The organism is Bacillus sp. URHA0034, from assembly GCF_056280405.1.
Genome location: NZ_JBWCDK010000002.1, coordinates 4,492,591 through 5,415,336 on the forward strand (window position 1 = coordinate 4,492,591; position 922,746 = coordinate 5,415,336).

Sequence of the window (922,746 nt, forward strand, 5' to 3'; positions counted from 1 at the left end):
TATTTATCGGCCATTGTGGCTGTGCTTATCTTGATCGGTGGGGTCTATTTTTGGCAGATTAATTCCGTCAAAAGTGATGTGGCTTCAGTAGATCAGCGTATTGCCGCGACAAATAAAATTACGGAAACCACTGAAAAAAATGCCACCCACAATGAAACAACCAACTCGGCAAGCTTATTAAAGGCAGCGGTTGAATGGGCAGATGATTACCCGATTCAAACGGTCCCAGTGATGAGACATCTAACTGCACTTTTACCAGAACGCGGATTTATTCAATCCTTTGCGTATACCGAGGCAGGCATTGTAACAATTAGTGTTCAATTCGATAGTTCTCGTGAAGCGGCATATTTTTTAGAAAGTTTAAAAGACTCTGACTGGATTGAAGATGTGAGTCTTACTTCCTTAACGGCAAATGAAACAGAGGAAGCTGCTAATACTGCCACGCAGTCAACCGGACAAACTCACGGCAGCAGCAACTACGGGAACGGCCGCTGGTACAACAACAAACACAGCAGCTTCTGCCCAAGCCGCTACAAATGGCCAAAGTGCTGCTACTGCAGGGCAAACGGGTCAAACAAGTACAACAACAACTAATTCAAACACGACAAATACAGGCGTTGTATCCAATGGAACTACAACAACTAAGCCTGCTAATAATAATATTGTGCCAAGATATGTTGGACAATTTGAAATTAAGTTTAATAAAGACGTGATCAAAAACAAGAGTAAGACAGGGGAAGGAGTGACGGCATCATGAAGCTCCGCCTTTTGAAAATAGATAAAATCATCATGGGTGCTGGTGTCCTATTAATCATGATCGTCATTGTTTATTCTCAGTTCTTCTCGCTAAGCCCATTAAAGTCAGATTTATCTATAAAAGAACAATCCCTAGAGACAGAGCAAAAGCTTTTAGACACCATTACACAGAAAAATACAGAAACGGCTAATACGGAATCGGAAGATACTTCCGAGCTTCAGAAGAAGGTACCTGTTGAGCCTCTTCAAGAACAATTTATTCTTGATTTAGAAAAGGCAGAAAATGTCTCGAATAGTGAAATAAAATCGATGAGTTTCTCTAAAGACGCGGATGTTACGGTTGCCACCGATCAAACAAACGCGCAAACTGGAGCAACAGGTCAAACCACTGCACAAACGACAACAACCAATCAATCTGACACTGCGGCTACTCAGAGTACAACCAGTACAACAACAACGGATCAATCAGGAACCCAGCAACAAGCTGCTACTCCTTACAGCGGGTTAAAAAAATTAACGGTTCAGCTGTCAGTAGAGTCAGCAACCTATCAGAATTTGGAGAAATTCATTCAAACAATTGAATCTCTTCCAAGGATTGTCTCAGTTGAAGCGATCAATTATACAGGTGATAAAGAGGTTACTAGTCTTCAAACAGAGACTCAGCCGTTAACCTATTCGCTCACAGTTTCGACTTTTTATATGCCTAGTTTGACCGATTTACAAGCAGATCTTCCAAAAATGGATACACCTGCACCAGCAGGTAAAGAGAACCCCTTAAGCCAATTTCCGGCTGCCGCGACAACTCAACCATAGTATGTACGATGGCGAACTACCAAACAATTTGACGAAAGACTACCATAACAAGACGACAAAAGTCTTGTTATTTTTTTTTACCCTTATGTTAGGATGAAACCAATGACCCTTCGGAAGAGAGAGGAGTACAAGCAGTGGACAAGCCTAACAAAGGCAATACAATCAAGATAAAATTAAATGGCGAGACCAAAAATTTTGAGGAAGAACCAAAGCAAATCGACCTCGAACGAAACATCGAACCTATTCCAAGAGTGATAGAAATAGATTCGAATAAACTAGAAAATGATGTATTCTTAGAAACAGCCGCAGCCCAGGAATCGGTCGATGAAAGCTTTGACTGGATCATTCCGGAAACCTCCGATCAAGATATAGAGGAACTTTCGATTGCAGGCAATAAAAAAACAAAAAAGCCCAGCCTCCCCAAAATAGCATCCTTTTCAACCAATTCAATCAAGAAGAAAAAGGATCGTAACATTGTCACTATTATCACCTCAGCTGCTTTTGCCATCCTAATAGGTACAACAATTGGTTTTGTTATGTTGAAATTAGTGATCACAGGACCAACGGAAAAGGCGGGAACTGCAACGGTCCCAACAGTTGCTAAAGAAACTGGAAATACGACAGTCAACCAAACTGTAGAAAAAGCCTCAAGCGCTATTACTATGGATAAATTGACAACCTATGTGATCCAAGGGGGGGTATTCTCCTCGAAGGACGGTGCAAAGGAAACATCTACCGAGGTTACTTCCAAAGGTGTTCCAGCAAAGTTGGTTGAAATAAGTGGGAAGCAATATCTATTCCTTGGGGTAGCCGATTCCATTGAAACTGCTAAGTCACTTGGCAATCAATATAAAACAGATGGCGTCGGAGATGTCTTTGCCAAGCCGCTGTTACTAGATGAAAAACAAGTATCGGGTCTAAATGATAAAGAGAAAAGCTTCCTAAAGAATGTACCTTCTATCTATGAAACGTTATCCCTAGCAACCTCGACGGCTTTACTAAACGATGAGCTGTCCTCAGAATCGACTAAGGCGATTACAGGACTCGAGGCACAATTAAAGACGAGCGGCCTAAAGAATGAAAAGGTGAAGACGATAAAAACAGAATTAACTACCACGGCTGATAAGCTAAATACCTATCAAAAGTCCAACAGTAAAAAGAGCCTCAGTCAAGCTCAGCAGCATCTTTTAAACTTTTTAAGTGCCTATTATTCCTTGTAATTGACAATAGTTGATATTTTCCGGGAAATAAGTCGTACCAGCTGGTAGGGCTTTTTTCTTGATGTTAACTAAAAAAATGCATAATTTGACAATATTCTTCAAAATTTAATCATATTAAAATTGTTTGCTTCTAAAATTTCTGATAGGATTATCATGTATCTCCCTATAATATATGCCAAAAGGTCAGGTGATTAAATGCAAAACCTCATTTTAGCCTCTTCTTCTCCACGGCGGAAAGAACTTCTAGAAAATCTCCACTTATCATTTGCGGTCTCTAGCAGTGAAGTTGATGAAAGCTTTGATCCTGCACTCTCCCCAGACGAAGTAGTCATGGAGTTAGCCGAGCGTAAAGCACAAGTCGTTTTTCAAAAAAATCAAGACTCCTTTGTGATCGGCTCGGACACAGTTGTGGTTGCGGATAATCAAATCATAGGAAAGCCAGCTGACGAAGCAGAAGCGATTAGCACGTTAAAAAGGTTATCAGGACGGCAGCACGAGGTTTTTACGGGTGTTGCTATCGTGTCCCCAACAGGTACCAGCAAATTTTATGAAAGAACAGAAGTATGGTTTTGGGAGTTAACAGACGAAGACATTAACGCCTATGTGCAAAGCGGTGAACCGTTTGATAAAGCAGGGGCTTATGGAATACAGCAATTAGGCAGCATGCTTGTCAAAAAAATAAATGGAGACTATTTTGCGGTTGTCGGTCTGCCAGTCGCAAGGACTATAAGGGAATTGAAAAAGGCCGGCTACTCTTTGCCATAATAGAAAAAAGACTCCCACTAAAAAGGGAGGAAACTAAGTGTCAACAAATACCATGATGATTCGTGATTTTCCGCAGGATGAACGGCCAAGAGAGCGGTTTATTAACCATGGACCGCAAAGCTTATCGAACCATGAACTGGTAGCGATCCTGCTTCGAACCGGAACAAAAGATGAATCAGTCTTGCAGTTATCCAATCGCCTGTTAACGCATTTTGAAGGTTTGCGCATGTTAAAGGGTGCAACTTTAGAGGAAATGACGGAAATCAAAGGGATTGGTTCCGCTAAGGCGATTCAAATTCTCGCTGCGGTGGAAATTGGCAGACGGATTGCCAATCTTAATTACACGGATCGGTATGTGATCCGCTCACCGGAAGACGGAGCGAAGTATGTCATGAACGATATGCGCTTTTTAACCCAGGAACATTTCGTCTGCTTATTTTTAAATACGAAGAATCAAGTCATTCATAAACAGACTGTCTTTATCGGGAGCTTAAATGCCTCGATCGTGCACCCTAGGGAAGTTTTCCGCGAAGCCTTAAAGCGTTCCGCAGCATCCATTATTGCGCTGCATAACCATCCCAGCGGCGACCCTACTCCAAGCAAAGAAGACATTGATGTCACGAAGCGGCTGGTCGAGTGTGGAAAGATCATTGGCATCGATTTGCTGGATCATCTAATTATCGGTGAAAACAAGTTTGTGAGTTTAAAGGAAAAAGGATATTTATAACACTAGGATATTATTTGACGTTAGGATATAATATTGGGTATGATTTTTTAGGACTGTTTTTTTAAGTAATCATTTAAATAGTACGAAAAAAGACATGATAATTAAGGTGATTACCTGCCTATAGAATTTGTGCATTTCGTATCAGAAAGGGAGATACAACATTATGTTTGGAATTAGACCTAGAGATCTTGGAATTGACTTGGGAACGGCCAACACCCTCGTCTATGTAAAAGGAAAAGGCATTGTATTAAGAGAGCCTTCCGTTGTGGCCATGCAGACCGATACAAAAAGTATTGTCGCTGTAGGAAACGACGCGAAAAATATGATTGGACGGACCCCGGGGAACGTAGTGGCCATGCGGCCGATGAAGGATGGCGTCATTGCTGATTTCGAAACGACCGCTACCATGATGAAATACCATATTCGTCAAGCACAGAAAAGTAATAATCTTTTTTCCGGCAAGCCATATGTGATGGTTTGCGTACCATCAGGTATCACTGCGGTCGAAGAAAGAGCTGTTATTGATGCGACAAGACAAGCAGGGGCAAAGGATGCCTATACGATTGAAGAGCCATTTGCTGCAGCCATTGGCGCGAACCTGCCTGTTTGGGAGCCAACCGGCAGCATGGTTGTTGATATTGGTGGAGGTACGACGGAAGTAGCGATTATCTCCTTAGGAGGAATCGTAACGAGCCAATCTATTCGTGTGGCTGGTGATGAAATGGACGATTCCGTTATTTCTTATATTCGTAAAAACTATAATTTGATGATCGGGGAACGGACCGCTGAACAAATCAAAATGGAGATTGGGTCTGCTGGTATACCTGAAGGCGTCGATAATATGGAGATTCGCGGCCGTGATTTATTAACGGGTCTGCCAAAAACCATCGAAATTACCGCAAAAGAAATTGCGACCGCCTTAAATGATACCGTCTATGCGATCGTTGAAGCAGTTAAAAATACATTAGAAAAAACACCGCCTGAGCTTGCTGCTGATATTATGGACCGCGGCATTGTCTTAACTGGCGGAGGCGCGCTTCTTCGTAATTTGGACAGAGTAATTAGTGAAGAAACGAAAATGCCTGTCTTAATTGCTGAAAATCCGCTTGATTGCGTTGCGATTGGCACTGGAAAAGCGCTCGATCATATCCATCTGTTTAAAAACAAAGCAAGGGATTCACGTTAAGCAGAAACTTTTTAAGACTACTACTTTCTTATCTATATAGAAAAAAAGAGGTGTATAATCATGCCACAGTTCTTTATGAATAAACGACTGATTCTATTGCTTGTCAGCATTATTGTTCTCGTGGCATTGATTGGGTTTTCTTTAAGGGAGAGAAGCAAACTATCCTGGCCGGAGCAATTTATAAAAGATACAACCGGCTGGGTTCAATCCTTGGTTTCAAAGCCTACCAACTATGTTGCAGGCTTTTTTGAAAATCTCCAGGATCTTACCAATACATACGAAGAGAATAAAGAATTAAAATCACGGGTTGAAAATGTTGCCAGCCTTGAAGCACAGGTTCAAGAGCTGAAGAACGACAATAAAGAACTCCGTGATGTTCTCGGTGAAAAGAAGACCCTGAGAGATTATGAACCACTTCCAGCTACTGTGATTGGAAGAAATCCTGATCGTTGGCATGAAATGATTATAATCGACAAAGGTAAATTAAACGGTGTGAAGAAAAACATGGCAGTTGTCACAGCCAACGGCTTAATTGGAAAAGTAAAGAGTGTAACTCAATTTAGCTCAACCGTTCAGCTGTTGAGTTCGATGGATCCGAAGAATCGGATTTCGGCAATTGTGCAAGGAAAAACGAATGTATATGGATTGGTAGAAGGCTATGACAGTGAGAAAAAATTACTTCAGGTTAAAGCCATCCCTTCTGGTGCGAAAATTGAAAAAGGACAGACCGTCATCACCTCCGGGTTAGGAGATGTTTTTCCGAAAGGCTTAATGATCGGAAAAGTGGTTGAAATAAAACAAGATCAATATGGATTAAACCAAACGGCTTTGGTAAAACCAGGGGCTGATTTTTATGATATTAAAACAGTCATCGTCACGAAAAGAGTAATGGCTCAGTCGGTTACTACAGATTCAACATCAGGGAAGGAGACGGGATCGTGAAAAAATTCCTTCTTCCCCTTTTCTTTCTGTGTTTATTTATTTTAGAAAGCTTGTTTGTCCAATACGTTCCAACCAATCTTTTTGGTCAAAATAAAATCATTGCTCCTCACTTCCTTTTTGCTGCTTTGTTATTTCTGACTATCTTTGTAAGCAGAAAACAAGGAATTATTTATGCAGCGATCTTTGGGCTTTTGTTTGATATTGTTTATATTGAAATTATTGGAATTTATCTTTTCCTTTTTCCGTTTATTGCCTATCTGGCTTCTAAAATCCTGAATATCCTGCAAAATAATTTTTTTGTCGCCATCCTGATCACAATTGTAGGGATTGCGTTATTAGAAGTGGGCGTTTATGAATTGGACCATTTGATCCATGTGACCGACATGGATTTTATGAGCTATCTTCAGTTGCGGTTTTACCCAACACTTATCTTAAATGCGCTATTTGTGATCCTTGCGGGATATCCTATAAAAAGATTGTTCGAAAAACATATGGATGCAATAAGGGCTGAATAGTCAAATACTTTGTTTTCTTTTAAAAAAGGAGAATGGAGCCTTCGTGTCGAATTTGTATTAAATGTCTGTATTTTTTGATTTGGAATAGGTCTTAAGTGTGGCTATTCCTAAATTGTTTTCTTATTATGAGGTGAAAAATTCTCCATGAAAAAGCGGCAAAATGTTACAATAAAAGGTACGAAGGAAGGTCTTGTCCTTCATCTTGACGATACATGTTCCTATCAGGACCTAAAAAAGGAACTGGATGAAAAACTTTCGGCAAACTCGCGGATGCAGGATGAGCGCAATTTAATTTCGGTAAAAGTTAATGTCGGTAACCGCTATATTACCTTAGAGCAGCATGAAGAGTTAAAACAGCTCATTCTTCAAAAGAAGAACTTGGATGTCGATGATATCGTTTCGAATGTCATTACGCTGGAAGAAGCAAAACAGCTAAAGACTGAAAATGAGGTAAAGACTGTTTCGAAAATTATTCGTTCAGGGCAAGTTCTGGAAGCCCCTGGTGATTTATTATTAATTGGCGATGTTAACCCTGGTGGTACCGTTATCGCCGGTGGAAATATTTTTATAATGGGATCATTAAAAGGTGTTGCACATGCCGGCTGCTATGGCAACGATGAGGCTGTCATTGCAGCGTCTAGTATGAAACCATCGCAGCTGCGGATTAGTGATCAAATTAATCGCGCACCGGATCATGCAGAAAACAATGAACCGCGAGAAATGGAATGTGCTTACATAAATGAGGACCGGAAGATCATTGTTGATAGATTACAAGTTTTAGTTCATGTAAGGCCTAATTTAAACAGATTCGAAGGGGGACTTTAAGGTGGGAGAGGCAATCGTAATTACATCCGGTAAGGGCGGAGTGGGTAAAACCACTACTTCTGCTAATATCGGGACTTCTTTAGCCCTTCAAGGCAAAAAGGTATGCTTAGTTGATACAGACATCGGTCTTCGAAATTTGGATGTAGTCATGGGATTAGAAAACAGGATTATTTATGACCTGGTCGATGTGGTAGAAAAAAGATGTAAAATCCATCAAGCGTTGGTCAAAGATAAACGTTTTGACGGTTTATTATATTTACTTCCGGCGGCACAAACGGTGGATAAATCAGCCGTAAAACCGGAACAAATGAAAGAATTGATTCTCGAATTAAAGCAAGACTATGATTATATTATTATTGATTGCCCTGCCGGGATTGAACAGGGCTTTCAAAATGCGATTGCTGGTGCTGATAAAGCGATTGTCGTCACAACCCCTGAGGTATCGGCTGTTCGTGATGCCGACCGGATTATCGGTCTTTTAGAAAAACAAAAGAATATGGAAGCGCCGAAATTAGTTGTCAACCGGATCCGTAATCATATGATGAAGACAGGCGATATGCTCGATATTGATGAAATTACCCAGCATTTATCGATTGGATTAATTGGGATTGTCGCTGACGATGAAGAGGTCATCAAAGCCTCCAATCACGGTGAGCCGATTGCACTTAATCCAAATAGCAAGGCCTCCATTGCTTACCGGAATATCGCAAGAAGGATTCTTGGTGAATCGATTCCGCTTCAGCCGCTTGAGGAAGCTAATAAAAATGTCTTTACGAAAATTAAAAAGTTTTTTGGTGTCAGATAAATCGTTTAAATCCGCCTGTCCGCATAAATGTGGACAGGCTTTTGTCATACTCGTCCATCCTCGTACATAAACTTGTACAAAAAGCAGGAAAAGGGTTGATGGGTATGGCGCGGTCTACACCGGAAGAAATACGGCGGCGAATCGCCAAGAGAAAAAAAGAACAAGGTAGCAATGCAAATTCAACAAGTCCAGAACGCCAAATTGCTTGGCCGGGGGATGATGAACATTATGATTTTAAGTATACGAGTCCAAGTCCTTCCGACACCGGTGGCGGTGATGCCGGGCATCCTCTCTTTAAAAAAGAAGTCTTCTTTTTCAAAATCTTAGCTTCAGCACTTCTCTTCTTAGTGGTCGCAATTCTATTTCGTAATCATACAGCAAAACTCGAGCCGGCTCGGGATTTTGTCACAAGTCAAATGGACAAGGACTTTAAGTTTGCCGTCGTATCCAATTGGTACGAGGAAAAGTTTGGGAAACCATTAGCCCTCCTGCCTTTTACTGACGATAAAACGTCAGATAAAAAAAACGTGGCAGATAATCAAAATCTTTCTGTGCCGGCAATGGGGAAGATTCTTGAAAACTTCGAAAAAAATGGCCAGGGAATCATGATTGAAACAAGCAAGGGTGCTCCGGTTCAAGCAATTAATGATGGTCTAGTTACGTTTGCGGGTGTAAAAGAAGGGATTGGTAAAACCGTCATTATCCAGCACTCTGACAAATCAGAGACATGGTACGGTAATTTGGATGAAGTTAAAGTGAAGTTGTATGAGTATGTCGGCAAGAGAGATGTAGTTGGAACCGTATCTGCCTCTACAGGTGAGGATAAGACAAAAGGTAAATATTATTTTGCAATTAAAAAAGACGATAATTTTATCGATCCGATCCAGGTGATCCGATTTGAATAGGATGATTACTCTTCTAAGACTTGTTTCAATCCATCCGTTATTGTGGATTGTGATTGCCCTGTCGATTGCTACCGCACATTTTCTTGAAGTCGCGATGCTGCTTGGAATAATTTTTATACATGAGATGGGGCATGCTGCTGCGGCTTCTTTTTTTTCCTGGCGGATCAAAAAAATCTCCTTGCTTCCATTTGGCGGGGTAGCGGAAATGGATGAACATGGTAATCGTCCTTTAAAGGAAGAGACGATTGTTGTGCTTGCCGGGCCCCTGCAGCATGTCTGGATGGTTGGACTCGCGTATCTCTTGTTTTCACTCCAGCTGCTTCCGGAGGATTTATTTCATCTCTTTCTCAATTATAATGTGATGATTTTTGTTTTTAATCTATTCCCAGTTTGGCCGCTTGATGGGGGCAAGCTGGTATTTTTACTGCTCTCATTAAAAGATTCATTTCCACGAGCCCATCAGTTGACATTAATGGTTTCTCTCGTTTGTTTAAGCTTGTTTTCGGTGATGATTTTATTAACAGCGCCATTGCATTTGAATGTTTGGGTAGTAATCTTTTTCCTTTTTTTCTCGCTTTACCATGAATGGAAGCAGCGGCGCTATATCTTTATGAGATTTTTACTTGAGCGCTATTACGGGAAAAAGGCGACCCCAGACATCCTCAAGCCCATTCAGGCAAATGAAGAGGACTTGGTCATACATGTTCTCGAAAAATTTCAGCGCGGCTGCAAGCATCCCATTATCGTCGAGGCAGATGGACGGGAAACCGGAAAATTGGATGAGAACGAGCTCCTCCATGCCTATTTTTCCGAAAAACGGTTGACCGATAAAATCAGTGACCTTCTTTTTTCCTACTATTAGGGTATAATAATAAAAATGAGAGAAGCGCTTCGGATCACGAGCGCTTCTTCAGCGATTAAAGAAAGCTTGTAAAGTGAGGACGCTTCAATTGGAAAGATTAGTTGTGAACTATCAATCACGGGAAAAGCGATTTGCTTATCTGCGAGATAACCGTGTTGAAAATATTGTCATTGACCGACCGGAACATCGTTCGCTGGTCGGTAATATTTATTTAGGGACGGTTACAAAGGTGCTGCCAGGTATGAACGCTGCCTTCATAGATATCGGTGAGGAGAAAAATGCCTATTTGCACCGCAATGTTCTCCCGTCGTACGTTCAATCCAAGGATCAACAAAAGAACGTTACCTCCTTTGTTCATCAAGGCGAAAAAATGCTTGTACAGGTTGAGAAAGACGCGACAGGCACCAAAGGCCCAAAAGTCAAAGGAATCATCGAGATAGAGGGAAATCATCTAGTATATATGCCACAAGGACGGTATGTAGCGGTATCTAAAAAAATTGCCCATGAATCTAAGAAAATGACCTTGCGCAAAATCGGAACAAAGTTGAAAACGGAAGAAGAAGGGATGATCTTTCGGACATCAGGGATCTATAGTTCAGAAGAGGAAATCGCCGCTGAACTTCAAACTCTTAGAGAGAAGTATCAACAACTGTTACAAAAAGCGTCAGCCCAAAAAAAGCCTGGGATCATTTTTCAAAAGGACAGTTTTATTGAAATGATCATCACCCAAGCGGGCCGAATGAAGTCAGGTGAAATCATCGTTGACGATCTTTCTCTAAAAAATATTCTCGAATCGGTCAACGATCAGACTAAGCTTACCTATTACAACGGCAAAGAGAATATTTTTTCAAGCAGCAAAGTGGAGCATGAAATTGACCGAGCGTTAAAGCGGGTCGTTTGGCTTGATCATGGGGCTTACCTGATCTTTGATGAGACCGAAGCGCTCACGATTATCGATGTCAACACAGGGAAATTTTCCGGTAACATCGATTATGAGGAAACGGTCCTTAAAACCAATCAGCTTGCAGCAAAAGAAATCGTCAGACAGCTTCGTCTCCGTGATATTGGCGGAATTGTTTTGATTGATTTTATTGATATGCCCCGCGAACAGGACAAGCAAACCATTTTTAATACTGTGGAATCAGAATTAAATAAAGATGAAAGAAGAACAAAAATCATCGGGTTTACAGAACTTGGCATTCTTCAACTGACAAGGAAAAAGACGAAGGTTTCCTTATCAGAAGCGCTAAAGGTGAAATGTCCGGTCTGCGAGGGCACAGGCCGTATTCTTAGTCCGGAAACGGTTGCGTTCCGGCTTGAGCGCGAGCTGTTAGAGCACCGCAACTCCGATTTTGAGGCCATTCTGATTGAGACAACACCAGAGGTGAAGGAAGCGCTCCTCGGAACACATGAGGCCCACAAAGAGGTGTTAGAGGAACTTCTTCATCTGAAACTTTATTTTACGCTTCAGCCTGCTTTACCGCATTTTTATCAGTTAAAGCAGTTTGGTAATGCAGTTGAACTTTCGCAAAAGGAACGACTCTAACTTTTTGAAGTGCCCAAATGGCTATTGACACATTCAATTAATCTATGTTAGTATCTTAATGTTATGTTTGTAGCACCCGTGCTACAACCGCACAGTGCAGGTAGTAAGACTTTTGCATTTGCATAAGCGCCTGTATTTGGCGAGTCTGAGTTTATAAGGAGGTGCAGTTCATGTACGCAATTATCGAAACTGGCGGTAAGCAATTAAAAGTTGAAGAAGGCCAAGCTATCTACATTGAAAAATTAGATGTTGAAGCTGGTGAAACAGTTACTTTTGACAAGGTTCTTTTCGTTGGCGGTGAAACTGTAAAAGTTGGAAGTCCTGTTGTTGCAGGCGCTACTGTTACAGCTAAAGTTGAAAAACAAGGCCGTGCGAAGAAAATCATTGTTTTCAAGTACAAAGCGAAGAAAAACAACCGTAAGAAGCAAGGTCATCGTCAACCTTACACTAAAGTTGTCATCGAAAAAATCAACGCATAAGGTGTTGGAAAATAGATGATTAACATTACGATTTATCGTACTGAGTCCGGAACGATTCAATCATTCGAAATGAGCGGTCATGCTTTGTTCGCAGATCGCGGCAAGGACATTGTTTGTGCAGGCGCGTCAGCCGTATCTGTTGGTGCGATTAATGCGGTTCACGAACTAACCGGTGTCACGCCCGATCTTGAACATCGAGCAGATGGCTTTCTCCGCTGCGTTATACCGGCAGATCTTCCGGAGGACGTTTATGAGAAAGTACAACTCCTTCTCGAGGGGATGGCTGTTTCATTACGATCGATTGAAGAAACGTACGGAGAGCACATTAAAATAACCTTCAAAAAGCAGGAGGTGGAATGAAATGTTATTAAAATTAGATCTTCAATTGTTTGCATCTAAAAAGGGAGTAGGTTCTACAAAGAACGGACGTGACTCTATCGCGAAGCGCCTTGGTGCGAAGCGTGCAGACGGTCAATTTGTAACTGGTGGTTCTATCCTTTACCGTCAACGCGGTACAAAGATTTACCCAGGTGAAAACGTTGGCCGCGGTGGTGATGACACTCTTTTTGCAAAAATCGACGGCGTTGTAAAATTCGAACGTTTAGGTCGTGACCGTAAACAAGTAAGTGTTTATCCAGCAGCTGCTCAAGAAGCGTAAGCTATTCATCAGAAACTCTAACCTGATTGGTTAGAGTTTTCTTTTTGTAATAAAGACCCCACTCATAAAATCTTCTTAGAATGCTCTTTTTGCCTCTAAAAAACTTTTCTTATACAAAAAAGTCTACTCAAGTATGTTTTTTTGATATACTAACAGCAAACAGTGTCAACACTTAAATGTGGGAGTGTACATATGGGGAAAGAATGGGATATCGTGGAAGTGCTGCGGCATTCACGACATGATTGGCTAAATAAGCTGCAGCTAATTAAAGGAAACCTGGACTTAAATCGGATTGACCGGGCAAAACAAGTGATTGATGAAATCGTAATTGAGACCCAGCATGAGACCAAACTATCAAATTTACATATGCCTTTATTTGCAGCGCTGCTTTTAAAATCGAACTGGGAAAATCCTTTTTTTAAGCTCGAATATGAGGTAATGTTTGATCCGGATGCCTCAAAAATTAATGATTTGGCTGTGACGAAGTGGACATATACTTTTTTTGGTAATTTGAATCAAGCCATTGAGCCATTTCAAGAAAATAATCTATCGATTACCATAGAACCGCAATCAGACGGTGTTCGTTTCTTTTTTGATTTTAGCGGGATAATAACTAACAGAGAACTGATTGAGAGCTTCTTATCTGATAAAACCGTTGATTTGTCGATCAAGGAATTTACAGAAACTGAACTCTCGCTCGAGTTATTTATGCCTATGCTGAAAAATAACTCGGTTTAATTTCAATTTATTTAATGTGCAAGACTGGAGGAATTAGATGTTTGTCGATCAAGTCAAGATATATGTAAAAGGCGGAGACGGCGGAAATGGGATGGTTGCCTTTCGCCGTGAAAAATATGTACCAAATGGCGGTCCTGCCGGCGGAGATGGCGGAAAAGGAGCCAATGTGGTTTTTGAGGTTAATGAAGGCTTACGTACCCTAATGGATTTCCGTTATAAGCGTCATTTTAAAGCGGAACGCGGAGAACACGGCATGTCGAAGGGGATGCATGGCAGAGGCGCTCAAGATATGATTGTCAAGGTTCCACCGGGAACGGTAGTCCTCGATGCCGAAACAAACGAGGTTATCGCGGATTTAGTCGAGCATGGCCAACGGGCGGTTATTGCCAAGGGCGGCCGCGGCGGACGAGGAAATACCCGTTTTGCTACTCCGCAAAATCCTGCTCCGGAGATTGCCGAGAATGGTGAACCAGGACAAGAGCGAGATGTTGTGTTGGAATTGAAGCTCCTTGCTGATGCCGGTCTTGTAGGTTTCCCAAGTGTAGGGAAATCGACATTATTATCAGTCGTGTCTTCGGCAAAACCAAAAATTGCTGAATATCACTTCACGACGATCGTTCCTAATCTTGGTATGGTCGAAACAGAAGATGGCCGAAGCTTTGTTATGGCCGACCTGCCGGGGTTGATTGAAGGTGCAAGTGAAGGTGTTGGCCTCGGTCATCAATTTTTGCGGCATATTGAGCGGACAAGGGTGATTGTCCACGTGATTGATATGGCAGCAACAGAAGGCAGAGATCCATTTGAGGATTATTTGACGATTAACAAAGAATTACAAGAATATAACCTTAGATTAACTGAGCGTCCGCAAATCATTGTGGCGAATAAAATGGATATGCCGGATGCCGAGGAAAACTTAAAAATGTTTAAAGAGCAGTTAGAAGAGGATTATCCGATTTTTCCTATTTCAGCCTTAACTCGAAAAGGTCTTAGAGATCTATTATTTGCGATTACCGATAAAATTGAGCAGACACCGGAATTCCCGCTTGAGCATGAAGAAGAGGTAACGGGCGTACATCGTGTATTATATAAACATGAGGCAGATCCGGAAGCCTTTACGATTACAAGAGATCCGGACGGCTCATTTGTTCTCTCGGGTGAGAAGCTCGAACGTTTATTTAAGATGACGGACTTTTCAAGAGAAGAATCGGTCCGCCGTTTTGCCCGCCAGCTGCGCGGTTTTGGGGTCGATGATGCCTTAAGACAAAGAGGGGCAAAAGATGGGGATATTGTCAAGTTGTTAGAGTTCGAATTTGAGTTTATTGAGTAGTTTCTGTACAAGAACGAGGTAGGGTTAAATGGATAATTTTGATAAAAAGTATTACCTGGTCCGTGAGGATGTTTTGCCTGAAGCGATGAAGAAAACGATTGAAGTAAAAGAAATGCTTGATAGGGGCAAAGCAGAATCGATTGCAGATGCTGTTCTTAAAGTGGACCTAAGCAGGAGTGCCTTTTATAAATACAGGGATACGGTTTTTCCTTTTTCGACGATTCAGAAGGAGAAGATCATTTCCCTCTTCTTTCATTTAGAAGACCGCTCAGGCACATTGTCTAACTTGTTAAGTGTTGTTGCTGGATCAGGCTGTAATGTCTTGACCATCCACCAAACGATACCGCTTCAAGGCAGAGCGAATGTAACATTGTCATTAAATACTTCGAACATTATAACAAAGCTAGACGATTTATTAACGGAACTAAGAAAACTTGAATTTGTTGAAAAAGTGGAAGTGCTGGGAACAGGCGCGTAGTGGACAATGTCCGCTATGGCCTGGTCTTTAGCCTTCCTTTTTAAAAATATAGAGGAGTGGGGAAAGTCATGAAGGTTGGTTATTTGGGGCCAAAGGCAACATTTACAGAATTAGCCGTGAGTAAAATTTTTCAAGGATTCGAGTTGGAACCTTATAATACGATTCCAGAAAGTATCGATGCAATCGTGGATCAGAAAGTGGATTTAGCAGTTGTTCCAGTTGAAAACGCTCTTGAAGGTTCAGTCAACATTACACTGGATTATTTAACACATGTAGTCGATATTCCGATTGTCGGAGAAATCACACTGCCGATTAAACAGCATTTAATGGTTCATCCTGATAATAAGGACCATTGGAAGGAAGTTTCCAAAGTATTTAGCCATTCACATGCGATTGCCCAGTGCCATAAGTTTTTACATACCCATTTTAAAGGTGTACCAATTGAGAGTATCTCGTCAACCGCTGCAGCCGCGAAGATGGTCATGGAGCAGCCCGATTTGAATGCGGCCGCGATTGCAAATGAACTCGCTGCAAAAGAATATGGTCTTACCATCGTCCAAAAAGACATTCATGATTTTCATTTTAACCATACGAGCTTTTTTGTTTTATCAGAGCAGGACTTGGATTTTGCCGAAATCAGCGGGTCATCGCATTATAAAACCACCCTTATGGTGACACTGCCTTCTGATCAAGCCGGGGCCCTCCATCAGGTGTTATCAGCGTTTGCCTGGAGAAAATTGAATCTTTCCAAAATTGAATCAAGACCGATGAAAACAGGAATTGGCAATTATTTCTTTATAATTGATCTTGAAATGAAACTTGACGATGTGTTAATTCCTGGAGCGATTGCTGAGCTTGAAGCACTTGGCTGTGGGGTTAAGGTGTTAGGAAGCTATCCATCCGTAATGGTCAATTTAGATTAAAAGAAGAGACCCCTGCTAATTGCAGCGGGTCTCTTATGCTAAGAAATGAATATTGACTTCAAGAATTGTCTAGCTCCAGCTCCCAGCGACTAGTATACTTCGCCCGTCTCCCTGCGATAAGTCAACATCGAATCGCTTCCGCTCTTCGTGTTTCCTTTATCTCAGTCGAAGTGCTCCAGTCTATACGTCGCTAAACGGTCACTTTCGCTTTTCTTATTCTATTATGAATCCTTCTTTTTTCAGGGCTTGTTCTGCTTGATCTAAGACCTGCGGGCTTGAAGCTGAAATCGTATGCAGGTGGAAGCCGCCGGTTAACTCAGATAATAATGATGCCTTCGTGCTTGTAATGTTTTCCATAAATTGCTTAACCTCTTGTCGGTTTGCTACCATTACCGATGCAGTTAGATCACCGTAAACCGAATGTTCGACCTTCACATCTTTAACAAGTACACCATGGTCAACAAGTAAATTTAGTTCTTTCTCTGTGTCTGCCGGCGAATGTTTGCATGCTATCGTTCTTTCAAATGTAGGAGTAGCCAAGCTTGTCGTTAAATAGATATAGCCTTGGCTTGTGGCAATAATAGGTTCATTCTTAGCTTTAAGAAGGGTAATATCCCCAACAATTACTTGTCTGCTTACATTTGTTCTAGCCGCAAGTTCACTGCCTGTGAGCGGTTCAGAGCTGTCTTTAAGCTGCTGGAGAATGAACGACCTTCTTTCCTCTCCCAAAATCTTCTTTTGATCAGCCATAAAGGACCTCCTAATTGTTTTTTCTATCTTTCTATTCTAGCACAGATCGTTTCTTTCTATCACGTGCAGCCATTTTGAATGATTCAACAATCCTGACCACTGTTTCCCCGAGTTTTATGACTTGTTCCTTTGTAGAGGAATGACCAAGCGAGATGCGGATAAATTCTTTTGCTTTGTTACTATCCACCCCTAGTGCCTCTGTAACCTTTGCCGGGGCTTGCATTCCGATTTGGCATGCGCTTCCAGTTGAGATGGCAAATCCTAGCCGATTGCATTCAAGCATCATCCATTGCCCCTCAATACCGAAAATTCGCATCCCAATTATATTGGCTAGCTGCCTATCATCCGCAGCTTGATAAACTTCGACCCATTCTTTTATCGGCTCGAGCGTTTCCATAAACGTATCACGCAACAATTGAAATTTAGTACAGTCCTCCTCAAGTCGTCCAATAATTTTCTCGGCAGCAACAGTCAGCGCGGCGATCGCAGGGAGATTGACTGTCCCGGGCCGAAGCCCACTTTCATGTGAACCTCCCGGGAAAAAGGGATTCCAAGCGATGCTAGGGTTAATATACACCCCGCCGATCCCTTTGGGTCCATAAATTTTGTGTCCGGAAAAAGAAAAACTGCTGACTAAGGGCGTAAGGGTCATTAAATTTATTTTTCCGAAAGACTGAACAAAGTCGCTGTGAAAATGAATTCTGTTTTCTTTGGCTACTTTTGCAATTTCCTCAACTGGCTGGATCGTTCCAATTTCAGAGTTAACATGTTGCACCGTAATTAAAATAGTGTCTGGTCTGATTGAACTCAGGAGAAGATCCATGTCAAGTAATCCATTTGAAGTAAACGGAATGAGTGTCACCTCATATCCATCCTTTATGAGCCGCTTTAAAACACCATGGATTGAGGAATGCTCTGCCATACCGGCAATAATATGGTTGCCGCTTTTTAGCGGAGCTGACAAAAGGGCCTCGATCGCTAAAAAGTTGCCTTCCGACCCACCGCTTGTAAAATATAAGCCTTTTTTATTAATACCAAAAGCATTTGCCAGTTGTTCCCGGCAATTTTCCAGTAATTGTTGAGCTTGACCGCCGATATCATGCAGGCTCTGGGTATTTCCAAAATATTCAGTTGCTACCTTTACATAAGCCTCTGCAGCATCCGCATCTAAAGGAGTTGTCGCAGCAAAATCAAAATATATCATCCTATTTCTCCAATAATCTATTTTTTTTAGTACTTGTTTTTAGTTTAATTCTGTGTAAATATATATGTCAAGACACCTGTTAACGTCAGGAGGGCCATCCATGACAAATAATGATGTAGTAATAATTGGTAGTGGAATAGCAGCCTTACAGCTAGCTGTTCAATTAAGCAATGAATTAAATGTGAGGATAATCACAAAAGGGAAATTAAGAACGGCTAACTCTTATCTTGCCCAAGGAGGAATTGCTGCTGCGATTGGCGAAAATGACCACCCAGCTAAACATATTATTGATACGCTTGAAGCGGGTAGATTTCATAATAACCAAGATTCTGTTCGGGAAATAATTACCGCGGCACCAACCTTGATTCGAAACATGGCCCAGCAGGGAGATGTATTCGATAAGAAGCAAAATGGAGAATTATTTTTAGGGATGGAAGGCGCCCACAGCGAAAAGCGAATTGTCCATGGCGGCGGTGATGCGACCGGGAAAAATGTAATGGAGCATTTAATCAGCAGACTCCCCAAGAATGTCATCGTTGAAGAGGGAGTCTTTGCTTATGAATTATTATTAAACCCGGAAAAAACTCGCTGTATTGGTGTTAAAGCAAAAACATCTGAAGGAACGATACAGCATTTTCTTGGGTCCCATATCATCATAGCTTCCGGAGGCTGCGGGCAATTATTCACTTACACATCAAACGCTGTAACCGTAGGAGGTGACGGCATTGCCATGGCTTATTTAGCAGGGGCAGAAATCGTCGATATGGAATTTATCCAATTTCATCCAACCCTTTTGTATGTCAACGGTGAGACGAAAGGCTTAATTTCTGAAGCTGTTAGAGGCGATGGGGCGATCCTTGTGACCAAAGCTGGAACCCCTATTATGGAAGGGATTCATCCCATGAAGGATCTCGCTCCAAGGCATGTGGTTTCACAAAGAATCTACGAATATCTAAAAAAAGGGGAACAAGTATTTTTAGATATTAGCAGCATTAAAGAATTTAGCAAAAGATTTCCTACAATTACGGCTATTTGCGAAGAAAATGGAATTTGCTTGGCAGAAGGGAAAATCCCTGTTGCTCCAGGCAGCCACTTTTTAATGGGCGGGATTAAAACAGATTTAATCGGACGTTCTTCTATTAAGGGGTTATATGCAATCGGCGAAGCGGCATGTACAGGACTGCATGGTGCTAACCGCTTAGCGAGCAATTCTTTATTAGAGGGGCTTTATCAAGGTGAGCAATTATCTAAGTGGATTAATGGTACCAAAACAAATTCGCAAAGGTTTGATTCTCATGATTTCTTCCCATCGGCCATCACTAATAAGGTGAAATTACCGGATGTTCAGCTGATAAAAGATTCGATGATGGAGCGGGTAGGGATTGTCAGAAATGAAGCAGACTTGAAAAAGCAGCAAGCCTGGCTGGCTCAATTCAACGCCGATAAAATCCAGTTAGATACCTGTTCCGAAGCGGATCTGTCAAAAATCTTTATGGTAATTACAGCGAGCTTGATTACGGAATCGGCCTTACAAAGGACAGAAAGCCGCGGGGGTCACTATCGGAGTGATTATCCGTTAGAAGATGACCAAAAATGGCTGCGAAAAACCATTATTCATAAATACAATCAGGGATTGGAGAAAAACAATGAATTCACTAAAACTGCGCTCGCAACTTGAGAAATTTTTTATTGAAGATATTGGCGAACAGGATTTAACAACCGATCTAATTTTTTCAGATGATACAACAGGGAAAATTGTTTTTCTTTCAAAAGATGAGGGCGTCTTTTGTGGAGAGGAAATTATCAAGACTGGTTTTCATCTGTTAAATCAAGACATTAGCGTCGAGCTGTTTGTGAAGGATGGCCAAACCATCGAGAAGGGACAGGAGCTTGCCCGTGTCTCTGGAAAAATCTCTGATTTATTAAAAGGAGAACGAGTGGTTCTTAATCTGATTCAACGGATGAGTGGAATCGCCACCTTGACACAAAATGCCGTATCCACGCTTGACAGTGGTCATACCAGGGTTTGTGATACACGAAAAACGACTCCAGGCCTAAGAATGCTTGAAAAATATGCGGTTCGCTGCGGAGGCGGCTTTAATCATCGTTTTGGATTATACGATGCGGTTATGATTAAGGACAACCATATTTCTTTTGCTGGCTCGATTTCAAAGGCAGTAGAGGCTGTCCGGGAAAAAGCAGGCCATATGGTAAAAGTTGAGGTTGAGGTAGAAACGGAAGAACAAGTACTGGAAGCAGTCCATGCTGGTGCGGATGTGATCATGTTTGATAACCGAACACCTGATGAAATTAAGGAATTTATCAAACTGGTCCCGGCTGGTATTATTACCGAGGCGTCTGGCGGCATCCAATTATCAAACATCGCTGACTATCGTGATACAGGGGTCGATTATATTTCTCTAGGACTTCTGACCCATTCGTATAAAGCTCTCGATATAAGTGTAAAAGTGTTATGGAATAAAGGAGATGAGTAGAATGAGCTTCTTGGAAACTTTACAAAAGAATGTCATGATCCCTGAAAAATACAAGCAAATGACACGAGAAGAACTTGAAAATCGTGTAATTGAGGTAAAAAAACAGCTTGGCTCACGCCTATTTATTCCAGGCCATCATTATCAAAAAGACGAGGTCATACAGTTTGCCGATGCAACCGGTGATTCTTTAAAATTAGCGCAGTTATCAGCTGATAACAAGGAGGCCGAGTATATCGTTTTTTGTGGTGTACATTTTATGGCCGAGACCGCCGATATTTTAACCAGTGACAATCAAAAGGTATTTCTGCCTGATATGCGTGCCGGCTGTTCAATGGCTGACATGGCCGATATCGTGCAAACCGAACGTGCTTGGGAAGAACTTCAGGGACTGTTTGGTGATACCATTCTTCCGTTAACGTATATCAATTCAACCGCAGCGATTAAGGCATTCGTGGGTGAAAATGGCGGCGCCACTGTTACCTCCTCTAATGCCGAAACCATGGTTAAAATGGGCCCTGGGAATTAAAGAGCGGATTTTATTTTTGCCTGATCAGCACCTAGGACGGAATACGGCAGCAGATTTAGGGATTGGCTTAGATGAGATGGCAATTTGGAATCCAATCACTAATTCGCTTGAATATGAGGGCGATGTTTCAAAAATAAGAGTGATTTTATGGAAAGGGCATTGCTCTGTCCATGAAAACTTTACTGTTCAAAACGTGGCCGATACACGTATTCAATATCCTGATATGAAAATTATTGTTCATCCGGAATGCCGCAGGGAAGTCGTCGAATTAGCGGATATGGCCGGCTCGACAAGTTATATTATCAATGCAATAGAAAAGGCAGAGTCTGGTTCTGCTTGGGCAATTGGAACGGAGATGAATTTAGTAAACCGCATTATCAACGATCATCCGGATAAACAGATTATCTCATTAAATCCGCATATGTGTCCTTGCTTGACCATGAACAGAATTGACTTGCCGCATCTAGTTTGGAGCCTTGATACACTCGATGATACAAACAATATCATAAAAGTTGGTCCGGAAACTGCCGAAAAAGCAAAACTAGCGCTAGAACGGATGTTGAAAAATTCATAAGACGCGAAAAAGGATGCAATTTACCTGATTGCATCTTTTTTTTCATATATATGAAAGGCTTTTTTTACCATTAGTTGATTTGTCAGCGATTTTTTCTACTATATCACCGGAAATAAGCAACATATCGGCGAAAAATAGCAGATATCAGCGGAAATTTCATTTTATCAGCGCAACGAATCTCTCCCTAATCTTTAGAGACTTATTCATAAAATGGGAAAAGGAAGCATAGATTTTTTTGAAGAATGTTAGCACTTTGCCCATCTTCACATAGACTATATGGACTTATGCCATAGGAGGGAAATCAGAGTGAAGATCCATATCGTACAGAAAGGGGATACTCTTTGGAAGATCGCCAAGAAGTACGGCGTGAATTTTGAAGAGCTGAAAAAGATGAATTCACAGCTCAGCAACCCTGATATGATTATGCCCGGTATGAAAATAAAAGTTCCAACAACAGGTGGATCCATAAAAAAAGAAGCGCCGATGGGAACGAAACCGGATACGTCAATCAACTTAGGAGTTAAAAAGGAAGTGCCGATTGCTGAGCATCCGTTTGCCAAAGAGAAACCCGTTCCACTGCCAATCAAAGAAGCACCAATTGTAAAAGAAAAACCAATTGTGAAGGAACAGCCAATCGTAAAGGAAAAACCGATTGTAAAGGAACAGCCGATTGTAAAAGAAAAACCGATTGTGAAAGAACAACCAATTATAAAAGAACAGCCAATTATTAAAGAAGCACCGAAAGCACCTTATACTCCAAAAATGCCTCTGCAAATCATCCCAGAAATTGATATAAACAATTATTATACGACCAACATGACTAACATGACCGTTCAACCACAGCTTCCTCCTAAACCTGCCAATATACTTCCTGAGGTCAAAGAAGAACCTAAAAAAGAAATTCCAATTCCTCCTCCGGCACCTGTTCAAGAGATGCCGGTTGAAATACCGCCGCCGCAAGACTATTGTGTGCCAATTACACCTGTAATGCCAGGACCAGGTTTTTGCCCTCCATTTGGAGGGATGCCGATGATGCCGCCTGTTATGCCTTATCCGGCGGTCCAAGGAGCAGAGTATGTGCCGCACCCTGGAATGGTTCATGGGATCCCTGGAGTTAATCCAGCTATGGCCGGTACGTCCGTAATGCCGGGGCAATTTTTCCATGATGAGTCATCATCGTTCATGCCGCAAATGCCTGGTGTAAATCCGGCCTATCATCCTGGTGCCGGAATGGGAACCCAAATGCCAATGATGGACCCTGCAGCATTTGGTCAATCACCAATGGGCTATGGAGGGGCACCTGCCGGTCCAACCCAAATGCCAATGGGCTATGGAGGAGCACCTGCGGGACCAACTCAAATGCCAGCTGAATACGGAGGAATGCCTGCAGGAGCAGCTCAAATGCCGACAGGTTACGGAGAGGTCCCAGGCGGATACGGACAAAACCCAATGGGTTACGGAGAGGTCCCAGGCGGATACGGACAAAACCCAATGGGTTACGGAGAGGCCCCAGGCGGATACGGACAAAATCCAATGGGTTACGGAGAGGTCCCAGGCGGATACGGACAAAATCCAATGGGTTACGGAGAGGCCCCAGGCGGTTACGGACAAAATCCAATGGGTTCCGGTGGAATGCCAGCTGGATATGGTCAAACCCCAATGGGCTACGGCGGAATGCCAGCCGGGTATGGTCAGATGCCAATGGGCTATGAGGGAATGCCTGGAGGAACAGCCGGCCCAATGACAGGGGCACAAGGTTTTACAGCTCCATATCAAGGAGGGATGCCGCAATCCTCTCCAGGAGTGCCTGGCACCATGTATGGGAACCCTGGAATGGTTAATCCTTACGGAACGGGAACAGCACCGTATGGGTATCCCCAAATGGGCGGACCTGGGCCTCAGGTAATGGGAATGGGAATGCATGACTTTGAATCTTCCGATCTTCATCCACCTGGAGGAGTAGGGCAAATGCCTTATCTGCCGACAGCTCCCGCACAAGGGCCGCCGGTAGGAGCCGGAGGTGACTGTGGCTGTGGTGGAGGAATGCAGCCTGCTGGAATGGTCCCACAAAGCCCACCAGCCAGCTTTGTACCGCCAACACCGCCAATCTACAGTGCACCATATACAGGACCAATGAATGTTGCCCACCCGCCTTATATGAACCCATACGGTGTGGGTCCAGCTGGAACAAATCCTTACGGTATGCCAGGTTACCGTGATGAGAGCAATTAATAAACCCGGTAAACAAAAGGGAGACGATGATTACTTGAATCGTCTCCTCTCTTATTTTCAATCACAGTTTTATGAAAAAATTATTCAGCTGGTGATGGTCCGAAAGTCTGTTTTCTTATTAAGAACTAAAAATAATACCTATATTTTAAAGGGATATCATTCCAATAACAAACTTAAACTTCAAGAAGCCTTTACCGCCACGCTAAGAACAGAAGGATTTTTGAAAACATACCAATACCTATCCGATCCGTTCAAAGGACAGCTCTTTTTTGAGGGAACCTATTACGGCTGCATCGAATACATTCCTCCACATAAAACGGCCTTTTCTTATTCTAACCAGCGAAACCGCCAAGAAGGTCTTGATCTGCTGAAACAATTTCACCAAACGACCGCTTCCGTTGAAAGTCGATACCGGACGTTGCTTTCTAGGAGTGATTTAATTGCCAAATGGACAGAAAGGCTCCGAGTTTTTTCAGGCAATCTTTCTTTTATAAAATACTTTTTAGATGATTACATGATTTCTGAACTGATAATATGGGCCAATTGGTCACTGGCGGGGATGATAAAACACCGCCGCTTTTTTCAAAAAGAACCGGTTGTCATTCTCCATGGTGATGTGGCCCATCACAATTTCCTGCGTCACCAGAACGGACAGTTAAATCTAATTGACTTTGACTTAATTAGTATCGGCCCGCCCTCGTTTGATTATTTACAGTATGCCAATCGAATTCTTCCCAATCTAGATTGGTCATTGGGAAAACTGGGAAGTTTAAAGCCAATAGGAAAATATTTAGATGAAGAAGCGTTTTTGTATGCCCTGGCCTTTCCAGCGGATATTTTTCGAGAATGGAATCGGCTGATTCGGGAAAAAGCCTATACCGACCAAGAAAGAATAAGGATGGTCATGGACTTAACTGTCGATCAATTTCATCTAAGGAAAAAGTTTTTTAGGCAATTACAGGAAAAAGTGAAATGATTTTATCAGAATGAATTACAACAGAAGATAACACCCTATAAATGAGCAGAATTCTATGCTCAGAATGTAATTTAGGGGGTTTATCGCTTGAACAAAAGACAGTGGATGATTCCTCTTTCCTTCTCTTTATTAGTAGGTGTAACAGGGTGTGCAAATGATAATAATCGTACGGGGAATGGTAATAACTTAGCTCGGCCGATTGGTTATTATTCGAATGAAAATCACGCCAATAATGATTATGGAATACTGCGGGATAATGATGGTGCTGTGACAGAAATTATGGACCATAATCTTGGCGTGGAAGATCAAGCCATCAATGAAAAAAACAGCAGGCAGATGCAAACTAGAGACGAAAACGGGAATCCCCCAAATCCAACAGTCCCTAGAGCCAAAACAGACCGGAACTTCTTACAGCGGGATAACCGTTTTAGCACGAGTGATTTGAACTATCACGGTCACTTGAGTGCTAAAAACGGTAACAACGGAGTGGTCACGAATCCGGAGTTCCAAGATCGTTTTACAGCGAAAATAAGAAACAAAGTGGAAAATATCGATAATGTTAGAAATGTAAGGTCTGTTGCTTATGGCAATACTGTCATTGTTTCCGTTTCATTACATGACAATGATCGGGCAGCAGAAACCAAGCGAGCCATTCAGAAAGCGGTTCAGCCTTACGCAAAAGGAAGAACCGTCCAGGTTATTACGGACGAGGGCACAATGGGCCGCGACCGTAATATTCATAACGACTCCCAGCGGAATAAGGGTGGCCGCTAATCCATTCAAACAAGAGGCAAAGCTTTCGGGCTTGCCTCTTTATTTATGTCGGATAAAAAGGGAAATAAAGGCTAAACTAGTACTGTAAACTATGCACAATTATTAAGATTAAGAGGTGAGTGACATGAGGGTCATTTGGATAGCAATGTACCGGTACACATTAGCCGTATTTGCTGTTATTCTCTTCATGTTTATCGGTAACGTTCCTGGGCTAATCCCAACAAGCTCGGCTGCCCCACAAGATAACCAAATCCCGAAGACAGAGCCGCAAAACTTGACGGTTATCTTAGAACGAGTCTATCTTGACGGGGAAGTGAGTCAGGAATTAATTCACGAGGCATGTTGGAAGATGGAGAATTTTTGGGCTAAATATGACCAATGGCAGCTTACCGACATCAACGAGTCAACATATGTATTCCGGAAACAAGTTGACGATATCTCGCCATTATTAAAAGCAAATGGCTTTTTCGGTGTGACAGATGATGGTGTTTTGACCATTTTTAATGGCCGGCCGGGACAATCACACATTATCCAATCATTCTTTCAAATAGATATCAAGAAACTTGAAAGCAAGAAACAAGAGGAATTAATTCAAGGCATCCCCATTAAATCGAAGGACCATTATGTGGAGGTCCTGGAGACATTCGAACCGTATTCCGTGAAAAAACAGTAGCCCTTATTATAAATTCAGACTGATTGAATCAAATCAGCCTGTTTTTTTATGTTAATCGATGCTCTGGTTAGTATTCATTTTTAGGAGATGGGTTGACAAACTGAATTATTAGACTTTTTAACAAGATACGAATTTCTTCAATATCCGTTTGGACTTATGTTAAAATGAAAGACAGCTAATTTTTCAAGAGAAAAACCATTAAGGTTTAATTGGGGAGAGAATACGTTTGTATGAATTTATTAAAGGGATGGTAGAATTTGTCGGCCCGGAATACATTGTCATCGAAAATAATGGGATTGGCTACCAAATCTCCACCCCTAATCCGTTTATTTTCGCTGCTAAAATGGAAACAATGGTAACCATTTATACCTATCATTATGTCCGCGAAGATGTCATCGCCTTATACGGATTTGAAACAAGAGAGGAAAAAAGACTTTTTACCAAACTATTAAATGTTTCGGGGATTGGCCCTAAGGGCGCGCTGGCCATTTTGGCTTCAGGCGAAGTCCAGCAGGTGGTAAATGCAATTGAAAATGAAGATGAAAGCTTTCTTGTTAAATTCCCTGGAGTTGGTAAAAAAACAGCCCGTCAAATGATTCTTGATTTAAAAGGGAAATTACAAGATATTGTACCAGATTACTTTCCTAACCTATTCAATGCTGATCAATTCCCGCTTCCACAGCAAGCAGCCAATTCGGCTTTTGAAGAAGCTGTCCTTGCCTTAAAAGCCCTTGGCTATTCCGATAAAGAAATTAAAAAAATCTCCTCTGAATTACAAAAAGAGCAGCTTTCAACCGATCAATATATTAAAAAAGCCCTCCAGCGGCTTTTAAAATAGGTGATAATTCATGGAAGAGCGGATCATATCAAGTGAAGTGAATGAAAGCGAGATTAGTCTTGAACAAAGCCTGCGGCCGCAAACTCTACAGCAATACATCGGGCAAACGCAGGTAAAAGAAAATCTTGAGATATTTATAAAAGCGGCAAAGCTGCGGAAGGAGACGCTTGATCATGTTCTCCTTTATGGCCCTCCAGGATTAGGCAAGACCACACTTGCGGTCATTATTGCCAATGAAATGGGGGTAAATATCCGGACAACCTCAGGGCCTGCTATTGAACGTCCCGGTGATCTAGCGGCAATTCTAACCTCTCTTGAGCCCGGAGACGTGTTATTTATCGATGAAATTCACCGATTGCCACGGACGATTGAAGAAGTACTTTATCCTGCAATGGAGGATTTTTGTCTGGATATTGTCATTGGAAAAGGGCCAAGTGCAAGGTCGGTCCGGCTTGACCTGCCGCCGTTCACGCTAGTCGGTGCGACTACCCGGGCTGGTTCCTTATCGGCTCCCCTACGCGATCGATTTGGAGTTTTGTGCAGGCTCGAGTATTATAAGGAAGATCAGTTAAAAAATATTGTTGTCAGAACCGCGGATTTATTTGAAACGGAAATTGATGGCCCATCTGCAGTAGAAATTGCCAGGAGGGCGAGGGGAACCCCAAGAATTGCCAATCGACTCCTCCGCCGGGTAAGGGATTTTGCACAAGTAAAGGGGAATGGTACAATTGACCTAACCCTTGCAAGAGACGCTTTGGAGTTACTACAGGTTGACCGGCTAGGGCTTGACCATATTGATCACAAGCTCTTAAAAGGAATTATTGAAAAATTCCGTGGTGGTCCGGTCGGTCTTGATACCATTGCAGCCTCGATTGGGGAAGAGGCTGAAACAATTGAAGATGTTTACGAGCCGTATTTGTTACAAATTGGCTTCCTGCAGCGTACTCCTCGCGGCAGGGTCGTAACAGGAGCGGTTTATCACCATTTTGGCATGGAAGTGCCAATGGATTAAACTTATTTATAATAAACAGTAAGGTGTGTTAGTGATGAAAGTAGATATATTTGATTTTCATTTACCTGAGGAACTAATTGCTCAGGTCCCATTAAAAACTAGGACAGACAGCCGATTAATGGTTTTAAATAAGCATACAGGTGAAATTAAGCATGAAGTGTTTAAGAATATAACGGAATATTTGCGTGAAGGGGACTGCCTTGTTTTAAATGATACCAAGGTATTGCCTGCACGTCTTTTTGGTGTAAAAGATGATACCGGGGCAAAAATTGAAGTCCTGCTTTTAAAACAACTCGAGGGTGACCAGTGGGAAACACTTGTGAAACCGGCAAAACGAGTAAAGATAGGAACAGAAATTGTCTTTGGCGATGGAAAGCTGACAGCTGTTTGCACCGGCGAGTCCGACCATGGCGGAAGAGTATTAGAGTTTAAATACACGGGAATATTCTACGAGGTACTTGATCAATTAGGGGAAATGCCGCTGCCACCCTATATAAAAGAACAGCTTGATGACCGTGATCGATATCAGACGGTATATGCCCGCGAACCGGGATCAGCAGCTGCTCCAACCGCAGGTCTTCACTTTACTGAGTCCCTTTTGGAGGAAATTAAAGCAAAAGGAGTACATATAGCATTTATTACGCTTCATGTAGGTCTTGGTACATTCCGTCCAGTGAGTGTCGACGATGTATTAGAACACGATATGCACGCTGAATTTTATATGGTGACAGAAGGTACTGCCCAATTGCTGAATGAAGTAAGAAAGAGCGGAGGCAGAATCATAACGGTTGGAACAACCTCAACAAGGACATTAGAAACGATTGCATCTGCAAACAATGGACAATTTACCGCCGGAAGCGGCTGGACAAGTATATTTATCTATCCTGGTTATGAATTTAAGGCGATTGATGGCATGATTACGAATTTCCACTTACCTAAGTCAACGCTGATTATGCTTGTCAGTGCCTTAGCCGTCAGAGAAAATATTTTGCATGCCTACAACACAGCCGTTGCTGAGCGGTATCGTTTTTTCAGCTTTGGTGATGCAATGTTCATCATCTAAGTTAAGCAGTAGGAAGGAGATAGCAATTTGACTGCGATTCGCTATGAGTTAATTAAAACATGTAAACAAACGGGGGCCAGACTAGGCAGAGTCCATACACCGCACGGTTCGTTTGACACGCCTGCTTTTATGCCTGTTGGAACACTGGCAACCGTAAAAACAATGTCACCTGAAGAGTTAAAAGAAATGGGTGCAGGGATCATCTTAAGCAATACTTATCACTTATGGCTCAGACCGGGGCATGAAATTATTAAAGAGGCTGGCGGTCTTCATAAATTTATGAATTGGGACCGGGCCATTTTAACAGACTCAGGTGGTTTTCAAGTATTTAGTCTAAGTGAATTCCGTAAAATCGAAGAAGAAGGAGTTCATTTCCGCAATCACATGAGCGGTGAGAAACTATTTTTATCTCCGGAAAAAGCAATGGAAATTCAAAATGCTCTTGGCTCGGATATTATGATGGCCTTTGATGAATGCCCGCCGTTTCCGGCCACTTTTGAGTATATGAAAAAATCCGTTGAGAGGACTTCGAGATGGGCTGAGCGCTGTTTAAATGCTCATCAGCGTCCAGAGGACCAAGGATTATTTGGAATCGTCCAAGGCGGCGAATATGAAGAACTCCGCCGACAAAGTGCAAACGACCTTGTCTCGCTAGACTTCCCTGGTTATGCAGTAGGCGGGTTATCGGTGGGAGAGCCGAAGGATGTCATGAACCGCGTCCTTGAGTTTACAACCCCAATGTTACCGTCCAATAAACCACGTTATCTAATGGGAGTTGGCTCACCCGATTCGTTGATTGACGGAGCGATTCGCGGAATTGATATGTTTGATTGCGTATTGCCAACCCGAATTGCCCGAAATGGGACATTAATGACAAGCACGGGACGCCTTGTCGTGAAAAATGCGCAATATGCACGTGACTTTGGGCCGCTTGATCCAGATTGTGATTGCTATACATGCCGTAACTATAGCCGGGCATATATCCGTCACTTAATTAAATGTGATGAAACTTTTGGAATTCGTTTAACGTCTTACCATAATCTCTATTTTCTGTTAAGATTAATGGAGAAGGTCAGACAAGCCATTATGGAAGACAGGCTTGGAGATTTCCGCGAAGATTTTTTTGAACGTTATGGTTTTAATAAACCAAACGCGAAAAATTTCTAATACAATTTTTTGAAAGGAGGGAAACAAGATGCAAGGTATCGGTACAATCATTCCATTAATATTAATGTTTGTGTTATTTTATTTCCTATTAATTCGTCCACAGCAAAAGCGCCAAAAAAAGGTTGCGAACATGCAAAACGAATTGAAGAAAGGTGATAAAATCGTCACAATTGGTGGTCTGCACGGCTTTATTGATTCGATTGATGATAATAAAGTGGTCATTAAATGTGGTGACGGCAGCCGTCTTACATATGATCGCAATGCCATCCGTGAAGTAACAGAATCTGCAGCGGGTGCAAGTGAAGGAAGCGTAAACCTTACTAAATAATTAATAACAAAAAGGAAGCCACATGGATATATGGCTTCTTTTTCTATTAGATGAGTAAGAATTAAACCCACTTTGAAAATGATCCAGCGGAAGCCCCTGTTCAAGGCGCTTCCGCTTTATTTATGCCGATCTTCGTGAATTGTTGGATGCAATATTGACTCCCAAGATTCCACCCATCATCGCAATCAATGTATAGCAGGTGTGATAAATGACTTGCTCCGCATTAAACAAGCGGTCAAAGCCAAGGTATTGAAACAAAAAGACAACAAATGAATACATGAGCCCGGTGAATCCTCCAATTAGCCAGCCTTTTTCTTTTCGCTTTCCGCCTGAAAGAAAACCGCCGCCAAATAGTCCGATGAAAGACAAGGCTGTAATTACGTATTGAAGTGATCCTTCTTGAGCGGATGTAAATCGAAGGATAAAGGCGAAAATAAGACTGCAAATTAAAGCAAAGGCAAAAATAAAAATTAATCCATACAAAATGGATACTCCAAAGCTTTTCGATTCGATTTTAACTCTCCCCCTTCGTTCCAAGACTAAACCTTCCTGTTTTTTTAGCCGGCAAGTCCTAGACAGTTATTCTTCCTAGTACAAGCGTATTCAGGCTAAGGGTAAAGTAGAATAGATATTTCCGCTTGCTTATTTAATTTTTTGGAACTAACTTCCTTTCATAAATGCTTACCAAAAGACCGATACTATTCTTTGATTTAAAAAAAGGGGCGACCGATAGTGGAATATGTATCGATTATGTTTCGAACCATATTGTTTTATGTCCTCATCCTGTTAATTTTTCGGATGATGGGTAAACGCGAAATTGGTGAATTAAGCATTCTGGATCTTGTCGTATTTATTATGATAGGTGAAATGGCGGTCGTTTCCATCGAGAATCATCATTCTCCGTTACTTCACACAATGGTTCCGATGATAGTTTTAATGGCTATTCAAATTATCATGGCGATTTTATCCTTAAAGAGTAAAAGGTTTCGTGATCTGATTGACGGGAAACCGATTATTATTATCAACCGAGGAAAAATTGACGAAAAAGCCATGCGGAAGCAACGTTATAATTTTGATGATTTAATGGTGCAATTAAGAGAAAAAGACATCCGCAGTATTGCTGACGTAGAATTTGCCATATTAGAGCCGTCCGGAAGTTTATCCGTGATTGAAAAATTAAAAAATCCTGAGGAACCGACTAAGCAAGGCGATATTACTATCCCTTTAATAATGGATGGACAAATCGATGAAGAAAACCTAAAGCGGATCAATAAGACTAACCTCTGGCTGCGCCAGGAATTAAAGAAGAAGGGATATCGCGGAATTAAGGATATTTCTTTTTGCAGTTTTGAAAATGGAAATTTCTATATTGATTTAAAGGACAGTGATTAATAAAGACACGCCATAAGGCATGTCTTCTTTTGTTTTATTAAGCTGCTTAGCTGGGAATTAAATTCCCAAACCAAGGAATCCGCTTTAGTTCCTCTTTTTTAATGAGACGGAATAAAACGAGCATCACTATATAAGAAACCACCATAACGACTGCAGAAGAGATGACACGGATGATTAAATGCTCTTGTAAAAGGTAATGTTCAAACAGATAATAGCCAAGCCAGCCTGAAAGCCCCATCACGAGGAACCCCTTTAAATAATCCTTAGCATAGAAGGAAAAGGAAACCTTCTTTAAGACGGTTGCAAAATGTAATCCGGTTACAAGAACAAACCCTACGACAATCCCTAAGGCTGCCCCAGTGATACCAAATGAAGCTTGTGAAGCAAGTAAGAAAATGACAGTGGTTTTCACAACTGAACCAATTAGACTATTAATCATTGCAGCTCGGGCAAGATTTAAAGCCTGTAATACTGCCTGCAGCGGACCTTGATAGTAATAAACCAACATAAATGGAGACATCAAGCGGATAAAATAGGCTCCTTTTGTTGAGCCGTACATTAGCTGCATGAGCGGGTCCGCTAATACATAGAGAATAATCACGGCAAGACCGCCTGTTAAAAAAACAAACCGCAAGGCTTGCTGGAGCCGATATTCAATTAATTTATGGTTATTTTTCGAATTGGCTTCGCTGATGGCAGGAACAAGGGAGGTTGCCAGCGAAAAGGTAACAAACGAAGGCAGCATTAACAGCGGCATGGCATAGCCGGTTAAGGCGCCATATTGTTTGGTCGCATTGACTGCCAGGACACCTGCCAGGGCGAGACTGTGGGCCACGACAATCGGTTCAAAAAACCAGGAGATCGAGCCAATCATTCTGCTGCCCATCGTTGGCAGAGCAATTTCCATTAATTCTTTAAAAGTACTTTTCCCTTTATGGACAAATTGAAAAAAGTTTTTCCTCAACTTAAATCGTTTTTTTAATTTAAAAGTTGTCAGTAAGTAGATGAGCGAAAGCAGTTCACCTAAAACGGAAGCCCCCATGGCTGCAGCAGCCGCATATTCCACTCCGTAAGGGAGGAATGTTTTAGTAGCTGTTGCAATTAACGTAATTCGCACAAATTGTTCGAGTATTTGCGAAATAGCTGATGGACGCATATTTTGCCGGCCTTGAAAGTAACCTCGCAAAACTGATGCCACAGCGATAATAGGCATGGCTGGGGCAATCGCAATCAGCGGATAGTAGGTTCTTTGGTCGGTAAAGAGTGTGGTAGATAAAGTGGGTGCCAATAAAATCAATGCTGGTGTGAGGACTATGGATAAACCCACCGTTATCGCCAGGGATACGACGAGAATTTTTTTGATTTCGGCATAATTACCTTTGGCCTCTGCCTCTGCGATGTTTTTCGAGATCGCTACTGGAAGGCCTAATTGAATGATCGTTACCACAAGAATGAACGTAGGATAGGCCATCATATATAAACCGACGCCTTCTTCACCAATACTTCTTGCCAGAACAATTCGATAAATAAAGCCAAGGACTCTTGTGATAAAGCCTGCAACTAAAAGGATAAAAGTCCCTTTTAAAAACTTCGACATTTAGGTTCCCACCTTCTCAAATAAGAAGAATTCATATACAATTAACTATATGCCTTAAGGTGGACAAAGCATGACAAGTTGTAAAAGCTTTTTAAATGGTTTCATCAAAGTGAATGCGCAAACAAGATTTCTGGGAGGCAGAGAGGATGGAGAATATCCACGTAAACGAAGACTTTCGTATCCAAGTACAGCCCGCATTAAAAAGCAAATTGGAGGAGTTTCGCCTGCTGGGCGTTGATTCTGTATCAGAACAAGGTCTTTGGGAATTCTTAGTAAAGAAAAAGTGGAAAAAGGTAAAACATGAGATGAAGCTTTATGAAATGATCCAGGATATTCTCTCTGTAAGGGTAAGTGACTATCTAAACTATGTAACAATTGAATCCTATAAAACTTCCGAATTCTCATTTGATAACGAAGCAGAACTTAGAGAGCTTTTAAAATAAGAAAATGTTTTCATATATGTAAATTGACAGTACTTATAAGTTATTTCATAATGAAAGCAGTGACTTTTTCATTATTTTTGTATAGGGATAGACGTACAGTGCTACCTGCACAAGCACTAAGGAGGAACAATGCATAATGGTAAAGCGTAGTAGAATTATTGCTTTCTTTCTTGTGATCCTAATAATTGGAGGCACAATAGGAGCAACAACAAAGAACATCTTAAATAATATGAAGCTTGGACTAGACCTTCAAGGCGGATTCGAGGTTTTGTACGAGGTTAAGCCTGCGAAAAAAGGTCAAAAAATTGACAAAAGTGTCTTGGCAAGCACCGCTGAAGCACTTGATAAGCGGATTAACGTTCTAGGGGTAAGTGAACCTAGTATTCAAATTGAAGGTACAAACCGAATCCGCGTTCAGCTTGCCGGTGTTAAAGATCAAAATAGAGCAAGGGAAATTTTGTCCACTCAGGCAAATTTAACTTTCCGGGATGCCAATGACAAACTAATGATGGATGGTTCCGATTTAAAGCAAGGCGGAGCTAAGCAAACCTTTGATCAAAATGGTGCACCAAGTGTATCATTAACATTAAAAAGTGCAGACAAATTCCGCAAAGTTTCCCAAGAAATTCTCAATATGGCGCCAAACAATTACCTTGTAATTTGGCTTGATTTCGAAGAAGGAAAAGACTCCTTCAAAACGGAAGTAACCAAAGCGAAGCCTAAGTTTTTATCGGCTCCTACTGTAAAAGAAGTCTTTAATCAGGATACCGTTTCCATTGTCGGCAGTTTTAAAACGAAAGAAGCGCAAACCTTGGCTTCCCTATTAAATGCAGGTTCCTTGCCGGTTAAACTGAAAGAAGTGTACTCTACTTCGGTTGGGGCTAAGTTTGGGGCACAAGCTCTTAATGAAACTATTTTTGCTGGAATCCTCGGTGTGGCAATCATTTACTTATTCATGATTTTCTATTATCGTTTTCCAGGGTTTATTGCTACGATTACATTAACGATTTTTACTTATCTGGTGCTATTAATTTTCGATTGGATGAATGGGGTCCTGACCCTGCCGGGAATTGCTGCCATTATCCTCGGGATAGGTATGGCCGTGGATGCTAACATCATCACCTATGAGCGGATTCGCGAGGAATTGAAGGTAGGAAGAAGCCTTAAATCAGCGTTTGAAGCTGGTGAGAAACATGCCTTTACAGCCATTTTTGATGCCAACTTAACAACCATTCTTACAGCATGTGTATTATTTTTCTATGGGACAAGTTCTGTTAAAGGATTTGCGACCATGTTAATAGTGAGTGTTCTAATGAGCTTTTTGACCAATGTTTACGGTTCAAGACTCCTGTTAGGACTATGGGTGAAGAGCGGTATCTTTAATAAAAAACCGGGCTGGTTTGCCGTACATCCTTCACAAATTAAAAATATCACAGATAACGTTGATACTGTCGACCTGCCAACTAGATTTGATAAAATTGATTTTGTTGGATTAAGAAAGAAAGTATTTATTTTATCAGGTACTCTTATTGTTGCAGGCATTATCTGTCTTGCGATATTCCGCTTGAACTTAGGAATTGATTTTTCAAGTGGTACTCGGATAGAAGTACAATCGAACACACCATTAACCGCAGAACAAGTGAAAAGTGCTTTTACTGAACGCGGTTTAAAACCTGATGATGTCGTCATCTCAGGAAACAACAATCAAATTGGTGCTGTTCGAATGATTGGTGTTTTGACAAAAGATGAGATTGCCTCTTTAAAAGCAGATTTTAAAAAGGAATACGGCTTTGAGCCGAATGTCAGCACCGTTTCTCCGACTATAGGAAAAGAATTGGCGAAAAATGCCTTTATTTCCGTGTTGCTGGCATCAATCATTATCATTCTCTATGTTTCTTTGCGATTTGAAGCCTATATGGCAATCTCAGCTATTGCAGCCATCCTTCATGATGCATTTTTCATGATTGCGATTTTCAGTATCACAAGACTTGAAGTGGATTTAAACTACATCGCGGCCATTTTGACCATTGTCGGTTATTCAAACCACGATACCATTGTCACGTTTGACCGGGTTCGTGAAAATATGCAGAAGAAAAAGCGTCTTAAAACCGTACAAGATATTGCTGATGTGGTAAATGTAAGTATTCGACAAACATTAACTCGATCCATTAACACAGTCCTTACGGTACTCATAACAACAGCATGCTTAATGATTTTTGGAAGTCCGTCGATTCGTAACTTCTCGATTGCATTATTTATAGGGCTAATCGTTGGTGTATATTCATCTGTCTTTATCGCAGGTTCTTTATGGTATGTAATGAAGTGTAAGGAACTGAAAAAGAAGGGTGTAATTAGAACTGTGAAAGAAAAGAGAAAATATTCGGATCAACCACAAGTCTAGAAAAGCGAAGTCCACTGGCTGCTCGGCGCCGAAACTGGACTAGTCTGATATGTCATGAAAAAACTGCAAACCATTTGCAGTTTTTTCTTTTGATTGAAAGGTTTGACAGGCTCCTGTATAATTAGAAAGTCTGAGGGGTGAACGTACAATTGTTAAAATCAAAGACAAACTGGATTGTTCGCAAAACTGATCACACACTTGCCCAAATGCTAGTAAATGAATTGAAAATAACACCTCTGGTTGCATCCCTGCTTGTAAACCGTGGACTGGATACCGTAGATTCTGCTCGGTATTTTTTATTTGGAAAAGATGGGTTTCACGACCCATATTTACTTATAGGTATGGAAACAGCGGTTAATCGAATTCAAGAGGCGATAGAAAAGCAAGAACCTATTCTCATTTTTGGGGATTACGATGCCGATGGAGTAAGCAGCACCTCGGTGTTAATGATTACACTTCGCGATTTAGGGGCAAACGTCCAATTTTATATCCCTAATCGTTTTACAGAAGGATATGGACCAAATGAAGCGGCATTCCGTCAAGCAGCGGAAAATGGTATAAAATTGATTATCACCGTAGATACAGGAATTGCTGCTGTTCACGAGGCTGCTGTTGCGAAGGAACTTAGCTTGGACCTGATTATTACCGATCACCATGAACCTGGCCCGGTTTTACCAGAGGCACTCGCCATCATTCATCCCAAGCTGCCCGATAGCACCTATCCATTTCGCGAACTAGCTGGAGTCGGTGTAGCGTTTAAACTGGCCCATGCACTATACGGAGAAGTTCCCGAGCATTTATTTGAAATCGCCGTAATCGGGACAATTGCTGACTTAGTATCGTTGAAAGGCGAAAACCGCTTGATCGCAAAGAAAGGTCTTGAAAAACTTAGAGTAACTCAAAATATTGGCTTAAGAGCTATTTTAAAAGTTGCCGGGGTGGACCTTAAGTCGATCAATGAAGAAACGATTGGGTTTACACTTGCACCAAGAATTAATGCGGTCGGCAGGCTGGAAGATGCAGATCTAGCCGTTCAATTATTATTAACAGAAGACCCGGAGGAAGCTCAAAGTTTAGCTGAAGAAATGGATGCCTTAAACAAGACAAGGCAGGAAATCGTCAACACAATTACTGCCGAAGCTATCGCTGAGGTTGAAAAAAACTTCCCAATTGAGACCAATAAAGTATTGGTGATTGGTAAAGAAGGCTGGAATGCCGGTGTTATTGGAATTGTCGCTTCAAGACTTGTCGAAAGGTTCTATCGGCCAACCATCGTACTAAATTTTGATTCGGACAAAGGTGTCGCCAAAGGCTCGGCAAGAAGTATTATCGGGTATGATTTATTTAAAAATTTATCGACATGCAGAGAACTTCTGCCGCATTTTGGCGGTCACCCGATGGCAGCTGGGATGACGTTGAAACTTGAAGACGTTGCTGAACTTCGTGAGCGTCTTAATCGTCTCGCCGACGAGCAGCTGACAACCGAGCATTTAATCCCAATAACGCAGCTTGATGAGAAAATTCGTCTTCAAGATATTAGTTTAACATCCTTAGATCAACTAAGCTTGCTTGCCCCTTTTGGGATGGATAACCCCAAGCCAAAAGTGTTAATAGATGATGTTTCGATTACGAGTATGAGAAAGATTGGCAGTGGACAAAATCATTTAAAGGTATTAGTAAATGAAGAAGGCTCCACTCTTGATGGCGTAGGGTTTGGTTTAGGTACTCTCGCTGATCAAATTTCTCCTGTCTCAAAAATTTCATTCATTGGAGAATTATCTATTAATGAATGGAATAATATACGTAAACCACAAATCTTTATTCACGATATGGCTGTTCATTCGTGGCAATTATTTGATTTGCGCGGACAAAAGCGAGCTAATAACATCCAAACTATTGTACCTGCTGAAAACAGGAAAATTATTATTTTTAATAAAGAGCACCTTGAAAAAATAAACCCAGAGCTGCGGTCAGAGACGATCCTTATCCAAGATATCGAAGAAGCCAAAGCGTTTAATGGATTCAGAGCCAATATCGCGATAGTCGATTTCCCGCCGACCAAAGATCATTTAAGAGCATTAGTAGCTGGAAAAGAGCCTGCCAGGATTTATACTTATTTTTATAAAGAAGCAAGCGATTATTTTTCCACCCTGCCAACCCGTGATCATTTTAAATGGTTCTACGCTTTTCTGTTTAAAAAAGGCCCGATCGACTTAAAATTTCATGGTGAAACGATAGCGAAACACCGAGGCTGGTCGCAGGAAACGATTAAATTTATGTCACAGGTGTTTTCTGAACTAGATTTTGTTACAATAAACAATGGATTTATCACTTTAAAAACGGGAGCGCAAAAGCGTGACCTGACTGATTCCCAAACTTATCAAACAAAACAGGCCCAGTATGCTCTTGAAAGAGAATTATTGTTTTCCTCCTTTCAAGAATTAAAAGGCTGGTTCGATCAAGTCATTCAAGGATCGGTTGAATCTGAGGAGGCAATTAAATAATGGATTTAAGAGAATTTATTACAATCGTACCCGATTGGCCAAAACCGGGGATTAAATTTAAAGACATCACCCCGTTAATGAATAATGGTGAAGCTTATAAATACGCAACAGACCAAATCGTTGCTTATGCAAAAGAAAAGCAAATCGACATTATTGTTGGACCGGAAGCACGCGGCTTTATTATTGGCTGCCCGGTTGCTTATTCGTTAGGAGTTGGGTTTGCACCAGTCCGCAAAGAAGGAAAGCTGCCACGAGAAACGATTAAGGTAGGCTACGGATTAGAGTATGGTAAGGATGTTCTTACAATCCACAAAGATGCTATTCAACCAGGTCAGCGCGTGCTAATTACGGATGACTTGTTAGCAACAGGCGGTACGATCGAAGCGACGATTCAATTGGTAGAACAGCTTGGCGGTGTGGTAGCCGGAATCGCTTTTCTAGTGGAATTAAGCTATTTAGAAGGCCGCAATAAATTAGACGGCTACGATGTTCTTACATTGATGCACTATTAATGAATGACGAGGGCACTCAGGATACGAGTGCTCTCTTTATATAATGTAAAGGTGAGTTGTTTATCCTTTTACCCGGTATGTAACACCGTAAAAACAGTAAAAAGCGACAAAAATTTCGTATTTTAGTAAAAAAACAGCACAATCCCTTTACAATTTTGCAATTTTTTTCGATAATAGTAACAATCATTCTAATTTAGTAACAATTTTTTTTAAAAAAACATTCATATATATAGATATTTTGATCTGACTATAAGGTAGACTTACAAAATACGTTGATATAAAAAATGAGATGAAAATAAAGGTGATTTCATGGCGAACGATCAAGTGTTAACGGCCGACCAAGTCATCGACAAGACTAGAAAATATTTAAATGATGAGCATGTTGCATTAGTCAAAAAGGCTTATGAGTACGCGAAACATGCCCATCGTGAACAATATAGAAAATCGGGAGAGCCATATATTATTCATCCAATTCAGGTTGCCGGTATCTTAGCCGACCTTGAAATGGATCCGGCAACGGTGGCAGCTGGTTTTCTCCATGACGTTGTAGAAGACACCAATGTAACCTTACGGGATATTGAAGAGGTTTTTAACGGCGAAGTGGCAATGCTTGTTGATGGGGTTACAAAGTTAGGGAAAATTAAATACAAGTCTCATGAGGAGCAGCAGGCGGAGAACCATCGAAAGATGTTTGTTGCAATGGCACAGGACATCCGCGTGATTCTTATTAAGCTTGCTGACCGCCTGCATAATATGAGGACACTTAAGCATCTTCCTGTGGAGAAGCAGCGTCGGATTTCAAATGAGACACTTGAAATTTTTGCACCTTTAGCTCATCGTCTTGGTATTTCTAAGATTAAATGGGAGTTAGAAGATACCGCATTAAGATACTTAAATCCACAGCAGTATTACCGGATAGTGAACTTAATGAAAAAGAAACGGGCCGAACGCGAGCAATATTTGGATGATGTCGTGGATGAAGTGAAGAGCCGCTTAAGTGAAGTATCGATTAAAGCGGAGCTTTCAGGACGCCCAAAGCATATCTATAGCATTTATCGAAAAATGGCTCTGCAAAATAAACAATTCAGTGAAATTTATGATTTGCTGGCTGTACGGATAGTGGTCAATAGTATTAAGGATTGCTATGCCGTTCTTGGCATTATACACACTTGCTGGAAGCCAATGCCAGGGCGTTTCAAAGACTATATCGCTATGCCAAAGCCGAATATGTATCAGTCTTTGCATACAACGGTTATTGGTCCAAAGGGAGATCCGCTTGAAGTGCAAATTCGTACGTACGAGATGCACCAAATTGCGGAATTCGGGGTCGCTGCCCACTGGGCCTATAAAGAAGGTAAAACGATTAGTGACAGCTCTACGTTTGAACAAAAGCTCACTTGGTTTAGGGAAATTCTTGAGTTTCAGAATGATACGGCCAATGCCGAAGAGTTTATGGAGTCTTTAAAAATTGATCTGTTTTCCGATATGGTATTTATTTTCACACCAAAAGGCGATGTAATCGAATTGCCATCTGGTTCTGTTCCGATCGATTTTGCCTATCGGATTCACTCTGAAATCGGCAATAAGACGATAGGGGCAAAAGTGAACGGAAAAATGGTCACACTGGACTATAAATTGAAGACTGGCGATATTATTGAGATTCTCACTTCAAAACATTCGTATGGACCTAGCCAGGATTGGTTAAAGCTTGCTCAAACATCTCAAGCTAAGAACAAGATTCGTGCGTTCTTTAAGAAGCAGCGCCGTGATGAGAATGTCATTAAAGGCAAAGAACTGGTTGAAAAAGAAATCCGTATAATGGAATTCGATATAAAAGAAATATTAACACCTGACAATCTAAAAAAGGTTGCAGAAAAGTTTAATTTTTCTAATGAAGAGGATATGTATGCGGCTGTCGGCTATAATGGCGTTACAGCCTTACAGGTAGCCAACCGTTTAACTGAGAAGTGGCGGAAAAAACGGGATAAAGAACAATCGACAACGATTGCGAATGCGATTACCGATTTAAAATCCTTCCCGTCGACGAAAAAGCGGGAATCAGGTGTACGCGTGCAAGGGATTGATAACCTGTTAATCCGGTTATCCAAATGCTGTAGTCCGGTTCCAGGCGATGAGATTGTTGGTTTTATTACGAAAGGACGCGGTGTCTCTGTACATCGTTCTGATTGCCCAAATATTGATTCGAACGATGCTCAATCTAGATTAATTCCGGTTGAGTGGGAATCTTCCTTAAACGATCGCAAAGAGTATAACGTTGATATCGAAATCAGCGGTTATGACCGTCAGGGGCTGCTTAACGAGGTTCTCCAAGCGGTTAGTGAGACGAAGACCAATATTTCGGCTGTTACCGGAAAATCGGATCGTAATAAAATGGCGACGATTATTATGTCGATTGCCATCCATAATGTCAGCCACCTCCAAAAGGTTGTAGAACGCATTAAGCAAATCCCGGACGTTTATTCGGTTCGCCGAATTATGAATTAAGGAGTTTCTATCATGAGAATCGTAGTGCAGCGCAGCAAGGAAGCTAAGGTAACGGTCAATGGTGAAATTACCGGAAAAATTACCAAAGGCTTTGTCCTGCTAGTTGGGGTGACACATGAGGATAAGGAAGAAGATGCCGTCTATTTAGCGGATAAAATTGCGAACCTTCGAATCTTTGATGATCGTGAGGGGAAAATGAATCTTTCGTTATTGGATGTTGGCGGTGAAATTCTCTCTGTCTCCCAGTTCACCCTTTATGGTGACTGCCGGAAAGGGCGCAGGCCAAACTTCATGGAGGCGGCAAGGCCCGAACAGGCAGTTGTCTTATATGAAGCCTTTAATCAGATGCTTCGTGACAAAGGAATTACCGTTGAAACTGGTGTGTTTGGCGCCATGATGGATGTAGAATTAATCAATGATGGTCCTGTTACGTTAATTGTAGAAAGTAAGTAGGAAGCCTTGGCATTCATGCCAGGCTTTTTTTGTTGGATTAGAGATGTTGTTTTTGGTTTATTAACAAAATATTGGCCGATATTAACAAAAATCGGAGCGATATTAACAAAAATTAGATTATATTAACAAATTTAGAGCAGATATCACCAAAATTTGGATTATATTAACAAATTGGCCAACCGCCAACAAAAAGACCCTGGAAGCATTAACTACCAGAGCCTTTGGTCTAGTTATTTTTAAAATACCGCGCCAAGCCATCATATAGTCCTGAAGCTGCATTTTCTTGAAACACACTTGAGTTAAGAGTAATTTCTTCTTGCGGGTTACTTAAATAGCCCAGCTCAATGAGAGCAGCTGTTTGACTATTTTCCCGGATGACATGGAAATCACCAAATCTTACTCCACGCCCATCCAATTTTGTTTGAGCAACGGTTGAGGTATAAAGCGAATCTGCCAATCCTTTTTGATCGTCATAGTAATAATAGCCTGTCATTCCCCGTGAACTTCGGTCGTCCAGGCTGCTGTCGTAATGCAGACTGATGAAGGCATCAGCACTAGTTGTTATGGCCGCATACACCCGAGATGGCAGGGAAATAAATGTATCGGTACTTCTAGTAAGGTAGACATTGGCTCCAGCCGCACTTAATTTATCGTATAGTAGTCGTGCGGTTCGAAGTGTCAGCTCTTTTTCTAGTGTACCATTCGTGCCTATTGTTCCAGTATCCTCACCGCCATGTCCGGGATCGAGGACAATTGTTTTATTTTTAAGGTAGCTTTCGGCTCCGCCTTTATGAATTTGCGGACTGGACCCATTGTTTGAAACAATCCAGCCAGCGACGTAGCCTGTTTTTCCATTCCTTAATTGTACCTCGTACCAGTCATTTACAATCCTTTTTACCGTAAACCGATCTCCCTCGTCAGCCAGGGCAGCTACATCGGATTGGACATCTGCTTCTTCTCTGATATTTGTGCCGTTATGTAAAATTGTAACAGTAGTTACCTTTAATGGTTGTTTTTCTTTAGCGGAAGCACTCGTTTTCTCAAGAAACAAGCCTGATACCCAGCCAAAACTACCGGACTGAAACTCTATTTTCACCCAATTAAACTTTTCATCTAAAATAGTAAACTGTTGTCCCGCTGAAACAGTACCAATGATATCGGCGTTTAACGATGCCTCTGAACGGACACTGAGACTTTCCGCAGTTACGGTTGCTGTTACCCCTGTTACACTTTCTTTTTGGGTATCATTTGAAATCTCTGATTGAGTGTCAATAAACTCCGCCTTAACCCAGCCTTCTATACTTGAATAACTAATTTTCAGCCATTGATTTTGTTGGGAGATAATCGTGACATCTGTTCCGTTTGTCAGTTTTCCAACCGTTGAACTTGAGACGTCAGGCTCTTCTCTTATGTTGATCGTATCGGCATTCACTGTCCCCATTTCAGGATGTTTAGATGATTTTGGGGAAGTAGTATTATCACTGGTTTGAATGTCTAAGAATTCCCGTATGACCCATCCTTCTCCAAAATAACTGCTGATTTTATACCAGTTTTCATTTTGATCAAGGATTGTTACTTCTTGACCTTGATTTAACGAGGCGATCATCGGGAAGCTTGTCCCAGGACCGGAACGGATCCTTAATTGATCAGTATTAACCTTTGCGATTTTGCTTCCAGTACTTGTTGCTTCGGGGCCTGAACTAGCTTCATCGTCCTTCGTGACGAGCCAATTGACTATCCAGCCAGTTTGGCCAAACGATAATTTAATCTCAATCCAATCATCTTTTTCTTTTACAATTTGATACTGTTCGCCGCGTTTTACTGTCATGATATTGGGATAGCTTAATCCTGGGCCGCTGCGGACATTTACAGTATCCGTGGATATCGTTACCGAACCACTTGAGGCGTTGCCTATTTCTTGCGGCAGGAAGGTACCGAAAGCGAGAATAATAGTGAATAAGAGCAGTGTATACTTTTTTGTCATCGTAACCTCCTTTATCTGTTTATTTTATCGTAAAGTAGCCAGAAATTCATTCCTTAATTGGTTAATTGCGCCAATATTACTAGAAGTAAACCATAAAAATCACATAAACATGCAAATTTTTTGCCAGAGTGGAAATACTAGTAAAAAAGACTGAGGTGATTGATTATGAGATCAAGTGAAAAGGGAATGAACATACAGTCAATGGATGGCCGTCTTTTTGGGGTGGATTTTCATGACTTTATTCAAAAAGAGGGTCATACGAACTCCATCGAGCTCGCTTCGGAATTTGGGATCACAATGGGCGATGTCAGAAAGTTAAAAAAACATTTAGGGAGGTCTTAAATGTTTCTTGACATTACCACGGTTGCTCCGTATTATTAAATAAATATAAGTCATATTAGGAATAACCAATGATGGAGCATAGTAATTAAGATCATCCATGGAAAGAGAGGAAGTGCCTTAGGCTGAGAGCATTTCTACATGTACCTTAGTGAAAGAACACTCCGTAGGCTTCTTTCTGAAAAAGCACTGCTTTAGTAGGAGATGAACGTAGCAGGCGTTAACTGTTTAAGAGGAAGAGCATGTTTGATGCTCTTCAACTAGGGTGGCACCGCGGGAACCAAACTCTCGTCCCTTGTATGATTACAAGGGATGGGAGTTTTTTTGTATTTCCAGAAAAAGCAAGCACCTGTTATTGTGTCCATTTTACTATATATACATAAGCTTTATGTTTATAAAGGAGGTATACCATCATGTCTATTAGCATCCCGAGAGGTACGCAAGACATTCTGCCTGGTGAAGTAGAAAAGTGGCAGTTAATTGAAGCAAAAGCAAGAGAACTATGTGAAAAATATCAATACCAAGAGATTCGTACGCCAATCTTTGAACATACAGACCTCTTTTCAAGAGGTGTCGGGGACAGCACGGATATTGTCCAAAAGGAAATGTACACTTTTGAGGACAGAGGCAAACGCAGCATTACCCTTAGACCGGAAGGAACAGCGGCAGTTGTCCGCTCCTTTGTGGAGAAGAAAATGTTTGGCCTTCCTAACCAGCCGGTAAAGCTCTATTATATGGGACCAATGTTCCGTTATGAGCGACCGCAGGCAGGCCGCTTCCGCCAATTCGTCCAATTTGGGGTGGAGGCATTAGGCAGTAATGACCCAGCGATTGATGCAGAGGTGATCTCGCTAGCGATGAATCTCTATAAAGAAATGGGTCTGCGAAAGTTAAAGCTTATTGTAAACAGTCTTGGAGATAAAGAGAGCCGAACTGCGCACCGTGAGGCGCTTGTGAATCATTTCAAACCGCGGATTGGGGAGTTTTGTCATGACTGTCAAAATCGTCTTGAAAAAAATCCGCTTCGAATCCTTGATTGCAAACAGGACCGTGACCATGAATTAATGAAAACCGCACCTTCCATCCTGGATTATTTAAATGATTTTTCAAAAGCCTATTTTGAGAAACTACAGCAATATTTAACGCTGCTTGATATTCCGTTTGAAGTCGATCCAAATTTGGTACGCGGCTTAGATTATTATAATCACACGGCATTTGAGATTATGAGTAATGCTGAGGGCTTTGGAGCCATTACGACCCTATGTGGGGGCGGCCGTTATAATGGGCTGGCCGAAGAAATTGGCGGTCCGGAAACGCCTGGTATCGGCTTTGCCTTAAGTATTGAGCGGTTTATTGCTGCCCTTGGCGCAGAAGGTATTGACCTTGAAATTAACCAGGGAATCGATGTGTTTCTAGCATCACTTGGCGAAGAAGCAAAAGATTATACCGTTGGACTTTTGCAGCAGCTGCGCATGGCTGGCTTTTCAGCGGAAAGAGATTACCTTGATCGAAAAATCAAGGCCCAGTTTAAAGCAGCTGACCGCTTAAAAGCTAAATATGTAGCGGTACTCGGAGAAGATGAGCTTAAAAATAACAAAATTAATGTTAAAAATATGGCTACAGGTGAACAAGTAGAGTTAGACCTAAACACATTTATTAAACAATTTCAGGAATTGCAAGCTTAAAAGGGGGATAATCATGTTTGGCAGATCGTATTTTTGTGGGGAAGTTCCAGAGTCAGCAGTAGGGGAGAAGATAACATTAAAAGGCTGGGTTCAAAAGCGGCGTGACTTAGGCGGGTTAATCTTTATTGATTTGCGGGACCGGTCGGGAATTGTTCAGGTCGTGTTTAATCCAGATTTATCAAAAGAAGCACTGCAAACAGCAGAAAAAATCCGTACCGAATATGTTCTGAATGTGGTCGGAACCGTTGTCCGACGTGAAGAAGGAACGATCAATCAAAATATAACAACCGGAACGATTGAGGTACAGGCTGAAGAAGTGACGATTATCAATGAAGCGAAAACTCCGCCGTTTCAGATTTCTGACCGGACAGATGCTTCAGAGGATGTCCGCTTAAAGTATCGCTATTTAGATTTCCGCCGTCCGGTTATGTTTGAAACACTGAAGATGCGTCATCAGGTAACAAAACATATTCGAAACTACCTTGACAGTGAAGGTTTCTTAGATATTGAAACACCAATTTTAACAAAAAGTACTCCAGAGGGAGCACGTGACTATTTAGTTCCTAGCCGTGTCCATCCCGGTGAGTTCTATGCATTGCCACAATCGCCGCAATTGTTTAAGCAATTATTGATGGTAGGCGGAGTTGAGCGTTATTATCAAATTGCCCGTTGTTTCCGTGATGAGGACTTGCGTGCTGACCGTCAGCCAGAATTTACTCAAGTCGATATTGAAACCAGCTTTTGGAGCCAAGAAGACATCATGGGCATGATGGAGAACATGTTATCTGGATTAATGAGAGAGGTCAAAGGGGTAGAAGTCCCTGCAAGCTTTCCGCGGATGACCTATGCAGAAGCGATGAGCCGCTTTGGATCTGATAAACCAGATACACGGTTTGGTTTGGAGCTTGTGGATCTTTCTGAGATCGTGAAGGATTCTGGCTTTAAAGTCTTTGCAGCAGCTGTTGCCAATGGCGGCCAGGTAAAAGCAATTAATGTTAAGGGTGCAGCAGAAAAATATTCTCGTAAAGATATTGATGCGTTAACTGAATTCGTTGCTGTTTATGGTGCAAAAGGGCTTGCTTGGTTAAAGGTTGAGGCTGAAGGCTTAAAAGGCCCAATTTCAAAATTCTTCACTGAGGAGGATGCGCAGGCAATTAAGGCAACGCTTGAAGCAGCAGATGGAGATTTACTTCTTTTTGTGGCTGATAAGAAAAATGTTGTCGCCGACGCACTTGGCGCCTTAAGACTTAAGCTTGGTAAAGAATTAGGCTTAATTGACCCAAGTCAGTTTAACTTCCTATGGGTTACGGACTGGCCGCTATTAGAGTATGCCGAGGAGGAAGGCCGTTATTACGCTGCCCACCATCCATTTACAATGCCATTTAGAGAAGACCTTGAACTGTTAGATACAGATCCGTCTAAAGTTCGTGCCCAAGCATATGACATTGTCTTAAATGGATATGAACTTGGCGGCGGCTCACTAAGGATATTCGAACGTGAGGTTCAAGAAAAAATGTTTAGCGTTCTAGGCTTTACTCCGGAAGAAGCAAAGGAACAGTTCGGATTCCTCTTAAATGCATTTGAATTTGGAACACCACCGCATGGTGGAATCGCCATTGGTCTTGACCGTTTGGTTATGCTGCTTGCTGGCAGTTCCAACCTCCGGGATACGATTGCCTTTCCTAAAACAGCAAGTGCTAGCTGCTTGCTGACGGATGCACCTGGTGAAGTTTCCGATGCACAATTGAAGGAATTAAATTTGTCATTAAATGTTAATAAATAACAGGAATTCGCTTTCATGATCCTTGATGACCGCTTCAAATTATGGTATGATAAAGGTAATTTAAGAAGAGTCCTGAAATGTACGTTGTGTTACCTGAAGTTTTGACCGAACATTATTGATTCGGGAGTCTAGCGTTTTCTGCCATGCGTAAATGCCCCACCTATACGGTATAGGGACTTACAATCGCGGAAACAGGACACCCACCTGCTAGTAGCGGGATCAAAACGAAGGATCAAAAGCAACGGCACCATTGGGACTCTTTCCTATTTTCTAAACTATCACCTTCTGCAGATGCAGAAGGTTTTTCTTTTTGAATAATTCCTACTTGATTACTTGTTTTTATTAGTAAGTATGATATATTCTTATGGTGAAAAAATATATAAAAGTGATTATAAATTTGGAGTGAATCTAATGCTGCATCAATTTTCTCGAAACGAGCTTGCTATTGGTAAAGAAGGATTAACAATTATGAAAAACAGCACGGTTGCTGTTTTAGGAATCGGCGGAGTAGGTTCGTTTGCGGCTGAAGCGCTAGCCCGATCCGGCGTGGGTAAATTAATTTTGATTGATAAAGATGATGTTGACATTACCAATATCAACCGTCAGCTGATTGCCCTTCTGTCGACGGTCGGCAGACCTAAGGTAGAAATCATGACAGAGCGGATTAAGGATATTAACCCTGATTGTGAAGTGATTCCGTTAAAAATATTTTATACAGAAGAAACGTATGAAGATATTTTTAGTCATAAATTAGATTTTGTTGTCGACGCTTCTGATACCATTGTTTATAAAATACACCTCATGAAAGAATGCCTAAAACGAAATATCCCGATTATTTCCAGCATGGGTGCAGCTAACAAAATGGATCCAACACGGTTTCAGATTGCCGATATTTCGAAAACGCATACCGACCCGATTGCCAAGGTCATTCGTACAAGACTTCGTAAAGAGCGGATACATAAAGGCATTCCAGTTGTCTTTTCTGATGAAAGTCCAATTGTGATTCGAGAGGATATCAAAAAAGAAGTGGGAAATGAAAATGCGCCAATCCGTAAAGCGCAAATGCCTCCAGCATCCAATGCCTTTGTACCATCAGCAGCCGGCTTGATTATGGCCAGCTATGTGGTACGACAATTGTTAAAAGACATTAAAATTCAGCGTGTTGCGGATGAGAAATAAGCCGTTAGCCCTAAACTGATGAAGTTTAGGGTTTTTATTTTTCGATCAGACTTGATTCCAAGTGCATGATTCTACCGCAGTTTACCAGCTATACTTTTAGGAAGGAAGTTTTTGCTAGATTCAGGTACACTTGAAAAGGATCGTTTGTTTTGAGAGGAGATGAGAATTTGGAGACGATTGTAGAACTAAAAGATGTTACTAAGGTCATTAAAGGGCGAACCATAATAGACCAGATTAGCTTCCAAGTAAATAAAGGGGAAGTGTTTGGATTTTTAGGTCCAAATGGAGCAGGGAAAACTACAACAATTCGGATGATTGTGGGTTTAATGGGGATTACCTCCGGAGACATCCTTATTGGCGGGGCTAGTATTAAAACACAGTTTGAACAAGCTGTCGGTCACATCGGAGCGATCGTTGAAAATCCTGAAATGTATAAATTTTTGACCGGTTATGAGAACCTAGTCCATTATGCCCGAATGTCAAAAGGAATCTCTAAGGGAAAAATAGCCGAAACAGTGGAATTGGTGGGTCTATCCGGACGAATTCATGATAAGGTTAAAACTTATTCGCTTGGAATGAGGCAGCGGTTAGGCCTGGCTCAATGCCTTTTGCATGACCCGAATGTCTTAATCCTTGATGAGCCTACTAACGGGTTAGATCCGGCAGGGATAAGAGAGATTCGTGACTATGTCCGCCTGCTCGCCCGAGAAAAAAATATGGCAGTCATCGTTTCGAGTCACCTATTATCTGAAATGGAAATGATGTGTGATAGAATCGGGATCATCCAAGATGGCAGGCTGGTCGATGTACAGCTTGTCCAAGAATTTGTTCATGGTACTGAGGTCGCATATGAATTAGAAGTAATACCCAGTGAAAAGGCGTTGGATCTTTTAACGGCCATTTATCCACATATTAAAGCCAAACGTTCTAGAAACGGATTAACCGTTGAAATGGGAAAAGAGGAAATCCCTCATTTGGTAAAATTGTTGGTGGCAGAAGAGATTTCGATATTTGGGATAAAAGAAGTAGCGAAAACATTAGAAGATCGCTTCCTTGAAGTGACGTCTGACAAGGAGGCGGCTGCTCGTGGTTAATTTAATTAAAAACGAATCGATGAAAATTTTTAGACGGCCAGGAACCATTGTTATGATTGTGATTTTGGTTCTATCTCTAGCCCTGGTAGGCATTGTGATTAAGTCCCAACAAAATAGTATGGACATTCAGCAAGATAAAAATTGGCAGCAGATCTTAAAAGAGGAAAATGATGCGTTAAAGCAGCAGATGTTAAAAAGCCGGACTGACTCTGAGAAGCAGTATTTCAAGAAAGAAATTGCGATAAATGATTATCGAATTAAACATAATATGCCGCCAAAAGAGAAATATACGGTTTGGTCGTTTGTGAAAGATTCATCACAGCTGATTGTCCTGGCAGGCGTTTTTATTATTATTATATCTGCAGGTATTGTGGCCAGTGAGTTTAATTGGGGAACAATTAAACTGCTATTAATCCGGCCTATCAATCGGTCTAAAATCTTATTAGCAAAATATGTGACAGTTCTATTATTTGCTATTCTAATGTTGGCAATAATGTTTATTTTCTCTAGCATATTGGGTGCAATTTTGTTTGGGATGCCTGATAAAGCAATCCCTTATTTAAATTATTATAATGGCCATGTGACCGAACAAAATATCGTGGTCCATTTACTCATCTATTATGGGTTGAGTTCCATTGATACGATCATGTTAGTCACAATGGCGTTCATGATGTCTGCTGTGTTTCGAAATAGTTCCCTAGCAATCGGACTTTCCTTATTTTTACTTTTTACCGGTGGTCAATTTACAGCTTTGTTAGCGATGAAATTTGACTGGGCTAAATATGTTTTATTTGCCAACACAGATTTAATGCAATATTTTGAAGGAACACCACTAGTCGAAGGCATGACAATCCCTTTCTCCATAATGATGTTAGTCATTTACTTCGCCCTATTCCAATTTCTCGCATTCTACGTCTTCCAAAAACGAGACATAGCAGCATAAACACAAACGGTGACAGGCACCATGTGAATTCTTCACATGGTGCCTGTCACCGTTTCTACTCTTTCTACTTTTTCTACTTTTTCGATCTTGTTAATTTTTCATATACAGTAGCAAGAGCCTGTTCGAATTTTCCGGTTTTCTTAGGCTGATAGTATTTTTTGTTTTTTAGTTTGTTCGGTAAGTATTGCTGCGGCACCCAGCCGTTTTCAAAGTCGTGCGGATATAGGTAGTCTATACCTCTGCCAAGCTCTTTTGCGCCTTTGTAATGGGCATCCTTTAGATGATCTGGCACTTCGCCGACTATTCCTTTTTGGATGTCATCTAGTGCTGCTTGAATCGCCAGAACGGCCGAGTTTGATTTAGGGGATAAGCAAAGTTCAATCACAGCGTTTGCGAGTGGAATTCTTGCCTCGGGAAATCCAATTCTTTCAGCTGTTTCAATCGCAGCTAACGTCCGTGCACCTGCTTGGGGATTGGCTAGTCCTACATCTTCATAAGCAATCACAATCAATCTCCGGCTGATACTAGGCAGGTCACCTGCTTCAATTAAACGGCCAAGATAGTGGAGTGCGGCATCCACATCGCTCCCGCGAATGGATTTCTGAAAGGCAGAGAGGACATCATAATGACCGTCTCCATCTTTATCGGCAACCAAACTTTTCTTTTGCAAACACTCCTCCGCCGTTTCCACATCGATAAAGATTACACCATCCTCATTTTTATCTGTTGATAGAATGGCTAGCTCTAATGCGTTTAAGGAGCTGCGAACATCGCCGTTAGAACCTTGGGCAAAATGGAGCAATGCCTCCTCAGAGATCTCCACTTTTTCTTTTCCATAACCGCGATCATCGTCTTTAAGTGCCCTCAATAAGGCTTGCTTCACTTCATCAGGCGCTAATGGCTTTAGCTCAAATATTTGACAGCGGCTTCTAATCGCTGGGTTAATTGCATGATAGGGATTGCTGGTTGTGGCTCCTATTAAGACAATCATTCCGTTTTCCAAATAGGGAAGCAGAAAATCCTGTTTGGCTTTATCCAAACGGTGGACCTCATCTAAAAGCAGAATAACTTTCCCCGACATCTTTGCCTCTGCCGCCACAATCTCCATATCTTTCTTATTATTCGTTACGGCATTTAAGGTTCGGAAGGCATATTTTGTACTTCCCGCAATAGCGCTCGCAATTGAGGTTTTGCCAATTCCAGGCGGTCCATATAAAATCATGGATGTCAGCTGTTTTGCTTTCACCATTCTCGCGATAATTTTTCCATCCCCAACAAGATGCCCCTGGCCGACGATTTCTTCAATCGTTCGTGGACGCATACGAAATGCTAATGGTTTTTGCTGCATAATCATCTCTCCAAAATTGAACTTACTGTCTAGCTCAAAATTTTCGTTTTATCGTAAATAGATTTCTTATTCCATAAGTCATAAAATAGATTCTTCCAATCTAACTTTACCATTTTCCCTTGAAAAAGCATATTAAACAAGAATATGATATAATTTTGAATGCCTATCAATTTACTGAGATTTTTTATTTAATAGATCAATTAACGAATAGGGGTGCAATAGATGAAAATATCGACTAAAGGCCGTTATGGTTTGACGATTATGATTGAACTAGCTAAAAAACATGGTGAAGGTCCTACCTCGTTAAAGACCATTGCTCAAGCAAATGAACTATCCGAGCATTACTTAGAACAATTAATTGCTCCATTACGAAATGCTGGATTAGTTAAAAGTATCAGAGGGGCTTATGGCGGCTATGAATTAACAAGTACGCCTTCAAAAATTACCGCAGGCGATGTGATCCGCGTGTTAGAAGGGCCGATTACCCCTGTCGAAGGAATCGAGGATGAAGAACCCGCTAAGCGTGAGCTTTGGATTCGAATTCGCGATGCCATTAAAGATGTTTTGGACAATACGACATTAGAGGATTTGGCCAGCCACAGTGAGGACCAGGAGCCAGACGGTTATATGTTTTATATTTAAGGTTAAAAATAGAAGCAAGTTTGTAATAGTGCGCTGACAACTAATTGGACGATAACTTTTACTTTTTAACTGAATGAGAAATGAGAATTATTTGATTGAAGGTGTAATAATGGAACGAATCTATCTCGACCATGCCGCAACGAGTCCGATGCACCCTAAGGTGATCGACAAAATGATAATGATTATGAATGCTACATTTGGGAACCCCTCGAGCATTCATTCTTACGGTAGAGAGGCACGTCATTATATTGATTTAGCGCGGGCTGCACTTGCCCGAAGTATCGGAGCCCAGGAAAACGAGATTATTTTTACAGGCAGCGGAACAGAAGCGGATAATATGGCGTTATTTGGTGTGGCTGAAAGCTATCAAAACAAGGGTAAGCATGTGATTACAACCCAGGTTGAACATCATGCCGTTCTCCATGCCTGCAAAAGGTTAGAAAAAATGGGCTTTGAAGTGACCTATCTGCCAGTAGATGAAACAGGTAGAATTTCAATGACTGACCTGCAAGCGGCTTTAAGGGAAGATACGATTCTAGTATCAGTAATGTACGGCAATAACGAAGTAGGAACGATACAGCCAATTAGGGAAATTGGTGAACTTCTGGAAGGACATCAAGCCCTATTTCATACAGATGCAGTCCAAGCTTACGGAATAGAAGACATAGATGTTAACGAGAGCAAAATTGATTTATTATCTGTTTCAGCTCATAAAATTAATGGTCCAAAAGGGGTTGGCTTTCTTTATGCAAGGTCAACGGTTAAATTAGCGCCTCGTCTTTTTGGCGGTGACCAAGAAAGAAAACGCCGGGCCGGGACGGAAAATGTGGCTTCGATTGTCGGCTTTCATGAAGCGGTTTTAATTGCGAGTGAAGAGCGTTCAGCCAAACGTGAAACGTTTGCTGAACTGAAAGAGACGTTACTTGAAAAGCTGCATGATGGACAGGTTGAATTTAACATAAACGGATCGCTTGAATATTCTCTGCCACATGTATTAAACTTAAGCTTTCCGGGAACCAGTGTGGAGGCAATGTTAGTCAACCTTGATTTAGCAGGTGTGGCTGTATCAAGCGGCTCAGCGTGTACGGCTGGATCGATTGAGCCTTCCCATGTTCTTGTTGCCATGTTTGGTAAACAATCAGAGCGGCTGACCAATTCCATCCGCTTCAGCTTTGGCTTTACTACGACGAAGGAAGCTGTTAGTAAAGCAGCTGAAGAAATAGCGAAAATTGTGAAGCGCCTGAAAAAATAAATGTAAATGTAGTTGATAGAAGAGAGAGGTGAAAACATGGAAAGAAAGGCTCCGAAGGATACACGCGTAGTAGTAGGAATGTCAGGTGGAGTGGATTCGTCTGTTGCAGCGCTTTTATTAAAGCAACAGGGCTATGATGTCATCGGTATCTTTATGAAAAACTGGGATGACACCGATGAAAATGGCGTATGTACGGCCACAGAAGATTACGAGGATGTTATTCGTGTCTGCAACCAAATTGGCATACCCTATTACGCAGTTAACTTTGAAAAACAATATTGGGATAAGGTATTTACCTATTTCCTTGATGAATATAAGGCAGGCAGGACGCCAAATCCTGACGTTATGTGTAACAAAGAAATCAAATTTAAAGCCTTCCTAGAACATGCTATGAACCTGGGTGCCGATTATCTTGCAACAGGACACTATGCCCGGGTTGAGTACCGTGATGGCGAATATAAAATGCTGCGTGGTCTTGATGAAAATAAGGACCAAACGTATTTCCTAAATCAATTATCGCAGGAGCAGTTAAGTAAAGTTATGTTCCCGATTGGTAATCTAGAAAAGTCTCGGGTACGGGAAATTGCCAAAGAGGCAGAGCTTGCTACTGCTACGAAAAAAGACAGTACGGGGATTTGTTTTATTGGCGAACGGAATTTTAAAGAGTTCCTAGGTCAATACCTGCCTGCACAGCCTGGAAACATGGAGACGTTTGAGGGTGAGGTCAAAGGCAGACATGAGGGGCTGATGTATCATACGATCGGTCAGCGTCATGGTCTTGGGATTGGCGGATCTGGCGAGCCGTGGTTTGCGATTGGCAAGGATTTAAAAAGAAACATCCTTTATGTTGGACAAGGCTTCCATCATGAAAAACTTTACTCTGATCGCATTACCGCTGTTAATGTCAGCTGGGTTTCAGATCGTGAGAAGCTGGCGGAATTTGAATGTACAGCCAAATTCCGTTACCGTCAGGAAGACCACAAAGTAACCGTGCGCTTGTTAGATGATGATCAAGTACAGGTTCTCTTCCATGAACCAATCCGGGCGATTACGCCTGGACAGGCTGCTGTTTTTTATAATGGTGATGAATGCCTGGGCGGAGGTACGATTGATGAAGTTTATAAAAATGGTGAACGGTTAACATATGTTGGTTAAAAAGACCCTGATTCCTTCGATGGAGTCGGGGCCTTTTTGCTGTTTGCGGAAAAAAACAGAATTCGTACGGAAATAATGGAAAGGTTCGCGGAAATCATCCGAAAACTAGCAGGAAAAATGGGAGTTTTCACAGAAAAAACCTGAAAGTACACGGAAAAAACATGAGAGTATACGGAAAAAACATGAGAGTATACGGAAAAAACATGAGAGTACACGGAAAAAACATGAGAGTATACGGAAAAAACATGAAAGTACACGGAAAAACATGAAAGTTCGCGGAATTAACCAGAAACCGCCGAAAAAACGAAAAAGTCGACAGAAATATTCTACCAACCCATTCCACTTCCATTTCAGCAAAACTTCCATAGTAAAACGGCAAACCCCTTATGATACAAAAAGTAATTTCTAACTAAAATATGATATACTTTCTTTTAGGATTGGAGTTGAAAAAATGGATAAAAACCAATTAGGTGTACAATACATGCAAGAAGGTAACTGGGAAGAGGCAGCAAAAGCGTTTAACGACGCGATTGAACAAAATCCAACAGACCCAGTTGCCTACATTAATTTTGGCAACGTTCTTTCAGCAGTAGGCGACGACGAAAAAGCAATCAAATTCTACCAAAAAGCCATCGAAATCGATGAAAATGCCGCGGCTGCTTACTATAGTATCGGAAACATCTTCTTTAGCCATGACCGCTTCGAGGAAGCAAAACTTAGTTTCGAGCAAGCCATGAAAAAAGGACTCGACTCAAGCGATACCTACTTTATGTTAGGTCTTACCCACCTGCAGTTAGACCAGGGCAGACTTGCTCTTCCGTACCTGCAGCGAAGTGTCGAATTAAACGAAGAAGACGAAGAAGCCCGTTTCCAATATGGACTATGCCTAGCTCAGAATGAACTCATAGATGAGGCCATCATCCAGCTTGAAAAATGCATCGAACTAGACCCCGACCATTCAGATGCTTATTATAACTTGGGCGTTTCTTATGCCTTTAAAGAAGATCAGACTCAGGCACTAGCGATGTTTAACAAAGCATTAGAAATTCAGCCGGCCCACCTGCTCGCAGGTCACGGTAAAAAATTAATTGAACAAAACCTCTAATAAATAATTTGCACTGAAAGGAGGGAGCGGGATGGAAAAACAAGACACCCTTGATTTATTCGCTGAGCAAGGAAAATTCGTAAAGGGAAGACCAATCGTTACTATTTTTCATAATGAACAAAACCTCTATACTGTCCTTAGAATCCGTGTCGATGAAACCAATGATCAATATGATGACAAAGAGGCAGTAGTAACCGGTTATTTTCCAAAAATTCATGAACAAGAAACCTATGTATTTTTTGGAGAGTTTAAAGAACATCCAAAGTTTGGGGTTCAGTTTCATACTCAACACTTTCGTAAGGATATGCCGCAGACGAAACAAGGGGTAATTGCCTACTTATCAGGTGAAATGTTTAAAGGCATCGGGAAAAAAACAGCGGAGAACATCGTTGAAACACTAGGAGAGAATGCCATCTCCAAGATTCTCAATCAGCCATCCTTACTTGATTCCATTCCAAAGCTTCCTCCTGAAAAAGCCAAAATGCTTTATGATACCTTGATGGAGCATCAGGGGCTTGAACAGGTAATGGTAGCCCTGAACCAATATGGATTTGGACCGCAAATTTCGATGCGCATCTATCAAGCCTATAAAGATGAAACACTCTCGATTATTCAAAAAAACCCTTATCAGCTGGTTGAGGATATCGAGGGGATTGGGTTTGGCCGGGCAGACGAACTAGGTTACCAACTGGGAATCTCCGGTAATCATCCTGACCGGATTAAAGCAGCCTGCCTGTATACCCTCGAAAATGAAAGCATGCAGACAGGTCATGTCTATTTACATGCAGAGGCTTTACTCGAGCAGGTAAAGTCACTTTTAGATGAAAATAAACGCGATCAAATTGACTTCACTGATATCTCAAACGAGCTGATTAAGCTTGAAGAAGAAGGGAAAATTATCGGTGAGGAAAAACGAATTTATTTGCCGTCCTTATTTTTTGCAGAAAAGGGGCTAGTTACAAGTATTAACCGAATTTTAAAGCAAACTGAATATCGTGAGCAATTTCCTGAGTCTGAATTCCTGTTAGCCTTAGGCGGCTTAGAGGAGCGTCTGGGTGTTCAGTATGCCCCGTCGCAAAAAGAAGCTATTCAAACGGCGCTGATGTCGCCCATGCTCATTTTAACGGGTGGACCTGGTACCGGAAAAACAACGGTGATTAAAGGGATTGTCGAGCTATACGGAGAACTTCACGGCTGTTCCCTTGAACCAAAGGATTATTTTAAAAAAGATGAGCCATTTCCGATTTTATTAGCAGCCCCGACCGGACGAGCCGCGAAACGAATGACCGAATCCACTGGTCTGCCAGCAGTAACGATTCACCGCTTACTTGGCTTTAATGGGACAGAAGGATTTGACCGTGATGAAGCCAGTCCGCTCGAAGGCAAAATATTAATTGTCGATGAGACGTCGATGCTCGACATTTGGTTAGCAAATCAATTGTTTAAGGCCCTGCCGGAACATATTCAAGTCATCATGGTAGGCGACGAGGATCAGCTTCCATCGGTCGGACCTGGACAAGTGTTAAAAGACTTGCTCCAATCACAAACAATTCCAACCGTCCGGCTTACCGATATTTACCGGCAGGCCGAGGGTTCTTCTATTATTGAACTAGCCCATGATATAAAAAAAGGCTATCTGCCGGCAAATGTGACAGCAAAGCAGGCAGACCGTTCATTTATTCGGTGTTCAACGGCACAGGTTGCACAAGTTGTTGAAAAAGTGGCCCAAAATGCCAAAAATAAAGGCTATACCGCAAAGGATATTCAAGTGCTGGCACCGATGTACCGGGGCCCTGCCGGTATTGACCGGTTAAATGTTTTATTGCAGGAAATATTTAATCCTAATCCGGATGGTAACCGTAAAGAAATTGCGTTTGGCGACGTCAAATACCGAATTGGAGATAAGGTGCTTCAACTTGTCAACCAACCTGAAAGCAATGTTTTTAACGGCGATATCGGAGAAATTATCTCCATTATCTATGCCAAAGAAAATACCGAAAAACAAGATATGATTTATATTTCTTTTGAAGGAAATGAAGTTGAGTATACAAGACAGGACTTAAATCAAATTACACATGCCTACTGTTGCTCGGTCCATAAGTCACAGGGCAGTGAGTTTCCAATTGTTATTATGCCAATCACGAGAAGTTATTACCGAATGCTGCAAAGGAATCTAATCTATACGGCGATAACTAGGAGTAAACAATCGCTGATTATATGCGGGGAGGAAGATGCCTTAAGGCTGGGTGTCGAACGGGCAGATGAGCTTCAAAGACATACGACACTTTGCCAAAAGCTGCAGGAATCGATCACAATTGTCACTCTGCCAGATGAAGACCCTTCTAGTGAATTATCCTATGAGGAGAAGATAATGCAAGTCCATCCTATGGTTGGAATGGAAAACGTTTCACCTTATGATTTTTTAACAAATGACGGAAACTAAGAAATGTTCGGGGGTGGAAACTCTTTGCGGACATTTTCTTTATTAAAAGGGCAGCCTGTTTTTGAAACGAAAAGTGGAACAAAAATAGGCGAAATTACGGATCTTTGTATATCCAGCACCGGTAAAGTGAATGGTCTCTTGGTCAAAAAAGGGATATTCTTCAAGCAACTCTATTTGCTCGAGATTGAAAAAGTGGCTTCCTTTGGCTGGGATGGGGTAATGGTACAGGATAGCAGTTGCTTAGAGAAACTAAAAGTGAGTCCTGAATATACCTTAAACCATCAACATTCTTTAGATGGGATGATGATGCTCTCTAAGAGCGGTGAGTCACTTGGATTGTTAACGGATGTATATTTTCAGGAAGAATTGGGCACAATCGTAGGGTATGAAATTACGGATGGCTTCTTTTCGGAGATTACGGAAGGTAAACAAGTCATTCAATCCGGGAAGCCCGTTGCGATCGGAAAGGATGCCATTATCGTAGATGTAAAAAATACGTGAGGTGTCTTTTCATGTTCAAGTGTCCCAATTGTCAAAGCAAAGATATCGGCAAAATAGGTATTAACCAATATTATTGCTGGAATTGTTTTATCGAACTCTCCGTTAACAAAGGAATTATCAATACCCATCAGGTTGAAGAAGACGGGTCACTAAGTTCCCTGGATGATTTGTTTGAAGAAGAAGAACGTCGTTACACGATTTAACCGAGGTGTCCTCGGATGCTAAGTCTGGCCAATCTGTCGAAGAGGTGAGACGATGAATAAAATGATGACGACAATGCTTGTTTTTGGTGCAGGGATGGCAGCTTATAATATTGCCCAAAGAAATAATATGATGTCAGCCCGCAATATGAAAAGGATTCAAAAAAAGGTAAAGCGCGCGATATTCTAGGTGTTAATCCCCCTCGAAGGACCTTGAGGGGGATTTTTAGCATAAAAGCTGTATATTTCCAACGTCAGTCTCTAAAACTAATGGCAGGAGGGCCTTGACGTGGATATTCGTGTGAAATGGTATTATCGAATTGGGTTTTTGCTCCTTTTATTAATTGCAATCTTCGTTTTTCTTAAGATTAGTTCATTATGGATGCCGATTATTAAAATAATTGGAACGATTATTTTTCCTTTTATTATTTCAGCGTTTATTACCTATTTACTGCACCCAATTGTGGAGAAATTGCATGAAAAAGGACTGCACCGTGGTCTTGCGATTATCCTCATTTATTTTATCTTTTTTGGCGGAATTGGCTTTTCTTTATATAAGGGGATACCGGTCGTTATTGATCAAATCAAAGATTTATCGGAAAGTGCTCCCGCTTTTGCTGAGCAGTATCGGGGATGGATTACACTCCTGCAGAAACATACAAGGGAATGGCCTGATGGTCTTCAGGCGCGGGTTGATGAGGGAATTGATGCGTTTGAAAATAAACTTGATTCGTTATTAACGATTATCGTTAATATGCTTGTCAATTTGTTAAATTCCGCTTTACTTATGATGATCATTCCGTTTATTACTTTTTATATGCTAAAAGATTATCCATTATTAAAAAGGGCAGTATGGTATCTGACACCGAAGAAATGGCGGAAGAAAGGAACGTTATTTCTCAAGGATGCCGATGAGTCCCTCGGCGGTTATATTCGAGGCCAGCTGCTGGTATGTATTATTATCGGCAGTATCTCTTCCCTGCTATTTTGGATTTTTCATCTGAATTATCCGCTCCTTTTAGGGGTAATTGTAGGGGCAACAAATGTCATTCCTTATTTTGGTCCCCTCATTGGGGCTATACCTGCCGTGTTCGTTGCGGCTACGGTTTCAATGAAATTAGTCATTATTACAATCGTGATCGTCTTCGGCTTGCAGTTTATCGAAGGTAACATTTTATCTCCCTATATTGTCGGAAAGAGTCTCCATATGCATCCGTTATTGATTATGGCTGCTTTAACAACTGGTGGTGAAATTGGCGGAGTTTTAGGATTAATCCTTGCTGTGCCGATTCTGGCTGTCCTAAAAGTGGGCATAGTCCATGCAAAAAACCATCTTATGAACGAATCAAATTGACAAACGTTTTGATGGTGGCTATAATTCGTCATATAGAATATTTGTTTAAAAATGTAGAAGGATTGAGTATGTTGTAGTCCATCTGTAACGCTTTTTTGCGTAGAAGAGAGGAGCTTCCCAGGCTGAAAGAAGCTCTAGATGAAGGATAACAGAAAGCTAATCTGGAGTGCAGCTAATCACTGCCGTGCTTGCCGCGTTAAGGCGAATTTTGAGAGATGGATACATATTTTTGTATTCGTAATCAGGGTGGTACCGCGAGCAAGCTCTCGTCCCTGTTTTGGGATGAGGGCTTTTTTGTATGCTTTTTTTAAAGTATTGTCTAGCTCCAGCGCCCAGCGACTAGTGTACTTCGCCCATTTCCCTACGATAAGTCAATGGGCTCCAGTCCTGCCGTGCGCTAAACGGGCGCTTGCGCTTTTCTATTAAAAGGAGGTCTATAAGCATGAAAAAATTAACAGGAGCACAAATTCGTTCCATGTTTCTACAGTTTTTTAATGAGGAAAAAGGGCACAACATTGAACCAAGTGCCTCACTTGTCCCGCACGATGACCCATCATTATTGTGGATCAACAGTGGAGTGGCAACATTAAAGAAATACTTTGATGGTCGCGTGGTTCCGGAGAATCCAAGGATTACAAATGCACAGAAATCTATTCGTACCAACGATATTGAGAATGTCGGAAAAACAGCCCGCCACCATACCTTTTTTGAAATGCTGGGGAACTTCTCAATCGGCGAATACTTCAAGGATGAAGCAATTGTTTGGGCATGGGAGTTTTTAACCTCTGAGAAATGGATGGGGTTCGATCCTGAATTGCTAAGTGTTACAGTTCATCCTGAAGATCATGAAGCCTATGAAATTTGGAATAAAACGATTGGCATACCAGAGGAGCGGATTATCCGCTTGGAAGGGAACTTCTGGGACATCGGTGAAGGACCAAGTGGACCTAACACAGAAATCTTCTATGACCGCGGCTCTGAATATGGAGACGACCCTAGTGACCCTGAATTATATCCTGGCGGTGAAAATGATCGCTACCTTGAGGTATGGAATCTGGTATTTTCTCAATTTAACCATAACCCTGATGGAACCTATACACCGCTTCCAAAGAAAAATATTGATACCGGGATGGGACTGGAGCGAATGGCTTCCGTTGTTCAAAATGTGGCAACCAACTTTGATACTGATTTATTTATCCCAATTATCCGCGCAACCGAAGAAATTTCTGGTTTAAGTTATGGTGTAGACAAAGAACAAGACGTTGCTTTCAAAGTAATTGCTGACCATATTCGGACCGTTGCCTTTGCTGTTGGTGATGGAGCCCTTCCTTCAAACGAAGGCCGCGGTTATGTGCTCCGTCGTTTACTTCGCCGTGCAGTACGCTATGCAAAGCAAATCAATATTAACCGTCCGTTTATGTTTGAACTTGTTCCGGTTGTTGGTGAAATTATGCAGGACTACTATCCGGAAGTAAAGGATAAAACAGAGTTTATTCAAAAAGTAATTAAAAACGAGGAAGAGCGTTTCCACGAAACCCTTCATGAAGGCTTGAGCATTCTAGCCAGTGTCATTAGCAAGGAAAAAGAAAAAGGCAGTGATACAATCTCTGGTGCAGATATTTTCCGTTTATATGACACTTACGGTTTCCCTGTTGAATTGACGGAAGAATATGCAGAAGAAGAAGGCATGAAGGTTGACCATGAAGGTTTCGAGACAGAAATGGAGCAGCAGCGTGAGCGTGCCCGTGCCGCCCGTCAAGATGTTGATTCCATGCAGGTTCAAGGCGGTGTCCTTCGCGATGTTACGATTGAAAGTAAATTTGTTGGTTATGATCAATTAAAAACTGATTCGACCGTGACCGCCATTATCAAGGACGGTAATCTTGTCGATCAGGCTGGAACTGGTGAAGAAGTACAGGTGATCCTCGATATCACACCTTTTTATGCCGAAAGTGGAGGTCAAATCGCAGACCGCGGTTTACTCAAGGGTGATCGTGTGACAGTTGCCGTAAAGGATGTCCAAAAAGCACCAAATGGTCAAAACCTTCACAAGGTGATTGTAGAAAACGGACAATTAAAAACCAATCAACAGGTGACCGCTGCGGTTGATGCTGAAAATCGAGTTAAAATTATTAAAAACCATACAGCCACACATCTGCTCCATCGTGCCCTAAAAGATGTGCTTGGAGAGCATGTTAACCAAGCCGGGTCTCTTGTTGAACCTGATCGTCTCCGGTTTGACTTTTCTCACTTTGGTCAAATTACAGCGGAAGAATTGGAACAAGTTGAACGAATTGTTAATGAAAAGATTTGGCGCAATATTGAAGTAAATATTAGCTTAAAGCCAATTGCTGAGGCAAAGGAAATGGGAGCAATGGCCCTGTTTGGTGAGAAATATGGCGACATTGTCCGTGTGGTTAGAGTCGGAGATTACAGCTTAGAGCTTTGCGGTGGATGCCATGTGCCGAATACATCTGTCATTGGTCTGTTTAAAATTGTTTCAGAGGGCGGAATTGGTGCAGGAACTAGAAGGATTGAGGCGGTAACAGGTGAATCAGCTTATAAATCATTAAATGATCAAGTTGGTTTATTAAAGGATGCAGCTGAAAAGTTAAAAACCAATCCTAAAGATATGGGCAGCCGAATTGAAGGATTACTGGCTGAAATCAAGCAGCTTCAGCGGGAGAATGAATCACTTGCTGCAAAGCTTGGAAATATTGAAGCTGGCAGCCTGGTTTCAAATGCGAAGCAAATTGAGGGTGTAACGGTTTTATCGGCAAAAGTTCAAGCTGCCGAAATGAATAACCTGCGAAATATGGCCGATGACTTGAAACAAAAGCTAGGATCTGCGGTTATTATTCTTGGCAGTGTCCATGATGGCAAAGTGAATTTAATTGCGGCAGTGACAAAGGACCTGATCGAAAAAGGTTTCCATGCTGGTAAATTGATCAAAGAGGTTGCTACACGCTGCGGCGGCGGCGGCGGCGGACGTCCGGATATGGCGCAAGCTGGCGGTAAGGATCCAGAAAAATTGGATGCAGCACTCCAATTCGTTGATGAATGGGTGAAATCCATTTGATAATGGGACAAAGTAGTGTAAAATGTAGGTAACTAACACTAGAGAAGCTGCAGGTAAACAATACAATTCTCGTCAAATTATAAGCGAGGTGCATGAAATGAGCTCATTTGATAAAACGATGCGGTTTAATTTTCCGGAAGAACCGTTTGAACATGATGTGAACGATGTTCTTTTTCAAGTCTATGAAGCCCTGCAGGAAAAAGGATATAATCCAATCAACCAAATAGTTGGATATTTACTATCCGGAGACCCAGCCTATATTCCACGTCATCGTGATGCACGTAACATAATCCGTAAGCTGGAACGGGATGAAATTATTGAGGAATTGGTAAAATCCTATCTAAAACAACAACGAGAGGGTTAATGAATGCGTGTATTGGGATTAGATGTAGGCTCTAAGACCGTCGGAATTGCTGTGAGTGATGAATTAGGCTGGACGGCTCAGGGCTTAAAGACTCTTAAAATAAACGAAGAAAAACAAGAGTTTGGTTTCGAGGAAATTGGGCAATTAATAAAGGAGTATCAAGTCGATACGGTCGTCATCGGTTTACCAAAAAATATGAATGGGACGATTGGACCACGCGGAGAGGCTAGCCAGCAATATGCTGCTGAAATAGAAAGCCGATTTGCTGTTCCTACCGTTTTGTGGGACGAGCGGTTAACGACAATGGCTGCTGAACGAGTCTTGCTTGAGGCTGATGTCAGCCGTAAAAAGAGAAAAAAGGTCATTGATAAAATGGCAGCTGTAATGATTCTGCAAGGTTTTCTTGACAGTAAAAATTAATGAGGTGGAAAAATGGCACAAGAACATAATCATGAAGAAGATCGCTATATCACACTTGTCGATGAAAATGGCGATGAACAATTATTTGAAATACTTTTCACATTCGATTCAGATGAGTTTGAAAAGTCCTATGTATTCTTTTACCCAGTAGGAGCAAATGAGGATGAGGAAGATGAAATTGATATCCTCACGTATGCCTATATTCCTACAGAAGACGGCGGTTTTGGTGAGTTAATGGAAATCGAAACGGACGAAGAGTGGGATATGGTAGAAGAAGTATTTAATACCTTTAACGAGGAACAAGAAGAATAGGTTTAATGACCGGCTACTGAATATAGCCGGTTTTTTTATTTATTTTTGAGCAGTCTTATACTTCGAGAATTGTCCAGCTCCAGCGCCCTAGCGGCTAGTGTCCTTCGAACTCCGCCCTACGATAAGTCAACATCGAATCACTGCCGCTCTTCGTGTTGTCCAGCTTCAGCGCCTAGGGGCTCGGGGTCATAAGCGAATCCGTCAATAAGGCTAAAGAGCAGCCTTCTCGCCGGCTCGTCTTATGCCTGTCGCCCCTGATCAAGGCGCCTCCACTTTTCCACATTCCTTTATCTCAGTTGGAGTTCTCCAGGCCATACACCGCTGACCAGGGCGCTTACGCTTTATTGTTAAATTGACATTTTTCTTACTATATGCTCAAATTATTATGGATATCTATTTTAAAATAATTTAGATAGATAGGAATCATGTCACATTGGCCATGGGAAGGGGGAACAGGATGACTACAAACGAAAAAGGCAATAAAAAGAATGTCATTCAACAAAAAATACTGGAGCAACACCATGAAGCAAAAATTGTCCGCAAGATTGTTTTAATTATCTCTATATGCCTGCTATTATTTATCATTTTAATTGGCGGTGGGGGTTACCTCTACATACAGTCTGCCCTAAAACCTGTTGATGCAAAAAGTAAGACGCATAAAACAGTGGATATTCCAATCGGATCTTCTGTAACGGGAATTGGTGAAAGATTAGAGAATAATGGAATTATTAAAAATGCGAAGGTTTTTAAATACTATGTAAAGCTTAAGAACGAAGGCGGCTTTATGGCGGGCAAATACCAACTAAGTCCTTCAATGGATGTACCTGAAATTGTCAGCCGCTTGAAAACAGGTAAGGTCCTAGCTGAAGCTACATTTAAGATTACCATTCCGGAAGGTAAGCAGCTGAAGGAAATTGCCGCGATTATGGCAAAAGCCACTCACCAAAATGAAGCTGATGTGTTTAATAAACTAAATGATAAACAATTTATCAAATCGCTTATGATTAAATATCCCGATATCTTAACAGATGAAATCTTGCATTCTACCGTAAAGTATCCGCTTGAGGGGTATTTATACCCGGCAACCTATCCATTCTATAAGCCAAACCCAACCATTGATGAAATGGTCACGGCAATGCTTGATAAATCAAGAACCGTGTTATCTGATTACATGGCAGAAAGTAAAGAAAAAAAGCTATCCATCCATCAGTTATTAACAATGGCCTCTCTGGTTGAGGAAGAAGCAACCGGTAAGGCGGACCGGAAAACGATTGCTAGTGTTTTTTACAATCGTCTGAAACAAGGAATGCCGCTGCAAACTGATCCGACAGTCTTATATGCACAAGGAAAACACAAAGAAAAAGTTTTTTATAAGGATTTAGAAGTCAATTCTCCCTATAACACTTATAAAAATACCGGTCTGCCACCGGGTCCGATTGCCAATTCCGGCAGGGATTCAATTGAAGCAGCACTCGAGCCGAATCAAACCGATTATTATTATTTCCTAGCAACAGCTAATGGTGATGTGATTTTTACGAAAACATTAGCGGAGCATAATCAAAAAAAGGCTGAGTATATTTCTAATAAAAAATAATCAAACCTGGGGGAAAGATTAGCATTCCCCCTTTTTTTATGGTAGAATAATTCAGGTGTTTTAGATAGGTATTCTATAGCGTAACCCACAGTAAAAGGAAATGGCGGTATTTTCGACCCCAAAAGCACTCAAGCTTTTCGAGCTTGTATGGATCCGAAACTGTGAACGCTATTTTTTCATGTCTAAAGAGTTCTTTTTTAGCGAATAATAAAAGCATTTGAATTTATGAACGGTCCGGATTTTTGCGTGTCTGCGCTGCCGGCTTTCTTATGAGGATAGGGGTGACGGCAGCTTGTTAAATAATGAGAAGCTGCATGCTTATATAGACGGTTTATTAACAGGCAGGAATGCCTTGTTAAGTGAAATGGAAAATTATGCAAGTGAACACCATGTACCAATTATGGAACTGGCCGGAATTGAAACGATGTTGCAATTGTTGAGAATCCACCGGTCAAAGCGAATCCTAGAAGTAGGAACGGCGATTGGCTATTCAGCACTAAGGATGGCAACAGCCCTTCCTGAAGCTGCAATCGTTACGATTGAACGGGATATCGAGAGAATTCAAATAGCAAAAGAATTTATCGAACGGTCCGGAAAGACGGAACAAATTATCTTAATTGAGGGAGATGCCCTTGAGGTAGAAGACGTTGTTCGTAGTCATGGCCCGTTCGATGCGATCTTTATTGATGCTGCAAAAGGCCAATATAAAAAGTTCTTTGAGCTCTATGCAAAGTATCTGACGGCTGAAGGGATGGTTGTTACAGATAATGTCTTATTTAAAGGACTTGTTGCAGAAGCGGAGATTGAATCAAAAAGAATACGAAATCTTGTAAAAAAAATAGATGAATTTAATCAGTGGTTAATGAACCACTCTGAATATGATTCTGTTATTTTACCAGTTGGTGACGGTATAGCCATAAGTAAAAAGAAGAGGTGAGTGTTATGAAAAAACCGGAATTACTTGTCACACCATTAACCGTGGATGATATTTTGCCATTAGCCGAAGCGGGTGCTGATGCATTTGTAGTGGGTGAACAGCGCTATGGTCTTCGGCTTGCCGGTGAGTTCGACCGGGAAAATGTCCGCAAAGCCATTGAAATAGCGCATAGTAAGGGCAAAAAGGTCTATGTGGCTATGAATGCTATTTTTCATAATGAAAAAATTGCTGAGCTTGGCGGCTATATTCAATTTGCTAAGGAAGCCAATGCCGATGCGATTATTTTCGGTGATCCAGCCGTTTTAATGACGGCAAAAGAAGTTGCTCCTGAGATGAAACTTCATTGGAATACAGAAACAACTGGGACGAATTGGTTTACTTGTAATTATTGGGGTTCAAAAGGGGCACAACGATCTGTTCTGGCTCGTGAAATTAACATGGATGCCATTGTTGAAATAAAAGAAAAGGCAGAAGTGGAAATCGAAGTGCAAGTTCACGGCATGAGCTGCATGTTCCAATCCAAACGTTCCTTGCTTGGAAACTACTATGAATATCAGGGCAAAGTAATGGAAGTTGAGAATCGTAAAATGGAAGAAAATATGTTCTTACATGATAAAGAGCGCGGTAATAAATACCCCATCTTTGAAGATGAAAATGGAACACATATTATGAGCCCAAATGATATTTGTATCATTGATGAACTTCAAGAAATGATTGAGGCTGGTGTCGATTCCTTTAAAATTGATGGGATCTTAAAAAGCCAAGAATATATTCTCGCTGTTACAAAAGCCTACCGTGAGGCAATCGATTTATGCGTTGACGACCCGGATGCTTATGATGACAGAAAGGACGACCTGTTAGAGGCGATTGAAGAAATTCAGCCGGCAAACCGTTCCTTAGATACGGGCTTCTATTTCAAAGAAACAGTGTACTAATAGATAAGCGGATGCGACTGAACATCGCTGACGCAAGCATAGAAAAATTTTAGGGAGGGGTTCAATCGTGAATACCGTTACAGACAAAATTTCTGAAATCATTGATGGAAAACGTGTCATTGTAAAGAAGCCGGAACTCCTTGCTCCAGCAGGCAATCTTGAAAAATTAAAAATTGCCGTTCATTATGGTGCCGACGCTGTCTTTATTGGCGGCCAGGAATATGGACTTCGTTCGAATGCTGATAACTTTACCTTCGAAGAAATGAAAGAAGGGGTGGAGTTTGCCAAGAAATACGGTGCGAAAATTTATGTGACAACCAACATATTTGCTCACAATGAAAATATAGAAGGCTTAGAAGAATACATTCTTGGCTTAAAGGAAACTGGAATTGCCGGAATTATCGTTGCCGACCCGCTGATCATTGAAACATGCCGCCGGCTCGCTCCTGAAGTTGAGATTCATATTAGTACCCAGCAATCACTCTCTAACTGGAAGGCAGCTCAGTTTTGGAAAGAAGCTGGAGCAGAGCGAGTCGTGTTAGCTCGTGAGGTTGGAGCAGAGGAAATTAGAGAGATGAAGGAAAAGGTTGATGTTGAAATTGAGACCTTTATCCATGGGGCAATGTGTATTGCTTATTCCGGCCGTTGTACATTAAGTAATCACATGACAGCAAGGGACTCTAACCGAGGAGGCTGCTGTCAATCATGCCGCTGGGATTATGATTTGTATAAGCTCGAGGGCGGAGATCAGGAGACTGCCTTGTTTGGCGAAGCGGACGCAGCTTTTGCGATGAGTCCAAAAGACCTTAACCTAATTAAGGCTATCCCGAATATGATTGAGCTTGGAATCGATAGCTTAAAAATTGAGGGTCGCATGAAATCGATTCATTATATTGCGACGGTTGTCAGTGTTTATCGTAAAGTCATTGATGCCTATTGTGCCGACCCTGAGGGTTTTGTGATTAAAAAAGAATGGCTAGCGGAGCTTGACAAATGTGCAAACCGCGAAACCGCTCCAGCCTTTTTTGAAGGAATACCTGGGTATAAAGAGCAAATGTTTGGTAATCATAGCAAGAAGACAAAGTTTGAATTTGTTGGACTTGTGTTGGACTATAACGAGGAAACACAAATTGTAACCCTTCAGCAGCGGAATCATTTTAAACCAGGGGACGAAGTGGAATTCTTTGGACCTGAAATTGAAAACTTTACCCATGTAGTTGATAAAATTTGGGATGAAAAAGGGAATGAATTGGACGCAGCTAGACATCCACTTCAGATTGTACAATTTAAATTGGACAAACCGGTATACCCTAACAACATGATGCGAAAGGAGAACGCATAATGCGCAAACCGGTTGTTATTGGTGTAACGGGCGGTTCCGGCTCCGGAAAAACCAGTGTAACAAATGCGATCTATGAAAGTTTGAAAGATCTCTCTATCTTAGTCCTTGAACAGGATTATTATTATAAGGATCAGCAAAATGTTCCATTTGAGGAACGATTAAAAACAAATTATGATCATCCGCTTGCCTTTGATAATGACCTGCTGATCAAACATATTGAAAAGCTTTTACGTTATGAAGCAATAGATAAACCTGTTTACGATTATTCCATTCATACACGTTCGGATAAGGTCATACCTGTTGAGCCGAAAGAGGTTATAATCTTAGAAGGGATTTTAGTCCTTGAAGATGAGCGTCTTCGCAATTTAATGGATATAAAATTGTACGTTGATACAGATGCCGATTTAAGGATTATCCGTCGGCTAGAGCGGGATATTCGAGAACGCGGACGGACGTTTGATTCTGTCATTGACCAATATTTAAACGTTGTCCGGCCAATGCATAACCAATTTATTGAACCAACTAAACGCTATGCAGATATCATTATCCCTGAGGGCGGACAAAATCATGTGGCAATTGATTTAATGGTCACTAAAATTCAAACAATTCTTGAACAAAAGTCATTTTTATGACACAATAGCAACAGAATAGACGAAAATAAATAGTATAGTGCGCGCCCTTTTTTGAAAGGACGCGCTACTATGTATTTACCGTATGGTACAATACCTACATAAAATTACATACACAATTCTAATGGGGGATTGTGAAGACTAGAAGGAGTGAGGGTTTTGGCTACAGAAAAAGTATTTCCAATGACACAAGCAGGTAAAGAAAAACTAGTACAAGAGCTTGAATACTTAAAATCAGTTAAGCGTAAAGAAGTGGTGGAGAGAATTAAAATTGCCAGAAGTTTTGGTGATTTATCTGAAAACTCCGAGTATGATTCTGCAAAAGAAGAGCAAGCCTTTGTAGAGGGCCGGATTACCACGTTAGAAAATATGATTCGTAATGCCAAGATTATTGCTGAGAGTGAAATGGCAGGAGATTCAGTTTCTCTAGGCAGTTCTGTTACCTTTATTGAACTTCCAAATGGCGAAGAAGAAACTTATTCCATTGTGGGTAGTGCAGAGGCCGATCCGTTTGAAGGAAAAATCTCAAACGATTCACCTATTGCCAAGAGCCTTTTAGGTAAAAAAGTTGGCGATCAAGTTACCGTTCAAACTCCAGGTGGAGAAATGAGCGTTCGTATTGTTTCGATTAAATAAGTAAATCATTGTTTGAAAAGCCCTAACCTCGTCAAAACTTTTGACGAGGTGTTTTTTATGTGGAAAAGACGGGCACTTGGATGGCTTTTTATCTGTATCACAGGACTGGCACTGCTGTTAGTCCGGCTCATGGAAATACAATTAGTTGAAACAGAGACATTTTCTAAGCATAACGTCAATTTACTTGAGGAAAGTGTCAAGCAAAGAACACAAGAGTTAGTGATTGATAATGGCAGAGGCAATTTTCTTGACCGGAATGGAGAAATGCTTACCCATAAAAAGGTTTCCGTCCTCGTTCTGTTTCCTTTTTTAAAAAAAATCGACTGGGATGCAAAAAAGGTTTCTGAAATTACCGGGATCTCTGAAAGTGTCCTTAAAATGGCAGTTAAAGGAGCGAAAAAGCCTTTTGCCTATGGAGACCCACAGCCCTTAGAGTTAACCACATCACAAATGGAGCGAGTGAATCAATTAAATATTCCTGGTGTTTTTGCAATTGAAAAGAAGTTTGAACGTTCTCAAGTACCTGCAGAACAATTAATTGGTTTGACAGGTGAAAACCCAAAAGAGGTGAAAAATCGTTATCCCAATAAAGAATTATCTGAGAAAACCTTATTGGGTGTGTCTGGGCTAGAAGAGAGCTTTGATGAATTTTTGCTGCCGGAAGGAAAATCTAAGCTTGTATACCATGTGGATGGCTCCGGCGGCCCTTTATTTGGCATCAATGTTAAGTATGTAGATCCAGCCAACCCATTTTATCCTGTTAATGTACGCACCACTATTGATAAGAATATCCAGCAGAAGGCTGAGGATTTAGTAGACAAGTACCAAATAAAAAAGGGCGGTCTTGTCCTTCTGAATATTGAAGACAATAGCGTACTAGCCATGGTTTCTCGTCCTGCTATTAATAAAAAGGATCCATATAGCGGTGCCGGAATCACCAATAAGATGTTGAAGCAGCAGATTATGGGTTCTGTGTTCAAAACGGTAGTTGCAGCAGCAGCAATTGACCATAACCTTGATAACCCCACACGTCAATTTGATTGCAGTAAAAAGATTAATGGAAAACCGGAAATAAAATATAATTATGGAATGCTGGATTTTACTAATAGCTTTGCAAGAAGCTGTAACCGAACCTTTGGAGAATTGGCGAAGGAATTACAAAAAAAGGACCCCCATCTATTAGAGGATTATGCTGATAAATTATCATTAACGAACACAGTTGGCTGGCAGGGCGATGTCTATCATACCAGTAATTTTAAGCAACTTCCTGACGAAGAAAATGGCAGGGTATTTGTATCCGATGAGGCAAGAAAGGATGCTAATATGGCAGCCATGTCCGGGATCGGACAAAATGAAGTCCGTGCTACCCCTTTAGCGGTTGCTAACATGATGGCAACCATTGCTAGAGGAGGAAAAAAAGAGATGGTCAGGGCAGTATCAAAAATTGAGTATAGGAACGGGACAACGATGGTCGATTTTCCCGTTCAAAGCCTTCAGGGAGATAGCATTTCTCCTTACACTACTATGCGGCTCCAAAAGCTGCTTCGCGAAGTCGTACTCAATCCTAATGGCACAGGTAGAAGGTTAAAGGATTTACCCTATGAAATTGCTGGAAAGTCAGGTACAGCTGAAACAGGAAAATATATAAACGGTAAGCAGCTTCATAATAAATGGTTTGCGGGGTACTTTCCTTATAAAAATCCAAAATATGCCCTTGTGGCGGTAAATTTAGATGTGTTGGACACAGAGGGCGGGGTGAACTTGCTATTTGCCGACATGGTTAAGATGCTCTATGAAAATGATCATGACTAAAGAAGTAAGTAGGTTTTCCCTTCAAGTTCTCTTTAAATCATGTTAGAATATGAAGAGCCTTATTTTTAGGAGGGAAAAATCTTGAGCAATAATTCCAATTCACGTTCGGGTTATCGAGCGAAACGAAAAAAAACAAATGTGGTATTGAATACTTTGATTGTGGTTGTCCTACTATTAATTATTTTTGTTGCTTATAATATATTTTCATCAGGAAATGATAATGCTTCGTCGTCAAAGAAGGAAAGTACAAAAACGGAACAAACATCAACTGCAGATAAAGAAAAAACAACTGATAAAGAAAAAGCAACCGATGAGAAGACAACGGATGACACTGTATCAAGTGATGACAGTGCTTCTTCAGAGGATCAAACAGCAGACGAACAAGATAGTCAAGAAACAACCACACCTGAACAGCCGGCTGATACACAGGCCGTTGTTACTGATGATGGCAGTTCTTCTACGACACAACATAAAATGACATTTGAGGGTGAAGATTGGCAGGCGATGTTAAATGCCATTTCCAAAGCAACCGGTCTTGACCAAAGCAATATGACAGTCTATTGGCTTGGCAGTGATAAGTCTACTAGCAATGCAGCCGTTGGGACCGTTGCTTCAAAAGATAAGTCACAGAAATATAAGGTCTATATTAAATGGGTGGATGGCCAAGGCTATGTCCCTACAAAGGTTGAACCACAATAATCATAATAGGATGGTGCATCTACTAGCACCATCCTATTTCTTTTTAAAATGCACAACGGCTGTAAAATAAGTCTGACCATTTTCATTGACATGCATTTGATGGGATACGGAATGGACTGATAACATGATAGCACGGTTCTCATCAATCTGTGACTCAATCTTTTTTTGCAATGTCTTTAAATTATTTGCTTCGAAAAATTCTACCTTATCCTCAATAAAGTCGAGTTGAAAATTCATCAAGTTGATCCCCCTTTCTATATGTTCATTTTAGTTATTTTTTTGCTTGTATACAATTGCTTTATCATTAATCTAGCAGCTTGTTTTTAAATGGTGATAGAATAGGGTTTGCGGATACAATGTACAAATCCGAGGAAGATTATTATCGTACATTCGTATTTGAAAAAACTAATTGCTTTCACTAACCCGGCAATACATAACTGAATACAATAATGCAACCCCATTTTTGATGGAGTGATATATTTATTTGTCCGGGTTAAGGCAGGCTGGAAAGAAGAAAGAGGTAAACGTATGAAGATCGCAATAATTGGAGCAATGGAAGAAGAAGTAACCTTACTACGGGAAAATATTAAGGATCAAACACAAGAAACAATTGCCGGCTGCGAATTTACATTTGGTAACATGCATGATTCAGAGGTAATATTACTGCGTTCAGGTATTGGGAAGGTAAATGCGGCGATGTCGACAACCATCCTGCTTGAAAAATATAAGCCTGATTGCATCATCAATACCGGTTCAGCTGGAGGCTTTAATCCTGCCTTAAACGTTGGCGATGCTGTTATATCGACTGAAGTCCGTCATCATGATGTTGACGTAACTGCCTTTGGATATGAGTATGGCCAGGTACCTCAGCTTCCTGCGGCTTTTTTGGCAGATGACAAATTAATTTCTGTGGCTGAATCGGCGGCAAATAAAATTGATAATTTTCAAATTGGTAAGGGTCTTATCGTAACAGGTGACTCATTTATGGAAGACCCGGCCCGAGTTGAGTTCGTCAGGTCGAAATTTAAGGATCTTCAGGCGGTAGAAATGGAGGCTGCAGCGATTGCGCAAGTGGCCCACCGCTTTGGCGTTCCGTTTGTGATTATTCGTTCGCTTTCCGACATTGCCGGAAAAGAGTCAGAGATCTCATTTGATCAGTTTATCGACAAAGCAGCCACTAATTCTGCTACTTTGGTTATGGAAATGGTCGCTGCGTTAAAATAGTACGTAGGGGTGGGGCAATGCAGTTTTACAAAAACGTCCATGAATTAATTGGGCATACACCTATGGTTGAAATTACACAATTTTCTTTGCCTGAAGGCGTTCGTATTTTTGCAAAGCTGGAATTCATGAACCCGGGAGGAAGCGTCAAGGACCGCCTTGGGATCGAGCTTTTACAAGAGGCATTTTCGAGTGGAAAGCTAAAAAGGGGCGGTACTGTCATTGAACCCACTGCTGGAAATACCGGAATTGGTTTGGCTTTAGCCGCGATTAATAAAGGAGTACAGGTCATTCTGTGTGTACCCGAGAAATTTAGTATTGAAAAACAGGAATTAATGAAAGCTCTCGGAGCTAAGGTCGTTCATACCCCAACAGAACAAGGGATGAAGGGTGCGATCGCTAAAGCTGAGCAGCTTTTAAAAGAAATTCCGGGCTCCTATTGCCCGCAGCAATTTGGGAATCCGGCTAACCCTGAAACTTATTATAAAACACTTGGACCTGAAATTTGGGAGCAACTGGATGGGCATGTTAATGTTTTTGTGGCTGGTGCAGGTACGGGTGGAACCTTTATGGGGACTGCCCGGTATTTAAAAGATCAGAACCAAGCCGTTAAGACTGTTATCGTGGAACCAGAAGGATCCATATTGAACGGCGGTGAATCGGGACCGCACAAGACAGAGGGGATTGGGATGGAGTTTTTACCAGGCTATATGGATCCCGACTATTTTAATGCAATTTATACCGTTTCGGATGATGATTCCTTTCGTCTGGTGAAGGAATTGGCTATGAAGGAGGGACTGCTTTGTGGAAGTTCTTCAGGTGCTGCCTTTTATGCTGCTTTAGAGGAGGCGAGGGCAGCAAAGGCAGGGACCAATATTGTGGTTATTTTTCCTGACGGCAGTGAACGATATTTAAGTAAGAAGATTTTTGAGGGAGGAATATAGCTTGAAACCGAAAACAAGATTAATTCATGGCGGAATCAGTGAAGACCCTGCTACTGGCGCTGTCTCTTTCCCTATCTACCAAGTAAGTACGTATAAACAAGAAGGGGTTGGAGGTCATAAGGGTTTTGAATATTCCCGGACAGGTAATCCAACCAGACACGCATTAGAAGAGCTGATAAAGGAAATTGAAGGCGGTACAGCAGGTTTTGCTTTTGGCTCCGGTATGGCGGCGATTACAGCTGTCTTCATGCTGTTTAATAGTGGAGATCATGTTGTCATCACAGACGATGTCTATGGTGGGACGTTCCGTGTGCTGACAAAGGTGTTAAAACGGGTTGGAATTGATTCAACCTTTGTTGATACAAGTAATTTAGACAATATTCAGCGTGAAATCCGGCCAAATACAAAAGCGATATATATTGAAACACCGACGAATCCGCTATTAAAGATTACCGATATCCAGGCAGCGTCAAAGCTTGCAAAAGAGAATGGTTTGCTCACCATCGTAGATAATACGTTCTCAACTCCGTATTGGCAAAATCCGCTTGAGCTTGGGGCAGATATCGTCCTTCATAGTGCGACAAAGTATATTGGCGGTCACAGTGATGTGGTAGCTGGCTTAGCGGTAGTAAACAGCGAAAAGCTTGCAGAAGACCTCCATTTCGTTCAGAACTCTACTGGCGGGGTGTTAGGACCGCAGGATTCATGGTTATTGATTCGGGGAATTAAAACATTAGGAATTCGCATGGAGGAAACGGAGGACAATACAAGGGCGATTGTCGAGTTTTTACAAAACGATCCGAAGGTCAACAAAGTCTTCTACCCTGGCCTTGAAACACATCCCAATCATGAGATTGCCAAAAGACAGGCAAGAGGATTTGGCGGCATGGTTTCCTTTGATGTGGGCAGCGGAGAAAAGGCAGACCAAATCCTAAGCAGGATCAAGTACTTTACACTGGCAGAAAGCCTAGGAGCAGTCGAGAGCCTCATTTCCGTCCCAGCACGTATGACTCATGCCTCAATCCCTGCTGAACGAAGAGCCGAACTTGGCATCACCGAAGGCCTAGTACGAATCTCCGTTGGCATCGAAGACGTCGAAGACCTAATCGAAGACCTATCTCAAGCATTAAAATAGTCTAAACACAACAAAAGGTGACAGGCACCATGTGAAATTTTCACATGGTGCCTGTCACCTTTTCTAATATTTACATACTGTTTAGCTAGAATTTCTGTGGTAAAGTAGGTTAGTAGATTTTAAGAAAGACAGGTGATAGGTAGTGAAGCAGCAAACAAAGGTGTTGCATGAGAAAATGGTCGATTTTAAACGTTTCGGAACTGTCTTATTGGCTGTTGGAATCTTTTTTTATTTAGGAGTTATCATTCCCGTTGTTACGAAAACCGAATTTACGTTAAATTTGATGGTCCTTTCTTCTACATCATTTATAGCAATATCCATTTTGTTTTTTATCCAGTCGAAGCAATGTCAACTAAAGCTGTTAGAAATAGATGAGAACGAAGATTTATATAATTAAACTGCAGGCGCTTCCGATTTTTATCGGGGCGCCTGTTTGCGTTTCAAAAAAGGGCATTTTACTTATTTATAAAAAAGTTTGCTAAAAAGGTTTACAAAGTTAGTTAGCGTGGATATAATTACCATAGAAAGTTAAAATATTCCAAAGGAGGTCGAAGAACATGATGTTATATACTACTGCAAATACACCCGCGTCAACTGGCGTTGAAGTTAAAACAGCATATTTAAATATCACTCATTCGACCAGATTGGAATGGATTGCTTAGCGCATTATTTGCGTAATCTGACAATACATATCCATGCCGCATGGAGAATGACGCCTTGCGGTATTTTTGTGCCTAAATTTCACTTGGCCGCAGGGGGATATCTTCCTGCGGCCTTTTTGCGCCCTTTTTACGAGCTTTATGGATATGTTTTGCATAAGGTAAGATTGTGGCCTTAGAGCCATCGAATCTTTAGGTTTGGCTGTTATTAGAAAACTAATGAAAGGAGGTGTTGTACATGACCCTGAATATTCTATTTTTCTCGATTACGATCAAAAAAAGAAATTATAGTCTGGAAGAGGCAGCTGAGCAGGAAATGATTGAAAAACTGTATGAAAAAAACAAAGATCGGCAAATTTCTATGTATCGGTTTATGTAAATTTGCTTGAAAAAGGATGTGAAAAAAATGACACTAAACATCTTATTTTTAACGATTACCATCCATAAACGAAAAATCAGCACACAAGAAGCTGCCCATCAAGAAATGGTTGAAAAGCTTTATGAGCAGAATAAAGACCGACAAATTTCTATGTATCGATGATGCAGTTGAAAGCTAAAAAATAACGCGAAGAAAGGTGGTTTTATATATGAAGTTTTTACTAATGCAAGGTCGGAGAGCTAGCTTATGGGGTATGAAAGATACCACCTAGTCAAAGGGAAAATAGGAGGTAGAACAGGATGCCGCTCCACACTTTATTTTTATCTTTACTTTTTAAACTGTTGAAAACAACCAAAAACACGAATCAGTAACGAGATAATTAGCTGCCATTCAAAAACAGCGCTATCAGTGTTAACAAAATGTTCAATATTCCTTTAGATTGGGACTGTGAAACTATGATAAATTCAAATTAGAATCTAACAGATCTCTAAGGGGTGGAGAAGATGTTTATGGTTGTTATGGCTCTCGTTATTACCGGGGCGATTGGATGCGTAATTTCAGCAGAGATTAGTATAGAATAAAAAAGAAAAAAAGAGCATTGGCAACTTGAACTATAAGCCAATGCTCTTTTTTTGATTAATTAGACACGTCCAGCTCCAGCGCCAAGCGGCTAGTGCCCTTCGCCCTTTCTCTACGATAAGTCAACATCGAATCTCTATCGCTCTTCGTGTTTCCTTTATCTCAGTCAAAGTGCTCCAGGTCATACGCCGCAAAACGTGCGTTTACGCCTTTGTTAGTTCCAAAAACTCATCGATATCTGCCAGACATGTGCCTACTGCTTTTCCCCAAAAATCCTTTTGGGTTAAATCCACTTGTAAATGTTTTCGTGCTAAATCTTCTACCTTCATGGAGGCAGTGTCTTTTAACAAAGCAATGTATTTGTCTTCATATCCTTTCCCTTCCTCAAGTGCCTGAGCGTAAATACCCAATGAGAAAAGGTAGCCAAATGTATAAGGAAAGTTATAAAACGGTACATCCGTAATAAAAAAGTGAAGCTTCGAAGCCCAAAATAATGGATGATATTCTTCTAATGAATCGCCAAAAGCTTCCTTTTGTGCGGCCAGCATCAACTCACTGATTCTATCTGCAGCCACGATTCCAAGCTTTCTCTCTTTATAAAAATTAACCTCAAACAAGAAGCGTGCATGTATATTCATAAGCAGGGCAACAGTCCGCTGGATTTTATCATCTAATAGGACAAGCTTCTCTTCTTCATCCTTGGCGTTTTTTACAGCTGCATCCGCAACAATCATTTCGGCAAAGGTTGAGGCGGTTTCTGCCACATTCATGGCATAGTTGCAATTAAGAAAGGGAACATCCCTCATCGCAAAGGAATGGAACGCATGTCCGAGTTCATGTGCTAGTGTAGAAACATTTGATGGCGTACCGGAATAGGTCATAAAAATCCGTGATTGTTCTTTCACAGGAAAATCAGTACAAAAACCTCCAGGTGCTTTCCCTGGACGATCTTCCGCTTCAATCCAGCGTTCGAGAAAAGCATTTTTTGTAAAAGCTGCAAGCTTTTCTCCAAACAGGGCAAAGTTCTCTTCAATGAATTTCGCACCTTCTTGATAAGGCACCTTCGTTTCTGTTTTTCCATATGGAGCATCTAAATCAAACCAGGATAACTTCTTAAGTCCTAATAATTTAGCCTTTCGCTCTAAATAATCAACGAGCTTTTGTTTATGTTCCGAAATCACTGCCCACATGGTTTCCAATGTGACTTTTTCCATCCGGTTAATGCTGAGCGGCTCTTTTAAAACATCTTCCCAGCCTCGCTTTTCATAAACACTTAACCGAAATCCGGCAAGATGATTAAGCGTTTTGGCAAGAATGTCGGCTTGATTTCCCCAGGCTTGCTCCCAATTCTTAAAAACCGCAGCCCGAACTTCGCGGTCGGGGTTTGAGAATTTATTAAAGGCTTGGCCAACAGAAAGTTGTTGTTCCACACCGTTTTCACTAAATGGGACTTTAATTTTACTAACAATTAAATCGTATAGTTGGCCCCAGCTATGGTAGCCGTCCACCGCTAGCGTACTGATTATTGCTTCCTCTTCTTTTGAAAGCTTCTCTTTAGCCTTTTCTCGGCTCTCAGTTAATACGAAGCTAAATTCTTTTAACGGCTCCTTGGCAACCAGCTGCGCCCAGACGGAATCATCAATCGTCGTTAAGTGATGGTCGAGCGAACCTAATGCTGTTTGAAATACAGCCCCCAAACTCGTTATTTTAGCATCAAGAGAATACGCCTTTTTATCTTTGGTGTTTTGTGCTAATAAGCAGCCAATAAACGCTCCTGCTTGAGTTAACTTCTTTGCAGCCTCTTCTAAATTACTTAAGAGCTCCTGCAGGTATTCGGTATCCTCCACTGAATTAACAGGAATCCAATTATTTACCTTTTCTTGCAACCCTTTAATACTTTCCTCTGTTTGATCTAAGAACCTTTCTAATTCTTCGGAATCACTTCCTCCGGGGAAAAAAACATCAAGATTCCATACTTCTGAATATGTATTGACTGTCATGGTTGTACCTCCTCAAATATGTACTTCTACATTATAATCTATTTATCAAAAAATTCTCTTACTTTGCACTTATATAAAAATAGCTGATTCAAGGTATGAGGCCTGCTATTACCGGTATGGCCAACAAGTATGTCCTAATAAATACAAACAAAATTAGAAATTCACTTTCATTTTTATAGTATAATTTTATCAACATTTACAAGGTTGGAGTGAAGCCAAGTGACCAAGATATTGCTCGTCGATGATGAATCTAGAATGCTAGACTTACTATCCCTCTATTTAACACCAAAGGGATATCAATGTATAAAAAGAACCTCGGCAGCCGAGGCCATTCAGTACTTGCTCGAAGATAAAGCAGATCTCCTTTTATTAGATGTCATGATGCCAGAAATGAACGGATGGGAAGCCTGTGCAGCAATTAGAAAAGAATCGGATATCCCTATTATCATGTTAACAGCTCGCAGCGAGAAATTAGATATTATTAAAGGGTTAAACATGGGGGCAGATGATTATATTTCTAAGCCATTTGATGAAGATGAATTGATTGCTCGAATTGAAGCGGTTTTAAGAAGGAAACAGGGGCCTGGTGGTTTGGTTTTTTTCAATGAACTAAGCTTAAACGAGGATTCCTTCCAAGTATCCTATAAACAGCATCCTATTTCTGTCACGCCAAAGGAATTTTCCTTGCTGGCTCTTTTATTAAAAAACAAAAATAAAGTATTTACGCGTGTGCATCTCTTAACGACGATTTGGGGTTATGCTGCTCTAACTGAGGATAGGACGGTCGATTCCCATGTTCGTAATTTGCGTGATAAATTAAGGAAAGCGGGTTTTCCTGTGGACGATTATTTGACAACCGTATGGGGAGTGGGGTATAAGTGGATGGATAAGGGGAATTAGCGGTTCCTAACCAAATAAATATCTAATAGTTTAATATGCATTCTTAGTAGGAGGATTAAATGAAGCTTAATATTAAAACTTTTCTTGCTGTTCTTATAGGAGTTCTGCTGGTTACATCAGGCTGCTCAAATCAGAGTCAGGAGAAAAAAGAAACGAGTTCGAAAAGTAAAGTGCCTTTTCACATTGTGGATGCAGGGGCCATAAAGCTAAAAAATATCCGGGGGATTGGCTATCCTGGAAACGACAATGCCTTGTATATTGCCGGAAATGATGGTTTAAAACTTTATAAAGATAAAAAGTGGTACAAAACAACAGCAAATCAACATGACTACATTGGGTTTCAGGCAGTCGAAACCGGATTTATCGCCAGCGGGCATCCGCAAAAAGGTTCGGGCTTGAAGGATCCGCTTGGTCTAATAAAAAGCGTAAATAAGGGAAAAACCATTCAGAAGCTGGCTTTTTATGACAAAGCCAACTTTCATTTTACCGCGGCCAGTTACGCAGGAAATGGTCTGTATGTAATTGGTGAAGAGCAAAATGGTCCTATTAATCTGGGTGTAAACTATTCAACCGATAACGGGAAAACATGGAAGAAAAGTGCTTTTAAAAATTTTTCTGCCGATTCTATGGGCATGATGGCGGTTCATCCGACTAATGGAACTACGATGGCAATGTCAACAAGATCTGGGATCTTTTTTTCAACCGATAACGGGAACACCATGAAACCAATCACAGGGCAGGTCATGGTAACAGCATTAACCTTCAGTGGGGATTCAATTCTTTTTTCCAGTGTGGAAGATGAGAAAATTTTATTAAAAACGATTTCCCCAGCAACTGGTGTACAGTCTAATCTGACCATTCCGTTTCTTGATTATGATAATCCGATTACTTATTTGGCAGTCAATCCGAAAAATACTAATCAGATCGCTTTTACAACCTACAAAAATGATTTATATGAATCAACTGATGGCGGTAAAATGTGGAACAATTTGTTGAAGGACGGTAAAAATAGATAGATCCAAATCAAAAGGGCAGGAGGAGAAATCCTGCTCTTTTGGTATGATCTTATTTTATTGTCGCTCTCAAAATTGGGTTATCTCTTCTTCCGTTCTTTCTCCGCACGGTAAAATTCATGGAACATTTTCATTAGCGCACGTTTTTCAATTCTCGATACATAGCTCCTTGATATTCCTAATTCTTTAGCAATCTCACGCTGCGTTTTTTCTTTTTGTAAATCCAGGCCGAAGCGGCCGATAATTACTTCCTTTTCCCTGTCATCCAGTACTTCGATATACTTTTTGATTTTTTCTAACTCCATGTTAAGTTGAATGGTATCCACAACATCTTCAGATTCGGATTTCAGCACGTCAATTAATGATATTTCATTGCCTTCTTTATCCTGACCAATCGGGTCATGCAGAGAAACATCCTTTTTTGTTTTTTTGAGCGCTCTTAGATGCATTAAAATCTCATTTTCGATACATCTTGCGGCATAAGTTGCAAGTTTTGTTCCTTTCCCTTCTGAATAGCTCTCGATTGCCTTTATTAAACCTATCGTTCCAATGGAAATCAAATCTTCTGAATCCTCGCCGGTATTTTCGAATTTTTTCACAATATGGGCGACAAGGCGTAAATTGTGTTCAATTAACATATTACGTGCGTGCGCATCCCCTTCTGCCATTAATCGTAAGTACTTTCTTTCTTCCGCCGCAGAGAGGGGCTGGGGAAAGGCATTATTTTTCACATAAGATACAAGAAATAAAAATTCCTTCATTAAATATCCGAGAGCTGTTAAGATTCCAGTCATCTACATCCACCCCCGTGCTTTTTTGGACTTTAGCCCGTTTATTAATTCCTATGAAAAAAACAAAAAATTGTGTCTGTCCTCATAATTTTATTTACAATAAATAAAAAATGACCCCTCTAGCATACGGCTAAAAAGGTCATATTTGTTTGATGTTAATAAGGCGATTATACTTTTTTTAGTTTAAAGGAACTTACCATTAGAAATGATAAAATAATCATAATAAACAAGAATGTTTGTGAAGGGAGGTAGGGGATTGCCAGAAAACTTAAGGTGGCCAGGCAACCTGCTGCTGTAATTGGTAATCCAGTAAAATAACCGTTACTTTCTGTAATATTAAAGCGTGCTAATCGAAAGGCACCACACGCGATGTAAAATACGGTGAAAAATGAACCAGGTCCGCCAAATTCAGATAAAATACCTTGATATAGTAATAGTGCGGGTGCGACTCCAAATGATATAATATCACTCATGGAATCCAATTGTTTGCCTAACTCTGATTCGATATTAAACTTTCTGGCGATCATGCCGTCAAACCGATCAGCTAGGGCGGCAATAAAAATGAGCAATAAGCTTAAACGCAAATTTCCATGTAAACCAAGCACGATCGCAAATCCGCCGAGTGAAAGGTTTGTTATGGTAATAACATTTGCTGTTTGGGATTTTAATTTTTTTATCGTGAGATCCAATACATCCAATAAAAACATTCTCCACACCACTCCTTTTTTAAAAAAACAGAAGGGAATATATTTTTAATCTAGATTATTCTATAATATATAATTCTACGGCTTTTATGTCATTCCGTAAAGAGTATTTTTACACTATTTGGGGGTATTATCATGCTGCAAGGTTTGTATCGGTTATTAATAGAATTGACCAATGGAAGGTGGTCATCAGGGATTTTAAAAAGGTTTGCCCGTTCGCCGGTTAGTCGTTTTGTTGTCCCATCTTTCGCAAGGATTTATCAATTAAATCTAGAGGAAATGGAAAAAGGACTATCTGATTATCCAACTTTGCATGATTTATTTGTAAGAACGTTAAAAAAAGAGGCCAGGGCAATTGACCAGGAGGCTAATTCAGTCGTCAGCCCGGTCGATGCCGTTTTGGAAGATGTAGGGGACATAAAAGCAACAAGTGACATCGTTGTCAAAGGGAAAACCTATTCCATTGCTGAGATGCTTAATGCTCCTGATACCTTAGCCAAGTATCTGAATGGTACATATATGATTTTATATTTGAGTCCAAGCCATTACCATCGGATCCATAGTCCTGTCAATGGGACTGTCACCAAACAATGGCAACTGGGCTCGAAATCATACCCAGTTAATAAATGGGGATTAAAATACGGGCGCCAAGCCTTATCTAAGAACTATCGAGTGATAACCGAAGTGAAAACAAGCAGTGGTCATGTAGCCATCGTGAAGGTCGGAGCAATGTTTGTAAATTCAATTGAAACCACTCATAAGGGCAGTGAGCTGGAAAAAGGCGGGGAAATGGCATACTTTAGTTTTGGTTCGACAGTTGTCCTCTTATTTGAAAAAGGCATTTTTCAAATGGACGAAACCCTTCATACCCCACAAGAGTTAAAGGTTGGGGAAAGACTCGGAATGCTAAAAAGGTAATCAATCAAAACGGCGCTTTATTAGCGCCGTTGTTATTTACTCTTTAAAAAAAGAAAAGCCCACAAAGGGGCAGGTTTCAATTTAAGAAGACTTTTTAATTTTATTGTATAAAGAACGTCGGTGAATCTCAGACTCAATGAGACCGATAAATTCCGGGCTTAAGTTTAATTCTCTAGCTTTAAAATATGATTCGATTAATAATTCATCTGACAGTTTCCGCATATCAGAATCACCTCCGATTAAAAATAAATGGTTCTATTTTATAAGAGCAAAACATAAATTGGTAAGTTCAAATGGTGTAACCTAAATCTACCAAATTAATTCCTTAAGAACAATCGTTCTCTTTATCCACAGATTCAGTGGATAACTTGTGATTAATTTGTTTATAAAGTAATAAAATGTAAATTATTCAATGGGTATACTGTTAATAAGGTTATCCACAGAAGACGGAAATGTGGGATTTTGTCGAAAAATATTTATTTTTAAAAGCGTGCAATTAGTAAATCTTTAAAATTAATCAAAAAGTAATTGTATTTGAATCTCATGTATTGTCGATATATGAAGGATAATAAGATATATAGTAGTTTTGCTGATTAAATTTGAGCCGTTTCACTTTTTCTTTTGAAACAAGGGGGGAAATTGGTTATGATGATACAAGAAAAGAAAATGGTGGTTCTACAACCAGCATTTTATTTAGAGCTAATGAGGTGTACGCTTAGTGTTAAAACAATTTTTACCGAATGAACATGTGAAAAGCATTCTCGATATTTCACCTGTTGAGTTAAAAGCAAGAGGGATTAAAGGAATTATTACGGATTTAGATAATACCTTAGTGGAATGGGACCGTCCAAGTGCCACCCCTCAATTAATTCAATGGTTCGATGAAATAAAAAAACATAATATCCTGGTAACCATTGTTTCCAATAACAATGAAGAAAGGGTCAAGTTTTTTTCAGACCCGCTAAAAATACCGTTTATTTATAGAGCACGGAAACCTATGGGGCCTGCGTTTCACCGGGCTATTCAACTAATGGGAATTAAAAAGGAAGAGGCAGTTGTCATTGGAGACCAATTATTAACTGATGTACTGGGTGGAAACCGCAGCGGTTTTCATACGATCTTGGTTGTTCCTGTCGCCTCATCTGATGGTTTTTGGACAAAATTCAATCGATTTGCGGAACGAAGGATTTTAAATTGGTTCCGTAAAAAAGGGATGCTTCAATGGGAGGATTAATCAGTGAGTGAACAACAATATATCTGTATGGGCTGTGGAATAACAGTCCAAACTGAAGACCCAAACGAAATGGGTTATGCCCCTTCATCTGCTTTAGAGAAGGAAACGATTATATGTCAAAGATGTTTTCGGTTAAAACACTATAACGAGGTCCAGGATGTTAATTTAACCGATAATGACTTTTTAAAGATATTAAATGAGATTGGCAAGTCTGATGCCCTGATTGTGATGATTGTAGATATCTTTGATTTTAATGGAAGCTGGCTTCCAGGCTTACACAGGTTTGTTGGTAACAATAAGGTAATACTTGTTGGAAATAAAGTCGATTTATTACCAAAGTCTGTCAAGCATGCCAAGTTAGTTCAGTGGATGAAGCATGAATCAAAAGAATTAGGGCTTAGACCGGAAGAAGTATATTTAGTTAGTGCCGCAAAAGGATTAAATATTAGGGATACGGCTGCAGCCATTGATGAATTACGAAATGGAAAAGATGTTTATGTGGTCGGATGTACCAATGTTGGGAAATCAACTTTTATCAATCGGATTATTAAAGAAGTAACTGGCGAAGAAGACGTCATTACAACCTCTCATTTTCCGGGAACAACATTAGATATTATTAAAATCCCACTAGATGATGAAAAATCGTTGATTGATTCGCCGGGCATTATCAATCACCATCAAATGGCCCATTTTATTAATAAAAAAGATTTAAAAATTATCACGCCTAAGAAAGAAATAAAGCCAAAGGTATTTCAATTAAATGAAGGACAAACATTGTTTTTCGGCGGCCTGGCTCGTTTTGACTATATCTCGGGCGGCAGAAGATCGTTTGTTTGTTACGTTTCAAATGAAATAAATATTCACCGGACAAAAATTGAAAATGCGGATAGTCTCTACGAAAAACATGCAGGGGAATTGCTGACACCACCAGGACCTGATGAATTAGAATCATTTCCAGAGCTGGTTAAACAGGAATTTACCGTCAAAGAGGCAAAAACAGATATTGTTTTTTCAGGACTCGGATGGATTACAATTAATGAACCGGGGGCAAAAGTGGCTGCCTATGTGCCAAAAGGTGTTCAAACTTTAATGCGAAGGTCATTAATCTAAAAAGATTATCTGAACAGGGTGGGGAAACAGGTGAAAAAGCTATTTGGAGTGTTGGGGAATCCAATTGGGCATACGATGTCGCCAGCAATGCACAATGATTTATTTTCGCTTTATAACATAGATGCCATCTATCTTCCTTTTCAAGTAAAGGATGAAGACTTGCGGGATGCAGTTAACGGATTAAGAGCAATAGGGGCAGTTGGCTTTAATGTCACTATTCCCCACAAGAGTAAAGTCATCCCTTTCTTGGATGAAGTGGATGAATTAGCGGCTAGCATCGGGGCTGTAAATACCGTAGTTAATAAAGATGGAAGATTAATCGGCTACAATACCGATGGGCTCGGTTTTTTGAAAGGGTTAAAGGCTATTGTTCCTGAGATCAAAGGAAAAAGAATATTACTGATTGGAGCAGGTGGAGCAGCAAGAGCTATTTACTTTACCTTAGCAAAAGAAAACCCTATGCAAATTGACATAGCTAATCGCACGGTTGAAAATGCCGCTGGTCTCATTGCTGAATGTCCGTACACTATTTCCTCAAGGGCATTTACTATTGAAGAAGCAGCCAAACTTGTTGGTGAGTACGATATGTTTATTCAAACAACGATGATCGGAATGTCTCCAAAATTAACGGAACAGCCCTTAAGTCTGCAAAATTTAAGTGAGCAGACAGTTGTTTGTGACATCATCTATAACCCGCTTGAAACAAGTTTTTTACATGAAGCGAGTGAAAGAGGGGCAACAGTACAAAACGGTATTGATATGTTTGTCTATCAGGGCGCACTGGCTTTTGAAAAATGGACAGGGATATTTCCAGATATACAACGAATGAAAGAAAATGTTTTGGAACAACTAGGAGGATAATAATGTTAACAGGTAAACAAAAAAGATTTTTACGGTCAAAGGCACATCATTTAGATCCGATCTTTCAAGTAGGTAAAGGTGGAGTAAATGAGAATATGATTAAGCAAATAGCGGATGCACTGGAAGCAAGAGAACTATTTAAAATAAGTATTTTGCAGAATTGTGAGGAAGATAAAACGGAAGTAGCCGAGCAACTGGCGACTGGCACTGGCGCAGAGATCGTTCAAATTATCGGAAACACAATTGTCTTGTATAAAGAGTCGACAGAAAAGAAAACAATCACTCTTCCATAATAAATGGACCCTTAAACAAGGAAAAGGATGGCGAATGCATGAAGAAAGTTGGAATATTGGGCGGTACGTTTGATCCGCCCCATTATGGACATCTTTTGATTGCCAATGAAGTTCTTTCAGAACTTAAGCTTGATAAAATTTGGTTTATGCCAAACCATGAACCGCCGCACAAGAAAAAACCGGAGTCGGTTAAGGATGAGGACCGCCTCAGGATGCTTGAGCTTGCTATTGCAGGAAATTCGGCATTCAGGGTTCAACCAATCGAACTGGATCGTAACGGGCCATCTTATACAGTTGATACCATGAAATTACTTAACGCTGAGTATTCTGATCATCAATTTTTCTTTATAATTGGTGCCGATATGATTGAATATTTGCCGAAATGGCATGATATTGATATACTTATTAACCTTGTCCAATTTGTTGGGGTTGAGAGACCTTCATACAGTCACCAAACGGACTACCCTGTTCTATATGTGGATGTACCAGCCATTGATGTGTCCTCTAGTATGATAAGGGATAGAGTGAAAAAAGGTAAAACGGTTCGTTATTTGTTGCCCGATCCGGTTATTGATTATATTGAGGAGAAACATTTATATGGAACGTGAAAAAGCATTAGCCTTAGTTAAAATCCAATTAACGGAACATCGTTATCAGCACACATTAGGGGTAATGGAAACTTCTATTGGCTTGGCAGAGAAATATGGGGCGGATGTGAAGAAGGCAGAAATAGCCGCTATATTTCATGATTATGCTAAGTTTCGCTCAAAGGATGAAATGAAAGAAATCATCATGTCTCAAGGACTTCCCCAGGACTTGCTTTTATTTAATTCTGAATTGTGGCATGCGCCAGTTGGTGCCTACCTGGTAGAAAAAGAAGCAGGGGTCTGCGATCCAGAAGTATTGGATGCAATCCGCTTTCATACTTCTGGAAGACCAAATATGACATTGCTGGAAAAAGTGATTTATTTAGCGGATTATATAGAGCCGGGCAGACATTTCCCAGGTGTAGAGGAAGTCAGAGAAATAGCGAACGATAATTTAGACAAGGCACTCGTAAAAGCAATTCAAAATACCATTCTCTTTTTAATGAAAAAGAACCAAACGATTTATCCGGAAACATTTTATACCTATAACGATTTAATTCAAAAACTGGAGGACTGATGAATGGATAATCAAGAACTTCTCAAGATTGCGGTAAAAGCAGCTGACGATAAACGAGCTGAAGATATATTAGCTTTAAATATGAAAGGAATCTCGTTAATTGCTGATTATTTTATTATTTGTCACGGTAATTCTGACAAGCAAGTACAGGCGATTGCGCGAGAAATGAAGGAGAAGGCTCAAGAGAACGGTTATGATGTAAAAAGAATCGAGGGTTTTGATGAAGCAACATGGGTGCTAATTGACTTAGGTGATGTTGTAGCCCATGTGTTCCACCGTGATGAACGGAGTTACTACAATTTAGAACGTCTGTGGGGCGATGCACCACATGTTGATATCCTCAGTGAGTTAAATTCATGAGTTATGAGCAATTTGCTTACTTGTACGATGAGCTTATGAAGGATGCCCCATATGATCAGTGGGTATCGTTTGTTAAAAACATGCTTGCCAAATATGATATTGAAGCAGCCCGTCTGTTGGATCTAGCCTGTGGGACAGGAGAACTCTCGGTCCGGTTTGCTAAACAAAACCTTGATGTTACAGGAATTGACTTATCAGCAGATATGCTATCAGTTGCCCAAGCAAAAGCGGAGGCAGCGGGCGTTAAGATCCCTTTTTTTCAACAGAACATGGCAAATTTAGAAGGACAAGGGCAATTTGATGTCATAGGTATCTTTTGTGATTCACTAAATTATTTACAAACAGAAGAAGAGGTAATAGCGACTTTTTCAAATGTACATCAACATTTACAGGATCATGGGATTTTTATTTTTGATGTCCATTCTATCTATAAAATGACTGAAGTGTTCGTTAACCAAACTTTCGCCTTGAATGAGGATGATATTTCTTATATTTGGAATAGTTTCCCAGGGGATGACCCCTATAGCGTTGAACATGAACTAAGTTTTTTTGTTTTAGACGGGCGGACAGGAAAATATGATCGAATCGATGAACTTCATTATCAGCGTACTTATTCTATCGAGCAATATGCTGGCTGGTTAGATATTGCCGGCTTCCAATTACTTGAGATTAATGCCGATTTTGAACAGCTAGAACCAACGGAAGATTCTGAACGAATCTTCTTTGTTGCTAAGAAAAAATAAAAAAAGCCATCTTTTTACAAAAAAAGATGGCTTTTTTTATGAATTATTAGAGGAATTTGTAATTGTTTAGCGAAATTATTGTCTAGAGAATTGAATTTCTACCTGTTCTAAGTCCTCTTTAAACTTCGCATGGGTTGCTTGGAATAAGTGTTCAAATACCGGACCGAGCTCACTATCTAAAACCTTAATCCCTTCACCTGTTATCCCGCCCTTTACACAAACCTTTTCTTGCAATGACGGCAGGGTATAATGCCCTTGTTTAATTAATTCTCCAAGTCCTACAATCATCTCACTTGCAAAAACAGTCGCTGTTTCTGTATCGATTTCGGTCTCTTTAACAGCTGCTTGGATGAAATTTTGAAGCAAATAGCTAAAGAACGCAGGTCCGCAGCTAACAATATCAGAAGCTACCCTCGTTATTCGTTCTTCAATACAAACCGGAACAGAAATCTTCGAAATGAGTTTTTCTAGTTTCGTTTTCCAATGGTCGCTGCAATTTTCCCCATACGTAACAAGTGAAACTCCCGCTAATGCTCGATTTGTAATACTAGGAATTACTCGGACAGTTGAACAGGATACCCTTTTTTCTATTTGTCTTGTACTAACAGGACTAGTTATCGAAACAAGACACTTATCAGGTGTTAAGTGTGGACTGATTTGATCAAGCATATTCTGTATGTCTAATGGCTTTACACAAATAAAGATTAAATCAGATTGTGCAGCAACTTCTTCCGGATTTGCCCCAATCAAAATGTCCTTATATTTATCTTTAAGCAGCATGGCTTTTGATTTTGTTCGATTCGTTATCATCAAGGAAGAAGGGAAAGCGGCCTTTCCGTCAATCAAAGCCTCCACTAAGATTCTCCCCATATTACCGGTACCGATAATACCTATATTCATAATCGACCCTCCTTCGAATCCCGTATTCTTTTATAACATTATGAAAATGAAATGTGAAATATACCTTTAGAAAGGATGGATATGCATGAAAGATTGGTTAATGGAACACAAGATTCATCTTACTATTGTACTATTGCTTGTTGGAGGAGGATTTTATTATTTTTATTTTCAGGGCCCTGAGGAGACTGCCCCATTGACTACCCTCAGTCAGGAGGATCAGGCCATGACTAAAGATGTGGAGACAGTAACCGAAAAGAAAGACACACCAGCTGCTAACCAGCCTGAAAATATCATGGTGGATGTAAAGGGACAAGTGACTCATCCAGGGGTTTATCAAGCTAACACTGGGGAGAGGGTCATTGACGTAATAGGGCGAGCAGGTGGATTAACGAAGCTGGCTGACCAAACACAAGTTAACTTTGCTGCGCATGTTGAGGATGAAATGGTCATTTACATACCAGGCAAGGGAGAAGAGGGAAGTACTTTACCACCATCAACCGTAACTGGCGGATCTGTTTCGAGTGATACGGGGCAAAAACAGGGGAAAATTAATATTAATAAAGCGGATGAACAAGAGCTCCAGAATCTCCCGGGGATTGGTCCTGCAAAGGCAGCAGCCATAATCGAATTCCGAAACACAAGCGGCCCATTTAAAACGATTGACGACTTAAAAAAAATAACTGGAATTGGGGATAAGACGTTTGAAAAGCTAAAGGATTTGATTGTAGTATAAAGAAACTTCCATTGACCTGAATAGACTTGTACCAGTAAACTTAAAAGAAAAGTATTGCAGGGAGTGGGGAAAGATGGAACGAATTTCTTGGGACCAATATTTTATGGCACAAAGCCATTTGCTCGCATTAAGAAGTACCTGTACAAGATTGACTGTTGGTGCAACTATTGTCAGAGATAAACGAATAATTGCCGGCGGCTATAATGGTTCTATTGCCGGCGGAGATCATTGTATTGACAAAGGGTGTTATGTGATCGACCATCATTGTATAAGGACGGTCCATGCTGAAATGAACGCATTATTGCAGTGTGCAAAGTTCGGTGTACCGACAGCTAATGCTGAAATTTACGTAACCCATTTTCCTTGTCTTCAATGCTGTAAGGCGATTATTCAGGCAGGGATTAAAACTGTCTATTATGCGGAGGATTATAAAAATCATCCCTATGCGATTGAACTGTTTGAACAGGCGCATGTAAAAATTGAAAAGGTTGAATTGAAAGAATCCATCATTCAACTAGGTAAATAATCTCCTCTAAAAGACGCCGGAAAATGACCGGCGTCTATCCTTAAATCGATAACTATTCCCCAGTATCTTTATCTACAAAATACAAAATCGGAGAAAAATAATGAGCGGAAAATATATTTTTATTGCTCTAGGTGCCTTCTTAGGTGTTTTATGTTCACTTGTTTCATTTTTTCCATTTTTTATAGTAACGTTTTTATTTCTTCTAACGTTAGCTAAATTTAAAAAGTTCAAACAAACCCAAATTGTCCTGATCATCCTGATAGGTTTTATTTTTTATCTTAAAGGAGAGTGGGCTAATGTCTATAATCACACGAAGCTTCCGTCAGCGAAAACGGATTTTTACGTAGAATATATCAAAGACCCAATTATTGATGGCGATCTATTAAAAGTACAAGCAAAGGAACGCCTCTATAATGAAAAAGTCCTGCTTCGTTATCAGATTAACTCAGAGGAAGAAAAACAGCTTCTGGAAAGTCAAAGCCCTTACGGCTGCCTTTGCCAGATCACAGGCACATTAAAGAAACCTGCAGCGGCTAAAAATCCGAATGGATTTAACTATCAGAGGTATTTGGCCACGAAAGGAATTTTTTGGATCATAGATCTTCAACAAAGCCCTCTTCATCATTGCAAACCGATTAAATCCTCTCCGTCCTCTTTCGTAAAACAGCTTCGTTTTACGGGAATTAACTACCTAGAAAAGAACTTCCCCGTGGAAATTGCGGGGTTGTCAGCAGCCTTAATATTTGGTGATACAAATATCCTTGACCCTGAATTGTTAAGTGACTACCAACGGACGGGCATCGTCCACTTATTGGCCATTTCCGGTCTTCATGTTTCTTTGTTCATTGGGACAATTTTTTATATCGGACTTAGATGTGGACTGACCAGACAGTTTATGACAAATTTTCTTTTAAGCCTCTTACCTGTTTACGTCCTATTAACAGGCAGTTCCCCCTCTGTTATCCGTTCTGCTCTAATGATTGCCCTGATTTTAATCGCTGAAAAATGGAAGCACCATCTAAGGCTTTTAACCATCGATTCCCTAAGTCTGGCCTTTCTCCTCTTTATCTTTGGATCACCTATGGTCATATTCGATATTGGCTTCCAGCTTTCCTTTTTAGTTAGTTTTGCGATCATTCTTGGTTCCCCCGGTATTCTTAAACAGTATCAAGGGAATGGAGCAAAGATGGCTGCCACCTCTGTCACAGCACAGCTGTCCGCGATGCCGCTTTTGCTTTACCACTATTTTGGACTTTCCTTTATAGGGATAGCGGCAAACCTTTTTTATATACCTCTATTTTCATTCGTTTATCTTCCAGCTGTATATGTCCTATTTATTATCCAACTACTGACTGGAACAACCCCAGGCATTCTAATCTTCCTCGTACAAAAGACGATTGAGTTATCCAATAAGCTGATTCAGGCTTTGGAAAATGTGCCCTTCACCAATTTTTACCCCGGAAGACCTCCCAACTTGATCACCATTCTTTATATTATCATAATCGCTTCAACCTTTTACTTATGGGAAAGGGGGGCTTATCCTAAAAAGAGGGTCCATATATTCGTTCTTGTTGCCATGCTTCTTTCCATTCAGCCTTGCTGGAATTGGTTGAATCCATATGGAGAGGTGACAATGATTGATGTAGGCCAGGGTGATAGTATTCTCATTCATTTTCCACATGGACGGGGCGACTATCTGATTGATACAGGCGGTTCAATGAATTTTGTAGAGGAAAGGTGGAAACAGCAGACCAGACCCTTTGAAGTTGGCCGGGATGTTGTTGTGCCTTTTTTAAAAGCGAAAGGTATTACAAAGATTGATAAATTAATTCTGACTCATGGAGACATGGATCATATTGGCGGTGCTAATTCCATACTTTCGGAGCTAAAGGTCAAGCAGATTTTAATGCCATCTGTTACTGAGCCTTCTGAAACAGAACAGCTGATAACAAAAGAAGCTGCGAGCAAAGGGATACCTGTTGTAAGAGTATCATCCGGAGATAATTGGCATCAAAATGAAAATAATTTTTATATTCTGTCACCTAAAAAAAACTTCACGGGTGAGCGAAATAGAGGTTCGATCGCCATCGTTGCAGGGATAGGTGGTCTTAGCTGGTTTTTCGGCGGGGATCTTGACCAAGAGGGGGAAGAGGCAATCATAAGACAGTATCCACATTTACGCATTGATGTGTTAAAAGCTGGCCACCATGGCAGTAAAACGTCTAGTGCTGAGGTGTTTATCAATCAAATTAAGCCAAAAGCGGCTCTCATTTCCGCGGGTGAACATAACCGTTTTGGACATCCGCATCAGGAAGTACTTCGTCGTTTGGCAGCCGTAAATGCAAAAATATACCGTACCGACCAGCAAGGGGCCATTACCTATCTTTTTTATCGTGGAAACGGAACCTTTTCAACCTATTTGCCATAAGGTATAGTAATTCAAGAAGAAAGCGAAAGCGCCCTGTTCGGCAGCTATAACCTATACTTGACTATTCTCATAAAAAAAAGACTGCAGCGTTGCAGCCTCTTTACTAAATTATGTAGCATTCATCAGGAACCAATTAGCTTAATGACTGTTGCAATAATAAAGATTATAGCAAAAAAGCCGAAAGAAACTCCAAAACCTACCCCAGAATCAATCGCATCATTACGTTTATTTTGCACGTCTTTTTCAAAATGATTCACGCTCTACCCCTCCTATTTTCAAGTATAGTATAAGCTATTCGTCTGAAAAAATCCAGCCTGCTATTTGCTTCTTCCTGTAATGACAAGAGTTGTCAAAATAGTTCGACTCGGGAAGGGCTACACTATAAGTAGAGGAACCCCGCCAGGCAATATAGATCCTAGGGCAAATATTGCTGGCGTTCAAATAGATTCGGGAATTGGCATTTGTTGGATAAACTGTGCTAATTCCCTTTAAGTACTTGTCAAAAGGTCCAAGCTTCTTTACGATAAGATATGAGTGAAAATTTAGGGGAGCGCTGGATAAAATGGTACTAGAGATATGGAGAAAAATTAAAAAAAAGGAAATAGCTCCTATTTATTTATTATATGGAACAGAAGCATTTTTAATCAATGAAACAAAACAATTACTTCTGGACCATATTCTAGACGAAGAAGAAAAGGACTTTAACTTTTCAGCTTATGACTTAGAAGAGACCCCAGTGGATTTCGCATTAGAGGACGCTGAGACCTTTCCTTTTTTGGGGGAGAAAAAGGTTGTTTTTTTACATAATCCCGTTTTCTTAACAGCAGAAAAAACGAAGGCAAAGGTAGAACACAACCTGGCAAAATTGGAAGCATACCTAAAAGAGCCTGCTCCATATACGGTGATGGTCATTTCGGCTCCATATGAAAAATTGGACGAAAGAAAAAAAATAACCAAAGAGATTAAACGCAGTGCTGAGTTAGTTGAGGCTAAAAAGTTATCTGAACATGAGTTAAAAAAATGGGTAAAAGATCGAGCAATAAGTAATAGGATCGAATTTGAGGAAAACGCGATTGACCAATTGCTTACCTTAGCAGGTACTAATATGTTTATGCTTGCCAGCGAGGTGGACAAATTGTCCTTATTCGCAGCTGAACAAAAGCGTATAGATAGCGGATTAGTAGAAAAATTGGTTGCTAGGACGCTGGAGCAAAATATTTTTACTCTTATTGAGAGAGTGGTCCAAAGAAGATTAGATGAAGCGTTACGGATTTATTATGACTTGTTAAAACAAAATGAAGAGCCGATTAAAATATTAGCGCTATTGTCTGGTCAATTTCGTCTAATCTATCAAGTTAAGGAGCTTTCAAGAAGGGGGTACGGGCAACAGCAAATTGCCGCCTATTTAAAAATTCATCCGTTTCGGGTAAAGCTTGCCCTTGGTCAGGCAGGAAGTTTTAGGGATGAAGAATTAGCTAACCTAATGGAGATGCTGGCAGAGGCTGATTACCAGATGAAAACCGGCGGAATGAATAAATCATTACTGATCGAAATGCTTTTATTCAGATTAAATAGGTAATAAGAAAAGCGAAAGCGCCTTGGTCAGGGCTAGGCGCTTTCGCTGGACAATAAAAAAAACGATTCCGAAGCGGAATCGTTTTTTTATACGCTTTTAATTAAAGAGCGTTAGACTTTTTCATTAGACGTGATTTTTTACGAGCAGCAGCGTTTTTGTGGATAAGACCTTTAGCAGCAGCTTTGTCTAATTTGCTAGCAGCAGCAACTAATGCTTCTTTAGCAGCAGCAGCATCGTTAACAGTAACAGCAGCTTCTACTTTTTTAACAGCCGTACGCATTGCAGATTTAGCAGTTGTATTTTGAGCATTACGAGCTTCAGTTGTTTTAACACGCTTAATTGCAGATTTAATGTTAGGCATTACATTCACCTCCTACAAAGAATCGAGACTTATATGAACTCGACTTTACATTCATCCATAATAATTCAGAACAAGAAGTATTTTATCAAACAGAAGGCTAGATTGCAATACACAATTCAAAGGTAAGAGAATTTAAAATGCATGTTTTACGGGCTTGAGGGCAAAAATAGGAAATAGTTTCTATTTAGGATTCTCTATTAGGGGTGGATTTCATGAATGAGTCTATTGATTTAAGCAAGTATTCGATACGAACGGATTTAGCAATTGAAGCCAGAGAAATGGTGCTTGCGGGAAGATCTGTCGGAGAAGAAGAGAACCTTTCGAAAATCGAAGGGGTCATTATTAAAGAAAAAGATGTGGAAGATATAAAAGTTTCTCTTGTCGAGGTAACAAGGCAGGGGGAAGAACAGCTGGGTAAAAAAGCAGGCAGATATTTGACGCTGGAGGTACAGGGGATTAGGCAGCAGAATTCCGAGGTTCAACAGAAGGTACAAGAAATTTTTGCTCGTGAGTTTGCCCACTTCCTAGCAGGATCTGGAATAAAAAAAACGGATTCGTGTCTAGTGGTAGGTTTGGGGAATTGGAATGTAACACCAGATGCGCTCGGTCCAATGGTGTGTGAAAATCTCTTGGTAACACGTCATCTATTCCAGCTCCAGCCAGAGAATGTTGAAGATGGGTATCGCTCAGTCAGTGCGTTATCACCAGGTGTGATGGGGCTGACTGGTATTGAAACAAGTGACATCATTTTCGGAGTGGTTGAAAAAACGAAGCCGGATTTCGTGATTGCCATTGATGCATTAGCATCACGATCGATTGAGAGAGTTAATTCAACGATCCAAATCTCTGATACCGGTATCCATCCTGGTTCAGGGGTCGGAAACAAAAGAAAGGAATTAAGTAAAGAGACCCTGGGAATTCCGGTTATCGCCATTGGGGTTCCAACTGTAGTAGACGCTGTTTCCATCACTAGTGATACGATTGATTTCATTCTAAAACATTTTGGAAAAGAGTTAAGGGAAGGAAATCGCCCTTCGAGAGCTCTTGCACCAGCAGGTATGACCTTTGGTGAAAAAAGAAAATTAACGGATGAGGATTTGCCAGAGGAAAAACATCGTAAGACCTTTTTAGGTATGATCGGCACACTTCCGGATGAGGAAAAAAGAAAACTAATCTACGAAGTCTTGTCGCCAATTGGTCATAATTTAATGGTCACGCCAAAAGAAGTGGATGTATTCATCGAGGATATGGCGAATCTTATTGCCAATGGATTAAATGCCTCGTTACATTCAGCGATTGATCAAGAAAATGCCGGATTTAATACAAGATAAGACAAACTAAAGGGGGGGCTGTTCTAGCAATAGCCCCTTTTTGTTCAACTATTAAAGTAATTATAGTTCTACCATTTCTAGTAAGGTCATAGTATTTACTAGAATCGTTTAAGCGAGGTGGAACTATGAAAAACACAAAAACATCAGGTACATTTTTAATTGTCCAAGGGACAAGCGTCCTGAAAATAGCAGCCGGACTCTCCCTATTTATTATATTGATTTTCTCTATCAGCGGGCTCTTAACGTCTTTAAAACCGCAATATAGACTAATGTCAACTTCCGTTAATCAAGCTGCTACAAATGTAAATGGTGAATTACTATACCAATTTATGGGCTGGGAAAATCATCATTTTTTAAAGGTAGGGAATCGCTGGGTGACGACACCAAAGCTGACCAATTTGATTTTTACTCTATCAAGCAATATCAATCTAAATGACCCGCGCAGCCTTCTTGGCAGGGAACTTCCGGGTTTTTACCAATTTGACGGAAAAATCCTTGTGGCTGGGGAGGGGACAAACTATACAAATATGCCAGTTGAGTCAGCGCCGCCAATTGAAACAATGAAAGATGAACGAGAAGCAGCCTTACAAAATCTAGAAGGATTGGACAAGCCAACGGATGAAAATTCCTCACCAGCACCAGGTCAAACAACCGGAGGGAGGAAGGTTGTCTATGTTTACTTCTCTCATAATCGCGAATCCTATCTTCCATACCTTAAAGGAGTATCTAACCCTGATTTAGCGTATCACTCGCAAATAAATGTGACGAAGATTGGCGACCAATTAAAAATCAGCTTGGCTGACAGAGGAATTGGCAGTTATATAGATAAGACAGACATTCAAGCGGAATTAAATAAAAAAGGCTGGAAATTCTGGAAGTCCTATGATGAATCGCGTACCGTTGTTCAAACGGCGATGGCCGGTAATCATGATTTGCATTATTTTATTGATATTCATCGCGATTCACAACGAAAGGACAAAACAACGGTTACGATTAATGGAAAGTCCTATGCGAAGGTTGCATTTATTATCGGTGGGAAAAATCCAAACTACGAAAAAAATGCAAAATTGGCAAAAGAACTTCATGACCGGCTTCAGAAAAAATATAAAGGTTTAAGCAGGGGAGTCATTATCAAAAATGCTGCCGGATCCAATAGTATATATAATCAGAACCTATCGGAAAATGCGATCCTGATGGAATTTGGCGGGGTAGATAACACATTTGAAGAATTAAACCGCTCAGCTGATGCACTCGCCGATGTGTTTAGTGATTTCTATTGGCAGGCCGAAAAAGTAAATCAGGATACACAGCAGCCGACCAATAAACAATAGTAGTTAGGAGCATTTTTATGAAGATGTTTATGTTTAAAAGCTTCTGTCTAGCTGCTCTACTGTTAATTGCTGTTCTATCAGGTATGCAATTGGCAAATAATGGGATTCAAAAAATGAAAGGCTATGACGATCCTAACCTAGAAACAGCTGTCAGCATTCATGAAAAGGGTCATAATGTCAGGGCCTCGTTCCTTGGAAAAGAGATTTCCAGCCACGATATTGAAGCAAAGAAGAAAAAGTTAGAGGAAATAAGCGCCTTTAATTTCTTTTCTTCAATGGGTAGAAAAATGTCGGATGGGATCTCGGGGGCTTCGGAAAAATTAATTGACCTCATTGCGGATTAGGGTAAGGCGGCAGAAATTTGTGCCGTCTTTCATTTTGTTATCTGAGGAAAATTATTATGTCATGAGCTGCTTGCAAACGTATCATTTATCGTAGCTCTCCAATCAGAGCAAAAATGGGGGAGCATCATTCTGTATTGAATCTTGTTAGCCCTACTGATATAATCAAAAATAGTGTACATGTGCGAGTATAGTAGGAGTGGAAGACCATGAACAGAGAAGAAAGACTTAAACGACAATCAAAAATTAGAAATTTTTCTATTATTGCCCATATTGACCATGGGAAATCAACTTTAGCTGACCGAATTCTCGAAAAAACCAATGCATTATCCTCTCGAGAAATGAAAGAGCAGCTGTTGGACTCAATGGATTTAGAAAGAGAACGTGGAATTACGATCAAGTTAAATGCCGTACAACTAAAATACAGAGCAAAAGATGGGGAAGATTATACTTTCCATTTAATAGATACTCCGGGACATGTCGACTTTACGTATGAAGTTTCAAGAAGTCTAGCAGCCTGCGAAGGGGCTATTTTAGTGGTAGACGCTGCACAGGGAATTGAAGCACAAACACTAGCAAACGTGTACCTAGCCCTGGATAATGATCTTGAAATTTTACCTGTTATTAATAAAATTGACCTGCCAAGTGCCGAACCGGAAAGGGTCCGCGGCGAAATCGAGGAAGTCATCGGCCTGGATGCCTCAGAAGCAGTTCTTGCATCTGCGAAGGCAGGCATTGGGATTGAAGAGATACTCGAACAGGTTGTGGAAAAGGTTCCTGCTCCAACTGGTGATCCCGAAGCGCCATTAAAAGCCTTAATTTTTGACTCTCTATATGATGCCTACCGCGGTGTTGTTGCTTATATCCGTGTCGTTGAAGGCAGGGTCAAAGTTGGTGATAAAATTAAGATGATGGCTACTGGGGCAGAATTTGAGGTAAACGAAGTAGGTGTGTTCACACCTAAAGCGGTGATGCGTGATGAGTTGTCTGTTGGGGATGTTGGTTTCCTGACAGCTTCTATTAAAAATGTGGGGGATACACGTGTTGGTGATACTATTACCAACGCAAAAAATGGTGCAACTGAACCTCTCCCAGGATATCGTAAATTAAATCCAATGGTATACTGCGGGCTTTACCCAATTGATACAGCCAGATTTAATGATCTCCGTGAAGCTTTAGAAAAACTCCAATTGAATGATTCTGCACTTCAATTTGAGCCGGAAACATCTCAAGCACTCGGTTTTGGTTTCCGTTGTGGCTTCCTTGGCCTTCTTCATATGGAAATTATCCAAGAACGGATTGAGCGTGAATTTAAAATTGATTTAATTACAACGGCACCAAGTGTTATCTACCATGTCCATTTAACGGATGGATCTCAACTAAATGTCGACAATCCATCTGATATGCCAGACCCGCAAAAAATCGATCGCGTCGAAGAGCCATATGTGAAGGCAACGATGATGGCTCCAAATGACTATGTGGGTGCTATTATGGAGCTTTGCCAATTAAAGCGCGGAATCTTTATTGATATGCAATACCAAGGTGAAAATCGGGTCAGCATTGTTTATCAAATTCCACTAGCTGAAATTGTCTATGATTTCTTTGATCAATTGAAATCGAGTACGAGAGGCTATGCTTCATTTGATTACGAGTTAATTGGTTATCAACCATCAAGTCTGGTTAAAATGGATATATTACTGAATGCCGAAAAAGTAGATGCATTGAGTTTTATTGTTCATAAGGACTTTGCCTATGACCGAGGCAAGATTATTGTTGAGAAACTGAAGGAACTAATTCCAAGACAACAGTTCGAGGTGCCGATTCAAGCGGCAATCGGGCAAAAAATAGTAGCGCGTTCCACAATTAAAGCAATGCGTAAAAACGTATTAGCTAAATGTTATGGCGGGGATATCTCCCGTAAACGTAAATTGTTAGAGAAGCAAAAAGAAGGTAAAAAACGGATGAAACAAGTAGGTTCTGTTGAAGTACCACAAGAAGCGTTTATGGCCGTATTGAAAATGGACGATAACAATACGAAAAAATAAAAACTTAAGGGGTTAGGGATTGCCTAAGGCAGGTTCTCCTAGCCTCTTTTTATTACAGAATAGAGGAAGAAACATGATTAAAGCAGCATACCTCCATATCCCTTTTTGTGAGCATATTTGCCACTATTGTGATTTTAACAAAGTCTTTTTAAAGGGCCAGCCTGTTGATGATTATATAAAAGCACTTGACCAGGAAATGAAACTCACGCTTAGTGAATTTCCAACCGATTCACTAGACACCATTTTTGTTGGGGGCGGGACACCTACTTCATTAAATGAACAACAGCTCTACACTTTTTGTGAAAGTATTCATACAAACCTGCCGAAAAGTGAAAAGCTAGAGTTTACGTTTGAAGCCAATCCTGGTGATTTAACAAAAGAGAAATTACAAATATTAAGAGATGCTGGGGTTAACCGAATAAGTCTTGGGGTACAAACCTTCAATGACGAGCTCTTGAAAAAGATCGGCCGTGTCCACCAAGCAAAGGATGTTTACCAAACAGTTGATCAGGCCAAAAAGGTTGGTTTTGAAAATATCAGTATTGATTTGATTTTTAGCTTACCGACTCAAACTGTTCAGGATTTTAAAGATTCCTTAACGGAGGCTTTTTCACTTGATATCCCTCACTACTCTGCTTACTCGCTAATTATCGAGCCTAAAACTATTTTTTATAATTTATTAAAAAAGGGTAAGCTGCCGACACCCGGAGAAGATGTCGAAGCGAGCATGTATGAACTGTTGATGGAAGAAATGGAAAAACACGGTTTTAATCAATACGAAATCAGTAATTTTTCAAAACCAGGATATGAAAGCCAGCATAATTTAACCTATTGGAATAATGAGTATTACTATGGGTTTGGTGCAGGGGCTCACAGTTATGTCAACGGACGGAGACGATCCAATTCAGGCCCATTACGAAAGTATATCGATCAACTCAATAATCATTTGCTGCCGATTTTTGAAGACCATCAGGTTACAAAAGCAGAGCAGATGGAGGAAGAAATGTTTCTAGGGCTCAGAAAATCAGAAGGTGTCTCCATTTCTAATTTTTATGAAAAGTTTGCCAGAGATCCTTTAAAATTATTTGCAAATGAACTTACGGATTTAAGGGCTAAACAATGGATAGAAGTGCAGAACGATAATATATATTTAACTAAACAGGGGCGCTTGTTGGGCAACGAAGTATTTCAAGCCTTTTTGGGAGTGATTTAAAGTAAAGCTTTATTCGGATGTGTCATTTTTCGTTCTTTTTAATTGACACCATCCCACCTTTTTTGATAATTTATTAATATAATTAGCACTCGTTAACAAAGAGTGCTAACAGAGGTGATGAAAGTTGCTAACAGATCGTCAGTTGTTGATTCTTCAGGTAATTGTTGATGACTTTATTCGATCTGCCCAACCAGTCGGCTCAAGAAGTTTGTCGAAAAAAGAGGAAATTTCCTTTAGTTCCGCTACCATTCGAAATGAAATGGCCGACCTTGAAGAGTTGGGGTATATCGAAAAGACACATACCTCGTCAGGACGTGTGCCTTCTGAAAAGGGATACCGGTATTATGTGGATCATTTAATCTCGCCTCAAGCATTAAATAAGCAAGATATCTCGATCATTCAATCGATTTTTGCTGAAAGGATCTTTGAGTTTGAAGCAATCATTCAAAAATCTGCTAAGATCCTATCAGAGCTAACTAATTATACATCCATCGTTCTAGGACCAGCTGTTAGTATAAATAAGTTAAAGAAAATACAAATTATTCCTTTAAATAGGGAGTCAGCAGTCGCTATTTTTGTAACGGATACAGGTCATGTGGAAAACAGGACTTTTTCGTTACCGGATATGGTGGATGCGAGTGATATCGAAAAAACGGTGAATATCCTTAATGACCGTTTATCAGGCGTACCGCTAGAAGATTTAAATGATAAGATTTATAAGGAAGTTGCGATGCTATTACGGCAGCATATCCATAATTACGATTTAATGCTTCATATGATTGCTGAATCATTTAAAATGCCGGTATCGGAGAAGCTTTTCTTTGGTGGGAAAACCAATATGTTAAGCCAGCCGGAATTTCACGATATCACCAAAATCCGCAGTTTATTGACCATGATTGATCAAGAGGAATGGATTTATAATTTAATCCGAAACGAGTCTGCTGGTATCCATGTTAAAATTGGCCGGGAAAATAATATTAGTGCGATGGATAATTGCAGTTTAATCACTGCTTCTTATTCTGTGGGTGTTGAAAAACTAGGTACCATTGCAATATTAGGACCTACAAGAATGGAATATTCGCGTGTAATCAGCTTGCTTCAATTTTTAAGCAGGGATTTAACAGCCGTTTTAACTAAATTGTATCAAAGTAACTAGTGCTGGTAATATTGAGTAAGGGTGAAATGCCTTTTCGAGGCACCCCCTTTTCCTTGTAATATATCAGTTACGATAAATTGTTATGAATCCTTTAAGGGAGGTGAGTAAGTTGACGAAAGAACAAAATAATACCATCAATGAAGAAGTTGAAATTGAGAATAATGAACAAGTTGAACTTACTGAAGGAAATACAGGTGAACCTATTGTTGGTGAAAGTGAACCAACAAATGTGACTGAGTCTAATCCACTCGATGAATACCTGCAAGAAATCGAGCAGCTTAGAGCTAAGTTAGAGGAAGCTGACAATCGAATCTTAAGACTTCAGGCAGACTTTGATAATTTCCGCCGCCGTACTAGAATAGACCAAGAGGCGAGCGAAAAATATAGAGCTCAAAAATTAATCACCGATCTACTGCCGGCATTAGATAACTTTGAAAGAGCCATGAAAGTAGAAGCCGATAATGAACAGACTCGGGTCTTACTACAAGGAATGGATATGGTTTACCGCAGTATGGTTGATGCACTGAAAAAAGAGGGTGTTGAACCTATTGAGGCTGTCGGCAAAGAGTTTGATCCGCACCTTCATCAAGCAGTTATGCAGGGAGAAGATGAGAATTATGGAGCAAACGTTGTTACTGATGAGTTTCAAAAAGGTTATTTATTAAAGGATCGAGTTATTCGCCCTTCAATGGTTAAAGTAAATCAATAATCTACATATTTATTAGGAGGAAAAGGCAATGAGTAAAATAATTGGTATTGACCTTGGAACAACAAACTCTTGTGTATCTGTTCTAGAAGGTGGAGAACCAAAAGTAATTCCAAATCCCGAAGGAAACCGTACAACTCCTTCTGTTATTGCGTTTAAGAACGGTGAACGCCAAGTAGGGGAAGTGGCAAAACGTCAAGCGATCACAAACCCAAATACGATTATCTCTATTAAGCGCCACATGGGTACAAATTATAAAGTGAATATTGAAGGAAAGGACTACACTCCACAAGAGCTATCGGCTATTATTCTTCAATATTTAAAATCATATGCTGAAGATTATTTAGGTGAGCCAGTAACAAAAGCAGTTATTACTGTACCAGCTTACTTTAACGATGCAGAGCGGCAAGCAACAAAGGATGCCGGCAGAATTGCGGGTCTAGAAGTAGAACGTATTATTAATGAACCAACAGCAGCTGCGCTTGCTTATGGTTTAGATAAAACGGACCAGGACCAAACTATTCTTGTTTATGACCTTGGCGGTGGTACGTTTGACGTTTCCATCCTCGAATTAGGTGATGGTGTATTCGAAGTTAAAGCAACTGCAGGGGATAACCGTCTTGGCGGCGACGACTTTGACCAAGTTATTATTGATTATTTGGTAGAACAATTTAAAAAGGAAAATGGCATTGACCTTTCTCAAGATAAGATGGCACTTCAACGTTTGAAAGATGCAGCTGAAAAAGCGAAAAAAGATTTATCAGGTGTCACTACCACTCAAATTTCTTTACCATTTATCACTGCTGGTGCGGCTGGTCCGCTTCACCTTGAAGTATCATTGACAAGAGCAAAATTTGATGAAATTTCTGCTAACCTTGTTGAACGTACAATGGGACCAGTTCGTCAAGCATTAAGTGATGCAGGTTTAACAGCATCACAAATTGATAAAGTAATCCTTGTTGGTGGTTCTACTAGAATCCCTGCTGTTCAAGAAGCAATTAAGAAAGCAACTGGCCAAGAGCCTCACCGTGGTGTAAACCCTGATGAAGTGGTTGCAATGGGAGCTGCTATTCAAGGTGGAGTTATTACAGGAGACGTTAAGGATGTTGTATTACTAGATGTAACTCCATTATCACTTGGAATTGAAACAATGGGCGGTGTATTTACGAAACTTATCGATCGTAATACAACCATTCCAACATCAAAATCACAAGTATTCTCAACTGCTGCAGATAATCAAACTGCTGTTGATATTCATGTATTACAAGGTGAACGTCCGATGGCAGCAAATAACAAAACTCTTGGTCGTTTCCAATTATCTGATATTCCGCCAGCACCTCGTGGAATTCCACAAATCGAGGTTACGTTCGATATCGATAAAAACGGTATTGTGAATGTACGTGCGAAAGATCTTGGCACAAATAAAGAACAGCAAATTACCATTAAGTCTTCAACAGGTCTTTCTGATGAAGAAATTCAAAAAATGGTTAGAGAAGCTGAAGAAAATGCAGAAGCAGATAAACAACGCAAGGAAGAAGTTGAACTTCGCAACGAGGCTGACCAGCTAGTGTTTACAACAGAAAAAACATTAAAAGACCTAGAAGGTAAAGTGGATGCTTCAGAAGTTGCAAATGCAAACGAAGCAAAAGATGCCTTAAAGCAAGCCATTGAGAAAAACGACTTAAATGAAATCCGTGCGAAAAAAGATGCCCTGCAGGAAATTGTTCAAGCATTAACCGTTAAGCTTTATGAACAAGCAGCTCAAGCACAACAAGGTGCCCAAGATGCCGGTGCTGCTGGTCCAAAAGATGACAATGTTGTCGATGCAGAATTTGAGGAAGTAAAAGAAGATAAATAAGTAATTAAAATCTAAAGTAATTTTTATTCTTGCAAAAAAGTCAAAGTCAAAGTATTCGGCTTTGGCTTTTTTATTGCAATACCCATCTAATGGGTGTTAGAATAATCTTTATGTGACAGATTCGGGAGTGGTAATCATGAGTAAACGGGATTACTATGAAGTACTAGGTGTTAGTAAAAGTGCTTCTAAGGATGAAATAAAAAAGGCCTATCGAAAGTTATCTAAACAATATCATCCAGATATTAATAAAGAGCCTGATGCAGCTGAAAAATTTAAAGAAATTGCCGAAGCATATGAAGTGCTAAGCGATGACCAAAAAAAGGCCCACTATGACCAGTTCGGCCATACAGATCCAAACCAAGGCTTCGGAGGCTTTGGTGGCGGTGGTGACTTTGGCGGCGGTTTTGGAGGGTTTGAAGATATCTTTAATACCTTCTTCGGCGGTGGCGGCGGAGGTTCAAGAAGACGTGACCCGAATGCCCCTAGACAAGGTGCTGATTTGCAATATACGATGACGGTATCATTTGAAGAAGCGGCGTTTGGTAAAGAAACAGATATAGAAATTCCTAGAGAAGAAACATGCGAAACTTGTCATGGCTCCGGTGCTAAACCTGGCACTCAACCAGAGACTTGCCAGCATTGTCATGGTACAGGACAGTTAAATGTGGAACAGAACACTCCATTTGGCAGAATTGTTAACCGTCGGACATGTCATCATTGTAATGGTACAGGTAAAGAGATTAAACATAAATGTTCAACATGCGGCGGAAGAGGAAAAGTTCAAAAGCGCAAAAAAATTCATGTTAAGATTCCTGCAGGTATTGATGATGGACAACAACTGCGCATGTCTGGTCAGGGTGAAGCTGGAGCAAACGGCGGTCCGTCCGGCGATCTTTACGTGGTATTCCAAGTTCGTCCGCATGAGTTTTTTGAACGCGACGGCGATGATATTTATTGTGAGATGCCAATTACATTTGTTCAAGCTTCCTTGGGTGATGAAATTGAAGTTCCAGCCTTAAAAGGCAAAGTGAAGCTTAAAATTCCTGCTGGTACACAAACAGGTAAAAAATTCCGCCTGAAAGGGAAAGGGATACCAAACGTTCGTGGATATGGTGTAGGAGATCAGTATATAATAGTCCGTATTATTACTCCAACGAAGCTGTCGGATAAACAAAAACAGCTTCTTAAAGAATTCGCGGATATTAGTGGTTCCTCACCAATCGGTGAACACGAAGAAAGTTTTTTCTCAAAAGTAAAAAGAGCTTTTAAAAGCGAGTAAGGATGGAGTTGGTAGAGATGAAGTGGTCAGAAATTAGTATCCACACAACAAACGAGGCGATCGAACCTATCTCAAATATTTTACATGAAGCCGGGGCGAGCGGTGTAGTTATAGAGGATCCCTTTGAATTGACGAAAGAAAGGGAAGATCAATTCGGAGAAATCTACCAACTTAATCCAGATGATTATCCCGAAGAGGGCGTTATCGTAAAAGCCTATTTACCTGTAAACAGTTTCCTGGGAGAAACGGTAGATGCGATCAAAGAATCCATTAACGATCTGATCCTCCATGATATTGATTTAGGATTAAATAAGGTAACCATAAGTGAAGTAAATGAAGAAGAATGGGCCACAGCGTGGAAAAAGTATTATAATCCAGTAAAAATATCAGAAAAATTCACGATTGTGCCAACATGGGAGATTTACGAACCTGTCAGCAGTGATGAGTTAATTATCGAATTGGACCCTGGTATGGCCTTTGGGACAGGAACGCATCCAACAACGGTTATGTGTATCCAAGCATTAGAAAAGACCGTGCTGCCTGGTGATCGGGTAATTGATGTTGGGACTGGTTCAGGAGTACTTAGTATCGCAGCTGCTATGCTGGGGGCGGAAGACGTAAGGGCTTATGATCTTGATGAAGTGGCAGTTTCATCCGCGAAGCTTAATATTAAGTTGAATAAGGTCAATCAAAGCGTTGTGGTTGCACAAAACAATCTTTTAGATGGTGTAGAAGAAAATTCCGCTGATGTTATTGTTGCAAACATATTAGCAGAAGTTATTCTACGATTCACGGATGATGTTGCTCGAGTCGTCAAACCGGGAGGCTCGTTTATAGCATCTGGAATTATCCAGCCTAAAAAAGATTTAGTAAAAGATGCACTAATTGATTCGGGTTTTGAAATCGTTGAAACGATTCTCATGGAAGATTGGGTTGCAATTATTGCAAAAAGGAAATAATGGCTGAAAAGGGGTGGAAAAACCCCTTTTTATTTTCCTTACTTCTTCAAAGTAGTAGAATAAGGAGTAAAATGTTAAGAGAGGTGCAATGTATGCAACGCTACTTTGTTCAACATCAAGCAAGTGATAATCGATTTTTTATCGATGAAGAGGACCGACACCACATTGTAAAGGTCATGAGGATGCAAATCGGTGATCAAATTATTTGCGTTGATCCAATGGGTAAACAGGCTGTTTGTAAGCTTTCAGAAATTACCAATTCAAGTGTCGTTGCAGACGTTGTACAATGGATAGATGACAGTCCCGAGCTTCCCATTTCGATCACAATAGCAAGCGGGTTACCCAAAGGGGACAAGCTAGAGTGGATTATTCAAAAAGGGACGGAATTAGGTGCCCGGCAGTTCCTTCCCTTTTCTGCTGCCCGCTCGGTTGTAAAATGGGATGAAAAAAAGGCGGCTAAAAAAATAGATAGATGGCAAAAAATTGCTAAGGAAGCGGCGGAACAATCCCACCGGACTATATTACCAACAATTATTAATCCGATGTCCTTTAAAGAGCTGCTTAAAATGAGCGGTGACTTTGATTATAAATTAGCAGCATATGAGGAAGAAAGCAGACAAGGAGAAACCTCGGTGCTTTCGTCTACATTAAAAAAGATAAAAAGTGGCGAAACCCTCCTGTTGGTTTTTGGACCAGAAGGCGGCCTAGCTGAGGAAGAAATTCAGCTATTAAAGGAATATGGGTTTGGGCTTTGCGGTTTAGGACCGCGGATTTTAAGAACGGAAACGGCCCCATTATATTCACTTGCGGCTATTTCCTATCATTTTGAACTATTGAGGTGAGATTAAATGGCAACAGTTGCGTTTCATACACTAGGATGTAAGGTGAATCATTATGAAACAGAAGCCATTTGGCAGTTGTTTAAACAAGAAGGTTATGAGCGGGTTGATTTTGAATCAATTTCCGATGTCTATATTATTAATACTTGTACCGTTACAAATACAGGCGATAAAAAAAGCCGTCAAGTTATCCGGCGTGCTGTCCGAAAAAACCCAGATGCAGTTATCTGTGTAACTGGATGCTATGCTCAAACTTCTCCAGCAGAAATTATGGCGATTCCTGGAGTTGATATTGTAGTTGGTACCCAGGACCGTGTAAAAATGCTGGATTATATTGAACAATTTAAAACAGAACGTCAGCCAATTAATGGCGTAGGGAATATCATGAAAAATCGAGTGTATGAAGAGCTTGATGTTCCAGCATTTACGGACAGAACGCGTGCATCCTTGAAAATTCAAGAAGGCTGCAATAATTTTTGTACGTTTTGTATCATACCTTGGGCACGAGGGCTGATGAGATCCCGTGACCCTAAGGAAGTCATTCATCAGGCCCAGCAGCTTGTGGATGCCGGTTATAAGGAAATTGTCTTAACTGGTATTCATACTGGCGGTTATGGTGAAGACATGAAAGATTATAATCTTGCTGCATTGCTTCGTGATTTAGAAGCAAGTGTAAAAGGCCTAGAAAGATTGCGGATTTCATCGATTGAAGCTAGTCAAATTACGGATGAAGTGATTGAAGTAATTGAACATTCCAATCTCATTGTTCGTCATCTGCATATTCCAATTCAATCCGGTTCTAATACTGTTTTAAAACGTATGCGTCGTAAATATACAATGGAATTTTTTGCGGAACGGTTAGAGCGTCTTAAGGAAGTACTCCCAGGACTAGCTGTCACATCGGATGTCATTGTTGGTTTCCCTGGAGAAACAGAAGAAGAATTTATGGAAACCTACAACTTTATTAAAGACCATAAATTTTCAGAACTCCATGTATTCCCATATTCTAAACGAACTGGTACTCCTGCTGCGAGAATGGAGGATCAAGTAGATGAGGAAGTCAAAAATGAGCGTGTTCACCGCTTAATTTCTCTTTCGGATCAACTTGCCAAGGAATATGCGTCCCTTTTTGAAGGTGATGTATTGGAGGTAATTCCTGAAGAGGAATACAAAGAAGAAGCGAATACCGGACTGTATGTGGGGTACTCTGATAACTATTTAAAAGTGGTCTTCCCTGCAACGGAAGCTATGGTTGGTAAGATCGTTAAAGTCAAAATTACTAAAGCCGGTTACCCTTATAATAAAGGGCAATTTGTCAAAGTGGTAGAAGATTCGGTAATAGTGAGAGAAGATGTTTTTAATAAGGAAGAAGCAGCCATTTAAGAAAAAAGAGGCTGATCCAAAAGGTGACTGATGAATAACTTTTGCACACTCTGTTGATTGGAGCGGAAGGCGGCGAAGACTCCTGCGGGAGTACGGGACAGGGGAGACCCCGCAGGCGCTTTCAGCGCCGAGGAGGCTCCCCGGCACGCCCGCGGAAAGCGAAGCCGCCTGGAGCGGAAATCAACAGACTTAAAAAAGAAGGTGACCCTAAAAGTTTTACTTTTGGGACACCTTCTTTTTTTGTGTTAAATGGTTTTTTTAGGTGCTCTATCGTGTAAAAAGAGAATCATTTCAACCAAATTTAGTGGCGAATGGTAAGACGATTACAGAGGTTGCAACATTAAAAATAACACTAATATGTGCAAGCTGAATATCTGTTTGACTTGCAAGAAGTTCTGCATTCCTTGTTAAAAAAGGAATCAGTGGAATAAATAATAATACACCAAATACATTGAGCCAAACATGGGCAAATGCCGCCAGTCTTGATTCTCTGCCGCCTCCTATCGATGCAATTACAGCTGTAATACAGGTCCCGATGTTTGCCCCGAGAACTATCGCAATTCCGGCATCAAGCTGGAGCAGTCCGGCTGTTAAAAATCCCATGGCAATTCCAGTCATTGCAGTACTAGATTGGATAATTGAGGTGATAACTGTTCCTGTAAGCAGGCTTAAGGCAATATTATCATTCATAGACAAGATAAATTTGCTGATAAACGGCATGCCTGTAAGAGGCTGGGCAAGTAATTCAAAACCTTTCATTGCCGTGAACACGGAGGCGATTCCAAAAAGCAGCATCCCGATGCTTCTTGCCTTTTTATTCTTCAATAAAATAAGCAATGCGCCACTGACAGCTAAGGGTACAAGAATTTTATCTATGTCAAACGTAATTAATTCTGTTTTAAAGGTCGTTCCAATATTTGTTCCGAGAATGATGCCAATCGATTGAGGAAATGTCATGATCCTCGCAGAAATTAATCCGATTGTAATAACCATAACGGCCGTGCTGCTTTGTAATAAGGCAGTAATAAACGTACCTGTTAACATTCCTTTTAAAGGTGTACTGGTTAATTTAATTAACCATGTTTTTAATTTATTGGCTGACAAATTAAACAGACCAAATCTTATAATTGTCATTCCAAAGATAAATAATAAAATACAAAGTATAAATAATAGGATGTATAGCATATGCTTGGCCCCCTCCCTTCATTGTATGACAGCGGCTGGAGGGACATGCCAATTAATTAGACAAGCATTTTGATCATGTTTTACGTTTATTGTGTGAATTTAAGTTGACTCTTGTATCAAGGTTATATTATAATTGCAAGGTACATGGATTGAATGTAAGTGTGTTGTGTTTCGGAGGGAGGGAAAGAGAATGTCTAAAACCGTCGTTCGTAAAAACGAATCGCTTGAAGATGCTCTTCGTCGCTTCAAACGTACAGTATCAAAAACTGGTACTTTGCAAGAGGCAAGAAAGCGCGAATTTTATGAAAAACCAAGTGTAAAACGTAAGAAAAAGTCTGAAGCTGCAAGAAAACGTAAGTTTTAAGAGAGGGTGTATTATATGAGTCTTCTCGAGCGTTTGAACAATGATATGAAACAAGCGATGAAAAACAAGGAAAAAGACAAACTCTCAGTTATTCGGATGGTGAAAGCTTCACTTCAAAATGAAGCGATCAAGCTCGGTACAAAAGAGCTTTCCGAAGATGCAGAGTTAACAGTCCTTTCTCGCGAAGTAAAACAACGCAAAGACTCCCTCCATGAATTTGATAAGGCTGGTCGTCAAGACCTAGTTGATAAATTGCGTACAGAACTTGAGAATATTGAGCTGTATTTACCGAAACAGTTATCTGAAGAGGAGCTGTCAGTGATTGTCAAAGAAACAATCGCAGAAGTCGGCGCAACATCAAAAGCAGAAATGGGAAAAGTGATGGCTGCTATTATGCCTAAAGTTAAAGGTAAAGCAGATGGTTCGCTCGTTAATAAATTTGTACAACAACACCTTTCATAAGTATTCTGACATAAAGACTGCAGGTTAATACCGGCAGTCTTTTTACATATTTGGATTGATTTGAAACTTTTTATTTCCTGAAACGTAAAACAAATAGTCAGAAAGAACTGTATCGAAAGGGGGAGGCTTGAATGATTGAATTTCTAACAAACCCGATTGTTGTTACCATCCTTTTAACCATTGCTGGAGTAGGAATCGTTTTGGAACTTTTTACAGCCAAATTTGGTATTGCAGGTTTAATAGGGATAGTTGCTCTAATCTTATTCTTTTATGGTCACTTTCAAGCAGGTTTAGCTGGATTTGGTACATTAATTTTATTTGTTGCCGGAATCCTGCTTATTTTTTTGGAGTTTTTTTTACCAGGGGCTATAGCAGGTACACTCGGATTCACAGCCTTACTATTGAGTCTGTTTTTAGCAGGCCAAGATGCCTTGCAAATGGGTGTTTCCATCTTAATAGCCATTGCTGTCTCTATTTTTATATTCTTTTTGATGATTAAGACTTTTGGAAAGAAACTTGTTTTATTTAATAAGATGGTACTATCAGATTCTGCTAGAAAAGAGGATGGTTATGTTTCAAATATTAACCGTACTGATCTCTTAGGAATGGAAGGCCGTGCTCTCACGATCCTGCGGCCGGCAGGTACCATTGTTATTAACAATGAACGAGTGGATGCTGTCACTGAAGGAGGTTTTATCGAGAAAAACGCTAGAGTGAAAGTCGTTAAGGTTGAAGGAGTACGAATTGTTGTGAGAGAAGTACAATAAATGTAAGGGGGCGTTTGTAAATGGATATTTTATCAGGCGGAACTATTTTTATTATCGTAGTTGTTATCATAGCCCTAATCCTTTTAGGAATTTTATTATCGTTTGTACCAGTTATGCTGTGGATCTCCGCACTAGCTGCAGGAGTCCGGATTAGTATTTTTACATTAGTTGGTATGAGGCTTAGACGTGTAACCCCAAGCAGGGTGGTAAATCCCCTAATAAAAGCCCATAAAGCCGGTTTGAATGTCACAACTAATCAGCTTGAAAGTCATTATCTTGCAGGTGGAAATGTCGATCGAGTGGTCAATGCGTTAATCGCGGCACACCGTGCCAATATTGAATTATCCTTCGAACGATGCGCTGCTATTGATCTGGCAGGACGTGATGTACTAGAGGCTGTGCAAATGAGTGTAAATCCTAAGGTCATTGAAACGCCATTCATTGCTGGTGTTGCGATGAATGGGATAGAAGTAAAAGCAAAAGCAAGAATTACCGTCCGCGCCAATATAGAGCGGCTTGTCGGCGGTGCTGGTGAAGAAACCGTTGTAGCCCGAGTCGGAGAAGGAGTGGTATCTACCATTGGTTCGTCTGATAGTCACAGCAAAGTTCTTGAAAATCCAGATTTAATTTCACAAACCGTTTTGTCTAAGGGTCTTGATGCCGGTACGGCCTTTGAAATCCTCTCGATTGATATTGCTGATGTTGACATCGGTAAAAATATCGGGGCGGAATTGCAAACCGAACAAGCGGAAGCAGATAAGAAAATTGCCCAGGCAAAAGCAGAAGAACGCCGGGCAATGGCTGTTGCTCTAGAGCAGGAAATGAAAGCAAAAGTACAAGAAATGAGAGCCAAAGTGGTGGAAGCGGAAGCGGAAGTACCGCTTGCAATGGCCGAGGCGCTTAAATCAGGGAATATTGGTGTAATGGACTATATGAATTTTAAAAATATTTCAGCTGATACTGATATGAGGGGATCAATTGGAAAAATGACAGGTGATAAGAAGAATGATCAATAGACCCGCTGTGCCAAGTAAGGAAGGTGATAAGTTTGGAAACCCTTATTATCATGATTGTTGTCGGTGTTTTCTCATTGATATTACGTAAAGCTAAACCGAATCAAGCATACACCGGTAGAAAGCCCTTAAGCAGCCGGGCGGGGAATATACAAAATTTCATGAAAGAGATTACTAATAACCCTTCAAATGTCACAAAGCAGGAACCGCTGCAAAGTCACAAAAATAAATTTGAAAAAGAATACCAGCAAGTAAGACAAGAGTCTGAAGCTGGCAGAATAGGGATGGCAGCGGTACGGAACCAAGCCGTAAATAAGGAGACATTAAAGAACCAAGAGGGAATCGAACCTCTTATAACAGATAGTCCGGATTCCCGGACAATCATTAATGGATTAATTTGGTCAGAAATACTTGGTGAACCACGTTCAAAGAAGCCCTATATGGTGAAAAATCGCTAATTGAACCAGGGACCTGGTAAGACTTTTTTCTATATTAATAATGTTGAGAGCATGAAACCTTTGGGTTCGTGCTCTTTTTTTTATTTTTAAAATTCGTAATACCCCTGTAAAAATGCAGTTTCATGTACTGCTCTTATCGCCTTTATAATATTACAAACTTGAGAAGAAGGCTGAATAATGGAAAAAAACGGATGTCTAGGTTCAATTAACCAGTTTTGGTACCGCATATGAAGGTTACTACCATAGTAAACCTTGTCCCAGTGACCTCGCCACGTGATTACATGAGAGGAGACGATGACATGAGTGTTCAGAAAAGTACAGATAGTTCGAGTCTGGCGGAAGTAGTTGACCGAATTCTGGATAAGGGAATTGTAATTGATGCGTTTGTAAGAGCCTCGCTAGTTGGTATCGAAATCCTAACGGTTGAGGCTCGGGTCGTTATTGCCAGCGTTGATACATGGCTGCGATATGCAGATGCAGTTGGACTGTTGAGCAGTGAAGCCCAGAACGACGGAGTCACCAATGAAAATCATACACCTAACCCTCGATTTAGCTTTTAAAAAATGGCTCTGTTAAACAATAGTGTTATTTTTTATATTCTGTTGATTGGAGCGGAAGGCGCTCGACTCCTGCGGGCGCCTGGAGTGGAAATCAACAGCCAAATTTAACAGAGCCAAAAAAATAAAGGAAAGAGGTAATTTGAATGACAACCGATGAAACCACTGAAAACACGAATGTAAAAGATTCGCAGGTAAGTCAGAGTAATGAAGAAAACAGACACAATGAATACAATCAGCAAACAACGCAAAATCAGCAATCTCAGCAATCTCAGCAAGACCAACGTTCTGAAGGAGATCAACAGTCAAAGGGCAGCCGGCAATCAGAACAGAAGAGCGACAGCACCAATTATTCAATAAATATGGCATTAGTGGGCGGGGTACTGGGCGCCGGGATTGGTCTCTTTATGAACCCTAAAGCCAGCAAGAAGGTGTTTAAAAACTTAGGAGAATCTGAGTTTGTCAAAGTGGCAGGTGAAGAATTTAAAAAGACCGCACAGGAACTCCTCGCTGGTGAGGCGCAAAACAGTATCCGATCCTTAGCCGAGGGAGCAATCAGCAAGCTGGATTCTGGTCTGTTCACAACCAAAAAGCTGAACAGCCAGAACGATAGTTCAAGTGGAACAGACCAAGCCCAACAGCACCAATCGGAAGAATACGAAAAGATCAAGGAAGACAACAAAAATGTGAATGAGCGTCTTGACCGTATTGAAAAAATGCTTAACGACCTGGTTAGTACGAAGTAGGAAAGGAGGGGCGGCCCAACCTAATGAACAAACCAATAAAAAAGGCTGTTGGTGAAATTGCCAAGATGGCGATTGAACACTCGCCAGAGCCTATAAAGGAAAAGGCAAAGGATTGGGTTTTCGACAAAGCCAAAGAAAAACTAGCGGAGCATATTCATGATAAAGCAGATGAGTTTACCGATAAGCTCCATAATGGCCAGGAAGAGTTTACTGACAAATTTCAAGATAAAGCTACCGGGGCAAAGGAAAAGACACAGAAGGTATTGTTGACAGCCAGAAATAAGCTTAGCGAAGTAGTGGAAGCCGGTCGGGAACTTCAAGAGAAGGTTTCGTCATCACATAAACATGATAATAAACAAAAAATAAAAGGCGCCAATGATATTAAGCGTGTTAGCAATATCAGAACCTCCAAGGACATTAAAGGTGCGACTAAAATCAAAAGCTATGAAAAAATCAAATCCTCAAATGACATGAAGAAGATAAGTTCTTAAATGGCATGATGAAAGGAGAATGTAACATGGCAGTTCAAAAAACAACAGATAGTTCCAGCCTGGCGGAGGTTATTGACCGCATTTTGGACAAAGGGATTGTGATCGATGCCTTCGTTCGAGTCTCAGTTGTTGGGATTGAAATTTTAACAGTCGAAGCAAGGGTCGTTATCGCCAGTGTGGATACCTGGCTGCGTTATGCAGAAGCGGTCGGATTGCTTACAGATGCGGTGGAAGAAAATGGACTTCCATCCCAATCTAATGAAAGAAACAGCGCACGCTTTAGTATCTAGATGAACGAAGGTACAGGGCCGGGGTTTCACATCCCTGGCCTGCAGCCTTAAAAGCGGGAGGCCAGCATGGAAATTAAAACAATTATTGCCAATGTGACCGATTTCTTCAATGAATTCGTTGCTCCAGTACATAAAATTACCTCTGTAGAAGAAGGTGAAAACAAGGGCTGGAAGCTTATCATCGAAGTAATTGAGGAAAAGGAATATATGAAAAAGTATGCCAAAGACGAAATGATTGGTGTGTATGAAGTATTTTTAAACGAAGAAAAAGAAGTCACCTCCTATAAACGAATGGATATCCGTTATAGGAGTTCGATTGGATAAGAAGTGACGTGGGAGCAGGAGGAAACCAGTGTGACGGTCTTAAAGAGTAAGATCAACAGGAAGTCTAAAACAATGGTTGAGGATGAGAAAACAGAAGACTTACTTTCCCGATCATTACAATACCTAAAAGCCGGCTATCCTATTCATTTCACAGGCCCTTCAGGCGCAGGGAAAACCTCACTGGCCTTGGAGCTTGCAAAAAGAAGAAAGAAACCGGCCATGCTCATCCACGGTAATCACGAGTTAAATAATAAAGATTTAATTGGTGATTTTACCGGATACACGAGTAAAAAAGTGGTCGATAATTATGTCCGTTCTGTTTATAAACGGGACGAAAGTGTCACGGAGACCTGGAGGGACGGTCGGCTGCTAGAAGCAGTCAAAAATGGCTACACGCTCGTTTATGATGAATTCACCCGCTCTAAACCCACCACCAACAATATCTTTTTATCAATATTGGAAGAAGGAATTCTTCCTTTATACGGGACAAAAATGACAGAACCATTTGTCCGGGTTCATCCTGAATTTGCTGTGATTTTCACCAGCAACCCTGAGGAATATGCCGGTGTTTATCAAACCCAGGATGCCTTACTAGATCGGTTGATCACCATCTTTGTTGACCATAAAGACAGTGACCGAGAGGCGGCGATTGTCTTGGACAAGGCCGAAATTGATAAGCGCCAAGCTGCAGCGATTACCTCCCTCGTAGCCGAACTGCGCAAGGTATGTAAAGGTGACAGCGGACCGAGTCTCCGGGCATCGTTAATGATCGCCCAATTGGCTGTCCAGCAGCAAATTCCAATCGAGGGGTCAGACCCTGCTTTTCAGCGTCTCTGCCTCGATATATTGGGGCATCAGATCAGCCGCTGTACTGAAGGGGAAGATCCTATTAAAGAAGCTGAACAATTGATTATTAAAGCTTGCCAGAACATGGAGTAAAGGAGAGTTTTACCATGAGCCAAGAAGAACAAATGGGAATTTATATCTTTTGCGGAATACAAACAGAGTCGGATGAGAACCTCGGAAAAATTGAAATCGAAGGTGAAACAAGAGAACTTTTCACGATTCGCTATAAAGACTCCGCAATGGTCGCAGCCGAGGTGCCGATGAAAATCTATCACCCTAACAAAGAGAATTTATTGATGCACCAAAATGCGGTTTCACAAGTAATGAAACGGAATGACACGGTCATCCCGGTCAGCTTCGGAAATGTATTTCATTCGCAAGAAGATGTAGGTGTGCTGCTCGAAAACCTGTATCCACAATTTGAAACACTATTCCCTGAAATCAAAGGGAAGGTAGAACTTGGATTGAAAGTAATTGGAAAAAAAGAATGGCTCGAATCAGAAGTGAACGGAAATGCACAGATTGAAAAATTGGCAAAAGCGGTCCAGGGCAAATCAGAATCTGCGAGCTACTATGAACGTGTTCAATTAGGTGGGGCTGCCCAGAAAATTGTCACCTCGCTAAGGAAGGATGCAGCACAGAAAGTGTTCGAGCCTTTAAAGGAACTGGCGGTTGCAGCCAAAACCAATGACCCGACCAGTGAAAAAATGCTGTTAAATGCCTCCTTCCTGGTAGATCGGGATAAAGAAGCCTTGTTTGATGAAAAAGTAAATGAAGTACATGACAAATGGGATGATAAAGTTGAATTCAGCTATAGCGGTCCGTGGCCCGCATATAACTTCGTGAATATCAGATTAACAGTCGATGCCTGATGCTTCACAAGTTAGTTTCTGCACCGATTAACCTCGTGATCAAAATCGCGGAAAAGGTGAAAGAAGAGGCTGATAAAGAATTGTACCACCTTCCCACCATTCAACAAAAGCTAATTCAACTTCAAATGATGTTTGAGCTTGGTGATATTCCTGAACATGCCTATAAAGCAAAGGAAGAAGAGTTGTTAATAAGATATGAAGTGGCTAAACGAATGGAAATGGAACAATGGGAACAGATGACAAAGAAGAAGTGAGGAAAAGCAGATGGACGGTCTAATTTATTTATATGGATTAATTCCAAGCGCCGAAGCAGATAAGAAGTCGTTACCATCTTTAAAAGGCTTTGATGGAACCAGTAATTTATACAGGATTCAGATAGAAGAAATTACCGCAATTGTTTGTAACCTGAATCCCGGACAATACTCGGAAGAAAATATTCAAGACCTGATCAACAGTGATATGGAATGGCTGCAGGAAAAGGCCTTTCATCATCATGAAACAGTAATGCATCTATCAACGATGTTCACTTTGGTCCCATTGAAGTTTTGTACTGTTTATAAAAATAAAGCCAGTTTGGAGACGACAGTTAAGGCGAATGAGCCCAAAATGTTGGAGACGTTTGACATGATTTCTGGAAATGAAGAATGGAATTTGAAGATTTACTGTGATGATGAACCCCTAAAAAAACAAGTAAGTGAAAGTAACCCGGTCATAAAAGCCAAACGGGCAGAAATCAGCCAGCTGCCAAAAGGACGGCAATTTTTCGAAAAGAAAAAGCTTGATAAATTGGTCGATTCGCAGCTTGAGGAAGAGAAAAACAAGGTAAGTGAGCAAATCCACTCGGATTTAGCTAAGTTGGCGCTAAAAGCGAATGTGAAAAGAACTTGGAGCAGCCAAGTGACAGGCAGGCAGGAGCAGATGGCATGGAACGGTGTCTATCTTGTTACTAAATCGCAAGTGGAGCCATTTAGGGAAAAAATTCGACAATATCAAAATCTTATGCAGGAAGAAGGATGGCTGTTTGTGGCAACGGGGCCATGGCCGGCTTACCATTTTTCCAGCGTTTCATAAGTGAGGACAAGCATATGTCAGTAACGGAATCGATTGAAAATAAGGATATCGCGTTAATTGATATTTTGGATGTCATTCTTGATAAAGGTGTAGCGATAAAAGCAGATTTAGTGATTTCCATTGCCGGGGTTGATCTCGTTTATCTGGATTTGCGGCTCCTGATTGCTTCGGTTGAATCCTTGGTTCAGACTCAAAATCGGAAAACTGTATCGTCAGAAGAATTTGATACACAGAGGGAGGCATTGATTGATGCAACCGGCCAGCCAAACACCAAATGGAAAGATTAATCTGGATCATGATAATGCAGAACATGGATTGGCACAGTTAGTGTTAACTGTCATTGAGCTGCTGCGGCAAATCGTCGAACGTCATGCCATTAGAAGAGTTGAAGGCGGGACGCTGACAGATGAGCAGGTTGAAAACCTGGGTGTCGCTTTAATGAAGCTTGAAGAAAAAATGGAAGAATTGAAAGAAATTTTTGGCCTTGATGATAAAGATTTGAACATCGATTTGGGTCCTTTAGGAAGCTTACTGTAAACCAGGAAAGGAGGAATTTTAAATGGAACATTCCATGCAATCAAGTACTATTGTAGATGTACTTGAAAAAATCCTGGACAAAGGTGTTGTCATTGCTGGTGATATTACAGTAGGGATTGCCGATATCGAACTGCTCACTATTAAAATTCGCCTTATTGTAGCTTCTGTTGATAAGGCAAAGGAAATTGGCATGGACTGGTGGGAAACCGACCCATATTTAACCTCTAAAGCCTCTGAACACACAAACAAAGTGCTTGAGGAAGAGAATAAGAGGCTTCTGGAACGGCTTGAATCTCTTGAAAAAAGCATTTCCAAGAACCGCTTAAATTCACCAGATTTCAATTATTAATAAGGAGGATTTTATTATGGAACAAACCAAAAACCCCGAAAACCAAATCGAGGAAACCAATAACCAACAAAACCAAACAGATGAAAACAAAAACGAGATAGGAACAAACGGCAGTCCGATTAAACGTTCATTAACAGGCGGCTTGATTGGAGCAACAGTCGGATATTTGGCGACTCCTGAGAATGGAAAAAAACTGATGGAGATGATACCAACAGATAAATTAAAAAGCACTGGACCTGACATCGGACAGGCCGTAAAGGAAAAATCAAAGAAAGCAGTCGATTCCATCGGCAAGCTATTCCATAAAAAAGATGATGTTTCAATAGAAGGATACTCCCAGGAACAGGATGAAACGGCTGGAAATGAAACATGTATTGAGTCTGGTGTTAAGAAAGGTGTGAAACAATTAAAGAAATCGTCTCCAAAGCAAGGAAATGAAAAAGTCAATGAAAGGCTGGATCGCTTAGAAGAAATGCTTTCGAAACTGATTGAACAAAAAGAAGGCCAGAAATCAGCATAGGTAACGCTCAGGTTTGTAAGAGTTTTTTCTTTATATCTATCAAACTAAAATTGGAGGGTTTTTAAAATGGCAGAAACTAAAACAATGGAAAACCAAACAGAGGAAACAAATAACACGAAAAGTCAAGCAGAGGAAGCACAAAGCACAAACAGCTCAAACAGCGGCACTCTTAAACGTTCAATCGCTGGCGGTATGATTGGTGCGGCTGTTGGGTATTTGGCAACTCCTGAGAACGGCAAAAAAATTAGGGAAACGATTTCTGTGGATAAATTAAAAAGCTCCGGCTCCGGGATTGGACAGGCAGTGATGGAAAAATCAAAGAATGCCGTTGGCAACATTAAAAATTCAGCTTCAAAACTGTTTGGCAAACAAGATGGGGATTCAATCGAGGAAACCACCGGCAATGAAATGTCAGCGGGGGCTGAAAATAAGTCTTCGAATAATAGTGAACAGAAATCCAATCAAGAAAGCCGTAGTCTTGATGGCAGACTTGATAGATTAGAAGAAATGCTGATGAAACTAATGGATGGAAATGGCCAGAGCCAAAACCAAATGAAAGAGGAGAAAAACAGCGAATCTGGAAAAGGGTCTTCCTTATCACATGAAATGAGCACAAAGCAGGAAGGTACACAACAAGATCAGGTGGGCAGCAGCAAGGGCCAATCTGAAACAAAGGGCCAGAAGGATAGTGAGGAATCTGGACAATTAACGAGTAATCAAGGATCTCAAAATCAGTCAGATAGCCAGGAGAGCGGAAAGGAATCTGAATCTCATTTGCAGGGGCCTTTGAAAAGACAGGAGACGGGGGTTCAATCCGGTGGTCAGGATAGTGAAGGAACCCACTCTAAATCCGAGGGCAAAGGGGATGATGAAAATTCACAACCCAAGGGAGAAGAGGAACAACTTCAATCCGAAGGTCTAGTAAACAGTGAAGGTGATGGACAAACCAAAGTAAAAGGCCAAGGCGAGTCAAGTCAAGAAGAGGCACCAAAAAATAAAGATTATGAAGCTATAAAAAAAGAAAATCAACAATTACAGGGTCGCTTAGGCAAAATTGAAGAGTTGTTGGCTAAAATGCTTGAAGTAAAACAGGGTGACACCCAAAACCCTGATAAGAATAAAGGAAATTCGAAAGAAACAGAGGAAAACTCACAAGCACAAGGACACGGAAACCAAGATAAAGAAGGTAAAGGTAAAAACGAAGAGTCCTCAAATGAAGGAAATGAAGAAGAACTCAGAAGGGATTTACAACAAAAAGGTTCCAGTGGAGAAGACTCTCACGAACAAGATCATGAGGACAGCGAAGATCTTGATGCTGAAGACGACGATAGGTCTGATGACGAAGAAGTAAGCCAAGAACAAAGCGAATATGAAGATAAAAAAAAACTAAACGATAAAAAACAAGAAGAGAGTAAAACGGATAAAAACCAAAAAAATAGTAAGAAGAATAACCCTAAATCCAGCAAAAACAATAAAGGTAACTCTGGTAACAAAGAATCAAAATCCACTAAGGCAGCCGAAGTGGACAAGGATAGTTACACAGTTCTCAACGAGGATGAGGATACCTATCTTCTCCTAAATGGATTGAGAAAGGAGAGCTAATAATGAGTATTAGTTCTGGCACAACAAAAGACAACATTCTTGAGTTTTTTGTACAAGCAGCGAATAAACATGATTTTTCTTTAGATATTACCTTAAATGTAAATGGGTCAGTTATTACCGGAACTATCATATCAGCGCAGGAATATTTTGATACACTGAGTGAAATATTCAAAGATGGTGATGATATCGCGAAAATGTTAAGCGAACAGCTTAGCAAAGCCGGAAAATCAACCCAATCTGACGTCGACTCTGAAGCGAACTTCATCCATATGAAAGAAACCAAGGTATACTGTGGAGACAGCAAGCCGACACCTTCAAAGGGTGACATACTCTGGAGAGGTAAACTCACTGAAGTAAATGGATTCTTTCTAGGGAAGATATATGAAAATAGTGATAAATAGTGATAAATAGTGTGGATTACAAATATGCAACAATCAATTACCAGGTGTAAACAAAATTGTACTTTCAACACCTTAGGAGTTGTTCTGACATAGCCGTTGCGGGGAAATCCCGCGGTCTGTTTTATGTAGCCTATAAATGCCGGCTGGGTTGGCATGGTTTTATTATAAAAAAGGTGCTAGAACCCCCTTTCGTTTCATAAATATGAGATGAAAGGGGGTTCTTTTTTATGGCAAAAAAATGGGGCCAGCTTGTTCGAAATTGGATGGCTAATAAAATGGATCTTCCTCAAGATGTCATGATGGATCTGCCTCGAATTACAATGATTGGACAAATCCATATATATGTGGAAAATCACCGCGGCCTGCTGTCTTTTACTGATAAAGAACTCCGTTTGTTGTTAAAACAGGGCCAATTGCTAATAAAGGGTAAAGGATTTGTCATAAAGACCATCCTGCCTGAAGAAATATTATTGCAAGGAAAGATAGATCAAGTCGTTTATATAAATGAAGATGCGGGAGGCAAAAAATGAAGAACCAGTGGATTGAATTTCTCTATGGCAGAGTTACCGTAAGAGTATCCGGCAAAGGGCTTGAACGTTTTTTAAATGTTTTAACAAGAAACGGTTTACATATTTGGCATGTCAAACGGCATGGCACCGAGACCATTACATTCAAGATGCGGGTTCAAGATGCGCTTAAGATTAGAAGGTATGCAAGAAAAAGTGAATGCAAAATAACCTTTTTACAGCGAAGCGGTGCACCATTTTTACTTAAAAGGTTATTGAAAAACAGCGGCTTTATGTTAGGAGCCGCCGCCTTTTTATTTATTATTTTGCTCCTATCTAATATGATTTGGGGAATTGAAATAAAGGGGGCAAAGCCAGCAACTGAGTATCAAATTCGTAAAGAATTGGACAAGATGGGTGTTAAAATTGGAAAAGTTCAATTTTCTGTTGCCAACGTTGAGGGGATTCAAAGACAATTAACCAATAATATTGGCGCCTTAACATGGGTTGGTGTGGAATTAAAGGGGACAACCTACCATCTGCAAGTAGTAGAGAAAAATGAACCAAAAAAACCTGAACAATCCTCACCACAAAATCTTATTGCAAAAAAGAAAGCCATCATTGTAAAAATGTTTGTGGAAAGCGGGCAAAAGGTTGTTGATATTCATGATCATGTTGAAAAAGGTCAGTTACTCGTTTCGGGTGCATATGGACAAGAAGATCAGCCCGAAATAACTGCCGCTAAAGGTGAAGTTTGGGGAGAAACCTGGTATAAAAGCCATGTCGAGCTTCCGCTCGTTACCAAATTTAACGTCTATAATGGGAAGGAAGAGCAAAAACATTCCCTATTATTAGGGAAATTAGAAGTACCCGTCTGGGGTTTTGGAAAACCTGAGTTTAAGCGGTATGTGACAGAAAAGAATGTCCATAAAATTCGTTTTTTAAATTGGGAATTGCCTATTTCTTATGTCAATAAGACGATCCGAGAGCGAGAAGTGTACGAACGAAGCTATTCCAAAAGCGAGGCCGAAAAAATGGCATTAGAACTTGCAAAAAAACAAATAAAAAGCAGTCTAGATGAGGATGCTATAATTAAAGATGAAAAAATTTTACACAAAGCAATGGAAAATGGTAAAGTTATACTAGATATCCATTTTAAGATAATTGAAAACATTGCAGTCGGACAACCGATTTCCAAGGAGACTCCTGATGACAGAGAAATTAACAACAATTAATGTACAGTTAGAAAATCCTGCAGAAGCTATTACGCTGCTAGGGAATTCTGATCAAAACCTAAAAACAATTGAAGAAGAACTAAATGTATCAATTATTACAAGAGGAGAATCTGTCAGTTTATCTGGTGATGAAGATAAGGTCATTTTGGCGGGCGAGATAATCGACAGATTAATTTTTGTAATCCGAAAAGGTATAAATATAGGTCAGCGAGATGTTCTTTACGCGATCCAAATGGCTCAGAAAGGTACTTTGGATTATTTTGTGAATTTATATGAAGAAGAAATCGGCAAAAATGTTAAAGGAAAAACGATTAGAATTAAGACACTAGGACAAAGACACTATGTGACAGCGATAAAGAAAAATGACCTGGTTTTTGGAATTGGGCCAGCCGGGACTGGAAAAACATATCTTGCAGTGGTCATGGCCGTGAATGCTCTTAAATCAGGTCAAGTAAATAGGATTATTTTAACAAGACCTGCAGTAGAAGCTGGTGAAAGCCTCGGTTTCCTGCCAGGTGATTTAAAAGAAAAGGTTGATCCCTATTTAAGACCTTTGTACGATGCGTTAAACGATGTTCTAGGGGCGGAACATACTCAAAGGCTTATTGAACGTGGTACAATCGAAATTGCTCCTCTTGCCTATATGCGGGGCCGTACATTAGATGATGCGTTCGTTATCTTAGATGAGGCACAAAATACGACCCATGCACAAATGAAAATGTTCTTGACTAGATTGGGTTTTGGATCAAAAATGGTGATTACCGGTGACCAAACACAAGTTGATTTACCTAAAGGTGCCAAATCCGGCTTAATTGTAGCAGAAGAGATTTTGCTAAATGTAAAAGGGATTTCGTTTATCTTTTTAGAACAAAGTGATGTTGTTCGGCATCCACTTGTCGGCAGGATCATTGAAGCATACGAAAAAAAGGGAAATCAGCACTAAAGTAAGCGGAAGGGATAAACCTTATTGGTTTATCCTTTTTCCATATTTAAACAAATTTTTCTTTTAAGGGTGAAACTTTCCTGAAAAACTGATATGATTTTACATAAAGCGCAATTTCTAGTAGTATTTTTGTTAGTCTTTTTAACTATTCCAATGATTGATTGGCCGTGGGTGGGGGGATTTAGTTGGATAAACTACAGCAGAACTTCATACGGATACGAAAATTACTTGATTTTACTATTTTTCGCATTTTATTTTTTATCGTACTTGGAATCGTTTTAGTCGGGGCGCTTTATAACCATGTGAAACCGGAAAAACTTGAGTTAAGCTTGTTCTCAGTTGCAGAAAATACAATTCGTTCTCCCGCAACAGTAGAAGATAAGGAAAGTACCGAAATCAAACGCAAAGAGGCTATTAATCAGGTACAGCCAGTATACGCTTTGAAAAATGAGTATACGCAAAACCGGGTGGATTTAATTTCTTCTATTTTTCAAGCAGCAAACGAGGTTAATAATGAAATTGAGGAAGCAACAAAAAAACAGGAGGAAGCAGGTTCTGATCAATCAACCACCAAAGAGGAACCCAGTGATTCTGAAAAAGAGTCACAACTAAAAGCAAAATTAACATCGAGTGTTTCGAAAGAGCTTTCTAATCAAGTTTTTGCAGCCTTAATTCATGCCAATAATGATGAACTAGCGATCGCAAAAGATTTAACGGTTACGGCAATCAATAATGTAATGACCAAAAGAATTTCTGCTGATGAGGTGGAAAATGCTAAGAAAAGGGTAGAAGAAGAATTAAAATACAGCACCTTAAATGATGAATTAAAATTAGCGGCTATTGAATTAGGGAGATATGCTGTTATCCAAAATGAGTTCTATGACTCAAACGCAACGGAGGAACTTAGACAACAGGCAGCCGAAAATGTGGAACCAGTAAAAATCCTTCAAGGACAAATCATTGCTGAAGAAGGAGAATTAATTAATCAGGATATCTATCGACGATTAAAATTGGTAGGTCTGATAAACAATGATCGTTCATATAAGCCATTTATTGGCTTGGTAGTGTTGATTTCGATTATCCTTTCAGCTATTTATTACTATTTTCATCAAATGAAATCGGTCCCTGAAAGGCGGCAAACCAACTTATTATTGTATGGGATTATTTTCATTCTCTCGATTTTTATTATGAAAATCATTAGTATGCTTCAGGTTTTTAGTTTCGAGGGGATCGGTTATATCTTTCCAGCTGCAATGAGCGGAATGTTGATTAAACTATTAATTGATGAAAAGCTGGCCATCTTTATGTCTATTCTTTTAGCTGTCTGCGGGAGTATCCTTTTTAATGAAGGAATTACCGGAACACTTAATTTTTCAGTAGGAATTTACTTCCTTTTTAGCAGTATTGCAGCTATTCTGTTTTTAAACAGCCATAATCGCCGTTCAAAAATATTCCAAGCAGGTATGTTCGCAACACTAATCAATATATTAACTATTGCTGCGTTAATGCTCCTCCCAAATGGACAGTATTCCGGGATTGAGTACGGCTATTATCTAATTACAGCACTAGTTTCCGGTGTCAGCTCCGCTGTGTTGACTGTTGGTTTATTACCTTTCTTTGAAGCAAGCTTTGGAATACTTTCAACAATCAGGCTAATTGAATTGTCTAACCCGAATCACCCACTCCTTAGAAAAATACTAATGGAGGCACCCGGAACCTATCATCATAGTGTGATGGTCGCCAATTTAGCAGAGTCAGCATGTGAAGCGATTGGAGCTAATGGGCTTTTGGCAAGGGTCGGGAGTTATTACCATGATATCGGGAAAACCAAAAGGCCTAACTTCTTTATCGAAAACCAAATAAATCATGAGAATCCCCATGATAGGCTGCCACCTGACAAAAGCGCAACTATTATTATTTCTCATGTTTTAGATGGAGCGGCAATATTAAGGAAATACCACATGCCAAAAGAAATTATCGATATTGCGGAGCAGCATCATGGAACCACATTGCTAAAATTCTTTTACCATAAAGCCCTTCAGGGGGAACCAGACATGAAAGAAGAGGAATTCCGTTATCCTGGCCCAAAAGCCCAAACGAAGGAATCTGCGATTGTTGGTATAGCTGACAGTCTAGAAGCAGCTGTGAGATCTTTATCACAGCCTACCCCGGAATTAATCGACTCGTTTGTAAAAAAAATAATAGCTGAACGGCTTGAAGATGGGCAGTTAAACGAATGTGATATTACGATGAAAGAAATTGAAACGGTCTCCCACACATTATGTGAGACATTAAAGGGAATCTTTCACTCAAGGATTGAGTATCCGGAATTAACCAATACAAAGCAGGTGAAACAAGCATGACATTACTTATTGACAGTGTTGACGAAACCAATGAATTGACAGAGCAGCAAATGCTTGATATAGAAAGATTAATTAAATTTGCAGCTTTAAAGCAGCAAATTGAAGAGCATAGTGAGGTATCTATAATCTATGTTTCGAATGAGCGGATTCATGAAATTAACCGTGAATACCGTGATAAAGATGCTCCGACAGATGTTATTTCCTTTGCGATGGAAGAGCTTGGCGAGGGTGAGATAGAATTATCTGGAATCGATATGCCGCGCATTTTAGGTGATATTATTATTTCGGTCCCAAGAACAAAAGAGCAAGCTGAAGAATATGGCCATTCTTTTGAGCGGGAGCTAGGATTTTTAGCTGTTCATGGTTTCCTCCACCTTTTAGGCTTCGACCACATGACAGAAGAAGATGAAAAAGAAATGTTTACATTGCAAAAGGAAATTTTGAACGATTATGGACTCACACGATAAAAGGAAACGTTTCATCTCATTGAGTTCCTTTTCCTTTGCGATTTCAGGAATTCTCACAGCCATTCAAAATGAAAGAAACATGCGGTTCCATTTGATAAGCTCGTTAATCGTTTTAGGGTTATCATTTTATTTTTCCATATCAAAAATAGAGTGGCTCCTCGTTCTCTTCACTATTGGAGGGATGTTTGCCCTGGAATTAATGAATACAGCAATTGAGCGGGTAGTAGACCTTGTGACGGCAGAATATCATCCGCTTGCAAAACAAGCGAAAGATATCGCTGCAGGAGCTGTGTTCGTTTATGCGGTATTGGCGGCGATTGTGGGTATCATGATCTATTTACCCTATGTATTAAAACAGTTCTAGAAAAAAATAAAAATAATCTTGATTTTAACCGATTTGAAAAGTAATGATCATTTCGGTAAAATAACTAAAATAATTTGTTTTAAAAGACAAGTTACGTTATGAGAAAATTCTAACTTTTGAAAATTTTTTATTACTTTTTCGCTACAAGTAATGATTTTCTCTAATATTTGAGGTAAAATAAAGAAACAGCAGATACCTGCTGGAAGGGAAGACGTTTTGGTGAATATTGAACAATTAATGGAAGAAGCAAAGAAGGCAAGAGATAAAGCCTATGTTCCATACTCCAAGTTTGGAGTGGGGGCAGCGCTGTTAACAACTGATGGAAAAGTATATCATGGCTGCAATATTGAAAATGCCGCTTATAGTATGTGTAATTGTGCAGAGCGCACAGCTCTTTTTAAGGCTTATTCAGAGGGTGATCGAGATTACCAAATGATGGCCGTTGTTGCTGATACTGATCGCCCTTGTTCCCCATGTGGTGCATGCAGGCAGGTAATATCTGAGCTATGTCCAAGTGACATGAAAGTAATTTTAACCAACCTTAAAGGTGATGTAAAAGAATTGACAGTAGCGGAGTTACTCCCTGGTGCCTTTTCTCCGGAGGATTTACATGCAAAATAAAGAGAATGAAAACGGATACAAATCAGGGTTTATTTCAATCATTGGACGACCAAATGTAGGGAAATCAACCTTTCTTAATCGGGTAATTGGCCAAAAAATCGCGATAATGAGTGATAAGCCGCAAACAACAAGAAACAAAATTCAAGGGGTGTTATCCCTTTCTGATGCCCAAATGATTTTTATAGATACACCAGGTATCCATAAACCAAAACACAAATTAGGCGACTTTATGATGAAGGTAGCACAAAATACGCTCAAAGAAGTTGATTTAATTCTATTTATGGTAAATGCCGAAGAAGGATTTGGACGCGGGGAAGAATTTATTTTAGAAAAGTTCCAAACCGTAAATACTCCTATCTTTCTCGTAATTAATAAAATTGACCAAATCCATCCTGACGAATTGCTGCTGATTATTGATTCCTATAAAGAAAAATATAATTTTAAAGAGGTTGTTCCAATCTCAGCTTTAGAAGGAAACAATGTTGAACGTTTATTGGAACAAATTAAAGGATATCTACCTGAAGGGCCGCAATATTATCCAGCTGACCAAGTTACCGATCATCCTGAAAGGTTCATTATTACCGAGTTAATCAGGGAAAAAGCGCTTCATTTAACGAGGGAGGAAATTCCCCACTCTTTAGCGGTTGTGCTGGATAAAATGGAACGGCAGCCAAATAAGGATATTATTCATGTCATGGCTACGGTTATTGTAGAAAGAGATTCACAAAAGGGTATTATTATTGGGAAACAAGGGAGCATGCTTAAAGAAATTGGTAAACGTGCCCGAGTTGATATTGAGAATCTCCTTGGCTCGAAAGTATTTTTGGAGCTTTGGGTTAAGGTACAAAAAGATTGGCGTAATAAAATGTCCCAACTCCGTGATTATGGCTTCAATGAAGATGAATATTAACTAAACCCTAATTAAAATATTAACTCTTAAACAAGATTATGCATGGACAACATTAACAATTATTTCGTCTTATATTTTGGCAAAGGCAGGCTATGATAATTATAAGGTTTGGGATTTAACATTAGGCTAGTCTAAATAATGAAAGGTGGGGTTTTCGATGATGGATTTTACGTGGAAAGTATTCCTCCAAACAGGTAATATTGACACATATCTTCTCTTCAAAGAACTTGAGAAGGAAAACCAAGAAATACCCGGAAATCAGAATGAAGATCTAGCACAAATTGATTTTCCCGTTTCATAAGTTTGTTTTCGCACGTAGGATAGAAGGTGACAAAAAATGCTTCAGAAATATGAGGGCATTGTCATTAGAACCACAGATTATGGTGAAACAAATAAAATAGTAACGCTATATACTAGGGAGGGTGGTAAGATTGGCGTAATGGCACGAGGAGCCAAAAAGCCAAATAGCCGCCTTTCCTCTATTTCCCAGCTTTTTACACATGGATATTTTCTCCTGCAAACTGGTTCGGGCTTAGGGAGCTTGCAGCAGGGAGAAATCATCACTTCCTTGCGCTCAATTGGAGAGGATATTTTTTTAACAGCCTATGCCAGTTACATTGTTGAATTAACAGATCGATGTACTGAAGATAAAAAACCAAACCCGTTTCATTTTGAATTGCTTTATCAGACACTTAATTATCTGAATGAAGGCTCTGATCCTGATATTCTTATGAATATTTACGAGATGAAGATGTTAAATGTAATGGGACTCTACCCGGTTTTAGATAAATGTTCTGTCTGTGGCAGTACAGATGGTCATTTTTCATTTTCTATTCGGGAAGGCGGTTTTATCTGTCATCGCTGTAAGGAAAAAGATCCTTACCATTTTCCATTATTACCAGCAACTGTTAAATTATTACGGCTATTTTATTATTTTGATCTTTCCCGCTTAGGAAATATATCAGTCAAAGATGAAACCAAGGCTGAATTGAAAAAAATTATTACAGCCTATTATGATGAATATTCAGGTCTCCACCTGAAATCTAAAAAGTTTCTTAATTCGATGGATCATTTTCGCAATCTGTTATAAATGCCTTGTTGACAATGTTAGAAGTTTTCGTTACTATTTCTTTAATAAAATAATTGCTTTGACGGAAAGTAGTAATTAGCCAACTCTATAAAAGCGAACCTAGGGCGGTGTGAGCTAGGGTATAGGGCACTAATGAAGGCGTTCCTGAGCAATCGTGTTGAGAAACACAATTTAAGGAGGCTGCATTTAAAGCAGCAAATAGGGTGGAACCGCGGGTAACTCTCGTCCCTATGCTTGTCAAAAGCATAGGGACGGGAGTTTTTTTATGTCTCCCACTCTCCATTTATAAAAAGGAGCGAAAAAACAATGAATGTAACAATGGAACAAATCGTTTCACATGCGAAGCACAGAGGGTTTATCTTTCCTGGCTCAGAGATTTATGGTGGTTTAGCTAACACTTGGGATTACGGTCCATTGGGTGTTGAATTTAAAAATAATATTAAACAAGCTTGGTGGAAAAAATTTGTTCAAGAGTCTCCCTATAATGTAGGCTTAGATGCAAGTATTTTAATGAACCCAAGAACTTGGGAAGCTTCAGGTCATATTGGTAATTTTAATGATCCTATGATTGACTGTAAAAACTGTAAGGCCCGTCATCGTGCTGATAAGTTAATTGAAAATGCTCTTGAGGAAAAAGGAATGGAAATGGTTGTAGACGGGCTTCCATTCGAAAAGATGGAAGAATTAATAAAAGAACATAACATTGCTTGTCCTGACTGTGGCAGCCATGATTTTACCGGTATTCGCCAGTTCAATTTAATGTTTAAAACGTTCCAGGGTGTAACGGAAACAAGTACAAATGAAATTTTTCTTCGTCCAGAAACAGCTCAAGGTATTTTTGTGAACTTTAAAAATGTCCAGCGGACAATGCGAAAGAAATTGCCGTTTGGTATTGCGCAAATCGGTAAAAGCTTCCGGAATGAAATTACCCCTGGTAACTTTACATTCCGTACAAGAGAATTTGAACAAATGGAGCTTGAATTTTTCTGCAAACCAGGTGAGGAGCTAAACTGGTTTAATTATTGGAAGCAATTTGCTGAAAGCTGGTTATTATCTCTAGGTCTTACAAAGGAAAATATCAGACTTCGTGATCATTCTGAAGATGAGCTTTCCCATTATAGTAATGCGACAACCGATTTTGAATTTAAGTTTCCGTTTGGCTGGGGCGAATTGTGGGGCGTGGCTTCCAGAACAGATTATGATTTAAAACAGCACATGGAATTTTCTGGCGAAGATTTTCACTATTTGGATCCGGAAACAAATGAAAAGTATGTACCCTATTGTATTGAACCATCACTTGGTGCTGACAGGGTTACCCTAGCTTTCTTAATTGATGCCTATGATGAAGAACAGCTTGAAGACGGCACTTCCAGAACGGTGATGCATTTCCACCCTGCATTAGCACCATATAAAGCTGCAGTACTGCCGTTATCGAAAAAACTGTCTGAAGAGGCAAGAGAGGTATTTGCTGATTTATCAAAACACTTTACAGTTGATTATGATGAAGCAGGATCGATCGGTAAACGTTATCGCCGCCATGACGAAATAGGAACACCATTCTGCATCACTTATGATTTTGACTCAAAAGAAGACAACATGGTTACAGTGCGCGACCGGGATACAATGGAACAAACCCGTCTCCCTATCTCGGAATTAGTAAGCTTTTTACAAGAAAAGATGGTATTTTAGGGGAAAAGGTGCGGACACATCCGCACCTTTTATCTATAACCATTATTATTTAAAATAGCGACTAAGTAGTATATAATATTTCTAAATCGTATCGAATAGGATTGTATTTTTTTAGGTGGTGAGGACAATCGAACTGACTAAGCGCCAGGAGCATATATTACAAATTGTAAAAGAAAATGGCCCAATCACAGGTGAACAAATTGCGGACCAATTGAGTTTAACTCGTGCTACCTTACGGCCAGACTTGGCAATCCTAACAATGGCAGGTTTTTTAGATGCAAGGCCGAGGGTTGGCTATTTTTATACAGGCAAGTCTGGAGCACAGCTCTTGACTGAAAACCTGCAGAAAATTTATGTCTCGGATTATCAATCTATCCCAGTGGTCGTAAGTGAAAGTGTTTCGGTTTATGATGCGATCTGTACAATGTTCCTTGAAGATGTGGGTACTTTATTTGTAGTCGATCAATTCTCGAATCTGGTCGGGGTATTATCAAGGAAGGACTTATTGAGGGCCAGTATTGGCAAACAAGAGCTTACAAGTATTCCTGTTAATATCATCATGACCAGAATGCCAAACATAACCACATGCGAGCGGGAAGATTTATTAATTGATGTGGCTAAGAAGTTAATTGAAAAACAAATCGATGCCTTACCTGTCGTTAAAAAATCTGATAAAGGCTATGAGGTTATTGGCAGAGTCACAAAAACAAACATTACGAAAGCCTTTTTAGCATTAGGTGATGAGGAAAGATAAAAAGGAAATGGAGCTGATGAGGGAGAATGAGTACGCCGATCATTTATGTGGTCTCTGATTCGGTTGGGGAGACAGCTGAATTAGTTACGAAAGCAGCAATTAGCCAGTTCAATGGGTCTGGTATGACATTAAAGAGATTTCCTTATGTGGAGGATAAAGAACATATCGAAGAAGTTTTATCGCTGGTTTCCCATGATAAGGGGATGATTGCTTATACCCTGGTTAAACCTGATATGCGTACATATTTGAAGGAGAGAGCCGATGAGGACGGTATCCAAGCAGTAGATTTAATTGGGCCTATCATTGATCAAATTCAAATTTTCAGCGGGAAAACGCCCCTTTGTGAGCCTGGCTTGGTAAGGAAACTGGATGAGGATTATTTTAAAAAGGTAGAAGCGATTGAATTTGCAGTAAAATATGATGATGGACGAGACCCAAGAGGGCTCTTAAAGGCGGATATCGTTTTAATAGGGGTATCTAGGACTTCCAAAACACCATTATCACAGTATTTGGCACATAAACGGTTAAAGGTGGCCAATGTGCCGCTGGTTCCGGAAGTAGATCCGCCAGTAGAACTATATAAGGTTCCGATTGAAAAATGCTTTGGCCTGAAAATCAGTCCGGAAAAGTTAAATAATATCAGAAGAGAACGGTTGCTTTCTTTAGGATTAAACGATCAAGCCAGCTATGCTAATATTGAACGAATTAAAGAGGAATTAACCTTCTTTGAGGAGATAGTCAAGAAAATTAAGTGCCCAGTGATCGATGTGACCAATAAAGCAGTTGAAGAAACAGCAAATGTTATCTTAAATTATATTCAAAAGGGAAGATTTTAACGCATAATCAATTGATTATGTGTTTTTTTAACAAAAAAAACGAAAAAAAGTTATGGTAAAATGATAACGAATATACTATAATAAAAAATTGTGATAAAAATATATCTTTTTAGGTTTAGAGTTGCATTGGAACGAATAAACTATTTATTGTTAGATGTCAAGGCAGCCCACCTAAAAAAATTCGACATAAATCCTTTTTATAAAAGTTATTTCTTTAAGAAGGAATATGCGGAGTGATGTAGAATTTATACTTATGGAAAAGGCAAATCGGCTATTTTGTCGATTCAGACTCTTGCCCGGTTAAAGAGGAAATTGTCGAAATCACAGCATATTTTCCGTTGACATTTGTTTTGTTGCTACCTGCGATCATCATGTGAAAGAAAAAACATTACATATGTGCAATCTGGAATTACATTGACTCAGGTATGGAAAAACAGACCGGTACCTAGTAAACAATCCGGGTAAGGGAGATATTGTTGTCACGGAGGAGAGCACAGAAAAGGACCAAGACCTTATTAATCTGAGGATCGAGCAAGATTTGTGATGGAATTAACAAAAAAAATGTCGAAATTTGCAGGAATTTAACTAATGCCTGCCGAATACCTGTAGTACAAATGGAGTTGTTTTCATGGCGGAACTTATTGCCGAAGAAAAGATTGACCAAATTCGTCAGGCTGTTGACATAGTCGAGGTAATCAGCGATTATGTTCAACTGAAAAAACAGGGGCGAAATTACTTCGGATTATGTCCATTCCATGGAGAGAGCACCCCATCATTTTCAGTATCACCTGACAAACAAATCTTTCATTGTTTTGGTTGTGGAGCGGGAGGAAATGTATTTTCTTTTTTAATGGAACTCGAAGGAATATCATTCCAAGAGGCGGCCATTAAACTAGCGGCGAAGGTTAATGTTGAAATAGGTATTAACTTGCCGCAAGCATTGGGTGGCAAAAAACTTTCTAAAGAGCTTCAAGCGATGATCGATGCTCATGAGCTGTTAAGGAAATTTTACCACCATCTCTTGGTAAATACAAAAGAGGGTCAACATGCCCTGGAGTATTTACTAAACAGAGGTTTTACCCAGGAATCGATTGATAAGTTTCAAATCGGGTATTCATTAAATTCATGGGACTTCGTATATAAATTCCTGACTAAAAGGGATTTTTCACCTGAATGGATGGAGAAAGCTGGTTTAATTATCAAACGAGAGCGGGATGGAACGTTCTTCGATCGTTTCAGGGACCGGATTATGTTTCCTATATTTGACCGTCATGGTAATACGATTGCTTTTTCTGGGAGATCACTTGGGGCTGATGAGCCTAAATATTTAAATAGTCCCGAAACAGCAATCTTTAATAAAAGTAAAATTTTATATAATTATCACTTGGCAAAACCAAGTATAAAAAAATCGCAATATGCTGTTTTATTTGAGGGATTTGCTGATGTCATTGCTGCAGACCGGGCTGGTGTGGAGAATGGGATTGCCACAATGGGAACAGCATTAACAGAAGAACATATCACTCTGTTAAGACAAAATGTTCAAACGATAACGATTTGCTATGATTCCGATAAAGCTGGTATCGAGGCTGCATATCGGGCAGGGAATCATCTTCAAGAAGCTGGCTTCCAATTAAAGGTCGCTATGATGGCAGATGGTCTGGATCCTGATGAATATATTCAAAAGAATGGTACCGATAAGTTCCGTAATGAAGTAATTGGCGCAAGTTTAACCTGGATGGCCTTTAAATTTCTTTACTTTCGCCGTGGAAAAAATCTTCAACATGAAGGAGATCAGCTCGCATACATCGAACAGATAATTAAAGAGATCAGTAAACTCGATAAGGCTGTTGAAAGGGATCATTACTTAAGACAGCTGGCAGCTGAATTTTCTCTCTCGTTAGAGGCATTAAAGCAGCAACAACAGCAAATTTATTTTGCTGAAAAGAGAAAATCAAATGGCTTGAAAGAACCAGCTCATAAGCCTTTGATCGTGATCAAACCTGCAGAAGAACTAAAACCAGCATATTTTACAGCCGAGAGGCGTTTAATTGCCCATATGCTAAAGGATAAAAATGTGGCATATAAAGTTCAGGAATTACTTGCAGGACAGACGTTTAATACGGATGAACATCAGGCAATAATAACCTATCTGTTAGGATTTTTTGAAGATCACACAGAACCTGACACCAGCTCATTTTTAACCTATATTCAAGATGACAAACTTAGAAGGATGGTTGCAGACATTGAAATGATGTCCATAAATGATGAGCTGACAAATCAAGAATTAACTGATTATATCAAACAGGTGTTGAATTATCAAAAATTGTTAAAGATAAAAGAAAAAGAAGTGGATTTAAAAGAAGCTGAACGAGAAAAGGACTTTATTAAGGCCGCAGCGATTGCCACTGAAATTAAGAACTTGCGTAAATTGTTATAAATTCTAATTTATTGTTTTGATTTTGGAAGGAGGGGGACATATGGCTGCTGAAAAATCAGCCCGTTCAAAAGAGGTTGAAAATGAATTAACCCTTGAACAAGTAAAAGACCAGTTAACTGAACTGGGTAAAAAAATCGGTGTCCTTGCCTATGATGATATTGCTGAGAAAATGGCGAACTTTGATGTAGATTCCGAACATATGGATGAATTTTACGAGTCCTTAACTGAGCAAGGAATTGAATTAGTAGGCGAAAGTGATGGAGAAGATCCAGACGTTAAAAAATTGGCAAAAGAAGATGATGAAGAATTCGATTTAAATGATCTAAGTGTACCTCCAGGAGTTAAGATTAATGACCCTGTCCGCATGTATTTGAAAGAGATTGGCCGTGTTGACTTACTTTCCGGGGAAGAAGAAATTAAGCTTGCTAACCGGATCGAAGAAGGGGACGAAGAGGCTAAGCGTCGTCTTGCCGAAGCCAATTTACGGCTTGTTGTAAGTATTGCAAAGCGTTATGTTGGCCGGGGCATGTTATTTCTTGACTTAATTCAGGAAGGGAATATGGGCCTCATTAAAGCTGTTGAAAAATTTGATTATCGAAAAGGCTTTAAATTTAGCACCTATGCTACCTGGTGGATTCGTCAAGCCATCACCCGTGCCATTGCTGACCAAGCAAGAACGATACGGATTCCCGTCCATATGGTTGAAACCATTAATAAGCTTATTCGCGTTCAACGTCAGCTCCTGCAGGATCTTGGTCGTGAACCGACACCGGAAGAAATCGGTGAAGATATGGATTTAACCCCTGATAAGGTTCGAGAAATCCTAAAAATTGCGCAAGAACCTGTTTCACTCGAAACTCCAATTGGTGAAGAGGATGATTCACACTTAGGTGATTTTATTGAAGACCAGGACGCAACGTCACCTTCAGAGCATGCTGCCTATGAATTATTAAAAGAGCAATTAGAAGATGTTCTTGATACGTTAACTGATCGAGAAGAGAATGTTCTCAGACTGCGTTTTGGATTGGACGATGGCCGGACCCGAACCCTTGAAGAAGTTGGTAAGGTATTCGGAGTCACTCGTGAACGTATTCGTCAAATTGAAGCAAAGGCACTGCGGAAGTTACGTCATCCAAGCCGCAGTAAACGATTAAAAGATTTCTTAGAATAACTCAATATTTGCTGATTATAGTTTACTTCTTAACAGAGGTAGACTATTTTTTTGTCCAAAATATAAAAGCGGTTAACTAATGTAAGCACTTTCTGTATTGTTATTTTACTGAATTGTCTCTCATTTTGCAAATAGGCTTTTCAAATTCTCCTGGACTTTATATGGTGTTTTACTTTTTTACAAAAGAAAAAATCTTTTTTTTAGCATTGTAAACAGCGGCTAAGCGGTAATCCTATTCATTCCATCCCCGGGTAGACAAAATCGCATTTGTATATTTCAATAATATAATATATTTTAAAATTTTAAAATGTTATGAATTAATTAGAATTCCTTATATAATAAGAAAGAAAGCGTATACAATGTTGTTTTAGGGGGTATGGAAATGAATTTTGACTTAACATCTGAACAACAAATGATTAAACATATGATTAAACAATTTGTAGATGAAGAAGTGGCACCAGGGGCTACTGAGCGTGATCGAACAAAGCAGTTCCCAGTAGAGATATTTAAAAAGCTGAGTAATCTCGGGATGATGGGGCTTCCTTTTCCAGAAAAATATGGTGGCGGTGGAGCAGATACCATCAGTTTTGCTTTGGTAGTCGAAGAGTTAAGCAGGGGATGCGGCTCGACTGGGATAACATACTCTGCACATATTTCTTTAGGCGGCGCACCAATCAATTTGTTTGGAACCGAGGAGCAAAAGCGTAAATATCTAACTCCGATTTGCAGAGGAGAATCATTGGGGGCATTTGGTCTAACGGAACCAAATGCCGGCTCTGATGCAGGAGGTACAAGAACTTCTGCCAAAGAGGAAAATGGTGAATTTATTATAAATGGAAATAAGTGTTTTATTACAAATGCAAGTTATGCACGTCATTTAGCTTTAACTGCAGTCACTGGCGGCAAGGATGGTCAAAAGGAGATTAGTGCCATCCTTGTCCCTACTGATGCAGCGGGTTTTACCATCATTGATAATTATGAAAAGATGGGCTTGAACGCCTCCAATACAACGGAGCTCGTATTAGATAATGTAAAGGTACCTGTTGATAATCTTCTGGGGAAGCGTGGAGAGGGCTTTAGACAGTTTTTAATCACATTGGATGGTGGACGTATCGGGATTGGAGCAATGGCTGTAGGGATTGCTCAAGGTGCTTATGAGAGGGCGCTGGCCTATGCGAAAGAAAGAAAACAATTTGGCAAGTCCATTTCTTCCTTTCAGGCTATCCAATTTAAGCTAGCCGACATGGCAATGAAAATTGAGTTAGCACGAAATATGGTCTATAAAGCTGCCTGGTTAAAGGACCAAGGGAGGCCATTTTCCAAGGAAGCAGCGATGTGTAAGTTATATGCATCCGAAATATGTATGGAAGTAACAGACCAGGCTGTTCAAATTCATGGTGGTTATGGTTATATGAAGGAGTATCAGGTAGAAAGAATGATGCGCGACGCAAAGCTCCTAGAGATTGGAGAGGGCACTTCGGAAGTACAAAGAATCGTCATATCCCGCCTCATCGGCTGCTAATAAATGAATGGTTAAGTGGGGAGACTGTAGAAATAATTAGTTAATTTCTTCAGTCTCTTTTTCTATATTATAAAGATTATAGTGATAAAATAAGTTTAGGGCTTTTCCTTCTGTTATTTTTCAAGTAAAATAGTAGTTGTTTGTAGACTATTTATTTTTAAGATGCGTTCGTACATAAGGGAGGTAAGATCATGAAACGGAATCCGGTTATTCCTTACATTCTTGTCATGGTTTTTGGGATCGTATTAGTGTTTATTCTTTCCTTCAAAGGCCTGGGAGACATGAAAGAAGTCGCCAAAGAGAATGGAAAAGGAAGCGGCAGCGAGACAACAGAGGTTGCAGCAACAAAGCCAGAAGATATTTATAAGCAAACCTGTATCGGCTGTCACGGGGATCAGTATCAAGGGGTAGTAGGGCCAACCTTAAAAGGTGTCGGCAGCAAGTATTCTAAAGCAGAGATTGTTCACATCATTACAAAAGGTAAAGGCAACATGCCATCTGGACTTGTTCCTCAAGAACAAGCTGAAGCAATGGCAGAATGGGTAAGTAAAATCAAATAATAAAAAAAGTCCTTTGCTTTAGTAAAGGACTTTTTTATATACTTAATGAAAAGCGGAAGCGTCTTGACTTGGGCGACAGGCATAAGACGAGCTGGCGAGAAGATTGTTTATTAACCTTCTTAACAGATTGGCTTAGACCTAAGAGCCCCTAGGCGCTGTAGCTGGACAACTCTCAAAGTTAAATGTTTATTCCTATAATATTGTAAAAGTGGTGGAATTTTGAATACAGATAAATTATCAATTCGATTAACGACAGTTGCGAAATATGTTCCAGAAGGTGCTCGAATGGCGGATATTGGCTCCGATCATGCGTATTTGCCATGTTACCTGGCGAAAAAATTAAAAATTGCGTATGCAATTGCAGGTGAAGTAGCCCAAGGGCCATTTCAATCCGCTGAGAAAAATGTATTAGCTGAAGGGCTTGCTGACAAAATTACTGTCCGAATGGGTGATGGACTAGAGGTTATTCAACCTGAAGAGGTAGATTGTATTACTATTGCCGGAATGGGAGGTGCTCTGATCTCAAGTATCTTGGAAAATGGAAAAGACAAGCTGGGGTCAGTTAATCGGCTTATATTACAACCAAATATTAGTGCGGTTTCGATTCGAACCTGGCTTTTGGAAAATAACTGGGAGTTAATTGCAGAAGAAATTCTTGAGGAAGATGGGAAGATTTACGAAATTTTAGTTGCTGAACAGGGCGACCCAGTTAAACCATATCATGAAAATAAAGAAAAGGGACTTTTGCTGGGGCCATTCCTTCAGCGAGAAAAGAACGAAATCTTTAAAAAGAAGTGGACAGCGGAAATGAAAAATTGGCAGCGGATTTTCGAAGCACTGGAAGGGGCTTCGGAAACGGCCGAAACGATTGAAAAAAGGAATGAGCTCATTGAAAAGATAAAACTTGTTGAGGAGGTCCTAAGTAATGAAGAATCCGAACGGTCATGAAATCATCCAGCTTTTTGAGCAATTTTCACCAAAAGGGTTGGCGATGGAGGGCGATAAAATAGGTTTACAAATTGGACGGTTAAATAAAAGAGTTGAAAGAGTAATGATTGCTCTTGATGTTCTCGAACATGTAATTGATGAGGCGATCGAAAAAGATGTTCAGCTTATTATTGCCCATCATCCGATCATCTATCGGCCGCTTAAAAACTTGTTAACAGATACCACTCAGGGGAAAATGGTTGAAAAGTTATTAAAACATGATATAGCTGTTTATGCAGCCCATACAAACTTGGATGTAGCCAAAGGCGGGGTAAATGATTTATTGGCAGAAGCTTTGGGGCTTGAGGAGACGGAGGTTCTGGTTCCAACCTATGATACGAAGCTTAAGAAAATAGTGGTCTTTGTCCCTGCTAGCCATGCAGAGGAAATTAGACAAGTATTAGGAAATTCAGGGGCTGGTTTTATTGGAAACTACAGTCATTGTACTTTTTCGGCAGACGGAACAGGGAGATTTTTACCCGGTGAGCATACAGATCCGTATGTGGGCAAGCAAGGGCAGTTAGAGGAAGTAGATGAAGTAAGAATAGAAACCATTGTGCCTGAGCCACTTTTAAAGAAAACGATCACCGCCATGATTAAAGCACATCCATATGAAGAGGTTGCCTATGATGTGTACCCGGTTGAGAATAAAGGGGAGACACTCGGTCTCGGCAGAATCGGAAAAGTGAAAGAAACGACATTAGCGGAATTTACTGAAAAGGTAAAGAAAGCATTAAGTGTCTCCACTGTCAGGGTTGTTGGTGATTTAACCTCTAAGGTTAAAAAGGTTGCTGTATTAGGCGGCGATGGTAATAAATATTTTATGAGTGCGAAATTTAAAGGCGCAGATGTATATGTTACGGGGGATATCTATTACCATACGGCCCATGATGCGATGATGCAGGGCTTAAATATGATTGACCCGGGACATAATGTCGAAAAAGTGATGAAAAAAGGGCTGACAAATGTACTCCAAAAGTTGTGCCAAGAGTCTGGCTACAATGTTGACATTTTCCCATCTGAAGAAAATACAGATCCCTTTCAGTTTGTATAAACTACATAGAAAAGAACCGGTCTAATAGGACACGGTTCTTTTTGTTAAAGCGGGGCAAGTCCCTAGAGTAGTTTCTTATGACTTGTCAGCACTTTTGACTTTAGGCAATATTTTATTTAATTGAACTTGTTTACGACGTTCCCAAGTGAATTCATTTGTTGGATCAAATTGCTCAATAAATGTGATTACTTCTTTTGTAATAGGGGTGGGTGTAGAAGCACCCGATGTTACGGCAACAGTCTTGGCATCTTTTAACCAATCAATTTCTAATTCAGTTATATCTGCAATGCGATATGCTCTTGTTCCAGCAATTTCCTCGGATACTTGTGCAAGACGATTAGAGTTATTACTCTTTGGGTCGCCAACAACAATGGTTACATCTGCTTTTGTCGCTTGTTCGGCAACGGCTTCCTGACGGATTTGTGTTGCATGGCATATTTCATTATAGACCTCTACATGCGGATATTTTTCCTTTACTTTTTTCATCGTATCCGCAACATCCCATTGACTCATTGTAGTTTGGTTCGTAACAATAAGCTTGTCACTTTGAACAGTTAATGCTTCAACGTCATTAGGCGTTTCCACTAAATGAACCATATCCGGTGCAACACCAACCGCTCCTTCAGGCTCTGGGTGCCCCTTCTTACCAATATATATAACTTGATATCCTTGTTTTGTTTTTTCTTCTATCAAATCATGTGTTCTAGTTACATCAGGACAGGTGGCATCAATCGCTACAAGGCCTTTCTTCTTCGCTAGCTCACGTACTTCCGGAGAAATGCCGTGGGCGGTGAAAATAACAGTCCCTGATTCAACTTTATTTAGAATATCGATACGATTGTCACCGTCAAGAGTGATAATGCCTTCTTCTGCAAAGGCATCTGTAACATGTTTGTTATGAACAATCATCCCTAGGATGTAGATTGGACGTGGCAATGATTTATCTAAAGCAGCATTTCTTGCAATAACCATGGCATCAACGACACCATAACAGTAACCGCGTGGTGATATTTTAATGATTTGCATATTATAAAGTCCTCCTAAATGAACTTTGCTTTACTTTTAGAACAGCGCTCGGTTAGATAAGCTTTTCTGTTAGTCTATTTATTTATTATATAAAACTAATAGATATAATACAAAGATACATTTTTCCTGAAGAAATTATTGGAAAAAATAAAAGAATGCTGGATTTCAGCATTCAGAAGTTTTAAATATACATTTTCGGGATTGAACTTCCCTTTTGGTGCTGATGAGAACGTGACTTTTGGCGTCCTTTTTGGGTGGCCGACTGGTTAGATTGTGCAGATTCCGAACTTTCGCTGCTAGAAGATTCTTCCCTGACCGATTCTGCTTTTGATTTCTTGCTGGATGATTCACTGTCCTTTGTAGCATTTTTAATGCCTCGATATAGCTTCCACATTGCAGGTATATTCTTTACCATTGGGCCATATTGTTGGATCATCGGTCCAATGGTTTGTGCTGTTTTTAGCACTTGCTGGGTATTATTTAAAATTCCTGTTAATCCCCCAGGATTGCTTAAGGATTGAAGTAAGCCGCCGCTGCCGCTGCTTCCTGCGGCCCTTCCCATTCCCATAAGTCCGCTTGGAGTACCTGCTTGTGTACCTCTTCCGAGAAGTTTCGAGAGCATACCGCCTCCGGCTCTGCCCATCTGACCGGATCCGGACCCCATTCTTGCTCCCATCATTGAGTTTCCTCCGCCAAAGGGTCCTGCTTGCGGCCTCATCATCGGACTTCTGCCGAATGAAGGCGTGCCTCCTGACCCCATCATCGGACCACCACCGCCGAACATTTGCTGCCCCATTCCGCCGTTAAAGGGCATTCTTGGTCTTGGCTGCATTCCAAAACCTCCTTTCTACCATGACTTCATACTCTAAAATATGCATAAATCCTAATTTGGTTTAGGTTTACACACAAGGAAATCACTAATTTCGTTTTAAAATTTGGCTTATTAGTAAAAGCTGTGAATAAAAAAATAAGTTAACTGGTTATTTAGGAGAAATTTTACTATAATAACATGATGGACATAGAGAAGGAAATTAAACTTGAGGAAATACTACTCCATAAGAAGAAAAAGAATAAGGAGCTATTTTATGAAAGCAAATCAATTTGAGCGTTTTAAGTTTCAGCCATTTATCATAGAAGCACTGAACCAATTTGGTTTTTTTGAGCCTACAGAAATTCAAGAACGGATGACTCCATTAGTGTTAAAAGGAGAAAGTGCGATTGGACAATCCCAAACTGGGACAGGTAAAACATTTGCTTATGTTTTGCCAATTCTCGAGGGAATAGATCCAAACCGCCAAGAAGTTCAAGCAGTCATTACCGCACCAACAAGAGAACTCGCGTCACAAATTTACCACCAGATTTTGAAGGTTACCGAACATTGCAGTCCTGATCACCAAATTATGACTAGATGTTATATCGGAGGAACCGATAAGCTGCGAACCATTGAAAAACTAAAGGTTCAGCCGCAAATCGTTGTTGGCACCCCTGGCAGAATTAAAGATCTCATGGTAGAACAAGCATTATTTATCCATACAGCTAAAATCCTTGTAGTTGACGAAGCTGACATGATGCTTGATATGGGATTCATTGAAGATGTCGATCAGGTTGCTGCCAAAATGCCTGATAAACTGCAAATGTTGGTTTTTTCAGCGACAATTCCGGAAAAATTAAAACCATTTTTAAAAAAATATATGGAAAATCCTAAAACCATTCAGATTGATTCAAAGAGAAAAGCAGCTGAGAATTTAGTGCATTATCTGTTACCATCAAGGCACCGCAATAAAAAGCAGCTTGTCCATGATGCACTGCTTGCCTACAATCCATATCTAGCAATAGTGTTCACCAATACGAAAAAGATGGCGGAAGAGGTTGCCTATTTCTTAAATGATAAAGGCTTAAAAGTCGGACGAGTCCATGGTGATTTAAACCCTCGTGAACGAAAAAAAATGATGAAACAAATACAGGACTTGGAGTATCAGTATATAGTTGCCACCGATCTTGCTTCAAGAGGGATTGATATTGAAGGGGTCAGCCATGTCATTAATTATGAACTTCCAACGGATTTGGATTTTTATATTCACCGGGTGGGAAGAACAGCACGGGCAGGTAATTCTGGAATTGCCCTCACGATTTATGAAAGCTCTGATGAGGACGCTTTGAACCGATTGGAAAAAATGGGCATCCAATTTAAACATGTTGATTTCAAAAATGAAGGAATTGAAGAGATTGACGAAAGAAATAAACGAAAAACCCGTGTGCGAAAAGAAGATGAGGCGGATCGAACCGCGAAATCAATTGTCAAAAAACCACAAAAGGTAAAACCAGGCTATAAAAAGAAAATGCAGTGGGAAATGGATAAAGTAAAAAAACGGCAGCGAAAGATAGAGAAGAGAAAGAAATAATCATCTAAAGGGAGAGAAATGGGATGTTGAAAATCGGTTCACATGTATCGATGAGTGGCAAAGATATGCTGCTTGCTGCCAGTGCGGAAGCAGTATCCTATGGTGCTAACACTTTTATGATTTATACGGGTGCACCGCAAAATACCCGAAGAAAGAAAATTGAAGATCTGAACATTGAAGCAGGAAGACGACATATGGAGATGAACGGGATCACAGAAATTATCGTGCATGCTCCCTATATCATAAACATTGGAAACACGACCAATCCCGATACGTTTGAATTAGGAGTAAGATTCCTCCGCAGTGAAATTGAAAGAACAGAGGCACTTGGAGCGAAACAAATTGTTCTTCATCCGGGTGCCCATGTCGGGGCGGGAACTGAGCTTGGTATTAAAAAAATCATTGAGGGCTTGAATGAAGTATTAACAGGTAAGGAACAGCTTCAAATTGCACTAGAAACAATGGCTGGAAAAGGTTCTGAATGCGGAAAATCCTTTGAGGAACTCGCAATGATTATGGACGGGGTCAATTTTAACGACAGACTGTCAGTTTGCTTTGATACTTGTCATACACATGATGCCGGCTATAATATTGTCGACGACTTTGATGGTGTTCTAAATGAATTTGATAAAATTATCGGCTTAGACAAACTAAAAGTCCTTCACATTAATGATAGTAAAAACACAGTTGGGATGAGAAAAGACCGCCATGAGAATATCGGATTTGGTCATATTGGATTTAAAGCCTTAAATTATGTCGTTCATCATCCTCAATTACAAGAAGTCCCTAAGATTTTAGAGACTCCTTTTGTTGGGGAAGATAAAAATAATAAAAAACCGCCTTATAAGTTTGAAATCAACATGTTCAGGGAGCAAGAGTTTAATGAAAACTTATTAGATGAAATCATGCAAGGATAAGGAAAAAGCTGTGCTTTGGCACAGCTTTTTTATTGTTTTGTGAATTGAATCAATAATTTATTAACTTCCCTTGCCGTTTCAGGGCCGGCTGATTTAGCGATTTGTTTTACCAATTGGGCACGCTGTGTAGTATCAAAAATATTAATATTTTTACCTCGTAAGTATTCAGCAATCTTTTTCGCTTGTTGTGGACTAACACTGATATTAAACTGATTTGCATACTTCATAAGCTCTTCTGGTGTGATTGTGTTAACTTTATGATTAATGATGCTTTCAAATATTTTCACCCTCATCACTCCTCCATGCTAATGTATGAAGAAGGGGATAGAGTGTGACAATGGATTATAGTGGGGATTGACCAGGATTCTCTGCCTTTACAATTGGGGAGTCCTATTGTATACTACTTGGAGTTAAATCGGAATCATTCTGATAATTAAAAGTGAGAGTGTGGACAATGAAAGCCATTATTGAAATCAAACATCTTTTCTACCGTTATGAAAAAGAAAGTGTTCTTGAAGATATTACTATTACTGTCCCAGTGGGATCCTTTTTGGCGATAGTCGGGCCAAATGGTTCAGGCAAATCTACCTTGTTAAAATTAATTTTAGGTTTATTAAAGTTGCAACGAGGGGACATTTTTTTATTTGGCCAGGAAATAAGTAAATTCAAAGACTGGCAAAAAATTGGATATGTATCGCAAAAGGCCAATTCCTTTAATACAGGATTTCCAGCTACTGTTTTTGAGGTGGTGTCAAGCGGGTTAACCAAAAAGTTAGGGCTGTTTACTTTTTTTAAAAAAGAGCATCGGCAGAAGGTAATGGATGCATTAGACGCTGTAGGGATGAAGGCCTTTAGTCATCGAAATATTGGAGAACTGTCCGGGGGTCAGCAGCAAAGGGTATTTATTGCCCGTGCACTGGTAAGTGAACCGAAGCTTTTGATTTTGGATGAGCCCACCGTTGGAGTGGATGCGGAAAATGTTCATTCATTCTACGAGATGCTTGGAGACTTAAATAAGAGCAGGGGGATTACTCTTTTATTGGTTACCCATGATATTGGCACCATTTCAGATAAGGTTACACATGTCGCTTGTTTAAATAAACATTTGCATTTTCATGGTGATACCGAGGAATTTGAACAAGTCAGCAGGAATGGGTTGTCTAAGGTTTATGGTCATGATGTACACGTGCTGGCCCATAACCATGAACATGGAGGCGTTAGAAATTGATTGAAGGTATTTTTCATTATGAGTTTTTACAAAACGCGTTTTTAACAGGAATTTTGATTGGAGTCCTAGCCCCTTTACTAGGAGTGTTTATCGTAGTCAGAAGGTTATCGTTAATAGCTGATGCATTAAGTCATGTTACCTTGGCAGGCATCGCCGCGAGCCTGCTTATCGAGAATAAATTTACGATGCTTGCGGGATTGAACCCGCTTTATATGGGAATGGTTTTTTCTGTAGGCGGCTCTTTGTTTATTGAAAAGTTAAGAGGAGTTTATAAGCAATACCAAGAGTTGGCTATTCCGATTATTATGTCAGGCGGAATTGGGCTTGGAGTCATTTTTATTTCGCTTGCCAATGGATTTAATACAGACTTGTATAGTTACTTATTTGGAAGTGTCTCAGCTGTCAGCCGAACAGATTTATGGGTTATATTGGTTATCAGTATACTTGTCATATTAGTGATTATTTTATTGTATAAAGAGCTATTTTTACTTTCTTTTGATGAGGAACATGCCAAAGCCTCAGGAATACCTGCGAAAAGCATTCATTTTATCTTTATTGTCATGGTAGCCCTTGTGATTGCTGCATCGATGAGAATTGTCGGAATCTTGTTGGTTTCCTCTTTAATGACACTGCCGGTTGCGGCTAGTATTCGAATCGCCAAGGGGTTCAAACAAACGATTTTTTTATCAGTTCTCTTCGGTGAAGTCTCCGTTTTAGGTGGACTTTTTACGGCCTATTACCTGGATCTAGCACCCGGGGGTACAATTGTTATGCTCGCGGTTCTTATCTTAATAATGTCGATCTTTTATAAAAAAATGACCAGTAGATTAGGAGGAGGAGTTAAGTGAATGTAAATGAAGCCATACAGCACCTGAAAGAAAACGGATTTAAACAAACAGGAAAAAGAGAAGATATGCTGCAATTATTTGCTGATAACGATAAATATTTAACTGCTAAAGAAGTACTTGATTTATTAAAAGATGATTATCCAGGCTTGAGCTTTGATACCATTTACCGTAACCTATCCCTATTTGTCGATATGGGGATCTTAGAAATGACGGAGTTATCCGGGGAAAAACACTTCCGGTTTACTTGTTCCAGAAACCACCATCATCATCATTTTATCTGTTTAGACTGTGGAAAAACCAAAGAGATCGATACCTGTCCGATGAATGGTTTAAGTGAAAATCTAAAGGGATATGATATTTCTGGTCATAAATTCGAAATATATGGACGTTGTCCGGATTGTTGTTGTTAAAAACAGCTTGTGGTTACACAAGCTGTTTTTTACGTACTGGTTCCTGATTCTTTAACCAGGTTTCTACCCAATGATAAGCCTCACGCCAATTCTTTACACGTATAACCCCTTCTGGAAGTGGATCCTGATTATAGGGAGTATCGAAGAGGATAACTGGGATCCGGCACTCTTCGTGGATCATTACCGCATTATCATGTTTATCCTCAAAAAAAATATCAATATTATGTTTCTTGGTGGTTTCCACTTTATCGTGTGAACCAATCAACTCAATATGATGAAACATGAGTCCATGCTTGAAAAACCATTCCTCCGTTACATTGAGTAAATGAGGTCCTCGTGCACTAATAAAAAATAATTCATGTTTATGTTTCCATTCCGTTAGTACATCAATGGAACCAGGTGCAGGCGGAGACCCCTCGTAAATAATCGGTTCATTCTCGGTAAACCATTTTGCAAATTCCTGTTCAGGAACGTTAACAAACGGGGTCAATTCATACTTATTTACATCCTCATATAAAATATTTAAGTTAAAGGCTTTATTTATAAAAGGAATCAGGGAAGTGGGGGAGGTTACCGTGCCATCTATATCGATACCAAATCTTTTCATTACATTTTTCACCCTCGTTAGTCTTATGTTCTCCTTTTATTTTACCAAAGACAGGCGAACAATAAAGGATTAATTTAAAAAGTTACATTTCCTCTATTTCAAATAAATCCCTATTTAAGACAAACATTGACATACTAAAAACCGTCAGGTAGTTCACACTAATAAATGCTCCTATAACTGAAAGAGAGGGATTAGGATGGCAGATGAACGAGACACGAAAGTGCAAGAAGCTCTTCGAGGACCAATAATTGGAGAAGATATTCCCAATTCTCCTTCTGCATACAGAGAAGAAACATCTTCAGAAGTAGCGGCACCGATTAAGACTTCTTATTCTTTGAAGAAGTCACAGAATACTCCTGAGATTGGTGCATCCGTTCCGATCAGATCTTCTCAATACCAAGAGGAATCGGCAGCTGAAATTGCTGCACCTGTTCCTGTTACACTGCGGAAAAATCAAAACAATACCCAACAGCAGCAGCAGAAAGCTGGAGCTGCCGCTGGAACAGGGATTGGTACCCTTGCCTTAGCGTTATCGATTTTATCACTGTTTGTAATGCCTATACTATTTGGTGCTGCAGGTATTGTGTTAGGTTTTGTAGCGAGGAGTAGAGGTGCCCAAGGTCTTGGGGCATGGGCAATTGGTATTGGAGCCATATCAATTGTTGTTGGTATCTTTATTCTTCCGTTCTTTTAACAGTACTGTTGCATAGGAGCTAAGAAAAGCGCAAGCGCCTTGTTCAGCCCCGACAAGCATAAGACAATCCGGCCGAAAGGTTGCTCCTTAACCTTTTGGTCGGATTGTCTGTAGACCATCGAGGGGCTAGGCGCTGAGCTAGACAAAAAGAAACCCGGTAATTATACCGGGTTTCTTCATGTTTTAGTTTGTCTTTACTATTTTATCTTCCTCTGCCTTTTTGCGGAAATACTCTTCAGCGACTTGATCAATTTCCTTTTTAAGTTCCTCGACCATTTGTGCCTCAGGAACCTTTCGGACAATTTCACCTTTTCTAAACAATAATCCTTCTCCACGGGCACCGGCAATGCCGATATCTGCTTCACGAGCTTCGCCCGGACCATTTACAGCACAACCTAATACTGATACCTTAATCGGAGCTTTTATTGTGGAAATATACTCTTCCACTTCATTTGCGATACTGATCAGGTCAATTTCAATTCTTCCGCAGGTTGGGCATGAAATTAATGTTGCTGCATTGGAAGAAAGTCCAAATACTTTTAAAAGCTCGCGTGCAACTTTTACTTCTTCCACTGGGTCGGCACTTAAGGAAATCCGCAATGTATTTCCAATCCCTTTACTGATTATAGCACCTAATCCAGCTGCACTTTTAACCGTACCGGAGAAAAGTGTCCCAGATTCAGTAATACCTAAGTGTAATGGATAATCAAAAGCTTGTGCGGCTTTTTCGTAAGCTTCGATAGCCAGGTTAACATCAGATGCCTTCATCGAGACAATAATATCATGGAAATCTAAATCCTCGAGAATTTTAATATGGTGAAGTGCACTCTCTACCATACCATCCGCTGTTGGATATCCATATTTTTCAAGAATTTTCTTTTCTAAGGACCCTGCATTTACTCCAATTCGAATCGGAATTCCACGTTCTTTAGCTGCTTTTACAACTGCTTCAACTTTTTCACGTTTACCGATATTTCCTGGATTAATTCGAATTTTATCAGCACCGCCCTCAATGGCCTTGAGTGCTAATTTATAATCAAAATGAATATCGACTACAAGAGGGATATTAATTCTTTTCTTAATTTCTGGAATAGCATTTGCGGCCCGTTCATCTGGGCATGCAACCCGGACTATTTGACAGCCTGCTTCTTCCAATCGTTTAATCTCTGCAACGGTTGCCTCAACATCGTGCGTTTTCGTTGTAGTCATACTTTGAATAATGATTTCATTGCTCCCGCCAATTGTTAAATTTCCTACTTTAATTGGCCGGGTTTTGGTGCGATGTATGATTTCACTCACGTGTAATTCGCTCTCCTTCAAATATGGATTCGAATCTAATAAATTCGATCTATTGCCGTTATAACGGTCAGTACACTCGAATATCCTCACAAACAGAAAGAATGAACAATCCCTGATTGGAGGTTCATCTTATTGTATCAGCCCTGTGCTATTTTTGACAAGATTTACGACATATCCTCTTTATTTTGAGTAATCAGGAAAATGATATGTAGAACCAATTTGAATTTTTTCTGCGGACTTACCCCCATTTAATGTTTGGAAGTCCTCGATTAAGTCAGGTATGGATACGGGAAGTGACTTATTGATTTTATGCTCTACAATGGATATCACAGTTTCGCCTGGTTTTACCTTTGCATCAAAAGAAGGTAAGTCCGTTTTGGATGCGGTGTTTTGCTCGACTTTTGCGTCTACAGGTTTTGGGGTGGAGGTTGGAAGAGTACCAACTGTTAGATCGTAATAAATGACGTATATTACTAAAATGGTAAGTAGAATGCCGAATAGCTTTTTCATGGGACAAGCCTCCAGAAAGAATGTTTGTACATTCCTATGCTTGTCCACATTAGATTAGACCAAAAAAAACGTCCGTTTATGGACGTTTAGTTGGCATTTTTAGGTTTAGGTACTTCCTTAATAGCAAGGTATAATACAATAATGACCACAAACCAATTAATTAAGAAACTGTTCGGAACTACAGTTTGAATAGCGGTCATTATGGTGAAAAATAAGGTTGGCAAAGTTTCGCTATAAGCCGCCATTCTCCATAATTGCCGATAATTAAGCTTTCGATTTCCTTTTAAAGCAAGACCTATGAGGGCTAGGACCGATATCTCAATAAAACTAGCTGCGCTTGAAAATATGTAAATAAACAATCCTACAACTGGAATAATAATGCCTTTCATTCCGCCAATTGTATCAACAAAATGGAGCAGGTCTTTGTTTGTAATATGAATACCTTCCATCATAGAATATGGATATGTCTCAACCCTGCCGGCTGAGACAAAAGCGAACTCATTCTTTAATAAAGCAAAAGCGTTTCCTTCATTCGCGGCGTCATCTTCCGATACAGCGCCTGTAGGATCAATAATAATCGTAAAATTGTCTTTATTTATAGTAACCGGCACATTAGTCTTTGCTGTTAGCTGTCCATTTTTAATGGAGAAAGCAGGAGCTTCATCTTTTATAAAAGACTTTGCTGCGTCAATCCCCTCTGTAAGTGCTGTACTGAAATAAATAATAGATGGCAGGATGGAGATAAAGGTTAGGAAAAATACATATAGAATCGTTTTCCCAATCCCCTGAAAACGAAATAGGGCAATGTCCCTTGGGGAATAAATACTTTTATAAAATTGTTTGAAGATATTCATAATAACCACCTTTAAAAGAAACATGATAAACCAGATTCACATTCTATTGTAGCCTGTGTCAATGATATATACAAGAATGTAGAGGTTAATGAACCCATTTTGAGGGTAAACCGTAAAAAAAGATAAAAAAGAAGGATGGGGATGGATGGAAGCTGTTTATTGGTGTATCATAAGTATTCTTTTTATTGTTGCATTTATTGGCCTGGTCTACCCGATTATTCCAAGTGTGTTATTTCTGCTGGCGGGTTTTATTCTGTACGGTGTGTTCTTTTCTTTTGGGGATTTGAATTGGTTATTTTGGCTTATTCAAGGTTTATTTGTCGTATTATTGTTTGTAGCTGATTATGTAGCCAACCTCATTGGAATCAAGAAGTATGGCGGCTCCAAGGCCGGGGTTTGGGGAAGTACGATTGGAATAATAGCCGGTCCGTTTGTTATTCCGATTTTCGGAATTTTGATTGGTCCGTTTATTGGGGCTATAGCAGCTGAGTTAATAATTAATAAAAGAAGTTTTTCTGAAAGTGTGAAGGTAGGATTCGGTTCGGTCATTGGGTTTATAAGCAGTGTAATCACAAAAACCATTATTCAGGTCATAATGGTTGGCTATTTTTTTATGCTTGTTCTATAAAAAGCCACTTGGGGACCAGGTGGCTTAGTGTTAAGCTGCAGCTCCATGATAGTCGCTGCAGCTGTTAATTAATCCCGCAAATTTCAAACGGACAGTTTTGGCAATCTACTTCTGTCTTCAAATAAGCTAGGTTCTTTATCGTGAATTTTTGATTTTCATATAGAATGATATCTTGTTCACGGAGCTCTTTTAGGGCACGTTGGATAACTTCTCTGGTACCATAGGTTAAGTTGGCAAGTTCCTGATGGGTTAAGGGCAAGTCGATTAATACACCATTGTCAATTTTTACTCCGTAAGAATTGCATAAACGGATAAGGATGGAATATAAACCACCTTTTTTGCCATTCATAATTAAATCCTGACATTTCATTTGGGCTTTTAGATATCCAGTGCTGAGCCATGCAACCAAAGCATTCATAGCTTCAGGGTCGGTTAAAATAAATTCTTCAAATTGTTCTTTCTTAATAAGAAGTAATTCGCAGTCAGTCATAGTCTTGGCAAAAAACTGATACTGCGGATTGGCTTTGAAAAGTTGATACTCCACAATTAGTTCTTTGTGATTTAAGACTTTTAAAATGAATTCTTTGCCTCGTAAATGAACCCTTCCTAATGCAATACTTCCTTTAAGAATTAAGTAAATATATTCTACTCGATCTTTCTCATGAAAAAGGACTGAACCAGCTTTAACCTTTTGAATTGGTTCATTTTTTTTGAAAAATTGTACCATTAAATGATAGATGGACATGCTTGTGATTTGCATATTTGGCCCTCCTTTTTACCTTTACAAGTTGATTAAAATCGTTTATAAACAACATGTCAATAAGGCATTAACAAGGGATGGGAGTACTTTTCCTTTGTTATGACAAAAATCGTTGACAGGATGCTAGTTTGATGGTTCATGACAATTTTTCGAAATATAGTTTGGAGATAGCATTTTATCCTTTTTTTTATTGAAGGTATAAAAATATGTTAAAAGGAAATTGTATTTATGTTGGGTATAAGCATTTTATTTGAAAGGAAAAACCAACTTTGGTATCTTTTAAGTAAAGCTTTAGAAATATTCTTATAAATCACAATGGTTGTAAGCTTACCTAAAGCCCCAAAAAAATAATATGTACATAGGAGGAATTAATGATGGCATTTGAATTACCTAAATTACCTTATGCAGAAGATGCACTAGAACCACACATTGACAAAGAAACAATGAATATTCACCACACTAGACACCACAACACATATGTGACAAATCTAAATAATGCCTTAGCAGGAAACGAAGAATTACTTTCTAAATCAGTTGAGGAAGTTATTTCTAATTTGGATGCGGTTCCAGAAGCTGCTCGTACAGCAGTACGTAATAATGGCGGCGGACACGCAAATCACTCTTTATTCTGGCAAATCCTTTCTCCAAATGGCGGCGGTGCCCCAGCAGGTGAATTGGCTGATGCGATCACTAGCAAATTTGGCAGCTTTGACAATTTTAAAGAAGAGTTTGCTAAAGCAGCAACTACTCGTTTCGGCTCTGGCTGGGCTTGGTTATCTGTAAATAATGGTGAACTAGAAGTTTCCAGCACTCCAAATCAAGACTCTCCATTAATGGAAGGAAAGACTCCAATTCTTGGCCTTGATGTTTGGGAGCATGCTTACTATTTAAAATATCAAAACAAACGTCCTGATTATATTTCATCCTTCTGGAATGTGGTAAACTGGGATGAAGTATCTAAGCGTTATAACTCAGCGAAGTAATTTTTTTGGGTAAAAGGCAGTTTTTTAGCTGCCTTTTTTCATTTGCTCAAAATTTGTATAAGAACCCCCTAGTTGATAAAGACTACCCTTATGATAAAGGGGAGTTTTTTTTATGGCAAAAAAATTTAAGCTTTTGGGTGACGTAGAATTAACCAAGGATTTATCACTTTTGCTGATCATTGGCGGTCTTTATTCATTGAGTGTAGCGTTATCAAACACGTTTGTGAATATTTATCTTTGGAAGCAAACAGGACAGTATTCCGATATTGCCCTATTTAACCTCTCAATAGTCGTTTTGCAGCCGTTAACGTTTATCTTGGCGGGGCGGTGGGCTAAAAAAATCGATCGAGTGATTGTACTGCGTATTGGTGTAATCTCGTTAGCTTTGTTTTATTTAGCTGTACTGATTACCGGCACAAACGCTTCCACTTATTTACTTTTATTAGGCGGCCTGCTTGGAATTGGTTATGGCTTTTATTGGTTAGCCTATAATGTGTTAACCTTTGAAATTACCGAACCAGAGACAAGGGATTTTTTTAATGGATTTTTAGGGATTTTATCTTCTGCTGGCGGCATGATTGGCCCGATTGCAGCCGGTATTATCATCACGAAATTTGAGGAATTTACCGGATATACGTTTGTTTTTGGTTTGTCACTAGCCTTATTCGGTCTAGCTGTGTTTATGAGCTTTTCATTAAAACGGAGACCTGCTTCTGGAAGGTACTGCTTTAAAAGGATTTTTGAGGAAAGAAAACAAAACGAAAATTGGCGTTACGTTACGAATGCTCATTTCGTTCAGGGGTTACGAGAGGGAACTTTTGCTTTTGTCATCTCCGTTTTTGTCTATATTTCGACCGGAAGCGAAATGTCTTTAGGCACGTTTGGTCTGATCAATTCCGGAATATCCTTTGTTGCATACTATTTTGCGTCACGATTAATTAAGAAAAAATATCGAAAAAAAGCCATCTTAATTGGTGGAATTATCCTCTATGCTGCGGTCCTGCTAATTATTTGGGATTTGAATTTTGTAAAATTATTATTATATGGCGGGATGATAGCAATAGCGTACCCATTGTTGTTAGTCCCATATAGTTCAACTACATATGATGTCATTGGGTCAGGATGGAAAGCTGCTGAAATGAGGATAGAGTATATTGTTGTCCGGGAAATATACCTTAATCTCGGCAGAATAATTTCTATTCTAGCTTTTCTTGCAGCAATTACCTGGTTTAATGAAGAAAAAAGTATTCCCATTCTGTTATTCATTTTGGGTGCTGGTCATTTATTAATTTATTTGTTCATGCGAAGAGTGCAGCTACCTGCAGCATAAAAACGATGAGTTTAATTACGAGGGCACTGGAAAAGTCCTTAAAATTAGGGCTTTAAACTTAGCTGTTGATTTCCGCTCCAGGCGGCTTCGCTTTCCGCGGGCGTGCCGGGGAGCCTCCTCGGCGCTTGAGCGCCTGCGGGGTCTCTCCTGCTCCGTACTCCCGCAGGAGTCTTCGCCGCCTTCCGCTCCAATCAACAGGTTCTTATATTAGGCTATATTTTAAAGAAGGTATAATTCCTATTTAATAAAGGGATTATACCTTTTTTGCTGAATAATATTTAGGTATCAAAATTCAAACAAATGCGGTGGGTATAATGATTCAAAATGAACAATCAATGACTTTCAGTTGATATATGGCTAATTACGATTAAGTTTTTCCAATGAAACAATTTGGTCCAGGATTTTTAACAAAATTGGTAAGGGTTATTCATAGAAAAATAGCACATTATCCTTTAAAATAAAGAAAGTTATGTAAGCTTTGGGTAAAGGAAGTGTATATAGATCTTGAATCTTAAAAAGAAGAGAAAAAAAACACATGTCCCGTTTCGTTTAAATATGGTGTTTTTTGTTGTATTTATCCTTTTCTCGGTTCTTATTCTTCGTCTTGGAGAACTGCAAATTGTCTTCGGTGATGATTTTAAACGTGAAATCCAACGAACCGAGGATATTACCGTGAATAACCCCGTACCTAGGGGGAAAATGTATGACCGTAATGGCAGCACAATCGTAGATAATAGTCCGCTAAATGCGATTACCTATACTAAAAGTCAGAATGTGACACAAAAGGAAATGCTGGATACTGCTGCAAAATTAGCAAAAATTATCTCGATGGATACTTCCAAAGTTCCTGTACGTGACAAAAAGGATTTTTGGATTATGAAACATCCAAAGGAAGCTAAGGCCAAAATTACGAAAAAAGAATGGGCCTTATATAATCAGAAAAAATTAGACGATAAGGAAATTTATCAATTACAGCTTGACCGGGTTACCGATCAGGAAATTAACAGCATTCAAGGTGAAAACCTTGAAACACTCGCTATCTATAGTAAATTCAATAGTGGTTATGCGTTAACCCCGCAAATTGTTAAAAATAAAGATGTAACTGCAGAAGAATTTGCCAGCGTCAGTGAAAATTTAGAAAATCTGCCTGGCGTCGATACAACCACTGATTGGAAACGCGAGTATGCATTTGGTGATACGTTGAGATCTATTTTAGGGGATGTTACTTCCTCTGAAGCTGGGATTCCGAAAGAGCAATTAGATAAGTATCTTGCTCACGGATACAGCCGAAATGATCGAGTAGGGAAAAGTTATCTAGAATTAAAATATGAAGATGTTCTCCATGGTCAAAAGGCAAAGGTGAAGACTGTCACTGACAAATCAGGGAAAGTCCTTTCGACTGACGTTGTTTCAGAGGGTCAGCGTGGAGACGATTTGGTCTTAACGATTGATATGCAGCTTCAGCAGCAGGTTGAAAAAATTATTGAAGAAGAAATGTGGTCTGCTAAAAGTAAACCTAATACTGGTGTTATGGATCGTGCCTTTGTTGTTGTTACGAATCCTAATACAGGTGAAATATTATCGATGGCGGGAAAACTCATTGGTAAGGATAGTAATGGAAAGACAGTCATGAAAGACTATGCTAGTGGTACTTTTACTAGCTCTTACAACGTAGGGTCAGCAGTCAAAGGGGCTACCGTGTTAACTGGCTATCAAACTGGTGCGATTAAACCGGGTTCATACCAACTAGATGAACCGTTAGTGATTAAAAATACGCCTATAAAGAAATCATGGAAAACCTTTGGTTCAATTAATGATCTAAGAGCCTTACAAGTTTCTTCCAACGTTTATATGTGGAAGACGGTTATTGCCATGGCCCATGGTAAATATGTTCCGAATGGTACGCTTAATATGGAAACAGCGAAGACCTTTAATACCATGCGGCAATCTTTTAGCCAATTTGGCTTGGGAACACGAACAGGAATTGACCTTCCAAATGAAATGAGCGGTTTCCAAGGAACAGAGAATATTCCGGGTAAACTTCTTGACTTTGCCATTGGCCAGTATGATACGTACACAACTATGCAATTAGCTCAATACGTTTCAACGATCGCTAATGGGGGTAATCGGGTCCAGCCTCATATCGTCAAAGAAATTCGCGAACCAGTAATGGATAGTAATGAGTTAGGACCAATTGTTGAAGAAATGGAACCTAAGGTTCTAAATCGTATTGATATGAAAGATGCTTGGATCAAGCGGGTTCAAGAAGGCTTCCGAATGGTTATGCAAGTCGGTGATGGGACAGCGACTAGTACCTTTAGGAGTGCACCCTACAACCCTGCAGGGAAAACTGGAACCGCGCAGGCGTTTTATGATGGTTCAGATAAAACCAAACGAGGTACAGAAGTCTGGAATTTAAGTCTTGTCAGTTATGCACCAGCGGATCATCCAGAAGTAGCTATTGCTGTACTTGTTCCTTGGGCATACCAAGGCAGCAGTGGTCCAAGTATAAATAACTTAATTGGCCGCCGAGTGATGGATGCCTATTTTGACCTGAAGAAAACACGCCAAATTACAGATAGTGTTTCGGGTACTGAACAGCAACCAAACCAAAATACAACAGAGTCCACTCAAAATACGCAACAAACGGGACAATAGATTAATATTCTTATAGCCACCTGTCATGGCTTAGACAGGTGGTTTTTTTATTATATTTTTAGAGCTTTACAATATCTATACATAGATTTACAAAACCTTTACATACGATTAAAACTCCGTTTACACTCAAGATTTATGCTTGTATATGTAAGAGAAAACAACAAACTCTTAGGAGGAAATGAAAAATGAAACGTTTAAAAAACTTAAGCATGCTCACATTACTGGCAGCCATAATGGTAGTTACAGCTGCTTGTGGAGGCGGAGCATCTTCAGATAAAACGCAAGGGACAAAGGATGGAGCAACGAAAGAACTATCCGGTTCATTAAGTATTTCTGGTTCATCAGCCATGCAGCCACTAGTAGCTGCAGCCGCTGAAGAGTTTATGGCGGTAAATCCAAAAGTTGATATACAAGTAAACGCTGGTGGTTCAGGTACAGGTCTATCGCAAGTTGCTGAGGGTTCTGTACAAATTGGTAACTCAGATGTATTTGCAGAAGAAAAAGAAGGCATCCCAGCCGATCAGCTTGTCGATCATAAAGTAGCGGTTGTAGGTATGACAGCTGCTATTAACCCTAAAGTTGGCATTAAGGATATTAAAAAAGAAGATTTAATCAAGGTTTTCACTGGCAAAATTACAAACTGGAAAGAACTTGGCGGCAAAGACCAAAAAATCGTTCTTGTAAACCGTCCTGACTCTTCAGGTACACGTGCGGTATTCAATAAGTTTGCTCTTGATGGTGCAACACCTGCTGAAGGTATTACGGAAGATTCTTCAAATACGGTTAAAAAAATTATTAACGAAACGGATGGCGCCATTGGATATCTTGCTTTCTCGTATTTCACTGACAATAAAGTAACACCTCTTTCCATTGATGGTGTAAAGCCAACGGCAGCCAATGTACAATCTGGTAAATTCCCGGTTTGGGCCTATCAACACTCATATACCAAAGGTGAGCCAGATGGATTGACTAAAGCGTTCCTTGACTATATGATGTCAAGCGAAATTCAAAACAACCTGCTTAAAGAGCAAGGATACCTTCCAGTAACAAAGATGAAGGTAGAACGTAATGCGGAAGGAACTCAAAAAGATTTATAAGGTTATAGTTTAATTGAATAACTGGGTAAGTGTGGATCTGCATTTACCCTCTTATGACGTATTTGGGGGTGTTGCTGCAATGGAAAAAATCGTACCTGCTAAGGAGAGATTGTTAAAGTCCGGAAAAAATCGGATGGATGGAGAAGTTCGCGGAAAGATTCTTGTGATTTTATGTGCGGTGATTATGATTTCTGCAACCATTTCGATTACCATCTTCCTTGGTACAAAAGGTTTACAATCATTTATTAAGAATAGTGTTAGTCTTATTGAGTTCTTAACTAGTATCCACTGGAATCCTACCGATAAAGCTAATCCAGAGTATGGGGTATTACCGTTTATCTTCGGATCCTTTGCTGTTACTTTTTTATCGGCAATTGTTGCGGCTCCATTAGGAATTGGCGGAGCAATATTCATGACAGAGATTGCACCATCGTGGGGACGAAAAATATTACAACCGATCATTGAGCTTTTAGTTGGAATTCCATCCGTTGTTTATGGATTCATCGGGCTTACAGTATTAGTTCCTTTTGTCAGAGCTCACATTGGCGGACTAGGATTTAGTTTGCTTTCAGGGACGATTGTGTTATCGATCATGATTTTACCAACTATTACTACCATTGCGACAGACGCAATGAGTTCATTGCCAAAAAGTTTACGTGAAGGATCCTATGCTCTTGGGGCAACACGTTGGCAAACAATCCGTAAGGTTCTTATTCCTGCTGCGCTGCCAACCTTACTGACTGCCGTTGTTTTAGGTATGGCAAGAGCATTTGGAGAAGCTTTGGCTGTCCAAATGGTGATCGGTAACGTTCGAGATATACCAACCAGCCTATTGGATGCTTCTGCAACCTTAACGACCATTATTACCTTGAATATGGGACATACAACGTATGGAAGTGTTGAAAATAATACGCTCTGGTCAATGGGCCTAATTTTATTAATAATGTCGTTTGCCTTTATTCTCCTGATCCGTTATCTGTCATCGAGGAGGAAGCTGTAATGAATAGTAAAACTGCTGACCGTTTAGCCACGGGAGTATTTATTGCGATTGCGATTATTATCATTTCTATTTTAGTTGGACTATTTTCGTTTATTTTAGTGAATGGACTTAAACATGTTTCTATTCATTTTTTAACCACGCCTTCGAGTAATGTACTAGCTGGTGGAGGGATTCGCGATCAATTATTTAATTCCTTCTACGTTTTGTTTATAACAATGTTAATTACCGTTCCACTTGGAATAGGTGGTGGTATATATATGGCGGAATATGCAAAGCCGGGGAAAGTCACCGATATGATTCGTTCTTGTATTGAAGTACTTGCTTCTCTGCCATCGATTGTTATTGGGATGTTTGGATTATTAATGTTTGTTAATTTAACCGGCTGGGGTTATACCATTCTAGGTGGAGCTTTGGCATTAACGGTATTTAATCTTCCTGTGCTTGTACGGGTGAGTGAGGATGCCATTCGTGCTGTGCCCCGCGATTTAAAAGAGGCAAGTCTTGCCTTAGGGATTACGCATTGGCATACAATAAAAACGGTTATATTACCAAGTGCATTTCCATCCATTTTAACTGGTGCCATTCTTGCAGCAGGAAGGGTATTTGGTGAAGCGGCCGCATTGTTATTTACTGCGGGTCTATCGACACCAAGGCTCGATTATGCCAACTGGAATCCATTTTCTGATCAATCGCCGCTTAATATTTTTCGTCCTGCCGAAACACTCGCAGTACACATTTGGTCAGTCAATACACAGGGGTTAATTCCCGACGTCGAAGAAGTTTCAAATGGTTCTGCCGCCGTGTTGGTTATTTCAGTCTTACTATTTAACCTTTTAGCTAGATGGATAGGAAGCATTATTCATAAAAAAATCACTGCAACAAAATAAAGGGCAGGTGAAAACGGATGGTTACGACTTTATTGGAAAAAGAAACGATAGAACAAACCTTTCAATCAACCGTCCCATTCCAAATGGAAAATATCTTAAAAGTAAATAATTTAGAAATATTTTATGGGGATAAACGCGCCGTAAATGGCATTTCAATGGATATAGAAAAAAATGCGGTAACTGCATTAATTGGACCATCAGGCTGTGGAAAGTCAACATTTTTGCGTAGTATCAATCGGATGAATGATTTAATTTCAGGAGCAAGAGCTGAAGGTGAAATCCTTTATGAAGACTTGAATATCTTATCCGAACAAATAAATGTGGTCGCATTAAGGAAAGAAATTGGTATGGTATTTCAAAAGCCAAACCCATTTCCAAAATCCATCTATGAAAATATTACCCATGCATTGAAGTTTAGTGGTATCAAAAAGAAAAGCAGGCTTGATGATATTGTACAGGAAAGTCTTGTAAAAGCAGCATTATGGGATGAAGTGAAAGATCGACTTCATAAATCTGCCCTATCACTTTCGGGGGGGCAGCAGCAGCGTTTATGCATTGCTAGAACAATTGCCATGAAGCCCGCAGTTATGCTCCTTGATGAGCCGTCATCCGCATTAGACCCTATTTCCAATGCAAAGGTAGAAGAGCTGATTGTTGACTTGAAAAAGGATTATTCGATTATTATTGTTACCCATAATATGCAGCAGGCATCCCGTATTTCCGATAAAACAGCGTTCTTTTTAAATGGAGACTTAATTGAATATGATTCAACTGAAAAAATCTTTACTAATCCTTCCGTTAAAAAGACCGAAGAATATATTTCTGGAAGATTCGGATAAGGAGGTATCGTGATGACAACTTCAACGTTAACAAGACAAATATTTGATATAAAAGATTTAAATTTATGGTACGGAGACCATCATGCCTTAAAAGATATAAACTTTTCCATTAATAAAAAAGAAGTTACTGCGATTATTGGACCATCTGGATGTGGTAAGTCCACCTTTATTAAAACACTTGACCTAATGATTAATATGATTCCCAATGTCAAAATGTCAGGTGAGATTAATTTAAATAATAAAAACATCCTCGATGAAAAAGTAGACCTTGTAGACCTTCGCAAACAGGTAGGGATGGTTTTCCAAAAGGGAAATCCCTTTCCGCAGTCTATTTACGATAATATTGCCTATGGGCCAAGAATCCATGGGATTAAAAGGAAGGTCCATCTTGATGAGATTGTCACCAAATCATTGATCGACGTAGCTCTATGGGATGAAGTGAAGGATCGATTACACGCACCAGCCTTAGGGCTATCTGGTGGACAACAGCAAAGATTATGTATCGCCAGGGCGTTAGCTACCAAACCAGAGGTCCTATTAATGGATGAACCAACGTCTGCGTTGGACCCAATCTCTACTTTGAAAATAGAGGAATTGATTTTGGAGCTAAAAGAAAAGTATACAATCGTGATTGTTACTCATAACATGCAGCAGGCTTCACGGGTGTCAGATAAAACAGCCTTCTTCTTAATGGGAGAACTTATTGAATTAGATGCTACTGCTGCTATATTTTCAAACCCTGCCGACTCACGTACGGAAGGGTATATTACCGGAAGATTCGGATGATGGGGTGGACAGGATGAGTACAAGATCAAATTTTGATCATAATTTAATTCAATTAAATGAAATATTATTATCCATGGCTAAAAAAGCGGAAATGGCGATTAAAGATGCTATGCTCTCTTTAGTCAATCAAGACCTTGATAAGGCAAAGGCTGTTCTTATGGGGGATAATGAGATTAATGAATTGGAACAAGAAATCAATGATAAAGCCTTATTATTAATTGCAAGAGAATCACCTGTAGCTACCAACCTTAGAAAAATAAGCGCTGCATTAAAGGTATCATCAGAAATTGAAAGATTAGCTGATATTGCCGTAAATATCGCTAAATCCACCATTCACATAGGTCATGAAAAGCATATTAAGAAGATCATTGATATACCAAATATGATGGGAATGGCTTTGGAGATGGTTTCTGAGTCGATTGAAGCTTTTACAACTGAGGATGTTTCTCTGGCAAAAGAATGTGCAAAAAAAGATGACCAGGTGGATGAAATGTTTGGCCGGTTAATCCAAGAATTAATGGGATATATTCCGCAAAATCTAAATTCAACCAATCAAATTATACAGTTAGCATTTGTTTGTAGAAATGTTGAAAGAATCGCTGACCATTCAACGAATATTGCTGAGAATGTTATTTATCTTGTTACGGGAAAACGACTAAACTTAAATGCTTAAAAAAGGGGGGCTGCCTGGTAATGTGCAGTCTCCTTTTTTTCTGAAATAAGATTATTCCATTTGCTATCGCCTTTCATTTACTATTGTGCTAAAGTATTATTGCGTTAAAATTCAGAATATTTTGTTGACAAAACATGGTTTACTCACATATGATAATTATCATAGTAATAGAATTTTATAAGATGGGATTGAAAACACATGAAGTGGCGTAAAAAAATAATTCAAAATTCAAAAATGGTAATAAAAGAGGCTGGACTCCAATTCTAATCAGAATCGGAATCCAGCCTCTTTCTTTATTATACTAAAGTGGTAGAGGAGAGATATCATGATTACTTTAACAGGCCAAAGTTTAACCCTAACTCAAATAAAGGAAGTTTTATTCGGTGGTCAGAAGGTAGCCGCTTGCGAAAAGAGTATTGAGGCTGCCGGAAAGAGCCGGAGAGCAGTTGAAAGGATCGTATCAGAATCAAGAGTAGTTTATGGAATTACAACAGGTTTTGGTAAATTCAGCGATGTTCTAATTGATAAGAATCATGTTCAAGATCTGCAGCTCAATTTAATTCGCTCACATTCTTGCGGAGTAGGTGAGCCGTTCCCAGAGGTTGTTGCAAAGGCAATGGTTCTTCTTCGCGCTAATGCACTTTTGAAGGGTTATTCAGGAATTAGACCGATTGTTATTGAAAGATTATTAGATTTAGTAAACAAGGATATAATCCCCGTGATTCCGCAGCAAGGTTCCCTTGGTGCAAGCGGTGATTTGGCACCGCTCTCACACTTGGCATTAGTGCTAATCGGGGAAGGAGAAGTATTTTATAAAGGAAATCGAATGGACTCACTTGAAGCGTTTCAGCTAGAAGGGATATTCCCAGTAACACTTCAAGCAAAAGAAGGCCTTGCTCTTATCAACGGAACGCAAGCAATGACAGCTATGGGCGTGGTTGGCTATCTCGAGGCAGAACAACTTGCATTCCAAAGTGAGTTAATTTCCGCCATGACGATTGAAGGATTAACTGGGATTATTGATGCCTTTGCTGAAGAGGTTCATCTTGCACGGGGTTATCAACAGCAAATCGATACCGCAGCACGAATCCGCGGTTACTTAAGCGATAGTTTATTGACGACGGTACAGGGAGAATTGAGAGTACAGGATGCTTATTCCCTTCGATGTATCCCGCAAGTTCATGGTGCCACGTGGCAAGCCCTGGATTATGTAAAGGAGAAATTGGAGATTGAGATGAATGCTGCAACGGATAATCCATTAATTTTTGATGATGGTGAAAAAGTAATTTCCGGTGGTAACTTCCATGGACAGCCAATCGCTTTTGCGATGGATTTTATGAAAATTGCTGTTGCAGAAATGGCGAATATCTCTGAAAGACGGATTGAACGATTAATCAATCCGCAATTGAATGATTTACCACCATTTTTAAGCCCGGAGCCAGGCTTACAATCTGGTGCTATGATCATGCAATATGTAGCTGCATCTCTTGTTTCCGAAAACAAAACTCTGGCACATCCAGCAAGTGTAGATTCCATCCCATCATCAGCGAACCAAGAGGACCATGTAAGCATGGGAACAATCGCTTCCAGGCACGCACATCAAATTATTCAGAATACAAGAAGAGTACTGGCAATAGAGCTGATTTGCGCGATGCAGGCGGTTGAATACCGGGGCATTGAGAAAATGGCAAACCAAACAAGGAGGCTTTATGATACCGGAAGAAAACTTGTTCCTTCTATTAAAAAGGACCGCATTTTTTCAAAAGATATTGAAAAAGCAGCTGAAGGACTCAAAACAATGGACCTGAAAAAATTACTCCAGCAATTAGACAACGTAAAATAAATCTTACGGAGCAAAACAAATAAATTAATATCTTAAGACGTTATTAATTAATAATCATTGTTCTCCTCATGTGGTTCCCTATTGGTAATTATATTAAATAAAAAAAGAGGTGTTTTATGCAAAATACGGCCCTACAAAAAGGAAATCAACCAACGAATCCAAGTGAACAATATGAACACTTAGAAAGAAAATTAAAAACAAGGCACCTATCAATGATTGCCATTGGAGGAACGATTGGTACTGGCCTCTTTTTAGCTAGCGGTACTACAATTCATGATGCCGGTCCAGGAGGGGCACTGGCTGCCTATCTTATTGCAGGAATCATGGTTTACTTCCTCATGACAAGCCTGGCGGAGATGGCTGTATTTATACCAATTTCGGGCTCTTTCAGTACGTATACTTCAAGATTCGTTGATCCTGCCTTAGGGTTTGCTGTCGGCTGGAATTATTGGTATAACAATGCTATTATTCTGGCTCTTGAATTATCGGCTTCTTCCTTGATTATGAAATATTGGTTTCCTAATATTCCGGGTATTGTCTGGAGTGCAACTTTTTTGGTCCTTATTTTTAGCCTGAATGTATTATCTGTAAAAGGTTATGGTGAATCAGAATTTTGGTTTTCCATTATCAAGGTTGTAACCATTTTGATTTTTATTGTTGTGGGATTACTGATGTTCTCTGGAATTATGAAAGGGCATACTGGTGGATTTGAAAATTTCACTAAAGGAGAAGCGCCATTCAAAGGAGGTCTTTTATCCATCTTTAGTGTCTTTATGGTAGTGGGGTTTGCCTTCCAAGGAACGGAAATGGTTGGGGTAGCTGCAGGTGAAAGTGAAAATCCTGAAAAAAATATCCCTAAAGCGATTAAACAAATCTTCTGGAGAATTCTTTTATTCTATATTTTAGCCATTTTCGTTATCGGATGCCTAATTACCTATAAAGATCCCAATTTATTAAGTTCGGATCTTGAAAACATTGCAGTTAGTCCATTTACGCTAGTTTTTAAACATGCTGGCCTGGCATTTGCCGCAGCAGCGATGAATGCTGTTATTCTTACAGCTGTTTTATCGGCAGGAAATTCATGTTTATACGTTGGTTCACGTGTTCTATGGGTATTAGCTGAAGAAGGAAAAGCACCGGCATTCCTGAAAAAAGTAAATAAAGGAGGTGTTCCTGTAAGCGCTCTATATTTGACCACGTTTGTAGGAATGCTTTGCTTCCTAACCTCTCTTTTTGGTGACGGAACAGTCTATTCCTGGTTATTAAATGCTGCTGGTTTAGCAGGTTATATCTCTTGGTTAAGTATTTCTGTTACACACTACAGATTCCGAAAAGCATTTATTACACAAGGGAGAGATTTTAAAGATCTTCCATATGTTGCGAAATGGTTCCCCTTAGGTCCGATTCTAGCGACAGTGTTATGCTTGGTGGCAATGCTTGGAAGTAATTACCAGGCATTTATCGGTGATAAAATAGACTGGTATGGGATTCTGGTTTCTTATATTGGCCTACCATTATTCTTATTTGGATATTTTAGCTATAAAGTGGTAAAGAAATCAAAAATGGTTCCTTTACAAGATGCTGATTTCAGCAGGGAATAAGTTAAAAAATAGATTGTAAAATTTTTATTAAATAATAATAAAAACAAGGATTCCACTATTAAACTAAAATTATCATAATTTGGAGGTAGAAAAAATGAAAACGAATACATCGAATAAGGTTATACGGTATAGAGGGACAGAATTGAAAACAAAAGGCTGGCAGCAAGAAGCCGTACTGCGAATGTTGATGAACAATTTAGACGAGGATGTAGCAGAGCATCCAGAAGAACTTGTCGTTTATGGAGGGATCGGAAAGGCGGCACGAAACTGGGAATGTTTTGATGCGATTGTTGAATCGTTGAAACATCTTGAGGAGGATGAAACGTTACTTGTCCAATCAGGAAAGCCAGTGGTGGTGTTTAAAACACATACCCAAGCACCACGTGTACTGATTGCAAATTCAAATATTGTCCCGGCATACGCCAACTGGGATACATTTCATGAACTCGACAAAAAGGGATTAATGATGTATGGACAAATGACCGCTGGAAGTTGGATTTATATCGGCTCCCAAGGGATTGTGCAGGGAACATACGAAACATTTGCGGAACTTGCTAAACAACATTTTAATGGTTCTTTGAAAGGCACTATAACAGTAACCGCCGGTCTTGGAGGTATGGGCGGAGCGCAGCCGCTTGCAGTTACTATGAACGGTGGGGTCTGTATCGGTATTGATGTAGATGAGACAAGGATTGACCGCCGGATTGAAACCCGCTATACCGATGTGAAAACGGATTCCTTGGATGAGGCTATTCGTTTGGCTCAGGAGGCAAAAAGAGAAGGAAGGGCATTATCAATTGGATTACTGGGTAATGCAGCTGAAGTTTTACCGGATATGATCGCACGAAACTTTATCCCTGATGTGCTGACAGATCAAACATCAGCGCACGACCCGTTGAACGGATATTCACCTGCAGGTTTGTCTTTTGAGGCTGCAACGGAACTGAGGAAATCAAACCCTGAAATGTATGTCAGGATGTCGAAGGCGTCTATGGCTGTGCATGTGAAAGCGATGCTTGAGATGATGGAAAAAGGCGCAGTGACATTTGACTATGGCAATAATATACGCCAGGTTGCCAAAGATGAAGGGGTAGAAAACGCATTTGACTTCCCTGGATTCGTTCCAGCTTATATCCGCCCGCAATTCTGCGAAGGGAAAGGGCCTTTCCGTTGGGTGGCGCTGTCAGGTGATCCTGAAGATATTTATAAAACAGACCAGGCAATTCTAAGGGAATTTGCCGATAATGAACATTTGTGCAACTGGATTCGGATGGCTCAGGAAAAAATTCAGTTCCAGGGGCTCCCTTCCCGTATTTGCTGGCTGGGCTACGGAGAACGCGCCCGTTTTGGCAAAATACTGAATGACATGGTGGCTAGAGGGGAACTAAAAGCACCAATTGTTATTGGACGTGATCATTTGGATTCGGGCTCTGTTGCTTCACCGAATCGTGAAACTGAAGCGATGAAAGATGGATCTGATGTTGTGGCTGACTGGCCAATATTAAATGCCATGGTTAACGCAGTGGGTGGTGCTACATGGGTTTCCGTACACCACGGCGGTGGAGTTGGGATGGGTTATTCCTTACATGCGGGAGTAGTTATTGTCGCAGATGGTACGAAAGAAGCAGAGGCACGAATTGAACGTGTATTGACAACAGATCCGGGTATGGGTGTCGTACGCCACGCCGATGCAGGATATGAACTTGCAAAGAAAACAGCACGGGAAAAAGGAATTAAAATTCCAATGCTTGACAAAGGAAATGATCAGTAATGGAAAAACCAATTTGGATTAAACATGCCGCCCAGCTTGCAACGCTTGCTTCCGAAATAAAAGGTCCCCGTTCAAAAGAAGCTATGTCACAGCTTGGTTTGATTGAAGACGGCAGCTTGTGGATTGAGGATGGACTTATCCAGGCGGTTGGAACGACGAAAGAAATTGAGGAATGCTATAAGGAAAAATTAAATACAGCAATGATTGTCGATGCCTCAAATCATTTGGTAACGCCTGGACTTGTAGATCCACATACACATGTTGTATACGGAGGAAGCAGAGAGCGTGAATTTGAAATGCGCCTTGAAGGTGCAACATATATGGATATTATGAATGCGGGTGGAGGAATCCATGCGACCACCCGCATGACTAGGGAAGCAACGGAAGAGGAATTAGTCATGCAAACTAAACGCCGGCTTGATTCGTTTCTTGTTCATGGAGTAACAACTGTAGAAGGCAAAAGTGGATATGGCATGAATCTCGAAACCGAACTTAAGCAGCTTCGCGTGATGAAGATCCTGCAGGAACAGCATGCGATTGACATTGTTCCTACCTTTATGGGGGCCCATGCCGTGCCCCCTGAGTTTAAGGGAAAAGAAGATCAATTTGTCGATTATTTAGTCGATGAAATGCTGCCGAAAGTCGCCCAGGAAAAATTAGCTGAGTTTAACGATGTGTTTTGTGAAAAAGGGGTTTTTACACCAGAACAATCTGAGCGCATTCTAGAAGCAGGTAAGCACTTTGGATTGATCCCGAAAATCCATGCTGATGAAATTGAGCCTTATGGCGGAGCGGAATTGGCGGCAAAGGTAGGGGCAATTTCAGCTGAGCATTTATTGAAAGCTTCCAATGAAGGAATCCAAGCCATGGCAGATGCGGGCACGATTGCCTGCCTGCTTCCGGCAACAGCGCTTTATCTACGTGAAGCAGCTGCAGCAGGAAGAAAAATGATTGATGCAGGTGTACCCGTAGCTATTTCTACTGACTGCAATCCTGGGTCTTCACCTACGACTTCAATGCCGCTCGTGATGAACCTGGCTTGTATTTCAATGAGACTAACCCCAGCAGAGGCCTTGACAGCAGCCACTTTTAATGCTGCATGCGCGATTAACCGCCAGGAAAAAGTAGGATCACTTGAAGAAGGGAAGCAGGCAGATATCGTGTTATGGAATGTAAAAAGCTACCAGGAACTTCAATATCTCTTCGGAGTGAATCACGTTAAGTCTGTGTGGAAAAAGGGTGTAAAGGTGGTGGATTCAGGTGGCAGAACATTGGCTTAAGGCACCCGAATGGTCCTGGAATAGATTGAAGGGCGATACTGGCTATGTACATCATTGGGTGCAGCCATTGGATGAAATGAAAGAAATACCCGATTTAATTGTTTACGGTGCACCTATTTCTCGTTCATCCATTAGTGTGTCTGGGGCTTCTTTGTATCCAGCAGAATTTCGGAGGATGTGGAAAGGCTTTGCCACCTATAACTTGGATGAAATGATTGATTTGACCTCATTCAAAGTTGCCGATGCGGGAGATGTGGCGGTGCATACGACGGATATTCCTTTATCACATCAGCGTATCCAACAGACAACGGCCTATCTTGCAGTAAACTATCCTCAAACTGTAACATGTATGATTGGCGGTGACCATTCTACAACGGCCTGTGCGGTGCGGGGAATAAAAGAAGTTTATAAAGAAGAAACGATTGGAATCTTACAGCTTGATACACATCTCGATGTGAGGGATCCGGCAGAATTAGGGCCTGCAAACGGAACACCGATTCGGCAGCTAATTGATGGTCATACTGTCAAAGGAGAGAATGTTATCAATATTGGTTTGCATGGCTACTTTAATGCGAAGCCGCTTATTGATTATGCGGAGAAAAACAATATTCAAATGGTGACGTTAAAGCAAGCACGCAGACAGGGTCTTATTAAAAGTGTTCAGGTTGCGCTTCAGCAGTTGACCGCAAAAGTTGACCGCGTTTATGTCACCGTCGATATGGATGTGCTTGATATTTCCGTTGCACCGGGTGTACCAGCGTCTACCCCCGGAGGTATGACAGCAGTAGAACTGTTTGATATATTACTAGAAATCGGCAAGGATTCGATTGTCCGGCATATTGATTTTGTTTGTCTGGACCCAAGCAAAGATTCGGTAGTTGCCCAAACTGTTAAGACCGGGGTATATGCGTGGCTGCAATTTATCACTGGCTGTGTCTTACAGACTAGATAACGAATGCTCAATTTAATAAAGGAAACTCTGAAAAAGCTAGGAAGCATAGGGATTATATCTCCATGCTTCTTTGTTTGCCTTTTTAGATAAAGTTGTCGAAAAGATGAGCATTACCCGGTAGGTAATTTGTTGATACATGTAAAAAACGGACGGGTAATTCGTAACAAAAAAAATTTATTGACTGTAAATAAAGCTTGTTGTATAGGCTAACCAAATTACGACAAAATGCGTTTATTGTATGCTTTCCAATCTGGTGATACCATTAAATTATAAATTTATTAAGAATGATTTTGCGATTATATACATATATTGATTGTTTACAGAATGGAGGAAAAAAATGATTGAGGAAATTATCAAACTTAGAGGAGATGGCTTATCATTTCGTAGAATTGCCTCTGAATTGAATACAACAGTAGGTAAAGTTCAATACCGTTGGAATAAATGGATTGAAGAAAATAACAATGAAATAGCTAACGAGCAATCGACGAAGAATCCGAATTCCTCAGATGACTCTATTTCACCAGAATTAATTCCGCAAAAGGGTGAGCTAAAGGCCAAGCTTGTAACGCCTCACAAAATAATTCTTTTCTGGGACATTTCCGAATTACCAAAAAAAATCATCGAACGATTTTTCAATCGAAAGTTTGAAGAACTTGTCACTGTAACTAGAGTTTATGATGTAACGAATATTTTGTTTAACGGTAAAAATGCCAGCCTTTTTAATGAAATAACCGTCGCTTACCAAAGCGGACACTGGTTTATTAAAGGATTGGCAGAAAATCGGAGCTATATTGCGGAATTAGGTGTACATCTCACTGACAATGAATTTTTTCCGCTTTATCGATCGAATGGTATTCAAACACCTTCATCTGAATTATCTAGCGGTAATTCAATTCAGCAGGAATTATTACAATTCCAACGATATGAAGAAGAATCCCCCAAATGGGTTGAGCAGGTGAGTACTTACAGTTATTATGTAAAATCAGACAACTTGGGGGAGAAAAATGAATAATCGACAGTCAGGATCTATTAACTCTGAAAGAGAACGCCAAGCTGCTTGGAAGTTAAAAGTATTAATTCTTTCGTGGGAATTTCCGCCTAATATTGTCGGCGGTTTATCGAGACATGTAGTAGGATTAGCCACCCATTTGTCAGAACAAGGACATGAAGTTCATGTTCTCACAGCTGGGAAACATAATCTTCCGTCATTTGAGGTAATGAATGGAATAATTGTCCACCGTGTAAGGCCAGTTAATGAATATGACGACCATTTTCTGTCTTGGATTGCCGGTCTTAATATGGCGATGGCATTTAAGGCAGATCAATTAGTAGAAGAGATAGACTTTGATCTCATTCACGCTCATGATTGGCTTGTCGGGGCAGCCGCGATATCCCTTAAGGAACTAGTAGAAATTCCTTTATTAACCACTATCCACGCCACAGAACATGGCAGAAATAATGGAATCTATACTGAAATGCAGCAGTTCATTCATGAAAAGGAACAGCAGTTAATCATCGAATCAGATCAAATTATTGTCTGCAGCGAATATATGAAGGATGAACTTAATCGGGTTTTTCTTTTACAGAATAAGAATATTACCGTTATTCCAAATGGAATTGAACCATTAACAGTTAAAAAGAAGATTGCAGAGGTAATTCCGGAGCTAGCAGATAAAAAGTATATTTTTTCAATTGGAAGAATTGTGGAAGAAAAAGGATTCGAAACGATAATTGAGGCAGCGGCGATCGCAAAGGAAAAGAAACAAAACTTTATTTTTGTAATTGCCGGAAAAGGACCAATGCTCACAGAGTATCAAAATCAGGTTATAGTGCGTGGTTTGGAGGGCTATGTTTCTTTTATTGGCTATGTTACTGATGAACAAAGAAATGCCCTTATTGAAGCTTGTGAGCTGGCTGTAATCCCAAGCCTTTACGAACCATTCGGAATTGTTGTATTAGAAGCAATGGCCCTCGGAAAACCAACTGTAGTATCCAACACTGGCGGCATGAAAGGCATAATAAAGCATCTACAAACGGGGATGCTGATGGTCCCAGGTAATCCTAAAAGTCTTTTGGAACAAATTGAATTTTTACTCAATCAACCAGAGAAAGCAAAAGAGATTGGCAGTAAGGGTAAGCAGATTGTTCAAAGTCTTTATGGCTGGAAACGAATTGCTGCTGAAACAAGCAGGATTATGAAGGATACTTTATTAAGAAAAAGAGTAAATGAGAAGGAGCAAAAGGCAGTGCCAAATAAATGAAAATAAGGTGTGCATGATAATGAAATTAATTACTGAACTACAAAATGACAAACCCGCTTCTAACCTGGAATTAGCGATGGAACCACTTCAATTTGTTCCTGGACTTTGGGTGAATGGGAAATATGTTTGGCTGCAAAACACATTGGAAAAAGTTATTTATGATGAAGCGTTAGTGGTTAAAGTAAAGCAGGAACAGATTCATTCTAAGATTTGTCTTTCAAGTGTTTATGTAAGCAATCACAGTCATAAAACGATACAGGTTCAAATTTTAGCGATGCATCATTTGGAAAATATTGGACAAGATAACTTGACATTCGTTTCACCAATCGAGAATCATATTATTCATCATGCGAAAACACATGTTTATCTTGTGAATGGACACTGTACTAATGCAAGTATAAACGAATATACGGCTGTGCCTTTGTGGAATGCCTATACTGACCAAATTTGGAACTCCATTCAAAAAGGGAAGTTAAAATATCAACCAATGGCAAAAGGTCCTGCAGCTAGTATCTTTACGATGAGTCTGTCAATTGAACCGCTTCAAACAAGAAAAATGGATACTTGGACGATTAGCGGCTCCAATAAAAACGAACTTATTTTATTAGAAAAAGCACTTCTTAAAAAACACACTAGCATTTCCTAATGAAAAATGATATTATAGAAAAGTCGTATGAACGAACTGCTTAATCGTTTGGAGGGAAATTGACATGCGTGTAAATATTACGTTAGCTTGCACTGAGTGTGGAGATCGTAACTATATTTCAACAAAAAATAAACGTAACAACCCAGATCGTCTTGAGCTTAAGAAATATTGCCCAAGAGAAAAGCGTACAACAGCACATCGCGAAACAAAATAAGCAGTAGGGCTTCCTGCTGCTTTTTTTGTTGCCATTAAATAAGTAAGGAGGATCTGTGATGAGTGGCAAGGAACAGTTACGGAAACAGGTTAAAGAAATTCTTTCGACGCTCCCAAGACCCGTTTATGAGGATTACTCCTATAAGATTGCCCGCACCTTATTTGCTGCTCCTGAATGGATGAATGCTAAGGTCATTGGGATTTATGTCTCAAGGCAGCCAGAAGTAGATACATACCAAATTATCAGAAAAGCCTGGGAACAAGACAAAATTGTAGTTGTACCAAAATGTAGTCCAACTGATAAGAGATTATCCTTTAGGAAACTTACGGAGTTTTCCCAGCTTGAATCAGTCTATTTTGGGCTGTTAGAACCAATTGAAGCATTGACGGACGAAATGACTGAAGAAATGATTGATTTATTAATCGTACCGGGACTTGCCTATACTAGGCAAGGCTACAGGCTAGGATTTGGCGGTGGATACTATGATCGTTTCTTATCCCACTATTCAGGCCAAACGCTTTCGTTAGCCTTTGATCAGCAAATTCTGCCGCAATTTCCAATTGAAGACTATGATATCCCTGTTTCAAAAATTATTACCAATCTTGAGGTTATCATCACAAAATGATCGAAGTGATTTCGGCTTATATTCTGATAATTGTTGTGGCGATGGCAGGATACCTACTAAATTCATTGACCCTAACGGGTGCCATTTCAGCGATCTTGGTAGGGGCGGCTGTTTATACTGGTTTTGGACTCAATGGACTTGCCCTCCTCGGTGCTTTTTTTGCCTCTTCCAGTCTTTGGTCAAAATATAAAAGTACTGCTAAAAAATCAATGGAAGAAAAGCTGGAAAAAGGAGGAAGGCGTGATTGGCTGCAAGTGCTTGCTAACGGGGGAGCGGCCTCACTTTTTAGTCTCCTTTATTCCTTTCAGCCTGAGCCAGTTTGGCTCTTGGGATTTATCGTAAGTTTAGCGAGTGCCAATTCTGATACATGGGCATCGGAAATTGGCAGTTTAAGTAAGAAAAAACCTATTTACATACGAACATATAAACGAGTAGAAAGAGGAACTTCAGGTGCAATTAGTGGTTTAGGCAGTGCTGCTGCGATTGCGGGCTCGTTTTTTATCTCGGTACTTAGTTATTGGCTTTTCCAATTAGATGTTTTTTTAGTAATAGTTGTTTTTCTATTTGGCTATATCGGGAATGTCATTGATACGTTATTTGGTGCTTTCTATCAACAGGTTTATGTATGCGGAAATTGTGGGATTACAACGGAGAAAAAGAGTCATTGTCGAATTCCGACAACTAGAATAAAAGGATTCACCTTAGTGGATAATGATATGGTAAATTTCCTTTCGGGTTTTATAGCAGCAGTGTTATCTATCGTAATTTTAAGATTTTTTTGGTAAAATTGTAAATTGTACTCATATTAAAGTTAACACTGTATCAATCTGCTAAATATAAATTGGAGGAATGAGGATGTTAAGACGTGTTAACCGAGTTGTTCTTATCGGCACCGGTTTTGTTGGATCAAGTTACGCGTTTGCCCTTTTAAATCAAGGAATTACGGAAGAATTGGTTTTAATTGATTTAAATAAGGAGAAAGCAGAAGGGGATGCCATGGACTTGAATCATGGAATGCCTTTTGCACCATCTAGGACGAAGATTTGGTATGGAGATTACAAGGATTGCGGTGTGGCGGATCTTGTGGTTATTACTGCAGGGGCAAATCAAAAGCCTGGCGAGACTAGACTTGATCTTGTCGAGAAAAACACAAAAATTTTTAAAGGGATCGTCGATGAAATTATGGACAGCGGCTTTAATGGTATATTTCTAGTTGCTACTAATCCTGTCGATATCCTAACATATGCCGTCTGGAAATTCTCTGGTCTCCCAAGAGGGCGGGTTATTGGTTCAGGTACCATTTTAGATACGGCCCGTTTCCGTTTTTTACTGGGTGAATATTTTGACGTAGATACAAGGAATGTTCATGCATATATCATTGGAGAGCATGGTGATACGGAGCTTCCTGTTTGGAGCCATGCCGATATCGCTGGGACAACTATTTCTGAATGGACAAAAAATAAGTCCGCTATTAATCGGGATGACTTAAATCAAATCTTCTTAAATGTACGTGATGCCGCTTACCATATCATTGAGCGTAAAGGTGCTACATATTACGGAATTGCCATGGGATTAGTCCGGCTGACTAAAGCCATTTTACGAAATGAAAACTCCGTTCTTACTGTTTCCACATACTTGGACGGGGAATATGGTCATAATGATATCTATATCGGTGTTCCTGCTGTTGTAAATCGTAATGGAGTTAGGGAAATAGTTGAACTGGATTTGAATGAAGAAGAGAAGGCGCAATTTTCAAACTCTGTTCAGGTATTAAAAAAGACAATGGAACCTGTGTTTAAGAATTTCTAAATGGAAATAAAGAGACGGAGATTTACTTCCGTCTCTTTTTTGATAATTAAATGGATAAATCTTTTGTTCCTTTCACAGACTAGTAAGTAGGAGGGATGAAGATGTCTCGTCTTTTAACATCGATTTTTATGATTGGTTCAATTGGCTATGTTATGTTCCGGTACAGGTATAGAATCATCAATGCTTTAATCGGGACAGGCTGGATGCGGAGACTTGCGGTAGGCTCGATTATGAGCTTCCCTGGGGTAAGGCAAAAATTAATGTCAACTGTTTTTGGAGGACCATCTGCTAGGTGAAAACCACAGATGGTTTTTTATTGTCTAAATTGTTAAATATCTATTCTTTGGTCGTTTAAGCAATGGTTGTAGGAATATTTCGTTTATAATAAAAGAAACGGGGTAAAAATGAATACAGTTTATTACTTCGATCAGTTTAGCTTAAGCTGTATTGGAAATGACCTTAACACGACCGATTCACTTGTAGCTTAAATAGAAAGTAGGGGAGAAATGAATAATACAGAAGGTTATATCTTTTGGAGGCTAGCCTATTCTTTCATCTCCGATCATGGCTATCGGGTTATTCAATTATTTGAAAATCAGAAAGAATTGTGGCTTGAAAAATTAGAAAATAAAAAAGCTCCAATTATAAGAATGCTGCTCCATGATTTAGATTGGAGTAATGCCATGCAGAGAGATATTGAATTTACCGCAGTTAACGGGGAAAGAGTCCGTAAACAAATAGGTAAGAACGAACTCAATGTATTGAATATATATGTTAGTAAGTTTCCACCGGTTGATGAGTATAAATACCGTCTTGAAAAACCATTTGTCTTTCCACAAGGAAATAAAACGATTGTAACGTCCATTCTTTTGGCAAACGATGAAATGGAATCAGGTTTTAGGAGCTTGTCTGAAAGGCTTGGCAGAGATATTAATTTTGAGTTTCATAATGAATATTCTGAACAAGAGGTGGAGGAATTAAAGAAATCGGCCTTAAATCTTGCCATTAATAAAGTAAAAGCGGAACAAGAAATCCTACTTAATGGAAAGCCTTTGTTTACCTATATCTTTATCGTTATTCAGCTCGCGGTTTTCCTCTGGTTAGAGATCAATGGGGGAAGCACGAATACATCAACACTAATAAAATATGGTGCCAAAGTAAATGCCTTGATTGATCAAGGTGAATGGTGGAGATTAATCACCCCCATTTTTCTACATATCGGTTTCCTGCATCTGCTCACGAATACCCTTGCATTATACTTTCTAGGAACGACAGTTGAACGGATCTTTGGTAAATCTCGTTTTTTCATTATCTATTTATTTGCCGGGTTTACGGGTTTTATTGCAAGTTTTATCTTTAGCTCCAACTTATCTGCAGGTGCAAGCGGGGCGATTTTTGGATGCTTTGGAGCTCTGTTGTATTTTGGTGTCATATATCCCAAATTATTCTTTAGAACAATGGGAATGAACATCATTGTTGTCCTTGGAATAAATCTTGTGTTTGGTTTTTCGGCCACAGGGATTGATAATGCAGGGCATCTTGGCGGGTTAGCTGGAGGATTTCTAGCAGCCGGTGTTACTCATTTTCCTAAAAAGAAAAAACTTTTATGGCAAATCGCATTTCTTATTGCGTCGATTGCTATAGTTTGGTCTTCTTTATCATATGGATTTAGCTCTTCTGCGCAAGCAAAGAATGAGAACTCTAACTTAATCATGGCAGAGGAATATGTTAAGCAAGGTAAATATGATCAAGCTTACCAACTATTAAAGGATACAGAAAAAAATGCAGCTAACCTTTCAGAAAGGACTTATTTTCTGTTATCTTTTGTAGAAATAAAAAAGAATATGCTGCCTGAAGCTAAAACCCATTTAGAAAAAGCAATTCGATTAGACCCAAAATTGGATGAGGCTTATTTTAACCTTGCACTGATTAACCTAGAACAAAATGATCTTATCCAGGCGAAATTAAATGCCGAAAAGGCGGAAAATCTTGAACCAAAAAATCAACAATATAGGGATTTAGTAAGTGAAATTAATCAGCAACTTCAATCTTTACAAAAAGGAACCTAGGATTTAAGCTATATAGAATAAGCAGAAAAGATTACCTCGTAAGGGTGTATATACTTTTCTTATGTAAAATAAATACTCTCCATTGCAAACAAAGGAGTGAGGGGTCTCTAGATGAAGACAATCTATGATGTTCAGCAATTTTTAAAACAATTTGGGACCGTTATTTATGTAGGTGATCGAATTGGTGACCTTGAGCTAATGGAAGCTGAGTTAAAGGATATATATCAGGCACAATTAATTGAACCAAGAGAATATCAGTCTGCACTATTATTATTAAGACACGAAATCCAAATTCAAAAAGAAAAAAGTAACCAAAGCTAGGGCATAGAAGTGACAAATAAATGGATTGCAAGGGGTGAACGGTAAGCTTACCGTTAAGGACGTTTTAGATGCTCTTGGTTAGTAATAAAAAAATGAAATCAATAACATGGATAAACCCGTAGAAATACGGGTTTTCATCATTTTTTTATTAATATCTTCATATCTTTTTATGATGGGAGGAGAGTATATGGAGATTAGTGTAAGACCTGGTGATACTCTATCATCTTTAAGCCAGTTATTTAAAATCCCACTCCGATTATTAGTGGACTCTAATTTACATGTAAATCCAATGGAAATGAAAACAAAAGAGAAAATTAAGATACCTGGACATGTTTTAAATCCTTATACGATTAAAGAGGGAGATACTTTTGCCAAGATAGCTGACCAAAGAAATATCGAGGTTGATTCCCTTTTCCTGCTTAACCAAAATAAAGTTGCAAATCAGTTGGGTATTGGCGATCAAATTTTTATTCCCGAATTGGTAAGGCTTCCGTTTGTCACAGAGAAAACTCCATTAGATTCTAAACGATTGCTGAAATTACAAAAAAACCTTAAACGAATTTACCCTTTTATTGAAATTTCAAAGATTGGAACGAGTGTTTTAGGAAATCCGATTCATGAACTTAGAGTTGGAAAAGGGGATAAGAAGATCCATATGAATGCTTCCTTCCATGCTAATGAATGGATTACCACCTTGGTTCTAATGAGGTTACTGAATCAGTATTTACTATCAATCACGAATGATCAACCTGTTAAAGGGAAGAAGGCAATAGTTCTGTATGAGAATGTACAGCTATCCCTCGTTCCAATGGTAAATCCTGACGGAGTAGATTTGGTATTAAACGGGGCGCCTTCTCATCTGCGACAAGAGGTTATTGAAATCAATGAAGGCTGTGATGACTTTATTCATTGGAAAGCAAATATAAGAGGCATCGATTTAAATAACCAATTTCCGGCTAACTGGGACGTTTGCAGGAAAAATAAGAAGCCAAAGACACCAGCCTCCCGAGACTTTCCAGGAGATGAACCATTAACCGAGCCAGAAGCCATTGCCATGGCAGAATTAGCTAAAAAAAATCAGTTTGATTTAATTCTGGCCTTTCATACCCAAGGAGAGGAATTTTATTGGGGGTATGAAGGACTCGAACCCCCTGAGTCAGAATTAATAGCAAAAGAGTTTGAAAAAGTCAGTGGATACCGAGCGATTCGCTATGTAAACAGTCATGCAGGCTATAAGGATTGGTTTATTCAAGAATTTCATAAGCCTGGCTTTACACTGGAGCTGGGAAAAGGAATTAATCCGTTACCTCTTTCACAATTTCCTAGAATACTTAAGCAGGCAGAAGAAATCTTTTTTGCAGCATTAGCTTATTAAAATTTTCCTGTCTCCTTACTTGTAATATCTTTCTACTGTTATTAAAATAGAGTGAAACTAGCATGAGAAAATTCAGAATTGATGGGGTCTCTCGGACCATCCATTAACAAACAATTGATTAAAAAAAGCCGGGTATCTACGGCTTTTTTCCTATTTAGTAAAAAGGTCATAATTGTTGAAACATTTTTGTGGAAAAAACGTCGTAACCAATAATGGGATAGGAGGAGACGACTTGATTAATAGGAACAAATGTAAACAAGCGAATAGTACTTTTATTTTGCTGCTCTTTATTTTGTCGTCTCTCTTCTTAGGTGCATGTGCTGCAAAGGAACAGCCTAAACAAAAAAATCCTATTAAAACTGAAAGAACTAAAGTAGCGGCAGCATCCCTTAGTGCCGAATGGAAATTGCCCATATCAATTCCCGCCGGTCAGGGTGAGTTTTATAAGGTTGCTGGCTGGTATAACGACCAACAAATTTTCTATGTAACAAACTTGGACCAAACTTCAAATCTGTTTCTATATAATTTATTAACTGGAAAAAGTAAGTTGATCTATAAAACGGAGAATCCGATTGTTAATGTACAAATAAGCCCATCCAAGAAATATCTTTTAATTCATTCGTCACCGTCCTCTTATCAGGGACTGGTAACCATCATTGATAGTAAAGGGACTGAACGATTAAAAAAGACTTTTCCATCGTACGATTTAGGTTTTGAGTGGAATCCATATAATGAGACACAGGTTATCGTCACAAAATTCGCAGAAGACTGGAGCTTTCAATTATATTTACTAGACTTTAATAGTGCTAGTACAACTGAACTAAAGCTCCCGCAGCCATTTATAAAATGGATAAAGAAGGATGAAGTGGCATACCTAAATTGGGACCTGAATAGTCCATCGTTAGTTGCGCCGTTAATAGTGAAAAAATTAGGAAGTGAAGTGGACAAGACTGTCTTTTCGAAGATTATTCAATTTGATGCTTATCAAGATCTGCTCATGACGGTAGCTGTAAAAGAAGGGGAACCGTCAATGGCGGATTATTCATTCTTTGACAAAGAGCAAAAAAAACTATTTAGCTTTTCCGTACCTCAGTTATCAAAGTTTTCAGATTGGCTCGTCCCTTTTTATGATTATAGCGAACGAAAAAAGCAATTTATCACCCTTAGACCGCTCACGAGTGGGGAGGCAGATACATATACAGAGGGGTTCCAACTTATTCGTTATGATCTAAAGAAGGGCAGCGGTGAATTGATTCTGAGTGGCTTGGAAAATGTTCCTATTTCCGTTTCACCATCTGGGGATACAGCGCTATTAGGGAATAGTTATGAAAAATTAATTGATTTAAACAAAAAGAAAAGCTTCGACTTAATAAAGGAATGACAAACAAAGGGTCATTCTTTTTTCCTTTGTTAACAGTTATGGTAAAATCACAAAGGGATATAAAAATGCTAAAGTGATGGTGATAATCTAATGGCAATTGTAGATGTAACAGTAATTCCTATTGGCACTGAAACGCCAAGTGTAAGCAAGTACGTAGCCAGCATTCAAAAGATTTTAAGGAACTATGAAGCAGAAGAGAAAATTAAGTTCCAATTAACACCGATGAATACGATTATTGAAGGAGAGCTGCCGATTCTTTTTGAAGTCATTCAGGCAATGCATGAGGTTCCCTTCTCTGAGGGGATTAAACGGGTGGCGACATCCATTCGAATTGACGACCGTAGAGATGTGAAACGAACCATGGAATATAAGGTTGAACGGGTTAACAGCCTTGTGAATGAGAACGAGAATGGATAAGAAATGAAAAAAGACTGTCAGAGGACAGTCTTTTGTTTGTTCATATTAGTGAGATCCAGTTGGAAACCCGGATTCAATGATCGTCATGACCGTAAACCAGCCGAAAACTAGAAATGAAGCTACACCCCAAAAAGCAGCCAAGAAGTTTTTATTTTTCAGTGAGCTATAACCGCCGAAGGCTGCAAGGATTGTTACAAGAGCAAAAATAATAACTAAACCCATTTTTTATTCCCCCTTTTTCGTAAAAGCGATTTCCAAAAATTATGTAACTTTATTATATACATTCGTTTCCTATTTTATATTTTTTTCTTGAATTTGTCGAGCGCAAAAATACAGCACGGATAATTGAGCGGCTTTCTCTCCTATGTTCTATAGTGTAAAATAAACCTGATATATTTATGTATGGGAGGAACAATTTTATGAAATGGCAGCAAATCCCGTTAGGACCCCTGCAAACGAATTGCTATATTGTTGAAAATCCTGATAAAACTTGCTTAATCATTGACCCAGGTGAAGAAGGGAAAAAATTGATTAACTTGTTGAATCAAAGAAAACTAAAGCCAATTGCAATCCTTTTAACTCATGCTCATTTTGATCATATTGGTGCTGTAGATGTCATTAGGGACACCTATATAGTTCCCGTTTACGTCCACAAACAGGAAGAAAAATGGCTTGAAGACCCTAGGTTAAATGGCTCGCAATTATTTATGGAAATTGAACCAATCATAGCTAAACCAGCAGATCATATTATACATAATGAGGGGAACATGAAAATAGGTGAATTTACTTTTCAGGTTTTCCATACGCCAGGACATTCACCTGGCAGTGTTTCTTATTATTTCAAGGAAAATGATGTGGTTATCTCTGGTGATGCTTTATTCCAGGGGGGAATCGGCCGTACTGATTTACCTGGGGGGAATTCAGGACAGCTTTTGAAAAGTATCCATGACAAGCTGCTAAGTTTGCCGGAGGAAACGTACGTCCTGTCAGGCCATGGTCCGGTCACAACCGTTGGGGAGGAAATGGACAGCAACCCATTTTTAAATGGTTTTTAGAATAATAAAAAGGACCCTGACTCAAAAGGTGGTTGATGCATATTTTTGCACACTTTACTGATTGGAGCGGAAGGCGCCAAGACTCCTGCGGGAGTACGGGGCAGGGGAGACCCCGCAGGAGCGAAGCGATGAGGAGGCTCCCCGTACCGCCCGCGAACCGCTCGCGCCTGGAGCGGAAATCAACAGACTAGTTTAATGTATAAAAAGAAGGTGCTCCAAAAGTTATACTTTTGGGACACCTTCTTTTCTAGGGATGTTCTTTTTCATCTAATAAAGGGGATAGGGACTCTCTTATATTAAAAATATAATAATGTTTATACTATCTCAGAGATGCTAACTTAAAGGGAGTTATTATGATTACCTATTTAAAAGACATAATTGCAAATTCACCTAAAAGGCTGATCACTTATGCTGACTATATTTCAGCCGTCCTTTATCATCCGGAATTTGGCTATTATATGAAAGATAAACCTAAAATCGGAAAACAAGGGGATTTTATTACTACGAGTAATATTTCGGATGTGTACGGCAGACTGATGGCAAAATGGTTTTCTTATATTTGTGAAAAAACTGAATTACCTCCAGTGTTTTGTGAAGTTGGAGCGGGAACAGGCCGTTTTGCCAATGCCTTTTTACAAGAGTGGCATAAATCCATTGGAACATCCCTTACCTATATAATAGTGGAGAGTAGTCCTTACCATCGCAAGGAGCAGCGTGAATTACTTCAACCCTACTCTACCCTTGTTCAAGTGGAGAGCCTCGAGATGATTGACCCCTTTTCAGGCATGGTTTTTTCCAATGAACTTTTTGATGCTCTTCCGGTTCACGTTATTGAAAAAATAAACGGTGAATTTGTGGAAGTGATGGTGGGGATGTCCGATGATGGACAGCTGTTTGAACAAAGAGAGGCCTTAACCAATCAAGCTATCCTTTCATTTCTTGCCGACAGTCATCTGATAATAAAAGAAAAACAACGGATTGAGATTCCCTTAGCAATGGAGACAATGCTTGAGGATATTTCAAAGGTTTTAAGAGAAGGTTTTGTTGTCACTGCGGATTACGGCTATTCCAATGAGGAGTGGGCCAATCCCCACCGTAAACAGGGGAGTTTAAGAGGATACCACCAACATATGATGATAGACAATGTCTTGAAGCATCCAGGGGAAATGGACATAACCACCCACATCCATTTTGATCATCTTGTTCAAAAAGGGATGAAGCAACAGCTGGAGTTGCTAACCAAACTAAGGCAGGATGAATTTCTGTTAAAGGCCGGTATTTTGAAGGAGTTAGAAGAGCATTATGATCCAAATCCCTTTTCAGAGGTGAGCAGAAGAAATCGTGCGATTCGCAGTTTAATTTTACCTTCAGGGATGAGCACTTACTTTCATATCATAATCCAACAAAAAGGTCTTCATTTAAGGGAAGAGGATCTTTTTATGAAATAAAAAAACACCGGAGCTCCGGTGTTTTTTTTTGCGGCGTAAGAATACCATTCGATAGGTACGCCCTTATTACTCTCCTCCGCCTAGCGGCATCATGAACGTTGTCCAATAAGTAAAGCCAACGAAGAAGATAGTTAAATATGCTCCGAATACATACATATACATACGTTCGGAAAGCTTTAGGTAGCTAAGCAGAACAAAAAATCCTGTTTGAGCCAAGAATAGCATTGCTGTTCTATCCAAATCACCTAGATAGAGAAATACGGTAAAAATACCAGTCCAAAAACCACAAACTCTGAACATGCGATCCATATGTATACCCCCTTTTAACGTGCGATACCATCAATACAATATTATAAAGTAAAAGGAGGCATAATGTAAACATCGGACTCGAATTAGTTTGTCACGAGTACTTGATAAGAGCATGTCTCACAGCCTGAGATCATGTTTTCCTTTTCGATTAATTCAACTGATTCAAATAGAGCTTCAAACATTCCCTTTAAAAATTCATGGTGCATATTGCAAACCGTTTCAGTGTGTTCCTCAGCAAGTTCTTTAAATGGACAATTGAAGATTTGGAAGTAAATTTTTGATTGGTCACCGTCGGCTTCAAACTCTGGATAAAATCCTGCCAGAGTGGCTGCACTTTTTAAAATCGTCAGTTTTTGATCAAATGTTAAATCTTCACCTAATGCCTTCTTTGCCATTTCTTGTTCAATTACTTCTATTCCAAATCGTTTACCCGTCATAAACAATGCTTCTTTACCAGCTTCACCTAGCGATATCATCGTCTGGATGGCTACTTTTGATAAAAGCATGTAGTCACGGTATGGGAAATGCAGCTGGATAACATCATCGGATAAACGGTATAGTCTGCTTGGTCTGCCGCCTTTTCCTGTTTTCTTTGTTTCGGAGGCTAACATATTAACATCTTCTAGCTTTGATAAATGTAATCGTGCTACATTTGGATGAATATTGAAATTTTCAGCAACCTCTTGAACTGTTACTTCTTGATGGCGTTTGGTAATGTATTGATAAATGTAGTAACGTGTTGGATCTGACAAAACGTTTGTTATTTTTAATGTTTGTTCCATCACTGTTCACCTCGAACCCCCATAATTTATTCCATTATAATACAGCCCCAAAAAAAGGGAATGAAGTTAACAATGTTAACACTATATGTTTAGAAAATGTTCACAATTCCTGACTTTTTATTGTAACAATATTATATAAAGTTTCTAATTTATAGAATTTTTTTCTTTTGTCAATAAAGTTTTTTGGTTTATTGACAAAAAAAATAGCGGTATCTAACACCGCTATTTAAATCTTCGCTTTTTCTTAACTTCAGAATAAAGGATATACGGGAGGATGCCAAACCAACGGTACATGAAATCCGCTTTCGTTTGTTTCTTCTCAATTCGGATGCGTTTCCGTTCGTCTTTAGGCTGGTCAACATATTTAACGATCGTCTGCGTCATATATTTAACATAATCATTTGTTTTCATGGACACACCTGCCTTTGTACACCTACATTATGTCCATTTTTTAATAGTTCATACTGCTAATCGAATTCTACCCATTTAATCATCGTTTTTGAACGCGTATCAAAGTACCCATAACCCACTATAGGTTCACGTTCATGAAGAACAAGCGTAAAATCCGCTATCTGTATATAGGCTGAAGGAGTCTCCGCACGATAAGCCATTGTTCCATTCAGATAGATAAGTGTTCCTTTAGCAGGCATTGTACCGCGAGTTTGGTATAACGATTCCACTTTTTTGACAGAAGATAGAAAGTAATATTCTTGCATCTGGATTTCCTTTGTTTCAACTGCCATTTTCCGTTCTGAAAGTAACTGCTCAATATGCATGGAGAAAAACAGTAGGAAAAGAAGTAGAGTGCATAATGTTAAGGGATAGGTAAACCCATGTTCACTGTTTTTCATGCATTTGTATTCCATTTTAGAAAGGAAAAGGCCATAACTGAATACTCCTTTCCCCATACATCCACAACCGTTATTTTTACTGCATTATTCACGATTGAAAATGAATATTGTGAAACATTTTGGAGAATAATCTCATGTCCGGTTGAATTTACCCTTCGTCTTAGGTTAGATCCATACTTTTCATATAGAATTGTTTCTGACCCTTTAGTTAGTATCAAACGTCCAGACATCACTTCAGCATGTGACACGGTGCTAATTTCTTTCGTGATTTGACTGCGAAAAACTTCCCATTCCATTCCCTGTAATTCCATTTGCATGCTTTTTTCGTTTAGGATGATATGAAAAATAGGGGCCATAAAGAAAACGATTGTCGAAAAAATCGAAAAAGCAATTAAGACCTCAATTAAGGTAAAAGCATTTTTATTCGAGGATGCCGCAAATATAGGTTTCTGGATAAACTGAATTCTTTTCAACTTTTACACATACCTCCTTTTGACCAGACTGATTAGGATTCTCCCAAATAATGCGGTATTCAATATTATTTTCCTGGATGGTGTAATTGGAAAATGTCCGGCCGTCAATGACTTTTGCCATTAGTTCCTCATACATAATCCTTTGAGCCGTTTTCTCAATCTCTAGTTTTTTTGTTTGTTCTCTTAACTCCATTAATAAGGGAAGTAAGAAAAGACAAATCATTAACATTGTCGAAAGGGACAGCAGTAATTCCAGCAGGAAATAACCCCTATTGCTCCGTAACATAAAATCGTCCTTTCCCAATCAAAAAGGTCATCCGATATTCGTTTTCTTTAGTCTTGATAAAGAATGAGCCAAATTTATTGATATTACCGTTAGGCAGGAAAGTAAAAGAAAGGGGAATTGACCCTTCGCTAAGGGAAATATTGGTGGAGAAAGATCTCTCAATTATAGGCGGGAAGCGTCCTTGTATAGACAAATTATATTTGTGTTTACTAGGCAAAATAATAATAGTTACTTCCTCTTGGTGAGCAATAGCAAATTGCTGCCCGTAAAGGAGATCAGCGCGGAGCTGCGTAATAAAAGCCTCATCTTCTAATACAGATTGTTGGGGCTGCAGGGAAAAGGCGGTAATGAAGGATATAATCATAAAAATCGAAAGCACCAGTAACGACTCAACCAAAGTAAAGCCTTTTTGATTTCTGGTCATTATCGTTATTAATCTGCTTTTGGAACAGCGGTGACCTTACCTTCCGAATCGATTGCAACTTCTTGACCGTTGGGACAGCCCTTGACATCGTTTAAATAGCCTGCAGATTGTAATTCAGCCATTGTTGGGACTTTATTTTTCTCCATTTGATAGGCTTGAACCTGTGCTTGAACCATTTTTACGTAAGCTTCACAGCCTTTATTGTTGATATTAGAATTATGCTTGGTAACGTTAGGAATGGTAATCAAAAGCAAAACAGAAATTATCAACATGACAATCATCATTTCAATTAATGTAAACCCGTTTTCTTTTTTCATCATTTTTAAGTTCCTCCATTTTTTTATAAGGTAAGAAAGTATGTTTTCGACTTAGAGAATTGTCCAGCTCCAGCGCCTAGCCCCTCGAGGTCATAAGTCAAGCCGTCCAAAAGGTTAAAAAGCAACCTTTCGGCCTGCTCGTCTTATGCTTGTCGGGGCTGAACAAGGCGCTTGCGCTTTTCTTATATGCCATCAAGCAGATGGAACATTGGTAAAAGGATCGCTAAATACATTGATACAACTAAACAGCCAATAAATATATAAAGAATAGGCTGGATGGTCTTTAGGCTTTTTTCAATCCTCTCCTCCATGGTTGTCACGCAATGCCTGCTGAAAAACAGTAATTCTTGCTCTAATTTTCCATTTTCTTGACCATGTTTAATAATCATCGGAAATTCCTTCTCGAAAAAGAGGAAGGAGGCTATAATCGTATCCAATTTTTCCCCGGTTACTAGTTTGATTTTTATGTCTTCAGCTATTTGGCTGTAAAAAGGCTGTCTGTGATTCTTTTCAAAAAGGGAAAGTGCCTCTGAGACAGAAATGCCTCCGGATAATAGGAAACTTAATTGAATGGAAAAGTAGTGTGTGAACAACAATTTGAGGATTTTACCCAGAATAGGAATGCGAACAAGCAGGACCCTTTGCTTGAGGATTGGGAGTTTTCGAAATACAAAAAAATAATAAATAGTTGTCAGACCGAGGGTGGTAAGCACCATGCAAATGGCGGTTGGGAAATAATCATCAAAAGCATAGAGAACCTTCGTGAAAAAATTCTCCTTAAGTCCGAGTGAAGCAAACAGCGTGGTAAATCGTGGCAGTAAGGTGTTCTCGATGAAAACAAATAAAAACCCGGTAATAAACATCAATAACAATGGATATTGCAGTAATTTTAAAAGCTTTTGCATATCCTTATCTTTTAATAGAGCGAGTTCACTCCCTTCCAAAAGTGCTTCAGCAAAACTGCCATGCTGTTCAGCAAAGTAGACATAACCGACCAAGTCTTTGTGAAAGCCAAGGCTGTTCAATACGGCATGAAAGGGTGAGCCTTGCTTTAACTCTACTAAACATCCATTTAACTCCTCCTTTCGATTGGCTGGTAATTGTAATGCTATGGATTCAATTGCTTCTGCAATTGGATACCCGCGTAAAAGTAAATCTCCTGTTCTTCTTAAGAAATGGGCTTGTTCGTTTACAGTCCATTTATGACGGCTCATCTTCATACACCAGCCGTTCATATTCGGTTTCTTGAATATAGCCGAGAGCAATGCCCTTGTTAATAACTTCTTTTAATGTGCGGTATTTTGTGTTAGTCATTTCACCTTTGGCTGCCTTCATTACATTGTTTAAGCTCCGGCCGGATAAGAGTTCAAAAACGCTTGCTCTTTTCCAGCTGCCATAGGAATAACACAACGGCGAACACTCTCCTTCACAATAAGGGCAGGTAAGTTCTACTAATCTCTGAGCTGTAACAGCAATTAGTGTTTGCTCAACTTCTAGCCAGTTCACGCCAAATTCACGGAGACGGAAAACCGCACCTTTTGCATCTCGAGTATGCATTGTAGAAAGGACTAGATGCCCAGTGAGGGAGGCTCTAACAGCGATTTTGGCTGTTTCTGCATCCCTGATTTCACCAACCATAATAATATCGGGGTCATGGCGGAGAATCGCTTTTAAACCGGCTGCATAGGTTACACCAGCTTTTTCGTTTACTTGAACTTGCAGGACGGAGTCATAGTTTTTTTCGATAGGGTCTTCAAGAGTAATAACATTACGATGAAAGAGGTGAGCAGTCTCATTTAACAGAGAATAGAGGGTAGTTGTTTTTCCTGACCCAGTTGGACCTGTAAAAATAATTAATCCATGTGCATGTTTTAGCAGGGCTAACAGCTTTCTTGTCATAGATGGGAATAATGAAAGTCGGTGGAAGGGGATCTGCTCTTGTTGTGGTAAAAGCCGGATGACAAGGCTCTCTCTGTTGTTTGAAGGGAGTGTGGAAAGCCTAAGGCCCATTAAATGCCCGTCTACTTCACAAAAAACGGCTCCACTTTGAGGACGTCTTCTTTCTCCGATGTCCATATTCGCAGTGAATTTAAAATGTGAAATTAATCTGTCGCATTCATCTTTGGGGAGAGACAATCTGGGAATGAGTTTGTTGGTTAAACGGATTTGAACAAGTGTGTCGTTCTTTCGAGGAATAATGTGAATATCAGTTGCTTGATTTCGAACAGCATCTTTAATGATTCGATTGGCTAGTATTTCAATCGAGCTGACAATTGGGACCACCACCTTTTACTTTTTCAATAATGATAATTCGACAAGGTTCATGCTTATCCTTCTTTATTTTTAAAAAAATATAAAAATTTTAGAGGTCATTACAGTGACAGGCACCATGTGAAAATTTCACATGGTGCCTGTCACTGTAAACTACTTAAACATTGTAATAAAGTATTCTTATATAGCCTTTTCGGTTAAGTAAAAGAGTCCGCCGTTGATGAAGGAGATGTTGATTTTTGGTTCATACTGTTCTTGCAGTGCGGTTTTTTCGGTTTCATAGTTCTCATTTGCTTCTTCTTCATCTTCATAAAAATGATTTAGTAACCGCAAGTCCTGTTCCCAGCGTTGCCGTGCCGCTTCGGCCCAAGAATGGTCCTCCTCTGAGATAACGTTCCTTAAATAATTTTCAACTCGAATCATCCCGCTTTTTGGTCTAACCAACGGCGATAATGTAAAAGAGTAATCCGGGATTTTTGGGGTGAGAGATATTTCTTGTAAACGGTCATGAAAATCTTCGACCATTTGACCGTTTATAAGCTGCAGGCCGATCGACTTAAAAATATCCCGCTTTCGGTCACATTGATAAGAGATCTTTACATTCATACACAGCCATGGAAACAATGCCGTCTGGTTTTGAACGTGCTGGTGATTTTCATATAACCGAATATAACTGGCTAACTTTTTGGTTGAAGCAAAGATTTGATGAAGCCGGGGCGAACCAAAATGGATAATTTCTCCCTTCATATTTTCCGGAGCTTTTTTTTGATCGGTGATAATGGTTAAACTCATTGGATTTGGGATGCCGCCTGTTTTTTCGAGATAATGCCAGTAAAACGGTCGGTTCATCAATTCTTTATCAAGTTCAATCGTTAACTGAACGATTAAATATCCCGGTTTATTTTCAACAATGGGGCAATCGTTTGCCTGAAAATACTTGAGAAGAAAATCATGAATTTCCTGCTGCTGCATGTGACTCACCCTCCTTCATTGATTGCGCAAATTCAATCATAGATGATAAATTCTCCATCTTAATTCGCATTTCACCTTCAGAACTTGATTGACCAAAAATATCAATAAGATGGTCTTCAATATTGCCAAATTCCAGTTTTGTTAAAATATCATCTAATTCACCGATGACCTTTTCAAAAAGGTGGATTTTTTCATAAAGCAGCTTCAGAATATGTTCTTCAACTGTGCCCTTGATTGCAAAATTATAAATCATGACATCCTTTTCCTGGCCAAGACGGTGGATCCGTCCAATCCGCTGTTCAAGCCGCATTGGATTCCAGGGTAAATCAAAATTAATAATGTGGTTGCAGAACTGTAGATTGATCCCTTCTCCTCCAGCCTCAGTAGCAATTAGGACTTGTGCATGTTTCTGGAACAATTCCCGCATCCAGTCTTTCTTGCCGCGTTTGAAACCACCACGGAAAGGAACCGAGCTGATTCCGTGCTGCTTTAAATACCATTGCAAATACATCTGAGTTGCACGATATTCAGTAAAAATGATCACCTTATCATTTACCTTCTGGATTATTTCAAGCGCTTTTTCTGCCTTTGAATTTTGCTGGACAGCCTCAACCTTTTTAATTAAAAATTGGATTTGGTCCTCAAAAGCAGGTGTTGGATCCTCTTTCTTTTGCAGCATGTTTTTTAGCGTATAGAAAACAGCCTCACGGCTTGAACAAGCCTCACGCTGTAAGGTCATCACCGAAAAAGCACTTGTTTGAGCCCAATCCCCTTCATTTTTGAGAACCGATATAGAATCATAAAGATCCTTCTCAGCAGGGGAGAATTCAATCGGAATGGTTTCAACCTGTCTTTTTGTCCATTCGATACCAGTGTCGGCACGGCGATTCCGAATCATGACCTTGTTCACTAATTCTTTTAAATGCTCATCATCATTTAACGAACGGGCATCCCGTTTATATTTTTCATAAAAGGCGGTTTCACTGCCCAGGTGCCCAGGCTTTAGAAGGGAAACAAGATTAAAGATTTCTTCGATTCGGTTTTGGATAGGTGTGGCCGTTAATAACAAACAAAATTTCTTTTTAAGGTTTTGGACAAATTCGTAGTTTTTCGTTTTGTTATTTTTTAGTTTATGGGCCTCATCAATGATAATGAGGTCATAGTCCTGCTTGTAAATAATGTCCCGGTGAGGATCTCGTTTGGCCGTATCAATCGAAGAAACCACGACGTCGCATTGTTCCCAGACATAGCTTTTCCTTTGCGTAATAGCGGGAATAAAAAATTTGCTATTGAGCTCAATGGCCCATTGGGTAACCAAAGAAGCCGGGACCAGTATTAACACCTTTTTTACTAAGCCGCGGATCATATATTCTTTTAGAATTAATCCTGCTTCAATTGTTTTTCCTAGTCCTACTTCATCAGCAAGAATGGCTTTACCATTCATGTTTTCAATCACCTGTTTTGCTGTTTCAAGCTGATGTGGCAGAGGTGTTAAATTAGGAAGATGATTTGGAGCTTGCAAGCCTTCAAACTCAGGGATAACCAAATGCTTTTCCACATCGATTGCTAGTTTAAAAAGCTCCCAATTGCCCCACGGACCATCGTTGTCTATTCTATGTAAAAAATCATCCTGCCAAGAGGAATCAAATTCAATTTCAACTGACATCATTACAGCTCCTTTTCATACAGTGTTGTGTCACGTCTTTTTGCCAATCAAAAGGGATAATGGTGTTTTAATTTTCTATAAATTTATTGCCCAATGTTATAGTTTAATGATAGGATGATAATAGCTTAGAATGTTTTAAATATTTTAATAAAGTAATTTATTTTTTAAGTATAATTAGTATTACCAAATAAAAAATTATTATAATGCGGATGACAGCAAGGGGAGAGACTACGGGACGTAGCGCCGAAGGAGCAAGCAGAAATGTGAATCTCTCAGGCAAAAGAACTCTTGTTCGACGCAGCTCTGGAGAGCGCTGCAATATTAGCAGCCACCCACGGGGAAAACCGCTTTAGGTAAACTTTCTGGTGCAAGGACAGAGACCTTCTTATATTCATAGGGAGGTCTCTGTCCTTTTTTATGTTAAAAAACCTGGTTCATAAATAAGGGGGATTAATGGATGACTGAATTACAACGTACTCCGCTGTTTGAAGTGTATAAAGAATACGGAGGGAAGACCATCGATTTTGGAGGGTGGGAACTGCCGGTCCAATTTTCCAGCATTAAGGAAGAACATGAAGCGGTCCGTACTAAAGCAGGTCTGTTTGATGTCTCTCATATGGGTGAAGTAGAAGTTAAAGGGAAAGATAGTTTACCATTTTTACAAAAAATGATGACTAATGATATTTCAAAAATTAAAAATGGCGGTGCTCAATACACGGCGATGTGTTATGAAAATGGCGGAACCGTCGATGATTTACTTATTTATAAAATGGAGGACGATCATTATTTACTGGTCGTTAATGCTTCCAATATTGAAAAGGACTATAAATGGCTTATGGACCATCTAGAAGGAGAGGTCATCCTTGATAACTTATCCGACAAGACAGCCCAGCTTGCCCTTCAAGGACCGCTTGCCGAAAAAGTTCTGCAAAAGCTCGCTGGACATACAGACTTAAGTCAAATTGGCTTCTTCAAATTTCAGCAAGAGGTCATTTTAAACGATAAAAAGGCACTGGTATCCAGAACAGGATATACCGGTGAAGACGGATTTGAGGTTTACTGTGATGCTGTCGATGCTGTTGACCTTTGGAATGCCATTCTAAAGGCAGGAGAACAAGACGGAGTTCTTCCATGCGGATTAGGGGCACGTGATACCCTGCGTTTTGAATCTGTCCTAGCACTCTATGGACAAGAGCTATCCCCCGAAATTACTCCCTTAGAAGCGGGAATTGCTTTTGCTGTGAAGTTAAATAAGGAAGCTGACTTCATCGGGAAGGAAGCGTTAAAAAAGCAGAAGGAGACTGGTATAACTAGGAAATTAATCGGGATCGAGATGATTGACCGTGGCATTCCACGCCATGGATACCCTGTTTATAAAGGCGAAGAACGTATCGGTGAAGTAACTACAGGAACACAGTCGCCAACTTTGAAGCGAAATATTGGTCTTGCGCTTATTAAAACCGAATATGCCGATTTAGAATCCAAGGTTGAAGTTGAAATTCGCGGCAAACGATTAAAAGCATCAGTTGTTCCAACACCTTTTTATAAAAGAGAAAAGTAAAAACACGAGGGGAGCAAGGATATGAAACACCGCTATTTACCGATGACTGAACAAGATAAGAAGGCAATGCTCGAAACGATTGGCGTTTCTTCAATAGATGAACTGTTTAGCGATATCCCTGAAAAAGTAAGATTTAAGGGTGAGTATAACATTAAAGCGGCAAAGTCTGAGACTGCACTTATGAAAGAACTATTTAAATTAGCAGACCAAAATGCTGACCTCAAACGGAATGTGTCGTTTTTAGGTGCAGGTGTTTATGATCACTATATGCCTGTAATTGTGGACCATGTCATTTCCCGTTCTGAATTTTATACAGCTTATACACCATACCAGCCTGAAATTTCTCAAGGTGAACTTCAAGCTATATTTGAATTTCAAACGATGATTTGTGAGCTAACCGGTATGGATGTTGCCAATTCCTCCATGTATGATGGGGGCACCGCTCTTGCCGAGGCTGCTATGCTTAGTGCAGGTCATACTAAACGGAAAAAAATTGTTGTTTCTGGCGCCGTTCACCCAGAGTATCGCGAGGTTCTGAAAACATATGCAAAAGGACAGTATCTTGAAGTAGTAGAAGCCCCTATTATAGAGGGAGTAACAGATCTTGATTCCTTAAAGAATTTAGTAGACGAGGAAGTTGCAGCGGTCATCGTCCAATACCCAAACTTTTTTGGACGTTTAGAGTCGTTAAAAGAAGTGGAGGAAATTATTCATGCCCATAAAGGGATGTTCGTTGTGAATAGCAATCCCCTCTCATTAGGTGTATTAACACCACCTGGCAAGTTTGGGGCAGATATTGTCATTGGTGATGCACAGCCATTTGGGATTCCAACAGCATTTGGAGGTCCGCACTGCGGCTATTTTGCAGTTACCAGCAAATTAATGAGGAAGGTCCCGGGCCGTCTAGTCGGACAGACTATTGATGACCAAGGACGGCGCGGGTTTGTTTTAACACTTCAAGCTCGTGAACAGCATATCCGCCGTGAAAAGGCGACTTCAAACATTTGCTCAAACCAAGCTCTTAACGCCCTTGCCGCGTCTGTCGCAATGACAGCATTAGGTAAAAAGGGTGTTCGTGAAATGGCAGCAGCAAATCTGCAAAAAGCACATTATGCCAAGAATGCGTTTAAAGAGGCAGGGTTTAAAGTGGCTTATGATGGCTTTTCCTTTAACGAATTTGTTGTAAAATTAAACAAACCGGTTAAAGAAGTCAATCAAGCATTGTTACAAAAAGGAATTATCGGAGGCTATGATTTAGGACGTGACTATTCACAACTGTCTAACCATATGTTGATTGCTGTAACGGAACAAAGAACAAAGGATGAAATTGATACTTTTGTGAAAGAATTGGGGGATTTGCATGCATAACCAAGACCAAGCACTCATTTTTGAACGTAGTACTCCTGGCCGAATCGGTTACAGCCTCCCGGAAATGGATATACCGGAATTAGAGGTGAGCAGCCTGCTTCCAGAAGGGTACCTTCGTGAAGAAGAGCCGGAACTTCCAGAGGTTTCTGAGCTTGATATTATGCGTCACTATACAGCTCTTTCAAAAAGAAATCATGGCTTGGATTCGGGTTTTTACCCACTTGGCTCATGTACAATGAAATATAATCCAAAAATCAATGAAAATGTTGCCAGATTCAATGGCTTCGCACATGTTCATCCACTGCAGGATGAGAGTTCCGTTCAAGGGGCGCTTGCGCTTTTATACGACCTTCAGCAGCATTTAATTGAAATAACAGGTATGGACGAAGTCACCTTACAATCTGCAGCGGGTGCCCACGGCGAATGGACTGGATTAATGCTCATCCGAGCGTACCATGAATCAAATGGTGATACAAAACGGACCAAAGTAATCGTTCCGGATTCTGCCCATGGTACAAATCCTGCTTCAGCAACGATAGCTGGTTTTGAAACTATCACGGTGAAATCAACGGATAAAGGTCTTGTTGATCTCGATGATTTAAGACGTGTTGTTGGTGAGGACACCGCTGCTCTTATGTTAACCAATCCGAATACACTTGGTTTATTTGAAGAACAAATTCTTGAAATGGCTGACATTGTTCATGGTGCAGGAGGAAAACTGTATTATGACGGTGCAAACCTAAACGCTGTTTTATCAAAAGCTAGACCAGGCGATATGGGATTTGACGTTGTCCATTTAAACCTTCATAAAACCTTTACAGGTCCACACGGCGGCGGAGGCCCTGGTTCAGGTCCTGTTGGGGTGAAAGCTGATTTAATGCCGTTCTTGCCAAAACCAATTATTACAAAACAAAGAGATGAATATATACTAGACTACGACCGACCGCAATCGATTGGACGTGTTAAGCCGTTCTACGGAAACTTTGGTATAAATGTTCGGGCCTATACGTATATTCGTTCCATGGGTCCCGATGGATTAAAAGCGGTAACCGAGTATGCAGTCCTAAACGCCAACTACATGATGAGAAGACTTGCAGAATACTATGACCTGCCTTTTGATAAACATTGTAAGCATGAATTTGTGCTAAGCGGTAAACGCCAAAAAAAATTAGGTGTGCGGACACTCGATATTGCCAAACGTCTGCTTGATTTTGGCTATCATCCACCAACGATTTACTTCCCGTTAAATGTGGAAGAATGTATTATGATTGAGCCGACAGAAACAGAATCAAAGGAAACACTTGATTCTTTCATTGAGACTATGATTCAAATTGCCAAAGAGGCCGAAGAAAATCCTGAGATTGTCCAAGAGGCACCGCATACAACGGTTGTCGGCCGACTAGACGAAACACTAGCAGCACGTAAACCCGTTTTAAAATATCAGAAGGCTTAAGTAAACGTAAGGTCAGATTCCTGGAAATCTGACCTTTGTTATGTTTGAAAATAAAATAAGGTCCCGGAAGTGTTCCGGAACCTTGTGTTTTATTATTTTTTTGCTTTTACTTTGCCTGTCCATTTTTTAAATCCGCCTTGAAGCTGAGTTAAATCTTTGTAACCTCTACGATGTAAGAATTGTGCTGCACGTGCACTGCGCATACCGCTTTGGCAGTATAAAAATACCGGCATATCTGGGCGGATTTCTTTCATGCGCATTTTCATTTGTGACATTGGAATATTGCGTGCTCCTAAAATATGGCCGCCTTCAAACTCGTTTGGTTCACGAACATCTATTAGTTGTGCCTTGCGATATCCTGCACGGAATTCTTCTTCTGTTGCCGTTTTAACAATCCTCTTTTGATAGAAATAGTTAAAAAGGGAGTAGATAATAACGGCTAAAATAATAATTAATAAAGAATAGAGTGAATTCAACTTCTTTTGCTCCTTTCAAGCTTTACTGCACTAGTATTTATTATATAAGTCATTCCATTAAAGATAAAGATGTAAAAGAAAAACTTTTTTTAATGCCTAATAAAATTATACCAGAAACATCTCATTTTGAATTCCTATCAGATTTTGGTAGACTAAAATTTGTAATTATTTTAGTTAAATGAGGTTTTAACATGAAAAAAGAAACTTGGCGTTTTATAGATTCCGGTAATGGCTCACCATCCTATAATATGGCTTTGGATGAGGCTTTGCTTGATTGGCATAGTGAAGGTAAGTTTCCTCCGGTCATACGCTTCTATGGCTGGAATCCACCGACCTTGTCAGTTGGCTATTTCCAGAAGGTAGAGAAAGAAATTGATATGGATGCTGTCAAAGAGCATCACTTAGGGTTTGTTAGAAGACCGACAGGCGGTCGAGGTGTTCTCCATGAGCATGAGCTTACTTATAGTGTCATTGTATCTGAAGATCATCCGGAGATGCCTAAGACTGTTACGGAGGCTTATCGTGTAATTTCGGAAGGGATTTTAAAAGGTTTCCATCATTTAGGTCTGGAGGCTTATTTTGCGGTTCCGAAAACAGCTGAAGAAAGAGATGCATTAAAAAACCCCCGCTCTGCTGTTTGTTTTGATGCCCCAAGCTGGTATGAATTAGTGGTTGAAGGCAGAAAAGTGGTAGGCAGTGCACAAACAAGACAAAAAGGCGTTATTCTGCAGCATGGATCGATTCTTCTGGATTTGAATGAGGATAAGTTATTTAGCTTATTTAAATACCCTAATGATCGAGTGAAGGAACGGATGAAAAAGGCGTTTAAGGATAAGGCAGTTGCCATTAACGCCATTAGTCCCCGCAGAATATCACTTGAAGAAGCGAAAGAGGCTTTTTATGAAGGTTTTGCTGAAGGTCTAAATATTGAATTGGAACCCTACCAATTAACCGAAGACGAACTTGCTTATGTTAATAAGATTGCAAAAGAGCGTTATGAAAGTGATGAATGGAATTTTAAAAGGTGAGCTAAGGAGCGGCGCATGCCGCTTTTTCTTTTTGTTATTACTTTTTAAATAAAGAGGCAAGCCTCGAAATTTGTTAAATTATCCTGTTATTTGACGAAATTCGGCTAAAATCTTTTCTTTTCTTTTAATTCTAGTTTTTTTTGAGTTTGACAAATTAATTGTGATTTGCTGGGTATACAATATATAGTAGTGTCGAAAATATTTTCGGTACTATATGTTGATTTATAGGGTGTAACGTGTTAACTTAAATTTATTAAGACAACTAGATATAGCGTTACAACTAGAATCTAGCAGAATATAGTGATTTTTTTAAAAGGAGTTGTTCTCATGTCTGTAGTTTTTAGACAAAAAATGAATATTGATTTTGAAAGGTTGAATGAGGATATCCGCTTATTCCCCCAAGTACACCCGGTTACCCCAGATATGAAAATAACTCATAAAGGTGTATCAAGATTGGTTATGCTCGACCGTTATACCTTTAAAGACACAGCAAAAATTACCCTAACAACTGGCGACTTTGTTGTTTTAACGATTAAAGAGGATCCGAAATTTCCAGCCCGCGGCTTAGGTACGGTCTTGGAGATTGATTGGGAAAAGAAAAAGGCAAAAGTATTGGTTGAAGAGGAATTTAGGGGAGTGCTTGATGATCCTGAGGAATCTTCAACAGGAACGATTATCAGATCTTTAGATGTGATTGAGAAGCCGTTGGAGCTCTTTTATGAGCAAATTGCTAAGCGGAATGCTACTGGTCTTGCAGCGGTTGAAACAACGGAAGAGAAGCGCCTTGAGTGGACAGAGAGGTTTTATCAAGAGTTAGTAAACTTAAACTTTATTCCTGCCGGCCGGGTTCTTTACGGTGCAGGGGCGAATACGGATGTAACGTATTTTAACTGTTATGTCATGCCGTTTGTTGCAGACTCTCGTGAAGGCATCTCCGACCATCGTAAACAGGTTATGGAAATCATGAGCCGAGGCGGCGGTGTTGGAACGAATGGTTCAACGTTACGACCTAGAAATACATTGGCAAGAGGTGTAAATGGAAAATCCTCTGGTTCGGTTTCTTGGCTAGATGATATTGCGAAACTGACTCATCTTGTTGAACAAGGTGGATCAAGACGCGGTGCACAAATGATTATGCTTGCGGACTGGCATCCAGACATTATTGAATTTATTATTTCAAAAATGCAGAATCCTAGAATTCTACGATTCTTAATTGAAAATACAAACGATGAAACGATCAAAAAACATGCGAAAGATAAACTTAAATTTACACCATTAACTCTTCAGGAAACGGCAATGTACCAAGGTATTGTCAACTATAAAAGCATTCCCGGGTTTGGTGGTTTTGATGAAAATATTATTGCACATGCAGAGGAAAAGCTGTTAACTGGCGGGAATTATACCGTTCATAACTCAGAATTCCTAACTGGTGCAAATATTTCAGTGTGTTTAACAAAGGAATTTATGGAAGCTGTTGAAAACGATGGTGAATATGAACTTCGATTCCCTTATGTAGAGCACTATAATGAAGAAGAAATGAAAATTTATAATGAAGAATGGCACAAAGTTGGCGACGTTCGTGAGTGGGAAAAACTTGGACACAAAGTTCGTGTTTATAAGAAAATTAAGGCAAAAGAACTTTGGAATTTAATTAACATTTGCGCTACCTATTCAGCAGAACCAGGTATATTCTTTATTGATAATGCCAACGACATGACAAATGCAAAAGCATATGGACAACAAGTTGTCGCAACAAATCCGTGTGGTAAAGTGGCTTAGTTTGCCTCACGTTAAAAATTGCGGAATTAAGCGGGAACTCTGAGATTGAGAATCCGAACCGAAGGCTGAAGGTAAAAATTCAGTCAGGGGCAACGCATACGAAGTGATCCTGCCACAGGCAGACTATAATCTTCGCACGAGGCCGCAACATTACTTATTGTAATGAAAAGATATGCTGAACTAACGGGAAATCAACCGTTAGAACTAGTGGATAAAAAGCCGCTAGGATAACAAATGGAACAACCACTTGCACCATTTTCAGTCTGTAACCTTGCTGCAGTAAACCTTGCTGAAATGGCAAATAAAGAATCTAAAACAGTCGATTTTGAAAAACTTAAACAAACAGTAGCTACTGGTGTACGAATGCAGGATAACGTTATTAATGCTACACCATACTTCCTTGAAGAAAATAAAAAGCAGGCTCTTGGTGAACGACGCGTAGGTCTTGGAGTCATGGGATTACATGATCTGTTAATCTACTGTGAAACAGAATACGGTTCTCCTGAAGGTAATGAACTAGTGGACCAAGTATTTGAAACAATTGCAACTACAGCGTATAGAACCTCTGTAGAACTTGCAACAGAGAAGGGAAGTTTCCCGTTCTTAACTAGCGAAACACCTGAAGAAACAAATCGCTTAAGACAGGCATTCATTAATACTGGCTTCATGAAAAAAATGCCAGAAGATATTCGTGAATCAATTTTGGAAAAAGGAATCAGAAACTCTCATTTATTGACTGTTGCTCCCACGGGATCCACTGGTACCATGGTAGGAGTTTCCACAGGATTAGAGCCTTATTTCTCATTCTCTTACTTCCGCAGTGGACGTCTTGGCAAATTCATTGAAGTAAAAGCAGATATCGTCCAAGAATATTTAGATCAACACCCTGAAGCAGACCCTAACAATCTGCCTAAATGGTTCGTATCAGCCATGGAGCTTGCACCTGAAGCCCACGCCGATGTACAATGTGTCATTCAGCGCTGGATCGACAGCTCTATTAGTAAAACAGTAAACGCACCTAAGGGTTACAGCGTAGAACAAGTAGAAAAGGTATACGAGCGTCTGTATCGCGGTGGTGCTAAAGGTGGTACTGTTTATGTCGACGGTTCACGTGATTCACAAGTATTAACCCTTAAAGCAGAAGAAAATACAAATGAACAATTATCTATGTTCGAAGAAAAACCACATCAACATGTGGTTCTTGTAGACACAATCAGTGATCTTCGCTCAACAGACGTAACCATCGGTTCAGAGGTCGGTAATACATGTCCGGTCTGCCGCAAAGGAAAAGTTAAAGAAATCGGCGGCTGTAACACATGTACAAACTGTAATGCACAATTAAAATGTGGTTTATAATAATTATTTAGAGGATGGGATATTTTCCATCCTCTTTTTCGTGCTAAATAGATGGAAAAACTTCTCTTCATTATTATTTATTATCTTCCCTCATAACAACTCATACTACTAAAAAACAAACAGAAAAGAGGGAGGAAGTTATGGACCCTTTTATGCCGCAACTCGTCTATATCGAGCCAAACGCATTAGAATATCCCCTTGGCAGGGAATTAAAAGAAAAGTTCACAAAATTAGGTCTCGAGATTCGGGAAACCACTTCACATAATCAAGTCCGAGGAATACCTGGAGATAACGAACTACAGCAATATCGTAACGCCAAATCAACCCTGGTAGTTGGGATAAGAAGGACGTTAAAATTCGATACATCAAAGCCATCTGCAGAGTACGCCATTCCGCTTGCGACCGGATGCATGGGCCACTGTCATTATTGTTACTTGCAGACTACCCTTGGAAGTAAGCCCTACATAAGGACTTATGTTAATTTAGATGAAATCTTTGAGCAGGCACAGAAATATATGGATGAACGAAAACCAGAAATTACCCGCTTTGAAGCAGCTTGTACATCCGACATTGTAGGATTAGACCATCTTACCCATTCATTAAAAAAAGCGATCGAATTCTTTGGACAATCCGAATACGGTCAGCTTCGGTTTGTAACCAAATTTCATCATGTCGACCATCTTCTCGATGCCAAACATAATGGAAAAACAAGATTTAGGTTTAGCGTCAATTCTCGATATGTGATTAAGAACTTTGAACCCGGAACCTCTTCCTTTGAGGACCGATTAAAAGCTGCGAGAAAAGTGGCGAATGCAGGGTATCCATTAGGTTTTATCGTTGCACCTATCTACATGCATGAAGATTGGAAAGCCGGTTATCGTGAATTATTCGAACGGTTAAGTGAGGAGCTAAATGGAGTAGACATTCCAGATCTCACTTTTGAACTAATACAGCATCGTTTTACGAAACCAGCTAAAAACGTAATTGCCAAGCGCTATCCGAAAACAAAGCTTGAAATGAACGAGGAAAAAAGAAAATATAAATGGGGAAGGTATGGTATTGGTAAATATGTCTACCCAACGGAGGAGGCAAAAGACCTTGAAACTACTATCCGAGAATATGTTCAGGAATTCTTCCCAAACGCGGTAGTCCAATATTTCACTTAAATTTTTTACTTGTCCGCCGTACTATATTCTAAACACGCTGACTAAAGATGTAACAAGTTCATCTTTAGGAGTGGCTGCCCATGAAAATAGACGGCGTTTTTTCTGGAGGGGGAATTAAGGGCTTTGCTATCATAGGAGCCTATGAAGAACTTGAAAGCAGAGGGTTTCAATTTGTCAGAGTGGCCGGGACAAGTGCTGGCTCAATTATTGCCGCTTTAATTGCTGCCGGGTATACAAGTAAGGAGATTTATCAATTGGTGGATGAGTTCGATTTGCCTAAAATGCTTGATTCGCGTAAAACGGTCATCCCATTTTCAATTGCTAAATGGCTGCTCGTTTATTGGAAATTAGGCCTATATAAAGGAAATGAACTTGAAAATTGGCTGAAGAAGAAGCTCGAAGCAAAAGGGTTGAGGACATTTTCCGATCTTCCTCCGCAAGCACTTAGAGTAATTACCTCGGATTTATCGAATGGACAAATGATAGTATTACCCGATGACTTAGAAAAGTTCGGGATAAACCCTGGAACTTTTCCGATTGCCAAAGCTATTCGGATGAGCTGCAGTATTCCCTACTTTTTTGAACCAGTAAAATTACGGTCAATAGATGGAGTCAACGTGTTAGTGGATGGGGGAGTACTTAGTAATTTCCCGATGTGGCTATTTGATAAAGAAAATGTAAAAAAAGTCAGGCCTGTTCTAGGAATTAAGTTGAGCCCAAGCGAATATGAACATGAAAAACATCAAATAAAAAATGGCATTCAATTATTCAGTGCCTTATTCGAAACAATGAAAGACGCTCATGATCAAAGGTATATTTCAAAAAAACATGTCGATAATATTATTTTTATTAAAGCAGAAGGTGTTTCACTAACCGAATTTAACCTTTCAAATGAAAAGAAACAGAAGTTATTTGAGATTGGCAGGGAGCATGCAAAGAAGTTTTTGAATCATTGGAGTTATTAATTGTTATTATGAGAACTGCTTGCTCCAGCGCTTAGGGGCTTCCGTTTTCCTAAAAAAAAATCGAGTGTCTAAAAAGACGCTCGATTTTTCTTTTTACCCTTTTTGCCGTCGATAACGGTCAAATGAGCAGGAGATTTCTTTTTTGTTTTGGTGCTTTTCTTTAATGATGTTAAAGTTCCTAGAGAGGAGGTTCTGGCAGTAGAATCTCCACTCTTTTGCTGTAATCGTTTTTTAGATTTTTTAGCTGCCTTAAGAAATGCCCGCTGCTCTTTTTTCTGAGGGCTCGAATTTGAAAACCTGCGAAAAAGGAAATAAATGACTAAACCGATCAATGCTACGACAGCTATTCCCTGAATGAAACCGGCAGGATTTGCTGTAAATGAACTGACAAGTCCAAGTAATGCAAGAATAATAAGTACCCCAACCAATAATCGTTGATGTCCGATTTTTCAAGAAAGCCACCTCCCTATGAGCATCTTAAGCATTTTTTTATTCTTTTAAACACATAGGTAAAAAGATTTAGACAATTTCTTCATTTTTTGTGTCAAATTCTGTTTCCTGTTCTCTCCTTAATAATTCTTGGAAAGAGAGAATGGCCACTTCTACTTGGTCATTATTTGGTTCTTTTGTTGTTAACAATTGAAGCCAAAGACCAGGCAGACCCAGATACTTTAATACTGGAATATCTCTTAATTTATTGGTTACCTGTAAGACCTCAAATGCAATTCCTAACACTACTGGTATTAAAAGAATACGGTCAACAACCCTCAACCAAAGCGGTGTTGTCGGGACAAGTAAATACACAAAAACTCCGACAATTACTGTAAATAATATGAAACTGCTGCCACATCGATAATGCAGCCGAGAATGTGCCTGCACATTTTCAACTGTTAATTCTACCCCTGCTTCAAAGGTGTTTATTACTTTATGCTCTGCACCATGATATTGAAACACTCTTTTTATAAGGGGGGTTAATGAAACGAAATATATATAGCATAGGAGTAGTAAAAGCTTAAAGAAGCCTTCTACAAGTACTTGAGCAAAATCAGATGGGAAAATAGGTTTCGTTAAGACCGCTAAAAAAACGGGAATTAACGTAAAAGCAAATTTTCCAAATAAAAACGAAATCACTCCTATAACGGCTACCCCTAAGTACATCGACAATTTTGAAACTTCTTTTTCTTTAATCGTTTCGTCATCTTTAGGATCAACATCATATCTTTCAGTTGAAAAGTTCAAATGTTTTGAGCCATTTGCACTTGCTTCAATGATGGCGATAATACCACGGAGAAACGGAATCTTTTTTAAATAAGATAAAGAGGAATTGGCTTTTCGTGGTACATGAAAGTACTCTACAGAACGATCTTTCCTGCGGATAGCGGTAACATAATGATGTTTCCCGCCAAACATTACACCTTCGACGACTGCTTGGCCGCCATATACCGGTTTTTGAGAATTAGACATGGTTTAAACACCAACCTATCAACATAGTTGCACAATAGCAGAAATGATAAATCTGTATGTACTTAATTTTATTCTACTAGAAAAGTGAAAAAACCTCTAGGATGACATAATATTTCCATATAAAAACAGAAAAAATTTTTTCTATGTAAGGATTAATTTTCTAAGGGCATAATAATGATGGAATTTAATAAGACCTACATAAAATGAACATGGTTAAAATAAAGAATGGAGGTTGTCAATATGACAAACGAACAGCACATCAATAATTATCCAAAACCAATGTCATTTTTAATGATGGTATTTTGGACTGGTTTATTTGGAGGTTTTTTTTGGGGTGTCATAGGGTACATTGCTTATTTTTTTAATTTTACAGAAGTTAGCCCCAATGTCATACTAGAACCATGGGCTCTGGGTGATTGGAAGTACGGCTGGCTTGGTAAAGCAATTTCTTTGATATTTCTGATAATGGTTTCAATTATAATGGCTTTCGTTTATTATGCTGTCCTAAGAAAACTAAAGGGTATATGGTTTGGGATGGGATTTGGTATTGTTTTATTTTTATTGGTCTTTTTTGTTCTTAACCCCATTTTCCCAGGAATTAAACCATTTATGAAGTTAGGCAGGGATACCATTATTACTTCTATTTGTTTATATATGTTATATGGAACGTTTATTGGTTATTCCATTAATTATGAATATGAAATTAATAAAGTACAAGACAAAGAGGCATCAACCTAAGTTCTAAATAGTCGAATCATTAAAGGTTATGATAAAATATCTTTATCTACAACCATGAGAGGGGAAATGGAGATACAATGGAAAAATTAGAGAAGTTAAGAGCAGCATTTTCTGAAAAAGGCATTGATGGTATTCTGATTACCAGCCCTTATAATCGCCGTTACATATCAAATTTTACCGGATCAGCAGGTGTTGTCTTAATTAGTGCGGAGAAAGCTCTGTTCATTACAGACTTCCGTTACATTGAACAAGCTAGTGAACAATGCCAAGGCTTTGAAATCATAAAATACTCTGGTTCTATCCCGGAAGAAATTGCCTTACAAGTTAAAAATTTAGGGATTAAAAAACTTGGTTTTGAGGAGGACTTTCTAACATATTCCTCCTTTAAAGTATATGAAAAAGAAATTGATATTGAACTTGTTCCAATTTCCGGAGTAATTGAAAAGTTACGCTTGATAAAGACAGACGCAGAGATTAAGATATTAAAGGTGGCTGCAGATATCGCTGATGCTGCATTTAAACATATTTTGGATTTTATCCGTCCAGGTAAAACCGAATTAGAAGTATCAAATGAGCTTGAGTTTTTTATGAGAAAGGCCGGTGCTACGTCATCTTCTTTTGATACCATCGTTGCTTCGGGTCATCGCTCAGCCCTTCCACACGGTGTTGCAAGTGATAAAGTAATTGAAGCTGGAGATATCGTGACAATGGACTATGGCTGCTATTATAATGGCTATGTTTCTGACATTACCCGGACAGTTGCGGTTGGTGAACCGGATGTGAGACTAAAGGAAATTTATGCAATTGTCCTTGAAGCACAGCTTCGTGGAATGGCTGGATTTAAACCTGGTATTACAGGAAAAGAAGCAGATGCAATTACCAGAGACTACATATCAGAAAAAGGCTATGGTGAATATTTTGGTCACTCGACTGGTCATGGGATTGGACTTGAAGTTCATGAAGGCCCTGGTTTATCAATGAAGTCAGATATTATCTTAGAGCCTGGTATGGTGGTTACTTGTGAACCGGGAATTTACATTCCAGGACTTGGCGGAGTTCGGATTGAAGATGATACTTTGATTACGAACACTCATAATGAAGCTCTAACCCATTCTACAAAGGAACTAATTATATTGTAAGAAATTAGGAGGATTTAAAAATATGATATCTGTTAACGATTTTAAAACAGGTTTAACCATTGAGGTGGATGGTGGTTTATGGCGAGTTCTTGACTTCCAACACGTAAAGCCGGGAAAAGGAGCGGCATTTGTTCGTTCGAAGCTTCGTAACCTAAGAAACGGGGCGATTCAAGAAAAAACCTTCCGTGCAGGTGAAAAGGTAGAAAAGGCTCAGATCGACAATCGTAAAATGCAATATCTATATGCAAGCGGTGATTCTCACGTGTTCATGGATATGGATTCTTATGAACAAGTGGAACTTCCAGCAGCAAACATTGAATATGAATTAAAATTCTTAAAAGAAAATATGGAAGTTCATATCATGATGTTTCAATATGAAACACTAGGTATCGAATTGCCAAACACAGTCGAATTAGAAGTTACCGAAACAGAACCAGGCATTAAAGGTGATACAGCTTCTGGCGGTACAAAACCTGCAACACTTGAAACTGGTCTTATTGTTCAAGTGCCATTCTTCATTAACCAAGGTGATAAACTCATTATTAACACAACAGAAGCAAGTTATGTTTCTCGTGCATAAACTCTAAATAAAAAAGAAGGTGTCCCAAAAGTATAACTTTTAGGGTCACCTTCTTTTTTTAGTCTGTTGATTTCCGCTCCATGCGCTTCGCTTTCCGCGGGCGGAACGGGAAGCCTCCTCGTCGCTTCGCTGAGGGCACTGAAAAACTTACGTTTTTTTAACTTTTCAATTTGAGATAAGATAAAATTACGAGCTAATATAAAAAAAGGTGACATTTCGTCTTAAATTAGATGAAATGTCACCTTTTTCCTTGTCTTCTTTTACACTTTTTCATTTAGGAGCTTTAGAATCCGCTTAAGATTCACTGCGAACATCGCTGTTGCCCCTTGAATTTCCATGCCAAATAGACCCGAGGAATTTGCTATTTTAAACCCGTGTCTGTGTTTAAGTTCGCTATTTTTGGCCTCAATTTTATAGCGAGTTTTTGCTAGTTGTTTGAATCTTTCTGTTTCTTGAAATTCTTCTTGATCTTTATGTTCAGTTGATTTAACTGTTATTGAGTATGTCTTACTTTTTGCTTCTTCTTTATAGCACCCATCACGGAATGCACAACCTTTACATTTCTCAATATCAAAAAAGAACTTGATTCTTGGGTTTTTGTCTTGCCCCTTTCTTTCTTCATATTTTTTCTTAATTGCCATATGCCCTGCCTTACAAACGAACATTCCAGCATCTTTATTAAATTCAAATTCATCTTCTTTTGCCCGTGTTCCATGTGTTATATGTGGATGCAATTTAGAAATAAGTTCAAGTTGATTTTTTTTTGTATAGCTAATATTGTCTTTTTCAGAATAGGCTGTATCACCAATTACTGTATTAATTTCCATTCCTGTTGCTTGGCTTTTTTCAATTAACTCCTGCAGATATTTTCCATCACTTTTTTCTCCCGTTGTCACAACTGCAGCTGTTATTATTCTTTCATCGCTCATTGCAATATGTGTTTTATATCCGAAGAATGAAGAGTCTGCTGTTTTATGTCCTACCCGTGCGTCTGTATCAGTTGAACAATTCATTTGACTCATATGGTCTGTGTAATCTTCTACTACTTCATGTAGGACATTTAATTTTTCATTAACGTTAGGAATTGCAGCTATTAGTGGTTCCGATTCGACAACAGAAATAACTTGACGACAATAATTCAATTCATCTCCAACTTCGTCAGAAGTTGATTTTGGTGGAAATTTCTCCTTCATTGATTCGTCGATTTGATAAACTGCTTTTCTTAGGCTTTTTGACTTCTCTTGCAAAAATTCCTTTGGCGACTTTTGGTTATAACGTGACTGCGTATGTGTGGAGTCCACAATTATTGTTTTACTTTTTATAATTTCCTTTTCAAGTGCTATCTCAACGGTTTTCCCAATAAGCAAATCTAATAAGCCCACATCTTTAAGACGGTGCCTACGAAATTTTGTTAACGAACTTGGATCTATTACCGGGTCTTCTGGTGCCATGTCGAGGAAATATTTAAACGACATATCATATCTGGAACGCTGTACGATATCTACATCTGATAAATCATAAATCGACTTCAGTAATAGATATTTGAACATTCGGATTGGTGGCACCGCATTCCGCCCGTTATCTAGGCAATATTTCGTTTTTAACTCTTCGAGAATGAACGAAAAATCCACTAATTCTTTAATTCGTCGAAGCATATTTTCTTGTGGCACAACAAGATCGTAAATTGCTGTATATGGACTAAGAGTAAAAGATTCTTGATCGGAAATCATCTGGATACCACCCGCAAAATTTTATAATTTTATTATAAAACAAAAAGGCAGTTAAAAGGTCGATAAAGTCTACCTTTCAACTGCTTAAAATGTGAACTTTTTCAGTGCCCTCGCTTCGCTCCTGCGGGGTCTCCCCTGCCCCGTACTCCCGCAGGAGTCTTCGCGCCTTCCGCTCCAATCAACAGAGTGTGCAAAAATTATTCATCAATCACCTTTTGGGTCAGCTTCTTTTTTTCGTTCTTTACACATTTTATCCATAGTTTCTCCTAAGTTTCTGCACACTTTTTTTTTATAGTAAGGGTGTAAAAAAAATGGAGGAGAAGATGAACATGAATATGACACACTACATGGGTTTATTAGCAGACAACCAGCCTTGGAATTTGTTGATTTTTATGGCAGTTCCCGTCATATGTGCAGAAATACTGGCAATTTCAGAAATTGCCATCCTATTTACGAGAAAATTAGACGGCGCCTTGAAAAAAATGAATAGAGTAACGGGTATTTTTGCAGGAATTTACTTTACTGCTATTTTTATTTACTTAATGAAAACAGCATATATTCCACTAACTGTAAATGGTGAATGGAAGGGCTGGATTGACGTTGTGGCGGTTACATTTTACTTGCTCGGTATTATTCCATTCCTGGGAATGGCACTACTTGATCTAGGAATTATTTTTAAAAATAAAACAGAGGAAGAAAAACTTAAAATCCATGCTATCTTTGTTAGTATTTTCCTAATTGTTGCCCATATTGCCATGATTTTCGGAATGATTGATCCTTCCCTAGGGTCAAGCTCCTCAACCGGCCACGATATGATGAATATGTAACACCTAATCGGAGGCTGCTTGGCGGCCTCCTTAGTTATATCTAAAGAATAATATTTACTTTATAAAGAGTAAAAATTTCACTAAATAGTAGAAATTTAGTTCATTTCATCAAACCTCGGTTTGATAAAATGAACTAGTATAAGAATATTTGAAAGGGGTGAATCAATAGATGAAACGAATTACAACTTTCTTCTTCCTTTTCATTCTATTAGCCATTGTAGCAGCAGGATGCAGCTCAAAGCTTGATGACCAAAGTTGGAAGCTTGATAAGAAACATACGCCACTGCCTGATTTTGTTTTAAACTCTTCTGAAAAAGTTCAAGAAACGTATATAATGGCATCCACTTATCCTGAGGTTGTTGCTCAAGTACCATGTTACTGTGGGTGTGTGGCAGATGGGCATAAGAGCAATTTAGATTGCTTTGTTAAGTCTGTTGGTGACAATAACGCTGTTCAACAATGGGATTCACATGGTATATCGTGAGATACGTGTGTCAATATTGCCCGGGAGGCAATAGATATGCATCTGAACGGTAAAAGTCCCCAGAAAATTTATGAATTGATTAGTGAAAAGTACAAAGATCTTGGGGAAGCAACCCCAACACCTCAGCCAAAGTAGGGGTACCCATGAAGAAAATATTATTTGGATTTTATGCTTTGGTTATAATTGGTATTATCGTTTGTATAAGTAATAGTAATATTTTTGGTAAAGAGAATTCACAGGCTGTCACAGCAGGTGAAAGGGTTTACAATAAAAATTGTTTGATCTGTCATGGTGATACTGGAAAAGGTGAAGGGGAAAAGGCTGGAACTGCTTTAAATAATCAAAATTTCCTAAACTCTGTAACTGATAAGAATATATATAATTATATAAAATTTGGAAGAGAAGGAACTGGCATGCCGGCCTATGGACCCAGATTATCTCAGACAGAGTTAAAAAACCTAGTAGCCTATATCCGTAATTGGCAAACGGAAGATATCAGTTTTGATGCGCCAAGAACCATTGACGGGAATTCGGTAAATGGAAAAAAACTGTACAAACTGTATTGCCAGAACTGTCATATGGAAGCAGGTACGGGTATGTTACGAATGGGGACTGCTCTTGCGTCTGCGCAATATTTAAAATTTACAACTGATAAGCAAATATGGATTAGTACTGCATTTGGCCGGGAAGAGACGAGAATGGGACCGTCTTTAAAAGGCCTTGATGGTGTGCGTCAGCTAAAGAAACAGGATATCTCCGATATTGTGAGCTATATCCGATCCTTGGAAGAAAAGAATTAGATTAGAGAGATTTTAAAAAAACCTGTATCCGCTACTGGATGCAGGTTTTTTACCATGTTTAGAGTTTTGAAATCCGACAAATTACACAAATAATCGAGGTAATCTTAATATATGTGAACATTTTGTGGTGGTTTTTTGTCAAAAACTCAAACGTTTGCGCCGTTTAACAAAATGTTCAATAGTGATTCAACTTTATAGGTAGTAGAACGATTATATTTATTTCTAAGAGGACTATAGTGAAAATTGTTTATTGAAGTGATGAGTTTTCCAAGCCAAGGAGGATTAATATGCTTAAAAAAAAGTGGTTGGCAATGTTCGTGATTGCATCATATCTAACTAGTTTTATAAGTTCTAAAACTAGTGCTGCAACGATATTTCCAGCGGAGAAATTTCCATTTAAGGAAATGCAAGTACAAGTTATGCCCGAGTTTGATTACCCTGAAGATTGGGGATCAAGGAATGTGCCATCATTATTAGTAGGCGAGTATGGAACCATTACAAACAAAACCGGCCAAGATTATGATGGAAAAATCGAAATACCCGTTCCTGCTATGGAAAAGGGATTTGCAGCAAATTTAGTTGCAGAGTTTCCAGAGGAAAATAAGCCAGAGGTCCAGCGTCCATATGATGTTGATAAGGAAAAAGGAATCGTATCATGGAAGCCCGCTAAGGCAATCAAGAATAATGAAACCTACCAATTTGTTATTGAATATTACACGAAAACGATTGATGTAAAAGACCAAAAAAGTTTTACATATCAGCTGATTAATAACGCTGAAATTGACCAATTAGATGTCATCTTTTACTCTCCTATGGATGCAAAAAAGATAAAGTTAGATCCAAAAGCAGCTAATAACACCAAGAGTGAGTATGGTGAAGAACTTTATTACTACCAGTATAAGGGTGTAAAAGCAAAAGAAAATCTTAAATACACTTTTTCATACCAGAAGACTGGAACCAAATCCACCATGCAGGCAATTAACAAACAACAGGCATCAACTGACAATAGTGGCAGTACGGCAACAGACCAAGTAAAAAAAGAACCATCAAGCAGTACCACTAAACAACCGCTTATTGGGATTGGCGGCGCTTCTATTATTGGTTTAGCTTTAATCATTGCAGGGATCTTCGTTTATTTAGGGTTAAAGGGTAATGCTCAAAGTGGCCGGCGTTCTGCAGCAAAAGGAACGAAACCAAAACAGCAGACTGCAAAACAAACTGGTGGGAAAAGGGACTATAAACCAAATAATGCCGAAGAAAAGAAGGAACTTCGTAAAAAGCTGTTAACCGGTAAAATTGACCAAGAAATGTACGAGGAAGAAATGAAAAAATTGATCTAATGAGGTGAATTAAGTGAAGAAAAATACACTTGTGATGTTAGGTGGCTTTATTATTGCGGGTGCGATTGTATTCTTATTGATGGCTGCAACGCCAGGTTCTAGCGGGGTGGAACTGACCATGAAAGAATTGTTGGCTACTCAAGACCAGCATAAAGATGATTTTGTAACGGTCGAGGGATTATTGATAGAAAAAACAATTAAATGGAATCCAGACAAAATTCAACTGAAGTTTGATGTAAAAGATAACCATGGCAACGTAATGCACGTGATTTATCATGGTACAAAACCAGATAATTTTTCAGAAGGAGTGATCACCATCCTTCAAGGTGCCCCCACCAAAAGGAATACGTTTGAAGCAGAATCGGTCAAAACAAGATGCCCTTCTAAGTATGAAGGAAAAGATATGAAAAACTATGACCCTGAAAAACATAAACAATTACTCGATAAGCCATTGAATGAAAAATAAATAGTCAACGTAAGAAGGTGACAAAATGTATTTATTTGCCAACGCAACGATTTATATAGGTTTAGCCATTGCAGTATACTCACTCCTCATCATTACTCTTGGGATTAGCACAAAAAATCAAAAACTCGTCAACAGTGGAAAGAGTGGCATGATCGCACTATTTGTGTGTGCAGGTATGGCAATGATTGTTATGTTCTACCTATTAGCCACATCTCAATTTCAATACGAATACGTTACCGATTATACCAGCAGTGAACTGCCAATTATCTATAAACTTACTGCTCTATGGGCTGGGAATGCAGGATCGTTGTTATTATGGACCTTTTTCTTAACTCTTTACATGGTGATGATCACATTTTCAAGAAAGATGAAAGGAAACCCAATGGTTCCTTACATCTCAGCCATTTTAATGGCCAATGCGGTTTTCTTCTTTTTTATTCTGGGATTCGTGGCAAAACCATTCAACTTATTGGATACCGTTCCGACAGAAGGAAAAGGATTAAATCCGATGCTGCAAAACCCTGGGATGATTATTCATCCAGTGACGCTTTACCTTGGTTATGTTGGTCTTGCCGTACCATTCGCCTTCGCGATGGCAGCTTTAATCATGAAAAACGTTGATGATTTTTGGATTAAAATGACAAGACGATGGACGATTGTTGCCTGGTTATTTTTAAGCCTAGGAAATATCTTTGGTGGACAATGGGCGTATGTAGAGCTTGGCTGGGGTGGATATTGGGCCTGGGATGCTGTAGAGAATGCATCATTTATGCCGTGGCTGATAGCAACTGCCTTCCTTCACTCCGTCATGATTCAAGAACGTAAAAATATGTTAAAGATATGGAATATAAGCTTAATTATTGTCTCCTATGCGTTAACATTATTTGGAACCTTCCTTGTGCGCAGTGGTGTTCTAACATCTGTCCATGCTTTCGCTAACTCTAATCTAGGATTATATTTCTTAATTTTCATGGGTGTAGCCGTAATCCTGGCTCTCTATGTATTAATGAGCCGGTACAATTTGCTTAAACGAAGTGCAGGCGAGTTCAATTCGATTGTTTCTAAAGAAAGTAGTTTTTTAGTTAATAATTTATTATTAGTAGGTGCAGCATTTGCTACTTTTTGGGGAACTGTTTTCCCGCTAGTATCTGAAGCAGTCCGAGGTACGAAGGTAACAGTAGGGATGCCATTCTTTAACAAAGTAGAGGCACCCATTCTATTGTCAATGATGTTTGTTATGGCTGTCTGCCCAATGCTTGCATGGCAGAAATCCACTGTAAAAAACCTTAGAAAAAACTTTTTAATTCCAGCGATTCTTGCTGTAATTGGAATGGGTTTATTGGTTGTGCTGGGCATCCAAAAAGTGTGGGCTGTGATTGGATACGGAGTTATTATTCTATTGTTGGTCACACATTTCTTAGAGTTTTATAGAGGTGTGAAAGCTAGAAGAAAAATGACAAAAGAATCTCCATTAGTTGCCTTATATCGTTTAATGGTCCGCAACCGCCGCCGCTATGGAGGATATATTGTCCACCTTGGTATTGCCTTTATAACAATGGGGATTATTGGTTCACAAAATTATGATGTTGAAACGATGAAAACCGTTTCTTTAGGGCAATCAATTGAACTGAGGGATTACCGGATCAATTATGATCGCCTTGATCAAAAGAAAGAGGGCATTAACGATATTGTTTATGCAGACGTTACCGTATTTAGAAAAGGTAAAAAACTTGGTACCTTCCAGCCTGAAAAAGTGTTTTACGGCAACTGGGAGCAGCCATCTTCCGAAGTAGCGATCATTTCATCAGTTAAGGAAGATTTATATATCGTATTAAGTGCATGGGAAGATAATGGAAAAGCAACGTTTGTTGTGAAAGTTAACCCAATGATGGATTGGCTATGGTTTGGTTCCTTTATGATTGTAATTGGTGCATTATTTGCAGTTTGGAACGGAAAATATGGAAATGTCACTCCGAGGTATACAGGAGTACGTAAAGAGGTGTCTTAATCATGAAAAAGAAACTTTATTTGGGGCTCCTGGTCATTGCGTTTCTTTTTCAAGGTTCATTTATTCGGGCAGAAGCAAAACAAATTGATTATAAATCGGCTGAATTTAAAGCAGTTGCACAGCAGTTTGCCTGTACCTGCGGCTGTGGTCAAGATCATTATGAATGCGATCCAAATACCTGTAGTCTGACTACTGAGTTTAAAAAGGACTTGGTAGGGATGATGAACAAAGGCTGGGATAAAGATAAAATTCGTCAATACTATGTCAATATTTATGGTGAAGAAATCTTAACATCCCCTGAGAAAAGCGGCTTTAGTTTAACAGCATGGGTTCTTCCGTTTGTCGTTTTAGGAATAGCGGCAATAGCTGTATTCATCATTATCCGTAAGTGGGTGAAGAAAAAAGGTACAGAAGCCGTAATCACTGATTACGAAAGCACTGAGGATGAAGTAGAGGGAGAAATCCTTACTTCGATGATCGATGAAGAACGCAAAAAGTATCTTTAGGATGTGAATAAAATGCAGGATATCTCAATCATTTCTATGATATTTACGGTAGCATTGGCGCTAATATGTTTGTTTTTAATAATAGCTCCATTTTTTAAGTGGGATACCTTTATCCAATTTAGTTCAAAGGACCAAGATATAACTGCCACGAAAGAGGCATTATTAACCACTCTCAATGAAATCGAGTTTGAGTACAAAATGGATAAAATCTCACATGCTGATTATAAGAATTTAAAAAGGCAATATGAAATAGAAGTAGCCAAGATTATGAAGGAAGAAGACCAGTTTGTAGACACATGTGTTGATAAAGACCTAATGGCAGAAGTAGAAAAGGAAATTGAAGCGCAAATGAATGACTATGCAAAGAAAAAGGGGGAAGGAAAGTGATCAAAAAAATCACCGTTTTCTTCCTTGGACTTTTACTATTACTTCCTTTCCATGGATTCGCAGCAACAGATTCAAAGATAGCCATTGACATGCATTATCTGGTTGTAAGCCCGGCAGAAGATGGATCCACTAATATGATGAATATGGTCAATTATACCAACACTTCTTCTCAGGAATATAAAGGTGATGGTACCGGTGAAGCAGTTTTAAAAGTTATGCTGCCTGAAAATGCGGAGGATCTTAATTTTTTAGATAGTAAAATTGCTTTTAAGCAAGTGGAAAAAGGGTTTATTACAACGACTCCAATTCCGGCGAACCAAACAACCGTGCTGCCATACAGTTATAGAATGCCAAAAGGGAAAGAAATCAAATTAACAATGGACTATCCTGTTGAAATGATGCAAATTCTTGTTCCCGAAGGAATGGGCAGTGTTGTAGTTACAGGTGCAGAGGCAACTAGTCAAGGTCTTTTTAAATTTGATGATCAAAACTATCATGACTACAGCATTGAAGGTTTGAAGGAAAACGAAACATTTACACTAGTCTACAAAAAGGATGTTCAACCGCCGGCAGATGAAACGAAGCAATCGGCAACCACTTCAGATAAATCTAGCACAAGCGGGGTAACTCATACTGCTCCGGCATTTCACAACCCTGGACATCTTAGAATGTGGGCGCAATCACCATTACACAGTTTCAACCCACACATCTTCCTAATGGTTATTGCAGCTATCATTATTGCTGGGATTGCTTATTTTATCCACTTCAGAAGAAAAGCTAGATTGGAAGAGGAAAGAATAGGAGCAGATAAAGAAGAAAAAGCATTTAAACAACTAATCGCAAAACAAAAAGCAATCATGGATAAGATCATTGAACTAGAAGAAACCTTCGATGATGGAAAAGTCTCAGAAGATGATTATCATACAAAGCTTACTGCTTACAAACAGCATCTAGTTCAAGTTAAGCTAAATCTACGTACTTTTATTGAATAACAGCTGGGATGGGAGGGACTCATGATGATTGAAATAAAAAAGCTGACGAAGCAAGCTGATAATAAGCTGATCTTACGTGGCGTTGACCTCTCAATAAAAAAAGGGGAAACAGTTGCCATCCTAGGACCAAATGGTGCGGGGAAAAGTACACTTCTAAAGGTACTGGCTTCCTTAATAAAACCGACATCCGGCCAGGTAATAATTAATGGATTGGATTTAAGAAAGAACCAGATTCTGATAAAAAAACTATTGGGCTATTTACCCCATTCCAGTTTACTTTATGATCATTACTCACCGTTAGAAAATCTCGTCTTCTTCGGGAATATATACGGGGTTAAAGATGTTGAACAAAAGGCAAGGAAACTTGTAAAAGATGTGGGCTTATCCTTCTTTTTGAATGAGCCAGTCAAAAATTTCTCCCGCGGCATGATTCAAAGGATTGCGATTGCAAGGGCGATTATTCATGATCCCGAGGTTCTCCTTCTGGATGAGCCGCATACAGGCTTGGATCAAGGGGCCATTGCAATTTTAAACAATGTTATCTTATCGATGAAAGAAAAAGGTACAACAACATTAATGGTAACCCATGATTTTAAACAAGCGGCGGAAATCTGTGATCGGGTAATTATTGTGAAGAATGGGAAAATTGTTGATGACTTTAGGATTCAAAATAGCAATCTCGGCTTTGTTACTGAAAAATATGAACTTCAAGTGGAGGGTGTATCATGAACCTTTTCCGAACAGCCCTCTTCCTAGCAAAGAAGGACCTATATTCAGAGTTAAAAACAAAACAAATCCTGACTACACAAATTATTTTTGCGGGGCTAGTTATCGTAGTTTTCAGTTTTGCTTTTGACCCTGCGAATAATACGACAAGAGCGGTTATTCCAGGAGTCATCTGGGTTATTATCGTGTTTTCCGGGATTCTTGGACTAAATCGATCGTTTATTTCCGAACAACGAAATGATACTATGCAGGGTTTGTTGGTAGCCCCAATGGAAGCAGCCAGTATCTATCTAGGAAAATTCCTGGCCAATTTCACCATGATGCTGGTAGTTGAAATCATCTCGATTCCATTTTTATTTTTACTATTTGATTTTAAATTTCTCGGCAGTTTTCCTTATTTCATCTTAGTTGTTTTTTTAGGGAGTTTTGGATTTATTGCTATTGGTACCTTTTTAGCAGCCCTTGCAGCAAATTCTAAAAGCAGTGAAATGCTGCTGCCGCTGTTGCTCTTTCCAATCACAACACCAATCTTAATTGGTGTCGTTCAAGCAACAAAGATCATCTTAACGAATATGGAAAAAATCTCAAGCGCCATAGCTTGGGTCCAGCTTGTTACAGCTTACGATCTAATCTTCTTTGTTGTTTGTTTCTTATTAATCGATTATGTGCTGGAGGTTTAAGTGATGAGTATAAATCTCGAAAGAGAGAAAGCAGTACTTCCCGGAGCTAATTTTACGGAAACGAAGCCAAATAATCTATCTAGTTTCTTATTTGGCGGAACAGTTGTTTCGATGTTAGTTGCCCTCTATTTTATCTTTATCTATGCTGCGGAAGAAAAAACAATGGGTGCTGCACAGAAGATCTTTTATTTTCATGTAAGCTCAGCGTGGCTGGCATTTATGGCCTTTTTCGTTACATTTGTATTTAGTATTTTATTCTTGATTAAGCGAAAAAGAATTTTTGATACTTATGCCTATGTTTCTGCAGAGATTGGGATTGTTTTTACAATCATTGTGTTAACAACTGGCCCAATATGGGCAAAATCATCATGGAATACCTGGTGGGTTTGGGAACCACGGTTAATCACAACGTTAATCCTGTTTTTTATCTACATTGCTTACATTATGATTCGCCAAATGGATGGTGTATGGGATAAAAAGGCAAGACTTGCAGCTGTGTTTGGAATTATCGGATTTGCAGACGTTCCTATTGTATTTTTTGCTATTCGCTGGTGGCAAACAAAATTCCATCCAATCGTTTTTGGCAATGGTCCATCCCAGCAGGGTGGGGGAATTGATGGTTCAATGCTGACAGCCTTGTTTGTATCACTCGCAGCATTCACAATTCTATATTCTTACCTTCTTCATAAAGGTGTTACCTTTGAAAATATCAAATTGAAAGTTGAACGTTGTAAAGAAAAACTAAGAGCAGACATCGAAAAATAGGAGGAATTTCACATGGGTTATGAATATATGTATGGGGCTTATTCCGTAGCATGGGTGGTTATATTTGCTTACATGTTAATTCTAGGAAAAAGACACACAAAGCTTAAAAAGGAAATAGAGTTTTTAAAGGAACTGGATAAGTGATTTTATGAGGGTCTGTGAAGCATTTCCAGACCCTTTATAAAAACCGTCCAGTGTCAGGGGGAACCGTGATGAACCAGCGAGTCATCAAATTACTCGTATTAATTCTTATTGTGGGTATGTTTGGTTTTTTTGGATATAGTTTGGTAACAAAAGGTAAAAATACCGATGTTGGCGATAAGGCTTATAACTTTGAGCTGCCAAAATATGAGGGTGGTACTACCAAGCTGTCTGAATACAAAGGCAAAGTGGTGATCATCAATTATTTTGCGAGCTGGTGTGAACCTTGTAAAGAGGAATTCCCGGAGCTGGCAGCATTTCAAAAGGATTATGGTGATAAATATCCATTTCTGATGATTAACCGCGGCGAAACAATTGATCGGATAAAGAAGTCTACCAAAAACAATCTAGAAGGAATGAACTATTTATTTGACTATAATGCCCAGGTATCAAAAATGTTTAATGTGACTGGACAACCTGAAACTTTTGTCATTGATAAACAAGGAATTATCAGAGAGCACTTTAATGGGCCTGTTACCGAGATGCAGATATATAATTGGGCAAAGAAATATGATAAATAATTACAACTAGAAAAAGGATTGAGACCCATATACGGCTCAGTCCTTTTTGTTGTTTGTCAAACCGTTGTTTGATACTGAAATTCTGCTGAGATAACTGCCTTAATTTTAAGTTGCCCAGGCTCAATTGGAGACGAACTAAGCCCTTTTGCTAAGGCTTCTGCTTGATAATGAATGGGCTGCACACTAGAAACGCTTTCCACTACCGAAGTAGGTGTGGGATTTAAAGTAACATGAATGGTTGTGGCAATCGTTTTAGCTTTTTCACTAGCGTTGTTCAGGGCCAGAGCCAAGGCTTGCAAATAATAACCATCTTTATTTTTTAAGCTAAATTGAACGCTAGATACATAATTCGCCCCATTTTGAACTGCCGTGTCTACTATTTTTCCTATTAATGATAGTTCTTCAATTTTTACCTGTAATAAATGAGTAACTTTGTACCCGCGAAAAATTTGTTTCCCTTGTTCGTAATCATATTCAGTATCTATTCGATAATCAGATGTTTGGATTAAATTCTGAGCAATTCCTAGTGTCTTAATCGCATTAATCACTTTTGTCACGTCAACAGAATTTTGCTGCTGAGCGGGTATAAGTTCTTTCATTTTTGTTATAACACCTAAATTCACCGAAGCAGAATCCGGCGGCAGGACGAGTTCCCCCTCCCCAGTCACCTTTATTAAATGACCTTTGGGATGTAGTCCATTTCGATGAGGTACATGATAAGGATACATTTATTCTCCCTCCCTTTATCCAATTCTTATGGATTTCTGACTTTGAGAATTGTCCAGCTCCAGCACCCAGCAACTATTGGACTTCATTAAACGGGTGCTTACGCTTTTCTATATAAAATATGGATGTCCCTGGATTATGTTCCTCGGATCTTACAAGTCTAGTAAAAGTAGCATTTTGTTCTATTAACAGTTATCGAAAAATAGAATGAAATTAACAGACGTGCATGTCATATTGTGTCCAAGCAGGCATACATTTTAATTAACGAGAAAGGAAAAATTGAGGAGGAAGCATACGTGGAAACGATTCTTACCTTTTTACCAAAAAATATTGCCAGCCTAATCAACCAAATCCCTCCTAATCAAAAAGAAGAAGTAGAGGAAATCCGCATCCGGATTAATCGTCCAATTGAGATCACTCTAAAGGGTGCTCCAAGATTTTTATCGTATATCATACAGCCTGAGGATGCTTTTCATCTTCTTAATAAAATTAGTCAATTCTCCATTTATACATTGGAAGAAGAACTTAAACGCGGCTATATAACCATATCCGGAGGCCATCGTATTGGACTAGCCGGGAAGGTCATTCTTGAAGATGGAAAGGTCAAGGCGATAAGGGATATCTCCTCTTTTAATATTAGAATTGCCAGAGAGAAGATCGGAATTGCTGAGGCAATCATTCCTTATATTTTTCAAGAAGATTGGATGCATACCATGATTATTGGACCTCCGCAGACAGGAAAAACCACTATGCTAAGGGATATTGCCAGAATCATCTCATCGGGGAATCATTCAAAAGGAATTAAAGCAAGTAAAGTGGGGATTGTTGATGAACGAAGTGAGATTGCTGGATGTGTAAATGGAGTGCCGCAGTTAACCTTTGGTCATCGTCTTGATGTCTTAGATGCTTGTCCGAAAGCAGAAGGAATGATGATGATGATCCGTTCGATGAGTCCGGATGTGCTGATTGTTGACGAAATCGGCCGCCGAGAAGATGCAGAGGCAATCCAAGAGGCGGTACATGCAGGAATTAAACTGATGATGACCACCCATGGTTCAACTATAGATGAAATTAGAAAACGTCCTTCATTAAGGGACATCATGGAACAAAAGATATTTGAACGGTTTGTAATCTTAAGCAGATTATCAGGGCCTGGAACAATTACCCGCATTCTCGATGCAGAGGGTAAGGAAATGCCTCATAAAGTGAGAGTGACTTAAAATGATTAAGTTAATTGGTGCCATTATCATTATTATAGCTACCACCTGGACAGGGTTCGAAGCTGCCCGGAATTTTAGCGATCGTCCCAAGCAATTAAGGGCATTACGGTCCGCACTGCAATCACTCGAGGCTGAAATTATGTTCAGCCATACACCATTACATGAAGCAGCTAGGAGATTAGCCGCTCAACTAACTAATCCGCTTTCAAAGTTCTTTGAAACCTTTGCGGCTAGATTAACTAAAACCGAAACAACGGTAAAAGAGGCTTGGGAGACTAGTTTACAAGAAATTTGGAAATTAACTGCCTTAAAACAGGGAGAATTCGAAATAATGAAGCAATTTGGGGAGACATTAGGCCGCCATGATCGCATTTCCCAGCAAAAGCATATTCTGCTTACACTATCCCATCTTGAAAGAGAAGAAGCTGATGCGATTGATAGGCAGGCAAAATATGAAAAAATGCTAAAGAGTTTGGGATTCTTATCCGGATTGTTACTGATTATTTTATTATTTTAGGGGGAAAAGCAATGGGTTTAGAAGTGGATATTATCTTTAAAATTGCTGGGGTAGGTATTGTTGTTGCCTTTTTGCATACCGTCTTGGATCAGGTAGGCAAAAAAGAATATGCCCAATGGGTAACGTTATTTGGGTTTATCTATATATTGTTCCAAGTAGCTACAATAGTGGATGACCTTTTCCAAAAAATAAAATCTGTATTTTTGTTTCAATAGAGAGGGGGGCTCAGCCATTGAAATCATCAAAATAGTCGGTGTAGCCCTTACCGCCACTTTTCTTGCTTTAATAATCAAAGAGCAAAAACCCAATTTTGCTTTTCTTTTAGTTGTTTTTGTAGGTTGCGTCATTTTTCTCTTTTTAGTTGATAAAATATTTGAAATTATTCATATGCTAGAAAAACTTGCCGTAAACGCAAAGGTAAATATGGTTTATGTTGAGACAATCCTTAAAATCATTGGAATTGCTTATATTGCAGAATTTGCTACTCAAATTACGAAGGATGCTGGTCAAGGAGCTATTGCTTCAAAGATTGAATTAGCCGGAAAAATTATCATTCTAGCTATGTCCATCCCTATCTTAACCGTATTAATCGAAACCATAATAAAACTTATTCCTAGTTAAATATAGATTGGGGTTTTATGTCTAGCTCCAGCGCCCAGCGACTAGTGTACTTCGCGCTCCTCCTTACGATAAGTCAACATCGAATCGCTGTCGCTCTTCGTGTTTCCTTTATCTCATACGGAGCGCTCCAGTCCATACGTCGCTAACCGGGCGCTTACGCTTTTCTCTAAAGAGGTGTAGAAATGAAGCAAAAGCTGCAGTTTATTCCTATTATGATTCTCGTTTTATTATTTTTTTATATTCCGGGTGTACAAGCTGCCGAAGAATCCAAAAACACTCAAGAATCACTCTCGGCGCAGAATTTGGTCGACCAACAGTTAGAGACACTCGATATAAGTGAACTTCAACAATATTGGGAGGATATTACCACTAAATATGGCGGTTTTCTCCCGGAAAGTCAAAAGGGCAGTCTCTATGATTTTGTTAAAGGCGACAAGAAATTTTCCTTTAAGGAATGGGGACAAGGAATACTAAAATTCGCCTTTCATGAGTTCGTAGCAAATGGCAAATTATTAGGTTCTCTAATCATGTTAACCATTTTCAGCATGTTCTTGCAATCGATGCAAAATGCCTTCGAAAAGAGCACGATTAGTAAAGTAGCCTATTCAATTATCTATATGGTACTAGTCATCCTAGCTCTAAATAGTTTCCATATTGCCATTAACTATACGAATGAAGCGATTGGGACGATGATCTCCTTTGTCCTGGCACTTGTTCCTCTTTTGCTAGCTTTAATTGCAGCATCAGGAGGAGTGGTATCGGCAGCATTTTTTCATCCGGTCATTCTATTCCTAATGAATTCGAGCGGCTTAATTATGCAGTATATTATTCTTCCACTTCTCTTTCTAGCAACCTTACTGAGTATTGTTAGTACCATGTCTGAACAATACAAAGTGTCGCAGTTAGCAGCGCTGTTACGTAATTGGAGCATCGGGTTAATGGGACTTTTCTTAACCGTGTTTCTTGGTGTTATTTCGGTACAGGGAGCATCAGCAGCCGTAACCGACGGAGTAGCCATCAGAACGGCTAAATTTGTTACCGGCAATTTTATTCCTGTTATAGGAAGAATGTTTACAGATGCAACCGATACGGTCGTCAGTGCATCCGTCCTGTTAAAAAATACGGTGGGAATCGCTGGTGTTGCTATTTTACTAATCATCGTAGCATTTCCCGCCTTAAAAATACTAATGATTTCGTTTATATATAAATTTGCAGCGGCCATCCTGCAGCCATTAGGGGGCGGTCCAGTAATAAAATGCCTTGATATTATCAGTAAAAGTGTCATCTATGTATTCGCAGCCCTAGCGATTGTCTCGCTTATGTTCTTTTTAAGTATTACGGTCATCGTTGCAGCAGGAAATTTAACGATGATGATGAGATAAGGGGGGGAATTCATGGATTTCTTAAAAGAATGGGTAACGAATATTATCCTTTTTATCCTATTAGCCACTGTCATCGATATGCTGCTTCCGAACTCTAGTATGCAGAAATATACCAAAATGGTTACCGGTCTCCTTTTAATCGCGATCATACTTACTCCTATCCTTAAGCTGATCTCCAAGGATTTTGAAACAACCATGAACTCCATTCCTTCATATCAGGCTCCAGGAGAAAAAAATATGAAAAATTCAATAGATTTAAAGAAAAAAGAAATACAAGCTTCCCAACATGCATATATTTTAGAAGAAATGGCTGTCCAGCTAAAAAAGGATGTTAAGGAGGAGTTGATGAATCAATACGGATTGGAGATCGATAAAATTGACCTAGCAGTGAACGAAGAAAGCGACAAAGCATTCCCTGAAAACCTCCAAAAGGTTACGGTTCTTCTAAAACAGCCAGAAAACAGCGATAAGACAGTCGAAGCAATTAAACAAATTGAAATAAACACTGAAAAACCTCTTCCTTCTGAAGGATCATCCAAAGACACAAAACAAATTGCTTCATTTCTGTCACAGAAATGGAATGTAACAGAGAAAACAGTAGAGGTTTCGATTGAAGGGGGGATTAAAAAGAAAAATGGATAACAATCAAGGACCATTATCCTGGCTCAAGAAAATACTTAAACCGGAAAATAAGGGAGAAAAGAAACCTGGGAAATACCAATATATGTTGTTGGTCCTCTGTATTGGAGCTGCTTTTATGCTTGTAGGAAATATTGTTTTTAAGGGCGATTCGAATACACAAGCGCAGCCAGCAGCAACAAATGAAAAGATCGCTTCCGAGGATGTTCCGGCCTTTGGTATTAAAAAATCTTCTGAGAATAAAGCAATAACTCAATATGAGGAAAAGTATGAAAACCAAATGAAGAAGGCCTTAGAGGAAATGCTGGGGGTTAATGATGTTACCGTCGTAGTGACAATTGATTCAACTGACAAGAAAGTACTTGAAAAAAATACAGTGACAAAATCGCAAACGACGGATGAAACAGACCGTGAAGGCGGACAGCGTAAGGTGGTTGATTCCTCAACAGACACACAATTGGTTATTATTCGTAATGGAGATAAAGAGGTTCCTATTGTCGTAGAAACTAAGAAACCCGATATTCGCGGGGTACTCGTAGTCGCTAAGGGCGCAGATAATATTGAAGTGAAAAAATGGATTAAGGAAGCAGTTACTAGGGCTTTGGGAGTACCTAGTCATCGGGTGGCTGTCATGCCTAAAAAATAAAGGGGGAAAAGATTATGCTATTAAAAAAACAAACAGTTTGGTTATTAACGATGTTAAGTTTAGTTGTGGTCTTATCGGTTTATTACATTACATCACCAGAGCAAAAGAGCAATGATTTAGCAGCCGTCCAACAAAAGGCAAAGGATCAAAATCTAGGCAAAACAACAACTGAAACAAAGCAAAAGGTTGACAAAACGGTTGTGTCCAGTGTTGCCGGTGATTCGGCATTTGAAGAACTCCGTATGAAGCTCGAAGACTTACGCAGCCAAAAACAGGAGGAATTAACAAGTGAATTAGCATCCACTGATCTTTCTCCTGATGAAAAGAGTAAAGTAAAAGATCAAATGGATAAACTAAATCAAGTCGCTCAAAGTGAAGAATTGCTTGAAACATTTATTAAAACGATGGGTTATGAAGATGTTCTTGTTAGAGCGGATGGTCCAAAGGTAATCGTTACCGTAAAAGCAAAGAAAAAGCCATCTGTTTCAGATGCTAATAAGATTATGCTCGAAGTGAAAAAAGAGATTGATGAAACAAACTATGTAGCAGTTGAATATCAGCCTGCAAAATAAATAACCATATAAAAAAGGAAAGTCTTTTGACTTTCCTTTTTTATATGGTTAAATCGATATGAATAGGTAAAAATCATCATTTGTAAGAGCCAAAACTGCAAAAAATTTCTTTTTTGAATCAAAAAAGATTAATATATAGGGGAAGACATTTTTGAAATTGTCAGGGTCCTTTTAATAAGAGGATTGAACTTTTACTAGCTATTATCGTATAGTATTAGTAGTTAGTACTAATTAAGTTGTACAAGGAGTGTTACTCAATGTTAAAAGTACAAGAAATTCGTGAATTGATTAAATTAGTTGATCAATCCAGTATCGATGAATTTGTATATGAAATTGATGGTTCAAAAATCAAAATGAAGAAAAATGGTCAAACCACCGTTGTTTCCCAGCCAGTTTCAGTACCACAGGCAGCTACAGCAGCCATACAAGCTGTCCCAGCGGCACAGCCAGCACCTGTTGTTCAAGTCCAAGAAGCTGCTCCGGAAGCAGTAAAAGCAACAGGAAATGAACCAGCCGTACAAGCAAATTTACACAAGATCACTTCACCAATGGTTGGAACCTTTTATTCGTCGCCAACTCCAGATGCTGATAATTATGTAAAAGCAGGAGACCGGGTATCAAAGGATTCAATCGTTTGTATTGTTGAGGCGATGAAATTATTTAATGAAATTGAGGCAGAAGTAGACGGGGAAATCGTTGAAATACTAGTTAAAAATGGCCAATTAGTTGAATATGGACAACCGCTATTTCTAGTCAAGCCAGAATAAGGAGCGATAACAGGATGATAAAGAAACTGTTAATTGCAAACAGAGGAGAAATTGCCGTTAGGATTATTCGTGCCTGTCGGGAAATGGGGATTGAATCGGTAGCTGTATACTCAGAGGCCGACCGTGAAGCCCTGCATGTTCAACTCGCAGATGAAGCCTATTGCATAGGACCAACATCATCTAAAGACAGTTATTTAAACGTTACAAATATAATCAGTGTTGCAAACCTTACCTCATGTGATGCGATTCACCCGGGATATGGGTTCCTTGCTGAAAATGCAGACTTTGCAGAACTCTGTAGAGAATGCAATATCACCTTTGTCGGACCAAGTCCAGAAGCGATTACAAAAATGGGAACTAAGGACATTGCAAGGGAAACGATGCGTAAAGCGGGAGTACCAATTGTTCCTGGATCCACAGGCATTATTAATGATATTGATGAAGCACTTGAGCTAGTTAAACAAATCGAATACCCTGTCATCATTAAGGCAACTGCTGGCGGAGGCGGTAAAGGTATCCGTGTGGCTAAAAATGAGCAGGAATTAATAAAAGGAATCAATATCACACAGCAGGAAGCGTTGACGGCTTTCGGAAACTCTGGTGTCTACATAGAAAAATATATTGAGGATTTCCGTCACGTGGAAATACAAGTACTTGGTGATAAACATGGAAATACGATTCACTTAGGTGAAAGAGATTGCTCTATCCAGCGCCGGCTTCAAAAGCTGTTGGAGGAATCGCCATCACCGGCTCTAGATGGTGAGATTCGTGAAGAAATGGGAACTGCAGCCGTAAAAGCGGCAAAAGCAGTTGATTATTCCGGTGCTGGCACGGTAGAATTTATATATGACTACCGCAATCGCAAGTTTTATTTTATGGAAATGAACACAAGAATTCAGGTTGAACATCCGGTAACAGAAATGGTTACAGGAACAGACCTAATTAAAGAACAAATCCGAGTTGCAAACGGAGAAAAACTAACCCTTAAACAGCAGGATGTTACGTTTACCGGCTGGGCCATTGAGTGCCGGATTAATGCAGAAAATCCCGAGAAGAACTTTCTTCCTTCAGCAGGGAAAATTAAGATGTATTTACCGCCAGGCGGATTAGGAGTTCGTATTGATTCAGCAGCGTATCCAGGATATACCATTCCGCCATACTATGATTCCATGATTGCAAAGGTGATCGCATATGGAAGCACCAGAGAAGAAGCAATCTCAAGAATGAAGCGGGCGTTAAGTGAGTTTGTTGTGGAAGGTATTCATACAACCATACCGTTCCATTTAAAATTGTTGGAGCATGAGAATTTTGTTGAAGGCAATTTTAATACGAAGTTTCTTGAATTGCATGATGTGATGAAGTCTGTCTAAAATCTGGAGGTGTTTAATATGAGCGAAAATAGTGTCTTGGAAATGGATCAAGGAAACAATGGACATGGTAAAATTGAAATTGCCCCGGAGGTAATTGAAGTTATCGCCGGAATTGCTGCATCTGAAGTGGACGGTGTCTCTGGGATGCGCGGCAATTTTGCAACGGGTGTTGTGGAACGTCTTGGAAAAAAAAATCACGGTAAAGGCGTAAAGGTAGAACTTACTGAAACAGGAATTAAAGTGGATGTATATTGTTTAATGAAGTTCGGTATATCTATTCCAACGGTAGCAGGAAAAGTTCAGGATAATATTCGTCAGGCCTTGTTGAATATGACTGCATTAGATGCAGAGGAAGTAAACATTCACGTAGTCGGAATTCAATTTGAAAATCAAAAGAACGAACAGGAAATTGACGCTGAACTTTAACTTTTTGAGAACCAAAGGTATCGGATCCTTTGGTTCTTCTATTTTTTCATGGGTTTATGAATAATATTTAATGGCGAAAAATAGTACAAACCCCTAGGTGGCTGGCTGTTCCTTCATAAAATAATAAGACATATCGTGCGATTCCATTTTAGTTATGCTATTATCTTTTTATGTGCAAGCTAGATTCAAGTACATAATGCCAGTTCATGAACAAAAATAAAACAAAAATTAGTTAATATATAGCTAAAGGAGTTAACGGTAGAATGAAAAGAAGAACAGCTAGGGAAAAGGCGTTACAGGCACTTTTTCAAATTGATGTTAGTAACACCGAGCCATCATTAGCAATTGAACATGTTTTGGAAGGGCAGACTAGTGATGACTATCTGAACCAATTGGTTCTTGGGGTAGTTGAACAAAAAGATGAAATCGATGCTCTTATTATCGAAAACCTCGAAAAGTGGTCTTTAGACCGATTAGCTACGGTTGATCGGAACTTATTAAGAATGGCTGCATTTGAGTTAAAATTTTCTCAAGATATTCCAGATAATGTGATATTAGATGAAGCCATAGAGATTGCAAAAATTTACGGAGATGACCAATCAAGTAAGTTTATTAATGGGGTTTTATCTAAGATAAAGGAAAAACTTCATAACAATTAATAGATTATTTTCTAGGACTGGGGAGGAATTACGATGACAGCACAAATAATTAACGGTAAAGATATAGCCGCAAAAAAAAGGTTAGAAATTGCCGAAGAAGTTGTGAGACTCAAAGATCTTGGCGTAACGCCAGGCTTAGCCGTCATTCTCGTTGGCAATAATCATGCATCTAGGACTTATGTGACAAATAAAGAAAAGGCATGTAAAGAACTAGGGATGAACTCTATCTTAATTGAAATGCAGGAAGAGGTTTCTGAACAGGAATTATTAGCTAAAATCGCTGAATTAAATGAAACGCCGGATATTCATGGCATATTAGTACAGCTGCCGCTGCCTAAACATATTGATGAAAAGAAAGTAATTGAATCTATATCTCCATTAAAGGATGTCGATGGCTTTCATCCAATCAATATAGGCAGGATGATGACTGGACAGAATGCCTTTCTGCCTTGTACACCATACGGGATTATGGTCTTGCTGGAAGAGACAGGTATTTCTATTCCTGGAAAGCATGTTGTAGTGGTAGGAAGAAGCAATATCGTTGGTAAACCTGTTGGCCAATTATTCCTAAATCAAGATGCAACAGTTACCTACTGTCATTCTAAAACTAAAGATTTACCGTTTCATACAAACCAAGCGGATATCCTTATCGCTGCGGTTGGAATCCCCAATTTTATTAAAGCTGAACATGTTAAAAATGGTGCGGTTATTATTGATGTAGGTATCAATCGTAATGAAGCTGGAAAACTTTGTGGCGATGTTGCCTTTGATGAAGTTTCCGAAAAGGCTGGATATATTACTCCAGTTCCCAAAGGTGTAGGACCTATGACTATCACCATGCTAATGTACAATACAGTGAAGTCTGCTGCTGAAAGTCTTGCCAGAGATTAAGTAAAGTATGTCCTTATCTCATACATATAGTTCTATTTGTTTTTACAGACAAAAAATCGAGCTAAATGTATAATAGATAAGGACAGTTTTATTCTTTCGTCAAAAGGAGCTCTTCATGCCGGAACAAAGATATTTATCTGTGAATGCTTTAACAAAATACATAAAGCGAAAATTTGATGCTGATCCCCATTTACGGGAAGTTCATGTAAGAGGCGAAATTTCTAATTTCAAACAGCATTCAAGCGGACATATGTATTTTACCTTAAAGGATGAGAAAGCCCGAATTCTTGCCGTGATGTTTGCCGGACAATCCCGTTTTATGAAATTCTCACCAGAGAACGGTATGAAGGTGATTGTTAAGGGTGAAATCAGTGTATATGAACCGAGCGGCCAATATCAAATATATATTAGAGAAATGCAGCCTGATGGCATTGGTGAATTGTTTTTAGCATATGAACAACTTAAACAAAGATTAGAAGCGGAAGGGTTATTTGCTCCCGAAACAAAAAAAACCATCCCTCTATATCCCAAAACGGTAGGTGTGATCACTTCCCCTACTGGTGCTGCCATTCGGGATGTCATAACTACGATCAAAAGGCGGTATCCTATCGCTAATATACTTGTATTCCCAGCTCTTGTCCAAGGAGAGAACGCTGCTCCTTCAATCGTAAAAGCCATTGAAAAGGCCAATAATATGAAAGAAATTGATGTCTTAATTGTTGGGCGTGGCGGAGGGTCGATTGAAGAGTTATGGGCGTTTAATGAAGAAATCACTGCCCGTGCCATTTTTTCATCCGAAATTCCGATTATTTCTGCAGTAGGCCATGAAACAGACTTTACAATTGCCGATTTTGTCGCTGACTTGCGTGCCCCTACACCAACGGGTGCAGCAGAATTAGCGGTTCCGCATATTGAAGAACTGGTGGACAGGGTTTTGCAGCGGCAAACACGTTTGATTCGTGTTATGAGCGCGAGGTTTAAGTTTGAAAATGAACGGTTAAACCGAGTTCAAAAATCGTATGCATTCCGCTATCCACACCGGCTTTATGAGCAAAAACTGGAGCAGGTAGATAAGTTAACCGAAGGACTGAAGCGGGGAGCTTCTCGATTAACTGCTGTAAAAAAGGAACAGCATGAGATTTTATCAAAACGGTTGCAGCGAAGGCATCCAAATGAAGGTCTACAGGAGGCAAAAAAACGTTTTGACAGGTTACAAAAGGATTTAAACCGAACGGTTACTCAAATCTATGAAAAAAAACAGTCGGAATTTGATCGGATTCTTTCTACACTACAGGCCTTAAGCCCGCTTAAAATAATGGAGCGTGGCTATAGTTTAGCCTATACAGAGGATAACCGGCTCGTAAAAAGTGTTACACAAGTAAAAAAGAATGAGCAAGTTCAAATTCAATTAACAGATGGAAGCCTTTTCTGTAATGTGGAAACAATAAAGGAGAGAGAATCGAGTGACAACTGAAAAAACTTTAACCTTTGAAGAGGCCATGACAAAGCTTGAAGAAATTGTTGAAAAGCTTGAAGAAGGTGACGTTCCGTTAGAAGAAGCGATTACGTTCTACAAAGAGGGGATGGAACTCTCTAAACTATGTCATGATAAACTAAAAACTGTGGAAGAACAACTTACGCAAATTATTACGGAGGATGGGCGTACTGAGCGTTTTTCTATTACAGAGGAGGATTAGGGCTTGACAACCGGGTTACTAGACGCGTTTAGAAAAGAATATCAACAACTGCTAGATCGGGAACTCAGAGCGCTGGTAGAAAAACTGGATGCCCCTTCCGTCCTAAAGGATTCTATGATTTATTCTCTTGAAGCAGGCGGTAAAAGAATTCGTCCATTATTATTATTTGCAACCTTGGATGCATTTGGAATCGACCCTAAACAGGGTATCTCTGCTGCAGCCGCAATTGAAATGATTCATACCTATTCTTTAATCCACGATGACCTGCCCAGCATGGATAATGATGATTTACGAAGAGGTAAACCGACCAATCACAAAGTGTTTGGAGATGCTGTTGCAACACTTGCTGGGGATGCTTTATTAACTTATAGTTTTGAAGTAATGAATATGCTTTCTGATGATTTTGCCCGGCCTGCTGTAAAAATGAAGTTAATTGTAGAAATGGCAAAAGCAGCCGGCGCTGAAGGTATGGTAGGCGGACAGGTCGCTGATATGGAAGGGGAGAACAAGGTTCTGTCCCTAGAAGAACTAGAGTATATCCATATTCACAAAACAGGTAAGCTGCTAAAGTTCAGTGTTGTTTCAGGAGCAATTATGGCTCAAGCAAACGAAAGAACCTTACAAAACCTATCAGTGTTTGCTCATCACCTCGGACTTGCTTTCCAGATACAGGATGATATTCTAGACTTGGTAGGCAATCAACAAATAATTGGAAAGCCTGTTGGCAGTGATACCGTTAACCATAAAAGCACCTATCCACAACTATTATCCTTGGAAGGGGCAAGAGCAGCCCTTCAGAATCAAATTAAGCTGTCAAAAGAATATTTAAAAAAGACAGACTTAAATACCATTCTTCTTGACGAGATAACGGATTTAGTTGCATCAAGGGATCACTAGAGTGTTTTTTTGGCTGAGTATGAGTATGTACTAATGGTTCTCATTTTAGAGAAGTTGTTAATTGCCGTTATCACTTAGTGTGTTAGCGGCTATTTTTTCAGATAAAGATAGAAATACTAGCAAAAAAGGGTAGAACGAATAAGAATGAAAGTGAGTGGTCCAAAAATGGATTTATTATCAATCAAGGACCCATCCTTCTTAAAAAGGATGTCGAATCAGGAGCTTGAGGCTCTAAGTCAAGAAATTCGCGAATTTTTAATTCAGAAATTATCTGTAACCGGTGGACATATCGGACCAAATTTAGGAGTAGTGGAATTGACGCTCGCTTTACATAAATGTTTTGATAGTCCAAAGGATAAACTTATCTGGGATGTAGGTCACCAATCCTATGTTCATAAGATTTTAACAGGCAGGGCCTGTGAATTTGACACGTTAAGACAATTTAAGGGATTATGCGGATTTCCAAAACGGGTTGAAAGTGAACACGATGTTTGGGAGACCGGACACAGTTCTACTTCTCTTTCAGCTGCCATGGGTATGGCGATTGCAAGGGATTTAAAAAAAGAAAAATCCTTTGTGGTTCCAGTAATTGGTGACGGAGCTTTAACGGGCGGAATGGCACTCGAGGCACTAAATCATATTGGTCATGAAAAAAAGAATATGATTGTGGTGCTAAATGATAATGAGATGTCGATCGCACCAAACGTTGGCGCCCTTCATAATATTCTTGGCCAATTGCGGACCGCTGGAAAATATCAATGGGTAAAAGATGAACTTGAAGTTCTATTGAAGAAGGTTCCTGCCGTCGGTGGAAAACTTGCTGCTACTGCAGAAAGAATAAAGGATAGTCTCAAATATTTGGTGGTTTCCGGTATGTTCTTTGAAGAGCTTGGCTTCACTTATTTAGGACCGATTGATGGTCATAACTTTGATAATTTATTTGAAAGCCTCCAATATGCTAAAAAAACCGAAGGACCTGTTCTTCTCCATGTTATTACTAAAAAAGGGAAGGGTTTTAGACCAGCCGAAAGTGACAAGATTGGTACATGGCACGGTACGGGACCATATAAAATGGATACAGGAGATTTTGTTAAACCGACCAAAAAACAACCGCCTGCTTGGAGCAGTATTGTCAGTGAAACTGTCCGGAAGCTGGCAAGAAGTGATAAGCGAATTGTTGCGATTACTCCGGCAATGCCTGTTGGATCAAAGTTAGAAGGGTTTGCAAGCGAGTTCCCTGACCGTATGTTTGACGTCGGGATTGCTGAGCAGCATGCGGCTACTGTTGCTGCAGGGCTGGCAACTCAAAATATGAAGCCATTCTTAGCGATTTATTCTACCTTTTTACAACGTGCCTATGACCAAGTCCTGCATGATATTTGCCGGCAAAACTTAAATGTTTTTATTGGAATTGACCGCGCGGGTTTAGTTGGTGCAGATGGCGAAACCCATCAAGGGGTATTTGATATAGCCTTTTTAAGGCACATGCCAAATATGGTCTTAATGATGCCAAAGGACGAAAATGAAGGCCAGCATATGGTTTATACAGCTTTAAATTATAATGATGGACCCATAGCCATGAGATTTCCCCGGGGAAATGGAATAGGGGTAGAAATGGATGAAGAATTTCATAACATTCCAATTGGCACCTGGGAGACACTAAAAGAAGGCAGCGATGCGGTAATCCTAACTTTTGGTACCACCATTCCAATGGCTATGGAAGCATCACAAAGTCTTGAAAAACAAGGACTGTCCATATCCGTTGTCAATGCCAGGTTTATCAAGCCCCTTGATGAAACGATGCTAACGGAACTACTCGAAAAAGGTATTCCAATCCTTACGATTGAGGAGGCCATTTTACAGGGCGGGTTTGGCAGTGCAATCCTGGAATATGCGGAATCCAAGGGATATCACGATGCACTCATTGACCGAATGGGGATTCCAGATCAATTTATTGAACACGGTGATGTAGATTCCTTACTTGAGGAAATCGGTTTAACAACTGAAGAAACGATTAAGAGGACTTCTATCTTAGCGAGTGCCAGAAAAAAACAACAAAGGGCCTGAAATATGAAAAACAAAGAACGATTAGATGTTTTATTAGTTGAAAGAGGACTTATTGAAACGCGAGAAAAGGCAAAAAGAGCCATTATGGCAGGCTTAGTTTATACAAATGAAGAACGGTTAGATAAACCAGGTGAAAAGGTTAAGGCTGACATACCCCTAAATATAAAGGGGAATGTACTCCCATATGTCAGTCGTGGTGGTTTGAAGCTGGAAAAGGCATTAAAGGTCTTTGATGTTAATGTGGAAGGGAAGGTTTTATTGGATATCGGTTCTTCAACTGGCGGGTTTACGGATTGTGCCTTGCAAAATGGTGCTAAGATGTCATATGCCCTCGATGTTGGTTATAATCAGCTTGCTTGGAAGCTGCGTCAGGATGAACGAGTAGTTGTAATGGAAAGAACCAATTTCCGCTATGTAACACCAGCAGATTTAAGCCGTGAGATGCCAAACTTTGCTACAATCGATGTATCTTTTATCTCACTAACCTTAATTTTACCTGTATTAAAAACCCTTTTAATTGCTGGCAGTGATATTATTGCCTTAGTCAAGCCGCAATTTGAAGCGGGACGTGAGCAAGTAGGTAAAAAAGGAATTGTTCGGGATAAAAAAGTTCATTTACAGGTGATTGAGAAGATTATTAACTTTTCCATAAAGGAAGGTTATGTTGTAAAAAATTTATCCTTCTCCCCTATTACGGGAGGAGACGGAAATATTGAATTTTTACTTCACCTGCATTGGGAAGGTCAACAAGAAATAGGGTCTAATCAACTTGAGTTTCAGCCTATTGAAATTGTAGAGCAATCCCATAGGGAATTTCATACAAAGCATGAAGAAGGGTAGGCAATGAGCCTATCCTTATGCGTGTATATGTATTTTTATAAAAAAATGTACATTCTTTTTAAAATGGGCTAACATATTGGTAGGTAGGACATTTGGACAAATACTCAGATGTTCTTTTATTGTCTAGCTCCAGCGCCTAGCCCATCGATGGTCTACAGCCAATCCGTCCAAAAGGCTAAAAAGCAGCCTTTTGGACGGCTCGTCTTATGCTTGTCGGGGCTAACCAAGGCGCTTGCGCTTTTATTATTACGGGGTGAAAAGATGAATAAAGGTCAACGACATATTAAAATAAGAGAGATCATTGCCGGCAATGATATCGAGACGCAAGATGATTTAGTGGATGAATTGAAAAATGCAGGCTATAACGTAACACAGGCTACCGTCTCAAGAGATATTAAAGAATTACATCTAGTTAAAGTACCATTAACCGATGGCCGTTATAAATACAGTTTGCCTGCAGATCAGCGTTTTAACCCACTGCAAAAATTAAAAAGATCGCTGATTGATGCATTTGTTAGAATTGATTCCGCTGGTCATTTACTGGTCATGAAATGTCTGCCCGGGAATGCTATGGCAATCGGGGCTTTAATTGACAATCTCGATTGGGAAGAAATATTGGGAACGATATGTGGTGATGACACCATGTTAATTATCTGTCGAACACCGGAAGATACAGAGGTCATTACAAACCGGTTCCTTGACATGCTTTAAATGGGGGGAGAGTTCCTTGTTAGCAGAATTATCAATAAAAAATTTCGCTATTATTGAAGATTTATCAATCTCATTTGAAAAAGGGTTAACCGTTCTAACAGGGGAAACAGGTGCAGGTAAATCGATCATTATTGATGCGATTCACCTCATAGTTGGAGGCAGAGGATCGGCTGAATTTGTCCGCCATGGGGAAGAAAGGGCCGTCATTGAAGGGTTATTCCAAATTGATGACCCTCATCATCCTGTTATGTCAAAAGCATTTGAATTTGGAATTGAAATTGAAGAAGGCATGGTTGTATTACGCCGTGATATTGCTCGATCTGGGAAAAGTGTTTGCCGAATTAATGGAAAACTTGTGACCATTTCCATTCTTAGAGAAATAGGTGCTACACTTGTAGATATTCATGGTCAGCATGAACATCAAGAGCTTATGGATGAAACTAGACATCTGCTGCTGCTTGATCAATTTGGAGCGGAGGAAATTGATCCTGCTCAGAATGAATATGCACAAATATTTCGCCGCTATGAGCAGACACTACATAAACTAAAATCCTTGAGTGAAAATGACCAGCAGACGGCACATCGGCTCGACTTAATCCAATTTCAATTAGATGAAATTCAAAAGTCAAATTTAAAACCAAACGAAGATGATGAATTATCTGAAGAAAAGAGAAGACTGGGGAACTTCGAACGGGTATTTGAAGCCATTCAAACGGGCTATAACGCTTTAAAGGGGGAACAAAAGGGACTTGATTGGATAGGACTGGTCATGGGCTCCCTAGAAGAGGCTGCTGCACTTGATACAACCTACCGAGAGTTATCTGACTCGGTTTCAAATAGTTTTTATCAATTAGAGGATGCTGCACAAACATTAAGAAATGAATTAGACGTTTTAGAATACGATCCGCAGAGATTAAATGAAATTGAAGGTCGTTTAAATGAGATTAATCAACTTAAACGGAAATATGGGAAAACCATTACAGAAATTTTAGAATACGCTGCCAAAATTGAAGAAGAAATTGAAACACTCCAAAATAAAGAAACGCATATTGGAGAGCTTGAAAATGAATTAGCATCTATAAAAAAAGATCTGGTTCTTGAAGCAAAACAATTAACCGATCTTCGTCGTAAGTGGGCACTCAAGTTGACAAAATTAATCCATCAGGAATTAAAAGAACTGTATATGGAAAAAACTATTTTTGAAATTCGTTTTGAATCTGAGCAGCACCATTTTGCTAAAAATGGTGTCGATCATATCGAATTTTATATTTCCACCAATCCTGGCGAACCATTAAAACCATTGTCAAAGGTAGCCTCGGGTGGAGAATTATCACGAATCATGCTGGCATTAAAAAGTATTTTCTCAAAACATCAAGGGGTAACCTCGATCATTTTTGATGAAGTAGATACTGGTGTCAGCGGAAGAGTCGCCCAATCAATCGCTGAAAAAATTTATAAAGTTGCTGTAGGTTCCCAAGTTCTTTGTATTTCCCATTTACCGCAAGTAGCAGCTATGGCTGATACACACCTATATATAGCAAAGAATATTAAGGGTGGCCGTACAAAAACCTCTGTTTCTTCCTTAAAGACAGAGGAAAAGATAAAGGAAATCGGCCGGATGATTTCGGGAACAGAAATCACCGATTTAACGAAGCAACATGCAGAGGAATTATTGCAATTAGCTGGTAAAAATAAGAAAAAATGAAAAGCTATCCAAATTGGGTAGCTTTTTTATGTTGAACGAAGTTATAAATGATTGTCAAGGAGGCAAAATTATAGATGTAGCCATTTTTATAAGTGCAGTGAAAAGAAGCGAGGAGAGTGAAGGATTTGAAGTTAGAAATAATTAGAAAGATTATTGGTGGAATTCTCCTTGTTTCATTAATTAGCCTTATTTTTTTTCAGCCCTTACAGCAATACCTTTCAATACCAAAGTCAATAACCGTTTTTGAAGGTCAAGATTACACATTTCAAAAGGCTGCCCCGGTAACAGCCACCATAGCTTCTCACAATGACAATATCACACTTAATCAGGAAAAAAAGTCGGTATCTGTTAAAGCAAATGAATATGGCAAAAATGAAATGCTTCTAGAATACGCAGGGATCCCAATTAAAAAGGTCGATGTACGTGTCTTAAAAGATTTCCGTGTAGTACCAGGCGGTCAGTCAATTGGCGTTAAACTAAATACTGTTGGTGTGTTAGTGGTTGGTCACCATTTAATTAACACTGCAAACGGCAAAAAATCTCCAGGTGAAATTGCAGGAATTAAAGTTGGAGATATCATTACAGAAATTAATGGCAGTAAAATTGAAAAGATGACAGACGTAGCCCCTTTTGTCCAGTCAGCAGGACAAGATGGTAAACCCCTTGATTTAGTGATTAGCCGTGAAAGCGGTAAATTCAAAACCAAACTTACTCCTTTGAAAGATAAGGGAGAGAGCACCTATAAGCTTGGCTTATATATCAGAGATTCTGCAGCTGGTATCGGAACCATGACCTTTGTTCACCCGCAATCTAAAAAGTATGGTGCCCTTGGACATGTCATTTCAGACATGGATACAAAAAAACCAATCGTCGTTGAAGATGGTCAAATTGTTCGTTCTACCGTAACATCTATTGAAAAAGGAAGTAATGGAGACCCAGGTGAAAAGCTGGCACGCTTTTCTTCTGATCATGAAATTGTTGGAAATATTCAAAAGAATAGTCCGTTTGGGATTTTTGGAGAATTAAACAGGGATTTAAAGAATGGCATATTGGATAAACCACTTCCAATTGCCTTATCCGATCAGGTAAAAGAAGGACCTGCGAAAATTTTAACAGTCGTTAATGACGACCGAGTAGAAGAATTCGATATCGAAATAGTTAGTACAATCCCGCAAAAGTTTCCGGCCACAAAAGGCATGGTTATCAAGGTAACCGATCCAAAGCTGCTTGAAAAGACAGGAGGAATTGTACAAGGGATGAGTGGAAGTCCAATTATTCAAAATGGCAAGCTTGTCGGAGCTGTCACTCATGTTTTTGTCAATGATCCTACCTCCGGCTATGGAGTCCATATTGAGTGGATGCTAAATGAGGCTGGAATTAATATATACGAAACACCGAAAGAGAAAGCAAGTTAACATTTAAAAACGGAAGCACCGGTTTAGCGAACATGCCGCTGAGCACTGGGGCAAGCCATCAAATTGCAAAATAGGCATTATAACCTATTTTGCTTCTTTTTTTATATGAGGAAAATTCGACAAAAAACAGTTATATATTGGAAAAAATGCGGTTTAAGTCGAAAAAAGAAGTAAAACAAAGAAAAGATGAGATTTTATCACTATTTTCACAAATATTTAAAAAATGAAAGGAATTTTAGTTGCATTGTCGAATTTCTAATTTAGAATAGAATTAAGAGAAAAAATTACACGATTAAAATGTTCGCTTAAAAATAGAGACTGGATTTGATGAGGGAGGAACTGGAATTGAAAAAGATCAAGGTATTTGTTGTTGACGATAATAGAGAGTTAGTTGGATTATTAGAGGACTATATTTCCTCCCAAGATGATATGGAAGTTGTCGGTATTGCACATAATGGTCAAGAATGTTTAGATATGCTAGCCTCCGCAGACCCTGATGTTCTTGTGCTGGATATCATTATGCCTCATCTTGACGGTTTAGCCGTCCTTGAGCGTTTACGTGATGTGAAAAAAGGAACGATTCCAAATGTCATCATGCTAACCGCATTTGGGCAAGAAGATGTGACCAAAAAGGCTGTTGAACTTGGTGCTTCCTATTTTATCTTAAAACCATTTGACATGGAAAACCTTGGCAGTCATATACGACAAGTAAGCGGTAATGGTAATACGTTTACAAGGAAGGCCCCATCTGTAAGTTACCGTTCTCAATCTGAACAAAAACCGAAAAATCTTGATGCAAGTATCACCAGTATTATTCATGAAATCGGTGTCCCAGCGCATATAAAGGGATATTTATACTTGCGTGAAGCCATCTCAATGGTTTACAACGATATCGAACTTTTAGGTTCCATTACAAAAGTATTATATCCGGATATTGCAAAAAAATATAATACTACAGCAAGCCGTGTAGAAAGGGCTATTCGTCATGCGATTGAAGTGGCATGGAGCAGGGGGAATATTGACTCGATTTCCTCCCTTTTCGGTTATACAGTAAGTATGTCGAAAGCAAAGCCTACAAACAGTGAATTTATTGCCATGGTAGCAGATAAATTACGCCTTGAACATAAGGCTTCTTGAAAAGACCAGAATTAAGCAAAGGCCTTCATTCCATTGAATGTAGGCCTTACTTTTTTAGCTATTAGGTTTATTTTTTTTCTACTTCCATTAGTTTTTGGATGAGAATATGTTGAGGTAAATGCATAAGCTGTTCTAGCGGTATTTTTAATTCCTTAGATAGTTTTAGGGCCGTTTCTGCTGATAATTGTAATGGCTTCATGTATATTCCTCCATTTTTATATTGGGAAGTGAAAATATGACTCAAATTTTTGCACATCGTGGATATTCCTACTTATTCGCTGAAAATACTATGGGTGCTTTTATAGAAGCTGAAAAGGCTGGTGCCGATGGATTAGAACTCGACGTGCAGTTAACGAAGGATGGAGAAATTGTCGTTATTCATGATGAAAAAGTGGATCGAACCACCACTGGAACCGGATTTGTGAAAGATTTCTTATATAAAGAAATTAGAAAATTAAATGCAAACAAAGGCGGTTTAAAAAAAGAACCAATCCCATCCCTGATAGAAGTTTTGGAATGGCTCCAATCCAATAAATTAATCTGTAATATTGAGTTAAAAAACGGGCTCCTTCCATATGAGGGAATGGAAGAAAAAGTAATTCAGCTCATTAGAAAATATGGACTTGGTGACCGGATCATTATCTCCTCTTTTAATCATTACAGTATTGTTTACAGTTACAGGATTGCACCAGAAATTGAAACAGCCCCACTGTTTATTGAAGGAATTTATATGCCTTGGATTTATTCTCAATCGATCCGAGCAAAAGGGATCCATCCCAAACACACTGCTATGTCGGATAATATTCTTGTAACTACAATGGATAATGGCATCGCGGTACGTCCATATACAGTTAACAAAGAAGTAGATATGCACCGGCTTTTTAATATAAATTGTACCGCCATTATAACGGATGACCCTGTTAAGGCTAACCGCATCAGAAAACAATATGAGAACAAGTCATAGTTAATGGAACTGCTAATTGAAAAGGAGAGTGCTGTTCAAATAGAACGGCCTCTCCTTTTTTAAGTCCTGCAACGAATAACTACTTCTTAAACTTAGGTTGGACTTTATTGCGCTTGCGGTCTCGGTGAAAAATAAATCCCGCTACAAATCCCAAACCTCCGATAAAAAAAATCAAACCCGTTATGAACTGCAATAATAAACTTGGAAAGGGTGCTTGCAAAATTCCAAATGTCATATCACGCATTAATTTAATTCCTAGAGCCGCTAATGCACCTGGAATGACTAAAATGATGAGGGCAATAATACGTATCATAAAAAAATCCTTCCAATTACTAGATGAATTTCTGACTTCTTTATCATTATATCTCAACAAAATATTTTTATATAGAAGAAAATTGTCAAGGCGGGTCATTTAGTTATAAAATTGCTAATGAAGATATTTGCATGGATTTTTCTTTGATGAGTGAAAAAAATTTCCTAATGCCAAAAGGGGTATAAAAAATGCAAAATATTATGATTGTTGGTGCTGGTAAAGGTGGAACGGCAATCTTAAAAATTTTAAAAGAATCTGAAGTGCTTAATGTTCACGTTGTAATCGATCGGAACGAAGATGCGCCGGGGATCCTCCTTGCAAGGAAAGAAGGAATTAAAACAGGGACAAGCTGGGATCCCTTTTTAGATGAGAATATTGATATCATAATTGACGTAACAGGTAGTGATGAAGTTTTTCAAGAAATCCGAAATGCTAAAAATAAGCAAACTGTATTAATACCCGGCAGTGTGGCCTTCTTAGTATCAAAGCTCATGGAAGAAAAGGAAGAACTTGTGGCCAAGCTCCAGAATGATTCATATAAGCAGGATTTAATTTTTAACGCTGCAAACGATGGAATGGTGGTAATTGACCAACAAGGACAAGTCATCCTGTTTAATAAAAGAGCCGAGGAAATAATGGGTGTTAAAAAAGAGCAGGCAATTGGCAAGGCTGTTCTTGAAGTGATTCCCACGAGCAGGCTTCTATTAATTTTGAAAACAAGAAGAGTAGAATCTAACCAGGAAATGGTACTTGGTAATGGACGAAAAATTATTACTACCCGTATTCCTATCATTGAAGAAAATGGAACATTGATGGGGGCATTTGCAGTCTTTAAGGACATAACAGAAGTCGTGAATTTGGCAGAGGAGATAACTAATTTAAAGGAAATCCAAACTATGCTTCAAGCCATTATCCATTCAAGTGATGATGCTATCTCGGTTGTTGATGAAAATGGCCGTGGAATCCTCATTAATCCTGCCTACACCAGACTTACAGGTCTTACCAAAGATCAAGTTATCGGACATCCTGCAACGACTGACATCTCTGAGGGTGAGAGTATGCATATGAAAGTTTTACAAACAAGAAGAGCTGTACGTGGTGTGCCGATGAGAGTAGGACCAAATAAACGGGAAGTAATTGTGAATGTAGCTCCGATTATTGTGGAAGGGAAATTAAAAGGCAGTGTCGGTGTCATTCATGATATGTCAGAAATGAAATCGTTAAGCAGAGAATTAAATCGGGCAAGACAAATTATTCGAACTCTTGAAGCAAAATACACATTCGAGGATATTATCGGCATCTCAGAGGAAATGGTCATTGCGATTGAACAGGCAAAGCTGGGGGCAAAAACTCCTGCCACTGTACTGCTCCGGGGGGAATCAGGAACAGGTAAAGAGTTGTTTGCCCATGCGATACATAATGCCAGTGACCGCAAATACAATAAATTTATTCGGGTAAATTGTGCGGCAATTTCTGAATCATTACTAGAGAGTGAATTATTTGGCTATGAGGAAGGTGCTTTTTCGGGGGCACAAAGGGGAGGAAAACGAGGGTTTTTTGAAGAAGCGAACAATGGCAGTATCTTTTTGGACGAGATAGGGGAACTGTCTGCCAATACCCAGGCAAAGCTGCTAAGGGTTCTGCAGGAAAGTGAAATTATCCGAGTGGGAGCTGCAAAGCCGATAAATATAAATGTCCGAATCATTGCTGCTACGAATGTAAATCTCGAAAAGGGTATTGCTAAAGGTTCGTTTAGGGAAGACTTATATTATCGATTAAATCGCATGCCAATTCAAATCCCGCCGCTCAGGAAACGGAAAGAGGAAATCCCTGTTTTATGCAGCAGACTCATTGATAAGATCAATCGAGATTATGGAAGAAATGTGGAAGGTGTTACGAAAGAAGCACTAACTCAATTAATGGAATATGACTGGCCGGGAAATATAAGAGAATTAGAAAATATCTTGGGCAGGGCGATTATCTTTATGAATTATAATGATACCTTGATAGATGTTCACCATCTTCCGGAATTAAGGAATAAAACAATCGGATTTGAATCATCTGGAATGAACTCTGCTGTACCCGTTAATGTAGAAAAGACCTTGCCTGAAATGGTGGAAGAATACGAAGCAAGAATTATTCAGGAAACTCTTTCACGATTGAATGGAAATAAAACATTGACAGCTAAAACATTAGGTTTATCGGTAAGAAATCTTTATTATAAGTTGGATAAATTCAATCTTGAAAAAAATAGCATGCAATAATTTTCATGGTAAGAAAATTATTGCATTGTTCCGATTGAAAAAATAAAACGTTTACATAGAAGTGTTTTGGCATAAAACTTGCATATTTTATTGTGGGATTGAGGAAGTGAAGAAAGGGTTGATGACTGCTTGTTGCTAGACTCACTGATTAACCAAGCAACCCGAAAAGGCCATAATACGGTTGCTGTAGCTGCAGCAGACACGGCAGAAGTTATTGAGGCCGTTTATGATGCTATAAATCGAAATCTTGCTGAATTTATACTTTATGGCGATCAAGAAAAAATCATTTCATTGCTTGAATTGCAAAAACATGAGCTGCTGAATAATCATAAAATAAAAATTGTTCATTCAGATTCTGTCGCTGATGCCGCTAGATCTGCGGTTCAGGCTGTATCCAACAAACAGGCAAATGTATTAATGAAAGGAAATATTCCATCTAATATATTATTAAAGGCAGTTTTAAATAGTGAGTATGGACTTAGGACAGGGAATGTTTTATCGCATACTGCTGTTTTTGAAATTCCCGGCTTTAACCAACTAATCTTAATTACAGATGCTGCTATGAACATTTCTCCTCTTCTAGGACAAAAAGTACAAATTTAAAAAAATGCCGTTACACTCGCAAACTCAATCGGGATTGAAATGCCAAAAGTGGCTGTAATTGCTGCAGTGGAAGAGGTAAACCCGGATATGCCTGCAACCCTTGATGCAGCTGCATTAACAATGATGAATAGACGCGGGCAAATTAAAGGTTGTGTTGTCGATGGGCCATTTGGTCTGGATAATGCTATTTCAGAATTAGCTGCTGAACACAAAGGGATTATAAGCGACGTTGCAGGAAAAGCAGATATCTTATTAGTCCCTACTATTGAAGTTGGAAATGTGTTATACAAATCATTAATTTACTTTGCAAAGGCAAAGGTAGGTGCTGTCCTTACGGGAGCAAGTGCTCCAATTGTACTGACATCAAGAGCGGATTCAGCTGAAAGCAAGCTCTATTCATTGGCCTTAGCCTTATGCTGTGTTAAAAAATAGATTTTTACCCATTTTAGGAGGAAAAAGCCATGGAGATCTTTAAATACTTAGAAAAATATGATTATGAGCAATTAGTTTTTTGTCAAGATAAGCAGTCAGGTCTAAAAGCAATTATTGCTATTCATGATACTACGCTTGGTCCAGCATTGGGCGGTACCCGCATGTGGACATATGCCTCAGAGGAAGCAGCGATAGAAGATGCTCTTCGTCTTGCAAGAGGAATGACTTATAAAAATGCCGCGGCAGGCTTAAATCTCGGAGGAGGTAAAACCGTTATCATTGGCGACCCTCGTAAAGATAAGAGTGAGGCATTATTTAGAGCATTCGGCCGTTATGTCCAAGGATTAAATGGAAGATATATTACAGCTGAAGACGTAGGCACCACTGTGGCAGATATGGACCTAATCCATGAGGAAACAGATTTTGTAACTGGTATATCGCCTGCATTTGGTTCATCTGGCAATCCTTCTCCAGTCACTGCTTATGGTGTATATCGCGGAATGAAAGCAGCGGCAAAGGAAGCTTTTGGTACAGATTCTTTAGAAGGAAGAGTAGTTGCTGTTCAGGGAGTCGGTAATGTTGCTTACACTCTATGTGAATATCTGCATAAAGAAGGTGCCCAGCTAATCGTAACCGACATTAATAAAGAGGCAGTTAATCGGGCGGTTGAAGCATTTGGTGCACGTGCAGTTGATCCGGATGATATTTATGGGGTAGAATGTGACATCTATGCTCCTTGTGCTTTAGGGGCAACCATCAACGACGAAACAATCCCACAATTAAAGGCAAAAGTAATTGCAGGTTCAGCAAATAACCAATTAAAGGATACCCGCCATGGTGATACCATCCATGAATTGGGTATTGTCTACGCCCCGGACTATGTAATAAATGCGGGCGGCGTTATTAATGTAGCTGATGAGCTTTATGGATACAATCAAGAACGTGCCATGAAAAAGGTGGAACAGCTTTATACGACAATTGAAAAGGTAATTGAAATTTCAAAACGGGATGGTATCCCAACCTATGTTGCGGCTGATCGAATGGCAGAAGAAAGAATTGAACGAATCCGCAATTCAAGAAGCCAATTTTTACAAAATGGTCATCACATTTTAAGCCATCGGATTTCAAGATAATAGTAAGTACAAACACCAACGGGCTTTCTAGGGAGTGCCAGCGGCTAGTACAATTTTGATTGGCTGACTAGGATAACGAAGCTAAGGCGGAGCGCTGAATTTGAATTCAGCGCATTTGCCATTAGATAAATGTTTTTTTAAGTGGGGGTTATGACGTTGCAAGTTAATAAATATCGGATACTAACCATCAACCCAGGTTCAACATCCACTAAAATTGGCATTTTTGATCATGACATTTCAATTTTTGAAAAGACAATCCGCCATGATGCTGAAAAAATTAATACTTTTCCCAATATTATTGACCAATATCAATTTAGAAAAACGGCAATTTTGGAAACACTGGATAATGAAGGGATTAATATATCAAAATTATCAGCAGTTTGTGGCCGTGGTGGATTGCTGCGTCCGATTAAAGGGGGAACATACGCAGTCAATGACCTGATGTTAAAGGACTTGCAATCCGGTCACTCTGGCCAGCATGCATCCAATTTGGGCGGGATTATTGCACATGAAATTGCCGCAGGACTTAATATACCTGCCTTTATTGTTGACCCGGTTGTGGTTGACGAACTTGCCCCGATTGCAAGGATCTCCGGTTTTTCCCTAATTGAGAGAAAAAGCATCTTCCATGCCCTAAATCAAAAAGCTGTAGCCAGAAGAGTAGCAAAGGAACTGGGGAAAGAATACAGTGAATTGAATCTGATTGTTGCCCATATGGGCGGGGGAATTACGGTTGGTGTCCATCAACAAGGCAGAGTAGTGGATGTAAACAATGGTTTGCACGGAGATGGCCCTTTTAGTCCTGAACGGGCTGGAACGGTCCCTGCTGGAGATTTAATAGCACTTTGTTATTCAGGTGAACATTACAGGGAAGAAATTATGAAACGACTTGTTGGGCAAGGGGGTCTTGTTGGTTACCTTGGAACAAATGATGCAGTAGAGGTAGAACAAAGAATTGCCGCTGGTGACAAAAAGGCGGAACTAATTTATGAGGCGATGGCCTATCAAGTTGCTAAGGAGATTGGTTCCTGCAGCACGGTTCTTTCTGGCAGGGTAGATGCAATTGTATTAACAGGAGGCCTTGCCAATGGAACAGGTTTCGTAAAACGAATTAGCGATAGAGTTAATTGGATTGCAGATGTCATTGTTCATCCTGGTGAAGATGAGCTTCTAGCCTTGGCGGAAGGAGCCCTTCGAGTGTTACGGGGCGAAGAAGAAGTGAAAATATATCCAGGGAATTTTTCCACTGCGAAAATCTAAGGAAATGGGGAGGAAATATTAATGGCACAAGAATATGATTTGGTCATTCTTGGAGGTGGAACGGGCGGCTATGTGGCAGCTATTCGTGCTTCTCAGCTTGGATTAAAAACAGCCATTGTAGAAAAAGGAAAGCTGGGAGGAACCTGCCTGCATAAAGGCTGTATCCCAAGTAAGGCCCTCTTAAGAAGTGCAGAGGTATTTGCTACCGCAAAGCGCGGGGAGGATTTTGGTGTTATAACGAATGAAGTTTCATTAGATTTTGGGAAAGTTCAAGCTAGAAAAAATAAGATTATTGATCAGTTACATAAAGGCGTCCAACACCTAATGAAACAAGGAAAGATTGATGTTTATGAAGGAATTGGCCGTATCCTCGGACCATCGATTTTTTCACCAATGCCAGGCACTATTTCTGTTGAAATGAACAACGGAACGGAAAACGAGATGTTAATTCCGAAAAATGTGATTGTGGCAACAGGTTCAAGGCCGAGATCGCTTCCAGGCTTGGATATCGATGGTGAATTAGTGCTGTCTTCTGATGAAGCATTACAGCTCGAAGCATTGCCCAAATCCATTATCATAATTGGGGGCGGTGTGATTGGAATAGAATGGGCCTCCATGCTGTCTGATTTTGGAGTTGATGTAACAGTTCTTGAGTTTGCTGACCGCATCATTCCAACAGAGGATAAAGAAATTTCTAAAGAAATGCAGCGAGTAATGAAAAAGAAAGGCATAAACCTCATTCCTGGTGCAAAAGTGCTCCCTGATACGATTATTAAGGATCAAGAGGTTAGTATTTCAGCAGAGGTAAAAGGTATGCTTAAACAGTTTAAGGCTGAAAAACTCTTAGTCTCAGTTGGCCGCCAAGCAAATTTAGAGGGAATAGGACTTGAAAATACAGAGATCCAGGTTGAAAAGGGATTTATTGTGACCAATGAATTCTACCAAACAAAGGAATCCCATATTTATGCAATCGGCGACGTAATAGGAGGTTTACAACTTGCACATGTAGCATCGCACGAGGGAATAATTGCAGTTGAGCATATAGCAGGAGAAAAACCATCGCCAATGAATTATAACTTAGTATCTAGGTGCATCTATAGTAACCCAGAGGTCTCCAGTGTAGGAATAACGGAGGAGCAGGCAAAAGAAAAGGGCCATAAATTGAAAATAGGTAAGTTTTCATTCCGGGCAATTGGGAAAGCACTTGTTTTTGGTGAATCAGATGGCTTTGTAAAAATTGTCGCAGATTCGGAGACTGACGATATTCTAGGGGTGCATATGATCGGACCGCATGTAACAGATATGATCACAGAGGCCGGGCTTGCCATGGTATTAGATGCAACACCGTGGGAAATAGCTCATACCATTCATCCACACCCAACTTTGACAGAAGCCATTGGAGAAGCTGCCCTAGCTGTTGATGGGAAGGCCATTCATTCATAATAAATAAAGGTTTTATGCTATGATAATTTGTTAGAGTCTAGCGAACAATCGGGAGGTAAGAAATATATGGCAGAAAAGCGTCATGAAATTTTAGGATTAAGCGACCAAAAGGTATTGGAAATGTATGAGACGATGCTTTTGGCCCGACGCATTGATGAGCGGATGTGGTTATTAAATCGTGCTGGAAAAATTCCATTTGTTATTTCATGTCAGGGCCAAGAAGCAGCACAGGTGGGAGCGGCTTTTGCTCTAGACCGGGAGAAGGATTATGTACTTCCCTATTACCGTGACATGGGGGTTGTGTTAACCTTCGGAATGACACCAACAGAATTGATGCTCTCGGGTTTTGCTAAAGCAGAGGACCCAAATTCGGGGAGCCGGCAAATGCCAGGACACTTTGGTCAAAAGAAAAATAGAATCGTTACAGGGTCATCACCTGTTACGACACAAGTTCCTCACGCCGTAGGAATCGCTCTTGCAGGAAAGATGGAGAAAAAAGACCTCGTAACCTTTGTTACCTTTGGGGAAGGTTCGTCTAACCAAGGGGATTTCCATGAGGGAGCAAACTTTGCAGGTGTTCATAAACTTCCTGTTATTTTCATGTGTGAAAATAATAAATATGCGATCTCTGTCCCAATTGAAAAACAATTAGCCTGTGAAAAGGTGTCGGACCGTGCAATTGGATATGGGATGCCGGGTGTAACAGTTGACGGTAATGATCCTTTGGAAGTATATAAGGCTGTAAAAGAGGCTGCTGACCGAGGCCGCCGCGGCGAAGGTCCGACACTGGTTGAAACTGTCTCATACCGTCTTACACCGCATTCTTCGGATGATGACGATCGTTCATATCGGGCACCGGATGAAGTGGCAAAAGCAAAAACAAAGGATCCGCTAATGACCTTTGGGGCCTATTTAAAGGAAACGAATGTTTTAAATGATGAACTTGAAAAAGAAATCAATGATCGTGTTATGAAGCTGGTGGATGAGGCGACAGATTATGCTGAAAATGCTCCTTATTCTTTACCAGAAGATACATTGAAATATGTTTATGCGGAAACGGCAGAGTAAGGGGGACGTAAAATGGCGATTATTTCATATATTGATTCAATCACAATGGCGATGCGTGAAGAAATGGAACGGGATCCAAAGGTGTTTATCCTGGGTGAAGATGTAGGGGTAAAAGGCGGCGTATTTAAAGCAACACAGGGGTTGTACGAACAATTTGGCGAGGAGCGGGTCATTGATACACCACTTGCCGAGTCAGCTATTGCAGGAGTAGGAATCGGAGCAGCTATGTACGGAATGCGCCCTATTGCAGAAATGCAATTTGCAGATTTTATTATGCCAGCTGTAAACCAAATTATTTCTGAAGCAGCAAAAATTCGCTATCGTTCTAATAATGATTGGAACTGTCCAATTGTTATACGTGCCCCTTACGGCGGCGGAGTACATGGGGCACTTTATCATTCCCAATCTGTGGAAGCCGTTTTTGCTAATCAGCCAGGCTTGAAAATAGTCATGCCTTCGACACCATATGATGCGAAAGGACTATTAAAAGCAGCTATCCGTGATAATGACCCGATTCTCTTTTTCGAGCACAAACGAGCCTATCGTTTAATTAAAGGCGAGGTCCCTGCGGATGATTATACCCTGCCAATCGGGAAGGCTGATGTAAAGCGAGAAGGTGAAGATATTACGGTTATTACCTATGGTCTATGTGTTCATTTTGCCCTCCAAGCGGCAGAAAAATTAGCACGCGATGGAATTTCTGCTCATATCCTTGATTTACGAACTGTCTATCCGTTAGACCAAGAGGCGATTATTGAGGCAGCTTCTAAAACGGGGAAGGTCTTGTTAATAACAGAGGACACAAAGGAAGGAAGCATCATAGGTGAAGTTTCAGCCATTATAGCGGAACATTGTTTATTTGATTTAGATGCTCCTATTAAGCGGCTCGCAGGACCAGATGTCCCGGCTATGCCATATTCTCCTACGATGGAGAAATTCTTTATGGTTAATCCGGACAAAGTTGAAAAAGCAATGCGTGAGCTTGCGGAATACTAAGGAGGTAGGGAACTCGTGGCAATTGAACAAATTAGAATGCCTCAATTAGGGGAAAGTGTAACCGAAGGTACTATTAGCAAGTGGTTAGTCACTGTGGGTGATAAAGTAAATAAATACGACCCACTTGCCGAGGTCATGACCGATAAAGTAAACGCAGAAGTCCCGTCCTCCTATACAGGTGTGATTAAAGAGCTGATTGCTGAAGAAGGCGAGACACTAGCGGTCGGGGAAATGATCTGTACCATTGAAACCGGAGCTAGCACTATACAGGACTCTTCTATCGCAGAGAGTCCTAATACAGAAGAAAGTAGAAAAACAGAATCTACAGGTACATTGGTTCAACCAAATAAAACTCGTTATTCACCTGCTGTTCTAAAAATTTCTCAGGAACACGGGATAGATTTAACAAAGGTATCTGGCACAGGTGCGGGGGGCCGGATTACTAGAAAAGATTTATTGAAATTAATTGAATCTGGTCATATTCCAAGCGCAGCCCAAATGATGGAATCCGTTAATGAATTAATACCTGCTGTCGAGGCCAAACCAAAAGAGGCCCCAGCTGTACCTAGTCAGCCAGCAGCAGTTTCGGCCCAGGCAGCTCAACAAGTGAAAGTTCCTGTTAGTCCAGGCGACCTAGAGATTCCAGTCACAGGGATCCGTAAAGCGATAGCGGCTAATATGCTTCGCAGTAAACATGAAGCTCCTCATGCCTGGACCATGATTGAGGTGGACGTAACCAATCTTGTGGAATATCGTAACAGTCTAAAAGACGATTTCAAGAAGAAGGAGGGTTTCAATTTAACCTTTTTTGCCTTTTTTGTAAAAGCCGCCGCTCAAGCCTTGAAGGAGTTTCCACAAATAAACTCAATGTGGGCCGGGGATAAAATCATTCAAAAGAAAGATATTAATATATCTATTGCAGTGGCTACGGAAGATGCCTTGTATGTTCCTGTCATTAAAAATGCAGATGAAAAATCCATTAAAGGAATAGCGCGGGAAATCTCTGAACTAGCCGTAAAGGTGAGAACTGGGAAGCTAAAATCTGAAGATATGCAAGGCGGGACATTTACAGTGAACAACACGGGTTCCTTTGGCTCGGTTCAATCGATGGGAATCATTAACTACCCGCAAGCAGCGATCCTTCAAGTGGAGTCAATTGTTAAACGGCCAGTGGTCATCAACAATAACATGATTGCCATCCGAGATATGGTAAATCTATGTATGTCATTGGACCACAGAGTATTAGACGGCCTAATTTGCGGCCGTTTCCTACAACGAGTCAAAGAAATTCTAGAACATACCTCAAAATCAACCACAGCTATTTATTAGGGGATAAACAACCGCTGTCAAGACTGGCAGCGGTTTTTATGATGGTATAGGAAATTCTAAAATAATTGAATTAGGACTCTGAATCCAGCTCCAGCGCCCAGCGGCTAGTGTACTTCGCTCTCCGTGTTTCCTTTATCTCAGTTGGAGAGCTCCAGTCCATACGCCGCTAAACGGGCACTTTTGCCTTTTGTTATTGCTTGAAAACTATTTGTACCATAAAATAGAAATAAGTAGAATTAATTGAATTTTACTTCAATTTTGAAGAAAGGGGAGATGGAGTTGGAAAATATAAAAAATCAATCATTCTTACGAAAAACAATCGATGATTGGCAAGAGAAAGCGGAAAGCAGTCTAAAAGGGAAAAAGATTGATTCCCTACATTGTGATACATATGAGAACATTATTTTGAAACCGCTTTATACACGAGAGGATGAGCAGCCAGTTCCAGATTATTCAGGAGGATCCGATTACCGACGAGGAATTTATCCATTGGGGTACCTGACAAATAAGTGGAACGTTGCTCAGCAATTATTTTACCAATCACCTAGTGAATTGAAGGAGAAACTTCAGGATGCCATAAAAAAGGGGCAAACTGCGCTTGCTTTTCAGGTATCTGAAGAATTAATTGAAACAAATTCAAGCCTTTCTAGTGTATTAGAAGACCTCTATCATCAATATCCACTAGCGATTAATGCAAAAGGATGGCATTCAGCCGTTCTAGAAGTTTTAGCAAAAATGGCCGAAAACGAAAATAAAGCTGATCAAGTAAGCGGCTATATTGGTTCAGATCCGATTGCGCTATTTGCTGAGGAAGGGGCTTTTTCACAGGAATATCTTGAGGAATGGAAAAACAATATAAACAAGTATAGTAAAAGTTTCCCACATCTAAGCACCATTTTAATTGATACAACTCCTTATCACAATGGCGGGGCAAATACCGTCCAAGAACTGGGCATTGCAATAGCAGAAGGAGTACAGTATGTCGATCTCCTGCAGGATAGTGAACTGGATCATAATGTAATCGTTAAAAAAATCGTCTTCCAATTTTCGATTGGAAGTAACTTCTTCATGGAAATTGCTAAACTTCGGGCAGCCCGGGTACTCTGGAATCGGATAACTGAACTTTACGGTGTAAAAGAAAAAGCCCGAGGGATGATTATTGCTGCCGAAACCTCTTCCTTTACAAAATCCTTACAGGACCCCTATGTCAATCTTCTAAGGGCTGGAAATGAAGCCTTTGCTGCCATTATGGGAGGGGTTCAATATTTACAAGTTGCTCCTTTTGATCATCTTACAGTCACAACACCATTTGCAGAAAGAATCGCTAGAAATATTCAACTACTCTTAAAACATGAGGCACACCTGGAAAAAGTAATCGATCCAGCAGGTGGTTCTTGGTATGTGGAGGAACTAACGAATGAACTTGCCGAAAAAGCATGGGGTTATTTCCAACAAATCGAAGCCCAAGGCGGTATATTAAACAGTTTGAAATCCAATTGGCTGCAGCAGGAAATTAAAGCTGCCTACGATGTAAAGAATCTTGATATTCAAACAAGAAAGCAAAGTTTGGTTGGAACAAATGTTTATGCAGATATAAATGAAATGCCTCCCAACCCTCTACAGCGTAGCAAAAACCGTTTTTTTTCAAATGGAACCTATTCATTGGGCAAATTAGAAGCAATTCCAGCACGGAGACTTGCAGAGCCATTTGAAGAACTGCGAAAAAAGGCAAAACAGCTGGAAGAAAAAGTTGGCACTATTCCATCTGTCGGGATAGTATGTCTTGGAGAATTAAAGCAGTATAAACCAAGGCTTGATTTTATGAAAGGCTTTTTTGCTGCAGGTGGTATGAACGCGATAGAAAGCAGGCCGATCGTAACTGTAGACCATGCTATTCAATTTATCTTAGAAACAACTACAACCTATTTCTGTTTTTGTGGAACAAATGAACAGTATGAGTTAGCAGGAAAAAACATACTTTCAGCCCTAAAATCTAAATTTCCTGACCGCATATTTTACCTAGCTGGCCTGCCTGATGCAGAAAAACGGGCCCAGTGGCACAATCAAGGAATTAAGCAATTTATTCATTCGCGTACTAATTGCTATGAAACTCTTATTGCAATCCTCACTGATATGGAGGTGAACACAGTTGAAGAAACAAAAGCCTGATTTTCAACATATAGCACTGTTTGCGGACCAGAAATTTATCACAAAAAAAGAGTGGGAAAAGCAAGTGAATGATGAACTTTCTTCTTCTATTGAGGATTTACTGTTTGAAACAAATGAACACATATACCTTAAGCCTGTTTATACAAAAGAGGATCGTCATGGGTTGGAGCACATAGATGACCTTCCTGGTCTGCCTCCATATACAAGAGGCCCCTATCCTACCATGTATGTTAATCGGCCTTGGACGGTCAGGCAGTACGCAGGCTTTTCAACCGCTGAGGAAAGTAATGCTTTTTACCGCCGAAATCTTGCTATGGGACAAAAGGGATTATCTGTTGCCTTTGATTTAGCTACCCATCGCGGCTACGACTCAGACCATCCTCGTGTAGTTGGGGATGTTGGCAAAGCGGGAGTTGCCATAGACTCCATTCTTGATATGAAAACCCTTTTTGCTGGAATCCCCTTGGACCAAATGTCTGTATCGATGACCATGAACGGTGCGGTCTTGCCGATTTTAGCGTTCTTTATCGTAACGGCAGAGGAACAGGGAGTCAGCCAAGAAAAACTTTCGGGAACGATTCAAAACGATATTTTAAAAGAATATATGGTTCGCAATACATATATTTACCCCCCAGAAATGTCGATGAAGATCATTGCCGATATTTTTGAATATACATCCAAATACATGCCAAAGTTTAATAGTATTAGTATTTCCGGCTATCATATGCAAGAAGCAGGTGCTCCGGCAGATTTAGAATTAGCTTATACACTTGCAGATGGCTTGGAGTATGTCCGAACAGGTCTTAAAGCGGGGATTGAAATCGATTCATTTGCTCCTCGGCTGTCCTTTTTCTGGGCAATTGGGATGAATTACTTCATGGAAGTCGCCAAAATGCGGGCAGCAAGATTCATATGGGCCAAGATGATGAAGTCCTTCGATCCGAAAAATGAAAAATCTTTAGCATTGAGGACTCATTCGCAAACGTCAGGGTGGAGTTTAACCGAACAGGATCCATTTAATAATGTTACCCGAACACTTGTTGAAGCACATGCTGCAGCCATGGGTCATACCCAATCACTCCATACTAACGCCTTGGATGAGGCCATTGCCTTACCAACAGATTTCTCAGCCCGGATTGCCCGCAACACTCAGTTATTTTTACAAGAAGAAACAGGGATTACCAACGTCATCGATCCCTGGGGTGGCTCCTATTATGTAGAAAAGCTGACAGATGATTTAATCAAAAGGGCTTGGATACACATTGAAGAAATTGAAGAGCTTGGGGGCATGGCTAAAGCCATTGACACGGGTCTTCCAAAAATGAAAATTGAAGAAGCCGCTGCTAGAAGGCAGGCGCAAATTGATTCTGGTCAGGAGACAATCATTGGGGTTAATCGCTCCAGGCTCGAAAAGGAAGAAGCAATTGATATATTGGATATTGATAATACCGCCGTCCGTTTAAAGCAAATTGAAAAATTAACGGCATTAAAAGCTGCTCGGGATCATCAAAAAGTAGCAGAGGCGCTTAGTGCATTAACTAAAGCTGCTGAGACAGCAGAACAAAATCTATTAGAACTTGCCGTAAAGGCAGCAAGAGTGAGAGCAACACTTGGTGAAATTTCTGATGCTATTGAGCGTGTGGCTAAAAGACATAAAGCTGTCATTCGTTCAATTAGCGGTGTATATAGTACTGCTTTTAGCAACGAGGATGAAATAAATGAAGTAAAAAAAATGACGGATGAATTTCTTGAGAATGAAGGGAGACGGCCAAGAATCCTTGTGGCGAAATTGGGTCAGGACGGCCATGATCGGGGAGCAAAGGTCATCGCTACCGCTTTTGCGGATTTAGGCTTTGATGTAGACATTAGTCCGTTGTTCCAAACGCCGGAAGAAACGGCGGTTCAAGCGGTTGAAAATGATGTTCATGTAGTGGGCATGAGTTCGCTTGCAGCGGGTCATAAAACATTGCTTCCGCAACTAGTGGACGAATTGAAAAAATTGGGCCGAGAGGATATTTTAGTTGTTGCCGGGGGTGTCATTCCTGCACAAGATTATCAATTTTTATATGACCATGGTGCAGCGGCCATTTTCGGACCGGGCACGATCATTCCTGTCGCCGCTCAAAAAGTGATTAGGGAGATTTATTTAAAACTCGGTTATGAGGAAGTGTCGCAATAAATGGGGAAGGACCATAAGCCGGAGTGGAGTGACCCTGATACACTTGACAACTGTTTAAGTATCGTACGCAAAGGCGAGGAGCTTGAAGGTCATCCCGTTGCTATTGACAAAAATGTCCGCTTTCAAAAACGAAATACAACAGAACCATCCGTTGACGTTCTATATGATGGGGTGCTGAAGGGTGACCGAAGCCTGCTTGCCCGAGCAATTACATTAGTTGAAAGTAATGCCGAACAGCATTTTCAAAAAGCACAGCTGCTGCTGAAAAAGCTCCTTCCGAAAACAGGAAAATCAATTCGAATCGGTATAACTGGTGTACCAGGTGCAGGTAAGAGTACCTTTATTGAAGCTTTTGGTATGTACCTGTGCGGTTTAGGGTACCGGGTTGCTGTATTAGCTATTGATCCCAGTTCAAGTATCTCGGGCGGCAGTATTCTTGGCGATAAGACTAGAATGGAGCAATTATCAAAAAATCCGAACGCTTTTATTCGTCCGTCACCGACGGGAGGAAAACTTGGCGGTGTACACCGAAAAACTAGGGAAGCTATGTTAATTTGTGAGTCGGCCGGTTATGATATTATATTAATTGAAACGGTTGGCGTGGGCCAAAGTGAAGTCATCATCAGAGATATGGTGGATTTTTTTATACTGCTAGTTTTGACCGGGGCAGGGGATGAACTTCAAGGAATGAAGAAAGGGATTATGGAACTAGCTGATCTCATCCTTGTTCACAAAGCAGATGGGGCAAATAAACAAAGGGCGGAGCATACTAGGCAAGAGTACAACCGAATCCTCCACTTCCTCCAGCCAGCTACGAAAGGGTGGGTGACAAGGGCATATCCCTGCTCTTCGATTACTTTTGAAGGAATTAGTGAAATCTGGCGTGTTATTCAAACCTTTGAAGAAACCACAAAATCTTCAGGCGTTTTTGAGGAAAGAAGAAGAATACAAGCAAGGGAATGGTTATATTCAATGATAACGGATCAGCTTCAATTTCTTTTTTACCATCATAAGGGGGTTAAAAGTGCTCTGCCAAAACTTGAAAATGAGGTGATTTCTGGAGAATTGACGGTAGCTACAGCTGTAGAAACATTATTTGAGACCTTTTTACCAACAACAAAAAGGTAAACTGTTGTTTCATGCCATTTTCTCTTGTCTTTGCCACTTCATTTCATTTGAAAGAAATACATTTAAACTGTTATGATGTAGTTATATACGGAATATAAGGAGTGTGTTTTGATGAGTATGAATTTTAACTTTTTCATGAATGATGTAGTTAAGCAAGCACGTGAAGAAATCGTGTCTGCTGGATATACAGAATTAAAAACTCCTGCAGAAGTCGAAGAAGCTTTTGACCAAAAAGGAACCACTTTAGTGATGATTAATTCAGTTTGCGGTTGTGCGGGGGGGATTGCACGCCCTGCAGCTGCACATGCGCTTCACAATGACAAACGTCCTGACCACCTCGTTACGGTATTTGCCGGACAGGATAAAGAGGCAACAGAAACAGCAAGAAGCTATTTCACAGGTTATCCGCCATCCTCTCCATCTTTTGCATTGCTAAAAGACGGGAAAATCCTGACCATGATTGAAAGACATCAGATTGAGGGCTTTGACCCTGCAACAGTAGTGGCAAAGCTGCAAAGTGAATTTGACCAATATTGCGAAGAAGTTTAAGTATTAAATAAAAAAGATCAAATCGAAAATGATTTGATCTTTTTTATTGTCCAATTATAATTTTTAGTGTATATTTATTAATTATTTTGTAATTTTAATCATAAATCCAGAGGAGTTTTGACATGAAAGAATTATTAAAAAATAATTTAGAAACTATACAAAATAGATTATGGGAAATCAACGATATCCTGTATCATCATCCAGAGCTTGGTGATCAAGAATATGAGTCTATGAATCTTTTAGTGGAATTACTTGAGCAGCATCAATTTTCAGTAGAAAAGGGAATTGTTGGCAGACCTACAGCTTTTAAAGCAGTTTATGATAGTAAAAAAGCAGGGCCTACTATTGCCTATTTATCCGAATACGATGCCTTACCGGGAGTTGGACATGGGTGTGGTCATAATATGATTGGTACTATGAGTGCAGGGGCAGGAGTCCTATTAAGTAAAGTGGTGGATGAAATTGGCGGCCGAGTTATTGTATTAGGCACACCTGCAGAAGAAACAAATGGCGCTAAAGTACCGATGGCCGAACAAGGAATATTTGACGATATTGATGCAGCTATGATCGTGCACCCTGGAGATGTTTCCTATGAGAGTGGTGATTCGTTGGCGATGGATGCTATTCAATTTGACTTCCGCGGCAGAACGAGTCATGCCGCAGCATCGCCAGAAAAGGGGATTAATGCACTGGATGCCGTTATTCAATTATTTAACGGGATTAATGCTCTCCGTCAACATGTGACTTCCGATGTTAGAATACATGGAATAATTAAGGAGGGTGGAGTAGCTGCTAATATTGTTCCAGACAAAGCAGTAGCTCAATTTTATATTCGAGCAAAGGACAGACACTACTTAAACGACCTAGTTCAAAAGGTGATTAACATAGCGAAAGGGGCATCGTCAATGACTGGTGCAGAGGTTCATATTGAAAATTATGAATTGAGCTATGACAATATGGTTACGAACCAAACATTATCCCAGCTGTTTACAAGCAACCTTTTGACAACGGGTGTTAAGCAAGTGGAGAAAGCAAAGGATTCTTATGGATCGATAGATATGGGAAATGTGAGTCACGTTGTTCCTGCTATTCACCCTTATATTGGTCTTGATTCACCTGGATTAGTTGCCCATACCAGAGAATTTGCCGACTTAACCATTACCGACAATTCTCATAAGATACTTTCTAGAGGTGCTTTGGCCCTTGCACTAACGGGATATGATTTAATTACGAATAAAGATGTATTCGAAAAAATGAAAAATGAATTTCGTCAGATGGAGATCGCTAAAGCCTGACTCCTAGAAACCACCTCTTCCTTTAAGGGGTGTTTTTTATGGCTAAAATAATATTGGTATATTAAATTGTTAGAATATTTTTATATTTAAAAAACATCTTTTCAAATATAATTTCATGTGTTATTATTCGTTTTGTTGAATAAAAATTCAATATAACTACACAGCTTCTTATATTTACACAGGGGGTACATCATGAAAAAAACAATTTTATCTTTAATGTTTATCTTTACACTATTAGTTATGGCTGCTTGTGGTCAGAATAATAAGGACGGGGCAACTGGAGAAAAAGCTTCTGACAAAAAAGTATTAACAATGGCAACATCAGCTGATTTTGCTCCATTTGAATCAAGAGAGCCATCAGGAAAGATTGTTGGATTTGATATTGACCTAGCTAATGCCATTGCGTCTGAATTAGGCTATAAACTAGTAATTAAAGACATGAAATTTGATGGACTAATCGGAGCATTGCAAGCGAAACGAGTTGACATGGTCATTTCTGGAATGTCAGCAACTGAAAAACGTAAAAAAAATGTTGATTTTTCCACAACTTATAACCACTCCGGTGAAATGTTTTTAACGAAAAAGGATTCCGATATTAAAACCATTGATGATCTTAAAGGAAAAACAGTTGCTGTACAATTAGGAACCATCCAAGAAGAAGGAGCCAGAGCGCTTCAGAAAAAAGTTGATTTTACGCTTAAGCCTTTAGATAATGCGACAACTCTAATCCAAGAGCTATTATCAAATCGTATCCAAGTAGCTTATTTAGATAAATCAGTTGCAACTGGATACATCAAGGAACAAGGTTTAGCAGGTTTTGATGATCCAACATCTAGTTCTCCAGGGATGGCAGTAGCTTTTCCAAAAGGCAGTGACTTAGTTGACGATGTGGATAACGCTCTTAAAAAGCTAGATCAGAACGGAAAACTTCAAGAACTGAAGGACAAGTGGTTAAAAGATCAACAGTAAATGATTCTTATTGATTTTATTTCTTATATTGTTTGATGAATAAATTGAAAAGAGGTGTAAGGCATGAATTTGGATTTTAGCCAAATTGTGCCTTATATTCCTTTTATTTTAGAAGGAATATGGGTTACATTAAAATTTGTTATAATTTCAATTATTTTAGGCTTTATCCTTGGTACTATTTTGGCATTGTGTAAAATTTCACGGATAAAAGTTTTAAATTGGTTCGGAGATTTTTATACATCTATCTTTCGTGGTACACCGTTAATTTTGCAATTGATGCTTATCTATTTTGCCATACCTCAATTAACAGGCTATGACATTTCACCCTTCTTATCATCTATCCTAGCTTTTGGATTAAATTCATCAGCCTATGTTTCTGAAATTATCCGGGCTGGAATTCAAGCAGTCGATAAAGGTCAGACGGAAGCAGCACAAGCTCTTGGTGTACCTTATCGTCTCATGATGAAGGACCTAATCATGCCTCAAGCGTTAAAAAATATATTACCTGCACTTATGAACGAATTTATTACGTTAACAAAAGAATCAGCAATCGTATCAACAATTGGTTATTTAGATTTAATGCGCCGCGCCCAGGTTGTTGGAGCAGATACTTATCGTAACTTTGAGCCCTTAATATTTGTTGGATTAATTTATTGGATATTAGTTATGGTGCTGACACTCATTGGTAAACGAGTTGAAAGGAGGATGAAATTTAGTGATTAGAGTTGAAAACCTCTATAAACAATTCGGAGAAAACGAAGTCCTAAAAAATATTTCTACGAGTATTGGCAGTGGTGAAGTTGTTTCTATTATTGGACCTTCAGGATCTGGAAAATCTACTTTCCTGCGTTGTTTAAACTTGTTAGAAACACCTACAAAAGGAACAGTTTGGATCGATAACCAAGACATTACTGATAAAAAAACGAACATAATGAAAGTTCGAGAACAAATCGGAATGGTTTTTCAGCACTTTTATTTATTCCCGCATCTGACAGTATTGGAAAACTTAACATATGCCCCGCTTAAAGTCAAAGGGGAATCCCGTGACACAGCAGTAGCCAAAGCCCGGGATTTACTTGCTAGAGTGGGCCTTACTGAAAAAGAGACTGCTTACCCGAATAATTTATCAGGTGGTCAGAAGCAGCGTGTTGCTATTGCCCGGGCTCTTGCAATGGAACCAAAGTTAATGTTATTTGATGAGCCCACATCAGCGCTCGACCCGGAGATGGTTAAGGAAGTATTAACCGTTATGAAGGACTTAGCCCAATCCGGAATGACGATGGCCATCGTAACACATGAAATGGGGTTTGCTCGTGAGGTTTCTGACCGTATCCTCTTCCTTGATGAAGGGAAATTACTAGAGGAAGGTTCACCAATTGAGTTTTTTAATAATCCACGTACAAGCAGAGCAAAGGACTTTTTAGAAAAGGTATTATAACGGATGAATCTTACTTTATCTTAAAGTAGTTTTTCTTGGAAAAAATGTCTAAATAGGGATATGCTAAAGATGGTCTAAATGATCATCTTTTTTTATGGGGAGATATTTATGAAATTTTCGATTGGATATCGGACAGTTAAAACAGCTGTAGGTACTGCTGTTTCCATTTTAATTGCACAGCAGTTGGGACTTCATAATTTTGCCTCGGCCGGAATATTAACGATTTTATGTGTTCAAGTGACAAAACGGAGGTCACTCCGAACTGCTTGGGACCGATTTTTAGCCTGTGTATTAGCCATGCCTTTTTCAGCAGTCTTTTTCGAAGGAATTGCCTATCATTCAATTGTTATTGGGCTAATACTGCTATTCTTTATCCCTACAATTGTAATGCTGAAAGCAAAAGACGGCGTTGTAACAAGCACCGTTATTATTTTACATATTTATATGACTCACAAGATATCATGGTCCATTTTTTTTAATGAGCTTGGTGTTATTACTGTGGGAATTGGAGTGGCTCTTCTTGTTAACCTATACATGCCGAGTGTTGATAAAAACCTTAAGGACTTTCAGGTGAAATTAGAAGAGAATTTAAGGATTATTTTTATGGAAATGGTACGTTACTTGAGAAACGGTGAAAGTAACTGGGATGGTAAAGAAATTACTGAAAGTGCAAAGATCCTTGATGAGGCTAAGATACTTGCGCTAAGAGATTTTGAAAACCGTATTCTGCGTGAAGAGAACCTGTACTTTGAATATTTTAAAATTAGGGAAAAACAATTTGAAATCATCGAACGCGTTTTACCAATAGTCACATCACTTAGCAGTACAGTGAAGCAGGGAAAAATGGTCGCTGATTTTCTTGAGGAACTTTCAGAGAATATTCACCCGGGGAACACAGCTTATATTTATATAGATAAATTAAAAGGAATGAAAAAAGAGTTCGAAGAAATGGAACTGCCTAAAACAAGACAGGAATTTGAAGTCAGAGCAGCACTGCTGCAATTAGTGAACGAAATGAACGAGTATCTTATTATCAAAAGCTCCCTTTATGTAAAAAAAATGAATGAAAGGAAGAAGGTCGAGGCAAATTAAGGGAAAAAAGGCAGGTGGTTGGATTGATTAAACTATTATCGCCTCTTCTCATGACTTTTTTTCTCTCACCCCTTTGGCCATTAGGAAACAACCCTATCGCTGGTGACCCCTTCGTGATCGTCAATAAAACAAATAACGAACTTGCACTAATCAATGATAACAAAGTTCAAACGATTGTCAGTGTAGGCACCGGCAAAACTCAAGAATTAACCCCGGAGGGCCTTTTTACCATTACGGTAAAGGCAAAGAATCCATATTATCGCAAGAAGAATATTCCTGGAGGCGATCCAAGAAATCCACTTGGAGCTAGATGGATTGGCTTTGATGCAAAAGGAACTGACGGCCGAATCTACGGTATTCATGGAACGAATCAACCAGCTTCCATCGGTAAGTATGTATCACATGGTTGTATCCGTACCCAAAATGAGGTGGTATCCTCCCTTTTTCCATTAATCCCGCTTGGAACTAAAATATTGGTTACTTCCTCAAAAAAATCATTTGATGTTTTAGCAAAAGAAAACGGAGCAATTAAATAAGAAAAGAAGGTGTCCCAAAAGAATAACTTTTGGGGGCACCTTCTTTTTTATACATTAAATTAGTCTGTTGATTTCCGCTCCAGGCGCGAGCGGTTCGCGGGCGGAACGGGAAGCCTCCTCGTCGCTCGCTCCTGCGGGGTCTCCCCTGCCCCGTACTCCCGCAGGAGTCTTCGCTCCTTCCGCTCCAATCAATAGAGTGTAAAAATTTTTTCATCAGCCACCGTTTGGGTCAGCCTCTTCTTATTTTTAAGATAAGAATGTTGCAATACCTAATAGGAGGGTTGAGGCCAGCATCGCAAAAAGCATCAGATAGACAATAATTTTTCGTGTTTTCTTCTTAGACAATTTTAAGTACCTCCCTCTAACTTCAATCAGCTTTATTCCTATTTTACTAGGAAAAGCCTAAATGGACAACGGAACAACTAAGCATTTTAGGAAGGATTTATGAACTTTTTAACGAATATGGTAACTGTCAGATTTATTTTAATTTTGGAACAGAGGGGAAAAACATGATTAAAAAAATCGACCATATTGGAATTGCTGTCAAGTCTCTAGAGAATACGCTGCCATTTTATACAAATGTGTTGGGGCTGCCCTTGGTAGGGATTGAAGTGGTTGAAACTCAAAAGGTTAAAGTGGCTTTTCTTAATGCAGGTGAAACCAAATTGGAGCTTCTTGAGCCAACTACAGAGGATAGCCCGATTGCTGGTTTTATTGCTAAACGCGGAGAGGGGATTCACCATGTGGCTCTCGGTGTGACATCGATCGAAGAAAGAATAGCTGAAATGAGGGAGCAGGGAATCCGGATGATAGATGAGCAGCCGAGGTTAGGGGCAGGCGGGGCACAAATCGCCTTCATGCATCCGAAATCCGCAGCGGGTGTTCTAGTTGAGCTTTGTGAGAAAAAGGGGATGAAGGGGTAAAATGATTGATATTTATGAAAAAATCAATGAACTGTATGATAAGCGCAGGGAAGTAGAGCTTGGCGGTGGAGATGAAAGAATTGATAAGCAGCATCAAAAAGGAAAATTGACAGCGCGCGAGAGAATTGACCTATTAGTAGACAAAGACAGTTTTATCGAATTAAATCCATTTATTGAACACCGTTCTAACGACTTTGGCTTGGATGAACAAAAAGGTCCTGGTGATGGGGTGGTGACAGGTTTTGGAAAAGTAAATGGCAGACCTATCTATTTATTCTCACAGGACTTCACCGTTTTTGGCGGTGCATTAGGGGAAATGCATGCTAAAAAAATTGCAGCGGTAATGGACTTAGCAGCGAAAAACGGTACCCCCTTTGTCGGCCTTAATGACTCTGGCGGGGCGCGTATACAAGAAGGTGTGGTTTCACTTGATGGGTACGGACATATCTTTTACCGAAATGCCATCTACTCCGGAGTAATTCCGCAAATCTCTGTCATCATGGGACCGTGCGCAGGTGGTGCCGTTTATTCACCAGCGATTACCGATTTTGTTTTTATGGTCGAGAAAACAAGTCAAATGTTTATTACAGGTCCAAAGGTAATTGAAACAGTAACCGGAGAAAAGATTTCCCCAGAAGATCTTGGCGGCGCAAATGTGCATAATTCTATTAGTGGAAACGCTCATTTTCAAGCCGAGACTGAAGCCGAAGTATTGGAAAATGTTCGCAGACTTTTGAGTTATCTTCCACAGAATAATAGAGAAAAGCCGCCATTGATAGAAATGGAAGAGGAAAATGATTATCGCCCTGATTTAATGGATGTTGTTCCATTTGATGCTGTCCGCCCTTATGATGTTAGAAAGGTGATAGAACAAGTAGTTGATGGCGGCTCTTTTATGGAGATTCATCAAAACTTTGCAAAAAATATTGTCGTTGGCTTTGCACGGATGAAAGGTGAAACCGTGGGACTTGTCTGTAATCAGCCCAAAGTAATGGCGGGAGGCCTGGATATTGATTCATCCGATAAAGCAGCCAGATTTATCAGGACCTGTGATTCTTTTAATATCCCAATTATTACGTTTGAGGATGTAACCGGTTTCTTTCCCGGGGTTAAACAGGAACATGGCGGAATTATTCGCCATGGGGCGAAAATTTTATTCGCTTATTCTGAAGCCACTGTGCCTAAATTGACGGTTATTTTAAGAAAAGCTTATGGCGGTGCATATGTGGCATTAAATAGTAAGTCGATCGGTGCCGACTTAGTATTTGCTTGGCCGAATGCGGAAATCGCCGTAATGGGTCCACAAGGGGCGGCCAACATTATCTTTGCTAAGGAAATCAATAGTAGTAAAAACCCGGAGCTTACTAGGCAGCAAAAAATTGAAGAATACCGTGAAAAATTTGCTAACCCGTATGTGGCCGCAAGCAGAGGCATGGTCGATGATGTGATTGATCCGCGTGATACCAGGATAAAAATTATTCAAGCACTGGATATGCTAAAAACTAAACAAGAGTCCCGGCCGGCTAAAAAACATGGAAATATCCCTCTTTAATTTAACGCTTTTCTCTTTCATTTGATGATATACCAACTATAGAGGTATACTGATATAAGAAAAGCGGAAGCTCCTTGACCAGGGCTCCGCAGATATTTAGTGAGTACATAATTGGAGGGTCATAAATGGTTAATCAGGAACGTCTTTTGAATGAATTTTTGGAACTTGTCCAAATTGATTCAGAAACTAAATTTGAGACTGAAATTGCGAAAGTGTTAAAGCAAAAGTTTACTGAATTAGGTCTCGATGTTTTTGAAGATGATACAACGGCTGTTACGGGACATGGAGCAGGTAACTTAATTTGTACATTGCCTGCTGTGAAAGAAGGAGTAGACCCTATCTATTTCTCCTGTCATATGGATACTGTAACACCTGCTAAGGGTGTTAAACCTTCTATAAAGGACGGCTATGTTGTTACAGATGGTACGACGATTCTTGGTGCTGATGATAAAACGGGGATAGCCGTGATGCTTGAAACCATTCGTCTGCTTAAAGAACAAAACATTCCACATGGCTTAATTCAATTTGTCATCTCTGTCGGCGAAGAGTCCGGTTTACATGGTGCCAAAGCAATTGATCCATCATTAATAAAAGCAAACTATGGCTATGCCCTTGACAGCGATGGCTTGGTCGGAAACGTGGTTGTAGCAGCTCCTACACAAGCAAAGGTAAAAGCGGTCATCTACGGAAAAACAGCTCATGCAGGTGTAGCTCCTGAAAAAGGAGTTTCTGCGATTACGATTGCCGCGAAATCGATTGCGAGGATGCCATTAGGAAGAATCGACCATGAAACCACTGCCAATATTGGCCGCTTTGAAGGTGGTCAAGCTACTAATATTGTTGCCGACCGTGTGGATATTTTAGCAGAAGCTCGTTCGCTTATCCCTGAAAAAATGCAGGCTCAGGTTAACAAAATGAAGGAAGCTTTTGAAACGGTTGCAGAGGAAATGGGTGGCAGAGCAGAAGTTGAGGTGGAAGTTATGTATCCAGGCTTCAAATTTGCTGAAGGCGACCAAGTGGTAGAGATTGCACGCAAGGCTGCAGCAAAGATTGGCCGCAGCTGTGAACTTCAACATAGCGGTGGAGGCAGCGATGCCAATGTATTTAATGGATTCAATATTCCGACTGTAAACTTAGCTGTAGGATATGAAGAAATTCATACCACAAATGAGCGTATGCCGGTTGCAGAATTGTATAAGCTTGCTGAGATGACCCTTGCCATTATCGATGAAGTAACCAATCAATAAACCAACTATAGAGGAAGGAGAGCCCATTGGCCTCCTTTTTTGTTATAATTGAAACAGAACAAACGTTTTAAGGGTGTGTTCATTATGAAGGAAATGTATCCGAAAAATGGACGAGTGATTTTACATGTAGACATGAATTGTTTTTACGCTTCTGTTGAAATGGCTTATGACGCTGAACTGAAGGGAAAACCGCTAGCCATTGCCGGAAATGTTGAGGAGCGAAGAGGCATTATTGTTACCTGCAGCTACGAAGCGAGGGAGTTTGGTGTGAAAACAACCATGCCGCTTTGGGAAGCAAAAAAACTTTGTCCGCAGCTTGTGGTGATGAAACCGAATTTCGAACGATACCGAGCTGCCTCGACTTCCATGTTTGAAATACTTAGACAATATACCGAGCTAGTCGAACCTGTCTCGATTGATGAAGGATATTTGGATATTACCGAAAGCTTTTCATTAGGAAGTCCAATCGAGATTGCTGAAAGTATCCAAAATAGAATCCTAAAGCAGCTGGATTTACCATGCAGTATTGGGATTGCCCCGAATAAGTTTCTAGCGAAAACAGCTTCTGATATGAAAAAGCCGCTGGGAATAACCATCCTGAGGAAACGCGATATTTCTACCGTACTGTGGCCCTTGAATACGAATGAAATGCATGGGGTTGGGAAAAAGACTGCTGAAAAGTTACAAACAATTGGAATTCAGACGATTGGGGACTTAGCTAAAGGAAATGAAATCCAATTGAAGTCACTGCTCGGAATAAACGGGTTACGGATAAAAGAGAGGGCTAATGGAGTTGATTTCAGGCCTGTTGACCCAGAATCTGTCTCCGAATTTAAAAGTATCGGAAACTCAACTACCCTTCCTAGAGATATTAGTAATCAACAAGAACTGTTCCAGGTGCTTGATGGATTGGCGGATACCGTGTCGACCAGATTAAGGCGTAAAACAGTTATGGCATCTGCTTTGGCTATTACAATCCGCTATAAAGATCGGAAGACTATTTCCAAGAGTATGAAACTGCTGAACCCGATCAATCATAAAGACGATATTTCGTTATTTGCGAAGCAGCTCTTTTTAAAGGCTTGGAATGGCGACCCTGTTCGTTTACTAGGAATTACCGGGAATGACCTAGTAGAACAGGACCATGCTTATAAACAGCTGGATTTATTTTCGTTCGAAAAAGATGCTAAAAAAGAGCCGCTCTTAAAAACCCTTTCCAGCCTGCGTGAAAAGTATGGAAAAAATATTATTGAAAGTGCCGGTTCTCATCAGGATGAACAGGCCGAAAATGTTGGAACCGGGACAAGCTTTAATAAAGATTTTTTACGCTCGTTTCCCGATAAAAACAAGGATGAACACTAAAAAGCTCCACTTTGTTCAAACAAAGGGAGCTTTTTTCGTATTTTAAGAAAGATCTACTTACTTGTCGATAACTTTTTACTGGTTTAAATCCGTCCAGCTTCAGCTCCTAGCCCCTCGATGGTTTACAGCCAATCCGTCCAAAAGGTTAAAGAGCAACCTTTCGGCCGGCTCGTCTTATGCTGTCGGGACTAACCAAGGCGCTTGCGCTTTGTTCTTCTTACTTACAAATATCTACCTCTAAATGGGCTACAGGCCACCAGAACGCACCGTCTTTTTCTAGAAGTTCATCTGCTTCCTTAGGACCCATTGTACCCGATTCGTAATTAGGGAACACCGCTTTTGTTTTTTCCCAAACAGCTGAAATTTTATCTACAAAAGCCCAAGAGTATGCTACTTCATCCCAATGTGTGAAATTGGTAGCATCTCCTCTCATACAATCATACAAGAGTTTTTCATAGCCTTCCGGAGTATTCATGGCATGTATGCCGGTATTGGCAAAGCTTAGTTTGACCTCCTGTGCATCAAGGTGTCCACCCGCTTTTTTGGCGTTTAAATGCAAGGTGATACCTTCTTCAGGTTGTATATGAATAACAAGGAGGTTTGGATTTAACATTTTTTCGGTTTGATAATATAAATTCATCGGAATATCCTTAAATTGGACGACAATTTTTGTTGATTTTGTGGCCATTCTTTTGCCGGTACGAATATAAAACGGTACACCTGCCCAGCGGAAATTATCAATCATAATCTTTCCTGCCACAAACGTTTCAGTATTTGATTCTTTGTCGACCATCGCTTCATCACGGTATTTAGGAACGTTAACATCCTCTATCATTCCTTCACCGTACTGTCCGCGTACAAAATATTGATCTACTTCATCACCTTCGACTGTTCTTAGGGATCTAAACACTCTTACCTTTTCAGACCTCACTTCATCGGTGGTAAGACTAATTGGCGGCTCCATTGCAAGCAATGCTACCATTTGCATCATATGATTTTGCAGCATATCCCGAAGAGCACCGCTTGTTTCATAGTAACGGCCGCGCTCTTCAACCCCAAGTGTTTCACTTGATGTAATTTGTATATTAGAAATATATCGGTTATTCCATAGGGGTTCAAAAATAGCATTGGCAAAACGAATGACCTCGATGTTTCGAACCATTTCCTTTCCTAAATAGTGGTCAATCCGGTATACCTCTTTTTCAGAAAAGGCACTTCTAATCTGTTGGTTTAACTTCTTAGCCGATTCTAAGTCGTGACCAAATGGCTTCTCGATAACAAGCCGCTTATATCCTTTAACGTCGGTGAGACCATCGGATTTTAAATGCAGGGCAATCGGACCAAAAAATTCTGGAGCCATTGCCAAGTAAAAGATTCGATTTCCTTCCAGGTCATAAGTTGCATCAATTTGATCGGCAAATTTTCTTAATGATACATAAGAACTGGAATCCGCTACATCATGTGATTGATAATAGAAATGGGAAACAAATTCATCAAGATTTTCTTTGTTTCCTAAGGCTGAAATAACCGATTCCTTTACAGATGCCTGAAAATCCTCATTGGAAAGGGACCTTCTTGCAACGCCAATCACGGCAAATTTGTCTAGTTTGTTCCGGGAAAATAAGCGGTAAAGCGAAGGAAATAATTTTCGTTTGGCCAAATCTCCAGTTGCTCCAAATATCATTATTAACGAAGTCATGTTTTGCTCCACGTTATGTAACCTCTTTTCTAATAGCCTGGTTTATGTATTTTTTGCTTTTATTTAATTTATATGTTTTCTTTAGGTTTCGCAAATATATTGAATTAAATGTAACAAAAAATTTTGATTTTGTTGTAGAACTCCAATGGGAGTGAGCATAAAAAAAAAGTTTATGATATAGTTATTCATAAAATGGAGAAGAGAGGAGCTTTCTATATTGGATATATTTTTCTTAGGAACAGGCGCTGGGATGCCGGCAAAACTACGAAATGTTACGTCCATTGCCCTCAAATTGCTTGAAGAGCGGGGGGCGGTCTGGCTTTTTGATGCAGGAGAGGCAACTCAGCATCAAATATTACATACATCTCTCAAACCACGGCGAATCGAAAAAATATTTATCACCCACCTCCATGGCGATCATATCTATGGGCTGCCAGGGCTGTTATCAAGCCGCTCCTTTCAAGGTGGAGAAACGGGTGTTACTGTCTACGGACCTAAGGGCATTAAAGAATATCTTCAGGTTAGTCTTTCATTAAGTCAAACGTATTTAAAGTACCCGTTAACCGTAAATGAAATTTCCGAGGGTATTATCTTTGAGGATGAGCAATTCAAAGTGGAGGCACGGCGGTTAGACCACGGAATTCCTTCCTACGGCTACAGGATTGTTGAGAGAGATAGACCGGGTACACTACTTGCCGACAAATTAAAGGAAGCAGGGGTACCACCAGGACCCATTTTTCGAAAAATAAAAAATGGTGAAACAGTCACACTTGAAGACGGCAGGGTTATTGAACCGGACAAGTTTCTTGGTCCTTCCCAAAAGGGGCGTGTTGTCACCATACTTGGGGACACCCGATTTTGTGAAAATTCCCGGTTGTTAGCAGAGGATGCGGATTTCTTAGTACATGAAGCCACCTTTGCAAAAGGAGAGGAGCAGCTTGCTTTTGATTATTTTCATTCGACCACAAGGCAGGCAGCTGAGATTGCTAAACAAGCCTCCTGTAAACATTTGTGTCTCACCCATATAAGCTCCCGGTATGACCGGCAGGCATGGCTCGAGCTTGTTGGCGAAGCAAAAGAAATTTTTCCGCAAACGGATATTGCTGAGGATTTTAAAGAATTTAACATCCCTTTCAGGTAATAAAAGCACTTACCATCTATGTTTGGTAAGTGCTTTTTGCTTTTAATTGGTCCAGCCGCGTTCATATTGTTTGGGTGTTTCAATGCTGACCCCCAGCTCCTTTGCAGCTGTCCGCGGCCAATAGGGGTCTCGCAATAATTCGCGGGCTAGTAAGACCAAATCGGCCCGCTCATTTTGTAAAATTTCTTCTGCTTGGATCGCAGAGGTTATTAAGCCGACTGCACCTGTAGCCATGTTTGCTCCATTCTTAATCGCTTCTGAATATTTTACTTGATATCCAGGAAAGACGTCGATATGTGCCGGTACAACAGCACCGGAACTAACATCAATTAAATCTACATTCTGCTCTTTCATCCACTCTGCAAAAGTTATATAATCTTCGGGTGTTAATCCTTCTTCATGATAATCATGGGCGGATACTCTTACAAATAAAGGTCCGTTCCAGACCGTTTTAACTGCATCAATAACCTCGCGAAGCAGACGGTAGCGGTTTTCAGCCGATCCACCATATTCATCGTCTCTTTTATTAGAGAGCGGTGAAAGAAATTGATTTAGTAAATAGCCGTGGGCACCGTGCAGTTCAATGACGTCAAATCCTGCTCTAGCTGCCCGTTCAGCTCCCCTTTTAAAGGCCTCGACAGTTTGTTTGATCTCCGTTATAGTCATTTCTTTAGGGGTTTTGGACTTATCGTTAAAAGCAATGGAGGAAGGTGCGAGAATTTCGCCGTCTAAGACTGCTTTTCTGCCGGCATGAGCAAGTTGTATTCCTGTCTTAGAGCCATGTTCTTTCATAAGGCCGACTAGTTCTTGTAAGCCTTCCACATGTTCATCACTCCATATACCTAAATCCTGAGGTGATATTCTGCCTTGCGGTGTTACTGCTGTTGCTTCTACAATAATGAGACCAACCTGGCCCACTGCTCTTGTCGTGTAATGAGTCCGATGCCAGTTTTGTACATGTCCGTCTTCAGTATGACTGGAATACATGCACATTGGTGACATGACGATTCTATTTTTAAACGTGACACCCTTAATGGTATAAGGGGAAAATAATTTTACTGCCATAAAGATTACCTCCAGTCCATTTCGCTAACCACTTTAAGTATAACAAAAGGACTGGAAATATTGTAAACTCCTGCCCTTAATCCTTTTCTCTTAGCTCACTTAACTTATAAGTTGTCCCACGCCAGACGATGCCTCCACGTTTAAATGTAAGAAAACTGGCTCGGATAATCGAATAAATAAAGAGTAAAGCAGTAATTGGTAAAACCAGAAACAAGGCAGGCGAGAACACAGTCATTTTCTTGATGACAATGAAATAAAGAATGCAGCTCGTTACAATGTTCCCCAGACTTAGCAGGACAATCGTTTTGTTTGCTGTAAAGATAGTGAAAAAGGGAAGGACATTAGTAACAAAGACCCCGAAAATAGAAAAAAACACCATGCTAATTCGATAATTTAAACCAGCAAACGTGTTTTTTTCCAGGCCGACAAATGCCTCTTTAAGACTACCATACCATTCTACTTCCATCAGCCGTAATGCAGAAACAATCCTTTGGCGGTATCCAGCTCTTTTCATTTTCATCCCAAGCTGCAGGTCATCATCCGGCCTCATTTTTAATTTCTTATGTGTTCCGAATGCTTCATATGCCTTTTTTGATACTAGGTTAAAGGCGCCGATCCCCGTTCCAATTTTGGATTTTGGATTATTGGCCATCCATGGCCGTTTAAAATAGGAAAATCCGAATAGAAAAAAGGCAACAAATGATTTCAGCCAGAAATGGTTGGCGCTTAAATTGGGTGCTGCAGTTAGGTGGTCTAATTGATGCTTTTCAAAATAATGCAATGCTTTTGCAAATGCCTCGGTTCCATATCTTACGTCAGCATCTGTAAACAGTATCCAATGTCCGGAAGCCTTAAGTGTTCCGTTATATAAGGCGTGGTTTTTGCCAAGCCACCCAGTAGGCAATTCCTTAATATGAAGGACCTTGATTCGGGAGTCTTCCCCTGCTAATCTGTCCATGATGGGTCCAGTGGCATCTGTAGAACGGTCATTAACGAGAATCCACTCAACATTTTTATAGGTTTGCTTTAACTGGCTTAGAATACTCTCTTCGATTTGCTTTTCTTCATTTCTTGCTGCTACGATGACAGAAAGGAGCGGCCCGGAATCCAGACCATCTTCTACTTCCAAAGAATCGAAGTTTCGAAATCCGAGCACGGCATCTATCAGAAAAACAATCCAAACTAGAATCCCGATGGTGAACAAAATAATTAAGATATTTTCCATTTCCCCAGTCCTTTGTATATTTTCTTAGCAGGCTGAAGTGTCTTTCAGTTAGTTTAAAAGCAGTGGGGATTATCTATACAAAATTCACAGGTGTTTGCTTACATTTAGTTCTGCACTTAAGCTCTTTCCCATTAATTTTGATTGGGCACTAGCAGCCTTGATACAAGATATAAATGCTTGCTGTACTCCGTATTCCTCTAAAACACGGATCCCTGCCTCAGTTGTTCCACCAGGACTGGTTACCTCCCGGCGCAGCTGTTCAGGTGATTTAGAGGAGTTTTTCACCATTTCAGCAGCACCGATAAGGGTTTGAACAATCAGTTCCTGAGCGATTTGCTTATCAAGGCCAATCTCATTCGCACTATTCTCCATTGCTTCGATAAGATAATAAATGTAGGCTGGACCGCTTCCTGACAACCCTGTCACAGCATCGAGCTGTTCCTCCTCGACCAATTTTGCTAAACCTACTGTCTCAAAAAGTTTCTTAATCGTTTCTAGCTGCTCGGTTGTAACCCGTTCATTTACGGCGATAGCAGTCGCGGATTTTCCGACTGCTGCCGATGTGTTAGGCATTGACCGGGCTATTGAAAGGGGTTTTCTTGCTAGAGTTTCAATGGTGCTCATCGATACACCTGCAAGGACGGAAACAATCAGCATGTCCTCGGTTAAATATTCATGAATACGGTAAATGGCGGTATCCGCATCCTTTGGCTTCATCGCAAGCATAACGATATCTGCCCCTTCAAAAAGAGTGCTCAATTCATACGTACTAGAGATGTCATAGCGTTCCTCAAGGAGAGCTAATCTTTCTCTATTACCATGATTGGTCACCCAAATGTGTTTTCTATCAATTAATTTATTCTCAAGTATGCCTGAAATGAAAGCTTCAGCCATTGATCCAGCACCCACAATTGCAATCTTTTTCATTGTTACTCCTCCTATTGAAATGAAGTGATTATGCTTGAAGATAGACAGTTTGTCAAGAGATTAATTATAAGAATTTTTTATTTTTTCAAAAAAAGGTTCGTTAAAAATGACAATAAATAAAAAAATGGCTAAACTTTCTTTATAAACTAAAATTTTAAAATACATTCTTTTAATTAAGATAAGGAGTTCTTTTAATGACAGAATGGAAAGATGGAATCGCGAAAATTACACTGCCAACGCCATTTCCCGTGGGCGATGTTAATGTCTATTTGATTAAGGGCGAGCGCTTAACATTAGTGGATGCGGGAGTAAAAACAGCTGAGTGCTGGAGTTCCTTCACAGAGCAGCTGGCTGAATTACAGTTAAGGCCACAGGATATTGAGCAGGTTGTTCTTACCCATCATCATCCTGACCATGTGGGGATGCTTGATTATTTTTCAGATTCGCTAGAGGTATACGGTCACCCTTTTAACGAAAGATGGATCCATCCTACCGAAGAATTCTTTCAATTACAGGAAGAATTTTTTAAAGTAAGTTTTAGGGAGTTTGGCCTTCCAGAAGAATATTTTTCATTCTTATCTCGGCTTCGAAGCCTTTTTATATATTCATGTAATCGCTCGTTGACAGGGCATTTAGTCGAGGGAATGAGCCCTATCGGACTTAGTGATTGGGAGGTAATTGAAACACCGGGCCATGCCCAAAGTCAAATTGCGCTTTTTCGCGAAAAGGATGGAATCCTAATTGCAGGTGATTTGATTTTGGCCCATATTTCACCTAATCCCTTACTCGAGCCCCCCGTGCCTGGGGAAACGGAAAGGCCGAAACCGCAGCTGCAGCATAATGATTCTATGAAAAATCTTTTATCCTACCCGATCCAATGTGTGTATACGGGCCATGGGGAGGAGGTCACTCAATTAGCCGAGCTGATTGAAAAAAGACTTACCAGGCAGCATGAGCGTGCAATGACGGTTTATAGCTGGCTGGAGAAAGAACCGCTCACGGTGTTTGAAATCTGTAAACGACTTTTTCCAACCATCTATCAGCGCGAATTGATGTTAACGATATCGGAAAGTGTGGCCCAGCTTGACTATTTATTATCTATCGGGGAAATTATTAGTAGTACTAATAAGCCCGTTCTCTATCAGGCAAGGGTTTAATAGATAGGGCTGTAACTCTGATGGGGTGTTAAAATGGTGAGGGAACAATTGAAAGGTAAAAATATCGTTATTACAGGTGCCTCCGGCGGAATTGGCGCAGAAATTGCCAAGCTTTGTGCTGAGAGTGGCGCTAATTTGGTCCTGTTGGCACGGAGTCTGGATAAACTCGAGCAGCTGCAATCTAATTTAGTGGGGCTTCATCAAATACGAGTCGATGTGTTCCAGTTGGATGTATCAGATACAGACCAAGTAAAAGTGGTTTTTGGACAAATCTTTGAAAAAATAGGTCACATTGATATTCTGGTTAATAATGCGGGTTTTGGAATATTTCGTGAAGCCCATGAAGCCGCAATGGATGAAATTAAAGGCATGTTTAATGTCAATGTCATCGGCTTGATGGCATGCACCAGCATGGTCTTACCGAAGATGCGGGAACGCCGCTTTGGTCATATTATTAATATCGCCTCTCAGGCTGGCAAGCTTGCGACGCCAAAGTCGAGTGTTTATTCAGCAACAAAGCATGCCGTTCTCGGCTACACAAATGCCCTTAGAATGGAACTTGATGATTATCACGTCCAAGTGACTTCGGTCAATCCAGGACCGATTGCGACTAACTTTTTTAATATTGCTGATGAACAGGGCACCTACGTAAAAAATGTCCAGAGGTTCATGCTGCAGCCTAGGTATGTGGCTGAAAAAGTAGTCGATAGCATGCTGACAAAAACACGAGAAATTAATCTTCCGCGCTGGATGAACATGGGAAGTGTTGTTTATGTTCTATTCCCACGGCTGTTTGAGCGAATCGGAAAACGAGTACTTAATTCTAAATAGAAAGATGGAAAAAGCTGCTTTTTCAAAAGAAGGCAGCTTTTTCATGTCTCTTTTTTAGAAATGGTATAATGGATTAATTCTTAGATAGATAGAACTGTCTTCGGGAAGGAGTCAGGGATTTTTGAGTATTAAAATAAATCAAAAAATGATTAAAGAATTGTGCGGGACTGTCTCCTTTAAAAGAGGCGAGGCATTTTTCCGCTCTAATAAAGTATCGTTCGAACAATTTGGACCTGAGCGATATGCTGCAATCGTCTCTGGAACAGAGAACTTTAACGTTGTAATCGAAAAGGAAGACCAAGAGCATTTTTTATCCAGATGCAGCTGCCCTAAACTGGCATCTTTTCAAAAGGATTGTCAGCATATTGCCGCCGTTTTGTTAGCCATTCATGATTTTCAAATGAAAGGAACCAGCCCGGTCAGTTCAGCCCCTGTTAAACGAGGAGAATTGGCTGCAGGTATGCTGAACATTTTTCAAAACAAACCGAGGCGTCCCAGTGGTCATCAGCTTCATTTTGAAAATAGGACAGTACTTGATCTGGAATTTATGATCAAACCCATAATGGATAAAAGAGGACATCCTTCACTTGGAATAGAGCTGTTCATTGAACGAATGAAAGTGCAGCATATCCGGAGTTTCTTAGAAGGGGTCCAATCTGGTCATTCAACCCAGCTTTCTAATAGGTTTTTGTATGATCCGAGCCTGCACTGTTTTCAATCAGAGTCAGATTCCATTATTCAGCACCTCGTTCAGATCATTCAGGATGGGGCAGAATTATCCGATTTTAATAATACAGAATTGATGCCAATCCCACCGTCTTCTTGGAAGCAGCTGCAAACCCTGCTAACGAAGGCCCCTCTCGTAAAGATGGAAAATGACGGGATTATATTTAATAGTCTACAAATAACAGAGGAGTTGCCGCCCTTACAATTTGAATTTTTGGAGGCTGAAACCAATGGCTATTGGTTAAAGGTAAACGGACTGTCGCGTATGGTTGTCTTAACTGCTTATAATTCCGTATTGTCTGCCGGAAAAATAATTAACTTGAACACTGAAGATTGTCAGCATTTGACGGAGCTTAAACAGATGTTAGATACCTCGGGAACTAACCAAATTTTTATTCACCAGCAGCAAATAGCGCCTTTTTTCGAAAAGGTAGTACCCGGTTTGCGAAAATTAGGTCATATTCAGTTATCAAATGCCCTAGCTAGAACGTTTATGAAAACAACGTTGACAGCGAAACTGTTCTTAGACCGGGTGAAAAATCGGCTGCTTGCCGGCCTTGAGTTTCATTATGAAAATCTAGTGATCAATCCTTTGGAAGATAACACTGTCTTTGCCGGCGTTCGGATTATCAGAGATAAAGAGAAAGAAGAGCAGATTTTAAGCTTAATGGAGGAGAGTTCCTTTGTTAAAACTGACAGCGGTTATTTTTTACACAATGAAGAATTGGAATATGAATTTCTTTACCATGTTGTCCCAAAGCTGCAAAAGCAGGTACAAATTTATGCGACGACTGCAATAAGAAATCGAATCTTTAGGGGACCCTCCCACCCGGCTCTCAGAGTAAGCTTGAAAAAAGAACGAACGAATTGGCTGGAATTTAAATTCGAGCTCGATGGCATTTCTCAGCAGCAAATCAAAGAGGTATTAATGGCATTAGAAGAAAAGCGTAAATATTACCGCCTGCCGAGCGGCAGTCTTCTCTCATTAGAGACAAGAGAGTTTGAAGAAATTCAGCGTTTCTTAAAAGAACTTCCTGTCCAGAGGAATGAGATTGAAAACACCTTTGAGGTTTCTATTATGCAGGGGCTCTCGCTTTTCGATTCGGTGGATGACAGTAAGGTGTTAAGGATGGAGGACTCATTTCAACAGTTTCTTGAAACATTAAGAAATCCCAACAGTCTAAGCTTTGAGGTGCCGGTGAGCGTGCAGTCCATTCTGCGTGATTATCAAAAACACGGTTATCGATGGATGAAGACGCTTGCTCATTATGGTTTTGGCGGAATTCTTGCGGACGATATGGGACTTGGGAAAACCTTGCAGAGTATTACCTTTATTGTATCAGAGCTTACCTCTATTCGGGATCGAAAACAGCCAGTTCTTATCGTTTGTCCTTCCTCTTTATCCTACAACTGGTTAAATGAAATAATGAAATTTGCTCCTGAACTACAATCGGTTGTAGTGGATGGTAATCAGCGGGAAAGGAATAGGATTCAGAGTGAGGCTATGGAAGTAGATGTGCTGATCACCTCCTATCCGCTCTTGCGCCGGGATATTCAATGGTATGAGAAACAATCCTTTCACACGATCTTTTTTGATGAGGCGCAGGCTTTTAAAAACCCAGTCACGCAAACGGCAAGGAGTGTAAAAAGGCTTAGGTCCGACTATCGCTTCGCTCTCACCGGCACACCGGTTGAGAATACACCAGAAGAATTGTGGTCGATTTTTCATGTTGTCTTTCCTGAATTATTTAAGGGACTAAGAGAATTTAGCCATCTTACCAAGAAGAAGATTGCTCGTAGAGTGCGCCCCTTTTTGCTGCGGAGGATGAAAGAGGATGTAGCTTCTGAGCTTCCTAAAAAGCTCGAATCCCTAGAAATGGCGGAGCTTCTTCCAGACCAAAAGAAGCTGTATGCGGCTTATTTGGCGAAATTAAGGGAGGATACGTTGAAGCATCTTGATAAGGAGACGATTAGGAAAAATCGGATAAAAATTCTCGCTGGTTTAACTCGTTTGCGGCAGATTTGTTGCCATCCAGGCCTGTTTGTTGACGGTTATAAAGGGAGTTCTGCAAAATTGGATATGCTGCTCAGAATTGTGGAAGAGTCCCGGATGTCCGGACGCCGGGTCCTGATTTTTTCACAGTTTACCAAAATGCTTGGACTAATAGGGCGAAATTTGAGCATGATGGGACTGTCTTTTTTCTACCTGGATGGTCAAACTCCCTCTCAAGAAAGAGTAGAAATCTGCCGTCGTTTTAATGAAGGTGAACGGGACTTTTTCTTGATTTCATTGAAAGCCGGCGGGACAGGCCTCAATTTGACAGGGGCTGATACGGTCATTCTGTATGATATTTGGTGGAATCCTGCCGTTGAGGACCAAGCAGCCGACCGGGCCCATCGCATTGGTCAAAAAAATGTTGTCCAAGTTATTAAGCTTGTGACCCGTGGGACTATTGAGGAGAAAATCAGTGAACTTCAGGATAAAAAGCGGCACCTGATTGAAGAAATTATTCATTCTTCTGATGATCAGAAAAATTCCCTTTTAACCGAAGAAGATATTCGTGAAATCTTATCCTAATATAGAAATAATTGGAAGAGGTGGCCCAAAAGGTAGTTGATGAATATTTTTTCACACTCTGTTGATTGGAGCGGAAGGCGCGATGACTCCTGCGGGAGTACGGGGCAGGGGAGATCCCACAGGAACGAAGCGACAAGGAGGCTCCCCGTACCGCCCGCGAACCGCTCGCGCCTGGAGCGGAAATCAACAGACTAGTTTAATGCATAAAAAAGAAGGTGCCCTAAAAGTTATACTTCTGGGACACCTTCTTCTTGTTAATTCGTTAAAAATTCATAGACGACATCATTTACAACCTCATACAAATCCGCTCCGGGTTCGCCCTTTTTCCATTCAAGAATCCGATCCGTTAACTGTTCCAAATCCTGTTCGCTTACCGGGATGGAATCCGTTTCGTAATATTGTTTAAAACAATTTTTGATCATTTTGATGACTAGTTTTTTCTCCATCACGACACCTCACCTTCATTATAACGTTTTTCTCGATGGGAAACCGCTCAAAAATTTCCATTGAATACGAACGCATATTCCCTTAAAATATGAATAGAATAAAGAACAAACGTTCGATAATAAAACTGTGAGGGAAACGTCATGATTGATTACAGCGCGATGCCGAAAAGTAAAATTTTATGTGTGGACATGAAGAGTTTTTATGCAAGCTGTTCCGCTGTTATGGAAGGTCTTGACCCTTTGAATTGCTATTTGGCCGTTGTGGGTGAGAAAAAGCGGCAGGGGAGTATCGTGCTTGCGGCTTCACCGAGCTTAAAAAAGGAGTTTGGCATTAAAACGGGTTCACGTTTGTTTGAAATACCGGATGACCCCAGGATTAAAATTGTCGAGCCCAAAATGGCTACTTATTTACGGATTTCAACGGAAATTACCCGTGTATTTAACCGCTATGTTCCAAAGGAAGCAATCCATGTCTATAGTGTCGATGAAAGCTTTATTAAAGTTGATGGTGCTGTTCAACTGTGGGGGGATGCCTATACAATTGCCGAAAAAATAAAAAAGGATATTGAGCGGGAATTTCAGCTGCCATGTGCCGTTGGTATTGGACCTAATATGTTATTAGCAAAGCTTTGCCTTGACCTTGATGCCAAGAAAAAAGGGGTCGCTGAATGGACATATGAAGATGTTCAGACCAAACTTTGGAATGTGTCACCACTGCGAGAAATGTGGGGAATCGGCAGACGCGTTGAAAAAACATTAAATAGCATGGGTATTTTTACCGTTGGTCAATTGGCCCGTTATGATTTAGAAAAGCTGGAAAAGAAATTCGGGATTATGGGAAACCAGCTTTATTATCATGCTTGGGGAGTTGACCTATCCGATTTAGGAGCACCGATTATCCAAGGACAAATCAGCTTTGGGAAGAGTCAAATTTTGTTAAGGGATTATAAAGAGGAAGAGGAGATCAAGGCTGTCATGTTAGAAATATGTGAAGAGGTTGCCAGAAGAGCACGCACCCATCGGAAAGCGGGAAGAACGATTAGTCTCGGAGTGGGTTATAGTCAAGATGAATTTGGCGGCGGCTTTCATCGTTCTCGAACCATCATGCAGCCAACAAATGTAACAATGGAGCTTTATCGTGTCTGCCTCCAATTATTTAAAGAACATTATAGTGGAAAAACCGTAAGGCAAATTTCAATCGCGATTGGAAATATTGTCGACGACCGGGAAATGCAGCTTGATTTGTTTGACATGGGGGCGTCTAAGAGACGGGAGCTTGGGTATGTGGTTGATTCAATCCGCAGGCGTTTTGGGTCAGGCTCTTTGCTCCGGGCTGTTTCCTATACGGCTGCTGGAACGGCTAAACATCGAGCCACATTGGTTGGGGGACATAAAATGTAATGAAAGAAGGAAATACCTATGATTCGTGACCGCGGAAAAATCAAATGGACGTCGATGATGCTTCCTGAACACGTCAAATTACTTAGGGATTGGGTAAAAGAAGATCGATACGAGCAGAAAAAGGAAATGGATGAGCAGCAGCTAGAGCTAATGAACGAAACCTTGTCTGAAGCAATTGAGTTTAACCAGTTTGTTACGATTACTCATTATCGAAATCAAAACTATGAAATGGTTATTGGTAAAATCCATTATTGGGATGAATTAACGCAAAAGCTTCATGTGGTGGACCGTTTTGAAGAGGTGCACCGGATACGGATTCCCGATATTGCTGATATTCGGTTAACTGATATGTAACATATAAAAAGAGCGGCTTAGCAGAAAGCCGCCCAAATTATCTATTCTTCCTTATTCACTCTAACTTGTGATTCAAACTTTCCTTTGTGAGAGCCGTCGCAGAATGGTTTATTATTAGACAAACCACAGCGGCAGAGAGAAAAGGATGGCTTAGTAGAATATACATTGCCTTCGCCATCAAGTAATTCCACATCACCGGTAATTCTAAGTGAACCATTATCATTGACCTTTATTTGAACCTTTGACATGTTAAGCACCCCTTATAAAAATTCGTCTTAACAATGAGAATAAATGGAATTACAAGGAAAAGCAACCAGAATATAATCATAAATTTAGCTTGGAAGTGCATGGTCGACATATTTTTGCAAAAACTCATCGATAGCCCGTTCATAATCAGCGCGATTTTCATTGAAAGACTGAGCATGACGTCCATTCTCCGCAATAAAAAGCATTTTTGGACCTTTTTTTTGCTCAAATAAATCCTTAGACATAGAGGGCAAAATAAAATCATCTTTTTTACTATGGATAAACAATACGGGGTGTTTAATATTTTCGATCACCGTAATCGGAGAAACATGCCGTATCGAATATTTGTCACGCAGGCGTAAAAATGCATCCCCAATTGGCAGTAAGAGGCCCGGGATGATTTTAAAGTCTTTTTTGATAAGATAGGCGAGCTGTTGCTTGAAATCAGAGAAGGGGCAATCCGCAATGTAAAAATCGGCCCCATCTTCTAATAGTCCGGCATACAAAAGCATGGTAGCAGCACCCATCGATTCCCCGTGAATCCCGAGTTCAAGCTGAGGACCGATTTCCTGCTTCAGCCAATCAACAACGGTTTTTAAATCGAACTTTTCATAGTGGCCAAAACTCGTTGTTTTTCCTCCCGATTGTCCGTGACGGCGATGGTCGTAAATTAAGGTATTAAAGCCGCGCTCTAAGAAAAGATTTGCATATTTAATGGAGTTGATTTTATTTTCCGTGACACCATGAGAAATAATCACATACCGATTCGTCTGGTGTGGTTCAACAAGCAGTGCTTTAATGATATATCCAAATGGAGAAGGGATGTCCACGTCCCGTTTTGGAAGCGACTCAAATTCTTCAGGATTATACCTGCCCGCTTCTTTTTCCCGCCTGAGAATTAATTCCTCGTCCTTCTTTTTCATATACATCAGACGGTTTGTAAAATACAAACCGAGAGATACCCAGAAAAACAACAATATAAACAAAGCCCGGAATGCCTTTTTCATGCTGGCACCTCCCATAGGAATAAAGTTTAGTAATAAAATATGTAAGAAAACTACACGCTGCCCATAAATTAACAAATTTAATTTTAACATAAAAAAAGCCGCTGACATCAATGAGCGGCTTTAAATATAGGCGCTTCCGCTTTTCTTATTGCTCAGAGTTTTGTCTTTTCGTTGGGTGGAGGGCTTTTTCGAGTTCTTCAGCAGCAATCATTCGTTTGCCGCCGCCTGCTGTGTCCGCATAATTTTTTCCGCTTTGACTGTTTCCTTTTTCCCGCTTCTGGCTCATATTCAGTCTCCCTTCCTAGTAGTCTCAATTATTATGATGGTTGATGAGCAGACTGATTATTCATAAGAAGTTTAGCTAAACCGTTTGGGCATGAAGGCGGTAATAGCCGGTCTCTATTTTCCTTGAAAGATAAGGGATGACAATTTCAATAGCAGCGATTAATTTATCGAGGTCAATGCCTGTTGCGATTCCCATTCTTTCCAGCATATAAACAACATCCTCGGTAGCGGCGTTTCCTGCGGCACCAGGAGCAAACGGGCAGCCGCCAAGACCCCCGGCAGATGTATCAAACCGATCAATTCCTGCTTGGAGGGCAGCGAGTATATTCGCAAGGGCTAGCTTGCGCGTATCATGAAAATGGGCGGTAATATGGATTTCATTAAACTCAGCCTTTAGTTGGGAAAACAGAGAGAAGGATTCATTTGGGGCTGCCATACCAATCGTGTCGGCGACACTTAGTTCATCAACTCCAGCAAGGACAAATTCACGGCAGAGCTCTAACGTATCTTTCTCGCTTATTTTTCCTTCATAAGGACAATAGAAGGCTGTAGAAATACAGGCCCGGACAAAATAATTCTTTTCTTTTAATTCACGGATAATCGGCTTTAGTTCTGCCATACTGTCTCGAGTTGTTTTATTGATGTTCTTTAGATTAAAGCTATTGCTAACACCGACAAATACAGCAACCGCTTGGCAATTGGTCGAATAAACCCGATCAATTCCTCTCCGATTAGGGGCAAGGACGATGTTTCTCGTTTTCTCATCAAGACAATCGGCTGTGATTTCAGCAGCATCTCCCATTTGCGGCACCCATTTTGGTGAAACGAACGACGTCAGCTCCATTTCCTTAAGGCCGGCACTCCTTAAACTGGTAATAAATTGTTTTTTGATATTAGTTGGGACTAATAGCTTCTCATTTTGAAGTCCATCGCGCGGACCAACTTCAATAATCGTCACTTTTTCAGGTAAATTTAACATCATCTTCCCCCTCCCAAGTACATACCTTCATTGTAGTGGTATTAATTTCTGAAAAGCAATAGTTAATGGAATTTTGACAAAATTAGAGGAATTTTTAACGAAAAAGTAGAAGTAGTAAGAATTAAGGGATTGTAAGGTGTTAGTGAAACATTACTTAAAGGGGAGAGAGAAAGGATGAAGAAAATTTGTACGTCCTTCCAAGAGGCAGTTGCCGATATCCAGGATGGGTCAACATTGATGGTTGGCGGATTTGGTTTATGCGGCATTCCAGAAAATCTAATATTAGCTTTAGCCGATAAGGGAGTGAAGGATTTAACCGTCATTTCAAATAATTGCGGGATTGATGAATGGGGCTTAGGTCTTCTATTAAATAATAAACAAATAAAAAAAATGATAGGCTCCTATGTTGGTGAAAATAAAGAGTTTGAAAGACAGGTATTAACAGGAGAATTGGAAGTAGAATTAACTCCTCAAGGAACACTAGCTGAAAAAATTCGGGCCGGTGGTGCTGGTATTCCAGCCTTTTATACTCCTGCAGGGGTAGGGACACCCATTGCAGATGGGAAAGAAACAAAGTTGTTTAATGGGCGCGAATATCTGTTAGAAGAGGCACTGACAGCTGATTTTAGCCTCGTAAGGGCATGGAAAGGCGATAAGATGGGAAATCTCGTTTATCACAAAACGGCCCGAAACTTTAATCCGATGATTGCAGCTGCGGGAAAAGTAACAATCGCAGAAGTGGAAGCGCTTTACGAAATAGGCGAACTGGATCCTAATTTCATTCATACACCAAGTATTTATGTTCAGACGATTATTGAGGGAAAACAAGAAAAACGTATAGAAAGATTAACTGTAAAAAAATAGAGTGGGGGAAGGAGTAAAAGTGATGGCAAATGATAAAGCCAATGTTAGAGAAAGAATTGCAATAAGGGCAGAAAAGGAGATCGAGAATGGCTATTATGTAAACCTTGGAATTGGTATGCCCACCCTCGTTGCCAATTATATAGCAGAGAATAAGCAAGTTGTCTTGCAATCAGAAAACGGTCTTCTTGGGATAGGCCCTTATCCGCATGAAGAAGAAGTCGATCCAGATTTAATTAATGCAGGGAAAGAAACAGTCACGGCCATTAGTGGGGCAGCCTATTTTGATAGTGCCGAATCATTCGCAATGATTCGCGGGGGGCATGTCCATTTGGCAATCCTCGGTGGAATGGAAGTATCGGAAACAGGGGATTTGGCCAACTGGATGATTCCAGGAAAAATGATTAAAGGAATGGGCGGCGCTATGGACCTTGTCCATGGGGCACAGAAAATCATTGTTATTATGGAGCATGTCAACAAAAAAGGTGAATCAAAGATATTAAAACAATGTACATTACCGCTAACCGGAAAAGGTGTAGTGAATCGAATTATCACAGAGCGTGCGGTAATGGATGTGACCGATTCAGGGTTAAGACTTGTAGAAGTGGCAAGTGGGTATACCGTGGAAGAGGTTGTTAAGTCAACAGAGGCCAAACTAAATGTCGACCAAAATGTTATATTGGATGCTTATTAATCATACAAACAGGCTGGCGGGCACTAGGGCACTGAAAAACCGTCAGTTTGTTAAGAATCTTAAAGTAACAACAAAAAAGGTATAATTTCTCTTAATGTTGAGAGATTATACCTTTTTTAATTTAGACTAAGTAAAAGAACTCTGTTGATTGGAGCGGAAGGCGGCGAAGACTCATGCGGGAGTACGGGACAGGGGAGACCCCGCAGGCGCTAGCGCCAAGGTGCTCCCCGGCACGCCCGCGGAAAGCGAAGCCGCCTGGAGCGGAAATCAACAGACAAATTACCTACAGAACTAAAATTTAAGGGGCTTTTTCAGTGCTCTCGCGGGCACAGCCTGTTTTTTATTGTCAGGAGCGTTTTAAGAAATGGTATAATAGTATAAGATTTTTAATATGGAGGAGTTTAGAATGAAAAAGCAAAAAAGACAAACCAATCAATCTAAACCAAAAAAGGAAGATGCTGCAGTAACACTGAAAGATCTGATTAATCCAGACTTAATGAAGCAGTTAAAAGCGCAACAAGACCAGTTAAAGGCTGAAGAAGATAGAAAGAAAGAAGAAGAAGAGCAAAGAAAACGAGAAGAACGAAGATTAAAAGAAAAGAACAAATCATTTGCAGAACTACTAAACGAGAGCGGTATGAATTGGAAAGAATTCAAATAAAAGGCTTTGTTAAACGATATTGTGTTTGTTATAACTCTGTTGATTGGAGCGGAAGGCGCTCGGCTCCTGCGGGAGTACGGGGCAGGGGAGACCCCACAGGCGCTTTCATCGCCGAGGAGGCTCCCCGGCACGCCCGCGGAAAGCGAGCGCCTGGAGCGGAAATCAACAGAAATATTTAACAGAGGCAAATAAAAAAGGAGAGCTTGATGCTCTCCTTTTATCTGTGTTCCTTATAAATACTGGGCTTTGTTAAGTCCTTAATGACCAACACTTCCTCCTCGGTCAGCGGAGTACTTCTTACCGCCGCAGCATTACTCTTAATCTGTTCCGGGCTGCTGGCTCCAGCAACAACCGAAGCCACAGCAGGGTTTGCTAAATTATATCGAAGTGCAACCTCTGTAAATGAACGATCATGCCCAAGTTTTTCTTTCAAGCGAGGTAAAATATCATTTAATTCATTATAACTGTAATCAAGATAGCCTTTTTCAGAAGCTTTACTCAGCAATTTATCACTAAGAAGGCCTTTAGCAAGCGGCCCGCGTGTCACAACGCTGATCCCATGTTCATGTAAAAGTGGTAAAGCTTCTTCTTCCGGTCTCCGATCTAACATGCTGTATTGCATCATCACGGAGACAATACTAGATTTGTTAATATATTCACGGATGACATTGGGGCGAATCGACGAGATGCCATAATAACGAATAAATCCTTCCGCCTTTAATTCCTCAAACGCTTCAATCGTTTCATCAATCGGGTCTTCAATTGTTCCGCCATGGAGTTGATATAAATCGATATAGTCAGTTCCGAGACGCTTTAAACTATTTTTTACTTCTTCCTTAATATAGGCTTTTGAAGCATCCCACGTCCAGCTAGTTTGATCAGGCTTCCATCGGTTTCCTACCTTTGTTGCAAGGATGACATTTTCTCGGACTGCTTTTAATGCCTGTCCCACGATTTTCTCATTTTCGCCAAAATCATAGAGATCGGCAGTATCAAAATAATTAATCCCTTCCTCAAGTGCCGCCTCGATGATCGATCTTGCAGTTTTCTCCTCTGTTCCGATCGACATACAGCCGAGGCCGAGTTCCGTAACGTACAAATCGGAATGACCTAGTTTTCTTTTCTTCATTATAAAACCCTCCTGCTCCTTTCCTTTAATATTAATAAACAATTGGGCAGACTACAAATGGAAGCTACTTTTTTTGCGATACATCTTTAATCCATTCAGAAATAAAAACATAATCCTTGTTATACTCTTTCAATTTCTGCATGATTTCCCAAGCCTTGCCTACAAGAGTAATTCCCTGCTCTCGGGTATACACCTTCATGACCATACCCCTCCAATTAAAGTATGGTAAAATGTATACGTATGTCTTTACGGAATAGAACAGGAGTTGACGGTAATGAACAATCTTACTGAGAAAACAATAAAAAGTGAAGAAATATTTTCGGGAAGGATTATCAGCCTTCATTTACAGGATGTCGAGCTTCCAAATGGAAAACAGTCAAAACGGGAAATCATCAAACACCCGGGAGCTGTCGCCATTATAGCCGTTACGGATGAAAATAAGGTTGTTATGGTGGAACAATATCGTAAGGCATTAGAAAGAACGATTGTTGAAATACCCGCTGGCAAACTCGAAAAAGGGGAAAATCCGGAATATTGTGCCCGGAGAGAATTAGAGGAAGAAACCGGTTATGAATGCAGCAGCTTGGAACTGGTAACATCTTTCTATACCTCACCAGGATTTGCGGATGAAATCGTCCACGTGTACTTCGCAAAAGGACTTACTAAAAAAGAAGATGCAGCAGGACTTGATGAAGATGAGTTTGTTAATCTAGAAGAATTAACTCTTGAAGAAGCCCAATCCTATATATCAGAACAAAAGATTTTTGATGCAAAAACCATTTTTGCTGTACAATACTTACAATTACAAGAGGCGTTGAAACATAAATGAACCGCTATTTTGTGGATCTACACATTCATATTGGTCGGACCTGGACAGGAAAACCGGTTAAAATTACTGGTGCAAAATCGCTGACATTTACCAATATTATTGAACATGCCAGGCATGAAAAGGGACTAAATATGGTAGGAATCATTGACAGTCATTCACCAGAAGTGATCTTGGAAATGGAGAGCCTTATTCAAAGCGGTGAAATCAATGAACATCCCGACGGTGGTTTGGTTTTCGGAGATTTAACGGTTATTCCCGGCTCAGAATTGGAGATTTATGATGAGCAGTCAAATGGTCCCATTCACCTGCTTATGTTTTTTCCTAATCTAACGATTATGCGGGAGTTTTCTTCCTGGCTTACAGGACATTTGAAAAACATTCAACTGAGTTCGCAGCGGATTTATGTAACAGGTCGGGTGTTACAAAAAAAAGTCAAAGACTTAGGAGGTATTTTCATTCCAGCCCATGTGTTTACTCCTTTCAAAAGTTTATATGGCAAAGGGGTACATAAGTCGCTGACCGAGGTTTTAGACCCGGATTTGATCGATGGAATTGAACTGGGGTTAAGCTCGGATACACAAATGGCAGACCAATTAGGAGAGCTTCACAAATATACGTTTGTAACCAACTCTGATGCCCACTCACTGGCAAAAATCGCTCGTGAATATCAGGTGATGGCCATGAAGGAGCCAACTTTTTTAGAATTACATAAAGCATTAAAAGGGGAAGATGGACGCCACATTATTGCTAATTATGGTCTCGATCCCTTATTGGGTAAATATCATAAAACAGTCTGTGCGGAATGTCTTAATCCACTAACCTCTGACGATCAAATATGTAATCTTTGCGGAAAAAATAAAATTATTAAAGGTGTGGCAGACCGAATCCTGGAGTTGAAGACCGCGGATGCCAGCCCGATTGGGCGCCCGCCATACGTCCATCAGGTACCGCTTGAATTCATTCCTGGATTAGGTCCGCGCTTGTTGGAAAAGCTGGTCAATCATTTTGGCAGTGAAATGGCGATATTGCATGAAGTTCCATATGAAGCATTAACTGATGTGGTACCCGCTAAAATTGCGGGGCTCATTCTGAAAGCAAGAGAAGGAAGCATTAATCTTGCAGCCGGAGGCGGCGGCAAGTATGGAAAAATTGCAGATTAAATCCCCGGCAGCCATTAAACTGCCGGTTTTTTTATGGTTAACATGCCATCAACCTGATAGATAAATCTATTAATTTTCGTCATAGAATAACTAGTTTAGCATAGACTGTACTAATCGACCTTTCGTAGTAGGAGGAAATTTAAGATGAAAAAACGATTGTACCAGTCAGATGCCGCCAGTTATTTTCGTGAACATTCCTCAATCTTTTTGTTTATTGTTGTTTTATTTTTAATGGGAGTAATCTTTGGAGCAATAGTCGTCAATAGCATGAGCATTACCCAAAAGGAAGATTTATTCTATTATTTATCCCAATTTTTTGGCCAAGTTTCCGATGGAACGGTAACAGACGACAACGATTTATTTTTGCAAAGCTTTTTACACAACAGTAAATTTATTGGCCTTATGTGGATTTTAGGAATCTCGATTATTGGCCTTCCGATAATATTAATTCTCCTATTCCTTAAAGGAATGGTTGTAGGTTTTACCGTGGGATTCTTAGTCAGTCAAATGGGCTGGAAAGGCTTTCTGTTAGCATTTGCGTCCATACTTCCGCAGAATCTGATTATTATTCCAGTGTTTATTTTGATGGCAGCATTCTCAGTCATTTTTTCAATGAGGATGATTAAACGTCAATTTATGAAGAAATATGCTTCGCCAATCATGCCGTTTTTTAAACGTTATATTGTGGCCTTAATCGCCGCTGTACTATTTATTTCCGCGGCCTCAGGAGTGGAAGCGTATTTGTCACCATGGTTAATGAAAAGTATCATAAGCTCGGTTGCATTAAAATAATTATTACTTGGTAATTATTATTGAGTCTTATTTATAATAATTTTATTTTGAATCTCTTTCTTCATCTGTTATAATGAAAATTAACAGTGGCGAGGGAGGGCCTTCAGGATGGAAACTAGAATTGAGAGAATTAAGAAACAGTTGCATTCAGCGAGTTATAAATTAACTCCTCAGCGTGAAGCAACCGTTCGAGTTTTGTTAGAAAATGAAGAGGATCATTTAAGTGCAGAAGATGTGTACCTCCTCGTAAAAGAAAAATCGCCTGAGATTGGTTTAGCAACTGTTTATCGAACATTGGAATTGCTAACGGAATTAAAAATTGTCGATAAAATAAATTTTGGTGATGGAGTCTCACGTTATGACCTTCGTCAAGAAGGAGCAGCCCATTTTCACCACCATCTTGTTTGTATTGAATGCGGTGCTGTTGATGAAATCCAAGAGGATTTACTAGAAGATGTGGAAGCTGTTGTTGAGAGTAGATGGAACTTTAAAATAAAAGACCATCGCCTAACCTTTCATGGAATCTGTCATCGCTGCCTGGATAAGGATGAAGAAGAGGAAACTGAATAATATGAAACCAAAAGTCTCTTTCATTGAAAGGACTTTTTTCTTTTGTGTCAACTCCCAACCAGGTATATATTTTGTCCATTTTGGCATACCTTTTAATAGAAAGTAGTATTGGAGGAAGTTAAATGGTCTCTTTTTTTAAAGTGGCGTTCCAAACATTAAAGGTGTTTATCATTTTCACTGGGTGCACGATTCTCTTTTATTATGGTATCATGTGGGTATCTGAAGAATATCAAAATTATCATCGCTATGATGAGCCGGAAGGATCTGCGTTAAAGGTTTCAAATGCGGTGAAGGAAGACAGTTCATCAGTGATAGACCGGCTGATGTTGTTTTATTTAAATGGGGAGTAATCGTAATGGAAAACCAATTAAAAGCTTTTTTGGATTACTTAATAGTAGAAAAAGGGTTGGCTAAGAATACGATTATTTCGTATGAACGAGATTTGAAGAGCTACCTTCACTATTTAAAAAGTGTGGAAGTCATTCAGTCCTTTAATGAGATTCAGCGTATTCATATTATCCATTTTTTAAATTTTTTAAAGGACCAAGGAAAATCATCAAAAACGTTGGCAAGACATATTGCCTCTATTCGAGCGTTTCATCAATTCTTACTAAGAGAAAAGGCAGCAGAGGGGGACCCTTCCGTTCTGATCGAAACTCCTAAATCGGAAAGAGCTCTTCCAAAGGTTTTGAGCTTAGTGGAAGTAGAGCAACTGTTAAATGCACCCATCCCAAATGATCACTTCGGTTTAAGGGACAAGGCCATGCTGGAGCTCTTATATGCAACAGGTATCCGGGTAAGTGAGTTAATAGCTTTGGAAAAAGACGATGTTCATTTAACACTTGGGTTTATTCGTTGCATCGGAACAGGAAGCAGAGAGCGGATTATTCCAATCGGAAAAACGGCTTTGACTGCAGTAAAGCAATATTTAGAAAATGGTAGATCTCATTTTGTTACGGAGAAGCACAAGGATGATGCATTTTTCTTAAATCATCAAGGGCATCGATTAACAAGACAAGGTTTTTGGAAAATATTAAAAAAACTGGCACGTGAAGCTGGCATTAATAAAGAACTCACTCCTCATACCCTTCGCCATTCTTTTGCCACACATCTGCTTGAGAATGGTGCCGATTTAAGGGCGGTTCAAGAGATGTTAGGACATGCAGATATATCCACAACACAAATATATACCAATGTTTCAAAATCAAGAATCATGGATGTTTATACTAGATTTCATCCCCGAGCTTAATAGAATAATAGCCTTAACAGGCTTTATTCACAAAAGTGTAAAAAGTCGTCCTGAATTTTGGCGGCTTTTTTCTTGTATTTTTAAAAACTTGGAGTAAAATATAGATGTCAGACTTCTGACGAATGAATAAATCAATCACTTTCATAAATCTATTTTTAAGAGGACAACCTATAGCTGTCTGATTCTTGTTTGCAAACGTTTTCGATGCCAAAGGAGGTAGTAGTGTATGACTGCAAATACATACAAACGTATATTTATCATCGTAATGGATTCGGTTGGAATCGGGGAAGCACCAGATGCTGAGAAATTTGGAGACAAAGGTGCAGATACATTTGGTCATATAGCCGAAAGAATGCATGGTCTGAATATGCCAAATATGGGACTATTGGGATTAAGCAATATTCGCGAGATTAAAGGAATCAATAAAGCAGAAAACCCCTTAGCTTACTATACAAAAATGATGGAGGCTTCAAACGGAAAGGATACGATGACAGGTCATTGGGAAATTATGGGCCTTAACATTCAAACGCCTTTCCGTGTTTTCCCGGAAGGTTTCCCGGATGAGCTTGTTGCAGAATTAGAAAAACAAACAGGCAGAAAGATTATTGGAAATAAACCTGCAAGTGGAACAGAAATACTAGATGAGCTTGGCGAGGAGCATATGAAAACAGGGGCATTAATAGTCTATACTTCTGCAGATTCTGTTCTTCAAATTGCCGCACATGAAGAAATAATCCCGCTTGAAGAGTTGTATAAAATTTGTAAGATCGCTCGTGAATTGACACTTGATGAAAAATATATGGTAGGACGTGTTATTGCACGGCCATTTTTAGGTGAACCAGGCAACTTTAAGCGTACCCCAAATCGTCATGATTATGCTTTAAAACCTTTTGATCGAACTGTTATGAGTGAGTTAAAAGACGCAGGTTTTGATGTCATTGCGATTGGTAAGATTTCTGATATTTACGATGGTGAAGGGGTAACAAAATCTCTCAGAACGGTATCCAATATGGATGGAATGGATAAGCTGGTTGAAACCTTTGATATGGATTTCACAGGTATCAGCTTCTTAAATTTGGTTGATTTTGATGCATTATTCGGTCATCGCCGTGATCCAGAAGGCTATGGAAAGGCACTTGAGGAATACGATGCCCGCCTGCCTGAAGTGTTTGCAAAAATGAAGGACGATGATCTGTTAATGATCACAGCCGACCATGGAAATGACCCTATTGCCCCAGGGACAGATCATACGCGTGAATACGTCCCATTACTTGTCTACTCAAAGAGTATGAACGGGGGGAAGGAACTTCCATTAAGGGAAACATTTGCAGACCTTGGTGCGACAGTTGCTGACAACTTCCATGTTAAGTTGCCTAACTACGGCAAAAGCTTCTTAAATGAATTGAAATAAAGAGAGGGATAAAAATGAATATTGACAGCATCCATAATGCAGCTCACTTTTTAAAGGGGAAATATCAGACAACACCAAAATTGGGTCTAATACTAGGTTCAGGTCTTGGTGTCCTAGCGGATGACATCGAAAATCCGGTTAAAATCCCCTACAACCAAATACCAGATTTTCCTGTCTCAACAGTAGAAGGTCATGCTGGACAATTAGTTTTCGGTCAGTTAAATGGAGTAGAGGTTGTGGCTATGCAAGGCAGATTTCATTTCTATGAAGGCTACAGTATGGATAAAGTAACATTCCCAGTTCGTGTTATGAAAGAAATGGGTGTAGAAATGTTAATTGTAACGAACGCTGCTGGCGGGGTGAATGAGAGTTTTTCTCCTGGCGATTTAATGATTATCACAGACCATATTAATAATATGGGAACAAATCCTCTGGTTGGACCAAATGATGCTAATCTAGGCGTTCGTTTCCCTGATCTTTCTGAGGCTTATTCGAAAGAATTACGTAAGATGGCAAGAGATATTGCTGACAGGCTAAACCTCAATGTCAAAGAAGGCGTCTATTTTGGTAATCCCGGTCCTGTTTATGAAACGCCGGCTGAAATCAGAATGGTTCGTATTTTAGGCGGAGATGCTGTAGGGATGTCCACTGTCCCAGAGGTGATTGTAGCTCGTCACAGTGGAATGAAGGTTCTGGGAATTTCCTGTATTTCTAATATGGCAGCCGGTATCCTTGACCAGCCATTAACACATGATGAAGTGATTGAAACTACAGAAAAAGTCAAAGCCGATTTCCTTTTATATATTAATGAAATTGTTAAAGGAATGGTCCAGTAATCCGCAAGCCCCCTATAAAAAGGGTTCGAAAATGATCTTGAAAAATGTGGTGATATTTAATGAGAATGGTTGACTTAATTGAGAAAAAGAGAGATGGACAAGAATTATTAACAGAAGAAATAAAATTTATCATTAACGGGTACACAGACGGATCGATTCCTGATTACCAGATTAGTGCTTTAACAATGGCTATCTATTTCAAAGGTATGACGGAAAGAGAAAGAGCAGATTTAACAATGGCAATGGTTGAATCGGGGGATCAAATTGATTTATCACAAATTAAAGGGATTAAGGTCGATAAGCACTCTACAGGCGGCGTGGGTGACACCACCACACTTGTTCTTGGCCCTCTTGTAGCTGCCGTCGGTGTACCAATAGCCAAAATGTCTGGCCGCGGTTTAGGCCACACAGGTGGAACGATAGACAAGTTAGAAGCAGTTAAAGGCTTCCATGTCGAAATAAAAAACGAAGAATTTATAGATTTAGTTAATAAAAATAAAATAGCTGTTATTGGACAGAGTGGAAACTTAACGCCAGCTGACAAAAAGCTTTATGCATTACGGGATGTTACCGCAACTGTCGACAGTATTCCACTTATAGCAAGCTCGATTATGAGTAAAAAAATTGCCGCTGGGGCGGATGCTATTGTCCTCGATGTGAAGACGGGTGCCGGTGCGTTTATGAAAACATTGGACGATTCGAGGGAGTTAGCAAAAGCAATGGTACGAATCGGGAATAATGTCGGCAGAAGGACAATGGCTGTTATCTCGGATATGAGCCAGCCGCTTGGTTATGCAATTGGAAATGCCCTAGAAGTTAAAGAGGCAATTGATACCCTAAAAGGCGAGGGTCCAGAGGATTTAACTGAATTGTGTTTAACCCTTGGAAGTCATATGGTTTACTTGGCTGAAAAAGCTAGTTCGTTAGAAGAGGCCCGCCACAAGCTTGAGAACGCTATTAAAGACGGTTCCGCACTAGAAAAATTTAAAGTCTTTTTAAGCTCACAAGGTGGAGATTCCTCTATCGTTGATAACCCTTCAAACATGCCGCAGGCAAAATATACGTTTGAATTAGAAGCAAAAGAAGATGGCTATGTAGCGGAAATTGTAGCCGATGAGGTTGGAACAGCAGCTATGATCCTTGGTGCAGGGAGAGCGACAAAAGAATCTACGATTGATCTAGCAGTTGGTCTAGTCTTACGAAAGAAAATCGGTGACCAAGTGAAAAAAGGGGACTCCCTCGTTACGATTTACAGCAACTTTGAAAAGGTAGACGAAGTTAAACAGAAGCTTTACGAAAATATTAAGATTACAGCTGAAAAAATAGAAGCTCCAATCCTTATTCACGGAGAAATAACAGAATAGGAATAGACAGGGTGACAGGCACGTTTACGGTGCCTGTCACCCTTTTTCATTTCACAAGCTTATTTAATTTGGGAATATAGGAAATAATTGTATAAATTAAGTCGAAATGGAAAAAATGGATTCTATAAAGAATGGAGGGTTATGCGAATGAAACGATTTGTCTCTTTTTTAGTGACATCTTTTTTACTAACAAGTTTATGGATTCCGTCTGCATTTGCTGCTGAAGAGAAAAAGAATACTGATATTGTCAGCAATGTTAAATCCGCTATTTTAATTGAACGAGATACAGGCACAGTGTTATATGAAAAGAATAGTAACCAAGAGCTGCCGCCTGCGAGCATGACAAAAATTATGACGATGCTCCTGATTATGGAGGCAATTGACGAAGGCAAACTATCCTGGAATGAAAAAGTAAGAGCAAGTGAGTATGCAGCTTCCATGGGAGGTTCGCAGATTTTCCTCGAACCAGGCGAAGAAATGACAACAAAGGAAATGTTAAGAGGCATTGCGATTGGCTCAGGAAATGATGCATCCGTAGCAATGGCTGAAAGAATAGCAGGCTCTGAAGATGCGTTTGTGGATATGATGAACGCTAAAGCCAAAGAACTAGGATTAAAGCATACATTCTTTAAAAATACAACGGGCCTTCCTGTCAGCGGCCACTATAGTACCGCAGCTGATATGGCGATTATGGCAAAAGAACTGCTTAAATATGAAGATATCACAAAATTTACAGGCAGGTACGAAGCGTATCTTCGCGAAAATACGGAAAAAAAATTTTGGTTGGTAAATACAAATAAATTAGTCCGTTTTTATCCGGGAGTAGATGGATTAAAAACAGGTTTTACAGCAGAAGCAAAGTATTGCTTAACAGCGACAGCCCAAAAAGATGGTATGCGTGTGATTGCTGTTGTATTTGGTGCACCAACCTCAAAGGAAAGAAACGCACAAGTAACTAAATTGCTAAACTATGCCTTTGCCCAATATCAAACACATCCAATGTTTAAAAGAAGTCAAACGATAGGATTGGTTAAAGTCAGCAAGGGAAAAGAAAAAAAAGTTGAAGCAGTAACCAGTGAACCGATTTCCATCCTTACGAAAAAGGGTGAAAAAACCCAGGATGTGAAGCAAAAAGTCATTCTACAAAAAAATCTAAAAGCTCCAATCTCCAAAGGAGATCAGGTAGGAACCATTAAATTAACCAAGAATGGAAAAGTAATTCTTGAAAGTCCATTAGTAGCTAACAAGAGTGTGAAAGAGGCAGGCTGGTGGACGCTTTATAAGCGTGCATTTGGAATGTTTACAAAGTCTGGAAAATAATCAGCATCCCCAAAAATAAAAATACCTTTTTTGGTATTGTCGAAACTTCAACCTACAATTCTAATTTTAGCGAAAAAGGACTAGTTTTGTATGTAGAGAAGGATATTTTCGATAAAAAAGCGAATTGACTCACTATACCAGATTAAGGAGGACGGGAATAGTGAGTCTTAACATTGACATGGAAACCAAACACGATGTTTTATGCATTCGCTTAAGCGGGGAGTTAGACCATCACACAGCGGATGAACTTCGTGAACAAGCTGCAGCTGTTATTGAAAAAAATAATATTCACCATATTGTTTTAAATTTAGAACAACTCTCTTTTATGGATAGTTCAGGATTAGGTGTTATTCTAGGAAGATATAAACAAATAAAGCAAGTGCACGGTGAAATGGTGGTATGTGCGATTTCCCCTGCAATACAAAGATTATTCGATATGTCTGGTTTATTCAAAATCATCAAAATGGAACCGACTGAGGAATTTGCATTGCAAAGATTGGGGGTGGCCTGAGTGAAGAATGAAATGAATCTTCAATTCAGTGCTTTAAGTCAAAATGAGTCGTTTGCCCGTGTAACCGTCGCCGCTTTTATTGCCCAGCTTGATCCAACAATGGATGAGTTAACTGAAATTAAAACAGTCGTATCAGAGGCTGTAACAAATGCAATTATTCATGGCTATGAAAATGATCCAAGCGGGATCGTTTATATTCAGGTAACAATTGAGGACAGTCTAATTGATATGACAATTAAAGATGTTGGTTTAGGTATAGCAGATGTGGAGGAAGCTCGTCAGCCATTATTTACAACAAAGCCGGATTTGGAACGGTCCGGTATGGGATTCACCATCATGGAAAATTTCATGGATGAGGTAGAGGTTCATTCACAGCCAGGCAGCGGAACCGAGGTTAGATTACGGAAGCATTTACAACTTAACAAGATGCTTTGCAATTAAGGAGACTTGCCGATGGATGTGGAGGTCAAGAACGATAAAAGTCAACCATACTTAAAGGATCATGAAGTAAAAGAGCTCATTAAAAAGAGCCAAGCTGGAGATCAAGAATCTAGAGATTTAATCGTTGAAAAAAATATGCGTCTTGTTTGGTCTGTTGTCCAGCGCTTTCTAAACAGGGGCTATGACCCGGATGACTTATTTCAAATTGGTTGTATTGGATTATTAAAATCTGTTGATAAGTTTGACCTTTCCTATGATGTCAAATTTTCCACTTATGCAGTACCAATGATTATTGGTGAGATCCAACGTTTTATTCGTGATGATGGGACTGTCAAGGTGAGCCGATCATTGAAAGAAATGGGGAATAGAATTCGAAAAGCGAAAGATGAGCTATCGAAAACGCTTGGAAGAATTCCGACTGTAAACGAGATTTCAGTTCATCTGGAACTATCACCAGAGGATGTAATCCTTGCCCAAGAAGCGAGCAGGACACCATCATCCATTCATGAGACGGTTTATGAAAATGACGGAGATCCAATCACCTTACTAGACCAAATTGATGATGGCAATGAAGGAAAATGGTTTGATAAAATTGCATTAAAAGAAGCAATTCGTGAACTTGATGAACGAGAAAGACTAATTGTTTATTTGCGATACTATAAAGATCAAACCCAATCTGAAGTGGCCGTAAGGCTGGGGATTTCCCAGGTGCAGGTTTCCCGGCTTGAGAAAAAGATATTACAGCAAATGAAGGACCGCATGGATCTCTGATCCATGCGGTTTTTCATTTACTTACATGAAAGGATTGAATTTTATCCATACTATTGATGAGGAAATCAATGTGTGGGAAGTGAATGTTTTGGAAAAAACAATCTACATCCGCATGCGGCATCGTGTTCATGTCCGACCAGAAGAAAAGATTTATTTAAAGGATGTTGCCCAGATCATTGCCCCAGAAGCGGTCCTGATGAAATTACAATCAATGATGATTTATCAAGTAACAGAGTTGGATCGAAATATCATCGTCATAGATGTGATGGAGATTATCAAGAAGATAACCACAACAATTGAGGAGGCCGAAGTTCAATCCATTGGTCCGGCTCAAACCATCGTTGAAGTGGTTTTTAAGAAAAAAGAGGTTTCTTTGCCTATTTTTCTCCTCATATGGTTTTTATTATTTTTTGGTTCAGCGATGACGATTATGAATTTCCATGATGATGTAAGTATGCAGAGCGTTCAGGAAAAAATATATACCATCATTACGGAAAAAAAGGCAGTGAAACCATTGCTCTTCCAAATCCCCTATTCTATTGGTCTTGGATTGGGAATGATTCTTTTTTTCAACCATGTGTTTAAACACCGATTAAATGAAGAACCGAGTCCACTTGAAGTAGAAATTTTTAACTATCAGCTTGATTTAGATAATTATGTAGTGATCCATGAAAATAAGGAAAGTATGAAGCATATTGATGACGATTAAAATCCTGTCGGTAATCTTTATAGGTCTTGCAAGTGGATTGATGGTAGGCGCTGGTTTTGTTGCATTTTTAACTGTATTAGGGATTATCCCTCGATTGACACAGCTTTCGAAGTCAATGAGAATGATTCATTTTTATGAATGGGCTGTTGTGTTGGGAGTACTAGCTGGAGTGTTCGCAAGCTTAAGGGACCCGGCACTACATATCTCTGCCTATTTTTTAATCCCCTTGGGGCTTACTGGGGGGGTGTTTGTCGGAATGCTGGCCGCAGGGTTAACTGAGGTTGTAAATGTGTTTCCCATTCTTACTAAAAGAATCCGGCTGGATGGACAAATTATAATTCTAATCATGGCAATCGTGTTAGGGAAAATTTTTGGGTCGATTTTTCAGTGGCTCTATTTTATAAAACAATAAAAAATTGAAAATAGGCTGCTGACACCTCTAAATTTATAAGACCGACCACATTACTCTTTTATTAGGAAGGGACATCAAAGTATGAGTATTCGGAGGCACGTCATTTTAGTTACTGACGGTGATGAATATGCAAAAAGGGCTGTTGAACATGTAGCCCAAGAGATTGGTGGGCGTTGTATTACCAGTTCCTATGGAAATCCTTCCAAATTATCAGGGCCGGAAATCGTGAAGTTAATAAAAAAAACACCGCATGATCCAGTATTAGTGATGTTTGATGATAGTGGTATCGTGGGGGAAGGTGCTGGCGAATCGGCTTTGAAATATGTTGCCACACATGAGGATATTGAAGTTTTAGGGGCCATAGCAGTTGCCGCAAGATCCAGACATGAGGAATGGACAAGGGTCGATGTCAGCATTGATCGTGAAGGAAACTTAACTCCATATGGTGTTGATAAATATGGAATACAAGAGCTTGAACTAGGAAGGATAAATGGGGATACAGTTTATTGTCTTGATGAATTAGATATCCCTATTATTGTTGGAGTAGGAGATATTGGAAAAATGGCTCGGCACGATTCGTATAAATTGGGTGCTCCAATCACCAAAAAGGCTGTAGAACTTATACTTGAAAGGAGTGGCTTTCATGTCAAGGAGCAATGAGCAAAAATGGCCGATCCCTGAATCAGTAAATGAGATTGAAAATTATATGAAACAAAGAGTCGGTCTGGGCGTCAGTTTTGACTTAGGTGTTAGAAAGCTAAAAGTTCTCCAGAAAGATGTACAAATATATTACTGTAATGGTCTTTGTGATACCCGTTTTATCATTGAATTAATAGAAGAATTAGTTCAGCTAAATGACCATAAAAAACAAGCAACAGATATTTATAAGCTTATTTATAATCGGCTTCTCAATCAATCCGTACAGCCAATTCATAAATTAGATGAACTCGTGGATTTAGTCCTTTCCGGTCAGATTGTCGTCGTTATTGAAGGTGAAAATACCGCATTAGCCGTTGATGTACGAAGCTATCCCGGGCGGACTCCTCAAGAACCGGATACGGAGAAGGTTGTTCGGGGTTCACGTGATGGGTTTGTTGAAAATATCATCTTAAATACGGCGCTAACGAGAAGAAGAATTCGGGATGAGCGCCTGCGTTTTGAAATGATCAAAGTAGGCGAGAGGTCAAAAACAGATGTAGCACTCGGCTATTTAGAGGATGTCGCAGATGCTGATTTATTAAATATTTTAAGAAAAGAAATTAAAGCGATTCAAGTAGACGGGATTCCGATGGGAGATAAAACGATTGAGGAATTCATCGTAAAACAAGGATGGAATCCTTTTCCAATGGTTAGATATACGGAAAGAGCAGATGTTGCTGCAGCCCATATATTAGAGGGTCATGTCATTATTTACTGTGATACATCACCAAGTGTCATTATTACTCCGGCAACCTATTTTCATCATGTTCAGCACGCTGAAGAATTTCGTGAATCCCCGGCAATGGGAACCTTTGTTAGATGGACAAGATTTTTAGGGATCATAGCTTCTATCATACTACTGCCACTTTGGTTACTATTTGTGTTGGAACCGTCACTATTACCTGAAAATATAGAATTTATTGGACCGAGTAAACAAACCAATATTCCGGTAGTTGTTCAATTACTATTAGCTGATTTTGGTATTGAGTTTTTAAGAATTGCCGCTATACATACTCCAACCCCGTTATCAACGGCAATGGGTTTAATTGCCGCAGTTTTGATTGGACAGATTGCAATAGATGTAGGACTGTTCGTTCCGGAAGTCATCCTTTATGTTGCGGTGGCAGGAATTGGTACTTTTACAACCCCTAGCTATGAATTAGGTGTAGCAAATAAGATTGCCAGAATGATACTTATGATTTTGGTAGCATTGTTCCATACACCTGGATTGGTGATTGGAAGTACTGTGATGTTTTTATTTGTTGTCAATTTGCGTGCCTTTAACACACCATACTTTTGGCCTTTTCTTCCTTTTGAACCAAAAGGATTTATCCAAATTCTCGTTCGTCGTGCCATTCCAGGCGCCATGCTGCGCCCAAGTATTGTTCGGCCGCGAAATCGTTACAGGCAGCCGCCAGGTGCGAATAAGAAATAATGTTTATTTGTAATTGCAGTTTTATTTAAGTTGTGCTAAAGTTATTTTATTTAAATAAAGGGCTAAAGTTATTAAAAAATAGGCAGTATCTTTTGCAGATTCTGTCTATTTATTTGATGGTTGTCTCATAGACTATAGTAGCGCAGTAGGAGAGAGGGAGAGGGGAATGTATTTTTACGGATCAACAGGTGTAAATAAGAACGGAAATTTAGAAATAGGCGGAGTTGATGCCGTTGAGTTAGCACGGCAATATGGAACTCCTCTGTATGTATATGATGTAGCTTTAATGAGAGAAAGAGCACGGGGGTTTAAGCAAACATTTGAAGATTTAAATGTTGTTGCCCAGGTAGCATACGCTAGCAAAGCTTTTTCAACCGTAGCAATGATTCAGTTGGCCGAGGAAGAGGGATTATCTCTGGATGTAGTATCTGGAGGGGAGTTATATACTGCTATCGTTGCTGGTTTTCCGGTGGAAAGAATTCATTTTCACGGAAATAATAAAAGCAGAGAAGAGTTGGAGATGGCATTAGACCACAAGATTGGCTGTATTGTCGTTGATAACTTTTTTGAACTCAATCTGTTAAAAGAACTGTGCCGGGAAAAAAATGCAACTGTGAATATTCTTTTAAGGGTAACCCCTGGTATAGAAGCACATACTCATGATTATATCTTAACCGGACAAGAAGATTCAAAATTTGGCTTTGACCTTCAAAACGGACAGGCAGAAGATGCATTAAAAATGGCAATTGAAAATAAATTCTTCGATGTTCTTGGTCTGCATTGCCATATTGGGTCGCAGATATTTGAAACTACTGGTTTCTTATTGGCAGCAAAAAAAATTGTTGACAAGCTAGAACAGTGGAAAAATCAACTTTCTTTTGAAGCTAAAGTTCTAAACTTGGGCGGCGGCTTTGGAATCCGTTATACAAAGGAAGATGAACCAATTCTTCCGGCGCAATATGTCCGAGAAATCATTACCGAAGTAAAACATTTAACGGAACAGCATTCCCTAAAAATGCCGGAAATATGGATTGAGCCAGGGCGCTCGCTTGTTGGTGATGCTGGTATTACTTTATATCAGGTTGGTTCATCAAAGGATGTCCCAGGTGTTAGGAAATATTTGGCTGTTGATGGGGGGATGAGCGATAACATCCGTCCGGCCCTTTATCAAGCGAAATATGAAGCCGTGCTCGCTAACAAACCATTAGCTAAAGCAAATCAAACGGTCTCTATTGCCGGAAAGTGCTGTGAATCAGGTGATATGTTAATATGGGATCTTCCGTTGCCGGAAGCTGGGGAAGAAGACATCCTCGCAGTATTTTGTACAGGGGCATACGGTTATTCAATGGCAAACAACTATAACCGGATTCCTCGCCCGGCGGTAGTATTCGCGGAAAACGGCACGGCCACACTTGTGGTGAAAAGAGAATCCTATGAGGACTTAGTCCGCCTGGATTTACCATTAAAATAAGCTAGAGGTTTGTGCTATTATTACTAGCATTTAGAAAAGCTGCCGCATTTTTTGCGGCAGCTTTTATTTTAAATTTTTATGAAAAAATAGATTTTATTGCATCAATCAACCATATGAAAAATTGTTTAAGCTTCTCTAAAAAACCTTGCCCCTGATCAGATTGTAAAAATTTAGAAATTTGATCTTTAGCTTTATTAAGCTGATCGCCAACCTGGTTCCAGTCAATATTTAAATCGATCAGCTTATTAAAAAAATCCATTAACCTGTTTATTTCGACTTCTGATAAGGTCACATTTAAATCTTTAGCAGCTTGTTCAATGATGTTCCGTAATTCTGTATCATTTTTTGGCTTATTCTTGGCAATTTCCTCTTTTATTTTTGCAATTAGTGCAGCGGCATTCTTATCTCCAATAGAGTCGCCTAGTTTTGCTGTTTCCACCATTTCTTCATTTGCTGCCTGTTTTACTGCTTCAGGAATTGTTTTATCCGCAGAAATTTCATATGCCTTAATAATTCCTGTTAAAGCAGCTGTTCCAGATACAGAAATAGGGGCAGTAATATAGATGTTAGCATCTTTAACCCCAGCTGTAATCAGGGCATTGACATACATCTCATCTGTAACCCAGTTGATATTCTTTGTTTTAACCTTAATCCCCGCACCCTTAGAGGAAATGGTTATGGCAGATGAGGAAATAGCCTTGGTACCAATAAGAGATTTCGCAATGTATTTTCCTAAATATTGATGTTCTTCTTGATTTGTAACAGTAACAATTTGTACATCAGCAGGTGCTCCCATCTCAGCTAATAAATTACTTTTTTGTTCTGATGTTAAATTTTCTCCTAGAGTAACAATCATATCCCCTTCAGCCATGTCTGCTAAACTATGGGTAGGATAAAGGCTAATAAGTGATATGAGTAGAAGAATGAGCAATCTTTTCATTTTATGCCTCCTTGATGTTTAACCAATCTTAAAATAAATATCAAATCTCTTTTTCTAATATAACCGAAACTTCTAATATTCACGAATTTTTTATCTAGTAGTTTCATAGTTTTGAAACTTTGGTGGACATTCTCGAACAGTTAAAAGAGAGAATAGATTATTTTTGTTATATAGTGTAGAATGGTGGCAGGATAGAATGCTTTTGGAGGAACTTTCTATTATGAAAAGTAACTGGTTGTTATTTTGTATCCTTGTTGGTCTCACTGTAATCTGGGGATTAATTTACTGGATTTTTATTGTTCCTAGTAAATAATGGATACTTTTATTTGGTTAATGCCCATTATTTATGTATGATGTTCTATAGTGAAACACTATAATTCAAATTACATATAATGAATAAAGGTTTATTATTTAATGATTGGGAAAAAATATACTATTGTTAAACCCGACAGAAAAACGGTTTATTTAATATAATGAGGGATCAAAATGTTAATTCGATACAAGAAGACTTTCGAAAAGATTGCCATGGGTTTATTGTCCTTTATGCCGGATGAAAAGGACTTAAAGAAGCTTCAGTTAACCATGAAGGAATATGAAACAGAAGAGAATTGGCAGCTTTTTCTTTGGAAGGAAGAAGATATAATTGGGCTGCTCGGTGTGCTCTTTGATCATTCGGGCAATCAGGTTATCATTCAGCATATTTCTGTAAACCCGTCACATCGGTTCCAAGGGATAGGGAAAAAAATGGTGAAAGCATTAAAAGGAATGTATACAGATAAAGTAATTATTTCGAATGAGAACACGGCTCCATTTATCGAAAAATGTGATGTTTGCTAAAAAGGCAACGGATTAGTCGTTGCCTTTTCTTAATTTTACAGCTTGATCTCTTTCTGCCATAACACTTGTTCGATCCCGTAGGACGTGTCGATGGACGAGATGATTATTTGCGACGTCACTGTCCATCCCCCAAACAAATCCATTCTGCTCGCAATTTCTCTTGGCCATTTCCAATAGAGCTAGATCCGCTATTGGCAAGTTAAAACTACTATATCTTTGATGATTAGTGATAATGGAAAGCCGCTCCTTTAATAAATCTTGAAGCAATAAAGAGTCAATTCCAAGCTTTAACACACAATCGGATTGTGTTTTAAAAATCTTTATCGCTTTTTCTAATGTTCTTTTGGCACCATTAAAGTTATTTCTCCGGTGATGATAGGTCGAAACTGCTAATAAGATAAGGCCCACCCAGATGGAGTTTTTATTTCTGACATCGTTTTTTTTCCAATATTCTTCAAGTATTTCATGGCACTCAAAATAATCTCTGTCACCATGGAAATGAGCTAAAAATTGGAGATACTCTTTTGGGTACAAATAAATCACCTCTTTATCGAATGAAGTGTGTGTATGCTTAGTTTAACATATGAGGCTTGTCCATTTAACAGTAAAAAAAAGATCCGCCAAATTGACGGACCCTTTGTTGCCAAATTCTTATTGCCTAACTATGCATCCTGCCGGAGCTCTCACACTTCTTAGTAAACCCAGGAAGCACCAACAATAATTAACAAAATGAATAAAACGACGATTAAAGCGAAACCAGATCCAAATCCGCCATCCATATGAAAGACCTCCTTGATAATTTTTCTTCTTTTCCTTGTCATCATATGTAGCGTATTTGTCCATTGTTATGGGCAAACACCCTAACTTGTGTTTAACATCTAAAGGTTGAATTTTCTATTGGATAACAAACTTGAATCCTCTATACTAATAATAGTCAGTGAGACTAGTGAACAAAGCTAATTTTATATTTAGAATTTTGGTGAATGAAAATGCCTTATCAGGTAAAAATCGATGCATTTGAAGGGCCGTTAGACTTACTACTCCATTTGATAAACCGGCTCGAAATTGATATATATGACATTCCGGTAGCTGAAATTACAGAGCAATACTTACTGTATATTCAAACAATGAATGAACTGCAGCTAGATGTTGCCAGTGAGTTCTTGGTTATGGCTGCAACATTGCTTGCCATTAAGAGTAAAATGCTTTTACCGAAGCATGAAGAGGTGTTAAATGAAGCCGACCCAGAAATCGCTTATGAGGACGATCCTAGAGATGAGCTGGTGGAGCGCTTAATTGAATACCGAAAATATAAAGAAGCCGCCCATGACCTGAAAATTTTGGAGGAAGAACGTGGGCTTATGTATACCAAACCCCCAAGTGATCTTTCTGATTTTACAAAAGAAATCAAGCCTGAACCGACAGAATTGAACGTATCTTTGTATGATATGCTTGCTGCCTTCCAGAAACTTTTGCGCAGAAAAAAATTGCAGCGGCCGATGGCAACAAAGATTGCTCGTCAAGAAATTTCGATTGAAAAAAGAATGACTGAAATAATGAATGAATTACAGCAATTGCAGGGAAGGAAAAATTTTAATGACTTGTTTCCTTACCCAGGAAAAGAGCACATTGTAGTCACTTTTCTGGCCGTATTGGAACTAATCAAGAGAAAAGTCATAGATGTAGACCAGAAAGAAAATTTTGGGGATATATTTGTGGAAGCTGTAAAGGAAGGGGCAAATTAGATGGAAATTATTAATTGGAATAGCATACTAGAGAGTCTATTATTTGCCGCCGGAGATGAGGGTCTATCCCTAAAACAACTTGCTGAGGTATTGGAAGTAAGTGAGCTGCATGCTAGTGAAATGATTGAGGATTTGCGTCAAGAGTATGACCGTGATGATAAAAGGGGCATTATGATTGTTCAAATGGCTGGTACATTTCAACTTGCCACTAAAAAGGAAAATGCCGCCTATTTAAAAAAATTAGTAGATTCTCCTCATACTTCTGCCTTATCACAGGCTGCTCTAGAAACATTGGCGATCATAGCTTATAAACAACCGATTACCCGTGCCGAAGTTGAGGATATCCGTGGAGTGAAAACAGAACGTCCACTTCATACCCTAATGGCAAAGGTGTTAATCAAAGAGGTTGGAAGAGCAGAAGGAACAGGACGTGCTATTTTGTATGGAACAACAAAAGAATTTTTAGACTACTTTGGGTTAAAGAACTTAAAAGAACTACCGCAGTTACCAGAAAAAGTCGAAGAAGAATATGTCCAGGCGGAAGCGGACTTGTTTTTTGAGAAATTTCAGGAAACAATTAACTCTTAACTCAATCTTCTGATGGAATTTATGCTAAAATAAATATAAATTCAAAAAATGTTTGTTTTATTGTGCAGCCAGCTGATAAGGAGAGGGAGTACATTGCTAATCAAAGAGTGTAAAGGGTATGAATTGGAGAAAGAAAAATCAAATACTTCAGAGGACTTTTTTAACAGAAGTGAAGTTACGTTTTTCGAAGATGGACAGGAAAAAACGCTTCATGTTTTATACGTAAGGTATTTTGATGAGCTCTTTCAAGAGTTTACTCCGTACAAACAAGATCCTATTATAAATCAAGGAGCCAATGCAGTTTATTTTAAGGATATTGTTGCACTTGTTTGTCTCTTAAAAAATCCGGGACTTCGCAGTCGAAAAAGATTATATATTAATTCTAAGCACGAATTTGCTTCCTATTTTCAAGATATAAATTTTAATAAATTACCTGAAGTATTTCTAGGTATTCAGCAAAACAAAGAGTTTGAACTCAGTTCACCACTTGAGTTCATTTTGCAATCACATTAATAAGCACAGCAAATTTAGGAGGGTAATTATGGGAAATACCTTAGTAAAAACACAACTTAATGATGTAAAAGAATTCTTAACAAAATCAATCTCTACACTAGAGGATTTTTTAAATGAAACCACCATCTCGCAATTAAATGTAGAAAATGAAGAAGACCGAATTTACGTTAAATTAATCCTGGCAAACATGCGGAAGTTGGTTGTTTATAGTGAAGAGGGGTTAGAGGCATGCTCAGTCATTTTACAAAGCGAGCCTTTTCAAAAAGCTGCGGCTGAGAAAACTCTATATAAGATTTATCATCAATGTATTGAAGAATTTTTCTCACCAAAGAATGATGCATGGTTTGAAAATAGCCGCTCGGCCTATACAGGGAGGAACTCGATCAAATTCTATCGAAATGTATCTGAAAAAATATCAGCGCTTATCAAGAGCTTAGAAAGTGATTTCCAAAGAATAAGGGAAGAACTTGAATATTATGAAACAGATTATCGAACTAAAATGATTCAATCGAAATAATCATAAATGGTTTAACTGGGTTGAAAAATTTTTATATATTTTACAAAAGACTGTCCACCGTTGGACAGTCTTTTCTCGTTCTTATTCCCTTTAGTCTCTCATAACCTTAAAAAGATTACTTAAAAGCTGAAATGAGGGAATCAGATGGGACGTTTTAGCAATTATGTGAACGAATTATTTGTTTGGAATGAGCAAATGAAACAATTTCTTCAATCTGAACAGGTAGGTCAAGACGCGGAATTATGGGATAAATTAGATGAATTTACGGAATTAATTGAAAGTACGAATCGAGAACTATCTAACGAGGAGCTGATCAGTCTTCAAGCAAAGGCAGAAACTATTCATCAGCAAATGGAATATTATTTCAGGAATAAACAAGAAGTAGGTAAGATTTGGGTGGTGGAAAAAACACTCCCACCCGGTGGACATTCATTACCGGATCTTCCCTACGACTATAACGCCTTAGAACCGTACATTAATGGGGAAATCATGAAGCTGCATCATGACAGGCATCACCGTTCCTATGTGGACGGATTAAATCGTGCTGAAGTTAATTTAAAGAAAGCTAGGGAAACGAATGACTTTTCGTTGGTTAAGCATTGGTCAAGAGAGCTTTCGTTTCACGGATCAGGCCATTATTTGCATACGATTTTTTGGAATAACATGAGTCCAAATGGCGGCGGTAATCCACAAGGTTTACTAAAAGAAGAAATAGACAATTATTTCGGAAGCTTTAATGCCTTCAAGCGTCAATTTTCAGAGGCTGCCAAGCAAGTAGAGGGTGTTGGCTGGGCAATACTGGTTTGGAGTCCAAGAGCAAGGCACTTGGAGGTCCTTCAAACTGAGCGTCATAATCTCCTAACACAATGGGATACAATTCCATTACTTGTTTTGGATGTATGGGAGCATGCTTATTACCTGCAATACAAAAACAATCGAAGTGAATATGTTGACAAGTGGTGGAATCTAGTAAATTGGCATGATGTAGAAATGAGATATGAAAAAGCAGCCGACATAAAATGGCCGGCATTTTAATTTAGAAACTCGCTAATCGGCGAGTTTTCTTTATTTAGTGTCATAACATAACTCGTCCAGCATAAACTTGTACAAACAATAAAAGCGGAAGCGCCTTGACCAGGGGCGACAGGCATAAGACGAGCCGACGAGAAGGCTGTCCTTTAGCCTTCTTGACGGATTGGCTTATGACCCCGAGCCCCTAGGCGCTGGAGCTGGATAGTAGAAAAGCGGAAGCGCCTTGCCTGGCGCTGAAGTTAGACAAGTTGATAGATATAAAGGAGACGAGGTTAATCTGATGAGACTGATTTCAAAGCTAGTTATTATAACCCTCATGATCTCACTCTTGATCGTAAACATTCCTCAAAAGGCTGCTGCTTCCCCTGGTGTAAGTGCTGCGAGTGCCGTATTGATTGAACAAAAATCTGGGCGGGTCTTGTTTGAAAAGGATGCACATACAAAGAGAAGAATCGCAAGTATCACCAAAATCATGACGGCTATCCTTGCGATTGAATCGGGAAAAATGAACCAGTATGTAAAGGTGAGTGAACAAGCAACAAGAGCTGAAGGGTCTTCAGTTTATTTAAAACCCGGTGAAAAGATTAAACTTAAAGACCTTGTCTACGGCTTAATGCTGAGGTCTGGAAACGACACGGCAGTGGCTATTGCTGAGTATGTTGGCGGAAGTGTAGAAGGCTTTGCTTATTTAATGAACCAGAAGGCAAGGGAAATAGGGATGTATGATACCCATTTTGCCAACCCACATGGACTAGATGATCATGAAAATCATTATTCAACCGCCTATGATATGGCCATCTTAATGCGTTATGCGATGCAAAATAAAACCTTTCAGAAAATATCAGGCACAAAGGTCTACCGTGCTCCGAACCCCACTGAAGATTGGGATCGAGTATGGAGAAACAAAAATCGCCTCCTAACCAAATATAAATTTGCTACTGGCGGAAAAACAGGATACACAAAACGAGCAAAACGGACATTAGTGACAACCGCAACAAAAGGAGATATGGACTTAATTGCTGTAACCTTAAACGATTCGGATGATTGGAATGACCATATTTCTATGTACGAAAACGGATTTAAAGGTTTCGATATGGCGGAAGTGTTAACAAAGGGAAAGGTGGATATATCCAAAAACAAACTTTATAAAGGCCATTTATTTCTCAAAAAGTCGATTATGTACCCGGTAACGAGTAAGGAGATGGACCAATTTTCGATTAAATATAAATTGGAAAAGCCTAGTAAAAACCTGATTGCCTCCCACAATGAGACCATCGTGGGTAAGGCTGAAGTTTATTTGAATGGCAGAGTTGTCGAAGAAGCTCCAATTTATTTCGAAAAGGTTCAGAAAAAAGAAGAAGAAGGGATTGCTTAGATCTATAAAAGAAATGTTTCTATCAGTTATTGGTGTGAACGTCAATGGTTAACTATATATGGGTTGCTATGACTATAATTGGTATCGTCTTTGCACTAATAAACGGCACCATGGAAGCAGTCAATAAAGCTGTTTTTGATGGAGCCAAAGAAGCAGTTATTTTATGTATTGGGTTAATCAGCGTCCTTGTTTTTTGGCTTGGTATGATGCGTATTGCTGAGGAATCAGGACTACTTCAGAAGCTTACGAAACTTTTCAGACCGATTGTAAAAAGAATATTTCCCGATGTACCTGCCAATCACCCTGCAATGGGCTATATCCTATCTAATATGATTTCTAACATGTTTGGTTTAGGAAATGCGGCAACCCCTCTTGGAATTAAAGCAATGGAAGAACTGAAAAGATTAAATGGAGGGAAACCTGAAGCCTCTAGAAGTATGGTGACCTTTTTGGCCCTTAATACTGCCAGTATTACCATAATCCCGACAACCGTAATTGCGATAAGAATAAACTATCATTCGGGATCGCCAACAGAGATTGTTGTTCCAACCATTATTGCTACCATTCTCTCAGCAATAGGTGCAATACTGATTGACCGCTATTTTTATTATCGCAGAAGTCGAAAAGGATGATGAAGTTATGGGGTTCATTTCGTATATTTCGCTAACTTTTATTCCTTTACTGATAGGAATTATTTTATTGTATGGAACGTATAAGCGGGTACCGACCTATGAAAGCTTTGTTGAGGGTGGAAAAGAAGGAATTAAGATTGCTGTATCGATCATTCCTTTCTTGGTGGGGATGCTTGTAGCCATCTCCATTTTCCGCGCATCAGGTGCATTGGACGCGTTAATGAACTGGTTAAGACCTTTTATGAGAACAATGGGGGTACCAGCCGAGATTGTGCCATTGCTCATTATCAGACCGATTTCAGGGACGGCAGCATTAGGAATGACAAGTGATCTAATTGCAGTTTATGGTCCTGATTCCTTTATTGGACGACTTGCATCTGTCCTTCAAGGAAGTACGGATACTACCTTCTATGTATTAACCGTTTACTTTGGTGCAGTCGGAATAAAGAAAATGGGAGATGCTCTAAAGGTGGGCCTTCTAGCAGATGTAGTCGGGATTATTGTCTCGATTTTAGTAGTAGCCCTCATTTTTGGTACAACCTAATAAATGCGATCTTGGTATGTTCCGATTGGAACATGCTTTTTTTGTGTAATTAATGCCCGTTACTTTGAAAAGTGGAGAAATTGTGTCATAATTCATTAGGATAGAATAGTGATTTTTTTTCGTGGTCAATTTGGAATAAATCTCTTTACTACTAACAATGGTTGCAACAAATAGAATTTTTGAGGTGAAATAATGGAAAGATTGCAAAAGGTTATCGCTCGAGCTGGAATTGCCTCTAGGAGAAAGTCCGAGGAACTTATTAAAGAAGGCAAAGTTAAAGTAAATGGCAAAGTGGTAACAGAATTAGGCTTGAAGGTATCGCCTTCCGATAAAGTTGAGGTTAATGAAGTGCAGATTGAGAAGGAAGAGCCTGTTTATTTTCTTCTCTATAAACCAAGAGGTGTGATTTCAAGTGTAAGCGATGACAAAGGGAGGAAGGTAGTTACCGATTATTTTTCTCATTTTAAAGAAAGAATTTTTCCTGTCGGCCGGCTGGATTATGATACTTCGGGATTATTAATCTTAACCAATGACGGCGAATTTGCCAATTTATTAATGCACCCTAAGAACGAAATTGACAAAGTTTATGTGGCTAAGACGAAAGGAATTCCATTAAGGGAAAATTTAAGGAAATTACAGAGAGGAATTCGTCTCGAGGATGGTAAAACCGCACCTGCTAAAGTGAAGCTTCTCTCAGCAGATAATAAGAAGCAGACAGCGATAGTTGAGATCGCCATTCATGAAGGCCGAAATCGTCAGGTTAGAAGGATGTTTGAGGCAATTGGTAATGAAGTCATAAAATTAAAGCGTGAACGTTATGGGTTTTTAACACTGGGCGGCTTGAAAGCAGGGGAAGCAAGAGAATTGACACCACATGAGGTGAAACAGCTGAGGGCCCTTGCGATGGACCAGTCGAAGAACAATTCATAAAATGGTCACATTTGGTTTATTGTGTTAACAATATGAATTTGTTGCAAAATGCTATAATTTTAGACAAATGTGTTGGGTGATTTACTGGAGGGGAATGTATGAAAAGACGGCGATTAGTAATAAGAACGCTTATATTAGTTGTATTAGGTGCTGCCGTTGCCTATTCACTTTATGCTAATCTTACAGAAGATACAAAACAAAAAGTTGCGGTTGGGGACACAGCTCCAGATTTTGCTTTAATTGATATGCAGGGGCATAAACATCGTCTCTCCGAATATCGCGGGCAAGGGGTATTTTTAAACTTTTGGGGAACTTGGTGTCCTCCATGTAAGAAAGAAATGCCGTATATCAATAATCAGTACATGCAATATAAGGATAAAGGTGTTCAGGTTTTGAGTGTAGATATTCAGGAACCAAAGCTTGCTGTAAATCAATTTGCCGAACGCCTTGGGTTAAACTTTCCAATCATGATTGACACTGAAAAGGAAGTAATGAATGTTTACGGAATTGACCTTTTACCGGCAACATTCTTAGTGGACAAGAACGGAAAGGTAGTCAAATATTATACGGGCGAACTAACTGAAAACAAGGTAAAGGAATTTATGGAGCAAATAAAACCTTAAGGGACCTGAGGGAGTTTTTACAATGAACGATGTTAAATGTGAATGCGGTCATGTGAATCCGCATGGAACCGTGTTGTGTGAAGCCTGTGGAAAAGTGCTGGATGAACAAGAGCAAAATAATAAAGAACTTCTTGACATGCGCTATGAGGGAAGTGCACGCCGTTCACAAACATACAATAAGACGATTATAGATAAAATTTGGAACTTTTTTTCATCAGTCAAGGTCGGGATTTGGCTGATTGTGATCACGTTACTAGCATCCACCCTTGGAACCATCCTTCCACAAAAAATGTATATTAATCTTCCTCCGGAAGTGTATTATGAGCAGGAATATGGCTGGTTCGGGAAACTATATTACCAACTAGGTTTGCATGATTTATATGGTTCTTGGTGGTATTTATTATTAATTGCGATGATTGGTATTTCTTTAGTTATTTGCAGTCTTGACAGAGTAGTACCACTTTATAAAGCCTTAAAAGCACAAAGGGTAACAAGACATGAAGGTTTTTTAAGACGACAGCGGATTTTTGGTGTGACAGAGCACGCAGACGATAAGGATTTCACTATTATCAGAAATCATTTAAAAGAAAAACGCTATCAGGTTCGGGAAGAAAATGGCGACCTGTTAGCAGAAAAAGGCCGTTTTTCACGCTGGGGCCCATATATTAATCATGTTGGCTTAATTATCTTCTTATTAGGTGCGATGCTCCGATTTATTCCAGGATTTTATGTAAATGAAAATCTGTGGGTAAAGGAAGGAGAAACAGCTGTCGTCCCTGAAACAGGTGAAAAATACTATCTAAAAAATAATAAATTTATACTGCAGCATTATGATAAAAACAAAGATAAAACATTTGAAAAGGCGATCGAGCAAGCGGGCCAAGTCGTTAAAAATTACCAATCGAATGTTGTTTTATACGAACGTGTCAGCAAAAATCTTCCAGGTGAGGAACCGGAACTTAAAAAGCTTAAGGAATATAAAGTCAGAGTCAATCACCCATTAGATTTTAATGGCTATTCTGTCTTTCAGTCATCGTATCGCAGTGAGTTAAAGACAATGTCGTTTGTGCTGGCTAATAAAAAGACAGGCCAGGCGTTTGGAGAAGTGAATATTGATCTTGAGGACCCAAAAGCTAATTATGATTTAGGTAACGGTTATTCCGTAAAGATCATTAATTATTTTCCAGACTTCGAATTTGATAAAAATAACGAGCCATCAACAAAATCAAGGCTCCCTAATAACCCTGCCTTCGTGTTTCAGATGGTTACTCCGGATAAATCTAAACCTGAAACAAGTTTTGTAGCTATTAAACAAACGCTTGAGCCATTGGGAGAAAACACTTATAAAATGGCGTTTCAAGGAATTGAAACCAAAAATGTTTCAGGATTTACCGTTCGAAAAGACTCATCGTTATGGGTGATTATTTTAGGCGGGATTATCTTTATGATTGGTGTTATGCAAGGGGCCTATTGGAACCATCGCCGGATATGGGTTCAAAATAAAAACGGACAAGTATGGATTGCGGCTCATACCAATAAAAATTGGTACGGCTTAAAGAGAGAAATTGAGGCAGTTATAAAAGATACCAAATTTGACATCCCAGAAGATCAACAGCAAAAGGATAATTTGGATAAGGAGGTAGACTAGTTGGCGACATTAAGTAGTAATTTATTATTTATTGCTTTTATTCTTTATTTAATTGCAACATTATTTTACGGGGGATCAATTAAATCGAAGAATGGGCCGAGTGAAAAAACAGAAACAAACACATGGGGAAAAATTGCTGTTTCCTTGACAATAGTGGGTTTCATTTCTCAACTCGGTTACTTTATCACTAGATGGATTGCAGCAGGTCATGCTCCAGTAAGTAATATGTTTGAGTTTACCACCTTTTTTGGAATGGCTCTTGTTGGTGCATTTATTGTTATTTATTTTATCTACAGGACAACATTACTTGGACTCTTTACCATGCCTGTTGCAATCTTGGTTATCGCCTATGCAAGTATGTTTCCAAGAGAGATTACCCCTTTAATACCAGCTTTACAAAGTTATTGGCTTCATATTCATGTGACAACTGCAGCAATGGGAGAGGCCATTCTTGCGATTAGTTTTGCTGCTGGATTAATTTATCTTGTAAAGGCAATTGATCAAACAAGGTCAAATAAACAAACCTTTTGGCTCGAGATTGTGATGTTCACCCTTGTCACGGTCCTTGGCTTTGTGGCAGTTTCATCAGTCTTTTCGGCAATGGGCTTCCACGAAAAATTTAATTGGGTAGATAAGCATGATAATCAGGCGGCTTTGACGTATACGATGCCTGCTATTACCGGTCCACATGATGGAGAATTATTAACAAAGAATGCTTTTAAACCATTAGTTGAAGTACCAGCTTTCATTAACGCCAAAAAGTTAAATACAGTTATTTGGTCGTTAATGGGAGGGTTAATTTTATATGGATTAATTCGCTCTATTTTACGCAAACGGATTGCTGCTGCCCTTAAACCATTTGTGAAAAATATTAAACTCGACTTCGTTGATGAAATTAGCTACCGCTCCGTATTAATCGGTTTTCCTGTATTCACCTTGGGGGCACTTATTTTTGCGATGATATGGGCGCAGATGGCCTGGTCAAGATTTTGGGGCTGGGATCCAAAGGAAGTGTGGGCTTTAATCACTTGGCTTTTTTATGCAGCCTTTTTACATCTTCGTTTATCCAAAGGCTGGCACGGAGAAAAATCAGCATGGCTTGCCGTAATTGGCTTTGTCATCATTATGTTTAATTTGGTTGCAGTTAATCTTGTTATTGCAGGGCTTCATTCCTATGCCGGTTAGGAAAGTGTCCCAAACCAAATAAGCCTTCACTTGTATAAGTGAAGGCTTTTATAAAATCAAGAAATTTTAATAAAAAAATCAAATTGTCAAATTATTGACACACTTTAAAGAGTAATTACCTTGAAAATGTAGCAAAATTCAGTTCCATTTTGTAAAATAAACTCCATGGGGGGATTAATAATGGAAAGAGACATAAAAATATTAGTAGTAGATGATGAAGAAAGAATTCGACGTTTATTAAAAATGTATTTAGAGCGTGAAGAATATATAATTGACGAAGCGGAAGATGGTAATGATGCTTTGTCAAAAGCATTTGCTAATGATTATGATGTTATTTTGCTTGACTTAATGATGCCTGGTAAGGATGGAATTGAAGTCTGCCGTGAGCTTAGAGAAAAAAAGGCTACTCCTGTGATTATGTTGACTGCAAAAGGCGAGGAAATCAACCGTGTACAGGGCTTTGAAGTTGGGACAGATGATTATATTGTCAAGCCATTCAGCCCTAGGGAAGTGGTTCTACGTGTGAAAGCATTGTTGAGACGCTCATCTCAAACAAGTTATTTACAAACAGAAACTACTACAAAAGATGTAATTGTTTTCACTCACTTAACCATTGATAATGATGCACACAGGGTAATGGCTGATGGGAAAGAGGTAAGTTTAACTCCCAAAGAATACGAGTTGCTATATTTCTTAGCTAAAGCGCCGGACAAAGTGTTTGATCGCGAGCAATTATTAAAAGAAGTTTGGCATTATGAATTCTTTGGGGATTTACGAACTGTAGATACCCATGTCAAACGACTTCGTGAAAAGTTAAATAAGGTTTCAGAACAGGCTGCAAGAATGATTGTTACTGTTTGGGGTGTGGGTTACAAATTTGAGGTAATTAATGAATGACCTTTTTACGAAGTGTCGTAGGTAAACTTTGGTTTACCATCATTTTTTTAGTTTCATTTGTACTTTTTATCCTAACAGTGATGCTCCTTGAGCTTTTTCAAAACCACAACATTCTTGAAACAAAGAATAATTTAACCAATACAGCTGAGAAGATTGCTGAGGTATTGGAAGCACATCCCAATGAGAAATTTCCACTAGGGCTAGAAATTTCTTGGGAGATCATTGATGATGTAACCAAAGTAGTAATTGTTAAAAACGATGATGAAGTCTATTATTCTCCGAACACGGAGAAGGATCGAAAGCTATCTTTTGATGATATCAAACATGATCCAGACTTTTTAGCTGTGTTTCACCACAAAAAATCTGTGGATAAGGTTTCTAATTTATCGTCAAAAACCAACAATGAGGATTCGAGTTTTTCCATCATTGGTGTTCCTTTGAATCTCCCTGGTGAAAAAGATGGCGCAGTCTTCATTTATCAATCACTTGAAGTGATGAAGGAAACATCCAATGAAACAACGAAATACATTTTTCTTGTTGCTGGTGTTGCGATTATTTTAACCACTATTTTTGCCTTTTTCCTTTCAACGAGAATCACAGCTCCACTTAGAAAGATGAGAGAAGCTGCTTTTGAAGTGGCAAGAGGAAAGTTCGATACAAAAGTACCAATTTTAACACATGATGAAATTGGAGAACTGGCAACAGCATTTAATCAAATGGGAAGACAATTAAAGTTTAACATGAATGCATTAAGCCAAGAAAAAGAGCAGCTGGCAAGTATTCTTAGTAGTATGGCTGATGGGGTAATTACTTTTAACCGCGATGGCACGATATTAAATACAAATCCTCCTGCAGATCGTTTCTTGCAATATTGGTATTACGAAAAAGGCGGATTTACAAATGATGCTGAAGCCATTCCATCTCAAGTTATGGACCTCTTTCAGAAGTCTTTGGAAACAGAGAAAGAGCAAATGGGTGAAATATCACTTCAAGGGCACCACTGGGTGATTTTGGTTAGTCCGCTTTACAGCAATCGGTTTATTCGAGGGGCAGTTGCCGTACTTAGGGATATGACTGAAGAAAGACAGCTCGAAAAAATGCGGAAAGATTTTATTGCCAATGTTTCACATGAACTGAGAACACCTATTTCAATGCTGCAGGGCTACAGTGAAGCGATAGTCGATGATATTGCTGAATCGCAGGAAGAAAAAAAAGAGATGGCAAGAGTCATTTACGATGAATCCTTGCGTATGGGGCGGCTTGTTAATGAACTGTTGGATTTAGCTCGTATGGAGGCTGGACATATTCATCTCTCTGTGGAAGATGTTAACCTGTCCGCATTTATCAATCGGATTATTTATAAGTTCCAAGGTCTAGCCAAAGATAATGAAATCCAATTGAATTCGGATGTGGAAAATGATGTTTCACCAGTTCTTTTTGACCCTGACCGAATCGAGCAAGTACTGACGAATTTAATCGATAATGCGATGAGACATACACCAAAAGGTGGACAGGTAAAAGTATCCGCTGTTTTAGAAGACAGAGGGGTTAGAATGGAAGTGAAGGATTCCGGCTCTGGTATACCAGAAGAGGATTTGCCGTTTGTATTTGAACGTTTTTATAAAGCAGACAAGGCTCGTACGAGGGGCAGAGCTGGTACCGGTTTAGGACTTGCCATTGCTAAGAATATCATTGATGCCCATCGTGGAACGATTTCTGTTCGAAGTAAAATTGGAAAAGGAACTACTTTTTCCTTCTTCTTGCCACGAAAAAAGTAATATTTACAAAAAATTTGCCGATTGTTCTTGATTCACAAGAAACAAATAAAAGCGGAAGCACCATGACCAGGGTTTTTAGACCTCATAAATATCAAAGTTTAACTACTTGCTCATCATAAAGATGAGCTTTTTTTATGTATATTTCTTCAGCCTATAGGGTAGTAAATTACCTGAGAATATCTTCCTTTTTATCTAAAAAAAGTCTATATTTATATGAGTGAAACTTTCTATATAAACGTATCGACTAATATTAATGAACGGGGAGGGGAATTGATGGACTCCGTTTTCGATGAGCTTTATCAAAAATATCATCATGACGTTTTTCAATTTCTATTTTATATGGTTAGAAATAAGGAGCAGGCCGAGGATCTAGTCCAAGAAGTTTACATTCGGGTATTCAAAGCATATCACCGTTTTCAAGGGAAAAGTAGTGAGAAGACATGGCTTTTTTCTATTGCTCGAAATGTTGCAATCGATTACTTCCGTAAACAAAAGGGGTGGAAGGATCGCTTGCTAGAAAAATTTGATTGGTCAACCAATCAGGTTAGGGATGAGTACCCTATTCCAGAGGAGATTACGATCCAAAATGAACAGATAAAATGGATATACAAATGTCTAGAATTTTGCACGGTGGATCAGAGGTCTGTCATCGTTCTACGATATTTACAGGATTTATCGATATCCGAAACAGCTAAAGTTCTAGGCTGGACAGAAAGTAAAGTGAAAACAACTCAACATCGATCCTTAAAAGTTTTGAAGAAGCATATGGAAATGTCTTGTGAAAAGGAGGGATTAACTAGTGAAAAAGTCAGAGTGGAGCGATAGAGAGCTCGAACAACTATTAAGACAAATGCCCCGAATACATGATCATCGCGATCCTCGTGACATTTACCAAAATATTTCTCTTAAAAGAAAAAAGACTAGACCATGGGTGTTACCAGGCCTTGCTGCTACAGCAGCCTTGCTTCTTTTATTTATTCTATTGCCTAGGTTGATGGGGGGAATCCATTTCTCTCATGAAAGCGCACAAGAAAAATCCTCGTCTAGTGGCAATACAGCTGCACAAAAGGACAGCGGTTCCTTCAAAAAAGAGAATGCTTCATCCGAAGAAGCGGAAACTAGTAAGACTCATCAGGCTGATTTGCTTAAAACGGAACATGTTAAGACAGCCATTTATGAAGATGAAGTTGGTAAAGGAACTGTATTAACCTATTGGGTACCAGATGCACAAGCTCAGATACTCATACCCGTTTCAATCATTGCCAATCAGAGTTCTGGACAATCCTGGCTGACTCTCTATACCGAGTTAATGGCCAATTTACAGGAGGAGGAGTGGGGGCTATCAGACTTCTATCCTCTAAATGCAACTATGAAACTCGAAAAAGATGGAGATACAGTGATAGTGGATGTTCCTTCCGATCATCAATATGGTCAAGGCTCCACTACTGAAACGAATTTTATCGATATTTTACAGAAGGATATATCAACCAATAGCGATTGTAAAAAAATTAAGTTAACGACTAATGGTCAACCGGGTATAGAGTTAGGAAATTTCGGCAGGAAGGAAGAAATCGATGTGGCTGCTCAGAAAAATCATGCCTATTTCTTCTATTTTCCTGAGGGCAGTAATTTACCTTTCCTAACACCCTCTATTGAAACGTATAGTGATATAAATTCTGCTTTTGAAGCAATGAAAACAGATCAATCAATGGGGCTAAAAAGCTCGTTACTGTCTTTACCTCAAATAGATAATGTTTCAATTTCAAATAAAATTATGTATCTTTCATTTGATGTTAACGCCAGTTTACAGGATAATCAGGAATCGATGTTATCTTTCGAGGCTTTACTTTTAACAGCAAAAGAGTTTGGCATTGAAAAAGTTATCATAAAAGATCCTCCCTTATCAAACCTTGGTCCATTTGATCTAACGAAAGAAATTAAAGTTCCAATTGCACCTAATTTACGGAATATACCATAAAAATTCTGATCAACCCGTGTGGTTGATTTTTTTTTATGAATAAAATATGATAAGTCTCCAAATTATAACAAATATGCTCAGGCTCCCCATAAAACTTGCTATTGGTTCGTTCTAAATAGGACCCATATAACATATGGTGTGGAGGAGAGGACTATATACAAGGAGGAAAAGAAAGGAATGCGTGACTACATAAAGAGATTTTTAATTGCCATTATTATGGCGCTTTGTGTCAGTTTATTATTTTTAGGTGGAAAACATTCGGAAGCAGCAGGGACACAAGACACAGGTGTCATCAATGACCACTGGATTTGGCCGGCAGACGGCATCATTTCAGATACATATGGAACAAGGCAGGGAAGGCATAAAGGAATTGATATTGCTGGAAGAATAGATACACCCATCCTCGCGGTTGAGGATGGTGTAGTTGAAAAGTCTTATTATTCAAATACATATGGAAATGTAGTCTTTGTTAAGCATCCAAGTCATTTTGTAACTGTGTATGCACACTTAAATAGACGGAACGTGGCCAAAGGTCAATTGGTCAAACAGGGCGATGTCATTGGAATGATGGGAAGAACGGGTCAAGCTACTGGGACACATCTACATTTTGAAGCGCATCAGCTGGAATGGAGATATGATAAAAAATTTGCCTTGGACCCCGAACAGCTGTTAGGCAAAGCAGATGTTGGAGAATCAGTCCAGGCAGGAATCGCAAGTATTGGCGATTCCGTTTTAGCATCGAGTTCACTGCTGCGCTTACAGCTGAATGACAGTACAAACAGTTCTCAAACGTTGGACAAGTATATTGTCAAAGAAGGGGACACCTTATCCTCTATAGCTCAAAAACAGAATACATCTGTATCGGCAGTTAAAAATCTGAATCATTTAACATCAGATCTTATTAAACCTCAGCAAATACTAATGGTCCCTTAACTAAAAAGAATCCGCAGCTTTAGACTGCGGATTCTTTTTAGTTTGGTTCTGTTAAACGATATTGTTGTTTTTTACACTCTGTTGATTGGAGCGGAAAGCGCTCGGCTCCTGTAGGAGTACGGGGCAGGGGAACCCCACAGGCGCTTTCAGCGCCGAGGAGGCTCTCCTGCACACCCGCGGAAAGCGAGCGCCTGGAGCGGAAATCAACAGCCATATTTAACAGAGCCTTTAGATTAAATGATGCAGTAAAGAGGTTGAAACTTTTTTCTTAACAAAATGTATATTCTTTAGTATAATGAAATCGTAATTTAATATCGATCTATCTTCGGGGCAGGGTGAAATTCCCGATCGGCGGTGTTAGAGCAGTGCTCTTAAGCCCGCGAGCCTTTTGGGGCAGGATTTGGTGTGATTCCAAAGCCGACAGTATAGTCTGGATGGGAGAAGATGGAGGTTCTGCAGACATTCAAAAAATATTGATATATTGAATGTTTATTAAGCGTGCCTTTGTAAAATCCCTCAAGTGATCCTTCTTGAGGGATTTTTTAGTCACCTGGGTCGTCTATATGCTGAACCTCTCTTCCTAACATGATGGATCAAAAAGGAGAGAGGAAAATGGAAAAAAGAAAAAAGTTAAATGTAAGAGCTTATGTTTCAATTGGAATGCTGAGCAGTATAGCCTATTTATTGATGCTATTAAACTTCCCGCTGCCAATATTCCCTAATTTCCTATTTGTCGATTTCAGCGACATCCCAGCGTTGATTGCTGCATTAGTTTTTGGACCGCTTGCGGGAATTTTAGTAGAGTTTTTCAAAAATGTCCTTAATTATCTTGCCACTGGAAGTCAAACCGGGATACCTGTAGGTCATATATCAAATTTTATCGCAGGGATTGTTTTTGTACTTCCAACATTGTTTGTCTATAATAAACTCAAAACTAAGAAGGGTATGACGATTGCATTAGTAGCTGGAACGGTCATCATGGCTGTGGTTATGAGTATCTTAAATTACCTCGTAATCCTTCCAGCCTACACACTACTTATGGGATTTCCAGATATGAGAAATTTAGTCGTTCCTGCCATCCTGCCATTTAATATCTTAAAGGGTGTCATGATGTCAGGTATCTTCATGCTTTTGTTTATTAAAATGCAAACGTGGATTAATAAATTTTCAGTCATAAAAGGTGCATAAAACAACAAGAGCTGCCATCTGGCAGCTCTTGTTGTTTCGCTAATAGAAAACCCCGTCAAAGCAAGACGAGGTGTGGTTAAAGTAGCCTATAGAGATTTTATTCGAACTTAGTTGGGTTGCCCTCAAAAGGCTCGTCAGCAACTTTAATTGAATCTGTTGGACAGCCTTCGAAAGCATCCATCATGTCATCAATTAATACATCTGGAATTTCAACAATTCCCTCATTTTCGTCTAGAGTTACAAATGCAATGCCCTCATCATCATAATCGTAAATATCTGGTGCCGCTGCGCCACATGCACCACATGCGATGCAAGTTTCCTTGTCAACAATTGTATACTTTGCCATGAAAAAAAACCTCCCAGTAAATAACGGATAATATGCTTCCCTGTTTCCTATACAGTTATGGAAACGAATTACTCATTCCTATTGTAAAGCTGTATCGGCAACTTTTCAATAGAAAAATGATATTAGTCAATGGATTGAATGAGATCAATTTGATAAAACTTCTTCATTATTAACCAACCGGATGTACAAAATTCATGTTAAAATAAAATAAGAAAAAATGAGGATTTTTGTCGATTTAATGGGAAAAGTGGTGGGATACGATGCTGCAGTTAGAAACCGTTATTTTATATTGTTTAAAACAACTTAATAACGAGCGAACCATTTATTCTATTTTTCATCTATTAAATGGAAAAAAGTCATCACAAACCATTCAAGATGCCCATCTATTCTCCTTGAAGGAATTTTTTGGTGTATATGAGACGTTAACAAGAGAAGATTTTGAACAAATCACAGAAAAGTTATTCAAAAAGAACTTAATTGCCGGTAGTGGTGAACAAAGGTTCCGCTTGACGCTTTCAGGAATAGAGCATTTAGAAAATACGTCAATGGTGCATTATTTAAACGGGTGGGATTTTCACCCATTTACAACGCTGTTTTGGGAAAGACTGTCGTTTCTTATTCAAGTCACTTCTAATCTCGTTTATGAAGAGGCTAAATACATCCCTATTCAAAAAAATAAAGATGTGCATAATTGGCTTAAATTAATGTTAAAAGAAATAAAGGTGCCTAGAAATGAATTAGGCAGCATTTTATATTCGGAAATACTCGACTGCTTAAACGCGGCTAAGGATTTAGACCCTGCTGCTTTAGTGTTTAGATTAACGGGTTTCCAGCAAATAGGATTAACAGCACTCCAAGCAGCCAGAATACTAAAAATGGAAATTCACGATTATCAGCTTGAATTTGTGAATACACTGCATTATTTAATTCAAAAGATTAAGGAATCCAATTGCTTCAATATGTTACCTTTTTTAATGGGAAATTTAGAGAAGGGTGATGAATTAACTATTTCTGCAAGAAAAACCTGGAATTTTTTGATGCAGGGAATCCAACCTGAAAAAATCGCTGATTTAAGAAACTTAAAATTAAGTACAATAGAAGATCATCTCGTTGAATTTGCCCTGCATCTCGAAAGTTTCTCTATCGATCCCTATGTAGAAAAGGAATTACAATCAAAGATTATTGAACTTTCCCGAAGTATGGGAACAAGGCAACTAAAGCGGATAAAGGATGAATTGAAGGCTGTGACTTATCTTCAAATAAGGTTAGTACTGGCGAAGTATGGTGATGAAAAATGGAATTAGAAATTCTTTTAAAAAAGCACTTTGGTTATTCAACCTTTAAAAAAGGACAAAAAGAGGTTATAACCTCGATACTTTCTGGTTTGCATACATTGGCTATGCTTCCGACAGGAACAGGAAAATCATTGTGTTACCAATTACCTGGCTATATTTTTAGTGGACAGACCTTGATCATTTCTCCATTACTATCTTTAATGCAGGATCAGGTAGAGCAAATGAAGCGCTTAGGAGAGAAAAGAGTTGTTGCGTTGAACTCTTTTCTTTCTTTGGCGGAGAGAAATAAGGTACTTCGTCATTTACGAGATTATAAGTTCATCTTTATTTCCCCCGAAATGTTAAGTGTTCCTTTTGTTATTCGTATTCTGCAGGAGCTTAACATTTCTTTATTCGTTGTAGATGAAGCCCATTGTATTTCACAGTGGGGATTTGATTTCCGGCCGGACTATTCAAAGTTAGGTGATATCCGCAAGAAAATAGGCTCTCCTTTAACCCTTGCACTTACAGCAACTGCAACCAAAAAGGTGCGCGAGGATATTGTAACTTCCCTCGGGCTCGAAAATGATGAAATCATCAAAATAGAATCAACCATTGATCGGCCTAACATAGCCTTCCATTTTGAAAAATTAAATGATTATCACGATAAGCAAAGTCGAGTCATTGAGCTTGTATCACAACTGCAAAAACCAGGTATTATATATTTTTCAAGTAAGAAGGCTGCTGATCAAATGGCGTCTCTCTTAATGGAAAAAGGGATTTGCCAAGCAATGGCCTATCATGGGGGATTGGATGCAACTACGAGAGTATTGATTCAACAGCAGTTTATTCACAATCAGCTGGATGTTGTATGTGCCACAAGTGCGTTTGGTATGGGAATTAATAAAGAAAATATTCGTTTTATTATCCATTATCATATGCCGATGCAGATTGAGTCGTATCTGCAGGAGATTGGAAGGGCCGGGCGGGATGGGCTCCCCAGTGTTGCCATTCTTTTATATGCACCAGGTGATGAGAAGCTTCCATTTCAACTTGTCGAGGGGGAGTTGCCATCTGAGCAGCAAATCGATTGGTTATTTACAAATTTAATCAATCAGCATATGCTAAACGATGGTGTAATTGAATTAAATCAGGAGTTAAGTACACTCGGCGGGTTTTCAGAAATCCAATGGCGAATCATAAAGGAATATGTAAATCATCCAGACCCCCAGATTAATAATCTTGAGATGTTAAAAACTTCACTGAAAGAGTTTGTGCGGGAAAGATTTCAACTCAAGCTTAATAATATCTTCTATATGAAAAAATTGGTTGATGCCGAAACATGCAGACGTGAATTTATTTTACAATATTTTGCGGAAGACAGGTTCCAAAGGATTCCTTGCTGCTGTGATATATGCGGCGTAAATTTAAGTGATTACCAATCATCTGTAAATACACCATCCATACAGACTCGTGAAGAGAACTGGAAGGATTACCTTGCCAAAATTCTAATTAAATTGTGAGTTGAGTGAATGAAAAGAAAGTATAATCATATAATCACAGAGTTAACAGATAAAGAGCTGTTATATCACTTATACCTTACGCAAGTTATCCTTTTAGTTATTTCGTTCATTTTGGGAGCCATTTTATTTGACCATTTTTCTTATCTACAAAATATTGATTTGAGAGATTATCAAATTCTTACGATTGGTATTCCCGCAGGAGTAATCATTGTGATAGCTGATATTTTGTTAATGAAACTGCTGCCTGCTTCCTATTATGATGACGGGGGATTAAATGAGAGGATTTTTAAAAACAGACATGTATTTCATACGTTTGTCATTGCTTTTTTTGTAGCGTTCAGTGAAGAATTGCTTTTCAGGGGAATTATCCAAACAAAGGTTGGTCTAATTATGGCAAGTATTATTTTTGCCGTTATTCATTATCGATACCTCTTTAACTGGTACCTCTTTTTAAATATTATCCTGTTAAGTTTTTTGATTGGATTTATTTACAAATGGACTGGCAATTTAGCAGTGACCATTATGATGCATTTTGTCATAGACTTTCTTCTGGGAGTATATATAAAATTCAGACAGACAACAGATGAAAAGAACAGGGAGGAGCAGCTCTGTGAATAAAGAAGAACCATACAGAGACCAAGCGGAACGTTTAAAACAACGGATTCAAAAAATAAATGAAAAAGTGGATGGTGACAATGAAAAACTGCCGCCAAGGGAGCAGGTCCACAGACAAAAGAAAAAGAAAACAAAATGGAAGGTTAAATATCCTGTAATCCGGCTATTAGTTTTGTGTTTTATTCTCCTTCCCATTATCATTTTTAGTGTAATTTCTTATCGGGATAGTGGCGGGAAAGTCAATGGAACACAAAAAACTTCTGGGAGTTCAGTCGGATATGAAACCATTAATCTTGAAAAGTCTAATCCCGGTAATGGAGATACGAGGGATGAATCATCGAAATCCGCTCAAGATGCCGGAAAGTTAACGGCTCCAGAGGAAAAAAGTGTAGAAACTTCTACACAGGTTGAGCAGCCAGCGGATAGTTCAAAATGAAAATATGGTCAATTACTCAAAATACCTTTAACAATTAGCCGATCTTTGATCGGTTTTTTTTGTTTTAACAACATAATTTTTAGGACAAGAACATAAATATATATATCGAAATAGGGAGGGGACAACGATGGATACAGCAATTCAACAACTTGATTATACCGATCAGGCAACCAAGCAAATGTTAGAGAATGTTAGAAAGAGAAAGAAAAAATTTGATGATATAAAAATGTGGCATTATTTATCGGTTTATGCAACACTCTTTTTTGCCTTTATATTTACTGTTTATTTCTATATAACTTTCGTAAAACCATTTTCCTTTTCCTTTTTAGCTATGTTGTCAGCGGTACTAAATGATACGGTTGCTGTCTACCTGTTAGCATTAACAATTGTCGGGTTTGGGGCAATGAATTTGTTAAAACAGCAAAAGGAAAAGAAGGAAAAGGAATATCAAGAGTTAAGATGCGAGATTGTTGATCGAAGCAAAGATTTATGGAAGAAGGAAGAAGAATGGAGGAACCGCCATATTGTTTTTGAAATAATGAAAAAGCAATATGATATTAACCTATACCACGAAAAAAAATAAGAAGCAGACCTTTAGCTGCTTCTTATTACCAATTAAAAGATTTTCTTTTTGCCCTGCTCTTCTTTTAAGATTTCGACGGCCTCACGGAAACGTTGCGAGTGAATAATTTCTCTTTCCCGTAAAAATCTTAATCCATCGTTTAAATCTGGATCATCACTTATATTAATAATCCATTGATAAGTAGCACGCGCCTTTTCTTCAGCTGCAATATCCTCATAAAGGTCTGCAATTGGATCCCCTTTAGCTTGAATATATGTGGCAGTAAATGGAACACCTGCGGCATTATGATAGAATAATGCTTTGTCGTGGTCAACATAATGATCCTCAATGCCTGCAGCTTTTATCTGTTCAGGTGTAGCATCTTTCGTTAATTTATAGACCATAGTAGCAATCATTTCAAGATGAGCAAACTCTTCTGTTCCAATATCAGTAAGAAGGCCGATTACCTTGTCAGGAATTGTGTATCTTTGGTTTAAATACCTGAGTGCTGCTGCTAATTCTCCATCGGCACCGCCGTATTGCTCAATCAAATACTTAGCTAATCTTGGATTACATGAACTAACCCGAACAGGATATTGAAGTTTTTTTTCGTAAATCCACATTGGATGAAATCCCTCCCATTTTTAAACTTGCCATGGCCATGGTGCATCATCCCAGTTCCAAGGATATCCAGAGTAGCTGTTTCCAAATTGCTGTAAAGGTCCAAACTGGCTCTCAAATAATTTTTTTATTCGTTTTCTTTCCTTGGCATAATGATTAAATTGATTGATAGCTTCTTGGTCATCATTATGTGTATCTAAGTACAAGGTTAACTCTACTAATACAAAGTCGACAGCCTGAAGCTGTTCCATTAGTTGATAATATTCCTCAGGAACTTGCTTCATTGCGGGAGTCCCCCTTTACCTGGTTCTAGCGGGCTGAACCAAGGATCATAAAAGGCTTTCCACAATGTCCCTGCCCTAAGTGCTTCAAGTGGTGTAAATTGCGGTAAATTTGGCGGCTGAAAGCCCATATATAAATTGGGTGGTGTGGAATATGCTTTTTCAAGGATTGGTGGACAAGGATCAAACGGACTAGCGTAGGGATGATAGGTTTTAAAATGTGTATTCATAGTCGCCCTCCCTTAATTCGGTATCAATTAATCTTATGAGAGTATTTCCGTTACATGACATAAATCTTTAATAATAAGAGGGGTTTTAATGGAATTGTAGAAGTATAATAAGAATATAGGACTATTTTTATGAGGTGATGGCCAGTGTTTGTTAAAAATATTATGATCCCGAAGCATGAATGTTTTACCACACAAGCTGATGTAACCCTTAAGGATGCACTGGAGATGTTAGAGAAACATCAAATTGATGGGCTCCCTGTTTTAATCGGTAATAAATATGCAGGTGTTGCAACAAGATTTAATATATATGAAGGTTTTTTTAAGTCCGGCAAACAAAAGGAAGACTATCTAACATCAACAGTGGTGGGGGATATTGCATCCCATGAGGATAAGTTTTTGCTAGGTCGAGAATTATTTGAAAAGACACTTCTTGACTTGAAGGATTTCCCTTTATTAGCCGTGGTTGATAAAGATAAAGCCTTCCTTGGTGTAGTCACACGATCCGATTGTTTAACTTCGTTTGAAAGTGCATTTGGTGTTAATCGACCGGGCGTAAGAATTGCTTTTACGTCTGTTGAGACGGAAGGACGGATTGCTAGGCTATCAGAAATTGCCCATCAGTTCCATGAGCACATCATCTCCCTTGTTACATTCGATGAAACCGATAAGCTTGTACGCAGAATTGTGATGAAGATTGAAAAGAAAGACAATATTGACAGGTTTACTAAGAAGCTCGAAGAACACGGCTTCCGTATTCTGGATATCCATGAGGACTAAAAAGCAATGGAAAGAAAGGAAATCCTTCTCATACACTGTATGGGAGGGATTTTTTTTAGCTATTTACGGAATATATCGATCTGCTTAGTTTTTATACTCTTATCCCATTGGTCTAAGAGCACACCCTTGTCTTTTTAAGTTTAAGTCTTCTTTATGGTATGATTTCGGTAGAACTGTAAGAGGGGGAGAACAAGTTGATTATTTGGGGGGCAATCGTGTTATTGTTATTAGGAGGTATCTTTCTCTTCTTATTTATGTTGAGGGAGGCCTTTTTAAATAAAGTGGTAGAGCAAGAGATAACCTTTCAAGACTTTCCTGATTCGTTTGGTAAAGTGACCATTTTTTTTATTTCAGATATTCATAGACGGGTTATTTCAGATTTCATTATTGAGAAGGTAAAAGGGGAAGCCGACATTGTTATAATCGGAGGAGACCTAACAGAAAAAGGGGTATCTTTTCCACAAGTAAAGGAAAATTTATTGAAATTAAAACGAATTGGTCCTGTTTATTTTGTCTGGGGAAACAATGATTACGAAGTGGATTTTCGTAAATTGGATGCGATATTACTCGATTTAGGGATAAAAATCTTGGATAATACAGCCGTTACTTTTGAGTCAAATGTTGGGGATAAATTATCTCTCTTAGGAGTCGATGACTGCAGCCAGGAACGGGATCGGCTTGATTTAGCCCTTATGGATGCAGAGGAGGGTAGTTTTAAAATATTAGCTAGTCATATTCCAACGATTACAGATAAGATTCTGCCTGAGCATCAGATTCGGCTGGTGCTGAGCGGACATACTCATGGCGGGCAAATACATATTTTGGGGTATAGCCCATATGCAAGAGGAAGGTTAAAAAGGCTTAAAAATACAATGCTGTTAATAAGTAATGGCTATGGAACAACGACTGTGCCCTTACGGTTAGGAGCTCCTGCAGAAACTCATCTTATTACACTTAAACGAGGATTAGAAAAGATGGGCTGAGATAGACAATTCACCAATGGTCCCCTGCGGCATACACTGAAAACAAGAGTTACGTCACGGCAGGGGGCAAAAGCATGCGCTTAGAACGCTTAACGGCCAATAAAATTAAAATATTTTTAACCTCTGATGATTTATTTGAAAGAGGACTTTCAAAAGAGGATATTTGGAAGGATTCAAGTAAATGGAATCAGCTCTTTCATGATATGCTCGAAGAGGCAAGTGAGGAATTTGATGTTGATATCCAGGGTTCTGTAGCTGTAGAAATTTTCTCCCTTCAGGCTCAGGGAATGATTTTAATCGTTACCGTTGATGAAGTAAAAGACGATGAAGAATTATTGTACGATGGTTATATTGAAATGCAGGTTAGAGTTGAAGGCTGTGAAGCTCTCTTATATGAGTTTAATGAATTTGAGGATCTAGTTGGTCTAGCTAAAAGACTATCTATTGTTGACATTTATGGTGGAAGTCTTTATGCGATGCATAATCGCTATTACCTTGTAATGGATAATGTTGAAGCTGACCAAAAAGAAAAGGCTGCATGTATTTTATCGGAGTTCGGAACCCCATCTATTCTAAGTCCATACGTTCTTGCTGAATACGGCAAACCTGTGATGAAACAATGTGCTGTTGAAACGATACTCCATTTTTTTAAGTAACTTATTTGGATCCATACTAAAGGGGCAGACGCCCCTTTATAAAGTCTTTTAAACCTCCATATTTTGAAAGCTTTGTATTTTAAAGCAGCTTTTACAATAAGATTTGGTCTTGTTTTTTCTTTGCATAAATCGATTAAACGTGTATACTTGTCACTGAAAGAAGACAACATTCGTAAAGCATTTTCTAGGAGGATTTCAAATGGTTGCCGAAAAAGCAAATGGTCAAACTAATCAAGAGGGAGAGCAGCACGATGTGTTGAAATCAACACAGACAGTTATACATAAAGCCCTTGAAAAGTTAGGTTATCCTGAAGAAGTATATGAGCTCTTAAAGGAGCCATTACGTTTGCTGACAGTCAAAATTCCAATCAGAATGGATGACGGTTCTATTAAAATATTTACTGGATACCGTGCACAGCATAATGATGCAGTCGGACCAACGAAGGGCGGTATTCGTTTTCATCCTAATGTAACTGAAACAGAAGTGAAAGCCCTTTCAATTTGGATGAGCTTGAAATGCGGGATTGTAGATCTCCCATATGGCGGAGGGAAAGGCGGAATTGTCTGCGATCCACGGGACATGTCTTTTAGAGAGCTTGAAAGACTTAGCCGTGGCTACGTGAGAGCAATCAGCCAAATTGTTGGACCAACAAAGGATATTCCCGCTCCTGATGTATTTACTAATTCACAAATTATGGCCTGGATGATGGATGAATATAGCCGAATTGATGAGTTCAATTCCCCGGGATTTATCACAGGAAAGCCACTTGTATTAGGAGGTTCGCATGGAAGAGAATCTGCAACTGCAAAAGGTGTAACCATCTGTATCCGTGAAGCTGCTAAAAAGAAAGGCATTCATATTGAAGGAGCTAAGGTAGTCGTTCAAGGTTTTGGAAATGCAGGAAGTTATTTATCAAAGTTCATGCATGATGCTGGTGCAATCGTAATCGGTATTTCAGATGCTTATGGTGCGCTATATGATCCTAATGGTCTAGACATTGACTATTTATTAGATAGACGGGACAGCTTCGGCACCGTAACCAAATTATTCAATAATACGATTACGAATAAAGAATTACTTGAGCTAGATTGTGACATTTTAGTGCCGGCGGCTATTGAAAATCAAATTACAGCTGAAAATGCTCATAATATTCGTGCGAAAATTGTGGTTGAGGCTGCCAATGGTCCAACAACCTTGGAGGCAACAGAAATTTTGACTGAGCGTGGTATTCTGCTTGTCCCAGATGTATTAGCATCAGCCGGCGGCGTTACGGTTTCATATTTTGAGTGGGTTCAAAATAATCAGGGTTATTATTGGACGGAAGAAGAAGTAGAAGAAAAACTAGAAAAAGTTATGGTCAAATCATTTAAGAATATTTATGATACTGCGCAAACTCGCAGAGTGGATATGCGGCTTGCTGCCTATATGGTCGGAGTAAGGAAAATGGCAGAGGCCAGCCGCTTCAGAGGCTGGATTTAACCTGATTGTACGATCATGAAAAGTTTTGTTTGTTGAAACTAAATAAAAAATCTCCTATCATGTTACGGTAGGAGATTTTTTTTGTAGAGAAATACCCCTTTTATATATATATTCATTTTAAGGAGCTGGCCTAAATGCAAATTGAAGATATCATTATTATTGGCGGGGGTCCCTGCGGATTAGCAGCAGCGATTGCCTTACAAGAAATTGGGAAGAAGCCATTAATTATCGAAAAGGGGAATGTCGTAAATTCCATCTATCATTATCCAACCCATCAAACCTTTTTTAGTACAAGCGAAAAATTAGAAATTGGCGGGTTTCCCTTTGTGACAGATAGTTACAAGCCCAAACGTAACCAGGCCTTAGTGTATTATCGCGAGGTTGCTAAGCGTAAACAGCTGCGGATTAATGCATTTGAAACGGTGATAGATGTCTCAAAAGAAGAACAACTATTTCAAGTTAAAACAGATAAAGATACTTATCAAAGTAGTTATATTGTTATTGCAACGGGTTATTATGATCATCCAAACTATATGAATGTACCAGGAGAAAACCTTCCAAAAGTATTCCATTACTTTAAGGAAGCACATCCCTATTTCGATAAAGATGTTTGTGTAATCGGAGGAAAAAATTCAAGTGTCGATGCAGCACTTGAACTTGTAAAGGCAGGAGCCCGTGTAACGGTTTTATACCGAGGAAAAGAATATTCACCAAGTATAAAACCATGGATTCTTCCTGAATTTGAATCATTAGTCAAAAATGGGACGATTGCAATGGAGTTTGGGGCAGATGTAATAGGATTTACCGAAAATCAAGTTATGTATATAAAGGATGGGGAACAAAAGACAATACAAAATGATTTTGTCTTTGCGATGACCGGATACCATCCTGACCATGAATTCCTAGTGAAGATGGGGATAAGAATGGATGAAGAATCCGGCAGACCTTTTTATAATTCTGAGACAATGGAAACTAATATCAGTGGAATCTATATTGCTGGGGTCATTGCAGCAGGAAATAATGCAAATGAAATTTTTATCGAAAATGGTCGTTTTCATGGCGGTCAAATCGCACAATCTATACTAGAAAAAGAAACTAAAGGGTGATAACTGATGAAAAAGGTAGTTTTATTAACAACAGGGGGAACGATTGCCAGTAAACCAAATAAAACCTCTGGTAAATTAGCTTCCGGAGCTATAACAGGGGAAGAATTGGCTGCGATGTGTAATTTACCTAATGAAATAGAAGTGATTGTGGACTCTGTCTTTCAAAAAGCGAGTATACATATTACATTTGACGATTTAGTCTTTTTAAAAAATAAAATTGAGGATTACTTTAAAGATGAGTCCGTTTCTGGTGTCGTTGTCACCCATGGGACTGATACGATGGAGGAAACTTCCTATTTTCTTGATTTAACCATTAATGACCGCCGGCCTGTTGTTGTCACAGGCTCGCAGCGTTCACCGGAGGATTTAGGCAGTGATGTGTACATTAATTTGCGCCATGCAATTTATTCGGCTTGTTCGCCTGATCTACACGATGTCGGCACTGTCGTTGTATTTAATGAACGAATTTTTGCAGCCAGATACGTAAAAAAAGAACATGCCTCTAACATTCAGGGTTTTAATGTCTTTGGGTTTGGCTATCTTGGAATTATTGATAATGACAATGTCCATGTTTTCCAAAAACCGATTAGAAGAGAATACTATCAATTAAAATCCCCCATTCCGGATGTAGAAATTATTAAGTGCTATATTGGGGCAGATGGAAAATTTATTAAGGCTGCCCGAGAAGCAGGTGTTTCTGGAATCATTCTTGAGGGAGTGGGAAGAGGTCAGGTAGCTCCGAAAATGATGGAAGAAATCGAAAATTCCATAAAAGCAGGGATCAAAATAGTGATTACTACCAGTGCTGAAGAGGGTGCAGTCTATACAACTTACGATTATGAAGGTAGTGCATATGACCTTTATAAAAAAGGAGTTATCCTTGGAAGTGATAATGATTCTAAAAAGGCAAGGATGAAATTGGCTGTTGCGATGGCAAGCAGCATAGAAAACATCAACTTTTAGGGGTGAGTTTTGTCGGCCATTGGAATGAATCTTTCATTTTCTTTACGTGCTATACATGGTACCATTAAGAAAAAGGAATGGAAAAGAGGTTCAGCATGCTTGGAATATTATCGGCCGGAATTGCTCCAGGTTTGGCCTTATTAAGCTATTTTTATTTAAGAGATGAATATGAACCAGAGCCTGTTTCCTTTGTTTTTCGGACATTTTTGTATGGAGTCCTGCTAGTGTTTCCCATTATGTTTATCCAACATGTTTTGGAAACAGAGCATTTATTACAATCCGATTTATTAAATGCCTTTTTTGGTTCAGGTATTTTAGAAGAGTTTTTTAAATGGTTTATCCTTTTTTATCTTATATATCAGCACGTCGAATTTGATGAACCGTTTGATGGAATTGTTTATGGGGTAGCCGTTTCTCTTGGTTTTGCTACTGTAGAAAATATCTTTTATTTAGTGGCAAATGGAATAGAGCATGCGATGACTCGTGCCCTATTACCTGTTTCTAGTCATGCTCTATTCGGTGTTATTATGGGCTTTTATCTAGGAAAAGCAAAGTTTACGAAGGATCATAAAGCAAGATGGATTTTATTATCCCTGTTGTTGCCCATTATATTGCATGGTTCCTATGACTTTATTTTAATTTCACTTGAAAACTGGTTGTTTATTATATTTCCATTTATGATTTTCCTTTGGTGGTTCGGATTGCGAAAAGTAAAAAAGGCGAAAATTTTAAGTGCAAACCATTTTAAAAAATATCCGGAACATAAGGCACAAGCACCTGTTTAACCACCTGATTATACCTTTAAAAACCCTTCACACATGGTTGAAGGGTTTTTTTTCTGCATGAACTGGAATAAAAACACCAATAAAACAAAAAATAGACTTAATGCTAAAAAGATTCATAATGGGGGTTATTATTCCATGCTAAAGAAAAGCATCTTCAGATTCTTCATCTTAATCTTTTCATGTACCATGATATTTTCTTCTTTAGAAGGCCAAAAGGTATATGCGTTTTCGAATCAGGTAATTCAAAGAGGAGCAGTAGGTGAGGATGTAATCGAGCTGCAATCCAGGCTCAAATATATCGGCTTCTATCATGGGAAAACTGATGGGGTATTTGGATGGAGCACGTATTGGGCGTTACGAAATTTCCAATATGAATTCGGTTTACCTATTGATGGAATTGCAGGTGCGACAACAAAAGCAAAATTAACAAAAGCCACGAAATATAACAAACAAACAGCACAGAAATCAGCGCCACCCAAGGCAGCAGCAAAAAAGTCGACAGCCTTAAACACACCAAAAGGTTACTCGCAAAATGATATCCGATTAATGGCCAATGCTGTTAATGGTGAGTCAAGGGGAGAACCGTATATCGGCCAGGTTGCAGTTGCTGCTGTTATTTTGAACCGTGTCAACAGTCCATCGTTTCCTAACACAGTTTCCGGGGTTATTTTTGAACCGGGGGCATTTACTGCAGTTGCCGATGGCCAAATTTGGCTGACTCCAAATGAATCCTCTAAAAAAGCGGTAATAGATGCCATAAATGGATGGGATCCAACGGGAGAGGCATTGTATTACTTTAATCCAGCTACGGCCACCAGCGGATGGATTTGGGGCAGACCGCAAATAAAACGTATTGGCAAGCATATTTTTTGTAAATAGAGGGGTGAGCTCAATTGATTAGAGGCATATTGATAGGTGTTCTCGCAGTTGCAATTGCGGGAACAGCTTATTGGGGCTATCAAGAACATCAGGAAAAAAATGCAATCCTTATCAATGCGGAAAACAACTATCAACGGGCATTCCACGATCTTTCTTATCGGATGGATATATTAAACGATAAAATTGGGACTACTCTTGCGATGAATTCCAAAGAATCCTTATCGCCTTCCTTAATCGAAGTATGGAGACTCACTTCACAGGCACATAGTGATGTCGGTCAGCTGCCGTTAACCCTATTACCTTTCAATAAAACCGAGGAGTTTTTAGCGAATATTGGTAACTTTAGCTACCGCACAGCAGTTAGAGATTTATCGAAGGAACCATTGACTGATAAGGAATATCAAACACTACAAGTACTATATAAGCAGTCTGGTGACATTCAAAATGAGCTTAGAAATGTACAGCATATGGTCTTGAAAAATAATCTTCGCTGGATGGATGTGGAACTCGCCCTTGCTTCTGGGAAAGAAAACACAGACAATACGATCATTGATGGATTTAAGACTGTTGAAAAAACAGTTACCAGCTTTGAAGAATCAGATTTTGGGCCTACATTTAGCAATTTTCAAAAAAAGGATGAAAACTATAAGAAAATTAAAGGGAAAACCATTACCCGTAATGAGGCAATTCAAATTGCCAAAAAATATATGAAATTTGACGGAAATGCAAACGTAAAAGTCACGGACAATGGTAAAGGCTCCGATTTTGGTTTTTACAGTGTTTCCATTAAGAATAAGACTACAGGCCAAGAGGCAAGTATGGATATTACTAAAAAAGCAGGTCATCCAATTTGGTTTATTAATAACCGTGATGTCAAGAAGCAATCTTTGAGTTTAAATCATGCCAATAATAAGGCGGCAGCATTTTTGAAGGCAACAGGATTTAAAAATTTAGAAACTTTTGATAGTGCACAATATGACAATGTAGGCGTATTTGATTTTGTTACAAATATTAATGGAATTAGAATTTATCCAGAATCAGTGAAAGTCAAAGTAGCGCTGGATAATGGAGATATCATTGGTATTTCCGCTGGAGAATACTTAAAATCATTTCAAACTCGAACCATTGAAAAACCCGTACTCACACTTGAACAAGCTCGTGCAAAGGTAAATCCAAAATTAAAGGTAATGGAACAACGCCAAGCTATGATCACTAATGATATAAATCAAGATGTTTTATGCTATGAGTTCTTAGGGACATTGGGTGACGAAACCTATCGAATTTTTATTAATGCTAAAACAGGATTAGAAGAAGATGTGGAAAAACTGAAAAATGCCGAGGCAACTTACGAAGATGTTTTATAGAGAAAAAACATGTTTTCCCTTTTTTTATCAGTCTGTGTTCTAAAGTAAGGCTCTTTTCGTAAATGCGAAAAGAGCCTATAGTAAAGAATAAAATCGGCAGGCGCCTCCAATACTAAAAACATATGGTTTTTGGAGTGATTGCATGAAAACGGTAGAGAGACTTTTAATTAAATTGGTGATTGTACAATTTATCTTTTTATTTTTATCACAATTACTGCTGCATCAGATTGATATCTTTCCGCAAATTAAGCATTTAACAAAATACGAAGGGGTTAATGAAAATACATTAACTGAAATTCTGCAAACCTTTCAGGGGAATAATCAATAATTTAAACATTTTCATGATCAAAATAAAATAGGAAAGTATAAATGCTTCCTCTTAGTTGGAAGGTTTATACTTTCCTATTTTTATTATAAAGTTTTAGAAATTCTCCTATTTAAATTGGTCTATTTCAGCATTTTTCTTTTATTTAATTGTTAAAAAAAAGAGGCATATCTTTATCTTGTGGTAAAATAAATAAGGTAGATGAGACGATCATGAGAGCATTTAGGAGGATTTATGGATAATAAAATATCAATTGCAATTGACGGCCCTGCCGCAGCCGGGAAAAGTACAGTAGCAAAAATTGTGGCAGAAAGACTTTCTTATATTTATATTGATACTGGTGCGATGTACAGAGCATTGACATATAAAGCAATCATCAATCAACTCGATCTGGAAGATGAAGCATCATTATTGGACACGCTCTTATCGACCGTTATTGAACTAAAACCTTCCGATACTGGACAATTGGTTGTTCTTGACAATCGTGATGTCACAGATTTGATTCGTAGTTCCGAAGTAACTAATTCTGTCTCCTATGTGGCTAGGCAGCCAAAGGTTCGAGAAGAGATGGTGAAGAGACAGCAGGCATTTGCCACAGAAGGCGGAGTGGTGATGGATGGCAGAGACATCGGAACGCATGTTTTACCTAATGCGGAAGTAAAAGTATTTTTGCTTGCAAGTGTAGAAGAGAGAGCTGAAAGACGGCACACTGAAAACTTAGAGAAAGGCTTCCCTTCTGATTTGGAAAAATTAAAGGAAGAGATAGCCCAGCGTGATAAAATTGACTCAGAAAGAGCAGTAGCTCCTTTAAAAAAGGCAAGCGATGCAATTGAAATCGACACAACCTCTTTGACCATTCCTGATGTTGTCGAAAAAATAATGGCGCTGGTGAATGAAAGGATTGGTTGAGTATGACGTTTTATAGGTTTGCCAAATCAGTGGTTTATACCATTTTTAAACCGTGGTATCGGATACAAGCAATCGGGGTAGAAAATATCCCGAAAGAGGGCGGAGTGCTTCTTTGCTCCAACCATATCTCTGTAATCGACCCAATCGTTGTCGGGATTATGTGTCCGCGTCCTGTGCATTATATGGCTAAAGATGAGCTTTTTCAGGTCCCTGTTTTGGGAGGAATCGTTAGAAAATGTAATGCATTCCCGGTAAAAAGGGGATTCAATGACCGAGAGGCTCTAAGGACAGGATTAAAGCTTTTAAAGGACGGACATGTTTTTGGACTCTTTCCAGAAGGAACCAGAAGTAAAACCGGGGAATTAGGAAAAGGGCTTTCAGGAGCGGGCTTTTTTGCATTAAGAACAGAAGCTCATGTTGTTCCTTGTGCGGTCATCGGTCCGTATAAAAGTTTAAATAGATTAAAAATGGTTTATGGTAAACCAATCGATATGACTGAAATGAGACAATCAAAGGCTTCAGCTGAGCAGGTTACTGAATTAATTATGTCAGAAATTGATAAACTTATAAAAGAGCACAAATAGGTTCTGCTTGACAAAAAAGGCTATTTGTAAGAAGTTAATAAAAAGGGTTTTTTTTTGAAAATTCTATTGGCTTTGTTTTATTTTATATGTGGTGTGCAGGTATGCTTTTCACCAAATCATATATAGATTTTTAAGAGTAAATGGATTAAGGAGGAATACATATGTCGGAAGAACTAAATCAAGTAGAAGTGAAAAACTTTGAAATTGGGGATAAAGTAACCGGACAAGTTACTAAGGTTGAGGAAAAACAGGTGCTTGTGAATATTCCTGGCAGTAAGCTAGATGGTATTATCCCAATCAGTGAACTTTCAAGCCTTCATATTGAAAAGGCATCTGATGCTGTTGCAGAAGGCGATGAACTGGAATTAGAAGTAACAAAGGTAGAAGAAGATGCATTAGTATTATCGAAACGGAAAGTAGATGCAGAGAAAGCTTGGGAAAGCCTAGAGCAAAAATTCCAAGCTGGAGAAATCTTTGATACAGAGGTTAAGGACGTTGTTAAAGGCGGTTTAGTGGTCGATCTTGGCGTTCGTGGATTTGTGCCTGCTTCTCTTGTAGAAGCTCATTTTGTCGAGGATTTCAGTGATTACAAAGGTCGTACGCTTTCATTTAAAATCGTTGAACTTGATAAGGAAAAAAATCGTTTAATTCTCTCCCATCGTGCAGTGGTAGAACAAGAAAAAGGAAAGCAGAAACAAAACCGTCTCGGTGCTCTAGAAGCGGGTCAGGTTATTGAGGGAACTGTCCAAAGAATTACTGATTTTGGCGCATTTGTAGATATCGGTGGTATCGATGGATTAGTTCATATATCACAGCTTTCTCATGAACATGTAAATAAACCTTCTGATGTTGTCCATGAAGGACAGCAGGTAAAAGTGAAAGTATTAAGCGTAGATCGTAACAATGAGAGAATTTCATTATCTATCAAAGAAACGCTTCCAGGACCTTGGAGTAATATCTCTGAGAAAGCTCCTAAAGGAAGTACTTTAAGCGGAACAGTCAAAAGATTAGTTTCTTATGGAGCTTTCGTAGAAGTATTCCCTGGGGTAGAAGGACTTGTTCATATCTCTCAAATCGCTCATAAGCATATCGGAACCCCTCATGAAGTTTTAAAAGAGGGTCAAGAAGTACAAGTAAAGGTTCTAGATGTAAATGAGCAAGATCAGCGTTTATCATTGAGCATAAAGGAATTGCTTGAAAAAGAAGTTGAAGAAAACTTTGATTACGAGCTTCCTGAAGAGTCTAAAGGGTTCCAGCTTGGAGAAATGATTGGAGATAAATTAAAGAATCTAGGAAAATAATGGTGATTTAAGTGTCAAGATCTGAACGAAAATGGGATCATATTCGCTTTGCCTTGGAAAATAGGCAAAATCGTTCTACAGTTTTCGACGATATCAAATTTATTCACCAATGCTTACCGAATATCAATGTGTCCGATGTTCGATTAAATTATTTAATTGGCGAACTTTCTTTAAGTTCGCCAATTTTTATCAATGCAATGACGGGCGGCGGCGGAGAAAAAACCTATCAAATAAATAAGCAGCTGGCAATCGCTGCAAAGCATACTGGCGTGGCGATGGCTGTTGGGTCACAAATGTCTGCTATCAAAGATCAACAAGAACGATATACATATGAAATTGTCCGTAAAGAGAATCCAAATGGGATTGTCATTGCCAATTTAGGCAGTGAAGCGACGATTGAAAATGCTAAATTGGCCGTTGACATGATTGGGGCCAATGCCTTACAAATCCATTTAAATGTGATTCAAGAACTTACGATGCCCGAGGGGGATCGAGATTTTTTTGGTTCTCTAAAAAGAATCACAGAAATAGCCAGTGGGGTAGACGTACCGATTATTGTTAAGGAAGTCGGCTTCGGAATGTCTAAGGAAACAGTTGAGTCTCTGATTTCGGCAGGTGCAGCTGTTGTTGATGTAGGAGGTTCCGGGGGGACAAATTTTGCCGAAATAGAAAATAAGCGCAGGAAACAATCCCTTCCTTTTTTCAATAATTGGGGAATCCCTACACCTATTTCAATACTTGAGGCAGCAAGTGTTTCTAATCGTATTCCGATTATTGGGTCCGGAGGTTTTTCTTCAAGCTTAGATATTGCAAAAGGTTTAGCAATTGGCGCAAGTGCCATTGGTCTAGCTGGGTTCTTTTTGCAAATACTTGTGGAGGATGGTCTGGATGCATTAATCGAAGAAATAAACACTCTTCATTCGGAATTAACAATGATTATGACTGCATTAGGTGCAAAGTCTATTTCAGACTTACAAAATGCACCAGTAATAATTTCAGGTGAAACCTATCACTGGTTAACACAAAGAGGCATCGATACGAAGCAATACAGTCAGCGAAAGATTAAATAAAGCTCCCGCATAGGCGGGAGCTTTTACCATTTATTCATCATATTTTCCATCGTTTAAATCTCTAGCTTCCTCAGGACTTGATAACTTTGTTGAGCCAGGATAATGCAAAGCCTGATCACGGTCTTTCCCAGCACGCCCGCTTGCAGCCAGCTTTTTTTCTTGGCGGTCTTTTCCCATGTTCCACACCTCCTCTTAATAAGATGATTCACTACGGAAATATTATTCAAGGAAGTATGAAAGTACATAAAGTTTACCAATAATGAAAATAATAGGAGGTGTATGCATGGAAGGTTCGATGTTCTATTGGATTTATTGGTTGTTTTGGGTTTACCTTACCTTTTTAACAGATAAGAAAAACCCGTATCGGCGAAAACTATCGGCTATTATTTTAATCGTAATCCTATTATCCGATCATCAATTTAAGCTGGGGGAATATGTCATCCATGCCAGTGGATTATTTTTATTATTAATGTCTTATATATTCTTGAGTCAGGAAAAACGGACAGCGATCATTTATTTCTATATTTGTTCCTTGATTGTATCGATTGGATATGTGGCGTTCCATTTGTTTGAAATTTTTGACCCGGTCTGGATTATTTTTAAAAAGGAATGGATGATGGGAATCGTTTTTGGGTACCTTGCCATCTTATTGCAAAAAAACTTAAAAGGCAGATTACTGATTGCGATTTGCGGAACGATGCAAGGGGAGTTTCTTTATGCATATACCTTAAGTAAATTTCCTTTTCCGTATGAAATAGGCGGGTTTGAATATCTAGATGTATGTGCGTTAATTTCTGCTATACTGGTTGCCTGGAGTGCAATTGAAAATGCGGGAACGTATTTTCAAACACACTATCATTTTTTTGAAAGAGGAAAACAAAAATCATCCTAAATGGGTAGCTTGGAGAATCCTTACCATTGCGGGAAAGGATTAACATTGTTAAAATAATTGAAGTTAGGCCCTTCTTGTTAACAGAAGGGTTTCTTTACTTAAGGCTATTTCGAAAAGAGCCTTACTTACGTAAGAACTTTCAATTTGAATAATGCTAACTAATAACACTATTGTGAAATATATCAGAAAGGATGGCGATTATGATGGTTAAACCTGTTATTGCCATTGTAGGAAGACCAAACGTCGGAAAATCTACCATTTTTAATAGGATTGTGGGTGAGCGTGTTTCCATCGTCGAAGACGTACCGGGAGTAACTAGGGATAGGATCTATAGTTCAGGTGAATGGCTAACGTATGATTTTAATGTGATTGATACGGGTGGAATTGATATTGGGGATGAGCCATTTTTGGAGCAGATTCGTCAGCAGGCGGAGGTTGCAATTGATGAAGCTGATGTCATTATCTTTTTAACAAATGGCCGTGAAGGCGTAACAGCAGCGGATGAAGAAGTGGCAAAAATCCTCTATAAGTCCAAAAAGCCAATCGTATTAGGAGTAAATAAGATCGATAACCCGGAAATGAGAGAGTTAATTTATGATTTTTATTCACTGGGGTTTGGAGAACCAATCCCAATATCAGGGTCTCACGGACTTGGCCTTGGTGATTTATTAGATGAGGCAGCTAAACATTTCCCAAAAACGAAGCCAATAGAATATGATGAAGATGTGGTCAAGTTTTCTTTAATTGGACGGCCTAATGTTGGAAAGTCCTCCCTTGTCAACGCGATATTAGGAGAAGATCGTGTCATAGTCAGCAATATTGCCGGTACCACTCGTGATGCAGTAGATTCTCCATATACTTATAACGGCCAAGAATATGTCATTATTGATACAGCAGGAATTAGAAAAAAAGGAAAAGTGTATGAGACTACAGAAAAGTATAGTGTGTTGCGTGCATTAAGGGCGATAGAGCGTTCAGATGTTGTTTTAGTGGTCATTAACGCCGAAGAAGGAATTATTGAGCAAGATAAGAAAATAGCCGGTTATGCCCATGAAGCAGGACGAGCTGTCGTGATTGTTGTGAATAAATGGGATGCAGTTGAAAAAGACGAGAAAACAATGAAAGAATTGGAACAAAAAATAAGAGAACATTTCTTATTTCTTAGCTATGCTCCGATTGTTTTCCTATCGGCTAAAACGAAAAAACGTATTCATACTCTAATGCCAGTGATCAATACGGCAAGTGATAACCATTCAATGCGGGTTGAAACAAGCGTGTTAAACGACGTCATTATGGATGCGGTTGCGATGAATCCAACTCCAACAGACAAGGGGAAGAGATTAAAAATTTATTATGCTACCCAAGTGGCTGTCAAACCTCCAACTTTTGTTGTTTTTGTGAATGAACCTGAACTAATGCATTTTTCCTATGAACGCTTTCTTGAAAATAGGATTAGGGACGCTTTTGGATTTGAGGGTACGCCTATAAAGATTTATGCTCGAGAAAGAAAATAATAAAGGCGGGTGAAGGGTTATGCGGGAGGATAGCAATACAGCAGTAACTGTTATTGGCGCAGGGAGCTGGGGAACAGCCCTCGCAATAGTACTTGCAGACAACGGTCATGAAGTACGTTTATGGAGTCATAATGAGGATCAGGTAAAGGAATTGAATCAATTCCATACCAATAAAAAATATTTACCTGATATCAAACTGCCGGAATTAATTGTCGGTTATGCCTCGTTAAATGACGCATTAATGGGAGTGGAGAACATTATTTTGGCCGTTCCGACAAAAGCCATCCGGGAAGTGCTGGGAAGTATTAAGGCAGTTCAGAAAGCACCTTTGACCATAACGCATGTGAGTAAAGGGATAGAGCCAAATACCCTGCTGCGAATAACCGAAATCATAAAAGAAGAAATGCCAAAAGAACTTCTAAAGGATGTCGTTGTCTTATCGGGACCAAGTCATGCGGAAGAAGTTAGTCTTAGACATCCTACAACTGTTACCGTCTCTTCGGAAAATATGGAAGCAGCTGAAAATATACAGGATTTATTTATCAATCAAAATTTCCGTGTATATACCAATTCAGATGTCATTGGTGTGGAGATTGGCGGTGCATTAAAGAACATTATCGCCTTGGCCGCGGGTATTACAGATGGACTTGGTTACGGTGATAATGCTAAGGCGGCATTAATGACGCGAGGATTAGCTGAAATAGCCCGGCTCGGAACAAAAATGGGCGCCAATCCATTAACGTTCTCCGGCTTAGCAGGAATAGGCGACCTTATTGTAACCTGCACGAGTGTTCATTCAAGAAACTGGAAAGCAGGAAATCTGCTTGGAAAGGGAAAAACTTTAACTGAGGTTCTCGATAATATGGGAATGGTGGTCGAGGGTGTAAGAACAACGAAAGCGGCGAATCAGCTCGCACAAAAGTATAATGTTAACATGCCGATTACCTCTGTCTTGTATAATGTCTTATTTAATGGCAAAAATGCTAAAGATGCAGTTGATGTTTTAATGACGCGCGGTAGAACCCATGAAATGGAAGATTTAGTGAATGTCCTTGAGGAAAAATCCCTTGAAGATTAAAAATGTGCTTTTTTATTAAGAAATTAGGCAATCTCATGATGCGTTTTTTCTCTAGGTTGCATACAATGCAACGAAGCAACCTGGTAGTAGACGCTGGAGAATGGGTTATTTAGTCCAAATTTCGCTGAAGTAAGGAACTCGCCCCTCTTTACTTCAGTTTTTTTATGTTCTAGGATATTATAGATTTAGTAATTTTAAATAACTTTTTTTACAGGTATATACACGTCCAGCTCCCAACAGCTAGGTCCTTCGCTCTTTTCCCTACGATAAGTCAACATCGAATCGCTAACGCTCTTCGTGTTTCCTTTATCTCAGTCAAAGCGCTCCAGGCCATACGCCGCTAAATGGGCGCTTGCGCTTTTGTTCAAAAAAATTTTTTTATAATAATAGCTATGTTATAATTAATCTTCGAAAAAGGGGGAATAAAATTGTCGCCAGCCATGATAAAGATGTGGATCTCCATTGCAGGTATGGCTCTTATGTTTCTTGCGATTGTTACGATTTATTTGAGCCGATATAAATTACAAGGGGTATTTCGAATTCTAACTGCTATTATTGCTTATTTGTTTATGATTGTTGCAGGATTAACCTTACTGATTGTTTTCTTAACCTAAATTTTCGACCATACATAAATCTAAAGGTGATTTTATGAAAAGAAAAATGTTGTTTAGTACACTCATGATTACGGCAGTCATATTGTCAGGCTGTATGTACCCGAAAGAGGAATTAACGCAAAACCAGGTACCTTATAAAGATCAAATCAAAGCGGTACAATCGGCCGTAGAGGATTTTCAAAAAGATAATGGCGGAATTCTGCCCATTAAAACAAAGGAAGCCGAAACACCGATTTATCAAAAGTACCCTATAGATTTTAAAAAAATTGCCCCCAAGTATATTGCAGAACCACCTGGAAATGCTTATGAGAGCGGTGGCATATTTCAATATGTACTTGTAGATGAGGAGACAAATCCAACTGTTAAATTGTTGGATTTGCGGATGGCGGAAACGATTCGAGATATTAAATTAAGGATCAGAACCAATGGTTATCCACCATATAAGGATCAAATAGCCAAAAATGTTTATTCACTTGACTATAATAAACTGGGTTATAAGAAGGCTCCATATGCGGTTAGTCCATTTACAAATCAAAACCTTTCATTCGTCATAACAGGTGATGCTGAGGTTTATGTTGATTATCGGCCCGACCTCTATCAAGTCCTAAAAAAGACAGAGAAGGAGCCGAAACCTGGCGAGGATATCCGCTCTATTTTAGTCGATGATTCCATGTTTGTTCCCGCTTTTTCCCTGCCCTATACCATTGATTCTAAGACAAAAGAACCTGTGTTTTTAGAAAAATAAGAATTTTATTAGGTCCTCTTCTCTATGTCTAGTGAAGGATCTCTGCTTTAATTTTTGTCATAACCCTTTTCCTATGAAATATATTGTAGGAGAAGGGTTTTTTATGCTTAATCATTTAATGGCGATATGGATTCAAATTTTCTTGCCGTATCCGTTAACCATAGTTAGAAACCCTCCATACAACCAAATGTTCAGAGAAAAACAGATATCAGCACATCGTGTGAAATTTTAACAAGGGGGTAAAAAATTTTAGAAAAGTGTCATAACAAGATAGGACAACGTCATAAATATATACTGTCCAAAAATACCTAAAATGGATGATATTATCCCACTTTACTCTATGATCGGGAGGGGATCACTTGGAAAAGGTTGATATTTTTAAAGATATTGCTGAAAGAACAGGCGGCGATATTTATCTAGGAGTAGTCGGAGCAGTACGAACAGGTAAATCAACATTTATTAAAAAGTTCATGGAGCTTGTTGTCTTACCCAATATAAACAGTGAAGCGGAAAGATCTCGCGCACAGGATGAGCTACCACAAAGTGCAGCCGGTAAAACGATCATGACAACTGAACCGAAATTTGTCCCCAATCAGGCGGCTACTGTACATGTTGATGAGGGACTTAATGTTAATATCAGGCTTGTGGATTGTGTGGGATACACAGTACCAGGTGCTAAGGGATATGAAGATGAAAATGGACCTAGGATGATTAATACGCCATGGTATGAGGAACCTATTCCCTTCCATGAAGCCGCAGAAATTGGCACAAGAAAAGTAATCCAGGAACATTCAACAATTGGGGTTGTAGTTACAACGGATGGAACAATTGGTGAAATCCCTCGAAGTAACTATATCGAAGCAGAAGAAAGAGTCATAAACGAATTGAAGGAAGTGGGCAAACCATTTATTATGGTGGTCAATAGCGCTCAGCCATACCACCCTAGCACAGAAACATTAAGATCAAGCTTAGCTGAGAAATATGATATTCCTGTTATTGCAATGAGTGTAGAAAGCATGCGTGACAGTGATGTCTACAATGTCCTTCGCGAGGCACTTTACGAGTTCCCGGTACTTGAAGTCAATGTAAACCTGCCAAGCTGGGTTATGGTACTCAGAGAGAACCATTGGCTGCGTGAAAGCTATCAAGATGCTGTGAAAGAAACAGTTAAAGATATCAAGAGATTACGAGATGTGGATCGAGTTGTGCAGCAGTTTAGTGACTTTGAATTCATTGATAAAGCGGGACTCGCCGGTATTGAGATGGGTTCTGGTGTTGCTGAAATCGACTTAATCGCTCCTGATGAGTTATATGATGATATTTTAAAAGAAATTGTCGGAGTGGAAATCAGAGGTAAAGATCATCTTCTAGAATTAATGCAGGATTTTGCCCATGCGAAAGCAGAATATGACCATATTGCCGATGCAATAAAAATGGTTAAACAAACAGGTTATGGGATTGCCTCACCATCACTTTCTGATATGAGTCTTGAAGAACCAGAAATCATCCGTCAGGGTGCTAGATTCGGTGTAAGACTTAGAGCGGTAGCTCCATCGATTCATATGATTAAAGTCGATGTAGAATCAGAATTTGCTCCGATTATTGGTACTGAAAAACAAAGTGAAGAGTTAGTCCGTTATTTAATGCAGGACTTCGAGGATGATCCATTATCGATTTGGAATTCAGATATTTTTGGCCGGTCTTTGAGTTCTATTGTTCGAGAGGGGATTCAAGGTAAACTATCTTTAATGCCAGAGAATGCCAGATATAAATTAAAAGAAACATTAGAAAGAATTATTAACGAAGGTTCCGGCGGATTAATCGCGATAATCCTCTAATTTTTGGGCTCCATTTTGGAGTCCTTTTTTTATTTCACCTAATTATGACCAAAAATAGGTCAAATATAGGAGAATCTTGATAAACAAAAGAAAAGATTACCATAATTTCATGAAATCTTCTTGATATGCGGAAATGATTATGATAATCTTTTAACAGAATTACGTTATAGTGCTTGAACCCTTTATTTCATTGGGTTTTTATTAAAAAAATAGATTTAGGTCACTAAAGTAGTCAAAATGGATTACTTTTGGTAATAAAACCTTGCTATGACGTATAGAAATTAGAAAAATTGTTTAGAAATGTAGATAAGTAATCTTATTTACTAATCTTGATAATTTCTTTGGGAGGAGGTGAATGGCATGAACAAGACAGAACTTATTAATGCAGTTGCTGAAGCTAGCGAGCTTTCAAAAAAGGACGCTACAAAAGCAGTTGATGCTGTTTTTGATGCGATTTTAGATGCTTTAAAGAATGGTGATAAGGTACAACTAATTGGTTTTGGTAACTTTGAAGTACGTGAGCGTGCTGCCCGTAAAGGCCGTAACCCACAAACAGGTGATGAAATCGAAATCGCTGCTAGCAAGGTACCAGCTTTCAAACCAGGTAAAGCGCTTAAAGATGCAGTTAAGTAATTACATAAATGATTGCTTAAAGCGGAAGCTTAGGCAAAAAGGTCATGGGTCACTCCATGGCCTTTTTTCTATATTAAAGATAAACATATGGGTAAGTAGCTATTTTTTTGCTTGCAGGGAAATGATTGTGCTAATATGTAGTTGTTGTTTATACTTAAAAGATATACTTTAGGAGGAAATCAGTATGTCGGAAATCAATCGTGCCCAACTAGAAGAGGCGGTACGTTTAATATTAGAGGCAATTGGTGAAGACCCAAATCGTGAAGGACTTCTTGATACACCAAAGAGAGTAGCCAAAATGTATGAAGAAGTATTCAGCGGATTAAATGAAGATCCAAAGCAGCACTTTGAAACCATTTTTAGTGAAGATCACGAAGAACTTGTTTTAGTGAAAGATATACCATTCTACTCAATGTGTGAACATCATTTAGTCCCTTTTTTTGGTAAAGCTCATGTTGCTTATATTCCACAAAATGGCCGTGTTACAGGACTAAGTAAATTAGCGCGTGCCGTGGAAGCTGTTGCTAAAAGGCCACAGCTGCAGGAACGGATTACATCCACTATAGCAGATAGTATGATGGAAAAGCTTGATCCTCATGGTGTAATGGTTGTTGTGGAAGCTGAGCATATGTGTATGACGATGCGTGGTGTAAAAAAGCCTGGCTCCAAAACGGTTACAACAGCGGTTAGAGGAGTTCTTGCAGAGGATGCAGTGGCACGTTCAGAGGTCCTATCATTGATTAAATATTGAGTAATTATTTCTTGACATATGGAGTGATCAAATTGGAAAAGCGTAATCCACAAAATAGTGAATATGTTGTGATTAAAGCAGAAGATGATGGCGTCAGTGTGATCGGGTTAACAAGGGGTTCTGACACTAGATTCCATCATTCGGAAAAGCTTGATAAAGGGGAAGTTCTTATTGCTCAATTTACTGAGCATACCTCTGCGATTAAAATTCGTGGTAACGCTAAAATTCTCACTCAGTTCGGTGAAGTTGAGAGTGAAATGAAGAAATAACGCTGAACATAGAATGGTAAGTGATTATTTTGTGAATTTCTGCCCACATCAGACCTTTTATGTTATAATTGTGTCTGCCTTATTTTATTAAGAAGACAAGTAAATTTTCTTTTAAGTGGGCATGAAATTTTCGTGCAAATAGACAATATTAATACATAAAGTGATTACATCGGGGAAGCAAGGGTGATGACAGTGCATGACATTCGACAAAAATATACAACGATTAAAGAGCAGGTCGAAAAGAGGGTTTTTGATTCCTACTTGCTTGAATATATAGAAACCCCAAAAATTGATGAGGAAAAGTTGTTAGTCCTCGTCTCTTTTATGGAACCACTAGAACTGTCTTTTAATCAGATTCAAAACTATACTTTGTCAACCATGCTAATTCAAATTGCCCTTGACACCCATGATTATATATCAAGTACTGCCATAGATGAGAAAAAACGGCAGCTTACAGTACTTGCTGGAGACTATTTTAGCGGATTATACTATAAACTTCTTGCAGATGCAGAGGATATTAACATGATAAAATCTCTATCTGCAGGGGTAAAAGAAGTGAACGAAAATAAGATTCTTGTATACAAAAATGACTTGGATGGAATAGAGAGCCTGATGAGTAGTCTTAGAAAAATCGAAAGTTCTTTGCTGACTAAGGTGGCTGATTATTTTAAAGTAGAGATTTGGAATGAATTTCTTAGTGAGTTGTTTTTATTTAAAAGGTTATTAAATGAGAGAAACCAATATTTTCAATCAGGATGTTCTTTTTTATTTCAATCATTGAAGCAACTCCTTTTCTCTGGAGCAAAATTTGATGATTTAACAGTAGAACAACAACAGCGTTTAATACTGGCTTGTGACGAATATTTAGAACGTTCCAAGCATGCAGTAGAAAAACAACTTCCATACATAAATGACTTCCTTGCAAAAAAAGTCACAGTATTATTGGGTCAGTACCAGCCATATGCAAAAACTTTTGTGGAAGAAGGGTAAAACATGCAGCAATCGAAAGAACAGCGCGTTCACAATGTGTTTGAAAAGATATCCGATAACTATGATAAAATGAATTCGGTTATTAGTTTTCAGCAACACATCAAGTGGCGGAAGGATACCATGAGAAGAATGGATGTTCAACCTGGTTCAAGAGCTCTCGATGTCTGCTGTGGAACGGCTGATTGGACCATTGCCTTAGCGGAAGCAGTTGGCCCAACCGGAAAGGTTACAGGCCTCGATTTTAGCCAAAACATGTTGAATGTAGGGATTGAAAAAGTTAAGGAACTAGGGCTTGACCAGGTGTCATTAATACATGGAAATGCAATGGAACTTCCATTCCCTGATAACAGCTTTGATTATGTTACAATCGGCTTTGGCTTAAGGAATGTCCCTGATTACCTGCAGGTATTAAAGGAAATGCATCGGGTGCTAAAACCAGGCGGGATAGCAGTATGCCTCGAGACGTCACAGCCTATCTTAATTGGCTATAAACAGCTTTATTATTTTTACTTTCGTTTTATTATGCCGCTGTTTGGCAAAATGCTGGCCAAAAGCTATCGGGAGTATGCCTGGCTCCATGAATCTGCCCGTGATTTTCCTGGAATGAGAGAGCTTGCCAGATTATTTGAAACAGCAGGGTTTAAAGAAGTGAAATATAAACCGTATAGTGGCGGTGCTGCCGCTGTTCATATCGGTAAAAAACATTAATTCGTCAAAAATGAAGACAGGATGAAAAGCAGGGTGAATACAAATGAAATTAAAAATGATGTATTCATTTTTGAATTCGGATATTAACATAATAGAAAAAGAACTTGAAGAGACGATCCAACCGGAGTCTCTTCTTTTGAAACAAGCTTCTATGCATACACTACAAGCCGGAGGGAAACGAATTCGTCCTGTTTTTGTTTTGCTTGCAGGTAAATTTGGTCATTACGATATCCATGTCCTGAAGAATGTAGCTGTGGCATTAGAATTAATTCATATGGCCTCGCTCGTTCATGATGATGTAATCGACGATGCCGATCTGCGCAGAGGGCAGCCTACTGTCAAATCCAAATGGGATAACAAAATAGCCATGTACACAGGAGACTTTGTATTTGCTCTTGCCCTTGAATTGATGACAAATATTAAAAGCTCTGAAGCTCATAAAATTTTGGCCAACACCATTGTCGAAGTAACGGTCGGGGAAATTCAACAAATAAAAGATAAATACCGTTTTAATCAAAACCTGAAGGATTATCTTAGAAGAATTAAAAGGAAGACCGCCTTGTTAATTGCAGTAAGCTGCCAATTAGGAGCAGTTGCTGCAGGTGTAGAGGAATATCACCATAAAAAACTATTCCGATTTGGTTATTATGTTGGAATGTCCTATCAGATTATTGATGATATTTTGGATTTTACCTCAACTGAAAAGGAACTGGGAAAGCCGGCCGGCAGCGATCTGCTCCAAGGAAACATTACTGCCCCTGCCCTATTTGCCATGAACAATCCTGCAATACTTAGTGAAATTGAAAAGGTTTATGAAAATATGGAACCTAATGAAATCGGACGAATCATTTCCCTAATTAAACAATCAGGTGCGATTGAAAAATCCTTTGCTTTAAGTGATCACTACTTGGATAAAGCATTAACGGTTTTAGAGGAATTACCAGAAAATAAAGCCAAAAAGACACTAAGGGATATTGCTAAATATATAGGCAGACGAAAGTTTTAATTACTCTGCCGACATCAGCTTGCTAAATATTCAAAAAAATGATAACATTTTCATGGATTGTTCATAACCAACAATCAATATACATAATATTTTTTTGGGAGTGGGATTCATGGAAAAGACATTTTTGATGGTCAAGCCTGATGGTGTTCAGCGTAACCTTATCGGGGAAATTGTAGCTCGCTTTGAGAAGAAAGGCTTCCAATTAGTCGGGGCAAAATTAATGAGTATTCCAAATGAGCTTGCTGAAGAACATTATGGGGAACATAAGGAGCGTCCATTCTTCGGGGAATTAGTTGATTTCATCACTTCAGGACCTGTTTTTGCGATGGTTTGGCAGGGTGAAAATGTGATTGCAACAGCTCGTCAAATGATGGGTTCTACTAATCCTAAGGACGCGGCCCCAGGAACGATCCGCGGTGATTTTGGCCTTACTGTGGGGAAAAATGTTATTCACGGCTCTGATTCTCCGGCTAGTGCGGTGCGTGAAATTGGGTTATTCTTTAAAGAAACTGATGTAGTTGATTATTCTAAGCTAGTGAACGAGTGGATTTACTAATCTAACTAGAAAGGCACTTGTATAATAATATACGAGTGCCTTTTTTTGTATCCGATTACAAGAAATTTATCCTTATTTTCTGAATAATTATTCTATGTTTATTTTGCTCAATATGTTATATTGATAAATAATTCTTTAATGAGTTGAAGGGGGAAAGAGCGATGGGGATGAGATATTTAACAGCAGGAGAATCCCATGGACCGCAGTTAACGACAATTTTAGAGGGCTTACCGGCGGGCATGCCGATTGATGCCTCAGATATAAATAATGAATTAGCTAGGCGGCAAAAAGGCTATGGCCGTGGAAGACGCATGCAAATCGAAAAGGATACTGCAGAAATTGTTTCAGGAGTTCGTCACGGACAAACCCTTGGTTCACCGATTGCACTTGTGGTAAAAAACAATGATTGGAAGCATTGGACTAAGATTATGGGTATTGAGGCTCTAGAGGAAGGCCAAGAGGATGAAGTGAAGCGGAAGGTAACAAGGGCACGGCCTGGTCACGCGGATTTAAATGGGGCCATTAAATACGGCCACCGCGATATGAGAAATGTTTTAGAGCGTTCTTCAGCACGGGAAACAACGGTTAGAGTTGCAGCTGGTGCAGTCGCGAAGAAACTATTATCACTACTTGGTGTAGAGATTGTAGGACATGTTGTCGAAATCGGAGGAGTGAAAGCATCCGTAGACCCTAATCTTTCGATAGAAACAATAAAAGAAGTAACAGAATTATCTTCAGTTCGCGTGGCAGATCCTACAGTTGAGCAAGCGATGATGTCAGCTATTGACGAAGCAAAGCAAAATGGAGATTCCATCGGCGGGGTCGTCGAGGTAATCGCAACAGGGATGCCTGCAGGTATTGGTAGTTATGTTCATTATGATCGAAAATTGGACGGGAAATTAGCAGCCGCAATTATGAGTATTAACGCCTTTAAAGGCGTTGAAATAGGAATTGGTTTCGAAGCGGCAAGATTGCCTGGAAGTCAGGTCCATGATGAAATAGCATGGCATGAAGAAACAGGCTATTATCGTAAGACCAATCGTCTTGGGGGGATGGAAGGCGGTATGACGACCGGAATGCCACTTGTAGTGAGAGGGGTAATGAAACCAATTCCAACTCTTTATAAACCATTGATGAGCGTCGATATTGAAACAAAGGAGCCATTTGCAGCCAGTGTTGAGCGGTCTGATAGTTGCGCTGTACCAGCTGCGGCTGTTGTTGCCGAGCAGGTAGTAGCATGGGAACTTGCCAATGCACTGATTGAACAGTTTAATAGTGACCGTTTTGATACCCTTGTCGACGAAATTAATAGACATCGTGAATATGCGAGGGAGTTTTAATGGAGACGATTCAAATTCAAACAGAATCCAAGGAATATCCTGTATTTGTGGGAGAAGGGTGTAGAAATGAACTTCCTGTATTCCTGAAAAACCATTTCCCTAGTCTTACAAGAATACTAATTATTACGGATGAAACAGTTGCAAAGCTTCATCTTGAAACATTACTTCAAGTGCTGAAACCTTGGGAACCTATCATTTTTACTGCACCAGCAGGTGAAAAAGCAAAAACCTTTGAGGTATATTATGATGCCCTGACAACCGCTCTAGCCAGTCATTTAGACCGCAAATCGGTTGTTCTCTCCTTTGGAGGAGGAGCGGTTGGAGATTTAACCGGATTTGTTGCAGCTTCCTTCATGCGTGGTATTCCTTTTATTCAAGTGCCTACCACCATTCTTGCACATGATAGTGCCGTTGGCGGCAAAGTTGCGATCAATCATCCGCTTGGGAAAAATATGATTGGAGCTTTTTATCAACCGGAAGCAGTATTTTATGATTTAGAATTATTAAATACGCTTCCCATTCATGAAATTCGATCTGGGTTTGCGGAGGTTATTAAACATGCCCTTATAGCGGATCCTCATTTTTATGATTGGTTAAGGTTAAATATTCATAATTTAAATACGATATCAAAAGAACAATTATCCTCTTCTCTTGTCCAAGGAATAAAGATTAAAAACAAGTTCGTATCGCAGGATGAAAAAGAAACAGGAATCCGTGCTTTTTTAAATTTAGGTCATACCCTTGGACATGCTATCGAAGCAGAAATGGGTTATGGAAATTTCACCCATGGTGAAGCAGTAATGATTGGGACGATATTTGCCTTAAAATTAAGTAAAACTTTATTAGGTTTATCGTTTAATATAAGTGAATTCACTGACTGGGTTACAGAATTAGGCTATGAAACAGCAGTACCTAAACAATTATCCTTTGAAAGCTTGATAGCGAAAATGAGACAGGATAAGAAATCTGTAGGTGATGCGATTCATTTTGTTTTACTTGAACAAGTGGGGCATCCTTTACTTCAGGAAGTGTCAGAAGAGGTATTATGGCAAGAGTTGACAAGATTTTAATATAAGGGAGAATGTTTTATGATCAGAGGTGTGAGGGGAGCCACGACGGTTACTGCAAATTCTGAAGAAGCTATTATTGCAGCGACTGAGGAACTTTTTGCTAAATTAATTGAAGTAAATCAAATTCAGCCTGATTCCGTCGCCTCCGTGTTAATTTCAACAACAGAAGATGTTGATGCAGCGTTTCCGGCTAAGGCATTGCGGAAAATCCCAGGCTGGACCTATGTACCAGTAATGTGTATGCGGGAAATGCCTGTTCCTAACTCTTTGAAGATGTGTGTTAGAGTAATGATGCACATCAATACAAGTGTTACACAGGAAAATATTGTCCATGTTTATCTAAATGGTGCGCAAGTGTTAAGACCTGATTTAAACAACAGCGTGCCATTATAAGATTTCAAATTTTTTAAAGCAACGGGGTGTAGAAAATGAGATGGAAAGAACAGTTATTGACGTTGACTCCATATCAACCAGGAAAGTCAATTGATGCTGTTAAGAAACAATTTAATCTTGAAAAGATTATAAAACTAGCCTCCAATGAAAATCCTTTTGGGTGTTCAGAGTTAGTACATTCAGCACTAAATTCAAATCCAACGGGCCTTGCTATATACCCTGATGGATATGCGACTAATTTACGACAATCACTTGCATCCTTTTTGGAAGTTGAGGAGAACGAGCTCATTTTAGGAAATGGCTCAGATAATTTAATACAAATAATCTCAAGAGCGCTATTACATCCAAATGCCAGCACAGTAATGGCCCATCCGACCTTTTCACAGTATAAACACAATGCTGTTATAGAAGGAGCCATAATCAAAGAAATTCCTCTCGTCAATGGCGAACACGATTTAGATGCCATGTTAGAGGCTATTGATGAACAGACAAATGTGATTTGGGTTTGCAGCCCTAATAACCCGACCGGAACATATATACCGGAGAATAAATTAGTCCCATTTTTAGAAAAAGTTCCGCCTCATATCCTTGTGGTCCTTGACGAGGCTTATTATGAGTACGTAGTGGCCGAGGATTATTATAATTCTATTAGTTTGACCCGTAAGTTCGATAACCTAATTGTATTAAGAACATTTTCAAAGATTTATGGTTTAGCAGCCTTAAGGATTGGTTATGGGGTAGCTAACCCAGCAATTATCAAGGCCTTAGAACCTGCTAGAGAGCCATTTAATGTTAATTCTCTAGGCCAGATAGCTGCAAGTGCGGCAATTAAGGATCAGCAATTTGTCGAAGATTGCAAAGAAAAGAACCGTCAGGGAATTGCACAATTTTATAAATTTTGCGAGCAGCATAATCTAGAATATTATCCTACTCAGACCAACTTTATCTTAATAGACTTTAAAGTAGACGGAGATAAAGTTTTCCATTATTTACAAGAGAGAGGATTTATAGTCCGTTCCGGAAAAGCACTCGGCTTCCCGACTTCAGTAAGAATAACGGTGGGCTCCGCAGAACAAAACGATGGTGTTTTAAATGTACTAAGCGAATTTCTTGGGGTAAACTAGAAAGCAGTTTTCTCTAAATAGGGGGATGGACATTGAAGGGCCGGGTTTTTGTCATAGGCTTAGGATTAATAGGTGGATCCTTGGCGTTATGTATTAAAAAGGAACATTTTGATTCAGAAATTGTTGGATTCGATATTAACTACGAACAGGCAAGGCTAGCTAGTATGCTTGGTGTCATCGATGAAATAGCGGATACTATTCAGGATGGAGCAATTGGTGCTGATTTAATTATCATTGCTGCACCAGTTAATGAAACAAAGGAAATCATTCACCTGCTTTCTGAGCTTCCACTTAATCCACAAGTAATCGTGACTGACACAGGCAGTACAAAGGGGAAAATTGTTGAAAGCAGTATAAGTTTAACCAAACGTGGATTTACTTTTATTGGTGGTCATCCAATGGCTGGCTCACACAAAAGCGGAGTATCAGCTGCAAAAGAAATTTTATTTGAAAATGCCTTTTATCTGTTAACACCTGAAGACCAAATTGAAAGCTCTAAGGTATTAGCTCTAAAAGAGTGGCTAAGCGGGACTCATGCTAAATTCTTAACGATCTCACCTGAAACACATGATTATCTGACCGGTATCGTCAGCCATTTTCCACATATCATCGCTGCATCGATTGTCCGGCAAACCGAAAAGCTGTCTGAAACAGAAAGTTTAATTCCCCGCCTTGCTGCTGGGGGATTTCGGGATATTACGCGGATTGCTTCGAGTAGTCCTGAAATGTGGAAAGATATTCTTCTTCACAACCGTGAAATCTTAATACAATTGCTTAATCAATGGCTTTCAGAAATGAATGAGGTCAAATCACTGTTAGAACAGGAAAACAGCGTTGCTATTTATAATTATTTTAGTCAAGCAAAGCAGTTCCGCGATGGGCTGCCCCAAAAGGAAAAAGGGGCTATCCCTTCATTCTATGATTTGTATGTAGATGTTCCGGATTATCCTGGGGTGGTCTCAGAAATTACAGGTTATCTAGCAAAGGAACGCATTAGCATAACTAATATCCGCATTTTAGAAACGCGCGAAGATATTAATGGAGTTTTAGTTATCAGTTTTCAAACAGAAGAAGATCGTCAAAGAGCTGAGCGATGTATAGGAAGTTATTCCACCTACGCAACTTCGGTTGGAACCTGACCTCTAAAGTAAATCTGCTCCTGTGTGCAAAAATTTTGATATAAAAAAGGTGATTTTTGATGGAAACATTAAAACTTAAAACCAACATTAATCGTTTAGTTGGTGAAGTAACAATCCCAGGAGATAAATCTATATCCCATCGCTCTGTTATGTTTGGTTCCATCGCTCATGGTGAAACAAGGGTAACTAACTTTTTACCAGGTGATGATTGTTTAAGTACAATATCATGCTTTCGAAAGCTAGGCGTAAGGATCGAGGAATCTGATGATGAACTTCGAATTTATGGAAATGGCTTTGAGGGATTAACAGAGCCCTCTGAGGTTTTGGATGTTGGGAATTCAGGAACAACGATCCGTTTATTAATGGGAATCTTATCAGGCAGACCATTTTTCTCATCTTTAGTGGGCGATGCGTCGATTGGTAAACGGCCAATGACAAGGGTAACGGTTCCATTAGCCCAAATGGGTGCTAAACTGGATGGCCGAAAAAACGGTGACTTTACTCCGATTTCTATCCGTGGAGGGCAATTACAGCCTGTCCAATATGAACTGCCTGTAGCAAGCGCACAGGTGAAATCTGCACTAATCCTTGCCGGTTTACAGGCGGATGGGGTAAGTACCATTATTGAGCCTGCTGAGACTCGTGATCATACAGAAAGAATGATCCGACAATTTGGCGGTGAAATAACCAAAGATAACCATACTATTCAGGTTAAAGGTGGACAAAAACTGACAGCATCAACCATTCATGTTCCCGGTGATATTTCGTCTGCAGCTTTTTTCCTTGTTGCAGGTGCCATTCTCCCTGGAAGTGAAATTGTCTTAAAAAATGTAGGATTAAATCCTACAAGGACCGGAATTATTGAGGTTATGCAGAAAATGGGAGCAAATTTAGAGATTGTTCAAGCTGCAACGAATGATTTTGAACCGGCTGGGGATCTCATAATAAAAACTTCAAATCTTAAAGGGACTGTAGTAGAGGGAAGCTTAATTCCAAGACTAATCGATGAAATTCCGATTATTGCTCTCCTTGCCACACAAGCAGAAGGGACAACCATCATCAAGGATGCCGAAGAATTAAAGGTAAAAGAAACAAATCGCATCGATACAGTCGTTCAAGAGCTAAGTAAATTGGGTGCTGTTATTGAAGCTACTGAAGATGGTATGATTATTCATGGGAAATCCAAATTAACTGGTGGAAAGGTCTCCAGTCACGGGGATCATCGTATTGGTATGATGCTCGCCATTGCTGCCCTCCTATGTGAGGATGCTGTTGACCTTGAACAATCCGAGGCTATTTCTGTTTCCTATCCGAACTTTTTTACACATTTAAATACTCTAATCCGATAAAGCTGCCATTGTGCAGCTTTTTGCTATTTTCACACTGTTTTAAAGTCATAGTTTTTTCGTTTTAAGCATAGCTTGTCTTAAGAAAAGTAAAAAAGGTGGTGGACGATGTATATTATTGAAAATGCCAATATCCTTAAAGACAAGCAGATAACTACATCTTCGCTTTTCATTACTAATGAACGAATAACAATGGTTAAAAAATGTACATCCCATGATCAGTATATGAGAATGAATGTAGAACCCTATCTTATGACCCCTTCTTATGTCCTGTTAAGTTCATCGATACCTTATAAAGAATCCTTTCAAGCTTTAAAGTCCTATATATCCGAACATTTTTTATTAAAAGGATGTACCACCATTTTCACCTATGCTGACCTTTTATACGAAAATGAGCTGTTAAACAAAATAAACGAATTGAAGACGGCCTTAAACAGCAGTCCAATCGATTTTATAATTGGGGTTAAGATTTCCGCTAAGCTGATTACCGCTTCATTTATGAGAAATGTAAAAAATATAAAATTCCGGCCATTTTTGTTGAACTAAAAGTACTCGATGAATTAGAGTCGATTCCGTGGGGGTGGGTTAGGGAGGCAATGTTTCCCTTTAACAGTCCATTAATTCCAGTAATTTCTTCCTCACAAAAGAAGGAAGCTAGGGTGGTTCTGTCGAAATGGAAAGATAGGATGGTAATAGAAAAAATCCCCCCCTGTACGAGCCAATAAAAGAAAATCACCCCTTGCCAATTTCTATTCTTAATAAGATTGGTCTTTACCCGCAGAAAGGCAGCCTTATGACGGGGACGGAATTAAGCTATAATTTATATCTTACGGAAAAAGAAATCAGGAAGGTTGATGAAGAAAGTTTATTTCATTATCATAGTAATAGACTTGTTGTAACAGTTCACAAAGGAAAGGTGATCCGCTCGGGTAATAAAGTTTTATTTAGCCGGGGAAGTGGAGAATATGTTAAGGTGCGAACCCCATCTTATTTTTCATTGTAATTCTGGGAAGTAGAGGTATAAGCCAATGGAACGTGTAAATAAAATTATTCAAATGTTAGAAAACGGCCAACATAAAGAGGCATTAAATGAATATAATGATGTATTACAAAGCGGCAATCCGGAAGAAAAATTTCTTCTCGGAGAGGAACTGTACCATTATGGTTTTTTAGAAGAGGCAAAGGCTTTGATAGAAGGTTTGCTAAAGATCTATCCTGAAGAAGGCGAGCTCCTTGTCCTCCTGGGAGAAATTTTGGTTGAAGCAGGTGAAGAAGAGGAAGCAATTCTTGTTTTAGAGAAGATTTCAGAACAAGATGCCCATTTTCCACAGTCCCTATTATTATTGGCCGATCTTTACCAAGCTCAAGGGCTTTATGAAGTGTGCGAAAGAAAGTTATTAAAAGCAAAAGAGCTGCTGCCTGATGAGGTTATTATTGATTTTGCCTTAGGGGAGCTCTACAGTGAGCAAGGTGAAGTTATTAAGGCCCAGAATGCATATGAGCGAGTTTTAAGGGAAGAAGATGAAATTGCTGGTGTTAATATCCATGGAAGATTAGCTGATTTATTAAGTGCCTCAGGAGCTTTTGAAGAGGCTCTCTCCTTTTATGATCAGGCATTGAAAGAAAGGATAGAGATTAATATTCTATTTGGTTATGCATTTACTGCACTTCAAGCAGGATATAATCGGACAGCAATTGAAAGGTTCAATGAATTAAAAGAATTCGATCCCGAATACCATTCCCTTTATCTGCATCTAGCTAAGGCATATGAGCGGGAAGAAGAACTAGAAAATAGTTTACAAGCGATTATGGATGGCATTAAACAAGATGAATTTAATAAAGAGTTATTTTTCTTTGGAGGCAAAATCAGTTTAAAGCTTGGCAATGAAGTGGAAGCAGAGCAATATTTTCGAGAGGCTCTTGCACTAGACCCAGGATTTATGGAAGCTGCCATAACTTTAAATAAGGTTTTTTTCCGCCAGGAAAGGTACGAGGATGTAATTGAATTGATCACCCAGGTAGATATTCATGGTGATGAGGAACCGCAGCTGCTTTGGGATTTAGCATCAGCCTACGATAAACTTGAAGAATATTCTCTCGCATTAGACAAATATGAAGCTGCATATACTTTTTTTAAGAATAATGAAGCATTTTTACAGGATTATGGATATTTTCTTGTAGAAGAAGGAAAAAACGAACGCGCCGCCGAAATTTTTAAACAGCTGTTAATGGGGGATCCAACAAACGAAGAGTATCTGGATTTGCTTGAACGTCTTACCGATATGAACATCTAAAAAAGCTGATTATGCAGAGGAGGGAAACTTTCATGACAACCCCTGTTTCTGTCAACGAGAAGAAGGACTTTATTCGCTGGTTTTTGAATCATTATCAATTAAAAAGAAGAGAATGTGTTTGGATTTTAAACTATCTTATGAGCCACGACCAATTAATGGAGAAGGTACATTTTGTTGAGCAGGCACAATATTGTCCACGCGGTTTGATTATGTCTACACACTGTGTTGATAAAGTTCCGTTTCGCTTTTATAAGGAAAATGTCATGACAACCGATGCTGAAAAATCCTTTCATGATATTCGCCTTAATCGAGACGAGGATATTTTTATTCAGTTAAATTTTCATGCCTCTAATCAGGCACATCAGTATGCGGCAGTTTTGGAGGAAAATCCGTTTGTTCCCAAGCATTTACAGGTAAACGAGAAGGATGGCATCGTCGCCGAACAATTATTGCAATACAGCATTGACCGTTTTCAACGGGAAAAACTAATGGAGCTAATTGATGAAGCTCTCGATCATCAGGATCAGCAATTATTCCAAATGCTAACCGAGAAATTAAATAAATTATCTCAAACACAGGAAAAGGGAAGTCTGCGCTAAGCCGGCTTCCTTTTTTCAATTTTATTACTTCTAATTCGCTTGTGAAGAATCTTTCAAAATATTCTACTTTATCTTTTATATTTTTGGGAGATAATGTTATGATAATACTAGTGAATTAAAAAGGTTGGTGTAATGAATGAAATGGATACCTCATGAGGTGGAAACGTATTTAAACGCCAAGGAGTACGTTGATACCGCGGTTATTCCAGTTTACTCTTTATCGTTTGGAGAGGAGATGAAACAGTCAGCTGCGGCATTTGAATTCATATCGCTTTTGACAGGTTATCTCGAGAGGCAGTTTACTGGAAGAATCTTAATGTTCCCTCCATTTACCTATTTAAAAAGCAACAATATGGAAAATGTAATAAGTGAATTATTAAAATGGGAAGAAACCGTTTTGCAAAGTGAATTTAAACACATTTTTTACATAACTTCTGAGTTGGATTTGCGTCTATATGAAAACAAAATAGGCGGCTCATTAATTTGGCTTCCGGCCCTGCCGCTTGGAAACATGAGTGAATCTCAAAAAATAGAGCTTGTTGAAAGTCAGGTCAAGCAGCTATTAACGATTTTCACACAGAAATGGAGTAATAACGGGTAAAACAACCGATATTATATGTTTTTAAAATAGTATGATATTGACCTTGCATTAAGATTGATATATCATTGTTATGTCCTAGTTTTATATGTGTTTAAATTGTGTCCGTTGGACTAAAAACTTATGAACAAGGGGGGGATAAGCTTGAGTAAAGAACGCGTTTCACGACGTCAATTTTTAAACTACACATTAACTGGTGTAGGCGGATTTATGGCGGCTGGTATGTTAATGCCAATGGTAAGATTTGCTGTTGATCCTGTTTTAAAAGGAGAAGCAGCCGGAAATTTCATCGCGACCAAACAAAAGGTTTCTGAATTAACCGATGAACCAGTCCGTGTAGACTTTACCTTTAAACAAAAGGATGCATGGTATGAGTCAGAAGTTACGAACACTGCTTGGGTTTATAAGGATGGGGACAAAATTGTGGCCCTTTCACCAGTTTGTAAACACCTAGGCTGTACAGTGGGCTGGAATACGAACAAGGATCATCCAAATCAATTCTTCTGCCCATGCCACTATGGACGCTACGAGAAGGATGGAACCAATATTCCGGGTACACCGCCGTTAGCCCCGCTTGATGAATACCCATACAAGGAAAAAGGCGGCTATCTATACTTAGGAAAAGCTGAACCACGGAAGGAGGCGTAATCATTGTTAAACAAAATTTACGATTGGGTAGATGAACGTTTAGATATTACGCCGCTGTGGCGCGATATCGCAGACCATGAGGTTCCTGAGCATGTAAACCCTGCGCATCATTTTTCAGCGTTTGTTTATTGCTTTGGCGGTCTGACATTCTTTGTTACTGTTATTCAAATACTTTCCGGTATGTTTTTAACAATGTACTATGTACCGGACATTAAGAATGCATGGGAATCGGTTTATTATCTGCAAAATGAAGTTGCATTTGGACAAATCGTACGTGGAATGCATCACTGGGGAGCCAGTTTAGTACTTGTAATGATGTTTTTACATACGCTGCGTGTCTTTTTCCAAGGTGCTTATAAAAAACCTCGTGAATTAAACTGGATTGTCGGAGTACTAATTTTCTTCGTCATGCTCGGTTTAGGTTTTACTGGTTATTTATTACCATGGGATATGAAAGCGCTGTTCGCTACAAAAGTAGGTCTGCAAATTGCTGAGGCAACACCGTTCATCGGTTCTTACGTGAAAGTTTTATTAGCCGGACATGAACACATTGTTGGTGCCCAAACATTAACCCGATTCTTTGCGATTCATGTATTCTTCTTACCTGCTGTGCTGTTTGGATTAATGGCGGCACACTTTATCATGATTCGTAGACAAGGTATCTCTGGACCGCTTTAAAAAACATTTTTTTCTGACAATGTAAAGGTTATTACAGAAAAAAGGAGGGGATTGCTCAATGCATCGCGGTAAAGGTATGAAGTTTGTCGGTGATTCACGTGTATTAGCACCAGAAATGCGCACGCCAAAACTTCCGAAAGATTACTCTGAATATCCTGGTAAAACAGAAGCGTTCTGGCCTAACTTTCTTCTAAAAGAATGGATGGTTGGAGCAGTATTCCTTGTCGGCTATTTATGTTTAACAGTAGCCCATCCGGCTCCACTTGAAAGGATAGCAGATCCAACCGATACAGGATATATTCCATTACCAGACTGGTATTTCTTATTCTTGTATCAATTATTAAAATACTCATTTGCATCTGGTCCATATACGGTTATTGGTGCAATGATTATGCCTGGTTTGGCTTTTGGAGGGTTACTACTCGCTCCGTTCCTTGATCGAGGACCAGAACGTCGTCCAAGAAAGCGTCCATTCGCAACCGGATTTATGCTGTTAGCACTTGCAGCCACTGTGTTTTTAACATGGCAGTCAGTTGCAACGCATGACTGGGCCGCTGCAGAACGACAAGGCAAAATTGTTGCCAAGGTTGAAATTGACAAGACAAGTGCGGGGTATAAAATTGCTCAAGCAAATACTTGTATTACTTGTCATGGTGACAGCTTCCAAGGTGGTGCCGGTGCTCCGACTTTAATCGGAACTGGCTTATCTGCAGAAGAAGTCGCTACGATTGCTAAAAAGGGTAAAGGCGGAAAGATGCCTCCTGGTGTTTTTAAAGGTACCGACGCTGAACTTAAAACGCTATCTGAGTATATCTCAGGACTTGGCAAAAAATAATCGAATTATTAAAAAGCTGACGGAAATTCGTCAGCTTTTTTCTTGAAAGGAGGAGTATTTGTGGGATGGATTTATCCTCTCCTGGCTAATCGGTCGGTAATGAAACTTTTACTGCTTGTAAACATTGCCGGAACGATTTATGGATATTACTGGTATGGCTGGCAGTTGAAAGAAACGCCGCCTGTGTTTCTTGCCTTTGTACCTGATAGTCCAACAGCGAGCTTATTTTTTGTCTTTGTTCTGCTAGCGTTTTTACTGAAAAGAAATTGGCCTTTAATTGAAGCACTCGCAATCGTGACCTTGTTTAAATACGGTATCTGGGCTGTAGTGATGAATATACTCGTTTTCATGGTCCAAGGGGAATTAGACTGGGTTGGCTACATGCTAATTTTCTCTCATTTTGCGATGGCTGTCCAAGGGATATTATATGCACCATTCTATCGCTTCAAGGGATGGCACTTAATTGTGACTGCGATTTGGACACTCCACAATGACGTGATTGATTATGTTTTCTTTATGATGCCAAGCTATCAAATGCTAGATAAATATATACCGCAAATTGGTTATTTTACATTTTGGCTTTCATGTATCTCCATAGGCATTGCCTATTATTTAGGAATGAGGCCCGGCCGATTTAAACTAAAAATTAATAGTTGAAGATGGTCTAACCTTGTCCAACCCTACATACATTTTATTAGTAACGAAAGGGGGGACAAGGTTTGAAATTCAGATGGTTATCCTTTTTAGTAATGATCATGATGCTTACTCCCATAACTGTTTATGCCGAACAGCAATCGCCAATGGAGAAGCTCGATGATATCTCAGATGAAGCTCTTCAAATGGTGAAGTTTCAAAGATATGAAGATGCAAAAAAATTGCTTGATTATTTTTCGGATCAGTTTACAAGCATTAAAGGGACAAAAGAACCGCTATCAATGGATGAGGTTAGAATTGTTAATACCTCCCATGATGAGGCAATGGAAGCGGCAGTTAGTCCCAATATGAAATATGAAGAAAGACTAAATAAGCTAACAAAGTTCCGCCTTGTTATTGATGCACTAGCAACGAGTCATCAGCCATTATGGACAGAAATGGAAGATCAAATTATGACTTCCTTTCACCAGGCAAAAGAAGCAGCGCTAATGGGTGATACGGCCCATTTTCATTCCAATTTTAACACCTTCTTATCCCTATATAATGTCATTTATCCAAGTATGAAAATAGATGTTCCTGTGGAAAATATTCAAAGGTTAGATGCACGAATTGACTTTATTAATGAATATCGATCACAAGTGGTGAATGATGTAAAAAGCCAGCAAGAACTTGATGCGCTAGACACTGACCTTAAAAATCTATTTGCCAATATGGAAGAGGATGAAGCAGATCCATCGTTATGGTGGGTGATTATTTCTACCGGAAGTATTATTATCATGACATTATCCTATGTAGGTTGGAGAAAGTACCAGGGAGATAAAGAACTTAAGAAGGGTCGTTCCAGAGACTTAAAGGATTGACGGGTCTAATCGGCTAGACATATACTAATAACATCACGTGCTGATTTGGAGGTCACAATGTATCTACTTTACTTTGCCATCATAATTTTAATTCCTTTATGGGCACAAATGAGAGTGAAAAATACTTTTGCTAAGTTTTCACGGATACCAACATCAACCTATCGACGAGGGGCTGATGTTGCCAGAGAAATCCTAAATGCAAATGGACTATATAATGTAGCAGTGGAGGAAGGTCGAGGGTTTTTAAGCGACCATTATGATCCCAGAAGTAAAACTGTCCGTCTTTCACCTGAAAATTACCATGGAAATTCGATTGCAGCAGCGGCAGTTGCTGCCCATGAATGTGGACATGCCATTCAGGATGGAGAGAGGTATGCTTTCCTTCGCTTCCGTCACGCCTTAGTCCCCGTTGCGAACCTAGGTTCAAATGCTTCATGGATTCTCATTATGATTGGTATCTTTGCTCATTTAAGCGGTTTACTGTTGCTTGGTATTATTTTCATGGCTGCAGCTGTTCTCTTTCAATTGGTGACTCTGCCGGTTGAGTTTAATGCCTCAAACCGGGCCATGAAGCAGGTTGTTTCTCTTGGATTAATCGGTAGTCGCGAACAGAGAGAAGCAAGGAAGGTACTAAACGCCGCGGCACTTACGTATGTGGCTGCAGCTGCTGTTGCTGTATTAGAATTATTAAGACTTGTGTTAATTTTTACAGGAATGAATAGAAGTGACGATTAAAAAAATGTCCTCACAAGTGGGGACATTTTTTTTATTCTCCAATAGGCATTTTATTTTCGTCAAGGGTAAAACCCTCTCCATGAACATCATGGACTACAGAGATAGAGACGAAGGCGTGTGGGTCGACTGAGGTAACTAAATTCTTCAGCCGGATTATTTCATTTTTGGCCACAACACAATAGAGTACTTCACGCTCATTTTTTGTATAAGAGCCATATGCTCTAAGGGCGGTTACGCCGCGGTCCATCTCGGCCATTATTTTCGCAGCTATTTGTTGGTTTAGATCCGATATAATCATTGCGCCTCTTGCCGAGTAGGCTCCTTCTTGAATGATATCAATCACTCTCGCACCGACAAAAACAGCTACTAACGTATACATTGCTTGTTTATAGTTTAAGTATGTAAACCATGAAATACCGATTACACAGGCATCGAATAGAAACATTGTTTTTCCCATATTCCATCCTGCATATTTTTGGACAAGTCTTGCAATAATATCAACCCCGCCGGTTGTACCTCCAAATCGAAAAATAATACCTAACCCGATCCCGGTAAAAGCTCCGGCAAATAAAGCAGCCAATGTTAAATCGTGTTCTAGCGGCATTTCAATTGTATTGCGCTGAAATATCCATAAAAAAATGGAAACTCCAACCGTTCCAACGATGGTATACAAAAAAGCGTTCCGGCCCAATAGCTTCCATCCTATAAAAAACAAAGGAATATTAAGGATTAAGTTCGTGTAAGAGGGATCCCATTTAAACAGGAAATAGACGAGTAGTGTAATTCCTGTGAATCCACCTTCAGCAAGTTTATTTTGCATATTAAAATTCACTAGTCCAAATGACATAATCGCGGAACCAATGAGGATAAAAAGTATATTTTTTATTTTCATACCAAAAATCATAATTTATTTCGCCTCTTCCTTATTTCCCTATAATGGCGGTTCTAATTATAACCAATTAGGTAATGAAGAGCAATGTATAGGAGGAAAACAGCTTATTTAAAGCGAAAACATTTGTAAATCAAGCGTAATTTAGCTAACATTAAAAGGAATATTAATAACAAGCAAATAACCCGTTTACGAAGATGAGGTGGAGTGAAATGACTAACGGGAAAACGATGAAAGAGCTTCAAGTGGAAGTAGATACATACATAAGTCAATTTAAAGAAGGATATTTTAGTCCGCTCGCTATGCTGGCCAGACTAACAGAGGAGCTTGGTGAACTGGCAAGAGAAGTTAACCATTATTATGGAGAAAAACCGAAAAAGTCGACGGAGACGGAAAAAGCAATTGAAGAAGAGCTTGGGGATCTCCTTTTTGTCATAATTTGTTTAGCTAATTCTTTAAACATTGATTTAGAAGAAGCTCATGATTATGTGATGAATAAATTTAATACCAGGGATAAAAACCGTTGGACAAGACTTGATCAAGAAGGTGTGGAGTGAAGATATGAATAAGATTAAAATTATCATTGCAGGCCCGCGCGGTCGGATGGGCAGTGAAGCAGTAAAGTTAGTTACTAATACAGGAAACTTTGAACTAGTTGCCGCTGTTGACCATAGGAATGATGGAATGATGTTGAGTGATGTGGAAGGATTTCAATCCATTCCTAATGTACCGGTTTATTCAGACATTGAAAAATGTCTCCAAGATAGTAACGCAGATGTACTCATTGACTTAACGACCCCGGAAGTAGGCATGTACCACGCAAAAACGGCACTTGAACATAATGTCCGTCCTGTTGTTGGAACCACTGGATTCACGAAACAGGATTTAGAGGAGCTTGAGGGGCTTTGCGTTGAAAAAGAACTTGGCTGTATCATTGCACCAAACTTTGCGATTGGTGCCGTATTAATGATGAAATTTTCACAAATGGCAGCTAAATACTTTGCAGATGTGGAGATCATTGAGATGCATCATGACCAGAAGCTTGATGCACCATCAGGAACCGCGGTAAAAACAGCAGAGATGATTTCAGCTGCAAGGGCAGTTAAAAAACAGGGACATCCAAATGAAAAAGAAACCATTACAGGAGCAAGAGGCGGAGAATACGATGGAATGCATATTCATTCTGTTCGTTTACCAGGACTAATTGCCCATCAACAGGTTTTATTTGGTTCTGACGGACAGACATTAACGATTCGTCACGACTCCTATAACCGCGGGTCTTTTATGTCAGGTGTAAAAGTTGCGGTAGAAACCGTAATGAAGAACAATACTTTTGTTTATGGACTTGAAAATATATTAGATTAGGGGCAAGGATATGAATATAGCATTAATAGCACATGACCAAAAGAAAAATGACTTAGTACAATTCGTAACAGCCTATCGAGGAATTTTTGCCAAACATAGCTTATTTGCCACTGGAACGACAGGAACAAGGATTAATGAGGCTACAGGATTAGATGTAACCCGCTTTAAATCCGGACCTCTAGGCGGAGACCAAGAAATCGGAGCCATGATTGCCAAAAATCAAATGGATGCCATTTTCTTTTTCCGAGATCCATTAACCGCTCAGCCACATGAACCTGATGTTACGGCGTTAGTAAGACTTTGCGATGTCTATTCTATTCCCTTGGCTACAAATATGGGTACTGCGGAATTACTGATAAGAGGATTAGAAATGGGATTGTTGGAATGGAGAAATGTAGCTAAAGAGAATGGTGATGTTAATGAAGCTTAATCAATTACATATCCTGGCATTTGGTGCGCATGCTGATGATGTTGAAATCGGTATGGCTGGTACCATTGCGAAATTAGCGGAAGAAGATAAACAGATAGGTATTTGTGATTTAACCGATGCTGACCTATCTTCCAATGGGAATGTAGTGCTAAGAAAAGAGGAAGCTGCCAGAGCGGCAGATATTTTAGGTGTATCTGTCCGTTCTTCACTAGGTTTTCCAGATAGAGGGCTATTCTTAAAAGAAGAGTATATTCAAAAGGTTGCTGAGATGATTCGCAGATACAAGCCGCAAATTGTGTTTGCACCATATTTGGAAGATCGGCATCCTGACCATGGAAACTGTGCCCGAATCGTGGAAGAAGCTGTATTTTCTGCCGGGATAAAAAAATACCAAACTGTAGAATGGAACGAACCACATCGTGTGCAAAAGCTGTACTATTACATGATTAATGGATTTCATAAGCCTGACTTTACCGTTGATATTACACCAGTAATGGATAAAAAGCTGGCCTCCTTAAGGGCCTATAGAAGTCAGTTTGAATTAACTGCTGAAAGTGTTCAAACTCCGCTTGTGAATGATTATATCGAAACGGTCGAGTCAAGGGAAAGAATGTTTGGAAAACTTGTTGGAGTGTCTTATGCTGAGGGCTTTAAGACAAAGGTTCCGATTGTTTTGAAACATGATTTGCTAGGAGAAGAACCATGCGGAAACTAAAAATTGGAATCACATGCTACCCAACTGTTGGAGGATCTGGAGTAGTGGCAACCGAATTAGGGAAAATGCTGGCTGAGAAGGGGCATGAAATCCACTTTATCTCGTCAAGTCTTCCTTTCCGTTTAAATAAGATGTACCATAATATCCATTACCACCAAGTCGAGGTTAATCAATATTCAGTTTTCCAGTACCCCCCATATGATATTGCATTAGCAAGTAAAATGGCCGAAGTGGCTGATCGTGAAAAATTGGATATTCTCCATGTCCATTACGCGATTCCTCATGCCGTTTGTGCGATATTAGCAAAGCAAATGTCAAAAAGGGAAATTAAGATTGTCACAACCTTACATGGGACGGATATTACAGTTTTAGGGTATGACCCATCCTTAAGCGACGCGATTAAATTCGGAATAGAAAAATCAGATAGTGTCACTGCAGTTTCGACAGCATTAGTGAATCAAACATATGAACTTATTAATCCCGATAAGCAAATCGAAACAGTATACAATTTTATTGATGAAAGAATTTATCATAAAACAGCGGACACCTCCTTAAAGTCACAATTACAAATTAGAGATGAGGATAAGGTAGTTATCCATGTCTCAAACTTTCGCGCTGTAAAGAGGGTCAAGGATGTTATAAAAACTTTTGCAAAAATTTCTGCGGTCATGCCGGCAAAATTACTGCTGGTAGGTGATGGGCCCGAAATGACTATGGTATGTAAACTGGTAAAGCAGCTCTCACTTGAAGAAAAAGTAATCTTTCTAGGAAAACAAGAGAATTTAGAGGAACTATACTCTATTAGTGATTTAATGCTTCTGTTATCTGAGAAGGAGAGCTTTGGTCTCGTTGCCTTAGAGGCGATGGCGTGCGGTGTACCTTGTATCGGGACGAATGTAGGCGGTATCCCGGAAGTAATTCAGCAGGGAGTTTCTGGGTATATTAGTGAGGTTGGCGATATCGAGGATATCTCACGAAAAGCGATATCACTCCTTAACGATAGAGACATGCATCAAAAAATGTCGTTGGAGGCATTGAAAACTGTTAAAACTAAATTTAAAGCAGAACATATTGTTGAACAATATGAACAGATATACTCGAAGCTATTGAATTAAGGTGAACGAGATGAATGAACCTTTTTTATCAGCCATTCCTATTATTAAACAGCTTGAAACTTCAGGTTTTCAAGCCTATTTTGTAGGCGGATCTGTAAGAGATTATCTTTTAAACAGATCCATTAGTGATGTAGATATTGCTACATCGGCCACACCATATGAAGTGAAAGAAATCTTTCCAAGGACCGTCGATATTGGGATTGAACACGGAACTGTGCTGGTCCTTTTCGAAAATAAATCCTACGAGATTACCACCTTTAGGACAGAGGGAGAGTATCAAGATTATCGCAGACCAAAAGAAGTTTCCTTTATACGAAATCTTAATGATGATCTCAAACGCCGTGATTTTACCATGAATGCGATCGCAATGGATCGAAATGGCATGCTTATTGACCCATATAATGGGCAATCTGCGATTCGAAATAAGGTTATCCAGACTGTTGGATCTGCTAATGAGCGTTTCCAGGAAGATGCTTTAAGGATTATGAGGGCTGTGCGATTCGTCAGCCAGCTTTCTTTTACAATTGAGGAAGAAACACTTCAGGCGATAGCAAAGCTTGTTCCTTTGTTAAAGAATATAGCGGTAGAACGAATTAGAGCGGAGTTTGAAAAACTGCTTGTTGGGGAAAATGGTAACACCGCCATTAGAATTTTGCTTGATACGCATTTATATGTATATCTGCCAGGCTTAAAAAACCAGAGAAGTCCACTGGAAAGATTAATCTCCCTTCCATTTAAGGGGCTTAATACAATTGAAATGTGGTCGTTACTGCTTTTTACCTTAAAGCAAAAAGATAAGTCTATTGAAGTCTTTTTAAGAGAATGGAAGCTTCCAGTTAAAGAAATCAAAGAGATTCAACAAATCTTATATTACTTAGAAAAAAGAATGGAGCAGGAATGGACTATTTATGACCTCTATTCAGCGGGGAGAGCTGTCTTGAGTTCGACTGAAAAGCTTTATGGCGTTATTAAAGGTCTAACTGAAAAGGATACCCTTTTAAATTGGCTGCGGGTATATGATGAGCTGCCAATCAAGGAGCGCAATAACATAGATGTGACAGGCCGAGATATCATGGAATGGTTCCAAACCGAAGGGGGACCTTGGTTAAGGGATACCCTTTTAAAAATAGAGTGTGCCATATTAGCGGGTGACATCCAAAACGACAAAGAAAAGATTAAGGAGTGGCTAATCAGGTGCAGTCAGAAATAAGAAAGAAACTGCTTGATGCCTTCACTAATGCTGGCGAATCTTTTCTCTCAGGTCAGCATTTAGCAGAACTAATCGGCTGTTCAAGAACGGCTGTTTGGAAGCATATGGAGGAATTAAGAAAGGAAGGCTTCACATTAGAAGCTGTTAGAAATAAGGGGTATCGGATTGTCAAAACTCCAGAGCGAATAACAGCTGATGAAATTCGACTAGGCCTCTTAACCGAATTTATCGGGAAAAATATTCATTATGAAGAGAGTGTAGAATCTACTCAAAAAATTGCCCACAACCTTTCAAATGAAGGCGTACCAGAAGGGACGGTAGTCATTGCCGAAGAACAGCGGTCCGGTAAAGGAAGAATGAACCGAAGCTGGCATTCACCAAAGTATAGTGGTATTTGGATGAGTTTAATTCTAAGGCCGAATATTCCCTTAACCAAAGCCCCTCAACTAACTTTATTAACTGCGGTGGCTATCGTACAGGCAATTGAAGAAGTCACCAATCTGGATCCTCTGATTAAGTGGCCCAATGATATATTACTGAATGGAAAAAAAATAACGGGGATCTTAACAGAGCTTCAGGCGGAAGCAGACCAGATTCATTCTGTCATTATTGGTATGGGGATTAATGTTAACCAAAAAGAAAAGGACTTTCCGTCAGAGCTTCATAATAAGGCAAGCTCCCTTTTGATTGAAAACGGCGCTCCAATTTCCCGGGCAGAATTGATCAAGAGTGTGTTTAAGCATTTTGAAAAATTATATTTGCTTTATCTCGAGCAAGGATTTTTTCCTATTAAACTTTTATGGGAAGGATATGCTATTAGCATAGGTAAAAACCTTACGGCTAGAACGCTAACCAATGTGATTGAAGGAAAGGCATTAGGAATAACAGATGATGGTGTTTTAAAATTAGAAGATAAGACCGGATTTATTCACCATATTTATTCAGCAGACATTGAGATTTAAGGATTTATAAGCGCACGCGCCCCTAAACAAGGCGCTTGCGCTTTTTTGATTCTAGCTCGATAAGTCAACATTAAATCGCTGTCGCTCTTTGTGTTTCCTTTATCTCAGTCGAAGCGCTCCAGGCCATACGCCGCTAAACGGGCTCTGCGCATTTCTGATTGTCTAGCTCCAGAGCCCAGCGGCTAGTGGCCTTCGCTCTTCTCCCTACGATAAGTCAACATCAAATCGCTGTCGCTCTTTGTGTTTCCTTTATCTCAGTCGAAGCGCTCTAGGCCATACGCCGCTAAACGGGCTCTTGCGCATTTCTGATTGTCTTGCTCCAGAGCCCAGCGGCTAGTGGCCTTCGCTCTTCTCCCTACGATAAGTCAACATCAAATCGCTGTCGCTCTTTGTGTTTCCTTTATCTCAGTCGAAGCGCTCCAGGCCATACGCCGCTAAACGGGCTCTGCGCATTTCTGATTGTCTAGCTCCAGAGCCCAGCGGCTAGTGGCCTTCGCTCTTCTCCCTACGATAAGTCAACATCAAATCGCTGTCGCTCTTTGTGTTTCCTTTATCTCAGTCGAAGCGCTCCAGGCCATACGCCGCTAAACGGGCTCTTGCGCATTTCTGATTGTCTAGCTCCAGAGCCCAGCGGCTAGTGGCCTTCGCTCTTCTCCCTACGATAAGTCAACATCAAATCGCTGTCGCTCTTTGTGTTTCCTTTATCTCAGTCGAAGCGCTCCAGGCCATACGCCGCTAAACGGGCTCTTGCGCATTTCTGATAAAATGCTATAATTTCCTTGGGCAGTATCTCCTCAGAACTGCACCTTTTAGGAAATATTAACTTACAATTAAAAAGGTTTCTGCCTAGATCCGTGTAACGGACCGGGACAGAGGGATGAAGATGCACATGAGTAACGATTGAGATCCTCTGCCTTAAGAAGGATCTTTTTTATTTGCTCTTAATGGGCGTTTTATCACCTCTCCCAATATTTAAGGAGGGAAAATGATGAAGCAAACCACTGACTTTTTAAAAATGAAAGTAAGAAATGAAAAAATTGTCATGCTTACCGCCTATGATTATCCATCTGGAAAACAAGCGGAACAGGGCGGAGTTGACATGATCCTTGTCGGTGATTCACTTGGCATGGTTGTTCTAGGTTATGACTCAACGATCCCCGTTACGATGGAAGATATGATTCATCATACAAAAGCAGTAAAACGTGGGGCGAAAGATACCTTTATCGTGACAGATCTGCCATTTTTAGCTTACCATCTTTCCGTTAGAGAAACTCTGATCAATGCTGGCAGGCTGATGCAGGAAGCGGGAGCCCATGCGGTTAAACTGGAAGGAGCAGATGGAGTAATAGAAAAGATATATGCTTTGACACAAGCAGGTATTCCAGTATGCGGACATCTTGGCTTAACCCCTCAATCTGTTGGGGTATTGGGCGGTTATAAGGTGCAGGGAAAAGATGCACATGCTGCCCAAAAATTAATAGAAGACGCTAAAAAGGTAGAAGAAGCCGGAGCCTTTGCGCTTGTGCTTGAATGTGTGCCTAAACAGCTGGCAGAAGAAGTGGCTAAATCCATTGCCATCCCTGTGATTGGAATTGGAGCTGGGCTAAATGTAGATGGACAGGTTCTGGTTTATCACGATCTATTAGGCTATGGTGTGGAAAGAGTGCCTAAATTTGTGAAGCAATACCATTCTGTAAATCCATTTATGATTGAATCAATTCAAGCCTATACCTCTGAAGTAAAAAATAATCAATTCCCGGAAGATAAGCACTCCTTTACCATGAAGGAAGAGGAACTGAAAGTTCTTTATGGAGGAAAAAAATGAAGGTCATAACCACCATTAATGAGATGCAAAATGAAATACTGAAACAGAAAGAGTTGGGAAAGTCTATCGGCTTTGTCCCTACTATGGGCTTTCTTCATGAGGGTCATTTGACTCTTATCTCTAAGGCAAGAAAAGAAAATGATGTCGTGGTGTTAAGTATATTTGTTAATCCTTTACAATTTGGACCGAAGGAGGACTTTTCTACCTATCCCCGCGATTTTGACCGGGACCGTGCTTTAGCAGAAGGTGAAAAGGTAGATTACCTCTTTTATCCTTCGGTAGAAGAGATGTACCCTCAAGTGCCATCGGCTAAAGTGGTAGTTCAGGAACGAACCGATGTATTATGCGGTAAGTCACGCCCAGGCCATTTTGACGGGGTTGCCACAGTTATTACCAAGTTATTTCATATTACGATGCCGACACGAGCCTATTTTGGTAAGAAAGACGCTCAGCAAGTAGCAGTGATTGATGGATTAATTTCCGATTTTAATTTTTCAGTTCAGTTAATACCGGTTGACATTGTTCGTGAAGAGGACGGGTTAGCAAAAAGTTCACGAAATGTTAACTTATTACCGAAAGAAAGACAACAGGCGCCAGTCATATATAAAAGTTTGCAAACAGCAAAAAAGGCAATTGAAGATGGTGAAATAAATCCTGCTGTTCTCACTAATATGATCAAGGAATTGATTACAAGTGAATCAAATGGGGAAATTGATTATGTCGAAATTCTTTCTTATCCATATTTAAAACCATTGGAAAAAATAGAAGGTTCCTTTATTATTGCTGTGGCTGTAAAATTTTCGAAGGTAAGGTTAATCGACAATATTATGATTCAAATAGATTAGAAAAGTTTCACTAGAGGAGGAATAAACTTGTTTCGTACAATGATGAATGGCAAAATCCATCGTGCAACCGTAACTGAAGCCAATTTAAACTATGTTGGCAGTATTACGATAGATGAAGACATTATTGATGCTGTTGGAATGGCAGCAAATGAAAAGGTACAAATTGTTAATAATAACAATGGTGCTAGGTTAGAAACCTATATTATTCCTGGCAAAAGAGGAAGCGGAGTTATTTGTTTAAACGGTGCAGCCGCTCGGCTTGTCCAGGTTGGTGATACGATTATTATTATATCATATGCATTGGTACCGGATGAAAAGGTTAAAGACCATACACCAAAGGTTGCGATAATGGATGAGAATAATCGTATTAAAGACCTCCTTTATGCAGAACCAGCACATACCATTATGTAAATCCCCATTTTCTGGGGATTTTTTATTTATTTTAAAAATCTCGTATTAAGTGGTAGAATTTAATTCATTATCAGTTTTTACTTTTAAGAGAAGTATTGTTGCCGTTTAATGAACAGAGGTTTGGGGTGTAACAAATGTTAAATAAATTTGTTGTGATTGATTTAGAGACAACGGGTAATACACCAAAAAAGGGTGATAAAATTATTCAATTTGCCGCTGTGGTGATTGAAAACGGAAAAATCACCGAACAGTTCTCGTCGCTGATCAATCCTCAAAAATCAATTCCAGTCTTTATTGAAGAACTAACTGGAATCAATGATGAAATGGTCAAGGATGCACCATTATTTACTGAAATAACCGAAAAGGTTCAATCTTTGTTAGAAGGGGCCTATTTTGTTGCTCATAACGTATTGTTTGATTTATCTTTTCTTCAAGAAGAATTACTCCAAGCAGGATCAGGAGGGTTTTATGGGTCCGTTTTAGACACAGTTGAAATGGCCAGAATTCTCTATCCCGCCGCAGACAGCTATAAGCTTTCAGATTTGGCAGAGAAAGAGAATCTTTCCCATGACAGACCACATCAGGCAGATAGTGATGCCTTGGTGACAGCCGAGCTTTTTTTAATCCTGTTGAAACGTCTATCTTTATTACCGGCGGTTACGGTAAAACAGCTAACCCAGTTATCTGGAGGATTAAAAAGTGATCTCCAGTTGTTCCTTGAAGAAATGGGGGATCCATTCGAAGGTTCTCCCCTATCCGATTCAATTGAAATCATCAACGGTATTGCATTAAAAAAAGATCCAATTGAAAAGAATAATGAAATCTTAAATGAGGATGGAATTAAGTATCCAAATAGTGACGAAGAAAAGGTTGAGCTCATCCAAAATAGCATAAAGTCTTTTGTGAAACGTGCTGGTCAATTTAAGATGATGGATACAGTCTACCAATCCCTTCAACTTTCAAGGCATACACTAATAGAGGCCGGGACAGGCGTGGGTAAGTCACTTGGTTATCTTTTGCCTTTAGCTTATTTTGCTAAACAAAATAAGCAGCCAATTATTGTGAGTACCCATACCATTCAACTACAAGAACAACTTTTAAGAAATGAAATTCCCTTACTGACAAACATTCTTCCATTTGAAATAGATGCAGTTCTATTAAAAGGCAGAAATCAGTATTTAAATTTAGAAAAATTTCACCAAACGTTGATGGATGAAAACGATAATTATGATACTACCTTAACAAAAATGCAAATTCTAGTATGGTTAACGGAAACCACGACCGGTGATCGGGATGAATTGAACCTATCGAGTGGAGGTCAATTTTATTGGAACAAAATAAAGGAAGAACCGACTACCCTTTATGAGGATAAGCGCTGGCAGGACAGGGATTTTTATCAAAAAGCAAAAAGGAATGCCCAATCGGCAGATATCATTATCACAAATCATTCCTTGTTATTGAATGATATAAAAGGCGGTGGTTCCATTTTACCTGCTTCTGAATATGTGGTGATTGATGAAGCTCATCATTTGGAGAAAGTAGCAAGCAGGTACTTTGGCTATACATTGGATTATTTATCTACCCGTTTGCTACTTAGTCAATTTGGAACCTATGAGCAAAAACAACTCTTTTATGACATGGAAAAACTGACAACACGACTTCCTGCTTCAGGAACCAAACTATCTACTACCTTTGAATTAAATCAATTAGTTTTGGATGTACAGTACGAGATCGATGAGTTTTTTAAATTAATGGCACTTTATGCAAAAACTAAGTCAGCAAATAAAAAAGGGATCAATCGGATAAAAGTTCGATATACGTCTAATGATGGCGGCAGAGAAAGAAAGGCGCTTGTCCACAGTGCCGAGAGGTTATCTTTCTTACTTAAGGATCTAATCAATGACATAGACAGCAGGCTTAATTGGCTAAATGCTGAGAAAAATACTTTATCGATTCCCGAGCTTCATCAAGTGGAGGATGTGTCTGGATTTATAGTTGAGCTTGATGAATTTCGAAACATATTGATTAGCTGCTTTATTAAAGATTCAAAGGAAGTAAAATGGATTGAAATGGATACCCGTTCCCCACAAAATGTAACAACATTTTTGGCACAGCCAGCTACAGTCGCTGTCCACCTGAAAGAGAAATTCTTTCAAACCAAGAAGGCGGTCATCCTTACATCAGCAACACTATCGGTTAATCATTCTTTTGAATACATCATGAGAGAAATTGGTCTTGAGGCAAACGCTACTGGTCAAGTGAGTATTCCCTCACCATTTGTGTATAATAATCAGGTTCAACTTCTTATCCCTGAGGATTTACCGGAAATCAATTCTGTTTCACTAGAAGAATATGTAATTTCAATTACCGAACATATCATCACGATTGCTGAAGCTACTAAAGGCAGACTGCTAATTCTTTTTACTGCTTTTGATATGCTCAAAAAAACGTATGAATTAATAAAAGAAAGTGGTTTTCTTAATGAATATGTGTTAATTGCTCAAGGCATTTCAAGCGGAAGCCGTTCTAGATTGACTAGAAATTTTCAACGCTATGAAAAGGCAATCTTGTTAGGAACAAGCAGCTTTTGGGAAGGAGTAGATATTCCAGGTGAAGACTTGTCCTGCCTAGTGATTGTCAGGCTGCCATTTAGTCCGCCAGATGAACCTTTGACCGAGGCTAAGTGTCAATTGATTGTTCAGCAGGGAAGGAATGCTTTTTCTGATTATTCACTGCCAGAAGCGATACTCCGTTTTAAACAAGGCTTTGGCCGCCTCATTAGGAGCGAAACAGACCGCGGAGTAATCATTGTATTTGATAGAAGAATCGTTACCACACAATATGGAAAGGCCTTTTTGAAATCAATACCTCCAGTCCCAGTCAGAAAGGGAAAAAATGACGGAACTAGCGGAGTTTATTCAAAAATGGTTATGATAAAATTTGGAAAATAACACATCCTATAACTATCTGGGAGGAATGTGTATGAGAATATTGCTTATGATTTTGGCTTTATTGATTCCAAGCAGCATGACAGTTAAGGCAGAAACAACACTGCCTGCAGAGGTTGAAAAAATTGACGTGAAATTAACCGAACATCAAGCGGCGGTCACCTTTTTAGGCTTGGCTACTGGTGAAGCAACGCTTGTACAAGGTCCAAATGACGAAAATATTTTAATAAATATCGGTGGGAAAGGGGGAATTTCTGAGTTAGAAGGATGGCTTTCTCTTTATAATGTAAAGGAGCTCTCTACATTAATCCTAACCAATGACGGTGAACAGCCGTCGATGGAAAAAATCGATAAGTTAATTAACAAATATAAAATTAAAGAAATTGTCACCACGCCTGAAGTTTCTTCGTTTTTAACTAGAGAGAAGTCCAATCACATACCTGTTACCGTTTGGAATGAAGGAACAAAGAAAGAAATCCTTCCTGACATGTTTGCTGATGTTCAATTCCTTGGAAATGAAGAACATGAAGGTATGGATTTGATGCTGCGCTTTTTTAAGCATAACTTATTTTTAATGACTTCCTTTAGTCAACGGGCGGAACAAAAATTTTTAGCTAAGAATTTAGAGGATGTTAATATCTTTAAAATACCGTATAGACTGACAGACGACTCCTTATCTGATCAGCTAATCCACACTCTAAATCCACAAATATCCATCCTGGTAGGAGCAGGGGAAGATCAGTTGGATCAAGATTTGCTGCGTGACCTTCAAGGCATTTGGTCAGAAGTGTATTTTACCAAAAAACATGGGACTGTCACCATCAAATTTACAGAATCAAATTACGAGATTATTACCATTCCACTAAAGGCTGAGGAATAAAGTTTACTGAAAAGCTGAAAAAAATTTCTAATTTTGATGAAGATTGATAAACACATCTTGATTTATCCTGTTATAATAATTTAGAAAGATTCTTGATTAAGAGGTTTAACTAATAAAGTACATAAAGAAGTGAGAAAGTAAAATGAAAAAATGGATTCTCATTCCCGTAATTGTAGTAATAGTCATCATCGGATTGTTAATAAAAGTCTATACTTCTTCAGTACAACCAGTTAAAGCGGCTGAAGAAAGGGCTGTTTCACTAGCTGAAGATAAGGTGAATTTGAGTGAAGTGGATGACTTTCACATATACAATGGCATTGAGACAGTTAATGTGATTGAAGGGAAAAATAAAAAGGGCAGTAAAGTAATCGTTTGGATTCCTGAAAAGAGTAAAAAGGTTATCATTAAAAAAGCAAAAGATGGTATCACTAAAGAAGAAGCAATCCAAAAGTTATTACAGGAAAAACAACCTAAGAAAATTATTTCAGTACGGCTTGGTATGGAAAAAAATATTCCATTATGGGAAATTTACTACCGTTCTGAAAATAATTTAATAAATTATTACTATGTTCACTTTGAAACCGGTGAATGGCTAAAAAAAATTGAAAATCTATAGCTAGTGGAGATCGGAGGAAAGAGATATGGCAATCAAACTTGCAAATCGGGTAATGGCACTTACGCCATCTACTACGTTAGCTATTACTGCAAAAGCAAAAGAATTGAAAGAAAAAGGGGAAGATGTCATTGGATTAGGGGCAGGGGAACCTGACTTTAATACTCCTCAGCACATATTAGATGCCGCTGTAAAATCAATGAACGAGGGGCATACAAAATACACTCCTTCGGCGGGCCTGCCTGCCTTAAAGAAAGCGATTATTAATAAGTTTGAGGCAGACCAAGGATTAATCTACAAACCTAATGAAGTGATCGTAGGTAATGGAGCGAAACACGTTTTATATACATTATTCCAAGTTATTCTTAACGATGGTGATGAGGTAATTATTCCAACACCTTATTGGGTCAGCTATCCTGAACAAGTAAAATTGGCAGGTGGTGTACCTGTTTATGTTGAGGGGCAGGAACAAAATAATTTTAAAATTACACCGCAGCAATTAAAAGAAGCGGTGACAGATAAAACAAAAGCCGTGATTATTAATTCACCAAGCAATCCGACAGGTGTTTTATACACTGAACAAGAACTGTTAGAACTAGGAAAAATTTGTTTGACAGAAGATATTTTGATTGTTTCAGATGAAATATATGAGAAGCTTGTCTACTCTGGCGCGAAACATGTTTCAATTGCTCAGCTTTCATCTGAATTGAAGGAGCAAACCATTGTCATCAATGGGGTATCCAAATCTCATTCAATGACTGGCTGGAGAATTGGCTATGCCGCAGGTAATAAACAAATCGTTGAGGCCATGACGAATCTTGCCAGCCATAGTACATCCAATCCGACCACAACAGCCCAATATGCTGCGATAGCGGCTTACAATGGGTCACAGGAACCGGTGGAAGAAATGAGACAGGCATTTGAGAAAAGATTAGAGATTGTCTATGATAAATTAGTTGCAATTCCCGGATTTACATGTGTGAAGCCACAGGGGGCTTTTTACCTTTATCCAAATGTAAAGAGTGCAGCGGAGATGACAGGATTTAGTAACGTTGATGACTTCGTTGAAGCCCTTCTCGTCGAAGCTAAGGTTGCAGTGATTCCAGGTTCAGGTTTTGGGACCCCAGATAATATTCGCCTATCCTATGCCACATCACTTGAACAATTAGAAAAAGCCGTGGAACGAATTGATCAATTCGTTACAGCAAAGGTTAAAAGCTAACCATTACTTTTTAATTAAAAGTCTGCAATTTGCAGGCTTTTTGTTTTTCCTTTCCAAAGATGGATTCCTAATCCTCTTACTCGATTAGATGGTTCATGTTATACTAATCAAGAGGTGTAGAAACATATGAAATCAAATATAGTAGCCTGGATGCAGGAAGGGAATATTACGATTCCTACATTGCTGTTTTCAGAATATCGAAATCTGAACTTAAATGAGACGGAACTTGTTCTTTTATTAAATATTATTACTTTTATCGAAAAAGGAAATGAATTTCCTACTCCAGAAGAGCTTTCAGGTTTAATGACAGTATCGATTGCTGAGTGTAATGACATGCTGAGAAGGCTGATACAAAGAGGTTTTATTGAGATAATTGATCAATATAGTAATGAAGGCATCCGCTATGAAAAATATTCTGTTAAGCCATTGTGGGAAAAACTAGTGGAGCAGTTTTTGTTAAATAACCAAGTAACAAGACAAGCTGAACAAAAAACGGAAGAAACCGACGTATATACTTGTTTCGAAAAAGAATTTGGCCGTCCACTTTCTCCATTCGAATGTGAATCGCTTGGGATGTGGATGGACGATGACCATCATGACCCAATTATCATTAAAGCTGCGCTTCGTGAGGCTGTTATGTCAGGAAAATTAAACTTCCGTTACATTGATCGAATCCTTTTTGAGTGGAAGAAAAATGGGATTAAAACCATTGAACAAGCTAAAAATCATGGACGTAAGTTTCGACAAAAACAAACTGAAAAGACCCAAAGTAAGAACGAAGACCATCAGCCATCAGTCCCTTTTTATAACTGGCTAGAGCAGAAATAATTGTCAATTGAACGAGGGGAACTACTCTCGTTTTCTTTCATTTTATAAGTAGCAGGTGAGATCATTGCTGAATAATACTCAAATTCGTTATTGCTTAGATGAAATGGGGAACATGTTCCCAGATGCACATTGTGAGTTGAACCACACTAATCCTTTTGAACTTGTTATCGCTGTTTCATTATCGGCACAATGTACCGATGCCCTTGTAAATAAAGTAACTAAGGGTTTATTTGAGAAATATAAAACTCCGGAAGATTACTTAAACGTATCACTTGAAGAACTTCAAAATGATATTCGCTCTATTGGCCTATATCGGAATAAAGCAAAAAATATTCAGAGTTTATGTCGAATGTTATTAGAAGAATATAACGGTATTCTTCCAATCGATCGAGATGAGTTGACTAAACTGCCAGGGGTGGGCAGAAAAACGGCCAATGTCGTCGTTTCTGTAGCCTTTAATATACCAGCGATTGCAGTAGATACACATGTGGAAAGGGTTAGTAAACGCCTTGGAATTTGCCGTTGGAAGGATTCCGTTCTCGAAGTGGAGAAAACGTTAATGAAGAAGGTTCCAAAGGATGAATGGTCCCTAACACATCATCGATTAATCTTTTTTGGAAGATATCATTGCAAGGCCCAAAATCCACAATGTCCAAGCTGTCCATTATTAGAGCTATGTCGGGAAGGTAAAAAGAGAATGAAAGGGAAGGCTGCAGTGAATGAATAATCGGCGAGAAGCAGCAGCAGCAATACTTGGTGAATGGGAAAGTATCCAAAGCCAACTTGCACCATTATTTCGCGCTCGTGATCAAAAAAACACAAAAGAATGGATGAAAAAGGGAATTAACCTTTTCCTGCAATTTTTATATCTTACGAATAATGAAATCTTCTTATCTAGTAATGGTAATAAAATAAACTATGACCAGTTTTTATTTAAGCCAGTTAATCTTGAAGAAAGAATCGATTTTATTATTTCAAGACCTGGTTTATACCATTCGTATCGGCAGCTTTCTGAATTAATGCATGAGCAGGAAAAGCAATTTGTAAAGAGCAATATAGTAAAAAAATCGTCTAGGCTTTAACCTAGACGATTTTTTAGTTTATTGACTATTTGTTTCCCCGCGATTTCCAGTACTTTGACTGCTAGGAGGGGTTACAGGGGTTGTAACCGGGGGAGTAGTCCCTCCTGGGTTACTGTTACCGGTATTCCCATTATTACTTCCGTTTCCAGTCCCATTGCTATTGCCATTCGTATTCCCGGTTTCATTTCCGGTATTATTGCCGTTTTCAGTACCAGTCCCATTGCCATTGCCGGTCCCATTGCCGTTTTCAGTACCAGTACCTGTTCCATTGCCGTTCTCAGTACCAGTACCTGTTCCATTGCCGTTCTCAGTACCAGTACCTGTTCCATTGCCATTGCCAGTACCGTTCCCGTTTTCATTTCCATTTCCATTCCCTGGGTTAGTTCCTGTTCCTTGGTCTGTCTGTCCTTCACTCTGTGGAATATCAATCGAAGTATGAACAGCATCACTCTTATTAGTTCCGGTGAAGGCAAAGATGGAAATAGTATATTTTTCTCCTGGATTACCTTTAAAGGTTATGCTATTGCCATCCTGAACAGAATGATTCGAATTGGTACCGTCAATCGTGACATCAAATTGGATACCTTTGTTTGCAGCATTGTTATAATTCCAGGAAACGACAACATTTCCACTAGTAATATCATATTTAGCAGTAACATTTGCAGGTGCTGAAAGTTTGTTATATTTTTCAGATACTCTTTTAGGTGCATGCCCTTTAACTGCGTATTCAATTGATACCTGACTACTAGGTGTATACTTACTAGCCAATACAGCAGGCATGGTGCCTTTTTCAATTCTAACCTTTTGGACACTATTCGGCATTGTAAAATCTGGAGTGTTAATGTCCTTAGATACATAAGCCATTAAATTCTTAAATAGCAGCTGAGCAATTCTTTGATTGCTGCCCTCAGCAGTAATTGGGGTTTTTCTGCTTTCATATCCCGTCCAGATGGATGCAGTATAATTGGTTGTATAGCCAGTAAACCAAGCATCTGGAACAGAACTGCTATTTATATTCCATTCAGCCATTTCTTGATCTGTATAGTTTGTTGTTCCTGTTTTTCCTGCTATTGGAAGCCCAGGCACTTTGGCCCTTGTTCCTGTCCCAGGAGATACAAGCACACTCTTCAACATATCAGTAACCATAAAGGCAGTCGAATCTTTCATCACCACTTTTGGTTTAGGAGCTGTGTCAATCATGGTGCCGTCTCGGAGCTTAATTTTCCTAACTGAATGTGGTTTAGTGTAAAATCCGTTATTTCCAAAAGCAGCATAGGCTCCGGCCATTTGAAGTGGAGAAACCCCAGTTTCAAAGCCGCCGATGGCATAGGATTCGTAAATTTCTTTTAAGGGAATGCCAAGATTAACCGCAAAGTCTTTTGCTTTATCAAGGCCAACCTGCTGGAGTGCCTGAACAGCGGGACTGTTACGTGATAATTGCAGTGCGGTTCTAATGGTCATTGGCCCCTTATACTTCTGATCCCAGTTTCCAAATTTCTTACCGGATGAATAAGTAATTGGCTTATCGTTAATCATTTCATAAGTGCCCCAATTTAAATATTCAATCGCTGGACCATAATCGAGCACCGGCTTGATCGTAGAGCCAGGCTGTCGTCTCGTACCGGTAGCATAATTAAATCCACGTTGTACCTGTTGATTTCTTCCTCCACCAATTGCCCGAATTTCTGAGGTCTTTGTATCAAGGAGGACAATACCAGCTTGAAACTTATCATCAGGGTAAGGGATAATGTTAGAATCCTTAGTATCTAGGATTTCATTAACATGTAATTGAGCATCTCTGTCTAGTGTTGTATAGATCGTTAGTCCATCCGTATAAATATCAAAATCAGTTGTATCGTTGACTTCATTAATAACCGCATCCACAAATGAGTTATAGGTTTTATTATCATCAACTTGCCGTTTTTCAATTGGCAGCACATCTTTTGCTACAGAAACCTTTTCAGCTTCTTGCATTTGCTGCTTTGATATATATCCATGCTGATACATTAATGATAAAACGATATTACGTCTTTTTTCTGCTAAATCAGCATGCTCAAATGGATTATAGTTATTAGGACTTTGGGGCATTCCGGCAATTTGCGCCGCTTCTGCCAGGGAAAGGTCCTTTAATTCCTTACCGTAGTAGATTTTGGCTGCTGTAGCAAGACCATGGCTGTTTTCTGATACGTACACTTTATTTACATACATTTCAAAGATCTGGTGTTTTGTATATTGCTGCTCAAGTTGATAGGCAAGCCACGCTTCTTGAACCTTCCGTTTTAACGTCTTTTGTTGAGTTAAAAAAGCATTTTTAACTACTTGCTGCGTGATCGTACTTCCGCCTTCCGCACCAAATCCGTGCTGGAAGTTGGCTAAAATGGCGCCGCCGAGACGTATTGGATCAATGCCATGGTGCTTATAGAATCGATAGTCTTCTGTTGCTAACACAGCATCTTCAAGTATTTTAGGAATGTCTTTATAGTTTACATATTCTCGATTTACAGCACCTACTTCAGTAATCAACTTATCATTTTTATCTAAAATCTTTGAAGGGATAGGATCTTTTAGTAATTTTGGATCAAGTTTGGGAGCATCCTTAACAAAATAAGCGAAAGTCCCCACTCCGGCAAGTATTCCTATTATTCCGAGGACAACTAGACTTAGAAAAATCTTCTTAAATAGTCCGCGGGGTTTTTGCTGCTTATTTTTCTTACCTTTGGATTGGAGTTGCTTCCTGCGCTCCTCTCTTGATTTGTATTGTTCAGGCATAATAATTTCCTTCCTTTCTACGCTCTATGAAAAAATTAAAGTTTTTCTAGTAGATCTATGATTTTAATATAGTCAATTCTTGGTTGAAATCCAAGCGGTATGTGGTAGCCCTTTTGTTCAATCTCTTCTTTCGTAATGGATTTTCTTCCTCCATTTATCATTCGCTCCCAAAAATGCAGCAAGTGTCGGGCTTCGAGCAGATATACCTGTTCAAATTTTGTAAACCTGAGAATAACAAAACAAATTCCTCCTTGACCCATAACCTCTTCCATATGTTGTATTTGGTGTTGATGGAAATTCTTTAATGGAAATGAGGTGGGATTTTGAGTTTCCTTTGCTTCAAAATCAACATATTTACCTTTATATACCCCATTATAATCCGTTGTCGAGGCTAGTTTAAAGTATGCCTCTTTTATAACGGCAGCACTTCTATTGGGATAATCCACCTGAACGATTTGAACAGGGGTGGGCTTTTTATGTATGACTGCAATTTTTCTTTCTCGGTAATACTGATTCGTTTCATTTAAATCTTCCTCTAGTGTCATACCCCGATTACTATAAGATCCATTTTTAATATTTTTCACATTAGTGTCTTTCGGAAGTTCTTTTGGCTTGTACTTTTTTCCATTCGGATAGTTAAGATTCATCGTTTTACACCTCTCAAGCTAATCCTTATCATACCAAATCTTTGTTCATATGGGGGTGTATAAAAATAAAATGGCTTACACACGCTAATTATAATTGTACCTTGAATGCCAAACTTAGACATGATTCGATTTTAGTAAAGATTTTAACGCAAAATTAAAACTCTATCAAAAATAAGGAAGATGAATATGAATCATCTTACGATACAGGAACAATCAATCATTCGTCAAATTGTAAGTGAAACAAAAAAAAGAAATATTGATAATATTACGCGAACAGATGCCTATTTTTCCTATTTTAAACATCATCAGGATATTATTTGGTCTTTTCTAGCAAGTATGGTTTCACGAAACGGCGGCTGGAATATGTGTGATCTCGAAGGTGACATTTTCCCGGAAATTTTAGAACCAAAAATGAGGAAACAGTTATTTCTGACATATGAGCGGGCCAATTGGCTTATATTTCATGACGTTTTTCCCCAGCTTCTGCTTTATCAATATTCGACGAAATTAAATCGGCCTATGTTTCACTTACTTCCCTATTTTCATGTGTCAGCATTTATTCAAAAAGAGTGGGAGCGTTATTGGAAAGAAAACGATAAGGAAAGATTAACAAGGGCGTTAATTATTAATGAACAAAATGTAATTCAAACACCTGTGATAGAACATCCTGTATATAAAACAAAGGTCTTCCGTTCCATCCTTTTTTCTTTTCAAGATTGGCTTCACTTCAGCTGCGTTCTTTTTCCTACTTGTGGAGGGGAGGTGTATGGGGCCAGTGTTAATGGTTTTAAATCCCTATCTAAGCGAATCAATTTAGGGAAGAGGCTGGCTAGTATCCTTTTTCATCCACGGCTGTTTCCTTATTTTTTTGAGTTTGCTGAAAAGAACCCGCATACTGGTTCAAGAAATGATTATGAGCAATACTTTAAAATAAAGACAGGCAGGAAAACGCCACTACTTAGAACAACTTTTCCAGTTATTGAGCATCACCAACATAAATATCAGGATTGGAGTAGACAGCGACTCATTTCCCCGGCCTGGCTGCATTTACCTGCCCGCCATCATCATCCTATCCATCTTACGGACTGGTACATTAATAAATCAAATCAGCTTCATTTAGTACTTTCCCTTCAAAAAACACTTAAGCTAAAAAAGTGGAAATAAAAAAAGCAAGGACGGTTCCTTGCTTTTTTAGTGAATTATAGAAGAAACACTTAATTCAACTTTATTGGAGTGAGACACGTCCAGCGCCTAGGGGCTCGGGGGCATAAGCCAATCCGTCAATAAGAAGGCTAAAGAGCAGCCTTCTCGCCGCCTCGTCTTATGCCTGTCGCCCCTGATCAAGGCGTTTCCGCTTTTGGCTTTACTCAGCAGGACGGTTTGGTCCTTCAAGCTTTTTATCCCCATAGCCTGTTTTTTGCTCTGTGACTGCTTTTGTTTGCTTGCTTGTTGGATTATTTTTTTTCGCCATTAAAAACACCTCCAATATTAGCATGTGCGGTTCAGTGATTTTTCATGCGAACTTATGATTATGTCGAAAAAGATTATCAATCATGATGTTTTAACACTTTCTTTGCCGAATTGCTTCTAGTTTTGTCAAGCTTGAAGGAGGCTGAAAAGGGAAGGAGAATAATACGTAATAGATATTCGTGAGGAGGGATTTGTAATGACTATACCAATGTCCGAAAAAGAAAAAATGCTTACGATGCTAACTGAAATATATGATCAATTAGAAGAATTGGAGTCTGTTCTAGAAGCCTCTTTCTCCGACGAACGCCTTCAAATAAAAAGTGAGGAACAAGAAAAATTAACAGTAACACTTCAGTGCCTTTCAGATATTGAGGGGAGATCAGCAAAAATGAACCCGATGCCTCATCAAGAAATCCTTGATACTAACCTTGGAACGATTCCTCCATCATTAAAGCTTGAATTAGGTTTTTAAATAGCGCTAAAATAATAATATGGTTAAAAGTAGCATTCTACCTTTGCTACTTTTTTATTTTGGACATTAAAGGGGTTAAAGAGATCATGACAGATGAAATTCTTCACTTAACGGAAAAACTTTTACATTATAATAATCTATTTTTAAAGAACTATCGAGAAGGCAGAGAGACAGGACGAACATATGATTTTTATAAGGATATTAAACCATTTGCAGATGAAGTAAAGGAGTTAAATGAAAAATGGAATAAGGCCATGAAGAAATGGCTTCCCACTGCGAATACTTTACACCTCCATGTCACACAAATTGATACAACCTCTGCCCATATTGATCAAATCTCTGTTCAGTCTTTTTTTCCTGAGACAAGTAAATCAAGATTTTTAAATACACAACGGTCGGTAGAATTTGTTCTTGCGGAAGTAATAAAAGAAGTGAAAAAATAGAAAGAGATGCAGGTAAATCGCATCTCTTTAGGATAGATTAAATTTTCTTTCTGCCTTCAAATAAATAACAGCAGACGAGTGGCGCTAGAGTATTCAGCTGCCAATTAGTTTATGAATGTTCGATGAGGGAGTCTTCATGATTAGTTTCAGGTATAACCGCACCTTGGTTCTCAAGCTCGCGGACAAGAACGCGATATTCTTTTATACTAATTTCATTATGAATATACACTTTCTTTGCAAAATCCAATAAGGCATTAACGTCATCTGTGTTGTAATCCCGACTTTGAATAAATTTGCTTTTTAATTCGTGAATGTCCATAAATAGCTCCTCCTTCACCCTTTTGTTAATCGTATCATGAAAAGATAGGATTCCTAGTTTTTAAAATATTTAAACTTTAGACAAAATTCCCGTGAATCTGACATTGACAAACCCACACTTAGAATCACCATTCATCTCTAATTTTCATAATGTGTAATAGAGAATAATAAAGAGGAGATGTTTGCCCATGTTTGGTAAAACAAGACCAAAACATTTCGTTCATCATGGATACTCGGGGCAAATGATGCACCAAGTACCAATGACACAACAACAAATGAACCCTCAAGTCTATTTGAATAGGAATCAGCCGACGAATCCATATCAGACTCAACCACAGAACTTTAATATGTTGCCCTATTACCCGCCCAACCCTTATTACCCACAGCAAATGCAGACATTTGGTCAAACCTATCAACCGGGCTTTGTACAACAAAATATGCCTCATCAAACTCAATATAAGCAAAAGGATAACCAGTTTCTCTTTCATAACCCCTTGCAGCCCAAGGATGAATTGGTTCAACAGTCATACATGCCGATGAATGGTTATCCAGTAATGAATCCCTATCCTAAAAACAGTTTTATGCCAAAACAACCAGGTGGAATGCAATCGTTAATCAATTCCTTTAAATCACAAGATGGATCTGTGGATATTAATAAAATGGTGAATACAGCAGGGCAAATGATGAATGCAGTAAACCAAGTATCCTCGCTTGTTAAAGGATTTGGGGGTATCTTTAAAATTTAAATCATTTCAGTGAATAAAAAAGACGGCTATTGGCAGTAAGTAGTTCAGTTTTAAGGTAGAAAAACTAAATTATAACTGTATTTTTCAGTCCAATTCACAATAGAGTTGGACTATTCATTTTTGTTGAGATATCAAGGCTTGAATGGAATTATATCTAAACTAGCAATAAAAATGGCATATAAATTAGTATATGGACAATAGTTATTGGTCAGATGTTATTTGATGCGACAAACGTGATGCTAATTTCCTAGTTTTGATTCAAATAAGGTAAATGATAAGTAACTTTAATTTACGCTTGCTGCACAAAACATCAGACGGGCAGAAGTGTCGGAAAATAGGGCAGCCTTGAACAGTTTGAGGAAAAATTATATCAGTTCTGTCCGAAGTCGAGGCATCTTCTGACAGCAGATGGCTAAATTACTTCAATTCTGTCCGAAGTCGAGGCATCTTCTGACAGCAGATGGCTAAATTACTTCAGTCCTGTCCGAAGTCGAGGCATCTTCTGACAGCAGATGGTTAAATTACTTCAGCCCTGTCCAAAGTCTAGGCATCTTCTGACAGCAGATGGTTAAATTACTTCAGCCCTGTCCAAAGTCTAGGCATCTTCTGACAGCAGATGGCTAAATTACTTCAGTTCTGTCCGAAGTCGAGGCATCTTCTGACAGCAGATGGTTAAATTACTTCAGCCCTGTTCAAAGTCGAGGCATCTTCTGACAGCAGATGGCTAAATTCTTCAGTCCTGTCCGAAGTCGAGGCATCTTCTGACGCGCAGATGGCTAAATGACTTCAGTTCTGTCCGAAGTCAGGAAATCTTCTTACAAATAAGTTTTCCGACACGTTATAAAAAACGCTCGGTTTCCCAAGCGTTTTTTTGCTAATTTTCGTAAAAAAGCAGTGTTTAATTAGGTTGATAGCTCAGTTTTGCATTTTAATTTTCTACTCGATAACTGAACTACTTACTATTGGCAGCCGTCTTTTTTTATATTAAGGAAACTTAAACATGGCAATTTATTCTTCTATATCTATTACTTTTCCTTTTTCCTGAGGAATACGGATTTGCAATAAGCCATCACGATACGAAGCTCTAACCAATTTCTCGTTGATCGTATGTGGCAGGGAGATCGTCCTAGCAGCTTGCTGACGGGAGTATTTCCGACGATAAACATGGGTAAGTTCGTTTTCCTCTGTTTCTAATTCGCTATTTTCAACTGAGATGGTTAAATAGTTTCCTGTAATATTTAATTGGATTTGCTCCTTCTTGACACCTGGCAGCTCAGCAGAAATAATATATTCCTTGCCTGTTTCTACTGTATCAACATGAAAACCTGCCGCTGTAGGAAAAGGAGTTTTAAAAAAATCATCAATTGATTGTAAAAATCCCCGCATCGGTTTATCAGTGAATAAGTCATTCATTGATTTGATTAAATCCCTGAAAGGTTCTGATAGTGGGGATTTATGGTTATTTTTATCACTCGGAGGCATGGATGACATGTTTATTCCCTCTCTTTCCATTATTTTACTCTACATCATATGCTTAGAAAAATAGGTAGGTGCCGACATATGTTCGTCACAATTTATTGAACTTTTTGTTACAAACTCAATTGTTGTGATTTGAATCACACTAGTGGAGTGTAAAAATTTGTACGCTAGTAAGGAAATATAATGGAAGAGGGGAAGCTACATGTTCTGTTATCAATGTGAACAAACACCTACCGGCGGATGTAAGGTGATCGGTGTTTGCGGTAAAGATGAAACAATCGCCAGCTTACAAGATACGATTATTTTTGGGTTAAAAGGAATTGCAGCTTACAGAACACATGCCAATCAACTTGGGTATACGGACCCGTTTGTCGATGCGACAACACACGAAGCACTTTACATGACATTAACTAATTCAAACTTTAACGTACAGGAACATATTGACATGGCTATGAAGGTGGGCCAATCTGCTGTCCGCGTTATGGAAATGCTCGATGAGGCCCATACGAAACGATTGGGAATTCCTGAACCAATCCGCGTTAGTCAAAATAAGATTGAAGGCAAGTGTATTGTTGTTACCGGGCATAACCTATTTGCCTTAGAGGAATTATTAAAGCAAACCGAAGGAAAAGGTATTAATATTTATACACACTCTGAAATGCTGCCTGCACATGGCTATCCTGCCCTGAAAAAATATTCTCATCTAAAAGGGAATATTGGTAAAGCTTGGTACGATCAACGTCGTTTATTTGAAAAGTTCCCTGGAGCGATTCTAGCTACAACCAACTGCGTAATGCCGATTAAAGGCACGTATGCTGATCGGATGTTCTCCTATGAAGTTACGGGACTCGAGAATGTGGAGAAAATTATCAATGATGATTTTACATCATTAATTAACCGGGCTTTAGAACTACCTGAAGCAGCGATAGAATCTGACGAAACATTACTTACAGGTTTTCACCATGAAACAGTTCTAGGTTTGGCGCCAGAGGTAATTGACGCGGTGAAAGCAGGTAAAATCAAACGTTTCTTTGTCATTGCAGGGTGTGATGCACCTGGTAAAGGTGGGGAGTACTACAGAGAGCTGGCTACATCACTTCCTCCGGAAACAGTTATTTTAACGACTTCCTGCGGTAAATTCCGCTTTAATGATGTCGATTATGGGGTAGTACCTGGAACAAATATCCCTAGATATATCGATTTAGGTCAATGTAATAATTCTGGTTCAACCGTGAAGATTGCCTTAGCATTAGCGGACGCGTTCGGCTGTGAAGTCAATGAATTACCAGTAAGTATCGTCTTATCTTGGTTTGAGCAAAAAGCAGTAGCCATTCTGCTAGGTCTTTTCAGTTTGGGGATTAAGGACATTAGAATTGGGCCTAAACCTCCTGAATTTATCTCAGAAGGAGTTCTTCAGGTCCTTCAGGATACTTTTAATCTTAAATTAATCGGTACAGCGAAAGAAGATATGGAAGAGATGCTTCAGCTGTAATTAACATAAGAAAACGCGGACTTAAAAGTAGGGCACTGCAAAACCTTCGGTTATTAAGAATCTTAAAGTAATACCAAAAAAGGTATAATTCTCTCTTAATGATGAGAAATTATACCTTTTTAAATTTAGACTAAGTAAAAGGACTCTGTTGATTGGAGCGGAAGGCGGCGAAGACTCCTGCGGGGGAGTACGGGACGGGAGCCCCCCGCCGGCGCTTTCGGCGCCGAGGAGGCTCCCCGGCACGCCCGCGAACCGCTCGCGCCTGGAGCGGAAATCAACAGACAAATTACATACACAACTAAAATTTAAGGGACTTAATCAGTGCCTCCCTAAAAGATACGTGTTTTTTATAATAGTAGATTTAATTCCTGCATCAGTATAGTTATATTCAGGATCATGTTTCCTTCAGCGTCTAGTTGTATTAATTCCTCTTTTTTCATCTTAGTCAATGTCCGGCTAATAGTTTCTCTCGTGGTTCCAATCATATTGGCAAGATCTCTATTCGTAAACTCTGATTTTAGATGAATCGTACCATCTGCCTGTTCAATTCCATGTTTCTGAGCTAGACGAATAAGAAGCTTAACAATTTGTTCATATGTATTGTTTAAAATCTGTTCCTCTAGGCGATTTTGTAAATCAACAATTTTCTCTCCAAGTACCTTAAACACTTTAATACAGAGCTCAGGATTTTCGATTAATACCTTTTCAAATTTGGAAATAGGAACTGCAATCAGGGTAGAGGGATCTAGCACTTCTGCATAGGCAGGATAATCGCCTTGTCTAAAGAACCCAACATGGGGGAACATTTCTCCTTTTTTTGCAATGGCTACAATTTGCTCTTTACCACTTAGATCACTTTTATAGATTTTTATTTTTCCATCGAAAATAAAATAGACGTTTTCGAGTCGATCGCCTTGGAGAAAGACATGACTATGTTTTTTCCACTCCCTGGCAATTGAAATATTTGCTATTTTTTCCAATTCGAAATGGTTTAATTCTCGGAAAAGGGTAAAATCACCTAGTACCCGTTTAATATCTTCAATTTTCATATAATCACCTTTCAAATCGAGTTCATTCTTTTTATATTGTAACAAAATATGGTCTGGACGTTTACTCTATCATGATGGTAAAAGGTTACAATCCTGTAAATGAATTAAATTTTGTTTTATATCTTTAATAACGAACGTCTATTCGGTAAAATAAGAATTATGAGGTGAGGACATGAAGCTAAAAAAAAACCTGCAGGAAATTCTTGCAGATTTAAAAATAAATCACGAGTTTAAAGAAAATATTGTCACATGGCATACGATTGCAAACAAGCCAGCCCAATCTGTTGACTTGCCAGAAGACCTTCATCCTGTTTTAAAGAAATCTCTTCAGATCAGAGGGATTGACCAGCTCTATACTCATCAAAAATCAGCATATGATGAAATTATGAACGGGAACAGTATTGTAGCAGTTACACCAACTGCCTCTGGAAAGACTCTTTGCTATAATCTGCCGGTGTTACAAACTATTTTGACTAATCCTAATGCACGAGCCCTGTACATTTTTCCAACTAAAGCACTCGCACAAGATCAAAAAAGCGAAATTAATGAAATAATTGAAGCGTCCGGCGCTGACATAAATAGTTATACGTACGACGGGGATACACCCGCAAACATAAGGCAGAGGGTAAGGAAAGCTGGACATGTAGTTATTACCAACCCGGATATGCTTCATTCGGCGATCCTTCCGCATCATACAAAATGGGTATCCTTATTCGAGAATCTTAAATTTGTGGTCATTGATGAGCTCCATACATACCGTGGTGTGTTTGGCAGTCATGTTGCCAATGTGATAAGAAGATTAAAGCGGATTTGCAACTATTATGGAAGCAGTCCGGTGTTTATATGTACCTCTGCCACTATCGCTAATCCTTTAGAACTTGCGGAGAAGTTAACCGAAGAGAAAATGACTTTGATTAATAATAATGGTGCACCAAGTGGAACCAAGCATTTCCTCTTTTATAACCCTCCAATAGTGAATAAGCCATTAAATATTCGCAGAAGTGCAACACTCGAGGTTCGTAAAATAGCAGGGGCACTATTAAAAAATAAGATTCAAACCATTGTATTTGCTAGAAGCAGAGTAAGAGTGGAAATAATTCTGACTTACTTACAGGAATTAGTTAAAAATGAGTTGGGTTCAAAATCAATTATGGGGTATCGTGGCGGATACTTACCAACAGAACGAAGGAAAATTGAAAAGGGCTTGCGCTCAGGCGACATCTATGGGGTTGTCAGCACGAATGCTCTTGAACTGGGAGTGGATATTGGACAGCTGCAGGTTTGTATTATGACAGGCTATCCTGGGACGATTTCAAGTGCTTGGCAGCAAGCAGGAAGAGCAGGCAGAAGACATGGCGAGGCTTTGGTTATAATGGTGGCTAGTTCCAGCCCGCTTGATCAATACATTATCCAAAACCCTGATTATTTTTTTAATAAAAGTCCTGAAACAGCCAGAATTAATCCAGATAATCTCATTATTTTAATTGATCATATGAAATGTGCTGCCTATGAACTGCCGTTTAAGACGGGTGATTTGTTTGGAAATGTGGAAACGGACGAGTTACTCGAATACTTAGCGGAGGAGCGTGTGCTCTATCGAAATGGGGAAAAATTCTTCTGGATGAATGATTCGTTCCCGGCTCATAACATTAGTTTACGCTCAGCCTCACAGGAAAACGTTATAATCGTCGATCAATCAGATATAGCGCATGTTAAGGTCATCGGTGAAATGGATCGTTTTTCCGCCATGACACTGCTCCATGATGAGGCCATTTACTTGCATCAAGGGACACAATATCAGGTAGAGAAGCTTGATTGGGATGAGAAAAAGGCATTTGTTCGTGAGGTGGATGTAGACTATTTTACGGATGCCAACCTGGCAGTTCAATTAAAGGTTTTAGAAGTTGACAAACTTCAAACGCTGTCTGAAGCAGAAATAGGGTATGGTGATGTCAGTGTCAGGGCGATGGCTACAATTTTTAAAAAAATTAAATTTGAGACACATGAAAACATTGGGTCCGGTCCGATTCATCTCCCAGAGGAGGAGCTTCATACAAATGCTGCATGGATTTCATTAAGCAAACCGTTAGTAGAAATGGGACAAGAGCGTCTCGAGCAGGGGCTGATTGGTGCTGCGCATGCCCTTAATCATATAGCTCCCTTATTTGTTATGGCTGATCCTCAGGATATCCACGTTATACCCCAAGTGAAAGCAGATCATAATGAAAAGCCGACTATTTTCTTTTATGATCGTTATCCGGGCGGTATTGGTCTGAGTGAAAAAATATATACAGGAATGTCTGAAGTTTTTAATGAAACCTTAAAAATGATCCACCATTGTCAATGTCAGTCAGGATGTCCTTCTTGTATTGGCACTGATACTGTTAGTGAAACAGCAAAAAATGATACGGTTAATATTCTCGAGACGTTCCTGCGAACTCCACGTTTAGGTGAGGAAGCTGCAACATGTCTTTAAAAAACAAATTGAATCGTTTAAAACCGCATCTGTCTGTCGGTGCTCATTCTGAAAAGGAAACAAAACTTCTTCCAGAGGGTTCTGCTTTTAAAATCCCCTTTCTTGATAAATGGGAACAAGAAAATGTCTCTCCGTATTTTTTAGATGAAAATTATTGTTTAATTCGAGAAGTAAGATACCCTTTGTCCTATCAGCATGGGCACTATCAGTTTCAAGATTTACGAACGGCAGTTAATTGCTGGAATATAAATAAAATTAATCATCCAATATCGTCTAAAGGGCATAGCGTGGAAGAATTATTCTTTTTTGACACAGAAACGACCGGGCTTGGCGGCGGGGTTGGAAATACGATTTTTATACTTGGTTATGCCAGTGTTTGCGGGGATGAGCTTATTTTAAGACAGCATATTTTGCCGAATCCAGGTGCTGAGGTTCCGCTATATCAAAGCTTTTTGGAGAAGGTAAACTATCGAACTCTTGTCACTTACAATGGCAAATCATTTGATTGGCCACAAGTAAAAACACGACATACTCTAGTTAGAGACCATGTCCCAAAACTGCCTGCCTTTGGACACTTTGATCTTTTTCACGCAGCTAGAAGACTTTGGAAACATAAATTAGATCGAATGAAGTTGTCCATCGTTGAAAAGGAAGTATTGGGTGTAGAACGAGTGGATGATATACCAGGCTATCTAGCTCCTATCATTTATTTTGATTTTATTGAAAGCAAACAACCTGATGGAATGCTTGGTATTTTAAAACATAATGAAATCGACATCTTATCCCTTGTTACATTGTATACTCATCTGACATTTCAGCTCTCGGGGATGGACCGGAATCAAACTCGCCCTGAAACGTTTGAAGTAGGACGTTGGTTTGCCAGCTTAGGAGAAACGGAACAAGCGAAAAAAGTATTAACGACCCTAACAAAAGAACAGGATATAACATCCAAACAGGCAAAGTTACTCCTCGCCTATCAGCAAAAAAAAGAACGTAATTGGAGCAGCGCGCGAAATTTGTTTTTGGAGGTTGTCGATTCCAACGATTTGCAAATAAGAACAGAGGCGTGTATTGAGCTGGCCAAGATATTTGAGCATAGGCTTAAAGACCTTCCAAAGGCTATTAAATTTTGTCAGGAAGCCATCAATTCAGTCTCTGCTGAACCATTCAATGGGAACAAGCCATTGTTTGACCAGCTTAAAGCCAGGCTTACACGCTTGGAAAAAAAATACGATAAATTACCCTAAATTAGGCGAACGTACACCAATTTTTGTCCAGCTATTTCATGATTAACAGTATTTGATTTTTTGACACAAATTTTTAACATTTTTATTAAGAAAACCAGCATTTCCATATTGTTTATCAGAGTTGAAAAAGGTAAAATTGAAAATTGGGTTGAGAAAAAACGACCATAAAACTTATGGAGCTGGTAGTATGTATAAAGCAATTCTTTTCTTATTTTTTATTGTCGTCTGTTTGACTGCCGTTGTGCTAACAAGTCTAAAAGACAGCTTTTATACTATGTTATAAAAATAGCATCGCTAAAAACGAAAAATAGGTATTTTCATTAGTACAAGAGTCGATCCTTTTACATAGGCTGTTAATGTAAACAGAATATTTGAAGGGAGATTTTCATATGTATCTAGGAACTAATTTTTTACCTCCAGTCATTCATCCGACGCAGCAAATTGTGAACCATACGTTTTCAACAACGGTGGTGCCGCATATTCATCCGGTTCATACCACCACAGTGAACCACCACATGTTCCAACATAAACATTACTGTCCGCAAACTGCATCATGTGCAGAAGAGTGCTGCAATCAGCACATTAACTGCTGTAACACATGTGCACCTGCTCCAATCGCACCAATGCCAAATGCATTACCGAATGCATTTCCAAATGCACCTGGCTTTGGTGGAATGGGTGGTCCAGGGTTTGGACCAGGGGCAGGACCAGGGTTTGGACCAGGAGCAGGACCAGGGTTTGGACCAGGAGCAGGACCGGGGTTTGGACCAGGAGCAGGACCGGGCTTTGGACCAGGACCAGGACCTTTTAGGGGCCGTAGACCATAGTAAGTGGATTGTCTTGCAAGGGCTGTTTAGCCCTTGTTTTTTATTTTCTTTTTATTATATGTTATGTTCTTAGTAATAAATTGTTTGTCCCAATTTTAAAAAATTTTAAAAGAGGAGAACGAGTTTGGTAAAAGTTTTAGCCATTTCAGGTTATAAACCATTTGAGTTAGGGGTATTTAATAAGGACCATCCATCCGTACAATATATAAAGGCAGCGATAAAAAAGGCTCTACTGCCGATGATTGAAGAAGAATTAGAATGGATCTTAATCAGTGGCCAGTTAGGTGTAGAACTTTGGACTGCCGAAGTGGTCTTTGAATTACAGATTGAGTATCCCCAGATAAAGCTTGCGGTGATAACTCCGTTTTTAGACCAGGAATCGAACTGGAATGAAACCAATAAAGAGTGGTATTCAACTATCTTAAGGCAAGCTGATTTCGTAGATTCTATTACGAAAAAAGGGTATGAAAAACCTTGGCAATTTCGTTTGAAAAATCAATTCTTTGTGGAAAAAAGTGAAGGCCTGCTCCTGCTGTATGACCATGAGAAAGAGGGAAGTCCTAAGTATTTGTATGAATTAGCATTAGACTATCAAAAACAGCACGATTATCGAATTGAATTAATTACTTTTTACGATTTGCAAATGATAGTGGAGGAAGAACAGTTCAAGAAATCTGACTTTTAAGGAATATAATTATCGGGTGTGACATATGAATGAAATGATGGCACAAATCCAGAATGTAAAAGAAAATTGACAAAAGGATTTATTTTTGGAAAAATAATAGGTAATGATTGGCTAAACTTGAGGTGATTTGTATGTTGGCTGATAAGGTCAAATTAACAGCTAAGGATATTTTAGAAAAAGAGTTCAAAACCGGTGTTCGTGGTTATAAACAAGAAGATGTGGATAAATTTTTAGATTTAATTATTAAAGACTATGAAACGTTTCATCAAGAAATTGAGGATCTCCAGCAAGAGAACCTTAGGCTTCGTAAGCAGCTTGAAGATACGTCAAAAAGACAGCCGGTGGCACAGCCTGCCGGAACGACCAATTTTGATATTTTAAAAAGATTATCTAATCTAGAAAAGCATGTTTTTGGTAATAAACTTTACGATTAACATTTTGTACCGTAGTTTCCTAATAAAAACCATTGTATAATCAACAAGAAATACATATAATAAAAAAGTATCATTAATGACGTTCGGGTAATCGCTGCGAGGAGCTTATGAAAGCGAATCGTTGAGGAAAGTCCATGCTCGCACGAGCTGCGATGCTCGTAGTGTTCGTGCCTAGTGAAATCATAAGCTAGGGCAGCTGAGTCTAGCATTCAGTTGACGGCCGGGAAAATACCTAAGTCCCATGCGGATATGGTATGAATACCTATAAAAGTGCCACAGTGACGTAGTCTTTCTGGAAACAGAAAGAGTGGAACGGGTAAACCCCACGAGCGAGAAACCCAAATTATGGTAGGGGCGTTTTCTCTGAGGAATTGAACGAGGAGAAAGACAGATTCAACTTGAATCTGTAGATAGATGATTACCACCTGTGTACGAGACTCAAAAGGTCGTTTGCAGTACAATGGTACAGAACATGGCTTACAGAACGTTATTAATGTAAAAAATGCTGGATATTAAGGGCTCTCCTAATATGGGGAGCTTTTTTATTGTAAACAACTGCATTCGATTGCAGCATTTTGTCAATAATGTAAGCGACAAGTTGAACGATAAACCTGCTAATACATACATTTGAATTTATTTAAGGGTGAAAATATGGGAAAATATCAAATAATTGCAACCGCAGCGATGGGGTTAGAAGCCTTAGTTGCTAAAGAAGTACGATCACTTGGTTATAATTGTGAAGTGGAAAATGGCAGGGTTACCTATACTGGGGATGAGTCAGCTATTGCACGAAGCAATTTATGGCTGCGAACGGCAGACCGCATTAAAATTAAAGTTGGCGAATTTAAGGCCTTTACGTTTGATGAACTGTTTGAAAAGACAAAGGCGCTTCCGTGGGAACATTTTTTGCCTGAAGATGCAGAGTTCCCTGTTATAGGGAAGTCGGTTAAATCAAAGTTATTCAGTGTCTCAGACTGTCAGGCTATTGTTAAAAAAGCAGTGGTTGAACGTCTGAAAAAACATTATAGGCGAAATACTTGGTTCGAGGAAAGTGGTGCTCTGTATCGGATTGAGGTTGCTTTGTTAAAAGACGTTGCGACCATAACCATTGATGCCAGTGGCAGCGGACTCCATAAACGCGGATATCGGATTGATCAAGGTGAGGCTCCACTAAAGGAAACATTGGCAGCTGCACTTGTAATGTTAACAAATTGGCAGGCAGATCGGCCTTTTATTGATCCTTTTTGCGGATCAGGTACCATTCCAATTGAAGCAGCGATGATTGGGCAGCATATTGCACCTGGATTTAACCGGGAATTTGTGTCTGAAGCTTGGAATTGGATGCCCGAAAAGGTCTGGGAGGATGCCCGAATGGAAGCCGAGGATTTGGCAAAGTACGACCAGCCATTAGACATTACCGGCACTGACATAGACCATCGCATGGTTAGAATAGCGGAAGGTAATGCCGTAGAAGCTGGTTTTGGTGATTTAATTAAATTTAAACAAATGCAGGTTCGGGATATAACGACAAGTACAGAGTATGGTGTTATTGTAGGAAACCCTCCATATGGAGAGCGGCTTGGAGATAAAAAGGCAGTGGAGCAAATGTATAGGGAAATGGGACAGGCTTTTAGTAAACTCGATACCTGGTCGATTTATATCATGACTTCGAATGAAGAATTTGAGCAATTTTACGGAAAACCGGCAACAAAGAAGCGGAAGTTGTTTAATGGATTCATTCGGACGGACCTTTATCAATATTGGGGCAAGAGACCCCCGCGGAACGAATAGGAAAGAAAATTTATGGGGGAGGGGTTTTCATGCACAACAACAGAATGCCGTTTGAAATTTCAAAAACGGAGTCTTTTTATGACAAGTTAGGGGAATGGATTGGCGATCTATTTTATGATGTATTACCGGAAGCAGGTTTTGAACTTAGAGACGAACAAATTTATATGGCTTTTCAATTAGAAAAAGCCTTTAAAGAGAAAAAAGTAATGTTTGCCGAGGCAGGAGTAGGTACGGGGAAAACGATTGTATATCTACTGTATGCTATCATGTATGCGCGTTATACGAATAGGCCTGCAGTAATTGCTTGCGCTGACGAGACATTAATTGAACAACTGGTTAAAAAAGAAGGGGATATTGCAAAGCTTGAGAAGATTTTAGACTTACAGATAGATGTGCGTCTGGCAAAATCAAGGGATCAATATCTTTGTTTGAAAAAGCTTGACCAGGTCAAAAACAATGATTTTTCGGATGAGATTTCAGAGGTTTATCAGGAACTTCCTGATTTTGTGCATTCCGTTGGATCGATGCAGTCTTTTGAAAGATATGGCGATAGGCGGGATTACCCATCTCTTTCGGATGAAGTATGGAATAACTTGAACTGGGATGCACTGCAGGATTGCTTCTCTTGTGATAAACGTCATCGCTGCGGCTTAACCCTGCACCGGGAATATTATCGACATTCAACCGATTTAATCATTTGTTCTCATGATTTTTACATGGAGCATATTTGGACTAAGGAATCACGAAAACGGGAAGGACAGCTTCCTCTATTGCCAGAGCATTCCTCTGTCGTATTTGATGAGGGCCACCTGCTCGAATATGCTGCACAGAAAGCATTAAGCTACCGTTTTACCGATTATACATTAGATACTTTACTAACTAGGTTAATGGAAAACGAAGTCCGTGAAAAGACGTTATATACAATTGAAGAAGCACTTTTAGCAAATGAGGCATTTTTTGATGCTATCTCTCAATTTTCTTCTCAATCGCAAGGATCTGAAAAACAAGTTATCACCAAGCATCCATTAGTGATGAAAACCTGTCGAAAGCTGCTCTCAACCTTGCAGGCACTTGAAGAGGAGCTGGTTTTTGAGAGTGAGTTATATGTGATTAACGAGTATGATTTGAAAATTGTTGAGGAATATTTAGAACAAATTACTTATTCACTATCGCTATTTCTTCAAGAACTTAACGGGATTACCTGGTTTGAAGAAAAGGGTGGAGAAAGAACCCTTGTAATCATGCCTAAAATGGTCGAAGAAGTAATGCGTGAGGAAGTATTTTCACAGAAGAAGCCGTTTATTTTTTCCTCAGCCACACTTTCCAATCATAAGTCTTTTGATTATATCGCCAACAGTCTTGGCGTTAGCGAGTACGTTTCTTTTTCAGTCGCATCGCCGTTTGATTATGATGAAAAAATGAAAGTATATCTGCCTCGTTTTCCAAAAGGTGATATAGACGAAAAGGTTCAATATTTAATTGAACAAATTACTGAGTCTGAAGGTCGAGCATTAATCCTTCTTAATACCAATGAAGAATTATTATTTCTAAAAAAGCAGTTTTCAGGTACCTTTCCTTACCCTGTTTATTTTGAAGGAGACGAGGAGATAAGCACGTTAGTTTCCAAATTTCAAAATGAAGAACATGCTGTTCTCTGTTCGATCCATTTGTGGGAAGGGCTAGATATCCCAGGCAGGTCGTTAGAAAATGTCATTATTTTTTCCCTTCCGTTTCCGCCTAATGATCCGGTTTTTACTGCTAAAAAGAATGGACTTATCAATCCTTTCTTAGAAGTAGACTTACCATATATGCTTCTCCGCCTCCGCCAAGGAATTGGCAGGTTAATTAGGACTGAAAAGGATCAGGGAACGGTCCATATCCTCTTGAATGAAGATATAGATAATAAGGTGTTTCAAGAAATAAAAGCGGTTCTTCCAACCGCGCCTAATGAGAATTAATAATATGGTGTAAAAGATGAAAAACCGCAAAGCTAGCTTTGCGGTTTTTCAGTTTCGTTTACGAATCTCTCAAAACAATCGAAACAAAAGATCTCTTTTTTGTCTCGATGGACACCATTTAAAAAACCATCTAAGCAATAAACTTCTTTCCGGCATTTACAGCAACAGCCTACCAGTTCGATCATGTTTATTCCGCCTTTTTTCACAAATTATTAATAAAATTATGCCATAGGTGTGATAAGTAGCACAATGGGATTTATGTTTATTCATCTATAATAAAAAGGAAGTAAACAAACTATAGGAGGTGCAAAAGTTATAAACCTGTAGATGGTTCTAATCAATCAACAATTGATTAGTGGTTTATCACTCGCTCAACCCTTTTCAAATTTATTTTCCTAAGAACTTCTCTTTTTTTGACAACAGATCTCCTGTTGTTTTTTTTGTACTCTTTAAGTCAGCGATTCACGAATAGTATGTTAAAATTTAACTAATTATACAGGGAGGTCTTGGTATGAACATTAAGCAATTAGAAAAAGAATTCTTAGACTTTGTAAAAAAAATCTCCGCTTATAATGAGGCAATTGGACTAATTTATTGGGATTTACGGACCGGGGCTCCAAAACAAGGAGTTGAACAGCGGTCCGAAGTAATTGGAATGCTTTCCTCTGAAGTATTTAAAATGTCCACTTCCGAGGAAATGGCCGCATATATAGCTAATTTGACAAAACAATCACTATCAGAAAAGACAAGCAAGATTCTGCAAGAATGCAAACGGGAGTATGAACGAAATAAAAAAATACCTGAAGAAGAGTATAAAGAATATGTCATCCTCCAATCCAAGGCTGAAAGTGTTTGGGAGGAAGCAAAAGAAACAGCTAATTTTGCTCTGTTTTGTCCTTACCTTGAAAAGCTAGTAGCCATGACAAATAGGTTTATCAGCTACTGGGGATACCATGAAAATAAGTATGATGTGCTATTAGATATGTATGAACCTGGGATGACCGTAAGTGTTCTTGATCAAGTATTTCTAGAACTTAGAGATAAGATAGTCCCTTTAGTTAAAGCTGTTTCGGAATCTCCTTATAAGCCAAACACGGAATTTCTATTTAAAAAGTTTCCTAAGGAGCAACAACGAGATTTTAGTTTGAAGATTTTAGAAAAAATGGGATATAACTTTCATGCAGGGAGACTGGATGAAACAGTCCATCCTTTTGCTACCGGACTCAATCCCGGTGATGTCCGAGTCACCACAAATTACAATGAAAGTGATTTTCGAACTGCTATTTTTGGTACCATTCATGAGGGAGGGCACGCTTTATACGAACAAAACATCTCGAAGGAATTGATTGGTACACCGCTTTGTACTGGAACTTCCATGGGAATTCATGAGTCCCAATCCCTTTTCTATGAAAATATTTTAGGACGAAGCTATTCTTTTTGGAAAAACAACTTTGAACTTTTGAAACATTATGCCGCAGATGACCAATTTGATAGGGTAAAACTGGAGGATTTCTATCGAGCGATCAATGAGTCAAAGCCGTCCTTCATTCGAATCGAGGCAGATGAATTAACCTACCCGCTCCATATCATTATCCGCTATGAAATTGAAAAAGGATTATTTAATGGTGAATTTGAAGTGAAAGATTTACCAGAAATCTGGAATGATAAATATGAAGAGTATCTTGGTATCCGCCCGAAAAATGATGCAGAAGGAGTTCTGCAGGATGTCCACTGGGCAGGAGGCAGCTTTGGTTACTTTCCATCCTATGCACTAGGCTATATGTATGCCGCACAATTTAAACAAAAAATGCTAGAAGAGATTCCCGAGTTTAATCTCTCGTTAGAAACCGGAGATTTTTTACCAATAAAATCATGGCTGACTGAAAAGATTCATCAATACGGGAAATTAAAAAAACCACTTGAGATCTTACAGGATGTCACTGGCGAGGGGTTGAATCCCAACTACTTAATTGATTATCTATATAAAAAATATACTGATGTTTATAAATTAAATTGACGATAAAAAAGGCTTCAATCTCGATGATTGAGGCCTTTTTACTATCGACAAACATTTACCATTTACCCCAAGTTTGGAAACCCTTTGAACCCGGAGGTGCGTTCTGGATAATATCAATAAACGGAATCGTGTAAGCAAATAAAATGAGTGCTGCAGTGATCCCAAGCCATAGTTTCCAATTTTCAAATACCATTGGGGCCTGTTGTTCAGTACTCTCAGCTTCAGCCACAGGAAATTCCTGTTCGCCCTTAGGGGCAAAGAAGGCTAGATTGACAAAGATAATAATCACTAAGATAATCCCTAAGAATAAAATCGATCCTCCTACTGCCTGAGCAATTTGATAAGGAATCCACTCGGCAGCCTGCTTTGCTCCACCATAGGTTGAAAAAGCAGATCGTCTTGGTCCTCCAAGCAGACCTTCAATGTGCATCGCTCCTGACATGAATACCATACCGATAAACCAGATCCATGCCTGGATTATGCCCAATTTATTCATGGCCTTCGTTAATGTACGTCCAGTTAAATGTGGTACCAGCCAATAGGAAATACCAAAGAACGTTAATACAACAGATGTTGCGGCTGTTAAATGGAAATGGCCTGTTACCCATATAGTATTATGAACTACTTCGTCCATTTGGTTTGAGGCATTAATAATACCGCCAGCACCGGCAGGAATGAATGAGGCCATTCCAATAAATGGAACCGTAAAGCGGGCATCATTCCAGGGCAATACTTTAAACCAGCCAAAAAGACCCGTTGCTCCTTTCGAGCGTCCAAACCTTTCAAAAGTCGCAAATAATGAAAAAGCAGTCATTAAAGAAGGAATAATAACCATAAATGTTAAAATAACTTGTAAGAATTTCCATGCCGGGTCAATCCCAGGCTCCGTTAATTGGTGATGGAATCCAACCGGAATGGAGAACAGCAGGAATAAAATAAACGATAGTCTTGCCAGTGAATCTGAAAAGATTTTTCCTCCGATTACTTTTGGGATAATAGCATACCAACACATATACGCTGGCAGGAGCCAGAAGTAAACTAATGGGTGACCGAAATACCAGAATAGGGTACGGCTGACTAGAACATCAACAGTGTCAACTAATCCAAGTGACCATGGAAGCAGTTGGAATAAAACTGTAGCAGCTACACCAAGAGTTGCGACAATCCAAAGTACCGTATTAATGACAGCCATAAAGCTTAATAATGGACTTGGTTTGCCAGGATTATTTCTCCGCCATTTTGCATAAGTTATAATTTGCGCAGCACCGTCAACCCAACTTCCAACCACAACAAACGTTAAACCTAAGTAAAAAATCCAATGAGCCTTAAGTGGTGCATAAAAGGTATAAAGGACGGATGCTTGCTTAAGTAATACCATTGTTGCCGCCATTAGGGTACCAATTAACATCACCCAAAAACCAATCCAGCCCAAACGTCTGGCAGCGTTCGAATGACCACCCGCTGTTCTGCTTACTGCGGCGTATTGGAATCCCATAATAAAGAAGGTTGTTAATACAAGACCCATTAAAACACCATGGACAGTTAAAATTTGATAATAATCAATTCCCCAAGGAAGTTCCCATTTACCGGAACGCACAAGGGTTTGCAGGAGTCCCATCAAACCACCAAGAGCTAGTGCCGAAAAGGCAACGAAAAAGTGTGCCATTGAAAGATTTGCATCACGCGGGTCTACTTTTACTTTTGCAGTTTCATTAGCCATTATTTAACCACCTCAATCTTTGCACTCATTAAGTGGTGTCCTGAACCACAGTATTCATTACAAACCACCAAATATTCGCCAGCCTTGTCAAACGTAGTCGTATATTCGCTGACATACCCTGGCTCAAGCATCATATTAATATTGGTACCCGCCATTTCAAAACCATGTATAACATCTTTTGTTGTAGCTATAACCTTCACCTTCGCACCGAGGGGTACTTTTACTTTTGCAGGATTATAGGAGAATGTCGATGCTACAAAGACTAACTCATAGTCCCATTCTTTTCCTTCCACCTGATGCAAACCGGGTTGATCAAAAGGCTTTGTCTGATCAACTTTTGCAGAATTAATAGTAGTTAAACAACTAGCCGGCTTGTTGCCTAGGTAGAAAGCGCTGACACCTACCACTGATAGAAACACGACAAGGCAGCCAATTCCGAACGTCAGCCAAATTTTTTCAAATTTATGCATGTGCATAACAACTTACCCCCTTACAATCAATTAAAATCGTTCGACGAATAGGTAATAGACACTTACCCAAGCAACAATAATAAACGCCCCCAAAAAGAAAACGGACGCTAATGTCCCTTTAAGAGAAGAGCTATCTTCCACTTCTGTTTTTTGTTTTGTTTTCAGTTCCGCTTTCGCCATCCCCCTTGCACTCCCTTCAGAAAATTAACAATTAATTATTCATTTCTCTCTTTCATAATACAAAACAATTGCGAAAGTAAAATATGAATTTGCGAAGTTCACAAATTGTTCTTTCCTTATTTAATACCTATGTTAATAATAAAAACTTGATATAACAGTGATTTATATCACTAACCCGTTTGATAAATATGAATAAACTGTGAACACCACTATTTCACAAGTGATCAATGTAAATGAATATTATTTCACAAACACTTTCGTGTATGTTGAACTAGGTAACACTCTTGAAATAAAAAAATAAGCTAATCATATATTTCAATTTTTATTAGAAAGTGAGTGACTTTTGTTGGAGAAATATTACTGCGAGAACTGTCGACTTTTATATGATGAAAAAGAATATTGTAAGGTGTGTGGGGTATTGGCCAGTAACAAAATCAAGATTGAAGTACAAAAGCAATCTGAAAAATAAGAACAGGTAAATAACAGGCGAAAAAAATATATAATTGGAAAAGTTTATCTAATGAAGGAATATCAAAACCGCGATATAATTTAATTGCACAGCAACAACCTTCAAAACGTTTGCTTCCCAGCAGTGGGAAGCTTTTTTTTTATGCTGACTTCGTTAGAATAAATTCACCTTTAACGGAAAAAATATCCTTAATCATAAAGAAGGAGACTGATTCATGCCTTCCATTTTATCCGTTTCAGAAGTCATCCCACCTTTTCAAGTTAATCAAGAGCAGGCATCGGTGTTTGCTCGAGAACTTTTTTCCGATTCATTCAAGGATATTGAGAGACTCCTAAAAGCCTTCCAGAACGGCCAAATTGAAAACAGATACTTTGCAAAAAGTTTGGATTGGTTCAAAGAAGATCATTCCTTTGAGGAGAAGAACAATGCCTATATTGAATGCGCTGTTAATTTCGGTAAAGAGGCGATTGTGAAATGCTTACATAGTAACAGCTTTCTAAATGAGCCTGTTTCATACGAAGAAATTGATGCTATTTTCTTTATCTCCACAACCGGAATTTCGACCCCAAGTATTGATGCAAGAATAATTAACCATTTACCTTTTCATTCCCATATAAAACGGGTGCCGATTTGGGGATTGGGCTGTGCCGGGGGAGCTGCGGGATTATCAAGGGCCTTTGAGTACTGTATCGCCTTTCCCAAGGCAAAAGTACTTGTCCTTTCAGTTGAGCTCTGCAGTTTAACATTTCAAAAAGATGATCTATCAAAAAGTAATTTGATTGGAACATCGCTATTTGCCGATGGTATTGCCTGTGCATTGATCATAGGGGATGAAGTTAAAAAAGAGGCATATAGTAAGAAGACTGCTGTCCCATATATTGCCGCCACCCAATCCACACTAATGCCCAATTCATTAGATGTAATGGGCTGGAACATCAGAAACACTGGGTTATTTGTCATTTTCTCTCGAGACATTCCACATATTATAGAAGCATGGTTAAAACCGAATGTGATCGGTTTTTTATCTGAACAGCAAATAGAGCTCGGCCAAATCAACCACTTTATTGCCCATCCTGGCGGTAAAAAAGTATTGGACGCCTATATAAAATCACTGGAGATTCCACCTTCGATGAATGAAATTTCTCATAATGTTCTTAAGAATTATGGAAACATGTCTTCAGCTACCATTTTATTTGTGTTAAAGCGTTTTATGGAACAGGATATCCCCAAAAATGACTGGGGGCTTGCAACAGCACTAGGTCCTGGGTTTAGCTCAGAATTACTTCTGTTGAGGTGGCAATAATGCATAATTCACTTTTATTCATTCTATTATTATCTTTTATCGTCCTACAGCGGATCATCGAACTTTATATTGCTAAAGGGAATGAGAAATGGATGATTCAGCAGGGGGCTGTTGAATTTGGACAAAGGCACTATAAGTATATGGTTCTTTTACATGTGCTTTTTATTATTTTTTTATCCGCTGAAACCTTAATAATTAATCGAGGAATATCTCCTGCCTGGCCTGTGTTTTTAAGTTTATTTTGTTTGGCACAGGCCGTAAGAATTTGGGTTATTATATCTTTAGGGAAATTTTGGAATACAAAAATACTCGTTTTGCCGGATACAAACGTAATAAGAAAAGGACCATACCGTTATTTAAAACACCCCAATTATTTGGTTGTTGCTCTTGAATTGATTTCGGTTCCATTACTATTTAACTCTTTTTTTACTGCTCTACTTTTCACTGTTTTAAATATCTTAATGCTTAAAATTCGGATTCCTTTGGAAGAAAAAGCACTTAATACACTAACTGAGTATGATGAGACCTTTCAAAACTGTCGCCGTTTCATACCAAAGATCGTTAAATAAATGTGACACTTCTGTAATGCTTATTGAAAATGATTATCACCCATGTTAAAATGGTTACAATAATGAAAATCATTCTCAAGTGATGAAGAAGAGGAAGGTGTTACTAATGACTTTTGCTTTTGTTGGTGGAACGGTGATAATATACGCATTTGTCATGAAGCACGTCTTAAAAAATGTAACTCAATCGTAATAACTAAAGAAAGCCAGGGAGAAATCCTTGGCTTTTGTAGTTTCACTTGGAAATTTTCACTCCAAAAGGGAGTTACATGATAGGAAATGTTTGAATTATCGTATAAAATAAAAAATATTACTACGATGCTAAGGGGAATAAGTTAATGGTACAAACAGCGAAACGGGTAGAAAATTTCCTAACACTTAAAGGAAAAATTGTTTCAATTTATGAATATTTAAGAAATCAGAATGATCAAGTTCAAGCAGAAAAAGTTAAACAACTAGCTAGAAAATTAGAGAATCGGGAGTACTCGATTGCTTTTTGCGGCCATTTTTCAGCAGGTAAATCGACTATGATCAATCAGGTAGTGGGGGAAAATCTGCTGCCAGCAAGCCCCATTCCAACAAGTGCAAATCTAGTTAAGGTAAAAACGGGCGAGGATTATGCAAAAGTATTCTTTAAAAATGAAAAACCAAGGCTATATATGGCCCCATATGACTATGATTTAGTTAAAAATTATTGTAAAGACGGGGACACCATAGAGGAAGTAGAGATTAGTCATAGTGAATCAATGTTACCGGCAAATACCATCATCATGGATACCCCTGGAATTGATTCTGCTGATGATGCCCATCGGATCGCCACAGAATCCGCTATCCATTTAGCTGATTTGATTTTTTATGTAATGGACTACAACCATGTCCAAGCAGAATTAAATTTTTTATTTACAAAAGAGTTAACGGAGGCAGGTAAAGAGGTATATCTTGTTATCAATCAAATTGACAAACATAAAGATGAGGAACTGACCTTTCAAGACTTTCAAACGAGTGTTGTCGATTCTTTTGCATCATGGGGAGTGAAACCTGCAAGAATTTTTTATACCTCTTTAAAAGACAAACAGCACCCTTATAATCAGTTTCATCAGCTTCAGGAATTTATTGCAGATAAACTGACAGGAAAAGATCAGCTGTTAGTTCCATCTATTTATCACTCATTAAAGAAAATTGCTCTAGACCACTTAAATCAGTTAAAAAAGAAGGAAGAAGAAGAGCTTTCTCCTTTAGTAGAAGTTCTCACTGAATTATCAGAGCAGGAAAAGCAAGAGTTATCAGGAAATTATCAAAAGCTAGTTTCCGAGCTGAACAGTGTCAAAGAGGGAACGGGTAAAAAAGAAAAGGAATTTGAGCTGGAAACTGCCCAAATCATGAAGACTGCCTATCTCATGCCGTTCCAAACGAGAGAGCTAGCGGCGAAATATTTAGAAAGTTGTCAGCCTGAATTTAAAGTTGGTATTTTGTTTTCCAAACAAAAAACGGAAGAGGAGAAAAATAAGAGATTAACATCTTTTTATGAGGATCTTGTGGAGAAAACAAAAACACAACTGGAATGGCATCTCCGGGAATTTTTACTCCGTACGTTGAAAGCTGCTGAGCTTGATCTTCCTGAACTTCATAGCTTAGCCCAATCCTATTCCATACCGGTTCCGGTTGATTTATTAAGAAATACGGTTAAACCTGGGGCGCGTGTAACCGGTGATTATGTACTTCATTACACAGAGGACGTAGCCAATGAAATAAAAAGAAATGCAAGAAAACAGTTAACAGACTTTAAAACGGTATTATTTGCCGCATTAACAGAACAGAGTGCTTACTTACAGCACAGATACGAACAGGAATACAGGAAAATTGATAAGTATGTAAACGCATTAGAAGAGCTGGAAAGGCGTGAGCAGGTCCATTTAAGCCGGGAAAAAGCGATAAATGAACTGTTAATTTCACAAACAAAAACGATAGATGAAGACCTTTATCATCTCTTTACGAATGAAGCAGAAGAATACGAGGTCGTTCATTCCCTAGGTGATTTGAAGAAGGTGAAAACAAAGCCTGAGAGTTTAATGGAAAAAAAGGTGAACCATCTGGTCACCAAAAGCGAAAAGGAATCAAAAGGCAATCACTTAAAGGGTATAACTGCCAAGCTAAAATATGCTTCGGAGTTAGTCAAAGACTTGCCTGGTTTTCACAAGATTTCCAAGGAATTAACGGAAAAAGCAGAGCGTTTGGATACTAAGGGTTTTACGGTTGCATTATTTGGTGCCTTTAGTGCAGGGAAATCTTCGTTTGCTAACGCTTTAATAGGACAAAAGGTATTACCTGTTTCCCCTAATCCAACCACGGCGGCAATCAATAAAATCAAACCAGTAACGGACCAAAATCCACATGGGACCGTTCTAATAAAGTTTAAAGAATCAACTACCATGCTTGAAGATATAAATCGTTCCTTAAAGGTTTTTGATCTGCATGCAGACGGATTTCCGGAGGCAGTAACCTTAATTGATCGGATTATACTTGAGCAAGGGCAGACTGTCGTGGAAAAAACACATTTTGCCTTTTTACACGCATTTAAAAAAGGATATAACCTGTTTGTTCCATTACTTGGTACGATAAAAGAAACGGGCTTATCCGACTTTCAGGAGTTTGTTGCTCAGGAAGAGAAATCCTGTTATGTGGAGTGGATTGAGCTTTACTATGATTGTGGGATAACACGGAAAGGAATTACTTTGGTTGATACCCCTGGAGCGGATTCCATTAATGCTCGACACACTGGCGTAGCCTTTGATTATATTAAAAATTCAGATGCTATCCTCTTTGTCACGTATTATAATCATGCTTTCTCAAAGGCAGATCGAGAATTTCTAATGCAGTTAGGACGTGTAAAGGAATCCTTTCAAATGGATAAGATGTTTTTCGTCATCAATGCCATTGATCTTGCTGAAAATGAAGAAGAAAAGGAATTTGTTTCCCAATATGTAGAAGAAAACTTATTAAAGTTTGGGATCAGAAATCCTCATCTTTATTCCTTATCTAGTCTTCTTGGATTAAAAGAGAAAATGACTGGGAATTCGGATACATCCTCCGGTATGAAGGGATTTGAGCAGGCCTTTTATCAATTTATTTCCGATGACCTAGCGGAAATGGCCATTGCCTCAGCGGAAAAGGAATTATTGCGGGTTCGTGAATTAGTTAGTACACTTATCCACAATTCTCAACAAGACCTGAACATTAAAATGCAAAAACGAACTGAATTAGAAAACCAAAAAGCCCAGATAAAGGATTTATTCGAAAATCAAAAAGTTGATACACTACAAAATCGAATCATACAAGAAGCAGAAGAATTAGTTTTTTACATTAAACAAAGAGTCTTCCTCCGGTTTAGTGATTTTTTTAGAGAAGCGTTTAATCCGTCTTCATTAAGGGACGATGGGCGTAATTTGAAAAGAGCATTGCAAACGGGCCTTGATGAGTTTTTGGAAAGCTTTGGTTATGATTTCGCTCAAGAGCTTAGAGCAACAACCGTTAGATTAGATCGGTTTATTGAAAAGCTGTTGAATGATTACCAAGAACGCCTTACGAGGAGTTTTCTTGAAGTAAACCGTGACCTCTCATTTTCAGTATTTGATAAAAAGGAAACTAATCACATTGATTTTCCAATTGCCTTTAAGGATGTAAGCCAACTGCATTTCAGTAAGGCAATATCATATTTTAAAAATCCTAAGTCCTTTTTTGAGAAAAATGAAAAGAAATTCATGAGTGATGAACTGTCCCAAGTTCTGAATCCAATCGCTGATAATTATCTAAAAGAACAAGCGGCCAAACTAAATGACCATTATGTGTTGGAATTAAATGCCAATTTTACCTTTTTGTTACTGCAAATGAAGAGGCAGACTGATGATTTTTATATAAGTATGCTTTCTGCATTGGATGGAGGAGTTTCAGTCGAATTATTAAGAGAAATAGAACAAAAGCTATCTGAATAATGGAGGGGACTTCCGGATGATGTTTGTAAAAGACAGGGAATGGTTATTGGAAAATTTACATCATGAGAATGTAAGAGTGATTGATTGCCGGTTTTCACTGGCTGACCCTTTGAAGGGGAAAAAAGATTATTTACAAGGCCATATTCCCGGAGCTGTCTATTTTGATTTAGAACAAGATTTATCAGGAACAATCGGAGAACATGGTGGTCGTCATCCGCTGCCAAATATCGATGACTTAATTAGGAAGGTCGAAAATGCAGGGATCGATAATGATAAAACCGTGATTGCTTATGATCAAGGAGAAGGGGCATTCGCCGCTCGTTTTTGGTGGCTTTTGCAATACATGGGCCATAACAAAGTGTATGTACTTGATGGCGGGTTCAAAAACTGGCTTGAAGCAAATTCACCCGTAACTGTAGAAATCCCCGTCTTTAAAAAGGCTGAGTTTCGGTTAATATTAAGGTGCGAATTACTGGCAACATTTGAAGAAGTTAAGGAAGCTGTTGAAACACAAAACCAAGTATTAGTTGATTCGCGTGAAGAGAAACGATATCTTGGTTTAGAAGAACCAATAGATAAGAAAGCGGGCCATATTCCAGGAGCAATTAATAAGCCGTGGATGGAGGGAGTAAAGAGTGGTCATTATTTGCCGGTCCCTGAACAATTACAGCGATTTTCCGATCTTGATTCCAATCAATCGATTATCGTTTATTGTGGCTCTGGGGTAACGGCTGTCCCTAATTTCCTCGCATTAACAGAAGCGGGCTTTCAAAAAGTGAAGCTGTACGTTGGGAGTTTTAGTGACTGGATTTCTTATGAAGAAAATAAAATTGAATCTTCATCCTAGCCTTCTTATGGTATAATGAGAGACGTGCTGTTTTTTTAGTATACCAGGAAGGGGACTAAGAAATTGGAAAATCAAAAGCCTTCACTCATGCTTGTTGATGGTATGGCACTGCTATTTAGGGCTTTCTACGCCACGGCAGTAACAGGCCAATTTATGATAAATTCAAAAGGAATTCCGACTAATGGAATTCATGGTTTTGTTAAACATCTATTTACGGCTGTATCTTCATTTAAGCCGACACATTTAGCCGTATGCTGGGATATGGGCAGCAAAACCTTTCGAACTGAAATATTTGCTGATTATAAAGGTAATCGGGGGGAGGCCCCGATTGAGCTTATCCCACAATTTGATTTGGTTAAAGAGGTGGTGGAGTCCTTTGATATTCCTAATATCGGCTTGGCTGGATACGAGGCTGATGATTGTATAGGAACGATTGCCCAGCAAATGAAGGATTCTGCCCATGTGTCGATTTTAACGGGTGACCAGGATATTCTTCAGCTGCTAGATGAGGATATTTCGGTTATTTTACTCAAAAAGGGATATGGCAATTATCTTGTTCATACACCCCAAACCTTTTATGAAGAAAAGGGAATCATGCCAAGACAGATGATTGATCTAAAGGCACTTATGGGTGATCCAAGCGATAATTACCCTGGGGTTAAAGGGATTGGTGAAAAAACAGCCCTGAAACTTTTAAAAGAGTTTGAACATGTAGAAGGAATTATTTCGAACCTCGACCGCTTATCAAAATCACATAAATCAAAAATAGAGCAAGGTTTAGACATGCTCCATTTGTCTAGGATTTTAGCGGAAATAAAATGTGATGTTCCTGTAATGTGTCAACTGGATCAGGCTGGGCTGCAAATTCCCATGGAAAAAGCATTAAATAAATTGAAAGAAATCGAACTTCGAGGTTTACAGCGTCTGCTACCGTTTGATGAGGCGTTTATTTCCTAAATAAAGGGTGTTCCAACCATTGGGACACCCTTTTCTCATACCCGGAATTTAGGGCGCTATCTTTTGGTATTACTTTTCTTTGCGTTATTTTCTAACGTGCTTTTTGGATCCTCTGTCATTTCTGCATCCTGTCCATATCCCTGTGGATTTACGCTAGGAGCTTTCACTCCCCGACTAGCATTACCCTTTTTAGTCAAAACACTCACCTCCCACTTTTTTAGTATTTCCACATGGAATAATAAAACTCAACTTTCTAAACAATAATGAGTAGAGGTGATATGATGAACAAAGGTGTTTACTTAGCACTTTTTAGCATTGGTCTGGCCCAAGGCGTTAAGATTCCAATTCATTTTTTCAAGAAGAAAGAATGGCGGCCAGACTTATTTTTTGGTACAGGTGGCATGCCAAGTTCCCATTCTGCCGGTGTATCTACACTGACTACCTATATTGCGCTGCAACGAGGATTACCAACCTTTGACTTTGCACTTTCCCTGGTCTACGGTTTAATTGTCATGTATGATGCACAAGGAGTTAGAAGGCAGACCGGAGAACTTACTCTAAGAGTAAATTCAATGAATGATTTAATTGAAAAAATTAATAAAGAAGAAAGTCTTGAATATAAACAAGAGGCCCCAAAAAAGTTGAAAGAAATGTTAGGTCATCAACCAGAGGAAGTAGTGGGAGGAGCTGTGTTAGGAGTATTAGTTGGTGTGATTGGTCACCTTTTAACAAAAAAAGATAGAAAATTGTCTAAAATTAAGTTAAGATTTTAACTGTTCATATGTGTGGGAGAGGATTGGTCAAAACCTTGTTAACAGTTGAAGATTATTTGCACTACTTGAAAGGGAAGGGCTTTCAATTTCAAGATGATGCGGTTGGTTTTATTTTCTTCGGCAAACATTATACAAATGCTTCTGATGAGATGATTAATACCGCGATCGAATTAACGTTAAAAGCGCAAAAACGTTTTGACGGGAGTTTCTATGTAGCCTTGCTCGAGATGTTAATTGCAAATAATATCAATACGAGAAAAGCTGCATTAAGATATGTGAAGGAAAATGAATTATTGGCTATTTAATTGAATTAGAAAAGCTCCCTTACAAAGAGGGGAGCTTGTTTAACTTTCCAGGCTTTTACTTTTTCTTAACAAAGCCATCTTTCCTGTTGGAAGCTCAGCAAAAATCATTCCCAGAAAGATTAGAATACAACCCAAAAGAGCACTTATCGATAATCGTTCATGGGCCCCAAAAAAACCTGTCAGAGCGGCAAAAACCGGCTCCATGGCAAAAATTAACGCAACCCTGGTAGCGGACGTATACTTCTGAAAATTAGTTTGAATAAAAAAAGCAATCGCTGTCGCAAAAACGCTTGTAACGACTAATGCAGCTAAAACATCCTTTGACACTAAAACCTCGATTCTTACTGACTTCCTCCAATCCTCAAAAAAGAAAGCTGAAAAAGTGGATAATAAAGCGACGGTTGAAATTTGAATAACGGTTAACAGCAGAGTAGGGTATTTATTACTGACCTTACCGGTTATAATAATATGCATACCAAAACTTATCGCACAGATAAAAACAAAACCATCACCAATATTTAAGCCTGAAACATCAGTCAGAGTTAATAAAAATAGACCAATTGTCGCGGTTATAACACCAAAGACTGCATTTTTACTCGGATATTGTTTGAGTAAAATCATAGAAAATAATGGGACTAATACAACGCTGAGTCCAGTGATAAATCCTGCCTTTGATGTCGTTGTATACAAGAGACCAAGAGTCTGCGTTACATAACCAAGAAAAAGCCATAAACCGATAAATATCCCTGAGCCTAATAATTTTAAGTTCAACTGTTTTAACTGTTTAAAATCAAAGAAGAGCAGCCAGAAAAATAAAAGAAGTGCTGCCAAAGAAAAACGAATCCCATTAAAAGCAAAGGGAGGGAGAAAATCAATTGCATTTTGGACTAGTACAAAAGTTGTTCCCCAAATTAAGGTAACAAATAGCAGGCTTAAATCGGCAAATAAGGATGGTTTCATGATGTCTAGTTTTTCTCCTCACTGTAATTTTTTTGAATCGCCAATCTAGCCAGTTGATCTGCCACTTTGTTTTCGGCACTGGGGATCCACTTCATAAAGAATAATTCAAATTCTTTGGTTAGTTGTAATGCCCTGTCAAGTAGGGGTGCATACGATTTATTTTTAGTGAACTCTCTTTCTACAGACATATTTACCAGTTCAGAATCTGTTCGAAAAGAAACAATAGAAGGGCCAAATCCATTTTTAATACAAATGTTAAGTGCTTCAATAAAAGCATGAAATTCTGCTTCATGATTTGACATGTTTCCAAGCGGTATCGCATATTTTTCAGATGTACCGTTTCCCTTAATAAAAATCCCGGCTCCGCTTGGTCCAGGATTACCAGCACTTGCTCCATCAATATAGACTTCAATCAATACTGCTTCCTCCTCGGATGATAAAAGTTACATCTCAATATTAAAAAGTTTAACATATTTTAATATCGTCATGCAGGTAATATTTTTCTTGGTAGAAGTGGGGCAGAATAAAAGTATCGATATTTTTACTGTTTAGGCTAGATGATAAGACGCACCAAAACAATCATGAAAGGCTGAATAAAATGAAATATAAGCTCGAGTGGATATATAAAGTAAAAAGTAATGAAAAGGTTCCATGTTCTTCTGATTGGGTAACGGGTGAATTGGCTGTTCAATTTGCCGAAGAACTTGAAGCTAGCGGGAAAGTAACGGAGTTATACTTTTATGATGAAGCAGGAACTTCTTGGATTTTAAAGGAAATGAAAAAGCTGCTAACGGAAATTGAGGAGGATCCTCATGAAATAACGGTCTTTTTTGACGGTGGTTTCCAAAAAGAAAGTAACCAGGGAGGACTTGGAGCTGTTATCTTTTTTAAGCAAGGAAAAAAGAAGTATCGCATCCGTGCCAATCAACGTTTTGACGAAATGGAATCTAATAACGAGGCAGAATATGCTGCGTTTTATTTTGCGTTAAATATCTTAGAAGACCTAGGCGTACATCATTTATCCTGCGAATTTAAGGGTGATTCCCAAGGGATATTAAAGCAGCTTGAAGGAGAATGGCCATGTTATGAAGAAACTTTAAACCGCTGGCTTGACCGAATTGAAGAAAAAATGAAGTCATTAGGAATGCATCCGAAATTCACGGTAATTCCTCGAAAAGAAAACAAGGAAGCCGATAAATTGGCAACCCAAGCGTTAGAGGGGAAAGAGATATTTGCCAAAACATTAATATTATAGAGGAGTGTGGCGAACAATCATGAAGCCTTCAGTGAGAAAGGAATTATTAAGCCAGGTAGAAGGCTTGATGAATCAATATTGTAATGGCTGCTTTTTGCATAAATTTATAAAAAAAGCAGATGGGCGGAGAGCCGCACATCGTTTTTGTATTTCTCAATGTACAGTTGGCGAGCAGCTTCGGGACTACGGAAAGAAATTAAATTAAGCATATTAAAAAGGCTAACGAATATCGTCAGCCTTTGAATGGTTGTTATTAGAAAGGATTATAGTTTTACTACGTTAGCAGCTTGTGGTCCACGGTTTCCTTCAACGATTTCGAAAGAAACTTCTTGACCTTCTTCTAATGATTTGAAGCCGTCGCCTTGGATTGCACTGAAATGTACGAATACATCGTCTCCGCCTTCAACTTCGATAAAACCAAAACCTTTTTCGTTGTTAAACCATTTTACTTTACCGTTTTGCATGTACTTCTTCCTCCTAAGCCTATCGTGGCACCTATCCGGTACCAAGTTAAATATTATCATGTACAGGAAAATATATTCGCTTACATGATGCTTTAAATATACAATAATGAAAATGGACAGTCAAGGAATGACAGGTGGTTTTTTCCTGAAAAACGAGTTGTTTTGAATAATTTATTAATAAATGTGAATATAATTCTTTGATGAATATAATATAGGCTCTTCCTCATATGTTTTAATAATAACTTTGTATTATGAGGTAGGGAGAGCCCATGTATCGATTTTCTATTGATGGAGAAGAATGGATTTTAAGATTCTCACCACAAGTTTTAATTGAAGCAGATGAAAAGCAAGCTATACTCATGTCATTGCTGCATATTGATAAGAACTTAGCTGGATTTCCCCATGGGACTGCCTTTATCATGTTTACTAAGAAAATTGGAGCTATTGTGTTTGATGTGGAGCGGATTCCCTCATTCATTTTAACAGTCTCTAATATTGTTCCCGAAGAAAATTGGTATGTTCAAGAAAATAACTCCTTTAAATCAATTAAATAGAACCTAAGATGCGTGCTTATGAAACCTGCCAAAATCTTGGCGGGTCCTTTTTTTATTCCAGACTTAGTAATAATCACTAAAAGAATGTGCTTTTTTAGGACTGACTAATATCTGCCTTTATTTTTTACCTTTACAAAAATAGATTTGAAGTGGGAAAATGAATCAGGGATGCTTTAAGAAGGAGCAAATTAAGATGAAATTAATTATTGCTGAAAAACCCGATCAAGGTTCAACCTTAGCTTCAATATTTAAACATAAAAAACAAAGCGGCTTTATTGAAATATTTCCGAATGAAACATTTCCAAATGGTGCATTTGTTACGTGGGCAATTGGACATCTATGTCAACTTATCGCCCCCGAAAAGTACGAACCTGGTTGGAAAAAATGGTCTTTGGACACTTTACCAATCATACCTGATCAATTTCAATATGAGGTAACAAAAGATAAGGCAAAGCAATTTGCTGTTATAAAAAAACTAGTCTCTGATCCGAATGTAACGGAAATTATTCATGCAGGTGATGCCGGGCGTGAAGGTGAATTAATTATTCGAAATATCCTGCGTATGACAAACTGCAAAAAACCAATGAAACGACTTTGGATTTCCTCGTTAACAGCAAATGCTATCCGAGAAGGGTTTAATAAATTATTGGATGAACAGGAGACAAAAAGCTTATACTTTGAAGCCTATACTCGTGCATGTGCGGATTGGATTGTTGGGATGAATGGCTCAAGGCTTTATAGCTTGCTGCTTCAGCAAAAAGGATTCTCAGATGTATTTTCGGTAGGAAGGGTTCAAACTCCAACCTTAGCTCTGATTGTGAAACGAGAAATAGAGATTGAAAGTTTTAAGTCAGAACCATTTTGGGAGGTCATTGCCCATTTTTCTATAAATGGCAAAAAGTACAATGGAAAATGGCAGAACGATGGGGAAACTCGTGTGAAGACCAAGGAGATGGCAGAAAAAGTAGCTGCCTTTTGCCGCGACAAGCAAGCTGAAGTAGCGGAGGTACTTTCCGAACGAAAGGAATTTTTACCACCGCTCTTATATAATCTCTCAGCTTTACAGGCTGAAGCCAATAAACGGTATAAATTCTCTCCTAAAAACACGTTAGATATTCTGCAAAAACTTTATCAAAAAGGGTATGTCTCATATCCCCGCTCCGATTCTAGATATGTTACGAAAGAAGAGGCGCATACTTTCCCTGATATTTTAAATCGATTAAGTCATATAAAAGATTACGAAAGTTATTTCCCATTGCCGGTTGCATCGATTGCAGATAACAAACGATATGTTAATGAAAAAAAGGTAACCGATCACTATGCGATCATACCGACAGAACAAATCCCATATTTAGATAGACTTAGTTCAGAGGAACGAAAAATTTATGATTTAATTGTTACGAGTCTAATTGCCGCCCATTATAATAAATCTGTTTCGGAATATACTACGGTTACCACACTAGTCGATGGCAGGGCGTCTTTTATTTCTAAAGGAAAGGTACAGCTTGAAGAGGGTTGGCGAAAAGTCTTAAAACAGAAGGAACGAGATGAAGAGCCTGAATTGCCTGCACTAACTGAAGGGGAGCAAGGGAAAACTGTTAAGGTGGTTGTAAAAGAAAGTCAAACACAGCCGCCAAAACGCTATACAGAAGGTCAGCTAATTACCTTAATGAAAACTGCTGGAAAACATATAGATGATAAAGAACTTGAGAAAATCCTTACGAAAACGGAAGGGTTAGGGACGGAAGCAACAAGAGCCGGCATCATCACCATGCTAAAGGACCGTTTATACATTGAAGTCAAAAAGAATGTAGTCTATGCAACTGCTAAAGCTAAAATATTGATTGAGGCGATTGGACAAGAAATTCTCGCTTCACCTGAAATGACAGCAAAGTGGGAGCAAAAACTAAAGGAAATATCGGAAGGATCTGCCGTACCAAAGCATTTTATGGAACAAACTAAGAAAATGGTCCTCCATTTAATATCCTCTAGTAGGAATGAATCGGTTAACTGGGTTTTTTCTGATGATCTCACTCAAAACTTCACTCCGGGAAAACAAAAAGGAAAAAGAAGAGCACCAACAAAACTAGGGCCTTGTAAGAAATGTGATGGAGATATCGTCGATAAAGGCACCTTTTATGGCTGCAGTAACTATAAAAAAAATCAGTGTAATTTTACGATTTCAAAAAAAATCCTTGGAAAAAATATTACTCAGAAAAATGTCAAACTTTTACTCTCAGGTGAAAAAACGGATTTAATCGAAGGATTTACGAATAAAGAAAAAACCTTTAATGCCAAGCTTTTCCTTGATGAGCAGGAAAAAAGGATAAAATTTTTATTCGAGGAGACAGCCATAAAATAATTCCTTCTGCTATAAAGAACCTTGTCACTCATTTTTTAATATAGTAAACTTTTAGAAGAGAATTTTTTGGAGGTTAAGGGATGCCAACACCTAGTATGGAAGATTATATTGAACAAATATATATTTTGATTGAAGAAAAAGGATACGCTCGGGTATCGGATATTGCCGAAGCGCTGTCCGTCCATCCCTCCTCAGTAACTAAAATGGTGCAAAAGCTTGATAAAGATGAATATTTAGTTTATGAAAAATACAGAGGACTCAGCTTAACACCCAAGGGTAATAAGATTGGTAAGCGCCTAGTTTTTAGACATGAACTGCTTGAACAATTCCTCAAGATTATTGGGGTAAAAGATGAGAACATCTATCATGATGTTGAAGGGATCGAGCATCATTTAAGCTGGGACTCTATTGATCGTATTGGAGATCTTGTTCAGTTCTTTGAGGAAGATGAGAATAGAATTGAGGCATTAAAGGAAATTCAAAAACTAAATGAACATGAATAGAATGGATTTTTTCAGGGTAAATCAGTAAAGCAAAGCACCTAGCTATATCAAGCTAGGTGCTTTTAAAATAAATTCGGGTATTGGTCAAAGGATTGTTCAAATTCCGGCATCAGAGACAATGTTCCCTTTGTATCCTGAAATGTCTGAATGCCTTGGATAAGACCTTGTTCAACATCCAGTAATGCTTTGCGATACGATATGACCCGGCCTTCGGAAGTGACAAAATTAATAATCTCTCCAGAATGATTTCGATGGACGGCAGTAATAGTTTCCATAGGAACACTCCTTTCCCATGTATTATTAGTCATTTGCTTGAATTATAAACCTAAATAACAATAATAAAAAAGCATCGGGAAGCCGATGCTTTTAACTCCAAGAAAAAGGAGTTTCTTGATATACATAATAATTCAGCCAATTAGAGAAGAACAAGTGACCATGAGAACGCCAACGATTGATGGGAGGTTGTGTTGGGTCATTGTTAGGAAAGTAATTCTCAGGCATATGAATCTCGAGCCCTTTTTTTAAGTCTCTCTCATATTCCTGTGCTAATGAATCGGAGTCATATTCCAAATGACCGGTGACCATGACATGCTTTCGATTCCTCGAAGTAATTAATAGTGCCCCCGCATCTTCTGATGCAGCCAATAATTTCAATTCGGGATTTTTCATAATCGAATCAATCGCAACATCGGTGTAACGTGAATGCGGTGCATAAAATTGATCGTCAAATCCTCTCAATAATATATCATTTTGTTCAAAAATTTGATGAGGATAAATACCGGAGCATTTACGGTCCAACTCAAATTTACCAATTCCATAATAATAGTAAAGTGCTGCCTGTGCCCCCCAACAAATGTGTAAGGTTGAGGTGACATGTTGATCGGCCCAATCCATGATTTCTTTTAATTCAGACCAATATTTTACTTGTTCGAATTCTAATAACTCCACTGGTGCTCCAGTAATAATCATACCGTCAAACTTTAAATTGTTAATTTCCGGAAAAGTTGTGTAAAACTGCTCCAAATGCTGTTTACTGGTATGAGTTGATTCATAGGAATTTGTTTTTAGAAAATTCACATTCACCTGTAGTGGTGAGTTTCCTAATAACCTCAATAACTGCGTTTCAGCTTTTTCCTTTTCAGGCATTAAATTTAAAATTAAGATATTTAAAGGCCTGATATCCTGGCTGATTGCCCTCTCATCATCCATAATAAAAATATTTTCCTGCTCAAGTATCTCTCTTGCAGGTAATTGCTTCGGTATGTTAATAGGCAAGTGACCGTCCCCTTTCTAAAATCCAAAATATACAAGGTATTTATATGACCTGCACGGATAGAGTCTTTGAATATTAAAAAAATTCGATAATTACATTATAAACATTATTATAAATTCAGGAAAGGTACTAATTTCGATATAATAATTATCGGAATAAAAAAACCTATTTGGTACAATGGTAGTGGTATGAAAATTAATGCTTAATGCGGGGGAAATACGTGACGATGAAATCATCAGTGAAGTCAGACATTGAAATTGCACAAGCATCCAAAATGAAACCGATTGTGGAGATTGGAGAGAAGATTGGTCTATTAGAAAATGATTTAGAGCTTTATGGGAAGTTTAAAGCAAAAATTTCCAATGAGGCCCTAAAAAAAATTATAACAAATAAAGATGGTAAAATTATACTTGTGACATCCATTAATCCAACTCCGGCTGGGGAAGGGAAATCTACTGTTACAGTCGGCCTTGGTGATGCATTTAATAGACTTGGTAAAAAGGTAATAATTGCTATGCGTGAGCCCTCGCTTGGTCCTACAATGGGAATAAAAGGCGGGGCTGCTGGAGGAGGATTTTCTCAAGTACTTCCGATGGAGGACATTAATCTCCATTTTACTGGAGACATTCACGCCATTACGACAGCAAACAATGCATTGGCAGCGTTAATTGATAACCATCTGCAGCAAGGCAATCAGTTGAATATCGATCAGCGCAGAATCGTTTGGAAACGGGCATTGGACCTAAATGATCGTGCCTTAAGAAAAGTGATTATTGGACTTGGCGGACCGCTTCAAGGAGTTCCCCGCGAAGATGGTTTCGATATAACTGTAGCCTCTGAAATTATGGCCGTCCTTTGTTTAGCAACTGACTTAAAGGATTTAAAATTACGATTATCTCGAATGGTTGTTGCCTATAATGTTAATAAAGAACCTATTACAGTGGGCGATCTGGCTGTTGAAGGGGCCTTAACTTTATTGTTAAAAGACGCTGTCAAACCAAATCTTGTCCAAACCATCGAACATACACCAGCGCTTATTCACGGTGGACCGTTTGCCAATATCGCACATGGCTGCAACAGTGTAATCGCCACAAAGGCAGCGCAAAAGTTAGCAGATTATGTTATTACCGAAGGCGGATTTGGGGCCGATTTAGGAGCAGAGAAGTTTTTACATATTAAATCACGAAGTGCCAAAATTAAACCCGAAGCGGTTGTGGTAGTGGCGACTATCCGTGCTTTGAAAATGCACGGTGGTGTAGAAAAAAAAGATTTGGCAAGTGAGAATATCTCAGCCCTTACGCGCGGCTTTGAAAATTTACAGAAACACATCGAAACGATTAAAAGTTTTGGTCTTCCGTTAGTGGTTGCCATCAATAAATTTATTACGGATACAAGTTTAGAGGTTCAGGCATTGCTTGACTGGTGTGATAGCAAAAATGTGCCTGCTGCCTTAACAGAAGTATGGGAAAAAGGCGGGGAAGGCGGTGTTGACTTAGCCCAAACACTCTTAAAGGTAATGGAAAAAGAGGAAAATCATTTTCGTCCGTTATATGAACTGTCTGATTCGATGGAACAAAAGATTAGAACCATTGTCAAAACTGTTTACGGCGGGAAGGATGTAGAATTTTTACCAAAGGCGAAGAAACAATTGGTTGATTTTGAAAGATTCGGCTGGTCTCATTTACCTGTTTGCATGGCCAAATCACAATATTCACTATCAGATGATCCCTCTAAGCTTGGAAGGCCAACCGATTTTATTGTAACAATAAGAGAACTAAAGCCTTCTATCGGAGCAGGCTTTATCGTGGCACTAACTGGTGATGTCATGACCATGCCAGGACTCCCTAAAAAGCCTGCTGCTTTAAATATGGATGTGGATGATCAAGGGAATGTCCAAGGGCTTTTCTAAAGGAGTTGAAAACGCTATGTTTGACCCAACCGCCTTTGATAATATGAAGGTAGTGATAGAAGGAGCCCTATATGATCGGGACATAAAAGGTGACATTATCATTGCTGACCGAAATGATGTAATCAATTTAGCCAAAATGTCCCGCCTTTTTGATTTGTCCTTTCAATTACAGGATGGAATAAGTATTGCTAAGGTGGAATTGCATTCGACATTGATAAACCTAGCTGCAGAACTTTTACCCTCGGTTCAAATGGAACCACAAGCTGGAAGCTCTATACGACTTGAATTTTTACTTGAACAGGAAAAAGAACCTGATTATGTTGAATTAAAAAAAATCCTTTCCGATATTTGGGGAGAATCACGAGACATTTCACTTGTCACTCATTTTCATCCTCTTGACGGAGACAAAAAAACATTAACCATTCTCGTAGTGGAATTCGGACGGTTGATTACCGAGGACCAGATGGAGGATTTAGTTAATATGATTGATTTCATGATTACCACCCTTAAGCGGTTTGACAACTAGAGAACTTATTATAAAAATAACCAGCAATACACAGCTGGTTATTTTTGTTGTTATAATATTTACAATATTCAAATTAAAAGGTACAGTAAAATTGCGTGATATTACGACCTCATACTAATATAAGGAGAGATGACTTTGGTTAAGACCGCATGGGTAACCGATAGTACAGCCTATTTAGATGATGAGTTACGAAACCATCCCGATTTATATACAATCCCGTTAACCATCTTACTGGATGGGGTAGAATATTCTGATGGAATTGACTTAACCCCAAAGGAGTTATTTGGCCGATTAAAGGAATTAAAAAGCCCACCGTTAACTTCACAGCCATCGGTAGGTTCTTTTCAGTCCTTATATAAACAATTATCAAATGATTATGATGAAATTGTAACCGTTCTCGTTTCTGGAAAGCTAAGCGGAACGGTCTCCTCGAGTAAACAGGCCGCCTCTCTTGTCGATATTCCGGTAACTATTTTTGATTCGCACATCCTTACTTATCCAATGTCTGTATTGATCAAAAAGGGGATAGAACTAATAGATAATGGTCATAGTGTTGACTCGATGATAGAAGAACTTGAACAACTACGTGACACGTCTGAGACATATGTACTAGTAGGAAGCTTAGAGCAGCTGCATCGAGGCGGGAGAATGACAGGACTGCAATTTTTTCTGGGAAGCATGCTCCGTGTTAAACCGATTATTTTAATTGAAGCCGGGGCACTCGGCGTGAAAGAAAAAGTTAGAGGTGAGAAAAAGGCGAAAGAAAAAATCTTTGATTATTTTCGATTAGCCTATGAACAAAACCAATTTAAAGAGGTATACCTGTTGTACGGCTTACATGACGAACAAGCCAAAGCTTGGCAGGTTGAACTTCAGGTAGATTATCCAGAAGTTAAGATTTTCAGATGTCCATTAGGTGCTGTCATTGGCGTTCATGCTGGCGAAGATACCCTTGGGATTAGTTGGTTTAATGGATTAAAATAACTACACCCCAGATTGTACATACTATGATAGTCAGTCATCATGAAGGAGGGGGTGTTCACTTGAGTAAGCAAGGAAGACAAAATGCAAACCAGACCAGAGAACAAATTGAAAAGCAGGATATTAGCAATGATGTTGAATTAGGCAGTGAGTTTCAAATTGGCAACAATAAATCACAAAGTCAGAAAAAAAGCGGCCGCCAGGCAAACAAAAAATAACCTCGAAACATCGGGGTTATTTTTTGTTTGCCATTCATGTTAAAATAACAAAGGTGAAGGCAGGTGCTTGATATTGAAGGTCTTATTAATTGAACAAGCGGAAATATTTGTCCGTAATGAATTGGGTGAAGATGCCACTGGACATGATTGGTATCATGTTGACCGTGTCCGGCGTAATGCCTTACATATTTGCAAACAAGAAAAAAAAGGAGACCCGTTTATTATTGAAATGGCAGCGCTCCTCCATGATATACCCGACGAAAAATTAAACAAAACAATCGAACAGGGCAGGCGCCGACTGGATTCCTTTTTAAATAAAATGATGATTAATGATGAAGCCAAAGGTCACATCGAAGAAATCATCGACTCTATTTCATATAAAGGAGGCCAGAAAACAGAGCTTAAAACAATGGAAGCAAAAATAGTTCAAGATGCTGACCGTTTAGATGCCATTGGGGCGATTGGAATTGCAAGGGCATTCGCATATGGAGGTAAAAAAGGGCAGTCCATTTATGACCCGGCCGTTCAAATTAGAGAAAAAATGACATTAGAAGAGTATCGAAAAGGAAAATCAACTAGTGTTCACCATTTTTATGAAAAATTATTAAAATTAAAGGATTTATTAAATACAGATACAGCAAGAAAAATGGCAGAAAAGCGTCAGCAAATGATGCTTAGCTTTTTAGAACAATTTTATCAAGAATGGGATGGACAAGATTTATGAAGATGTTCACAGTAGAAAATGTTTCAAAAACTTATGGTGAGAAACAGCTTTTTGACCGTATTTCTTTTACAATTAGTGAAAAGGAGCGAGTCGGATTAATTGGTATAAATGGTACTGGAAAGTCATCCTTATTAAAGATCATTGCAGGGTTAGATGTACCTGACGATGGAAAGATTCTCTCTCCAAAAGATTACTCCATCTCATTTTTAGACCAGCAGCCCGAATTAGATTTGGATAAAACGGTGCTGGAACAAGTATTCCGAGGCGACGCGCCGATTCTAAAACTGATGCGCGGTTACGAGCAGACTCTATTAAAATTGAATAGCTCCCCAAATGACCCTAAGGTACAAGAAGAGCTTTTTCAATTACAAAGGCAAATGGATGCATTAGATGCCTGGGATGCCAGCACAAATGCTAAGTCGATTTTAATGAAATTAGGTATTGAAGATTTTACCAAGAAAATTGGTGAGCTCTCCGGTGGACAAAAAAAGCGTGTCGCTCTTGCGCAAGTATTAATTGCTGAGCCGGATTTATTAATTCTAGATGAACCGACTAACCATTTGGATTTTGATTCTGTTAAGTGGCTGGAAGATTACTTAAGCAGGTATAATGGTTCGATCTTGCTTGTTACGCATGACCGTTACTTTTTAGACCGGGTTGCCAACCGAATGTTTGAATTAGATGGCGGCAATCTCTACAGTTACAAGGGAAACTATGCGGCCTTTTTGGAAGCTAAGGCGATTCGTGAGGAAAACGAAGCAGCAACCTACGAAAAAAATAAAAACCTATTTCGCAGAGAGTTGGAATGGATTAGACGTGGTGCTCAAGCGAGGTCAACAAAACAAAAAGCAAGAATTCAACGTTTTGAAGAACTAGATGATAAGCTTTCAAGCGGAAAGCCGTCTGGTGAAAAATTGGATATATCATTAAATGGCAGCCGCCTGGGTAAGCAGGTTTTTGAGTTAAAAGATGCATCGAAACGCTATGAGCAAAAAGTCATTTTGGATCATTTTGATTTATTGGTAAAGCCGGGAGACCGGATTGGAATCATCGGTAAAAACGGTGCCGGTAAATCGACCTTATTAAATATATTAGCGCAGAAGCTGCCGCTCGATGAGGGTGATTTTATCATTGGTCAAACGGTGAAGCTCAGCTATTATACCCAAGAAAGCGAGGATATGGATGAAAATAAGCGGATGATTGAGTATATTAAAGAGACAGCTGAGGTTGTGGAAACTTCAGATGGTAAGACCATTTCCGCTGCACAAATGCTTGAACGTTTTCTTTTTCCTCCCTTTACTCATGGTACTCCGATTCGAAAATTATCAGGTGGTGAAAAACGGCGTCTTTACCTTTTAAAGCTATTAATGATGGCACCTAATGTCCTTTTACTGGACGAGCCGACTAATGATTTAGATACACAAACACTAACGGTCCTAGAGGACTATCTCGAAGATTTTCCAGGTGTTGTGATTACTGTCTCCCATGATCGTTATTTTCTTGACAAAGTGGCAGAACAATTGCTCGTTCTTCGTGGGGAAGGAAAAATCGACTCGTTTTATGGAAATTACAGCGAATATCTTGAAAAAGAAATGGTACATCAAGGACAGAAAATAGCAGCAAAGTCAGTTTCCTCAGCTAAAGCTCCAGAAAAGGAAAAAAAGAAGCGGTTAACGTTTAAGGAGAAAAAGGAATGGGAGGAAATTGACGAGGTGATTGCCGATACTGAGGCAAAACTCGAAGAAGTGGGTGCTGAAATGGCTGAGACAGGCAGTGATTTCACAAAAGCACAGGAATTAATGAAACAAGAAAAGGAATTAAATGAAAAGCTTGAGTATTTAATTGAGCGCTGGTCCTATCTAGCTGAAATAGCCGAACAAGAGTAGAAGGGTACGTCTTGGTAACGTACTCCTTTTTTTATTAGGTTTCTGTTAAACTATATCGTTGTTTTTTTATACTCCGTTGGTTGGAGCGGAAATGACAGCCAAATCTAACTGAGCCTTTGATTAAGCAAATCAAATGAATAGAATATTAACATTATGTTAAACTTGTAAAAAGAAAACCACAGGAATTAGGTGATTGTATTGAAAATCAAGGCGATTGAACCAACGCCAAGTCCAAATACAATGAAAATCATATTAGATCAAGAACTTCCAATGGGCAAAAGCCATAATTATAAAAAAGAAACAATTGCAGAGGCACCCCCTATTATTCAGGCAATCCTACAAATCGACGGTATTAAAGGGGTTTATCATGTTGCTGATTTTCTAGCAGTAGAGCGTAATGCCAAATATGATTGGAAGGATTTATTACCTCAAGTCCGCCAGGCGTTTGGTGAAAAAGCAGGAGAGACAGCAAATATAAACAAGATAGATGAGCATTTTGGAGAGATTAAAGTAGAGATCCAAATGTTTAAGGATATTCCTCTTCAGGTTAAATTAACCGATAGTTCTACGGAACGACGGTTTGGCATGCCAGATTATTTTTTAAATGCAAGGGAACGGGCGCAGCTGCCTGAAGATAATTACATCCTTTTACGTAAATGGAAAAATCAAGGCGTTCGCTATGGTGATTTTGAACAGATAGGTCAAGAGGTAGTTGAAGAACTGATTGCCGCCTATCCCAAGGATCGATTAGAAGCACTTGTTTCCAAAGCACAAAATGCCGATACACCAATTGTCCTGAAAACAAAGCAAACTCGTAGAAAAGTAACGATTGAGGATTTAGACAATCCTGATTGGCGGGTTCGCTATCAGCTGCTTGAGCAAATGGATGACCCTGAACTAGGGGATTTACCAATGCTAGGTAAAGCATTAGGAGATGAAAAACCCTCCATTCGCAGACTTGCGACTGTCTATCTGGGGATGATTAAGGATCAACAAGTATTGCCCTACTTGTATAAGGCGCTAAAGGATAAAACTGTAACCGTTCGAAGAACAGCAGGTGATTGTTTATCTGATTTAGGCTTTCCAGAAGCTGCAGAAGAAATGGCACAAGCATTGACGGACCAAAGCAAGCTTGTGCGTTGGAGAGCAGCCATGTTTCTTTTTGAGGCTGGGGATGAAAATTCCCTACCTGCATTAAGAAAAGCCGAAAATGACCCGGAATTTGAAGTCAGTATGCAAATCAAAATGGCGATTGAAAGAATTGAAGGCGGAGAAGAAGCAAAAGGCTCTGTCTGGAAACAAATGACGGAAGCACGAAAATCAGACCAGTAATTTTGTAAATTAGTGATCATTATAGTATTCTATATGGAGAAGAAATGGAGTGAATGTAGATGTCAAATGCTTATGAAGAATATATGAAACAAATGGTTTTACCTATGCGGGAAGAGTTAACGAGAGCAGGTTTTGATGAATTAAAAACAGCGGAAGAAGTCGAAGATTTTCTAGAAAAAACAACCGGTACAACACTGGTTGTCGTTAATTCCGTATGCGGCTGTGCCGCTGGCTTAGCACGTCCTGCAGCAACGCAAGCTGTGTTAAATAGCGAGAAAAAACCGGACCACTTAGTAACCGTTTTTGCCGGTCAAGATAAAGAAGCGACTGCTAAAATGCGGGAGTACTTTGAAGGAATTGAACCTTCATCACCGTCTATGGCATTACTAAAAGATAAACAGGTGGTTCATTTTATTCCTAGACATGATATTGAAGGCATGCCGATGGAAGCTGTCATGCAAAACCTGTTGGGCGCATTTGAAGCTCATTGCTAAAAAGAGGCTGACCCAAAAGATAGTTGATGAATAATTTTTTCACACTCTGTTGATTGGAGCGGAAGGCGCGAAGACTCCTGCGGGAGTACGGGGCAGGGGAGACCCCGCAGGAGCGAAGCGACGAGGAGGCTCCCCGCCGCCCGCGAACCGCTCGCGCCTGGAGTGGAAATCAACAGACTAGTTTAATGTATAAAAAAAGAAGGTGCCCCTAAAATTTATACTTTTGGGACACCTTCTATTTTTTTTTTAGAAAAAGAGAGGATCATATGTTTATAACAACGGCAGGGAGAACAACCCACGGGATGATGAAGCACGCGCAAGAAATTGCCGAATATTTGCAGGTTCCTTATCTTCCGCGAAATAAGAAATCAATAAACCATATCCAACAACAGGCTGATAGCGGCTGTATTGTGGTGGGGAAAGAACGATTAGAGCTTTTTGAAAAAAACAGTGTTCAGCCATTTTTCTTCCATCCTAATTCATCGATGTTTCGGATTAAGCGGTTGATAAAAGGAGAAGTCGACCCATTTGCCCATGCGGCAAAACTTGCAATAGGCATGACGGTTCTCGACTGTACTCTAGGTCTCGCTTCAGATGCCATTGTTGCAAGTTTTCTTGTAGGCAGGGAAGGGATGGTAACCGGTTTAGAGGGCCAGAAATATTTGGCTTTCATGGTTGAAAAGGGACTCGAGACATGGGACTCAGGTCTTCCCGCCATGAATAAGGCCATGAATCGCGTACGTGTTCTCCATATGGAAGCCTGCGATTATTTAAAAAGACAGGCTGATTCATCTATTGATTGTGTCTATTTTGATCCAATGTTCGAAGAAACAATTCTTGAATCGGATGGGATTAAAGCATTGGGCCATTTTGCTATTCATGATGATTTGACTGATGGGTTGATTAACGAAGCTATCAGGGTAGCGAAATTAAGAGTAGTCTTAAAAGACCATTACAAAAGTTTTCGATTTGAAAAATATGGATTTGAGGTCATTCAGAGAAAAACCGCCAAGGTTCATTTTGGAGTGATGGAAAAAAACTGAAAGCTCTTTCTTTCAGTTTTTTTCCATTTTACCCAAAAAAGAAGTATAATAATTGGTAACAAACTCAAATTCAGAAATCTTTTATATAAAGGTGTGAACCGAAAATGAACAAGTGGCTTCGTAAATCACTTTTTGTTACCATATCCATTTTAACATTTGGTCTGGTAACCCCATCACAACTAATCAATCAAGCGAATGCAGAAAAAGTTAACGACAGGGATGTTTTCGAAACCCAAGCTCCAGATAGAAGTATTGTCCAAGCAAATAGTTATTTAATAGAAACAGAGTTTAATAGAGAAAAGTTTATGCAGGAACTAATTAAACAGGCAGAAATACAATCCTATCAAAAGTTTGGGACTAGAATAAAGCCTGTCATCGAAAATGAGTTCCGAGAAGTTATTTTACCGAATATTGAAAAGGCAATCGAACAAACAGCTTCGCAGTTTCCCGAGGATGATGTCAAGAATCTTACGATTACCGAGCAGCCTGGCGCAGGCCTCTCTGAAAAAATTTTTAATATAAAAGATAGTGTTTCTGGGAAAGATATTATTCGTTTCCATGTAAGACGAGATAATCCTCCGCAATCAGGATACTGGTTTAATTTTCACTATCATACCTATCATGATCTTTTTCATTCACATCATGAACTAGGCTCTATTTATTGGGATAAAAATACTCCGCCAAAATGGATGAGTTAATCATTAGTAAATTTTTTTATAATAAATGAAACCTTTTTAAGAGAAACTCGTAAATAGATTATTACCAAAATTGGAGGAATGTAAAAATGGCAGTTAGTTTATCAAAGGGTCAAAAGGTTGATTTAACAAAAACAAATCCCGGTTTAACCAGCGTTGTGGTTGGATTAGGATGGGACACTAATAAATATGATGGCGGTAATGATTTCGACCTGGATTCTTCCGTATTCCTTTTAGGAGAGAACGGTAAAGTAACCAATGAAACAGATTTTATTTTTTACAATAATCGTGAAGGCGCAGGCGGTGCAGTTGTACATACCGGAGATAACCGCACAGGCGATGGCGATGGCGATGATGAACAAGTGAAAATTAATCTTAATGCTGTTCCGGCGAATATTCAAAGGATTGCTTTTACAATTACTATTCATGATGCGGACAGTAGAAACCAAAACTTTGGTCAGGTCACCAATTCGTATGCCCGTATTTTTAATGAGTCCACAGGCGAAGAATTAATTAGATATGATTTAGGTGAGGATTTTTCGATTGAAACAGCAATTGTGGTAGGAGAAATATACCGTCACAACGGTGAATGGAAATTTAGTGCGATTGGCAGCGGATATCAGGGCGGATTAGCTGCGCTAGCAACAGACTTTGGCTTGTCAATTGGCTAATCATTTGAGCGAAGACCCAGTTAGCTGGGTCTTTTTAAAAAATCATGTTTACTAACTAGGAGGAATTCTTTTAATGTCAGTTTTACAACATATATTAGATACATACTCACAGTTTTTTAACTGGGAAATGTGGGGAGAGGTGTTAACGAATCCCGTCAGCTGGGGATTAATTGGAACACTGGTTATATTAGAAGGTTTACTTTCTGCCGATAATGCCTTAGTTTTAGCGGTTATGGTAAAACACCTTCCACCTGAAAAACGGAAGAAAGCACTGTTTTACGGTTTATTAGGTGCCTATGCCTTCCGATTTGTAGCAATCGGCATCGGGGTATTTTTAATCAAACTATGGTGGGTTAAAATACTAGGTGCAGGTTACTTGGCCTGGTTATCCATTAAGTACTTTTTGGATAAACGAAAGGGTTCCAGTGAAGAAGAGAACGATGAGGAAGGTATGAATCAAAAAGGCCTGTTAATTCGTTTGTTCGGAACATTCTGGGGAACAGTCGCTGCAGTTGAATTGATGGATATAGCCTTTTCCGTTGACAGCGTATTAGCTGCTTTTGGTGTTAGTGAAGAGGTTTGGGTTTTATTAATAGGCGGTATGCTCGGCGTATTAATGATGCGGGGAGTAGCAGGTGTTTTCTTGACGCTAATTGACCGTGTACCAGAACTTGAAACCACGGCTTATATCTTAATCCTAATTATTGCAATCAAAATGCTTCTTGCAGTAGTTCATATTGAAATGGGACATATTACATTCTTTATTATCTTATTACTAACCTTTGGGGCTACTTTTATCGTTCACTATAACAATAAGAAAAAAGAAGGCAGTAAAGAAAATAATTCATAATGATTGTCAAAGGGTGGGGAGCTGACGAAAGTCTGTTTCCCTCTCTTTTTTACCATTCACGGAGGAGAAACTGGTTATGGAATTTTTTACATACTTTTACAAAGAGGAAATTGAACGGTTTTTTTTTCGAAGACCCGGGTCAATTACAAAATATACAAACCGTGATCTGTTGTCCTATGGTTTAGGAGCAACACTCTATATGCCAGCTACCCGGCCGAATATCCATCAGGAAATTCTTTCAAATAAACATGAAGGATTAACCTCGCTTGTCATTGATTTGGAAGACGCAATTGGCGATAATGAAGTTGAACTAGCAGAAAATTTACTAGCTAAGGAATTATTAAAGCTGCAAGCTGAATGTAATAGAGGGTTTTTAAACTATCAGGATTTACCGCTTATGTTTATTCGGATTCGCGAGCTTAATCAGTTGGAACAACTCAAGGATCGGTTAGGTGATGCATTGAACCTTCTAACGGGCGTGGTAATTCCTAAATTCAGTGCGGAAAATGGCAGGGACATATTGGAAATGGTTCGTACCATTCATACCGAGGCACATCCTTTTTATGTAATGCCCATTCTTGAATCAGCTAGTGTGATCCAAAAGGAGACAAGAATGGATGAATTATTGAAAATCAAACACCTGCTGGATCAATACAGGGATTATATTCTGAATGTTCGGATAGGGGCAACTGATTTCTGTGGATTATACGGCATTCGCAGAAACATGGATACAACGGTTTATGATATTGCTGTTTTAAGAGATTGCATTTCTGATATTATTAATGTCTTTCAACGATTTGATAGTCCATATGTGGTATCAGGGCCTGTCTGGGAATACTTTTCTGCGAAAAAAAGAATGCTAAAGCCCCAATTAAGGCAAACGCCGTTTCGTGAACGATATGGAGAAGAAGGTCTGAAATGGCGGGCTAAATTAATCGATGAAAATATGGATGGACTTATCCGTGAAATCTTGATGGATATTAGTAATGGGTTAACAGGTAAAACTATCATTCATCCATCACATATAAAAGTTGTTCAGGCCCTTAATGTCGTTTCCTATGAAGAATATATTGATGCTAGCAATATAGTAAAAGCTTTCGATGAAAAAAATGGGGTTATCAAAAGTGAATTTGCGAATAAAATGAACGAAGTAAAACCTCATTATTTTTGGGCGCAGAAAATATTACTAAAATCACAGGTTTATGGGGTGTTACATGAAGAATTCACAAGCATTGACCTTATCAGAAAAGAAGTATACGTTTAACATCCTTGATGCAATAAAAGTGGAAATAAACAGTCTTGAAAATCCATATCATATTCCGATAGACGAACTCTTTACCATGGCAGCAAGAATCAATAAGAAGCGCTCGTTTTTATTTATAAGTAAGGTGCTTGGCAAACATTTACCTATCGAACCTAATAAGGGCCTGTTAATAGCAGCTCTGCTTGGTGCGAGATATTTAGAAACGGTTAAAGGAATAAATTGCTTGGAAAAAGACAGACTGCTATCTTTATTCTTTTCGGATGGTCCTTTTCATAGCAGTCCCTTTATTGCAGAAAGGCACAATCCTGTCATCATTGGTTTTGCGGAAACGGCTACAGCCCTTGGACATGCATTTTTTGATTGTTTCGAAGCAGCTGAGTTTTTTCATACAACAAGAGAGGAGATTAGCGGTGAAAAGCCTGTCATTATGTTTGAGGAGGAACACTCCCACGCAACATCCCACCGCTGCTATGTATCATTAGAAATGATAGATCATCAGCGCGAGATCATTCTTGTTGATGATGAAATAACTACCGGTAACACAGCATTAAATATTATCAAATCGATTCATGAAAAATTTCCGAGACCTAGTTATACCGTAATAAGTATTTTAGATTGGCGTTCTGAGGAATATCAGCAAAAGTTTTTAAGGTTGGAACAAGAATTAGGAATTAAAATAAATGTAGTCAGCTTACTGTCTGGTCATGTCGAGATTCGTCAATTAAAAGAGTTAGAGAATCGTACTAATAAGGCTGGTGCAGCCAGAAGAGGGGGTTCTATTGAAGTAGTGCACCTTGGTTCTTATTTTACCGCTTCCAGTTTTTCTTCTAGAGATCAACTGGATGGACATCCTTATCTTAACGAAACCGGACGTTTTGGTTTAAAAGCTTCAGAAAATTTTCTGGTTCATGAAAAAATTTCTAAAGCTGCCGATTTCTTAAGGCAAAAAAGAAAAGGGAATCGAACACTATGCCTAGGAACTGGAGAATTCATGTATTTGCCAATGAAACTAGCTGCAGAAATGGGCAGAGGTGTTTATTATCAATCCACGACCAGAAGTCCGATTTATATCGAGAATGAAGAGGGATACGGAGCAAAATTCGGGGTTAACTTTCCTAATCCGGAGAACGAGATCATTTCACATTTTGTTTATAATATCCCTCCGAATCACTACGATGAATTATTTCTATTTTTTGAAAGGGAAGTTTCTGAAGAAAAGCTTGAACTGATGCTTAAAGAGTTAGGGAAATTAGCTTTTCAAACAATTAAAATTGTCTTTTTTTCAGGAAGACAGAGGTGAATAGGATGCAAAAAATACACAGCAAACCTGCAAAAATCGGGACCTATCAAGTGGATGATGTTCTTTTTTTATTAAAAGATTTAAGTGACATAGCTTTAGAGGATACGGCGTTAAATCGGGAAACAAAGATCCAATCAGGAGGTCATTATAGCGAATCACTGCCAATAGAATACCAGCCTCCTGAAGAGTATATAAAGGTCTTCTGGGACACCTTACAACAATATAAACAAAAAGTTGCCTTGTGCGTTGGGATTGTCTCAGAGCAAATCTATCATTTAAAAGGGTCAAATACTATTCTAGTTTCACTTGCCCGCGCTGGTACCCCGGTTGGGATCTTAATTAAACGTTATATAAAGTTAAAATACGGGATCAGCTTACCGCACTATAGCATTTCAATCATCCGTGATAAGGGAATTGATGAAAATGCCCTTCATTACATTCACCAAGAGCACCCAAATGGAAAAATTCAATTCGTAGACGGCTGGACGGGGAAAGGGGCTATCTCGTTAGAATTAACCAAGGCTTGCCAGGAAATTGAAGAAAAATCTGGCTTGAAGCTGGATGATACACTTGCTGTTATTGCCGATCCTGGCTGCTGCACTACACTTTTTGGTACAAGAGAGGACTTCCTAATTCCAAGTGCTTGCTTAAATTCTACCGTATCCGGGCTAGTCAGCAGGACGGTATTAAATGATGCATTCATTGGTAAGGATGATTTTCACGGGGCTAAATTTTATCAAAATCTGCTTGGAGAAGATGTTTCTAACCAGTTTATCGAACTGATATCCGAGGAATTTCCTGCCATTGTCCAGGAAGCGACTGATTCAGCTGTAGAGCTTTTATCTAGGGAAATAGAAACAGGTTTTTTGGGAATGGAAGATGTGAAAAAAATACAGGTGGAATTCTCAATCGAAAATCTCCACTATATTAAGCCCGGAGTTGGAGAAACAACAAGGGTTCTACTTCGCAGATTACCATGGAAGATATTAATGCGTGATCCTTCTAGTCCGTTTGTTAAGCATATTCTAATGCTTGCAAAAGAAAAAGGTGTGGAAGTTCAGGCCTATCCAAATATGAAGTATTTGTGCTGTGGTCTAATCAAAAAGGTCGAAGGGATGCAAAGATGATTTTTGCCTCTGACCTTGACCGAACATTAATCTATTCAAAACGGGCACTTGATGACTTTGGGGTACCTGAAGGCTTGGCGCTAACACCAGTTGAACAAAAGGATGGCGGTTTGGTTGCTTTTATGACAGAAACCTCCTATATCCAATTAAAGGAGCTGGCAAATCAAAGTTTATTTGTACCCGTCACAACAAGGACAACGGAGCAATTTAAACGATTTGTAATTTTTGAACAAGATATTAGCATTAAATATGCGATAACTTCAAATGGTGCCAATATTCTTTTTCACGGGTCGCTGATGGAGGAGTGGTCAAACCAAATTCTTGACCGTGTCAAACTAGAGACTGTTTCACAAACTGAGCTGCTTTCGACTTTGCACAGGGAAGGTGTCTGTTTAGATGGGAGAAGGAAACAGGCAGAGGGATGGTTTTTCTATTTTTTATTAAACAGCCTTCCGTCAAATATAGAAAGAAAATCGATTGAGGATTTGGCCGCCAAATTTGGTTGGAGGATCTCGCTGCAAGGAAAAAAACTTTACTTTATCCCTCAAGCCATTAGTAAAGGAAACGCGCTGGATTACATTTGTAAACTTGAAGGGGAAAATTCGGTTGCGGGAGCAGGCGATTCCCTCCTTGATTGGGATTTTTTAAAGAACTGTCAGTACCGATTGATCCCAAAACATGGAGAACTTGCCAGAAAACTTGCGCATGTTACATATGGGAGTACCTCGATTCTTACAACAAATTGCGGCGTTAGAGCTGGAGAAGAGATTATTCAACATTTCCGTCAATTAATACACAAAAATCCTATTTTTTAATCGAAATTTTACTAATAACAAAATAGTAAAGGCAGCCAAAAAAACTGTAGCTTGCAAGAAAAAACAAAATGGCCAGGGTTAATGAAGGGATAACAGGAGATAAGAACATTGTAAAGATAAAGCTGAAGACAAATAAATCTAAATAGATAAATAGGTCTGAAACCATTACCTCCATTAAAGTCTCTAATTCATCAGATACCTGGTCCAATCTGGGTCGTTTATAGAAAAATCTCATTTGGGTCACCTACTTAGTATGAGTACTCCATTAATATGTAAGGACACGTGAAAACGTGAAAGATGAGGATTAGAGCTGAGAATGAAACAAATTTAGTTCTCTTTCGTATAAACAAATGAACCAATGAAATAACTGTGATATGATGAAATGGAAACCTTACATAATTTTCTAAACGATAACACCAGCTTCGCTTTTAGAGGGAAGGGATTATGAATGTATCCAACATTAAATCAGTTAAACGTCCAAGCTGTATCCCTTTCATTTGAAAATTGGCAGGGCATGCTGAAAAAAACACTGCCAGAACGGCCGCATTATTCAATGGAAAATGGAACGATACAGATTGGACAAGTAATTGGAAAGTTTTTGGGCTTACCAATAGACACGGATGAATATTATAACCAGCTATATGATTATGTCCATGATCAAACATGGAACCTTGAACTGTTAAGTGAGGACTCATTGGATAAAACCATAGATAATACTTACTTTCAAGCTATTCAAAGGGTCATTAATCTTAATAATGAACAAAAGCTATCTATTAATCGTTTCACTGCGTTTCTTGATGGTGAGCAGCTTTTGTTAAAATCAAACGTGCCGGTTATTCACCGAAAACTAAGAGAAGCAATGATTGTCACCCTCGAATTATTTGCAAACCATGAAACAAATGGGTTAAAGAATCATGAACTCAGGAGGGTTCTCGTCGACCTTGTGAAATGGTCGTTGAATCATTTACAACCTTTGTTAGAGCGGGCTGACCCGCAAAGGGCAATGCCCAAATTCTTGTGGTATGGGGATTATAAAAAGAGTCATCAATATTTTTTATATTATTTAATTAAACTTGGCTGTGACCTCGTTATCTTCCATCCGCAAGGCCGCGATATATTATCAGGTCTCGTCACGGAAGAAATTTACACCTATCATTATCCCAATCAGCAGCCAGCAGAGCCATTTCCAAAAGAAATGCGCAGCAGGAAAACAACCGTGGCTTACCGTGCGTCTAAAGAGATTGAGTCAATCCTCAATCAAGAGGGATCAGGTCTTTATAAGCCATGGCAATTACGGGATTATAGACCTTCTTCCATCACGTTAAAAACGACCTATGACGAGTTGTTTATCCTTGCGAAAGAAATAGCAATGATTCGACCGGACTTTGATGTGAGGAACGGGGAAGTGAAGATCCCCTCAATATTTGCTAAAGTCCAAGGGGTAAATAAAAACCGCAAAGAATATTGGGATCGACTTCAAGCCATTAGTCAATTAGAACATAGCATGCTGATTAAAAAGCTGCCTTTTACGGTTCCAAGTGCTAGTGATTTCCGTTACCACTATCGAAACGCTCTTGGTAAAGATGGTTTGCTGAGTGCTGACAAGGTGATGCAATCACATTATTGGCCTTATTCGTTCTTAGCTTCAGGGCTGCAAAAAGGGATCGCCTATGCGATTAGAAGAATTTGTGAAACACCCGGTTTAAAACGGCTGACATCGGAATCTAGCGAAGAAGTAAAAGTATATCTGTTTACACAGGCGATGTTTATGCCCAAGAATATCATTCAGTTAATGGAGAGATTTGATTATTCTCAAGCTGTCCCTAAATTAATTATATACAATAACGAAACGACAGGAATGCTATCAAGGTCGGATGCGGCGCTTCTGTTGCTTCTAAATCAATTTGGGATTGATCTCATTTTGTACAATCCGCCAGGCCATAATGATATCGAAAACTATGTCGATGAGCGATTGTTTGATAACCACTGGTTAGATGAAGTGGTGTTTGACTTGGAGTTTAAGGAACCATCGCTTTTTAAAAAGGGGCTTTTTCAGGGGATCTTAAAAAATTTAAGGGGAGATTAAACAGTGAATTTATCACCAAATCCATCAAACGGTTTAACACCTGCAGCGGCTGATGATGTTCTTACAGAAACAAAAGTATCAGATATAAAACTGGCTTTACGCAAAGAACCAGAAATTCAAAACTTGGCTCGTACTATTGATGAACGTGACCAAATTCAAATATTAGAATTTGGAAAAGAGCCTGCGGTGCAAATATCGCGTTTTTCGGATCAAATATTAAGCAATATGCGGACAACAAAAGTAGAGGATTCAGGGGAACTATTGAAACACCTGGGCCGGATAATGGATAAATTTGATGCTAAGGATTTTCAAAAGACTTCTGGGGGCCTGTTCGGCAAGCTGTTTAAAAAAGGCGAAAAAATGGTTGAAAAACTGTTCGGCAAGTATCAGACAATGGGTTCAGAAATAGACAAAGTATATGTGGAAATCTCTAAGTATCAGCATGAAATGGTCGATTCAACCAATATGCTAGAACAAATGTATGAACAAAATTATCAATACTATTTAACCCTGGAAAAATATATTGTTGCCGGTGAATTAAAGGTTGAGGAGCTGAAGAACAACAGCCTTCCACAGCTTGAGGCCCGTGTCGCTCAAGGTGATCAGCTTGCTTCTATGCAGTTAGATTCGTTGAAAAATGCGATCGAACTGCTGGAACAGCGGATTTATGATCTTGAAATGGCCAAGATGGTTTCGCTTCAAACAGCACCACAGATTCGGTTATTGCAAAGAGGGAATACCAAGCTTATTGGAAAAATTAACTCCGCCTTTGTGACGACGATTCCAATTTTTAAAAATGGTTTAATACAAGCTGTGGCCGCAAAAAGGCAAAAGCTTGTAGCCGATTCAATGAGCGAGCTTGACAGGAGGACCAATGAGATGCTGTTAAGAAACGCACAGAATATCTCTCAGCAAAGTACCGATATCGCCAGACTTGCTGGTGGTCCGAGCATAAAAATCGAGACGATTGAAGAATCCTGGAACATTATCATCAAAGGGATGCAGGAAACAAGAGCGATTGAAGAGGAAAATAAACGCCTCCGTTTAGAAGGGACAAAACGTTTAGAGCAGCTGCAAGAGAACTTCAAAAAAATAAAACAATCCTAAATTCTATACAAATATGTTAATGGAGTGATTGAAATGGCAATTAATTTACAAAAAGGTCAACGAGTTGATTTAACAAAAGGAAATCCGGGCTTAACTAAAATTCTTGTAGGTTTAGGCTGGGATCCTGTTCAAAGCGGTGGCGGCGGCAAGTTGTTCGGTGGCTTATTCGGAGGCGGCGGTGCTGCTGCTAATGTAGACTGCGATGCGTCTGTCATTATGCTTGGGGCAAATGACAAATTACAAAACAATAAAGATGTGATTTATTTCGGAAACTTAAGAAGTAATGATGGCAGTGTCCAGCACTCGGGGGATAACTTAACAGGAGATGGAGACGGAGATGACGAACAAATTGTGATTGACCTAAGCCGTGTCCCATCAAACATTCAAAAACTTGTCTTTGTTGTTAATATTTATGATTGTATAAAAAGAAAACAGCACTTTGGAATGATTCAAAATGCGTTTATCCGAGTTGTGAATCCTACAACAAACCAAGAGCTGCTTCACTACAATTTAACTGATAACTATAGCGGGCTTACCTGCCTTGTCACAGGTGAAATTTATCGCCACGGCAATGAGTGGAAATTTGCTGCGATCGGCAGTGGAACAAATGCAGCGAGCCTAAGTGAGGTTGTTCGTTCTTACAGTTAACATCTTTAGTAGAATCACTTGAATGTAATAAACAATGTTCATAAAAATTCATTCCTTTTAATTTGAAAAGCTTGGCTTGAGGTGATTTATTTGGGTATTAACCTATCAAAAGGACAAAGAATAGACCTGACAAAAACAAATCCTGGCTTAACAAAAGTTATTGTCGGCCTTGGCTGGGATACAAACCGATATCATGGCGGTAACGACTTTGATTTGGATGCCTCTGCATTTCTAACCGATGCGAACAGCAGAGTCCTTGAGGAAAGTGATTTTATTTTTTACAATCAATTGATTCACCCTTCAGGAGCGGTGGAACATACAGGTGATAACCGGACTGGTGAAGGGGAAGGCGATGATGAGCTAATCAAAATTGATTTCAGTAAAGTTCCTTCTTATATCCAGCGTATTGCGATAACGGTCACAATCCATGAGGCTGAAGCAAGAAATCAGAACTTTGGTCAAGTTGCTAATGCCTTTGTCCGCCTGCTGGATGAGGACACTGGCAGTGAGGTTCTGAGATTTGACCTTGGCGAGGACTTTTCAGTTGAAACAGCCGTTGTTTTTTGCGAACTGTATCGTCATAATGGTGATTGGAAATTCAATGCAGTTGGTAGTGGGTTCGCAGGCGGCTTAGCAGCCCTTTGCCGAAATTTTGGTTTGGAAGTTTAGTTATGTTCATCTGAAAGCTGCCATCATGATTGGCAGCTTTTTTTTATCATGTTACAATGAAGAAATATGAATGACAGGGAGTGTCTTTAGTTGAAACAATATCTGCAATTATGCGAGCATGTCCTTAAAAATGGCCATTTAAAAGGCGACCGTACCGGAACAGGGACAATCAGTACTTTTGGCTATCAAATGAGATTTAACTTAGAGGAAGGTTTCCCGCTCTTAACAACAAAAAAACTTCATCTTAAATCGATTATTTATGAATTGCTATGGTTTTTAAAAGGAGATACGAACGTGCGCTACCTGCAGGAGAACGGGGTGCGGATTTGGAATGAGTGGGCTGATGAAAATGGAGAGTTAGGACCAGTCTATGGGCATCAATGGCGCTCTTGGACAGGTGCTGATGGGAAAACCGTTGATCAAATCAGTGAATTAATCGAGCAGATTAAAACCAATCCGAATTCACGAAGATTGCTTGTCAATGCCTGGAATGTAGCTGAAATTAATAATATGGCTCTGCCGCCTTGTCATTGTATGTTCCAATTTTACGTGGCAGATGGAAAGCTTTCATGTCAGTTATACCAGCGTTCAGCTGATGTATTTCTTGGGGTGCCGTTTAATATTGCTTCTTATGCGCTATTAACACTAATGATTGCACAGGTGTGTGACTTAAAGCCAGGAGAATTTATCCATACATTTGGAGATGTCCATATCTATCAAAACCATCTGGAACAGGTGAAACAGCAAATGGAAAGAGAGCCGCGTTCATTGCCTATTCTTAAGATTAATCCAACCGTAAAGGACATCTATTCTTTTGAATTTGAAGACTTTAGTTTAGAAGGGTACGACCCGCATCCCCACATTAAAGGAGCTGTCAGTGTATGATCTCCTTTATTGTCGCGCTGGATCAAAATAGGGCTATTGGTAAAGATAATCAACTGCCATGGCATTTACCGGAAGATTTAAAGTTTTTTAAGAGAACAACAATGGGACATCCGATTGCTATGGGGAGAAAGACACATGAATCGATTGGCCGCGTCCTGCCAGGCCGAGAAAATATCGTCATTACCAGGCAGCACAATTATCAATGTGAAGGCTGTACCGTTTTTTCCTCCATCGATGAGTTTGTTACCTATAGTCAAAAGCAAAACAATGAAATTTTTGTCATTGGCGGAGCCGAAATTTTTCGGGAGACGTTAATATTTGCAAATAGACTATACATTACCTATATTAACGAAACTTTTGCAGGAGACACCTTTTTTCCTCCCTTCAATCAACAGGATTGGGTCCTAACATCTGTTGAAAAAGGGATTAAAAATGAAAAGAATCCTTACGATTATGAATTTAGAATATACGACAGAAAAATTCGGCAATAATAAAAAGCATCATGGTGATGCTTTTTTGTGTAAATAAATATTGATAGTAAGCGGTCTCTAATCTTCGGTATAATAATAAATAGTCATAATATTCTTAATTTATAATCAACTGTTTGAAGATTGACTTAACCGTTTGTAATTGTTAAATTGTCTATAGTGATTAACAATTAATTGTGAAAATGGTAAATGTCACTTTAATCGAATTTTTATCAGATTTTGTGAAATTACTATGAATTATTGAGGATAATTACCTCAAAAGGGTATTTCAATACTATAATCATAGTAGAAATATACAACATCATTTGAAGGGGATGTAAATCCATGTTTTCTAATATCGGAGTACCCGGATTAATTTTAATTTTAACACTAGCATTAATTATTTTTGGACCAAAGAAACTTCCTGAAATCGGTAAAGCGTTTGGACAAACATTAAAGGAATTTAAAAAATCTACTCGTGAACTAACTGAGGATGTAATGGAAGATATAAGTGAAGAAAAGAAAAATTTGACTAAATAAGGTGTAAGATTTCTATCTTGCACCTTTTTCTTCTCGAAGTTTAATCCTATATGGATGCGCGAAAACGTGTTAATCTTTTGAGTAAAGTCACTGTTTACTCGGAAGATTTAAATACTTGCACTTTTTAACCTTTGAAATTGGCAGGGGAAGTACATGGAAGATAAAGAATTAAACTTAGTTGATCATTTAGAAGAACTACGCAAACGGATTATCATTACAGCTCTGGCTTTTATCGTCTTTTTTATTGTTGGCTTTATCTATGTTGACGATATTTATAGATGGTTTGTGGGAAGTGCGAAACTTCTCGTTCTTGGACCGAGTGATATTATGTGGATTTATTTCATGCTTGCAGGTGTTGTCGCGGTTGCCGGTACGATTCCAGTTTTAGCCTTGCAAATTTGGTTATTTGTTAGGCCTGCACTTAGACCAAATGAACGAAAAATAACCGTTACCTATGTTCCGGCACTGTTTATATTATTTGTCTTAGGGCTTTCATTTGGGTATTTTGTTATTTTTCCAATGGTGCTCAACTTTTTGGTGAACATTGGACAAGATATGTTTGTTACAAACTTCACTGCTGAGAGGTATTTTAGCTTTATTTTGAATATGACTCTTCCATTTGGAGTTTTGTTTGAATTACCAGTTGTAGTTATGTTTTTAACCTCTCTAGGTATTATTAATCCGTTTGTGTTAGCGAAAATCCGTAAGTATGCTTATTTTGTTTTAATTATCATTGCCGTTGTTATTACACCTCCAGATTTTATGTCTGATTTTGTTGTGACTATACCATTGTTACTTCTTTATGAAGTGAGCATTAATTTATCAAAATTCGTTTATCGAAAAAAATTAAAACAACAGCAAATTGAAGACCATGAGGAAGAAAAAGAAGAAGTTGTAAAAGTATAATGGTTGGAAAAAGATATCGAGGGCTAATTTGCCCATATCTGCTAACTACAAAAAGACCGGGCTGTTTGCCCGGTCTTTTTGCTGTTCCCAATGTATTAAGAATATAAACAACAATATCTAGGTGAAAGAAGGCTACGAAGTGTTGTCTATACATATGAATGGGAAGTTGTGCGGGACGGATCGATCTTTCATTTTATCTTGACTAATTGACAATCCATTCCGATAACTTCATAGCCTAACCTGTTTAAATGCTTCCGAATCCCACTTCTTTCCCAAGTTTTGAGTATCGTATTTTCCAAACTTTTCCTTGGGTAAAATATGCCGACATTGCTGAGTTCATCAAAGTTCATTCCCTTCTGAACATAACGGGTAACTAGTTCATCCCGCTGCTCAATCTTCCCCAAAAATTGTTCCATTGCCTGACAAAATTTCTGTTTGGAGAATATCCCTTTCTGATGTCCAGTTATGTAGGTATCAGCATCAAGTGTCAAAAGTCGTTTGCCAGACGCAATAAAATCATCAATATCTCCATCAGTCCCGTTGTACCAAGGGCCAAACGAGGTCATATCATAATCACCTGTAAAAACAATACCTAATTCCGGAAAGTATGGACATGAAAGTCCACTAGTATGACCGGGTGTGTGTAAAAATTGCACTTTTATTTTACCGAACTGATATTCAACTTCATAATCGTATGTGCCAGAAATTTCCCCAAGATTTTTCACCCATTCACGTGGAAGAGTGGCCTTCCATTTTTCAACACCCTCTTGGCCCCACTCCTGAAAAACGCCATTAACACTAGCAACCCCTTCAATCGTAAGCGATGTTTCGAACTCAATTGGGTTTATTAATTTTGTTATGTTTCGGAATAGATGATTATGAAGTGTATGATCTGGATGATAATGGGTATTAATAATTAATTGAACGCCATGCTCGCGGTTCAGACTTTGGAGAATCCTGGTCTCTGCCCCCGTATCAATCAGGACTTTTTCAGAACAGTTTAAATATAGACTTCTGGAATAAGGAACTTTACTGAAATTAGCGCCTTCTAGGATTAGGATTGGCCCAAACTGATTCATTTTCTTCCCCCACATTCAATAAACGATAATTTCAATTGATTGCTATATGAATGAATACTCATTCATAATAACATAATTTTTTGATGACTAAAAGTGCGAAGTTTCTCCTATTTTCTTCCCCCTATATTATTGATTCGAAGAAGCGCAAACAGAGAAATAGAAATTGCTGTTTACTTTCAACAACTCTATAACTCTGTTAAACTATTCTTAAAATAGAAAAGAAAAAGGTTGCAGGTGATTGAATGAAGACACGATTTTTGTTCTTATTTGTCCTGGTTTTTACGTTAATATTATCGGCATGCGGAAAGGAAATTGAAAATGCCGTTAATTGGCCAATTAAGGACTTCACGGCTACAACTCAGCAAAACAAACAAGTAGGTCTAAAGGATCTAAAAGGGAAGGTATGGGTTTCAGCATTTATTTTTACTAGTTGTGCGGATGTATGCCCTCCAATGACTGCTAATATGGTAAAGCTTCAAAAGAAATTAAATGAAGAAAATCTGAAGGATGTTGAATTAGTTTCCTTTAGTGTTGATCCTACAGTGGATACTCCAGAAGTTTTAACGCGCTATGCGAAACAATTTGGCGTTGACTTTAATAATTGGACATTCCTAACTGGGTATTCACAAAACTTTATTGAAAAATTTGCATCTGACAGCTTCAAGACTATCGTCAAGAAACCAGCAGATGGAAATCAAGTGATACACCAAACGTTTCTCTACTTGGTTGATAAAGAAGGTAATATAAAGAAAACATACGATGGATATAAAAATGTTCCTTATGAGGAAATCATTAACGATATTAAAACATTACAATAGACCTTTAAAAGGTCTCTTCTTTTATCTGAAGGGATATAGTACATATTTGTTTGGAATATTTATAGTAGTGTTATAATAAAGGAACAATAGAGTGTCCTGCCCGCTATAACCTCTGGTGACAAGGCGGGCTATATGACCACTTAATTCTTTCTAGTTACTTTAATATGTTTGTTAACAGAATGATTCGGGAATAAGTTACTTAGGAGGCAGGTGAATTAAGGTGAAAAAGGTTTTCCCCCTTCTAATTCTTGCAATGATGTTCTTATGCTCTTGCAGCCAATCTGCTTCATCGGTCCTTCATCAGGAAAAGAAAGTCGCTTCACAAGTTTTTGAACCGATTCCTGCTGATTTTATTCCGCAAAAGGTGACAGTTTTATCTGCTGGTGATTCTCTCACTCAAGGTATCGGGGATAGTACAGAACAAGGCGGTTACTTGCCATATCTTAAATCGATGCTCGAAAAAGATAAAGGAATTCAGGAAGTTGATTTTTACAATTATGGAGTCAAAGGAAACCGGACAACACAGCTGCTAAAAAGGCTCAAATCTCTAGAAATGAAGCCCATCTTGCGTCAGTCCAATTTGGTAATCCTCACCATTGGCGGTAATGATATCATGAAGATTGTCAAAGACAATATCTCAGACCTGCAGGTATCAGATTTTCTAAAGGAGAAAGAATCTTATCGCAGCCATTTAACGCAGATTTTCGACGAGGTTTTCAAAGAAAACCCAAATGCATCCATCGTATTAGTTGGCGTGTATAACCCATTTTCAAAGTGGTTTTCGGATTTAAAAGAAATGGATCAAATTGTAGCTGAATGGAATCAAATCGGTGAAAGTGTAGTCAACCAATATACTCATTCCTATTTTGTGTCAATCGAAGACCTTTTCTTAAATGCAGATGAAGATGTTCTGTATACAGATAATTTCCATCCCAATGACAAAGGATATAAACTAATGGCAGAGAGACTTAATGAAGCATTAGCAAATCAGGTTTTACCTGATTTGGAGAAAAAAGCTTACACGGTCAGCACTGAGGAGAATTAGATGAAAAATAAATGGAAACTGGGATTCCTTATTTTGTTAGGAATCAATCTATTAATTGCAATTATTCTTTTTTCGTTAGTTACGGCCCCAATTAAAGAGAAGGAACCCGTAAAAACAAACACTTCAAGTGAAGACTATGTATCTTTCCATGTTAGTTCAAACAAGTATGACTTAAATAGATTAATTAACCATTATTTGAAGGAAGAAGCTGCTGATTCTCCTATAGAATATAAGGTCCTGTTGGGTGATGAGGTGGAATTATATGGTACACTTCCTTTATTTAGTGAAAAGTTAAAATTGAAGTTGACTTTTGAACCATCGGCACAAAATAATGGCGATTTAATTTTAAAGCAAAAGTCGATGTCAGTCGGAAAATTGCATCTTCCTATTTCGAATGTTTTAAACTTTATAAGTGAGAACTATAAGCTGCCAAAAGGTGTTGAAATTAGACCGAATAACCATCTGGTTTATATTCATATGCAGCAATTAAAACAAAAAAGCGATCTAAAAATTAAAGTAAACAAATTTAATCTAAAGAAGGACGATATTGCTTTCACGATATTAGTCCCAGTAAAATAGGTGCCTGGTTGCAGGCACCTATTTTTTAATCCTTAATACTAATATATTGGAATTCGGGGGAATCCGTTGACAGCCCTAAGAAGACAAACGTATAGCTCTCATTAGGTTTAAAACTTACTTTGGGTAATGGAAGCAGGATATTTTTACTGCCCGCTTCCCTTGCTTCTAAATCGACCGTCATTGGGGTTAATCCTAAATATTCTGTAGCTTGTTTGTATGAAACCGCAGGGAAAATAATATCACGATCTTTAACAGCAATATCTAGTGCGGATGAGTCGGGAGATAAATGAATGAAACGAACCTTAGATTCATTTACAGGCACCTCCGGTTGGTTAAAGAACACCAGCAGGCGCATCTTTTTAACGGAGTCAATGATCGTTAAAGTATACGAGTTACCATCTTCAACCGTTATATTTTTATTTAGCACAGTTTCGACCATATTTCCGGCAGGATAAATATCAATATGGTATTTGCCGGCTTTTAACGTCAGGTTCTGACTGACTTGTTTAAAGGCCAAATCTTTAATGACACGGCTCCCATTCACATAGACATCAACGTTGGGGGAATCAGTGGATGTATGCAAGAAACGGACTTGTGCATTTCCTGGAGAAACTTGTGCAGGGGATCGCATCAAGTTCATCGCTTTATTCATATATTTATAATGTTTTAAATAAAAATGCATGTGCAAGTTGGGGTTGGTATATTTATAGACTTGGGCTAACAAATCATACATCGCTGCTTTTTGAAGAAAATCAGTTTGATTCCTGTTCTCGGACATAGTATTAACTCCTAACTTATGGATTACACTATAATTTATTCAAGCTGATATAGGTAGGTGTCTAATCCGTTCCTCATGGTAGTAGAAAGGATTAGACAACAAGGGGTGTTTCAATAAGTTTATTTTTAAAAAAACATTCTGTATACTGTTATATAAATAATGAAGGGGTGGGAACGTGGAAAATACTCATCAGTTAGCAACTTTCGCCGGTGGCTGTTTTTGGTGTATGGTCAAACCGTTTGATGAACAACCGGGTATTATAAGTGTTTTGTCTGGATATACAGGGGGTACAGTAGAAAATCCAACCTATCAACAGGTTTGTTCCGATACGACTGGACATTACGAAGCCGTTCAAATTACTTTTGATCCGGAAATTTTTCCATATGAAAAATTACTGGAATTATATTGGCAGCAAATTGATCCAACCGATCCTGGCGGTCAATTCCACGATCGCGGCCAATCCTACAAGACAGCTATTTTTTATCATAATGAAATCCAAAAAGAGCTTGCTGAAAAATCTAAACAAGCACTTGAAGAAAGCGGGCGTTTCTCAAAGCCAATTGTGACGCCAATTATACCTGCTAAAACTTTTTATCCTGCTGAAGAATATCATCAGCACTATTATAAGAAAAATCGTGCTCATTATGAGTCGTATCATGTCGGCTCCGGCCGTGCTGGGTATATTGAAAGACATTGGGGGGACAAACATGGAAAATAAAGATTTAAAAAAAGAATTAACTCCCATGCAATATGAAGTTACGCAAAAAAATGGGACAGAACCGCCTTTTCGAAATGAATATTGGAATGAAACAAGGGAAGGGATCTATGTAGACATCGTTTCTGGTAAGCCATTATTTAGTTCGCTTGATAAATTTGATGCCGGCTGCGGGTGGCCTAGCTTTACGAAACCCATTGAAGAAGAAGAAGTAATTGAAAAAGAAGATAATAGTCATTTTATGATTCGGACAGAGGTCCGAAGTAAATCAGCTGATTCTCATTTAGGGCATGTCTTTAATGATGGACCACAGCCAACGGGTTTACGCTATTGTATTAACTCAGCGGCACTAAGGTTCATCCCAAAAGAGAAGCTTGAGGAAGCCGGCTACGGGCAGTTTATCCACCTATTTAATCAAAAATAATAAGGGCGTCCACTTTGGACGCCCTTTTCTTGAATAGATATTACATTTCTTTTGCCTTCTGTTTAGAGGCAGATGTCATTCCTCCAGAGAGGACAAACTTCATCGCATCCTCTGCCTTCACATCAATAATCTCTACTTGTTCTTTAGGGATTAAAAAAGTAAATCCGGCAACCTGAAATGTTTGCGGAATATAGACGGCTACGTGATCCTTTAGAGGCGTATAAAAATCCTCCAACTCCTCTGATGTAATAAACCCAATACTTCTCATTTCTGTTCCTGGGATGACCACTAAAGCCACTTTCGAGAAAGATTTCTTATCACCAAGGAAGGATTGAACGGTATCTTTTATAACCGAATAAATGGTCTTAACAACAGGGATTTTCTCAAGCAGGTAATCAATTAATTTAATGATTTTTCCTGTTATATATTTGGTGGACATCCAGCCTAAAACAGTAATGAGGATGACAGTGGTTAAAAGACCAAAACCAGGAATGTAATCATCTTTGAAGAAGGGTCTTAAAGAGTTCCCAAGAATACTGTCTAAAAATAGAAAAGTTTTATAAATAACATAAATTACCAGGATAATTGGAACGATAGTTAAAATACCATTAATAAAATTCCTAAATATTGTTTTCATCCTATCACCTACATAAATATCATTGTCTCTCATAATATAGGCGAATGCACATACAGGTCAAGCATCTAGTTCATAAAGTACTTATGAAAAGAGAAATATATATTGAGGAGTGAATGTTTATGTATCATGGTTACGGTTATGGTTTTGACGGCGGCTGTGGTTATCCTGCATACCCAGTAGGAGGATGCGGAGGCTTCGGATTTGGCGGATTTGCGTTAATTGTTGTGTTATTTATTTTGTTAATCATCATTGGCGCAAGCTGGACTTATTGATAAAAATGAACTGGCTGACCCTAGATAGAGGGTCAGCTTTCTTTTTTTTATGCTTCATCCTTTTTCGTAAGGCTGTGTTAAAGAATAATGTTGATTTTTAGCATGTTGATTGGAGCGGAAGGCGGCGAAGACTCCCGCGGAAAGCGAAGCCGCCTGGAGCGGAAATCAACATACAAGATTAACACAGCCTTTCGTAAAAATGGAATATTTCTTTAGCAGACCTGATCAAATGAGATGATAGAATGAAAAAACACTTCATACAATGGAATATAACTACTACTTAATTTGATAAAGAAAGTGGTGTCCATGGTGGAAAAATCATTTCTAATCAAACCGATGTTAGATGAAATATACCCGGTCATTGATTATGGCAAAGGGGTTTATTTATTTGATATGGAAGGGAAAAAATATCTGGATGCTGCTTCAGGTGCTGTGACCGCGAACATAGGTCACGGGGTAATGGAAATCATGGATGCGATGATTGAACAGGCCCAAAAAGTCTCTTTCGTTTATCGGTCACAATTTACAAGTGAAGCTGCTGAAAAACTCGCCAAAAAAATCGCAGGAATGATACCGGGGGAGCTTAATTGGAGTTTTTTTGTGAACAGTGGTTCCGAAGCAACCGAGACCGCTATGAAAATGGCAATTCAATACTGGCAAGAACAAGGGATTCAAACAAAGACAAAGATTCTTTCTAGATGGGTTAGTTATCATGGTATTACAATGGGAGCGCTCTCGATGTCTGGTCACCCAGGAAGGAGGGCGCGGTTTGTTCCCCTCTTAGAAGATTTTCCTGCCATTAATCCACCATACTGCTATCGTTGTCCTTACAATCTGGAAGCCCCCTCCTGTAATTACTTATGTGCCCATGAATTAGAAACCGCAATTAAGCGAATAGGTTCTGAACAAATTGCAGCCTTCATAGCTGAACCAGTCATTGGGGCAGCGGGGGGTGCCATTGCTCCGCCAAAGGATTATTTCAAACATATAAAAAAAATCTGTGAAGATAATGACATCCTGTTTATCGCAGATGAGGTAATGACTGGGTTTGGGCGGACAGGAACGATGCTAGCCTGTGAGCAATGGGGAATTGTACCTGATATCGTTGCATTCGGAAAAGGTATGGGGGCAGGCTTTGCTCCCATTGCTGCGGCAGTAGCAAGTGATAAAGTCATGGAGCCGATTCTAGCTGGTTCAAAATCAGTTATGAGCGGTCATACCTTGAGTGCCAACCCACAGTCTTGTGCAGTGTCTTTGGCAGTACTGGAGTACTTAGAAAAAAACGAGATTCTGAAAGAAGTAGATACGAAGGGGATCTATTTGAAAAATCAACTTGAAAAGTTAAAGTCACAATTCTCTTTTATTGGAGACGTCCGAGGAAAAGGCTTGCTCCTGGGTATTGAACTGGTCGCAGACCGAAACACGAAAACTCCATTCCCGAGGATGTCCACTGTTACAGCAAAAATAATAGAACATGCTAAAGAGAAAGGACTACTAGTCTACCCCGCAGGTGCAGGAATAGATGGAGTAAATGGAGATGCCATTATTATTTCCCCTCCCTTAACCATAACTAAACGGGAGATGGAAGAATTGGTTTTACTATTAAAAGCCACTTTTACAGCTTTTTCGAACGAAATAGATACTGGAATGGGGGGGGGACATTAAATGGAAAATCCATTCGGAAAAATAACTACAGTAGAGAATGTTATGAATTGTTTTTATAATGGAATGACCTTAATGTTCGGCGGTTTTGGCGGGGTTGGTTCCCCCCCAACCATAATTGATGCGATATTGGAGAAAGGAATTCAAGACATTACCTTAATTGGCAATGATACAGGATTTCCCCATATTGGAATAGGTAAAATAGTCAGCCGTGGACGCGCTAGAAAAGTTATTGCCTCACATATTGGTTCAAATCCCGTCGCGGGTCAGCTGATGCATGATGGAAAGCTGGAGGTCGAGTTCTCGCCTCAAGGAATATTAGCAGAAAGAATCCGTGCGGGAGGGATGGGTCTGCCGGCTATTTTATCTGATATCGGCATGGACAATGAAATCGTCTCAAAAGACAAACCACGTTTTCAGCTGCATGGGAACGAATTTCTAGTGGAAACAGCTTTAACAGCAGAGGTTTCGATCGTCTATGCTAAAAAGGCAGACGCCTATGGCAATTTAATTTATGACAAAAGTGCCCGCAATACGAATCCGCTTGTGGCAATGGCTGGGGAAATTACCATTGCGGAGGTAGAGGAAATTGTACCATTGGGTAGTCTTGACCCGGATGAAATCATAACTCCTGGGGTATTTGTAGACTATATAATTTCTACTCAGGGGGTGAATTGGCAATGGGCATGGGAATAGATATCAGAAACCAAATGGCGAAACGGGCTGCAGAGGAAATTCTGAATGGAATGATGGTTAATCTCGGGATTGGAATCCCCTCTCTTGTTCCGAACCACCTGTCTAAAGAAATACGTGTAATGTTTCATGCAGAGAATGGGATTACTGGAATGGGACCCAGTCCCATCAAAGGAGAAGAAGATGAGAATTTGTGCAATGCCGGCGGCTTTCCGGTCACCTTAATAAAGGGTGGTTCCTATTGCGATAGTGCTGTTGCCTTTGGAATGATTCGCAGGGGCCGGGTGGATTTAACCATTTTAGGCTCACTTCAGGTAAGTCAATATGGTGACTTGGCAAATTGGATTGTTCCAGGAAAAAAAGTGCCAGGCATGGGGGGAGCAATGGAGCTCGCTCACAAAGCCAAAAAGGTGATTGTAGTGATGAATCATTGTGATAAACACGGACTGCCCAAAATTGTTAAAACCTGTACACTACCCTTAACATCCTCGCGCTGCGTCGATTTAATTATTACAGAACTAGCAGTCTTTCAGGTATCCAAACAAGGCTTACTTTTGACAGAATTATTTGCACCATATGATCTTGATCGTGTGGCCAGTAAAACAGGCTGTGAATTTAACGTTTGTGAAAGTATTCGCACCATACCATACTAATCGGGAAATCTGGCTTAAAGGGGGAAACCCAATGGAAAAATATGAACATCTTGTAAAGCAATGGCTGAAGGAAAATCAGGCTCGAGCGGCGCGGCTTTTACAACTGCTTGTCCGAGAAAATAGTACACGTGGAAATGAGAGCAGTACACAAGCTATTGTGATAGAGAAATGTCGTCAGCTGGGATTAACACTAGATATATGGGAAATTGGCGGTGATGAATTAAAAGGCCACCCAGCCTACTGCTGCGACCGCCAAAGTTTTGAAGGAAACCCGAACTTGGTCGCAGTATTAAAAGGAACTGGCGGTGGAAAATCGATTATTTTAAACGGTCATATTGATGTGGTTCCGGTTGGAGACGAGTCAAACTGGGGGAATGATCCTTTTAGTGGAGTAATTGAGTGCGGTAAGCTCTATGGAAGAGGGGCAACTGATATGAAGGGGGGGAATGTTGCACTCTTAATGGCAATGGAAGCGATTATTGCCTCTGGTATAAAGCTTAAAGGGGATGTTATTTTTCAGAGTGTCATTGAAGAAGAAAGTGGTGGAGCGGGTACACTTGCGGCGGTTTTAAGAGGTTATCAAGCAGACGGAGCAATCATTCCTGAGCCAACCAATATGAAGATGTTCCCAAAACAACAGGGTTCAATGTGGTTCCGGATTACGGTAACAGGTAAAGCAGCACATGGAGGAACCAGATATGAAGGTGTTAGTGCTATTGAGAAATCTCTTCAGGTAATTCAGAGTCTGCAACAATTAGAGACAGATAGAAATGCTAGAGTTACTGATCCTCTCTATAAAAAAATCCCTATCCCTATTCCCATCAATATTGGCAAATTTATCAGCGGAGAATGGCCCTCGTCAGTCCCAGATACAGCCGTTATTGAAGGAAGGATGGGGGTATCTCCTGATGAAAGCATCCAATCCGCACAGCAGGAAATGGAAAAATGCTTGCAAAATCTATGTGATCAGGATGAATGGCTGAAGAAACACCCACTCAAGCTTGAATGGTTTGGTGGAAGGTGGCAGCCAGGAACTCTTGAGACCAACCACCCGTTAATCAATGAATTAACGAAAAGCTTTATAGAAACAAAAGGAGAGCCACCTGTTATTGAGGCAAGTCCTTGGGGGACAGACGGAGGAATCCTCTCGACTGTTGGCCATACTCCTGTTGTCGTCTTTGGTCCGGGTATAACGGAACTAGCACATGATGCCAATGAACATATCATCCTAGAGGATTTGTTTGCAGCAAGTAAAATCATCGCCTTAACCATATTAAGATGGTGTCAAATAGCGGATACGAACTAATTGTCACTTTAAGTTGAAGATTGCTAAAATCATATTATGATAATGACCAAAGCAGACTAGAATTTGGAGAGTAAAAGTTTTAAGTCTGGCTTTCCAGCCAGACTTAAATTCCGTTATATGTGAAGATGAAGCTCCCATTTTATAGAAAGCTGCCAGAGGAGTGACTTTATGAACCAAACCGCATCCACAATTTATATTAACGAAACTAACTATTTTTGTGAATTATATTTAGATCCTTTTAATAAACGAATCAGGGTCGATGATTACCGTGGAAATACAAAACTTTTATTGGAGAGAGTAACTGAGCTTGTTACGAAGTATCAAATTGAAAAACTCATCATTAAAGGCCGTAGTGAAGACTTTATAACGTTTATTGAAGCGGGACTTCAGCCGGAAGCAATGGTGGACCGTTATTTTCTTGGCTCAGATGCTCACTTCTTTTCTAAATTTTATTCTCCTGAACGCAAAAGGAATGACCATTGGATTACCGAAGATGGAATTATTCAAAGTATTTATCAATCAAACCCTTCAATAGATAAAATAATCCCACCAAAGGAATATGAATTAAAGAAGGCAGATGAGAACTGCGCTGACGAGCTTTCGTCCTTATACAAACAAGTATTTCAGATCTACCCAACACCATTGCATAACCCTGACTATATAAAAAAAACCATGAAAGATGGGACAATCTATTATGTTTTTACGCATCAAGGGAAAATAATTAGTGCAGCCTCTGCTGAGATAAACGCTTATTACAAAAATGCTGAACTAACGGATTGTGCAACGTTAACCGAGCATCGAAAATATGGACTTATGAAGATGATTCTTCAAGAACTGGAAAAGGATTTAATGAATAATGGTATTTTTTGTGCTTATTCCATTGCCAGGGCTTTATCGTTTGGGATGAATGCTGCATTATTTCAACTGGGGTATTCCTACAGAGGCAGATTCATGAATAATTGCTACATCTTTGACAAACTAGAGAATATGAATATGTGGGTAAAAAATCTGGCAAACTGCTAAAATTTCGGCTTAGGCGCCAATTTTTGAGCACACTGATGCTATAAAAAGCAGGTGAATAAAATAGGACAATTAAAGGCGTTAACACAAGAGGTTCTGACTGCCATTCTCAAAAGCATTGATGAAGGAATCCATGTAGTCGATACTGGAGGAAGGACGATATTTTATAATGAAGTAGCTGCCAAGCATGACGGGATGGAGGTAGAAGAAGTGTTGGGAAAGCATCTAATTGATGTATTTCCTTCCTTGACAGAAGAGTCGAGCACCCTTTTACAGGTAATAAAAACGGGAAAGGCCATCTTTAATCAAACTCAAGTTTACGTAAATATACACGGGGTGAGGATTGACACCATTAATACCACACTGCCTATTTTTGTTAAAGGGGACATTGTTGGTGCGGTGGAAATTGCCAAAGATTTTTCTAGAATGAAGCTGCTTGCTGAAAGGTTGTTAGACTTACAAAAAGGTCTAATTAAAAGTAACTCTAAAAAGCTTGCCAAGCAGGTAAAGTATACACTAAATGATATTAGAACGATTAACCCGGATTTCATCAATACCAAGGCAGAGGCAAAGAAACTGGCAAAATCAGATGCACCGATTCTCGTCTACGGTGAATCTGGAACTGGAAAAGAATTGGTTGTCCAGGGCATTCACCATGAATCCCATCGTTCTGCTGGTCCATTTGTAGCTCAAAATTGCGCAGCTATCCCAGAAACGCTGCTTGAAAGCATTCTTTTTGGAACAGCAAAAGGTAGTTACACAGGGGCAGTTGACCGTAAAGGCCTATTTGAATTGGCAGACGGAGGCACCCTTTTTCTCGATGAGCTTCATACAATGCCGGTAGAGCTTCAGGCTAAACTGTTACGGGTGTTAGAGGACGGAATGATTCGCAGAGTAGGCAGTTCACAAAATATTTCGGTCAATGTCCGTATTATTGCAGCCATGAATGTCCACCCGCAAGCAGCCCTCCAAGAAAAAACCATTCGCCATGATCTTTATTACCGCTTAAACGTGTTCACCTTTTCTCTCCTGCCATTAAGGGAAAGGAGAGAAGATATCTTGTACTTAACCGATTTTTTTATAAAAGAGTTTAATCGGCAATTATGTAAGACCATACAAGGTATTGAAAAAAATCTTGAAATATTCTTAATAGGTTATCAATGGCCTGGGAATGTCCGGGAACTCAAACATACGCTAGAATACATGATGAATATATGTGAGGGAAAGCTCCTTAGGTTTGATGATTTGCCGGTTATCCTTAAGCAGTATTCTGCTGGTGAACAAGGCAATAACCATTTTCCCGACAATCTATCATTAAGGAAGAACTTGGACGATATGGAGAAAAAGCTTATCATATGTGCTCTCGACCGATCTAAGGGAAATATCAATCAAGCTGCCAAGCTGCTAGAGATTCCAAGGCAGACTCTTCAATATAAATTAAAAAAAATTCCTCGCTAAACTGCTGAATTTTCGGCGGTTTTTTTGTGCCCAAATAGAAATTAAGCAAAGAATCAGCTTTTTTACCCGACAGTAGAGTTGGCACAATTCTTGCATATTATTTAATAAAGCAAGTTAGGGGGAACTGATATGAAACCATATTTATATAAACCAAACAGATATTGGAAAGATATAGAGCTTTGGAAGGATGTTACCGATGAACAGTGGAATGACTGGCTTTGGCAATTAACCAACACGATTCGCACATTAGACGATTTAAAAAAGGTAATCCACTTAACTCCTGATGAAGAAGAGGGGGTAAGAATATCCACTAAGACCATTCCCTTAAATATCACACCATATTACGCATCATTAATGAATCCAGATGATCCACGCTGCCCGATTCGGATGCAATCGGTACCCATCTCAAAAGAAATCTACAAAACAAAGTACGACCTCGAAGATCCTTTACATGAGGATGAAGACTCCCCTGTCCCGGGATTAACACACCGTTATCCTGACCGAGTACTTTTTCTCGTGACCAATCAATGTTCCATGTACTGCCGTTATTGTACGAGAAGGCGTTTTTCGGGTCAAATCGGCATGGGTGTACCAAAGAAACAGCTCGATGCGGCCATTACTTACATTAGACAAACGCCAGAGGTTCGTGATGTTTTAATTTCCGGCGGGGATGGCCTGCTAATAAATGATAATATTTTAGAATATATTTTGAAAAATCTTCGAGAAATTGATCATGTGGAAATTATCCGAATCGGAACAAGGGCACCAGTTGTCTTCCCGCAGCGTATTACCGAAAACCTCTGCAATATTTTAAAAAAATATCACCCGATCTGGTTGAATACCCATTTTAATACCTCGATTGAAATTACGGAAGACTCTAAAAAAGCGTGTGAAATGCTGGCAAATGCCGGTGTACCAGTGGGAAATCAATCTGTTATTCTAGCTGGAATTAATGATAGCGTACCAATCATGAAAAGGCTCATGCATGATCTTGTGAAAATCCGTGTTCGTCCTTATTATATCTATCAATGTGATCTTTCGGAGGGAATTGGGCATTTTCGTGCTCCTGTATCTAAGGGACTGGAAATTATCGAGGGATTGCGAGGACACACAAGCGGATATGCTGTTCCAACCTTTGTCGTCGACGCTCCCGGCGGAGGCGGGAAAATTGCTCTGCAGCCGAACTATTTAATTTCGCAAAGTCCGGAAAAGGTCGTTCTTCGAAATTTTGAAGGTGTAATTACCTCCTATCCGGAACCTGAAAACTACGTTCCTGGCAAGGCTGAGGAATATTTTGAGAAAGTGTATCCTGATATGGCAGAGAAAAAATCCCACGCTGGGATTGCAGGAATTATGAATGATCAGCATTTCAATTTAGTACCTGAAGGTTTAAACCGACTCGATCGCCGAAAACAATATCATCAAGACCCTGCACATTCGTCGCTGAAAGATAAACGGGGTAAACGGGATGAATTAAAGGAGAAGAAATTTAAAGCCCTGACTGAGAAAGAAAAGGACAATAACACTGGGCAAAATTCGGACCAGGCAATCGGGCCAATCAAGGAATAGGAGAGGTATGTAATGAAAGTGGAGTGTGAATGGTGTAATAGTTCGAATGTGAAAGCAGCCCAGGACTCTGTTTTCTGGGAATTACCGGATGGCTCACGAGCGATTGAAATAACAGAAACACCGACCGAACATTGCTTTGATTGTAACATGATTTATCAGAGCGAGAGGACTGTAAAAGAAATAGAGAATCAATTGTTTTTAATTGATTGTAAGAAACTTGGAAAAGTAATTTCTTACGAAGAGTTAATGAACAGGCCAAGATTATTAAAAAAGAATTATTTTGACTTTACGAATTAGCAAAAGAACAGCCTTTAAAAGGCTGTTTTTTTGTTACTTGTTACACCGCTTTTTAGTAAGTCCAACTGGACGATACTATTCGTATCCGTTATAGTAATTCATAAGGAAAATGACTTGTTTCCGAATTGGACAAGAAAGGCGTTAGAAAGTATGAGAAAATCATTTTATCATTTTTTAATGAAATATAGACATCCTGCTCCAAAGGATGATATCAGTGTTTTTGCAAATAATGCGTTTTTGGATCATGGGTTTCCAAAAACTTCTGCTGAATATCATGAAATTAGTTCCTATCTCGAAATGAACGGTCAGTATTTGAAATCAATGACGGTTTTTGATGAAGCCTGGGAAGATTATATTAATTCTGAAAGTTAAATATCCTCCAATTTAATCGCCTCAAGAAGGCGATTTTTTCAATTCATAAATTGTCATGCGCGATATTTTTAACCCTGCATATAATATTGTAATCATCATACATGACTAATCCATTTGAGGGGATGGGAGGATATGGCAAAGAGAAAAAAACCAAAGTATAAAATCGGTGATACTGTCGTGATCACCATTTATGGTACGGTTGGAAAGGTTACCGATATCAAATTATTAGATGGCAATTATGTTTATGAAGTAAACAAGAGTGAGGGCCTTTATATAGAAGAAGCCCTGCAGTTACTCTCTGAATATGACGGAACTGTTGTAGAACAAGAACAGATTGATATCGAGTATAAATTCTTTTTTGGCGATTTAGTTCAAGTGAGTGGATACGGTGCTGATTTATTTAAGGTTGTCGGTTTCCGAACAGAAATATGGCGTTACAAAGAAGATGCCTGGGAAGATGTCATTTACGAACTATCTCGGGTGAGTGATGGAGAATGGCTCGAAGCAGGCGAGGAGGAAATAACCCTTGTCGCAGATGCCGAGAATGCAGATACCTTCATCCAAAAGCTGGGTCTCTTATACTTAGTCAATAAACAAGAAAAAACGGATAAAAATCCTAAAGTTCAGAGCATGGTCCGAAAAGCAGAATTCGAGGAAATCGAACGAAAAAAAGAAAAAAAGGAATTAATTGATAACTTATTGGACATATTTAATGATTACCGGATTTTATACGAAATGTTTCAAGACCAAGAATACTATCAAGTAATGCGGGTAATTCTTAGGAAATTAGAAAGTCTGGTAAATAACGATGGCAAAAGCCATGTGTAACTACCATCTTGAAATCTCGAACAATAAATATAGGACAAAGGGAATCCCAGCCCATTTAATGAAAGAAAACATACAATTAGTCAACTTGTCAAATAGTCGGAGGGTGCATCCATCCTCCTTATTAACATCTTCAATAAATGCCTCTAACTTCATTTGGAAATTTGACATTCTATCACCTCATCAAGTCTTTTTTACATCCTATGCTTGTCCATCAAAAATAAGACAAAAAATTTTATTGAAACTTTTATCTGATTAAACCTTACAAAAGTAACTAGCATGAAAAAGCTATGTACATCATACATTCTCTAAAAAGGGGGGGGCGCTATGAGAGAAATCGAAGTATTTATTGATACAGAAGAAATTGCCGAATTTTTCTTTCATGAGCTGGTGAAGCGGGGTTATGTTCCTAGCGAAGAAGAATTAGAAGAACTCGCAGATATAACCTTCGAATATCTTATTGAAAAGAGTATTATTGATGAAGAAGTTGAGGATGACTAACAATCTTTTAAAAGAGTCTTCCTCATTAATGATAGAATGGCAAAAGACGAGCATGTTGCTCGCTTTTTGTTTGTATTACATATGGACCGTAACGCCTATGAGGATTGGATTATTTTTTTTGTTTTACTGAAACCTTTATCTGTCTGCCTCGTATATATGATTACGAACCTAAGGAGGGGTTTTTATGTTAAAGAAAATCCTTAAATCTCTTTTTAACAGTAAACTTAACCACCATCACAAATATTCATCCTCAAGTGATGCATGGAAAAAAATGAATCACCATAAGCACAGTCACCATGGACACCATCATTACAAAAAAAATAAATATAAAAGCGGCAGTTTTATGTCTAGTTTTTTTAGCAGCTAAAAGGTATTTGGATGTTAAAACAGTCCGTTTTGTTCTTGGCGAATTTGTTGGAAAGACCTTTACCCTATGAAGAAGTGATTGCAGAGAAATTTAAGGTGATCAAACATCTAGGCATGGGCAGCTATGGGCACAGTTACTTAGTAATGGATCTCTCCACCCAGCAATTGAAGGTTTTAAAGGCATTAAGGATTCATAAGAGAATGACAAAGTCAGGCAGGAAAGGCTTTGAACTGGAAAAGGAATTATTAAAGTCTATTAACCATCCGGGATTCCCTCATTATTTCGAAGAGGGAACAGACAAGGAAATGCCTTTTTATACAATGGAGTATATTGAGGGTAAAAATTTCGAACAGCTTATTTTTTCTGAGGGCTGGACAATATCAGAACTCGGGGCCTTTAAAATTGCTGAAGAATTACTAACCTTAATTGAATATTTGCATAGTAAAGACATTATCCATCGGGATATTCGGATTCCAAATGTGATCTTCAATGGGTCGAAGGTTAGGCTAATTGACTTAGGGTTAGGGAGGTATTTAGGGCAGGATAAAGTAGATAAAAGAATAACAAAACAGATTGATTTGCGAAAAGAGATTAATTTCCAAGCTGACTTTTATGGACTTGGCCATTTCCTGTTGTTTTTACTCTATTCTAACTATTCCTTTGAAGCGCACCAAAAAGAAAAAAGCTGGGAAGAGGAATTAGATATCTCATCTAGAGCGAAGCACATTATTAGAAGACTTTTGCAACTTGAACCTGCATATGAGCACTGCTCACAGATCAGAGAAGATATAGGAAAGATGTGTTTTTAGGAGGAGAAATGATGTCATTTTTTAACAAAGTATTTGCCAGTGTGGGAATTGGATCTGCTGAGGTCGACACAAAACTTGAAAAGGATACGTACATGCCGGGAGAAACGGTTCAGGGTGTTGTGGTAATTAAAGGCGGCAAGATTGATCAACAGATTGACGAGATTTATCTTGCCTTAAACACAACCTATTTAAGAGAGTCAAATGACCGGAAATATAGTGTAACAGCAGCTATTGACCAGTTTCGATTAACAAATCATTTTACGATTCGTGCCAATGAGCAAAAGGATATCCCTTTTTCCTTCCAGCTTCCATATGACACGCCGCTATCAATTGGACGTTCCAAAATATGGGTTACAACTGGGCTTGATATAAAAGGTGCAGTAGACCCAAGTGATCAGGACTACTTAAAGATTGTCCCTAATTCATTAATGTCTGCTGTATTTAACACTATAGACAATTTGGGATTTAGAATCCGTGAAGCTGATTGTGAAGAAGCACCGCGCCGATTACGCGGACGATTACCGTTTGTTCAAGAATTCGAGTTTGTTCCAACATCGGGACCATTCCATGGAAGATTAGATGAATTAGAATTAGTTTTCTTCCCAGCTGGTAATGGATCTCTTGACATCATGTTCCAAGTGGATAGACGTGCTCGAGGATTAACGGGATTGTTCTCCGAGGCTCTGGGAACCGATGAGACCAAAGTGAGATTAACAGTAACAAATGAAGATATCCCATCCTTAAGGCAAATCATTCAAAACGTCATTCAAAAGTATTCATAGCATATATAGGTCAATAGAGTCTTGAGACTCTATTGCTTTTTTGTCTCATTATCACTAATAAAATCAAAATCGACAAAAATAGTGGAGTTTCAATGGAGGATTTACCTATTGTTATCGCCAATTATATGAATAGATAATTCTTTCAAATAATTGGAGGGATAAGATGATCAAAATGTTAACCAAGAAGGCAAGTATTCTATATGATGTGACGATCTTTCAAACTCCGAAAATCCGTGAACATAAAGGGTATAAAGAGGTCTATCGGACGACGATACCCGCAAACAGCCGCAAGCAATGCTTGGAGGAAACTTTTAGTCGTTTTAATGTAACTGACAGAATACCGGTTCATTATAAAGGAAGATTTATGTCCACTGGTGATATTATATTAATCGATGAAGGCCGCGGCGGCCAATTTTATTATCAATTAAAAGCCGGAGGCTGGATACTAGTAAACCGAATTAATATTAGGTAAATATACAAAACCTAAGGAGTGACCTTAGGTTTTTTCAATTTACATGGGTTTTGGATAAATCAGTTTTTACGCTCTGCAGCACTGAATTCTTTTTCATGTGCTTCATGCTCTGCCACAATGGCTTCAGGTGGGATGTGATTATTCTTCTTTTTCCCACGGATTCGTGCTCGGTGTTTTTTTCCCATCATTACCCCTCCTTTGACCTTAAAAATAGCTTCCCTCATTTTTAAAAAATCATGTCCACGTTTTCAATAAAATACGTTTATGTTATAGTGTCTATGGTACAAACTTATTGCAGTACATAATTTTTTTGGGAGGTCTATTTATGAGTGTACATATTGGGGCAAAAGAAAATGAAATTGCAGAAACTGTTTTACTACCTGGAGATCCTCTTCGGGCAAAATATATAGCGGAAACATTTTTAGAAGATGCAAAATGTTACAATGAAGTTCGGAATATGTTTGGTTTTACGGGTACCTATAAAGGAAAAAGGATTTCTGTGCAAGGAACAGGAATGGGTGTGCCTTCCATTTCAATTTATGTAAACGAATTAATGCAAAGCTACAATGTTCAGAATTTAATTCGAGTGGGTACTTGTGGTGCAATCCAAAAGGATGTAAAAGTTCGTGATGTAATTTTAGCAATGACAAGTTCAACCGACTCCAATATCAATCGTCTCACCTTTGGACATGTCGATTTTGCGCCAGCAGCAAATTTCGACTTGCTAAGAAACGCTTATGATGCTGGGATTGCGAAAGGTCTTAATTTAAAAGTTGGAAATATTTTCACAGCTGATTCATTTTATAACGATAATGCTGACCTTGAAAAATGGGCTAAATATCAAATTCTTGCGATTGAGATGGAGACAACCGCTCTTTACACATTAGCTGCAAAGTTTAATCGCAGGGCTCTATCTGTACTTACTGTTAGTGACCATATCTTAACAGGAGAAGAGACAACAGCAGAAGAAAGACAATTAACCTTTAATGATATGATTGAAGTGGCGCTAGAAGCTGCAACAAAGGAATAATAATAGTTCATGCCTCTTCCTAGCTGGAAGAGGTTTTTTCATTTTAAAAGTTGTTCACAAATAGTTTGTTGTCAAAAAAGGAACTCCGTCATAAAATGGAGAATTTAATAAACAAGGGCATCGCTTGTGCCATTGTCATCGAAATTGAGTTGTAAAAGGTAAAAAATAGGCAAATAAGTGAAAAATTCATAAACATATTGTGATATATAGGGTGCAGGGGTATAGTATAGATGAGGTGAACGAAGTGAAAGAGCAGCTCAAATTAGATATTACGGGTATGACCTGTGCAGCATGTTCCACAAGAATTGAAAAAGTGCTGAATAAAATGGACGGTGTTGAAGCCAATGTTAATTTGCCCTTGGAAAGGGCAGTTATTTCATATGAGAAAAACAAAGTAACAAGTCATGAGATTATCGTCAAAATCGAGAATCTCGGCTATGGCGTTCGTTTTGAAAAATCGGTGTTTGATATCTATGGGATGACCTGTGCTGCTTGCTCCACAAGAATTGAGAAAGTGTTAAACAAAATGGACGGCATTAAACAGGCAACCGTAAATTTGGCTGCTGAAACAGCAAGTGTTGAATTTAACCCGGGGGAAGTAACAATCGAGGTTATAAAGGATAGAATTCATAAACTTGGTTATGAAGCGAAGGAGAAGGGAAAAAGGGAATCAAAACAACAGCACAAGGAAGAGGAAATAAAACAGAAAAAACATAAATTCCTGCTATCTGTGATATTATCCATTCCACTTTTGTATACAATGCTAAGCCATATCCCCATTAATCTAGGCTTGGCAATGCCAAGTTTATTAATGAACCCTTGGTTTCAATTCCTTTTAGCCACACCGGTTCAGTTCTATATTGGAGGTCCCTTTTATATTGCTGCCTTTAAGGCGATTAAAAATAAAAGTGCAAATATGGATGTACTTGTTGCATTGGGGACCTCTGCGGCCTATTTCTATAGTCTTGCAGAAGGTATAAAGACGATTCGAAACCCTTTTTATATGCCACACCTCTATTTTGAAACAAGCGCAGTTCTTATTACGTTAATCCTTCTTGGTAAGTTATTTGAAACAATTGCAAAAGGGAGAACAACTGTTGCTATATCAAAACTGCTAAACCTTCAGGCAAAAGAAGCAACCGTGATAAAAAATGGGAATGAAACTCAGATTCCAATAGAAGAGGTAAAGGAAGGCGATCGATTGATAGTGAGGCCTGGGGAGAAGATTCCCGTTGATGGGCAAGTGACCCAGGGGCAATCTTCGATTGATGAGTCGATGATTACTGGTGAATCTATCCCTATAGAGAAAACGGTCGGTGACATACTAATTGGTTCGACCATTAATAAAAATGGAACTCTGACTATGATAGCAACAAAGGTAGGAAAAGATACTGCCCTTGCTGGAATTATTAGAATTGTCGAGGAAGCACAGGGGAGTAAAGCGCCGATTCAACGGCTTGCAGATAAGATATCAGGTTATTTTGTCCCTGTAGTAGTTGCCATATCAATCTTAACGTTTATTATTTGGTATTTATTTATTAGCCCATACGATTTCCCTTCTGCGTTAGAAACTGCGATTGCGGTACTCGTAATTGCTTGTCCGTGTTCTCTTGGTCTTGCAACTCCTACCTCTATCATGGTAGGGACGGGAAAAGCTGCAGAAATGGGGATTCTTTTTAAGGGTGGGGAACACCTTGAGACCGCGCACAAAATTAATGCAGTCGTCTTTGATAAAACTGGTACTGTTACAAAGGGGCAACCGGTGGTTACGGATTTTATTGCCTACCAGGAGGAGAAAAAAGTCCTTCAATATCTTGTATCAGCTGAAAAGTCATCTGAACATCCTCTTGCCGAAGCGATTGTAAAATATGGAAGAGAAACACGGTCAAGCACCTTGCCGGTAAAACGTTTTAATGCCATACCTGGATATGGAATTGAGGCTAAAATTGGCGATGATGAGGTTTATGTGGGAACCCGTAAACTTATGAATTTAAAAAGCATTTCTTACCGTGAGCTGGAGAAAGACCTTTTGCGTTTTGAAACAGAAGGAAAAACGGCTATGTATATTGCCATCAATGACACGATCATGGGAATGGTGGCGGTTGCGGATACAGTAAAAGAAACAGCCGTGCAAGCCGTTCAGCAATTAACCGAGTTGGGAATAAAAGTGTACATGCTTACGGGTGATAATGATCGGACGGCTAAGGCGATTGCCAATCAGGTTGGAATAGAAAACGTTATTGCCGAGGTTCTGCCGGAAGAAAAAGCAATTCATGTGAAGGAATTACAGTCTAAAGGGTTAAAGGTAGCGATGATAGGTGATGGAATAAATGACGCCCCTGCTCTTGCCGTGGCCGATATTGGCATTGCTATTGGTACCGGTACAGATGTCGCCATTGAAGCAGCTGATATTACCATTCTTGGTGGAGAGCTTACTTTGGTTCCAAAAGCCATTTCGTTAAGTAAGAAAACGATGCAAAATATCCGCCAAAATCTGTTTTGGGCCCTTATTTACAATTCCGGTGGTATTCCGATTGCTGCAATCGGATTGCTTGCTCCATGGGTAGCAGGGGCGGCCATGGCCTTTAGCTCGGTATCTGTTGTAACTAACTCACTTCGCTTGAAGCGTGTTAGAATATAATGTGAATGAAACAGTCCAAGACCAAGGCTGTGGTTATTCCTAAAGTGAACGGCATTACCACCGGGTAGTGCCGTTTTTTTTGAAAAATGAAAGAAAACGTAATTCTTATTGTATTCATTAACTTTTCTTTGTTAATTTTATATAAAAGATGTTATTCTAATCACTAAGGGTTTACTATTTTAAAATAGGCTTCTAAAAATGTAAAATTACCCCGTTTTAATGCTGATTTACAATTTAATTTTTATGGTAAATGAAAGTGGTGAAGGCTTTGGAAGAAAAAAATGGAGATCAACTGAAGGCTGAGGAAGAAAAAGTAGAACAAGAGCAAGTGACCGAAAATAAATCAGGTTACATACGCTTGAAAAAGTTTCATTTTATTATGCTGCTATTTTTCCTTGTTTTCCTATCGGCTGGGATTACAACCTTCGCTCTTGCGTTTGGAAAAGATAAAGTGGTAACAGTTGCGCCGGAAAGAACTGAATTTAATAAACTTTACGAGGCTTTTGATACCATATCTAATGGTTATTACAAGGATGTTAATCAGAAGAAGTTAATTAATGGTGCAATTGACGGCATGGTTAAATCACTTGATGATCCTTATTCTGACTATATGAGTAATGAAGAAGCAAAAAGCTTTCATAGCAGCATTTCCTCTTCATTCGAAGGGATTGGTGCTGAAATCCAGGAAAAGGATGGTCATATTATCATTGTTTCTCCTATTAAAGGATCCCCTGCAGAAAAAGCAGGTTTAAAACCCAATGATATGGTCATTTCGGTAAATGGAAAGAGCCTTCAGGGCATGAATTCGACAGAAGCTGTAACACTCATTAGAGGTAAAAAAGGAACAAAGGTAACACTATCGATTCAAAGGCCAGGGTTGAATGCACCAATGAATGTGCCAATTGTTCGTGACACGATTCCGATCGAAACCGTGTATGGGGAAATGGTTGATTCATCGATCGCCAAGGTTCAAATTACTAGTTTTTCAAGCAACACTTCTAAAGAATTAGTAACTACTTTAAACGATCTTCAGAAAAAAGGGATGAAAGGGCTTGTTCTTGACCTACGCCAAAATCCTGGAGGATTATTGGATCAAGCCGTAAGCATAACGAGTATGTTTGTTCCTAAAGGGAAAATTATTGTTAAAGAACAAGACCGTAACGGTAAAATTAAGGAAATTGCTTCCCAAAATGAAGGCAATCCAGATCTCCCGCTCGTTGTTTTAATTGATCAAGGAAGTGCTAGTGCTTCAGAAATATTTGCTGCAGCTGTAAAAGAATCTGCAGGTGTTCCATTGGTTGGTGAAAAGTCCTTTGGAAAAGGTACTGTTCAAACTGCAGCTGATTTTAAAGACGGTTCCAATTTGAAGTACACGATTGCAAAGTGGTTAACACCAAATGGCAATTGGATTCATAAAAAGGGGATTGTTCCCGATGTAAAAGTGGCGCTTCCTGAATATGCGACATTGCCGATTATTGATCCCAATAAAGAACTGGCATTGTCCTCTTCTTCGACAGAGGTTCAAACTGCCCAGAAGATGTTAAAGGCGGTTGGATATGATCCAGGCAGGGTAGACGGATTCTTTGATGAAAAGACAAAACAAGCTGTTATGAAATTCCAAACGGCTCAGAAGCTTCCGGCTAATGGTGTGTTAAAGGGTGATTCTACCTTGAGGCTTATGGATGCATTACGTGAAAAATTAAAAAACAGTGATACGCAATTACAAAAAGCTGTAGAGGTTTTAAAAGGCCGGATGAAGTAAAAATTATAACCCGATTCCATCAGGAGTCGGGTTAAACTTTATTATAGAAGGGAAACAAGCATGAACAAGGTAGAAGTATACATATTGTCAGGATTTTTAGGAAGCGGGAAGACAACTTTATTAAAACGATTATTAGAGGACGAACGCAGCCGCGGGAGAAAAGTAGCTGTCTTAATGAATGAACTTGGTCAAGTTTCAATTGACTCTGATGCGGTAGAAGAAGATGTTTTATTAAAAGAGTTATTAGGCGGCTGTATTTGCTGTTCCATACAGGACGAGCTTGAAGCACAACTCCAAGGTCTATTAATGAAGGAGCAGCTGGAGGTAATCTATATTGAGACAACGGGTGCAGCCCATCCAGTTGAAGTATTGGATTCCATCCTTTCCCCTTTGTTTGCAGATCAATTATTGATTAAAGGGATTATTACAACCGTCGATGGCACAAGGTGGAAAAATAGAAAAGCGTTAAGCCCTCAGCTGCAGCAATTGATCCTTGAACAGGTGAGGAATGCGGACTTTATCCTAATAAACAAAATAGATGAACTAAAAGAAAATGAGCAGGCACAGTTGATATTTGAAATGCAAGGATTAAATTCAAATGCGCAATGTATACTAACTCAATACTCGAAAATCCCAATTGATCAGCTTAGAAAATTATCTGTAAATCTTGAAAAGGAATCGAGCCACATACACTTAAACTTATCCACGTTCGTATACCAGTTTCATAAACCTATTAGCGAAACCGGTTTTGAAGAGTTTTTAAGGAAATTACCAGATACCATTTATAGGATAAAAGGATATATAAAGTTTCACTTTTCCGATCAACCATATCTTTTTCAATATGCTTATGGAATGCCGATATATATGAAGGAATACATGAATATGCGGTTAAACCTTGTGTTTATAGGGGAAAACGTTAATTGGGAGTTCATTAACGAACAGCTTACTTTACTTGAAAATGAGATAGAGGAGTCTAACTAGAATAAAAATGGGTGGTAAATGAATGATAAATTCTACTTCAGGTAACTCTTTTAATGTAGTTAAAAACCATTAAAGGAGGAGCATAAGTGAAGAAGGCAGTTTGTTTTTTCTTAGTAGTTATCCAAATCCTCCTAAATGGATATGGGGTAGATGCAGCAAGTGAGAAAAAAAATAATATAGAAATGCCAGACTGGAAAAGAGTCAATCAGTTATTACCTAAATACTCGAAGTTTGTTGTTCAAGATATGGAAACAGGAAAAAGGTTTAAGGTACAAAGACGAGCCGGAAGTCAACATGCTGATGTACAGCCTTTAACCGCGAAGGATACAAAAATAATGAAAAATATCTATGGAGGAAAATGGAGCTGGAAGCGGCGGGCTATTTATGTAATTCATAAAAGGCAGAAAATCGCTGCATCCATGCATGGAATGCCTCATGGAGGGGGGGCATTGAAGAATAATTTTCCAGGGCATTTTTGCATTCATTTCTACGGCAGCACCACCCATCGAACCAATTCTATGGACTTATCGCATATGCTGATGATCTATAAGGCATCAGGCCAATTAAATCATTACCTGGCAAAGGCAGATCCCTATCAGGTAATCAAGGCTTATATTGTGGGCTTTAAACAGCAAGATTCAACCATAGTCTCGAAAACTTCACTGCAAACAGTTAAATGGTTTCCCATTCTCGACAAAGTTGAAAACGTTCGGATATCAAGACTAGAGCAGCTGCCACCTGAAGATCTAACCGAAGAATTAAGTTTAGATGTGCCTGCTGTAATCGATTGGTACATTAAGGATGTAGGAAGGCAAACGTTTCGGGGGGAAATTCATTTAATTCGTTTTTCTCCAGCAGATGCTTGGAAAGTGGATTCCAAGCCATTTTTAAAAGAAAATAATTTCTAATAAACAAAAACACCTTTAGAATCGCTAAAGGTGTTTTTAAATAAAATTTAACGCTGTTCGCCAAACTTGATGAAGGTCAGCTCATCCTCAATTAAGCCACAGGCACCGCATTGAACTCGGTATTCAGGTCCATTATAACGGAGATGAAATGGTTCAAGCTCATTCTCACCATATTCGTGAATGACATCGCCTGATTGAGGGTCGAGCTTAACTGATTGAGAGACTTGTTGAATAATATTAAATCGACTCCGGTTTGTTTTACAATTAGGACATTTGTATGGAGTTGACATAGGTTTCTCCTTTCATATTATTGTTAACCATTATTTTTTGCAAAAATATTGGTAAATATGTAACAATGGCTAGTGAAGGTCGAAAATCTATAAAAGAACGAACTATGTTAGGGGAGAAATACTTTGAAAAAGCTAGTCCTTATGTTAATTGTCATGCTGTTTTTAGGGTTAGTTGTTTCTTGCAGCAAGCAAGAGGAGAATACAGGTGATATGCCGAAAATGGTGGATGTAAATTTATCCGTGAATCCTAATCCGGGCGAACCAAATAAACCAATTACATTTGAGGCAAAAGTTACACAAGGAAAGGAAAAAATCAATGATGCGGAAGTGACCTTTGAGGTCTGGCGGTCAAAAGATACAAATCATGAGAAAGTTGCTGTTAAACACTCAGAAGATGGTATTTATCGGTTAGAAAAAACATTCCAACAAGAGGGTACTTATTACATTATCTCACATGTAACTGCAAGGGATATGCATAACATGCCGAAGAAGGAGTTTACAGTTGGGGCACCAAGTGAGAAAGAAGAGAACTCATCTGATCACTCAATGGACGGCATGAAAATGGATGATCTAAAGAAATAATTAGTCATCCGGATACTAACACAGAATAAGACAGCCATTTGGCTGTCTTTACTAGTTAAAAAGAGATTAAGTTTGTGTTTACTCTTCTTTTTTTGCCTTGATATTTACGGTTGCTTCCTTGCCTAGTTTCTGTTTGACAATTTCATTTACTTTTTCGGATATATCTCCTTCATATGTTGAACCAATGTTCAGCCTTCCTGATAACTCCTTTATACCTACTTGGCCAAAATTATTTGCATAATCTAAATGTTCAATCACGATTTGATCAACCTGGAGATGGTTAATTTGAACAGTTGGAGGACTGTCCTTTTCTTTTTTTGCTGTAGGGACATTAATGGATTTTACCTCTGTGTTGACGTCATTTATTTTTGATTCAAGTGATGAAATCTTGTTTTCCAATTCCGATATTTTCTTTGTAAAAGTTTTATTTGAAGTAAACAAGCGAAAGAAGAATTGCATAAAAACCCTCTATTCAGAATTGGATTATTCACAAACCGAACCGGGATAGCTTCCTTTAGTTAATCTTATTTGTAATTATCGGAAACATGCAAAAAAAATCAACGTCTACAGAATTTCTGTCACGTCGATTTGTGAATATTGCATATCAATATTTTTAGGAATTTTTATTTCCAGAATTCCATCTTTATAATTTGCCGTGCCGCCTTTCTTTTTAACAATAGCAGGAAGAGTGATCGTATTAGAATCCTCTCGATCGGGAATATGTTCAACAATAAGCTGATTTGAAGTATGGTAGAGCCGAAGCTGGTTCAGCCATTCTTCGTTACGAATTGGTATTCTTACAAAGACATAATCATGTGTCTCAAAGGCGGTGGAATTCAAAGCATTGGCTGACCTTTGTTTTGTATCAGATCTTTGAAAGTTGCTGAATAAATCTTGAGGATTCGTCATACCACCCATGTTGTTGGGCATAATTTTACCAATAAGATCCTGAACGTAATTATTTATCTCATCTGGTTTCATTTTTTGTAATGAATCTTTCATATCTTTTGTAAAAGGAAACATATTCCAAGGAAACATTTTCTTTCAACCTCTCTAAACACTAAAATTGATTTGCAATTGGTGAGGATGGATTCGCAATTTGGTCTTGGTCGCTAATATCTGTGTCACCGAAGCCATTTAAAGAAAAAGAGCTCGAAGGAGATAAATCCCCTAAGGCAAAATTTGATCCTACCCATTTTTGGTTGGCGGTATGGCTATTCTGAACGGATGGCCCTAAAGAAATATTTGCATTGTTAGCTATAGAATTCGTCTTGATATTAAAAATGTTTATCTGAAAAGGCATTTTTTTCAGTCCTTTATCTCGAATTACTAAAGACATTCGATGGATTTGCGATATCACCCATGTCATTTATATCTGGATCAATAAAAACATTCTCCATGGCCGCAGTCGGCGGTGCAAAATCTCCATAGGATGAATTTTGACCTTGGGATTTCGAATTAGCTGTATGTGCATTATGAAGGGCTTCACCGATGTTGACAGACCCGTTGTTAGAAACACTGTTGATTTTCAGGCTGAAGATATTAATTACAGTCTGCATCCTGTCACATCCTTTATTGTTGTTATCCGTATCATATGCAACTACTCGCCCATTCGTTATTAAAACTTCCTATCCCCATAAAAAGGGGGAGGAGATAAAATTTGCATATATAAACATTTCTTTTTAACATATATATAAAGAGAGAATTCTTTTAATAGAGAGGTAATGATTGTGAACAAGAAAACGGCTTTGATTACTGGCGGAGCTTCTGGTATCGGCAAAAAAACGGCAGAACTGCTTGCGGAAAATGGGTATCAACTTGTGATCAACTATCGAAAAAGTGAGTCAGAGGCAGTTTTCTTAGCTAAGCAATTAAATGATCATTACGGGACGAAAAATATCGCCATCCAAGGTGATGTTGCCGACAGAGAGGATTGTGTCCGCATTGTGAATGAGACTCTTTTAGCCTATTCGGGCATAGATGTCTTAGTTCATAATGCTGGTCCATACATACATGAACGAAAAAAACTGACAGATTACTCTTTTGAGGAATGGGATTATTTAATTCAAGGTAATTTAACAGCGGTGTTTTATTTGTCCAAATTGATACTCCCTGTAATGAGGAAACAAAACTGGGGGAGAATTATTACGTTAGGATTTGATCGGGTTGAAACCGCACCGGGCTGGATTTTTCGGTCTGCCTTTGCTGCTGCTAAGACTGGTTTAGCATCCTTAACTAGAACGATTGCGATGGAAGAAAAGGAGCATGGAATTACCGCAAATATGATTTGTCCTGGAGATATTACAAATGAGTGGAAGGAAAAAACCATTAAAGAAGCCATCTCATTAAACAGTGAAAAGAACTCGGTGGGAAGACAGGGAACGGGTGAAGATATCGCACGTGTTATCCAGTTTTTAATTGATGAGAGATCTGATTTTATTACAGGAAGTATCATACCGGTAACTGGCGGGGTTGATGTCCTCGGGAAGGCATTAAGACCGTAAAAAGTAATTAAGTTCTAAAGTTTTTGAACAGTTTGATTTTATGAATGGATATGGCAGCTTTTGTAGATACTAGAATTTATTCATCTATGAAAGGAGCAAAGAATATTATGAGTTTTAACATGAACCGAATTAATCCAAATCAAACCCAGGTTTTTTTTCATGATGGTCGCTTTGAAACGTTAACAAATGAGGAATTAGACGAATTTTTGCTCCATATGGGAAATAGTGAAGTGAACAATAACCAAGATGCATTTGAATAATGATTTTTATAAAAAATGAAAAGCAATCGGCTGACCGATTGCTTTTTTTAGGCTTCTAATAACTTAGAATCTGTTTCCTCTGTTCCGATACGTAACAGATGGAAGGTATATAGGTCTTTTGGTATTTCATATAAGTCATAAACAGGTTCGTTGGCATTTAATTGCGCGTAAAGAGAGGCTCTTGTTTCGTTTGCCTTCACAACATAGGAAAGTTTTTCAGCGGCTTTGATTGAACGAATATTAACCTTTCTAATCCGCATAAAAATAGTCTCAATCCCGGCTTCATAAAAGAGTTCGTTGAAAAATGCTTCCTTAGCAGGGCTGTTATACCCTTTCCCATGGTAGGGTTTGCCAAGCCAAGTCCCTAAGAAGCCAGCGTTATCTTGGATGTCAAACAAATTGATGGTACCGATTGGGTTGCCCCATTCATCGAGAATCGTACGTGAAATTAATTCACCCCGTTCTTCCGCCTCAATTGTTTGTTTCGTCATAAATAAAAATTCTTCATATGAGTCAGCTTTTTGACGTACAAAAGGGAAGACATCTGGATGCGTCATTAACTCGTACAGTGTGTGGCTCTCATGAAGATCACGTTTTTTTAACATGAAAATCCCTCCATTAGGGCATTCCGATCCCATGTGTAAAGAAGCGGTCCACCCTCGAAATTTTTTATAGAATTGCGTAAAAAATTTCGGGGTGGGAATCGAACCCACTAGAACCAGTAAACTGGTGGCGCACCATTTGCCTTCCCTATATCATTTTTTTTGTTACATGATTCTGCTCATAAACCCCCGAATCAATCAGTTCCAAAATCATTTACTTAGAGTATAATACAAGAAAAATTGAAAAAAAGAAATAGGCTTTTTGCGGTTCTTCGCTAATATTTTTTACCAATTTTCTACACTTTATTAGCCTTCCGAATAAACAATTTCACCGCCAATCATTGTCCATTTAGGCTTCGCTAAATAATGAAAAGGATGATGGGTCCAGAGGACTAAATCGGCATCCTTCCCTTCCTCAATACTGCCAACTCGATCGTCAATTTTTAGGTTTCTTGCGGGAAGAATGGTAATTCCTTCAATGGCTTTTTGTTCAGGTAACCCTTCTCGGACGGCAAGGCTCGCGCAAATATTTAAGTATTGGATTGGTGTATACGGATGGTCAGTTGTAATTGAAACCTCCAAGCCGTGATTAGTAAGTATTTCATACGTTTTCCACGTTTTATTCTTTAATTCTACTTTTGACCTTCTTGTTAGTGTTGGGCCTACAGAAACCTTTAGATTATGTCCAGCTAATTCATTGGCAATCAAATGTCCTTCCGTACAGTGTTCAATACGCAAATCAAGCTGGAATTCTTCCGCAAAACGCAGGGCCGTAATAATATCATCCGCACGGTGCGCATGGATTCGAACCGGTATTTCCCTTTTTAACGCCCTTACAAGTGGTGCAATTCGAAGATCTTCAGGAGTATCCGTATGGATCGCTTTGTAGAAAGCTTCCCTAAGCATTCCCATGATCCCCATTCTAGTAATCGAATCACTATTACCATGGCTGTGGATCCTCTTTGGATTTTCCCCTAAGGCTATTTTTAACCCTGCTATCTCCTTGACTATCATTTTCTTGATATTTTTCCCAGTTGTTTTAATAACGGAAGTGGTACCACCAATTACGTTTGCACTCCCTGGCATCACATGAACCGTTGTAATTCCGCTTTTAATTGCATCACTGAAAGCCTGATCTAATGGATATACTCCATCTATCGCTCGGATATGGGGGGTAAGGGCTTCAACTGTTTCATTGGCGTCATTACCGGCCCAGCCAGTCCCTTCGTCATATAAACCTAGGTGGGTATGAACATCAATAAAACCAGGAAATAAATAAGCGTCCGAACAGTCGATAATTTTTACCGTCAAATCTGACTTTAAATTCCTGCCGATTTTTTTAATCTTGCCATTTTCGATAAGGATATCGGTGTATTTTGCCGGTTTGGAGGTAACCGGATAAATAGTCGCATTTTTCAAAAGTATTTTATCCATAGTAATACCTTTCTTTATGTTGTTAATAATATTTTATCTATTTTAGCAACATATGTGTCACAGGAAAAGTCAGTTAAAAAAATTTTCTTATGCGGATTTATTTCAAAATCACGAAACCTTTAAAGTGACGGAGCGTAAATATTAGCGTAAAGAAAAATTTATTCAATGGGGGAAGATGAAATGGTAAAGAGTGAAGAAAGGCTATTAGCGGCAGGTATGTATGTCCTAAGCTTGTTTTTTCCTATTATAGCACCACTGATTATTTGGTTACTAAAAAAGGAAGAGTCTACATTTATTGATGTTCATGGAAAAGAGTACTTTAACTTTTTTATTTCTTATTTTGTCTATTCCGTTGTGGCAGGTATCTTGACAATCGTAATTATTGGTATTTTTCTATTATGGGCATTAGGGATTGCAGCACTTATTTTTAGCATTATAGCAGCAGTTAAAGCCTATGAAGGAAAAGAATACCGATTCCCATGGATATTTAGAGTAATAAAATAACATTAAGCAGAATGAGAACCCGGCAAAAAGATTTGTCGGGTTTTTGGCTATTATCCCATACGTTTTGTCAAAATTACAAAAGTGCTTTTTGTTTGCTAACGTTAGCGCATATTCTATAATAGGAGAGGTGTATTTTTTATTTTTAAAAGGGGTGAGGCAGTTTGTTAAACCAAACAGGATTAGTTTTAGAAGGTGGCGGGATGCGTGGGGTTTATACTGCCGGGATCCTGGAATATTTTTTAGAACAGGACTTGTTTTTTCCTTATGTTATCGGTGTTTCTGCGGGAGCCTGTAATGCTGCGTCATATTTATCAAAGCAAAAAGGCAGAAATAAAACGGTAACAGTTGAATATGCTAGTGACCCAAGATATATATCATGGAGAAATTACTTCAAGAACAGACAGTTTTTTGGAATGGATTTTATTTTTGATGAAATCCCTAATCAACATGTGCCTTACCATTATGATGTTTTTTATAGCAGCCCTGTCGAATTTGTGGTCGGGACAACTGATTGTTTAACCGGTATGCCTGTGTACTTTAAAAAGCAGGATTATGGGAAAGACTTGCTAACCGTACTAAGGGCATCAAGCTCGCTGCCGTTTATCGCTCCGGAAATCCGGTACCAAGATAAAATTTTACTAGATGGAGGGATAAGTGATCCTATCCCTATCAAAAAAGCGCAAAGTGATGGTTTTAAAAAAAATATTGTCATTTTAACTAGAAATAAAGGTTATTTAAAAAAACCATCAAAATTTCACTTCCTTGTAGACAGAAAGTACCCGGATTACAAAGGGTTACAGCAATCATTAAGGACAAGGTATCAAGTTTATAACGATACCCTGGATTATTTAGAAAAAGAGGAAGCTGCAGGTAATGTGCTGATTATTCGTCCATCGGAGCCATTAAAAGTGGGGCGAATGGAAAGAAATTCACAAAGGCTTGCAGAGTTATATAGCCAAGGCTACCGGGATGCAAAGGCATCGATGGATAAAATTAATTCTTATTTAGAAGGTATGAGGAGAGTCTAGCAGACTCTCCTTTTACTTTTTAAAAACTTCTATCATTTTTTTTAATCCTATTAAATAAACTATTAGTAGAGGAATTGATAAGGGGTTATCTGGATGAAAATAAATGAATATTACCGGGATTCAGCTAATATGAACTTAAATGGTAGTATTGCCGCTCTGGTTCCGACCACTATTATCATAGTAGGAAATCTTTCTGTTTTTAAGCAAAGGGAAATCATGCTATTTGTGCTTCCATTTATGATTTATAGCCTGATTAGTTTTCAAGTCTATCTATTTAGAATGAACCAATCTATCACGATTAAACGCAATATGCATGCTTCTAGGGATATTTCGATGTCCATTTTTAAAGCCCGTCATCTATTAATACTTTACAGGAACTCTCACTCTTCAAGATTGTTCATCTATTTTCCCAATGGTCATATGGCTGGGCAAATAAAAAAGTTTCGGGGAACTGGGGTCGAGAGGTTAAAGCCGTCGAGAACTTATGCTATATACAATAGAGAAGACCAAGTATTGGGATATTTTAAACTAAAAGGAAGAAAAATGGTAAGGATTAATGTTTTTGATAGAAATCGGGCCTATTTAGGCAGATTTGAAAAAAAGAATATCGGTTTGCGGAAAGCTAAAAAGGTGCTGTTTGACCGTAAAGGAAGGTTTATAGGAGAGGTAGAAGGATCTTCTTTCTTTATGGATGAACTCGTTTATGATTGTGGTCTTAAAGAGGTAGGGCGGCTGAGGAGAGGGTGGATGCCGATTGAATGGAGCCCTTTATTTCCAGAGCCGAATACACCGGTACTATCACTTACAGAAGACCTTTCTGAAGAGGACAGACTGCTTAGAATGTCGATATTAATTAACGAATACTTTATTGAGAGATAATACAAGACAGTTTCCTTCCATAATAATGTTTGATATGATGGATTTAAGTTTGATTTTTGGGGGTAAAAGTTGTGCAAATTGAGTTAATTAAAGGTCATGGATCAGGAAATGATTTTCTCCTCATCGATGAAATTTCAAATGACTATATGTTTTCGGAAGAAGATAGAGCAAATCTTGCTAAGGTATTGTGTAACCGTGACTCCGGGCTCGGAGCCGATGGAATTCTGTTTATTATGAAAAGTGAGCAAGCGGATGGAAGAATGCGTGTCTTTAATGCCGACGGTTCTGAAGCATCAATGTGTGGAAATGGCCTCCGCCTTGTAGCCAGATATATCTGTGAACTGCAAGGAATTAATCAGGCGGTTATTGAAACAATGAAAGCAAATCTAAAGGTAAGAAGACAAGAGGACATATATCCTCAAGTTCACACCTACCAGGTTGAGATCTCGCCGGTCCTGTTTGAGCTTAAGGCGCTCCCTTTAAACCTAAATAAACCGACTCTTTTTAACGAAAGAATTAAGGAGCTTTCAGATGATTTAAGGTTTACCGCTGTTGCGGTACCCAACCCGCATTTGATTGCGATGGTAGAATCTGAGCAGCTTAAAAATAATCTCCAAAAACAACTTAGTGAAAAAGTGAATGGTCCCAATGATTTATTCCCGGATGGGGTAAATGTTAGCTTTGTAAAGCCGCTCGAAAGAGGCTCTATTTACGTCCGCACCTTTGAGCGCGGAGTAGGTTTTACAAATGCCTGTGGTACAGCAATGTCTGCATCTTCATTGGTCACTTGCTTAACCGATTTAAATGACTATGAAAAGGTCATCAACGTTTATAATAATGGCGGTAAAGTCCAATGTGTGGTTCATAAAATCGAGGATACCTATACAATTGATCTAATTGGAAATGCCACCTATCTTTATCATGCTAAAATCCAGTTAACTTTAAATGAAAAAACCTTTTCTGTTTCATCAAGAACCAATTTTACAGAACAAGAGACCTATGAAAAGCTCCAAGTAGTCGCGCAGGGAAAAATAGAACAATCACTTTAAGGATAAGGTAGATCACCTTATCCTTTTTTTACTGGTGTTTTTTAAAAACTCAAGGACCGGAGTAAAGGGCTGCAGTTGCTTTGTTTGAAAATAGTCCATAAAAGGGTCACCTTGACTGCGGATTCGTTTAAGTGCATTCTCCATATTAAAGGGAAATAATTCTAGTTTGTTATTCACTTCCTCCCAATAAAGAGGGGTAGCGACACCTGCATGGTCGTTTCCCCTCATCGAGTAGGGAGCAACAATCGTTTTCCCTTCAGAATGCTGTACATAATCAACATACAACCTGTTATTGCGATTTTTTTTCATCCGTTCAATCGTGAAGGAATCGGGATCCTTCGAGATCAAATATTCCGCAATAAAGCTGGTGAATAAGCGTGTATCGTCGTAGGTATAGACATTTTCCGGCAAAGGAAGGTAAATTTGTAAACCTTTATTGCCTGAGGTTTTTATAAAACCAATTAGATTTAATTGGTCCAATACTTCTTTAATCAATAGAGCTGCTTTGACGGCTAAGTGAAATGCGTCTTTAGATGGCGGATCCAGATCAAAAACGATTTCACTAGGTCCCAGGCTATTGATGGTTTGAAAAGGGATATGGAACTCAATTGCAAGTTGATTTCCAAGCCACACAAGGGTTTTGAGATTATTGCACACAATGTAATTAATTCCTTCTGCCTCTTTTGTCTGTACAAATTCAGGTGCATAATCCGGACAATTTTTTTGATAAAAAGCCTCTCCAAACATTCCATGTGGATAACGAATAACTGTTAAGAGCCGTTCCTTTAAAAAGGGCAGCATAAATGGTGAAACTTCTCGTAAGTATAGGATATAATCAGCCTTCTGAATATTGAACTTTTCCCATAAGGGTTTATCTGGATGGGTTATTTCCAACTCTTGAGGCAGATTTTTTTGAGCAAACATAAAGCGATCATATGTACAATCAGCAGGTTGTAAATCAAAGCGAAAGCGGTCAAAATGAGGTTCACGCAGTTGATTGTCATAAAGTTCTAAGTATTTCACTTCAAGGCAGATAGCTGGTTCAACATAAATAAATTGATCGTCCTCTTTAATCATGTTCTGTTTTATCGTTTCCTTCAAGGCATTCTTTTCTTCGGGTTTAAAGCCAAAAAGAACTTGGCCAATGGAAAATATTTCTTTATCTTGATAAACACCGATATAAAAATAGCCATTCGTTTTTTCATAGGAGGTAATAAAGCAGCTGACATATTTCCAGTTTTTATACTTTAGCCATTGCTGCGTACGTTTTCCTTCCTCCCAAAGACTATTTTTAGATTTAGCAATAATGCCTTCTCCATCATATAAAACCACTTTTTCCCATAATTTATTAAAATCATCATGGGGTTTTACGAATTGCAGCAGTTGATCGTTATTCGGATCAGATGTCAGCTTTAAACCAGCCGTTCGGAATAATTCTCCCAGCTCATCTTTTCTTTTATAAAAGGGTTCAGTAAACAGCTCTTTTCCTTTAATCAACAATAGATCAAAAACCATAAGACGGCAGGGGAAACGAGCTGCTTGCTCTTCAATTTTTTTTTCGGATTTTAGTCGCCCTCTTACCTGAATGGCAGAAAAATTTGCTTTATGTGTGTTTTCCAAATAAACAAGTTCACCATCTAATTGCAACGGTAAATAGGGTTTAAATTGGGTTTCATATTGCAATAGGAACTGTTTGATTTCCGGAAATTGAGGTAATAAATTCTTTCCATTCCTGCTTATTAGTTCAATCCCCTTTTGATTCCAGGTTAACATGGCACGAAAACCATCATATTTCACCTCGTATTGCCAATCAGGCCGTACGGGAAGATCAAAGGTTAAACTGGGCAGCATCGGCTTCATGGGTACGTTTCCTTTCTTTTTCTCTTATTTTGCTTCAATTAATTTCACTTCATCCTTTTCCAAATCTTTTAAGGAATGAAGAAGGTAATTTACCGCAAAATAAAAACAAAAAGAATGGAGAATACCTATGCATACGATGTGGAAAGGCAGTATTAGTTTTGGACTTGTAAACATCCCCATCAAGCTCCATACCGCAACGGAAGACAAGGATATAAAGCTTCGTACCTTGCACAATAAATGCCATGCTCCCATTAAATATGAAAAAATTTGTACTGTCTGTGAAGAAGAGGTAAAACCTGAGGATATTGTAAAAGCTTACGAGTATACAAAAGGTAAGTTTGTCGTTCTTGATAATGAAGAATTAGAAAAGCTGCGCAAAGAAAATGAAGAAAAGGCTGTAGAAATCATTGATTTCGTTAAAATTGAAGAGATTGACCCGATTTATTTTGATCGAACGTACTATATGTCTCCGAATGAGGGCGGCAGTAAGGCATACTCCTTACTGCGAAAGGCATTGCAAGAGTCCCAAAAGGTTGGGCTTGCTAAAATTATTATTCGCTCTAAGGAACAGCTTGCGGTTATTCGCGTATATGAAAATACATTGGTGATGGAAACGATTCATTATCCCGATGAGGTCCGTAAATCTGGAGATGTTCCCAATGTTCCGTCAGAGAATAAAGTAACGGAAAGAGAATTAGAAACAGCGATATTACTGATTGATCAGTTAACTACCAAGTTTGAGCCTGAAAAATATACTGATGAATATCGTACCGCATTATTAGAACTAATTGAGTCAAAACGGACGGGGCAGGAAACAGTAACCGCAGCTACTAGAGAAGTGGCATCAAATGTTACAGACCTAATGGCCGCCTTACAAGCGTCCATCGATCGGACGAAACCAAATAAAACAACAACCCCTGCACTGAAGGCTTCAACAACTGAGAAAACGAAACCAAAAAAAGCAGCTGCAGTGCCTAGAAAAAAGGCCCCATCGAAAGTAAAAAAAGAAGCCTAGCTACTGATGCAGTCTTGAATAATAAAGTGAAGGACCAGGGTTTTTTAACTTGGTCTTTTTTTACTATTTGAAATTGATCCAAAAATTGACTTGGATTAAAAATTATGTTAAAATTTATTTATGTTTTAATGTTTCGGTATTATCTGATTTAAGTGGTCGTAGCTGCACGAAAGTGGGGGAAGCTCTTTTACCTAACGTGTAGGATACGTCTTTTTTATTTTGTAAAATGGTCAACAAAAAGTAAAACGGTGATGCAAAAATGGCAAAGCTTCACTTTTTTATGTATTTAGAATTACTAGAATAATAGTTGGGGATGCCGTTTTAAGCGATGGTTTAAAAACAGTCATAACTACCTATAAGGAGTGATCGTTTTGGCGTTTGGCAGAAAAAATGAAGAAGAAATTAAATTAGAAGAAACAAAGATTTGGGAATGTACCTCTGAAACTTGTAAGTGCTGGGTTCGGGATAATTTTAAAAGCAGTGAAGTTCCACTTTGCCCAATTTGCAAAAGTGAAATGAGGCAATCAACGAAAGAACTGCAAGTGATTCATAACCATAGTAAAAATTTCATGTAAAGAGCAAGAAAGCAGGGAGCTTATAACTCCCTGCTTTTATTCGTTTTCTCTTGTATATTTCTTACAGTAAGATAGGACTAACTCTTCTTCATCTTCCTCTAATTCAAAATCAAGTACCTTTTCAGTCCCGCGTTCAAAAAAGTGATAGCTGGTTATTTTATCTCCGCTTTCATCGTGTACAAAAATACACTTTAAACCGACACCTTTTCCAGAATACAATTCATCCTCCTCATCGACTTCGAGCTCTAGAAAAAACTCATAGCGCTCTCCAGATAGTAACCCAAATGGATCTTCTAATTTTTCCACTTCGTGGCCTGTAATGTTCAACCCTATCATCCTTTTCTTGTTTAATGACTCTTTTATTATACACATTTTCAGGGATAACCCAAAAAGTGATATTGGTTACTGCAACAGCAAGGATTTTGAATATAATGTGAATAATTGCACAAAGTCAACTGAACTACAGAAGATTACGGTAAGATTAATATATAAGGGCTTACAAATCAAGGAAGCAGGTGTCAACATTTCACAAATGAGGAGAGAGGCCATGACAACAACAAAAGATACCATACATATTCAATTATACCCATTTTTATTAGCCAGAAAAAATTTTTACCAAATTCTCCATACTTTATTCTTAGAACCAGCCAAGCACGATTTATTGTTGCATGAGAGAAAGTTTTCTGAATTAAAAGAACTCCTTGAAGGCGGGAGAATTCTCGCTGACTTTTTTGAAGATGTCCATACAAAAGAGAAGGTGGATACTGAAAGAGAAGAGTACTGCCGGTTATTTATTGGTCCAGGAGCATTAGTGGCTCCTCCATGGGAGTCGTATTATCGAAGCAAGGACCGTCTTTTATTTGAAGAATGGACACTCCAGATAAGAGAGATATATCACCAATTCGGGCTCCAATCTATCCGAGAGAATAAAGAGCCTGATGATCATTTACTACTTGAATTTGAGTTTATGATTTTTCTGATCGAGCTTAGTCTGCAAGCTTCAGAAACTGAAAAGATTCAGGAACTGATTTCAAGTCAAATTCATTTTCTCAAAGAGCACCTAACCATTTGGATTCCCGAATTTTGTAAAAGGGTAATCGATCATACCACTAGCCGTCTATACCTAGGAGCTGCCATGCTTCTTGTAGACTTTTTAAACTTTGATTTGACATCTTTATTGGAAATAGAGGAGGCATTAGAAAATGTCTGAAAACCACTTAAAGAACTTGTTAACAAATAAAATGCAGAGACGAACCTTTTTAAAATGGTCAAGCGCAATTGGTATACCAGTTATTGCTGGTGGAATAGGGACAAAGATGCTTGTCGACCGTAGCGAAGAAACTAAACCAGTAAGTGCTAAAGAAGAAAGCACAGAGACGATTATTTCAACCTGCAGTGTTAATAACTGTGGAGGACGTTGTATCATTAAAGCCCATGTAAAAGATGGGGTCGTGGTCAGAGTTAGTACAGATACCAAAGAGGGTGGAGACCTCAAAAATCCTCCCCTAAGGGCATGTATCAGAGGAAGAAACTACCGGAACATGCTTTATCATCCTGATCGTCTAAAATACCCGATGAAACGAGTAGGTAAACGGGGAGAAGGGAAATTTGAGAGGATCTCTTGGGAGGAGGCGATTGAATCTATTGCTGCACAAGTAAAAAATATTGGCGAAACATATGGCCCTGAATCTAGATATGTTAACTATGCATCAGGTCAATGTTGGGGGTTACATGGCGGAGTGAGTGCTGCCAAAAAACTTTTAGCCTTAACTGGAGGGTATTTGAATTCCCGTAATGACTACAGTTCTGGTGCAGGTAATGTTGCCACCCCTTATACTTATGGAACAAATAACTCGGGAAGCAGCTTTGATTCTTTGCTCCATTCCAAATATATAATTTTATGGGGGCAAAACCCTTCTGAAATGATTTTCTCCACACCGTATCGTTAATATTTAATGCAAGCAAAGAAGAACGGGGCGAAAATAGTCGTAATTGATCCTAGATATACCGATACTGCCATTGCTTTTGCTGATGAGTGGTTACCCATTCTTCCAACAACAGATACTGCGATGATGGATGCGATGGGGTATGTAATTATTACTGAACAACTTCACGACCAGGCGTTCCTTGATAAATACTGTCTCGGGTTTGATGAGAATCATATGCCTGACTGTGTATCGAAAGATGAATCACTAAAAAGTTATTTACTTGGGAAAAACGATGGCGTACCTAAAACTCCTGAATGGGCCGAAAAGATTTGTGGCGTACCCGCTAATAAAATTCGCGAAATAGCCCGTGATTATGCTCAAACAAAACCTGCTGCATTGATTCAAGGTTGGGCTGCACAGCGTCAAGCATTTGGAGAACAATTCATGCGCTGCGGCGCACAATTGGCCTGTTTAACAGGAAATGTTGGTACACTGGGTGGCTGGGCAGCTGGGACTGGATATTGGAGCCGCAGTAACATTGTTTATCCATTCTTTGATGAAAACCCAGTTAAAGCTTCCATTCCATGTTTCCTCTGGACTACTGCGGTAGAAAAGGGGACAGAAATGACTGCTGCCGATGGCTTACAAGGAACGGATAAATTAAAAACAAATATTAAAATGATCTTTAATATGGCGGGTAACATGCTGATCAACCAGCATGCCGATATCAATAAAACACGAAAACTGATTGAGGACGAAAGTAAAGTCGAGTTTATTGTTGTCAGCGATCTCTTTATGACTCCAAGTGCAAAATATGCGGACATTTTATTACCGGGAACGACCTTCTTTGAACGCTATGATATTGGTGTACCATGGTGTTTTGGAGATTATGTAGTCTTCGGTGATAAGACCATTGATCCACTCTATGAATGCCGAAATGAATATGAGGTGTTTGCAGATATTGCTGAAAAACTGGGACTAAAGGATCAGTTTACAGCAGGAAAGTCCATTCTAGATTTAGTAAAGGAAAGCGTCAAGAGGACCAAACAAGAACTTGATCCCAATTTCCCGACCTTTGAAGAGTTCCGGAATAAAGGAGTTCATCACTTTAAATACAATGAGCCGCTTGTAGGTTTTAAAAAGCAAATTGATGACCTTGAAAATAATCCATTCGAAACTCCTTCCGGGAAAATTGAGTTGTTTTCAAAAGCCTTATGGGATATGAATCAGCATGATGAAATACCTGCTATCGCTAAGTACATTTCTGCGTGGGAAGGACCAGAAGACCCGCTTATTAAGAAGTATCCACTTCAGCTGATTAGCTGGCATTATAAGCGCCGCTGCCACTCTACCTACGATAATCAAGAATGGCTTGAGGAAGCAGCCAAGCAAGAGATGTGGTTAAATCCAAAGGACGCAGAAAAACGGGGGAAAAAAAATGGGGATCGTGTACAAGTATTTAATGATCGCGGATCACTTGTCATTGATGTAAAGGTCACCTCAAGAATTACGCCTGGAGTTGCTGGAATTCCTCAAGGCGCCTGGTATACTCCTGATAAAAACGGAATTGATCAACGAGGCTCTGTAAATGTTCTGACTTCACAGAGGCCGACGGCACTGGCAAAGGCTAATCCGCAGTTATCAAACCTTATTGAAGTTAAAAAAGCATAGGGAGTGAGGCATTTGAATCAGCTGGGATTTTATATTAATCAAAGTCACTGTACAGGTTGTAAGGCATGTACAGTCGCCTGTAAAGATAAAAATAACCTTGACGTTGGCATCAATTTCCGCAGGGTTTACACATATGAAGAAGGCACCTATATGGAACAGCTCAATAAGGGGATGCTTCCAAATATAAAAGCGTTTTATTTTTCTATTTCATGTAATCATTGTAAGAATGCTGCCTGCATTCCAAGCTGTCCGACCGGTGCAATCGTAAAGAATAAACAAAACGGTGTTGTTACAATTGACCAGGATGTATGTCAAGGGGCGCAATTATGCATTAAGGCTTGTCCATACGGGTCTCCTCAATACAACAAAAAGGTATTTAAATCGAATAAATGTGATTTCTGTATGGATCTACAGGAAAAAGGCGATGATCCTGTATGTGTGGATGCCTGTCCAATGAGGGCAATTGAATTTGGCTCAATTGAAGAGCTTCGAAAAAAATATGGCAGCGTAAGTCAAATTAAAGGGATGCCCAGTGATACCATTACACATCCAAACCTTGTTATTGGACCGCATAAGGATGCAAGGATGTCCAGCAGTTAACATAAAATTCAGCAGGTGATAATTTGTCGCTACTTGTTAATTGGCTTGAAAGCATGCATGTGGATGCCAAGATAACCAAAAGTTGTTCCAGGGAGAAACACCTTCGCTCCACTTGCAGGATATGTATTGATGCCTGTCACTTAGATGCGCTTGCCATTACTTCGACATCCATAGGAATAGATAGAGAGAAATGTAATTCATGCGGAGAGTGTATGGTTGCCTGTCCACTTTCTGCTATAGAAGGTATCTTAGCTTCCAGGGAATATGAAAAGGATAGTATGGTCTATCATGAGTCCTATATTCCAAAGGTAAAGGAATTGCTTATTTACAAAAAGAGAGGGGTAAACACCATTAAGTCCAGTACAATCCCTCTTAATCAAGATTGGATGAATGTTCTTAATGATGCCAACAAAATCCTGCAGCAGCTTGAAGAAAGCCCTATTAAAATAAAGGAAATTCGAAAAGATGAGGGGGTGTCGAGAAGAGCCTTTTTAACTTCTTTACAAACAGAGGGTAAACAGTTAGCAAAATCTATGGCACCTGCGGCTTGGAAGTTGGAAACAAACGAATGGAAGATAACCCGTTATTATTCTGACTATCAATTCTATCAGGTGGAATTAGACTTTGGCAAATGTACATTTTGTCAAGTATGCTTTTCCTTCTGTTCTCAAAAGGTATTTACTTTAGAGGATTTTTCATTACGGATTGACAATGAAAAGTGTGTAAACTGTTGTGATTGTACGGATATCTGCCCGAAAGGCGCTTTAGAAATTAAACAGAAAATGACAAGAAAACAACATAATTACTACCCGTTTATGATGCGTGAATGCAAAACTTGCGGGAAACGATTCTCTACATTCCAACTAAAAGCAGACACCTGCCCAATTTGTCAAAATCGGAATTCAGAATGGTTAATTCCTTAGTACTATTTAGAAAAAGAAGGAGGTGTCCCAAAAGTATAACTTTTAGGGGCACCTCCTTTTCTTTTTATACATTAATCTTGTCTGTTGATTTCCGCTCCAGGCGCGAGCGGTTCGGGGGCGGTACGGGGAGCCTCCTCGTCGCTTCCACCTGTTGGGTCAGCCTCTTTTTTTTCCTATGTATGAACAAAATAAAAACACTTGCTAAAAGTGTTAAGACTGTAAGGATGGAGGAGAAGATGAGATTCGAACTCACGCAACGGTTACCCGTCCTAACGCATTTCGAGTGCGCCCCCTTATAACCACTTGGGTACTTCTCCGTATGGAGCGGGTGAGGGGAATCGAACCCCCGCCGTCAGCTTGGGAAGCTGAAATTCTACCATTAAACCACACCCGCATTTTCAAATAAGAACACTTAAATTATATCATAGCTGCTACCTTTTTTGTACAGCATTTTGCTTAAAAAACAAAAAGTGCTGAGGTTATTCCCAGCACTTTTCTAGGCTTCGGCTTTTGGTTTTATCGCAAACACTGTTACCACTGCGGCGATAATACTGAGGCCGCTTAGAACAATAAAAATCCAATGGTTAGCGTATTTCATTAACACTGCAATTAGTGGAGGACCTACTGCAACCCCAATAAAGCGCATTGAACTGTAAATCGAGGAAATTGTTCCGCGTTCTTTTTTCTCGATGCCTTCGGTAATTAACGCATCTAAACATGGAAGGCTTAACCCAATCCCAATTCCGGTAATCAAAAACATCGTTATCATATACCAAAGCTTAATCGAAAACCAGAGTGCACCAATTGAGATAGCTGCGACAATAATACTGATCAAGGTGATCCGTTTCATTAGGACTTTATTCTTTTTAATAATCTTTCCGCTAATAAAAGAGGCTAAACAAAGTGCACCAAGTGGTAATGCTAAAAAGAAACCTTTTTTGAGATCCTTAATCCCATATTCTTTTTCGAACGTTTCGGACAGGTAAAACAAAATTCCAAACAGGACAAGCATAAGAATACCACCAATAAAAAAGATGGCATACAGCCAACGTCCTTTTTCAGTAAAGGTTTTCTTTACATTTGTAAAAAATTGCTTGAAAGGAATGGGTTCTTCATTACTTTTAGGACATTTAACGAGAAAGATCATTAAGATAACCGAAATGACACAAAATACCGGAATTGAAAAAAATGGTAAATACCAGATAAATCCGGCAAGAAAGGCTCCGAGTATCGGGCTTAAAACTTTTCCCAACGTATTAGACGTTTCAATTAGTCCTAAACAGCTGCTAACATCGTCTTCACTTTTAAACATGTCTCCTACTAAGGGAAGTACAATGGGCATGGCCCCTGCGGCCCCTACTCCCTGAAGGGCCCGGCCGACTAAAATGAGCCAATATGCATCCGTTAATTTCCATGCAGCCCACCAGGAAATTAGGCCTCCAATCGCCGCAATTAGCAGACTTGGGATAATCACTTTTTTCCTGCCGATATGATCTGAAATATATCCGGCAACTGGAATTAGAAAAATGGCAACAATAGAATAAACAGTAATAATCATACTGGTTTGAAAGGAGGTAATGGATAATTCTTTTTCCATAGAAGGTAGTACAGGAATCAACATTGAATTACCTAAAGTCATCACTAAAGGAATGGAAGACAGCGAGACGATTGCCCACTTTTGTTTAGCTATTTCGCTTTGTTTCTTTTGGCCTGCCGCCGATTGCTTTTTCTTTGCTGCCTTTTGTTGTTTTTGGCTTAATCGTTCAATATGTTCCATGAATCTTCTATCCCGCCTTCATTTTATGCTTTCAACATTCCACGCTGAAGAGGCATGTTTGCTTACTAAAGTTAATATTGGCTAATTCAATTGAAATTAACAAGGTTTAAATCATCCTTTAAATGGAAGTAAATAAAAACAGTTAACCTCGAAATAAAAATAAAGTAAGAGGAAAGTTAATTTCGAATTTTAAAAAAATAATCTCTTGACATATTTCATGAAGTTGGATAGGATAATAATCAATAAAACAAATCATATAGGTGTAGACGAAGAGTAGTAACTTTTACGGATTCTAGAAGAGAGCTGATGGTTGGTGTGAATCAGTGTAGACGTTCAAGTGAATGGACTTCCGAGCCTCCAAACCGAACCCGTATAGGCAGTAGGCTTTGGCGAAAATCTCATCGTTACAAGAGACAGATATTCAAGCATTCCTGCTTTGATATCGGTTGAGTGAGCTAGTTTATTAGCTAATGAAGGTGGCACCACGGGTCTTCCGTCCTTTTTGGATGGAAGGCCCTTTTGTATTTTTTAAAATAAAATGAATATAAATCGTTGAGCAAGAGTAGTACACATTTTAATTTTTTCCAGAGAGTCGGGGATTGGTGGAAGCCCGATATGAATGATTTGTGGAATGGACTTGCGAGAGGTGTCTTGAACCATAGTAGAGATTCCCGGCTGCCCCCGTTAAAAGGATAGGATATCGAATGAATATTTGTTCTGTATCCGAATGAGGAAGCGGAATTCATCCGCTTCAAAGAGAGGTGGCACCACGGTCTTAGAATCGTCCTCTATATGCGTAATCTATTTGCGCGTATAGAGGACGATTTTTTTATTTTCGAAAAGGGGTTGTAATATGAAGACAATAAATCACTGTTTAATACATGAGATCAAAGGAGATACATTAACGCCCATCTCGATTTTACAAAAGTTAAGCGGGACAAAGAAATTTTTGTTGGAAAGCTCTCATAAATACAATGACAGTGGGAGGTATTCTTTTATTGGTACCGACCCTGCCTTTGAACTCATTTCTAGAGGAGAAAGGAACGAAATTATCTATCGTGACGGAGCAAAGCAGGTATTGAAAGGGAATCCATTAGAGGTTATGAAGAAGCTCTTACCTGAAGGAATATTTGACGAATATGATTTCCCTTTTATTGGAGGAGCAGTGGGGTATGTTGGTTACGACATTATCAGAGAGTTTGAAGTAATTGGAGAGGAATTTCCCAATGGCTTGGATATGCCTGATGTGCACCTTATGTTTTTTGAAGAAGTAATTATTTTTGATCATCTGCAGGAAAAAGTAAAAATTTGCGGACTTCCATTGTCAGACAAAAGTAATGCAGCACTAATTGAAAAGCGAGTAATCCAAAGGGTCGAGGAATTAAAAAAACCCCATTATTATCATGACGAAGAACCGTTTTCATTTAACGGTTTTGAATCAGACACAACAAAAGAAGCGTTTATAAAAAATGTGGAAACTGCTAAGGAACATATACTTGCAGGAGATATTTTTCAAGTAGTGCTTTCAAGAAGAATGAAATCAACATTTCAAGGGACACCATTATCACTTTATCGGAAGCACCGCAGCTCTAACCCAACACCGTACATGTTTTATATTGATTTTGATGAATATACCGTAATTGGATCTTCACCCGAAAGCTTAATCAAAACGCGTGGAAACACAGTCATCTCCAACCCGATTGCCGGAACAAAGCGAAGAGGAGCAACAGCTGAAGAAGATGAGCGGATTGGGCAGGAATTAATAAACGATGAGAAAGAGCTCGCCGAACATCGCATGCTTGTAGACCTTGGAAGAAACGATCTTGGCAAGGTTTGTGAATTTGGAACGGTTCAAATTGAGAAATATATGTCGGTTGAAAAATTTCGTCATGTGATTCACTTAGTTTCGGAGGTCAGCGGCAAGCTGCATCGAGAAAAAACGGCTTTAGATGCCTTAGCGGCCTGTCTTCCGGCAGGAACGGTTTCAGGAGCCCCGAAAGTACGGGCGATGGAAATAATTAATGGGTTAGAAAAATCAAAGCGTGGTCTTTATTCTGGAGCAGTCGGTTATGTTTCAGTAAACGGAAATATGGATTTTGCCCTGGCGATTCGTACCATGATCATTAAAGATGGAGAAGCGATTATACAAGCAGGTGCAGGAATTGTTTACGATTCAAATCCAGAGTCTGAATATGAGGAAACACTAAACAAGTTGAGATCCTTTTTGGAGGGTGAAAAATGATTTTATTGATTGATAATTTTGATTCATTTACTTTTAATCTCTATCAATACCTTGGGGAATTGGGTGAGGAGGTTGTCGTTTATCGCAATAATCAGCTGAGTATGGACCAAATCCAACATTTGAATCCAAAAGCGATTATTTTATCACCAGGGCCTGGCAGGCCTGAGGAAGCTGGTATTTGTATTGAATTAATTCGAACTTTCCATAAGACCATTCCTATATTAGGGATATGTCTTGGTCATCAGGCAATTGGTGCCGCCTTTGGCAGTGAAGTGAGAAGGGCACATTACATTAAGCATGGAAAAACTTCATTCATCACCCACCAAGGAATAGAATTATTTGCAAACCTTGATTCTCCATTAGAGGTGATGCGTTATCATTCGTTAACGCTAGAAGAAAGTAATCTATCCTTAGAGTTGGAGTGTATTGCTAATTCCAATGATGATCATGAAGTGATGGCAATAAAGCATAAGAGATATCCTGTTTACGGGCTGCAATTTCATCCTGAATCGATTGGAACTCCGGATGGAAAACAAATGTTAAAAAACTTTTTAATTGAAATAGAAGGGATGAGGAAAAATGAAAAATTATCTACTCCAATTAGCTGAGCAGCGATCCTTTTCTGAAGAGCAGATGGAGGAGGCAGTGGATTTCATCTTGGGAGAAGAAGTTTCCGAATCTGAAATAGCGGCTTTTTTAATGGGGTTAAAATCTAAGGGTGAAACCGTTGATGAAATCGCCGGAATTGTAAGAGCTATGAAAGGGAACACCCTAAGATTTGACCGGAAATTTCCGAATGTTCTGGATAACTGTGGGACTGGCGGGGACGGTTCATCAAGCTTTAATGTCAGTACGACCTCAGCCTTTGTCATTGCCGGCGCAGGAATTCCTGTCGCTAAACATGGAAATAGAAGTATCTCAAGCAAAACAGGAAGTGCGGATGTCCTCGAGTACCTTGGCGTAAATCTAAATTTACCATCTGAAAGAACGGAAGAGATACTTCAGGAAATTGGAATCGCCTTTTTATTCGCACCACACGTTCATCCAAAACTAAAGAAAGTTATGACCGTACGTAAGGAATTGAAAATTCCAACAATTTTTAATTATATAGGCCCATTAACAAACCCGATCGAGTTGGATTATCAATTATTGGGCGTTAATCGCAGGGATTTATTAAACGTGTTTGCAGAAGTGCTCCAAAAGCTAGGACGTAAAAGGGCAGTAGTCATTAACGGTGCTGGATTTATGGATGAAGCCTCACTGCAAGGGGAGAACCATTATACACTTTTGGAAGATGGAGAAATAACCAGTCATGTGTTTAATCCTGAAGATGTGAACCTCCCGCAATACGATAACAGTCAGATAAAAGGCGGGGATTCGAAAGAAAATGGGGAGATTTTATTAAAAGTACTAAAAGGAGAAAAAGGTGCTCCTCGTGATACGGTATTATTAAACGCAGGAATAGGGATTTACACGGCCGGAAAGGCGAATTCCATTATTGAGGGAGTTAAGGTTGCTGCGGAAATCATCGATTCAGGTGCGGCATATGCAAAATTATCGGCACTGATTGAAAAATCTCGAATAGGGCAGAGAGAGGCGATTTAAATGGAAACGATACTTGACCGTATTATTGAACAGAAGAAAAAGGAGGTACTGCTCCTTCAAAATAGTACAGAAATTATTCAAGAAAAGACTTATCCAAAAAGATCATTTCTAGAAAAGCTGAATTCAGCAAAGGAACTGTCAATCATTTCCGAATATAAACGTGCTTCACCGTCAAAGGGGATAATTAATAATGGGGTAGAGCCTGGAGTACAAGCTGCAATTTATGAAAAAGCAGGAGCTTCCGCCATTTCTGTTTTAACAGATTCTACTTTTTTTAAAGGGTCATTCGACGATTTGAAGGAGGTCCGTGAAACAGTTAACCTTCCGATTCTTTGTAAAGATTTTATTATTAGTCCTTTGCAAATTGATGTAGCAGCTGCCCATGGGGCAAATATCATTTTGTTAATTGTTGCGGCATTAGATGAGAGTAGTTTACATGAACTATTTCACTACGCAACAGCAAAGGGCTTAGAGGTATTGATTGAAGTTCATAATCAATTTGAATTAGAAAAGGCACTTAAAACAGGAGCTAAGCTAATTGGTGTCAATAATCGTGATTTAAAGACATTTACCGTTTCACTCGAAGTAACCGAACAATTAGCAACCATTGTAAAAAAGTCCGGAGCTTATCTGATCAGTGAGAGTGGTATTCATACGGAGCAGGATGCTGTCCGAGTTCGAAACGCAGGTGCGAATGGTATTTTAGTAGGCGAGGCCTTAATGGTCAGTCAGGATATAGAGAAATCATTCGCAAATCTTCGCCTCCCCTTGCAGGAGGGCGTTAATAGATGACCGTCAAAGTGAAAATCTGCGGACTAACGGACAGCTATACAGCGCTTAAAGCCGCTGAATACGGTGCCGATGCTATCGGACTTGTTTTTGCAGAGAGTAAACGACAAGTTTCGCGTGATGCGGCGAAACAAATTGTTTCTAGTTTACCAGTTCATGTCATGAAGATTGGTGTTTTTGTCAATGAAACGAAGGAAGAGATTGAAAGGATTGCCTCTGACGTTGGATTAACCCATATCCAGCTGCATGGTGAGGAGCGGGCATCCTTTTCTCAATCACTTCCGCTGACCGTAATAAAAGCAATTAGCTTTGAGGATAATGAGGCGTTAAAAGCCATTGCTGACTACCCAGCCGATTATTTATTACTGGATGGCCCAAAAGGGAAGTATCGAGGGGGAAATGGTACTGCGTTTGATTGGAAACAAGTAAACACTACCTTCTTGGATGGAAGAAAAATAATCCTTGCAGGAGGACTACACATTGAGAACGTGGCAGACGCCACAAAAATTATAAAACCTTATATGGTCGATGTGAGCTCTGGGGTTGAAACAAATGGAGTAAAAGATCTTGTGAAAATAAAAGCATTTATTGAAAAGGTGAAAACTTTACCAATTGGAGGAAAACAAAATGAGCACCTATACATTACCGAATGAAAAAGGCCATTTCGGAATTTTTGGCGGGAGATTTGTACCGGAGACACTGATGAAGGCAGTTATTGAATTAAATGATGCCTATGAAGAGGCAAAAAAGGACCCCGCTTTTCATGCTGAGATTGCTAGATTAGCAAAAGAATATGTTGGAAGGGAGACACCATTATATTTTGCAGAAAACTTGACCAAACATGCGGGCGGTGCAAATATCTACCTAAAAAGAGAGGATTTAAACCATACGGGGGCCCATAAAATAAATAATGCAATTGGTCAGGCCTTGCTGGCTGTCCGCATGGGGAAAAAAAGAATCGTTGCTGAAACAGGTGCGGGTCAGCATGGTGTGGCAACAGCGACCGTTTGTGCCTTATTAAATCTCGATTGCATCATTTTTATGGGGGATGAAGATATAAAGCGTCAAGCGTTAAATGTCTTTCGAATGGAATTGCTCGGTGCGAAGGTTGTTGGTGTGTCTTCTGGCAGTGCCACTTTAAAGGATGCAGTTAATGAAGCTTTGAGATATTGGGTAACAAATGTCGATGATACACACTATTTATTAGGATCAGTAATGGGACCACATCCGTTCCCCGTAATGGTAAGAGATTTCCAGAGTGTGATCGGTAAAGAGACAAAGGAACAATTTCTTACCAGAAAAGGCAGTCTTCCTGATGCTGTGGTAGCCTGTATCGGCGGCGGCAGTAATGCAATGGGAATGTTTTATCCATTTATCGAGGATCAAAATGTCCGTTTATACGGAGTAGAAGCTGCGGGGCAGGGAGTAGAAACGGATTTTCATGCCGCCTCCTTGACAAAAGGGAAACCAGGAGTCCTTCATGGTTCTTTAATGTATTTATTACAGAATGAGGATGGCCAAATACAAGAGGCGCATTCTATTTCGGCAGGGCTCGATTATCCAGGAGTAGGACCTGAGCACAGCTACTTAAAGGATAGCGGCCGGGCCAATTATGTTTCCATCACAGATCAAGAGGCACTTGATGCCTTTCAACTTTTATCAAAACTTGAAGGAATTATTCCTGCGCTGGAGAGTTCTCATGCAGTTGCCTATGCTATCAAACTGGCAAGTGAAATGAAAGACAATGAAAATATAGTGGTTTGTTTATCTGGTCGTGGGGATAAGGATGTAGATGCTGTCAAAGCAAGACTTGAGGGGAGGAACTAATATGAATCGAATTGAAGAAACATTCGCGGCATTAAAAGAAAATCAAAAAAAAGCCTTTGTTCCCTACATAATGGCAGGTGATGGAGGGCTAGAAAATTTAGGTGACAGACTGGCTTTACTTGAAAAGTACGGTGCCACAGCGATCGAGGTGGGGGTTCCCTTTTCTGATCCTGTAGCGGATGGGCCAACAATCCAACGGGCTGGCCTTAGGGCGCTGGCTAATGGGACCACTCTAAGAGGGATAGTTCTGGAAATCGAAAAAGCAAGAAAAAAAATATCGATCCCTATTGTCCTAATGACTTATTTAAATCCCATTTATTCTTATGGGATAGCTGATTTTGTTCGCGACATTCGGAATGCTGGTGTGGATGGCTGCATCATTCCAGACCTTCCGATTGAGGAAGAAGAGATTATTTCACCTGAGCTTGAAACAGCAGGTGTGGAACTAATTCGTTTAGTGACCATGACAACCCCGCTCGAAAGAATCAAAATGATTTCTGGTAAAGGAAAAGGATTTTTATATACGGTAACGGTCAAAGGAATTACTGGAGTTAGAAATGAGTACGATGCTGAACTTACTAACTTTATAAAATCTGTTAAAGAAGTGAGTAATGTACCTGTTATGGCAGGGTTTGGAATATCAAGCAAAGAGCAAATTCAAGAAATATCAAAATACTGCGATGGAGTGATCGTCGGCAGTAAAATTGTCGAGCTATTTGAACAAGGTCGTCTAAGCGAAATGGAAGATTTAATGTCTGTTATTAAACAGGAATCCAACGTATTATAAACAAAAGGGTCTACGTCTGCTTTGCTTCAGAGTAGACCTTTTTTATGAGGGGAATTGTGCTAAACAGTGTTAAATCCTGACCTGATTTTTGAATTTCTTGATAGCTAAGGTTAACTTCTTTATAATAGGTATATAATCATAATAAGAAAAATCCTTTTTATGATGAATAAATGATTTTGAAACTTCCAGTAGTGGAAGTTTTTGTTCGTTTTTTATATCTGTTATCTTTAAAGATAATTTTTGCTAGGAGCGTAATATAAATGAAGGAAATAAATGTTGAAGAATTATTAACCTTAAAGGAACCAGTCATCATTGATATACGTTCAGCGATTGAGTTTGCAGATGGGGCGATTCCTGGGGCCATCAACATTCCATTATTCACGGATGAAGAACGTCAGATCATAGGTACAATTTATAAACATGAAGGGCAAGCTGCTGCTAAGTGGCAGGCGATGGAATTTGTTTCTCCTAAGCTTCCTGTTCTGTTAAAGACAATTAAGTCTTATCAAACGAATGGGGACTTAGTCATTCATTGCTGGCGTGGGGGGATGCGCAGTAAAGCGGTTGTAACCTTCTTAGAGTTTGCGGGCATTTATGCATGGCGTTTAGTTGGGGGATATAAAGCCTATAGACATCATATCCTTGAACAAATACCATCGATGATTCCGGATAAAACTGTTGTTATTCATGGGATGACAGGTGTTGGAAAAACAGAGGTTTTGAAAATTTTAAAGAAAAAGGGGTATCCTGTTCTTGATTTAGAAGAAATGGCAGGTCACCGCGGCTCTATCTTCGGCACAATTGGTCTTGGAGAAGGTCATAATCAAAAGACATTCGATTCCTTATTATTTAAATGTCTAACTGAAATCCAAGGGTGCGACTATTTTCTTGTGGAGGCGGAAAGTAAAAGAATAGGCAAAGCTGTTCAGCCTGAAAAGTTAATGGATGTAAAATTTGAAGGCTTGAATATTTACATTCATTCGCCACTTGAGCAACGGGTAAAACATCTTGTTTCGGAGTATGTACGGCCATATGAACAGGAACCATGGTATATCGAAAAAATCTCGTTAGGAATTGAAAGGGTCTTAAAGAGGGTGAAAGATATCGACATTAGAAACACATTAATCGAAACCCTTCACGAAAAAAATTATCGGGACATGATTTTGATTTTACTTGATCACTATTATGACCCACGGTACGATCATGCAAGACAAGACTATATTGGAGAATTTATTGATATATTTGCTGAAAATCCGATCGATGCAGCAGATAAGATCGCCGTCAAACTTAAAGAGTTATCGATTCCTCCCATGTTAGAAACAAATAGCCGGGTATGATTAACATAAATAATTAAGCACACGCCTATTATTGGTGTGTGCTTAATTATTTTTCTAAGGAAATTCTAATCTTCTTCTCATGGCAGTTTCCAGAAGAACAGGTAAGCTATGAACTACCTTCTAATAAATTATCTCCAATCATTATCAAATACCAGGGTACAGAAAGACAGATCAAAAAGGAGGAATACAACATGTTTTGGTTTCGATTATTTATTGTTGGCTTCTTTTCGTTCACAGCAATTTCTCTCGTTTCGTACCAATCAATTGAGATTATTCATGCAGTCTTTGATTTTATTCGAGATAAACATCAGTTAAAATAAGAGAAAAACGTAATGTGAGAGTGGGAGTATGTCCAAATTACTAATTATTGAAGATGAAAAGAGTTTGGCTCGATTTATAGAGTTAGAAATGCAGCACGAGGGCTACGAAACGACCGTTGCATCAGACGGGCGCAATGGCTTGCAATTAGCTCTCACGGAGAGTTGGGATGCCATTTTACTTGATTTACTGCTACCAGAATTAAATGGCATGGAGGTATGCCGAAGAATTAGACAAACTAACAAAACGATCCCTATTATTATGATTACTGCCCGTGATAGTGTACTTGATCGGGTTTCCGGTCTAGACAGTGGAGCAGATGACTATATCATAAAACCATTTGCAATTGAAGAGTTATTAGCAAGATTGAGATCGTTATTTAGAAGGGTTGAGGCTTTGCAATCTACTGAGGTTACGACCCTTATATTTAAGGATCTTGTTGTTGAGCTAGAATCCTGTGTTGTTAAAAAAGGTGAATTGGTTATTAGTCTTACAAAGAGGGAATACGATTTATTAATTACCTTTATGAGTAATATTAATATTGTATTAACAAGGGAAGTACTCCTTAATAAGGTTTGGGGATACAGTACAGGCGTTGAAACAAATGTGGTGGATGTATATGTTCGTTATTTACGTAACAAAATAGATGATCAAAATGATGATGGTCGTTACATTCATACTGTTCGTGGTATAGGATATGTGATGCGATGATAGAGAAGATTAGCGGTCTATTTAATCGACTTCGCTGGCAAACTAAATTAGTGTTAAGTTGCTCAACAGCTATATTTTTGACTTTTTTTCTATTTAGTTTCTTAGAATATCATACCGTTTCAAAATGGATGATGAACCGTGAAGAAATTGCCATCAATCGAACTATGAGTGATATCACAACCTTTTACAACGCAAAATCAAACAAACCTAATCGCGGAGATATAAAGAAAAGTGCAGCCTTTTTAAGGAAGATGAATGATAAAGATCAACTAATTAGAGTATATGACCAAGATGGTCATGTTCTTGTTTCGGATAAAAATGGTACTTTCCCCGTTTTAGAGGCTGCGCCGACTAAGAAAAAGGTTACCCAAGAGATTTCAATTGAAGGAAATGAAGCATTTGTTGCCAGAGCCCCGATAAAGGGGAATGACTTTACAGGGACAATAGAAATTGTACGTCAATTAAATACCTACCGAAGAATGATGGGGAATCTCTTTTGGGTTATGACCATATTTGGGATTGCGGCAATTGTCTTTAGTGCTATCAGTGGTTTTTTACTTGCAAAGCAGCTTTTAAAACCTGTAAGGGATTTAGCTAAAGCGATGAAACAGATTAAGGAAACGGGCTTTCAAGAAAGAATGAATGGGTATAAACAAAAAGATGAATTAACAGCCTTGACCAATGTTTTTAATGAAATGATGGATGAAATTGAAAAGTCTTTTCTACTTCAAAAGCAATTTGTAGAAGATGCCTCACATGAACTCAGGACACCTGTGTCGATATTAGAGGGACATCTTTCCTTATTGAACAGATGGGGGAAAAAGGATCCTGTTATTCTAGATGAGTCTCTTGACGCTTCACTCCAAGAAGTAACGAGATTAAAAAAATTAATCAACGACTTGTTACATATTACAAGAGCTGAACATCCTAGATTGAAAAATGAGGAAAAAACGGATATTTCAGAAACACTTCATCAATTGGTGAAGAATTTGGAGATCATCCACCCAGATTACAATATTTTTTTAGAAGTGAGTCCGCTCTTACCTAAGATTCGAATTTCGAGACAGCATATGGAGCAGATCATGATTATCTTATTAAATAATGCCATCCAATACTCTAACAATAATAAGACTATTTGGATTACTGCTATTCAAGAAGGCGGGAAAATGATTCTCTCCGTAGTTGACAATGGAATTGGCATATCGAATGAACATTTAGCCAACGTATTTAATCGTTTTTATCGAGTGGATCAGGCTCGAAGCCGTGAAAACGGGGGTACAGGATTAGGACTGTCAATTGCCGAGCGATTAATCAAAAAATATAATGGAGCTATCTCAATTAAAAGTCAGGAAGGGGTTGGCACAACAGTAACGATTGTTCTGCCATATTTGCTATAAATATTCTAATTTAATGAATAGTAATATAAAAGAGGCTAACCCAAAAGGTGGTTGTTGAATAATTTTTGAACACTCTGTTGATTTGAGCGGAAGGTGTGAAGACTCCTACGGAAGTACGGGGCAGGGGAGACCCCGCAGGAGCGAAGCGCCTGAAGCGGAATCAACAGACTAGGTTAATGTATAAAAAAGGAGGTGCCCCCGAAAAGTTATACTTTTGGGACACCTTCTTTATTTTTTGTTCTTTCCCCGGTCTAGGTTTTAAGCAATCTTAGACCTCTGCGCTTTATTTCATCCTTTAAAAGTTTAATCCATTCCTTTTCCCCAGATTTTAATGCATCCCGATATGAAATAATCAACTGCTCGTTACTCATAATTTTCAACTTAAGAATGCCCTCCTTTAAAAAATGGATTGTTTATTCAGTTTTTACTATTGTAATAGTTTAACGGAAATTTGAGAACTCGAATTTTTATAATTTAAATGAAGTCATCCATCATATTGTTGCACACTACCGGATTAATTGATTATACTAGAACTTGGACAAAGACCGAAAGGACGGTGGCAGCAATGATTCATTTATCTTGGAAAGATCGTGAGACAATTAAGAAAGTAAAATGTGTTCATACAGATGCAAAAAAGTATCTCGTTCATAATGCTTTAACAAAAGGGAATATTTATGATGTAAAGAACGAAACAGAAGAGTTTTATTACATTATCGATAATTCTGGAAAAGTGGGCGGATTTTACAAGGAATATTTTCAGGATGCATAGAAGAAGACTGTGAGGTATAGCCTCCAGTCTTTTTTTAGGGAACAAGGCGTTTGCGCTTTACTTATGAAAACGAAACAAGCTGTCTGAACAAAAAATCTACAGACAGCTGACCATCGATCATTATTAACGGGCATCAGGGAATACTCTGCGGATCGTATCGGAAAACTCATCGATGAAATCAGAAGTGGTTTGTCCTTGTCGAATCTGCCGAGTATAGCTCGACATTCGGTTATAGAATTGCGGACTTTTCGAAATATAGACATTATCGATATTGCCATCAACCGATTTTACTGTCCGGGTAATTTTATTTCTGGTTGTTGCGGTTAACTGATTATAAGTGGAACCCTCCATCTTCACAGCGACGTAAGCATTATTATCGGTGACAATGATGTTTGCTCGGTCAATCTCTGCTAAATCAGTAACCCTATCCGCTGCCCGATTTGCAACGATTATCTTTGATGTGTCGTATTGAATTTGGTTGTTCGCAGAGTGTCTGTTGTTATGATTTCGCTGCCGGTCTATTTCCGGGTCGCTTGTATCGACGCTTGTAATAGCTGGACCACCATGATTTGGTGTATTATAATTGACTCTCGTTGGTTCTGTTTTATTAAGGTCAAGCTTTTGATTTGCTCGATCATCATCTACATTATTCTTCGAACAGCCAGATATGTACAAAGAAAAGATTAGAGCTACTGCAATAAACAATCTTTTTTTCATTTATGTTAGCACTCCTTCGACCTAAGTTACACTTAGAGATAGGATTCCTAATAAAAAGGAATTTATCCTATACATTTGTTAACGATAAAAGCAAAAGTAATAGAGATCCGTTTTAAAAAATTTTTCCCAATAAAAAAGAAGCATTGGAGTCCAATGCTTTTTTTTCGTTAATTTACTTTTGGTGAGCTGGTGTTTCAATCGTTTTTTTGGCTTGATATAGCTTACGACTAACCAAAGTTTGAAGTGTTAGGAATAATCCGCCGACAACCCAATAAAGCGGCAAGGCTGCTGGGGCGTTAAAAGAAAACATTACAATCATTAGCGGCGACATCAAGCCCATTATTTTCATTTGTTGCTGCTGGGCTGTCGGCATATTTGATTGGGATACCTTGAATTGGAAGTAGTAAACAAGACCCGCGATAATTGTAATAATGATATCTGGATGCCCTAAATTGAACCATAGAAATTGATGTGTTGCAATTTCCTGTGAACCGCGAATAGCATAATAAAAGGCTGTTAGGATTGGCATTTGAATAATGATAGGTAAACAACCCATATTGAGTGGGTTAACACCATGTTTTTGATATAGTCCCATCATTTCAGCTTGAAGTTCTTGTTTCTTTTTAGCATCCTTCTCAGTTTTCATTTTCTTTTGAATCGCATCCATCTCAGGCTTTAAAACATCCATTTTTTCTTTCATAACCATCTGATTTTTATATTGCTTTAGCATTAATGGCATTAATATAAGTCTAATAAGCAGGGTAACAACGATAATGGCTAAACCATAGTTTCCACCAAAAAATTCTGCAGTCGAATGGATAATCGTTGAGAAAGGATGGACAAAATAGGTTTGAAAAAACCCTGTTTTATTAGTAGTAGTTGTTGTTTGTGCTTGTGATGAGCAAGCAGACAATAATAAAGTAGACAAAATAAAAATAGCTGTAATTATAAGTGAAGATCGATTCTTTTTCATATTTCCTCCTAAAATGTCTTAGTATAATATGTGGTTAGATGATAAGGAAGGAAATTGGTTCATCAGAATCTTCCTGAGAACATTCTTTTCTACGAATATATTTAACAATTCTTTTCAGAATAAAACTTCCGTTCATACTATTTTGATTCCGGTAGAAGACGAGCGGGTAATTAATTTTTGCGTTTGCAGATTCAGAAAGAGAACCGAAAAAAGTATATTCTACACCCCAAGCCCACAAAAACTTTAATGTGATACCAAGAAAAATACTTACATACAGGGCATTTAGAGCATTTATATCGGAAAGATCAATCAGCAATTGGAACAAAAATTATCACCTCACTTAAATACCAATGATATGAGTATATAGGAGAAATCGAAAAGAATCAATTTTATCACTGTCAAAATCCCATAATATGAAGACATTGCTAATAGTTATAAATGACTTTTTCTAATATCCTACTATAACTCAGGATGGAGATTGACCCAGCTACCCCGAGTAACCAACGGGCAGTAATAAGGTGAAGAGAGGTGCCAATCATGATTACTATAAAACTACCAATAGAAATTCAGATCAACAAAAAACAAAGTTTTGGAAGAAAAAACACTGATCCAATTAATCAGTGTTTTAATAATGGTTTCCAATATGCTGTCAACATTTTATAAGCCAATTCCACTTTCTCTTCCGTTGGCGGCTCGACTTCTTTTAGAGGATATTCATGGCCAAGTGCTTCCCATTTGTATACTCCAAGTTTGTGGTAGGGAAGAATTTCAATTTTTAGTACATTCTCGAGGGTCCCAATGAATTCTCCTAGTTTTTGCAAGTCATCTGGCTCATCTGTGACAGTTGGAACAAGAACATGACGCACCCAAATTGGAATATTCCGATCTGATAAAAACTTAGCGAATTCAAGGATATGATCATTCGCCATACCAGTTAGTTGAATATGTTTTTTTCGGTTAATATGTTTTAAATCAAGTAACACTAGATCTGTATATCGTAATAGTTCTTCTAATTGTTCAATAAAGAGCTTGGAGTGGGAAAAACAGCCCCCAGATGAGTCGATGGTGGTATGAATTCCTTTCTTTTTACACTCTTTGAAAAGTTCAGTTAAGAACGGGATTTGTAATAAAGGCTCCCCGCCGCTTACAGTAATCCCACCTCCAGATGCTTCGATGAAAGGAAGATAACTTGAGAGATCATCCATGATTTCAGAAACTGTCATCTGTTTTCCGGAACCGATTTCCCAAGTATCTGCGTTATGACAAAACTGGCAGCGCAATAAGCACCCCTGAGTAAAAATCACATAACGAATTCCTGGTCCGTCAACTGTTCCTAATGTTTCAATAGAATGAATATTTCCCATCATGATGATGTCCCCCTTATTTTTAAGCAGGTGCCCCCAAAGAGAGGGGAACTCCATTTTATTCTAATTTACAATGATTCGTGGAAAGTACGATTAATAACATCGAGTTGTTGTTCTTTAGTTAATTTAATAAAGTTTACAGCATATCCAGATACACGAATGGTTAGTTGTGGATATAACTCAGGATGCTCCATCGCGTCAATTAATGTTTCTCTATTAAAGACGTTAACGTTTAAATGGTGTCCGTTTTTAATGGAATAGCCATCTAAAATAGATACAAGGTTGCGAACTCTGTTTTCTTCTTCTTTACCTAGGGCTTTTGGAACGATAGAAAATGTATTTGAAATTCCGTCCATTGCATAGGCATATGGAAGTTTAGCAACTGAAGAAAGGGAAGCTAATGTTCCTTTTGTGTCACGGCCATGCATTGGGTTAGCCCCTGGCGCGAATGGCTCACCAGCACGACGGCCATCAGGTGTATTTCCTGTTTTCTTACCGTATACTACGTTAGAAGTAATCGTTAAAACTGATAAAGTATGAAGGGAATCACGATATGTTCCATGTTTACGTAATTTTTTCATAAAGGTTTCAACAAGTTCAACAGCAATGCTGTCAACACGATCATCGTTGTTGCCGTATTTAGGGAAGTCACCAGTTGTTTCAAAGTCAACTGCTAGCCCGTTTTCATCACGGGTCACTTTGACTTCGCCGTATTTAATAGCACTTAATGAGTCAGCTGCAACACTTAACCCTGCAATACCTGTTGCCATTGTTCTAAGGATTTTCGTGTCATGTAAGGCCATTTCAATTCTTTCATAGCTATATTTATCGTGCATATAGTGAATAACATTCAATGTATTAATGTAAAGACCTGCAAGCCAATCCATCATCTGGTCAAATTTCCCCATAACTTCATCATAATTTAGTACATCTGAAGTAATGGGACGATATTGTGGTCCAACTTGGATTTTTAATTTTTCATCAACACCACCGTTAATAGCATAAAGAAGGGCTTTAGCAAGGTTGGCACGAGCGCCAAAGAATTGCATTTGTTTACCGATTTCCATTGCAGACACACAGCAGGCAATTCCGTAATCATCACCATACTCAGGACGCATAATTTCGTCATTTTCATACTGGATAGAACTAGTTTTAATAGACATGTTGGCACAGTATTTCTTAAAGTTTTCTGGTAATAATGGAGACCATAAAACAGTTAAGTTTGGTTCTGGAGCCGCTCCTAAGTTATCCAAAGTATGGAGGAAACGGAAAGAGTTCTTCGTTACAAGTGAACGTCCGTCAGATGTCATACCGCCAATAGATTCAGTTACCCATGTTGGGTCACCACTAAATAGCTCGTTATAATCAGGTGTACGTGCAAATTTTACTAAACGAAGTTTCATGATGAAGTGATCAACGATTTCTTGAGCTTCAGTTTCAGATAATATCCCATTTTCTAAATCTCTTTCGATATAAGTATCTAAGAATGTTGAGGTACGGCCAAGGCTCATTGCAGCACCGTTTTGTTCTTTAATAGCAGCTAAATAGCCAAGGTATAACCATTGGAAAGCCTCTTGTGCATTTTGTGCAGGACGGGATAGGTCAAAACCATAACTTGTGCCAAGTTCTTTTAATTCATTTAAGGCACGGATTTGTTCGGCTATCTCTTCACGAAGTCGCATATTATCTTCTGTCATGACACTGCTGGTATTCTTTTTGTCTAACTGTTTTTGTTTAATTAGGAAATCAACACCGTATAAGGCAACACGGCGATAGTCGCCTATTATACGGCCACGGCCGTATGCATCTGGAAGCCCTGTAATAATAGCAGCTTTACGAGCTAGCGTCATTTCATCTGTATAGGCATCAAAGACACCTTGGTTATGTGTTTTACGGAAATCAGTGAAGATTTTTTCAATTTCAGGATTCAATTCATAGCCGTATGAAGCACATGCTTGCTTTGCCATACGAATACCACCGAACGGCTGTAATGAACGATTAAACGGTTTATCTGTTTGGACGCCTACAACTTTTTCAAGATCTTCATCTAAATATCCTGGACCATGTGAGGTAATAGTCGAAACTGTTTCTGTGTCCATATCAAGGACGCCGCCATTTTCACGTTCTTGTTTTGTTAATAGCATTACTTGTTCCCAAAGCTTGTTTGTGGCATCAGTTGCGGGAGCTAAGAATGAGTCGTCGCCTTCGTATGGTTTGTAGTTGCTTAAAATAAAATCGCGTACATTGATTTCTTTTGACCAAGTTCCTTTATTAAATCCTTGCCATTGTTCCATTATCTTTCACCTCTTAAATTAGTAGAAGAATATATAACAGAAAGTTATTTATTTCATGCCCCTAGTATAACAGGTGAAATGTGATAAAAAATGCGCTAATTGTTAAGGAATTGTGAAGCCTTTAAATTTAAGGGTTTTTTAAGGGTATTTATGAATATTATATGAACGTTGATTATAAGATAATAAAACTGTACTATAAAATAACTAAATGAATGCGAATCTGTTATATAGGAAGAAATCAATAATACCAACGTATTAATAGTGAAAACTATATGATACAGCCCTTTTTGACAAATGAAAAAGCAGGAGAGTCATCTCCTGCTTCTAATTGACGACAATATAGGCAATCATTGGCCCGTTGTGAGCACGGTCAGAATGAACTTCACAAATTAATCGATAGGTTCCTTCCTTTTTAAATTGAAGAGGAACGAGGGTATCTTGCCCCTTTTTTACTGTTCCTTTCACTGTGGTCCCTTCAATGTGAAATGGATGCTCAGCCCCATTAATTCCACTGATAATTAAGTTTACTTTTTCTTCCTTTTTTAAGACAATAGTGCCAGGATCCCAGCGATATGCTTCTATTTCTTTACCGTCTTTCAACGTAGTCTTAAATTCTCCTGTTACCATGTGAATCTGACGAGTTTTATGGTCAGGATGTTGATTAAATACAGTGGTATCTCCTGCTTTTAACATAAACCAGGCAGAAATACTTGCTAAGACGATGCCGACTGCTAAAAAAAATAGCAGGGTCTCTTTTTTAAAAACTAAAAATTTCACCAGCAAACCTCCTCATATTTGTTCTATTAATATCTATGCTATGAGGGTCGGGAAACTTGTCTCAATTTAAAAATTTTTTACAAATGAAGGGTATGGAAATCACTGCTTCAATAAGAGCGGTTGAACAGCCCATTATCTGTCTAAAATATGACTAAGTGTCTTGTATTTAAAGATATTACTTTGTTTTTCGTTGTGGAGAGTTTATAGTAAAAACAGGAATGAAAAAATAGGTGGTAATCTGGTTGGGGATTAGAAAAGAAAACGTGCTAAAAGTTGTAAAATTTGTTTTTCCCGTGTTCTTATTAATTTTCGCTATCATTGAAATGAAGAAATTTACCGGTAATATTAATGCACACTTACTAAAAAGTGAAATTCAACATCTCAATATTTGGCTTTTATTATTAATCTTCGCTGTCACTTTTGCAGCAGTATTGCCGATGGTTTTATACGATGTGGTTTTAGTGAAAATTTTGAAGACAGAAGTATCGAAAAGAGAGTTGGTAGAGCAATCATTTATTGCTAATTCCTTCTCAAATTTAATTGGGTTCGGTGGATTGATTGGCGCCATGCTGAGAACCTATTTTTTTCATAAGCTTGAAGGGGATAAGCGTAAACTTCTTGGTGTTATTGCCACGGTTTCTCTTTTTTACTTAACAGGGATCTCTTTCCTTTCATGGATTGTAACGATTAACTATCGTAATTTCCCATTGTTTGCAGATACAAAATGGCTTTATTTCGCCGTCTTGGGTGTTGGCTTATACCTGCCCATTTTCATTGTTATACATATTGTTAAATCTCGTAAAGACAATCAGCATAGACTAACACTTAAGAATAGCGTTGAGTTGGTTATCGTTTCAATAATAGAATGGTTTGCGGTATGCACGGCTCTATTTATTTTAATAAAAATCCTAGGAATTCAGATCTCATTCTTTGATTTGTTCCCAGTTTATATTGTTGCTGCCTGTGCAGGAATCATTAGTTTGATTCCTGGCGGACTAGGTTCTTTTGATCTGGTGTTTCTTTGGGGAATGCAGGATTTACATATCCCAGATGAAAAAGTACTGATCCTTTTATTGTTTTATCGAATTGGATATTACTTCATCCCATTTTTTATAAGCTTAGTCTTTTTTGTACGGCTTTACTGGCAACGTTGGAATCGTATGTGGAATAATCTTCCAATGGCGATTGTTCAAGGTCTGAGTCATGTTATTTTAACCATGCTTGTCTTTTTATCTGGAATAATCCTGCTGTTATCTGCAAGTGTACCAGGAATAATGTCGAGACTTAGAATTGCTCAGGAACTTTTGTCATTTCCAATCATCAATGTGTCACATCAGTTATCTGTTGCGGCAGGTTTCTTGTTGCTGGGATTATCGCGCGGAATTGAATACAGTGTGAAAAGAACTTATGATTTAACAATGCTCGCCCTGATTCTGGCGGCATTATTCTCCATTTTTAAGGGAATCGATTACGAAGAAGCAGCCTTTTTAATCATCGTTGCCCTCCTGCTGAGAATGTCAAAAGGGCAATTTTATCGTGAAAGCTATGTGCTTACCTGGGGTAAAACAATTTTTGATGTGACAATTGTTTTGATTGTAACGTCTATGTATATATTGATTGGGTACTTTAACCTGCCAAATGCGAAAATTACCATACCTAAAAAGTTTATCCCATATGTGATCGTTGATTACCGCGATTTGTTTTCGAGTGCAATTATTGGCTTAATTATTGCCTTAAGTATTCTCTTTATAGGCTATTTAATTAGCCTGCCGAAAAAGTGGAACCTTGAAAGATCTATTGATCATGACGAAGAAATCATAAATCATTTAAAGGCTTATCCTGGTAAGGTGTTATCCCATTTAATATTCTTGCATGATAAATTTATTTTTTGGAATAGAAAGAAGAATGTTTTAATCTCTTTCCAAAAATATGCCGATAAATTAGTCATTCTTGGGGACCCAGTTGGTGAAAAACATGACCTTTCGAGTGCTATTGAAGAATTTCAGGAGGTAGCCGATTTGCACGGCTACACACCCGTGTTCTACCAGGTAAGCGATGATATGCTCCCGTTTTTACATGGTCACGGCTTTGCCTTTTTTAAATTAGGGGAAGAAGCTTTTGTTGACCTTAAGACTTTTTCTCTTAAAGGAAATAAAATGAAGGGTTTACGGACATTAAAGAATAAATTTAATGGAGAACAGTATTATTTTGAAATGCTTTATCCTCCTTATTCAAAGCCCCTTTTGGACAGATTTAAGGAAATATCCGATGAATGGCTATTAGGGCGAAAGGAAAAAGGGTTTTCACTGGGATTCTTTAATGAAGATTATTTAAATAGAGCACCGATTGCCATTGTAAAAGATGAAAAAGACCATATACTAGGTTTTATGAGCATCATGTATGTATATGATAATTATAAAACAGTATCGGTTGACCTAATGAGAGTTCAACAGTCTGCCCCGAAAGGTATTATAGACTTTTTTTTCTTATCGGTCATTGATTGGGCAATTCAAAAGGGTTATCAGCGATTTAATATGGGGATGGCACCATTATCAAACGTAGGTCTGTCGAAATTTTCTTTTTTGAGTGAAAAAATAGCGGCTCAAATTTTCTTGCATGGACACTTTATTTATCACTTTCAAGGTCTCCGAAAGTTTAAAGAAAAATATACTGATATTTGGGAGCCTAAATATTTGGCGTATAGAAGAAAATCATCATTACCGTTTATTATGGCCCAAATTGCCTTGCTAATTTCCAAAAAAACGCCATAAACAAACCGGTTGGCTCCAGTCAACCGGTTTTTTATCGTCAAAATTTACTATATTAAAAGGATTTAATTTTAAAATAGTACTTTATTTCTATAAATAATCTGGTAAAATCAAGGAGGATTATAAGAAAAAAGTAAGGGTGTATCCTATTGAAAAAGTTTTGGCTGGCAATACTAATTTTTCTTTATCTTGTTTCGGTTCATATACATGTCTTTGCTGAAGAGCCAGTTCAGCTGCCACTTAAAAGTGAAGCAGCCGCACTAATCGATTCTGATACGGGTGCAGTTCTTTACGTTAAAAATCCTAATCAGAAGATGTATCCAGCAAGCATAACGAAAATAGCTACTGCTATATATGCGATCGAAAAAGGAAACTTAGATAGTCTTGTAACGGTGAGCGGAAATGCAGTAAGACAAGATGGTACCCGTGTGTATTTAAACGAAGGGGAACAAGTTCCTTTAAAAAAGCTGATCCAAGGTATGCTTATTAATTCAGGGAATGATGCTGCCGTTGCAATTGCGGAGTATACAGATGGTACGGTTCAACGGTTTGCAGAAAATTTAAATACCTATTTAAAGACAAAGATTGGTGTCTCCAACACACATTTTACGAATCCCAATGGTTTATTTGATCCTACCCATTATACAACGGCCATGGATATGGCATTGATTACAAATCATGCAATAAAGAATCCTGTGTTTGCGGAAATCTTTGGTACCAAAATACTTCCATGGAAAGGGCAGTCTTGGCAAACTAACCTTGTCACACACCATAAAATGCTAAAAGGCGAGATTGCCTATCCTGGGATTACCGGCGGAAAGACAGGCTATACCAGCGAAACAAAACAAACCTTGGCAACAACCGCTGATAATGGAAAAATCAGACTAACGGCAGTTGTATTAAAATCAAATTTAAAGAATGATAAATATAATGATACCGCTTTACTATTTGATTATGGATTCAAAAACTTCCAACATACTATTATTAAACAGGGAGAAATTTTTACATCTGCTGAGCGGAAAGAATTCTATCCGGATAAAGACACGCTGGTAACTGAACGGATGGATGGATGTTTAAAAAATATTGCAAACAATGGCCTCCTTTCAGTCCTGGACAATAGGGGGCAATTAGTCCAGACAGTACAATTAACCTACAAAGAACCTCCAAAACTAAAAGCAGCTTCTAATAAAGTAAAAAAGAGTAATAATCAACAGACTGCGAAAAAACTAATCATAGTAAATACCGGATTAGGCTTGATGGTTATCTTGATTGGGATCTCAATAGCTGTTCGAAAAAAACGATTAAGAGGATTTTAACATAAAAATTCAACCATGGGAGAAACCCTCCCATGGTTGAATTTTTGTTTAAATATTTTCAATTGTTAACGGATGAGAGTTGAAAGAGGCGGGAGAGTCGATTTGGTCTTTATCATCTACTAAACTTCTTGTCGCAACAAAATCGCTTTCATCTCCAAAATTTTGACCAAATCCTTGATTTTTCTTATCAGAATTATGCCATTCAGCTAGCAGGTTTTGACCAATATTTACTGCCGAGGCATTTTCAAAGGAATTAATTTTAATCATGAATATATTTATATTAATAAAAGGAACTGGTACTGTCATCTCATTTCCTCCTTCCACTTGATAATCAATATATGCATTTTTTAAGAGTTTATGAAACAAGCGTAATAGTTGGATTAATTGGTGAATAAGATTCGTATGATGAAAGTAGGAATAAATACAAAAGAATAAGTAATATACAAACATGGGAAAAAGGGGGTGTCGAGTGATGGATATGGAAAAATTAAAACAGTGGATGGATATTGCGAAAAATATGCAAGGCGGTGACTTTTGGAACAATATTTTTGATCAGGAATTTGCCAAACAATTTATGAATGAACAACATGTAAAGTCATCCACTACTGAGGGGACATCGGGGCGTGCAGAAAAATCAAGGACTTTCCCGATCATTGATGTCTTTGAAGGGGAGCAAGAGGTTGTTGTGGTAATTGAGCTTCCTGGGGTAGCAAAGGAAAACTTGGAACTAGGTTTAAATGGTACTTATCTAACGATAAAAGGAAAAGTGAACCCCCTCCATCCACATTTAACTATGACATATTCTGAAAGGTTTTATGGTGAATTTCAAAGACAGATCACTTTACCTGACACGGTGAGCCCTCAGCAATTGAATGCGAAATTTTGGAACGGTTTATTGATTGTAAGTTATCAGCGTACAATTGAAAAAGGGGAAGTTATTCCAATTGAATAGAGAGATAAAAAAAGGATGTGGAGGATTTTTTTATGGTACACCAGATATTCTTGGACATGTTCAGGTGTTTTTTTCATATAAATAATTGTAAGGGTAATTAAAAGGGAGTTTGTGATTATGTCAATAAGAGATTTATTCCTTATATTCAAGAAAAATGATTATGAAGAGGAAATAAAGAATAAATTGAACTCATTAGAAATGAATATTGAGGAACTAAAAAAATCACTACAAGCCTCCCAACAGCAGGGTTTACCAGAAAGTGAACTGAAAACAAAAGATCCGCCGATTATTATTGAAAAGATTAATATTGAAAAAATTATTTTAGATAAATATGAGTTAAATAATAATTTTGGCCAGCTTGGGATTAAAGAGTTAAAAGGAAAATTGAATATTGGAGCGACCTATGGAAGTGAATTTACCCCGAACTTTGATGAAGAGGCCAAAAAGCCCCTGAACCACAATACAGAGGGAAAAAAAGAGCCTGAGAAACAGCTTAAGGTCAATATTAAAGCAAAAAAAGACTAAAGTGAAAAGTACTTTAGTCTTTTAAAGTGATAAGAAGGTATAAATTGCTATGAAAATTGTCCAGCTCCAGCGCCTAGGGGCTCGGGTCATAAGCCAATCCAACAAGAAGGCTAAAGAGCACAGCCTTCTCGCCAGCTCTTCTTATGCCTGTCGCCCCTGTACAAGGCGCTTCCGCTTACTTATTGTAGTCTGCTTTCTACTTGTCGGCATACTTCATCAGCAGACATTCCGTTTGCATCGATTACAGAACCTTTTGTAACGGTATCAGACATACCCATCACATTTGAATCAAGTCCTGTAACTACACAGCAATCACAGTTTTGTGCATCAGACTCTTGTTTTAATTCTACTACATCATATCCTTTGTCCTTTAATGCTTGTTGAATATTTGTAAGAGATTGTTCTACTCCAACTTTTGCCATACAAAACACCTCCTCCTGTAGAATATTTTGCCTTAAGCTTTGGGAAATATTCCGTATAAGCTAAGATAATTGTCCAAAGGATAATAGGGGAGGTGTATGAAATGAGCAGAGGCAGAAAACGAAAAGCCGATCCATCCACAATCGGTCTTAATTCCCCACAAGTAGAAGGTCAGGGAACAACGACAACGGAAACTGGTTCAATCGAAGTACCATCATCTCAGAAAAAACAAAAGAGATATTAAAAAAAGGCTCAATCTGTTGATTGGAGCGGAAGGCGCGAAGACTCCTGCGGGAGTACGGGACAGGGGAGAACCTGCAGAAGCGAAGCGACGAGGAGGCTTCCCGTTCCGCCTGCGCCTGAAGCGGAAATCAGCAGACTAATTTAAAGTATAAAAAAGAAGGTGCCCCCTAAAAGTTATACTTTAGGGACACCTTCGTTCAGCTTATTGATACATTTCTGCAACTTGCTTTTGAATTTCTTCATTTTCTAAATATTCATCATAGGTCATTTGTTTATCAACAAGGCCTTTTGGCGTAAATTCAAAGATACGATTGGCAATCGTTTGAATAAACTGATGGTCATGTGAGGAAAAAAGCATAGAACCCTTGAAATTAATTAATCCATTATTCAATGCGGTGATCGATTCTAAATCTAAATGGTTTGTTGGTTCATCTAATAAGAGAACATTGGCTCCGTTGAGCATCATTTTTGAGAGCATGCAGCGAACCTTTTCTCCACCAGACAAGACACTGGCTTTTTTTAACACTTCTTCACCGGAGAATAACATTCTTCCGAGAAAACCTCTTAAAAAGCTTTCGCTATCATCCTTTGGTGAGAACTGACGAAGCCAATCAACAAGGTTTAAATCGCTATTTTCAAAGTACTCGGTGTTATCCTTTGGAAAATAAGCCTGGGAAGTGGTAATTCCCCACTTAAATGTGCCGCTGTCTGCTTCCATTTCACCCATTAAAATATTAAAGAGTGTCGTCTTTGCAAGTTCATTTGTGCCGACCAGAGCGATTTTATCTCCTTTGTTCATAAAGAAGCTTACGTTATCTAAAACCTTTACACCATCAATCGTCTTGGTTAAGCCTTCGACGCGTAACAAATCATTGCCGATTTCACGTTCTGGTGTAAAACCTACAAAAGGATAACGGCGGGAAGATGGCCTGATATCATCAAGGGTAATCTTATCTAATAACTTCTTACGTGATGTTGCCTGTTTTGACTTAGAGGCATTGGCGCTGAATCTGGCGATAAAGCTTTGAAGTTCTTTAATTTTTTCCTCTTTCTTCTTGTTCGCATCTGAAGCCATTCTTGAAGCTAATTGACTTGACTCATACCAGAAATCATAGTTACCTACATATATTTGAATTTTACTGAAATCCAAATCGGCGATATGTGTGCAAACCTTATTTAAAAAGTGACGGTCATGGGATACGACAATGACGGTATTTTCAAAGTTAATTAAAAAGTCTTCTAGCCATTGAATTGCTTTGATATCCAAGTGGTTCGTCGGCTCGTCCAAAAGTAAAACATCTGGTCTGCCAAACAAAGCTTGAGCAAGTAATACTTTAACTTTTTCCGAACCAGTTAATTCTGCCATCTTTTTATAATGGAGATCTTCTCCAATTCCAAGGCCTTTTAATAAAATCGCTGCTTCAGGCTCTGCTTCCCATCCGTTAAGTTCAGCAAATTCACCCTCTAGTTCGGCAGCCTTCATACCATCCTCATCAGTAAAATTCTCTTTCATATATATAGCATCTTTTTCTTGCATAACCTCATAGAGTCTAGCGTGACCCATAATTACGGTTTTTAGCACTTCAAAATCTTCATATTCAAAATGATTCTGCTTTAAAACAGCCATCCGCTCATTCGGCCCTAATTGAACAGTTCCTGTTTGTGCTTCAATTTCACCGGATAATATTTTTAAAAACGTCGATTTTCCGGCACCATTTGCCCCGATTAGTCCGTAGCAATTCCCTGGTGTAAATTTAATATTTACATCTTCAAATAACTTACGGTCACCATATCTTAAACTTACGTTACTTACAGTAATCATAGTAGTAATCCTCCAGAACAAAAATATCTACTTATTATACCATTAATCTGTCTGAAGAGCGAATTCTTTTAGACTGATGTAGATTATAAGAAAAATTTTCTAAAAAAATTTTTCCATTTTCACACTTTATTCATAATTATGTTGTAGAATTGGATTAAGAAGTTTTAAAGAGGGTGAATAGTATGGCAAAAAAACAGCTTACTGAACTCGTTAACAAATTAAAAAAAGCTGGTATAAAAGCGAGTCTAACTAAACCGAAATCAACTTATCTATTAACATTGCAGCAAATTAAATAATATCCTTCATCCTTTGAATGAAATTTTATCAGTAAAAAGCGATTAATCCTAAGGGACTAACCGCTTTTTTTATTACTCTATTTTATCTAGTATTTTGGCGTAAACATCTTGTTTTTTAAACTCTTGTCCCATTGGGAACTTGGCGATAAATTTATTGTCTTGATCTACAAGATACGTAAATGTGGAATGAATAAATTGACCGTTTCCAGGATCTTTGTACTGGAATTGCAAGGCATTTGTTACTTTACGAAGTTGTTTTTGATTATCTTTAATTTGTTGTTTTGCCCCGGTTAAGAACAGCCAGTTGTTGTCATTCCCTATACCGAACCCCTGTTTATAATCTTTTAAAATTTTAGTTGTATCTCGATAAGGGTCAATGGTTATGGTGACAAATTCTATTTCCTTCCCATAAATCCCTTTTTTCAAGAGCTCTTTCTTTAGATCCACCATTTTTTGTGTCGTTGTAGGACATACATCAGGACAGTGAGTATAAATGAATTCAATTAGTTTTAACTTAGTTTTATCCTTGCCAAAATTAAATGTATCACCACTCTGGTTAATGAAAGTAGCACTAGCTGGAATAGCAGCATTGGCATCACGGATAAGGAAAAACGAAATTCCCCCTGCAATCCCCAAGAATACAGCCAGACTGCAAATTATATATAGCCTTTTCAAAACGATCCCCTCCTACCATAAAGATAAATAAGTTTGTCAAAAAAAGATATGGATATTTTGTGAAAAAAAATTGGATGCAGTAAAAAGGTTATTCCTTTATAATGATAATTAAAACGTTCGAAAAATCAGACTTTTTATCAATGTGGGAAGATGGGTGTTTATATGAAAAAGGGTAGTAAGTTTACTATTCAACTGCTCATTCTAATCATCATCTATCAAGTTGGGAATCTGACGGCAAGTTTTTTTCATTTGCAAATTCCCGGAAATGTGATTGGGATTGTTCTGTTATTGGTATTATTTTCGTTGGGTGTAATTAAGGTAGAACAAATTGAATTGGCAGCAGGGTGGCTGCTTAAGCATCTTGGTTTCTTTTTTATTCCTATTTCTGTTGGTTTAATGACCTTAGGCGATATCGTTAAAGCAAGAGGCTGGAGCCTGCTAGGTATCCTTTTTATCAGTGCTTTTATTGGGATCATTACAGCAGGAAAGACAACACAAATTGTTATCTCGAAAAATGAAAAGGAACAAGTAAAGTATCATGATCACGCTTTATAGTATACTAGTCACAGTTTCTGTTTATTGGGCTGCACGGTTTTTAACCCGAAAATATCCATCTCCATTTACTAGCCCAGTTTTCTTAAGTACCGTCATCATCATCATTATATTGTTTGCTTCCAAGATATCGTATCAAGAATATAAGCAGGCAAAAACGATTATGACCTATCTGCTTGGTCCGGCTACCGTTTCTTTGGCAGTGCCAATCTACAAAAATCGTGTGGTATTCAGAAAGTACATAAGGGCTGCTGTGGCGGGGGTATTTATCGGAAGTGTTTCAACAATTGGTGCTGCAATTTTCATGGCGAAAGGGCTTCACCTTTCAAAAATTTATCTCCTCGGTTTCGCGGTAAAGTCTGTTACTGTCCCGGTTGCAACTGAAATAGGGGGGATTATACATGGTAACATTTCACTTATTGCTGCTTATGTCATCATAACGGGGATGATAGGGGCTATGTTTGGCTCCAAACTATTGAACTGGTTTAAGATAGACCATCCTTTTGCCCGAGGTTTGGCTATTGGTACGATTGCACATGGTATTGGTACAGCTGAGGCGGTTAAGGAAGGGGAAATACAAGGTGCTGTTTCAGGTGCAGCAATGGGAATTGCCGCCGTATTCACCTCGTTTATTGTTCCGTACATAATAAATTTCATCATTTAATGGGCTAATGTTTGTTGACAGTCGTTGTTAATTATTGTATATTTTAGAAGAATTTAATTACTCAAATAAGGGAGTATGTTTTATGTTAGGTGTCGTTCTTAACTAATCCAATCAATTGGATATGTTCATTCCATTATTCTCGTTCATCTTTTTTCGAAAAATGAGGGTTTATTTAGTTGTGGAATGAGGTTAAGAACAATGAGCAAGCATAAGCATACATCTTATTCCAATGTAGCTGTGTACACTCGTGTAGACAGTTTTTATTTTGGATTAATTTAAGTATGGAAAAATGGATGGTTTACCATTCGTTTCTTAGAGCCGCAATGACATTGTTCATTGCGGCTATTTTTTATTCTTAGGAGGTTTATAAAGTGAATCAACACACATTTAACATGTTGGAATTCCAACAAATTAAGGATGAAATTTCTAACTTTGCACTAACCAAAGAAGGTAAAGAGAAAATACTGAATCTTGTCCCATCAACTAACATTAAGCAAATAGTAGCATGGCTTGAAGAAGTTACTGAAGCAGTCGAGATTTTGAAAATTAGTGCAAGTGTTCCTGTGCATGGCCTGGATGGATTGACTGCCATCCTTCAGAACATGAATAAAGGAGCAGCACTTAGAGTAGAGCAACTAACAAAGTTATATGATTTTTTGGATAGCTGTGGGAAAATGAGGAGATACATGAAGGATAAGGTCTTTTATGCACCAAGGGTATCTGCCTATGTCGAGGTGATTGATGAATTACCCGAGCTGGCCGCTGAAATTATTCGCTGTGTCCGTAATGGCAGGGTAGATGATTACGCAAGCAAGGAATTACTAAAAATAAGAAAACAACTTGCGATACAAGAGGAACGTTTGAAGGAAAAAACGATGCAACTGATCCGTTCTAATAAATATAAATTGTATTTACAAGAAAATGTGGTAAGTCAACGAAATGGGAGATATGTGATTCCGATAAAAAAGGAATATCGCAACAAAATAAAGGGGACGGTTCTCGATACTTCTGCATCTGGGTCCACACTTTTTATAGAACCAGAAGAAATTGCTATCTTTCAAGATCAATTAACGTGGCTTCTTTCAGATGAAGAAGTAGAGGTTCAAAAGGTGTTAACCTATTTAACAGGTTTAGTGGAACAAAAGGAGCGGCAAATCTGTCTTGCCGTTGAAACAATGATTCAATACGATTTTCTTTTTGCTAAAGCAAAATATTGCCGAATGATTAAAGGCTCTAAGGTTGGTATTAACCAATTTGAGGAATTCTCCTTAATACAGGCGCGCACCCCCTTTTAGGTGACAAGGCTGTTCCATTATCTTTTACGATGAGCAGGGATGAAAAGGCACTTGTTATCACTGGACCAAATACCGGCGGGAAAACTGTAACCATTAAGACAGTGGGCTTGTTAACTTTAATGGTACAATGTGGTCTGCATATTCCTGCCGCTGAAGAAAGTAACATTAGAATTTTTGATCGAATATTAGTAGATATTGGTGACGGGCAAAGTATTACCGAAAATTTAAGTACCTTTAGTTCTAGAATTGTCAATATTATTGAAATCTTAAAGGATACGAATGATCGAACTTTAGCCTTATTGGATGAACTTGGCTCTGGAACAGACCCTGGAGAAGGGATGGGGCTGGCTGCTGCGATATTAGAAACTCTTTTTCAAAAGGGAGCCACTCTATTTGCAACGACTCATTATAGTAAAATTAAGGAGTTTGCAGAAGAACATCCAGGTTTTTTAAATGGATCGATGGAGTTTGATTTAACAACGTTTTCTCCAACCTACCGTTTAATCATTGGCAGGGGAGGGGAGAGTCAGGCATTTGCGATTGCCTTAGGACTCGGGATGCACCCGGCTATTGTTGAGCGGGCACATTATGTTACTTATAAGGAAGTAAAGGAATACAGAAACCAAGAATTAGATCACTGGAAGTTAAAAGAATTAGAAAAACAGGTGATTATAAATAAATATAAGCAACAACAAACTGTAACAAAAACGAATATCCCACTTTATCAACAAGGTGATAACGTGAAAATTTCGCCTTCAGGTGAGTTCGGTATAGTCTATAAGGGGCCTGACCAGCAAGGGAATTACCAAGTTCAAGTAAAAGGAGAAAAAATGTCTATAAACCATAAACGGTTATCTTTGTATATTGCAGCTTCGGAGCTATATCCCGAGGATTATGATTATGATATTATCTTTCAATCAAAGGAGAGCCGAAAAAAAAGAAAGCTCTTGTCTAAAAGCCATCAAGAAAATATAACCATTGATTATTCTGAATAAAAGATAGCAGGATGTCCTCCATATCGGCTAAATAGCCTTTTAGGGCATCCTGCTTTTGCTAATTGGTCAAAAAAAAACTACTTTTTTTGATTTAAATATTGTTGGGCGAGAAGTAATTTTACTTCATTATAACTTAATCCGGATTGACTGTTTAACCGTTTTACTTCATCAATATCCGTCCCAACATTCGTATAACGTTTCTGGGTAGAATGCATATCAATTGACACTCCTAAGCGAGAAGTATTTTTTTAGGAAATGAAAAACCATTTTTTTGTGCATACTAGTAAAAAAAGGAGGCGGTTCCCATTTTTTACGGTAAAAGGGCTAAGGAAGAAGAGATTGAAACAATCCTTATTGACACTGAAGTTTACTCTTGTTCGGATGATGCTTGTATCGGCTGGATGAGAAAGGATTTTGTTGCAGATGATTTGCTATGTCCAATGTGTGGTACCCAAATGTTACAGGAAATTAGGGAGCTCCCAAAAATCTAAATAATTATTTTATTAATGAAAAGACTGTCACGTTAGTGGACAGTCTTTTATTCTTCGCCGAAATCAAAGAAATGTTCTTCATATGCTCTTTGTGCAGATTCTGAAGAAGTGAACAAGGCATCGTCATCTTCAATAACATGAAAGGTCTCATTTAAAAATAGTGCTAAAGCATTTGGGTCTTTAGGATGTTGAACGATTTCTGCTGCTTGTACATTTGCAACAGAGGGGACATGCGGATTACGATAAATAACATAAACTTCGTCTCCGGGCTGGGCATTGTCTAAATCAATAATACTCATACAAGAATTTACCTTCCTTTACAGATTTTCGTTTTGCTGGCGGATCTCATCTCCAGTAATCATCACATTAGCTTCTTCAAGTGCCTTATGCTCGTTAACTGAATCCCCTGGTGTACTTTTCTTATTTGGGAATACCGAGCCGTTTTCAATTGTCATTTGTGGTCGTTCATCCGCAGGTGTCAAGTAATCCTTCTTCTTTGCCATAAGAATCATCTCCTTATAGTAAAGGTTTCACTTAAAAATTCAGTTTATGCCTTCCTAATTCTTTCCTTAACGGAATAAATTAACTATAACTAAAAAACTCTCCAACAAAGTTGGAGAGTTGCCTCATACTACTCTTCTTTTTTTGATAAACAGTGATCACATTCCATTAAGTAGCTTTCAGCCTGTTCCTCCATATGTTGACCACACTCTGGGCATTCCTTCTTTGGCAGGCTGCGGAAAAATTCAACTGGACTCATTAACATTTTAAAACCCCTCCCCTAATAATACAGTTTACTTATGTTTTTGTTGTTGTAGCACAGGATAAATAAAAAAATTTATCTTTTGTTCACTTCTATACCGTGGTGACTAATAGGACTATTCTTCTCTTTTGGCTAAACAACGGTCGCATTCCATTAAGTAGCTTTCAGCTTGTTCTTCTATGTGTTGACCACACTCAGGACATTCCTTTTTTGGTAAGCTCCGAAAAAATTCAACTGGACTGATTAACATTACTAACATCTCCTTTATTAATACAGTTTATTTATTTCCCTCTTGTTATAGTACAGTATAAACAAAAAACTTCTTTTTGTGTAGCCTTTTTTTCAAAAAGTTTATTTCTTTAAAAAAATAAGACTTTTGTCCCAAAAAACTATTTCTGCTTTGCTTTAGTTTCATTATAATGAGGAGAGATAAATCTATGTTTCAAAGTATTACTTCCATTGCAATATTATTTACATTACAATCATAGTAGAAAATACCTTTGTAGACATTGGGGGGATCCAGGTTAATGGGGGAAATGTTTGGGATTTTTCATCCTTATTTTATTATTATCGCCATTGGTTTAACGATTATGGCATCTTATACAGCACTAGATATGTTTACCTTAATAAGGTCTTCAAATAACAATAAACGATTATTATTTCTTGGCGGAACAGTATCCATGGGGATTGGAATATGGGTAATGAACTTTATGACCTTGATTTCCGCTGACACAAATCGTTTTGACAGCTATCATATTCCTCTAACCATTCTTTCTATTTTTATTGGAATAGCATTTACTGGGATGGCATTTCTTTGGTTTTTTGGTAAGACCGTTAATATATATCACTTGCTAATTGGAAGTTTGTTTTTAACTCTAGCTGTAATGGCCATTCAAGTTATTGGTTTATATGCCATGAATGTAAATATAGACTACAATATTGGGCTAATGATTTTTTCAGGGTTGTTAATTTTTGGTTCGTTTTTATTTTCGTTATGGATCTTTTTTACTTCGAGCTATTCCCATGGAAATCAAGTATGGTTAAAACCAATTAGTGCGCTGATTATTACAGTAGCCATTGCTGAAGGGCATTTTTTATTAAAGAGAGCTGCCGTTACAACAAGTGGGATTGTCTCAAAAAGTCAAACAGACAGTCCATTCTTTATTTATTTGGTTTTGTTTGTTTCAGTACTAATTATCGGTGGTTTGATTATTTCAAGTATGTTGATAAGCAAGCAATTAGCTACCAGTGATACGAACTTAAAGGATATCAAAGCTGCCTTAGACGCCTCGACAATTGTTGCTATTACCGATCCAAAAGGTGTTATTACATTTGTAAATGATAAATTTGAAGAAATCTCTAAATATAAAAAGGATGAAATTATTGGTAAAAATCATCGAATTCTTAATTCTGGCTATCATTCAAAAGAATTTTTTCGAGATTTATGGCAAACTATTCAGTCTGGTAAGATTTGGCGGGGTGAAATACGGAACAAAGCTAAAGATGGGTCGTTTTATTGGGTTGATACGACCATCGTTCCTTTTCTAAATAAAAAAGGTAAACCTGTTCAATATATTGCTATCCGTTCTGATATTTCTATGCGTAAAATGGCGGAAGATCATCTTAAAGAAATGATTAAAGAGAATGAGGATATCAAATTTGCCTTAGACCAATCTTCCATTGTCGCGTTTACAGATGCAAAAGGAAAAATTACCAATGTAAATGATAAATTCTGTGAAATCTCTAAGTATAGCCGGGAAGAACTACTAGGGCAGGACCATCGAATTCTTAATTCCGGCTATCACACTAAAGAGTTTTTCAAGAACTTATGGAAAACAATTGGGTCTGGTCAAGTATGGAAGGGCGAATTAAGAAATAAAGCGAAGGATGGTTCTTATTATTGGGTTGATACGACGATTGTTCCTTTTTTAAATGATCAAGGAAAACCTTATCAATATCTTGCCATCCGGAACGACATCACGGAACGAAAGAAGACGGAAGAGGTTCTTCATCGTCAGGATAAGCTAGCGGCTGTAGGCCAACTTGCTGCGGGTGTTGCACATGAAATCCGTAATCCGCTGACGTCTATGAAAGGTTATGCAGAATTTTTACAGTTAGATGAAAAAGACCCAGAACGGATGGAATTTTTAAATATTATTTTAGATGAGATTGAAAGGGTTAATACCATTGTGGAAGATTTTATGGTTTTAGCTAAACCAAAAGCGGTTGAATTAGAGGAAAAGAATGTAGTACCTGTTATTCGAAATGTGGTTTCATTGCTTGAATTTGAAGCTAGAAAGAAAAATGTCCGCTTGTCATTTGACTGCAATCAAGAGATTATCCAAATTGAATGTGACGAAAACCGGTTAAAACAGGTATTTCTAAACTTTATAAAAAACGGAATCGAGGCCATGCCAAATGGAGGAGATTTACAGGTTAAAACAGTCATTCATGATAATAATGTACAAATCTCGATCCAGGATTCGGGTGTTGGAATCTCAAAAGAAAAATTAAAGAAATTAGGTGAACCATTTTTCACGACGAAAAAAAATGGAAACGGTCTAGGATTAATGGTAAGTTTTAAAATTATTGAAAGTCATAATGGAAAAGTGTTTGTGGAAAGTGAACCTAATAAGGGAACAACCTTTAATATCTTATTACCTGCGAAAATTGCTTAAACGAGAGGAAACTCTCGTTTTTTTGTTGATTGTATAAATTTCCTTAAATTTCCTTCGAAAAAGTTTAATAATTTAGAATCTACAATTGATTGAAATCGACTATGATGAATATATAGGTTATATGATTCTTCGGGGAGGGGATTAAGTGGCGGATATGAAATTGGTTAAGACTATTTGTGGTTACTGTGGAACAGGCTGCGGTCTTGTTTTAGAAGTGGCCGACAATAAAATAGTAAAAATCCGGGGAGATAAAGAGGCACCTGTTAATAAGTTATCAATATATTGCCAACAAATTATCGGGTATTAAAACTACATGGGGACCTAATGCCATCAGTATGTTTGCTTGTGCACGAAGTACGAATGAATCAAACTATGTAACGCAAAAATTTATGCGGACGGTTATTCAAAGCAATAACATTGATGGCTGTAACCGAACGTGACACGCACCAAGTGTTGCCGGTCTGGCAACTATTTTTGGAAGCGGTTCCCCAACGAATACTTTAGATGATTTTGATAAGGCCGAAGTACTATTACTTTTTGGTTCGAATACGTCTGATGCCTATCCCATCATTGCTAACCGCATGAAAAAGGCTGTAAAGTCGGGACTGAAAATCATTGTCATTGATCCCCGGAAAATTGATATGGTTAAAGTAGCTCACCGGCATTTACAGATTAATGTAGGAACAGATATAGCACTTATCAATGCTTTTATTCGAGTTATTTTAAAAGAAGGTTTATCAATTCAGAGTTTATTAAGAATTTTACAATAGATTTTGATCGGTTAGAAAATCAGGTTGAACCTTATACACCTGAATATGAGGCCATGATTACCGGCCTTGCCGCTGAAGATATTGTAACAACGGCTAGAGAGTATGCATCCTCAAGTGGTTCAATGATTGCCTATACATTAGGTATTACTGAGCATCATTGCGGTGTAAATAACGTTTTTGATATTGCGAATTTAGCTTTATTAACAGGAAACATTGGTAAACCAGGGACAGGGATAATGCCATTAAGAGGACAAAATAATGTCCAAGGAGCAGGTGATATGGGCTGTCTGCCTAATCAGCTTGCAGGAGCGATGAGTCTGGTCAATGATGAGTTTCGTGCCAGGTATGAAAAGGAGTGGGGAGTGGAGCTAAACCCACACCCACACCCAGGAGACACACAAACACGTACCTTTGACCGATTAGAGATGGGGGAGTTAAAGGCTCTTTATGTAATTGGTGAAAATCCGCTTTTAGCGGACGTTCATATGAATCATACTAAAACTTTATTTGAAAAACTTGATTTATTAGTAGTCCAGGATATTTTCTTAACAGAAACCGCCAAAATGGCCGACGTTGTTTTACCTGCCCGATCTTGGGGAGAGGTGGATGGAACTTATACCAATACAGATCGTAGAATCCAGCGGGTTCGTAAGGCCGTAGAACCAGACCCTAATACCAAGGAAGACTGGGAAATTCTTTGTGACCTTGCAACTTTAATGGGCTATCCTATGTACTATCAAAATAGCGAGGAAATTTGGGATGAGGTTAGAAAACTTGCCTGGGAGCAGTACGGTGGAATTTCATATCAAAGGTTAGATGAAAAATATAGTATCCATTATCCATGTCCAAATGAGAATCATCCAGGTACCCTCATTCTTCATGAACGGTTCCATAAACAAGCTTCTGATGGTAAGAAGTCACCATTTGTTCCTGTTGATTATACAGAACCATTAGAATTGCCGGATGCGGAATATCCGTTTATGTTAACAACAGGCAGGCGCTATGAGTCATATAATACCCATTCACAGACCCGTTACTATGCAGCAGGAGTTAAAATAAAACAAACAGAAGAGTCCGTTGATATCCATCCAGATGATGCCTGCTCCCTGGGAATAGCGGATGGCGAGGTGGTACAGGTTCGTTCCCGCCGAGGGGATCTTCTGGTAAAGACAAAAATTACTGAACAAGTTGTGCCAGGTCTTGTATTTATGAGCTTCCATTGGAGTGAAACACCAACAAATGTATTAACCTTAAATGAATATGATCCAATTTCTGGAACGGCAGAATACAAAGCTTGTGCTGTTGCGATATTGAAGTTGTCTTAGGATCATTGAAAAAACAGTGCAGTCAGTGAGATGCACTGTTTTTTTTATATATTATTGTCAGAATATACAGTAACTAAGAAATACTATTGTAATATAATTGCCATTCTTGTAAACCAATTAACATCCCCTTGTTCTTTTTCTCGGAAAAAAACATGTTATGATGAGAACAGTTAGCAAGCGAGAGAACATGGGAGGTATATAGAAATGATAAAAAAAATAAAGGCATTCCTAGCAGTTGCTGCACTCTCAGGGACTGTAGGCGCTAATGTTCATGCACAAGAAATAACAGTTAAAGAAGGAGATACCCTTTGGGATCTATCACAAGTACATAATACATCTGTAGAAGATATTCAAAACAGGAATCATCTTTCTACTAACCTGATTCATCCGGGAGATGTATTAACCATTGCAACTAAAAAACAATATACAGTTCAGCAGGATGATACATTAGGCGATATTGCTTTAAACTATCATGTACAAGTAAATCAAATTAAAGATTGGAATAAATTGAATACAGACCTTATTCATCCAGGCTTAAATCTTATTATTTATGATGAAGTTGCGGATAGTGTTAAAAATGCGGCGGCAGTAGGAAGCAAAGAAGAAAATAATGTAACAAGTAATTTAGAAAAGCCGGTTGCAAAATCAATTGTAACATCAACTGAGCCTAAAAAGACCTCGATGGTAACAGCTTCGCCTACCGAGTCTGCCAAACCTGCTAATAGGGTGCCAGCTGCACAACCGTCTCAGCCAGCTCCGTCTGCACAACCAGCTAAAGCAGAAGGCAGCAAAGGAAATGATACAAAGGAAATTACTGTAAAGGCGACAGCCTATACTGCTTCATGTGAAGGATGTTCAGGAACAACTGCAACAGGTGTTGATCTGAAAGCTAATCCTGATGCGAAGGTAATTGCTGTTGATCCAAAAGTGATACCACTTGGAAGTAAAGTTTACGTAGAAGGCTACGGGGTGGCAACTGCTGCAGATACAGGCGGCGCTATAAAAGGAAACAGAATCGATGTATTTATATCCACAGAGCATGAAGCGCTTAAATGGGGTAATAAACACATTACGGTAAAAATAATAGATTAAAAAAACTGCCTAGTGTTAGGCAGTTTTTTTGTGTAAAGAATGGCAGGCCCTACACCCGCTAAGCGGGAGGCTCCGTTTTTTATAATATTAACTAGCTTGTTTTACTACTGAATTTGCAACAGTAGCTTTTCTTTGATAGTAGAACCAGTTTAGTACAAATGAGATTACATAGAATCCAATAAAGAAGTAGAAAGCAGTGGTGTAAGTTCCTGTTGCATTAATAGACCAGCCAAAAAGCTTAGGGATAAAGAAAGATCCATATGCTGCAAACGCGGCTGAGAACCCAATTACAGGTGCTGCTTCTTTAGCAATAAAAATGTTTGGAATCATTTGGAATGTTGAACCAGAACCAATACCTGATGCAAGGAAAAGAATTAAGAAAGAGAACAAGAACCCATTAAATTGTTTTCCATTTAAGAAATAAATAACACCTGCTGCACCAATACCCATTATGACTAACACAAAAGCAGTTACTTTTGCACCACCAAGCTTATCGGCCATCCAGCCTCCTACAGGTCTGGCAGCTGCCGCAACTAATGCACCAAGGAAGGCAAGTGAAAGATGCTCAGGAAATTGTGATTTCAAAAGAAGCGGGAATGCCGCAGAGTATCCAATGAATGAACCGAATGTAGCTACATATAAAACAGTCATAATCCAAGTGTGCTTACGTTTTACAATACCAAATTGATCAGCAAATGATTGTTTAGCACCGGGTACGTTATCCATTTTAAAAATAGCCAGTATGGTCATGATAGCGATCGGAATCACCCAGATAAAGGCAGCGTTCTGTAACCACATTGTTTGACCAGTAGCTAAAACTTGCTTGCCGCCAATGAAAGCAAAAGTTCCTGAGGTTATGATTAATGGAGTAACAAATTGGACCACAGATACTCCCATATTACCTAAACCGCCGTTAATTCCAAGCGCAGTACCTTTTTCTTTTTTGGGAAAGAAGAAACTAATATTTGCTGATGAAGACGAGAAGTTTCCTCCACCTAGACCACATAGTGCTGCTAATAGTAACATAACAGTATACGGTGTATCTGGATTTTGGACGGCAAATCCGATGCCAATTGCTGGGATTGCAAGAATGGCAGTAGAGATAACTGTCCAGTTTTTCCCGCCAAAAAGTCCTGCTGCAAATGTATAAACAAAACGAAGTGTTGCACCCACAAGTCCAGGGATTGCAGCAAGTGATAATAATTGTTCCTCTGTAAAATGGAAGCCAACGTCGTTTAGTCTGACAGCCACAACCGACCAAATTTGCCAAACAATAAAGGCTAGCATAAGAGATGGTACGGAGATCCATAAATTTCGGTTAGCGTGTTTTTTTCCTTCGGCTTTCCAGAACTTCTCGTCTTCTGGATTCCAGTAATTAATTCGGGCCATGTGATTTTCCCCCTAAATGATAATTGATTTTTTATTAGTGCATGTGTTGCTTGTGTAATTACTATAAACTACATGCTAACCTCTATTTTGTGACGTCCGTCACAAAAATGGTGAAGGAAATGTGAACACATGCTTTTAGACAAAAAGTTGTAATAAATTAAAGACAAGTAGAAAGCAAAAAAAAAGAAACCCTCATAATTGAGGATTTCTTGTATAAATTTGGTTATCTTGGGGGAGTTCTCTCACTTCATAAAACATGCCTACATAGTTCTGTATTTCTCCGGCATCATCTATTATGGCGGTGATTGTAAGCCATTCTTTAAATATTTCATTATTTTTGCGCTTATTCCAGATGAAACCTTCCCAATACCCATCCGTAAGTATACTTTTCCACATGTTTTGATAAAAATTATTGTCATGCTCTCCGGATTGTAGAACACTTGGTGTTTTTCCAATCACTTCTTTTAAATTATAGCCAGTAATTCTAGAGAAGGCTGGATTAACATTCTGAATGATTCCATTGACATCCGTTATACAAATACCATCAAAGGCATAGTTCACAATTTTTCGAGCAAGGTCCAGTTTATAGTGATAGTATAACCAGATGACGATGACAAGACTTGCTAATGAAAATTCAGAAAGTGACATAAAACCAATCGCATAATGTCCTGTCCAAGTAAAAAAAACAGTTAAAATCAGCGGTGGGAAAAAGCCGCCAAGACCCCCCATGGCTGAAACAAATCCATTAACAATGCCTGCTTGCTTAGAAAAGTATAAGGGAACTAATTTAAAGATTGCCCCGTTACCAAGTCCTGCAAAAAAGGCTACTAACAAGCATCCAAACGAGTAAATAGGTAATGATGGTGAAAAGGCAAGTAAAAACCCTGCAAAAGTTAAGCTAAAGAAAACAGCAATGAGGATTAATAATGGATTAATTTTATCGCCAAGCCAGCCGCCCACTGGCCTAAACATTGTAGCAAGCGTAATAAAACCAGCAGTTCTTATTCCAGCATCTACTTTATCTAGTTCAAATTGGTTAACTAAAAAGGATGGCAAATAAATCGTAAAAGCAACAAATGAACCAAATGTAACAAAATAAAATAAGCTCAATACCCAGAGTTTAGGATTTTTGTAAACCTCTTTAAATTGCTCAAGTATGGAATTACTAACTTTTCGTTCTTTTTTGTCACCTAATAAGAAATTCATTATAGCAAATAGTAGTAATAAGATAAGAAAAAATTTAACAGTATTTCTCCAGCCATAGAGATTGGCCAAAACAGGGGCCAAAAAGGAGGTTACCGCTGTTCCAATGTTTCCAGCTCCATAAATGCCGTTTATCAATCCATGTTTTGTTTTATCATAATATTTTGGTAACGATGTAACACCAACTGAAAAAACAGCACCTCCTATTCCGAGTAATAAGCCGCCCATGATTAACATCCATAAATTGCTAGAATAACTAATGATGATAATGGGAATAAGGAGAATAATAAAGCTTAAGCTATACAAGATTCGTGCTCCATATTTGTTTGTCCAATAACCAATTGGCACCCTTAATAGGGATCCTAAAATAACGGGGACGGCAGTGGCCCACGCAATTTCTGTTGATGTTAAATGAATATCTTCCTTTATATATGGCATTAGCGAAGAAATAATTACCCAAACCATAAACCCTGCGACCAAACTGCTTGTTTGAATAAATAATTGCCCGGTACCTTTTTTCATTTTCATCCCCCTCATATGCCGTTGCAGTATCTAGTTTTGTTCGAATACATTTGACAAATCATAGCCAGATTTTTGGATTTTCTTAAGTATTATAAACTACAACGAGTGAGAGTACAGTGAGGTTCGACACTGATGGCTAAATATATTTACATATTTTAAATACAGTAGTATATTTTTCTGTAATATGTTTTCACTTTTACCATATTTTAAATATAGCAAAAATTTTTCTACAAAAATAATAATCAGTTAGGAAGGATACTAATGCCTCAAAAAAAAATTTTTCTTGATCCTCCTAAAACCCTTGTTTTTGGATTTGCTACTATTATTATAATAGGGGCCATTTTATTAACGCTCCCTGCTTCGACTACTAATGGACATGGTTTGTCCTTAGTAAATGCTTTCTTCACTGCTACTTCAGCAACTTGTGTAACTGGTCTTGTGGTAGTAGACACAGGTACGACATTTACGGTATTTGGCCAGATTGTCATTTTGTCGCTGATTCAGGTTGGAGGACTTGGATTTATGACATTTGCAACTTTTTTTGCCTTTCTATTAGGAAAAAAAATATCGTTAAAAGAAAGAATATTGCTTCAGGAATCTTTAAATAATCTTTCTATTGAAGGAATTGTTAGGTTAGCAAGAAGGATCATCATTTTTACGGCTGTAATTGAATTGACAGGGGCGCTTATATTATCGATTCGTTTTTCTTTCGATATGCCTGTAAAAAAAGCGATTTATTTCGGTATTTTTCATTCTATATCCAATTTCAATAATGCAGGATTTGATTTAATGGGGGAATTTCATAGTTTAACAAGCTATGTGGATGACCCAACGGTAACTTTAACTGTTTGTTTATTAATTATTCTGGGCGGAATTGGATTCATTGTCATGAATGAACTGTATGAATATCGAGCTATTAAGCGCGTTTCTTTACATACTAAGATTGTCCTTATAACCAGTGCCTTTTTAGTAATAGTTGGAACAGTGGGCATATTTTTGTTAGAGTATTCCAATCATCTAACATTAAAGCCTCTATCCCTGACAGGAAAAATACTGGGCTCATTATTTCAATCGGTCACCGCTAGAACGGCAGGAGCTAATACGTTAAGTATTGGGGATTTAACTCAATCCAGCCTCTTATTAATGATTCTGCTGATGTTTATAGGAGCTTCGCCCGGTTCGACGGGAGGAGGGATAAAAACAACCACCTTTACTACTTTGATAGGCGCAGTCTGGTCACAAATTCGTGGGAAAGAGGATGTTATTTTTTATCGTCAGCGCATTGAATATGAAACGATATATAAGGCTTTAACTGTAACATTAAGTGGACTTTTTCTCGTAATGCTTATGACACTTGTATTAACTATTTCTGAAAAAGGGCATGATTTTTTATCCATTCTCTTTGAAGTGACGTCTGCATTTGCGACTGTGGGTCTTTCAATGGGTTTAACACCTGATTTATCGGAATTTGGCAAGATATTAATTATGTTTACCATGTTTGCCGGTAGGGTGGGGCCTTTAACAATTGCATTTGCCGTAACCATGAGGAGAAACCCTGACCCGTTCCGTTATCCTAAAGGAAAAATTATGATTGGCTAAAATTTAGAGAGATTCCTGTTATGCCAAACAGGAGTCTTTTTTGTTATGGTTGTGATAAAATTTAAACATTAGAGAAACAGACTGGAGTGAAAATAATGAACTTTGTACAAATGGATTCCATGGAAGGCCGATTAGAGCTGATGAAGGCTTTTTCAAAAAAGTTTTTAACAAGAGCACATCAAGTGGACATTGAAGGGTCCTTTCCTTATGACAATATCGCTGATTTGAAAAATACAGGTTATACAACTTTGACTGTTCCTGCTAAATATGGGGGAAAAGAGATTTCTTTATATGAACTTGTTCGCCTGCAAGAGATGATTGCCCAAGGTGATGGGGCTACTGCGCTGTCCATTGGGTGGCATATGGGGATTATTATGAATCTTCAAGAGAAAAGGTTATGGAAAGAGTCTATGTTTAAGTTTTTGTGTGAAAGTGTAACCAATGGTGCTTTAATTAACAGTGCACAGACTGAACCAAAAACAGGAAGTCCAACCCGCGGCGGCAGACCGGAAACCTATGCAGTGGAAACCAGCCAAGGCTGGATGATTACAGGTAGGAAAACCTTTACAACAATGGCGCCCGTATTGGATTATTTTATTGTTAATGCGACAATAAAAGATCGTAATGAAGTGGCTAACTTCTTAATTCCAAGAGGAACAATGGGAGTAAGAATTGAAGAGACCTGGGATAGTATCTCATTAAGAGGGACGGGAAGTCATGATTTAATTCTAGAGGAGGTAAGTATTCCTGATGAATATCTTGTTGAAATAGCAAACACCAATGGCAGAAAAGCCAACGGTTGGCTGCTTCATATTCCCGCCTGTTACCTTGGCATTGCCAAAGCCGCTCAAAGATATGCGATACAATTCGCGAAGGAATATTCCCCCAACAGTATTATTGGAACTATTATTGATTTACCAAACGTCAGGCAAAAAATTGGTGAAATGGAACTTAAAATCATGCAGGCACAATCATTTTTATATTCAGTGGCGAAACAATGGGATACTGCTGCAGACGATGATCGGGAAAAGCTTCTCCCAGCATTAGGGGCTGTTAAATTAACTGTTACGAATGATGCTATTTCGATTGTAGATCTTGCGATGCGAATTGTCGGAGCAAAAAGTTTATCTTTGCAAAATCCCCTTCAACGATATTATCGTGATGTACGGGCAGGCCTGCATAATCCGCCAATGGATGATATGACAATCGGGCTTTTAGCTAGGGAAAGTATTTTTAATCATCAAAATAATTGAAAATTTTACAGCGTTGGACAACATCGAAAATCCATGTTAGATGCGGTTATATATTATTTTGAAGGGGTATCTTAAGGTAAAGGAGTGAGGTAGAGTGCCTAGAGGTAAAGAATTAGAACAGCTCCCAATGGCTAATATAGCACCTGGAGCTGGTAAAGACGCTGGTAAGTACAACCGGGAAGTTCTTGGCAGCATTATTCAACAAGAACAGCCCCAGCCAAGTGAGATTCAAAAAGAAAATGAAGATATGGTTTAGAAAAAGCAGGAAATGTCCTGCTTTTTTGTTGGAGAGAATAAACAGAGGCCGACCCAAAAGGTGGTTGATGAAAAATTTTTGCACACTCTGTTGATTGGAGCGGAAGGCGCGAAGACTCCTGCGGGAGTACGGGGCAGGGGAGACCCCGCAGGCGCTTAAGCGCCGAGGAGGCTCCCCGGAACGCCCGCGGAAAGCGGAGTGCATGGAGCGGAAATCATCAGACTAGTTTAAAGAGAAAGAAGGTGCCCCCCTAAAAATTATACTTTTGGGACACCTTCTTTTCGGTTTAGTCTTCGACTAATTCATGTACTTCTACAATGGTCCGTTCTTCGAGCGGTCCGCGTAAATGAACGGTAGCTGTCCTTCCATCTTCATTTAACTGATCAATCCAAACGGAAGTACCATTATATTTAACTTCAATATCTGCTGAAGAGGACAGAATTTGCTTTACTCGGTTAACATTCATTTTTTTCACTCCTAGTTCTATGTAGGGTAATGTAAAAGGACTACAGCTATAGTGTATCCGTTTTCTTCTATAATATATTAATGAGTAGAATAGATATCAATTTGGTTGCCATTTATTGTCCCATCTTCGTGTAATTCCTCTAGACTGCTAAGGTAGTTCTGAAGTTCCAATTGCATCTCCTTTGGAGCGCCAGGTTTTAAATGCCAATTTCCTGGTTCATCCACAAAATACGGACTTTTTGTAAACTCCGGCCTCATTCTGGGCATAAGCTCACTTCCTTGTTCATTCATTTTTTTCATTTCAAAAGTGTCAGTTATATTGTGGAGATATGCTTTACCTCCATCGTGCTTATGCTTACCAATAATTATATAATTATTCGGTAACCTATCAGTAAAAGATAAGTCTATCTTCTTATTGCATACCGGTTTAGTTCGGGTTTATGATAGGTGACATATCGTTATCGGCAATGAGAAATATTTTAATAATTATCACAAGGAAAAACATTTATAATCGTGAAACCAAATGACTTCGGTCATCGTCATATATATTTGAGAAATGAACAGTCATGTCCACCATAAAACTGTCATAGTATAAAGGAGAATTTATTCAAATGGACAGCTATAGTAATTGTCGTTTCTTGGTGAAAAAGCTATAAAAATGACATCTGCGATCGTATTGTACCAATACATAAAATGGCATATTTATGTTTTAATTTTTTTTGAAAGTGTGTTATAGTAATTGAGGTTCGTTTACCGAAGCTTATTGGTAAGTGAGAGGAGAATTATGTTATGAATAAAATTAAATTACCTAAAACATTAAAAAACAGTCATATTTCATTCTTAGTAATTGCCGTTTTATTATTCTGGTTCAAAACATATGCGGCCTATCAAATTGAATTTAACTTAGGAATTGATAATAATCTGCAAAAGTTTTTGTTATTGATTAATCCGTTAAGTTCAGCGTTATTCTTTCTTGGTTTAGCGCTTCTCTTCAAGAAACATACAAAGCTCGTTATGATTATCATTAATTTCGTATTATCATTCCTGCTGTACGCTAATATCGTGTATTATCGTTTTTTTAATGACTTTATTACAGTACCGGTATTAATGCAAACAAAAACAAATGGCGGACAATTGGGTGATAGTGCGTTATCTTTAATATCACCTTTTGATATTTTTTATTTTGTTGATACGATCGTTTTAATTGTTTTGGCATTAACTGTTTTCAAAAAAGTGACGGTAACAAATCGAAAGTCATATAAAATTGTTCTTTTGTTTGCAATCACAACGTTTCTTTTTAACCTGGGATTAGCGGAAAAGGATCGCCCTCAATTACTAACGCGTTCATTTGACCGCAACTATTTGGTCAAATACCTAGGTGCTTATAACTTTACAATTTACGATGTTATTCAAAATATTAAGTCCTCCAGTCAGCGGGCATTAGCTGACAGCAGTGATATTACTGACGTAGAGAACTATCGAAAAGCTAATTATGCGGCTCCAAATCCTGTTTATTTTGGCAAGGCAAAAGGAATGAATGTGCTTTACATTTCAATGGAGTCTTTTCAAAACTTTATGATTGATTATAAGCTGCCTAACGGTCAAGAGGTGACACCTTTCCTTAATTCATTAGCACATGATGGAAATACTTTCTATTTTGATAACTTCTACCACCAAACAGGCCAAGGGAAAACATCAGATGCTGAGTTTTTAATGGAGAATTCCTTATATCCGATGGCACAAGGGGCTGTTTTTGTAAATAAAGCCCAAAATACTTATCAAGCCATGCCTTCTATCCTGAAAGGACAGGGATATAGTTCCGCGGTATTCCACGGCAACTATAAGACATTCTGGAACAGAAATGTTATTTATAAAGCTTTTGGTTATGATCAGTTCTTTGATGCGGAATACTACAATATGACGGATGAAAATACTAAAAACTATGGTATGAAAGATAAACCATTCTTTAAAGAATCCATTCCTATGCTTGAAAGTTTAAAGCAGCCTTTCTATACGAAGTTTATTTCATTGTCTAACCATTTTCCATTTGAAATGGACCCAGAGGATACTGATTTTCCTGCTGGTGATTACGGTGATTCAGTTGTTAACCAGTATTTCCAATCAGCCCACTATATGGATCAAGCGTTTGAGCAGTTCTTTAATGATTTAAAAGCAGATGGTTTGTATGATAAGACCATCATTGTTATGTACGGTGACCATTATGGTATATCTGAAAACCATAATGAAGCAATGGCAAAGGTATTGGGAGTCGATGAAATCACACCAGCGATAAATGCGAAGTTACAGCAAGTACCTTTATTTATCCACGTTCCTGGTGTGAAAGGTGGAGTTCAGCATCAAATTGGCGGTGAAGTGGATGTCCGTCCAACTATACTTCATTTATTAGGTATCGATACGAAGGATTATATGGAATTTGGTTCTGACTTGCTTTCTAAAGATCATCGTAATTGGGCGTTGTTCAGAAATGGTGATTTTGTTTCGGCAGATGGTATCCAGTTGAACGATAAATGTTACTCTTATGAAACAACATTATTATTAGATGATAATACACCATGTAAGAACGTTGATGAAAAGGTAAAAACAGAATTACAAATGTCTGATGAAATTGTTTATAAAGACCTATTAAGATTCTATAAGCCTGAAGGATATACGCCAATAAATCCTAATGACTATGAATACCTAGGACCAAACGGAAAAACAACAAAAACAACAAAAACAACAGAAGCTAATTAACTTATGAGAGAGGGACTAACTGGTCCCTCTCTTTTTTATATAATTGACCAAAGGAATAGCCATTTAGGACAGGTTAGCATATAATAAGTGAAATACATTTATGAACGGTAGGAGTGGATCGCATGAGAGATGTAACTTTATTGGATATATTTGAACACCGCATTGCCCAAAAATATTTAAACCGCTCAGGACTTGCCCATGCGATAGCGGTAGCGTACCATGCTTTTCATTTGAGTAAAGAACATCAGCTTGATGTTGATATTGCTGCTAAAGCAGGGCTTCTCCATGATATGGGACACTATACTTGGTATAAGAATGGGAAATGGGATTATGACCTATATAAACAAAATGATATTCATCCAATAAAAGGGGCTGAACGGGCACATAAGCTATTGATCCGCCTTGGGGAAAACCCAATTAAGGCCAAAACAATTGCACTCGCGATTCTTTTTCATACCGACTCATTTTTACCTTCAAATGACATTGTAAGAACACCATTGCAACAAGTGGTAAAATGGGCTGATGAGAAAGATGAAGAAGAAGGCGGCATGCATCATTATCGGACGATTGAATTTGAACGTGCAAAAGAAAGCATAAAGCGTTTAGATCAATGGATTGATGAAGAATATAACAAACAATAAAAAGAAGGTGTCCCAGAAGTATAACTTTTAGGGGCACCTTCTTTTCTATACAATAAACTATATGTTGATTTCCGCTCAGGCGCGAGCGGTTCGCGGGCGAACGGGGAGCCTCTTCGTCGCTTCGCCCCAATCAACAGAGTGTGTTTCTATTCCCGTTTAAAGCCTTCTTCCCGCATGAAATCTATTGCTTCTTCGTATGTATCAAAGGTTTCATCGAGATTTAAACCAAAATAGATATTCCATACTTCATTTTCATTAAGCAATATTAAAACATTGCCCTCTTCGTTAACCCAGCGCTCTTCCTCTAATTCGCCAATAATGGCTTCTTCCTTGGTTGATATTTCTTGATGTGATAATCCAGCAATGGATTCAGTTAGGATGCTACGAAGCTGCTCTGCTGAAAAATCACGGATATTGACCATTCCTTTATCATCTGTATCATAGTGATCGAGGTGGCCGGCATAAACAAAGCCATTTCCATTTGGATGTAAATGATAAACAATATTTTTTTTATCGGAAATACTGTCTGGAAGTTGAAAATTAACACGTTTCAGCGAAACATCTTTTCGTTCTAATTCTGGATATGATTCAATAATTGTTAGTTTTTCATTAAATGTCAGCATAAAATACTCCTTCTTTTAAAACAAATATTCTCTTATCATACAGATATTTTCCCCAAACGTAAACTCGAATATTTTTGAAAAAGGAAAAGGATTGAAATTTATATAAAATCGTGTAAAATTACACTAAAGGGGTAATGTTATAAATTATCCCAAAATTTACATAAACCACCTTAATAGAAGAAATGAGGGAGAGTTTAAATGGAACCCAATATAAGAGAAGAGCGAAGAAGAATCTTTAGGAATGAATTATATATGTTGAGAGAAGAAGGGTATCTTACAAATGCAATAGTTGAGACAGTGGCAAAGGCACACCATCAATACCAACTCGATTTACTAAGAGAAGAAGATGAACTAATCCTTAAACAACAGCCACGGTCACTACAATCTAATCCCTCACCAGCTTCTTCTCCAAAACCGGCCATAGTTAAAAAGAAACTTTCGCAAGAAGAGATCAGAGAAAGAAATATAACATGGTCGTTAAATATAGGGGTTATTTTTCTATTAATCGGCGGTTTATTTGTGGCCACAAGTAATTGGGAATCAATGACAAGTTTAATGAAAAGCGGCTCAATTGCTATTGTTTCATTGTTATTTTACGTAATTGCCTTTATTTCCAAAAGAGTGCTGCATATTGATAAAACGGCTTTTGCATTCACAGTGTTAGGGAGTTTATTCTTACCGATTTTTATTCTTTCCTTAGGATGGTTTGGGCTCTTAGGTTCTTATTTATCGATTGCTGGTGGAGGACGATATTTACTTGGTATGCTTGGAAGCTTCGTATCCCTTGGTGTGTATATACTTTTTGCTAAAAATTTGAATTCGCGATTGTTTGTCTGGTTCTCATTTATTTCCTTTTCTATGGGAGCTGCCTTTTTATTAGCAGCCCTCCATTTAAGGGTGGATCTATTCTATTTAGGGATGATGCTATTAAATGCAATACTTATTCTTGTTTACCATCGTGTGAAAGCGATCAGCTTGCTTCAATTATTTAGTAAAGAATTTATACCATATATCCAAGTAAATTTAATTCTATCTACACTCCTTATGCTATTTCTTTTTGATAATGAGGTATTGTACAGCTTTAACCTCCTATTAACTGCCGTCATCTATTTATCGATGATTTACGTAACGGGGAAGAAGGAGTATCATTTTATCTTTACCAGCATGTTGGTTTATGGGGTGTATCAGCTAGTTGAGCGTAGTGTCCTTGAATATGCAGGCGGAATAGTTTACGCATTAGTGGCATTTGGGATTGTTTTTGTGCCGAAAGCCTTAGACAAGAGATTTTCATTAGACAAAGCCTTCCAGTACACAAGTGCCGTTATCTCAGGTTTAGCTTTTATTTATATTAGTCTTGAAGGGTTCCTGCTCCGCTCTGGACAGCCATCCATTGTGCTGATGATTGCTTACTTTATAATGGCAGTGAATTTCATTTACCTTACCAATAATCGTTCTCGATCCCTTTTCTCTTACTTAAGTTCACTCTTTTTGTCAGCAGGCATCTATGAAGGTATATCATTAATAACTATTCCAATTGAAGAATTCAATTTGGCCCTTAGAGTGTTCTTAACAGGGTTTCTTCTGTTAAGTGTCTTTGGAATTCTACATTTATTAAAGTATGTGCAGATGATACGAATTGCAGCTGTTGAGGTTGGATTATCTATCATGGCTATTGCCATGATGATGGCGGTTGTCCTACTATATTGGTGGGAATTGGGAGTGATGCTTATCCTATTAGCTGTGGCAGCTTATTTACTTCATCAATCTCAAGAAAGAAACTTATTAATTGAAGCGGCATCCTGGGTGCTGCCTAGTGCACTTGGACTTTCCTTAGCAGCTTTTGGTGAGGAGCTTAATGTAAACTCCCTTACATATCATGCTGAATATGGGAATTCAATAAATTTCGCAGCCGGAGCAGTCATTGTGTTAGTTTCAAGCATTGCCTGGACAAAGGTTTCTAAGCAAGTTTTAGCAAGAAACTCACTGTATGTTTCCCAATACCTTTATACAATAGCGATATACCAAGCCATTATTAGTCCAATCAATGACACTTGGGTCCGGCCTTTAGTGATGGCCGCAGGAATAGCAATGTATTCTTATTTTTATAATAGGATTGGGTCCAAGTGGATTCCTTATTTTATCAGTATAACGACGATCTTAAGTTATTTTTCGGTTATCCATGCGGTTACAGAGAATTTTGCTGTTCATCACCTGGTAAATTCATTAGCACCATCTATAGGTGCAATCTTACTTCTTGTCATTGGCAGTTTATATCGAAAATCGAATCCCGACCTCGAGGCTGCTTTTGCATGGGTAGGACATCTAATCTTGCCACTCTCACTTATATTTACATGGTTTCTACATCATACGGATGTCATCTTTAGTTTAATCTTATCACTGGCAGGTTACGCAGCTAGTACAAAATTGGCTGTGAGGGAATGGAAAATACAGACTTTCTTATACGGAAGTTTTACTTTATTATTTTTAGTGATATTTACAGGGATGGATAGAGTGCATCTTCCTATCGATGAAAGATTTGCCTTCCCAATCACTAGTGTATTAATGCTCGCGATGGTCCTATTTGCTAACCAGGAATTTAAAAGTAGAACAACATTGTATTTAATTCCATTTTCCGTGATTGGAATTGGTTCAATGATAATGGTCTATCCATATGGTATTCTCCCATATCTTGTAACCTGCCTATATGTTTTGGTGATACTGTTTTATTTGCATAAAGTAAAATGGGATCTTATCACAATAGTGCCATTAGGTTTTACTTTCATGGCCACAATAGAGTACATGTATGTAAGTGATTGGCCAGCTCCTGAAAAAATGCTTGTCTTCGCCTTCATTGGAATGCTCTTAATTTTCCTAGGACAATTCCTATACAAGAAGTTATTTGAGCCAGGGAAAAAAATCTTAGAAATAAAAATGGATGGATATACACTCGTGGCATTTTTGTTTTTTGTGTTTATGTATTTCTTCGAAAATCAGCACCTTTGGAGTCATGCATTGCCGGGAATGTTGATTGCTTTCTCTGTCTGGCTGCAGCGCAAAAGAGTCCCTGCTGAATATGCTGATTTCATAATAATGACAGCTGGAATATATTTGTTACAGCCCTATTATGCCATCATCAACGGAATACATGTTCCATCGCTGTGGCAGCGAGAGGTATATGTTCTTCCTTTTATTCTGTTGGTTATTTTTATCCGTCGCTGTTTTAAGGGGAAATATCCGGATGTAGTCAAGGCAATTCAATGGATAGTTTTAGTGATCGTGTCACTGATTTTAATCCAAGATGCTATGGCCAGCAGCACCATCTATGATGCGATTATTTTAGGAACACTTTCTTTGTTATCGCTGGTGGCTGGTATGTTTATTCAAATAAAATCGTATTTTTTCGTGGGGGCAGGCGTGCTGCTGTTAAATGTTTTCCTGCAAACAAGACCATATTGGGGGAACATGCCTTGGTGGGCATATTTGCTGGTTTCCGGTCTAATCCTCATTACGATAGCCAGCTTTAATGAGTGGCATAAACAAAAAATTCAAAAGGGAAAAGCCACTTTCATAACCGTTCTGAAAGCTAACATTATTGATAAAATACGAAAGTGGAATTAATACCAAGTTCTTCCTTTTAGTTGATTTTAAATATAAAGTTTGTTATAATATTGTTAATAGAATAGTATGTTTTTGGAGGAGCCTGTCACCAAGGGATAATTATGTCCTTTGGTTGACAGGCTTTTTTTATGTTTACTTTTACAAAAAAGAGTCTGTTGCTTTCATCACAGATTCTTTTTTATTTTTTTGAAAGGAAAGGTGAAAAGATGGACTTCATTCTCGAGTTAGTTATTATATTATTTGCCTCAAAAGTGGCTGGGGATATTAGTGTTAAATTAGGCCAGCCTTCAGTGCTAGGGAAGCTTCTTGTCGGAATCCTTTTAGGTCCGGCTGTATTAGGCCTTGTTTCCGAAACGAAAATCCTGGAAGAGTTCAGCCAGATTGGTGTCATTTTGTTAATGTTTATAGCAGGCTTGGAGACTGACGCAGATGAATTTAAACGCTCTTGGAAGGCCTCAACCTTGGTAGGGATAAGTGGAATCATCGTTCCGTTCTTTATCGGTTTTTTAGCTGGAGTGATCATGAATATGTCCACTTTTGAAGCGTCATTTTTAGGATTATTGCTCTCAGCCACAAGTGTGAGTATATCCGTTCAGGCTCTTAAAGAATTAAACAAAATGCAGTCAAAAGAGGGGACAGCTATCTTAGGTGCAGCTGTTATTGATGATGTCGTAGTCATTGTCGCGCTGGCCTTTTTAATGAGCATGGCAGGTGGTGAGGTAAATTTAAGTATGATTTTATTGAAAAAGGTTCTCTTCTTCGGTGGAGCGATATTGGCAGCCTGGAAGCTAGTACCTTGGATTTTAACTAGATTTTCACGTTTAAAGGTAACAGAATCAGTAATTTCTGGCGCCCTGATTATCTGCTTTTTGTTTGCCTATATGGCAGAGGTAACTGGAGTTGCAGCGATTATTGGCGCCTATATTGCTGGTCTCGCCATAAGTTTAACCAAATTAAAACATGATGTAATTAAAAAAGCAGAAACCATTAGTTATTCACTTTTCGTACCTGTATTTTTTGTTTCCATCGGAGTGAAGGTTAGCTTTGACGGAATTTCCCAACATCTTATTACAATCATTGGGCTTAGTATTCTAGCAATCCTTACCAAGTTGATTGGCGCTGCTGCGGGTGCAAAACTGGCGAAATTCTCTTGGGACAGCTCGTTTGGAATTGGCGCGGCTATGGTATCAAGGGGGGAGGTAGCCTTAATTATAGCAGCAATTGGTCTTGAGAGTGATTTAATAAGCCAACAGCTTTTTGCTATTTTAGTTATTGTTGTTCTTGTTACAACAATCGTTACACCGCCAATGATGAAATACTTTTTTAAAAGAAGTAAGAGTCAAAAAGATATAAAAGTAACAGCTTAATTATAAATTAAAAAAAACGACCCCCATGTTCTCGCTATTAAACTCGAATAGTTTAATAGAGTAATAACTGACAAAAGTTCTATGGAGGTTAGTGATGGGAATCAAATTAATCGATATCGACCAACTATTAGAAGCTACTTCAGATCTAACATCTGAGAAAAACAATAATAAAGTGAAAAAAGTGGAGATTGATCAACTGCTTGAAAATACGCGTAATTGGTAAGCCAGACGGCAATAATATTTAAAATAGTATACATCTGCGAATGCCCTCTACTAGTTAGAGGGCATTTTCTATTAAGAATAAAAAATAGAAACCCTCGTAACAGCCGTTTTTACCATAATGACTCTAATCCTGTAGTTCGATCCTTCAAATTATTTTTGGCATTTCTATTGCTTTTATCTAAAAAAGATACTAGAATAATAATAATTTTTAATATATAAAAAATTATTTGAAAATTGTAAGAAAATTGGGGGAACATGTTCATGAAAAGAAAGGTAAAGGCAGTCTCGATCGCGTTAGCGGGAATGTTGCTGTTAGCTGGATGCGGCAGTAAGGAATCTTCAGGAAGTTCAGGAAAGACAGGGTCAGAAAAAGAATTTAATGTTGGAATTACTCAGTTTGCACCGCATCCATCATTAGATGCAGCAACGAAGGGATTTAAGCAGGCACTAAAGGACAAAGGATTAAAGGTTAAATATGACGAGCAAAATGCTCAAGCTGATATGAATAACACACAAACGATTGCAAACAATTTTGTTGGTGATAAAGTGGATTTGATTTTTGCCAATGCAACACCGAGTGCAACCGCTGCCTTAAACGCTACAAAGGATATTCCTATTGTTTTTACATCTGTAACAGACCCAGTTGGAGCAGACCTTGTAGAATCGTTTGATAAACCAGGTAAAAATATAACGGGGACAACTGATAATCATCCGGATGCAACAAAGAAAACGATTAGCTTTATAACAGAGGAAGTAAAAGCTAAGAAGGTTGGAGTCATTTTTAATTCAGGTGAACAAAATTCAGAGGTTCAAGTAAAAGAAGTGAAAAAATTGGTAGAAGAAAAAGGAGCTAAGCTTGTTGAGGCTTCGGTAGCCAATACTTCCGAAGTTAAACAGGCAGCGGAGTCTTTGGTTGGCCGTGTTGATGCCATTTACATTCCTACAGATAACACTGTTGTTACTGCCCTGGATGCTGTTATTGCAGTAGCCAATAGTAAGAAAATCCCTCTTTTCGTTGGGGAACTTGATTCAATGAAAAAAGGTGCTGTAGCTGCTAGTGGTTTCAGTTATTTTGATTTAGGTTATCAATCTGGGGTAATGGCTGCAGACATTTTAACGGGCAAGAAAAAACCATCCGAAATTCCTGTGGAACTTCCTAAGAGCTTAAAACTAGTGATTAATAAAAAAGCGGCTGAGGCTCAAGGTTTAACAGTGAAAGATGAATGGAGTAAACTTGGCGAATTTTATGATGGAAAATAATTCATAAGAAACAAAGAATCAAGGAGGAAACCTGCCTCGAGGTTACCTCCTTGATTCATACATATGTATTAATAGTGCCTAATAATACATGTATTATAGGCTTAAAGACTGATAGAAAGGATGATCTCAATGTTTACAGCCATATTTGGATCTTTTGAAGCTGGTATTATCTATGCGATTATGGCACTGGGCGTCTACCTTTCCTTTCGTATTCTGGATTTTCCAGATTTAACGGTGGATGGGAGTTTTGTAACAGGTGCTGCTGTGTCGGCAATCATGATAGCAAATGGAGTGAACCCTTTTGTGGCGACCATTGCGGCATTATTTGCTGGATTTGCCGCTGGCTGTATGACTGGCCTACTTCATACGTTTGGAAAAATTAATAATTTACTTTCCGGTATTTTAATGATGATTGCTTTATATTCGATTAATCTGCGAATAATGGGAAGGTCAAATATACCTTTATTGAACACCGATACCGCCTTTACAAAAATTGGGGACGTATTTGAAAAGTGGGGGATTGATTCTTTTCTTAATCACCTTCTAACACTGGTTGGTTTAGGTGACAGCTTGCCGGAAACTTGGGGAATTTTAATTTTTATGATTATCGTGACTTTTGTCATCAAATTCCTTACCGATTTGTTCTTACAAACAGAACTTGGCCTTGCTGTTAGAGCTACTGGAGACAATAAAAGAATGATTCGCAGCCTTTCAGCAAATACAAATATTCTTGTTGTTCTAGGACTAGGCCTTTCCAATGGCTTAGTTGCATTTTCAGGGGCACTCATTGCCCAGCAGGGCGGATTTGCTGATGTCGGTATGGGAATTGGGATGATTGTCATTGGTTTGGCCTCTGTTATTATTGGTGAGGCACTTTTTGGCACCAAAACAATTGCAAGAACAACCCTTGCTGTTATTGGGGGATCAATTATTTACCGCATTGTCGTAACTTTAGCGCTAAGAGCTGATTTTATGAGCCCTGGAGATATGAAGTTAATTACGGCAATTATTGTCATTATTGCCCTCACTGCACCAAAAATAATTGATGCTTCGAAAGAGAGAAAACGCAAAGCTCGGAGGAAAGAGGAGAGAATGAACCTAATTCGGGCTTCTGCACAAGCAAAGGGGGAGAATCATGCTGCACTTAAATCAGATTCATAAAATTTTTAATGAAGGAACCCCGGATGAGAAGGTGGCCATTGATCATGTCAACCTTTTTCTAAACCCAGGTGATTTTGTAACAGTCATTGGGAGCAATGGTGCAGGAAAATCAACGTTAATGAATATTATTTCAGGCGTTTTAATACCCGATGTGGGTGAAGTCCAAATAGGTGAAAAAAATGTTACGAACATGTCGGAATATAATCGTTCAAAAATGATTGGACGCGTGTTTCAGGATCCGATGGCGGGGACTGCCCCAAGTATGACAATTGAAGAGAATCTTGCGATGGCCTATTCACGAAATAAAGTGAGAACCCTTCGAAAGGGTGTAACAAAAAAGAGACGGGATTATTTCCGGGAGGTTCTTGAATCTTTGCATCTTGGTCTTGAAAATCGTCTTAGTGCGAAGGTTGGGTTACTTTCTGGCGGGGAACGGCAAGCACTCTCGCTGTTAATGGCGACGTTTACTGAACCTTCTATTCTTCTGCTCGATGAACATACAGCTGCACTAGATCCTTCTCGTGCTGAGCTTATTACAAATTTAACAAAGGAAATCGTCGCTAAATATAATCTGACGACCTTAATGGTTACCCATAACATGCAGCAAGCCATTGACCTCGGAAATCGATTGATCATGATGGATAAAGGTCAAATCATCTTAGAGGTGAATGAAGAGGAAAAGCAAAGGCTGACTATTGAAGGATTGTTAAGTGAATTTAAACGAATTCGAGGGACTCAAATGGCGAGCGACCGAGCCATCCTTGCTTAATGCCGAAAAAAGTTTTTTGCATTTTTTGACAAACATTCTTAAATGATATTATTTCCTACTATTTATAATGTGTAAACATACCTGAAGAAGGTATGTTTTTTTCTTTATTCTGGGAAATAAAAGGTTGAAAGAGTGTTATTCTTTAGTACCGAGAAGCGGTATTGCTTTACCTTCCTCTCTTGAGAGGACAAACTCCCCTCATTTAAAATTAATTGAGAATCTTGGTTTATGAATAAGAATGGGGGAAATAGGATGAAAGAAAAGAGATTAAGAGCTGACCAACTCGCTAATGACTTTTTTCCGGTACGAGATGTAGATTACATCGAAATCTATACAGGCAATGCAAAGCAAGCCTGTCATTTTTTTTGTACAGCATATGGTTTTCAGCCAGTTGCTTACTCGGGTCTTGAAACTGGCAATCGTGAAACCGCTTCCTATTGTATAAAACAGAGGAATATTCGTGTTCTGTTAACGGGTTCCTACACGGAAGACAGTGAAGTAGCTCAATTTGTAAAGAGGCATGGAGATGGTGTAAAGGATGTGGCTCTTCTGGTTGATGATGTAGATAAAGCGTTTGCCGAAGCAGTTCAAAGAGGTGCGATTGCTCATGTTGCTCCATATGAAATAAAGGATGCCTTTGGCGTAGTAAAAAAGGCCGTTCTCGGTACATATGGGGACACCATCCATACATTAATTGAGCGGAAAAAATATCAAGGGGCGTTTTTACCTGGATATGAACCTATTTCAGCGGAATTGCCATTTGAAGATGCAGGGTTTATTGGCATCGATCATGTTGTTGGCAATGTCGAACGTATGGAGGAATGGGTGGAGTATTATTCAAAAGTCATGGGCTTTATCGAAATGAAACATTTTTCTGATAAGGATATTACCACAGAATATTCTGCCCTTATGTCTAAGGTGATGCATAATGGAGGACGAATAAAATTTCCTATTAATGAACCAGCAGAGGGAAAACGGAAGTCACAGATCCAAGAATTTCTAGAGTTTTATAATGGACCGGGTGTGCAGCATTTGGCGATTTTAACAGAAGATATTGTATCAACTGTCACCACTTTGAAAAGGCATGGAGTGGAATTTCTTAAAACTCCGGACACTTATTATGAGTCATTAGCAGAACGGGTTGGCAAAATTGATGAAGAATTGGAAAAGCTTCGGGAGTTGAATATTTTAGTAGACCGTGATGACGAAGGGTATTTACTGCAAATTTTTACTAAACCAATTGTGGACCGGCCGACATTATTTATTGAAATTATTCAACGTAAAGGTGCAAGAGGGTTTGGGGAAGGAAACTTTAAAGCACTTTTTGAATCGATTGAACGGGAGCAGGAAAGACGTGGAAACTTATAAAAAATAGATAGATAAGGGTTGTTTTTTTAGGGGGTCTTAACGGTTGACAAGGGAGATCCTTTCCTCCCTTATTAGAACAAAAAACTCAGAATAGGTGAGTACTGTGAAGTTTATTACCTTTCAAAAGAAAGATGGGACAATGAGTGCGGGGTGGCTGCTGGATAAGGAACATGCAGTAGATATGAGTGAAGCTTCTGACGGAAGGCTTCCTAATAATCTATTAGAATTTCTCGATCAAAGTGAGGAATACATGAAACTAGTGGGAGGCCTCTCGCTAGGACCTGGGCAGAAGGGGGTCTATCCTTTACGTGAACTTCAATTAAAGGCACCGCTTCCTACCCCAAGAAGCTTTCGTGATTTTTATGCGTTTGAGCAGCATGTGAGAATGGCACGGGAAAGGCGGGGGCTTGCCGTAGTTCCTGAATGGTATAAGATGCCTGTTTTTTATTTTTCTAATCACCTCGCCATAAGTGGACCAGGTGATGAAATCTCAAGACCTGAAAACTGTTATTGGCTGGATTATGAACTGGAAATCGCCTGTATCATTGGTAAAAAAGGCAGGGATATCCCGGCTGAATCAGCGGATAGTTACATTTTTGGTTATTGTATTTTGAATGATTGGAGTGCACGAGACCTGCAAAGAGAAGAAATGAAGGTTGGTTTAGGACCGGCTAAAGGAAAGGATTTCTCCACCACAATAGGTCCGTGGCTAGTGACTAAGGACGAACTAGAGACGTTTAAACTTAATAAAGGTTTTAGTCTCGCAATGAAGGCCCGTGTGAACGGAATTTTACTTTCAGAGGGAAATATGAAGGATATTTATTATTCCTTTGGAGAGATGATATCAAGGGCATCACAAGGTGTCACCCTTTATCCAGGTGAAATGATTGGTTCAGGAACGGTGGGAACCGGCTGTATCCTTGAGCTTGGCTCTAACGTACACCGCTGGCTTGAACCAGGCGATCAGATAGAACTTGAGATTGATCACCTCGGCATTCTACAGAATACAGTGAGTAATTGAAAAAGAGGTGAAAAGATGTATTACCGTCAAATGGGCGAGATTCCTCATAAACGGCATACGGTTTTTAAAAAAGCGGATGGCGGCCTGTTTCGGGAACAGGTGATGGGGACGCGCGGATTTTCCGGAACCCAATCTATTTTATATCATCACTATATGCCGACAGAAGTAGTTAAGGCAGAACTAGTTGGCGGATATTTACCGGAGTATGAGGAGCAGCAAGCATTAAAACACCGTCACTTCTTAACGAATAAATTGAATCACGAAGGAGATGCCCTAAAAGCAAGAAATTATTTGTTGGGAAACCAGGATTTGCTGATTGGAACAGTCAAGGTAACAAAACCGATGCAATGTTTTTATCGGAATGGTGATGGGGATGAACTGTTTTACATTCATAATGGTTCTGGAAAGGTGGAGACCATGTTCGGAACCCTCTCTTATCGTAAAGGAGATTACCTGATTATCCCGATTGGAACGATATTTCGTGTTATCCCTAACGAACAGGAAACAACGCAGATGCTATTCATTGAATCCTTTAGTCAAATCGTAACACCCAGGCGATATCGGAATGACTTTGGCCAGCTCTTAGAGCACAGCCCCTTCTGTGAACGGGATATTCGCGGACCTGAAACCCTCGAGACATTTGAACTAAAGGGTGAATTTGAAATTTTAACTAAGACAAGAGGGATGCTCTCCACTCATATACTTGGGCATCATCCATTTGATGTGGTGGGCTGGGATGGTTACTTATATCCTTTTGCATTTAATATTGATGATTTTGAGCCTATAACCGGGAGGGTCCATCAGCCTCCGCCGGTTCACCAAACATTTGAAGGGAATAATTTTGTTGTGTGTTCGTTTGTACCGAGACTTTTTGATTATCATCCGGAAGCCATTCCAGCCCCTTATTACCATAGTAATGTAAATAGCGATGAGCTCCTGTATTATGTGAAAGGAAATTTTATGAGTCGCAAGGGAGTACAGGAGGGGTCGATTACACTTCATCCTGGAGGTATACCGCATGGCCCGCATCCAGGAAAAGTAGAAGCTAGTATTGGGAAGAGAGAAACATTAGAACTGGCCGTGATGATTGACACCTTTCATCCATTAAAAATAGCAAAGTCAGCTCAAACAATTGAAGATCCAAACTATATGTATTCTTGGTATATATAATGAGAAGACAATCCAGTAAAAATCAGCTGGGTTGTTTTTTTTCATTAGATAAAAGTGGTATTGTAGTAGTAATCATTCTTTGTAATACATATAGAGAGAGGTGAAATTATGGATTTAGATTCCGTTTTAACGAAATTAAATGGACATACCCCTAAGATTTTAGGTAGTGAAAGATTTTCAAAATATGCGGTCCTGCTTCCGTTATTGAAAAAAGAGGACGGACTACATGTGTTATTTGAAGTACGGTCTCTCGAGTTAAGGCGTCAGCCTGGAGAAATTTGTTTTCCGGGTGGAAGAATTGATGCACAAGATTTAGATGAACAAGGTGCAGCCATCCGTGAGACAGTAGAGGAGTTAGGAATTAATAAACAAGATATTACTGATGTTTTTCCGTTAGATTATATGATTTCCCCCTTTGGAATGATTCTCTATCCTTATGTAGGTTATATAAAAAATCCTGAAAAAATGAAGCCAAGTCCGGCAGAGGTTGGGGAAATATTTACGGTTCCACTATCGTTCTTTATCCATAATGAGCCGGAAATCTATCGAGTCGCACTGAAAGCGGAGCCTGCGGAGAATTTTCCGTTTGATTTAATTCCCGGGGGAGAAAAATACAATTGGCGGGCAAGAGTGATGGACGAATATTTTTATCGCTATGGCGGTAAAACAATTTGGGGACTAACGGCAAGAATCTTAGCCCATTTTATCGAGCTAATTCAATAATTTCAAAAATTTTTTTAAGAAGGAAATATGTTAAAAACAGTGATTTTACTGTAGGTAAAGCTCACTGTTTTTCTGTATTTCCCTAATTGTCTTTTGGAAAAGGACGATTGTTCATTATACGTGGAAAAAACTCTTGATTATTTTCTAAATTGTAATAAAATTAAAATTATATTTTTATAGAGTAGGGGATGTATCCATGAAGGTCGTAAAGTTTGGCGGATCCTCTTTAGCTTCCGGAAGACAGCTGGAGAAAGTATTTCAAATTGTAAATGCTGATCGGGAACGTAAAGTTGTTGTTGTATCAGCTCCGGGTAAGAGGTATGCAGAAGATACAAAGGTAACCGATTTATTAATTGAATGTGCGGAATCCTGTTTACAAAATCAGGTTCCTAGTGATAAGTTAGCTGCTGTTCTGGACCGATATGCAGCCATTGCAGAGGAATTAAATCTATCTGATGGAGTCATCAAGGAAATTCATGATGACTTATTAACAAGAATAGCGAGTGATAAGTCCAAACCTGATCGGTTTCTTGATTTATTAAAAGCTAGTGGTGAGGATAATAATGCCAAATTGGTAGCGGCATATTTTCAATCACAAGGAGTAGAGGCTCATTACGTTGATCCAAGGGAGGCAGGACTTGTTGTGAGCGATGAACCGGGAAACGCACAAGCATTACCGGAATCCTATGAACGATTATACTCCTTAAATGAGCGGTCTGGTATTTTAATTTTTCCAGGATTCTTCGGTTATAGTGTTAATGGAGAGGTGTTTACCTTTTCAAGGAGCGGTTCGGATATTACCGGCTCCATTCTGGCCAATGCCTTAAAGGCTGATTTATACGAAAACTTTACAGATGTGGATGCTGTTTACTCTGTAAATCCTTCGATTGTGAAAAAACCAAAAGAGATTAAAGAATTAACCTACCGGGAAATGCGGGAATTATCCTATGCAGGATTTACTGTATTACATGATGAAGCACTTGTTCCGGCTTTTAGAGCTGGGATACCTGTCAATATTAAGAATACAAATAATCCGTCTGCCCCCGGGACCCTTATTGTGAACAACCGTGACAACACAAACGGTCCTGTCATTGGTATCGCCAGCGATAAAGGGTTTTGCAGCATATATGTAAGCAAATACTTAATGAATAGAGAAATCGGGTTTGGCCGAAAGCTGTTAGGAGTTTTAGAGGATTATGGTCTTTCTTATGAACATACGCCTTCAGGCATTGATGATGTGTCTGTCATTTTAAGGGAGAATCAACTTGATGAGAAAATTATGGATGAAGTAATTAACCGGATTAAAAATGAATTACATGCTGATGAGGTGAAGATTGCCCACAGTCTGGCTCTCATTATGGTGGTTGGAGAAGGAATGCGCCGAAATGTTGGGACAATGGCAAAAGCTTCAAAGGCGCTTGCAAAAGCAAGAGTTAATATCGAAATGATTAATCAAGGTTCATCTGAGGTTAGTATGATGTTTGGTGTGAAAGAGGTAGATGAAAAACGGGCTGTACAGGCTCTTTACGAGGAATTCTTTGTCCCTGTTACAGTTTGATTCTGTGTTTTAAAAAGGTACGTCAATCATGACGTACCTTTTTTAATTTTAACTTTGTTCGAACGAAGGTCCATATAGCTATGACAAGCCCGCCTGAAGTATCAGCTATTAAATCTGTCATTGTATCTTTATTTCCGCCGCCTTGCAGGGTCATCCCAAACAATTGATCGCAGCTAAACTCATAGACCTCCCATAAAACACCGCCCAAGGCGGCAAATGATAAGGTGAACAGGAAGACAAACCATGGCGAAATTTCATGTCCTGCCGCTCGATGAATTAATCTTTCATATAAGGCAATTCCTGAAAAAGCCAAAATGGCGCCACTGACAAAATGCATAAAGGTGTCCCACCAGCCTAGTCCATACCAGCCTAATATAGAACCAAGATACTGTGAACCAACCAAAAAAATGAGATAGGAAAAAACAATCGGTAAGTTAAATTGCAGCTTTGTAAACAGTGCCAATAGAAGTGGGACTGCTCCGCAAAGGATACCTCCCATGGCTACAGTTGATTTAAAGGATTGGCCGATACTATGATAATAGAAAGCCAAGATGACCATGAATATGACATACAATAAACTCAAAGTGATCACGAGTTTCCTGTTCAATGTACAAACACCTCAACTTAAATACTTCTTTTCCTAAGAATAGAGTAGAACGCTGTGAGAATACCTCCTGCTAGACCACAAAGCAAATCTAGCATGGTATCCTTATTTCCACCTCTTTGCATAGTATGTGTTAAAGTAAGATCGCCTACAAACTCATAAATCTCCCAAAGCACGCTTGAAGAAACAGCTAGTGAAAGGACAAACAGAAAAAGTATCCAGGCAGAAACGTTTTCTCGGGCCTGCTGTTGAATCCACCGTTTATAAAGACTAATCCCCACAAACCCTACAAACATTCCCTTACAAAAGTGAAGGGTAGAATCCCACCATTTGAAGTGCAAATAAAAGCTTGAGATCGAGCCTAAATATAAAGAGCAAAATAAGAAGAGATAATAACTGACAATAATAGGCGTATTAAAGGGATTATTTTTCATCTTTAATAAGCCAAGCGGTAACAGGCTGATAAATATTCCCCCTAGCGCAACCTGCCACCGGGTATGGTCATGCTTTATCAAGTAATAAATAAATAATCCAGCCATTCCTAAACTAAAGAGTATGCTTAATGTAATAATTACCTTTCTTTTCACCAGCTCACCGCCTAAGCAAAAATCCCTCCTTACAATTATGTCCTAAAGTGATCAAATATAAAGGTATAGGTTCCAGCTCGCAAACTGGTTATAGAAACGGTATAGTGATAATGTATGAAAATTTTTATAAGATGAAACTTGGTGGTGGTCCAATGCAAAAGGCACAAATTCCAACATACGAACGGATTGCGATTGATTTAGCAAATAGAATATACGATGGAAAGTTTAAAGTAGGAGAAAAGATCCATGGAAGATCAACCCTTGCAAGTGAATATAAGGTCTCACCTGAAACGGTCCGAAGAGCTATAAAAATCTTAGAAGACGTAGAGATTGTCCAATCCACTAAGGGTAGTGGTATTGTCATTTCATCGAGAGAGAATGCTTATAAATATATCCATCGTTTTTCAAATTTAGCAAGTATTAAAGATTTAGAAAAACAAATGAATACGCTCATTTCAGAAAGAAATAGACTGGATGAGGACCTTTTTGATACGTTAAGAAAAATAATGGATTATTCGGGGAAACTTCGGCATACCAATCCATTGGCGCCTATCGAGGTAGAAATTTTTCCTGGGTGCAGTCATATTGGAAAGACCATCTCAGAAGTGAAATTCTGGCAGAATACGGGTGGTACGGTGATTGGGATGAAGCGAAACGGTGACTTGATCATCTCACCTGGACCGTATGCCTTGATCCTTGAAGGGGATGTTTTACTTGTAATTGGTGATGATGAAACATATGACAGGGTTGTTCATTTCTTAGAGGATTAGTAAGAAAAGATTGAGCATCTTCACTCAATCTGGAATCATAAAAAAGCCGGTCAATCCGACCGGCTTCATTTATTAATCCAATAATCCCTCTTTTTCTAAAAAGTCTTTGGCAACTTTAGCTGGAGACTGTTTAAGACTGTCAACCTTGTAGTTAAGTTCCCGCATCTTTTCATCCGTTAATTTCCCGGATAGGCTATTAATGACTTTTTTCAATTCTGGATGCTCTTTTAAGGTTTCCTCTTTAATAATTGGTACTGCATAATATGGAGGGAAGAAGTGCTGATCATCCTTTAGTACCTTTAAATGAAACGCTTCAAGTAATCCATCGGTTGAAAAGGCATCAATAACATCGCTTTTTTGGTTTTGAAGGGCGGTGTAGCGCAAGCCGCCATCCACTGGTTTTACATCCTGAAAGGACATATTATAGGTCTTTGTAAGGCCAATTAATCCATCCTCTCGATTTGGAAATTCGATGGTAGGGCCCATGGTTAAATTTCCACTTACCTTTGCTAAGTCTGAGATTGTATTTAGATTATACTCTTTAGCCGTATCTTGTCGTACAGCTAATGCATAGGTGTTATTAAATCCAAGTGGTTTTAATAGATCGATTCCATATTTTTGCTTAAATTCTTTCTCAACATACTTATAGACTTTATCTGGATTACTTTCCGGAGGCTGATTTAAAATATTAACCAAACCTGTCCCCGTATATTCTACATACATATCAATATCTCCTGATTTTAATGCACCAAAGGCAACCTGTGAACCGCCTAGATTTAATTTTTTCTCTACCTGTAAATCAGTCTGATCTTCAACTAAATCAGCCAGCATATTACCTAATATTAATTGCTCACTAAAGTTTTTTGAACCAATGACAATTTTATCCTCTGCCTTAACTGATGAATAGGCTTTAAAGCCAATGGCAGCTACCAAAAGAATGGCGGTAAATGCAATCATAACTCTTTTTGCCGTTTTTCCTTTTTTCGATGTTGATTTTTGTTTACTCGTATATGAAAGAGATGATTCGAGTTTACCAACTGCAAAATCAATCAGAAGAGCGAGAATACAAGCTGGAATTGCTCCGGCTAAAATCATGTAATTATCAACAGTTTGCACACCCGAGAATACTAAATAACCTAGTCCGCCTGCTCCAACAAACGCAGCAATGGTCATTAAGCCGACTGCTGTTACTGCTGAAATTCTGATACCCGCCATAATCATTGGGAAGGCCAGTGGTAACTGCACCTTTTTCATTGTTTGACTCTTGGTCAGACCAATACCTTTGGCGGCTTCCAGAATGTCTCCGTCTATATTCGTTAAACCAGTATAAGTGTTTTTAACAATTGGGAGTAAGGAATAAAGTACAACCATTACGATTGCTGGTGTACTGCCAATACCGATAAACGGGATCAGAAAACCGAGTAAAGCTAAGCTTGGTACCGCCTGAATTACGTTTGTAATCCCAATGATTGGTTTTGAAAGTTTTGGTTCATTTGAAATCAATATACCTAATGGGATCCCAATAATGATGGCAATTAAAACGGAAACGATACTTAAATATAAATGCTCTCCTAGTAAACTAAGGATTTGACTGTAGTTACTTGTAAGATAATTCCAAAATCCACTCATTAAAATGCCACCTCCAAATCAATTAATTGACTGCTTAATGCAGATAAAATACTACTCCTTGTTATAAGACCTGTTAAATGGCCGGAACTGTTTACTACAGGCAGATATCCGATTTTATGTTGGTTCATAGTGGCTAAAACGGATATTAAATTAGCATCCTGTGCAACAGACAAGACATTCTGCTCCATGACTGTTTCAATCGATAAATTTCGATTCAGTAATTGGATACTTTTTAAGGTCACCAGCCCTTTAAGGACATTTTGTTTGTCTGTCACCATTAAACTATCTACCTTATGGTCTTTCATAATCTCAATGGCCTGTAGTACAGTACGCATAGCCGTGATTTTAACAGGATTTTGAATCATGACATCTTCGGCCAATAATAACTCTGGATTGTTCCACACCCGGCGTTTGCCAATAAAGTCTTCGACAAAGTGATTTGAAGGATTTTTTAGAATGTTTTCCGGAGTATCATATTGAAGAATATCCCCATCTTTTAAAATACAAATTTTGTCAGCTATTTTGATTGCTTCATCCATATCATGGGTAACGAAGATAATCGTTTTGTTTAATTCCTTTTGCATTTGGAACAATTCATCCTGAAGAGAGCTCCTCGTAACGGGGTCCAGTGCGCTGAATGGTTCATCCATGAGAATGATATCCGAGTTAGTAGAGAATGCTCTCGCAACCCCGATTCTTTGCTGCTGCCCGCCGCTTAATTCTTTTGGATAGCGGTGTAAATATTCTTTTGGCTCAAGGCCAACCAATTCCAGTAATTCATAGGTCTTCTTTTCAATGGAAGCGGGATCTTCCCCCTTAAGCTTCGGTATTAATTCTAGATTTTCTTTGATAGACATATGTGGAAATAGCCCGGTGTTTTGTATAACGTAGCCAATGTTACGGCGGAGTTCAATGGGATTCATCGTGGTAATATCAGTTCCATTTACAAAAATCTGTCCGGATGACGGCTGGATTAGTTTATTAATCATTTTTAATAATGTAGTTTTTCCGCAGCCACTGGGTCCAATAAAGACAACTAATTGACCGGCATCAATTTTTAATGAAAGTGGGTTAATAATGGTCTTGGTTCGATATTTCTTAACAATGTTCTTGAATTCTATCAATTTCATTCCCCCTTAAATATTTATTAGATTGATATAGTAACAACTTAATGCTAACACATAAGTTGTTGGTTGTCGACCCCCCGAATGAACTAATGAGAATATACCCAGATAAAATAAAAATGAAACAAAGTATTATGAGTGAATAATTGCAATATTATAAAGGGAAAATGTAAAATAAAAATATGAAAAAATTAAGATAAAAGAGGAGAATTAATTTGAGTTTTATCCGGGACAAATTCAGTGCAAAGTTTTTCCTTGTCCTCGCGATTGCCGTTATTTTGATTCATGTACCGATAATAGGAAACTATGTAAAAATAATTAATACACTGATACATGAAACCGGTCATGCTATCATAGCTCTATTTGGGGGAAAGGTAGAAACCATTTCATTATTTATGAACTCTGAAGGGGCAACGATTAGCAATCAATCAACATCGATCGGCAGTTTCTTCACAAGTCTTGCAGGCTATACCTTTGCATCCTTCGTGGCTTTCCTATCTTTTTGGCTGTTAAGAAGAAAAAAGGAAACTATGTTAATTGATATTTTATTAGCCTTTATTTTTTTAAATCTCATATTTTGGGTTCGTAATCCATACGGGATCTTTTGGCTTTGCTCCTTCGCAGCTGCCTTTCTTTTATTACTAATAAAAGGGAGTCAACGGATAAGAAACCATGTATTACTATTTATAGCAGCCATCATTTTAGTGGACTCTGTTCAAAGTGCATATGAAATTTTGTTTATTAGCGTTATACAGCCTCAAGCGGCAGGTGACGCCGCCAATCTTGCCCGAATAACCGGTTTTCTGCCAGCATCGTTTTGGGGACTGTTTTTCTTCCTGCAAGCAATATGGTTTTGTTTTTATGGTTTTAAAAGAGGTTATTATAAGATAGGAATTTAAGTTGGAAGTTAAGAGTATATTTTATTAAAATGAAAAAAGTGAGAAGTGGAGTGATGAGGTCAAAATGATAGATGTAATAAAAAATCGGAGAAATATAAAAAAGTTTAAACCTGATGTAGTAGAAGAAGAATCTCTTTTAGCGTGGCTTGAGGCCGCTGCTATGGCTCCGAATCATCGCATGACAGAGCCGTGGGAAATCCTTTTCATCGGGAAGGAAACAAGAGCAAAACTGAATCATAAAACGAACTTTGGCGATGCACCTGCCGTAATAGCTGTTTTATCTAGGAATGGTACATCACAAATAGAAATGATAGAAAATGCATTAGCGACAGCATGTTTTATTCAAAATTTTAACTTAGCCGCCTGGACGGAAGGTGTAGGGACTTTTTGGTCATCTATCGGGGCTACAGAGCGAAACAGGGAAATACTCGGTGTTCCTGCTGATTATGAAGTTATTGGTGTGTTAGGAATAGGCTATCCGGAAATCATTCCAGAGCCAAAACCAAGAAAACCGATTGCTGAAAAGATAAAAAGGTTACCATAATGTAAAATCCAGCCACGTTTCTTGATGGCTGGATTAAATTTTTTATACTAATTATGGATCAGTGAGCTCGTATTTAACGTTTTCCTTGTACTCGGATGTGAGCTTATCGATAATTGTTTGAACAGGAATAATCTCTTTAATTTCATCGACTCTTGCCCCTGCAAAGACGAGACCATTCTCAACAGTCTTTGCAATATATGCTCCTGTTATAATTCCGCCGGCAGCAATCACTGGTATAGAAACTGCTCCTTTTGATTAAAATTAGAAACTTTCCAAGAATCTTATCATGGAGATTGGAATATGTAAGTGATAATGGTTATCTGATCATAAATGTAAGTATTAGGGTCATGGATGATTAAATTCAAAAAAATATTCGATTTTATTTAACATTTACGATATATTAAGCAAATAGAAAGAAAAGCGTTTATCAGGATGTATGGACGCTGAATAGGATTCATACATCAAAAACAAACTAAGCGTTATGGAAAATAGATTGGATGGTGTCTTGTATGGTAAGACTTTTTACGGATATTGACTTAGACGGCCTCGGTTGCGGGCTCATTGCCAAAATCGCCTTCGGTGATCAGGCGAATGTTTATTACTGTTCTTATCGAAATTTAAATAAACGTGTAGAAGCAGTTATAACACATCCTGGTAATCATCAGGAAGAAATTTATATTACTGATTTAGCGGTGAATGAGTCAGTCGAGAAAATGCTTGAAGACCGATATCGGCAGGGGAAACCTGTTCAAATGATCGATCATCATGTGACTGCCCTGCACTTTAACGAATATAAATGGGGAAAAGTGATTCCAGAATATGAAAATGGTAAAAAGACTTGTGCAACCTCATTATTTTATGATTATTTAATCGAGCATAAAAAAATGGAAAGAAATCAAGCATTAGAGCAATTTATTGATTTAGTCCGTCAATATGATACTTGGGAGTGGGATGAAAATAACAATGTCACTGCCAAGCGGTTAAATGATTTATTTTACATATTGAACAGGGAACGATTCGAAGAAGAAATGCTAAAGCGGCTGACTGAAAATAAAGAATCCTTTTCGTTAACAGAAACGGAAAATATGATTCTTGATCTTGAGGAACAAAAGATTACCCGATATATCCACTCCAAGAGCAGGCAGACCATACAGACTTTTGTGAATAATTATTGTATTGGAATTGTCCATGCTGAACAGTATTTATCTGAGCTTGGCAATGCGTTGAATAATATATATCCACATATAGATATGATTGTCCTTTTAAATGTTTCAGGTAAGAAAATGGGCTTTCGGACCATTCATGATGAAGTAAATGTTGCAGAGTTTGCTCAGAAATACGGTGGTGGGGGACATCCAAAGGCAGCTGGAGCAGATTTGTCTAAAGAGGCCTTCGAGACTTTTGTAGTCGAGGTATTCGGTTTAAACCCACTTAAGCCAGACACCGACCGGAATGAATTTAATGTAAAGGAATCTGCTATAGGGACAAGTTATCAAAATCACAATGGGGAAATTTCCTATATTGTTCCAACGGGCGATGGGAATTTTTATATTGTTCATAAAGGGGAAAGGGAAGCACCGATGTATTCCAGTTTCCCGGAAGCGGAGCGCTCTCTAAAAAGAAATCATGCTTCATGGCTGCGCTTTGACCAGGAATATTTAAAACAGTTGTCTGCATTTCTTCAAATATCTATAGATGAATTGAAGGAAGACTTCCATGAAATTATTAGTAATAACTTTGTCGATATTATGAATGTATAAGAGCTTAGGATTCCTAAGTTCTTTTTTTGTGTTTTAAGGTTTAGTTAAGGACCATCTGGTAAATTAATCGTAGGTACATAGTATAGTTATTTTAAAATTGTAATTTCTGTGCAATAGTTGGTAAAATCAAATACACACTCCTGTAATATTTTTATGATATTCTTGGTATAAGGAGATCTATCTTCATTTTCATACTGTCTAAAAGGGTTTTCTATTGTGATTATGATTAACGCCCAATAACATATTACTATACCTTTTTGAACGATAACTTGACCGAGGTGATTAGATGGCTGCAACTTCAAAAAGGAGTAAATTCTTCGACAATGCCAAATTTATTTTGATCTTTCTTGTAGTTTTCGGACATATCATCAGTCCACTAAAGGAGCAAAATGGAATACTTTTTACTTTGTATACAGCCATATTTTTATTCCATATGCCGGCCTTTATCTTAATCTCAGGATACTTCGCAAAAGGCTATAAAAAGAAGGGCTATTTTAAAAAGTCAGTCAAGAAAATCTTAATTCCCTATTTAATCTTTCAAATGATCTACTCCATTTATTATTATCTAATTGGCCAAGAAGAGAAATTGGCTTTTGATTTTCTCCATCCTCATTGGTCATTATGGTTTTTATTAAGCCTTTTCTTCTGGAATTTGTTATTATATGGATTTGCCAAATTAAAGTGGCTGGGATTGGGATTGGCAGTTATTTTAGGGATTGCGATCGGTTATGTAGAGGATGCCGGAAGTTTCTTAAGCCTTTCAAGAACCTTTGTCTTTTTCCCTTATTTCTTATTAGGCTTTTTACTAAATGCTAATCAATTAAAACGGGTGGTACGGGCTAAGTATTCACTTTCAATTGGGATTTTGATCATTATTGCAACGATGATTTTCTTCCGAATGGGCTTTCCAAAAGATGCAGTGCCCTGGCTGTTAGGGGATACCTCTTATGCCAATATGGGCGGAGTGCAATGGTCGGATGGTCTAGTGCGATTGCTTCAATATGCACTGACATTATTAGTTGTATTCGGTTTTTTAGCATTAATTCCTTCAACACAATACAAACTTACAAAAATTGGTGAACGAACGTTATATGTTTATTTATTCCATGGCTTTATAATTAAATCAATCCAAGCCATCTTACCGGATGAAAGTTTAGCGTTTCTATCAGGACATTACCTACTACTTTTCTTCTTGTCGTTTTTCATCTGTCAAATCCTCGGCAGTTATTTTATAAAAAAATATACACGGCCACTGGTAGAGCTAAAGGTAAAAACTGGATAAGAGAAAGGAAAAAGTCGAACGTAAGGTACGTTCGACTTTTTCTTTACAAAAATCCTAAAAGGCTGCTCATAAAATTCTTCTTTTTTCGTTTTGCTTTTGTCTGGTCAAAAACCAGAGGTTTTTCAGTTGGTAATGGTGAGGTTAATTCATTCAGCTGACTTTGGAGTTGTTCCATTTGTTGAGATAAATTTTTAACTTTTTCTTGCAACTCCTCAATTTCCCTTCGATGCTGAAGCAATTGATAGGAGGCAACGGAATCTGCTTTTGCATGTAAACTTAGCTCTAATTCCTTTACTTTCGCAAACAGTTTTTCCATTGCTTGATCATTTTCAACCGTCTTTACAATCCCTTTCCGGATGCTTTTTTTCTCACTCAATGGGCTGATCTCATGAAGAAGTGTACCCGCTTGAAGCTTTTCGTGAATTTCTTTTAATTGTTCAATATCTTCGCTGCTAAAATGGTAATGGCCTCGTTCATTTTTTTCCATTGGCAGCTCGAGCTGCTTTACCCAACGCTGGATGGTACTCGAAGATACCCCTAATAACTTTGCTACTTCACTGGTATTCATACCGAATCCTCCTAATGATAGAATAAGCTGCAGACAAGAGTGACGGGACAAAGTAAATCCTATAAGAATAAAGGAATGGGCCAAAACAAAAGATGCAAGATACTTAAGACCAAAATTTCCACCATTTCTTTTCTTTGGCTGCTGCGACATCTCGGAAGTTAGTTAACATTTGTTGGAAGGCCAATTCTCTTTGGGTAACTTCTTGACGGTATTGATTCCGCTCCTCAATTAGGAATTCACGGTCTTTTGTAATGGTTTCAGCTAGACTGGAGATTTCGTTATTGGTGACATCTACATAATGGGAAAGTTCTTCAGAAGTTTCCGACAGCTGCTTTGAAAGTGAAAAGATCTCTTCAGAGGTTTCTAATGATACATTGGCCACTTTATTTGCAAGCTGTTTCAAGGAGTCTGTCGTTTCCTCTGAGGCTTTTTCTACAGACTCTGATAATTCTTGAAGTTCAGCCTTGGTATTTTCTGAGGATTTATAAATGGAATCAGAGATTGTTTTTACTGTTATAAAAGTACCTTTTGAAATTTCTTTTCTTACTTCATCAAGAACTTCTTTGCGAACGACAGTGCGAATTTCATCCTTTACTTCACTTAAGAATGTTTTTTTATAAGTCTCCATGGCATCAAAAAACACTTCCGTATTTTTCATGGCACTCTCCTCAATTGGCACCGGAGTAATGGCCTCTTCTGGGACAATTTCTAAAGACACTTGTGTCTCAGAGTTGATCACCTTTTCAAGGTTAATTTCTAAAGAGACTTCTGGTTCCAGGATAACCTCATCTGAAGAATCTAGTTCCATGGATGGGACCTCGACATTCTCAGGTTCTTCGATTTTTTGCATTTCCTGACGGATGGTGTCTTTACTAACTTTTTGATCAGCCATCTGTTTTATTTCTAGTAACAATTCAATCTCTAAATCCGTATATTTTCTGGCTCCTTGTTTTGTACGGGGGATATCAAGCAAATCTTCAAAATCTTGTTCCCATTTACGTAATGTCCCAGGGGATACATTTATTTTTTTGGAAACTTCTTTTAAGGTATAGGTCTTCATTAAATCCATTCCTCTCTCTATTTATATAGGAAATTTTTTGTCCATTTACTAGTTATTCACCATCTGGTATATACTTTTCCTGCTGGTTGACAAAAGCTATCAAAACAAGACTGAAACCACGAAATAACAACATTTTTTTGCATAAAAAGCGCAGTGGGTAAAAAAAGAAATGCAGGCATTTCAAATTGAAATACCTGCATTTCTTTTTTTTATTCAACTAATCCAAGCGTCTTTAAACCATTATAAATCCCTGAGTTTGTAACATCCGTTGTTCTATGTTTGGCGTATTGGAAAATATCTGGATGACCGTTTCCCATCGCAAAGCTTTCGCCAACAGCTTGCAGCATTTCCTTATCGTTCATCCCATCGCCAAAGGCAATTGAACTTTCTTTGGGGATATCGAGGTATTTTAATAACGTTTGAATTCCATAGCCTTTATTAATCTTATCTCTAATCACATCATAGCAATGCGTAAGACCTTCAACATTTACTTGGGATAAATGAATCCCTGACTCGTTTTCATAAAGAGAAACATCCTCCGGTTTTAAATTAATCATGGTTATACCCAAAATATCCCGCTCGAGGTCTGGGGTATACAGTTCATTTTTATGGAAGTGAAACACCTCAATAAATTTTTGGATAAAGGATTCTTGGAGATTGGTAAAGACATTTTCTTTATTTGTATAAAGAACGGCATCATGGCTGTGTTCCGCTGCAATGGTAAGGTAACGCTTTATAAGTGAGGGTTCTAACGGTTCCTGAAAGATGTCTTCACCTTTATATACAGCGCTAGCCCCGTTATAGCCAATAAAAGAGCGGATGTTTAATTGCGAGGCTAAATCATCGATTTCATGAAGCGGTCTTCCAGTGGCCAGAAATACTTCTATCCCTTTAGCCTGAGCCTGGGCAACGGCTTCTTTTGTTGATTCTTCAATTCCGTTATCTGGTGTTACAAGTGTACCATCAATATCTAGGAATAGGACCTTATACTTTGTCATCATGGTGCTCCTTTTTTAAAAGTTATGGATAGTTTACCACTATTCATAGGGAGATTTCATCTCTTAATTACCGAATGACAAATTAAGTAATAGGAAATAGTAATCTAGAAACTCTTAAATGAAATGAAGTGAGGAGCTATAAATGAAAATACTATTTATCCTGTTATTAAGCATTGTTGTTATGACTTTACCAAGCAAGGTAACTGCTGCTCAGAAAATACCGATTCTTATTTATCATTCTATTGCTGAATATTCAGGTACTGGGTCAAAGGAACTTTATGTCACGCCAGAAAACTTTGAAGCACAAATGATCTACCTGCGGGATCATGGTTTTACGTTATTAACATTTGAACAATGGCACAAAGCAAAGAACGTAAAAAAACCGATTTTTATCACCTTTGATGATGGCTATAAAAATAATCTAAATGTGTTTACCATTTTTCAAAAGCTGCAAACCAGGGAGTTTAAGCCAAAAGGGACCATCTTTGTCATTGCTGACTTTATTGGCAGGCCGAATCGTCTTTCTAGCGACGAAATAAAGCGTTTAACAGATTCTGGCCTAATCTCGGTTCAGTCACATACAGCTACCCACCCTGATCTAACGAAATCAGAGAAGCTCACGTACGAACTAAAAGATTCAAATGAGAGAATTGAAAAAATTACTGGAAAAAAGGTAATTGCACTCGCATACCCGTACGGAAACACAAATGAGCGAGTTGTTAGTGAAACAGAAAAGTATTATTCGTATGGGCTGACAACAACCCCTGGGCCTTATACTCCTTCGAGTACAAAGAAGGAACTATACTTGCTTCCTCGGACCTATGTTAAATATTCTACTAACCTTAAGGAATTCGCCAAAATAGTCGAGGAGGAGGAATAAGTAAATCGGCTTGTTTTTTTTGAAATATTTTGCGCAAAATTTCTATTTTAATCAGGCATGAATATCTTCTTATAGAGGGGGGATGTGGATGTCTGGTACGATCAGTTTGTGGGAGGAGCATTTATTCTGGCTTGAAATTCTACAGGATCATGCGATCTTTGTTCGTGATCATTTATCGGTGATAGAAAGAAATGAGATTTCTATTGCAGAAGGGTTTAATCAGGCCTTTCAAGGCTTACTTAATAATCTAAATCAAATAAATCCAACCTTAAGCTACACATCGAGCGATATGGCTGCGTTTGCTAAACAAGCTTATGCTGTTTCTTACGAGTATTACCGGTTTGAGGGACAGATGCAAAACTTAAGAATTAAAAATGAAATAAACTTAAATCTGTCACCTACTTATTTAAATGGCACTTTAAATGAAAATCAAGAATATTTACGGATCTTATCCTTCCTAGTCAATGGACAGCAGCCTGTTCGGCAGAGATTGGATCAACTGCTAGATTTATGGCTGGAGGATCAATTGGGTCACATTATTTTATTACGGAATTTAATTGATCCGATTGAGCTGTCTATTGAGCGTCAATCAGATGTTTATGCGCAAAGGTTTCAGATGTTCATTTTGCAGAATCATCATGTAAAAGGTTTCCTGCGCTTCACCGAGCAGGGATTCCCGCGTCAAACAGAACTGGCTTTAGAAGTCGGCAGAACAGTTATCGAAATGAATCAATATATTCGATCCGTGGTTGAAAAATATAAAGGTAAAAGGTTGTTAAATAAAACGACCCTTCGATTTCTTGAACACCATTTTCCTGAAACCTGTTATTTTATCAAAAAATTAGCGGAATTTGCTCCAGAGCTTCAGAACGAAAGTGTCCAATGTTCATTGCGAAAACCATCATTTGAATAAAACCAAAAAACTATGCAAGCCGTTTAGAGCCTTTTGCATAGTTTTTTTTTATTTCAGCCAAGAAAAACAATAATGATACCACTTTGTAAACTGTGGGAAACTTGGATGTAATCAAACCTCGCTATAATAGGGTAAATATACTTGAATCAAGTAGGGTGGGGGATTTATGGAAGAAACAATGACAAAATCATATCTACAAAAATCACTAGACGAGTGGAAGGATGATATTTCCTTAGTCCTGACTGAAATCGCCAAAGAATATGATGAAGTGGCACAAGAATTAAAGGTGTATTCGTATAAGTATGGAATAACAAAACAAGTCATTCAATCAACTGTGAATGAAGAGATTATCGAAAAAATCCGTGAGATGTATCATAAACCTTTTGAAGAAAGCTATAACCAATTAAAAGAGTACATAAAAGATTTAGAGGAAAAACGAAGAGTTTTTCAAATGTTTATTCAAAAAATTGAAGAGGTAACCAAAAAGGAATCCGCTAAGATTACAACTTATTGATCCCATAATTTGAAAATACCCAACCGGTTATCCGATTGGGTATTTTTTTGTTATGTGGGAGCCGGGAACCGCAGGGATGCTCGTTCTCTATGTTTGAAAACAAATGAAACGGTGTAAAAGGGCCTTGCATATATTGAATAGCAGAACAAAAAGTGTGAGGTGTGGAACAAATGATCACGGCCAATATTGGAAGTAAAACGTTTCGAATCCCAGACAACCTTGAAGAATATTTTCAATCATTCCGCTCAGATGTGATCGGGATGAACCAAGAATTTGATTCCCCCTTTGGTCAAAAGAAAATCATTTATGCCGACTGGACGGCCAGCGGAAGACTATATCAACCGATTGAACAAAAAATTTCCGAGGTATTTGGACCTTTTATGGCCAATACCCATACAGAATCAAATATCACCAGTTTAATGATGACAGGCCTATATAAGCAGTCCAAAACAATTATTAAAGAACATGTCAATGCTGATCAACATGATGTGGTTGTCCTGGATGGTTTTGGAATGACCTCAGTCGTTAATAAATTTCAGCGAATTTTAGGGCTGAGAGTTCCAGAAATTTGGAGAAATCGACTTCAACTACCTGAGAGGGAAAGACCAATCATTTTCTTGACACATATGGAACACCATTCCAATCAGACCACTTGGCTTGAAACGCTTGGAGACGTCGTAATCATTAATCCTGATGGGAATGGAAGAGTGGATATAGATCATTTAGAATACCTCCTTCATGTTTATAAGGAACGCCGGGTGAAAATTGGGTCCTTTACGGCATGTTCTAATGTCACAGGGATCCAAACGCCGTATCATCAGTTTGCGAGGCTCATGCACCAACATGGGGGACTCTGTTTTGTTGATTTTGCAGCCTCTGCACCATATGTAGAGATCAATATGCATCCGGAAGATTCGCTTGAGAAGCTAGACGCGATATTTTTTTCACCGCATAAATTTTTAGGAGGCCCAGGAACAAGTGGAGTATTAGTCTTCGATTCAAGAATTTACACCAATAAGGTTCCGGATCACCCAGGAGGCGGAACGGTCTTATGGACAAATCCTTGGGGTGAGCACAAGTATTTCGATGAAATCGAAATGAGGGAAGATGGGGGAACCCCGGGGATTTTGCAATCGATTCGGACTGCTTTATGTCTGAATTTGAAAAAGAAGATGGGAATCAAGCAAATATTGAAAAGAGAAAAAGAACAGCTCAATTTGCTATTTTCCCATTTGGAAAAGATTCCGGAAGTTAAAATATTAGCTGGACATATCAAAGATAGGATCGGTATTGTCTCGTTTTATATTGAAAATATTCATTATAACTTGGTGGTTCGTCTCCTAAATGACAGGTATGGCATTCAAGTAAGAGGAGGATGTTCATGTGCAGGGACGTATGGCCATTATCTCTTAGAGATTGATCAAGTCACTTCCAAACAAATTGCTGATCAAATTAATCATGGAGATATGTCAACCAAACCAGGATGGGTACGGTTCTCGCTTCATCCCATCATGACAAATGAAGAAATACTTATCTTTGTTCAAGCAATCAAAGAAATTACTGAAAATATAGAAAACTGGAAAAATGAATATGTCTATGATCCTGCTAGTAATGACTATTTCTATATCCATCACCTCCGTGAGGATATGTCGCCATTCTTCAGATTTAAATAATCCTTTAAAATCGGCAGGAAGGTTTTTCGGGGAGTATGCCTTCTGTTTTATTAGAGATACAGTATTATAGTCAACCACATACTTTTATAGGCATATGCTATCAGAGGAAGGTGGGATAGCATGATTCATACAGTTCAGCCAGGCGAAACACTTGGAACGATTTCAGCAAACTATCGAGTGAGTCTAAGGCGCCTTTATGCCGCAAATCCAGGAATCGGGCATTTGCATGCGGGACAAAAAATACAAATTCCAGGTCTGCCGGAGCCCAGTACCATACCCTATTCTATTCAAGTATCTGTTGGCAAGAAGAGGCTTACCTTATACAATAATGGCCGGTTAGTGAAAATTTTTCCAATTGCCGTCGGCAAGATGCTTACACAAACCCCAGTAGGAGATTTTATCATCGTCAATCGCCAGTATAATCCCGGGGGCCCATTCGGGGTTTTATGGCTTTCTTTATCAAAACAAGGCTATGGGATTCATGGGACAAATGATCCGAGTTCAATCGGGAAATCGGTCTCTCATGGTTGTATAAGAATGTACAATCGGGATGTACTGCAGCTAGCCGAAATGGTTCCCAATGGAACACGCGTGATTATACGTCCATAAAAAAGGCGATTTATTGATCAGCCTTTTTCATAAGTAGAAAAAATCCCACCTTCAAAAAACTAAAAGGTGGGATAAATGGTTTATTTATAGATTACGATAGAACCTACTGATTTATCCTTTGATTCTCCATTTACACGAACTTTTAATCCATAGTGTGGGATATCACGACCAGCATCAGGTACAAATGTATTTAAGTACGATTTGCTATCATCGAATAATGATACAGCTGGTTGGCTTGGTACATTTAATGTTTGAATACCAGGATAAGTAATATTTAATTCAGAAGTAGGGTCTAAACCAAAAGCTGCATCTGCAATTTGGAAACGAGTACTTGCTTTGGCAGTAGTTCCATTAGCAAGGAGCCATCTTAAGTCTTTGTTAAGATGGGAGTCTACTACACCTAGGAAGCCATTTCCTGGATGAGTACCTGTCCAGTTATCTGTATAGCTATCATCAACGTACCAAACTACTAAGCCGCCATCATAGCTCATTAAAGAGCTTCCACGTTTGATGTGAGCAAGTCCTTGGTCCACTCCTTGATGGTTACGCCATTCCAGTAAGTAATAATGATCAGCATAAACATTGCCGTCGAACTTGTTAAAGCCGTTATGAGTAAAAGCAGAAGTTGTTCCCTCACCGTCTTCAGTTAAAATGCCAGAACCATCAGCAGTGACCTTAACATTATCAACGAAGAAACCAGTGTCGTTATAACCCCAATCTGTAATGTAGCGGAATTTCAATTGGATCTTCTTGCCAGCATATGGTGATAAATCAAATGATTGTTTTGTCCAACCACCTGAGTCTCCGGTGAATCCAGGAAGATTCGCTGGAATTGTAGGATAAACACCTGAGACAACACGGGATGTTGTGTTTGCATTTGAAAGTGACTTCCAAGTAGCTCCGTTATCTTCAGAAACTTGTACAAAAGCGTAGTCCCATTCATCTTCAATCTTATAATAAGCATCAAAATCCAATGTAGCAGAACTCTTACCAGTTAAATCAACTGACGTTATCATGTTGTTGTCAGATTCATCGCCAGTACCGCCCCAGAAAGAGAATTTGCCTTCAAACGGATCTAATAAATGTTTTTTCTTTTGTGGTAGATTTACTCGAATGGCTTGGTTATTCCTTCCAAGTGGTGAATTTGCTTGGTCTAATAAGAACTGTGTTCCTTTTGCAGTAATATCTTCTAAATTTACAACTGTTGGGTCAGTCCATTTTCCGCCAAGTGTTGCTTGAAAATACTGCTTTGCATATGGAGAGAACCCTGTTGGCTCTGCACCAGGAACTTTTCCTGCCCATGAACCGCTTGACATAATCGACCAATATTGATTAGGCTCGTCAGCACCAGAATAGTTTGTATCATATTCGTCAGGAAGGCCTAAATCATGACCATATTCGTGTGCAAATACCCCAGTAGCACCGTCTTCAGGCATTACCGTATAGTCATAGAATCCTGGCAAGCCTGCACCAAGAGCATCTGGATCATAGAGTACAGCAGAACGATGTGACCAAATTGCGTCATTACCAAGTGATCCTCCACCAGCTTCTTGTCCCATACCAGAGTGGATGATTTGAAGGTGATCAACTAAACCATCTGGCTCCCAGAAGTTACCGTCTCCGTCCAAATCATGCGGGTCCTCCAAATCGTAGTCTTGTAAAGGTATACCTGCTGCAATTGCAGCTGCATAAGTGTCTTTTACTAATTGCGCAGCACCACCCGGTGTTACATTATCGTGCCCTGTGCGACCATCAGCACCGTAAAACTTAGCAGTTCCAGGTACTTTTAACCATCCGTAGGCCTTACCGTTAATCGTGTAGGTACCACCAGATTGCTGTTCATAAAATTCTTTTTGAGAAATGAAGTTTTCACCATTTGGACCAGTTACTCCATTGGTACCAAAAATCATATCTTCAAAGTGATCAATTGTATAATCCTTGTAATAGTTATCTGTTTGATTTTGCTGAATTTGGTTGTGAGCGAAATCGGAGTACTCTACTACAAGTGTTAATAGTTTACCTTGTTTGACGACTCCTGGTGACTTTCCTTCCTTTACGTTTTGCCCATTTTTGTTGCCGTTTCCTTTCATCATTCCGTTATTATAATCCTTAAACTTTTTTTGCTTTTTTGCATCACCGGCTTTTACTTTTGCCGCTATTGGGTCATCCGTTTTAACTTTATCCTCTTTACCTTTTTGTACCAAGTAATTGTATAAAGCGGCTTGTTTTTCAGCTTGAGTTGCATTTTTAGAGATAACACCGTCCCTGATCAACAACTCGATCAGCTTGTCCTCATTTACTACCGACAGATCTAGTGAACTATGCGACTGTGAGACAGCACTAGAACTCTTATGTAGCAATTCCCCGCTTGTCAGACTGCTGCTGCTTACATAGTTGCCAGGAAACCCCGAGAACAATGTACCAGCCATAACTGCTGTTGTTAGACCAGTTTTAAATAATTTCTTCAAAGATAGACCCTCCTAAAAAAAATATAGTTGCAAATTTAATAATATTCTGAAAATAAATGTTGAGCAATAGGATTATTTCCTCAAATTTCTTCTTATTTCCTTAAAAACCAGTAATTTGGATGTAATTTTCGACAACATTTTTATTTTTTTACAGAGAATTTATCACAATTACCAGAATAATAATATGTGGGATATTTTTTTACATGGTTCATTACAAAATCCTTAATATATGTTTATTGACAGCGTTTTCAAGCTGGTTATCCGATAGATGATTATTATAGTTTTAATATAGTTTTAGTTAACAGTTGATTTAGGCATTCGGTTTATTTCGTTCTTTATAAATATAAATAAATTCCGTAAGGCAGGTGAAATAATTGTCAATTAAATTTAATTAATTATTTCCTGCCTTTTTTCTAATACTATTGAAATAAGATGAGCAAGGACGGTTTTATTACATGCGGATAAAAAACAAAAATCGTATTCCATTTTTAATCCTGTTTATAATCCATGCGTTCCTTATTGGCTTAGCCTTTTATAAAAATAAAAATAAGAAAAATACCTTTATTTTTCTTGGTTCGATTATGGGGTTTGCGTATCTGCTGGAATTTTTTGTATTAAATGTTTTTAAGGCATACAAATATAAGCCTAAAGTGTTAAAAAATAAATCATTAGATAATATTTTGGGGGCATTTTTGTCGCAATCTATATTTGTCCCTTTTACTGCTGTCTACCTCACCATTGCTGAAGCTGGGGGGGTTAAAAAGCTTTTTGGAGGTATTTATTTTTCCTTAGTTGAATTAATATTTTTGCGTCTAGGGGTTTATGAACATAATTGGTGGAGAACAGTATATACATTCATTCTAATTCCGATATATTTTATATTAAGCGATTGGTGGTATTATGGGATAACAAAGAAGAATATAATCATCCGTCAGATATCCTTCTTTTTGATGATCATGGTAACCGAAACCAATTTATTTTTAATTTTAGCGATCCTTCGTAAAATCCGTTTCGGATGGGGGAGGTATCATGCCTGGACGGAGCATTTTATTATTACCCCGATATATTCGATCACCTTCTCAATTCTCACCTATTTTACATTAAGAAGGCAAAATAATGGTTGGGCGAAACTAAAGGTCATGTTGGTTGATGCTTGTTTATTTCAGATTTTTGTTAACACAAAGATATTGAAAACAAAGATTAAATTGCTAAATTATATTTTAATAAAATGGGTTATCGTATTTGTTTATGGAACATATAGAAAGTGGATTTTTGGGGATATTGAAATGAATGAATCTTATCCAAAGTAAAAAAACGCCTTTTTGGCGTTTGAGTTTTATGAATTTTTTCCTTGCTAATAAAATGAGGGCATGATACAATGACTGTTGGTATATTATGTATATTGTTAACAGAGTTTAAATATCTATTATAACATTATCATATAATGTGTGCATTGTCAAGAAAATGAAATCTATTTTAAGGGGAAGTGGTTAGATGAGCGAAAAAGAAAGCACCGACTTACGACTGGAGCAGGAGAGAGTAGGTACGGTTGTAAAGGTCATCGATCAAAAAATAAAGAGTCTGCAAAAGAATACCGGAACTGTACGCTCTGATGTTATCGAGATTCGCAAGAACTTTTGGGAAGACGTTACGGTTAACATGGATGAACCAGATGACATTATAGAAACTGCAGCAAGTATCAAACAACAGGCTGAACTTCTCTCAGAGCGAGAACGTACACATAGTCACTTAGATAAAAATCTAAAAACACTCAACCGATTAAAATACTCACCTTATTTTGGCCGGATTGATTTCTTAGAGGAAGGCGAAAGTCGCGTTGATCAAGTCTATTTAGGCATTGCTTCATTAATGGACGAAAACGACGAGGAGTTTTTAATTTATGATTGGCGGGCACCGATTTCGAGTTTATATTATGATTACTCTCCAGGGTATGCTCAATATAAAATACCTGAAGGTACCATAGAAGGGGAAATGTCCCTAAAGCGGCAATTTATCATCCGAGAATCAGATATCAAGGCAATGTTCGATACCGGGGTAACGATTGGGGACGAAATGCTTCAGGAAGTCCTCGGGAATAATGCGAGCTCACAAATGAAGAGCATTGTTGCCACCATCCAGCGGGAGCAAAACGAAATCATCCGAAATGAGCACAGCAAAGTCTTAATCGTTCAGGGTGCAGCAGGAAGCGGTAAAACCTCGGCGGCATTACAGCGTGTTGCCTATTTACTATATCGTTATCGGGGAACCTTGAACGCCGAAAACATTATGCTTTTTTCTCCTAACCCTCTATTTAACAGCTATGTTTCGCAAGTTCTGCCTGAACTTGGCGAAGAAAATATGCAGCAATCTACCTTTCAAGAGTACTTAACACAAAGATTGGGCAAAGCCTATGATGTTGAAGATCCGTTTTCACAGATGGAATTTCTCCTTAGCGGAAAACAGGGAACGGCTTACCAGGAAAGATTAGAAGCAATTCGTTTTAAAGCAAGTCTGGAATTTAAAACATTAATTGACCAGTACGTATCTAAGCTCGCAGACCAAGGCTTAATCTTTAAGGACTTATCCTTTAGAGGCGATATGATTATCTCCAAACAAGAAATTAGTGATTATTTTTATGGGTTAGAGAGCAGTTATTCTATTCCAAATCGAATGCAGCTTGTAAAGGAATGGCTGCTAAAAGAATTAAAGCGGGCTGTGAAACGGGAACGTTCTCGAAGCTGGGTAGAGGAAGAGGTTCAATTTCTTGAAAAAGAGGATTATATGGAAGTATTTAAGAAGCTCCAAGAGAAGAACCGCTTTACGGAGAATAGCTTTGATGATTTTGAGCGGGAACAACGCTTGCTTGCTGAAATGGTTGTAAAAGAAAAATTTAAACCATTGTTTGCAAGAGTGAAAAACTTGAAATTTATTGATCTAACACAAATATATCTGAAATTGTTTAAGGAATTGGAACAATCTATTAAGGGCTTACCAAAACATTGGCCAGAGATTAGTAAACAAACCATTGGTCACATCCAGCATAGGGTGGTTTCCTATGAAGATGCTACTCCTCTTGTTTACTTGCAGGATTTACTTGAGGGCCGGAAATCAAACACCGCTATTCGACATATCTTTATTGATGAAGCGCAGGATTATACACCGTTCCAGTTTGCCTTTATCCAGCGCCTGTTTCCTTACAGCAAAATGACGCTGCTTGGCGACTTTAATCAGGCCATCTTCTCAGGGGCCACAGGTTCGCAAACAGTCCTAACCGATCTAGATAGTAGCGAAAAAGAAGTTGAAACTTTTGTTCTCAATAAAACCTATCGGTCAACAAGAGAAATCGTGGAGTTTTCTAGTGCATTAATTCAAGACGGGGAAAAAATAGAGCCCTTTAACCGCAGAGGTAAGAAACCAACAGTGAGCCATGTGGACGAGGCACAATTAACTGGAAAAGTCCTAGAAACAATTAAACAGTATCATTCAGCAGGATATCAAACAATTGCCGTAATCTGTCGGACGGAGGCAGAAAGTAAAGCCTTGTTTGAGGAACTTAAAGAAGAAATTCCACTGCATTTAATTGAAAAAGGAACCATTTCTTATGAAAGAGGAATTAATGTGATTCCCTCTTACTTAGCTAAAGGAATAGAATTTGACGTTGTTATTCTTTATGATTGTTCACGATATCAAAAGGAGAGTGAGCGGAAATTATTTTATACCGTCTGCACACGTGCTATGCATGTCCTGCATATGTTCGCTACCGGTGAATATAGTCCACTCATGGCTTCGGTACCTAAGGATGTTTACGATGTTATTTAAATAAATATATAAAAGCGGCAGGGGTTCGATTGATTACTCCTGCCGCTTTTTATGGTATTATTTTTTCCATTGCTTTTGAATTTGTTCAGTAGCAAGACGTAAAATTTCATCATCAGATGTTTCACGCTGTGCGATTACATTCGTTAAGTAGCTTTTTCCTTCAAAAGTTATTTTTACTTCTACTTGTACCATTTAAATCACCTTTTTCTTATAAGTATTGTTATATTTGTGTAAGATAGTAACGAAAATAGGGTCATTTCTATGGGGACAGATATAATGTATTACGTCAAAATGTGTAAGGGAGTGTGCGAGATGTCAATAAAATTTGAAGAAATAAACAAAGAAACTTTATATATTGCTTTTGAAATTATAAATTCAAATCCGCAATATAATGAGATGGAAAATAGGGAAAAAACTAGGTCACTAGCGGATATGGAAAAAGAATTTTTGAACCCAAATACAACTAGTGCATTCATTAAACTTGACGATACGTATATTGGGGTAATTGATTATATGCTGGAAAGTCTGAAAGATTCTTTTCCATGGCTGGGTTTGTTAATAATCCATAAAGATTATCAAGGATTTGGTTTCGGTAAACAGGCATATGAAAATTACGAAAATGAAATGCGAAATCGAGGATTGGACAACATTAGAATTGGCATATTGGAAGAAAACACAAAAGCACAGCGCTTTTGGGAATCTTTAGGATTTGTTTATTATATAACATCTAAAGCTCAGAACGGAAGTGGAATATTATGTTATCAAAAACAAATATAAAATTAATCCTGCCAATAGAAAGTTACACCTCGACTACCAAATATTTGTCAACAAATTTTTGTACTGCTGTTTTATCGACTTTGTTTTTTCTAATCATGGATTCTGCCATAACGATAAGTGTTTGTACAGATTGATTCCTTTTTAAGTCATGGATCGAAACATCGCCATTTAATAATTGAATAGCTTTTTCTCTGATGTCTTGATTCTTAGATGAATTGTAAAGCAGATAGGCAATACAGGTGACCTTGTCCACAAACTTTCCCCCAATCAAGAATTCATTTTTTTATTAATTCGACTATATTGTAACGGATTCCTGCTAATTCTAAGTTAGTTTTCAGAAAAACAAAATAATATTTGCCGAAAGATATGGGACTTGAACGATAGGGGGAGAATACCTAAAAAATACGACAAATGATTCTTTATTATCGAATAATTTGTTGAATATTGCTTATAGGACATGGTATTTTGTATAATATTGAAGGGATAAAGAAAAATGATGATAGTCAGAATTCTACCTTTCATCCCTTAGGATGAAAGGTTTTTATTATTATATCGGGAAAAACAATAGTTCTGGCTATTATCATAACCTTTTACATAGGATTTAGGAGGAAGAAGAATGAAACAGGTCTTAATTAAGGATTTGTACAGAAATACGGAAAGTTATATTGAACAGAAGGTTCAATTATCTGGATGGATCCGGACGATCCGGGACTCCAAAACCTTTGGGTTCATTGAATTAAATGATGGAAGCTTTTTTAAAGGGGTTCAGATTGTTTTTGACGAGCAATTAGAAAACTTTAAGGAGATTGCCAAGCTTCCAATTAGCTCTTCCATTAGAGTAGAGGGAGACTTTATTTATACACCTCAAGCAAAGCAGCCCTTCGAAATTAAAGCGACGGAAATTTCCATTGAAGGCACATCTAATGTTGATTATCCGCTGCAGAAGAAAAGGCATTCCTTCGAATATTTAAGAACAATCGCACATTTACGACCAAGAACGAATACGTTCAATGCTATTTTCCGGGTAAGATCGTTAGCATCTTATGCGATTCATAAATTTTTCCAAGATAAAGGATTTGTTTATGTACATTCACCAATTATCACTGGCAGTGATACGGAGGGTGCTGGCGAAATGTTCCGTGTCACCACGTTGGATATGGACAATCTTCCAAAAACGGAAGATGGCAAAACAGATGTTACGAAGGACTTTTTTAATAAAGAAACAAATCTTACTGTTAGCGGTCAGCTTTCTGCCGAGGCATTCGCGTTGGCATTTAGAAATGTTTATACCTTTGGACCAACCTTTAGAGCGGAAAATTCAAATACAGCAAGACATGCGGCTGAGTTTTGGATGATTGAACCTGAGCTTGCTTTTGCTGAGCTCCCGGATATCATGGATTTAGCGGAAGAAATGGTGAAATATGTCATTGGTTATGTATTGGAACAAGCTCCAGAAGAAATGAACTTTTTTAACAGCTTTGTAGAAAAAGGATTGTTGGATCGTTTGAATCTGGCTCATACAGCAAACTTTGGACGAGTAACGTATACAGAAGCAATTGAGTTATTGAAGGACTCAAGTGAAACATTTGCTTATCCGGTTGAATGGGGGCTTGACTTGCAAACGGAACATGAACGCTACCTGTGTGAGAAAGTTTTTAAACGGCCTGTATTTGTTACGGATTATCCAAAAGAGATTAAAGCATTCTATATGCGTTTAAATGAAGATAACAAAACGGTTGCCGCAACGGATTTACTTGTACCAGGAATCGGCGAATTAATCGGTGGCAGTCAGCGTGAAGAACGTGAGGATATCCTAGCCGGAAAAATCAAAGAGCTTGGGATGAGCGAGGAAGATTATTGGTGGTATCTTGAATTAAGGAAATATGGCGGAACAAAACACTCAGGTTATGGCCTAGGTTTTGAAAGGTTAATCATGTACTTAACGGGTATGGCTAATATACGGGACGTTATTCCATTCCCAAGAACAACAGGTAATGCTGAATTTTAATGATATAAAAAAGAAGATTCATTTCATGAAATGGATCTTCTTTTTGTTATTCAGCTTTAGTTTATGAATCTTCTTGCAGTTCTTCTTCAAAATAAAATGTACTGGGATGTTCTTTAACGATATACGAGTATCTTTTCATGTTTTTCACATATTGCCATTTAGAAATGGTGACAACCTCACCTGTTTCTATGATATTTACGGTTTGACCATCATTGAAACGGTTATTCGAACTTTTCATTTCAACACCCCTCTACCTTAAGTATATCACAAAAATGCCACTTCTGCCTGGTTACATATAGGATATGGAAATAACAATAAGAATAACCGGAGCCGTTCTCCTTTCCATTATAAGCTAACTATGGTATGCTTTACAAAAGCGAGGTGTCATTTTTGACCAATTATAAAGCAAAAAGAAGTAACCTCAAGGAGTTATTATCCAAAAACGGTATGACTCTAGATAATTTAGAAAGTAATACAAACATTCCAAGGAGCCAGTTAGATAACTACATATCTAAAAAGGTAATGACTCTAAATTCGGCAATGACCATTTCAAAAGAATTAAATTGTCAAATTGAAGATTTGTATGTCTGGGAATCAGAAAAGTAATAAAAGGTCATGATTTATAAAAGCAGCAACCAAAAAACAGACTCCATGAAGAGTCTGTTTTTTTTGTTGAAAAAAGTTATACTTCTAAATCACATTTTTCTAGAGGAATGACCTTAGTCTTTTTCGTGAATTTGTAACCAAGCCATAAAATGAAGAATAATGGCAAGCCGATATAGGACACTAATACACTTTTCCAATCAATATGGTCGCCCATAAAAGCTGAGTAGTTTTGCCCTAAGACAACAAAAGCACAAACCGCAAAGGCAAAAATCGGTCCGAACGGGAAGAATCTTGATTTATAAGGCAACAGATTTAGATCTTTTCCTTGAGCAACAAATGCTCTGCGAAAACGATAATGACAGATAGCGATTCCAAGCCAAGCAATAAACCCTGACATACCAGATGCGTTTAATAGCCATACATAAACGGTACCATCTCCAAAGAAAGAGGCCAGAAAGGCAAGTGTTCCGACTAACGTTGTCACGATTAAAGCATTAAACGGAACGCCATTTTTATTAAGCTTACCTAAGAATTTAGGAGCTTTACCTTGTCGTGCTAGATCCCAAAGCATTCGTGTGGATGCATACATTCCAGAGTTACCTGCTGACAATACAGCTGTTAAGATTACCGCGTTCATAACAGAAGCAGCGAATGCAATACCTGCTTTTTGGAAAACAAGTGTAAATGGGCTGACAGAAACGTCACCACTAGCCAAATTCCCATTTGTATACGGAATAAGAAGACCAATGACTAAAATTGCCAGAACATAAAATAAAAGGATACGCCAAAATACGGATTTAACTGCACGTGGTATTGATTTACTAGGATCATCGGTTTCGCCCGCGGCAACTCCTAATAGTTCAGTCCCTTGGAAAGAGAAACCTGCCGCCATAAAGATACCAAGCATTGCCATAAAACCGCCGTGGAAAGGAGCATCACCGACTGAAAAGTTTTTAAAGCCAATTGCATGATCGCCCATGATACCGAAAATCATCAAAGTACCTGTAATAATAAAAATAATAACTGTAACTACTTTAACTAGAGAGAACCAATACTCAGCTTCGCCAAATCCTTTTACAGAAAGATAGTTTAATAGGAACATAATGATTAAGAAAATAGCGCTCCAGACAAATGAAGGAGTATGAGGGAACCAAAATTTCATAATCATGGTGACAGCAGCTAATTCTGCTGCAATGGTAATCGCCCAGTTATACCAGTAATTCCAACCGAGGGCAAACCCAAGCGATGGGTCAACAAATTTTGTTGCATATGTGCTAAAGCTTCCGGCGACGGGCATGTATGCGCCCATTTCCGCTAAGCTTTGCATTAGGAAATAAACCATAACTCCAATGACAAGATAGGAAACAATGGCTCCACCAGGTCCGGCTGAGTGAATCGCACCACCGCTCGCAAGGAATAACCCAGTTCCAATTGTTCCACCGAGAGAAATCATCGTCAAATGACGAGATTTTAGGCTTCGTTTTAATTCATTTGAATCCTTTTTGGATGTATGTCTGCCTGTGTTAATATCTTCTAATGGTCTTGCTGTTTGCCGTTGCATAATAAGACTCCTTTGCTTTGTTATATAGTGCTGCTAACTTTGCACAAGTACCTGAATGGTCAGCCTGCGCTCACTAGTTCGAGAAGGAGTTTTGGAATAAAAAAATGCCATCGAAGCAGAATCGATGGCATTGTGAATACCCCGCATCATACCTTCCGAAAGATAGCTCAACACGTTTGCTTGGTAGGTTCAAACGTGACAGTTCTGTTCCTATTCGAAAACAGACCCAGCATGCTTTTACAGAGAACAAAGCACACTTCGGCAGTTTTTCCTTTCAAACGGAGTCAAGGATGTCTCTACATCTCATCTGTTTTACTAATAAAAACCGCGACCTCTACCTCACCGGTTTTGATGAGGATTTTACTATTCAATTAATATACTACTAAAGTATCATTAATCTCTTTAATATGTCAATGCGTTATTAAAAATCAATTAAATCCAGAATAGACAGATTATTTTTTCTATTGGAAAAAAACTATTAAGTTTACTTTGATTTAGAGAATCAGTATCATTTAAAAAAAAGAAAAAATTGGGATGCAGGAGGATTTGCCATGCAGATTATTGGAGTAATTGCCGGTTCCCTCATCGTAGTGGTGGCATTTAACCTTTTATTAATTCCTCACGCTGTATTAAGCAGCGGATTAAGCGGAATATCGATGATCTTAGGGATGATTACCCCATTAAATACGGGTTTGGCAAACTTTTTATTGAATTTACCACTCATCATTATTGGTTATAAGATGATTGGGAAAAAATTCATCATGAATACGATCGTTTCCGTGGTTATCATTTCTGTAGGCCTTTACCTAGTTCCTGTTTTTCCAATTGCGAAGGATTCCATTCTTTCATCCATTTTTGGAGGGATCTTAACAGGGCTTGGAGTAGGGATTGTCTTTCGTTCATCAGGCTCCACTGGCGGTTTTGACATTATTGGAATGATCGTGTCGCGAAAAAAGGATTTTCCAATAGGGGTATTACTTTCGGGTATGAACGCTGTTGTTATTGTGATAAGTGGGTTTCTATTTAATTGGGACGCAGCACTTAATACATTAGTATCTATTTATTTAACCGGAAAAGTAGTGGATGCTATTTATACGGACCATGCCAAATTAACGTTGATGATCATTACAGATAAGGGTCAAGAGTTGCGGGAACATTTACTAACCAACCTATATAGAGGTCTTACCATTATGGATGGGATTGGTGCATACTCCAATGATAAACGAAACATAATAATAACCGTTATTACTCGTTATGAATTGAATGAAGTGAAGAATCTAATTGTTGAAGTGGACCCATGTGCTTTCGTCAATATCACCGAAACCATTGAAGTAATGGGGCTGTTTCACAGACAACACCCATCATAATGAGGGGCTTACCTCTTCGACGCTTAAGCTGAGAAGGATAATAAAAAGGCTTGCACTATACAGAAGTGCAAGCCTTTTTATTGCCTTCTATAGATCTCTCCGATTCTTTGCCAACCTTACCAGTGTATTTATTACTTCTTCTAGGTCCTTACCTGTGAACTCAACACGTTTACCACTTGAAGACGTCATAATCGAATAGAAGTAAAAAAATATTCCCTCAAGTCTGGAATGCTTGAGGGGATTTCCTTAGTTATTAATATATTTTTCAAACACGAATCCAAAATCTTTTACGCAATACTGTTTTTTGCTGTCCTCAAGCCATTGAAAGGCTGCTTGGTTTAGCATCTTGAACTGTACTACTAAATTGCTGTCTGGACTTGTGACACGGCCTAGTGTCGTGGAAGCAACGTCAAGGCTTTGTTTCGCAAATTGAAGGCTGACTTCATTTTCATGGGAAATCTCAGAAATTTTGATTAATGCTTTATATAAGTCTTTTACTTCCTCAAGATGTTTTTTGTGTACATCAATTGAGAATGGGGCAGAGCCAATTTTGAATTTAATCTCAACATCGAGATCAACAGTACCGGCTGTTTCAAGCATGACATCCGAAATTCGGTTGGTGGCATAACTATAGCGGTGCAGCATCCGTTTTTTGCTCGTTGCACTGGTGCCATCAAGATGGATTAGGGCGTTATTTGTAAAACAATATTCATCTGATTTAGATTTGATTAAAAAATAAATTTTCTCATTGTCTTCATGCATGACATAATCGTCTGCATCCACTTTATCATAATTATCCGGGGTAATGACGGATCCTACATCGCTCAATCCTAAAATATCAGAAGCAACTTTTCCAAACATCTTATCAACCTCACTTTATAATTTCTATCTAAGCTATGTACGAACTAGGGATAAATAAAGTTTCATGCGTTAGCTCTATTTTTAAACGACAGAACAGAACATTTTATGCAGGACAGGAAAGCTTATGCATGAATTTTCATATGATATGTTAACATAAAATTCAGAAATCTGATATACTAATACAAATCAAATGAGTGTTGATTTCCCTTGATTATGAAAGGAAAGTGAAGAATGCGACCCATCATATTAGGCATATTTGCCGCTTTCTTTTTTGCGATTACTTTTATCCTTAATAGATCGATGGAACTTGCCGGTGGAAGTTGGATCTGGAGTGCATCATTAAGGTATTTTTTTATGGTTCCGTTTCTCGTTCTAATCGTAATCGGCAGAAAGAACTTTAAACCACTGCTTCTTGAAATGAAAAAGCAGCCTGGTAGTTGGTTATTATGGAGTACTGTTGGTTTTGGCTTCTTTTATGCACCAATTTGCTTTTCAGCGGCTTATGCTCCTGGATGGTTAATTGCTGCAACTTGGCAGATCACCATTATCTCTGGCTCAATGCTTGCACCACTTTTTTACGAAACGGTCATGACAGAGAGAGGGCCAGTACAATTAAGAGGAAGAATTCCCTTTAAGGGTTTAGGGATGTCTCTGATTATTTTACTAGGAATTATTCTAATGCAGTTGGAACAATCGAATCACTTATCAATAGTGGGGGTTTCTTTAGGAGTTTTACCCGTTATGGTTGCCTCTTTTGCCTATCCATTGGGTAACCGCAAAATGATGGATGTATGCGGAGGCCGTCTGGATGTTTTCCAACGAGTATTAGGTATGACACTAGCCAGCCTGCCTTTTTGGATCGTATTATCTATTTATGGATTCATTCAAGCGGGTCCCCCGAGTCTTGGGCAGACTACTCAATCTGGACTGGTTGCTATTTCATCCGGAGTTATTGCTACGGTCCTCTTCTTTCAAGCCACTGATTTAGTAAGAGGAGACATGCAGAAGCTCGCGGCTGTTGAGGCGACCCAATCGATGGAGGTTTTGTTTGCCGTAATGGGAGAATTGCTGCTCTTAAACTCGGCGATCCCTTCTGCTTTATCTTGGAGCGGCATGGTATTAGTCATGATTGGTATGGTACTGCACAGCCATTTTGCAAATAAAATGGTAAAAAGAAAAATTCATAATGTAAGTGTTTAAAAGAAGATCCTTATCAATCGATGGTTGATAAGGATTTTCCAATTTTCGCTTTAGTTTCGGAATATACTTTTAAGAGGGGACCCCAAAATTTTGAGCGCTTAGTTTGACTTTTTTTATTCGTAGTTGCATATAGTTATAACATTAATGTTACATTATGGGGTGATTACGATTAGAAATATAGGTAAGGATGACTTTGTCCAAGGATTTGTTCCACATCATAATCATGGTTCGGTTGACTACACAGGGGTAAGCTCAGGGCATGTCCATCAGTGTTTGGATGTCACATCACCGGCAATTCCAACTCAAGACGGAGGGCACATTCATTATACGGAAGGATATGTTGTCTTTGAAGATGGACACACACATCACTATCGTGCCTACTCCGGTCCTGCTATACCTGTAGGGAATGGAATGCATGTACATTATTATGATTTTTATACTACCGAAGACAATGGCCATAGTCATCATGTAAAAGGTGTGGATCAGCCAGCACCCGGATCTAAGTAATCAGGAAGGAAAACCAATCTTTTTTAGAGATTGGTTTTTTATGTTATAACCGTTTTAATTTCATCGATTGAAAGTTGAACTTTATAGAAAACGGGTGCTACACAAATACGCGCTCCAATACTAATGGATGTAATGCATTTGTTCGATCTACAAAAATAAATCCATCATATCGTTGCCCCATGTTTGATGGTACATAATTTCCAAAATGTTCGTATTCTGGATGATACACTACTCCAATAGCCCTATGACCAATCGTTTCTGAAAATTCTTTGCGGTTTTGCTCGTTAAAAATAAGAAACTTATTCATTGGTCCTGCCTGATGCATGAAATATTCCCAACTACCGGTTTGAGCAGGCGGAACTTTCATTACCTCCAAATTTACTCCCCATTCGGTTGAAGCAATTACGGAACCTGTATAGGTGCCAAATCCGACGATAAATACCTCGTCTTCTCCATATTGTTCGCGAACAAGCTGTCCGACGTTTACCATTCCTTCATCCTTCATATCAGTGGCCCGTGCATCCCCAACATGGGTGTTATGTTCCCAGATAATGACCTTTGCCTCATTGCCGTAAAATTTAACAATCGCACGTAAAGCATCCACCATGTGCCGATCACGAATATTCCAGGATTCATTATCACTCTTAACCATTGTTCGGTAGTATTCTTCTGCATGTGCTGTAACAAGAGCATTTACTTCCATATTGAGACTGCTTTCTTGATTGTCTTCAAACTTCCATTTATTTTTTCGAATTGTAGAAAGGAGGTCGAGGGCCTCTTTTAAACAGTCTTCAGATAAGTATCCGGCAGAAACTGCATAGGATTCGTTATTTCGATTATGAGGCTCAAAACAAGCAAAGGCCTTCTTGGCTATCTCAAGTTCAGGAGAATTAATTTTTTCTAAAAAATTTACAATCTCATCCAGGCTCTCCCATAGGCTGTATACATCCAAACCGTAAAAACCGACTTTTTCTGCCCGATTCGTTTTTTGATTAAAGTCCTTTAACCACTCAATTAACCCTATTATTTCTTGATTGGCCCACATCCAAGTAGGCCACCGATTAAAGTCCTCTAGTACTTCCCGGGCCTCCTGTTGAGACGAGGAAAAGCCTTTAATATAGCGATTAATTGATTGACAGGCTGGCCAATCACCTTCCACTGCAATAAAGGAAAAACCTTTTTCTTGGATTAATCGCTTGGTTAGTTCAGCCCGAATCGTATAAAACTCCGATGTTCCATGGGATGATTCTCCAAGCAGGACATATTTAGCATCACCAATCGCATCGAGTAACGGATCAAGGTCGTCGATAGAATGAAAAGGTTTTGCGTATTTTTTTAGGGATCCTATCATCTGCTCTATCCTTTCCTTTTAATTATTTTGCTCTATTTGATAAGGTTCCCTTATGATTTTGATACTAACCTGGCGTAAAACTTCCAAAAATTCACATATTCGTCACAAGTTTTCTGTTTATTCGTATAATTCCGTGATATACTATGAGTGTAAAAGATAATAAAAGTAACAACTTAGGAGGCTCAACCATACGTGTTCGTTCCGTTATGTGAACGACAGGTAGTTAGGTTATTCCGATAAAATCGTTTGGCAGGATGGAGCGATACAAGGCTAGTTAAGGTAGGAATAAATCCAAAATAAACACCTTTCATAGTTGATTTCTTAGATTTTATAGGATTCCTATCAAAGGATGAAGTTAAGGATTTATAGGTTAGTACCTAGTTAAACGATTTTTTTAACAAGGTATTCATAACTGAAGCCAAACCATTAGTTGTATTGCCAAGATGCTGAATCCAAATGGGGAAAGAGTCTAAGGTGGTATCAAAACCGAAAATAATTTTTGTTTCTTTTAGGAATTTGAATTCCATTAAACCCATGTGAATTAATTCCTTCAACGGAACAAACACACATCTGCTGAGTTTTTAAATTTTCCCTTTAACTTAAATAACTAAATGGAAATAATCATTTAAAAATCATTGGCTGGTGTCATGGTTGGGTCTCCTAAGCTGTTAATTTTAAAAGTGAGTTGCTTCATAACGAAGTAGCTTTTTTTATGGTCAGAAAGTCCCGTGAAAATTCAAGTATAGTTCGTAAAAAATCAGGGAAAATAATCCTTGTAAGGGAGTTGAATAATATGAATAAGAAAAAAGATCCAAACATAGCCCCAGGTATGGATGACCAAGAAGAACTAAATGCAAGTGCAACGGAAAAGGAAGTAGAAGATGGGGAATACACCAGTGTGACCACCCTCTCCTACGATGAAGTCAACCCAAGTTGATTTAATTACTGCCTTGAAAGAAGGCAGTTTCTTTTTGTTTAAAAAAAGTAAGCATTTAAATATAATTAGCAGTTAATTTTCATTATACTATTAGTAAGAGACTAAATTGAAAGGGGAAAGATAATGTCAGGTACACAAGAACTTACTTTAATTGATCAGCAAGAAGCCATTATGGCTAAGATTGAACACAAAGGTTTAACCAAGAAAAAAATCCTCCAACGAATTCTATTAATTACACTTGGGGCTATTCTAATGGGTGTAGGGTTGGAAATCTTTCTTGTCCCTAATAAGGTAATTGATGGAGGGATTACGGGAATTTCCATCATGTTGTCCTATATGACAGGCTGGAAACTAGGGATTTTCCTCTTTCTATTTAATATTCCCTTTATCTTTTTAGGCTACAAACAAATTGGAAAGACCTTCGCTTTATCCACTCTTTATGGAATCGTTATTCTTTCTATTACAACCACCATACTTCATCCAGTTCCAGCTTTTACACAGGATATACTACTTGCTACCGTTTTTGGAGGAATCTTGCTCGGTGTTGGCGTAGGTTTGGTCATTCGCTATGGAGGTTCATTAGATGGTACCGAAATCCTTGCCATCCTTTTTAACAATAAACTTCCTTTTTCTGTTGGGGAAATTATCATGTTTTTTAACTTGTTCATCTTAGGCAGCGCCGGATTTGTTTTTTCGTGGGATCGGGCTATGTACTCGTTAATTGCCTATTTCGTTGCCTACAAAACGATTGATATTACCATTACAGGACTTGATGAATCAAAGTCAGTTTGGATTATCAGTGACAATGCCAGTCAAATAGGAGATGCCATCATGAACCGATTAGGCCGTGGAGTTACTTACTTGAATGGGGAAGGAGCCTATTCCGGTGACCATAAGAAAGTGATTTTTTGTGTAATAAACCGACTCGAAGAAGCAAAATTAAAGGAAATTGTAACAGAGAATGATGATAGTGCCTTTTTAGCTGTAGCAGATATTGCGGAAGTAAGGGGAGGAAGGTTTAAGAAAAAGGACATTCATTAGCAGAAATATTAAAAAAAGCGGCATTGATGTAGATGTGTGTAGCTTTTATGGTTTTATTGTCGTAAATAGGGGAAGCGGAGGTTGACTTAAAGGATATTTTGTCGTACTTTGCGCTTACCTAGGAAATAGTTTTAGCAAAAAATGAAATAAATAAGAAAAAGATGACAGAGTGGTCTGCCATCTTTTTCTTATTTATTATAATAACTCATAGACCTCATTTAACTGGTAGGCTCGTTTTTCATCCTGTACTTCGTTTGCGTGATTTATTTCTTTGGGTAATATGTTGTTTAAAAAATGTATTTCTTTTTGGGTTAAATCATTGACAAAAGAGCCTTCAGATTTGTAAGCGCCTTCAATCAGTTTCCTGTATATAAATCGTCCCTCAGAGTGATCGTCCGTGTAATTGGATAATATCTCTTTTAAATACCCCAAAGTGTTATCCATGTAGTCATCCCATCCTTTCACCTTATTATTTTTCTTTGAAAGGACAATAATATTCATAATCCTCATGAAAAGGATAGCCGCTATAAAAAAGACCTACTTTTTTTCTAAAAAAGTAGGCTGTCAATTTATTTAGTTACGGTTATAACCCGGTAGCTGAGAGTATCTTGGTATTTAATAACGATATTCCCATGTTCATTCAAAATGTGAAAAAGTTCAGGTTCAAAGTCCTTGGAGAAGTTGAATTCTGGTGTTTGATTTCCATGACTCAGGGGTGGATTTTGAGCGTTAATTTCAATTTGATGGAAACCCGCAGCGTTTAAGAGGCGTATCCAGTCTTCCTCAAGCAATAAGGTGTCGACCGCGTAGAAATTCATGATCTCGGTGGCTTCCTGCTTATTCACAGGGCGGTTAATCGTCATTTCGTTTGCAATTAAACGTCCGCCTTTTTTTAATACTCGGTAAAATTCATTAAGAGCTTTTGGTTTATTTACGAAAGCTAACACGGACTCTGATAAAATAAAGTCAAAGGTTTGATCAGCAAACGGAATTTCCTCAATGGAGCCCTGTACTAAAGAAATGGGAAGCTGCAGCTTGTCAAAGCGGCTTTTAGCTTTTTCTACCATAATTGGATTGATTTCTAAACCAATTACGTTTGCTCTATAGTGTTGATATAAGTAAGCGGCTGTTTGGCCAGTGCCGCAGCCAGCATCTAATATAACGGATTGACCATTAATCTTTTCATTTGAAAGAATGTCTTGTGTAAGAAGGATTCCACCTGGATGGGCACCCCCAACACCGAATTTTGCTAAAAAATCAAAATAAGTTAAGCTTCCCATAGACACCACCCATTTTCTTTTAAGCCATTGTATGTAAAAAATGGTTCGGTGGTTCATTTCAATTCAAATATAAAAAAACCCAATTGTTAAAAACCAGTAACCCACGCATGTTTTGCTTCACATAATTTTTTTAGTATCGTACAAATTAAGCAAATAGAGGGAGAGTTTTTAACTTCTATACTATGCAAAGGGGTGCTTAAGATGAGAAAAATTACAAAACAAACGTTTTTCAAATTGTTTACTCCTAAACAGAAAAGCAGAATGCCATTATGGGCATCACTTATCGGACTAGGGTTAAGTGCTGCAGTATTTGGGTTAACAAAAGGGAAGCGTAGAGAATTTGCACTTCCTTTTCAAAATGTAATGAAAAACTTTTCAGAAAAAACAAACCTGCCTAACTTAAATGTAATGGACAATGCAGCTCTCACCGAGTTTTCTGAGGAGCTAACGGAAAGTGCATTAAATAATAAACAGTAAAAATCACCAAAAAGCCCGCTGTTGATTCAGCGGACTTTTTTAATATGGCCTATATGGAATTTTCTTTGGCTGGTATTCAATAAAATCTGAAGAGTAGAGATTAATAATTAATAAATGCCCAAGTGTTTTTGCTCGGATCAAGATGGGCTCTTTATACGGATTTTTAAAGACAAAATCAGGTCCATACCAACTAACCGTCGCGTCGCGTCCAGGCGGTATATACGGCACCTTTCTTGTATGTGAAAACCTTTGGACAATTTTAAGGCCTGCACTATCTACAGCGTTAAAAAGAGTGGATGATACTTGACAAATGCCTCCGCCAATATCCTCAGAAAACTCTCCTCTTACGATAACAGGGGCCTTCAAATAACCTTTTGAGGCTGTTCTCTTTCCAACCACTTTGTTAAAAGAAAAGGTTTCCCCTGGAAAGATGACATAATTATTAATCGCCTTTGTTGCTAAATCGATATTATTGGTCCGTGTTTTGTTTCCTGGGTTAAAGGACGTAACATATCGGCCAATTCGCATACTACGGATATCAGCGAGTAATTCACTGTCCACTTTTGGATAAACAGATAACATCGGAATTTCTAATCTTCCTGACCGGCGGGAAAAAAAATAAGCATACAGTTGTTCCGTAAAAGCTTGACGGTGAATTTGCGAACCAATCTTTTCTGCAACAATCTCACCATTTAAATCAATAGATGCATTTTCAGGCTTTATTGAGAAGTGCTTGTCCAGGTTATCTAAGAATTGATTATACTTCTCGCCATCAATGAACGGCAAATCTGTATAGGGATAGGAGAAATCCTCCTGTTTAATGGTTGTCACATGGATCCCGTTTTTTGTTATGACTAAATGATCGGGAGCGATTATAGGTTGTGATGTTAAGATAATGCCTAAAATGCTTGATAATATCATTAATTGCACGCCTCCTCATTATAATATAAGTAGAAAATTCACTTTTCATGTAGAAAAGCGAAGAGAAGTTAAACACAAATAATTTAGTTATTTTATTACTTTACAAATTTTAGAAAATGTTTTATTATCATTATTAATAATGATAATAAAAGAAAGGGCCAAATATAATGGTAAAAGAATCAACCGTTGATGTAATATTGCATCCAATTCGAATGAGAATCATTCAGTCCTTAATAAACCAACAAACGACGGCACAACAATTGAAGGAATTACTTCCTGATATACCCCAAGCATCCTTGTATCGCCATTTAAAAAGACTAGTAGAGGCAGGGGTTATCCATATCATTGATGAGATACCAAATCGAGGGACAATTGAAAGGGTGTATTCGCTTCAAGACCCTGCTAAGGCAACCATATCTGCAGATAAACTTAACAGCTTTACAAAAGATGAGCATTTGGATTTATTTTTTAAATTCTTGGCTAACATCATGGGGGAATATGAACGCTATTTAAACCAAGATAAAATAGATTTAGTACGAGATGGGGTATCATTCAGGCAGACTTCTGTATTTTTAGATGATAAGGAGTTTGCACAATTTATTCAGGATTTATCTCAGGTTTATGCAAGGGTGTCACAAAACAAGCCGGAAAAGGGGAGAAGAAGGAGAACACTAGCGACCATTATTATTCCTGAACAGAAAGACGAAAAACAATAGGGGGAAAACCAATGACAACCATCGAGCGAGAAGTAACAGTACAAAGTGAAGTCGCTTTAAAGGGGACACTTTGTATACCGGTGATTAGAACTGAAAAGAGCCCTGCTGTCTTAATTATCAATGGATCGGGAAAATTAGATCGTAATGGGAAAATAAATAAAAAAATGGACTTACAATTATATCGACAATTAGCGGAATTTTTAACAGCGATGGGATTCATAAATCTAAGATATGACAAACGCGGTGTAGCTGCTAGTGAAGGGGATTATTTAGCAACGGGTTTATGGGATTTAGTAGCTGATGCCCAAGCTGCTGTTCGATTTTTAAAGAACCTTCCTGAAGTAGATCCTTGCAAGGTGATTGTGTTAGGACATAGTGAAGGAGCCACGATTGGTACAGCACTGGCCGTAAGAGAAGAGCTTGGTGGCTTAATCCTATTATCAGGGGCAGTGGAGAGAATTAGCGAAGCTATTAAGCGGCAGAGAGATCTTGCTGCAGATGATATTTTAAATGAAAAGGGGTTCCAAGGATTCCTGCTTCGTTTATTTGGAGCGCATAAAAATGTAGAGAAACAAGCTCAAAAGTATATCAAAAAGGTACAAAACTCAACTAAAGATGTCATAAAGGCTGGTTTTGTTAAGATAAACGCCAAGTGGATGCGTGAACATTTTGCTTATAATGTCAGAGAGGATTTAGCAAAGGTAACCTGTCCAGTCTTAGCTGTTACTGGGGCTCGTGATGTTCAAGCTAATCCAGCGGTCTTAAAAGATTTGCCAGCTTACGTTAAAGGTGAGTCTGAATATCATGTGGTGGAAAATATGGGGCATTCCTGCAAACTAATTACACGCACCTCCACGATGTTGACAGTGAAGAAAGATGTGATCGCAGAGGGAAATTTACCTATTCATCCTGAGCTTGTTGAGCTGCTTAATCATTGGCTGCAAGATCACTTTGTCAATACTCCGAATGATAAAACCATCTTTGCCTAATCATTAATTCGGCCGTCACAGTGACGGTCTTTTTTTAATGAAAAAAGTTGAAATTTATAGTATAGTAGCAGGTGATAACAAACTAATAGAAAAATGCTAGCTAAAGCTAGCATTAAAAACAGGAGAATAAAGTCATGAATGATAGCGAAAGAATTCAATTAAATGTAAGAATCACGAAAGAAACCTCTGCTAAACTAGATGAAATCGTCGAATATTATCAACAGGGTCTAAAGCTAGGCAGGATTTACAAAGGTGACGTTTTAACAGACATTATTGAAAAATCATATGAGGTCATGAATAAACAGAAAAGATCTTTCAAACGGTACTAAGAAAAAAGGTAGGATTTTTCCATCCTTTTTTTTTGCAAATTTTTTTAGAATATTTAGAAAAGAAATTGAATAATTAAGTTTTGCAGGTATAATTGTACATATAACATACTAACTGGTTAGTATTGCTCAGGTGTGGAAGGAATGATGGGGAGAGGGCTGGTTTTGATGAAATTAAACGGAAAAACAGCTATTGTTACTGGCGGTGGCAGTGGAATCGGCCGGGCGGCGGCTCTTCGTTTTGCAAAGGAAGGTGCCAAGGTCGTTGTAGCAGATATCGATTTAATAGCTGGGGAAGAAACTGTTAATTACATACTTAAGCAAGAAGGGTCATCCATTTTTGTAAAAACTGACGTAGCTGATCCAGTGCAAATCAAACAATTAGTCGAAGCGGCTACTGGAACATTTGGTGGTTTACACATCATGTTCAATAATGCAGGGATCGGGAATTCGGAAGTAAGAAGTGTGGATCTGCCTGTCGAGGAATGGGATCGAGTCGTTGATATTAACTTAAAAGGTGTTTTTCTTGGCATTAAATATGCAGTACCTGCATTAATCAAGTCAGGCGGAGGTTCCATAATTAACACATCAAGTCTATTGGGCTTAAAAGGGCAAAAATTTGTTTCCGCTTACAATGCCTCGAAGGCTGGGGTAGTGGTCCTGACACAAAACGCTGCACTTGAATATGGAAAATATAATATCCGTGTAAATGCCATTGCACCTGGAGTGATTGATACAAAAATTATTGATAATTGGAAGCAGAACGAACGGAAATGGCCGATTATTTCACGAGCCAATGCCCTTGGAAGAATTGGTACACCGGAAGAGGTAGCCAATGCGGTGTTATTTTTGGCATCCGATGAAGCATCCTTTATAACAGGAACAACGCTATCAGTTGATGGAGGAGGATTGACGTTTTAAATTTGAGTGAAGAAAAAGAATGTGGAGGGGACTTATGAGTCAAAACAAAGTTTGGTTGGCGCACTATCCTGAGAGCATAGAAAAGACGATTACTCTACCTGATATTGCGATGGGTCAGATTCTACAAGAGACAGCCGCAAAATTTCCCACTAATTACGCCCTTTCTTTTTATGGAAGAAAAATTACCTACGATCAGCTAAACAAAATGACACAAAGCTTCACGTCTTCCTTACAAAAAAATCAGGTAAAAAAAGGTGACAGAGTAGCAATCATGCTCCCTAACTGCCCGCAATATGTCATTTCATATTATGGAATCCTAAAAGCTGGAGCGATTGTTACACAAGTGAATCCAATGTCGGTCGAGAGGGAATTGGAATACATTTTGAATGATTCAGGTGCTGAGACCATTATCGTCCTCGATACCTTATATCCAAGAGTTAAAAGTGTACAGCTGCAGACAAACTTGAAAAATGTCATTGTGGTAGATATACAGCCGTCCGGCCAAGATTTTCCTCCAGATCGAAGCTTTGAAAGCTTCCTAGGTGAGGGCGATGGAACCATTACTCCAATTACGTTTGAGCCTGAACATGATGTGGCAGTACTCCAGTATACAGGTGGAACAACAGGCCGTTCAAAAGGAGCGATGCTGACTCACCGCAACGTTTTGGCCAATGTCCTCCAAAGCTATGAGTTTTTTAAACACGAATTTGAAATTGGAAAAGAAAAGTGCTTAACCGTCATTCCACTTTTTCATGTATTTGGGATGAGTTCTTGTATGAATCTCTCAATCTATACCGCTGCCGAATCGATCATGTTGCCCCGTTTTGAATTAGAAGAGGTTCTAAATACCATAAAAAATGAACAACCGACTATGTTCCCCGGGGTTCCCACGATGTATGTGGCGATCACAAGTCATCCTCGCGCAGAGGGATATGACATTCATAGCATTAGAACCTGTAACAGCGGCAGTGCCCCGATGCCCGTTGAATTGCTGCGTAATTTTGAAAGGAAGACTGGCTCGAAAATCCTTGAGGGTTATGGTCTTTCTGAAGCATCACCCACGACGCATTGTAACCCGCCATTTGCGGAACGAAAACCTGGAAGTGTTGGGATTGGCATGCCTTCAACAGAATACAAGATTGTCGATTTAGCAACAGGGACGGATGAGGTTCAGGTTGGTGAGTTAGGCGAAGTCATTATTAAGGGACCGCAAATAATGAAAGGGTATTGGAACCTGCCGGAAGAAACTGCTCATACACTCCGTGGTGGCTGGCTCTATACCGGTGATATTGGCAGAGTGGATGAAGATGGCTATTTATATATTGTGGATAGAAAGAAAGATTTAATTATCGCCAGTGGCTATAATATCTATCCACGTGACATTGAAGAAGTATTATATGAACATCCAGCCGTACAGGAAGCGGTTTGTATTGGGGTCCCAGACCCATACAGAGGCGAAGACGTGAAGGCAGTAGTCGTCCTGAAAGCTGGAAAAACAGTAACAGAGCTTGAAATCATTCAATATTGTAAGCAAAACATGGCTGCTTATAAGGTGCCCCGCATCGTTGAATTTCGCGATCAGTTACCGAAAACAGGTGTAGGGAAAATTCTTCGACGAGCTTTAAGGGAAGAAACCATGAAGAACTAGCTCCAAATTCCTTTAAGAACACATATTGTCGTAAAGGAGAGATCAAACTTATGGTATAATTTGAGTAACTTCTAACAGAATGAGAGGACATAACGGTGAAGGAAAAAATAACGGAACAAAGCATCCGCTTATTTGAAAAAAAAGGATTCAGTGAAACTTCAATTCAGGATATTGTCGATTCCCTTGGAGTAACAAAGGGGACATTTTATTATTACTTTTCAAGTAAAGAAGAATTATTAATGGATATACATCGCGGCTATATTGATGAATTATTGGTCCAATTAGAGCGGATTTTTAACGATCCAAACATGAACTATAAAGAAAAACTATTTGAAGTAGTGTTTATGCTCCTTTCGGATATTAAATCCCGAGGGTCTGCTGCGAAAGTCTTTTACCGGGAATTAACCAATTTGAATGATGAGCATTCCACTGTAATTATTTCGAAGCGTGACCAGTTCCGCTTAAATATTGAGGCGTTAATAAAAGCGGGTATTGAAAACGGAGAATTTCGTCCGGAAATTAATGCTTCCATTATTACATTTGGAATCCTAGGAATAACAAACTGGAGTTATCAATGGTTTAACCCAAATGGTAGCTGCTCAGATCGTCAAGTTGCCGAAATTTTTGTCGAAATGATTTTAAAGGGTATCCAAGTGAATGGCTAAATCAAAAAGGAGAGGGTTATTTTTTACGAATTCCCTCTTTTTTTGAGAACTATATACTAACCGGTTAGTATGGGGGATGTACTTCAAAAACAGCTGGATAACTATCTAATCATGAATTTTGCCTGAAAAAGTCGGAATCTTCAAATATGATAGGAGGACTTTCATGCCACGTCAAATGAATAAAGATACGATTCCAGTTCGCCAAGGTGAAGAATTGGATTTGACTGTTTTGGAGAAGTTTTTGCGACAAAATATTGATACATTACCGGGCGGACAGCTGGATATTTTACAGTTCTCGGCAGGTCATTCCAATTTGACTTATCAGATTAAAATTGGAAATTGGGAAGCCGTGCTAAGACGCCCACCGCTCGGACCTGTGGCACCAAAAGCTCATGATATGGGGAGAGAATACAAAATTCTCTCTTCATTGAATCCGATTTTTTCCGTTGCTCCAGGGCCGATTCTTTATTCAGAGGACCCAGCAATCGTTGGGAGTCCATTTTTTATCATGGAAAGAAAAAATGGCATGGCTATTGATACTTCATTTCCCGAAGGGGTTCAAGTGACGAGTGAGCTCTGCCGTCGCCTGTCACAGATAATGGTCGAAAAATTGGTGGAATTACATGAAATTGACTACAAACAGACAGCTCTTGCCGAGATCAGTAAACCGGAAGGCTTTATGGAAAGGCAAGTCTATGGTTGGATCGGAAGGTATGAGCGTGCTAAAACGGATGAGATCCCTGTGGTTGATGGACTAAAAACATGGCTGATGAATCATATTCCTAAACAGTCAGATGCTGCGGTTATCCATTATGACTATAAATTTAATAATGCCATGTTTAATGAGGACCTAACTGAAATGGTCGGACTGTTTGATTGGGAAATGACCACGGTTGGCGACCCATTGGCAGACCTTGGTGTGGCAATGAGTTATTGGAATCAGGGAAACGACTCTGAACTTTTGATTAATGGGCTAGGGAAAGCTCCTGTTACGGCTGTCCACGATGGTTTTTTTACAAGAAAGGAATTTATTGAACAATACGCCCAAAAAAGCGGCAGGGATATTACCAATTTCAATTTTTATTTAACCTTTGCCTACTTTAAGCTCGCTGTGATTGGGCAGCAAATCTATTATCGTTACAAAAAGGGGCAAACCAGTGACACTCGTTTTGCAAAGTTTAACCACTTTGTAAAAAATTTAATGTTGCATGCCGCACTTGTGTCGAAAGAAAAGCTTTAATAATGAGGGAGCGGAATTGGAATGACAAAGATTCACCTTCTGATGAAAAAAGAAGACATTAAAGAAGAAAAAATGGCAGAGGGAAATAAAATAGCTGTGGTCTTAGACGTTCTGCTGGCGACCACAACCATTGTATCTGCATTAAAGGATGGGGCAAAGGAAGTCATTCCTGTTTTGCATAGCTTTGAAGCATTGGGAGTTGCAAAAAAGTTCGCCCAGGGGGAATATGTTTTGGCCGGCGAGCTTGATGCAAGACCAATAGATGGTTTTGTTTATCCAAGTCCAACCTTAATTAGTGAGGACATTAAAGGGAAGACATTAATTTTGTCTACTACTAATGGAACCGTCGCTTTAAGAAATTCAGCTCAGGCAGAAAAGGTCTATATTGGTTCGCTTCCCAACAATCCTGCGGTTGCCAGTTCACTGCAGCACTGTTTGGATGATCAAACCATCCTCATTATTTGTTCCGGTAATTCAGGGGAAACGAGTTTAGAGGATTTTTATGGCGCTGGTCATCTAATAGATTGTCTGCAAAAACAAGGGAAATATGATTTAACGGATGCGGCTAAAGCAGCCCTATATTTTTACCGCAGTCAGGATGATTCCTATGAAGTATTGCTAGATTCATACGTTGGCAGACTACTAGACAAACATAACCAGCACTCTGACTTGAAGGTTGCTGCTGCAAAAGGAATTACCTCGATTGTTCCCATTTTAACCGAGGGGAAGGTAACGGTCGAACCAAGTTTGTCCCGCAAAATTGATTAAACGCTGGGTATGTTGGTTTCCAATTAATAAAGTAGGACTTTCACATATTATCAATCTAATTGAGAGGAAGATGAAAAATGACACAAGAACATTTAATAGTTGAAAAACTTGGTCCAGTCTTATCATTAACCTTAAATCGTCCAGAAAGCCTAAATGCTTTTAGCCCTGAGATGATTTTGGGAATAAAGGAAGCCCTCCACCAAGCGCAACATGAGGAAGATATCCAAGTGATTGTTTTGTCCGGAGCGGGGCGTGCATTTAGTGCCGGCGGTGACGTCAAAACGATGGGGCAGGCAAAAGGAGTTCAGGTTTACGAACATATTGGCAAACTGAATGAGCTGATTTTATTAATGAAAGAAACAGAAAAGCCTATTATTGCAGCCGTTCATGGCTTCGCGGCCGGTGCAGGTGTTAATTTAGCCTTGGCGTGTGATCTAATTTTAGCAGCAGAAGGAAGTAAGTTTGCCTTAAGTTTTTCTCAAGTGGGTCTCATTTCCGATGGCGGAGGGTCCTATTTACTTCCAAGACTGATCGGGCCCCACTTGGCGAAACAATTCTTTTTTACTGCCGAGCCAATCCCGGCCGAGCGCCTATACCAGTTAGGGGCGATTAACTACCTAGTCCCACTCGAAAAACTCCAAGAAGAAACAACCAAGTTGGCTTTAAAATTGGCACATGGTCCTGGTAAGGCTTATGGAAAACAGAAAAAACTCATTGATCAGGCGTTTACCTCCACGCTTGAAGAAATCCTCGAACAGGAGCGTTTAATTCAAACAATAATGGTGGAAACGGAAGACCATCAAGAAGGAATAGCAGCATTTAAGGAAAAAAGAAAACCAACCTTTAAAGGAAAGTAGGAGTGAGTATATGAAAGCAATACAGCTAAAACAATATGGTGGACCAGAAGTTTTAAACCTCGTCGATATTGAAAAACCGGTTCCTCAAGGACATGAAGTTTTAATTGAAATTAAAGCAATCGGTGTTAACTATGCAGATACGGCCCGCAGGGAAGGACAGTATGTGGTGAAAACACCACTTCCATTTATTCCAGGAGCAGAAATTGCCGGAGTCGTTACAGCAGTTGGTGAACAAGTAACTAAAATAAAGCCTGGTACGAGAATTGTGACCTTAATCGAATCAGGAGGCTATGCCGATTTTGCCATTGCAGACGAACGTTCAGTCATTCCTATTCCCGAACAATTAGATTTCCACACTGCTGCCGCACTGCCACTCCAAGGTCTAAGCGCCTATCACATTTTAAAAACAATGGGCCGTTTGGAAAAAGGGGAAAGTGTCCTCGTTCATGCCGCTGCAGGGGGTGTCGGAACCATTGCAGTGCAGCTTGCGAAATTGTTTGGGGCTGGAAAAATCATTGCCACCGCAAGTTCAGAAGAAAAGTTAGCCTTGGCTCGTGAAATGGGAGCGGATGTTCTAATAAACTATACAGAGCCCGATTGGGAAAAGCAGGTACTTGAGGCAACCGGCGGCAAGGGTGTGAATGTTGCACTCGAAATGGTCGGCGGTGAGGTCTTTAATAAAACCGTTAAATGTTTAGCCACATTTGGCCGCTTAGTTATTTTTGGAGCAGCAAGCGGCGAACAAAGCCGGTTCTATCCTTCATCCCTCATGGCGAGAAATCAATCCGTGATTGGATTTTTCCTCCCGCAAATCATGAGAAAACCAGAACTGCTTCAGCCGAGTTTAGTAGAATTATTCTCTTATCTTGGCCAAGGAAAATTAAAGCTGACTATTGGTGGTGTGTTTCCATTAGTGGAGGCGGCTAAGGTTCATAGTTTATTACAATCACGAAAGACCCAAGGCAAATTGATTCTAGAACCATAAACAATGCAACTAGTGTAACTTTTGATCCACTAATTAATTGAAACGGAAAGGGAGATCCCAGTCAATGAATACAGTTGAAACCGTTACAGGTCCAATCCCAGTTGACAAACTTGGAAAAACGCTTATTCACGAACATTTTATTTTTGGCTACCCAGGATTTCAAGGGGATGTTACACTTGGTGCATTTAATGAAGAAGAAGCCTTAGAAGCTGCCATTGGGATTGCGAGACAGATGCAAAGCTATGGTGTCCAATCCGTTGTCGATCCTACCCCAAATGAGTGCGGCCGGAATCCTCTGTTTTTACGAAAAATTTCGGAAGCCACTGGCCTGCAAATTATTTGTGCGACTGGTTACTATTATGAAGGCGAGGGGGCAACTCCATACTTCAAATTCAGACAGGGATTAGGGACCGCAGATGAGGAAATTTATCAAATGTTTAAAATTGAAATTACAGAAGGCATCGCCGGGACGGGAATCAAGCCGGGGATTATTAAATTAGCCTCGAGTAAAGATGGAATCACCGAATATGAAAAAATGTTCTTCCGGGCTGCTGCACGGGTTCAACAGGAAACAGGAATTGTCATTTTAACGCATACGCAAGAAGGCACGATGGGGCCTGAACAGGCAAGAATGCTGATTGACCTTGGAGCAGATCCGAACAAAATCATAATTGGACATATGTGTGGAAATACCAACCCTGCCTACCATAAGGAAGTTATGGACCAAGGGGTTAGAATCGGTTTCGACCGTTTTGGAATTCAAGTCCTAGTAGGGGCACCACTTGATCAAGAACGGGTTGCCACGTTAATTTCCCTTTTGGAAGAGGGGTACGAGGACCAAATCTTATTAGCCCATGACAGTGTGAATATTTGGCTTGGCCGGCCGCCTGTAATGAATGAGCAAGTAATGAAAATTATGGAGAACTGGCATCCTGGCCATATTTTTGACAATATCCTGCCAGACTTACGAGAGAAGGGCATAACCGAAAAACAAATCGCTAAAATGCTGGGGGAAAATGTGGAATCGCTATTTGCCGGTGCGGTTTTAAAAGTATAGTAAAGGAGTAAAGGAGGCTTGAACATTTCAAGTCTCTTTTTCGTGTTCTAGGAAATTTGTTCCTGAAAAAACTTAAATATTAATAAACTATGAACAAACTCTTAATTAAAATGTAATTATTGGGCAGAAGGTTGGATATGCAAAAATTTTCGTATAAACTAAGAAAAAAGAGTTTTTTTGCTAGGGGATGTTAACTGTGAAAATATTAGTGATTGAAGATAATAAAAGTGTCTGCTCCATGATTGAGATGTTTTTTGCTAAGGAGGGTATTGATGGCGAGTTTGTTAACGATGGATTAGAAGGGTACAACCGCTTTAAGACTGAAACATGGGACGCCCTGATTATTGATTGGATGCTTCCAGGGATGGATGGGGTTACCATTTGCCGGAAAATTCGCGAAGAGAAGTTTACCATTCCAATTATTATGTTAACTGCGAAGGATAGTGAATCTGACCAGGTACTAGGTCTGGAAATGGGTGCGGATGATTATGTCACGAAGCCTTTCAGTCCGTTAACCTTGATGGCCAGAATTAAAGCCGTAACACGCAGAGTTCATAATCAAGAGCATAAAGAGCAAGACAATTTCATAAAAACGGATCATTTTAAGATTAATAAAATAACGAGAGAAGTGTTTGTAGACGATACACAGGTGACAAATTTAACACCGAAAGAGTTTGACTTACTCTCCTATATGGTGGAACACCCTCGTCAAGTGTTTTCTCGTGAACAATTACTAGAACGTGTATGGGGATATCAGTTCTACGGAGATGAACGTACAGTGGACGTTCACATTAAACGTTTGCGGAAAAAGGTGGAAACTACGTTACAGCCTTTCTTCCATACCGTTTGGGGAGTAGGATATAAATTCGATGATGCACTCAAAGCAGATGAAGTTTAAATATTTTTATCAGCAGTTTTTTAGTCATATTAGTATTATTATCGTTGCATTTTTATTGTTAAGTACATTATTTGCTCATTATGTCGAAAACCTGATCTATGAAAATAAATCGGAAGAACTAATTTCATACGGCAAGGCGATTCTTTCTGATTTAAAAGAGGCTGCACCTATAGACTCAGATGATGTGCTTAATCAATACAGCAATGTATTGGCAGCGAGGAAGATGAGTTTTAGTATGTTTGATCAGGATGGTCACCTTTACTTAGTTAATAAACATGGACCTGCCATTAAAAATTTATCTCAGAAGGAATGGGATCAAGTAACGAAGGGGAAGACATTAATTGTTCAAAGTGACTTTAAACGATTTGGGCAAGAAGGGGTCACCTTTGTTGTATTACCATATATAGAAAACCAAAGATTCTTTGGCGGTGTCCTGTTAACGTCGCCTATCAGCGGTTCAAGTAAGATGATTCAGCAGCTAAATAAGTATTTACTATATACTATTTTCATTGCTTTTGGTGTCTCCTTTTTACAAAGTATGTTGTTATCAAGAATTCATGTTCATCGGATTAAGCGGCTCCGAGAGGCAACATCACAAGTATCTGTGGGGAATTATCATGTCAAAGTTAATTCGTCCAATTTCGATGAAATAGGTGAATTAGCTAATGATTTTAACCATATGGTGAATAAAATTAATGAATCAATGCTAGAAATTGAAAGTCTTGAAAATAGAAGGCGACAGTTCATGGCGGATGTTTCCCATGAAATGCGCACACCTTTAACGACGATCAGCGGTGTCATTGAAGGGCTGAAAAATGATATGATTCCCGAAGAAGATAAGGAACGGGGAATTAATTTAGTGAGTCAAGAGGCGAAAAGGCTGATTCGACTTGTCAATGAAAACCTGGATTTTGAAAAAATACGGTCTAATCAAATCAAATTATTTAAAGAAGAAATTCAATTATTAGAAGCGCTGGAAATTATTCAAGATCAGTTGAGTATGTTAGCGGAAGAGAAAAACAACCACATTATCGTAGAGGCTGAACCTGAGTTAATGGTACTGGCTGATTATGACAGGCTTATTCAAATATTGATTAATATTACAAAAAATAGTATTCAATTTACCGCTAACGGGACGATTTGGCTGCGCGGAAAAAAAGAAGCTAATCTCACCATTATTGAAGTAGAGGATACGGGAATTGGGATAGATTCAAAAGAAGTTGAAAACATCTGGCGTCGTTTTTATAAAGCAGATATTTCAAGAACCAGTACGCCATATGGTGAATTTGGATTAGGTTTGTCGATTGTAAAACAATTAGTTCTTCTTCATAACGGTGAAATAGATGTTACGAGTGAAAAAGGAAAAGGAACCAAATTTACGATTCGCTTAAAAAATGAATAACCGAAAAAGCTGCGGACTGTTCCGCAGCTTTTTCATGTTTTTAAACAATTTTTCTTAAACTCGTTAAAGTTTGTTAATAATTTGTTAAGATTTGTGAGTTAAAGTATAGACAAGGTAAGAAATAGATTAAAGGAGATCGATGATGATGGACTTCAATAATAAAAATGAAAATGAATTCAATAACTATCAACCAAACTCATCTGAGATGAACAATAATACAAATCCACAAGAACCATCACTTGAAAAAATGAAGGACGACAGCCATGCAGAGAATAGTGTGAATGCTGTAGATGAGATTTTCTCAGTAGAGTCCAACAATGGCAGAGACTATGAAGATCATAGGGAAAAAAGATTAGCAGAAGAAAGGGTTGTACCTCCTATGGCAGAACAAACTCGTACCAATCATCAGCCGGAAACAAAAAAACGGAAGGCAAAAGGATTTGTTTCCACGATTGCAGCGGGTGTTATAGGTTCAGTTCTAACACTAGCTGTTTTACCACATACTGATTATTTGCAAAACTTTAATCAAAATGGCCAAGATCAAGAGGTTAGCAGTACTACGAGTAATAATACTGTTAAACCAGTAACAGCGCAGCCAACAGCAGTATCGACAAATTCCGTTGCAGACACGGTAGAAAAACTGTCGAAGGCGATTGTTGGTATTGTAAATTATCAACAGCAGCAGCAACAGCAATCGACTGATTTTTGGGACAATTCAGATTCAAGTTCAAATTCTTTCCCGGATCCAAACTCATCACAAAGTGTTGAAACCGGCTCCGGCTCAGGAGTAATTTTTCAAAAGAATAATAATATCGCCTATATTGTAACCAATAATCATGTGGTCGAAGGGGCTTCTAAGCTTGAAATTTCATTATATAATGGCCAAAAGACAACTGCTGAAGTGGTGGGAACCGATGCATTAACTGATTTAGCCGTCTTAAAAATTGATGCTAAATATGTGACTACTACAGCAAACTTTGGGGATTCAAGCAAATTAAGACCTGGTGACACGGTTTATGCAATTGGAAATCCACTTGGAATCGATTTATCCAGAACAGTAACGCAAGGGATCGTAAGTGCCACTAACCGTTCGATTTCCATGTCAACCTCTGCAGGCAATTGGGATACAAATGTTATTCAAACAGATGCAGCGATTAATCCAGGGAACAGCGGTGGTGCTCTCATTAATACCCAAGGTCAAGTGATAGGTATTAACAGTTTGAAAATTTCCGAAACCGGGGTGGAAGGGCTAGGTTTCGCAATCCCAAGTAATGATTTTATTCCGATTGTGAACCAACTAATTAAAAACGGTAAAATCGCTCGTCCTTATTTAGGTGTCGGCCTAGCTGACTTAGACCAAGTGCCGCAGATGTACTATCAAAATCTGCCTCAGAATGTGACAAAAGGTGTTTTGGTTATGAATATTGACAACAATTCAGCCGCAGCGAAAGCAGGATTCCAGCCTAAGGATATCATAGTATCCATGAATGGAACTCAGATAGCAAATTCAACTGAACTAAGAAAATATCTATATTCAAAAGTGAAGACAGGCGACACGATTAAGTTTGAAGTGTATCGTGACGGAAAACTTATCACATTAACTGCAAAACTAACAGCACATTCGGAAGGATAAGGTAAAATAATGACATGGATCAAGAAAAATAAACGAATGACCGCGCTTATTTTGGCGTTCATCGTTGCTGCAGGTGTCTTTCTAACCTTTACCCTAACCAAGGATGAGGCCGTGGCAAAGTTTAATGGTGAGTCCATAAGCAAGGACGAACTGTACGATAAAATGGTTGAACAGTATGGCTCGGCGACCGTTGATCAAATTATTAGTGATAAAATTGTTGCTGCAGAGGCAAAAAAACAAAAAATTACGGTTTCAGCTAGTGTAGTCAATAAGGAAATTGATAAATTAAAAGCGCAATATGGTGGAGATGACGCCTTTAATCAGGCGCTTGAGAGCAATAATACCACTCTTACTACTGTTAAAAACGATTTAAAAAATTATCTTATCTTAAAGAAACTTATGGAACCAGATATTAAAATTACTGATGAAGAAATGAAAACCTATTTTAATGAAAACAAAGATTCATTTGCGACAGCAGAGCAAGTAAAAGCCAGCCATATTCTTGTTGCAGATGAGAAAACGGCAAAGGAAATCAAACAAAAATTGGATAATGGAGAAGACTTTGCTGCATTAGCCAAAAAATACTCGACGGATGAAGGAACAAAAGCCAAAGGCGGCGAGCTTGGTTACTTCGCAAAAGGAACGATGGTAACAGAATTTGATAACGTCGCTTTTTCCTTACCGGTAAACACCATTAGTGATCCTGTAAAGACAGAATACGGGTACCACATTATTAAAGTGGAGGCTAAAAAGGCAGCACAAGCAGCAAACTATGAGGACAGCAAGGCTCAAATAAAAGAAACATTATTTGACTAGAAAGTCGATTCTCAATATCGAACATGGCTGGACAGTAAGAAAAAGAGCTATGATATTGAAAATACATTAAGCAAAGAAGCATAACCCAACAACCAAGAGGTGGACAAAAGTGAATCGGGTAGGGAAACATGCAGCCAGCAGTACAGGAGATGACCTTGAACTAATGAATATGGTCTTTGAATTGCCTGAAAAGGATAAAATGATCATGTGGTCAGAAGGATATATTGACCAAGTTATCGACAAATTACCTGAGTATGCCCGTGATACGTTGGAAAATCGTAAGGAAAAGTGGGAAGATTCAAAAGCTTATTATGAGAATCAGTTGAAAGAAATTGTCAAACAGAAAGAGTTTAAATTAAAAATAAAGGGCGAACGAAAGGAGTTCGCCCTTTTCGTCATGGAGCGTTATCCAGAGTTACAATCCTTATTATTTTTAATATATGATGATCATTTGAAGGATGACGACCTGCGGAAATTTGTATACCGCAGAAGGTTTAGCTCAAGAAAAAAATATCTTCACTGAGGCGAATTCAAAACTTTATGACAAGTCTGATAAAATGGGCTTGCAAATGATCCTTGAACATTTTACAATGGGAATAACTTGAATGGAAACGGAGGTGGGGAAGAGATGAAACGTTCTATTTTTGCACGTTTACAGTGGCTTCAAGCGCTAACTATTTATCGTGCAATTTTTCATGAGGTAGTTTTCCAAGGGGGTAGTCTGCCCTTTTTTCGAAACTGCATATGGAATTTAGAACGATAACACATCTCTTTGCCCATTAAAATAGGTATGTAAAAGAGGGAACTTCGTGTGCTCTCTTTTTTCATGCTGTTGAAAAGCTGCGGGAAAAAGATGCCCGTGGCTTATTTTGCGTAATAGAGATGTTCATTTTATTTATAAAGGAGAAAATGAACATGATTATTTGTAGTATAAATCATATTTCAAAATCGTATGGAGGAAATACAATATTCAAGGACCTTTCGTTTGAAGTACACGAAGGGAGCCGGATTGGATTAGTCGGCCGGAATGGCGGCGGGAAAACGACATTAATCAAGTTGATTGCTAATCAGGAACCAGTAGATGAGGGCGTTATTCACTGGAAAAAGGGATTAAACATTGGCTATTTATCTCAAATCCCTGATTATAAAAAGTTAACGGTAAGGGAAGTTCTTAAAACCGCCTTTGAACAATTAACCCAAACTGAATTAAGGCTTCAAGAGATGGAGAATGAAATGGATAAAGAGCTTACTCCCATTGGCTTGCAAAGACTCATGGACCAGTATGGTATCCTCCAGGATGAGTTTATTTTAAATGGCGGGTATGAAATCGAAGCTCAATTAGACAGGATTGCTGGTGGATTAAATATTACCCATTTGCTTGAACAGACCTTCGCGGCCTTAAGCGGCGGGGAAAAGACAAAGGTAGGCCTCGGGCTTAGCTTGCTAACGAATCCTGAGTTATTGCTCCTGGATGAACCGACTAATCATCTAGATCTAAAAGCAATTGAATGGCTGGGCTCCTATCTTAATGACTATAAAGGGACGATCATTCTGATCTCTCATGACCGTTATTTTTTAGATGAGGTAGTGTCAAAAGTATTGGAAATGGAAGATGGTGAAGTCGATTTATATCATACGAATTTTAGTGGCTACGTGAAAGAAAAAGAAGAAAAGTTGTTGCGGGAATTTCAAGAATATCAAGAGCAGCAGCGGAAAATTAAAAAGATGAAAGAAGCCATCAAGCGTCTCCGTGATTGGGCGAATCGTTCCAATCCGCCAAGTGCGGCCCTTCATAAGCGGGCCACCAATATGCAGCGCGCTCTTGATCATATTGAAAAACTAGAACGCCCCAAGATTGACGTCAAAAAAATGGCCATTGATTTTGAAGCGGGAGATCGAAGCGGGAAGGATGTTATCGCTCTTGAGGGCGTTTCAAAGAGCTTCGGTACTCGGAAATTGTTTAATGACGTGAATATGCTAGTCCAATTTAAGGAACGAACCGCCATCGTCGGTGAAAACGGTACAGGGAAATCCACCCTTTTAAAGATGATCCTCAAGGAAGTCGAAGCAGATAACGGGATTGTTAAGGTTGGAAGTAACGTGAAAATGGGTTATTTATCTCAGCATGTCTTTCAGGATTTTGCCGATGAACAAGTTATTGATGTTTTTCGCTCAGGGGTTGTAGTAACTGAAGGAGAAGCCCGTCATATTTTAGCCAAGTTTTTATTTTACGGTCCGGCTGTGTTTCGTAAGGTGAATCAGTTGAGTGGCGGTGAGCGTATGCGTTTACGGCTGGCACAATTGATGTACCAAGACATCAATTTGCTAATCTTGGATGAACCAACAAACCATCTTGATATTGATTCATGTGAAGTCCTTGAGGAAGCGTTGGAACAGTTTAATGGCACGATCTTAGCTGTATCCCATGACAGATATTTTTTAAATAAAATATTTACAAAAATCTATTGGCTCCAAAATGGTCGTCTCCACCATTTCGACGGTAGCTATGATTGGGCAAAAGGGAAGTTGGAGCAGAGTGGAAGCAAACCAGCCGTTTCTAAAGTAGTCGTTGATAAAACCATCCCGCCAAAAGTAACAAAGGTAGAGAAGAAACAAACAGAAGAAATCGAGAGAAAAATTGAACAGATTGAAAGTGATATTTCTGCCCTAAAACAAAGGCTCGAAATGGAAAATGAGCTTGAATTGTTGCAGAAAATATTTATGGAGATTGAAGTAAGGGAAAGTGAGCGCGACCAGCTTTATGCGCTATTGGATGATGTAGTTTAAAAAATAACCTCCTCAGGAAGTTTCTGGGGAGGTTATTTTGAATGGTAAATCACTGTAAACACCAATCCGTTTTAGAATAGGATATAAGGCAAGATCATGGAGGTGACGAAAGTGGCAGTTGTAAAAGCAAGAAAGTCGGATATTGATTTAATGGCGAGATTACTTAGAGCGGAAGCCGAAGGGGAAGGGCAATTGGGTATGCTGTTAGTAGGTAATGTCGGTATTAATCGGATCCGTGCAAACTGTTCTGATTTTAAAGGACTTCGGACGATTCCGCAGATGGTTTTCCAACCACATGCATTTGAGGCTACAACGAAAGGATATTTTTATCAATCGCCGCGCGAAAGAGAAAGACGCTTGGCCCGAAGGACGATTAATGGCGAACGGTTTTGGCCGGCCAAATTCAGTTTATGGTATTTTAGACCACAAGGGGATTGCCCGCAAACATGGTACAATCAACCTCTCGTTTCAAGATATAAACTCCATTGCTTTTATGAACCAACTGGTGAAGAATGTTCAAATGTATATAGCACCTTTTAATAAGCTGGAGCCGGCTGTTGTACGGCTCTATTTTTTGTAGATTAAGAAAGCATTAAATTGGCCTTGAAATTGTCCAGCCCCAGCGCTTTTTATAAGAGGCTTTTCGAAGTACGAAATTTTCCTTATAATAAGGAGTGTTCCTACTTCTGAAGGGGTTTTTTATGATGATAAAGTTTTCTTTTAAGCAGGTCCTGTTTCTTCTTCTCATTACCATTGTCGGGGTAATCTGGTCGGTTATCGATCATCAGCCGCTGGTTATCGGGTTTCTTCCAGGATATCTAGTTTTATTTTTTCTTTCATTAAAAAGTAAATTTTCAATTAGAAAATCAATAAAGATTAGTTTGCTAGGTGTTCATAAAACAAGAATTGTAATCATTATTTTATTGTTAGTCAGCTTTCTGCTCCCTTCGTGGTACTTATCAGGAACGATTGAGCAAATGGTTCAGATGGCGCTGGATTTTATCAATCCACACCACTTTTTTATTCTATCCTTTTTTATTAGCATGATTTTCTCCATGCTGCTTGGTACAACGATCGGGACACTAAGTGCGATTGGGGTTCCGATATTAGGGACTGCGGCAGTACTGCATCTTCCTATTCCAATTGTAGCCGGAGCGTTAGTTTCCGGTGCATTTGTCGGAGATCGGACATCACCGTTCTCTAGTGCGCACCAATTACTGTCCCATACGATCGAGGTACCCGTAAAAAGGCAGTGGAAAGCCATGTGTTTAACCACCATTACTGCAATTCTTTTTTGCCTATGCTTTTACGGCGTAGTGGATGTAAGCTTAGCCAGCAAGGCATCATTACCAAACGGTCATTTGGTCTGGAGTGAGCTGTCATTGTCGAAGTTTATTCCTCCGATTATTCTAATCGTGTTTGTTCTTTTTAGGTTAAGTATCATCTATGCATTTTTAGCTAGTATTCTATCAGCAGTTGTCATTTCTTTTGTCCACGGGGCTTCATCGACAAAATTAGCTGGTGCTCTTTGGCACGGTATTGATGGTCTGGGCGGAGGTTTTATTCATATGTATCAATTGCTGCTATTTTTAGCCCTTGCTGGTGCCTATAATGGTCTTCTAGAAGAAATGAATGTTATTCAGCCTTATTTGGATAAATGGCTGGAATCGTCGCGCAATTTGCTTATTGATACCTTAAAAACGGTGTTGGCAACACTAATTATTACTCTAATTGCAGCTAATCAGACCCTGCCCATTATTTTAACAGGGAGATCGTTTCTCCCACATTGGTCACATTATTATGGTAAGGATGAGTTAGCAAGAGTGATGGGAGATTCGACCATGCTATTCCCTGGTGTTGTTCCATGGAGCGTGCTGACGATCATGTGCAGCACAATCGTGGGTATTCCATTGTTTGAGTATTTGCCATATGCATTATTTTTATGGGTTTTACCGATTATTACTATACTGGTATCACTTGGCAAGGAATTGCACAAATCAAAAAAGCCCCATACTGCAACGGCTTAAAAACAGAGTCTATCTTGGCTCTGTTTTTTCTTTTTCGAATCACTAAATATCTAGTTGAATGAAGTCCGTTTTTTTATCATATAAGTGGTAATAAAGTATTTGGACAAGGAATGATGAGATGCTGAGAAAATTAGCTGTTATTGGATTCGGGAGCACGATGATCAGTGTAGGAATCAATATGTTTATTCTGCCATTTCATCTAATAAATGGCGGCATGTTTGGCATCAGCCTGCTTTTAAATTATGTCTGGGGATTAAAAGTAGGGGTTATGTTTATCCTGCTGAATATTCCTATTTATCTATTTGCTTTAAAAAAAGACCCTATATATTTCTATAATGGGCTGCTAGGGGCGATTTTTTCTGGTTGTTTGATTGAACTATTACTACCGTTAAATGGTATGATTACTCTGCCAATTATCAGCAGTGTAATCATCGGCTCAATCATGATTGGAGTAGGAGTAGGGGTTATGCTGCGAAATCATATCAGTCCAGGCGGCATGGATTTACTCGCTCTTTTACTCGCAAAATGGACAAGGGTGAATGTCGGGGTTATTATGGTTACCCTGGATGCAGTGATTATTTTAACAGGACTTTTTCTCTTACAGGATGTGAGGCTTTTATACTCATTATTAATCATCTCCATAATTGGATTACTGGCAACAATTATTACTTCCTACCGTTCGATTAAGCATGTAAACTGAAAACATTCTAATAATGGGTATGATAAAATAAAAAGAAATGCGTCGAGGGGGAGAACGGTGAAACTAGTAGATGATCATTTAGCAGAGGATTTAAAGATTCTATTTGTAGGTTTTAATCCAAGTATTCGCTCGAGTGAACGTGGCCATCATTACGCAAACCCAAACAACAGATTTTGGAAGATTTTATATGAGGCAGGATTAACGCCTAGAAAATATGAGCCAGAGGAGGATGCACAGTTATTAGATTCTGGTTATGGTTTTACCAATATTGTAGAGCGGCCTACGAAGGCGGCCGATGAAATTACCAGGGAAGAATATAAAAAGGGTAAAGAGATTTTAAAACAAAAAATTGTTCGATATCGGCCGAAGGTGGTTTGTTTTGTTGGTAAAGGTGTCTATCAGGAATATAGCGGACGAAAGTCAGCCTCGTGGGGAAAACAAACAGAGCCGGTTGTCCAAGGAGTTATTGATTTTGTAGCTCCGTCGTCGAGTGGCTTGGTCAGAATGAAAATGAGTGAAATTGTAGATATTTACCGGCTGCTTCTTGAGATAAAATAAAACATCGACGGGAGTTGATACCGTCGATGCGATCACAACGTGGTTATTCGAATTTTTTATGATAGTGAGTTAAAACGGCAAGTGGAAAGATATAGCGGTAGCTGTGATAATGAATATAAAACGCACCTGCCATTCCTTGCCCTTTGGGGTACTGTGTCGTCCAATCCACTTTTTCTAGTGAATTAAGTAAATAAGTGATGCCTTTTTTGATTTCGGCTGTCGGTTTATCTGACGTGGAAATCAGAGCATCAAGAGCCCAAGATGTATGCGTTAACGTGCTTGCCGGTAACGAGACATACGTTTTTTTACTGTCACTATGACAGGACTCTCCCCAGCCTCCATCATGATTCTGTTTATCAACGATCCATTTAACCGCTTTTTCTACTGATGCGTTACGAGCAGAAAATCCAACTGCCATAAGGCCTGTAATCGCAGCCCAAGTACCATAGAGATAGCAAATTCCCCATCTTCCGTACCAGGAACCATCCCTTTCCTGATTCCTCAATAGCCAATGAATTCCTTTTTTTATTGTTGTATGATCCCTTGATAAATTTGTGTAATGACCCAAAAATTCAAGTGTTCTCCCGGTTAGATCAGCACTTGACGGATCGGCAATAAGAAATTCCGCTTTTTCGATTGGCAGAAATTGCAGCAGCCTAGAATGCACATTTTTCTCAAACGCCGCCCAACCGCCATCGTCATTTTGCATGGACAATAACCAGGTAATGCCTCGATCCCAAGCATGAGATTCGGGGAGAATGACTCGGGAGATGGAGCGAAGTGAGGCTGTTGTATCATCTACATCCGGGTTAATCGTGTTGATATCAGAAAAGCCCCAGCCGCCTGGCAATGTCTTGGGGTTATGAATCACCCAATCGCCAAATTGACGATGCTGCCGCTCTAGTAAATATTGATTGGCCTGTTTTACCATAGGATCCTCGGGTGAAACACCTGCTTCTTGCAGACAAAATCCTATTAATGAAGTATTCCACAAATTTGCAGTGGTATATTGCATATGCGGCAACCCGTCTATTTCACACTTCATCGATGTTATACCCTCGATCGCTTTTGTTATTACGGGATCTGTTTTTTTATAACCCAGTGATAATAGTGCAAAAATCATTAGAAAAGTCGAGCTGTAATAGCTGTAAAAAGTACCGTCTGGTTCAAGATGATCGAGCATATACTTTTTAGCCCGTTCAATCGCAAGTTGATGAAGCTGTTTTGGTAACCCTAGTAAACTTTCTACCCCATCCTTAATAAAAGAATACAAAGAGCGATAGTCATCTGTGTGGTCCCAATGATTTTCTGCCTCTCTGTTTAATTGCAGATCAGAAAGGTCCGGACTCTTGTCTGTTTTAATCGTGAACTGGTTATCTGCCAAAATCATAATCGGGGTTAAATTGGCCCTGCCGAAAACGGAAAACGAATAAAAGTTAATTGGAAAATGAAGCGGAAGGAGAATGAGTTCGATTGGCAGCAGAGAATAAGAAGGCCAGGTGTATTGTCCGGTTATCGCAAGCATAACTTTTGTAAACATACCTACTTGTTCTAAACCTCCGTTGGCAAGAATGAAACGTTTCGCTGCGACTAGTTGTTTGTCATTTTTGGTATAGTATCCTGAATACAACAAACCATAATAGGCTTCCACGGTTGCTGTTAGATTGCCGTCCCCCTCATCATAAAAGAGCTTCCAGGCACCATTTTCCTCCTGTTTGCTGATCAGTCTTTTTGTAAGCCCTTGAATTAATTCTTCATCATGTATTTCCAGTGTCCGTAATAAAATGATCATATAAGCATCTGTGGATATGCCTGTTTCAAATGGATAGTCCCAAGAGCCGTTGGGAGATTGGTCTTTACGAAGCATCTCAATAATCCAATCCATGCCTTTTTTTGTATCAGTCATTGTACCTCACATTCCCCTCCCAAAATTTCTCATCTATCAATACATATTCTCAACTTAGCTGGAGAATTCGTAAGGGAGGTAATGGACCATTTTTTTTATCAGAAATCGTGAGAGACCTCCGCTGGAAATCATAACGGAAGAATTAAAGAAAAAAAGTAAAGCGCCGTTGTCGTTTTCTTCGATCACCAAGAATGAAGAAATCCTTTTAGATAAAATAAAACAGAAAACGAATGAAATGAATTTAAATAATGTTACCAGGACGAAAGCTTACCTTGATTTTTATCTTCGTTATCCGGATATTCACTGGGCTTTTCTTGGTCATATGGTTTCGCGGAATGGCGGCTGGAATATGACTGATTTAAAAGGGGAATTTCTAACCCGATTGATGGCAAGAAAGGATCGTCAATTATTCTTTCAATTTTTAGAGCGGGGTAATTGGCTGATTTTTCAAGATGTTTATCCACAGTTTTTGCTCTATGAAGAAAGCCTTAAAAAAGCTAAGCCTCTGTTTCATTTATTTGGTCATTTAAATATCTCCACTTTTATGGGGACAATTTGGAATCAGTATTGGCAATCAAATGATACCAATATTCTAACAATTGCCCTTGTCATTAATGAGCAAAATTATCTAGAAAAGAGAGTTGTACAAAATTCGCAATACCAAAAAGATGTCTTGAACAAATTTGAATTTTTACTTCAAGATTGGTTATCGTTCAATCATATTCTGTTTCCGCAGGGGAACAAGAAGTTGGTGGGATTAACCCTGCACCAATTTGAGTCATTACATGAGAGAATTTTACTCGGAAAGCGATTGTATCAGCTTCTATTTAAAAACAAATTGATCCACCAAAGTTCAGTTGAATGGGCAAAAAGCCACCTCCATACAGGCTCGAGAAAGGATTATTGGCCGGATATTTTTAATAGTGTCAATGAAGGTACGCCGGGATTTCCATATAAACTTCATTTAGAATCCTGCCAGTTAAGGCCAGGGGCAAAAAGAATCTATAGCCCAACGCTGGAGAATGCCTGGAAAAATGAAACCCATAAAGAAGCAGAACAAGGGGATTGGTTTTCAGATTGGCGTATTGTCGATTACTTAATGGAAGATGATGATTTTATTGACGGGGAGATTGAGGATGAATATTGCAAAACACTCGAACGAATCGAACTTGCAGCTTTTGCCAAAAAAACGATTACCTTCTAAATACGAACTGGGCAGTATGGTGCTTGCCTCTTTGCTAGGGACATATTTAGATTTATATTTTGTTGGAAGGCATTTTTATCAATTTCCTTTAAGACCATTCGCAGAAATCTTTTCCATTAATATTGCGTTTACGTTATTGGTACTGCCTCTAATGACATTTATTATTTTACGAAGTACTGCTCAGCTAACGAATTGGGGAAAAGCAGGGGTTATCCTGTTTGTGAGCCTGCTAATGCCTATTCTTGAAAAATTAGCAGAATTATTCGGTTTGTTTACTCACTCAGATGATTGGAAGCATCTTTACACATTTTTTGGTTATTTGCTGTTTCTAACGATTGTTTTGTTATTTCATGAGTGGCTGGGAAAACGAATTCGATAGGTATACAAAAAGCCGAGACCGCAGTCTCGGCTTTCTTGATGCCGTCAATGCGGCACCAACCCTCTCCGTCCGTACAGTGGTTAAGTGTCCCGCAACAAGCGAATGTTCGGAGGGGGTACTCTTATAATACCACAACTACAGTGAAAATATTAGTGGCTATACTTTCTTTTCTCGATAGAAAAGTGTATGATAATAATGATTTTTACATAAAGGAGTGTTTTTCATGGCTAAAAAAGGATACATATTGATGGAAAATGGCGACAAAATTGAGTTTGATCTATTCCCTAACGAAGCGCCAGGAACAGTTGAAAACTTTGAAAAGTTAGCAAATGAAGGCTTTTATAATGGTGTTATTTTTCACCGTGTAATCCCAGGTTTCGTATCTCAAGGAGGCGACCCGACGGGAACAGGAATGGGCGGCCCCGGCTACACAATCAACTGTGAAACTGAAGGAAATCCACATAAACACATTCCAGGATCATTATCCATGGCGCATGCTGGAAAAAATACAGGCGGAAGCCAATTCTTTATCGTTCATGAATCACAGCCGCATTTAAATGGTGTTCATACGGTATTTGGACAAGTTACTTCTGACTTAGCAGCGGTTAGAAATATGAGAAATGGCGATAAAATGGTTGAAGTAAAGGTTTATGATGAAGAATAGATAAGACAAAGGGAGCGGATTCGCTCTCTTTTTTTTATGGAACAGAAAAAGTCATTAGCAGGTAGTAAAGGGAAAAACAAACGGGCACATTAACGTTGAAGCTATCAATTGGAGGGACTATATGAAAAAGTTAGTGTTGGTGCTTATATCAATCTTGTTATTCCCTTTTCATACAAATGCGGCAGAGAATAAAAAGGAAGAAAAAGAACTTAAGGCAGCCATTATCATCGACGATTTTGGCGGGGGGACTGGTGGTGTCCGTGACTTCTTAGAAGGGGACATTCCTATTACCGCCGCCGTGATGCCGTTTACGGAAAATTCTAAGGCCCATGCAGAATGGGCACATAAAAACGGTTTTGAGGTTATGGTTCATTTACCGATGGAACCAAAGAAAGGAAAAAGATCATGGTTAGGTCCAAAGCCTATTACAGTGGACCTATCGAAGGAAGAAGTGAGAAAGCGGGTAGAAGAAGCCATAAAAAGTGTCCCATATGCCGTTGGCTTGAATAACCATATGGGTTCCCGTGCAGTTGAAAACGAAGAAATCGTCCGAATAATCGTAGAAGTAGCAAAGGAAAAGAACTTATTTATTATTGACAGCGGAACAAGTCCGGGAACAAAGTTCCCTGTAATTGCTAAAGAACTTGGAGTACCACTATTAAAACGAGACGTGTTTCTTGATGATATTTCTTCATCTTCCTATGTTCAAAAACAAATGGTGAGACTGGCAAAGGTCACAGAAATAAAAGGGAATGGGATTGCCATTGGGCATGTTGGGGTAACAGGGAAAGTCTGTTCCGTAGGTATTTTTCAAGCTATGGATGAATTTAAAAAACGGAATATAAAAATTGTTCCTGTTTCAGAACTATTTGCGGGTGAACTGACAAAAAAACAATTTGTACCATGACAAAGGCAGCGAGACGCTGCCTTTTTTTTGATAGATGGAAAACAATGGTCATTCAGAATTCTTTTCCTATCCGTGCTAAACTGGTAAAATGGCACCTGACTTATTAAATAAACAAATCATTGGTTGACATATAGAATCAATTAGGGAGAGGGAATGGACAAAATGAAGTTAGTATCTTGGAATGTGAATGGTCTTAGGGCATGCGTAAAAAAAGGGTTTATAGATTATTTTCAGGAAGTAAATGCGGATATATTCTGCGTACAGGAAACGAAACTACAAGAAGGTCAAATCAATCTGGAACTAGACGGATATTATCAATATTGGAACTACGCTACTAAAAAGGGTTATTCCGGTACAGCCGTTTTTACAAAGGTTAATCCGCTGTCGGTTAAATATGGTGTTGGAGAAGAAGAAGAGGAAGCGGAGGGACGAATTCTCACTTTGGAATTTGACGATTTTTTCTTGGTCAATGTCTATGTTCCAAATTCACAGAGAGATCTGGCTAGAATTGGGTACCGCTTGACATGGGAAGATCAGATCCTTCAGCATTTGAAGGATTTAGATAAAATAAAACCAGTTGTATACTGTGGAGATTTAAATGTCGCCCATCAGGAGATTGATCTTCGCAATCCAAAATCCAATATAGGAAACTCAGGCTTTACTCATGAGGAACGAGGAAAAATGACAACCTTGCTGGGCTCTGGTTTTATAGACACTTTCCGTTATTTCTATCCACAACAGGAAGGAGCCTATACATGGTGGTCATATATGAACAAGGTCCGCGAAAGAAATATTGGCTGGCGTATAGACTACTTTATCGTGTCAAATTCCATGCAGGAACGTCTTGTAAATGCTGAAATCCATTGCGATATAATGGGTAGTGATCACTGTCCAGTCGTCCTTGAAATTAACTAAATTTCGGTCCGATAAGAATTTCTTATCACTATTGATAAAAAAGCTGTTATTTTCTTTATGAAGAATCAAGCTTAAAGTTAAGGTAGGGTATAAGGAATTCTTGGAGGGATAAACATGGATCTCAAAAAGGATGTGCAGCAGCAATTTGGCAAAAGTGCGGAATCTTATGTAAGCAGTCCGATACACAAAGATGGGAAAGACTTGCAAAAACTAATCGAGATGGCTGAAATTACAGGAAAAGAAGAACTTCTGGATGTAGCGACGGGTGGAGGTCATACAGCTAATGCCTTTGCTCCTTTAGTAAAACAAGTAACCGCAATTGATTTAACACAGGAGATGTTATTAGCTGCGGAAAAGTTCGTAAAAGGAAAGGGGAACCAGAATATACAGTTCGAAAAAGGAGATGCGGAAAATTTACCTTTTTTGAACGGCTCGTTTGATATTGTGACGTGCAGGATCGCCCCACATCACTTTCCTAACATTAATCAGTTTATAACAGAAGTATTCCGTGTCCTTAAGCAAGGCGGACAATTTTTGCTGGATGACAATGTTGTACCAGAAGATGATAAATATGATCAATTTTATAATAAAATAGAAAAATTGCGGGATTACAGTCATTTTAGGGCTTGGAAGAAGAGTGAGTGGATACGGATGCTTGAGTTAGCTGGATTTGAGATTATTGAATGGCATCGTTTTGAAAAAACCTTTAAGTTTGATTCCTGGTGTAATCGAATGAACTTACCAATGGAAGAAAGGAAAGAATTGTCCCAGTATTTCATAACTACTTCCAAAAGTATCAAAGAGAAATTCCGGATTTTAATTGAAGATAGGCAAGTAATCTCTTTTCAGGGAGAAGCCATTGTTCTTAAGGCAATTAAAAAATAAGAAAAGACCCTTTGCAAAAAGAGATATTCTCTTGGTGCGAGGGGCCTTTTCTAAAAAATCATATACCGTTTAGGGCCGTTCCGATTTCGTCGAACTCGGGCACTCTATCAGTTTGGTTTAAATCTTCTAGTTGCTCTTGCTCAACGAGTTCATTGTCTTCATCTCTTTTATACGCATTAATATTCACCATTACAACATTCCCTTCAGAAATATTACCACAATATTTTAACCAGTGAATAGTAATTTAAAACTAACTCATTATCTTAGTTGTACTATTCTAAATTTGAATTAGATAAGGATATAACTTTTATAAAATATATCTAAAAAGATAGTTGACTATTTTGGAGGAAGATAGTATTATTATCAATGTCGCTTCGACGAAATGATTTCAGAGTTAAGTGATTTACAACATTTCGCAAAGAGGTTGACAGGTTTTAAATGCTATGTTAAAATAACAAATGTCGCTAATCGATAGATTAGTAGATGACAATTGTTCTTTGAAAACTAAACAAACAAAAACGTCAACAAACAATAATATTCATTTCTTATGAAATGAAGCCAACGTAACAAAATGAGCTAATCAACTTTCTCGGAGAGTTTGATCCTGGCTCAGGACGAACGCTGGCGGCGTGCCTAATACATGCAAGTCGAGCGAATCGATAGGAGCTTGCTCCTGTTGGTTAGCGGCGGACGGGTGAGTAACACGTGGGCAACCTGCCTGTAAGACTGGGATAACACCGGGAAACCGGTGCTAATACCGGATAATTCTTTCCCTCTCATGTGGGAAAGTTGAAAGTCGGTTTCGGCTGACACTTACAGATGGGCCCGCGGCGCATTAGCTAGTTGGTGAGGTAACGGCTCACCAAGGCGACGATGCGTAGCCGACCTGAGAGGGTGATCGGCCACACTGGGACTGAGACACGGCCCAGACTCCTACGGGAGGCAGCAGTAGGGAATCTTCCACAATGGACGAAAGTCTGATGGAGCAACGCCGCGTGAGTGATGAAGGCCTTCGGGTCGTAAAGCTCTGTTGTTAGGGAAGAACAAGTACCGGAGTAACTGCCGGTACCTTGACGGTACCTAACCAGAAAGCCACGGCTAACTACGTGCCAGCAGCCGCGGTAATACGTAGGTGGCAAGCGTTGTCCGGAATTATTGGGCGTAAAGCGCGCGCAGGCGGTCCTTTAAGTCTGATGTGAAAGCCCACGGCTCAACCGTGGAGGGTCATTGGAAACTGGGGGACTTGAGTGCAGAAGAGGAAAGCGGAATTCCACGTGTAGCGGTGAAATGCGTAGAGATGTGGAGGAACACCAGTGGCGAAGGCGGCTTTCTGGTCTGTAACTGACGCTGAGGCGCGAAAGCGTGGGGAGCAAACAGGATTAGATACCCTGGTAGTCCACGCCGTAAACGATGAGTGCTAAGTGTTAGAGGGTTTCCGCCCTTTAGTGCTGCAGCTAACGCATTAAGCACTCCGCCTGGGGAGTACGGCCGCAAGGCTGAAACTCAAAGGAATTGACGGGGGCCCGCACAAGCGGTGGAGCATGTGGTTTAATTCGAAGCAACGCGAAGAACCTTACCAGGTCTTGACATCCTCTGACACTCCTAGAGATAGGACTTTCCCCTTCGGGGGACAGAGTGACAGGTGGTGCATGGTTGTCGTCAGCTCGTGTCGTGAGATGTTGGGTTAAGTCCCGCAACGAGCGCAACCCTTGATCTTAGTTGCCAGCATTCAGTTGGGCACTCTAAGGTGACTGCCGGTGACAAACCGGAGGAAGGTGGGGATGACGTCAAATCATCATGCCCCTTATGACCTGGGCTACACACGTGCTACAATGGATGGTACAAAGGGCAGCAAAGCCGCGAGGCCTAGCCAATCCCATAAAACCATTCTCAGTTCGGATTGTAGGCTGCAACTCGCCTACATGAAGCCGGAATCGCTAGTAATCGCGGATCAGCATGCCGCGGTGAATACGTTCCCGGGCCTTGTACACACCGCCCGTCACACCACGAGAGTTTGTAACACCCGAAGTCGGTGGGGTAACGCAATTCGCGAGCCAGCCGCCTAAGGTGGGACAGATGATTGGGGTGAAGTCGTAACAAGGTAGCCGTATCGGAAGGTGCGGCTGGATCACCTCCTTTCTAAGGATAATGCAGTCCTTATGGACTGATAAGAAGTTGACCGCTTTTTGTTTGTTTAGTTTTGAGGGAGCAATTCTCTCAAAGCTTTTTTAAATCGTTCTTTGAAAACTAGATAATCGTATAGAAGAAACCAAGTAAAAACCGAGTAAAATCGCCATTTTAGTTTTTCTCTCTATTTTAAATAGAGTAAACCTTTTAGGTTAAGTTAGAAAGGGCGCACGGTGAATGCCTTGGCACTAGGAGCCGATGAAGGACGGGACTAACACCGATATGCTTCGGGGAGCTGTAAGTAAGCTTTGATCCGGAGATTTCCGAATGGGGAAACCCACTGCTCGTAATGGAGTAGTATCTTTACCTGAATACATAGGGTATTGATGGCAGACCCGGGGAACTGAAACATCTAAGTACCCGGAGGAAGAGAAAGCAAACGCGATTCCCTAAGTAGCGGCGAGCGAAACGGGATTAGCCCAAACCAAGAGGCTTGCCTCTTGGGGTTGTAGGACACTCAACATGGAGTTACAAAGGAACGGGGTAGATGAAGCGGTCTGGAAAGGCCCGTCATAGAAGGTAAAAGCCCTGTAGTTGAAACTTCGTTCCCTCCTGAGTGGATCCTGAGTACGGCCGGACACGTGAAATCCGGTCGGAAGCAGGGAGGACCATCTCCCAAGGCTAAATACTCCCTAGTGACCGATAGTGAACCAGTACCGTGAGGGAAAGGTGAAAAGCACCCCGGAAGGGGAGTGAAATAGTTCCTGAAACCGTGTGCCTACAAGTAGTTAGAGCCCGTTAATGGGTGATAGCGTGCCTTTTGTAGAATGAACCGGCGAGTTACGATTACATGCAAGGTTAAGTTGAAGAGACGGAGCCGCAGCGAAAGCGAGTCTGAATAGGGCGTATGAGTATGTGGTCGTAGACCCGAAACCAGGTGATCTACCCATGTCCAGGGTGAAGTCCAGGTAACACTGGATGGAGGCCCGAACCCACGCACGTTGAAAAGTGCGGGGATGAGGTGTGGGTAGCGGAGAAATTCCAATCGAACTTGGAGATAGCTGGTTCTCTCCGAAATAGCTTTAGGGCTAGCCTCACGTAGTTAGAGTCTTGGAGGTAGAGCACTGTTTGGACTAGGGGCCCTCATCGGGTTACCGAATTCAGACAAACTCCGAATGCCAAAGACTTATCCGTGGGAGTCAGACTGCGAGTGATAAGATCCGTAGTCAAAAGGGAAACAGCCCAGACCACCAGCTAAGGTCCCAAAGTATACGTTAAGTGGAAAAGGATGTGGAGTTGCTTAGACAACCAGGATGTTGGCTTAGAAGCAGCCACCATTTAAAGAGTGCGTAATAGCTCACTGGTCGAGTGACTCTGCGCCGAAAATGTACCGGGGCTAAACGTATCACCGAAGCTGTGGATTGACACCGTTGGTGTCAGTGGTAGGAGAGCGTTCTAAGGGCGTTGAAGCTAGACCGTAAGGACTGGTGGAGCGCTTAGAAGTGAGAATGCCGGTATGAGTAGCGAAAGATGAGTGAGAATCTCATCCACCGAATGCCTAAGGTTTCCTGAGGAAGGCTCGTCCGCTCAGGGTTAGTCGGGACCTAAGCCGAGGCCGAAAGGCGTAGGCGATGGACAACAGGTTGATATTCCTGTACCACCTCTTTATCGTTTGAGTGATGGGGGGACGCAGGAGGATAGGGTAAGCGCACTGTTGGATATGTGCGTCTAAGCAGTTAGGCTGAGAAGCAGGAAAATCCGCTTCTCGTAAAGGCTGAGCTGTGACAGCGAGGGAAATATAGTACCGAAGTTCCTGATTCCACACTGCCAAGAAAAGCCTCTAGCGAGATAAAAGGTGCCCGTACCGCAAACCGACACAGGTAGGCGAGGAGAGAATCCTAAGAATAAGGTGAGCGAGAGAACTCTCGTTAAGGAACTCGGCAAAATGACCCCGTAACTTCGGGAGAAGGGGTGCTCTTTGGGGTTCATAGCCTCGAAGAGCCGCAGTGAATAGGCCCAGGCGACTGTTTAGCAAAAACACAGGTCTCTGCGAAGCCGCAAGGCGAAGTATAGGGGCTGACGCCTGCCCGGTGCTGGAAGGTTAAGAGGAGGGGTTAGCTCACGCGAAGCTCTGAATCGAAGCCCCAGTAAACGGCGGCCGTAACTATAACGGTCCTAAGGTAGCGAAATTCCTTGTCGGGTAAGTTCCGACCCGCACGAAAGGCGTAACGATCTGGGCACTGTCTCAACGAGAGACTCGGTGAAATTATAGTACCTGTGAAGATGCAGGTTACCCGCGACAGGACGGAAAGACCCCGTGGAGCTTTACTGTAGCCTGATATTGAATTTTGGTACAGCTTGTACAGGATAGGTAGGAGCCTGAGAAACCGGAGCGCCAGCTTCGGTGGAGGCGTCGGTGGGATACTACCCTGGCTGTATTGAAATTCTAACCCGCACCCCTAAATCGGGGTGGGAGACAGTGTCAGGTGGGCAGTTTGACTGGGGCGGTCGCCTCCTAAAGAGTAACGGAGGCGCCCAAAGGTTCCCTCAGAATGGTTGGAAATCATTCGTAGAGTGTAAAGGCACAAGGGAGCTTGACTGCGAGACCTACAAGTCGAGCAGGGACGAAAGTCGGGCTTAGTGATCCGGTGGTTCCGCATGGAAGGGCCATCGCTCAACGGATAAAAGCTACCCCGGGGATAACAGGCTTATCTCCCCCAAGAGTCCACATCGACGGGGAGGTTTGGCACCTCGATGTCGGCTCATCGCATCCTGGGGCTGTAGTCGGTCCCAAGGGTTGGGCTGTTCGCCCATTAAAGCGGTACGCGAGCTGGGTTCAGAACGTCGTGAGACAGTTCGGTCCCTATCCGTCGTGGGCGCAGGAAATTTGAGAGGAGCTGTCCTTAGTACGAGAGGACCGGGATGGACGCACCGCTGGTGTACCAGTTGTCTTGCCAAAGGCATCGCTGGGTAGCTATGTGCGGACGGGATAAGTGCTGAAAGCATCTAAGCATGAAGCCCCCCTCAAGATGAGATTTCCCATAGCGTCAAGCTAGTAAGATCCCTGAAAGATGATCAGGTTGATAGGTCAGAGGTGGAAGCGTGGCGACATGTGGAGCTGACTGATACTAATCGATCGAGGACTTAACCATAGTCTATAAGGCGAACTCGTTTTTACTTCTTCTACACATTATCTAGTTTTGAGAGAACGAACTCTCTAATTAAATAGTCTGGTAATTAAGGCGAGAAGGTCACACCCGTTCCCATACCGAACACGGAAGTTAAGCTTCTCAGCGCCGATGGTAGTTGGGACTTTGTCCCTGTGAGAGTAGGACGTTGCCAGGCTTTATCTGGAGGATTAGCTCAGCTGGGAGAGCATCTGCCTTACAAGCAGAGGGTCGGCGGTTCGATCCCGTCATCCTCCACCATAATTTTTCCTTAATTTACGACGCCGGGGTAGCTCAATTGGTAGAGCAAGACCGAATGAGCTTCTTGAATAAACTTCAGCATACTGACCGAGCTGCTACTTGAATAATCTTTCTGAGGTCAGGATGACGGTAACAACGACAGCGTGTTTGAAATTATTATATATTCCTTACTTTACGCCGGGGTAGCTCAATTGGTAGAGCAACTGACTTGTAATCAGTAGGTTGGGGGTTCAAGTCCTCTCGCCGGCACCTTTTTTCTTACAGCTGCTTTTTACTTATTTGAATATGCGGGTGTGGCGGAATTGGCAGACGCACCAGACTTAGGATCTGGCGCCGCAAGGCGTGGGGGTTCGACTCCCTTCACCCGCACCAAAGTTTTTTCGAATGCAAAAAATTATTTATTCATAATGCGGAAGTAGTTCAGTGGTAGAACACCACCTTGCCAAGGTGGGGGTCGCGGGTTCGAATCCCGTCTTCCGCTCTCAAATTGCCGGGGTGGCGGAACTGGCAGACGCACAGGACTTAAAATCCTGCGGTAGGTGACTACCGTACCGGTTCGATTCCGGTCCTCGGCACCATACTTTTTGCACTAGCAAATAGTCTTATAATTTCGGGAAGTAGCTCAGCTTGGTAGAGCACTTGGTTTGGGACCAAGGGGTCGCAGGTTCGAATCCTGTCTTCCCGACCATGAAACTTCTTAAACAAAATGGGGTCTTAGCTCAGCTGGGAGAGCGCCTGCTTTGCACGCAGGAGGTCAGGGGTTCGATCCCCCTAGACTCCACCAATGCTTAAAAAAAAATGATATTATGGCGGTGTAGCTCAGCTGGCTAGAGCGTACGGTTCATACCCGTAAGGTCGGGGGTTCGATCCCCTCCGCCGCTACCATAATTATAAATGTGGTTTTTAAATGGAGGAATACCCAAGTCCGGCTGAAGGGATCGGTCTTGAAAACCGACAGGCGGGTTAAACCGCGCGGGGGTTCGAATCCCTCTTCCTCCGCCATTTTTATATTCTTTGGAGGGGTAGCGAAGTGGCTAAACGCGGCGGACTGTAAATCCGCTCCCTCAGGGTTCGGCGGTTCGAATCCGTCCCCCTCCACCACTTATAGGGGCATAGTTTAAAGGTAGAACTAAGGTCTCCAAAACCTTCAGTGTGGGTTCGATTCCTACTGCCCCTGCCAAATTTAATTTTGTTCTACTACTTGCCGATGTGGCGGAATTGGCAGACGCGCACGACTCAAAATCGTGTTCCGTGAGGAGTGTCGGTTCGACCCCGACCATCGGTACCATCTAGGATTAATACTATTGCGGGTGTAGTTTACTGGTAAAACCTCAGCCTTCCAAGCTGATGTAGTGGGTTCGATTCCCATCACCCGCTCCAAATTAAAGGGCCTATAGCTCAGCTGGTTAGAGCGCACGCCTGATAAGCGTGAGGTCGATGGTTCGAGTCCATTTAGGCCCACTCATAAATTAAATGATCAAACCGAACAGTCACTGTTCGGTTTTTTTGTATTATTAAAGTATTTATTCATTTTCTATAATGTAATTGGGAACGATACTAAGAAAATGGAATGGGGGAGGAGTCAATACATGCCTGAGCTCCCAGAGATGGAAAATTATAAGAACCAATTAAAACAAAAAATTGCTAACCAAGTAATAACTGACGTTCAAATAAATCGTGAGAAATCGATTAACATCAATCCTGATCTTTTCAAAAAAACTGTGCAGCACCAGCAAATAATCGATATCAAACGTCGAGGAAAGCACCTTCTATTCCAGCTGCAAAATGATCAAACGCTATTATTACACTTAATGTTAGGTGGATGGATGTTTTTTGGAACTGAGTCGGACAAACCTAACAGAACAATACAGGTGCGTTTATCATTTGGACAAAATCATCTTTATTTTATTGGTCTTCGTTTAGGCTATTTACACCTATATAATCAGATCCAAACAGAGGAAAAGCTGTCGGAATTAGGGCCAGAGCCATTAGATCCAAAATTTAACGAAAATGATTTTTTAAAAATTATAGGTAGTAAACATGGCCGTTTAAAAACGACATTGCTCGATCAATCATTTATTGCCGGCATCGGAAATTACTACTCTGCAGAGATCTGCTTTCATGCTGGAATAAAACCAACTAAGGATATTGATGACATAAACGATGGTGACCGAAGCCAACTATACGATTCAATGAAAAATGTTCTTCAGGATGGAATTAAGCACGGCGGTTATATGGATAATCCGCTCTATAAGGGTGACACATTAACAGGTGGTTTTAATCAACGATGCCAGGTTTATGACCGGGAAGGCCAACCGTGTAATCGGTGTGGAACAACCATCATTATTGAAATGATTTCCTCCAGAAAAACATTTTATTGTCCTAATTGCCAGAAATAATGAAGTTATATAAAAAAGGCTCAAACGATTTAACACGATCGTTTGAGCCTTTTTTGTGATTCATTAATCAATCGATATCATGTTTATTTTTTAACAAAAAGTGGTTTCACTTTATACATTAATGTTATATACTAAATATAAATAAGTATAACACATTTAAAGTGAGTTTAATTATTATAGGTTATTAATAGGGTAAAGGGGGGTGGTAACGATAAAACTTTCAAAGCGTCAGGACGAAATTCTGGAAATTGTTAAACTTAATGGACCAATTACCGGGAAAGAGATTGCTGAAAAGTTGTCTTTATCAAGGGCGGCGTTAAGACCTGACTTAGCCATCTTGACCATGTCTGGCAATATTGATGCCAGGCCGCGTGTTGGATATTTTTATAATGACAAATTTAAGGTAAAGCGCCAAGCGGAGAGAATCCTGCATCAAAGTGTCAATAATTATAAAGCACACCCTATTGTAGTTGGAAAATCAACATCTGTTTACGATGCCATTGTCCATTTATTTTTAGAGGATGTTGGTACACTTTACGCGGTTGATTTAGATGGTCATCTAGCTGGGGTGATTTCAAGAAAGGATTTACTTCGAGCATCATTAGGTAATCAAAATCTTTCAGAGTTACCAGTCAGCGTCATTATGACGAGAATGCCGAATATTATCACCATCTATCCGGAAGAAACTTTACATGAGGCAGCTAAAAAAATGATTCAAAATCACATTGATTCCCTTCCTGTGGTCCGGGAAAGTGACGGACAAGAGAATACATATTTGTTAGTAGGGCGAATTACGAAAACAACAATCACAAGGGCATATTTAGAAATGATGGATGAAAAATCAGACTAAGGGAGTGGCTGGCATTTTGGCACAAAAAGAAGTGGTTTATGTGGTTTCCGATTCAGTTGGGGAAACAGCAGGATTTGTTGTGAAGGCGGTTGCAACCCAATTTAATGGGGGCCAGGTTGACATACGTCGTAATTCCTATGTCGAAGATCTTGAGGATATTGAGGATGTCATACTATTAGCGCTGAGGTCTAATTCGATTATCGCTTATACGATTGTCATCCCATCCTTAAAGGAGTATTTAGACCGTCGTGCTGCTGAAGAAGGTATTATGGCAGTCGATTTACTGAGTCCATTAATGAATGCATTTGAAACCAAATTTAATAAGGCACCGCATCACCGACCAGGATTAATGAGGAAACTCGATGAGGAATACTTTCGAAAAATAGAAGCTATCGAATTTGCCGTTAAGTATGATGATGGACGTGACCCAAGAGGTCTAACAAAAGCGGATATCGTCTTAATCGGTGTATCGCGAACTTCCAAAACACCGCTGTCGATGTATTTAGCGCATAAACGATTTAAAGTGGCCAATGTTCCGCTTGTGCCGGAAGTGCAGCCCCCGGAAGAGTTATTTCAGATCCCAAGAAAGAATTGTATCGGGCTTATTATCTCACCTGACAAGTTAAATGAAATCCGCAAAGAACGACTAAGAGCGTTAGGTTTAGCTTCACGGGCAAACTACGCCAGTTATGAGAGGATATTAAAAGAACTAGACCATGCAGAAAAAATTATGAAGCGGGTGGGCTGCCCCATCATTGATGTATCAAATAAAGCAGTGGAAGAAACTGCAGGTTTAATACTAGACGTTTTAAAAAAAGAGAGGAGCTTTTAGTGATGGAGAAATTTGTTTACTTATTTGATGAGGGACACGGTAATATGAGAGACTTACTCGGGGGTAAAGGGGCAAATCTCGCAGAAATGACTAGAATTGGCCTTCCCGTGCCATTTGGTTTTACGATAACGACCCAGGCCTGTAATGCTTACTATGAAGCTAGTAAAACCATTCCAGCAGAAGTAGAAAAACAAACGCTGGAAGCTCTATGCGGCTTAGAAGAAAAAATGGGAAAAAAATTGGGCGACCCCAAAAACCCATTATTAGTGTCAGTACGGTCAGGCTCCGTTTTTTCAATGCCAGGGATGATGGATACAATTTTAAACCTCGGAATGAACGATGAAACGGTAGCAGGTTTAGCCACATTAACAAAAAATCCTCGTTTTGCTTATGATTCCTACCGGCGCTTCATTCAGATGTTTAGTAATGTAGTCTTAGAAATTGATACTTTTTACTTTGAGCAACACCTAGAAGAAACACGCGAACAGAAAGGCTACAGTTCAGATCCAGAAATGACAGCAGAGGATTGGCAAGAAGTGATCCTCGGCTATAAAGGGATTGTCAAAAAGCATACTAGAAAAAACTTTCCTCAGGACCCAAAACAACAGCTCTTCCTTGCTATTAACGCTGTTTTTAATTCTTGGAACAATCAGCGCGCCATCGTTTACCGCCGCTTGAATAAAATCCCAGAATATCTTGGTACGGCTGTAAATATTCAAAGTATGGTGTTTGGAAATATGGGTGATGATTCAGGTACTGGTGTTGCCTTTACGCGAAATCCTTCAACAGGCGAGCATGCTTTATACGGAGAATACTTAATAAATGCCCAAGGTGAAGATGTTGTTGCTGGTATTCGCACACCGCAGCCAATCGTAACCTTAAAAGACGAAATGCCAGAGGTATATAAGCAATTTACAGATACATGTAATATACTTGAACAGCATTATCTAGAAATGCAAGATATTGAATTTACTGTAGAAAGAGGCGCACTCTTCATCCTGCAAACACGGAATGGGAAAAGAACGGCACAAGCAGCGATTCGAATTGCAGTGGAGATGGTTCAAGAAGGAATTATCGATAAAAAAACGGCCTTATTACGGGTCGACCCTGACCAATTAAATCAGCTGCTCCACCGCCGGATTGATGATAAATTTAATAAAAACATTTTAACGAAAGGGTTACCTGCCTCACCTGGTGCGGCTACAGGTCAGGTGGTTTTCGATGCTGATGAAGCGGAAAGTTTAGGGAATGATGGGAAAAAAGTGATTCTCGTTAGACCGGAAACAACTCCCGACGATATTCACGGCATCGTCGCCGCGCAAGCCATTTTAACAAGCCGTGGCGGAATGACCAGCCACGCTGCTGTTGTCGCACGCGGGATGGGAAAAGCTTGTATTTGTGGGTGCGAGGCATTAAAAATCGATTTAAGAGCAAAACAATTTACTGTTGGTGAAACAGTGGTGAATTATGGTGAGATTATTACGATCGATGGGTCCACAGGAGAAATTATGCTTGGGGAAATTCCGATGATTGACCCGGAACTTTCCGATGAATTTCAACTTCTTTTAGCTTGGGCTGACCAAGAGCGGAAAATTGGCGTTCGTGCTAACGCCGACAATCCGGAAGATGCTAAGAAATCTTTTGAATTTGGCGCAGGCGGCATAGGATTATGCCGTACGGAGCATATGTTTATGGACTTGAAGCGGATTCCAATCGTCCAAAAAATGATTTTGGCCGATAATTACTCTGAAAGAATGGAAGCCTTAAGCGAACTGTTACCAATGCAGCAAGGCGATTTTGAAGGGATTTTTGAAGCCATGCAGGGCTTCCCTGTTACCATTCGTTTACTAGATCCGCCACTCCATGAGTTTTTACCGGATAAAGAGGAACTATTAGTTGAAGTCACTAAGCTTCAAATTATTGATCCACAATCAGCTGAATTAAAGAGGAAAGAACAATTGCTTAAAAAGGTTCGTCAATTAGATGAGTTTAACCCAATGCTAGGACACCGCGGCTGCCGATTAGGGATGATTTATCCAGAAATTTATGACATGCAGGCAAGAGCCATCTTTTATGCCGCTGCACAACTTGCTGAAAAAGGCTTGGAAGTTCAGCCTGAAATCATGATTCCATTAGTTGGTCATGTGAACGAGTTGAAACAGATGCGCCAATTAGTGATGGAAGCTGCAGAGCTTGTTCAGCAAGAAACCGGGAAAAATTTCCACTATACAATTGGTACGATGATAGAAATTCCTCGAGCGGCCTTAACAGCAGATCAGATCGCCGAGGAAGCTGACTTCTTCTCTTTTGGAACAAACGATCTAACTCAGACTACATTTGGCTATAGCCGGGATGATGCGGAAGGAAAATTCCTGCAGGCCTATATTGAAAATAAAGTACTGCCGGATAATCCATTTGCTGTACTTGATCAGGATGGAGTTGGTAAATTGGTCGAAACAGGTGTGAAGCTCGGTCGTGCGACAAAACCAGCTTTAAAAACAGGGATTTGTGGAGAACATGGCGGAGAGAAAAGTTCGATTGATTTCTGTTACAGAATCGGTCTAGATTATGTCAGCTGCTCGCCATACCGTGTACCGCTTGCCCGTTTAGCCGCTGCACAGGCAACCATTCGTCATGATTTAAATAAACAAGAGGTATATACTACAGCGTAATAGAATAAGGAAGGGGATGTGTGTATCGTGCACCATCCTCTTTCTTTTGCCTAAGGATGATATGAATGCTTTCTGCAGATACTATAAAAAAATGTAAAAGGGGATTAGTATGGGGGCAATTGAACGAAGCGGATATCGATTTGTACCTGAATATAGTGTCATCCAGCAAAACGGGGCAATCCATGTGTATAATCGCGAGAGTTTTATTGAAGAAATTCAATTTAAGTTTACAGGTAAGTATCCTGAACTGGACAAAATTGAGGAATTAGTTGATGATTACTGTAATAAACATAATATTTAAAGAACACTTGTTCGATATTTTGATTAATGCTATAATGAACATGCAATAGCATAGTTTTTCTCAAGGGTGGACGGCACATCTCCTAACTGAAAGGGGGTGATGCTTTTTGACAGTTTTTCAGGCATTGATGTTTAGCTTATCGTTTGCTAGTCTCATTGTCACGGTTCTGTCCTTCCACAAAAAAAAATAATCCACCCTTGAGCCGGCAAGCAGAAGCGGTGGATTATGGTCCGTAACGCCGATCCCCGGAAAAGGGAAGCAGCTATTGCATGACCGAGCCGGTTTGTCGTGATGCTCGGTCTTTTTTACTATACGATAATCTATACTCACATTATACATAACTTCGAGAAAAAAGGAAAATCAAATTTTCCCTGGAGGGATGAGATTTGAATAAATTAACTGTTATATACCCTCAAGCGATTGAACAGACAAAGAAAAAAATATATGAAGATATTGATCGTTATTTTGAAACAAAAGAAACTCTGCCATCTTTTGAAGAGTATTTAGCTGAACGTGGCCATTATAGTGAGCAAATTTGGATAAATGTCTGGTTAAATAAAGTCACGAACGATGTTTCAAAAAATGAAAAAAAACAATATTTAAGCGAACGAGAGTATGAAGTTCAGGGCATTGACCGAAAGCTGATTAATAAACTCTTTCGCGATGAAATGAGAACCTATTTACCTTTTAATGCGATGGAATGGCTTAGAGAAAAATTCGAAGGTCAGAAGGAGAAATGGGCTCACCGCTATCATGCCGCCAAAGAGAATTTCTTAGAGAAGGAAAAACAGAAAAAACTTGAAGCACAGAAGCAATCCGTTCAAACGGAAATAGAGGACTATGCGGTTGGAGTATTAGAAGATTACTACGAGCTCTTTTATTTATATGTTCGGTATTTTGTGGCGAAACAGCTCGTGGCTGACATAAAAAACAATGTTAAATTTCAATCGGTTGATACCTTTGCCCTAGAAGAAAAATTAGTTGACCAAGGAGGATTTAATCCGTCTGCCTATACAACAGTTGCCAGCTTCTTTGAGGAACTGACTGGCGATATTCATAAAACTTTGCATTGGGGAAGAAGCTTTTATGAATATCAAACGTATTTTTTTCTCTATGAAAGCTTAATTTCTGATTATTTATCAGAGCTAATACCTCAAAAAATACTCGCACAGCTCCCGAATGAACTTAAGGAGGATTTTTATAAAAGCTGTCATGAAGAACTAACAGCATCCTTTGTTAAAGGGAGCATCACACAGCCTCTATATGATGTAGAGAGCTATTTTATCGAGGATATTCAGCAAGAATATCTTACAGATTTATTGAGGTTAGCGGAAATCCCTTTTGATGAGGATGTCCATAGGGAGATCTTTGAAAAGGATTACCAAGAGCGAGAAATAAAGAAAAAGGCGGAGGAAGAAGAACTTCAGCGTAAAAAAGAAGCGGAAGAACGGATGATGCGGGATATTTTTGGGGAAGAGTACGACCCTTCGCTACGACGAAATGTCCGCTATGTTCTGCATATTGGCGAGACCAATACCGGTAAAACCCATCACGCCCTAGAAAAAATGAAAGAGGCCGTAAGCGGTTTATATTTAGCACCACTTCGCTTATTAGCACTAGAGGTTTACGACAAATTAAATGGCGAAGGAATACCCTGCTCATTAAAAACAGGAGAAGAAGAAAAAATCGTTGCCGGTGCAGAGCATATTTCTTGTACCGTCGAAATGTTTCATGAAAAAGAGTATTATGAGGTTGTGGTTATTGACGAGGCACAAATGCTAACTGACAAGGACCGCGGTTTTGCTTGGTATAAAGCGATCACCAAGGCAAATGCAGCGGAGGTTCATATAATCGGCAGCCGCAATGCCAGGACGATGGTACTCCAGTTATTAGGTGATGCTAATATTGAAATACACGAATATAGCCGCGATACCCCTCTGGAAGTGGAAAAGAAAGAGTTTAATATCAAACACGTTAAAAAAGGAGATGCCTTAATCTGTTTTTCCAGAAGACGTGTCCTTGAAACGGCATCAAGGCTGCAAAATGACGGTCATTCTGTAAGTATGATTTACGGGAGCATGCCGCCGGAAACGAGGAAAAAACAGATTGAGCAATTCAATACCGGCAAGACCAAAGTGATTGTCGCCACAGATGCTATAGGAATGGGTCTAAACTTGCCAATCCGCCGAATTGTTTTTCTGGAAAATGACAAGTTTGATGGTACAAGAAGACGGCTGTTAACTTCACAAGAAGTGAAGCAAATTGCCGGTCGTGCTGGTCGAAAAGGGATTTATGATGTTGGAAAAGTTGCTTTCACAAGTGATATTAAAAAGATGCGGAATTTACTGGAGCAGGAGGATGAACCAGTTCATACCTTTGCCATTGCCCCAACCAACTCGGTCTTTGAACGCTTTCAGCGTTATTATCACGACTTAGGGACATTTTTTGAACTATGGGATAAATTTGAAAGTCCTAAGGGAACGAAAAAGGCTTCTTTATCAGAAGAAAAGTCACTGTATCAAATTGTGGCGGGGACTGAGGTGGAAGCGCGTCTCTCTCTAATGGACCTATATGGCTTTTTACACCTGCCTTTTTCAAAAAATGAACAGGTGTTAACGAGACAATGGGAAGATACAATGTACGCACTCATCCAAGGAAGGGAGCTGCCGGAGCCGTCTATCAAGGATCGAAGCCTGGAGGATTTAGAATTAAGTTATAAAGCCATTGGGCTGCATCTTTTATTTTTATACAGGTTAGGTCAGCGGACGGAAGCCATTTATTGGGAGCGGCTCCGTGAAGAGGTAAGTGATCTGGTTCAAGACCGCTTGAAAACGGATATAAGAAAATTTGTTAAAAAGTGCAAAACCTGTGGAAAAAAACTGCCATGGGATCACAGCTTTCCGAACTGTGATGCTTGTCATGCCGCCAAGTATAAACGATATCGATATGGTGAGAAATATTAATATATGGATAGTGTAAAAAGGCCTAAATTAGGTCTTTTTTCATTACTTTTTTTAAGGGCACTATTCAGGATTAAGTTTTGAGGATTAAGTCCTATATTTCGAGTTTCTAAATAATAGTAATATAGTAACTTCTTATTTATGTACTATTCTGATAAGTTTGAATTCTACAACAAAAAGGGGTGTTGAATATGTTAAAGGTTCTTTCCAAATCTGCGTTCGCTTTATTCTTGGCAGGAAGTGTTGCTTTTAGCGGTGTTCCAACTAGTGGTTCTTCAGCAAAGGCAGCTGCACCAAAAAGTACATACGAATTAAGCCTCGCTCACTATGTAAGCGCATCTCCTGAGCTTCAAGATAAGGCAAAGGAATTAGGCAAAGATTTATCAAAAGTTGACCCTGCTGAAAAAATAGCTAACCAGCAAGGGGTAAAGTTTGAACAGGCTGGCGATAACCATGTAACCAATCAGCCTGCGATTGGAGACGTACCAGTATTAGTTATCTTAGCAAAATTTAAAGATGGAGATGAGCCAAAGGGCGATGTACCTGGGCAAGTCCCTGCAAAGTATTTTGAAGATTTAATTTTTGGTGATCATTATAATCCATATGAATTGGATGAATTTAAGAAGTATGCGCAATTCAATGGGGAAAAAGCTCCAACCGATAGAACCATGCAGAATATTTATAAGGAATCAAGTTATGGAAAAGTGAAACTAGTTAAAAAGGATAATACTGATCTGGTTTGGGTTGAACTTCCTAAAGGTGCATCCTACTACTTAGACCAAGATGGGACATATGCGGAAGGCGGTAAGTATGTTAACGGTAACGTTAATGGTGATGCCCATAATGGCGAACTAGTGACCGATCTATTTAAAGCAGCTGATAGTGTAGTAGATTACTCCAAATATGCTGTAAATGGACAAGTACCAAACGTATTTATTGTTCATGAAGGTACAGGTGCCGAATTTAGTGGCGACCCAGCCCAAATTTGGTCACACAAATGGAACGCGTTAAGTGCCCAATATTATGGAAAGTACTATGAGACAGGTTACTTTACTCCAGATGTAAACAAAGACGGTAAAGTTTCTTCAGCGGAAATGAGTACTTGGCAGGCTCAATTTATTAAAGACCATACATTAGACGGGGTTCTAGTAAACAATTATAATATCCAGCCAGAAATCGGCGGAAACGTAGCAGGTTATAATGAGTCAACAGGCGGCTATGATGAAGCTTCGAAAACAGGTCCATTCCCTGGACAAGCTGGTGTGTTCGCCCACGAATTTGGACATGCTTTAGGTCTTCCAGATTTCTATGATACGGTTTATACTTCAGAAGGCGTCGGAAACTACTCCATGATGGCGGGCGGTTCTTGGATGAGATATCCTGATGCAGCGGCTTTTTCTGGTAACTCGCCAACCCATTTCGACCCATATTCAAAAATTTTCCTTGGCTGGGCTAGTCCTATAGAAGTTAAGCCAACAGATGGTGTCCAAACAATCACTTTACCGCCAGTGAATGCAGCCGAATCAACTAATGGAATTGTTAAAATGGAGGTACCGGGCTCAAATGGCACGGAGTATTTCTTATTTGAAAATGTTCAACAAAAAGGCTTTAATAAAGGGTTAATTCGTGAAGGTGCAGATGCTCATGGACTGGTTGCATGGCATGTAGATGAAAATGTACTATCACTTTATCAAACTGCCGGCTTCCGTCCAAATAATGTAGAGAATTGGATGAATAAACGTTTCCAATTCAATCAATCACAAACAGCCAGCAATGGAACTGTTGTTACACACTACGGTCTATCAGTTCTTCAGGCAGATGGAAAGTATGATTTAGAAAAGAATGTTAACCGCGGAGATGCCGCAGACTTCTTTAAAACGGGCAGCAAAATTACGCCTGTCTCCGGAAACGTCCATACTGGATCTTATTACTTCTGGAAAGGCTATAGTGCAACTCCTGCTGATTCAGGCATTCATGTAACTGACATTAAAGAAAACAATGATGGGTCAATTACAGCAAAGTTTTATTATAACTTTAACGAATCAAAATAGTAGGTTAATGAACCCGGGATCCTTGGTCCCGGGTTTTTTTATGGTCTAAGAAATTACAAGGCGCATGTGCTTTTGTTCTTGTCATAAACTATAAAGAATGGGACACACTCATAAGAAAAGGGAAGGCTGGATATGTTTGCTTAAAAAAACAATTTATACTCTCATTATATTGATAACAGTAGCTTCTGCTGCATTATCCTATTCACAGGAGAGAGCCATGGCTAGTAATGTGAATATGACTCAGCAGCTTAATGAAGTTATTATGAAGGAACCAGCCTTACAAGGGGCGATAGCCGGAATAAGTGTTAGGTCTGCTGCAAACGGAGCAATCCTTTATGATTATCAAGGTAATGTCCGGTTACGCCCTGCATCAAACATGAAACTATTGACTGCAGCGGCAGCACTCCATGTCTTGGGAGAAGATTACACCTATACAACGGAAGTACATACAAATGCAACAGAGCTCAAGAAAACGATTCACGGTAATCTATATTTAAAAGGAAATGGAGACCCTACCTTACTAAAAACCGATTTGGAGCAAATGGCAATGGCCATTGAAAAACTTGGCATTAAAAGGATTATGGGAAATTTAGTCGCGGATGATTCCCGATATGATCATGTTCGTTATTCAATTGATCAGCCCTGGAGTGATGAAACAGCCTATTATGGTGCTCAAATTTCAGCCCTAACCGTCTCACCTACCAAAGATTATGATTCCGGTTCCATTAAGGTAAAGGTGCAACCTGGGACCAAAAGCGGACAAAAGGTTGTCGTCACAGTTACCCCGAAAACCAATTATGTGAAAATCATCAATCATGCTGTTACGGTTGCTGAGGAAGGCAAAAAAAACCTAAAAATAGTACGGGAACACTCAAAAAATACAATAATCGTTAGTGGTACACTGCCAATTAATGCCAAAGAAGCAAAGGAGTGGATTGGAGTCTGGGAACCAACCCGTTATGCGGCATCACTTTTTAGACAAGTATTGGTGAATCATGGTATTACAGTTGCTGGGAAAATTAAAACTGGTACTGTCCCTGACAAGGCTATACTGTTAACCAAACATCAATCACTGCCATTATCGAAATTGCTTATTCCTTTCATGAAACTTAGTAATAATATCCATGCCGAAATGCTAATAAAGGAAATGGGTAAAGTGAAAAAAGGGGAAGGCAGCTGGGATACGGGGATATCTGTAGTAAAATCGGAATTGGAAAGGCTGAGAGTGAATCCTAATACAATGGTGATACGAGACGGATCGGGCATTTCACAGGTTGATTCTATTCCGGCCAATCAACTTTCTTTAGCTTTATATTCAGTCCAGAAAGAGAAGTGGTTTCCTATCTATTTAAATGCGCTGCCTGTCGCAGGAAATTCAGAAAAAATGGTCGGTGGTACGTTAAGGAAACGATTAACTGGCCCTAGCACGGCAGGAAGGGTTAAAGCAAAGACAGGAACGATTTCAACTGTGAGTTCTTTATCTGGATATGTGAATGCGAAAAGTGGGCAAATCCTAATTTTCTCTATCTTATTAAATAATATGCTTGATGAAACAAAGGGAAAAAAAATTGAAGATACCCTCGTAACCATTTTAGCAAATCAATAATTTAAAGATAGGTCTGTTTAAATTTAACAGCCTATCTTAGTATTTTCTTGTTAATATGGTGTTTTTCTACATTTCTTGCAACAATATTTCTTTTATTTTTGAAACAACCATACTAGGGCTAAAGGGTTTGGCTATAAAATCATTTGCCCCCAAATCCTTCGCTCGTTTTATATCTTCCTCACTACATTTTGCCGAGAGCATGATTACAGGTGTTTTTTTAATCCTACGAACCTCTTGGAGAATCTCGTACCCATTTTTTACAGGCATTAGGACATCTAAAACTATTAAACTATAATCTTCTTTTAAAGCAAATTCCAATCCATCTTTTCCATTATCGGCCATGTCAACCTGATACGCTTCACGTTCCAAGTATAACCGTAATAAATTACTAATCCTAATTTCGTCTTCTACAACGAGAATTTTCACTAACCACACAACCCCCTGAAAACGTTTAGATCTTTTTACCTAATTCTACCACAGGAAAACTTTTTATCATATAGATAGGAGAAAAGGTGATTTAAGGTTCTTACTTTCTTCGGAAAGTAAGAACCTTACTGTAGTATAGAAATAGCTGCGGCTACAAAAAATAACCACTATCAAATTGGTGCGATGAGAAGGGATGATCCCATGATAATCGGTAGTCATGTCAGCATTAGAAATGGATATACAGGTGCAGCAAAAAGAACAGTTGCAAATCAGGCATCTGCTTTTCAATATTTTCCGAAAAACCCAAGAAGCCTATCAATCAAGGAGTTCGATCGAGAAGATGCGAAAAGCTGCAACGATTTTTGTCTTGAACATCAGCTTTATTCCGTGGCCCACACTCCCTATTCTACCAGCTTAACTCCAGCAATAGACAAACAAGAGTTAACGATTGCCTCTCTTCTTAATGATTTAGAAATTACAGATGCCTGTGGCTCAATCGGGGTAGTTGTTCATTATGGCAGTCAAATTAGTAAAGCAGATCCGCTCGCCAGTTATCATTTGATGTTAAAAATACTCAACAGTGTACTAAGCCAGTAGAACGGAAGCTCTCTGATTCTCTTAGAAAATAATGCAGGGACTAAGGGGGCACTTGGAACAACCCTTGAAGAACTCGTGCAAATTCGAAATTTATGTGATTATCCTGAAAAGGTCGGTTTTTGCCTGGACACTTGTCATGCGTTTGCAAGTGGCCTTTGGAATGGGGAAAATACGGAGGCGTTAATTGAAAAAGGCAAGGTCCTAGGATATTGGGAACAATTAAAGGTAATTCACTTGAATAATTCCAAGTATCCAACTGGTTCCAAAAAGGATCGTCATGCCAATATTTTTAACAGCCGTAATGGCTATATTATCGCGGATCAGTTGAGAGAATTTGTTAAGTCACCTATATTGTCAGGAATCCCGCTGATCTTAGAGACACCTGACGATGAGGGAGTTAGCCACAAAGAAGAGATCGAAATGCTTACGCAAAAATGGGATTAGAAGTTTCTTGAAAATTTTGAGTGTTGAATTTACTATAAAATGAACGGGTATATAAATTAAAGAAGCACTAGAGTATGGGAGAATGGGAATATAATTAAAAAGCAGGGACAACTTTTGTCGGAGCGTTTTGAGGTAGCCTTGCAATCAGGTTCATGAAGCCTTAAGGGATATAGTTCAAATAAATGATGAGAGATTCGTAGTGTTAGTGAAGGTCGGGGCAAAAAAATATCAAATTATCTATACGTTTAAAAAAGACTTAGAGCAATATGCAAGGCTGAGAAATGCCATTGTCCATGAGAAGTTGGAGGTGGGCTTTTATATTGCTGAGCCCAATGCCAAGGTTGTACACCATATTGAAAAAATAGCCAATGTTTTAAGCCAGCCAAATTACGCCATGAGCATTGCCACAAAAAAGGTGGTTTACTTTGAGCATCAGGACAGCATCTTAAAGGTGACAGAGACGATTAAGGAGTACGGTTATTCAAAATTTTCAATCTACCATAATAAACAATGTATCGGCCTGTTGACTGCTGGAACCATCATGAAATGGATGGCACAAAATATGGAAAATGGCATGGTGAACCTTTCCCATATTATCGTTTCAGACATCATGGAATTCGAAAAGGAGAATTCAATTGAGATTGTCGCGAAAGATATAAATATCTTTGAAATAGAAAATATTTTTGAAAAAGCCCAAAAGAAAACGGAAAATCGAGGGTGTGATTATTACTGAAAACGGAAAAATGGATGAAGTTCCGTTGGGGATCATCACAGCGTGGGATTTAATTCAAATCGATTATACGATTGACTAGAGTTACGAGATAAGCTTTATTAGTTTGGACGATAAAAAACGCATGGGGACTCCATGCGTTATAGATATCGTTAATTAAAAGTCAAACTCGCTTAATTGATCCATATGACTGGCAATCATTGCGATAATGGTGGAGGCTTCTTCTTTGCTAAAAATAAAATGGGATTCGTCTTTGATCAATTCATCTTCAGTCGTCCATATCCGGTTAATCCGTTTTAACACACCATCACCTGTTTCCTGGACAACTCCAAACTGGTAGGTTACTTCCACTTCGTCTTCGTGCTTGAAAGCAGTCACTTCCGGTGTGGACCAGTCAACATCAATTTCTTCAAAAATATCATCTTCATTAACTTGTTCTGCTTCATAATATTCTTCGTCGATGTCGTCTTCAGCGGCCTCGCAGTCTTCTTCATCAAATTCTTCCTCTGACTGAAGATAGACCCCATCATCGGTATAATGGTCTTCACCATTGATGTAGTCATGGAGACTAGCATGCACTTCATCGATAATCTCCTCAATATCTGAAAGGATGATTTTCGCCGTGTGTCCACTGTCCACATCGAAGCTATCGACGTAAAACTCTTCATTCTGCGGATCAAAAAAAAGGGAGCAGAAATATTCACGGTCAAGTTCTTCTGTGTCCACGTCTGCTGTATCCACAAAGAACTCAATCCTTGGATGTTTGGCAGCTCTTTCAATTGTCATTTGACCAACTTGATCATATTCTTCACAAATAGACTCTAGGTGATCTTGCAATTCAGCACATACTCTGTCAAACCATTCTAACGACATCAAACATCCCATCCTCTCAAGGTTATCGAGGTTATTATTGCCAACTATTCGCTATTTATGTTTAATTTTTCCCTTTTACTGAGGATTGTACGTTCTGATTGCCGACTAGTCCAAAAAAAGGTCTATTGGAAATTAGGCCATAATTCATGATCCACAAGGTTGAGCACTTTGTATTGGCTTTTACCCTGTTTATGATACGATGTACGTAACCAAAGAAAATCGAGGTGTAGACATGAAAATTGAAGTTTGGTCTGATTATGTATGTCCGTTTTGTTATATTGGGAAACGCCGTTTAGAACTGGCGTTAGATCAATTTCCACATAAAGATCAGGTAGAAGTAGAATTTAAAGCATTTGAACTTGACCCAAATTCACCATCATACAATGGGGAAAGCATTCACGACGTACTTGCCAAAAAGTATCGCATGAGCGTTGAACAGGCAAAACAAGCTAATCAGAATGTTGGACAACAGGCGGCGACGGTAGGTTTATCGTATCAATTTGATGAAATGAAGCCTACCAATACCTTTGATGCGCATCGCCTAGCAAAATTTGCTAAAACTAAAGGAAAAGCAGACGCAGTATCTGAAAAATTGTTACAAGCTTACTTCACAGATGGAAAGAATATTGGGGATTTTGATACATTAGCAGACCTTGCGGAAGCCTCAGGGCTGAACCGACAAGAAGTGTTAAATGTCCTTCAGGATAAAACGATGTTTGCTAATGAAGTTCGTGCTGATGAGTCAATAGCGCAGCAATATCAGATTGGCGGAGTACCGTATTTTATCATTAATTCAAAGTACGCAATATCGGGTGCACAGCCGCTTGAGACGTTTAAGGGTGCCCTGCAAAAGGTTTGGGAGGAAGAAGCACCTAAATCGATTTTTCAGGATCTTTCCACTGAGCAGGATGTCAGTTGTGCAGATGGGAACTGTATTATTCCTGAAAAAGAATAAATGGGACTTATCAATATAAAAACGGGAAAGGTTCATTATATCCTTTCCCTTTTTTATTGGTTACACCTCATCTAGGTCTTCTTCTCTTTCGATATTCCCACATGTTTCCATTAGCCCAGCAGATTTTCGTTTGTGTATCGCCGTGTTTAGAGTCCTGCCATTTTGATTTTACGCAGTTTCCTGGATGTACTCTAGATGAATTCGTTTTGGTACCGGATGGGGATTCGGAAGAACTTTGATCCCCTGAGCTACTATCACTGGATGAGGATTCATGGTGATGAAGATGGGACCCAAACATAAAGTCACCAAAGCCCCATCGTCTAACTTCTCCTGATGTATTTTCGCTTTCTTCTGATGAAAATTCACTCATTTTATTGCACCTCCTTACAAGCTAGAAAAGAGAGTACGATAATTTAAAATAAGAAAACTTGCCCGCCTGACCCACTCTTCTTTTACCACATTACGTTTCAAAGACTGTCCATGCTTAGGACAGAAGCCTAAAGAGCGGAAAAATAGGTGACAATAGTGGAATCGGTGCCTGACACCATTTTCACTATTGCCACTTTTTGGATAAACCTTTCAAGAATGACTGTGGAGCTGTGGTTAAACACTATGCTTAAAAGGAGTGCTTAAATTTTGAAGCAAACTCTCGATGCTAAAGTGATTTCTGTTTTGGAAGACAAAATTCAATTAATTAAAACAGATAAAGGGGCTATTTATTTAGTAGGCCCTATCCGTCTGCCTGTAAATTTGTATGGAGAAACTGTTATTTTTAAATGGTATTGCTGGCTAAATTGTGATGAAGTAACAGAGGATTTTCAAAGAATTATTGATAAATTATCATCGGTTAATTTAGCGGAATTCCAGCAATCGAGTGTTTTAGCCTATGGGGATTTCGAATATGGAGACGATGCGATTATCCGCTTTCATTCGATTTGCCATACAGGAGATATTTTTGGGAGTAAGCGCTGTGATTGTGGTTTCCAATTAAAGCAATCCATGAAAATGATATCCGACCATGGAACGGGGGCATTATTTTACTTAGCCAACCATGAAGGAAGAGGAATTGGCCTTTTTAGCAAGGCCATGGCTTATATTCTGCAAGAGAACGGCTATGACACAGTTGAGGCCAATGAGGCACTTGGCTTCGTTGATGACTCCAGAAATTATGGAGATGCTATTCTGGTCCTCAAAGCATTACGTTCTAAACCAGTTTCATTAATCACCAACAATCCTAAAAAGCTTAAAGCATTAAAGAATGCTGGTCTAGAGGTTTCGGGGAGGGAACCGCTATGGGGAGATATTTCAGAATACAACGAGAAGTATTTGAAGACCAAAATCAATAAGTCTGGTCATTTAAACGAAGAAGGCACTTGTTGTAATGACTAAAGGTCTATCAAGAGAATGACATAAAATATGACGATGGCAGGGCTAATCTTTGAATAGAGATTAGCTCTTATTAGTAGTGAAAAAAAGTGAAAGCGGTTGCTAAAGGTAGAAGGAGATTTAAACTTAATAGCGAAGTAATAAATGTAAGATTATTCCACGTGAAAGAGGGAAAACAGATGTCTCTTGATCCTCAAACGAAAATGTTACTTGATTACTTAGCTTCTTTAGGTACGCCGCCATTAGAAACGTTAACACCTGAGCTAGCCAGGAAGGCATTTCAGCTTCCCCAGGGGGAGATCGAGCCTGTAGGAAAAGTGGAAAACCGGAAAATCCCAGGTCCAGACGGTGAAATTTCTGTTCGAATCTATTATCCAAAAGAGGTTCAAACAACTTACCCAGCACTTATTTATTACCACGGCGGGGGATGGGTGGTCGGCAATATTGACTCACATGATAATATCTGCAGAGCATTAACAAATCAGGCAAATTGTGTAACGATTTCTGTTGATTATCGGTTAGCACCTGAGCATAAATTCCCAGCTGCCGTTTATGATTGCTACGCAGCAGTAGAATATGTGTCTGACCATGCGGCTGAGTTTCAAGTGGACCCAAGGAGAATTGCTGTCGGCGGGGATAGTGCAGGAGGTAATCTTGCTGCCGTTATCTCAAATTTGGCTAAGGATAAGCAGAAGCCGGCAATTTGTTTCCAATTACTTCTTTATCCTGCAACAAACATTTGGGGTGATCCAACTCCATCGATGCTTGAAAATGCAGAAGCTTATTTTTTAACTAGAGGGACGATGGAATGGTTCCTTGACTGTTATTCGAACGGGGAAGAAGAGGACAAAGGTAATCCGCTCTTAGCACCGATTTTTTATGAAAATTTCAACGGTCTTCCACCAGCTCTCGTCATTACAGCCGAATACGATCCGCTTCGAGACGAAGGAGAACTTTATGCGAAGAAGCTGGAAGAGGCTTGTGTGAAGGTAGAATTGGTCCGTTACGATGGAACTATTCATGGTTTTATGAGCATGGCCTCTGTTATAGGACTTGGAAAGACCGCTCTTGAAAAATCAGGGCAGGCCTTAAAAGAAGTATTTTATCAATTAAAAAGCCCAACTTTATAGAGCCTTCATTTGATACATATGCTTACTGCATATGTTTTTTTATTTAGAGTACGGACAAGGGGGCATTTAATAAATTATCTAAGTATGATCCAAGAATACACGGGCGATTTGAGTATAAACCTTAAGCGATCTAACCGCGGTATGGACAAACTAATAGTATCGAGATACTATTAATATAATAATAAAAAAATAGTCCTATTTCCACATTACCCTGAGATAATAGGGGAGGTTTCAGAAAATGTATTTACACCTAAGGCAGACAGATATTTTGAAAAAACTTTTAATGGAATCAGAAAGCATAAAGGGTGAAGAACTTGCTCAAATGATTGGAGTTTCAACTAGAACATTAAGAAGTGATTTGAAAGCGCTTAATGAATATCTAGAATCTGTTGGTGCATCTGTTTTATCAACACGGAATGGCTACCAATTAAATATTTTTGATGAAGAATCCTTTTCAGAATTCAGAAATCAGCTTGGGGATTATGGATCAACTGGATTAACTGTTCCTCAGGAGAATGAAGAACGTGTTAATTATCTGATACAAAAGCTGCTAATGACAAATGAATATGTAAAAGCAGAGGACCTAGCTGATGAACTTTTTATTAGCAAGTCCAGTTTAACGAATATTTTACGAGAGGTAAAAGAACGCCTTCGTGCATATGATCTCTCCTTAACGATACGACCGAACTACGGATTAATCGTAATGGGAGAAGAATTACAGCGGCGAGCCTGCATATCAGATTACTTTTTTCATAGAAGTGGTGAAAAACCTCTTTTGGATTGTGCATCTTTTTTACATGCCCATTTTTCCGCAAATGAAATTGAAATCATAGAGGATATAGTTTCAAAAGTGCTGTCAACAGCAGGAATAGCTGTTACCGACCAAGGGTTTGAAAACGTTATCATTCATTTGTTAGTTAGTGTAAAAAGGATTCAAATGGGAATGGAGATTCAAGAGCTCCATTTGCCTAGTGATAAAATCCGTACCTCTGATGAGTTCCAGATTATCAATCAGCTGATTGCTTGTATTTCCACATTATTTAATATTGATTTCTCAGAAGGTGAAAAACTTTACTTAACCATCCATCTAATCGGTAACAGGTCATCTTCGGATGGCTGGGTATTTCTTGATGAGGAAAAAGCAAAGGGATTAATCACCGAAATGCTAGACCATGTCTATCAGGAGATGGGGGTAGATGTTAGAGGTGATCAAGAATTACAAAACAATTTGAAGGTACATCTTTTTCAGGCGGTAACACGTTTACTGTTAGGGTTGAGAGTGAAAAATCCGTTAATACAGGATATCCTTACACATTTTCCTCTAGCATTTGAAGCAGCAGTCACAGCGGTGTCTGTCTTGGAAAAAGAATTTAATTTAAACATAAATAAGGATGAGACGGGTTACATTGCCATTCATTTACAGACGGCTATCGAAAGAAAAAATGGAACTAGGGATCCTAAGCGATGCATAATCGTATGCGGGACCGGCAAAGGAAGCGCACTTTTATTAAAATTTAAGATAAGAGACTTTTTTGGCAGTTTAATAGAAGTGGTTGATACGATTGGATACTATGAATGGAAAAAGTATCGGCTCCCAAAAAATATAGATTTTATCATATCAACTATTTCAGCAGATCTGGGGTCATCCATCCCGGTAATAGTGGTAAACCATATTTTAGGGGCTCCTGATTTCGAAAGAATTCAGAAGACTTTTTTTCATAACAACAACCTTCCTGAACTGGGTTCCATCTTAAAAAGGGAACTATTATTTCTGCAAAGCACCCTATCAACAAGAGAGGAAGTTATTGCATTCTTAAGCAGCAAAATTGTTGAATTGGGACTAGCTGATAACCAATTTGAACAGGAAGTTAGAAAGAGAGAGGACTTTTCGCCAACCGCCTATGGTAACTTAGTTGCCATTCCACATCCGCTTAAAAATGTAAGTACACAAACGTTTGTGTCCTTTTGTACACTAAAAAAACCCATTATATGGGGAACAGAGTCCGTTCAGTTAGTATGCTTGTTCAGTGTCAGACAAAACAACAAAGAAGACTTGCAGCACCTATATGATTTTCTTTATGGAGTACTGAATGATCGGGATAAAGTCAATAAACTGGTTCAAGCAGGAACAACGGAAGTGTTTTTGGAAAAATTGAAGGAATAATTAAAAACTTGTCACAAAAATTTCCGCCTTATCGCGGAAATTTTTTGTGTTTAGTTGTAAGCGGTTTCACATTAAGATTAAGGTATTCCATTAAACAAATTAACTATTAATGGATTCAATAATTAAACAATTTTTCTAAGGGGTGAGGAAGGATAAATATTCTACTATGCTGTGCAGGAGGCATGTCCACTAGTCTTATTGCCCGAAGTGTACAGACAGTGGCTTTAAAAGAAGGGAAAAATGATTATGTAAAGGCAATGGATCAGGATAGTGCTGAACATAATATAAAAGATTTTGATGTTGTCCTGATTGGCCCGCAGCTTAGGTATATACTCACTAAATTTCAAAAAATTGCAGATGTTTATGGGATTCCTGTTGCCGTCATGGAACAAACAGATTATGGAAGATGTAATGGGGAGGCAATCTTACGCTTTGCTGAAGAATTGGTTCAAAAAAATCTAGAAAAAGCAGGACATTGAATAAAGAAATAAATAAAGACTTAAAAAAATTGTTGGAGGTAATATTATGAATATTCTATTATGTTGTGCTGCAGGAATGTCTACAAGTTTACTAGTGACGAAAATGGAGGCTTATGCAAAATCAGCAGGTATTGAGAGCACCATTTGGGCTGTTGGAGCAAACGAAGTTAATAACCATTTAGATAAAGCGGATGTATTATTGTTAGGTCCGCAAGTCCGTTACCTACTTGCAAAAATGAAAAAGCTTGGAGAAGAAAAAGGATTGCCAGTCGACGCTATTAATCCAATGCATTACGGCTTATGCAATGGGGAAGAGGTTTTAAAGCAAGCAATCGGTCTAATTAAGGGGGCATAACGCATAATGATGAATTTTATTGAAAAATATATATTGCCATCTGCAATGAAATTCGGAAACAATCGGCACTTATTAGCGATACGTGATACATTGGTTGGAATGCTTGCGATTACGATGGTAGGATCATTTGCTGTCTTATTTAATAACATCGGTGGCATTTTTAAACCTTGGGGAACTATGATGGAGGCAATTTTCGGGAAAAACTGGACTGTACTGGGCGGTGATATTTGGTGGGGGACCATGGCTTTCCTTTCCGTATTTGCTGTATTCGGAATTGCCTACCGCTTAGCTAAATCTTACGAAGATGACGGTTTTGAAGCAATGTTTGTTGCTGGCGCTGCATTCTTCATCCTAATCCCACAGACTGCCTCGGTTGAAGGGGTCAAAGAACCAGTTTGGGGCTTAATTAATACAAATTATTTCGGAGCTACAGCCTTATTTACAGGAATTATTGTATCACTAGCTGCAACGGAACTATTTGTAAGATTATCGAGAATTAAAAAGATGGAGATTAAACTCCCTGATGGTGTTCCACCAGCGGTTGCACGATCATTTGCAAAATTGATTCCTGGTATGCTTACCATTTTCATTATTGGCCTATTCGGCGTAATCTTCCGCCATTTAACACATGATGTTTACTTTAACGATTGGTTAGGAAAAGTACTTGTTGCACCTTTAAGTGCTGCTGCAGATTCATTACCATTTGCTATCCTTATTACTTTATTAATTCATTTATTCTGGTCAATTGGTATCCATGGTGACAATATTCTTGACGGAATTAAAGCACCATTGCTTCAAAAACTAGGAACTGACAATATCAACTTATATGCAAAGGGTGTAACGGATTATCATCAGTACCATGTTTTAGCAGGTAATTTTTATGACGCATTTGTAAATCTTGGTGGTTCCGGGGCAACTATTGGATTATTGATTTCCATGCTTTTGGTTGCGCGGAGACGGCAAAAGCAAATGGTTGCACTAGGTATGCCGCCGGCTATCTTCCAGATTAACGAACCAGTAATTTTTGGTGTACCAATTGTCTTAAACCCAATCTGGTTAATTCCTTTTATTGCAACACCTGTAATCTTGACCACTATTTCTTATCTTGCCATCAGTTCAGGACTTGTCCATCCTGTTGTTGCTAATATCCCATGGGTTACACCAGTAGGAATAAACGGCTTCTTAGCAACGGGCGGACACATTTCAGGCGCCGTACTATCCATTATAAATCTTGGAATCTCAATCTGCATTTACCTTCCTTTTGTATTTGCGGTAGAACGTATTGAGAATAAAAAGTTAAAAAGCCAAGAAAATATTTCATCCCAGACATTAAACATGTAAGGAGAAGGAGCTAATATTATGAATAAAGAGGAGCTTTACTCCATTTCCTTTCAACTAATCTTACACAGCGGCAATGCGAGAAGCTTTGCAATGGAAGCTTTACAGGATGCTAGAAACAAAGATTATAAGCAGGCCGAACAAAAAATTCAGGAATCAGAAAATGAGTTATTACAAGCTCATAGGTTCCAAACACAATTAATTCAAAGTGAAGCGGGTGGCGACAAGTATGATATTCCTATCTTACTTGTCCATGCCCAAGATCATTTGATGACAGCGATGACCGTAAAGGACATGGCCATTGAAATCATCGAGTTGAGGAGAGAAATTATCAGTAAATAGAGGTGTATTGAATTGGAAAAAGGATTGAAAATTGCAACGATTGGCGGAGGGTCTAGTTATACTCCTGAACTAATTGAAGGCTTTATAAAATATTTTCCAGAATTACCTGTCCGTGAAATTTGGCTGGTGGATGTTGAGGCAGGAAAGGAAAAGCTTGAGATTGTCGGCAGCCTTGCCAAAAGAATGGTTGAAAAGGCTGGAGTTCCAATTGATATCCACTTGACCCTTGATCGCAGAGAAGCCTTAAAAGATGCAGACTTTGTTACGACACAGTTTCGTGTCGGCTTATTGGATGCACGAGCTAAGGACGAAAGGATTCCTCTGAAATATGGTGTGCTTGGACAGGAAACAAATGGTCCTGGGGGATTATTTAAAGCCCTTCGTACCATTCCAGTAATATTAGATATTTGCCGTGAAATGGAAGAGCTATGTTCTGATGCCTGGTTGATTAATTTTACGAATCCTGCAGGTATGGTAACAGAAGCAGTGCTCCGTTACAGCAATATTAAAAAAGTGGTTGGTTTATGTAACGTTCCCATTGGTATGGAAATGGGTGTTGCCAAGTTATTGGATGTCGAACATAGCCGTGTTCGTATCGACTTCGCCGGGCTTAACCACATGGTTTACGGACTAGATGTTTTTGTAGATGGGGTAAGTGTTAAAGATCGAGTCATTGACTTGATCACGGATCCTGAAAAGACGGTTACGATGCAAAATATTCATGCGATGGGATGGGAGCCGGAATTCTTAAAAGCATTAAATGTTTTCCCATGTCCTTATCACAACTATTACTATAAGGCTAGTGATATGGTAGCAAAAGAGGTAGAGAACGCTAAGAAGGACGGAACCCGTGCTGAAGTTGTTAAGCAGCTTGAAAATGATTTATTTGAACTCTACAAAGATCCAAACCTAGCCATTAAACCACCACAGCTTGAGAAAAGGGGAGGAGCGTACTATAGCGATGCTGCTGTTCGCTTGATCCATTCCATGTATACAGACAAACGAGATATTCAGCCTGTTAATACGATGAATAATGGAGCAATTGCAAGCATTCCAAATGACTCAGCAGTCGAAGTCAGCTGTGTCATTACCAAGGATGGTCCAAAACCCATCACTATGGGTGATCTTCCAATCCCTGTGCGTGGATTAGTCCAGCAAATTAAATCGTTTGAACGGGTTTCAATTGATGCGGCTGTCTCAGGTGATTATGGTACGGCATTAATGGCGATGACCATCAACCCTCTTGTGGCAAACGATCGAGTAGCTAAACTAATCCTTGATGAAATGCTGGATGCGCACAAGGAATATTTACCACAATTTTTTAGAAAAGAAGCAACGGTTGAATCATAATAAACTTAAAAATATGTCGAAAAGACATTAAGAAAAGAAAGCTAAAATAAGAAAAATACATTTTGATGAACTAACTAACAGGTAGCAAAAAAGCTGCCTGTTCTTTTAGGAGGTTAATATGATAAAGCTTATCGTAAATGCTGACGACTTTGGTTTTTCCAGAGGAGTAAATTTCGGTATAATTGACGCACATAAAAGAGGTATTGTCAATTCTGCGACCATGATGATGAACATGCCAGGGACGGATCATGCCATTGATTTGGCAACGGATAATCCTTCATTAATGGTGGGGATCCATTTAGTATTAACATGTGGGAAACCACTATTACCGGATGTCCCAAGTCTTGTTGATGAAAACGGCAACTTTAAAAAGCAAAATCGAATAATCGAAAATAAAGATATTATATTAAAAGATTTAGAACGCGAATGGACCGCACAAATCGAAAAGTTCCTTGCATCTGGATTGGTCCCTACCCATTTTGACAGCCACCACCATGTACATGGGATGCCGGAATTTTATTCTGTAGTTAGAGGACTTTCTGAAAAATATAATTTACCTGTCAGAAAAACGGATCAGGAACTTGATGGTATAAAACCATTTACAGATTTATTCTTCGCAGATTTTTACGGAGAAACTGTTCATGAAGATTATTTCACTCATTTGGGAGCTAGGGTGAAGGATGGACAAACCGTGGAAATCATGTGCCACCCTGCCTACTTGGATAACGAAGTATTGAACGGTTCATCTTATAATGTCATGAGAGCAAAAGAAACTTGCATTTTAACCAATGTATCTCTTCCAAATAATCTTGCGTTGCTATAAGTCTCATTGATTGCTGCACTTTCATTTGAAAGTGTATTTTTTTACGTTTTCATTAATTACCACAATATGAGTTGACTAGTTCAATTTTTTATATGTTCGATAATATTTTTAAATAATTAAAGGATATTTTTGGAATATTGGTGAAATTATTATATGAATTTTCAAAAAATTAGAAGGAGTGGATAACATGTTTTCACCACTTACGCCACTTGATTGGAAACGCAGAGCAATCAAGTATTATCCGAAAAAGACAGCAGTTATTGATGGCGAGAATGAATTTACATACGCAGAATTTGGACAACGTGTCGACCAGCTTTCAACGGCTCTGCATCATGCTGGTATACGGGAAGGGGAGCATGTAGCTGTTATGCTGCCAAACACCCATTACATGTTGGAATGTTTTTACGGGATTGGCCAGCTTGGTGCGGTAATGGTCCCTTTGAATTACCGCTTATCAGCCAAAGATATAGAGTATATTATCAAGCACAGTGATGCGAAGATGTTAATCGTCGATGAGGAGTTTACTAACCCAATTGAGGAAATAGTTGAAAAACTAGCTTTGGATCAAATAATTATCGTGCGTGTTCCTGGACAAGATACGACTTTAAATGGAATAGACTATGAGGATTTTCTTCAGCATGCCGTAGGAAAAGCCGATTATCCTGCGGTTGAAATTGATGAGAATCAGTTGCTTACATTAAATTATACTAGTGGGACCACTTCTAATCCGAAGGGAGTGATGCTTACTCATCGTAGTAATTATTTGAATGCGGCTAATTTCATGTATCATTTGGGTGTAAATAATGATGATATTTATCTTCATACATTGCCAATGTTTCACGCGAATGGCTGGGGAGGGGTTTGGGCCATTACCGCTGCAGGTGGAACCCATGTCTGCTTGCGTAAGGTAGATCCCCCATTAATCCTTAATCTGTTTGAAACCAAGAAGATTTCCTTACTTTGCGGTGCACCAACCGTTGTCAATATGTTGGTAAACGATCCAAAGTCGAAGGATATAAAAGTGAAAACCCATCCACGCATGGCGACAGCCGGTGCACCACCAGCAGCGGCCCTGATTCAAAAAGCGCAGGAGATACTGGGACTGAAGATGATACATGTTTACGGCTTGACAGAAACGTCCCCATTTATTCTTTACTGTGAGTGGAAACAAGAGTTTGATACAAAATCTGCTGATGACCAGGCAGCGATTAAAGCAAGACAAGGGATTGAACTTGCCTTTAATGGGGAAACAAAGGTCGTTCGTCAGGACGGAGAAGAAGTGGCCTGGAATGGAAGAGAGCTAGGTGAAATTGTCACCCGCGGTAATGTCGTCATGTCAGGCTATTACAAAGACCTGCAAAATACAGCTGCAGCAATAAGAGATGGCTGGTTCCATACCGGGGATTTGGCAGTGACACATCCAGATGGTTACATTGAAATCCAAGACCGTGCTAAGGATTTGATTATTTCTGGCGGGGAGAATATTTCTTCAACAGAAGTAGAAGGTGTGTTGTATAAGCATCCAGCAGTTTTAGAAGCGGCGGTAATTGCCATCCCAGATGGAAAATGGGGAGAAGTGCCAAAGGCCATTATTGTTCTAAAACCTGCAGCTGCGATAACTGAAGAGGAAATTATTCAGTTCTGCCGAGCCAGCATGGCCCACTTTAAAGCACCTAAAGCAGTGGAATTCGTGGAAGCGTTACCAAAAACAGCGACAGGTAAATTACAAAAATATCGTCTCCGTGAAATATACTGGAAGGGCCCTAAGAAGGTAAATTAAGAGGATTTACTTTAAAGAGGCTGATCCAATAGGTGGCTGATGAAAAAATTTTTTATATTCTGGTGATTGAAGCGGAAATCAAAAGACTAATTTAATGGAGTAAAAAAGGAGATGTCCCTAAAAGTTATACTTTTGGGACACCTTCTTTTTTGATTTATTCCTTAATGAAATCTATCGTGCTTCTTACTGTATCAATAGGGCGGACATAACTTTCAATTTGTTCACGCTTTGGTTCAAGGAATGGAGGTAAAGAAAGCTTTTCTCCAAGCGTTTCATAAGGTTCATCCCCCATAAATCCTGGACCGTCAGTGGCAAATTCGAATAGAATTTGCGGAGCAACACGAACATATAAGGAAGCAAAGAAGAAACGGTCGACAAAACCGGAAGTTTGGAAACCAAAACCTTCCATTCGATTAATCCATTCATCTAATACAGACCGGTCCTCTACTCGGAAAGCTGCATGATGAACAGTCCCGAAACCTTGCTGTGCTGGTGGAAGAATCGCGTTATATTCAACCACGACCTGCGCTCCATTGCCGCCTTCACCAACTTCAAATAGATGAAATGAACCTTCATGGGCTATTTCCTTGAACATAAGGACTTTTTCCATCATTTCTTTAAAATAATCAAAGTTACCTACCCGTACAAAAATAGGTCCAAGTCCTGTAATCGCATATTCCAATGGAATAGGTCCTTTTTGCCAGGGAGTACCAGGAGCAACTCCTTCATTCATCTCATCAGAAATTAATTGATAGTGTTGATCATCGAAATCAACGAATGACAATGTCTTTTTCCCAAATTGTTCTTTAATGCCAGTATGATTGACTTCTAAACGATCAAATCGTTTAACCCAATATTCTAGTGCAGCATCACTTGGTACCCGGAAGGATGTTTTGTAAATCTCATTCGTACCATGTTTACCTTTTGGAATACCCGGAAAATCGAAAAAGGTCATATCAGTTCCTGGACTTCCCTGATCATCGGCAAAAAATAGGTGGTAGGTTTGAATATCGTCTTGGTTGACCGTTTTCTTTACAAGGCGCATTCCTAAAATATAAGTGAAAAATTGATAATTTTTTTCGGCACTGCTCGTAATCGCTGTTACATGGTGAATACCTTTTAAATGGTTCATCTTATAAACGCTCCTTTTCAATTTATATTATTATTCACTTCTAGGGATAATCCACTCTATTCGGTTTTGGATTATCATGAGTATTTATCTCAAAACTAATTATCTTTAATTTGAGATAAATATATCATTGAAAAAAGGGTTTGTCAAATAAATGATTTTATTAAGGACAGGGGGATGTCCTTTATGTTAAGTAATGATGAAGTTAAACGGATTTTATTATAGGGATAAACACCCTTTTACCTCGATTTAACAGAGAGGCATATTTTGTAATCTTTAAAATCTGACAATACTAGTCAGTTTCTTGTGGTACCGCTCTTTTTCTGTCGATAAAAAAGCCTGACCTCTTCACAAAGCTGTAACAGCTTCAACGGAAAAATGGAAAAAATCGGAGATAATAGAAGTATAAGAAGAATGAAAATTAGCTTATCCGAACTAAAATTTGAAAAAATTCAAGAGCAGGAGGTAGACGATGAAAAAACAAAAGTGGATTGCTTTACTGTTGGCTGGTGGAAAAGGAACAAGACTAAATCTGCTTACCAAAACACTAGTGAAACCTGCCGTGCCTTTTGGTGGTAAGTACCGTATAATTGATTTTGCTTTAAGTAATTGCAGGAATTCCGGGATAGAAACAGTTGGGATTTTGACACAATATAGACCATTCGAGCTGCATGCTCATCTTGGCCGTTGTAGTTATGGGAATCATTACAACCTTTATGGAGGTTTGACCATTCTTCCGCCCTATCAGCGAAGTGATACCGGTGTAGAATGGTATGAAGGAACCGCACATGCTGTTTTTCAAAACATTGAATTTATTGAACAATTTAATCCAGAACATGTTCTCGTTGTGTCGGGCGATCAAATCTACAAAATGGATTATTCACTTATGCTGGGGCAGCATTTGGAGTCAAACGCAGATTGTACGATAGCAGTAGTTGAAGTTCCGTGGGCAGAAGCTAATCGTTTTGGGCTGATGAAAATGGATCCGTTGACATATAAAATAACCAGTTTTGAAGAAAAGCCTAAAAACCCGACATCTAACCTAGCATCTATGGGTATCTATATTTTTAAATGGTCGTTATTAAAAGAATATTTGCTGCAAGAGGAACTAAAAGAATTTAGCAATCGGGATTTTGGCAAGGATATTATTCCTTCGATGCTAAGTGATCACTTGCAGCTTTATGCGTATTATTATCATGATTATTGGAAGGATGTAGGAACAGTTCATAGTTATTGGGAAGCAAACTTGGATTTATTATCAGGTGAAAAAAATATCTTTCTGCAAAACCCTGAATGGAAAATTCAGACTGCCCATTATGATGAACCGCCTTTATACTTTGATGTATGTGCGAAGTTGCATCAAAGCATCGTAAGCGACGGCTGTGAAATATATGGAACAATTGAAAATTCAGTTTTATTTAGCGGTGTTAAAGTAGGAAAAGGGGCGCGGATTAAAAATGCAGTTATCCTTCCGCAAACGATTATTGGAGAAAATGTTTGGATTGAAAATGCTGTGGTGGGGAGCCAAACAGAAATTATGGATGGGGTTATTATTGTTTCTAAGGATGCGGATGCCCATTTAATGGTAGTGGGTCATAATGAAATCATTAACCCAGCCCTGTATGATTTTCCTAGTAAAAACAAGGTGATTTCAGTTGTGTCTTAAACGAGATAAAGGGATGTGAATCCAAGCTTCACATCCCTTTATATTTTATCAAAATTGAAGAAATATTTTGTTTTTAACTCGTAAAATGGTAAACTATAAAAAAATCTAACTAGAGGAGCTTCAAAATGATAAAAGCAATATTTTTTGATTTAGATGACACACTTCTTTGGGATCAAAAGAGTGTGAAAGAAGCTTTTGCAGCCACGTGTAGAGTGGCAGAAGAACATTATGGAATCAATGCCGGCCAACTGGAAGAATCCGTTCGTGAAGCTGCAAGAGAATTGTATTCATCCTATGAATTTTATCCATTTACACAGATGATCGGGATCAATCCGTTTGAAGGATTATGGGGCAATTTTTCAGATGATAATCTCGAGGATTTCAAAAAGATGAAGGTAACCGTTCCAGGCTACAGAAAAGAAGCTTGGACAGCTGGTTTGAAGAAAATGGGGATTGATAACCCTGATTTTGGCTATGTGTTAGCAGAGCGCTTCCCTGAAGAGCGGAGAAAGAGCCCGTTTGTATACGAAGAAACATTTGAAATTCTCGATACTTTAAAAGGGAAGTACCAGCTTCTACTGTTAACTAACGGCTCACCGGAGCTGCAAAATACGAAATTAGAGATTACACCAGAGCTTGTTCCTTATTTTGACCAAATTGTCATTTCAGGTAATTTTGGGAGAGGGAAGCCTGATCCTTCGATATTTGAGTATGCACTATCCCTCATGGAATTACAAAAAGATGAAGTTATTATGGTAGGGGATAATTTGATGACCGATGTACTTGGAGCAAATCGTGCCGGTATCAAAACGGTTTGGATTAACCGACATGACAAAGAGCGAAATGAAGTGATTCCAACGTATGAAATAAAGCATTTGGAAGAACTTTACCCTATCTTAGCTGAACTAAAGTAGATACCATCGCCATTTCGGCGATGGTGTTTTTTGTGAATTGAGTCATTTATTGATTATAATATTAGTTATATTTTTATATAGATGGGGTGTTAGCTGTTGGAATTAAGACAATTGAAATTATTTTCTGAAGTGGCCAAGCATAAAAGTATCACAAAAGCTGCTGAGGTTATGCATTTATCGCAGCCGGCGTTAAGTAAGTCGATTATGGCGTTAGAAGAAGAGCTCGGCTTGACGTTAATCATTCGGACCAATAAAACGAGTGATTTAACCGATGCAGGCAGAGTAGTACTCGACTATGCACAAAAGATGAATGGACTTGTCGATGAAATGAAAACTACCCTGAACGATATGACTAATTTAACAAGAGGGCAAATTGATATCGGCCTTCCTCCATTTATTGGCAGCTTGTTTTTCCCGAGAGTGATGGCAAAGTTTCATCATACATATCCTAATATTGAACTAAATATCACAGAGTATGGCGGTGCCAGGGTCGTAAAGAGTGTAGAAGAAGGGGAGTTCGAGCTTGGTGTCGCCGTCCTGCCAATTGATGAGCAGCTGTTTGATATTTATCCTATCGTAGAAGAGGAAATGAAGTTGTTGGTTTACAAAGACCACCGTTTGGCAAAGCGGAGGGTGGTAGGTATGGAAGAATTAAGGGAAGAAGAATTTATCTTTTATCATGAGGAGTTTGCGCTCAATCAAATTATGAGAAACCAGTGTATTGCTGCTGGGTTTGAGCCGAAAATTTTGTTTAAGAGCTCTCAATGGGACCTCATGACCGAGATGGTGGCAGCTAATCTTGGTATCACGATCCTTCCACATTCTATCTGTAACCGTGTCTTTAATAGTGATATTGAAGTTATTGACCTGAAACAAAAAATTCTGTGGCGCTTGGCAGTGCTTACAAAAAAAGACCGCTATATCTCGAATGCAGGCAGGACCTTTATTGACTTTATCTTAAAAGATCCATTATAACTTTTAGTTATGTAAATGATTCGTAATATGTATTTTACGAATGGTAATAATGAGCGTAGGATTACTCTATAGTAAATTTCGTGAAAAAAAGAGAGTATTACTTCTCTTTTGTATATAGAAAGGGTCATGAAGATGAGACTAGGAGTAATCGTAATACAAGTACTAGGTTTGCATGTGTTTTTATTTTTAGGTGCTGCCCTTAAGGAAGTGATTCCACTTCCAATTCCAGCTTCGATGTTTGGCTTATTCCTTTTGTTTCTCGCACTTTGCTTTAAAATCATTAAACTCGAGTGGGTAGAAAAAGGGGCCAATTGGTTATTGGCGGAACTATTGCTATTTTTTATTCCGTCAGCAGTAGGGATTGTAAATTATGATGAAATTATCAGCTTACAGGGTGCTGAGATTGTCGGTTTAATTGGGATTAGTACAATTATTGTGATGGGGATGACAGCCTTAACGGCGGAAAAAATAAGTGGACGAAAAAGGAGTGAGCAGCCTTGATGATGATTGTATTTACACTTGCGACGTATCTTTTATATCGTTTGTCAAAAATGGCGTATGGAAAATGGAGCATGCCATTTTTCCATCCACTGCTGCTATCACCAATTATGTTAATAGTACTAATATCCGTCACAAATGTATCTGCCGATCAATACCTTCATGCCTCAAAATGGCTGACTCATTTGCTTGGTCCTGCGACCGTTGCCTTCGCAGTGCCAATTTATAAAAACTTAGCTGTGATAAAAAAGTATATTGGGACCATTCTTATTAGTATTACGTGTGGATCGCTGGTGGCGATTTTTTCTACCTTTGCGCTTTCAAAATTGTTCCACTTACAATCTGATTTTATTATTTCCATTTTACCAAGGTCGATTACAACCCCAATAGCGATTGAGGTTTCAAAGGAAATTGGTGGTTTGCCAACGTTAACAACGGTGTTTGTCATCATTACTGGGATTGTTGGCGGTATTGTTGGACCGTCGGTTATTAAAGGTTTGTCGATTAAGACACCAATTGCTAGAGGGCTTGCATTAGGCATGGGGGCACATGGTGTTGGAACCAATAAAGCGATGGAATACGGAAAGCAAGAAGCTACTTTTTCCTCGTTAGCAATGATTTTTGCAGCCCTGATTACCCTAGTTTGGGGAGCTTTATTAATACCTTCTTTAATGAATATCCATCATATATTATAAAACGCATTTGGCCGCCATTTTTGATAAAGGGCGGCCATAATTTTTGAGTGTATAAAAGTGGGCTGTCATTACAATTAAATGGAAAAATGGTGTTTTCGCAGGGCTAAACGAAAAGGTGAACACATAATATGAAGAGGGTGTTTCCCGAATTTAATTAGACGGTAAAGGAAATCTGGACATATGCGTTAATAGGAAATTGGGCTGGGGGAGGTAAATTAAAAATGCTCCGAAATGTGATTGTTGTCAGGGATAATGAGGAAAGTGTCAAAAATGCCATGAGAGAGGTATTACGTTCTAAGCATAAAGGTCATGAGGTAGCCCTTGATTTGACAAGGATATCGGATAAAGAGAGAAAAAGAGAGATTATGAAACAACTAACGCGATTTTAACCCTGAAGGCAGAGATGCACTTTTATAGTTGAAATTTGCCCGACAGTAAGTCATGAAATCTGGGGGAAAGTGAAAATCCGTTCCCCCTATAGTAGTATTTAGCCTAATAACTCTAGCTGATGGCGGACTGCATAAGCAAATCCATCTTCGTCATTGGTCTTCGTGATTATATCTGCCGCCTGTTGAACCTCCAGTGGGGCATTTCCCATCGCTACAGCGGTTGTTGCTACCTCAAATTGAGCTATATCATTGCCGCCGTCGCCAAAAGCAATAATTTCTTCAAAAGTAAGGTTCATCATGTCTTGGTAGCGTAATAATGCCTTCCCCTTATGTGCTTCATTTGATGTAATTTCCACGTTATTGGGATGAGAAGAAGCCATCGAGATTGGAAATTTCCCAGCTAATGCTTGTTTAACTTCGTCAATTTTTTCTAGCTGATCAGGGTGGACAAGTGCAATGAGTTTGTAAATTTTTAAATCCTTAAGTTCAAGAATCTGACTATAATCAAATTCATTAAAAATCTGGTCAAGCTCTTGTTTACTTTTATCATGTAATGGGGGGAGAGTTGAAGGAAGGCCGCCGTGATTTGTGTAAACGAGGATTCCTACACCCATCTCATTTAAAATGGAAAAAATGTCCTTATAGACATCAATAGATAAGGCTGCTTCAAAGAGAACCTTTCTCTCAGCAGAGAATAATACTGAACCGTTCACGCAAAAAATAGGCATGTTCATCTTTTTGACAGCCTCTAATTTGATGACGTCCGCATAAGCCCGTCCTGTGTTTAAAATCAAGCAGTGACCTTGTGCCTGCAGTTCGTATAAGACTTTTACATTCTCTTCGGTAATTTCATGCTTAGAGTTTAATAACGTACCGTCTAAATCAATTGAAATACATTTCATGGGTGTCCTTTAATTCCTTTCCAATATACATATAGCTACTATATCAGATATAGAATAAGGCTGCCAAACAGGAATAATATAAATTTCGGAAAGCTAATAGGCTTTTAAGAAAATTCTATTAATAGTATGATAAGTGAGAGAATTATTGAAGGAGAGCGAACATTGACCGAGAAAATTAGTTTATTAGAAGCTTTTAAACAAACAGACTTTCGACTAGGCGGGCATGGCCCGAGGGAGCTGCAAATGCTAAAAAAAGCGGTGAGGGGCCTAGATGACCATATTGAGAGTGATATGTACGGGAAGGGGCAGGTCATTGAAAAATTCGAAGAAAAAATGGCCCATTTTCTTGGAAAAGAGTCAGCCGTATTTTTTCCAAGCGGAACAATGGCTCAGCAAATCGCTTTACGAATTTGGTGTGATCAAAAAGAAATCAAAAAAGTAGCCTATCATCCATTATCCCATTTAGAAATTCATGAAGAAGATGGGTTAAAAGAATTGCACTCGATTGAACCCATTTTACTTGCGGAGAAAGACCGTGTTATTCAGTTTGAGGATGTTGTCGGGCTGAAGGAAAATATCGCTTGTTTGTTGCTGGAATTACCACAACGGGAGATTGGCGGACAGCTGCCAGATTATCAAACTCTTGAAGCCATTTCAGTGTATTGCCGCGAAAAGGGGATTAAACTGCATTTAGATGGTGCACGCCTGTTTGAGATCCTGCCTTATTATCAAAAATCGGCATCCGAAATTTCCGCCTTGTTTGATAGCGTTTATGTTTCGGTTTATAAAGGGTTAGGTGGTATTGCTGGTGCAATCCTTGCAGGAGACAAGGATTTTACAGAACGATCTAAAGTGTGGAAACGTCGTCATGGCGGAGATTTAATCAGCCTTTATCCATATGTCATAAGTGCGGATTATTATTTTGAGCAGCGTGTCGGAAAAATGGAAAAGTATTATAAAGAAGCGCAAGAACTAGCCATCTTATTTAATCAATGTCAGTCTGTTATTACACTGCCTATGGAACCTGTTTCTAATATGTTCCACGTTCATATCGACGTACCAAAAGAGACACTGGAACCTATCCTTATCAAACTTACCCAAGATACAGGTATCGGTTTTAGCAGTTACCTAAAAGAGTTAAACAGCGGAGTAAGTTACTTTGAATTAGGAATTGGCGATACGTACGAGCAAATCCCAAAAGACAAACTAAAGGCTGCTTTCAAATTGCTGAATGAAGAACTAATCCGAGTCGCCACTACCTAATGGTGACAGGCACCATTTCTAATCTAACGAAGTGAAAAATGACCGATAGCCGAAACCAGCTTAGATAAATAGAAAGGCAAGCCTTTGGATAGGCTTGCCTTTTAATCTATATAGAGATTTATTAGCAGTTCGGAATTTTAGCCGCGTCTGCCGCCTCGACCACCGCGTTTGGTTTCGGTGTTGCGTTTAAGGCTTGATAAATTCTCTTCACTCGACTTTAAGAACTTCGCCATTTTATCTTCAAAGCTTTCCTTAGGTTTAAAGTTCCCTTTAGAACGGAAATCTTTTGAACGGCTATCCCCTCTACCCTGACGCTGTGGGCGCTGTGAATAAGAAGAAGAAGTTTGTCCTTCAGGTCGATCAATTGCTTTTTTAATGGATAGGGCAGTTTTTCCGTCTTTCTCGCTAATTACCTTTACTTCAACAACATCGCCAATTTTGAGATGATCGTTAACATCCTTTACATAGCTATCCGCAACCTCACTAATATGCACTAGGCCTGTTGTACCGCCTGGCAATTCAACAAATGCTCCGAAATTAGTGATACCGGTTACTTTACCTTGTACTTTACTGCCTACTTCAACTGACATAAAAATATGTTTCCCCCTCATAAATGTTAAAGACACTTTATTATACCAAAAACTTTAGAAAAATAACATAAAGTCTATTTCATCAATTTTGCCAATTCATACCTAGTCCCAAATTTTTTAATAATAGGCTGAAAATCTTAAGCATAATGGATGCCTCAAACCTGAATCGTATGCTAAAAGGTTCACAGGAATGTAACATCTATAGTGAAATACTTGGAGAGGCGAGGAAATAATATTAGTGTAATGAAATGCAATAAACCGAACGAATTCCGATTGAAGAATACATCTGCTAGGGGGGATTGGGTTCACTTAAAAATGCAAAATTCTTGTGCCGGTAGAAAGGAGGGACAATTTTTCTTTATGATCACTTGCGAAAATACTAAAGTGAATCGGAATTTGCTTGGAAAGACCTGATTGTTTTGCATTTCATTTTCATTATGGCGGGGGTTTGAGTATTTCTGTATAAATAAGCTTTTGTCATAATCGCAAAACTATATGTCTTAAGGTAGTTACGTTGCTGCCATGGTAACTTTACGATGTTATTAGCTGTAATAAATTTGCGGTCAATCCAATCAATTGCCTCTTCTACAACAACATTTTGCTGATTCGGAAATGGGGATTGCTAATGAAATGAATAACTAAGCAGGCGAGTCAGCGAAAAGGCTGACTCGCTTTTTATATTAGAAAGGTTATGAATTTACCTGATGCCCCATATACGTAATATGAAACCGGAATGACCTTTTAAGAAAGGGGAAATGATGATGACGAACCAATCTGGACCCTATAATATATATAGCTACTTTATTGGTACCAATCCTTCAACCTCCTTCAATCCAAATCCTATCTTTCCAAAAATTAAAAGGACGGCTTTTCTTAGTCCGTTCACTTTTATTGTAGGAGATGTAACGATCCGCGATAATACTTACGTTGCCCCTTTCGTAAGCATCCGTGCTGATGAAGGTAGTCCATTTCATATAGACAGATATTGTAACATTCAGGACGGTGTCATCCTGCATGGGCTAAAAAATAAACATGTAGACGTTAATGGTAAAAAATATTCAATCTATATAGGACCAAGAGTTTCTTGTGCCCATGGTTCACTGATTCATGGTCCCTGTGAGATCCAGCAAGAAGTTTTTGTGGGCTTTAAGGCAATTGTTTATAACGCACAAATAGGAGAAGGTTGCTTTATTTCGACAGATGCCGTTGTTACAGGTGGTGTCATCCTAAAGCCACACAGTTTTGTCCCGCCTGGTGCTCATATAGATACACAAGCAAAAGCTGAAAGTTTATCAACTGTCCCAATAAGCGAAGTAGAATTCGCAAAAGAGGTGCAAAGAGTAAACCAGGAGTTCCCTTCCTCCTATTCCTTACTATTCGGGAAAACCAAGTGTTCTTGTGGCTTGTCGTATTGATTTTTATAAAAAGGAATAAGATAGTTTTTCCGCGGTGAAACTACCTTTTGTTGACTATATGATGAAATGGAGACGAGCGAATGAAGGAAGTTTTACAGCAGGTAAAAGATGAATTAGAAAAAGCTTATGACCATCCACAATCTTCTGACTTAGATCGTTGTATTGCCCAGCTGCAGCAAGCATTGGAACAAAATGGCGATAAAGGCACCATGATAGAGGATTGTATCCGTTCATTAACCCAGGCTAGGAACGCCGTGGGAGCTTTGGAAAACGCGGGAGATGTATCGTCTGCAGCCGCCTTTGGTGAGGCTTACAATGCTCTAGATCAGGCTATTGAATCTTATAGCTGATACCGTTAAACCTCTAGAATACCCTAGAGGTTTTTTGTTGCTAATCCAATATAACAGAATGAACAAGTGGATTCCGTCCATAATAAGTAACGTAAAGGAGGCATGAGCTATGGATGGAAAGTATAATACAAATGATGACGCAAATGTTGAATTAAAGAAAGCTCTACGAAACAGTCCACCTAAAAAAAATCCAAACATGAGTGAAGCAGAGTATAAATTAAAGATTCTAGGATTGGGTAAGAAAAGCTAAAAAAAAAGCAGGTGAAAAAATGCCAAAAAATAATCCGGTTGAGTATACAGGAAGAGTATTGGACCAAAGAAATGACCTTACTGGACCAAATGACGGGAAAGCAACCTATCCGGAACGTCCAAAAAATGTGCCGATCCAGGATCCCAAAAAGCAAGGTGAATAAATGAAGGCTGCCAAGTGGCAGTCTTTTATTTTAGATAAGACACTTTTCGAACAATCTAAGCAAATTAGTTTGTTTCCGTTATCTCAATTGTTACTATAGTAGTAAATCTTGAAATTGAAAGGACTTTAATATGGGAACTATTCATATACCTGTTTCAGTGCTGAATCTTGCTCCAATCCGCGAGGGACAGGACTCTAAACAAGCAATTGAGTCAATGATCGACCTTGCCCAAGCCGTCGAAGATATGGGCTATCAACGCTATTGGATTGCGGAGCATCATAATACGTCAACACTAGTCAGTTCAGCTACATCTATTTTAATACAACATACATTAGAACAAACCAACCAAATTCGAGTGGGGTCTGGAGGAATCATGCTTCCAAACCATGCGCCGCTTGTAGTGGCGGAACAATTCGGCACTATGGCGACGATGTTTCCAAACCGAGTTGATCTGGGTCTTGGACGAGCTCCTGGAACTGACATGATGACAGCAAGTGCTTTAAGGCGTTCAAAAAATGATTCTGTTTATACCTTTCCTGAGGATGTACAAGCATTGCTTACTTATTTCGGACCAATTGAGCAGCAAAGTTACGTCAAAGCATATCCTGGGGTCGGGACCAATATTCCGATTTATATTCTGGGGTCCTCAACCGATTCTGCTTATTTGGCAGCAAGTTTGGGTTTGCCATATGTATTTGCCTCCCATTTTGCTCCGAGATTTATGGAAGAGGCAATAACGATTTATCGGGAACGATTCCAACCGTCCGAGTATTTGGACCAACCATATATGATGGTTTGCTTAAATGTGATTGCGGCTGAAACAGATGACGAGGCGAAATGGCTGTCAACAACCAAGGAGCAATTCTTCCTTAATGTTGTCCGCGGGACACAAAATCCGTTGCGCCCTCCTGTCGAAAAAATTGATGAGCTATGGAGTCCGATGGAAAAAGAAATGGCTTCTTCTATGTCGAGTGTCACGTTGTTGGGAAGCAAGGAAACTATCCGTCAGCAATTAATGAATTTCCAAGATAAATACAACGTTGATGAGATTATGGCTGTATCATATATCTTTGATGAAGAAAAACAAAAACGTTCTTATGAGATTTTTAAAGAGATCGTCGATGGAAAGTAGATTTTCAAAAAAAGATCACCCTCTGGAAAATACAGAGGGTGATTTTTTATTAGTTATTTTCTTTTTGGAATTTAATCATAAATTCACTGAAGGCCTGGCAAGCTTCAACTGGCACCGCATTGTAGGCGGAAACGCGGCATCCACCGATTGAACGATGACCATTAACTCCGACAAAGCCTTCTGATTTCGCTTCTTCTAAAAATTTCTTCTCTAGTTCAGCTGTTTTTAGATTAAAGGTAAGGTTCATTAGTGAACGGCTGTCTTGTTCCGCGTGGCCAATGTAAAAACCGTTACTTTCATCAATAACTGAATAAATAAAGTTTGCTTTTTCCTCATTTCGCTGAGCGATTGTCTCCAAACCGCCCAAGTCACGTGCCCAGTTAAGTACTTCTCCCAGCATGTAAATGCCAAAGGTTGGCGGTGTATTGTATAAGGAATTATTTTTTGCATGGGTACTGTACTTTAACATCGTTGGGATGTTTGTATTGGCACGCTCTAGCAAATCTTTTCGGATAATAACAACTGTTACACCGGATGGACCAAGATTTTTTTGCGCACCTGCATAAATCAAGGCAAATTTGCTGACATCGATTGGTTTCGAAAGGATATCACTTGACATGTCGGCTATTAGAGGCACATCCCCTGTATCAGGAAAGTCCTTCCACTGTGTACCATAAATCGTATTATTCGAGGTAATATGGACATAAGCATCTTCCTGATCGTACTGTAATTCATTAAGTTTTGGGATGCTGCGGTATTTTCCCTCTTTCGTTGAAGCTCCTTGGTAAACATCGCCAAATAATTTCGCTTCGGAAAAGGCCTTTTCTGACCAAGAACCTGTCATGACATAACTTGCTTTTTTCTCTGGCTGTAAGAAGTTCATCGGAATCATCGAAAATTGAAGGCTGGCTCCGCCTTGAAGGAATAGAACTTCATGGGTATCAGGAATCGCCAATAGGTCGCGCAGGCTGCTAATCGCCTGATTATGTACCTCTTCATACGGGCGGCTCCGGTGGCTGAGTTCCATTACTGACATTCCTGTGCCACGGAAATCGATTAATTCTGCTTGAGCTTTTTCTAGAACTGTAAGAGGTAAAGCGGATGGGCCTGCATTAAAGTTATAGGTACGGTGTACTTGTAGTTTCACTTTTTCTCACTCCATCTTTTCGGTTTATTTGACTATAACATAGATTCAATTTTCGGAAAATAAGTTTTATTCCACGAATGGAAAGATATTTTGAAATTATTTATTTTGGGACAAATGGAAGCGTTTTATAAGTAGTTATGTAAATACTGTAAAAAGTTAGTATTGTATTTTAGGGATCCATAGTCTAAATCGAGCTATTATGGAAAGTATACATAAGGAGTAATTCCTACCTCATTAACCTTGGAAAGGAGAATTTACATGGAAGGATCTTTGAAAGTTGGAGAAATGGCCCCGGACTTTTCATTGCCCGCTACAACGAAGGAGAGTATTTCCTTATCTGACTACCGCGGTCAAAAAAATATTGTTGTTGCCTTTTATGGAATGGATTTTACCCCAGGCTGAATTAAAGAAATAGCCTCTTGGAAAGAGGATTATAAACGATTTGAAGAAAACGATGCTGAAGTTTTGCCAATCAGTGTCGATCATATTCATTCGCACCGAGTCTTTGCCGCAAGCATGGGAACACTGCCATATCCGCTGCTTTCAGATTGGCATAAACAAACGGTAAAAGAGTACCAAGTTTTTAACGGAAAAGGGGAGACTGCGATCCGTTCCGTATTTGTTGTAAATAAAGCTGGAGTCATAACCTATTTAAACACCTCATTTAAAGCAGATAAAAGAGAGCACTATGAAGCAGTTTTTAATGAACTTGAAAGGTTAAATTCGTAAATTTAATAAAAATATAATAGGTAAACACATTATCAAAGACCATAAAAAACATGGTCTTTTTTTTTAGCTCTCCCTAGCAATTTACCTCTCTAAAAATAAACAGAAACAAAAGGAATATTTAAAAAAAATTGGCAAAAGTTATTAATTAGGTGGTGGTGTACGTGTCTTTATTTCGAAAAATGAAGAATGCCAAAAGCGGTCTGAAAAAAAGACCTTTTACAATACCCGATAAAATTTTAGAAGGACAAAGTAAAATATCTGTATCACTTAAAGAAACTGATGCTTTAATAAAAGCAGTTTTAGGGGAAAATGATGATTTTCAGGTTAAACACTTTAAAATCTTTGGACAATATCATGCGGCCATTTTCTATTTTTCTAATTTAGTGAACCAGGACAATCTTAATAAGGATATTTTAAGACCGCTTATGTACGTACCTGAACATTTAATATCTAAAGAGAGGCCGCTTAATAAATTAATTGACATTATCATGAATGAAACCCTTTACCATGGTCAGGCAAAGGTAGAGGAAAGTTTAGACAAATTAATAGCGGTTCTTCTAAGAGGAGAAACGGTAATATTAATTGATGGTATTACGGAAGCCATCCATATTTCAACAAGAGAAGTGGAACATCGTTCTGTTACTCAGCCAGAAACAGAACAGGTTATTTTGGGTCCACGCGAAGGGTTTATTGAAAATATTGATACCAATATAGCCATGCTGAGATACCGTCTTCCGACTTCAGATTTTCAAGTGAGAACAATGAAAATTGGTCGCTTGACCAAATCAACGGTATGTTTTTGTTATATAAAAGGAGTTGCCAACGAGACTGTCATATCCGAGGTGGAACAAAGACTTTCAGCAATTGATATTGATGCGATATTAGATGCTGGATATTTAGAACAATTTATCGAAGATAATCACTTTACACCTTTTCCCCAAGTCCAAGCAACTGAGAGGCCTGACAAAACAGTCGCAAATTTGGTGGAAGGCCGAGTAGCCATTCTTGTAGATGGGTCTCCTTTTGCTTTATTAGTCCCAGTGGTCTTTAACCAATTCTATCAAACAGCTGAGGATTATTCTTCAAGATTTTTGATGGGTACCTTTGCAAGGTTTGCTCGGATGTTGGCACTTGTCTTTTCCCTGGTTTTCCCCTCGCTTTATGTTTCATTAATTGCGTTTAATCCTGAACTGCTGCCGACAGAATTTGCTGTAGCCGTTGCAGGGGGCAGGGCAGGTGTGCCGTATCCTGCTGTGGTTGAGGTACTAATTATCGAAATAGCTATGGAAATTTTAAGGGAAGCAACTGTACGGCTGCCAAGGCAAGTTGGGGGCGCCCTTTCCATTGTAGGGGTGTTAGTTGTCGGGCAGGCTGCAGTGGAAGCTGGGCTGGCGAGCCCCATCACAGTCGTTGTTATTGCTTTAACGACAATCGGTTCATTTGCAACACCGGCCTATACAGCGGCTTTTGCCTTAAGGATGTTAAGGTTCCCGATCATGATTTTAGCCGGAATATTTGGTCTGTATGGTGTCATGATAGGGATCATTCTAACTTTCAATCATTTACTCAATCTTAAATCCTTCGGGGTACCATATATGGCCCCTGTTTCTCCGGGAGATTCACAAGGTATGAAAGATGTTGTCACACGGAGCCCGCTCTGGTCGATGGCTAAAAGGCCTAGTTTTCTTCAACCAGTTAATCGTAAAAGACAGGAACAACATAATAATGAAGAATAGGAACAAATCAATGGGAGGTTACGAATAATGGAATACCCTAGGGAGATCACAACCGTACAAGCCTCGATGATCTTAATAAGTACCATCATTGGTGTAGGAGTACTCCCATTGCCATTGTTTGCTGTTCGGGGAGGGGGAACGGGGGCTCCGCTTGTCACACTTGCGGGAATCATTCTAGCAGGAGCAGGCTTATTTATTCTGACAATATTAGGAATTCGCCATCCGCAAAAAAACATTATTACCTATAGCCAGGATATTGTCGGAAAATGGATTGGGAGAATGTGCAGTATGATTGTGATTCTCTTTTTTCTCCTATTATCTGCATTGGCTTCACGCGAATTTGGTGAGGTAGTTGTATCGGCTGTTTTAAGAGAAACTCCATTGGAAGTAACGGTGATAGTCATGCTGTTTATTGCATGTCTAAGTGTAAGGTACAATATAAACACCTTTGCTTACATTCACAATTTTTATGTACCTGCAATTTTGGGGCCGGTCTTAATTATTGTTGCATTTTCATTGAAAAATGCTAATCCCATCTACCTGCGTCCTCTTATTGAAAAAGATTTTATTTCGATGGCTAAAGGTATGTTAACCATTTCTGGATTGTTTCAAGGCTCATTTATCGTCACAATGATTATTCCATTTATGAGAAATCCAAAAAAAGCAATAAAGGCAAGCTTTTGGGGCATTTTTATAACAGGTGGGGTTTACCTGTTAATAGTTATCGCTACTATAGCCGTATTTGGAACGGAAGAGATTAAACAGATCTTCTGGCCAACCCTCGAATTAGCGCGAACCACTGCACTGCCGGGAAATATACTACAGCGATTAGATGTAATCTTTTTAGCTGTTTGGGTGACCGCTGTATTTACAACCTTATTTTCAAGCTATTATTTTACCATTTATTCGATAAAACAAATGGCAAAGTTAAAAGACCACCGAATGATTTCGTTTTTTATCCTACCGTTTGTATTTTTTTTAGCTATGCTGCCGCAAAATATTTTGCAATTGTACGATGTGATTCAAATTGCTGGAAGAGCAGGATTATTAATAACCATTTTTTACCCTGCCATGTTATTAGCCATTGATCTCTTTAGGAGTAGAAGAAGGAGGGAAAAAAGTGTGGCACAAGAATCCTAGCTTACGGTTAATTATCATTTTTTTTCTCCTTTTTCCTCTCCTTTCAGGGTGTTGGGATGCACAAGAAATTGAACAGCGTGCCACTGTATTAGCGATAGGTATTGACCAGGCATCGAATAAAGAGGAAGATCGACAATCCGAAGGCGGTATTACCCATTTAGACAAGAATGCCTCCGAACCAAAAGAGGAATTGATTAAAGTAACCGCTCAAATTGCGGTTCCGGGGCGTATCCCATTAGGACCAACTCAGGGGCAGAGTTCGCAAAACTCGGTGTTAATTGTCCAAGTTGTAGGTCACACCATTCAGGATGCCATGCTCAATCTTCAACAGCAGGTTGCTTACGAAACCTTCCTCGGACATTTACGTATTATTGTCCTTAATGAAAAAGTGGCGAAAAAAGGCACGCAACGATTTAATGATTTTTTGAGGCGTAATCCGCAAATCCGCAGAACAGCTTCACTCGCGGTATCAAAAGAGCCGGCAGCAGATTATATGAAGCTTGTCCCAGAATTGCAACGGGTACCATCATTATATTTAGCGGATATGGTGGATAATTTATCGGCATTAGGCAGATTTCCACCTAGTTTTATTGGTTTGTTTTGGTCGATCCTTTCTAGTAAAGGCCAAGATCCGTATCTTCCTTTTCTTACCATCAAAGACAAGCGGTCTATTCAACTAAGTGGGTTAGCTTATTTTAGTGGCGATAGGATGGCAGGAAAGACCTCCCCCCTTGAAATTGGATTTTTTATGGCGATCAGGGGGATAGGCAGGGGTGGATACAGCGCTTTTATTAAAGTTCCAGGTAAAGATGAATTTGTCCTTGTTAGGGCGATTTCTCGAAAAACAAAACTCAAGGTTAACTTAAAGGATGGGAAACCTCATGTCGATATAAAGGTTCGTTACGAGAGCGAAATAGAAGAAAAGACAAGTCAAAATATTTATATTAATGATTCAAATATTGTAGGGAAAATACAAAATCAAGCTTCAAAAGAAATTGCAAAATCTCTAAAGAAGCTTATTGCCAAAACCCAAAAAGCTGAGAGTGATATTTTTGGTTTTGGCGAACATTTCCGGGCAGAATATCCAAAATATTGGAATAAGGAAATTAAAACAAAAGAAAACTGGAATCGAGTATATAAAGATCTTACTTATGATGTTCATGTTGATTCACGTATACATCGGGTCGGCATGAAAGCGAAGTAAATGGGGGAGGAATCAGAGAATGTTTCTTGGGTTTTTACCATATGTCATCGTGATATTTATCTTAACGGGGCTTTTCATTCTCTTCATCGATGTCAAAATGTATAAAAAGGCAAAACAGAAAAAAGAACAAAAGGCATCATCAATTTTCGGCTGGATGAATATAGCCATCGGTATAGGCATATTTTTGGCTAATTGGATTTACAATAAATTTATTTGGTAGGTAATCATATCTGTTATTGGAGGAGTCAAAAGATGGAACAAAATGAAAAAATGGAAAAATTACTACGCGATTACGGTTATCCTGAGCAGTCCATTCCACGACTAATGGAGGAAATCAGCTCAATGAGCTTTGATAAGGTAAAAAAACTGATTCTGCCATATAACGATATTACAGCAGAAAAATCATAAAAAATTAAAATGTGATATTGAGTAGTTTTGATAGACGATAAATAAAACAGGAGGGGTTAAAACAATTGAAGGTTTTTGTAGTTGGTGCCAACGGGAAAATCGGAAAACACCTCGTCCAATTATTATCAGATTCAAATAAATATACTGTTAAAGCGATGGTTCGAAAAGAAGAGCAGGCGCACGTATTGCAAAATTTAGGAGTGGAAACGGCAATCGTTAATCTGGAAGATAGTGTCGAGGAAATTGCTGTTTGTGCAAATGGGTCTGATGCGATTGTCTTTACGGCAGGTTCTGGCGGTCATACCGGATCAGATAAGACACTTTTAGTCGATTTAGATGGTGCAGTGAAAACGATTGAAGCAGCAGAAAAAGCAAAAATTAAACGTTTTATCATGGTAAGTGCTCTTCAAGCACATCGAAGAGAAAACTGGCATCAAGCAATCAAGCCTTATTATGCAGCAAAGTATTATGCGGATAAGATGCTTGAACAAAGTAATTTGACCTATACAATTATCCGCCCTGGCGGTTTATTAGACACAGCAGGTCCTGGAACTATTTCAGTGGCAGAAAATATCAGCAGCGGGACTATTTCCCGCGAGGATGTAGCGAAAACCATTATCGCTTCCTTAGAAGAAGGAAATACCTTTTATAAAGCGTTTGATCTCGTTTCGGGTGAGATTCCGATAGCTGAGGCGTTAAAGCTTATCAATTAGGGCATTAGAGCAGATTCAGATTATTCTGGGTCTGTTCTTTTAATATATGTATAAAAATGTATAAAGCCAATTTAATAAAAGTAATAATTTTTCGGTTTAAAATTATGTCTAGATTACTTTAATTGTCTACTGTGTGAAAGAATTTGAATGATTCTGAATAAAAGATTATATAAATAAGATTTAGAATATTTTTATAATATATTGACATAAATTTGACATGCATTTATATTAATAGAATATTACTAATAAATATACATTTATATAGAGGGTGATGGATGTGTTTGTTACCGTGGGTCCCGGACAATATCACAGAAATACTGGTTTATTATTAGATGCTGGTTTATACATAAAAAGGTATGGAACCACCGCTGTTCTGGTCGGAGGAAATACAAGCCGCCAAGTCATCGACGAGCCGCTCCGGCAAAGCTTATCTGAGTGCGGGGTAAATTTGAAACATTCATTATGGTTTGGGGGAGAATCTTCACAAACCAATATTGATAGATTGGTAGAGCAATTAAACAATGTAACCTTTGATGTGATTATTGCTGCTGGTGGAGGAAAATCGCTAGATACCGCTAAAGCAGCAGCGTACCAACTAAATAAGCCGTTAGTGGCTATTCCTACAATTGCTGCTACCTGTGCAGCAGCAACACCAATTTGTATCCTCTATAGTGATGATGGTGAATTCCTGGAAATTAGCAGGAATTCAAAAGTGCCTGAACTGGTCTTGGTCGATACCAATGTCATTTTAGCAGCACCGGTCCGATATTTGATTGCCGGGATTGGGGATACATTAGCAAAATGGTTCGAAACCAAATGTTCCATTAAAAAAGCAGTGCCTAACGCCATTAATCAAACAGCGCTCGCGATAGCTGGCCAGTTATATGAAAGCTTAATCCAAAAAGGTAAAAAAGCCGTCAGTTCGATGAATGCACAAACGGCCACAATGGAACTTAATGACATTATTGATGCGATTATATTAGTCAGCGGCAGTGTTAGCGGCTATGGTGGGGATGATTGCCGGACAGCCGGAGCTCATGCGATTTACTCAGGATTAACGATCTTTCCGGAAATTCACCATACTTATCATGGTGAGATTGTCGCTTTTGGGATATTAGCGCAGTTATGTATGGAAGGTACGGATGAAGAAGAAATAAAAACGTTAATTCACTATTACCAACAAGTTGGTTTGCCTTACACCTTGCAGCAAATGGGGATCAATGGATTAACAGATGACCAATGGAATGAGTTAGGTGAAATTACAGTGACGATTGAAGACATGGCAAATATGCCATTTGAGGTGACGCCAGAAATGGTCGTAATGTCTGTCCGTCAGGCCGATAAAATCGGAACTGAAATGTTAGTAGTTTCAAACTAATACACAGAAATATAGGGGGAAATATAAGATGAAAAAGTGGCTAGGGTTATTTTGTACATTAACGTTGTTATTTGCGTTAGCAGCCTGCGGGAAAAGCGAAGCATCCAGCAGTGCCGATGGAAAGAAATCAACCGAACCTTTAAAGGTGACACTGCCGACTTGGACGGGGTATGGTCCATTATTCTTGGCAAAAGAAAAGGGCTTCTTTAAGAAAAATGGGATTGATGTAGATCTCTCAATCGTAGAGGGATTAGCAGAGCGTAAACAAGCTTTGGCAAGTGGGAAAATTGATGGGATGGCAACAGCGTTAGATGTGCAAGTTACACTCGCAGCTTCAAAGATTCCTGTTCAAGTTGTTTGGGTATTAGATGATTCCCACGGTGGTGATGGAATTCTTGTTAAAAAGGGCATCAACAGTGTGAAAGACTTAAAAGGAAAGAAAGTGGCATTTGAAGTAGGTTCAACCAGTCATATGCTTGCACTTACCGCATTAAAGCAAGGTGGATTAACAGAAAAAGATGTCGAAGTTGTTCAAATGTCTGCAGGTGACGCAGGAGCAGCATTTGCCGCAGGTAAAGTAGATGCAGCCGTCACTTGGGAGCCATGGTTATCCAAAGGATCACAAGCTAATGGTAAGGTTTTATTATCCACAAAGGATCTTCCAGGAATCATCGTTGACACGATTAGCTTTAAAGAAGATGTTATTAAAAATCGTCCAGATGATGTAAAGGCGTTCGTAAAAGCAATGGGTGAAGCGATGGCCTATTGGAAAGAACATAAAGATGAAGCAGATGAAATTATGGCTAAGGGTCTAAAAATTGATACAAAAGAATTTGTCGGAACGGAATCTGGCCTGCAGTTCTTTACAAAAGAGGATAACAAAGAACTATTCGGTACGGAAAGCAGCAAAGGGTCCATTTATAAATCAACTGAAAATGCAATTCAGTTTTATAAAGAGCAAGGAATTATAAAAACTGAACCGAAAGCAGAAGAGGTTATTAACTCAAGCTTTCAGTAATAAGTAATGAATCGAGGCCTAATATATGAGATTCTCATATGTTAGGCTTTTTAACAGATTAATAGAATGGGTGATTAGAATGCTGGCAAAATTATTTACACCTAATAGGGAGATTCCGAAAGGTTTTTATTCAACCGCAGGGTTTGTTACATTTATTGTATTTTTAGCCGTTTGGTGTGTCCTAACGTATGGAGGAATTGTCAATCCGTTGTTTTTGCCGACACCAACGGCAGTATTATCAACTGGTGTTGATTTATTTGTCAATGGGGATTTACTTTCTGATATTGGGATCAGTTTTACAAGGGTATTAGTGGGCTTTCTTGCTGCTGCAGTTATTGGCATACCGCTCGGGATCTTAATGGGATCTTTAAAAATTATGGAGGGCGCCTTTGAACCAATTATTGGATTCATTCGCTATATGCCGGCCTCTGCCTTTATTCCATTATTAATTTTATGGATCGGACTTGGAGAACCAGAGAAAATGAGCGTTATTTTCCTTGGGACCTTTTTTCAATTAACGCTTATGATTATGGATGTGACGAAAAATGTTCAGAATGACTTGATTGAAGTTTCCTATACCTTAGGGGCAAAAAAAGGTCAGGTGTTTACCAAGGTCATTTTACCCGCAGCACTTCCAGGAATTGTTGATACCTTAAGAATTACGTTTGGCTGGGCTTGGACGTATTTAGTCGTAGCGGAAATCGTTGGGGCCTCTAGTGGATTAGGCTATATGATCATGCAGGCTTCACGTTTCCTTCAGCCAGATAAAATTATTGTTGGTATTTTAATCATTGGTATACTCGGACTGTTAACAGATATGGTCTTTAAAGCCATTTATCGCGCTTCATTTTCGTGGATGAGAAAGGATGGTTTGTAAGATGGTGACAACTGCAGCAAAAAATGTGGAATTTGATAAATCCCAACCAAAATTAGTAAAGCCAAAGTTAGAAATTAAAGAAGTTGGTAAAGTATTTAAAACTAAAAGTGGTGAAACGACCGCATTAGAGAAAACATCCTTTACCGTAAGTGAAGGAGAGTTTGTGACAATCTTAGGTCCATCAGGCTGCGGTAAATCAACAGTCTTACGGATTGTTGCTGGCTTGGAAGAAGCTACATCCGGAGAGGTATTACTCGATGGGCAGAAAATAAATGGGCCGGGACCAGACCGTGGGATGGTGTTTCAGTCTTATACGTTATATCCATGGTTATCAGTAAAGGAAAACATTACATTTGGCTTGAAATTACAAGGCATTTCACAAAAGGAACGGGACGACGTTGCTCGTCATTATTTACAACTAATTGGGTTAGAAGGATTTGAGAAACATTATCCTATTCAATTGTCAGGCGGTATGAAACAGCGGGTGGCGATTGCGCGTGCATTGGCGAATGATCCTAAAATCCTTTTAATGGATGAACCGTTTGGTGCGCTAGATGCGCAAACCAGAAATATCATGCAGGAAGTCCTTTTGAAAGCATGGGAGGAGTCAAAGAAAACGATTTTGTTTATCACCCATGATGTAGAAGAATCGATTTTTCTGGCTGATTCGGTTTATGTCATGACGGCAAGACCTGGGCGTCTAAAGAAAAAGGTTCCAATCGCTTTGGCAAGACCAAGGGATTTTAGTATTAAAGGGTCAGTGGAATTTGCAGGATATAAGGAAGAATTGTTATCTTTGATTAGGGAAGAAAGCTTAAAAGCGATCAATTAAACGGTGTCCATTTCCATAGATTGATTTAAATAAATAATGGAATTTGAAAGAATTTTACGCAGTAGGTCGGAACTCTAAGAGTTCAATTTAACAAAGATGGAAAGTATTCAGCGAAAATTTTAATATTTTTTCAACTTTAATGAAAGGTGTTTATTAAGGTGAAAATAGAGTCTTTTATTTCTGATAACGTAAAAGCGGCTCTTAAGAACGATCCGCCAGGTGAATGGATGCCTGAGCTCCCGGATGAATGTATCCGCTTGAGCTCGGGATATCCAGATCCATCTCTTGTTCCTTCTCAACAAATAAAGGTAGCTGTATCAAAACTTTTGGAAGAAGAACAGGATTTGCCTCTACATTATCTTGGGAGCCCAAGGATTGACGGCCTTAAGAACCAAATCCAAAAGAGATTGGCGGAGCGTGGAATCAAGGTCCTGGAAGAAGAACTGTTAATAACTTCAGGTGCGTGTCAAGCACTTGATTTAATCGCACGTGTTCTTGTTGACGAAAAATCGGTCGTCGCCGTGGAAGCTCCCACCTATATGGAAGCACTAGAGATATTCCAAAACTATACAACAAAGATTATTAACATACCTATAGATGAAAATGGACTTCAAACTAATGTATTAGAAGAAGTACTAAAGGAAAGAAAACAAAAAAAACTTCCCCTTCCTCGAATTTTATATACCATCCCTACTGCGCATAATCCAACAGGGACAACAATGGGAGCGGAACGTCGACATCATTTATTAAAATTAGCCGAGAAGTATGACTTTCTCATTTTAGAGGACGATGCCTATGGAGAACTTTCATTTGAAGAAAGTCCAATTCCTTTGAAGTCGATGGATACTGAAGGAAGAGTTTTACATGTCGGCTCACTCTCTAAGGTGGTTGCTCCGGGAATGCGAGTAGGCTGGATAGCTGGAAAACAGGCATTTATCTCAGCTTTTGCTTGGTTTAAGAAAGATTTAGATCATCCGTTTTCACAGGCATCCATGGCATCGTATCTAGAAGGCATTGATTTTCAAGGTCGTCTCAAGATGCTAAAAGAAGTGTATCGGGAGAAGAGTGAAACTTTAATCAAGTCATTGGAAAGTTATTTTCCTGAATGCGTTACTTGGTATGTGCCAAGCGGAGGCTACTTTGTATGGGTTCATATTCCAAGAATAGACACTTCTGACTTACTAGACCTGTCCCTGAACAAGGGTGTGTCATTTATTCCAGGAAAATACTTCTTCTTAAACCCCCAGGATGGATTGGAGTATCTTCGTCTTTCATTTTGTTATGAAGGTCATTCTGAAATGATTGAAGGAGTTCAAAGGCTAGGACAGTTGATTACAGATTACTTAAATTCTTCATTATTAAAATAAACAAAAGGGATGTTCCTTATAATGAGGAATGTTCTTTTTGTTTATTTTAATTTATTTACACTGGAGTTAAATTTGGAAAAAATTGCTGATTGTTAACACTTAGTATGGGTGGTATTATATAAAAGTCGCCTCTGAAAAGAGCGAACAATTAAATAGTCTGGTAATTAAGGCGAGAAGGTCACACCCGTTCCCATACCGAACACGGAAGTTAAGCTTCTCAGCGCCGATGGTAGTTGGGGCTTTGCCCCTGTGAGAGTAGGACGTTGCCAGGCGAGAGACAGGAATTTACGTTTCTGTCTTTTTCTTTCCCTATTTTGAGGATTGGAAAAAATTTCTATTGTAAGTGAACACCGACGGTGTTAAGATAGAAAAGTCGCTCCTCCAAAGAGCGATCAAGGAATCAAAAATGGAAAAAACTTTCTATTGTTCTGAAACACACAACGTGTTAAGATAGGAAAGTCGCTCTTCAAAAAGAGTGAGTAAGTCAATCGAAATTGGAAATAATTGATGATTGATAGTTTGTTAGAAATGCGATAAGATAGTATTCCTGTCGCTTTCGGTGACATTGTTCTTTGAAAACTAAACAAACAAAAACGTCAACAAACAATAAATTATCATGTTTCTTCTATATTAAATGAAGAACATGAGCCAACGTAACATTTATGAGCTAATCAACTTTCTTGGAGAGTTTGATCCTGGCTCAGGACGAACGCTGGCGGCGTGCCTAATACATGCAAGTCGAGCGAATCTTCTGGAACTTGTTCCGGAAGGTTAGCGGCGGACGGGTGAGTAACACGTGGGCAACCTGCCTGTAAGACTGGGATAACACCGGGAAACCGGTGCTAATACCGGATAATCCTTTTTCTCTCATGAGGAAAAGTTGAAAGTCGGTTTCGGCTGACACTTACAGATGGGCCCGCGGCGCATTAGCTAGTTGGTGAGGTAACGGCTCACCAAGGCGACGATGCGTAGCCGACCTGAGAGGGTGATCGGCCACACTGGGACTGAGACACGGCCCAGACTCCTACGGGAGGCAGCAGTAGGGAATCTTCCACAATGGACGAAAGTCTGATGGAGCAACGCCGCGTGAGCGATGAAGGCCTTCGGGTCGTAAAGCTCTGTTGTTAGGGAAGAACAAGTACCGGAGTAACTGCCGGTACCTTGACGGTACCTAACCAGAAAGCCACGGCTAACTACGTGCCAGCAGCCGCGGTAATACGTAGGTGGCAAGCGTTGTCCGGAATTATTGGGCGTAAAGCGCGCGCAGGCGGTCCTTTAAGTCTGATGTGAAAGCCCACGGCTCAACCGTGGAGGGTCATTGGAAACTGGGGGACTTGAGTGCAGAAGAGGAAAGCGGAATTCCACGTGTAGCGGTGAAATGCGTAGAGATGTGGAGGAACACCAGTGGCGAAGGCGGCTTTCTGGTCTGTAACTGACGCTGAGGCGCGAAAGCGTGGGGAGCAAACAGGATTAGATACCCTGGTAGTCCACGCCGTAAACGATGAGTGCTAAGTGTTAGAGGGTTTCCGCCCTTTAGTGCTGCAGCTAACGCATTAAGCACTCCGCCTGGGGAGTACGGCCGCAAGGCTGAAACTCAAAGGAATTGACGGGGGCCCGCACAAGCGGTGGAGCATGTGGTTTAATTCGAAGCAACGCGAAGAACCTTACCAGGTCTTGACATCCTCTGACACTCCTAGAGATAGGAATTTCCCCTTCGGGGGACAGAGTGACAGGTGGTGCATGGTTGTCGTCAGCTCGTGTCGTGAGATGTTGGGTTAAGTCCCGCAACGAGCGCAACCCTTGATCTTAGTTGCCAGCATTCAGTTGGGCACTCTAAGGTGACTGCCGGTGACAAACCGGAGGAAGGTGGGGATGACGTCAAATCATCATGCCCCTTATGACCTGGGCTACACACGTGCTACAATGGATGGTACAAAGGGCAGCAAAGCCGCGAGGCCTAGCCAATCCCATAAAACCATTCTCAGTTCGGATTGTAGGCTGCAACTCGCCTACATGAAGCCGGAATCGCTAGTAATCGCGGATCAGCATGCCGCGGTGAATACGTTCCCGGGCCTTGTACACACCGCCCGTCACACCACGAGAGTTTGTAACACCCGAAGTCGGTGGGGTAACCGTAAGGAGCCAGCCGCCTAAGGTGGGACAGATGATTGGGGTGAAGTCGTAACAAGGTAGCCGTATCGGAAGGTGCGGCTGGATCACCTCCTTTCTAAGGATAATGCAGTCCTTATGGACTGATAAAAAAGTTGACCGCTTTTTGTTTGTTTAGTTTTGAGAGTGCAATCTCTCAGAACATCGTTCTTTGAAAACTAGATAATCGTATAGAAGAAACCAAGTAAAAACCGAGTAAAATCGCCATTTTAGTTTTTTCTCTCTATTAAATAGAGTAAAACCTTTTAGGTTAAGTTAGAAAGGGCGCACGGTGAATGCCTTGGCACTAGGAGCCGATGAAGGACGGGACTAACACCGATATGCTTCGGGGAGCTGTAAGTAAGCTTTGATCCGGAGATTTCCGAATGGGGAAACCCACTGCTCGTAATGGAGCAGTATCTTTACCTGAATACATAGGGTATTGATGGCAGACCCGGGGAACTGAAACATCTAAGTACCCGGAGGAAGAGAAAGCAAACGCGATTCCCTAAGTAGCGGCGAGCGAAACGGGATTAGCCCAAACCAAGAGGCTTGCCTCTTGGGGTTGTAGGACACTCAACATGGAGTTACAAAGGAACGGGGTAGATGAAGCGGTCTGGAAAGGCCCGTCATAGAAGGTAAAAGCCCTGTAGTTGAAACTTCGTTCCCTCCTGAGTGGATCCTGAGTACGGCCGGACACGTGAAATCCGGTCGGAAGCAGGGAGGACCATCTCCCAAGGCTAAATACTCCCTAGTGACCGATAGTGAACCAGTACCGTGAGGGAAAGGTGAAAAGCACCCCGGAAGGGGAGTGAAATAGTTCCTGAAACCGTGTGCCTACAAGTAGTTAGAGCCCGTTAATGGGTGATAGCGTGCCTTTTGTAGAATGAACCGGCGAGTTACGATTACATGCAAGGTTAAGTTGAAGAGACGGAGCCGCAGCGAAAGCGAGTCTGAATAGGGCGAATTAGTATGTGGTCGTAGACCCGAAACCAGGTGATCTACCCATGTCCAGGGTGAAGTCCAGGTAACACTGGATGGAGGCCCGAACCCACGCACGTTGAAAAGTGCGGGGATGAGGTGTGGGTAGCGGAGAAATTCCAATCGAACTTGGAGATAGCTGGTTCTCTCCGAAATAGCTTTAGGGCTAGCCTCACGTAGTAAGAGTCTTGGAGGTAGAGCACTGTTTGGACTAGGGGCCCTCATCGGGTTACCGAATTCAGACAAACTCCGAATGCCAAAGACTTATCCGTGGGAGTCAGACTGCGAGTGATAAGATCCGTAGTCAAAAGGGAAACAGCCCAGACCACCAGCTAAGGTCCCAAAGTATACGTTAAGTGGAAAAGGATGTGGAGTTGCTTAGACAACCAGGATGTTGGCTTAGAAGCAGCCACCATTTAAAGAGTGCGTAATAGCTCACTGGTCGAGTGACTCTGCGCCGAAAATGTACCGGGGCTAAACGTATCACCGAAGCTGTGGATTGACATCTTCGATGTCAGTGGTAGGAGAGCGTTCTAAGGGCGTTGAAGCTAGACCGTAAGGACTGGTGGAGCGCTTAGAAGTGAGAATGCCGGTATGAGTAGCGAAAGATGAGTGAGAATCTCATCCACCGAATGCCTAAGGTTTCCTGAGGAAGGCTCGTCCGCTCAGGGTTAGTCGGGACCTAAGCCGAGGCCGAAAGGCGTAGGCGATGGACAACAGGTTGATATTCCTGTACCACCTCTTTATCGTTTGAGTGATGGGGGGACGCAGGAGGATAGGGTAAGCGCACTGCTGGATATGTGCGTCTAAGCAGTTAGGCTGAGAAGCAGGAAAATCCGCTTCTCGTAATGGCTGAGCTGTGACAGCGAGGGAAATATAGTACCGAAGTTCCTGATTCCACACTGCCAAGAAAAGCCTCTAGCGAGATAAAAGGTGCCCGTACCGCAAACCGACACAGGTAGGCGAGGAGAGAATCCTAAGGTGAGCGAGAGAACTCTCGTTAAGGAACTCGGCAAAATGACCCCGTAACTTCGGGAGAAGGGGTGCTCTTTGGGGTTCATAGCCTCGAAGAGCCGCAGTGAATAGGCCCAGGCGACTGTTTAGCAAAAACACAGGTCTCTGCGAAGCCGCAAGGCGAAGTATAGGGGCTGACGCCTGCCCGGTGCTGGAAGGTTAAGAGGAGGGGTTAGCGCAAGCGAAGCTCTGAATCGAAGCCCCAGTAAACGGCGGCCGTAACTATAACGGTCCTAAGGTAGCGAAATTCCTTGTCGGGTAAGTTCCGACCCGCACGAAAGGCGTAACGATCTGGGCACTGTCTCAACGAGAGACTCGGTGAAATTATAGTACCTGTGAAGATGCAGGTTACCCGCGACAGGACGGAAAGACCCCGTGGAGCTTTACTGTAGCCTGATATTGAATTTTGGTACAGCTTGTACAGGATAGGTAGGAGCCTGAGAAGCCGGAGCGCCAGCTTCGGTGGAGGCGTCGGTGGGATACTACCCTGGCTGTATTGAAATTCTAACCCGCACCCCTGATCGGGGTGGGAGACAGTGTCAGGTGGGCAGTTTGACTGGGGCGGTCGCCTCCTAAAGAGTAACGGAGGCGCCCAAAGGTTCCCTCAGAATGGTTGGAAATCATTCGTAGAGTGTAAAGGCACAAGGGAGCTTGACTGCGAGACCTACAAGTCGAGCAGGGACGAAAGTCGGGCTTAGTGATCCGGTGGTTCCGCATGGAAGGGCCATCGCTCAACGGATAAAAGCTACCCCGGGGATAACAGGCTTATCTCCCCCAAGAGTCCACATCGACGGGGAGGTTTGGCACCTCGATGTCGGCTCATCGCATCCTGGGGCTGTAGTCGGTCCCAAGGGTTGGGCTGTTCGCCCATTAAAGCGGTACGCGAGCTGGGTTCAGAACGTCGTGAGACAGTTCGGTCCCTATCCGTCGTGGGCGCAGGAAATTTGAGAGGAGCTGTCCTTAGTACGAGAGGACCGGGATGGACGCACCGCTGGTGTACCAGTTGTCTTGCCAAAGGCATCGCTGGGTAGCTATGTGCGGACGGGATAAGTGCTGAAAGCATCTAAGCATGAAGCCCCCCTCAAGATGAGATTTCCCATAGCGTCAAGCTAGTAAGATCCCTGAAAGATGATCAGGTTGATAGGTCAGAGGTGGAAGCGTGGCGACATGTGGAGCTGACTGATACTAATCGATCGAGGACTTAACCATATTTTTTAAAGCGAATAACTCGTTTTTACGAATTTCTTCTATATTATCTAGTTTTGAGAGAACGATCTCTCTAATTTCATAAGTCTGGTAATTAAGGCGAGAAGGTCACACCCGTTCCCATACCGAACACGGAAGTTAAGCTTCTCAGCGCCGATGGTAGTTGGGACTTTGTCCCTGTGAGAGTAGGACGTTGCCAGGCGAGAGACAGGAATTTACGTTTCTGTCTTTTTCTTTCCCTATTTTGAGGATTGGAAAAAATTTCTATTGTAAGTGAACACCGACGGTGTTAAGATAGAAAAGTCGCTCCTCCAAAGAGTGATCAAGGAATCAAAAATGGAAAAAACTTTCTATTGTTCTGAAACACACAACGTGTTAAGATAGGAAAGTCGCTCTTCAAAAAGAGTGAGTAAGTCAATCAAAATTGGAAATAATTGATGATTGATAGTTTGTTAGAAATGCGATAAGATAGTATTCCTGTCGCTTTCGGTGACATTGTTCTTTGAAAACTAAACAAACAAAAACGTCAACAAACAATAAATTATCATGTTTCTTCTATATTAAATGAAGAACATGAGCCAACGTAACATTTATGAGCTAATCAACTTTCTTGGAGAGTTTGATCCTGGCTCAGGACGAACGCTGGCGGCGTGCCTAATACATGCAAGTCGAGCGAATCTTCTGGAACTTGTTCCGGAAGGTTAGCGGCGGACGGGTGAGTAACACGTGGGCAACCTGCCTGTAAGACTGGGATAACACCGGGAAACCGGTGCTAATACCGGATAATCCTTTCCCTCTCATGAGGAAAAGTTGAAAGTCGGTTTCGGCTGACACTTACAGATGGGCCCGCGGCGCATTAGCTAGTTGGTGAGGTAACGGCTCACCAAGGCGACGATGCGTAGCCGACCTGAGAGGGTGATCGGCCACACTGGGACTGAGACACGGCCCAGACTCCTACGGGAGGCAGCAGTAGGGAATCTTCCACAATGGACGAAAGTCTGATGGAGCAACGCCGCGTGAGCGATGAAGGCCTTCGGGTCGTAAAGCTCTGTTGTTAGGGAAGAACAAGTACCGGAGTAACTGCCGGTACCTTGACGGTACCTAACCAGAAAGCCACGGCTAACTACGTGCCAGCAGCCGCGGTAATACGTAGGTGGCAAGCGTTGTCCGGAATTATTGGGCGTAAAGCGCGCGCAGGCGGTCCTTTAAGTCTGATGTGAAAGCCCACGGCTCAACCGTGGAGGGTCATTGGAAACTGGGGGACTTGAGTGCAGAAGAGGAAAGCGGAATTCCACGTGTAGCGGTGAAATGCGTAGAGATGTGGAGGAACACCAGTGGCGAAGGCGGCTTTCTGGTCTGTAACTGACGCTGAGGCGCGAAAGCGTGGGGAGCAAACAGGATTAGATACCCTGGTAGTCCACGCCGTAAACGATGAGTGCTAAGTGTTAGAGGGTTTCCGCCCTTTAGTGCTGCAGCTAACGCATTAAGCACTCCGCCTGGGGAGTACGGCCGCAAGGCTGAAACTCAAAGGAATTGACGGGGGCCCGCACAAGCGGTGGAGCATGTGGTTTAATTCGAAGCAACGCGAAGAACCTTACCAGGTCTTGACATCCTCTGACACTCCTAGAGATAGGAATTTCCCCTTCGGGGGACAGAGTGACAGGTGGTGCATGGTTGTCGTCAGCTCGTGTCGTGAGATGTTGGGTTAAGTCCCGCAACGAGCGCAACCCTTGATCTTAGTTGCCAGCATTCAGTTGGGCACTCTAAGGTGACTGCCGGTGACAAACCGGAGGAAGGTGGGGATGACGTCAAATCATCATGCCCCTTATGACCTGGGCTACACACGTGCTACAATGGATGGTACAAAGGGCAGCAAAGCCGCGAGGCCTAGCCAATCCCATAAAACCATTCTCAGTTCGGATTGTAGGCTGCAACTCGCCTACATGAAGCCGGAATCGCTAGTAATCGCGGATCAGCATGCCGCGGTGAATACGTTCCCGGGCCTTGTACACACCGCCCGTCACACCACGAGAGTTTGTAACACCCGAAGTCGGTGGGGTAACCGTAAGGAGCCAGCCGCCTAAGGTGGGACAGATGATTGGGGTGAAGTCGTAACAAGGTAGCCGTATCGGAAGGTGCGGCTGGATCACCTCCTTTCTAAGGATTATGCAGTCCTTATGGACTGATAAAAAAGTTGACTGCTTTTTGTTTGTTTAGTTTTGAGAGTGCAATCTCTCAAAGCCTTTTTAAATCGTTCTTTGAAAACTAGATAATCGTATAGAAGAAACCAAGTAAAAACCGAGTAAAATCGCCATTTTAGTTTTTTCTCTCTATTAAATAGAGTAAAACCTTTTAGGTTAAGTTAGAAAGGGCGCACGGTGAATGCCTTGGCACTAGGAGCCGATGAAGGACGGGACTAACACCGATATGCTTCGGGGAGCTGTAAGTAAGCTTTGATCCGGAGATTTCCGAATGGGGAAACCCACTGCTCGTAATGGAGCAGTATCTTTACCTGAATACATAGGGTATTGATGGCAGACCCGGGGAACTGAAACATCTAAGTACCCGGAGGAAGAGAAAGCAAACGCGATTCCCTAAGTAGCGGCGAGCGAAACGGGATTAGCCCAAACCAAGAGGCTTGCCTCTTGGGGTTGTAGGACACTCTACATGGAGTTACAAAGGAACGGGGTAGATGAAGCGGTCTGGAAAGGCCCGTCATAGAAGGTAAAAGCCCTGTAGTTGAAACTTCGTTCCCTCCTGAGTGGATCCTGAGTACGGCCGGACACGTGAAATCCGGTCGGAAGCAGGGAGGACCATCTCCCAAGGCTAAATACTCCCTAGTGACCGATAGTGAACCAGTACCGTGAGGGAAAGGTGAAAAGCACCCCGGAAGGGGAGTGAAATAGTTCCTGAAACCGTGTGCCTACAAGTAGTTAGAGCCCGTTAATGGGTGATAGCGTGCCTTTTGTAGAATGAACCGGCGAGTTACGATTACATGCAAGGTTAAGTTGAAGAGACGGAGCCGCAGCGAAAGCGAGTCTGAATAGGGCGAATTAGTATGTGGTCGTAGACCCGAAACCAGGTGATCTACCCATGTCCAGGGTGAAGTCCAGGTAACACTGGATGGAGGCCCGAACCCACGCACGTTGAAAAGTGCGGGGATGAGGTGTGGGTAGCGGAGAAATTCCAATCGAACTTGGAGATAGCTGGTTCTCTCCGAAATAGCTTTAGGGCTAGCCTCACGTAGTAAGAGTCTTGGAGGTAGAGCACTGTTTGGACTAGGGGCCCTCATCGGGTTACCGAATTCAGACAAACTCCGAATGCCAAAGACTTATCCGTGGGAGTCAGACTGCGAGTGATAAGATCCGTAGTCAAAAGGGAAACAGCCCAGACCACCAGCTAAGGTCCCAAAGTATACGTTAAGTGGAAAAGGATGTGGAGTTGCTTAGACAACCAGGATGTTGGCTTAGAAGCAGCCACCATTTAAAGAGTGCGTAATAGCTCACTGGTCGAGTGACTCTGCGCCGAAAATGTACCGGGGCTAAACGTATCACCGAAGCTGTGGATTGACACCGTTGGTGTCAGTGGTAGGAGAGCGTTCTAAGGGCGTTGAAGCTAGACCGTAAGGACTGGTGGAGCGCTTAGAAGTGAGAATGCCGGTATGAGTAGCGAAAGATGAGTGAGAATCTCATCCACCGAATGCCTAAGGTTTCCTGAGGAAGGCTCGTCCGCTCAGGGTTAGTCGGGACCTAAGCCGAGGCCGAAAGGCGTAGGCGATGGACAACAGGTTGATATTCCTGTACCACCTCTTTATCGTTTGAGTGATGGGGGGACGCAGGAGGATAGGGTAAGCGCACTGTTGGATATGTGCGTCTAAGCAGTTAGGCTGAGAAGCAGGAAAATCCGCTTCTCATAAAGGCTGAGCTGTGACAGCGAGGGAAATATAGTACCGAAGTTCCTGATTCCACACTGCCAAGAAAAGCCTCTAGCGAGATAAAAGGTGCCCGTACCGCAAACCGACACAGGTAGGCGAGGAGAGAATCCTAAGGTGAGCGAGAGAACTCTCGTTAAGGAACTCGGCAAAATGACCCCGTAACTTCGGGAGAAGGGGTGCTCTTTGGGGTTCATAGCCTCGAAGAGCCGCAGTGAATAGGCCCAGGCGACTGTTTAGCAAAAACACAGGTCTCTGCGAAGCCGCAAGGCGAAGTATAGGGGCTGACGCCTGCCCGGTGCTGGAAGGTTAAGAGGAGGGGTTAGCGCAAGCGAAGCTCTGAATCGAAGCCCCAGTAAACGGCGGCCGTAACTATAACGGTCCTAAGGTAGCGAAATTCCTTGTCGGGTAAGTTCCGACCCGCACGAAAGGCGTAACGATCTGGGCACTGTCTCAACGAGAGACTCGGTGAAATTATAGTACCTGTGAAGATGCAGGTTACCCGCGACAGGACGGAAAGACCCCGTGGAGCTTTACTGTAGCCTGATATTGAATTTTGGTACAGCTTGTACAGGATAGGTAGGAGCCTGAGAAGCCGGAGCGCCAGCTTCGGTGGAGGCGTCGGTGGGATACTACCCTGGCTGTATTGAAATTCTAACCCGCACCCCTGATCGGGGTGGGAGACAGTGTCAGGTGGGCAGTTTGACTGGGGCGGTCGCCTCCTAAAGAGTAACGGAGGCGCCCAAAGGTTCCCTCAGAATGGTTGGAAATCATTCGTAGAGTGTAAAGGCACAAGGGAGCTTGACTGCGAGACCTACAAGTCGAGCAGGGACGAAAGTCGGGCTTAGTGATCCGGTGGTTCCGCATGGAAGGGCCATCGCTCAACGGATAAAAGCTACCCCGGGGATAACAGGCTTATCTCCCCCAAGAGTCCACATCGACGGGGAGGTTTGGCACCTCGATGTCGGCTCATCGCATCCTGGGGCTGTAGTCGGTCCCAAGGGTTGGGCTGTTCGCCCATTAAAGCGGTACGCGAGCTGGGTTCAGAACGTCGTGAGACAGTTCGGTCCCTATCCGTCGTGGGCGCAGGAAATTTGAGAGGAGCTGTCCTTAGTACGAGAGGACCGGGATGGACGCACCGCTGGTGTACCAGTTGTCTTGCCAAAGGCATCGCTGGGTAGCTATGTGCGGACGGGATAAGTGCTGAAAGCATCTAAGCATGAAGCCCCCCTCAAGATGAGATTTCCCATAGCGTCAAGCTAGTAAGATCCCTGAAAGATGATCAGGTTGATAGGTCAGAGGTGGAAACGTGGCGACATGTGGAGCTGACTGATACTAATCGATCGAGGACTTAACCATAGTCTAAAGCGAATAACTCGTTTTTATAAAGTTTCTTCTACATTATCTAGTTTTGAGAGAGCGAACTCTCAAAAGATATATATTATTAACATGCGCCCGTAGCTCAATTGGATAGAGCGTCTGACTACGGATCAGAAGGTTATGGGTTCGACTCCTTTCGGGCGCGTCATTAATTCTTGTAAAAAAGCAGTGGATTCTATTTATGAATTCACTGCTTTTTTTCGTTTCAGATATTAGGAATGGACCACTTCCAAGTTAGGGGGTCTTTCCCTTTTTATGTAATAGTGATAGTGTAAAACGAGAATATACATAATGGAGTTGACTAGATTGAGCCGTAGGTTTGCTGAATGGTATGATTTTTTTATGCGTCCTTTAGAAAAAAGGAAGTTTAAAAGAATTCGTGAGGGCCTTTTGTCTAAGGCAGTAGGATATGTACTGGAAATCGGATCCGGGACTGGTATTAATTTTCCTCTATATAAATCGGTTGAAAAGGTAGTCGCAATCGAACCAAGTACTGATATGATTAACAAGTCACAAGAGAAGCTTAAACAATCCTTTGTACAAATTGAACTGGTGAAAGCAGATGCTGAAAAACTTCCTTTTGCAGACAATAGTTTTGATACAGTTGTAGCTACACTTGTACTTTGCACAATCCCAGATCCGAATCAAGCAATGAAGGAAATGCTGCGAGTATGTAAGCCGGAAGGAAAATTACTGTTTTTTGAACATGTTAAAATGGAAAATCGATTTCTAGCTGCCTTACAAGAGTGGCTAACACCTGCATGGAAAAAAATTTGTGATGGATGCTGCTTGAACCGAGATACGCTTGTATTACTTAAAACTAAAGATCTTGTCATCAATGAAATCAAAAGTTATTATAACGGGTTATTTCTTTCAGTAGAGACAAAAAAACGAAAATCTTGAATCTGAATATATAAGGAAATGGGTATGTTAGACTAGGAATGGTAATTAATAAGTGAACAATGAGGAGGATTTAAAATGAGAGAAGTCGGTTTTATTGGTCTCGGTAATATGGGACAACCAATGGTAATGAACCTTTTAAAGGCAGGTTTTAAAGTGAAGGTTTACAACCGGACAGCAAGTAAAGCATCAGTGGTTATCGCGGCAGGTGCGGAGCAGGTTAATCGTCCTTGTGATGTGACTAGCTCTGTTGGTATTGTTATAACAATGGTTGCCAACGATCAGGTACTAGAGGAATTGGTTTATGGTCAAGATGGGATTGGAGATAAATTAGGGACAGATGGTATTCACCTATCAATGAGTACGGTGTCACCTGAGACATCACGGAAGCTGGCCAAGTACCATCAAGAAAAGGGCAGTTTTTATATCGCAGCTCCGGTATTTGGTCGTCCCGAGGCCGCCGCTTCTCAAAAATTGTGGATTCTTTCATCAGGGAACCATGTAGCGAAAGAGCAGGTTAAACCTGTCCTAGAGGCACTTGGTCAACGTGTGTTTGATTTAGGTGAACAACCTGGCAATGCCAATGTGGTAAAGTTAGGTGGAAATTTTATGATAATGGCAGCTATGGAAGCGATGGCAGAGGCCTTCAATTTGGCTGAAAAGAATGGAATGGATCGTGAGACAGTTGCAGAAGTTTATTCGTCAACCTTATTTAACTGCACCGTTTATAACGGTTATGGGTCAATGATTGCGAAGAAGATGTTTGAACCAGCCGGTTTTCAATTGGCACTTGGTCTAAAAGACTGTAATCTCGTCCTGGATGAAGCAAACAATACAAAAACTCCAATGCCACTAGCAAATTTAGTACATAATCGTCTCCTTTCTTCTGCAGCAAAAGGTCGGGGAAATCTGGATTGGTCTGCTTTAACGAAGCTAACAAATGAGGAAGCTGGTTTGGAATAGCCTTCTGAATAAATCCTACTATTAAGTTAACGCTATAGTTTAGATAGAAAAAAGCTTAAAACGTCAGCAGCCAAAACTTAGTCAAAAATATGAAAACAAAAAGAAAGGTGGTGAATCCTGCTATAAAAACATCCAAAAGCCAGTGATAGTTATTCAGAAACTACATGCTAGATTAACTCATATTCGAAAAGAATATGTCCGTGATGTCGTAACCCGAATAGTGAAAACCAGACCCTCGTTTATTGCGATTGAAGATTTGAACATCAAAGGCATGTTAAAAAACAAACATCTTGCCGATCGTGATAGAAAACAAAATTTCTATTATTTCCGCACATGCTTGGAACAAATATGCAAGCAGAATGGGATTGAATTGCGAATCGTAGGTCGATTCTTCCCATCTTCAAACTTTGTTCCTGCTGTGGCCACAAGAAAGTATGTCTATCCTTATCTGAGAGAATTTTCATTTGTGACCAATGTGGAATCGAGATAGAAAGAGATTTTAATGCGAGTTTAAATCTGAAATATGCCATGGCCTATACCATTATCACTTAACGGTAATGTATAAAAATAGGGTGGGCTACATCCGAACTAACGCCTGTGGAGAGCCGTGCAGACGATAGTAGCGAGGAAGTGGCGAGATCGGGTTCAAAGAAGCAGGAAATAATCTAGCATAAATGAATGATTATATTTGTTTATGTTTTTAGTAGCAGACATACTTGTGAAGTCATATGAAATTACCAATTTGATTATAGATGATGATTTTGCTGTTGAGGAATATGTGACAGCCGAATTCGTTCATGAAAGTAAAGACTATAGTGTTACATTTAAAAAAGAAGATTTAGAAATCATCAATAGCTGGGTTTTCGAGGCTGGCACGTCACTTCCGGCTAATATACCTGAAGAAATCCTTGAATCCATCCGAAATGATATTAAAAAGAAAATATAATCTGGAAGAGGCGATAGATCATTCCCAACACGGGAATCATCAGCCTCTTTTCGCTGCTTTATGACTTATTAAGTAATGTTTTTGGATTTGAATTTAAGACGAGCATCGCACATAGAAGAATTCCTGAAGCAAACCAAATGGCTTTTGCCCCCCAATGCAAGGTTGACAAAGTACCAAATAACGCACCGATTAGAAAAGAGACAATAATGAGCGTAAAGTCAAGAAATTGATGGAAACCTTTTCGGTCATGCATTACTATTGCCTTATAGGCTGCTTCCGCAGCAGTACGTAAATTTCCAGTTACCATTGCAGAATTATAGGGCCATTTCACTAAGGTGCGAAAGGAAGAAATTTGTACAGAGGCTACAAACGCAATGGTTATGGTAACAATCATATTCGGAACCTCAACTGGCCAAGTACCGACCATTATAAGAACAATACTTTCTAATAAAAGTACGGTACGGGCCGGATAGGGAAAAGTCTTGATAATATTAGGATGTTTTAATCCTTCGGCCACGGCTACTCCAAAAACAAATGCGACAATAGGTGGTATATGTCTTAATCCTTGACTCCATTGTCTTCGTGCCATCTCCACACCTAACAAAACAAGATTACCTGTTTGGGAAGTGGCAAATACTCCATCTCGGCTTACGTAGGTATAGGCATCTAAGAATCCCCCTACTAAAGCAAGTAATATTCCTAGACCAACAGATTCTGCGGTGAATTTTGAGATAGCAATCCTGCTTTTATAGAAATATCTTGATAAATGGTATCCTTCAATATGTTTTTGAGCAATGTCCTGACTTTTTTCCATACAGTCTCTCCCAATGAATTTGAACTTTTCCTCTTATTTTTTGTTAAGCTCTAAAAAATTATGTAGGTAGGGGAGAGGGAAATCGAATGATAATTAGTTGTTTTGGAAAAGATAAGGGCGAGGTGAATAGAATGGCTACTGCAAAAATCGGAGATATAATAACTTTTAAACGTGATGGAGAAAGTCACGAAGGAAGTGTTACCGGGGTTCGGGAAAATTCTGTAATCGTCCAATACGGTTATTCGAAGGAAAAGGATGAACCGCTAACAACGATCGTTAACCATAAAAATTACAAAATAAAAAAATAGGGATTAAAGCGTGAAATGCAGTGTGAATTTAATAATCATACTGCATTTTTATTTGAAAAGTATTTTTGTGAAGCTTTGGTAAATTTTCCAAAAAACATTTTTGGCTCCTCAATAAAGAACCAGTACAATCATTTTGGATTAAGTGATTCAAAAATCCTACTCAAGGTAAGTACTTTTGAACGTATCGTAGTAATCGGAGGTCTCGCTATTTCAACCTTGTTAACAATAGTGGTTGTGCCGGTTATCTATGAATTATTCCATTTTAAAAAGTCTTTCGATAAATGGTTCACAATCATTTACGTTTCCAGCACTTGGATGAATATCAACTATGATTCCGTTTTTTGTATCAATGCTTGTATGGGCTAAGAAGTGAGGTCCAGATGGCTTTCCTGGGCGATTTAATAACCCAGAGTCAGGATCAGTTTAAACGATGGAGGTTGTTTCGGTTGAGGGACCTTTTGATTTTCGTCCACTTTTCTTTTTGCCTGCTATTCTTTTCTCCTCTAACTCTTTTTCATTTTTCTTCGCTTCTTCTTCAAGAGTATTTAAATATTGAGAAGGAGTCTTCTCTACTTTTACCTTTTCAACTTTACTCTTTGAAGCACTTGCCTTGATATGTGTTGAATCAGTAACTATTACTTCCCCAGTAACGATTCCTTTCTCTATACAAAGTTCAATTAAATAATCAAAAACTTCTTGAAAAACTGTACAATCGTTAAATCTTCTTCGCCGATTCTGACTAAATATTGAATGGTCTGGAACAGGATCCGTTAAATCAAGACCTAAAAACCATCGATAAGCAATATTTAAATGAACTTCTTGTTCCAGCTGACGTTCAGAGTCAACATTAAATAAATAACCAATCAGTAACATTTTAAATAAAAGTACAGGATCAAGTGATTTCCTACCAAGTTTCGAATAATACTTTTCCATTTTGTCGTATATAAAGGAAAAATCAATTTTCTCATTGATTTCACGAAGTATATGATTTGAAGGGACAAAAACATTTAAATCAATAAACTCTAGTTTACTTTGATACTCATCTTTACGACCCATGGCCATAATAATTCCCCCAATAAAAAAACCTATTAGATTGTCAACAGCCCCAGTTGAACTCCCTTTTTTCTATTTAAATTATATTTCTACCTTAGTACTTATTTATATAATCGGAATTATCGGATATAATGACATTGAGCAGACTTGTGAACTTTTTTATTTCGATTTTCGAAGTAACTATTCGGTTTACATAAATACGTTATTGGAGGGTCTAAACCATGAAGTACAGCTATGTGTCTCATCTTGAATGCCCAAAATGTCATGAGATTTATTCCGTAGATGAAGTAAATCAGTTATGTCGTTGTGGAGCACCACTCTTAGTTAAATATGATTTAAGTGGAGCAAAATCAGTCATTAAAAAAGAAGATTTAAATACTCGTCAAAATAGTTTATGGAGATATCATGAACTGCTACCGGTTAAAAATGAGGAAAATATTGTCTCGTTAGATGAAGGGATGACTCCTTTAACACAACTAAAGAAACTAGGCGAAAAATATGCTCTAGCTCACTTGTATATCAAGGATGAGGGGATCATTCCAACAGGTTCCTTTAAAACTCGCGGCGCAAGTGTTGGAATCTCAAAAGCAAAAGAACTGGGTGTGGAACAGCTGGCAATGCCTACGAATGGTAACGCCGGTGCCGCTTGGGCATTATATGCTGCAAAAGCAGGGATCAAAGCGACCATAGTTATGCCTCAGGATGCACCGAATATCACTAGAAAAGAGGTTGCCGTTTCCGGTGCCAGTTTATATTTAGTAAATGGATTAATCAGTGATGCTGGAAAAATTGTCGCCAAGTTAATTGCGGAACAAGGTATTTATGATGCATCGACATTGAAAGAGCCATACCGTATTGAAGGTAAGAAGACAATGGGCTATGAAATTTTAGAACAATTCAATTGGCAGGTTCCGGATGTTATTTTATATCCGACTGGCGGCGGTGTGGGTATTATCGGCATTTATAAAGCACTAGTCGAATTAAAAGAAATAGGCTGGATTACGACTGACAAGTTTCCTAGATTGGTAGCTGTCCAAGCGGAAGGATGTGCTCCAATTGTAAAGGCATGGCAAGAAGGGAAGAAGGAATCGGTATTCTGGGAGAACTCTAAGACAAATGCGTTTGGCATCAATGTACCTAAAGCACTTGGAGATTTTCTCGTCTTAGAAGCCATCTATGAAACCAACGGCTGTGCGATTGCGATCTCGGAAAATGAGATTTCTGAAGCCCAAAAACAAGTGGCAGAACTTGAAGGAAACTTCATTTGTCCAGAAGGTGCGGCGACGTTTGCAGCAGCACGTATTTTACGTGAACAAAATTGGATTAAGGAAGATGAAACAGTGGTTTGCTTAAACACCGGACAGGGAATTAAATATCCAGAAACAGTTGAAACTAATAATGTAACCTTATTACAGCCGGATGATGCTATCTAAGCATCATAAATTAATGAAGGCGAAAATATCTTGGCCATTTGATTCTAAATGGATTTGGTACTAAAGACAGTGACACCTCTGATCTAGAGAAACATAGGATAGTAGCGGAGGTGTCATAAATGAAGAGATGGTTAAAAGTAGTCATTTTGACATACCTTTCGCTGCTATTTTTCGGAAGTTTTATTGCGGTAGGCATGTTGGGGACCGGTGCACTGGAAAAATCTTTGCCATTCATCTCGGAAATTAAAATCTTTTTGTATTATTTTTTTGCCGGAGCCATTGGGGGGTCACTAAGACATCTTTACATGTTCTGCACTCACTATATGGAGGACGAGTTACATGATTATCGAAAGTGGATCATGTACATTTTTTATCCTATCTTTGCAACAGGCACGGCAGTCGTAGCTGTTACCATTATCCAAAGCGGGATATTATTAATTCAATTTACGGATTATCAAGATACGCCTTATGCACCAATAAGTATAGCTTTCTTTGTAGGATTTGGTTTTAATCGCTTTGTTAAAAAGCTTAACACAGTATCAAAAGACATTTTTCAGACGAATCGTAAGAAAAGTAACGGGGATGAAGAAAAAATGGATGAATCTGAAGAAACCTTGAACGAACAATCGGAAGGCCCAAACCACCCTACAACCAACGGTTCATAATAAATAAAATAGCCGCCGTGCGAAATCACATGGCGGCCATTCATCGTGAACTGGCTTAATGATTTAGATTTAAAATGAGATATAGCTCATTAAGGTCCCGAATTTCATAGGTAGGAATAATCCCAGTATCGTTTGGTTTACCTATTGGGTTAAACCAACAAGTATCAAGCCCAGCAAGCTGTCCGCCTTTAATATCAGAGCTTAAGGAGTCTCCGACGATTAAAGCCTGTTCCGGAGAAACATTTGGAATCCGGGCAAAGACATAATCGAAAAATTCCTTCATCGGTTTTTGGAACCCCGTATCTTCTGAGACAAAAATCCCTTTAAAAAGCGGGTGGAGGCCTGCAGCACGCAAACGTTTGTCCTGAGTCTTGGAAACTCCATTTGTGACAATGTATAAATCAAAATGGTTTCGTAACTCGGAAATTAGTTCATATGCTCCACTGATTAATTGATGGCCTTCTTCTAAATAGCCACGGTAGTTCTGTTCTAATAAAACACCATCAACGATTTGACCGTATTCGTTAAATAAAAGGGAAAACCGGGTATTTACTACTTCATCCCGATCCATTTTTCCTTCTTCAAATGATTTCCACAGCCCCTGATTTAATTTTTTATAGTTTGCTTCCATTTCTTTTGTTAGCTGGATATTCTGACTCTCAAACAAGAGCTTTAAGGCTGACGCTTCAGCAGCGGCAAAATCTAATAACGTATCATCAACATCGAACAATATAGTTTTATATGGTTTCAAGCTAATTCCCCTTTGTTTCAATATGGTTCATTGATTTTTATTTTAGCGCAGAAAAGCGCCAGATGCCATCCATTTAATTGGAAGGCATCTGGCGCTGGGTTAATAAAGTTATTTTTTAAATACATGGCGGCCAATGACAAGGGTTGTTGCTCTGGAATCAAGCCAGCGGTTAGTTGCAGTGGACGGATTATAAAAGAATAACGAGCCTGCGGCTGTATTACGTTTTTCATCTAGTGCCTCCTGAACGGCTTTAATTGAGTCTCCATCAGCGGGCTGATTGATTTCTCCATTACGGACAGGCTGAAATTGCCCTTTTTGATAGATGACCTCTTTAATGGAGTCAGGGAACGCTGGGCTGGCAACTCTATTTAGAACCACACAGGCAACTGCGACTTTGCCTTGGTAGGGTTCACTTTCGGCCTCAGCTCGGACCAATCTTGCCAGCAAATCTAGTTCATTTTCAGAATAACCTACTGTTATTTCAGGTTTTGAAGCAGTATGTACGGCTTGTCCAATCGCATTAACTTCCTGCTTTTCTGTATGGATCGTTTGTCCGACATAAATGAAATCAAGATTTTGTACTTGCGGATTTAGTCTCGCTAACTCTTGTAATGAAAGATTGTGACTTCTAGCAATTGCTGACATCGTGTCCCCGCTATTTACGGTATAAGCAAATGCAGACGAGGTAAATAGTAGCGATAACATAACGGTTATGATTATCATTAGCTTTTTCATTGTATGTTCCTCCAGTCGTACTCTCTTATTTATGTCTATTTCTATGAACTGAATCGCTAGAATAGTATTACAGAGTTTTACAATTACATTACATAATAATAGAGTGATTATTAATTGGAAGAATTGTTTGATAGGAAAGCTCTATGAGAAATAATCAGGAAAATATAGGTTATCCTAAAAAGTGATTTTATTTATTTGCTCTGTTAAACGAAATTGTTGTTTTTTATACTCGTATGATTGGAGCGGAAGGCGCTCGACTCCTGCGGGAGTACAGGGCAGGGGAGACCCCACAGGCGCTTAAGCGCCGAGGAAGCTCCCGGGGACCGCCCGCGGAAAGTGAGCGTCTGTAGCGGAAATCAACAGCCATATATAACAGACAGAGCCTATTTTTTTAAAGGATGTGAATCGATGGAATTTTTAGCTTATACAGAGACCTTCTTAAAATATATAAAGGACTATTTAATCTTAAGAGTTGTGTTTATGATCCTCATCCTCTCGGTGAGTTCCTTCGTGATTAACCGGAGTGTCGATTGGTTTTTTCGTAAATCACATTTATTAGAGGATGAAGTCGAGCAAACCATTCAAGGGGTTATCCGATCTGCCTTAAAATACACTTCTGTGACCATCGTGATTGTTTACCTCATCGGCCAATTTATGAACCTAAAGGGCTTATTAGCAGGTGCCGGTATTGTTGGTGTTATCGTCGGTCTTGCAGCTCAAGAGGTTTTAAAAGATATATTATTGGGATTGGTTCGTCTGTCCGATCGAGAGTTTCGGGTCGGAAATTATGTCACATTTAATAGTAATAACTCTGGAACAATCGAGGAGATAGGGATCCGTTTTATGCAAATTCGTGAATGGTCCGGGAAATTATTGACGATACCACATGGGGAAGTACGTACCATCCAAAATTTTAATAAAGGGAAAATGCGCGTCATTGAACGAATAACAGTCAGTTATCAGGAAGACCCACAAAAGATGAAGCAGTTAATGGAACAAGTCTGCAGTACTTGTAATGAAGAATACTCCCAATACCTATTGAAAATGGAGGACGGCAGGCCCGAGCAGGAATTTCAGTTTATTGGCATTACAGACCTAAACCCAAATCAGAAATACGTTGGGTATGAGCTTTGTATGGTGGGCCTGGTTTGGCCTGACGATTATTTCGAGGTATCGAGACAGGTAAGGTTTGAATTATTAAAGGTATTTCATGAACATCAAATTAATATGCCTGGAATTGTTCTCTATAATGAATCCTTATTAGGTCCAACTTCTCCTGACAACATGTAAATCATTTTTGATTTGGGACTGTGGACCTTGTCGCATAATGATTGCCGGAAAAATTATCGAGGCGGCAAAAGCCGGTGATCAAGCAAATGTTAATCAATTTAATAAAGATTGGATCCGGAATGCCGATGAAATTGTAACATTCTTAATGAACGCGAACCGAAATTGGAACAAACAGGTTCTATCAGATATGTTTTATACCCATTTAAAATTAACGACAACTGAAGTGGAAGACTGATTAAAAGGGGAAAGGATCGCCGATATCAAAACCGCCGGCATCAATGAGCCCCATCTTATTCATATGGGTCACTTTTTAACAGATGGAATTGTTAAACAGTTTCCTATAGATTCAGATAAAAAAGAAGGAAATCAAACGTAAATGTTACGAAAGATTCCTTCCTTTTTATTTCTTATTCCTTTTTTTATTACGAAAAGAGGTTACGTTGGTTTTTAATGAAGCGTAAGAGCCAATCGCAGCATATCCATAAAACCAGCCCATAAACACACCAGAGATGAAGCTGTGTTTATGGCTAATAAAAATAGAAATCCCAAGTCCGAACAAAACAGCGATTGTGGGAACAAACCATTTCGGAATTTTAAAATAAACTTTAATGAACTGGGTTAATACCATAATAATTGGGATCGCAAAGACAGCGTCCCAAAAATTCATTTCAATGGTAGGAAAATCCAAACAATAACACACCTTTTTTCCTTTATTATGTGTAAACTCCGCAAAATTATTTTGACCCAGTTAGGTTAGGCAATGGACTTGTGCAAACTATGATAAAATGAGTCTGTCTAAATAGATACACGGTGTAGAAAATAGGAGGAATTTAGGTGGAATTAGGGATTAGTACATTTGTAGAAACCACCCCGGACATTCAGACGGGAAAAGTGATAAGTCATGCAGAGCGACTGCGTGAAGTCGTGGAGGAAATTGTCCTAGCTGATCAGGTAGGCTTGGATATATTTGGAGTAGGGGAGCATCATCGTAAAGACTATGCGGCGTCTTCTCCGACACTTGTCCTTGCTGCTGCAGCCTCACAAACAAAAAGGATCAGACTGACGAGTGCGGTAACAGTCCTATCATCAGATGATCCAGTCCGGGTATTTGAAGATTTTGCCACTTTGGATGGCCTTTCAAACGGCCGAGCAGAAATTATGGTAGGCCGAGGCTCGTTCATTGAATCGTTCCCATTGTTTGGATATGATCTGCAAGACTACGATGAATTGTTCGAGGAGAAGTTGGACCTTTTATTAAAATTACGGGAGTCTGAGAAAGTCACTTGGAGCGGAAAACATCGTCCGGCGATTCAAAATCTAGGGGTATATCCTCGTCCAGTACAGAATCCGTTGCCTGTGTGGATTGGCAGTGGGGGAACGCCCGATTCCGTTATTCGTGCTGGGCTTTTAGGATTGCCGTTGGTTCTAGCGATTATTGGCGGTCGTCCTGTCCAGTTTGCACCGCTTGTTAAACTCTATAAAAGAGCGGCAGAACAGGCAGGGCATGATGGTTCAAAGTTAACGGTAGCGTCGCATTCCCATGGTTTTATTGCAGATGACATGGATACTGCTGCCGATAAATTTTTCCCATCTACACAGCAAGCGATGAATGTACTTGGACGTGAGCGCGGCTGGGGATATTACGATCGGTCGAGTTTTGATGCCGCACGGAGCTTTGAAGGGGCACTATATGTGGGGGACCCTGATACAGTTGCAAAAAAAATCATCCATCTCCGTAAGAATGTGGGAGTGACAAGGTTCATGCTCCATGTGCCGGTTGGAAGCATGCCTCATGGGGATGTCTTAAGAGCGATTGAGCTGCTGGGTAAAGAAGTTGCGCCACGGGTTCGTGAAGAAGTGGCTAAATGGGAAGCAGCGCAATAAATTCTTAGCATTTAGAAATGAAAAGCTTGTAAAATAGGTCCTGTTAGGACAATTTTACAAGCTTTTTTCAGTTAAATTAAACCTAATTTCTCCAACCCGTAGGCAACTCCATCTTCTTCTGCAGACAGTGTCACCATATTTGCTGCTTGTTTTAATTCATCAGAGGAAGCCTCCATGGCTACCCCCATTCCAACTAATGAAAGCATTTCAATATCATTTAAACCGTCCCCGAAGGCCACAGCTTCGTCAGGTGCAATACCCAGCTTCTCCAATAACTTTGTGATACCAACAGCCTTATTGGAATTTGTCAGATTGACATCACATGTCCTTGCTCCAGAGCTCCATCTTCGGAAATCCAACTCAGGAATTTTTGCCTTATAATGAACCTCTTCCTCTAAATTACAATGAAGGAACAGTTGATAAATATCCTGATCCATCCAAAACCGTGGTGATGCCAGTTCAGGTTTCCATGGATCACGACTATAGGCTTCAACCACAAAAGGATGACTCAGGTCGGTCGCTTTAAAGCTAGAACTGCTTAAGAACGTAAGCGGATGCTGAAAATCCCCAGATAACAGTTGAACCCTTTTCAAGATATTTTTATCGATTGCATTTTGAAAAATTTCCTTACCTTCATGAAAAACATACGAACCATTAAAGAAGATCATTGAATTTACCCCAGTATCCTCGATTACAGACGTTGAGAAATAGGGAGCTCTTCCTGTAGCAATGACCACTTCCAGATTTCGATCTTTTAACCTTTGAATTGCATCCTTAGTTGCAGGACTAATGGTTTTTCCATGTGGAACTATAGTTCCGTCTATATCTAAGATGACAACCTTATAATTCATCAAACACACTCCTATGATGCTTTCTAGCGTACCTTAACAAACGGATGTAATAACTCAGTATATCACAACTATTTCGATTAAAAGTTCCTTTCAAAAGTGTAAACAAATTATATCGTAAATCAACAGTAAAAGATCAGTTGTATGCGTGGTGTGATAGATAGTATTTTATTATACTTCGACTGATACTCCAGCTATTCCTTAAAAATAAAAAATGGTTGATAGAGGATCTACCAACCATTGATAAAACTATAAAAACATCGTTCCAGAAACCATGATACTGAACAGTGAACCGAAGATTAATCCAACTGAGGCAAACATCATCAGGACTGTGCCGTGGGCTTTACTTCGATCATGAAAAGTAAAGAAACCCATCAAGAACGCAGCTGCTCCAAACAAAATGGGAATGAAAACAAGTGAAAGGACGAAGAATGTCCAACCTAATACAGGATAGATGATTCCTTGTTTTTTGTTTGAGTCAGCTTCTTCATGTTTTAACGTTAATCTTCCACAATCCGGACAGACACGTGTGTTCATAACCTCAATAGATCCACCTTGGGAATTGTACATACCATCCACTCCATTATTGTTTAATTTACCAAATCATTAAAAAAATTAGGCTTTAATCTTGTGGTGAAAGGTGATAGTTGAAAGCAAAAAATGTTTTAATTAATAATTCTAAATATACTGAAAATTTACTATTAGACTACCATAATCTAGAAAAAAATTAAGTATGTACTTGAAAAAGATGTTCTTTTAACGATAATTTTGCCAACATCATGAGCAAGTTTCGGTGGATAAAAACCGTTTATAACCCATGAAGGACATGCCACGAGTACGGTTCGGCAGATAAGAAGGGTTGATAACCCCTGAAAAACAAGTCACGAGTAAAATTCGGCAGATAAAAAGGGTTGAATGTATAATAGGATATATAAGTAAAAATAATGTGAGGTTAAAAGTGGACGTAGAAAAAAACGAAGTTGAAAAAGAACAGGAAGAAATGGACTGGGACCAATTTTTTGCAGATGAACATTCAGAGGAATGGGAAAAACAAAAGGCAGCTTCTAAAAACAGAAAAAAATGGATAATTAAAATCATAAGTTCCCTGCTTGCCTTTTCCTTGCTAATAAGCGGATTACAAGTATGGTTTAACCTGTTTAATATCCCCGCAATCCAATTTGTAAAGGTTTCAAATAGACTGTCTAAACAAGCGGACGTACAGGAATATCGAAAAGCCGTCGTGACGATTGAATGGGATGGTGCAAAAGGAACAGGTTTTAACATAAACTCTGAGGGGCTAATCGTTACAAACAACCATGTCGTTGGAAATTCGAAAAGAGTAAATGTGTATTTTCGATCGGGGAAATCTTACCCAGGAAAGGTTATTGCAACTGATCCGGAACATGATCTTGCGCTTGTTGATATTCAAGCAAAAAACCTTCCTATTTTGCAGCTCGCCTTTGATTCAGACTGGGATAAATGGATCGACGAGAAAATCATCTTTATTGGGAATCCATTGTCTTTCACGCAAATTGCTAATGAGGGCACTGTCATTGGCAAAGCCTTACTAGACGAATGGGATGTACCGGTGATGATGGTGGAAGCACCGATTTATCGTGGGAATAGTGGAAGTCCGGTTATCAATAAGAAGGGCCAGGTGATAGGGGTCATCTTTGCAACGTTACAAAACCCACAAATTGATTCAAGAAACATAGTTGGAGCGGCAATACCGTCTATGTATATTAAAACAATGCTTGAAAAAGGTAGAGAGGCCCCGTAAAGGAGGTCTCTCTACATCTATTCTCCGCCCAGGAACCGCCAATAATAAATGGGATCCTTCCGTTCCATGAGCGTATTTTCGGATTTTTAAAAGATCATCCAATCACAAACCTAAAATTGTCAAAATTCAAACTAAGCACAACCATCTCCAATTGGTTAATGTTAAAATAAAGAGGATTAATATCGAAGAAATGGGGGGGAGAATTTTGTTAAGAAGACTAACTCAACATGATCATGAGGTATGCTTAAGATTGTTAAAGACGAAACCAGCAGAAAACTTATTTATCATTGGTGACATAGAGATATACGGGTATGAACAAAATTTTCAAAAGCTCTGGGGCGAGTTTAACAATAGAGGAGAACTAATTGCTGTCTTATTAAAATTCGAAGAAAACTATATACCATTTGCGATAGAATCATTTAATGCTAGAGGATTTGCTGAGATTATGTCTAATGATCCTTCATTTAAGATGATGTCTGGGCTTAAGGAAATTACCGAGCAAATTGAGCCTTACTTGATTCAACCATACAAAAGGAAGAGACAACTTTACTATGCCAAGTGTACCAAGTTAAATAATAATGAGATCAGCGTGGACCTATCGACTGTCCAACAGGCACATCCTAATGATGCTGAAGCACTTGTTGAATTACTAAATTCCGTTCCTGAATTTAGTGGTTCCACTATGACATTAGAAAGAAAACTCCGGGAATTGAAAGATCGGAGTTCGCGATCTTTTTTTATTAAGGAAGATGGCAAAATAGTATCAACTGCCTCAACGGCGGCAGAAAATTCATTGTCAGCGATGGTTGTTGGTGTAGCTACGCTAGAGAACTACAAGAAAAAAGGTTTTGCTACTAAGTGTATGCTTAAGTTGTGCAACGAACTTTTAGATGAAGGAAAAGAACTATGTTTGTTCTACGATAATCCTGAAGCTGGAGCTATCTACAAGCGAATTGGATTTGAAGACATAGGATTCTGGATGATGTATACATATAGCTAGAGGTATAGATGTAATTCTCTAAATTTAATATATGAAAAAGGCAGGGGATTCCTCTGCCTTAACATAATAAACTATCTCTCTTTGAGAGGAACTTCTTCGTTGATTATAGCGTTATTCCACTTTGACCACTACAGTATCAATGGCATTATAACCGTAGCCCTTCCGGTTCCAAAATGGTTCTGAAAGTTGAACATTGCCTTCAGAATCAGTCGCTTTTGATTTTATGGTATATTCTCCTTTTTTAAGAGCCTCCCATTTAAAATTCCAATGAACCCATGCATATTTTTTAGATTTAGAAGTTAGTTGACAGATATTCCATGTTTGACCACCATCTAAACTAAGTTCGACCTTGGTTATGATACCTTTTCCGGTCCAAGCGATTCCTTTTATTTGATAAATCCCAGTATGCAATAATTGCCTATTTAATGGATATTGGATGGTGGAGTTTACATGGACCGTAGTGACAGGAAACTTTCCTTGATCGTTTTCTTTGTTCGGGTAGTAAACGTAGTCAACTGCTTGAAAGGGCCCGTTAAATTCTTTGTCAATCACAGTGATTTTTTTAAGCCATTTTACAGAAGCCATCGCATACCATCCAGGGACAATCAATCTGAAGGGAAATCCATGCTTGAAAGGGATAGGTTGATCATTATACTCATAAGCAATTATGGTATCTGGTTCTAGAGCTTTTTCAATGGGTAAACTTCTTGCAAAGCTAAATATATGGTTGGAATCAGGTCTTTCCCCATAGTCATAGCCTTCAAAAACGATTTCTTTCGCAGTATGAAGCAAGCCCGTGGACTTCAATAACGTCCTTAAAGAAACACCTTTCCAAATACCTTGACTGATTGCACCTTTTTCCCATTGCTCTCCAAATACCTTTGGTTGAAATAACTCACGCTTATCTCCAGAGCATTCTAAAACAACTTTTATAGTTTTCGATGGCAATGAATGTATTTCCTGTAAAGAAAATGTTTTTGGAGTATGCACCAATCCCTCAATCGGGAGAAAATAGAAGGATGAAGTAAACTGAGGATAGGAAAAATGATTTCTTCGGTAAAATAATTTATCATCGACAATCTCACCATCTAAAAATTGGATAGGTGACTCTTGGTTTTCAGGCCTTAAGGACTTTGTATTAAGGTAGGGCTTTACTCCAGGTTGGTAAGAATGTATCAAGTAACTACCTCCTTAAAAATCAATCTACTCCCTAATGCATATGTATTTGAAAATTAATTATTCAAAACAGCTTTTACTGTAAAATTTGCCAATGACCAGTGCTTTACAGGCACTAATACTTCAATATAAAGAATGTGGACTTTAACAATCGAATTACACGAGAAAGCCACTGTTTATTTTGAAACAGTGGCTGTTTAACATCCTTTAGGCTAGGAGAGCTTTTTAAAATTCATCCCAAAAGTCAAGATCTCATAATTATTTTTTAGAATGAATCCATAATTGTTGTTATGGTCAATGATGATATCCCCATCAAGACGACGAATCACCAGTGGGTCAATCAGGATTGTAATCCCATCTGTTTTAAAAATTTCTTCACTTTCTGCCTGCTCAACCTGAGCAAGTTCATACATATAGGTGGCCCCTCAACCAGTGGTACGGATTTCGTTTATTCTAACGAGCGGTCCTTCTCCCAGCGAGGTTATAAGCTGCTGATTTGCGTCTTTTGTTATCGTAACTTTCATTTTATTTTCTCACCTCAATATAGATATTTCCCTATCCTTAAGCAAATAAAACCAAATAAAGGTAGTAAGTACAAGTATAGTCTATTGTGGCGATTATGTGAAAATTTTCGATTCGACTAAAGAGTGTGATATTTTGATAGGACGGGATGTTTGAAAATGGTAAAATAATAAAACGTAGAAAAAAAGGAGACAACAGGTGTGAACAAAATAGAAATCATTGCGCGCAGAATCCTAGGCTGGAAGTTAAACAGATGGGATCGCTGGTACGATTATGAAAAGGAACAGTTTATTCCAGTTTCGGAGTTTCAGCCTGAAGAAAATCTAGAGCATGCACTGCTAATTGTCGAAAGGTTAAAAGAGCTGGGATTTAACTATAAAACGAATGGGACAACGGGTGCTTGCTTTAATGATGTTTGTGAAACGGGTGAAACTTTAGCGCAGGCGATCACAAATGCAGCCTATTCGATTGCAGATAATAGCTCGATAGATGAAGGTTGGCTTTAGTTCTAAAGGGGGATATGTTATGAAAAAACCTATTATCGGCATCACCGGTGCCTATGTTAACCATAATCATTATATGGAAGGTGTCTATGTGCATCATGATTACCATAAGTCAGTAGCCGTAAATGGTGGAATACCCATCATTCTTCCTTTTCTTAACGCAGAAATAGCGCTTGAAACGCTACCTTTATGTGATGGAATCATTTTAAGTGGAGGAGAAGATGTGGACCCGCAATTTTATGGCCAGGACCCTCATCCACAATTAGGACCAACCATTCCTGAGCGGGATAAAGTGGAAATTGCCATTGTAAGATATGCAATGGAAAACAACATTCCCCTTCTGGCGATTTGCAGAGGAGTACAAATCTTGAATGTGGCTCTTGGTGGGACCTTAATACAGGATATTCCTAGCCAAGTTAAAGAACCGATTCAACATACCCAAATTGTAAACAGAAGTCGTGATACTCATTGGGTGAGCATTCAGAAAGAAAGTAAATTATTTCAATTACTTGGCTCTGAACAAGTCAGAGTAAATAGCCTTCATCATCAATCCATCGATAAGATTGCCAGTGAGCTACGAGTTGTCGCTCGGTCATCAGACGGGATTGTTGAGGCTGTAGAATATGTTCATCCAAGTACTTTTACAGTAGGAGTTCAATGGCATCCTGAATCCATGGCAAGTACAAATGATCGAATGAACAACTTGTTTGCTGAATTTATTAAAAGCAGCATGAAAGTTCCTGTTTTATAAACTCTAGAAAAAGGAGGATCAATGTATGAAGAAAATTTATCTGGATTATAATGCGAGTACCCCATTGGCACCTGAAGTGGTAGATGCCATGCAGCCTTTGCTAACAGATTTTTATGGAAATCCCTCTGCTCTCCATTGGGCAGGAAGCCCAGTTAAAGAGGTGTTACAAAACGCGAGAAAACAAGTGGCTAATTTAATAGGAAGCTCGGCAGGAGAAGTTATTTTTACTAGCGGGGGCAGTGAAGCCAATAACATGGCATTAAAAGGATTTTACTTTAAAAATCGACATAAAGGCAATCATATTATTACCTCTAAAATTGAACATCCTGCGATTATCAACCCTTGTAAGTTTCTGGAACAAGTAGGAGCAAAGGTCACATACGTAGGTGTCGACCGGCACGGGAGAGTTTTACCGGAAGAAATCGAAAAGGCAATCACAAAAGAAACCATCTTGATTTCCATTATGCACTCTAACAATGAAACGGGCACAATCCAGCCAATTCTAGAGATTGGGGAAATAGCTAAGAAAAAAGGAATTGCTTTTCATACGGATGCTTCTCAATCAGCAGGAAAAGTCTCTATTGACGTGAATGAACTAAAAGTGGATCTCTTAACGATTGCTGGCCATAAACTATATGCCCCAAAAGGAATTGGCGCACTTTTTATTAGAAACGGAATTGAGCTTGAACCACTCATTCACGGAGCGGGGCATGAGTTCGGACTTCGTGCAGGGACGGAAAATACTTTATTGGCCGCAGGATTAGGCAAGGCCTGTGAAATTGCGAAGCAACAGGAAACAAATCAGCATCTACAGGAGTTGACCAGCTATTTTTGGGGTCAACTAAAGGATGAATTCGGAGAACAGGTTGTCTTAAATGGTCATCCTGAATTAAGGCTTCCGAATACACTAAATGTAAGTTTTGTCAGAAAAATAGGTCAAGACTTGCTTTCAGCAATCCCATTTTTAGCCGCTTCAACAGGATCTGCTTGTCATGCCGGAAGTATTGAATTATCACCGGTGTTAAAGGAGATGGGTGTACCAGAAGAAGTGGGGATGGGGGCGATTCGTTTTAGCTTAGGCAGGTACACGACAAAAGACGAAATCGATCAAGTGATTTTATCGCTTAAAAAAATAATGTAAGGTGTTAGGACTAACGAGATATTGTTAGTCCTATTTACATTTCCATTTCCATTAAGAAACAATAAAGAGTTCGCACGAAAACATTAATTTATACTCTTTTCCATATCCAACTTTTAAAAAAAATTATTTTTTCAGTTGTTGAATCTGTAGGTGTTGCTGCTACTCTATTTAGGGTATTTGTATTTGTAGTCATAAACTTAAAAAGTGGATGAAATACATGCACGAAAAACGCAAAGAATAAGTAGAGTGATTTACCTTTAGGAGGTTATGTATAAATTGAATGATTTGGATTTACATCACATTTTTGAAATTGGTCTAATGTTAGTCATGATTGCAGCTGGTGTTACGGCTATTGCTAAAAAGTTCAATCGACCTTACCCGATTGCCTTAGTGGTTGTTGGAACGATTATTGGACTGGTAAACATTCCAATTTTAGAGCATTTAAAGGATTTTATTACAGAAGGGGAAGTTTTTAATTTTGTTATTATTACCCTGTTTTTACCAGCATTATTAGGAGAGGCCTCATTAAAGCTTCCATACTCACATTTAAAAGAGAATAAAGGGCCCATTTTAGCCCTGGCTTTTGGAGGAACGCTTTTATCCTTTTTGATCATTGGGTTTTTTATGATATGGCTGTTGAATTTTTCCATTCCAAAAGCATTTGTTTTTGCTGCTTTAATGAGTGCTACTGACCCTGTAAGTGTAATATCCATTTTCAAAAGTGTCGGGGTAAACAAGAGATTGGCGATTGTTATTGAAGGTGAAAGCTTATTTAATGATGGATTGTCGGTTGTGCTTTTTAAAATTTCCGCCTTTTATTTACTTAACTATCTGGACCTTGGAGCAATAGGTGTAGGCTATGGTTTGTGGGAGTTTTTCAAGGTAATCTCGTTGGGCCTCATTATAGGTGGAGCACTTGGTTATGTTTTTTCTCAATTAACCAAACAATATGATGATTATCCGTTAGAGATCATTTTCAGTATTATCCTATTTTATAGCTCATTTTTATTAGCAGAATCTGTCCATGCTTCAGGTGTAATTGCTGTAGTGATTGCTGGTCTCATTTTTGGAAATTATGGAGCCAAAATTGGTATGAGTCCTACAACTAAGCTAAACATAAATAATTTTTGGGAAGTTACTGCGTTGCTAGCCAACTCAGTTGTTTTTTTAATGGTTGGATTAGAAATAACAAGGATAAATTTCAACGATAAATGGGAATTAATTTTATTTACTATATTGATTGTGCTTGTAGCAAGAAGTATTGCGGTGTATGCTAGTTTATTTTTTTCGAAGAACTTTCCTTATGCATGGAAGCATGTGATCAATTGGGGAGGTTTAAAAGGTTCTCTTTCCATCGCCTTAGCTTTAAGTCTTCCTCGTAATTTTGAAGGTAGGGAAGACCTGTTAATTATTGCCTTTAGTGTTGTTCTCTTCTCTTTAATTTTTCAAGGTCTTTCTATAACACCGTTTTTATCCATCTTGGGCGTCAATAAAGAAGAGGACTAGAACAGGGTCTGCGATGCAGACCTGTTATTAAAGTCTTCAATGTTATTTAATGTAATTGATTTGAAACTTCTTTAGAATTTTCACCTGTTATTACTTCATTAAAAATGTTATCCTTGTTATTCGAATTAGCTATATTAATTTGTGAGAAATTAGCTTTCAAAATCCGTTCTAAATCTCCCATTGTGACGGGTCTGGCATGCGGCATCAGACTATAACCTAATTCTCCATTATTTTCGATTGTTCCAACCTGAACATCTTCTATACGATTAATTCCTGCCATTCTTAAACGTTTTTCCAAGTCATCTACAGTAATTCTTAATGTTTTTAAGTTGTCTATTAATAGTTTCCTTTCAGAAATTACAGGAACTGATTCGCCTTTCAAAACCTTTTCTGTCCCGTTCCAGCGCAGAGCAATCCATTCAGTAACTACCAGAAATCCAACAAAAGTAGCAGCGGCTATTATGGAGTTGCCAATTCCCTTTCCAGCCACTTCTCCACCAAGTACAGTTCCCAATGAAATAATGATTGCCAATTGTGGGACCGTCATTTGTGAAATGGATTTTCTTCCTCCTAATCGTAGGATAAACGTTCCTACAGATGCAAATAGTATAGCTTCCCAAAAATATGTCCACATTTTTAATCCTCCATTTTTAAATTAATCTTATTGTGTTTAAATTAAAAATAAAGAAGGAGATGGGTGTACCTGAAGATGTGGGGATGGGGCGGATCGGTTTAGCTCAGGCAGGTACACGACAAAGGACGAAATCGATAAAGTCATTTATGGCTTAAATAAATAATGTAAGGTGAAAGGACTAACGAAAGATTGTTAGTCCTTTCACCTTAATAATCTTGTTCCGAAACCATGGATTCAATAAACTCGTGTAGTTTGTCCTCTTGATAATCATTCAGTTCTCTCATCGGAATAACGGTTAGTTGAGTAGGATCACTTCCACGTACTTCGGCAACTAGCATTTCATCTAAGTATACATTAAAGGCTGGTTCATTTTCGTGCGAACTCGTTATTGATTCTTTATGGAAATTTGGTTTGTTTTCTTCCATGATTACCCCACCTACTCATTAATTTCTACTCCATTACTATTTCCAATTTTTAAAGAAACAATTATTTTTTCAGTTGTATGAAATAATAAAATAGGGAGGTGATAGATGTGGATAAACAAAATAACTTTCCATCAGCCATGAATGATATGGGTGAACCTGCTGAAATGAGTCCCGCGAATGATTCACAATCAAGGGCACCAATGGTTGAAGTCAATCAACCAACAGAACCACAAGACCCGCTAGAAATTAGAAATCGTGCTTCCGTCACTGTACTCTAACAAATAAACAGGTAAAACAATTGTTTTACCTGTTAGATTTACACCATATCTTTCTTATGTTTTCGTAAAACAGTTATAAAACCATCCAAAATATCATGACTGACCGAAAAACCTTTTCGTTTGTAGAATTCCAAAGCATTTGTATTGCCATTTGAGACAAATATAAAATAATCTTCGACATCCGCAAATTGTTTTAACCAATCCATTGACATATTAAAAAGTGTAGAACCAATCCCAAATTGTCTGTATTCCTCTTTTATGTAAAAATTGGATAAACATCCTACATTACTTTTACTAACAGAAGCTAGATCGAAAAAAGTGGCAAAGTCATTAGAATAGGCTTCTTTAGCAGAAATGTTGGAGTAGACATAACCAACTGGTTTATCTCCGTCTTTTGCTACTACCGTATAATTGTGTAGGGCACTTTTGATGGACGGAATCATCCTTGTTTCAAAATTCATGCTGTCAAACAATTCAGGTTTGATCTTCGCCTTTGATTTTTGGAATACCATAAGTTCATAACATAATTCTCTACAGCAATCAATATTTTCATCCGAGATTACTTCATATGTTAATTCCATCTTTTTACTCCTAGTAGAATTTGTTATAGGACCATTATAACAAAATATTAAAGCAGGTTAGTAAATTATATTTTGACAGTCTTCGTTATCCATGCTAACATGGCTATTAAATTCAAAATGTTTGTAAAAATTACATAATAAAATGCATCAGGTGCTGTGTGATCCTTACACAGCTTAAAAGGGAAGACCGGTGAAAATCCGGCGCGGTCCCGCCACTGTAATGGTGAGCGACTTATCAAAAAACCACTGTTTCAATTGAAATGGGAAGGGATAAGGAGCGATGAACCTAAGTCAGGAGACCTGCCTGTTGTATGCGCTTGGACTCTACGGGTGTATAGGGGGGAGTGAGAAATACGTGTTGAGAAATCCTGATGGTCTCAATTCTAGTTGACTGTGCGTATCAATCTCTCTTTTCTTGAAGAAAAGGGAGATTTTTTATTGGGACAAAAAAGAAAAATATAAGGGGATGTAAAACAAGATGAAAAGTTCGAATTTAGGTTACCCAAGAATTGGAGAAAAACGCGAGTGGAAAAAGGTCCTTGAACAGTTTTGGGGAGGGAAAATTGAAAAAGAGCTATTTTTAACACAAATGGGAGAGATTCGCCTGCACCATCTTCAAAAGCAAAAGGACCGGGGCATTGATCTGATTCCAGTCGGTGACTTTAGCGTATATGACCATGTCCTTGATACAGCTGTAATGTTCGGTCTGGTACCTAACCGGTTTAACTATAGTGGTGGAAAAGTGTCGCTAGAAACTTATTTTGAAATTGCGCGAGGAAGAAAAGATGCGGTGGCCGCTGAAATGACAAAATGGTTTAATACGAACTACCACTATATTGTTCCTGAGCTGGACGGAGCTGTACCAACTCTTGTTGATAACCGTCCACTTCAATTTTATAAAGAGGCAAAACAAAAACTGGGGATTGAAGGAAAACCAGTTATTTTAGGGCCGGTTACCTTTGTCAAACTCTCAAAAGGGTATAGTGATTTTAAAACAGTGGTACAACAGTTTGTGCCGCTATATGCTGAAATACTTAGTGAGCTCGAGGCAGAAGGTGTGGAATGGGTACAAATCGATGAGCCTATGTTAGCTACATCCCTTTGTAAAGAAGAGGTAGAGATATTTTCTGAAGTCTACCACCAATTGCATGATGCAGCACCAAACGTAAAGCTTCTGTTGCAAACGTACTTTGAAAGCATCGATTCTTACGAAGAGATTATTTCTCTTCCTGTTCAGGGAATTGGATTGGATTTTGTCCATGATGGCTGCCAGAATCTTGCCTCTTTGAAAAAGTGGGGATTCCCGAAAGATAAAGTGTTAGCGGCTGGTGTTATCGATGGCAGGAATATCTGGCGCGCCAATCTTGATGAGAAAACATCGTTACTTTCAGAAATTGCTCAGTTTGTTTCGAAGGACCGTCTGATCGTCCAGCCCTCATCAAGCTTATTACATGTGCCTGTAACAGTGAAAAGTGAAGAAGCACTGGAAGGGGTACTTAAAAATGCGTTATCCTTTGCGGATGAAAAATTAGACGAGGTTGTTGTTCTAACAAAAGGACTTCGTCATGGTAAAGACTCTATTCAAGAAGTGATAGAAGCTAGTACAAAAGCGGTTAAAGAATTGAATGAATCATCCTTCCGAAACAATCAACAAGTACAAAAGGACATGGAAAACTTGGCTTCATTTAGGGCTGAACGTGAAGTGCCATTTAAGATTCGACAAGCCATTCAGGAAGGCACATTCCAGTTACCACTATTGCCCACCACCACAATTGGGAGCTTCCCGCAAACTCAGGAGGTTCGAAAGCAGCGCCAACTATGGCGTAAACGCGAGTTAACAGATGTGGAATATGAGAAATATATCAATGCAGAAATTAAAAGATGGATTGAAATACAAGAAGAACTTGGCTTAGATGTCTTTGTCCATGGAGAATTTGAGCGGACAGATATGGTTGAATATTTTGGTGAAAAATTAGCTGGGTTTCAATTCACTAAATTCGGTTGGGTACAGTCCTACGGCTCCCGCTGTGTAAAACCTCCGCTCATTTATGGAGATGTTTCCTTCCAGTTCCCAATGACCGTCAAGGAAACAATTTTTGCCCAGTCGTTAACGACAAAGCCTGTAAAAGGGATGTTAACAGGTCCGATTACGATTCTAAATTGGTCGTTTGTCCGCGATGATATTCCACGCTATGAGGTGGCCAATCAAATTGCCCTTGCACTTCGCAAAGAAGTGGAAATACTTGAGGAAAATGGAATCCGGATGATACAAGTGGATGAGCCTGCACTACGTGAAGGATTGCCCCTAAAGCGTGAGAACTGGGATCGTTATTTGAATGCTGCTGTATATGCCTTCAAACTCGCCACCACATCGGTTCAAAATGAAACCCAAATTCATACGCACATGTGTTATGCCAATTTCGAAGATATTATCGATGCGATAAATGACCTCGATGCGGATGTAATTTCCATTGAGACATCCCGCAGTCATGGTGAATTACTATCGGCTTTTGAAGATCATACGTATGACAAAGGGATTGGTCTGGGAGTTTACGATATTCATAGTCCTCGTGTACCAGCACTTGAAGAGTTGACGAGAAACATTGAGAGGGCCCTTCAAGTCCTTGATCCGAAGCTGTTCTGGATTAATCCTGATTGCGGTTTGAAAACCCGTGGGCTGGAGGAGTCCGTTGCTGCCCTAACGGTAATGGTGGCAGCTGCACGGCAGGTGAGAAATAATCTTGTTGTGAAAAAATAAAATACTTGTCAAAGTGAGAGTAGTGTACTATATTAGTTGATATACAATATTTAGTGTTTATTTTTATAAATGAATACTAAATATAGATAATAACCAATGAAAATGGTGTCTATTAAGACTTAATAGGGAATCTGGTGAAAATCCAGAACTGTACCCGCAACTGTATATGCTGACGAAATAATCGTATCCACTGTCTTAGGACGGGAAGGGATTAGAGTAGGCTCAAAGCATAAGTCAGGAGACCTGCCATTTTTATAGCGTGTTATCTTCTTCGGGAAGTGGGAAGATAAAACGAGGGGTATTCTGACTAATACAGTGATCCTGCTGTTTTACTAGATCAATCCACGTTTTATTAAACCCATCTTCTCTGAAGATGGGTTTTTTACTGTTGTTTGACACAAGTAATGGTGACCGAGCGGTTGGACGAAACGTTTTCTGGGGGCACAAAAGTAGATAATTGTGCCCGTAGCCCCAGAGAATAGTGTACCAATGGTTACAAAAGAAGAAATTTACGACCGAATTCCTAAAAAGTCGGGGAGTCATGGTCACAAAAAAAGGGGTAATCATATGACTGTTAAAAATCATCCTGAAATCGATATTGTTTTAGAAGCGATAAAAAGAGCAAACGAAAAATATAATCTGGATACAACCGAACTAGTACAAAAGATAACCGAACTAGAGGTATCTTTACGAAATGAACAATCACTGCTCTATGCTTTAAATCAAATCTCGATGGAGGACCCAAACTGGACCTTTCTGGCGGCAAACCTATTTTTAAATAATTTATATGAGAAAGCAGCCAAACATAGAGGATATCAACAAAACGAAAAATACGGTGATTTTTATACACTACTTACATATCTGACGAAAATAGGTATCTACTCTGAAAATTTATTACATGATTATACCAAGGAAGAGATCGAAAACCTGGGGGCAGAAATAGATTCGGACAAGGACCATTTGTTTAATTATATAGGATTATTTTTATTAGCAGACCGATACCTTGCGAAAGACTACGAGGGAAGAATCTACGAATTACCTCAAGAACGCTTTATGATTATCGCGATGACCTTGATGAAAAACGAGTCTAGGGAAAAGCGATTAACCTTTGTGAAAGAAGCATACTGGGCATTAAGCAACTTGTATATGACGGTTGCGACCCCGACTCTCTCCAATGCCGGGAAAAGTTTTGGGCAGCTTTCCTCTTGTTTTATTGATACGGTAGATGATTCGTTAGACGGAATTTATTTAAACAATTGGGACATTGCCCGATTAAGTAAAGATGGCGGCGGTATTGGTATTTATCTAGGAAAAGTGCGTGCTTTAGGGTCTGATATTAAAAAATTCAAAGGAAATTCGTCCGGTGTGGTCCCGTGGATTAGACTCATCAATGATACAGCGGTGAGTGTGGACCAACTGGGGCAAAGACAAGGAGCCATCGCGGTTTACTTAGATGTTTTTCATAAAGACATGATGAATGGCTTTTTAGATTTAAAAACAAACAATGGTGACGAAAGACGAAAGGCACATGATATTTTTACCGGGGTGTCCATTCCAGATTTATTTATGAAGAAACTAGAAGAAGTGGATCAAAACGGGAGAAGCGTGGGAGAATGGCATACCTTTTGCCCCCATCAAGTCAAACAAATCATGGGCTGGAAGGATGAGAACGGGACTCCGCTAGGTCTGGAAGATTTTTATGATGAGGTGGAGGAGAAGTTCTTTACTGAAAAATATGAAGAAGCGGTAAGACATCCTTTACTCCAGAGGAAAACGTATCGAGCGATGGATCTGATGGCCAGAATCATGATTTCTCAATTAGAAACAGGGACGCCATATATGTTCTATCGGGATGAGGTCAATCGGCAAAATCCTAACAAACATGTTCGGGGAAAAGGCCGTACATCTATTTTTTGCAGTAATTTATGTACGGAAATTGCCCAAAACATGTCAGCTACTGCCATTGTCAAGGAATTTAAGGATGAAGATGGCAATATTGTCATCATTCGAAAACCGGGGGATTTTGTTGTTTGTAATCTATCATCTATTAATCTTCCAAAATCAGTTCATGTTTTAGAAAGATTAATTTCCATTCAGGTAAGAATGTTAGATAACGTAATTGATCTTAATACCATTTCTGTTGGACAAGCTGAAGTAACCAATAAAAAATACCGTGCGATTGGCTTGGGGACGTTTGGCTGGCATCATCTCCTGGCATTAGAGGGGATTTTCTGGGAATCAGATAAGGCGGTTTCCTATGCCGATCGGCTATATGAGGAAATTGCCTACTATACCATTCGTTCCTCGATGCTGTTAGCAAAGGAAAAAGGCTTTTATAGTAAGTTTGCTGGATCAGAATGGCAAACAGGACGTTATTTCGAACGGAAAGGTTATAAGAGTGAACGGTGGAATCAGTTGAAAGAGGATGTTTCCAAATACGGTGTGAGGAATGGCTGGATGATGGCGATTGCACCTAACTCATCAACAGCCAAGATTGGTGGGTCGACAGATGGAATTGATCCGTTATATGCGGTCGAATACGCGGAAGAGAAGAAGAACTTTAAATTTAAGGTCACCGCACCTGATTTAGACCATAATACTTATAACTTTTATCGCCGAACAAGACATGGATTAGATCAAACCTGGAGCATTCGCCAGAACGCCGCACGCCAGCGCCATATTGACCAATCGATTAGTTTTAATCTATATGTCCGTCATGATATTAAGGCAAAGGACTTGTTGAATCTCCATCTGGAAGCCTGGAAGCAAGGCTTAAAAACAACTTATTACATTAGAAGTACATCGCAATCAGAGATTGATGAATGTGAAGCCTGTCATAGTTAGGAATTAAGGAGGTATTGAGAAGATGATTCATACACCATTAACGAAAATTAAACTGTTAAACCCGGAATATCCCAATAAGTCAACCAAAATTATCAATGGAAAGTCTTCAGGTCTGCTGAATTGGAATGATATTGCCTATCCAAAAATGTATGATTTGTATCAAACCCTGCTTGCGAATTTTTGGAAGGCGCAAGAAATTAATATGCAGGATGATATTAAACAGTGGGATTCCCTAAGTGATACTGAAAAAGATGTTTTCCTGCGAATAAACACACAGCTTGCTTCACTTGACAGCCTGCAAACTCCGACAATGAGTCAGGTGATGGATTATGTAACAGACTCAAGCTTTAAAGCCATTTTCGCTGTGATTTCACAGCAAGAAGCAGTTCATAATGAGTCCTATTCCTATATCCTAAGCTCCTTGGTCCCGATAGGCGAACAAAATGAACGATTCAATCAGGCCAAAGTGGATCCAATTGTGAAAAAGAGAAATCAATTAATTTTGGATGCATATGAGTATTTTAGAGAGAATCCTACACCACAAACTTTATTCCAATTGTGTGTGAATTCTATCAATCTTGAAGGGATTTACTTTTACGCAGGGTTTGCCTTTTTCTATCACCTGGCACGTGAGCAAAAAATGCTGAAAACGAGTACAATGATCAGTTATATCCAACGCGATGAAATGCAGCATGCCTACTTTATTGCTCAGTTTATCCGTATCCTTTTAACGGAAAATCCCGCTCTTCATACAGAGGAAAATATTAACTATGTGTATCAGGCAATCGGCCAGGCGGTTGAACTTGAAAAAGAGTGGGCGCATTACATTTTAGCTGAAATTAAAGGAATTGATTTACAGGAATTTGAAGAGTATGTCGAGTATCTTGCCAATAAACGGTTGAGACAGTTAGGATTGAACAACCTTTATCCTGAAAAAATAAATCCTATGCCTTGGATTCAAGTGTTCGGAGATGACATGGTGAATGAGACGAAGTCGGATTTCTTTGAGCAAAAATCAAGAACCTACTCAAAAGTCTCACAGTCCAACGGGTTTGACGAATTATAAGATGAAGATTGCGATTGTTTATACGTCTATAACAGGAAATACCAAAGAATTAGCGGAGATGATTTATCGAAACTTTATCGGCCGTTTGGTGGACGTGTTGATTTATAGGATTGAAAATTTTCCCTTTGCGTTTTTAAGTAACTTTGATGCGATTGTGATTGGCACTTATACATGGGGAGATGGTGAAATCCCTAAAGAAATGTGGAAACTCTATCAAGGCTTTGAGAAGGTTGACTGTAAAGACTTGGTCACAGCGGTTTTCGGTACGGGAGATAGCTTTTATCCGAACTATTGTGGAGCAGTCAATTTGTTTCGCGATATGTTATACGTGCACACCAACCTTGCTGCAACGCTGAAAGTGGAACTGCTTCCCCAAATACAGGACTTTCATCGCAGTGAAATGTTTGTTGATTCAATAATAAAAAGGGCTAACCAAATAGCTCCCAATTTAAAAGTATAAATTACTAAATAACAGGTAAAAAATCACAAGTTTTTTCCCTGTTATTTTTAAGATGAAAAGGTGCTGGTGTCCATGAAAGATTTCCATTGCTGTGCAACATGCCGTCATTTTAAAATAGAGAAAAAATCAGAAGGAATCAGCTATTTTTGCAGCCGGTTAGGGTATGAAACACAAACAAACTACAAATTTAATTGCTGGAGCCCTAAGGAGCAGGTAATAAAATTGATGAATAAAAGAAACAGTGGAAGCAGTTAAAATTTCAACGATTAAGAGTAAGCCGAAAGATACCGTTAAAGACATTTATTTTAATTTATTCATAAAATATTCACATTTAAGTGATAGAATCATTTTGGGTAAACCAACGATTACCTAATAAAGAGAAATCCAGCCATCATTGTGCTGGAATTTTTTTTAATTATTATTGGTTTCAAACTCCATTGGAAAATCAAAACATATCAAATTAGTAATAATTTTGATATGATAGAAATTGTTTTTTTAGAGAAACCAATTGTGTTATATCACAGGAGGAATATGCATGGATCGATTATTACAATTGAATACGATTTTTATAAGTATTATCATTGAAGCATTCCCATTTATTGTCATCGGGGCTTTTATATCTGCACTGATAGAAGTTTTTGTTTCTGAAAATACACTGCTTAGAATTCTGCCAAAAAATAGATATTTATCTGTTGTTGCTGCTAGTTTTATGGGAGTATTATTTCCTGGATGTGAATGTGGGATTGTTCCCATCGTGTCACGGTTAATAAAAAAAGGACTCGCCCCTCATGCAGGAATTGCCTTTATGCTTTCTGGTCCAATCATCAATCCGATTGTTTTATTTGCAACATTTATTGCATTCGGAGATAGCTGGACGATGGTAGGGTACCGAGCAGGGTTAGCAATAGGTGTCTCAATTTTAGTTGGACTTGTATTATCTTTTGTTATAAAGGACAATCCACTAAAAGAAAATAATGAAATACATGTTCACGACCATTCTCACCAGAATACTAGACAAAAATTAATGAGTGTTCTTAACCATACTATTGACGAATTTTTTAGTATGGGAAAATACGTAGTGCTGGGTGCACTACTTGCATCTACTATGCAAGTTTATGTACCAACACGGATATTAACAACACTGGGCGGTACGCACGTAACTGCAGTATTGGTTATGATGGTTTTAGCTTTTATCTTATCTGTTTGTTCGGAAGCAGATGCTTTTGTAGCAGCATCTTTTCGTAATTTTTTCCCCCAAACTTCAATCGTATCTTTCTTAGTGTTTGGCAATATGGTGGACATTAAAAATTTACTTATGATGTTTGGATCTTTTAAAGCAAAATTTGCTCTGCTTTTAGTTTCATTAATTTCTTCATTTGTATTCATTGGTTCACTTCTTTTGTAAAGGATGGCGGATGATGTTTAAAGTCCTTATTTTAATACTTACTACAAACTTGTTTTTTATGCTTCATTCCACAGGAAACATTTCAAAATATATAAACATGAAATATAGCTTCTTATCTGCAAGTATGATCGTGTTTTTATTCATTCTTACAGTTGTGGAAGGAATTAAATTATGGTCATCTGGAGAAAAGAAAGAGAAACATCATGATTGTGATTGTAGTCACGATGACCATGAACACCATCATGAACATGGTCACATAAAAAAGAAACAATCTGCTGGAAAAAAGATTAAAAAATTCTTGGCGTACACTCTTGTGTTAATTCCAGCTATTTCTGGAGTAGTTTTGCCAGTGGCAACTCTTGATTCACAGCTTGTGGATGCAAAGGGGTTTTCATTTCCAACATTAGAAGACGGAAGTGATCAGTACGGGACCCATCAAGTTCTAAATCCTGATATGAGTAAGTTCATGAACCAATCTGATTTTCAGGATTTAGTAAGGAAAGAGTCTAAGTCTTATATTCCAAAAGATAATATTATTTTAACCGATAAAGACTATTTAGTCGGATTAGAAGTAATGTATAATTTTTCAGGAGCTTTTGCTGGTAAAACTCTTACCATGAAAGGATTTACTTACAATGGTCCAGGAGAACAACCTAACCAGCTGTTTTTACTTCGCTTTGGGCTGATTCATTGTGTCGCTGACTCTGGTGCCTTTGGAATGATGATTCAATTCCCGAAAAACGTACACATTCCAAATGACCAATGGTATCAAGTAACAGGAACAATGGATACAGTTTATTATCCACAAATGAAAACCAAAATTCCTGTTTTAAAAGTAACAAGCTACAAAACCATTCCAAAGCCGAATGACCCTTATGTTTATAGAAATAGTTTGAATTAATAAGAAAGGCCCTATAGGGTCTTTTTTTATGTCGATTTATGTATGGAAATACAGAAAAACAAAAGAGCATAGAAAAGGTTCCAGCTCTTAACTATTTCTTTGGAAACATTTGTTGCTGTAAGAACATTGTTGAAGTGCTGTGCTGCTTTTTGTATAGTGTCACATCTTTTGTAGTAGACAAAAAGATTTCTTCAAAAAAATTTAATCAAAAGCTATTTTCTTTAAATAAAATTGAATTAATTGCGTCCATGACAGCTAAATCTTAAACTCTTGCAGCTCGTTCGAATAAAGTACAACTAAATTTTGTAAAATATTCCTCCTTCAGATTGGCACGAACGTTCATTCGTGTATAATTATAGTATGCCTATCAAAGGAGGAGCTTTTTATGAATTCAATTGAATTAATTATTTTAAACTTAAATGAAGTTAGAAGAAGAAGCATAAAAGTCTGGAGATCTATTCCTGAAGAAAAACTAAGTTGGAAGCCAGATAATGAAGCAATGAATTGTCTAGAAATGGTCAGGCACGTATTAGAAAGCGAACATTATTATCACCTTGCACTTAAAAATCAAGGAAGTTTAACCGTTTTTAATTCCCCTTTTGAAAACAGACCTTTTACCTCTGTAAATTCTGAAATTGAATTTGCTGAACCCTATCGTAATTATTTTATAAATACAATCAGATCATTTTCTGAAGAAGACTTAACAAATATTAAGATTGACCGTTCTGATGCAGGATACATAAGAGACCTGGGGGATATGCTCCTACGCATTGCGTATCACGAATCTGTTCATACTGGTCAGTTATTAGATTATTTAAGAACCGCAGGTGTTCCAAGAATCCGTATCTGGGATTAGTGTGTAATAAGGTGCTTTCACTGTTGTGAAGCACTATTTTTATTGCGTATTGTTTTTTAGGGTTCCATTTTTTAGCTAAACTTCCCCATCAACACGAAGCGATCTTCATTTTTTATTGTTGTTAATGTTAGGCTCCTCAATCATTAAGACTATTATATTACCTTACTATTGAAGAAATATTAGAATTATCAGCATAAATGTTCGATTACCGAGAATAGGCTTCATTTTTACCAAGTAAGGTTTCTTTTTCCCTAAAAGACGAACATTATTATTAATTGACAAACCATTATTCGTGTTATACAATCAATTTTGGGTTTCAAATAAAAAGGTTCAAACTAAACCTGAATAAGTGGATGAAACCGTTCCACTTTCGGAAAACTATTAATATTAGATAAGTTATTTTTAATTAAAAAAACTATTCTTAATACAAAACCTAAATATGGAGTGAAAACACATGGATAATGTATTTGACTATGAGGATATTCAGCTTGTTCCAGCAAAATCGATCGTAAACAGCCGTACTGAGTGTGATACGACGGTTACATTTGGCGGCCGTACATTTAAGCTGCCAGTTGTACCGGCAAATATGCAGACAATTATAGATGAGAAGATTGCCGTCTACTTAGCAGAAAATAATTACTTCTATATTATGCATCGTTTTCAGCCAGAGAAGCGCTTAGATTTTGTTAAAGACATGCAGGCTAGAGGTTTGTATGCATCGATTAGTGTGGGTGTTAAAGAAGATGAGTATCGTTTTATTAAAGAATTAGCAGAAGAAAATCTTACACCTGAATACATTACCATTGATATTGCACATGGACATTCCAATGCTGTTATCAATATGATCCAGCATATCAAGAAGCATATTCCTGGAAGCTTTGTTATTGCAGGAAATGTGGGAACTCCTGAAGCGGTAAGGGAATTGGAGCATGCAGGTGCAGATGCAACAAAAGTCGGCATTGGTCCAGGGAAGGTTTGTATTACTAAAATTAAAACTGGATTTGGTACTGGCGGCTGGCAATTAGCTGCACTTAGATGGTGTGCAAAAGCAGCAAGCAAACCTATTATTGCTGATGGAGGCATCCGTACTCATGGTGATATTGCGAAATCCGTTAGATTTGGAGCTGCCATGGTAATGATTGGATCGTTATTCGCTGGGCATGAAGAATCTCCAGGAGAAACAGTTGAAAAAGACGGTGAGCTTTATAAGGAATATTTTGGCTCAGCTTCTGAGTTTCAAAAAGGTGAGAGGAAAAATGTTGAAGGCAAAAAGATGTATGTAAAATTTAAGGGAGCCTTACAGGATACCTTAGAAGAAATGGAACAAGATCTTCAATCCTCAATTTCTTATGCTGGTGGTAATAAGCTGTCTGCCATTAGAAATGTAGATTATGTTATTGTTAAGAATTCGATTTTCAATGGAGATAAGATTTATTAAGACTTATGAAAAATCGGCCAATTGGTCGATTTTTTTTTATTCGATTAGCTGTATTATAAATAGAATGAAATTTTGATTCAGATTACCTCATAAAAAATGAGTTCCAAACGAACTTCTATATATAGCTTAATAAAGGGAGGATATTCCCTTTCTTTCTGAGATAAAGTCCAGCTATATACATTAATTGCCAAAATCATTAACGTAGTAAACTAGTGAATAGGGGAGAGTTTTGTTGAAGGAGTTTGTGATTTGTTATACATTAGAAAATGATATTAAACGAGAAAGAATATTGAAAGAGTCAACTATTAAAAAGGAAGATGTTGTTCAAGAGATACTAGAAAAAATTGAACAGCGGAAATACTTTCTTGCAAGAGACAGTCAAGGAGATTATTGGATTAATAGTTCCTTAATCCGTTATATTCGTGTAAATGAACAGAATCGGCTAAAATATAATCTCATCCATATGTTGTAACTAAAATATGCCTCTTAAATCAACTTTGAGTAACTATGTATAGGGGAGAGTAGTAGAATGTCAGAAGAAACCTATCAATCTCGTGAAGAACGAAAAGCAGCGGAAAAGGCGAGACAAAATCAACAAAAGAGCAATCAATTACCAAAAAAAGGGTCAATGTTTAAAAAAATAATTATCGTCTGTTTAGTGCTAGGACTCGTGTCAACAGGTGCAGGAGCGATAACTTTTGCTTCAATGATAAAAAATGTGCCTAAATTGGATTCTTCAAAACTGGTCGATCCACTTTCGACAAAATTTTATGATAAAAACGGAAATTTCTTATATGAGTATGGAAAAGAAAAGCGAACTAAAATTACCTATGATCAAGTGCCAAAAGTGCTTGAACAGGCATTTATTGCCACGGAGGATTCCCATTTTTATGAACATCACGGTATTGACATAAAAAGGACTGCCAAGGCTATTTTAGTGAATTTAACAGGGGATTTCGGATCACAAGGCGGAAGTACGATCACGCAGCAGGTGATTAAAAACTCTATTTTGACTCCTGAGAAAACATTAAAGCGAAAAGTCCAGGAATGGGACTTGGCATATCAGTTGGAACAAAAATATTCCAAGCATGATATTTTAATGATGTACTTAAACAAAATCTACCTTGGAAACCGCTCTTACGGAGTGGCGGCAGCTGCGAAGAATTACTATGGTATAGAAGCAGATGAGTTAAACAAATTGACGCTCGCACAGGCGGCAATGTTAGCCGGATTGCCGCAAAGCCCGAATAATTACGATCCAACTAAGCCAGAAAATAAAGAAGATGCTACGAAACGCCGCAATATTGTCTTAAGTTCGATGCTGAGAGATGGTTATATAACAGCAAAACAAATGCAGGAAGCATCCAAAGTTCCAGTAACAGAAGGACTTATAGCCAAAAATACCGAACAAAGTATGCCGTATGAAGCATTTCTAGACGCAGCTGTAAAAGAAGTAAAGGGAAAACTTAAGGATGTAGACATCAGTAAGGATGGATTATCTATTTATACAACGCTGGATCCAAAGGCACAGGATTATGCAGATAAAATGATGAATACCAATGAAGTCATTGCCTATCCAGATGCGAGTTTTCAGGGAGCTTTCGTCTTTTTAGATACAAAGACAGGGGAAATCAGGGCGATTGGAAGTGGGCGAAACGACTATAAAGCACAATTTCTTGGTAACAACTTTGCAGTCGATTTAAATCGCCAGCCAGGATCTTCCTTTAAGCCGATTTTTGACTATGGCCCTGCGATAGAAAAGTTAAAATGGTCCACTGCACATATAATCAACGATCAAGCGACTTTCTATTCAACCGGCCAGCCCATTTCAAACTGGGATCACCAATATCATGGATTACTTACGATTAGGACAGCACTTGAAAAATCTTATAATATTCCTGCGCTGCTAACGCTTAGAGAGGTTGGACTTGATCGGTCCAAGAACTTTGCAGAACAGCTGGGGATTACTTTTAAAAATGACCAAGTATATGAATCATATTCAATTGGAAGTAATACCGTCAATCCTGTAGAAATGGCTGGAGCGTACAGCGCTTTTGGAAACGATGGTGTCTACAATAAACCGCACTTTGTCCAAAAAGTTGTTTTTCCAAATGGAAAGGTCGTTAATTTTGCCGAAAAACCAAAACGTGTAATGCAGGATTACACTGCCTATATGGTAACGGATATGTTACGATCAGTCGTAAATGATGGGACAGGGACTACTGCAAATGTCCCAGGATTAGATGTTGCCGGGAAAACAGGAACAACAAATTTTGATACAAAGACTCGTGCTAAATACGGTTACCCAAGTACTGCAACAAATGATAGCTGGTTTGCTGGATATACGCCACAATATACGATGGCGGTTTGGACCGGATATGCCAAAAATGGCCCTGGAAACTATATGGCAGGTAATACGACAAAAATTGCCCAATATATGTTCAAAGCAATGATGCAATCCTTTGGAACAGATTCATCTAGTTTCCAGCAGCCAGACACTGTTTATCAAGTAAATAACGAATTATATATAAAAGGGAACAGTTCCGCGGAAATCCCAGTTAAACCCAAACACACCGAAGAAAAACCCACTTCTAATAAGAGCGGAAACGTTAGTGAAGTCAAAAAGAATCAATCAGAGGGATGGAAAAAACAAAAAGAAAAAGGAAATGGCAAAGACAAAGGTAAAGGGAAAAATAAACATGATTAAGAAGCATGGGGACGGTTCTTTTGCTTCAAAAACTTCGGGTATGTGGATAGATATGTCAATGTTTTTATTGACTTCATGTTAAATATTCAATAAACTAATTGGTAATTAACAAATAAAGGCAATGAAGAGAAAAAGTAAAATGAATTTGTTTTTCGACAGAGAGCTTCGGATGCTGAAAAGAAGCAAAAACAATCATTTGAACAATGGTCTCTGAGCTTCGTTCTGAACATACTATTTGGATTAGTAGGATACGACGAGTTTTGGCACTCGTTATCAATGCCACGGTATAAGAGCAGCGTTTTTATGCTCCGTACTTGCTGAGGCAAATGGTGTAAGCCATTTGTGAAATAAGGTGGTATCACGTGGTATTTAAACCTCGTCCTTAACTTTAATAGTTAAGGGCGAGGTTTTTTTGTTTTATTAAAATTAAAGATGGAGGCTATTCATTATGAGTATTTTTATAGGCGGTGCTTGGGCGTATGCTAATGGTTCGTTACATCTTGGCCACATTTCAAGTTTGTTACCTGGCGATATTCTAGCAAGGTATTACCGTTTAAAAGGAGAAAAGGTTTTATATGTATCAGGCAGCGATTGTAATGGTACACCGATAACGATTAGAGCAAAACAAGAAGGGGTTTCTCCAAAAGAAATTGCGGATCGTTACCACCAAGAATTTGCAGACTGTTTTTCAAGATTAGGATTTTCATACGATACGTATACAAGAACCGATACAGTACATCATCATAAAATCGTTCAAGAGATATTTTTAGCCTTACTTAAAAAAAATCTTCTCTACAAAAAGGAAATTGAACAAACCTATTGTGAATATGATCAGCAATTCCTGCCTGATCGTTATGTGGAAGGTATTTGCCCAAATTGTGGTGCACAGGCACGTGGAGACCAATGTGATTTTTGTTCAAGTGTGTTAGAACCACTTGAATTACTAGATGGAAAATGCAAAATTTGCGGAAATACGCCAACGACAAGAAATACAGAGCATTTTTACTTTTCGTTAAGTTCCTTTCAAGCTATTTTGGAAACCCATACGCAGCAAGCTGAAAATAACCATCTATGGCGTGAAAATGCACTATCGTTGACCAAAAGATATTTAAAAGAGGGCTTGCAGGATCGAGCCGTGTCAAGGGATTTACCTATTGGTGTTAGTGTTCCGGTACAAGGTTATCAGGATAAAAAAATCTACGTTTGGATCGAAGCCGTTTCAGGGTATTATTCAGCCAGCAAACTTTGGGCGAAAGAAACGAGTCAAAATGACGCAGAGTTTTGGAAATCTTCTGCGACATCTTATTATGTACACGGAAAGGATAATATCCCGTTCCATTCCATTATATGGGCAGGAATCCTGGCGGGACTTGAACAAGAACCATTACCTGCACATATCGTTTCAAACGAGTATCTTACGCTGGAAAAGAAAAAATTATCAACGAGTAAGAATTGGGCTGTTTGGGTTCCAGATATTTTAGAAAGATACGAACCCGATTCCATCCGGTACTTCTTAACCATTAATGCACCGGAAAGTCGTGATGCGGATTTTTCTTGGAAAGAATTCATTTATAGTCATAACAGCGAATTATTGGGTGCTTACGGGAACTTCGTAAATCGCACATTGAAGTTTATAGAAAAGTCATTCGATGGTGTTATACCTAAAAAAGACATTACACTTTCCATTGAAGAAAAAGTGAATCAATTATACGATGAAGCAGGAACCTCTATTGAACATACATCTTTTAAACAAGGATTGGAAAAGATTTTTGAGCTGGTTAGATTCGCAAATAAATACTTTGACGAACGTCAACCATGGAAGCAGGTACACGAGGATCCTGAGTCATGTAAACAAACCTTAGCTAATTGCGTATATCTAATTGGGAACCTAGCACATATTTTAACCCCATTCCTTCCTTTTTCGAGTGAAAAGGTTAAAAAAATGTTAAATATAATAGAAACCAACTGGAAATCTTTCGAAGTTAAAGCTGAAATTTTATCGAACGTTGAACCATTATTCGAACGGATCGATCCAGCAAAAATTGAAGAAGAGCTAGAAAGGCTGAACCAACAAACAGTTTAAAAATAAAAGCATTCAATTTTGATGACGCTGCATTAAAAAGGCAGCGTTTTTCCATGTTGACGAAAGAATCCCCAATGTCGAAATTTGACGATAAAAAAATTTTAATGTATCCGTTTCCAGTTGTTAAGATAAGATGGGCTATAAATATTTTCAATTTTTGCTCTCTTACGACTATTGTATCGTAATGTGTATGGAGGAGAACTATGACAGGAGGATCAATCATGCAACAGGTACACAAGTGTAATTCGGAAATCAATAGAAATGAGGAAAAGGCGCAAACTGTCCGTCTAAGTATCGAAATTCCTGAAAACATTAGAGATAATTTCCGCGATGCCGTTGAAAAAAACGGAAAGTCAATGAAAGATGTACTTAAAGTATATATGCAAAAATACATATGGAAACAAAGCGAATTACAAAGAAATAGACAAAAACGACGACAAAATATTTGAAAAAATAAATGAAAACCAAAGTGCCTTCCCTCACTAAGGTTTTCATTCAAGGAATAATGTCACAACTCTATTATAGTTTTTAGGAAGAAATCCCCCAAGTTTCTTGTTACATTTGCTTACACACTATTTTCAAATTAAACAATCAAACGAAGAAACTTGGATATAGGAAACAGCTAGGTACTGAAACCTAGCTGTTTTGTGTGCGCTTGGCAGCGCATCGCTCTAATGGGTGAAAGTCCCTAACATGCCGTTGTGGCGGAAATGTATAGCTAACAGGTAGTGCGAGTATCGTGAGATTTCGTGCGGAGGACCTGAAGGCAAAGCTCGGAACAGGTGGCTGTAACCATTTTGGCTGATAAGATGGGATAACCCTGCGCAAAATGGGGACGTCCAATACCACACTGTATCTTATTAGTTATGAGGACTGGCTTCGAGTGAAAGGCGATGAACGTGACCCAAGGAGATCTCATCATCTCCACCGTAGGTGGTAACTCTTTTTCAAAGCCGCGAAGGACAAGAAATGGACTATGGAAGGTGAGAAGTCAGAGCAGGGGATAGTAGTGATTAAACTTGTTGGAAACGCCACAAAGACAAGTGACTTATCACAATGTTGATAAGGCAGACATTGACCCAAAAGGCAGTGAACTGATGCGAAGCCCGTCTGTCCATGGAAGATAAGCAATACGAACTTATCTACTCGTCATGTACTAAACAGAAGTCGATGAGGCAGAAAGCCGAAGAATCGAGACCGAAAGAAAGTAGGTTGTTTAGGGCGAAGTACTAATATTAAATATCAGCCATTGGTTTTACCTATTCAGTTGATAATGTATTGGGAAAGGAAACGAATGCATGAATGAAGCAATAGGAAAACGAAGCTTACGTGTAGTGGAGAATTCTAAAAAGAAACGCAAGTGGTACAGCTTAATGGACAAATTATGGAACTATCAAAACCTGGAACTAGCCTTTTATGACGTGAAGAAAAATCGCGGTTCACACGGAGTGGATAAAGTAACGATTAAAGAGTATGAAATAGAATTGGAACACAACTTAAGAGTGCTCCAAGAATCTCTGCGTTTAAAAACATATCGTGCAAAACCAGTCAGAAGAGTTTTCATTCCAAAAGCTGATGGTACAAAACGTCCACTAGGAATTCCAACAGTAGAAGACCGTATTCTCCAAGCCGCAACCAAAAGAATACTTGAACCAATCTTTGAACAGAAATTCTTAGACTGTAGTTTTGGATTTCGTCCGAACCGTAGTGCACATATGGCGATAGATAAAATCCGACAGGATTTGATGGATGGGTATAACTTTGTAATTGATGCGGATATAAAGACCTATTTTGATTCAATTCCTCATGATAAGCTTATCGATTTAATCAAAGAAGAAGTTGTGGACAGTAGCGTACTAGCATTAATAATGCAATTCCTAAAATCGGGAATCCTTGAAAACGGAAGTTTTTATGAAAGTGACACTGGGAGTCCTCAGGGTGGCGTAATCAGTCCATTATTAGCAAACATCTATCTGCATCCACTCGATGAAATGATGATGGAAAGAGGTCACCGTATTACAAGGTATGCGGATGACTTCGTCATCTGTTGCAAATCCCGAAAGGGTGCAGAAAGAGTACTAAGAACCGTAGTGAAGCTCTTAGAGGAAAAATTAGGTTTGAAAGTTCACCCTGACAAAACTAAAATTGTAGATAATTATGAAGAACCGTTTGTCTTCCTAGGTTACGTTTTCAAAAAAGGGTATTTCCATTCTCCATCAGACAAAGCAGTAAAGAAATTCAAGAAAAGTATCAAGGATGTAACGAGAAGAAACCTAACAGTTAATTTGGAAGAATTCGTCAAGAATCGAATAAACCCCATTGTTAGAGGATGGGGAAGATACTTTGGGGTTGGATTTTCAAAGACTTTATTTCAAAAGTTAGACTCATGGATTCGAAGAAGGCTTAGGATGATTCAGCTAAGAAGCTGGAGAAAAATAAGAAAGCTCCACAGGGAGCTTCGAAAAAGGAATTGGAAGGGCGACCTTCCGCGTCTTTCAATGACTAGATGGAGGAATTCTAAAACCGAACAAGTACATTTTGCGATTCCTAATGAAAGGTTTCGAGAAATTAAACTTGTTTTTCTTTTAGACATTTACAATGAACTACATCCTCAAAGGGGATAAAGTGGAGGAGCCGTATGCGATGACCCGCACGTACGGATCTGTGAGAGGCGCATGAAATTTTCATGCGCCTACTCTATTTATTATCCAAAATCCTATTAGCCCTTAAACAAAAATATCTGCGATCGAATATAGGACGGCTTTACCGGCAATCTTAACTCGTTCATCTTCATTTTTACAATAGAGTGTACCGCCTCGATTGGATAATTGTCTCGCCACCATTTTTTGCTTTCCTAACCGCTCTGACCAAAAGGGGATTAAACTGCAGTGCATCGAACCGGTAACAGGATCCTCATTTATTTTTAATTTCGGAAAAAAGGCTCTAGAAACAAAATCATATTCGTTTCCTTTAGCGGTTACATATACGCCAAGACATTCAGGTAATTTTTCTAACTTAGAAAAGTCAGGACAGATGTTTTTCACTGCATCTTCAGATTCAAATACAAATACCAAATCTCTATTAATATACGTTTCTGCCGGTACAGCACCCAAGGCATCAATCATCTGTTCAGTGAGAGCTGCTTCTTGGGAAGGAATAGAGGGGAAATCAAGTTCATACAACCCATCTTTTTGCATAACCATTAGCTCTCCACTCATCGTCTCAAATTTAACGCTGTCCATGTGTTTTTCTACATAATTCAAGATGATAAATGCTGTCGCTAAGGTAGCGTGGCCACAAAGGTTAATCTCACCTCCTGGTGTAAACCAGCGCAGCCTATAGCTATCCGCTTCCTTCACCGCAAAAGCTGTTTCCGATAAATTATTTTCTATCGCAATTTTCTGCATTAAATCGTCCGGAATCCATTTATTCATGATACATACACCAGCGGGATTACCTTCAAATACTTGCTCTGCAAATGCATCAACCACAAAATACTTCATATTTGCCCCCTTAAGATTTACAATGGCTGTTGTCTCCAAATATTTATAAGCTAATTTTAACAATAATGATTCGATTTCTAAAGGGTTTCTTGTCTATCTCGTTCCGGTTTTCGTCCGTCTATGTACTGAAAACAGATAGAGACAGGCTTCACGAAAGCCTGCCTCTATCTGTTTTTTACTATTTTTCAAAGTTTTTCAAGGTTTGAATTACTTTTCTGATTGCCTCGCTTTCGTCATCCCCGGAAACCTCTAAAGTAATTTCTGCCTGTTTTGGAATGGCTAAAGATAAAACGCCGAGAACCGATTTTACATTAACCGTTCTTCCGTTGTGGGTAAGAAAAATATCCGAATTGAATTGAGAAGCTGTTTGAACCAATTGATTGACTGGTTGGGCGTATAATCCTGCTTTGTTATTAATTTTCACTGTTTGCTGAATCATTTGAGTCCTCCTTGGGGATATTGTAGAGTTATTTGGTATCACCATTCTTTTATGTATGAAGCAAAGTTATAAAAAATGCTGTTGATTTATCCAATTACGCAAATTTGTATGGTAGTCCAATTTACAAGCAGAGAGGAAAGAAACATTGCTACTTATGGGTCGTGATTCTTTGATGCTTTATATACGAGTAGACACCGATAACGATAAAAATAATGATTGCCCCATTTGCTGTCATAGTGATTACATTCGTATTCGGAAAAAGCTTATTGATTGTTCTTAACCAGCTAGCTAATACGGGATCCTTCAAAATGCCGATCACAGCATTTTGAGCAATAAAAGCTCCCGCAATAATATTAATCCAAAAAAAGCTTGAAGCGAGCTTTACAACGAAGGGAAGGAATAGGAGCGATACTAAGAGACTGGAAAAGATTCCGAGTGTTACCGCTTCAACATGTTGCGATATCCCTGCAATAATGACTACACTGTCTAGACAAATTAAAAAGTCTGTTGCCGCTAGAATAGATAAGACTTTCATTTTTAAAAAGATGGATTGATTGAAAGGTCTTGTTAAAGGTTCTCCGTCGATTGATTTTCGAACAAGTTTAAATGCAATCAAAAGTAAAACGATGCCCATCGATAGCTGCAACATAGGAACATCTAAAATCTTCTTGATGATAAAAACATAGAAAGCCCGCGAGAAGGTTAGTACAATAATGGCTGGCAAGGTAATCCTTAAATGTGTATATTGACGTAAAATAGTCCCTAAAATTAACATATTATCAATATCACTCACTAAGGTTATGAAGAAAACTTTAACTAGTTCAGTCAATTCATTTGCCCCTTTATTTCATCTCCTTATTACATTTATGTGGTCAAGCATTTTTTTATTAACTATTAATCTGAAAATAATAATTAAGATTGGCTAACAAAAACTAATCTGTGGGATGAACAATCTTAGAACATGGAATCCATTTAGGGCATGTTTTTTTATGTCTTTATTCAAGTATTTCAAATTATAAAAGCCCATTTAAGTTCTTTTTCGATGCATGTCCAACAGAAAAAGATTTATAGAAAATTTTCCAGAAGATACTGGAAAATGATAATTTTCTGTTATATAATTACAATTAATTAATAACGCTGTTATATAACAAAAAATGGACAATAAAAATGATCATTTATAAAAAGGGGAATGAGTGATAATGAAAATTGATGCAATTGCAAGAAGTATACTTGGTTGGAAGTTAAATAGATGGGACCGATGGTATGATTACCACCAGGGGAAATTCATTCACGAGTCTGAGTTTCAGCCCGAACAGAACATAGACCATGCAATGCTTATTGTAGAGCGGTTAGAAGAGCTAGGCTTTATGTATGAAATAAAAGGACTATCAAAGGTGTGTTTTAATGATTTTTGTGCAACCGGAGATACATTGGCACAAGCGATTACCAATGCTGCCTACGTAATTGTGGAACGGAATTCCGTTATGGATAGCACAAGATTGTGGCAGAAGTTATGCTAAATAAAAGTGAAAAAATAAGATAAATCAATGATAAGATTGAAGAGTGAGCTGATTTCGCTCGCTTTTTTTATTGTCCAAAAAAAAGACCTACGATTGTAATAATCAAAGGTAAAAAAGTATATTTTTCAAAATTTCTTTTGGATGGTTTTTATACGTTATTTGTTAGAATAAGGTTATACGATGAGGGAGGATCCTAATGAATGAACTAAATAAATTATTTTATGAAAGAATTGGATTGTCACAGGGACATCACATAACTTTTGATTCATTAGCCACAATTCTAGAAAAAACGGCCCAAACAATCCCCTTTGAAAATTTATGTATCATTGATGGGAAGACTAATGAAATTACAAAGAGTAACTTGGTAAATAAAATCTTGGTTCGAAAGGAGGGGGGGATCTGTTATGAATTAAATTCACTTTTCTATTTTTATCTACTCGCAAATGGATTTGACGCCTTCCTAGCCCGCGGTGTTGTTTTTAACCAAGCTAAACAAGAATATCAAGATCTCGGCAGAACCCATGTAACCATTCTAGTTAATCATGAAGGTCGTACCTACTTAATTGATACTGGCTTTGGTGGGAATTTACCTTTGAGACCCGTTCCCTTAACAGGGGAGTCGGTTACCTCTAATAATGGGGAGTTTAGAGTTCGCAAACTCGGTACGAAATATGGGGATTATGTGTTGGAGATGAAGTTAAAACATAAGGATACAGAATGGAAAATAGGCTATGCCTTTGATACCAGGAATCGTATTTACGATGTGACGGAGTTTAATGAAATTCAATCCATTATCGCTGAACATCCGGAGTCTCCTTTTAATAAAGGGCCGCTGCTTACTCGTCTTACTAGTAATGGGAATATAACGTTAACGAAATCGACTTGGACTGAGTGGAAGGATGGAATGGTTTCAAAAGAAATAATTGAAGCTGAAAAATATAAAGAGTTGGCCATACAACATTTCGGGATTAATCAGGACTAAATAAAAAGCAACGCCAAGGAGCGTTGCTTTCATTATTTTTCTTGAGTGTGGATGACTTGTACCCGTCCAACCTGCCCATCTGCGAGTCGGACTTTGATACCATGAGGATGGGTAGAAGAGTTGGTAAGGATATCTTTTACAATCCCTCTAGTCAATTTTCCCGTTCTTTGGTCTGGTTTTAAAACAATATCAACGGTCATGCCTGGTTGCAAGTCTTTCCGATTTCTGCCGTTCATTAGACACCCATTTTTCTGCGAGTATTACTAGGCTTCTTTGTTTGCTGACTTTTCATTTTCTGGGTTGCTTGGCTGCTATTTGCCTGCCCTTTGCCTGAAGCAGATTGATTCTTTTTGTTTGCTAACTGCTGCTTCATCAGTTCTTGAAGACTGACCTTCTTTTTTGCTGCTTCGGTTTGATTATTCTCAGTCATAGTAAAATCTCCTTTTTCAAATAGGTATTGTTATTATAGTATAATCTATTTTAAAGGATTGTTAAAGAACAGCCAATGCAAGAAGATTTCTGTTTGGCTGTTTTTTGTATGAGTATGTGGGCTATTATTGAAATGGACTAAATAAAAAACAAAGCACTAACTAAATATAAACCAATCGCAATCCCAGCCCCAATCACAGAAATCTTCAATTTAAAGCGGGCATATTCCACCAGTGGCATATCCAAAATCGACGCGGTTGTAATCGTAGTATCACCCAAGGGCGAAGTTAACGCCCCAAAAGCCCCGCTCGCAAACACTGCCCCGACCGTTAACGGGATCGATGCCCCGGTAGATACTGCAAGCGACATCCCTAAAGGCATAAACAAACCCCAAGTTCCCCAAGAAGACCCAATAAAATAGCCGATTAAAGAACCGAGCACAAAAATAGTAACAGGGGTCAAATAGGCGGGCAGAAATGACCCTAATGTCGAACTGATAAACTTCGAAAAACCTAAATCCTCTGCTGATAATGTCAAAGACCAAATGAGGACAAGTAGACTAATGGCCTCCATCATTTGATTTCCGCCATCATAAAAATGGTATAAGATCTCATGCAAGGCCTGTCTCCTCATGATGTAAAACACAAACGATAAGACAAGTGTAATGAAAACGGCCAGCAGCATCACAAAGGTGGCATCTGCCATCGAAAAAGCTTCGAATACCGTATTCGCCCCTTTATCCATTCCATCTTTCCATAAAAGGAATAATGATAATCCTAGCAGTAAGAAGACGGGGAATATTAAATTCCAGGGCTGGGCTTTGACCAAGGATAATTCTTTTTGTATGCCCGCACGATGAAATTCGTTTCCTTCCGCATCTAATAGCTCATGGTCACGTTGTCGAGAATGACCTCTCTTCTCCGGATTCCAGAAGGTAAACAGGATTCCAATCACTAACATCACAATCGCAAAAAAATCAAACAAGATACTTAGCAGAAATACATGATAAGCTGACATGTCTAATTGCAGCTTTCGGATGCTTCCTTCCACTAATGAAACCATGAATCCCACAAATGCTGTTGCAACGGGTAATAGGACAATGACAGACTCAGTGGATATATCCATCATTAAGCCAACCCTTTGTTTCGGGACGTTCATTTTTTTGATAAGAGATTTAACGACGGGACCAATCATCATAATCCGAAACATTGGCATCATAAACGTGAACGGAAGGGTGAGCCAGATGAGTCCCAAGAGTCCTCGTTCTGTCTTAATCCTAGCCCCAATCCATTCCGAGAACCCTTTAATGCCACCGGAAATATTCATCATACCGACCAATCCGCCAAATAAGTAAAGAAACCCGATAATTTTTATATTGTTTCCATTGGACAGGGTGGTAACGATATAGGAAACGGTTTGATAGGCGCCGGCTAATAAATGAGTCTGAACAATAAAAGCCCCGGCCAGTAAGCCAACGACAAGACCAGGCAGGATGTTTTTAAGCCATATTGACATGGAGATGACAATAATAAAAGGTAGCAGAGAAAGCCAAGTATGTTCCAAAGTCTCTTCCTCCGGTCATTAATCTTTAACTATTTGTTTATTATTGCCAAGGAGGTGGACATTATGTTGGGGAAAAGAATTAGTTCAAGGCGGAATTGATGTGTGGTGGGTTTCCTTAAATTGTCCGATAATGGAACAAAATTGTTCCTGAATCATATCTAAGCAAGGGACAACCAGTCTTCTTTGTATGGTTCAAAAAAGTAAATCAAACTCAAGTTCAAATTAGTTACATAAGGATTATTTAAAAAGGTGGTATATTTTGTTAAAATTAGGTTGAAAAGGGGGAGATTATCGTGGACGAAAGGTATCCAATAGGAAAATTCGAGTTTCAGGGAGAAATAACGAACGATGTTGTTAAGACTTGGATAAAAGAGATTGAAGAATTACCTGAACTTTTAAGAGCAGCTGTAAAAAACATGAATATTGAACAGCTAGATACCCCTTACCGGCTTGGGGGATGGACTGTTCGTCAGGTTGTCCATCATCTGGCCGACAGTCATATGAACGCTTATATTCGTTTTAAATTGGCCCTCACCGAAGAAAATCCTACGATTAAACCTTATCAGGAAGGAAAATGGGCGGAACTTCCCGATAGTAAATTGCCAATTAATGTTTCATTAGAACTCCTAACATCCCTCCATAAACGATTGGTCCAGCTCTTGCGAAATTTAAGTACTAATGATTTGAAAAAAACATTTTTGCATCCTGAATCTGGTGAAGTTACGGTAGGTAAAAATATAGGCCTATATGCTTGGCATAGCCGCCACCATCTTGCCCATATTACCTCATTAAGTAAACGAAAAGGTTGGTCAGGTGGAATGGATGAGTGAAGTAGTATTATTGAAGTGTGAAGGTGCTGAGAGGCAGATAAATCACCTTAAATTCCGGCATACCACCTGACTTGTTGTTCTGTTTAGCTAGATAAAAGTGATTTCTATAGGATTTTAGTTAATAAATTGGGTTAAATTAATGGATGAAAGGCTTTAAACGAATAGGAGGAAAAAAGTATGGCAGAAGACAACTTTAACTCCAAAAATACGAAAAGTGAATCAAAGGCTGATGGAGTCAGCCAGCCTTTAATGTCAACAGGCACAACTGAACCAAGTTTCGACTGGGTTCCTAATCAAACCAATACTTCATCTGAACCAAAAATCGGAACGACTGAAATTGGTGAAAAGAATAACAGCGATAGTAAGTAATTCTTAAGGGCACTTGGGTGTCCTTCTTTTTTATGGTTTTGCAGTCTGGGTGTATTGGTAATGTGAAAAATGGAAGTCTCTAGAAGGTTTAGATGAAATTTTGTTGAATTTGTATAGTAATACAAATTTCATGCTGGGGTAAGGAGGGGGACAATGGAGGAAATTCAATATGCTTTTATAGATGAATATGGAGATTATCGTTTTGATTTTGAGAAAGAAAAGGGAACAACGCACTTTATTATCGGGGCTATCCTTCTAAAAGAATCAAATAAGCAGTGGGTAGAAAGGGAACTAGAGCAGATTTGCCAAAAATACTTCCAAACAGGGGAGATCGATTTCACCATAATCGAACACCATCCAATCCGAACGATGGAGCTGTTAAATGAGATAAAAGAATTACCATTTAGCATCTACGCTTATGTGATTGATAAAAGAAAAGTAAGAGAAGACAACGGAATTTTGTACAAAACGCCTTTCCTAAAGTATTTAAATAGAAAGATTTATGATGAATTGAATCGAACGTTCGAACAGCTTGATCTCTCAGCTGATAAACAAGAAGCTAAACTTTTTTTAAGAGAGTTTAAAAATTATATAAACACTAGAAATATTCCAGATCTATTTAATTATTCCACCTTCGGGTTCAACCATACCCAATCCGACATCCTTCTTCAGTTAGCGAACTTTATCACCAAGATTCTTGCAACAGGGTACGACAAAACCATCTATTCTGAAAATTACCGTTCTTTTTCTAAAATTTATAAAAGCAAGATTGCTGCAATAAACCTTTTACCCCTAGACTATAAAAACTTTCTGTTCGAATATCAATCAGAGCACCATCAATCAAGATATGATGAAATGATTATCAAAAAATCTGTAAATCTAGCCTATAAATATATTGAAAAACATCGCAAAAGTGAAGAGGATGATGAGAGGCTGAGATTAGATTTCCTTAAGTTCCTTTTGTTCAATTTGAAAGATAACCCTGATGAGTATGTGTATACGGAAGAGATTCTGGATAATCTGAATGCTATTCGCGATGTAAAATTAAATCCGCATTATTTCCGCTCTAACATTGTTTCTAAACTGCGTGACAGTGGTTTACTGATAGCCAGCAGCAATAAAGGCTATAAATTGCCTGTATGCTTAAATGACTTATATGATTTTGTAAATTTATCAAGTCTTACAATCCATCCAATGATACAAAGAATATCAAAATGCAGGGATCAGATTCTTCTTGCAACCAATAATGAAATTGATATTCTTGAGCAAAAAGAATATCACTATCTGAAAAAAATAATCGATACGGGAAAAATGAAAATTTAATCTCGTAGTACTCTTTTGTAGAGCTAAAAAAGTTTTTTAAAGAAAATGACCTATTCTTTTGTATAGGTCATTTTTTTATTTTAATAAACTAATGATTACACTTGAGAAAAATTGCATGTTTTTGCATATTTATTTATCCACATCTGGCTGATTATAGGGAATCACCTTTATATACAGGGTTATAAATGAAAACGCTTCCCAAAGAATTAGAATAAATATTCAAAAAAATATACAAAAAAGGATTGTCAAACTTGGAATTATAAAATATAATCTAGTTATTAAATGATGTGACAAAATATAACATGAAAATGAGAGGTAATGTGACGTGGCTGAAACACTAATTTCTAACGCAACTGCAGAATCAACTTTAGAACAAATCAAAGAAATAATCAAAGAAAAAAGTGTTGAACTTTTACACTTGCAATTTGTCGATATTGAAGGGATTTTAAAACACGTCACTGTTACAAGTGCGCAATTAGAAGATGTTGTTGAAGGAAAAATGATGTTTGATGGATCTTCTATCAAAGGTTTTTCTCCTATTAATAAATCTGACCTTTATCTTCAACCGGATTTGTCTACATTTGCTGTTCTTCCTTGGACAGTAGAAGAGGGATATTCAGAAGCTCGTTTCCTATGCTCAGCAGCAAATCCAGACGGAACTCCTTTTGAAGGAGATACTAGAAATGTTCTGAAAAAAACAGTAGAGCGTGCTGCTGATCAAGGATATACCATTTCAGTAGGTCCTGAGTTAGAGTTTTTCTTATTTAAAAACGATGACAATGGATACGCAACTACAGAGTTAACGGATAAAGCGGGTTATTTTGAACCATCTCCACATGATCTTGGCGAGCGTGTTCGTTTAGAAATCTACCGTGCGTTAAAAGCAATGGGCTTTACGATTGAAGCTTCTCACCACGAGGTTGCAGAAGGACAACATGAAATTAACTTTAAATATTCGGATGTATTAACGGCGGCTGACCTTGCAACTACCTATAAATGGGTTGTCAAAACAGTTGCGAAGAAATTTGGCATGCATGCTACCTTTATGCCAAAGCCAGTATTCGGAATCAACGGTTCTGGTATGCACGTGAACATGTCATTCTTCGAAGGAAGCGATAATGCGTTCTTTGATCCAACTGATGAGATGCAATTATCAGAAAAAGCGTACCAATTTATTGCGGGTGTATTAGAGAACGTGAAGAGTATTGCAGCGGTAACAAACCCGTTAGTAAACTCTTATAAGCGTTTGGTACCTGGTTACGAAGCTCCTTGCTATATCGCATGGTCTGCATCAAACCGTTCAGCGTTAATTCGTATTCCTGCAAAGAGAGGTCTTGCGACTCGTGTAGAATTACGTTGTCCAGATCCATCTTCTAACCCTTATTTAACATTTGCTGTAATTGCATCTGCAGGTTTAGATGGAATCGAAAAAGGTCTTGAGGCACCAGCACCAATTAATGAAGATATCTTCCACATGAGTGAAGAAGAAAGAGCATTCAGGGGAATCGATAACTTACCAGGCAGCTTAGCTGAAGCCGTAAAAGAATTAGAAGCAGGAGAGATTGCTGCTAAAACGCTAGGGGAACATGTTTACAATGAATATGTATCAATGAAAAAAGCAGAATGGGATAGCTACCGTACGAGTGTACATTCTTGGGAAATTGAAAACTACCACTCGAAATTCTAAGCTATTAACCATTGATATAACAACAAATTCTTTGTCGGTCAAATTTTTCATAAGTTTGACCGACTTTTATTTTGACCGACTTTTTTGACTGATATTCTGACCTATTCATCAAGAAGTTCGCTTATGTAATTATCCAATTTTTCAGAATAAGAAATTTAATGTAAAATGAGCGATACTTAGAGGATCGCTTTTTTTATTCGCTACGTACAGTTTAGTTGAATAAATTAAATGGGATAAAAGATAAACAAGTTATTCGAAAAAAGGTTAAGTAAAGAAGATTTGGCAAATCATAAGTAGAAGGAGGATTTGAAATGAAATTTACTATTCGTATTTTCTTCAGGGAAAACTTTAATAATTCAATATTTGAAAGTGAGCTAAAAAAATCCTTAGAGGAAATTAGTGTATCTGTTACAAGTATTGCTTTTAATCAATTTGAAGAAAAATACATACATAATAAAAGGAATATTATTGAGATAAATGTTGAAGTTAAAGGGGACTATATCGATTACAGATCTGTTTTTGGTTGTGTATTTTTAGTATTAGATGAACTTTCTTTAAATTTATCTGGATTAGATATAAATGAATAATAGGCTTCTCTAAGTGTTCTTTTATTTCTAAATTTTCCCTAATAAAAAATTTTTTTGTCAAATGTAGGAATAAGGGAAATGGGTTTTTATTCCATTTCTGTCACTCCCTCAGCGTTATCGTGCATTTAATTAATACAAGGGGCAGTCTAACTGCCCCTTTTTATTCATGAAATTTAGTTTTAAAAAACCAGTTGTGAAAAGCTTGTGTTAAGTAATCTGTTATCCAAATTGTTAAAAAACTCCAATACCAAGTCCATTTTTTATATTTAATTAATTTTGTATATTTCACTGCAATTATTTCAAAGATGACTATTACAGAAGTACTAATAAAGCAATGCAGGGTTTTTAAAAGGTTAGAATTATTTTTTGGATAGTACAAACTAAATAAAGCGCATAGTCCAGGATATATAAAGTATTCAAATGAAAAAGCAGCTTTATTTGCTTTTTTGAAAAATAAACGATATGGATAGGATATTAAGTTTTTTTCTACCACTAGTAATCCAAAAATCCATGTTAGTGCTTGTTTAAATAAAAATACAACTAGTGTTTCACGAATTTTATTTTTTGGTGTAAATTTTATTAATAATAATGACACAATTATCCAGGATGATATTTCGATAGTTTTCTCTGCTTTGTATTTCATTAATTATCCTTCTTTATTATTTACACTATTGGATTCAGTTTATAATTATTTAATTGACCTACTAGTTAATGGTGGTTCATTAAACCAACCTTTTTTAACTAATAGTTTAAACGCGTTTTCTGAAAAACTTTGGACCTGTTCTATTAATTCACTTAGTATTTTGACATGATTCTTCTTATAACTAGATACAGCAGCGCTTTGTAAATTTATTATTCCAATAGGATTTAAAAACATTATTAGGTTGGTCATTAACTTATCTGAAAATGGAGATTCATGGACCCTATGAACGAAGCTCTCCAGTCCAGTTGTAGTACTAACTCCGTTTTCCCTGAAAATATCCGATAAAGTAGCAGCTTGATGAAATGCTAATTTCTTGCCATCATTAAATAATTGCTTTGACTCTTCATCTTTTGCAACATCAGCAAAAGCAGCGCATAGAGCAACACCAACATTATTGCATTGAAGTGCACCGTACATATGACTCAATTCTACCGCATTAAGTGGTCTCAATTGTGTAGATACAACCTTAAACAGTTTACTCTCTCTTTCATGTGCTTTCATGTATGAAAATGGACTGTTTTGTAACAAGTTCTTTTCCTTTAATAAACCTAAAAGAGATTCATCAATTTGAATAGTCTTAGTGAGGACTTCACTAAAGAATTTCTTTACATTCATATCCGTTAGTTCTGAATATTGAGAAGCGAGGACCCGCAGCCCATTTCCAGTAATATGCTTAAGAATTTCAATGGTTAATTGATCGGTAAAAAGCTTTACTGAGGAGTTATATAAATCAACTTCACTGAAAAATGGCGGTTCATTATAACCGTTGTCATTTAATATCTTTGTAGCCTCTTTTTCTTGAAATGTAGATAATGAATTGATTTCATCTAGAACACTTCTCAAATCTTTATCCTCAGCAGTGTCAATAAGATTTTTTAAAATAATATTAAACATATTCGAACTTGATTGTAGATACCAAAGAAAGCCGAACTCATTTACGTTCATACAAAAGGCTCCTTCATTATTTAATTTCTCTTATTAGAATGACAAAAAATATTGGTAATTATTCAGGGTATATTTCTAATAACAAGGGTAAAACATTAGCCATAAGTAATCAGTTTGAGCAATGGCATTTCGATTCCTCCATGAAAACTAGAAATTATAACAACATTAAAATTTGCATTTACATTTATAAGGAATACTAAAAATACAAAAACAATACCTTTTATTAGTTTGTCATTTAAAAATTGACCAAAGCCAGGAAGAGCAATACTCCATAGTAATACTTCTTTTGAGTTAGCCACCTAATTCAAGCTCCTTACCAACAGTGATGGCATATCATTTCTAAATATTAATAAACAGCGATATCCAATAAAAAGACGTCTATCAACTTGGTCTTATAAATAGTAGGTGTTGATTCATTAAGGTTATTGATACTTAAATAATCTTAAAAAAGTATGATATAGCTACCGTACAGCCGTTCATGCATGGAAATCGATAACTATCATACTAAATTCTAATTTAGCAATAAAAAGCGGGACAGAGCCTATTACGGCTTTGTCCCGCTATTTTTATTTGTCTCGATAAAAGAGAGACCCAAAATATGGAGATCTGTCTTTAATATATTTAAAAATTGCATGAATACCTATTATGAACCTTGGCTTTTTCACTTACAGTGATGCCACGCCTTTTTGAATACGCACAATCCGAAGATGAGGAATGCAAGGATGCCAATTAAAGCAACGAGGAAGTTAATAACGGTAACAAGTAAACCGCCTAGCCCGATGACTCCAAGCAATGTAGTAATCCAGCCCAATACTACAGATAGCACCCATAAAACCCCTGTTAAGAATCCAAGAAAAGCTCCCCAGGAATAATGATTATGACTCATTTATTTCACCTCCTGTCATCGGTTGTTCACCAACATTGTATGCGGTTTCCTTACAGAATGTTTTATGGATATAGAAAAAAGGCGAAAGACCTAACAAAAAGTGAATAATAAATAATAATTGGATAGTAGTACTTACCATATGAAGGTGTTATGAAGGTGTAATGAAGGTGTCAGGCACCACTCGTGGACAAATGAACTGATTTGTCCACGAGTGGTGCACACTTACTGTGTCAATATATTATTTCTTCTTTTTCCATTTTCCTTAAGCTTTCTTTATATTTATATCGAACCTAAATTTAACTATTTCGCTTATTAATTCATAGGGGAGCGGCTTTCCTATCGGGAATTGTACTGCACCTTTTGAGGTTTTATATTCAGATAATCTATCTCTAAAAGTTTCAATACCACTAGAAGTGGGATAGAATCCAATATGTTTTTTATAGGCCGCAAAGTGCACCAAATTTCCATATAAATAGAAAGTAGGCATTTGATAACTGATCTTTTCTTCTGAATTAGGAGCGGATTCCCTGATCACTTCTCTTAATTTTTCTAGGATTTCCTGCACATCAAGAGGAAATTGTAAAATGTATTCGTCAATTGATTTAAACGTTGGTTTGTTTTCTTCCATAATTACTCCTTTCAAAACCCAGGTACTCCTAAGGTACTAGACAAATCGATGGGGAACAAGAATCATCTTTCTAATAAGGATGTAAATTACATAATAAAAAAATATGGGTAAGAGATGATAGAAGGATATGTGGGGAAATTCTCGCCTGAAAAAAGTTAAGGGACTTGTAGACTCAACATCTGCGAATACTCCTTTAAATAAGTCTGCAGTGGAAAATGCTGACGCAATCAAAAAACTGGGTAGCATTGCTGATTTAATCGTGTGTTTTAGCGAACATACGTATTGAATAGCTCACAAAATCCAGGAAATGTTGGTTATATTTCAGGGCTTCCTTTTATGGGGAAAGATAAAAAATAACTTGTAATCTTGATTAGCAGTCTTGTTTAGGACAAGACTGCTTTTTTATTGTAATTATCATAAAGGATTGTCAACCACCGTAATATCTCCAATTGTATCTATGTGAACTTTTTCTTCCTTCAATTTTTCCTGTACTTGAATCAGCTCCTCATATTGATTGTTATTAATTTCAACATCATTTAAAATGGCTGGTGTCAGTGTGACCTCGATCCTCTCTTCTGATAAGGGTATACATATCGTTTCAACTTTTTTTTCTGCAGGATTCTCAGGGTCTGCAACTATTTTTTCAATAATTAGGTCCTCATAAGTGACAGGGACTACAATTTGTTTTTCCTCTGTATATGTTTTTTTATAGATTGAAACATCTGCTGTTTTAACCCATTTTTTGTTTATCTGCATTTCTTCCTTATGTAGTTGGAGCGTAACATCTTTGCTGGAATCATATTGGGAATTCTGCTTTTCAGTCAACTTAATGGCCCCCATCTGATAGTGGTAAAACACCTATTCATTGCTTGGCAATGAATAGGTGTTTTTGTTTAGCTGTTATTGATATCGCTAAAGCTTGATGCATCGGAAACGACATTAACATTTCCAGTCGTATCAACATGGGCTTCTTCGTGCTTGAGTGACTCCTGGACTTGCTGCGTTTCCTGAACTTGACGTTTTGAAGCGGAAATCTCCTCAGTCGTTACTGCATACTTGTTTACCTCCACTTGTTCTTGAGACACTGGAATAGTGATGGTCTCCTGGGAGATCGCAGATGAATCGCTTCGTTCATTATTCATGGGGGTTCTAGTGATGACAACTTCCTCATGCATAACAGGAACATCAACCGTTTTTTGTTCTTCGACAACATCTTTAGATATCACTACATCTCCAGCATCGACACTATTTTTCGTAATGTCTAGTTCTTCTTTATGAAGTTGAAGTGTCCCATCATTTTGAGAATTTTGGCTAGTTGAACTGGTTTCATTGCCTTGATTGCTTGAATTGGATTGGTTATTTTGATTTTCCGTGTTTTGTGAATTGTCATCACTGAATAAACCTAAGAAGTCGCTCATAAAAATCCCCCTTGTAAGTTGAATGGTCAAGCCTTTAATATAATGTGCGCTAGAGAAATCTTTATTCTTTAAACGGTATTGAAAAAACTACTAAGCAGCGAGCTGAATAAAATATTATTTTCATTAATTTTGGATACCTTTATAATAATCTGTTGATTTTTGGATACAGAGCTTTCCTAAAATATGTGATATTCTGAACATAAATTATTAATCAAGTACTTTGGAGGGTTAAAATATGAGCTGCGGTTGTACATCGAAATTAAAAAACGGAAAAGACGTCGTTGACCATGTGAAAAGTAAAAGGAAGGAAAACTTTGCACCGACAGTGGCTCACGAGATTTCGTGTGAATGTGGGGAAACTTTTATCTTACAAACAATCGTTATGAATTGTCCAAACTGTGAAATGACCTATGCGGTAACACCATGTGGATCGGCAGACAAAAATAATATTAAGCAAGCTGGACTAAAATACGCCTAACAATAATATTGAAGGAAGCCATAAAAATACAGTTTCTATAAACGTTGCTAAATCTTTATGGCTTATTTTTGATTTATCTTTAAATAATCGGTAATATCTAAAAAGAACTTGATTTTAAATTAAAATGAAAAAAAGTATTTATTAGTAATCCTCGGAGGAGTTTATCACATGAAGAAGTCTTACGAAAATACAGCTCTATTAGTGATGGATTTGCAAAATGGTATTGTGTCACGCTACTCAGAAAACCAGGAAATTCTTTCTCCATTTCAAAAGGCAGTGGAAGCTGCACGCCGATGCAATATTCCAGTAATATTTGTCCGTGTAGCCTTTAGCGAAGGTTATCCTGAAAGCAATCCACGGAATAAAGTGTTCTCGGCTTTGTCTAAATCTGGGGGAATGACGGTTGTAGACCGAGGAACGCAAATTCACGAATCCCTTCAACCCCAACCAAACGAACCAGTCGTGACAAAGTTTCGATTTAGTGCCTTCGCTGGAAGTAACCTTGAAATCATCCTTCGTTCTATGGGAATTAACAAGTTAGTATTGAGTGGGATTTCTACTAGTGGTGTAGTTCTATCAACAGTGAGGGAAGCGGCAGATAAAGATTATGTACTTACGGTATTATCGGATGCTTGTCTCGATGGTGACCCAGAGGTTCATCGTGTTCTTACCGAGAAGGTGTTCCCACGACAAGCTGATGTGCTGAAGGTTGAGGCTTGGATTAATTCCTTAAATTGAAAACAGCCTTTAACAGTACTGCTGGAAAATATGGAAATCTTGATAAATAAAACAGGGGATACAAGTCAATGTCCCAGAATTTTTAAAACCTCGCCAAGTTCGGTGAGGTTTTTTGTAGGTGATACTCGATTTGAATTATTAAATAAAACTCTTAACATTGTTATTCCGGCTAAACTTGTAGATGGCAATCATAAAGAACACTAGGGCGAAGGCGAATAAGGTTGCAAAATTTAATGCCAAATTGCTGAGTGAATGTCCTTTTTGCAGTTCAGAGATTGTGTCGAGCAGCCATCTTTGCGGCAGGAAGTCCGCCATTTTTTGGGCCGCTTTTGGCATAATTTCCACTGGCCAGAAACAGCCGGACAACAAACAGGTTGGTGTCATGATAAGAGTTTGCAAGGCACCTGCCGAATTCGAGTTGGTTGCAAAGGCAGTAATGACCAATGATAAACCTACAGAGACAAGCGAGAAAAACATCATTACGCCAATCATTTCCCAGTAGGGGACCCCAGCGGAAATACCAAAGACTTTCGTCATAACTGTCAAGGTGACTACCACTTGAATGGTCATAATGATCATATTGACAATCACATTAGCAAGAACATACTTTTTCCCGTCAATTGGTGACGACATAATCCGGAAATAGGTTCGGTTTTCTTTTTCTTTTAAAATCAATTCGGACAGGCCGCCTGCTGAATTGAGCATAATCATCAGCAGAAAGCCGATTGTCTGAATCGTCATATCGTTGTTATTAGATGTATCATTTAAAGAATGGGCAGATACTTTAAACTCTGAATTTTGGTAATCTTGATAGAGAGTATTAAAAACCGTTACATCCCCATTGGCAGCAATACTTAAGGACGAGATGTTACCGATATAGTTGTTAAGGTAAGCCTTAATATAAGTCGTGACCTGTGCTCCTTTAATCGATACAACCTGCACCTCTGGCTTCTCGCCATTCATAATCGCTTGTGAAAAACCAGGTTCGAGGATAATGGCACAATCCAGATCGCCGGAAGCGATTTTGTTTTTAACATCAGATTCTGTTATTTTCCTTGTCTTTACATTTTTTAAACTGCCAATGAAACTGGCGGTATTTTTCGAAATCGTCGTCTGATCTTGGTCCACAATCCCGGTATTGAGATAGGAAGGCCCCGTATTGCCATACACCATAAAGGCAATAAAGATACCTAGTAACGGAACGAGCACATATGCAAAAATTTTTCGCTTGTTTAAAAAGATGGAACGTAATGAATTTGTCACCAGCCACATGATTTCTTTCATTCTAGAGACCCTCCCGTTTTCTGAATGCAACAATCGCAACCATTAGGAAAACAATGGCAATGCCAATATTTAATGAGATTACAGGTAGTGCAGCGGCTAGATCATTGTTATAAATAATTTTTGTTAACGCATCCCTTGCCCATGTCAAAGGGGATAAATTCATCACGAGCCTCATAATCCCGTCGGCGTTGTCAATTCTAAAATATGCCCCGCCAAAAAAAGCAGCAAGCTGTAGGACGATCATGACAATGGTTTGCATGCCATGATCCGTTTTGATGATATAGCTGAGGCCGAGCCCAAAGCTGACAGCAAGAAATACGAGCGTGAGTAGAATAAGCACTACCAATCCGAGATGGCTCCCCCAGTCTGCCCCAAAAACAAAACGGCTGAAAGTCATTACCAGCAAGATGCATACATAGTTAATTCCAATCCCCCCAAGAATTTTACCAAGAAAAATTTCCATTTTGTTAATAGGTGCGATGGCGAGCCGAATAGCTGTATTCCTCCTTCTTTCCCCGCGTATTAAAGAACTGGCGGAAATCGCACTGTATAACGCAATCATAGTGGTCATCGCAATGGCGTAATAATCCATCGAGCCTGGAGCTTTATCTGCATTTAACGAGGTTTCTTTTACATAGCTGCTCGAGGTACTGGCTAATACTGCTTGTATTTGCTCAGGTTTTTCCTTTGCTATTTCGGTAATCAAGTTGTATTTATCGGTAAAAGCAGTCAGCATGCCTTCCACCATACTTGCCTGGATGCTGTTCCGTTCACTGCCGTAAAAATGAATTCCTTTATCAGTAACGATCACATAAGCATCATATTTGTTTTGTTGAACAGCCAGCTGTCCATTAGTGCCATTCGCTGCTTCTGAAAAATGGATGTCTTGCTTTTTCGCTTCTTTTATAAAATTTTGGAACTGTTCTGAGAAGTTACGATCATTTTTTTCGGTATATAGCACATTGATTTTTCCAATTTTAATGTTTTTGTCAAAGGTACTAGACAAAGCAGTTCCGAGAATTAGCATTAACACAATGGGGAAGGCCAGCATAAACACCAGCGTCCTAAAATCTCGGATGCTGCGTTTGAATTCATTAAGAGCAATATTGATGATATTCACTTTTTGATTCCTCCTAATCTCTTAAGTTTCTACCGGTTAAAGTAAGAAAGACGGTTTCAAGGTTTGGAGCCAGCTCCTGGAGAGAGCGGATTTCTATACCTCTGTTGATGAAGAACTGAATAATCTGGTTTAAGTTGTTTATTTCCGATTGGGAGTTGATTTTCACCATGTTCTCCTCGCTGGAAACGGAATTGACACCTTTGATTTCTCTTAATGACGTTTCATCAAGGTTTTCTGAGTTTTTCACTTCAATCAAGATATCCTTTGTATCTGTAATTATCGCTTTTAATTGCTCCTTTGTTCCTTCCGCAATCACCTTACCGTGATCAACGATTGCAATCCGCGAGCAGATTTCTTCCACCTCTTCCATGTAGTGGCTCGTATAAATGACGGTACAACCCATCTCGTTTAACTTACGGACAGAGGTTAAAATGTAGTTTCGTGATTGTGGATCAATGCCAACAGTTGGTTCATCCATAATAATCAGCTTTGGGCGATGAGCAATCGCACAAGCGATATTCAATCTGCGTTTCATCCCGCCGGAAAAGTTCTTTGGATAGCTCTTTTGTTTATCTAACAGCCCGACAAACTCCAGTGCTTCTTCAACCCGTTTTTTTAAATCTGCTCCTCGCAAACCATATAGTCCTGCAAAAAATCTTACATTCTCGTAAGCTGTCATATCCTCATAAATCGCCAAGTCCTGTGGTACAATCCCGATATTCATCTTGGCAAACTTGCTGTGTGAAGCAATGTTCTTGCCAAGGATATGGATTTCCCCGCTGTTATTTCGTAAAAGACCTGAGATCATATTAATCGTGGTACTCTTACCGGCACCATTGGATCCAAGGAAACCGAAAATTTCACCTTCTTGAATGACTAAAGACATATTATCAACAGCAATAAAATCGCCAAATTTCTTCGTTAAATTTTTAATCTCCAACACGTTCATAATCTCACCTCAAAAGGGATGGTGCCTGACACCATTTCCTGTATTTGTAATTTAATTATAAGGAAAAAGGGTGAACTAACATAAGTGCATTAGTTCACCCTTTATACATGAGAAATTTCATGTTTTTCATATGAATGCTTTCATTAGGCGATGGGGAGGAGGGTGGTGACGGAGAAACCGTTGGTTCCGTCGACGATTACTGTGCCTTTTATGGAGGCGGTTCGTTCTTCCATACCGACGATGCCTAGTCCTTTTACCACTTTGCCGGAGCCAATCCCTTTGCCGTTATCCCGGACCTCGACCCGAACTAGTTTATTCAATACCTGAATGTCAATCGATATTTCCGACGCACCTGAGTATTTTAATGAATTGGTGAGGGCTTCGTTGATATTTTCAGCAATAATCCTCCATTGAATCGGAGTAATCAAATCTATGTTTCCTTTGTATACCAACGGCATTCGTAATTGGTGCTGGATCGAAAACTCCTCAATGAACAGTTTTAGACGCTGTAAGCCGATTTGTTCGGTGGGGGGCTTCATATTTTTTAAGGTAATCCTAATATCCTCGATTCCTTCTTTTGAAATTTCTATCGCATTCTGAAGCAGCTCCACAGCTTTAGGCTGATCAATGGCCATAAGAGTCTTAGCGGCTTCCATTTGAATCAGTGCGCCCGTCATGGAGTGACCAATGCTGTCATGAATCTGCTGGGAAATCCGGTTCCGTTCCTCTAAGCGAGACGTATATTCCGATTGCCTAATGTACTCTTTATTTTCATGAAGGCTTTTGGAGAGACGCTGCATGTCAACGCGCATCTTATCAAGCGTATTCTCATAGTTAATCAACCTTTGCGAGTAATGGGTAGTCATGAAATAAACCACAAAGCAAAACAGTGCAACCAGACCGTAAAACGCTTGTAAGTGAGGGACAATGAATATAGGAAGTAATCCCATTACCAACAACACCCACTTTTTTTGAAAAAAAGGCCAGGCAAGCTCATAGAAGTGATTTGGCAAGAGCAGGATGAATAACGAATTCACTTCCCGATAGGTAATAAAAATAACGACCATCGATACAAGGTGGATGCAAATCCTTACCTTTACCGATCGAATAAGGTAAAGGGTAATATTTAGGCTGAAATATACTAAAATCGATAGGACAATCAAAGCCAGACTGCTTGTTTTGGATTGAACATAGGAAAAGCTGAGAAATAGGATAATAATTAACTTGCTGAAAATGATCCATAATTCCATTTCATCGTCCTCTTAATCAATTGAGCCAGTAAGAAAGTAAATGGCAATTTGAGTTCGATGTTCCAATCCAGTTTTACCTAGAATCGAAGTAATATAGTTGGCAACAGTTCCTTCTGAAATAAACAGCTCCTTAGAGATCGCCTTGTTAGAATAGCCCTTAGCAATTAGTGTCATGATGTCCATTTCCCGCTCCGTGAACAGGCTGGCATCCACCTTGGATTCTGGTTTTGCATTTCCAGTCATTTTGGCTTTAACCTTATCGAGCACAACATCCTGCATGACAGTGTTGCCAAAGTAAACACTTTTAATGGCATCGCGGATCCGTTCCGGGTCGGTATTTTTCAATAAGTAGCCTTTTGCTCCGTTCTTAATCGCATCGATAATGTACTCATCGTCATCAAACGTTGTCAGAATCATCGGTTTTGTCTTCGTTGTTTCCGTCAAAAGTTTTGTCGCTTCAACGCCATTCAAATTGGGCATCCTTACATCCAGTAGAGCTATATCAACTTGATGATGTTGACAATATTCAACTGCTTCTTTACCATCATCTACGGTTGCAAGTACCTCAAACTCTCCGTATGTACTCAAAATGATCTTCATGCCCTCGCGAATAAACGAATTATCATCCGCTATCAATATTTTAATATTCATTTCACAGCAGAACTGACCTGCCCTTCACATCCTTAATTTGGAATCAGTTACCTTAAACATAACAGAAAGGAGGGTTTTTGAGGAGTACTCCTGAACAATAAAAATGCCTATCAATGCGAGAAACCGATTGTTGTTGGGTTCAGCTAATATGAGAGGCGTTATTCTAAATAATTATATTTAGAGATCCCCTGCTTTTTTGCATAAAAAGGAACATATGTTCTATAATAAAAGTGTAAATATAAAGAGGTGATATGCATGGAGTTTCATCTGGAAGTCCATCTTTCCATTGAAGAAGTCGGTATGCTTTCTAGAGGACATTTTAAAGCAAGGAATAGAAGCGAAATTGTCAAGGTTGCGTATCAGTTCATTCAGAACATTAAACGAGAGACCGGCTATCGTAGAACCGTCATCGAACAGGTAATGGTTAACGGTACAGCAGATTTAACAGAGCAAGTAAAACAAATGGAAAATCAAAAATTACCCCCTATGGATGATGTCTTTTGGTGAAAAAAATTTATTAAATAAAACTAACTGTTTTACTAACCTATCAAAAGAGAAATAAAAAAACGCCAAATGATGGCGTTCAAATGTCAGTAATTATCTAAATCGGTATCGATCTGTCCTCCATACTTGCCGCGCGGTTCAGGAACTTGGTCTAACACAATGGGCTTTTTAGAAGTATCTGTAGAGGTTTCATTATTGCTTTTATTATTCAATTTTTCATTTTTATCCAAAGGAATCACCTCCATTGATTAAGGTATACCAACATATAGTTTGGAATTTGTTAAAAATATATTCACCATATTTCTTTATTCTTTTAAGATTAATTAAGAGTAAAGCGGAAGGATTGAAGAATAGTTGAACTTTCTTGACATTTTTGGGTAACGACTTAGTTATAAAACTGTAAATAATTTTTATTATTTTGACATTAAAAAAGACAAGCTCTTCTTCATATATTCTAATGCGGTCATTATTTATTTGAAGGGAGCGATTCATAATGGTTTTTCTCTGGCTGTTACTTGCGATCCTATTTGTTGGAATTGTTATTCTTCTTGGTGTGAAAAAAGCAAAAGTAAGGCAGGAAGAACTAACAAATACCGATACAGTAGAAGCCTTACCAAAATTTAAGTTTGACGAATAAATAAAAGGATTTTTTAATTCTATTCAAAAAATTCTGGCTGTCATTATGGCAGTCTTTTTGTTTTCGATAGAACCGAGGGGAACGGAACAAGTAGTATTACATATTTAATTATAGGAAATAAGAGGGTTGAAAAAATTATTCACTTGGCTATTTGGCTTTGAAAGATAAACCCTCGCCTTCCAAAGCCGTTCTAAGTTTCGGTAAAGAAGCTGGTCCCATACCATGAAATTCCAAGATCTCATTTTCACTATAGGTGGACAGCTGTTGTAAAGAAGTGATCCCATTGTTTTCTAATGCACGTCTGGCTGGGGCAGAAAGGATGGAAAGAAATCCAGTGGCAGGTTTAAGTTCTTTTTCACAAATTGGGCAGGTCGGACAGTCGCTGCTTTTATAGTATTTGTGGCCTTTGACGCATGTTCGTAAACTTTTATTTGAAGATGTCATTTTCAGTGCTCTCCTTTTTATTTTTCAGTCGATCTATTAATAATGGTAAATCAACTTTACTCCTATTTTAACATCATTTTCCATAAAAAATGTATCTTTAATTGGTTTGGTTGGGTAAAATGGAATAGTAGTATTTTTAAATCCTATCAATAAATTAATAGAGGTAATAAATTCAAATATGAAATAGAGGGTGAACTGAATGATTAATATGTTAGGGCAAGTAATGTTGTATGTAGGTAATCAAGATGAGGCTGTGAAATTTTGGACTGAAAAAGTGGGGTTTAAGGTAATTTCAGACGAAGATAACGGTCACGGCTTGAGATGGATTGAAATTGCTCCAGCAAATGAATCCGGGACAAGTATTGTCCTTCACAATAAGGAACTAATTTCTAAAATGCAGCCTGAATTAAATCTTGGTACACCCTCGTTAATGTTTTTTTCAAAAGACCTAGATCAATTATATACTGACTTATCAAACAAAAACGTTACTGTTGGTGAAATGGTCACTATGCCTTCTGGAAGAGTATTCAACTTTGCAGATAGTGAAAATAATTACTTTGCTGTCATGGAAAAAAAGTGAAGATGTAAATGATAAGGGGGTGCTGAGCAGCATCCCTTTTTGTTTAGAAAAAAGGTACATAGCGTGGTGAATAAATGGATTTACTTGGAAGTTATCCATGTGTTTTAATAGATTTATACCTTTTATCCAAGTTAATTCTGTACAAAGTAGGTGTTTCAGCTTGACGAATAATGAGATTTACGACGTGTTGACCATTGACACGGTTTCAAGGCAACTTGGGATTACCCCAAGAACACTTCGATATTATGAGGAAGTAGGGCTTATTTCTCCTGCATTACGCACGAATGGCGGGCATCGTCTTTATGATCAAAATACGATTGACCGACTTAAACAAATCCTCCGCCTGAAGGATTATTTGGGTATCTCTCTTCAAGAGATTCAGGAAGTCATGGACGCAGAGGAGTCGCTTAATGAAATACGCCGTACATTTAAAGAGAATATGGAAAGTGCCGATAGACAAAGAGTGTTGGTTAGGCAATACATCGACGTTCTTCACAACTTGATTGAAAAAATGAATTCGAAAATAGAAAACGTGGAAACCATGCGCGATCTGTACCAAGAGCAAGTGGAACGCTCATTACACTTTATGGATGAATTGGAGAAAAAGTAAATGGTCTAGCTACAAATGATAAAGCAGCTACTTCAGATTTAGGATACGTATCCCTTTACTGTTCGTCTGTTCTTTTCGATGACTTTAGCATATTAAACTATGTAAATAAACATAATTCCTTGCAGCAACCGCAGTAGTACCACACTTCCGCCAGTCCTTCCATTGGCAATATACTTCAGATTTTTAAAACATCTTACCCCCATCACTTCAGATGCAAACTATTTATAATGTTGTTTATGATTATTGGAGGAACCATTTTTTCGGATGATCAAAAAAGTATAGGTGACTAATAACATGAATTGGAATAAATTCTCATGAATTTCATATATTTTAATGACGTTAACGTTAACGTCAATTATTAAATAGGAGGTTTTTATGATGTGGCAACTTTGGCTTACTGGTCTGATCGGTGTCTGGCTCATCATTTCTCCATGGGTGTATGGTTTCACCAGCAATGCTGGCGCTTTGTGGAATAGTGTCATTTTTGGAATCATTGTCTTAGTTCTTGCTATTTGGTCAGGCGCGGCGCAAAAAAACAATAATTCTTAGAACAAAATTTTAACTGGCCAGCAGCAGAGTTCTTTCAATTGTCTTTCTCTGCTGTTGGCTAAAAAGATAAATACAAGGAAGAATTGAAGTAATGTACAAAAAGCAGGCATGATAGGTTGATAGAAATTTTGGCGACAAACAAGAGTCACATCTGTAGCATTAGATTCAATAATTTAAGGGAGCGGATGCATTTTGGAATATACGGTTCGTAAGATAAGAACAAAAATATTTACGGGCCCACCAAGTGATGTCGAGGAACAGGTCAATGTTTTTTTAAATACCCTTGACCAAATGAATTTCGTCGATGTTAAGGTAGCAAGTTTGGACGGAGACACCATTTCTATAGTTGTGGTTTATAAGGTCGTGCAAAAACTATAAAGGCTAGTATTCCAACACTTAAATCTTTGGAATAATTTTTGAATGATGTTATTCACATAGTAATCTAATTTATTCCTTTACCTTGAAAAAAGGCAGCTCTTTTTCATTTTAATAGTTAATATAGTTTTGATGCAGAAGGATCAATAAAAAAGAGCTGAATCGCTCTTTTTTTATTTTTCCAGCTCCGCTTTTCCCCATTAAATCTCATCCAAGTATTCTAAATATTCTAGTCCTCAATAGTGGATCCACTGCGAAAGAATAATAAAATTCACTTGATTAGAGATTAATATGCTGGTGATTGAGAAAAATAATTAACTAAAGGGTTGACTGATTTTAAAATTAATAATAAAATGGGGAAAATTCAAAAAAATCAAACGCGATGATTGGGAGTATTAAGGGATATTTATTGTTTAGAGAGCTGTCGGTTGGTGAAAGACAGTCAATAACTCCCCCAACTCACCCAGGAGTGGTAAGGCTGAAAAGTAGGCCTTAACGGTTGATCACCGTAATAAAGTCGTCAAGTGGATTCGTTTGCTTTTTAAACGAATCAAAAAGAGTGGTACCACGTAGGCAAAGCCTGTCGTCTCTTATGAGATGATAGGCTTTTTTTATTGAAAAAGGACAAATTAAATTGATAAAAAGGTGGGCAACAGAATGAAAAATATTGAAAAGTATTCCAGAGGTTATTTCATGCCTCCAGTAAAAAGTTTGAAATGGACGGAAAAGGAGTATATTGAGGAAGCTCCAACATGGTGCAGTGTGGACTTAAGAGATGGAAACCAAGCCTTGGTTGTGCCGATGAGTCTGGAGGAGAAGCTGGAATATTTTCAATTACTGTTAGAAGTAGGCTTCAAAGAAATAGAAGTGGGCTTTCCTGCCGCATCTGAAACAGAATATACTTTTTTACGTACGTTGATTGAGCAGGAGTTAATTCCAGATGATGTGACCATTCAAGTATTAACACAATCAAGAGAGCATATTATCAGAAAAACGTTTGAATCGCTTCAAGGAGTGAATAAGGCTGTCGTCCACCTGTACAATTCAACATCCGTGCCGCAGCGAGAGCAGGTGTTCCAAAAAACGGAGGAAGAAATTATCGACATTGCGGTAACCGGTGCAAAGATGGTTAAGAAATACGCTGCCGAAACGGAGGGGAATTTCCAGTTTCAATATTCACCGGAAAGCTTCACAGGCACAGAAATGGAGTTTGCGCTTGAAATTTGTAACCGGGTCCTTGATGTGTGGCAGCCTACTGCAGATAACAAGGTGATTATCAATCTTCCAGCTACAGTGTCTATGTCAATGCCGCATGTTTATGCAAGTCAAATTGAATACATGAGTGATCATCTAAACTTCCGGGACAATGTCATTCTTTCACTTCATCCGCACAATGACAGGGGAACTGGGGTTGCTGATGCAGAGCTGGGGATGCTTGCGGGAGCACAGAGGGTAGAAGGGACACTGTTTGGTAATGGAGAAAGAACAGGAAACGTAGATATTGTAACACTTGCTTTAAACATGTATTCACATGGAGTAAATCCAAAGCTTCATTTTGAAAATATTTATCACATCCTTGCCAAGTATGAGAAATTAACAAGAATGAAAGTTCATGAAAGACACCCGTATGGTGGAGAACTTGTTTTTACGGCGTTCTCAGGATCCCATCAGGATGCCATCGCAAAAGGAATGAAGTGGCGTGAGGAAAAGGAAAATGAGTATTGGACAGTCCCTTATTTATTGATTGATCCAAAGGATATTGGCAGACAGTATGAAGGCGATATTATCCGTATTAATAGCCAATCAGGTAAGGGAGGTATCGGCTATGTGCTGATGCAGAATTTTGGACTTGATCTACCGGCGGAGATGCGTGAAAGCTTTGGCTATAGTGTTAAAAATGTATCGGACCGTATGCATAAGGAACTTATGCCAAATGAAATCTATGATATTTTCATAAAAGAATATGTCAATATTAATAACCCTGTTGAGTTTATCAATTATCGATTTACTCAGAATGAAAAATATGAAACGACTGTATCAGTCAAGATAAACGGTGAGGCTCACGAATTGACTGGCATCGGGAATGGAAAACTTGACGCCATCAGCAATGGTCTTCGCACCACACTGGGGCTCGATTTTAAAGATTTAGTTTACAAGGAACATGCATTAGAAAGAGGTTCGGAATCTAATGCTGTCTCTTATGTGGGATTCACTGCGTTAGATGGGGCAGTTTATTGGGGCTGTGGGATTGATGCCGATATTATGGCCTCTTCGATAAAAGCACTGTTTAGTGCCGTTAATAACATGGTATCTAGTGTTGAACCTACAATTGGTAAAGGATTTTCTCTTTCAAATAGATAAATTTTGAGATTTAAGATGTGGGCAGCTGTGTCATCTGTTCTAAACAGTGATTCTGGCAGCCCTTTATTCTTGTCTTGTTAGGTAATTAATCTCTATTTTTAAGAAGATAAAACCACAGGATTAAATATATTAAAACAAAGATAGAAAGAGAGTGTAAATCCAAATGAAAATGATTGATGCCCATATTCATTTAGAGCGGTATCCAGATAAAGAAATAGACTTGATATTGGAAAGAACAGATTCGATTGAGGCTTTGCTATCGGTTTCATTTGATCTTGAATCTTGTAAGAAAAATCTTCAATTATCAAGGAAATATCAAAAAATTAAACCTATATTTGGGTTTCATCCAGAACAGAGTCTGCCAACAGAAGATGAATTTTCCAGACTGATTAAATGGATGGTTCAACATCAAGCAGAAATGATTGCTATTGGAGAGGTAGGTTTGCCTTACTATTTAAGGGAGGACCAAAAGGTATCTACATCGCAGTATGGAAAGTATATTGACCATCTTGAAACGTTTGTGGAAATAGCAAGAAAGTGGGACAAGCCGATTGCTCTGCATGCCGTCTATGATGATGCACCGATTGTTTGTGATCTTTTGGAAAAGCATTCAGTGACAAAGGCACATTTCCATTGGTTTAAAGGGGATGATAAAACGATTTCGAGAATGATCGAAGCTGGATATTTTATCTCTGTTACTCCTGAAATTGTTTATAAGGAAAAAATTCAGAATTTGGTCCAAACCTATCCATTAGAGAAAATGATGATTGAAACAGACGGTCCATGGCCGTTCGAAGGTCCTTTTTTAGGAAAAATGACTCACCCTGACATGATGAAGCATTCCATTTCCATGATTGCTAAAATAAAAAATCTTTCAGAAGAAGAAGTTTCCGAAAGATTATTAGAAAATACGAAGTCATTCTATAGTATTTAATCATTTATTTGATCGGATTAGGTTAAAGAAATGTTTCAGCTAACAAAGTATAGCTTTCAATTTTGTCCTGAAAGTCATGGATATTGCTTATAATCATAAATTCCTCCGTTTGGTATTTTTCACTCAACCGAAGAAGTTCGCTTTTAACTTTTTGAGGTGTACCAATAATCATGCGCTTTCGATTTTCTCTAATCTTAATTCGGTCGTCGTAGGTTAACGGTAGGTTCTTTGCTTCTATAATGGAAGGGATCCTGGTATCAATTCCTTTTTCAACTGCTAACAGCCACATATCTTGGCTTAATGCCAATTCTTCGGCTTTTGCCTGTGTTGAGGCACAGACTACAAATACACAAACATTCACCTTTGGCTTCGCCAACAATGGTGATGGTTGAAAATCATTATAATATGTGTTCCATAGCCCGCAGTCCGTGTTCTGGAGTGATAAAATGGCCATAAGTAAAAGCTGTCCCATTTTCTGCAGCCAGCCTTGCACCTCTATGAGTAATTCCCAAAAGCCATACTTCCGGTAAATTTGATGTCATTGGGAATGCTTTAACCTCATGAAAGGGGTGGTCTTCGGGTAATCGGGTCTGTAAAAAACCTTGCAGGTCATATACCTGCCGAGGAAATTCATTTAGGCTTTTTCGTATTCCATCTGTCAATGCGAGCCGCGTGGTCGCGGAACCACCTGGGGAACGTCCGACTCCTAAATCAATCCGGTTCGGAAACAAGGCCTCTAATACTTTAAAGTTCTCGGCAATCTTATATGGGCTATACTGAGGGAGTAATACACCGCCTGAACCGACACGTATTTTCCCAGTCATTGATGCTATATGCGAAATTAGAATTTCTGGAGAGGAACCGGCCATTCCATTGGTATTATGATGTTCCGCAACCCAAAAGCGAATGTATCCTAAATCCTCTGTTAACTGAGCTAATTTTACTGTTTTTTGTAAAGTGGTACTTGCCGAATCACCCTTACATATAACAGATTGATTGAGAACGCTTAATTTCAATGATTTACCCTCCAGCAAACGTGCATAGTTTATGTTGTCTTGTCTAACTTTCCTTATCACATATTTTGGTAAAAAAATAAAGAAGATATAATACACAATTATACCTCCTTCGATGAATAAATTTTATTGTTTATAGAGAATAAAGCTCGAGTACCTTTTCGGTATATGCTTCACCCAGTACTGGTGGAATTCATCCAATACTTGTTTCGCAAAAAGGTCACCTTTACCTTCATCCCTTATTACGCCATAATCCAGTCTGCTTTGATTGGTAGCCTCACTAAGGTGTACACAATTTTCTAAGTCCAATTCAATATAGAATTGCACTTCGACTCCCTCCATATTTGTGATGGCAGCAAGATAATTACCGAATTCTTCAATAAGAACTTCGACCATCCATCCATTTTGTTCACATTCTTTTAAAAATTCTTGATATAATCTGATAAAGGTGTTTAAATCCATTAAGCCCACATCCTTTACTGAATGTTGTATATTTTTCCAGCCCGAAAAATAAGTCACATACAGCAGATCTCTTTTGGAATAAAAAATCGAGATGATCGCTACGGTTTTGGTTCTTTACTTATCAAACTATATGCTATCAAGTAAATGATAAGACGACGTACATGATAGAATAGCTAATTTTTTTAAAAGAAAGGAACTTTCATGGAAACACAACAACATTCTCTAAGTACTGAAAAAAATAGCAATTCCCTAAAGGTAAATCCAAAATACAATTATTATCTATTGCTTAGTATTGTTTTTGGGGGCTTTCTTATTTTTGGTTTATCAGAAAACATAAAAGGTCCAGCTATTCCAATCATCCAAAATGAACTTCATTTAAGTCAGTCCCAAATTGGAATTCTACTAGCCTTGAATTCTTTAGGCTATCTGCTTGCATGCTCATTTACATCAGCACTTAGCAATAAAATAGGGATTAAATGGACGGGAGTCATCGCATTTTTATCTATGGCGTTAGCGGGGTTTGTTATTTTTCTATCAGCCAATTACGCCACTCTCTCTGCTTCGTTCTTTTTATTGTACATTGGCAACGGTGTTCTGGAGATTGGACTAGGAATCATGACGGCTCGAATTTTCACTAAAAATACCGGTGCAATGATGAACCTATCCCACTTTTTTTACGGGCTTAGTTCAACCGTTGCTCCGACTATTGCAGCATCCATAATGGGCTGGAATGTTTTTGGTCAAGAAATGGGGTGGCGGGGGATGTACCTCTTGGTGTTACTATTATCACTGCTGCCAATTGTTCCTTCGCTGTTAGGGAAAATTCCAAAAGAAACGCATGAAGTGGAAGAAACTACTTCCTATCATTCTCTAATCCGTGACCCAGTCGCATGGCTTATCGTTGCCGTTCTGTCTTTCGGTGTGGTCTCCGAGATTGCGATTGGAAGTTGGCTTGTACAGTTTTTGGTAAAAGCCTATAAATGGAACATTAACGATGCATCTAAGATGTTATCTATGTTTTTCCTGTTTTTTATGCTCGCCAGGCTCTTTTTAGGATCTGTAACGGATAAAATTGGTTTTACCTTATCGATCTTTATTGCCTCAGCCTTTTCAGGCATATGCGGCCTTGCTGCCATTTTGACCGGAGAAAAAGGGGCGATTTTATTTGCCATATCAGGAGTGGGAATTGCGTTAATATATCCAACTGTCATGGCACTTTTAGCAAAACGCTACCCAAAAGGTACAGGTACTGCGATTACATTTACTGTTACATTAATGGGGATTGCCAGTGTAATAGGTAATCTAATGATAGGTTTTATTATCGATTTAGTTAGTAAGATGTTCAAAAGTGATGGTGGAACTGTGAATGAGGTAGTGGGATTACAGGCAGGATACGGATTTATTGCTTCTCTAGCTCTTGTTTGTTCGGTGTGCAGCATCGTCCTATATATAATTCTCAAAAAGAAAGATGAATTAATTTAAAGTTTGCTGTCGGTTTAGTGCTGGATACGATTCAATCAGTTCTCTTATAATAAAAAGGGTACACCACGGATTAACTGTGTGTGTACCCTTTTTTGGTTGTCTGCATTTCATTTTTGAGATTACGTTTTTATCTATTCAACTCTTTTTGTATATCTGGATGATTCATGAGAATTTCATTGCCATAATAATAACTAATCGTTAGGGCAAGGACTAACCCAATATAAATCAAAAATAATTGCAGCTTCGTTTTTCTATCTGTTTTATAATAACTTTTCGTTAACAGGATATTTTTTTTATAGGCTGATAATTTTTTTTCTAATTGGTTAAGAATATCTAAAATGACTTGGTGATTGTCATGGATAGCTTCTTCACTCAGATTATAAGTACCAGACAATTGTTGTAGATAAAGATCCTTTTTCATTTTTTCAATTTCCAAAGCCAGTGTATTTAATAGCTGACAAATCTCTAGATTTGCGATTTTCCATTTTGCCTTTCTAACCATGTCATAAGTCGAATCTAGAGAATGAGATTCTAGAGATACATTCTCCATTAGAATTTCGAGTTCTTGAACTTCTAGTTGATCATCCTTTAAACGTTTTTGTTTTTTATATAATTTGTACCATTCTAATGAACCCAGGATGACAATGATAAAGCCTATGAAGCTAAGATTGTAAATGGAGTAAGCCAATAACAAAATGATTCCTAAACCCCATAGCTTAGTACTAATCCCAGCGGCAATCCTTCCGCCATCTAATGGAGTAATAGGGATCAGATTAAATAAATTGATCATCCCACCCAAAATAATCAGAAGCGCCCAGAAAGGTTCATGTGTATATATATACAAAGGAATCGCCGGCAAAAAGGATAACAATCCAAATAAAGGCCCCATATACGCTAAATAGCCCTCATCCTTTGCGCTTTTTGGCATTTCCTTCATCCCAATAACCGCCCCCATAAAAGGAATAAATATAGCTGGGCTGACGGGAAGTTTAATCCTTTTCGCAGCATAGGCATGACCCATTTCATGAATAAATAATAAATAGACGATCGCTACGGCAAACTTCCAGCCAAAAATGAAGGCATAGGATCCGAGCGTAATAAACATGCTTAAAAGTGTTTGAAGTTTAAGGAATTTTAAGACTACGAGAACATATTTTAATTTCCCCAATAGTACAGCACCAATCGTACCAATTACTCCTAAAGAGGTTTTTTTGCCGCTTTTGATTTTCCTTTTTATCAAACAAACATCTCCTTTAAAAACCGTATCATTTGGATAAGCGGAAAATTATTTGTATATCTATTATACAAGAAGGAATGGGAAAAAAAGTTAACAATTAAGCAAGTATGAAGATAAAATTTGAAGGGAATAAAGTGAATTTTTTAAAACTATTGGATAACTTAAACAAGTATAGAAAAAGCAGGTTGAGGTGAATTTACATATGGTATCAAAGAGACACAAGGTATTTGATCTCGCTATCATCATGATTCCGTGGTTTTCGTTATTATTTATAGGAAAACGTAGTTTCAAGAGCTATTCTTTAAACTCATGCGCGAGAGGGGCATCTTTCAATAGTAGAACCATCGAAAATACGACACTCAAAATGTTGTTGACAAATAACTTTATTAGTATTAAGATTATCTCATATTCAAGATATGTTAATTCGAGATTTATGGGAGGTGAGTGAAATGGAGAAGAAATGCACGAATTTGCCCTTTCTGCTATTAATGCAAACATCAAAAGCTGTTCATGATCGAATTAAGGAAGAAATGTCAAAAAACAAGCTAAATATTACGGAATTCTCGGTTTTGGAAGTACTTTATCATAAAGGGAAACAAACCATCCAGCAGATTGGTAACTGTATTTTAATCTCAAGTGGTTCCATGACCTATGTGATAGATAAGTTAGAACAAAAAGGGTTATTGAATAGAAGTGACTGTCCAAGTGATCGAAGAGCTATCCATGTTTCATTAACTGAAGATGGAAATGAATTTATGGATAAAATTATGCCTAAATATCATCAGGTAGTGGATGATATGTTTGATTCGTTAGATTCCGAAGAGGCAGAGACATTGGTTCATTTGTTGAAAAAGGTAAGGAATAAAGTTTAATTTTTTTAATAATTACCTCGAATTCGAGATAAAAAAACACTTAGGAGGATTTTAAGATGATAAATATTGGTTTATTAATTATTCGTTTAGTAATAGGTTTACTTTTTGTGGGACACGGGGCGCAAAAGCTATTTGGCTGGTTCGGCGGTTACGGTTTAAAAGGAACAGGCGGATGGTTTGAGTCGATTGGAATGAAGCCAGGCGTAACCATGGCACTTTTTGCAGGATTAGCTGAACTTATTGGCGGAATTTTGTTTGCTGTGGGTCTTCTGACGCCGCTAGCTGGTATCATAATTGCTGGGACTATGGTAATGGCAATCGTGAAGGTACATGGTGCCAATGGATTATGGGCAACATCAAATGGCTATGAATATAACTTAACCTTGCTAGCGGTTACGATTGGTATAGCGCTAATAGGTCCTGGTCAGTATGCTATAGATACATTTTTATTTTAAATATCTTGAATTGGAGATTCTTAAATTAATATGAAAATTTAAGGTTTTAATGTTTGAACTAGGAACAAAATAAACAATGAATGTTGAAAAAGGAGTGTTCCACCATGACTAAAAAAATAATGGGTATCCATCATATCACAGCCATTGTCGGTCATCCTCAAGAAAATGTGGATTTCTACGCTGGAGTTTTGGGATTGCGTTTAGTGAAACAAACAGTCAATTTTGATGATCCAGAGACTTATCACCTTTACTTCGGGAATCAAGGTGGAAAACCAGGAACCATTATTACATTCTTTCCATGGGCTGGGGCTCGTCAAGGAATCATTGGTGATGGTCAGGTTGGAGTTACTTCATATGTTGTTCCAAAGGGTTCGTTTGTGTTTTGGGAACAAAGACTCGGAAAGTTCCAAATTCCTTTTACGAAAATCGAACGTTTTGGCGAGCAATATCTGGAATTTGATGATCCACATGGACTTCACTTGGAATTAGTGGAAAGAAAAGAAGGCGAAATCAATCCGTGGATCTTTGGTGAGGTAACACCAGAGGTTGCTATTAAAGGTTTTGGCGGAGCGACCTTATTATCAACCCAGCCTAACCAAACCGCTGAATTGTTAGAAAAGGTATTAGGTCTTGAAGTGATCGGGAATGAGGGAGATTTCACTCGGTTCCGATCTACCGCCGATATTGGCAATGTGATTGACCTTAAATTAACGCCGATTGGACGCGGACAAATGGGGGTAGGAACCGTACACCATATTGCCTGGCGGGCCGTGGATGATCAAGACCAATTGGATTGGAAACGGCATGTTGCAGCTAACGGATATGGGGTCACTCCTGTCAAAGACAGAAATTATTTTAATGCGATTTATTTTAGGGAACATGGTGAAATACTATTTGAAATTGCGACAGATCCTCCAGGATTCGCACATGACGAATCATTTGAGACCATGGGTAAAAAATTAATGCTTCCGGAACAGTATGAACAATATAGAGGTCAGATTGAGAAAGGCTTGATGCCTTTTGAAGTAAGAGATTTAGATGATTGATGACGCAATCTTGAAAAATAATACAAAGAGGGTAGTCAACAGCCTTGATTGACTACCCAAGCGTGCAAACTAAATCAAAGACGGTTGTTAATATGCCTGATTGACGACCTAAATCTGAAAAATAATTCATTGCCAGTCGTCAATAAGCCTCGTTGAAGACACAAGTCTGGAAAATAAATCAATGCCGATCTTCAATAACCGAACCAATTCCAATATGTCCGGAAAATGGAGATGTAATTTATTTACGATTTTTTCTTATGTATAAGCTTATTCCTATTTGTCACTAGAGGAGGTTGTTCTAGCCACTTCTTTTGAACCAAAATATCAAATGTTTCTTTAGCGTAGAGCATTACCTCTGCAATAATTTTAGTATATTGAGCTGTGAGGTCGGTTCGCATAGACACTGACATTGCGTGCGAAATTAAGCTAATATCAACAGAATTCAATGCATTTATCATAGAAAAAATAAGTTTATCTGAAAAAGGTGACAAAGTAGAGTCCGTTACTTCCATGTTCACGGTTACGGTTCCAAGAAGGTCTTCCTTCATTAATAAATTGTTAAAAAAAGAAATTTGATTTTCACTAAGAGTTTTACCCCTCATAATGTGGTCTATCAGTTTCTTATCCTTTATCACTTGAGCAAATCCAATCATGATAAGAACGGAAAAGTAATTCCGCTCAATGTTAAAGAATATTTCGGATAATTCAATGGCATTCAAGGGACGTTTATTTCCTATCATTCCCGATAGAAAAGATTCCTTCTGAACAAACTCAATTTCTTTTGGGTAGGTCATTTTAGGCGGGCGATCATAAATGCCTTTAGACAACATCATCTTCACTGCTTTACCGAACATTTCAGAAGAGGTATGAATACACTCTGTAAAAAAATCAAGTACATCAAGTCTGACATTGTTTGACGCAGTATAGCTAAAATTAATCATTCCCAACCGATTCATCATGTAAATGTAACTTAGAGCAAATGCATCATTAAATAAAGGTGGAGCAGACAAATTCAAATCCCCTTCTGAAAAAGCAGCAGGCACAGGAAAATTTTCGGCAAGGTAGATATTTTTTATTTTATTTAATCGCCCTTGTGAAATTTGTAAAGACTCTTGTGCTAACGGAATAATATCTTCATCCCGAAGGTGATGCAAAAAATAAATTAGGAAACAAGTACTCATGCTCTCTTGAAAAAAAACACCCCAAAGACCACCGATTTCAGTGCAAGTCAGTTCAATATATACTTCCTTTTTATCCCGTTCCAATTCATTAAACCCTTCCTAAATATATTTTTAGGATTAGTATCTCTTGAGGGTCTAAGAATTAACCTCAATATTATTTCAAAAACAAAAATATTCATTTATAGGATGATTACTAGATTAATAGTCAGTTGACATACCAACTGTTTTCTTTTTGCCTAACAAGTTGACCAATAACACACCTGAAACGGTAACAATTCCTCCAACAATAGAAAGAGTACTTGGAAGCTCTTGAAGCCATATCCAAGCCACCAAAATCGCAAATACTGGCTCAATATAAAGAAGGGTTGAAACCGAGCTTGCATTTCCCATAGATAGCGCAATAGCCCAAGTTACATATGCTATACCGGCTGGGAATATCCCTACATAGATCGCTGACATATTGGCTTCTACCGTCGCATGTTGAATTCCCTCAATCAAGCCAGGTGAGAAAAATAAAAATGGCAGCGTTCCTGCCCAGGTAAAATAAGCCGTTAATTCTATCGGCGTATAGCGTTCAAAGAGTGGTTTTTGTAAAACAAAAAAAACAGAAGTCGCTAACGCAGCAACTAACACAAAGATAATTCCTGGAGAAAACGTCCATGTGTCATTTGAACCGAGGGTAATAATGGCTATACCGGCAAAACCAATAAAAAGTCCAATCCAACCCATTCGCCCAAGCCGCTCTTTTAACACAATTATTGCAATAATGGTGGTAAAAATGGGTGAAGAAGCTATCAGCATCGCAGCGGTTCCAGCAGAAACAGTTTGCGAACCAAAGGTTACTCCAATATGATAGGTGCTAATTCCAATCCATCCCAAGAGTAAAAGTCGAATCCAGTCTCTCTTGGCTGGAAATCTAAATTTCACCCCGGGAATGAGCGCATACAGGACAAATGAAAAAGAGGCAATTAAATAGCGAAATAATACCAAATGTCCTGAAGAATAGCCTCCTTGCAAACTTGCACGAATGGCAGCAAATGCTGATCCCCATATAATTACCGTTATCATTGCCATAACAAACGCTTTTTTATCCATAAAAATCCCCTTTATAATACAAACTCCTTTATCTAAAATGCCCTTTTTTATTATAACATTTCAGTAAATTAAAAATGTTTATCAACATAACAACATGGAATGAAAAATCGACTTTTGCAGAAAATAATATAGCAACAGGAAAACCAAAAGGGAGGTACTAAAATGCCCAAAGTAGAAGTTTCTTGTGCGATTTCGAACTGTACGTTTTATGGCGATGGAAATGTTTGTACTGCTGATAAGATCATGGTTGAGTTAGATAACCATGCAAGATATGATACTGAAATGTCGTCTGAGTTAGGCGAAAAGAACCATCAGGATACAGCTGATCATTCAGCGGAAACCTGTTGTAAAACTTTTAAACCAAAACGGGGCTGATTTGAAAGCATTCATCGTAATCAGGTGAATGCTTTTCTGATTAGAATGAGAGTAAAGGGAAAAGTTAATCCACATTCTTGTTGATTATGTCATTTTTAGTATAAATAATCCAAAGGTTAAGGTAGAATATAGTATTAAATAATGAAAATTCAGATATTTTGTTTTTTAGAGGAGGACGTAAATGTTTGATCCACAAGATATCGCTAGGAGACTGCCCTTTGGATTTATAGTAGTGAACAGTAAAGGCAATATAACCTTTGCTAACGAAATTTGTGAGAAGTTCCTCGATTTACAAAAATCCAACTTTATCCACGATTTATTACCGGGCAGTTCTATCATTAAGGTAATTAAAGAAGGAAATTTTGAGATCACCAATCATGACCTAAACCAAAGTATGCTTATAATGAATTTCCCAATAGTAAAGAAAGAATTAGGGGCCATTCTATTTTTCCAAGAAGATGTTTTTCAAGATTTTGTCCATAATTTACCTAAAGTAATAGAATTAAAGCAAGAGTTGGAAGCGATTATGAACTTAAGCGGTGAATTAGTTACTATTACAGATTCTAGTGGAATCGTATTACGGGTAAATAACACATGTGAGCACTTTTTTGGAGTAAAAGAAGTTGACGTTGTTGGGAAATCTACCAATTACTTAGAAAAAGCAGGGGTCATTAATATTTCCTCCACCCAGCAAGTCTTAGAAAAGCAGCGTAAAATCACGATGCATCAAACCACTAAGTCGGGACGTCGTTTAATGGTGGAAGGCCATCCAATTTTTCATGAAGATGGATCACTGAATAAAGTAATCAATATTTCTAAAGATGTGACAGAAATATCTAATCTTGAAGAAAAGTTGCAAGAAACGAGAGATTTGCTAGATTACTATCAGAACGAGTTAAGCCATCTACAAAAACAGACTGAACAAATGGTGTTCAAATCGCGGGCAATGGAAAAAGTTTACGAACTGGTTTGCCGGGTGGCCAATGTGGATGCTACGATTTACCTTCATGGTGAAACAGGGGTAGGGAAAGAGGTGTTAGCAAGAACGATACATCAATTAAGTAATCGAAAAAAAGCCCCTTTTATTAAAGTCAATTGCGGAGCGATTCCTGAAAGTATTATGGAATCAGAGATTTTTGGATATACGAAAGGTGCCTTTACTGGTGCAAACAAAGAAGGAAAAAAGGGCTTAGCTCTTGCAGCTGATAAAGGAACATTATTTTTAGATGAAATTGGAGAGTTACCTCTAAGCCTGCAAGCGAAATTATTGCAGCTATTACAAGAGAAACAATTTACTCCTCTTGGTGGAACTGAACCGGTTCAAGTCGATGTCCGATTTATTGCAGCAACCAACCGAAATTTAGAAGAGATGGTGAAGAATGGTTCCTTTCGAGAGGACTTGTATTACCGCTTAGTCGTTATTCCAATCAACATTCCTTCCTTAGCGGAACGGAAGGAGGATATTCCTTTTTTGATTAATCACTTTACCGAGATGTTCAATCAAAAATATAGATTAAATAAATCCTTTGATCCTGAGGTGATTCAAAGTTTTATAGATTTTCACTGGAAAGGAAATGTCCGTGAACTGCAAAACACGGTCGAGCGGTTAATCGTCACCTCTCCTCTTCAATTGATAGAATTGAAACATCTCCCGGATCAATTTTCGCCATCTTATATATCACAAACAAGAAAAATAAGGGATGGTGTAAATCTGAAGGAAGAAGTGGAACGATATGAGAAACAGCTTCTTTTGCAAGTCCTTGAGACATCAGCAACGATGAAGGAAGCAAGTATTAAGTTAGGAGTTGATGCATCGACCATTACACGAAAAGTGAGGAAACACAAAATTAACGTTGCAGAATTGCAATTTCAATTGTGAAATTGCAATTTTTTATTATCCGGTGCCAAGATTGATTATTTTGAAAATTTGGAAATAAGTCATTGCCAAAATGCAATTACTTGGAAACCTAGGAAAAACAAAAGTCCTTTATTTATCCCATTTTCAAACTTGGCATACTTCTTGCAAATATAAACGTGTAAGCAAAATAAGGAGGTAAGGGTGAATGAAATTATTTGGCGTAGACGTCGGAGGAACATTTACTGATGTAATATTTACAGACACGGAAAAAAGAAATACTTCTATTCATAAAGTTCCCACAACATTAGAGGATCCATCCACGGGTGTAGTCCAAGGGATTCTGGAACTTTGTGAACGTCAAAACATTGACCGGACAGAAATTGATCATGTTTTTCATGGGACCACAATTGCCACTAATGCCATCCTTGAGAATGATGGTGCAAAGACAGGAATGATTACGACAAAAGGATATCGGGATATCATTCATATTGGCCGGCACCAGCGTCCACAAAACTATTCGATTATGCAGGAAATTCCTTGGCAAGATCGTCCACTCGTTCAAAGAAGACACCGGTTAACGGTCTCTGAAAGAATGGGTCCAGTTAAAGATCAGGTTATTGCCCCACTTCATGAAGAAGAAGTTCGAGGCGCTGTCGCTACACTAAAGGAGTCAGGCGTTGATTCTATTATCGTTAACTTCTTATTCTCCTATATCAACCCACAACATGAACAAAGAGTTAAAGAAATTATCGAAGAAGAATACCCGGAAGCATTCATCACGATTTCTTCTGATGTTTCGCCACAGTTTCGTGAGTTTGAACGATTTACTACTTCATCAATTAACGGCTTTATCGGGCCAAAAGTAAAAAGTTATATTCAAAACCTAGAAGTAAGGTTAAAAGAATCCGGAGTCCCGGCTGAATTACATATTATGTGCTCAAATGGAGGAGTGGCCACACCTAAAACTGTTTCAGAAAAACCGGTTAACACACTGCTTTCAGGTCCGGCAGCGGGAATTTTAGGCGGTGCTTGGGCCGGTGAACTGACGAACAGAGAGAAGTTAATTACCTTTGACGTGGGTGGTACGAGTGCAGATATCGGCATTATCACCGGTAGCGGCTATAGTGAATCCTCTGCTCGTGATACATGGATTGCCGGATATCCTGTAATGGTTCCGATGATTGACATCCATACGATTGGAGCAGGCGGCGGCAGTATCGCCCATATTGATGAAGGTGGTGCTTTTAAGGTTGGGCCAAGAAGTGCCGGTTCGAGGCCAGGTCCTGCTTGTTATGGACATGGCGGGACAAAGCCGACCGTGAGTGATGCCAATGTCGTGTTAGGACGAATAGATGAACATAATTTTCTAGGCGGCGAGATGAAAATATATAGCAATGCGGCTTATAAAGTGATTGATGAGCTAGCAGAAAATTTAGCTTTGAGCAGAGAAAGAACGGCAGAAGGTATACTTCAAATCATGAATAATAATATGGCCAATGCGATTCGTGAAAAAACGATTCAAAAGGGTGAGGATCCAAGAGAATTCTCCTTGGTTGCCTTTGGTGGAGCAGGACCACTTCATGCTGTAGAGGTAGCACAAATCTTAAATATCCCAGAGGTCATTATCCCGTTATATCCTGGTATCAATTCAGCTACTGGACTATTAACAACGGATCTAAAGTATGACGTAATCAAGACAGAATTTATGTTAAGCACTCAATTTGATTTTATCGGGCTTAATGAAGACTTTATTGCGTTAGAGAAACAAATCAAAAGCCAATTAAAAGACGATGGAGTAGAGGAGGAGCAGGTTCAAATTCTCCGCAGCGCGGATTGTCGATACGCCGGTCAAGGCTATGAACTGCGGGTCGATCTGCCAAGTGGAGTATTAGATCAAGAAACTATCGTTGAAGCATTAAATAACTTCCATGAAATTCATAAGGGAGAATATGGCCATAACTTCCTTGATAGCCCAATCGAATTCGTCAACATTCGTGTGACAGGGCTAGGATACATGCCAAAAATAGAGAAACAAGCTGTCCATCATCAACATCAATTGGAGGATGCTCTGTTAAAGACTGGTACAACAATTTTTAATATTAACGGAAATCTTGAAAACGTTGAAACCAAGTTTTATCAGAGAGAAAAAATTCCGGTTGAAACAGAGTTCGCTGGCCCTTGTATTGTGCTTCAAAAAGATACGACTACTGTTATTCCGCCTAATTGTACAGCGTTTATCGAGGAGTTTGGAAATATGATTATCAAGGTAGGTGTATAAATGATGACACAGACTCAAGTTGGAACAGAAGTAAAAAAAATTGACCCTATCACAGTTCAGGTCGTGCTTGGAGCTTTAGAAAACGTAGCAATTGAAATGGGACATAAGCTGGCAAGAATGTCTTATTCTAGTATTATCAGAGAATCGGAGGATTTTGGCTGTGCCCTTGTCGATATTAAGGGACAACAATTATGTGAATCATCTCATAGTACTCCACTTCAGTCCGGCCCAATCCCAGGCTATGTGAAGGGAATTCGCCAAATTATGGAGGAAAGGAATGATACCTTCCAGCCTGGTGATGTGATTATGCATAACTCTCCATATCATGGCGCGTCCCATGGGCCTGACGTCGGGTTCTGTATCCCGGTATTTTATCAAGATAAGCTGATTGGCTTTTCGATGACAACCGCCCATCATCTAGATATTGGCGCCTCCACACCAGGAAGCTGCGGGATTGTTGATGCGGTTGATGCCTATGCTGAAGGACTTCAATTTAAAGCCATCAAGGTCTATGAAAAAGGAACAAAAAATCGCTATGTTTGGGATATATTAATGGATAATATTCGTGCTCCAAAATTGGTTGTCGGGGATATGGAAGCCCAAATTGCTGCTGCTAGAATCGGAGCGCAGCGATATATCGAAATTATAGAAAAGTATGGTTTAGAAACGGTTGAAGCTGCCACAGAGGAATTGATGAATTACTCTGAAAGAATGATGAGAGATGCAATTAACAAACTGCCAGATGGTGAATATTCAGCTGAAGGGTTTTTGGATGGATACTTGGATAGCGACGACCCTTCTAAAAAGGATTTAAAAATTGCGGTAACGGTGAGGGTCAATGGTAGTGATCTAACGGTTGATTTAACAGGGACTTCACCTCAGGTTTCTGATAGACCGATCAATATGCCTTTAATTGGTACGGTGGATATTGCCATATATTTGACATTGAGATCTATTTTATTAGATTCCACCAAATATGGGAACTTCCCACAAAACTCTGGTTTAACACGGCCAATCAATATCGTGGCACCAAAAGGTACTATGTGTAATCCGATATTCCCAGCCCCAACCATTGCTCGTTTTAACTCAGGTAATATTGTGGCGGATACACTAATGAAGGCATTGGCCCAGGTAGTTCCACACCAAGTAAGTGCAGGAGTAGGTAACCTTCAAGTAGTGGCATTTAGTGGAAAGACAGAAGATGAAAACTATTGGGTTTACATGGATATTATGGAGGGCAGCTATGGCGGCCGTTACGGTAAGGACGGTATGGATGCCGTTGACACGTTGTACGCTAACACTAGGAACAACCCAATTGAGGATATCGAATCGCACTATCCATTACGAGTAAACCGCTATGAACTCAGAGATTATGATAGTGCCCCGGGTAAATGGCGCGGAGGGATTGGATCTGTTCGGGAGGTTACCTTCTTGAGCGATGGAAGTTTCTCTGTTGAAGCAGATGGGCACAAATTTGCCCCGTGGGGTTTTGATAAGGGACAATCAGGTTCTGTTGGCGGTTTATCCATCCGTAAAGAGGAAACAGGTGAAATCGTAAACCTGCCATCGAAGCTTCCGAACCGAACGGTTTCAACAGGCAGTACGATTCAGTTAGTAGGGCCTTGTGGCGGGGGATATGGAAACCCATTCGAGAGGAACCCAGAGAAAGTCTTGTCCGATTATTTTGATGGATATATCACGAAAGAAAAAGCTCTTTCAGATTATGGGGTCGTGATAACTGTTGAAGAAACCATTGATTATGACAAGACGGATGTGCTAAGAAAAAATAGCTAGAGCTAACATACATTTCAGGAGTGCTGCGAGAAAAGAGGGTATGAAATGCAAACAGTAAGCAAAATAAATGGAGAAAGGCTCTATACTCGCATTATGGAGCTAGGGGAGATTGGTAAAAACCAACAAAATGGAGTCGAGAGACGTGCGTTAAGTAAGGAAGACAAGGAGGCTCATATTCTAGTATCCAGATGGATGAAAGAAGCGGGTCTCATCGTTTCGCATGATCATTTTGGGAATCTAATCGGACGTAAAGAGGGAACCAATCCTCAATTACCGGTGGTAATGATCGGCTCACATATCGACTCCGTTCGAAACGGAGGCAGGTTTGATGGAATCATTGGAGTCTTAGCTGGAATCGAAATTGCCCATGCGATTTCTCAGTCAAAACTCGACCATGAACATCCGATAGAAGTCGTCGCATTTTGTGAAGAGGAAGGTTCTAGATTTAATGATGGCCTGTTTGGAAGCAGAGGTATGGTTGGTAAAATAGCGAAAGAAGATTTTAATAAAGTCGATGAAAACGATATTACTAGATATGAAGCTCTTAAATCCTTTGGTTATGGCATCAATCCTGACTGTTTTGAAGAATCGATACGTACCCGTGGGGAGATTAAGTTATATTTAGAAATGCATATTGAACAGGGACCTTACTTAGATACAACCAATCAGTCTGTTGGCGTAGTCCAAGGGATTGCTGGTCCAGCATGGTATACCATTAAAGTACAAGGGGTGGCAGGCCATGCGGGAACGGTTCCGATGTCCCTAAGGAATGATCCGCTCGTAGGGACCGCAGAAGTGATCGTGGAAGTCAATAAGATTTGCAGCGGCGAGCGGGAACGGCAAACAGTTGGGACCGTGGGGATTATTGAGACCTACCCAGGCGGCAGTAATATCATCCCAAATGCAGTGGAGTTTTCACTTGATTTGCGAGATATCAACCTGGCACGACGAAACAGGGTCTTTAATCAGATAGAAACCAAACTGAATCAGATCTGTCAAGAAAGAGGCTTAACCTATACGATTAATTGTAATATGCAAGTCGACCCAGTCGAGTGTTCGGAAGAGGTTGTAGATACGTTAAGTGAGGTTTGTAAAACAAAAGGGTTGACCGCTCCAGTCATGGTCAGCGGTGCTGGACATGATGCGATGCTCTTAGCCGATATTACGGATATTGGAATGCTTTTTGTCCGTTGTCGGAAGGGAATTAGCCATAGCCCTGAGGAATGGGCGGAAATGGATGATATCGTAAATGGTACCGATGTCCTTTATGAAACCGTATTAAAGTATATATAAAATTCATTGCATGGCAGTCCATGGCTGCCATGCAAAGGAAATAGGATAAGACACAGCCGGAATATTTTGAAAATTCATTCAATATGTATAAAACTATCAATAGGAGGTAGTTCCATGAGTCAAGAAACAGAAAAGGGAATTAGTCTTACTGGTAAGGATATAATGCCCTCTACACCCAATGAAAGGAATATGTCAGCACTTGCTTATTTTATTCTATGGGTTGGGATCGCGGTTCAACTAGTTACTCCTATTACAGCAGCACAACTATATCCTGCCTTATCTCCAGCACAAATCATCATCGCTTGCATCTTAGGAAATTTAATCGTAGCCGTTCTTTTAACTCTGCTCGGAGATATAGGGGTCAGATATGGAATACCCTATGCAGTTTATATACGGGCCTGTTTTGGTTACCTAGGTACACATATTCCAGCTTTAATTAGAGCCATTCCTGCCATTTTTTGGTTCGGATTTCAAACCTGGATGGGGGCCTATGCCTTAAATACGATTATGGAAATGCTAACTGGATACTCCAATCTTACCTTACTGATTATCATCTTTGGTGCTGTACAAATTATTAATACTGCAATGGGCATGGAGGCAATTACCAAATTTGAGTGGTTGGCTTCACCAAGTATTCTTATTATCGGTATTATTCTGCAAGTGTATATCATGAAGGAAAATCATATTACTTTTGGTGTGATTTTTTCAAAAGCTGGAGAAGGCGGCATATCGCTCGGATATGGGGTAGTGGTCATGATGGGAACGTATATTACGATGGCTTTAAATGCGCCTGATTTTACTCGTTTTTTGAAAAATAAGTTTGATAGCAGGGAGACCCATTGGTGGAAAATCAATAAAGGCAGTTTTTGGGCTCATACTTTTGGCCTGATCGGCTCCATGCTGCTTTTTACGATTATTGGTTTAACCAGTGGTGTCGCGACAGGAACGTGGAATCCAATCGATGCCATGGTCCAAACCATGGGGAAGGATAATCCATTTCTATTAATTGTTTGTTTAGCATTTGTAATTTTAGCACAGTGGTCAACTAATATTAGTGCGAATCTTTTACCTCCAGGCTATATTATTGTCAATCTATTTCCTCGAAAAATTTCGTTTGCGAAGGGAGCAATTATTGCTGGTGTGATTGGTTTACTCATCCAGCCATGGAACTACGCAGATTATGTGCCACAGATTCTTTTAGCGATTACAGCCTCACTCGCACCAATAGTTGGGATCATGTTCACAGATTATTATTTACTGAGGAAGCGACAATTGAATATTGGTGAACTATATAAGGTGAATGGTCAATATAAGTATTGGAATAATGTGAATCCCGCAGCCATTATTAGTTATATTCCAGCCGGCCTCTCCGTCTTTCTTTTACCTGATTATGGATTTTTTACGGCACTGTTACTATCAGGGGTTCTTTACTATGGATTAATGAAATACTGGATATGTAAAATCTACGACCAGCCAGAAATAACAAACACTCCTGTCATTGTCCAAGAAGTAAATCAAAAACTATAAATGTTTTCAAGCTATTAATTCAAATTATAGGGGGACTGAGAATGAAAATTAAAGTGATTAATCCAAATACTACAATGGCGATGACAAAGGGTATTGAGCATGCGGCTAAGTCGGCTGCACGGCAGGACACTCAGATTCTATCTGTCAGCCCTAAAATGGGTCCTGTTTCAATTGAATCCTATTACGATGAGTATTTAAGCATTCCAGGAGTCCTTGAAGAGGTCATTAAAGGGGAAGAAGAGGGAGTAGATGCCTTTGTCATCGCATGTTATGGTGACCCAGGTTTACAAGCGGCTAGAGAAGTAACAGATAAACCTGTTGTAGGAATCGCAGAAGCGTCTGTTTACTTAGCCTCCATCCTAGCGGCAAGATTTTCCGTGGTAACCGTTTTACCAAGAATTAAAACGATGCTTGAAGAATTAGTGGATTCTTACGGCATGCATAAGCGTGTTGTGAATATTAGAACCACCCCTATGGGAGTATTGGATTTTGAAAGAGACCCAGAAGCGGGTATGGAATTACTGCGATTAGAGGGAAGAAAAGCGGTAGAGGAGGATCATGCTGAAGCCATACTGCTAGGATGTGCAGGCATGGCGGAATTTGCCGAAAGCCTTGAAAAAGAACTAGGTGTTCCTGTTATTGACGGTGTCGTAGCAGCTGTTAAGTTTGCGGAATCAATTGTTGATTTAGGAAAGAAAACTAGTAAACTAAAAACCTATAAATATCCTGAAAAGAAGGAGTATATCGGGAAGTTAGCTAGTTTCGGTTACGACTCAGTAAAGAAATAATCAAACTAGACCTTGATATTGGATGTTCCTTTAAAAAGAGCATCCTCTTTTTTAGTTAATTAAAAAAATGGGGGAGTTTTTTATGGCTAATTCTACCGATATTACATCTCATTCAAAGAGAGAATCACTGAACCCGGTTTCAAATGAAAATAGGTTATTTGGGCTAACCACCTATATTACGCTATGGATTTCATCCATGGTCGTGATTCAAATTTTTATGGTTGGGCAGTCATTCTTACCGCCTGCAGGAAAATTAAACCTGTTTCAGGCCGGTGTTGTTACGGTTATTTCCGCCTTGTTTATTGGTTACCTTTTTATCATAAACTCTCGTCCTGGGATCAAATATGGAATTCCCTTTATCGTTCAAGCAAGATCATCGTTCGGATACAATGGAGCCAGGATTGCCTCTTTGATAAGGGTATTACCGGCCGTATTTTGGTATGGAATCGGTTCATGGATTGGTGCATCAGCAACTGACTACATTACCGATACTATTTGGGGGTATAGCAATATCTGGTTATATTTCATTTTATTTCAGGTACTCCAAACAGCAATCGCTTATTTCGGTATGAACTCGATCAAATGGTTTGATTCACTCTTATCGGTGGTTGTTCTTGGATTTTTAATTTATATCACTGTACAGTTAATCAATGTAGGTGGATTAAAGATCGCAGATAATTGGAATACCACTGGTTCGTGGGGAATGCCATTTTTTGCAGCGATTACTGCATGTGTGGGTGTTTTAATTACGGCCATTATTAATAATGCTGACTTGGCAAGATATCTTGAGAATAAACCAGGCTATAACACAATTGGTCACTTTTTTGGAATTGTCCCAATGTTTATTATCATGCTCGTCATTGGAATCTTAGCCGCTGCAGCTACCGGAATATGGGATCCTGTCCAAGCAATTGTATCGGTCATTCCTAATCCTATTGTTGCAGTCGCAATGATGATTTTTATCGTTGTTGCACAGTTTACCAGTAATTTAACCATCAATATTAAACCACCCGCACTTGTACTGATGGAGACCTTTAACTTTACTTGGGGTTTGTCAGTCATCATTGTTGGAGTATTAAGTATAGTTACATTCCCATGGTTATTGATCACTAGCTCAGCTTTTAACACGTTCATCGCATTTTATTCAGCATTCCTTGGGCCTTTGCTTGGAATTTTAATTGCCGATTATTACTTCGTTCATAAGCAAAACTTTGATGTTCATGCTCTATATGAAAAAAATATTAAGTACAACTGGTTAGGATTAGGTTCACTTTTAATTGGCGGGATCATCGGTGTGTTTTTCTTATCCATTTCGTGGATGGTAAGCATGCCAATAAGTGCGGTTTTATATTGGGCAGGTTATAAAATTCTCCCTTCATATAAAACATCTAATAATGAAGTTGAAATAACATCCTAAGAAGTAAGTAAGTAATTATTTATATTTATGGGTATGCCCACTGGGTATATCCTTTTTTTATTTTTTATGTTGTTTTTCTATATAAACGAACATAGAACAACAAGTTCTGGAAAAAATGTATAAGATACGCTCGATTATATGAATGAGGTGACAACATGAATCCCTACATAGAGGTTAGACATGTCTCTAAGATTTTTGGTAATAATCCGAAAGCTGCCATTGATTTATTAAAACAAGGGAAGACCAAAAAGGAAATATTGCAAGCAACTGGACAGACGGTAGGGGTAAAAAATGTTTCCTTTGAAATTTATCCTGGTGAAATTTTTGTCATCATGGGTTTATCTGGAAGCGGGAAATCCACTTTAATCCGTATGTTTAACAGGCTGATTGATCCGACAATCGGTGAAATCTTGATTGAAAATGAAGATATCGTAAAGATGAATGACGCAAGGCTGAGGGAAGTAAGACAGAAAAAAATCAGCATGGTGTTTCAGAACTTTGCGTTGTTTCCTCATAAAACCATCCTAGAAAATACGGAATATGGTCTGGAAATTCAGAAGGTGCCGCCAGAACAGCGAAAAGAAAAAGCATTGCGAGCACTAGAAGTCGTCGGGTTAAAAGGGTATGAAAACCAGCTTCCTAAACAATTGAGCGGTGGTATGCAGCAAAGGGTGGGGTTAGCAAGGGCTCTAGCAAGTAACACCGCTGTCATACTGATGGACGAAGCATTCAGTGCGCTTGATCCCTTAATCCGGAAAGATATGCAGGATGAATTACTGGAGATTCAAGAAAAATACAAAAAAACAATTATTTTTATCACCCATGATTTAGATGAGGCGCTAAGAATTGGGGACCGAATTGCCTTAATGAAGGATGGCAGTGTCATTCAGCTGGGAACACCTGAACAAATTTTAATGAATCCGGCTAATGAATTTGTCGAGAAGTTTGTGGAAGATGTAAACTTATCGAAAATATTAACTGCCTCCCATGTCATGAAGCGGGCAGAAAAAATAGGGGTCGACCGCGGTCCGCGGGTGGCATTGGAAATCATGCGGAAACAGGGGTATTCCAGTGTATTTGTCGTGGATCGAAATCGAAAACTATTGGGAGCGATTACGGCTGAGCAAGCACGGCAGGCAATTGAACATAATCAAACGATTGCGGAAGTGATGACAACCGATATTCCAACGGTTCCCGGTGATACATTACTGACGGATCTTATGGATGTAATGGCAACAGCCAGTCTACCCATTTCAGTTATTGATACAAATAACCGTCTTGAAGGAATTGTTATTCGCGGGGCCGTCATTGGGGCTTTGGCAGGAAATAAAGATTCCTTGAACGATTTGGAGGGTGAATAAGATGAACGTTCCGAAAATCCCTTTAGGAGCTTGGGTAGATGTTCTAGTCAAATGGGTCACCGTTGTATTCGCCGGTTTTTTCACCTTGTTAACGACAGCCATCGAGGGATTGTTAACTATCATTGTTGATGTCCTAAGCGCGGGGCCTCCCATCCTATTAATCATCGTCCTAACACTGTTGGTAACCTACACTAGCAGGTGGCCATTAGGAGTATTTACGCTCCTGAGCTTACTTTTGATTGATAATCTCGGATATTGGGATTCCGGTATTCAAACGATTGCGATTGTTTTATTATCAGGATTAATCACGATTATTATCGGAGTTCCAGTTGGAATCTGGTGTGCTCAAAGAAAAACAGTCCAAAGAATTGTGACACCGATTCTAGACTTTATGCAGACAATGCCGGCATTTGTTTATTTAATTCCCTCTATCTTATTTTTTGGCATTGGTGTGGTACCTGGAATTATCGCTTCCTTTATTTTTGCGATTGCTCCAACGATTCGCATGACTAATTTGGGTATTCAAGAAGTCCCGAGAGACTTAATTGAAGCGGCAGATGCCTTTGGTTCGAGTAGCAGCCAAAAATTATTTAAGGTTCAATTACCGATCGCCACCCCAACGATTATGGCCGGGGTGAATCAAAGTATTATGCTTGCCCTCTCTATGGTGGTGACCGCTTCTTTAGTGGGAGCACCCGGACTGGGAGCGGATGTTTACCGGGCGGTCAGTCAAATTGACGTAGGACGAGGATTTGAAGCAGGATTATCGATCGTCTTTATCGCTGTCATTCTCGACCGGATTACGCAAAACTTACGGAAGCCAGCTTATGAGCATCTCATCAAGAAAAAAATCGTGTTTTCTATCGTTGCGTTGTTGGTTATTCTTACTGCGATTGTGACAGGTATCACCAAGCAAACGGCTGAGGATAAGAAAGGGAACGGCATTGGGGCGCAAACCGATTATCAAATTATCGGAATCGAACCTGGAGCAGGTATCATGTCTCAGGCGGGTAACGCACTAAAGGATTATCAACTGAAAGATTGGCAGGTAGTGGAAGGATCATCAGCCGCGATGGCAGCTGAATTGGATAAGGCTTATGGTCAGAAGAAACCGATAATTGTTACGGGCTGGGCACCACATTGGATGTTTTCCACTTATGAGTTGAAATTTCTTAAAGATCCAAACAAATCATTCGGGGCGGTAGAAGATATTCATACCATTGTAAGAAAAGGTCTCGAACAAGATGCGCCAGGTGCTTACACCATCCTTGATCAATTTTCATGGAAGCCAGCTGATATGGAAAAAGTAATGGTGGACATTAAAAAGGGGATGGACTCCGCTAAAGCAGCCGAAAAATGGATAAAGGCAAACGGAGATCAAGTGGCAAGATGGACCAATGGGGCTAAAGCAGGAAACGGGGAAACCGTTAATCTTGTTTATGTCGCATGGGACACAGAAATAGCTAGTACCAATGTGATTGGGAAGGTGTTAGAAGACAATGGCTATGAAGTGAAACTAAGTCAAGTCGAGGTGGGACCAATGTTTGCCGGTGTGGCTAATGGAAGCGCCGACGCTATGGTTGCTGGATGGCTGCCAAGTACCCATAAGAAATATTACGATCAATATAAAAACGATTTTCTAGATCTGGGAGCAAACCTCCATGGAACAAGGAATGGATTGGTTGTTCCGAAGTATATGGACATCGATTCTATTGGAGATTTGAAGTAGAAAACGGGGGCTATCCACTTACCCAAAAGAAAAAAGGAATTTGATCACGAATCAAATTCCTTTTTTCCTGCCTGTAGTTTTATTTAATTAAAGTCTTAAAATCCCCAGCTTTCTCCCACTGAATCGGTAAGCCCACGTAATTTTCAACGATCGTTCTTAATCCTGCCTCAGATGAGGTATAGTAATCTAGTTCTGCCAGCTGAACACCCCGTTCAAATGAATCAAACTTTGGATTAGTATGAAGAAGTCTGGTCATGAAATAGGAGAAACGTTCAGCCTTCCAAACACGACGAAGACAAATTTCTGAGTAACGATCCAGTATATCAGTACTCCCATTTTGATAAAACTCGGTAATGCCACGCGCCATGACTTTTACATCCGTAGCAGCAAGATTAAGTCCCTTGGCGCCTGTTGGCGGGACAGTATGAGCGGCATCACCTGCAATAAACAGGCGGCCATATTGCATCGTCTCACAAACGAAACTGCGCATTTGAAAAATTACTTTTGAATTAATAGGTCCATCTGGCACCTGCCAGCCGTCATTTGTTTTGGTACGTGCCGTTAATTCCGACCAAATTCGATCATCCGACCAATTGGCAATATCATCGAATGGGTCAACCTGAAGATAGTGACGCTGCAGGATAGGTGTCCGTGTGCTTAGCAAAGCAAAGCCTTGATCATGGTTCGCATAAATTAATTCATCTGCAGCAGGTGCAGAATCGGAGAGGATTCCTAGCCAACCATACTGATAAAAATGAACATGCTCTTTTCTATCAGGAATCGCAAGACGGCTGGGTCCATGATAGCCATCACATCCTGCAATGAAATCACAAACAAGCTCTTCGTCCATCCCATTTTTACGGTACCTTATTTTCGGTTGGTTTGAATCGATATCATGTAGTGTGACATCTTCCACGTCAAAGATAATGTCTTTGCCATTTTCATAGCGGGCATTGACTAGGTCGATTATCACTTCATGCTGTGGATAGACAACAACCTGCTTGCCGCCAGAATACCTTTTTAAATCAATATGGCGTCTTTGTCCACTGAATTGGAAGTAGTTGCCATTATGAAAATGACCTTCACGATCCATCCGGTCGCCAACCCCAATTTCTCTTAACATATCAATCGTTGTCTGTTCTAAAATACCAGCCTTTACCGTACCCTCGATATTATTTCTGGATTTACGCTCCAAAATAACAGAATCAATCCCTTGTAGGTGAAGAAGTTGTGCAAGAATAAGACCAGCAGGTCCAGCCCCGATAATCCCAACCTGTGTTTTCAATTTTTTCAGCTCCTTTAATTGAAAGCGTTTTATCTTTTTATAAAGATATAATATAATTAAAATATTCTGAATAGTAGTATTAACTTCTTATATACGGAACAAAATTGAATCTTTTGAGGTGATGGATATCATACCGACTAATAAAAAAACGTCAGTTTTACAATCGGTCCAGAATGGACTACAAATACTACAACTTTTTACAGTGGAAAAACCAGTTTGGGGAATGACAGAAATAGCCCATGCGCTTCAAATGAGTAAAAGTACTGTTAATAGGTTAATGGCCGATTTGGTAGAGGAGGGGTTTTTACAAAAAGAGGGCAAACAATACAGTCTTGGATTTTCGTTACTTGCTATTAGCGGCGTGATTACTTCCCATTTAGAAATCCACCGAGAATCGAAAGACGTATTAAAAAGATTAGTTGCCGAATTAGGGGAGACGGCTCATATTGCTATTTTAGAAGGAAAGGAAATAACATACGTCCATATAATAGAATGCAACAACCCGGTCCCGCTGTTATCTTCAATTGGAAAAAGAAACCCGATCACTTGTACAAGTTCTGGAAAAGTTTTATTAGCTTATCAGAAAAAGAATTTCATTGACCACATAATTAGGGCGGGACTTCCCCAAATGGGACCAAACAGCCCAACAGAACCCGAACAATTAACCGATCAATTAAGCCAAATAAAAAAACAGGGGGTTGCCATTTGTATCGATGAAATGCATGAGAATGTTGTGAGTATCGCTGCTCCAGTAAGGGACTATACGGAAGAGGTTGTAGCAGCGGTTAGTGTTGTGGGATCTCGGGTTCGAATTCAAGACGATAAATTAACTAGGTTTATAGAAAGTACCATAGAAGCAGCAAATGAACTATCAATAAGATTAGGATATATACCTGACAAGGAGTGGACGGTACATTGAGATACCCTGCTATGAATAGTTACCATTACTCATCTCTTAGAAATGCACTTCGTCTCCTTAATCTATTTTCCGTCGAAGAACCTGAATTACAATTAGAGGAGATTGCTCGCCAGTTAGAAATTGGGCAAAGCACGGCATATCGCTTAGTTCATACATTAATAATGGAAGGTTTTATAGTCAGGGATCCATCCGCTAAATCGTACCGTCTTGCTGCATCTGTATTGGCTTTGGGACATACGCTTATTAAAAAGGAAAATCTCTATCATTTGTCGATTGAAATTATTGAAAAACTAGCAGTGAGAACAGGTGAAACGGCCCATATTGGTATTTTGAAAGATTTACAGCTTCTGTATCTCCTTAAAATCGATAGTGCACATCCCGTCCATTTATTGTCGCATGCAGGGAAGAAAAATCCTCTTCATTGTACGAGTACTGGACAAGTATTGTTAGCCTGCCAAGAGATGTCCACTATCGAGCAAGTAACGGAGAGGGGACTAGTATCCTTTACATCAAAAACCATAACAGACTCGGTAAAGCTAAAGAATTTACTAGAAACAATCCGAACTACAGGATATGCGGTGAGTAAGGAAGAACTCCATGAAGGTGTTGTATCGATCGCCTGCCCTGTCAGGAATCGTAAAAACAAAACAATTGCCGCTGTTAGTATCGCAGGTCCGATTACTAGAATAAACGAGCGAACTATTCCCAAATTAATAAAACAAGTAAAGCAAGCGGCCGCTGAAGTGACAACGAGATTACAAAGTTGATTTATTTAAAAGGAGGGAAAACCAACGTATTGACTTGTAGCATTTTTAGCCTTACAATTAAATGAAATCGGTTTCATTCTTCCTTCTTGAATGCAATGAAATCATTAGCGATGGAGGAAAGTTATGAAAAAGGAAAATATAACAATATATGACATTGCTAAAGAAGCTAATGTGTCTCCAGCTACAGTTTCGAGAGTCTTAACTGGAAATGCAAAAGTGCGTCCACAGACCATGCGGAAAATAGTTGATGTAATCGAAAAATATAATTTTAGACCTAATAGTCTAGCAAGGAGCCTATTGCATAAGCAATCGAAAACGATTGGTTTTATCCTGCCAGACATCAATCATCCATTTTTTTCAACGCTGGTTCAAAAATGTGAAGCACATGCATTGGAATTAGGGTATACAACCTTTTTGTGCAATACGATGAACAACTCAGCTAATGAATCAAAATACCTGCAAAGTTTAGTAGAAAAACAAGTGGACGGGATCATCTATCTGGGTGGAAGAATTAATGATACGAACACCGATCGGGAATATGCCGAAGAAATGAAACAAGTGATGGAAAGAATCCCGGTTGTTTTTGTGAATGGTCAAATGACCGGGGTAGACGCCCATGTGGTTAGAACGGATGAAGAGGCAGGGATTGAAAAGCTTGTTGAGTTATTAGTAAATCTAAAACATAGAAAGATTGGTTTTCTTGGTGGATTGGAAGGAATAAGTTCAACGGACGTGAAAAAAAATGCGTTTGTTAAAGCGATGAAAACGAAAGGGTTAGCTGTCAACAACGATTGGGTTTTTGGTACTGGGTTTAATATTGAATCCGGTGAAGAAGTTGCTGCACAATTGCTCTATTTAAAAGAAAGGCCGACCGCGGTTATCTGTGCCAATGATTTAGTGGCAATCGGGATTATAAAGGTTCTTACTAAATTCGGGCTAAAAGTCCCTGATGACGTTTCCATTGTTGGGTTTGATGATATATATTTGGCACAACATTTCCCGCCGGGCATTACGTCCGTAAGCCAAAATTATGATCAGTTAGGTCAAACCGCTATTAATGTCTTAGTAGATTTAATTAATGAGAATGAAGCAGAGGAGGAAACAGTTGTTCCGACATCACTCGTATTAAGGGATTCTTGCAAATTATGTTCAGAATATTAAAATAATATATTGCACCCTACTAAATTTTAGAGTACGATAATAATGAAATGGGTTTCGTAAAGGGAGGAATATAAATTCATAGCAACTCATGTTGCTACAAGTGATCATTTATATTTCTTTATTTATATCTAATTTTGAAATGGGTTTCAAAAATAAAAATAGTATGGAAGAGAGGTAGTTTTATGCTCAAACAGCTGAATAAATATAGGTATACCCCACCTAAAAATGGGTATCCAGAGTGGAATAATAATCCCGAGATCTTTCAGTTAAACCGATTGGACGCTCATGCAACATTGATGCCGTACAAGACGGTTGAGGAAGCATTAAAAGGGGATCGAACCTCATCTCAATTTTATCAGTCCTTAAATGGAAACTGGAAATTCGCTTTTTATGAGAACCCTGACAAAAGAAATCAAACCTTTTTTCAAGAGGATTATGATGCTCGTGAATGGGATGAAATCAAGGTGCCTGGGCACTGGCAGCTACAGGGGTACGATTATCCTCAATATACAAATCTTCGATATCCTTGGGAAGGGAAAGAAGATATAAAGCCACCGTTTGCGCCAACAAAATATAATCCTGTTGGCCAGTATATTCGGAATTTCTCAATCCCAGAGGATTGGAAGGACAAACCGGTTTATATCAGCTTTCAAGGAGTGGAGTCAGCCTTTTATGTATGGGTGAATGGAGAACTTGTTGGCTATAGCGAGGATACCTTTACACCGGCAGAGTTTGATCTAACGCCTTACTTAATTGACGGGGAAAATAAATTAGCAGTAGAGGTGTATCGTTGGTGTGATGCGAGCTGGTTAGAGGACCAGGATTTTTGGAGATTGAGTGGGATCTTCCGTGATGTCTATCTGTATTCAACTCCAGAAGTTCACATAAATGATTTCTTTGTGAGTACAGAGTTGGATCAAGCGTATAAGGATGCTGAATTAAAAATCGAAGCAAAAATCAAAAATGTGTTTGAGCAGGCAGTAAATGGTTTTACGGTCGAAGCAATGCTTTATGACCAAGAAAATAATCCTGTTTTTGAGAACTCGCTTCAAATAATGGTGGACATGAATAATCGATCCTTACTTTCGATTAATGCTTCAACCAATGTAAAAAATCCGTTTAAATGGAGTGCAGAAAGTCCTTACCTTTATACACTCGTTTTTATTTTAAAAGATGAAAGCGGAATCATCCAAGAAACGGAAAGCTGTAAGGTTGGATTCCGAACATTTGAAATGAAAGACGGTCTCATGAAGATTAACGGCAGACGAATTGTCCTGAAAGGTGTAAACCGCCACGAGTTTGCATCGGATAAAGGGCGAGCCATTGGTTATGATGATATGATCAATGATATTAAACTAATGAAGCAGCATAATATTAATGCCGTCCGAACATCCCATTATCCGAATAATACCTTGTGGTATGAATTATGTGATCAATATGGATTGTATGTCATTGATGAAACAAACCTTGAAACTCACGGAACATGGAAGTATGGGCAAAAAGAGGAAGGCGACACAGTACCAGGAAGCAAGGCAGAATGGCGGGAGAACGTCCTTGATCGATGTAATTCCATGTTTCAACGAGATAAAAACCATCCTTCGATTATTATTTGGTCGCTTGGTAATGAGTCATTTGGCGGGGACAATTTCATTAAAATGCATGATTTATTAAAGAAGCATGATCCGACTAGAATTGTTCATTATGAAGGAATTTTTCATTACCGTAAATCAGAAGCAGCTTCAGATATTGAAAGCACCATGTATGTGAGTCCTGAAGGTGTTCAGAGATATGCTGAATATGCGGAGAACGCTGAAAATCCGAAACCGTACATTCTATGTGAGTATAGCCATGCGATGGGGAATTCTTGTGGAAACCTATATAAATATACAGACCTCTTCGAAAAATATCCTATTATACAAGGTGGATTTATCTGGGACTGGAAGGATCAGGCCTTACTAACAAAGACCACCGATGGTGTACCTTTCTTAGCATACGGCGGTGACTTTGGAGAAACCCCTCATGATGGGAATTTTTCAGGAAATGGGTTGATTTTTGCCGATGGTACGATTTCACCCAAGATTATCGAGGTGAAAAAGTGCTATCAGAATGTTCGTTTTACAGCCAAAAATCTTGACGAGGGTCTAGTTGAGGTGGTAAATAACTATTTGTTCACAGATCTTCAAGAGTACGAACTAGTATGGCAGCTAGCAGAAAATGGTGTGTTCATCCAAAAGGGAACTACAGAAATAAAGGTAGAACCAAGCTCCTCTCAAACAATTAAACTAGCTTACTCTCTTCCAGAAGTCAGTAAACAGTCACTTGAATACATTTTAACGGTTAGCTTACAGTTGAAAAATAACACCATGTGGGCTCAGAGGGGTCATGAAGTTGCTTTTGAACAATTTGCGATTCCAACAGTGAAAGCAACATCAGTAAGTCTCCCTGTCGACTTCCCTACATTAGAAGTTCACAAGGAGGAAAAGTTTGTAACGATAAAGGGTGACAGCTTTGAGGTTCTCTTCAATACAACCAATGGAGCTCTTGAGTCCTATCGATTCAATGGTGTTCCTCTACTTGAGAATGAGTTAGGGCTAAATTTTTGGCGGGCGATGACAGATAACGACCGTGGGAATAAATTGCATGAACGCAGCTCTGTATGGAGAGAAGCGGGGATGAATAAAGTTCTTACCTCCTTTTTAGTTGATAATAAAAGTTCTTCGACAACTGTCGTTACGACCGAATACAATTTGTTAACAACATTGTCATCTTGCAAGATGGTTTATACCATTACGGGTGACGGAGAAATACTAGTAGACTATCAGTTAAATCCGGGGAACGACCTGCCTGAGTTACCGGAGATTGGGATGATGGCATCATTAGATGGCTCGTTTGACACCATCACTTGGTATGGAAAAGGCCCGTATGAAAATTATTGGGATAAAGAAAAAGGCGCAAAAATTGGATTATATTCTGGCAGAGTAAAAGATCAATATGTTCCATATTTAAGACCGCAGGAATGCGGCAATAAAACGGGCGTAAGATGGGCTGTGCTATCCAATCAACAGGGGGCAGGGTTAAAGATATCCGGGAGCCCTACAGTTGAAGTCAATGCCTTGCCATATACTCCATTTGAACTTGAAGAACATGATCACGGATATAAATTACCGCCTAGCACTAAGACGGTCGTACGGATTAATTATAAACAAATGGGTGTAGGGGGAGATGATAGCTGGGGGCAAAAAACACATCCTGAATTCACGCTTTTTGCCAATCGATGCTACTCTTATACATTCAAACTAAAGGGGATTAATCTAAGGGATTTATAACTCTTGTTAAATGCTGTTTTTTTCAATGTGGTTGGAAGAATTGCTTAGGAACCTCCTGACTTGAAGTTGGTATGTTCCCTTGAATTAGTTAGCCTTAATCCAAGGGAACATATGCCTAACAGCTACAAAATAATTCTGAAACCCATTTCTAGAGATGTGATATCAAAGGAAGACTTAATTGCATTTAAATAATTTAAATTTTTAAAATAATAGAAATAATCAAAATAACGGTATTTACTTTTAATGGCACCAGTAATATAATCTAACTATAGTAACCGCTTTCAATCCAAGCAATTAAAGGATACTGCGTTGTTTTGAATAAGTAACGGTTGTGGTTTACTAGTAAATGAAACCCGTTTCATCGTTCTCCCATGTCAATACATAAATAAAAAAGTGACTTAAAAATTTGTAGAAACTTATGAAACCCATTTCAATATCCCTGTTGATTTGTAGTATGGAAATAGAGTAGTAATCTACTAGACCAACTTATCGCTTCCTTTTTTTAAGATCTGCTGCTTTCGAGTCAAAATTATGTTGTTTAGGGGGGATTTATTTGAAGACCATCACTGTACAATCACAGACACCAATTGTTGAAAAACAAACAAAAACAAAAGAATCGGCATTTAAAAGAATGTGGAAGAATCGAACTCTACTTATTATGTGTTTGCCTGCTATTATTTTCTTTGCTGTCTTTGCTTATCTGCCAATGCCGGGACTATATCTTGCGTTTGTTAACTATGATTATTCCCTTGGAATTTTTAAAAGCGCTTTCGTAGGATTTGATAATTTTCGCTTTTTGGTCATGACTGGAGATTTATGGAAGTTAACCTTTAATACGATTGCTTATAATTTAGTTTTCATCGTTCTTGGTAATTTTCTACAAATTGCCGTAGCCATCATGCTTAACGAACTGAAAAACAAATGGTTCAAAAAAGTATCTCAAACGATTATGTTTCTACCCCACTTTATTTCCGCCGTTCTCGTTGGACTTTTAGCGTATAACATCCTTAGTTACGATTATGGTTTATTAAACTCATTCTTAAAAATGCTCGGCTTGGATCCAGTACAAACTTATTCTAATCCGCATATTTGGCCTTATATTATTGTCATTACATTCCTATGGCAATCCACAGGTTATGGATCAATCGTTTACTTTGCTGCCATTATGGGTCTAGATAAATCCATTTTAGAGGCTGCAGAAATCGATGGGGCTAATGCTTTCCAGCGTATTCGATATATCATTATTCCTTGGCTTAAACCAACTTTCATCATTTTATTATTGTTCTCTTTAGGTGGAGTTTTAAAAGGAAATTTCGGTTTGTTTTATAACTTGGTTGGGGCAAATAATACCATGCTCTATCCTACGACTGATATTATTGAAACCTATGTGTTCCGAACATTGATGACGAATTTCAACTTCTCGTTAGGAAGTGCGGTAAGTTTATATCAATCTTTCTTTGGCCTCGTTATTGTCCTAGTAGCTAACTGGATTATTAAAAAGGTTTCACCAGATAACTCATTATTCTAAAGGAGGGACGTATTTATGGAAAATACGGCCAGACGAAATATAGATATGTCTACTATCATGGTTCGTATTATTGGATATGGTTTTATAGGTGTTTTTGCTCTATCTTGTCTTTTGCCCTTTATCTTGATCATATCGTCTTCACTCTCAACAGAGAAGGCTATTATGGACCATGGATTTTCTTTATGGCCTAAAGAGTTTTCAACATTTGCCTATGAGATTGTTTTCCAGAATCCAAGACTTGTCATTGGATCCTATATCGTAACGTTGGGTATTACGATTGTCGGGACTGCGTTAGGTTTGTTTATTGTAGCTATGACAGGTTATGCCCTGCAGCGTCAGGATTTCTTGTATCGTAATAAGATTTCATTTTATATCTACTTCACAACCCTTTTTTCAGGTGGGCTTGTCCCGTTTTATCTATTAATTACGCAGTTTCTGCATCTTAAAGATAATTACTTGGCTGTACTGCTGCCAGGATTGCTGAGTCCTTTTCTTATTATTATGATGAAATCCTTCACAAAGTCGATTCCACACGAGATTACGGAATCTGCGAAGATTGATGGTGCAGGGGATTTCACCATTTTTTTAAGAATTATTCTACCTATGTCTACGCCAGCGTTGGCGACAATCGGACTATTCATTGCTCTAGGGTATTGGAATGAATGGTATAATTCCATGCTTTTCCTGTCACCTAATATGGAATATAGGCCGCTGCAGCTGTTTCTTTATAACGTAATCACAAGTGCTGATTTCATTAGGAATTCAGCAGCATCCTCCAATGTGCCGCCACAAGACGTACCGTTGGAATCTATGAAAATGGCAACAGCCGTTGTAGCTACTGGACCGGTTATTCTATTTTATCCGTTTGTACAAAAGTACTTTATTACAGGGATTACAGTTGGTGCAGTGAAGGGGTAATCGAGTATGACCGGGGATCTTTCCTCGTATCATAGAGAGTAAATTTTAAAAATTTAAGGGGGACATAGAATGTTTAAGTTGAAAAAAATCCTGGCACTGGTCATGATCATGATACTGACCTTCAGCCTTGCAGCCTGTAGCGGTTCAAGTAAAACCAGTTCAGGAAACGCAGGAACAAAGGTAGACAAAAATGGGAAAATTGACACCTCTAAACCTGTGACCGTTACGATGATGGTGTTGGGGGATAAACCAACGAATGGACAAGTAGAAAAAGTATTGGAAAAAGTGAATGCTAAATTAAAAGAAAAAGTAAACGCTACGATTCAATTAAAATGGATTGAATGGGCCGATTATACGACAAAATATAATCTAACTCTAGCTTCTGGTGAACCTGTTGATTTAGTCATCACAGCGACTGACTGGTTAGATGCATGGGGAAATGCACAAAAAGGTGCATTCATGGATCTTACGAATCTTCTTCCGACCTATGCACCAAAGACATGGGCAGAGGTTCCTAAAGCAGATTGGGAGGAATCAAAGTATAAGGGAAAAATTGTCATGATTCCCGAGGACCAATATACGCAATGGGTTAACCACGGATTCTTCTATCGTACAGACTGGGCAAAAGAATTTGGAATCAATGAACATATTAGCGATTTTGAAACAATGGGTAAATACTTCCAAGGTGTTAAAGACAAGAAACCAGGTGTTATTCCTTGGGATGCACAAGGAACAAACGTGACGACTGCATGGGGATATGTAACTTCTTATTCAGATGCAATTGAACTGCCAATCACTACAGGAGTATTCCCGATTTACTGGGCTAAATCCCATGATGAAAAGTATAACGTGATGAGTCCTATTTTCACGGAAACTTTTGTAGATTATGCAAAAATGATGAAACAATGGGGAGATGCTGGATATTGGCGTAAGGACGTTTTGAACTATAAAGGTGATACCAGAGCTGAATTCCAAGCAGGAAAAACAGGTGCTGACCAGCATCATACCCAAACATTCTCAGGTCTTCGCCCACAAATGGACGTGAAACAACCAGGTTCAGCAATCGATATGTTTGCTTGGTCTGATACACGAAACAACTTAATTTCAACATCGATTACACATGGTGCGATGGCTGTTGGAGCTCATAGTAAAAATCCTGAGCGTGCTCTAATGGTATACGACTTAATTCGAAACGATCAGGAACTTTATCGATTATGGAGCTACGGCATTGAAGGTGTACAATACGAAATTAAAGACGGAAAACGGGTTCAACCTGAAGGTTATGATGACACAAAAGATTCATTCTCTACTAACTTCTGGGGCGGCCGTATGGACAAGTACGAAATCCCAAGTGCCGACTCATATGATGGGATTTCTGAGATTTACGCAAAGTACGATAAAATTAAGAAGCCTTATCCGTATGGACGATTTGTGTTTGATAGTACCCCTGTACAAGCTGAAATTTCTGCTCTATCACAAGTGACTGCCCAAATGGTACCAGCCATTGCATTTGGTAAAGCAGGCGATCCAGAAAAGGCTGTAAAAGATTTCCGTAAGAGATTAAAAGATGCAGGTTATGATAAGGTTCTAAAAGAAATCCAAAAACAAATGGATGCATATAAAAAACAAGTAGAAGGTAAGTAATGAGAGATTGAGTGTAAAGGATAAAAAGGGCTATCATCTCTGTTTGATAGCCCTTTACCTATCAGTCTGCCATTTATTAAAAATAAGTATATAGCTAAGGGGTGTAAGCTTTTTATGGTAAATGTAGTATCTCAAGAATGGAACTTGTCTGTTAAAAGTAGAATGTTTAACTTTGATTGGAAATTCTTAAAAGGTGACCAGCCTAATGCATGGAACATTCAGTTTGATGATTCAAGTTGGCGTACATTAGACCTGCCGCATGATTGGAGTATTGAAGGTCCTTTTAAGAAGGAATATGCCAGTTCGACAGGGTATTTACCAGGAGGAATTGGCTGGTACCGGAAGAAATTTATCGTACCTGACAGTTTAAAAGGAAAGAGAATCGTTATTCAATTTGATGGGATCTATAAAAATAGCGAAGTATGGATTAATGGACAATTTCTTGGTAAAAGGCCCTATGGATACAGTTCATTTCATTATGACTTAACCCCCTATGTAAACTTCGAAGCACAAGAAAATGTGATTGCGGTGAAAGTCGATCACACAGATTTTGCTGATTCTCGGTGGTATCCGGGTTCTGGTATTTATCGAAATGTCTCTATCCATTTGACTGATCAGCTGTATATCAAGCCATATGGTATTTTTGTCACCACTCCGAACATTTCAGCATCAGAAGCAGAAATCCAAATTCAAACAAGTGTCAAAAATGAATATCATAATGAAACCAAATTCCAAATTGAACATCAAATTAGAGATGCTGCCGGCAAAGAAATCATCGCTTGTTCATCTGTGGAGACCCTAGCTGCTAATGGTGAACAAGACTTTTCTCATTCTATTTGTCTAGAACAGCCAAATCTCTGGTCACCGGAAAATCCATATTTATACCGTGTGGAAACGAAGGTAAAAAAAGATGGTGAAGTGATTGATGTTGAAACGATCCCGCTTGGCGTTCGATATTTTCATTTCGATGTAAATTCAGGATTTTATCTTAATGGACAGAACCTTAAAATGAAAGGTGTTTGCCTCCATCATGACGCAGGCTGTCTTGGAGCGGCTGTTCCTGAAAAGGTCTGGCATCGACGGTTGCAGCTACTAAAAGAAGCTGGTGTAAATGCAATCAGAATGAGCCATAATCCACCTGCACCCGAGTTGCTAGATATGTGTGATTTTTATGGTTTTTTAGTCCAAGATGAAGCTTTTGATGAGTGGGAATATCCAAAGAACAAGTGGGTGGAGGGTTGGAATAAAGGTGAACCATCACTTGACGGATACGCTTCCGACTTTACGGAATGGGCAGAGACCGATTTGAGGGATATGATTTTAAGAGACCGAAACCATCCGTCGATTGTTTTCTGGAGTATTGGGAATGAAATAGATTATCCAAATGATCCCTATTCACATCCAGTCCTCGAAGATCGGTACAAAGCGGAAAGACCTGAAGCAAAGGGAATGGGTGAGATCGCGAAAAGGCTGGCAAAGGTTGTCAAACAATATGATCCAACGCGGCCTGTGACTGCAGCTCTAGCAAGTGTGAGTATGTCAAATGAAACGGAATTCCCAGATGCACTGGACGTGGTTGGTTATAACTATCAAGAGTTTTTATATCATGAAGACCATAAAAAATACCCTAATCGGGTGATTTATGGAAGTGAAAACGGAAGGGATCACGAGGCATGGCTTGCTGTTGAAAAAAATGACTTTATTTCAGGACAGTTTATCTGGACGGGGATTGACTATTTAGGAGAAGCCCGTGGCTGGCCGCTTCGCCACGCTACACCAGGATTACTCGACCTTGCCGGTTTCAAAAAACCTTTATACTTTTTTAAACAAAGTGAATGGTCTGAAAAGGATATGGTCCATTTAGGATTGACTTCTATTAAGGAAGAAGATCCTGGTCGAATTTATTGGGATCATGAAGTAGTCTGCCAATGGAAAGGGATTGAAGGAGAAACAGTAAGGGTAGCTTGTTGTACCAATTGCCCTGAAGTGGACCTATTAGTAAATGGAGTATCTGTTGGCTTGAAAAAACGGGAGGACTTCCCAGGTGGAACGATCTATTGGGACATTCCTTACGAAAAGGGTACGTTAAAGGCAGTAGGTAAAAGAAATGGAGAAAATTGTTGTTCACACGAACTAAAGACTGCTGGTGAGCCAACAAAGTTACAGGTACATGCGGATACACTTGTTCTTAAAACTGACAAACAGGATGTGGCACATGTAGAAGTTAATATCCTTGATCAAGACGAAACCATTGTTTATGACGCAGAAAATCAAATAGATTGCGAGATTGAGGGACCTGGTCAGATTATCGGAATGGAATGCAGTAACCCTGCCAGCCATCAGGACTATAAAGCAAATTATAGAAATGCCTATCATGGGAAAGTATTGATTTATGTGAAGTCTACTGGGCAACCGGGGACGATTACATTAAAAACTTCTTCTGTTGGTTTGGAAGGTTCATCTGTAGAAATAAAGGTTGATTAAAAGTAAGAAATTATTTGTTAGGAGATGCATACATGCCGTATAACACTGCTTCCGATCCATCTAACCCTAGGAAGGGGCACCGACTCAGAGATATTCCGGCCCACGACCCGTTTGTCGTGTCCCATAAAGAAACTAATACTTACTATTTATATACTACCGGTATTCCAGAGTTAACAGATTTAGAGAGAAATGGAGTATTAGCTTATAAAAGTAAAGATTTATTAGACTGGGAGGGACCTTATGTAGTTTTTGAGGTCCCGGACGGAACATGGGCACATCCACAGCATGGCACTTGGGCACCAGAGGTTCACGAATATCAGGGAAAGTATTATTTATTCGTGACCCTCCATAATAGAGATACAATCTTTGCAGAGCCACCGGAAGTTTGGCACACCAATCATCTTCGTGGTACAAGTATTGCCGTATCTGATTCGCCAGACGGCCCGTTTGAATTACTAAAAACGGATGGGCCAGTGCCGCCTAAAGACTTTATGACATTGGATGGAACCTTATATGTGGATGAGGATAACAAGCCATGGATGGTCTATTGTCATGAATGGATCCAGGTAATCGATGGTACGTTTGAAGCCCTTCCACTTAAAACTGATTTATCTGCAGCAGATGGTGATCCACAACATCTCTTTAAAGCTTCAGATGCCCCATGGATTAATGTGGAACGAAAACCTGATGTAAAGCCTAGCGTTTATGTATCTGATGGCTGTCAATTATATCGAACAAAGGATGGTCACCTTGTGATGCTGTGGTCAAGCTACAACAAGGAAGGCTATGTCCAAACGATGGCTAGATCTCGGTCTGGTAAGCTAGAAGGACCTTGGGAGCAACTGGATCCGTTAGTTGTTGGTGATAGTGGACATGGGATGCTGTTCAAAACATTTGAAGGGGACTGGATGCTTATTCTTCATCATCCATTCAGTACACCTGAATCACGGGCAAAGATTTATGAAGTAGAGGAAACGGAGGATCGCTTTAAGGTTATTAAGCCCAGAGTGGATCTTCATGATTAAATAGAATACGGTCAAATGAAAAGTCCTCTCAAATGAGAGGACTTTTTATTTGGTTACTCGCTATCAACCGCTACTAAATTTTTCAGAATCTAGTAATTTTGTCTTATCCGCCACTAAAACAGCTGCATGCGTCACTTATTGACGTCATCCGCCAGTTACTTACATACATGCGCCATTAAATTAATGGACGCTTTTAACAAGTTAACGCACACGATCCGCAACCAACCTAACTTTCCATCATAGAACTTTCGACTGAAGCCTTTTGTTCCATTTGAACAATCCTTGTAAATACTTTATAGTAGGCAAAGAATCCTAGAAAAGAGATAACCGCTCCGCTGAAAAATGGCAGTAGAAAGGTTATTTTCATTAAACTTATATATAGAATAATCATACTGATAATGGCAATCCCAAACGAGAGTAATGGGCTGGCAATCGATAAAATGAACACACTCTTTAATGCTTGTCCAAGTCTCGTTTCTGTATGAACGGTATGAGCAAAAAAGAAAAGAGTAATGATGAAGAGCCAAACCATAAGGAATAGAAATAGATAACTGCCAAGGTAAATCCGGGAATGAAAATAATAATAATCAACGCCAACAATCGCCCAAAGAACGGTAAGAATTAATCCCCCCACAAGACTCCTCTTATAATTTTCCTTATAATATTTCCAAAAGAATCGAAAAATTGGCACTTCTTCGTGCATGACCCATTTTCTGACAATACCAAACATAGCTGTTGTTGCCGGATATAAAATAAATGGCGCCAGCACCGCAATGGTTATAATCAACATGGCAATTTGCGACATCTCTTTGACAATAAATAAAGATAATACGAGGTATGCGATTGGGAAGTTAAATAGAACCCATAAGAGATTTGTACCCGCAAGCTTTGCAATCCATTCAAGAAGGGGATTTATACGTTCTACGATATTATTCATTTGTATCAACTCCAGACCTTTGATGTTGAGAGCTAGTTAGATAGATTAATGTTTATGTAAACACTTTCATTATAACATAAATGATAGTCGAAAAGTGTATCTTAATGGACAAATAGGGTATTTTTTTCCAAGGATTTTAAAGGTAAAGAGCCTTTCTATGGGCATCATACAAAGGCTCTTCAAACTATTTTTGATATAGATAATAATCCTGAGAATGGTAGCTTCTAAATCCACATGATTCATAGAGTCTGAGGGCATGAGCATTTTTCGCCTCTACCTCAAGGAAAACAGACAATCCTTTTTGATCCTCCTGCTTGACAACCTTGGTAAGAGCTCTTCTGCCAATTCCTTTTCCTTGGAATTCAGGAAACACGGCAAATCCATAAATCCAGGCTTCACCGTCAGATTCAGCTACACGCATTTTGCCGGCAGGTTTCCCATCTGTTTCAATAATGAAATTTTCCTCAAAATGGTTTTCTCTGAGCTTCAGATTAAACTCCCGAGATTCTTCCTCCTCAAATCCAAAGGCCAAGACTTCAAGCTGTACTTCGGTTTCAAAATCCTCCTGTGTGGTAGAAGGTCTAAGGGAAACAGCAGGGTCTTCGATTAATTCAGTTTTTTGCCACTTCATTTGATATTCGGCAACCGAAAAAGTACATGGGATATTTTTTAAAAATTCCTTTGCTGATTTTGAGTGAGTTGGAGCATTTAATAAAATCGTTTGGAATTTTCGTCTTTCTGAATCTTCAAGTCCGATAGCTAGCAATTTAGTAAAAATACCTCTACGGCGATAATCTGGATGGACCATCCCGCAAAGTTCCACTTTGTTGCCAAAGCCATAGCTGCCTAGAAAACCGACAAGCTTACCGTCTTCATAATGAAAGAAGTCTTCTTTCTCTTTTCCATCTCTATTTTCAAGCATGTCAAAATTAAGCTTCAGTTTGAAGCCGCCGTCTTGCTCGCAAGCGGCTTGAAGTTCTTTAATAAAAGCTATTTCTTCTTTCGTTAACATTTTATCACCTCTGTTCGTCGTCCTATAATTCAATTCTTTTCTTACCTTCTATTTTCCTTCTTTGCATTTGAATTACTGACATAGAAAAAAGCCCTCGCATTTTCATACTTCGAGGGCATTAACTTCAGCATTAAGCAGATTCTCCACTGCATCAATAATCAACGAAGCATTCTCTGTCTCAAGCCAAAGATTAGGAATGATTTGAAAGTGACAATTGCCGCTGTTCAGATAACTAAAGATAATTTGTGCCTCATCGATATCATCTTTACTGATGACAAGGGGAGAGCTGACACTGCTATTTTTAAAATAAGTAAAAATGTTATTCTTAATTGTTTCAAGATTTTGTAGGTTATTTATTTTTTCACTATATAAAAGTTTGTTACCCTTAATGAGAAAAAGCTTAAAGGTCGATTCAGTTATCGATTCAACGATGACAATATTTTGATTTGCTTCTGTGAACTCGATCACCTGTTCCTTATAGAGTAGGACATTAATCGTTTCAAGGATGTTCCGATAGTTTGCCGCTGCTTCAAACTGGAATTGTTCAGATGCAGTTAACATCCTCTGCTCGATTTCCTTCAGTATTTCGGTGTCTGTCCCATTCAAGAATGCAATGATATTGTCCAATATTTGATAATATTGTTCTAAAGTCGAATCACCAAGACACATTCCCATACACAATCCTAACGAATAATTTAAACATGGACCATGTTTCATTGAGGGGTTGCTGCAGTTTATTTTAAAAGCGTCTTTTATTCCAGTGATGGCTCTTTCTACTGTGTACTTGCTAAGAAAAGGACCGAAATATAGATTCCCGTCATTCTCCTTAAAGGAGTTGGATACTTCCAGAACCCGCCTGCCTGCATCCATCTTTATCATGAGATAAATGTAGGCTTGGGGACTTTTCATTTTTTTATTAAAATGTGGCTTTAATTCCTTGATTAATTTACATTCAAGCAGGAAGGCTTCAAATTCCGTGTCGGTAAGCACAAAGTCAAAATCGTTAAGGTTAGCCACCATCTTTTTTATTTTTTGAGGATGGGCTTTTGAATGTTGAAAATAAGACTGCACTCGCCTCTTTAAGTTTTTGGCCTTTCCCACATAAATAGTATGTCCATGGGAGTCTTTCATCAAATACACTCCTGGAGTATGCGGCAGCGACTTTACCTTTTCTTTTAGTTTCATAGTGTGTTCACTCACCAATAATAAATAGATATTAGTATTTTAACACATGAATGGATTACCTAGCAGAATGCTTGTATAGATAAACTAGCAAAACTAATATCATGATGTCGAGTCGAGACTGAAAAGCGAATGGGAGGAATCCTGTGTGTAGCAAGGGAACCTTTGTTAATAGAAGGGCTACGATCATAATTCCAATTAGAGGTATGACTGCATTTTTAACAGATTTATTAACTATAAGTAAAATTCCGCAAACTGTTTCGAGGAAAATGACAAGCTTTAACATTAGGTGAGGATAGGGTAGTCCTAATCCAAGAAAATGATTGGCTACTACGGGACTCATTAATTTCATGAGTGCAGAGGTAATAAAAACATAGGCCACTGTATATCTGATAAGCTTATTTGTAGATAAATACGGTTTCATGAAAAATCCCCCTTTATACATCTTTATGCAGGAAGAGAGACGGGCCATTACTAAGAATAGCAAAAAATGAGAAAATTAAGAGTGCGAGGCAAAAAAATAAAAAACCACTTGGCGTGGTTTTTTAATCGCGCATTGCTCCTGCCTCTCGGGAAGTCATTGCCCCTTCTCCTTGGCTAACATCTTTTTGAATTTCTTGTTTTACTTTTTTTGCATCTGTTCCAGCAAATTCTGGATTCAGAATCGAACCGGAGCCCAGATTCTCTTTTGCTTGTTGATTCTGTTGCATAAATAACCTCCTAATTTTATTGTTTTCAATCTTATTGGAACCAATTAGAGAATAAAAACAATTCATTTTTTTGTTGATTTTATTCTTCCTAATTTCTAGATATGTTATACAGTTTCTGTATCAATTATAGCTTCTATCTAAGAGGGGGAGAATGGAGGTTGAGGGAAAACGGTCTAAAAAATGAACAAGAGACTGCCGATACCCCTTGATGTTACCCAAAATTATAAAGTTGGTTTGATCACTGGTGTCCTTAACAGTCTTCAAAACTGCTTGTGACCTGCGTGCCTGTAAAAAACGGTGTTAAAATCCCCAATATAAACGGTTAAAAATTCCCCAAAAATAACGGATAATTGTCTCGATACATCAAAAATCTTTTTGAGTGGAGAGGCAATATGTTAAAGGATGGGGAATTTTTTATGATTAGAGAGTTACACCAGAAAGGATGGACTCAAACTGCAATTGCAGAAGAAACCGGGTTTGATAGAAAAACTATTAGGAAGTACATAAATCAAAATCAGCTTCCTAAAAGAACGGGGAGTAAAAAAAGTAAGGTAAGTAAATTAGATGCATACAAAGATTATTTGTTAAAGCGATTGAAAGAAGGAACAACAAATTGTGTTGTTTTGTTAGAAGAGATTCAAGCAATGGGCTATGATGGTCAAATCACTATCCTAAGGGAGTTTATAAGCCCCTACCGGGCAAAACCAAATAAACAATCAAGTATTCGTTTTGAAACTCCTCCAGGTAAGCAAGCTCAAATGGATTGGGGCGAACTCGGAGAGCATGAGGTCGATGGTAAGAGGAAAAAACTTTATGTTTTTGTCATTGTTCTTGGGTATTCGAGAATGAAATACATGGAGATCACAACCTCTATGAATATGGAACAACTGATGAAGTGTCACATGAATGCTTTCTCGTATTTTAATGGTGTTCCTTCTCAGATTCTTTACGATAATATGAAAACTGTAGTGATAAAACATAGTCCAACAGAAATTCGGTTTAATCGCAAATTTGAGGAATTTTTAGCTTACTATGGTATTGTTCCAAAAGCTTGTAAACCAGCACGACCTCAATCTAAAGGTAAAGTGGAAAGTGCAGTCGGATATATGAAGAAGAACTTTATGCAGCGGAAATTGGAGCCTTCCTTGATAAAGATGAATGAGAGTCTACTAGAATGGCTGGATAAAATAGCTAATAAAAAACCAAATCAAACTACTAAAGAAGCCCCCTTTGATCGTTTTGAAGTGGAGCAAGAGAAATTACTAAATTGGAACCAACGACCTTTATTCCCTATGAATAAGTGGACAACTACAACAGTTGACCCACAGGGATTTATCTCTTACGATAACAAACTATATTCTGTCCCCTTCCGATATAAAGGATCAGAAGTAAAAATTAAAGAGACCTTAGAGCATCATATTGAGGTTTACTACGAACTTGATTGCATTGCCACACATCCGATAATCAAAGGGATTACCCAATCAATTGCACAACTTAAACATTATAAAGAGAACGAAAAAGAAGAGACGAAAGTGACAACTAAAGGTTTGGCGACCGGTCACAATCCTCTCTCTGGTCCAAAAGTGGAACAGCGTTCCCTTCTGGTTTATGAAGAACAGTCAAAGGCTGGTGAATATGAATGAACACTGACCTTTTAACTGAACGTCTTAAAAGTGTAGGTTTTGATATAACCTCAAATTTAATAGAAGGCATTTTGGAAGATGCCTCTAAGAATAATGTATCATATTCTGACTTTCTTAACACGGTGTTATTACAAGAAATTGAAAATAAAGAAAGGAAAAATCTAGATAGAAGGCTAAAAAAATCAAAACTGCCATTCTATAAAAAAATTGAGGATTTTGATTTTGAGTTTCAATCAAGTATAAGCGAACGTAGAATTAAAGAAGCAATGACTTGCCGCTTCATACAAAATGGCGAGAATATATTACTCTTGGGCCCTCCAGGTGTTGGAAAGACTCATCTAGCAATCGGTTTAACAATAGAAGCACTAGAACAAGGAAATACAGCCTATTATACAAGATGCGATGATTTTATTCTGTCATGTAAAAAGGCAGAGCAGCGAGGAACTACTGGCCGCTTGGTAAATAAATTATCAAAGCCCGATGTTTTAATTATTGATGAAATGGGATACTTTCCATTTGATGACCTTAGTGCAAATTTATTGTTTCAGATCATTTCAAAAAGATATGAGCATGGATCGGTCATTATTACATCCAATAAATCCTACGTTGAATGGGGAAAGATATTTGGAGATGACGTTTTAGCAACTGCTGTCCTCGACCGTTTATTGCATCACTCTACAACGTTTAATATTAAAGGACAATCATATAGATTAAGAGAAAAACAACGGGCAGGCGTTCAACCTATTTAAGGTTGAACGCTGAAATTGGGGAATTTTTGACCGTTGTAAATGGGGAAAAATAAACCGGTGTTGACATGCCAAGTCAGGTGGGTTCGAATTCCACGCAGTCCCGCCATCGTTCAAACTCCCGTAAGGGTTTGACGATGATTGACTCGGTGCTTGTTGCCGCTGATTGATCCGTTAACTTACACAGTTCCGACCCATTCTCCATGCAACTGTGAAAGGCAGACGGATAAAGCTGTTTTGATAGTTGTTTAAATTTTCGTCCTCTTACGCTATTAAATTTGCGGAAGGGGATTTTTTATTACTTTTTGATAATCCGAATTTGATTTACGTTAGAAGCTGCTAACCAGTATAACTCAGTACCGTAAATAAAAAAGTTCAGGGAGGACACTCTCCGAACTTTTTCTTATACTTTATGGATTATATTGGTCGAGAATAACAGCAAGGGAAATAATAATTGAGGTTTACACTAGGGTAGATTAGGGTTTTACAATTTCTTAACAAAATGAAAACCCTAGGTTAATATTCATATTATTTAATAGATATGTGAAGAAAAAATATTTGCTAAGTCGGGGGAAAACAATGAATAAACAGCGTTTTAGCAAAAAAAAGCCACTACGATAGCACTTGGAAAGATACTTTTATCGCTTTTCTTTGTCCAAGTAAATAGAACGGATTTTTTAATAGTTACACCAATGCCTTCATACCTTTTTCTTGGAAGAACATTGAATCAATCCTTAGGAAGTTTACAAGGACTTAATCTATTTTAAAAACTATTAACTTTTAATAAGGAGTGATTTTATGGAGTATAGAAAACGAGATTCATTCATTACAAATGGTGAGATTAGCCACGAGAAGATTCAACGATCGAATATTGATTTAGTAGGTCATATGAAAAGAGAGATGGCTAGCACGCTAACAGAGATGGCTATACATAAGTACACTGATAATGTGTTACTTAAACTTCAGTTCCACGAAGAAGACATTTACCCTGACAAGATAGTATATAATGGTCATTCTATCTTAGCTACTAGTCATAAGCGTATTCGTGCATCATTGGAGGTATTTGATAATGCGTGACTATGACTATTGGAAACTACATAGAGGTCGAGATGTCAAGTTTTGAAATCCAATTACGCTAGCTTTTAGGATGATGCTGACATTATCACTAACTAATTAGAATACTCAAGGAAAATCGTAAAATGAAGCGTAATAAGACAATTGTAAAACACTACTGTTAAGCGAATGGAGATCTCAGTATAGAATGTCTTTTTAAATAGACAACAAATTTATTATAAGTCTTATTCCAATAGGGGAGTTATAATGATAGCTTTTTTTTGTTCAACACCTTATCAAGTACTTATAGCAGTTAATATAAAAAGTCAATTAATAGATGAAGAAGCAGATATATATATATTAAATCATTTTCAAAAAGCTCAAGAAGTTGTAAATAGAGTTAAAGACGAAGGAGTTTTTAATAATGTTAAGTTAATTGATTGTGTAGAATTTACTCATTCTTTTTCTAAATATAGGATTATTAAATTCTATCAAAAAATAAAATATTATTTGTATTATGATAAGATAGCTGAAAAATACTTTCAGTTTGATGGAAAAAAATACAAACAAGTTTATTTTACTTTTCCAGATGTAATTATTCAATTAGGTATTAGAAAACTATACGACATTAATCCTAATTTAAAAATAGTTTTGTACGAAGATGGAACTGGTGGGTACAATTCAGAAATACTTAGAACCACCATTTACAAAAAGATGTTTAATAAGGTTTTAGGCTTTGAAAAAGTTATAGATCGTTATGATAACATTTTAGTATTTAAACCTGAACTTTATTCGAGTAATGTAAGTATTCCTATAGAAAAAATTCCAGACATTGATATATATAATGGTAAACTCAAGAAAATTATAAATTCTATTTTTGACTATAAGAGTGAAAATAAGATTGATAAAAAAGTAATTTTTCTAGAGCAACCATTTGTATCTGAAGAATTGAATAGAATCATTAAGAAAATTGCAGATGAAATATTAACAATCACTGAAGATTATATTGTTAAGTTACATCCTAGGAGTTCTAAAAATTTATATAATAAATTTAATCTTTATAAAAATAATTCTGTTCCATGGGAGATAATTTGCTTAAATAATGAAATTGAAGAGAAAATACTAATTTCTTATTATTCTACGGCATGTTTTTCAAGCAAAATATTATTTGATAAGGAACCAACCATAGTTTTGTTATTTAATCTAAAAGAAATATCTGATAAATGTAGTGTTTTAAATGATGATAATTTGAAATTTGTAGAAAAATTCATAAAAACCTATCGAAATAAATCAAAAATTTTTATACCTAATGATTTAGATGAATTAAAAACATTTTTAAATAATAATTGTTTCTCTAATTTAAAATACAAAACATAAATCGTGTAACGATATACACTCCTGAAACTATTTTATAAGTTAAATGGAAAAAGAATCAATAAAAAATAATATAGTTAGTTGGAACACTTATGATAAAAAAGTATAAAAACAATAAATTATTAAATAACATAGCTTCACTTGGATCAGCAACATTACTTACTGCGGCTTTGTCATTTGTTTTAGGTGTTATAACCAGGAATATCCTTGGTCCTGAACAATATGGTTACTGGTTGACTGTATCACTTATTTTTACATTTACTCCACTATTCCAATTTGGCATTTTGAATGCAATGAATAGAGAGGTACCGTTTTATTTAGCAAGGAACGACTTTAATAGAGTACAGCGTATAAGAGAAACAGTATTCTCCTTTATTTTTTCATTTCCATTATTATTGGTAGTACTTCTCTTAATTTCAAGTGGCGTTCTTTTCATTACAGAAATTAGAATTGAGTACAAAGTTGGGTTATTATTAGCTTCGTTAATCGCAGGCTTTACTTATTTATCAGATTATGCGGAAATGTACTATAAATCTGCACAAAACTTTAATAAAGCTTCTAAATTGATCTCAATAAAAAGTATCTCACAGTCGATCCTCACGATTTTATTGGTGTATTTTATAGGATATATAGGACTCTATTTAGGAATGCTTTTATCTTTATTAATTGAATGTTTTATGGCAAAAGGCATTTTTCCTAAATTAAAAGTAAAGTACAAGCTTAGCGAATATGGTCAACTAATAAAAACTGGTCTTCCAATACTAATTGTGGGTTTGGTATGGAGCATAATGATAGGAACGGATCGAATTATCATTTCTATTTATATGGCTCCAAAGGATATGGGGAATTATGGCGTTGGGATGATGGTATTTAATATGGTAATGCTTTTTCCACAAGTATTAAGTCAAGTTTTTTACCCTAAAGTGGTTGAGTTAGTCAGTACCGGTGATTTCTTCGAAATTAAAAGATTCTATATGAAAGTTAATAAATTGCTGGCAATCATCATGTTATTTTTTGTGATAATAGGTTATTTTTTATTACCTTATTTTATAACTTGGTTTATGCCGAAATATATCCAGGGAATAATGGTTGGACAAATATTAATAATTGGTGTTTACCCGTTAGCTCTCGTTAACATAGCAGCGAACTATTTTAATTCAACTAATAATCAAAAAACATATTTATTAATCCAAGTAATGAGTATTCTTCTTAATGTATTGTTGTGTATTACATTTATACATTTTAATAAATCCATAAATTCGGTGGCCCTTGCAACTTCTATATCATTTACATTTTACTCTATAATTATGAATTTAATCTTTTGGCTTAAAATAAAGCAACCTAATATACAAAATGTTTCGTTCAAATAAAAGAATGTTCAATTATCAATGATATTGAAAAAAAGGTGTGATAAAAAATGAATATCTTTAATTATAAAGTTTTGGCAGTTATTCCAGCTAGGGGAGGTTCAAAGGGAATTCCAAGGAAAAATATACGCCATTTAAATGGAAAACCATTGATTTCTTACACGATACAAACAGCATTAAATTCCTCATATATTAGCAAGGTTATCGTTTCTACAGATGATGATGAAATAGCAGCTATATCAAAAGAGTATGGGGCAGAAGCTATTAGAAGACCAGAAAGTTTAGCTTCAGATGAAGTTCCTTTAGATCCAGTTATTTTTGATGCAGTGCAGAGGGCAGAGAAACAAATTTTTTCCTTTGATATTGTTGTTACTATTCAACCAACCTCTCCTTTACTTACAACTGGTACTTTGGAAAAGGTGATTGAAAAATTGGTGTTTGAACAATATGATACAGTATTAACTGCAGTTGATGATCGCCATTTGTCCTGGAGAAAAGATGGGGAAATATTTAAGCCTAATTACTCAGAAAGAAAAAATAGACAATATCTACCTTCAGAGTACCGTGAAACCGGTGCTGTCTTAGCTTCAAGACGTAATGTTATAACTCCAGATAGCCGATTTGGAGAAAATGTCAGTTTAATTGAAGTCGATAAGTATGAAAGTGTTGATATTGATTCACCTACGGATTGGTGGATTGCAGAAAAGCTCTTAAAGAAAAAGAAAGTTATTATAAGAGTAGATGGATATAAGGAAATTGGGCTTGGACATATTTATCGTACCATTACATTAGCTAACAACATGATCGATCATGAGGTAATTTTTCTCATGGAGGAACAACATAAGTTAGGTATAAATATGATACGCGGTCAAAACTTTAAGGTGGAAACATTTCATGGAGACCCTTTATCGATAATTAATTCCATTAAACCTGATATCGTTATTAACGATATATTAGATACAACCATTGATTATATTATATCTCTAAAAGAAATGGGGATTAAAGTTTTTAATTTTGAAGATTTAGGTAACGGAGCTGAGTTCGCTGACGGTGTTTTTAATGCTTTGTATCCTGGCTCTGTTCCAAGTGAAAATTTTTATACAGGTGAAAAATACTATTGTGGAAAAAATGAATTCTTAAATATTAAACCTAAAGATATAAATAAAGCAGTTAAAAGTGTACTAATTACTTTTGGTGGAACTGACCCAAATAATCTTACATTAAAGACTCTTAATGCAATTTCAAAATCAAATAATAACTTTAATATAACTATTATACTAGGACCTGGTTATATTAATGAGGAATCTTTAATGGAAAAGATAAAGTATATTAATAGGGAAATACATGTATATCGTTCAGTGAAAAATATGGCAGAACATATGGTAAATGCAGATATTATCTTTTCTTCAGCAGGAAGAACGATGTATGAAATCGCAATGGTGGGTACTCCTGCAATTATCTGCGCTCAAAATTATCGAGAAATGACTCATTTGTTTGGTCATAATTATAATGGATTTATTAACTTAGGAATACATCATGAAACTGATGAAGTAAGAATATTGAATACTCTAAATCGTCTTATTAATGATGTAGATCTTAGAAAGCGGATGAATAAAAGAATGTTGAATCATGATCTAACAAAAGGTATATGTCGTGTTATGGAGATTATTTTTAACGACTAAGCTTTTTTAATCTATTATATAACAAATGAGAAGAAAAAATTAAAATTAATTTATAAAAGTATTTGATTGAACAATAAAATATTTAAAGGAGGACTATATACTATGAGCAGCACAATTATTGAAAGAGCTAAAGGTGGACAGTTTGTATTAATTGCTGAGATAGGTGTTAATTACTATGATATTGCCAAAAAGATGGACATATCAATTATGGAAGCTTCTAAGTTGATGATAAGAGAGGCAAAGGAAGCTGGAATTCACGCAGTAAAATTTCAAACCTACAAGGCTGAAACTCTTGCTGCAAAAAATTCGCCTTCATATTGGGACACTACTGAAGAGACAACTACATCGCAATATGAACTTTTTAAAAAGTATGACAGCTTTTCTAATTCTGAATATAAGGAGTTAAGTGAGTATTGTCAGGAGATTGGGATTGAATTCTTATCAACAGCTTTTGATATTGACTCGGCTGATTACCTTTATGATTTAATGAATGTTTATAAAATATCATCATCGGATTTAAATAATTTACCTTTTGTTGAATATCAAGCAAAAAAAGGTAAACCTATCTTGTTATCGGTTGGAGCATCTAATGAAGAAGAAATTGAAAAGACAGTTCAGACTATACGGGAATATAACGATCGACCAATTGTATTGTTGCATTGTGTTTTAGAATATCCCACGCCATATAATCATGCAAATTTGAATAAGATTGTTAGTTTAAAGGATAAATATCCTGAGCTGATTATTGGTTATTCTGACCACACGAAGCCGGACAACGATGCAGATGTTATTAAAACTGCATATAACTTAGGGGCTGTTGTTGTAGAAAAGCACTTTACTTTGGACAAGTCACTTCCGGGGAATGACCATTATCATGCAATGGCACCTGAGGATGCCAATAAGATCATTAAGGGTATATCATTTATTGATGAAATAAGAGGCAGCTATGAAATTACATGTTTAGATACTGAACTTTCAGCTAGGCAAAATGCTAGAAGATCTTTGATTGCAGATTGTGATATAAAAAAAGGAACAATTATATCTAAAGATATGATTACATTTAAGAGGCCAGGGACGGGTATTCCCCCAGAAAATATTATGAATGTTATTGGCAAAGAAGCTTTAGTAGATATTTCGGAAGATACAATACTGCAATTTGAAATGATCAAATAAAAATTAAAATAGTATTTTAATTAAAGATGTCTGATGAGTACTGAATGTTACAGATTCAGTACTCTTATTCTTAAATTAATTGTAAACGATTGATATAAGATATTTTATATATTTCACCTCGTTTTTGTTCTCATTAAGAGGATGCTAGAGTCATACTTTAAATTACAATTTTTTTAATAAGATTATATTTAAAGGGGTAATTTTGTTATTGATATTATTTTACCTTATTTATATTCCTGTAAAAATAATTGATTTTTAAAGGAAAATATTGATTAATGGCTATTTTAGTAACAGGTGGGGCAGGCTATATTGGTAGTCATACTTGTATAGAATTGCTTAATGCTTGTTATGAACTTATTGTTCTTGATAATTTTTTAAACAGTAAGCCTGAATCAATAAATAGAGTAAAAGAGATTACATGTAAATATTTTAAATTTTATGGGATTGACCTTCTTGACAAAAATAATCTTTAGGCTCTTTTGTATAATTAATTAAGAAAAGTAACATATAATCAACTTGGCATGCCTTTTGTTTGCCAAGTTTTTGGTTGTGTTTTAAAAAAAGAGGTTTAGCAACGACTCTCAGATAATTTTGAAAGAAAATAAGAGATTTTCAGACATTGAGTTAACTGAATGTTTACACTATAGTGTTATAAAAGTAACCGTTAACATTTAACTGGTTTTTCGAAGTAAATACGTAAAAGAGTTAGGCAGCTTGTGGAAATGTGTCAATCATATCGATCGATGGCCAGGATGAAGGTTACAGATTTGAGTTGGCCCGTTTAATTGGAAAAGCAGTGATAAGAAGGCATTGCATGGATGCACAGCATGGGAAAGAATGGCTGATTTTTCGCTATGATAAATAGGAGGTGACTTTATCCGCAACTGTTGTTGCCTATCCCTATGCTAACTGTTCCGGGAAACAAGGAATCTATGAAAGCTTTAACCAAGGACAAGTCAGCTCGGATCGCATAACATTGACGAGAGGGGAAATCATCTTTGAAAAAAATAGGGAGTTTATTTGTAATCGGCAGTATGCTTGCCGGATCGTTTATGTCAAGTGCTGTTTATGCAGAAGGAGTACCAAGTACGAGTGCGACAATTACAGGTTCGAAAAGTTTCTACATATCACCAACTGGAAGTGATAGCAATCTAGGAACTATAAGCGCGCCATTCCAAAGCTTAATGAAGGCACAATCCGTTGCTTCCCCTGGGGATACTGTATATATTCGGGGCGGAGTTTATGATGAATTTACTAGTGCAGAAACTGATAATACTTACCATTATGTAAATGATTTTACTAAGAGTGGAATTACCTATGAGGCCTATCCGGGGGATCCAAGACCTGTTTTTGATTTCAAGAATGTACCAACAGATAGACGTGTGGCAGCTTTTTTTATAGATCCTAGTGCAACCAATCTTACATTCAAAGGATTTGATGTGATCGGGGTTAAAGCCGGTGCTCAAAAACAATCCGAAGCTTTTAATATTCGAGGTAATGCCAATTTCGAAAATATGACTGCTCATGATAATGAAGCCAATGGTTTTTACTTTAATGTTCATGGTTCAGGAACTGTTATTAATAGTGATTCTTATAACAACATAGGACCAAATGCTAATAATGCAGGAAATACAGATGGTTTTGGTGCTCATGGAGATGCCGTTGCGTTCATTAACGACCGTGCTTGGCATAATAGTGATGATGGATTTGACAGTATCAATTCACATGGATCAGTGATTTATGACCATGACTGGTCTTTTAATAATCAGGGTAATCAGAATGGTATAGGTGACCAAAATGGGTTTAAAGTCGGCGGATATGCTTATGCAACAACTGGACTTCCAGACCCATTACCATTACATACCGTTAAGTATTGTTTGTCTGTCAATAACGGAGCTAATGGCTTTTATGCGAACCATATGCCAGGGCAATCAGCTAACTGGACGAATAACACGGCCTATAATAATGGTGTTCATTATGGTGCTAACTTCAATATGCTAGAGCGTGTTAGTCCAACAAGTGTAGATAACATCGATGGTTACCGAGAAGTTTTACACAATAACATTGCTTATAAGGGTATTTTAACAGAAAGTGATAATACCCCGGCAGAACATGAAACGAATAATTCTTGGACAATAGATGGTGGTCTTCAAATCACTACTAAAGATTTTGTAAGTCTGGATATAAGCCAATTATCGGCACCTAGAAAACCGGACGGAAGTTTACCTGATATTGCATTTATGCGTCCAGTACCGACAAGTTCTCTTTATCAATACGGTTTAGGCTACCTTGCTGACAAAGATCCCGTTATATCCTTACAGGAATTAGTAACATTATTCGATCAAGACGGAAAAATAGATAATGAGGGAATCGCAAACAGCCTACAGATGAAACTAAAGAACCATGATCTATCTTCGTTTATTAATGAGATAGAGGCGCAATCTGGAAAGCATATAGAGAAGGAATCAGCAAATTATCTTATTCAAGAGGCGAATGCGTTAATAACCAAATAAGGAATTTCCACTGGGAGAAGTACCCCATACAACCATAGTGGGTGTTTCCAGTGCAATGGCACCATGAAGTTGCCTGATTCATTTATAAAAGCTTTAATAGTAATTCTTCCAACTATGGTTCTTTAAAATAGGGAAAAAACATTATTCCTAAAAGAGACTGCTTCCTAAACACTAGGAAGCAGTCTTTTAAATTGGGTAATCTATGCTTTTTTGATATATGCATAGAAAACTTTGGCGGACAGCAGAAGGATGGGTAAGTCATTTTCTTAATCCCAGCTTGGCATAGGCTTTTTTATACCATCTTTTATCCACAGAAATTTTCCATTTATTTCATTTGATTCGGGCCTTAATAAATCTAGGATGACTTCCAATGCTTTCTCGGGAGAATCGCCGCCTGATTCTCCAACCATATCAGCCCACCCTGTCATAACCTGATTTCCTGATTTTTCAGCGTCAAATTTTATATTTGCCCACATTTGAGTTTTTACTTCACCAGGATGAATGAGATTGGCCGTAATCCCTGTTCCTTCCAGCTCTGATGCAAGCTGCCTAGTAAAATGATTTAGGGCAGCTTTACTTGTTGCATAGGCACTGTTTACGCCGTTGGGTTTTACAAGTGAAGCGGCGGAACTCACATTCACAATTCTGCCCCAGCCCTGTTCAATTATTTGGTTCATAAAAGCGCGGCAAACAAGATACGGTCCCGTCGTATTAATCATCATCGTCTCGATCCATAATTGCGGGTCGCTTTCCTTTATCCATCTTATCTCGCCATGAACCCCCGCGGCGTTAATAAGAATAGATGGTACACCGACCATTTCTAACACAGTTGACGCCATTTGTTCCACACTTTCGATGCTGTTTACATCTGCATGCACTACCACAGAGTTACCGTTAATCTCTTCAATCAGATCAGCTGTTTTTTTTAACTTTTCAACCGATCGTCCCACTAGGACCACGATCGATCCCACTTTCGCTAGACCGATTGAAACCGCTTGTCCTATCCCGCTTCCAGCTCCTGTAACAACTGCGACTTTTTCTTTTACAAACGAATAATCAGACATCTGAACACCTCCATTTATTTTTAACAGCTCCAACTTCAAGATACAAATAGCTTCTAATTTAATAGGAATTTCTCTCAATTTAGTTTAACATTTTTGGGGATTTTTCTCTTTTCCTGTAGAAAAGAATAAAAGGAAATTCGGTAATTGTACATGATATGAAAGATAAAAGCGGGTAAAGCCCAACTCTAACAAGATGGTAATAAGATTTGGTGACAAAAAGTATTAATTGACCAAAAAAGTATTAATTAACAAAATGCATTTAATATCTAATTTATCCCTTCAAATCAAAAATGTCTGATTGAAGGGAAAAATAATCAAAACAATAATAGAAATAGGCAAGCAAAATACTATTTAAAATAATTTTAAACTTAAACAAGATTCTGCACACCATTACCGAATAACGCAACTTGCTTTTGAATCAAACACTTTAGGTATATGAAGATTACTAGATTCAAGAAATCCAATAAAAGTAAAATTAGATTAAACTCATAAGTCAATCAAGAGTGCAGTCACTCAAATGTTATTAAATAGTTCCATTGGAGGTCTGAAGGGTTTTGAATGAAACACTAATAGTGAGATATCGAAATACTAGGAAAGTAGAGCTTCCCTTCCATTACCATTCTCATCGCGATTATGAGATTTATTTCTTCCATGAAGGGGACTGCAGATATTTAATACACAATCAAATTTATGACCTGAAGCCAGGGGATATTATTCTAATGGATGGCTTGACCTTGCATAAGCCAAATGTTAACCCAACTAGTGAATATGTCCGTAGTGTTATTCAATTTTCTCCACATTGGATTAAAGGTGTTCTAATGGAAATGGGAAGCATCTATCTACTGGATACCTTTCAACGATTGCACCATTGTTTGATTCGAACGAATGAAAATCAAGAATCAAAGGAACTGGAAAGGGTGTATATCCGTCTTGCAGAGTTAAACCGATCTGACTCGCGTGACATTAAGATTGAGACAGAAATAAAAATATTGCTGCTTCAGGCATTAATTATTGTACATAAGCTTCTACAAATGAATGATTCGATTAACCTTCCAAATAAAAAAGAAGAGAAAGCTGTTTATGCTGAAAAGATTGTCGATTATCTTCAGCTTCATTTTATGAACAAATTGACACTTCAGAGTATAGCAGACAACATGAATTTAAGCAGATCTTATGTTGCACACGTAATAAAGACAAAGACTGGCTACACGGTTATGGAGTTTGTAATGGAATGCAGGCTTACTCATGCAAAATATTTACTAGAAATGGAACCGCTTAAACCAATAAAAGATGTAGCATACGAATCTGGGTTTGAAAGTGCTACACATTTTAGCCGTTACTTTAGGGAAAAAGTAGGTGTAACGGCAAGTGAATTTCGTCAATTACGTCTTAAAAATTGGAACTAGGACTCTATTTCCAACAGTATACGAATTTTCAGACGAACGATAAATTTTTCATTTGTGCGTTTATTTGTTTTCTTAAATAAAGTACTGTAGCTGAATTCCAAAAGAAATAAAATTATTTTATAGGATTAATTTAATAGGTTCATTCAAGTAGGGTTTCGAAATCATTAAAGCGATTTCAAAAATAAATTGACCTTTCTAAAAATTATAATAAAATGATAGTTAATAAAAGGTTTGTTTGTTGATTAGTCAAACATAGTAAATCTTGTTCTGTGATAACAAAAAGGTGGTTATTACCTTTCATTATAACCACTTCCATTTGTATGGAGTCAAGTGTCTATTATGAAAATTGACTAAATTATGTTGTCGTAAAAAAATAGATCATTCATAGGAGGGATAGGTAAAAATGACTGATAAAAGCAGATTATTAAAAAATGACGATAGAAATGATTTCAAGGCTCCAAAGGATCCAGTGGACAAACGGGATAGCTTTTTCGTTATGTTTGAGAAAGTGATTGAGGCAACTCCCCGTAATGATGGTAATCCATCACAGGAAATCTATTTAGATGAGGGAAGATTGAAAAGTATTGCAAACCTTGTAGGTGGCGTCAGAGATGAGGGAATTTTGACTCTTCTTGATAGTTGTGAGGGATTTCATAAGCTGGTTCACAGTATAGGTGTAATAATAAAAACAGGAAATCAACATGCAGGAACAATCAATTTTGTCTTACACAATTATGGAAAAGAGAATAAATATGAAACTGGAACACTACTAAGAATGCCATGTCCTACAGATGGAACCGAGATGATTTTAGAACTTGGGGATTTTCAATGGTCCCAAGATGATGATGTGCTTGGCAAATTTGCCTTTGAATTTGACCATCCAGGTGAACTAGCAACAGCAAGTGTTAAATTCTATCTGCATGATGCCTATAACGTACCTGAGATAGCGTTGGAACCGCCGGTCGCATTCGACTCAGAGGGTTACCATGCCATGATTAGAAAATCCCTTTTAAGTAAAGGAAACAATCAAAGATTAAAAGCAGCAATTGAAAAAGCAGAAACAGGCGAGGATGTTACCATCGCGTACATAGGGGGTTCCATTACTCAGGGTGCTGGAGCAAAACCAATCCCTACTCATTGTTATGCCTATCAATCTTATCTGAAATTCAGAGAAATGTTTGGGAAAGATGATGGGAAGAATGTCCATTTTGTAAAGGCCGGAGTAGGAGGTACCCCATCCGAGCTCGGCATGATTCGATATGAACGCGATATTTTAAGGAATGGAAAAGTAGAGCCGGATATCGTGATTGTTGAGTTTGCAGTAAATGATGCCGGAGACGAAACAAAGGGAATTTGTTATGAGAGCCTCTGTTTAAAAATACTTTCTTCAGAAAACAAACCAGCTGTTATTTTATTATTCAGTGTGTTTGAAAATGACTGGAATCTACAGGACAGGCTTTCTCCTGTAGGAAAGCACTATGATCTTCCTATGGTAAGTGTAAAGGATGCAGTGGTTGAGCAGTTTAGGCTTACAAAGGAAGAGGGAAACATCATAACCAAGAGGCAATTTTTTTATGATATCTATCATCCTACTAATGACGGTCATACTATAATGGCAGATTGCCTTTCTTATTTATTTTCCGAAACAAAGCAGTCCATTAAAGATCAAGTTGACATTGTAATAGATAAATCACCGCTTATCGGTAATTGTTTTAAAGATGTTCAGTTACTTGATAGGAAAGATAACCGAATAGATACAAGGATAACTATGGGCGGTTTTTCGGAAACAGATGAAGATTTGCAACTGGTTGAGATGGATGATAACCCTTTCGTTACTCCTCAATTCCCAAATAACTGGATGAATACCACGACATCGGGAAATGAAAGTTTCAAAATGACGATCAACAGCAGAAGTCTCATTCTTGTTTATAAGGATTCAGGAAGTAGTGAGTTTGGTATAGCGGATATATTTGTAGATGGCCAAAAACTAAAATCCGCCGACCCACATGAAGTTAACTGGACTCATTGCAATGCTGTCATTTTGTATCAGGAAAATGTCTGCCGGGAACACCAGGTAGAAATCAAGATGGCTTCCGATAATGAAGACAAATTTTTTACCATTTTGGGATTCGGATATACTTTGTAACTAATTCAGGTTCCTGCGTGGAACCTGAATTTTAAAAAGGTCGTTGGAATTCTACTACAATTTAAATGAAAAATCAGGAGTTTTAAGAAAGGATTTGTTTATGGAATTTGCAATCAACCAAGAAATGTTAAAAAATGTATCTGTTTCAAATGATAATTCATTATTTTATCAGGAAAAAGAAGCTTTCAGTGGTGTAAATAGAATAGCTAGAAAGGTTATGCATGATATAGAGTTGGTTTTCGGATTTGCACCACAAGCAACCACGGACCGACATAAGCTTGGAAAGAATGCTGTTTTGTATGGAACTGTAGATCATAGCCCAGTACTTGATGAACTTGAAGAGAATAAGCTGATTGATCTGTCAGAAATAAAAGGAAAGAGAGAAGTATATTTATTTCAAGTGATTCATCATCCATTTGAAGGCGTTGATAAGGCATTGGTCATCGTAGGAAGTGATAAACGCGGTACCATATACGGTCTTTTTCATTTATCAGAGTTACTTGGTGTTTCTCCGTTGGTAGATTGGTGCGGTGTGAAGCCACAGCATAAAGATTCATTCTCCTTAAGTGGAAACTTGAAATACATATCTAAAGAGCCGTCTGTCCGTTACCGCGGTTTTTTTATCAATGATGAATGGCCGGCCTTTGGTAACTGGACAATGAAGAATTTTGGCGGGTTTAATGCAGATATGTATGATCACGTTTTTGAACTGTTGCTAAGATTGAAAGGAAATTATCTCTGGCCAGCCATGTGGTCAGCTCGTTTTAGTGATGACGGTCCGGGGTTAGCAAATGCTGAATTAGCAGATGAATATGGCATAGTAATGGGGGCCTCTCATCATGAGCCTTGTCTGCGGTATGGTGAGGAATATAAATATCTGCGTGGAGAGAACTCGATTTATGGCGATGCCTGGAATTTTAAAACGAATAGAGAAGGGATTACACGGTTCTGGGAAGACGGTCTGAAGCGCAGCGGTAAATTTGAAAATGTCATTACGGTTGGTATGCGAGGCGAACAAGACACTTCCATCATGGGTAAAGAAGCGACACTGGCAGAAAATATCGAATTGCTGCGAGATGTACTAAGAACACAAAACCAGTTGATTCGGGAAAATATTAACCCTAAACTTTCGGAAGTGCCAAGAATGCTGGCATTATATAAAGAAGTGGAACCCTTCTTTTATGGAGATAAGGATACACCAGGGTTAATGAACTCAGAGGAGCTTGAAGATGTCATACTGATGCTCTGTGATGATAATCATGGAAACTTGCAGACCTTACCAACCAAAGAAATGCGTAATCATAATGGCGGTTATGGTATGTATTATCATTTTGATTATCATGGCGGACCCATCTCGTATGAATGGATCAACAGTTCCTACCTTCCTAAAATATGGGAACAAATGACGATGGCTTACGACTTTGGTATTCGGGATTTGTGGATTGTGAATGTAGGTGATATTTGTACACAGGAATTTCCTTTATCTTATTTCTTAGATTTAGCTTATGATTTTGAAAAATGGGGAACGAGTGCAGTTAATAAGAACGATAATTATACAAAGGAATGGATGGAAAAGCAGTTTGATGGTGTGTTCGGTGAGGATCAAAAGAAGAAGGTATTCGAACTACTTACAGGATATACAAAAATTGCTCATAAACGTAGACCTGAACACATGAATTCCGAAGTCTATCACCCGGTGAATTACAAAGAAACGGATCATACATTACAGCAAATCGAATATCTTTTGGATATTGCGGAGGAACTATATAAGAATGTTGATACCGAAAACTTTTCTGCTTATTTCTCACTTATATATTACCCTGCTGTAGGAAATCTAAATTTGCAGAAGATGTGGCTGCTTACCGGGAAAAACCATTACGATGCAAAGCTGGGTAAAATGGAAGCAAACAGACTGGCTGATCAGATTAGAGAATGCCTGAAAAGAGATAGGGAACTGGTTGAGGAGTATCATACGATTGAAAATGGTAAGTGGTACGGAATGGGACTATCTGAGCATATCGGATTTACTCGCTGGAATGAGGATGAATGCCAGAACCCTGTACTAATGCACGTATTACCTGCTAATAAGCCAAGACTGGTAGTTTCAGTGGATGGGCCAGATCAGCACTCTGAGGGTAGCGCATGGCATAAAAATAAAGTATATTTAAATGACTTTTTACGGCCAGATGTGGAGGAAGCTTCCTTTACGATCTCTAGTATTAGTGATATAAATGCAGATTTTAAGATTACTTGTAAAAATCAGTGGCTGATGTGTTCTAAGACGAGCGGCAGCTTAGATGGAAGACAAAAAACGATTGAAGTCATTACTGTAACGATTGATCGCAGTGCGATGAATGACGAGACAGAAGGCAGTATTGTAGTGGAGATGCCGTATGGGATCTGTACAATCATTGTCAACGTATCGAAGAATGATTTTAGTGAATTACCTAATATGACCTTTGTCGAGACCAATGGATATATTTCCATAGAAGCCGAACATTATTTTCTGAATAAGGAAGCAACAAATCAGCAGGGTGATGTTAATAGATTTCAAGTGCTTGAGGGATACGGCAAGACATTATCTGCCATGAAGGCTTTTCCGACAACGGAATATTTTACAGTAGGAAAGGACGCACCGTATCTGGAATACTATTTTGTAGTTCAGGAAGCTGGAGTCCATGAATTGGAATTATATATGCAACCTTCCAATCCGGTCACTACAGATAATATGTTATTCTGTGGAATTCAAGCAAATGAGGATGACATTAACATTATTAATACACTTCCGGAAGGATATCGCGTTGATGATCGAAACTGGGCAGCTGGGGTGCTGAATCACATCCGCTGTCACTGTAGCGTTATAAATTGTAAGGCGGGATTAAATAACCTGAGGATTTATGCGGTGAGCCCAGGATTTGTTTTGGAAAAGCTGGTCATTTATCCGGAAGGAAACAAACCTGCAAGCAGCTATCTCGGGCCGACGGAAACTTATTATATAGGGAAATGAGTAAGTTACATTATATTTCGGGCTGACACCAAAGCTCTACCCAAGCGATTGTCCTTGTAGGTTAAATATATCCATAGAATGAAAAACGCCCGTTCTTTGTAGGAAGAATATATATAGACTCTGCAAGTCCCTTGGCGGGTCTTTAAAAATAGTAGAAGGAAGCAGGGAGGCATGGTCCAAATTCCCTGCTTTCTTAATAACTTGTTGTTATGAAAAAATAAGAGGCCCTAAACATGGGCGAATACCTATAGAATTATTTTTAGCCCTTCATATTTCCATTTATATATTGTTTTGGTGTAACTCCAGCGAATTTTTTGAAAACCTTCGCAAAATGACTTTGATCATGAAAGTTTAGGAGAGTGGAAATTTCAGCTAAAGTATAGCTAGAATAAGACAATAGGTTTTTTGCTTCCTCTATCTTAGTCTGTTGGATAAATTGCAGAATTGAAATTCCTACTTCCTTCTTAAAAAGATTAGATAGATAATTGGGATTCAAGGAAGTTAATTCAGCTAGTTGGGAAAGGGTTATATTCTCGTAAAGATGGTTAAAAATAAAATTTTGACACATATTAATAGGCTTAGAGTATTTACGTTTTTTGCTATTTTCTACTCGTTCAGCAAATTCTAATAAGGCATTTTCTGTTAATCGATCAACTGCTTTACTTTCAGTTAGTTCCTCGAGTTTCTGGATATATAAATCACTAAGGTTATAAGCTATTTCTTGAAAAAGTCCACCTTCTACTGCTGCTCTTGTTGCGAGGGTGATAATTGAAATTGCTAGATTTTTTTGGCTTCGCAGATAACTAGTCTTTGAAAGAACTCCTTTTTTTCCTTGTTTTTGAATAGCGTGAAAACTTTCTAATAATTCATCCTTTTTACCTGTTCTTATATAATTTAAGAAGTTATTTTCAATGGATATGTCGGTATGAACAATCTTATTTTGGCGTCCTTCGGTTATTTGAATATCAGGAGGCTCTACCTCAATCTTTTTCTTTTCTACTTCCTCATTATTCTGCAAGATATCTGCCAATTCCAATTTTTGTTGATAAACCATGTAATAAATAACCATGCTCATATTTATTAAATTAAAATTACTTAGAACGGGAAGATCGGTATAATAACTAACCATTTCTTCTTTCCTTCCTCTAATTTGCAGGTCTCTTAAGGTACCATTGATGGTATCCTCTGTCATCCTGAAATTAATAACAGGGCCAACAATTATATTTCCACTTGATTGATCATTAGAGTGTATACTGATTGAAAAAAACTTTTCAAGGTAAGCTGTTTCCTTTAGTACGGGAAAATGATGAAGCCCGATTCCCGAAAATAGTTCAGCAATTATAGCGGAATTTGAAGGGTATAAGGGATTATGCCGAAAATTAGGAGCCATTTCATAGACTAAATCTCCATTATTATTAAAGTAGTAAACGGGTATTTTATACATGTTAAAAGCTAAGTTACAAATAAATTCTAAATCCTCTTGTTTAAAGATACGCATTCGTATACCCCCATTTTTGTAAAAAAGGAAATCAAATTAAAATGTAATTTTTACTTTTTATCTGTAAAACATACCATAAAATAGCCGGAATAAAAACTATAATCTCTTTAAGAAATCGATTTCAAAAGTTTAATAAGGAGGTAGAGCTAAGAACCAAGAGTGGAGAGATTTATCTCGCAAGCATTGATAACGCTGTCAAGTTAGGGCCCCGGTTTGAAGTAATACAACTTATTATATGCAAACGGTGACATGGGAAAAGGATTACTAAAAATAATTCAAATTTCTTTAGTAAGTTTTTAATGAAATGTAAACGGATTCAACGTATGTATGATGCTACCATATAATTTATTTTTCGCATTCTATCTAATATCAAAATATTCTTGAGGTGACTTGTATGCGTCCATTTGGTTTCAGAGATAAGATCGGGTACTTGTTTGGTGATTTTGGAAATGACTTCTTTTTTGGTCTTGTAGCATCATTCTTGATGGTCTATTATACTGACGTTTTTCATCTAAATCCTGCGGGTGTAGGGGGGTTATTCCTATTAGCCCGTCTGTGGGATGCTGTTGCAGACGTTTCATGGGGACGTTTTGTTGATACAAGAAAGGCAGGGAAAAATGGGAAATTCAAGCCTTGGGTTTATAGGATGTCATTCCCGCTTGTGATTTCAGGTATATTAATGTTTATTCATATTCCAGGGATGTCAAATGGATTTTATACAGCGTATGCCTATGTAACCTACATCCTATGGGGAACATTGTATAGTACGGTTAATATTCCTTACGGTTCAATGGCTTCGGTAATTACAGCGGACCCGGTAGAGCGTACAACTTTATCAACTTGGAGATCTCTTGGAGCAACTTTGGCACAATTAATTGTTGGAGTAGTCGGACCCTTGCTCATGTTCGTAAATAATAAAGCTGATGCTAATCACTTTTTAATGGGAGCCATCATTTTCGGAATTCTATCAATCTCAAGTTATATGGCTTGCTATAAATTAAGTGTTGAACGAGTAGTAATGAATGAATCCGCGAAACCAAATGTTAATTTGGCAAAAACCCTAAAGGGTCTTTCCAAGAATAGGCCATTAATAGTTTTCCTAATTGGATCACTTATTTTCTTAATAAGTTTAATGTTGATGGGTACTGTAAATACTTATTTATTTAAGGATTATTTCGGAAATGCAAAAATATTAAGCATGCTCAGCCTTGTTCAATCAGCTACTATATTTATAGGGATGCCGCTTGTTAAACCCTTGGTAGCAAAGTTTGGAAAAAAAGAAGTCGTTTCAACAGGATTCTTGCTTGCATCAATTGTCTACTTCATTTTATACCTGTTGCCAAATTTAACAGCCATACAATTTATTGGGATTTTATCTATAGGTATGTTTGGTTATGCCTTATTTAACTTAGTAAGTTGGGCGTTTATTACTGATTTAGTGGATTATCATGAATATTTAACTGGTTTACGCGAGGATGGAACCATATACTCGCTATATTCTTTTGCCCGGAAAGTAGGTCAAGCTCTTGCCGGCGGTATAGGTGGTGCAGCGGTTGCAGCTGTTGGCTATAATCCAGCTCTTCAGTCACAAACTCAAAGTACACTCCAAGGCATTCATACACTTGCTACATTAATACCAGCAATTGGTCTATTATTGGTTTTTGGATTTATTTCCTTCTTATACCCTTTAAACAAAAAACGTACTGCACAACTTGTAAATGATTTAGAAGTAAAAAGAAATGAAGTGAATTCTGGTAAAACCGCATGAAAAATAGGGAGATAGCTTGTAACACACTTTTAACTATCTCCCTAAAATTAAAATCAATTTAATAGATAAATTACTTTCTTTGCAATTGAATCAAAGTTCACTGAAGCTATTATTGTATTAAAGGAGATTTAGAGATGTTATATCCTATTGTTACAGACACACGAAGCATAATTGATTTAAACGGGATTTGGAATTTTAAGCTGGACCCAGGAATTGGAATTCAAGAAAATTGGCAAAAGGCCAAATTAAACGATACAAGAAGTATGGCAGTTCCTGGATCTTTCAATGAAATTGGAGTGAATGCAAGTATACGTGACCATGTTGGTTGGGTTTGGTATGAACGAGAACTTACACTACCGAATATTCTTACCGCTGAACGAGTGTTTCTGCGATTTGGATCTGCCACACATTTTGCAAAGGTATATGTAAATGGAGAACTCGTTGTCGAGCATAAAGGTGGTTATTTGCCATTTGAGGCAGAAATTAATAACTTTTTGCAAAAGGGGAAAAATCGATTAACTGTTGCAGTCAATAATATTGTGGATGAAACAACCTTACCGGTTGGCTTTGTAACGGAAAAAAATATTCCTGGCGTTGGAAAGGTTATTCGCAACCAGCCTAATTTCGATTTTTTCAACTACGCTGGGTTACATCGCCCCGTGAAAATTTATACAACACCGACTACTTATGTTAAGGATGTAACGGTTGTAACTTCATTAGATGGGAAGGTTCATTATTCTATTGATATAGTAGGTTCGGCACAAGTAAAAGTAAAAGCTGTAAATGATTTAGGTGTTATCGTTGGAGAGGCTGAAGGAGTCTCCGAGACAATTAGAATCCCAAACGTAAAGCTGTGGGAGCCGCTAAATGCCTACTTGTATACACTTCGGGTAGAGTTGGTAAAGCATGGTGAAATCGTTGATGTTTATGAACAGCCATTTGGTGTTAGGACAGTAGAGATAAAAGAGGGCAAGTTCTTTATTAATAATAAGCCTTTTTATTTCAAAGGATTTGGCAAGCATGAAGATTCGCCTATTCATGGAAGAGGGTTTGATGAAGCAGCAAATGTTATGGATTTCAACCTAATGAAATGGACTGGGGCAAACTCGTTCCGTACGGCCCATTATCCGTATTCGGAAGAAATCATGCGTCTTGCTGACCGTGAAGGGTTTGTCGTCATTGATGAAGTTCCAGCAGTAGGATTGCACTTGAACATGATGGTGATGTATAACGGTGGAGAACTTCGAAGTACTTGGAAGGAGCTTAAAACATTCGAACATCATCAACAGGTTATCAAGGAATTAATCGAACGCGACAAGAACCACCCCTCTGTTGTTATGTGGAATATCGCCAATGAACCTGCCTCGGAGGAAGAGGGGGCATATGAATATTTTAAGCCTCTAATCGAACTGGCAAAAGATCTGGATCCGCAAAAACGTCCTATTACTATTGTTACTCAAATTGAATCTTCACCTGAAAAGGATCAAGTTGCGGAACTATTGGATATTCTTACCTTTAACCGTTACTACGGCTGGTATGTTGATGGCGGTGATTTAGTATCAGCTAAAGAAAAGCTTCGCACCGAATTTAATGGCTGGCTAAAACGATGCCCTAACAAACCGTTCATGATGACCGAATATGGTGCTGATACCGTTGCAGGATTGCACGATGTTGAGCCGGTTATGTTTACTGAAGAATATCAAGTAGAATTCTATAGAGCAAACCACGAAGTGTTTGATGAATTTAATCAGTTTGTTGGCGAGCAGGTATGGAACTTTGCTGATTTTGCAACTAGCCAAGGAATTATCCGTGTTCAGGGAAATAAAAAAGGTATCTTTACACGTGATCGTAAACCTAAGTCCGTAGCACACGAGCTGAGAAGACGCTGGACAGTCATACCTGATTTTAACTATAAGGACTAAGGCCTTAATATTAAGTTTGTTATTTGGTTAATATGGTTACGAAAACTAACGACTGTTGCCAGATTAAACCATACTTATGGGAAAATTAGAGGAGATTTATTATGTATTTGGTAATAGATATAGGAGGAACGTTTGTTAAATATTCATTAATGGATGCAGCGGCAAATATTGTAAGCAATGGCAAACAGCCAACTCCTAGGACAAATTTAAATGATTTTGAGAAAGTGATATTTTCTATTATTGAGGGGTATGACTTAATTGATATAAAGGGAATTGCAATCAGTTGCCCAGGAACAATTGATGTGGATACCGGAACCATTTATTATGGTGGTTCCTTCCCCTTTTTACATGAAGTAAATTTGAAAAATAACATTGAAAAGAGATATGGTAAAGATGTAACTATCGAAAATGATGCAAAGTGTGCAGCATTAGCCGAATTATGGCTTGGAAGTGTGAAAGATGCTAAAAATTCGGTGGTACTCGTACTTGGAAGTGCAGTAGGAGGTGGAATCATTATTGATGGAAAGGTTCACCGCGGGGTTCAATTATCTGCAGGTGAAGTAAGTTATATAATGAATCAAATCAATCCAAATACAAGGAAAGCAGAATATTTTGGGTTGGTTTGTTCTGCTGTTGATATGGTGCGAAGGATTGCCGAAATAAAGAAACTTGAAGATCCAACAGATGGAGAAACGGTATTTAAATATATCAAGAACAACGATTTAGAAGCCAATACGATTTTCAATGAATATTGCATTTACTTAGCCGCACAAATACTAAATCTAAACTATATATTAGATCCGGAAGTTTTTGCAATTGGTGGAGGAATTAGTGTTCAGCCAATTCTGCTTGAAAGAATTCAATGGGCAATTAAAGAAATAAAAAGGGTCAACCCTTTGCATACAGCCAATCCTAAAGTAGTTGCTTGTAAGTTTCATAATGATGCCAACCTTCATGGGGCATTGTATCATTTCTTTGTCAGTAAAGAATACACAAGCTCGAATTTTATAAAGCATTAATCAAATAAAGAACAACCGAAAAACGACCACAAGCTTGATAAGGAGCTTGTGGTCGTTTTTCGTATGAAAGGAACAAATTATCAATTGTATCATGCAACATAAAGGGGAGTTTTAAATAAACATGATAGTAATGAAAAAATAACCGCCCAGCATCAGAATTACGGATATATTGTTTCAATATTAGTTAGAAAAGGAGGGATTGTTAGATGGTATGGACTATTTTTATCTTTCTATTGATTGTGTTTATTATAGGGCCCATTGCCTTACTTTTGTGGTTAAATATTTTAGCAAGGAAACCACAGCATTCGATTATCAGAGCACATCCTTATTTGGGATGGATGCGGTACTTATTAGAAAAGATTGGCCCGGAATTCAGGCAATATTGGTTTGATGATGACAATAGTGGAAAACCATTTTCACGAACAGATTTTTTAGGGATTGTTTTTTCTGCCAAATATCGAAGTGATCTTTTAAGTTTCGGTTCCAAACGTGACTTTGATAAGCAAGGTTTTTATATTGCAAATGGTTTGTTTCCCTTATTAAATGAAGAGTTAAGGGTTGACAATCAAGAAAATGTCCACTCTATGAAATATAAAATTGATCATGAAGGATTGTTTACTCGTCACGAACAGCTAGAAAAGGACCAAACAACACGTTGGCTTTACCATGAAGAAGAGACAATCATCGTTGGCGGTAATCGGAAAGTTCCATGGAGACTTCGCGGTCCATTTGGAGCCTCTGCCACATCTTACGGAGCAGTCGGCGAAAACTATATCCTTTCAACAGGTCATGGCAGCCGTATGGCCGGTGGTTCATGGATTAATACGGGCGAGGGCGCAGTTGCACCAGAGCATTTAGAAAGTGGTGTAGATGTGGTCGCTCAAATTGGTCCTGGAATATTTGGCTTCCGCGATGACGAAGGGAATTTTTCCATAGATGAATTTAAGTTTAAAGCCCAGGAACCGAATATAAAAGCGTTTGAGCTTAAGTTCGGCCAGGGGGCAAAAATCCGTGGCGGACATCTGGAGGGATCGAAGGTTACAACGAAGGTAGCAAACATTCGTAAGGTTCCAGTGGGGAAAACCATTAATTCACCAAATCGCTTTCCATTTTTGCATAATTCGCTCGAAACGTTGCAATTTATCAAAATGCTGCAAGATGAAGGTGGAAAACCTGTCGGAATCAAAATTGTCGTTGGACATCCATCCAACTTGGACGAATTTTTCGAGACCATGAATAAGCTTCGGATTTATCCGGACTTTATTACGGTTGATGGCGGAGAAGGTGGAACAGGCGCCACTTACAAATCAATGGCAGATACTATGGGGCTTCCCTTATATCCCGCTTTAATTGCGGTTGTTGATAAGGCCTATCAGTTTGGTCTGAGAAATAAGCTGAAAATTTTTGCATCAGGAAAGTTAATTTCAGCCGATAAAATTGCTATTGCCCTTGCGATTGGTGCAGATGCGGTGAACTCTGCACGAGGATTTATGATTGCTAACGGCTGTATCATGGCTCTTCAATGCCATACGGGTAAATGCCCTACAGGCGTAACGACCACTGATCAAAAATATCAAGAAGCCCTTGTACCAGAGGAAAAGAAATGGAGAGTCATGAACTACATCATTAATGTTCGTCAAGGTTTGTTTGCCTTAGCTGCCGCTTGTGGAATTGATAGCCCCCGTAAATTCAATCGTGATCACATTGTATTTAAAGATGTCGATGGAAAAATAAAAAGGTTATCAGAACTGTTTCCAATTCCTGATTCTTCGGCGGAATTATTTTAAAAGAACTTTATAGATTGGTACTATCTGTTGATGGAAAAAATAATAGAGTGATTAATCACTGTGGCAATATATTTGGATTGCATTAAAATAGAATTGGAATTAAAAGTGGAATCATTTAAAAGTACATCATACAAATCATTCTTTTTAACGAGTTAGTTTATCCTAATAAATACAGTGGAATTTTAACATCTAGTGCTACTATTATTGAATATCAATTATAACAAAGGGACACGATTCGGTGTCCCTTTTGCTATTGACTCTGTTTCAATGACTGAGGCATCCGAATTGTCAACAGCATAATCAAGATTCCGATGATTACACAGATGATGGCCATTACATGGAAATGGCTGGTGGTAAATTGCTTCCCGAATAGGATCCCCAGTAAACTAGAAGAAAAAATCGTCCCAATGTAACGAGATGTCATAAAAAGCCCCGAAGCAGTACCTGTTTCGGCAGGAGGAATAAACGTGTAAAGGGCCGTCTGCAAACCAAGATTGTTGAAGCCGTTGCTTAATCCAAGGACCGATAAAGAAAAGAATATCCATGCCGCGGACGATGAACCGTGGATGGTAAGAAGAAGCAAAGAACCTGCAATCATGCAGGATGTCCCTGCGATTAAAGCAGGTTTCGAACCCCGATTGTCAATCCATCGACCAGCCAATGGCGAGACGATAATGCCAAAACCCGCAATGGATAGCATGATAAGACCGGTAGTCTTGGAATCGAAATGGCGAACATTTTGCAAATAGAGCGGCACCCCGAAGAAAATTGAATAGAAAATTATATTGACCAGGATAAATTGTACATACACAAAACTCATATTCAGGTTTTCTTTAAGAGTTAGTACATTAATAAATGGCTGGGTTTGTTTGCTTTCGTATGTATAAAAAACGAAAATAAAAACCATGCTTACCAAAAGTTCAACCCAGTTAACACCGGTTTCCCATGACAGCAAAAACAATAACAAACTTAAAATAGACAAAGTAAATAGAAGGATTCCAATATAATCGATGGTGACTTTCCGGCTTCTATCTCTACTATCTTTGGGAAGAATAAATAGCCCTAGAAAAAAGGCTGCCAAAATGAATGGAAAGTTGACCAAAAAGATCGCTTGCCAATCCCAGTAGTGTGTGAGAAATCCACCGATGGAAGGACCGAATGCAGCTGATACGGATGAAAAAATCGAAAGGACACCCAGTGCCTGCGCTTGGTTTTCCGTGATTGATTTGCGGATGATTCCCATTCCTGCCGGGAAAAGCGCTGAACTTCCGATTGCCTGGATGATCCTGATCGCAATCAGCCAACCAAAACTAGGAGAAAAGGGAGCGGCAATTGATGCTGCTGCAATCATAATCAGCCCAATTAAATACATTTTCTTTAGTCCAAACGCATCGCCGAGTTTTCCCATTACCGGCTGACCGATACCACTGGCAAGATAATAAGTGGAGATAAGCCATGATGCATCGGTAAATGAAAGAGAAAATTGATTTTGGATACGGGAAAGCGCGACGGCAATCATCGAAGAATTCAAGGGGTTCAGCAACGTTCCCAAAGCAACGGCAGTAATAAAAAGATAGCGGCTTTTGGTTGGTTTAGACATAATTTTCTCCTCCGGTGATTTTCTTTGTAAATGTTATTTAAATCTTATTGTAATAATGATAAAACATATTGCCAGAAAAAGGTACTCAGAGGAACTGGGCTTTCCTTTAATCAGAGATATAAAGACAAGATACAAAAAGGTAATCGGCTTTTGAGAAATGTTTTCGGAATATGCCCATTATTATACGAAGGCAAAGGAAGCTAAACGGTATCAACCCAGACATTCCTTAAAGGGAAAAGACACCTAACAAAGCAAAACATTAAAAGAAACGTTTATGCCCACGGAAGTTTCAAGTATAATGAACCATATTCAGATTATGCATATGATATTTCTTTGAGAGAAATCCTATTGGTAAGCCGGATAATACAAAAAAACGAGGTTAATACATGAGTGAAACAAAATTTGAGGATTATAAGTTAAGCGGTGAAATAAGAAGATCTTTACAGGTATTAAAATATGAAGCTCCGACAGAGGTTCAGAGTAAAGTCATACCATTAGCATTGGAAAATCAAGATCTTGTCGTCAAATCGCAAACAGGAAGCGGCAAGACTGCGTCCTTTGGAATTCCAATATGCGAAATGATTGAATGGGAAGAAAAATTGCCACAGGCCTTAATCCTGACACCAACGAGAGAGCTGGCTGTTCAGGTTCGCGAAGACATGACGAATATTGGAAGGTTTAAACGGATCAAAGCGATGGCCGTTTACGGAAAAGAACCTTTTACGAAACAAAAAGAAGAATTGAAACAAAAAACGCATATAGTTGTTGGTACCCCAGGCCGTGTGATCGATCATATTGAAAGAGAGACCCTGGTTTTAGATAAAATCAAGTATCTAGTAATAGATGAAGCGGATGAAATGCTTAATATGGGTTTTATCGATGAAGTAGAAGAAATTATCAATAAACTTCCTTTAAACAGAGTAACAATGGTATTTTCGGCAACTTTACCGAAAGATGTGGAAAATCTCTGCCATAAGTATATGAAAAATCCTATTCATGTCGAGATTGAGGCTAGTGGGATTACGACGGATACAATAGAACATCGTCTAATCGAAGTGAAGGAAGATGAAAAAATTTCACTCTTGAAAAGCCTTACCGTCGTTGAAAATCCAGACAGCTGTCTTATTTTTTGCCGAACAAAAGAACACGTCGATACGGTTTATACCGAATTGGAAAAATCCAATTATTCGTGTGAAAGACTCCATGGCGGATTAGAACAACAAGATCGGTTTGCTGTAATGGATGGTTTCAAAATGGGGAATTTCCGTTATTTAGTGGCCACCGACGTAGCTGCACGAGGAATTGATATTGATAATGTGACACTTGTTATCAACTACGATGTTCCGATGGAAAAAGAAAGTTATGTCCACCGGACAGGCCGAACCGGTCGCGCCGGTAATGAAGGAAAAGCGATTATGTTTGTGACACCTTATGAAGGAAAATTCGTTAAAGCTATAGAACGGTATATTGGCTTTGAGATTCCAATAATGGATGCACCAAATCCACATGAAGTGGCTGGTAACCAGGCTGCTTTCGACGAAAAAATAAGCGGACGGCGAGTCGTAAGAAATAATAAAACGGCAAGAATTAACCAAGATATCATGAAACTATATTTTAGCGGTGGAAAAAAGAAGAAGCTTCGAGCGGTAGATTTTGTTGGAACAATAGCGAAAATTCCTGGAGTAACTGCAGACGATATTGGGATTATTACGATCCAGGATCAAATGTCCTATGTTGATATACTAAATGGAAAAGGCTCGCTCGTGTTACAAGCTATGGAGAATGCAACCATAAAAGGAAAGAAGTTAAAAGTTAGTAAAGCCCTTAAATAATAAAAACAAACAAGGACGATAAGCCACATATATGGAGATGGATCATTTTTTTGAAAAAGCATGGCAGAATCTTGGATGAAATGTAAAGCAAGGGTAAGCTTAAGTTGAAAAGTGTGACGTTTATCTAATAGTGATATACTTTTTTGGAATAATTAATAAATTCTGATTATTAATTTGACATCATCCTTTCCGTAGAGTAGTATGTAAATTAAATGTATGATAGCGGATGAATATTATGGGAGAGACCAAACGTATTGTTTGGCACCGAAGGAGCAAGTACCCAATAAAATGGGTAATAATCTCTCAGGTAAAAGGACCATAATAGGACGCGTCTCTGGAGAGAGCCATGTGCCACCAAAGGAGTTAAACTCTCAGGTAAAAGGACAGAGGAAAGATAGAAGAACATCTATCTTTCCCCCTGTCTTTTTTTTGTTGGGAGAGATAGCACAAACTAAAAAAAGGAGGATTGTGCTATTAAATCTAAGAAGGGATGAGTCACTGGGTGAACGCTGTAGGACATGCTGGTCTTGGTAGTATTATTTTCTTTAAAATTGTAAGCGCTTTTTTAAATTAAACTTTTATTGGGGTATTAATTTGCAATGAATAGGATTTAAATTTAATAGATTTAAATTGGCGAAAATTGTAAACATCCTTGAAAAGTAAAGGGGGAAATCGAATGCAGGAACAAAAATTGGAAAGAGGCCTAAAAAACAGGCATGTACAACTAATCGCTATTGGTGGAGCCATAGGAACGGGATTATTTCTTGGTGCGGGAAAATCGATTCATTTAGCAGGACCATCGATTTTATTTGCTTATATGATTACGGGGGCCATTTGCTTTTTAATCATGCGTGCACTTGGCGAACTTCTCTTATCCAATTTGAACTATCATTCTTTTGTTGACTTTGTAAGAGACTATTTAGGTAATATGGCAGCCTTTATTACTGGCTGGACCTATTGGTTCTGCTGGATTTCTATTGCTATGGCAGACTTAACAGCCGTTGGTCTCTATACTCAATATTGGATTCCTACTGTTCCACAGTGGATGCCGGGTTTAATTGCCTTGGTCATTTTGTTAATAATGAACCTTACAACTGTTAAACTTTTTGGTGAAATGGAATTCTGGTTTGCCTTAATCAAGGTCATCGCGATTGTTGCCCTGATTGTAGTTGGTATTTTCATGATCCTTAAAGGCTTCTCTACTAATTCCGGACCTTCCGCTTTCACGAATTTATGGAAACATGGGGGAATGTTCCCGAATGGAATCAATGGATTTGTATTATCCTTCCAGATGGTTGTCTTTGCCTTTGTAGGAATTGAACTGGTGGGACTTACAGCAGGTGAGACCAAAGATCCGGAAAAAGTCATCCCGAAGGCAATCAATAATATCCCCATTCGCGTGTTTCTTTTCTACCTTGGTGCGCTAGTAGTCATCATGAGCATTTATCCTTGGAACGCCATAAATCCGGCGAAAAGCCCATTTGTCCAAGTCTTCGTTGCAGTTGGTATCGCAGCTGCTGCCGGAATTGTCAATTTTGTCGTCCTAACATCCGCGGCTTCAGCCTGTAACAGTGCGGTCTTCAGTACTAGCCGGATGGTATATTCACTTGCAAAAGATAAAAATGCACCTGAATCATTTGCTAAACTTACGTCACGAAAAGTACCTTCAAATGCCTTGTTCTTTTCAACTGTGGTAATTTTAATTGCTGTTATTTTAAACTATGTTATGCCAGAAGGAGTATTTACACTCATTACAAGTATATCAACTGTATGTTTCATCTTTATTTGGGGAATAACGGTCATCAGCCATTTAAAATACCGTAAAACAAGACCCGACCTGGCAAAAGTCAACCAATTTAAATTACCGCTTTATCCATTTTCCAATTACTTGATCCTTGCTTTCCTAGCCTTCGTTCTTGTCGTGCTTGCTTTAGCGGAAGATACCCGTATTGCCTTGTTTGTTACGCCAGTCTGGTTTATTTTGCTGATTGCTATTTATAAGATACGGAGTATGAATTCAAATCAAGTCGAACAAGCGAATCACAAAACTATACCAGAAAACTAATTAGCATCACCAAGGACAGTCATATTTTTTCATTAATGTTACCGTTTTCAAAAAATAAACAAAAAACGCTTGACTTGAATTCCTTTAACAACTATTCTGAAAATAACAAAAAAATAGAGCGGATGACAGTTGTGGGAGAGTGCACTTTTTACACGCCACCGAAGGAGCAAGTTCCAAAAAAACCCTTGGAATTAATCTCTCAGGTAGATGGAACCACAATTGGACGCAACTCTGGAGAGCGCATATCAATATATGCCACCAAAGGGGAATGTTCTAAACGGAACTAAACTCTCAGGTAAAAGGACAGAGAAGGGATAATGAAGCTTTTAGCTACCCTTCTGCTGTCCTTTTTTGCGTGCAAAAAAAGCAGTGTTTCACTATTAATAACTTGGAATGATGAAGCAGATGAGTCTTCTATTTCGACACACACCGAAGGGTAGCTTGAGCATATTTCAAGGAGGAGTAGGAATGGGATTACAACAAAATGATTCAACCATTTTTGAAGCAATTAGGAAAGAACAGCATCGCCAGCTTCAAACCTTGGAGTTGATTGCATCTGAAAACTTTGTCAGCCAAGATGTGTTAGAAGCAATGGGAAGTGTGATGACCAATAAATACGCGGAAGGCTATCCAGGGAAGCGCTACTATGGAGGATGTGAAGTGGTCGATGTAGCAGAACAAACAGCGATTGATCGCCTAAAAGAGCTGTTTGGTGTCAAATTTGCAAATGTCCAGCCACACTCGGGTGCACAAGCAAATTTTGCTGTATTTTTCGCCCTCCTTCAGCCTGGTGATAAAGTGATGGGGATGAACCTTTCACAGGGCGGTCATTTAACTCACGGAAGCCCTGTAAGTGTTTCAGGCAAATGGTTTGAAATTGTGTCCTATGGGGTACGAGAAGATACTCAATTGATCGACTATGATGAACTCGAGCGAATTGCGAAACAGGAAAAACCGAAATTGATTATTGCAGGGGCAAGTGCTTACCCTAGAAAGATCGATTTTGCGAGATTTAGAGAAATTGCTGATCAAGTCGGCGCAAAATTGATGGTCGATATGGCGCATATTGCAGGACTTGTAGCAGCCGGACTCCATCCATCTCCGATTCCCTATGCCGATGTTGTAACGAGCACTACGCATAAAACGTTAAGAGGCCCGCGCAGTGGCATTATTTTAACAAATGATGAAGAGATCATAAAAGCTATTAATAAATCAGTGTTCCCAGGGATACAAGGCGGCCCGCACATGCACATCATTGCAGCCAAGGCGGTTGCTTTCAAAGAAGCCTTACAGCCAAGCTTTAAGGAATATGCGAAACAAGTGATTGAAAATGCAGCCACGCTTGGCGAGACATTGAAGAATGAAGGTGCGGCCCTTGTTTCTGGTGGAACAGATAACCATATTGTTCTTTTAGATTTACGTCCGTGGAACCTAACTGGAAAAGAAGCTGAAAAATTATTAGAAAAAGCAGGCATAACCGTTAATAAAAATACGATTCCGTATGACCCGGAAAAACCGTTTGTAACGAGCGGTATCCGGATGGGAACAGCGGCTTTAACAACACGAGGCATGAAGCAGGACGAAATGGTGAAAATCGGAAAAGTCATTGCTTTTGTACTGAAGAGTAAAGGGGACCAAGTTGTCCTTGAGAAAGCAAAGGAAACAACTAAAACCATATGTGACGCTTTTCCGTTATTCGAGCAGGCAATCACAGTCTAAGAAAGGGGTCATGGGGATGGAATTTCAGAGTTGTTTTGACATTATCGGTCCAATCATGGTTGGACCGTCGAGCTCTCATACAGCAGGGGTCGTTTCGATCGGAAAGTTTATCTACGAATTATTGGGAGATTGTCCGCAAGAAGCAAAAATTGTCTTTTATGATTCTTTTGCTGAAACCTATCAAGGCCATGGAACAGATAAAGCACTTCTTGGCGGTTTATTGGGGATGGAGACGGATGATCCACGAATAAAGTATTCATTGGAGTGGGCTAAAAAGGATGGGATGGAGTACCGGTTCGAATTTGCAGAAGACTGTAAGTATTATGACCATCCAAATATAGCCATCGTCACAGCAAAATGGGAGGAACATGTCGTAAAAGTGGGCGGCGTTTCACTCGGTGGAGGCTTATCAAAAATCTTTATGATTAACGACGAAATGGTCGATATTCGTTTGAGTGCCGGGGATGATTTTACAGCTCTTGCTCGTCATTATCAACCGAAAAGGAAAAGATTGATGGGGGCAAAATGATGGAAATTCAATCTATGAGAGAACTGATCGATACTTGCGTTAGAGAACAAAAAACCGTTGGTGAAATGATGTTGTTGATGGAAGTAAACAGATCAGGAAAAGACCAAGAAACCATTATCAACATGATGGAAGAACGGTTGATCAAAATGAAAGATGCTGTTGATAGCGGTATAAATGATGCATCAGCCGCCCCAAGCGGTCTTTCCGGCGGTGATGCCGTCAAGATGTATGATTATCTGAATCAAGGTAAATTTCTGTCAGGAAACTATATTAGCAATGCAATGGCCTTTTCATTAGCAACTTCAGAAAACAATGCGCGGATGGGGGTTATTGTAGCAACGCCAACTGCCGGGGCAGCCGGCATTTTGCCCGGGGTCTTGTTTTCACTTCATAAAAATGATGGTACGCCTTTTAAGGATTTAGTCATGGGGTTATTTACAGCAAGTATGCTTGGCTATGTGATTGCAAACCGTTCCTTCATATCGGGAGCAGCGGGTGGTTGCCAGGCGGAGGTCGGTTCGGCAACGGCGATGGCCGCCGGAACCATTGTTGAGTTGAAAGGGGGTACACCACAGCAAGCTGTAAATGCCACTGCCATTGCGATGAAGTCACTTTTGGGCTTGGTTTGTGACCCAGTGGCAGGTCTTGTTGAAGTTCCTTGCATTAAGCGGAATGTAATCGGAACCTCTATCGCATTTTCAGCAGCTGACATGTCCCTTGCCGGGATTGAGAGCCGTATTCCTTGTGATGAAGTAATTGAAGCCATGTATAGGGTCGGAAAGGATATGCCTCGGACACTTCGCGAAACCGCACTTGGCGGCCTGGCAACGACTGAAACAGGAAAACAAGTCAAAGAACGACTATTTTGCAGGAAATAATAGGGGGGACCAAGATGGGTACGGAATCAGCTTTAAAGCAAACACCACTTTTCGAAGCGTATGGAAAATTTGGTGCGAAGGTGATAGATTTTGGCGGCTGGGCACTTCCAGTCCAATTTTCGAGCATTTTAGAAGAGCATGAGACAGTCCGAACAAAAGCAGGACTCTTTGATGTCTCTCATATGGGTGAAGTGCTTGTTGAGGGGAAAGATGCAGAGAGTTACCTCAACTGCCTCGTCACAAACGATGTGACAAAGCTAGCCATCAATCAAGCACAGTATACCGCCATGTGTTATCCAGACGGCGGAACAGTGGATGATTTACTAGTTTACAAATTAGCGAATGAAAAATATTTACTAGTCATTAATGCCGCCAACATAGAAAAAGATTTCAGCTGGATGCAGCAACATGTAAAGGGAGAGATGACGCTCCAAAATATTTCCAATGAAACCGCCCAGCTTGCGATTCAAGGACCAAAATCGGAAGGGATCTTGCAAAAGTTAACGGGTTTCGATCTATCCAAGATAGGCTCATTTAATTTTGCCCAACATGTTGTACTTGGCGGTGTAACAGAGGTACTCGTATCCCGTACGGGTTATACAGGAGAAGATGGTTTTGAGCTCTATTTCGAAGCTCGGCAAGCGGAAGCACTTTGGGAAATCCTTTTAGACGCAGGATATGAAGACGGCCTAAAGCCATGTGGCCTTGGAGCACGTGATACGCTTCGTTTAGAAGCACGTCTAGCACTTTATGGTCAAGAATTGTTAAGTGATATTAGTCCGCTTGAAGCAGGCATCGGCTTCGCGGTAAAACTGAGAAAAGAAAGTGACTTTATCGGAAAAGCTGCTCTTTTAGTGCAAAAAGAAGCAGGATTAAAACGAAAATTAGTGGGGATTGAAGCCACAGGACGGGGGATCCCGCGTCATGGCTATAGAGTCCTTTCAGAAGATGGAGACGACATTGGTGTTGTGACCTCTGGAACCCAATCACCGACATTAAAGAAAAGCATTGGACTAGTATTAATAGCAGCGGAACATGCTGAGGTAGGGACACCGTTAAGAGTAGAAATTCGAAATAAGCTTATTGATGCTGTTGTGGTGAAAACACCATTCTATAAAAGAGGTTAATAGAATATCAGGATTTACCAGTTAACCTCGGGTACAGACGGCAGCAAGGCCGCCTGATGTAAATGAATTAAAAAATAATCTAAAAATAGTAAACTCAAATTTAAAAATCGAAAGGAAGTAAATATAATGGCACAAGCGACTGCAAGCTTACTATATAGCAAGGAACATGAGTGGGTTCTACAATTAGACGGAAATCGAGTGCGGATTGGAATTTCTGATTATGCACAAAAACAGTTAGGAGATATCGTATTTGTTGAAAATCCGCAAGTAGATGATGAAGTAACAGCTGATGAATCTATGGGAACAATCGAATCAGTAAAGGCAGTTTCTGAAATTTATTCTCCCGTATCAGGTACAGTTGTTCGGATCAACGATGAGTTAGATGATTCACCTGAGACCATTAACGAATACCCATTCGGAAAAGGCTGGTTAGTAGAAGTAGAAATGTCTAGCCCCGAAGAACTGGAATCCCTGTTAAATGAAGATGATTATCTAGCATTTATAAATGAAGGAGAGGAATAGAATGACATCTACTTACCGATATCTCCCTGATACGAAACAAGATCAAGAAGAAATGCTCGCTTTTTTAAAAGTGTCTTCTATTGATGAGTTGTTTGAAGATATTCCTGCGGAAATTCAATTGCAAGGTGAGCTAAATATACCAAAGGCGGATCCTGAAGTCCTTCTACAAAAGAAAATGAATCGCCTTGCTTCCAAGAATAAACATGCGAATCAATACCCGACCTTTCTAGGGGCAGGAACTTATGATCACTACATACCAAGTGTGGTCAACCACATGATTTCCCGTTCTGAATTTTATACAGCCTATACTCCCTACCAGCCGGAAATCAGCCAAGGTGAATTACAGGCGATTTTTGAGTTTCAAACGATGGTATGTGAGCTGACGGGAATGGATGTTGCCAATTCTTCCATGTACGACGGGTTTACATCACTTGCAGAAGCGGCCTCACTTGCCGTTTCATCGACAAGACGTTCGAAGGTGCTTGTATCAAAGGCCGTTCATCCTGAATCACGCGCAATCTTAACTACGGTAGCAAGTGGTCAAGGGTATACAGTAGAAGATGTGAATCTTGCTGCTGATGTTACCGACTTAGAAAAATTGCAGGAACAAATTGATAAGGAAACTGCCGCTGTAATCGTTCAATATCCTAACTTCTTCGGTTCGATTGAGGATTTGGCAGAAATTAAGAAAATTGCCGCAGCTAACGGAACCCTTTTTATTGTAAGTGCCAATCCGCTGGCGCTGGCGCTCCTGCAGGCTCCCGGTAAACTGGGGGCGGACATTGTGATCGGCGATATGCAGCCATTAGGAATTCCGATGTCCTTCGGCGGCCCGCACTGTGGTTATTTTGCCGTTAGTAAGAAATTTATGCGGAAAATCCCTGGAAGGATTGTCGGGCAAACGACAGATGAGAAAGGACAGCGTGGCTTTGTCTTAACACTTCAAGCACGTGAACAACATATTCGCCGTGATAAGGCATCATCCAATATTTGTTCAAATCAAGCTTTAAATGCACTTGCTTCGGCTGTTTGTATGAGTGCACTTGGGAAGCAAGGAATTCGTGAGATGGCTCAATTAAACTTTGAAAAAGCTGATTACATGACAACATGCCTGCAAAAGAAAGGCTTTATCATTACGAACCAAGCACCATTCTTTAATGAATTTGTGGTCGAACTTCCCCTTCCTGTTAAAGAAGTTAACGCAAAATTGCTTGAGGCGGGAATCATCGGAGGCTTTGACTTAGACAGAGATTACGGCTTTGATAATAAAATGCTGATCGCAGTAACCGAGCAGAGGACGAAAGAAGAGATAGACCAATTTATCGAGGTACTGGAGGCTGTTGTAAATGGTGGATTATAATAATCTGATTTTCGAAATTAGTCGTCAGGGACGAGTGGGTTCAAGCCTTCCGGAAAGTGATGTTGCAAAAGTGGATATAAAGAATAAACTTCCGCAGCATCTGATTCGTGATATTCCGGCAGAACTCCCGGAAGTATCAGAATTGCAGCTTGTTCGCCATTATACAGCGCTTTCGAATAAAAATCATGGGATCGATAACGGTTTCTATCCACTTGGTTCTTGTACCATGAAGTACAATCCGAAAATTAATGAAGATGTAGCGCGTTTGGAAGGGTTTAGCCGTATTCATCCCTACCAGCCAATTGAAACGGTCCAAGGTGCATTAGAAGTTCTATATGAATTACAGGAGGAGCTCGCGGTCATCACAGGAATGGATGCAGTAACTTTACAGCCTTCAGCAGGAGCACAAGGTGAATGGACAGGGTTAATGATGGTCAAAGCCTATCATAAACAAAAAGGTGAAGTGAGAACAAAAGTCCTTGTTCCGGACTCGGCACATGGAACCAACCCTGCAAGTGCATCGGTTGCCGGTTATGAAACGATAACGATTCCATCCAATGAGCATGGGTTAGTCGACCTGGAAGAATTAAAGAAACATCTCGACAATAACACTGCCGCACTGATGCTGACAAATCCGAATACGCTCGGACTGTTTGAAAAAGAAATTGTTGAAATTGCTCATGTTGTCCATGAAGCGGGCGGTTTATTGTATTATGACGGTGCGAATGCAAATGCGATTTTAGGAAAAACAACACCTGGTAAAATGGGCTTTGACATCGTGCATTTAAATCTTCATAAAACCTTTACGACTCCTCATGGCGGGGGCGGCCCAGGTGCGGGTCCAGTCGGCGTGAAAGAGAAGCTGATTCCGTTTTTACCAGTTCCACGGGTGGTCAAAGAAAATAATCAATATCAACTAGACTATAACCAGCCTCTCTCCATCGGCCGGGTGAAAGGGTATTATGGAAACTTCGGAATTCTATTGCGTGCCTACACCTATATTCGCACCATGGGACCCGAAGGATTACGTCAAGTATCGGAAGGTGCCGTCCTTCATGCGAACTATCTTCGCAAAAAGCTTGAGCCGTATTTTGATGCACCATATTCACAAATTTGTAAGCATGAATTTGTGCTATCCGGGTCAAGACAGAAAAAGTTAGGGGTAAGAACACTCGATATGGCCAAACGTCTGTTGGATTTTGGTTACCATCCGCCGACCATTTACTTCCCACTCAATGTGGAGGAGTGTTTGATGATTGAACCGACGGAAACAGAGTCAAAAGAAACCATGGATGCCTTTGCTGATGTGATGATTCAAATTTCCAAAGAGGTAGAGGAAAACCCAGGTATTGTATTAGAGGCACCACATTCAACGGTGATTGGCCGATTGGATGAGGTGCAGGCAGCCAGACAACCGATTTTGCGTTATACAAAAGAGGAAACGGCAGTGAAAGAAAAAGAAACAATAAACGCCTAAAATGAAACTTCCATCTGTGCAGGGGGATACGCTGCACAGATGTTTTTCAAGTTAATAAATCGATCCGTTCATAGGAGTGAATATGATGGTCACCGAGTATGTACGTAAACCAGAATGGCTCAAGATAAAATTAAATACGAATGAACAGTATACAGGTTTAAAAATGATGATGCGTGAAAAAAAGCTTCATACAGTTTGTGAAGAAGCCAAATGCCCGAATATTCATGAATGTTGGGCATCACGAAAAACGGCAACCTTTATGATTTTAGGAAGTATATGTACAAGGGCCTGCAGATTCTGTGCAGTTCAAACAGGGCTGCCGACAGAGCTTGATTGGGGAGAGCCGGAGCGCGTCGCTGAATCTGTGGAGCAGATGGGGTTAAAGCATGTCGTGATTACCGCGGTTGCCCGCGACGATTTAAAGGATGGGGGAGCCGGGGTTTTTGCAGAAACGGTCAGAGCAGTAAGACGCCGTAATCCATTTTGTAGTATTGAGGTACTTCCTTCCGATATGAAGGGTGAGTATGACAACTTAAAGACATTAATGGATGCGAAGCCCGACATTTTAAATCACAATATTGAGACGGTAAAACGTTTATCACCAAAAATTCGAGCACGGGCTACCTACGAGCGTTCCCTTGAATTTTTACGCCGGGCAAAAGAACTAAATGCTGCTATTCCAACAAAATCAAGCATTATGATTGGTCTTGGAGAGACAAAAGAAGAAATTATCGTAACGATGGATGATCTTCGTGTGAACAATGTCGATATTATGACGATCGGCCAATATTTACAACCGACCAAACATCATTTAAAAGTTCAAAAATATTGGAGTCCGCAGGAGTTTGATGAACTGAAAGTAATAGCGATGTCAAAAGGATTTAGTCACTGCGAAGCAGGCCCGCTTGTTCGCTCCTCTTATCATGCCGATGAACAGGTCAATGCAGTAAAGGCGAACGCGTAGCCAAGGAAATAAGCGTTAGGAGAAGTGAGGTCCCATGACAGTAAAAATGACAGAAGCAGCCATAAACAAGCTAAAAGAATTAGCTGGGAATGAAGAGGGAATTCCTCGGATTGATGCGGAGGTAGCCGGCGGATGCGGGATGACAGTTAAGTTTTCGATTCTTTTTGATGAACCGCGTCGAAACGATTTATACATAGAGATAGAAGGGCTGCAGATCCGACTGGATCGCTTTACAAAACGTTATTTAGATGAAGAAACAGTAATTGATTATCAAGACGACCATGGCTTTCTAGTCGGAGACAGCTTTATCTCAAGTGCGTGTGCAATCGAGATAGATTAATAGGAACCTGGCTAATGTTAATTCCCTAGGAGAATCACGTGTTTTATCACTATAAATCAAAGTTTTCCTGTGGGTAATATAGGTATTATGGAAAGGAGAAATGAAAATGACAAAAGAATATGACTTAGTGATTATCGGCGGGGGACCGGGAGGCTACGTTGCTGCCATACGCGCCTCACAATTAGGATTAAAAGTGGCGGTAGTCGAAAGAGGAAAAATCGGTGGAACATGCCTTCATGCCGGATGTATCCCAACCAAGGCCTTATTAAGAAGTGCAGAATTATACACACAAACAAAAAATGCCGATCGTTTTGGGGTAATTGCCCCAGAAGTCGGACTTGATTTTACAAAGGTACAAGCCAGGAAAGAAGAAATTCAGGACCGACTGTATAAAGGGATCCAACATTTAATGCAAAAAGGAAAAATCGATATTTATGCGGGGAGAGGGAGTATCTTGGAGTCAAGGGATGTGTTAGTTCAATTAAACAATGAGGAAGGGGAAGTCATCTTAAGTCCTCGAAATATCCTAATTGCAACAGGTTCCCGCCCAAGAACATTTCATGGCTTGGAAGCAGATGAAATGTATGTCATGACATCAGATGAAGCATTAAAAATGGAAGCGTTGCCAAATTCGATTATCATTGTGGGCGGCGGAGTAATTGGAATCGAATGGGCATCGATGCTAGTAGACTTCGGCATCCAGGTTACAGTGATTGAATATGCTGATCGAATTTTACCAACTGAAGATAAAGATGTTTCCAAGGAAATCCAGCGCTTACTAAAGAAAAAAGGCGTGAAAATCGTCACAGGCGCAAAGGTGCTTTCAGAAACGCTTGAAAAAGGCGATGGTGTCATGATCAAGGCAGAACATAAAGGGAAAGATGTATCATTTTCTGCAGACAAACTTTTAGTATCGGTAGGCAGGCTGCCAAATATAGAAGGGATTGGGCTTGATAAAACAGGCATTGAAATGAATGGGACTTTTATCAAAACCAATCAATTCTATCAAACAAATGAACCTAACATCTACGCAATTGGTGATGTTATTGGGGGATTACAGCTGGCCCATGTCGCCTCACATGAGGGAATGATTGCGATTGAACATATTGCAGGAAATAATCCGAAAGTGCTTGATCCAACTCAAGTTCCGAAATGTGTATACTGCAGTCCAGAAGTAGCAAGTGTTGGACTTACAGAAGAGGAAGCGAAGGAGAAAGGATTTCAAGTTAAAACCGGTAAATTCTCATTCCGGGCAATCGGAAAGGCGCTCGTTTTTGGTGAGTCAGATGGATTTGTTAAACTTGTAGTCGAAGAAGGAACGAATAAACTGTTAGGCGCCCATATGGTGGGTCCCCATGTAACAGATATGATTACAGAGTTTGGATTAGCCCAAGTTTTGAATGCAACTTCAATGGATATTGCTGATATGATTCATCCACACCCCACATTAGTTGAAGCGATTGGTGAAGCAGCGTTAGCTGTAGATGGAAAGGCAATTCATGGATAAGTCGTATACTCTAAGATTGATAGTGTTACAAAATAGATCAACTATTTCAGAGTAAGAGTGGATGCCTTTTGGTTGGGGCGATTAGCCCTTCTATTCCATTCATTTTACATAAATCATAGGCCTAAGGATGGTGGAATCAATGACAAAAATTAAACTGAACCGTGTTAAATTATTAATTTCTTGTCCAGAAAAGCCTGGCATTATCTCAACAGTAACTAATTTCTTATTAGAACACAAAGTGAATATTGTCCATTTTGACCAACATACAACAGATCCAAACTCAGGTATATTTTTTATGCGGATTGAGTTTGAAATGAAAGAATCTGATTCTTCATTTGAAAAACTAGAACAGGATTTACATGTAATGGGACGGGACTATAGTTTGGATTGGCAGCTGAGCAGTAATGAAAAAAGAAAGCGAATGGCCATCTTTGTTTCCAAAGCAGACCATTGTCTCAATGAGCTGCTTTGGCGCTGGAAATCCAAGGAAATCGTGGTGGATATTCCTTTAGTCATCAGTAATCATCCGGATTTAAAAGAAGTCGTTGAGGGATATGGCATTCCTTTTTATCATATCCCCATGTCACATGAAACGAAAGAAGAGGCCGAACAGAAGGCATTGGAACTTTTGGAAGGGAAAGTAGACTTTATTGTCCTGGCAAGGTATATGCAAATTCTTTCCCCAAACTTTATATCCTATTTTCCTAATCAAATTATTAACATCCATCACTCGTTCTTACCGGCATTTGTTGGGGCAAATCCTTACGTGAGAGCGTTCAATCGAGGTGTAAAGTTAATCGGAGCAACGGCCCACTACGTAACCAATGATCTTGATGAAGGACCTATTATTGAACAGGATGTCCAACGGATTAATCATCGCTATACAGTAGAAGATCTAAAGACGGCCGGACGTCATGTGGAAAAGAGAGTTCTTGCCGAAGCTGTTTCCTGGCATGTTGAGGATAAAGTACTTGTCCATGGTAATAAAACGATTGTTTTTACATGAGTTAAAACGGTAGATGATAGGAGATGAGGTTATTGGCAGAAAATGAACATGTACTAGACTTCATTCATTTCATATTAGCTATTCTTTGGATATGTTTTTTTCTCAAAAGTAAACGAAATCATACAATAAACTACATACATATCATGCTGCTGCTTTTTGCTGTTGGTATTTTAATGAATTCACTATATAAAGTGATTAATAGCTGGTGGTTTTAAAAAGCAAGGATGATCATGTTTTCTAGTTTTAATGAAATCTTCTTGAAAGCAATGGTATTACAAACAACAATATTCGATTGGGAATGAAGCTGATGACAGAAAAGTGGAGATTTATCGATTCAGGAAATTGTGATCCTTACTATAATATGGCACTTGATGAAGCGCTGTTAGATTGGCATAGCCAGGCGAAATTCCCACCGACCATTCGTTTTTATGGGTGGAATCCTGCTACGCTGTCTATTGGTTATTTTCAAAAAGCGAACAAAGAAATAAATTTTGAAATGGTTAAAAAATATAACCTTGGTTTTGTAAGACGGCCGACAGGCGGACGCGGCGTGCTGCATGAACATGAACTAACCTACAGTGTCATTGTCGCGGAGGAATATCCTGGTATCCCTAAAAACGTAACGGAAGCCTATCGGTTTATTTCTCAAGGATTGCTGGAAGGTTTTAAACTTCTAGGTCTAGATGCTTGTTTTGCTGTACCAAAAACGGAAGAAGATCATAATAGTTTAAAAAAACCACGCTCTTCCATTTGTTTTGACGTACCTTCCTGGTATGAACTTGTCGTAGAAGGCAGGAAAATTGCCGGAAGCGCCCAGACACGCCAAAAAGGTGTTATCCTGCAGCATGGCTCGATCTTACTTGATTTAGATGAAGAAAAGTTATTTAGTATTTTTAATTACTCAAACGAACGAGTGAAAGAACGAATGCAGTGTGCATTTCGCGAAAAAGCGGTGGCGATTAATTCGATTTCCAATCGAATAATCGGACTTAAGGAAGCAAAGGAAGCCTTTCGAAAAGGATTTGAGCTCGGTCTAAACGTTGAGTTAGAACCATATGTTTTAACAAATGAAGAAGAGTGGTATTCACATCAATTATCGAAAAATAAATATTCCTCCGATGACTGGAATTTAAAAAGGTAAAAATAAAAAGACTGCAAAACACTTCTTACGGAAAGCTTTGCGGTCTTTTCATGTTTCTTTAGAAACTATAATCCTCCATTCACCTTATTGCGTATCTATAAAGTTATCCGGTCGGAGTGAACTTGTAGTTTTTTACATAAAATGTTCATGCTTGTTTTATTAACATTAAAAAAGCTGGAGACATAAAATAAACAAAAGATTGCGAACTTTTTTCTGTTTTATTTTCAAAAGTTTACTAGTCATTTAAGTCATTCAGATCAAAGCCTGTTTTATCGATTATTAGGAGGGATTGTGATGAATAGTAAGGAGAGCATTTTAAAAAAGGAAGGGCAGAAGTTTCCAGGGGCGACCTATTCAGAGGTAGTATTAGCACCTGCTTATGAGCACGCCAAGCAATCTTTACTAGAGCCAATGCTAGCAGTCCATAAAGCCCACCTGATTATGCTGGTAGAACAAGGGGTGTTGCAGGAGAGTCTAGGTTCCCAAATCTATGCGGCTATTTGCGCACTTGATAAAGAGACAATTCTCCAATCCACCTATGATGGACAGTATGAGGATCTCTTTTTCCTTGTAGAAAGTCAAATTATGAATGTTGCCGGCGAAGTGGGGGGGAGTTTGCACCTTGCTCGGAGCCGGAACGATATGGGTATTGCGATGTACAGGATGGTTCTAAGGGACAAAATTCTCCTGGCCATTGAGGCGCTGTTTTCCTTTCAAGAAACACTTTTGAGGGTGATTGACAACTATAAGGAAACGATTGTCCTGGGCCATACTCATACGCAGCAAGCCCAGCCGATGACGTTCTCCCATTATCTTTTGGGTATGTACGATGTCGTTGACCGTGACTTAAAAAGATTGAAAGCAGCCTATGATACATGCAATGCTAGTCCTCTTGGCGCGGCGGCCCTCACTACGACCGGATTTCCGATTGACAGAAAAAGGATAGCAGAGTTATTAGGATTCCCGAAAATCATCAAGAGTGCTTATGATTCAATTAGCGGTGCTGATTATTTAGGGGAAATTGCCACAGCGATCCAATTAACCTTTATCAATCTCGGCCGATTTTCACAAGATCTTCTCTTATGGTCCAGCCAGGAATTTTCAGCAATTCGTGTGGCAGATCCCTATGTTCAAACGAGTTCTATTATGCCGCAAAAAAGAAATCCAGTTTCACTAGAGCATATCCGTGCATTAAGCTCTAGCGGAATTGGGAATGCCCAAACCGTACTTCAAATGTTACATAACACACCATATGGAGACATAAACGATACCGAGGATGACCTTCAGCCGTATTTATGGAAGGGACTGCACCTTATTGATCAAGTTTTTCGGTTAACAAAAGTGGTGGTTGGAACACTTGAAGTAAATGAAGTACTGTTAAAAAGAAGGGCCCAAGAAAGTTTTGCGACAATAACGGAATTAGCCGACACACTGTTTAGGGAAGCAAACATTCCGTTTCGGACCTCACATTCTATAGCCAGCCAGGTGGTGAAAATTGCCTTGGCAAGAGGATTGAATGCCACCCATGTCACATCAGTACTCGTAGATGAAGCGGCAAAAGCAGTTGTCGGAATTCCGTTGAATTTACCGGAGGAGATCATTCGTACAGCAATGGACCCAGAACACTTTGTTAAAATTCGGTCGCTGCCTGGCGGACCAGCACCAGAGGAAATCAAGAGGGCCATTGTGGAAAGAGAAGCTAGTCTAAACCATCATATTTCTTCGCTCCAGGCTGAGGTTAATCGAATTAAAGTTTGTATGGAAAAACTTGACCAACTGACAAGCCAGTGGGGCAAAACCGATGGATTACTTTGACGAGAGTGAGAGAATAAGAGGCATACACAGGGGCAAAGTAGGAGGCGAACAATTTATGTTCGTCTTCTTTTTTAATAAATGTAAGCCTAATTTCTCAGTATTTAGCCGAGAAATTAGGCCTTTTATTTTCGGATATCTGCAACATTGAAATAACGTTTCCTTACGCATTCCTATTTTGGGAGATTATTTGCGTTTTTCACCTTATCATAAAGGCAAGGAAGATCAATCTATTGAATCTTTCTTACTTTCGTTTTCGTAATACTACGGCGGCCATCTAAACTAATAGGTTCCTCTCCGTCAATGGTAATTCTTCGGACAACTCTTTGTGCATGGCCATAGTCATTCACTGCATAATGTTGGGTTGCTCGGTTATCCCAAATGATGACATCCCCCGCTTTCCATTTCCAGCGGACCGTATTTTCGAGTTGTGTGACGTGTCCCTGCAAGATCGAGAATAAATGTGCAGAATCAGTGGAAGAAAGCCCGACAAAGTTTTTCACAAAATGACCGAGTAGGAGATGGCGCTCTCCTGTTTCAGGATGTACATGGACAACGGGATGTTCGGTTTCATAGATGGTGGATGTAAAGACCTCATCATGGCGTTTTTTTGCTTCCGCAGAAACATTATTTTTCTTGGCTGCATAATCGTAAGCATTGGTATGGACTGCCCATAACTGATTGGCTAGATTTTGTAATTCTGTTGGCAGGTTTTCATAGGCAGCAGATGTGTTTGCCCAAACGGTATCGCCTCCTGCCTCAGGAATGACCACTCCCCGTAAAATGGAGAACTTAGGGTATGCTGCTTCAAACGTTACATCTGTATGCCATGAATCAGCGCGACCGCCGTGATCTGAATGAAGTTCTAAAATAAAGTTTGTTCCATTTTTTGCTGGAACCGTTGGATGAACAACTGGGTTACCAAGTAGTTGTGCAAAAGCTTCTTGTCCTTGATCGTCCAATTGATGCTGATCACGGAAGAAAACAACCTTATACTTTAACAGGGCTCCACGGATCGATTTAACTGTATTGGAGTCTAGTTCCCCGGTAAGTTTCACCCCTGAAATTTCTGCTCCAATACGTCCAGCCACTGGTGTTACTACAATCGCTGCTTCATTTTGCACTTCTTTAACATTACTCATTTCATTTCCTCCTTGTTTTTCACCGCAAAAGTGGCGCTTAAATAGTGGACCGATAAGACAAAAGAAAGCCAGAGCATATGGCTCTGGCTTCCAGGTGACTGGTCAGCAATTCATTTGAATGTTAACTATGTAATCCCTATCGGTTTAAAGCGATTTTAAATTGTCAAAATACTTCTGTCAATTTATAAAATTTTATTAATCTGATAGGAAAATACAATTTAGAATATTTTTAATATTCCGTTGACGGGTCGGATTAGAACTGATAGGATTGGTGAAAGCAAAGTAGTCCAATAGGAAATAACTAAATAACTACCGGACAACCGGAGACTTTTCTTTTAAAAAGAGATGTCTCCATTTTTTTTGAGAAATAGGCATCAAGAGATAGATGGGGTCCTTAGATAAAAGTATTTCTCTTAGCCAGTAAAGAATCAACCGATTGGATGGACTGGTACTAATCTTATTGAGAAGGAAGGGAATGTTATGAAGTTTTGGAGAAGAAACGTACTTTTTATGTTAGTGGTATTATCAATCGTTATATCTGCTGGCTGCCAGGAGAAGAAGACAGGAGCAACAGGCGCTAAAGAAAAAGGCGGGTATGAAACACTAAAAATTAAATATGAGGGGTCAGTTGGTTCAGTTATTTATCCAGAGTTAGCGGAGGATTTAGGCTATCTTGGTCCGATTAAACTAGAATGGATCGGAAATCAAACAAGTGGGCCTGCTTCTATTCAAAACGCAGCTACGGGTCAAACCGATTTTGGCGGTGCGTTTAATGGGGCTATTGCCAAATTAAAAGCGAGCGGTGCACCTATAAAATCAGTCATTGGTTATTACGGCAGTGATAAGGATACATATACCGGCTATTATGTATTGAATGACAGTTCGATAAAAAATGCTCGCGATTTAATTGGAAAAAAGGTTGGTATGAACACAATGGGAGCTCATGCTGAATTCGTTTTAAAAGAATATTTAAAACAAAATGGATTAACAGATGCGGAAATTAAGAAAGTTACTTTAGTTGTTCTGCCACCTGTAAGCACAGAACAAACACTGCGCCAAAAACAAATCGATGTCGCTGTTTTGACTGGGATGTTAGGGAATCTGGCTGTAAAAAATGGGGGGATCAAAATGCTTTTTAGTGATTATGATTTGTTGGGACCTTTCACAGCCGGCAGCTATGTATTTACCGAAAAATTCATCAAACAAAATCCACTTACGGTGAAAAAGTTTGTTGAGGCTACAGCAAAAGCAATTGAGTGGGCACAAACCCATTCACGAGAAGAAGTAATAGCCCGTTATGAATCCATTATTAAGAAACGGGGTCGCAAGGAAGATACAAACACATTGCAATATTGGAAAAGTACCGGTATTGCAGAGAAAGGTGGAGTTATTCAGGAAAAGGAATTTAAAATTTGGGTTGATTGGCTGAAGAAAAATGGTGAGTTCAATGATGTCAAAGTGAAACTAAGTGACTTGTACACCAATGAATTTAATCCTTATAAGGGTGAAATTGATAAAAAGTAAAGAGGTGAGAGGATGACAGCAAAAATTCAGTTTGAACATGTCAATAAGGTCTTTAAAGTAAGGGACTTAGAGCAAGGAAAGGGAGCCCTTAAAGAATTTACAGCCATTAAAAATGTTCATTTTTCAGTCAACAGTGGAGAGTTTCTTTCATTAGTAGGCCCATCAGGATGCGGAAAATCAACTTTGCTTGATCTTTTAGGCGGGTTGACGAAACCAACCTCCGGACGGATATTATTGGATGGAAAACCGATTGAGGGACCCGGTTTAGATCGGGGGATTGTCTTTCAGCAGTATGCGCTTTTGCCTTGGAAGACAGCTAAAGGAAATATTGAATTTGGCTTAGAATCAAAAGGTGTTCCCAAAAAGGAACGGGCTGAAATTTCTTGTTACTTTTTGTCACTGGTTGGGTTATCGGGTTTCGCTGATCGTTATCCACACGAACTTTCAGGTGGAATGAAACAGCGTGTGGCCATTGCCAGAAGTTTGGCATTTGACCCTGATGTGCTATTAATGGATGAACCGTTCGCAGCCCTCGATGCGCAAACACGTGAGACTTTACAGACAGAATTACTTCGAATCTGGGAACATACCAAAAAGACAATTGTTTTTATTACACATGGGATTGATGAGGCTGTGTATCTAGGACAGCGTGTGGCCGTAATGACTTCCCGCCCTGGAACAATCAAACAAATTATTGATAACCCGCTTCATTCAGCCAGATACGAAGAGGACTTACGTTCGACAACAGAATTTGCAAATGCGCGTCACCAAATTTGGGATTTACTTCGTGAAGAAGTAGGGAAAGCGCAAATAGTTGCGAAAAAGGACCAGTCTGCTTTACAAAAGTTAATTAATTTATAGAAGAGGTGAGGAAATGCCTGATTTCGGTAAATCATTTACAGCGCCAATGCAGACATCCCATCGGATTCGATTTTCTTTTCATTGGGTGCAAAGTCTTGTAAAACAATCTATTGTCATTTTGCTTTTACTAATTCTTTGGGAGATTGCTCCCCGAACAGGGTTAGTGGATCCCACATTCTTTCCGCCTTTTACAAAAGTGGCAGAGAGCTGGTGGGGATTAGTGATTTCGGGTGATCTGTATGCCCACTTTCAGGCGAGCATTCTCCGTTCGCTATTCGGATTTGGGTTGGCGATCCTTATCGCTATTCCTTTGGGGCTAATCATTGGGTGGTATCCACTAGCGAGTGAATTGTTAAATCCGGTGCTGGAAGTCTTTCGTAATACGGCTGCCTTAGCGTTATTACCTGTCTTTATTCTGTTGCTTGGGATTGGCGAAACATCTAAAGTTTCAATTGTCTTTTTTGCTTGTACGTTTCCGATTCTTTTAAATACGATTAATGCAGTTCGAAATGTCGATCCGGTACTCATTAAGGCCGCGAAATCGATGGCTCTGCCTTCGTACAGGTTGTTTATTAAGGTCATTTTGCCAGCTTCAATTCCGACTATTTTTACCGGAATACGTATGGCTGGATCATCATCCATTCTAGTATTGATTGCTGCCGAAATGGTTGGTGCTAAGGAAGGTTTGGGATATCTGATTAACTATTCGCAACAGAACTTTCAAATCCCGCAAATGTATGCAGGCATTATTACGATTTCATTGCTTGGTGTGTTCATAAATTATCTATTGGTTTCTTTAGAAAAGAAATTTTCAAGCTGGAAAACAAATAGAAATTAACAATAAAAGAAAGAAGGAATGAAACATGACTCAAACTAATCGGGAAATGAAATTAGGTGCATTTTTTATGATTCCTGGACATCATGTCGCAGCTTGGCGTCATCCAAAAGCGGAATCTCATCAAATCATGAGTTTTGATTTTATCAAAAGATTAGCCCAAACAGCAGAGCGTGGAAAGTTTGATATGGTTTTTGTTGCAGATAACTATGCGGTGAGAAGGAACAATCAAAAGGCCCTTGGCCAAACCGTAAATACGTTGTTTGAACCCTTTACCCTTTTATCTGCGCTATCTGCGGTAACAAATCATATTGGATTTGTCGGTACTGTATCAACTACCTTTAATGAGCCATTTAATGTTGCCCGCAGGTTCGCCTCACTCGATCATTTAAGTGGCGGCCGTGCAGGGTGGAATGTAGTCACATCGAGTACTGACGTAGAAGCCCAAAATTTTAATTTAGAGCAGCAGCTACTTCATGAAAAACGCTATGAACGGGCTGAAGAGTTTGTGGATGTAGTCACGAAGCTATGGGATAGCTGGGAGGATGATGCTTTAATTATTGATAAAGAGGCAGCCCAATTTGCTGATCCTTCCAAAATACACTCTATTAATCATAAAGGAGAATGGTTTTCCGTTGCGGGTCCATTAAATATCTCTCGTCCGATACAAGGGCATCCGGTAGTGATCCAGGCTGGTTCATCTGAAGCAGGGAAGGAGCTTGCAGCGCGGACTGCAGAGGTTATTTTCACAGCTTGGCAAACCCTAGAAGAAGCACAAGCCTTTTATGCAGATGTAAAAGGAAGAATGGCAAAATACGGCCGCTCACCAGAGGACCTAAAAATCATGCCTGGTATTTTCCCTGTTATTGGAAGAACGGAGGAAGAAGCAGAAGCTAATAAGATACTGCTTGAGGATCTTATTCCGGAAGAAGCGGGGTTATCTCTTTTGTCTGGAATGATAAGTGTTGATTTATCAGGATATCCGGTGGATGGACCACTCCCTGATTTGCCTGAAGTGAGCCAGATAAATGGCGGGAAAAGCCGCTTCCAATTATTAAAGGATCTTGCCGATCGTGAGGGATTGACCATTCGCCAATTGTATCAACGAATAGCCGGTGCACGCGGACATCGGGAAATCAAAGGGACACCTGAACAAATTGCAGACCAAATGCAAGAATGGTTCGAAAATGGCGCAGCGGACGGATTCAATGTCATGCCCCCTTATTTGCCTGGTGGCCTGGAGGATTTCGTCAATCAGGTTATTCCAGTATTGCAACTACGCGGATTGTTCCGTAAAGAATATACTGGCAAAACGTTGAGGGAGAATCTCGGATTAAAACGGCCAGTTAATAAACTTATTGAGTCCGTAAAAGAAACGGTATAGTTTCGGTTATTTTAAAAATCCGACTTGATTTATAGGATTAATGTGTTTTTTAATTATAAAAAATGATTAGGAAATTTAATAAACGCTGACTGGTTCACTAGAGGCTCTTTAATTTAGGATAATTTCGTCATTCTAAATAGAGCCTCTTTCTTTTACTAAGATTAGTGCATTGCATTAACCTAGGACAGTTTCTAGTGGGATAAGGACATTTAAACGGCTTAAAAAGTAGAATATTTGAAAGGGGCATACTTATGAACGATACTAAGGAAAAAATGTGGATAAATGATTATCTGGATTTGTATCTTTATGCAAAAAGTATTAATGATTATTTGTGGCAACAAGAAATTATAGAAAAACTGCAAAATTCCACATTCCATAATACCTCCGAAATCCTCTAGTCTAATAGACATATTATATATGATTACCCATTACAAAAATGGTGTGGTTCCTGCATCTAAAATCTCTTTTCCATTCTATTTTCATAATTAATAAAAAACACCTTCCTCAACATAGTGTTAGGTGCTTTTGGTTTACCAATCACCAGACAATAATTCATAGTATTTTTACTTAATCCTATAACGATTAATCCCAGGAGAAAAGTAGGATTTTAAAAAACCTTCAAAATATTTTAAAAAATTAGTTGACAATTGGAGCGTAGGAATATAAAGTTTAATCATAGTTTTAAAACCAAGTAAACAAGTTGGTTAAGTTAGATAAATAGTTATTTCAACTTGACAGGTAGGAAAAGTATGAATAAAATAATAATTAAATTTTCAACCAATTGAAGTGATTTTAAGGTTTATGAAAATACAAAAGAAAAGCTGATCGGACGACCGAAGGCTCCTTATCTCGATTTTATGAGATCAGGAGCCTTTTTTATACTCTTTATTCCGACTAAGTAAATAGGTTTAATGGAGTTAATTTTCTTATCAGTCTACTGAAAGGAAGTGATTGTTTGTGTGATAGTAAAAGTATTTTAGAATCTACCAGAATAATAGAGAAAATGGAGGAGTCTGACGTGATTAACAAAAACAAAAATCTATGGTGGTTGACACTCATCTTACTTTTGTCCTTTCTAGTAAGTGGATGCAGTTCTTCCGCTTCAGGAGAAAAAAAGGCATCAAGTAGTAAGGAATCAAAGGTCATTAATATTGGTTATCAAAAGTTTGGTACCTTAAACATCTTAAAGGCAAAGGGAACCTTGGATAAAGATTTAAAAACACTTGGATATTCGGTGAAATGGACCGAGTTTCCTGGGGGCCCCCAGTTGCTTGAGGCATTAAATGTAGGCAGTTTAGATTTTGGTCATACAGGAGAAGCGCCGCCGATTTTTGCTCAAGCCGCAGGAGCCCCGCTCGTGTATTATGCGAATGCAACCGCAAATCCAAAAGGAGAAGCGATTATAGTACCTGAAAATTCACCAATTAAGACGCTGAAAGACTTAAAAGGAAAAAAAATCGCGTTAAATAAAGGTTCAAATGTCCATTTTTTATTAGTCAAAGCATTGGAAAAAGCAGGTATTTCCTACAGTGATATTAAAACAATTTTTCTTGCTCCTGCAGATGCGCGGGCCGCATTTGAAAAAGGAGATGTAGACGCATGGGTGATTTGGGATCCCTTCTTAGCAGATGCCCAGCTGGCTACAAAGGCAAGGATCTTAGCTGATGGAGAAGGATTAGTTAGCAATCGTGAATTTTTCTTAGCCACCCATCAATTTGCAAAGGACAATCCTAAAGTATTAGACGTCATTTATAAGGAACTGGAAAAGACAGATAAATGGGTTCAAGAGAATCCAAAAGAAGCTGCCAAATTCCTTGCGCCTCAAATTGGAATGAGTGTGGACACATTAGAATTAACACTCAATCGAAGAACATTTGGATTAGAAAAAGTAAGTGATCAAACAGCAAAGGATCAACAACAAATCGCAGATACATTTTACAAGCTTCAATTAATTCCACAAGAAATCAAGGTGCAAGAAGCACTAATAAAAACTAATAATTAATAAAGGAGACAAAAAAATGAACGTATTCTGGTTTATTCCAACACACGGTGATTCAAGATATTTAGGCGTAACAACAGGAGGCAGAGCAGTTACCTTGCCTTACTTAAAACAGGTGGCTCAGGCAGTAGATGAGTTAGGTTTTACTGGGGCGTTACTTCCAACAGGAAGATCTTGCGAAGATTCATGGGTGGTAGCTTCAAGTTTACTTTCAGTTACCCAACGTATGAAATTTCTAGTCGCCGTACGGCCTGGTCTAAGTTCGCCATCACAAGCCGCCAGAATGGCATCCACATTTGACCGCTTATCAAATGGCCGGTTATTAATCAATGTGGTAACCGGCGGCGATCCTGTTGAGCTGGCGGGAGATGGTCTCCATTTAAGCCATACCGAACGCTATGAATTAACGGATGAATTTTTAACCATATGGAGGGACTTGTTAGAAAAAGGAGAGGCCAACTTTTCTGGAGACTACTTAAAAATAGATAATGGAAAATTGCTCTATCCACCTGTACAACAACCTTATCCGCCTCTTTATTTCGGAGGATCTTCTGAAATTGGGCAAGAAATAGCTGCGAAGCATGTGGATTACTACCTAACATGGGGGGAACCGCCTGCGAAAGTAGCAGAAAAAATAAACGAGGTAAAAAAGTTAGCGGCTCAGCAGGGCCGGACCGTTCGCTTTGGAATCCGATTGCATGTCATTGTGAGAGAAACAGACAAGGAAGCCTGGGCGGCAGCGAATGATTTGATTAAATATGTAGATGATGATCTAATTGCCTCCTCTCAAAAGATCTTTTCGCGGTTTGATTCGGTTGGACAGCAGAGAATGTCGGAATTACACAATGGAAGTAAGGACCAATTAGAGATCAGCCCGAATTTATGGGCAGGAGTAGGTCTTGTTAGAGGTGGAGCGGGGACAGCTTTAGTAGGCGATCCTGAAACGGTCGCACAAAGAATGAAGGAATACGCTGACCTTGGAATTGAAACCTTTATCCTCTCAGGATATCCACACTTGGAAGAGGCCTACCGTGTATCTGAATTATTATTCCCGCATCTTCCATTAGCAAAGGATGCTCCTCAATCGGATTCAACTAATATCATCAGTCCTTTTGGAGAAATTGTTGCAAACAACGAATTGCCGAAAGTCTTAAAGTGAAGGGTGAATGAACATGAATAAAAAACAGATTGTTCCGTGGATTGTCCCCATTTTATTACTAGCTTCCTGGCAGCTATCAAGCCAATTTGGGCTATTATCTTCACGTGTGCTGCCAAACCCTGTTGATGTATTCAAGTCGGCAGTTGAACTAGGGCGTTCTGGTCAACTTTTTGATTACATTGGTGCAAGCAGTAAACGGGCGATCATAGGATTTATAATCGGCGGGGGAATAGGATTTGCTTTAGGTTTGTTGAACGGCCTGTCGAAAATTTCAGAAAGTCTGTTGGATAGTTCTTTACAAATGATTCGGAATATTCCGCATCTTGCGATGATTCCGATTGTGATTTTATGGTTCGGAATCGAAGAAGAGGCAAAGCTTTTTCTCGTCGCATTAGGTACTTTTTTTCCCATTTACTTGAACACCTTTCACGGAATCCGTTCGATCGATAAAACTCTTATCGAAATGGGAAATGTTTATGGACTTAAAGGGTTTTCGTTATTTTGGAATATTATTTTGCCCGGTGCTCTTCCTTCTATATTAGTGGGGGTGCGGTATGCAATAGGTATTACCTGGGTCACCCTTATTGTCGCTGAAACGATTGCATCGAATTCAGGTATAGGGTATATGGCCATGAACGCTAGAGAATTTATGAGGCTAGATATCGTCGTTTTAAGTATTATTCTCTATGCACTTCTTGGAAAACTATCAGATGCTATCGCAAAAATAGCCGAGAAAAGATTCTTACAATGGAATCCATCTTATCGAAAATAGGGAGGAGGGAAATCAATGACTGAAAGGATAGACCGTGAATCAACGATATTAGAAATTTCTAACCTGCAAAAATCATTTGGCAATCATAAAGTACTTCGAAACATTAATTTAAAAGTTAAAAAAGGGGAATTTATTGCGATTATAGGGAAAAGCGGATGTGGTAAAAGTACGTTATTACGCTTACTTGCTGGATTAGAGACAGCTAGTGATGGAGAAATCTATACTGATGGTGAACGGTTAGAAGGTAGAAATCAATTAGCAAAAATCATGTTTCAGGACGGCAGACTTCTCCCTTGGAAAAGAGTACTTCAAAACGTCGGTTTAGGTTTAAAAACAGACTGGCGGGAGCGTGCTGAAAAGGTATTGGAACAAGTCGGATTAGCGGATCGCGGAAATGATTGGCCTTCTGTATTATCAGGGGGACAACGCCAGAGAGTCGCACTTGCAAGAGCATTAGTTCATGAGCCAAATATCCTTTTATTAGATGAACCACTTGGGGCCCTCGATGCACTGACACGGATCGAAATGCATCAGCTCATAGAAGAATTGTGGTTGGATAAAAAGTTTACTGCCGTGTTGGTGACGCATGATGTAGAAGAAGCGGTAGCTCTCGCGAATAGAGTCATCTTAATTGAAGATGGAGAAATTGTGATGAACCAGCCTATTAAACTACCATATCCCCGGCAGAGAGAACATCCATTATTTTCTCCAACCGTCAGCCAAATATTACACCGGATTTTGGGAAAAGACAAAATGTCAACGAGTGATTTAAGACTAACAAAAATTGAGTAACATTTTCCTGGATGGGGGACTGACCATTCAGTTTACAGATTTTTTAACGATAATAGATAAAGAAAGCATAGGCTTAGTCTATATTTATATGAAAAAACACGTAAATAGATAGCGGCTTCACTTAAGAAAGGGAGATTACATGATGAGTAAAATAACGATTATTTCTGGAAGTCCCTCGGAACATACGAGATTAAATGGGGCGTTAGATGAAGTTGTAAGGCATTTAGAAGGGTTGAATATCATTCCTGAAGTTATCCATGTTCGAAACCTTCCAGCCGTGGATTTAATTCAAGCGAAATTTGACAGTGAAGAAATTGTTAGAGCCAATAAAAAGGTTGAGGATTCAGAAACCATTGTCATTCTGACACCTGTTTATAAAGCGTCTTATACTGGGGTATTAAAAACCTATCTTGATCTGTTACCGCAAAATGGTCTTGAAGGTAAGACCATATTACCAATTGCTGTTGGTGGAACCTTTGGACATCTATTAATGTTGGATTATGCATTGAAGCCAGTGCTATCAGCACTTGGCGCAACCCATATTTTAAAAGGTGCTTTTATTTTGGATAGTCAAATCAAAAAAATAGAAAATAACCAATATGAAATAGATGAAGCAGCTAAAAATCGCTTAGAAACTTCCTTGAATTTCTTAAAAAGCTCTTTATCCACGGAAAGGAATGTGGTCGGTTCTATTATTTAAAAAGTTTTACGGAAAATGTACTTAAGCTAAATGGGGGCTAGATTTTAAAGTAAATACGATTTTACTCATGCTGCAAAACTTCCGGCCATAATTGGCCGGAAGTTTTGCAACTATACAGCCCTGACTAGATTACCAACTGTACTGTATCAGAATCTTTATCTAGTTTGAAGCTTACTTTCTTATCCCCACAAACAAGATCATAATCACCAAGGTATCCCTCAAATGAAACCATTCCGTTGTCATCTGTATTGCATGTAACGTTTGAATGCCAGTCATTTTTGATCAGTTTCTTTACAACTTCATATGATGGTTTTGGGCTATTATCTGTTCTGATAAATCCAGCAGGAGCACCAAGCCATGCCCCATCATCACTAAAGGACCAAGCTGTAATGGCTTCTACTAGGGGATGTTTAAACAGAATAGAATACATTTCTTCTACTTCTTTTGCCTGACGTTCTTCGAATTCTGGTGTTGATGGCCATTCGGGAATCTGATAATCATTCAGATCTTCAATTTGAGCTGGCATCAGATGACCAGATGTTAAAGTGTTTTCTGTAAAGTGAATAGGAAGACCAAAGTGTGAGAAACGCTCTAAGACTTCTTCTAATTTTTCACGTCCCCAATATCCTTGATGCTGGTGTGACTGAATACCAATCGCATCAATGGCAATACCTGCATTTAAACATCCATCAATTAAGATTTCATAGTTAATCGATGTATTAAAGTCATTTAATAATAGGGTCGCACCCGGATTGAATTCACGTGTTTTTGCAAACATTTCTTTAATGATCCCAACACGGCCAAGGTCTTTACTAATTCGAGTAATACCATTGTCATATTTATCAAAGATAGGCATGATCACCACTTCATTGATCACATCCCACATATCTATTAATCCTTTAAAATCCGATACTTCACGTTCAATTCTAGCAAATTGTGCCTTTAGGATTTCTTCATTGCTCATATCCAGAAGCCATGGAGCCGTGACAGTGTGCCAGCAAAGAGGATGTCCTTTCACGGTGACGTTTCTTTCTTTTAACCACTGCGCAGCGGCCTTTAATTCTTTAGTAAGTGGTTTTCCTTTTTCAGGCTCAAACGTTCCCCAGTAGAAAGGTAATGTGGCAGAGTTAAATACATCCAAGAACTTTTCTAGTTTTTCTTCCTGAAATGCAAGTCTGGCTGCTGGTACATTTTTATTGGCTACTTGGATTGCATCAAAAATGCCGCAGCCAAATAAGAACTTATGGTTTGTCTGTTTAAGTGCGACCTCCTTTCCTGTAATAGGATTACCTGATGCATCCACAAGTTTGATTGTCTTGCTGGCCATACGGTGTGCAAATTCATTTGTTTGTCCCATTCTATTGCCTCCGTTTCATAACCGTTTCGAATTGTTCCAATAAGGAAAACGCTTTCTCATGTCCTATCTAAATTCTACCAAACTATGTTTAAGCACACAACTAACTATATGTCCTAAAGTAAAATAATAAATTAGAATACAAAAAAGCAGTAGATTCTTAAAGATGAATCTACTGCTTTTGCCTTTATAAGGAACTATTGTTGGTCGAACTAGGAGATAATGAATCCTTATTAATTTTAAGTGCTACGAGGCTGGCAAAATCATGTACGATTGTGGCAGCAAGTAATGAAGTAATTTGAGTTGGATCATAGGAAGGTAAAACCTCGACCAAATCAAAGCCGACAAAGTTAAAGTCTGTTAAAGATCGGATGATTTGCAAGGTTTCAAAGCTATTTAAACCACCGACCTCAAGTGTTCCTGTTCCAGGAGCGCATGATGGGTCAACGAAATCGATATCAAAGGTTAGGAAACATGGAGTATCACCGATTTTTCCCTTTATTTCCTTAATAACGCTTTCCATACCGCGTTCTTTTAATTCCGGTGTTGTAATCACATGGTATCCTAAATCTGTGCTTGCATCAATGTCACCTGGATGATTAAGTGTTCCGCGAATTCCCACCTGAAAAACTTTATCTGCTATGAGTAGATTTTCTTCGTATGCACGAATGAATGGCGAACCATGCCAATATTTTTCTTCATAATACGTATCCCAAGTATCTGTATGGGAATCAAAATGGATTAAGGCTACAGGACCGTGTATTTTAGCAGCAGCACGAAGATGGGCTAATGTTACGGAATGATCTCCTCCAAGACCAATGGGGATAATTCCCTTCTCCATCAAATTCTTCATTGCTTTTTCAATTACTTCGTAACTTCGATGGATATTATGCGGAATGACGGATACATCACCAATATCAATGGCATTACAATCCTCAAATGGATAAACCTTGTGTGTCGGATGATAAGGGAATAAGGTCATCGAAGCCTGACGAATGGCTTGTGGTGCAAACCGGGCTCCGACACGGAAGGAGGCTGCTGTATCAAATGGCACACCGACGATGGCCAGTTTAGCATCTTCTCTATGAGATGGTAACCTCATAAAGGTTCCGGTCGTACAAAATTCTGGTTTAACATCTGGTGATAATGGATATTGCATTTTAATTTCCCCCCATTTTTATTTTCAAAAATAATTATGCAAGTTTTGTGCCAGAAGAACTTTTGGAAAATTTGTACGCTCTCCGTGCTTCCTTATACTTATCAGAATTTTTTGCCTAAATTCTGATAAGTATAAATTCAGCTACTTCCCTGTCTAACCCTATCGACGAGTTTTTCATATATCTCATTCCAATGGCTCCAGTCCATACATTGCTAGAAAGGCGCTTCCACTGTTCTTATAATCACAATTTCTAATTAATATGGAATAATGTATGCGAGGTTGAATAATTGCATATTTTCTAAATACTATAAATCTTCCATTGCCTTTAATGGTCTTTAACTAAACAGTAAAAGTTTTAGAAGTGCTGTAGTTCGGCACAAAAATTGCAAGTATACATACTGAAATTTCAAAAAAGTAAGGGGGAGTAAAAAACTTTAAGAAGGCAAAGGTGTTATCTTGTAATGAAGGCGGTTTAAACAAGGGGAGGTATGATATTTGGAAAATAGCGTAAAGCTGAAAAGATCGTTAAAGCTGTGGCAAATTGTTATCATGGGGTTAGCGTATATGACACCAATGGTGGTATTTGACACATTTGGAATTGTGTCTGGTATAACGAAAGGTCATGTCCCAACAGCCTATATTGTTGCATTGATTGGGATGCTATTTACTGCTGCTAGCTACGGGAAGCTAGTAAAGGTTTTTCCTCAGGCAGGCTCAGCCTATACGTATACTCAAAAAGCAATGAACAGGCATCTTGGTTTTCTGGTTGGTTGGTCTTCGCTACTTGATTATTTATTTTTGCCAATGGTAAACGCTTTGTTAACAAAACTTTACCTGAATGCTTTATTTCCGTCCGTTCCTGATTTTATTTGGGTGTTAGTGTTTGTAGGAATTGTTACCTTCTTAAACCTGCGAAGCGTAAATGTTCTGGCAAATTTTAATACATTATTTGTTCTTGTTCAAATTCTCATCATAATCGTTTTTATTATCCTTGTTATAAAAGGGTTAAATGCTGGTGAGGGAACAGGCACAGTTTTCAGTTTACAACCGTTTTTTGTTGAAGGGATGAACATGCCAATTCTCATTACAGGTGCAACGATTCTCTGTTTTTCGTTCCTCGGTTTTGATGCGGTTACGACTCTAGCTGAAGAAACACGCAATCCAGATAAGACGATTCCAAAAGCGATTATGCTTACAGCTTTATGGGGCGGGAGTATTTTTATCACAACATCGTTTTTTATTCAATCATTTTTTCCAGATATATCAAGGTTCAAGGAGCCTGACGCTGCTCTGCCAGAAATCGCTCTTTATGTCGGTGGAAAGCTATTCCAATCGATTTTCTTATGTACAACCTTTGTGAATACGCTAGCCTCCGGACTTGCCTCACATGCAAGTGTTTCACGACTATTGTATGTAATGGGGCGCGACAAAGTATTTCCCGAAAAGTGGTTTGGATATGTCCATCCAAAATGGAGAACCCCTACGATTAATGTTGCAATCGTCGGTGTTATCTCTTTATCCGCTTGCTTCTTTGATTTAGTGACAGCAACTTCACTAATTAATTTTGGCGCATTAATGGCGTTTACGTTTGTAAATCTATCTGTTATTAGTCATTTTGCGTTCCGTAAAAAAATGTACCGAACGCCCAAGGGATTTATAAATTACGTGATCATGCCATTACTGGGAGCTGCTTTGATTGGTATCCTGTGGTTCAATCTTGAGGCTAGTTCCATCATCATGGGGATCGCTTGGTTTGCCGTTGGATTTGTTTACTTAGCCTATCTAACAAAGGCCTTTCGAGCAGTACCTCCTCAATTTGTAGCGGAAGAAGCAGAAATTCAATAGATATATAAGTGAAAAATGCATTCTACATTCAATGTAAGATGCATTTTTTATCCTTTTTAAAATGATTCAAAACTAAATAATTCCAGTCATTTATTCATAATGCCCACACTCTTTTGCCTCATTAACTTGAATATTACCTGCCAGGTATGTTTGACCGTAATATCAGATTCTAGTTCTCGATTTTTAAGGAAAACAGTTTACTATATTGAAACTATTTTCAAGAATAGTTTGACTATTGATAAAAATAAAAATATAATCATATTAAACTAACTACCGGTAGTTAATCGGTAGAGGAATAAGGAGATGGGAAAGATGAAATATCCGCTATCACCAGATGTAAAACCGGAGTTTTGTACGACGGGAACATTTATGAGGTTACCCTCCGCCAAAGAGGGTGCAAAATTAGCTATTGTAGGAATGCCTTTTGATACGGCAGCTTCTTTTCGGGTGGGAGCCCGCTTTGCGCCGCAAGCCATTCGTCAAGCGTCGATGACATTATTTCCATACCACCCGATTCATAAGGTTTATCCATTTGAAGATAGCCATGCAATTGATATTGGGGATGTATCCGTTATTCCTCATAATATCCATCGCAGTTATAAATTGATTGAAGAGGCGATGTTTGAGTTGATGGATAAAAAAATTATTCCTATAGGTTTAGGAGGAGACCATTCCGTTACATTAGCCAACCTCCGTGCTGCGGCTAAAAAACATGGGCCGGTGGCGATGATTCATTTTGATTCACACACTGATACATGGGACACTTATTATGATGAAAAATATTGGCACGGTTCGCCATTTATCCGGGCGCATGAAGAGGGGTTATTGATCGCTAATAAGGTATTTCAAATCGGAATAAGAGGGACACTGAACCATCCTGGGGACTTAGAGGCAAGCTATGATTTAGGTTACAACGTCATCACTACCCCTGATATTCACAAACGAGGTTTTGAAAGTATTCTACTTGAAATGAAAGAAGTGATTGGCGATGCACCGTGCTTTTTAACGTTTGATATTGATTTTGTCGATCCATCCTGTGCGCCGGGAACAGGGACACTAGAAGTTGGGGGATACAATAGTTTAGAGACCTTGAAAATGATTCGCTCGTTAACAGATTTTAATTTTATCGGTTTCGATATAGTGGAAGTGCTGCCATCCTATGATCCTACTCAAATTACTTCACTTCTAGCCGCCACACTTGTTCACGAATTTGCTAGTTTGGTCACCTTGAAAATAACAAAAGAGAGCAAAAATTAATCATAATTTTTTTAGGAGAGGGTTGATAAATGGGATGAATAATTCTCCAGGACTAAAACGCTCATTATCATTTGGGCATGTTATTTTATTCGGACTATCCTTTATGGCTCCTATAACTGTTTTTAGTACGTATGGGATTGCGATTAAAAGCACGCACGGCATGATCCCAACTGCTTATATCATTTCTTTATGTAGTATGCTTTTTACTGCATACAGCTATGAGAAAATGGTAAAGGAGTTTCCAACAACTGGTTCTGCCTATACCTATGTACAAAAAGGAATCAATTCTTCAATGGGCTTTCTTGTTGGCTGGATGATTTTATTGGACTATTTACTTAGCCCCATGATTAGTGCATTGTTATTTGGAATTTTTATTCATGCCTATTTACCGATGATTCCAGTAGCAGTGTGTATTATTACTTTCGTTGTGATTATTACTGTCATCAATATCCTAGGAATTAAGTTGGCAACAAATGTAAGCGCTATATTGCTAGCTTTTCAAATCCTTTTCATTATTACTTTTTGCATTTTTAGTATGAAAGGGCTATTGCATGGAAAAGGAACAGGCGATTTATGGTCGATTACACCATTTTTTGATTCTACTGTGCATTTTTCGAGTATTTTATCGATTGTACCGCTATTATGCTTTAGCTTTTTAGGCTTTGATGCCGTGACAACGTTGGCTGAGGAAACGAACGATCCAAAAAAGACTTTACCGAAGGCCATCTATTTGATCACTATAATTGGAGGCATTTTATTTGTTGCTTCGACTTATTTTGCTCAATCCATTTATCCTAATTTTACATCCTTTAAAGATCCAGAATCGGCAGCGGTCGATATTTTAGTCAATGCTGGCGGCAATTTCTTAAACGCGTTTTTCCTTAGTGTTTCGGTGACAGCATCTATTGCTTCAGCTGTTGTCTCTGGAGGAAGTGGTTCCAGAGTTTTATATGCTATGGGCAGGGAAAGTATTCTTCCTACTAAGGTTTTTGGTTATGTTTCACCCAAATTTAGGACACCTGTCTATAATATTTTGATGATTGCTATTATTGCATTGAGTGCATTATTTTTAGATTTAAATACAGCTGCAGCCTTCATTAATTTCGGTGCATTATTTGCATTTACCTTTGTTAATCTTTCGGTAATTGTTCATTTTATTGGCAGAAAAAAACAGCGGACGGTGAAAGACATTATTTGTTACTGCATTATTCCGTTAGTAGGTGCATTAATCACAGCATTATTCTGGTCAAAATTAGATATTCATTCCATGATCCTTGGGAGTGTCTGGGGAACGATTGGATTTATTTACCTCTTGTACTTAACGAAATTTTTCAAGCAACGGCCACCTGAGTTAGATTTTGATGAAACAAATTTTGATGTGCAAATGTAAAATTCCAAGATAGGAGAGATATATATGAAAGCAGATATTATTCTTTCAAGTGAGGCGGTTTTTACTGGACTTGAGGATGGACCAAAGCCAGCGGCCATCGCAATTTCAGGCAATCGAATCATAGCTGTCGCCCCACTTGATGAAATTGAATCGTTCATTGGTGAAAAAACGTTAGTCCATCACTATGGTGATCAATTAATTATTCCGGGTTTTCACGACTTTCATGTTCATGCGATGATGGGCGGACTTTCACTTGAAAGCTTAAATCTTTTTGAAGCCCGATCCGAAAGACAAGCTGTTGAAATGGTCCAGCAGTATGCGGAAACGCATGAGGAAGCAGAATGGATTATTGGATTTATGTGGGATTCGAGCTATTGGGAAGACAAAAAGTTTCCGAGCCGCTACTCTTTAGACCATGCAATTTCTGATCGGCCCGTTGTATTATTTCATGCAGAGGGACATTATTCTTGGGTAAATACCAAAGCATTAAAAATGGCTAATATAGACAGTCAAACCCCTAATCCCCCTAATGGCATAATTGAGAAGGATGAGAATGGTGAGCCTACAGGGATCTTAATTGAGGAGGCCACATCACTTATTACAAAATATGCGTATGATTTTTCAAAACAGAAAAAAAGAGAACTATTTAAAGCCTTTTTAAATGAGGCAGCTAAATTCGGTGTGACCTCGGTTAACAATTTATATGGTACCGAAACGCTTAGTAAATTGGATGATTTTGAGATTTTCCAAGAATTTGAGGAAGAAGGAGAACTCATCGTACGGATGCACCTATTTCCAGCTCTTGATGGTGATATTGAGGAAGCTGTAAACTTACGAAAAAAATATCAATCGGATAAATTATGTGTTTCAGGACTAAAGCAATTTATTGACGGTGTGGTAACTAGCAGAACTGCATACCTGCTGGAGCCATATACAGATAAGCCTGAAACGAACGGAATGCCTGCTCATTCAGCTGTAGAAATTAAACAATGGGTGGCGGAAGCCGATCAGCATGGGTTTAGCATTCGGTTTCATGCGATTGGAGATGCTGCAGTCCGTTTAGCACTTGATTCCTATGAGGCTGCGCGAAATATCAATGGAAAAAGAGATTCCCGGCATGCCATTGAACACATTGAAGTAATTCACCCAGAAGATATTCCACGTTTTGGTGAGTTAGAAGTCATTGCCTCAATGCAACCCAATCACTTTGCCTTGTCAGAAAGGGGAACATATACAGAACGAATTGGTTTGGAACGTGAAAGATATGTGTTTGCCATCCGTTCTTTAAAAAATGCTGGAGCAAAATTAACATTTGGGACAGATTTCCCCATTGATTCGTTGAATCCTTTGATACAAATATATCGTGCAATTACCAGAATCGATAGCAGTGGAAGGGATGTATGGAATCCGCAGGAAAGAATTTCACTTGCTGATGCGCTTAAGGCTTATACTTACGGTCCAGCGTTTGGGACATTCCGAGAGCATGAACTTGGGACAATTGAAGAAGGGAAGCTTGCTGATCTTGTTGTATTAGACCGAAATCTTTTTGATATTTCTTTAAAAGAAATCATCCAAACCTCTGTTCAAATGACAATTTGTGATGGAGAAATTGTTTTTTCGAATCATCCGGATTTTGTCAAAACGAATTAAAAAATGAAAAAGATTTGTTTTTGTAAAGAAAACAGGACTTTTTGGTTTCAATAAGGTATTTTCTTAGATTATCTACTATTTCCAGTTTATAATTTAGACAACTAGAGTTAGTTTCGGAGGACAAATATGACCAGAGATAAGATTATTGCGGCAGCCCTAACGCTTTTTTCAAAAAATGGATATGAAGGAACCAGTTTGACTGAAATTGCAAAGGCAGTTGGTATAAAAAAACCTTCTATTTATAATCATTTTAAAAGTAAAGATGAAATCTTCCTTACCATTTATGAGAATATTTTATGGCTGCATGAACAAAAAGTAGAAAAATTAATAGAAGATATAAAGGGTTTAAATGCAAAAGTGCAGCTCTTTCAAATACTAGACTTAACGTTTCAATTTTATATTGATTTTGAGGAGCAATCTACTTTTCTAAAAAGATCAGTTTTCTTCTCCCCAGAGAACTTAAAGGAACAATTGCATGAACAGTTTATGGCCGCAGAAGATGCGATGTCTGCTATTTTAAGAACAATTATCAATAAAGGCATGGAAAACGGAGAAATCCGTAAGGGAAACATTGATGATTTTATCGTGTCATATTATTGTTTACTTGACGGGATTTTTATTGAATTATCTTATTATGGTGTTGAAAAAATGAAACCAAGGATAATAAACATCTGGAACAATTTTTGGTTTGGTTTTAAAAATGAAATTAAAAGCTTTTAAGGAAATCATCCCGGGTAAGCCGGAAAGCAATTCATTAGTGTATCGAATGCAAAGTAGCATGGGAAGTCCCCAAGCTACTTTTTATTTTGATAAAAATATGATGCAAGATGGCTGGCGATAAGGAGGGGATCTCCACCAAAGGGTGCACCCTCCATTTTAAGGATCTGTGGGCTATTAGATCATCAAAGGGGCTTATCGGACAGCCCTTTTTTTTACAGTAGTTAGATGGCTGCTAGTTTATTCAGGATAGACTCCACCATGGCATGGACATCCTCATCCTCTGTGTTTTGCAGGTATGCAGGCGTAAGGACCTGGGTTTTCTTCGCCAAATAGTAATCGAACAGCGCCTGTTTCAAGGACAAATCCTCTTCCATTAAGAAGGAAGTATTCACTAATTTCCCTAGTACCGTTTCATCCTGAATAATGAGGATTGAGGCATTCAATTCGTTAAACACTTCTGCTTCCATGCCCTTTTGATAAAAAGTATGAATAATGGACAATTGTTCTTTTCTTGATTGCCTCTTTTTTTCATAAAGATGGAGGCAGCTTTTTTTTAGGTCATGCAAATAAATATCTGAAGCATATACAGCTGAGAAAACAGCCTGTTCAAACACTTTTTGAAGACGAAGTGGATACGATAACTCTTCGTTGGTAATGGTTTGACCCGCTTCATTTATATAATCAATACAGAGATTCGTCAGCTCCATGATGATGTCTTCCTTCGAAGAAAAATAATTATATAAGGTAGCCCGGCTCAAATTCATCGTGTGGGCGATATCTTGAATGGTAAGGGCAAGGAATCCCTGAATACGAACAAGGTGGATCAATTTTTTTACATGGATTTTTCTCATCATCTGTCTTTCATCAGGTGCGAATTTTCTCAAAGTACCACTTCCTTTATCACGAAATTATATCATAATCCAATAGAGTGAATGAAGATCTTGATATTCCAATTCTTCCTAGTTTACAACTAACAGAAAGTGGAGTATGTTTATATACAGTTAACATTTTAGACATTTTATATTGATTTTGTCTAAAATGGATAGTGTTTTTTACTAACATTAGAATAGCTCAATGGGAAAAGAGGAGAATATAAGAATGACCACGATGACAACAGCAACAGTAACGAATGATTTTAATAAAATTGTAACAGAACGCCGTTCCATAAAAAATTACGATCCGTCCGTAAAAATTAGCCGCGAAGAAATGGCAGAAATTCTTACCTTCGCAACACGTGCTCCTTCTTCCGTAAATATGCAGCCATGGCGTTTTCTTGTGATCGAAAGCCCTGAGGCAAAAGCAAAACTTGCCCCTCTAGCTCGGTTCAATCAGACCCAGGTTGAAACATCATCAGCTGTTATTGCGGTTTTTGGTGATTTGAATAATTTTGAGAAATTCGAAGAAATCTACGGGGCAGCTGTAGAAAAGGGATTTATGCCTTTAGAGGTAAAGGAGCGAATTCAGGCATCCTTTTCTAGCTACTTTGAAGCTATTTCACGTGAAGAGATGAAAGAGGTTGTTTTAGTAGATGGAGGTCTTGTTTCAATGCAGTTAATGCTTGCTGCCCGTGCTTATGGATATGATACAAATCCAATTGGAGGATATGAAAAAGACCAAATTGCTGAGGCTTTTGGATTGGATAAGGACCGTTATATTCCGGTTATGTTGATCTCTCTTGGAAAAGCAGCTGATAACGGGCACCCATCTGTACGTCTCCCAATTGACCAAGTCGCACAATGGAAGTAATGAAAAATATACAAGAGAGGATACAGGTGTAATGATAATCATTCATGCTACATTCCAAATTAACCCAGCGAAGGAGAGCCTGTTTCTAGAGGAAATCCAGCCGCTTATTGCCGCATCAAGAGAAGAGAACGGAAATATTTCTTATCGTCTTCAAAAAGATGTAGAAAATGATCATGTATTTATGATGGTGGAGGTTTGGCAGGATATGCAAGCTGTTGCTAGTCATAATTCTAGCAATCACTTCACCAAGTTCGTAGCTAAAGCAAAAGATTTCTTAGCTGCACCATTAGAGGTTAAAGCATTTGAGGGTCAGCCATTAAAATTATAAATTGTTAATAATATAATGAGAAAAAGAGGAAGTCCTGAAAGTGAAGTGCCCTCCGTCAAGTAGACTGCGAAAATAAATAAAAGACACTAAGCGGCGTTAGCCCTGTATTCTATGGGACTAAGGCCGTTTAGTCTTTTTTGCTTAGATTATATTTAATAATATCTAAGTTTTCAGAAAGATATGTTAGAATAAAAATTGTACCTGTAAATGATGGTAGCATAGAGTGCAAAACTAAATATATTTGAAAGTGAAAGAATATAATTTTCATCGTGGAACGTTATCTGTTCATTGTCTTATTTAGTACTGACTAAGGGGTTGAGTAAAAAATGAGTCTTAAACAAATGCATATTAACAATGCTTTTGAATTACCTCAAGAAACCGTTTTGAATGAATTTTATGAACGAATGATTACAATCCCTATTGAAGCAAGAACAAATTTGAAAAATGAGCTCAGTACCGTCATTGGCGATGAACGAACAAGGGGCGTGTTTATTCGATATGGCTGGCATTGTGGGGTGAGTGATGCGGAAAAAGCCATGTCGTTACAATGGGACGACGAGATGGATTTAGTAAATGCAGGTCCTAAATTTCACAAGTTGCATGGTTACTTAGATAAAGTGGAAATTTTGCAAATGAGATTGGATGAGCAAAAGAAATGCAATTTTATAGAAGTGCTCTGGATTAATACGTTTGAGGCATCTCAATATTTAAAAGCCAAAGGTTTGAGTGAAGAGCCTGTTTGTCACACATTGTGCGGATATGCAAGCGGTTACCTGTCAAAAGTGCTGCAACAGCCTATCCTTGTGAAGGAAGTCGAATGCCGTGCAATGGGGCACGAGCAATGCAGATGCATTTGCATGCCAATCGAAAAATGGGGAGAAGAAATCACGAGTGACTTAAGTTATTATCAAGCTAATAGCATGATCAAAGAACTCGATGAAATAACTGCGAAATTAAAAATGGAGCGGGACCATTTAAGTAAAGCGAGCGATATCCACCGACAATTAATTGAGGAACTACTTTCAAACCAAGGGTTACAAAAAGTGGTTGATATTTTATTTGAAGCGACTGGTTTAACCGTGTTTATTGAGGATGAATATAAAAAAATAATTGTAAAATCAGGAGAACTTCCGGGTCAGCTTAATTTACATACATTAAGAGATTCGAACACGACAGTTGTACGTTATTCAGATAAACTTTCATTGTTACGCACCCCCATTTATTATGAACAGCAAATTAAAGGCTATTGTTCTTTTGTTTATACAGGAGAGAATCAGCCTGGCGAGCTTGATTATATGATTATTGAAAAGGCGGCCATGACGTCTTCGCTTATCTTATTGAATGAAAGTATAAAAATTAATACCGAGCAAACGATTAAACGAAGTTTTTTAAATGATATCTTGGAAGGTCGTTTAGCAAAGGAAGAAATGTATAAAATCGCTTATTATTTAGATTTTAATCCGTCCTCAACCTATTGGATGCTAACGTTTGAACGATTCGTAAAGGAATCAAACATAGAACATGAAATAACGTTTAATGAAGAATTGATTCGTCATATTCATGTATTTTTAAATGAGCGCAATATCAATTCAATCGTTTCACAAAAACTTAACAAAATTATTATTTTAATGGAGTATCCAACTTTTGAAAGTTTACATGTATCACCGTCTACGTTTATTGAACAATTGTTAAAGCATTGTTCAAGGCGTTTCCCACAGGATAGAATCTCTGTCGGTGTTAGTTCTGTCATCCAGGAGTTTTCACAAACTGTCACGCTATACAAGGAAACTTTGGCAGCATTACGTGCAACAAACAATCGTAAAAACGTCTATTACTTTGAAGAACTGGGTATTGAAAGCGTTTTATTTCAACTACAGGATGATGTGTTGATTGATCGTTTTGTGAATCAACATATTGGCAGGTTGTTAGCAGTAGATAGTGAGGAATTTGAGTTAATTAGAACGTTATATGCCTATATAGATAACGGAAGTAGTATACAGCACACTGCGAAGGAATTATCAATGTCGATTAGCGGTTTACGTTATCGACTGGCCAAAATTAGTGAGATTTTAAGCCATGATCTGAATGACACACAATATGCCTTCACACTTTATTTAGCAATCAATATATTAAAAGCAAAAGGAAAAATAGAGATTTAACGATAAGGCCTTGCCCATTCACGTGTTGATGGACAAGGCTTTTTCGTAGTTTATGCAATCCAATTAAATATATAAAAATAGTATTTAGTAGGAAACGTTTTAAAAATAAGCTAAATTCAATATCTTCAGTAGGTATATTTAAAATATTCTAACTATTATAATTCAATTCAACAGCAGCTGCTTTGCGGAATTTGAAAACGTTTACTTTAAAGGAGGAAGGAATATGGCAGTTAATCTTTTAGAAGTGAAAAAGACTCCCAACAAAGAAGAACTTCTATTGAGGGCAAAAGAGGTTGGTTTATTAGCTGAAAAATACGCTTTAAAGGCAGATCAAGATTCAAAGCTCCCAGATGAAGTAATTGAAAAAATAAAAGAAGCTGGTTTTCATAAACTTTTACGGCCAAAGGAATATGGCGGCCAAGATTTAGATTACTTTACTTTTGGTGAAATTATCCGCACAATCGCGAATCATAGTATCGCCGCTGCATGGATAAGCTATTTCTTTGTTATTCACGAAACCTGGGTGGCGTTTCTACCAAAAGAAAGCCGTGATGAATTGTATGGACATGGCGGCTTAATGGCAGATGTATTTGCCCCTGTCGGGAAAGTAACAGAGGATGGCGAAGGCTACCGCCTTTCAGGGCAGTGGAACTTCTGTAGTGGCGTGCTTTGGAGTGATTGGATAGGACTAGGCGCAATCACCAAGCTAAAGGATGGAACAGAGCCGGAATATTGTTTATTTATTGTAAATAAAAAGGATGCGGAAATCGTCCATAACTGGGATGCAATGGGCTTACGCGGCTCAGGAAGTAACGCGGTGAAAGTTGATAACGTTTACATATTGCCGAATCGAATTTTCCATGCAACCCGTGTTATTAACGGTGCAGGCCCAGTAGATGGAAATTTTGAGCCTGACTATCAAATTTTCAATGTACCCTATATCCCATGGTTCTTAATGGGCTTCCAATTTATTCAAATCGGCGGCATTGAACGATTGATTGATATTTTCCAAGAAAAAACAGAGAACCGGATTCGTATTTTTAACCATAATTCAAATGAAAAAGAAGCAGCTAGCAGTCAACGCGTACTGGCGGAATTAAAAATACAATTAAGTGCTTTAAAAGGCTTAGCAAATGATTACGTTGAAAGGTTAACGTATTACCAACAAAATCGCATTCGTACATTGGATGAAGAAGAGCGTGAAAGATTGTTCGGGATCCGTGGTCATATATCAAAAATGACTTCTGAGATGGCGCTCCGTATTTTACTTACATTAGGTGGAAATTCCGTATTTAAAGGGCAGCCTACCGAATTGTTTGTACGTGACATCATGACAGCCGCTTCTCATCCGACGCACCATTACGAAGATGCACTTGGCTCATACGGCAAGTCAATCTTTGGCTTTAAAGGAAACCCAATCTGGTAAATAAAACTTTGGAGGGAATGTGAAATGATGAAAGAACCTATTTTTGATGTGGCACATCTGGCACATATTGAAATTTATAGTCCTAAAGTAGAAGAGTCTGTTTGGTTTTTTAAAGAGATTTTAGGGATGGAAGAATCGCACCGACAAGGTGATTCTGTTTATATGCGTGCTTACGAGGATTTTTATCATCATACACTGATCATTACCAAAAATGAAGAAGCTGGCCTTGGGCATGTGGCATGGCGGGCCACTTCACCAAAAGCTCTAGAGCGTCGTGTCCGAGAGATTGCAGCGAGCGGTTATGGAATGGGATGGATTGATGGCGATGTCGGCCATGGACCAGCTTATCAATTTACAACGCCAGATGGTCATAAAATGGAAATTCTTTGGGAGGTTGACTATTTCAAACCGAATAAAGAACAAGCAACACCACTTCTGAATCGTCCGCAAAAACGTCCACGTCGCGGAGTACCAGTCCGCCGCTTAGACCATGTTAATGTACTGGCGGCCGAAACAAACAAAAATGTTGAGTTTTTAGAAAATGCACTTGGCTTTAAAGTGCGCGAACGCATTCTAAATGATGAAAATACAGATGTAGCAGCATGGTTAAGTTCAAACTCATTAGTACATGAAGTGGCAATCATGGGAGACGCGTTAGCTGAAAAGGGAAGATTGCATCATATTTGTTACTGGTACGGGTATCCTCAACATTTAATGGATGTAAGTGAATTATTGGTAGAGCACGGCTTTAAAATTGAAGCAGGCCCTGGCAAGCACGGTGTCTCTCAGGCTTACTTCCTATATGTGATTGAGCCAGGAGGCAATCGTGTTGAATTATTCGGTGACACGGGGTATCAAATTTTTGACCCAGACTGGAAAACGGTTGAATGGAAAGGGAAAGATTTAGAGCATGCGATTATTTGGTACGGCTCTAATTTACCACAAGAGTTCTTTGAATATGGAACACCAGTGCGGAAAAAGGCAGTTGCACCACTAAAATAAACGATGGTGAATCGTTAAAGGTGAGCTTCTAGAAAGCGGGAAACATGGACTTCCCCCTAACGGACAAGTTCACAATGGATGGATAAAAGCGAGAGGAACCTTTCACTAGTTTCCTCTATCTCTTTTTTAATAGATGAAAGGAGCAATGCGTTATGACGATTATCTCAAAATATATGGATGTTAATGGGATTAACACACACTATCATGAGGAAGGGAGAGGAGCAGATAAAATTATTTTAATACATGGGTCAGGACCAGGTGTATCTGCCTTCGCAAACTGGCGCTTAATTATCCCGCGTTTAAGTGAATCCTATCATGTATTTGCACCAGATATTATCGGTTTTGGTAAAACGGATAAACTCCCCAATCATCAATATACCGTTGAATTGTGGGTACAACATTTAATTAGCTTTATTGAATCCGTGTCGGATGGGCCTGTTTATTTAGTCGGCAACTCAATGGGCGGTGCATTAGCTCTCCATGTTGCCTATCAAAGGCCGGACTTTGTGAAAAAATTAATTTTAATGGGTAGTGTTGGCATCAAGCACCAAATTTCAGAAGGGTTAGAACGAGTTTGGGGTTACGAGCCTAGTTTGCAATCCATGCGAGAATTAATTGAATTATTTTCGTACGATGAAAAAGCGGCGAAAAATGAAGAATTAGTCCGTCTTCGCTATGAAGCTAGTATGGATCCAGAGGGGAAAGAGGCCTTTTCGGCGATGTTCCCCGCGCCTCGCCAAGAAAAACTGGACGAAATGGCGTTAACCGATGAACAAATTCAAAGCATTAATGTACAAACACTATTATTCCATGGCTTAAATGATAAGGTTATTCCCATTGAAGCCACAAGCTATCGTCTGATTGAATTGCTGCCGCATGCAGAACTACATGTATTTAATGAGTGTGGGCATTGGACACAAATCGAAAAAACCGAGCCGTTCGTGGATAATATTTTAAGATTTATTAAAAAATGACCTATTATAAAGCTAAGCCCTTGGCGTGATGGAGGCTTTTTAATACCAAGATTCCTACTAATATTAAAATAATTTTGGGAGGTTCATAGAGTGGATAATCGTCAATTTCGAACGGCAATGGGAAAATTCGCAACAGGGGTAACCGTGATTACCACAGAACATGATGGCGATGTACATGGTATGACGGCGAATGCCTTCATGTCTGTATCCCTTGATCCAAAGCTCGTGGTCATTTCAATTGGTGAAAGGGCGAAAATATTAAATAAAATCAAGGGAAGCAAGATCTTTACGGTGAATATTTTGGCTGCAGATCAACAAGAGCTATCAATGATTTTTGCGGGACAAATCAAGGAACCTCGTGAAGTTGTTTTTGATCGGTTAGATGGTAAACCCGTGTTAGAAGGAGCGTGTGCACAGGTGGCTTGTGAAGTATCCATGGTGCATGTGGAAGGAGATCATACTTTGTTTATAGGGAAAGTAACCGATATTCACCTTGAAGAGAAGGAACCGCTTGTTTTCTTCAACGGTAAATATCGTGCATTGGCAGAAGTATAGCTGCCTTCATTTTGGAACATGAAAGGAGACTGGATGGAAACGATCTATTTAAATAAGGAGAATTTAGCTGCTTATCAGGAAAGGGCAAGCTCAAATGTTATGGCACTTGGATGTTTTGACGGTCTCCATCATGGACATGTAAAAGTGATTCAATCCGCATTGAATAAAGCAAAGGAAAGAAGACTGTCTCTTTCAGTAATGAGTTTCTTTCCTCACCCGAAAACGGTCATCGGGGGGAAGGCGTGTTTTCACTATTTAATGCCGCAGTCCGAAAAAGAAAAAAAGCTTTGTGAATTAGGTGTTGATACTTTTTATCTTGTGGAGTTCGATAGAGAGTTTGCGGGTTTGTCACCTCAAGCATTTGTTAAGGAATACTTGATCGGTCTGGGTGTTATTCATGTAGTTGCGGGATATGATTTTTCGTATGGCAGCCGCGGTGCAGGGAATATGGAAACATTGAAACAAGATTCCGGAGATCGGATTGATGTAACTACGGTCGACAAGGTGGAGTACAAAGGGAAAAAAATTAGTTCGACTCGTATCAGACAACAACTGTTAGCAGGAAATGTCGAGGAACTGCCCAATCTCATCGGGCACTCCTACGAATTAAAATGCGAATGCGCTGGATCGGTTTTAACACCATACTCGGACTATACACTCCCTGCACCTGGACGTTATGATGTAACCTTGAAAAATAACAGGATATCTTTGCAGACGGAAGTGGTTGTAAACGAGGAACACGTCATACTTACTAGTATCCATCAGATTCCATCATGGTTCGAAGGAAACTTGACCATCGTCTGGAATCGGCGGATAAGGGCTGAAAAGATTCAAACGAGAGAAGAAACTGATACTTTTTTCTTCCCGTATTTGTTTGGTTATAAATTCTGAATGTAATAGATCCATAGGAAATAATTCCTGTTCCGTAAGCCGGTCAGGTTCGACAAGCGAGGCACGTTTGTTCCCTGGAAAACATCTAATTAGGGCGCTGTTTCTTTTTGGACTGGACTCCTTGGCTGAATTCGCTTGGAGTGAGCCCTATATATTTGCGAAATTGCCGAGTAAAGTGGTTGTAATTTTGAAAGCCTACGTCATGGGCTGCTTCCGTTGCATTCCGATTCGTATGGGAAAGAAGCAAGGCAGCCTGCTTAATTCGCATACGGTTAAGTGCCTCTACAATGGATTCGCCGGTGTTTTCTTTAAATAGATGAGATAGTCTCGATGCTGATAGCCCGACGCTGCGGGCCAAATCCTCGACTCGAACCGTCTCCTGCATCCGCTGTGCCAGCAAAAATAGCGTTTCTTCAATCCGCGGATCAAACCCGCTGGTTTGCTGTTTTGCGAGCAGCATCAGGACCTCCCGCAGTGCACTTAAGCACAGCTCGTGCCAAAAAGCGCCTCGTTCCCGGGAGTCAGACAGAATCCGTAGGAAAGCTTGGTAAATTCGCTCCCTTACCGCTTGCTGCTCAACCTGCCGGATGGTTAGTGCGTCGAGCGGCAGTAGACTCGCGTCCATGAAGCCGCCAGTAAAATGGGCCCAAACGAAATGCCAGCTTTTTCCTTTAGGCGTGCCATAACGATGGGGTGTTCCCGGCTTCAACAGTGTTACGTCTCCGGTCCTTGCGCGCTTCTCGCAGCCGTCTGCCTCGAAATAACCTTCACCGTCTAGTGTGTACGTGATAAGCCAGTCACTCATGCCGTCCGGACGTACGGTAGAATAGGTGTCGCTTTCATGGAAATGCCCGGCGATCACCATGCTGTAGGCCAATCCGTCATAGTTGGAGGGACGATCCAGTTCCATTGTCATCCTCCTTTTCTAAATAGTACTTTTTCAAGGATAGTTTAGCTTAACTGATGGCTGCACACAAGTGCATTTGTGGAGAAATAGCAGAATCGTATGCATTGTTAGCAAAATCCATCCTTCTTCTAATGGTTACTCTAACTGTAAAATGAAGATGTGCTAAATATCACTTGCAGTAGAAATAGGGGAGGGTAAAAACATGGTGTATAAACTTCGAGTATTAACGGATGAACAAAAGCGACAGTTTGAAACGGAGGGATATTTGCTAGTTAAAGGATTGTTTTCGGAGGAGCAACTGGCGGAAATTGACAGAACCTTTGAAGACATCAGCCATCAGGTGATCCCGGGGCATTTTGAGCCGGATTTGCAAGAGGAAACGACCGATCCGCTAAAGCGTTTTCCAAGGGTCATGCATCCGCACCGGTTTAATAAAACAGCCAAGCGGTATATGCTGCATCAACCGGTAATGAATGTGCTTGCTGATTTGTATGAGGAAGAACCGTTGGCGGCTCAAAGCATGTTCTATTACAAGCCTCCGGGCGCACGGGGACAGGCGCTTCATCAGGATAACTTTTACTTAAAGGTAGAGCCGGGCAACTGTATCGCTGCTTGGACGGCAATAGATTCGGCGGATGAGGAGAACGGCGGGCTGTTAGTTGTGCCAAAGACGAGTGCCTATGATATCGTATGTCCTGATGTGTCCGATTCTAAGGAATCGTTCACTACACACTACGTGAAGCCGCCGAAGGATCAGAAGGCAGTTCCGGCAGTGATGGAGAGGGGCGATGTGCTTTTTTTCAATGGGAATCTGATTCACGGCTCGTACCGCAATAAGACAAAGGATCGTTTCCGCCGCTCGTTCATATGCCACTATGCCAACAGCTCGGCTACACGCATTTCCACATATTATCGTCCTCTGTTCCGGGCTGACGGCACCCCGGTGGAAATAGAGAGCAATCCGGATGGAGGTCCGTGCGGCGTTGAATACGATTCACCGTATATCCACTAAGCGTGAGCCGCGGCTCGAGGTGCTAATGTCCTGGTGGGGGATGAACGGGCTGGGTGTTCAAAACGGAACTGGTGTGGAATGGAGCATGGAGGAGAAGGTACGGCGCATCGCCGAAGCGGGCTACGACGGTATTAACGGTATGCTGCCGGAGGGCAGGGAGGCCGAACGCTTTTCTCAGCTGCTGGATCAATACAACCTTTCATACAGCGTAAACGCGTATCCGAAAACGGCGGAGGAGCTGGACGTGTTTCTTTGCAAGGCAAAATCGTTCGGAAGGGTCGATTTCGTCAACGTACAGGTGATAAGACCGTTTCTAGTCGGAGAGCGAGCGGTGCAACTGCTTGATGACATGGCGGAAGTGTCGCGATCTGTGGGCATCCCGGCGTATATCGAAACGCACCGCGGCACGATCACACAGGATTTGCTGCGCACGGTAGAGTATGCTGAAGCCTTGCCAGAGCTTGAGCTGACGATCGACTTCTCACATTATGTCGTGGCAGGGGAAATGCATACGGTGTCGGACGAGGCAGAAGAGCTGCTCCAGACGCTGCTCGCCCGGACGAAGAGCATACACGCGCGCGTATCGAACGGGGAGCAGGTGCAGATCGATATCCCCATGTTTGGAAGCGTGGATGGTCAGGGTGCCGCTGACCGCGGGTTCGAACACCCGATGTTGAAGCATTTTCAACGTTGGTGGTTAAGTGGGATGCGCAGCTGGCGTCAAGCCGCAAAGGAAAACGAGGTGCTGCCATTTGTCTGCGAGCTGGGGCCGCCACCTTATGCAATCACGGTGTGCGGCAAGGGCGACGTGCAGTCCGAGGTGAGCGATCGCTGGACGCAATCACTGCTGTTTGCAAGGATCGCTCGCTCCCTATGGGAACGGGTTTAACCAAAAAAGAGCAGGTTCATATTCAGGTTTTACAACCTATTGGCCAATTGGAAAAGTCCTTGTAAGTCAAGGGCTTTTTCGGATTAGAATCATAAATTTACCGCGGCACACTAAAGTGAGAAAACACCATGCACCAATTTTAAGGGTGCGTTGATAGACTTATATTTTAAGCCATAAGGCGCAGGAACAGTTTGTTGCCGAGGAAAACGGGTATGCCAACTTCTTAGTCATCGGTAAATCACTCATTAAGGGGGAAATGGTTTCATGAGAGCATATAGTATTGACGTGAAAAATGCACAAAAAGAGATATACCCACTTGAAACAAACCTTGGTGGATCCAATCTAGCAGGAGAAAATTATAGCTTTACAAACTATTATATGGAGAAAAATGGCCGGCCTTTTTTCGGTATAAGCGGTGAATTCCATTTCAGTAGATATAACTGTGATAAATGGGAAGATGAAATCATCAAAATGAAAATGGGTGGTATTAATATGATCCCAACCTATATTTTTTGGAACCATCATGAAGAGGTGCAAGGAATATTTGATTGGGAAGCTAATAAAAACCTTAGAAGATTTGTCGGGCTTTGCGGAAAGCATGGGATGGGCGTCATTTTGAGAATCGGTCCGTTTGCCCATGGTGAGGCAAGAAATGGTGGAATTCCTGATTGGCTCTTCGGAAGGCCTTTTGATCTTCGTTCAAATGATCAAGAGTATATGACATATGTGAACAGGTTTTATCAAGAAATTGGCAAGCAGGTTCAAGGATTCCTCTTTAAAGAGGGCGGCCCTATCATCGGAACTCAGATTGAGAATGAGTATGAACATGCAGGTGCACCGTGGGAAATAACAAATGGAACTGGGAATGAGTGGGTACCCGCAGGCAGAAGTGGCAATGTACATATTATCAAACTAAAGGAGTTAGCTATCCAAGCTGGAATTCAAATTCCAATCTATACGAGTACTGGCTGGGGAGGTGCAGCAGCACCTGTTGAAGAAGTACTCCCATTGTGGGGAGGCTACGCGTTTTGGCCATGGATTTTTTATGGAGATGTGAAAGAGCACCCTGCTACACCCGAATTTATTTTTAGAGATTATCATAATAATCAACAAAAAAACTACGGGTTTACTCCTGCTTATTGTCCTGAGAGTCTCCCATTTGCTTGCTGTGAAATGGGTGGAGGGATGACCGTTTTCTATAAATATAGATTCAAGTTACCATATGAAAGTGTCGATGCAATGGCAGAAATGAAAGTGGCCGGTGGATGTAACTTTGTAGGCTACTATGTTTTCCATGGTGGTTCAAATCCCAAGGGGAAAAAAACACCTTTCTTGAATGAGAATGCTACTCCTAAACTATCATACGACTATCAAGCTCCAATTGGAGAGTTTGGACAAATCAGAGAGTCATATAAGAGATTAAAGCGGCAACACTATTTTTATAAAACAGTGGAGGAAAGCTTTTGCAAAACTAAAACCGTCCTTCCCTATGATACAAAAGATATGGATCCGTATGATATTGATACATTGAGGTTTGCTGTAAGAGCACATAGAAACTCTGGTTTTGTTTTTATTAATAATTATCAGGATCATGTTGAAACAAAGGACCAAAAAGACTTTGCCATCACAGTTAACCTTGAGAATGAAGAGATACGTCTTCCTAAAACTGGTAATATGTCGTTAGCGAAGGATGAGTGCTGTATCCTTCCATTTAACTTAGATTTAAAAGGACTAAATCTTATATGTTCTACGACACAATTACTAACAAGCTTGGAGCATGATGGTGAAACATACTTTTTCTTCTTTACTCCAAAAGGAATGAAGGGTGAGTATTATTTTGAAAGTGATGATATCCAAGAGGTAAGTGTCGATAATGGGAACATCATTTCTAATGAAAATACCTTGATACAAGTAAGTAATGAGGAAACTAGTCTGATCGATATCATGTTGAAATCAGGTAGGAGGCTGCATGTTTGTACGTTGACAAATGAACAAAGCTTAAACTTTTGGAAGTTTACATATAGAGGAAAAGAACAGGTTTTTATTACGAATGCAACCTTGCTTGTAGAAGAAGAGAAAATAAGACTGGAAAGTAAAGGTTTAGAGACTGTTGAAATCAAATCATTCCCAGGCTTTAATGGTACGTTAAAAATAGCTGGAGAGGAGGTTTATAATCGGAACCATGGCTTCTTTAAGGAATATAAGAAAACCATTAGTTTAAGTCATACAGGCCTAGAGGTTAAAATGGTCAACCAAAATAAAGCTGTGATTCAGTTTCAGCCCGAGGCTTTTGACAATGTAAAAGAACTTCTTCTTCAAATTGAATATGTAGGGGATATTGGATATGCGTTTATCGATGGAGAGTTAATTCATGATAATTTTTGTAATCATGATACATGGGAAATCGGCCTGCAACAGCATAAACAAGACCTGTTAGCAAAAGGAATGTATCTTTATATCTCCCCATTAAAGGAGGGGAGCTTTGTCAAGAGTGATTCACCAATGGCAGCAAGAGCTGAGGTGATAAACAAACAAATGGCTGAAATTCAATCAATCAAGGCTACAGCTATTCGTGAATTTGAAATAAAGATGTAACGATTTAAAGGGAACATCCAGATAATAGATAAAATATAGATCCAAGAAAAAAGCTTTCTTTGAGCTTTCATTCCTTACAAGTCCTCACTTGTTGTGTTCTTTAAAACTACAGAAAAAAGCAGTGCAAGATTGACCTAAAGCAACGCAGTCGAGATGCGTTGCTTATTTATTTCTGTTAAATTCATATAGAATGATCACTACAGTTTACATAATGTTATTATGTGAACTAAGTTATATTTTAACATTTCGCAAAAACGGATGATATTATTAAAATTAGAAAATACAAAAAATACTGAATGTTAACAGTTGACAGTCAACTTAAATTGTCTTAGCATTATAAACACAGCAAGCGTTTTCAAAATTCGGTTCAGAAAGTAGGGTGCTGTCATTGTTATCGATTGTGAAAGAGACACTAAATGCCCAAATCTATCAATTATTAAAAAAGCGCTTATTGGAAGGCTATTATTCTCTTGGTCAACGATTAGTAGAGGTGAAACTTGCAGAAGAATTCGGAGTCAGTCGCGGTCCGGTGCGCGAAGCTTTAAAAATGCTTATTCAAGATGAATTGCTTGTACAAAAAGGGAACGCAATCCATGTGTTCAATCCTTCATTATCCGATATGATTGAGATTTATCAAGTCCGGCAGCAAATGGAATCGCTTGCAGCTAAATTAGCTGCTCAAAATATTGAATCTTCAAAACTAGAAATGCTTGAAAACATCGTTGAAGAAACCAAAACAGCATGGTTAAAACAGGATAAAAACCATGTAGTGGAATTGAGTATTCAATTTCATGAGATTATCCTGGAGTCATCCGGAAATCGCCAGCTGATTTCATTAACAAATATGATTCGCGATAAAGTTACCTATTTCAGGAACAGTGGTGTTAAAGGGGGAATGCGAGATGAGAGTCTTATCGAAGAGCATACTCGTATCCTTTCAGCGCTTAAACAACGGAATGGGGATAAAGCCGGAAAAGAAATGCAAGAACACATTGAGCATGATTTATTGGCACTAGTATCACTTTATAAGAAGAATCTGCTTTAGTTTATAGGAGATGAACACAAATGGGAAAAAAAGCATTAGAAGGTTTAAAAGTGCTTGAAATGGGACAGCTAATTGCAGGTCCATTTGCCTCTAGATTATTAGCTGAATTTGGCGCTGAGGTTATAAAAGTTGAACCTCCAGGTAAGGGGGATCCAATCCGAACATGGCGGGTTGTGGAAAACGGCACAAGTCTTTGGTGGTATGTTCAATCCAGAAATAAAAAGTCCATTACAATTGACCTGAAGCACCATGAAGGACAGGAGTTGATTCGCGGCCTGATAAAAGAAATTGATATTTTAATAGAGAACTTTCGCCCGGGAACATTGGAAAAGTGGGGTCTCGGATACGAGGAATTAAAAAAAATCAACCCAGGTCTGGTTATGATTCGGGTGTCCGGATATGGTCAGGATGGTCCTTACAAAGATAAACCGGGTTTTGGATCGATCGGGGAAGCGATGGGAGGTCTTCGCTATCTCACGGGATATCCAGATCAACCGCCGGTACGAGTAGGTATAAGTATTGGAGACTCCTTATCGTCACTTTATGCAGTGATAGGTGCATTAATGGCTGTTTATTATCGGGATGTGCATGGTACAGGTGAAGGACAGGTAATTGACGTTGCCCTTTATGAATCGGTGTTTAGTTTAATGGAAAGCGTTCTCCCCGAATATGACCGAGCAGGAATGATTCGGGAAAGATCGGGAAGTATGCTTCCGGGAATTACACCATCGAATACCTATGTTTGTGCAGATGGGAAGTTTATGGTAATCGGTGCGAATGGAGATGCGATTTTTAAAAGGCTTATGTATGCAATGGGGCGAGAGGACATTGCCGAGGATCCGCGTTTTGAAAACAATGCCAAACGATCTGAACATGCTGAATTCTTAGACGATCTTATCGAAGAATGGACTAAAAGTCTGCCATTCGAGGTGGTAAAGGAATGTTTAGATAAAGCCGGGGTCCCGGCGGGGTCCATTTATTCTGTGGAGGATATAGTAAATGACCCGCATTATCAATCCAGGAAAATGATTCAAGAAGTAGCCGTTGATGGTCTTGGAATGTTGAAGATGCCCGGGATTGTGCCTAAGATGAGTGAAACACCTGGTGAAATCGAGTGGGCAGGACCCAAATTTGGGGCACCACACTGAGGATGTTTTGGGCACGAAACTCTTCCTGACTGAAGAGCAAATAAAGGATTTAAAAGCAAAAGGGGTTATTTAAGAGAAAAACTATCCAATCCAATTATGAAGCATGGAAGTTCTTAATTTAGAAGAGGTGATGTCTTATGAATCTTCCGGATAAAGTGGAGATAATAGAAGTCGGACCCAGGGATGGGATTCAGAATGAAGCTAATTTTATTCCGACTGAAAAGAAAATAGAGCTAATCAACGCACTTAGTAAAACAGGAATTAAACGTATGGAAGCTGTTTCTTTCGTCCATCCGAAATATGTGCCACAAATGAAGGACGCAAAGGAAGTGCTAAACGGGATAGAAAAAAGCTCTTACGTTCAATATATGGCGCTGATTCCAAATGCTAAGGGGTATGACCGTGCAATTGAAAGCGGTGTTAATGCATTATCACTTGTAGTAGGGGCGAGTGACAGCTTTAATTTAAAAAATGTAAAAATGAGTCGGGAGCAATCTATTTTAAATTTCACTCCGGTCATCGAAAAAGCAAAAACAAATGATATTTTTATACGGTATAATATCGCAACTGCTTTTTGGTGCCCATTTGAAGGAAGAATAGATACTGGCTTGGTTCTCAAAATGGTTGAGGAGGCAGAAATGCTAGGGGTAGATGAAATTGTTCTGGCCGACACCATTGGCAGAGCGAATCCAAAGCAGGTTCTGGATGTATTTCAAGCTGCCATTTCATTAAAAACAAAGGCCTCTATTTCTGCTCATTTTCATGATACCTATGGCATGGCAATGGCAAATGTTAAGGCTGCATTAGAAGCGGGGGTCACTCGATTTGATGCTTCCATCGGCGGTCTTGGCGGATGCCCATTTGCCCCTGGTGCAGCTGGTAATGTGGCAACAGAGGATATTGTTTTCATGATGCATGAAATGGGAATTGATACGGGAATTGATTTCGAGCAGCTTTTAGCTTGCATGGAATTACTGAAACCATTTACGAATCGGGAATTGAAGGGTCATCTTCACAAAGTAAAAGCTTGCCAAAACTAAATAGAGAAACACAATAACTGATCCCGAAAGACAGAACAGGGGTTTTTGGGAGATTTATACTTAACTATTTCATTTATTTAATGGATGGAAATTTGGAGGGGAGAACTAGCATGTCTACATTAATTGGGGAACGTATGAATAATCTTCCGATTGGAAAAGTCCATAAAAAGGCTACAACCATAATTGGCATCGGATTATTTTTTGATTTTTTTGAGTTGTTTTTAGCGAGCGTATTATCTAGTGTTTTACAAGAGAAATTCCATATAGAGGCAGGATTAATGCCACTTTTACTTGGTTCCAGTTTCTTAGGAATGTTCTTCGGGGCTATTTTCTTGAGTGGTATGGCTGATAAGTTTGGAAGAAAAAAGGTTTTTATCGTGAATTTAACCGTTTATTCGGTTGCCTCATTATTGATAGCATTTAGTCCTAACGTAGCGCTTGTCATCTTGTTTAGGTTTATAGCCGGCTTAGGGCTTGGATCACAGCCTGCTCTTTGTGATACTTATTTAAGTGAAATTATCCCTGCCGTTAAAAGGGGGAAATACATCGCCTTAGCCTATACGCTTTCATTTCTTGCTGTACCGATCGAAGGAATGCTTGCTCGTTGGTTAGTTCCGCTTTCTCCCCTTGGAGTGGATGGCTGGAGATGGATATTTGTCATCGGAGCAGTTGGTGCATTTGTTGTATTTATGTATGCCCGAAATTTACCTGAGTCCCCTCTTTGGTTAGCTTCAATTGGACGCACAGAAGAGGCGGAAAGGATATATAGAGATTTCGCAGAAGGTGCTGGCGTTAAGGCTCAAGAGGCTGTTCTAGCAAGTTCCCATATAATTAAGCAAGAAAAAGTACCGTTTGCTGATATTTTTAAGAAACCGTTATTAAAAGGAACATTAATGATTTATATATTCCAAATTTTCCAAACGATCGGCTACTATGGATTTGGAACACTAGCCCCAGTTGTGCTTGCTTCAAAGGGGTATACCATTACTCATTCGCTTGAATATGTTGCTTTATCCTTTATCGGCTATCCATTGGGTTCATTGCTTTCGGTACCGTTAATGGAACGAATCGATCGAAAATGGCTTGTTGTTTCAGGTGCCTTTTGTATGGGGGTATTCGGTCTTATGTTTGGTATGGCAAATTCCCCTTCACTTATTATTATAGCTGGATTCATCTATACCATTGTCAGCAATATTTTTTCAAATGCGTATCATACACTCCAGGTTGAAATATTCCCAACGCCTGTTCGTGCAGCTGCTTCCGGTGGTGCCTATAGCATAAGCCGATTAATGAGTGGATTAATGCCATTTATCCTATTGCCAGTATTGCAGCATAGCGGAGCGTCCATGATGTTTACAGTTGTTGCGGCTGCCATGTTAATTGTTATATTGGACGTGGCATTACTTGCCCCTAGTACAACCGGGAAGCCGTTGGATATGTTGGAGATTTCCGAACAGCTTACAATGTCAAGAGAAAAGAAAGCGTAAAAAGTTGAAATTGAAACTTTCCTAAATTCGTAATTATTAATATTCAAAAAGTTCCATTTAACGGATAAGGGAAAATGGAAACAGTATGCTTTCTAGCGATTTGAAATGATAGTCCTTTTATGTCTAATATAAAAAGGAAGACCTCAATAAAAAGTTGAAGGTCTTCTTTTAATATGTTCCTAATTTTATTTAAAATCATAGACAGATAGATTAGGGCTTTGAAAGCTAAAAAGTTTAGGCCTTTACCTTTGCGACTCTTTCGAATCCCTTCTTAACGGCTTGTATATATTCAGTCATAGCACGAACGGATATGTCGGCATTTGGATTGATTGATTCGAACCCATGATAGGCCCCAGGATATAAATGAAATTCGACATCAACACCGGCTTGTGCAAGCTTAGTTACATAGGTTAATGTTTCATCTCGGAATGGGTCTAATTGACCGACACATGTATAGGTGTATGGCAAATTACTATAATCCTCTGCTCGGGCAGGGGCAGCATAGGCAGGAATATGATTCGTTTTATATAATTCTCCTAAATACATTTTCCATCCAGCTTCGTTTGTCTTTTGATTCCAAACAAATCCTTGTTTAATTTCATTCGTTGAAGATGTATTATTTTGGTCATCGATCATTGGATAGAGCGGCATTTGGAAACAAAGGGAGGGGTACCGCCGATCGCGGGCTAATAAAGTTATTGCTGCTGTTAGTCCACCGCCAGCGCTCGCGCCTGCCACACCTATCCGATTCGAATCAATGTTTAATGCTTCTGCATGATCAGCAATCCATTTTAATGCGGCATAACAATCCTCAATTGGGGCTGGATAAGGATGTTCGGGAGCTAAACGGTAGTCTACCGAAATGACCACACAGTTGGCTTCTTTTACAAACCTCATACAAAGATCATCATTATCATCAATTGAACCTAAGATATAACCGCCACCATGTATCCATAACAGGGCAGGTAAGGATTCATTCATTGATTTTGGACGATAAATTCTTAACGGTAATGGATTAGCATCAGGTCCAACTATGATTTCATTTGTTAATGAGAGGGAATCATCAACAATGGCAGGTGGTCTCATTTGAGCTGCGCCTTCCCTGATTGCTGTTAAAAACTCTGGTCGTAAATCGAGGCCTTGAAACATTTCTAAACCAGCTAATAACTCTGGATTTACACGTTCTTTCATTTTAACACTCCTTTTGTATTCGTTTTCAAAAATGAAGTGTATTCTAGATAGTTTAATTGTGATAAAATCATCACAATTAAATTATAGGGTGAAGTTGTTTTAATAGTCAACGAAATATTCTGAATATTAGTGCGAGAAAAAGGAGCATTACCTATCTATTAAACTGTTTTTTTTCTATCAAATCAAATATTATTTGAGAATAACTGAGACGAATTATAGGATGGACATTCCCTTTTTCAAAATGGTAGCATGAGAATGTCTTAAATGAGTAGAGAGGATGTTTTTTTTGATTAAAACTGTGATTGCGACCCTTTTTCAAGTGATGATTCCTCTTATGATACCGGTTAGTGCTGGTGCCATCCTTGGCCGATGGGCACGGCTAGACACCAAGCCATTATTAACTCTTACATTATATTATCTAAGCCCAGCCATGATATTAGATACATTAATGAATGCGCATGTTTCTCATAGTGATATTTTTCATACCCTCGCGTTTTCCTTGCTTAATCTAGTTATGCTTTGGGCTATCGCCACCAGTTTAAGTAAGCCTCTTCATTTTCCTGCGAATGAAAAGGCAGCTCTGGTATTGGTGTCATCCTTTACAAATAGTGTCAACTATGGGCTACCTCTTGTTTTACTTGCGTTCGGGAAATTAGGGCTTGAAAAGGCATCTGTTTATGTTGTCATTCAAATGGTCATTGTCAATACAATCGGGGTTTATTTTGCGGCACGCTCGCAATTTTCAATAAAAAACGCGGTGCGATCGGTATTTTCACTTCCAGCTATATATGCTGCGATGCTGGCACTTGTCCTTCGCGGTTTCCATCTTTCCTTACCTAGCGGAGTGGCGAAAGGCGTTTCCATGGTTGCAGATGCATACTCCCCAGTAGTCATGGCTATATTAGGGGCACAAATTGTAAGTGTAAAAACCACTAAGTTTGAATGGAAATCTCAAAGAGCCTTTTGGACTGGGATGACCGTTCGTTTGTTGGTTTCTCCTGCGGTTGCTTTAGTTTGTTTATCAATTTTGCACATAAAAGGCATATTGCAATCGGTTCTTTTTGTTTTAGCTTGTATGCCAGTAGCCGTAAATGCCGGCATTCTCGCGGAAAAATTTAATGCATCACCCAATATTGTATCTAGGTGTATACTCTGGACAACACTTGTCTCTTTTATTATTTTGCCGTTTCTAATTGCAGCTATAAAGTGATAAAGGAAATTGTTTTTACTATTGATTTTAAAGGTGGATATTTTCCTTGAAATATTATTACAAAAAAATAAGCAATCTTAGTCCCGTAGAGTACAGATATACCAAGATTGCTTAGAAACTTTCTTTTTATAGTCAGTTTTCTGACGAGCGTCTCTTTACTAAAAGACTGCTCTAAGAGTACATAGTTTTATGAAGGATAAACGTACTATTATGCGAATATTGCCTTTGTCAGTAAAAATAGAACAGATGGGGCAAGTAAGCAGCCTAGGCCAGTATAAAAAGTAGCCGTAACCGCTCCATAAGGAACTAGTTTTGGATCTGTTGCAGCTAATCCTCCTGCTACTCCACTCGTTGTGCCCATCATTCCGCCGTATACCATGGCAGTACGCGGGTTATTTAATCCAATATATTTTGCAATAAATGGTGTACCTATCATGGTCAAGATCGACTTTACCAGTCCTGCTGCGATGCTAAGGGTGATAACTTCAGAACTTGCACCAATAGCAGATCCTGTTACTGGTCCTACAATATATGTAGCTGTGCCGGCACCAATGGTCGTTAAGCTAATAGCATCTCTGTATCCAAAGGCAAGTGCAATAATGACACCGACGACAAAAGAGAGAACCACGCCTACAAACAAGGATAAGACACCGTTTACACCAGCCTTCTTTATTTCACTAAAATTCGCCCCAAAGGCGGTAGCAACAATAGCAAAGTCCCTGAGCATTCCGCCGCCCATTAGCCCAATTCCAGAAAAAAGGGTAATGTCTGATAACCCTTTTTCTCCTCCGGTAACCACTCCGCCGATGTAAGCGAGGACAAGACCAAGGGTAATGGCAATAGCAGACCCATGGATGCGACCTCTAGTTAATTTGTTAGAGATAAAATAAGAGAGATACATAGTTAAGCCAACAATGGCAAAAGCAACAATTAACCCATTATTTTGCAGAAGATTACCTAATATTTCTAACATCCTGTTCGCCTCCATTCACAACGATTTCAAGAATCTCTGCCTGGTTACCCTTGCTTAATAGAGGAACAACGGCCCAGCTAATCAGTACTACAGCTACTCCAGCTATAATAGCCAGAAACCCTCCATCTAGGGCCGCAACCACATTTTGCTGTGCTGACATGGCAATAACAATCGGAATATACATTCCACTCCAAAAAGCTAATCCTTCTTGTGTCTGTTTGTTAAGCTTATCTTTCTTTTTAAAGTACTCCACAAGTAGTATCAGCATAAGCATAGCAAAACCCACACCGCCGACATTTGCGTCAATTCCAAGAAGATGTCCTAAAAGATCCCCAAAAAACACCCCGGATAAAAAGCAAATAGATAATATTGCGACCCCAAAAATAACCATGCAATTTCTCCTTTTCAATTTTTTCTTTTAAGCATAAAACGAAAAGCGAACAGAACAATTTTACGTATGTCTGTACTGAGAAGAAAATCGAAACAAAGGAAAGCGTTTGCAAAACAGAGAATCAACAGTCGACTGTATTCCTAAAACTCATAATAAATCGTGAGAAAATAAAATGTCAATCTTTTTTTAAATTTTCTAAATATATTGAAATCTACGAATTCTGAGACTATAATAAAAATCGACAGTCGACTATTTTAAAAATGATTGGAGGAGACTTCGTCATGAAAACGAATAAATTTACTCAAAATGCATTATCAAATCACATTGCTGAACATATTACAGATCAAATTATTAAGGGGGAACTTATCCCTGGGGATAAACTAATCGAACATATTTATGCAGAAGAGTACGGAACTAGCCGCGCTCCCGTTAGGGAAGCTATTTATCTACTTTCCATAGAAGGCCTTGTGGAAAGAATTCCAAGAAAAGGGGCTGTGGTTAAAGAATATACGGAGAATGAGATCTATGATCTTCTTGAAATACGTAACATGCTTGAAACGATGGCCATCGAACGTATTGGCCGAAACGGAGTAGACCAAACGGACCTGCAAAAAATGGCTGCTATTTTAGAAGATATGGAGGATGAGGCGGAAGTTCATCAATATACTCAACTTAATCACTCTTTCCATATGAAACTTGTAGAAATGAGTAAAAGTGAGACGATTAAAACGATGTATTCAAGGCTCGGATGGCCGCTGCTAAGAATCCAAAGCCTATCGTTTGCAAACGATGGTAATATTCAAAAGTCTGTTAGAGAGCATCAAATGTTAATCAATTTTTTGAGAGAAGAAAACATCAAGGAAGCAACGAATCTTTTAAAACGGCATAACGAGGATGTAATTTCGAGTATGAAGAAAAAGCTAGCTTCACAAAATAAATAAGTTTTTTCAAGATTATAGAGTAGTTGAGTTTTCAAACAAGGTGGTGAATGTTGGTGAAACTCGCATTCTTATTTCCTGGCCAAGGTTCTCAAAAGCCGAATATGCTTCAAATACTGCCTGAACATCCTGCAGTTGAGGCTGTCTTGCAAGAAGCGACGGATGTACTTGGAGAAAGCGTTTACAACTTTAATCCCTATGAAGCTTTGAGATCGACCGTATCTGTTCAAATCAACCTGCTTGTTTCCTCTGTTGCTATCTTAAAAGTATTTGAAGCCGAAGGGATCTATCCCCATATTGTGGCAGGCCATTCTGCAGGTGCTTATAGTGCAGCCGTTGCATGTAGGGCCATTGGGTTTGCTGATGCTCTAAAAATGATAAAGCTAAGAGGGCAGCTAATGGAACAGGCCTTTCCTAGCGGCTATGGAATGGCTGTCATCACAGGAATGGATGAAGAGACAGTAAAAGAGCTTGCAAATTCTTGTTTTACAGAGGCAGAACCTGTTTATGCGGCAAATGTCAATGCTCCGGATCAAATCACGATTGCAGGTTCTATTACTGCTCTCAACAAGGTCATTAACCGTGCCAGTACTAGTGGGGCAAGAAAAGCGGAACTTCTAAATGTGAACATACCATCCCATTGCTCTTTACTAAACTCAGTTTCTAGTTCTTTATATGAGGAATTGTCAAAAATTAAATTTAGACAGCCAATCATTCCATATGCTTGTAACCGGAAGGCAAGGCTTTTAAGATCGCCGGAACAGGTTAGGGAGGATCTTGCCTTTAACGTTTCCCATCCAGTTATGTGGCATGATATTACTTCCATCCTTTGTGAGCATGGTACAAGGCTTTTTATTGAGATGCCTCCAGGAAATGTTCTTGCTAGTTTATCCAAAAAAGCATTGCCTGGTGCCCGTTCTCTTTCTGTGGATGAAAACGGGTTTGGAAATTGTTTGGTTTTGGCTAGGCGTTTCTGTTCTGAACATTCTTAAGTATAAAAGTTTGATAGGAGAAAGGGGATAGCAGGAAATGCAGGCGATAAAAAAACACTCATGGAAAAAACGATTAGAGGCAAAAGAAAAGAGAATGGAGAAAATGAAAGGCATTACGAGCAGCCGAATTATCCCTACATATAAAATAGTTCAGGCGCTTGAAACTTTAATTCAGCCAGGTGACCGCGTTGTTCTGGAGGGTAACAATCAGAAGCAGGCATCCTTCCTGTCATCAGCCCTTGCCAAGGCAGACCCGGGAAAATTATATGATCTGCATATGATTATGTCCAGTATATCCAGGCCTGAGCATTTGGACTTGTTTGAATATGGAATTGCTAAAAAAGTAGATTTTTCTTACGCCGGTCCGCAAAGTCTTCGGATTGCACAAATGCTGGAGGATGGGAAACTTACGATGGGTGAGATCCATACTTATATAGAGTTGTATGGAAGGTTGTTTATCGACTTGATTCCATCAATTGCGCTGGTGGCTGCTGACAAAGCCGATGCCGTCGGTAATTTATACACAGGACCGAATACAGAAGAAACTCCAACGTTGGTTGAAGCAGCAGCTTTTCGTGATGGAATTGTCATTGCGCAAGTGAATGAATTAGTGGATGAACTTCCACGTGTTGACATACCTGGTTCATGGATTGATTACGTTGTAGTTGCTGACAAGCCATATCAGCTTGAGCCTCTTTTTACCCGTGATCCGCGACATATTACAGATATCCAGGTGCTTCAAGCGATGATGATTATCCGTGGTATCTATGAAAAGCATCAGGTAAAGTCGTTAAATCATGGAATTGGCTATAATACAGCTGCCGTGGAATTGTTACTACCTACATATGGAGAAAAGCTTGGCCTTAAAGGAAAGATCTGCAAACACTGGGCGTTAAACCCTCATCCCACATTGATTCCTGCCATCGAAAGTGGCTGGGTAGACAGCGTCCATTGCTTTGGCGGGGAAGTTGGAATGGAAAAATATGTGGCCTCAAGGCGCGATGTGTTTTTTACAGGCCGTGACGGAAGTTTACGCTCGAACCGGACATTATGCCAGCTGGCGGGGCAATATGCTGTTGATTTGTTTGTAGGTTCAAGTCTGCAGATTGACGCTTACGGAAATTCCTCGACAGTTACTCGCGGGAGGCTTGCAGGGTTCGGCGGGGCACCAAATATGGGGCACGACCCAGGTGGGAGGAGACATTCTTCCGAGGCGTGGCTGGACATGAAGACAAATGATGATCCGCTTGCACGTGGAAAAAAGCTGGTAGTTCAGGTAGTAGAAACCTTCCAAACCGGAAATAAACCAGTGTTTGTTGAATCTTTAGATGCATTGGATGTAAAAAATGATGCAAATCTCGCAACTGCACCTGTGATGATTTATGGTGAAGACGTCACACATATTGTGACGGAAGAAGGGATTGCCTATTTATATAAAGCGAACAGCATGGAAGAACGCAGGCAGGCCATCGCAGCAATCGCAGGCGTTACTCCGATTGGGCTTGAACATGACGTTAGAAAGACGGATAAGTTGAGAAGGGAAGGACTAATTGCCCTCCCTGAGGATCTTGGGATTAGAAGAACCGATGCCAAGCGTTCATTGCTAGCTGCTAAAAATGTAGAGGAGCTGGTGGAATGGTCAGATGGTTTATATGAACCACCTGCTAAATTCCGCAGCTGGTAACAGGGTGAAGTTCAAATGGAAAATTTACGTTATACAGAGAATCTTGCAATTTTAGCAGTGCAAGCGCTGATCGAAGAGGCAGAACTGACGCCGAAGCCAGGTCTTGTTGACAAGGAAAGCACAGGTTCCCATCATGATATGTCGATTGAATTAATGATTAAATCAGCCAGATCATTAGAGCAGGCATTCAGGGAAATTGCCAAGGTAAGCTATGGAAGGGGCCCTTCTCAGGATTTAAGGGAAGAGATTGCGGCTATCGGGCGCCAAGGGGAAATCGATATGTTCCAGGCTACTGGTGGCGTGAATACACATAAAGGTGCTATCTGGGCATTGGGCCTGCTTATTTCAAGCGCAGCCATGAACCCAGGAGAGACATCTTTGGAACTCATTGCTAAAACCGCAGGAAACCTTGCCCTCTTCCCGGATCGAAACCTGCCACAACAAATAACAAATGGTAAAAGGATAAAAGAAAAATATGGGGTGAATGGAGCGCTGGGGGAAGCTCAGCAAGGGTTCCCTCATATAAGAAATATATCTTTACCTGTTCTTTATGATTCGAGGAGAAGGGGGATTAAAGAGGACCTATGCAGGCTGAATACCTTAATTGCACTTATGGCAAGTCTTGATGATACATGTATTTTACATCGGGGAGGGGCTCAAAGCTTGACCGCTGCCAAGGAACTTGCTTCAGAAATCCTACTATTAGGCGGCGTTTGGACACAGACCGGATGGAAGGTTTTAGAGCAACTAAGTCAATACTTAATTACGTGCAATGCTTCCCCAGGGGGTAGTGCGGATTTGCTTGCGGCTACATTATTCCTTGATTATCTCTATAAAAATAACACAAGCCATTTATGTGGGTTCAAAAAGTACTCGCTCATTAGAAAATAAGGAGGGTGCCAAATTGGAAAAATTATTGTTTCGTTTTCCTGCAACAAAAAAATTGAATTCGATTTCACATGTGGGTGTGGTTGGATCTGGAGATTTGGAAATTTTGATGGAACCTTCAGAAGGGACATATACAGAGATCATTGTACGTACTGGTACAACGGGTTTTAAAGAAACATGGAGCTCCGTTTTAGAGAGATTTTTTTCACAGCATGATGTTTCAGCAATCGTTAAGATTAATGATTTCGGTGCAACTCCAGGAGTTGTATCATTACGTTTATCACAAGCTTTGGAGGTGGCTAACGATGCTCGATACGTTAAAAAATAGCTTTGTTGAATGCGGTGGACGTGATCGGGCACGTGCATTGTTGGATGAAGCCAGCTATAGGGAGTTACTGGATCCATTCACAGGTATTGAATCACCACATTTGGAACCCCAGGGCATAGTTCCGCAAAGTGATGATGGTGTGGTGATTGCAAGGGGAGAACTGCATGGTCTACCTTTATTGGTGATTTCTATAGAAGGAAATTTCCAGGGGGGAGGCATTGGTGAGGTCTCAGGTGCTAAAATTGCCGGTGCACTGGAACTCGCTTTGGAGGAAAATAAAGCAGGTGGATCAGTGTACCCAGTTATTGTGTTTGATACAGGAGGAGTAAGGCTGCAGGAAGCAAACTATGGACTATTGTCCATTGCAGAAATTGGGGCTGCTATTGTCGCTCTAAGGGAATATGTACCGGTTATCGGTATTATTCCAGGGAAAATTGGAGCATTTGGCGGGATGTCCATTACGGCTGGTTTATGCAGTATCTTAATTATGACCCGTGAAGGACGGCTTGGATTAAATGGACCTGAGGTTATCGAGCAAGAAGCCGGTATTGAGGAATTCGATTCCATGGATCGTCAGTTAATCTGGAATACAATTGGCGGGAATCAAAGAAACACAACGGGATTCGCCGATCTAGTTGTGGATGATGATATTGAAGCCTTTCAACATGCTATTCTATCTGCTGTCAAAAAAGCGGCCGGACAACCCCCAAGAAGCACCCAGATTGAAAGGTATCTAATGTTTTTACAAACGGTCGATCCTTCAGAATTCATTAACGCGGAAAAAGCACGTCATTTATGGAAACAGTCCGGACAAAATACTCTAGATGAATATAGCTTTACGAGGACTATTCAGGACAATGGGATAGTAAGCAGAGGGAATAAATGGTTTACTCTCTTAACAAAGGGGGCCCCAACTATCAGTAAAATCCCTTCTGTTCTATGTACAGATGCCTTTATTGGGAATGTTCCTGCGCGTTTTCTTGCAGTGGTACCGGATAAATGTAGCCGCTTCCCAAGAGCACGATCCGGTGAATTGGGCCTTGAAGAAGGATGGATGATCGCGAAACATGTACGGGATGTGATCGAAGAGGATCGGCATCAGGAGAAGCGGGCAATTGTCGCAATTGTTGATGTACCAAGCCAGGCTTACGGCTATCGGGAGGAACTTCTGGGGATTCATCAGGCATGTGCTGCGGCAGTTGATGCTTACGCTTCTGCTAGATTAGCAGGGCATCCAGTCATTGCCTTTATACCTGGAAAGGCTATTTCAGGTGCATTTCTTTCCCACGGAATGCAAGCAAGCCGTCTGATAGCATTAGAGGATGAGGGTGTAAATGTTCATGTTATGTCCAAAAAATCAGCAGCTAGAATTACACAGCGTACGATTGATGAATTGGAAGAAGCCACAAAAAAAGTTCCTGCAATGGCCTATGATATTCGTTCTTTTGAAAAACTAGGTGCACTATTTGCCCTCATGAGTGGTATAAATGCAGATTCCCCAGGGATTTCCGACCGCACAGCAGTATTTAGTAAATTAGTTGAAGCCATTGAAGACACAAAAAACAGTCCAAGGGATCTTAGCAACAGACTCAACACTTCTTTTGCACGAGAGGGTGGGCGGACAGCTTCTATACTTGTAAGGGAGAAGCTTACAGAACAATGGTGCTAGAACCACATGATTTACTAAAGATTAATCCAAAAGATATTTTCAGCCACTCTCTAATCCCTGAATGGGTGTTTTATTCTTTGGAGATTGCACCATTTGTTGTGGTACGGAGGGTACATGCTCCAAGAGGGCAGGCAGCCATTGGGATTAGGGGCAAGCAAAGAAACCAGAGATTTGGGGCATTTTTACCAGAACATAGTGTTATAAAACAAATAAAACCTGAAGACCTTACCGGAAAAGAACTGTGGAAAGATAAGCAATCACCGGTTTTTGCGACTCTGAAGTTCGTAGAAAAGATATTCAATGCTCACAGGCTTTCATGGGGGCCTGGAGGAAGTGTCGGTTTTGAGCTTGCTAGTGGTGTGAAAACAGTAACATCAAAAAGTGACCTAGACCTAATTATTCGTTCACCAGAACCATTGGAGTTTTGTATTGCGAGGAAGCTTGTGGAAGAATTAAAGAAAAGCCCGGCAAGAGTGGATGTTCAAGTGGAAACCCCTGCCGGTGCCTTTTCATTGGTGGAGTATGCAAGAGGTCCTGGGCCAGTGTTATTAAAAACCATGTTGGGTCCCAAGTTGAGCAGCAATCCTTGGGACGGCTACCTGAATCCGACAAAAATAGGTAATCAACCGTAATCTTCTATTAATATTGTAATCTAGAAAAGAAAATTGTGTTTAATCAAAGCCTTCCAATTACCAAATTTGGAGGTTTTTTTCTTATGGACATTTTTGAGTCTCTATTACTATAAAAATGCAGAGAAATATCCAGTTAAGAGATAGTCAAGTGATCATTAATAATGGGACATCCTCCGCCTTTTTAAATCATATCTACGAAAATAAAATTGGCTATGTTTTGAAGGAAAGAGTATTAATAAAGTTTGGATGTTGGATCAAATATTATTTCATTATGTCCACTTTGTCATAAGAAGGTTCATCATGATGATACTTTTGATGAGAAGAAGGGGATTCTTGAGGAATTGTATAAGATTAGAAAAGATAGACTAAAGAAGTGTAAGATTGATATTTCTTTAAGGGATTTGTTATCCTATTATCATTAACACACAATAATAATTATCTGTGAACATGGTAATGGATAAAAAAGTCTCCATACTATTAATAGTAGTAGTTTTAATAACTTTGGCTTTTTTTCCTGATTTTAAGAAAATTATCAGGACTCAATAAATATACAAAAAAGAAGATTCCCCAACATTATTGTAAGTGTCATGGGAGACCTTTGGCCGGATAAGCTTGTTTGTAAAAACGCACCAGCACCCTATGTGTTGCCACATACGCTCTTCACAAATGGAAGCGGTTGTGTAGTTTAGGTTAATTGGATATGGGTTATGAAAATTAAAGGAGAAAAATATGAATATAAGTTTATTTCACATGTTAGAAGGTAAAAATATTTGTTTTAAAGCTTTAAGTATAATGGATGCTAAAGCTATACACCAGTTTGCCTCAAATGAGGAGGTCTCACGATTTATTGGCTGGAATTTAATGAACACGTTGAATCAAACAAGTGAGTTTATTGAATTAATGCTAAAACGCGAGTCAGCAGGTACTCACTTATATGCCTCCATTGTTTTAAAATCAACTCAGGAAATTATAGGGACAGCGATGATTTTCAATTTTGACAAAGAAGCAAACCATGCTGAAATCGGTTATGTTTTCGATAAAGGTAATTGGGGCAAGGGTTATGGTTCAGAATGTGTTGCTTTAATGAGTGATTACGCATTTGAATCACTTAATCTTCACAAGCTCCATGCTAGTGTTGTGGATGCAAATATTGGTTCTGCCCGGATATTAGAAAAGAATGGATATGAATTAGAGGGACGATTAAAAGACCACTATTTTATTGAAAATAAATATTATGATGCATTACTTTTTGGAAAGATTAAAACGGTCAGGCTGGATTGAGAATAAATGGAGAAGGAATCCTTTACTGCCTACCAAAACAGTTAGAATAATTAAAATGTGGCAGTAATAAAGTAAATCTCCCTGCTAAGCAAAGAGATTTTTTTATTAGTTTTTTCATTTTTAAATATGATAGATTCTCCCGCTTTTGGGTATTGTTCCTTTTAATTAGTGAAACTTTTTGAACAACCTGCAAGCCTTAATACTAAGCTTTGGATTTATTTTGGTGTATATTAGTAAGCAGGGAATATCAAGAACCAACTAAAGTAACGTTAAAGTATGAATTAAAGGAAGTGGGGTATTTTACAATTTTCAGCTGTATCAAGCCTTGTTTAAACGATTTACTATTGTGGTATTTTTATAGGAAAATCCAGATGTTGCTGTATAGGTAAAGGAATCATGAAATGGAATTATTTTTCATTTTCAAGTTAAACAAAATGTGATAAAGTAGGACAAGTCTTTTTTACGGAAAAATTTAATCGCTAAAAGGAGGATTAATGTGAATAACATTGGCTCTCGAAAAATATTTAATAACAAAAACCACTTATTATTTTTCGCTATAGTGGTTGTATTATTCTGGATTAAATCTTATGTGGTGTATCGTCTTGAATTTAAATTAGGAATCGACGATGGTCTTCAAAAGTTCTTATTAGCAATTAATCCATTCAGTTCTGCATTGTTCTTCTTTGGATTAGCGTTATTATCCAAAAAACATGCAAAATCCATTATGGTCGTAATCCATTTCCTATTATCGTTTTTATTATATGCTAACATTGTTTACTATCGATTTTTCAGTGATTTCATTACGGTGCCTGTTATCATGCAAGGAAAGTCCAATGCGGGTGAATTAGGAAGCAGTGCCGCTGCCCTTATGTCACCATATGATGTATTATTTTTTGCGGACTTTTTCATTATATTATTCCTTGCTCTAACCGTATTTAAGAAATTTAAAGTAGAAAGTAAAAAATCATTTCAACTCGTGCTTTTATTCGCTGTAACCGTGTTTTTATTTAACTTAGGTTTAGCTGAAAAAGACCGCCCACAACTTTTAACACGTACTTTTGACCGTAATTACTTAGTTAAGTATTTAGGTATTCCAAACTTTACCCTTTATGATATTGTTGAAAATGCAGAATCTTCCACAGAGAAGGCTTTTGCAAGCAGCAGCGATATTACCGATGTAGAAAATTATCGTAAAGCGAATTTTACACAGCCGAGCCCTGCATTGTTCGGTAAGGCAAAAGGAATGAACGTCATATACGTCTCAATGGAATCATTCCAAAACTTTATGATTAATTACAAAATGCCAGATGGGGAAGAAGTAACGCCATTCTTAAACTCACTAACACACGACCAAAATACATTCTATTTTGATAACTTCTTTCACCAAACAGGGCAAGGTAAAACATCCGATGCAGAGTTCTTAATGGAAAACTCGCTATATCCAATGTCTACTGGGGCAGTTTTTATTAATAAAGCACAGAACACGTATCAATCAGCACCGGCTATATTAGACGAACAAGGATATAATTCAGCTGTATTCCACGGTAACTACAAAACATTCTGGAACAGAAATGTAATGTATAAATCATTAGGTTACGATCAATTCTTTGATGCTTCTTATTATGATATGAGCTCTGGTAATGTAAAGAACTACGGTATGAAAGATAAGCCGTACTTTGCGGAATCGATGTCAATGTTAGAGAGCTTGCCGCAGCCTTTCTATACGAAGTTTATTACATTATCGAACCACTTCCCATTTGAAATGGATCCAGGTGATACAGACTTCCCGAAAGGTAATACAGGAGACCCTATTGTCGATAATTATTTCCAATCAGCTCATTACATGGACCAAGCATTACAACAATTCTTTGATAGCTTAAAGAAAGACGGTTTATACGATAAAAGTATCATCGTCCTTTACGGAGATCACTATGGTTTATCTTCTAACCATTACAAAGCAATGGCAAAAGTACTTGGCGTTGATAAAATTACACCTACGATGGATGCAGACTTGCAAAAAACTCCACTTTACATTCATGTACCAGGAGTTAAAGGTGGAATTCAACACCAATATGGTGGAGAAGTTGACGTTAGACCAACTGTCCTACACTTATTAGGGGTCGATACAAAAGATTATATTGAATTTGGATCTGATTTATTATCTCCACAACATCGTAATTGGGCATTATTCAGAAATGGCGATTATGTATCACCAACTATGTACCAATTAAGCGATAAAATTTACGATCCAAAAACAGGTTTGAAAATCCCATCTACTCCGGAATCTAAAAGTCTAGACACAAAAGTTCGAACAGAACTTCAAATGTCAGATGAAGTGGTTCAAAGAGACTTATTGCGTTTCTACCAGCCACCAGGTTTCAAGCCGATTAATCCAGATGATTTTCAATATTTAGGACCTAAAGATAAGCCGCAAAAAACAGTGAAGACTACCACTGTACCAACACCTGATACAGGAGAGTAGGCGGAAAGATAAAGTGAAGAAACTCTAAGTAGTTCAGTTTTAAGGTAGAAAAACTAAATTTTAACTGTATTTTTTAAGTCCAATTCGCAATAGAATTGGACTATTTCTTTTTTGGTGATAGATCAAGGTTAGTATGAGATATATCTAAATTAGCAATAAAAATGGCATATAAATTCTTATATGGACAATAGTTATTGGTCATATGTTATTTGCTGCTACAACGTAATGCTGATTTCCTAGTTATGATTCAAAGAAGGTGGACGATAAGTAATTTTAACTGCCGCTTGCTACTTAAAAGATCAGAAGGGCAAAGTCTCTGAAAATAGGGCAGCTTTGAACAGTATGAGGAAAAATTATATTAGTCCTGTCCGAAGTCGGGACAACTTCGGACAGCAGATGGCTAAATTACTTCAGTCCTGTCCGAAGTCGAGACAACTTCGGACAGCAGATGGCTAAATTACTTCAGTCCTGTCCGAAGTCGGGACAACTTCGGACAGCAGATGGCTAAATTACTTCAGTCCTGTCCGAAGTCGAGACAACTTCGGACAGCAGATGGCTAAATTACTTCAGTCCTGTCCGAAGTCGAGAAAACTTCGGACAGCAGATGGCTAAATTACTTCAGTTCTGTCCGAAGCCGAGACAACTTCGGACAGCGGATGGTTAAAATACTTCAGTTCTGTCCGAAGTCGAGGCATCTTCGGACAGCAGATGGCTAAATTACTTCTGTCCTGTCCGAAGTCGGGACAACTTCGGACAGCAGATGGCTAAATTACTTCAGTCCTGTCCGAAGCCGAGACAACTTCGGACAGCAGATGGCTAAATTACTTTAGTCCTGTCCGAAGCCGAGACAACTTCGGACAGCAGATGGCTAAATTACTTCAGTGCTGTCCGAAGTCGAGACAACTTCGGACAGCAGATGGCTAAATTACTTCAGTCCTGTCCGAAGTCGAGACAACTTCGGACAGCAGATGGCTAAATTACTTCAGTCCTGTCCAAAGTCGAGACAACTTCGGACAGCAGATGGCTAAATTACTTCAGTTCTGTCAGAAGTCGGGACAACTTCGGACAGCAGATGGCTAAATTACTTCAGTTCTGTCCGAAGCCGAGACAACTTCGGACAGCAGATGGCTAAATTACTTCAGTCCTGTCCGAAGCCGAGACAACTTCGGACAGCAGATGGCTAAATTACTTCAGTTCTGTCCGAAGTCGAGACAACTTCGGACAGCAGATGGCTAAATTACTTCAGTCCTGTCCAAAGTCGAGACAACTTCGGACAGCAGATGGCTAAATTACTTCAGTTCTGTCCGAAGTCAGGAAATCTCTACTCGATAACTGAACTACTTAAAGGAAACTCACTTCTCCTTTTTGTCATATACATATAAATTTTAAAAGATGTCGGTTGAGATCAGCGTATGAGCAGCACTGCTATTAACAACGAGACTATCTAATGTTTAGTATCCCCTTTTAAAAAAACTCCCTGGGCTACAGTGAGCTTTCAGATTGAAGACATCTGACTACATCAATATTTTCTTTTTATCCAAAACGGACTATACAAAATATAAAAACTTAAAATGATCACCATCTCAATGGAGAGCAGATACCAGGGCCACTGTCCAAGATAATCTAATAGAGAACTCGATTTTGGCTTTTTCATGAGATATAGATAATTCGCTCCCAGCCATTTATTGAGGAAAAAGACAAAGCCTGAATAAATGTTTACAATCAAAATGCTTATCCACATCACTTGAAGAGTCGGTCTGTAATTAAAAGCCAATATCATGAATATACATGCCAGCACCACGCCTCCATGTGATACAAAGAACTCAAAATATTCAAAGTGCGGGAATGAATATCTCCCAAGGTCAGGAGTCAAAATAGCTTGAATAGAACTGCCTAACCCTGCAAAGTAGAGGAATTGAAAAAGTTTTTTACTCTTGGTAAACAGCATCACAATAGCGAGTATAACAGAAAGATCACTAAGTTGAAGCGGTAAATCCTCTTTCAATGACCATGCTTCCTTATATAGGAGCCAAATTTGCTCCAAAACCGTAGATAAAAAAAGGAGACAGGCTAAAAAGAATCTTAAAGTTCTTCTCTTCCTTTTTACTGGCAGCTGTCTTCTAAAAATAAATAGGAGAGTGCATAAAACTAAAATGATACCAAGTGGCAAAAAGTGTTCAACTGAAAAAAGACGAAAAGAAGGAAGAGTAGAATGAACTTGAAAAAATGTATGCATCTTTTACCCCATTGTTTTGATAATTGCTCATTCTAATTTGGGGCAAATTCATCGATTACTATACTAACCTTTAAGTTCTTCAAAGTTAAAATCAGTATGTTTTCAACAGCTGGCGTACATAGCGGGGTGGGAGCTACAAAACTGGTCGCTGGTTTATCGGGAGTATAAGGATAATCTCTCTTGTAAAACTTCTAAGACTTCTTCCGGCACTTCCCTGACCTTGATATCCCCACCTAGAAAAAGCAGCCAATTCGTTATTTCGGTCAATTCTTCGGGCTTATTAACATGGATGAAAGTCTTTAGAATGGCTGTGGTTTGATATGGGTTTGTATAGGAAATTGAAACGTTTAAAGGATGGTATTTTTTGAATTGGGCAATTGCTTTTGGACCAAGTTCAAGGACAAGGTTAATCTCTTCTTTCCGCTTACTTAGTTTTTCTAAAATCTTTTTCTTACTTAATCTTTTTTCCGTTGGGTAGGGTTTGACATCAGTGAGATGGTCAACAGGAAAAATCATCCTCTTTTCTTCCACTAAGTCAAATCCTTCAATCAGCCAAAGGCTTTTTTCATGATAAAGGTGCAAGAGATAGATTGGATAAGACTTTCTTACCTTCTCTTCATTGATGGTAATCAATAAATAGCTATCCAAAAGAAGGATTTGGATGAGTTTTTCTAACATCGGATCGGGGAGGTCTGTAAGATCAAGCAGGTCGGGATTATGGGGGTTGGTCCCTTCAAAAAGCAAGATTTCATTTAAAAGAACAAGGTCATCTTGCTGGTTTTCTGAGATGAGGCCTAGTAATTTTTCAGCTAAAGACTGACGACTCTTTAGATAAGGGAGCTGCTGATTTCTTGTGGCCATAAAGGCAATAAAAAGAGCTTTGACCTCATTATCGGTAAAGCGTACGACGGGAAGGACAGAGTTGTGCATGACAAAATAACCCCCATCCCTTCCAACTTCAGCGACAAGTGGCATCCCCATTGCCTCTATTTCTCTGATATCTCTAATAGCTGTCGAACGAGAGATGTTAAATTCCCGCATGATTTCAGCTATTGTAAAGTGGGTGCGGTTGTTGATATACCGCATGATGATATTAATCCGTTCAACTTTTTTCATCGGGACTCCTAAACAGTATCATTTTTTGACATGATTTAAGGTTATCATATACACATCAAGTGAAGAAGACAAATCATTTGATTAATTTAAAAACGAGGAAGGTATTAAATATGGCAGATTATACCCTAGAAGAAAAAGACAGCTTTATCGTTATAGGTATTGGAACGGAGCTTAAGAGCGATTACACAGACTTTGCTGGCTTAACCAGGGAAAAGTCAGACTTTTGGCAGGCCATCAGCCAAGATGGAATGCTTGACTCATTAAAAGCAACAGCCATAAATGACTACGTTTTTGCCGTTAACGAAGCAGTGAATAACAAGTTGATGCATTATGCTGGCGTTATGACAGAGGCATCAGCACCAGAAGAAGCCAGAGTGATCCAATTTCCAAAGGGCCAATATCTAGTGGTTAAAGGGGAAGGGAAGACGGCTGAAGAATTGAATAATATGCTTACTGGTATTGCCTTTGGTCAAGTCTTGCCAGAAGCAAAGAATTTTGCCTATGTTGGCGGCCCAAATGCAACGGTTGAGATGGGGAAGCGAAATGGCTTAGTATATGGTGAAATGTGGATTCCTGTTGTTAGGAAATAAAGAGTTAAAAAGGAGAAATACAAATGTCCAATACTGTTGATTTTAAAAATGTGTCTACGGTTGGTTTAGAGTCTTCACCTGTAGTAGAAGCACTTGCTGGTTTACGTGCTCATGAAGCCCGTTACTTTATGAACAAATACAAGCATGAATTTACGGTTGTACCAGCTAGTGAATCCTCCGAGACCCTTGATTATGTGAACCGAATTTTGAAAGAAGAACGTGATATTGAGTTTGCCGCCAAACCATTAGAAACATCTCGTTTTCAAGTGGAAAATATCAAGTGGGCCTACGTCTTTTATGAGGATGGGCTTGAGGTCAATGTTTTGTATACAGTTGATGACCCTAAGAAGCGTGCCGTTGGTTTTAAGCTTTCTGAGGGGATGGAGGTACCAAAGGAATTAGAAGGGAAGTTTAAGTTTGCTAGGCAGAAGTCTAAACTAGCTGGAACCATTCGGGGCTCATATTTTGTAATTAAAGGAGAATATTAAAGTATCAAGTGGAGGAGTCCAGTCATTTTTGTAGTAATCTTATTGAAATTAGTTCTATAGGTAAAAAATAGCTTACTATATAATTAACGGTACTTGAATATCCTTTGGTAGTGATAATTGGTTCGTTTCATATTGTATATACAAATGAAAATCGTTCCTTGCTTGGTTAGTTGGTTGTGGTGACTAATGAGACCAAGGAGAACGATTTTCTTATTTTTTTGCAAAAAGTTGTACTTTTGGGACGCCCTCTTTAAATTCATTATGCTTTAGTTAACATCCATACTGAAAAGCACCCCTAGTTTTTTAGGGAGCTCCAGAAGGCTCAGAAAAGACGTACATCGGGATCGGCCGTATGTGTTTGCTGTGGGAAAAGGAATCCTTCAATATAAGGTGAAGATATACCTTGATGATATCTTATGGCGGTGTCGGCAAAAAAACGTTTTGCTTCTTCCACGGTGCGCTTTCCAGTCACAATTTCATTTAACATATTCAATGCTAGAAAATTCATTTCTTCTTTGTCGCATTTCGCCGAAGCTTCGCCGCCCGTACGATCAGGATAAACACTTCCGTCAAATTGGGCAATTTCATCAAAAAGTTCAACAGGCACCTTGTAATTAATGGTCTGTTTCAAGAAATCAAGATGGGGAGTAGGAAAGTTGTGCGGAACCGTATCAAGATAAACGATCGTTCGTTTCCACGGGACATTATGATGCCAAATGAGTCTTCTCGAACTAGTTTCGTTTGGCAGCCCGTATTTATTGACTAACTTATGCACAACATTTTTTTGAGATTCGGACCAATTGGCTATAATTTGGTCGATAGCCGGATGAATCCTGTAATACGGCGTCCAATCTCCATAATTTCCTGGATACATTAGTATTCCCTCCTGTGATGGGGTTATAACCACCCTATCATATTCGGTTCAGATGCCTATAGTTACAATGAAAAAGCCCCACGGAAGTCCGAAGAGCGGCAAATAAACAATTAACATCATTAACGATATTTATCTTGCACTTACACCAACGACTGGCGGTTTTCTCCTCATCATGCCGGCGATCAGCGGAAGCATCTCTCTAAATTACAATTCCGAATTGGATGAGTTTAACTGTTTACAATTTGTCCGCCATTTACATGCAGTATTTGCCCTGATATGTAAGATGCATCATTGGAGGCTAAGAATACATAAGCAGGTGCCACTTCAAATGGTTGACCAGCTCGCTTCATGGGAACGTTATCTCCAAAAGTGGCAATCTGTTCAGGAGGTAAGGACGATGGAATCAATGGAGTCCAAATGGGCCCCGGAGCAACACCATTGACTCGAATCCCTTGTGATGCCAGTGACAATGATAGAGAGCGTGTAAATGAAACAATCGCTCCTTTTGATGCCGAGTAGTCAATGGAATCTTGATCTCCTAGATAGGCACTAACGGATGTTGTATTGATGATGGAGCTCCCTGACTTCATGTACGGCAGAGCAGCTTTCGTCAAAATGAACTGCGAAAAAATATTTGTGTGAAAAGTGCTTGCTCGTTGATTCGAATCTATATCCAGCAAACTGTTCTTAATGTGCAGTACACCGGCATTATTCACCAAAATGTCAATCCGGCCAAATTGGTGAATCGTTTGCATTACAGCTTGTTGGTAAGGTTGCTCATACCCTATCTCACCTGGGATGGTAATGCAACGACGTCCGTACTTTTGGACATAAAACTTTGTTTCATTGGCATCGCTGTGTTCATTAAGATAGGAGATGGCAATGTCTGCACCCTCTTTCGCGAAGGCGACCGCAACAGCTCTCCCAATCCCACTATCTCCACCAGTAATAAGAGCTACCTTATTCATAAGTTTACCGGCTGGTTGGTAATTGGGGTCATCAAATATAGGTCTGGGTGTCATTAATGATTCAATGCCAGGTTTACTTTGTTGTTGAGGCGGAAAACCCATTACATACACTCTCCTCGGCATTTTCCTAAAGAATAATATTAAATTTTTGATATAAGTTATGATTATCATTTGGGAAATATACCCTTTAAAAGTGAGCATAAATAGAGGAAGGGAAGAGGAGTTGCTTTAAGAAGAGAAAAAAAACAACTTATGGGTAAAAACATTTGTATAAAAATCTCCATTTCAAAATTATTACTTCTAATTATGTTAAAGCATCAGTTAGTTAATTTTGAAATGAGCTCTTTTTTTATTCGTTGTAACTGACTTAAAAGAGGAAGTTTAACCAAGATATCATGAATTATTTAATTTATGATTTCCGAAGATGTTTCACCTTGTAAAGATTATTAAACTATAATTTAGTAAGTGTTTTAATTAAGCTAAAATTCATATAATCATATTAAGAAAAAATTTTGAGATAAATCTAAATCCCCCAGGTTTATCCGCTTTTGAAAGGAGATTGGGTTAAATGAATAGGCCGATCTAAGATCTCCCAATAGACATTATTTAATTTGAAAATCGGGGGATTTAGAATGAAATTAAATAAAAATTTTGCTTTATTACTATTGGGTCAATCTTTCGCAAATATAGGTGATGTCCTATATATCGTAAGTGTTATTAGTGTGATATATAACTTAACCGATTCTGCAACAGCATCATCATTAGTTCCCTTTACGATTACTTCATCCATGTTTGTTTCCAGCCTCCTAACTCCTCTTTTGGTTGGAAGAGTGAATTTAAAATGGTTAATGACTTGGTCGCAAATTGGAAAAACCATTCTGCTTGTTATTCTGGGGTTGATGTTAGTTGGTATTACAGCATCTAATTATTATTTAAGCTTTATATTGATTGGAATGATTGCTTTTCTTGACGGCTGTGCACATCCTATAAGACAGACGTTGATTCCACACTATGTACCCCCTGTTGATTTAATAAAAGCTAATGGCGTTGCTGAAACAGTCACTCAATTCATCCAAGCAGTGATGTGGTTCGTAGGCAGTCTGTTTTTAATGATTTTAAGTCCGCAACAACTTAATTGGCTAGTTGGATGTTTGTTCGTAATATCAAGTGTTTTGCTATGTTTATTAGAAAATGTAAGTCATAAGACAACCGAGTCAAAAGGGAAATTAGAACAACTTAAAGAGGGATGGAGAACTTTAACCAATACTCCTGTCTTACGAAAAATTGCTTGGATAGACACCTTAGAAACGATTGCAGGGACGGTATGGATTGCAGCTATATTATATGTTTTCGTCTACGATGCTTTAAACGTTGATGAAAAATGGTGGGGATTTATCAATGGTGCTTTCTTTCTAGGATTAATTTTAGGAAGTGTTTTTTGTATTCATTATTCCTATATTGTGGAAAAGAAACTAGGTACTTTTATTTTTGTTGGTTCATTCGCCGGTTTCTTAGTCACTATTTTTTTTAGCTTAAATAGCAATCCAACCATAGCCTTATTTCTATCGCTGATTATAGGGTTTTTCGGGCAAATCAAAAGCATTCCGCAACAAACGGTTATCCAGACTAGTGTTTCCAAAGAGCAGTTAACTACTGTTTATACCTTATTAGGAGCTATTGGAACGGGAATGTTCGGGGCTGGTTCTTTGGTTATGGGGTTATTAGCAGACTTGTTAGGGTTAAGAATTGTATTCGTTTTATCGGGGGTAATACTAGCTTTGGCAAGTACAATTGTTTATAAAAATAGGCAACTATTTGTTAGAAAAGAATTACAAAAATAATGGTAGGAAGGATTTTAATATACAAAATCCTTCCTTTTAATGCCAGGGCAGTTTGCGAAATTTATAACATAAAGTAACGAGGAACGATCGTTCAATTAGGGCAGTCGCTTTTCTGTTCATCTGACCGGCTCATGTTAGTTAAGGAAGGATAAGCATTGAAGGTTAACGAATTATTAATGTACTACATATTTTAAGGAGTAATTTTGCAATGATAAATGAGGAAAAAATCATTGAACTTATTACAGAAGATAAATGGATGATGAATATATTGAAAGCGGCAAAATCATTGAATTTGCCTGATTGGTGGATTTGTGCTGGATTTGTTCGTTCAAAAATATGGGATACACTACATAATTTTAGTGAAAGAACTCCAATCCCCGATATTGATGTAATTTATTTTGATCCTACTAATCTTGATCAATTAAAGGAAAAGAAACTTGAGAAAAAGCTTAAAACCCTTATACCTAACATTCCTTGGTCTGTAAAGAATGAAGCTAGGATGCACATTAAAAGCAATATGCCTCCCTATTCTTCTTCCGTTGATGCTATTTCCAAGTTCCCAGAAACAGCCACAGCTTTAGGAGTAAAATTAGATGAAGACGAAAATGTGAAATTAACCGCCCCATACGGCACTAGTGATGTTATTAATCTAGAAGTGAAGCCGACTCTTTTTTTTACAGAAACTAAAGAACGAATAGAAATTTACGAAGCCCGCATAACAAAAAAGAATTGGAAATCAACTTGGAATAATTTAAAAGTGCAGCATATAAATCGTTCTTACTAAGCAATGAAGTGGTATATATCCATTTATATTTTGATAAATCGTGGTTTCGTAACATGAAAGTGGTAATACAACTGTTCGATGGACCGTTAATTCTATTAAACTTTGGTCCACTAAAAAATCTTTCATTTGCATTTGACCACCTCAATGTATTTATATTTTTTCATTCGATTTGGGTATCATTTCAGCGGTTTTCCACTTATTATTTAAAATAGTATATCACTATTTATATATTTT

Annotated in this window: 916 protein-coding genes, 17 tRNA genes, 9 rRNA genes, 2 other RNA genes, 11 pseudogenes, 8 riboswitches and 7 other annotated features (1 of these 970 only partly in view); of the genes and pseudogenes, 753 read left to right on the plus strand and 202 right to left on the minus strand. The window is 39.0% G+C overall.

Annotation, left to right across the window (positions count from 1 at the left end):
• The 20 genes from ACZ9EE_RS23515 to pheA all read left to right on the plus strand — a co-directional run.
• Window positions 1-594, plus strand: partial view of a PilN domain-containing protein gene (locus ACZ9EE_RS23515; RefSeq protein WP_476031063.1) — the 3' portion only. 57 nt of this gene lie to the left of the window's left edge; 594 of the gene's 651 nt are visible here — the last part of the coding sequence; the start codon falls outside the window, past its left edge; the stop codon is at window positions 592-594.
• 174 nt (window positions 595-768) lie between these two features.
• Window positions 769-1,569: a type 4a pilus biogenesis protein PilO gene (gene pilO, locus ACZ9EE_RS23520; protein WP_476031065.1), complete on the plus strand. Its 801-nt coding sequence runs from the start codon at window positions 769-771 to the stop codon at window positions 1,567-1,569.
• A gap of 134 nt (window positions 1,570-1,703) precedes the next feature.
• Window positions 1,704-2,789, plus strand: coding sequence for a hypothetical protein (locus tag ACZ9EE_RS23525; RefSeq protein ID WP_476031067.1), 1,086 nt, complete (start codon window positions 1,704-1,706; stop codon window positions 2,787-2,789).
• A gap of 195 nt (window positions 2,790-2,984) precedes the next feature.
• Window positions 2,985-3,554, plus strand: coding sequence for a Maf family protein (locus ACZ9EE_RS23530; protein ID WP_476031069.1), 570 nt, complete (start codon window positions 2,985-2,987; stop codon window positions 3,552-3,554).
• A 52-nt stretch (window positions 3,555-3,606) separates the two neighbouring features.
• Window positions 3,607-4,281, plus strand: a complete 675-nt coding sequence (gene radC, locus ACZ9EE_RS23535; protein ID WP_476033064.1) for a RadC family protein — start codon at window positions 3,607-3,609, stop codon at window positions 4,279-4,281.
• A gap of 163 nt (window positions 4,282-4,444) precedes the next feature.
• Window positions 4,445-5,467: a rod shape-determining protein gene (locus ACZ9EE_RS23540; protein WP_476031071.1), complete on the plus strand. Its 1,023-nt coding sequence runs from the start codon at window positions 4,445-4,447 to the stop codon at window positions 5,465-5,467.
• Window positions 5,468-5,527: 60 nt separating this feature from the next.
• Entirely contained in the window at window positions 5,528-6,409 is an 882-nt protein-coding gene (gene mreC, locus ACZ9EE_RS23545; RefSeq protein WP_476031073.1) for a rod shape-determining protein MreC, read from the plus strand.
• Window positions 6,406-6,924, plus strand: a complete 519-nt coding sequence (gene mreD / locus ACZ9EE_RS23550; RefSeq protein WP_476031075.1) for a rod shape-determining protein MreD — start codon at window positions 6,406-6,408, stop codon at window positions 6,922-6,924. The genes mreC and mreD overlap by 4 nt, the downstream gene beginning before the upstream one ends.
• Window positions 6,925-7,068: 144 nt before the next feature.
• Window positions 7,069-7,749, plus strand: coding sequence for a septum site-determining protein MinC (gene minC, locus ACZ9EE_RS23555; RefSeq protein WP_476031077.1), 681 nt, complete (start codon window positions 7,069-7,071; stop codon window positions 7,747-7,749).
• A gap of 1 nt (window position 7,750) precedes the next feature.
• The gene (gene minD / locus ACZ9EE_RS23560; RefSeq protein WP_476031078.1) at window positions 7,751-8,554 is read left to right on the plus strand and encodes a septum site-determining protein MinD; all 804 of its coding nucleotides are present in this window, start codon (window positions 7,751-7,753) and stop codon (window positions 8,552-8,554) included.
• Between the two features lie 104 nt (window positions 8,555-8,658).
• On the plus strand, window positions 8,659-9,459 hold the full coding sequence (locus ACZ9EE_RS23565) for a peptidoglycan DD-metalloendopeptidase family protein (protein WP_476033065.1): 801 nt from the start codon (window positions 8,659-8,661) through the stop codon (window positions 9,457-9,459).
• A complete protein-coding gene (locus ACZ9EE_RS23570; RefSeq protein ID WP_476031079.1) occupies window positions 9,452-10,321 on the plus strand; it encodes a M50 family metallopeptidase in 870 nt (289 codons plus the stop codon). The genes ACZ9EE_RS23565 and ACZ9EE_RS23570 overlap by 8 nt, the downstream gene beginning before the upstream one ends.
• A gap of 88 nt (window positions 10,322-10,409) precedes the next feature.
• A complete protein-coding gene (locus tag ACZ9EE_RS23575; protein WP_476031080.1) occupies window positions 10,410-11,867 on the plus strand; it encodes an Rne/Rng family ribonuclease in 1,458 nt (485 codons plus the stop codon).
• Between the two features lie 75 nt (window positions 11,868-11,942).
• Window positions 11,943-12,024, plus strand: a sequence feature (ribosomal protein L21 leader region).
• Between the two features lie 13 nt (window positions 12,025-12,037).
• Window positions 12,038-12,346, plus strand: coding sequence for a 50S ribosomal protein L21 (gene rplU, locus ACZ9EE_RS23580; protein WP_160721963.1), 309 nt, complete (start codon window positions 12,038-12,040; stop codon window positions 12,344-12,346).
• A gap of 15 nt (window positions 12,347-12,361) precedes the next feature.
• On the plus strand, window positions 12,362-12,706 hold the full coding sequence (locus ACZ9EE_RS23585) for a ribosomal-processing cysteine protease Prp (protein WP_476031081.1): 345 nt from the start codon (window positions 12,362-12,364) through the stop codon (window positions 12,704-12,706).
• A gap of 1 nt (window position 12,707) precedes the next feature.
• A complete protein-coding gene (rpmA, locus tag ACZ9EE_RS23590; RefSeq protein ID WP_098529850.1) occupies window positions 12,708-13,004 on the plus strand; it encodes a 50S ribosomal protein L27 in 297 nt (98 codons plus the stop codon).
• 192 nt (window positions 13,005-13,196) lie between these two features.
• Complete coding sequence (locus ACZ9EE_RS23595; protein ID WP_476031082.1) at window positions 13,197-13,742, plus strand: Spo0B C-terminal domain-containing protein; 546 nt, start codon at window positions 13,197-13,199, stop codon at window positions 13,740-13,742.
• Between the two features lie 37 nt (window positions 13,743-13,779).
• Window positions 13,780-15,069, plus strand: coding sequence for a GTPase ObgE (gene obgE, locus ACZ9EE_RS23600; RefSeq protein WP_476031083.1), 1,290 nt, complete (start codon window positions 13,780-13,782; stop codon window positions 15,067-15,069).
• A gap of 28 nt (window positions 15,070-15,097) precedes the next feature.
• Complete coding sequence (locus ACZ9EE_RS23605) at window positions 15,098-15,547, plus strand: ACT domain-containing protein (protein ID WP_476031084.1); 450 nt, start codon at window positions 15,098-15,100, stop codon at window positions 15,545-15,547.
• A gap of 68 nt (window positions 15,548-15,615) precedes the next feature.
• Window positions 15,616-16,470, plus strand: coding sequence for a prephenate dehydratase (gene pheA / locus ACZ9EE_RS23610; protein WP_476031085.1), 855 nt, complete (start codon window positions 15,616-15,618; stop codon window positions 16,468-16,470).
• 213 nt (window positions 16,471-16,683) lie between these two features.
• Here pheA and ACZ9EE_RS23615 read toward each other — a convergent pair whose 3' ends face one another.
• Both ACZ9EE_RS23615 and ACZ9EE_RS23620 read right to left on the minus strand, forming a co-directional pair.
• Complete coding sequence (locus tag ACZ9EE_RS23615; RefSeq protein WP_476031086.1) at window positions 16,684-17,220, minus strand: 3H domain-containing protein; 537 nt, start codon at window positions 17,218-17,220, stop codon at window positions 16,684-16,686.
• A 31-nt stretch (window positions 17,221-17,251) separates the two neighbouring features.
• Entirely contained in the window at window positions 17,252-18,424 is a 1,173-nt protein-coding gene (locus ACZ9EE_RS23620; RefSeq protein ID WP_476031087.1) for an IscS subfamily cysteine desulfurase, read from the minus strand.
• 100 nt (window positions 18,425-18,524) lie between these two features.
• Here ACZ9EE_RS23620 and nadB point away from each other — a divergent pair, with 100 nt between their 5' ends.
• From nadB to yajC, 12 genes and pseudogenes are all read left to right on the plus strand, one after another.
• Window positions 18,525-20,102, plus strand: a complete 1,578-nt coding sequence (gene nadB, locus ACZ9EE_RS23625) for an L-aspartate oxidase (RefSeq protein WP_476031088.1) — start codon at window positions 18,525-18,527, stop codon at window positions 20,100-20,102.
• Window positions 20,071-20,919, plus strand: coding sequence for a carboxylating nicotinate-nucleotide diphosphorylase (nadC, locus tag ACZ9EE_RS23630; RefSeq protein ID WP_476031089.1), 849 nt, complete (start codon window positions 20,071-20,073; stop codon window positions 20,917-20,919). The genes nadB and nadC overlap by 32 nt, the downstream gene beginning before the upstream one ends.
• A gap of 1 nt (window position 20,920) precedes the next feature.
• A pseudogene (nadA, locus tag ACZ9EE_RS23635) lies at window positions 20,921-22,019 on the plus strand (quinolinate synthase NadA).
• Between the two features lie 306 nt (window positions 22,020-22,325).
• On the plus strand, window positions 22,326-24,251 hold the full coding sequence (gene safA, locus ACZ9EE_RS23640) for a SafA/ExsA family spore coat assembly protein (RefSeq protein ID WP_476031090.1): 1,926 nt from the start codon (window positions 22,326-22,328) through the stop codon (window positions 24,249-24,251).
• Window positions 24,238-25,227 carry a phosphotransferase gene (locus tag ACZ9EE_RS23645; RefSeq protein WP_476031091.1) on the plus strand — a complete coding sequence of 330 codons (990 nt, stop codon included), beginning with the start codon at window positions 24,238-24,240 and terminating at the stop codon, window positions 25,225-25,227. Before safA ends, ACZ9EE_RS23645 begins: the two co-directional genes overlap by 14 nt.
• A gap of 87 nt (window positions 25,228-25,314) precedes the next feature.
• A complete protein-coding gene (locus ACZ9EE_RS23650) occupies window positions 25,315-26,001 on the plus strand; it encodes a YhcN/YlaJ family sporulation lipoprotein (RefSeq protein WP_476031092.1) in 687 nt (228 codons plus the stop codon).
• A 124-nt stretch (window positions 26,002-26,125) separates the two neighbouring features.
• Entirely contained in the window at window positions 26,126-26,674 is a 549-nt protein-coding gene (locus ACZ9EE_RS23655) for a BofC C-terminal domain-containing protein (protein ID WP_476031093.1), read from the plus strand.
• A gap of 226 nt (window positions 26,675-26,900) precedes the next feature.
• Window positions 26,901-27,512, plus strand: coding sequence for a Holliday junction branch migration protein RuvA (gene ruvA / locus ACZ9EE_RS23660; RefSeq protein WP_476031094.1), 612 nt, complete (start codon window positions 26,901-26,903; stop codon window positions 27,510-27,512).
• Between the two features lie 10 nt (window positions 27,513-27,522).
• Window positions 27,523-28,524 (plus strand): Holliday junction branch migration DNA helicase RuvB, encoded by a 1,002-nt coding sequence (ruvB, locus tag ACZ9EE_RS23665; protein ID WP_476031095.1) that lies wholly within the window; start codon window positions 27,523-27,525, stop codon window positions 28,522-28,524.
• A 34-nt stretch (window positions 28,525-28,558) separates the two neighbouring features.
• Window positions 28,559-29,587 carry a tRNA preQ1(34) S-adenosylmethionine ribosyltransferase-isomerase QueA gene (queA, locus tag ACZ9EE_RS23670; protein ID WP_476031096.1) on the plus strand — a complete coding sequence of 343 codons (1,029 nt, stop codon included), beginning with the start codon at window positions 28,559-28,561 and terminating at the stop codon, window positions 29,585-29,587.
• Between the two features lie 27 nt (window positions 29,588-29,614).
• Window positions 29,615-30,754, plus strand: coding sequence for a tRNA guanosine(34) transglycosylase Tgt (gene tgt, locus ACZ9EE_RS23675; RefSeq protein ID WP_476031097.1), 1,140 nt, complete (start codon window positions 29,615-29,617; stop codon window positions 30,752-30,754).
• 28 nt (window positions 30,755-30,782) lie between these two features.
• Window positions 30,783-31,082: a preprotein translocase subunit YajC gene (gene yajC, locus ACZ9EE_RS23680; protein WP_476031098.1), complete on the plus strand. Its 300-nt coding sequence runs from the start codon at window positions 30,783-30,785 to the stop codon at window positions 31,080-31,082.
• A gap of 120 nt (window positions 31,083-31,202) precedes the next feature.
• Here yajC and ACZ9EE_RS23685 read toward each other — a convergent pair whose 3' ends face one another.
• Entirely contained in the window at window positions 31,203-31,619 is a 417-nt protein-coding gene (locus ACZ9EE_RS23685) for a TIGR04086 family membrane protein (RefSeq protein WP_476031099.1), read from the minus strand.
• 192 nt (window positions 31,620-31,811) lie between these two features.
• Between ACZ9EE_RS23685 and ACZ9EE_RS23690 the strand changes: the two genes are divergently transcribed.
• The gene (locus tag ACZ9EE_RS23690; RefSeq protein ID WP_476033066.1) at window positions 31,812-32,474 is read left to right on the plus strand and encodes a DUF421 domain-containing protein; all 663 of its coding nucleotides are present in this window, start codon (window positions 31,812-31,814) and stop codon (window positions 32,472-32,474) included.
• Window positions 32,475-32,520: 46 nt separating this feature from the next.
• On the opposite strand, the gene spoVB is transcribed toward ACZ9EE_RS23690, so the two are convergent.
• Window positions 32,521-34,071: a stage V sporulation protein B gene (gene spoVB, locus ACZ9EE_RS23695; protein ID WP_476031100.1), complete on the minus strand. Its 1,551-nt coding sequence runs from the start codon at window positions 34,069-34,071 to the stop codon at window positions 32,521-32,523.
• 146 nt (window positions 34,072-34,217) lie between these two features.
• On the opposite strand from spoVB, the gene ACZ9EE_RS23700 reads away from it, so the two are divergent.
• From ACZ9EE_RS23700 to dtd, 6 genes are all read left to right on the plus strand, one after another.
• A complete protein-coding gene (locus ACZ9EE_RS23700) occupies window positions 34,218-34,514 on the plus strand; it encodes a post-transcriptional regulator (RefSeq protein ID WP_476031101.1) in 297 nt (98 codons plus the stop codon).
• A 136-nt stretch (window positions 34,515-34,650) separates the two neighbouring features.
• Window positions 34,651-36,915 (plus strand): protein translocase subunit SecDF, encoded by a 2,265-nt coding sequence (gene secDF, locus ACZ9EE_RS23705; protein WP_476031102.1) that lies wholly within the window; start codon window positions 34,651-34,653, stop codon window positions 36,913-36,915.
• A 149-nt stretch (window positions 36,916-37,064) separates the two neighbouring features.
• Window positions 37,065-39,419: a single-stranded-DNA-specific exonuclease RecJ gene (recJ, locus tag ACZ9EE_RS23710; RefSeq protein WP_476031103.1), complete on the plus strand. Its 2,355-nt coding sequence runs from the start codon at window positions 37,065-37,067 to the stop codon at window positions 39,417-39,419.
• Window positions 39,419-39,931, plus strand: coding sequence for an adenine phosphoribosyltransferase (locus ACZ9EE_RS23715; protein WP_476031104.1), 513 nt, complete (start codon window positions 39,419-39,421; stop codon window positions 39,929-39,931). Before recJ ends, ACZ9EE_RS23715 begins: the two co-directional genes overlap by 1 nt.
• Before the next feature lie 309 nt (window positions 39,932-40,240).
• Window positions 40,241-42,436, plus strand: coding sequence for a RelA/SpoT family protein (locus tag ACZ9EE_RS23720; RefSeq protein ID WP_476031105.1), 2,196 nt, complete (start codon window positions 40,241-40,243; stop codon window positions 42,434-42,436).
• A 12-nt stretch (window positions 42,437-42,448) separates the two neighbouring features.
• Window positions 42,449-42,889, plus strand: coding sequence for a D-aminoacyl-tRNA deacylase (gene dtd, locus ACZ9EE_RS23725; RefSeq protein WP_476031106.1), 441 nt, complete (start codon window positions 42,449-42,451; stop codon window positions 42,887-42,889).
• Between the two features lie 226 nt (window positions 42,890-43,115).
• Here dtd and ACZ9EE_RS23730 read toward each other — a convergent pair whose 3' ends face one another.
• Window positions 43,116-44,873 carry an SH3 domain-containing protein gene (locus tag ACZ9EE_RS23730; RefSeq protein ID WP_476031107.1) on the minus strand — a complete coding sequence of 586 codons (1,758 nt, stop codon included), beginning with the start codon at window positions 44,871-44,873 and terminating at the stop codon, window positions 43,116-43,118.
• 165 nt (window positions 44,874-45,038) lie between these two features.
• Here ACZ9EE_RS23730 and ACZ9EE_RS23735 point away from each other — a divergent pair, with 165 nt between their 5' ends.
• The 7 genes from ACZ9EE_RS23735 to ACZ9EE_RS23765 all read left to right on the plus strand — a co-directional run bounded on the left by ACZ9EE_RS23735 (window position 45,039) and on the right by ACZ9EE_RS23765 (window position 51,896).
• Window positions 45,039-45,215, plus strand: coding sequence for a hypothetical protein (locus ACZ9EE_RS23735; RefSeq protein ID WP_476031108.1), 177 nt, complete (start codon window positions 45,039-45,041; stop codon window positions 45,213-45,215).
• 59 nt (window positions 45,216-45,274) lie between these two features.
• Window positions 45,275-45,511: a binding site (T-box leader), on the plus strand.
• A gap of 114 nt (window positions 45,512-45,625) precedes the next feature.
• A complete protein-coding gene (gene hisS / locus ACZ9EE_RS23740) occupies window positions 45,626-46,897 on the plus strand; it encodes a histidine--tRNA ligase (protein ID WP_476031109.1) in 1,272 nt (423 codons plus the stop codon).
• A gap of 13 nt (window positions 46,898-46,910) precedes the next feature.
• Window positions 46,911-48,680 (plus strand): aspartate--tRNA ligase, encoded by a 1,770-nt coding sequence (gene aspS, locus ACZ9EE_RS23745; protein ID WP_476031110.1) that lies wholly within the window; start codon window positions 46,911-46,913, stop codon window positions 48,678-48,680.
• 66 nt (window positions 48,681-48,746) lie between these two features.
• Window positions 48,747-48,941, plus strand: a non-coding RNA gene (gene ssrS / locus ACZ9EE_RS23750) — 6S RNA.
• A gap of 150 nt (window positions 48,942-49,091) precedes the next feature.
• Entirely contained in the window at window positions 49,092-49,859 is a 768-nt protein-coding gene (locus ACZ9EE_RS23755) for a tRNA threonylcarbamoyladenosine dehydratase (RefSeq protein WP_476031111.1), read from the plus strand.
• 167 nt (window positions 49,860-50,026) lie between these two features.
• On the plus strand, window positions 50,027-50,953 hold the full coding sequence (locus tag ACZ9EE_RS23760; protein ID WP_476031112.1) for an ABC transporter ATP-binding protein: 927 nt from the start codon (window positions 50,027-50,029) through the stop codon (window positions 50,951-50,953).
• Window positions 50,946-51,896 (plus strand): ABC transporter permease, encoded by a 951-nt coding sequence (locus ACZ9EE_RS23765; RefSeq protein ID WP_476031113.1) that lies wholly within the window; start codon window positions 50,946-50,948, stop codon window positions 51,894-51,896. Before ACZ9EE_RS23760 ends, ACZ9EE_RS23765 begins: the two co-directional genes overlap by 8 nt.
• Window positions 51,897-51,969: 73 nt before the next feature.
• Here the strand turns inward: ACZ9EE_RS23765 and ACZ9EE_RS23770 are convergent, their stop codons facing one another.
• Window positions 51,970-53,244 carry a replication-associated recombination protein A gene (locus ACZ9EE_RS23770; RefSeq protein ID WP_476031114.1) on the minus strand — a complete coding sequence of 425 codons (1,275 nt, stop codon included), beginning with the start codon at window positions 53,242-53,244 and terminating at the stop codon, window positions 51,970-51,972.
• 222 nt (window positions 53,245-53,466) lie between these two features.
• Between ACZ9EE_RS23770 and cymR the strand changes: the two genes are divergently transcribed.
• The 21 genes from cymR (at window position 53,467) to ACZ9EE_RS23875 (ending at window position 74,655) form a co-directional block, all read left to right on the plus strand.
• Window positions 53,467-53,886, plus strand: a complete 420-nt coding sequence (cymR, locus tag ACZ9EE_RS23775) for a cysteine metabolism transcriptional regulator CymR (protein WP_476031115.1) — start codon at window positions 53,467-53,469, stop codon at window positions 53,884-53,886.
• A gap of 109 nt (window positions 53,887-53,995) precedes the next feature.
• Window positions 53,996-55,138, plus strand: coding sequence for a cysteine desulfurase family protein (locus tag ACZ9EE_RS23780; protein WP_476031116.1), 1,143 nt, complete (start codon window positions 53,996-53,998; stop codon window positions 55,136-55,138).
• 36 nt (window positions 55,139-55,174) lie between these two features.
• Window positions 55,175-56,293 carry a tRNA 2-thiouridine(34) synthase MnmA gene (mnmA, locus tag ACZ9EE_RS23785; protein ID WP_476031117.1) on the plus strand — a complete coding sequence of 373 codons (1,119 nt, stop codon included), beginning with the start codon at window positions 55,175-55,177 and terminating at the stop codon, window positions 56,291-56,293.
• 451 nt (window positions 56,294-56,744) lie between these two features.
• Window positions 56,745-57,398, plus strand: coding sequence for a tetratricopeptide repeat protein (locus ACZ9EE_RS23790; protein WP_476031118.1), 654 nt, complete (start codon window positions 56,745-56,747; stop codon window positions 57,396-57,398).
• Window positions 57,399-57,429: 31 nt separating this feature from the next.
• A complete protein-coding gene (gene recD2 / locus ACZ9EE_RS23795; RefSeq protein WP_476031119.1) occupies window positions 57,430-59,841 on the plus strand; it encodes an SF1B family DNA helicase RecD2 in 2,412 nt (803 codons plus the stop codon).
• A 24-nt stretch (window positions 59,842-59,865) separates the two neighbouring features.
• The gene (locus ACZ9EE_RS23800; RefSeq protein ID WP_476031120.1) at window positions 59,866-60,342 is read left to right on the plus strand and encodes a PRC-barrel domain-containing protein; all 477 of its coding nucleotides are present in this window, start codon (window positions 59,866-59,868) and stop codon (window positions 60,340-60,342) included.
• An 11-nt stretch (window positions 60,343-60,353) separates the two neighbouring features.
• Entirely contained in the window at window positions 60,354-60,545 is a 192-nt protein-coding gene (locus ACZ9EE_RS23805) for a hypothetical protein (RefSeq protein WP_098529891.1), read from the plus strand.
• 52 nt (window positions 60,546-60,597) lie between these two features.
• On the plus strand, window positions 60,598-60,732 hold the full coding sequence (locus tag ACZ9EE_RS23810) for a YrzQ family protein (RefSeq protein ID WP_215043833.1): 135 nt from the start codon (window positions 60,598-60,600) through the stop codon (window positions 60,730-60,732).
• A gap of 99 nt (window positions 60,733-60,831) precedes the next feature.
• Window positions 60,832-61,896: an AI-2E family transporter gene (locus ACZ9EE_RS23815; protein WP_476031121.1), complete on the plus strand. Its 1,065-nt coding sequence runs from the start codon at window positions 60,832-60,834 to the stop codon at window positions 61,894-61,896.
• Window positions 61,897-62,338: 442 nt separating this feature from the next.
• On the plus strand, window positions 62,339-64,975 hold the full coding sequence (alaS, locus tag ACZ9EE_RS23820; RefSeq protein ID WP_476031122.1) for an alanine--tRNA ligase: 2,637 nt from the start codon (window positions 62,339-62,341) through the stop codon (window positions 64,973-64,975).
• A 97-nt stretch (window positions 64,976-65,072) separates the two neighbouring features.
• Window positions 65,073-65,339 carry an IreB family regulatory phosphoprotein gene (locus ACZ9EE_RS23825; RefSeq protein WP_101579205.1) on the plus strand — a complete coding sequence of 89 codons (267 nt, stop codon included), beginning with the start codon at window positions 65,073-65,075 and terminating at the stop codon, window positions 65,337-65,339.
• Window positions 65,340-65,342: 3 nt separating this feature from the next.
• Entirely contained in the window at window positions 65,343-65,759 is a 417-nt protein-coding gene (ruvX, locus tag ACZ9EE_RS23830) for a Holliday junction resolvase RuvX (protein ID WP_215043827.1), read from the plus strand.
• Between the two features lie 12 nt (window positions 65,760-65,771).
• On the plus strand, window positions 65,772-66,071 hold the full coding sequence (locus ACZ9EE_RS23835) for a DUF1292 domain-containing protein (protein ID WP_476031123.1): 300 nt from the start codon (window positions 65,772-65,774) through the stop codon (window positions 66,069-66,071).
• A 457-nt stretch (window positions 66,072-66,528) separates the two neighbouring features.
• Entirely contained in the window at window positions 66,529-67,665 is a 1,137-nt protein-coding gene (mltG, locus tag ACZ9EE_RS23840) for an endolytic transglycosylase MltG (RefSeq protein WP_476031124.1), read from the plus strand.
• Window positions 67,666-67,957: 292 nt separating this feature from the next.
• Window positions 67,958-68,602 carry an O-methyltransferase gene (locus ACZ9EE_RS23845; protein ID WP_476031125.1) on the plus strand — a complete coding sequence of 215 codons (645 nt, stop codon included), beginning with the start codon at window positions 67,958-67,960 and terminating at the stop codon, window positions 68,600-68,602.
• Window positions 68,603-68,607: 5 nt separating this feature from the next.
• Window positions 68,608-69,537, plus strand: a complete 930-nt coding sequence (locus tag ACZ9EE_RS23850; RefSeq protein ID WP_476031126.1) for a peptidase U32 family protein — start codon at window positions 68,608-68,610, stop codon at window positions 69,535-69,537.
• A gap of 67 nt (window positions 69,538-69,604) precedes the next feature.
• Window positions 69,605-70,879 carry a peptidase U32 family protein gene (locus tag ACZ9EE_RS23855; protein ID WP_476031127.1) on the plus strand — a complete coding sequence of 425 codons (1,275 nt, stop codon included), beginning with the start codon at window positions 69,605-69,607 and terminating at the stop codon, window positions 70,877-70,879.
• Window positions 70,876-71,511: a uridine kinase gene (gene udk, locus ACZ9EE_RS23860; protein ID WP_476033067.1), complete on the plus strand. Its 636-nt coding sequence runs from the start codon at window positions 70,876-70,878 to the stop codon at window positions 71,509-71,511. The genes ACZ9EE_RS23855 and udk overlap by 4 nt, the downstream gene beginning before the upstream one ends.
• A gap of 156 nt (window positions 71,512-71,667) precedes the next feature.
• The gene (gene greA, locus ACZ9EE_RS23865) at window positions 71,668-72,144 is read left to right on the plus strand and encodes a transcription elongation factor GreA (protein ID WP_476031128.1); all 477 of its coding nucleotides are present in this window, start codon (window positions 71,668-71,670) and stop codon (window positions 72,142-72,144) included.
• A 57-nt stretch (window positions 72,145-72,201) separates the two neighbouring features.
• The gene (locus tag ACZ9EE_RS23870; RefSeq protein WP_476031129.1) at window positions 72,202-73,956 is read left to right on the plus strand and encodes a peptidoglycan D,D-transpeptidase FtsI family protein; all 1,755 of its coding nucleotides are present in this window, start codon (window positions 72,202-72,204) and stop codon (window positions 73,954-73,956) included.
• An 81-nt stretch (window positions 73,957-74,037) separates the two neighbouring features.
• Complete coding sequence (locus tag ACZ9EE_RS23875; RefSeq protein WP_476031130.1) at window positions 74,038-74,655, plus strand: YrrS family protein; 618 nt, start codon at window positions 74,038-74,040, stop codon at window positions 74,653-74,655.
• Between the two features lie 33 nt (window positions 74,656-74,688).
• Here the strand turns inward: ACZ9EE_RS23875 and ACZ9EE_RS23880 are convergent, their stop codons facing one another.
• Entirely contained in the window at window positions 74,689-74,892 is a 204-nt protein-coding gene (locus ACZ9EE_RS23880) for a DUF2536 family protein (RefSeq protein ID WP_160722212.1), read from the minus strand.
• 291 nt (window positions 74,893-75,183) lie between these two features.
• Here ACZ9EE_RS23880 and mtnN point away from each other — a divergent pair, with 291 nt between their 5' ends.
• The 6 genes from mtnN (at window position 75,184) to ACZ9EE_RS23910 (ending at window position 79,155) form a co-directional block, all read left to right on the plus strand.
• Window positions 75,184-75,879, plus strand: coding sequence for a 5'-methylthioadenosine/S-adenosylhomocysteine nucleosidase (mtnN, locus tag ACZ9EE_RS23885; RefSeq protein WP_476031131.1), 696 nt, complete (start codon window positions 75,184-75,186; stop codon window positions 75,877-75,879).
• A 17-nt stretch (window positions 75,880-75,896) separates the two neighbouring features.
• On the plus strand, window positions 75,897-76,820 hold the full coding sequence (locus ACZ9EE_RS23890; RefSeq protein ID WP_476031132.1) for a PLP-dependent cysteine synthase family protein: 924 nt from the start codon (window positions 75,897-75,899) through the stop codon (window positions 76,818-76,820).
• 1 nt (window position 76,821) lies between these two features.
• A complete protein-coding gene (locus tag ACZ9EE_RS23895) occupies window positions 76,822-77,955 on the plus strand; it encodes a bifunctional cystathionine gamma-lyase/homocysteine desulfhydrase (RefSeq protein ID WP_476031133.1) in 1,134 nt (377 codons plus the stop codon).
• Between the two features lie 142 nt (window positions 77,956-78,097).
• Entirely contained in the window at window positions 78,098-78,352 is a 255-nt protein-coding gene (locus tag ACZ9EE_RS23900) for a YrhC family protein (RefSeq protein ID WP_476031134.1), read from the plus strand.
• A gap of 500 nt (window positions 78,353-78,852) precedes the next feature.
• Entirely contained in the window at window positions 78,853-78,993 is a 141-nt protein-coding gene (locus ACZ9EE_RS23905; RefSeq protein WP_476031135.1) for a YrzI family small protein, read from the plus strand.
• A gap of 27 nt (window positions 78,994-79,020) precedes the next feature.
• Window positions 79,021-79,155: a YrzI family small protein gene (locus tag ACZ9EE_RS23910; RefSeq protein ID WP_476031136.1), complete on the plus strand. Its 135-nt coding sequence runs from the start codon at window positions 79,021-79,023 to the stop codon at window positions 79,153-79,155.
• A 620-nt stretch (window positions 79,156-79,775) separates the two neighbouring features.
• On the opposite strand, the gene ACZ9EE_RS23915 is transcribed toward ACZ9EE_RS23910, so the two are convergent.
• Window positions 79,776-81,572: a M3 family oligoendopeptidase gene (locus ACZ9EE_RS23915; RefSeq protein WP_476031137.1), complete on the minus strand. Its 1,797-nt coding sequence runs from the start codon at window positions 81,570-81,572 to the stop codon at window positions 79,776-79,778.
• A gap of 219 nt (window positions 81,573-81,791) precedes the next feature.
• Between ACZ9EE_RS23915 and ACZ9EE_RS23920 the strand changes: the two genes are divergently transcribed.
• Together ACZ9EE_RS23920 and ACZ9EE_RS23925 are read left to right on the plus strand one after the other, a co-directional pair.
• Window positions 81,792-82,472, plus strand: a complete 681-nt coding sequence (locus ACZ9EE_RS23920; protein WP_476031138.1) for a response regulator transcription factor — start codon at window positions 81,792-81,794, stop codon at window positions 82,470-82,472.
• Between the two features lie 59 nt (window positions 82,473-82,531).
• Window positions 82,532-83,488 carry a F510_1955 family glycosylhydrolase gene (locus ACZ9EE_RS23925; RefSeq protein ID WP_476031139.1) on the plus strand — a complete coding sequence of 319 codons (957 nt, stop codon included), beginning with the start codon at window positions 82,532-82,534 and terminating at the stop codon, window positions 83,486-83,488.
• Window positions 83,489-83,565: 77 nt separating this feature from the next.
• Here the strand turns inward: ACZ9EE_RS23925 and sigK are convergent, their stop codons facing one another.
• Window positions 83,566-84,279: an RNA polymerase sporulation sigma factor SigK gene (gene sigK / locus ACZ9EE_RS23930; RefSeq protein WP_215043791.1), complete on the minus strand. Its 714-nt coding sequence runs from the start codon at window positions 84,277-84,279 to the stop codon at window positions 83,566-83,568.
• Window positions 84,280-84,443: 164 nt separating this feature from the next.
• A complete protein-coding gene (gene pssA, locus ACZ9EE_RS23935; protein WP_476031140.1) occupies window positions 84,444-84,983 on the minus strand; it encodes a CDP-diacylglycerol--serine O-phosphatidyltransferase in 540 nt (179 codons plus the stop codon).
• 132 nt (window positions 84,984-85,115) lie between these two features.
• Here pssA and ACZ9EE_RS23940 point away from each other — a divergent pair, with 132 nt between their 5' ends.
• The gene (locus tag ACZ9EE_RS23940; protein WP_476031141.1) at window positions 85,116-85,898 is read left to right on the plus strand and encodes a phosphatidylserine decarboxylase; all 783 of its coding nucleotides are present in this window, start codon (window positions 85,116-85,118) and stop codon (window positions 85,896-85,898) included.
• An 81-nt stretch (window positions 85,899-85,979) separates the two neighbouring features.
• Here the strand turns inward: ACZ9EE_RS23940 and sda (ACZ9EE_RS23945) are convergent, their stop codons facing one another.
• Window positions 85,980-86,120 carry a sporulation histidine kinase inhibitor Sda gene (sda, locus tag ACZ9EE_RS23945; protein ID WP_251563454.1) on the minus strand — a complete coding sequence of 47 codons (141 nt, stop codon included), beginning with the start codon at window positions 86,118-86,120 and terminating at the stop codon, window positions 85,980-85,982.
• A gap of 496 nt (window positions 86,121-86,616) precedes the next feature.
• Here sda (ACZ9EE_RS23945) and ACZ9EE_RS23950 point away from each other — a divergent pair, with 496 nt between their 5' ends.
• Genes ACZ9EE_RS23950 through ACZ9EE_RS23985 form a run of 8 tightly spaced genes read left to right on the plus strand, consistent with a single transcriptional unit; the run spans window position 86,617 to window position 91,663 of the window.
• On the plus strand, window positions 86,617-87,132 hold the full coding sequence (locus tag ACZ9EE_RS23950) for a YqeG family HAD IIIA-type phosphatase (RefSeq protein ID WP_476031142.1): 516 nt from the start codon (window positions 86,617-86,619) through the stop codon (window positions 87,130-87,132).
• Between the two features lie 3 nt (window positions 87,133-87,135).
• Complete coding sequence (yqeH, locus tag ACZ9EE_RS23955) at window positions 87,136-88,242, plus strand: ribosome biogenesis GTPase YqeH (RefSeq protein ID WP_476031143.1); 1,107 nt, start codon at window positions 87,136-87,138, stop codon at window positions 88,240-88,242.
• A 30-nt stretch (window positions 88,243-88,272) separates the two neighbouring features.
• On the plus strand, window positions 88,273-89,103 hold the full coding sequence (gene aroE / locus ACZ9EE_RS23960; RefSeq protein WP_476031144.1) for a shikimate dehydrogenase: 831 nt from the start codon (window positions 88,273-88,275) through the stop codon (window positions 89,101-89,103).
• A 2-nt stretch (window positions 89,104-89,105) separates the two neighbouring features.
• On the plus strand, window positions 89,106-89,396 hold the full coding sequence (gene yhbY / locus ACZ9EE_RS23965; protein ID WP_476031145.1) for a ribosome assembly RNA-binding protein YhbY: 291 nt from the start codon (window positions 89,106-89,108) through the stop codon (window positions 89,394-89,396).
• Window positions 89,397-89,434: 38 nt separating this feature from the next.
• On the plus strand, window positions 89,435-90,004 hold the full coding sequence (locus tag ACZ9EE_RS23970; RefSeq protein WP_476031146.1) for a nicotinate-nucleotide adenylyltransferase: 570 nt from the start codon (window positions 89,435-89,437) through the stop codon (window positions 90,002-90,004).
• Entirely contained in the window at window positions 89,994-90,560 is a 567-nt protein-coding gene (gene yqeK, locus ACZ9EE_RS23975; RefSeq protein WP_476031147.1) for a bis(5'-nucleosyl)-tetraphosphatase (symmetrical) YqeK, read from the plus strand. Before ACZ9EE_RS23970 ends, yqeK begins: the two co-directional genes overlap by 11 nt.
• 3 nt (window positions 90,561-90,563) lie before the next feature.
• Window positions 90,564-90,920, plus strand: a complete 357-nt coding sequence (gene rsfS, locus ACZ9EE_RS23980; protein ID WP_476031148.1) for a ribosome silencing factor — start codon at window positions 90,564-90,566, stop codon at window positions 90,918-90,920.
• Window positions 90,917-91,663, plus strand: coding sequence for a class I SAM-dependent DNA methyltransferase (locus tag ACZ9EE_RS23985; protein ID WP_476031149.1), 747 nt, complete (start codon window positions 90,917-90,919; stop codon window positions 91,661-91,663). Before rsfS ends, ACZ9EE_RS23985 begins: the two co-directional genes overlap by 4 nt.
• A gap of 75 nt (window positions 91,664-91,738) precedes the next feature.
• Here the strand turns inward: ACZ9EE_RS23985 and comER are convergent, their stop codons facing one another.
• A complete protein-coding gene (comER, locus tag ACZ9EE_RS23990; protein ID WP_476031150.1) occupies window positions 91,739-92,563 on the minus strand; it encodes a late competence protein ComER in 825 nt (274 codons plus the stop codon).
• 223 nt (window positions 92,564-92,786) lie between these two features.
• On the opposite strand from comER, the gene ACZ9EE_RS23995 reads away from it, so the two are divergent.
• The 3 genes from ACZ9EE_RS23995 to ACZ9EE_RS24005 all read left to right on the plus strand — a co-directional run bounded on the left by ACZ9EE_RS23995 (window position 92,787) and on the right by ACZ9EE_RS24005 (window position 96,250).
• Window positions 92,787-93,296, plus strand: a complete 510-nt coding sequence (locus tag ACZ9EE_RS23995) for a helix-hairpin-helix domain-containing protein (RefSeq protein ID WP_476031151.1) — start codon at window positions 92,787-92,789, stop codon at window positions 93,294-93,296.
• 73 nt (window positions 93,297-93,369) lie between these two features.
• Window positions 93,370-93,822: a ComE operon protein 2 gene (locus ACZ9EE_RS24000; RefSeq protein ID WP_476031152.1), complete on the plus strand. Its 453-nt coding sequence runs from the start codon at window positions 93,370-93,372 to the stop codon at window positions 93,820-93,822.
• 100 nt (window positions 93,823-93,922) lie between these two features.
• Window positions 93,923-96,250: a DNA internalization-related competence protein ComEC/Rec2 gene (locus ACZ9EE_RS24005; protein WP_476031153.1), complete on the plus strand. Its 2,328-nt coding sequence runs from the start codon at window positions 93,923-93,925 to the stop codon at window positions 96,248-96,250.
• A 122-nt stretch (window positions 96,251-96,372) separates the two neighbouring features.
• On the opposite strand, the gene ACZ9EE_RS24010 is transcribed toward ACZ9EE_RS24005, so the two are convergent.
• Window positions 96,373-96,507 (minus strand): YqzM family protein, encoded by a 135-nt coding sequence (locus ACZ9EE_RS24010; protein ID WP_476031154.1) that lies wholly within the window; start codon window positions 96,505-96,507, stop codon window positions 96,373-96,375.
• A 305-nt stretch (window positions 96,508-96,812) separates the two neighbouring features.
• On the opposite strand from ACZ9EE_RS24010, the gene holA reads away from it, so the two are divergent.
• On the plus strand, window positions 96,813-97,829 hold the full coding sequence (gene holA, locus ACZ9EE_RS24015) for a DNA polymerase III subunit delta (RefSeq protein WP_476031155.1): 1,017 nt from the start codon (window positions 96,813-96,815) through the stop codon (window positions 97,827-97,829).
• A 97-nt stretch (window positions 97,830-97,926) separates the two neighbouring features.
• Here holA and rpsT read toward each other — a convergent pair whose 3' ends face one another.
• On the minus strand, window positions 97,927-98,187 hold the full coding sequence (rpsT, locus tag ACZ9EE_RS24020) for a 30S ribosomal protein S20 (RefSeq protein ID WP_476031156.1): 261 nt from the start codon (window positions 98,185-98,187) through the stop codon (window positions 97,927-97,929).
• Between the two features lie 212 nt (window positions 98,188-98,399).
• Between rpsT and gpr the strand changes: the two genes are divergently transcribed.
• The 12 genes from gpr to mtaB all read left to right on the plus strand — a co-directional run bounded on the left by gpr (window position 98,400) and on the right by mtaB (window position 112,628).
• Window positions 98,400-99,518, plus strand: coding sequence for a GPR endopeptidase (gene gpr / locus ACZ9EE_RS24025; RefSeq protein ID WP_476031157.1), 1,119 nt, complete (start codon window positions 98,400-98,402; stop codon window positions 99,516-99,518).
• A gap of 125 nt (window positions 99,519-99,643) precedes the next feature.
• Entirely contained in the window at window positions 99,644-100,849 is a 1,206-nt protein-coding gene (gene spoIIP, locus ACZ9EE_RS24030) for a stage II sporulation protein P (RefSeq protein WP_476031158.1), read from the plus strand.
• A 17-nt stretch (window positions 100,850-100,866) separates the two neighbouring features.
• Window positions 100,867-101,193, plus strand: a complete 327-nt coding sequence (locus ACZ9EE_RS24035) for a DUF3679 domain-containing protein (protein ID WP_476031159.1) — start codon at window positions 100,867-100,869, stop codon at window positions 101,191-101,193.
• Between the two features lie 206 nt (window positions 101,194-101,399).
• Window positions 101,400-103,235 (plus strand): translation elongation factor 4, encoded by a 1,836-nt coding sequence (gene lepA, locus ACZ9EE_RS24040; RefSeq protein WP_476031160.1) that lies wholly within the window; start codon window positions 101,400-101,402, stop codon window positions 103,233-103,235.
• A gap of 73 nt (window positions 103,236-103,308) precedes the next feature.
• Window positions 103,309-104,448: a radical SAM family heme chaperone HemW gene (gene hemW, locus ACZ9EE_RS24045; RefSeq protein WP_476031161.1), complete on the plus strand. Its 1,140-nt coding sequence runs from the start codon at window positions 103,309-103,311 to the stop codon at window positions 104,446-104,448.
• A gap of 124 nt (window positions 104,449-104,572) precedes the next feature.
• Window positions 104,573-105,604, plus strand: coding sequence for a heat-inducible transcriptional repressor HrcA (gene hrcA / locus ACZ9EE_RS24050; protein ID WP_476031162.1), 1,032 nt, complete (start codon window positions 104,573-104,575; stop codon window positions 105,602-105,604).
• Between the two features lie 109 nt (window positions 105,605-105,713).
• Window positions 105,714-106,313: a nucleotide exchange factor GrpE gene (gene grpE, locus ACZ9EE_RS24055; protein ID WP_476031163.1), complete on the plus strand. Its 600-nt coding sequence runs from the start codon at window positions 105,714-105,716 to the stop codon at window positions 106,311-106,313.
• Window positions 106,314-106,341: 28 nt separating this feature from the next.
• The gene (gene dnaK, locus ACZ9EE_RS24060) at window positions 106,342-108,168 is read left to right on the plus strand and encodes a molecular chaperone DnaK (RefSeq protein ID WP_476031164.1); all 1,827 of its coding nucleotides are present in this window, start codon (window positions 106,342-106,344) and stop codon (window positions 108,166-108,168) included.
• Window positions 108,169-108,304: 136 nt separating this feature from the next.
• Complete coding sequence (gene dnaJ, locus ACZ9EE_RS24065; RefSeq protein WP_476031165.1) at window positions 108,305-109,447, plus strand: molecular chaperone DnaJ; 1,143 nt, start codon at window positions 108,305-108,307, stop codon at window positions 109,445-109,447.
• 17 nt (window positions 109,448-109,464) lie between these two features.
• Window positions 109,465-110,406, plus strand: a complete 942-nt coding sequence (prmA, locus tag ACZ9EE_RS24070) for a 50S ribosomal protein L11 methyltransferase (RefSeq protein ID WP_476031166.1) — start codon at window positions 109,465-109,467, stop codon at window positions 110,404-110,406.
• A 92-nt stretch (window positions 110,407-110,498) separates the two neighbouring features.
• Entirely contained in the window at window positions 110,499-111,248 is a 750-nt protein-coding gene (locus tag ACZ9EE_RS24075) for a 16S rRNA (uracil(1498)-N(3))-methyltransferase (RefSeq protein WP_476031167.1), read from the plus strand.
• A 6-nt stretch (window positions 111,249-111,254) separates the two neighbouring features.
• Window positions 111,255-112,628: a tRNA (N(6)-L-threonylcarbamoyladenosine(37)-C(2))-methylthiotransferase MtaB gene (gene mtaB / locus ACZ9EE_RS24080; protein WP_476031168.1), complete on the plus strand. Its 1,374-nt coding sequence runs from the start codon at window positions 111,255-111,257 to the stop codon at window positions 112,626-112,628.
• Between the two features lie 291 nt (window positions 112,629-112,919).
• On the opposite strand, the gene ACZ9EE_RS24085 is transcribed toward mtaB, so the two are convergent.
• The gene (locus tag ACZ9EE_RS24085; protein WP_476031169.1) at window positions 112,920-113,813 is read right to left on the minus strand and encodes a Na/Pi symporter; all 894 of its coding nucleotides are present in this window, start codon (window positions 113,811-113,813) and stop codon (window positions 112,920-112,922) included.
• A 190-nt stretch (window positions 113,814-114,003) separates the two neighbouring features.
• Here ACZ9EE_RS24085 and rpsU point away from each other — a divergent pair, with 190 nt between their 5' ends.
• From rpsU to ACZ9EE_RS24280, 39 genes are all read left to right on the plus strand, one after another.
• Window positions 114,004-114,177 carry a 30S ribosomal protein S21 gene (gene rpsU / locus ACZ9EE_RS24090; protein WP_007087607.1) on the plus strand — a complete coding sequence of 58 codons (174 nt, stop codon included), beginning with the start codon at window positions 114,004-114,006 and terminating at the stop codon, window positions 114,175-114,177.
• 15 nt (window positions 114,178-114,192) lie between these two features.
• Window positions 114,193-114,639, plus strand: a complete 447-nt coding sequence (locus ACZ9EE_RS24095; protein ID WP_215043725.1) for a GatB/YqeY domain-containing protein — start codon at window positions 114,193-114,195, stop codon at window positions 114,637-114,639.
• Between the two features lie 131 nt (window positions 114,640-114,770).
• A complete protein-coding gene (locus ACZ9EE_RS24100) occupies window positions 114,771-115,406 on the plus strand; it encodes an NfeD family protein (protein ID WP_476031170.1) in 636 nt (211 codons plus the stop codon).
• 20 nt (window positions 115,407-115,426) lie between these two features.
• Window positions 115,427-116,422 carry a flotillin-like protein FloA gene (gene floA, locus ACZ9EE_RS24105; protein ID WP_476031171.1) on the plus strand — a complete coding sequence of 332 codons (996 nt, stop codon included), beginning with the start codon at window positions 115,427-115,429 and terminating at the stop codon, window positions 116,420-116,422.
• Between the two features lie 32 nt (window positions 116,423-116,454).
• On the plus strand, window positions 116,455-116,877 hold the full coding sequence (locus ACZ9EE_RS24110; RefSeq protein WP_476031172.1) for a hypothetical protein: 423 nt from the start codon (window positions 116,455-116,457) through the stop codon (window positions 116,875-116,877).
• A 299-nt stretch (window positions 116,878-117,176) separates the two neighbouring features.
• A complete protein-coding gene (gene gvpA / locus ACZ9EE_RS24115) occupies window positions 117,177-117,437 on the plus strand; it encodes a gas vesicle structural protein GvpA (RefSeq protein ID WP_476031173.1) in 261 nt (86 codons plus the stop codon).
• A gap of 143 nt (window positions 117,438-117,580) precedes the next feature.
• Complete coding sequence (gvpT, locus tag ACZ9EE_RS24120) at window positions 117,581-118,180, plus strand: GvpT/GvpP family gas vesicle accessory protein (protein ID WP_476031174.1); 600 nt, start codon at window positions 117,581-117,583, stop codon at window positions 118,178-118,180.
• A 23-nt stretch (window positions 118,181-118,203) separates the two neighbouring features.
• Complete coding sequence (gene gvpQ / locus ACZ9EE_RS24125) at window positions 118,204-118,671, plus strand: gas vesicle protein GvpQ (RefSeq protein ID WP_476031175.1); 468 nt, start codon at window positions 118,204-118,206, stop codon at window positions 118,669-118,671.
• A gap of 26 nt (window positions 118,672-118,697) precedes the next feature.
• On the plus strand, window positions 118,698-118,961 hold the full coding sequence (gvpJ, locus tag ACZ9EE_RS24130; protein WP_476031176.1) for a gas vesicle protein GvpJ: 264 nt from the start codon (window positions 118,698-118,700) through the stop codon (window positions 118,959-118,961).
• 66 nt (window positions 118,962-119,027) lie between these two features.
• Window positions 119,028-119,285 carry a gas vesicle protein GvpO gene (gene gvpO, locus ACZ9EE_RS24135; protein ID WP_476031177.1) on the plus strand — a complete coding sequence of 86 codons (258 nt, stop codon included), beginning with the start codon at window positions 119,028-119,030 and terminating at the stop codon, window positions 119,283-119,285.
• Window positions 119,286-119,315: 30 nt separating this feature from the next.
• The gene (gene gvpN, locus ACZ9EE_RS24140) at window positions 119,316-120,224 is read left to right on the plus strand and encodes a gas vesicle protein GvpN (protein ID WP_476031178.1); all 909 of its coding nucleotides are present in this window, start codon (window positions 119,316-119,318) and stop codon (window positions 120,222-120,224) included.
• Between the two features lie 14 nt (window positions 120,225-120,238).
• Complete coding sequence (locus tag ACZ9EE_RS24145; RefSeq protein WP_476031179.1) at window positions 120,239-121,003, plus strand: GvpL/GvpF family gas vesicle protein; 765 nt, start codon at window positions 120,239-120,241, stop codon at window positions 121,001-121,003.
• Window positions 121,003-121,257 carry a gas vesicle protein GvpG gene (locus ACZ9EE_RS24150; protein WP_476031180.1) on the plus strand — a complete coding sequence of 85 codons (255 nt, stop codon included), beginning with the start codon at window positions 121,003-121,005 and terminating at the stop codon, window positions 121,255-121,257. The genes ACZ9EE_RS24145 and ACZ9EE_RS24150 overlap by 1 nt, the downstream gene beginning before the upstream one ends.
• Before the next feature lie 10 nt (window positions 121,258-121,267).
• Window positions 121,268-122,074, plus strand: a complete 807-nt coding sequence (locus ACZ9EE_RS24155) for a GvpL/GvpF family gas vesicle protein (RefSeq protein ID WP_476031181.1) — start codon at window positions 121,268-121,270, stop codon at window positions 122,072-122,074.
• A gap of 14 nt (window positions 122,075-122,088) precedes the next feature.
• Window positions 122,089-122,361 (plus strand): gas vesicle protein, encoded by a 273-nt coding sequence (locus ACZ9EE_RS24160; protein WP_476031182.1) that lies wholly within the window; start codon window positions 122,089-122,091, stop codon window positions 122,359-122,361.
• Window positions 122,324-122,611 carry a gas vesicle protein K gene (locus ACZ9EE_RS24165; RefSeq protein WP_476033068.1) on the plus strand — a complete coding sequence of 96 codons (288 nt, stop codon included), beginning with the start codon at window positions 122,324-122,326 and terminating at the stop codon, window positions 122,609-122,611. The genes ACZ9EE_RS24160 and ACZ9EE_RS24165 overlap by 38 nt, the downstream gene beginning before the upstream one ends.
• Window positions 122,612-122,633: 22 nt before the next feature.
• Complete coding sequence (locus tag ACZ9EE_RS24170; protein ID WP_476031183.1) at window positions 122,634-122,960, plus strand: gas vesicle protein; 327 nt, start codon at window positions 122,634-122,636, stop codon at window positions 122,958-122,960.
• A 16-nt stretch (window positions 122,961-122,976) separates the two neighbouring features.
• Window positions 122,977-123,480 (plus strand): GvpT/GvpP family gas vesicle accessory protein, encoded by a 504-nt coding sequence (gene gvpT / locus ACZ9EE_RS24175; RefSeq protein WP_476031184.1) that lies wholly within the window; start codon window positions 122,977-122,979, stop codon window positions 123,478-123,480.
• A 66-nt stretch (window positions 123,481-123,546) separates the two neighbouring features.
• Window positions 123,547-125,082 (plus strand): GvpT/GvpP family gas vesicle accessory protein, encoded by a 1,536-nt coding sequence (gvpT, locus tag ACZ9EE_RS24180; protein WP_476031185.1) that lies wholly within the window; start codon window positions 123,547-123,549, stop codon window positions 125,080-125,082.
• A 2-nt stretch (window positions 125,083-125,084) separates the two neighbouring features.
• On the plus strand, window positions 125,085-125,483 hold the full coding sequence (gene gvpU, locus ACZ9EE_RS24185; protein WP_476031186.1) for a gas vesicle accessory protein GvpU: 399 nt from the start codon (window positions 125,085-125,087) through the stop codon (window positions 125,481-125,483).
• Window positions 125,484-125,710: 227 nt separating this feature from the next.
• Window positions 125,711-126,013 (plus strand): sporulation protein YqfC, encoded by a 303-nt coding sequence (gene yqfC, locus ACZ9EE_RS24190; protein ID WP_476031187.1) that lies wholly within the window; start codon window positions 125,711-125,713, stop codon window positions 126,011-126,013.
• Window positions 126,010-127,224, plus strand: a complete 1,215-nt coding sequence (gene yqfD / locus ACZ9EE_RS24195) for a sporulation protein YqfD (RefSeq protein ID WP_476031188.1) — start codon at window positions 126,010-126,012, stop codon at window positions 127,222-127,224. The genes yqfC and yqfD overlap by 4 nt, the downstream gene beginning before the upstream one ends.
• On the plus strand, window positions 127,199-128,167 hold the full coding sequence (locus tag ACZ9EE_RS24200) for a PhoH family protein (RefSeq protein ID WP_476031189.1): 969 nt from the start codon (window positions 127,199-127,201) through the stop codon (window positions 128,165-128,167). Before yqfD ends, ACZ9EE_RS24200 begins: the two co-directional genes overlap by 26 nt.
• 185 nt (window positions 128,168-128,352) lie before the next feature.
• A complete protein-coding gene (locus ACZ9EE_RS24205; protein WP_476031190.1) occupies window positions 128,353-130,530 on the plus strand; it encodes an HD family phosphohydrolase in 2,178 nt (725 codons plus the stop codon).
• Window positions 130,527-130,997 carry an rRNA maturation RNase YbeY gene (gene ybeY / locus ACZ9EE_RS24210; RefSeq protein ID WP_476031191.1) on the plus strand — a complete coding sequence of 157 codons (471 nt, stop codon included), beginning with the start codon at window positions 130,527-130,529 and terminating at the stop codon, window positions 130,995-130,997. Before ACZ9EE_RS24205 ends, ybeY begins: the two co-directional genes overlap by 4 nt.
• The gene (locus ACZ9EE_RS24215) at window positions 130,981-131,361 is read left to right on the plus strand and encodes a diacylglycerol kinase family protein (protein ID WP_476031192.1); all 381 of its coding nucleotides are present in this window, start codon (window positions 130,981-130,983) and stop codon (window positions 131,359-131,361) included. The genes ybeY and ACZ9EE_RS24215 overlap by 17 nt, the downstream gene beginning before the upstream one ends.
• A gap of 237 nt (window positions 131,362-131,598) precedes the next feature.
• Window positions 131,599-131,982: a cytidine deaminase gene (locus ACZ9EE_RS24220; RefSeq protein WP_476033069.1), complete on the plus strand. Its 384-nt coding sequence runs from the start codon at window positions 131,599-131,601 to the stop codon at window positions 131,980-131,982.
• Window positions 131,972-132,892: a GTPase Era gene (era, locus tag ACZ9EE_RS24225; RefSeq protein ID WP_476031193.1), complete on the plus strand. Its 921-nt coding sequence runs from the start codon at window positions 131,972-131,974 to the stop codon at window positions 132,890-132,892. The genes ACZ9EE_RS24220 and era overlap by 11 nt, the downstream gene beginning before the upstream one ends.
• A 157-nt stretch (window positions 132,893-133,049) precedes the next feature.
• The gene (locus tag ACZ9EE_RS24230) at window positions 133,050-133,193 is read left to right on the plus strand and encodes a YqzL family protein (protein WP_098529956.1); all 144 of its coding nucleotides are present in this window, start codon (window positions 133,050-133,052) and stop codon (window positions 133,191-133,193) included.
• Window positions 133,194-133,229: 36 nt separating this feature from the next.
• On the plus strand, window positions 133,230-133,982 hold the full coding sequence (recO, locus tag ACZ9EE_RS24235; protein ID WP_476031194.1) for a DNA repair protein RecO: 753 nt from the start codon (window positions 133,230-133,232) through the stop codon (window positions 133,980-133,982).
• Between the two features lie 49 nt (window positions 133,983-134,031).
• Window positions 134,032-134,215, plus strand: a binding site (T-box leader).
• 73 nt (window positions 134,216-134,288) lie between these two features.
• On the plus strand, window positions 134,289-135,671 hold the full coding sequence (locus ACZ9EE_RS24240; protein ID WP_476031195.1) for a glycine--tRNA ligase: 1,383 nt from the start codon (window positions 134,289-134,291) through the stop codon (window positions 135,669-135,671).
• Between the two features lie 118 nt (window positions 135,672-135,789).
• Window positions 135,790-136,425 carry a transcriptional regulator CcpN gene (gene ccpN, locus ACZ9EE_RS24245; protein WP_476031196.1) on the plus strand — a complete coding sequence of 212 codons (636 nt, stop codon included), beginning with the start codon at window positions 135,790-135,792 and terminating at the stop codon, window positions 136,423-136,425.
• 26 nt (window positions 136,426-136,451) lie between these two features.
• Window positions 136,452-137,261: a pyruvate, water dikinase regulatory protein gene (locus ACZ9EE_RS24250; RefSeq protein WP_476031197.1), complete on the plus strand. Its 810-nt coding sequence runs from the start codon at window positions 136,452-136,454 to the stop codon at window positions 137,259-137,261.
• Between the two features lie 628 nt (window positions 137,262-137,889).
• Complete coding sequence (gene dnaG / locus ACZ9EE_RS24255) at window positions 137,890-139,698, plus strand: DNA primase (RefSeq protein WP_476031198.1); 1,809 nt, start codon at window positions 137,890-137,892, stop codon at window positions 139,696-139,698.
• 40 nt (window positions 139,699-139,738) lie between these two features.
• Window positions 139,739-140,869 carry an RNA polymerase sigma factor RpoD gene (gene rpoD / locus ACZ9EE_RS24260; RefSeq protein ID WP_215043673.1) on the plus strand — a complete coding sequence of 377 codons (1,131 nt, stop codon included), beginning with the start codon at window positions 139,739-139,741 and terminating at the stop codon, window positions 140,867-140,869.
• A 382-nt stretch (window positions 140,870-141,251) separates the two neighbouring features.
• Window positions 141,252-142,391 (plus strand): acyl-CoA dehydrogenase family protein, encoded by a 1,140-nt coding sequence (locus tag ACZ9EE_RS24265; RefSeq protein ID WP_476031199.1) that lies wholly within the window; start codon window positions 141,252-141,254, stop codon window positions 142,389-142,391.
• 191 nt (window positions 142,392-142,582) lie between these two features.
• Complete coding sequence (gene cccA / locus ACZ9EE_RS24270) at window positions 142,583-142,951, plus strand: cytochrome c550 (protein WP_476031200.1); 369 nt, start codon at window positions 142,583-142,585, stop codon at window positions 142,949-142,951.
• 219 nt (window positions 142,952-143,170) lie between these two features.
• Window positions 143,171-143,899, plus strand: coding sequence for a tRNA (adenine(22)-N(1))-methyltransferase (locus tag ACZ9EE_RS24275; RefSeq protein WP_476031201.1), 729 nt, complete (start codon window positions 143,171-143,173; stop codon window positions 143,897-143,899).
• Window positions 143,877-144,992, plus strand: coding sequence for a Nif3-like dinuclear metal center hexameric protein (locus tag ACZ9EE_RS24280; protein WP_476031202.1), 1,116 nt, complete (start codon window positions 143,877-143,879; stop codon window positions 144,990-144,992). Before ACZ9EE_RS24275 ends, ACZ9EE_RS24280 begins: the two co-directional genes overlap by 23 nt.
• A 75-nt stretch (window positions 144,993-145,067) precedes the next feature.
• Here ACZ9EE_RS24280 and ACZ9EE_RS24285 read toward each other — a convergent pair whose 3' ends face one another.
• Both ACZ9EE_RS24285 and vrrA read right to left on the minus strand, forming a co-directional pair.
• On the minus strand, window positions 145,068-146,018 hold the full coding sequence (locus ACZ9EE_RS24285; protein ID WP_476031203.1) for a 4-hydroxy-3-methylbut-2-enyl diphosphate reductase: 951 nt from the start codon (window positions 146,016-146,018) through the stop codon (window positions 145,068-145,070).
• Between the two features lie 181 nt (window positions 146,019-146,199).
• Entirely contained in the window at window positions 146,200-146,850 is a 651-nt protein-coding gene (gene vrrA / locus ACZ9EE_RS24290; RefSeq protein ID WP_476031204.1) for a VrrA/YqfQ family protein, read from the minus strand.
• Between the two features lie 253 nt (window positions 146,851-147,103).
• On the opposite strand from vrrA, the gene ACZ9EE_RS24295 reads away from it, so the two are divergent.
• Window positions 147,104-148,420 carry a DEAD/DEAH box helicase gene (locus ACZ9EE_RS24295; protein ID WP_476031205.1) on the plus strand — a complete coding sequence of 439 codons (1,317 nt, stop codon included), beginning with the start codon at window positions 147,104-147,106 and terminating at the stop codon, window positions 148,418-148,420.
• 23 nt (window positions 148,421-148,443) lie between these two features.
• Window positions 148,444-149,337, plus strand: a complete 894-nt coding sequence (locus ACZ9EE_RS24300) for a deoxyribonuclease IV (protein WP_476031206.1) — start codon at window positions 148,444-148,446, stop codon at window positions 149,335-149,337.
• A 29-nt stretch (window positions 149,338-149,366) separates the two neighbouring features.
• On the opposite strand, the gene ACZ9EE_RS24305 is transcribed toward ACZ9EE_RS24300, so the two are convergent.
• A complete protein-coding gene (locus ACZ9EE_RS24305) occupies window positions 149,367-149,624 on the minus strand; it encodes a DUF2624 domain-containing protein (RefSeq protein WP_476031207.1) in 258 nt (85 codons plus the stop codon).
• Between the two features lie 167 nt (window positions 149,625-149,791).
• Here ACZ9EE_RS24305 and ACZ9EE_RS24310 point away from each other — a divergent pair, with 167 nt between their 5' ends.
• The 3 genes from ACZ9EE_RS24310 to zur are packed head-to-tail and all read left to right on the plus strand — an operon-like array spanning window position 149,792 to window position 151,823.
• Complete coding sequence (locus ACZ9EE_RS24310) at window positions 149,792-150,565, plus strand: metal ABC transporter ATP-binding protein (protein ID WP_476031208.1); 774 nt, start codon at window positions 149,792-149,794, stop codon at window positions 150,563-150,565.
• Window positions 150,562-151,413, plus strand: coding sequence for a metal ABC transporter permease (locus ACZ9EE_RS24315; RefSeq protein ID WP_476031209.1), 852 nt, complete (start codon window positions 150,562-150,564; stop codon window positions 151,411-151,413). Before ACZ9EE_RS24310 ends, ACZ9EE_RS24315 begins: the two co-directional genes overlap by 4 nt.
• Window positions 151,410-151,823, plus strand: coding sequence for a zinc uptake transcriptional repressor Zur (gene zur / locus ACZ9EE_RS24320; RefSeq protein ID WP_476031210.1), 414 nt, complete (start codon window positions 151,410-151,412; stop codon window positions 151,821-151,823). Before ACZ9EE_RS24315 ends, zur begins: the two co-directional genes overlap by 4 nt.
• Window positions 151,824-151,836: 13 nt before the next feature.
• Here zur and ACZ9EE_RS24325 read toward each other — a convergent pair whose 3' ends face one another.
• On the minus strand, window positions 151,837-152,430 hold the full coding sequence (locus ACZ9EE_RS24325) for a 5' nucleotidase, NT5C type (RefSeq protein WP_476031211.1): 594 nt from the start codon (window positions 152,428-152,430) through the stop codon (window positions 151,837-151,839).
• 334 nt (window positions 152,431-152,764) lie between these two features.
• On the opposite strand from ACZ9EE_RS24325, the gene ACZ9EE_RS24330 reads away from it, so the two are divergent.
• The gene (locus ACZ9EE_RS24330; RefSeq protein WP_476033070.1) at window positions 152,765-153,124 is read left to right on the plus strand and encodes a hypothetical protein; all 360 of its coding nucleotides are present in this window, start codon (window positions 152,765-152,767) and stop codon (window positions 153,122-153,124) included.
• A 183-nt stretch (window positions 153,125-153,307) separates the two neighbouring features.
• On the opposite strand, the gene ispG is transcribed toward ACZ9EE_RS24330, so the two are convergent.
• The 3 genes from ispG to ACZ9EE_RS24345 all read right to left on the minus strand — a co-directional run bounded on the left by ispG (window position 153,308) and on the right by ACZ9EE_RS24345 (window position 155,787).
• Window positions 153,308-154,444: a flavodoxin-dependent (E)-4-hydroxy-3-methylbut-2-enyl-diphosphate synthase gene (gene ispG / locus ACZ9EE_RS24335; protein WP_476033071.1), complete on the minus strand. Its 1,137-nt coding sequence runs from the start codon at window positions 154,442-154,444 to the stop codon at window positions 153,308-153,310.
• Window positions 154,445-154,603: 159 nt separating this feature from the next.
• Window positions 154,604-154,933, minus strand: a complete 330-nt coding sequence (locus ACZ9EE_RS24340) for a hypothetical protein (protein WP_476031212.1) — start codon at window positions 154,931-154,933, stop codon at window positions 154,604-154,606.
• Window positions 154,934-155,019: 86 nt separating this feature from the next.
• A complete protein-coding gene (locus tag ACZ9EE_RS24345; protein WP_476031213.1) occupies window positions 155,020-155,787 on the minus strand; it encodes a DUF1189 domain-containing protein in 768 nt (255 codons plus the stop codon).
• A 145-nt stretch (window positions 155,788-155,932) separates the two neighbouring features.
• On the opposite strand from ACZ9EE_RS24345, the gene ACZ9EE_RS24350 reads away from it, so the two are divergent.
• On the plus strand, window positions 155,933-156,415 hold the full coding sequence (locus ACZ9EE_RS24350; RefSeq protein WP_476031214.1) for a DUF456 domain-containing protein: 483 nt from the start codon (window positions 155,933-155,935) through the stop codon (window positions 156,413-156,415).
• A 64-nt stretch (window positions 156,416-156,479) separates the two neighbouring features.
• Here the strand turns inward: ACZ9EE_RS24350 and ACZ9EE_RS24355 are convergent, their stop codons facing one another.
• Window positions 156,480-157,175, minus strand: coding sequence for a Crp/Fnr family transcriptional regulator (locus ACZ9EE_RS24355; protein WP_476031215.1), 696 nt, complete (start codon window positions 157,173-157,175; stop codon window positions 156,480-156,482).
• Window positions 157,176-157,549: 374 nt separating this feature from the next.
• Between ACZ9EE_RS24355 and ACZ9EE_RS24360 the strand changes: the two genes are divergently transcribed.
• From ACZ9EE_RS24360 to ACZ9EE_RS24490, 27 genes are all read left to right on the plus strand, one after another.
• Window positions 157,550-158,158: a superoxide dismutase gene (locus ACZ9EE_RS24360; protein ID WP_476033073.1), complete on the plus strand. Its 609-nt coding sequence runs from the start codon at window positions 157,550-157,552 to the stop codon at window positions 158,156-158,158.
• Between the two features lie 112 nt (window positions 158,159-158,270).
• The gene (locus ACZ9EE_RS24365; RefSeq protein ID WP_476031216.1) at window positions 158,271-159,488 is read left to right on the plus strand and encodes an MFS transporter; all 1,218 of its coding nucleotides are present in this window, start codon (window positions 158,271-158,273) and stop codon (window positions 159,486-159,488) included.
• A gap of 555 nt (window positions 159,489-160,043) precedes the next feature.
• Entirely contained in the window at window positions 160,044-162,146 is a 2,103-nt protein-coding gene (locus ACZ9EE_RS24370) for a peptidoglycan D,D-transpeptidase FtsI family protein (protein WP_476031217.1), read from the plus strand.
• Window positions 162,147-162,331: 185 nt separating this feature from the next.
• Window positions 162,332-163,243 carry a phosphate ABC transporter substrate-binding protein gene (locus ACZ9EE_RS24375; RefSeq protein WP_476031218.1) on the plus strand — a complete coding sequence of 304 codons (912 nt, stop codon included), beginning with the start codon at window positions 162,332-162,334 and terminating at the stop codon, window positions 163,241-163,243.
• Between the two features lie 79 nt (window positions 163,244-163,322).
• Window positions 163,323-164,243 (plus strand): phosphate ABC transporter permease subunit PstC, encoded by a 921-nt coding sequence (gene pstC, locus ACZ9EE_RS24380; RefSeq protein WP_476031219.1) that lies wholly within the window; start codon window positions 163,323-163,325, stop codon window positions 164,241-164,243.
• A complete protein-coding gene (gene pstA / locus ACZ9EE_RS24385) occupies window positions 164,243-165,130 on the plus strand; it encodes a phosphate ABC transporter permease PstA (RefSeq protein WP_476031220.1) in 888 nt (295 codons plus the stop codon). Before pstC ends, pstA begins: the two co-directional genes overlap by 1 nt.
• Before the next feature lie 83 nt (window positions 165,131-165,213).
• Window positions 165,214-165,969, plus strand: a complete 756-nt coding sequence (gene pstB, locus ACZ9EE_RS24390) for a phosphate ABC transporter ATP-binding protein PstB (protein WP_476033075.1) — start codon at window positions 165,214-165,216, stop codon at window positions 165,967-165,969.
• A 12-nt stretch (window positions 165,970-165,981) separates the two neighbouring features.
• Window positions 165,982-166,755 (plus strand): phosphate ABC transporter ATP-binding protein PstB, encoded by a 774-nt coding sequence (gene pstB, locus ACZ9EE_RS24395; protein ID WP_476031221.1) that lies wholly within the window; start codon window positions 165,982-165,984, stop codon window positions 166,753-166,755.
• A 13-nt stretch (window positions 166,756-166,768) separates the two neighbouring features.
• A complete protein-coding gene (gene phoU / locus ACZ9EE_RS24400) occupies window positions 166,769-167,428 on the plus strand; it encodes a phosphate signaling complex protein PhoU (protein ID WP_476031222.1) in 660 nt (219 codons plus the stop codon).
• A gap of 325 nt (window positions 167,429-167,753) precedes the next feature.
• Window positions 167,754-169,271 carry a histidine ammonia-lyase gene (gene hutH / locus ACZ9EE_RS24405; protein WP_476031223.1) on the plus strand — a complete coding sequence of 506 codons (1,518 nt, stop codon included), beginning with the start codon at window positions 167,754-167,756 and terminating at the stop codon, window positions 169,269-169,271.
• 116 nt (window positions 169,272-169,387) lie between these two features.
• Entirely contained in the window at window positions 169,388-170,872 is a 1,485-nt protein-coding gene (locus ACZ9EE_RS24410; RefSeq protein WP_476031224.1) for an amino acid permease, read from the plus strand.
• Between the two features lie 94 nt (window positions 170,873-170,966).
• Window positions 170,967-172,643 (plus strand): urocanate hydratase, encoded by a 1,677-nt coding sequence (hutU, locus tag ACZ9EE_RS24415; protein ID WP_476031225.1) that lies wholly within the window; start codon window positions 170,967-170,969, stop codon window positions 172,641-172,643.
• The gene (hutI, locus tag ACZ9EE_RS24420; protein WP_476031226.1) at window positions 172,643-173,923 is read left to right on the plus strand and encodes an imidazolonepropionase; all 1,281 of its coding nucleotides are present in this window, start codon (window positions 172,643-172,645) and stop codon (window positions 173,921-173,923) included. Before hutU ends, hutI begins: the two co-directional genes overlap by 1 nt.
• Window positions 173,904-174,875, plus strand: coding sequence for an agmatinase family protein (locus tag ACZ9EE_RS24425; RefSeq protein ID WP_476031227.1), 972 nt, complete (start codon window positions 173,904-173,906; stop codon window positions 174,873-174,875). Before hutI ends, ACZ9EE_RS24425 begins: the two co-directional genes overlap by 20 nt.
• 337 nt (window positions 174,876-175,212) lie before the next feature.
• Window positions 175,213-175,887: a DUF4912 domain-containing protein gene (locus ACZ9EE_RS24430; RefSeq protein ID WP_476031228.1), complete on the plus strand. Its 675-nt coding sequence runs from the start codon at window positions 175,213-175,215 to the stop codon at window positions 175,885-175,887.
• Entirely contained in the window at window positions 175,880-177,136 is a 1,257-nt protein-coding gene (locus tag ACZ9EE_RS24435) for a glycosyltransferase family 4 protein (RefSeq protein ID WP_476031229.1), read from the plus strand. The genes ACZ9EE_RS24430 and ACZ9EE_RS24435 overlap by 8 nt, the downstream gene beginning before the upstream one ends.
• 19 nt (window positions 177,137-177,155) lie before the next feature.
• The gene (locus ACZ9EE_RS24440) at window positions 177,156-177,782 is read left to right on the plus strand and encodes a hypothetical protein (protein WP_476031230.1); all 627 of its coding nucleotides are present in this window, start codon (window positions 177,156-177,158) and stop codon (window positions 177,780-177,782) included.
• A gap of 64 nt (window positions 177,783-177,846) precedes the next feature.
• Window positions 177,847-177,996, plus strand: coding sequence for a 50S ribosomal protein L33 (gene rpmG / locus ACZ9EE_RS24445; protein WP_015594975.1), 150 nt, complete (start codon window positions 177,847-177,849; stop codon window positions 177,994-177,996).
• Window positions 177,997-178,054: 58 nt separating this feature from the next.
• Window positions 178,055-178,621, plus strand: a complete 567-nt coding sequence (locus ACZ9EE_RS24450) for a 5-formyltetrahydrofolate cyclo-ligase (protein ID WP_476031231.1) — start codon at window positions 178,055-178,057, stop codon at window positions 178,619-178,621.
• Window positions 178,618-179,406: a DUF92 domain-containing protein gene (locus ACZ9EE_RS24455; RefSeq protein WP_476031232.1), complete on the plus strand. Its 789-nt coding sequence runs from the start codon at window positions 178,618-178,620 to the stop codon at window positions 179,404-179,406. Before ACZ9EE_RS24450 ends, ACZ9EE_RS24455 begins: the two co-directional genes overlap by 4 nt.
• A 70-nt stretch (window positions 179,407-179,476) precedes the next feature.
• Window positions 179,477-180,430: an L-lactate dehydrogenase gene (locus ACZ9EE_RS24460; protein WP_476031233.1), complete on the plus strand. Its 954-nt coding sequence runs from the start codon at window positions 179,477-179,479 to the stop codon at window positions 180,428-180,430.
• A gap of 101 nt (window positions 180,431-180,531) precedes the next feature.
• Window positions 180,532-180,726, plus strand: a complete 195-nt coding sequence (locus tag ACZ9EE_RS24465) for a hypothetical protein (RefSeq protein ID WP_476031234.1) — start codon at window positions 180,532-180,534, stop codon at window positions 180,724-180,726.
• A 210-nt stretch (window positions 180,727-180,936) separates the two neighbouring features.
• A complete protein-coding gene (locus ACZ9EE_RS24470) occupies window positions 180,937-182,499 on the plus strand; it encodes a rhomboid family intramembrane serine protease (RefSeq protein ID WP_476031235.1) in 1,563 nt (520 codons plus the stop codon).
• A gap of 111 nt (window positions 182,500-182,610) precedes the next feature.
• Window positions 182,611-182,820: a YqgQ family protein gene (locus ACZ9EE_RS24475; RefSeq protein ID WP_476031236.1), complete on the plus strand. Its 210-nt coding sequence runs from the start codon at window positions 182,611-182,613 to the stop codon at window positions 182,818-182,820.
• A gap of 187 nt (window positions 182,821-183,007) precedes the next feature.
• The gene (locus ACZ9EE_RS24480; protein WP_476031237.1) at window positions 183,008-184,195 is read left to right on the plus strand and encodes a M14 family metallopeptidase; all 1,188 of its coding nucleotides are present in this window, start codon (window positions 183,008-183,010) and stop codon (window positions 184,193-184,195) included.
• A 232-nt stretch (window positions 184,196-184,427) separates the two neighbouring features.
• Window positions 184,428-185,576 (plus strand): YqgU-like beta propeller domain-containing protein, encoded by a 1,149-nt coding sequence (locus ACZ9EE_RS24485; RefSeq protein WP_476031238.1) that lies wholly within the window; start codon window positions 184,428-184,430, stop codon window positions 185,574-185,576.
• Between the two features lie 90 nt (window positions 185,577-185,666).
• Entirely contained in the window at window positions 185,667-185,993 is a 327-nt protein-coding gene (locus ACZ9EE_RS24490) for an MTH1187 family thiamine-binding protein (RefSeq protein WP_476031239.1), read from the plus strand.
• 45 nt (window positions 185,994-186,038) lie between these two features.
• Here ACZ9EE_RS24490 and ACZ9EE_RS24495 read toward each other — a convergent pair whose 3' ends face one another.
• Window positions 186,039-186,215 carry a DUF2759 domain-containing protein gene (locus tag ACZ9EE_RS24495; protein WP_476031240.1) on the minus strand — a complete coding sequence of 59 codons (177 nt, stop codon included), beginning with the start codon at window positions 186,213-186,215 and terminating at the stop codon, window positions 186,039-186,041.
• Window positions 186,216-186,412: 197 nt separating this feature from the next.
• On the opposite strand from ACZ9EE_RS24495, the gene ACZ9EE_RS24500 reads away from it, so the two are divergent.
• Both ACZ9EE_RS24500 and ACZ9EE_RS24505 read left to right on the plus strand, forming a co-directional pair.
• Window positions 186,413-187,048 carry an MBL fold metallo-hydrolase gene (locus tag ACZ9EE_RS24500; protein WP_476031241.1) on the plus strand — a complete coding sequence of 212 codons (636 nt, stop codon included), beginning with the start codon at window positions 186,413-186,415 and terminating at the stop codon, window positions 187,046-187,048.
• 353 nt (window positions 187,049-187,401) lie between these two features.
• Window positions 187,402-188,496 (plus strand): class I SAM-dependent methyltransferase, encoded by a 1,095-nt coding sequence (locus tag ACZ9EE_RS24505; protein WP_476031242.1) that lies wholly within the window; start codon window positions 187,402-187,404, stop codon window positions 188,494-188,496.
• Between the two features lie 66 nt (window positions 188,497-188,562).
• Here ACZ9EE_RS24505 and ACZ9EE_RS24510 read toward each other — a convergent pair whose 3' ends face one another.
• The 12 genes from ACZ9EE_RS24510 to ACZ9EE_RS24565 all read right to left on the minus strand — a co-directional run bounded on the left by ACZ9EE_RS24510 (window position 188,563) and on the right by ACZ9EE_RS24565 (window position 196,847).
• The gene (locus ACZ9EE_RS24510) at window positions 188,563-188,805 is read right to left on the minus strand and encodes a DUF2626 domain-containing protein (protein WP_476031243.1); all 243 of its coding nucleotides are present in this window, start codon (window positions 188,803-188,805) and stop codon (window positions 188,563-188,565) included.
• A gap of 83 nt (window positions 188,806-188,888) precedes the next feature.
• Window positions 188,889-189,587 carry a helix-turn-helix transcriptional regulator gene (locus tag ACZ9EE_RS24515; protein WP_476031244.1) on the minus strand — a complete coding sequence of 233 codons (699 nt, stop codon included), beginning with the start codon at window positions 189,585-189,587 and terminating at the stop codon, window positions 188,889-188,891.
• Window positions 189,588-189,809: 222 nt separating this feature from the next.
• The gene (locus tag ACZ9EE_RS24520) at window positions 189,810-189,998 is read right to left on the minus strand and encodes a YqzE family protein (protein WP_476031245.1); all 189 of its coding nucleotides are present in this window, start codon (window positions 189,996-189,998) and stop codon (window positions 189,810-189,812) included.
• Window positions 189,999-190,054: 56 nt separating this feature from the next.
• Window positions 190,055-190,495 (minus strand): competence type IV pilus minor pilin ComGG, encoded by a 441-nt coding sequence (comGG, locus tag ACZ9EE_RS24525; RefSeq protein WP_476031246.1) that lies wholly within the window; start codon window positions 190,493-190,495, stop codon window positions 190,055-190,057.
• Window positions 190,435-190,911 (minus strand): competence type IV pilus minor pilin ComGF, encoded by a 477-nt coding sequence (gene comGF / locus ACZ9EE_RS24530; protein ID WP_476031247.1) that lies wholly within the window; start codon window positions 190,909-190,911, stop codon window positions 190,435-190,437. The genes comGG and comGF overlap by 61 nt, the downstream gene beginning before the upstream one ends.
• Window positions 190,859-191,197, minus strand: a complete 339-nt coding sequence (comGE, locus tag ACZ9EE_RS24535) for a competence type IV pilus minor pilin ComGE (RefSeq protein WP_476031248.1) — start codon at window positions 191,195-191,197, stop codon at window positions 190,859-190,861. The genes comGF and comGE overlap by 53 nt, the downstream gene beginning before the upstream one ends.
• Window positions 191,181-191,621: a competence type IV pilus minor pilin ComGD gene (gene comGD, locus ACZ9EE_RS24540; protein ID WP_476031249.1), complete on the minus strand. Its 441-nt coding sequence runs from the start codon at window positions 191,619-191,621 to the stop codon at window positions 191,181-191,183. Before comGD ends, comGE begins: the two co-directional genes overlap by 17 nt.
• 8 nt (window positions 191,622-191,629) lie before the next feature.
• Window positions 191,630-191,938: a competence type IV pilus major pilin ComGC gene (gene comGC, locus ACZ9EE_RS24545; RefSeq protein WP_476033077.1), complete on the minus strand. Its 309-nt coding sequence runs from the start codon at window positions 191,936-191,938 to the stop codon at window positions 191,630-191,632.
• 182 nt (window positions 191,939-192,120) lie between these two features.
• Complete coding sequence (gene comGB / locus ACZ9EE_RS24550; RefSeq protein ID WP_476031250.1) at window positions 192,121-193,152, minus strand: competence type IV pilus assembly protein ComGB; 1,032 nt, start codon at window positions 193,150-193,152, stop codon at window positions 192,121-192,123.
• Window positions 193,139-194,224 carry a competence type IV pilus ATPase ComGA gene (gene comGA, locus ACZ9EE_RS24555; RefSeq protein WP_476031251.1) on the minus strand — a complete coding sequence of 362 codons (1,086 nt, stop codon included), beginning with the start codon at window positions 194,222-194,224 and terminating at the stop codon, window positions 193,139-193,141. The genes comGB and comGA overlap by 14 nt, the downstream gene beginning before the upstream one ends.
• Window positions 194,225-194,389: 165 nt before the next feature.
• On the minus strand, window positions 194,390-195,181 hold the full coding sequence (locus tag ACZ9EE_RS24560; protein WP_476031252.1) for a YqhG family protein: 792 nt from the start codon (window positions 195,179-195,181) through the stop codon (window positions 194,390-194,392).
• The gene (locus ACZ9EE_RS24565) at window positions 195,159-196,847 is read right to left on the minus strand and encodes a DEAD/DEAH box helicase (RefSeq protein WP_476031253.1); all 1,689 of its coding nucleotides are present in this window, start codon (window positions 196,845-196,847) and stop codon (window positions 195,159-195,161) included. Before ACZ9EE_RS24565 ends, ACZ9EE_RS24560 begins: the two co-directional genes overlap by 23 nt.
• Window positions 196,848-197,056: 209 nt before the next feature.
• Window positions 197,057-197,145, plus strand: a riboswitch (glycine riboswitch).
• A gap of 159 nt (window positions 197,146-197,304) precedes the next feature.
• On the opposite strand from ACZ9EE_RS24565, the gene gcvT (ACZ9EE_RS24570) reads away from it, so the two are divergent.
• Genes gcvT (ACZ9EE_RS24570) through gcvPB (ACZ9EE_RS24580) form a run of 3 tightly spaced genes read left to right on the plus strand, consistent with a single transcriptional unit; the run spans window position 197,305 to window position 201,229 of the window.
• Window positions 197,305-198,408 carry a glycine cleavage system aminomethyltransferase GcvT gene (gene gcvT / locus ACZ9EE_RS24570; RefSeq protein ID WP_476031254.1) on the plus strand — a complete coding sequence of 368 codons (1,104 nt, stop codon included), beginning with the start codon at window positions 197,305-197,307 and terminating at the stop codon, window positions 198,406-198,408.
• Between the two features lie 21 nt (window positions 198,409-198,429).
• A complete protein-coding gene (gcvPA, locus tag ACZ9EE_RS24575; RefSeq protein ID WP_476031255.1) occupies window positions 198,430-199,776 on the plus strand; it encodes an aminomethyl-transferring glycine dehydrogenase subunit GcvPA in 1,347 nt (448 codons plus the stop codon).
• Complete coding sequence (gene gcvPB, locus ACZ9EE_RS24580) at window positions 199,769-201,229, plus strand: aminomethyl-transferring glycine dehydrogenase subunit GcvPB (protein WP_476031256.1); 1,461 nt, start codon at window positions 199,769-199,771, stop codon at window positions 201,227-201,229. Before gcvPA (ACZ9EE_RS24575) ends, gcvPB (ACZ9EE_RS24580) begins: the two co-directional genes overlap by 8 nt.
• Before the next feature lie 92 nt (window positions 201,230-201,321).
• Here the strand turns inward: gcvPB (ACZ9EE_RS24580) and ACZ9EE_RS24585 are convergent, their stop codons facing one another.
• Entirely contained in the window at window positions 201,322-201,705 is a 384-nt protein-coding gene (locus ACZ9EE_RS24585) for a rhodanese-like domain-containing protein (RefSeq protein WP_476031257.1), read from the minus strand.
• A gap of 191 nt (window positions 201,706-201,896) precedes the next feature.
• Between ACZ9EE_RS24585 and ACZ9EE_RS24590 the strand changes: the two genes are divergently transcribed.
• From ACZ9EE_RS24590 to ACZ9EE_RS24610, 5 genes and pseudogenes are all read left to right on the plus strand, one after another.
• On the plus strand, window positions 201,897-202,733 hold the full coding sequence (locus tag ACZ9EE_RS24590) for a lipoate--protein ligase family protein (protein ID WP_476031258.1): 837 nt from the start codon (window positions 201,897-201,899) through the stop codon (window positions 202,731-202,733).
• 327 nt (window positions 202,734-203,060) lie between these two features.
• Window positions 203,061-204,503, plus strand: a pseudogene (locus ACZ9EE_RS24595) (vitamin B12-dependent ribonucleotide reductase); the annotation flags it as partial.
• A gap of 246 nt (window positions 204,504-204,749) precedes the next feature.
• Window positions 204,750-205,868, plus strand: a pseudogene (locus ACZ9EE_RS24600) (vitamin B12-dependent ribonucleotide reductase); the annotation flags it as partial.
• A 140-nt stretch (window positions 205,869-206,008) separates the two neighbouring features.
• Window positions 206,009-207,034 (plus strand): spore photoproduct lyase, encoded by a 1,026-nt coding sequence (splB, locus tag ACZ9EE_RS24605; RefSeq protein ID WP_476031259.1) that lies wholly within the window; start codon window positions 206,009-206,011, stop codon window positions 207,032-207,034.
• Window positions 207,035-207,114: 80 nt separating this feature from the next.
• Entirely contained in the window at window positions 207,115-207,999 is an 885-nt protein-coding gene (locus ACZ9EE_RS24610; protein ID WP_476031260.1) for a patatin-like phospholipase family protein, read from the plus strand.
• A gap of 68 nt (window positions 208,000-208,067) precedes the next feature.
• Here ACZ9EE_RS24610 and ACZ9EE_RS24615 read toward each other — a convergent pair whose 3' ends face one another.
• Entirely contained in the window at window positions 208,068-208,427 is a 360-nt protein-coding gene (locus tag ACZ9EE_RS24615) for an SA1362 family protein (RefSeq protein WP_476031261.1), read from the minus strand.
• 91 nt (window positions 208,428-208,518) lie between these two features.
• Window positions 208,519-209,463 carry a DUF1385 domain-containing protein gene (locus ACZ9EE_RS24620; RefSeq protein WP_476031262.1) on the minus strand — a complete coding sequence of 315 codons (945 nt, stop codon included), beginning with the start codon at window positions 209,461-209,463 and terminating at the stop codon, window positions 208,519-208,521.
• Window positions 209,464-209,703: 240 nt separating this feature from the next.
• Here ACZ9EE_RS24620 and ACZ9EE_RS24625 point away from each other — a divergent pair, with 240 nt between their 5' ends.
• The 3 genes from ACZ9EE_RS24625 (at window position 209,704) to efp (ending at window position 211,920) form a co-directional block, all read left to right on the plus strand.
• Window positions 209,704-210,201, plus strand: coding sequence for a YqhR family membrane protein (locus tag ACZ9EE_RS24625; protein ID WP_476031263.1), 498 nt, complete (start codon window positions 209,704-209,706; stop codon window positions 210,199-210,201).
• Window positions 210,202-210,278: 77 nt separating this feature from the next.
• Window positions 210,279-211,340: a M24 family metallopeptidase gene (locus tag ACZ9EE_RS24630; protein WP_476031264.1), complete on the plus strand. Its 1,062-nt coding sequence runs from the start codon at window positions 210,279-210,281 to the stop codon at window positions 211,338-211,340.
• 22 nt (window positions 211,341-211,362) lie between these two features.
• Complete coding sequence (gene efp / locus ACZ9EE_RS24635; protein ID WP_160721620.1) at window positions 211,363-211,920, plus strand: elongation factor P; 558 nt, start codon at window positions 211,363-211,365, stop codon at window positions 211,918-211,920.
• On the opposite strand, the gene ACZ9EE_RS24640 is transcribed toward efp, so the two are convergent.
• Window positions 211,902-212,135, minus strand: coding sequence for a hypothetical protein (locus tag ACZ9EE_RS24640; protein ID WP_476031265.1), 234 nt, complete (start codon window positions 212,133-212,135; stop codon window positions 211,902-211,904). The two genes, efp and ACZ9EE_RS24640, sit on opposite strands and share 19 nt — an antisense overlap.
• Window positions 212,136-212,180: 45 nt before the next feature.
• Window positions 212,181-213,650, minus strand: coding sequence for an IS1182 family transposase (locus ACZ9EE_RS24645; RefSeq protein ID WP_476031266.1), 1,470 nt, complete (start codon window positions 213,648-213,650; stop codon window positions 212,181-212,183).
• A 329-nt stretch (window positions 213,651-213,979) separates the two neighbouring features.
• On the opposite strand from ACZ9EE_RS24645, the gene ACZ9EE_RS24650 reads away from it, so the two are divergent.
• The 14 genes from ACZ9EE_RS24650 to ACZ9EE_RS24715 all read left to right on the plus strand — a co-directional run bounded on the left by ACZ9EE_RS24650 (window position 213,980) and on the right by ACZ9EE_RS24715 (window position 224,353).
• On the plus strand, window positions 213,980-214,477 hold the full coding sequence (locus tag ACZ9EE_RS24650; protein WP_476031267.1) for a DUF6803 family protein: 498 nt from the start codon (window positions 213,980-213,982) through the stop codon (window positions 214,475-214,477).
• A 169-nt stretch (window positions 214,478-214,646) separates the two neighbouring features.
• On the plus strand, window positions 214,647-215,096 hold the full coding sequence (locus ACZ9EE_RS24655) for a PCYCGC motif-containing (lipo)protein (RefSeq protein ID WP_476031268.1): 450 nt from the start codon (window positions 214,647-214,649) through the stop codon (window positions 215,094-215,096).
• An 8-nt stretch (window positions 215,097-215,104) separates the two neighbouring features.
• Window positions 215,105-215,761, plus strand: a complete 657-nt coding sequence (locus tag ACZ9EE_RS24660) for a c-type cytochrome (protein ID WP_476031269.1) — start codon at window positions 215,105-215,107, stop codon at window positions 215,759-215,761.
• Between the two features lie 287 nt (window positions 215,762-216,048).
• Complete coding sequence (locus ACZ9EE_RS24665) at window positions 216,049-217,101, plus strand: hypothetical protein (protein WP_476031270.1); 1,053 nt, start codon at window positions 216,049-216,051, stop codon at window positions 217,099-217,101.
• Between the two features lie 13 nt (window positions 217,102-217,114).
• Window positions 217,115-217,567 carry a cytochrome c maturation protein CcmE gene (locus ACZ9EE_RS24670; RefSeq protein WP_476031271.1) on the plus strand — a complete coding sequence of 151 codons (453 nt, stop codon included), beginning with the start codon at window positions 217,115-217,117 and terminating at the stop codon, window positions 217,565-217,567.
• 25 nt (window positions 217,568-217,592) lie between these two features.
• On the plus strand, window positions 217,593-219,575 hold the full coding sequence (locus ACZ9EE_RS24675) for a heme lyase CcmF/NrfE family subunit (RefSeq protein WP_476031272.1): 1,983 nt from the start codon (window positions 217,593-217,595) through the stop codon (window positions 219,573-219,575).
• Between the two features lie 2 nt (window positions 219,576-219,577).
• Window positions 219,578-220,081, plus strand: coding sequence for a cytochrome c-type biogenesis protein CcmH (locus tag ACZ9EE_RS24680; RefSeq protein WP_476031273.1), 504 nt, complete (start codon window positions 219,578-219,580; stop codon window positions 220,079-220,081).
• Between the two features lie 12 nt (window positions 220,082-220,093).
• Complete coding sequence (locus ACZ9EE_RS24685; protein ID WP_476031274.1) at window positions 220,094-220,468, plus strand: hypothetical protein; 375 nt, start codon at window positions 220,094-220,096, stop codon at window positions 220,466-220,468.
• Window positions 220,465-221,460: a hypothetical protein gene (locus ACZ9EE_RS24690; RefSeq protein ID WP_476031275.1), complete on the plus strand. Its 996-nt coding sequence runs from the start codon at window positions 220,465-220,467 to the stop codon at window positions 221,458-221,460. The genes ACZ9EE_RS24685 and ACZ9EE_RS24690 overlap by 4 nt, the downstream gene beginning before the upstream one ends.
• A 24-nt stretch (window positions 221,461-221,484) precedes the next feature.
• The gene (gene ccmA, locus ACZ9EE_RS24695) at window positions 221,485-222,189 is read left to right on the plus strand and encodes a heme ABC exporter ATP-binding protein CcmA (RefSeq protein WP_476031276.1); all 705 of its coding nucleotides are present in this window, start codon (window positions 221,485-221,487) and stop codon (window positions 222,187-222,189) included.
• On the plus strand, window positions 222,186-222,866 hold the full coding sequence (locus ACZ9EE_RS24700) for a heme exporter protein CcmB (RefSeq protein WP_476031277.1): 681 nt from the start codon (window positions 222,186-222,188) through the stop codon (window positions 222,864-222,866). Before ccmA ends, ACZ9EE_RS24700 begins: the two co-directional genes overlap by 4 nt.
• Window positions 222,867-222,869: 3 nt before the next feature.
• On the plus strand, window positions 222,870-223,631 hold the full coding sequence (locus ACZ9EE_RS24705) for a cytochrome c biogenesis protein (protein WP_476031278.1): 762 nt from the start codon (window positions 222,870-222,872) through the stop codon (window positions 223,629-223,631).
• 12 nt (window positions 223,632-223,643) lie between these two features.
• Window positions 223,644-223,775, plus strand: coding sequence for a CcmD family protein (locus ACZ9EE_RS24710; protein WP_098530058.1), 132 nt, complete (start codon window positions 223,644-223,646; stop codon window positions 223,773-223,775).
• A 68-nt stretch (window positions 223,776-223,843) separates the two neighbouring features.
• Entirely contained in the window at window positions 223,844-224,353 is a 510-nt protein-coding gene (locus tag ACZ9EE_RS24715; RefSeq protein WP_476031279.1) for a TlpA family protein disulfide reductase, read from the plus strand.
• Window positions 224,354-224,409: 56 nt separating this feature from the next.
• Here ACZ9EE_RS24715 and ACZ9EE_RS24720 read toward each other — a convergent pair whose 3' ends face one another.
• Window positions 224,410-225,081, minus strand: coding sequence for an SIMPL domain-containing protein (locus tag ACZ9EE_RS24720; protein WP_476031280.1), 672 nt, complete (start codon window positions 225,079-225,081; stop codon window positions 224,410-224,412).
• Between the two features lie 294 nt (window positions 225,082-225,375).
• On the opposite strand from ACZ9EE_RS24720, the gene spoIIIAA reads away from it, so the two are divergent.
• The 22 genes from spoIIIAA (at window position 225,376) to spo0A (ending at window position 245,258) form a co-directional block, all read left to right on the plus strand.
• Complete coding sequence (spoIIIAA, locus tag ACZ9EE_RS24725) at window positions 225,376-226,299, plus strand: stage III sporulation protein AA (protein ID WP_476031281.1); 924 nt, start codon at window positions 225,376-225,378, stop codon at window positions 226,297-226,299.
• 1 nt (window position 226,300) lies between these two features.
• Window positions 226,301-226,816: a stage III sporulation protein SpoIIIAB gene (gene spoIIIAB, locus ACZ9EE_RS24730; RefSeq protein ID WP_476031282.1), complete on the plus strand. Its 516-nt coding sequence runs from the start codon at window positions 226,301-226,303 to the stop codon at window positions 226,814-226,816.
• Between the two features lie 11 nt (window positions 226,817-226,827).
• Window positions 226,828-227,031, plus strand: coding sequence for a stage III sporulation protein AC (gene spoIIIAC / locus ACZ9EE_RS24735; protein WP_026572556.1), 204 nt, complete (start codon window positions 226,828-226,830; stop codon window positions 227,029-227,031).
• Window positions 227,032-227,047: 16 nt separating this feature from the next.
• Entirely contained in the window at window positions 227,048-227,437 is a 390-nt protein-coding gene (spoIIIAD, locus tag ACZ9EE_RS24740) for a stage III sporulation protein AD (RefSeq protein ID WP_476033079.1), read from the plus strand.
• Window positions 227,438-227,619: 182 nt separating this feature from the next.
• On the plus strand, window positions 227,620-228,819 hold the full coding sequence (gene spoIIIAE / locus ACZ9EE_RS24745) for a stage III sporulation protein AE (protein ID WP_476031283.1): 1,200 nt from the start codon (window positions 227,620-227,622) through the stop codon (window positions 228,817-228,819).
• Window positions 228,820-228,831: 12 nt separating this feature from the next.
• Entirely contained in the window at window positions 228,832-229,461 is a 630-nt protein-coding gene (spoIIIAF, locus tag ACZ9EE_RS24750; RefSeq protein ID WP_476031284.1) for a stage III sporulation protein AF, read from the plus strand.
• Complete coding sequence (gene spoIIIAG / locus ACZ9EE_RS24755; protein ID WP_476031285.1) at window positions 229,454-230,104, plus strand: stage III sporulation protein AG; 651 nt, start codon at window positions 229,454-229,456, stop codon at window positions 230,102-230,104. The genes spoIIIAF and spoIIIAG overlap by 8 nt, the downstream gene beginning before the upstream one ends.
• Before the next feature lie 14 nt (window positions 230,105-230,118).
• Window positions 230,119-230,676 carry a SpoIIIAH-like family protein gene (locus tag ACZ9EE_RS24760; RefSeq protein ID WP_476031286.1) on the plus strand — a complete coding sequence of 186 codons (558 nt, stop codon included), beginning with the start codon at window positions 230,119-230,121 and terminating at the stop codon, window positions 230,674-230,676.
• 257 nt (window positions 230,677-230,933) lie between these two features.
• Window positions 230,934-231,443, plus strand: coding sequence for an acetyl-CoA carboxylase biotin carboxyl carrier protein (accB, locus tag ACZ9EE_RS24765; protein WP_476031287.1), 510 nt, complete (start codon window positions 230,934-230,936; stop codon window positions 231,441-231,443).
• A 14-nt stretch (window positions 231,444-231,457) separates the two neighbouring features.
• Window positions 231,458-232,813, plus strand: a complete 1,356-nt coding sequence (accC, locus tag ACZ9EE_RS24770) for an acetyl-CoA carboxylase biotin carboxylase subunit (RefSeq protein ID WP_476031288.1) — start codon at window positions 231,458-231,460, stop codon at window positions 232,811-232,813.
• 18 nt (window positions 232,814-232,831) lie between these two features.
• Complete coding sequence (locus ACZ9EE_RS24775; RefSeq protein WP_476031289.1) at window positions 232,832-233,239, plus strand: Asp23/Gls24 family envelope stress response protein; 408 nt, start codon at window positions 232,832-232,834, stop codon at window positions 233,237-233,239.
• A gap of 263 nt (window positions 233,240-233,502) precedes the next feature.
• Window positions 233,503-233,898 carry a transcription antitermination factor NusB gene (gene nusB, locus ACZ9EE_RS24780; protein ID WP_476031290.1) on the plus strand — a complete coding sequence of 132 codons (396 nt, stop codon included), beginning with the start codon at window positions 233,503-233,505 and terminating at the stop codon, window positions 233,896-233,898.
• Window positions 233,899-233,931: 33 nt separating this feature from the next.
• Window positions 233,932-234,789, plus strand: coding sequence for a bifunctional methylenetetrahydrofolate dehydrogenase/methenyltetrahydrofolate cyclohydrolase FolD (gene folD, locus ACZ9EE_RS24785; RefSeq protein ID WP_476031291.1), 858 nt, complete (start codon window positions 233,932-233,934; stop codon window positions 234,787-234,789).
• Between the two features lie 115 nt (window positions 234,790-234,904).
• On the plus strand, window positions 234,905-236,263 hold the full coding sequence (xseA, locus tag ACZ9EE_RS24790; RefSeq protein WP_476031292.1) for an exodeoxyribonuclease VII large subunit: 1,359 nt from the start codon (window positions 234,905-234,907) through the stop codon (window positions 236,261-236,263).
• Window positions 236,253-236,486: an exodeoxyribonuclease VII small subunit gene (locus ACZ9EE_RS24795; protein WP_476031293.1), complete on the plus strand. Its 234-nt coding sequence runs from the start codon at window positions 236,253-236,255 to the stop codon at window positions 236,484-236,486. The genes xseA and ACZ9EE_RS24795 overlap by 11 nt, the downstream gene beginning before the upstream one ends.
• Window positions 236,487-236,489: 3 nt before the next feature.
• On the plus strand, window positions 236,490-237,383 hold the full coding sequence (locus ACZ9EE_RS24800) for a polyprenyl synthetase family protein (protein ID WP_476031294.1): 894 nt from the start codon (window positions 236,490-236,492) through the stop codon (window positions 237,381-237,383).
• Between the two features lie 165 nt (window positions 237,384-237,548).
• Window positions 237,549-239,450, plus strand: a complete 1,902-nt coding sequence (dxs, locus tag ACZ9EE_RS24805; protein WP_476031295.1) for a 1-deoxy-D-xylulose-5-phosphate synthase — start codon at window positions 237,549-237,551, stop codon at window positions 239,448-239,450.
• A 3-nt stretch (window positions 239,451-239,453) separates the two neighbouring features.
• Entirely contained in the window at window positions 239,454-240,290 is an 837-nt protein-coding gene (locus ACZ9EE_RS24810; RefSeq protein ID WP_476031296.1) for a TlyA family RNA methyltransferase, read from the plus strand.
• Window positions 240,291-240,551: 261 nt separating this feature from the next.
• Complete coding sequence (gene ahrC, locus ACZ9EE_RS24815) at window positions 240,552-241,001, plus strand: transcriptional regulator AhrC/ArgR (RefSeq protein ID WP_335501044.1); 450 nt, start codon at window positions 240,552-240,554, stop codon at window positions 240,999-241,001.
• Between the two features lie 16 nt (window positions 241,002-241,017).
• Window positions 241,018-242,706, plus strand: coding sequence for a DNA repair protein RecN (gene recN / locus ACZ9EE_RS24820; RefSeq protein WP_476031297.1), 1,689 nt, complete (start codon window positions 241,018-241,020; stop codon window positions 242,704-242,706).
• Window positions 242,707-242,822: 116 nt separating this feature from the next.
• Window positions 242,823-244,121: a SpoIVB peptidase gene (gene spoIVB, locus ACZ9EE_RS24825; RefSeq protein WP_476031298.1), complete on the plus strand. Its 1,299-nt coding sequence runs from the start codon at window positions 242,823-242,825 to the stop codon at window positions 244,119-244,121.
• A 345-nt stretch (window positions 244,122-244,466) separates the two neighbouring features.
• On the plus strand, window positions 244,467-245,258 hold the full coding sequence (gene spo0A, locus ACZ9EE_RS24830) for a sporulation transcription factor Spo0A (RefSeq protein WP_476031299.1): 792 nt from the start codon (window positions 244,467-244,469) through the stop codon (window positions 245,256-245,258).
• A gap of 67 nt (window positions 245,259-245,325) precedes the next feature.
• Here the strand turns inward: spo0A and ACZ9EE_RS24835 are convergent, their stop codons facing one another.
• On the minus strand, window positions 245,326-245,457 hold the full coding sequence (locus tag ACZ9EE_RS24835; protein WP_476031300.1) for a YycC family protein: 132 nt from the start codon (window positions 245,455-245,457) through the stop codon (window positions 245,326-245,328).
• A 36-nt stretch (window positions 245,458-245,493) separates the two neighbouring features.
• On the opposite strand from ACZ9EE_RS24835, the gene ACZ9EE_RS24840 reads away from it, so the two are divergent.
• The gene (locus ACZ9EE_RS24840) at window positions 245,494-246,222 is read left to right on the plus strand and encodes a glycerophosphodiester phosphodiesterase (RefSeq protein ID WP_476031301.1); all 729 of its coding nucleotides are present in this window, start codon (window positions 245,494-245,496) and stop codon (window positions 246,220-246,222) included.
• Window positions 246,223-246,301: 79 nt separating this feature from the next.
• Here ACZ9EE_RS24840 and ACZ9EE_RS24845 read toward each other — a convergent pair whose 3' ends face one another.
• On the minus strand, window positions 246,302-246,535 hold the full coding sequence (locus ACZ9EE_RS24845) for a DUF2627 domain-containing protein (protein ID WP_476031302.1): 234 nt from the start codon (window positions 246,533-246,535) through the stop codon (window positions 246,302-246,304).
• Window positions 246,536-246,723: 188 nt separating this feature from the next.
• On the opposite strand from ACZ9EE_RS24845, the gene ACZ9EE_RS24850 reads away from it, so the two are divergent.
• The 18 genes and pseudogenes from ACZ9EE_RS24850 (at window position 246,724) to ACZ9EE_RS24935 (ending at window position 268,418) form a co-directional block, all read left to right on the plus strand.
• The gene (locus ACZ9EE_RS24850; protein ID WP_476031303.1) at window positions 246,724-248,799 is read left to right on the plus strand and encodes a sigma-54 interaction domain-containing protein; all 2,076 of its coding nucleotides are present in this window, start codon (window positions 246,724-246,726) and stop codon (window positions 248,797-248,799) included.
• A gap of 129 nt (window positions 248,800-248,928) precedes the next feature.
• Window positions 248,929-249,834, plus strand: a pseudogene (gene yqiS, locus ACZ9EE_RS24855) (phosphate butyryltransferase).
• Window positions 249,835-249,863: 29 nt separating this feature from the next.
• Window positions 249,864-250,967: a branched-chain amino acid dehydrogenase gene (bcd, locus tag ACZ9EE_RS24860; RefSeq protein ID WP_476031304.1), complete on the plus strand. Its 1,104-nt coding sequence runs from the start codon at window positions 249,864-249,866 to the stop codon at window positions 250,965-250,967.
• Window positions 250,968-251,123: 156 nt separating this feature from the next.
• Complete coding sequence (gene buk, locus ACZ9EE_RS24865) at window positions 251,124-252,227, plus strand: butyrate kinase (protein ID WP_476031305.1); 1,104 nt, start codon at window positions 251,124-251,126, stop codon at window positions 252,225-252,227.
• A 21-nt stretch (window positions 252,228-252,248) separates the two neighbouring features.
• Window positions 252,249-253,670, plus strand: coding sequence for a dihydrolipoyl dehydrogenase (lpdA, locus tag ACZ9EE_RS24870; RefSeq protein ID WP_476031306.1), 1,422 nt, complete (start codon window positions 252,249-252,251; stop codon window positions 253,668-253,670).
• A gap of 66 nt (window positions 253,671-253,736) precedes the next feature.
• Window positions 253,737-254,738: a thiamine pyrophosphate-dependent dehydrogenase E1 component subunit alpha gene (locus ACZ9EE_RS24875; RefSeq protein WP_476031307.1), complete on the plus strand. Its 1,002-nt coding sequence runs from the start codon at window positions 253,737-253,739 to the stop codon at window positions 254,736-254,738.
• A gap of 12 nt (window positions 254,739-254,750) precedes the next feature.
• Window positions 254,751-255,734, plus strand: coding sequence for an alpha-ketoacid dehydrogenase subunit beta (locus tag ACZ9EE_RS24880; RefSeq protein WP_476031308.1), 984 nt, complete (start codon window positions 254,751-254,753; stop codon window positions 255,732-255,734).
• A gap of 15 nt (window positions 255,735-255,749) precedes the next feature.
• Entirely contained in the window at window positions 255,750-257,063 is a 1,314-nt protein-coding gene (locus ACZ9EE_RS24885) for a dihydrolipoamide acetyltransferase family protein (RefSeq protein WP_476031309.1), read from the plus strand.
• 273 nt (window positions 257,064-257,336) lie between these two features.
• Window positions 257,337-259,232: a methylmalonyl-CoA mutase family protein gene (locus tag ACZ9EE_RS24890; protein WP_476033081.1), complete on the plus strand. Its 1,896-nt coding sequence runs from the start codon at window positions 257,337-257,339 to the stop codon at window positions 259,230-259,232.
• Complete coding sequence (scpA, locus tag ACZ9EE_RS24895; RefSeq protein WP_476031310.1) at window positions 259,213-261,411, plus strand: methylmalonyl-CoA mutase; 2,199 nt, start codon at window positions 259,213-259,215, stop codon at window positions 261,409-261,411. The genes ACZ9EE_RS24890 and scpA overlap by 20 nt, the downstream gene beginning before the upstream one ends.
• Complete coding sequence (gene meaB / locus ACZ9EE_RS24900; RefSeq protein WP_476031311.1) at window positions 261,412-262,539, plus strand: methylmalonyl Co-A mutase-associated GTPase MeaB; 1,128 nt, start codon at window positions 261,412-261,414, stop codon at window positions 262,537-262,539. It abuts the gene before it with no gap.
• A gap of 111 nt (window positions 262,540-262,650) precedes the next feature.
• Window positions 262,651-263,088 (plus strand): BrxA/BrxB family bacilliredoxin, encoded by a 438-nt coding sequence (locus tag ACZ9EE_RS24905; protein ID WP_476031312.1) that lies wholly within the window; start codon window positions 262,651-262,653, stop codon window positions 263,086-263,088.
• Window positions 263,089-263,210: 122 nt separating this feature from the next.
• Entirely contained in the window at window positions 263,211-264,383 is a 1,173-nt protein-coding gene (locus ACZ9EE_RS24910) for a M20 family metallopeptidase (protein ID WP_476031313.1), read from the plus strand.
• A gap of 192 nt (window positions 264,384-264,575) precedes the next feature.
• On the plus strand, window positions 264,576-265,352 hold the full coding sequence (locus tag ACZ9EE_RS24915) for a transporter substrate-binding domain-containing protein (protein ID WP_476031314.1): 777 nt from the start codon (window positions 264,576-264,578) through the stop codon (window positions 265,350-265,352).
• A gap of 63 nt (window positions 265,353-265,415) precedes the next feature.
• A complete protein-coding gene (locus ACZ9EE_RS24920; protein ID WP_476031315.1) occupies window positions 265,416-266,075 on the plus strand; it encodes an amino acid ABC transporter permease in 660 nt (219 codons plus the stop codon).
• Window positions 266,068-266,790, plus strand: coding sequence for an amino acid ABC transporter ATP-binding protein (locus tag ACZ9EE_RS24925; RefSeq protein ID WP_476031316.1), 723 nt, complete (start codon window positions 266,068-266,070; stop codon window positions 266,788-266,790). The genes ACZ9EE_RS24920 and ACZ9EE_RS24925 overlap by 8 nt, the downstream gene beginning before the upstream one ends.
• A 108-nt stretch (window positions 266,791-266,898) precedes the next feature.
• Window positions 266,899-267,882, plus strand: a complete 984-nt coding sequence (locus tag ACZ9EE_RS24930; RefSeq protein ID WP_476031317.1) for an aromatic acid exporter family protein — start codon at window positions 266,899-266,901, stop codon at window positions 267,880-267,882.
• A gap of 50 nt (window positions 267,883-267,932) precedes the next feature.
• Window positions 267,933-268,418: a L,D-transpeptidase gene (locus ACZ9EE_RS24935; RefSeq protein WP_476033083.1), complete on the plus strand. Its 486-nt coding sequence runs from the start codon at window positions 267,933-267,935 to the stop codon at window positions 268,416-268,418.
• Between the two features lie 246 nt (window positions 268,419-268,664).
• Here ACZ9EE_RS24935 and prli42 read toward each other — a convergent pair whose 3' ends face one another.
• On the minus strand, window positions 268,665-268,763 hold the full coding sequence (gene prli42 / locus ACZ9EE_RS24940) for a stressosome-associated protein Prli42 (RefSeq protein ID WP_476031318.1): 99 nt from the start codon (window positions 268,761-268,763) through the stop codon (window positions 268,665-268,667).
• 164 nt (window positions 268,764-268,927) lie between these two features.
• On the opposite strand from prli42, the gene mce reads away from it, so the two are divergent.
• The 4 genes from mce (at window position 268,928) to ACZ9EE_RS24960 (ending at window position 273,502) form a co-directional block, all read left to right on the plus strand.
• Window positions 268,928-269,341: a methylmalonyl-CoA epimerase gene (mce, locus tag ACZ9EE_RS24945; protein ID WP_476031319.1), complete on the plus strand. Its 414-nt coding sequence runs from the start codon at window positions 268,928-268,930 to the stop codon at window positions 269,339-269,341.
• A gap of 1 nt (window position 269,342) precedes the next feature.
• Entirely contained in the window at window positions 269,343-270,893 is a 1,551-nt protein-coding gene (locus tag ACZ9EE_RS24950; protein ID WP_476031320.1) for an acyl-CoA carboxylase subunit beta, read from the plus strand.
• Between the two features lie 125 nt (window positions 270,894-271,018).
• Entirely contained in the window at window positions 271,019-272,140 is a 1,122-nt protein-coding gene (locus ACZ9EE_RS24955) for a tripeptidase T (protein ID WP_476031321.1), read from the plus strand.
• A gap of 84 nt (window positions 272,141-272,224) precedes the next feature.
• Window positions 272,225-273,502, plus strand: a complete 1,278-nt coding sequence (locus ACZ9EE_RS24960; protein WP_476031322.1) for a DNA polymerase IV — start codon at window positions 272,225-272,227, stop codon at window positions 273,500-273,502.
• A gap of 217 nt (window positions 273,503-273,719) precedes the next feature.
• Here the strand turns inward: ACZ9EE_RS24960 and zwf are convergent, their stop codons facing one another.
• Complete coding sequence (gene zwf, locus ACZ9EE_RS24965) at window positions 273,720-275,186, minus strand: glucose-6-phosphate dehydrogenase (protein ID WP_476033085.1); 1,467 nt, start codon at window positions 275,184-275,186, stop codon at window positions 273,720-273,722.
• Between the two features lie 232 nt (window positions 275,187-275,418).
• On the opposite strand from zwf, the gene rnz reads away from it, so the two are divergent.
• The gene (gene rnz, locus ACZ9EE_RS24970) at window positions 275,419-276,342 is read left to right on the plus strand and encodes a ribonuclease Z (RefSeq protein ID WP_476031323.1); all 924 of its coding nucleotides are present in this window, start codon (window positions 275,419-275,421) and stop codon (window positions 276,340-276,342) included.
• A gap of 42 nt (window positions 276,343-276,384) precedes the next feature.
• Here rnz and namA read toward each other — a convergent pair whose 3' ends face one another.
• The 3 genes from namA to proC all read right to left on the minus strand — a co-directional run bounded on the left by namA (window position 276,385) and on the right by proC (window position 279,559).
• Entirely contained in the window at window positions 276,385-277,407 is a 1,023-nt protein-coding gene (namA, locus tag ACZ9EE_RS24975; protein ID WP_476031324.1) for an NADPH dehydrogenase NamA, read from the minus strand.
• 76 nt (window positions 277,408-277,483) lie between these two features.
• Entirely contained in the window at window positions 277,484-278,632 is a 1,149-nt protein-coding gene (locus ACZ9EE_RS24980; protein ID WP_476031325.1) for a glycosyltransferase family 2 protein, read from the minus strand.
• 84 nt (window positions 278,633-278,716) lie between these two features.
• Entirely contained in the window at window positions 278,717-279,559 is an 843-nt protein-coding gene (proC, locus tag ACZ9EE_RS24985; RefSeq protein ID WP_476031326.1) for a pyrroline-5-carboxylate reductase, read from the minus strand.
• A gap of 194 nt (window positions 279,560-279,753) precedes the next feature.
• Here proC and ACZ9EE_RS24990 point away from each other — a divergent pair, with 194 nt between their 5' ends.
• The 3 genes from ACZ9EE_RS24990 (at window position 279,754) to ACZ9EE_RS25000 (ending at window position 284,851) form a co-directional block, all read left to right on the plus strand.
• Window positions 279,754-280,716 (plus strand): MBL fold metallo-hydrolase, encoded by a 963-nt coding sequence (locus ACZ9EE_RS24990; RefSeq protein WP_476031327.1) that lies wholly within the window; start codon window positions 279,754-279,756, stop codon window positions 280,714-280,716.
• A 33-nt stretch (window positions 280,717-280,749) separates the two neighbouring features.
• The gene (locus ACZ9EE_RS24995; protein WP_476031328.1) at window positions 280,750-281,547 is read left to right on the plus strand and encodes an SDR family NAD(P)-dependent oxidoreductase; all 798 of its coding nucleotides are present in this window, start codon (window positions 280,750-280,752) and stop codon (window positions 281,545-281,547) included.
• A 121-nt stretch (window positions 281,548-281,668) separates the two neighbouring features.
• Complete coding sequence (locus ACZ9EE_RS25000) at window positions 281,669-284,851, plus strand: SNF2 helicase associated domain-containing protein (RefSeq protein WP_476031329.1); 3,183 nt, start codon at window positions 281,669-281,671, stop codon at window positions 284,849-284,851.
• Between the two features lie 254 nt (window positions 284,852-285,105).
• On the opposite strand, the gene ACZ9EE_RS25005 is transcribed toward ACZ9EE_RS25000, so the two are convergent.
• Window positions 285,106-285,297, minus strand: coding sequence for a YqzH family protein (locus ACZ9EE_RS25005; RefSeq protein WP_476031330.1), 192 nt, complete (start codon window positions 285,295-285,297; stop codon window positions 285,106-285,108).
• 141 nt (window positions 285,298-285,438) lie between these two features.
• Between ACZ9EE_RS25005 and ACZ9EE_RS25010 the strand changes: the two genes are divergently transcribed.
• Complete coding sequence (locus ACZ9EE_RS25010; RefSeq protein WP_476031331.1) at window positions 285,439-286,698, plus strand: Y-family DNA polymerase; 1,260 nt, start codon at window positions 285,439-285,441, stop codon at window positions 286,696-286,698.
• Between the two features lie 18 nt (window positions 286,699-286,716).
• Entirely contained in the window at window positions 286,717-287,052 is a 336-nt protein-coding gene (locus ACZ9EE_RS25015) for a YolD-like family protein (RefSeq protein WP_476031332.1), read from the plus strand.
• A 41-nt stretch (window positions 287,053-287,093) separates the two neighbouring features.
• Here ACZ9EE_RS25015 and ACZ9EE_RS25020 read toward each other — a convergent pair whose 3' ends face one another.
• The 4 genes from ACZ9EE_RS25020 to ACZ9EE_RS25035 all read right to left on the minus strand — a co-directional run bounded on the left by ACZ9EE_RS25020 (window position 287,094) and on the right by ACZ9EE_RS25035 (window position 289,572).
• A complete protein-coding gene (locus tag ACZ9EE_RS25020; RefSeq protein WP_098532463.1) occupies window positions 287,094-287,300 on the minus strand; it encodes a CDGSH iron-sulfur domain-containing protein in 207 nt (68 codons plus the stop codon).
• A gap of 84 nt (window positions 287,301-287,384) precedes the next feature.
• Window positions 287,385-288,305 carry an alpha/beta hydrolase gene (locus tag ACZ9EE_RS25025; RefSeq protein WP_476031333.1) on the minus strand — a complete coding sequence of 307 codons (921 nt, stop codon included), beginning with the start codon at window positions 288,303-288,305 and terminating at the stop codon, window positions 287,385-287,387.
• Window positions 288,306-288,450: 145 nt separating this feature from the next.
• Window positions 288,451-288,591 (minus strand): hypothetical protein, encoded by a 141-nt coding sequence (locus tag ACZ9EE_RS25030; RefSeq protein WP_176541399.1) that lies wholly within the window; start codon window positions 288,589-288,591, stop codon window positions 288,451-288,453.
• Between the two features lie 75 nt (window positions 288,592-288,666).
• On the minus strand, window positions 288,667-289,572 hold the full coding sequence (locus ACZ9EE_RS25035; RefSeq protein WP_476031334.1) for a hydroxymethylglutaryl-CoA lyase: 906 nt from the start codon (window positions 289,570-289,572) through the stop codon (window positions 288,667-288,669).
• 171 nt (window positions 289,573-289,743) lie between these two features.
• On the opposite strand from ACZ9EE_RS25035, the gene ACZ9EE_RS25040 reads away from it, so the two are divergent.
• From ACZ9EE_RS25040 to ACZ9EE_RS25050, 3 genes are all read left to right on the plus strand, one after another.
• Window positions 289,744-290,433 carry a CoA transferase subunit A gene (locus tag ACZ9EE_RS25040; protein ID WP_476031335.1) on the plus strand — a complete coding sequence of 230 codons (690 nt, stop codon included), beginning with the start codon at window positions 289,744-289,746 and terminating at the stop codon, window positions 290,431-290,433.
• Between the two features lie 22 nt (window positions 290,434-290,455).
• Window positions 290,456-291,124 (plus strand): CoA transferase subunit B, encoded by a 669-nt coding sequence (locus tag ACZ9EE_RS25045; RefSeq protein ID WP_476031336.1) that lies wholly within the window; start codon window positions 290,456-290,458, stop codon window positions 291,122-291,124.
• Window positions 291,125-291,530: 406 nt separating this feature from the next.
• Window positions 291,531-291,785, plus strand: a complete 255-nt coding sequence (locus ACZ9EE_RS25050) for a YqkE family protein (protein ID WP_476031337.1) — start codon at window positions 291,531-291,533, stop codon at window positions 291,783-291,785.
• Between the two features lie 217 nt (window positions 291,786-292,002).
• Here ACZ9EE_RS25050 and ACZ9EE_RS25055 read toward each other — a convergent pair whose 3' ends face one another.
• Together ACZ9EE_RS25055 and mciZ are read right to left on the minus strand one after the other, a co-directional pair.
• A complete protein-coding gene (locus ACZ9EE_RS25055) occupies window positions 292,003-292,914 on the minus strand; it encodes an aldo/keto reductase (protein ID WP_476031338.1) in 912 nt (303 codons plus the stop codon).
• Window positions 292,915-292,978: 64 nt separating this feature from the next.
• Window positions 292,979-293,113 carry a Z-ring formation inhibitor MciZ gene (gene mciZ / locus ACZ9EE_RS25060; RefSeq protein ID WP_476031339.1) on the minus strand — a complete coding sequence of 45 codons (135 nt, stop codon included), beginning with the start codon at window positions 293,111-293,113 and terminating at the stop codon, window positions 292,979-292,981.
• Window positions 293,114-293,188: 75 nt separating this feature from the next.
• Between mciZ and ACZ9EE_RS25065 the strand changes: the two genes are divergently transcribed.
• From ACZ9EE_RS25065 to lysA, 18 genes are all read left to right on the plus strand, one after another.
• A complete protein-coding gene (locus tag ACZ9EE_RS25065; RefSeq protein ID WP_476031340.1) occupies window positions 293,189-293,743 on the plus strand; it encodes an NUDIX hydrolase in 555 nt (184 codons plus the stop codon).
• A complete protein-coding gene (locus tag ACZ9EE_RS25070; protein WP_476031341.1) occupies window positions 293,740-294,903 on the plus strand; it encodes an endonuclease Q family protein in 1,164 nt (387 codons plus the stop codon). Before ACZ9EE_RS25065 ends, ACZ9EE_RS25070 begins: the two co-directional genes overlap by 4 nt.
• 144 nt (window positions 294,904-295,047) lie before the next feature.
• Complete coding sequence (spoIIM, locus tag ACZ9EE_RS25075; protein WP_476031342.1) at window positions 295,048-295,695, plus strand: stage II sporulation protein M; 648 nt, start codon at window positions 295,048-295,050, stop codon at window positions 295,693-295,695.
• A 108-nt stretch (window positions 295,696-295,803) separates the two neighbouring features.
• Window positions 295,804-296,265 carry a ferric iron uptake transcriptional regulator gene (gene fur / locus ACZ9EE_RS25080; protein ID WP_476031343.1) on the plus strand — a complete coding sequence of 154 codons (462 nt, stop codon included), beginning with the start codon at window positions 295,804-295,806 and terminating at the stop codon, window positions 296,263-296,265.
• A 122-nt stretch (window positions 296,266-296,387) separates the two neighbouring features.
• Window positions 296,388-296,615, plus strand: a complete 228-nt coding sequence (locus tag ACZ9EE_RS25085; protein WP_476031344.1) for a YqzK family protein — start codon at window positions 296,388-296,390, stop codon at window positions 296,613-296,615.
• A gap of 5 nt (window positions 296,616-296,620) precedes the next feature.
• Entirely contained in the window at window positions 296,621-297,514 is an 894-nt protein-coding gene (gene xerD / locus ACZ9EE_RS25090) for a site-specific tyrosine recombinase XerD (RefSeq protein WP_476031345.1), read from the plus strand.
• Between the two features lie 226 nt (window positions 297,515-297,740).
• Window positions 297,741-298,925 carry a phosphopentomutase gene (deoB, locus tag ACZ9EE_RS25095; RefSeq protein ID WP_476031346.1) on the plus strand — a complete coding sequence of 395 codons (1,185 nt, stop codon included), beginning with the start codon at window positions 297,741-297,743 and terminating at the stop codon, window positions 298,923-298,925.
• Between the two features lie 14 nt (window positions 298,926-298,939).
• Entirely contained in the window at window positions 298,940-299,761 is an 822-nt protein-coding gene (locus tag ACZ9EE_RS25100; protein WP_476031347.1) for a purine-nucleoside phosphorylase, read from the plus strand.
• 59 nt (window positions 299,762-299,820) lie between these two features.
• Window positions 299,821-301,125, plus strand: coding sequence for a pyrimidine-nucleoside phosphorylase (locus tag ACZ9EE_RS25105; RefSeq protein WP_476031348.1), 1,305 nt, complete (start codon window positions 299,821-299,823; stop codon window positions 301,123-301,125).
• Window positions 301,126-301,272: 147 nt separating this feature from the next.
• Window positions 301,273-302,445: a D-alanyl-D-alanine carboxypeptidase family protein gene (locus tag ACZ9EE_RS25110; protein WP_476031349.1), complete on the plus strand. Its 1,173-nt coding sequence runs from the start codon at window positions 301,273-301,275 to the stop codon at window positions 302,443-302,445.
• 160 nt (window positions 302,446-302,605) lie between these two features.
• A complete protein-coding gene (spoIIAA, locus tag ACZ9EE_RS25115; protein ID WP_476031350.1) occupies window positions 302,606-302,956 on the plus strand; it encodes an anti-sigma F factor antagonist in 351 nt (116 codons plus the stop codon).
• A complete protein-coding gene (gene spoIIAB, locus ACZ9EE_RS25120; protein WP_476031351.1) occupies window positions 302,957-303,397 on the plus strand; it encodes an anti-sigma F factor in 441 nt (146 codons plus the stop codon). It begins immediately after the preceding gene.
• A gap of 12 nt (window positions 303,398-303,409) precedes the next feature.
• Window positions 303,410-304,168: an RNA polymerase sporulation sigma factor SigF gene (gene sigF / locus ACZ9EE_RS25125; protein ID WP_476031352.1), complete on the plus strand. Its 759-nt coding sequence runs from the start codon at window positions 303,410-303,412 to the stop codon at window positions 304,166-304,168.
• A gap of 88 nt (window positions 304,169-304,256) precedes the next feature.
• Window positions 304,257-304,877: a stage V sporulation protein AA gene (locus ACZ9EE_RS25130; protein WP_476031353.1), complete on the plus strand. Its 621-nt coding sequence runs from the start codon at window positions 304,257-304,259 to the stop codon at window positions 304,875-304,877.
• Window positions 304,867-305,289: a stage V sporulation protein AB gene (locus ACZ9EE_RS25135; RefSeq protein WP_476033087.1), complete on the plus strand. Its 423-nt coding sequence runs from the start codon at window positions 304,867-304,869 to the stop codon at window positions 305,287-305,289. Before ACZ9EE_RS25130 ends, ACZ9EE_RS25135 begins: the two co-directional genes overlap by 11 nt.
• An 81-nt stretch (window positions 305,290-305,370) precedes the next feature.
• Complete coding sequence (gene spoVAEA, locus ACZ9EE_RS25140) at window positions 305,371-305,949, plus strand: stage V sporulation protein SpoVABEA (RefSeq protein WP_476031354.1); 579 nt, start codon at window positions 305,371-305,373, stop codon at window positions 305,947-305,949.
• A complete protein-coding gene (locus ACZ9EE_RS25145) occupies window positions 305,933-307,423 on the plus strand; it encodes a spore germination protein (protein WP_476031355.1) in 1,491 nt (496 codons plus the stop codon). The genes spoVAEA and ACZ9EE_RS25145 overlap by 17 nt, the downstream gene beginning before the upstream one ends.
• A gap of 166 nt (window positions 307,424-307,589) precedes the next feature.
• On the plus strand, window positions 307,590-308,894 hold the full coding sequence (gene lysA / locus ACZ9EE_RS25150; RefSeq protein ID WP_476031356.1) for a diaminopimelate decarboxylase: 1,305 nt from the start codon (window positions 307,590-307,592) through the stop codon (window positions 308,892-308,894).
• A gap of 76 nt (window positions 308,895-308,970) precedes the next feature.
• Here the strand turns inward: lysA and ACZ9EE_RS25155 are convergent, their stop codons facing one another.
• The gene (locus ACZ9EE_RS25155) at window positions 308,971-309,834 is read right to left on the minus strand and encodes a DUF1002 domain-containing protein (RefSeq protein WP_476031357.1); all 864 of its coding nucleotides are present in this window, start codon (window positions 309,832-309,834) and stop codon (window positions 308,971-308,973) included.
• Window positions 309,835-310,320: 486 nt separating this feature from the next.
• On the opposite strand from ACZ9EE_RS25155, the gene ACZ9EE_RS25160 reads away from it, so the two are divergent.
• Window positions 310,321-310,671: a GNAT family N-acetyltransferase gene (locus ACZ9EE_RS25160; protein WP_476031358.1), complete on the plus strand. Its 351-nt coding sequence runs from the start codon at window positions 310,321-310,323 to the stop codon at window positions 310,669-310,671.
• A gap of 12 nt (window positions 310,672-310,683) precedes the next feature.
• Here ACZ9EE_RS25160 and ACZ9EE_RS25165 read toward each other — a convergent pair whose 3' ends face one another.
• A complete protein-coding gene (locus tag ACZ9EE_RS25165; RefSeq protein ID WP_476031359.1) occupies window positions 310,684-311,205 on the minus strand; it encodes a DUF309 domain-containing protein in 522 nt (173 codons plus the stop codon).
• Between the two features lie 158 nt (window positions 311,206-311,363).
• Window positions 311,364-311,450: a YjcZ family sporulation protein gene (locus tag ACZ9EE_RS25170; protein WP_160722190.1), complete on the minus strand. Its 87-nt coding sequence runs from the start codon at window positions 311,448-311,450 to the stop codon at window positions 311,364-311,366.
• 210 nt (window positions 311,451-311,660) lie between these two features.
• Here ACZ9EE_RS25170 and ACZ9EE_RS25175 point away from each other — a divergent pair, with 210 nt between their 5' ends.
• From ACZ9EE_RS25175 to ACZ9EE_RS25260, 18 genes are all read left to right on the plus strand, one after another.
• Window positions 311,661-312,416, plus strand: a complete 756-nt coding sequence (locus tag ACZ9EE_RS25175) for a segregation/condensation protein A (protein ID WP_476033088.1) — start codon at window positions 311,661-311,663, stop codon at window positions 312,414-312,416.
• The gene (gene scpB, locus ACZ9EE_RS25180) at window positions 312,417-313,004 is read left to right on the plus strand and encodes an SMC-Scp complex subunit ScpB (RefSeq protein ID WP_476031360.1); all 588 of its coding nucleotides are present in this window, start codon (window positions 312,417-312,419) and stop codon (window positions 313,002-313,004) included. It abuts the gene before it with no gap.
• A gap of 93 nt (window positions 313,005-313,097) precedes the next feature.
• Window positions 313,098-313,517 (plus strand): hypothetical protein, encoded by a 420-nt coding sequence (locus tag ACZ9EE_RS25185; RefSeq protein ID WP_476031361.1) that lies wholly within the window; start codon window positions 313,098-313,100, stop codon window positions 313,515-313,517.
• 28 nt (window positions 313,518-313,545) lie between these two features.
• On the plus strand, window positions 313,546-314,034 hold the full coding sequence (locus ACZ9EE_RS25190) for a YpuI family protein (RefSeq protein ID WP_476031362.1): 489 nt from the start codon (window positions 313,546-313,548) through the stop codon (window positions 314,032-314,034).
• Window positions 314,035-314,178: 144 nt separating this feature from the next.
• Window positions 314,179-315,069 carry a superoxide dismutase gene (locus ACZ9EE_RS25195; protein ID WP_476031363.1) on the plus strand — a complete coding sequence of 297 codons (891 nt, stop codon included), beginning with the start codon at window positions 314,179-314,181 and terminating at the stop codon, window positions 315,067-315,069.
• Window positions 315,070-315,346: 277 nt separating this feature from the next.
• Complete coding sequence (locus ACZ9EE_RS25200; protein ID WP_476031364.1) at window positions 315,347-316,441, plus strand: D-alanyl-D-alanine carboxypeptidase family protein; 1,095 nt, start codon at window positions 315,347-315,349, stop codon at window positions 316,439-316,441.
• 44 nt (window positions 316,442-316,485) lie between these two features.
• Window positions 316,486-317,073 carry a nucleoside recognition domain-containing protein gene (locus ACZ9EE_RS25205; protein WP_476031365.1) on the plus strand — a complete coding sequence of 196 codons (588 nt, stop codon included), beginning with the start codon at window positions 316,486-316,488 and terminating at the stop codon, window positions 317,071-317,073.
• Between the two features lie 7 nt (window positions 317,074-317,080).
• On the plus strand, window positions 317,081-317,617 hold the full coding sequence (locus ACZ9EE_RS25210; RefSeq protein ID WP_476033089.1) for a spore maturation protein: 537 nt from the start codon (window positions 317,081-317,083) through the stop codon (window positions 317,615-317,617).
• Between the two features lie 192 nt (window positions 317,618-317,809).
• Complete coding sequence (gene rluB, locus ACZ9EE_RS25215) at window positions 317,810-318,547, plus strand: 23S rRNA pseudouridine(2605) synthase RluB (protein ID WP_476031366.1); 738 nt, start codon at window positions 317,810-317,812, stop codon at window positions 318,545-318,547.
• Window positions 318,548-318,645: 98 nt separating this feature from the next.
• Window positions 318,646-319,170, plus strand: a complete 525-nt coding sequence (resA, locus tag ACZ9EE_RS25220; protein ID WP_476031367.1) for a thiol-disulfide oxidoreductase ResA — start codon at window positions 318,646-318,648, stop codon at window positions 319,168-319,170.
• Between the two features lie 22 nt (window positions 319,171-319,192).
• Window positions 319,193-320,818 (plus strand): cytochrome c biogenesis protein ResB, encoded by a 1,626-nt coding sequence (gene resB, locus ACZ9EE_RS25225; protein ID WP_476031368.1) that lies wholly within the window; start codon window positions 319,193-319,195, stop codon window positions 320,816-320,818.
• Complete coding sequence (gene ccsB / locus ACZ9EE_RS25230) at window positions 320,819-322,003, plus strand: c-type cytochrome biogenesis protein CcsB (protein ID WP_476031369.1); 1,185 nt, start codon at window positions 320,819-320,821, stop codon at window positions 322,001-322,003.
• A gap of 180 nt (window positions 322,004-322,183) precedes the next feature.
• Window positions 322,184-322,900, plus strand: coding sequence for a response regulator transcription factor (locus tag ACZ9EE_RS25235; protein ID WP_476031370.1), 717 nt, complete (start codon window positions 322,184-322,186; stop codon window positions 322,898-322,900).
• A complete protein-coding gene (locus ACZ9EE_RS25240; RefSeq protein ID WP_476031371.1) occupies window positions 322,897-324,678 on the plus strand; it encodes an ATP-binding protein in 1,782 nt (593 codons plus the stop codon). The genes ACZ9EE_RS25235 and ACZ9EE_RS25240 overlap by 4 nt, the downstream gene beginning before the upstream one ends.
• 273 nt (window positions 324,679-324,951) lie before the next feature.
• Window positions 324,952-325,503, plus strand: coding sequence for an RNA polymerase sigma factor SigX (gene sigX / locus ACZ9EE_RS25245; RefSeq protein ID WP_476031372.1), 552 nt, complete (start codon window positions 324,952-324,954; stop codon window positions 325,501-325,503).
• Window positions 325,478-326,656, plus strand: a complete 1,179-nt coding sequence (locus ACZ9EE_RS25250; RefSeq protein WP_476031373.1) for a hypothetical protein — start codon at window positions 325,478-325,480, stop codon at window positions 326,654-326,656. Before sigX ends, ACZ9EE_RS25250 begins: the two co-directional genes overlap by 26 nt.
• A gap of 177 nt (window positions 326,657-326,833) precedes the next feature.
• Window positions 326,834-327,589, plus strand: a complete 756-nt coding sequence (locus ACZ9EE_RS25255) for a peptidoglycan DD-metalloendopeptidase family protein (protein ID WP_476031374.1) — start codon at window positions 326,834-326,836, stop codon at window positions 327,587-327,589.
• A gap of 317 nt (window positions 327,590-327,906) precedes the next feature.
• Window positions 327,907-328,039: riboswitch (FMN riboswitch) on the plus strand.
• A 162-nt stretch (window positions 328,040-328,201) separates the two neighbouring features.
• On the plus strand, window positions 328,202-328,777 hold the full coding sequence (locus tag ACZ9EE_RS25260) for an ECF transporter S component (RefSeq protein ID WP_476031375.1): 576 nt from the start codon (window positions 328,202-328,204) through the stop codon (window positions 328,775-328,777).
• 97 nt (window positions 328,778-328,874) lie between these two features.
• Here the strand turns inward: ACZ9EE_RS25260 and ACZ9EE_RS25265 are convergent, their stop codons facing one another.
• Window positions 328,875-329,123, minus strand: a complete 249-nt coding sequence (locus ACZ9EE_RS25265) for a ferredoxin (protein WP_098533024.1) — start codon at window positions 329,121-329,123, stop codon at window positions 328,875-328,877.
• A 260-nt stretch (window positions 329,124-329,383) separates the two neighbouring features.
• Between ACZ9EE_RS25265 and ACZ9EE_RS25270 the strand changes: the two genes are divergently transcribed.
• The 5 genes from ACZ9EE_RS25270 to ACZ9EE_RS25290 all read left to right on the plus strand — a co-directional run bounded on the left by ACZ9EE_RS25270 (window position 329,384) and on the right by ACZ9EE_RS25290 (window position 333,554).
• Complete coding sequence (locus tag ACZ9EE_RS25270) at window positions 329,384-330,427, plus strand: YpbB family protein (protein WP_476031376.1); 1,044 nt, start codon at window positions 329,384-329,386, stop codon at window positions 330,425-330,427.
• The gene (locus ACZ9EE_RS25275; RefSeq protein WP_476031377.1) at window positions 330,418-331,920 is read left to right on the plus strand and encodes a RecQ family ATP-dependent DNA helicase; all 1,503 of its coding nucleotides are present in this window, start codon (window positions 330,418-330,420) and stop codon (window positions 331,918-331,920) included. Before ACZ9EE_RS25270 ends, ACZ9EE_RS25275 begins: the two co-directional genes overlap by 10 nt.
• A 9-nt stretch (window positions 331,921-331,929) precedes the next feature.
• Window positions 331,930-332,538 (plus strand): lysostaphin resistance A-like protein, encoded by a 609-nt coding sequence (locus ACZ9EE_RS25280; RefSeq protein WP_476031378.1) that lies wholly within the window; start codon window positions 331,930-331,932, stop codon window positions 332,536-332,538.
• Entirely contained in the window at window positions 332,531-332,971 is a 441-nt protein-coding gene (locus ACZ9EE_RS25285) for a hypothetical protein (protein ID WP_476031379.1), read from the plus strand. The genes ACZ9EE_RS25280 and ACZ9EE_RS25285 overlap by 8 nt, the downstream gene beginning before the upstream one ends.
• Window positions 332,972-333,098: 127 nt before the next feature.
• Window positions 333,099-333,554: a DUF2663 family protein gene (locus tag ACZ9EE_RS25290; protein ID WP_476031380.1), complete on the plus strand. Its 456-nt coding sequence runs from the start codon at window positions 333,099-333,101 to the stop codon at window positions 333,552-333,554.
• A gap of 32 nt (window positions 333,555-333,586) precedes the next feature.
• On the opposite strand, the gene ACZ9EE_RS25295 is transcribed toward ACZ9EE_RS25290, so the two are convergent.
• The 3 genes from ACZ9EE_RS25295 to ACZ9EE_RS25305 are packed head-to-tail and all read right to left on the minus strand — an operon-like array spanning window position 333,587 to window position 334,665.
• The gene (locus ACZ9EE_RS25295) at window positions 333,587-334,156 is read right to left on the minus strand and encodes a manganese catalase family protein (RefSeq protein ID WP_235740302.1); all 570 of its coding nucleotides are present in this window, start codon (window positions 334,154-334,156) and stop codon (window positions 333,587-333,589) included.
• A gap of 21 nt (window positions 334,157-334,177) precedes the next feature.
• Window positions 334,178-334,438: a spore coat protein CotJB gene (locus tag ACZ9EE_RS25300; protein ID WP_476031381.1), complete on the minus strand. Its 261-nt coding sequence runs from the start codon at window positions 334,436-334,438 to the stop codon at window positions 334,178-334,180.
• On the minus strand, window positions 334,435-334,665 hold the full coding sequence (locus ACZ9EE_RS25305) for a spore coat associated protein CotJA (RefSeq protein WP_215043192.1): 231 nt from the start codon (window positions 334,663-334,665) through the stop codon (window positions 334,435-334,437). Before ACZ9EE_RS25305 ends, ACZ9EE_RS25300 begins: the two co-directional genes overlap by 4 nt.
• 144 nt (window positions 334,666-334,809) lie before the next feature.
• Here ACZ9EE_RS25305 and ACZ9EE_RS25310 point away from each other — a divergent pair, with 144 nt between their 5' ends.
• The 14 genes from ACZ9EE_RS25310 to fni all read left to right on the plus strand — a co-directional run bounded on the left by ACZ9EE_RS25310 (window position 334,810) and on the right by fni (window position 347,847).
• Window positions 334,810-335,442, plus strand: coding sequence for a CBS domain-containing protein (locus ACZ9EE_RS25310; protein WP_476031382.1), 633 nt, complete (start codon window positions 334,810-334,812; stop codon window positions 335,440-335,442).
• A 254-nt stretch (window positions 335,443-335,696) separates the two neighbouring features.
• On the plus strand, window positions 335,697-336,425 hold the full coding sequence (locus tag ACZ9EE_RS25315; protein WP_476033090.1) for a metallophosphoesterase: 729 nt from the start codon (window positions 335,697-335,699) through the stop codon (window positions 336,423-336,425).
• 74 nt (window positions 336,426-336,499) lie between these two features.
• Window positions 336,500-337,081: a genetic competence negative regulator gene (locus tag ACZ9EE_RS25320; protein WP_476031383.1), complete on the plus strand. Its 582-nt coding sequence runs from the start codon at window positions 336,500-336,502 to the stop codon at window positions 337,079-337,081.
• Window positions 337,082-337,280: 199 nt separating this feature from the next.
• On the plus strand, window positions 337,281-338,561 hold the full coding sequence (locus ACZ9EE_RS25325; RefSeq protein WP_476031384.1) for a Glu/Leu/Phe/Val family dehydrogenase: 1,281 nt from the start codon (window positions 337,281-337,283) through the stop codon (window positions 338,559-338,561).
• Between the two features lie 134 nt (window positions 338,562-338,695).
• Window positions 338,696-339,667, plus strand: coding sequence for a YpdA family putative bacillithiol disulfide reductase (locus tag ACZ9EE_RS25330; RefSeq protein ID WP_476031385.1), 972 nt, complete (start codon window positions 338,696-338,698; stop codon window positions 339,665-339,667).
• Window positions 339,668-339,673: 6 nt separating this feature from the next.
• Window positions 339,674-340,630, plus strand: coding sequence for an asparaginase (locus ACZ9EE_RS25335; RefSeq protein WP_476031386.1), 957 nt, complete (start codon window positions 339,674-339,676; stop codon window positions 340,628-340,630).
• A 95-nt stretch (window positions 340,631-340,725) separates the two neighbouring features.
• A complete protein-coding gene (prsW, locus tag ACZ9EE_RS25340) occupies window positions 340,726-341,415 on the plus strand; it encodes a glutamic-type intramembrane protease PrsW (protein WP_476031387.1) in 690 nt (229 codons plus the stop codon).
• A gap of 186 nt (window positions 341,416-341,601) precedes the next feature.
• Window positions 341,602-342,294: a spore cortex-lytic enzyme gene (sleB, locus tag ACZ9EE_RS25345; protein ID WP_476033091.1), complete on the plus strand. Its 693-nt coding sequence runs from the start codon at window positions 341,602-341,604 to the stop codon at window positions 342,292-342,294.
• Between the two features lie 14 nt (window positions 342,295-342,308).
• On the plus strand, window positions 342,309-343,658 hold the full coding sequence (gene ypeB, locus ACZ9EE_RS25350; protein ID WP_476031388.1) for a germination protein YpeB: 1,350 nt from the start codon (window positions 342,309-342,311) through the stop codon (window positions 343,656-343,658).
• 142 nt (window positions 343,659-343,800) lie between these two features.
• Complete coding sequence (locus ACZ9EE_RS25355) at window positions 343,801-343,986, plus strand: YpfB family protein (RefSeq protein WP_476031389.1); 186 nt, start codon at window positions 343,801-343,803, stop codon at window positions 343,984-343,986.
• Window positions 343,987-344,217: 231 nt separating this feature from the next.
• The gene (gene cmk, locus ACZ9EE_RS25360) at window positions 344,218-344,892 is read left to right on the plus strand and encodes a (d)CMP kinase (protein WP_476031390.1); all 675 of its coding nucleotides are present in this window, start codon (window positions 344,218-344,220) and stop codon (window positions 344,890-344,892) included.
• Between the two features lie 2 nt (window positions 344,893-344,894).
• The gene (locus tag ACZ9EE_RS25365; RefSeq protein ID WP_476031391.1) at window positions 344,895-345,476 is read left to right on the plus strand and encodes a lysophospholipid acyltransferase family protein; all 582 of its coding nucleotides are present in this window, start codon (window positions 344,895-344,897) and stop codon (window positions 345,474-345,476) included.
• A gap of 161 nt (window positions 345,477-345,637) precedes the next feature.
• Entirely contained in the window at window positions 345,638-346,777 is a 1,140-nt protein-coding gene (gene rpsA, locus ACZ9EE_RS25370) for a 30S ribosomal protein S1 (RefSeq protein ID WP_476031392.1), read from the plus strand.
• Window positions 346,778-346,788: 11 nt separating this feature from the next.
• Window positions 346,789-347,847: a type 2 isopentenyl-diphosphate Delta-isomerase gene (fni, locus tag ACZ9EE_RS25375; RefSeq protein ID WP_476031393.1), complete on the plus strand. Its 1,059-nt coding sequence runs from the start codon at window positions 346,789-346,791 to the stop codon at window positions 347,845-347,847.
• A gap of 30 nt (window positions 347,848-347,877) precedes the next feature.
• Here the strand turns inward: fni and ACZ9EE_RS25380 are convergent, their stop codons facing one another.
• Complete coding sequence (locus ACZ9EE_RS25380) at window positions 347,878-348,024, minus strand: YpzI family protein (protein WP_215043164.1); 147 nt, start codon at window positions 348,022-348,024, stop codon at window positions 347,878-347,880.
• 106 nt (window positions 348,025-348,130) lie between these two features.
• On the opposite strand from ACZ9EE_RS25380, the gene ACZ9EE_RS25385 reads away from it, so the two are divergent.
• The 29 genes from ACZ9EE_RS25385 to ACZ9EE_RS25525 all read left to right on the plus strand — a co-directional run bounded on the left by ACZ9EE_RS25385 (window position 348,131) and on the right by ACZ9EE_RS25525 (window position 373,754).
• Window positions 348,131-348,739 (plus strand): YphA family membrane protein, encoded by a 609-nt coding sequence (locus ACZ9EE_RS25385; RefSeq protein ID WP_476031394.1) that lies wholly within the window; start codon window positions 348,131-348,133, stop codon window positions 348,737-348,739.
• A 203-nt stretch (window positions 348,740-348,942) separates the two neighbouring features.
• Window positions 348,943-350,253 (plus strand): ribosome biogenesis GTPase Der, encoded by a 1,311-nt coding sequence (gene der, locus ACZ9EE_RS25390; protein WP_476033092.1) that lies wholly within the window; start codon window positions 348,943-348,945, stop codon window positions 350,251-350,253.
• Window positions 350,254-350,272: 19 nt separating this feature from the next.
• On the plus strand, window positions 350,273-351,331 hold the full coding sequence (locus ACZ9EE_RS25395; RefSeq protein ID WP_476031395.1) for an NAD(P)H-dependent glycerol-3-phosphate dehydrogenase: 1,059 nt from the start codon (window positions 350,273-350,275) through the stop codon (window positions 351,329-351,331).
• Window positions 351,332-351,771: 440 nt separating this feature from the next.
• Window positions 351,772-351,945: a DUF2768 domain-containing protein gene (locus ACZ9EE_RS25400; protein ID WP_476031396.1), complete on the plus strand. Its 174-nt coding sequence runs from the start codon at window positions 351,772-351,774 to the stop codon at window positions 351,943-351,945.
• A gap of 34 nt (window positions 351,946-351,979) precedes the next feature.
• Window positions 351,980-352,690, plus strand: a complete 711-nt coding sequence (locus ACZ9EE_RS25405) for a hypothetical protein (protein ID WP_476031397.1) — start codon at window positions 351,980-351,982, stop codon at window positions 352,688-352,690.
• A 359-nt stretch (window positions 352,691-353,049) separates the two neighbouring features.
• Window positions 353,050-354,528, plus strand: coding sequence for a stage IV sporulation protein A (gene spoIVA, locus ACZ9EE_RS25410; RefSeq protein WP_476031398.1), 1,479 nt, complete (start codon window positions 353,050-353,052; stop codon window positions 354,526-354,528).
• A 360-nt stretch (window positions 354,529-354,888) separates the two neighbouring features.
• Window positions 354,889-355,161 (plus strand): HU family DNA-binding protein, encoded by a 273-nt coding sequence (locus ACZ9EE_RS25415; RefSeq protein WP_007084878.1) that lies wholly within the window; start codon window positions 354,889-354,891, stop codon window positions 355,159-355,161.
• A gap of 184 nt (window positions 355,162-355,345) precedes the next feature.
• Window positions 355,346-355,912 carry a GTP cyclohydrolase I FolE gene (gene folE / locus ACZ9EE_RS25420; protein WP_476031399.1) on the plus strand — a complete coding sequence of 189 codons (567 nt, stop codon included), beginning with the start codon at window positions 355,346-355,348 and terminating at the stop codon, window positions 355,910-355,912.
• Window positions 355,913-355,944: 32 nt separating this feature from the next.
• Window positions 355,945-356,181 carry a trp RNA-binding attenuation protein MtrB gene (gene mtrB / locus ACZ9EE_RS25425; protein WP_476031400.1) on the plus strand — a complete coding sequence of 79 codons (237 nt, stop codon included), beginning with the start codon at window positions 355,945-355,947 and terminating at the stop codon, window positions 356,179-356,181.
• 186 nt (window positions 356,182-356,367) lie between these two features.
• Entirely contained in the window at window positions 356,368-357,171 is an 804-nt protein-coding gene (locus ACZ9EE_RS25430; protein ID WP_476031401.1) for a heptaprenyl diphosphate synthase component 1, read from the plus strand.
• Between the two features lie 3 nt (window positions 357,172-357,174).
• A complete protein-coding gene (locus tag ACZ9EE_RS25435) occupies window positions 357,175-357,879 on the plus strand; it encodes a demethylmenaquinone methyltransferase (RefSeq protein ID WP_476031402.1) in 705 nt (234 codons plus the stop codon).
• Between the two features lie 43 nt (window positions 357,880-357,922).
• The gene (gene hepT, locus ACZ9EE_RS25440) at window positions 357,923-358,885 is read left to right on the plus strand and encodes a heptaprenyl diphosphate synthase component II (protein WP_476031403.1); all 963 of its coding nucleotides are present in this window, start codon (window positions 357,923-357,925) and stop codon (window positions 358,883-358,885) included.
• A 109-nt stretch (window positions 358,886-358,994) separates the two neighbouring features.
• The gene (gene ndk, locus ACZ9EE_RS25445; protein ID WP_476031404.1) at window positions 358,995-359,441 is read left to right on the plus strand and encodes a nucleoside-diphosphate kinase; all 447 of its coding nucleotides are present in this window, start codon (window positions 358,995-358,997) and stop codon (window positions 359,439-359,441) included.
• Between the two features lie 167 nt (window positions 359,442-359,608).
• Window positions 359,609-360,781 (plus strand): chorismate synthase, encoded by a 1,173-nt coding sequence (gene aroC, locus ACZ9EE_RS25450; protein WP_476033093.1) that lies wholly within the window; start codon window positions 359,609-359,611, stop codon window positions 360,779-360,781.
• Window positions 360,781-361,851, plus strand: a complete 1,071-nt coding sequence (aroB, locus tag ACZ9EE_RS25455) for a 3-dehydroquinate synthase (protein ID WP_476031405.1) — start codon at window positions 360,781-360,783, stop codon at window positions 361,849-361,851. Before aroC ends, aroB begins: the two co-directional genes overlap by 1 nt.
• 18 nt (window positions 361,852-361,869) lie before the next feature.
• Window positions 361,870-362,244 (plus strand): chorismate mutase, encoded by a 375-nt coding sequence (gene aroH / locus ACZ9EE_RS25460; protein WP_476031406.1) that lies wholly within the window; start codon window positions 361,870-361,872, stop codon window positions 362,242-362,244.
• 35 nt (window positions 362,245-362,279) lie between these two features.
• Complete coding sequence (hisC, locus tag ACZ9EE_RS25465; RefSeq protein WP_476031407.1) at window positions 362,280-363,368, plus strand: histidinol-phosphate transaminase; 1,089 nt, start codon at window positions 362,280-362,282, stop codon at window positions 363,366-363,368.
• A gap of 32 nt (window positions 363,369-363,400) precedes the next feature.
• Window positions 363,401-364,507 (plus strand): prephenate dehydrogenase, encoded by a 1,107-nt coding sequence (locus ACZ9EE_RS25470; protein WP_476031408.1) that lies wholly within the window; start codon window positions 363,401-363,403, stop codon window positions 364,505-364,507.
• A gap of 59 nt (window positions 364,508-364,566) precedes the next feature.
• A complete protein-coding gene (gene aroA / locus ACZ9EE_RS25475; RefSeq protein ID WP_476031409.1) occupies window positions 364,567-365,856 on the plus strand; it encodes a 3-phosphoshikimate 1-carboxyvinyltransferase in 1,290 nt (429 codons plus the stop codon).
• A 105-nt stretch (window positions 365,857-365,961) separates the two neighbouring features.
• Window positions 365,962-366,399 carry a hypothetical protein gene (locus ACZ9EE_RS25480; RefSeq protein ID WP_476031410.1) on the plus strand — a complete coding sequence of 146 codons (438 nt, stop codon included), beginning with the start codon at window positions 365,962-365,964 and terminating at the stop codon, window positions 366,397-366,399.
• Window positions 366,400-366,881: 482 nt separating this feature from the next.
• Window positions 366,882-368,147, plus strand: coding sequence for a tetratricopeptide repeat protein (locus tag ACZ9EE_RS25485; protein ID WP_476031411.1), 1,266 nt, complete (start codon window positions 366,882-366,884; stop codon window positions 368,145-368,147).
• Between the two features lie 32 nt (window positions 368,148-368,179).
• Window positions 368,180-368,746: a ReoY family proteolytic degradation factor gene (locus ACZ9EE_RS25490; protein ID WP_476031412.1), complete on the plus strand. Its 567-nt coding sequence runs from the start codon at window positions 368,180-368,182 to the stop codon at window positions 368,744-368,746.
• Window positions 368,747-368,882: 136 nt separating this feature from the next.
• Window positions 368,883-369,347, plus strand: coding sequence for a YpiF family protein (locus tag ACZ9EE_RS25495; RefSeq protein ID WP_476031413.1), 465 nt, complete (start codon window positions 368,883-368,885; stop codon window positions 369,345-369,347).
• A 120-nt stretch (window positions 369,348-369,467) separates the two neighbouring features.
• Window positions 369,468-369,992 carry a QcrA and Rieske domain-containing protein gene (locus ACZ9EE_RS25500; protein ID WP_335498084.1) on the plus strand — a complete coding sequence of 175 codons (525 nt, stop codon included), beginning with the start codon at window positions 369,468-369,470 and terminating at the stop codon, window positions 369,990-369,992.
• A gap of 3 nt (window positions 369,993-369,995) precedes the next feature.
• Window positions 369,996-370,670 (plus strand): menaquinol-cytochrome c reductase cytochrome b subunit, encoded by a 675-nt coding sequence (qcrB, locus tag ACZ9EE_RS25505; protein WP_098530418.1) that lies wholly within the window; start codon window positions 369,996-369,998, stop codon window positions 370,668-370,670.
• 58 nt (window positions 370,671-370,728) lie between these two features.
• A complete protein-coding gene (locus tag ACZ9EE_RS25510; protein ID WP_476031414.1) occupies window positions 370,729-371,505 on the plus strand; it encodes a c-type cytochrome in 777 nt (258 codons plus the stop codon).
• Between the two features lie 60 nt (window positions 371,506-371,565).
• Window positions 371,566-372,162, plus strand: a complete 597-nt coding sequence (gene lhaT / locus ACZ9EE_RS25515; protein ID WP_476031415.1) for a lipoprotein heptaprenylglyceryl N-acetyltransferase LhaT — start codon at window positions 371,566-371,568, stop codon at window positions 372,160-372,162.
• 62 nt (window positions 372,163-372,224) lie between these two features.
• Window positions 372,225-373,019, plus strand: coding sequence for a sporulation protein YpjB (ypjB, locus tag ACZ9EE_RS25520; protein WP_476031416.1), 795 nt, complete (start codon window positions 372,225-372,227; stop codon window positions 373,017-373,019).
• Window positions 373,020-373,076: 57 nt separating this feature from the next.
• The gene (locus ACZ9EE_RS25525) at window positions 373,077-373,754 is read left to right on the plus strand and encodes a zinc metallopeptidase (protein WP_476031417.1); all 678 of its coding nucleotides are present in this window, start codon (window positions 373,077-373,079) and stop codon (window positions 373,752-373,754) included.
• A 31-nt stretch (window positions 373,755-373,785) separates the two neighbouring features.
• On the opposite strand, the gene ACZ9EE_RS25530 is transcribed toward ACZ9EE_RS25525, so the two are convergent.
• On the minus strand, window positions 373,786-374,658 hold the full coding sequence (locus ACZ9EE_RS25530) for a YitT family protein (protein ID WP_476031418.1): 873 nt from the start codon (window positions 374,656-374,658) through the stop codon (window positions 373,786-373,788).
• Between the two features lie 197 nt (window positions 374,659-374,855).
• Here ACZ9EE_RS25530 and ACZ9EE_RS25535 point away from each other — a divergent pair, with 197 nt between their 5' ends.
• From ACZ9EE_RS25535 to ACZ9EE_RS25615, 17 genes are all read left to right on the plus strand, one after another.
• Complete coding sequence (locus ACZ9EE_RS25535) at window positions 374,856-375,200, plus strand: nucleotide pyrophosphohydrolase (protein ID WP_476031419.1); 345 nt, start codon at window positions 374,856-374,858, stop codon at window positions 375,198-375,200.
• 4 nt (window positions 375,201-375,204) lie between these two features.
• On the plus strand, window positions 375,205-376,008 hold the full coding sequence (gene dapB, locus ACZ9EE_RS25540; protein ID WP_476031420.1) for a 4-hydroxy-tetrahydrodipicolinate reductase: 804 nt from the start codon (window positions 375,205-375,207) through the stop codon (window positions 376,006-376,008).
• Between the two features lie 10 nt (window positions 376,009-376,018).
• Window positions 376,019-376,438 carry a methylglyoxal synthase gene (mgsA, locus tag ACZ9EE_RS25545; protein ID WP_476031421.1) on the plus strand — a complete coding sequence of 140 codons (420 nt, stop codon included), beginning with the start codon at window positions 376,019-376,021 and terminating at the stop codon, window positions 376,436-376,438.
• Window positions 376,428-377,153, plus strand: coding sequence for a bacillithiol biosynthesis deacetylase BshB1 (bshB1, locus tag ACZ9EE_RS25550; protein WP_476031422.1), 726 nt, complete (start codon window positions 376,428-376,430; stop codon window positions 377,151-377,153). Before mgsA ends, bshB1 begins: the two co-directional genes overlap by 11 nt.
• The gene (gene bshA, locus ACZ9EE_RS25555; protein ID WP_476031423.1) at window positions 377,141-378,268 is read left to right on the plus strand and encodes an N-acetyl-alpha-D-glucosaminyl L-malate synthase BshA; all 1,128 of its coding nucleotides are present in this window, start codon (window positions 377,141-377,143) and stop codon (window positions 378,266-378,268) included. Before bshB1 ends, bshA begins: the two co-directional genes overlap by 13 nt.
• Before the next feature lie 10 nt (window positions 378,269-378,278).
• Window positions 378,279-379,478 carry a CCA tRNA nucleotidyltransferase gene (locus ACZ9EE_RS25560; protein ID WP_476031424.1) on the plus strand — a complete coding sequence of 400 codons (1,200 nt, stop codon included), beginning with the start codon at window positions 378,279-378,281 and terminating at the stop codon, window positions 379,476-379,478.
• A complete protein-coding gene (locus ACZ9EE_RS25565; protein WP_476031425.1) occupies window positions 379,463-380,440 on the plus strand; it encodes a biotin--[acetyl-CoA-carboxylase] ligase in 978 nt (325 codons plus the stop codon). Before ACZ9EE_RS25560 ends, ACZ9EE_RS25565 begins: the two co-directional genes overlap by 16 nt.
• A 988-nt stretch (window positions 380,441-381,428) precedes the next feature.
• On the plus strand, window positions 381,429-382,265 hold the full coding sequence (gene panB, locus ACZ9EE_RS25570) for a 3-methyl-2-oxobutanoate hydroxymethyltransferase (RefSeq protein WP_476033094.1): 837 nt from the start codon (window positions 381,429-381,431) through the stop codon (window positions 382,263-382,265).
• Window positions 382,262-383,110 carry a pantoate--beta-alanine ligase gene (panC, locus tag ACZ9EE_RS25575; protein WP_476031426.1) on the plus strand — a complete coding sequence of 283 codons (849 nt, stop codon included), beginning with the start codon at window positions 382,262-382,264 and terminating at the stop codon, window positions 383,108-383,110. Before panB ends, panC begins: the two co-directional genes overlap by 4 nt.
• Window positions 383,111-383,137: 27 nt before the next feature.
• A complete protein-coding gene (gene panD, locus ACZ9EE_RS25580; protein WP_476031427.1) occupies window positions 383,138-383,521 on the plus strand; it encodes an aspartate 1-decarboxylase in 384 nt (127 codons plus the stop codon).
• 134 nt (window positions 383,522-383,655) lie between these two features.
• Window positions 383,656-386,472, plus strand: a complete 2,817-nt coding sequence (gene dinG, locus ACZ9EE_RS25585; protein ID WP_476031428.1) for an ATP-dependent DNA helicase DinG — start codon at window positions 383,656-383,658, stop codon at window positions 386,470-386,472.
• 31 nt (window positions 386,473-386,503) lie between these two features.
• Window positions 386,504-387,349 carry a ComEC/Rec2 family competence protein gene (locus ACZ9EE_RS25590; RefSeq protein WP_476031429.1) on the plus strand — a complete coding sequence of 282 codons (846 nt, stop codon included), beginning with the start codon at window positions 386,504-386,506 and terminating at the stop codon, window positions 387,347-387,349.
• Window positions 387,350-387,491: 142 nt separating this feature from the next.
• Window positions 387,492-387,965 (plus strand): cell wall elongation regulator TseB-like domain-containing protein, encoded by a 474-nt coding sequence (locus tag ACZ9EE_RS25595; RefSeq protein ID WP_476031430.1) that lies wholly within the window; start codon window positions 387,492-387,494, stop codon window positions 387,963-387,965.
• Window positions 387,966-387,996: 31 nt separating this feature from the next.
• Window positions 387,997-389,184, plus strand: a complete 1,188-nt coding sequence (locus ACZ9EE_RS25600; protein WP_476033095.1) for a pyridoxal phosphate-dependent aminotransferase — start codon at window positions 387,997-387,999, stop codon at window positions 389,182-389,184.
• Between the two features lie 126 nt (window positions 389,185-389,310).
• On the plus strand, window positions 389,311-390,012 hold the full coding sequence (locus tag ACZ9EE_RS25605) for a DnaD domain-containing protein (RefSeq protein ID WP_476031431.1): 702 nt from the start codon (window positions 389,311-389,313) through the stop codon (window positions 390,010-390,012).
• A gap of 64 nt (window positions 390,013-390,076) precedes the next feature.
• A complete protein-coding gene (gene nth / locus ACZ9EE_RS25610; protein WP_476031432.1) occupies window positions 390,077-390,739 on the plus strand; it encodes an endonuclease III in 663 nt (220 codons plus the stop codon).
• Window positions 390,732-391,094 carry a YpoC family protein gene (locus tag ACZ9EE_RS25615; protein WP_476031433.1) on the plus strand — a complete coding sequence of 121 codons (363 nt, stop codon included), beginning with the start codon at window positions 390,732-390,734 and terminating at the stop codon, window positions 391,092-391,094. Before nth ends, ACZ9EE_RS25615 begins: the two co-directional genes overlap by 8 nt.
• An 18-nt stretch (window positions 391,095-391,112) precedes the next feature.
• On the opposite strand, the gene ACZ9EE_RS25620 is transcribed toward ACZ9EE_RS25615, so the two are convergent.
• The gene (locus ACZ9EE_RS25620) at window positions 391,113-393,863 is read right to left on the minus strand and encodes a PBP1A family penicillin-binding protein (protein WP_476031434.1); all 2,751 of its coding nucleotides are present in this window, start codon (window positions 393,861-393,863) and stop codon (window positions 391,113-391,115) included.
• 35 nt (window positions 393,864-393,898) lie between these two features.
• Complete coding sequence (recU, locus tag ACZ9EE_RS25625) at window positions 393,899-394,510, minus strand: Holliday junction resolvase RecU (protein ID WP_476031435.1); 612 nt, start codon at window positions 394,508-394,510, stop codon at window positions 393,899-393,901.
• Between the two features lie 186 nt (window positions 394,511-394,696).
• Here recU and ACZ9EE_RS25630 point away from each other — a divergent pair, with 186 nt between their 5' ends.
• The 3 genes from ACZ9EE_RS25630 to ACZ9EE_RS25640 all read left to right on the plus strand — a co-directional run bounded on the left by ACZ9EE_RS25630 (window position 394,697) and on the right by ACZ9EE_RS25640 (window position 396,895).
• Window positions 394,697-395,674: a DUF2515 domain-containing protein gene (locus tag ACZ9EE_RS25630; RefSeq protein ID WP_476031436.1), complete on the plus strand. Its 978-nt coding sequence runs from the start codon at window positions 394,697-394,699 to the stop codon at window positions 395,672-395,674.
• A gap of 502 nt (window positions 395,675-396,176) precedes the next feature.
• Window positions 396,177-396,452, plus strand: coding sequence for a hypothetical protein (locus ACZ9EE_RS25635; protein WP_476031437.1), 276 nt, complete (start codon window positions 396,177-396,179; stop codon window positions 396,450-396,452).
• 86 nt (window positions 396,453-396,538) lie between these two features.
• Window positions 396,539-396,895, plus strand: a complete 357-nt coding sequence (locus ACZ9EE_RS25640) for a YppE family protein (RefSeq protein WP_476031438.1) — start codon at window positions 396,539-396,541, stop codon at window positions 396,893-396,895.
• A 109-nt stretch (window positions 396,896-397,004) separates the two neighbouring features.
• Here the strand turns inward: ACZ9EE_RS25640 and ACZ9EE_RS25645 are convergent, their stop codons facing one another.
• Window positions 397,005-397,214 carry a YppF family protein gene (locus ACZ9EE_RS25645; protein WP_215043056.1) on the minus strand — a complete coding sequence of 70 codons (210 nt, stop codon included), beginning with the start codon at window positions 397,212-397,214 and terminating at the stop codon, window positions 397,005-397,007.
• Between the two features lie 187 nt (window positions 397,215-397,401).
• Here ACZ9EE_RS25645 and ACZ9EE_RS25650 point away from each other — a divergent pair, with 187 nt between their 5' ends.
• Window positions 397,402-397,959, plus strand: coding sequence for a YppG family protein (locus ACZ9EE_RS25650; protein WP_476031439.1), 558 nt, complete (start codon window positions 397,402-397,404; stop codon window positions 397,957-397,959).
• Between the two features lie 1,008 nt (window positions 397,960-398,967).
• Here ACZ9EE_RS25650 and ACZ9EE_RS25655 read toward each other — a convergent pair.
• On the minus strand, window positions 398,968-399,450 hold the full coding sequence (locus ACZ9EE_RS25655) for an Hsp20/alpha crystallin family protein (RefSeq protein ID WP_476031440.1): 483 nt from the start codon (window positions 399,448-399,450) through the stop codon (window positions 398,968-398,970).
• Between the two features lie 190 nt (window positions 399,451-399,640).
• Here ACZ9EE_RS25655 and hcp point away from each other — a divergent pair, with 190 nt between their 5' ends.
• Window positions 399,641-400,930: a hydroxylamine reductase gene (gene hcp / locus ACZ9EE_RS25660; RefSeq protein ID WP_476031441.1), complete on the plus strand. Its 1,290-nt coding sequence runs from the start codon at window positions 399,641-399,643 to the stop codon at window positions 400,928-400,930.
• Between the two features lie 347 nt (window positions 400,931-401,277).
• Here hcp and ACZ9EE_RS25665 read toward each other — a convergent pair whose 3' ends face one another.
• A complete protein-coding gene (locus ACZ9EE_RS25665) occupies window positions 401,278-401,979 on the minus strand; it encodes a Crp/Fnr family transcriptional regulator (RefSeq protein ID WP_476031442.1) in 702 nt (233 codons plus the stop codon).
• A 172-nt stretch (window positions 401,980-402,151) separates the two neighbouring features.
• Here ACZ9EE_RS25665 and ACZ9EE_RS25670 point away from each other — a divergent pair, with 172 nt between their 5' ends.
• The 9 genes from ACZ9EE_RS25670 to ACZ9EE_RS25710 all read left to right on the plus strand — a co-directional run bounded on the left by ACZ9EE_RS25670 (window position 402,152) and on the right by ACZ9EE_RS25710 (window position 413,414).
• Window positions 402,152-404,455, plus strand: coding sequence for a DEAD/DEAH box helicase (locus ACZ9EE_RS25670; RefSeq protein ID WP_476031443.1), 2,304 nt, complete (start codon window positions 402,152-402,154; stop codon window positions 404,453-404,455).
• A gap of 8 nt (window positions 404,456-404,463) precedes the next feature.
• Complete coding sequence (locus tag ACZ9EE_RS25675) at window positions 404,464-405,702, plus strand: ribonuclease H-like domain-containing protein (protein WP_476031444.1); 1,239 nt, start codon at window positions 404,464-404,466, stop codon at window positions 405,700-405,702.
• A 389-nt stretch (window positions 405,703-406,091) separates the two neighbouring features.
• The gene (locus ACZ9EE_RS25680; protein ID WP_476031445.1) at window positions 406,092-406,529 is read left to right on the plus strand and encodes a CotD family spore coat protein; all 438 of its coding nucleotides are present in this window, start codon (window positions 406,092-406,094) and stop codon (window positions 406,527-406,529) included.
• 124 nt (window positions 406,530-406,653) lie between these two features.
• Window positions 406,654-407,214, plus strand: a complete 561-nt coding sequence (locus ACZ9EE_RS25685; protein ID WP_476031446.1) for an SLOG family protein — start codon at window positions 406,654-406,656, stop codon at window positions 407,212-407,214.
• Between the two features lie 131 nt (window positions 407,215-407,345).
• Window positions 407,346-407,648 carry a cell division regulator GpsB gene (gpsB, locus tag ACZ9EE_RS25690; RefSeq protein WP_335498047.1) on the plus strand — a complete coding sequence of 101 codons (303 nt, stop codon included), beginning with the start codon at window positions 407,346-407,348 and terminating at the stop codon, window positions 407,646-407,648.
• Between the two features lie 79 nt (window positions 407,649-407,727).
• Window positions 407,728-408,133, plus strand: an RNA gene (gene rnpB, locus ACZ9EE_RS25695) — RNase P RNA component class B.
• Window positions 408,134-408,299: 166 nt separating this feature from the next.
• A complete protein-coding gene (locus ACZ9EE_RS25700; protein WP_476031447.1) occupies window positions 408,300-409,439 on the plus strand; it encodes a THUMP domain-containing class I SAM-dependent RNA methyltransferase in 1,140 nt (379 codons plus the stop codon).
• Window positions 409,440-409,468: 29 nt separating this feature from the next.
• Entirely contained in the window at window positions 409,469-411,397 is a 1,929-nt protein-coding gene (locus tag ACZ9EE_RS25705; RefSeq protein WP_476031448.1) for an ATP-dependent DNA helicase, read from the plus strand.
• Between the two features lie 511 nt (window positions 411,398-411,908).
• Entirely contained in the window at window positions 411,909-413,414 is a 1,506-nt protein-coding gene (locus tag ACZ9EE_RS25710) for a carboxypeptidase M32 (protein WP_476031449.1), read from the plus strand.
• A 55-nt stretch (window positions 413,415-413,469) separates the two neighbouring features.
• On the opposite strand, the gene ACZ9EE_RS25715 is transcribed toward ACZ9EE_RS25710, so the two are convergent.
• Genes ACZ9EE_RS25715 through ACZ9EE_RS25725 form a run of 3 tightly spaced genes read right to left on the minus strand, consistent with a single transcriptional unit; the run spans window position 413,470 to window position 415,784 of the window.
• Entirely contained in the window at window positions 413,470-415,134 is a 1,665-nt protein-coding gene (locus tag ACZ9EE_RS25715) for a b(o/a)3-type cytochrome-c oxidase subunit 1 (RefSeq protein ID WP_476031450.1), read from the minus strand.
• Complete coding sequence (locus tag ACZ9EE_RS25720) at window positions 415,134-415,610, minus strand: cytochrome c oxidase subunit II (protein ID WP_476031451.1); 477 nt, start codon at window positions 415,608-415,610, stop codon at window positions 415,134-415,136. Before ACZ9EE_RS25720 ends, ACZ9EE_RS25715 begins: the two co-directional genes overlap by 1 nt.
• A gap of 24 nt (window positions 415,611-415,634) precedes the next feature.
• Window positions 415,635-415,784: a cytochrome c oxidase subunit 2A gene (locus ACZ9EE_RS25725; protein ID WP_476031452.1), complete on the minus strand. Its 150-nt coding sequence runs from the start codon at window positions 415,782-415,784 to the stop codon at window positions 415,635-415,637.
• A 683-nt stretch (window positions 415,785-416,467) separates the two neighbouring features.
• On the opposite strand from ACZ9EE_RS25725, the gene ACZ9EE_RS25730 reads away from it, so the two are divergent.
• The 5 genes from ACZ9EE_RS25730 (at window position 416,468) to ACZ9EE_RS25750 (ending at window position 423,915) form a co-directional block, all read left to right on the plus strand.
• The gene (locus tag ACZ9EE_RS25730) at window positions 416,468-417,556 is read left to right on the plus strand and encodes a type III polyketide synthase (protein WP_476031453.1); all 1,089 of its coding nucleotides are present in this window, start codon (window positions 416,468-416,470) and stop codon (window positions 417,554-417,556) included.
• A complete protein-coding gene (locus ACZ9EE_RS25735; RefSeq protein ID WP_476031454.1) occupies window positions 417,556-418,125 on the plus strand; it encodes an isoprenylcysteine carboxyl methyltransferase family protein in 570 nt (189 codons plus the stop codon). Before ACZ9EE_RS25730 ends, ACZ9EE_RS25735 begins: the two co-directional genes overlap by 1 nt.
• 335 nt (window positions 418,126-418,460) lie before the next feature.
• Window positions 418,461-422,111, plus strand: a complete 3,651-nt coding sequence (locus tag ACZ9EE_RS25740) for a dynamin family protein (protein ID WP_476031455.1) — start codon at window positions 418,461-418,463, stop codon at window positions 422,109-422,111.
• 16 nt (window positions 422,112-422,127) lie between these two features.
• Window positions 422,128-422,958 (plus strand): sulfurtransferase, encoded by an 831-nt coding sequence (locus ACZ9EE_RS25745; protein ID WP_476031456.1) that lies wholly within the window; start codon window positions 422,128-422,130, stop codon window positions 422,956-422,958.
• A 63-nt stretch (window positions 422,959-423,021) separates the two neighbouring features.
• Window positions 423,022-423,915 carry a 5'-3' exonuclease gene (locus ACZ9EE_RS25750; RefSeq protein ID WP_476031457.1) on the plus strand — a complete coding sequence of 298 codons (894 nt, stop codon included), beginning with the start codon at window positions 423,022-423,024 and terminating at the stop codon, window positions 423,913-423,915.
• A 56-nt stretch (window positions 423,916-423,971) separates the two neighbouring features.
• Here the strand turns inward: ACZ9EE_RS25750 and sspL are convergent, their stop codons facing one another.
• Window positions 423,972-424,112 carry a small, acid-soluble spore protein L gene (gene sspL / locus ACZ9EE_RS25755; RefSeq protein ID WP_476031458.1) on the minus strand — a complete coding sequence of 47 codons (141 nt, stop codon included), beginning with the start codon at window positions 424,110-424,112 and terminating at the stop codon, window positions 423,972-423,974.
• An 84-nt stretch (window positions 424,113-424,196) separates the two neighbouring features.
• On the opposite strand from sspL, the gene ACZ9EE_RS25760 reads away from it, so the two are divergent.
• The gene (locus ACZ9EE_RS25760; RefSeq protein WP_476033096.1) at window positions 424,197-424,688 is read left to right on the plus strand and encodes a divergent PAP2 family protein; all 492 of its coding nucleotides are present in this window, start codon (window positions 424,197-424,199) and stop codon (window positions 424,686-424,688) included.
• A 35-nt stretch (window positions 424,689-424,723) separates the two neighbouring features.
• Window positions 424,724-424,993 carry a DUF6123 family protein gene (locus ACZ9EE_RS25765; RefSeq protein WP_476033097.1) on the plus strand — a complete coding sequence of 90 codons (270 nt, stop codon included), beginning with the start codon at window positions 424,724-424,726 and terminating at the stop codon, window positions 424,991-424,993.
• 39 nt (window positions 424,994-425,032) lie between these two features.
• Here ACZ9EE_RS25765 and ACZ9EE_RS25770 read toward each other — a convergent pair whose 3' ends face one another.
• Together ACZ9EE_RS25770 and ACZ9EE_RS25775 are read right to left on the minus strand one after the other, a co-directional pair.
• Window positions 425,033-425,953 carry a DMT family transporter gene (locus ACZ9EE_RS25770; RefSeq protein WP_476031459.1) on the minus strand — a complete coding sequence of 307 codons (921 nt, stop codon included), beginning with the start codon at window positions 425,951-425,953 and terminating at the stop codon, window positions 425,033-425,035.
• A 5-nt stretch (window positions 425,954-425,958) separates the two neighbouring features.
• Window positions 425,959-426,369: a reverse transcriptase-like protein gene (locus ACZ9EE_RS25775; protein WP_476031460.1), complete on the minus strand. Its 411-nt coding sequence runs from the start codon at window positions 426,367-426,369 to the stop codon at window positions 425,959-425,961.
• A 182-nt stretch (window positions 426,370-426,551) separates the two neighbouring features.
• On the opposite strand from ACZ9EE_RS25775, the gene ACZ9EE_RS25780 reads away from it, so the two are divergent.
• Window positions 426,552-427,208, plus strand: coding sequence for a reverse transcriptase-like protein (locus ACZ9EE_RS25780; protein WP_476031461.1), 657 nt, complete (start codon window positions 426,552-426,554; stop codon window positions 427,206-427,208).
• Window positions 427,209-427,227: 19 nt separating this feature from the next.
• Window positions 427,228-427,413: a zinc-finger domain-containing protein gene (locus tag ACZ9EE_RS25785; RefSeq protein ID WP_476031462.1), complete on the plus strand. Its 186-nt coding sequence runs from the start codon at window positions 427,228-427,230 to the stop codon at window positions 427,411-427,413.
• Between the two features lie 58 nt (window positions 427,414-427,471).
• Here the strand turns inward: ACZ9EE_RS25785 and cspD are convergent, their stop codons facing one another.
• A complete protein-coding gene (gene cspD, locus ACZ9EE_RS25790; protein ID WP_071459908.1) occupies window positions 427,472-427,672 on the minus strand; it encodes a cold-shock protein CspD in 201 nt (66 codons plus the stop codon).
• Window positions 427,673-427,941: 269 nt separating this feature from the next.
• Here cspD and ACZ9EE_RS25795 point away from each other — a divergent pair, with 269 nt between their 5' ends.
• The 3 genes from ACZ9EE_RS25795 (at window position 427,942) to mntR (ending at window position 431,091) form a co-directional block, all read left to right on the plus strand.
• Window positions 427,942-428,226 (plus strand): hypothetical protein, encoded by a 285-nt coding sequence (locus tag ACZ9EE_RS25795; RefSeq protein WP_476031463.1) that lies wholly within the window; start codon window positions 427,942-427,944, stop codon window positions 428,224-428,226.
• A gap of 193 nt (window positions 428,227-428,419) precedes the next feature.
• Window positions 428,420-430,588, plus strand: a complete 2,169-nt coding sequence (locus ACZ9EE_RS25800) for a DNA topoisomerase III (protein WP_476031464.1) — start codon at window positions 428,420-428,422, stop codon at window positions 430,586-430,588.
• An 80-nt stretch (window positions 430,589-430,668) separates the two neighbouring features.
• Entirely contained in the window at window positions 430,669-431,091 is a 423-nt protein-coding gene (gene mntR / locus ACZ9EE_RS25805; protein WP_476031465.1) for a transcriptional regulator MntR, read from the plus strand.
• Window positions 431,092-431,153: 62 nt separating this feature from the next.
• Here mntR and ACZ9EE_RS25810 read toward each other — a convergent pair whose 3' ends face one another.
• A complete protein-coding gene (locus ACZ9EE_RS25810; RefSeq protein ID WP_476031466.1) occupies window positions 431,154-431,366 on the minus strand; it encodes a DUF3892 domain-containing protein in 213 nt (70 codons plus the stop codon).
• A gap of 91 nt (window positions 431,367-431,457) precedes the next feature.
• Window positions 431,458-432,366 (minus strand): homoserine O-acetyltransferase MetA, encoded by a 909-nt coding sequence (metA, locus tag ACZ9EE_RS25815; protein ID WP_476031467.1) that lies wholly within the window; start codon window positions 432,364-432,366, stop codon window positions 431,458-431,460.
• Window positions 432,367-432,590: 224 nt separating this feature from the next.
• On the opposite strand from metA, the gene ACZ9EE_RS25820 reads away from it, so the two are divergent.
• The 16 genes from ACZ9EE_RS25820 (at window position 432,591) to ACZ9EE_RS25895 (ending at window position 448,199) form a co-directional block, all read left to right on the plus strand.
• Window positions 432,591-434,273, plus strand: a complete 1,683-nt coding sequence (locus ACZ9EE_RS25820; protein ID WP_476031468.1) for a formate--tetrahydrofolate ligase — start codon at window positions 432,591-432,593, stop codon at window positions 434,271-434,273.
• Complete coding sequence (locus tag ACZ9EE_RS25825; protein WP_476031469.1) at window positions 434,254-434,799, plus strand: RNA-binding protein; 546 nt, start codon at window positions 434,254-434,256, stop codon at window positions 434,797-434,799. The genes ACZ9EE_RS25820 and ACZ9EE_RS25825 overlap by 20 nt, the downstream gene beginning before the upstream one ends.
• Before the next feature lie 135 nt (window positions 434,800-434,934).
• Entirely contained in the window at window positions 434,935-435,783 is an 849-nt protein-coding gene (locus ACZ9EE_RS25830) for a DegV family protein (RefSeq protein ID WP_476031470.1), read from the plus strand.
• 59 nt (window positions 435,784-435,842) lie between these two features.
• Window positions 435,843-435,998, plus strand: coding sequence for a hypothetical protein (locus ACZ9EE_RS25835; protein ID WP_180960284.1), 156 nt, complete (start codon window positions 435,843-435,845; stop codon window positions 435,996-435,998).
• 73 nt (window positions 435,999-436,071) lie between these two features.
• Window positions 436,072-436,722, plus strand: coding sequence for an HD domain-containing protein (locus ACZ9EE_RS25840; protein ID WP_476031471.1), 651 nt, complete (start codon window positions 436,072-436,074; stop codon window positions 436,720-436,722).
• On the plus strand, window positions 436,719-438,608 hold the full coding sequence (locus ACZ9EE_RS25845; protein WP_476031472.1) for an ABC-F family ATP-binding cassette domain-containing protein: 1,890 nt from the start codon (window positions 436,719-436,721) through the stop codon (window positions 438,606-438,608). Before ACZ9EE_RS25840 ends, ACZ9EE_RS25845 begins: the two co-directional genes overlap by 4 nt.
• A gap of 198 nt (window positions 438,609-438,806) precedes the next feature.
• Window positions 438,807-439,940, plus strand: a complete 1,134-nt coding sequence (locus ACZ9EE_RS25850; RefSeq protein ID WP_476031473.1) for a conserved virulence factor C family protein — start codon at window positions 438,807-438,809, stop codon at window positions 439,938-439,940.
• A gap of 59 nt (window positions 439,941-439,999) precedes the next feature.
• Window positions 440,000-440,434, plus strand: a complete 435-nt coding sequence (locus ACZ9EE_RS25855; protein WP_476031474.1) for a BrxA/BrxB family bacilliredoxin — start codon at window positions 440,000-440,002, stop codon at window positions 440,432-440,434.
• A 266-nt stretch (window positions 440,435-440,700) separates the two neighbouring features.
• Window positions 440,701-441,477, plus strand: coding sequence for a class I SAM-dependent methyltransferase (locus tag ACZ9EE_RS25860; protein ID WP_476031475.1), 777 nt, complete (start codon window positions 440,701-440,703; stop codon window positions 441,475-441,477).
• A 104-nt stretch (window positions 441,478-441,581) separates the two neighbouring features.
• The gene (locus ACZ9EE_RS25865) at window positions 441,582-442,175 is read left to right on the plus strand and encodes a YpjP family protein (RefSeq protein WP_476031476.1); all 594 of its coding nucleotides are present in this window, start codon (window positions 441,582-441,584) and stop codon (window positions 442,173-442,175) included.
• 86 nt (window positions 442,176-442,261) lie between these two features.
• The gene (locus ACZ9EE_RS25870; RefSeq protein WP_476031477.1) at window positions 442,262-442,843 is read left to right on the plus strand and encodes a TerD family protein; all 582 of its coding nucleotides are present in this window, start codon (window positions 442,262-442,264) and stop codon (window positions 442,841-442,843) included.
• 73 nt (window positions 442,844-442,916) lie between these two features.
• Complete coding sequence (locus tag ACZ9EE_RS25875) at window positions 442,917-443,693, plus strand: TerC family protein (RefSeq protein ID WP_476031478.1); 777 nt, start codon at window positions 442,917-442,919, stop codon at window positions 443,691-443,693.
• Window positions 443,694-443,769: 76 nt separating this feature from the next.
• Window positions 443,770-444,957, plus strand: a complete 1,188-nt coding sequence (locus tag ACZ9EE_RS25880; protein WP_476031479.1) for an HpcH/HpaI aldolase/citrate lyase family protein — start codon at window positions 443,770-443,772, stop codon at window positions 444,955-444,957.
• Complete coding sequence (locus ACZ9EE_RS25885; RefSeq protein WP_476031480.1) at window positions 444,908-446,257, plus strand: phosphoribosyltransferase family protein; 1,350 nt, start codon at window positions 444,908-444,910, stop codon at window positions 446,255-446,257. The genes ACZ9EE_RS25880 and ACZ9EE_RS25885 overlap by 50 nt, the downstream gene beginning before the upstream one ends.
• A 5-nt stretch (window positions 446,258-446,262) precedes the next feature.
• On the plus strand, window positions 446,263-447,384 hold the full coding sequence (locus tag ACZ9EE_RS25890) for a cysteine protease StiP family protein (RefSeq protein ID WP_476031481.1): 1,122 nt from the start codon (window positions 446,263-446,265) through the stop codon (window positions 447,382-447,384).
• Window positions 447,381-448,199 (plus strand): HAD family hydrolase, encoded by an 819-nt coding sequence (locus tag ACZ9EE_RS25895; protein WP_476031482.1) that lies wholly within the window; start codon window positions 447,381-447,383, stop codon window positions 448,197-448,199. The genes ACZ9EE_RS25890 and ACZ9EE_RS25895 overlap by 4 nt, the downstream gene beginning before the upstream one ends.
• Here the strand turns inward: ACZ9EE_RS25895 and ACZ9EE_RS25900 are convergent.
• Window positions 448,189-448,434 (minus strand): hypothetical protein, encoded by a 246-nt coding sequence (locus ACZ9EE_RS25900; RefSeq protein WP_476031483.1) that lies wholly within the window; start codon window positions 448,432-448,434, stop codon window positions 448,189-448,191. The genes ACZ9EE_RS25895 and ACZ9EE_RS25900 overlap by 11 nt on opposite strands.
• Before the next feature lie 213 nt (window positions 448,435-448,647).
• Between ACZ9EE_RS25900 and ACZ9EE_RS25905 the strand changes: the two genes are divergently transcribed.
• The 8 genes from ACZ9EE_RS25905 to tatC all read left to right on the plus strand — a co-directional run bounded on the left by ACZ9EE_RS25905 (window position 448,648) and on the right by tatC (window position 455,507).
• A complete protein-coding gene (locus ACZ9EE_RS25905) occupies window positions 448,648-450,285 on the plus strand; it encodes a YceG family protein (RefSeq protein ID WP_476031484.1) in 1,638 nt (545 codons plus the stop codon).
• Window positions 450,286-450,288: 3 nt separating this feature from the next.
• On the plus strand, window positions 450,289-451,392 hold the full coding sequence (locus ACZ9EE_RS25910) for a toxic anion resistance protein (RefSeq protein ID WP_476031485.1): 1,104 nt from the start codon (window positions 450,289-450,291) through the stop codon (window positions 451,390-451,392).
• Between the two features lie 33 nt (window positions 451,393-451,425).
• Complete coding sequence (locus ACZ9EE_RS25915; RefSeq protein WP_476031486.1) at window positions 451,426-452,040, plus strand: TerD family protein; 615 nt, start codon at window positions 451,426-451,428, stop codon at window positions 452,038-452,040.
• A gap of 90 nt (window positions 452,041-452,130) precedes the next feature.
• The gene (locus ACZ9EE_RS25920) at window positions 452,131-452,709 is read left to right on the plus strand and encodes a TerD family protein (protein WP_476031487.1); all 579 of its coding nucleotides are present in this window, start codon (window positions 452,131-452,133) and stop codon (window positions 452,707-452,709) included.
• Window positions 452,710-452,799: 90 nt separating this feature from the next.
• On the plus strand, window positions 452,800-453,594 hold the full coding sequence (locus ACZ9EE_RS25925; protein WP_476031488.1) for a thymidylate synthase: 795 nt from the start codon (window positions 452,800-452,802) through the stop codon (window positions 453,592-453,594).
• Complete coding sequence (locus ACZ9EE_RS25930; protein WP_476031489.1) at window positions 453,591-454,085, plus strand: dihydrofolate reductase; 495 nt, start codon at window positions 453,591-453,593, stop codon at window positions 454,083-454,085. The genes ACZ9EE_RS25925 and ACZ9EE_RS25930 overlap by 4 nt, the downstream gene beginning before the upstream one ends.
• Window positions 454,086-454,406: 321 nt before the next feature.
• Entirely contained in the window at window positions 454,407-454,601 is a 195-nt protein-coding gene (gene tatA / locus ACZ9EE_RS25935; protein ID WP_476031490.1) for a twin-arginine translocase TatA/TatE family subunit, read from the plus strand.
• 153 nt (window positions 454,602-454,754) lie between these two features.
• Window positions 454,755-455,507 carry a twin-arginine translocase subunit TatC gene (gene tatC / locus ACZ9EE_RS25940; protein WP_476031491.1) on the plus strand — a complete coding sequence of 251 codons (753 nt, stop codon included), beginning with the start codon at window positions 454,755-454,757 and terminating at the stop codon, window positions 455,505-455,507.
• Window positions 455,508-455,695: 188 nt separating this feature from the next.
• Here the strand turns inward: tatC and ACZ9EE_RS25945 are convergent, their stop codons facing one another.
• A complete protein-coding gene (locus ACZ9EE_RS25945; protein WP_476031492.1) occupies window positions 455,696-456,586 on the minus strand; it encodes an MBL fold metallo-hydrolase in 891 nt (296 codons plus the stop codon).
• Window positions 456,587-456,828: 242 nt separating this feature from the next.
• Here ACZ9EE_RS25945 and ACZ9EE_RS25950 point away from each other — a divergent pair, with 242 nt between their 5' ends.
• The 3 genes from ACZ9EE_RS25950 to ACZ9EE_RS25960 all read left to right on the plus strand — a co-directional run bounded on the left by ACZ9EE_RS25950 (window position 456,829) and on the right by ACZ9EE_RS25960 (window position 459,028).
• A complete protein-coding gene (locus ACZ9EE_RS25950; protein WP_476031493.1) occupies window positions 456,829-457,404 on the plus strand; it encodes an SCO family protein in 576 nt (191 codons plus the stop codon).
• Between the two features lie 220 nt (window positions 457,405-457,624).
• Window positions 457,625-458,449, plus strand: a complete 825-nt coding sequence (locus tag ACZ9EE_RS25955) for an SGNH/GDSL hydrolase family protein (protein WP_476031494.1) — start codon at window positions 457,625-457,627, stop codon at window positions 458,447-458,449.
• The gene (locus ACZ9EE_RS25960; protein WP_476031495.1) at window positions 458,450-459,028 is read left to right on the plus strand and encodes a YpmS family protein; all 579 of its coding nucleotides are present in this window, start codon (window positions 458,450-458,452) and stop codon (window positions 459,026-459,028) included.
• A 25-nt stretch (window positions 459,029-459,053) separates the two neighbouring features.
• Here ACZ9EE_RS25960 and ACZ9EE_RS25965 read toward each other — a convergent pair whose 3' ends face one another.
• The gene (locus ACZ9EE_RS25965) at window positions 459,054-459,806 is read right to left on the minus strand and encodes a DUF4397 domain-containing protein (RefSeq protein ID WP_476031496.1); all 753 of its coding nucleotides are present in this window, start codon (window positions 459,804-459,806) and stop codon (window positions 459,054-459,056) included.
• Between the two features lie 226 nt (window positions 459,807-460,032).
• Between ACZ9EE_RS25965 and msrA the strand changes: the two genes are divergently transcribed.
• Together msrA and msrB are read left to right on the plus strand one after the other, a co-directional pair.
• Window positions 460,033-460,524 (plus strand): peptide-methionine (S)-S-oxide reductase MsrA, encoded by a 492-nt coding sequence (gene msrA, locus ACZ9EE_RS25970; RefSeq protein ID WP_476033098.1) that lies wholly within the window; start codon window positions 460,033-460,035, stop codon window positions 460,522-460,524.
• The gene (gene msrB, locus ACZ9EE_RS25975; protein WP_476031497.1) at window positions 460,514-460,945 is read left to right on the plus strand and encodes a peptide-methionine (R)-S-oxide reductase MsrB; all 432 of its coding nucleotides are present in this window, start codon (window positions 460,514-460,516) and stop codon (window positions 460,943-460,945) included. Before msrA ends, msrB begins: the two co-directional genes overlap by 11 nt.
• 40 nt (window positions 460,946-460,985) lie before the next feature.
• Here the strand turns inward: msrB and ACZ9EE_RS25980 are convergent, their stop codons facing one another.
• Window positions 460,986-461,582, minus strand: a complete 597-nt coding sequence (locus ACZ9EE_RS25980) for a DUF502 domain-containing protein (protein ID WP_476031498.1) — start codon at window positions 461,580-461,582, stop codon at window positions 460,986-460,988.
• A gap of 197 nt (window positions 461,583-461,779) precedes the next feature.
• Between ACZ9EE_RS25980 and ACZ9EE_RS25985 the strand changes: the two are divergent.
• The 16 genes and pseudogenes from ACZ9EE_RS25985 to ACZ9EE_RS26060 all read left to right on the plus strand — a co-directional run.
• Window positions 461,780-461,854: pseudogene (locus ACZ9EE_RS25985) on the plus strand (YjcZ family sporulation protein); the annotation flags it as partial.
• A gap of 309 nt (window positions 461,855-462,163) precedes the next feature.
• Entirely contained in the window at window positions 462,164-463,519 is a 1,356-nt protein-coding gene (locus ACZ9EE_RS25990) for an aspartate aminotransferase family protein (protein ID WP_476033099.1), read from the plus strand.
• Window positions 463,520-464,212 carry a CoA transferase subunit A gene (locus ACZ9EE_RS25995; RefSeq protein ID WP_476031499.1) on the plus strand — a complete coding sequence of 231 codons (693 nt, stop codon included), beginning with the start codon at window positions 463,520-463,522 and terminating at the stop codon, window positions 464,210-464,212.
• Window positions 464,197-464,862 carry a 3-oxoacid CoA-transferase subunit B gene (locus tag ACZ9EE_RS26000; protein WP_476031500.1) on the plus strand — a complete coding sequence of 222 codons (666 nt, stop codon included), beginning with the start codon at window positions 464,197-464,199 and terminating at the stop codon, window positions 464,860-464,862. The genes ACZ9EE_RS25995 and ACZ9EE_RS26000 overlap by 16 nt, the downstream gene beginning before the upstream one ends.
• Window positions 464,863-464,893: 31 nt before the next feature.
• Window positions 464,894-466,168: a peptidase gene (locus tag ACZ9EE_RS26005; protein ID WP_476031501.1), complete on the plus strand. Its 1,275-nt coding sequence runs from the start codon at window positions 464,894-464,896 to the stop codon at window positions 466,166-466,168.
• A gap of 168 nt (window positions 466,169-466,336) precedes the next feature.
• The gene (gene ablB, locus ACZ9EE_RS26010; protein ID WP_476031502.1) at window positions 466,337-467,191 is read left to right on the plus strand and encodes a putative beta-lysine N-acetyltransferase; all 855 of its coding nucleotides are present in this window, start codon (window positions 466,337-466,339) and stop codon (window positions 467,189-467,191) included.
• Window positions 467,192-467,251: 60 nt separating this feature from the next.
• The gene (locus ACZ9EE_RS26015; protein ID WP_476033100.1) at window positions 467,252-468,646 is read left to right on the plus strand and encodes a sigma-54 interaction domain-containing protein; all 1,395 of its coding nucleotides are present in this window, start codon (window positions 467,252-467,254) and stop codon (window positions 468,644-468,646) included.
• Between the two features lie 129 nt (window positions 468,647-468,775).
• On the plus strand, window positions 468,776-470,215 hold the full coding sequence (gene kamA, locus ACZ9EE_RS26020) for a lysine 2,3-aminomutase (protein ID WP_476031503.1): 1,440 nt from the start codon (window positions 468,776-468,778) through the stop codon (window positions 470,213-470,215).
• 12 nt (window positions 470,216-470,227) lie between these two features.
• On the plus strand, window positions 470,228-470,512 hold the full coding sequence (locus ACZ9EE_RS26025) for a YokU family protein (protein ID WP_476031504.1): 285 nt from the start codon (window positions 470,228-470,230) through the stop codon (window positions 470,510-470,512).
• Between the two features lie 150 nt (window positions 470,513-470,662).
• A complete protein-coding gene (locus ACZ9EE_RS26030; RefSeq protein WP_476031505.1) occupies window positions 470,663-470,884 on the plus strand; it encodes a YozE family protein in 222 nt (73 codons plus the stop codon).
• Between the two features lie 132 nt (window positions 470,885-471,016).
• A complete protein-coding gene (locus tag ACZ9EE_RS26035) occupies window positions 471,017-471,712 on the plus strand; it encodes a hypothetical protein (protein ID WP_476031506.1) in 696 nt (231 codons plus the stop codon).
• A gap of 324 nt (window positions 471,713-472,036) precedes the next feature.
• Entirely contained in the window at window positions 472,037-472,210 is a 174-nt protein-coding gene (locus ACZ9EE_RS26040) for a YozD family protein (protein ID WP_098529412.1), read from the plus strand.
• A gap of 184 nt (window positions 472,211-472,394) precedes the next feature.
• The gene (locus tag ACZ9EE_RS26045; RefSeq protein WP_476031507.1) at window positions 472,395-472,577 is read left to right on the plus strand and encodes a hypothetical protein; all 183 of its coding nucleotides are present in this window, start codon (window positions 472,395-472,397) and stop codon (window positions 472,575-472,577) included.
• A gap of 11 nt (window positions 472,578-472,588) precedes the next feature.
• A complete protein-coding gene (locus ACZ9EE_RS26050; protein ID WP_476031508.1) occupies window positions 472,589-473,386 on the plus strand; it encodes a serine/threonine protein kinase in 798 nt (265 codons plus the stop codon).
• A gap of 11 nt (window positions 473,387-473,397) precedes the next feature.
• Window positions 473,398-474,168: a sporulation protein gene (locus tag ACZ9EE_RS26055; RefSeq protein WP_476031509.1), complete on the plus strand. Its 771-nt coding sequence runs from the start codon at window positions 473,398-473,400 to the stop codon at window positions 474,166-474,168.
• 163 nt (window positions 474,169-474,331) lie between these two features.
• On the plus strand, window positions 474,332-474,640 hold the full coding sequence (locus tag ACZ9EE_RS26060; RefSeq protein WP_476031510.1) for a YodL domain-containing protein: 309 nt from the start codon (window positions 474,332-474,334) through the stop codon (window positions 474,638-474,640).
• A gap of 59 nt (window positions 474,641-474,699) precedes the next feature.
• Here the strand turns inward: ACZ9EE_RS26060 and ACZ9EE_RS26065 are convergent, their stop codons facing one another.
• Window positions 474,700-474,828 (minus strand): hypothetical protein, encoded by a 129-nt coding sequence (locus ACZ9EE_RS26065; protein WP_476033185.1) that lies wholly within the window; start codon window positions 474,826-474,828, stop codon window positions 474,700-474,702.
• Window positions 474,829-474,965: 137 nt separating this feature from the next.
• Here ACZ9EE_RS26065 and deoD point away from each other — a divergent pair, with 137 nt between their 5' ends.
• The 5 genes from deoD to ACZ9EE_RS26090 all read left to right on the plus strand — a co-directional run bounded on the left by deoD (window position 474,966) and on the right by ACZ9EE_RS26090 (window position 481,962).
• Window positions 474,966-475,670, plus strand: coding sequence for a purine-nucleoside phosphorylase (gene deoD, locus ACZ9EE_RS26070; RefSeq protein ID WP_476031511.1), 705 nt, complete (start codon window positions 474,966-474,968; stop codon window positions 475,668-475,670).
• A 244-nt stretch (window positions 475,671-475,914) separates the two neighbouring features.
• Entirely contained in the window at window positions 475,915-478,311 is a 2,397-nt protein-coding gene (locus ACZ9EE_RS26075; protein ID WP_476033101.1) for a heavy metal translocating P-type ATPase, read from the plus strand.
• 250 nt (window positions 478,312-478,561) lie between these two features.
• Window positions 478,562-480,073, plus strand: a complete 1,512-nt coding sequence (locus tag ACZ9EE_RS26080) for a lmo1851 family serine protease (protein ID WP_476031512.1) — start codon at window positions 478,562-478,564, stop codon at window positions 480,071-480,073.
• 60 nt (window positions 480,074-480,133) lie between these two features.
• Window positions 480,134-481,054 (plus strand): CobW family GTP-binding protein, encoded by a 921-nt coding sequence (locus tag ACZ9EE_RS26085; protein ID WP_476031513.1) that lies wholly within the window; start codon window positions 480,134-480,136, stop codon window positions 481,052-481,054.
• A gap of 86 nt (window positions 481,055-481,140) precedes the next feature.
• The gene (locus tag ACZ9EE_RS26090) at window positions 481,141-481,962 is read left to right on the plus strand and encodes a hypothetical protein (protein ID WP_476031514.1); all 822 of its coding nucleotides are present in this window, start codon (window positions 481,141-481,143) and stop codon (window positions 481,960-481,962) included.
• A gap of 47 nt (window positions 481,963-482,009) precedes the next feature.
• Here the strand turns inward: ACZ9EE_RS26090 and ACZ9EE_RS26095 are convergent, their stop codons facing one another.
• Window positions 482,010-482,252, minus strand: coding sequence for a DNA alkylation repair protein (locus ACZ9EE_RS26095; RefSeq protein ID WP_476031515.1), 243 nt, complete (start codon window positions 482,250-482,252; stop codon window positions 482,010-482,012).
• 123 nt (window positions 482,253-482,375) lie between these two features.
• Here ACZ9EE_RS26095 and ACZ9EE_RS26100 point away from each other — a divergent pair, with 123 nt between their 5' ends.
• On the plus strand, window positions 482,376-482,834 hold the full coding sequence (locus ACZ9EE_RS26100) for a FixH family protein (protein WP_476031516.1): 459 nt from the start codon (window positions 482,376-482,378) through the stop codon (window positions 482,832-482,834).
• Between the two features lie 78 nt (window positions 482,835-482,912).
• On the opposite strand, the gene ACZ9EE_RS26105 is transcribed toward ACZ9EE_RS26100, so the two are convergent.
• The 4 genes from ACZ9EE_RS26105 to ACZ9EE_RS26120 all read right to left on the minus strand — a co-directional run bounded on the left by ACZ9EE_RS26105 (window position 482,913) and on the right by ACZ9EE_RS26120 (window position 484,393).
• A complete protein-coding gene (locus ACZ9EE_RS26105) occupies window positions 482,913-483,293 on the minus strand; it encodes a hypothetical protein (protein WP_476031517.1) in 381 nt (126 codons plus the stop codon).
• Between the two features lie 105 nt (window positions 483,294-483,398).
• The gene (locus tag ACZ9EE_RS26110; RefSeq protein ID WP_476031518.1) at window positions 483,399-483,872 is read right to left on the minus strand and encodes an Hsp20/alpha crystallin family protein; all 474 of its coding nucleotides are present in this window, start codon (window positions 483,870-483,872) and stop codon (window positions 483,399-483,401) included.
• A 22-nt stretch (window positions 483,873-483,894) separates the two neighbouring features.
• Window positions 483,895-484,137 carry a spore germination protein gene (locus ACZ9EE_RS26115; protein WP_335468845.1) on the minus strand — a complete coding sequence of 81 codons (243 nt, stop codon included), beginning with the start codon at window positions 484,135-484,137 and terminating at the stop codon, window positions 483,895-483,897.
• Window positions 484,138-484,150: 13 nt separating this feature from the next.
• The gene (locus ACZ9EE_RS26120; protein WP_144562888.1) at window positions 484,151-484,393 is read right to left on the minus strand and encodes a spore germination protein; all 243 of its coding nucleotides are present in this window, start codon (window positions 484,391-484,393) and stop codon (window positions 484,151-484,153) included.
• A gap of 171 nt (window positions 484,394-484,564) precedes the next feature.
• On the opposite strand from ACZ9EE_RS26120, the gene ACZ9EE_RS26125 reads away from it, so the two are divergent.
• Both ACZ9EE_RS26125 and ACZ9EE_RS26130 read left to right on the plus strand, forming a co-directional pair.
• The gene (locus ACZ9EE_RS26125) at window positions 484,565-485,338 is read left to right on the plus strand and encodes an SDR family oxidoreductase (RefSeq protein WP_476031519.1); all 774 of its coding nucleotides are present in this window, start codon (window positions 484,565-484,567) and stop codon (window positions 485,336-485,338) included.
• Window positions 485,339-485,382: 44 nt separating this feature from the next.
• Window positions 485,383-485,598, plus strand: coding sequence for a hypothetical protein (locus ACZ9EE_RS26130; protein WP_476031520.1), 216 nt, complete (start codon window positions 485,383-485,385; stop codon window positions 485,596-485,598).
• Window positions 485,599-485,645: 47 nt separating this feature from the next.
• Here ACZ9EE_RS26130 and ACZ9EE_RS26135 read toward each other — a convergent pair whose 3' ends face one another.
• Both ACZ9EE_RS26135 and ACZ9EE_RS26140 read right to left on the minus strand, forming a co-directional pair.
• On the minus strand, window positions 485,646-486,203 hold the full coding sequence (locus ACZ9EE_RS26135) for a GNAT family N-acetyltransferase (protein ID WP_476031521.1): 558 nt from the start codon (window positions 486,201-486,203) through the stop codon (window positions 485,646-485,648).
• Window positions 486,204-486,506: 303 nt separating this feature from the next.
• Complete coding sequence (locus ACZ9EE_RS26140) at window positions 486,507-487,634, minus strand: amidohydrolase (RefSeq protein ID WP_476031522.1); 1,128 nt, start codon at window positions 487,632-487,634, stop codon at window positions 486,507-486,509.
• A gap of 180 nt (window positions 487,635-487,814) precedes the next feature.
• Between ACZ9EE_RS26140 and ACZ9EE_RS26145 the strand changes: the two genes are divergently transcribed.
• From ACZ9EE_RS26145 to dapF, 4 genes are all read left to right on the plus strand, one after another.
• Window positions 487,815-488,138, plus strand: a complete 324-nt coding sequence (locus tag ACZ9EE_RS26145) for a DUF4870 domain-containing protein (RefSeq protein WP_476031523.1) — start codon at window positions 487,815-487,817, stop codon at window positions 488,136-488,138.
• Window positions 488,139-488,299: 161 nt separating this feature from the next.
• Window positions 488,300-489,166, plus strand: a complete 867-nt coding sequence (locus tag ACZ9EE_RS26150) for a patatin-like phospholipase family protein (RefSeq protein WP_476031524.1) — start codon at window positions 488,300-488,302, stop codon at window positions 489,164-489,166.
• A gap of 93 nt (window positions 489,167-489,259) precedes the next feature.
• The gene (locus ACZ9EE_RS26155; protein WP_476031525.1) at window positions 489,260-490,045 is read left to right on the plus strand and encodes a hypothetical protein; all 786 of its coding nucleotides are present in this window, start codon (window positions 489,260-489,262) and stop codon (window positions 490,043-490,045) included.
• A gap of 71 nt (window positions 490,046-490,116) precedes the next feature.
• Window positions 490,117-491,094, plus strand: a complete 978-nt coding sequence (gene dapF / locus ACZ9EE_RS26160) for a diaminopimelate epimerase (protein ID WP_476031526.1) — start codon at window positions 490,117-490,119, stop codon at window positions 491,092-491,094.
• A gap of 12 nt (window positions 491,095-491,106) precedes the next feature.
• Here dapF and ACZ9EE_RS26165 read toward each other — a convergent pair whose 3' ends face one another.
• Window positions 491,107-492,954: a DNA ligase D gene (locus tag ACZ9EE_RS26165; RefSeq protein ID WP_476031527.1), complete on the minus strand. Its 1,848-nt coding sequence runs from the start codon at window positions 492,952-492,954 to the stop codon at window positions 491,107-491,109.
• 127 nt (window positions 492,955-493,081) lie between these two features.
• Here ACZ9EE_RS26165 and ku point away from each other — a divergent pair, with 127 nt between their 5' ends.
• Both ku and ACZ9EE_RS26175 read left to right on the plus strand, forming a co-directional pair.
• Complete coding sequence (ku, locus tag ACZ9EE_RS26170) at window positions 493,082-493,969, plus strand: non-homologous end joining protein Ku (RefSeq protein ID WP_476031528.1); 888 nt, start codon at window positions 493,082-493,084, stop codon at window positions 493,967-493,969.
• Window positions 493,970-494,340: 371 nt separating this feature from the next.
• Complete coding sequence (locus tag ACZ9EE_RS26175) at window positions 494,341-494,544, plus strand: cold-shock protein (protein ID WP_235740070.1); 204 nt, start codon at window positions 494,341-494,343, stop codon at window positions 494,542-494,544.
• Window positions 494,545-494,580: 36 nt separating this feature from the next.
• Here the strand turns inward: ACZ9EE_RS26175 and ACZ9EE_RS26180 are convergent, their stop codons facing one another.
• On the minus strand, window positions 494,581-494,880 hold the full coding sequence (locus ACZ9EE_RS26180; protein WP_476031529.1) for a DUF6509 family protein: 300 nt from the start codon (window positions 494,878-494,880) through the stop codon (window positions 494,581-494,583).
• Between the two features lie 211 nt (window positions 494,881-495,091).
• Between ACZ9EE_RS26180 and ACZ9EE_RS26185 the strand changes: the two genes are divergently transcribed.
• The 4 genes and pseudogenes from ACZ9EE_RS26185 to ACZ9EE_RS26200 all read left to right on the plus strand — a co-directional run bounded on the left by ACZ9EE_RS26185 (window position 495,092) and on the right by ACZ9EE_RS26200 (window position 499,666).
• Entirely contained in the window at window positions 495,092-495,754 is a 663-nt protein-coding gene (locus ACZ9EE_RS26185; RefSeq protein ID WP_476031530.1) for a TorD/DmsD family molecular chaperone, read from the plus strand.
• Between the two features lie 106 nt (window positions 495,755-495,860).
• Window positions 495,861-498,143 (plus strand): annotated as a pseudogene (locus tag ACZ9EE_RS26190) (DMSO/selenate family reductase complex A subunit).
• 3 nt (window positions 498,144-498,146) lie between these two features.
• Window positions 498,147-498,743 (plus strand): DMSO/selenate family reductase complex B subunit, encoded by a 597-nt coding sequence (locus ACZ9EE_RS26195; RefSeq protein WP_476031531.1) that lies wholly within the window; start codon window positions 498,147-498,149, stop codon window positions 498,741-498,743.
• Window positions 498,744-498,766: 23 nt separating this feature from the next.
• The gene (locus tag ACZ9EE_RS26200; RefSeq protein WP_476031532.1) at window positions 498,767-499,666 is read left to right on the plus strand and encodes a 4Fe-4S binding protein; all 900 of its coding nucleotides are present in this window, start codon (window positions 498,767-498,769) and stop codon (window positions 499,664-499,666) included.
• 225 nt (window positions 499,667-499,891) lie between these two features.
• On the opposite strand, the gene ACZ9EE_RS26205 is transcribed toward ACZ9EE_RS26200, so the two are convergent.
• From ACZ9EE_RS26205 to ACZ9EE_RS26215, 3 genes are all read right to left on the minus strand, one after another.
• A tRNA-Ser gene (locus tag ACZ9EE_RS26205) sits at window positions 499,892-499,983 on the minus strand.
• 3 nt (window positions 499,984-499,986) lie between these two features.
• Window positions 499,987-500,060 (minus strand) — tRNA-Gly (locus ACZ9EE_RS26210).
• 102 nt (window positions 500,061-500,162) lie between these two features.
• The gene (locus ACZ9EE_RS26215; RefSeq protein WP_476031533.1) at window positions 500,163-501,443 is read right to left on the minus strand and encodes an MFS transporter; all 1,281 of its coding nucleotides are present in this window, start codon (window positions 501,441-501,443) and stop codon (window positions 500,163-500,165) included.
• A 254-nt stretch (window positions 501,444-501,697) separates the two neighbouring features.
• Window positions 501,698-501,947, plus strand: a binding site (T-box leader).
• 39 nt (window positions 501,948-501,986) lie between these two features.
• Window positions 501,987-502,235: a binding site (T-box leader), on the plus strand.
• 61 nt (window positions 502,236-502,296) lie between these two features.
• Between ACZ9EE_RS26215 and trpE the strand changes: the two genes are divergently transcribed.
• The 11 genes from trpE to ACZ9EE_RS26270 all read left to right on the plus strand — a co-directional run bounded on the left by trpE (window position 502,297) and on the right by ACZ9EE_RS26270 (window position 512,456).
• The gene (gene trpE, locus ACZ9EE_RS26220) at window positions 502,297-503,685 is read left to right on the plus strand and encodes an anthranilate synthase component I (protein ID WP_476031534.1); all 1,389 of its coding nucleotides are present in this window, start codon (window positions 502,297-502,299) and stop codon (window positions 503,683-503,685) included.
• Entirely contained in the window at window positions 503,682-504,293 is a 612-nt protein-coding gene (locus ACZ9EE_RS26225) for an anthranilate synthase component II (RefSeq protein ID WP_476031535.1), read from the plus strand. Before trpE ends, ACZ9EE_RS26225 begins: the two co-directional genes overlap by 4 nt.
• A complete protein-coding gene (trpD, locus tag ACZ9EE_RS26230) occupies window positions 504,265-505,290 on the plus strand; it encodes an anthranilate phosphoribosyltransferase (protein WP_476031536.1) in 1,026 nt (341 codons plus the stop codon). Before ACZ9EE_RS26225 ends, trpD begins: the two co-directional genes overlap by 29 nt.
• Window positions 505,291-506,082, plus strand: a complete 792-nt coding sequence (gene trpC / locus ACZ9EE_RS26235) for an indole-3-glycerol phosphate synthase TrpC (protein ID WP_476031537.1) — start codon at window positions 505,291-505,293, stop codon at window positions 506,080-506,082.
• Window positions 506,079-506,732, plus strand: coding sequence for a phosphoribosylanthranilate isomerase (locus ACZ9EE_RS26240; protein WP_476031538.1), 654 nt, complete (start codon window positions 506,079-506,081; stop codon window positions 506,730-506,732). Before trpC ends, ACZ9EE_RS26240 begins: the two co-directional genes overlap by 4 nt.
• Window positions 506,707-507,906: a tryptophan synthase subunit beta gene (gene trpB, locus ACZ9EE_RS26245; protein WP_476031539.1), complete on the plus strand. Its 1,200-nt coding sequence runs from the start codon at window positions 506,707-506,709 to the stop codon at window positions 507,904-507,906. Before ACZ9EE_RS26240 ends, trpB begins: the two co-directional genes overlap by 26 nt.
• A 1-nt stretch (window position 507,907) precedes the next feature.
• Window positions 507,908-508,693, plus strand: coding sequence for a tryptophan synthase subunit alpha (trpA, locus tag ACZ9EE_RS26250; protein ID WP_476031540.1), 786 nt, complete (start codon window positions 507,908-507,910; stop codon window positions 508,691-508,693).
• Between the two features lie 260 nt (window positions 508,694-508,953).
• The gene (mnmH, locus tag ACZ9EE_RS26255) at window positions 508,954-510,030 is read left to right on the plus strand and encodes a tRNA 2-selenouridine(34) synthase MnmH (RefSeq protein ID WP_476031541.1); all 1,077 of its coding nucleotides are present in this window, start codon (window positions 508,954-508,956) and stop codon (window positions 510,028-510,030) included.
• A gap of 191 nt (window positions 510,031-510,221) precedes the next feature.
• Window positions 510,222-510,350, plus strand: coding sequence for a hypothetical protein (locus ACZ9EE_RS26260; protein WP_476031542.1), 129 nt, complete (start codon window positions 510,222-510,224; stop codon window positions 510,348-510,350).
• Window positions 510,351-510,378: 28 nt separating this feature from the next.
• Window positions 510,379-511,059, plus strand: coding sequence for a response regulator transcription factor (locus tag ACZ9EE_RS26265; protein ID WP_476031543.1), 681 nt, complete (start codon window positions 510,379-510,381; stop codon window positions 511,057-511,059).
• A complete protein-coding gene (locus ACZ9EE_RS26270; protein WP_476031544.1) occupies window positions 511,056-512,456 on the plus strand; it encodes a HAMP domain-containing sensor histidine kinase in 1,401 nt (466 codons plus the stop codon). The genes ACZ9EE_RS26265 and ACZ9EE_RS26270 overlap by 4 nt, the downstream gene beginning before the upstream one ends.
• Before the next feature lie 251 nt (window positions 512,457-512,707).
• Here the strand turns inward: ACZ9EE_RS26270 and sda (ACZ9EE_RS26275) are convergent, their stop codons facing one another.
• Window positions 512,708-512,827: a sporulation histidine kinase inhibitor Sda gene (gene sda / locus ACZ9EE_RS26275; protein WP_430540049.1), complete on the minus strand. Its 120-nt coding sequence runs from the start codon at window positions 512,825-512,827 to the stop codon at window positions 512,708-512,710.
• A 194-nt stretch (window positions 512,828-513,021) separates the two neighbouring features.
• Between sda (ACZ9EE_RS26275) and ACZ9EE_RS26280 the strand changes: the two genes are divergently transcribed.
• A complete protein-coding gene (locus ACZ9EE_RS26280) occupies window positions 513,022-513,225 on the plus strand; it encodes a DUF6501 family protein (protein WP_476033102.1) in 204 nt (67 codons plus the stop codon).
• Window positions 513,226-513,348: 123 nt separating this feature from the next.
• Here the strand turns inward: ACZ9EE_RS26280 and ACZ9EE_RS26285 are convergent, their stop codons facing one another.
• The 6 genes from ACZ9EE_RS26285 to ACZ9EE_RS26310 all read right to left on the minus strand — a co-directional run bounded on the left by ACZ9EE_RS26285 (window position 513,349) and on the right by ACZ9EE_RS26310 (window position 519,350).
• Window positions 513,349-513,942: a YhcN/YlaJ family sporulation lipoprotein gene (locus ACZ9EE_RS26285; RefSeq protein ID WP_476031545.1), complete on the minus strand. Its 594-nt coding sequence runs from the start codon at window positions 513,940-513,942 to the stop codon at window positions 513,349-513,351.
• 172 nt (window positions 513,943-514,114) lie between these two features.
• Complete coding sequence (gene yidC, locus ACZ9EE_RS26290; RefSeq protein WP_476031546.1) at window positions 514,115-514,915, minus strand: membrane protein insertase YidC; 801 nt, start codon at window positions 514,913-514,915, stop codon at window positions 514,115-514,117.
• A 34-nt stretch (window positions 514,916-514,949) separates the two neighbouring features.
• The gene (locus ACZ9EE_RS26295; protein WP_476031547.1) at window positions 514,950-515,240 is read right to left on the minus strand and encodes a hypothetical protein; all 291 of its coding nucleotides are present in this window, start codon (window positions 515,238-515,240) and stop codon (window positions 514,950-514,952) included.
• 292 nt (window positions 515,241-515,532) lie between these two features.
• Window positions 515,533-516,282, minus strand: coding sequence for a pyruvate formate-lyase-activating protein (gene pflA / locus ACZ9EE_RS26300; protein WP_476031548.1), 750 nt, complete (start codon window positions 516,280-516,282; stop codon window positions 515,533-515,535).
• 65 nt (window positions 516,283-516,347) lie between these two features.
• Window positions 516,348-518,573 (minus strand): formate C-acetyltransferase, encoded by a 2,226-nt coding sequence (pflB, locus tag ACZ9EE_RS26305; protein WP_476031549.1) that lies wholly within the window; start codon window positions 518,571-518,573, stop codon window positions 516,348-516,350.
• Between the two features lie 324 nt (window positions 518,574-518,897).
• Complete coding sequence (locus tag ACZ9EE_RS26310; RefSeq protein ID WP_476031550.1) at window positions 518,898-519,350, minus strand: cupredoxin domain-containing protein; 453 nt, start codon at window positions 519,348-519,350, stop codon at window positions 518,898-518,900.
• 242 nt (window positions 519,351-519,592) lie between these two features.
• On the opposite strand from ACZ9EE_RS26310, the gene mprF reads away from it, so the two are divergent.
• Window positions 519,593-522,121 carry a bifunctional lysylphosphatidylglycerol flippase/synthetase MprF gene (mprF, locus tag ACZ9EE_RS26315; RefSeq protein WP_476031551.1) on the plus strand — a complete coding sequence of 843 codons (2,529 nt, stop codon included), beginning with the start codon at window positions 519,593-519,595 and terminating at the stop codon, window positions 522,119-522,121.
• A 146-nt stretch (window positions 522,122-522,267) separates the two neighbouring features.
• The gene (locus ACZ9EE_RS26320) at window positions 522,268-523,434 is read left to right on the plus strand and encodes a D-alanyl-D-alanine carboxypeptidase family protein (RefSeq protein ID WP_476031552.1); all 1,167 of its coding nucleotides are present in this window, start codon (window positions 522,268-522,270) and stop codon (window positions 523,432-523,434) included.
• A gap of 48 nt (window positions 523,435-523,482) precedes the next feature.
• On the opposite strand, the gene ACZ9EE_RS26325 is transcribed toward ACZ9EE_RS26320, so the two are convergent.
• Window positions 523,483-523,740: a hypothetical protein gene (locus ACZ9EE_RS26325; protein WP_476031553.1), complete on the minus strand. Its 258-nt coding sequence runs from the start codon at window positions 523,738-523,740 to the stop codon at window positions 523,483-523,485.
• A gap of 166 nt (window positions 523,741-523,906) precedes the next feature.
• Here ACZ9EE_RS26325 and ACZ9EE_RS26330 point away from each other — a divergent pair, with 166 nt between their 5' ends.
• Both ACZ9EE_RS26330 and ACZ9EE_RS26335 read left to right on the plus strand, forming a co-directional pair.
• On the plus strand, window positions 523,907-524,386 hold the full coding sequence (locus ACZ9EE_RS26330) for an Hsp20/alpha crystallin family protein (RefSeq protein WP_476031554.1): 480 nt from the start codon (window positions 523,907-523,909) through the stop codon (window positions 524,384-524,386).
• Between the two features lie 117 nt (window positions 524,387-524,503).
• Window positions 524,504-524,911, plus strand: a complete 408-nt coding sequence (locus tag ACZ9EE_RS26335; RefSeq protein WP_476031555.1) for a hypothetical protein — start codon at window positions 524,504-524,506, stop codon at window positions 524,909-524,911.
• Between the two features lie 179 nt (window positions 524,912-525,090).
• Here the strand turns inward: ACZ9EE_RS26335 and ACZ9EE_RS26340 are convergent, their stop codons facing one another.
• The gene (locus ACZ9EE_RS26340; protein ID WP_476031556.1) at window positions 525,091-525,333 is read right to left on the minus strand and encodes a YkuS family protein; all 243 of its coding nucleotides are present in this window, start codon (window positions 525,331-525,333) and stop codon (window positions 525,091-525,093) included.
• 101 nt (window positions 525,334-525,434) lie between these two features.
• Between ACZ9EE_RS26340 and ACZ9EE_RS26345 the strand changes: the two genes are divergently transcribed.
• Window positions 525,435-525,575: a YuzL family protein gene (locus tag ACZ9EE_RS26345; protein ID WP_476031557.1), complete on the plus strand. Its 141-nt coding sequence runs from the start codon at window positions 525,435-525,437 to the stop codon at window positions 525,573-525,575.
• Window positions 525,576-525,776: 201 nt separating this feature from the next.
• On the opposite strand, the gene ACZ9EE_RS26350 is transcribed toward ACZ9EE_RS26345, so the two are convergent.
• Both ACZ9EE_RS26350 and ACZ9EE_RS26355 read right to left on the minus strand, forming a co-directional pair.
• Window positions 525,777-527,396: an ABC-F family ATP-binding cassette domain-containing protein gene (locus ACZ9EE_RS26350; RefSeq protein WP_476031558.1), complete on the minus strand. Its 1,620-nt coding sequence runs from the start codon at window positions 527,394-527,396 to the stop codon at window positions 525,777-525,779.
• A 368-nt stretch (window positions 527,397-527,764) separates the two neighbouring features.
• On the minus strand, window positions 527,765-528,367 hold the full coding sequence (locus tag ACZ9EE_RS26355) for an SCO family protein (RefSeq protein ID WP_476031559.1): 603 nt from the start codon (window positions 528,365-528,367) through the stop codon (window positions 527,765-527,767).
• A gap of 162 nt (window positions 528,368-528,529) precedes the next feature.
• On the opposite strand from ACZ9EE_RS26355, the gene ACZ9EE_RS26360 reads away from it, so the two are divergent.
• From ACZ9EE_RS26360 to ACZ9EE_RS26375, 4 genes are all read left to right on the plus strand, one after another.
• Window positions 528,530-528,922, plus strand: a complete 393-nt coding sequence (locus tag ACZ9EE_RS26360) for a CidA/LrgA family protein (RefSeq protein ID WP_476031560.1) — start codon at window positions 528,530-528,532, stop codon at window positions 528,920-528,922.
• Entirely contained in the window at window positions 528,906-529,583 is a 678-nt protein-coding gene (locus ACZ9EE_RS26365; protein WP_476031561.1) for an LrgB family protein, read from the plus strand. The genes ACZ9EE_RS26360 and ACZ9EE_RS26365 overlap by 17 nt, the downstream gene beginning before the upstream one ends.
• A gap of 371 nt (window positions 529,584-529,954) precedes the next feature.
• Window positions 529,955-530,878, plus strand: a complete 924-nt coding sequence (locus ACZ9EE_RS26370) for a MutS2 family protein (RefSeq protein WP_476031562.1) — start codon at window positions 529,955-529,957, stop codon at window positions 530,876-530,878.
• A 29-nt stretch (window positions 530,879-530,907) separates the two neighbouring features.
• Window positions 530,908-531,873, plus strand: coding sequence for a MutS-related protein (locus ACZ9EE_RS26375; protein WP_476031563.1), 966 nt, complete (start codon window positions 530,908-530,910; stop codon window positions 531,871-531,873).
• Between the two features lie 77 nt (window positions 531,874-531,950).
• Here the strand turns inward: ACZ9EE_RS26375 and ACZ9EE_RS26380 are convergent, their stop codons facing one another.
• Complete coding sequence (locus ACZ9EE_RS26380) at window positions 531,951-532,088, minus strand: hypothetical protein (RefSeq protein WP_476031564.1); 138 nt, start codon at window positions 532,086-532,088, stop codon at window positions 531,951-531,953.
• Window positions 532,089-532,178: 90 nt separating this feature from the next.
• On the opposite strand from ACZ9EE_RS26380, the gene ACZ9EE_RS26385 reads away from it, so the two are divergent.
• Window positions 532,179-532,364, plus strand: a complete 186-nt coding sequence (locus ACZ9EE_RS26385) for a cold-inducible protein YdjO-related protein (RefSeq protein ID WP_476033103.1) — start codon at window positions 532,179-532,181, stop codon at window positions 532,362-532,364.
• Window positions 532,365-532,411: 47 nt separating this feature from the next.
• On the opposite strand, the gene ACZ9EE_RS26390 is transcribed toward ACZ9EE_RS26385, so the two are convergent.
• The 4 genes from ACZ9EE_RS26390 to yhfH (ACZ9EE_RS26405) form a co-directional block, all read right to left on the minus strand.
• Complete coding sequence (locus ACZ9EE_RS26390) at window positions 532,412-532,663, minus strand: transcriptional regulator SplA domain-containing protein (protein WP_476031565.1); 252 nt, start codon at window positions 532,661-532,663, stop codon at window positions 532,412-532,414.
• Window positions 532,664-532,681: 18 nt separating this feature from the next.
• Window positions 532,682-532,867 carry a hypothetical protein gene (locus tag ACZ9EE_RS26395; RefSeq protein ID WP_476031566.1) on the minus strand — a complete coding sequence of 62 codons (186 nt, stop codon included), beginning with the start codon at window positions 532,865-532,867 and terminating at the stop codon, window positions 532,682-532,684.
• Between the two features lie 128 nt (window positions 532,868-532,995).
• Window positions 532,996-533,130 (minus strand): protein YhfH, encoded by a 135-nt coding sequence (gene yhfH / locus ACZ9EE_RS26400; RefSeq protein WP_251561606.1) that lies wholly within the window; start codon window positions 533,128-533,130, stop codon window positions 532,996-532,998.
• A 112-nt stretch (window positions 533,131-533,242) separates the two neighbouring features.
• Complete coding sequence (gene yhfH, locus ACZ9EE_RS26405) at window positions 533,243-533,377, minus strand: protein YhfH (protein ID WP_215042808.1); 135 nt, start codon at window positions 533,375-533,377, stop codon at window positions 533,243-533,245.
• 277 nt (window positions 533,378-533,654) lie between these two features.
• Between yhfH (ACZ9EE_RS26405) and ACZ9EE_RS26410 the strand changes: the two genes are divergently transcribed.
• The 5 genes from ACZ9EE_RS26410 to ACZ9EE_RS26430 all read left to right on the plus strand — a co-directional run bounded on the left by ACZ9EE_RS26410 (window position 533,655) and on the right by ACZ9EE_RS26430 (window position 538,992).
• Window positions 533,655-535,805 carry a PAS domain S-box protein gene (locus tag ACZ9EE_RS26410; protein ID WP_476031567.1) on the plus strand — a complete coding sequence of 717 codons (2,151 nt, stop codon included), beginning with the start codon at window positions 533,655-533,657 and terminating at the stop codon, window positions 535,803-535,805.
• A gap of 154 nt (window positions 535,806-535,959) precedes the next feature.
• The gene (locus ACZ9EE_RS26415) at window positions 535,960-536,112 is read left to right on the plus strand and encodes a hypothetical protein (RefSeq protein ID WP_476033105.1); all 153 of its coding nucleotides are present in this window, start codon (window positions 535,960-535,962) and stop codon (window positions 536,110-536,112) included.
• A gap of 163 nt (window positions 536,113-536,275) precedes the next feature.
• Window positions 536,276-536,575: a molybdopterin-dependent oxidoreductase gene (locus tag ACZ9EE_RS26420; protein ID WP_476033106.1), complete on the plus strand. Its 300-nt coding sequence runs from the start codon at window positions 536,276-536,278 to the stop codon at window positions 536,573-536,575.
• 53 nt (window positions 536,576-536,628) lie between these two features.
• Window positions 536,629-537,900 (plus strand): molybdopterin oxidoreductase family protein, encoded by a 1,272-nt coding sequence (locus ACZ9EE_RS26425; RefSeq protein ID WP_476031568.1) that lies wholly within the window; start codon window positions 536,629-536,631, stop codon window positions 537,898-537,900.
• 204 nt (window positions 537,901-538,104) lie between these two features.
• The gene (locus tag ACZ9EE_RS26430; RefSeq protein WP_476031569.1) at window positions 538,105-538,992 is read left to right on the plus strand and encodes a 3D domain-containing protein; all 888 of its coding nucleotides are present in this window, start codon (window positions 538,105-538,107) and stop codon (window positions 538,990-538,992) included.
• An 87-nt stretch (window positions 538,993-539,079) separates the two neighbouring features.
• Here ACZ9EE_RS26430 and ACZ9EE_RS26435 read toward each other — a convergent pair whose 3' ends face one another.
• Both ACZ9EE_RS26435 and ACZ9EE_RS26440 read right to left on the minus strand, forming a co-directional pair.
• Entirely contained in the window at window positions 539,080-540,381 is a 1,302-nt protein-coding gene (locus tag ACZ9EE_RS26435) for an MFS transporter (RefSeq protein WP_476031570.1), read from the minus strand.
• Between the two features lie 192 nt (window positions 540,382-540,573).
• Window positions 540,574-542,106, minus strand: coding sequence for an MFS transporter (locus tag ACZ9EE_RS26440; protein WP_476031571.1), 1,533 nt, complete (start codon window positions 542,104-542,106; stop codon window positions 540,574-540,576).
• Between the two features lie 261 nt (window positions 542,107-542,367).
• Between ACZ9EE_RS26440 and ACZ9EE_RS26445 the strand changes: the two genes are divergently transcribed.
• The 3 genes from ACZ9EE_RS26445 to ACZ9EE_RS26455 all read left to right on the plus strand — a co-directional run bounded on the left by ACZ9EE_RS26445 (window position 542,368) and on the right by ACZ9EE_RS26455 (window position 545,214).
• Entirely contained in the window at window positions 542,368-543,705 is a 1,338-nt protein-coding gene (locus ACZ9EE_RS26445) for a TrkH family potassium uptake protein (protein WP_476031572.1), read from the plus strand.
• A 95-nt stretch (window positions 543,706-543,800) separates the two neighbouring features.
• A complete protein-coding gene (locus ACZ9EE_RS26450; protein ID WP_476031573.1) occupies window positions 543,801-544,958 on the plus strand; it encodes an acyl-CoA dehydrogenase family protein in 1,158 nt (385 codons plus the stop codon).
• 94 nt (window positions 544,959-545,052) lie between these two features.
• Window positions 545,053-545,214 carry a hypothetical protein gene (locus ACZ9EE_RS26455; protein ID WP_476031574.1) on the plus strand — a complete coding sequence of 54 codons (162 nt, stop codon included), beginning with the start codon at window positions 545,053-545,055 and terminating at the stop codon, window positions 545,212-545,214.
• A 286-nt stretch (window positions 545,215-545,500) separates the two neighbouring features.
• On the opposite strand, the gene ACZ9EE_RS26460 is transcribed toward ACZ9EE_RS26455, so the two are convergent.
• Together ACZ9EE_RS26460 and ACZ9EE_RS26465 are read right to left on the minus strand one after the other, a co-directional pair.
• Entirely contained in the window at window positions 545,501-545,680 is a 180-nt protein-coding gene (locus ACZ9EE_RS26460) for a small, acid-soluble spore protein, H family (RefSeq protein WP_476031575.1), read from the minus strand.
• A gap of 77 nt (window positions 545,681-545,757) precedes the next feature.
• Window positions 545,758-545,979, minus strand: coding sequence for a hypothetical protein (locus tag ACZ9EE_RS26465; RefSeq protein ID WP_476031576.1), 222 nt, complete (start codon window positions 545,977-545,979; stop codon window positions 545,758-545,760).
• Between the two features lie 489 nt (window positions 545,980-546,468).
• On the opposite strand from ACZ9EE_RS26465, the gene ltaS (ACZ9EE_RS26470) reads away from it, so the two are divergent.
• Both ltaS (ACZ9EE_RS26470) and ACZ9EE_RS26475 read left to right on the plus strand, forming a co-directional pair.
• Window positions 546,469-548,433 carry a lipoteichoic acid synthase gene (ltaS, locus tag ACZ9EE_RS26470; RefSeq protein WP_476031577.1) on the plus strand — a complete coding sequence of 655 codons (1,965 nt, stop codon included), beginning with the start codon at window positions 546,469-546,471 and terminating at the stop codon, window positions 548,431-548,433.
• A 122-nt stretch (window positions 548,434-548,555) separates the two neighbouring features.
• Window positions 548,556-549,074: an HD domain-containing protein gene (locus ACZ9EE_RS26475; RefSeq protein ID WP_476031578.1), complete on the plus strand. Its 519-nt coding sequence runs from the start codon at window positions 548,556-548,558 to the stop codon at window positions 549,072-549,074.
• Between the two features lie 146 nt (window positions 549,075-549,220).
• Here the strand turns inward: ACZ9EE_RS26475 and ACZ9EE_RS26480 are convergent, their stop codons facing one another.
• Window positions 549,221-549,697 carry a hypothetical protein gene (locus ACZ9EE_RS26480; protein WP_476031579.1) on the minus strand — a complete coding sequence of 159 codons (477 nt, stop codon included), beginning with the start codon at window positions 549,695-549,697 and terminating at the stop codon, window positions 549,221-549,223.
• A gap of 198 nt (window positions 549,698-549,895) precedes the next feature.
• Here ACZ9EE_RS26480 and ACZ9EE_RS26485 point away from each other — a divergent pair, with 198 nt between their 5' ends.
• From ACZ9EE_RS26485 to ACZ9EE_RS26535, 11 genes are all read left to right on the plus strand, one after another.
• Window positions 549,896-553,315 (plus strand): hypothetical protein, encoded by a 3,420-nt coding sequence (locus ACZ9EE_RS26485; RefSeq protein ID WP_476031580.1) that lies wholly within the window; start codon window positions 549,896-549,898, stop codon window positions 553,313-553,315.
• A 206-nt stretch (window positions 553,316-553,521) separates the two neighbouring features.
• On the plus strand, window positions 553,522-554,682 hold the full coding sequence (locus tag ACZ9EE_RS26490) for a cation:proton antiporter (protein ID WP_476033107.1): 1,161 nt from the start codon (window positions 553,522-553,524) through the stop codon (window positions 554,680-554,682).
• 94 nt (window positions 554,683-554,776) lie between these two features.
• Window positions 554,777-554,905 (plus strand): hypothetical protein, encoded by a 129-nt coding sequence (locus ACZ9EE_RS26495; protein ID WP_275677086.1) that lies wholly within the window; start codon window positions 554,777-554,779, stop codon window positions 554,903-554,905.
• 260 nt (window positions 554,906-555,165) lie between these two features.
• Window positions 555,166-556,164 carry an ABC transporter substrate-binding protein gene (locus ACZ9EE_RS26500; RefSeq protein ID WP_476031581.1) on the plus strand — a complete coding sequence of 333 codons (999 nt, stop codon included), beginning with the start codon at window positions 555,166-555,168 and terminating at the stop codon, window positions 556,162-556,164.
• Window positions 556,165-556,293: 129 nt separating this feature from the next.
• Window positions 556,294-557,325, plus strand: coding sequence for an ABC transporter permease (locus ACZ9EE_RS26505; RefSeq protein ID WP_476031582.1), 1,032 nt, complete (start codon window positions 556,294-556,296; stop codon window positions 557,323-557,325).
• Window positions 557,300-558,094: an ABC transporter ATP-binding protein gene (locus ACZ9EE_RS26510; protein WP_476031583.1), complete on the plus strand. Its 795-nt coding sequence runs from the start codon at window positions 557,300-557,302 to the stop codon at window positions 558,092-558,094. Before ACZ9EE_RS26505 ends, ACZ9EE_RS26510 begins: the two co-directional genes overlap by 26 nt.
• 252 nt (window positions 558,095-558,346) lie before the next feature.
• Window positions 558,347-559,462: a 4-hydroxyphenylpyruvate dioxygenase gene (gene hppD, locus ACZ9EE_RS26515; protein WP_476031584.1), complete on the plus strand. Its 1,116-nt coding sequence runs from the start codon at window positions 558,347-558,349 to the stop codon at window positions 559,460-559,462.
• A gap of 103 nt (window positions 559,463-559,565) precedes the next feature.
• A complete protein-coding gene (locus ACZ9EE_RS26520) occupies window positions 559,566-560,483 on the plus strand; it encodes a fumarylacetoacetate hydrolase family protein (protein WP_476031585.1) in 918 nt (305 codons plus the stop codon).
• A gap of 15 nt (window positions 560,484-560,498) precedes the next feature.
• Window positions 560,499-561,653 (plus strand): homogentisate 1,2-dioxygenase, encoded by a 1,155-nt coding sequence (locus ACZ9EE_RS26525; protein ID WP_476031586.1) that lies wholly within the window; start codon window positions 560,499-560,501, stop codon window positions 561,651-561,653.
• A gap of 108 nt (window positions 561,654-561,761) precedes the next feature.
• The gene (locus ACZ9EE_RS26530; RefSeq protein WP_476031587.1) at window positions 561,762-562,376 is read left to right on the plus strand and encodes an NUDIX hydrolase; all 615 of its coding nucleotides are present in this window, start codon (window positions 561,762-561,764) and stop codon (window positions 562,374-562,376) included.
• Window positions 562,377-562,572: 196 nt separating this feature from the next.
• Window positions 562,573-563,934 carry an aspartate kinase gene (locus ACZ9EE_RS26535; protein ID WP_476031588.1) on the plus strand — a complete coding sequence of 454 codons (1,362 nt, stop codon included), beginning with the start codon at window positions 562,573-562,575 and terminating at the stop codon, window positions 563,932-563,934.
• Between the two features lie 22 nt (window positions 563,935-563,956).
• Here the strand turns inward: ACZ9EE_RS26535 and ACZ9EE_RS26540 are convergent, their stop codons facing one another.
• Together ACZ9EE_RS26540 and ACZ9EE_RS26545 are read right to left on the minus strand one after the other, a co-directional pair.
• The gene (locus ACZ9EE_RS26540; protein ID WP_476031589.1) at window positions 563,957-564,541 is read right to left on the minus strand and encodes a DUF2238 domain-containing protein; all 585 of its coding nucleotides are present in this window, start codon (window positions 564,539-564,541) and stop codon (window positions 563,957-563,959) included.
• 17 nt (window positions 564,542-564,558) lie between these two features.
• The gene (locus ACZ9EE_RS26545; RefSeq protein ID WP_476031590.1) at window positions 564,559-565,125 is read right to left on the minus strand and encodes a DUF2238 domain-containing protein; all 567 of its coding nucleotides are present in this window, start codon (window positions 565,123-565,125) and stop codon (window positions 564,559-564,561) included.
• 152 nt (window positions 565,126-565,277) lie between these two features.
• Between ACZ9EE_RS26545 and ACZ9EE_RS26550 the strand changes: the two genes are divergently transcribed.
• A complete protein-coding gene (locus ACZ9EE_RS26550) occupies window positions 565,278-565,895 on the plus strand; it encodes a GntR family transcriptional regulator (RefSeq protein WP_476031591.1) in 618 nt (205 codons plus the stop codon).
• Between the two features lie 72 nt (window positions 565,896-565,967).
• Here the strand turns inward: ACZ9EE_RS26550 and ACZ9EE_RS26555 are convergent, their stop codons facing one another.
• Window positions 565,968-567,524 (minus strand): ABC transporter permease/substrate-binding protein, encoded by a 1,557-nt coding sequence (locus ACZ9EE_RS26555; protein WP_476031592.1) that lies wholly within the window; start codon window positions 567,522-567,524, stop codon window positions 565,968-565,970.
• Window positions 567,524-568,648, minus strand: a complete 1,125-nt coding sequence (locus ACZ9EE_RS26560; protein ID WP_476031593.1) for an ABC transporter ATP-binding protein — start codon at window positions 568,646-568,648, stop codon at window positions 567,524-567,526. Before ACZ9EE_RS26560 ends, ACZ9EE_RS26555 begins: the two co-directional genes overlap by 1 nt.
• Before the next feature lie 215 nt (window positions 568,649-568,863).
• On the opposite strand from ACZ9EE_RS26560, the gene ACZ9EE_RS26565 reads away from it, so the two are divergent.
• Both ACZ9EE_RS26565 and ACZ9EE_RS26570 read left to right on the plus strand, forming a co-directional pair.
• A complete protein-coding gene (locus ACZ9EE_RS26565) occupies window positions 568,864-569,547 on the plus strand; it encodes a M50 family metallopeptidase (protein ID WP_476031594.1) in 684 nt (227 codons plus the stop codon).
• A gap of 64 nt (window positions 569,548-569,611) precedes the next feature.
• On the plus strand, window positions 569,612-570,091 hold the full coding sequence (locus ACZ9EE_RS26570) for a nitroreductase family protein (protein WP_476031595.1): 480 nt from the start codon (window positions 569,612-569,614) through the stop codon (window positions 570,089-570,091).
• Between the two features lie 51 nt (window positions 570,092-570,142).
• Here the strand turns inward: ACZ9EE_RS26570 and ACZ9EE_RS26575 are convergent, their stop codons facing one another.
• Window positions 570,143-570,322 carry a hypothetical protein gene (locus ACZ9EE_RS26575; RefSeq protein ID WP_476033186.1) on the minus strand — a complete coding sequence of 60 codons (180 nt, stop codon included), beginning with the start codon at window positions 570,320-570,322 and terminating at the stop codon, window positions 570,143-570,145.
• Window positions 570,323-570,600: 278 nt separating this feature from the next.
• Between ACZ9EE_RS26575 and ACZ9EE_RS26580 the strand changes: the two genes are divergently transcribed.
• Window positions 570,601-571,851, plus strand: coding sequence for a DHH family phosphoesterase (locus ACZ9EE_RS26580; RefSeq protein WP_476031596.1), 1,251 nt, complete (start codon window positions 570,601-570,603; stop codon window positions 571,849-571,851).
• A 286-nt stretch (window positions 571,852-572,137) separates the two neighbouring features.
• The gene (locus ACZ9EE_RS26585) at window positions 572,138-573,133 is read left to right on the plus strand and encodes an acyltransferase family protein (protein WP_476031597.1); all 996 of its coding nucleotides are present in this window, start codon (window positions 572,138-572,140) and stop codon (window positions 573,131-573,133) included.
• A gap of 43 nt (window positions 573,134-573,176) precedes the next feature.
• On the opposite strand, the gene ACZ9EE_RS26590 is transcribed toward ACZ9EE_RS26585, so the two are convergent.
• From ACZ9EE_RS26590 to ACZ9EE_RS26600, 3 genes are all read right to left on the minus strand, one after another.
• Window positions 573,177-573,701: a MerR family transcriptional regulator gene (locus ACZ9EE_RS26590; RefSeq protein ID WP_476031598.1), complete on the minus strand. Its 525-nt coding sequence runs from the start codon at window positions 573,699-573,701 to the stop codon at window positions 573,177-573,179.
• Window positions 573,702-573,804: 103 nt separating this feature from the next.
• Window positions 573,805-574,770, minus strand: coding sequence for a MerR family transcriptional regulator (locus ACZ9EE_RS26595; protein ID WP_476031599.1), 966 nt, complete (start codon window positions 574,768-574,770; stop codon window positions 573,805-573,807).
• A 200-nt stretch (window positions 574,771-574,970) separates the two neighbouring features.
• Window positions 574,971-575,759, minus strand: coding sequence for a Cof-type HAD-IIB family hydrolase (locus ACZ9EE_RS26600; RefSeq protein WP_476031600.1), 789 nt, complete (start codon window positions 575,757-575,759; stop codon window positions 574,971-574,973).
• 142 nt (window positions 575,760-575,901) lie between these two features.
• Here ACZ9EE_RS26600 and ACZ9EE_RS26605 point away from each other — a divergent pair, with 142 nt between their 5' ends.
• From ACZ9EE_RS26605 to ACZ9EE_RS26625, 5 genes are all read left to right on the plus strand, one after another.
• Window positions 575,902-576,639, plus strand: coding sequence for a polysaccharide deacetylase family protein (locus tag ACZ9EE_RS26605; RefSeq protein ID WP_476031601.1), 738 nt, complete (start codon window positions 575,902-575,904; stop codon window positions 576,637-576,639).
• Window positions 576,640-576,727: 88 nt separating this feature from the next.
• Window positions 576,728-577,552: a DUF2935 domain-containing protein gene (locus ACZ9EE_RS26610; protein WP_476031602.1), complete on the plus strand. Its 825-nt coding sequence runs from the start codon at window positions 576,728-576,730 to the stop codon at window positions 577,550-577,552.
• Between the two features lie 166 nt (window positions 577,553-577,718).
• Window positions 577,719-578,066: a hypothetical protein gene (locus ACZ9EE_RS26615; protein ID WP_476031603.1), complete on the plus strand. Its 348-nt coding sequence runs from the start codon at window positions 577,719-577,721 to the stop codon at window positions 578,064-578,066.
• Window positions 578,067-578,236: 170 nt separating this feature from the next.
• Window positions 578,237-579,739, plus strand: a complete 1,503-nt coding sequence (locus ACZ9EE_RS26620; RefSeq protein WP_476031604.1) for an aminotransferase class V-fold PLP-dependent enzyme — start codon at window positions 578,237-578,239, stop codon at window positions 579,737-579,739.
• Between the two features lie 120 nt (window positions 579,740-579,859).
• Complete coding sequence (locus ACZ9EE_RS26625; protein ID WP_476031605.1) at window positions 579,860-580,348, plus strand: L,D-transpeptidase family protein; 489 nt, start codon at window positions 579,860-579,862, stop codon at window positions 580,346-580,348.
• A gap of 80 nt (window positions 580,349-580,428) precedes the next feature.
• On the opposite strand, the gene ACZ9EE_RS26630 is transcribed toward ACZ9EE_RS26625, so the two are convergent.
• Window positions 580,429-582,816 carry an immune inhibitor A domain-containing protein gene (locus ACZ9EE_RS26630; RefSeq protein ID WP_476031606.1) on the minus strand — a complete coding sequence of 796 codons (2,388 nt, stop codon included), beginning with the start codon at window positions 582,814-582,816 and terminating at the stop codon, window positions 580,429-580,431.
• A 455-nt stretch (window positions 582,817-583,271) separates the two neighbouring features.
• Between ACZ9EE_RS26630 and ACZ9EE_RS26635 the strand changes: the two genes are divergently transcribed.
• Window positions 583,272-584,126, plus strand: coding sequence for a hypothetical protein (locus ACZ9EE_RS26635; protein WP_476031607.1), 855 nt, complete (start codon window positions 583,272-583,274; stop codon window positions 584,124-584,126).
• Between the two features lie 184 nt (window positions 584,127-584,310).
• Window positions 584,311-586,635, plus strand: a complete 2,325-nt coding sequence (gene helD, locus ACZ9EE_RS26640) for an RNA polymerase recycling motor HelD (protein WP_476031608.1) — start codon at window positions 584,311-584,313, stop codon at window positions 586,633-586,635.
• Between the two features lie 57 nt (window positions 586,636-586,692).
• Here helD and ACZ9EE_RS26645 read toward each other — a convergent pair whose 3' ends face one another.
• On the minus strand, window positions 586,693-586,827 hold the full coding sequence (locus ACZ9EE_RS26645) for a BA3454 family stress response protein (RefSeq protein ID WP_476031609.1): 135 nt from the start codon (window positions 586,825-586,827) through the stop codon (window positions 586,693-586,695).
• 120 nt (window positions 586,828-586,947) lie between these two features.
• Between ACZ9EE_RS26645 and ACZ9EE_RS26650 the strand changes: the two genes are divergently transcribed.
• Window positions 586,948-587,412, plus strand: a complete 465-nt coding sequence (locus ACZ9EE_RS26650) for a GNAT family N-acetyltransferase (RefSeq protein WP_476031610.1) — start codon at window positions 586,948-586,950, stop codon at window positions 587,410-587,412.
• Window positions 587,413-587,434: 22 nt separating this feature from the next.
• Here ACZ9EE_RS26650 and ACZ9EE_RS26655 read toward each other — a convergent pair whose 3' ends face one another.
• Window positions 587,435-587,665: a hypothetical protein gene (locus ACZ9EE_RS26655; RefSeq protein ID WP_476031611.1), complete on the minus strand. Its 231-nt coding sequence runs from the start codon at window positions 587,663-587,665 to the stop codon at window positions 587,435-587,437.
• A gap of 363 nt (window positions 587,666-588,028) precedes the next feature.
• Here ACZ9EE_RS26655 and asnS point away from each other — a divergent pair, with 363 nt between their 5' ends.
• Window positions 588,029-589,420 (plus strand): asparagine--tRNA ligase, encoded by a 1,392-nt coding sequence (gene asnS, locus ACZ9EE_RS26660; protein ID WP_476031612.1) that lies wholly within the window; start codon window positions 588,029-588,031, stop codon window positions 589,418-589,420.
• Between the two features lie 61 nt (window positions 589,421-589,481).
• Here asnS and ACZ9EE_RS26665 read toward each other — a convergent pair whose 3' ends face one another.
• Window positions 589,482-589,658 carry a hypothetical protein gene (locus ACZ9EE_RS26665; protein ID WP_215042715.1) on the minus strand — a complete coding sequence of 59 codons (177 nt, stop codon included), beginning with the start codon at window positions 589,656-589,658 and terminating at the stop codon, window positions 589,482-589,484.
• A 152-nt stretch (window positions 589,659-589,810) separates the two neighbouring features.
• On the opposite strand from ACZ9EE_RS26665, the gene ACZ9EE_RS26670 reads away from it, so the two are divergent.
• A complete protein-coding gene (locus ACZ9EE_RS26670) occupies window positions 589,811-590,026 on the plus strand; it encodes a helix-turn-helix domain-containing protein (protein WP_476031613.1) in 216 nt (71 codons plus the stop codon).
• A 76-nt stretch (window positions 590,027-590,102) separates the two neighbouring features.
• On the opposite strand, the gene ACZ9EE_RS26675 is transcribed toward ACZ9EE_RS26670, so the two are convergent.
• Window positions 590,103-591,587: an amino acid permease gene (locus ACZ9EE_RS26675; protein ID WP_476031614.1), complete on the minus strand. Its 1,485-nt coding sequence runs from the start codon at window positions 591,585-591,587 to the stop codon at window positions 590,103-590,105.
• 155 nt (window positions 591,588-591,742) lie between these two features.
• A riboswitch (Lysine riboswitch) is annotated at window positions 591,743-591,932 on the minus strand.
• Between the two features lie 206 nt (window positions 591,933-592,138).
• Between ACZ9EE_RS26675 and ACZ9EE_RS26680 the strand changes: the two genes are divergently transcribed.
• Window positions 592,139-592,954, plus strand: a complete 816-nt coding sequence (locus tag ACZ9EE_RS26680) for a YitT family protein (RefSeq protein WP_476031615.1) — start codon at window positions 592,139-592,141, stop codon at window positions 592,952-592,954.
• A gap of 246 nt (window positions 592,955-593,200) precedes the next feature.
• On the opposite strand, the gene ACZ9EE_RS26685 is transcribed toward ACZ9EE_RS26680, so the two are convergent.
• On the minus strand, window positions 593,201-593,815 hold the full coding sequence (locus ACZ9EE_RS26685; RefSeq protein ID WP_476031616.1) for a PH domain-containing protein: 615 nt from the start codon (window positions 593,813-593,815) through the stop codon (window positions 593,201-593,203).
• 231 nt (window positions 593,816-594,046) lie between these two features.
• Here ACZ9EE_RS26685 and ACZ9EE_RS26690 point away from each other — a divergent pair, with 231 nt between their 5' ends.
• Together ACZ9EE_RS26690 and ACZ9EE_RS26695 are read left to right on the plus strand one after the other, a co-directional pair.
• The gene (locus ACZ9EE_RS26690) at window positions 594,047-595,015 is read left to right on the plus strand and encodes a DMT family transporter (protein ID WP_476031617.1); all 969 of its coding nucleotides are present in this window, start codon (window positions 594,047-594,049) and stop codon (window positions 595,013-595,015) included.
• 168 nt (window positions 595,016-595,183) lie between these two features.
• A complete protein-coding gene (locus ACZ9EE_RS26695) occupies window positions 595,184-595,522 on the plus strand; it encodes a YmaF family protein (protein ID WP_476033108.1) in 339 nt (112 codons plus the stop codon).
• Between the two features lie 97 nt (window positions 595,523-595,619).
• Here ACZ9EE_RS26695 and ACZ9EE_RS26700 read toward each other — a convergent pair whose 3' ends face one another.
• Window positions 595,620-596,873 (minus strand): erythromycin esterase family protein, encoded by a 1,254-nt coding sequence (locus ACZ9EE_RS26700; protein ID WP_476031618.1) that lies wholly within the window; start codon window positions 596,871-596,873, stop codon window positions 595,620-595,622.
• 793 nt (window positions 596,874-597,666) lie between these two features.
• Here ACZ9EE_RS26700 and ACZ9EE_RS26705 point away from each other — a divergent pair.
• Together ACZ9EE_RS26705 and ACZ9EE_RS26710 are read left to right on the plus strand one after the other, a co-directional pair.
• On the plus strand, window positions 597,667-597,810 hold the full coding sequence (locus ACZ9EE_RS26705) for a hypothetical protein (RefSeq protein ID WP_476031619.1): 144 nt from the start codon (window positions 597,667-597,669) through the stop codon (window positions 597,808-597,810).
• Window positions 597,811-597,981: 171 nt separating this feature from the next.
• Window positions 597,982-598,851, plus strand: a complete 870-nt coding sequence (locus tag ACZ9EE_RS26710; protein ID WP_476033109.1) for a YitT family protein — start codon at window positions 597,982-597,984, stop codon at window positions 598,849-598,851.
• 195 nt (window positions 598,852-599,046) lie between these two features.
• On the opposite strand, the gene ACZ9EE_RS26715 is transcribed toward ACZ9EE_RS26710, so the two are convergent.
• Both ACZ9EE_RS26715 and ACZ9EE_RS26720 read right to left on the minus strand, forming a co-directional pair.
• Window positions 599,047-599,295, minus strand: a complete 249-nt coding sequence (locus ACZ9EE_RS26715; protein WP_476033110.1) for a sigma-G-dependent sporulation-specific acid-soluble spore protein CsgA — start codon at window positions 599,293-599,295, stop codon at window positions 599,047-599,049.
• 125 nt (window positions 599,296-599,420) lie between these two features.
• Window positions 599,421-600,131, minus strand: coding sequence for a class I SAM-dependent methyltransferase (locus ACZ9EE_RS26720; RefSeq protein ID WP_476031620.1), 711 nt, complete (start codon window positions 600,129-600,131; stop codon window positions 599,421-599,423).
• A gap of 201 nt (window positions 600,132-600,332) precedes the next feature.
• On the opposite strand from ACZ9EE_RS26720, the gene ACZ9EE_RS26725 reads away from it, so the two are divergent.
• Window positions 600,333-600,608, plus strand: coding sequence for a hypothetical protein (locus tag ACZ9EE_RS26725; protein WP_476031621.1), 276 nt, complete (start codon window positions 600,333-600,335; stop codon window positions 600,606-600,608).
• A 39-nt stretch (window positions 600,609-600,647) separates the two neighbouring features.
• Here ACZ9EE_RS26725 and ACZ9EE_RS26730 read toward each other — a convergent pair whose 3' ends face one another.
• Window positions 600,648-601,529 carry a VanW family protein gene (locus ACZ9EE_RS26730; protein ID WP_476031622.1) on the minus strand — a complete coding sequence of 294 codons (882 nt, stop codon included), beginning with the start codon at window positions 601,527-601,529 and terminating at the stop codon, window positions 600,648-600,650.
• Window positions 601,530-601,696: 167 nt separating this feature from the next.
• Here ACZ9EE_RS26730 and ACZ9EE_RS26735 point away from each other — a divergent pair, with 167 nt between their 5' ends.
• The 22 genes from ACZ9EE_RS26735 to mug all read left to right on the plus strand — a co-directional run bounded on the left by ACZ9EE_RS26735 (window position 601,697) and on the right by mug (window position 622,522).
• Entirely contained in the window at window positions 601,697-602,245 is a 549-nt protein-coding gene (locus tag ACZ9EE_RS26735) for a helix-turn-helix domain-containing protein (protein ID WP_476031623.1), read from the plus strand.
• A gap of 11 nt (window positions 602,246-602,256) precedes the next feature.
• Window positions 602,257-603,234 carry an alpha/beta hydrolase gene (locus tag ACZ9EE_RS26740; RefSeq protein WP_476031624.1) on the plus strand — a complete coding sequence of 326 codons (978 nt, stop codon included), beginning with the start codon at window positions 602,257-602,259 and terminating at the stop codon, window positions 603,232-603,234.
• A 134-nt stretch (window positions 603,235-603,368) separates the two neighbouring features.
• Window positions 603,369-603,563, plus strand: coding sequence for a hypothetical protein (locus tag ACZ9EE_RS26745; protein ID WP_476031625.1), 195 nt, complete (start codon window positions 603,369-603,371; stop codon window positions 603,561-603,563).
• 165 nt (window positions 603,564-603,728) lie between these two features.
• A complete protein-coding gene (locus ACZ9EE_RS26750) occupies window positions 603,729-604,481 on the plus strand; it encodes an SDR family NAD(P)-dependent oxidoreductase (RefSeq protein WP_476033111.1) in 753 nt (250 codons plus the stop codon).
• A gap of 34 nt (window positions 604,482-604,515) precedes the next feature.
• Entirely contained in the window at window positions 604,516-606,129 is a 1,614-nt protein-coding gene (locus ACZ9EE_RS26755) for a long-chain-fatty-acid--CoA ligase (protein WP_476031626.1), read from the plus strand.
• A gap of 95 nt (window positions 606,130-606,224) precedes the next feature.
• Complete coding sequence (locus tag ACZ9EE_RS26760; RefSeq protein ID WP_476031627.1) at window positions 606,225-606,794, plus strand: TetR/AcrR family transcriptional regulator; 570 nt, start codon at window positions 606,225-606,227, stop codon at window positions 606,792-606,794.
• 163 nt (window positions 606,795-606,957) lie between these two features.
• Window positions 606,958-608,034: a phosphotransferase family protein gene (locus tag ACZ9EE_RS26765; RefSeq protein WP_476031628.1), complete on the plus strand. Its 1,077-nt coding sequence runs from the start codon at window positions 606,958-606,960 to the stop codon at window positions 608,032-608,034.
• Between the two features lie 21 nt (window positions 608,035-608,055).
• Window positions 608,056-608,802, plus strand: a complete 747-nt coding sequence (locus ACZ9EE_RS26770; protein ID WP_476031629.1) for a 2-phosphosulfolactate phosphatase — start codon at window positions 608,056-608,058, stop codon at window positions 608,800-608,802.
• Window positions 608,803-608,879: 77 nt separating this feature from the next.
• The gene (locus ACZ9EE_RS26775) at window positions 608,880-609,659 is read left to right on the plus strand and encodes an enoyl-CoA hydratase/isomerase family protein (protein ID WP_476031630.1); all 780 of its coding nucleotides are present in this window, start codon (window positions 608,880-608,882) and stop codon (window positions 609,657-609,659) included.
• A gap of 10 nt (window positions 609,660-609,669) precedes the next feature.
• Window positions 609,670-610,644, plus strand: a complete 975-nt coding sequence (locus ACZ9EE_RS26780) for a quinone oxidoreductase family protein (protein WP_476031631.1) — start codon at window positions 609,670-609,672, stop codon at window positions 610,642-610,644.
• A gap of 64 nt (window positions 610,645-610,708) precedes the next feature.
• A complete protein-coding gene (locus ACZ9EE_RS26785) occupies window positions 610,709-611,701 on the plus strand; it encodes a phosphotriesterase family protein (protein WP_476031632.1) in 993 nt (330 codons plus the stop codon).
• Window positions 611,702-611,897: 196 nt separating this feature from the next.
• A complete protein-coding gene (locus ACZ9EE_RS26790; protein WP_476031633.1) occupies window positions 611,898-612,599 on the plus strand; it encodes a winged helix-turn-helix domain-containing protein in 702 nt (233 codons plus the stop codon).
• A complete protein-coding gene (locus tag ACZ9EE_RS26795) occupies window positions 612,589-614,001 on the plus strand; it encodes an ATP-binding protein (protein WP_476031634.1) in 1,413 nt (470 codons plus the stop codon). The genes ACZ9EE_RS26790 and ACZ9EE_RS26795 overlap by 11 nt, the downstream gene beginning before the upstream one ends.
• A 145-nt stretch (window positions 614,002-614,146) precedes the next feature.
• Window positions 614,147-615,634, plus strand: coding sequence for a S1C family serine protease (locus tag ACZ9EE_RS26800; protein ID WP_476033112.1), 1,488 nt, complete (start codon window positions 614,147-614,149; stop codon window positions 615,632-615,634).
• A gap of 9 nt (window positions 615,635-615,643) precedes the next feature.
• Window positions 615,644-616,450, plus strand: a complete 807-nt coding sequence (locus ACZ9EE_RS26805; RefSeq protein ID WP_476031635.1) for a peptidylprolyl isomerase — start codon at window positions 615,644-615,646, stop codon at window positions 616,448-616,450.
• A gap of 109 nt (window positions 616,451-616,559) precedes the next feature.
• Window positions 616,560-616,973, plus strand: a complete 414-nt coding sequence (locus ACZ9EE_RS26810) for a hypothetical protein (protein WP_476031636.1) — start codon at window positions 616,560-616,562, stop codon at window positions 616,971-616,973.
• 105 nt (window positions 616,974-617,078) lie between these two features.
• Window positions 617,079-617,213 carry an RAxF-45 family protein gene (locus ACZ9EE_RS26815; RefSeq protein WP_476031637.1) on the plus strand — a complete coding sequence of 45 codons (135 nt, stop codon included), beginning with the start codon at window positions 617,079-617,081 and terminating at the stop codon, window positions 617,211-617,213.
• A gap of 152 nt (window positions 617,214-617,365) precedes the next feature.
• Window positions 617,366-619,237, plus strand: coding sequence for a ribosomal protection-like ABC-F family protein (gene abc-f, locus ACZ9EE_RS26820; RefSeq protein WP_476031638.1), 1,872 nt, complete (start codon window positions 617,366-617,368; stop codon window positions 619,235-619,237).
• Window positions 619,238-619,348: 111 nt separating this feature from the next.
• Window positions 619,349-619,777 (plus strand): cell wall hydrolase, encoded by a 429-nt coding sequence (locus ACZ9EE_RS26825; protein WP_476031639.1) that lies wholly within the window; start codon window positions 619,349-619,351, stop codon window positions 619,775-619,777.
• Between the two features lie 161 nt (window positions 619,778-619,938).
• Window positions 619,939-621,264: a Na+/H+ antiporter NhaC family protein gene (locus tag ACZ9EE_RS26830; RefSeq protein ID WP_476031640.1), complete on the plus strand. Its 1,326-nt coding sequence runs from the start codon at window positions 619,939-619,941 to the stop codon at window positions 621,262-621,264.
• A 118-nt stretch (window positions 621,265-621,382) separates the two neighbouring features.
• The gene (locus tag ACZ9EE_RS26835; protein ID WP_476031641.1) at window positions 621,383-621,964 is read left to right on the plus strand and encodes a YitT family protein; all 582 of its coding nucleotides are present in this window, start codon (window positions 621,383-621,385) and stop codon (window positions 621,962-621,964) included.
• A gap of 57 nt (window positions 621,965-622,021) precedes the next feature.
• Window positions 622,022-622,522 (plus strand): G/U mismatch-specific DNA glycosylase, encoded by a 501-nt coding sequence (mug, locus tag ACZ9EE_RS26840; RefSeq protein WP_476031642.1) that lies wholly within the window; start codon window positions 622,022-622,024, stop codon window positions 622,520-622,522.
• 43 nt (window positions 622,523-622,565) lie between these two features.
• On the opposite strand, the gene ACZ9EE_RS26845 is transcribed toward mug, so the two are convergent.
• Window positions 622,566-624,428 carry a terpene cyclase/mutase family protein gene (locus ACZ9EE_RS26845; protein ID WP_476031643.1) on the minus strand — a complete coding sequence of 621 codons (1,863 nt, stop codon included), beginning with the start codon at window positions 624,426-624,428 and terminating at the stop codon, window positions 622,566-622,568.
• A 97-nt stretch (window positions 624,429-624,525) separates the two neighbouring features.
• Between ACZ9EE_RS26845 and ACZ9EE_RS26850 the strand changes: the two genes are divergently transcribed.
• The 31 genes from ACZ9EE_RS26850 (at window position 624,526) to dacB (ending at window position 648,608) form a co-directional block, all read left to right on the plus strand.
• Window positions 624,526-625,632 carry a DUF2515 family protein gene (locus ACZ9EE_RS26850; RefSeq protein WP_476033113.1) on the plus strand — a complete coding sequence of 369 codons (1,107 nt, stop codon included), beginning with the start codon at window positions 624,526-624,528 and terminating at the stop codon, window positions 625,630-625,632.
• On the plus strand, window positions 625,565-626,011 hold the full coding sequence (locus ACZ9EE_RS26855; protein WP_476031644.1) for a CBO0543 family protein: 447 nt from the start codon (window positions 625,565-625,567) through the stop codon (window positions 626,009-626,011). Before ACZ9EE_RS26850 ends, ACZ9EE_RS26855 begins: the two co-directional genes overlap by 68 nt.
• Window positions 626,012-626,234: 223 nt before the next feature.
• Window positions 626,235-626,675, plus strand: a complete 441-nt coding sequence (locus ACZ9EE_RS26860) for a peptidylprolyl isomerase (protein WP_476031645.1) — start codon at window positions 626,235-626,237, stop codon at window positions 626,673-626,675.
• Between the two features lie 121 nt (window positions 626,676-626,796).
• Window positions 626,797-627,582 carry a divergent polysaccharide deacetylase family protein gene (locus ACZ9EE_RS26865; protein WP_476031646.1) on the plus strand — a complete coding sequence of 262 codons (786 nt, stop codon included), beginning with the start codon at window positions 626,797-626,799 and terminating at the stop codon, window positions 627,580-627,582.
• 162 nt (window positions 627,583-627,744) lie between these two features.
• The gene (locus tag ACZ9EE_RS26870; RefSeq protein ID WP_476033114.1) at window positions 627,745-628,497 is read left to right on the plus strand and encodes an exodeoxyribonuclease III; all 753 of its coding nucleotides are present in this window, start codon (window positions 627,745-627,747) and stop codon (window positions 628,495-628,497) included.
• A gap of 114 nt (window positions 628,498-628,611) precedes the next feature.
• Window positions 628,612-629,382, plus strand: a complete 771-nt coding sequence (locus ACZ9EE_RS26875) for a class I SAM-dependent methyltransferase (RefSeq protein ID WP_476031647.1) — start codon at window positions 628,612-628,614, stop codon at window positions 629,380-629,382.
• Between the two features lie 586 nt (window positions 629,383-629,968).
• Window positions 629,969-631,521, plus strand: a 16S ribosomal RNA gene (locus tag ACZ9EE_RS26880).
• Window positions 631,522-631,719: 198 nt separating this feature from the next.
• Window positions 631,720-634,661 (plus strand): 23S ribosomal RNA (locus ACZ9EE_RS26885).
• A 77-nt stretch (window positions 634,662-634,738) separates the two neighbouring features.
• A 5S ribosomal RNA gene (gene rrf, locus ACZ9EE_RS26890) occupies window positions 634,739-634,854 on the plus strand.
• The 16S, 23S and 5S rRNA genes sit together here with 14 tRNA genes alongside, the layout of an rRNA operon.
• A 7-nt stretch (window positions 634,855-634,861) precedes the next feature.
• A tRNA-Val gene (locus ACZ9EE_RS26895) sits at window positions 634,862-634,937 on the plus strand.
• A 176-nt stretch (window positions 634,938-635,113) separates the two neighbouring features.
• Window positions 635,114-635,186 (plus strand) — tRNA-Thr (locus tag ACZ9EE_RS26900).
• Window positions 635,187-635,224: 38 nt separating this feature from the next.
• Window positions 635,225-635,309: transfer RNA gene (locus ACZ9EE_RS26905), tRNA-Leu, on the plus strand.
• A 37-nt stretch (window positions 635,310-635,346) separates the two neighbouring features.
• Window positions 635,347-635,418 (plus strand) — tRNA-Gly (locus ACZ9EE_RS26910).
• An 8-nt stretch (window positions 635,419-635,426) separates the two neighbouring features.
• Window positions 635,427-635,515: transfer RNA gene (locus ACZ9EE_RS26915), tRNA-Leu, on the plus strand.
• Between the two features lie 33 nt (window positions 635,516-635,548).
• A tRNA-Pro gene (locus ACZ9EE_RS26920) sits at window positions 635,549-635,625 on the plus strand.
• Window positions 635,626-635,645: 20 nt separating this feature from the next.
• Window positions 635,646-635,721 (plus strand) — tRNA-Ala (locus tag ACZ9EE_RS26925).
• 24 nt (window positions 635,722-635,745) lie between these two features.
• A tRNA-Met gene (locus ACZ9EE_RS26930) sits at window positions 635,746-635,822 on the plus strand.
• Between the two features lie 24 nt (window positions 635,823-635,846).
• Window positions 635,847-635,939, plus strand: a tRNA-Ser gene (locus ACZ9EE_RS26935).
• Window positions 635,940-635,953: 14 nt separating this feature from the next.
• Window positions 635,954-636,038: transfer RNA gene (locus ACZ9EE_RS26940), tRNA-Tyr, on the plus strand.
• Between the two features lie 5 nt (window positions 636,039-636,043).
• Window positions 636,044-636,117: transfer RNA gene (locus ACZ9EE_RS26945), tRNA-Trp, on the plus strand.
• Window positions 636,118-636,140: 23 nt separating this feature from the next.
• A tRNA-Leu gene (locus ACZ9EE_RS26950) sits at window positions 636,141-636,225 on the plus strand.
• Between the two features lie 18 nt (window positions 636,226-636,243).
• Window positions 636,244-636,317 (plus strand) — tRNA-Gly (locus ACZ9EE_RS26955).
• Between the two features lie 7 nt (window positions 636,318-636,324).
• Window positions 636,325-636,398: transfer RNA gene (locus ACZ9EE_RS26960), tRNA-Ile, on the plus strand.
• Window positions 636,399-636,526: 128 nt separating this feature from the next.
• Window positions 636,527-637,336 (plus strand): bifunctional DNA-formamidopyrimidine glycosylase/DNA-(apurinic or apyrimidinic site) lyase, encoded by an 810-nt coding sequence (gene mutM / locus ACZ9EE_RS26965; RefSeq protein ID WP_476031648.1) that lies wholly within the window; start codon window positions 636,527-636,529, stop codon window positions 637,334-637,336.
• A 202-nt stretch (window positions 637,337-637,538) separates the two neighbouring features.
• Entirely contained in the window at window positions 637,539-638,186 is a 648-nt protein-coding gene (gene ccpN, locus ACZ9EE_RS26970; protein ID WP_476031649.1) for a transcriptional regulator CcpN, read from the plus strand.
• On the plus strand, window positions 638,170-639,018 hold the full coding sequence (locus ACZ9EE_RS26975) for a pyruvate, water dikinase regulatory protein (RefSeq protein ID WP_476031650.1): 849 nt from the start codon (window positions 638,170-638,172) through the stop codon (window positions 639,016-639,018). The genes ccpN (ACZ9EE_RS26970) and ACZ9EE_RS26975 overlap by 17 nt, the downstream gene beginning before the upstream one ends.
• A gap of 2 nt (window positions 639,019-639,020) precedes the next feature.
• Entirely contained in the window at window positions 639,021-641,690 is a 2,670-nt protein-coding gene (gene ppdK / locus ACZ9EE_RS26980; RefSeq protein WP_476031651.1) for a pyruvate, phosphate dikinase, read from the plus strand.
• 109 nt (window positions 641,691-641,799) lie between these two features.
• The gene (locus ACZ9EE_RS26985; protein WP_476031652.1) at window positions 641,800-641,991 is read left to right on the plus strand and encodes a YbxH family protein; all 192 of its coding nucleotides are present in this window, start codon (window positions 641,800-641,802) and stop codon (window positions 641,989-641,991) included.
• A 386-nt stretch (window positions 641,992-642,377) separates the two neighbouring features.
• Window positions 642,378-644,954 carry a DEAD/DEAH box helicase gene (locus tag ACZ9EE_RS26990; RefSeq protein WP_476031653.1) on the plus strand — a complete coding sequence of 859 codons (2,577 nt, stop codon included), beginning with the start codon at window positions 642,378-642,380 and terminating at the stop codon, window positions 644,952-644,954.
• Between the two features lie 188 nt (window positions 644,955-645,142).
• Window positions 645,143-647,002, plus strand: a complete 1,860-nt coding sequence (locus tag ACZ9EE_RS26995) for a M6 family metalloprotease domain-containing protein (RefSeq protein WP_476031654.1) — start codon at window positions 645,143-645,145, stop codon at window positions 647,000-647,002.
• A 97-nt stretch (window positions 647,003-647,099) separates the two neighbouring features.
• Entirely contained in the window at window positions 647,100-648,608 is a 1,509-nt protein-coding gene (dacB, locus tag ACZ9EE_RS27000; protein ID WP_476031655.1) for a D-alanyl-D-alanine carboxypeptidase/D-alanyl-D-alanine endopeptidase, read from the plus strand.
• 66 nt (window positions 648,609-648,674) lie between these two features.
• Here dacB and ACZ9EE_RS27005 read toward each other — a convergent pair whose 3' ends face one another.
• Complete coding sequence (locus ACZ9EE_RS27005) at window positions 648,675-649,034, minus strand: response regulator transcription factor (RefSeq protein ID WP_476031656.1); 360 nt, start codon at window positions 649,032-649,034, stop codon at window positions 648,675-648,677.
• Window positions 649,035-649,235: 201 nt separating this feature from the next.
• On the opposite strand from ACZ9EE_RS27005, the gene ACZ9EE_RS27010 reads away from it, so the two are divergent.
• From ACZ9EE_RS27010 to ACZ9EE_RS27020, 3 genes are all read left to right on the plus strand, one after another.
• A complete protein-coding gene (locus tag ACZ9EE_RS27010) occupies window positions 649,236-649,631 on the plus strand; it encodes a hypothetical protein (RefSeq protein WP_476031657.1) in 396 nt (131 codons plus the stop codon).
• Between the two features lie 15 nt (window positions 649,632-649,646).
• Complete coding sequence (locus tag ACZ9EE_RS27015; protein ID WP_476033115.1) at window positions 649,647-650,075, plus strand: TIM barrel protein; 429 nt, start codon at window positions 649,647-649,649, stop codon at window positions 650,073-650,075.
• A gap of 199 nt (window positions 650,076-650,274) precedes the next feature.
• Complete coding sequence (locus tag ACZ9EE_RS27020) at window positions 650,275-650,808, plus strand: CBS domain-containing protein (RefSeq protein ID WP_476031658.1); 534 nt, start codon at window positions 650,275-650,277, stop codon at window positions 650,806-650,808.
• A 153-nt stretch (window positions 650,809-650,961) separates the two neighbouring features.
• On the opposite strand, the gene ACZ9EE_RS27025 is transcribed toward ACZ9EE_RS27020, so the two are convergent.
• Entirely contained in the window at window positions 650,962-651,678 is a 717-nt protein-coding gene (locus ACZ9EE_RS27025) for a hypothetical protein (RefSeq protein ID WP_476031659.1), read from the minus strand.
• A 232-nt stretch (window positions 651,679-651,910) separates the two neighbouring features.
• On the opposite strand from ACZ9EE_RS27025, the gene ACZ9EE_RS27030 reads away from it, so the two are divergent.
• Window positions 651,911-652,633: a DsbA family oxidoreductase gene (locus tag ACZ9EE_RS27030; RefSeq protein WP_476031660.1), complete on the plus strand. Its 723-nt coding sequence runs from the start codon at window positions 651,911-651,913 to the stop codon at window positions 652,631-652,633.
• A gap of 67 nt (window positions 652,634-652,700) precedes the next feature.
• On the opposite strand, the gene ACZ9EE_RS27035 is transcribed toward ACZ9EE_RS27030, so the two are convergent.
• A complete protein-coding gene (locus ACZ9EE_RS27035) occupies window positions 652,701-653,003 on the minus strand; it encodes a hypothetical protein (RefSeq protein WP_476031661.1) in 303 nt (100 codons plus the stop codon).
• A gap of 266 nt (window positions 653,004-653,269) precedes the next feature.
• Between ACZ9EE_RS27035 and ACZ9EE_RS27040 the strand changes: the two genes are divergently transcribed.
• The 10 genes from ACZ9EE_RS27040 (at window position 653,270) to ACZ9EE_RS27085 (ending at window position 663,780) form a co-directional block, all read left to right on the plus strand.
• Window positions 653,270-654,022 carry a GTP cyclohydrolase II gene (locus ACZ9EE_RS27040; RefSeq protein ID WP_476031662.1) on the plus strand — a complete coding sequence of 251 codons (753 nt, stop codon included), beginning with the start codon at window positions 653,270-653,272 and terminating at the stop codon, window positions 654,020-654,022.
• 176 nt (window positions 654,023-654,198) lie between these two features.
• Window positions 654,199-655,149, plus strand: coding sequence for an alpha/beta hydrolase (locus ACZ9EE_RS27045; RefSeq protein ID WP_476031663.1), 951 nt, complete (start codon window positions 654,199-654,201; stop codon window positions 655,147-655,149).
• A gap of 238 nt (window positions 655,150-655,387) precedes the next feature.
• Window positions 655,388-657,313, plus strand: coding sequence for a BglG family transcription antiterminator (locus tag ACZ9EE_RS27050; protein WP_476031664.1), 1,926 nt, complete (start codon window positions 655,388-655,390; stop codon window positions 657,311-657,313).
• Between the two features lie 152 nt (window positions 657,314-657,465).
• Window positions 657,466-657,792 carry a PTS sugar transporter subunit IIB gene (locus ACZ9EE_RS27055; RefSeq protein WP_476033116.1) on the plus strand — a complete coding sequence of 109 codons (327 nt, stop codon included), beginning with the start codon at window positions 657,466-657,468 and terminating at the stop codon, window positions 657,790-657,792.
• 46 nt (window positions 657,793-657,838) lie between these two features.
• Window positions 657,839-658,147, plus strand: a complete 309-nt coding sequence (locus ACZ9EE_RS27060; protein ID WP_476031665.1) for a lactose/cellobiose PTS transporter subunit IIB — start codon at window positions 657,839-657,841, stop codon at window positions 658,145-658,147.
• Window positions 658,148-658,153: 6 nt separating this feature from the next.
• On the plus strand, window positions 658,154-659,488 hold the full coding sequence (locus ACZ9EE_RS27065) for a PTS sugar transporter subunit IIC (protein ID WP_476031666.1): 1,335 nt from the start codon (window positions 658,154-658,156) through the stop codon (window positions 659,486-659,488).
• An 18-nt stretch (window positions 659,489-659,506) separates the two neighbouring features.
• A complete protein-coding gene (locus ACZ9EE_RS27070) occupies window positions 659,507-659,827 on the plus strand; it encodes a PTS sugar transporter subunit IIA (RefSeq protein ID WP_476031667.1) in 321 nt (106 codons plus the stop codon).
• Between the two features lie 12 nt (window positions 659,828-659,839).
• Window positions 659,840-661,177, plus strand: coding sequence for a 6-phospho-beta-glucosidase (locus ACZ9EE_RS27075; RefSeq protein WP_476031668.1), 1,338 nt, complete (start codon window positions 659,840-659,842; stop codon window positions 661,175-661,177).
• A 118-nt stretch (window positions 661,178-661,295) separates the two neighbouring features.
• Window positions 661,296-662,000 (plus strand): chitin disaccharide deacetylase, encoded by a 705-nt coding sequence (chbG, locus tag ACZ9EE_RS27080; protein WP_476031669.1) that lies wholly within the window; start codon window positions 661,296-661,298, stop codon window positions 661,998-662,000.
• 187 nt (window positions 662,001-662,187) lie between these two features.
• On the plus strand, window positions 662,188-663,780 hold the full coding sequence (locus tag ACZ9EE_RS27085; protein ID WP_476031670.1) for a long-chain-fatty-acid--CoA ligase: 1,593 nt from the start codon (window positions 662,188-662,190) through the stop codon (window positions 663,778-663,780).
• 154 nt (window positions 663,781-663,934) lie between these two features.
• Here ACZ9EE_RS27085 and ACZ9EE_RS27090 read toward each other — a convergent pair whose 3' ends face one another.
• Window positions 663,935-664,912 (minus strand): ring-cleaving dioxygenase, encoded by a 978-nt coding sequence (locus tag ACZ9EE_RS27090; protein ID WP_476031671.1) that lies wholly within the window; start codon window positions 664,910-664,912, stop codon window positions 663,935-663,937.
• 469 nt (window positions 664,913-665,381) lie between these two features.
• Between ACZ9EE_RS27090 and ACZ9EE_RS27095 the strand changes: the two genes are divergently transcribed.
• From ACZ9EE_RS27095 to ACZ9EE_RS27120, 6 genes are all read left to right on the plus strand, one after another.
• Window positions 665,382-666,575, plus strand: a complete 1,194-nt coding sequence (locus tag ACZ9EE_RS27095; protein ID WP_476031672.1) for a glucose-1-phosphate adenylyltransferase — start codon at window positions 665,382-665,384, stop codon at window positions 666,573-666,575.
• A 125-nt stretch (window positions 666,576-666,700) separates the two neighbouring features.
• The gene (locus ACZ9EE_RS27100) at window positions 666,701-667,489 is read left to right on the plus strand and encodes an HAD family hydrolase (RefSeq protein ID WP_476031673.1); all 789 of its coding nucleotides are present in this window, start codon (window positions 666,701-666,703) and stop codon (window positions 667,487-667,489) included.
• A gap of 96 nt (window positions 667,490-667,585) precedes the next feature.
• Window positions 667,586-668,464 carry a LysR family transcriptional regulator gene (locus tag ACZ9EE_RS27105; RefSeq protein WP_476031674.1) on the plus strand — a complete coding sequence of 293 codons (879 nt, stop codon included), beginning with the start codon at window positions 667,586-667,588 and terminating at the stop codon, window positions 668,462-668,464.
• A 132-nt stretch (window positions 668,465-668,596) separates the two neighbouring features.
• Window positions 668,597-668,965: a CidA/LrgA family protein gene (locus ACZ9EE_RS27110; protein WP_476031675.1), complete on the plus strand. Its 369-nt coding sequence runs from the start codon at window positions 668,597-668,599 to the stop codon at window positions 668,963-668,965.
• Complete coding sequence (locus ACZ9EE_RS27115) at window positions 668,965-669,657, plus strand: LrgB family protein (protein WP_476033117.1); 693 nt, start codon at window positions 668,965-668,967, stop codon at window positions 669,655-669,657. Before ACZ9EE_RS27110 ends, ACZ9EE_RS27115 begins: the two co-directional genes overlap by 1 nt.
• Window positions 669,658-669,878: 221 nt before the next feature.
• The gene (locus ACZ9EE_RS27120; RefSeq protein ID WP_476031676.1) at window positions 669,879-670,046 is read left to right on the plus strand and encodes a hypothetical protein; all 168 of its coding nucleotides are present in this window, start codon (window positions 669,879-669,881) and stop codon (window positions 670,044-670,046) included.
• A 98-nt stretch (window positions 670,047-670,144) separates the two neighbouring features.
• Here the strand turns inward: ACZ9EE_RS27120 and ACZ9EE_RS27125 are convergent, their stop codons facing one another.
• Window positions 670,145-670,948, minus strand: a complete 804-nt coding sequence (locus ACZ9EE_RS27125) for an HAD family hydrolase (protein ID WP_476031677.1) — start codon at window positions 670,946-670,948, stop codon at window positions 670,145-670,147.
• Window positions 670,949-671,110: 162 nt separating this feature from the next.
• Here ACZ9EE_RS27125 and ACZ9EE_RS27130 point away from each other — a divergent pair, with 162 nt between their 5' ends.
• Window positions 671,111-672,211 (plus strand): threonine aldolase family protein, encoded by a 1,101-nt coding sequence (locus tag ACZ9EE_RS27130; protein ID WP_476031678.1) that lies wholly within the window; start codon window positions 671,111-671,113, stop codon window positions 672,209-672,211.
• Between the two features lie 137 nt (window positions 672,212-672,348).
• Here the strand turns inward: ACZ9EE_RS27130 and ACZ9EE_RS27135 are convergent, their stop codons facing one another.
• The gene (locus ACZ9EE_RS27135) at window positions 672,349-672,801 is read right to left on the minus strand and encodes a S1 domain-containing RNA-binding protein (RefSeq protein ID WP_476031679.1); all 453 of its coding nucleotides are present in this window, start codon (window positions 672,799-672,801) and stop codon (window positions 672,349-672,351) included.
• A 761-nt stretch (window positions 672,802-673,562) separates the two neighbouring features.
• Here ACZ9EE_RS27135 and ACZ9EE_RS27140 point away from each other — a divergent pair.
• The 5 genes from ACZ9EE_RS27140 to ACZ9EE_RS27160 all read left to right on the plus strand — a co-directional run bounded on the left by ACZ9EE_RS27140 (window position 673,563) and on the right by ACZ9EE_RS27160 (window position 676,111).
• A complete protein-coding gene (locus tag ACZ9EE_RS27140) occupies window positions 673,563-674,216 on the plus strand; it encodes an LbetaH domain-containing protein (RefSeq protein WP_476031680.1) in 654 nt (217 codons plus the stop codon).
• Window positions 674,217-674,296: 80 nt separating this feature from the next.
• Window positions 674,297-674,566 (plus strand): hypothetical protein, encoded by a 270-nt coding sequence (locus ACZ9EE_RS27145; protein WP_476031681.1) that lies wholly within the window; start codon window positions 674,297-674,299, stop codon window positions 674,564-674,566.
• A 109-nt stretch (window positions 674,567-674,675) separates the two neighbouring features.
• A complete protein-coding gene (locus ACZ9EE_RS27150; RefSeq protein WP_335574571.1) occupies window positions 674,676-674,816 on the plus strand; it encodes a hypothetical protein in 141 nt (46 codons plus the stop codon).
• A 19-nt stretch (window positions 674,817-674,835) separates the two neighbouring features.
• Window positions 674,836-674,979: a hypothetical protein gene (locus ACZ9EE_RS27155; protein WP_476031682.1), complete on the plus strand. Its 144-nt coding sequence runs from the start codon at window positions 674,836-674,838 to the stop codon at window positions 674,977-674,979.
• A gap of 130 nt (window positions 674,980-675,109) precedes the next feature.
• On the plus strand, window positions 675,110-676,111 hold the full coding sequence (locus tag ACZ9EE_RS27160; protein ID WP_476031683.1) for an LLM class flavin-dependent oxidoreductase: 1,002 nt from the start codon (window positions 675,110-675,112) through the stop codon (window positions 676,109-676,111).
• A gap of 49 nt (window positions 676,112-676,160) precedes the next feature.
• Here the strand turns inward: ACZ9EE_RS27160 and serC are convergent, their stop codons facing one another.
• Window positions 676,161-677,258, minus strand: a complete 1,098-nt coding sequence (serC, locus tag ACZ9EE_RS27165) for a 3-phosphoserine/phosphohydroxythreonine transaminase (protein ID WP_476031684.1) — start codon at window positions 677,256-677,258, stop codon at window positions 676,161-676,163.
• Window positions 677,259-677,543: 285 nt separating this feature from the next.
• Here serC and ACZ9EE_RS27170 point away from each other — a divergent pair, with 285 nt between their 5' ends.
• From ACZ9EE_RS27170 to ACZ9EE_RS27280, 23 genes are all read left to right on the plus strand, one after another.
• A complete protein-coding gene (locus ACZ9EE_RS27170) occupies window positions 677,544-677,987 on the plus strand; it encodes a redoxin domain-containing protein (protein WP_476033118.1) in 444 nt (147 codons plus the stop codon).
• A gap of 179 nt (window positions 677,988-678,166) precedes the next feature.
• Entirely contained in the window at window positions 678,167-679,723 is a 1,557-nt protein-coding gene (locus ACZ9EE_RS27175) for a spore germination protein (RefSeq protein ID WP_476033119.1), read from the plus strand.
• A 27-nt stretch (window positions 679,724-679,750) separates the two neighbouring features.
• Entirely contained in the window at window positions 679,751-680,863 is a 1,113-nt protein-coding gene (locus tag ACZ9EE_RS27180) for a GerAB/ArcD/ProY family transporter (RefSeq protein WP_476031685.1), read from the plus strand.
• Entirely contained in the window at window positions 680,844-682,067 is a 1,224-nt protein-coding gene (locus tag ACZ9EE_RS27185) for a Ger(x)C family spore germination protein (protein ID WP_476031686.1), read from the plus strand. Before ACZ9EE_RS27180 ends, ACZ9EE_RS27185 begins: the two co-directional genes overlap by 20 nt.
• A gap of 19 nt (window positions 682,068-682,086) precedes the next feature.
• On the plus strand, window positions 682,087-682,287 hold the full coding sequence (locus ACZ9EE_RS27190; protein WP_476031687.1) for a CLC_0170 family protein: 201 nt from the start codon (window positions 682,087-682,089) through the stop codon (window positions 682,285-682,287).
• A 32-nt stretch (window positions 682,288-682,319) separates the two neighbouring features.
• On the plus strand, window positions 682,320-682,475 hold the full coding sequence (locus ACZ9EE_RS27195; RefSeq protein WP_476031688.1) for a hypothetical protein: 156 nt from the start codon (window positions 682,320-682,322) through the stop codon (window positions 682,473-682,475).
• Window positions 682,476-682,540: 65 nt separating this feature from the next.
• Window positions 682,541-683,188, plus strand: a complete 648-nt coding sequence (locus tag ACZ9EE_RS27200; RefSeq protein WP_476031689.1) for an SDR family oxidoreductase — start codon at window positions 682,541-682,543, stop codon at window positions 683,186-683,188.
• 277 nt (window positions 683,189-683,465) lie between these two features.
• A complete protein-coding gene (locus ACZ9EE_RS27205; RefSeq protein WP_476031690.1) occupies window positions 683,466-684,566 on the plus strand; it encodes an iron-containing alcohol dehydrogenase family protein in 1,101 nt (366 codons plus the stop codon).
• A 28-nt stretch (window positions 684,567-684,594) separates the two neighbouring features.
• The gene (locus tag ACZ9EE_RS27210) at window positions 684,595-685,584 is read left to right on the plus strand and encodes an ABC transporter substrate-binding protein (protein ID WP_476031691.1); all 990 of its coding nucleotides are present in this window, start codon (window positions 684,595-684,597) and stop codon (window positions 685,582-685,584) included.
• Window positions 685,585-685,663: 79 nt separating this feature from the next.
• Window positions 685,664-686,461 (plus strand): ABC transporter permease, encoded by a 798-nt coding sequence (locus tag ACZ9EE_RS27215; RefSeq protein WP_476031692.1) that lies wholly within the window; start codon window positions 685,664-685,666, stop codon window positions 686,459-686,461.
• Window position 686,462: 1 nt separating this feature from the next.
• Window positions 686,463-687,293 carry an ABC transporter ATP-binding protein gene (locus tag ACZ9EE_RS27220; RefSeq protein ID WP_476031693.1) on the plus strand — a complete coding sequence of 277 codons (831 nt, stop codon included), beginning with the start codon at window positions 686,463-686,465 and terminating at the stop codon, window positions 687,291-687,293.
• A 158-nt stretch (window positions 687,294-687,451) separates the two neighbouring features.
• Window positions 687,452-688,660, plus strand: coding sequence for an aminotransferase-like domain-containing protein (locus tag ACZ9EE_RS27225; RefSeq protein WP_476031694.1), 1,209 nt, complete (start codon window positions 687,452-687,454; stop codon window positions 688,658-688,660).
• A gap of 156 nt (window positions 688,661-688,816) precedes the next feature.
• Window positions 688,817-688,932, plus strand: a 5S ribosomal RNA gene (gene rrf, locus ACZ9EE_RS27230).
• Between the two features lie 405 nt (window positions 688,933-689,337).
• Window positions 689,338-690,887: ribosomal RNA gene (locus ACZ9EE_RS27235) — 16S ribosomal RNA — on the plus strand.
• Window positions 690,888-691,077: 190 nt separating this feature from the next.
• Window positions 691,078-694,012: ribosomal RNA gene (locus tag ACZ9EE_RS27240) — 23S ribosomal RNA — on the plus strand.
• A gap of 83 nt (window positions 694,013-694,095) precedes the next feature.
• Window positions 694,096-694,211, plus strand: a 5S ribosomal RNA gene (rrf, locus tag ACZ9EE_RS27245).
• Window positions 694,212-694,616: 405 nt separating this feature from the next.
• Window positions 694,617-696,166, plus strand: a 16S ribosomal RNA gene (locus tag ACZ9EE_RS27250).
• 198 nt (window positions 696,167-696,364) lie between these two features.
• Window positions 696,365-699,299 (plus strand): 23S ribosomal RNA (locus ACZ9EE_RS27255).
• Window positions 699,300-699,391: 92 nt separating this feature from the next.
• A tRNA-Arg gene (locus ACZ9EE_RS27260) sits at window positions 699,392-699,465 on the plus strand.
• Between the two features lie 161 nt (window positions 699,466-699,626).
• Window positions 699,627-700,223 carry a class I SAM-dependent methyltransferase gene (locus ACZ9EE_RS27265; RefSeq protein WP_476031695.1) on the plus strand — a complete coding sequence of 199 codons (597 nt, stop codon included), beginning with the start codon at window positions 699,627-699,629 and terminating at the stop codon, window positions 700,221-700,223.
• A gap of 75 nt (window positions 700,224-700,298) precedes the next feature.
• A complete protein-coding gene (locus tag ACZ9EE_RS27270) occupies window positions 700,299-701,183 on the plus strand; it encodes an NAD(P)-dependent oxidoreductase (protein ID WP_476031696.1) in 885 nt (294 codons plus the stop codon).
• 396 nt (window positions 701,184-701,579) lie between these two features.
• Window positions 701,580-701,735, plus strand: coding sequence for a zinc ribbon domain-containing protein (locus ACZ9EE_RS27275; protein WP_476033120.1), 156 nt, complete (start codon window positions 701,580-701,582; stop codon window positions 701,733-701,735).
• 142 nt (window positions 701,736-701,877) lie between these two features.
• Complete coding sequence (locus tag ACZ9EE_RS27280; RefSeq protein ID WP_476031697.1) at window positions 701,878-702,129, plus strand: hypothetical protein; 252 nt, start codon at window positions 701,878-701,880, stop codon at window positions 702,127-702,129.
• A gap of 58 nt (window positions 702,130-702,187) precedes the next feature.
• Here the strand turns inward: ACZ9EE_RS27280 and ACZ9EE_RS27285 are convergent, their stop codons facing one another.
• Window positions 702,188-702,943, minus strand: coding sequence for a YoaK family protein (locus tag ACZ9EE_RS27285; RefSeq protein WP_476031698.1), 756 nt, complete (start codon window positions 702,941-702,943; stop codon window positions 702,188-702,190).
• Between the two features lie 86 nt (window positions 702,944-703,029).
• On the opposite strand from ACZ9EE_RS27285, the gene ACZ9EE_RS27290 reads away from it, so the two are divergent.
• Together ACZ9EE_RS27290 and ACZ9EE_RS27295 are read left to right on the plus strand one after the other, a co-directional pair.
• A complete protein-coding gene (locus ACZ9EE_RS27290; RefSeq protein ID WP_476031699.1) occupies window positions 703,030-703,251 on the plus strand; it encodes a DUF2187 family protein in 222 nt (73 codons plus the stop codon).
• 75 nt (window positions 703,252-703,326) lie between these two features.
• The gene (locus ACZ9EE_RS27295) at window positions 703,327-703,617 is read left to right on the plus strand and encodes a hypothetical protein (protein ID WP_476031700.1); all 291 of its coding nucleotides are present in this window, start codon (window positions 703,327-703,329) and stop codon (window positions 703,615-703,617) included.
• 57 nt (window positions 703,618-703,674) lie between these two features.
• Here ACZ9EE_RS27295 and ACZ9EE_RS27300 read toward each other — a convergent pair whose 3' ends face one another.
• Window positions 703,675-704,307 (minus strand): transposase, encoded by a 633-nt coding sequence (locus tag ACZ9EE_RS27300; protein WP_476031701.1) that lies wholly within the window; start codon window positions 704,305-704,307, stop codon window positions 703,675-703,677.
• Window positions 704,308-704,525: 218 nt separating this feature from the next.
• On the opposite strand from ACZ9EE_RS27300, the gene ACZ9EE_RS27305 reads away from it, so the two are divergent.
• Both ACZ9EE_RS27305 and ACZ9EE_RS27310 read left to right on the plus strand, forming a co-directional pair.
• On the plus strand, window positions 704,526-705,737 hold the full coding sequence (locus ACZ9EE_RS27305; RefSeq protein ID WP_476031702.1) for a threonine synthase: 1,212 nt from the start codon (window positions 704,526-704,528) through the stop codon (window positions 705,735-705,737).
• Window positions 705,738-705,856: 119 nt separating this feature from the next.
• Window positions 705,857-706,402: a hypothetical protein gene (locus ACZ9EE_RS27310; protein WP_476031703.1), complete on the plus strand. Its 546-nt coding sequence runs from the start codon at window positions 705,857-705,859 to the stop codon at window positions 706,400-706,402.
• 55 nt (window positions 706,403-706,457) lie between these two features.
• On the opposite strand, the gene ACZ9EE_RS27315 is transcribed toward ACZ9EE_RS27310, so the two are convergent.
• Window positions 706,458-707,153, minus strand: a complete 696-nt coding sequence (locus tag ACZ9EE_RS27315) for a YjjG family noncanonical pyrimidine nucleotidase (RefSeq protein ID WP_476031704.1) — start codon at window positions 707,151-707,153, stop codon at window positions 706,458-706,460.
• Between the two features lie 108 nt (window positions 707,154-707,261).
• Entirely contained in the window at window positions 707,262-707,888 is a 627-nt protein-coding gene (locus ACZ9EE_RS27320; RefSeq protein WP_476031705.1) for a cell wall hydrolase, read from the minus strand.
• Between the two features lie 408 nt (window positions 707,889-708,296).
• Here ACZ9EE_RS27320 and ACZ9EE_RS27325 point away from each other — a divergent pair, with 408 nt between their 5' ends.
• On the plus strand, window positions 708,297-709,178 hold the full coding sequence (locus ACZ9EE_RS27325; protein ID WP_476031706.1) for a mechanosensitive ion channel family protein: 882 nt from the start codon (window positions 708,297-708,299) through the stop codon (window positions 709,176-709,178).
• A gap of 37 nt (window positions 709,179-709,215) precedes the next feature.
• Entirely contained in the window at window positions 709,216-709,413 is a 198-nt protein-coding gene (locus ACZ9EE_RS27330) for a hypothetical protein (RefSeq protein ID WP_476031707.1), read from the plus strand.
• Window positions 709,414-709,578: 165 nt separating this feature from the next.
• On the opposite strand, the gene ACZ9EE_RS27335 is transcribed toward ACZ9EE_RS27330, so the two are convergent.
• Window positions 709,579-709,866: a hypothetical protein gene (locus ACZ9EE_RS27335; protein ID WP_476031708.1), complete on the minus strand. Its 288-nt coding sequence runs from the start codon at window positions 709,864-709,866 to the stop codon at window positions 709,579-709,581.
• Window positions 709,867-710,012: 146 nt separating this feature from the next.
• Here ACZ9EE_RS27335 and ACZ9EE_RS27340 point away from each other — a divergent pair, with 146 nt between their 5' ends.
• Entirely contained in the window at window positions 710,013-711,062 is a 1,050-nt protein-coding gene (locus ACZ9EE_RS27340; protein WP_476031709.1) for an LLM class flavin-dependent oxidoreductase, read from the plus strand.
• A gap of 71 nt (window positions 711,063-711,133) precedes the next feature.
• Here ACZ9EE_RS27340 and ACZ9EE_RS27345 read toward each other — a convergent pair whose 3' ends face one another.
• Complete coding sequence (locus tag ACZ9EE_RS27345) at window positions 711,134-711,913, minus strand: Cof-type HAD-IIB family hydrolase (protein ID WP_476031710.1); 780 nt, start codon at window positions 711,911-711,913, stop codon at window positions 711,134-711,136.
• A 246-nt stretch (window positions 711,914-712,159) separates the two neighbouring features.
• Window positions 712,160-712,480 carry a hypothetical protein gene (locus ACZ9EE_RS27350; RefSeq protein WP_476031711.1) on the minus strand — a complete coding sequence of 107 codons (321 nt, stop codon included), beginning with the start codon at window positions 712,478-712,480 and terminating at the stop codon, window positions 712,160-712,162.
• A 388-nt stretch (window positions 712,481-712,868) separates the two neighbouring features.
• Between ACZ9EE_RS27350 and ACZ9EE_RS27355 the strand changes: the two genes are divergently transcribed.
• The gene (locus ACZ9EE_RS27355) at window positions 712,869-713,690 is read left to right on the plus strand and encodes a S1C family serine protease (RefSeq protein WP_476031712.1); all 822 of its coding nucleotides are present in this window, start codon (window positions 712,869-712,871) and stop codon (window positions 713,688-713,690) included.
• A gap of 205 nt (window positions 713,691-713,895) precedes the next feature.
• On the plus strand, window positions 713,896-714,690 hold the full coding sequence (locus tag ACZ9EE_RS27360; RefSeq protein ID WP_476031713.1) for a GNAT family N-acetyltransferase: 795 nt from the start codon (window positions 713,896-713,898) through the stop codon (window positions 714,688-714,690).
• Between the two features lie 111 nt (window positions 714,691-714,801).
• On the opposite strand, the gene ACZ9EE_RS27365 is transcribed toward ACZ9EE_RS27360, so the two are convergent.
• Together ACZ9EE_RS27365 and ACZ9EE_RS27370 are read right to left on the minus strand one after the other, a co-directional pair.
• Window positions 714,802-715,869, minus strand: coding sequence for a sulfite oxidase (locus ACZ9EE_RS27365; RefSeq protein ID WP_476031714.1), 1,068 nt, complete (start codon window positions 715,867-715,869; stop codon window positions 714,802-714,804).
• A 209-nt stretch (window positions 715,870-716,078) separates the two neighbouring features.
• On the minus strand, window positions 716,079-716,279 hold the full coding sequence (locus tag ACZ9EE_RS27370; RefSeq protein WP_476031715.1) for a hypothetical protein: 201 nt from the start codon (window positions 716,277-716,279) through the stop codon (window positions 716,079-716,081).
• A 309-nt stretch (window positions 716,280-716,588) separates the two neighbouring features.
• Between ACZ9EE_RS27370 and ACZ9EE_RS27375 the strand changes: the two genes are divergently transcribed.
• The 4 genes and pseudogenes from ACZ9EE_RS27375 to ACZ9EE_RS27390 all read left to right on the plus strand — a co-directional run.
• Window positions 716,589-716,894, plus strand: coding sequence for a BC1872 family protein (locus ACZ9EE_RS27375; protein WP_476031716.1), 306 nt, complete (start codon window positions 716,589-716,591; stop codon window positions 716,892-716,894).
• Window positions 716,895-716,913: 19 nt separating this feature from the next.
• Entirely contained in the window at window positions 716,914-717,642 is a 729-nt protein-coding gene (locus ACZ9EE_RS27380; protein WP_476031717.1) for a gamma-glutamyl-gamma-aminobutyrate hydrolase family protein, read from the plus strand.
• 25 nt (window positions 717,643-717,667) lie between these two features.
• The gene (locus ACZ9EE_RS27385) at window positions 717,668-718,783 is read left to right on the plus strand and encodes a cysteine desulfurase family protein (RefSeq protein ID WP_476031718.1); all 1,116 of its coding nucleotides are present in this window, start codon (window positions 717,668-717,670) and stop codon (window positions 718,781-718,783) included.
• A 276-nt stretch (window positions 718,784-719,059) separates the two neighbouring features.
• A pseudogene (locus ACZ9EE_RS27390) lies at window positions 719,060-720,286 on the plus strand (cation:proton antiporter); the annotation flags it as partial.
• Window positions 720,287-720,335: 49 nt separating this feature from the next.
• On the opposite strand, the gene ACZ9EE_RS27395 reads toward ACZ9EE_RS27390, so the two are convergent.
• Together ACZ9EE_RS27395 and ACZ9EE_RS27400 are read right to left on the minus strand one after the other, a co-directional pair.
• A complete protein-coding gene (locus ACZ9EE_RS27395) occupies window positions 720,336-720,923 on the minus strand; it encodes a DUF421 domain-containing protein (RefSeq protein WP_476031719.1) in 588 nt (195 codons plus the stop codon).
• A gap of 206 nt (window positions 720,924-721,129) precedes the next feature.
• On the minus strand, window positions 721,130-721,348 hold the full coding sequence (locus tag ACZ9EE_RS27400; RefSeq protein WP_476031720.1) for a hypothetical protein: 219 nt from the start codon (window positions 721,346-721,348) through the stop codon (window positions 721,130-721,132).
• A 107-nt stretch (window positions 721,349-721,455) separates the two neighbouring features.
• Here ACZ9EE_RS27400 and ACZ9EE_RS27405 point away from each other — a divergent pair, with 107 nt between their 5' ends.
• The gene (locus ACZ9EE_RS27405; RefSeq protein WP_476031721.1) at window positions 721,456-721,626 is read left to right on the plus strand and encodes a hypothetical protein; all 171 of its coding nucleotides are present in this window, start codon (window positions 721,456-721,458) and stop codon (window positions 721,624-721,626) included.
• A 38-nt stretch (window positions 721,627-721,664) separates the two neighbouring features.
• Here the strand turns inward: ACZ9EE_RS27405 and ACZ9EE_RS27410 are convergent, their stop codons facing one another.
• The gene (locus ACZ9EE_RS27410) at window positions 721,665-722,207 is read right to left on the minus strand and encodes a GNAT family N-acetyltransferase (protein WP_476031722.1); all 543 of its coding nucleotides are present in this window, start codon (window positions 722,205-722,207) and stop codon (window positions 721,665-721,667) included.
• A 132-nt stretch (window positions 722,208-722,339) separates the two neighbouring features.
• Window positions 722,340-722,529: riboswitch (cobalamin riboswitch) on the plus strand.
• Between the two features lie 156 nt (window positions 722,530-722,685).
• Here ACZ9EE_RS27410 and metE point away from each other — a divergent pair.
• The 13 genes from metE (at window position 722,686) to ltrA (ending at window position 741,349) form a co-directional block, all read left to right on the plus strand.
• On the plus strand, window positions 722,686-724,965 hold the full coding sequence (gene metE / locus ACZ9EE_RS27415) for a 5-methyltetrahydropteroyltriglutamate--homocysteine S-methyltransferase (protein WP_476031723.1): 2,280 nt from the start codon (window positions 722,686-722,688) through the stop codon (window positions 724,963-724,965).
• Window positions 724,966-725,051: 86 nt separating this feature from the next.
• A riboswitch (cobalamin riboswitch) is annotated at window positions 725,052-725,230 on the plus strand.
• Between the two features lie 302 nt (window positions 725,231-725,532).
• Window positions 725,533-727,809 carry a ribonucleoside-diphosphate reductase subunit alpha gene (locus ACZ9EE_RS27420; protein WP_476031724.1) on the plus strand — a complete coding sequence of 759 codons (2,277 nt, stop codon included), beginning with the start codon at window positions 725,533-725,535 and terminating at the stop codon, window positions 727,807-727,809.
• A gap of 22 nt (window positions 727,810-727,831) precedes the next feature.
• The gene (locus ACZ9EE_RS27425; RefSeq protein WP_476031725.1) at window positions 727,832-728,875 is read left to right on the plus strand and encodes a ribonucleotide-diphosphate reductase subunit beta; all 1,044 of its coding nucleotides are present in this window, start codon (window positions 727,832-727,834) and stop codon (window positions 728,873-728,875) included.
• A complete protein-coding gene (locus ACZ9EE_RS27430) occupies window positions 728,862-729,335 on the plus strand; it encodes a flavodoxin domain-containing protein (RefSeq protein WP_476031726.1) in 474 nt (157 codons plus the stop codon). The genes ACZ9EE_RS27425 and ACZ9EE_RS27430 overlap by 14 nt, the downstream gene beginning before the upstream one ends.
• Window positions 729,336-729,852: 517 nt before the next feature.
• Window positions 729,853-730,740, plus strand: coding sequence for a permease (locus ACZ9EE_RS27435; protein WP_476033121.1), 888 nt, complete (start codon window positions 729,853-729,855; stop codon window positions 730,738-730,740).
• Between the two features lie 13 nt (window positions 730,741-730,753).
• Entirely contained in the window at window positions 730,754-731,641 is an 888-nt protein-coding gene (locus ACZ9EE_RS27440) for a TIGR03943 family putative permease subunit (protein WP_476031727.1), read from the plus strand.
• Window positions 731,642-732,026: 385 nt separating this feature from the next.
• Window positions 732,027-732,497, plus strand: coding sequence for a DinB family protein (locus ACZ9EE_RS27445; RefSeq protein WP_476031728.1), 471 nt, complete (start codon window positions 732,027-732,029; stop codon window positions 732,495-732,497).
• A gap of 454 nt (window positions 732,498-732,951) precedes the next feature.
• Window positions 732,952-733,935 (plus strand): GMP reductase, encoded by a 984-nt coding sequence (gene guaC, locus ACZ9EE_RS27450; RefSeq protein WP_476031729.1) that lies wholly within the window; start codon window positions 732,952-732,954, stop codon window positions 733,933-733,935.
• Between the two features lie 232 nt (window positions 733,936-734,167).
• Entirely contained in the window at window positions 734,168-734,407 is a 240-nt protein-coding gene (locus ACZ9EE_RS27455; RefSeq protein WP_476031730.1) for a hypothetical protein, read from the plus strand.
• 57 nt (window positions 734,408-734,464) lie between these two features.
• Window positions 734,465-736,642: a transglycosylase domain-containing protein gene (locus ACZ9EE_RS27460; RefSeq protein ID WP_476031731.1), complete on the plus strand. Its 2,178-nt coding sequence runs from the start codon at window positions 734,465-734,467 to the stop codon at window positions 736,640-736,642.
• A 112-nt stretch (window positions 736,643-736,754) separates the two neighbouring features.
• Window positions 736,755-737,029, plus strand: a binding site (T-box leader).
• A 61-nt stretch (window positions 737,030-737,090) separates the two neighbouring features.
• Window positions 737,091-738,725 (plus strand): methionine--tRNA ligase, encoded by a 1,635-nt coding sequence (gene metG, locus ACZ9EE_RS27465; protein ID WP_476031732.1) that lies wholly within the window; start codon window positions 737,091-737,093, stop codon window positions 738,723-738,725.
• 221 nt (window positions 738,726-738,946) lie between these two features.
• Window positions 738,947-739,174: a hypothetical protein gene (locus tag ACZ9EE_RS27470; protein WP_476031733.1), complete on the plus strand. Its 228-nt coding sequence runs from the start codon at window positions 738,947-738,949 to the stop codon at window positions 739,172-739,174.
• A gap of 849 nt (window positions 739,175-740,023) precedes the next feature.
• A complete protein-coding gene (ltrA, locus tag ACZ9EE_RS27475) occupies window positions 740,024-741,349 on the plus strand; it encodes a group II intron reverse transcriptase/maturase (RefSeq protein ID WP_476025550.1) in 1,326 nt (441 codons plus the stop codon).
• 102 nt (window positions 741,350-741,451) lie between these two features.
• Here ltrA and ACZ9EE_RS27480 read toward each other — a convergent pair whose 3' ends face one another.
• The 3 genes from ACZ9EE_RS27480 to ACZ9EE_RS27490 all read right to left on the minus strand — a co-directional run bounded on the left by ACZ9EE_RS27480 (window position 741,452) and on the right by ACZ9EE_RS27490 (window position 743,496).
• A complete protein-coding gene (locus tag ACZ9EE_RS27480) occupies window positions 741,452-742,228 on the minus strand; it encodes a PhzF family phenazine biosynthesis protein (RefSeq protein WP_476031734.1) in 777 nt (258 codons plus the stop codon).
• Window positions 742,229-742,406: 178 nt separating this feature from the next.
• Window positions 742,407-742,667: an HPr family phosphocarrier protein gene (locus ACZ9EE_RS27485; protein ID WP_476031735.1), complete on the minus strand. Its 261-nt coding sequence runs from the start codon at window positions 742,665-742,667 to the stop codon at window positions 742,407-742,409.
• A gap of 148 nt (window positions 742,668-742,815) precedes the next feature.
• The gene (locus ACZ9EE_RS27490; RefSeq protein ID WP_476031736.1) at window positions 742,816-743,496 is read right to left on the minus strand and encodes a TerC family protein; all 681 of its coding nucleotides are present in this window, start codon (window positions 743,494-743,496) and stop codon (window positions 742,816-742,818) included.
• A gap of 370 nt (window positions 743,497-743,866) precedes the next feature.
• On the opposite strand from ACZ9EE_RS27490, the gene ACZ9EE_RS27495 reads away from it, so the two are divergent.
• A complete protein-coding gene (locus ACZ9EE_RS27495; protein ID WP_476031737.1) occupies window positions 743,867-744,187 on the plus strand; it encodes a BC1872 family protein in 321 nt (106 codons plus the stop codon).
• Between the two features lie 196 nt (window positions 744,188-744,383).
• The gene (locus ACZ9EE_RS27500; RefSeq protein WP_476031738.1) at window positions 744,384-745,169 is read left to right on the plus strand and encodes an arylamine N-acetyltransferase family protein; all 786 of its coding nucleotides are present in this window, start codon (window positions 744,384-744,386) and stop codon (window positions 745,167-745,169) included.
• A gap of 32 nt (window positions 745,170-745,201) precedes the next feature.
• Here the strand turns inward: ACZ9EE_RS27500 and ACZ9EE_RS27505 are convergent, their stop codons facing one another.
• The 3 genes from ACZ9EE_RS27505 to ACZ9EE_RS27515 all read right to left on the minus strand — a co-directional run bounded on the left by ACZ9EE_RS27505 (window position 745,202) and on the right by ACZ9EE_RS27515 (window position 747,161).
• Window positions 745,202-745,405, minus strand: a complete 204-nt coding sequence (locus ACZ9EE_RS27505; RefSeq protein WP_476031739.1) for a YwbE family protein — start codon at window positions 745,403-745,405, stop codon at window positions 745,202-745,204.
• On the minus strand, window positions 745,405-745,599 hold the full coding sequence (locus tag ACZ9EE_RS27510; RefSeq protein ID WP_476031740.1) for a hypothetical protein: 195 nt from the start codon (window positions 745,597-745,599) through the stop codon (window positions 745,405-745,407). Before ACZ9EE_RS27510 ends, ACZ9EE_RS27505 begins: the two co-directional genes overlap by 1 nt.
• A 137-nt stretch (window positions 745,600-745,736) precedes the next feature.
• Window positions 745,737-747,161, minus strand: coding sequence for a Na+/H+ antiporter NhaC family protein (locus ACZ9EE_RS27515; protein ID WP_476031741.1), 1,425 nt, complete (start codon window positions 747,159-747,161; stop codon window positions 745,737-745,739).
• A gap of 290 nt (window positions 747,162-747,451) precedes the next feature.
• Between ACZ9EE_RS27515 and ACZ9EE_RS27520 the strand changes: the two genes are divergently transcribed.
• From ACZ9EE_RS27520 to ACZ9EE_RS27540, 5 genes are all read left to right on the plus strand, one after another.
• Window positions 747,452-747,991, plus strand: coding sequence for a YfiT family bacillithiol transferase (locus ACZ9EE_RS27520; protein ID WP_476033122.1), 540 nt, complete (start codon window positions 747,452-747,454; stop codon window positions 747,989-747,991).
• Between the two features lie 177 nt (window positions 747,992-748,168).
• Entirely contained in the window at window positions 748,169-748,360 is a 192-nt protein-coding gene (locus ACZ9EE_RS27525; protein WP_476031742.1) for a hypothetical protein, read from the plus strand.
• A 153-nt stretch (window positions 748,361-748,513) separates the two neighbouring features.
• A complete protein-coding gene (locus ACZ9EE_RS27530) occupies window positions 748,514-749,683 on the plus strand; it encodes a DUF3800 domain-containing protein (RefSeq protein WP_476031743.1) in 1,170 nt (389 codons plus the stop codon).
• Between the two features lie 325 nt (window positions 749,684-750,008).
• The gene (gene glnA, locus ACZ9EE_RS27535; RefSeq protein WP_476031744.1) at window positions 750,009-751,370 is read left to right on the plus strand and encodes a type I glutamate--ammonia ligase; all 1,362 of its coding nucleotides are present in this window, start codon (window positions 750,009-750,011) and stop codon (window positions 751,368-751,370) included.
• Between the two features lie 311 nt (window positions 751,371-751,681).
• Entirely contained in the window at window positions 751,682-751,957 is a 276-nt protein-coding gene (locus tag ACZ9EE_RS27540) for a hypothetical protein (RefSeq protein ID WP_476031745.1), read from the plus strand.
• A 160-nt stretch (window positions 751,958-752,117) separates the two neighbouring features.
• On the opposite strand, the gene ACZ9EE_RS27545 is transcribed toward ACZ9EE_RS27540, so the two are convergent.
• The 7 genes and pseudogenes from ACZ9EE_RS27545 to ACZ9EE_RS27575 all read right to left on the minus strand — a co-directional run bounded on the left by ACZ9EE_RS27545 (window position 752,118) and on the right by ACZ9EE_RS27575 (window position 756,537).
• A complete protein-coding gene (locus ACZ9EE_RS27545; RefSeq protein ID WP_476031746.1) occupies window positions 752,118-752,600 on the minus strand; it encodes a CBO0543 family protein in 483 nt (160 codons plus the stop codon).
• A 45-nt stretch (window positions 752,601-752,645) separates the two neighbouring features.
• The gene (locus ACZ9EE_RS27550) at window positions 752,646-753,605 is read right to left on the minus strand and encodes a DUF3231 family protein (RefSeq protein ID WP_476031747.1); all 960 of its coding nucleotides are present in this window, start codon (window positions 753,603-753,605) and stop codon (window positions 752,646-752,648) included.
• A gap of 81 nt (window positions 753,606-753,686) precedes the next feature.
• Window positions 753,687-753,904 (minus strand): annotated as a pseudogene (locus ACZ9EE_RS27555) (hypothetical protein); the annotation flags it as partial.
• 362 nt (window positions 753,905-754,266) lie between these two features.
• The gene (locus tag ACZ9EE_RS27560) at window positions 754,267-754,491 is read right to left on the minus strand and encodes an ABC transporter (RefSeq protein ID WP_476031748.1); all 225 of its coding nucleotides are present in this window, start codon (window positions 754,489-754,491) and stop codon (window positions 754,267-754,269) included.
• 262 nt (window positions 754,492-754,753) lie between these two features.
• Window positions 754,754-755,119 carry an iron chaperone gene (locus ACZ9EE_RS27565; protein WP_476033123.1) on the minus strand — a complete coding sequence of 122 codons (366 nt, stop codon included), beginning with the start codon at window positions 755,117-755,119 and terminating at the stop codon, window positions 754,754-754,756.
• Window positions 755,120-755,533: 414 nt separating this feature from the next.
• On the minus strand, window positions 755,534-755,944 hold the full coding sequence (locus ACZ9EE_RS27570) for a YsnF/AvaK domain-containing protein (RefSeq protein ID WP_476031749.1): 411 nt from the start codon (window positions 755,942-755,944) through the stop codon (window positions 755,534-755,536).
• Window positions 755,945-756,012: 68 nt separating this feature from the next.
• Window positions 756,013-756,537, minus strand: coding sequence for a YsnF/AvaK domain-containing protein (locus ACZ9EE_RS27575; RefSeq protein ID WP_476031750.1), 525 nt, complete (start codon window positions 756,535-756,537; stop codon window positions 756,013-756,015).
• A 235-nt stretch (window positions 756,538-756,772) separates the two neighbouring features.
• On the opposite strand from ACZ9EE_RS27575, the gene ACZ9EE_RS27580 reads away from it, so the two are divergent.
• Entirely contained in the window at window positions 756,773-757,015 is a 243-nt protein-coding gene (locus ACZ9EE_RS27580; RefSeq protein WP_476031751.1) for a hypothetical protein, read from the plus strand.
• 168 nt (window positions 757,016-757,183) lie between these two features.
• Complete coding sequence (locus tag ACZ9EE_RS27585; protein ID WP_476031752.1) at window positions 757,184-757,753, plus strand: cysteine hydrolase family protein; 570 nt, start codon at window positions 757,184-757,186, stop codon at window positions 757,751-757,753.
• A 138-nt stretch (window positions 757,754-757,891) separates the two neighbouring features.
• Here the strand turns inward: ACZ9EE_RS27585 and ACZ9EE_RS27590 are convergent, their stop codons facing one another.
• The 5 genes from ACZ9EE_RS27590 to ACZ9EE_RS27610 all read right to left on the minus strand — a co-directional run bounded on the left by ACZ9EE_RS27590 (window position 757,892) and on the right by ACZ9EE_RS27610 (window position 763,007).
• Window positions 757,892-759,037 (minus strand): ABC transporter permease, encoded by a 1,146-nt coding sequence (locus ACZ9EE_RS27590; RefSeq protein ID WP_476031753.1) that lies wholly within the window; start codon window positions 759,035-759,037, stop codon window positions 757,892-757,894.
• 1 nt (window position 759,038) lies between these two features.
• Window positions 759,039-760,157: an ABC transporter permease gene (locus tag ACZ9EE_RS27595; protein ID WP_476031754.1), complete on the minus strand. Its 1,119-nt coding sequence runs from the start codon at window positions 760,155-760,157 to the stop codon at window positions 759,039-759,041.
• Window positions 760,158-760,170: 13 nt separating this feature from the next.
• Window positions 760,171-761,106, minus strand: a complete 936-nt coding sequence (locus ACZ9EE_RS27600) for an ABC transporter ATP-binding protein (protein ID WP_476031755.1) — start codon at window positions 761,104-761,106, stop codon at window positions 760,171-760,173.
• Window positions 761,107-761,249: 143 nt separating this feature from the next.
• Window positions 761,250-762,356, minus strand: coding sequence for a sensor histidine kinase (locus ACZ9EE_RS27605; protein WP_476031756.1), 1,107 nt, complete (start codon window positions 762,354-762,356; stop codon window positions 761,250-761,252).
• A 12-nt stretch (window positions 762,357-762,368) separates the two neighbouring features.
• Window positions 762,369-763,007, minus strand: coding sequence for a response regulator (locus ACZ9EE_RS27610; RefSeq protein WP_476031757.1), 639 nt, complete (start codon window positions 763,005-763,007; stop codon window positions 762,369-762,371).
• A 255-nt stretch (window positions 763,008-763,262) separates the two neighbouring features.
• On the opposite strand from ACZ9EE_RS27610, the gene ACZ9EE_RS27615 reads away from it, so the two are divergent.
• The gene (locus ACZ9EE_RS27615; protein WP_476031758.1) at window positions 763,263-763,514 is read left to right on the plus strand and encodes a hypothetical protein; all 252 of its coding nucleotides are present in this window, start codon (window positions 763,263-763,265) and stop codon (window positions 763,512-763,514) included.
• Between the two features lie 83 nt (window positions 763,515-763,597).
• On the opposite strand, the gene ACZ9EE_RS27620 is transcribed toward ACZ9EE_RS27615, so the two are convergent.
• Window positions 763,598-763,741, minus strand: coding sequence for a hypothetical protein (locus tag ACZ9EE_RS27620; RefSeq protein ID WP_476031759.1), 144 nt, complete (start codon window positions 763,739-763,741; stop codon window positions 763,598-763,600).
• A 263-nt stretch (window positions 763,742-764,004) separates the two neighbouring features.
• On the opposite strand from ACZ9EE_RS27620, the gene ACZ9EE_RS27625 reads away from it, so the two are divergent.
• Window positions 764,005-764,148 carry a hypothetical protein gene (locus ACZ9EE_RS27625; protein ID WP_476031760.1) on the plus strand — a complete coding sequence of 48 codons (144 nt, stop codon included), beginning with the start codon at window positions 764,005-764,007 and terminating at the stop codon, window positions 764,146-764,148.
• Between the two features lie 147 nt (window positions 764,149-764,295).
• Here ACZ9EE_RS27625 and ACZ9EE_RS27630 read toward each other — a convergent pair whose 3' ends face one another.
• The gene (locus ACZ9EE_RS27630) at window positions 764,296-764,592 is read right to left on the minus strand and encodes an RNA polymerase alpha subunit C-terminal domain-containing protein (RefSeq protein ID WP_476031761.1); all 297 of its coding nucleotides are present in this window, start codon (window positions 764,590-764,592) and stop codon (window positions 764,296-764,298) included.
• A gap of 199 nt (window positions 764,593-764,791) precedes the next feature.
• Between ACZ9EE_RS27630 and ACZ9EE_RS27635 the strand changes: the two genes are divergently transcribed.
• From ACZ9EE_RS27635 to ACZ9EE_RS27660, 6 genes are all read left to right on the plus strand, one after another.
• Window positions 764,792-765,172, plus strand: coding sequence for a VOC family protein (locus ACZ9EE_RS27635; protein ID WP_476031762.1), 381 nt, complete (start codon window positions 764,792-764,794; stop codon window positions 765,170-765,172).
• A 160-nt stretch (window positions 765,173-765,332) separates the two neighbouring features.
• Window positions 765,333-765,782, plus strand: a complete 450-nt coding sequence (locus tag ACZ9EE_RS27640) for a helix-turn-helix domain-containing protein (RefSeq protein ID WP_476031763.1) — start codon at window positions 765,333-765,335, stop codon at window positions 765,780-765,782.
• Between the two features lie 375 nt (window positions 765,783-766,157).
• Window positions 766,158-766,331 (plus strand): SPW repeat protein, encoded by a 174-nt coding sequence (locus tag ACZ9EE_RS27645; protein WP_476031764.1) that lies wholly within the window; start codon window positions 766,158-766,160, stop codon window positions 766,329-766,331.
• Between the two features lie 192 nt (window positions 766,332-766,523).
• On the plus strand, window positions 766,524-766,709 hold the full coding sequence (locus ACZ9EE_RS27650) for a sporulation protein Cse60 (protein ID WP_476031765.1): 186 nt from the start codon (window positions 766,524-766,526) through the stop codon (window positions 766,707-766,709).
• A 370-nt stretch (window positions 766,710-767,079) separates the two neighbouring features.
• Window positions 767,080-767,300: a binding site (T-box leader), on the plus strand.
• Between the two features lie 63 nt (window positions 767,301-767,363).
• Window positions 767,364-769,067 carry a 2-isopropylmalate synthase gene (locus tag ACZ9EE_RS27655; RefSeq protein WP_476031766.1) on the plus strand — a complete coding sequence of 568 codons (1,704 nt, stop codon included), beginning with the start codon at window positions 767,364-767,366 and terminating at the stop codon, window positions 769,065-769,067.
• A 163-nt stretch (window positions 769,068-769,230) separates the two neighbouring features.
• The gene (locus tag ACZ9EE_RS27660) at window positions 769,231-770,001 is read left to right on the plus strand and encodes a TatD family hydrolase (RefSeq protein WP_476031767.1); all 771 of its coding nucleotides are present in this window, start codon (window positions 769,231-769,233) and stop codon (window positions 769,999-770,001) included.
• 22 nt (window positions 770,002-770,023) lie between these two features.
• Here the strand turns inward: ACZ9EE_RS27660 and ACZ9EE_RS27665 are convergent.
• Both ACZ9EE_RS27665 and ACZ9EE_RS27670 read right to left on the minus strand, forming a co-directional pair.
• Window positions 770,024-771,017, minus strand: a pseudogene (locus ACZ9EE_RS27665) (LLM class flavin-dependent oxidoreductase).
• A gap of 123 nt (window positions 771,018-771,140) precedes the next feature.
• Window positions 771,141-771,476 carry a hypothetical protein gene (locus ACZ9EE_RS27670; protein ID WP_476031768.1) on the minus strand — a complete coding sequence of 112 codons (336 nt, stop codon included), beginning with the start codon at window positions 771,474-771,476 and terminating at the stop codon, window positions 771,141-771,143.
• Window positions 771,477-771,677: 201 nt separating this feature from the next.
• Here ACZ9EE_RS27670 and ACZ9EE_RS27675 point away from each other — a divergent pair, with 201 nt between their 5' ends.
• Entirely contained in the window at window positions 771,678-772,958 is a 1,281-nt protein-coding gene (locus ACZ9EE_RS27675; RefSeq protein WP_476031769.1) for an MFS transporter, read from the plus strand.
• 127 nt (window positions 772,959-773,085) lie between these two features.
• Here ACZ9EE_RS27675 and ACZ9EE_RS27680 read toward each other — a convergent pair whose 3' ends face one another.
• A complete protein-coding gene (locus ACZ9EE_RS27680) occupies window positions 773,086-774,195 on the minus strand; it encodes a site-2 protease family protein (protein ID WP_476033124.1) in 1,110 nt (369 codons plus the stop codon).
• 449 nt (window positions 774,196-774,644) lie between these two features.
• On the opposite strand from ACZ9EE_RS27680, the gene ACZ9EE_RS27685 reads away from it, so the two are divergent.
• From ACZ9EE_RS27685 to ACZ9EE_RS27695, 3 genes are all read left to right on the plus strand, one after another.
• Window positions 774,645-775,067, plus strand: a complete 423-nt coding sequence (locus ACZ9EE_RS27685) for a MarR family winged helix-turn-helix transcriptional regulator (RefSeq protein WP_476031770.1) — start codon at window positions 774,645-774,647, stop codon at window positions 775,065-775,067.
• A gap of 56 nt (window positions 775,068-775,123) precedes the next feature.
• Window positions 775,124-775,522, plus strand: coding sequence for a DoxX family protein (locus ACZ9EE_RS27690; RefSeq protein ID WP_476031771.1), 399 nt, complete (start codon window positions 775,124-775,126; stop codon window positions 775,520-775,522).
• 104 nt (window positions 775,523-775,626) lie between these two features.
• A complete protein-coding gene (locus tag ACZ9EE_RS27695) occupies window positions 775,627-776,568 on the plus strand; it encodes a ring-cleaving dioxygenase (RefSeq protein WP_476031772.1) in 942 nt (313 codons plus the stop codon).
• A gap of 242 nt (window positions 776,569-776,810) precedes the next feature.
• Here ACZ9EE_RS27695 and ACZ9EE_RS27700 read toward each other — a convergent pair whose 3' ends face one another.
• On the minus strand, window positions 776,811-777,833 hold the full coding sequence (locus ACZ9EE_RS27700; protein WP_476031773.1) for a DUF3231 family protein: 1,023 nt from the start codon (window positions 777,831-777,833) through the stop codon (window positions 776,811-776,813).
• A 114-nt stretch (window positions 777,834-777,947) separates the two neighbouring features.
• Entirely contained in the window at window positions 777,948-778,844 is an 897-nt protein-coding gene (locus ACZ9EE_RS27705; RefSeq protein ID WP_476031774.1) for a DMT family transporter, read from the minus strand.
• 162 nt (window positions 778,845-779,006) lie between these two features.
• Between ACZ9EE_RS27705 and ACZ9EE_RS27710 the strand changes: the two genes are divergently transcribed.
• From ACZ9EE_RS27710 to ACZ9EE_RS27755, 10 genes are all read left to right on the plus strand, one after another.
• The gene (locus ACZ9EE_RS27710) at window positions 779,007-779,219 is read left to right on the plus strand and encodes a DUF1540 domain-containing protein (RefSeq protein ID WP_476031775.1); all 213 of its coding nucleotides are present in this window, start codon (window positions 779,007-779,009) and stop codon (window positions 779,217-779,219) included.
• A gap of 181 nt (window positions 779,220-779,400) precedes the next feature.
• A complete protein-coding gene (locus ACZ9EE_RS27715) occupies window positions 779,401-781,098 on the plus strand; it encodes a sigma-54 interaction domain-containing protein (protein WP_476031776.1) in 1,698 nt (565 codons plus the stop codon).
• 184 nt (window positions 781,099-781,282) lie between these two features.
• Window positions 781,283-783,355, plus strand: a complete 2,073-nt coding sequence (locus ACZ9EE_RS27720) for a hydantoinase/oxoprolinase family protein (RefSeq protein ID WP_476031777.1) — start codon at window positions 781,283-781,285, stop codon at window positions 783,353-783,355.
• Between the two features lie 3 nt (window positions 783,356-783,358).
• Window positions 783,359-785,149 carry a hydantoinase B/oxoprolinase family protein gene (locus ACZ9EE_RS27725; protein WP_476031778.1) on the plus strand — a complete coding sequence of 597 codons (1,791 nt, stop codon included), beginning with the start codon at window positions 783,359-783,361 and terminating at the stop codon, window positions 785,147-785,149.
• A 45-nt stretch (window positions 785,150-785,194) separates the two neighbouring features.
• Complete coding sequence (locus ACZ9EE_RS27730) at window positions 785,195-786,442, plus strand: hydantoinase/carbamoylase family amidase (RefSeq protein ID WP_476031779.1); 1,248 nt, start codon at window positions 785,195-785,197, stop codon at window positions 786,440-786,442.
• Window positions 786,443-786,556: 114 nt separating this feature from the next.
• A complete protein-coding gene (gene ncs1 / locus ACZ9EE_RS27735; protein WP_476031780.1) occupies window positions 786,557-787,969 on the plus strand; it encodes an NCS1 family nucleobase:cation symporter in 1,413 nt (470 codons plus the stop codon).
• A gap of 41 nt (window positions 787,970-788,010) precedes the next feature.
• Entirely contained in the window at window positions 788,011-788,757 is a 747-nt protein-coding gene (locus tag ACZ9EE_RS27740) for an aspartate/glutamate racemase family protein (protein ID WP_476031781.1), read from the plus strand.
• 82 nt (window positions 788,758-788,839) lie between these two features.
• The gene (locus ACZ9EE_RS27745; protein ID WP_476031782.1) at window positions 788,840-790,174 is read left to right on the plus strand and encodes an NCS1 family transporter; all 1,335 of its coding nucleotides are present in this window, start codon (window positions 788,840-788,842) and stop codon (window positions 790,172-790,174) included.
• Between the two features lie 155 nt (window positions 790,175-790,329).
• Complete coding sequence (locus ACZ9EE_RS27750) at window positions 790,330-791,535, plus strand: quaternary amine ABC transporter ATP-binding protein (RefSeq protein ID WP_476031783.1); 1,206 nt, start codon at window positions 790,330-790,332, stop codon at window positions 791,533-791,535.
• Window position 791,536: 1 nt separating this feature from the next.
• Window positions 791,537-793,264 carry a glycine betaine ABC transporter substrate-binding protein gene (locus tag ACZ9EE_RS27755; protein WP_476031784.1) on the plus strand — a complete coding sequence of 576 codons (1,728 nt, stop codon included), beginning with the start codon at window positions 791,537-791,539 and terminating at the stop codon, window positions 793,262-793,264.
• A gap of 79 nt (window positions 793,265-793,343) precedes the next feature.
• Here ACZ9EE_RS27755 and ACZ9EE_RS27760 read toward each other — a convergent pair whose 3' ends face one another.
• Window positions 793,344-794,549 (minus strand): 4-hydroxybenzoate 3-monooxygenase, encoded by a 1,206-nt coding sequence (locus ACZ9EE_RS27760; protein WP_476031785.1) that lies wholly within the window; start codon window positions 794,547-794,549, stop codon window positions 793,344-793,346.
• 121 nt (window positions 794,550-794,670) lie between these two features.
• Between ACZ9EE_RS27760 and ACZ9EE_RS27765 the strand changes: the two genes are divergently transcribed.
• The 9 genes from ACZ9EE_RS27765 to ACZ9EE_RS27805 all read left to right on the plus strand — a co-directional run bounded on the left by ACZ9EE_RS27765 (window position 794,671) and on the right by ACZ9EE_RS27805 (window position 808,321).
• Window positions 794,671-795,468 (plus strand): IclR family transcriptional regulator, encoded by a 798-nt coding sequence (locus ACZ9EE_RS27765; protein WP_476033125.1) that lies wholly within the window; start codon window positions 794,671-794,673, stop codon window positions 795,466-795,468.
• On the plus strand, window positions 795,465-796,235 hold the full coding sequence (locus ACZ9EE_RS27770; RefSeq protein WP_476031786.1) for an IclR family transcriptional regulator: 771 nt from the start codon (window positions 795,465-795,467) through the stop codon (window positions 796,233-796,235). The genes ACZ9EE_RS27765 and ACZ9EE_RS27770 overlap by 4 nt, the downstream gene beginning before the upstream one ends.
• 123 nt (window positions 796,236-796,358) lie before the next feature.
• Entirely contained in the window at window positions 796,359-797,396 is a 1,038-nt protein-coding gene (locus tag ACZ9EE_RS27775; protein ID WP_476031787.1) for a LacI family DNA-binding transcriptional regulator, read from the plus strand.
• A gap of 182 nt (window positions 797,397-797,578) precedes the next feature.
• Window positions 797,579-800,722, plus strand: a complete 3,144-nt coding sequence (gene lacZ / locus ACZ9EE_RS27780; protein ID WP_476031788.1) for a beta-galactosidase, LacZ type — start codon at window positions 797,579-797,581, stop codon at window positions 800,720-800,722.
• Between the two features lie 631 nt (window positions 800,723-801,353).
• Window positions 801,354-802,250, plus strand: coding sequence for an ABC transporter permease (locus tag ACZ9EE_RS27785; protein WP_476033126.1), 897 nt, complete (start codon window positions 801,354-801,356; stop codon window positions 802,248-802,250).
• 15 nt (window positions 802,251-802,265) lie between these two features.
• Window positions 802,266-803,168: a carbohydrate ABC transporter permease gene (locus ACZ9EE_RS27790; RefSeq protein WP_476031790.1), complete on the plus strand. Its 903-nt coding sequence runs from the start codon at window positions 802,266-802,268 to the stop codon at window positions 803,166-803,168.
• A gap of 69 nt (window positions 803,169-803,237) precedes the next feature.
• Window positions 803,238-804,812: an extracellular solute-binding protein gene (locus tag ACZ9EE_RS27795; RefSeq protein WP_476031791.1), complete on the plus strand. Its 1,575-nt coding sequence runs from the start codon at window positions 803,238-803,240 to the stop codon at window positions 804,810-804,812.
• Between the two features lie 114 nt (window positions 804,813-804,926).
• Window positions 804,927-807,296, plus strand: a complete 2,370-nt coding sequence (locus tag ACZ9EE_RS27800) for a glycoside hydrolase family 2 TIM barrel-domain containing protein (protein WP_476031793.1) — start codon at window positions 804,927-804,929, stop codon at window positions 807,294-807,296.
• Window positions 807,297-807,328: 32 nt separating this feature from the next.
• A complete protein-coding gene (locus tag ACZ9EE_RS27805) occupies window positions 807,329-808,321 on the plus strand; it encodes a glycoside hydrolase family 43 protein (RefSeq protein ID WP_476031794.1) in 993 nt (330 codons plus the stop codon).
• A gap of 226 nt (window positions 808,322-808,547) precedes the next feature.
• Here the strand turns inward: ACZ9EE_RS27805 and ACZ9EE_RS27810 are convergent, their stop codons facing one another.
• From ACZ9EE_RS27810 to ACZ9EE_RS27830, 5 genes are all read right to left on the minus strand, one after another.
• A complete protein-coding gene (locus ACZ9EE_RS27810) occupies window positions 808,548-809,258 on the minus strand; it encodes a YesL family protein (RefSeq protein WP_476031796.1) in 711 nt (236 codons plus the stop codon).
• Between the two features lie 184 nt (window positions 809,259-809,442).
• Complete coding sequence (locus tag ACZ9EE_RS27815) at window positions 809,443-810,270, minus strand: GNAT family N-acetyltransferase (RefSeq protein WP_476031798.1); 828 nt, start codon at window positions 810,268-810,270, stop codon at window positions 809,443-809,445.
• A gap of 102 nt (window positions 810,271-810,372) precedes the next feature.
• Window positions 810,373-811,455, minus strand: coding sequence for a GIY-YIG nuclease family protein (locus tag ACZ9EE_RS27820; protein WP_476031799.1), 1,083 nt, complete (start codon window positions 811,453-811,455; stop codon window positions 810,373-810,375).
• A 55-nt stretch (window positions 811,456-811,510) separates the two neighbouring features.
• Complete coding sequence (locus ACZ9EE_RS27825) at window positions 811,511-811,876, minus strand: DoxX family protein (protein ID WP_476031800.1); 366 nt, start codon at window positions 811,874-811,876, stop codon at window positions 811,511-811,513.
• 121 nt (window positions 811,877-811,997) lie between these two features.
• Window positions 811,998-812,162, minus strand: a complete 165-nt coding sequence (locus ACZ9EE_RS27830; RefSeq protein WP_476031801.1) for a hypothetical protein — start codon at window positions 812,160-812,162, stop codon at window positions 811,998-812,000.
• A gap of 392 nt (window positions 812,163-812,554) precedes the next feature.
• On the opposite strand from ACZ9EE_RS27830, the gene istA reads away from it, so the two are divergent.
• From istA to ACZ9EE_RS27880, 10 genes and pseudogenes are all read left to right on the plus strand, one after another.
• Complete coding sequence (gene istA, locus ACZ9EE_RS27835) at window positions 812,555-813,805, plus strand: IS21 family transposase (RefSeq protein WP_476031802.1); 1,251 nt, start codon at window positions 812,555-812,557, stop codon at window positions 813,803-813,805.
• A complete protein-coding gene (gene istB, locus ACZ9EE_RS27840; protein ID WP_476024906.1) occupies window positions 813,802-814,554 on the plus strand; it encodes an IS21-like element helper ATPase IstB in 753 nt (250 codons plus the stop codon). The genes istA and istB overlap by 4 nt, the downstream gene beginning before the upstream one ends.
• 795 nt (window positions 814,555-815,349) lie before the next feature.
• A complete protein-coding gene (locus ACZ9EE_RS27845) occupies window positions 815,350-815,628 on the plus strand; it encodes a hypothetical protein (RefSeq protein WP_476031803.1) in 279 nt (92 codons plus the stop codon).
• A 243-nt stretch (window positions 815,629-815,871) separates the two neighbouring features.
• The gene (locus ACZ9EE_RS27850) at window positions 815,872-816,981 is read left to right on the plus strand and encodes a polysialyltransferase family glycosyltransferase (RefSeq protein WP_476031804.1); all 1,110 of its coding nucleotides are present in this window, start codon (window positions 815,872-815,874) and stop codon (window positions 816,979-816,981) included.
• An 89-nt stretch (window positions 816,982-817,070) separates the two neighbouring features.
• Window positions 817,071-818,348, plus strand: a complete 1,278-nt coding sequence (locus ACZ9EE_RS27855) for a lipopolysaccharide biosynthesis protein (RefSeq protein ID WP_476031805.1) — start codon at window positions 817,071-817,073, stop codon at window positions 818,346-818,348.
• Between the two features lie 47 nt (window positions 818,349-818,395).
• Entirely contained in the window at window positions 818,396-820,027 is a 1,632-nt protein-coding gene (locus ACZ9EE_RS27860; RefSeq protein WP_476031807.1) for a cytidylyltransferase domain-containing protein, read from the plus strand.
• 102 nt (window positions 820,028-820,129) lie between these two features.
• On the plus strand, window positions 820,130-821,200 hold the full coding sequence (locus ACZ9EE_RS27865) for an N-acetylneuraminate synthase family protein (RefSeq protein ID WP_476031808.1): 1,071 nt from the start codon (window positions 820,130-820,132) through the stop codon (window positions 821,198-821,200).
• A gap of 275 nt (window positions 821,201-821,475) precedes the next feature.
• Window positions 821,476-821,670 (plus strand): annotated as a pseudogene (locus ACZ9EE_RS27870) (NAD-dependent epimerase/dehydratase family protein); the annotation flags it as partial.
• 254 nt (window positions 821,671-821,924) lie between these two features.
• Window positions 821,925-822,065: a hypothetical protein gene (locus ACZ9EE_RS27875; protein ID WP_476031809.1), complete on the plus strand. Its 141-nt coding sequence runs from the start codon at window positions 821,925-821,927 to the stop codon at window positions 822,063-822,065.
• Window positions 822,066-822,198: 133 nt separating this feature from the next.
• Window positions 822,199-823,713, plus strand: coding sequence for a right-handed parallel beta-helix repeat-containing protein (locus ACZ9EE_RS27880; protein ID WP_476031810.1), 1,515 nt, complete (start codon window positions 822,199-822,201; stop codon window positions 823,711-823,713).
• A 266-nt stretch (window positions 823,714-823,979) separates the two neighbouring features.
• Here ACZ9EE_RS27880 and ACZ9EE_RS27885 read toward each other — a convergent pair whose 3' ends face one another.
• Complete coding sequence (locus tag ACZ9EE_RS27885) at window positions 823,980-824,777, minus strand: SDR family NAD(P)-dependent oxidoreductase (RefSeq protein ID WP_476031811.1); 798 nt, start codon at window positions 824,775-824,777, stop codon at window positions 823,980-823,982.
• Window positions 824,778-825,331: 554 nt separating this feature from the next.
• Here ACZ9EE_RS27885 and ACZ9EE_RS27890 point away from each other — a divergent pair.
• The 3 genes from ACZ9EE_RS27890 to ACZ9EE_RS27900 all read left to right on the plus strand — a co-directional run bounded on the left by ACZ9EE_RS27890 (window position 825,332) and on the right by ACZ9EE_RS27900 (window position 831,336).
• Window positions 825,332-826,183: a helix-turn-helix transcriptional regulator gene (locus ACZ9EE_RS27890; RefSeq protein ID WP_476031812.1), complete on the plus strand. Its 852-nt coding sequence runs from the start codon at window positions 825,332-825,334 to the stop codon at window positions 826,181-826,183.
• A 403-nt stretch (window positions 826,184-826,586) separates the two neighbouring features.
• Complete coding sequence (locus ACZ9EE_RS27895; protein WP_476031814.1) at window positions 826,587-828,329, plus strand: SGNH/GDSL hydrolase family protein; 1,743 nt, start codon at window positions 826,587-826,589, stop codon at window positions 828,327-828,329.
• Between the two features lie 100 nt (window positions 828,330-828,429).
• On the plus strand, window positions 828,430-831,336 hold the full coding sequence (locus ACZ9EE_RS27900) for a glycosyl hydrolase 115 family protein (RefSeq protein WP_476031815.1): 2,907 nt from the start codon (window positions 828,430-828,432) through the stop codon (window positions 831,334-831,336).
• A gap of 259 nt (window positions 831,337-831,595) precedes the next feature.
• Here the strand turns inward: ACZ9EE_RS27900 and ACZ9EE_RS27905 are convergent, their stop codons facing one another.
• Window positions 831,596-832,834: a helix-turn-helix domain-containing protein gene (locus ACZ9EE_RS27905; RefSeq protein WP_476031816.1), complete on the minus strand. Its 1,239-nt coding sequence runs from the start codon at window positions 832,832-832,834 to the stop codon at window positions 831,596-831,598.
• 394 nt (window positions 832,835-833,228) lie between these two features.
• Here ACZ9EE_RS27905 and ACZ9EE_RS27910 point away from each other — a divergent pair, with 394 nt between their 5' ends.
• From ACZ9EE_RS27910 to ACZ9EE_RS27925, 4 genes are all read left to right on the plus strand, one after another.
• Window positions 833,229-834,602 carry an MFS transporter gene (locus tag ACZ9EE_RS27910; protein ID WP_476031817.1) on the plus strand — a complete coding sequence of 458 codons (1,374 nt, stop codon included), beginning with the start codon at window positions 833,229-833,231 and terminating at the stop codon, window positions 834,600-834,602.
• A gap of 134 nt (window positions 834,603-834,736) precedes the next feature.
• Window positions 834,737-836,524, plus strand: coding sequence for a beta-glucuronidase (gene uidA / locus ACZ9EE_RS27915; RefSeq protein WP_476031818.1), 1,788 nt, complete (start codon window positions 834,737-834,739; stop codon window positions 836,522-836,524).
• 101 nt (window positions 836,525-836,625) lie between these two features.
• Window positions 836,626-837,543, plus strand: a complete 918-nt coding sequence (locus ACZ9EE_RS27920) for an ROK family protein (RefSeq protein ID WP_476031819.1) — start codon at window positions 836,626-836,628, stop codon at window positions 837,541-837,543.
• A gap of 206 nt (window positions 837,544-837,749) precedes the next feature.
• Entirely contained in the window at window positions 837,750-839,330 is a 1,581-nt protein-coding gene (locus ACZ9EE_RS27925; protein ID WP_476031820.1) for a glutamate synthase-related protein, read from the plus strand.
• A gap of 250 nt (window positions 839,331-839,580) precedes the next feature.
• Here ACZ9EE_RS27925 and ACZ9EE_RS27930 read toward each other — a convergent pair whose 3' ends face one another.
• Complete coding sequence (locus ACZ9EE_RS27930) at window positions 839,581-840,930, minus strand: MFS transporter (RefSeq protein ID WP_476031821.1); 1,350 nt, start codon at window positions 840,928-840,930, stop codon at window positions 839,581-839,583.
• Window positions 840,931-841,316: 386 nt separating this feature from the next.
• Between ACZ9EE_RS27930 and ACZ9EE_RS27935 the strand changes: the two genes are divergently transcribed.
• The 15 genes from ACZ9EE_RS27935 (at window position 841,317) to argH (ending at window position 859,212) form a co-directional block, all read left to right on the plus strand.
• Window positions 841,317-842,762 (plus strand): DEAD/DEAH box helicase, encoded by a 1,446-nt coding sequence (locus ACZ9EE_RS27935; protein ID WP_476031822.1) that lies wholly within the window; start codon window positions 841,317-841,319, stop codon window positions 842,760-842,762.
• Between the two features lie 226 nt (window positions 842,763-842,988).
• Window positions 842,989-843,091, plus strand: a riboswitch (glycine riboswitch).
• Between the two features lie 3 nt (window positions 843,092-843,094).
• Window positions 843,095-843,151, plus strand: a riboswitch (glycine riboswitch).
• A gap of 287 nt (window positions 843,152-843,438) precedes the next feature.
• Window positions 843,439-844,827: an amino acid permease gene (locus ACZ9EE_RS27940; RefSeq protein WP_476031823.1), complete on the plus strand. Its 1,389-nt coding sequence runs from the start codon at window positions 843,439-843,441 to the stop codon at window positions 844,825-844,827.
• A gap of 221 nt (window positions 844,828-845,048) precedes the next feature.
• Window positions 845,049-845,144: riboswitch (glycine riboswitch) on the plus strand.
• A gap of 151 nt (window positions 845,145-845,295) precedes the next feature.
• Window positions 845,296-846,546, plus strand: a complete 1,251-nt coding sequence (gene glyA, locus ACZ9EE_RS27945) for a serine hydroxymethyltransferase (protein ID WP_476031824.1) — start codon at window positions 845,296-845,298, stop codon at window positions 846,544-846,546.
• A 16-nt stretch (window positions 846,547-846,562) separates the two neighbouring features.
• Window positions 846,563-847,075, plus strand: a complete 513-nt coding sequence (locus tag ACZ9EE_RS27950; RefSeq protein WP_476031825.1) for a serine dehydratase beta chain — start codon at window positions 846,563-846,565, stop codon at window positions 847,073-847,075.
• Window positions 847,075-847,953 carry an L-serine ammonia-lyase, iron-sulfur-dependent, subunit alpha gene (gene sdaAA, locus ACZ9EE_RS27955; protein ID WP_476033127.1) on the plus strand — a complete coding sequence of 293 codons (879 nt, stop codon included), beginning with the start codon at window positions 847,075-847,077 and terminating at the stop codon, window positions 847,951-847,953. The genes ACZ9EE_RS27950 and sdaAA overlap by 1 nt, the downstream gene beginning before the upstream one ends.
• A gap of 14 nt (window positions 847,954-847,967) precedes the next feature.
• Window positions 847,968-849,080 (plus strand): glycine cleavage system aminomethyltransferase GcvT, encoded by a 1,113-nt coding sequence (gene gcvT, locus ACZ9EE_RS27960; protein ID WP_476031826.1) that lies wholly within the window; start codon window positions 847,968-847,970, stop codon window positions 849,078-849,080.
• A gap of 126 nt (window positions 849,081-849,206) precedes the next feature.
• Window positions 849,207-849,602 (plus strand): glycine cleavage system protein GcvH, encoded by a 396-nt coding sequence (gcvH, locus tag ACZ9EE_RS27965; RefSeq protein WP_476031827.1) that lies wholly within the window; start codon window positions 849,207-849,209, stop codon window positions 849,600-849,602.
• Window position 849,603: 1 nt separating this feature from the next.
• Window positions 849,604-850,962, plus strand: a complete 1,359-nt coding sequence (gene gcvPA / locus ACZ9EE_RS27970) for an aminomethyl-transferring glycine dehydrogenase subunit GcvPA (RefSeq protein ID WP_476031828.1) — start codon at window positions 849,604-849,606, stop codon at window positions 850,960-850,962.
• Window positions 850,949-852,439, plus strand: coding sequence for an aminomethyl-transferring glycine dehydrogenase subunit GcvPB (gene gcvPB, locus ACZ9EE_RS27975; RefSeq protein WP_476031829.1), 1,491 nt, complete (start codon window positions 850,949-850,951; stop codon window positions 852,437-852,439). Before gcvPA (ACZ9EE_RS27970) ends, gcvPB (ACZ9EE_RS27975) begins: the two co-directional genes overlap by 14 nt.
• Before the next feature lie 82 nt (window positions 852,440-852,521).
• On the plus strand, window positions 852,522-853,403 hold the full coding sequence (lipA, locus tag ACZ9EE_RS27980; protein WP_476031830.1) for a lipoyl synthase: 882 nt from the start codon (window positions 852,522-852,524) through the stop codon (window positions 853,401-853,403).
• A gap of 34 nt (window positions 853,404-853,437) precedes the next feature.
• Window positions 853,438-853,743: an iron-sulfur cluster biosynthesis family protein gene (locus ACZ9EE_RS27985; protein WP_476031831.1), complete on the plus strand. Its 306-nt coding sequence runs from the start codon at window positions 853,438-853,440 to the stop codon at window positions 853,741-853,743.
• Window positions 853,744-853,849: 106 nt separating this feature from the next.
• On the plus strand, window positions 853,850-855,250 hold the full coding sequence (lpdA, locus tag ACZ9EE_RS27990; RefSeq protein ID WP_476031832.1) for a dihydrolipoyl dehydrogenase: 1,401 nt from the start codon (window positions 853,850-853,852) through the stop codon (window positions 855,248-855,250).
• A gap of 139 nt (window positions 855,251-855,389) precedes the next feature.
• Window positions 855,390-856,256: a formyltetrahydrofolate deformylase gene (gene purU / locus ACZ9EE_RS27995; RefSeq protein WP_476031833.1), complete on the plus strand. Its 867-nt coding sequence runs from the start codon at window positions 855,390-855,392 to the stop codon at window positions 856,254-856,256.
• A gap of 304 nt (window positions 856,257-856,560) precedes the next feature.
• On the plus strand, window positions 856,561-857,397 hold the full coding sequence (locus ACZ9EE_RS28000) for a lipoate--protein ligase family protein (protein WP_476033128.1): 837 nt from the start codon (window positions 856,561-856,563) through the stop codon (window positions 857,395-857,397).
• A 294-nt stretch (window positions 857,398-857,691) separates the two neighbouring features.
• The gene (gene argH, locus ACZ9EE_RS28005; RefSeq protein WP_476031834.1) at window positions 857,692-859,212 is read left to right on the plus strand and encodes an argininosuccinate lyase; all 1,521 of its coding nucleotides are present in this window, start codon (window positions 857,692-857,694) and stop codon (window positions 859,210-859,212) included.
• Between the two features lie 227 nt (window positions 859,213-859,439).
• Here argH and ACZ9EE_RS28010 read toward each other — a convergent pair whose 3' ends face one another.
• A complete protein-coding gene (locus ACZ9EE_RS28010) occupies window positions 859,440-860,351 on the minus strand; it encodes a TauD/TfdA dioxygenase family protein (protein ID WP_476031835.1) in 912 nt (303 codons plus the stop codon).
• 480 nt (window positions 860,352-860,831) lie between these two features.
• Between ACZ9EE_RS28010 and ACZ9EE_RS28015 the strand changes: the two genes are divergently transcribed.
• From ACZ9EE_RS28015 to ssuE, 9 genes are all read left to right on the plus strand, one after another.
• Window positions 860,832-861,875, plus strand: coding sequence for an ABC transporter substrate-binding protein (locus tag ACZ9EE_RS28015; protein WP_476031836.1), 1,044 nt, complete (start codon window positions 860,832-860,834; stop codon window positions 861,873-861,875).
• A 12-nt stretch (window positions 861,876-861,887) separates the two neighbouring features.
• Window positions 861,888-862,736 (plus strand): ABC transporter ATP-binding protein, encoded by an 849-nt coding sequence (locus ACZ9EE_RS28020; RefSeq protein WP_476031837.1) that lies wholly within the window; start codon window positions 861,888-861,890, stop codon window positions 862,734-862,736.
• A gap of 13 nt (window positions 862,737-862,749) precedes the next feature.
• The gene (locus ACZ9EE_RS28025) at window positions 862,750-863,574 is read left to right on the plus strand and encodes an ABC transporter permease (protein WP_476031838.1); all 825 of its coding nucleotides are present in this window, start codon (window positions 862,750-862,752) and stop codon (window positions 863,572-863,574) included.
• Window positions 863,575-863,599: 25 nt separating this feature from the next.
• Entirely contained in the window at window positions 863,600-864,955 is a 1,356-nt protein-coding gene (locus ACZ9EE_RS28030) for an LLM class flavin-dependent oxidoreductase (protein WP_476031839.1), read from the plus strand.
• Window positions 864,956-865,973: 1,018 nt separating this feature from the next.
• Window positions 865,974-866,957, plus strand: coding sequence for a sulfonate ABC transporter substrate-binding protein (locus tag ACZ9EE_RS28035; RefSeq protein ID WP_476031840.1), 984 nt, complete (start codon window positions 865,974-865,976; stop codon window positions 866,955-866,957).
• 16 nt (window positions 866,958-866,973) lie between these two features.
• Window positions 866,974-868,113 (plus strand): FMNH2-dependent alkanesulfonate monooxygenase, encoded by a 1,140-nt coding sequence (gene ssuD / locus ACZ9EE_RS28040; RefSeq protein ID WP_476031841.1) that lies wholly within the window; start codon window positions 866,974-866,976, stop codon window positions 868,111-868,113.
• A 13-nt stretch (window positions 868,114-868,126) separates the two neighbouring features.
• The gene (ssuC, locus tag ACZ9EE_RS28045) at window positions 868,127-868,885 is read left to right on the plus strand and encodes an aliphatic sulfonate ABC transporter permease SsuC (RefSeq protein ID WP_476031842.1); all 759 of its coding nucleotides are present in this window, start codon (window positions 868,127-868,129) and stop codon (window positions 868,883-868,885) included.
• A 15-nt stretch (window positions 868,886-868,900) separates the two neighbouring features.
• Window positions 868,901-869,677, plus strand: a complete 777-nt coding sequence (locus tag ACZ9EE_RS28050) for an ATP-binding cassette domain-containing protein (protein ID WP_476031843.1) — start codon at window positions 868,901-868,903, stop codon at window positions 869,675-869,677.
• A 142-nt stretch (window positions 869,678-869,819) separates the two neighbouring features.
• Entirely contained in the window at window positions 869,820-870,377 is a 558-nt protein-coding gene (gene ssuE / locus ACZ9EE_RS28055) for an NADPH-dependent FMN reductase (RefSeq protein WP_476031844.1), read from the plus strand.
• A 124-nt stretch (window positions 870,378-870,501) separates the two neighbouring features.
• On the opposite strand, the gene ACZ9EE_RS28060 is transcribed toward ssuE, so the two are convergent.
• Together ACZ9EE_RS28060 and speB (ACZ9EE_RS28065) are read right to left on the minus strand one after the other, a co-directional pair.
• Window positions 870,502-871,734: an endo-1,4-beta-xylanase gene (locus tag ACZ9EE_RS28060; RefSeq protein ID WP_476031845.1), complete on the minus strand. Its 1,233-nt coding sequence runs from the start codon at window positions 871,732-871,734 to the stop codon at window positions 870,502-870,504.
• A 184-nt stretch (window positions 871,735-871,918) separates the two neighbouring features.
• Window positions 871,919-872,890, minus strand: a complete 972-nt coding sequence (gene speB / locus ACZ9EE_RS28065) for an agmatinase (protein WP_476031846.1) — start codon at window positions 872,888-872,890, stop codon at window positions 871,919-871,921.
• A gap of 495 nt (window positions 872,891-873,385) precedes the next feature.
• On the opposite strand from speB (ACZ9EE_RS28065), the gene ACZ9EE_RS28070 reads away from it, so the two are divergent.
• The 5 genes from ACZ9EE_RS28070 (at window position 873,386) to ACZ9EE_RS28090 (ending at window position 879,752) form a co-directional block, all read left to right on the plus strand.
• A complete protein-coding gene (locus tag ACZ9EE_RS28070; RefSeq protein WP_476031847.1) occupies window positions 873,386-874,735 on the plus strand; it encodes an APC family permease in 1,350 nt (449 codons plus the stop codon).
• A 312-nt stretch (window positions 874,736-875,047) separates the two neighbouring features.
• On the plus strand, window positions 875,048-875,992 hold the full coding sequence (gene speB / locus ACZ9EE_RS28075; protein WP_476031848.1) for an agmatinase: 945 nt from the start codon (window positions 875,048-875,050) through the stop codon (window positions 875,990-875,992).
• Window positions 875,993-876,026: 34 nt separating this feature from the next.
• Window positions 876,027-877,382, plus strand: coding sequence for an APC family permease (locus tag ACZ9EE_RS28080; RefSeq protein WP_476031849.1), 1,356 nt, complete (start codon window positions 876,027-876,029; stop codon window positions 877,380-877,382).
• Between the two features lie 24 nt (window positions 877,383-877,406).
• Window positions 877,407-879,032 carry an amidohydrolase gene (locus tag ACZ9EE_RS28085; protein WP_476031850.1) on the plus strand — a complete coding sequence of 542 codons (1,626 nt, stop codon included), beginning with the start codon at window positions 877,407-877,409 and terminating at the stop codon, window positions 879,030-879,032.
• A gap of 126 nt (window positions 879,033-879,158) precedes the next feature.
• The gene (locus ACZ9EE_RS28090) at window positions 879,159-879,752 is read left to right on the plus strand and encodes a TetR/AcrR family transcriptional regulator (RefSeq protein WP_476031851.1); all 594 of its coding nucleotides are present in this window, start codon (window positions 879,159-879,161) and stop codon (window positions 879,750-879,752) included.
• Window positions 879,753-879,973: 221 nt separating this feature from the next.
• Here ACZ9EE_RS28090 and ACZ9EE_RS28095 read toward each other — a convergent pair whose 3' ends face one another.
• Window positions 879,974-880,636: a TetR/AcrR family transcriptional regulator gene (locus tag ACZ9EE_RS28095; protein WP_476031853.1), complete on the minus strand. Its 663-nt coding sequence runs from the start codon at window positions 880,634-880,636 to the stop codon at window positions 879,974-879,976.
• 223 nt (window positions 880,637-880,859) lie between these two features.
• Between ACZ9EE_RS28095 and ACZ9EE_RS28100 the strand changes: the two genes are divergently transcribed.
• The 8 genes from ACZ9EE_RS28100 (at window position 880,860) to ACZ9EE_RS28135 (ending at window position 888,833) form a co-directional block, all read left to right on the plus strand.
• Window positions 880,860-881,498 (plus strand): nitroreductase family protein, encoded by a 639-nt coding sequence (locus ACZ9EE_RS28100; RefSeq protein ID WP_476033129.1) that lies wholly within the window; start codon window positions 880,860-880,862, stop codon window positions 881,496-881,498.
• A gap of 31 nt (window positions 881,499-881,529) precedes the next feature.
• Entirely contained in the window at window positions 881,530-881,826 is a 297-nt protein-coding gene (locus ACZ9EE_RS28105; protein WP_476033131.1) for a putative quinol monooxygenase, read from the plus strand.
• A gap of 326 nt (window positions 881,827-882,152) precedes the next feature.
• The gene (locus ACZ9EE_RS28110) at window positions 882,153-883,985 is read left to right on the plus strand and encodes a helix-turn-helix domain-containing protein (protein ID WP_476031854.1); all 1,833 of its coding nucleotides are present in this window, start codon (window positions 882,153-882,155) and stop codon (window positions 883,983-883,985) included.
• A gap of 223 nt (window positions 883,986-884,208) precedes the next feature.
• On the plus strand, window positions 884,209-885,411 hold the full coding sequence (locus ACZ9EE_RS28115) for an acyl-CoA dehydrogenase family protein (RefSeq protein WP_476031856.1): 1,203 nt from the start codon (window positions 884,209-884,211) through the stop codon (window positions 885,409-885,411).
• Between the two features lie 24 nt (window positions 885,412-885,435).
• The gene (locus ACZ9EE_RS28120) at window positions 885,436-886,413 is read left to right on the plus strand and encodes a catechol 2,3-dioxygenase (protein ID WP_476031857.1); all 978 of its coding nucleotides are present in this window, start codon (window positions 885,436-885,438) and stop codon (window positions 886,411-886,413) included.
• Between the two features lie 152 nt (window positions 886,414-886,565).
• Window positions 886,566-887,387, plus strand: coding sequence for an alpha/beta fold hydrolase (locus ACZ9EE_RS28125; RefSeq protein ID WP_476031858.1), 822 nt, complete (start codon window positions 886,566-886,568; stop codon window positions 887,385-887,387).
• Between the two features lie 90 nt (window positions 887,388-887,477).
• Window positions 887,478-887,942 carry a flavin reductase family protein gene (locus ACZ9EE_RS28130; RefSeq protein WP_476031859.1) on the plus strand — a complete coding sequence of 155 codons (465 nt, stop codon included), beginning with the start codon at window positions 887,478-887,480 and terminating at the stop codon, window positions 887,940-887,942.
• Between the two features lie 33 nt (window positions 887,943-887,975).
• Window positions 887,976-888,833, plus strand: a complete 858-nt coding sequence (locus ACZ9EE_RS28135; protein ID WP_476031860.1) for an adenylyltransferase/cytidyltransferase family protein — start codon at window positions 887,976-887,978, stop codon at window positions 888,831-888,833.
• A gap of 85 nt (window positions 888,834-888,918) precedes the next feature.
• On the opposite strand, the gene ACZ9EE_RS28140 is transcribed toward ACZ9EE_RS28135, so the two are convergent.
• Window positions 888,919-889,743 carry a helix-turn-helix domain-containing protein gene (locus tag ACZ9EE_RS28140; RefSeq protein WP_476031861.1) on the minus strand — a complete coding sequence of 275 codons (825 nt, stop codon included), beginning with the start codon at window positions 889,741-889,743 and terminating at the stop codon, window positions 888,919-888,921.
• Between the two features lie 199 nt (window positions 889,744-889,942).
• On the opposite strand from ACZ9EE_RS28140, the gene ACZ9EE_RS28145 reads away from it, so the two are divergent.
• From ACZ9EE_RS28145 to ACZ9EE_RS28175, 7 genes are all read left to right on the plus strand, one after another.
• Complete coding sequence (locus ACZ9EE_RS28145) at window positions 889,943-890,752, plus strand: phytanoyl-CoA dioxygenase family protein (RefSeq protein ID WP_476031862.1); 810 nt, start codon at window positions 889,943-889,945, stop codon at window positions 890,750-890,752.
• A complete protein-coding gene (locus tag ACZ9EE_RS28150; protein WP_476031863.1) occupies window positions 890,724-891,641 on the plus strand; it encodes a sugar phosphate isomerase/epimerase family protein in 918 nt (305 codons plus the stop codon). The genes ACZ9EE_RS28145 and ACZ9EE_RS28150 overlap by 29 nt, the downstream gene beginning before the upstream one ends.
• Window positions 891,642-891,905: 264 nt before the next feature.
• Window positions 891,906-894,236 carry a beta-galactosidase gene (locus ACZ9EE_RS28155; protein ID WP_476031864.1) on the plus strand — a complete coding sequence of 777 codons (2,331 nt, stop codon included), beginning with the start codon at window positions 891,906-891,908 and terminating at the stop codon, window positions 894,234-894,236.
• Window positions 894,237-894,636: 400 nt separating this feature from the next.
• Window positions 894,637-895,281 carry a GntR family transcriptional regulator gene (locus ACZ9EE_RS28160; RefSeq protein ID WP_476031865.1) on the plus strand — a complete coding sequence of 215 codons (645 nt, stop codon included), beginning with the start codon at window positions 894,637-894,639 and terminating at the stop codon, window positions 895,279-895,281.
• A gap of 20 nt (window positions 895,282-895,301) precedes the next feature.
• Window positions 895,302-896,429: a CaiB/BaiF CoA transferase family protein gene (locus ACZ9EE_RS28165; protein WP_476031866.1), complete on the plus strand. Its 1,128-nt coding sequence runs from the start codon at window positions 895,302-895,304 to the stop codon at window positions 896,427-896,429.
• Window positions 896,430-896,566: 137 nt separating this feature from the next.
• Window positions 896,567-897,469, plus strand: a complete 903-nt coding sequence (locus tag ACZ9EE_RS28170) for a hydroxymethylglutaryl-CoA lyase (RefSeq protein ID WP_476031867.1) — start codon at window positions 896,567-896,569, stop codon at window positions 897,467-897,469.
• 110 nt (window positions 897,470-897,579) lie between these two features.
• A complete protein-coding gene (locus ACZ9EE_RS28175; RefSeq protein WP_476031868.1) occupies window positions 897,580-898,956 on the plus strand; it encodes an MFS transporter in 1,377 nt (458 codons plus the stop codon).
• 234 nt (window positions 898,957-899,190) lie between these two features.
• Here the strand turns inward: ACZ9EE_RS28175 and ACZ9EE_RS28180 are convergent, their stop codons facing one another.
• The gene (locus ACZ9EE_RS28180) at window positions 899,191-900,147 is read right to left on the minus strand and encodes an alpha/beta hydrolase (RefSeq protein WP_476031869.1); all 957 of its coding nucleotides are present in this window, start codon (window positions 900,145-900,147) and stop codon (window positions 899,191-899,193) included.
• 286 nt (window positions 900,148-900,433) lie between these two features.
• Here ACZ9EE_RS28180 and ACZ9EE_RS28185 point away from each other — a divergent pair, with 286 nt between their 5' ends.
• Window positions 900,434-901,357: an AEC family transporter gene (locus tag ACZ9EE_RS28185; protein ID WP_476031870.1), complete on the plus strand. Its 924-nt coding sequence runs from the start codon at window positions 900,434-900,436 to the stop codon at window positions 901,355-901,357.
• A 208-nt stretch (window positions 901,358-901,565) separates the two neighbouring features.
• On the opposite strand, the gene madM is transcribed toward ACZ9EE_RS28185, so the two are convergent.
• Both madM and madL read right to left on the minus strand, forming a co-directional pair.
• Window positions 901,566-902,330, minus strand: a complete 765-nt coding sequence (gene madM, locus ACZ9EE_RS28190; RefSeq protein ID WP_476031871.1) for a malonate transporter subunit MadM — start codon at window positions 902,328-902,330, stop codon at window positions 901,566-901,568.
• Window positions 902,311-902,721, minus strand: a complete 411-nt coding sequence (madL, locus tag ACZ9EE_RS28195) for a malonate transporter subunit MadL (protein WP_476031872.1) — start codon at window positions 902,719-902,721, stop codon at window positions 902,311-902,313. Before madL ends, madM begins: the two co-directional genes overlap by 20 nt.
• A gap of 281 nt (window positions 902,722-903,002) precedes the next feature.
• Between madL and ACZ9EE_RS28200 the strand changes: the two genes are divergently transcribed.
• From ACZ9EE_RS28200 to ltaS (ACZ9EE_RS28240), 9 genes are all read left to right on the plus strand, one after another.
• A complete protein-coding gene (locus ACZ9EE_RS28200; protein WP_476031873.1) occupies window positions 903,003-903,662 on the plus strand; it encodes a GntR family transcriptional regulator in 660 nt (219 codons plus the stop codon).
• Between the two features lie 53 nt (window positions 903,663-903,715).
• Window positions 903,716-904,651, plus strand: coding sequence for a malonate decarboxylase subunit epsilon (gene mdcH, locus ACZ9EE_RS28205; protein ID WP_476031874.1), 936 nt, complete (start codon window positions 903,716-903,718; stop codon window positions 904,649-904,651).
• Between the two features lie 37 nt (window positions 904,652-904,688).
• Window positions 904,689-906,335: a malonate decarboxylase subunit alpha gene (mdcA, locus tag ACZ9EE_RS28210; protein ID WP_476031876.1), complete on the plus strand. Its 1,647-nt coding sequence runs from the start codon at window positions 904,689-904,691 to the stop codon at window positions 906,333-906,335.
• Window positions 906,336-906,350: 15 nt separating this feature from the next.
• Window positions 906,351-907,226 (plus strand): triphosphoribosyl-dephospho-CoA synthase, encoded by an 876-nt coding sequence (locus tag ACZ9EE_RS28215; RefSeq protein WP_476031877.1) that lies wholly within the window; start codon window positions 906,351-906,353, stop codon window positions 907,224-907,226.
• A gap of 13 nt (window positions 907,227-907,239) precedes the next feature.
• Entirely contained in the window at window positions 907,240-907,551 is a 312-nt protein-coding gene (locus ACZ9EE_RS28220; protein ID WP_476031878.1) for a malonate decarboxylase subunit delta, read from the plus strand.
• Window positions 907,529-909,220 carry a biotin-independent malonate decarboxylase subunit beta gene (locus ACZ9EE_RS28225; protein ID WP_476031879.1) on the plus strand — a complete coding sequence of 564 codons (1,692 nt, stop codon included), beginning with the start codon at window positions 907,529-907,531 and terminating at the stop codon, window positions 909,218-909,220. The genes ACZ9EE_RS28220 and ACZ9EE_RS28225 overlap by 23 nt, the downstream gene beginning before the upstream one ends.
• Window positions 909,211-909,852 carry a malonate decarboxylase holo-ACP synthase gene (locus ACZ9EE_RS28230; RefSeq protein WP_476031880.1) on the plus strand — a complete coding sequence of 214 codons (642 nt, stop codon included), beginning with the start codon at window positions 909,211-909,213 and terminating at the stop codon, window positions 909,850-909,852. The genes ACZ9EE_RS28225 and ACZ9EE_RS28230 overlap by 10 nt, the downstream gene beginning before the upstream one ends.
• Before the next feature lie 750 nt (window positions 909,853-910,602).
• Window positions 910,603-911,133 carry a GNAT family N-acetyltransferase gene (locus ACZ9EE_RS28235; protein WP_476031881.1) on the plus strand — a complete coding sequence of 177 codons (531 nt, stop codon included), beginning with the start codon at window positions 910,603-910,605 and terminating at the stop codon, window positions 911,131-911,133.
• A 496-nt stretch (window positions 911,134-911,629) separates the two neighbouring features.
• On the plus strand, window positions 911,630-913,615 hold the full coding sequence (gene ltaS, locus ACZ9EE_RS28240; protein ID WP_476031882.1) for a lipoteichoic acid synthase: 1,986 nt from the start codon (window positions 911,630-911,632) through the stop codon (window positions 913,613-913,615).
• Window positions 913,616-915,134: 1,519 nt separating this feature from the next.
• Here ltaS (ACZ9EE_RS28240) and ACZ9EE_RS28245 read toward each other — a convergent pair.
• Together ACZ9EE_RS28245 and ACZ9EE_RS28250 are read right to left on the minus strand one after the other, a co-directional pair.
• Window positions 915,135-915,851 carry a YwaF family protein gene (locus ACZ9EE_RS28245; RefSeq protein ID WP_476031883.1) on the minus strand — a complete coding sequence of 239 codons (717 nt, stop codon included), beginning with the start codon at window positions 915,849-915,851 and terminating at the stop codon, window positions 915,135-915,137.
• A gap of 153 nt (window positions 915,852-916,004) precedes the next feature.
• Window positions 916,005-916,967 carry a helix-turn-helix transcriptional regulator gene (locus tag ACZ9EE_RS28250; RefSeq protein WP_476031884.1) on the minus strand — a complete coding sequence of 321 codons (963 nt, stop codon included), beginning with the start codon at window positions 916,965-916,967 and terminating at the stop codon, window positions 916,005-916,007.
• A gap of 110 nt (window positions 916,968-917,077) precedes the next feature.
• Between ACZ9EE_RS28250 and ACZ9EE_RS28255 the strand changes: the two genes are divergently transcribed.
• Window positions 917,078-917,557, plus strand: coding sequence for a GyrI-like domain-containing protein (locus ACZ9EE_RS28255; protein ID WP_476031885.1), 480 nt, complete (start codon window positions 917,078-917,080; stop codon window positions 917,555-917,557).
• A gap of 23 nt (window positions 917,558-917,580) precedes the next feature.
• Window positions 917,581-918,045: a phage tail protein gene (locus ACZ9EE_RS28260; protein ID WP_476031886.1), complete on the plus strand. Its 465-nt coding sequence runs from the start codon at window positions 917,581-917,583 to the stop codon at window positions 918,043-918,045.
• 322 nt (window positions 918,046-918,367) lie between these two features.
• Here the strand turns inward: ACZ9EE_RS28260 and ACZ9EE_RS28265 are convergent, their stop codons facing one another.
• Together ACZ9EE_RS28265 and ACZ9EE_RS28270 are read right to left on the minus strand one after the other, a co-directional pair.
• Window positions 918,368-918,919, minus strand: a complete 552-nt coding sequence (locus ACZ9EE_RS28265; protein WP_476031887.1) for a hypothetical protein — start codon at window positions 918,917-918,919, stop codon at window positions 918,368-918,370.
• 227 nt (window positions 918,920-919,146) lie between these two features.
• Window positions 919,147-920,010 carry an SDR family oxidoreductase gene (locus tag ACZ9EE_RS28270; RefSeq protein WP_476031888.1) on the minus strand — a complete coding sequence of 288 codons (864 nt, stop codon included), beginning with the start codon at window positions 920,008-920,010 and terminating at the stop codon, window positions 919,147-919,149.
• 509 nt (window positions 920,011-920,519) lie between these two features.
• On the opposite strand from ACZ9EE_RS28270, the gene ACZ9EE_RS28275 reads away from it, so the two are divergent.
• Together ACZ9EE_RS28275 and ACZ9EE_RS28280 are read left to right on the plus strand one after the other, a co-directional pair.
• Window positions 920,520-921,728 (plus strand): MFS transporter, encoded by a 1,209-nt coding sequence (locus tag ACZ9EE_RS28275; RefSeq protein ID WP_476031889.1) that lies wholly within the window; start codon window positions 920,520-920,522, stop codon window positions 921,726-921,728.
• 208 nt (window positions 921,729-921,936) lie between these two features.
• Entirely contained in the window at window positions 921,937-922,512 is a 576-nt protein-coding gene (locus ACZ9EE_RS28280; protein ID WP_476031890.1) for a nucleotidyltransferase family protein, read from the plus strand.
• Between the two features lie 3 nt (window positions 922,513-922,515).
• On the opposite strand, the pseudogene ACZ9EE_RS28285 reads toward ACZ9EE_RS28280, so the two are convergent.
• A pseudogene (locus tag ACZ9EE_RS28285) lies at window positions 922,516-922,638 on the minus strand (AraC family transcriptional regulator); the annotation flags it as partial.
• Window positions 922,639-922,746: the final 108 nt, after the last annotated feature.

Coding starts and splice junctions, on each gene's coding strand:
- ACZ9EE_RS27820 (WP_476031799.1), bottom strand. CDS start 811,455: ATGAAACTAAAAGAAAAGGTAAAGTCGCTGCCGCATACTCCAGGAGTG.
- ACZ9EE_RS23530 (WP_476031069.1), top strand. CDS start 2,985: ATGCAAAACCTCATTTTAGCCTCTTCTTCTCCACGGCGGAAAGAACTT.
- ACZ9EE_RS25380 (WP_215043164.1), bottom strand. CDS start 348,024: ATGGGAAAAGACCGCCAAGAAAAAAAGCTGGCTGCAAGCGGGCGTGCT.
- ACZ9EE_RS27115 (WP_476033117.1), top strand. CDS start 668,965: ATGATGATTGTATTTACACTTGCGACGTATCTTTTATATCGTTTGTCA.
- ACZ9EE_RS25615 (WP_476031433.1), top strand. CDS start 390,732: ATGAATAATCGGCGAGAAGCAGCAGCAGCAATACTTGGTGAATGGGAA.
- cccA (WP_476031200.1), top strand. CDS start 142,583: ATGAAACGGAATCCGGTTATTCCTTACATTCTTGTCATGGTTTTTGGG.
- ACZ9EE_RS27615 (WP_476031758.1), top strand. CDS start 763,263: ATGGAGTTTCATCTGGAAGTCCATCTTTCCATTGAAGAAGTCGGTATG.
- pflA (WP_476031548.1), bottom strand. CDS start 516,282: ATGATGGGAAATATTCATTCTATTGAAACATTAGGAACAGTTGACGGA.
- ACZ9EE_RS26395 (WP_476031566.1), bottom strand. CDS start 532,867: ATGGCAAAGAAGAAGGATTACTTGACACCTGCGGATGAACGACCACAA.
- ACZ9EE_RS28245 (WP_476031883.1), bottom strand. CDS start 915,851: ATGCATACATTTTTTCAAGTTCATTCTACTCTTCCTTCTTTTCGTCTT.
- ACZ9EE_RS26055 (WP_476031509.1), top strand. CDS start 473,398: ATGTCATTTTTTAACAAAGTATTTGCCAGTGTGGGAATTGGATCTGCT.
- deoB (WP_476031346.1), top strand. CDS start 297,741: ATGACTGCAAATACATACAAACGTATATTTATCATCGTAATGGATTCG.
- recO (WP_476031194.1), top strand. CDS start 133,230: ATGCTTCAGAAATATGAGGGCATTGTCATTAGAACCACAGATTATGGT.
- ACZ9EE_RS27285 (WP_476031698.1), bottom strand. CDS start 702,943: ATGGAAAAAAGTCAGGACATTGCTCAAAAACATATTGAAGGATACCAT.
- ACZ9EE_RS27805 (WP_476031794.1), top strand. CDS start 807,329: ATGCCGTATAACACTGCTTCCGATCCATCTAACCCTAGGAAGGGGCAC.
- ACZ9EE_RS23825 (WP_101579205.1), top strand. CDS start 65,073: ATGAGCTCATTTGATAAAACGATGCGGTTTAATTTTCCGGAAGAACCG.
- ACZ9EE_RS26485 (WP_476031580.1), top strand. CDS start 549,896: ATGGAACCCAATATAAGAGAAGAGCGAAGAAGAATCTTTAGGAATGAA.
- ACZ9EE_RS24200 (WP_476031189.1), top strand. CDS start 127,199: ATGACAGAGAAATTAACAACAATTAATGTACAGTTAGAAAATCCTGCA.
- ACZ9EE_RS24850 (WP_476031303.1), top strand. CDS start 246,724: ATGCAAAATATTATGATTGTTGGTGCTGGTAAAGGTGGAACGGCAATC.
- ACZ9EE_RS23905 (WP_476031135.1), top strand. CDS start 78,853: ATGACCCTGAATATTCTATTTTTCTCGATTACGATCAAAAAAAGAAAT.
- bshB1 (WP_476031422.1), top strand. CDS start 376,428: ATGAAGCTTAATCAATTACATATCCTGGCATTTGGTGCGCATGCTGAT.
- gpsB (WP_335498047.1), top strand. CDS start 407,346: ATGTTGGCTGATAAGGTCAAATTAACAGCTAAGGATATTTTAGAAAAA.
- ACZ9EE_RS26460 (WP_476031575.1), bottom strand. CDS start 545,680: ATGAATGTTAACCGAGTAAAGCAAATTCTGTCCTCTTCAGCAGATATT.
- ACZ9EE_RS25190 (WP_476031362.1), top strand. CDS start 313,546: ATGGGAAATACCTTAGTAAAAACACAACTTAATGATGTAAAAGAATTC.
- ACZ9EE_RS23730 (WP_476031107.1), bottom strand. CDS start 44,873: ATGACAAAAAAGTATACACTGCTCTTATTCACTATTATTCTCGCTTTC.
- ACZ9EE_RS24100 (WP_476031170.1), top strand. CDS start 114,771: ATGATTGAATTTCTAACAAACCCGATTGTTGTTACCATCCTTTTAACC.
- hutI (WP_476031226.1), top strand. CDS start 172,643: ATGGAAAAACCAATTTGGATTAAACATGCCGCCCAGCTTGCAACGCTT.
- ACZ9EE_RS25265 (WP_098533024.1), bottom strand. CDS start 329,123: ATGGCAAAGTATACAATTGTTGACAAGGAAACTTGCATCGCATGTGGT.
- ACZ9EE_RS25155 (WP_476031357.1), bottom strand. CDS start 309,834: ATGAAAAGATTGCTCATTCTTCTACTCATATCACTTATTAGCCTTTAT.
- ACZ9EE_RS27470 (WP_476031733.1), top strand. CDS start 738,947: ATGCAACAGGTACACAAGTGTAATTCGGAAATCAATAGAAATGAGGAA.
- comGD (WP_476031249.1), bottom strand. CDS start 191,621: ATGACCAGAAATCAAAAAGGCTTTACTTTGGTTGAGTCGTTACTGGTG.
- vrrA (WP_476031204.1), bottom strand. CDS start 146,850: ATGCAGCCAAGACCAAGAATGCCCTTTAACGGCGGAATGGGGCAGCAA.
- gcvH (WP_476031827.1), top strand. CDS start 849,207: ATGGCACAAGCGACTGCAAGCTTACTATATAGCAAGGAACATGAGTGG.
- ACZ9EE_RS28010 (WP_476031835.1), bottom strand. CDS start 860,351: ATGAGTAATGTTAAAGAAGTGCAAAATGAAGCAGCGATTGTAGTAACA.
- ACZ9EE_RS26525 (WP_476031586.1), top strand. CDS start 560,499: ATGTATTACCGTCAAATGGGCGAGATTCCTCATAAACGGCATACGGTT.
- gvpT (WP_476031184.1), top strand. CDS start 122,977: ATGGAACAAACCAAAAACCCCGAAAACCAAATCGAGGAAACCAATAAC.
- ACZ9EE_RS24430 (WP_476031228.1), top strand. CDS start 175,213: ATGATTGAGGAAATTATCAAACTTAGAGGAGATGGCTTATCATTTCGT.
- msrB (WP_476031497.1), top strand. CDS start 460,514: ATGGAAAATAAAGATTTAAAAAAAGAATTAACTCCCATGCAATATGAA.
- ACZ9EE_RS26490 (WP_476033107.1), top strand. CDS start 553,522: ATGGACTTCATTCTCGAGTTAGTTATTATATTATTTGCCTCAAAAGTG.
- ACZ9EE_RS26180 (WP_476031529.1), bottom strand. CDS start 494,880: ATGATAGGGTTGAACATTACAGGCCACGAAGTGGAAAAATTAGAAGAT.
- ACZ9EE_RS27725 (WP_476031778.1), top strand. CDS start 783,359: ATGACACAGACTCAAGTTGGAACAGAAGTAAAAAAAATTGACCCTATC.
- ablB (WP_476031502.1), top strand. CDS start 466,337: ATGAACCAAACCGCATCCACAATTTATATTAACGAAACTAACTATTTT.
- ACZ9EE_RS27195 (WP_476031688.1), top strand. CDS start 682,320: ATGGAACAAAATGAAAAAATGGAAAAATTACTACGCGATTACGGTTAT.
- gcvPB (WP_476031256.1), top strand. CDS start 199,769: ATGCATAACCAAGACCAAGCACTCATTTTTGAACGTAGTACTCCTGGC.
- aspS (WP_476031110.1), top strand. CDS start 46,911: ATGTTTGGCAGATCGTATTTTTGTGGGGAAGTTCCAGAGTCAGCAGTA.
- ACZ9EE_RS25305 (WP_215043192.1), bottom strand. CDS start 334,665: ATGAATACACATTTTAAAACCTATCATCCCTACGCTAGTCCGTTTGAT.
- chbG (WP_476031669.1), top strand. CDS start 661,296: ATGATAAAGCTTATCGTAAATGCTGACGACTTTGGTTTTTCCAGAGGA.
- ACZ9EE_RS27720 (WP_476031777.1), top strand. CDS start 781,283: ATGAAATTATTTGGCGTAGACGTCGGAGGAACATTTACTGATGTAATA.
- ACZ9EE_RS23700 (WP_476031101.1), top strand. CDS start 34,218: ATGGAGAATATCCACGTAAACGAAGACTTTCGTATCCAAGTACAGCCC.
- ACZ9EE_RS28085 (WP_476031850.1), top strand. CDS start 877,407: ATGAAAGCAGATATTATTCTTTCAAGTGAGGCGGTTTTTACTGGACTT.
- deoD (WP_476031511.1), top strand. CDS start 474,966: ATGAGTGTACATATTGGGGCAAAAGAAAATGAAATTGCAGAAACTGTT.
- ACZ9EE_RS26585 (WP_476031597.1), top strand. CDS start 572,138: ATGGCTGCAACTTCAAAAAGGAGTAAATTCTTCGACAATGCCAAATTT.
- ACZ9EE_RS25045 (WP_476031336.1), top strand. CDS start 290,456: ATGGCAAATGATAAAGCCAATGTTAGAGAAAGAATTGCAATAAGGGCA.
- ACZ9EE_RS23995 (WP_476031151.1), top strand. CDS start 92,787: ATGACTAAAGATGTGGAGACAGTAACCGAAAAGAAAGACACACCAGCT.
- folE (WP_476031399.1), top strand. CDS start 355,346: ATGTCGGAAATCAATCGTGCCCAACTAGAAGAGGCGGTACGTTTAATA.
- ACZ9EE_RS27485 (WP_476031735.1), bottom strand. CDS start 742,667: ATGATTCAGCAAACAGTGAAAATTAATAACAAAGCAGGATTATACGCC.
- rpoD (WP_215043673.1), top strand. CDS start 139,739: ATGGCTGCTGAAAAATCAGCCCGTTCAAAAGAGGTTGAAAATGAATTA.
- resB (WP_476031368.1), top strand. CDS start 319,193: ATGAACGATGTTAAATGTGAATGCGGTCATGTGAATCCGCATGGAACC.
- ACZ9EE_RS28080 (WP_476031849.1), top strand. CDS start 876,027: ATGAATAATTCTCCAGGACTAAAACGCTCATTATCATTTGGGCATGTT.
- ACZ9EE_RS27590 (WP_476031753.1), bottom strand. CDS start 759,037: ATGAAAGAAATCATGTGGCTGGTGACAAATTCATTACGTTCCATCTTT.
- ACZ9EE_RS24365 (WP_476031216.1), top strand. CDS start 158,271: ATGGCAAAAAAATTTAAGCTTTTGGGTGACGTAGAATTAACCAAGGAT.
- ACZ9EE_RS25170 (WP_160722190.1), bottom strand. CDS start 311,450: ATGGATGGCGGATTTGGATCTGGTTTCGCTTTAATCGTCGTTTTATTC.
- ACZ9EE_RS26785 (WP_476031632.1), top strand. CDS start 610,709: ATGAATACAGTTGAAACCGTTACAGGTCCAATCCCAGTTGACAAACTT.
- gvpT (WP_476031174.1), top strand. CDS start 117,581: ATGACAACCGATGAAACCACTGAAAACACGAATGTAAAAGATTCGCAG.
- ACZ9EE_RS24660 (WP_476031269.1), top strand. CDS start 215,105: ATGAAGAAAATATTATTTGGATTTTATGCTTTGGTTATAATTGGTATT.
- ACZ9EE_RS26130 (WP_476031520.1), top strand. CDS start 485,383: ATGGATATGGCAGCTTTTGTAGATACTAGAATTTATTCATCTATGAAA.
- ACZ9EE_RS27090 (WP_476031671.1), bottom strand. CDS start 664,912: ATGAACCATTTAAAAGGTATTCACCATGTAACAGCGATTACGAGCAGT.
- ACZ9EE_RS27065 (WP_476031666.1), top strand. CDS start 658,154: ATGATGAATTTTATTGAAAAATATATATTGCCATCTGCAATGAAATTC.
- ACZ9EE_RS26025 (WP_476031504.1), top strand. CDS start 470,228: ATGAAAGTGGAGTGTGAATGGTGTAATAGTTCGAATGTGAAAGCAGCC.
- ACZ9EE_RS26505 (WP_476031582.1), top strand. CDS start 556,294: ATGTTTACAGCCATATTTGGATCTTTTGAAGCTGGTATTATCTATGCG.
- ACZ9EE_RS27495 (WP_476031737.1), top strand. CDS start 743,867: ATGAAAATTGATGCAATTGCAAGAAGTATACTTGGTTGGAAGTTAAAT.
- ACZ9EE_RS27350 (WP_476031711.1), bottom strand. CDS start 712,480: ATGTACAATTCCCAAGGTGGATCTATTGAGGTTATGAACACACGTGTC.
- ltrA (WP_476025550.1), top strand. CDS start 740,024: ATGAATGAAGCAATAGGAAAACGAAGCTTACGTGTAGTGGAGAATTCT.
- era (WP_476031193.1), top strand. CDS start 131,972: ATGCAAAATAAAGAGAATGAAAACGGATACAAATCAGGGTTTATTTCA.
- ACZ9EE_RS27030 (WP_476031660.1), top strand. CDS start 651,911: ATGAAAATTGAAGTTTGGTCTGATTATGTATGTCCGTTTTGTTATATT.
- glyA (WP_476031824.1), top strand. CDS start 845,296: ATGGGATTACAACAAAATGATTCAACCATTTTTGAAGCAATTAGGAAA.
- ACZ9EE_RS27480 (WP_476031734.1), bottom strand. CDS start 742,228: ATGAAGTATTTTGTGGTTGATGCATTTGCAGAGCAAGTATTTGAAGGT.
- ACZ9EE_RS27815 (WP_476031798.1), bottom strand. CDS start 810,270: ATGTTAACGAAAGAAGAAATAGCTTTTATTAAAGAACTTCAAGCCGCT.
- ACZ9EE_RS24345 (WP_476031213.1), bottom strand. CDS start 155,787: ATGAATATCTTCAAACAATTTTATAAAAGTATTTATTCCCCAAGGGAC.
- ACZ9EE_RS24630 (WP_476031264.1), top strand. CDS start 210,279: ATGGAAAAATTAGAGAAGTTAAGAGCAGCATTTTCTGAAAAAGGCATT.
- ACZ9EE_RS24170 (WP_476031183.1), top strand. CDS start 122,634: ATGGAACATTCCATGCAATCAAGTACTATTGTAGATGTACTTGAAAAA.
- xseA (WP_476031292.1), top strand. CDS start 234,905: ATGCCGGAACAAAGATATTTATCTGTGAATGCTTTAACAAAATACATA.
- ACZ9EE_RS23925 (WP_476031139.1), top strand. CDS start 82,532: ATGAAGCTTAATATTAAAACTTTTCTTGCTGTTCTTATAGGAGTTCTG.
- mdcA (WP_476031876.1), top strand. CDS start 904,689: ATGCAGGCGATAAAAAAACACTCATGGAAAAAACGATTAGAGGCAAAA.
- ACZ9EE_RS26625 (WP_476031605.1), top strand. CDS start 579,860: ATGATTCATACAGTTCAGCCAGGCGAAACACTTGGAACGATTTCAGCA.
- ACZ9EE_RS25050 (WP_476031337.1), top strand. CDS start 291,531: ATGAAAAAGCAAAAAAGACAAACCAATCAATCTAAACCAAAAAAGGAA.
- ACZ9EE_RS27525 (WP_476031742.1), top strand. CDS start 748,169: ATGGCAGAAGACAACTTTAACTCCAAAAATACGAAAAGTGAATCAAAG.
- ACZ9EE_RS25710 (WP_476031449.1), top strand. CDS start 411,909: ATGAACATTAAGCAATTAGAAAAAGAATTCTTAGACTTTGTAAAAAAA.
- ACZ9EE_RS27460 (WP_476031731.1), top strand. CDS start 734,465: ATGTCAGAAGAAACCTATCAATCTCGTGAAGAACGAAAAGCAGCGGAA.
- ACZ9EE_RS25335 (WP_476031386.1), top strand. CDS start 339,674: ATGAAAAAGGTAGTTTTATTAACAACAGGGGGAACGATTGCCAGTAAA.
- ACZ9EE_RS27280 (WP_476031697.1), top strand. CDS start 701,878: ATGTTTTTAGTAGCAGACATACTTGTGAAGTCATATGAAATTACCAAT.
- ACZ9EE_RS25275 (WP_476031377.1), top strand. CDS start 330,418: ATGGAATTAGAAATTCTTTTAAAAAAGCACTTTGGTTATTCAACCTTT.
- ncs1 (WP_476031780.1), top strand. CDS start 786,557: ATGAGTCAAGAAACAGAAAAGGGAATTAGTCTTACTGGTAAGGATATA.
- hisC (WP_476031407.1), top strand. CDS start 362,280: ATGAGATGGAAAGAACAGTTATTGACGTTGACTCCATATCAACCAGGA.
- ACZ9EE_RS26410 (WP_476031567.1), top strand. CDS start 533,655: ATGGGGGAAATGTTTGGGATTTTTCATCCTTATTTTATTATTATCGCC.
- ACZ9EE_RS25010 (WP_476031331.1), top strand. CDS start 285,439: ATGATTGATTACAGCGCGATGCCGAAAAGTAAAATTTTATGTGTGGAC.
- ACZ9EE_RS25030 (WP_176541399.1), bottom strand. CDS start 288,591: ATGAGCCAGAAGCGGGAAAAAGGAAACAGTCAAAGCGGAAAAAATTAT.
- ACZ9EE_RS27175 (WP_476033119.1), top strand. CDS start 678,167: ATGAAGAATGCCAAAAGCGGTCTGAAAAAAAGACCTTTTACAATACCC.
- ACZ9EE_RS28165 (WP_476031866.1), top strand. CDS start 895,302: ATGGGAAAAAAAGCATTAGAAGGTTTAAAAGTGCTTGAAATGGGACAG.
- ppdK (WP_476031651.1), top strand. CDS start 639,021: ATGGAGAAATTTGTTTACTTATTTGATGAGGGACACGGTAATATGAGA.
- trpC (WP_476031537.1), top strand. CDS start 505,291: ATGGAAACGATACTTGACCGTATTATTGAACAGAAGAAAAAGGAGGTA.
- ACZ9EE_RS25810 (WP_476031466.1), bottom strand. CDS start 431,366: ATGGAAACTATTACTGCCGTCCATCGAAATCATTCTGGAGAGATTATT.
- ACZ9EE_RS28100 (WP_476033129.1), top strand. CDS start 880,860: ATGACAACAGCAACAGTAACGAATGATTTTAATAAAATTGTAACAGAA.
- ACZ9EE_RS26770 (WP_476031629.1), top strand. CDS start 608,056: ATGACAAAGATTCACCTTCTGATGAAAAAAGAAGACATTAAAGAAGAA.
- ACZ9EE_RS25795 (WP_476031463.1), top strand. CDS start 427,942: ATGTATCGATTTTCTATTGATGGAGAAGAATGGATTTTAAGATTCTCA.
- ACZ9EE_RS25160 (WP_476031358.1), top strand. CDS start 310,321: ATGTTAATTCGATACAAGAAGACTTTCGAAAAGATTGCCATGGGTTTA.
- ACZ9EE_RS23835 (WP_476031123.1), top strand. CDS start 65,772: ATGGCACAAGAACATAATCATGAAGAAGATCGCTATATCACACTTGTC.
- ACZ9EE_RS26225 (WP_476031535.1), top strand. CDS start 503,682: ATGATTTTATTGATTGATAATTTTGATTCATTTACTTTTAATCTCTAT.
- ACZ9EE_RS27290 (WP_476031699.1), top strand. CDS start 703,030: ATGATAATTAGTTGTTTTGGAAAAGATAAGGGCGAGGTGAATAGAATG.
- ACZ9EE_RS27790 (WP_476031790.1), top strand. CDS start 802,266: ATGGAAAATACGGCCAGACGAAATATAGATATGTCTACTATCATGGTT.
- pstB (WP_476033075.1), top strand. CDS start 165,214: ATGGAAAATATCTTAAAAGTAAATAATTTAGAAATATTTTATGGGGAT.
- ACZ9EE_RS27440 (WP_476031727.1), top strand. CDS start 730,754: ATGTTTAAAGTCCTTATTTTAATACTTACTACAAACTTGTTTTTTATG.
- obgE (WP_476031083.1), top strand. CDS start 13,780: ATGTTTGTCGATCAAGTCAAGATATATGTAAAAGGCGGAGACGGCGGA.
- ACZ9EE_RS25875 (WP_476031478.1), top strand. CDS start 442,917: ATGTCAGTTTTACAACATATATTAGATACATACTCACAGTTTTTTAAC.
- ssuD (WP_476031841.1), top strand. CDS start 866,974: ATGAACGTATTCTGGTTTATTCCAACACACGGTGATTCAAGATATTTA.
- sdaAA (WP_476033127.1), top strand. CDS start 847,075: ATGGAAATTCAATCTATGAGAGAACTGATCGATACTTGCGTTAGAGAA.
- ACZ9EE_RS23720 (WP_476031105.1), top strand. CDS start 40,241: ATGGCGAACGATCAAGTGTTAACGGCCGACCAAGTCATCGACAAGACT.
- ACZ9EE_RS25960 (WP_476031495.1), top strand. CDS start 458,450: ATGAAAAATAAATGGAAACTGGGATTCCTTATTTTGTTAGGAATCAAT.
- ACZ9EE_RS28170 (WP_476031867.1), top strand. CDS start 896,567: ATGAATCTTCCGGATAAAGTGGAGATAATAGAAGTCGGACCCAGGGAT.
- ACZ9EE_RS26835 (WP_476031641.1), top strand. CDS start 621,383: ATGCTGAGAAAATTAGCTGTTATTGGATTCGGGAGCACGATGATCAGT.
- ACZ9EE_RS24230 (WP_098529956.1), top strand. CDS start 133,050: ATGATGGATTTTACGTGGAAAGTATTCCTCCAAACAGGTAATATTGAC.
- ACZ9EE_RS26040 (WP_098529412.1), top strand. CDS start 472,037: ATGAGAGAAATCGAAGTATTTATTGATACAGAAGAAATTGCCGAATTT.
- ACZ9EE_RS27930 (WP_476031821.1), bottom strand. CDS start 840,930: ATGTCTAAACCAACCAAAAGCCGCTATCTTTTTATTACTGCCGTTGCT.
- ACZ9EE_RS25145 (WP_476031355.1), top strand. CDS start 305,933: ATGTCAAGGAGCAATGAGCAAAAATGGCCGATCCCTGAATCAGTAAAT.
- ACZ9EE_RS27050 (WP_476031664.1), top strand. CDS start 655,388: ATGTATTTACACCTAAGGCAGACAGATATTTTGAAAAAACTTTTAATG.
- ACZ9EE_RS23850 (WP_476031126.1), top strand. CDS start 68,608: ATGAAAAAACCGGAATTACTTGTCACACCATTAACCGTGGATGATATT.
- ACZ9EE_RS24625 (WP_476031263.1), top strand. CDS start 209,704: ATGACAAACGAACAGCACATCAATAATTATCCAAAACCAATGTCATTT.
- ACZ9EE_RS26870 (WP_476033114.1), top strand. CDS start 627,745: ATGAAGTTAGTATCTTGGAATGTGAATGGTCTTAGGGCATGCGTAAAA.
- ACZ9EE_RS27810 (WP_476031796.1), bottom strand. CDS start 809,258: ATGAATAATATCGTAGAACGTATAAATCCCCTTCTTGAATGGATTGCA.
- ACZ9EE_RS27540 (WP_476031745.1), top strand. CDS start 751,682: ATGAAATTTACTATTCGTATTTTCTTCAGGGAAAACTTTAATAATTCA.
- ACZ9EE_RS27010 (WP_476031657.1), top strand. CDS start 649,236: ATGATAATCGGTAGTCATGTCAGCATTAGAAATGGATATACAGGTGCA.
- ACZ9EE_RS27550 (WP_476031747.1), bottom strand. CDS start 753,605: ATGAACGTAAATGAGTTCGGCTTTCTTTGGTATCTACAATCAAGTTCG.
- ACZ9EE_RS26680 (WP_476031615.1), top strand. CDS start 592,139: ATGCAGATTATTGGAGTAATTGCCGGTTCCCTCATCGTAGTGGTGGCA.
- ACZ9EE_RS26060 (WP_476031510.1), top strand. CDS start 474,332: ATGATCAAAATGTTAACCAAGAAGGCAAGTATTCTATATGATGTGACG.
- ACZ9EE_RS26120 (WP_144562888.1), bottom strand. CDS start 484,393: ATGCAGACTGTAATTAATATCTTCAGCCTGAAAATCAACAGTGTTTCT.
- ACZ9EE_RS27370 (WP_476031715.1), bottom strand. CDS start 716,279: ATGTATGAACTTGCTCAGGTTGAGCAGGCAGAAAGTGAAGAAATTTTT.
- dacB (WP_476031655.1), top strand. CDS start 647,100: ATGGGACACACTCATAAGAAAAGGGAAGGCTGGATATGTTTGCTTAAA.
- ACZ9EE_RS25135 (WP_476033087.1), top strand. CDS start 304,867: ATGACGATTAAAATCCTGTCGGTAATCTTTATAGGTCTTGCAAGTGGA.
- ACZ9EE_RS26450 (WP_476031573.1), top strand. CDS start 543,801: ATGAACTTTGTACAAATGGATTCCATGGAAGGCCGATTAGAGCTGATG.
- ACZ9EE_RS26665 (WP_215042715.1), bottom strand. CDS start 589,658: ATGAAAAGTTCGAATAACCGTTTCAATGATGGTCAAACCGTAAATATC.
- ACZ9EE_RS26360 (WP_476031560.1), top strand. CDS start 528,530: ATGAAAAAGGGTAGTAAGTTTACTATTCAACTGCTCATTCTAATCATC.
- ACZ9EE_RS26425 (WP_476031568.1), top strand. CDS start 536,629: ATGATTACCGGCCTTGCCGCTGAAGATATTGTAACAACGGCTAGAGAG.
- ACZ9EE_RS26240 (WP_476031538.1), top strand. CDS start 506,079: ATGACCGTCAAAGTGAAAATCTGCGGACTAACGGACAGCTATACAGCG.
- ACZ9EE_RS27765 (WP_476033125.1), top strand. CDS start 794,671: ATGGATATCATACCGACTAATAAAAAAACGTCAGTTTTACAATCGGTC.
- spoIIIAF (WP_476031284.1), top strand. CDS start 228,832: ATGGATTTCTTAAAAGAATGGGTAACGAATATTATCCTTTTTATCCTA.
- hisS (WP_476031109.1), top strand. CDS start 45,626: ATGTCTATTAGCATCCCGAGAGGTACGCAAGACATTCTGCCTGGTGAA.
- rsfS (WP_476031148.1), top strand. CDS start 90,564: ATGGATAATCAAGAACTTCTCAAGATTGCGGTAAAAGCAGCTGACGAT.
- prsW (WP_476031387.1), top strand. CDS start 340,726: ATGCTTGGAATATTATCGGCCGGAATTGCTCCAGGTTTGGCCTTATTA.
- ACZ9EE_RS24475 (WP_476031236.1), top strand. CDS start 182,611: ATGAAGACAATCTATGATGTTCAGCAATTTTTAAAACAATTTGGGACC.
- ACZ9EE_RS23645 (WP_476031091.1), top strand. CDS start 24,238: ATGAGAGCAATTAATAAACCCGGTAAACAAAAGGGAGACGATGATTAC.
- ACZ9EE_RS25735 (WP_476031454.1), top strand. CDS start 417,556: ATGCATAATTCACTTTTATTCATTCTATTATTATCTTTTATCGTCCTA.
- ACZ9EE_RS24875 (WP_476031307.1), top strand. CDS start 253,737: ATGGCAGAAAAGCGTCATGAAATTTTAGGATTAAGCGACCAAAAGGTA.
- ACZ9EE_RS27025 (WP_476031659.1), bottom strand. CDS start 651,678: ATGTCGTTAGAATGGTTTGACAGAGTATGTGCTGAATTGCAAGATCAC.
- ACZ9EE_RS25175 (WP_476033088.1), top strand. CDS start 311,661: ATGCCTTATCAGGTAAAAATCGATGCATTTGAAGGGCCGTTAGACTTA.
- ACZ9EE_RS24955 (WP_476031321.1), top strand. CDS start 271,019: ATGGTTAATCAGGAACGTCTTTTGAATGAATTTTTGGAACTTGTCCAA.
- ACZ9EE_RS27635 (WP_476031762.1), top strand. CDS start 764,792: ATGATTAATATGTTAGGGCAAGTAATGTTGTATGTAGGTAATCAAGAT.
- ACZ9EE_RS26715 (WP_476033110.1), bottom strand. CDS start 599,295: ATGGATAACACTTTGGGGTATTTAAAAGAGATATTATCCAATTACACG.
- ACZ9EE_RS25820 (WP_476031468.1), top strand. CDS start 432,591: ATGAAATCATCAGTGAAGTCAGACATTGAAATTGCACAAGCATCCAAA.
- ACZ9EE_RS26800 (WP_476033112.1), top strand. CDS start 614,147: ATGGACTTCAATAATAAAAATGAAAATGAATTCAATAACTATCAACCA.
- ACZ9EE_RS23585 (WP_476031081.1), top strand. CDS start 12,362: ATGATTAACATTACGATTTATCGTACTGAGTCCGGAACGATTCAATCA.
- floA (WP_476031171.1), top strand. CDS start 115,427: ATGGATATTTTATCAGGCGGAACTATTTTTATTATCGTAGTTGTTATC.
- gcvT (WP_476031826.1), top strand. CDS start 847,968: ATGGGTACGGAATCAGCTTTAAAGCAAACACCACTTTTCGAAGCGTAT.
- scpB (WP_476031360.1), top strand. CDS start 312,417: ATGGAAATTATTAATTGGAATAGCATACTAGAGAGTCTATTATTTGCC.
- gpr (WP_476031157.1), top strand. CDS start 98,400: ATGAATGAGTCTATTGATTTAAGCAAGTATTCGATACGAACGGATTTA.
- ACZ9EE_RS24995 (WP_476031328.1), top strand. CDS start 280,750: ATGGTGAGGGAACAATTGAAAGGTAAAAATATCGTTATTACAGGTGCC.
- lepA (WP_476031160.1), top strand. CDS start 101,400: ATGAACAGAGAAGAAAGACTTAAACGACAATCAAAAATTAGAAATTTT.
- ACZ9EE_RS28020 (WP_476031837.1), top strand. CDS start 861,888: ATGACAGCAAAAATTCAGTTTGAACATGTCAATAAGGTCTTTAAAGTA.
- sigK (WP_215043791.1), bottom strand. CDS start 84,279: ATGACTGGAATCTTAACAGCTCTCGGATATTTAATGAAGGAATTTTTA.
- mciZ (WP_476031339.1), bottom strand. CDS start 293,113: ATGAAGGTGTATACCCGAGAGCAGGGAATTACTCTTGTAGGCAAGGCT.
- sigX (WP_476031372.1), top strand. CDS start 324,952: ATGGACTCCGTTTTCGATGAGCTTTATCAAAAATATCATCATGACGTT.
- ACZ9EE_RS25005 (WP_476031330.1), bottom strand. CDS start 285,297: ATGGAGAAAAAACTAGTCATCAAAATGATCAAAAATTGTTTTAAACAA.
- ACZ9EE_RS27445 (WP_476031728.1), top strand. CDS start 732,027: ATGAATTCAATTGAATTAATTATTTTAAACTTAAATGAAGTTAGAAGA.
- gcvPA (WP_476031828.1), top strand. CDS start 849,604: ATGACATCTACTTACCGATATCTCCCTGATACGAAACAAGATCAAGAA.
- ACZ9EE_RS25760 (WP_476033096.1), top strand. CDS start 424,197: ATGAACAAAGGTGTTTACTTAGCACTTTTTAGCATTGGTCTGGCCCAA.
- ACZ9EE_RS26705 (WP_476031619.1), top strand. CDS start 597,667: ATGAATAAGAAAAAAGATCCAAACATAGCCCCAGGTATGGATGACCAA.
- namA (WP_476031324.1), bottom strand. CDS start 277,407: ATGGCAGTAAAATTATTTTCCCCTTATACCATTAAGGGTGTCACGTTT.
- ACZ9EE_RS24685 (WP_476031274.1), top strand. CDS start 220,094: ATGCAGGATATCTCAATCATTTCTATGATATTTACGGTAGCATTGGCG.
- ACZ9EE_RS26080 (WP_476031512.1), top strand. CDS start 478,562: ATGAAAGTGGTGAAGGCTTTGGAAGAAAAAAATGGAGATCAACTGAAG.
- ACZ9EE_RS25670 (WP_476031443.1), top strand. CDS start 402,152: ATGAAGCTAAAAAAAAACCTGCAGGAAATTCTTGCAGATTTAAAAATA.
- ACZ9EE_RS26780 (WP_476031631.1), top strand. CDS start 609,670: ATGAAAGCAATACAGCTAAAACAATATGGTGGACCAGAAGTTTTAAAC.
- ACZ9EE_RS23985 (WP_476031149.1), top strand. CDS start 90,917: ATGAGTTATGAGCAATTTGCTTACTTGTACGATGAGCTTATGAAGGAT.
- panC (WP_476031426.1), top strand. CDS start 382,262: ATGAAGGTCATAACCACCATTAATGAGATGCAAAATGAAATACTGAAA.
- ACZ9EE_RS26095 (WP_476031515.1), bottom strand. CDS start 482,252: ATGTCAACTCCATACAAATGTCCTAATTGTAAAACAAACCGGAGTCGA.
- ACZ9EE_RS25900 (WP_476031483.1), bottom strand. CDS start 448,434: ATGAGATTTTTCTATAAACGACCCAGATTGGACCAGGTATCTGATGAA.
- ACZ9EE_RS26065 (WP_476033185.1), bottom strand. CDS start 474,828: ATGATGGGAAAAAAACACCGAGCACGAATCCGTGGGAAAAAGAAGAAT.
- ACZ9EE_RS25930 (WP_476031489.1), top strand. CDS start 453,591: ATGATCTCCTTTATTGTCGCGCTGGATCAAAATAGGGCTATTGGTAAA.
- ACZ9EE_RS25965 (WP_476031496.1), bottom strand. CDS start 459,806: ATGTCCGAGAACAGGAATCAAACTGATTTTCTTCAAAAAGCAGCGATG.
- ACZ9EE_RS24145 (WP_476031179.1), top strand. CDS start 120,239: ATGAGCCAAGAAGAACAAATGGGAATTTATATCTTTTGCGGAATACAA.
- rluB (WP_476031366.1), top strand. CDS start 317,810: ATGGAAAGATTGCAAAAGGTTATCGCTCGAGCTGGAATTGCCTCTAGG.
- ACZ9EE_RS27400 (WP_476031720.1), bottom strand. CDS start 721,348: ATGGAAGAAAACAAACCAAATTTCCATAAAGAATCAATAACGAGTTCG.
- ACZ9EE_RS24490 (WP_476031239.1), top strand. CDS start 185,667: ATGGCAATTGTAGATGTAACAGTAATTCCTATTGGCACTGAAACGCCA.
- ACZ9EE_RS27685 (WP_476031770.1), top strand. CDS start 774,645: ATGGAGAAGAAATGCACGAATTTGCCCTTTCTGCTATTAATGCAAACA.
- gvpA (WP_476031173.1), top strand. CDS start 117,177: ATGAGTGTTCAGAAAAGTACAGATAGTTCGAGTCTGGCGGAAGTAGTT.
- ACZ9EE_RS27865 (WP_476031808.1), top strand. CDS start 820,130: ATGAGCAGCACAATTATTGAAAGAGCTAAAGGTGGACAGTTTGTATTA.
- ACZ9EE_RS25745 (WP_476031456.1), top strand. CDS start 422,128: ATGATGTTTGTAAAAGACAGGGAATGGTTATTGGAAAATTTACATCAT.
- ACZ9EE_RS23870 (WP_476031129.1), top strand. CDS start 72,202: ATGTGGAAAAGACGGGCACTTGGATGGCTTTTTATCTGTATCACAGGA.
- ACZ9EE_RS27580 (WP_476031751.1), top strand. CDS start 756,773: ATGAGCTGCGGTTGTACATCGAAATTAAAAAACGGAAAAGACGTCGTT.
- ACZ9EE_RS27505 (WP_476031739.1), bottom strand. CDS start 745,405: ATGAACGGCAGAAATCGGAAAGACTTGCAACCAGGCATGACCGTTGAT.
- ACZ9EE_RS27530 (WP_476031743.1), top strand. CDS start 748,514: ATGGAGGAAATTCAATATGCTTTTATAGATGAATATGGAGATTATCGT.
- ACZ9EE_RS28090 (WP_476031851.1), top strand. CDS start 879,159: ATGACCAGAGATAAGATTATTGCGGCAGCCCTAACGCTTTTTTCAAAA.
- ACZ9EE_RS28015 (WP_476031836.1), top strand. CDS start 860,832: ATGAAGTTTTGGAGAAGAAACGTACTTTTTATGTTAGTGGTATTATCA.
- ACZ9EE_RS24325 (WP_476031211.1), bottom strand. CDS start 152,430: ATGAAAAGATTTGGTATCGATATAGATGGCACGGTAACCTCCCCCACT.
- ACZ9EE_RS27385 (WP_476031718.1), top strand. CDS start 717,668: ATGAAGAAAATTTATCTGGATTATAATGCGAGTACCCCATTGGCACCT.
- ACZ9EE_RS27825 (WP_476031800.1), bottom strand. CDS start 811,876: ATGAAACCGTATTTATCTACAAATAAGCTTATCAGATATACAGTGGCC.
- ACZ9EE_RS27690 (WP_476031771.1), top strand. CDS start 775,124: ATGATAAATATTGGTTTATTAATTATTCGTTTAGTAATAGGTTTACTT.
- ACZ9EE_RS26530 (WP_476031587.1), top strand. CDS start 561,762: ATGGATTTAGATTCCGTTTTAACGAAATTAAATGGACATACCCCTAAG.
- ACZ9EE_RS23715 (WP_476031104.1), top strand. CDS start 39,419: ATGGATTTAAGAGAATTTATTACAATCGTACCCGATTGGCCAAAACCG.
- ACZ9EE_RS26775 (WP_476031630.1), top strand. CDS start 608,880: ATGACACAAGAACATTTAATAGTTGAAAAACTTGGTCCAGTCTTATCA.
- ACZ9EE_RS26330 (WP_476031554.1), top strand. CDS start 523,907: ATGGATATGGAAAAATTAAAACAGTGGATGGATATTGCGAAAAATATG.
- hepT (WP_476031403.1), top strand. CDS start 357,923: ATGAAATTAAAAATGATGTATTCATTTTTGAATTCGGATATTAACATA.
- ACZ9EE_RS23735 (WP_476031108.1), top strand. CDS start 45,039: ATGAGATCAAGTGAAAAGGGAATGAACATACAGTCAATGGATGGCCGT.
- ACZ9EE_RS26185 (WP_476031530.1), top strand. CDS start 495,092: ATGACAACAACAAAAGATACCATACATATTCAATTATACCCATTTTTA.
- ruvX (WP_215043827.1), top strand. CDS start 65,343: ATGCGTGTATTGGGATTAGATGTAGGCTCTAAGACCGTCGGAATTGCT.
- ACZ9EE_RS25210 (WP_476033089.1), top strand. CDS start 317,081: ATGGGGTTCATTTCGTATATTTCGCTAACTTTTATTCCTTTACTGATA.
- metE (WP_476031723.1), top strand. CDS start 722,686: ATGAAAAGTTCGAATTTAGGTTACCCAAGAATTGGAGAAAAACGCGAG.
- ACZ9EE_RS25260 (WP_476031375.1), top strand. CDS start 328,202: ATGGAAAAAAGAAAAAAGTTAAATGTAAGAGCTTATGTTTCAATTGGA.
- ACZ9EE_RS24085 (WP_476031169.1), bottom strand. CDS start 113,813: ATGCTATACATCCTATTATTTATACTTTGTATTTTATTATTTATCTTT.
- ruvB (WP_476031095.1), top strand. CDS start 27,523: ATGGAAGAGCGGATCATATCAAGTGAAGTGAATGAAAGCGAGATTAGT.
- comGG (WP_476031246.1), bottom strand. CDS start 190,495: ATGGGGAAAGGAGTATTCAGTTATGGCCTTTTCCTTTCTAAAATGGAA.
- ACZ9EE_RS25980 (WP_476031498.1), bottom strand. CDS start 461,582: ATGAAAACAATATTTAGGAATTTTATTAATGGTATTTTAACTATCGTT.
- ACZ9EE_RS26390 (WP_476031565.1), bottom strand. CDS start 532,663: ATGAGTATTATTGATTTAGACAATGCCCAGCCCGGAGACGAAGTTTAT.
- ACZ9EE_RS27410 (WP_476031722.1), bottom strand. CDS start 722,207: ATGGAATTAACATATGAAGTAATCTCGGATGAAAATATTGATTGCTGT.
- rpmG (WP_015594975.1), top strand. CDS start 177,847: ATGCGTGTAAATATTACGTTAGCTTGCACTGAGTGTGGAGATCGTAAC.
- ACZ9EE_RS27420 (WP_476031724.1), top strand. CDS start 725,533: ATGACTGTTAAAAATCATCCTGAAATCGATATTGTTTTAGAAGCGATA.
- ACZ9EE_RS26550 (WP_476031591.1), top strand. CDS start 565,278: ATGCAAAAGGCACAAATTCCAACATACGAACGGATTGCGATTGATTTA.
- ACZ9EE_RS24470 (WP_476031235.1), top strand. CDS start 180,937: ATGAATAATACAGAAGGTTATATCTTTTGGAGGCTAGCCTATTCTTTC.
- asnS (WP_476031612.1), top strand. CDS start 588,029: ATGAAACAGGTCTTAATTAAGGATTTGTACAGAAATACGGAAAGTTAT.
- speB (WP_476031846.1), bottom strand. CDS start 872,890: ATGCAATATCCATTATCACCAGATGTTAAACCAGAATTTTGTACGACC.
- ACZ9EE_RS27035 (WP_476031661.1), bottom strand. CDS start 653,003: ATGAGTGAATTTTCATCAGAAGAAAGCGAAAATACATCAGGAGAAGTT.
- ACZ9EE_RS27695 (WP_476031772.1), top strand. CDS start 775,627: ATGACTAAAAAAATAATGGGTATCCATCATATCACAGCCATTGTCGGT.
- ACZ9EE_RS27610 (WP_476031757.1), bottom strand. CDS start 763,007: ATGAATATTAAAATATTGATAGCGGATGATAATTCGTTTATTCGCGAG.
- ACZ9EE_RS26795 (WP_476031634.1), top strand. CDS start 612,589: ATGAAGTTTAAATATTTTTATCAGCAGTTTTTTAGTCATATTAGTATT.
- ACZ9EE_RS24160 (WP_476031182.1), top strand. CDS start 122,089: ATGTCAGTAACGGAATCGATTGAAAATAAGGATATCGCGTTAATTGAT.
- ACZ9EE_RS26865 (WP_476031646.1), top strand. CDS start 626,797: ATGAAAAAGTTAGTGTTGGTGCTTATATCAATCTTGTTATTCCCTTTT.
- ACZ9EE_RS25885 (WP_476031480.1), top strand. CDS start 444,908: ATGAAGAATTCACAAGCATTGACCTTATCAGAAAAGAAGTATACGTTT.
- ACZ9EE_RS25845 (WP_476031472.1), top strand. CDS start 436,719: ATGAAGATGTTCACAGTAGAAAATGTTTCAAAAACTTATGGTGAGAAA.
- ACZ9EE_RS28060 (WP_476031845.1), bottom strand. CDS start 871,734: ATGGGACAAACAAATGAATTTGCACACCGTATGGCCAGCAAGACAATC.
- ACZ9EE_RS26140 (WP_476031522.1), bottom strand. CDS start 487,634: ATGGATAAAATACTTTTGAAAAATGCGACTATTTATCCGGTTACCTCC.
- ACZ9EE_RS26805 (WP_476031635.1), top strand. CDS start 615,644: ATGACATGGATCAAGAAAAATAAACGAATGACCGCGCTTATTTTGGCG.
- ACZ9EE_RS27155 (WP_476031682.1), top strand. CDS start 674,836: ATGCCAAAAAATAATCCGGTTGAGTATACAGGAAGAGTATTGGACCAA.
- ACZ9EE_RS25915 (WP_476031486.1), top strand. CDS start 451,426: ATGGCAATTAATTTACAAAAAGGTCAACGAGTTGATTTAACAAAAGGA.
- ACZ9EE_RS24775 (WP_476031289.1), top strand. CDS start 232,832: ATGAGCGAAAATAGTGTCTTGGAAATGGATCAAGGAAACAATGGACAT.
- ACZ9EE_RS25020 (WP_098532463.1), bottom strand. CDS start 287,300: ATGTCAAAGGTTCAAATAAAGGTCAATGATAATGGTTCACTTAGAATT.
- ACZ9EE_RS26605 (WP_476031601.1), top strand. CDS start 575,902: ATGAAAATACTATTTATCCTGTTATTAAGCATTGTTGTTATGACTTTA.
- ssuC (WP_476031842.1), top strand. CDS start 868,127: ATGAATAAAAAACAGATTGTTCCGTGGATTGTCCCCATTTTATTACTA.
- ACZ9EE_RS27705 (WP_476031774.1), bottom strand. CDS start 778,844: ATGGATAAAAAAGCGTTTGTTATGGCAATGATAACGGTAATTATATGG.
- rpsU (WP_007087607.1), top strand. CDS start 114,004: ATGTCTAAAACCGTCGTTCGTAAAAACGAATCGCTTGAAGATGCTCTT.
- ACZ9EE_RS24720 (WP_476031280.1), bottom strand. CDS start 225,081: ATGTATCCTTATCATGTACCTCATCGAAATGGACTACATCCCAAAGGT.
- ACZ9EE_RS24240 (WP_476031195.1), top strand. CDS start 134,289: ATGAATGTAACAATGGAACAAATCGTTTCACATGCGAAGCACAGAGGG.
- ssuE (WP_476031844.1), top strand. CDS start 869,820: ATGAGTAAAATAACGATTATTTCTGGAAGTCCCTCGGAACATACGAGA.
- ACZ9EE_RS24460 (WP_476031233.1), top strand. CDS start 179,477: ATGTTAAGACGTGTTAACCGAGTTGTTCTTATCGGCACCGGTTTTGTT.
- ACZ9EE_RS28255 (WP_476031885.1), top strand. CDS start 917,078: ATGGCAGATTATACCCTAGAAGAAAAAGACAGCTTTATCGTTATAGGT.
- ccmA (WP_476031276.1), top strand. CDS start 221,485: ATGATTGAAATAAAAAAGCTGACGAAGCAAGCTGATAATAAGCTGATC.
- ACZ9EE_RS24680 (WP_476031273.1), top strand. CDS start 219,578: ATGAAAAAGAAACTTTATTTGGGGCTCCTGGTCATTGCGTTTCTTTTT.
- ACZ9EE_RS25315 (WP_476033090.1), top strand. CDS start 335,697: ATGTTGAGGGAGGCCTTTTTAAATAAAGTGGTAGAGCAAGAGATAACC.
- ACZ9EE_RS26725 (WP_476031621.1), top strand. CDS start 600,333: ATGAGAAAAATTACAAAACAAACGTTTTTCAAATTGTTTACTCCTAAA.
- spoIIIAB (WP_476031282.1), top strand. CDS start 226,301: ATGATTAAGTTAATTGGTGCCATTATCATTATTATAGCTACCACCTGG.
- rpsT (WP_476031156.1), bottom strand. CDS start 98,187: ATGCCTAACATTAAATCTGCAATTAAGCGTGTTAAAACAACTGAAGCT.
- rpsA (WP_476031392.1), top strand. CDS start 345,638: ATGTCGGAAGAACTAAATCAAGTAGAAGTGAAAAACTTTGAAATTGGG.
- ACZ9EE_RS25240 (WP_476031371.1), top strand. CDS start 322,897: ATGACCTTTTTACGAAGTGTCGTAGGTAAACTTTGGTTTACCATCATT.
- gvpO (WP_476031177.1), top strand. CDS start 119,028: ATGGAAATTAAAACAATTATTGCCAATGTGACCGATTTCTTCAATGAA.
- ACZ9EE_RS27710 (WP_476031775.1), top strand. CDS start 779,007: ATGCCCAAAGTAGAAGTTTCTTGTGCGATTTCGAACTGTACGTTTTAT.
- gcvPA (WP_476031255.1), top strand. CDS start 198,430: ATGAAACACCGCTATTTACCGATGACTGAACAAGATAAGAAGGCAATG.
- ACZ9EE_RS26480 (WP_476031579.1), bottom strand. CDS start 549,697: ATGCTGACATTTAATGAAAAACTAACAATTATTGAATCATATCCAGAA.
- ACZ9EE_RS27125 (WP_476031677.1), bottom strand. CDS start 670,948: ATGAAATGTATTTCAATTGATTTAGACGGTACGTTATTAAACTCTAAG.
- ACZ9EE_RS26465 (WP_476031576.1), bottom strand. CDS start 545,979: ATGAAAAAAATGAATGAACAAGGAAGTGAGCTTATGCCCAGAATGAGG.
- holA (WP_476031155.1), top strand. CDS start 96,813: ATGGTACTAGAGATATGGAGAAAAATTAAAAAAAAGGAAATAGCTCCT.
- ACZ9EE_RS25330 (WP_476031385.1), top strand. CDS start 338,696: ATGCAAATTGAAGATATCATTATTATTGGCGGGGGTCCCTGCGGATTA.
- ACZ9EE_RS26325 (WP_476031553.1), bottom strand. CDS start 523,740: ATGACAGTACCAGTTCCTTTTATTAATATAAATATATTCATGATTAAA.
- ACZ9EE_RS25905 (WP_476031484.1), top strand. CDS start 448,648: ATGTATCCAACATTAAATCAGTTAAACGTCCAAGCTGTATCCCTTTCA.
- ACZ9EE_RS26615 (WP_476031603.1), top strand. CDS start 577,719: ATGGAAGAAACAATGACAAAATCATATCTACAAAAATCACTAGACGAG.
- ACZ9EE_RS27395 (WP_476031719.1), bottom strand. CDS start 720,923: ATGTGGACATATTTTTGGGAAGCTATACTATTTGCATCTGTAGGAACG.
- ACZ9EE_RS26845 (WP_476031643.1), bottom strand. CDS start 624,428: ATGACTGATACAAAAAAAGGCATGGATTGGATTATTGAGATGCTTCGT.
- ACZ9EE_RS25635 (WP_476031437.1), top strand. CDS start 396,177: ATGACTATACCAATGTCCGAAAAAGAAAAAATGCTTACGATGCTAACT.
- ACZ9EE_RS27310 (WP_476031703.1), top strand. CDS start 705,857: ATGAAGAGATGGTTAAAAGTAGTCATTTTGACATACCTTTCGCTGCTA.
- ACZ9EE_RS28145 (WP_476031862.1), top strand. CDS start 889,943: ATGGTGTATAAACTTCGAGTATTAACGGATGAACAAAAGCGACAGTTT.
- ACZ9EE_RS26510 (WP_476031583.1), top strand. CDS start 557,300: ATGCTGCACTTAAATCAGATTCATAAAATTTTTAATGAAGGAACCCCG.
- ACZ9EE_RS26675 (WP_476031614.1), bottom strand. CDS start 591,587: ATGCAACGGCAAACAGCAAGACCATTAGAAGATATTAACACAGGCAGA.
- ACZ9EE_RS28225 (WP_476031879.1), top strand. CDS start 907,529: ATGCTCGATACGTTAAAAAATAGCTTTGTTGAATGCGGTGGACGTGAT.
- helD (WP_476031608.1), top strand. CDS start 584,311: ATGAGCGAAAAAGAAAGCACCGACTTACGACTGGAGCAGGAGAGAGTA.
- ACZ9EE_RS25715 (WP_476031450.1), bottom strand. CDS start 415,134: ATGGCTAATGAAACTGCAAAAGTAAAAGTAGACCCGCGTGATGCAAAT.
- lysA (WP_476031356.1), top strand. CDS start 307,590: ATGTATTTTTACGGATCAACAGGTGTAAATAAGAACGGAAATTTAGAA.
- ACZ9EE_RS28175 (WP_476031868.1), top strand. CDS start 897,580: ATGTCTACATTAATTGGGGAACGTATGAATAATCTTCCGATTGGAAAA.
- ACZ9EE_RS26375 (WP_476031563.1), top strand. CDS start 530,908: ATGAGCAGGGATGAAAAGGCACTTGTTATCACTGGACCAAATACCGGC.
- ACZ9EE_RS26365 (WP_476031561.1), top strand. CDS start 528,906: ATGATCACGCTTTATAGTATACTAGTCACAGTTTCTGTTTATTGGGCT.
- ACZ9EE_RS27500 (WP_476031738.1), top strand. CDS start 744,384: ATGAATGAACTAAATAAATTATTTTATGAAAGAATTGGATTGTCACAG.
- ACZ9EE_RS26335 (WP_476031555.1), top strand. CDS start 524,504: ATGTCAATAAGAGATTTATTCCTTATATTCAAGAAAAATGATTATGAA.
- ACZ9EE_RS23790 (WP_476031118.1), top strand. CDS start 56,745: ATGGATAAAAACCAATTAGGTGTACAATACATGCAAGAAGGTAACTGG.
- sda (WP_430540049.1), bottom strand. CDS start 512,827: ATGAGTAACGAGCAGTTGATTATTTCATATCGGGATGCATTAAAATCT.
- ACZ9EE_RS26495 (WP_275677086.1), top strand. CDS start 554,777: ATGGGAATCAAATTAATCGATATCGACCAACTATTAGAAGCTACTTCA.
- ACZ9EE_RS27745 (WP_476031782.1), top strand. CDS start 788,840: ATGGCTAATTCTACCGATATTACATCTCATTCAAAGAGAGAATCACTG.
- ACZ9EE_RS24250 (WP_476031197.1), top strand. CDS start 136,452: ATGAGTACGCCGATCATTTATGTGGTCTCTGATTCGGTTGGGGAGACA.
- ACZ9EE_RS25200 (WP_476031364.1), top strand. CDS start 315,347: ATGAGACTGATTTCAAAGCTAGTTATTATAACCCTCATGATCTCACTC.
- msrA (WP_476033098.1), top strand. CDS start 460,033: ATGGTCAAACCGTTTGATGAACAACCGGGTATTATAAGTGTTTTGTCT.
- ACZ9EE_RS26730 (WP_476031622.1), bottom strand. CDS start 601,529: ATGATATTATCAAGCATTTTAGGCATTATCTTAACATCACAACCTATA.
- ACZ9EE_RS27190 (WP_476031687.1), top strand. CDS start 682,087: ATGTTTCTTGGGTTTTTACCATATGTCATCGTGATATTTATCTTAACG.
- argH (WP_476031834.1), top strand. CDS start 857,692: ATGAATAGTAAGGAGAGCATTTTAAAAAAGGAAGGGCAGAAGTTTCCA.
- ACZ9EE_RS27660 (WP_476031767.1), top strand. CDS start 769,231: ATGAAAATGATTGATGCCCATATTCATTTAGAGCGGTATCCAGATAAA.
- ACZ9EE_RS27905 (WP_476031816.1), bottom strand. CDS start 832,834: ATGCGTATCTTTAAACAAGAGGATTTAGAATTTATTTGTAACTTAGCT.
- ACZ9EE_RS25950 (WP_476031493.1), top strand. CDS start 456,829: ATGAAGACACGATTTTTGTTCTTATTTGTCCTGGTTTTTACGTTAATA.
- ACZ9EE_RS24905 (WP_476031312.1), top strand. CDS start 262,651: ATGAGTATGAATTTTAACTTTTTCATGAATGATGTAGTTAAGCAAGCA.
- ACZ9EE_RS27565 (WP_476033123.1), bottom strand. CDS start 755,119: ATGGAAGAAAACAAACCAACGTTTAAATCAATTGACGAATACATTTTA.
- ACZ9EE_RS25405 (WP_476031397.1), top strand. CDS start 351,980: ATGAAAAGAAAAATGTTGTTTAGTACACTCATGATTACGGCAGTCATA.
- mce (WP_476031319.1), top strand. CDS start 268,928: ATGATTAAAAAAATCGACCATATTGGAATTGCTGTCAAGTCTCTAGAG.
- ACZ9EE_RS25870 (WP_476031477.1), top strand. CDS start 442,262: ATGGCAGTTAGTTTATCAAAGGGTCAAAAGGTTGATTTAACAAAAACA.
- comGE (WP_476031248.1), bottom strand. CDS start 191,197: ATGTTACGGAGCAATAGGGGTTATTTCCTGCTGGAATTACTGCTGTCC.
- spoIIIAE (WP_476031283.1), top strand. CDS start 227,620: ATGAAGCAAAAGCTGCAGTTTATTCCTATTATGATTCTCGTTTTATTA.
- mgsA (WP_476031421.1), top strand. CDS start 376,019: ATGAATATAGCATTAATAGCACATGACCAAAAGAAAAATGACTTAGTA.
- ACZ9EE_RS24590 (WP_476031258.1), top strand. CDS start 201,897: ATGAAAAAAGAAACTTGGCGTTTTATAGATTCCGGTAATGGCTCACCA.
- hcp (WP_476031441.1), top strand. CDS start 399,641: ATGTTCTGTTATCAATGTGAACAAACACCTACCGGCGGATGTAAGGTG.
- ACZ9EE_RS24155 (WP_476031181.1), top strand. CDS start 121,268: ATGGACGGTCTAATTTATTTATATGGATTAATTCCAAGCGCCGAAGCA.
- folD (WP_476031291.1), top strand. CDS start 233,932: ATGACAGCACAAATAATTAACGGTAAAGATATAGCCGCAAAAAAAAGG.
- ACZ9EE_RS27575 (WP_476031750.1), bottom strand. CDS start 756,537: ATGAGCGACTTCTTAGGTTTATTCAGTGATGACAATTCACAAAACACG.
- ACZ9EE_RS26600 (WP_476031600.1), bottom strand. CDS start 575,759: ATGACAAAGTATAAGGTCCTATTCCTAGATATTGATGGTACACTTGTA.
- ACZ9EE_RS26115 (WP_335468845.1), bottom strand. CDS start 484,137: ATGCCTTTTCAGATAAACATTTTTAATATCAAGACGAATTCTATAGCT.
- ACZ9EE_RS27305 (WP_476031702.1), top strand. CDS start 704,526: ATGAAGTACAGCTATGTGTCTCATCTTGAATGCCCAAAATGTCATGAG.
- ACZ9EE_RS26280 (WP_476033102.1), top strand. CDS start 513,022: ATGATTCATTTATCTTGGAAAGATCGTGAGACAATTAAGAAAGTAAAA.
- ACZ9EE_RS24880 (WP_476031308.1), top strand. CDS start 254,751: ATGGCGATTATTTCATATATTGATTCAATCACAATGGCGATGCGTGAA.
- ACZ9EE_RS25195 (WP_476031363.1), top strand. CDS start 314,179: ATGGGACGTTTTAGCAATTATGTGAACGAATTATTTGTTTGGAATGAG.
- ACZ9EE_RS27270 (WP_476031696.1), top strand. CDS start 700,299: ATGAGAGAAGTCGGTTTTATTGGTCTCGGTAATATGGGACAACCAATG.
- ACZ9EE_RS25100 (WP_476031347.1), top strand. CDS start 298,940: ATGAATATTGACAGCATCCATAATGCAGCTCACTTTTTAAAGGGGAAA.
- ACZ9EE_RS23605 (WP_476031084.1), top strand. CDS start 15,098: ATGGATAATTTTGATAAAAAGTATTACCTGGTCCGTGAGGATGTTTTG.
- ACZ9EE_RS25780 (WP_476031461.1), top strand. CDS start 426,552: ATGAAATATAAGCTCGAGTGGATATATAAAGTAAAAAGTAATGAAAAG.
- ACZ9EE_RS26710 (WP_476033109.1), top strand. CDS start 597,982: ATGGCTAAGATTGAACACAAAGGTTTAACCAAGAAAAAAATCCTCCAA.
- aroH (WP_476031406.1), top strand. CDS start 361,870: ATGATCAGAGGTGTGAGGGGAGCCACGACGGTTACTGCAAATTCTGAA.
- ACZ9EE_RS25785 (WP_476031462.1), top strand. CDS start 427,228: ATGAAGCCTTCAGTGAGAAAGGAATTATTAAGCCAGGTAGAAGGCTTG.
- ACZ9EE_RS25860 (WP_476031475.1), top strand. CDS start 440,701: ATGTTTATAACAACGGCAGGGAGAACAACCCACGGGATGATGAAGCAC.
- ACZ9EE_RS24410 (WP_476031224.1), top strand. CDS start 169,388: ATGCAAAATACGGCCCTACAAAAAGGAAATCAACCAACGAATCCAAGT.
- proC (WP_476031326.1), bottom strand. CDS start 279,559: ATGAAAAAGATTGCAATTGTGGGTGCTGGATCAATGGCTGAAGCTTTC.
- ACZ9EE_RS26995 (WP_476031654.1), top strand. CDS start 645,143: ATGTTAAAGGTTCTTTCCAAATCTGCGTTCGCTTTATTCTTGGCAGGA.
- ACZ9EE_RS26570 (WP_476031595.1), top strand. CDS start 569,612: ATGATAGATGTAATAAAAAATCGGAGAAATATAAAAAAGTTTAAACCT.
- gvpT (WP_476031185.1), top strand. CDS start 123,547: ATGGCAGAAACTAAAACAATGGAAAACCAAACAGAGGAAACAAATAAC.
- uidA (WP_476031818.1), top strand. CDS start 834,737: ATGTTATATCCTATTGTTACAGACACACGAAGCATAATTGATTTAAAC.
- ACZ9EE_RS27900 (WP_476031815.1), top strand. CDS start 828,430: ATGGAATTTGCAATCAACCAAGAAATGTTAAAAAATGTATCTGTTTCA.
- ACZ9EE_RS27940 (WP_476031823.1), top strand. CDS start 843,439: ATGCAGGAACAAAAATTGGAAAGAGGCCTAAAAAACAGGCATGTACAA.
- ACZ9EE_RS26340 (WP_476031556.1), bottom strand. CDS start 525,333: ATGGCAAAAGTTGGAGTAGAACAATCTCTTACAAATATTCAACAAGCA.
- dnaK (WP_476031164.1), top strand. CDS start 106,342: ATGAGTAAAATAATTGGTATTGACCTTGGAACAACAAACTCTTGTGTA.
- ACZ9EE_RS24980 (WP_476031325.1), bottom strand. CDS start 278,632: ATGGAAAATATCTTAATTATTTTGTTCACCATCGGGATTCTAGTTTGG.
- ACZ9EE_RS26475 (WP_476031578.1), top strand. CDS start 548,556: ATGAGAGATGTAACTTTATTGGATATATTTGAACACCGCATTGCCCAA.
- ACZ9EE_RS26135 (WP_476031521.1), bottom strand. CDS start 486,203: ATGTTAAAAAAACGTGATCTTCATGAGAGCCACACACTGTACGAGTTA.
- ACZ9EE_RS26085 (WP_476031513.1), top strand. CDS start 480,134: ATGAACAAGGTAGAAGTATACATATTGTCAGGATTTTTAGGAAGCGGG.
- ACZ9EE_RS25825 (WP_476031469.1), top strand. CDS start 434,254: ATGTCCAAGGGCTTTTCTAAAGGAGTTGAAAACGCTATGTTTGACCCA.
- ACZ9EE_RS25365 (WP_476031391.1), top strand. CDS start 344,895: ATGACGTTTTATAGGTTTGCCAAATCAGTGGTTTATACCATTTTTAAA.
- ACZ9EE_RS26765 (WP_476031628.1), top strand. CDS start 606,958: ATGCCACGTCAAATGAATAAAGATACGATTCCAGTTCGCCAAGGTGAA.
- madL (WP_476031872.1), bottom strand. CDS start 902,721: ATGGTTATTTTTGGGGTCGCAATATTATCTATTTGCTTTTTATCCGGG.
- pstA (WP_476031220.1), top strand. CDS start 164,243: ATGAATAGTAAAACTGCTGACCGTTTAGCCACGGGAGTATTTATTGCG.
- ACZ9EE_RS27120 (WP_476031676.1), top strand. CDS start 669,879: ATGCTCCGAAATGTGATTGTTGTCAGGGATAATGAGGAAAGTGTCAAA.
- minC (WP_476031077.1), top strand. CDS start 7,069: ATGAAAAAGCGGCAAAATGTTACAATAAAAGGTACGAAGGAAGGTCTT.
- ACZ9EE_RS27775 (WP_476031787.1), top strand. CDS start 796,359: ATGAAAAAGGAAAATATAACAATATATGACATTGCTAAAGAAGCTAAT.
- ACZ9EE_RS27675 (WP_476031769.1), top strand. CDS start 771,678: ATGGAAACACAACAACATTCTCTAAGTACTGAAAAAAATAGCAATTCC.
- yhbY (WP_476031145.1), top strand. CDS start 89,106: ATGTTAACAGGTAAACAAAAAAGATTTTTACGGTCAAAGGCACATCAT.
- ACZ9EE_RS28105 (WP_476033131.1), top strand. CDS start 881,530: ATGATAATCATTCATGCTACATTCCAAATTAACCCAGCGAAGGAGAGC.
- ACZ9EE_RS25510 (WP_476031414.1), top strand. CDS start 370,729: ATGCATCGCGGTAAAGGTATGAAGTTTGTCGGTGATTCACGTGTATTA.
- ACZ9EE_RS27925 (WP_476031820.1), top strand. CDS start 837,750: ATGGTATGGACTATTTTTATCTTTCTATTGATTGTGTTTATTATAGGG.
- ACZ9EE_RS25725 (WP_476031452.1), bottom strand. CDS start 415,784: ATGGCGAAAGCGGAACTGAAAACAAAACAAAAAACAGAAGTGGAAGAT.
- lpdA (WP_476031306.1), top strand. CDS start 252,249: ATGGCACAAGAATATGATTTGGTCATTCTTGGAGGTGGAACGGGCGGC.
- ACZ9EE_RS28180 (WP_476031869.1), bottom strand. CDS start 900,147: ATGAAAGAACGTGTAAATCCAGAGTTATTAGCTGGTTTAGAAATGTTT.
- ACZ9EE_RS23805 (WP_098529891.1), top strand. CDS start 60,354: ATGTTCAAGTGTCCCAATTGTCAAAGCAAAGATATCGGCAAAATAGGT.
- spoIIM (WP_476031342.1), top strand. CDS start 295,048: ATGAAAAAACGATTGTACCAGTCAGATGCCGCCAGTTATTTTCGTGAA.
- ACZ9EE_RS24095 (WP_215043725.1), top strand. CDS start 114,193: ATGAGTCTTCTCGAGCGTTTGAACAATGATATGAAACAAGCGATGAAA.
- gcvPB (WP_476031829.1), top strand. CDS start 850,949: ATGGTGGATTATAATAATCTGATTTTCGAAATTAGTCGTCAGGGACGA.
- ACZ9EE_RS26755 (WP_476031626.1), top strand. CDS start 604,516: ATGAGTCAAAACAAAGTTTGGTTGGCGCACTATCCTGAGAGCATAGAA.
- ACZ9EE_RS27830 (WP_476031801.1), bottom strand. CDS start 812,162: ATGCAACAGAATCAACAAGCAAAAGAGAATCTGGGCTCCGGTTCGATT.
- ACZ9EE_RS24435 (WP_476031229.1), top strand. CDS start 175,880: ATGAATAATCGACAGTCAGGATCTATTAACTCTGAAAGAGAACGCCAA.
- ACZ9EE_RS28050 (WP_476031843.1), top strand. CDS start 868,901: ATGACTGAAAGGATAGACCGTGAATCAACGATATTAGAAATTTCTAAC.
- ACZ9EE_RS26430 (WP_476031569.1), top strand. CDS start 538,105: ATGATAAAAAAAATAAAGGCATTCCTAGCAGTTGCTGCACTCTCAGGG.
- ACZ9EE_RS27785 (WP_476033126.1), top strand. CDS start 801,354: ATGTGGAAGAATCGAACTCTACTTATTATGTGTTTGCCTGCTATTATT.
- ACZ9EE_RS27215 (WP_476031692.1), top strand. CDS start 685,664: ATGCTGGCAAAATTATTTACACCTAATAGGGAGATTCCGAAAGGTTTT.
- ACZ9EE_RS24295 (WP_476031205.1), top strand. CDS start 147,104: ATGAAAGCAAATCAATTTGAGCGTTTTAAGTTTCAGCCATTTATCATA.
- ACZ9EE_RS24700 (WP_476031277.1), top strand. CDS start 222,186: ATGAACCTTTTCCGAACAGCCCTCTTCCTAGCAAAGAAGGACCTATAT.
- ybeY (WP_476031191.1), top strand. CDS start 130,527: ATGACATTACTTATTGACAGTGTTGACGAAACCAATGAATTGACAGAG.
- pssA (WP_476031140.1), bottom strand. CDS start 84,983: ATGTTTTTATTGGATGTATTGGATCTCACGATAAAAAAATTAAAATCC.
- spoIIP (WP_476031158.1), top strand. CDS start 99,644: ATGAAAAACACAAAAACATCAGGTACATTTTTAATTGTCCAAGGGACA.
- ACZ9EE_RS27850 (WP_476031804.1), top strand. CDS start 815,872: ATGATAGCTTTTTTTTGTTCAACACCTTATCAAGTACTTATAGCAGTT.
- ACZ9EE_RS25640 (WP_476031438.1), top strand. CDS start 396,539: ATGACAGATGAAATTCTTCACTTAACGGAAAAACTTTTACATTATAAT.
- ACZ9EE_RS26620 (WP_476031604.1), top strand. CDS start 578,237: ATGATCACGGCCAATATTGGAAGTAAAACGTTTCGAATCCCAGACAAC.
- aroC (WP_476033093.1), top strand. CDS start 359,609: ATGAGATATTTAACAGCAGGAGAATCCCATGGACCGCAGTTAACGACA.
- ACZ9EE_RS25530 (WP_476031418.1), bottom strand. CDS start 374,658: ATGATTTTTGGTATGAAAATAAAAAATATACTTTTTATCCTCATTGGT.
- abc-f (WP_476031638.1), top strand. CDS start 617,366: ATGATTATTTGTAGTATAAATCATATTTCAAAATCGTATGGAGGAAAT.
- ACZ9EE_RS24845 (WP_476031302.1), bottom strand. CDS start 246,535: ATGATACGTATTATTGCCCTCATCATTTTAGTCATTCCAGGTGCATTA.
- ACZ9EE_RS26720 (WP_476031620.1), bottom strand. CDS start 600,131: ATGGGAAGCTTAACTTATTTTGATTTTTTAGCAAAATTCGGTGTTGGG.
- dnaJ (WP_476031165.1), top strand. CDS start 108,305: ATGAGTAAACGGGATTACTATGAAGTACTAGGTGTTAGTAAAAGTGCT.
- ACZ9EE_RS24835 (WP_476031300.1), bottom strand. CDS start 245,457: ATGAAGCCATTACAATTATCAGCAGAAACGGCCCTAAAACTATCTAAG.
- cspD (WP_071459908.1), bottom strand. CDS start 427,672: ATGCAAAACGGTAAAGTAAAATGGTTTAACAACGAAAAAGGTTTTGGT.
- ACZ9EE_RS25630 (WP_476031436.1), top strand. CDS start 394,697: ATGAATCATCTTACGATACAGGAACAATCAATCATTCGTCAAATTGTA.
- splB (WP_476031259.1), top strand. CDS start 206,009: ATGGACCCTTTTATGCCGCAACTCGTCTATATCGAGCCAAACGCATTA.
- lpdA (WP_476031832.1), top strand. CDS start 853,850: ATGACAAAAGAATATGACTTAGTGATTATCGGCGGGGGACCGGGAGGC.
- gvpJ (WP_476031176.1), top strand. CDS start 118,698: ATGGCAGTTCAAAAAACAACAGATAGTTCCAGCCTGGCGGAGGTTATT.
- rpmA (WP_098529850.1), top strand. CDS start 12,708: ATGTTATTAAAATTAGATCTTCAATTGTTTGCATCTAAAAAGGGAGTA.
- ACZ9EE_RS24355 (WP_476031215.1), bottom strand. CDS start 157,175: ATGCAAATCACAAGCATGTCCATCTATCATTTAATGGTACAATTTTTC.
- ACZ9EE_RS28115 (WP_476031856.1), top strand. CDS start 884,209: ATGGCAGTTAATCTTTTAGAAGTGAAAAAGACTCCCAACAAAGAAGAA.
- ACZ9EE_RS28215 (WP_476031877.1), top strand. CDS start 906,351: ATGGAAAATTTACGTTATACAGAGAATCTTGCAATTTTAGCAGTGCAA.
- ACZ9EE_RS28110 (WP_476031854.1), top strand. CDS start 882,153: ATGAGTCTTAAACAAATGCATATTAACAATGCTTTTGAATTACCTCAA.
- ACZ9EE_RS24715 (WP_476031279.1), top strand. CDS start 223,844: ATGAACCAGCGAGTCATCAAATTACTCGTATTAATTCTTATTGTGGGT.
- ACZ9EE_RS27645 (WP_476031764.1), top strand. CDS start 766,158: ATGATGTGGCAACTTTGGCTTACTGGTCTGATCGGTGTCTGGCTCATC.
- mreC (WP_476031073.1), top strand. CDS start 5,528: ATGCCACAGTTCTTTATGAATAAACGACTGATTCTATTGCTTGTCAGC.
- gvpQ (WP_476031175.1), top strand. CDS start 118,204: ATGAACAAACCAATAAAAAAGGCTGTTGGTGAAATTGCCAAGATGGCG.
- ACZ9EE_RS24620 (WP_476031262.1), bottom strand. CDS start 209,463: ATGTCTAATTCTCAAAAACCGGTATATGGCGGCCAAGCAGTCGTCGAA.
- ACZ9EE_RS24510 (WP_476031243.1), bottom strand. CDS start 188,805: ATGGATCGCATGTTCAGAGTTTGTGGTTTTTGGACTGGTATTTTTACC.
- trpD (WP_476031536.1), top strand. CDS start 504,265: ATGAAAAATTATCTACTCCAATTAGCTGAGCAGCGATCCTTTTCTGAA.
- ACZ9EE_RS24075 (WP_476031167.1), top strand. CDS start 110,499: ATGCAACGCTACTTTGTTCAACATCAAGCAAGTGATAATCGATTTTTT.
- secDF (WP_476031102.1), top strand. CDS start 34,651: ATGGTAAAGCGTAGTAGAATTATTGCTTTCTTTCTTGTGATCCTAATA.
- bshA (WP_476031423.1), top strand. CDS start 377,141: ATGCGGAAACTAAAAATTGGAATCACATGCTACCCAACTGTTGGAGGA.
- ACZ9EE_RS25645 (WP_215043056.1), bottom strand. CDS start 397,214: ATGGACATTCACGAATTAAAAAGCAAATTTATTCAAAGTCGGGATTAC.
- ACZ9EE_RS25025 (WP_476031333.1), bottom strand. CDS start 288,305: ATGAAAAAGGCATTCCGGGCTTTGTTTATATTGTTGTTTTTCTGGGTA.
- comGB (WP_476031250.1), bottom strand. CDS start 193,152: ATGAGCCGTCATAAATGGACTGTAAACGAACAAGCCCATTTCTTAAGA.
- dapB (WP_476031420.1), top strand. CDS start 375,205: ATGAATAAGATTAAAATTATCATTGCAGGCCCGCGCGGTCGGATGGGC.
- xerD (WP_476031345.1), top strand. CDS start 296,621: ATGGAAAACCAATTAAAAGCTTTTTTGGATTACTTAATAGTAGAAAAA.
- ACZ9EE_RS27560 (WP_476031748.1), bottom strand. CDS start 754,491: ATGAGTCATAATCATTATTCCTGGGGAGCTTTTCTTGGATTCTTAACA.
- ACZ9EE_RS24375 (WP_476031218.1), top strand. CDS start 162,332: ATGAAACGTTTAAAAAACTTAAGCATGCTCACATTACTGGCAGCCATA.
- ACZ9EE_RS25110 (WP_476031349.1), top strand. CDS start 301,273: ATGAAACGATTTGTCTCTTTTTTAGTGACATCTTTTTTACTAACAAGT.
- ltaS (WP_476031577.1), top strand. CDS start 546,469: ATGAATAAAATTAAATTACCTAAAACATTAAAAAACAGTCATATTTCA.
- ACZ9EE_RS26985 (WP_476031652.1), top strand. CDS start 641,800: ATGGGGGCAATTGAACGAAGCGGATATCGATTTGTACCTGAATATAGT.
- ACZ9EE_RS24515 (WP_476031244.1), bottom strand. CDS start 189,587: ATGGAACAAACATTAAAAATAACAAACGTTTTGTCAGATCCAACACGT.
- dxs (WP_476031295.1), top strand. CDS start 237,549: ATGGATTTATTATCAATCAAGGACCCATCCTTCTTAAAAAGGATGTCG.
- ACZ9EE_RS25855 (WP_476031474.1), top strand. CDS start 440,000: ATGTCAAATGCTTATGAAGAATATATGAAACAAATGGTTTTACCTATG.
- ACZ9EE_RS27715 (WP_476031776.1), top strand. CDS start 779,401: ATGTTTGATCCACAAGATATCGCTAGGAGACTGCCCTTTGGATTTATA.
- ACZ9EE_RS25895 (WP_476031482.1), top strand. CDS start 447,381: ATGATTTTTGCCTCTGACCTTGACCGAACATTAATCTATTCAAAACGG.
- ACZ9EE_RS24000 (WP_476031152.1), top strand. CDS start 93,370: ATGGAACGAATTTCTTGGGACCAATATTTTATGGCACAAAGCCATTTG.
- ACZ9EE_RS23915 (WP_476031137.1), bottom strand. CDS start 81,572: ATGACAGTCAATACATATTCAGAAGTATGGAATCTTGATGTTTTTTTC.
- resA (WP_476031367.1), top strand. CDS start 318,646: ATGAAAAGACGGCGATTAGTAATAAGAACGCTTATATTAGTTGTATTA.
- ACZ9EE_RS25325 (WP_476031384.1), top strand. CDS start 337,281: ATGGTTGCCGAAAAAGCAAATGGTCAAACTAATCAAGAGGGAGAGCAG.
- ACZ9EE_RS25430 (WP_476031401.1), top strand. CDS start 356,368: ATGACAGTGCATGACATTCGACAAAAATATACAACGATTAAAGAGCAG.
- pheA (WP_476031085.1), top strand. CDS start 15,616: ATGAAGGTTGGTTATTTGGGGCCAAAGGCAACATTTACAGAATTAGCC.
- ACZ9EE_RS27300 (WP_476031701.1), bottom strand. CDS start 704,307: ATGGGTCGTAAAGATGAGTATCAAAGTAAACTAGAGTTTATTGATTTA.
- trpB (WP_476031539.1), top strand. CDS start 506,707: ATGAGCACCTATACATTACCGAATGAAAAAGGCCATTTCGGAATTTTT.
- ACZ9EE_RS23810 (WP_215043833.1), top strand. CDS start 60,598: ATGAATAAAATGATGACGACAATGCTTGTTTTTGGTGCAGGGATGGCA.
- ACZ9EE_RS26590 (WP_476031598.1), bottom strand. CDS start 573,701: ATGAATACCAGTGAAGTAGCAAAGTTATTAGGGGTATCTTCGAGTACC.
- ACZ9EE_RS24440 (WP_476031230.1), top strand. CDS start 177,156: ATGAAATTAATTACTGAACTACAAAATGACAAACCCGCTTCTAACCTG.
- ACZ9EE_RS26345 (WP_476031557.1), top strand. CDS start 525,435: ATGAGCAGAGGCAGAAAACGAAAAGCCGATCCATCCACAATCGGTCTT.
- ACZ9EE_RS28265 (WP_476031887.1), bottom strand. CDS start 918,919: ATGTATCCAGGAAATTATGGAGATTGGACGCCGTATTACAGGATTCAT.
- ACZ9EE_RS26350 (WP_476031558.1), bottom strand. CDS start 527,396: ATGATTACTGTAAGTAACGTAAGTTTAAGATATGGTGACCGTAAGTTA.
- ACZ9EE_RS25995 (WP_476031499.1), top strand. CDS start 463,520: ATGGAAAATCCATTCGGAAAAATAACTACAGTAGAGAATGTTATGAAT.
- lacZ (WP_476031788.1), top strand. CDS start 797,579: ATGCTCAAACAGCTGAATAAATATAGGTATACCCCACCTAAAAATGGG.
- ACZ9EE_RS28200 (WP_476031873.1), top strand. CDS start 903,003: ATGAAAACGAATAAATTTACTCAAAATGCATTATCAAATCACATTGCT.
- ACZ9EE_RS27545 (WP_476031746.1), bottom strand. CDS start 752,600: ATGAAATACAAAGCAGAGAAAACTATCGAAATATCATCCTGGATAATT.
- ACZ9EE_RS25665 (WP_476031442.1), bottom strand. CDS start 401,979: ATGAAAATTGAAGATATTAAACGGGTACTAGGTGATTTTACCCTTTTC.
- ACZ9EE_RS28140 (WP_476031861.1), bottom strand. CDS start 889,743: ATGGAACTGGATCGTCCCTCCAACTATGACGGATTGGCCTACAGCATG.
- spoVAEA (WP_476031354.1), top strand. CDS start 305,371: ATGAGTATTCGGAGGCACGTCATTTTAGTTACTGACGGTGATGAATAT.
- ACZ9EE_RS26445 (WP_476031572.1), top strand. CDS start 542,368: ATGCCTCAAAAAAAAATTTTTCTTGATCCTCCTAAAACCCTTGTTTTT.
- ACZ9EE_RS28155 (WP_476031864.1), top strand. CDS start 891,906: ATGAGAGCATATAGTATTGACGTGAAAAATGCACAAAAAGAGATATAC.
- ACZ9EE_RS27855 (WP_476031805.1), top strand. CDS start 817,071: ATGATAAAAAAGTATAAAAACAATAAATTATTAAATAACATAGCTTCA.
- ACZ9EE_RS24450 (WP_476031231.1), top strand. CDS start 178,055: ATGAGTGGCAAGGAACAGTTACGGAAACAGGTTAAAGAAATTCTTTCG.
- ACZ9EE_RS26045 (WP_476031507.1), top strand. CDS start 472,395: ATGTTAAAGAAAATCCTTAAATCTCTTTTTAACAGTAAACTTAACCAC.
- ACZ9EE_RS24990 (WP_476031327.1), top strand. CDS start 279,754: ATGACAGAATGGAAAGATGGAATCGCGAAAATTACACTGCCAACGCCA.
- ACZ9EE_RS28125 (WP_476031858.1), top strand. CDS start 886,566: ATGACGATTATCTCAAAATATATGGATGTTAATGGGATTAACACACAC.
- ACZ9EE_RS26595 (WP_476031599.1), bottom strand. CDS start 574,770: ATGGATTTAATGAAGACCTATACCTTAAAAGAAGTTTCCAAAAAAATA.
- yhfH (WP_251561606.1), bottom strand. CDS start 533,130: ATGTTAATGAGTCCAGTTGAATTTTTCCGCAGCCTGCCAAAGAAGGAA.
- ACZ9EE_RS25865 (WP_476031476.1), top strand. CDS start 441,582: ATGAACAAGTGGCTTCGTAAATCACTTTTTGTTACCATATCCATTTTA.
- ACZ9EE_RS27095 (WP_476031672.1), top strand. CDS start 665,382: ATGAAAAAACAAAAGTGGATTGCTTTACTGTTGGCTGGTGGAAAAGGA.
- ACZ9EE_RS24890 (WP_476033081.1), top strand. CDS start 257,337: ATGGAGTTGGAAAATATAAAAAATCAATCATTCTTACGAAAAACAATC.
- ACZ9EE_RS27630 (WP_476031761.1), bottom strand. CDS start 764,592: ATGACATCTTCAAATAAAAGTTTACGAACATGCGTCAAAGGCCACAAA.
- ACZ9EE_RS27730 (WP_476031779.1), top strand. CDS start 785,195: ATGCAAACAGTAAGCAAAATAAATGGAGAAAGGCTCTATACTCGCATT.
- ACZ9EE_RS25500 (WP_335498084.1), top strand. CDS start 369,468: ATGAACAAGGGGGGGATAAGCTTGAGTAAAGAACGCGTTTCACGACGT.
- ACZ9EE_RS27425 (WP_476031725.1), top strand. CDS start 727,832: ATGATTCATACACCATTAACGAAAATTAAACTGTTAAACCCGGAATAT.
- ACZ9EE_RS27330 (WP_476031707.1), top strand. CDS start 709,216: ATGATTGCCGGAAAAATTATCGAGGCGGCAAAAGCCGGTGATCAAGCA.
- ACZ9EE_RS25560 (WP_476031424.1), top strand. CDS start 378,279: ATGAATGAACCTTTTTTATCAGCCATTCCTATTATTAAACAGCTTGAA.
- ACZ9EE_RS26105 (WP_476031517.1), bottom strand. CDS start 483,293: ATGCAATTCTTCTTTCGCTTGTTTACTTCAAATAAAACTTTTACAAAG.
- ACZ9EE_RS24640 (WP_476031265.1), bottom strand. CDS start 212,135: ATGTCACCTTTTTTTATATTAGCTCGTAATTTTATCTTATCTCAAATT.
- hppD (WP_476031584.1), top strand. CDS start 558,347: ATGAAAGAAAAGAGATTAAGAGCTGACCAACTCGCTAATGACTTTTTT.
- ACZ9EE_RS27325 (WP_476031706.1), top strand. CDS start 708,297: ATGGAATTTTTAGCTTATACAGAGACCTTCTTAAAATATATAAAGGAC.
- ACZ9EE_RS26690 (WP_476031617.1), top strand. CDS start 594,047: ATGCGACCCATCATATTAGGCATATTTGCCGCTTTCTTTTTTGCGATT.
- ACZ9EE_RS25650 (WP_476031439.1), top strand. CDS start 397,402: ATGTTTGGTAAAACAAGACCAAAACATTTCGTTCATCATGGATACTCG.
- ACZ9EE_RS24665 (WP_476031270.1), top strand. CDS start 216,049: ATGCTTAAAAAAAAGTGGTTGGCAATGTTCGTGATTGCATCATATCTA.
- ACZ9EE_RS26745 (WP_476031625.1), top strand. CDS start 603,369: ATGAATGATAGCGAAAGAATTCAATTAAATGTAAGAATCACGAAAGAA.
- ACZ9EE_RS24645 (WP_476031266.1), bottom strand. CDS start 213,650: ATGATTTCCGATCAAGAATCTTTTACTCTTAGTCCATATACAGCAATT.
- ACZ9EE_RS27150 (WP_335574571.1), top strand. CDS start 674,676: ATGGATGGAAAGTATAATACAAATGATGACGCAAATGTTGAATTAAAG.
- ACZ9EE_RS23890 (WP_476031132.1), top strand. CDS start 75,897: ATGCAGTTTTACAAAAACGTCCATGAATTAATTGGGCATACACCTATG.
- ACZ9EE_RS25040 (WP_476031335.1), top strand. CDS start 289,744: ATGAAGAAAATTTGTACGTCCTTCCAAGAGGCAGTTGCCGATATCCAG.
- ACZ9EE_RS27045 (WP_476031663.1), top strand. CDS start 654,199: ATGTCTCTTGATCCTCAAACGAAAATGTTACTTGATTACTTAGCTTCT.
- ACZ9EE_RS26860 (WP_476031645.1), top strand. CDS start 626,235: ATGGCTAAAAAAGGATACATATTGATGGAAAATGGCGACAAAATTGAG.
- comGC (WP_476033077.1), bottom strand. CDS start 191,938: ATGAAAAAAGAAAACGGGTTTACATTAATTGAAATGATGATTGTCATG.
- ACZ9EE_RS24505 (WP_476031242.1), top strand. CDS start 187,402: ATGATTACCTATTTAAAAGACATAATTGCAAATTCACCTAAAAGGCTG.
- sda (WP_251563454.1), bottom strand. CDS start 86,120: ATGCGGAAACTGTCAGATGAATTATTAATCGAATCATATTTTAAAGCT.
- ACZ9EE_RS23615 (WP_476031086.1), bottom strand. CDS start 17,220: ATGGCTGATCAAAAGAAGATTTTGGGAGAGGAAAGAAGGTCGTTCATT.
- ACZ9EE_RS25890 (WP_476031481.1), top strand. CDS start 446,263: ATGCAAAAAATACACAGCAAACCTGCAAAAATCGGGACCTATCAAGTG.
- ACZ9EE_RS25320 (WP_476031383.1), top strand. CDS start 336,500: ATGCGCTTAGAACGCTTAACGGCCAATAAAATTAAAATATTTTTAACC.
- ACZ9EE_RS24565 (WP_476031253.1), bottom strand. CDS start 196,847: ATGTCAGTTGAAATTGAATTTGATTCCTCTTGGCAGGATGATTTTTTA.
- ACZ9EE_RS24285 (WP_476031203.1), bottom strand. CDS start 146,018: ATGCAAATCATTAAAATATCACCACGCGGTTACTGTTATGGTGTCGTT.
- ACZ9EE_RS27220 (WP_476031693.1), top strand. CDS start 686,463: ATGGTGACAACTGCAGCAAAAAATGTGGAATTTGATAAATCCCAACCA.
- tatC (WP_476031491.1), top strand. CDS start 454,755: ATGGAAGATAAAGAATTAAACTTAGTTGATCATTTAGAAGAACTACGC.
- ACZ9EE_RS25945 (WP_476031492.1), bottom strand. CDS start 456,586: ATGAATCAGTTTGGGCCAATCCTAATCCTAGAAGGCGCTAATTTCAGT.
- aroB (WP_476031405.1), top strand. CDS start 360,781: ATGGAGACGATTCAAATTCAAACAGAATCCAAGGAATATCCTGTATTT.
- ACZ9EE_RS25055 (WP_476031338.1), bottom strand. CDS start 292,914: ATGAAGAAAAGAAAACTAGGTCATTCCGATTTGTACGTTACGGAACTC.
- nadC (WP_476031089.1), top strand. CDS start 20,071: ATGAATTCACTAAAACTGCGCTCGCAACTTGAGAAATTTTTTATTGAA.
- ACZ9EE_RS27380 (WP_476031717.1), top strand. CDS start 716,914: ATGAAAAAACCTATTATCGGCATCACCGGTGCCTATGTTAACCATAAT.
- ACZ9EE_RS24310 (WP_476031208.1), top strand. CDS start 149,792: ATGAAAGCCATTATTGAAATCAAACATCTTTTCTACCGTTATGAAAAA.
- ACZ9EE_RS24950 (WP_476031320.1), top strand. CDS start 269,343: ATGATTGATATTTATGAAAAAATCAATGAACTGTATGATAAGCGCAGG.
- ACZ9EE_RS27210 (WP_476031691.1), top strand. CDS start 684,595: ATGAAAAAGTGGCTAGGGTTATTTTGTACATTAACGTTGTTATTTGCG.
- ACZ9EE_RS26380 (WP_476031564.1), bottom strand. CDS start 532,088: ATGCATTCTACCCAGAAACGTTATACGAATGTTGGGACGGATATTGAT.
- ACZ9EE_RS26535 (WP_476031588.1), top strand. CDS start 562,573: ATGAAGGTCGTAAAGTTTGGCGGATCCTCTTTAGCTTCCGGAAGACAG.
- bcd (WP_476031304.1), top strand. CDS start 249,864: ATGGAGATCTTTAAATACTTAGAAAAATATGATTATGAGCAATTAGTT.
- spoVB (WP_476031100.1), bottom strand. CDS start 34,071: ATGTCGAAGTTTTTAAAAGGGACTTTTATCCTTTTAGTTGCAGGCTTT.
- ACZ9EE_RS25400 (WP_476031396.1), top strand. CDS start 351,772: ATGATAAAGATGTGGATCTCCATTGCAGGTATGGCTCTTATGTTTCTT.
- ACZ9EE_RS26435 (WP_476031570.1), bottom strand. CDS start 540,381: ATGGCCCGAATTAATTACTGGAATCCAGAAGACGAGAAGTTCTGGAAA.
- pstC (WP_476031219.1), top strand. CDS start 163,323: ATGGAAAAAATCGTACCTGCTAAGGAGAGATTGTTAAAGTCCGGAAAA.
- ACZ9EE_RS27985 (WP_476031831.1), top strand. CDS start 853,438: ATGACAGTAAAAATGACAGAAGCAGCCATAAACAAGCTAAAAGAATTA.
- ACZ9EE_RS26260 (WP_476031542.1), top strand. CDS start 510,222: ATGTTTTGGTTTCGATTATTTATTGTTGGCTTCTTTTCGTTCACAGCA.
- accB (WP_476031287.1), top strand. CDS start 230,934: ATGTTAAAAGTACAAGAAATTCGTGAATTGATTAAATTAGTTGATCAA.
- ACZ9EE_RS24005 (WP_476031153.1), top strand. CDS start 93,923: ATGAGCGGAAAATATATTTTTATTGCTCTAGGTGCCTTCTTAGGTGTT.
- ACZ9EE_RS24215 (WP_476031192.1), top strand. CDS start 130,981: ATGGACTCACACGATAAAAGGAAACGTTTCATCTCATTGAGTTCCTTT.
- ACZ9EE_RS24915 (WP_476031314.1), top strand. CDS start 264,576: ATGAAAAAAACAATTTTATCTTTAATGTTTATCTTTACACTATTAGTT.
- zwf (WP_476033085.1), bottom strand. CDS start 275,186: ATGATATTTGGAGCAACTGGAGATTTGGCCAAACGAAAATTATTTCCT.
- dtd (WP_476031106.1), top strand. CDS start 42,449: ATGAGAATCGTAGTGCAGCGCAGCAAGGAAGCTAAGGTAACGGTCAAT.
- purU (WP_476031833.1), top strand. CDS start 855,390: ATGACAAAAATTAAACTGAACCGTGTTAAATTATTAATTTCTTGTCCA.
- ACZ9EE_RS28030 (WP_476031839.1), top strand. CDS start 863,600: ATGACTCAAACTAATCGGGAAATGAAATTAGGTGCATTTTTTATGATT.
- ACZ9EE_RS24220 (WP_476033069.1), top strand. CDS start 131,599: ATGGAAGAAGCAAAGAAGGCAAGAGATAAAGCCTATGTTCCATACTCC.
- yqfC (WP_476031187.1), top strand. CDS start 125,711: ATGGCAAAAAAATGGGGCCAGCTTGTTCGAAATTGGATGGCTAATAAA.
- spoIIIAG (WP_476031285.1), top strand. CDS start 229,454: ATGGATAACAATCAAGGACCATTATCCTGGCTCAAGAAAATACTTAAA.
- ACZ9EE_RS25680 (WP_476031445.1), top strand. CDS start 406,092: ATGTATCTAGGAACTAATTTTTTACCTCCAGTCATTCATCCGACGCAG.
- ACZ9EE_RS27510 (WP_476031740.1), bottom strand. CDS start 745,599: ATGACTGAGAATAATCAAACCGAAGCAGCAAAAAAGAAGGTCAGTCTT.
- ACZ9EE_RS25740 (WP_476031455.1), top strand. CDS start 418,461: ATGGTACAAACAGCGAAACGGGTAGAAAATTTCCTAACACTTAAAGGA.
- radC (WP_476033064.1), top strand. CDS start 3,607: ATGATGATTCGTGATTTTCCGCAGGATGAACGGCCAAGAGAGCGGTTT.
- ACZ9EE_RS26830 (WP_476031640.1), top strand. CDS start 619,939: ATGATGATAAAGTTTTCTTTTAAGCAGGTCCTGTTTCTTCTTCTCATT.
- ACZ9EE_RS27750 (WP_476031783.1), top strand. CDS start 790,330: ATGAATCCCTACATAGAGGTTAGACATGTCTCTAAGATTTTTGGTAAT.
- ACZ9EE_RS24705 (WP_476031278.1), top strand. CDS start 222,870: ATGAGTATAAATCTCGAAAGAGAGAAAGCAGTACTTCCCGGAGCTAAT.
- dinG (WP_476031428.1), top strand. CDS start 383,656: ATGTTAAATAAATTTGTTGTGATTGATTTAGAGACAACGGGTAATACA.
- ACZ9EE_RS26265 (WP_476031543.1), top strand. CDS start 510,379: ATGTCCAAATTACTAATTATTGAAGATGAAAAGAGTTTGGCTCGATTT.
- ACZ9EE_RS27585 (WP_476031752.1), top strand. CDS start 757,184: ATGAAGAAGTCTTACGAAAATACAGCTCTATTAGTGATGGATTTGCAA.
- ACZ9EE_RS27755 (WP_476031784.1), top strand. CDS start 791,537: ATGAACGTTCCGAAAATCCCTTTAGGAGCTTGGGTAGATGTTCTAGTC.
- ACZ9EE_RS24280 (WP_476031202.1), top strand. CDS start 143,877: ATGAAGAATCCGAACGGTCATGAAATCATCCAGCTTTTTGAGCAATTT.
- ACZ9EE_RS24760 (WP_476031286.1), top strand. CDS start 230,119: ATGCTATTAAAAAAACAAACAGTTTGGTTATTAACGATGTTAAGTTTA.
- istB (WP_476024906.1), top strand. CDS start 813,802: ATGAACACTGACCTTTTAACTGAACGTCTTAAAAGTGTAGGTTTTGAT.
- ku (WP_476031528.1), top strand. CDS start 493,082: ATGCATACGATGTGGAAAGGCAGTATTAGTTTTGGACTTGTAAACATC.
- gvpU (WP_476031186.1), top strand. CDS start 125,085: ATGAGTATTAGTTCTGGCACAACAAAAGACAACATTCTTGAGTTTTTT.
- yajC (WP_476031098.1), top strand. CDS start 30,783: ATGCAAGGTATCGGTACAATCATTCCATTAATATTAATGTTTGTGTTA.
- der (WP_476033092.1), top strand. CDS start 348,943: ATGGTTAAACCTGTTATTGCCATTGTAGGAAGACCAAACGTCGGAAAA.
- ACZ9EE_RS26735 (WP_476031623.1), top strand. CDS start 601,697: ATGGTAAAAGAATCAACCGTTGATGTAATATTGCATCCAATTCGAATG.
- ACZ9EE_RS27160 (WP_476031683.1), top strand. CDS start 675,110: ATGGGAACTATTCATATACCTGTTTCAGTGCTGAATCTTGCTCCAATC.
- mtnN (WP_476031131.1), top strand. CDS start 75,184: ATGAAGATCGCAATAATTGGAGCAATGGAAGAAGAAGTAACCTTACTA.
- ACZ9EE_RS25085 (WP_476031344.1), top strand. CDS start 296,388: ATGGTCTCTTTTTTTAAAGTGGCGTTCCAAACATTAAAGGTGTTTATC.
- ACZ9EE_RS25105 (WP_476031348.1), top strand. CDS start 299,821: ATGAGAATGGTTGACTTAATTGAGAAAAAGAGAGATGGACAAGAATTA.
- ACZ9EE_RS24930 (WP_476031317.1), top strand. CDS start 266,899: ATGAAATTTTCGATTGGATATCGGACAGTTAAAACAGCTGTAGGTACT.
- ACZ9EE_RS26635 (WP_476031607.1), top strand. CDS start 583,272: ATGCGGATAAAAAACAAAAATCGTATTCCATTTTTAATCCTGTTTATA.
- ACZ9EE_RS25435 (WP_476031402.1), top strand. CDS start 357,175: ATGCAGCAATCGAAAGAACAGCGCGTTCACAATGTGTTTGAAAAGATA.
- ACZ9EE_RS27625 (WP_476031760.1), top strand. CDS start 764,005: ATGGTTTTTCTCTGGCTGTTACTTGCGATCCTATTTGTTGGAATTGTT.
- meaB (WP_476031311.1), top strand. CDS start 261,412: ATGGGGAAGGACCATAAGCCGGAGTGGAGTGACCCTGATACACTTGAC.
- pflB (WP_476031549.1), bottom strand. CDS start 518,573: ATGGAACAATGGCAAGGATTTAATAAAGGAACTTGGTCAAAAGAAATC.
- ACZ9EE_RS24360 (WP_476033073.1), top strand. CDS start 157,550: ATGGCATTTGAATTACCTAAATTACCTTATGCAGAAGATGCACTAGAA.
- ACZ9EE_RS24960 (WP_476031322.1), top strand. CDS start 272,225: ATGAAGGAAATGTATCCGAAAAATGGACGAGTGATTTTACATGTAGAC.
- nadB (WP_476031088.1), top strand. CDS start 18,525: ATGACAAATAATGATGTAGTAATAATTGGTAGTGGAATAGCAGCCTTA.
- alaS (WP_476031122.1), top strand. CDS start 62,339: ATGAAAAAATTAACAGGAGCACAAATTCGTTCCATGTTTCTACAGTTT.
- ACZ9EE_RS28275 (WP_476031889.1), top strand. CDS start 920,520: ATGAAATTAAATAAAAATTTTGCTTTATTACTATTGGGTCAATCTTTC.
- ACZ9EE_RS26875 (WP_476031647.1), top strand. CDS start 628,612: ATGGATCTCAAAAAGGATGTGCAGCAGCAATTTGGCAAAAGTGCGGAA.
- gcvT (WP_476031254.1), top strand. CDS start 197,305: ATGACTGAATTACAACGTACTCCGCTGTTTGAAGTGTATAAAGAATAC.
- ACZ9EE_RS27935 (WP_476031822.1), top strand. CDS start 841,317: ATGAGTGAAACAAAATTTGAGGATTATAAGTTAAGCGGTGAAATAAGA.
- phoU (WP_476031222.1), top strand. CDS start 166,769: ATGAGTACAAGATCAAATTTTGATCATAATTTAATTCAATTAAATGAA.
- ACZ9EE_RS25205 (WP_476031365.1), top strand. CDS start 316,486: ATGGTTAACTATATATGGGTTGCTATGACTATAATTGGTATCGTCTTT.
- recU (WP_476031435.1), bottom strand. CDS start 394,510: ATGAATCTTAACTATCCGAATGGAAAAAAGTACAAGCCAAAAGAACTT.
- ACZ9EE_RS24650 (WP_476031267.1), top strand. CDS start 213,980: ATGAATATGACACACTACATGGGTTTATTAGCAGACAACCAGCCTTGG.
- trpE (WP_476031534.1), top strand. CDS start 502,297: ATGAAGACAATAAATCACTGTTTAATACATGAGATCAAAGGAGATACA.
- ACZ9EE_RS26285 (WP_476031545.1), bottom strand. CDS start 513,942: ATGAAAAAAAGATTGTTTATTGCAGTAGCTCTAATCTTTTCTTTGTAC.
- ACZ9EE_RS26270 (WP_476031544.1), top strand. CDS start 511,056: ATGATAGAGAAGATTAGCGGTCTATTTAATCGACTTCGCTGGCAAACT.
- ACZ9EE_RS26035 (WP_476031506.1), top strand. CDS start 471,017: ATGGCAAAGAGAAAAAAACCAAAGTATAAAATCGGTGATACTGTCGTG.
- ACZ9EE_RS24610 (WP_476031260.1), top strand. CDS start 207,115: ATGAAAATAGACGGCGTTTTTTCTGGAGGGGGAATTAAGGGCTTTGCT.
- ACZ9EE_RS23780 (WP_476031116.1), top strand. CDS start 53,996: ATGGAACGAATCTATCTCGACCATGCCGCAACGAGTCCGATGCACCCT.
- ACZ9EE_RS24840 (WP_476031301.1), top strand. CDS start 245,494: ATGACTCAAATTTTTGCACATCGTGGATATTCCTACTTATTCGCTGAA.
- accC (WP_476031288.1), top strand. CDS start 231,458: ATGATAAAGAAACTGTTAATTGCAAACAGAGGAGAAATTGCCGTTAGG.
- ACZ9EE_RS26145 (WP_476031523.1), top strand. CDS start 487,815: ATGGTAAAGAGTGAAGAAAGGCTATTAGCGGCAGGTATGTATGTCCTA.
- ACZ9EE_RS26700 (WP_476031618.1), bottom strand. CDS start 596,873: ATGATAGGATCCCTAAAAAAATACGCAAAACCTTTTCATTCTATCGAC.
- mltG (WP_476031124.1), top strand. CDS start 66,529: ATGACTACAAACGAAAAAGGCAATAAAAAGAATGTCATTCAACAAAAA.
- ACZ9EE_RS25065 (WP_476031340.1), top strand. CDS start 293,189: ATGAACAATCTTACTGAGAAAACAATAAAAAGTGAAGAAATATTTTCG.
- ACZ9EE_RS23940 (WP_476031141.1), top strand. CDS start 85,116: ATGCTGCAAGGTTTGTATCGGTTATTAATAGAATTGACCAATGGAAGG.
- ACZ9EE_RS25490 (WP_476031412.1), top strand. CDS start 368,180: ATGACAACCCCTGTTTCTGTCAACGAGAAGAAGGACTTTATTCGCTGG.
- ACZ9EE_RS25495 (WP_476031413.1), top strand. CDS start 368,883: ATGAAATGGATACCTCATGAGGTGGAAACGTATTTAAACGCCAAGGAG.
- ACZ9EE_RS26110 (WP_476031518.1), bottom strand. CDS start 483,872: ATGTTTCCTTGGAATATGTTTCCTTTTACAAAAGATATGAAAGATTCA.
- ACZ9EE_RS27180 (WP_476031685.1), top strand. CDS start 679,751: ATGGAATACCCTAGGGAGATCACAACCGTACAAGCCTCGATGATCTTA.
- fur (WP_476031343.1), top strand. CDS start 295,804: ATGGAAACTAGAATTGAGAGAATTAAGAAACAGTTGCATTCAGCGAGT.
- ACZ9EE_RS25535 (WP_476031419.1), top strand. CDS start 374,856: ATGACTAACGGGAAAACGATGAAAGAGCTTCAAGTGGAAGTAGATACA.
- sleB (WP_476033091.1), top strand. CDS start 341,602: ATGATATTTTCTTCTTTAGAAGGCCAAAAGGTATATGCGTTTTCGAAT.
- ACZ9EE_RS24520 (WP_476031245.1), bottom strand. CDS start 189,998: ATGAAAACAAATGATTATGTTAAATATATGACGCAGACGATCGTTAAA.
- ACZ9EE_RS24340 (WP_476031212.1), bottom strand. CDS start 154,933: ATGAAAAAGCTATTCGGCATTCTACTTACCATTTTAGTAATATACGTC.
- ACZ9EE_RS28135 (WP_476031860.1), top strand. CDS start 887,976: ATGGAAACGATCTATTTAAATAAGGAGAATTTAGCTGCTTATCAGGAA.
- ACZ9EE_RS25015 (WP_476031332.1), top strand. CDS start 286,717: ATGATTCGTGACCGCGGAAAAATCAAATGGACGTCGATGATGCTTCCT.
- ACZ9EE_RS24920 (WP_476031315.1), top strand. CDS start 265,416: ATGAATTTGGATTTTAGCCAAATTGTGCCTTATATTCCTTTTATTTTA.
- ACZ9EE_RS27110 (WP_476031675.1), top strand. CDS start 668,597: ATGAGACTAGGAGTAATCGTAATACAAGTACTAGGTTTGCATGTGTTT.
- queA (WP_476031096.1), top strand. CDS start 28,559: ATGAAAGTAGATATATTTGATTTTCATTTACCTGAGGAACTAATTGCT.
- ACZ9EE_RS25595 (WP_476031430.1), top strand. CDS start 387,492: ATGAAAAAATGGATTCTCATTCCCGTAATTGTAGTAATAGTCATCATC.
- ACZ9EE_RS26975 (WP_476031650.1), top strand. CDS start 638,170: ATGAAAAATCAGACTAAGGGAGTGGCTGGCATTTTGGCACAAAAAGAA.
- ACZ9EE_RS26500 (WP_476031581.1), top strand. CDS start 555,166: ATGAAAAGAAAGGTAAAGGCAGTCTCGATCGCGTTAGCGGGAATGTTG.
- ACZ9EE_RS27100 (WP_476031673.1), top strand. CDS start 666,701: ATGATAAAAGCAATATTTTTTGATTTAGATGACACACTTCTTTGGGAT.
- ACZ9EE_RS25290 (WP_476031380.1), top strand. CDS start 333,099: ATGGATACAGCAATTCAACAACTTGATTATACCGATCAGGCAACCAAG.
- ACZ9EE_RS24710 (WP_098530058.1), top strand. CDS start 223,644: ATGGGTTATGAATATATGTATGGGGCTTATTCCGTAGCATGGGTGGTT.
- ACZ9EE_RS23655 (WP_476031093.1), top strand. CDS start 26,126: ATGAGGGTCATTTGGATAGCAATGTACCGGTACACATTAGCCGTATTT.
- ACZ9EE_RS27060 (WP_476031665.1), top strand. CDS start 657,839: ATGAATATTCTATTATGTTGTGCTGCAGGAATGTCTACAAGTTTACTA.
- ACZ9EE_RS28230 (WP_476031880.1), top strand. CDS start 909,211: ATGGTGCTAGAACCACATGATTTACTAAAGATTAATCCAAAAGATATT.
- mnmA (WP_476031117.1), top strand. CDS start 55,175: ATGGAAAGAAAGGCTCCGAAGGATACACGCGTAGTAGTAGGAATGTCA.
- ndk (WP_476031404.1), top strand. CDS start 358,995: ATGGAAAAGACATTTTTGATGGTCAAGCCTGATGGTGTTCAGCGTAAC.
- ACZ9EE_RS25655 (WP_476031440.1), bottom strand. CDS start 399,450: ATGTCATCCATGCCTCCGAGTGATAAAAATAACCATAAATCCCCACTA.
- ACZ9EE_RS27135 (WP_476031679.1), bottom strand. CDS start 672,801: ATGTCAGTTGAAGTAGGCAGTAAAGTACAAGGTAAAGTAACCGGTATC.
- ACZ9EE_RS27320 (WP_476031705.1), bottom strand. CDS start 707,888: ATGAAAAAGCTAATGATAATCATAACCGTTATGTTATCGCTACTATTT.
- ACZ9EE_RS25395 (WP_476031395.1), top strand. CDS start 350,273: ATGCGGGAGGATAGCAATACAGCAGTAACTGTTATTGGCGCAGGGAGC.
- ACZ9EE_RS28280 (WP_476031890.1), top strand. CDS start 921,937: ATGATAAATGAGGAAAAAATCATTGAACTTATTACAGAAGATAAATGG.
- spoIIIAC (WP_026572556.1), top strand. CDS start 226,828: ATGGGTTTAGAAGTGGATATTATCTTTAAAATTGCTGGGGTAGGTATT.
- rplU (WP_160721963.1), top strand. CDS start 12,038: ATGTACGCAATTATCGAAACTGGCGGTAAGCAATTAAAAGTTGAAGAA.
- ACZ9EE_RS25525 (WP_476031417.1), top strand. CDS start 373,077: ATGTATCTACTTTACTTTGCCATCATAATTTTAATTCCTTTATGGGCA.
- ACZ9EE_RS26610 (WP_476031602.1), top strand. CDS start 576,728: ATGTCTGGTACGATCAGTTTGTGGGAGGAGCATTTATTCTGGCTTGAA.
- mutM (WP_476031648.1), top strand. CDS start 636,527: ATGCCTGAGCTCCCAGAGATGGAAAATTATAAGAACCAATTAAAACAA.
- ACZ9EE_RS24370 (WP_476031217.1), top strand. CDS start 160,044: ATGGTGTTTTTTGTTGTATTTATCCTTTTCTCGGTTCTTATTCTTCGT.
- ACZ9EE_RS23595 (WP_476031082.1), top strand. CDS start 13,197: ATGGGGAAAGAATGGGATATCGTGGAAGTGCTGCGGCATTCACGACAT.
- ACZ9EE_RS27860 (WP_476031807.1), top strand. CDS start 818,396: ATGAATATCTTTAATTATAAAGTTTTGGCAGTTATTCCAGCTAGGGGA.
- sigF (WP_476031352.1), top strand. CDS start 303,410: ATGGATGTGGAGGTCAAGAACGATAAAAGTCAACCATACTTAAAGGAT.
- ACZ9EE_RS27085 (WP_476031670.1), top strand. CDS start 662,188: ATGTTTTCACCACTTACGCCACTTGATTGGAAACGCAGAGCAATCAAG.
- ACZ9EE_RS28025 (WP_476031838.1), top strand. CDS start 862,750: ATGCCTGATTTCGGTAAATCATTTACAGCGCCAATGCAGACATCCCAT.
- lipA (WP_476031830.1), top strand. CDS start 852,522: ATGATGGTCACCGAGTATGTACGTAAACCAGAATGGCTCAAGATAAAA.
- ACZ9EE_RS27670 (WP_476031768.1), bottom strand. CDS start 771,476: ATGGATTTAAACACCTTTATCAGATTATATCAAGAATTTTTAAAAGAA.
- ACZ9EE_RS26740 (WP_476031624.1), top strand. CDS start 602,257: ATGACAACCATCGAGCGAGAAGTAACAGTACAAAGTGAAGTCGCTTTA.
- ACZ9EE_RS25720 (WP_476031451.1), bottom strand. CDS start 415,610: ATGCACATGCATAAATTTGAAAAAATTTGGCTGACGTTCGGAATTGGC.
- ACZ9EE_RS24465 (WP_476031234.1), top strand. CDS start 180,532: ATGTCTCGTCTTTTAACATCGATTTTTATGATTGGTTCAATTGGCTAT.
- ACZ9EE_RS24480 (WP_476031237.1), top strand. CDS start 183,008: ATGGAGATTAGTGTAAGACCTGGTGATACTCTATCATCTTTAAGCCAG.
- efp (WP_160721620.1), top strand. CDS start 211,363: ATGATATCTGTTAACGATTTTAAAACAGGTTTAACCATTGAGGTGGAT.
- ACZ9EE_RS26750 (WP_476033111.1), top strand. CDS start 603,729: ATGAAATTAAACGGAAAAACAGCTATTGTTACTGGCGGTGGCAGTGGA.
- ACZ9EE_RS25590 (WP_476031429.1), top strand. CDS start 386,504: ATGAGAATATTGCTTATGATTTTGGCTTTATTGATTCCAAGCAGCATG.
- ACZ9EE_RS24500 (WP_476031241.1), top strand. CDS start 186,413: ATGAAATGGCAGCAAATCCCGTTAGGACCCCTGCAAACGAATTGCTAT.
- ACZ9EE_RS26155 (WP_476031525.1), top strand. CDS start 489,260: ATGAAAATAAATGAATATTACCGGGATTCAGCTAATATGAACTTAAAT.
- istA (WP_476031802.1), top strand. CDS start 812,555: ATGTTAAAGGATGGGGAATTTTTTATGATTAGAGAGTTACACCAGAAA.
- ACZ9EE_RS24300 (WP_476031206.1), top strand. CDS start 148,444: ATGTTGAAAATCGGTTCACATGTATCGATGAGTGGCAAAGATATGCTG.
- ahrC (WP_335501044.1), top strand. CDS start 240,552: ATGAATAAAGGTCAACGACATATTAAAATAAGAGAGATCATTGCCGGC.
- ACZ9EE_RS26165 (WP_476031527.1), bottom strand. CDS start 492,954: ATGAAGCCGATGCTGCCCAGTTTAACCTTTGATCTTCCCGTACGGCCT.
- ACZ9EE_RS27140 (WP_476031680.1), top strand. CDS start 673,563: ATGACGAACCAATCTGGACCCTATAATATATATAGCTACTTTATTGGT.
- ACZ9EE_RS24810 (WP_476031296.1), top strand. CDS start 239,454: ATGAAAAACAAAGAACGATTAGATGTTTTATTAGTTGAAAGAGGACTT.
- ACZ9EE_RS25355 (WP_476031389.1), top strand. CDS start 343,801: ATGAAAACGGTAGAGAGACTTTTAATTAAATTGGTGATTGTACAATTT.
- dnaG (WP_476031198.1), top strand. CDS start 137,890: ATGGCGGAACTTATTGCCGAAGAAAAGATTGACCAAATTCGTCAGGCT.
- ACZ9EE_RS27070 (WP_476031667.1), top strand. CDS start 659,507: ATGAATAAAGAGGAGCTTTACTCCATTTCCTTTCAACTAATCTTACAC.
- ACZ9EE_RS25415 (WP_007084878.1), top strand. CDS start 354,889: ATGAACAAGACAGAACTTATTAATGCAGTTGCTGAAGCTAGCGAGCTT.
- ACZ9EE_RS27950 (WP_476031825.1), top strand. CDS start 846,563: ATGGAATTTCAGAGTTGTTTTGACATTATCGGTCCAATCATGGTTGGA.
- madM (WP_476031871.1), bottom strand. CDS start 902,330: ATGTTAGAAATATTAGGTAATCTTCTGCAAAATAATGGGTTAATTGTT.
- ACZ9EE_RS26580 (WP_476031596.1), top strand. CDS start 570,601: ATGGTAAGACTTTTTACGGATATTGACTTAGACGGCCTCGGTTGCGGG.
- ACZ9EE_RS26000 (WP_476031500.1), top strand. CDS start 464,197: ATGGGCATGGGAATAGATATCAGAAACCAAATGGCGAAACGGGCTGCA.
- ACZ9EE_RS24675 (WP_476031272.1), top strand. CDS start 217,593: ATGTATTTATTTGCCAACGCAACGATTTATATAGGTTTAGCCATTGCA.
- cmk (WP_476031390.1), top strand. CDS start 344,218: ATGGATAATAAAATATCAATTGCAATTGACGGCCCTGCCGCAGCCGGG.
- ACZ9EE_RS26685 (WP_476031616.1), bottom strand. CDS start 593,815: ATGTTTGGAAAAGTTGCTTCTGATATTTTAGGATTGAGCGATGTAGGA.
- ACZ9EE_RS25770 (WP_476031459.1), bottom strand. CDS start 425,953: ATGAAACCATCCTTATTTGCCGATTTAAGCCTGCTATTTGTTACCTTA.
- mntR (WP_476031465.1), top strand. CDS start 430,669: ATGCCAACACCTAGTATGGAAGATTATATTGAACAAATATATATTTTG.
- yqeK (WP_476031147.1), top strand. CDS start 89,994: ATGGAACGTGAAAAAGCATTAGCCTTAGTTAAAATCCAATTAACGGAA.
- ACZ9EE_RS27605 (WP_476031756.1), bottom strand. CDS start 762,356: ATGGAATTATGGATCATTTTCAGCAAGTTAATTATTATCCTATTTCTC.
- ACZ9EE_RS28270 (WP_476031888.1), bottom strand. CDS start 920,010: ATGCCGAGGAGAGTGTATGTAATGGGTTTTCCGCCTCAACAACAAAGT.
- ACZ9EE_RS25280 (WP_476031378.1), top strand. CDS start 331,930: ATGAAAAGAAAGTATAATCATATAATCACAGAGTTAACAGATAAAGAG.
- ACZ9EE_RS25605 (WP_476031431.1), top strand. CDS start 389,311: ATGAAATCAAATATAGTAGCCTGGATGCAGGAAGGGAATATTACGATT.
- ACZ9EE_RS25485 (WP_476031411.1), top strand. CDS start 366,882: ATGGAACGTGTAAATAAAATTATTCAAATGTTAGAAAACGGCCAACAT.
- ACZ9EE_RS27740 (WP_476031781.1), top strand. CDS start 788,011: ATGAAAATTAAAGTGATTAATCCAAATACTACAATGGCGATGACAAAG.
- ACZ9EE_RS23770 (WP_476031114.1), bottom strand. CDS start 53,244: ATGCAGCAAAAACCATTAGCATTTCGTATGCGTCCACGAACGATTGAA.
- ACZ9EE_RS26005 (WP_476031501.1), top strand. CDS start 464,894: ATGGAAAAATATGAACATCTTGTAAAGCAATGGCTGAAGGAAAATCAG.
- ACZ9EE_RS26215 (WP_476031533.1), bottom strand. CDS start 501,443: ATGGAACATATTGAACGATTAAGCCAAAAACAACAAAAGGCAGCAAAG.
- ACZ9EE_RS26650 (WP_476031610.1), top strand. CDS start 586,948: ATGTCAATAAAATTTGAAGAAATAAACAAAGAAACTTTATATATTGCT.
- ACZ9EE_RS27800 (WP_476031793.1), top strand. CDS start 804,927: ATGGTAAATGTAGTATCTCAAGAATGGAACTTGTCTGTTAAAAGTAGA.
- ACZ9EE_RS24910 (WP_476031313.1), top strand. CDS start 263,211: ATGAAAGAATTATTAAAAAATAATTTAGAAACTATACAAAATAGATTA.
- ACZ9EE_RS27600 (WP_476031755.1), bottom strand. CDS start 761,106: ATGAACGTGTTGGAGATTAAAAATTTAACGAAGAAATTTGGCGATTTT.
- yhfH (WP_215042808.1), bottom strand. CDS start 533,377: ATGTTAATCAGTCCAGTTGAATTTTTTCGGAGCTTACCAAAAAAGGAA.
- ACZ9EE_RS23565 (WP_476033065.1), top strand. CDS start 8,659: ATGGCGCGGTCTACACCGGAAGAAATACGGCGGCGAATCGCCAAGAGA.
- ACZ9EE_RS24035 (WP_476031159.1), top strand. CDS start 100,867: ATGAAGATGTTTATGTTTAAAAGCTTCTGTCTAGCTGCTCTACTGTTA.
- ACZ9EE_RS24165 (WP_476033068.1), top strand. CDS start 122,324: ATGCAACCGGCCAGCCAAACACCAAATGGAAAGATTAATCTGGATCAT.
- ACZ9EE_RS24560 (WP_476031252.1), bottom strand. CDS start 195,181: ATGCAGCAGCAGGAAATTCATGATTTTCTTCTCAAGTATTTTCAGGCA.
- ACZ9EE_RS25730 (WP_476031453.1), top strand. CDS start 416,468: ATGCCTTCCATTTTATCCGTTTCAGAAGTCATCCCACCTTTTCAAGTT.
- yqfD (WP_476031188.1), top strand. CDS start 126,010: ATGAAGAACCAGTGGATTGAATTTCTCTATGGCAGAGTTACCGTAAGA.
- ACZ9EE_RS25620 (WP_476031434.1), bottom strand. CDS start 393,863: ATGCCTGAACAATACAAATCAAGAGAGGAGCGCAGGAAGCAACTCCAA.
- ACZ9EE_RS26030 (WP_476031505.1), top strand. CDS start 470,663: ATGAGAAAATCATTTTATCATTTTTTAATGAAATATAGACATCCTGCT.
- ACZ9EE_RS26855 (WP_476031644.1), top strand. CDS start 625,565: ATGAATATTGCAAAACACTCGAACGAATCGAACTTGCAGCTTTTGCCA.
- ACZ9EE_RS25385 (WP_476031394.1), top strand. CDS start 348,131: ATGGAAGGTTCGATGTTCTATTGGATTTATTGGTTGTTTTGGGTTTAC.
- guaC (WP_476031729.1), top strand. CDS start 732,952: ATGGATAATGTATTTGACTATGAGGATATTCAGCTTGTTCCAGCAAAA.
- ACZ9EE_RS24350 (WP_476031214.1), top strand. CDS start 155,933: ATGGAAGCTGTTTATTGGTGTATCATAAGTATTCTTTTTATTGTTGCA.
- ACZ9EE_RS27655 (WP_476031766.1), top strand. CDS start 767,364: ATGAAAAATATTGAAAAGTATTCCAGAGGTTATTTCATGCCTCCAGTA.
- ACZ9EE_RS23620 (WP_476031087.1), bottom strand. CDS start 18,424: ATGATATATTTTGATTTTGCTGCGACAACTCCTTTAGATGCGGATGCT.
- ACZ9EE_RS26815 (WP_476031637.1), top strand. CDS start 617,079: ATGAAACGTTCTATTTTTGCACGTTTACAGTGGCTTCAAGCGCTAACT.
- ACZ9EE_RS26440 (WP_476031571.1), bottom strand. CDS start 542,106: ATGAAAAAAGGTACCGGGCAATTATTTATTCAAACAAGCAGTTTGGTC.
- ACZ9EE_RS24455 (WP_476031232.1), top strand. CDS start 178,618: ATGATCGAAGTGATTTCGGCTTATATTCTGATAATTGTTGTGGCGATG.
- ACZ9EE_RS28120 (WP_476031857.1), top strand. CDS start 885,436: ATGATGAAAGAACCTATTTTTGATGTGGCACATCTGGCACATATTGAA.
- ACZ9EE_RS25035 (WP_476031334.1), bottom strand. CDS start 289,572: ATGATGTTAAATTTACCTGAAAAAGTGACGATTATTGAAGTTGGTCCG.
- hutU (WP_476031225.1), top strand. CDS start 170,967: ATGAAAACGAATACATCGAATAAGGTTATACGGTATAGAGGGACAGAA.
- tatA (WP_476031490.1), top strand. CDS start 454,407: ATGTTTTCTAATATCGGAGTACCCGGATTAATTTTAATTTTAACACTA.
- aroA (WP_476031409.1), top strand. CDS start 364,567: ATGGAAACATTAAAACTTAAAACCAACATTAATCGTTTAGTTGGTGAA.
- ACZ9EE_RS26415 (WP_476033105.1), top strand. CDS start 535,960: ATGAAATTGGTTAAGACTATTTGTGGTTACTGTGGAACAGGCTGCGGT.
- mnmH (WP_476031541.1), top strand. CDS start 508,954: ATGAAGGAAATAAATGTTGAAGAATTATTAACCTTAAAGGAACCAGTC.
- ACZ9EE_RS24265 (WP_476031199.1), top strand. CDS start 141,252: ATGAATTTTGACTTAACATCTGAACAACAAATGATTAAACATATGATT.
- ACZ9EE_RS27345 (WP_476031710.1), bottom strand. CDS start 711,913: ATGAATTATAAGGTTGTCATCTTAGATATAGACGGAACTATAGTTCCA.
- ACZ9EE_RS23540 (WP_476031071.1), top strand. CDS start 4,445: ATGTTTGGAATTAGACCTAGAGATCTTGGAATTGACTTGGGAACGGCC.
- ACZ9EE_RS23755 (WP_476031111.1), top strand. CDS start 49,092: ATGCTGCATCAATTTTCTCGAAACGAGCTTGCTATTGGTAAAGAAGGA.
- ACZ9EE_RS28260 (WP_476031886.1), top strand. CDS start 917,581: ATGTCCAATACTGTTGATTTTAAAAATGTGTCTACGGTTGGTTTAGAG.
- recD2 (WP_476031119.1), top strand. CDS start 57,430: ATGGAAAAACAAGACACCCTTGATTTATTCGCTGAGCAAGGAAAATTC.
- ACZ9EE_RS26555 (WP_476031592.1), bottom strand. CDS start 567,524: ATGAGTGGATTTTGGAATTATCTTACAAGTAACTACAGTCAAATCCTT.
- ACZ9EE_RS25705 (WP_476031448.1), top strand. CDS start 409,469: ATGCACAACAACAGAATGCCGTTTGAAATTTCAAAAACGGAGTCTTTT.
- ACZ9EE_RS25295 (WP_235740302.1), bottom strand. CDS start 334,156: ATGTGGATTTACGAAAAAAAACTTCAATATCCTGTTCGGGTTAGTTCA.
- speB (WP_476031848.1), top strand. CDS start 875,048: ATGAAATATCCGCTATCACCAGATGTAAAACCGGAGTTTTGTACGACG.
- ACZ9EE_RS27145 (WP_476031681.1), top strand. CDS start 674,297: ATGAAGGAAGTTTTACAGCAGGTAAAAGATGAATTAGAAAAAGCTTAT.
- ACZ9EE_RS24495 (WP_476031240.1), bottom strand. CDS start 186,215: ATGGGTTTAGTTATTATTTTTGCTCTTGTAACAATCCTTGCAGCCTTC.
- cymR (WP_476031115.1), top strand. CDS start 53,467: ATGAAAATATCGACTAAAGGCCGTTATGGTTTGACGATTATGATTGAA.
- hutH (WP_476031223.1), top strand. CDS start 167,754: ATGATTACTTTAACAGGCCAAAGTTTAACCCTAACTCAAATAAAGGAA.
- ACZ9EE_RS27920 (WP_476031819.1), top strand. CDS start 836,626: ATGTATTTGGTAATAGATATAGGAGGAACGTTTGTTAAATATTCATTA.
- ACZ9EE_RS25300 (WP_476031381.1), bottom strand. CDS start 334,438: ATGAAGCAAGTTCCTGAGGAATATTATCAACTAATGGAACAGCTTCAG.
- pstB (WP_476031221.1), top strand. CDS start 165,982: ATGACAACTTCAACGTTAACAAGACAAATATTTGATATAAAAGATTTA.
- ACZ9EE_RS27845 (WP_476031803.1), top strand. CDS start 815,350: ATGGAGTATAGAAAACGAGATTCATTCATTACAAATGGTGAGATTAGC.
- ACZ9EE_RS28235 (WP_476031881.1), top strand. CDS start 910,603: ATGTTAGAAGGTAAAAATATTTGTTTTAAAGCTTTAAGTATAATGGAT.
- ACZ9EE_RS25880 (WP_476031479.1), top strand. CDS start 443,770: ATGGAATTTTTTACATACTTTTACAAAGAGGAAATTGAACGGTTTTTT.
- panB (WP_476033094.1), top strand. CDS start 381,429: ATGAAGCAAACCACTGACTTTTTAAAAATGAAAGTAAGAAATGAAAAA.
- ACZ9EE_RS25070 (WP_476031341.1), top strand. CDS start 293,740: ATGAACCGCTATTTTGTGGATCTACACATTCATATTGGTCGGACCTGG.
- ACZ9EE_RS24935 (WP_476033083.1), top strand. CDS start 267,933: ATGACTTTTTTTCTCTCACCCCTTTGGCCATTAGGAAACAACCCTATC.
- comER (WP_476031150.1), bottom strand. CDS start 92,563: ATGAATATAGGTATTATCGGTACCGGTAATATGGGGAGAATCTTAGTG.
- mtaB (WP_476031168.1), top strand. CDS start 111,255: ATGGCAACAGTTGCGTTTCATACACTAGGATGTAAGGTGAATCATTAT.
- metG (WP_476031732.1), top strand. CDS start 737,091: ATGAGTATTTTTATAGGCGGTGCTTGGGCGTATGCTAATGGTTCGTTA.
- ACZ9EE_RS25800 (WP_476031464.1), top strand. CDS start 428,420: ATGAAATTAATTATTGCTGAAAAACCCGATCAAGGTTCAACCTTAGCT.
- nusB (WP_476031290.1), top strand. CDS start 233,503: ATGAAAAGAAGAACAGCTAGGGAAAAGGCGTTACAGGCACTTTTTCAA.
- ACZ9EE_RS28250 (WP_476031884.1), bottom strand. CDS start 916,967: ATGAAAAAAGTTGAACGGATTAATATCATCATGCGGTATATCAACAAC.
- ACZ9EE_RS25255 (WP_476031374.1), top strand. CDS start 326,834: ATGCGTGACTACATAAAGAGATTTTTAATTGCCATTATTATGGCGCTT.
- ACZ9EE_RS27795 (WP_476031791.1), top strand. CDS start 803,238: ATGTTTAAGTTGAAAAAAATCCTGGCACTGGTCATGATCATGATACTG.
- prmA (WP_476031166.1), top strand. CDS start 109,465: ATGAAGTGGTCAGAAATTAGTATCCACACAACAAACGAGGCGATCGAA.
- ACZ9EE_RS26645 (WP_476031609.1), bottom strand. CDS start 586,827: ATGGTACAAGTAGAAGTAAAAATAACTTTTGAAGGAAAAAGCTACTTA.
- trpA (WP_476031540.1), top strand. CDS start 507,908: ATGAATCGAATTGAAGAAACATTCGCGGCATTAAAAGAAAATCAAAAA.
- ACZ9EE_RS27885 (WP_476031811.1), bottom strand. CDS start 824,777: ATGTCTGATTATTCGTTTGTAAAAGAAAAAGTCGCAGTTGTTACAGGA.
- ACZ9EE_RS27910 (WP_476031817.1), top strand. CDS start 833,229: ATGCGTCCATTTGGTTTCAGAGATAAGATCGGGTACTTGTTTGGTGAT.
- ACZ9EE_RS25270 (WP_476031376.1), top strand. CDS start 329,384: ATGCTGCAGTTAGAAACCGTTATTTTATATTGTTTAAAACAACTTAAT.
- ACZ9EE_RS27895 (WP_476031814.1), top strand. CDS start 826,587: ATGACTGATAAAAGCAGATTATTAAAAAATGACGATAGAAATGATTTC.
- ACZ9EE_RS23970 (WP_476031146.1), top strand. CDS start 89,435: ATGAAGAAAGTTGGAATATTGGGCGGTACGTTTGATCCGCCCCATTAT.
- ACZ9EE_RS23910 (WP_476031136.1), top strand. CDS start 79,021: ATGACACTAAACATCTTATTTTTAACGATTACCATCCATAAACGAAAA.
- yidC (WP_476031546.1), bottom strand. CDS start 514,915: ATGAAAAAGAATCGATCTTCACTTATAATTACAGCTATTTTTATTTTG.
- ACZ9EE_RS24150 (WP_476031180.1), top strand. CDS start 121,003: ATGCTTCACAAGTTAGTTTCTGCACCGATTAACCTCGTGATCAAAATC.
- hemW (WP_476031161.1), top strand. CDS start 103,309: ATGATTAAAGCAGCATACCTCCATATCCCTTTTTGTGAGCATATTTGC.
- ACZ9EE_RS25480 (WP_476031410.1), top strand. CDS start 365,962: ATGTATATTATTGAAAATGCCAATATCCTTAAAGACAAGCAGATAACT.
- ACZ9EE_RS25700 (WP_476031447.1), top strand. CDS start 408,300: ATGGGAAAATATCAAATAATTGCAACCGCAGCGATGGGGTTAGAAGCC.
- ACZ9EE_RS23880 (WP_160722212.1), bottom strand. CDS start 74,892: ATGAATTTTCAACTCGACTTTATTGAGGATAAGGTAGAATTTTTCGAA.
- ACZ9EE_RS26050 (WP_476031508.1), top strand. CDS start 472,589: ATGTTAAAACAGTCCGTTTTGTTCTTGGCGAATTTGTTGGAAAGACCT.
- kamA (WP_476031503.1), top strand. CDS start 468,776: ATGAAACCATATTTATATAAACCAAACAGATATTGGAAAGATATAGAG.
- ACZ9EE_RS25235 (WP_476031370.1), top strand. CDS start 322,184: ATGGAAAGAGACATAAAAATATTAGTAGTAGATGATGAAGAAAGAATT.